The following is an 897,054-nucleotide window of genomic DNA, read 5'->3' on the forward strand; positions in this document are numbered from 1 at the left end:
AACATGGCGAAACCGTAGGTGATCGAGCTGAACAACAGCAAGGCGGTTTCGCCGAGCACGTAAGGCAGTTCGAAGATGTCGTGGCCCGATGGGCCACCCGCTACGTTATTTACCAGTACCGCGTACACCGCAAAGATCGACGCAAACAAGATGCAGTCGGTCATCAGGTAGAGCCAGAAACCGAAGACGGTTGTTGGCCCCGAGTCGTGGTGATGGTCATCGTGCCCATGGTCATCGACATGGGCGTGTCCAGCATTGGTCACTAAGTTCGACATGGTTTAAGCCTGTTCCAACGAGGTTTCTACACGGTTGGCCGGGATCTTCTTCTCGGCTACCAGGCGAGCGTGTTGCTCGGCTTCGATGCGCTCGATCGTCTCGACCGGCACCATGTAGCCTTGATCATCACGGGCAGCGTGAATGATGAAGTAACCGATGGTGCCTACCAGGCCCACGATTGCCAGCCACCAGATGTGCCAGATCATCGCGAAACCGAATACGGTCAACAGCGCGCCCATCACCACGCCAGTGGCGGTGTTGTTCGGCATGTGGATCGGCTCGTAGTGCTTAGGTTGCTGGTACGCAGTACCGTCTTCCTTCGCTTCGGTGAACGCATCGATCGTGTTCGCAGTAGGGATCACAGCGAAGTTGTAGAACGGCGGTGGCGACGAGGTCGACCATTCCAGGGTGTGGCCATTCCATGGGTCGCCGGAGTCGCAAGCGTTCTGCTTACGGTCACGGACACTCACGTACAGCTGGATCAGCTGGCAGGCGATGCCCACAGCGATCATTACCGCACCGAACATGGCAACGTACAGGTACGGTACCCACTCAGGGTTGGTAGTGGCGTTCAGACGACGGGTCATGCCCATGAAGCCCAGTGCATAGAGCGGCATGAACGCGACGAAGAAGCCCGAGATCCAGAACCAGAATGCAGCCTTGCCCCAGCCTTCGTGCAGCTTGAAGCCGAACGCTTTCGGGAAGTAGAAGCTGAAACCAGCGATGTAACCGAATACAGCACCACCGATGATCACGTTGTGGAAGTGAGCGATCACGAACAGGCTGTTGTGCAGTACGAAGTCAGCACCCGGGATGGCCAGCAGTACGCCGGTCATGCCGCCGATAGCGAAGGTCACCATGAAGCCCAGGGTCCACAGAACCTGGCTGGTGATACGCAGACGGCCGTGGTAGATGGTGAATAGCCAGTTGAATAGCTTCACCCCCGTCGGGATGGAAATCAGCATCGTCGCCAGGCCGAAGAAAGCGTTGACGCTGGCCCCCGAGCCCATGGTGAAGAAGTGGTGCAACCACACCATGAAGCCCAGCACCGAGATCGCGCCGGAGGCGTAGACCATCGAGTGGTGACCGAACAGGCGCTTGCCGGTAAAGGTCGAGATCACTTCAGAGAAGATACCGAACGCTGGCAGGATCAGGATGTACACCTCAGGGTGACCCCATGCCCAGAACAGGTTCACGTACATCATTGGATTGCCACCAAGTTCATTGGTGAAAATGTGGAAATCCAGGTAACGGTCAAGCGACAGCAGCGCCATGGTAGCGGCCAGGATCGGGAACGAAGCCACGATCAGGACGTTGGCCCAGGTGCAGGTCCAGGTGAAGATCGGCATGTCCATCAGTTTCATGCCAGGGGCGCGCATTTTCAGGACGGTGGCCAGGAAGTTGACCCCCGTCAGTGTCGTCCCGAGTCCTGATAACTGTAGCGCCCAGATGTAGTAGTCCACACCCACGCCAGGGCTGTACTGAATGCCCGACAGCGGCGGATAAGCAACCCAACCGGTCTTGGCGAACTCGCCGACGCCCAGGGACAGGTTGATCAGCACCACGCCGGAAACCAGCAGCCAGAAGCTCAAGGAGTTCAGGAACGGGTAGGCAACGTCACGTGCACCGATCTGCAGCGGCAAGGCAAGGTTCATCAAGCCGGTGAAGAATGGCATCGCCATGAAGATGATCATGATCACACCGTGAGCGGTGAAGATCTGGTCATAGTGTTCAGGCGGCAGGTAGCCAGGCGAACCCTCGGTGGCCATGGCCAACTGGGTACGCATCATGATGGCGTCGGCAAAACCACGCAGCAGCATGATCATGGCAACGATGACGTACATGACACCGATTTTCTTGTGGTCGACAGACGTCAACCACTCGGTCCACAGGTAGGTCCACTTCTTGTAGTACGTGATTGCAGCAAACAGTGCCAGACCACCCAGCGCGATCATGGCGATGGTCACCATCACGATCGGCTCGTGGAACGGGACCGCATCCCAACTTAATTTACCAAACATCGTTTACTCCTCTGCCCCAGCAGTTGAATGCGAGCCCGTGTCAGAACCTTCAACCACGGCCACTTCTTTCTTCTCGTGCTTGACCGGCTTGCCTGGCTTCATACCTTCGTACTTGTCGACGATTTTCTGAAACAGGTTCGGCTCATACGTGGAGTACAGAGCGACTGGGTTGTTCTGGCTTGGTTTGGTCAGGGCGTCGTATTCAGCTTGATCAAGCTGTTTAGGTGCGGCCTTGACTGCGGCTACCCAGGCGTTGAAATCTTCCTGGCTAGTCGAGATCGCTTTGAATTTCATGCCGGTGAAGCCAGCACCGCTGTAGTTAGCGGAGATGCCTTCCATTTCAGCTTTCTCGTTCGCGATCAGGTGCAGGCGAGTCTGCATGCCTGCCATCGCGTAGATCTGGCCGCCCAGTGCAGGGATGAAGAACGAGTTCATCACAGCATCGGAGGTGATCCGGAAGTTAAGCGGGGTGTTCTCAGGGAACTGGATTTCGTTAACCGTGGCGATACCCAGGTCCGGGTAGATGAACAGCCACTTCCAGTCCAGCGCGACCACTTCGATGTTGATCGGCTTGACGTCGGATTCCAGCGGACGGTAAGGGTCCAGCTCGTGGGTCGACTTATAGGTGATGTAACCCAGGGCGATGATGATGAGGATCGGCACCAGCCAAACGGCGATTTCGATCTTGGTGGAGTGCGACCACTTCGGCGCGTAGGTAGCGCTGGTGTTCGACGCGCGGTATTTCCAGGCGAAGGCAAACGTCATGATGATCACGGGAACCACGACCAACAGCATCAGCAGGGTGGCGGTGATGATCAGGTTGCGTTGATCCAGACCGATCTGTCCTTTCGGGTCCATCAAGGTCCACTTGCAGCCTCCCAGCATTAACAGCATGCCAAGCAGCGGCAAAAAGCCTAGTAATCGGGGGTACCTGTTTTTACTCATCTCACGACCTCTAAAGCAGCTTGCGCAATGCAGTTGGGTTTTGATCGCCAACACTTCACCCTGCCAAGGGTTGGCATTTCTCTTCGATTGAATAAGAGCCTGCCCGGCACGCCATACATTGGCGTTTCACGGACCTGCGGTGAGTTCTTATTCGATTTCGTGGTTAAAGGCCTTGTTACAGACCAATTCCATTTGGTGCGGATAGTTGAAAGGCTTGCCGGAACCTGGGGTCGCATAGAGCCATCCATCTGCCCCTCGACCGCTCCAATGCTCAAAGATTGAACAGCACCAGACATTCAGTGCGGGCGATTGTAGTTAGCTGGCGATGTATAAACCATGTCTTATAAAGAAATAATTTTTATCGATTCCAGCAACAATCCTTCACCAATCTTGCAAAGGTTCGGGATCTTATCGTGTTCGATTCTCAACAAAAACCACAAAAATTGCCGTGTTATTGCGTAAAGCACCCCATCCCTTACACCTTGTAAGGGCATGCAAAACGTATCCAAGTCCCCATAAAACAAGGCATTGGGACATCACTGAATGGCTCAGACGCGGCGAGGTTCGTGGCATCGCTCAAACGATGAACTGACAGCACAATTTAGCCGCCTGGCGCAAATTTAAGGCGTTGCTCAGCACGTCAAAAACGTCCTGCGCCAGCCTCCGTGTGACAACATGTCGCACGCTGCGCGCACCGGATGTTGCCCCTCGTCACGGCCTCTTCACAAATACCTACAACCAAAAACGCCCCGACCTTCCTTCAAGGAAGATCGGGGCGTTTCGGTTAATCGCTTCAGGCCTGGCGTTGGCGGTTCCGGTAGATGCACAGCGGCACCAGGATCGCCGTCAGCACGAACGCCACCAACGCCCATTGCGCCAGGGACAAGCCCAAGATCGGCGGGTACGGCGTGCTGCAGAAGCCATCCACCTGGAAGCCCAGTGGGAACACCTTGGCCAGTGGCAGTTCATCCACGATCGGCTGCAACACATCGACGCCGCAGCTGACCTCAGGGAAGAACTGGGTGTACACGTGATGGCCGGCCGCAGCCACGCCACCGAGGGCGCTGAGGACCACCAGCCCTTCAAAGAAGGTGACCGCGCCTTTGCGGCGCATGGCCGCACCGATAAAGGCAAAGACCGCGATCAACAGCAAGGCGTAACGCTGCAGGATGCACAGCGGGCACGGCGCCTCGCCCAACACCACTTGCATGTACAGCGCACCGCCGATCAGCGCCAGGCAGATGATGCCCAGCAACACCAGAAAGCGCCGCTCCCTGCCTAAACGCAATTCGTCACTCATCCCCGTTTCCCTTTGCCAGATTATGGTTGTGCCTGATGGCCGCAAGTTTACACACAGGGGAGGGTTAAAACAGAGAGGGGTTAACGGCGGATTAATCGTCGGGAATGTTGTAGCTGTGCGGACGCCATCGCGGGCAAGCCCGGCTCCCACAGTGGATTGCATTTCCATGTGGGAGCCGGGCTTGCTCGCGATAGTGCCGACTCGGTGCGCCGGTTAAAACTTTATTCCAGGGCCCCAGCCGGGCCGAAGAATTCGTAGCGGGCTTGGTTATCGGGTACGCCCAGGGCTTTGAGGTGGCGCTTGACCGCCGCCATGAAGCCTTTAGGGCCGAGGAAGTAGGCATCCAGGTCACGTTGCTCAGGCAACCAGGCCGCCAGTTGCTCCTGGCTCAGCATCCCGACCTTGTCCGCCGCCGGGCTCACGCCGTCGTCTTCGGCGTAGCAGTAGAAGCGCTTGAGTTGCGGATGCTTGGCGGCCAGGGCGTCCACCCAATCGCGGAACGCGTGCACGCCGCCATTACGCGCGCAGTGGATAAAGTGCACCGGGCGCTCGGTGGCCAGGGCCGCTTCGAGCATCGGCAGCGTTGGCGTGATGCCCACCCCGCCGCTGATCAGCACCAGCGGTTTGTCGCTGGCCACCAAGGTGAACTCGCCCGATGGTGGGAACAGGTCGAGGGTCGCGCCGACGTGCATCCGATCATGCAGGTAGTTGGACACTCGCCCACCCGCTTCGCGCTTGACGCTGATGCGGTACAGGCCCGAGTCACTCAAGGCGGACAACGAGTAGTTGCGGCGCACTTCTTCGCCATCCAGCATCAGCTTCATGCCGATGTATTGGCCCGGCGCGGCCGCCAGGATTGGGCCGTTGTCCACCGGGGCAAAATAGAACGAGATGATCTCGTCGCTCTCCTCCACGCGTTTCACCAACAGGAACGGCCGCGCGCCGCGCCAGCCGCCTGGGGCCTGGGCTTTTTCGTCATAGATGGCGGCTTCGGCGCCGATCAGGATATCGGCCAACTGGCCGTAAGCGGCGCCCCAGGCGCTCAGCACCTCAGGCGTGGCAATCTCGCTGCCGAGTACTTCGCAAATGGCCCGCAGCAAGCAGGTACCCACGATCGGGTAGTGCTCCGGGAGGATCTGCAAAGACACGTGCTTGTTGATGATCTTAGCGACCAGATCGCCCAACTGGTCTAACTGGTCGATATGCCGCGCATACATCAGCACGCCATTGGCCAGGGCGCGGGGCTGGTCGCCATTGGCCTGATTGGCTGGGTTGAACAGCGGGCGAACGTCTGGGTACTCGCTGAGCATCATGCGGTAGAAATGGGTGATCAGCGCTTCGCCGCCGCTTTCCAGCAGGGGCACAGTGGATTTGATGATGGCACGGTCTTGGGCACTAAGCATGGCAGACTCCTGGGTCTTTTTACTGATTGCCCTTACCTAATCAGCATTCGTGCCAACTTATAAATCGTTATATTTCAATAACTTGAAGAATATGTAGTCAGTATGACTGCCTACACTTTATAGTCATAAGGACTACAAGGAGTCATTATGACTGCGCAATCACTGCTCACCACCCTGCTGCCCTTGGTCGCCGACCTGTCCCGCGAGCTGCCCGAAGGCGAGCGCTACCGGCGCCTGCTGCAAGCCATGCGCGCCCTGCTGCCATGCGACGCCGCCGCATTGTTGCGCCTGGACGCTGAATGGCTGGTGCCCTTGGCAGTCGATGGTTTGAGCCCGGATACGCTCGGCCGGCGTTTCAAAGTCAGCGAACACCCGCGTTTCGCCGTGTTGCTGAGCAGCCCCGGCCCGACGCGCTTTGACAGCGACAGCGAACTGCCCGACCCCTACGACGGTTTGGTCGATGGCCTGCATGGGCATCTGCAAGTTCACGACTGCATGGGCTGCCCGCTGTTTATCGACGACAAACCCTGGGGCCTGCTGACCCTTGATGCGCTGGACACCGAACGCTTCGAGCGCGTCGAACTGGACGCCCTTCAAGCCTTCGCCAGCCTGGCTGCGGCCACGGTCAATGTCGCCGAGCGTATTGAGCGCCTGGCGTTGCGCGCCGAAGATGAGCATCAGCGCGCCGAAATTTATCGCCAGGCCAGCGGCCAGCAGCACAAGGAAATGATCGGCCAGAGCAAGGCACACAAGCGCCTGGTCGAAGAAATCAACCTGGTGGGCGGCAGTGACCTGACCGTGCTGATCACCGGTGAAACCGGTGTCGGCAAAGAGCTGGTGGCCCAGGCCATCCACGCCGCGTCGCCGCGGGCAGACAAACCCTTGATCAGCCTCAACTGCGCCGCCCTCCCGGAAACCTTGGTGGAAAGCGAGCTGTTCGGCCACGTGCGCGGCGCCTTTACCGGCGCGCTGAATGAGCGTCGGGGCAAGTTCGAATTGGCCAATGGCGGCACTTTGTTTCTGGATGAAGTCGGTGAGTTGTCACTGACGGTGCAGGCCAAGCTGCTGCGCGTGCTGCAAAGCGGCCAGTTGCAGCGCCTGGGCTCGGACAAGGAGCATCAAGTGGACGTGCGCCTGATCGCCGCCACCAACCGCGACCTCGCCGAAGAGGTGCGCAACGGCCGCTACCGTGCCGACTTCTACCACCGCCTGAGCGTGTACCCGCTGCAAGTGCCGGCGCTGCGTGAACGCGGCCGTGATGTGCTGCTGCTGGCGGGCTTCTTCCTCGAGCAGAACCGTTCACGCATGGGCCTGGGCAGCCTGCGCCTGACCAGCGATGCTCAAACGGCGCTGCTGGCCTACAACTGGCCGGGCAATGTGCGCGAGCTGGAACATTTGATCGGACGCAGCGCACTCAAAGCCCTGGGAAACTGTCGCGAACGTCCGAAGATATTGAGCCTGAGTGCCCAGGACCTGGACCTGCCTGACGTCAGCGCACCGGCGGTGATCGAAGCACCGGCCGACGTGGCCCCCATCGTCACCGGCGACCTGCGCCAGGCCACCGAGCACTACCAACGCCAAGTCATCAGCGCCTGCCTGGAGCGCCACCAACACAACTGGGCCAGCGCCGCCCGCGAACTCGGCCTCGACCGCGCCAACCTCGGCCGCATGGCCAAACGCCTGGGCCTCAAATAACCAAAAGATCAGGAAGATACCTCGGTCAACTGTGGGAGCTGGCTTGCCTGCGATAGCGGTGGGTCAATACAGAATGAGCTGGCAGGTATACCGCCATAGCAGGCAAGCCAGCTCCCACATTTTTAAACCTGTTTCGCTCTGAAAACCGGGTTCACAGGCCTAACCTTGCGAAACACCAACACATTCCCCAACATCACCAGCACCAACCCCGCCAACGCCGGCGCCGTCCACTGATACCCCTCGGCAAACGCCGACACATTCAGCGCCACCACAGGAAACAACACCGTGCAATAGGCCGCCCGCTCCGGCCCCATACGCCCCACCAGCGTCAGGTACGCGGTAAACCCAATCACCGACCCCGGGATCACCAAGTACCACAACGCGCCGATGTACCGCGCGCTCCAGTCCATCTCAAACGCAATCCCACGCACCGCGCAGTAAATCGCCAGCATCGCCGAACCATACGCCATGCCCCAGGCGTTGGTGGTCAACGGCCTGAGCCCGGCCTTCTGCTGCAAGCTGGAGAGCATATTGCCCGCCGAAAAACACATCGTCCCCAACAACGCCAAGCCCAAGCCAAGCAACGTCTGCGGGCTGGCGGTGTGCCCGACCAGTTCCGGCCAGAACAACAAGCCCAACCCCAGCAACCCCAGCGCGCCACCCATCAACACGTTGCGCGCGACCCGCTGGCCGAAAAACACCCGCGCATTGAGCGCGTTCCACAGCGTCGCCGTGGAAAACACCACCGCCACCAAGCCACTGGGGATCCACTGGCTGGCCGTCAGAAAGCACATGAAGTTGACGCAAAACAGGCACACGCCCTGAGCCAGGCAGATCAAATGCCCGCGCCGGTTCATCACCTGCAACTTGCGGCTGAGCAGCAACAGCGCAAACAGCACCAGTGCCGCCAAGCCGAAGCGATAGACGATCGACACGGGAATCGCCACGACGCCCAATTGCCATTTAAGCGCGATCCAGGTGGTGCCCCAGATCAGCACAGTGAGTAAATACAGGGAAAGGTTCATGGTGGGCTCCGGTGATTGAGCCACAGTGTCACCCGCACAGCCGGGCGCGCTCTTGCATATTCTTGCGCTTTTGTCGGGTGCCGGGATCACAGCAACGGCGACGCGGAGTAGGATGCAAGGCGTCGGAGAGAACAACCATGCCAGAGCTGGAATCCCTGCAAGTCTTTCAAGCCCTTAACCGCTCGCCCAACGCGCGCCTGGAAGCCTGCGCCGAGCTCGGTGACGGCTTGTCTGCGGCCTTGTGGAGCAACCATCACGATTCCCAGGACTATCAGGCGCCCACCCACCACACCTTGTCCTGCTACATCGGCGGCGGCACCGGCACCTTTCGCCGCGACCAGCCGGGCACCAAGGGTGGCCCCGACAAGCTGTGCATCTTGCCGGCCGAGCACCAGTCAGCGTGGGTGATCAACGGTGAAATCCGACTGGCCCACGTGTATTTCAGCCCGGAGCAATTCGCCCTCGGCTGCGTCACCCTGCTCGACCACGAACCGCGCGAACTGCAATTGCGCGAAAGCACCTTTCTAGAGGATGCGAGCCAGGCCCGGCGCTTTCACCAGTTGATCGCCCTCAACTGGCACGAGCCCGCCGAGCGCCTGCTGACCAGCAGCCTGGCCCACGAAATGCTCAGCCACACCTTGCTCAGCCAAGTCGGCGCGCGCGATGGGCTGCGCTTGAAAGGCGGGTTGGCCGCGCATCAGCGGCGGCTGTTGGTGGACTACATCGACCATCACCTGGAAGACCCGATCAGCCTCGGGCAACTGGCCGGCCTGTGCGCGCTGTCCGAATACCATTTTGCGCGGATGTTCCGCCAAAGCTTCGGCCTGCCGCCCCATCAATTCCTGCTGGCGCGACGCCTGACGCGCGCGCAAAGCCTGCTACGCAGCGGCGCCCTGCCCCTGGCCGACATCGCCTGGATGTGCGGTTTCTCCAGCGCCAGCCACTTCAGCCAACGCTTTCGCCAAGCCCTGGGCGCAACCCCCGGCGAATACCGCCAAGCGTTCTGCGCCAGAACACACACTCTGTAACCGCCGAGCTCTTCCTGTGGCGTGTACCTGCGCTACCCCATCAATCCCAATGTCTTGGCTTTCGCCACCGCCTGCGTACGCCGCTCCACCCCGAGCTTGCTATGGATACGCCGCGCGTGGGTCTTGACGGTATGCAGCGAGATAAACAGCCGATCGGCGATTTCCAAGTTGGAGTTGCCAAGGGCGATCAACTGCAACACCTCCAACTCGCGCAGGCTCAGGGGATTTTCCGCCACGCCGCTGGGCGACGCCTGCGTCTCCAGGCCCAGCTCACTCAATAGCCCCGGCGAGCGCAACCGAAGCTCACGAATCGCCTGCTGCACCTGGCAACGCGCGGCCAACGCCAAGCCGGCTTGCAGCGCACGACGGGCCAATGCCGAGTCGCCGAGTTGCCAAGCCACCTCGCCGAGCACCAGCTGCAACTCGGTTTCCAGGCAAAGCATGCCGCGTTGCCGGGTGGTTTCAAGCAAGGCCGTCAGCCGCGCGATGGGTTGATCGGCACAACCCAGCTTCACCTCGGCCAACACCAGCAAATATTCCAGGCGCGGGATCAGCTCCAGCGTGGCCGGCGGCGCCTGCTTGGCACACGGCCCACGAAAATGGCGCAGCACCCGGCGCATCGCTTCCAGCGTCAAGTCGGCGCGACCTTGTTGCAACCAGAAGTGCCCACTGACCAGCAGCAACACCGCGCGGTACACCGTGTCCGGCACGTGGCGTTGCTGCATCAGGCGCTCAGCTTCGCGCAATTGAATAAAGGCCTGGGCGTAATCGCCACGGTTCGCCGCCAACAGCGCCAGGCCGAGAAAGCCGTACAGCACGCGCTTGTCCTGACTGTGCAGGCACATCGTCAATCCGCCCTCGAAACACTCGGCCGCCAGCGCATCCTGACCTTGGCGCAGCGCCAAATGCCCGCGCCGCAACGCGATGCGCCCCACCAATGGCCCAGCCTTGAGCCGCTGCCCCACCAGCATCGCCTGCACCGTTTCCAGCAGGCTTTGCGCCCGATACGGCGCGCCGCGTTGCTCCAGCAGTTGGGCGTGATCCAGCTCCAGCAAAGCCTCCAACACCAACGAACCATGGGCGCGGGCCAGGCACAGGGCTTCGCGGTTCAGCGCTTGGCCAACGTCCAGTTCACCGCGCAACAAGGCTTGTTGGGTCAGGCCCGAGAGGCACATCAGGCGCGACGTCCAGGCGCTGTCGGGCAAGGCTTGCAACGCCTCCAGGAAATGCGCGCGGGACCGCTCGGCATCACCGCTCAAATGCAACAGCCAGCCCCATTGCGCCTGCCAGCGCGCCAACAGATAACGCTGTTGCGCCGCCGTCGGCTGCGGCGCAAACCGGGCAAGCTGATCGATACACACCGCGGCTTGATCGAAGCGCCCGGCAAACAGCAATGCCGCTGTGACCAAACCGACCAGTTGCGCCGAGCCGAGCATCAATTCATCGCCATGCTGCTCGTGCAGACGCAACAACAGTACGGCGTTCTGCTGACGGAACAGGTCCTCAAAACTGAAGTGCTGCAACAGGCTCACCGCCACTTCGTAGGCTTCGGCCAGCAGCGCCTGCTCGAAGGCAGCCTGCCAGTCCTGCTCGGTGGTGAACCATTGGCAGGCGCGCCGATGCCAAGAACGCTTGGCCGGCCAGGGCTCATCACGGATTAACTGAGCCAGGGGCGGGAACACCTGCAGCCAATCGGTGGCGTCCTCCCACGGTTGGATAAACGCACCGAGCGCCTGCAAATCGCGCAGGTACTGATCGCCGTCGCCAGAGCCAAACAGGTGCTCACACACGCTCGAATTGAAACGCGGCAAATGCGCCAACACGCGCCAGGCCTCGGCCAGTTCGGCGGGCAAGCTGCTGAATAGTTCGTGCTGCAGGTAGTCAAGCAGGGTCTTGTCCGGGTGACCGTCACCGAGCAAGGCGATACGCACACCCGCGCACCAGCCGCCGCTGAACTGCATCACGTTGTCGACGCTTTGCCCTGGGCCGAGCAGCTGCTGGATTTCCGCAGGGCTGAACATCAACTCACTGCACTCCAACAACTCATCATCGAGCAGCAGGCGTGGCCAGTTGCACAGTGGGCGCCGTCGCGCGCCCAGCCACCAGGTCAGTGCCGGGCTGGCGGCGGTGAGCAAGCGGTCGAGCAAAGCGTCCAGCTCGGGGGCGGGCTGGCGACAGAAATCATCAAGGAATATCCACGCGGTGTTTTGCCAGCGGCTGAGGTCGAGCAGCAAACTGGCTTCATCGATAAACGACAAACCAAGGTTTTGTGCCAGCCGTGCACAGAAAGCCTCGGCGCTGAGCACGGCGCCATTGAGCGCCAGCCAATACACCTGACACCCCACCGGCGCCTGCAACGCGCACTCGGCGAGCAACGTACTCTTGCCACTGCCGCCCGGCGCGCAGAGCAGTTTCACCCTGACCTGCGCTGCGAGCAAAGGCTCGGCCAGACGCGGGCGCAACAGATGGTGGGCGGGCAGCCGTGGCATGAATCCAGGACGGTCCAGGCAGCGTGTCATGGCGGTCATTGCTGCATCCTGCTTTTTATTGTTATGCAACCTGGCGCCTACCCTAGTCCTGTGGTCGGCGGTTGTTGAAGAAGTATTCAGCGGGGTGATTAGTCGGCATAAAAAAGCCGGGATTCCACCCCACCATAAAGTGGAACCCGGTCAATGTGGGAGCTGGCTTGCCTGCTCCCACAGGTGGATTGCATTTCAATTGAAGATCAGCGCACGCCCGCAGACCTCAACGCCGCCGGTGTGTAGTCCGCCGCCTTAGCCGCAAAGCCGAACACAAAGCTGCTCTTCTCCTCGTTCTTCATCCCCAGCGCGATGTAGCGCCCGGCAATGATGTCGTACAGCGTTTCCACGGTATAAGCCGGCACCTGATGGTCGTAGTAAAACTGCGCGTGGCCTTCGGCGACACGCCACAGCTGACCACGGCCGTCATAGTGATCAACCAGCGCGACCTGCCAGCTGTCTTCGTCGATGTACATGTGGCGCTTGGCGTAGATGTGCCGCTCACTCGGCTTGACGGTGCCGACCACTTCCCACACCCGGTGCAACTCATAGCGGGTCAGGTCCTGGTTGATATGCCCGGCCTTGATGATGTCGTCGTACTTGAGGGTCGGCGAATCGAGCTTGTAGCTGTTGTAGGGGATGTACATCTCTTTTTTGCCGACCAGCTTCCAGTCGTAGCGGTCGGGGGCGCCAGAGAACATGTCGAAGTTGTCGGTGGTGCGCAGGCCGTCGGAGGCAGTGCCCGGGCCGTCATAGGACACTTGCGGCGCGCGGCGCACGCGGCGTTGGCCGGCGTTGTAGATCCAGGCCAGGCGGGGCTCCTTCACCTGGTCGAGGGTCTCGTGCACCAGCAGCACATTGCCCGCCAGACGTGCCGGCGCAGTGACCGATTGTTTGAAGAAACTCAGCACGTTGGCGGCCTTGGTCGGGTCGATATCCGGGATGGCCTGCGGCACCGCCACTTCTTCTTCGAAGCGGATCGGCGTGTAGCTGCCGTTCGTTTGCGGGGTGGCCTGGGTGATGATGCGCTTGAGGTTGCCGCCGTGGTAGCGGGTGATGTGGTTCCACAGCACCTCCACGCCATTCTTCGGAATCGGGAACGCGTAGTAGCGGTTGCCGGTGAAGTTTTCCAGGCCGTTGCCGTCGTTGATCGCGTGCACGTTGAGCGCGCTGCGCTTGATCGACTCGTAGATATCCGGCGGCAGGTTGACGGTGCGGTGGGTCGGGTACACCGGGATCTTGTAGGTCTCGGGGTAGCGTTTGAACATCGCCACCTGGCCGTCGGAGAGCTTGTCTTTGTACTTGTCGACGGTCGCAGCGGTGATCACGAACACGGGTTTTTCATTGGCAAACGGGTCGGCGAGGAAGCCCTTGCTGTCCACCGCACCGGCGTTTTTGGGGATGCCGCCGGTCCAGGCCGGAATCGAGCCGTCGGCGTTGCCGGCTTTTTCAGCGCCGACCGGCGTGAGGCTGGTACCGAGCTTGGCGGCTTCCTCGGGCGACACCGCCGCCATCACGTGGGCAGCCAGCAGACTCAAGGCCATCACTGCAAATATCTTACGCATAGGTTCTTGTCCTTCCTTAAACCAGATCAGAAGTTCACGCCGAAGCTGAGGGCGATAAAGTCGCGGTCGGTGAGGGTGTTGTAGTCGCCGCCGAAAAAGTCGGTGTAGCTCAGGCTGGCGGTGTAGGTGTTGCGGTAGTCCGCATCCACGCCGACGCTGATCGCCTTGGCGCCTTCGTTGAAGATCCCGTTGGGGCCATAGCCGCTGACGTCATGAGACCAGGACAGGTTGGGCTTGAGGTTCACCCCGGCAAACGCGTTGTTGTAGTCCAAGATGGCGCGGGCGCGATAACCCCAGGAGTTGGCGGTGACGAAACCGTCGGTATCGCCTTGGAAACCGTAGGCGCCGAACACCGAGTCGCGGCCGTAGCGCAGCTTGGTTTTGGCTTCCAGCCCGCCGACGTGCACATAGGCCGCCTCGCCCACCAGGGTCAGGCGTTCGGCGCCCAGCACCTGGTCGAAGAACTGGGTCATGGTGCTTTGGATCTGGGTGATTTCCTTGCGTCGATAACCGACGTTGTCCGAGCCGAACGAACTGCGGATCGGCGAGGCGGTATTGCCGGCAATCGGGTTGACCAAGGCCAGGGTCAGGTCAGTGGTGTTGAGTTGCACCGGTGCGTTCGGGCGGTAGCTGATCTCGCCGGTCCAGGCCGTGCCGGTGGGCAAGGTGGTGGAGAAGCTGGCGCCGTACAGGCGAATGTCTTCGGGGTAATCGAGGTAGTACTGGCCACGGCCGAGCATGGTGCTTTGCGCCAGGCCCGCGCCGCTGCCGGGCGCGATCGCATTGGCGGCGGCCGCAATACGCCCGATGGTCGCCAGGTTGGTGTTGGCGGTCAGCGTGCCCACGGTGGGTGTGCGGCTGTGGTAGTTCATGAAGTACAGGCCGTACTCGGTGTCATCGCCAAGCCAGCGCAAGGCCGCGCCGAACTGGCCGCCATCACGGGCTTCGCGGTCCTTGGCGCGCTGTACCACCACGCCTTCGCGCGTAACCTGAAAGCCCTGGCCGAACGCTGCGGCCACGGGCTGCAACGGCGCAATCGCCGGGCTGCCGACGGTGTAGTTGCTGTTGCAGCCGTGGGCCACTACGTCGTTGCCGAAAAAGGTGCCGCAGTTATCCACTACGGTGTTTTCCCAGTTCAGTTGGTAGAAACCTTCCACCGACAATTGGTTGGTCAGGCTCTGGGAGGCGAACAGCATGTTCACCGGAATCAGGCCTTCCTTGATCTCCGCGCCGGGCCGGCGGAAGGCCGACACGTCGATAGGGTTGATGCTGTTGATCGAGTTACCGATAAACGTACTCTCACCCCAGCTCACTACCTGCTTGCCGACGCGCACGTTACCGGGCAGGTCGCCGATGGAATAGTTGTGATAGACGAAGGCATCCAGCAACTCATAGCCGGAAGAGCGCGCGCCTTCGTCGCGGTGGTTGTTGCTGATCTGTTTGAACTCGCGGTCTTCGTCCTGCAGTTCGAAGTCGTACCAGTATTTGCCGCGCACAAACACGCCGCTGTCGCCGTACTTGAGCTCCAGGTCGTGAATGCCCTTGAAGATCTTGGAAAAGGTCTCGCCCTTCTTGAAGTTCAGTCGCCCGTCATCCCCGGTAGAAGCCTGCCCCGTGCCGCCATTGGGAACGCCCACCAGTTTTTTGTCGGCATCGCGCATGCCCCAGCTGGCGCCGACCGACAGCGAAGAATCGAATTGCCCTTCGATCTCGCCAATGTTGAACGAAACCGCCTGTGCCTGGGCGCAGCAGCCCATTGCAACCGCCGCAGCGAGCGCCTGTGGCGTGAAGATGGCGCGCATTGTTGTTTTTGTCATGCGTCTTCCCCGGTGAGTGACAGAAGGCCCCACCCTACTGCTGCCCGTCAGGAGCGATAAGCGCACCAAAGGGGTATTCGTGTTGTCGCTCAAAAGGATTAACAAGCGCTCAGGCCGGGGTTTGGGCAGGGCCATGGATGCGGTAGATGACGCGCTATCAGAAAGATAAATAGGCCAAAGAGCGTTCCCACGCTCTGTGCGGGACAATCGTTACTGATTTGGTAACAGTCATTGTCCTGAATGGGGATTACTCATTTTGTTACATACGACTATTCTTAACGCACTTTCAGGGCAAATGGCCCGCTTGCTCAACAGTAAGAAAAGTCTGATTCCCATAGATTGGCCCGCTGTATCAATCTATTACCGCTGTTCACCGACGTTGATTTATCGCTCCTTGATCCAACGTCTTACTTCGGCCGCTGCCTTTGCAGCGGCCTTTTTTATGCCCGCAATAAAACGGGGCGCCCTCAGCGCCCCGGAGTATTCAATAGTGTTCAAGCAACGATCAGAGGCTGAACTTCTGCAAGTTGGCCATCATCTCCTTCAATGCTTCGATGTTGTCCTTGGGGTGAGCGGCGCCTTCAAAGTCGCAAATCTGCGCCCAATGCGCCGCCACATCGTGCGGTGAAAAACCCGCTTCAGGGTCAAAACCCACACCCAGGCTGCGCTCCCAGCGGGTCTTGCCGATCCAGCCGCCGCCCACTTCAAACAGCCCCGAGGTTTCCTGGCACGCCTCGCTGCCCAGGTACACCACCAACGGGCTGACCAGCTCCGGCTTGAGCCGCTCGAATACTTGCGGCGGGATCAGGCCTTCGGTCATGCGCGTACCACCGGTGGGGGCGATAGCGTTGACCAGAATGTTGTTCTTGCGCCCTTCCAGCGCCAGGGTGCGGGTCAGGCCATACAGGCCAAGCTTGGCCATGCCGTAGTTGGATTGGCCGAAGTTACCGTAGATGCCCGAGGTGGACGCGGTGAAGATAACGCGGCCATAACCTTGCTCACGCAAATGCGGCCACGCGGCGCGGGTGACTTTGTAGGCGCCTTCGACATGCACCCGATAAACCAAGTCCCAGTCGCTGTCGTCCATTTTGTGGAAGGTCTTGTCGCGCAGGATGCCGGCGTTGTTGACCACCACGTCGATGCGGCCGAAGACATCCAGCGCGTTCTGCACGATTTTGTCACCGTCAGTGACGGAGTCATGGTTGGCCTCGGCAATGCCACCGGCCTCGCGGATCTCGGCGACCACCCGGTCGGCGGCCGAGGCATTGGCGCCTTCACCCTGGGTCGAACCGCCGAGGTCGTTGACCAGCACTTTGGCCCCATGCTTGGCGAACAGCAGCGCATGCGCCCGGCCCAACCCGCCGCCGGCACCGGTGACGATCACGACCTTATCCTGGAACTGCACTGACTCACTCATACCGAACTCCGCTGGCGACAATGGGAATGGGTTGAGTGTCAGGCACACGGGCGCGGGTCACAATAAAGTCAGCCGAGGCTGAATGGTGCTCGATAAGGCAGCGGGATGATTGCTTGGGTCAAACTCTGGAAGACCACCCCGTTTTCTGTGGTCAGTGGGCTTGTTGTGGCGAGCGGGCTTGCCCCGCGCTGGGCTGCACAGCAGCCCCAATAAGGCCACCGCAGTGTGTCAGACATATCGCGGTCGCAGGTTTTAGGGCGGCTTCGCCACCCAACGCGGGGCAAGCCCGCTCGCCACAAACGACTTACGATGATGCTCAGGAGTACGCCACTCGCGGCACCGACTGACCAATGCGCTCGCGAAACGTCAGGTAATGCTTGAGCACCTGCAGCGGCGCTTCGATCTGCGGGTAGTGGCCGATATTCGCCAGCAGCACCGTGTCGGCGTGGGGCACCAGTTGGTGATAGCGCTCCACCATATGCGCCCCGGAGATCGGGTCGACTTCGCCGTCGATCACCCGTAACGGCACATCGCCGCGTTGCATCGCGTCCACCCAGCGTTCACGCAGGCGGCGGCGCTGGGGAATGTAGGCAATCAGTTTGTGCAGGATGCGCGGGCCGTCATTGCCATTGATCAGGCTCCAGAAGTCATCCAGCGCGCTTTCACTGGGCCGAGTACTTGGGCCGAAAATCTGGCTGAAGCTGTTCGACAGGGCATTACGCCCAAAGGCGCGGCCGATCATCCAGCCAAGCGGGCTGAGCAAGAGTTTTTGCACCAGCGTCGGGCGATGGGTTTCCGGGAACAGCCCACCGTTGAGGAACACACAGCTGGCCATTTGAAAGCGACCTTCGTAATGGCGCGCGAGTAATTCCTGGGCGACGCTGTCGCCGTAGTCATGGGCCAACACGTGCACCGGCTGCTCCACGCGCAGGTAGTCGAGCAGCGCCTGTTGCAGGTCAGCCTGCTCCAACAGGCAGTAGTCGTGGTCCAACGGCTTGGCCGAGTCGCCGAACCCGAGCATGTCGCAAGCAATCACCAGGTTGCGCTGGGCCAGGGGCTGCCACAGGTAGTGCCAGTCCCAGCTGGCAGTGGGGAAGCCGTGAATCAACAGCAGCGGCTCGCCCTGCCCGGCCACCCAGAAACGCACGGTGCGGCCACGAAAGACGAACGCCTGGCCACGCTTGCGCCAAGCACTGAGCGGGATTTCTGCGAGTGGCATCAGCTTTTATACCCAGGATCTTGCAGGTCCAATTTACGCAGCAGCGCCGGCCAGGCCAGCGCGCCTCCCATACCTTGGGCGCTCTTTGTGACAACTGCCACCATCGCCTTAGCCCCCGCCAGAATCTGCGGCTCGATGGCAATCAGTTCGGCGCCGCCGTTTTGCGCCAGCACCTGGATTTCGCAGGCACGCTCAAAGGTGAACATCATCAGGAAGGTGTCGGCGATGCTGCCGGCGCAGGTCAGCAGGCCATGGTTGTGCAGCATCAGGAAGTTGTTGTCGCCCAGGTCTGCCTGCAAGCGCGCCTTCTCTTCAGGGTTCAGCGCCACGCCTTCGTAGGCGTGATACGCCAGGCTGGACAAAACAAAGGTGGATTGCTGGCTGATGGGCAGCACGCCCTGCTTTTGCGCAGACACCGCAACACCGGCCGCGGTGTGGGTGTGCAGCACACAGACCACGTCATGGCGCACGTCGTGGATGGCGCTGTGGATGGTGAAGCCGGCGGGGTTGATCTCGTAGGGGCTGTCCATCAATTTGTTGCCGGCCTGGTCGACCTTGACCAAGCTCGACGCCGTGATCTCGTGGAACATCAGCCCGTAAGGGTTGATCAGGAAATCATCGGTGCCCGGCACCTTGGCGGAAATATGCGTGAAGATCAGGTCATCCCAGCCATGCAGCGCCACCAGGCGATAGCAGGCCGCCAGGTCGACGCGCGCTTGCCATTCGGCTGCGCTGACCTGCTCTTTGACATTCTGCAGCGATAGAACGGGGGCTGGGCTCACGGCAATGACCTCCTTGGTGCACTTTCTTATTGTTTTTTTGGGTGAGGGGCCAGTCTAGTCAGACCGCGTGGCGCAAGGAGTTGCCTTCGCAGCCAGCTTGATGACCGAGCGAGTCATCCAAGAGAATAGTCCACGTGGCGTCAGAGAAGCGCCGCCAATAAAGGCACGGCGAACAGGTTGAGCAGCCCCGTCAACACCATCACCAAGCCTGCGACCGAGCCTTCTTCGCCGCCCACTTCATGCGCCCGGCTGACACCCGCACCGTGGGCGCCCACGCCAAACAGTGCACCGCGCGCCAACGGTGTACGCAGCGGCAACCATTTGAGCAGCACGCCACCGAGCATGGCGCCGAACACGCCGGTGAACATCACGAACACGGCGGTGAGTTCCGGTACGCCGCCGAGGTCGGAGGACACCGGCATGGCAAACGGCGTGGTGATTGAGCGCGGTAGCAGAGACATGGTCACCGAGGTGTTCAAGGCCAGCGCCTTGGCCAGCCCGAACGAGGTGCCGATGGAGGCCGCGCTGCCCGCGACCATGCCCAGCAGCAACGCCGACCAGTGCCGCGCCAGCAAGCGGCGTTGTTGCCAGATCGGCACGGCAAACGCCACAGTGACCGGGCCCAGCACCAGCATCAGCCAGTGCGTGTCAGTGGCGTATTCGGCATAGGCGGTCTTCATCGGCACGGCCACCGCCAACAGCAGCGCCGGCACCAGGATCAATGGCGACAGCAGGTAGCGCCCGGTGCGGGCGTAGATCCAGCGGCTGAAGAGGTAAGCGGCCAGGGTCAGGGCGAGCCAGAACACCGGCATCAGTTCAAGCTTCACGGCGCATGCTCCAGCGGCAAACTATTTCCACGGTGAAGGCCGTGACCAGCATCACCGACAGCGTGCTGAAGCCGATCACCAGCAGGATGCGCCAGCCGTCATTGCGCACCAAACCACCGTAGTCGAGCAGGCTCATCAGTGCCGGGATAAAGAACAGCAGCATCTCCGCCATCAGCACCCCGGCGCCCAATTGCAGGGCGGCCGGTTTGACCAGGCCAGTGGCGAAGGTCGCCAGCAACAGGCCCAACCCCACCACGCCACCCGGTATCGGCCACGCCAACCACACGGCGAGCTGGGTGCCCAGAAAATAGATCGCCAGCAACACCACCAACTCAATCAACAGGCGCCCGAGATGTTTGAAGCTGAAACGTTTCATAAGCTTTAGGGCCTCACAGGCGCTCAGTTTAAAGACGCCCCACCCATCCCCACAGCGAATTGTTAGACTGACAGCTATTCCAAACTGGAATCAGACCGATGGAATTCAAACAGCTGCGCAGTTTTGTCGAAGTGATCCGCCGGGGCGGCTTTACCCAAGCGGGTAAAACCTTGCACATCAGCCAATCGGCGGTGAGCAAACAGGTGGCCCAGCTGGAGCAAAGCCTGGGCACACCGCTGCTGGAACGCACGGGCTCGCACATTCGCCTGACGGCCGCCGGTGAGGTGGTATTACAGCGCGCCGAGGCGATGTTGCGGTTGCAGACGGAATTGCTCAGCGAGCTCGATGATATGCAGCAACTGGCGCGCGGCGAATTGCGCCTGGGCTTGCCGCTATTGGCCGGCGACACACTGTTTGCCGGGCTGTTTGCCGAGTACCGCAGGCGTTATCCCAAGGTCACTATCCAACTGCTCGAAGGCGGCAGCCGCACCATCGAGCAGGCAATTCTCAGCGGTGAGCTGGACGTGGGTGGCACGCTGATGCCCAGCGACCCGGCCTTCGCCTGGCAGCCCTTCTGCGATGAACCGCTGGACGCGCTGCTGCCGATGGACCACCCATTGGCCGAAAACGCCCACGTGCGCCTGGAAGAATTGGCGGGCACGCCGTTCCTGATGTACCAGCGCAGTTTTGTCCTCAACGATCGGCTGATGCAGGCCTGCCAGCAGTTGGGCTTCACGCCGAAGGAAGTGGGCCGCAGCGGCCAGGCGGACTTCCTGGTCGCACTGGTCGCGGCCGGCCAAGGCGTGGTGCTGTTGCCCAGCGTGGTCGCCCGTGGGCTGGTGCGACCGGGCGTGGTGCGCCTGACACTTAAGGCGCCCGACTACCTGCGCTGGAACATTGCCTTTATCTGGCGCGAGGGCGCCTACCTGTCCAGAGCCGCCCAGGCCTGGCTGGCATTGCTGCGCGAATTCCCGGTCAACCGCGCAGTGCAGTGACCAACTCGGCCAGCCACGGCTCGGCATCAGCTTCCGGGGTGACGCTTTCGCTGGCGTCCAGGCGCAGCATCGGCAGCACTTCGCGCACGCCCAACTCGCCGAACAGCTCGCACATTTGCTCGCCGCCGCCGCAGAACGTATCGCCGTAGCTGGCGTCGCCCAGGCCGATCACTGCGCCAGGCAGGCCGCGCCAGGCGGCGGGCAACTGGTCGCGAATGCTCGAATACAGCGGTTGCAGGTTGTCGGGCAGCTCGCCCATGCCGGTGGTCGAGGTCACCGCCAGAAAGGCCTCGGGGGCGAAGGCCTGCACGTCGGCCAAGGTGGCACGCGGGTTGTGCCAGGCTTCAAAACCGGCCGCGTTGAGGAGGCCGGCGGCGTGGCGGGCGACTTCTTCAGCGGTGCCGTAGACCGAGCCGGAAAGGATGGCGACTTTCATCAATCTGATCCTGTGGTTGAGCGAAAGCCTGGGATATTAACAGCTGACACAAATATTTCGGCGTAAGCGGCGCAACATTCAAGGTATGCCATAAACTCCAGCCTTCAAAAACAAGGCATGGACCGCTCAATGATTAACGCCAAGCTGATGCAGATGGTCATCAACGCTTCCAACGACGGCATCGTCGTCGCCGAACGCGAAGGCGAAGAGAAGCCACTGATCTACGTCAACCCTGCTTTTGAGCGAATGACTGGCTACACGCTGGACGAAATCCTGTATCAGGATTGCCGTTTCCTACAGGCCGGTGACCGCGACCAGCCAGCCCTGATGGCCATTCGCGACGCCCTCGACCACGACGACGCCTGCCGGGAAATCCTGCGCAACTACCGCAAGGACGGCACACCGTTCTGGAATGAGTTGTCGCTGTCGACGGTGTACAACGAGGCCGACAAGCAGACCTATTTCATTGGCGTGCAAAAAGACGTCACCACCCAGGTGAAAGCCCAGCAACGAGTGGCACAGTTGGAAGCGCAAGTCGCCGAACTCAAAGAGCGCTTGGCGGCACTTGAGGCGACGAGCGGAATTAACAAATTGTAGTAAATGCGGCCTTTAGAGTGATAATGGCTTTTTAATACCTCACCCTTTGAGCTACATCAATGCACCGCGACGCGCTATTGACGCAGGACGAACTGGATTTTATCCAGGGCATGCAGCACAACCCGCAGCTCAACCTGCGGGATGCGTGGTCGAGCCTGACCGTCAACGGCGGTGCGCAGATTCGCGACTTGCTCACGCGGTTGGCCGCTCACGACCACGTCACCATCCAGGCGCAGTTCGATAACCAGCAACTCACCTTTCCCCTGCACTTGGTGGAGGATGAGTTTCACGCGGTGCATTTGCGTTTGGGCGTGCCGAGTATTTTTGAAGATGGCCCGATGATTCGCCCGTGGCGCCTGGCGCTTGAAACGCCGGTGGCACTGGAGAACGTCAGGGGCAACCCCGCCGCCCTGTGGGTGCACGAGGTGTCATTCAAGGGGGTGCTGGTGGAGATTCGTGGCCGAGTCAAACCGCCGAAAACCTTTTCCCTGTGGTTCAGCCCGTCCGGCTACGAGCGGATCTCACTGCGCGGCACGCTGGAGCGGGAAACCGCTCGAGGCCTGTTTGCCTACCGCCTGAGCCAAAGCGATGCCGATGAAATCGAGCGCCTGCGCCAGTTCATCCTGCACCAGCACCGCCTGGTTCACCCGCACGTGCACGCCTGATATCAGGTATCCAACTGCCCACTGAGAAACTGCTGCAAGCGGCGCTGCATCAAGCGCCCTTCGTTGCCCAGGCAACCGATGGCGGACCCGGCCAACTCTTTTTCGGCCAGGTCCGATGCGGCACCGGCCAGCAGCAGCGGGCAATCCAGGGTCAGCGCCAAACGGGTCAGACGCCCGGCCAGGTCATGGTTGTGTGAGTGGTTGGAGAACAGGATGAGCGCCTGAGGACGCATCTTTTCACAGACCAGTGTCAACTCGTCCAAGGGTTGACCCATGCCCAGCACCTTCACAGGCCTGTCCTCGCAACTGAGCAACAACGCCGCCACCATCAATTCCACTTTACGGCATTCCCCGGGCATAGCCGTCAGCAATACCCGTGGCGCAGTTGAGGTGCCCGCACGTCGCAGGTGTTCGAAGGTTTGCATGCGCAGGAAGGTATCGTAAAAAATCCATTCACTGGCTTGGCCGAAGCGGCCCTGATGGCGCAGCAGGTCGCTCCAAAGGGGCATCAGGATGTCCTGGAACGCCACGCTGAGCGGGTAGCTCGCCAGAACCTGAGCGTACAGGCTATGCAGTTGACGATCGTCAAACCCACTGATGGCGTTTACCAACCGCGCCCGCCACTGTGGCCATTCACTGTCGCTGCCGGTGTCGCGTTCAGCACGAATCGCTTCAGCCTGCTGATCGTCGCGCGCAAGGATCTTGCCGACTTTGCTCACGGCCACGCCGCGCTCGATCCAATCGAGAATACGATGAATGGTCACAATATCGTCGCTGGAATAGAGGCGATGCCCACTTTCGGTGCGTGTGGGCTGGATCAGGCCATAACGCCGCTCCCAGGCACGCAGGGTGACCGGGTTGACACCTGTCAATCTCGACACTTCGCGGATCGGGAACAGCTCATCGGGGTCAGCGGGACGACCCTGGGCAATTTCGCGAGTATGAGTAGTAATTTCGGGCATCTGCGGTAGAAAACGTCCTTGTGAATTTGGATACCATTTAACGCTTTTAGACTTGTCCTTTTCAAGGCCCGCTCTGTCAGACCAATGTCACTGGTGTATTTTTGCAAAACAGGAATAATCCTTGCCTGTTTTTTCTACGTCGCTGCACCACCCCGCAGCCTCGTTCGTGCGCCACCTACCCGGTTCGGCGCACCCGTACATTTGGAGATACACAATGTCTACCTCTCCCGTCACCTTGATGGTTGCGCGCCGCGTGGCCAAAGGGCGCTACGAAGACTTGATGGCTTGGCTGCGCGAAGGCGAGCAATTGGCCACGGACTTCCCCGGTTACCTGGGTTCCGGCGTGCTCGCCCCGCCGCCCAATGACGATGAATTCCAGATCATCTTCCGTTTCGCCGACGAGAAGACCCTGCATGCCTGGGAGTTTTCCGCTTCGCGCAGTGCTTGGCTGAGCCGAGGCAGCGAGCTGTTTGCCGACCCGTCCGAGCATCGCGTCAGTGGCATCGACGGCTGGTTCGGCGCGGTAGGTGCACGGCCACCGCGCTGGAAACAGGCCGTGGCAATCTGGCTGGCGTTTTTCCCGGTGTCCCTGTTGTTCAACTTTGTCCTTGGCCCGCTGCTCAACGAACTGGACCTGGCCCCGCGCGTGCTGGTCAGCACCCTGGCGCTCACCCCATTGATGGTTTATTGGTTCATCCCGCTGTCGACCCACCTGCTGGCGAACTGGCTGCACCCTACACCGCCACCGCGCAAGGCTGCAGAAGCCGCCGCTTGAGTACAGGGGGCCGCTCGCTGGTATAGTTTCATCCTGCCAGCGACGTGAGCCTCCCATGACTGCAACGAACGCCCCGATCCTGATCACCGGTGCCGGCCAGCGTGTCGGCCTGCATTGTGCCGAGCGCCTGCTGGACGAGGGCCACCCGGTGATTTTCAGCTACCGCAGCGAACGCCCCGGTGTGCAGGCTTTGCGCGAGCGGGGCGCGGTCGGTGTGTTTGCCGACTTCTCCAGTGAGGCCGGGATTCTGGCCTTCATCTCAGCGCTGAAGACCCATACCGACAGCCTGCGCGCTATCATCCACAACGCTTCGGCGTGGGTCGCGGAAACGCCGGGCGACGAAAGCCGCGCATTTACCGACATGTTCAGCGTGCACATGCTTGCGCCGTACCTGATCAACCTGCATTGTTCACCTTTGCTGCAACGCTCAACACCTGCCGATATCGTGCATATCAGCGACGACGTGGTGCGCAAGGGCAGCCGCCAGCACATTGCCTATTGCGCCACCAAAGCCGGGCTCGACAGCCTCACGCTGTCGTTTGCCGCGCAGTTCGCGCCGCGGATCAAGGTCAACGGCATCGCGCCGGCGATGGTGATGTTCAACGACGGCGACGATGCGGCTTACCGCGCCAAGGTCCTGGCCAAGTCCGCATTGGGCATCGAGCCCGGGCCCGAGGTGATCTACCAGAGCGTGCGTTACCTGCTGGACAACCCTTATGTCACCGGTACCACCCTGACCGTCAACGGCGGGCGGCATATCAAGTAAGCCGTTTGTGAGGATGTTGTATGACCTTGTCCCTGCCCCAACACTACCGCGAGATTCTCAAAGGACTGGGTGAAGACCCGGAACGCGAAGGCTTGCTCGACACCCCCAAGCGCGCCGCCAAGGCCATGCAGTACCTGTGTCATGGCTACGAGCAGAACCTGGACGAAATCGTCAACGGCGCGCTGTTCGCCTCAGACAATGACGAGATGGTGATCCTCAAGGACATCGAGCTGTATTCGCTGTGCGAGCACCACCTTCTGCCCTTTATCGGCAAGGCCCATGTGGCCTATATTCCGACCGGCAAGGTGCTGGGCCTGTCAAAGCTGGCGCGCATTGTCGACATGTACGCCCGGCGCCTGCAGATCCAGGAAAACCTCACGCGGCAAATCGCCGACGCCATCCAGCAGGTCACCCAGGCCGCCGGCGTGGCGGTGGTGATCGAAGCCAAGCACATGTGCATGATGATGCGCGGCGTGGAAAAACAGAATTCAACCATGAACACCTCGGTGATGCTCGGCGCCTTCCGCGAGTCGAACACCACGCGTATGGAGTTCCTGCAACTGATTGGACGGAGCAAGTAGCAATGCCACAACTTCAACCAGGCATGGCGCGTATCCGGGTCAAGGACCTGTGCCTGCGCACCTTTATCGGCATCAACGAGGACGAGATCCTCAACAAGCAGGACGTGCTGATCAACCTGACGATCCTGTATGCCGCTCAGGAAGCCGTGCGCGACAACGATATCGACCACGCGCTGAACTACCGCACCATTACCAAGGCGATCATCGCCCACGTCGAAGGCAACCGCTTCGCCCTGCTCGAGCGCCTGACCCAGGAGCTGCTGGACCTGGTGATGAGCAACGAATCGGTGCTGTACGCCGAAGTCGAAGTGGACAAGCCCCACGCGTTGCGCTTTGCCGAGTCGGTTTCGATTACCCTGGCGGCCAGCCGCTAACCCCAGAATCTGCAGTGAGCCCTATGAACGATCAACAACGCCTCGAACTCGAAGCTGCCGCCTTCCGCCGGCTGGTGGCGCACCTGGACAGCCGCAAGGATGTGCAGAACATCGACCTGATGAACCTCTCGGGCTTTTGCCGCAACTGTTTGTCCAAGTGGTACAAAGCCGAGGCCGACGAGCGCCACATCGAGCTGAGCCTCGATGACGCGCGTGAAGTGGTGTACGGCATGCCGTACGCCGAGTGGAAAGCCCAGTACCAGAAAGAAGCCAGCGCCGACCAACAGGCGGCGTTTGCCAAAGGAAAAACCCATGACTGACTTGAACACCCTGCGCGCCAGCCTCAACAGCGGCGAACACGTCTTTGCCGACACCTTGGCGTTTGTTGCCGCCGGTTACGACTACCAGCCGCAAGCCTTCACCAATGGCAACGTGGAAAACGCCGCCGGGCAGAACGAGGGCTCGTGCAAGACACTGGGCCTGGCGCTGCTGGAAGGCTTGAGCGATCAGGAAGCGCTGCTGGCGTTTGGTGAGCATTATCGGTCGGTGGTGGCTACACCGCAGGGCAGTGATCACGGCAATATTCGCGCGTTGATTGCGCAAGGTTTGGCTGGGGTTCAGTTTACTCAGCAGCCTTTGACTCGCCGCTGATTCAAATTGAAAACCGGTCAAGGTGGGAGCTGGCTTGCCTGCGATAGCGGCGTGTCAGCTGCCACCGTCATCGCGGGCAAGCCCGACTCCCACAGTGATGGGGTTGACACTTCTGGGCTGCCGCGCTGATTAAATCGCAGACATAAAAAAACCGGCCTCTCAGCCGGTTTTTTTATTGCGACGGGTTTAGAACGAAGCGTCCTTCAAACCGTCGAGGTAACGCTCGGCATCCAGGGCCGCCATGCAGCCGGCGCCGGCCGAGGTGATCGCCTGGCGGTACACGTGGTCAGCCACGTCACCGGCGGCAAAGATGCCTTCGATGTTGGTCGCAGTGGCATTGCCTTCACGGCCGCCCTGCACCACCAGGTAGCCGTCTTTGGCTTCCAGCACGCCCGCGAACAGCGAGGTGTTCGGGGTGTGGCCGATGGCGATGAATACGCCGTCGACTTTCAGCTCGTCGAAGCTGCCGTCGTTGTTTTTCAGGCGGGCACCGGTCACGCCCATGTTGTCGCCCAGGACTTCGTCGAGGGTGGCGTTGAGCTTGAGGATGATTTTGCCTTCAGCAACACGGGCGTGCAGCTTGTCGATCAGGATCTTCTCGGCGCGGAAGGTCTCGCGGCGGTGAACCAAAGTCACGGTGCTGGCGATGTTGGCCAGGTACAGCGCCTCTTCCACCGCTGTGTTGCCGCCACCGACCACAGCCACCGGCTTGTTGCGGTAGAAGAAACCGTCGCAGGTCGCGCAGGCGGAAACGCCTTTGCCCATGAACGCTTCTTCCGACGGCAGGCCCAGGTAACGGGCGCTGGCGCCGGTGGCGATGATCAGCGCGTCACAGGTGTACACGCCGTTGTCGCCAGTCAGGCTGTAAGGCTTTTTCGAGAAGTCGACTTGGTTGATGTGGTCGAAAACGATCTCGGTTTCAAAGCGCTCGGCGTGTTCTTTCATACGCTCCATCAGCACTGGGCCGGTCAGGCCGTGCACGTCGCCCGGCCAGTTGTCGACTTCAGTGGTGGTGGTCAGTTGACCGCCCGCCTGCATGCCGGTGATCAGCAGCGGCTTGAGGTTGGCCCGGGCAGCGTAGACAGCAGCGCTGTAACCGGCAGGGCCGGAACCGAGAATAATCACTCGCGAATGACGGGTATCAGACATGACTCACTCCTATCGACCACCCGGAAAACACAGGGCGGCTGGAATAAAAAAGGACCGCGAAGCACTTGGGGAAGGCTTGAACTCGCAGATCCTAAAAATAATGGGTGCAGCGTATCGAGGGGGGCAAGATTAAGGAAATACGGAATAACAATCCAGCTCATAGGTGGTCTCTATGCAGTACACCCGATTAATCGACGCCATTGTTGCTTAGATGTTACCGCTGATGTCGCCGCTTTCGCCCAGGATGCAAAGGCGGTAAGGTCGGCGCGTTCGTCATCCTGCTCGGAGTTCTCCATGCCCGCCCCTGCTCTTTCCGGCCCGCAATACCTGCGTGAAGGTCTCAAACTGGTGTTGAGCCCAGGCCTGCGCCTGTTTGTGTTGCTGCCGTTGGCGATCAACTTGGTGCTGTTCGTCGGCTTAATCTATTTCGCCGGCCATCAGTTCAGCCTGTGGGTCGACACTTTGATGCCGACGCTGCCTGGCTGGTTGAGTTTCCTCAGTTACATCCTGTGGCCGCTGTTTGTGGTGCTGGTGGTGCTGATGGTGTTTTTCACCTTCACCATGCTGGCCAATATCATCGCTGCACCGTTTAACGGTTTTCTCGCAGAAAAGGTTGAAGTGGTGGTGCGTGGCACCGACGACTTCCCGCCGTTCAGCTGGGGAGAACTGATGGCGATGGTGCCGCGCACCCTGGCGCGGGAAATGCGCAAACTGGGCTACTTCCTGCCACGCGCCATCGGCCTGTTTATCCTGTCGTTCATTCCGGTGGTCAACCTGATCGCCGCGCCGCTGTGGCTGCTGTTCGGCGTGTGGATGATGGCGATCCAGTACATCGACTACCCGGCCGACAACCACAAACTGGGCTGGAACGAAATGCTCGCCTGGCTGCGCCAGAAGCGCTGGCAGAGCATGAGCTTTGGCGGCATCGTTTACCTGGTGCTGCTGGTGCCGGTGGTCAACCTGCTGATGATGCCGGCGGCGGTGGCCGGGGCCACGCTGTTCTGGGTGCGCGAGCAAGGTGCTGAGGCAATGGCCGCGCCCAAGGTGACCCAGTCATAAATCCATCACGCCAATGACACAATGACGACATGGCCCACGGTGACACTGTGGGTCATGACGACAGCTTCGCTTCACATCACTCTGATTACCGAAACCTTCCCACCAGAGATCAACGGGGTGGCCAATACCCTTGGCCGCCTGTGTGAAGGGTTGCGCGCGCGCGGCCATCAGGTCGAGCTGGTGCGCCCACGCCAGGGCAGCGATCAGAGCCGCCCCAGCGACGACGCACTGCTGCTGTGCCGTGGCTGGCCGCTGCCGGGCTACCCGGGCCTGCAATGGGGCCAGTCGTCGATGCACAAGTTGCTGCGACGCTGGACTCGCCAGCGCCCGGACGTGCTGTACATCGCCACCGAAGGGCCGTTGGGGCTGTCGGCGTTGCGCGCGGCACGGCGCCTGGGAATCAGCGTGGTGAGTGGTTTTCACACCAATTTTCAGCAGTATTCGAATCAATACGGCTTGAGCCTGCTCAGCCGCATGGTCACGCATTACCTGCGCTGGTTTCATAACCGTTCGACCTTGACTCTGGTGCCTAGCACCAGCCAGCGCCTGGAGCTTGAGCGTCGGAATTTCGAGCGCCTGGGGATGCTCTCACGCGGGGTCGACAGCCAGTTGTTCCACCCGGCCAAGCGCGATCACGCACTGCGTGAAAGCTGGGCGTTGAACAGTGAGCAAATCGCCGTGCTGCATGTAGGCCGATTGGCGCAAGAAAAGAACCTAGGGCTGCTCAAACGCTGCTTCGACGCCTTGCAAGACACCTATCCACTGCGCCAGATGAAACTGATCATCGTCGGCGATGGCCCGCAACGAGCGATGCTGGAAAAGGAACTGCCCGAGGCGATTTTCTGCGGCACTCTGCGCGGTGAAGAACTGGCCCGGCATTACGCTTCCGGTGACGTATTCCTGTTTCCCAGCCTGACCGAAACCTTCGGCAATGTGGTACTGGAAGCCATGGCTTCGGGCTTGGGGGTGGTGGCCTACGATCAGGCGGCCGCGACCCAGCATATTCGCCATGGCTACAACGGCGTGCTGGCGATGCCGGGGGATGAGGATGCGTTTTGCGATGCGGCCAATTGGCTGCTGGAGGATGCGGAGAGTCTGCGCCGCATGCGCTTGAATGCTCGCCAACACGCCAGCCGCCAGGGCTGGCCAGCAATTATCGAGCAGTTTGAAAACCAGTTACGCGGTGTGTGCGCAGAGCATTGTGTGATGCCAGCACAGCCTTACACGCCTTGAACGACAGCCGCTTAGTGGCGCCATAGCCATTATTCACTCAAGCATTACTTGATATTTAAATGAGGGAACGGCCAGCGGCGAATGCCCACTCACTGATACCTGCCGGCTCAGGCAGGCCCTTCAAATAAATGGAGATACAAAGATGGCTACTAATGGAGTGGGTGCACCCAATGGAACGGCGGAGTGGGCGCGTCAGCAACAATGGCTGGATCAATCTCGGGCAGAACCGCCAACCTACGACCAAGCCAAGCGAAAAGAAGGGCACAAGACCGACCACAGCCACGAGCTGAGGAAGACGCTGGAGTATTGAGTCACTGAAGCTATGCAACTCCCTGTGGCAATCACAGGGAGCTGAGCCCTTTACACCAGCGTCGTCAACGCCTCACGACTGAACGGCAAGATGTCGCCTTCACGACCTTCGCGCACCTTCAGCGCCCAATCCGGGTCCACCAGCAAGGCACGGCCCACGGCGACCAAGTCGAACTCGTCGTTGTTCAGGCGTTCCAGCAGTTTTTCCAGGCTGGCGGGTTGCGCGACCTTGTCGGTGTTGACCATAAACTGCAGGAGCTCCCCGTCCAAGCCGACGCTGCCGACAGTGATGGTCGGTTTGCCGGTGAGCTGACGGGTCCAGCCGGCCAGGTTGAGGTCGGAACCTTCGAATTCAGGCTCCCAGAAACGACGGGTGGAGCAGTGGAAAATATCCACACCGGCGTCAGACAGTGGCTGGAGAAACTCACCCAACGCCTCAGGGGTTTGCACCAGACGTGCGGTGTAGTCCTGCTGCTTCCACTGCGAGAAACGCAAGATGATCGGGAAGTCCGGGCCTACGGCGGCGCGGGTAGCCTGGATCAGCTCGATGGCAAAACGCGAGCGATTGGCCAGGCTGCCGCCGTATTCGTCGGTGCGCTGGTTGGTGCCTTCCCAGAAGAACTGGTCGACCAGGTAACCGTGGGCGCCGTGGATCTCTACGCCGTCCATGCCGATGCTTTGAGCGTCCTTGGCGGCTTGGGCGAAGGCGTTGATCACGTCCTTAATGTCTTGGGTGGTCATGCCGTGAACGACCACATTGCCATCCTTGAGTTTTTCCATCGGGCCGTAGGCTGGCACGCTGGCGTCAGGCTCAGTGCCGATACGGCGTACGCTGCCCACGTGCCACAGTTGCGGGACGATCTTGCCGCCTTCGGCGTGCACCGCGTCGACCACTTTCTTCCAGCCGGCCAGCGCGGCCTCACCGTAAAAATGCGGGACGTTCGGGTAACCGTTGGAGGCCTGATGGCCGACCACGGTGCCTTCGGTGATGATCAGGCCCACGCCGGCGGCAGCGCGGCGACGGTAGTACTCGATGACTTTGGAATTGGGAACGCCACCCGGGGAGAACGAACGGGTCATCGGCGCCATGACCACGCGAGTGGACAGTTGCAGTGCACCGAGCTGGAAGGGTTTGAACAAAGCTTGGACAGGCATGGGAGCACTCCACGGGAAGATGTATTTATGATGTGGATAATATGGGCCGTGCGATGTGCTGGATAGCACTATTGATTCGGGTGATTAAGGGGTAAAAGCGAGACGCAGAAGGTCCGCAGAGGCTTTCCCACGCAGAGCGTGGGAACGATCAGGCACGATTAGCTCAGGGCTTTTTCAATGGCCTGGACAATCGTCGGGTCATCCGGTGCTGTGCGCGGCGAGAAGCGCGCCAGTACTCGCCCGTCTTTGCCGAGCAGGAATTTCTCGAAGTTCCAGGTGATATCCCCAGGAAACTCAGCGCCCTCGCCCGCCAGCAGGCGATACAGCTGATGACGTTCCGGACCATTGACGTCGAGCTTGCTGCCCAACGGGAACGTCACGCCATAATTGAGGCTGCAAAATTCCCGGATCTCTTCCTCGGTGCCCGGCTCCTGGCCTGCAAACTGGTTGCACGGCAAGCCGAGTACGGTAAACCCCTGGCTCTTATACTGCTGATAGAGGTTTTCCAACGCCGCGTATTGCGGGGTCAAGCCACATTTGGAGGCCACATTGACCACCAGCACAACTTGCCCCTTGAAGGGCGCCAGCGGTAGCTCTTGACCGTCCAAAGCTTTGAGTTTCAGGTCGTGGAAAGCACTCATGACGAACTCCAGATATCCCATGTTCTTCGCGTTACAGCCGCTCGAGATTACAGACCGCGAGTCTGCAATCATAGTCGCCGATTACAAAACTCGCCTGCGAACTACTGAGCGGTCGGCCAAGGCAAAATCGGAATCGCTGTAACCGCGTTTTGCGGGCTGCCTTCGATCAAACGATCGCTGTAGACCAGGTAAACCAGGGTATTGCGCTTCTTGTCGAGGAAGCGAACCACCTGCATGGTCTTGAACACCAGCGAGGTACGCTCCTTGAACACTTCGTCGCCATCCTTGAGTTCGCCTTTAAAACGAATCGGCCCGACCTGACGGCAGGCAATCGAGGCCTCGGCACGGTCTTCGGCCAGCCCCAGCCCGCCCTTTACGCCGCCGGTCTTGGCGCGCGACAGGTAGCACGTCACGCCATCGACCTTGGGGTCATCAAACGCCTCGACCACAATTCGGTCGTTGGGGCCGACAAACTTGAACACTGTCGACACCTGGCCAATTTCTTCGGCCGAGGCCAGCAACGGCATGGCCAACAGCAGGCCGAGCAATCCCTTCATGACACGCATCGTTTATTACCTTTGTTTAAACCAGGATCAAGTTATCGCGGTGCACCAGTTCAGGCTCCGCCATATACCCCAACAGACTCACAATCGCATCAGACGACTGACCGATGATTTTCTGTGCTTCAAGGGCGCTGTAGTTGGCCAGGCCACGGGCGATCTCGCGACCGTCGGGCGCAACGCACACCACCATCTCGCCACGGCGGAAACTGCCCTGCACCAATTTGACGCCCACCGGCAGCAGGCTCTTGTTGCCTTGGGACAACGCCGACACGGCGCCATCATCGAGCACCAGCGTGCCACGGGTTTGGAGGTGCCCGGCCAGCCACTGCTTGCGCGCCGCCAGCATGCCGCGTTCCGGCGACAACAGCGTACCGATGCGCTCGCCGGCCTTGAGGCGATCCAGCACGCGCTCCAGGCGCCCACCGACGATGATGGTGTGCGCGCCGGAACGCGCGGCCAGGCGTGCCGCACGCAGCTTGGTCTGCATACCGCCACGGCCCAGTGCGCCGCCGACACTGCCGGCCACGGCGTCCAGCGCCGGGTCATCGGCGCGCGCTTCGTAGATCAACTGGGCATCGGGGTTGTTGCGCGGGTCGGCGTCGAACATGCCGTCGCGGTCGGTGAGAATCACCAGCAGGTCGGCTTCCACCAGGTTGGCCACCAGCGCGGCCAGGGTGTCGTTGTCGCCGAAGCGGATTTCGTCGGTGACCACGGTGTCGTTCTCGTTGATCACCGGGATGACCTTGAGCTCGACCAAAGCGCGCAAGGTGCTGCGGGCGTTGAGGTAGCGCTTGCGGTCGGACAGGTCGTCGTGGGTCAGCAGGATCTGCGCCGTGTGGCGTCCGTGCTCGGCAAAACTGGATTCCCAGGCTTGCACCAGGCCCATCTGGCCGATGGCGGCGGCGGCTTGCAGCTCGTGCATCGCGCTGGGTCGCGAGGTCCAGCCGAGGCGGCTCATACCGGCGGCAACTGCCCCGGACGACACCAGCACCAATTCGACACCGGCCTCATGCAAGGCCACCATCTGCTCGACCCACACGCTCATGGCTGCGCGATCCAGACCTTTACCATCCGCCGTCAGCAGCGCACTTCCGATCTTTACGACCCAGCGCTGCGCACCTGTCACTTTGCTCCGCATCATCTTCAACCTTAGTGAGAGGGCTGCGCGACCCAGCGCGACCCATAACGTTATTAGTGACTACGTAAATCCCAGATACCAAAACGCCGCTCCAGAGAGCGGCGTTTAAGTTTATCGCAACCGGTCAGTCGCGCACGTAAATGATTTCCGGACCGTCTTCATCATCCACATCTTCTTCGTCCCAGTCATCGTCGCCGATGTCATGGACCGACTTCACGCCGCTGCGGCGCAGGGCACGCTGGTCGTCCAGGGCCTGCAGCTGGGCACGGGCTTCGTCTTCGATCTGCTGATCGAGCTCGGCCAGTTCTGCCTTGAATACCGGGTCGGCCGCCAGGCGGTCGGCGCGGTCTTCCAGGTAGCGCATGATGTCGCGGGTCAGGCGCTCGGTGCCTTCTTTGGCGATGGCCGAGATCACGTAGACCGGACCTTCCCACTCCAGGCGGTCGACGATTTCCTTGACGCGCTCTTCGTGCTCTTCTTCCAGGATCTGGTCGCACTTGTTCAGCACCAACCAACGATCACGCTCGGCCAGGGCCGGGCTGAACTTGGTCAGTTCGCTGACGATCACTTCGGCGGCGTCCGGTGCACTGGTGTCATCCAGCGGCGCCATGTCGACGAGGTGCAGCAGCAAACGGGTCCGCGACAAGTGCTTGAGGAAGCGAATCCCCAGGCCTGCGCCATCGGAAGCACCTTCGATCAGGCCGGGAATGTCGGCGATCACAAAGCTTTTCCAGCGGTCGACGCTGACCACGCCCAGGTTCGGCACCAGGGTGGTGAACGGGTAATCAGCGACTTTCGGCTTGGCGGCCGAGACCGAGCGGATGAAGGTACTTTTGCCGGCGTTCGGCAGGCCCAACAGGCCTACGTCTGCCAGTACTTTCATTTCCAGCTTGAGGTCACGCTGCTCGCCCGGCTTGCCCGGCGTGGTCTGGCGTGGAGCACGGTTGGTACTGGACTTGAATCGGGTGTTACCCAGACCGTGCCAGCCGCCCTGCACAACCATCAGCTTTTGGCCGGCCTTGGTCAGGTCTCCAATAACTTCCTGGGTGGCGGAGTCGATAATCGTGGTGCCGACCGGTACGCGCAGTACCATGTCTTCGCCTTTTTTACCGGTGCAGTCGGTGCTGCCGCCGTTGGAGCCACGCTCGGCATCGAAGTGCCGGGTGTAACGGTAGTCGACCAGGGTGTTGAGGTTTTCGTCGGCCATCATGTAGATGGAACCGCCGTCACCGCCGTCACCGCCGTTAGGGCCACCGTTTTCGATGAATTTTTCGCGACGGAAACTCATGCAACCGTTACCGCCGTCGCCTGCTTTTACTCGGATGGAAACTTCATCAACGAACTTCATAACAAAACGCCTCTCGTCGCATGGACGAGCTTAAGAAACCAAGACATAAGACTCTTGCAAAAATGAGCGCAGCGACCTCAAACAACAACCGCTTATCCAGCGCCTGAGCCCATCACAAACAGCTTTGCAAGAGACTCACTCCACAAACGAAAAAGCCCCGTCGCGAGACAGGGCTTTTCCAGCGATCGCGCAATTAAGCGGCGACAACGCTCACGTAACGGCGGTTGAACGCGCCTTTTACTTCAAACTTGATCACGCCTTCGATTTTAGCGAAGAGGGTGTGATCTTTACCCATGCCAACACCGTAACCGGCGTGGAATTGGGTGCCGCGCTGACGCACGATGATGTTGCCCGGAATGATTTTCTGGCCGCCATACATCTTAACGCCAAGGCGTTTGGCTTCTGAGTCGCGACCGTTACGGGTACTACCACCAGCTTTTTTGTGTGCCATGAGTCAATTCTCCTAGTGAGGAATTAGGCTGAAATTAAGCCTGAATACCGGTGATTTTGATCTCGGTGTACCACTGGCGGTGGCCCATACGCTTCATGTGGTGCTTACGACGACGGAACTTGATGATGCGGACTTTATCGTGACGACCTTGGGAGATCACTTCAGCCACAACGGTAGCGCCAGCAACAACTGGAGCGCCGATGTTCACGTCATCGCCATTGGCGACCAACAGAACGCGATCAAAGGTAACGGATTCGCCGGTAGCGATTTCCAGTTTTTCGATCTTCAGGTATTCACCTGGGGCGACCTTGTATTGCTTGCCACCAGTAACAATTACTGCGTACGACATGGTATTTCTCCGATAATCCTGCTCACCCAGCGCTTTATAAGAAGAGGTATTGGCTGGCATGGCTGCATGGGATGGACGTCCCGAATGCAATTGCGTAAGGCAGGTGCTGCCCAGGAAGTTCAGGGTGCGCGATTGTACGCAAGGTAAATGGGTGTTGCAAGAGGCCGTCTATCGCGCCTTGACACTCGAAGGCCTGGGTCCTAGCATGCCGCGCAACCCTTCTGGAGCGACTGTCGCTGATGCAACCCCAAGCTTTCTACCGCGCGGTCGCGGACGATTTTAGCGCCGTCGACGGCATCATCAAGCAGCAGCTGACGTCTAAAGTGCCGCTGGTCTCCAAAATTGGCGACTACATTACGTCGGCGGGCGGCAAACGCCTGCGTCCTTTATTAGTGTTGCTGTGTGGCAAAGCCCTGGGCCGCGAAGGCGATGACCTGCGCCTGCTGGCCGCCACAATCGAATTTTTGCACACTGCCACCCTGCTGCATGACGACGTGGTCGACATGTCCGGCATGCGCCGTGGTCGCGAAACCGCCAACGCCATGTGGGGCAATGCCCCAAGCGTGCTGGTAGGTGATTTCCTGTACTCGCGCTCGTTTGAAATGATGGTCGAACTGGGCTCGATGCCGGTGATGAAGATTCTTTCACAGGCCACCCGCATCATCGCCGAAGGCGAAGTGTTGCAACTGTCGAAGGTTCGCGACGCCAGCACCACCGAAGAAACCTACATGGAAGTGATTCGCGGCAAAACCGCGATGCTCTTCGAAGCCTCGACCCACAGCGCCGCCGCCTTGTGCGGTGCCACTGCCGAACAAGCAGAAGCCCTGCGCACCTTCGGTGATCACCTGGGCGTGGCATTCCAACTGGTCGACGACCTGCTCGACTACAAGGGCGACGCCGAAACCCTGGGCAAAAACGTCGGTGACGATTTGGCCGAAGGCAAACCGACCTTGCCACTGATCTACACCATGCGCGAAGGCACGCCGGAACAGGCCGCCTTGGTGCGCAAGGCGATCCAGAAAGGCGGGATCGAAGACTTGGAAGCCATCCGCGCAGCCGTCGAAGCCTCGGGCTCCCTGGAGTACACCGCGCAACTGGCGCGTGATTATGTAGCCCGAGCCATTAAGTGCCTGGAAGCCCTGCCTGCCAGCGAATACCGGGACGCCCTGGTTGAGCTGAGCGAATTCGCGGTCGCGCGTACGCACTGATTCGGCGCTGATTAATGTGGGAGCGGGCTTGCTCGCGAAGGTGGAGGATCAGTCAGCGATTTAGTCGCTGACACACCGCCTTCGCGAGCAAGCCCGCTCCCACATTTAGACCTTATTACCACTTCACGACCCCGCCCGCGCCACAAAACCCTATATAATGTGCGACTTTAGCCAATCCTGACTTTCAAGGAGCCTTAGTGAGCACGTTGCCACCCTGCCCAAAATGCAATTCCGAATACACCTACGAAGACGGCGCCCAGCTGATCTGCCCGGAATGCGCCCATGAGTGGTCCGCCAATGGCGAGGCCGAAGCAGCCGGCGATGAAACCGTGAAGAAAGACTCTGTAGGCAACGTCCTGCAGGACGGCGACACCATCACCGTGATCAAAGACCTCAAGGTCAAAGGTACGTCCCTGGTGGTCAAGGTCGGCACCAAGGTCAAGAATATCCGCCTGTGCGATGGCGATCACGATATCGATTGCAAGATCGACGGTATCGGCCCGATGAAACTCAAGTCCGAGTTCGTGCGCAAGGTCTGAACCTGCTGCATCCATCCCGCGCCCGCCGCGGGATGGCGTTTTGCCCTCTCCGTTGACCGAACACAATATCCACACAGAAAAACCCAGAAATTGCCAATAGGCACTTGCTATTCTACGAATAAGAATTATTCTCATTGAAACCCATCAAGGAGAACCACTCATGACTTATTTGATAGATGCCTGGCTGGACCGCCCACACCCTTACCTGCGAATCCTGCATCGGGAAACCGGGGAAGTCTGTGCTGTGCTGGAAGAAGAAGCGCTGAATGAACTGCAGGATCAGGGCGACCTGGACGTCAACGGCCTGAGTTCCAGTGAGCCTGGGGTGCTCAAGGAAGTGGTACGTAATTTGTTTCTGTTCTGCTATGCCCGAGCGTTGCGCCCGGCCACGGAGCTCAATGGCAAGTTCCATCCATGAACGACCACGCAAAACCTGAATGCACCGGCTCTATGTGGGAGCCAGGCTTGCCCGCGATATAGACGACTCGGTCAAACCTGCTACCGAGGTGATGCTATCGCAGGCAAGCCAGCTCCCACATGAAGCCGACGCCAGTGCTACCAGGCCTTACAGTACGTCGAGCAACTCGACGTCGAACACTAGAACGCTGTGCGGCGGGATGCTGCCAACGCCTTGAGCGCCGTAAGCCAGTTCGCTCGGCACGTACAGACGCCATTTGCTGCCGGCATTCATCAGTTGCAGGGCTTCGGTCCAGCCAGCGATCACGCCGCCAACCGGGAATTCTGCAGGCTGGCCGCGCTCGTAGGAGCTGTCGAACACAGTGCCGTCGATCAGGGTGCCGTGGTAGTGGGTACGCACTTGGTCTTCACGGCTCGGCTTGGCGCCTGTACCTGCAGTCAGCACTTCAAATTGCAGGCCGGAAGCCAGGGTGGTGATGCCATCACGCTTGGCGTTTTCAGCCAGGAAGGCAAGGCCAGCGCCGGCAGCGGCTTCAGCCTTGGCAGCCGCTTCGGCTTGCATGATTTCGCGGATAACTTTGAAGCTGGCCGCCATCTGCTCTTGGTCAACGCGGCTTGGCTTGCCGTCGAACGCGTCGGTCAGGCCGGCCAGGATGGCGTCAATGCTTACGCCCGGTGGCGGGTTGTCGCGCAGTTGGTCGCCCAACTGACGGCCGATACCGTAGCTGACGCGGGTTTCGTCGGTGGACAGATTAACTTCGGACATGAAGAGGCTCCGCTGTAGGGCAGCACGGTGTCCCGTGCCATCCAAAACTAAAAGGGCCAGCAGACTAGCACACAAGACCGGCCTCTTATCAGCCCCCTGCCCCGGCTACCAGAGTGCCAGGTCGTAAGTCAGGTAGAGCCGATAGTTGTCTCGGTCGCTGGCATAAGTCGAGCGGTAGGTCGCTTTGCGCAACTCCACACCCAGGCCTTTAAACGTGCTGCTCTGAACCACGTAGCGCAGATTGGTATCGGACTCCCATTCGCGCGCCTCACGCCCTTTGTAGTCGCCGTTTTGCCCCTTGTAATAACGGGTCATGAAACTCAAGCCCGGCAATACTGCGGCGAAATCGTAGTCGTAGCGCAGCATCCAGGTTTGCTCACCGGCCTGGATGAACTTGCCCACGCCGGCGTTACTGAAGGAGTACACGGTCGACACACTGGCATAAGGCAATGCCGTTTCGCCGCTGACCTTCTGATAACCGACGCCCAACGCCTGCGCGCCCAGGCGATAGGTGAACAGCCCGGTGAACATGTCACTGTCGACCTTGCCGTTACGCGCCGCCCCCGCCTCGTCACTCATGAAGTAGCGCAAGTCGCTGGTCAGCGTGCCACTGCCCACCGGCTGTTTATGCACAAGGCCGAAGAATTGCTGGCGATAGAACTCACGCAGTTCACCGTAATACCAGGTGCCACTCAGGCGCGGGGTGAAAGCATAAGTGGCGCCGGCGAAATCGAAGTCGCTGCCTTTTTTGCCGCTGTAGCCCTGTGGGTAAATAGCCACACTGTCGGTGGAGTTTCGCTGCTTGAATTTATCCAGGTGACCGGTGTGCAGGTACAGGTTGCGTATACCGGTGTATTCCAGTTGGGTGCCTTGGAAGGTCTGTGGCAACAGGCGCCCATCGTTGTGCACCAACACCGGAATCTTCGGCAGCAACGTGCCGGTTTTCACCACGGCATCGCCCCAGCGTATCTTCGCGGTGACGCCCAGGCTTGAGAACTCGCTGGCCGCGTGACCGTCGTCGTGCACCGGCAACAGACCGGTACCGGCGTGGGTGGGGCTGGAGTCCAGCCGCAGGCCTGACAACCCCAACGCATCGAGGCCAAAGCCCACCGTGCCCTCGGTGTAACCCGACTGCAGGTTGAGCAGAAAGCCTTGCGCCCACTCCCTGCGATCGTCGCCGCCGTCGCGGTAATCGTCGTTGAAGTAGAAGTTGCGCAAGGTCAATCGCCCCTGGGAATCCTCCCAGAAACCTTGGGCCAGCAACGCCGGTGACAGGCTCGCCACCAAGCCCGCCGAAGCGATTTTGCCCCTCGTGAAAAACGCTCGCATAGCTGTTTCCTCAATGCCTGTTGTGGTTTTTTTATGGGCAGTTGCACCGCGCGACACACTGGACGACACGTCGCGTTGGAGCGGACACTAACGGCTCGTCCAAAGCCCCACAATGTTATGCGAGATGCGCATCAGGCTATGCGCAACGCACCGCTCGCCCCTCGCAACCGACAGGAAAACCACGGTGAATCTCAAGCAGCTCGAAGCCTTTAAGGCGATCATGTCCACCGGCTCGACCATCGGCGCAGCAACGCGCATGGGCTTGTCGCAATCGGCGGTCAGCCGCCTCTTGAGCCAACTGGAAGAGGCATTAGGTTTCGCATTGTTTCTGCGCAAAAAAGGTCGCCTGATGGCCACCGCAGAAGCGGAAGAGTTGCTGACCGAAGTCGCCGGCCTGGTAGACGGCATGCAGCGCATCCAACGCTTGGCCGACGAGATGCGCGTGGGCCGCTCGCGCAAGAGCCTGCTCAAGGTCGGCGTGCCTACCAGCATGACCCAGGAGCTGTTGCCACGGATCGTCGCGGATTTTCTCAAGAGCCATGACGACATCGTTGTCGAGTTGCTGACCGGCTCTTACGACATGATCGAGCGCGCCGTACTCGACCGCTCCGCCGACCTGGGCTTTGTGCGCTTGCCGACGGAAATCGCCGATTTCGACATCGAACCCGTGCTGGAAACCGAGGGCGTCTGCGTGATGCCCCTCGACCATCCATTGACCCGTCACACGTGTATCGAGGTGCAACACCTGCGCAATGTGCCGCTGGTGATGCTGGGCCGACAACGCGCGTTGCGGGCAGAGCTGAACCAAGTGTTTCGCGCCGCCAACCTCACACCACAAGTGCGCGTCGAAGTGCACTCCGTGGGGGCGGCCTGCAGTTTTGTCGCTGAAGGCCTGGGCGTGTCGATCGTCAACGGCTTGCTCGCCAGCCACTTCCTGCATTTGCCAATCGTGACCCGGCCTTTTCGCCCGGCGCTGCCCTACTCGTTCGGCCTGGCCTATCGCGCCAATGAGCCACGCCCACCGCTGGTAGTCGCGTTTGCCGAGCACCTCAAACAGCGCTTGAACGCACAAAACGCATAGCCCGACCCGCCCTGCGCATAACGTTGTCGGCGCAAAAACTTTGCCCTAGTGTCCGCTCCACACGCGTCACTCCCCCATAACAAAAACGGCGAACGCCGGGGCAGCCAGCATGAGCGAATCACAGATCACCCCCACCCAGGCGGTGGCGGAAAAACCCACGCAACGCAAACAGATCAACCCGGCCATCATCCTGCTGAGCATTGTCTTGCTCGCCGTGGCGTTTACCTACGCGGTGAACTCGGGCAAGTTCGAGCGCCAGAACGGCCTGGTGGTACCGGGCTCCTATCACGTGCTGGAAAAGCACGACGCCCTGGGCCAACTGTTCTCACTGGAGCCGCGCAAGGCCAGCGATACGGTGGCCCGCCCGGTGTCACTGGTGGAAGGCTTCATGGCCATTCCCCAAGGCATCGAGAAACGTGCGGCATTGATTTTCATGGTGCTGTTCATCGGCGGCATGTTCGGCGTGCTTAACAAGGCCGGCGTGATTGACGCCGGGCTGGAGCGCCTGCTGGGGCTGACCCGAGGCAACATCTACGTACTGGTGCCGAGCCTGATGCTGGTGTTCTCCGCCGGCAGTACCTTTATGGGGCTGGCCAAGGAATTCATCCTGATCGTGCCGCTGATGGTCGCCATGGCCAATCGGCTGGGGCTGTCGAACCTGATCGGGCTGGCCATCGTCACCATCTCGGTGAAGATCGGCTACCTCGCGTCGATCTCCAATCCAGTGGCGCTCTCCGTCGCCCAGCCGATGGTCGGGCTGCCGATATTCAGTGGGCTGAGCATGCGCGTGCTTGCCTACTGCACTTTCCTGCTGGTGGGCATTGCCTTCGTGCTGTGGAGTATTCGCAAGCACGGTTTCGATGCGACGGCGCAGATCACGTTCGAGCGCAAACCACTGCCTACGCGCCACCTGATCAACCTGATCGTGCTGCTGACAGGTATCGGCTTTTTGGTCTATGCCTCCAACCGCTGGGCTTGGAAATACCATGAGCTGTCGGCGTTTTATCTGCTGCTGACGGTGGCCTTCAGTGTGATCGCCGGGTTGGGTGCGAGTGTCGCCGCCAGTGCCTTTGTCGATGGCATGAAAAAAGTGCTGATTGCCGGCGTGCTGATCGGCCTGGCCACCGCCGTGGAGATCATTCTCAGTACCGGCCAAGTGCTGGACACCATCGTCAACAGCCTGGCCAATCTGGTGGGCGACCATGGCCCGATTGTGTCGGCCTACGGCATGTTCTTCGCGCAATTGGGCTTGGATGTGCTGATCCCGTCCACCTCGGGCCAGGCCGCCGTGACCATGCCGATCTTCGGCCCGTTGGGCCAACTGTCCGGCGTCAGCCCGCAGACCACGGTGTTCGCGTTTTTGATGGGTAATGGCCTGACCAACATGATCACCCCCACCTCCAGCGGCCTGCTGGTGCTGCTGGCAACGGCCAATGTCGGCTGGGGCCAATGGGCACGCTACATCCTGCCACTGTTCTTGATCTACACCGTGCTGGCGATGGCGTTACTGGCCATTGCGGTCACGAGCGGGTACTGAGTCGATGAGTGTTTTCCCCATGCAAACCCTGCACAACCAAATGATCGCGATGCGCGATGGCATCCACCTGGCCACCGATATCTACTTGCCGGCAGACGGCGAAGGCCCGTTCCCGGTGGTCATCGAGCGCACGCCCTACGACAAGAGCAAGCCCTCGCGCTCGGAGAAACAGCTCGATGGCCAACACATCTCCCGCGAACAGATGGCGACGCGTTTTACTGAACAAGGCTTTGTCGCCATCTTCCAGGACTGCCGTGGGCGCTACGCGTCCGAAGGGCTGTTCACCAAATACACCGCCGAAGGTGAAGACGGTTTTGACACCTTGGCCTGGATCGTCCAGCAACCCTGGTGCAACGGCAACGTCGGCAGCATGGGCCTGTCTTACGCCGCCCATACCCAACTGGCAATGGCCTGCCTGCGCCCACCGGGCTTGAGCAGCATGGTGCTGGACAGTGGCGGATTCGCCAACGCCTACCAGTGCGGGATCCGCCAAGGTGGTGCATTTGAACTCAAGCAGGCCACCTGGGCCTTTCGCCAGGCCAAGGAGAGCCCGGCAGCACTGGCCGATCCGCAGGTTCGCCTGGCGCTGGAGCAGGAAGATATTCATCAGTGGTTTACGCGTATGCCGTGGCAGCCCGGCCAGTCTCCGTTGCGCCATGTGCCGGAGTACGAAGCCTACGTGCTTGACCAATGGGCCCAGGGCACCTTCAGCGAATACTGGCAGAAGTCCGGTATCTACGCCGAAGGCCACTACTCACAGTTGCCGGATATTCCAGTGCTGTTCATGTCCAGCTGGTACGACGCTTACGTCAGCTCCACCCTGGCCAACTACACCGCCTTCAGGCAAAACGGCACGGCACACCAGCGGCTGATCATGGGCCCCTGGCTGCATGGCGATCGCAACATCAGCCACAGCGGCGACGTGGAGTTCGGCCCTGCGGCCGTGTTCGATGGCCAGGTCGATCACGACTGGCTGAGTTGCCGCCTGGCGTGGTTCGAGCAAACCCTCAAGCCTTCGCCGCCGGCCACCGCGGCCAGTGTTCACGTGTTTCTGATGGGCGGTGGCAGTGGCAATCGTGACCAAAACGGTCGCCTGGACCACGGTGGCCGCTGGCTGCAATCAACGCAATGGCCACTGCCAGGCAGCCAGCCATTGACCTTGTACTTGAATGCGCAAAAGCAGCTGACGCGTAGCGCGCCCGAAGGCGTCGACGCGCACTTGAGTTACTTCGCCGACCCCGCAAAGCCGGTCCCGACCCTCGGCGGGGCGCTAACTTCCGGCGCCCCAATTTTTGTGGGCGGTGCTTTCGATCAACGTGAGCGCGCCGATTTCTTCGGCACCCGAGGCGACAACTGCCCACTCAGCGAACGCGATGACGTGCTGAGCTTTCAGACCGAGCCACTCGAGGCAGACCTGATTGTCGCCGGTAGCGTACAGATCGAATTGTGGATCGACAGCGATGCGCCCGACACCGATTTCACCGCCAAGCTGATCGACGTGTATCCACCGAGCGCCGACTACCCCGATGGCTTTGCGATGAATATTACCGATGGCATCCACCGCTGCCGCTATCGCGAATCCTGGGAGCAGCCGACGTTCCTCACACGCGGTAAGCGAGTAAAAGTACTGATCGAGCCCTTCGCCACCTGCAACCTGTTCAAACGCGGCCATCGCCTGCGCCTGGACATCTCCAGTAGCAATTTCCCGCGCTTTGACGTCAACCCCAACAGTGGCGAACCTTCAGGCCAGGCCAACCACCCGCGGGTCGCACATAACACCGTGCACATGAGCCCCGGTGCCACGTCTTGTCTGAGGCTGACCGTCGTGCCCAACGCCTCGGCACTGTGAGCCCGAAGGGTCGCCATTGCCACACGGCGATGGCGACCCCTCGTCACACCCGTAAGAAAAGTACTTCAGAATCATCGCTTGCCGCCGATACAGCGCTACACACAATTGGCTGGCTCAAACAACAACACCGTCCAGCAGACAGACATCACTCTTGCGGAGCATTCGATGAATAGCTGGTTCGGCAACATCAGCGTCAACCTCAAACTCGGCCTGGGCTTCGGCCTGGTGCTGGTCCTCACCTCGATCCTGGCCCTGACGGGCTGGACCAGCCTGGGCAGCCTGATCGACCGTAGCAACTGGATGAGCGACATCACCCAGCTCAACGCCTCGCTGACCAAGCTGCGCATCGTGCGTTTGCAATACATGCTGGCCAACGGCGACGAAGCCGTGGCGCAGAACGTACAAACCAGCCTCGACGCCTTCGCCGCCCAGCAACAGACGCTGCTGGACAGCTTCAATAGCCCGGAAAACCGCAAGCTGCTCACCGACCAGAAAGCCGTCATCACCGCTTACCAACAGTCGCTGAACAAAATGCGCGAGGCCTACCGTAACGGCAACGCCGCGCGCCAGGTCATGGGCGACAAGGCCGACATCGCCAACGCCCAGATCGACGCCCTGGAAACCAATGTGCAGCAGATGCCCGACAGCCCGGAGCGCTTCACCCAGTACCAGGCCGTCACTCACGCCAAAGAAGAATTCCAGTTGGGCCGCTACGAAGTGCGCGGTTACACCAATAGTCCCAGTGCAGAAACCGAAGCCCGCGCCGCGGCACAGATTGAAAAAGCCATCAGTGGTTTGAAAAATCTCAGCGCCGCATTCGGCACCAGCCAACAAAGCGCTTTGACCTCACTGGAAACGGCACTCGGCGCCTATCGCAGCGCCGTACAAAGCTACAAGGCGGCCAACGCCAACATCGTCAGCGCACGCGCCGAAATGACCACCCAAGGTGCGGATATCGTCACCATCAGCGACAAGCTGTACGACATCCAGCTCGAACGCCGTGACGTTGAAAGCGCCCAGGCCCGTAGCCTGCAACTGATCAGCACGTTGCTGGCTTTGCTGGTCGGCATCATTGCTGCCTGGGTGATTACCCGCCAGATCACTCGCCCGATCCAGGAAACCCTGGCCGTGGTGGAGCGCATTGCCTCCGGCGACCTGAGCCACAACATCCAAGTGACCCGTCGTGATGAACTGGGCGTGTTGCAACAAGGCATCCAGCGCATGGGCACCACCCTGCGTGAATTGATCAGCGGTATTCGCGACGGCGTGACCCAGATCGCCAGCGCTGCCGAAGAGCTGTCGGCCGTCACCGAGCAGACCAGTGCCGGCGTCAACAGCCAGAAGATCGAGACCGATCAAGTCGCCACGGCGATGCACGAAATGACTGCCACCGTGCAGGAAGTCGCACGCAATGCTGAACAAGCATCGCTGGCCGCTGCCGATGCCGATGGCCAAGCCCGCGCGGGCGACAAAGTGGTGGCCGAGGCCATCGCCCAGATCGAACGCCTGGCCGCTGAGGTGGCGCGCTCCACCGACGCCATGACGCACCTGCAACAAGAGAGCAACAAGATCGGCAGCGTGATGGATGTGATCAAGGCCGTGGCCGAGCAGACCAACCTGCTGGCGCTCAACGCCGCGATTGAAGCGGCGCGTGCCGGTGAAGCCGGTCGTGGGTTTGCCGTGGTCGCCGACGAAGTCCGTGGCCTGGCCCAACGCACCCAAAAATCCACCGAAGAAATCGAAGGCCTGGTGGCGGGTTTGCAGAACGGCACCCAACAAGTGGCCACCGTGATGAACAACAGCCGCAGCCTCACCGACAGCAGCGTCGAACTGACGCGCAAGGCGGGTGTGTCACTGGAAAACATCACCCGTACGGTGTCGAACATCCAGTCGATGAACCAGCAGATTGCTGCGGCGGCCGAGCAGCAAAGCGCCGTGGCTGAAGAGATCAGCCGCAGCATTGTGAACGTGCGTGATGTGTCGGAGCAGACCGCAACGGCAAGTGACGAGACGGCGAAGTCGAGTGTGGAACTGGCGCGTTTGGGCAGCCAGTTGCAGCAGATGGTCAGTCATTTCCGGGTTTAAAAAACCAAAAAGCCGCCTCGATTTAAGCCGAGGCGGCGCCACTTCTCAGACCTTACAGGTCATCAAAGCTGTCCCGCAGGAATGTCCACACGTGATAAACACGCAGGGCATTCACTACGAGGTTCCACGTACGTCGTGCAAACTTAGACATACTCGGCCCTCCTTGAGTTGGGCCTTACCTCCAGCGCACTTACCGGAACACGTGAGCCTTCAGACGCAGGTCGATGCGTCCTTTGAGGTGGCCGGGCTAATGGCCCTTCCGCATCAATCCGGCACGGATTACTAGCCCGTAGCGGTCGGTCCAGAATTCGCGCGCATACCCGGCTCACCTAAAAAGCGACAAACGCAGAACGGGGAAGATCCTAACCAACATTCCCGTCTAAGGTGTGTCGAACAGTGGTCAAATATCCAGTATCGCCTGATAGATTCATCGCAAGCTTTTGCAGTCAAATCAAGCAAGAGAAAGGATGCCTAAAGTAACCATGCCGGCCATCATTCCGTCTTGCGTGATGACATGACCAACGGTAGTATCCGACTGCGGGTCGATGCGTCTTTTGAGATAGCAACCCCAGCCGCAAACTGGGTTTGCAATAAAAAACCGCCCTACTAAGGCGGTTTTTTATTGCCTGCAATTTACCCATCAGCCCTCGCCTTCCTCAACAAACACCAGCCGATTCCCAAACGGATCACTGATGCTCATCTCCCGCGAGCCCCACGGCGTTTCCTCAACCCCGGGCTTGGCATAACGGTAATCTTTGGCCAGCAACTGCTGCTGATACGCGTCCACCTCTTGCGCCTGAATCCGCACCGCCGACCCCGGCGAAGCATCGCCATGATGCTCGGACAAATGCAGCACACATTCGCCCAACGACACCTGCAAATACAACGGAAAATTCGCCTCGAAGCGATGCTGCCAGTCGACCTTGAACCCGAGGAAGTCGACGTAGAATTCCAACGCTTTGACCTCGTCGAAAATCCGCAAAATGGGGGTGACTTTTCCTAAGTGCATGGCGACAGCTCCGGGTATGAAAGCGCCCACTATAGAGACGAAAACCCACCACGCAAATCCCCATTGCGCGCCAGGAATCGCCCCGGCCGCTGACCATTGGCCTGCCCATCGCTGTAGCTCAACACCCCGTTGATCCACACGCCATCAATGCCCTGTGCCGCACGCTGGGGCTCTTTGAAATCCGCCACATCGCGCACACTCAACGGGTCGAACAACACCAGATCAGCCCAATACCCTTCACGAATTTCGCCACGCTCGGCCAAGCCAAAACGCGCGGCCGACAGCCCGGTCATTTTGTGCACCGCCGTGTGCAGCGGGAACAACCCCACATCTCGGCTGAAATGCCCCAGCACTCTCGGAAACGCGCCCCACAACCGTGGATGGGGGAACGGGTCTTCCGGCAAACCATCAGACCCGACCATCGACAGCGGATGCGCGAGGATGCGGCGTACATCCGCTTCATCCATCCCGTAGTACACCGCCCCCGCTGGTTGCAGGCGACGTGCCGCGTCCAGCAGCGAAACCTCCCACTCGGCGGCGATGTCCTGCAAATCGCGCCCGCCGACTTCCGGGTGTGGCGTCGACCACGTGATGGTGATGCGAAATGCATCGGTGACCTGCTTGAGGTCCAGCGTCGAGGAGCTGGCCGCGTAGGGGTAGCAATCACAGCCCACTGGATGGTTTTTTGCAGCCAACTCCAGCGACGCCAACAGCTGCGGACTACGCCCCCAGTTACCCGCGCCGGCACATTTGAGATGAGAAATAATCACCGGCACCTGGGCATGTCGGCCAATCAGGAAGGCCTCGTCCATCGCCTCCAGCACCGGTTCAAATTCGCTGCGCAAGTGGGTGGTGTACACCGCACCGAAGGCCGTCAGTTCCTCACTGAGTTGCAGCACCTCATCGGTCTCGGCATTGAACGCGCTGGCGTAGGCCAGGCCTGTGGATAAACCCAGAGCGCCGGCTTCCAGGCTTTCTTGCAACTGCACACGCATGGCGGCGATTTCATTCGGCGTGGCGGTACGGTGCAGATCGTCCATATGGTTGCTGCGCAGCGCTGTATGGCCGATCAACGCCGCAACGTTGACCGCCGGATGGGCACTTTCCACGCCAGCGCGGTAATCGGCAAAACGCGGGTAAGCAAAGGCCTCACGCTTGCCCAGCAGGTTCATCGGGTCCGGCGGATCTGTGCGCAACGTCACCGGCGAGGCGCTGATGCCGCAGTTGCCGACGATCACCGTGGTCACGCCCTGGCTGAGCTTGGGCAGCATCTGTGGGTGGCGGATCACCACGGTATCATCGTGGGTGTGCACGTCGATAAAACCGGGTGCCAAGACGCGGCCATTCGCATCGATTTCATGCTCGGCGTGCGCGGTCGCAAGATCGCCGATCGTCTCGATACGCCCGCCGCGCAGCCCTACATCGGCGACGTAGCCCGGCGTGTTGCTGCCATCAATGATCAGCGCCTGGCGAATCAGCGTGTCGTACTTCATATCAATCTCCAAGCGGCAGGCTATCGGGGCCGCCGCGATAATCGTCCAGGGCCAGCTTGATCCGGCGCAGGCGTTCCTGGTTGTCGTCCGGCATCGCCAGCGCAAGCTCAGTGGCGAGCAGGTCGATGGCCAACAGCATTCCGTAGCGCGCGGCGGTGGGCTTGTAGATAAAACTGGTTTCGGCCGGTTGCAGCGGCAATAACACGTCCGCCAGCTGAGCCAGCGGTGAATCGGCCAAGGTGATGGCGACGATGGGCGCATCGTAGTTGCGCGCCAGCCTCACCACGTCCAACAACTCGGGCGTGAGGCCGGAGAGCGAGCAAACAATCAGCGCATGCTCAGGGCCCAAGGTCGCGGCCGTTACACGCATCATCACCGGGTCGCGGCAGGCGGCAATCGGGTAACCCAGGCGTACCAACCGCACCTGCAACTCTTCACTGCACAAGCTCGACGGGCCGCCCATGCCGAATGCATGGATCATCCGCGCCTTGCCCAGCAGGCTGACCGCATCGACGAAACTCGCCTGGTTAAAACCTGACAGGTGCTGGCGCAACGTTAATTCGATATCGCTGAGAATCTGCCGATGAAAGGCCGACTGCTCCGGCAACCCCGCAGGGTCCAGAAAGCGGCTGCCCACCCCGCTGGCCTGCGCCAATTGCAGGCGCAAATCACGCAAGTCGCGGCAACCCACGCTGCGCGCAAAGCGCGACAAGGTCGCCGTGCTGACCTCGGCGCGTTGTGACAACTCTTCCAGGCTGGCCGACGCAGCAAAGCCCACGTCATCAAGCATCAGCTTGGCGATACGCCCTTCGCCGGCGCTGAAGGAATCCTGGCGGGCGCGGATCTGGTAGAGGATGTCCATGGGGGCTCCGGGTTACAAAATGCAGCTCATAAAATAAGAGACAGTCCATACGTAAGACCGAAGGCGACCACCGAAATCAGCGTCTCCAATACGGTCCAGGTCTTGAAGGTCTGGATCACCGTCATATTGAAGTATTCCTTGATCAGCCAGAAGCCGCCGTCTTTGACGTGGGAAAAGATCACCGAGCCCGCGCCGGTAGCCAGCACCAATAATTCAGGGTGTGGATAACCCAAGCCCATGGCGACGGGCGCGACCACACCGGACGCCGTCGTCATGGCCACAGTGGCCGAGCCCGTGGCGATGCGCATCAACGCGGCAAACAACCAGCCCATCACCAGCGGCGACAAGTGAAAGGCATGGGCCAGGCCGAGAATTTCATTGGTCACGCCCGCGTCCACCAGGATGCGATTCAAACCGCCGCCCGCGCCCACCAACAAGGTGATGCTGGCGGTCGGGGCGAGGCATTCGTTGGTGAACTTGAGGATCGCTTCGCGGTTGAAACCCTGGGCCAGGCCCAAGGTCCAGAAGCTCACCAAAGTCGCCACCAAGAGGGCGATTACCGAGTTGCCGATAAACAACAGGAACTGGTTAAAAGCGGTGCCTGGGGTGGAAATCACATTGGCCCAGCCGCCAATCATCATCAGCACCACCGGCAACAGGATGGTGCCCATGGTCAGCGCAAAGCTCGGCAGACGGGTGCGCGGTTCGCGGTCGATAAACTGGCGTTCCAGCGGGTTTTCCGCCAGCAGGTGAATGCGCGGCACGATGAACTTGGCGTACAGAGGGCCGGCGATGATCGCCGTGGGAATACCGATCAGAATCGCATACAGCACGGTCTGCCCCACCGACGCGTTATACGCCAGCACCGCCATCATCGCCGCCGGGTGCGGCGGCACCAGCGCATGCACCACCGACAAACCGGCGACCATCGGCAGGCCGACCATCAGGATCGACACCCCAACGCGCCGCGCCACGGTAAAGGCAATCGGTACCAGCAACACAAAACCGACCTCGAAAAACAACGGCAGCCCCACCAGGAAGGCGATACACACCATCGCCCAATGCGCATTGCGTTCGCCAAAGCGGTTGATCAGCGTGCGCGCCACCTGCTCGGCGCCGCCGGACTCGGCCATCATCTTGCCGAGCATGGTGCCCAGCGCCACCACCAGGGCGATATGCCCCAGGGTTTTACCGACACCCGCTTCGTACGAGCCCATGATGGTGTCCGCCGGCATGCCGGCCATCAGCGCCAGCCCGATGGACACCAAGGTGATGACAATAAACGGGTTGAGTCGATAACGTGCAATCAGCACGATCAATGCAATGATGGCGATGGCAGCGTATGCCAACAGCCCCAAGCCCAGTGGTGCGGCCATGCGGTACTCCTTGGAAAGGGTCACGTCGAATTGGTTGTGAAACTCATAAATCATTACCAGGTTGAATTTTCAATTTTTATGAAAGTAATTTTCGCCCACAGATAAGCGCTGTCGCTTTGGGGCATGCCCAGCGCCAGCTCATGAAAATCCGGGGGGTGTTCTTACATGAAGTTTTGTTGCGCGCAGAAACTCAACTGCCGGGGCCGAGTCTCAGAGGGCAGCCCAACTTTCGATCAGGAATCCTCACAATGAATCGCAAAACCCTGCTTGTGCCTTTCGCCGCCAGCGCGCTGTTGCTGGCCTTGTGCAGCAACGCTTCGGCCGCCGAGAATGCGGCGCTGAAAAAATGCATGGACGGCGCCAACACCACCGCCGACATGGTCAATTGCAACGCCAAAGAAGCCAAGCTGCAAGATGAGCGCCTGAACAAAGCCTACAAAACTGCCCTCGCCGCCCAGGAAGGCGACCGCAAGCAGCAATTGCAGGATGTTCAGCGCCTGTGGATCAAATACCGCGACGCCAATTGCGCCTTCGCAGGCTCAGCCACTGGCGGCACCATCGACCAAGTCAACGGCGCCGGCTGCCTGCTGGACATGACCCAGACCCGCGCCCAGGAGCTGGAAGACCTGGTCGGGCCGTAATCAGTTACTCATGATGCACCCGGGCGCGCTTGAGCAACTTCTTGCAGCGCTCCGACAAATGCAGCACCCGCAGATGTTTCCCCGCCTTGCTGTAACGCTCACGCAGGGTCATCAGCGCGGCAATCGCGGAGTAGTCGACAAAGCTCAGGTGACGGCAATCCAACGTCACCTCGGCCGGGTCATTGGCCGGGTCGAACTGGTTCAGGAACGGCGTGGTCGAGGCAAAAAACAGCGTACCGTGCAGGCGATAGAGCTTGCTGCCATCGGCTTCCAGATGCTCATCGGCGTACAACTCACGCGCCTGTTGCCAGGCGAAATTCAGCGCCGCAATCACAATGCCGCACAGCACCGCCGTGGCCAGGTCGGTGAACACCGTGATCACCGTCACTGCCAGAATCACCAGCACGTCATTGACCGGCACTTTGTTGATCACCCGCAACGACGCCCAAGCGAAGGTCTGCTGCGACACCACAAACATCACCCCCACCAGCGCCGCCAGCGGAATCCGCTCAATCAGCGGCGACAGAAACAGAATGAACAGCAGGATCATCACCCCGGCAAACACCCCGGAGAAGCGCCCGCGCCCGCCGGAGCTCAAGTTGATCACGGTTTGCCCGATCATCGCGCAACCGCCCATGCCACCGAACAGGCCCGAGACCATATTCGCCGCGCCCAGCGCGACGCTTTCGCGGTCGGGGTAGCCACGGGTCTCGGTGATTTCGTCGGTAAGGTTCAGGGTCAGCAGGGTTTCCAGCAGGCCAACCATCGCCATCAGGAACGCATAGGGCGCGATGATGCCCAGGGTTTCCAAAGTCCAGGGGATTTGCGGCAGTGCGAAGGTTGGCAGGCCGCCGGCGATGTGGGCCATGTCGCCCAACGTCCGGGTCGGCAGGCCGAACAGGTACACCGCCAGGCCAACGCCGAGGATCGCCACCAAGGCGGGCGGCACGGCGCGGGTCAGGCGCGGCAGCAGGTAGACAATCGCCATGGTCGCCGCGACCAGGCCGGTCATCACGTATAACGGTGTGCCGCTGAGCCAGCTTTCACCGCTTTTGAAATGCTCCAGTTGCGCCAAGGCGATGATAATCGCCAGGCCGTTGACGAAGCCGAGCATCACCGAGTGCGGCACCATGCGCACCAGCTTGCCCAGGCGCAGCAGGCCGAACGCAATCATGATCAGCCCGCCGAGCAATACCGTCGCGAGCAAGTACTCCACGCCGTGTTGCACCACCAGTGCGACGATCACCACCGCCATCGAGCCTGCCGCGCCGGAGACCATGCCGGGCCGGCCGCCGAACAATGCAGTGAGCGTGCAAATGATAAAGGCGCCGTAGAGCCCCATCAGCGGGTTGAGGTGGGCGACCAAGGCGAAGGCGATGCATTCGGGCAGCAGAGCAAAAGACGTGGTGAGGCCGGCCAGGGCATCGGCGCGCAGACGGGTGAGGTTCATGAGGTACCAGGGCGTTGCGGGGAATAAGGCGGGGAATGGTACGGAATTGCGGTGGGCGGGGCCAGTAATGTGTAACAACAAGTGAACCGAGTTGCCGCTATCGCAGCATAGGTATCTACGCAACTTTTTATGGGTTGAATTCTTTGGTTGTCGCGGGGGTGCTGGGTACATATCCGTTATTTGGGTGATGGCTGCTATTGGTTCCGCTCTTACAGCGGGTCACTTTTGGAAAAGAGCCCCAAAAGTAACCAAAGGGCTCTTGCCCCACCACTCGGTGCCTCGCCTAGGCTCGGCATGCCCTCACTCCGGCTTGAATCCGTGGGCCGCCGCCATGGGCCATCCTTGGCCCATCGCGGCTAAACCGGCGTCCTGCCGGTTTACCCACGCTCAAAAGCCTGCGTTCGGCCATCGTGGTTAACGGGGCGCCTCAGATCAAGATCAAGATCAAAAGCACGGCGGCCTAGTAGCCGACCTGAGTGGTTAAATCAAAAGCGAAGCCGAGGCGGCCTGACAGCCGACCTGATAGTGGAAGCTGAACTCAATCCAATGTGGGAGCTGGCTTGCCTGCGATGGCATCAACTCTGTGTACCTGATACACCGAGGTGCCTGCATCGCAGGCAAGCCAGCTCCCACAGAAAAGCAGATCTGCTTCTGCTGTGCTTCTGCTGTGCTTCTGCTGTGCTTCTGCTGTGCTTTTGCCCTGCTTTTGCTTCAACCACTCAGGTCGGCTACTAGGCCGCCGTGCTCTTTGCTTTTGATCTTGATCTTGATCTGAGGCGCCCCGTTAACCACGATGGCCGAACGCAGGCTTGAATCCGTGGGTAACCCGGCAGGACGCCGGTTTAGCCGCGATGGGCCAAGGATGGCCCATGGCGGCGGCCCACGGATTCAAGCCGGAGTGAGGGCATGCCGAGCCTAGGCGAGGCACCGAGTGGTGGGGCAAGAGCCCTTTGGTTACTTTTGGGGCTCTTTTCCAAAAGTGACCCGCTGTAAGAGCGGAACCAATAGCAGCCATCACCCAAATAACGGATATGTACCCAGCGGCCCCGTAAAAATCACACCATTTCGTTGCGAATCCACTCCACCACCGACGTCCGCTTCGGCGCCCAGCCCAGCAGTTCACGGGCATGCTTGCCACGTACACGGCTGTTGGAACCCAGGCCATAGTTGGCCATTTCATAGCCCCACTCGGCTTCGGCCTCGGCCAACGGCCAGTCCTGTGGTTGGCCCAGTTTCAGCGCTTGGGCGATGGCGGTGGTCATGTCGACAAATGCCGCTTCGCTGCTTTCCACAAAGTAGAAAGTGCCCGGCACATTCTTCTCAAGTGCCAGCAGGTACAGCGCCACCACGTCTTCAATGTGCACGTTGGACCAGATGTTCTGCCCAGTGCCCACATGCCGTACCACGCCACTTTTGCGCGCCGGCTTGAGCAGTCGCGGCAATTGCACGCTGTCACGCTTCACGCCCAGGCTGTGGCCGTAGATCAGCGTGTTGCAGATCACCGCCGAATTCACGCCGTCTTGGGCGGCCGCCAGGATCAGGTTGTCGATGGCCACACGCGCGGCCTTATCGACGGTCGGCGCCGGCAAGTTGTCTTCGAAGTAGATGACATCACTGGCCTTACCGCCCGACGCGTCACCGACGATGCTCGAACCACTGGTGTGCAGGAACGGCTTGTTCGAACCTTTCAACGCAGCCAGCAAGGTCTCCACTGCAGCCCGATGGTCGCTGCTGGCGGCGTTGATCACCGCATCAGCCTTCGAAGCCTGCTCGGTCAACACGGCTGCGTCGTCCAGGGTGCCGATCACCGGAGTGATGCCCAGGGCGGTCATTTCAGCGGCCTGCTCGGCGCTGCGCACCAGGCCGGTAACGCTATGGCCAGCCTTGACCAGGCCGGTGGCAATGGAACCGCCGATAAACCCTGCTGCGCCGGTAACGAATACGTTCATGGAGTGTGCTCCTGACTGGGTAAGTGATGCGTCCAGTATCGAGGCCCCATCCCTGTCGAATAAGACCCTGTTGCCCAATTCAATCTTGCGCACAGATCACGAATCAGCAGGCATACCGCGCCAGCTTGGCCTGAATGAAGTCCAGGAAGCACTGGATGCGCAGCGCCAACTGCGAGTTGCGGTAGAACACCGCGTGGATCGGCTGGCGATAGCCACTGTTGAACGCCTCCAGCACCGGCACCAGGCGCCCGGCGTTGATGTCTTCGACCGTCATAAAGTTCGACAGGCAGCCAATGCCCTGCCCTTCCAACGCCAACTGGCGCAGGGTTTCGCCGCTGGAGGCGGCGATGCTCGGCTGGATCAGCCACCGGTCGCCTTCCACATGGCGCAGCGGCCAATGGTTGAGGGTTTCAGTTTGGGTGAAGCCGAGCAACGTGTGGTCCGCCAATTCGGCAACCGTGGTGGGCGTGCCGTATTGCTTGAGGTAGTCGGGGCTGGCGAGGATATGCAGCGGCGTACAGCCCAGGGAACGGGCGTGCAATGTGGAGTCGGCGAGCGCGCCGATGCGAATGGCAATGTCGGTGCTCTGTTCCAGCAGGTCGATGATCAAGTCATCGCTGTTCAGCTCCAGCTGTATTTCGGGGTAGAGGCTGCGGAACTCGGCAATGTACGGCACGATCCCGTGCAGCATGAACGGCACGGCGGCATTGATGCGCAGGCGCCCGGCCGGGTTTTTCTGGCGCGACGACAGGCGTTCTTCCAAGTCATCCATCTGCGCCAGGATCACCTTGGCCTGCTCGAAGAAGTACTTGCCCTCTTCGGTCAGGTCCATGCGCCGCGTGGTGCGGTTGATCAGTGTGGTGTCGAGCTTGGCTTCCAGGCGCGACAAGGTGCGGCTGACCGCCGAGGGCGTCTGCCCGACCTGCTCCGCCGCGGCGGAAATCGAGCCGCACTCAATCACGCTGACGAAGATCTGTAACTCATCGGATCGGGCTTTCACAGGCTGTCCTTCTTGATCGGTGGGTAGCAGCTTACACCGGCAGGTTAAACACCTGCGCCAGATGCTGCTGGTAGCGCGCCACGTCAGCCTCGATGGCCGGGCGTTTCATCACGTCCACGCACAGGAAGGTCGGCAGGCTGGTCATGCCGAGAAACTCGTTGGCCTTGTGGAACGGGAAGTACACCGCGTCCACGCCCTTGGCTTCGAAGAAGTCGGTGGGGGCGTCGAAGGCTTGCTGCGGCGCGTTCCAGGTCAGCGACAGCATGTATTGCTTGCCCTGAATGAGGCCGCCGCTGCCGTACTTTTGCGACGAATCGGAACGCGTGCGGCCATCGCTGGCATACAGGCTGCCGTGGCCTTCGGTGAAGACTTCGTCGATGTACTTTTTGACGATCCATGGCGCGCCCATCCACCAGCCGGGCATTTGATAGATGATCACATCAGCCCAGAGGAATTTGGCCACTTCTTCGGCCACGTCGTAGCCTTCGTCGATGTGGGTAACGTTGACGTCGATGCCGCCACGGTCGAGCACGGCCACGGCGGTGTCATGCAAGGTGGTGTTGTAACGGCCGTCGGAGTGGGCGAATTGCTTGCCGCCGTTCAGCAGAAGTACTTTTTTCATGGGAGGTATCCAGAGGGTTGAAAATATCTGCCGGCAGGCTATCGACATTCAACCCTGTGAATAAGCAGCGGTGCGGCAAAATACATTTGACCAAAACGCACGAATAACGCCGTACTCTTGCCTTAGCCGCTGATCAGCAGATGACCACCTAACACTGCCATGCCGATAAAAAATACCCGTTTGAACAGCACCGCACTGATGCGCTGACGCAGCGCCTGGCCCAGCCACATGCCCAACAACGCGGGCAGCAGCGCCAACAGCGAGGCATTGATTTCGCCACCGCCCAAGGTCCCACGCCAAGCCAAGCCGGCAGCCAACGCCAGCGTAGACACAGTAAACGACAGCCCCAAGGCCTGCACCAGCTGATCCCGACTCAAGCCCAAGGCTTGCAGGTACGGCACGGCGGGAATCACGAACACACCAGTGGCCGAGGTGATGATGCCGGTGATCAGCCCACACAACGGGCCCAGCCAGCGCTCGGTGTGAGATTTCACCTTGAATGCAGGCAGGAACAGCCCGCTCAAGGCATACGCCAACAACGCCGCGCCCAGCGCGCGCACCACCCAATGCCCACCGTCTATGCCCAACCACAGCGTGCCGAGCCCGGTGCCAAGGAAAATCAGCAACAGCATCGGCCACAGGCGCTTGAGCAACGCGCTCAAGTGGCCGCCGAATGCCAGTTGCCAGAGGTTGGTGACTGTCGAAGGAATGATCAGCAATGCCGCAGCCTGCGCCGGAAGCATAGCCAGGCCGAGCATGCCCATGGCCACGGTAGGCAGGCCCAGGCCGATGACGCCTTTGACGGTACCCGCCAGCAGGAAAGTGCCAAGTACCAGCAGCGTCAAGCCGGGGCCGAGGTTTTGGTAGAACGCTAGGAAGGTAGTCATCGGTCGATTGTGGGGTGTTAAGGCGGTTATGAAAATTCGCCATATACTGAGGCAGCCTCTTGTTTTTCATGAGGCTGAGGGCGCCATCGCAGGCAAGCCAGCTCCCACACTTGAAATGTGTTCACAAATCCAAGTGTGGGGCTGCTTGCCTCCCACTTTTCAAATGTGTTCACAAATCCAAGTGTGGGAGCTGGCTTGCCTGCGATGAGGCCAGTTCAGTCACCCGAGAGACCCAGCCATGCACTTTGACCTGATCGACCTGCGCCTCTACCTGCACATTCTCGACACCGGCAACATCACCGCAGGCGCGGCCCGCAGCCATTTATCCCTGGCCGCCGCCAGCGCTCGCATCCGTGCGATGGAAGCTTCATTGGGCATCGAATTTCTCGAGCGCGGCCGTCGTGGCGTCACACCGACGCCAGCGGGCAAGGCCCTGGCCCGCCACGCGCGCCTGCTGCTGCAACAGGCCGAGCACCTGCAACAGGACCTGGCCGAATACGCCAATGGGGTCAAAGGCCAGGTGCGCCTGCTGTGCAACACCACGGCCCTGAGCGAATACCTGCCGGAGCTACTCGCAGATTTTCTACGCGAACACCCCAACCTCGATATCGACCTGCAAGAGCTGCCCAGCCTGCGCATTACCCAGGCGTTGCGCCAAGGCACGGCGGACCTTGGGATTATTTCCGATGCGGTGGACACCCACGGCCTGCAGACCCTGGCGTTTCGCGACGACCCGTTAGTGCTGATCATGCCTCTGGACCATCCGCTGACGGCGGGCACCGTGAGTTTCATCGACAGCCTGCCATACGACTACGTAGGCCTCACCGCCAACAGTGCACTGGCGGTGTACCTGGAAGAACAGGCGCTGCACGCGGGCTTTCGTCTGCAAACCCGGATCCGTGCCGATGGTTTTGACGGGCTGATTCGCATGGTCGCCGGCGGCGCGGGCCTGGGCATCGTGCCCCAGGCCGCACTGGAGCGCTGGCCGCTGGAGCGCCGCGTCAAGGCCCACCCTCTGCAAGAAGACTGGGCCTGTCGCACGCTGCTGTTATGCGCGCGGTCCTTCGAGCAATTGCCCGGCTATGCCAAGGCCTTGTTCGACGCCTTGGCCCTGCCCTTGCGGAAAAACCCGTAGTACACCGCCGACAGAATCAGCAGGAACGGCACGCCGAACACCAGGGTCATCTTGAACGCCTCGGTGAAGTACGTGGTGATCATCACCGCGCCCATCAGCACCAGGCCCAACAGCGTGCTGTAGGGAAACAGGCGCAGTTGGAACGACAGCTTCGCCCCGCCATGGCGCTTGCGATAACGGCGGAAGAACAGGTGCGTGAGGAAGATCATGAACCAGGTGAAGATCGCGCCAAACATCGAGATCGCCATCATCAAGGTGAACGAGCTTTCCGGGTACACCACGTTGAGCAAGGTCGCCAGGGCAATGCCCGAGCTGGACAGCAGCAGCGCATTCAGCGGAATCCCGTTCTTGCTCAAGGCGCCCATGGACTTGGGCGCAAAGCCTGCGCGAGACAGGCTGAACATCATGCGTGTGGTGATGTAGAGCTGGCTGTCCATCGCCGACAGCGCTGCGATCAGAATCACGAAGTTCATCACCCCGGTGGCGCCGGGAATGCCGATGGTCTGCATTACTGTGACAAACGGGCTCTGCGTCTGGCCGGCCTGATTCCACGGCACGATGGCCAGCATCAGCGCCAGGGTCAGCAGGTAGAACACCACCAGCCGCACGATGGTAGCGCGGAAGGCTTTCTTCACCGCCTGCTCCGGGTCGGCGGCTTCACCGGCGGCCACTGCAATCATCTCCACACTCAGGTAGCTGAAGATCGACACGATCACCGCGATCCACATACCGCTCAAACCATGCGGGAAAAAGCCGTCGTGGGCCGTGTAGTTCTGCACGCCAAATTGCGGGTTACCCGAGCCGAACACCACGTACACCGCGAGGATGATGAAGCCGACAATGGCGCTGATCTTGATCGTCGAGAACCAGTACTCGAAGTTGCCGAAGGTCTTCACGCTGATCGCATTGAGCAGGACCAGCACGCTGGAAAACGACACGATCCACACCCACTCCGGCACGTTGGCGAACCAGTACTTCATGTACATCGCCACCGCCGTGACCTCGGCGCCCACGGCCAGCACAATCGCCGCCCAGTAGGCATAACGCACCAGGAACCCGGCCAGCGGGCTGATGTAGAACTCGGCGTAGGCGCCAAACGAGCCCGAGGTGGAATGCGCCACCGTCATTTCCGCCAGGCAGCCCATCAACAGCAAGGTGATCAGCGCGCCGATGGCATAGCTCACCAACACACTCGGCCCCGCATAGCCGATGGCATAGGCGCTGCCCATGAACAGCCCGGTGCCAATAGCACCACCGATGGCGATCATGCTCATCTGGCCGGAAGTGAGCTGGCGCCGCAGGCCCAGCTCGCGGTGGGTGATCTCTGCAAAACCGTTGTCTGGCGTGGTCACGTGGTGTGCCCCTTTATTATTGTGGTTGTTACTGCCGGTGCCGAACCCTGTGGGCGCTGGCGTGCCTGCGATAGCGGCGGTGAATTCACTGACGCTATCGCAGGCAAGCCAGCTCCCAGATTAGTTTTGCGGTGCTCTTAAGTGACGCTGTTGCGCACTTTGAACTGCGGTTGATCCCAGGTGTGGTTATCGAGAATGTCACCGAGGATTTCCACGGCGTCCCATACCTCGGTAAAGCTGGTGTACAGCGGGGTAAAACCAAACCGCATGATGCGCGGCTCACGGTAATCGCCGATCACGCCCCGGGCGATCAGCGCCTGGATAACCGCATACCCTTCGGGGTGTTCGAAGCTCACATGGCTGCCGCGTTTGGCGTGTTCACGTGGCGTAATCAGCACCAGGCCGTGGGCGGCGCAGCGGGCCTCCACCAGCGCGATAAACAGGTCAGTCAACGCCAGGGATTTAGTCCGCAGGCTGGCCATGTCGGTCTGGGCAAAAACCTCCAGGCCGCATTCGACCATGGCCAGCGAGGTGATCGGCTGGGTGCCGCACAGGTAGCGTGCGATGCCGCTGCTCGGGGCGTATTGAGCCTCCATCGCAAACTGCCGGGTATGCCCGAACCAGCCCGACAACGGCTGGCGCACCAGGTCCACCAACGCTGGGTTGACCCACACAAACGCCTGGGAACCCGGCCCGCCATTGAGGTATTTATAGGTGCAGCCAATCGCGTAATCGGCCCCCGCCTTGTGCAGGTCGATAGGCACCGCGCCCGCCGAATGCGCCAGGTCCCAGATGCTCAGCGCGCCACATTCGTGGCTCAAGGCGGTGAGCGCCTGCATGTCGTACATGTAGCCGGTCTTGTAGTTGACGTGGGTAAGCATCACCACCGCCACATCCTGGTCGATGGCCTGCGGCAGTTCATCGGGGCTGTTCACCAGTCGCAACGAATAACCCTGTTGCAGCAACTCGGCCAGGCCTTGGGCGATGTACAGGTCGGTGGGAAAATTGCTCGCCTCGCTGACGATCACCTTACGCCCGGGCACACGTTGGCGCTGCACGCTCAACGCGGCGCTGAGCACCTTGAACAAGTTGATCGAGGTGGTATCGGTGATTACCACCTCACCGTCGCGCGCGCCGATCAGAGGCGCCAGACGGTTACCCAAACGCTGGGACAAATCCGCCCAGCCGGCGCTGTTCCAGCTGCGAATCAAACCATTGCCCCACTCGTCGGCGATCACCTGCTGTGCCCGCGCCAACGCCGCCAAAGGGCGTGCGCCGAGGGAGTTGCCGTCGAGGTAAATCACGCCCTCAGGCAAGGCGAACTGATGGCGCAGCGGCGCCAACGGGTCCTGGGCGTCGAGGGCTTGGCAGTGGCTTCGGGTGGTCATGGGTTGTCCTGGTTTTTATAAGTGAATATGGACCAAATAATGAACGAAGTTTTAGAGAATTTTCGTGCAAAGTGGTGGGTAACAGGCTAATTAAGCTGTAGGAAATTCGAATTTAACCCTAAAATACGCGGATTTATTCTAAGCATGATTCTCGACGCCACCGACCTGCGCCTCCTGCATTTTTTGCAACAGGATGGGCGCATCAGCAACCAGGAACTGGCGGAGAAAGTCGCCCTGTCGCCCTCCGCCTGCCTGCGCCGTTTGCGCCTGCTGGAGAGCGAGGGAATCATCAGCGGCTACCGCGCAGTGTTGAACGCCGAACAGCTGGGAATCGAGTTGGAAGCCATCGTGCACCTGTCCTTGCGCCAGGACGTGGAGGATTGGCATGAGACGTTTATCAAGAAGGTGCAAGGCTGGCCGGAGGTGGCCAGTGCATATGTGATTACCGGCGCCAGCAACTATGTGCTGCGCGTGCAGGCGAGGAACTTGAAGCACTTTTCGGACTTTATCGTGAACCACCTGAACCGCACGGCCGGGGTGATGGATATTCGCTCGGAGATTGTGTTGCAGAAGATCAAGGATCGGGATGAGGTGTTGGACTTAGTCGTGCGCAAATAGCACCATGATCGTTCCCACGCTCCGCGTGGGAATGCATCCTGTGACGCTCTGTGTCAAGCCTCTAAGAGCGGACGCAGAGCGTCCAGGGCAGCATTCCCACGCGGAGCGTGGGAACGATCAGCCCGTATTTAGTCTTCTAGGGCGCGCACGCGCTGCATGCGTTTTTGCTCTACCGGTGCGTCAGCCACCTGCAACTCAAAGTCAAAATCAATCTGCGCAAACCGCCCTTCCACCCCAAACTCCCGCGCCAGTTGCTGATCCTCACTGAAGCGAATTTGCGCAATCAACTCATCACGCGTCGCATAAGCAAAATCATCATGCAGGTACGGGTCATCCGAGAGGTTGATCTGCGTGGTCAAATGCCGGTACCCCGGCGCCGAGATGAAGAAGTGAATATGCGCCGGCCGCTGTCCATGACGCCCCAGTTGGTCGAGCAGCTGTTGAGTCGGCCCAGTCGGCGGGCAGCCGTAGCCGGACGGCACGATGCTGCGAAAACGGTAGTTGCCCTGGGCATCGGTCTCAATGCGCCGACGCAGGTTGAATTCCGACTGCGTCGGGTCAAACCACGAATAGGTGCCACCGGTATTCGCCTGCCACACATCGACAATCGCCCCCGCCAGCGGCTTGCCGTCGGTGTCGCGCACTTGCCCGTGCATGAACAGCGGCACTGCGTCATCCTTGCCATCGTCCAGCCGCGCTTCGTACTTGCTCAGCGGCGCGCCGGCCACATACAGCGGGCCTTCGATGGTGCGCGGGGTGCCGCCGGATTTACCGGCCTCCTCGTCCGCAGCATCCATCAGCAAATCCAGGTAATGCTCCAGGCCCAGCCCGGCGGCGAGCAAACCCGCCTCTTGGTTCTTGCCCAACTCGTTGAGGTAGTTGACCGCCTTCCAGAACTCTTCCGGGATCACTTCCAGGTCTTCGATGATGTTCACCGCGTCACGCAGGATCCGGTAGATCAGCGCCTTGGTGCGCGGGTTGCCGGCGTCGTTAAGGTTGCCGCTGGCTTCTTCGAGAAACTGTTGAGCGTGGGCAGTCTGGGAAAGTCGGATGGACATGGTGCAATCCTCATCTTGTCATTATTGGGGGCAAAACAGGCTCAGCGGTCGTCCTCATGGATCGACGAAGGGTGTCGGCACAAGGCGTTCACTTCGATGGCCATGTAGGGAAAAAGCGGCAGTTGCATCAGCAGGTCGTGCAGGTCTTGCACGCTGTCGACGTCGAACACGCTGTAGTTGGCGTAGTGCCCGGCGATGCGCCACAGGTGGCGCCATTTGCCCTCTTGTTGCAGCCGCTGCGCCAGGGCTTTCTCTTGCGCCTTCAGACCAGCGGCGTGCTCGGGGTTCATGTCCAGTGGCAGGTTCACAGTCATTTTTACGTGGAACAACATGGCAGGCGCCTCTTAGTGTTTGTCACGACGGAAGAACGCCAAACGCTCTTCATCAATGGTCAGGCCCAGGCCCGGCGCGGTGGAGACATGCAGCGCAAAATCGCGGTACACCGGCGGCTCGGTGAGGATGTCTTCGGTGAGCAGCAGCGGGCCGAACAGTTCGGTGTCCCAGGCCAACTTGTTCAAGGTCAGGAAGGCATGCGCCGAGGCCAGGGTGCCGATGCCGCCTTCGAGCATGGTGCCGCCGTACAGACCGATACCGGCCGCTTCGGCAATCGCAGCCGTGCGCAACACCGCGCGCGGGCCGCCGTTCTTGGCGATCTTGAGGGCGAACACCGAGGCCGCGCCTTCGCGGGCCAGGTTGAAGGCGTCTTCCACGCATTCGATGGACTCGTCGGCCATGATCGGCGCCGGGCTCGACAGGTTCAGCCGGGCCATGCCGCTGCGGTTGTTGCGCGAGATCGGTTGTTCGATCAGGTCGATACCGTTATCACCGAGCACCTTGCACACGCGCAGGGCCACAGCTTCGTCCCAGGCCTGATTGACGTCGACACGCACACTCGCGCGTTCGCCCAGGGCTTTTTTGATCGCGATTACATGGGCCAGATCGCGGCCGACTTCACCGGCACCAATCTTCAATTTGAAGATGCGGTGGCGGCGCAGGTCGAGCATCTTTTCAGCTTCGGCAATGTCTTGTTCGGTGTTGCCACTGGCCAGGGTCCAGGCCACCGGCAAGGCATCGCGCACGCGCCCGCCGAGCAGTTCGCTGACCGGCAGGTTGAGGCGTTTGCCGAGGGCATCGAGCAAAGCACTTTCGATCCCGGACTTGGCAAAGGTGTTGCCACGAATGCTGCGCTCCAGGCGCAACATGGCCGCGTTGATATTGCTCGCGTCCTGGCCAATCAACAGCGGCGCAAAGTGGCGGTCGATGTTGATCTTGATGCTGTCGGGGCTTTCGTTGCCGTAGCTCAGGCCGCCAATGGTGGTGGCTTCGCCGATGCCTTCGATGCCATCGGCGCAGCGCAGGCGGATGATCACCAGCGTCTGGTTTTGCATCGTGTGCATCGCCAGCTTGTGCGGGCGAAGGGTGGGGAGGTCGACGATGATGGTGTCGATCGACTCGATGGCGCAAATCGGCATGGCTATACCCGTTGGGTTCTTTATATGTTTGAGCCGATTCTGTGCCGTATTTTCCCTGGCTTCCAATATAGAATGGGTCTCGCACAATACCCTCAAGGTATGAAAGGAGCCGTCATGGAACTGCGTCATCTGCGCTATTTCCAGGTGCTGGGTGAGACCCTCAACTTCACCCGTGCCGCCGAACGCCTGCACATCGCCCAACCGCCGTTGAGCCGGCAGATCCAGCAATTGGAAGATGAATTGGGCGTGATTCTGCTCGAGCGCGGCCGACCGCTGCGGCTGACTGAGGCCGGGCGATTTTTCTATGAGCACGCCAATGTGCTGCTCGAACAGCTGGGCAAGGTCTGCGACACCACCCGGCGTATCGGCCAGGGCGAGAAGACCTGGCTGGGTATCGGCTTTGCGCCGTCGACCTTGTACGGCGTGCTGCCGGAGTTGATTCGGCGCCTGCGCAACCATGAGGCGCTGGAGCTGGAATTGGGCTTGTCGGAGATGACCACCTTGCAGCAGGTCGAAGCGCTCAAGGCTGGGCGTATTGACGTAGGCTTCGGGCGGATTCGCATCGACGACCCGGCCATCGTCCAGCGCGTGCTGGTAGAGGATCGACTGGTCGCCGTACTGCCCGCCGGCCACCCGTTGCTCGGCGCACCCGCCACCCTCGCCCAATTGGCCGCCGAGCCGTTTGTGCTCTACCCCGGCAACCCTTGCCCCAGCTATGCCGACCATGTGATCGCACTGTTCGACGCCCACGGCTTGAGCCTCAAGGTGGCGCAGTGGACCAACGAATTGCAGACCGCCATCGGCCTGGTCGGCGCGGGCATGGGCGTGACGCTGGTGCCGGCCTCGGTGCAGGTGCTGCACCGCGCGGATATCGGCTACACGCCGATTGTGGAAACCACCGCGACTTCGCCGATCATTCTTAGCCGCCGGGTGAATGATCAGTCGCCGGGGCTGAGTCATTGTTTGCAACTGGTGGAAGAGTTGATCTGAGCTCCCAAAGCCACCCCCTATCCAATGTGGGAGCTGGCTTGCCTGCGATGGCGGTGGATCAGTTGGCATCTTTACTAACTGGCCCACCGCTATCGCAGGCAAGCCAGCTCCCACAGTTTGATCCTCATTGTTTTCAAAGGCTGCGCAGGCGCGTGCGTTGCAGGGTTTGACTGGGGGATTCATCAAACAGCTTGCGGTATTCCGCTGAAAACCGTCCCAAGTGCGTAAAGCCCCAGCCCAGGGCGATTTCGGAAATAGTGCACGTCGAGCCGTGCTCGAGTATTTCCTGGCGCACGGCCCCCAGCCGGTATTTCTTCAGATAAGCCATGGGCGACAGCGCAAAGTATTTGCGAAAGGCATCAAACAGCTTGAACCGCGACACACCCGCAGCGGTTTCAAGGTCTTCCAGATGCACCGCTTCGCGGGCGTTTTCATGGATGAACTGCCGCGCCCGAATCAAGTAGTGCGGCAGCTTCACACCGAGTACGTCGCGTAATTCCTCTGAATAGTTGTTCGGCTGGGCGAGGATCAACCCCTTGATCAGCGAACTTTCCAGGTCACGGGTAAACGCCGCCTGCTCATACAACTCGCTGCTGCGCTCAAGCTCCGCAATGAAGTAGCGCGCCATGCGCCACCAGGATGCCGAAGCGCCGTCCACCGCGTCCATCACCGACTCAAAGCGCAGCGGCGCTTCAATCGGCCGTTGCAGCAAGCCTTCCAGGGATTCACTCATCGCCGCCCGTGTGATCACCACCTGCAGCTTGCGGCAGTCGCCGGAAATCGCCAGCACCTGATGCTCGTTGGGCGAGATGATTACGCCTTGATCGCGGTTGGAACTCAGGCGCACGCCGTCCTTGCTCAATTCCTGATCACCCACCAGCGGCAGGCTGAGGCTGTAGCTGCTGAAGTGCTCGGCGTCTTCGATGTCGATGGTCACGTCGGTGCCGTATTCGATCACGCCCAAGGTGGTGGCGCGGGACTTGAACACGTTGGCGCTGTGGTGAAAACGCAGGCGTTCGGGCGTGGCCGTCGCCAGGCGGTGTGGCCCGCAAATGCCGGACATCCAGCTGCAGGCGCCTTCCAGGTCGAAGCGTTGAATATGGATATCGCGTGTATGGCTACTCATCAGGGTGCACCCACGGCGGTTAGGCTGTTGCGCGCTCTGGCGGCGCGTCGTTAGCAATCGACAGCAAGTTCCAAGCCACGCCAGCCTCAATGCAACTGCGTGGATAGCAACGGTCGACTATGTGGATAAGTCGCAGGTTTTTTGCGACTTTCCCTTGATATGACAGTAGCGCATCGCGTCACCGAGCTGCACCGAACTGGGTATTTGCTGCCCACATTTACGGCGCAACTTTGCGGCTTACCTTCCCCCATTAAGCGGATAGCCCGCGCCCTGCCCCGCTGCCTTTAATGAACCACCGATTAGCCCCTATCAAAAAGGTGCCTCCCATGAGTGGTGCAAGAAGCGTCGAGCAGTGGAAAGCGTTTATCGAAAGCTGCCTGGATTTTCGCCCGGCCGATGAAGTGTTCCGCATCGCCCGGGACATGTTCACCGAGCCGGAACTGTTCGACCTGGAGATGGAACTGATCTTCGAAAAGAACTGGATCTACGCCTGTCACGAAAGCGAGCTGGCCCATAACCACGACTTCGTGACGATGCGCGCCGGGCGCCAGCCGATGATCATCACCCGCGATGGCGAAGGCCAGTTGAACGCGCTGATCAACGCCTGCCAGCATCGCGGCACCACGCTCACGCGGGTCGGCAAGGGCAACCAATCGACCTTCACCTGCCCGTTCCACGCCTGGTGCTACAAGAGCGACGGCCGGCTGGTGAAGGTCAAGGCGCCGGGCGAATACCCGGAAAGTTTCGACAAAGCCACCCGCGGTCTGAAAAAGGCACGCATCGAAAGCTACAAGGGCTTTGTGTTTATCAGCCTGGACGTGAACGGCACAAACAGCCTGGAAGACTTCCTCGGCGACGCCACAGTGTTCTTCGACATGATGGTCGCGCAGTCCGCCACCGGCGAGCTGGAAGTGCTGCCGGGTAAATCCGCCTACACCTACGACGGCAACTGGAAGCTGCAAAACGAAAACGGCCTGGACGGTTATCACGTCAGCACCGTGCACTACAACTACGTGGCCACGGTGCAGCATCGCCAGCAGGTGAACACCGAAAACGGCACGGGTTCAGGCACCACCCTGGACTACAGCAAGCTCGGCGCGGGCGATGCGAACACCGATGACGGCTGGTTCGCCTTCAACAACGGCCACAGCCTGTTGTTCAGCGACATGCCCAACCCCACCGTGCGTTCCGGCTACGCCACCATCATGCCGCACCTGGTGGAAGAGCACGGCCAGCAGAAGGCCGAGTGGATGATGCACCGCCTGCGCAACCTGAATATCTACCCAAGCCTGTTCTTCCTCGACCAGATCAGCTCGCAGCTGCGGATTATTCGCCCGGTGGCGTGGAACAAGACCGAGATCATCAGCCAGTGCCTGGGCGTGAAAAACGAATCTGACGCCGACCGCGAAAACCGTATCCGCCAGTTCGAGGACTTCTTCAACGTGTCCGGCATGGGCACACCCGATGACCTGGTGGAATTTCGCGAAGCCCAACGCGGCTTCCAGGGCCGCCTGGAGCGCTGGAGTGATATCTCACGCGGCAGCCACCGCTGGGAAACCGGCCCGACGCCGAACAGCGAAGCCATCGGCATCCAACCGGCGATGACCGGCACCGAGTTCACCCACGAAGGCCTGTACGTGAACCAGCACCGCAATTGGCAGCAGTTCCTGCTCAAGGGCCTGGACCAACAAGCGCTGACACTGCGGGAGGTGAAGTGATGAATGCGCAATTGCAGTACCAGATCGAGCAGTTCTTCTACCGTAAATCCGAGCTGTGCGACGCTCAGGACTGGGACGCCTACGTGCAGTTGTTCGACCCGCAAAGTGAGTTCCACCTGCCGCAGTGGGACTCGGAACACGTCTACACCCGCGACCCCAAGCGCGAGATGTCGCTGATCTATTACGCCAACCGTTCGGGGCTGGAAGACCGCGTGTTCCGCCTGCGCACCGGCAAGGCGGCGTCGGCCACACCAATGCCGCGCACGTTGCACCTGATCAATAATGTGCGGATTGCCGAGCAACCGGGTGGGTTACTGGACGTGAAGCTGAACTGGCACACGCTGTTCTATCGGCTGGCCATGTCGGAGCAGTTCTATGGCAGCGCCACCTACAGCCTCAAACCCCATGGCGACAGCTGGTTGATCACCCGCAAACACGCCTTGCTGCTCAACGACACCATCAACTCGGTGCTGGATTTTTATCACCTGTAGCAGCGAACTTTTGTGGCGAGCATCGCCCTGTGGCAAGCGGGCTTGTTGTGGAAAGCGGGCAAGCCTCCTCGCCACAGGGTGTGCGCAGCCACAAATACGCGGAGAACAACAAATGAATCACAAAGTGGCCTTCAGCTTTGCCGATGGCAAAACCCTATTTTTCCCGGTGGGCGCCCACGAAATCCTGTTGGACGCTGCGCTGCGCAACGGCATCAAGATCCCCCTGGATTGCCGCGAAGGCGTGTGCGGCACCTGCCAGGGGCGTTGCGAGTCCGGCGATTACAGCCAGGATTATGTCGACGAAGAAGCCCTCTCCAGCCTCGACCTGCAGCAACGCAAGATGCTCAGTTGCCAGACTAGGGTGAAGTCCGACGCAACGTTTTACTTCGATTTTGATTCGAGCTTGTGCAATGCGCCGGGGCCAGTGCAGGTGCGCGGCACGGTGAGCGAAGTACAGCAGGTCTCGGCCAGCACGGCCATTTTGCAGGTGCAAATGGAGGCGCCGCTGGACTTCCTGCCAGGCCAATACGCCCGCCTGTCGGTTCCCGGCACCGACAGTTGGCGCTCCTACTCCTTCGCCAACCGCCCGGGCAATCAATTGCAGTTTCTGGTGCGCCTGCTGCCCGATGGCGTCATGAGCAACTACCTGCGCGAGCGTTGCCAGGTCGGTGACGAAGTGCTGATGGAGGCGCCATTGGGTGCTTTCTACCTGCGCCATGTCACCCAACCGCTGGTGCTGGTGGCAGGCGGCACCGGGTTGTCGGCGTTACTGGGCATGCTCGATGAACTGGCAGCCAACGGTTGCGAGCAGCCGGTGCACCTGTACTACGGCGTTCGCGGGGCCGAAGACTTATGCGAAGCGGCGCGCATCCACGCCTACGCTGCAAAAATCCCGAATTTTCGCTACACCGAAGTACTGAGCGACCCATCACCTGCGTGGACCGGCAAGCGCGGCTACCTCACCGAACATTTCGACCTGGCCGAATTGCGGGACAGATCGGCAGATATGTACGTGTGCGGCCCCCCGCCGATGGTCGAATCCATCCAACAATGGCTGGCGGATCAGGCACTTGATGGCGTTCAGCTGTATTACGAAAAGTTTACGCAGAGTAATATCTGACCCCTCAGCAGTTCTGAGGGGCGGTGCGGCGTGCAATCAACCCTGAGAAAAACAAGTAGAAGGGAATGTTAATGGCGGATGACATGGTTAACCCGGTAGGCCTCAAGCGTGGCCTGAAGAACCGGCATATTCAGCTGATTGCCTTGGGAGGGGCGATTGGCACGGGGTTGTTCCTCGGCTCGGCCGGGGTGCTTAAGTCGGCGGGGCCGTCGATGATCCTGGGTTACGCGATTGCGGGGTTCATCGCGTTCCTGATCATGCGCCAGCTCGGCGAGATGATCGTCGAAGAACCGGTAGCCGGCTCCTTCAGCCACTTCGCGCACAAATACTGGGGCGGTTACGCGGGCTTCCTGGCCGGCTGGAACTACTGGGTCCTCTACGTGCTGGTGGGCATGGCCGAACTGACGGCCGTGGGCAAATACATTCAGTTTTGGTGGCCGGAGATCCCGACCTGGGTCAGCGCACTGGTGTTCTTTGTCGCGGTGAACCTGATCAACACCCTCAACGTGAAGTTCTTCGGTGAAGCCGAGTTCTGGTTTGCGATCATCAAGGTGGTGGCGATTGTCGGCATGATCGTGCTCGGCTGCTACCTGCTGTTCAGCGGCACCGGCGGCCCGCAAGCCTCGGTGAGCAACCTGTGGAGCCACGGCGGGTTCTTCCCGAATGGCGGCATGGGGCTGTTGATGTCGATGGCCTTCATCATGTTCTCGTTTGGTGGCCTGGAGCTGGTGGGCATCACTGCCGCCGAGGCCAGCGAGCCGCGCAAAGTGATCCCCAAAGCGATCAACCAGGTGGTCTACCGGATTCTGATTTTCTACGTCGGCGCCCTGACCGTGCTGCTGTCGCTGTACCCGTGGGACCAACTGCTGCAAACCCTCGGCGCCTCGGGCGATGCCTACAGCGGCAGCCCGTTTGTGCAGATCTTCTCGCTGATCGGTAACGACACCGCCGCACACATCCTCAACTTCGTGGTGCTGACCGCGGCGTTGTCGGTGTACAACAGCGGCGTGTACTGCAACAGCCGCATGCTGTTCGGCCTGGCCGAGCAAGGCGATGCGCCCAAAGCGCTGATGAAGCTGAACAAGCAAGGCGTACCGCTGCGCGCCCTGGCGATTTCGGCGCTGGTGACGATGCTGTGCGTGGTGGTCAACTACGTCGCACCGCACAGCGCGCTGGAGCTGCTGTTTGCACTGGTGGTTGCCTCGCTGATGATCAACTGGGCGCTGATCAGCCTCACCCACATCAAGTTCCGCAAAGCCATGGGCGAGCAAGGCGTGGTGCCGTCGTTCAAGACCTTCTGGTTCCCGTTCAGCAACTACCTGTGCCTGGCGTTCATGGTGATGATCATCAGCGTGATGCTGGCGATTCCGGGCATTCGTGAGTCGGTGTATGCGATGCCGATTTGGGTGGGGGTTATCTATGTGGCGTATCGGTTGCGGATCAGAAAGGGTAACGCTGTAGTGAATGCACAGTGATCCCTGTGGGAGCCGGGCTTGCCCGCGATGGCGGTGTGTCAGCCACTGGAGGTGGTGACTGATACACCGCCATCGCAGGCAAGCCAGCTCCCACATTTTGAAGCGGCATTCCCACGCAGAGCGTGGGAACGATCAGCCCCGGGATTCCGGGGCTTTTTTGTTTAGAGCGTGGAACGCACTCGCCACAGCTCGGGGAACAGCACGGTGTCGAGCATCTTGCGCAGGTAACCCACGCCCTCGGTGCCGCCCGTACCCGGCTGGAAGCCGATAATCCGCTCCACCGTGGTCACATGCCGGAAGCGCCATTGGCGGAACGAATCCTCCAAATCAATAAATTTCTCAGCCAACTGATACAAATCCCAATACCGGCTCGGGTCGCGATACACCTCACGCCAGGCCGCTTCCACGGACTCATCGTGAACCGTGGCCGCCGTCGGGTCGCGCTCGGCGCGTTTGGGGTCAATCGCCAAACCCGCCTTGGCCATCAAATTAACCGCCGCGTCATACAGCGACGGTGTGGCAATCGCCACCTGCAACTCCTGCAACAACTCAGGCCGGTGCGCATGCGGGCGCAACAGCGCTGCGCTCTTGTTGCCGAGAATAAATTCGATCTCGCGGTACTGGAACGACTGAAACCCCGACGACTGCCCCAGGAACGGGCGGATCGCCTTGTATTCCGACGGCGTCATGGTCGCCAGCACCGCCCAGGCGTGCACCAGTTGATCGAAGATACGCGACACCCGCGCCAGCATCTTAAACGCCGGCGACAGCTCACCCAGGCGCACGTGTTCGCGGGCGGCCTTGAGTTCGTGGAGCATCAGTTTCATCCACAGCTCGGAGGTCTGGTGCTGGATGATGAAGAGCATTTCGTTGTGGTCCGGCGACAACGGATGCTGGGCGCTGAGGACTTTGCCCAGGTCCAGGTAATCGCCGTAGCTCATCGACTCGGAAAAATTCAGCTCGGCGTTATGCCATTCTTCCGGCGGTTGGTAGTCAGCAGAGAAGGGACATTGGCTCATCGCGTAAGCTCCTTGAGCGGGCGAAGAATGGCGCGGACCGGGCTCGCGTCCAAGTTGGCAAAGCGCAGCGGCAGCGCGATCAGTTCATAGTCGCCCTCCGGTACGTCATCGAGCACGATGCCTTCGAGAATCGCCATGCCGTGGCGGGCCACGGCGTTGTGGGAATCCATGGTCTTGGACTGTTGCGGGTCCAGCGAGGGCGTATCGATACCGATCAGGCGCACACCCAGGCTGGCGAGCAGCTCAATGGTTTGCGGCGCGATGGCGGTGAAGTTCGAATCCCATTCCGTCAGCGGCGCTTGTGGATAAGTCCGCAGCAGCACGCGCTCCGGCAGGTTATCCACACGCCCTTGCAGTTGATGCGGCTGCACCAGCGCGCCACTGCCCAGGCAATGCAACACCCGGCACGGGCCCATGTACACGTCCAGCGACACCTCACCAATCGGCGCGCCGTCCGCGCTGTAATGCAGCGGTGCATCCACATGGGCGCCGGTGTGCGGCGAGAAGGTCACGCGGCCCACATTCACCGGGCACTCGGGGCCGAACTGCCACACGCGCTCTTCCTGGAACGGCGTATCGCCCGGCCAAGTCGGGGTGGCCGTACTCAAGGGCGGGCTGATATCCCACCACGTTTTTATTGGGTTCATTTCAAGGCTCTCGGCTGTTACCTGGGTGAATGATACGAGGGCCAGCCGTGCATTTTCTTGCTTATTCCAGCGCCAGGCGGGAATTCTTTCGCACATACTGCGAGGAAGTGGGGGATTGACGCACAAATCTAGCGCCCGGCCGCAATCGTTCAAACAACTCAAATCCTTGTGGGAGCCGGGCTTGCCCGCGATGGCGCCGTGTCAGGCGATGAGAGGCAAGCTGTGGCGCCGTCATCGCGGGCAAGCCCGGCTCCCACAGGGTTCTAGGGGGCATGATGAATCACTGTGCGGTTGCGCTTCTGAGCATCCCGATGTCGAGTTCAGACCACTGACACAACGCCCAAGGCCTTAGGGTGCATCTTTGCATTCACTGCCTCGGAGCCATCATGTCCAAGCCCATCACCGTATTGCGCGACACCCACCCACTGCCGGTCCTGGATGCCTGCAAATGGGAAAAACTCGAAGGCGACCCGCACACCGTCAACCTCAACGCCTACACCAGCGAAGACGGCAGCAAGATCATGGGCACCTGGATTTGCACCCCGGGCAAGTGGTACGTGGAATACGTGAAGTGGGAATACTGCCACTTCCAGGAAGGCTACTGCGTGATCACCCCCGAAGGGATGGCGCCGATTCACTTGCGCGCTGGGGATATCTTTGTGGTGGAGCCCGGCATGAAAGGGACCTGGGAAGTGGTCGAGACGGTGCGTAAGTACTTTGTATTTGCCTGACACCTGGAGCGGAACACCCTACATAGAATCAGATAAATCCTGCCCTCCTTCAAACAAGTCTTAGACCGAGTTAGAAGGGTTTACAGCAACCTGCGATGAGCACCATCCCTCTCACGCAGGCTGCATCAATGAACCTAATAACCAAAGTATGCGCTTTAAACCTCAGCCTCTTTCTGACGCCCTACGCACTCGCTGACTTCATCAGCGACAGCACCGGCAAGCTTGAACTGAAAAACTTTTACTACAACCGCGACTACCGCGACCCCGAGGCCACACAGTCCAAGCGGGAAGAGTGGGCGCAAGGTTTCGCCTTGCAACTTGAATCGGGGTTTACCGAAGGCACCGTGGGCGTAGGCGTCGACGTGCTCGGCATGGCCGGGTTCAAACTCGACTCAAGTGCGAGCCGAACCCGGTCCGGCCTGCTGCCCGTGCGTGACTCCGGAAAAGCCGAAGACAGCTACGGCGAGGTCGGCGTTACGGCCAAACTCCGGGCGTCGCACAGCACGCTGAAAATCGGCACGCTGGTGATGCCACCACTCCCCTTCCTGGAAAAAAACATCGGGAGCTTGCACCCGCAACTCTTCAGAGGCGCCTACCTGCACTCGCAGGAAGTGCAAGACTTGAAGCTGGACTTGGGCAGAATCACCCAGGTCAATCAACCCAATTCCACCAACTACGAAGCATTGGGTGTCGGCACGGGCACACGCAAAAACATTGTTGTGCGTGGGAAGAATCAATCGGATGCATTCGACTTTGCCGGCGGCAGTTACGCGTTCAACAAACAAATCACTGGCAGTTATTACTACAGCGCGCTGGATAATCTCTACACCCAACACGCCGCCGCCCTTCAACACACTTATCCGGTGGCAGAGAACCAAAGCCTGAAAAGCGAACTGCGTTATGCGCGCTCCACCGATAACGGTAATACCAACATCGACAACACCGCGCTGGGCGCGCAGTTGAGTTATTCATTGGGTTCACATAAATGGACCGGCGCCTATCAAACCATGCAAGACAACACGGGGTTTGCAGCCTTGAGGGGAAGCTTCTCCTCACTGGTAAACTTTTTCCAATACAGCGACTTCGCCAATAAAGACGAAAAGTCCTGGCAACTTCGCTACGACTACGACTTCGCGTCACTCGGCGTTCCCGGCCTCTCGCTGTTTACCCGCTATGCCTCGGGCAGCAACGTGGACCTAGGCCCTGGGCGTTCAGACGGTCGCGAGTGGGAACGGGATATCGACGTGACCTATGTGTTCCAGAACCCGACCCTAAAAAACGTAAAAGTGCGCGTGCGCAACGCCATGGTGCGTTCCAACTTTGAACGGGATATCGACGAAACCCGCCTGATCGTCAGCTACGAACGACCACTGTGGTAACGCTCGCCCTGCGCAAAAACCCGAGAGCCCGCGCAAGGCGGGCTCTCGGAAACGCCCCTACTTGGGTTTGCGATAGCTGTTGATGATCGCCGAGAAGTCCTTGCCGCCTTCCCCGCGCTGGCTCATCGATTGATACAACTGCTGGGCCACGGCACCGAGAATCACCGGTTGCTTGGCCTGGCGCGCCGCTTCGGTGGCCAGGCCCAGGTCCTTGAGCATCAGGTCGGCGCCAAAACCACCGGTGTAACCGCGCGAAGACGGCGCGGTTTCAATCACGCCCGGCCACGGGTTGTAGGTGTCGGAACTCCAGCAGCGCCCAGTGGAGCTGTTGATGATGCCGGCCAGCACTTGGGTGTCGATGCCCAGTGCATCGCCCAAGGCCATGGCTTCGCTGACGCCGACCATGCTGATGCCGAGCAGCAGGTTGTTGCAGATCTTGGCGATCTGGCCGGTGCCGATGTCGCCGCAATGCACGATGTTGCGGCCCATCTGCGCCAGCACCGGTTGCAGGGTGGCGAACAGTTCCAGGGGGGCGCCGACCATGAAGGTCAAAGTCCCTGCGCTCGCGCCACCGGTGCCGCCAGAGACGGGAGCATCAGCTATCACCACACCTTGCTTGGCCGCGGCTGCGGACACATCGCGGATAGTTTGCGGGTCGATGGTGCTGCAATCCACGGCAGGTACGCCTTTGCCGATGCCGGCCAAAACGCCGTCCTCATTCAGCCACACGCTACGCACATGGGCTGCGGCCGGCAGCATGGTAATCACCAGCTCGGCGTCTTTCGAGGCATCGCGTGGTGAGTCGCTGATGGTGCCGCCCAACTCGGCCAATTCTTTGAGCACGGTTTGGTTCAGGTCGAACAGGTTCAGCGCGTGCCCGGCCTTGATCAGGTTGCGGGCCATGGGCGCGCCCATGTTGCCCAAGCCGATAAATGCAATCTTCATGGTCGTCTCCCCAAATCAGCGCAGGTTGATGGTGGTGTTGACGCCATCATTGACCGTGTCGTCGTCGAACCAGCGGCTCGTCACGGTTTTGGTCTGGGTGTAGAACTGCACCACTTGCTTGCCGTACGGGCCCAGGTCGCCGAGCTTGGAACCACGCGAACCGGTGAAGCTGAAGAACGGCACCGGCACAGGGATCGGGATGTTGATGCCGACTTGGCCTACATCGATTTCGCTCTGGAACTTACGCGCCGCCGCACCGCTTTGGGTGAACAGGCCGGTGCCGTTGCCGAACGGGTTGGCGTTGACCAGCGCGATGGCCTCATCGAGGGTCGCAACCTCCAGCACCACCAGCACCGGGCCGAAGATTTCCTGGGTGTAAATCTGCATGTCAGTGGTCACGCCCGAGAACAGGGTCGGGCCAACAAAGTTGCCTTGCTCGAAGCCCGGCACCTTGATGTCGCGCCCGTCCAGCTCCAGCTTCGCGCCTTCTTTCACGCCGCTTTCGATCAGTTCCAGGATGCGCGTCTTGGCACGTTTGGAAATCACCGGGCCGACATCCGTACCGGCTTCACTGCCGGCATTCACTTTGAGCTTTTGCGCCAACGCCTTGAGGTCCGGCAGCCATTGCTTGGCCGCGCCCACCAGCACCACCACCGAGGTGGCCATGCAACGCTGGCCCGCCGCGCCGAAACCGGCACCGACCAGTGCATTCAACGTGTGTTCGCGATTGGCGTCCGGCAGCACCACGGCGTGGTTCTTGGCGCCCATCATCGACTGCACGCGCTTGCCGTGCTTACCGGCCAGGTCGTACACGTGAGTACCCACAGCAGTCGAACCGACGAAGGACACCGCCTTGATGTCTTTATGGGTGCACAGCGCATCCACCACATCTTTGCCGCCGTGTACGACGTTGAGCACGCCAGCCGGCACGCCAGCTTCCAGCGCCAGCTCTACCAGCAGCAGGGTCGACAGCGGGTCTTGCTCGGACGGCTTGAGGACGAAAGTGTTACCGCAGGCAATCGCCATCGGGAACATCCACAGTGGAATCATCGCCGGGAAGTTGAACGGCGTGATACCCGCGCACACGCCGATAGGCTGGCGCAGGGTGTAGGTGTCGACGCCACCGGCGACGTTTTCAGCGAATTCGCCCATCTGCAAGGTGCCGATAGAGCACGCGTGCTCGACCACTTCCAGGCCACGGAAAATATCGCCCTCGGCATCGGCAATGGTCTTACCCTGCTCGGCGCTGAGGACCACAGCGATGCGTTTGGAATGTTCACGGATCAAGGCTTGCAGCTTGAGCATGATGCGCATGCGCGCGCCGATCGGCGTCAGCTTCCAAGTCTGGAAGGCCTGATGGGCAGCGTCGATGGCCGCATTGACTTCATCGGCGGTAGCGAAAGGGACTTTGGCCAGCACTTGCTGGGTGGCCGGGTTGACGATGTCTTGCCAGTGGGTGGTCTTTGACTCGACCCATTCACCGTTGATCAGCAACTTGACCTGTTGCACGGAAATGTCGGCAGAAGCGTTCATGTGGTCTCCAATCTTGTAGTTATGCAGAGACAAGGCGCGTGAATCGCCTTGGGAATGAGGCGTTCGGACTGTTTTTGGAGTATAGATGTGCAAATCTCTAATAAGAACGCACATAAAAGCCGGTCCAATATGCAAAAAAACATCACATCACTGGGCTCCCTGAATTGGGATGACCTGAAGTTTTTCCTCGAAGTGGCCCGCACCCGCAAGGCCAGCGTCGCCGCTAAACGCCTGGCGGTGGACTACACCACCGTGTCGCGGCGTATCAGCTCGTTGGAAGTGTCGCTCGGCACGCTGCTGTTCGAAAAATCCCGGACCAGCGGTTTTGTGCTCACCCCCGAGGGCCAGCGTTTACTGGGTTACGCGGAGTCCATCGAAAGCACCTTGCACATGGCCTGCGAGCAAGTCTCCGGCTCCGGCGTGGCGCTGTCCGGCCATGTGCGCATGGGCTGCACCGAAGGCTTCGGCAGCTTTTTCGTCACCCCGCAGCTCAGCCACTTCGTCGACACCTACCCGGCCATCTCAGTCGACATCCTGCCCCTGCCCCACTTCATCAGCCTGTCCAAGCGCGAAGCCGACATCGTCATCGCCCTGGAACGCCCGGAACACGGGCCGTACGTGTGCTGCAAACTGTGCGACTACAAACTGCAGCTGTACGCGACCCAGGACTACCTCGACCAACACCCGCCCATCCAGCGCCCGGCGGACTTGGCTGAGCATCCGTTTATCAGCTATGTGGATGACTTGGCGTTCAGCTCGGAGCTGTTGTACCTGGCGAATGTGGTGCCCGGCGCCAGCGCGAGTTTGCGCAGTACCAGCGTGATAGCGCAGTACGTCGCGGCGCAGCAGGGCCGGTCGATGGCGATATTGCCGTGCTTTTTGGCGGCGCAGGATCCGCGGTTGTTGCCGGTGTTGGGGGAGGAGATTGCGATTACACGGCAGTTTTGGATGTACTGCCGGGAGGATTTGAGGAAGCTGAAGCGGATTACGTTGTTGTGGGACTACATCAGGGAAGTGACGGAGCAGAATCAGGGGCTGTTGATGGGGGAGACGCGGGAGATAAAATTCGCGGATTAAAGGGCCATCAACGACGATTCGCTTTAATTTGCAGGACGTTTCCTAGAGACTCTCTACCCCATTGCGCCTTACCGTTTGGGTCACTAGCCTCCCTGGGTCGCTGCACATCAGCGATCGGGTTTAGCGATCCGGGTTTCAGGCGTGACACTGCCCCCAACAGTAATAGCTGACGTCGTCAGCTCTTAGCGTTTTATGGCGGCTGTGTGCGGGAGACTTTCGAGTCTACCCGGGATGCGCTCTGGCCCGGATCGCTAACCTGCACACAGCTGCCACCCTCTTCATGTTTAGCGATGTGATGTGGCGGCTCTACTTCCGCAGAGAGCAATCGTCATGAGCAAAATAGTCCCCGATCCACCGCTTTCCTCCATCACCACCCTCGGCATCGTCACCTTCGGCGATTACGGCGAAAACCAAAAACCCCTTTTCCGCGTCAACTCCGGCATGCCGATTGAGCAAGCCCTGGAACACGCCTCCACCCTGCTTTTTTACTCCAAGAAACTCGCCATGGAAGCCGCCATGGATGTGCGCGGCGAGCAATACGCATGGGCCGCGCATTACCTGTGTGAGATGGGCAAGGCCGTGGTGGATGACTTGACGCAGGCGATGACGCCCGCGAGCTAAACGCCAGATCGTTCCCACGCTCTGCGTGGGAATGCCGCCCCGGACGCTCTGCGTCTGCTGTTGAAGTCGTGACGCAGAGCGTCACAGGATGCATTCCCACGCGGGGCGTGGGAACGATCGGATATAAGTGTGGGAGCTGGCTTGCCTGCGATGGTGGTGGGTCAGTCAGCACATCGGCTACTGATACACCGCTATCGCAGGCAAGCCAGCTCCCACCTTGGATTGCATTGCAACATTTGAGATCGTTTAGATCGTTCCCACGCTCTGCGTGGGAATACCGCCTTGGACGCTCTGCGTCCGCTTCTAGCGGTGAGGCGCTTAGTCGGCGATCACCACAATCGACACGCGCCGATTCTCGGTGCGCCCCGCTACCGTGGTGTTCGGCGCCACCGGTTCGCTGCTGCCCAGACCGCGCAGTTGGATGTTTTCTTCTTTCATGCCCACACCGGTCAGCACTTTGCCCACGCTTTTGGCGCGGCGCAGGGACAGTTGCTGGTTGTAGCTCTCTTTGCCCGAGGCGTCAGTGTGGCCGTCTACGCGTACGCGGTCGATGCCGGCGCCGACCAGGGCTTTGCCGATGCGTTCGACGATGTCGGTGCTGGCTTTGTTGAGGCTTTCAACGTCGCTGCCGAACAGCACTTTGCCCGACAGGCCGAAGGCCCAGCCTTCGTCGGTGAGTTCGAAGCCTTGTTGTTTGAGGACTGCGACTTGGGCCGGGGTCAGGCCTTTGGGTGGGGGCGTCTGGCAGCCGCCGAGGGCAAGGAATGCCACCAGTAAGGTAATAAACATAAAACGTGCGGTCGAGAACAAGGGATCAACTCCTGTGGTTAACATTTGCGGCGGTGGGCTCCGATTCCGCCGTTTGCTGGCCGCCCTGGGATAATCGTTTGGCCTGGTACATCGCCGCATCGGCGGCATTAAGCAGGGTGCCGGGGGTGGCACCATGATCGGGATAAACGGCAATGCCGATACTGAGAGAGGTCAACACCTGGGTGTTGCCGGGCAGTGGGATCGGTTTGTCCATGCTGGCAATGATCTTGTCGGCGATGCGCTGCGCGTCCTCAACTTTGTGCAGCGGCGCCAGCAGCACCGCAAATTCATCGCCGCCCAAGCGCGCTACCAGATCATCTTCACGCAATTGCGCACGCACGCGCTCGGCGACGGCGACCAGCACGGCATCACCGGCGGCGTGGCCGAAGTTGTCGTTGATGTCTTTGAAGCGGTCGCTGTCGAGGAACAACACGGCGACCCGTTCGTTGACCTTGGCGGCGCTGCGCAGGGCGCGAATCAGCCGGCCTTCGAAAAACGCGCGATTGGGCAGGCCGGTCAGGCTGTCGTGGCTGGCCTGGTGGGCCAGGGTTTCATTCTCACTTTGCAGGTGGCTTTGCCAAGCTTCCATCTCGCCGAGCAAGGCATTGAAGTCGCTGCCCAGGCTGTCGAGTTCGGCGATCTGCGCCGGTGGCACGCGCCGGTCAAAGTCGCGCTCGCTACGGGCGGCGTGGGCCACGGCGGCGAGGCTTTGCAGCGGTTCGGTAATGCCCTGCAGCAAGCGGCGCGCCAGGTAGAGCGCCACCCAGGCGCTTAGGGCGGTGCAGATGAGGATCCCGGCCAGGCCGCTGAGCAGGAAGCGCAGCAGGCTGCCGCCATGGCCGACCAGGTGAATGCTGCCGACGGCTTGCCCTTGATGCAAAACCGGCTGGCTGATGGGCTGCTCGAGCAAGGTGTGCGCGACTGCCAGTTCAACCCGCGACAGCAGCCCGGTATCCGGCCGCACCCATTGCGCGAGCAACTTGCCGCTGTCATCAAAGACTTCAGCCTGGGCCACCTCTTCAGTCGACGCAATCAGGCTCAGGGCTTCGGTAGCCGCGGCGCTGTCGTCGAACACCACCGCCGCTTCCACGGTGTAGTTGATGGAACGCGCGATCAGGTGCAGGTTGTGCTCGGCATAAACCCGCAGCGCCAGCACGCCGAGCAGGGTCAGGGACACGCTGGCCAAGGTCACGGCGACCAACGCCAGGATCAAATGCCCACGGCCAATGACCGAACGCAACGTCGGCCGCGCTTTCGGGTTACTCATGGCGTCGGCGCTCGACGACGGGACAGTTGCAACACGCTGGGGTGAATGCGCACGCCACTGCGGGCGACGGAGTCCAAGTTGACCTCAAACGACACCTGCGCATCGCCCACGCGCAGGCAGAACAGGCTGCCCACGGTGCATCGGTCGCCGCCTTCGCTGATGCTGAGCACCGGGTGGCCGATCAGCGACGCGAACAGCCGAGTGCGCTCATCGTCGGAGAGTTTGCCGATGTACACGGCGTCGCAAGCACTGAGGATGTCAGGATTGTCGGCCAGCAGGCGCTTCACCACTACCGGGCGCCCCGTGGCCTGAGTGGTGCCTTTGATCAGATCATCGGTGTATTGGGTGGGGCCGACGATGCACAGCCGCAGTTGTGCAGGCTCCACCGGCCAGCGCGCGTAACTGAGGATGCCGAGTACCACTTGGGTGACTGCCTGGGCACGGTGGTCTGCCGGGCTTGGCGTTTGCGCATTGGCAAACGGCGCGAGCAGGCACAGAACCGCCACCAGTAACATGCGTCTCCAGCTCAAACTACGCTCTGTGGGCGAGACAGCCACGGTCATTGCAGCAATTCTCTCAGGTGTTTTTTCAGGTTTTTTTTCAGGCTAATGCCGCAACGATAGCACAGCAACGGAAAACCCCGCGAAGAGCCGACTTCGCGAGATCCGCTATTTTTTCAGAAAAATCAGTCGACTGAATCAGAAATATTTCATGACCGATCAGTCAGTTTTTTTTCAGCCGGCACGTCCAATTCCAGCATCAGCCCGCTCAAGCGCTTGACCTTGCGCCGTACGGCTTCCTCAAACACGCCACCACGCGGTTCGATCAAGCTGAACCAGCGCTTGGCGCGGGTGATGCCGGTGTAGATCAGTTCTTTGGTCAGCACCGGGTTCAGTGCATCCGGCAGGATCAGCGCGGTGTGGGTAAATTCCGAGCCCTGGGATTTGTGCACGGTCATGGCGTACACGGTTTCTACGTCATTCAGACGGCTGGGCAGTACAAAGCGCACGCCGCCCTGGCCATCGTTGCGTGGGAAGGCCACGCGCAGCACGTGGGGGCCGCCGTCGCTTTCGGGCAGCTTCAGGGCGATGCCGATGTCACCGTTCATCAAGCCCAGGCCGTAATCGTTGCGGGTCATCAGCACGGGGCGGCCTTCGTACCATTGGTCGTCGCCTTCGATCAGCCGCACTTTGCGCAAGGCGGCGGTGATGCGCAGGTTCAGCCCCTCCACGCCCCAGGGGCCTTTGCGCACGGCGCAGAGCAGTTGGAACGCGTCGAAGGCTTGCAGCAGTTGCTGGGCCCAGTGGGTCCAGGCCAAGTCTTCACGGGGTGTATCGAGGGCTGGGCGCGCGCTTTGCAGCAGGTTCAGGTAATAGCGATAACCCTGGGCTTCGTCGCCCTGCCCGTCCAGCACCAGGCGCTCAAGGGCATGGTCGTGCTCGCCCTTGAGGCTGAGGCAGAACAGGTCGTGGTGGCTGCGGGCGGCGAGCAGTTTGCGCGCCTCTTCGGCGTTTTGCTGGTTGACCCAGCGCGCCAGTTGGCCGATGCCGCTGCCTTCGCCGAAACGCCGCGAGTAGCGCAGCATCACCACTTGTTGGGCCAGTGGGTGGGTGGCGTCGAGGTCTTCGTGCAGGCCGCTGGCGCTGAGGTCTTCGCCGCTCACTGCTTGCAGCCATTGGCGCGTGTCGGGGCTGTACCAGCCGGCTTCGGCGTCGCGGCATAAGTCGCCGAGTACGGCGCCGGCTTCCACCGAGGCGAGTTGGTCCTTGTCGCCCAGCAACACTAAGCGTGCGTGAGGCGGCAAGGCGTCCAGCAGGTTGGCCATCATTTCCAGGTCGATCATCGAGGCTTCGTCCACCACCAGCACGTCCAGGGGCAATGGGTTGCCAATGTGGTGGCGGAAGTGCCGCGTGCCCGGGCGGCTGCCCAAAAGGCGGTGAACAGTGGTGACCTGGGTCGGGATTTTTTCCCGCACGCTGCCCGGCACGTTCAGCGACAGCACTTGCTGGCTGATGGATTCGGTGAGGCGTGCGGCGGCTTTGCCGGTGGGTGCGGCCAGGCGGATGCGCAACGGGCTGCCGGCTTCCACGGCAGGCGCCTGCAACAGCGCGAGCAGGCGCACCACGGTGGTGGTCTTGCCGGTGCCCGGGCCGCCGGTAACGATGCTGAAGGCACCGCGAGTGGCCAGGGCGCAGGCGAGTTTCTGCCAGTCGATCACGCCATCGGGCGGCGGCTGGTCGAACAGGCTGTTGAGGCGCTGCGGCAAATCAGCCGCGACGTTTTCCTGGGTGGCCAGGCGCAGGCGCAAAGCCGTGTCGATGCGCCGTTCGTAGGTCCAGTAGCGGCGCAAATACAGGCGTTTGCCGGACAGCACCAAGGGGCGGCTTTGCGCGGCGTCGCTGCCATCGACGGCCAGCGCGACCAATTGGCTGGAGGCCAACGCATGGCACCAATGGGTGCCGTCGAGGCCGTCGAGCAATTGCGACGGCAACACCATGGCGCCGGTTTGCAGGTCGCCTTCGGGTGGCAGCGACAAGGCGAAATCCGGCGCTTTGAGGGTTTCGAACAGGTCGAGGCACACGTGGCCATGGCCCAGTTGGTGGCTGGTTAATGCGGCAGCGAGCAACACCAGCGGGTCGGCCTGCGGATCGAGTTCGTGCAGGAAGCCGACGAAGGCTTTGTCCAGCGCGCGCAACCAGCCACGGTCAACCCAACGCGCCAGCAGTTGCACCAGGTCGGCGGCGCGGCTGAGGGGCACTAACGCCTCAAGCGGTAACGGCGACAGGCTCATAACAGCACTCCTTGTTCCCAGGCGGGCTCGACCTTGGGCGGTATGGGTTTGCCCTGGAACAACAGGTCCAAGCCTTCAATCAGTTCCCGGGGTGGCCGGGTGAAATAGGCGCCCTGGCTCACGGCTTGGGTGCCGCGCAGGAACAGGTACAGCGCACCGCCGACGTGGCGGTCATAGTCGTAATCCGGCAGGCGTGCCTTGAGTTGGCGGTGCAGGGCCAGTAGGTAAAGCACGTATTGCAGGTCGTACCGATGCTCGAGGATCGACTGTTCCATGGCGTCTAAGGTGTAGGCCGAATCGTCAGGGCCGAGCCAGTTGGATTTGTAGTCGGCCACGTAATAGCGGCCGTCGTGTTCGAAGGTCAGGTCGATAAAGCCTTTGAACATGCCGTTGAGCAGCACCGGTTCGGCGGCGACGCGGGACACTCCGTTGTGGGTGTATTGGCACACCAGCTTGTCGAGGGCGAGCACATCGACTTTGTGGCTGGCGAACCAGAACTCCATTTCAATCTGGTACTGCTGCAGGCTGCTCAGGGTGACGCGATCGTTATCCACAGGCAGCGGCGTTTGCAGCAGGTGGCCCAGCCAACCGCTGAGGGTGACGATCCAACCTTCCCAGTCGCGCCGATTACAGCGCGCGCCCACGGCTTTTGCGATGGCCTCGGGGGTGACGTTGAAACCCTCCTCTCCCGCCCATTCCAGCAGGCCGTGGAGGAAGGTGCCGGGGTTAGGTCCGCGTGGGAAACGGTGAATGTCGCCGCCGGACGCCGCCACTTCGCGCGGTGCATCAGGGTCGAGGCGCTCGTCGTCGAACAGCTTCTGGGCTTGTGGGCTTTCCGGCGCTTCGAGGGGCGCGGCGCTCATGCTGTCGCCAATGCGCAATGCACTGTAGGAGGCGATCCACCAGTTTTCAGCGGCCTTGCGCTTGGGCAGCAACGGCGCGAGCAAGATGGCTTCGTTGCGCGGCGGGTGGAACAGGCTGTCTTGCGCGTCGGGCACGGGGGCGTAGTGGATGGCGGCGCAGCCTTCTTGCAGGTCCAGCAACCAGCGCGCCAGTGCGGCGGACTCGCCCAACGATGCACCGGCGCCGAGCAAGTAACCCAGGGCTGACAGGTGCAGTACCGAGCTGCTGTTATTGCCGCGCTTGAGGTCGGCAATGCCGAGCCAGCACGCATGTTTGGCGCGTGTGAGGGCGACGTAGAACAAGCGCAGGTCTTCGGCCAGGCGCTCATCGTCGGCTTGGGCAATCAGCTCGGCGGTGGGCCGCAGGCTGACCTGGGATTTGCCGTGTTCGTCGTGGTAATGCAGCGGCAGACGGCTGCCATCCACCGGTTTGGCCGAGCAGATGAACGGCAGGAAGACCAAGTCGTATTCCAGGCCTTTGGACTTGTGGATGGTCACCACCTTGACCAGTTGCTCATCACTTTCCAGGCGCAGGATCTGCTCCTCACCGGCCTGACCCGACAGCGCCAAGTGCTCAGCCAGATGGCGGATCAGCGCCTGTTCGCCGTCCAACTCCGACGCGGCCTGTTGCAGCAGCTCGCTGAGGTGCAACAGGTTGGTCAGCACACGTTCGCCGTCACTGCGGGCGATCAGGGTTTGCGGCAGTTTGAAATCGTGCAGCAGCCGACGCAGCATCGGCAGCACGCCTTGGCTGCGCCAGATCGCGCGGTAGCCACGGAACTGCATCACGCGGGTTTCCCACGCCAATTCGTCCTGGTTCAGACGCTCCAGTTCCGGCAATGACAGGTTCAAGGTGACGCAGGCCAGCGCGGCGCGCAGTGGGCGCTCGACGTCCGGCTCGGCGCAGGCCTTGAGCCAGGCCAGCAGGTCGTGGGCTTCCTGGGCGGCGAAGACTGAGTCTTTGTCCGACAGGTACACACTGCGCACGCCACGGGCGGCCAACTCGGCGCGCACGGCTTGGGCCTCCTTGCCGTCGCGCACGAGGATGGCGATGTCTGACGGCAGTACGCCTTTAAAGCTGTGTTCTTTTACGAAGCCGGCCGTGCCTTGCTGTCCGCCATTGAGCAACTCGACAATGTGCGTGGCGCAGGCAGCGGCCAGTTGTTGGCGATACACCGCGTTGGAAATCGGTTGATCGGTGGGCAGGTGCCAGAGGTGCATCGCCGGCAGCGTGTGGCCATCGACTTGCAGTTGCTCTTTGCGGCCTTGGGACAGCACCGAGTGGAATGGCACCGGGTTATCGCCATTCGGCTCGCGAAACAGGAATGCGCCACGGCCGGTTTCCGCGCGCTGGAACACGTGGTTCACCGCCTCGACCATCGCATGGCTGGAGCGGAAGTTGGTGCCCAAGGTGTGGTGGCGGCCGGTGGTGGACTGGCGAGCGCGCAGGTAGGTGTAGATGTCGGCGCCACGGAAGGCGTAGATCGCCTGCTTGGGGTCGCCGATCAGGAACAGGCCGCTGTCGAGGTGGTTTTCTTCGATGCGGTAGATGCTGTCGAAGATGCTGTATTGCACCGGGTCGGTGTCTTGGAATTCGTCGATCAGGGCGACCGGGAACTGCTCGCGGATCACACTGGCCAGGCGCTCGCCGCCGTCTGTTTGCAGGGCGGCGTTGAGGCGGATCAGCATGTCGTCGAAGCCCATTTCGGCACGGCGGCGTTTTTCTTCTTCGAAGCGTTTACCTACCCAGCCGGCGGCGTGTTGCAACACGGCGGCGTCGGGGGTGGGCAACGCGTCGAGGCTGGCTTTGAGGTGGGCCATGGCGTCGATGCCGGGATGGCGCGGCGGCTCGCCCTTCCAGGCTTCGGCCATGCCGTCGGGCGTCAGGCGGGTGAAGCCGGTGCCGATGTCCAGTTGCTCAACGGTTTCGTCAGCGGCCCAGGCGCTGATCTTTTCGAACCAGGGCTCGAAGTAACGCGCTTGCATCTTGCGGCCATCGACGGCTTTGGCGGCCACGGCTTGCAGGCAGATGTCGCGCAGCTCGACGGCCCATTGTTGCCACGGCGCCTTGAGGGTGACCAGCGCTTGGCGGCGCTCTTGCAGGCAGGCGTTGATCAGCTCGGCGGGCTCGCGGCTTTCGTCGGTAGGCCGTTCGCTGCCGAACAGCGCACGCACGCGCGGCATCAGCGCGGCGGGGCCACTCCAATTTTTGCGTACCCAATTGAGCGCGTCGTCGTGCATCGGGTAGCAGAACAGCCGCCAGTAGTCGCGCAGCACTTCGCCGAGCAGGTCGCTGTGGTCGGTTTCCAGGGTTTGGGTGAACAGGCTGCCACTGTCGAACGCATGTTCGCGCAGCATGCGCTGGCACCAACTGTGGATGGTCGAGACGGCGGCCTCGTCCATCCATTGGGCGGCGATGTCCAGGCGATTGGCGCAGGCTGGCCATTGCTCGGGTGGGTATTCGTCGCGCAGGTCGGCGATCAGGGTGTCCGGTTGCTCGATTTCTTCGCGGAAGAAGCGCGCGGCCTCGGCCAGACGAATGCGGATGCGTTCGCGCAGCTCTTTGGTGGCGGCGTCGGTGAAGGTCACCACCAGGATTTGCGGCGGCAACAGTTCGCGGCCGAAGCCAGACTCATCACCACCGTGGCCCAGCACCAGGCGCAGATACAGGGCGGAAATGGTGAAGGTCTTGCCGGTGCCGGCGCTGGCTTCAATCAGCTGGCTGCCTTTGAGCGGGAAGGCCAGAGCCAAAGGTTTAGTGATCATGCGCTGGCCTCCTCACTGCTGAGCGATCGCCAGGGGGCGTTGATCAACGGGCGATACAGGGTTTCGGCCCAGCCTTCGAATTCTTCACTGGCGATGAGCGTGGCGTAGTCGGGGAACTGGCGGGTGAGCGCCGGGGTTTCGCGGCGTTCGCCGTCGGTGGTCAGGCCGTCGCCTTCGTAAGCTTTACTGGCGGCGGCCTGGGCCTTGGCGGGGTCGGTTTGGCCAAGCCAAGCGAAGGCGGTTTTGACGGCAACCGGGAGTGGTTTGCGCATGCCGGTGTGCCAGGCCAGCAGCAGGTTGCCGAGGATTTCCTGGGCAGCGAACTTTTCCAGCGGGGCCAGGAGCAAGGTGTCGTCACTGGCGACCAACCCGGTGCTGAGCGGCAGGCCGCAGGCACAGGCGACCACGTGATTGACCCACGGGCGGATAAGGCGATGCCACTTGCGCGTCTTGATTGAGCCGATGCTGTTGGGGATGGTGGTCACACTTAGCAATCCGCCATCACCGCGCCGATGCAGGCCGCTGATCCAGCCTTCCAGCTGGAGGCCTTGATGCTCAAAACTGATCGGTTCGGCGGTTGTTTGTGGCGTGGGCCAGAGCGCCAATAAGTGTTGGTAGCGCTGCAGCAGATCGGGCAGAGGCTCGATCAGTTCGTTACGCAGGCATTCGCCAAAACCGACCATCGGCAACAAGCCGCTGCCTTGCAGGCGCAGTGCTTGGGCGTTGAGCGCTCGATCCACGTGGTCGGGCTGGGTCAGTGCGGCGTTCAGCAGGCTGTCGCTGAGGCTGTAGCGTTGCAGCGCGTCGAGCACGAAGGGTTCTTCATCGGCCAGCGGCACTTCGGCGGCTTCGAAGAACACTTTCAGACGCTGGCTGAAGAAGTGTTTGACCGGGTTGCGCAGGAAGTCCTGCAACTGGCCGAGGCTCAAGGGTTCTTCTTGTTGGTGTTGCGCCAGTTCGTCTTCTTTTAAGAGAGCGTCGGGTGCTTCGTGGAGCAACTGCCACTCGCGTGCGTAGCTGAACAGCGGATCGCCTGCATGGAAGTAGCGGGCACTGAACGGTTGGAGCGGGTGTTCCTGGGTCATCGCATCCAGCAGCGGTTGTTCTGTGTGTGCGTTATGCCAGCCACTGGCGATATGGTCGCGTAGTTGGCCGATCAGTACCGAGGCCGGACGCTCGCTGTTGTCGCGGATGCTGCGGCCTACCCAACTGATGTAGAGCTGGTCGCGGGCGGACAGCAGGGCTTCGAGCAGCAAGTAGCGGTCGTCTTCGCGGCGTGAACGATCGCCGGGACGGTAGTCGCTGCCCATCAGGTCGAAGTCCAGCGGCGGTTGCGCGCGCGGGTAGTCACCGTCGTTCATGCCGAGCAGGCAGACGAGTTTGAACGGGATGGCGCGCATGGGCATCAGGGTGCAGAAATTGACAGCTCCAGCGAGAAAACGCTGGGACAGCCGGCCTTGGTCCAAGCCGGCCAGCCAGGCTTCACGAACTACGGTGAGCGGTAACTCATCTTGTAGGCCGACGGACTCACAGGTTTCCAGCCAGTCTTCTCTGAGCTGTTCGAGTTGGCCCAGCAGGTAGTCGTCGTGTTCGCTGCTGGGCAGGAAGAACAGTTGCATCAGGCGTTGCAGGCGCTCGCCCCATGCTTGAGGGGCTGCCGGTTGGGACAGGGCTTGATGGGCGTCGTTTAGCGCATCGAGCAACGAGACCAGGGGGCCGATGAGGGCCGCGTCAAGGCCGCCGATTTCGTCGTAGGGTTCAATGCCGTCGCAGGCGACACCGGTGCCGACGGCGTAACCCAGCAGCATGCGGCGCAGGCCGAACCGCCAGCTGTTTTGTTCCAGCTCATGGGGAAGGCCGAGGCCGGCGCGTTGTTCGGCATTAAGGCCCCAACGGATGCCTGCGCCTTCGATCCAGCGGTGCAGCGTAGGCAGATCGCGTTCCTTGATGGCGAAACGTTCGCGCAGGGCGGGGACGTCGAGCAGGTCGAGGATTTCGCTGACGGGGAAGCGGCTGTCGGGGAGTTTGAGCAGGTGTTCGACGGCGATCAGCAGAGGGTCGCGGCCGCGCTGGCCTTGGTCGGTGAGAGTGAACGGGATAAAGCGTGGGTCGCTTCGCTCAAGCTGGCCAAACACGGCGCGAATGTGCGGCGCGTAGCTGTCGACGTCGGGGACCATGACGATGATGTCGCGCGGGCGCAGCGTGGGATCGGCGCTGAAGCGCTGGAGTAATTGGTCGTGGAGAATTTCCACTTCGCGTTGGGCGCTGTGGGCGATATGGAAGCGGATGGAGCTGTCGTTATTGAGGTCGACGCCCGGCCACAGCTCGCGTGTTTCGTTGAGTGGGCGCAGTTCGAGAATGTCGTCCTGCAACTGATTGAGCAGCGTAGTGGGCTCGCTTTCGCTGAACAGGTCGATGCGGCCGTCGCGGAAGGCGGCGCGGTAGCTGTTGGGGTCGTCGTAACTGTCCAGCAGGCTGATGTAATCACGGCCCTGTTTGCCCCAGGCGGCGAGCAACGGGTGTGCGTGCTGGTGCAGGGTTTGTGGGTCGATGACGACCGGCATGCCAGCCTTGCGCGCTTGGCGTTTGTATTCGTTACGCAGCAGGTCTTTGTCGGCGACGATGTCGGACCAATGGTGGCGGCAAGGGTTGTGCACACAGAGCAAGACTTGGCTGAACCTTGCTAAGCCGGCGAGGGCTTCCAGGGCTTGCGCGGGCAGTGACGAAATGCCGAAAACGATCACTCGGGACGGCAAGCCTGGCGGGGCTTTCTCCAGGGTATTGATGCGTTCGATGAAGCGCTGGTGAACACCGGCGCGGCTTTCGGCCATGCCCTCTTCACCTACGTCCAACAGCAGTGCACGCCATAGTTCTGCCTGCCAGCAGTTCGCGGGGTTAAGGGGTTTTGATTCACCTCGACCATTGCGCAGTTGGTGGCGGCCGGCGGCCCAGTCTTCTAGCCAGTCAGCGCGATAGACCTGGTATTGGTCGAACAAGTCGGCCAGACGTTCGGCGAGTTGATAGCGTTTGCGTAGGTCAGTGTCGTGGGTGAGGAAGCGCTGCAGGGGCTCGAAATGCGGTTGGTCGATGAGCTCCGGGAGCAGGCGCATCAGGCGCCAGGTCAGTGGGGCTTTATCGAGCAGGGACTTGGGTGGGATCTCGTCTTTGCCCAGGACCATGCGATAGAGCTGCCACATGAAACTGCCGGGGAGCTGCACATCGATGGCCGCAGCAATGCCGCAGCCGCCCGTGTCACCCTCTTCCGGGTCTTCGGCCAGGGCTAGTTTCAGCCATTGGGCGATGCCGTTGCTTTGCACCAGGGCGATTTCGTTTTCCAGGGGAGCGAGCGGATAACGGCGCATCCAGCTGACTACCAGGCTGCGCAGTTCGTCCAGGCGGTTGCCGTGAACCACCATGAATCCAGCGCTGAGGGACGTCGCATCCGGCATAACGGCTTCCTTGGGAAAAGCAAAATCGAGGCATGGACTTTAGCATTGAAGGCGACCGCAAGCTGCAAACGAGGCGGGCCGCATTAAGCGATGGTCCATAGGTTGCTACAGTTTTCGACCGCCCAAAACAAAACCCCTGTTTGCGTTAGCAAACAGGGGTTCTGGAATTTAATCTTGACGATGACCTACTCTCACATGGGGAAACCCCACACTACCATCGGCGATGCATCGTTTCACTGCTGAGTTCGGGATGGGATCAGGTGGTTCCAATGCTCTATGGTCGTCAAGAAATTCGGGTACTGAGTCGTGACCTTATGGCCTCGCTTCAGCAAATTGGGTATGTGATAGCTTTCGGTGTTTTGTGAGATCGAACTTTCGGTTCTATCGTCTTCACACACCGCAATCTGATGCCTCTACTTGTTTCCAAGTCCGAAGTAGTCAAATTGCTTGGGTGTTATATGGTCAAGCCTCACGGGCAATTAGTATTGGTTAGCTCAACGCCTCACAGCGCTTACACACCCAACCTATCAACGTCGTAGTCTTCGACGGCCCTTCAGGGGACTCAAGGTCCCAGTGAGATCTCATCTTGAGGCTAGTTTCCCGCTTAGATGCTTTCAGCGGTTATCTATTCCGAACATAGCTACCCGGCAATGCCACTGGCGTGACAACCGGAACACCAGAGGTTCGTCCACTCCGGTCCTCTCGTACTAGGAGCAGCCCCTCTCAAATCTCAAACGTCCACGGCAGATAGGGACCGAACTGTCTCACGACGTTCTAAACCCAGCTCGCGTACCACTTTAAATGGCGAACAGCCATACCCTTGGGACCGGCTTCAGCCCCAGGATGTGATGAGCCGACATCGAGGTGCCAAACACCGCCGTCGATATGAACTCTTGGGCGGTATCAGCCTGTTATCCCCGGAGTACCTTTTATCCGTTGAGCGATGGCCCTTCCATACAGAACCACCGGATCACTAAGACCTACTTTCGTACCTGCTCGACGTGTCTGTCTCGCAGTCAAGCGCGCTTTTGCCTTTATACTCTACGACCGATTTCCGACCGGTCTGAGCGCACCTTCGTACTCCTCCGTTACTCTTTAGGAGGAGACCGCCCCAGTCAAACTACCCACCATACACTGTCCTCGATCCGGATAACGGACCTGAGTTAGAACCTCAAAGTTGCCAGGGTGGTATTTCAAGGTTGGCTCCACGCGAACTGGCGTCCACGCTTCAAAGCCTCCCACCTATCCTACACAAGCAAATTCAAAGTCCAGTGCAAAGCTATAGTAAAGGTTCACGGGGTCTTTCCGTCTAGCCGCGGATACACTGCATCTTCACAGCGATTTCAATTTCACTGAGTCTCGGGTGGAGACAGCGCCGCCATCGTTACGCCATTCGTGCAGGTCGGAACTTACCCGACAAGGAATTTCGCTACCTTAGGACCGTTATAGTTACGGCCGCCGTTTACCGGGGCTTCGATCAAGAGCTTCGCGTTAGCTAACCCCATCAATTAACCTTCCGGCACCGGGCAGGCGTCACACCCTATACGTCCACTTTCGTGTTTGCAGAGTGCTGTGTTTTTAATAAACAGTCGCAGCGGCCTGGTATCTTCGACCGGCATGAGCTTACGGAGCAAGTCCTTCACCCTCACCGGCGCACCTTCTCCCGAAGTTACGGTGCCATTTTGCCTAGTTCCTTCACCCGAGTTCTCTCAAGCGCCTTGGTATTCTCTACCCAACCACCTGTGTCGGTTTGGGGTACGGTTCCTGGTTACCTGAAGCTTAGAAGCTTTTCTTGGAAGCATGGCATCAACCACTTCGTTAACTAAAAGTTAACTCGTCATCAGCTCTCGGCCTTAGAATCCCGGATTTACCTAAGATTCCAGCCTACCACCTTAAACTTGGACAACCAACGCCAAGCTGGCCTAGCCTTCTCCGTCCCTCCATCGCAATAACCAGAAGTACAGGAATATTAACCTGTTTTCCATCGACTACGCTTTTCAGCCTCGCCTTAGGGACCGACTAACCCTGCGTCGATTAACGTTGCGCAGGAAACCTTGGTCTTTCGGCGTGGGTGTTTTTCACACCCATTGTCGTTACTCATGTCAGCATTCGCACTTCTGATACCTCCAGCAAGCTTCTCAACTCACCTTCACAGGCTTACAGAACGCTCCTCTACCGCATCACCTAAGTGATACCCGTAGCTTCGGTGTATGGTTTGAGCCCCGTTACATCTTCCGCGCAGGCCGACTCGACTAGTGAGCTATTACGCTTTCTTTAAAGGGTGGCTGCTTCTAAGCCAACCTCCTAGCTGTCTAAGCCTTCCCACATCGTTTCCCACTTAACCATAACTTTGGGACCTTAGCTGACGGTCTGGGTTGTTTCCCTTTTCACGACGGACGTTAGCACCCGCCGTGTGTCTCCCATGCTCGGCACTTGTAGGTATTCGGAGTTTGCATCGGTTTGGTAAGTCGGGATGACCCCCTAGCCGAAACAGTGCTCTACCCCCTACAGTGATACATGAGGCGCTACCTAAATAGCTTTCGAGGAGAACCAGCTATCTCCGAGCTTGATTAGCCTTTCACTCCGATCCACAGGTCATCCGCTAACTTTTCAACGGTAGTCGGTTCGGTCCTCCAGTTAGTGTTACCCAACCTTCAACCTGCCCATGGATAGATCGCCCGGTTTCGGGTCTATTCCCAGCGACTAGACGCCCTATTAAGACTCGCTTTCGCTACGCCTCCCCTATTCGGTTAAGCTCGCCACTGAAAATAAGTCGCTGACCCATTATACAAAAGGTACGCAGTCACCCAACAAAGTGGGCTCCCACTGCTTGTACGCATACGGTTTCAGGATCTATTTCACTCCCCTCTCCGGGGTTCTTTTCGCCTTTCCCTCACGGTACTAGTTCACTATCGGTCAGTCAGTAGTATTTAGCCTTGGAGGATGGTCCCCCCATATTCAGACAAAGTTTCTCGTGCTCCGTCCTACTCGATTTCATGACTAAGAGATTTTCGCGTACAGGGCTATCACCCACTATGGCCGCACTTTCCAGAGCGTTCCGCTAATCTCAAAGCCACTTAAGGGCTAGTCCCCGTTCGCTCGCCACTACTAAGGGAATCTCGGTTGATTTCTTTTCCTCAGGGTACTTAGATGTTTCAGTTCCCCTGGTTCGCCCCTTACACCTATGTATTCAGTGTAAGGTAACCATCTTATGATGGCTGGGTTCCCCCATTCAGACATCTCCGGATCAAAGTCTGTTTGCCGACTCCCCGAAGCTTTTCGCAGGCTACCACGTCTTTCATCGCCTCTGACTGCCAAGGCATCCACCGTATGCGCTTCTTCACTTGACCATATAACCCCAAGCAATCTGGTTATACTGTGAAGACAACATTCGCCGAAAATTCGATAATACTCAATTACGAGTAACTCACAAATTTTACCTTAGCCTGATCCGTTACCAGTGAAAGTAACGTTCAGTCTATCTTTCTATCACATACCCAAATTTTTAAAGAACGATCTAATCAAAGACTAGAAATCAACATTCACCATCACCTCGATGGAATGCTCATTTCTAAGCTTTCAAAACTTTCAGAAGCAGTAGTGGTGGAGCCAAACGGGATCGAACCGTTGACCTCCTGCGTGCAAGGCAGGCGCTCTCCCAGCTGAGCTATGGCCCCGTATTTCTACAGGCGTTTCCCACACAAAATTGGTGGGTCTGGGCAGATTCGAACTGCCGACCTCACCCTTATCAGGGGTGCGCTCTAACCAACTGAGCTACAGACCCAATTTCGGGCTGCTTCTTATCGTCTTCTTCAATGAATCAAGCAATTCGTGTGGGAACTTATGGAGCAGCTGATGTCGTCGATTAAGGAGGTGATCCAGCCGCAGGTTCCCCTACGGCTACCTTGTTACGACTTCACCCCAGTCATGAATCACACCGTGGTAACCGTCCTCCCGAAGGTTAGACTAGCTACTTCTGGTGCAACCCACTCCCATGGTGTGACGGGCGGTGTGTACAAGGCCCGGGAACGTATTCACCGCGACATTCTGATTCGCGATTACTAGCGATTCCGACTTCACGCAGTCGAGTTGCAGACTGCGATCCGGACTACGATCGGTTTTGTGGGATTAGCTCCACCTCGCGGCTTGGCAACCCTCTGTACCGACCATTGTAGCACGTGTGTAGCCCAGGCCGTAAGGGCCATGATGACTTGACGTCATCCCCACCTTCCTCCGGTTTGTCACCGGCAGTCTCCTTAGAGTGCCCACCATTACGTGCTGGTAACTAAGGACAAGGGTTGCGCTCGTTACGGGACTTAACCCAACATCTCACGACACGAGCTGACGACAGCCATGCAGCACCTGTCTCAATGTTCCCGAAGGCACCAATCTATCTCTAGAAAGTTCATTGGATGTCAAGGCCTGGTAAGGTTCTTCGCGTTGCTTCGAATTAAACCACATGCTCCACCGCTTGTGCGGGCCCCCGTCAATTCATTTGAGTTTTAACCTTGCGGCCGTACTCCCCAGGCGGTCAACTTAATGCGTTAGCTGCGCCACTAAGAGCTCAAGGCTCCCAACGGCTAGTTGACATCGTTTACGGCGTGGACTACCAGGGTATCTAATCCTGTTTGCTCCCCACGCTTTCGCACCTCAGTGTCAGTATTAGTCCAGGTGGTCGCCTTCGCCACTGGTGTTCCTTCCTATATCTACGCATTTCACCGCTACACAGGAAATTCCACCACCCTCTACCATACTCTAGTCAGTCAGTTTTGAATGCAGTTCCCAGGTTGAGCCCGGGGATTTCACATCCAACTTAACAAACCACCTACGCGCGCTTTACGCCCAGTAATTCCGATTAACGCTTGCACCCTCTGTATTACCGCGGCTGCTGGCACAGAGTTAGCCGGTGCTTATTCTGTCGGTAACGTCAAAACAATCACGTATTAGGTAACTGCTCTTCCTCCCAACTTAAAGTGCTTTACAATCCGAAGACCTTCTTCACACACGCGGCATGGCTGGATCAGGCTTTCGCCCATTGTCCAATATTCCCCACTGCTGCCTCCCGTAGGAGTCTGGACCGTGTCTCAGTTCCAGTGTGACTGATCATCCTCTCAGACCAGTTACGGATCGTAGCCTTGGTGAGCCATTACCTCACCAACTAGCTAATCCGACCTAGGCTCATCTGATAGCGCAAGGCCCGAAGGTCCCCTGCTTTCTCCCGTAGGACGTATGCGGTATTAGCGTCCGTTTCCGAACGTTATCCCCCACTACCAGGCAGATTCCTAGGCATTACTCACCCGTCCGCCGCTCTCAAGAGAAGCAAGCTTCTCTCTACCGCTCGACTTGCATGTGTTAGGCCTGCCGCCAGCGTTCAATCTGAGCCATGATCAAACTCTTCAGTTCAAACATCTTTGGGTTTTTAAGAAACCCTAAACTTGGCTCAGCAATCGTTGGTTACATCTTTGATTTCTCGCGGAGTAACTTGTGATGCTGATAATCTTGTTGACTATCAGTCTGACTCCACAAGCACCCACACGAATTGCTTGATTCAGTTGTTAAAGAGCGGTTGGTTAAGATCTTTCGTCTCAACCGAGGCGCGCATTCTACAGCAGCCTCATTTGCTGTCAAGTGATTATTTTCAGAAGTTTTCGAAGATTTCTTCAACAACTTCAACCACTTGCGCTCCCGATCTCTCGTTAGCGGGAGGCGAATTCTACAGCGTTACACGCTGCTGTCAACACCTCTTTTTCTCCGCTTTCGACCGAGAAGATCGAAACGTTAATAGAGCCAAACAACACTGCTCTACCAACTCCTTCTGGGCTTCGATTAACTGAAGCAAGCCGCTGTCGCACTCTTCGTAACTCTTTGTTTACCAAGGAGTTTTCCGTTTCGACTGCGCCGGAAGTGGGGCGAATTATAGACTTCCAGAATCTGCCGTCAAGCCTTAATTACGCTTTTGTTGCAGAAAGTGGTTTTTTCGCGATAAGACGGGGAATCCGGCGCATTACAGGCGGAATCCGCAGGATCAAAAGCAGTGCCCCTATAGTTGCATAGATAGCCCACTCCTTCAGATCGGCCCGCACGATCCACAACATATGCAGCAAACCGAGCCCAACAATCACATACACCAAGCGGTGCAGCTTTTTCCAACGGCTACCCAGCCGGCGCTGGCTATAGCGATTGGAGGTTACCGCCAGCACCAATAAGCAAAGGAAGCCCAGCGCGCCAACAATAATGTAAGGCCGCTTACGCAGCTCCACCCCTAATTGCGACCAATCCAGCCCGAGGATAAATACGCAGTAAGCTGCCAAGTGCAAAACCACATACGCAAAGCACCAGAGCCCCAGCTGTCTGCGAACGGCAATCCAACCTGCCCACCCGCTCAGCTTCTGCAGCGGCGTCATGCCCAGCGTAATAAGCAACAGAATTAACGTACCAAGCCCCAACCGATCCATCAGCACTTTGCCTGGATCAGGTCCGAGAACAGAACTCCATGCCTCATACAGCCAGAAAAATGGCCACACCGCAGCAGCTATAAAGACGCCAATGCGCCAGATCGGATACCGCATCAGTAGTGCTTCCGCAAATCGAGGTCGGTATAAAGAGAGGCAACCTCATCCGAGTAGCCGTTGAACATTTGCGTCTCGCGCACATTCGGACTGAACAAACCACTCGGCAAGCGACGCTCCCGCGCCTGAGTCCAGCGAGGATGATCGACCATAGGGTTCACGTTTGCGTAGAATCCATACTCATCCGCAGCAATACTTTGCCAAGTGGTTTTGGGCTGTTCACTCACCAGGCTGATCCGCACAATGGATTTCACACTTTTAAAGCCATACTTCCACGGCACCACCAAACGCAACGGTGCGCCATTCTGGTTAGGCAGTTCCCGCCCATACATGCCCACCGCAAGGATCGCTAAAGGATTCATCGCCTCGTCCAGACGCAACCCTTCTACATAGGGCCAGTCAATCAAGCCAAAACTCGAGCGTTGGCCCGGCATGCTTTTGGGGTCCTGCAGGGTTTCAAAGCGGATGTACTTGGCCTTGGAGGTCGGCTCAACCTGCTTGAGCAAGGCCGAGATCGGAAAGCCCATCCATGGAATGACCATCGACCACGCCTCAACACAGCGCAAACGGTAGATCCGCTCTTCCAACTGGTAAGGCTTCATGAAGTCTTCCAAGGCATAGCGCCCAGGCTTCGCAACCTCCCCATCGATTACAACACTCCACGGCTCGGTCTTGAGTGAACCGGCATTCGTCGCCGGGTCGCCCTTGCCTGTACCGAACTCATAGAAGTTGTTGTAGTGGGTCGCGTCCTTGAAAGGCGTGATGGCCTCGTCCTTCACGGTAACCGCCTGCCATTTAGTACTTGGCAATTTCTCGGCAAACCAGTTCGGCGCCTTGCCCGGCTCAACATCGGCATAACGCGCAGCATTGTCGGCATTGGCCCAGCGCGGCAAGGTGCTGGCAGCCACTGCGGCAAGCGCACCACCGAGCAGGCTGCGGCGAGAGAGATAGAAAGATTCAGGCGTGACATCCGATTCGTGACAATCGGACGCTTTGGGGATCTTGATTAACATGGCAACTCCGCAGCTTTGGAGGACTGATGCACCAATAGACTGCGGAGTATGGGGAACATTACATTAAGACAATGTTTTGTCGCGGCGCAGATGCAGCAGGTACTGAATCGGCCCCGAAGCGGCGTAGACCAGGAACGCCAGCAGCAGGATACGCGGCGGATCGCTGAAGACGACCGCGAACACCAGCACCACCACCAGGATAGCCACGAAAGGCACGCGCCCCTTGAGGTCGAACTCCTTGAAGCTGTTGTACTTGATGTTGCTGACCATCAGCATGCCAGCGGCCGCAACCATCAAAGCCACCAGGAACGACATCTTCGAACCCTGGATGCCGTAGTCACTGAATGCCCAGACAATACCGGCCACTACGCCCGCAGCCGCCGGGCTGGCAAGGCCAATGAAGTAACGCTTGTCGGCAGTGCCTACCTGGGTGTTGAAGCGTGCCAGACGCAAAGCGGCACCGGCGACATAGATGAAGGCGACCATCCAGCCGACCTTACCCATATCACCCAGTGCCCACGCAAACGCCAGCAGTGCAGGCGCAACACCGAAGGCAACCATGTCCGACAGCGAGTCGTACTCGGCGCCGAAGGCACTCTGCGTATTGGTCATGCGCGCCACGCGACCATCAAGGCCGTCGAGCACCATGGCCACGAAAATCGCGATGGCAGCAAAGCCGAAATACTTGCTGGCACTCGCCGTATCACCCGCCGCCAACGCGCTTTGAGCGCTCATGGAGTTGATGATGGAATAGAACCCGGCAAACAGATTTGCCGTGGTGAACAGGTTGGGCAGAAGATAGATGCCACGATGCCGGACCTTGCGACCTTCCGCATCGTGCCCTTCCTCGACATGCTCATCGATCGGCAGCAGGCTTTCGGCGTCAGAGGCCTGGTGTGGCTCTTCGGGACGTTCGCTCATGGACTTTACCTTGCAACGGTGTGAAAAAAATTCGACAAATACTTGCGGCGAGTGTTCGCCCGCAAACGATGCAGCTTTATACCAGAACCCGCCCCTTAAACGAAAAAACGCGGCCTAAGCCGCGTTTTCTCTTGATGCGTACGACTTAGTTTTTGGCTTTGTCGACGATCTTGTTGGCACCGATCCACGGCATCATGGAGCGCAGTTGCTCGCCGATGATCTCGATACCGTGGGCGGCGTTGTTACGACGCTTGGCGGTCATCGAAGGGTAGCCGGTTGCGCCTTCGCTGATGAACATTTTGGCGTACTCGCCGTCCTGAATACGTTTCAGGGCGTTGCGCATAGCCTGACGGGACTCGGCGTTGATCACTTCCGGGCCGGTCACGTACTCGCCGTATTCGGCGTTGTTGGAGATCGAGTAGTTCATGTTGGCGATACCGCCTTCGTACATGAGGTCAACGATCAGCTTCAGTTCGTGCAGGCATTCGAAGTAGGCCATTTCCGGCGCGTAGCCAGCTTCAACCAGGGTTTCGAAACCGGCTTTAACCAGTTCAACGGTACCGCCGCACAGAACGGCTTGTTCGCCGAACAGGTCGGTTTCGGTCTCGTCCTTGAAGGTGGTTTCGATGATGCCGGTACGACCGCCACCCACGCCAGCGGCGTAGGACAGTGCAACGTTTTTGGCATTGCCCGAAGCGTCCTGGTAGATCGCGATCAGGTCAGGAATACCGCCGCCTTTGACGAACTCGGAACGCACGGTGTGGCCCGGCGCTTTCGGCGCGATCATGATCACGTCGAGGTCAGCACGCGGCACAACCTGGTTGTAGTGAATCGCGAAGCCGTGGGAGAAGGCCAGGGTGGCGCCCTTCTTGATGTTCGGCTCGATTTCGTTCTTGTACAGCGCGGATTGGAATTCGTCCGGGGTCAAGATCATGACCAGGTCGGCAGCAGCCACGGCGGAAGCAACGTCAGTCACTTTCAGGCCATGGGCTTCAGCCTTGGCAACAGTGGCCGAGCCTTTGCGCAGGCCAACAGTCACGTCAACGCCGGAGTCTTTCAGGTTGCACGCTTGAGCGTGGCCCTGGGAACCGTAGCCGATGATGGCGACTTTTTTGCCCTGGATGATCGACAGGTCACAATCTTTTTCGTAATAAACTTTCATGAGGTTCCTCTATATATCCAGGCCCTTAGGCCATTCACTAATTGGGTTAGATGCTGAGTACTTTGTCGCCACGAGCAATCCCGGTGACACCACTGCGTACAGTTTCCAGAATCGAGGCCGTCCCGATCGACTGGATGAAGCTGTCCAGCTTGTCGCTCGTACCGGTCAGTTGAACGGTATAAACGCTGGCGCTCACATCGACGATCTGCCCGCGATAAATGTCAGTCGTGCGTTTGATCTCGGCACGTTGGGCACCCGTGGCCTTGACCTTGACCAGCATCAGCTCGCGCTCGATGTGGGCACTTTCCGACAGGTCGACCAGCTTGACCACTTCGATCAGCTTGTTGAGGTTCTTGGTGATCTGCTCGATCACCTCATCATGGCCCACGGTGGTCAACGTCAGGCGCGACAGGGTCGGGTCTTCGGTTGGGGCCACGGTCAGGCTTTCGATGTTGTAGTTGCGTTGCGAAAACAGGCCGACAACACGAGACAGAGCGCCGGGTTCGTTCTCCAGAAGCAGGGAGATAATGTGCCGCATGATTAAGTACGCTCCGTCTTGTTCAGCCACATGTCGCGCATCGAGCCGTCTTTGATCTGCATCGGGTAGACGTGCTCGCTGGTGTCCACTTGAATATCGAGGAACACCAGGCGGTCCTTCATGGCGAACGCCTCTTCCATCTTCGGCTTCAGATCTTTCAAATCAGTGATGCGAATGCCGACGTGGCCATAGGCTTCAACCAACTTGACGAAATCCGGCAGCGATTCCATGTAGGAATGGGAGTGGCGGCTACCGTAGCTCATGTCCTGCCACTGACGAACCATGCCCAACACGCCGTTGTTCAGGCAGACGATCTTCACCGGAAGGCCGTACTGCAAGCACGTCGACAGCTCCTGGATGTTCATCTGGATGCTGCCTTCACCGGTGACACACGCAACGTCGGTGTCCGGGAAGCTCAGCTTCACACCCATGGCCGCAGGGAAACCAAAGCCCATCGTGCCCAGGCCACCGGAGTTGATCCAGCGGTTAGGCTTGTCGAACGTGTAGTACTGCGCGGCGAACATCTGGTGCTGGCCCACGTCGGAGGTCACAAAGGCGTCGCCCTTGGTCACTTCGCACAGGGTCTCGATCACGGTTTGTGGCTTGATGATGCTGCCGTCGCCCTTGTCGTAAGGGAACAGGCCGCGGTCACCGCGCCATTCGTCGATCTGCTTCCACCAGCTGGCAACGGATTCCTTGTTCGGCGTCTCGCCGATGTCCTTCAGCGCTGCAACCATTTCGGTCAACACGCTTTCAACAGGACCCACGATCGGCACGTCGGCCTTGATGGTCTTGGAGATGGACGCCGGGTCGATGTCGATGTGGATGATCTTGGCATTCGGGCAGAACTTGCTCGCGCCGTTGATCACGCGGTCATCAAACCGCGCGCCCACCGCCAGGATCACGTCGGCGTGGTGCATGGCCAGGTTGGCGGTGTAGCTGCCGTGCATGCCGAGCATGCCGACGAACTGACGGTCGGTGCCCGGGAATGCGCCGAGGCCCATTAAGGTGTTGGTGACCGGCAGGTTGAGCAGTTTGGCCAATTCGGTCAACGGTGCGGAACCGCCACCCAGAATCACGCCACCGCCCGAGTACAGCACTGGGCGTTTGGCCGCCAGGAGCATTTCTGCCGCCTTGCGGATTTGCCCCGAATGCCCACGAACGGCCGGGCTGTAGGAACGCAGCTTGGCTTTCTTCGGGAAGATGTATTCGAATTTCTCGGCCGGGTTGGTCATGTCTTTCGGGATATCTACGACTACAGGGCCCGGGCGACCGGACTGTGCGAGGTAGAACGCCTTTTTCATGACTTCTGGGATTTCCGACGCATGCTTGATCATGAAGCTGTGTTTCACGATCGGCCGGGAGATACCGATCATGTCGGTTTCCTGGAATGCATCGGTCCCCACCATGGTGCTTGCGACCTGGCCGGAAATGATCACCATCGGGATGGAGTCCATATAAGCAGTCGCGATGCCGGTAATGGCATTGGTTGCGCCTGGGCCGGAGGTTACCAGTACCACGCCGGCTTTACCGGTGGCACGGGCGTAGCCGTCAGCCATATGGGTAGCAGCTTGTTCGTGGCGAACCAGGATGTGGGTAACAGCCGGTTCCTTGAACAGTGCGTCGTAGACATGCAGCAGAGCACCACCTGGGTACCCGTAGATATAGTCGACGCCTTCGTCACGCAAAAAGCGGACGAGCATCTCACCGCCAGATAAAAGCTCCACGTTGTTCACCTCTAAAACGCCAGAATACCGTCCGTTAAAAACCGACGGGTCTTAATAGGTTTACTTCTCAACAGAGCATGAGCGACGGTGGTCGCCGACTACGTCAGCACTGACTGAGCAAGTATTGGGATCGTCCCAAGTGTTGCGGGCTTTTCCCACCCAGCGCGAGGTAACGCGTTGCGGGTGTTACAGGTCGGCGCGGATGTGCGCCTCATGATCTGCTGAGCGGGCCTGCTTCTGGCAGTCCCGATACAGCGGACTTTGGATTCTTCTGTTTCAGCCCCTTCAAGTCAAGCAATAATTGCGCTTTTTTCCAACTAAGCGCATGAGAACGTATAAGAAAGAGGCTTGAGGAGGGATAAAACTCGCCTGAATGTCGTCAAGCGGTAGAAATGTGCGCAAGACTGCCGGAAAAACCGGCAGTCAGGCAATTAACGAGCGTCGACGATCAGTTGGTCGAACTTTTTCAGCGCATTGCGCAAGCCAAGGCTCTCCAGCGGCCGATCGGCGTAAACCATCTCCGCCATTTCCATGATCCCCGATGCATTGGGCAATGGCAGATCCTGCTCGAGGATCTGCTTCATGCGCACCAGGAAGATCCATTGCAGCCATTGATGGAAATCCAGGGTGTCGACCGAAAACGGTTCGACACTGCTGAGCGCTTCGACGCTGGGGGACGCCTCGTCCCACCAGCCCTGTACACGCAATTCGCGCTCAATCAGCAACAACTGTTCGGCAATCGCTGGGAAACGCACATCCATCAGAGGCTGACCTTGGCTTTTTGCCGTGCTTGAGCGGCGCCGGCAGCATCGCCTTGTGCGGCGCGCGCGTCACCAATCAAGGCCCACAAGTTGGCTTGCAGGTCTGGTCGGCCGTTGGCCAGGCTCAGGCCACGTCGTGCGAACTGTTCGGCTTGCGGCGCATCGCCCTGGGCCATGCGCACCTGGGCGAGGCGATACAACACTTGCGGCTCGCGCGGTGCCACGCGCTGGGCACGCTCCAGACTCGACGACGCACCATTCAAGTCGCCACCGGACTGCTGCTGTTGAGCAGTGGTCAGCAAGGCCAATACCGGCCCGTCCAACTGCTCGTCGGCCGACAGGCCACCAGCACTGGACGACGACGGAATACCGCTTGGCGTCGACGGCATGTTGTAGGTGCCTTGATTGACCGGCGCCGTCTGGATCGGCGCGGCATCAACCGGCCCCGACGTGCTTGGCCCTGGAGTCCACGGCTCGGCACTGATCGGCGCCGAGGTCGCAGCGCCAGCGCCCGGCACCATCACCACCACACCCGAATCCTGCGCAATGGTTTGAGCGGTCGCTTGGGCTGGACGCTTGACCACGGTCTGGCGGAAACCGCCGTTGGCCGAGATGCGATCGTTATTCGAGACGGCCGTGCTCGAGTCCACTACGGGAATTGAGCCGCGTTGCACGCTTGAGCAACCGCTGAGCACCGCTAGAGCTGTAATAGCTGGAATCAACCACTTGTTCACTTGAAACCCTCTTTGCTTAATTCATCCAGCCCTTGACCCAATCCATCACCGAGTCCGCGTCAGCGGGGGCACTGCCACCGCATGCGGCTCCGGGTGGTGGCTCGCTGCCGCGAATATACGGCATCTGCACCGCGCCCGGACAGTTGGCATCGGAGCCCTGCCCCGTATGCGGATCAATCCAGGCCTGCACGATGTTGTCCGGCTGCGGCATGTTCAACGGTAGCGGGTCGGCCTTGCGCATGAAACTGGTCCAGACCTGCAGCGCACCGGTCGCACCGGTGAACGGCGTCTTGCCATTATCGTCACGGCCCAACCACACCACCGCCAGCACGTCCTGGCCGAAGCCGGCGAACCAGCTGTCACGCGAATCGTTACTGGTACCGGTTTTGCCCGCCAGCGTCAGGTTCGATGGCAGCACGCTGTAGACCGAGCGCCCGGTGCCTTCGCGCATCACGCGCTGCATGGCGTTTTGGATCAGGTAGATGGAGCCCGCATCGAAGCGTTGCTGAATCTGGAACGGGTAACGCTTGAGCGGCTCGCCTTCGGCGGTCAGCACACTGCGAATGCCCCGCATCGGTGTATTGAAGCCACCGTTGGCGAGGGTCTGGTACATCGTTGCCACTTCCATCGGCGTCATGGCGCCAGCGCCGAGCAGAATCGACGGGAAGGCCGGAAACTCACGAGTGACACCCAGGCGCGCGATGGTTTTCAACACATTCGGCACCCCCACTTCCAGCCCCAGGCGTGAGGTGGAAATGTTGTAGGAGTGCGCAATCCCCTGGTACAGGAACACCGTACCGTGGGAGCGTCGATCAAAGTTCTGCGGCGTCCACACCTGGCCATTGGCACCTTTGACTGACAGTGGGTCATCCGAGAGCCAACTGGTCAGGGTGTATTTACTCGGTTTTTCCAAGGCCGTGAGGTAAACCGCCGGCTTGACCAGCGAGCCAATCGGCCGCACGGCATCCAGCGCACGGTTGAAACCGGCAAAGCTGGCTTGGCGACTGCCGATCATGGCCTGCACTTCACCGGTTTCCGGGTTGGTCACGACCATGGCAGCTTCGACTTCATCGGAGCCTTTACGGCCGGTCAGGCGCTTGAAGGTGTCGCTCACCGACGCTTCGGCTTTCATCTGAAGAATCGGGTCGAAGCTGGTGAAGATCCGCAGGCCCTCTTCGGTCAAGTCTTCGTCGCGGTAGTCTTCACGCAGTTGACGTTTGACCAAGTCGATAAAGCCTGGGAACGAGCTGTCGGCCAGCTTGCCGCGGGTGGTTACACCCAGTGGCATTTTCTTCGCCGCCGCGACTTGTTCAGCGGTGGCTACGCCCTGCTGCTCCAGCACATCCAGCACCAGATTACGGCGCTCAAGCGCACGCTCCGGGTTGCGACGCGGGTTGTAGTAGGACGGCCCTTTGACCATGCCCACCAGCAATGCGACCTGATGCAGCTTCAATTCGGACAATGGCTGGCCAAAGAAGAACTGACTGGCCAAGCCAAAACCGTGCACGGCGCGCTGGCCATCCTGACCGACGAACACCTCGTTGAGGTACGCCTCGAGGATTTCCTGCTTGCTGTAATGCAGCTCCAGCAACATCGCCATCATGGCTTCAGTGAGCTTACGCGTCAGGCTGCGCTCGTTGGTCAGGTAGAAGTTCTTAACCAATTGCTGCGTCAGCGTACTGCCGCCCTGAGTCATCTTACCGCCGGAGGTGTTGACCCAAATCGCGCGGGCAATCGACTTCGGCGACACGCCCCAGTGACTGTAGAAATCGCGGTCTTCCACGGCAACCAGGGTTTCGAGCAGATATGGCGGCACCTGATCGAGTTTGATCAGGATGCGATCTTCAAGGTTCTTCGGGTAAATACCGCCGATCAGCAGCGGCTCGAGGCGCACCACAGGCAACTTCGAGCCATTGAGCGACGACAGCTCGGCGACGTAATCACCAGAGAAACGCACACGCACTGGCTGGGCTTTTTCCAGGCCTTCATAGAACTGGAAGCCACGGGTGTTCAGGTCGACGGTATTGCCGCTGACCGCTGCGGCGCCCGGGCCGTTGCTCACAGCTTCGCGGCGGTAGCCCAGCGCATCGAGCTCGGTCAGGAAGTCTTCCTTGCTCAGCTTCTGGCCGCTGAACAGTTCCAGCGGGCGCGCATACACCTTGGCCGGAATGGTCCAGCGCTTGCCGGAAAACTTCTCCTGGACCACGGCATCGAGGTACACCGCGAAGCCAGCGAGCACCACAAGGCCCACCAGGCTGAGCTTGAGCGCCCAGCCGAGCCACGGGCGCAGGCCGCGCGAAGGAGGTTTTTTACGGGAACGGGGAGATCGGGTTCGAGTCATGGCGGCGGATTATACGCACTTTATTGATGATCAACATGAGCCGGACAGCGGTTTGCACGACCAGCTGTAACAGCCATAATGCCCGCCATGATTTCCCCCAGACTTTGAAGGATCGCCCGTGAGCCAGTCCCTGATCGCTGCCCTGCAAAACCCGGCTTTATATCCCCATCCGGTTGAAGCGTTTCAAGTTATCGAGACCCATATTTCCTGGGTCATCCTGACTGGCCCCTTCGCTTATAAATTGAAGAAACCGATGAACTTCGGCTTCCTGGATTTCACCCAGCTCAAGGATCGAGGCCACTTCTGCAACGAAGAGCTGCGCCTCAACCAGCGCCTGACTGAAGATTTGTATCTTGAAGTGTTGCCGATTACCGGCACTGCCGAAGCTCCGCAATTGGGCGGCGACGGCCCTGCGATCGAGTACGCGCTGAAAATGCGCCAGTTCCCGCAAAGCCAACTGCTCAGCACCCTGCAAGCCAATGGTGAACTGACCAGCGCGCACATTGATGAAATGGCCACGCAGATCGCACATTTCCATCTCACCGCGCCTAAGGTTCCCCAGGAGCACCCGGCCGGCACGCCGGACGAGGTGATGGCGCCAGTACGTCAGAACTTCGAGCAGATCCGCCCCTTCCTCAGCGACAAGGCTGACCTGGCACAACTGGAAGCCCTGCAAGCCTGGGCTGAAAGCAGCTTCGAGCGCCTCAAGCCACTGCTGGCACAGCGCAAACTGGAAGGCTTCACTCGCGAATGCCACGGCGATATCCACTTGGGCAACGCCACGCTGATCGACGGCCAAGTAGTGATCTTCGACTGCATCGAGTTCAACGAACCGTTCCGCTTCACCGATGTATGGGCCGACACCGGCTTCTTGGCGATGGACTTGGAAGACCGGGGCCTCAAATCCCTGGCACGCCGTTTTATCAGCCAGTACTTGGAATTGACCGGCGACTACCAAGGCCTCGAAGTGCTGAACTTCTATAAAGCCTACCGCGCGTTGGTACGCGCCAAGGTTGCGCTGTTCAGCATGCCGAGCGAAGCCAGCCCGGTGCAACGCGCCACCACGCTGCGCCAGTACCGCAACTATGCCAACCTGGCGGAAAGCTACAGCACCATTCCTTCGCGCTTTCTCGCAATTACCCACGGTGTATCGGCAGTCGGCAAAAGCCACGTTGCCATGCGCCTGGTAGAAGCGCTGGGCGCCGTGCGCCTGCGTTCGGATGTGGAGCGCAAGCGCCTGTTTGGCGAGCAGCAGGTGGAGAACACGCCACAGGCCGGCATCTACGCTGCCGACGCCAGCGCTGCTACCTATGCACGCTTGAACGAAATCGCCGAAACGGTCTTGCGCGCCGGCTACCCTGTCGCGCTGGATGCCACCTTCCTGAAACGCGAACAGCGCGACGCCGCCGCCAAGGTTGCTGAAGCCACCGGCGCGCCTTTCCTGATCCTGGATTGCAACGCACCACAAGCCGTTATCGCCAGCTGGCTGGCACAGCGTCAGGCGGATAAAAACGACCCGTCCGACGCGACGCTGACCGTCATCGAAGAGCAACAGGCCAATCGCGACCCGCTGACAGCCGAAGAGCTGCTGCTCAGCAAGCGTGTAGAGACCAATGAAAGCGGAACCTTGGATGCTCTGGTGGCGCATATTCGCCAGCGCCTGCCAGGCCTGTAAGAAATATTTCTTGGTCGTGTCACCGATCTACGGTGCACGACCGAGAAATAGTGGCACTATAATGGCGTCATAATTCCAACAGGAGTCGCCGTCATGAGTCACCCCAAGCTTCTTGATACCCCGCTCTACGCGCTCCTGCACAAGGACGACATTCGAGGTTTCAACCAGGAACGCCCTAAAGACGGGATCATCGACATGCGCGGTGGTGACTTCCGAGGGCTGGACCTGCGCGACCTGAACGCCGGTGGTGTCGATTTCACCGACGCCTACTTCCGTTCTGCCGACCTGCGCGGCCTGGACTTGCGCGACTGCTCGCTGGAAGGCGCCAGCCTGGCCCATGCACAGATTTCCGGCACTTACTTCCCCGCTGAACTGACTGCCGACGAGATCCTCATGTCGGTCAATTTCGGCACTCGCCTGCGCTACCGCACCAAGTGACGCCACCTACCGACCCCGGCTACGCATCCCGCGTGCCGGGTGATTCGCGCCTGCCTACCGCAAATCCCCCTAGCTATTCTTATAAGCTTTTCAGCCCTTCCTGACCAAAGAACCACGCTTTTCCTACTGAGCGCTACACTCCTTTTCAGGCTTGCCTGGTCACGATACCCACCGCACCATTCGGCCGTCGCAAGGAGGCTTGATGAACGATGAGCTGCAACACCTGAAAAACCTGGGCAAGACGTCGGCGCAGTGGCTGCATGCGGTGGGCATCCACAGCGCGTCCGACTTGCGCCGCCTGGGAGCGGTCGATGCCTACCGGGCCGTGAGAACTCGCGGGTTCCGAGCATCGAAAGTACTGCTGTATGCAATTGAAGGCGCGTTGATGGATGTGCACTGGAACGACATTTCTGCGGAGAGAAAGGAAGCACTGAACCGTCAGTTGGATGCCCTCTCAACGCGTCAGAAGAATTAGTTCGGCGACCAAACCCAATGTTTACGAGCCTTGCGAACACGTGATTGAGAAAACCAGCAGGATGCGCAAAAACAAATGTTGACTCTCAAATGAGAATCGTTATGATTATCACAACTGGTCGCGAGATCAGCCGATAACTGAAAGACCATTGGTTCGGACTCTCAGATTATCTCCTCATCAGGCTAATCACGGTTATTTGACCCGGCTCTTGCCGGGTCTTTTTTTACCTATAGAAAGCTGCCTGTAAAAAGCTGCCGACAGAAAGCGCGCCTCAGCGCGCAATAATCAACGGATGCCCACGCTCCGGATGCGGCTGCACCAACACATCCAAACCAAATACAGCCTTAAGTGGCTCAGGTCGCAACACCTCTGCGGGTGTATCCAAGGCATGTGGACGCCCACCCTCCAGCAACAGAATGCGGTCACAGTAGCGAGCCGCCAGGTTCAGGTCATGAAGGATCACCAACACTGCCGCGCCTCGATCGGCGAAGCTGCGGATGGCCTGCAAGGTCGTGTGCTGGTGCAAGGGGTCAAGCATCGACGTCGGCTCATCCAACAGTAACGTCTGGCCCGCCTCCCCCGGCCATAACTGCGCGAGCACCCGCGCCAGGTGCACACGTTGGCGCTCGCCGCCAGACAACGCTAAGTAGCTGCGACCACTCAAGTGCCCGACATCCGCCGCGTGCAACGCTGCATTGATGATCTCGTCATCACGCACTCGCCCGGTCTGATGCGGCAAACGTCCCATGCCAACGACCTCTTCAACCCGAAAGGCAAAATCCAGGGTCGACGTTTGCGGCAATACCGCCAGCCGCTGGGCACGCTGCGACCCCCTCCAGTTCTTCAACTCGTGCTGGTCCAGCCACACCTTGCCTTGGTCCGGATGCAGCTCACCGCACAACGCGCCGAGCAATGTACTTTTGCCAGCACCATTGGGCCCCAGCACGCCGAGCACTTCGCCCGGCAACAGGTCCAGGCTGACATCAGCCAACACAGTCTTGCGACCGCGCCGGATCTGCAGCGCTTCCACTCGCAGCATCAGGCACGCCCCCGCAATAACAGATAGAGAAAAAATGGTGCGCCGATAAACGCCGTTACGATACCAATCGGCAACTCCGCCGGCGCCAAGGCCAGGCGCGCCACCAAATCCGCAAACAACAGCAAACTCGCCCCCGCCAGTACTGAGGCCGGCAACAGTACCCGGTGATCCGGCCCCGCCAGCAACCGCACCAGATGCGGCACCACCAGCCCGACAAACCCGATCATCCCCGCCGCCGCCACTGCTGCGCCCACCCCCAAGGCAGTGCAGAACACCAGCTCACGCTTGAGCCCTTCCACATCAATCCCAAGATGACTGGCCTCGGACTCACCCAGCAACAATGCATTCAGCGCCTTGGCCCGGCGCGGCAACCACAGCGCCACACCGGCGCTCACCAGCAGCAACGGCCACAACCGCGAATAGCTTGCGCCATTGAGGCTGCCCAGGTTCCAGAAGGTCAGGGTGCGCAAGGTGGCGTCGTCCGCCAGGTAGGTAAACAACCCCACCGCCGAGCTGGCGAGGGCCGTGAGGGCGATGCCGGCAAGCAGCATCGTTGCGACATTGGTCTGGCCGTTACGGCGCCCCAAGCGGTAGACCAGCGCCGTGACCCCCAAACCACCCAGAAAGGCACATAACGACAGCAAGTACGGCCCAACCGCATCCGGCAGCCCGCCAAACAACGAACCACCCACAATCGCAACCGCCGCCCCCAGCGCCGCGCCACTGGACACCCCGACCAACCCCGGATCAGCCAGCGGGTTACGGAACAACCCCTGCATCGCCACACCCGACAACGCCAGCACGCCGCCGACCGCCAGGCCGAGCAATGTGCGCGGCAGGCGGATCTGCCCCAGGATCAGCTCGGCCTGTTCCAGGCCTTGGGCTTCAATCGGCACGCCCATCAAGCGCAAGGCGGCCCTGAGTGTATCTAACAACGGCAAGCTGACAGGCCCTAGGGCCAATGAGAGCCAGATCGCCAAGACACACAACAGCGCCAGCCCGATAAACAGCGTTTTCGGTTTAACCAGAGTGGTCATGGGGCAGGGTTAGCCTGGGACGGATAAAACCCGGCAGACAGTTGCACCAGGCTTTGCGGCAAACGTGGCCCCAGGCCGCCGACCAGCAGGGTCGGGTCCAGCTCGAACACCCGGCCATTTTTGGCCGCCGGCGTTGAGGCCAAAATCGGGTTTTCCTTGAACAAGGCCGCACGCGCGGCATCGCCGGTCAGGGCACGGTCAGCAAACACCAGTACATCAGGGCTCAACCCAGCCAGCGACTCCACCGAAAAGGGTTTGTAGCCGGTGTGGGTCGCAAGGTTGCGCCCACCCGCCTGTTGCAACAGCCAATCAGCGGCGGTGTCTTTACCCGCGATCAGCGGCTTGCCGCCCGCATGGCCGAGCAACAACAGCACACCCGGCGCCTTCTGCGTGGCTTGGGCCTGGGTGACCCAGTGCTTCTGCTGCTCAAGTGCCTGTTCATATCCGGTAAACAATTCGTTGGCTTTTGCCTCGCTGCCCAGCAACTTGCCCAAGTGCTGCAGGTTGCCCTTCAGGGTTGGAAGGTCCGGCTCGGCCGAGAACATCTCCACCTGCACGCCCGCACCACGAATCTGCGCGAGCACCGGCGGCGGCCCCATTTCTTCGGTACCCACCAGTACTTGCGGGCGCAGGCTGAGGATGCCTTCAGCCGACAACTGCCGCTGATAACCGATACTCGGCAACGCTTTCAGCGACGCCGGGTGCTGGCTGGTGGTATCGACTCCCACCAACTTCGACTCACCGCCCAAGGCCGTCACCCATTCCGATAGCGCCCCACCCGCACTGACCCAGCGTTGTGGCAGTTCAGAGGCTTGCGCCCCGTGGTTGACCAGCAGTGAGGCAACAAGCGCAATAGCGCTGGTACTCAAGCGCATAACAGGGTTTCCTTCCAAGGGCAGGGCCACTCAAGCACTCATCAATGTGACAGATTAAGCCTGCCTGGCATCGTACTGAGCGCCCAATCAGCTGACGGGCGAAGCCGGTATTTGATAATTGTTTGCATTTGCACGTCAAGGCACTTAAGGATTGAAATGAAGTTTCTCTGCCCCTCCGATACCCTCGCGCCCAACAGCAGCCTCGGTTTTGAGATCGACGGTTGCAAGCTATTGGCCGTACGCCGGGACGGGATTGCCTACTTCTATATCAACCGCTGCCCCCATCGCGGTATCCCGTTGGAATGGCAGCCCGACCAGTTCCTCGACACCAGCGCCAGCCTGATCCAGTGCGCCACGCACGGCGCACTGTTTCTGATCGAAAGCGGCGAATGCATCGCCGGCCCCTGCGCGGGCCAAAGCCTCACCGCCCTGCCCGGCCGCGAAGACGCACAGGGCTTGTGGGTGGAACTCTAGTCGCCGATCAGCACCTCCAAACGGCGGTCGACGTAAATTTCCTCAGGCGTGACGTGCACACCGTAGGCCAGCACCTCCACACCGGCGGCCTTGGCCTCGCGCAACGCCGCAGCGTAACCGGCGTCGATTTCCACCGCCGGGCGCACCGCCTCGATGCCCGACAGGTTGACGCAATACAACTGCACCGCCCGCACACCCTCACGCGCCAGGTGCGCCAACTCGCGTAAGTGCTTGGCGCCGCGCTGGGTCACGGCATCGGGAAAGGCTGCCACTGCCGTGCCGTCAAAGCCCAAGGTGACACTTTTGACTTCGACAAACGCCGCGCCCTGTGGGTAATCCAGGCGAAAATCGATGCGGCTTTTTTCCTGGCCGTAAGGCACTTCGCGCTTCAACGCGGTAAAGCCGTTGAGCTCAGTGATGACCCCGGCACGCAACGCCTCCTCAACCAGCTGATTGGCGCGCGCGGTGTTGACGCACGCCAGCCGGCCCTGAGGCGTTTCGGCGATCTCCCAGGTGCCTGGCAATTTACGCTTGGGGTCGGTGGAGCGACTGAACCAGACCTGGCCGCCCTCCACCATGCAATTGAACATCGAACCGGTGTTCGGGCAGTGAATCGTCAGCAACTCGCCGGTAACGGTTTCGATATCGGTGAGAAAACGCTTGTAGCGGCGAATCAGCCGCGCTTCTTCGAGGGGAGGATGAAAACGCATCAGCCTTGCCAGCTCCGCAAACCACGGGCGATGCGCTCCACCGCCTCCTGTAACCGATCGAGGTTTTGCGTGTAGGCAAAACGCACATGATGACCGGCTTGATAGCGGCCGAAATCCAGCCCCGGCGTGAAGGCTACGTGTTCGGTTTCGAGGAAATGACGGCAGAACGCGAAGGCATCGCCGCCGAACGCGCTGATATCGGCGTACAAGTAGAACGCGCCTTCCGGTTCTACCGCAATGCCGAAGCCCAACTCGCGCAGGGCGGGCAGTAGGAAGTCCCGCCGGCGACCGAATTCGGCGCGGCGCTCTTCCAGAATGCTCAGGGTTTGCGGGGTAAAGCAGGCCAACGCCGCGTACTGGGCCATGCTCGGCGCACTGATATAGAGGTTTTGCGCCAGCTTCTCCAATTCGCTTACCGCAGCGGGCGGCGCCACCAGCCAACCGAGGCGCCAGCCGGTCATGCCGAAATACTTCGAAAAACTATTTAGGACAAACGCGTCGTCGTCGACTTCCAGCACGCTGGCGGCGTCGGTGCCGTAAGTAAGGCCGTGATAGATCTCGTCTACCACCAAGTGACCGTTACGCGCCTTGATTGCGCTCGACAACCCCGCCAATTCGTCCCGCGTGAGGATCGTGCCGGTGGGGTTGGCCGGCGACGCGACCAGCGCGCCCACGCTGTCCTGGTCCCAATGTTTGGCCACCAGGTCGGCGGTCAATTGGTAGCGCACGTCCGGGCCGACCGGCACCAGTTGCGCCGCGCCTTCCACCAAGCGCAGGAAATGTCGGTTGCACGGGTAGCCTGGATCGGCGAGCAACCAATGTTTGCCCGGGTCGACCAGCAGGCTGCTCGCTAGCAGCAAGGCGCCGGAGCCGCCCGGAGTGATCAGGATGCGCTCAGGATCAATGCTTAGCCCGTAGCGCTGCTGGTAAAACCCGCTGATGGCCTCGCGCAACTCGGGCAGCCCACGGGCCGCGGTGTAGCGGGTTTTGCCGTTGGCCAACGCTGCCTGGCCGGCCTGGATGATCGGCTCGGCCGTGGTGAAGTCCGGCTCGCCGATTTCCAAATGGATCACATCATGGCCGGCCGCCTGCAGCTCATTGGCTCGCGCCAGCAGCGCCATGACATGAAAGGGTTCGATGGCGCGACTGCGCGCACTGTAGGGCTGAGCCATTAGCCTTCCTTAACGGTGAGGACAAAATCAGGATTCTACCGAACCCTCGCGGTAAAACATGCTCTATTGCCTGCTCGGCCGTCGACGATGAACCCAGCACGCGCTTGCAAAACGACTAAAATCAACATTCGAGGCAAGCTATACCCAGCCATGGCGGGCTGCTGCTGTTTGCAACCCCGCCGTATTGGGCCTCGACAACCGGGAGTGGCGCACCCCGAATCTATCTGGTAAGTTCGCCCGCTTGCAGCCGCAGGGCCGGCAGGTGTCGGTGACGTTGCAATCCTGCGCAATGGATTAGAAGAGTGAGAGGCGGTCTATTCATGTCCACCCAAGCAAAGCAACAGCAGCAGAGCCTCAGTGGCTTCACACCTTACGTCGAAGCGAAAGGTGAGGAGTACATGGGCAAGCCCATGCGCCAGCACTTCACCAAGATCCTGCAGAAGTGGAAGCAGGACTTGATGCAAGAGGTCGACCGCACCGTTGACCACATGAAGGACGAAGCCGCCAACTTCCCGGACCCGGCAGACCGTGCCAGCCAGGAAGAGGAATTCGCCCTCGAACTGCGAGCCCGTGATCGTGAACGCAAGCTGATCAAGAAAATCGACAAAACGCTGCAACTGATCGAAGACGAGGAATATGGCTGGTGCGAATCCTGCGGCGTCGAGATTGGTATTCGCCGCCTGGAAGCCCGCCCAACCGCGGACCTGTGCGTAGACTGCAAGACCTTGGCTGAAATCAAGGAAAAACAGGTCGGCAAGTAATCCTGCCGGGCTGAACGAATGGGGCGTGCAAACGCCCCATTTTTGTTTCTGGCGTTTGCCGATTTTCCAGTAGTATCCGGCCCATGACAGCCTCTACCTATATCGGGCGTTTCGCCCCCACGCCCAGCGGCCATTTGCACTTCGGCTCGCTGGTTGCCGCCCTCGCCTCCTACCTTGATGCCCGCGCCAATCAAGGCCGCTGGCTAATGCGCATGGAAGACCTCGACCCACCCCGCGAAGAGCCCGGCGCCCAGGCAGCGATCCTGCACGCCTTGGAAAGCTATGGCTTTGAATGGGACGGTGAACTGGTCCGACAAAGCGAACGGCATGACGCCTACGCCGAAGTCCTCAACGGCCTGTTCAACCACGGCCTGGCCTACGCCTGCACCTGTTCGCGCAAACAACTGGAGCCCTACCACGGGATTTACCCGGGTTTGTGCCGCAATGCCGGGCATGACCAGCAAGATGCGGCGATCCGCCTGCGCGTGCCTGAGCTGGAATACCACTTTACCGACCGCGTACAAGGCGAATTCCGACAGCACTTGGGCCGCGATGTAGGCGATTTCGTCATCCGTCGCCGCGACGGCCTGTATGCCTATCAACTGGCCGTGGTGCTCGACGATGCCTGGCAAGGTGTGACCGATATCGTGCGCGGCGCCGACCTGCTCGATTCCACGCCGCGCCAGCTGTACCTGCAAGAACTGCTGGGCCTGCGCCAGCCGCGCTACCTGCACGTGCCGTTGATCGTCCAACCGGACGGTAATAAGTTGGGCAAATCCTACCGTTCCCCGCCGTTGACACCCGACCAAGCCACGCCTTTGCTGTTAAGGGCATTGCGCGCCCTCGGCCAGCCGGCCGGCGCAGAACTGCTGCACGCCAGCCCACGGGAACTGCTGGATTGGGGCATTGCGCACTGGGATGCAACCCGGATCCCGCGCACACTCACGCTGGCCGAAGCGCAATTGAGCTGAAGGCGCTTGCAGGTTGCCAGCCATCCGTTACCATCGCCGCAGTTTTTTAATCAGAGGCCAACATGTACATCTATCGATTGGTCCTGCTGCTGGTCGTCGGGATCTACCTGTTTTCCCCCGCCATCATGGATTGGTGGATCGACGCCACAGGCGCCTGGTATCGCCCTTATCTGCTGTGGCTGATCCTGATCGTCGTGACCTTTATCCTGCAGAGCCAAAAAGATGCCGATGAGCTTTAGCCTCACCCAGATGCTGCTGATCAGCGCCGCCTACCTGGCTGCGCTGTTCGCCGTGGCCTGGATCAGTGAGCGCGGAATGATTCCGCGGGCGATCATTCGCCATCCGTTGACCTACACCTTGTCCTTGGGCGTCTACGCCAGCGCCTGGGCGTTTTATGGCACCGTGGGCCTGGCCTATCAGTACGGCTACGGCTTTCTTTCCAGTTACCTTGGGGTGTCCGGCGCGTTCCTGCTGGCGCCGGTGTTGCTGTACCCGATCCTGAAAATCACCCGCACCTACCAGCTGTCGTCCCTGGCGGACCTGTTTGCCTTCCGCTTTCGTAGCACCTGGGCCGGCGCGCTGACCACGATTTTCATGCTGCTCGGCGTGTTGCCGCTGCTGGCCCTGCAAATCCAGGCCGTGGCGGATTCCATCAGCATCCTCACCCGCGAGCCGGTGCAGCATCGCGTCGCCCTGGCCTTCTGCGCGCTGATCACGCTGTTCACGATTTTCTTCGGTTCACGCCATATCGCCACCCGTGAAAAACACGAAGGCCTGGTGTTCGCGATTGCCTTTGAGTCGGTGATCAAGCTGATCGCCATCGGCGGTGTCGGCCTGTATGCACTCTATGGTGTGTTCGACGGCCCGCAACAGCTGGAACTGTGGCTGCTGCAAAACCAGACCGCCCTCGCCGCCCTGCACACACCGTTGCAGGAAGGCCCATGGCGCACGCTGTTGCTGGTGTTCTTCGCCTCGGCGATTGTGATGCCGCACATGTACCACATGACGTTCACCGAAAACCTCAACCCGCGCTCCCTGGTCAGCGCCAGCTGGGGCCTGCCGCTGTTCCTGTTGCTGATGAGCCTGGCGGTGCCGTTGATTCTATGGGCCGGCCTCAAGCTGGGGGCGACCACCAACCCGGAATACTTCACCCTCGGCGTCGGCATTGCCGCCAATAGCAAATCCCTGGCGTTGCTGGCTTACGTCGGCGGTTTGTCAGCGGCCAGTGGCTTAATCATCGTCACCACGCTGGCACTGTCGGGCATGGCGCTCAATCACTTGGTGCTGCCGCTGTATCAGCCGCCGGCCGAAGGCAACATTTACCGCTGGCTGAAATGGACGCGCCGCGCGCTGATCGTCGCAATCATCATGGCCGGCTATGGTTTCTACCTGCTGCTGGGCGCCGGGCAAGACTTGGCCAACCTCGGCATCGTCGCGTTCGTCGCCACCTTGCAGTTCCTGCCGGGCGTGTTGTCGGTGCTGTACTGGCCGACGGCCAATCGCCGTGGGTTTATCGCCGGGCTGCTGGCGGGGATTCTGGTGTGGATCGTCACCATGCTGCTACCGCTGGTCGGTAACTTGCAGGGCTTCTACATTCCGTTGCTGAACATGATTTACGTGCTCGATGACACCAGCTGGCACATGGCGGCCATCGCCTCGCTGGCGGCCAACGTGCTGATGTTCACCCTGATCTCGTTGTTCACCAACGCCAGCCCCGAAGAAACCAGCGCCGCCGAAGCCTGCGCAGTGGACAACGTGCGCCGCCCGCAACGCCGCGAACTGCATGCTGCCTCGCCCCAGGAGTTCGCCACGCAACTGGCCAAGCCGTTGGGCGCCAAGGCTGCGCAGAAGGAAGTCGAGCAGGCGCTGCGCGATCTGTACCTGCCGTTCGACGAGCGCCGCCCGTACGCGCTGCGCCGCTTGCGCGACCGCATCGAGGCCAACCTGTCCGGGTTGATGGGGCCGAGCGTGTCCCAGGACATGGTCGAAACCTTCCTGCCCTATAAGGCCGGCGGCGAAAACTACGTGACCGAAGATATCCATTTCATCGAGAGCCGGCTGGAGGACTACCACTCACGCCTCACCGGCCTTGCCGCCGAACTCGATGCGCTGCGCCGTTACCACCGCCAAACCCTGCAAGAATTACCGATGGGCGTGTGTTCCCTGGCCAAGGATCAAGAGATCCTGATGTGGAACAAGGCCATGGAAGAACTGACCGGCATCGCGGCGCAGCGGGTGGTGGGCTCACGCCTGAACACCCTGGGCGACCCATGGAAAGAACTGCTGCAAGGCTTTATCAACCTGCCCGACGAGCATTTGCACAAGCAGCACCTGGCGCTCGACGGCCAGACCCGCTGGCTCAACCTGCACAAAGCCGCCATCGACGAGCCGCTGGCGCCCGGTAACAGCGGCCTGGTGCTGCTGGTTGAAGACTTGACCGACACCCAAATGCTCGAAGACAAGCTGGTGCACTCCGAGCGACTGGCCAGCATTGGCCGTCTGGCGGCGGGCGTGGCCCACGAAATTGGCAACCCGATCACCGGTATCGCGTGCCTGGCGCAGAACCTGCGCGAGGAGCGCGAAGAAGACGGCGAAATCACCGAAATCAGCGGGCAGATCCTCGAACAGACCAAGCGCGTTTCGCGCATCGTGCAATCGCTGATGAGCTTCGCCCATTCCGGCGCCCATCAGAATCAGGACGAAGCGGTGTGTCTGGCCGAAGTGGCGCAGGATGCCATTGGGCTGCTGGCCTTGAACCGGCGCAATTTCGAAGTACAGTTCTTCAATCTGTGCGACCCGGACCACTGGGTCGACGGCGATTCCCAACGCTTGGCGCAGGTGCTGATCAACCTGCTGTCCAACGCCCGCGACGCCTCCCCGCCGCACAGCGCGGTACGCGTCAAGAGCGAGGCTTTCGAGCACACGGTCGATCTGATCGTGGAAGACGAAGGCAGCGGTATTCCACAGAACATCATGGACCGATTGTTCGAACCTTTCTTCACCACCAAGGACCCCGGTGAAGGTACCGGTCTGGGCCTTGCACTGGTCTATTCCATCGTTGAAGAGCATTATGGACAAATCACCATCGACAGCCCGGCTGACACCGAAAGCCAACGCGGCACCCGTATTCGGGTGACCTTGCCGCGTCATGTCGAAGCGACGTCCGCTGTGAACTGAGACCGTCGAGAGAATTGAATCAATGCCGCACATTTTGATCGTCGAAGACGAAACAATTATCCGCTCTGCCTTGCGTCGCCTGCTTGAACGTAATCAGTACCAGGTCAGCGAAGCCGGCTCGGTGCAGGAAGCCCAAGAGCGATTCAGCATTCCCACGTTCGACCTGATTGTCAGCGACCTGCGCCTGCCGGGCGCGCCCGGTACCGAGCTGATCAAGCTTGGCCAGGGCACCCCGGTGCTGATCATGACCAGCTACGCCAGCCTGCGCTCGGCAGTGGACTCGATGAAGATGGGCGCGGTGGACTACATCGCCAAGCCTTTCGACCACGACGAAATGCTCCAGGCCGTGGCCCGCATTCTGCGCGACCGTCAGTCGGCCAGCAGCGCGCCCGCCGAACAGCGCCCCGCCGGCAAGGCTGCCAATGGTGCGGACAAGCCAGGCGTCGACAACAGCAATGGCGAGATCGGCATCATCGGCTCCTGCCCGCCCATGCAGGATCTTTACAGCAAGATCCGCAAAGTGGCGCCCACCGACTCCAATGTATTGATCCAGGGCGAATCTGGCACCGGTAAAGAACTGGTGGCCCGCGCCCTGCACAACCTGTCCAAGCGCGCCAAGGCACCGATGATTTCGGTGAACTGCGCAGCGATCCCCGAATCCCTGATCGAGTCCGAACTGTTCGGCCACGAAAAAGGCGCGTTTACCGGCGCCAGCGCCGGGCGTGCGGGCCTGGTGGAAGCGGCGGACGGCGGCACGTTATTTCTCGACGAAATCGGCGAGCTACCCCTGGAAGCCCAGGCGCGCTTGCTGCGCGTGTTGCAGGAAGGCGAGATTCGCCGCGTAGGCTCGGTGCAATCACAGAAGGTCGATGTTCGCCTGATCGCAGCGACCCACCGTGACCTCAAGAGCCTGGCCAAGATCGGCCAGTTCCGTGAAGACTTGTATTACCGCCTGCACGTGATCGCCCTCAAGTTGCCGGCCCTGCGTGAGCGCGGCGCCGACGTCAACGAGATCGCCAGTGCCTTTCTGCTGCGCCAGAGCGCGCGCATCAACCGCACCGATCTCAAGTTCGCACCGGACGCTGAGCAGGCGATTCGGCATTACTCGTGGCCGGGTAACGTGCGGGAACTGGAGAATGCGGTCGAGCGAGCGGTGATCCTGTCGGAGAGCCCGGAAATTTCCGCCGAGCTGCTGGGCATCGATATCGAGCTCAGTGACCTGGAAGACGACGACTTCATCGGCCTGGCCCCACAACAGGGCGGTAGCAATACCAGCCATGAGCCGACGGAAGATTTGTCATTGGAAGATTACTTCCAGCACTTCGTCCTTGAGCATCAGGACCACATGACCGAGACCGAACTGGCTCGCAAGCTGGGCGTGAGCCGCAAGTGCCTGTGGGAACGGCGCCAGCGCCTGGGTATTCCACGGCGCAAGACCGGGGTGGCCAGCGAAAGTTGAGGGTGCGCCCCCACAGGTAACACTCTCAGATGTGAAAAAACTGTTACCGCTGCTTTTTCGCGTAACAAAAGCCGGGGCTTACGGTAACGAAGCCCCGGCTTTTTTTGGCCCTCAAAAAACCCGAAACCACCTCAACCCCCCGATTTTGCTGGGCGGCACAAAAGTTGGCACGCACCCTGCTATATGCTTAGTACAAAAACAATAACAAGCTCAGTACCAGACAATAAAAATAAGACGAATCGACTCACGCATAATAAAAACAACACGGCGGAGGCGCAGCTAACTGATTCTTTTGGAGAGGCGTTGCATTTGGGGCTTGCCCCGCAACCAGGCCGAGAACAACAAAAACTGCCCTAAGGCAGAGCCTGAACTGGTTGGATCGTAGATCAGCAACACAGCGACCAAAGCAATCCGTTTGCTCTTGACTCCCGATTGGGAGTGTCATGAAGGTAGAACTTCACGGCGAGGGCGATCAACAAAAACAAGAAGCCCGCAATCAATAATAAAAATAGAGCACGCAACTACTTCTGGGGGAGCTTCGGCTCCCCTTGTAGTTTCCGCAATTTGGTACCTGCCAATCCTTCTTTTAAGCTTCTGGCTCAAGCCTTGCAGCTTGTTCCTACACCATCCCCCGACTAAATGCTAGAATCCCGGCCCATCATGCGGTCATTCTTCGTTATGGCCGAACATTCCTTCAAACAGTGCATCCCATGCTGAAGAAGTTGTTCCAGTCATTCCGTTCCCCCTTGCGTCGTACGCAACACATTCGCAGCACGCCTGAAGTGCTTAACAGCAATCAGCATTCATTGCAGCGCGCTCAATTCAGCCGTTATGCAGTGAACATCGTCGAACGTTTGCAGAACGCCGGCTACCAGGCTTACCTGGTGGGTGGTTGCGTGCGCGACATGTTGCTTAATATCACGCCCAAGGATTTCGACGTCGCCACCAGCGCCACGCCCGAACAAGTGCGTGCCGAATTTCGCAATGCGCGAATCATCGGTCGCCGCTTCAAATTGGTGCACATCCACTTTGGACGCGAAATCATCGAGGTCGCGACCTTCCGCGCCGGCCACCCGCAAAACGATGAAGAGGAAGACACCAACCAGTCTTCCCGCAACGAGAGCGGGCGCATCCTGCGCGACAACGTTTACGGCACCTTGGAAGAAGACGCGCAACGCCGCGACTTCACCATCAATGCCTTGTATTACGACCCGGTCAGCGAGCGCATCCTCGATTACGCCAATGGCGTACACGACATTCGCAACAACCTGATCCGCTTGATCGGCGACCCGACGCAGCGCTACCAGGAAGACCCGGTGCGCATGCTGCGAGCGGTGCGTTTCGCCGCCAAGCTGAACTTCGGTATCGAGAAACACACTGCCGCGCCGATTCGTGAGCTGGCGCCGATGCTGCGGGAAATTCCTTCAGCGCGCCTGTTTGAAGAAGTGCTCAAGCTGTTCCTCTCGGGGTATGCCGCCGACACCTTCGAAATGCTGGTGGACCTGCAGTTGTTCGACCCATTGTTCCCGGCCAGCGCCGAGGCATTGGAATACAACCCGACCTACACCCACACGCTGATCAGCGAAGCCTTGATCAACACGGACTTGCGCATCAAACAGAACAAACCGGTGACCCCGGCGTTCCTGTTTGCCGCCTTGTTGTGGCCAGCGCTTCCAAAACGCGTAATGCGCCTGCAGGACCGTGGCATGCCTGCGATTCCGGCCATGCAGGAAGCCGCGCACGAGCTGATCGCCGAGCAGTGCCAGCGCATCGCTATCCCGAAACGCTTCACCATGCCGATCCGCGAGATCTGGGACATGCAGGAGCGCCTGCCACGCCGCAGCGGCAAACGCGCCGACCTGCTACTGGACAACCCGCGCTTCCGTGCCGGCTACGACTTCCTGCTGCTGCGCGAAAGCGCCGGCGAGCAGACCGACGGCCTGGGCGAATGGTGGACCGATTACCAGGACGCCAATGACAGCCAACGCCGCGACATGATTCGTGACCTCGGCAGCAAAGGCGATGGCGCTGGCGATGGGCCGAAGAAGCGTCGTCGCAGTTCCAGCAAGCGCAAACGCACGTCTGCCGATGCCTCGGGCGCCGCAGGCGAATAAACGTGGAACGTATCTACATCGGCATGGGCAGCAACCTGGCTGCCCCGGACCAGCAATTGCGCAGCGCCGCCCAGGCGCTGGCATTGCTGCCCGGCACCACCCTCGCAGGCGTGTCCGCCTTCTATCAAAGTGATTCGCTGCTCCCGGGCCAACCGCGCTACACCAATGCGGTCGCGGCCCTGGACAGCAACCTCGCGCCACTGGCACTGCTCGATGCGCTGCAAGCCATCGAGAACGACCAGGGCCGCGAGCGCCTCGAGCGTTGGGGCCCGCGTACTTTGGACCTGGATATCCTGCTGTTTGGCGATCGCTTGATCGACGAGCCACGCCTGACGGTGCCTCACTATCAGATGCACTTGCGCGCGTTTGTGTTGTACCCGCTGGCTGAGCTGGCGCCGGCCGACCTGCAGTTGCCCGACGGCCGTACGCTCAAAGCGCTGCTGACGGCCTGCCCGTTTGTCGGGCTGGAACGCCTCCCTAAAGTCTGATCCGGTCCCGGTGGGAGCTGGCGTGCCTGCGATAGCATGACTGCCGAACCGAGTCGCCTGCATCGCAGGCAAGCCAGCGCCCACCCGTAACAGCGGTAACACCGCACTCGTAACAATGCGGTAACACATCCAATTGACTTACCGAGCCCTCATCACGACTATAGGCGTCCCGCTGCCGCCAACCCGGCGCTGAAGGGCGCAATCCAGGCCTTATAAGCACTGCTCTCAAGACAGTGCGCCTGTATAAACGAAGACTCACGCGCGTTACTCGCTGTTTCCAAGCGCCTGAACGAGGACCCTTTTCATGCCAGACATTACCCTGACCACCTTGCAGAGCCTCAAGCTCAAAGGTGAAAAAATCGCCATGCTGACCTGCTATGACGCCACCTTCGCCCAGGCCTGTTGCCAGGCCGGCGTCGAGGTGCTGCTGGTGGGTGACTCCCTCGGCATGGTTTTGCAAGGGAATGACAGCACCCTGCCCGTCACCACTGATGAACTCGCCTACCACACGGCCAGCGTCAAGCGCGGTAACGACGGCGCCTTCATCATCGCTGACCTGCCGTTCATGGGTTACGCCACCCTCGAACAGACCTTTCAAAACGCCGGCAAACTGATGCAAGCCGGTGCGCACATGATCAAAGTCGAAGGTGCCGTGTGGCTCGCCGAGCCGATCCGTTTGCTGGCTGAGCGCGGTGTGCCGGTGTGCGCGCACATGGGCCTGACACCGCAGTCGGTGAACATCCTCGGCGGCTACAAAGTACAAGGCCGTAATGAAGCCCAGGCGCGCCAGATGCGTGCGGATGCCATCGCCCTGGAACAAGCCGGGGCTGCGATGATCGTGCTGGAGTGCGTGCCGAGCGAACTGGCTGCTGAGATCACGCAGGCCGTCAAAGTGCCGGTGATCGGCATTGGCGCAGGTGCCGATACCGATGGCCAGGTTCTGGTGTTGCACGACATGCTCGGCCTGTCGCTGACCGGCCGTGCGCCGAAATTCGTGAAGAACTTCATGGCCGGCCAAGAGAGTATCCAGGCCGCGTTGAGCGCTTACGTCAACGAAGTTAAAGCCGTTACTTTCCCAAGCGCTGAACACGGATTCTCTGCATGAACACCGTTAAAACCGTACGAGAACTGCGCGCCGCCGTCGCCCACGCGCGCAGCGCCGGCAAACGCATCGGCTTTGTGCCCACGATGGGCAACCTGCACAGCGGTCACGCCACGTTGGTGACCAAGGCCGCGCAGCAGTCGGATTTTGTGGTGGCGAGCATCTTCGTCAACCCGCTGCAATTCGGCGCAGGCGAAGATTTGGACAAGTACCCTCGCACGCTGGCGGCGGATCAGGAAAAGCTGCTGCAAGCCGGTTGCAACCTGCTGTTCGCGCCGACCGTCGAAGAAATGTACCCCGGCGGCATGAGCGGCCAGACCCGCGTCAGTGTTCCGCAACTGTCCGAAGGCCTATGCGGCGCCAGCCGCCCCGGGCACTTCGAAGGCGTGGCCACAGTGGTGAGCAAGCTGTTCAATATGGTCCAGCCGGACATGGCCGTGTTTGGCCAGAAGGATTACCAGCAACTGGCGGTGATCCGCGCCATGGTGCATGACCTGAACATGCCGATCCAGATCATCGGCGAGCCGACCGTACGTGCCGCTGACGGCCTCGCGCTGTCATCGCGCAACGGCTACCTCACCGACGAGCAGCGTGCCATCGCCCCGGTGCTGTACCGCAGCCTCAGCCAGATTGCCACGGCGATCAAAGCCGGTGACCACGATTTCGCCAAGCTGCGTGCCGAGCAAATCCAGCACATTGAAGCCGCCGGCTTGCGCATGGATTACCTCGAAGTGCGCCAAGGCGTGCATTTGCGCCCGGCCACGGGTGAGGATCGCGATGTGGTGATCCTGGTTGCAGCGTATCTGGGGGCGACTCGCCTGATCGATAACTTGCACCTGAACCTGGCCTGACCACCCCCGCCTTTTCTCATTGAAAAAACACCGCACCTGTTGCCCTCCCCGCTGTGCCGGTATAAAAAAGTACCGGCCACAGCGCAGACAAAGCCAAGACATATCGACACGCTAGGTTTAATGTAATCGCCCTGCGCCATTGTTGGCGCTGACCGGCACCCAACGCCTGATGAAAGACTGGACGTTCCGGATTTAGAAGTGTCCTAAAGGCAAGTCCCCGTAATAAAAAGGAAACCCGCAGCGATGGCGTATTACCGCACTCCTCATGACGTTACCGCTCTGCCCGCTTGGCAAGCGCTCAATAAACATCGCCAAGCCATGCAGGATTTCAGCATGCGCGACGCGTTCAATGCCGATCCCCAGCGCTTTTCCGAGTTCACCTTGAGCAGTTGCGGGCTTTTCCTCGATTACTCGAAAAACCTGATCACGACCGAAACCCGCGACCTGCTGGTAGGGCTGGCCAAGGAAGTCGACCTTAAAGCTGCGATCGACGCGCTCTACGCCGGCGAACCGGTCAACTCCTCCGAAGGCCGCCCGGCTCTGCACACCGCCTTGCGCCGCCCCGTGGGTGACAAGCTATCGGTCAACGGCGTGAACATCATGCCGGACGTGCACAAAGTGCTGAACCAGATCACCGACCTCGTGGGCCGTATCCACGATGGCCTGTGGCGTGGCTACACCGAGAAGCCGATCACTGACGTGGTGAACATCGGCATCGGTGGCTCGTTCCTCGGCCCGGAGCTGGTCTCTGAGGCACTGTTGTCCTACGCCCATAAAGGCGTGCGCTGCCACTACTTGGCGAACATCGACGGCAGCGAATTCCACGAGCTGACCATGAAGTTGCGCGCCGAGACCACGCTGTTTATCGTCTCGTCGAAATCCTTCAACACCCTGGAAACCCTGAAAAACGCCCAGGCCGCCCGCGCCTGGTACTTGGCCCAAGGTGGCTCGGAAGCCGAGCTGTACCGCCACTTCATCGCCGTATCGAGTAACAACGCGGCAGCTGTGGCCTTCGGTATCCGCGAAGAAAACATCTTCCCGATGTGGGACTGGGTCGGCGGCCGTTACTCGCTGTGGTCAGCCATCGGCTTGCCAATCGCCCTGGCCATCGGCATGTCCAATTTCAAGGAACTGCTGTCCGGTGCCTACACCATGGACCAGCATTTCCAGAACGCCCCGTTTGAACAGAACATGCCCGTGCTGCTGGGCTTGCTGGGCGTGTGGTACGGCAACTTTTGGGGTGCGCAGAGCCATGCGATCCTGCCGTACGACCATTACCTGCGTAACATCACCAAGCACTTGCAACAGCTGGACATGGAATCCAACGGCAAAAGCGTGCGCCAGGACGGCACGCCAGTGTCCACCGACACAGGCCCGGTCATCTGGGGCGGCGTCGGCTGCAACGGTCAGCACGCCTACCACCAGTTGCTGCACCAAGGGACCCAACTGATCCCAGCCGACTTCATCGTGCCGATCGTCAGCTTTAACCCGGTGTCCGACCACCACCAGTGGCTGTACGCCAACTGCCTGTCCCAAAGCCAGGCACTGATGCTCGGCAAGACCCGCAGCGAAGCCGAAGCCGAACTGCGCGAGAAAGGCCTGGCGGAAGCCGAAGTGCAGAAACTGGCACCACACAAGGTGATCCCGGGCAACCGCCCGAGCAACACCCTTGTGGTGGAGCGCATCAGCCCACGTCGCCTCGGCGCACTGGTGGCCATGTATGAGCACAAAGTGTTCGTGCAAAGCGTGATCTGGGGCATCAACGCCTTTGACCAATGGGGCGTTGAGCTGGGCAAGGAGCTGGGCAAGGGCGTTTACAACCGCCTGACCGGCGCCGAAGAAACCCTGGCTGACGATGCGTCGACCCAAGGCCTGATCAACTACTTCCGCGGTCGTCACCGCGGCTGAAGCCGGTACACCAAGGCCAACGTCCGTTTGGACGTTGGCCTTGAACCCTCTCCCCACAGCGTGCATCTTTATGCCTTGTCCCGAAAACAAGAATAAGGACCGCACATGTTCGATATCAGCACATTCCCCAGCGCCGATGCCGTCCGCCTTGCCGCGCAGCTCAGTCAAGCCGAGTACCAGCGCCTCTATCGCCAATCCATTGAGCAACCTGACACCTTCTGGGCCGAACAGGCCAAGGGCTTTCTCGACTGGATAACACCCTGGCACACCGTCCAACAGTCAGACATCAAGACTGGCGCCGCCCAATGGTTTGCCGGCGGCCAACTCAACGTCAGTTACAACTGCATTGACCGTCACCTGGCGCAACGCGCCGATCAGCCGGCCTTCATCTGGGAAGGCGATGATCCTGCAAAATCTTCCAAAATCTCCTACCGCCAACTGCACCAAAACGTCAGCCGCCTGGCCAATGTGCTGAAAAGCCGTGGCGTAAAGAAAGGCGACCGAGTGTGCATCTACATGCCGATGATCCCGGAAGCGGCCTACGCGATGCTGGCCTGTACGCGAATTGGCGCGGTGCACTCGGTGGTGTTTGGTGGGTTCTCACCGGACGCCCTACGCGACCGCATTCTCGACGCCGACTGTCGCACCGTGATCACTGCCGATGAAGGCGTGCGCGGCGGCAAGCCGGTGGCGTTGAAAAAGAATGTCGACAAGGCCCTGGCCAGTTGCCCGAACGTCAGCACGGTGCTGGTGGTGCAACGCACGGGGGCCGACCTTATCTGGGTCAAAGACCGCGACCTCAAATACCAGCAAGCCCTGGACGCCGCCAGCGACGACTGCCCGCCCGAGCCGATGGACGCCGAAGACCCGCTGTTTATCCTCTACACGTCCGGCAGCACCGGCAAACCCAAAGGTGTGCTGCACACCACCGGCGGCTACCTGCTGCAGGCGGCGATGACCTTCAAGTACGTGCTCGATTACCGTGACGGCGAAGTGTTCTGGTGCACCGCCGATGTGGGCTGGGTCACCGGCCACAGCTACATCGTGTATGGCCCGCTGGCCAATGGCGCTACCTCGCTGATGTTCGAAGGCGTACCGAGCTACCCGGACAGCTCGCGCTTCTGGCAAGTGATCGACAAACATCAGGTGAATATCTTCTACACCGCGCCCACCGCGCTGCGCGCCTTGATGCGTGAGGGCCACGGGCCGCTGCAGAACACGTCCCGCGCCAGCCTGCGTTTGCTGGGCAGCGTCGGCGAGCCGATCAACCCGGAAGCCTGGGACTGGTACTTCAACGCCGTGGGCGAACAACGCTGCCCGATTGTCGATACCTGGTGGCAGACCGAAACCGGCGGCATCATGCTCAGCCCACTGGTCAGCGCCCAGCGTATCAAACCAGGCTGCGCGACCCAGCCGATGTTTGGCGTACAGCCCGTGCTGCTGGATGAGCAAGGCAAGGAAATCAGCGGTGCCGGCAGTGGCGTGCTGGTGATCAAAGCCAGCTGGCCGGGCCAGATTCGCAGCATCTACGGCGACCCGCAGCGCATGATCGACACGTATTTCAAACCCTACCCCGGCTACTACTTCACCGGCGACGGCGCACGGCGCGATGAAGACGGCGACTACTGGATCACCGGGCGCATCGATGATGTGATCAACGTCTCGGGCCACCGTATCGGCACCGCCGAGGTCGAAAGCGCTCTGGTGCTGCATGATCAGGTGGCCGAGGCTGCCGTGGTCGGCTATCCCCACGACGTCAAAGGCCAGGGGATTTATGCCTTCGTCACGCCAATGAATGGCGTCGAGCCCAGCGATGAGCTGAAAAAACACCTGCTGGCGCTGGTCAGCAAGGAAATCGGCAGCTTTGCCAAGCCGGAACTGATCCAATGGGCACCCGCCCTGCCGAAAACCCGCTCAGGCAAGATCATGCGGCGGATTTTGCGCAAGATCGCCTGCAACGAACTGGACAGCCTGGGTGATACCTCGACCCTGGCCGACCCCAGCGTGGTAGACGGGCTGATCGACAAACGCCTGAACCGCTAGGAACCTCTGAAGTCGCCATGGAATTTATCCGCAGCCGTATCGAAACCCAGTTGATGAGCCTTACCGGCTTGTCACTGGGCCAGCTGGACCTGGAAAACCCCAAGGGCGATCCCGGCCTGTTCGGGCCGGACTCGGTCAGTTGGCAAGTGCATGGCGACTTCAGCAGCATGCTCATTGGCGGCATCAGCGCCTTGATGCTGCAAGCCTTGCACCCGCTGGCCCTGGCCGGCGTGTGGGACCACTCCAACTTTCGCCAGGACATGCTCGGGCGCTTGCGGCGCACCTCGCAGTTTATTTCCGGCACCACCTTCGGTTCGCGCAAAGACGCCGAATGGCTGATCGAAAAAGTGCGCACCATCCACCTGCAAGTGACCGGGCATGCCCCGGACGGGCGGCCTTACGCGGCCAGCGATCCGGAACTGCTGACGTGGGTGCACGTGGCGGAAGTCAGCAACTTTCTGGCGTCGCACCTGCGCTATTGCAACCCGGGTCTTTCGGGCCGGGACCAGGACCGTTACTACAGTGAAATCGCCTTGGTCGCCGAGCGCTTGGGCGCTCGGCATGTTCCGCGTTCACGGCAGGAAATTTCGGATTACCTGGCACGCATTCGTCCGCAACTGCTGTGCGACGAGCGCAGCCGCGAAGTGCTGCGCCTGTTGCTCAATGCACCCGCACCCAGCACCTTGGCCAAACCCTTTGGCAGCTTGATGATGCAGGCCGGGATCGACCTGCTGCCAGACTGGGCAAGCAACCTGCTCGAACAGCACCAGAGCCCGTTGCAGCGCCAGCTGATCCGCGCCGGGGTCAAGCGCAGTGCACCGTTGCTGCGCTGGGCGATGCGCAATGGTTCGGTGCAGCGCGCCCATCGGCGAATGGGGCTGATGTAGGCGGCGGCTCATAGCTGTTAAACTCCGCGCCCATATTGACTCGCAAGCAAGGCGCGCTCCATGACTCCCTTGAATCAGGCGCTGCGCGCCGCCCTCGATCAACGCCAAGACCTGATCAACACGCTGCATGCCCAGGGCACCGACTGCTACCGGCTGTTCCACGGCAGCCAGGAAGGCGCCGGCGGCTTGACCATTGACCGTTATGGCCCGCAACTGCTGGTGCAGAGTTTTCACCAGTCCCTGGAAACAGCCGAGCTGTTGAACCTGCATGAACTGATCAACCAGTTCATGGGCCTGGAATTGCTGCTGGTGTACAACGACCGCTCGCGTGGCAATTCGCGGATCGACCGTGAAGACACGGTGTACCGCGCCCAACCGGCGGCACTGGAAGACTTGGTCGGCCACGAATGGGGCCTCAATTACCGCGTGCGCGGGCGCCATGCTGGGCAGGACCCGCTGCTGTTTCTCGACCTGCGCAACACCCGTGGCTGGGTCAAGGAACACAGCGCCGGCAAACGTGTGCTCAACCTGTTTGCCTACACCTGTGGCGTGGGCCTGAGCGCGGCAGCCGGTGGCGCCCGCGAGGTGTGCAACCTGGACTTCGCCGAGGGCAACCTGGCGGTGGGCCGCGAAAACGGTGTGCTCAACCCGCAATTGCCGACCATGGGTTTCGTGCAATCCGACTACTTTCCGGCGATTCGCCAACTGGCGGGCTTGCCGATCACTCAGCGCCGCGGCCACAAGCTGCCGAGCTATCCGCGCCTTGAGCAACGCCAATATGACCTAGTGCTGCTCGACCCACCGGCCTGGGCCAAGAGCGCGTTCGGCACCGTCGACCTGCTGCGCGACTACCAGAGCCTGCTCAAGCCTGCACTGCTCGCTACCGCCGACAATGGCGTGCTGATTTGCTGCAACAACTTGGCGAAAGTCAGCATGGATGATTGGCGCGAACAGGTGCTGCGTTGCGCCGAAAAAGCCGGGCGCCCGGTACGCGACTGGCAAATCATGGCGCCGGGAGCCGACTTCCCGTCTCAGGATCAGCAGCCGCCTCTGAAAACCCTGATCCTTCAGTTGTAGTACTTTTCCCAAGCAGCCCGGTACTTCGGAACCGAAATCCCGTGCCATACTCCAAGGCACTCTTGTTCTACATAGATGGCGTCACTCATGCCCAAAGGATTGATCCGCGCCGCTGGCGCCTTGTTGACCGCCCTGGCTCTGTACAGCTTGCTGGGCTTTCTGATTCTGCCGGGCATCGCCCTTCGCATTGCCAACCAACAGTTGGCCAATTACGCCACGGTGCCGGCACGCATCGAGCGAATCGAGCTCAACCCGTTCAGCCTGGAAGTTACGGCATGGGGCTTGAAGATCGGCGAACCGGGCAAGGAGCAGGTGGGTTTCGAGCGTCTCTACGCCAACCTGCAGATCGATAGTCTCTGGACCCGTGCGCTGCACCTGGCCGATGTGCAGCTGGACCAGCCCAAGACCGAGCTGCTGTTCGACAAGTCCGGCCAACTGAACCTGGCGCAGTTGTTCAAGCTGCCGCCGAGCGAGCCCACGCCGACTGACCCTAACGCCAAGCCGTTCCCGCTGCGCATCGACAGCATCAAGCTGGCTGGCGGCTATGTGCACTTTCAAGATTTGCGCCCCAGCGAACCGATCGAATTCCTCTACGACAAACTCGACTTTGAGCTGAAAAACCTCAGCACGCTGCCGGAAGACAATGCCAACATGACCTTGGTGGCCGCCGGCCCTCAAGGTGGGCAGATCGACTGGAAAGGCAATTTCAGCCTGATACCGATCACCTCCGAGGGCACGCTGAAAGTCACCGATGGCAAGATGAAAGCCTGGTGGCCATACGTGCGAGACGCGTTGCCATTGGTGCTGGAAGATGGCGTGCTGAATTTCAGCACCGACTACAAATTCAGCCTGGCCAAAGAAACCGAACTGAACCTGACCAACACCGCCGCCAGCATCGCGCCGTTTGCAATCAAGGCACCGGATGGCCGCCCATTGGTGCGCCTGGAACGCCTGGACGTCAGCGAAACCACGGTGGACCTGGCCAAGCAGCAGGTAGTGGTCGGCAAGATTCGCAGCAACAAGCTGGAAACCTGGGCCGCCCGCGAAGCCGATGGGCAGTTGGACTGGCAGAAACTGTTCGCCAGCCAACCGAGCAAACCGGCCAAGGCGCCGGAACCTGCCACCGCACCGGCGACAGCCGACTCGCCAAAGGCGCAGCCAACAGCACCCAGCAAACCTTGGCAAGTGCTGCTCAAGGATGTGCAACTGCGTAACTATCAGGTGCACCTGGCGGACCGCCAGGTCAAACCTGCGGTAGCGCTGGAGCTGGGCCCGTTGAATGTCGACGTGCAGAACTTCGACAGCCTGAACCAAAGCCCCTTTACCTTGAAAGTCGATACCGGCCTGGGCAAGCAAGGCAAGATCCAGGCAACCGGCCAGGTCAACCTCAACCCGGTCAGCGCCAAACTCAAAGTGAATACCCAGGACATCGACCTGCGGGTCGCCCAGTCCTATATCAGCCCGTTCATTCGCTTGGAACTGCGCAGCGGCATGCTCGGCAGTAACTTGGATGTGAACCTTAAAAGCACTGAGCCATTGGCGCTCCAGATCACCGGCCGCGCTCAGGTCGATCAGTTGCACACCCTGGACACGCTCAAAACCCGCGACTTCCTCAAATGGCAGCGCCTGGTGCTGGAAGGCGTGAACTATCAGCACGGCGACAGCCTGTCGATCGACAAGGTCAACCTGCTGCAGCCATACGCGCGTTTCATGATCAACGATGACCGCACCACCAACATCGACGACTTGCTGATCCCGCAGCCCGCCGACAGTGGCGCCAAATCAGCGGCCAAGCCCGCGGCGAGTAAAGACAAGCCGTTGGGCATTCATATCGGCCAGATCGCGATCAATGACGGCTCGGCCAACTTCGCCGACTTCAGCCTCACACCCAACTTCGCCACGGCCATCCAGCAGCTCAACGGGCAGATCGGCACCATTGACAGTCGCCAGGCCAAACCGGCCACCGTCGATATCAAGGGCAAGGTGGATCGCTATGCGCCAGTGACCATCAAGGGCAGCGTGAACCCGTTTGATCCGATGGCGGCGCTGGATATCGCCACCAGCTTCAAGCGCGTCGAGCTGACCACATTGACGCCGTACTCCGGCAAGTTCGCCGGGTTCCGCATCCGCAAGGGCCGCCTTAATCTCGACCTGCACTATGTGATCACCAAGGGCCAGTTGAAGGCTGAAAACAAAGTGGTGGTTGAACAGCTGCAACTGGGTGAGAAAGTCGACAGCGCCGATGCCGTGGACTTGCCAATTCGCCTGGCAATCGCCCTGCTCAAGGACTCTGACGGCAAGATCTCCATCGAGCTGCCGGTGACGGGCGACCTGAACAACCCGCAATTCAGCGTGATGCCGATTGTGTGGCAGACCCTGCGTAACCTAGTGGTGCGCGCGGCGACGGCGCCGTTCAAGTTTATCGGCGGGCTGGTGACTGGCGGGGGCTCTGAAGACCTGGGCAATGTGTCGTTCGCCGCAGGCTCCAGCGAATTGAACAAAGACGCCGAAGGCGCGCTGAACACCCTGGCCAAGGCGCTGAAAGAGCGCCCTACCCTGCGCCTGGAAATCGAAGGCACGGCCGCTGCCAGCAGTGACGGGCCGTTCCTCGCCGCAGAGCGTCTGGAACGTGAATACCAATATAACTACTACAAGATACTCCAGCGCCGTGGCGATAAAGTCCCGGCCCAGGCTTCGTTGCTTGTCGTACCGGTGAAGGAAAAGGCGCCGCTGCTTGAAGGCATCTACCGTACACGCCTGAAACAACAACCACCGGCCGAATGGAAAGACCTGGGCAGCGATGATCGCACTGCGAAGCTGCGTGATGGGTTGATCAAGTTCTGGGGCGCCAGTGACGTCTTGCTGCGCCAACTGGGGCAAGACCGTGCCAGTGCCATCAAGGACTACCTGGTGGACAAAGGCCAGTTGGAAGATGACCGGGTGTACTTCATTGATGCCAACCTGGGGCAGGCGCAGAAGGATGGTCGGGTGGTGACGCCGATGCATCTGGATGCTGAGTAACACCTGAGCGACACCATGCAAATGTGGGAGCTGGCTTGCCTGCGATGCAGGCACCTCGGTCATTCAGTTGAATCGAGGTGTTGCTATCGCAGGCAAGCCAGCTCCCACGTTTGTTTTGGGTCGGCCTGGAGATTTTGTTTCTGCTCAGAATAGAACAGGCCCCGACACAAGTGCCGGGGCCTGTAATGACCACATCCGTGTGGTCGGTCGCATGAACTCCAGAGGTGCACCGGGTGGATATCTAACTCACCCTAAGCCGCCGCTTTACAGTTCAGACGAGACGTTAAGCGTTACTCTGCTTTCAGGCCATCGGCCGATACAGCTTTAACGCCTTTGATTTTCTTGGTGATATTTACCGCGGTAGTTTTCTGCGCTTCAGTCACTGCGACGGAAGAGGACAGGGACACTACACCTTTGTTGGTTTCGACTTTAATGTCGGTGCCAGGAATGCCTTTCTCGGTTACCAGGTCAGCTTTCACTTTGGTGGTAATCCAGGTATCAGAGGTAGCGCCTTTTGCGTCGGCTGCTGCGCCTTTGGTTTTGTCGATGTTGTCGGCCTTAGTTGCGCCACCAGCCAGCAGGCCGTCAGCGGAAACAGCGGTAACACCTTTGATTTTCTTGGTGATCGCTACGGCAGTGGCTTTCTGCGAGTCAGAGATAGCAACTGTCGAGGACAGCGAAACCACGCCTTTGTTGGTTTCAACCTTGATGTCCGAGCCAGGAATGCCTTTTTCAGTCAGCAGGTCAGCTTTGACTTTGGTGGTGATCCAAGTATCCGAAGTGGACTCTTTGGCTTTGGTCACTTCGCCAGCGGCCAGGGTCATTGGAGCTTGGGAAGTCTGAGCAAAGGCCACGTTAGCACCCATGGCCAGGGTCAGAGCGGTAGCAGTAGCGAGAGCGAACTTCTTCATACGAGTAACTCCTGTTTTATTGAAAGTCTGCAGTGGGTAAACCTTGATGCTGCAGCGTTAACAGGGATGTTGCAGACACTGTGCCAACTCACAGAGTTGAAATAAAACCTTTTAAAACAACGAGTTATGAAATATTAAAAAATCCGGAATCGTGCAACTTGCATGAAGAGGACCCTGCCTGCATGCAAGTTGCGGCTTTTGGGCTGGATTAAACGCCTGATTTTTCTGCATTTTCCCATCCCCATAAAAAAAGGACCCCGAACAGACTGTGTGAAAACGCACTGAAGGCCAGCTCAACAAACGCCCCGACTTGTTCGGGGCGTTTGTTTTTGTGCGAGCAATAGATGAAAAAAGGCCTTTCAGCCCATCAGCTCCATCAACTGGCGGGCTCCGAGCACGCTAATCGCTCGCTTAAGGTTATAAGCGTTCACCGCCAAGGCCATTTCTGCTTTTGCGCCCTCCAACTGGCGCAACAGGAAACGACCATTCCCAAATAGCCATTGCTTGAGGTTTCCGAAAGGGTGCTCAACGATGGATCTTCGGTTGGCCATCATCTGCGGATGCGCCAGCATTCGCTGCTCCATTCGCTCAAAGGCTTCCTCATGGGCATGGCGTGAGACATAGCGACGTTGGGCGCCAGTGCACTGGGATTTGAGCGGGCAGGCAGCGCAGTCACTGACATCGCCCTGATAGATTCGATCTCCCTTGTTGCGCTGCTTGAGCGTCAGCCACTTGCCCGCCGGGCACTGATAACGATCGTGTTCGGCTTCGTAGATAAAATCTTTGCGCTCAAAAAGCTCCTCACCGCCTGGGTTGACCGAGCGATTGGGCGGCACGTACACGGTAATCCCAGCCTCCTCGCAGGCCTGAAACTGCTGGCCGTTGGAGTAGCCAGCATCGGCTGTCACGCTCAGGGCATCTTGTTCCAGATGTTCTTTTGAGGACTTGGCCATTGGCTCGAGTTGCTTGCGGTCATCGCCATCCTGGGTCACTTCATGGTGCAGGATCAGGCAATGTGCGGCGTCCACGGCGGTTTGTACGTTGTAAGCCACCCGCGGCCCTTTGGGCGTGCGCATCATTCAGGCATCGCTTTCTTGGGTGTTGAATTGCTCCAGGCCCATCGAGTTCATTAGCGCTTGGCAGCTCTGATTATCCTGCTGCCGGACTTCAAGCTGCGCCAGTGCTGTTTTGATTGCGCTGCGATCAATCGCCTCTGTGGTTTCGGCCTTGTCGGCCTCATCCAGCTCGGCCAGATACTGAGCGATGCGCTTATCCAGTTTCTCTTCCTGACGTTTGAGCTGCTTCAAATTCATATGACGCCGCGAGGACGCCACCGCCTGAAATTTGCTGCCGTCGATGGCCACCAACTCACCGGCGATCAGACCGGCTGTGCGGCAAAACCGAACAAAGGCACGGCACGTCGCCACAAAGGCGAGTTTGTTGTTTTTGCGAAAGTCGGCGATGGTCTTGAAGTCAGGTTTGAGCCGATTGATCAGCCACATCACTTCGATGTTGCGCTGGCATTCGGCTTCAAGCCGCCGCGATGAGCGAATCCGCTGGAAATAGCCATAAAGGTAGAGTTTGAGCTGGTCGGCGGGGTCATAAGACGGGCGGCCGGTGCTTTTGGGCAACGCTTTATCAAAGCCCAGTTGCACCAGATCCAGCCTGGCGACATAGAGATCAATGACGCGAACGAGGTGATCCTCGGGGATCAATTCCTCCAACGAGACCGGGAACAGACTGGTCTGGCTGCGGGACTCTCCTTGGATATAGGCCATAACGAAAAATGCTCCGTATCTTTCGATACGGAGCATTTTCTTTGAGCGCTGCGCAGATTGCTAGGTTTTCACACAGTCTGCGAAGGGTCCTTTTTTTCAGCTTAAGCCTACGGGTGTTTAAACGCCCGAAGCCTTGGCTGCTGCTACGTCCTTGATGGACAGCTTGATACGGCCGCGGTTGTCCACGTCCAGTACCAGCACTTCCACTTCCTGGCCTTCTTTCAGAATGTCGGTCACTTTCTCAACGCGAGCGTCGCTCAACATGGAGATGTGAACCAGACCGTCTTTGCCCGGCAGGATGTTGACGAATGCGCCGAAGTCGACGATGCGCTCAACCTTACCCACGTAGATCTTGCCGATCTCGGCTTCAGCGGTGATGCCCAGAACGCGCTGACGCGCAGCTTCTGCGGCTTCTTTGGTTTCGCCGAAGATCTTGATCGAGCCGTCGTCTTCGATGTCGATCGAAGCCTTGGTCTCTTCGCAGATCGCACGAATAGTCGCGCCGCCTTTACCGATAACATCACGGATTTTGTCGGTGTCGATTTTCATCGCGATCATGGTCGGAGCATTTTCCGACAGTTCGGTACGGGACTGACCAATGATCTGGTTCATCTGACCGAGGATGTTCAGGCGCGCGTCCAGGGCTTGGCCCAGAGCGATTTCCATGATCTCTTCGGTGATGCCCTTGATCTTGATGTCCATCTGCAGCGCGGTAACACCTTTAGCGGTACCGGCTACCTTGAAGTCCATGTCGCCCAGGTGGTCTTCGTCACCCAGGATGTCGGTCAGGATGGCGAACTTCTCGCCTTCTTTAACCAAGCCCATGGCGATACCGGCAACCGGCGCCTTCATCGGCACACCAGCGTCCATCAGTGCCAGGGAAGCACCGCAAACGGAAGCCATGGAGCTGGAACCGTTGGACTCGGTGATTTCCGACACCACACGAATGGTGTACGGGAACACGTCGGCGGCAGGCAGCATGGCTGCAATCGAACGACGGGCCAGACGGCCGTGACCGATTTCACGACGACCAGCACCACCCATGCGACCACACTCACCTACCGAGAACGGAGGGAAGTTGTAGTGCAGCATGAACGGGTCTTTTTTCTCGCCTTCCAGGGTGTCCAGCAGCTGTGCGTCACGGGCGGTGCCCAGTGTTGCAACAACCAGGGCCTGGGTTTCGCCACGGGTGAACAGAGCCGAACCGTGGGTCTTAGGCAGAACACCGACTTCGATGTTCAGAGGGCGTACAGTTTTGGTGTCGCGGCCGTCGATACGTGGCTTGCCGTTTACGATGTTTTCGCGAACGGTGCGGTATTCGATTTCGCCGAAAGCTGCTTTGACTTCGCTGGAAGAAGGCTGGCCTTCTTCACCGGACAGCTTGGCAACAACCTGGTCTTTCAGCTCACCCAGGCGAGCGTAACGATCGGCCTTGATGGTGATGGTGTAAGCCTGGGAGATCGCGTCGCCGAACTCGGCACGAATAGCGCCCAGCAGAGCAGTGGCTTCAGGCTGTGGGGCCCAGGTCCAGGTTGGCTTGGCAGCTTCAGCAGCCAGTTCTTTAACAGCGTTGATCACAACCTGGAACTCGTCGTGAGCAAACAGTACCGCACCCAGCATCTGGTCTTCGGTGAGCTCTTTGGCTTCCGATTCAACCATCAACACGGCTTCCGAAGTACCGGCAACGACCATGTCCAGGCTCGAAGCTTTCTGTTGTTCGTAAGTCGGGTTCAGCAGGTAGCCGGTGCTTTCGTGGAAAGCAACGCGAGCTGCGCCGATCGGGCCATCGAAAGGAATACCGGAGATGGCCAGGGCAGCCGAGGTACCGATCATCGCAGCGATGTCCGGATCGGTCTTCTTGCTGGTGGAAACGACGGTGCAGACAACCTGCACTTCGTTCATGAAGCCTTCTGGGAACAGCGGACGGATCGGACGGTCGATCAGTCGGGAAGTCAGGGTTTCTTTTTCGGAAGGACGGCCTTCGCGCTTGAAGAAACCGCCAGGGATCTTACCGGCAGCGTAAGTCTTTTCCTGGTAGTGAACGGAAAGAGGGAAGAAGCCTTTGCTTGGGTCAGCGGTCTTGGCGCCAACAACGGTCACCAATACGGTGACGTCGTCGTCAACGGTGACCAGCACTGCGCCGGAGGCTTGACGGGCGATACGGCCTGTCTCGAGGGTAACGGTCGACTGACCGAACTGGAATTTTTTGATAACCGGGTTCACGGTGTCCTACCTTCTTTGTGGCTCTTGGGGAACTTGTCTTCTTGCGAAATTCTTGGGCAATGTCGGGAATCGGCCCGAGCCTGGTCCAGGGCAAAACGTGTATCCAGATAAAACTTGAGGCTGGGAGCCTGCCATGGGCCAGCGGGAATCCCACTGACACACGGCAGACAACCAACCTCTAGCGCAATCGCTGATTAGCGACGCAGACCCAGGCGACCGATCAGAGCCTGATAACGACCCAGATCCTTGCCTTTCAGGTAGTCCAGCAGCTTACGGCGCTGGTTTACCATGCGGATCAGACCACGACGGGAGTGGTGATCTTTACCGTTGGCCTTGAAGTGACCTTGCAGCTTGTTGATGTTGTGGGTCAGCAGTGCAACTTGCACTTCTGGCGAACCAGTGTCACCAACAGCTTGCTGATAGTCAGCTACGATTTGTGCTTTTTCTTGAACGTCGAGAGCCATGAGGCAATCCTTTTTTCAGGAAACCACCCAAAGGGCAGTCTCAACAGGCCAGGGACAAATCCCTGTATCTAAAAATGAGTGTTGACCGTGCCTGTTAACAGCCACACTCGTCCGGTCATTCTGACCGAATCAGTCGACGCGGCGCTATACGCCCGTCTTCGCTCACTTCACCGATACCGATGAAGCGACCGTTATGATCCTGTACCCGCACCATGCCGAACTTCGGAGCATCCGGGGCACGTACCGGCTGGCCGTTGAGCCAGTAGAACGCGCTGTGCTCCGAGAAGTGCAGCAATGGCCAATCCAGCAAACCGCTGTCCGATGGCATCAGGAAGCGATCAACTGCTTCATTGCCGCCTTCGGCGTGTACGGCCTCCAACTCTTCCAGCGTGACCGTCTGGGCCAGGCTGAAGGGCCCTGCCTGGGTACGTCGCAGTTCTGCAACGTACGCGCCGCAACCGAGCTTTTCACCAATATCTTCCACCAGGGTACGGATATAGGTGCCTTTGCTGCAGTCCACGGCCAAGCGGGCAGTGTCGCCTTCACAGGCGAGCAAATCCAAGCGCGCAATAGTAACAGAACGCGGTTCGCGCTCCACTACTTCGCCCGCACGTGCCAGCTTGTAAAGTGGCTGGCCATCACGCTTGAGCGCCGAGTACATCGGCGGTATCTGACTGATTTGCCCACGAAAACCCGGCAAAGCAGCTTCAATATCAGCACGACCAACGGTCACGTCACGAACCTGCAAAACATCACCCTCGGCATCGGCCGTGGTAGTGGTCTTGCCCAGCTGCATCAGGGTTTCGTAACCCTTGTCGGAATCAAGCAGGTATTGCGAGAACTTGGTCGCCTCACCAAAGCACAGCGGCAGTACACCGGTGGCCAAGGGGTCGAGGCTGCCGGTATGCCCGGCCTTCTCGGCATTGAGCAGCCAGCGGACCTTCTGCAAGGCGGCATTGGAGGTAAAGCCAATGGGCTTGTCGAGCAGAATAATGCCGCTGACGTTGCGACGGATACGTTTGACCTGAGCCACCGCTTACTCCTTGGCGTCTTCAGGTGTGGACGGGTGCTGGCTGTCTTCAGCCACGGCGCGTTCGATCAGGGCCGACAGGTGCGCACCACGCACGACGCTTTCGTCGTAGTGGAAGTGCAACTGAGGCACGCTGCGCAGCTTCATTTCACGGGCCAACTGCATGCGCAGGAAACCTGCAGCCGAGTTGAGCACCTTGATGCTTTGCGCGATTTCTTCGCTGTTGTCCTGCCCCATCACGGTGATGAAGATCTTCGCGTGACCTACGTCGCGGCTCACTTCAACCGCGGTGATGGTCACCAGGCCAACACGGGGGTCTTTGACTTCGCGACGGATCAGTTGGGCCAGCTCGCGCTGCATCTGATCGCCGATACGTTGGGTACGGCTGTATTCTTTTGCCATGTCTTGTTACCTGTTACTGCCACACGGTGAAACCCGTGGGGTCTGAAAGCGGCAAACGCCCGGCCTGACAAAAGCCAGACCGGGCGTTGCGTTTAGAGTCCGTACGCTGCGCGGGGCATTTGCATGCCCACACGCGGCGTGGCTCCTGAAGTGCGCGAGTTAGAGGCTGCGAGCAACCTGAACCTTCTCGTAGACTTCGATCTTGTCGCCAGCCTTGACGTCGTTGTAGCTCTTGACGCCGATACCGCATTCCATGCCGGCACGTACTTCGGAAGCGTCATCCTTGAAGCGGCGCAGGGATTCCAGCTCGCCTTCGAAGATAACGATGTCTTCACGCAGTACACGGATTGGACGGTTACGGTGCACAACACCTTCGATAACCATGCAACCGGCGATCGCGCCGAATTTCGGCGAGCGGAACACGTCACGCACCTCGGCAACACCCAGGATATTCTCCCGAACGTCGCTGCCAAGCATGCCGGTAAGGGCTTTCTTGACGTCTTCGATGATGTCGTAGATGACGTTGTAGTAACGCATGTCCAGGCCTTCCTGCTCGACGATCTTGCGAGCGCCAGCATCGGCACGCACGTTGAAGCCGAACAGTACAGCGTTGGAAGCCAGTGCCAGGTTGGCGTCGGACTCGGTGATACCACCGACACCGCCACCGACAACGCGCACTTGCACTTCGTCGTTACCCAGGCCATTCAAGGCGCCGTTCAACGCTTCGAGCGAACCACGGACGTCAGATTTGAGGACGATGTTGAGCGTCTTCTTCTCTGCCTGGCCCATGTTTTCGAAGATGTTTTCCAGCTTGCCGGCGTGAGCACGGGCCAGCTTGACTTCGCGGAACTTGCCTTGACGGAACAGAGCCACTTCACGGGCTTTCTTCTCGTCGGCAACCACGCTCATCTCGTCGCCAGCGTCCGGGGTACCGTCCAGGCCGAGAATCTCGACAGGGATGGAAGGACCGGCTTCTTTGATTGGCTTGCCGTTCTCGTCGAGCATGGCACGTACACGGCCGTAGTTCGAACCGACCAGCACCATGTCGCCTTGGCGCAGGGTACCGTCTTGAACCAGAACGGTTGCAACCGGGCCACGACCTTTGTCGAGACGCGATTCAACCACAACACCGCGACCCGGGGCCGATGGAGTTGCTTTCAGTTCGAGTACTTCAGCTTGCAGCAGAACCGCTTCGAGCAGCTCGTCTACACCGGTACCGACTTTCGCCGAAACCGAAACGAACGGCGTATCACCGCCCCACTCTTCGGAAGTCACGCCGTGAACCGACAGCTCGCTACGGATGCGATCGAGATCAGCGCCCGGCTTGTCGATTTTGTTCACTGCAACAACCAGTGGAACACCTGCGGCCTTGGCGTGCTGGACAGCTTCAATGGTCTGCGGCATCACGCCGTCGTCCGCTGCAACTACCAGGATCACGATGTCAGTCGCCTTGGCACCACGGGCACGCATTGCGGTAAACGCGGCGTGACCTGGGGTGTCGAGGAAGGTGACCATGCCGCGTTCGGTTTCAACGTGGTAGGCACCGATGTGCTGGGTGATACCGCCGGCTTCGCCAGCAGCTACCTTGGCACGACGGATATAGTCGAGCAGGGAAGTCTTACCATGGTCAACGTGGCCCATTACGGTCACGACTGGCGCACGGGAGAAGGTTTCACCTTCAAACTTCAAGGACTCGGCCAGGGAATCTTCCAAGGCGGTGTCGCTGACCAGGGTCACTTTATGGCCCAACTCTTCAGCCACGAGCTGAGCAGTTTCCTGATCAAGCACCTGGTTGATAGTCGCTGGAGTACCCAGTTTGAACATGAACTTGATGATTTCAGCAGCCTTGACCGACATCTGATTGGCGAGATCGCCAACAGAAATGGTCTCGCCGATCTGCACATCACGCACGACAGGGCCGGTTGGGCTCTGGAAACCGTGGGCGTTGCGTTTTTTCAGCTTGGCCTTGCCGCGACCACCACGACGGAAGCCATCGCTTTCTTCGTCGGTAGTACGTGGAGCAACGCGTGGAGCAGGCGCTTTCTCTTTGACCGAGGCACGATGCGGAGCGTTTTTGCGCTCGCCATCAGCACCACCACCGCGACGATTGTTATCGTCGGCACGTGGCTTGTCCGGACGACGAGGTTCGTCGCGCTTGCGAGCGTCTGCTGCAGGAGCAGGTGCAGCGGCAACCGGAGCGGCCTCACGCACAGCTTCAACAGGCGCTACAGGAGCGGCGACCGCTTCAGTACCAGCAGGTTGCGCAGCAGTAGGCTGGCGACGCGCTTCTTCTTCGGTGCGACGCTTGGCTTCTTCTTCAGCCTTCTGACGAGCAGCATTTTCTACTGCGCGACGTTCTTCCAGTTCGCGTTTGCGCTCGGCTTCGATTTCTTCCGGGCTGCGCTGTACGAAGACTTTCTTCTTGCGTACTTCAACGCTGATGCTCTTGCTACCAGCAACACGCAGGGTGCTGGTGGTTTTGCGCTGCAATGTAATCTTGCGCGGTTCTTCCACTTTCGCCTTGTGGCTGCTCTTCAAGTGAGTCAGCAAAGACTGCTTCTCACTATCGCTCACACCTTCATCGGCGGCGGTGTGCGGCAGACCTGCCTCACGCATCTGCTGCAACAGGCGCTCTACCGGTGTTTTGACCTCATCGGCCAGTTGTTTCACCGTGACTTGCGTCATGCACTTCTCTCCTCAGGCCGCGCCTAGTTACTCGAACCAATGGGCTCGGGCGGCCATGATCAACTTGCCGGCACGATCATCGTCAATGCCGTCGATGTCGAGCAGATCGTCAATAGACTGCTCGGCCAGGTCTTCGCGGGTAATTACGCCGCGCACCGCCAGTTCCATCGCCAAATCCTTGTCCATACCCTCAAGCGAGAGCAGGTCTTCGGCCGGATGGGCGTCTGCCAGCTTTTCCTCAGTAGCGATGGCTTTAGTCAACAAACGATCCTTGGCCCGAGCGCGAAGCTCGTTGACGGTGTCTTCGTCAAAGCCGTCGATGTTGAGCATTTCTTCCAACGGTACGTAGGCAATCTCTTCCAGGCTGGTGAAGCCTTCATCTACCAGTACCTGCGCCAGGTCTTCGTCGACTTCCAGCTCGTCGATGAAGTTGCGCAGGATGTCACCGGTTTCAGCTTGCTGCTTAGCCTGGATGTCCGATTCGGTCATCACGTTCAGGGTCCAGCCGGTCAGTTGGCTGGCCAGACGCACGTTCTGACCACCACGACCAATGGCCTGAGCCAGATTGTCTGCGCCAACGGCGATGTCCATTGCATGGGCATCTTCGTCAACGATAATTGCCGCCACTTCAGCTGGCGACATGGCGTTGATCACGAACTGCGCCGGGTTATCGTCCCATAGGACGATGTCCACACGCTCACCGCCCAATTCGCCCGACACTGCCTGGACGCGTGAACCACGCATACCAATGCAAGCGCCCTGCGGGTCGATGCGTTTGTCCTTGGAACGGACCGCGATCTTGGCGCGCGAACCCGGGTCGCGGGACGCAGCCATGACTTCGATCAGGCCTTCGGCAATTTCCGGCACTTCGATACGGAACAGCTCGATCAGCATTTCCGGCGCGGTACGCGACAGGATCAACTGCGGGCCGCGGTTCTCGGTGCGGATTTCCTTGAGCAGCGCACGCAGACGCACGCCGACACGGAAGGTTTCGCGAGAAATGATGTCTTCGCGGGCCAACAACGCTTCAGCGTTATTGCCCAAGTCGACGATCACGTTGTCGCGGGTAACTTTTTTCACGGTGCCGGAGATGATCTCACCCAGGCGCTCGCGATAAGCGTCAACGACTTGAGCGCGCTCGGCTTCGCGAACCTTCTGCACGATGACCTGCTTGGCGGTCTGTGCAGCAATACGGCCGAATTCGATCGACTCGATCTTTTCTTCGACGACATCACCGACATTGGCGCCAGGATGCGTTTCGGCAACCTTGCTTGGCCAAGTTTCGATGGCCGGATCATCAAGATCGGCTTCTTCGACGACCGTCCAGCGACGGAAAGTCTCATAGGCACCGGTGTGGCGGTTGATTTCCACACGCAGATCAACTTCGTCTTCAAAACGCTTTTTGGTAGCAGTGGCCAAGGCCAGCTCCAGCGCTTCAAAAATCACGTTTGCCGGTACGCCCTTTTCATTGGATACCGACTCAACAACCAGCAGTACTTCTTTGCTCATCGTACGCCTCGCCTTTCGCAAGCCATTGGATCCGCGGGATCCGCGTCTCAGTCAAAACTGGGAATAATGTTGGCCTTGTCGATCATATCGATCGGCAACAGGAATTCATGGTCTTCTACCTGCACCACGACATCCTGTTCTTCTACACCGCGCAGAAGGCCCTGAAAGTTGCGTCGCCCTTCAAAGGGAGAGCGCAGCTTGATCTTCACTTGTTCACCGGCAAATTTTGCAAACTGATCAATAGTGAACAGTGGGCGTTCCATGCCAGGCGAGGAAACTTCAAGGGTGTACTCAACGGCGATTGGATCTTCAACATCCAGCACACCGCTGATCTGACGGCTGACAATGGCACAATCGTCCACCAGCACGCCGCCCTCTTTATCGATATAAACGCGCAACATTGAGTGGCGACCTTGAGCCGAAAACTCAATACCCCAGCATTCATAGCCTAGGGCCACGACCACCGGGGCCAACAAGGCCTGCAACTCTTCTAGCTTGCTCGACACCTGAACCCCCTCGTGCATGTATGTGCATGCTGTGCAAAATAAAAAAATGGGCGAAACGCCCATCCTTGAAACGCCGTCGAACAGCGGCGTTGAAAGTGTCCAGCTAACAAAAAGCCCCTTAAAAGGGGCTCCGCTAAAACTGGTTGCGGGGGCCGGATTTGAACCGACGACCTTCGGGTTATGAGCCCGACGAGCTACCAGACTGCTCCACCCCGCGACAAAGCTGGGGCGGAAGTATACGACCGATCCTTTACAGGGTCAATGTAACCTTCCACCTACAAGAAAGCCCGCAACAGCGGGCTCTCCTGATAATTGGTACCGAGAAGGGGACTCGAACCCCTACACCCTATGGGCACAACCACCTCAAGGTTGCGTGTCTACCAATTCCACCACCTCGGCAATACAGCGCTTACAACCCTTCTTACTTCTGCTCTTGAGCTGGAGGTACGTCAGTCGCTGGAGTAGCCGACTTTTGCTCTTGAAGCACCGGGACATCATCAGAAGCCGGTTTTGCTTTTGGTACTTCCAACACTGCTGGATTTGGGAGACCTACTTGAGTCAGCACATGAGCTTTCTCTTTAGCATAGTAACCTAACCCCAAGCTGGTTATGAAGAAACCGGCGGCAAGTATAGCAGTAAACTTACTAAGAAAGGTAGAGGAACCTTGGCTTCCGAATACAGTATTTGAAGCACCTGCACCGAAAGACGCACCAGCATCCGCACCTTTACCCTGTTGCAACAAAACCAGAGCAATTACGCCCAGGGCAGCCAACAGATGAAAAACGACTACGACTGTTTCCAGCATTTTTTCAGTTTCCCGCGGCGCGACAGATCGCACCGAACTCATCTGCATTCAGGGAAGCTCCACCAATGAGCCCCCCATCGATATCCGGCATGCCGAACAGTTCGACCGCATTGGCCGCCTTCACGCTGCCGCCGTATAGAAGCCGCACACCTTGTGCGATTTCAGAATTCTCTGCCGCCAACTGCGCGCGGATGGCTGCGTGCACATCCTGCGCCTGTTGCGGTGTAGCAGTCAGCCCGGTGCCAATGGCCCAGACCGGCTCGTAAGCAATTACTGCCTTTGCAAATGCACCAACACCCAACTCCTCGATGATGCTGCCCAGCTGACGCGAGACAACTTCAAGAGTCTTGCCCGATTCACGCTGCTCAAGAGTCTCCCCTATGCACAACACTGGAATCAGGCCACAAGCCTGTGCTGCTGCGAACTTGCGATTGAGTGCCCCATCACGTTCGCCCATCATTTGACGGCGCTCGGAGTGCCCGACAAGCACATAGGAACAACCCGCATCTACCAACTGACTCGGCGAAATCTCACCGGTCAACGCACCTTGCGTGGGCTCCACCGCAGAATTCTGCGCGCCGACCTGAATCGACTTACCTTTCAAGCCATCAACAACCTGGTTGATATGCAAGCAAGGCGGAAAAACCGCGACATCAACACCGCTAGGCAAGGCCAAGTGACGAAGGCCGTTTATCAGCTCAGCGACACTGGCGCGGGTACCGTGCATCTTCCAGTTACCAGCTACCATAGTGCGACGCATGCTGTACCTCGTCGGTCAAAGTGGGCGCAGATGTTACCCAACCACATCATCACTGGCAAGCCGAATTCAGGCGCAAATTTCAGTTACCAGTTTTGCCAGGTCCTCGGCATGGCCGCGAACCTGTGCTTCGTCTTCACCTTCGACCATGACACGCACCAAAGGCTCTGTGCCGGACTTGCGCAGCAACACCCGCCCACGCCCCGCCATTGCCTGGGTCACGCGCTCGCAGGCGTCTTTGACAGCAGGGTGCTCGATCGGGTTTTCACCACCGGCGAAACGCACATTGAGCAGAACTTGCGGGCACTTGCGCAGCGCCTGACGCGCCTGAGCGAGACTCTCTTCGCGACGACGCAAGGACAGCAACACTTGCAGCGCAGCAATAATGGCATCGCCCGTGGTGGTGTGCTGGAAGCAGACAACATGCCCTGAGTTCTCACCACCCACCTGCCAGTTACGCTCCAGCAGCTCGGCGATTACATAGCGGTCACCGACATTGGCGCGAACAAATGGGATCCCCAGCTCTGCCAAGGCCAGCTCAAGCCCAAGATTGCTCATCAGCGTACCGACGACACCACCTTGCAGCTTGTTACGCTCATGCAGGTCGCGAGCAATGATAAACAGCAAGTCATCGCCATCAACAACAGTACCGGTGTGATCCACCATCAACACGCGGTCACCATCGCCATCAAAGGCGATACCCAAGTCAGCATGCTCAGCCAGAACGGTCGCCTGCAGCTGCTCCATATGGGTGGAGCCGCAGTTATCGTTGATATTCAAACCATTCGGCTGGGCCGACAGCACTGTCACGTCGGCACCCAGCTCTTTGAATACACTCGGAGCGACCTTGTAGGTTGCACCGTGCGCACAATCGACGACGATCTTCAGGCCGGCAAAATTGGTGCTGGTCGGCACGCTGCTCTTGCAGAATTCGATATAACGACCAGAGGCGTCGTTGATGCGCGAGACCTTACCCAGCTTGCTGGACTCGACCACGGTCATCGGTGCATCCAGCAGCTCTTCAATCATCAGCTCGATCTCGTCCGGCAGCTTGGTGCCCTGGCCCGAGAAAAACTTGATGCCGTTGTCATCATGGGGATTGTGCGAGGCACTGATCACGATACCGGCTTCAGCGTGAAAGGTACGCGTCAGGTAGGCGATCGCCGGTGTCGGCATAGGGCCCAGCAGCATTACATCAGCACCGGCGGCGGATAAACCTGCCTCCAGCGCCGATTCAAACATATACCCCGAAATCCGGGTGTCTTTGCCTACCAGGATGCGGCACGCGCCCATGCTGCGGAACGCCATGCCTGCCGCCCAACCCAGCTTGAGCATGAAATCAGGAGTAATCGGGAATTCGCCGACACGGCCACGGATACCGTCGGTGCCAAAATATTTTTTAGTCATAAGTGCTCCATCATTCTTATTCGGCTGATTCTACAGCAGCAAGCATACGCACCACATCGACCGTCTCGGCGACGTCATGCACACGCAAAATACGCGCACCTTTGGTCACGGCCAGCGCCGCCAGCGCCAGCCCACCGTACAGCCGCTCACCTACAGGACGGCTCAAGGCCAGCCCTATCATGCTCTTGCGCGAAACGCCGACCAAAAGGGGCCGACCAAGGGCATGCAAGGCTTGCATATGCTTGAACAGGCTTAAATTGTGTTGAAGGGTCTTGGCGAAGCCAAACCCGGGATCAAGGATGATCTTTTCGGCAGCAATCCCCACCTTGGCGCACTGAGCAATACGTTCGGCAAGGAACCCGCTCACTTCGCCAACGAGGTCATCGTAGTGCGGGCCGTCCTGCATATTGCCGGGCTCTCCCAGCATATGCATCAGGCACACCGGCAGACCGGTTGCCGCCGCAGCATCCAGGGCGCCGTCGCGCTGCAGCGAGCGGACGTCATTGATGAGCCCCGCCCCCAGACGTGCCGTCTCACGCATCACGGCTGGGGTGGATGTATCGACCGATATGATTACGTCCAACTCGCGAGCAATAAGCTCGACTATCGGCGCCACGCGCTCCAGCTCCTCGGCGGGAGAAACAACACGAGCGCCAGGGCGAGTCGACTCGCCGCCGACATCAATCAACGTTGCGCCAGCCGCCACCATCGCTTCGGCATGACGCAATGCGGCATCCAGTTGGCTGAAACGGCCGCCGTCAGAAAAGGAATCAGGGGTTACATTAAGAATGCCCATGACATGTGTATGGGCCAAATCAAGAACCCGGTTGCCGCAAGGCAACCGGGTGGAGGACAACGCAGAAGTCATTTCAAACCTTAGAGGTCAGCTGCCGGGCCGCCGATCGGGGTTTCAGGACGTTCGTTCTGAACCACTGGCGGAGTGCCAGAAGTACCTGAACCGCCTTCCCAATCGCGAGGCTCACGAGGTGTACGACCTGCCATGATGTCGTCGATCTGGTCGGCATCAATGGTTTCGTACTTCATCAGCGCATCAGCCATGGCATCCAGCTTGTCGCGGTTGTCGGTCAGGATCTGCTTGGCCGTGCCGTAGCACTGGTCAATGATACTGCGCACCTCGGAGTCGATCAGCTTAGCTGTCTCACCGGAGAAGCTGGCGGCTTGACCGCCACCGCCACGACCCAGGAACACTTCGCCTTCTTCCTCGGCATACATCAATGGGCCAAGTTTTTCCGACAAGCCCCACTTGGTCACCATGTTCCGTGCAATCTGGCTGGCACGCATGATGTCGTTGGAGGCACCGGTGGTTACACCGTCAAAGCCCAGGGTCATTTCTTCAGCAATTCGACCACCGTACAGCGAGCAGATCTGGCTGATCAGTGCACGCTTGGAGAGGCTGTAACGGTCCTCTTCCGGCAGGAACATAGTGACACCCAGCGCCCGACCACGAGGGATGATCGACACTTTGTAGACCGGGTCATGCTCAGGCACAACGCGACCCACAATGGCGTGACCAGCTTCGTGATAAGCGGTGTTCTGCTTCTCTTTTTCGGACATGACCATCGATTTGCGCTCGGCGCCCATCATGATCTTGTCTTTCGCCAACTCGAACTCTTTCATTTCCACGATGCGCTTGCCGGTACGGGCTGCGAACAACGAAGCCTCGTTCACCAAGTTGGCCAGGTCGGCACCGGAGAAACCTGGAGTACCACGGGCAATCACGGCCGGCGCAACGTCGTCACCCATTGGCACTTTGCGCATGTGCACTTTCAGAATCTGTTCGCGACCACGGATATCCGGCAGGCCAACCACAACCTGACGGTCGAAACGACCTGGACGCAGCAGCGCTGGGTCGAGTACGTCAGGACGGTTAGTCGCAGCGATGACGATGATGCCGTCATTCATTTCGAAGCCGTCCATCTCTACCAGCAACTGGTTGAGGGTCTGTTCACGCTCATCATGACCACCGCCCATGCCGGCACCACGATGGCGACCAACGGCGTCGATTTCATCGATGAAGATGATGCATGGCGCGTGCTTCTTGGCCTGTTCGAACATATCGCGAACGCGGCTGGCACCCACACCGACGAACATCTCGACGAAGTCAGAACCGGAAATGGTGAAGAAAGGCACCTTGGCTTCGCCGGCAATTGCCTTGGCCAGCAAGGTTTTACCGGTACCCGGAGGACCGACCATCAGCACACCGCGAGGAATACGGCCACCCAGGCGCTGGAACTTGCCCGGATCGCGCAGGAATTCAACCAACTCGCCCACTTCTTCCTTGGCTTCATCGCAACCTGCAACATCAGCCAGGGTGGTCTTCACCTGATCTTCGGAGAGCAGGCGCGCCTTGCTCTTGCCGAAGCTCATCGGCCCGCCCTTGCCTCCCGCACCACCTTGCATCTGGCGCATGAAGAACATGAACACGGCGATAATCACCAGGATCGGGAAGCTGGCCACCAGGAGTTGAGTCCAGATGCTCTGCTGCTCAGGCTGCTTGCCTTCAACGACTACGTGGTTATCCACCAGGTCGCCGATCAGACCGTTGTCCTGGATTGCCGGACGAATGGTCTTGAAGCTATCGCCATCGCTGCGCTTGCCGGTAATTACGTAGCCATCAACCGCTACGCGCTCGACCTTGCCATCCTTAACTTGCTGGATGAAGTCGGAATAGTTGAGGGTCTGCGGCTCATTAGGGCTGGAGAAGTTGTTCATCACCGTCACCAGGACAGCCGCGATGATCAACCACAGGATCAGATTCTTTGCCATATCGTTCAATTAACTACCCTCTGAAGCAAGCTCCGCTACTGGCGCGCGCTTCGCATGATATTCACCGGCCTAACTTACTACATTACCTACAACTCTGGCAGGCGCCGTCTGTAACCCTTTGTGAAACTTTGACTACACAATATTCGTAAAGCTTCGTGACGAAAGCGACATAAAAAAACCTATCGCCCTCCTCGAATTTCTCAAAAACGCTCTTCGCTCGCCGCGCCTTCGACACCGCGGAACCCACGGCACAGCAGGTACTGCTCTCGAGACCTGTCCCGTGAAGAGTCAGGTTTACGCGTCTGCACCTTATCGAACAGCTTGCGGATGTTCTTGTGGTACTCGTCAAAACCTTCGCCTTGGAAGACTTTCACCAGAAAATCACCACCAGGACGCAAAACCCGACCTGCCAGATCCAGAGCCAATTCACAAAGGAACATCGCTCGCGGCATATCGACGGCCGGTAATCCACTCATATTGGGGGCCATGTCGGAAATCACAAGGTCTACCTGCGAATTTCCCACGGCTTCGAGGATCTCTGCGAGCACGGTGTCCTGGGTGAAGTCACCATGAACAAAGGTCACATCCGGGATGCTGTCCATTTCCAGGATGTCGGAAGCAATCAAGCGGCCCTGCCCACCAATCAGACGACTGGTCACTTGGGACCAGCCACCGGGGGCCGCGCCAAGATCAATAACGCTCATGCCCGGACGAATCAATTTGTCCTTGTCCTGGATCTCCAGCAGCTTGTAGCTGGCCCGCGAACGGTAGCCGTCCTTTTGCGCCTTTTTGACGTAAGGATCGTTGAAATGCTCTTGCAGCCACTTAAGACTAGTTTTGGAACGGGCCACGGGCCACCTCGAAAAATAAAACGGGTCGTGATTAACTGGGCGGTCCCGGACTCGCTCGGGTAAACTGGCCGCCGCTTTTTACAAGATCAGACGCAGGGGTCAGATTATGCCGCTCACTCAAGAGCAGAAGAAACAGTACAAATCCATTGGCCACCATCTGAAACCAGTTCTGATTGTGGCAGACAACGGTTTGACTGAAGGTGTGTTAGCCGAACTTGAACGCGCATTGGGCGATCACGAACTGATCAAGATCAAGGTCAACATCCTTGACCGCGAAGCGCGTTTGGCCGCCATTGCAGAACTGTGCAAGGTCGGCAAAGCGGACCTGGTTCAGGTCATCGGCAAGATGGCGCTGCTGTATCGCAAGAACTTCAGCGTCAACAAGCAACTGTCGAACGTACACCGCTTCAAGTAGCTTTCAAATGACAACAAGGGTCACGGGCGCGCTTCGCGCGCCCCGCCACTCCACCCAGGCGCCGGCTGTATAACCAGCACCAGGCCGGAGAACCCTAGCACAAGATAGCTGAATAGCTGCCAGCGCAACGCTTGCGGCAGCCACACATGCACCACGCAGAACATTGCGCATGCATACAGCGCCATCAACAGCAGCTGGCCGCGAATATCCCGCCACAAACTCTCCAAGCCTTCGGCCTTGATCAGCACCAGCACTTGGAGCGTCACGCACGCCGCCGCAAAAACCACCAGCAGCGCACTTAGCAATCCGTCGATCTCATCGATCAGCAACGGCGCCAGGCCAATCAGGCCCAGCGTCGGCAATATACCAATGTGTAACAACCACACGCCGCCCACCCAAAGCATCTGGGCAAGCTGCCAAAGCATGGCGCCCGCATGAAGCGGGCGCCGTCTTTCAGATGTGACGAACTTCAACAATCTCATACTCGATAACGCCACCGGGCGTTTTCACAGCCACCACGTCACCCTCTTCCTTGGCAATCAAGGCACGGGCGAGTGGGGAACCAACAGAGATCTTGCCAAGTTTGAAGTCGGCTTCGTCTTCACCCACGATGTGGTAAACAACGCGCTCATCAGTCTCGACGTTGGCGATTTCCACGGTGGTGCCGAAAATCACTTTGCCGGTCTTCGGGATGGTCGTGACGTCGATGACCACCGCATTCTGCATACGGCCTTCGATGTCACGGATCCGCGCCTCGACCATACCCTGCTGCTCGCGAGCAGCGTGGTATTCAGCGTTTTCCTTCAAGTCACCCAGTTCGCGGGCCGTACCGATGTCCTGGCTCAGCTTCGGACGGACGACCTTGGTCAGATGGGCGTGTTCCTCTTCCAGGGCCTTAGCGCCCTGGACAGTCATTGGGTATTTGATCATGCCTTCAATCCTGCGTGTAGATCCTGCAAGCGACGCACGGTCTTTTCTGGACCGAACTTGAGCGCTTCGCAGATGGCTTCGCCAGCAGCAATAGTGGTGGTGCAGTAGATCTTGTGCTGCAAGGCATTACGACGAATGGAGTAGGAGTCCGCGATCGACTGGCGACCCTCTGTGGTGTTGATGATCAGCGTGACTTCGTCATTCTTGATCATGTCGACCACGTGCGGACGGCCTTCCGTCACCTTGTTCACGCGACGCACTTTCAGGCCGGCAGCTTCGATCAGCTTAGCGGTCCCGGCAGTGGCCACGACTTCAAAGCCCAAGTTGATCAGATCACGGGCTACGCCTGCAACCAGTGGCTTGTCATCATCACGCACACTGATAAACGCGGTACCACCGGTTGGCAGCACTTCGCTGGCACCCATCTGCGCCTTGGCGAACGCTTCACCGAAGGTATCGCCCACACCCATCACTTCACCGGTGGACTTCATCTCTGGGCCCAGGATCGGGTCCACACCAGGGAATTTGGCGAACGGGAACACCGCCTCTTTCACGCTGTAGAAGTTCGGAATAATTTCCTTGGTGAAGCCGATTTCCTTCAGGGTCTTACCCGCCATCACGCGCGCGGCGATCATGGCCAGGGACACACCGATGCACTTGGAAACAAATGGCACGGTACGCGAAGCGCGCGGGTTGACTTCGATGACGTAGATGTCTTCGCCTTGCAGCGCCAACTGAACATTCATCAGGCCGACAACGCCCAGTTCCAGGGCCATTTTCTTGACCTGTTCACGCATCTCGTCCTGGATGTGCGCCGGCAGCGAGTACGGTGGCAGCGAGCAGGCGGAGTCACCGGAGTGAACGCCCGCTTGCTCGATGTGCTGCATGATCGCGCCGATCACTACGTCGGTACCGTCGCACACCGCATCCACGTCCATTTCGATGGCGCAGTTGAGGAAGTGGTCCAGCAGCACCGGGCTGTCGTTGGACACTTTCACCGCATCACGCAGGTAACGCTTGAGCTCTTCTTCTTCGTAGACGATTTCCATCGCCCGGCCGCCCAGTACGTAGGACGGACGCACGACCAGCGGGTAGCCGATCTTGCTGGCTGCACGGATGGCTTCGTCTTCGCTGCGCACAGTGGCGTTTGGCGGCTGACGCAGGTTCAAGCGTTCAACCATTTGCTGGAAGCGCTCACGGTCTTCGGCACGGTCGATGGCGTCAGGGCTGGTGCCGATGATCGGCACACCAGCGGCTTCCAAGGCGCGAGCCAGTTTCAGCGGGGTTTGGCCGCCGTACTGGACGATCACGCCTTTAGGCTTCTCGACGCGACAGATTTCCAGCACGTCTTCCAGCGTTACTGGCTCGAAGTACAGACGGTCGGAAGTATCGTAGTCAGTGGAAACAGTTTCCGGGTTGCAGTTGACCATGATGGTCTCGTACCCGTCTTCGCGCAGGGCGAGGGCGGCGTGTACGCAGCAATAGTCGAACTCGATGCCTTGGCCGATACGGTTTGGACCGCCACCCAGGATAATGATCTTGTCACGGCCCGACGGCGCGGCTTCGCACTCTTCCTCGTAAGTGGAGTACAGGTACGCGGTGTCGGTTGCGAACTCGGCGGCGCAGGTGTCAACGCGCTTGTAGACCGGAAAGATGTCCAGCTTGTGGCGATGCGTGCGCAGGTTCTTCTCGGTCACACCCAGCAGCTTGGCCAAGCGCATGTCGGAGAAACCTTTGCGCTTGAGGCGGAACATCAGGTCGCGGTCGATAGAGGACAGACCGAGGGTCTTGACCTTCTCTTCTTCCTTAATCAGATCTTCGATCTGCACCAAGAACCACGGGTCGATCATGTTCATGCCGAAGATATCTTCGACGGTCATGCCGGCGCGGAAAGCATCGGCTACGTACCAAATGCGCTCGGCGCCCGGCACGGTCAGCTCGCGCTTGAGCACGCTCATGCTTTCCGGGTTGCTCAGGTCGAGCTTCTCGTCCAGGCCGCAAACGCCTACTTCCAGACCACGCAGGGCTTTCTGCAGGGATTCCTGGAAGGTCCGGCCGATGGCCATGACTTCACCAACCGACTTCATCTGAGTGGTCAGGCGTGCGTCGGCTTTCGGGAATTTCTCGAATGCAAAGCGCGGCAGCTTGGTCACAACGTAGTCGATAGACGGCTCAAAGGAGGCCGGTGTAGCGCCGCCAGTGATTTCGTTTTGCAGCTCGTCCAGGGTGTAACCGATCGCCAGCTTGGCAGCGATGCGCGCAATCGGGAAACCGGTCGCTTTCGATGCCAGCGCCGAAGAACGCGATACACGCGGGTTCATCTCGATCACAACCATACGACCGGTGTCCGGGCAGATACCGAACTGAACGTTGGAACCGCCGGTTTCAACGCCGATCTCACGCAATACCGCCAACGAGGCGTTACGCATGATCTGGTATTCCTTGTCCGTCAGGGTCTGTGCCGGAGCAACGGTGATCGAGTCACCCGTGTGCACGCCCATCGGGTCGAAGTTTTCGATGGAGCAAACGATGATGCAGTTGTCCTTCTTATCGCGGACAACCTCCATTTCGTACTCTTTCCAGCCGATCAGGGATTCGTCGATCAGCAGTTCTTTAGTCGGCGACAGGTCCAGACCACGCGCGCAGATTTCTTCGAACTCTTCACGGTTGTAAGCAATACCGCCACCGGTGCCGCCCATGGTGAAGGATGGACGAATGATGCACGGGAAGCCGAGCTTTTCGAGAACCGCGTTGGCCTCTTCCATGCTGTGGGCGATACCGGAACGCGGGCAGTCAAGGCCGATGGACTTCATGGCTTTGTCGAAACGCGAACGGTCTTCAGCCTTGTCGATGGTGTCGGCATTCGCACCGATCATCTCTACGCCGAATTTTTCCAGGACGCCTTCGCGCTCCAGGTCCAGGGCGCAGTTCAATGCAGTCTGGCCGCCCATGGTCGGCAGCAGTGCGTCCGGACGCTCTTTCTCGATGATCTTGGCAACGGTCTGCCACTTGATCGGTTCGATGTAGGTGGCGTCGGCCATGTCCGGGTCGGTCATGATGGTGGCCGGGTTGGAGTTCACCAGGATGACGCGGTAACCCTCTTCGCGCAGGGCTTTACAAGCCTGGGCGCCGGAGTAGTCGAACTCGCAGGCCTGGCCGATCACGATCGGGCCAGCGCCGAGAATCAGGATGCTTTTTATATCTGTACGTTTTGGCATGGGTTTGTCACTCAAATCCGCAGGTCAGTCGGCAAGCCGTCTTGAACACTCTTTGAAGAGCCTGCGGGGGCCACCGAGGTTCGGGGCCGCCCGCAAGCCACTCAGTCAGCGTCGCTTGGCCATCTCATTGATGAAACGGTCGAACAGCGGCGCTACGTCGTTCGGGCCCGGGCTTGCTTCAGGGTGGCCCTGGAAGCTGAACGCACTCTTGTCAGTGCGCTCGATGCCTTGCAAGGAACCATCGAACAGCGACTTGTGAATTGCGCGAACGTTAGCCGGCAAGGTCGCTTCATCCACCGCAAAGCCGTGGTTCTGGCTGGTGATCATCACCACACCAGTGTCCAGGTCTTGCACCGGGTGGTTGGCACCGTGGTGGCCATGCCCCATTTTCAGGGTCTTGGCACCGGAAGCCAGGGCCAGCAGCTGGTGACCGAGGCAGATACCGAATACCGGGATCTCGGTTTCCAGCACTTCCTTGATCGCCTTGATGGCGTAGTCGCAAGGCTCCGGGTCACCCGGGCCGTTGGACAAGAACACACCGTCCGGCTGCAGGGCCAGCACGTCGCTGGCTGGGGTTTGCGCTGGCACCACGGTCACGCGGCAACCGCGCTCGACCAGCATGCGCAGGATGTTGTACTTGATGCCGTAGTCGTAGGCGACTACGTGGTAAGGCAGGTCAGCAGCAGCGATGGTCTCGTGGCTGTCGGTCTTCAAGTCCCAGACAGTGGAGCGCCACTCGTACTGCTCTTTGGTGCTGACTTCTTTCGCCAGGTCCATGCCTTTCAGGCCAGGGAAGCCTTGCGCTGCGGCAATTGCCGCTGCTTCGGAAATATTGTCACCCGCCATGATGCAGCCGTTCTGCGAGCCTTTTTCACGCAGGATGCGTGTCAGGCGGCGCGTATCGATACCGGCGATCGCCACAACGTTGTTGGCTTTCAGGTAATCGGACAGTGACATCGTGTTACGCCAGTTGCTCGCAACCAGTGGCAGGTCACGAATGACCAGGCCGGCCGACCAGACACGATCAGACTCGACGTCTTCCGGTGTAGTACCGGTGTTGCCGATGTGCGGATAGGTCAGGGTAACGATCTGTTGGGCGTAGGAAGGATCGGTAAGGATTTCCTGATAGCCGGTCATGGCAGTGTTGAACACTACCTCTCCAACGGTTTGACCGTCGGCTCCAATGGCTTCGCCGCGAAAAATGCTGCCATCAGCAAGGGCGAGTATGGCTGGCTTAGTCAAGAAGACCTCCCGTAAATAAAGCCTGAAAGGGCGATCGCAGGTTGTAAAAAAGCGGAGTGACGTATGGACACGTCACCCCGCTTCTTCACTGAATTATTCTGCGCGCTTTTAGTGGACACACTAAAGCTGTAGCTTACAGAAAAAGGCTTTTTTGGTCCACCGCTAATGAGCCTTAAAGGCAGGGGAATGCGACAGGACGTCGCTTAGCGGGTAAAAACGGGGCCTCAGGATAATCCTGAGGCCCCGTTTTAGCTACTGATTAGTGCAGATCCAGCACATCACGCATGTCATACAGCCCCGCCTCACGACCTTCCAACCAGAGCGCGGCACGCACCGCACCCTTGGCGAACGTCATGCGGCTGGATGCCTTGTGCGTGATCTCCAGGCGCTCGCCTTCGGTGGCGAACAGCACAGTGTGATCACCGACCACATCACCACCACGCACGGTGGCAAAGCCGATGGTGTCACGTGCACGCGCACCGGTGTGGCCTTCACGACCATACACGGCGACTTTCGACAGGTCCCGCCCCAGCGCATCGGCAATTGCCTCACCCATGCGCAACGCAGTACCCGACGGCGCGTCGATCTTGTGCCGGTGATGAGTTTCGATGATCTCGATATCCGCTTCATCACCCAGCACACGCGCCGCCAGGTCCAGTAACTTGAGCGACAGGTTCACGCCGACACTGAAATTGGCAGCGAAGACGACCGGAATATCCTTGCCCGCCTCCACCAGCAACTGCTTCTGCTCAGCACCCAAGCCCGTAGTACCGATCACCATGGCCTTGCCCGCCTTGCGGCAGAACGCCAGGTTTTTCAGCATCACCTCCGGCAATGTGAAATCGATCAGCACGTCGAACTCGTCAGCCACCTGCTCAAGGTTGCCCGACAGCGAAACACCGATGCGCCCCAACGAGGCCAGCTCACCGGCGTCCGCACCGATCAACGTGCTACCGGGGCGAACAATCGCCGCCGTTAGCCCGGAGGCCGGCGAGCCCTGCTGCACCGCCTCGACCAAGGTCTTGCCCATGCGCCCGGCAGCGCCCATTACGGCTATACGTCGCATACTCACTTCCTTAGAGGTCGCCGAAGAAGCGCTTCACACCATCGAAAAAGCCGGTGGTTTTCGGCGAATGCGAGTCATCGCCTTCCAACGAGCTGCGGAACTCTTCCAGCAGTTCGCGCTGACGGCGACCCAAGTTAACTGGCGTTTCCACCGCTACGCGGCACATCAGGTCCCCAGCACCGCCACCACGCACAGGCGCAACGCCCTTGCCACGGATACGGAACTGTTTGCCGGTCTGCGTGCCTTCCGGGATCTTGAGCTTGACTCGACCGTCCAGCGTCGGAATCTCCAACTCGCCACCCAGGGCCGCGTCGACAAAGCTGATAGGCACTTCGCAGAACAGGTGTTTGCCGTCGCGCTGGAAGATCGAATGCTCGCGCACATTGATCACCACGTACAGGTCGCCCGTAGGGCCACCTTGAGCCCCCGCCTCGCCTTCGCCCGACAGGCGAATGCGATCACCGGTATCCACACCCGCCGGCACTTTCACCGAAAGGGTCTTGTACTCTTCGACGCGGCCTTCGCCATGGCAGGAGTCGCACGGATCGGAAATGATCTTGCCCTGGCCATGGCAACGCGGGCAAGTCTGCTGCACCGAGAAGAAGCCCTGCTGCATGCGCACCTGGCCGATACCACCACAGGTGGGGCATGTGATCGGCGAGGAACCCTTCTTGGCCCCCGAACCGTCGCATGGCTTGCAATTGACCAGCGTCGGCACACGTATATTCACGGTAGTGCCGCGCACGGCTTCTTCCAGGTTCAGCTCCAGCGTGTAGCGCAAGTCGCTGCCACGCTGGGCACCGCCACGCTGACCGCCACGACCGCCGCCGAAGAAGTCGCTGAATACGTCGCCGAAAATGTCGGAGAAGTTCTGACCACCAAAACCGGCACCGCCGCCACCCATGCTTGGGTCGACACCGGCATGGCCATACTGGTCGTAGGCCGCACGCTTGTTCGGATCACTCAGGCATTCATAGGCTTCGTTGGCCTCTTTGAACATCTCTTCGGATTCTTTGCTATCCGGATTACGGTCCGGGTGGTGCTTCATCGCCAGGCGACGGTAAGCCTTTTTCAGGTCCGCCTCGCTGGAACCGCGCTCCACACCCAATACTTCGTAATAGTCACGCTTTGCCATAAGTTTTTGCACTCTTAAGGACGTTCGGCCAGACCCTCCTGAGCCTTGCCAAACTCGTTGAGCCCCAATACAGGCCCGGACCCAACTCACGTCAATTCAACGATCCTGGTCATTACTGCTTTTAGCCAGGGACCCGGCCAAAAACGCGGTGACTGCCGCCAGGAAGCAGGAGCATTCCCAGTCACACCGCCAACACCCGAACCTTGTCGCATGTTGTAAAAATTCGCATACCCCAGACACGCCAACGCGGGAGCAAGCTCCCGCGCGGCGACATCCTACCAGTCACCGCTTGATAGCGGTCAACCGGGCGACCAACTTACTTGTGGTCTTTAACTTCTTCGAACTCGGCATCGACAACGTCGTCGTGCTTGGCTTCAGGTTCTGCGTGTTGTGCAGCGCCTTCTGCCGGCTGGCCTTGTTCGGCGTACATTTTCTGAGCAACCGGTGCGGAGACTTTCGACAGCTCCTCAACCTTAGCTTCGATGGCAGCCTTGTCGTCGCCTTTAATGGCGGTTTCCAGGGCAACCACTGCCGCTTCGATTGCGGTTTTCTCTTCAGCGGTCACTTTGTCGCCCGCTTCGGAGACCATTTTGCGCGTCGAGTGAACCAGGGCATCGCCTTGGTTACGGGCGCCGGCCAGCTCAGCAAACTTAGCATCCGCATCAGCATTGGCTTCAGCATCACGAATCATCTGTTGAATTTCTTCATCAGACAGACCGGAGTTGGCCTTGATGGTGATCTTCTGCTCTTTGCCAGTGGCCTTGTCTTTAGCACCTACGTGCAGAATGCCGTTGGCGTCGATGTCGAAGGTCACTTCAATTTGTGGCACGCCACGCGGTGCTGGCGGAATCTCAGCCAGGTCGAACTTGCCCAGGGACTTGTTCTGAGCAGCTTGCTTACGCTCACCTTGCAGCACGTGAATAGTCACTGCGCCTTGGTTGTCGTCGGCAGTCGAGAACACTTGCGATTTCTTGGTAGGAATCGTGGTGTTTTTCTCGATCAGCGCGGTCATCACGCCGCCCATGGTTTCGATACCCAGGGTCAGCGGGCTGACGTCCAGCAGCAGCACGTCTTTCACGTCGCCGGCCAGTACCGCACCTTGGATAGCAGCACCCATGGCAACAGCTTCGTCCGGGTTCACGTCTTTACGCGCTTCTTTGCCGAAGAACTCGGTAACCAGCTTCTGAACCAGTGGCATACGGGTCTGACCGCCAACCAGGATCACGTCGTTGATCGCGCCAACGTCGATACCAGAGTCTTTCAGCGCGATGCGGCAAGGCTCGATGGTGCGTTGAACCAGATCTTCAACCAGCGCTTCCAGCTTGGAACGCGAGATCTTCACGTTCAAGTGCTTAGGACCGGTGGCGTCTGCAGTGATGTACGGCAGGTTCACGTCGGTCGACTGAGCGGAAGACAGCTCGATCTTGGCTTTCTCAGCGGCTTCTTTCAGGCGCTGCATCGCCAGCGGGTCACCTTTGAGGTTCATGCCGCTTTCTTTCTTGAATTCTTCAACGAGGTAGTCGATCAGACGAATGTCAAAGTCTTCACCACCCAGGAAGGTGTCACCGTTAGTGGCCAACACTTCAAACTGGTGCTCGCCGTCAACTTCAGCGATCTCGATCACGGAGACGTCGAACGTACCGCCACCCAGGTCATAAACGATCACAGTGTGGTCGCCTTTGGCCTTGTCCATACCGTAAGCCAGTGCAGCTGCAGTGGGTTCGTTGATGATACGTTTTACGTCCAGGCCCGCGATGCGGCCGGCGTCTTTAGTCGCCTGGCGCTGGCTGTCGTTGAAGTAGGCCGGAACGGTGATCACCGCTTCAGTCACTGCCTCACCGAGGTAGTCTTCGGCGGTTTTCTTCATCTTTTTCAAGATTTCAGCCGAGATTTGCGGCGGCGACATTTTCTGGCCGTTTACTTCAACCCAGGCGTCACCGTTGTCAGCCTTGGCGATTTTGTAAGGGACCATCTTGATGTCTTTCTGTACGACTTCTTCATCGAACTTACGACCGATCAGACGCTTCACCGCGTACAGGGTGTTATGCGGATTGGTCACAGCCTGACGCTTGGCCGACTGACCGACGAGGATTTCACCGTCGTTGGCGTAAGCAATGATCGACGGCGTGGTACGCGCGCCTTCGGCGTTTTCGATAACTTTAGCAACACCGTTTTCCAGCACGGAGACGCAGGAGTTGGTAGTCCCCAGGTCGATACCGATAATTTTGCCCATGATTTACTCTCCCGAAACTTTAATTTGGATGCCGCAGCAGTGGTGGCTAACTGCGGTAGCACTTAAACGCTTGACTTATAAATGGGGGCCTTGCGGCGGATTTCAAGCCTGCTCATCAATAGAAGGTGCAACGGGTGCAGGAGCTTTGCTCACCACCACCATTGCCGGGCGCAACAAACGACCGTTGAGCTGATAACCCTTCTGGAACACTTTCAATACGCTATTGGGCTCCAGGTCATGGCTTTCCTGCATGGCCATGGCTTGGTGATGCTCTGCATTGAACGGCTCGCCGCCTTGCGGATCGATGGCTTCCAGCTGATAACGCTTCAGGGTGTCCTGGAACATTTTCAGGGTCAGTTCAATCCCTTCGCGCATTGGGCGGATGTTTTCATCGTCCGGGTTGGACAATTCAAGGCCACGCTCCAGGCTGTCGATAATCGGCAGCAGGTCATTGGCGAATTTTTCCAACGCGAACTTGTGAGCCTTCTCAACATCCTGCTCGGCGCGGCGGCGGACGTTCTGCAGATCGGCGGCAACACGCAAAGACTGATCCTGCGCAGCAGCCAATTGCTCTTCGAGCACTTGCACACGAGTCGCCAGTTCATCACCGACAGCCGAATTGGCGTCTGGAGTTTGCGTATCCTGCGTCTGTTCGTCAGCCATAGATTTCTCCTTTCAAAATCATGCGCGAACTCAACTCGCGCTTCTGTTCCGGTATATGGGGCCACAATTTCCAGGTTCAAGAGCGCAAGCGTTACCAAAAGTCTTTCGCCTGCCGTAGATCAATTCCTGCGCCCTCATTCCCTGCTGAGCTAAAAAAACGATTCGATCAAGCAAATCGAGCTAAGCACCAGGATTGTCAGCCCCAAACAAAACACTGTATAAATAACCAGACCTAACGCCTCGGAGCGGCCGCTATGCTCGTGCACCTGTCTGTACATAACTACGCCATCGTTGAACATCTGGACCTCGAACTGGATCGCGGGATGAGCGTAATCACAGGCGAAACCGGTGCCGGCAAGTCGATCATGCTCGACGCGCTGGGCCTGACGCTCGGCGACCGTGCCGACAGCGGCGTGGTGCGCCCCGGGGCGGACAAGGCCGATATCCTGGCCACCTTCGACCTGGCAGACATTCCCGAAGCCGAAACCTGGCTGGCCGAGCGCGACCTTAATAATGAAGGCCCGTGCATCCTGCGCCGCGTCATCACCGCAGAAGGGCGCTCGCGCGGCTACATCAACGGCACGCCCTGCCCCCTTGGCGACTTGAAAGCCCTGGGCGAGCTGCTGATCGATATCCACAGCCAGCACGAACACCAATCCCTGCTGAAAACCGACACCCATCGCCGACTGCTCGATGAATACGCCGGCGCCACCGATCTGGCCCGGCAGGTACAGCTTGCCGCCCAGCGCTGGAGGCAGACACGCCAGGAGCTGGAACGCCTCTCCAATTCCGGCGATGAGCAGCGCGCCCGTCATCAACTGCTCAGCTACCAACTGGAAGAGCTGGAAAGCCTCGGCCTGGGCGAGACCGAGCTGGAGCAACTGGAGCAGGAACACAAGAACCTCACCAACGCCGAGACCCTGCTGGGTATCTGCCGCCAGGTGGTGGAGCAATGCAGCGAAAGTGATTCGGGCAACGTGCTCAATGCACTGACCGCCAGCCTCAATCGCCTGTCCAGCGTGAACAGTGGATCAGGCTCATTGAGCGAGGCCACGACCCTGCTGACCAGTGCACAGATCCAGGTCGAAGAAGCCGTGGGAGAGTTGAATCGCTTTCTCGACCACTTCGACGCCGACCCTGCCCGCTTGCAGGAAATAGAGGAGCGCCTAGATACCATCTACACCCTGGCGCGCAAGCACCGCATCCAGCCCACCGAAGTGGCCACGATGCAGCAAAAACTCCTGGATGAAATCGAAACCCTCAACGCCAACGACGAATCCATTGAGCGGCTGGGCGACGAACTCGCCTCGTTTGCCCGGCACTACCAAGAAAAGGCCCGCGAACTGAGCGACCTGCGCCAACAAGCGGCTACAAGCCTGGCCAGCGCCGTAGAGCAGGAGATTCAGCGCCTGGGCATGCCCGGCGGGCGCTTCACTATCGAGCTGCACGCCAACACCAGCAACGAACTGCAACCCCACGGCCTGGAACAGGTGGAACTGCTGGTCAGCGCCAACCCTGGCCAGCCACTTAAGGCGCTGGCGAAAGTGGCGTCCGGTGGCGAGCTGTCGCGGATCAGCCTGGCGATCCAAGTAATCACCGCCCAGACCTCACGGGTACCCACACTGGTATTCGATGAAGTGGACGTGGGTATCGGCGGGCCGACTGCCGAGATTGTTGGCCAGTTGTTGCGCCGACTCGGGGATCGCGGCCAGGTGCTTACGGTGACTCACTTGCCGCAAGTGGCCGCCCAAGGGCATCAGCATTTGTTTGTACATAAAGTACGCGGCAGCGATGCGACGCACACGGCCGTATCCAAGCTGAACAAATCGGAACGCGTGGAGGAAGTGGCACGGATGTTGGGCGGTATCGACCTGACGAAAGAGTCCCTGGCTCACGCGAAAAAAATGGTCGTGGCCGCCAAGGCCTGAATCGAGCATTTTTCTGCCTTATAGAAAGCACGAAGGCGACCCTAGGGTCGCCTTCTATCGTTTCACAGAGCGAATCTGTGTCGATTTTTACTTTTTCTTACGGATGTAAAGAACCAGATTATGGTCCACCAAATCGAATCCATGCTCCTCAGCAATCTGGTGCTGGAGCTTCTCGATTTCCGGACTGGTGAACTCGATAACCTCATTGGTATCCAGGTCAACCATGTGGTCGTGATGACCACCGTCAGCCAATTCGAACACCGCATGACCGCCGTCGAAATTATGACGAACCACCAGCCCTGCGGCTTCAAACTGGGTCAGCACACGGTAAACCGTGGCCAGGCCAACGTCCTCGTTAGACTCCATCAGTGCCTTGTAAACATCCTCGGCACTCATGTGGCGCTGCTCAGCAGAATCGAGCATTTGTAGAATCTTGACTCGTGGCAGAGTCACTTTAAGACCGGCTTTGCGTAGTTCGCTATTTTCAACCATGGTTAGCTTTCTCGCGGATGCTGCTTCGCAGCTTCTCTTAATACGGGTATGATCGGCGTTTACGTTGTCCCAGCCAAGATAGTGGAAGTCGCCCACCGATGCAAAACACCAAGCTCTTGCTAACCAGTTTCACCCTTGTGGGACTGCTCGCACTCGCCGGTTGTTCATTCCCCGGGGTTTACAAAATCGACATCCAGCAGGGCAATGTCGTCACGCAGGACATGATAGACCAGTTACGTCCGGGAATGACCCGACGGCAAGTACGGTTTATTATGGGTAACCCCCTGCTGACCGACACTTTTCATGCCGATCGCTGGGATTATCTCTACAGCATCCAGCCAGGCGGCGGTGAACGCCAGCAGGAACGCGTTAGTGTCATCTTCAATGGCAGTGACCAGCTTGTCAGCCTGTCCGGCGACTTCATGCCCGGCGTAAGCCGCGATGAAGCCTTGCTGGGCAAGGACAACGGCACCAACGTGACTGCGCCTGTTCAGGAAGCGCAGAAGCCGAAGTCCGAAGTACCTGCCAAGCCAGGTTCGTTGCTGGATCAGATCCAGAAAGACGTCGACGGCGTGCAAACCGTTCCAGTCCCGACGCCTCAGCCTCTGGACACCAGCCCGCAGTAATTTTGCGGAGCTCGATAAAAAGCCCGGCGTGCCGGGCTTTTTGTTGCCTGCCGATTGGCAGGCTTATGAACTTTGCTGCCTGGCCATCGCCGCCTTGGCCGCGCGCAGCCGGCGCACCTCTTTAGGGTCTGCCAGCAAGGGCCGGTAAATCTCAATGCGGTCACCCGGCTGCACAGCGCGCACATCTGCGTCGGCGACTACCTTGCCGAATATCCCCAATAGGCATTCAGCCAACACCAACTGCGGAAATTGCGCGGCTATTCCCGACGCCTGCACCGCCGCCCTCAGGCTTGAACCCGACGGCACCGTCACCGCCAGCAAGACCTGGCGATCCTCGGCGGCGTACACCACTTCAATCTCAACCATGCAGTTGTTTGGCCCGCTGACAGAATGCGTCCACCAAGGTGTTGGCAGCCTGATTGAACAAAGGTCCCAACGTTGCCCGCACAATCGGCCCCGCGTAATCAAAGGACAGGTCCAGGCTGATTTTGCAGGCCTTGTCAGTCAACACCTTGAAGACCCACACCCCATGCAACTGGGTAAACGGGCCTTCCTGCAGATTCATTTCGATAGATTGCCCAGGCACCAGCACATTGCGCGTAACAAAATGCTGACTAAGACCGCCCTTGGCCACCCCGACACTGGCAACCATGTGCTCATCACTGCTCTCCAGCACCTCGGCGGTGTTGCACCACGGCAGGAATTCCGGGTAACGCGCCACGTCGTTGACCAGGTCATAGAGCGCCTGCGCCGGATAAGGCAATAAAGCCGAACGTTGAATATGCGTCGTCATGTGAGCGTTACTTCCACTGCTGAGGCAAACATCGCGAAAGAACAGCCCAATCCGCGAGAGAAAAAAACCAAAGAACTGCCGGTATTGTCCGGGATTCGTCCAACACGCTCAAGCACGCAGGTTGACCGTAGCCGACACGCTCGCAACTCCCTATAATGCCGCCCCTATGGCTAAACAAAAGAAACACCCCACAGGGACCATCGCGCAAAATAAAAAGGCGCGACACGATTACTTCATCGAACATCGGTTCGAGGCTGGTCTGGTCCTGGCCGGCTGGGAAGTAAAAAGTCTGCGCGCCAGCAAACTGCAACTGGTCGACAGTTACGTATTGCTCAAAGATGGCGAGGCATGGCTGCTCGGCAGTCATATCACCCCGCTGACCACCGCGAGCACCCACGTGATTGCCGACCCGGTGCGCACGCGCAAGCTGTTGCTCAACGCGCGCGAACTGGAAAAGCTCGCTGCCGCCGTACAGCAGAAAGGCTATGCCTGCATCTGCCTGTCCTGGTACTGGAGCAAGCACCTGGTCAAGTGCGAGATCGCACTGGGCAAGGGCAAGAAGGAATACGACAAGCGCGATACCGAGCGTGAACGCGACTCCAACCGTGAGCTGCATCGCGCCGTGCGTAACAAGGGCAAGGAAGAGTAATCCTTGTGACAATGTAGCCTTGGGTGGCTCACCCCAGGCTACATGCCTTTACGTCGCTCCGCCCGCGCCACGCGCTGAACTTCCTGACGCACCTCCTCCAACACTTCCTGCACATACAGCAGGTGACGTGTTGAAACTTCGCGTGCCTGCTCGGCCCGCCCCTCGATAATCGCCAAGTATAAATCCCGGTGCTGACTGATCAGCATGTCGCGGGTTTCCGTACGCTGCTGGTACATGCCGCCGATGTTGGTCACCACGTTACGCTTGAGCAGATCAAACAGGCCGCGGATGGTGTGCAGCAACACTGCATTATGGCTGGCCTCGGCAATGGCCAAGTGAAACCGCGCATCCGCCGCGCCCTCCTCCATCCGGCTGACCTCATCAACCCGCGTGTAGCAATCCTGCAACGCCTCAAAGGCGGCGGTCAGCCGCTCACGGTCAACCTCGGTGGCGCGCTGCGCCGCGTAGTAAGCACACGAAGCTTCTAAGGTCTGGCGAAACTCCAACAAATCACGCTGGGCCTCGGGGTTATTTTCCAGCAGGTGCAGCAGCGGATCGCTGAACGTCGACCCCAAGGAATCCGCCACATAGTTACCGCCGCCCTGGCGACTGACCAGCAACCCCTTGGCCGCCAGCTTCTGGATCGCCTCGCGCAACGACGGGCGCGACACGCCAAACCGCTCAGCCAAAGCGCGCTCGGCCGGCAAGCGCTCGCCTGACTTGAGCGTACCCTCAAGGATCATGCCCTCAAGCTGCTCGACAATATCGTCAGACAAACGGCGCTGACGCACCTGATCAAACCCCATAACTCACTCTCCACAATCCCGACCACTCGCCGGGCCCTCTATTCTGGCCTATCGCCGCGCTTGCGGCACCTATCAGAACGCCTTCGATTGATCAGACCAGAACACTCCACCCGCGACCTAAGACCAAAGTTTCGCGAGCGGCAAATTGACACACCCCATCCAAGGCTTTTACTCTAGCCGACAGCGACTGTAAATTGGTATTACCAATTACCCAGGCTGACCAAACAACAACAATCAGGGGCCACCCCATATGCAAACCTGGCAACAGCTCTACAGCCCTCTCGGCAGCCTCGGCCTGTCCGCATTGGCCGCGGTTATTCCGATCGTTTTCTTCTTCCTGGCCTTGGCTGTGTTTCGCCTCAAAGGCCACGTCGCCGGTAGCATCACCCTGGCGCTGTCGATCCTGGTAGCGATCTTCGCCTTCCAAATGCCCGTGGACATGGCGCTGGCCGCCGCCGGTTATGGGTTTGCCTATGGCCTGTGGCCTATCGCGTGGATCATCGTCGCGGCCGTGTTCCTCTACAAACTGACGGTCAAGAGCGGCCAGTTCGAGATCATCCGCAGCTCGGTCCTGTCGATCACCGACGACCAACGCTTACAGGTCTTGCTGATCGGCTTTTGCTTCGGCGCCTTCCTGGAAGGTGCAGCCGGTTTCGGTGCACCCGTTGCAATCACTGCCGCACTGCTGGTCGGCCTGGGTTTCAACCCGCTGTACGCCGCAGGCCTGTGCCTGATCGCCAACACCGCGCCCGTCGCCTTCGGCGCGCTGGGCATCCCGATCATCGTCGCCGGGCAAGTCACCGGCATTGACGCATTCAAGATCGGCGCCATGACCGGCCGCCAGCTACCGCTGCTGTCGCTGTTCGTGCCGTTCTGGCTGGTGTTCATGATGGACGGCCTGCGCGGCGTTCGCGAAACCTGGCCGGCAGCCCTGGTGGCAGGCCTGAGCTTCGCCATCACTCAGTACTTCACCTCCAACTTCATCGGCCCGGAACTGCCGGACATCACCTCGGCCCTGGCCAGCCTGATTTCCCTGACCCTGTTCCTGAAAGTCTGGCAGCCCAAGCGCACCGCAGGCGCACAGATTGCCGGCGCCACCTCAAGTACAACGGTTACCGCCAGTGTCGGCGGCTTCGGTCAACCACGCCAAACCGTCGCGTCGCCCTACAGCCTGGGGCGGATTTTCAAAGCTTGGTCGCCGTTCCTGATCCTGACCGTGCTGGTTACCATCTGGACCCTCAAGCCGTTCAAGGCGATGTTCGCGGCGGGCGGTTCGATGTACAGCTGGGTGTTCAACTTCGCGATCCCGCACCTGGACCAACTGGTGATCAAGGTCGCCCCCATCGTCACCAACCCGACGGCGATTCCAGCCGTGTTCAAGCTGGATCCGATTTCAGCCACCGGCACCGCGATTTTCTTCTCCGCGCTGGTTTCAATGCTGGTGTTAAAGATCGACATAAAAACTGGTCTGACCACTTTTAAAGAGACCGTCTACGAGCTGCGCTGGCCGATCCTGTCCATCGGCATGGTGCTGGCGTTCGCCTTCGTCACCAACTACTCCGGCATGTCCTCGACCATGGCGCTGGTGTTGGCTGGCACCGGCGCTGCCTTCCCATTCTTCTCGCCCTTCCTCGGCTGGCTGGGGGTTTTCCTGACAGGTTCCGACACCTCGTCCAACGCCCTGTTCAGCTCGCTGCAAGCCACCACTGCGCATCAGATCGGCGTCAGCGACGTGCTGTTGGTCGCCGCCAATACCAGCGGCGGCGTGACCGGCAAGATGATCTCGCCGCAGTCGATCGCCGTCGCCTGCGCCGCCACCGGGCTGGTGGGCAAGGAATCCGATCTGTTCCGCTTTACCCTCAAGCACAGCCTGTTTTTTGCCACCATCGTCGGGCTGATCACGCTGGCGCAGGCCTACTGGTTCACCGGTATGCTGGTGCACTAAAGACCTGCACGTAATAGGGTAAGAATCGACGCCGGACAACCATGCCGGCGTCAGCTATTTCTGGAGGACCGATGAGCCTGCCTGCTGCTTTCCTGAGCGACGCCGCACAACTGATCCCGAAAGATCGTCGCTTCGACGATCCACTTTCCACCCTCGCCTTCGGCACCGACGCCAGCTTTTACCGACTGATCCCACAGCTGGTGATTCGCGTGGAGTCGGAAGACGAAGTGGTGGCGCTGCTGCAACTGGCCCAGCGTGATCGCGTGCCCGTGACCTTCCGCGCGGCGGGCACCAGCTTGTCCGGCCAAGCCATCAGCGACTCGGTGCTGATCGTGCTGGGTGACAATTGGAACGGCCGTGAGATTCGCGGGCAAGGCACACAGATCCGCCTGCAACCTGGCGTGATTGGCGCCCAGGCCAATGCGTGGCTCGCACCGTTCGGGCGCAAGATCGGGCCGGACCCGGCGTCGATCAATGCCTGCAAAATTGGCGGCATCGTCGCCAACAACGCCAGCGGCATGTGCTGCGGCACCGCGCAAAATACCTATCACACCCTCGCGGGTATCCGTTTGGTACTGGCCGATGGCAGCCGCCTGGACACCGAAGATGCAGCCAGCGTCGCTGCCTTTCGTGAACAGCACTGTGCGCTGCTTGAGCGCTTGGCAACACTGGGCCGCGAGACGCGGGCTAACGCTGAATTAGCCGCCAAAATCCGCCACAAATACCGTCTGAAAAACACCACCGGCCTGTCGCTCAATGCCTTGGTCGATTTTGATGAGCCGCTGGATATCCTCAGCCACCTACTTGTGGGTTCCGAAGGCACTCTGGGCTTTATCAGCGCAGTGACTTACGACACCGTGATCGATCACCCGAACAAAGCCTCGGCGCTGATCGTGTTCCCGGATGTCGAGACCTGCTGCAACGCCGTGACCGTGTTGAAATCCCAACCGGTCTCGGCCGTCGAGTTGCTGGACCGGCGCAGCATGCGTTCGGTACAGGACAAGCCGGGCATGCCTGCTTTCGTACAGCAGCTATCGGAAAATGCCTGCGCGCTATTGATCGAATCCCGCGCCGCATCGCCGTCATTGCTGCACGAGCAACTGGCGCTGATCATGGCGGCCCTGGCGCCCTTCCCAGTGGAAAAACAGGTCGACTTCACCGAAGACCCGGTCGAAAACGCACGCCTGTGGGCCATCCGCAAAGACACCTTCCCCGCCGTCGGCGCCGTGCGTAAAACCGGCACCACGGTGATCATCGAAGACGTGACCTTCCCGGTCGAGCAACTGGCCATCGGCGTGAACCGCTTGATCGAGTTATTCGACAAACACCACTACGACGAAGCCATCCTTTTCGGACATGCCTTGGAAGGCAATCTTCACTTTGTGTTCACCCAAGGCTTCAACAGCAGCGAAGAAGTCGCACGCTATCAAGCGTTCATGGACGACGTCGCGCAACTGGTGGCGGTGGAGTTCGGTGGCTCGCTGAAAGCCGAGCACGGCACTGGCCGCAATATGGCGCCGTTCGTTGAGCTGGAATGGGGCAGCGATGCCTATCAGTTGATGTGGCAGCTAAAACGCCTGCTCGACCCCAACGGCATTCTCAACCCCGACGTGGTGCTCAGCGAAGACCCGCAAATCCACCTCAAGCACCTCAAACCATTGCCCGCCGCCGACGAGCTTGTGGATAAGTGCATCGAGTGCGGGTTCTGCGAGCCGGTGTGCCCTTCCAAGGGCCTGACCTTGAGCCCACGCCAACGCATTGTGATCTGGCGCGACATCCAGGCGAAGAAGCGCGCGGGCGTCGACACCACCGAACTGGAAGCGGCTTACCACTACCAAGGCATCGACACCTGCGCCGCCACCGGGTTATGCGCCCAACGCTGCCCTGTAGGCATCAATACCGGCGACCTGGTGAAAAAGCTGCGCGCCCGCGACGCCGACCGTACGAAAACCGCCGACTGGCTGGCCAGCCATTTCGCCACAGCACTGCAAGGCGCACGTTTTACTCTGCATGTCGCCAATGGTGCGCGCATGCTTCTGGGCGCGCCGCGCCTGGCCAAGCTGTCAGCCACGGTGACCAAACTGTCCAAAGGGCAAATCCCTCAATGGACCAGCGCCATGCCGCAGCCGGAGAAAGCTATCCGCTTCAGCCCGGCCGTGACGGATGAGCGACCTCGCGTGGTCTACCTGGCGGCCTGCGTCTCACGCGCCATGGGCCCTGCGGCGAGTGATAAAGAACAGATGTCGTTGTACGACAAAACCCGTGGCCTGCTGGAAAAAGCCGGTTACCAAGTCGTCATCCCCGACAACCAGGACAGCCTGTGCTGCGGCCAGCCTTTCGCCTCCAAAGGCTATGCCGAACAGGCCGAACACAAACGCCAAGAACTGATCGGCGCCCTGCTTCACGCCAGCCGTGGCGGCCTCGACCCGATCTACTGCGACACCAGCCCCTGCACTCTGCGGCTGGTGCAAGACCTCGGCGAAACGCGCCTGGACCTCTACGACCCGGTACGGTTTATCCGCACCCACCTGATGGACCGCCTCGATTTCACGCCCCAGGAAGCGCCCATCGCCGTGCACGTCACCTGCAGCACTCAGCACCTGGGTGAAAGCCAGGCATTGATCGATCTCGCGCGACGCTGCTCAAAAACCGTGGTGATCCCGGAAGGCATCCACTGCTGCGGCTTTGCCGGCGACAAAGGCTTTACCACGCCGGAACTCAACGCCCACGCCCTGCGCTCGCTCAAGGACGCCGTGCAATATTGCAGCGAAGGCATCTCCACCAGCCGCACCTGCGAGATCGGCCTGAGCCAACATGGAGGCATTGATTACCACGGGCTGGTGTACCTGGTGGACCGGGTAACCCAGGCGCGGGCGCTTTAATCAGCCAACAAAACCGAACCCCTGCGTGCCGGCGTAGTCATCTGCATAGGCCTCGGTGAACGAGGCTCATCAGTGATGTCGCTGGCAGGCCTTGAACGCCAGCAGCGTCGAGCCCTTTTTCGCAAGGAGATACCCTATGAAGCGTTCCGCTCTTGCTGGCTTGTTTATTACCGCTGCGATGATGGCCTCCCCGGTGTTTGCAGCCGGTAAAACAGACGAGCTTTGCCAAATCAACCTGGACAAAATCAACAACGGCAAAGCGCTACTGGCCACCGACACCAGTGGTAAAAGCGGCGAAATCGACACCGCCGTCTCCCAGGCTAAGGCTGCCCACGCGGCCGGCGATGACAAGAAGTGCATCGAGATCACCTCCAAAGCCATCCAGGACTTGCAGAACAGCGAGAAAGGCGGCCAGTAAGCCCCTGACGCGCTCGCGGCCAACCTTCGGGTTGGCCTTCTGCGAACGTTTGGCGTACACTGCACAGGCTTGTCACTCACTAAGAAACAACGAGTTACAAGCACGGGGCCGTTTAGGATTCGACGCCGGTCGCGAAACTTTAGGTGCATGCCGAGTTGGTAACAGAACTCGTAAATCCACTGTTGCAACTTCTTATAGTTGCCAATGACGAAAACTACGGCCAGGAATTCGCTATCGCTGCGTAAGCAGCCTTAGACCTGAGCTTCTGGTACCTTCGGGTCCAGCAATCACCAGGGGATGTCTGTAAACCCAAAGTGATTGTCATATAGAACAGAATCGCCGTGCAGTACGTTGTGGACGAAGCGGCTAAAACTTACACAACTCGCCCAAAGCACCCTGCCCTTCGGGTCGCTGAGGGTTAACTTAATAGAAACGGCTACGCATGTAGTACCGACAGCGGAGTACTGGCGGACGGGGGTTCAAATCCCCCCGGCTCCACCAATTCGAAGCATCGACAGAACCCGCCTAGTGCGGGTTTTGTTGTTTCTGGGGTTTGGAAAGCCCGGCCGGTGGGCCTTCGGAATTTTCCTTCAACATGTCGCGTTGTTGGTGAACTGGCGAAACCCCATCAACAACGCTGACTTCCCCCCGTCGCTGCTCATCAGCGAGCGGCTTTGACAGGCCGAAAAGTGTAACCTTTCACACCCCTTGATTTAACGGCATGCTTCACGCATCCCGTCTCGTTCATGGCGGCTGTGCGTGGGGCATCTCCGGGTGCGCCGGGTTCCTACACTTCCGGTCTGTCAACCCGCGTACAGCTGCCACCCAATCCTGTTTGACAGCAGGGGGCGCTAGCTCCTTAAACAGTGTGGGAGCTTCATCATGAAAAAAATCACCCCTAATCCACCAACAACCCTCTTCACCCTCGCCTCAGACATTCCCGCTGAAACCCTGCTGATCCAAGCCAGCGAAACCCTCGCCTCACTGAACGCCATGACCACCGACCTGGCCTTCGAGCTTGAAGGCTCGCACCGCCACAAGCTGCTCGCGGCGCAGCAGTTAATCGTACTCGGCGAGCTGTTAATCAACCGCGTATTGAATACGCAGCCCTTCCACAGCGAACCGCCTCAGTCTTAAGAAACGAAATAGGGCGAGCCGCCTCACAACGCCTCGCCCCCTGGAATCCCCCCACACTTCCCATTACCCTGACGGCCTTTATCAGACAACCGGAAGTCAGATACCCGTGTTCAAGCCCCTCGCTTTCATTACCCTCGCCGTCACGCCCTTGCTCGCCTCCGCCGCCGATCTCGCGGGCGTCTGGCAGGGCACGCTGGGCAAGTCCGCTGTCACCGCCTGTTTCAACGGCGCCGATGGGGAACACGGCAGCTATTACTACCAACGCATCCTCACGCCGATTCAACTGACCCAAGCCAGCGATAACGCGCCGTGGGTGGAGGAAGACAACACCGGTTTCTGGGCATTGCAAAAACCCCAGGGCGATACCCTCTCAGGTGGCTGGAGCAAAACCAAGGGCGGCAAACCGCTGCCACTCACCTTGCAACGCATCAGCACGGACGGCTGCGGCAGCGACGCCTACAACGCGCCCATGGAAGCCGCGCCTCTGGCGGTCAAGACCGAGAAGAAAAGTTTCGAAAACCACGCGTATCTACTCAAGACCCAAGGCGCTCAGGTCACGGTCAAGCTAGAAGGCGACGGCCCGGCGATTCAGAAGATCAACCGGCAACTCGCCGCCTTGGCCGTCAACGATGAGGATCAGGCTGACTATTTTCACGAGCGCCGCGAATACCTCGGTCGAAACGGCTCAGCGCATACCAGCGAAATCGACGTTGAGCCCACGTATTGGTCGTCGCAATTTATTACCGTCAGGTTCTACCGCTGGGCGGCGGGCACCGACGCCAGGGGTATCAGTTGGGGCCTGCATTCCTGGAACCTGCAAACCGGCGAAAGTGTTGACCCGTGGACGTGGCTCGGCGGGCGCCAGGAGTGGTACTCCGCTTACTCCGGCCACGTGGAGTTACCGGCCACATTCAGCGCCTGGCTGGCCAAGCAAACCACCACCGATGAGGGCTGCCCGGCGATCACCAGCTATTCCTCCTTTGACTTGAGCTTCAACACCCAAGGCCTGCAACTCTCCACCCGCCCACGGGAGACGGCTGCGACAACGACTTGAACTTCACTTGGGAGCAATTGGAGCCGGTACTGACCGAGCAAGGCAAAGCGGCGTTACCCAGCTTGAAACTGCCCTGAGCAGCGGGTTTGGCCGCCTTACAAAAACCCCACACTCGTTCACGAAATGTTAAGAAACGGATACATATACTGACCGATCAACATGGCCGCTCCCCCGAGCGGTCCCCTGCTCGGTAGCCAGAACCCATGACGCGCCCCGTTCCTCTGCTGCTCCTTCTCGTTGCTGTGTTGTTCTTCTTTGCCTTGGGCAGCCATGAGCTGCAAGGCTCCACCGAAGCCCGCGTCGCCGGGATCGCCATGGCCATGCACCTGGACAATGACTGGGTGATCCCACGTCTGTTTCGTGAACCTTTCCTGGAAAAGCCGCCACTGAGCCTATGGCTGGACGCCGGTGCGATTCGGCTGTTTGGCGGCACCACCTGGGCCGTGCGCCTGGCGTCGGCGTTTGCCGGGTTGTTCAGCGTGATGCTGTTTTACGGGATGCTGCGCAAGTTCGGGCGACCGCAGACGATGGCGTTCTGCGCGGCGTTGATCCTGGCGACCATGGCCAGTTACTGGGGCAACGTGCGCGGCGTGGGTGAGGATTCGTTGCTCAGCCTCGGCGTGACCGCCGCGCTGCTCGGGTTTTACCAGGCCGTGCGACCCGATCGCGAAGGTTCCAGCGTTTGGGCCTGGGCGTTGTTTACCGTCGGCATGGTCATCGCCGCCCTGAGCAAAGGCGTACTGGGCTTGGCGATGCCGGGCATTGTGATCTTTGTGTACCTGCTCAGCACCAGCCTGATGGATAAACGCCTGCGCATCGGCGACTGGCTCAAGCCAGCGCTGTTCACCCTGCTGGCACTGGTGCCGCTGCTGATCTGGCTGGGCTTTCTGTTCCAGCGCGGTGGCATGCAAGCGGTGGCCGAAGTGTTGTGGACCAACAGTGTCGGGCGCTTCAGCGGCTCGTTTGTCGAGGCTGGGCATTACGAACCGTTCTATTACTACATCGCGAAGCTGCCCGAGGCGTTCCTGCCTTGGAACATTCTGGTGTACCTGGGCCTTTGGCACTTCCGCAAAAGCCTGGTGCGTAACCGCTACCGACTGTTTTTCAGCGTGTGGCTGGTGGCGCAGTTCACGTTACTGACCCTGGCTTCGAGCAAGCGTACCGTCTACCTGATGGCACTCACCCCCGCTGCCGCCGTACTCGCAGCAGAATACGCAGGGGTGTTGTTGACGTGGCTCAAAGCGAACAAACCGGCGCTGTTCCGGTATCACCGCGGCGTGATCAGCGGCGTGTTCGCGCTGCTGATCGTCAGCTACATGACAGCCGCCTTCTGGTTTGCCCCCAAGGCCGACAAACGTGAGTCCTTCGTACCGGTAATCAGCCAGGCCAAGGCCTTTCAGACCGAAGGCAAAGCGGTGGTGTTGTTTCAGCCCAACGAGCGCATCGCCGGGGCCAGTGTGTTCTACCTGCAGGCCTACTTGCCGATCCTGCAAAGCGAAGAGGAGCTGCGCAGTTTTCTTGCCGCCAAGCCCGGCAACATCGCGCTGCTGGACCGCCCCGACGACTTGGCGGAGAAGGTCAACGTGATCAAGCAGATGGCAATCGGTCGCCAGCCTTACTACTTCGTCGAGCAGTAAGGCCGGTGCAAAGCATCAGTGCTTGGTGAGCTTGTCCAGGTAACCCATGGCGAACGCCGAGATCACGAAGGTCATGTGGATGATCACGTACCACATCAAATGCTGCGGATCGACGTTCTTGGCGTCCATGAAGATGCGCAGCAGGTGAATGGACGAAATCGCCACGATGGAGGCGGCCACTTTCATCTTCAGCGATGAAGAGTCCATGGTGCCCAGCCAGTTGAGCTTTTCTTTGTTATCGTCAATATCCAGCTGCGAGACGAAGTTCTCGTAGCCGGAAATCATCACCATCACCAGCAAGCCGCCGACCAGCGCCATGTCGATTAACGACAACAGCAGCAGGATGACGTCAGCTTCCAGCATGGTAAAAATATTCGGAATAACGTGGATGATTTCCTGGAAGAACTTCAGCGCCAGAATCAGCAGGCCCAGGGAAAGCCCCAAATAGATCGGCGCCAGCAGCCAGCGTGAGGCGTACATAGTATTTTCGATAAAGCGTTCCATTGGATCTCACACAGCTAGGCTAAAAATGGCCGCGAGTATATCAGCCGCTACCAAACACCTGTATCCGTGAGAAAACTGACCCGGACGGCATCTGTGAGAGAATTTTTCTGCTAGTGTCGAGCCCATCAAATCAGCTCGATGCTGTGGAACAGGAAAACTCAGATGATGGATGTGCGATCCCCTTTGGCCACTGTCGGCCTGTGTGCGGTGTTGCTGATGGCCAGCGGCTGCTCCCCCAAAGAAGAGCAGAAGCAGGCCACCCTCGAAGAGAAAACCGCGAAGTTCGAACAATCGCTGGACGCCATTGAAGACCCCAAACTGCGCGACGCCATCGCCGACCTCGGTGGCTCGCTACTGTTGCTGGAACGCGCGCAGACCAAGCTCGCCGTTAAGCCAATCGACGCCGAATACGGTGAAGACACCCTGGCGCTGCTCAAGCACTACCCCACGCCCCAAGCCTTAGTGGATACCTACATCAATGGCCTGTTCGTGCTGCGCAAAGCCTCGCATTCCGACTACCTGACGGATTTGCAACCGGTCTCCCCGTTCAACTTCAACACCCCGGACCAGTTCCCCTTTCCCCACGGCCTGGAATGGCAGTCGGTGACCCTGAGCAACAACAAAGTCATCCCCTTCCAGCCAGAATGGTCGGAAACCGACCCGGGCATCCAACTGAGCCCGAGCAGCTCCAACCTGACCAACCCCGATGACCTGACGGTAACCTACCCGTTCATCGAGGGCTTGGAGACCGAGAACAAGAGCCAGCCACAGCCCGTCAGCCTCAAGGGCGCGGTTGAGGTGGTTGCGCCCGGCAAGGTGCTGACGTTCGACTTGTCGAAAAAAGACGTGGGCCACAAACGCACCGAGGGCAATATCACGCTCAACCTGCTGCTGCTTGAGAAAAACTACGCCGAAATCGAACTGACCAACAGCGAGCCGCTGGCGCCGGAAGTCGGCGACGACTCGCCGAACCCATTGCTGGTGCAGGCACGCGACAGCACGGGGCAATTTCTGACCCGCTCGGGCTCGATCAACGAAAACGCCGAGCAGGTGGCGTTCTACAAGAAGCAACTGGCCGAGATGCAAAAGCAGACGGCTTGGTCAGACGCCTTTGAAAAACAACTGACCGACGAGCAGAAAGCCTTCGAACACAAACAGAGCAGCCATTACGCCAAGGTGTATTTCAATGGTTTGATCGAAAACCTGCAGGTCAACGTGCTGGACTTCTCCAAAGCCACGCTCACCCGCAAGGACCTCGACCTGCCGGTGATGCGCTTCGACAAGAACAGCCTGCAAAAGACCGTGCAAGCCTTGCCGATGCCGGTCACCGTGTATGACGACGGCGCCGCCAGCTGGCTTAAAGATGCGTCAATGACTGAGGAGCAGCTGAAAAAAAGCGTCACCATCAGCCAATCGACCGAAGACTCCAGCGCCGCGAAGATCGTGTTTGACCACCCGTTCACCTTCAATGACGACCTGGTTGGCGCCGAGCGCAACAACAGCGATGCCCCAATCACCTTCTTCACGGCGGACGACAAGGGCGAGCGCGGCGAGCCCATCGAGCTGCCAGCCGAGGCCTTTGAGTTGAATGCGGGCAGCGGCAAGCTCACGTACGACCTCAACCTGTTCCCGGAAACCCCAGCGTTTGTGGTGGGCTCGGTGCCGCTGTTCCTGGCCACCATCGAGAAAGCCACGATTGACGTGGCCAAGCTGCCCAAAGGCCTGTCACTCAAGGACAACGCGCTGATCGTCGATCAAACAGACTTTCCCGCCGACAGCTGGCGCTTCTACGCCAAGGACGCGAGCGGCAACTACCTCAAGGAGATCCTCGGCGTGAGCCACCGTGCCGAGGAGTACGGCACGGCGCTGCTTGACGTGCATTACTTCTACGGCCAGCCGACCAGCCTGGAAAGCTACCAGCGCACCGACCTCGACACCGTGCAATACGGTTTCGAGGTAAAGCTGGACAAACCCGAGACAAAATAGCCGCCTACGGCCGATCGTTCCTACGCGCAGCACAGGAATGCATCCCCAGACGCGCAGCGTCACCCAGCGCAGGGCTTGAGCCGTGTGGCGACAGCGGGACGCAGAGCGTCCGGGGCGGCGTTACCACGCAGAGCGTGGGAACGATCAGTCACAAGGCCAGAAGCTCATGCCCGCCATTGAGTTGTCGCAGATGGGCCTGCATATGCAGGCACCATATCTGCGGATCGGCCGCCACCTCATAGCCGTGCAGCGTCAGGCTTTCGACGATTGATCCCAGAACGGTTTCTGCCACAAAGGGCCCATGAAACGGGCCTTCGGACTTGATGGTGGCGGGCTGTTCGCCGGTCATTCCGGCGGCAAACAACAACGTCCACATCCCGTTATCCCCCGCGAGAGGGCGAATGGAGCATTCGATACGGGTGACCAGGCCCAGGCATTGGCGGGTAAGGCAAAGGTTGCGCGACATGGCGGCGACCCTCGGTAGATCGGTGTTCAACCTCGCGCAGGGCAAGGCTGTCTCTATCCTGCGACTCCTGTGGATATCCCTAGCACTCAGAATAGAAGAAAACCGGTACAAACCAAGGTTATAGGGACCAACGGGCGTTGGTCTCCTACACCCGAGTCAAAATTGTGGCGAGTAGGCTCGCCACAACAAGCTCGCTAGCCCAACAAGCCAGCTCCCGTACTTACTGCGCCACCACAAAAAATCAGCTCGGTTTGGCTTCCGCCAACGCCTGCTGCGCCAGCTCCTTCTCCGCCTCTTTCAAATCATCCTCGCTGATCATCTCGGCAATCGCGCGCAAACGCTCGACCACGCGCGCGTTCACGCTGCCTTCGGGGAATTGCCCTTCCTCGTCCGGCTCACCGGCAGGCTCTCCCACCAACAAGCTCAACGCCTCATCCGCCTGACGCACGGCGTAAATGTGGAACTGCCCGTCGCGCACGGCTTTCAGCACCTTCTCATCGAGCATCAACGTGGCGACGTTGGCTTGCGGAATGATCGCCCCCTGCTCGCCGGTCAAGCCGCGTGCTTCGCAGAGGCGGAAGAAGCCTTCGATCTTCTCGTTAACCCCGCCCACCGCCTGCACTTCACCAAACTGGTTGATGGAGCCGGTGATGGCAAAGCACTGCTTGAGCGGCGTTTTCGACAGCGCCGAGATCAAGGTGCACGCCTCGCCCAGGGACGCACTGTCGCCGTCCACATAACCGTAGGACTGCTCCAGCGCGATGCTCGCCGAAATCGCCAGCGGGAATTCCTGGGCATAACGGCTGCCCAGGTAACCGGTGAGGATCATCACGCCCTTGGAGTGAATCGGCTGGCCGAGGTTAACCTCGCGCTCGATGTCGACAATACCGCTGCCGCCCGGGTACACCGTGGCGGAAATCCGCGCCGGCACACCGAAGGCCGAATCGCCGACCTCCAGCACTGTCAGCCCGTTGCACTTGCCGACCGCCGCACCGGCGGTGTCGATCAGGATCACCCCGGCGAGCATGTCGTCGAGAATCCGCGCCGACACCCGCCCGGTGCGCGTGGCCTTGGCCTTGAGCGCGCGTTCGATATGGCCGGCATCGGTCATCTCATCGCCCGCCAGGTGGCGGATGAAGTCCGCTTCGCTGACCAGTTGGAACAGGTCGCCAATGCGTGCCGACAAACGCCCCTGATGTTCGGCCAGGCGTGCGCTGTACGTCGCCAGGCGCGCCACCGCGTCCGACGTCAGCGGCGCCATGCCTTCTTCCGACGTACGGGTTTTGAGCAACTGGGCGAACTGCTCCAGGCTCTCGTCGACCATCGGGATGTCTTCGTCGAAGTCCACCAGGACGCGAAACATCTCCTGGAAGTCTGGATCGGCATCCTGCAACGCGTAGTATAGCTGGCGCGAACCGATGATGATGACCTTGACCTGCAACGGGATCATTTGCGGGTTGAGGGTCACGGTGGCCAGGCGGCCGAGCTCGCCCAGCGGCGATTCCATCTTCAGCTTGCGCGACTGCAAGGAACGCTTGAGCGCGTCCCACACAAACGGCTCGCTGAGCATTTTTTCGGCTTCCAGAATCAGGAAACCGCCATTGGCACGGTGCAACGCGCCCGGGCGCAGCTGGCGATACGTGGTGTACAGCGCGCCTTGGTCGGTGCTGTACTCGATACGGCCGAACAAGTTGTCGTACGTCGGGTGCGGCTCAAACACCACCGGCGCGCCGCCGTTGACCGAGTGGCCCACCACCAGGCTCGGGCAGTATTGCTCTTCGAGCAGCTTGCGCGCCTGGGCGTCGGTCTTGGCGTCGTCGACAAACTGCTCGACCACGGATTTGAGCAAGTACACCTGCATGGCCTGCAGGTAACCGCAGACCGCCGCGTTTTCCGCGTACTTTTCCGACAGCGGCGCCAGCAAAGGCTGCAGAGCCAGGGTAATGGTTTCTTCGTTGAACTGACGCAGTTGGTTATTCGACTCGCGCTTCCACTGCGGCAGGCTGGCCAATTCTTCGTTGAGGCGCTCTTCCAGTTCGGAAATATCCGTGTGGAAACGCTCGCGGTCAGCCTCCGGCAGTTGCGAGAACTCCGCCTCGTCCAGCGCCTTGCCATCGAGCATCGGCGTGAACGCGATGTTGGAGCTGTCGCGGTACAGCGCCACGTCCTTTTCCAGGGCCAGGCGTTCGATCACGTCCAAGGCCTTGTCGTAACGCTGGTTGAAGGCGCGGTCGATGGCGCTTTTGCGCTGTTGATAAGTCGGGTGTTCGAACACCGCCGGGAAGGTGGCGACGAGGTTGTCGACCAAACCGTTGATATCGGCGATGAAGGCCGCCGCGCCGCCGCCCGGCAATTCCAGGGCACGCGGTTCGCGTGGCTCATCAAAATTATTCACATAGACCCAGTCCGCCGGGGTCTGCAGGCGCTTGCCTTCGGCTTTCAGGTAGCGTTTGACGAACGAAAAGCGGCCGGTACCCGGCTCGCCCATGACAAACACGTTGTAACCAGGGCGTGGCATGGCCACACCGAACTGCAAGGCTTCAACCGCACGTTCCTGGCCAAGCACACCGCGAAAGGGCTCCAAATCATTGGTGGTCGAGAAGCTGAACTGTTCAGCGGAGAAAGGGCGAGTCAGCGCTTCGGGCGCTAGACGCAAGCTGGCAGCAACAGGATCAGGCATCGGGCTTCCTTACATCAGGCGGGGCAGATGACGGCATTCTGGCTCCCGGTTACGCGCTCTGGCAAGGCGCGACTTTGGGAAAGCATAGCCAGGGGACGGGTCTTACAAAATAATCGCGGCAGCTCTGCACAAAAACACTGATTGTTTTATAAAAATCACGGAACCCCTGGAACGTGCCTAAACTCCAAACTGCGCGGGTTAGACTAATAACTGGCCCCTAGGGCGCTATGAAGTGCCTGAACCCTTGTCCATTGGTTTGCACACAAAGAGAACAAAGCTATGAAACGGATCCTTCTTGGTACTCTCTTCACCGTCGTCTCCCTCAATGCAATGGCTGAAGCACCAGGTGGCCCGAACTGCGGTTGGGGCAACATGTTGTTCGAAGGCCAGCGCGGTACTCCAGCGCACTTCCTGGCTTCCACCACCAACGGTACCTCGGGTAACGCCACCTTCGGCATGACCTCCGGCACCAACGGCTGTAACACCAACAGCGCCCTGACCTACGGCGGCAAGTCCTGGATTGCCATGAATGGCATGATGAACGAGCTGTCCGAAGACATGGCCAAAGGCAACGGCGAAGCACTGACCACCTATGCCGTGGTTCTGGGCGTTGCCCCTGAAGATCGCGAGCACTTCGCTGCCGTGACTCACGAGCACTTCCAGCAGATCTTCAGCAAAGCTGACGTGACCGCTGACGACGTGCACAACAACACCCTGGCTGTACTGAAAAGCGACACCCGCCTGGCCAAATACGCTACCCAGGCTTAAGCTCGACCGTCCGCGCCTTTCGAGGCGCGGGCTCTATTTTGGACCCGCCTCCCCTTTGGGTCTCACTAATTCCGACTTAAGTTGCCCCTATGCTCAAACGCTTTGCCTGGTTGGCACTCTTCGCCTGCGCCCCGCTGTACGCGGCCCCGCATATTGATGATCAACGTTTGCAGCAATTGGCCAACGATCCGTTCTGGCTGTCTTTGGGCCATTACGAAGCCGGCAAGATCAGTGGCTGGCGCAGCTATGTCAGCGACAAAAAATTCTTCCTCGCCCCCGATGGCGCGCACCATCCGGACCAGGAACTGCAGGCGACCGTAGCGGCGTTGTATGCCCCGGCCAGCCTCGGCGAAAAGCACGTCCAATGCGTTTACCCCGCACGCACCCGTTGGCTCAAGGATCAGTTGCACCTGACCGACCTGCCCGCCTTGGACTGCAAAGAATTCACCCAATGGTTCAAGGACGTCGCGCCGCACAGCGCGGTGATGATCTTCCCGGCGGCCTACCTCAACAGCCCGTCGTCGATGTTCGGCCACACCCTGCTGCGTATCGACCAGGCCGACGTGCAGAGCAACAACACCGCCCTGCTCAGCTACGCGATCAACTTCGGCGCCTACATCGAAGGCTCCGACAACAGCATTCTCTACGCCTGGAAAGGCCTGATGGGCGGCTATCCCGGCCTGTTCGCCCTGGTGCCGTACCAAGAAAAACTCTCGGAATACCGTAGCCTCGAAAACCGAGACCTGTGGGAATACCGCCTGAACCTCACCCAAGTCGAGACCGAGCGCATGGTCGAGCACGTGTGGGAACTCAAGCAGATCCAGTTTGACTACTTCTTCTTCGACGAAAACTGCTCCTACCGCCTGCTGGAACTGCTGCAAGTGGCCCGCCCGAGCCTGCGCCTGACCGAGCAGTTCCCGCTGACCGCGATCCCCACCGACACGGTCAAAGCGGTGAAAGAGGCAGGCTTGGTCGAGAAGATCGACTATCGCCCGTCTCGTGAGCGCGAACTGCTGGAACGCGCCAAGCCGCTGGATAGCGACGAGCAACAATGGGTGCTGAAAATCAGCGATGACCAGAAGCAATTGCAGGAACCGACGTTTAAAGCCCTGCCTCGCGACCGCCAAGCCCTGATCATCGACGCCGCTTATCGCCTGGGCCGCTACCGCGCCAATGGCCTGGAGCGCGACACCGAACGCTCACAACGCAGCTTCGAACTGCTGCGCGCGATCAACCAGAACCCTGCGCCCGACCTCAACGTCGAACGTCCCGGCCTGCCTGAGAACGGTCATGAGTCACGCACCTGGCAAGCCGGCATCGGCACCCGTGGCGACAAGGCCTTTGGCGAATACGGCCTGCGCATGGCCTATCACGACCTCAACGACAATACCGAAGGCTTCCCGCTGGGTGCGCAGATCGAAATCCTGCAGATGAAACTGCGCCAGTACGAAGGCAACCACTGGCAGCTGCAGCAACTGGACCTGGCGACCATCCGTTCCCTGACCCCACGCAACGCCCTGTTGCAACCTTGGTCATGGCAAGTGACCGGCGGCCTGGAACGCGTACCGGGCAAACACGACGACGAAACCCTCGTCGCCCACGTCAACGGCGGCGCCGGCGGCACCTGGCAACTCACCGACGACATGCTCGGCTTCGCCCTCGGCACCGTGCGCGTGGAGCACAACAACGACTTCAGCGAAGCCATCTCCCCGGCTGCCGGGTTCAATACCGGTGTGCTGTGGAAAAACCCGCTGGGCAATTTAAGCGTGGAAGCCAAGGGTGATTTCTTCACCAATGGTGAAGTGCGCCGCAGTATCAGCCTGAACCAGCAGTGGGAATTGTCGCGCAACCTGGGCCTACGCTTGAGCGCCCAGCGCGAGTACAGCCACCTGTCCACGCCAGTCAATGAAGTGATGCTCGAAGTGAAGTGGTATCACTACTAACCAAAGCCAGACAAAGATCAAAATGTGGGAGCGGGCTTGCTCGCGAAGGCGGTGTGTCAGTATCGGCCAAGCTGACTGACCCACCGCCTTCGCAGGCAAGCCAGCTCCCACACGTGTTTGTGCCCGGCCTAAACTCTGCGCCCGCCGCAGTTCAAAGCTGGGAGCCGGGCTCGCCCGCGATGGCGGTCCTTCAGGCAATGATGTATTGATCGACCCACCGCATTCGCGAGCAAGCCCGCTCCCACATTTGCCTCGCGTATATTCAGACACATCGCATTGCCCACCCCATCAGGAGTTTCATCAACATGGCCGTTAACTGCACCACCCTTGAAGAAGTCCGCGCAAACATCGACCGCCTCGACCAACAAATCGTCACCCTGCTGGCCGAACGCGGCCACTACGTCTCCCAAGCGGCGCGCTTTAAAAAAGACGCCGATGGTGTGAAGGCACCGCAGCGGGTTGAACAGGTGATCGCCAAGGTGCGAGGTTTATCAGAGGCGGTGGGCGCCAACCCTGAGGTCACTGAGCAGGTGTATCGCGCAATGATTGCGGCGTTTATTGAGCAGGAATTGGCTGAACATGCCGTTCTAACAAGCCCAGGGAAACCATCATCAACACACACAAATTCGTAGTCTGCTTCTAACCTATTGATAAATAGACAGGAAATTTCAGAAAGTTTTTTAGCTTTTTTCAGTCAAGCCAAACTGGCTCTTACTTCATTCTCTTTATGGGGTTTTGTGACGAGTATCGGATGGCAATCAAATTGCCATCCCATCTATACACGGATCTGAATAGGTAAGAGGCTCACCATGGATTTCTTTGAAAAGCTAACCAGTTTGGCAGCGAAAGTTCGGTTACAAGGCCCCGCCATTCAAACAGAAGAAGCGACAAAAAATGCTTTCGTAATGCCTTTCATCAACACCGTATTGGGCTACGACGTATTTGACCCACAGGAAGTAACGCCAGAGTTTGTCTGTGATGTCGGGACGAAGAAAGGTGAAAAAATCGACTACGCCATCATGAAAGAGGGTGAAGTCCAAATACTCATCGAATGCAAAAAAATCGGTGAGTCACTGAGCATCAACCATGCCTCACAGCTTTTTCGATATTTTCACGTTACGAGCGCAAGAATCTCAATTCTCACCAACGGCCAGGTCTACAGGTTTTTTACCGATTTGGACGCCCCCAACAAAATGGACGAAAAGCCATTTCTAGAGCTAGACCTGCTGGACATTGATGAGTACGCAGTACCGGAGTTGATCAAACTCACCAAGTCGGCTTTCGATGTTGACTCCATCATCAATGCCGCTGGAGAGCTGAAGTACGTCAGCCAGCTTAAAAAGCTCATTGGCAGTCAGGTGAGCAAACCAGAAGACGATTTCGTGAAGTTCTTTGCATCCCGTGTTTACGAGGGCGTCATCACGCAAAAAGTGCGTGAGCAGTTTTTCGAACTGACCCGAAAAGCATTAGCGCAATTTCTGAACGACCAGATCAACGATCGGCTGAAGTCCGCAATGAGCGGTACGATCCAACCGACAATGGCATCAATCCCCGTCGCAAACAGCGTGAACGTAGACGTGCAGGACAGGGACGAATCAGAAGACAAGATTCTGACGACGCTAGAAGAACTAGAGGGTTATCACATCGTTCGCGCCCTCGTCCGATCCGTGGTCGATGCTAAGCGCATCGTCCAACGAGATACCCAGAGCTATTTTGGGATACTGCTAGACGATAACAACCGTAAGCCCATTTGCCGCCTTCACTTCAATCGCAGCCAGAAGTACCTCGGGATATTTGACGAGGAAAAAAATGAGACCCGGCACGCGATTTCGTCAGTCGATGAGATTTACGAGTACGCGGATCAACTGAAAAAGACTGTGGGCTATTACGACTAACGGCGGCGCTCGAATAGCCGGAAACGTCGATATTCCTTGTGGCGAGCAGGCTTGCACTGCGTTGGGCTGCGCAGCAGCCCCAAAACAGTCAACCGGGGAGTATCAGATACACCGCGTTCCTCTTTATTGGGGCTGCTGCGCAGCCCAACGCAGGGCAAGCCTGCTCGCCACAAGGGGGGCATTGCCAGGCTTTAGGTGGCGGGTGTCATCGCTTGGGTCAGGTCGTCCACGACGGCCTTGCCCATCTCACACAGATAATGTGCCGCCCAGGCGTATTGTTCGCCGCGCACATCCATGGCGGCTTCCATGGCGAGTTTCTTGGAGTAAAAAAGCAAAGTGGAGGCGTGTTCCAAGGCTTCGTCGATCGGCATGCCAGAATTGACGCGGAACAGCGGTTTTTCGTTTTCACCGTAGTCGCCGAAGGTGACGACGCCGAGGGTGGTGATTGAGGAAAGGGGTGGGTCGGGGACGACTTTAGACATGGTGTACCTACTAAGTGAGATAAAGGACCACCACAGCACGTCGCTAAACATAAAGGGGTGGCAGCTGTACGCAGGTTAGCGAACCGGTCACCTAGACACCCGGCAGATCCGAAGATCTCCCGCGCACAGCCGCCATAACACGGTATGACAGGTGTAAAAAACGCCTGCCTAGTGTGTAAAGAGGATGAGTCTCGATGGTTCGGGTCGCTAAACCCGGTCGCTGTTTTTACAGCGAAGCCAGGAGACTAGTGGCCCAAACCCTAAGGCACAATAGGCCAAGGATTCTCTAGGAAACGTCCTGCAATTTAAAGAGAATCGTCGTTGATGGCCCTTTAACCCAACACCTTTCTCACCTCCCTTTCACGCCGCCCCGACAAATCCCTGACTAGACTTCCCCTATCAGCCGTGAAACGGCCAGGGAGTACGTAATGTGGCGGTACGCGTTAATGCTGTGCGCGGTAGTGGGGCTGTCGGGTTGCCAGTCAACCCATCAAGATTTACTCGCCAAAGGTTATCCACCGGCCTTCGCCGATGGCTTTGATGACGGTTGCAGCAGCGGTCGCCAGGCCGCCGGCGTGATCAGCGGGGAGTTTCGCAAGAACGTGCCGCGTTATCTGAAAGACAGCGAGTACGCCGAAGGCTGGGAAGATGGCTTTCGCCAGTGCAAGGCCATGCGTGAAAGCGAGGAGTTGCGCGACTACAAGGACAATCACTGGGACGACCGTGAGCGTGCCTGGCAGCAGGAGAAAGACCGCGACGCCGCCAGGGCTTATCGCTCGCAATAGGTCGACTTCCTGAAAAGCGCACGCAGAGCGTCCAGGGCTGCATGCCCACGCAGAGCGTGGGAACGATCGCGCGGCGACCATGGCCCAAACGCCATAGAGGGAGAATGTCATGAGCCGAGCTTTTGTTAACGAAGACAACGCCGCCGCCCAGGCTGACCCGCCGGTGGAGCGCCTGATCAGTGAGCAACCCAACCGCCTGACCGCGCAAGGGTTGGCGCAGTTGCAGGCCAAGGTCGCGCAGTTGCAGCAGGCCTACAGCCTCGAGTCAGCCAAGGACGATAAACAGCGCCAGGCGGATCTGGAGCGCGATTTGCGCTACTTCAACCAGCGGGTGCAAAGCGCCCAAGTCGTGGCGCCGGCCACTTCCACTGCAAAGGTGCAGATCGGCAGCTGGGTCACCTTCGCCAACGAACACGACGAGCAGCAGCGCATTCAGTTGGTCGGTGAAGACCAGGCCGACGCCCAGGCCAACCTGATCAACTGGGGCTCGCCGCTGGGCCGTGCGTTGCTGGGCGCCGAGGTGGGCGAGGAGGTGCTGTGGAAGCGCCCCGTCGGTGATCAGGTGATCGAAGTGCTGCGCATCGAGCCCGAGGCTTAGACGATGCCTTGGGCCAGCATCGCGTCGGCGACTTTCACGAAGCCGGCGATGTTCGCGCCTTTCACGTAGTTGACCCGGCCGTTTTCTTCGCCGTAATGCACGCAAGCGTGGTGGATCGACTGCATGATGTTGTGCAATTTGCTGTCGACTTCGCCTGCGGTCCACAGCAGGCGCATGGCGTTTTGCGACATTTCCAGGCCACTCACGGCCACACCGCCGGCGTTGGAGGCCTTGCCCGGCGCGAACAAGATCCCCGCCTCGATAAAGATATCCACAGCCTCCAAGGTGGTCGGCATGTTGGCGCCTTCGGCCACGCACAGGCAGCCATTACGCAGCAGCGTGCGGGCGGCCTCGGCGTCGAGTTCGTTTTGGGTGGCGCATGGCAGGGCGATGTCGCAAGCCAGCTCCCAAGGGGTTTTGCCTTTGCGGAACTCCAGGCCAAAGCGCTCGGCGAGTCCGCTGATGCGCCCGCGCTGCACGTTTTTCAACTCCAGCAGGGCCGACCATTGCTCCTCGGTCAACCCGCTTTCGGCGTACAGGGTGCCTTCGGAGTCGGACAGGGAAATCACCTTGCCGCCCAGGTCCATGACCTTGCGCGCCGCGTATTGCGCGACGTTGCCGGAGCCGGAGACGGCCACGCGCTTGCCTTCAACCCGCTGGCCGTCGCGCTTGAGCATGGCTTCGGCGAAGTACACGCAGCCGAAACCGGTGGCCTCGGGGCGGATCAAGCTACCGCCGTAGGCCATGCCTTTGCCGGTCAGCACCGAGGTGAACTGGTTGCTGAGGCGTTTGTACTGGCCAAACAGAAAGCCGATTTCGCGCGCGCCCACGCCGATATCGCCGGCGGGCACGTCCACGTCTGCGCCGATGTGGCGGTACAGCTCGCTCATGAATGACTGGCAGAAGCGCATCACTTCGGCGTCGCTCTTGCCCTTGGGGTCGAAGTCCGAGCCGCCTTTGCCGCCGCCCATGGGCAGCGAGGTCAAGGAGTTCTTGAAGGTCTGCTCGAAGGCGAGGAATTTCAACACGCCCAAGTTCACCGACGGGTGGAAGCGCAGGCCGCCTTTGTAGGGGCCTATGGCGCTGTTCATCTGGATACGGAAGCCGCGATTGACCTGGACCTTGCCGTGATCATCCACCCACGACACCCGGAAAGTAATCGCGCGTTCCGGCTCGCAGATGCGCTCCAGGATGCCCGAGGTCAGGTAGTGGGGGTTGGCTTCTAGAAACGGCCACAAGCTGCGTAGGACCTCCTCTACAGCTTGGTGGAATTCCGGCTGGTCGGGGTCGCGTTTCTTGAGGCGGGCGAGGAAGGATTCGACAGATTCGATCATGGAAACGTCTCGGCAAATTGATTGTTTTTAAAGGAGATTGAGCCGGACCTTAGCAATTCATGCTGCACCTGAAAAGCGCAAAATGTCGCCTTTGTGAATTTAAATGGTGCATTAGATATAAATAAATCGGTTTATTTGCACCAAGAAAGGGATTCAACTCTAGAGAATGCACCAGCAGTTAAACTGCTATCGCAGGCAAGCCAGCTCCCACTTTTGACATGTGTTCACAAATCAAAATGTGGGCGCTGGCTTGCCTGCGATGCAGACGCCGCGGGCCACCTGAATAACACGCAAAAAAAACGGAGCCCGAAGGCTCCGCTCTCTTAAACAACCCGCCAAATCAGGCCAGTTTTTTGTGGCGTACTCGGTGCGGCTGGGCAGCCGCTTCGCCCAAACGCTTTTTACGGTCCGCTTCGTACTCGGTGTAGTTACCTTCGAAGAACACCGCTTGGGAGTCGTCTTCGTACGCCAGGATGTGGGTCGCGACGCGGTCAAGGAACCACCGATCGTGAGAGATCACAATGGCGGCGCCCGGGAAGTCCAGCAGGGCCTCTTCCAGGGAACGCAGGGTTTCAACGTCGAGGTCGTTGGACGGTTCGTCGAGCAGCAACACGTTGCCGCCCTCTTTCAAGGTCAGGGCCAGGTGCAAGCGACCACGCTCACCACCGGACAGGTCCTTGACGAACTTCTGCTGGTCGCCGCCCTTGAAGTTGAAACGGCCGACGTAGGTGCGCGACGGGATTTCATAGTTGCCGATGCGGATCTGGTCGGAACCGTCGGAAATCTGCTGGAACACAGTCTTGCTGCCATCCAGGTCTTCGCGGCTCTGGTCGACGCAAGCCAACTGCACGGTTTCGCCGACTTCGATGGTGCCCGAATCCGGGGTTTCCTTGCCCATCAGCATGCGGAACAGCGTGGATTTACCCGCACCGTTACCACCGATAACGCCGACGATCGCGCCTTTTGGCATCGAGAACGACAGGTTATCGATCAGCACGCGGTCGCCATAGCCTTTGCTGACGTTCTTGAACTCGATGACCTTGTCACCCAGGCGTGGGCCGGCCGGGATGTAGATCTCGTTGGTTTCGCTGCGCTTCTGGAATTCCTGCGACTGCATTTCTTCAAAGCGTTGCAGACGTGCCTTGGATTTGGACTGGCGGGCCTTGGCGCCTTTGCGCACCCACTCCAGTTCTTCCTTCATGGCTTTTTCGTGGGCCGATTGCTGCTTGGATTCGGCGGCCAGACGGTCGGACTTGGCTTCCAGCCAACCGGAGTAGTTGCCCTCGTAAGGGATACCGGCGCCACGGTCGAGCTCGAGGATCCAGCCGGCCACGTTGTCCAGGAAGTACCGGTCGTGCGTGATCGCAACCACGGTGCCCGGGAAATCGTGAAGGAAGTGTTCCAGCCAGGCGACGGAATCGGCGTCCAAGTGGTTGGTCGGTTCGTCGAGCAGCAGCATGTCGGGGGCCGACAGCAGCAGGCGGCACAGGGCCACACGACGTTTTTCACCACCCGACAGGAATTCGACCTTGGCGTCCCACGCCGGCAGGCGCAGCGCATCGGCGGCGACTTCCAGCTGGCGCTCCAGGTTGTGACCGTCGCTGGCCTGCAAGATGGCTTCGAGCTTGGCCTGTTCGGCGGCGAGCTTGTCGAAGTCGGCATCTTCTTCGGCGTAGGCGGCGTAGACCTCGTCCAGGCGCGCCTGGGCGTTCTTGATCACGGCCACGGCCTCTTCGACCACTTCACGCACGGTCTTGGTCGGGTCCAGGATCGGCTCTTGCGGCAGGTAGCCGATGTTCAGTTCGGGCATCGGGCGCGCTTCGCCTTCGAACTCGGTGTCGACGCCGGCCATGATTTTCAGCAACGTGGATTTACCCGAACCGTTGAGGCCGAGCACGCCGATCTTGGCGCCAGGGAAGAAGGACAGCGAAATGTTTTTCAGGATTTCCCGCTTCGGCGGAACAACTTTTCCCAGCCGATGCATGGTGAAGACGTATTGAGCCATGGTGAACCTAGCGTCAGTGACTGATGAATTGAGCGGGCGAAGCCCGTGCAGGCCATGCGCCGCACGGGCCGTTGACGGTAATCAATGCCTTCGTGCGCAAAAAGCCTGAATGTCTGGGGCTGGAACGCCCCCGCGTAACCGGCAAAGCTACCTCAATGCGCTTGGTCAGTCCAGCCAGCCGGGACTGGCACTTTGCCACAAGTCAAGGCATGCTAGCCGCCCTCCGGGCGTCCGGCTTATAGTGCACGTCGCGCGCCAACCCAGCCAAACCGCAGGATCATAGCTTGTCCAAAGTCACGCCGCCCACTCCCCTGCGCGCCGCTCATATAGCGCCGGGAGCGCCCCTGCACGGCACCCTCAAAGGCGCATTGGCGACGCTTGTCCTGATGCTGCTCGCGTTGTTGTTCTGGCAACTGCTGGACCAATTGCAGCAGAACCAAAAAAACCAGCAGCAATACACCATCGACTACAGCGCCGACTTGGCAGAACAGATCAGCCTGAACATGGCCCTGAGCGCAAAAATCGCCCTGAATTTGCTACCGATGGTCGAGCCGCCGCGCAACGACGAACAGCAACAGGCCTTGATGCGCACCTTGCAACGCTCGTTGCCAGAGCTGCGCAGTGTCGCCCTGCTCGCCCCCAGCGGCGCGATGATCCGCGACACCGCCAAAGACAGCCAGGACAGCGCCTATCTGGAAGAACTGGTGCAGCGCAGCCAATCGCAGCCTTATTACCTGAGCAACAACCCTGACGGCACGCTTATCTACCTGTTGCTGCAACAGCCCAGTGGCAGCTCAAAAATGTACTGGGCCTTGCGCCTGGCGCCCAGCTACCTGAGCAACCTTTCCCGCCAGGACGGCCAGGGCCAGCGGCCGATGTGGACCATCGAAAACCGTCTGAACCACCGCGTGGTCGGCCGTGACACCGGCATGCCGGCGCAATGGGCCTCTGCACTCACGCCGGACGAACTGAATAAAAGCGTGCTGGTCACGCCGCTAAGCAAAAGCGACTGGCAGTTGCGCGGGCTGTTCGACCGCGGCGCCGTGCTGGAGCAACTGCTGCCGGCGTTTATCGGCAAATGCCTGCTGGGCTTGGCCCTCTCGCTGATCCCGGTGATCGTGCTGCTGAACATGCGCCGCCGCCAGCGCCAGGTGCATGAGGGCCGCCGCCGTTATCAGGATATTTTCGAAGGCACCGGCGTGGCGCTGTGCGTGCTCGACCTGTCGGGTTTGAAGGCGTTCTTCGACAAAGCCCATGGGCAAACCCGCGAGCAATTGCAGGCATGGCTGCACAACAACGCCGAAGAACGCCAGCAACTGCTCAAGGAATTGCGCGTTACCGAAGTCAACCAGGTGGCTGTGCGCCTGTTGAACGTCAGTTCTTGCGAGCAAGCCTGGGAGCGCCTGATCGATGACTGCCCGCGCAACGCCACGGCCATCGGTCATCAGGTGCTTGAAGCTGTACTGACCCAGCAAAAACAGCTGGAGCTGGAAATCCAGTTCAATGACGTCGCCGGCAATGATCAATACCTGTGGCTGGTGATGCGCCTGCCAGAGCAGCAAGACGACTTCAAGGCGGTGATCCTCAGCATCAGCGACATCACCAGCCGCAAGCTGATCGAGCTGTCGCTGGTGGAGCGCGAAAGCTTCTGGTCGGACGTGGTGCGCACCGTGCCGGATCACCTGTATGTGCAGGACGTGATCAGCCAGCGAATGATTTTCAGCAACCACCATTTGGGCCACACCCTGGGCTACAACAAGGCCGAATTGCAGCAAATGGGCGAGTACTTCTGGGAAATCCTGCTGCACCCGGACGACGCCGAGCATTACCACGACTTGCGCCAGCAGCAACGCGAAGTCGGCTACACCACCCAACTGCAATGCCAACTGCGCTTTCGTCACCGCGATAACCAATGGCGGCGCTTCGATATCCGCGAGCAAGCCCTGGCCCGCGACAAGAGCGCGGCGGTCACGCGGATCATCGGCGTGGCCAAAGACATTACCGACCAGATCGAAGCCAGCGAATCCCTGCGTGACAGCGAGCAGCGCTACCGCATGCTGGCCGAAAGCATCAGCGACGTGATCTGCTCCACCGACAGCCAGCTGGCCCTCAACTACATCAGCCCGTCGGTCAACGCCGTGCTGGGTTATGACGTGGATTGGGTGTTCAAGAATGGCTGGCAGTCGATCATTGCCAACCCGCAACAACTGACCGGCATTTACAGCCTGGTGGAACAGGTCAGCCGTTCGCTGGGCGACGTTGCGGCGTTGAATAAACTGCGCGATGACGTGCAAACCCAGCTGTTCTTGTTCGACTGCCTGCGCGCCGATGGGCGCAAGGTGCCGATCGAGCTGCGCCTGGTGCTGGTGTGGGACGAACACGGCGCGTTTGAAGGCATCCTCGGTGTAGGCCGCGATATCAGCCAGCAACGCCGCGCCGAGAAAGACCTGCGCATGGCGGCCACGGTGTTCGAACACTCAACCTCAGCGATCCTGATCACCGACCCGGCCGGTTACATCGTGCAGGCCAACGAGGCGTTCAGCCGCGTCAGCGGCTATGCCGTGGCGGATGTGCTCGACCAGTTGCCGAACATGCTCACCGTCGACGAACAGCAGGAAGCCCACCTGCGTTATGTGCTCAAGCAACTGCACCAGCACAGCACCTGGGAAGGTGAAGTGTGGCTCAAGCGGCGCAATGGCGAACATTACCCGGCGTGGGTCGGCATTACAGCCGTGTTCGATGACGAAGGCGACCTGGCCAGCTACGTGTGTTTCTTCAGCGACATCAGCGAGCGCAAGGCCAGCGAACAGCGCATCCACCGCCTGGCGTATTACGACGCCCTGACCCACCTGCCCAACCGCACGCTATTCCAGGACCGCTTGCACACCGCACTGCAGTCGGCCGAGCGGCAGAAGTCGTGGGTGGTGCTGATGTTCCTCGACCTCGACCGCTTCAAGCCGATCAACGATTCCCTGGGCCACGCCGCCGGCGACCGCATGCTCAAGGAAATGGCCACGCGCCTGCTCGGTTGCGTGGCCGAAGACGACACCGTGGCGCGCATGGGCGGCGACGAGTTCACCTTGCTCCTGCAACCGCGGGCCAGCCGCGAGATGGCGCTGAACCGCGCAATCACCGTGGCCGAGCAGATTCTGGCGAGCCTGGTGAAGCCGTTTGTGCTGGAGGGCCGCGAGTTCTTCGTGACCGCCAGTATCGGCATCGCTTTAAGCCCGCAGGACGGCAACGAGCTGAGCCAGCTGATGAAAAACGCCGACACCGCGATGTACCACGCCAAGGAGCGCGGCAAGAACAACTTCCAGTTCTACCAGGCCGACATGAACGCCAGTGCGCTTGAGCGTCTGGAACTGGAAAGCGACCTGCGCCACGCGCTGGATCAGAACGAATTCGTGCTGTATTACCAACCGCAGTTCAGCGGCGATGGCAAACGTTTGACCGGCGCCGAAGCCCTGCTGCGCTGGCGCCACCCACGCCGTGGGCTGGTGCCGCCGGGTGACTTTATTCCGGTGCTGGAAGAGTTGGGGCTGGTGGTGGACGTGGGCGATTGGGTGCTGGCCGAAGCCTGCCGCCAGCTCAAGACCTGGCACCAGAACAAGGTGCGCGTGCCGAAAGTCTCGGTGAACATCTCGGCGCGGCAATTCTCGGATGGCCAGCTAGGCGAGCGCATCGCCACCATTCTCAGGGACACGGGCCTGCCGCCGGCGTGCCTGGAGTTGGAGCTGACCGAAAGTATCCTCATGCGCGAAGTCAACGAAGCCATGCAGATCCTCGCCAGCCTGAAAAACCTCGGCCTGAGCATCGCGGTGGACGACTTCGGCACGGGTTATTCGTCGCTGAACTACCTCAAGCAATTCCCCATCGACGTGTTGAAGATCGACCGCACCTTTGTCGATGGCCTGCCGTCCGGTGAGCAGGACGCGCAGATCGCCCGGGCGATTATCGCCATGGCCCACAGCCTCAACCTGGCGGTGATCGCCGAGGGTGTGGAAACCCATGAGCAACTGGATTTCCTGCGTGAGCATGGTTGCGATGAGGTGCAGGGTTATCTGTTTGGGCGGCCGATGCCGGCGAACCGGTTTGAGGCGCAGTTCAGTAACGAGGCGCTTTTTCTGTTCGACTGAAACCTTGCAGGGTGCTGATGGCCCCATCGCGGGCAAGCCCGGCGCCCACAGGGGAATGCATTTCAAATGTGGGAGCTGGCTTGCCTGCGATGAGGCCAGTACAGGCACCGCCTATCCCCAGATGAGCCCCACTTGTCCGCGACATGATGTCCTTTCATATGCCATCTAAAACCCATTGGGTTAGAATGCCCTCCTTTTCTGCCCCCGATCCTTGAGGACCGCCATGTTCAGCCGTGATTTGACTATTGCCAAGTACGACGCCGATCTCTTCGCCGCCATGGAGCAAGAAGCCGTGCGCCAGGAAGAGCACATTGAGCTGATCGCTTCGGAAAACTACACCAGCCCTGCGGTGATGGAGGCTCAAGGTTCGGTTCTGACCAACAAGTACGCCGAAGGCTACCCAGGCAAGCGCTACTACGGCGGTTGCGAGTACGTCGACGTGGTTGAGCAGTTGGCCATCGACCGTGCCAAGGAACTGTTCGGCGCCGATTACGCCAACGTCCAGCCACACGCCGGCTCCCAAGCCAACAGCGCCGTGTACCTGGCCCTGCTGCAAGGCGGCGACACCATCCTGGGCATGAGCCTGGCCCACGGCGGTCACCTGACCCACGGCGCCAGCGTTTCCTCCTCCGGCAAGCTGTACAACGCCGTTCAATACGGTATCGACGCCAACGGCCTGATCGACTACGACGAAGTCGAGCGCCTGGCAGTTGAGCACAAGCCAAAAATGATCGTGGCCGGTTTCTCTGCCTACTCGCAGATCCTGGATTTCCCACGCTTTCGCGAGATCGCTGACAAAGTCGGCGCGTACCTGTTCGTGGACATGGCTCACGTGGCCGGTCTGGTCGCCGCTGGCGTCTACCCGAACCCGGTGCCTTACGCTGACGTGGTCACCACCACGACTCACAAAACCCTGCGCGGCCCACGTGGCGGCCTGATCCTGGCGCGCGCCAACGCCGAGATCGAGAAGAAGCTGAACTCCGCTGTATTCCCAGGCGCCCAAGGCGGCCCGCTGGAGCACGTGATCGCGGCTAAAGCAATCTGCTTCAAAGAAGCCCTGCAGCCTGAGTTCAAGACTTACCAGCAACAAGTGGTGAAGAACGCCAAGGCCATGGCCGGTGTGTTCATCGAACGCGGCTACGACGTGGTGTCCGGCGGTACTGAAAACCACCTGTTCCTGCTGTCGCTGATCAAGCAGGACATTTCCGGTAAAGATGCTGACGCTGCCCTGGGCAAAGCCTTCATCACCGTGAACAAAAACTCCGTGCCGAACGACCCACGTTCGCCGTTCGTCACCTCCGGCCTGCGCTTCGGTACTCCGGCTGTGACCACGCGTGGCTTCAAGGAAGCAGAGTGCAAGGAACTGGCCGGCTGGATCTGCGACATCCTGGCGGACCTGAACAACGAAGCCGTGATCGACGCGGTACGTGAGAAGGTCAAGGCCATCTGCAAAAAGCTGCCGGTATACGGCGCTTGATTGCAGTTGCTTGAACAAAAAGCCCGGCTTTAGAGCCGGGCTTTTTTATGCCTGAAATCACTGCGTTCCCAACTTGAAATGCACTTCCATGTGGAAGCTGGCTTGCCTGCGATGGCGGTGTATCAGTCACAGCTGTATCAGCTGAAAAACCGCTATCGCAGGCAAGCCAGCTCCCACAGTTTGATCGCATTTCAAATCAGGATTGGTAGACCTTCGCAAAGCCCTCGCGAATTTTGTCTTCTGGCAGTTCGTCAGCAATAAACACAATCACACTTTCGCGCGCCTCGCCCTCGGCCCATTCGGTGTCCCAATCGAACCCGTAAAGCTTGAGCACGCCCTGGAACACCATGCGCCGGTCTTCACCGGCAATGTTCAGCACGCCTTTGTAGCGCAGCAGTTGCTTGCCGTGGTCTTCCAACAGCTCGTTCATGAACGCGCTGAGGCGGTCGATATCCAGCGGCTGGTCAGTGCGTAATACCAAGCTGGAAATGCGGTCGATAGACGGCGCAGCGCTGACCGGGCGCAGGCTCATGCCGGCGTTGAGGTTAAAGCCGCGCACATCAAGCAATTCGGCCAGGTCGATGGCGCCGTGGTCGACCACCCGAATCGGCGCGCGGCGGTTGATGCGGGTCAGGCGCTGGCTGAGGGCATCGAAGGTCGCTTCGTCCACCAGGTCGCGCTTGCTCACCAGCAGGCGGTCGGCGAAACCAATCTGGGCCTGGGCGATGGTTTGGGTCAGGTGATGTTCGGCATGGGCCGCGTCCACCAAGGTAATGATGCCGTCGAGGATATAGCGCTCGCGCAGTTCTTCGTCGATGAAAAAGGTCTGGGCCACGGGCGCAGGATCGGCCAAGCCGGTGCACTCGATCACCAGGCGGTCGAAGGCGATCTCGCCGCTGTCCAGGCGCTCAAGCAGCAGGTACAGAGCTTTGGTCAGGTCGGTGTGGATGGTGCAACACACGCAGCCGTTGGACAGGGTCATGACCTGCACCGGCTCGGCGCCTAACAGCTGGGTGTCGATACCGGCGTCACTGAATTCGTTTTCGATCACGGCGATTTTCAGGCCGTGTTCGGCTTTGAGCAGGTGGCGCAGCAAGGTGGTTTTGCCGGCGCCGAGGAAGCCGCTGAGGATGGTGACGGGGATGGGAGAGGACAAAATATTCTCCTTGAAGAAACACAGAAACAAATGTGGGAGCAGACCTATATGGGGGCTGGCTTGCCTGCGATGCAGACACCTCGGTCTTCCAGTTAGACCGAGCTGATGCTATCGCAGGCAAGCCAGCTCCCACACAAGCCCGCTCCCACAGGGGATCGCCACACGCCCAACTTATCGGGCTAGCAGCACTTAGGCCCACCCTTGCCACCGTAACGGGCTTCCTGGCGTTCCCGGAAGAACGCCTTGTAGTCCATCATCGGTTTGTCCGGGTGTTTGGTCTGCATATGCTCGACGTACGTATCGTAGTCGGGCATGCCGACCATCAGGCGTGCGGCCTGACCGAGGTATTTACCGAGGCGACTGATGTCATTGAACATGGTTGCAACCCTCGATTAAGCGTCCGGTACGGCCTGGAACGGGGATTCTTTATCCGTACGTTCTTTGTTACCCCAGGCGGCCACGCCGACTTTGATCGCATAGAACAGGATGCTGAAGACCACGAACAGGAACAGTACCGTCAATGTCGCGTTCGTGTAGGCGTTCCAGATCACATGCTGCATCTGGTCGATGCTCTTCGCCGGGGCAAGTATCTGCCCGTTGGCCAACGCATCGCTGTACTTCTTGGCCAGCGACAGGAAGCCAATCGCCGGGTTCGCATCGAACAGCTTGATGAAGCCTGCGGTCACGGTGCAGATCAGCAACCAGACCGCCGGCAGCATGGTCACCCAGATGTAGCGCTGGCGTTTCATTTTTATCAGCACAACCGTGGCGAGCATCAGCGCGATACCGGCCAGCATCTGGTTGGAGATACCGAACAGCGGCCACAAGGTGTTGATGCCGCCCAATGGGTCGATCACGCCTTGGTACAGCAAGTAGCCCCACATCGCCACGCAGCCTGCGGTGGCGATCAGGTTGGCGGTCCAGGACTCGGTTCGCTTGAGCGCCGGGACGAAGGAGCCGAGCAGATCCTGGAGCATGAAGCGACCGGCGCGGGTGCCGGCGTCCACTGCAGTCAGGATGAACAGCGCTTCGAACAGGATCGCAAAGTGGTACCAGAACGCCATGGTGTTTTCACCCGGCAGCACACTGTGCAGGATCTGCGCGATACCAACCGCCAGGGTCGGCGCACCGCCGGCACGGGCCAGGATCGTGGTTTCACCAATATCGTTAGCCACCGCTTGCAGCGCTTCAGGGGTGATTGCGAAACCCCAACTGCTGACGGTTTGCGCAACGGTCACCACGTCCGAACCTACCACGGCAGCCGGGCTGTTCATGGCGAAGTACACGCCTGGCTCGATCACCGAAGCGGCAACCATGGCCATGATGGCCACGAACGACTCCATCAACATGCCGCCATACCCGATGTAGCGCGAGTGGGCTTCATTGGCCAACAGCTTGGGCGTGGTGCCCGAGGAAATCAGTGCGTGGAAACCCGATACCGCGCCACAGGCGATGGTGATGAACAGGAACGGGAACAGACCGCCCTTCCACACTGGGCCAGTGCCATCGATAAACTGAGTCAATGCTGGCATTTTCAGGTCGGGCATGGTGACCAGGATGCCGATTGCCAGGGCAATGATGGTGCCGATCTTCAGGAACGTAGACAGGTAGTCACGCGGGGCGAGGATGAGCCACACCGGCAATACCGCAGCCACGAAGCCGTAACCGACCAGCATCCAGGTGATCTGGATCCCGGTGAAGGTGAACGCTTTTGCCCACACTGGATCAGCGGCAACCTGCCCGCCCAGCCAGATCGAACCCAGCAGCAACAACACACCAATAATCGAGATTTCACCGATGCGGCCCGGGCGGATGTAGCGCATGTAGACGCCCATGAACATCGCGATCGGGATGGTCGCCATCACCGTGAAGATGCCCCACGGGCTTTCGGCCAGGGCCTTGACCACGATCAGCGACAGCACCGCGAGGATGATGATCATGATCAGGAAGCAGCCAAACAGCGCGATGGTCCCGGGAATGCGGCCCATTTCTTCGCGGACCATGTCCCCGAGGGAGCGGCCGTTGCGACGGGTGGACAGGAACAGGATCATGAAATCCTGCACCGCGCCCGCCAACACCACCCCGGCAATCAGCCACAGGGTGCCGGGCAGGTAGCCCATTTGCGCCGCCAGTACCGGGCCGACCAGCGGACCTGCACCGGCAATCGCCGCAAAGTGGTGACCAAAAAGGATGTGTTTGTTGGTCGGCACATAGTCCAGACCGTCATTGTTGAGCACTGCGGGGGTGGCCCGTCGTGGATCGAGCTGCATCACGTTGTTAGCGATGAACAGACTGTAGTAACGGTACGCAACCAGGTAGATGGCCACAGCAGCGACCACAATCCACAAGGCGTTGATCGCCTCGCCGCGGCGCAAGGCCACTACGCCCAGGGCGCACGCGCCTACGATTGCCAGCACCAGCCAGGGTAAGTGGCGTAGCAGGCTATTATTATTTTTCATTTTTATATTCCAGCCAGGGTGGACAGAAAGGACAGCCAGCCCGAGTTTAGCGCTACTGGCCTTAAAGGCCACCCCCCTACGTTGGTCTAGAGCCTTGCAAGCGTAAAAAAAGCAGAAATAAAGGCCCGTTGATGGCACGCGGCTACAATCCTTCTACCCACAGAGGATTTGAGCATGAGCGAACAGCCGTCTGATCGACGCCGTTTTCGGCGTATCGCCTTCGATGCACGAACGACCATTGCGCAAAACGGCTGGAATTGGCCGGTGCAATTGGTGGATTTATCGCTCAAAGGCTTGTTGGTGCAACGGCCGGATGACTGGCAGGGCAATCGCGCAGAGTCGTTCGACGTGGATATCCGCCTGGACCCACAGGCGCATATAAAGATGAAGGGGACGCTGGCCCATGACGACCATGGGCAGTTGGGTTTTGTGTGCGAGTACATCGACCTGGAGTCGATCAGCCATTTGCGGCGGTTGATCGAGTTGAACCTCGGCGATCAGGAAGAACTTGAACGGGAACTCGGCGCGCTGCTGCAGGTGTGACGATTCAGGGAAACGCCGTACGCGCAGGGAATTCGTTTTCCGCGTCCCAGTAGCCCGCCTTCTGGCTCGACGTGGCCTGCCATTGCCCGTCGACAAAACGGTAGGTTTCAAAGCGCGTGGCGAAATCATCATCGCCGTCACCGTCCATAAATGAAGAGACTTGCAACAATTCATCTGCGCCACCCTCGGCGGGTGTTGCAATCTGCCACGCGGCTTTGCCGGTTTGGGCCAGGGTCAATGGCTCGACCTTACCGCCGGCGCCCTTGTAATTCACCGGGTTGAGTTGCTGCTGGGTCGGCAGCAGCAGTTGCGTCGCGGGGCCGCTATAGCTGCCCATTGGCGCCGTCTGATCGATGGTCAAAAAATACACAGGTTCCGGCAGCCCTTTGATTGGGGCCTTTTCGACCTTGGCCAAGGGGTAGCCGAGATCTTTGCTCGCCAGTACCTCGCCGGACGCCGACAGCAAGCGCAGTTGGGCTTTGAGCAGCGGGTTTTCAACCAGATCACCGGGCTCGTCAAACGAGTCCTCATCCAGGCCACTGCCCCAGCTGTCTTTGTGCAACTGGGCGCTGATGCGTTGGTCTTCCAGCACCTGCAACACGCTGCCGTACTGCGTCGCCAATTTCTGCGCCGATCGGTAACCGATCGGCAGCTTGGCCGACTCGGCCAAGGCGATCCCCGGCAATCCCACCAAGGCCATGAACAGGGCAATGGCTGCCGAGCGATTGGCGTTATGCATTGCACTCATCCCTGACTGATCCATAAATTATTCGAAAAGTGCATCCAACGCCTGTTCCAGGCGCGTCACGCCAATCACCTTCAACCCCGCCGGCATTTCCTTCGGCGCATTGCCCTTGGGCACAATCGCGCGTTTGAAGCCGTGCTTGGCGGCTTCCTTCAAGCGCTCCTGGCCACTGGGCACCGGGCGCACTTCGCCTGACAGGCCAACTTCGCCGAACACCAACAGGTCGTGGGGCAGCGGTTTATTGCGCAAGCTGGACATCACCGCCGCCATCAGCGCCAGGTCAGACGCGGTTTCCAGCACCTTGACCCCGCCGACCACGTTGAGGAACACGTCCTGGTCGTGGGTAGGAATGCCACCGTGACGGTGCAGCACGGCAAGCAGCATCGCCAGGCGGTTCTGGTCCAGGCCGAGGGTGACCCGGCGCGGGTTGGCCAAGTGACTGTCATCCACCAACGCCTGCACTTCCACCAGCATTGGCCGGGTGCCTTCCCACGTTGCCATCACCACACTGCCTGGGACTTCTTCCTGGGCGCGCGTCAGAAAGATCGCGGACGGGTTGGAGACTTCTTTCAGCCCGCGGTCGGTCATGGCGAACACACCCAGTTCGTTGACCGCGCCGAAGCGGTTCTTCACCGCCCGCAGCAAGCGCAGTCGGCCATCGGATTCGCCTTCGAAATACAGCACGGTGTCGACCATGTGCTCGAGCACCCGTGGCCCGGCCAGCGCGCCCTCTTTGGTCACGTGGCCGACCAGAAAGATCGCCGTGCCGCTCTGTTTGGCATACCGCACCAGCAACGCCGCACTTTCGCGCACCTGGGACACGCCGCCCGGTGCCGATTGCAATTGCTCGGTGAAAATCGTCTGGATCGAGTCGATCACCATGACCTTGGGCTTTTCGATGCGCGCCGTGGCGATGATGCTTTCGATGCAGGTTTCGGTCATCACCCGCAGTTGGTCCTGGGGCAAGCCCAGGCGGCGGGCGCGCATTGCCACTTGCTGCTGGGATTCTTCGCCAGTGACGTACAGCGCCGGCATGCGGCTGGCAATGCTGCACAGGGTTTGCAGCAGGATGGTCGATTTGCCGATGCCCGGGTCACCGCCGATCAGCACCACCGAGCCGTCCACCAGGCCGCCGCCGAGCACGCGGTCCAGTTCACCGGACGCGGTGGAGAAACGCGGGATTTCTTCGACGCTGACTTCGGCCAGGGTCTTGATCTGCGCCTGTTGCCCGGTCCAGCCGGCGCGGCCGGTGGGGGCCGAAGCGCCGCCGCTTTCGATCATGGTTTCAGTCAGGGTGTTCCATGCGCCGCACTCGGTGCATTGGCCGGCCCACTTGGGAAAGGTCGCGCCGCACTCGGTGCAGCCGTACATGCGCTTGGCCTTTGCCATTTGAGAACCTCCAACCGAAAAACCGCGATGATAGCTCAGCGCGGTGCCGGGGTACGAATTTCACCACTGGCTAATCGTGAAGCGCTGTTGCCGATCGGGTCTTCGGCATTGAGGTCGGCGCCTTTGGCTTTGAGTTCATCGAGCAGTTCGACACGTTTGAACAGCCCGGCGTACATGGCCGCCGTCTGCCCGGCGCCGTTGCGCTGGTCGGGGTTGCAGTCGGTGGCGAGCAGGCGCTGGGCAATTTTCAGTTCGCCCTTGAAGATCGCGCCCATCAGCGCGGTGTTGCCGCGTTTGTCCTGCACACAGGCGTCGGCGCCCGCGTTGAGCAAGCGTTCTACAAAGGAGCCCTGACCGTGGTAGGCGGCGAGGATCAGCGCGGTGTAGCCCTTCTCGTCCTGGGTGTTGAGGCTGTAGCCGGACTCGATGAAGGTGTTGAGCATGTCGATATCGCCACGGCGGGCGGCGTCGAAATAGTAGTCCTGTAACTGCGCCTTGAGCGCGACGGGGTCGGGCGACTCGGCACGGGCGACAAAGGCCAGCATCGCCATCAGTAAACCAATCGAAATACGCATGGGGAGTCTCCTGCCAGGGGTCGACGCCCGTGCAAGGGCGCCGACCGGAACCAACGTCAGTCAGTCAGTTTGTCTGCCAGCGCTTTCACGCGCGCCAAATCACCCTTGGCGACCTTGGTCACGCCGGTGCCGTACTCCGGGTCCGCCTTGTAGAGGAACGACAGGATGATGTGCTTGCTCTCGTCATCGGTGGTGGCCAGCGAGCCGCCGAAGTTGTCGATCAGGTCCTGGCGCTCTTTCTTGCTGTAAGAGCGGTACAAGTCACCGGCCTGCTTGAAGTTCTGCTCACGCTGGATCTTCGCCTGCTGGGTGCTGCCCGACAGTACCGACTGGCTGTAACGCGCGGTTTGTGGCTCTTCGCGTGGCAACAGGCGGCTTGGTTGGTAGTTCACGCCGGTGCTGGTTTTGCCGAAGTTCATCGCGCCATCCTGGTTACCGTTGTTGACGGTCACACGGGGTGCGTTGATCGGCAATTGCAGGGCATTCGCCCCCAGGCGATACATCTGCGTGTCGGCGTAGGAGAACACCCGGCCTTGCAGCAGGCGGTCTTCCGACGGCTCGATGCCCGGCACTAGGTTGGCCGGGGCCATGGCCACTTGTTCGGTTTCCTGGAAGACATTCGCCGGGTTGCGGTTCAGCACCATCTGCCCGACTTTACGCTCCGGCACGTTCGGCCAGATTTTGGTGGCGTCCAACGGGTCGAAATCGAACTTGGCCAAGTCTTCAGGCTTGAGCACTTGCACGTACAGGTCCCACTTGGGGAAGTCGCCCTTGTTGATGTGGGTAACCAAGTCATTGGTCATGTGGCTGTAGTCACGCCCTTGCACTTCGGTGACTTGCTTGGGGTCGAGGTTCTTGATGCCTTGCAGGCTCTTCCAGTGGAACTTGACGTAGTGCACTTCGCCCTTGGCGTTGATCAACTTGTAAGCGTGCACGCCGTTGCCGTCCATTTTCCGGTAACTGGCCGGCGTGCCGGAGTCGGAGTACAACTCGGTCAGCGTACGAGTGGACTCAGGGACATGGGAGAAGAAGTCGAAACGACGGGAGTCGTCGTCCAGGTTGGTGCGCGGGTCAGGCTTGAACGCGTGAACCATGTCCGGAAACTTGATGGCATCGCGGATAAAGAACGTCGGGAAGTTATTGCCCACTAAGTCCCAATTGCCTTCGGCGGTATAGAACTTGGTGGCAAAGCCGCGTGGGTCACGCAGGGTTTCCGGGGAATGGTTACCGTGGACAACGGCCGAGAAGCGCACGAACACTGGGGTGGCCTCGCCAGCGGCGAAGACCTTGGCCTTGGTCAGGTCACTGAGGTTGTCAGTGACGGTGAAGGTACCGTGGGCGCCGGTGCCGCGGGCGTGTACCACACGCTCGGGGATGCGTTCACGGTCGAAGCGCTGCAACTTCTGAATCAACTGCACGTCTTGCAGCAGCACCGGGCCATTGGCGCCGGCGGTTTGCGAATTCTGGTTGTCGCCAACGGCGGCGCCGTTATCGCGGGTCAGGTTGGCAGCGTGTACGGACAGCGAAAGCAGGCTGGCGCTCGCCAGTATCAGCGCATGTCGCGCGATAATCGGGCCGCGCTTCATTGGATTCTTCATCGAGGGTTCCTCTGGTTTTTTTAGTGCACATTCAGTCGTGCTTGCCAGAGGCTAGTGACCCGCGAGTCAGAAGATAAATAGAAAAACACCACCAGGTCGATTAAGAAAATAGTGTGGTAACCCACTGAAATGGCGAGTAATCCGCGCGCGACTGGTGGCAATGTGCAAACTATTTGCGATTTAATGTGTCGATAAAAATCGACAGTGTTAACGGTTGTGTCGCGCAAGCCTTCTACGACTGACTTACACTGACCTCCACCCTTCTAATCTGTAACAAGGAATAACCTATGGGCGTGATCAGTGAGTTCAAGGCCTTCGCGGTCAAAGGCAATGTGGTCGATATGGCCGTCGGTATCATCATCGGCGCCGCCTTCGGCAAGATTGTTTCCTCGTTTGTAGGCGACGTGGTGATGCCACCCATCGGTCTGCTGATCGGCGGCGTGGACTTTGCGGACCTGGCGATAACACTCAAGGCAGCGCAGGGTGATGTGCCGGCCGTTGTCTTGGCGTATGGCAAGTTCATCCAGAGCGTGATTGATTTCGTGATTGTCGCCTTCGCCATCTTCATGGGCGTAAAAGCTATCAACCGCCTGAAGCGCGAAGAGGCTGTGGCCCCAAGCTTGCCGCCGACACCGACCAAGGAAGAACTGCTGCTGGGCGAGATCCGCGATCTGCTCAAGGCGCAGAACGACAAGCCGCTTTAACCAGCAAGGGCTTGGCAAAAAAGGCGCCTATGACAGGCGCCTTTTTTATTAGCCGCTACCAGTAATTTTCCACGGCCACTTGGCCAGGGCGACGGCTCAGGCTCAGTTGCATGTCGCGTTGCTTGAGCAGTTGGCGTGTGTCATCGACCATCTGTGGGTTGCCGCAAATCAGCACACGGGAGTGTTCTGCAGTCAGTGGTACGCCGGCAGCGCGCTCCAGTTCGCCATTCTCGATCAGCGCAGTGATTCGCCCATTCAGCGCGCCGGGGTGCTGCTCACGGGTAACGGTGGGGATGTACGTGAGCTTATGGGCGTACTCCGCCAGGTACTCACGCTCGCCCAACTCGCGGATGAGCGCCTGATACGCAAGCTCTTTGGCCTCACGGGCGCTGTACACCAGCACGATGCGCTCAAATTTCTCCCACACTTCGAAGTCCTGCAGGATCGACAGGAACGGTGCCACCCCGGTTCCGGTGCCCAACAACCACAAATCACGCCCGTCCACAAAGCGGTTCAGGGTCAGGAAGCCAGTGGCTTGGCGCTCAACCAGCAACGTATCGCCCACCTGCAGGCGGCTCAACTCACTGGTGAATTCGCCCCCCGGAACGACGATAGAGAAGAAGTCCAAGTGTTCGTCAAACGGTGAGGACACAATGGAGTAGGCCCGCCATACGGTACTGCCGTCCGCCTTTGCCACGCCCAGGCGCACGAACTGGCCTGCAGTAAACCGAAAGCCTGGGTCTCGCGTGGTACGCAGGGTAAACAGGCTGGGGGTCAGCGATTGCACGTCGAGCAAGGTCTGGCGGGTAAATTTCTCAGCACTGGCCGTCATGGGGGGCTCCGTTGAACAGGTGCCCTAGTGTCCCTCAAAGTCGTTCAGGGAAACACCGCTGGTTTGTACTGGTATGCCGCTGCCCGGGTGCTGACAGACCGTATCGAACGCGAAAGGGTCAGTGTTTCGAGGCCTTTACATCGAAGCTTGGCATAACACTTTCCAACTAATCATTTAGCTATTTCGCACCTTTCAGGCAGCTATTAGAGGGTGCAGTGCAGACAGGCGCCATCAAATTAACATCACCATCAAAACATTCAAATCAATAAGATTTTCCAACCGCTGACATCACTTATACAACATACGATTACCTGCACAACTTTAGGCAAATGAAATACGAACGACTGGCAAATTTATTTCACACTTTGCACGTAGGATTTATCCTACAATTCTTTCCGAATCACATTGGGAGTCAGGACGTCCCCAATCCGCATCACACTCATGGAGAGTTCCCGATGGTTAACTGGCGCAATACAAGACTCCCCAAACTGGAGGGTGAGAACAAAATCACCACTGTTTATGAGATGCTCATCAATCACACCTACCAACTCGGATTTGAATACTGCTCTTTCACGATGAGCTCACAACAAGCCAACAATCCAACTAAACCTATTCATTTGAATAACTATCCAAATGAATGGAACACTCTTTATAGCCAAGCGCAGTTCTTCGATGTAGACCCAGTAGTCGCCCACTGCAAACGCAGCGTAATGCCGATTGTGTGGGATGAAAAAGCCTTCAGCACCACGCCCAGCTTATGGGAGCTGGCCCAGTCATTTGGGGTGCATCTGGGCTGGACCCAATCCGTACACGACTTCCAGGGCGTGTTCAGCATGCTGACGTTGGGCCGAAGTAGCGGCGAAGTCACCCCTGATGAGCTTTACGAAAAAGCCGGCCAGGTGCTGTGGCTGTGTCACGCCATGCACGCCGTGGTGGCACAGAAATATGCCGACACGCCGAGCCTCACGCCGCCTTGCAAGCTGACCCCACGGGAAACAGAAATTCTCAGATGGTCGGCCATGGGTAAGACGGCTTCGGACATCGCCACGATCCTCTGCCTGTCAGAGCGTACCGTGGGCTTTCATATCAGCAGTTGCCTCAAGAAACTGGGGGCCAATAATAAGATCGCCGCTGTGCTCTGTGCCTCTAAAGCAGGCTTGTTTTAGCCCGCGTTGAATCACCGCATGTAATCCCGCCTAAAAAAAAGTAACATTTACGCCCAATTCTGAGTGTTGATGCAGCCCCATCGGGAGTGCCTCGCTGTTCACTCAGATGGTTGCGCCGGATGCCCGCACCCGCCCAACGCCCATCGATGACCCAGAGCCTGCCCCGCCATGCCCCTGCTTGACAGCCCCTTCGCCCAACTCGATTTGATCCGCCAGCCTGAGCAACACAATGACCCGCTGCAGGCCTTCGACGCCGCCGACGAGTACTTGCTCAGCTACTTGGCCGAGCAGCAGCCAAACGCGGCAACCCGTGTGCTGGTGCTCAATGACAGCTTTGGCGCCCTGGCGGCCAGCCTCGCAGGCCAAGTGCAGGTAACGTCCAGTGGCGACTCGTTTCTCGCAGCCCAGGGCCTTGAGAAAAACCTGGTGCGCAACGGCAAGGCGTTTGATGCGGTGGCGTTTATCCCTGCCAGCCAGGTGCCGACAGGTCCATTCGATCGCGTGCTGATCCGCGTGCCGAAAACCCTCGCCTTACTGGAAGAACAGCTGATCCGCCTGCAGGGGCACTTGGCGCCGGGAGCCGAAGTGATCGCTGGGGCGATGGTCAAGCACCTGCCACGGGCGGCAGGCGAATTGCTGGAGCGCTATATCGGCCCGATGCACGCCTCGTTGGCGGTGAAAAAAGCCCGGCTGCTGATTGCGACGGTTGCAGACCGCCCAACCGCCGTGTCGCCCTACCCGACCCGTTACACCCTGGACACTGCGGCCATCGAATTGCTCAATCACGCCAACGTGTTCTGCCGCGAAGGCCTGGACATCGGCACCCGCGCTTTCCTCCCACACCTGCCCAAAAACCTCGGCAACGCACGCGTGGCGGACCTGGGCTGCGGCAATGGCGTATTGGCGATCGCCAGTGCGCTGCAAAACCCCGATGCGCAGTACACGCTGGTGGATGAGTCTTACATGGCCGTGCAGTCAGCGGCCGAGAACTGGCAGGCGGCCCTCGGTGCACGCGATGTGCTCGTGCGCGCCGACGATGGCTTGGCCGGCCAGGCCCCCGACTCCTTGGACGTGGTGCTGTGCAACCCGCCGTTTCACCAGCAGCAAGTGGTCGGCGACTTCCTCGCCTGGCGCATGTTCCAACAAGCTCGCGAAGCTTTGGTGGTGGGCGGTGCGCTGTATATCGTCGGCAACCGCCATTTGGGCTATCACAGCAAATTGGCGCGTTTATTCCGTGGCGTCGAACAGGTCGCGGCCACGCCGAAGTTCGTGATTCTCAAAGCGCGCAAATAAAAAAACCCTGCCATTCTTGCAAAAGGCAGGGCTGAAAAGCCGGGCCGCAAGGCCCGGATTGGGATGTCAGTGAGTGGTCAAGCCGGCCGCATTCATGAACATGCGCATCAGGCTGGCCACGACAAACAGGGCCAGCACGCTGCCGGTCCAGATCATCGCCAGCCACCCAAGGCGCCGCCACAACGGCTGTTTCTCGGCCTGTTCGATCTCGTGCAACGACGGTTTGCCGGACATGAAACAACCCTCCTAGTGATAACCGTCTTCGTGGGTGACCTTGCCGCGGAACACGTAGTAGCTCCAGAAGGTGTAGCCCAGGATGAACGGGATGATGGACAAGGTACCCACCAGCATGAAGCCCTGGCTTTGCGGCGGCGCAGCGGCGTCCCAGATGGAAACCGACGGCGGGATGATGTTCGGCCACAGGCTGATGCCCAGGCCGCTGTAGCCGAGGAAGATCAGTACCAACGTCAGCAGGAACGGCGTGTAGTGCGCATTACGCGCCACCGCACGGATCAAACCGTACATGGTCACCAGCACCAGGATCGGCACCGGCAGGAACCAGAACAGGTTTGGCAGGGTGAACCAGCGCGAAGCGATTTCCGGGTGCGCCAGCGGCGTCCACAGGCTGACGATACCGATCACCGCCAACACCACGAAGGCCAACGGCCGCGCCAGGTTATGCATCTGCTCCTGCAACTTGCCTTCGGTCTTCATGATCAGCCAGGTGCAACCGAGCAAGGCATACGCGACGACCAGCGCAACGCCGCAGAACATCGTGAACGGCGTGGCCCAGTCGAGCGAACCACCGGCAAACTGACGGTTCACCACCGGAATGCCGTCGATAAACGCCCCCAGCGCCACGCCCTGAAAGAACGTCGCCGCGATAGAGCCGCCGATAAACGCCTTGTCCCACAGGTGACGTTTATCGTCCTTGGCCTTGAAGCGAAACTCGAAGGCCACGCCCCGGAAGATCAGCCCGATCAGCATCAGGATCAACGGCAGGTACAGCGCCGACAACACCACCGAATAGGCCAGTGGGAACGCGCCGAACAACGCCGCGCCACCCAGTACCAGCCAGGTTTCGTTACCGTCCCAGACCGGGGCGACGGTGTTCATCATCACGTCACGGTCGACTTTGCCCGGAATAAACGGAAAGAGAATGCCGATACCCAGGTCGAAGCCGTCCATGACCACGTACATCATGATGCCGAAGATGATGATCACAGCCCAGATCAGCGGAAGATCAATACCCATCTCAATTCCCCTTGTGCTGGATGTGGGTGTGCTCGTCATCGCTGCCATCATCGGCGGCGGACAACGGACGCGCCGGTGTGCGTTTCTGGCCAGGCCCACCGTGGGTCGGCTCGCTGCCTTCGTGGGTCTGCGGCCCTTTGCGCACCAGGCGCATCATGTAGCCCAACCCTGCACCAAACAGCGCGAAGTACACCACCACGAACAGCACCAGGGTGATCGTCATCTGCGCCAGGCTATGCCCGGACGAAGCGTCCGCCGTGCGCATCAGCCCGTAGACCACCCACGGTTGGCGGCCGATTTCGGTGGTAAACCAACCGGCGAGAATCGCGATCAGGCCGGACGGGCCCATCCACAACGCCAGGTACAGGAACGGCCTGGACGTGTACATCTTGCCGCCACGGCGCAGCCACAGGCTGAACAAACCGGTGAAGATCATCAGGAAGCCCAGGCCCACCATGACCCGGAACGACCAGAACACAATGGTCGAGTTGGGGCGGTCTTCAGGCGGGAAATCCTTGAGCGCCGGCACCTGTTTGTCCAGGGAGTGCGTCAGGATCAGGCTGCCCAGGTACGGGATCTCAACCGCGTATTTGGTTTTCTCGGCTTTCATGTCGGGCCAGCCGAACAGGATCAGCGGCGTCGGCTCGTTGCCGATATTTTCCCAGTGGCCTTCAATCGCGGCGATTTTCGCCGGTTGGTGCTTGAGGGTGTTGAGGCCATGGAAGTCGCCGATCACCGCCTGGATAGGCGCCACGATCAGGGCCATCCACATCGCCATCGACAGCATGGTGCGGATCGCCGGGGTGTCCTTGCCACGCAGTAAATGCCAGGCCGCCGAAGAACCGACGAAGAACGCGGTGGCGACAAAGGCCGCCGTGGCCATGTGCATCAGGCGGTAGGGGAACGACGGGTTGAAGATCACCGCCAGCCAGTCGGTAGGAATCACGCGACCGTCGATGATTTCAAAGCCTTGCGGCGTCTGCATCCAGCTGTTGGAGGCAAGAATCCAAAAGGTTGAGATCAACGTGCCGACGGCCACCATCACCGTGGAAAAGAAGTGCAGCTTGCGCCCCACCTTGTTCCAGCCGAACAGCATCACCCCGAGGAAACCCGCCTCGAGGAAGAAGGCCGTGAGCACTTCGTACGTCAGCAACGGCCCGGTAACGGCGCCAGCGAAGTCCGAGAAGCGGCTCCAGTTAGTGCCGAACTGGTAGGCCATGACCAAGCCTGAGACCACACCCATGCCGAAGTTGACGGCAAAGATCTTCGACCAGAAATGGTAGAGGTCACGGTAGGTGTCGTTATGGGTCTTGAGCCACAAGCCTTCCAGCACCGCAAGGTAACTGGCCAGGCCGATGGTGATCGCCGGGAACAGGATGTGGAACGAAATGGTGAACGCGAATTGAATTCGGGCGAGATCTAGCGCCTCCAAACCGAACATAAGTCTTCCTCTGTCAGGTAATACCGGCTGCTGGCTGGGAGCCTGCACCCACTGCCCCCACGGATATGGAGTGTGGCGAATTTCAATTCGTTTCTTTTTTTAACCAACCACGCAGGGAATCTGGCCTTTCGGCCGCCAGAACAATCCCGGGGCTGGTTTTGATCTGGATCAAGCATTGCTGAAAGAGTAGTCCTATTTTCAGGATCGAACTGTGTGGTGTTTTGCCGCGTGACAGCTTGTCTCAGCTGCGCGCCCTTATTCAAAAGCTGGCAACTGTTTGTTACAACTTAATGCTAATCTCGCCATTCCCTCCGCTCCTGATCTCCATTGCCGATGCCTAGTGAACCTGCGTTGCTGTTGCGTCACCACCGCCCTTTCATCGCGTTCTGGCTGGCGCGGATCTTTACGGCCAGCGGCTTCCAGATGCTCACCGTGGCGATCGGCTGGAACCTCTACCAACTGACCGGCAATGTGCTGGACCTGGGCTTGGTCGGCCTGGTGGAATTCATACCGCGCGTGCTGTTCATGCTGCACACCGGGCATGTGGCCGACCGCTATGAGCGGCGCAAAGTCGCCGCCCTCTGCCAGACCGTACAGGCGTTGATTGCCCTGTCCCTGGCCATCGGCGGCCTGACCGGCAACGTGACCCGCGAGATGATCTTTATCCTCGCCTTCTTGCTTGGCGCCGCGCGCTCGTTTGAAATGCCCACCACCCAGGCGATGCTGCCGAGCATCGTGCCCAGCGCGCTGTTCCCACGGGCCGTGGCCTCGTCACAATCGGCGCAGCAACTGGCGACCATCGTCGCGCCGGCACTCGGCGGCTTGCTGTATGCATTTGGCAGCGTGTGGGTGTATGGCCCAACAGTGGCGCTGTACCTGATCGCCTGCGTGCTGACCCTTAATCTGCCCGCCCGCCAGACCCCGCTGAACAAAGCCAAGGCAACTATGGATTCGCTGTTGGCCGGGATTCGCTTTATCCGCAGCCGCCCGGACATTCTCGGCGCGATCTCCCTGGACCTGTTCGCCGTGCTGCTGGGCGGCGCCACCGCGTTGCTGCCGGTGTTCGCCAAGGACATCCTGCTGACCGGCGCCTGGGGCCTGGGCCTGCTGCGCTCGGCGCCGGCGGTGGGCGCTTTGCTGATGTCGTTGTGGCTGGCGCGGTTCTCGGTGGACCGCAAGGTCGGCCGCGTGATGTTCACCGCCGTGGGGGTGTTCGGCGTAGCGACCATCGCCTTCGGCCTGTCGACATCGTTCTGGTTCTCGCTGGCGGTGCTGGTAGTGCTGGGTGCAGCGGACATGATCAGCATGGTCATCCGCGCGTCGTTCGTGCAGCTGGAAACCCCGGATGAAATGCGTGGCCGCGTCAGCGCGGTAAACGGCCTATTTATCGGCGCATCCAATCAACTGGGCGAGTTCGAATCGGGCATCACTGCCCACTGGTTCGGCACCGTGCCCGCCGTGGTCATGGGTGGGATCGGCACGCTGCTGGTGACTGGGGTGTGGATAAAACTGTTCCCGACCCTGGCCAATCGCGACCGTATGCATGTGCCGGTGGAAGAGGCAAAGCAATAAGCCCCGCCACCTGGTCTGATGTTGGAATACAGTAAATGTGGGCGCTGGCTTGCCTGCGATAGCGGTGGGTCAGCACCGGATTGATGGCTGCCCCACCGCTATCGCAGGCAAGCCCGGCTCCCACATGGGTTCTTCAGTGGTTTGAAGGTGTGCGCTACAGCACCTTATCCAGGGTGATGGGAAAGTCCCGTACCCGCTTGCCGGTGGCGTGATAAATCGCGTTCGCCACCGCCGCCGCCACGCCGACTATGCCGATCTCGCCTACGCCCTTGGAACCCAAGGCGTTGACGATCGCGTCATGTTCTTCGACAAAAATCACCTCAATGTCGCCGATGTCGGCATTTACCGGGATGTGGTACTCAGCCAGGCTGTGGTTCATGTAGCGCCCCAGTTGATGGTCGATCTGGGTTTCTTCATGCAGCGCCATGCCAATCCCCCAGACCACGCCGCCGAGAATCTGGCTGCGGGCCATCTTCGGGTTGACCACGCGCCCGGCCGCAATCGCGCTGACGACTCGGCTGACCTTGATGATGCCCAGGTCTTCGTCGACCCGAACTTCCACAAACACCGCCGAGTGCGTCGCCGAGGCGTAACCCTCGCGTTGCTTGCCCGGCTCGCTGTCGACCTGCACTTGCAAGGCGTCGTCGCCGCTGTCTTTAACCAGTTGCGCCAGCGATACACGCACGTCACCGGTATGCAGTTGGCCGTCTTCAAAGCGCACCGCTTCAGCATCCTTGAATACCGGGTAAGTCTGGCGGGCGACTTTCAGCAGTTTGGCATTCAGCGCTTCACAGGCCTGCTGCACGGCGGTGCCGACCGACGACACGGTAAACGAGCCACCCTGCAACGGCGCCGTGGGCAATGACGAGTCCCCCAGCAAAAAGCTGATATCAGCCATTGGCACGCCACTGGCTTGGGCGGCAATCTGGGTCATCACCGTGTAAGTGCCGGTGCCGATATCGGTGGTGGCGCTGCTCACCGTCAATTTGCCCTCGGCGTCGATCCGCGCCTTGGCGCTGGCCTTCATCTGCAAGGCTTCCCACACGCCACCGGCCATGCCCCAGCCGATCAACTGGTTGCCGTCACGCATGCTGCGCGGCTCCGGGTTGCGCTGGCTCCAGCCGAAGCGTTCGGCGCCTTCGCTGTAACACTCGCGCAGGGCTTTGCTCGACCAGGGCTTGTCTTCGTTCTGGTTACGCTCGGCGTAGTTGATCAGGCGCAGTTGCACCGGGTCCATGCCCAGCGCACAGGCCAGTTCGTCCATGGCGCATTCCAGGCCGATCACGCCCAACGCGGCGCCTGGCGCGCGCATATCCAGCGGGGTGAACACGTCCAGCGGCACCAGGTTGTAGGTCAACTGCACGTTGTCGCAGTGGTAAAGCATGCCGCTCCATTCCACCACGTGTTCGCTGAATTCTTCGAAGCGTGAGGTCTGGCCAATCGCGGTGTGCCCCAATGCCAGCAGGCGGCCATTGGCAGCGGCGCCCATCTGCAAGCGCTGCAAAGTGCGCGGGCGGTAGCCGAAGGTGAACATCTGTTGGCGCGTCAGGGTTACGCGCACCGAACGCTTGAGCGCCAGCGCGGCCATCACTGCCAGGGGCAATTGGTACTGCGGGCGCAGGCCCGAGCCGAAGGCGCCACCAACGAACGCGGCAAAAATCCGCACCTGGCTTTTATCCAGCCCGAAGACTTTTTGCACATAGGCCTGGCAGTTCTGCGGGCCTTGGGTCTTGTCGTGGATATGCAGGGTGCCGTCCGGCTGATACAGCACGGTACTGGCGTGGGGTTCCATCGGGTTGTGGTGCTCAATGGGCGTGCTGTAGTGCACGTCGAGGCTGACGGCCGCAGTGGCCCACTCGGCCTGGAAGTTACCGCGTGGCTTGGGGGGCGTTTGCGGCGATGGGTACGCCTGTTCCTGCATGGCCACCAGGTCGGTTTCAAAGGCTTCGCTTGCGTACTCGATCTCGACCAGAGAACCGGCATACCGCGCCAGTTCCAGGTTGTCGGCGATCACCAAGGCCAAGGGTTGGCCGCTATAAAGGACGCGGTCGTTATAAAGCGGGCGGAACGGGGAACCGTCGGCCGCATCGGCGTCGGCAAAGGCATCGTCGTAGCTGGCAAGTTGGGGCCGGTTGAGGTGGTCGAGCACCCTCACCACGCCCGGCAGGGCCAGGGCTTTGGAGGCATCGATTTTTACGACACGGCCTTTGGCGATGGTGCTGGAGACCACGCTGCCATGCAGCAAGTCTTTATCTGGGAATTCACCGGCATAGCGCGCTTGGCCGGTCACCTTGAGCAGACCGTCGACGCGGTCCAGGGGTTTGCCGATAGCGGTCATGGGCGTTCTCCTGCAGTCGCGGCATCGCTCAGGGCGCGGATAATCGCGCGCCGCGCGAGTTTGATCTTGAAGCCGTTGTGTTCCAGCGGTTCGGCGTCATGCAGCAAGGCGTCGGCAGCGTTGCTGAAGGTTTCGCGGCTCACCGTCTGGCCAATCAGCGAGGCTTCCACTGCACGGTCACGCCAGGGTTTGTGCGCCACGCCGCCAAGGGCCAGGCGGGCGTCGATGATCTGGTCGCCGTCCAGTTCGAGGGCGGCCGCGACGGAGACCAAGGCGAAGGCGTAGGACGCACGGTCGCGGATTTTCAGGTAATGGCTGTGACTGGCCAACTGGTCGGCGGGCAGTTCGATGGCGGTGATCAATTCATCATCAGCCAGCAGGTTGTCGCGCTGCGGTGTGTCGCCGGGCAGTCGGTGGAAGTCGGCAAACTCGATGACCCGCGCGCCGCCACGGCCCTCTACATGCACCCGCGCCTCCAGCGCCGCCAAGGCTATGCACATGTCCGAAGGGTGCGTGGCCACGCAGTGTTCGCTGGCGCCGAGGATCGCGTGAATGCGGTTCAAGCCGGTGCGCGCCGGGCAGCCGCTGCCGGGTTCGCGCTTGTTGCAGGGCACGCTGGCGTCGTAGAAGTAGTAGCAACGGGTGCGCTGTAACAAGTTGCCGCCGGTACTGGCCATATTGCGCAGTTGCGGTGAGGCGCCGGCCAGGATTGCTTGGGACAGCAATGGGTAACGCGCCTCGATCAGCGGGTGCCAGGCCAGGTCGGCATTGCTCACTAAGGCGCCGATCATCACGCCGCCACTGGCGGTTTGTTCAACGCCTTGCAGCGGCAGGCCAGTGATATCGATCAAGTGTTCGGGGCGGCTGATGTTTTCTTTCATCAGGTCCAGCAGGTTGGTGCCACCGGCGATAAAGCGTGACGCCGCGCTGCTCAGGTGCACGGCCTCGTGCACATCGGCCGGCTTGCTGTACTGGAAGGGGTTCATTGCTCACCTCCGCGCACGCGGCAGGCGGGCAAGGCGTCTTCGATGGCATCGCGGATGTTGGTGTAGGCGCCGCAGCGGCACAGGTTGCCGCTCATCAATTCCTGGATCTGTGCGGTGTCGTGGGCACGGCCCTCATTAGCCAGGCCGACGGCGGAGCAGATCTGGCCGGGGGTGCAGTAGCCGCACTGGAAGGCGTCATGCTTGATGAAGGCCTGCTGCATCGGGTGCAACACGTCGCCGTCGGCCAGGCCTTCGATGGTGGTCAGCTCGGCGCCGTCGCACATCACCGCCAGCGTCAGGCAGGCATTCACGCGCTTACCATCGCGCAACACGGTGCAGGCGCCGCATTGGCCGTGGTCGCAGCCTTTTTTGCTGCCGACCAGATCAAGCTGCTCGCGCAAAAGGTCGAGCAGGGTGGTCCAGGGCAACACATCGAGGTGGCGGTCTTGCCCGTTCAGGGTCAAGCGTATCGGGTGACTGACGAACGGCTTGGCCGCCGCGCCATTGGGGGTTGCGCTCATAAACACCTCACGGGTTGGTATCCATCCGCGGCGTTCAGGAAAGTCGCCGTCTCAAGGGGTACGACTTCCCGGGGTATTGAGCGTTCAAGGCAATTGATCAGCGGATATTGAGCAGCGTCTTCAGGGTGTTTTGCGGGCCGTTGATCGAGGCATTGCTGTATTCGAACCAGCCAGGCGCTTGGACATTCACGTCAAACACATAGATGTAGCCCATCACGGTGCCGGCGCCATTGCACACTTCGCTGATGGTGCCGACTTGGCACACCGGCGTGCGCTGCCCGTTCAACTGCGCGCCATCGAAACGGCCCATCGGGCTTTTGCCCAGGCCGACCTCCATCACTGAAACCTGGGTTGGCCCACGGTGCGTGCACATCTGGGTACTGCTCGCCCGCTCAGGGATGGTCTCAGTGCAACCGGCCGATTCAACCTTGAATACGCGCACCTCGCTCAAGGGCGGTGCAGTCGCGCCCCAAGCCGGTGCCACCAGCCCCAGGCCGATAACGGCGAACAGAGCTAGACTGCTGGCGTTGGCTTTTTTCATGCTGTTAACGACCCTGAATTAAACGTCGGCGCAGTATGCCTCAAGGCCATGCACCATCAAAACCAAGCCTATGCGCCACTGGCCGTCGGCTGCTGGTATGATGCGCCGCTTTTTCCGATCCTCTCTGAAACCACAGGCGCTTGGCGCAGTTTGTGCTTTGACTTAGAGGTCAACAAATAACGACGCAAAATAGCGTCACAGGGAGCCGGCATGCTGGAAAAGCTGTTTCAACTCAAGGCACACAACACCAATGTGCGCACCGAGATTCTCGCGGGGATCACGACCTTTCTGGCCATGGCCTACATTCTGTTCGTGAACCCGAGCATCCTCGGCGAGACCGGGATGGACAAGGGCGCGGTGTTTGTCGCGACGTGCCTGGCGGCCGCCATCGGTTCGACCGTGATGGGCCTGATCGCCAACTACCCGATCGCGCTGGCACCGGGCATGGGCCTCAACGCCTTCTTTACCTACACCGTGGTGCTGCACATGGGCCACACCTGGCAAGTGGCGCTGGGCGCGGTGTTCATTTCGGCGGTGTTGTTCTTCCTGCTGTCGATCTTCCGCATCCGTGAGTGGATCATCAACAGCATCCCCTTGCCCCTGCGCTCGGCGATTGCCGCCGGTATCGGCCTGTTCCTGGCGCTGATCGCCCTGCACAACGCCGGGATCGTGGTCGGCAACCCGAACACGCTGGTTGGCCTGGGCGACCTGAAGAAGCCGGCGCCTATCCTGGCCACGCTGGGCTTTATGCTCATTGTTGCGCTGGAAGCCCTGGCCGTTCGCGGCGCAGTGCTGATCGGCATTCTGGCCGTGACCATTGTCTCGATCCTGTTGAATGTCACCCCGTTCGGCGGCGTGATCTCGATGCCACCGTCCCTGGCCCCGACCTTCCTGCAGCTGGACATCAAAGGCGCCCTGGATATCGGCCTGATCAGCGTGATCTTCGCCTTTCTGTTCGTTGACCTGTTCGACAACTCCGGCACCCTGATCGGCGTCGCCAAGCGCGCCGGCCTGATGGGCAAAGACGGTCACATGCCAAAAATGGGCCGTGCCCTGATCGCCGACAGCACCGCGGCCATGGCCGGTTCCCTGCTGGGCACCTCGACCACCACCAGCTACATCGAGTCCGCTGCGGGTGTGAGCGCCGGTGGCCGTACCGGTTTAACCGCCATCGTGGTCGCTATCCTGTTCCTGCTGGCGCTGTTCTTCTCGCCACTGGCGGCCAGCGTTCCGGCCTTCGCCACCGCGCCAGCCTTGCTGTTCGTCGCCGTGCTGATGACCTCCGGCTTGGCCGAAATCGACTGGGACGACATTACTGTTGCAGCGCCGGTGGTGATCACCGCCCTGGCAATGCCCTTCACTTATTCCATCGCCAACGGCATCGCCTTCGGTTTCATCGCCTGGACCGCCATCAAGCTGCTTTCGGGCCGCTACCGTGAGCTGAACCCGGCACTGGTGATCCTGTCGATTCTGTTTGTGATCAAGCTGGGCTGGTTCAACGCATGACTTTTGACGCCGCAAGCTACACCGCTCAACTGCAAGACAAGGTCACGCGCTTGCGTGACCTGCTGGCACCGTTCGACGCACCCGAGCCACAGGTCTTCGATTCGCCGCTGCAGAACTTCCGCCTGCGGGCGGAGTTCCGCCTGTGGCGCGAAGGCGGCGAGCGCCACTACGCGATGTTTTCCCAGGACGACAAGCGCACGCCGATCCTGATCGAGGAATTCCCCATCGCCAGTGCACGCATCAACCAGTTGATGCCGCCACTCAAGGCCGCCTGGCAAGCCAGCGCCGCCCTGAGCCACAAGCTGTTCCAGGTGGAGTTCCTCACCACCTTGGCTGGCGACGCGATGATCACCCTGTGCTACCACCGCCCGCTGGACGAGCATTGGCACACGGCCGCCAACAAGCTCGCTGCCGACTTGAATGTCAGCATCATCGGCCGCTCCAAGGGCAAGCGCGATGTGATCGGCCGCGACTACGTGGTGGAAAAACTCGAGGTGGGCGGTCGTACGTTCAGCTATCGCCAACCCGAAGGCGCATTTACCCAGCCCAACGGCACGGTAAACCAGAAGATGCTCAACTGGGCATATGAAGCCTTGGGCGATCGCCCGGATGATTTGCTGGAGCTGTACTGCGGCAACGGCAACTTCACCCTGCCGCTGGCGACCCGTGTGCGCAACGTGCTGGCCACCGAGATCAGCAAGACCTCAGTGAATGCGGCCCTGAGCAACCTTGATGAGAACGCTGTGGATAACGTCACCCTGGTGCGCCTGTCTGCCGAAGAACTCACCGAGGCACTCAACGAAGTGCGCCCGTTCCGCCGCCTGCACGGCGTCGACCTGAAAAGCTACGCGTTCGGTAGCGTCTTCGTCGACCCACCGCGTGCCGGCATGGACCCGGACACCTGCGAGCTGACCCGGCGTTTCGATAACATCCTGTACATCTCCTGCAACCCGGAGACGTTGGCGGCGAACATTGCGCAACTGCATGACACGCACCAGATTACCCAGTGTGCGATGTTTGACCAGTTCCCGTGGACGCACCATATGGAATCCGGGGTGTTATTGACCCGGCGGTAATTCAACGCCCTCTTCTTCCTTCTTGCGTGGTCGACCGCCCTTCTTGCCGTTGGCTCGGGCGGCCGCCGACTTGGCAGCGCTGCTTTTGCGGCCGTTGCGCGATGCTACCAGGCTCGCCGCCAAATCCATCAACGGTTGGCTCGTGGCGATCAGGCCCGTGATCGAAACATCCAGATCCCGGGCCTCACAGCAAAGTGCCTTGCCGCCAAAACCGACTTCCAACTGCTGGAAATCCTCCAAGGAAAACCCGTCGAACTCCGGCAGGCCAGCCACCGGCAACACGATGCGGCTGCCGTCGCTGAAGCCGATGGAAATGCAGTTGTCTTCGTAACGCACATTGCTGGCGTTGGCGTACAGACGCTTCAATTTGCGCCCACGGGCTATTGCCTTGTCGACATCCGCCTCAGTGAGCGGTTTATAGGGCACAGTTTTGGCTTTTACGATTTTCATAAATTAATCCCCACGCAATCTGGCGCTCTTACCAGATTCAAAATTGTCCGTTGCTCTACGACGTCGTGCCGGGCGCTTGCGATGACATAGACACCACGTCGAATGACCAACCCTTGAACCAACTCACCAGCGTCCCAATCCCAGGAATGATTCTCCAGGCAAACCGTTTGCAGTTTCTCCCACCAAATCCTGCGTGCCCGCGCCAAGTAGTGCCGCTGCATTATTGCCTCACGTATTTCCCTCAGGACCACCGTGGGTGGCTGCCTCCGTTCAGGCTCTATATCCCACAACTCCACGTCCCCATTCAGAAAACTGAAACGAAACCGTGCATCCCATTCCTTGCCCCTGACATGCACGTGAGGCGGGCAATGCTCATCCCTGAGAAACACCGAGATTACATATCCTTTGTAAGCACCTACTTTCATCGTAACCCATCCGTTAGGTTATTTTCCGTCAAGTTACACTTTTCCCCGTGCAGCCCGACAACCGGCTTCGAAATCCCGAAGCTGTTTCACAGATTAGTAACGACGAACAACCCGGCGAATGCCGGGTTGTAACCACTCATGCCGACGGCTGGAAATAACCGGCCAACGCCTGCAAGTCCTGCTCGCTCAGCAACCCCGCGTAATACTTCAACTGAATCCTGGCCAGCAAATACGCATGCCGCGCATTCGCCAAATCACGGCGGGCGGTGAAGAGTTGTTGTTCAGCGTCGAGCACGTCGAGGTTGACCCGCTCGCCGCCGCCGACGCTTTTTTTCGTCGCGGTGACCAAGGCGGCGGCGGAACTGACGGCCATCTCATAGGCGCGCACTTTCGCCGCGCCGCTGGTGTTGAGGTTGAATTGTTTTCGCAGCTCCACCAGCGTGGTGCTGGTTTGCGCATCCAGCGCGTACTGAGCCTGGGACAGCTGATTAGCCGCCTGGCGCGTGGAAGCCGACACCGAGCCACCCGCAAACAACGGCAGGCTGACCTGGATACCGACGCTATTGGTGTCGTATTTCTGGTTGTAACTGCTTTCCGAGTCGGAGCGGGTCTGGCGGCTGCTGGCGTACAGGCTGACTTTGGGCAAATGCCCGGCGCGCTTGCGCTCCACTTCATAAGCGGCCACGTCCAGCCCGTGATGCTGGGATTTGAGCTCCGGATTGTTGGCCATGGCCAATTCGCGCCACGTGTCGAAACGGTTCGGCTCCAGCGGCGGGATCTCGAATTGGCGGGTGAGCGGCGCCAGCTCTTCGATCTGCAACGGTAGGCCGACGATGGCTTCCAGCTCACGCAAAGCGCTGTCCTGGGCATCCAGGGATTCGATTTCTTCAGCCTGGGCCAGGCTCAACCGCGCCTGGGTTTCCAGCACATCGGTGCGCGTACCTTCACCGCCTTTGAGCAGGCGGTCATTGAGTTGCAGGCGTTCGGCAAACGCGCGTTTCTGCGCACGGCTCAACTCGATTCGCTCTTGGGCCAGCAACGCCTGGCTGTACGCACTGAGCACACGCACGGCCAATTCCTGGCTCTTGCCGCGAAAGCGCTCATCGGCCATCAGCGCCTGGGCGGTGCCCTGGCGAAAGCGCGCGTAGGCTTCGTAATCCAGCAGCGGTTGTTGCAGCGTCAGGGTGGAGGCGTAGCTGCGGTAGTCGCGGTCGCGGGTGACATCACCCGCCGTCACTTCGGATTCGTTGCGCGCGTTGTTGTAGCTCCACGACAAATTCGGCAACAACGCCGCCCGCCCAATCACGCGGTTCTCTTCACCGGCTTCACGCTCCTGAATAGCCGCCTGAAACGTCGGATCGTTGCGCAGGGCCAAGTCATAAGCGTCCAGTAAACCCAGCGCGTTCGCCGCCGGCGCACAGCTCACACACAAGGTAAACAACAGCGCCTTCATTCTTCCACCAAGGCCATGTGAGTGCGGTCCATCAGCGGTTTGAACAGGTAGTTGAGCATCGAACGCTCACCGGTTTTGACGAAGGTTTCCACCGGCATGCCCGGGCGAATCTGCACGCCATCCAGCTGCTGCATGCCGGCAGCGCTGACTTGGGCGCGCAGCGTGTAATAGGGCTCATCGGTGCGCTCATCGACTTGGCGGTCTGCCGACACCAACGTCACCTCACCGGCTACCCATGGCGTGGTGGCTTGGTTGAACGCCGAGAACAACAACTCCACCGGCAAGCCCGGGTGCACTTTGTCGATCATCTGCACTGGCACGCGCGCTTCCACCAGCAGCGGTTCGCCCTGGGGCACGATGTCCATCAGCGCCTGGCCGGGTTTGATCACGCCGCCTTCGGTGTACACATCCAGCCCGACAACTACCCCGGAAGCGGGCGCGCGTACTAGGCTGTTGGCCAGCTCGAACTGCGCCGAAGCCAGGCGATTGCGCAGGTCGTCGCTGCGGGTGCGGGTATCAGCCAACTGGCTGCGCAGGTCTTTCTGGAAGTCTTCGCCGAGCTGGCGGATGCGCAGACGCAGTTCGAGAACCTGGCGCTGCAACTGCCCGATGCGGCCGAAGTCCTCGGCGATGGTGCCGTCGATCTGCGCGTACAGCCGCTCGCTGTCGAGCAGGCGATTGCGTGGGATATAACCGTCGCGCGCCAACTCGCGCAGGCCTTGCAGCTGTTCATTCAGCGCTGCGCGTTGCTGGACTTTGCTCGCTTGCGAATCCCGCGTGCCGCGCAACTGCGCCTCGGCCCCGGCGATGGTTTCGCGCAGGCCTTGCTGCTCGGTGGCCAGCGCCTGGGCGCGGCTGGTGAACAACTGCCGCTGCAAACTCAGGACGCTGGCGGCATCCGGCTCATTGAGCAGTTCGGGATCAAAAGCGATGGCCGGCAGCCCTTCGCTTTCGGCACTCAAGCGCGCTTCGCTGGCCAGTGACGCCAGGTACTGGCTGCGCAGCGATTGCATCTGCCCGCGCAGCGGCGTTTCCTTCAAGCGCAATAACACTTGGCCTGCCTTGACCACCTCACCGTCGCGCACCTCGATGCGTTCGACGATGCCACCCGTGGGGTGCTGCACGGTTTTGCGATGGCCCGAGACCATCACTTTGCCGGACACCGCCACGCCCTTGTCCAACGGCGCCAGCGCCGCCCAGCCAAGAAACCCGGCAAAGCCGCCGAGTACCAGCAGCCAGCCCAGGCGCGAGTATTTTTTATCATCCAGCGCCAACACATTATTCGGCGGGTCACTGACCCACACCGGCTTGCTCTGACTCATGCCTGTTTTCCTTCACCGAGGCGGTAGCTCATGCTCATGGTCGACACCGGTTTGGTCGTCGTGGGTTTCTGCCGCGCCTCCAACACCCGCGCGGTCGGGCCGAAGGCCTGCAATTGGCCGTCCTTGAGGATCAGCAGTTGATCAGTCAGGGTCAGCACGTTGGCTTTGTGGGTAATCAAAATCACGCTGCGACGCTGCTGCTTGAGTTGAGCGATAGCCTGGAGCAGGGCTTGCTCGCCCGCCTCATCGAGGTTGGCGTTGGGTTCATCCAGCACGATCAGCGCGGGCAGGCCGTACAGCGCACGCGCCAGGGCCACACGTTGTTTCTGGCCACCGGACAAACCGGCACCGCCCTCCCCCAGTTGCGTGTCGTAGCCCTGGGGCAGTTGCAGGATCAGCTCATGCACGCCCGCCAGTTGTGCGGCGGCGAGGACCTTGTCGGCCTCCACCTCGGCAAACCGCGCGATGTTTTGCGCGATGCTGCCGGCGAACAATTGGATGTCCTGGGGCAAGTAGCCGATGTGCGGGCCGAGTTGCTGCTTGTCCCATTGAGTCAGGTCGGCGCCGTCCAGGCGAACCTTGCCGGCCAGCGGCGCCCAAGCGCCGACCAGCACGCGGGCCAGGGTGGATTTGCCGCAACCCGATGGGCCGATCACGCCGAGTACATCACCGGCCGGCAGGTTGAAACCGAGGTTGGCCAACGCCGGCCGACGGCTGCCCGGCGCGCAGGCGCTGACGTGCTCGACGGTCAATTGGCCCTTGGGCACCGGCAAGCTCATACGCGCCGGTCGCGCCGGATTATCCGCCAGCATCTGCGACAACCGCCCATAGGCCATGCGCGCCGAACTCCAGTGTTTCCACACGCCGATCAACTGGTCGATGGGGCTGAGCACCCGGCCCATCAGGATCGAGCCGGCAATCATCATCCCTGGCGTGATATCGCCCTGCACGGCCAGCAAGGCGCCCAAACCAAGCACCAGCGACTGCAACGCCAGGCGTACGCCCTTGGACCAAGCGGTGACAGCGGCGGTCTTTTCGCTGGCCAGGTTCTGCTGGGCGAGAAACTCTTGATGCTGGCTGAACCAACGCCCGCGCAAGGTGGCGAGCATCCCCATGGCTTCGATGGTTTCAGCATTGCGCAGGTTGGCCGTGGCCTGCTGGCTGGCGCTGATAGACAGCAGGCTGGCCTGAGCCATAGGGGCCTGGCTGACATAATGGTTGACCCACGCCAGCGCGATTAAAATCACCGCGCCGCCCAGGGCCAAAAAGCCGAGCCAGGGGTGGAACAGGAAGATCACCAGCAAGTACACCGGAAACCACGGCGCATCAAAAAACGCGAACAGCGCCTGGCCGGTGGCGAATTGGCGCAGCGTGGTCAGGTCGTTCAAGGCCTGGCCTGCCGCCTGGGTGCCGCCCTTGAGTTGCGCTTCGAACGCGGCGTCGTACACCCGCTGGTTCAGGCGCATGTCCATTTGCGTGCCGAGGCGGATCACCACTTGGCTGCGCACCCACTCCAATGCGCCCATCAGGCCGAACAGGCCGAGGATCATCAGCGTCAACATCAGCAAGGTCATCTGATTGCCCGAGGCCAGCACCCGGTCGTACACCTGCAACATGTACAGCGCCGGGGCGAGCATCAGCAGGTTGATCACCGCCGAGAACAGGCCGATGTTGAAGAAGCCACTTTTATAGGCCGTAAGGGCGGCCAGGGTTTCGTTGCCGGCGTGGCGCATCTGGGATTCTCGTGGGGTAAGCGGGCAGCGCCGGCGCGTTGACAGGCGATACGGCGCTGCGCAGAATTTGGCACCGCCGTCGATAAAGAATTAGAAGGCTTGGCGACGGCGGTGTGTCATGCGGCGAACGGGAGAGCGATCTCCCCTTCGCTTTTTTCATGCAGCCGCCGACTCAGGCAGCGAATGCCCAGTCCTGCGCCACGTCCTGCACGCCGACCAGCGCAACGTCGGCCGATGGCGTGGCGTGACCCAGGCCGGCAGCGGCCAGTTGGTCGAAGGTCGATGCGGTGGACAGGCCGAAGTCGTCCAGCAGGTTGTTGAGCACGCTTTCCAGCGCGGTGGTGTTGCCTTGCATCAGGCCGTAGATCACGCTCTGCACTTCGTTACCCACACGACCCGCGCCTTCAGCGGCAGACAGGTCGAGGCCGTTGAAGGCGGCTTTGTAGCCGCTCAGGTCGAAATCGCTGCCGCTGCCACCGCTCAGGCCGGTGCCCAACTGGACGTTATCCAGGTTGCCCCACAGGTAGTGGTTCTGGTTGGCAGAGGCAGGCAGCGTCGGGTTGAACACATAGTGCAGGCCATTGCTGGTATTGCTGTCGGCAATAAAAGCGTACTCGGAGCCCTGGGCACCGTGAGTCGAGTATTGGTCGCCGCTAAACGTGCCGTTGCTGAAGCCGCCGGTATTACCGGTGCCGTGGCCTGCGGTCGCAAAGCCTATCGCCCAATCCGTCAGGTAGTCCGAAAGCGAGATAGAACCGAGAGCCGACTCGTAATTAACAGAAATAGTCATCACTGAACCTCGTTATAAACAACGCTATTGATCAGCACGCACTCCGGCGCACTTTTTGCCCACCCTTGGGCAAAACCTTTTATTGACTGCGCCCTTGCGCACCCAATCAGAACTTGTATTCGAGCATTCCACTCAAGGTGCGGCCACGGGCCAGGCTCAGGTTGTTGGCGTCGCCCATGGCAACGAAATAGGCTTCGTCAGTGGCGTTTTCCAACGCCAGTGCGATGTTCAGATGGTCGGTCATCCAGTAACTGGCGTAGAGGTCATACACGGTGTATTTGGGCCACATCGCCTGGTCGATAAAGTCGTAGCCCTGATTGTTCAGGTTCTCACCATTGCCAGAGCTGTAACGCACCCGCATGCCCGTATCCAGGCGTTTGTCCAGGAATCGCGCGCCTACGGTCAAGGCGCCACGGTCAGCGGGCATGTAGGTGGCATTGCCCATGATGCGGCCGCAACTTTCCTTGTCGTTCGCAGCGGCGTCATCCAGCCACTCATAAGTGCTGACCAGTCGTGTGCCGGTCGTACCATTGGGGCGGGTATAACGCTCATATTTGGAACTGAGCGTGCGCCCGCGTTTCTTGGCGCCGCCCATGTAATAGTTCTTCGAGCAGAACTCATTACTGCCGATCATGTGCGTGTAACTCAAGTTGGTATAGGCGCGGCCCATGTCGTAGTTGAGTTGGTATTCCATACCGCGAAAACGCGTCGGGTTAAGGTTGTTGGTATACGCCATGATCCCGGTGAAGCCGCCGACGTTAGTCTCGGGCAACGTGACGCTATGGTTGAGAAACGAGAAGTTCTCTATCCGGGTATCAAAATAGGCAACTTTTATTCCCAGCCGGTCATCGTTGAAGAACAGCGACTCCTTGAACACATTGACGCCCATTTCCCAGTCGCGAGACTCCTCGGGTTTGAGGAACGGATTGGGAAATACGCGCTCCCCCGACGCACCGCCGTGAGGCCGGCCGGTCATGAAGGTTTCCGTGACCGCTGGCGGGCGCCAGCCTTTCCCCCAGCGCGCATAGAGTTGCAACCAATCGAGCCCGGGTTTTATGCCGATGCCAAACGTGGGGGAGAACCGGCCCTCCTCCCGATCAATATCAAGCACCTCATCGACTCGCCGGGCGCCCTCAACACTGCTGGCAATCGCAGGGCGCTTGTAGAGCGTCATCCCGGTTTCGCCCTCCAGTCGATAACGGTCGTAACGCAGGCCAGCGTCGAGCGTCAGCCAACCGTCGTATTCATACTGCAGGTTGTTAAAAAGGCTACCGATGGTTCGTTTGCCGAGCGGGTTCGCACCTTCAACATATGGCAGCGCACCACTGGTGCCGTTAGTCGACTCGACCTTGTTGCTATGTGGCTTGAACCGGTCCTGATAGACCTCCACACCGTAGTTCCAACTGAATTGGCCAAATGCATCAAGGTCAACGCGCGAGGTGTTATCAGCCTGCAGGCCCCAGGTATCGGTTTGAAAATAGTCGGTGTAGCCGGGGGTGTAGTTTCCTGAACTCGCTGACGCCCTATTCGGCGCATTGGCGCGGTCTTCCTGGGTAGTGACGAAATACGCCTTGGCCTTGAAATCAATCAGCAGGTTATCCGGTGTATAGCGATAATCCAGCGCAACGTTTTTCGCGTTGAGGTTGTTTTTGCTGTTGCGCAGATAATAGTTACTCTGCAGATCTTGGGTGATGTAGCTCCAGGTATCGTTGCTGTCAGTATCGCTTTCCAGATAACTCAATTGCACCCGTTGATCATTGGGCAAATTGAGGCCGAACTTGAGAATCTGGGAACGCGTGACGCTGCCCGAATCGCCCACTTCACTGTTCAGCCAATGATCAAAGGCGGCCGGTGCATATTTTCGGGCGCGCAGGTTGGTGCCAAGGTTTTTATCGTTGTGAGTGCCACCTCGGTAATTACCGAAATGCCGCTCGCTGTACCCCAACAGCACATCACCGCGCTCATCCCCAAAGGCAAACACGCCGCTGCCGTTGAAGTAAGTGCCATTACCCAGTTCACCGATGCCGCTGCCGGCGCGAAAACGCCCGCCGATCTCCTTACCGTCGTTGAGAAACTCGCTGGCCTCCAAGGTCTTGAACGAGGCGATCCCACCCAACACCGCCGCCCCGCCTTGGCCGGACTGGCTGCCCTTGTCGATCTGGATGCTGGAGATGAACTCCGGGTCGATCAACATCGTGCCGTTGCGCTGCTGGTGGCCGTTGACGTTGAAATTCTGGCGCATGCCGTCGATGTTCATGTTCACGCGGCCGTAGTCCTGCACGCCACGGATGTTCACTGACAGGCCTGGGTCGCGCTGGTCGACGGCGGTATAAACGCCAGCGGTTTCCTCAAGCATGTCGGCGGCGTGACGGGGTGGGCGCTTGTCGATCATGTCACGGCTGATGACGGCCACGGACTTTGGGCTCTGGTACACCCAGTCGCTGGCCTGACCGTTGGTGTTGCCAGAGATGGTGGTGGTGCCGACGGTCACGGCGCTGTCGTGCTCGGCGACGACGCGGTTGAGGGTGACCTGGCGTTCGCCGGTGAAGCGATATTCCACCGGCGCGCCGCCGAGCAAACGGCCCAGGCCTTCCTGCACGCTGAAGCTGCCCTTGAGCGCCGTGCTGTTCAAGCCTTGCAGGCGCTGGCTGTCGAACAGCACTTGCAGGCCGGCTTGGTCGGCAAAGGCCAGCACCGCGCTGCCCAAGGATTGTGCAGGGATATCAAACGTCAGCACGGCAGGTTGGGTCGCGCCCGCTGCAGGCTGCGCGGCGTACACAGGCGCGGTTACGGCAAACAAGCCCAAGTGAATCGCCAGGGCTAACCGGCTACCGGTGACACGCCCCTTGGTGAGTGCTGACATTTCTAAGTTCCCTGCGCTGAGCTTTTTGTTTATGCGAATGCTTCTCACCTAGCAAGACGTGCGAGGCGCAGGAAGTCAGTAAGACTTTTTGAAAGTTTTTTGCAGAGGGTGTATCGCAGGCGGTGGGAAAGAGGTTTCCCACCGGTTGATCAATAGATCAGGCTCAGGCCCGCCAGGTCCAAGCGTTGCACTTGAAGTTCCTGGGTCAAGGTGCCGAGCGCGGTGTCGAGCATGTCGAGACGGAATACGCCGCTGACTTCACGATCGGCCAACGCCGAGTTGGCTAACACCACACGCCCAGGGCGATAGCGGTTAAGTTGCTCGATGACGTTGGCCAACGGCAGCCGATCAAAGATCAACACACCACGACGCCAACTGGTGGCGCGCTCCACATCAAATTGATCCAGCGTCTTCACGCCGTCCTGAGGGCTGTAACGCGCGGCTTGGCCCTGCTTGAGCACGCGCTCGCTCGGGCCTTTTTTTGGCGTGGCTTGCAGCGCAACTTCAACGCTGTGCTGCAAAACGCCGACCCAGGCCTGGCGATCACCTTCGCGTTCGACCACAAACCGCGTGCCCAACGCGCGGGTTTGCCCAGCCGCACTTTGCACCACGAACGGTCGCGTTTCCTGCCCCGTCATCGGCGCCACATCGAAAATCGCCGAGCCCTGGATCAGGCTGATGCGCCGTTGTACGCCGTCGTAGTCCAGGCGGATGGCACTGGCGGAATCCAGCTCGACCTTGCTGCCATCAGCCAACAGCACTGTGCGTATTTCGCCCTTCTGGGTAACGTAGTCGGCCTGCATGTGCAGCAAAACATCCGGCCCACGCAACCAGCCAACACCTGCCACCACTACGACCAGCGCGACCGCCGCCGCGCGTTGCCATGGCCGGCGCCGCTTAGGCCGACGCGCTGGCGCTGGCGGCGACGCCGGACGCTGGCGATGCACCGGCTCATCCTTATGTACCTCGCCCAAGGCGGCCCACGTCTGCTCGGCAAAACGCAGTGCGGCTTCATGGCGGCTGTCGCAAGCGATCCAATGGCGCAGCTCGGCCTGCTCCTGTTCGGTCAGGGCACCGGCGTGCAGGCGCACCGCCCATTCGGCGGCCGCCTCGGTAATGCTGTGCTGTTGCGGACCCTGGCTATTCACGTGTGAATCTCGAATTTTCGTTATGTAAACGCTGTGACGTCTGACGCAAAGTTTTTCGGTAATTCATTCGTCGGATGGCTGCACCTCGCCGTCCTGCAAACGTTGCATCACATAGGCCAAGGCCTTGGCCAGATGCTTTTGCACAGAGCTGTCAGAGATGTCCAAGTGCCGGGCAACCTGGGCGTGGGTCATACCTTCGATACGGTTTAGACGGAAAATCTGCTGCGTGCGTTCCGGCAATTGCGCCAGTGCCTGCTTCAATGCCTGTCGCTGCTGCTGCGCCATTGCCTGAGCCTCCAACCCGGCCACGTCATCTTCAATCTCGGCCAGCGCCTCATGGGGCACGGTGTCTGTCTTGCGCCGCGCTTCCTGGCGAATATGGTCGATCAGCAGATTGCTCGCCGTTCGATAGAGATAGCCCTGGGAGTTGTCGATGCGCTCGCCGGCCGGTTTTTCCGCCAGGCGCAGGAAACTCTCCTGCACCAGGTCGGCGGCCAACTGCGGGTCCCGCACCTTGCGCGCCAGATACCCACGCAGAGTATCGGCATGCTTGAGAAACAGGCCTTTGAGATCCACGTCCGACAAACCGACTCCCTGGAATGTTAAGGAAACAGGCGGGCATCTTAAGCGTTGTCGAGAATGACTTTCAATTGATATCTAATCTGATTCTGCTGTTCAGCGGTTGCGAATATCGGTTCGATAATCGAACACATCCGCCGCCATCAATTGACCAAATTAACCAACCAGTACATTTTATCCGCACAACCAATAATAAGTGTGGAGATACCCCAAAATGCCGCCCATCGTGCTGGTGCTCAATGGCCCCAACCTCAACCTTCTCGGCACCCGCGAGCCCGCCACCTACGGCCATGAAACCCTGGCCGACATTGCCGCCCTGTGTGGCCGCAGCGCCGAAAAGCTCGGGCTGAAAATCGAATTCCGCCAGACCAACCACGAAGGCGAATTGCTCGACTGGATCCACGGCGCCCGCGCCCGTTGCGCCGGTATCGTGATCAACCCAGCGGCCTGGACCCACACCTCGGTAGCGATTCGCGACGCGCTGGTAGCCAGTGAAGTGCCGGTGATCGAAGTGCATTTATCCAACGTGCACGCACGTGAGGCATTCAGGCATCACTCCTTTGTGTCGCCCATCGCCAAGGCGGTGCTCGCCGGGTTCGGTAGCCACGGCTACCACCTGGCCCTGGAACACTTCAGCCACACTTTCAAGGGATGAGCCCGATGAAACCGCGCATCCTCGCCGGCCTGATCGGCTCGGGCATCCAAGCCTCCCGTACTCCCGCCCTGCATGAACAGGAAGGTGACGCTCAGGGCCTGCGTTATTTGTATCGCCTGATCGATCTGGAACCGCTGCAACTGAACATCAACGCCCTGCCCGACCTGCTGGACGCCGCCGAGATGATGCAGTTCACCGGGTTGAACATTACCTACCCGTGCAAGCAGGCCATCCTACCGTTGCTCGATGAGTTGTCCGACGAAGCCCAAGGCATTGGCGCGGTCAACACCGTGGTGTTCAAGGGCGGCAAACGCATCGGCCACAACACCGATTGCCTGGGCTTCGCCGAAGGGTTCCGGCGCAATTTGAATGACGTCCCCCGCCAGCGTGTCGTGCAAATGGGCGCAGGCGGTGCGGGGGCGGCGGTGGCCCACGCGCTGCTGGCGGAGGGCGTGGAACACTTGAGCATTTTTGACGTGGACGTGGCCCGCGCCCGTGACCTTGTGGACAACCTCGCCCAACGTTTCGGCGCCGGTCGCGCACAAGTCGGCAACCACCTGGAAAACGCCATGGCCGAGGCGGATGGGCTGGTCAACACCACGCCGATGGGCATGGCCAAGCTGCCTGGCACACCGGTGCCGCCGGCCTTGTTGCGGGCTGAGTTATGGGTGGCGGAAATCGTGTATTTCCCGCTGGAAACAGAGCTGCTGCGTAACGCCCGCGCCTTGGGTTGCCGCACGCTGGATGGCGGCAATATGGCGGTGTTTCAAGCGGTGAAGGCGTTTGAGTTGTTCAGTGGGCAAGCGCCGGATGCGCAAAGAATGCTGGCGCACTTCCAGAGCATGAATACTTAACTCTAGAAAACCGATCCAAGAAATGTGGGAGCTGGCTTGGCTGCGATAGCGGTTGAGCAGTCAATATTGATCTGACTGACACAGCGTTATCACAGGCAAGCCAGCTCCCACAGGATTAGGCCTGCAGGTAACGCATCACCGACTCACAAATCATCTCCCGATGCCGCTGTTTAACCACCTCATCAGACAGCTCGATCTGAAAGATCTCACTGAACGTATGGCGATTGGACACCCGGTAAAAGCTGAAGGAGTTGATCAACAGATGCACGTCCAAAGGGTTCAACCCTTGGCGAAACAACCCCATCTCAGCCCCCCGACGCAACGTGGCGCCGAGCCCTTCGAGAATATTGCTGTTCATCGCTTTGATCGAATCCGAGCGCTTTACGTACTCGGCGTTGTTGATGTTTTCGATGCTGACGATGCGCACGAAATCCACATTCTGGTCATGGTGATCAAAGGTGAATTCCACCAGCCGACGAATCGCTTCGCGCGGCTCCAGGGCGGTAAGGTTCATGCGGGTTTCGGTGTTACGAATGTCGCCGTAGAGCTTCTCCAGCACCTCGACGTACAACTGCTCCTTGCTGCCGAAGTAGTAATAGATCATGCGTTTGGAGGTGTGGATGCGCTCGGCGATCGCATCCACGCGAGCGCCGGCCAAGCCCTGCTGGACAAACTCGACGATGGCTTCCTGGAGGATGTTTTCGCGGGTCTTTTCCGGGTTGTTCTTACGACTCTTGCGCGGTGCGTCTGACACAGCGGAGAGGTCGGGGGTCAGGGTCATGGTGCGCTCACGGCCATTTTTGTTGTGCAGGCCGCGATTATGGGCCGAGGCGCTCCCCGAAGGAAGCACCTCGCCGCGTCGTCATAACCGCGCCTGGCGCACCGCGCCACTGCGTGATTTGGCCATCGCCGCCAGGCGCACCGCCACGTTGGCCGCGCCGTACCCGGCATAGCCGTTTTTACGCTGGATGATCTCGAAGAAAAACCGCCCCTCAAATGGCTCGGTGTACACGTGAAACAACTCACCGCCCTGGGCATCACGGTCGTACAGCACGTTGTAGTACGCCAGCTCGCTGAGGAATGCGTCGTCGAAATCGAACCGAGCCGCCAGGTCGTCGTAGTAATTGAGCGGGATATCCAGCAACGGCACGCCCGCCGCTTTGGCCCGGCTGACTTCGGCAAAAATATCCGCGCAGTCGAAGGCAATGTGGTGCACGCCCGAGCCGCGATAGCTCGACAGCGCGTGGGAAATGGCGGTGTTGCGGTTCTCGGAAATATTCAGCGGCAGGCGGATCGAGCTGCAACGGCTGCGCAGCGCACGGCTTTTGACCAGGCCGTAAGGGTCGGGCAGCACCACTTCGTCATCCGCTTCGAAATCCAACAGGCTCTTGTAGAACAGCACCCAGCTGTCGAGGCTGTCGGCCGGCAGCGCCATGGCCATGTGGTCGATGCGTAGCAGCCCGCCGCTTGAGGCGTTGGCCGGTTGCAAGTTGAAGTCGGTGTCGTACAGCCCGCCTTCGCTTTGGTCTACCAGGTAAATCAGGCTGCCGTCCGGCGCACGCACGGCGGCCAGTTCCAGCTCATTGGGCCCGACCAGGCCGCGATAAGGCTGACCTTTGTAGGCCACCGCCCGCTGCAACGCCTTGGCGCTGTCCTTGACCCGAATCGCGGTGGCGCACAACGACGGCCCGTGGGCTTCGAAGAAGTTGTGGGCAAAGGAATAGGGTTCACAGTTAAGGATCAGGTTGATATCGCCCTGGCGCAACAGGCTCACGCTCTTGGAGCGGTGCTGCCCAGCCTTGACGAAACCCAGGCGCTCCAGCCATTGCGTGAGCTTGGCGCCAAGGTTTTCATCCACGGCAAACTCAAGGAATTCGATGCCGTCGTATTCGCTGGCGGCGGGCGTATCAAACAGGATGTCGACGGGGTGAGCGGGCGCTTCCTGCTTCAAGCGCTGGCGGGTTTTCTCTTCCAGGTACAACAGCGAACGCAAGCCATCGGCTGCATTCGCCCGCGTCGGTGCCGCGCGGAAGCCATCATTGAAAATTTCCAGGGACAACGGCCCGGTGTAACCACTCTGGATGATCGGCGCCAGGAACCCCGCCAGGTCGAATTCGCCCTGCCCCGGGAAGCAGCGGAAATGCCGGCTCCACTCCAGCACATCCATGGCCAGGATCGGCGCATCGGCCATTTGCACAAAGAAGATTTTGTCGCCGGGAATCTGTGCGATCCCACTTGGGTCGCCCTTGAGCGACAGCGTGTGGAAGCTGTCGAGCAACACACCCAGGCTCGGGTGGTCGATCTGACGAACCAGGTTCCACACCTGTTGCCAGGTGTTCACATGCTTGCCCCAGGCCAGCGCTTCATAGCCAATTCGCAGGCCACGGCGGCCGGCGTGTTCGGCCAACAGGCTAAGATCATCGAGCAAAATGCGCTCATCGCCGACGCAATCAGCCGAGGCGTTGCTGCACACCAGCACCAGGTCGGTGCCCAGTTCCTGCATCAGGTCAAACTTGCGCTCGGCGCGCTCCAGGTTGCGCGCCAGGCGGTCGCGGCGGCAGCCTTCAAAGTCGCGAAACGGTTGGAACAAGGTGATGGCGATGCCGAGGTCGGCGCACATTTGCCTAACTTCCCGGGGGCTGCCGTCGTAATACAGCAGATCGTTTTCGAAGATTTCCACGCCATCAAACCCGGCGGCGGCGATGGCTTCGAGTTTTTCCGGCAGGGTTCCACTCAAAGAAACGGTGGCAATGGAGCGTTGCATGGGGCGACTCCCGGCATATGAAGCTCGTCTTATTTACGGCAAATTATTCGCCGCTAAATTGTTCACAGCAATTGAAATGTACGAACCGGTTAGTTTTATGGGCGATTATCGAACAAAATGACCCCCAGTGAATTGACGAGTTTTTAACCACTGCGCACCATCGACTACGCAGCCTCATAGAAAAAAAGACCCAGAACACACCATAAAAATTTCAAAAAACGGGTACAACCTCATGCCTTCGCAAACTCCCAACGTGGCCGGGCGCCACAGCAATCCGCACGCCGGCATCGGCGACAAAATCCGCGGCGCCATGGCCGTGGGCAAGACGCGCTGGGGCATGCTGGCCTTGGTGTTCTTCGCCACCACCCTGAACTACATCGACCGCGCCGCCCTGGGCGTGATGCAACCGATCCTGGCCAAGGAAATGAGCTGGACGGCGATGGACTACGCCAACATCAACTTCTGGTTCCAGGTCGGCTACGCCATCGGCTTTGTGCTGCAAGGCCGGCTGATTGATCGAGTCGGCGTAAAGCGCGTGTTCTTCTGCGCGGTGCTGCTGTGGAGCCTGGCCACCGGCGCCCACGGCCTGGCCACGTCGGCCGTAGGCTTTATGGTGTGTCGCTTTATCCTCGGGCTGACGGAAGCCGCCAACTACCCGGCCTGCGTCAAGACCACGCGGCTGTGGTTCCCGGCCGGTGAGCGTGCAGTGGCCACCGGTATCTTCAACGCCGGCACCAATGTGGGCGCGATGATGACGCCGATGCTGCTGCCGCTGATCCTCCACGTGTGGGGCTGGCAGGCGGCGTTCCTGGGCATGGCATCGCTGGGCGGGATCTGGCTAATCTTCTGGGGCTTGAAATACTACAACCCGGAAGACCATCCCACGGTCAAACAAAGCGAACTGGAGTATCTGCAACAGGAAGTCGAACCGGAACAACCGAGCGTCCCCTTCAGCCGAATCCTACGCATGCGCGGCACCTGGGCCTTCGCCATCGCCTACTCTCTGACCGCGCCGGTGTTCTGGTTCTACCTGTACTGGCTGCCACCGTTTCTGAACCAGCAATACAACCTGGGCATTAACGTGACCCAGATGGGCATCCCACTGATCATCATTTACCTGACAGCCGACTTCGGCAGCGTGGGTGGGGGGATTCTGTCGTCGTTCCTGATCGGCCGTGGGATGAATCCGATCAAGGCGCGGCTGTTGTCGATGCTGCTGTTCGCCTGCTGCATCGTCGGCGTGATCATGGCGGCCGGTTCCAGCCAACTGTGGGTCGCGGTGTTTGCCATCTCCCTGGCCATCGGCGCACACCAGGCCTGGACCGCCAATATCTGGAGCCTGGTGATGGACTACACGCCCAAACACATGATGAGCACGGTGTTCGGTTTCGGCGGCATGTGTGCGGCCATCGGCGGCATGTTCATGACCCAGATCGTCGGCCATATCCTCACGGTCACGAACAACAATTACACCGTGCTGTTCACCCTGATCCCGGCGATGTACTTCACTGCGCTGATCTGGATGTACTTCATGGCGCCGCGCAAGATTCCTACCGTCGACCTGTGATTCAACGCCGCCGCTGCTGCCAGGCAGCGGCCAACCCGCTCATGCAGATCACCCCGATGCCGACCACCGTGGTCAAGTCGGGGGTATGGTTGAACACCAGCCAGCCCAACAACCCCGCAAACACGATCTGGCAGTAGCCGAACGGCGCCAGCAAAGCCGGCGCCGCGAAGCGGAAGGCCTGGGTCAACATCAAGTGGGCGGTCATCCCGCACGTGCCCAGCGCCAGCATCAGCACGCCATGCCACACCGTGGGCAACTGCCAGAAGAACGGCACCATCGCACTCATCACCAAGGTATTGCACAGGCCGGCGAAAAAGTTGCTGGTGGTGGGCGTGTCGTATTGGCTGAGGATGCGCGTGAGTAACTGGTAGAAGCAGAAGAACAGCGCCGAACACAGCGGCAGCAGCACCGCAGGCGTGAACAGCTCACCGCCGGGGTGGATGATGATCAGCACCCCGACAAACCCGCAGATCACCGCCAGCCATTGGCCACGCGTCACGTGTTCACCGAGCAAGGGCACCGACAGCGCCGTCACCAGGATCGGCGCCAGGAAGTTCACCGCCGTGGCTTCCGCCAACGGGATGAAATGCAGCGCCGCGGTAAAAAACAGGCTGGTGCCCAGCAGGCACAACGCCCGCACCACCTGCATGCCCGGCCGCTTGCTGCGCAGCACGCGCAAGCCTGATTGCGGCAGGAAAATGCCGGCCATCAACAGGGTGTGCACCAGGTAACGCGCCCACACCACCATCACAATCGGGTAGAACCCGGCCAAGTATTTGGACAAGGCGTCGTGGCTGGAAAAAAGGAATGTCGCCACCACAATCAGCAGAATGCCTTTGAAGGGATGGTTGACGCCGGAAAGAGGTGTGCTGACAGTCATTGAATTCTCTTGCATGGCGGGTTGAACCCAGAGCACTGAACGCGGCGGCGCTCAACCCGGTAATCTAGCAGCCGGGCCTACGTGCGCCCCAAGAGCATAACCAAACACCGTACGAACAGCGCACTAAATCAAGGGATTTGAGTCCAACGCTGCACGTTCACCCGTGCGTTGCACACTTTTTAACCAAGGCCTTGCTGCTATGAAAAAAACACTCTTTGTGCTTTCTGCCCTCGCCCTGCTCACCGCTTGTAACCAAGAGCCCAAGGAAGCGCCCAAACCCGCTCCGGCCTCGGTGCAAGCCACCCTGGTACAGGCCACCCCGCCCACCGACAAATGGGTCGGCAAGTGGATCGGTGTCGAAGGCCTGAACCTGACCATCGCCAAAGACGACAGCATCGGCCGTGGCCATTACCTTTTAACCATGCAATACGGCCTCGACGCCGACGACTCCGGCACCTTCAAGGGTGAAGCCAACGAAGACGGCATCGCCTTTACCCGCCCGGACGGCCCGCAGCAGTTGAGCGCCGGCGACGGTGAAGCCACCGGCCTGAAATGGCTGGCGGATAAAAAGGATTGCCTGATCGTCGACACCGGCGAAGGTTACTGCCGCGACTGACTAGGCGTTGCTGACACAACGTTCATCTGGCGCCCCTGCCTGCACGGCCTGACAGCAGCGATACTAGGTAACTCTCGTCTCTTGTCGGACAGCCGGGCTGGCGCCATTCAAACGCACCAACAACACTGCTCTTAGAAAAGTGAGCACAGGATCAACGAGAGGATTGCCCCATGCTATGGAAAAAAGGCCGACGCAGCGACAACGTGGTAGATGCCCGCGATGACAGTGGCGGCGGTGGTGGTGGCGGCATGCGGTTTGGCGGCGGCAAGGGCCTGAGCCTCACGGCCATCGTGCTGATCGTCGGGATTGGCTGGCTGACCGGGCAGGACCCGTTGCAGATCCTCGGCCAGTTGACCGGCCAGGTGGAGCAAGCGCCCTCGGTAAGCACGCAATCGCGCCAGGCCCCACCGGCCAACGATGAGCAGGCCGATTTTGTACGCGCGGTACTGGGCGATACCGAGGACACCTGGGGCCAGGTGTTCAAGGAAAACGGGTTGGCCTACAAGAACCCGAAACTGATTTTGTTCCGTGGCCGGGTGAATTCCGCCTGCGGTGGCGCCACCTCGGCCAGCGGCCCGTTTTACTGCCCGGCTGACCAACAAGTGTATTTGGACCTGGATTTCTTCCGGGAAATGTCGCAACGCTTCCAGGCCGCCGGCGATTTCGCCCAGGCCTACGTGATCGCCCACGAAGTCGGGCACCACGTGCAAACGCTGCTGGGCATCTCGGCCAAGATTCAAGCCGCGCGCCAACAGGGCCGGCAGATGCAAGGCGACGGCGGCCTGCTGGTGCGCCAGGAACTGCAAGCCGACTGCTTCGCCGGGGTGTGGGCCAACCGTGCGCAAAAACGCCTGAACTGGCTGGAGCCCGGCGATATTGAAGAAGCACTGAATGCTGCCAACGCCATCGGTGATGACCGTTTGCAGCAACAGGGTCAGGGCCGCGTAGTGCCGGATTCGTTTACCCACGGTACCTCGGCACAGCGGGTTCGCTGGTTCAAGACCGGCTTCGCCCAGGGCCAGATCACTCAATGCGACACGTTTACAGCGAAGAGTCTTTAGATGAATAAACGATTGGGATTGCTGTTCGGCTTGATGATTGCCTGTTCCTCCTCCACCTGGGCCGCCGAGAAAGAGCATGGCGTCAAGGTGGTCAGCCCCGATCGTTTTCACCTGGATGCCGGCGACCTCAGCCTGGGTTTGAGCCAAGACTGGAACCAGCCACTGCCCAACGTCACCCGCGCGCTGATCATCGTGCACGGCCGCCTGCGTAACGCACAGACCTACCTGCAAAGCGGCGAAGATGCAGCCGAACACGCCGGGGTTGCTGCCAATACCCTGGTGATCGCGCCGCAGTTTCTCAATGAGTCAGACATAAAGCGCAACCACCTGGGCAATCAGGTGCTGCGCTGGAATGGCAATGGCTGGATGGCCGGCGAGCCGTCCACCGGCCCAGGCCAGGTCAGTTCCTACGACGCGCTCGACCAGATCATCAAGCACCTGGGCAACCGCAAACTGTTCCCGGCGCTGAAACAAATCGTAGTCGCCGGCCACTCCGGCGGCGGCCAAGTGGTGCAGCGTTTCGCCCTCACCGGCCACGACCACCCGATGCTGCAAACCGAAGGCATCAGCCTGCGTTACGTGGTGGCCAATCCATCGTCCTACGCCTATTTCAGCCCACAGCGCCCGGTGAAATTCGACGCGGCCAGTTGCCCAGGCTTCAACGACTGGAAGTACGGCATGCAAAACCTGCCGGACTACGCCAAGGGCCAGAGTGCCCAGCAGCTTGAGCGGGCTTACGTGTCACGCGACATCACCTACCTGCTCGGCCAGCAAGACACCGACCCCAACCACCCGGCCCTGGATAAAAGCTGCGAAGCCGAAACCCAGGGCGCGTATCGGTTGATTCGTGGGCACAACTATTTTGACTACCTCAAAGCGCGCCATCCGCAACTGACCCAGAAGCTGGTGGAAGTGCCGAGGGTTGGGCATGACGGGGATGGGATGTTTACTTCGTCTGAGGGCGAGAAAGCGTTGTTCCCGAAGTAAAAATAGCTGACGAAACCGGAGCAAAATGTGGGAGAGGGCTTGCTCGCGAATGCGGAGTTCCAGTCGACTCATCAGTGACTGATCCACCGCATTCGCGAGCAAGCCCGCTCCCACATTGGTTTTGTGGTGTTTGGTTTAAATCATCTGGCGCAGCACCGCGCAATCCGCCGCGTGCCAATCCGCCAACTCGGGCCTCGGGTTCTCCGGCAAGTTAACCAGCACCGTCTTGGTCCCCGCCGCCCGCCCGCAATCCAAGTCAAAGCGGTAATCCCCGACCATCACCATCGCATCGGGAGAAACATCCCAAGCTGCCGCCAATTTCAACAATCCACCCGGATCCGGCTTGGGCGGCGCATCATCGCGGCCCAATACGTCTTCGATGGCAAAGCAATCCGCCAGGCCAATCGCTTCCAGGGTGATATGCGCCAACTCCCGCGCATTGCGGGTCAGGATGCCCAGGCGATAACCGCGCCCAGCCAGCTCGCGCACCAACTCCACCGCACCCACAGCGGCAACCGAACCGAGCGCCAGTTCGCGCTCATGCTCAAGCAGCCAGGCATGCTTGGCCGCCGCCACCTCAGCCGGCAACGCTGCCAAATGGGTGAGAATGTCGTCCTCGGGTGGGATCTCCAAGGCCACGCGGATCGCTGCAAAGTCATGCACGGCCACCGTGAGGGTGCCGTCCATATCAAATACCCAATGCGTTACGTCCGACAGGCTCATGCCCAATCCTTGCGATGGCGAATCAACCCTTCCTGGGTCACCGACGCCACCAGTTGCCCGGCGCGGTTGTACACGCTGCCGCGCGAGAAACCGCGCGAGTTACCGGCCCACGGGCTGTCCATGGCGTACAGCAACCAGTCGTCGGCGCGCAGGTCGGCGTGGAACCACAGCGCGTGGTCGAGGCTGGCGACCTGCATGTCTTTCTGCCACACGGTCTTGCCATGGGGCAGCAGCGAGGTGGTCAACAAGCCGAAGTCCGAGGCGTAGGCCAGCAGGTATTTATGCAGCGCCGGTGAGTCGGCCAGGGCGCCGTCGGCACGAAACCACACGAACTTCACCGGGTCGGACGGCTGCGGGTTGTACGGGTCTTTCTCGGTGACCGGGCGCACTTCGATCGGCTTGGGGCACAGCAGTTTTTCACGCATGTGCTCCGGGATCAGGTGCGCACGCTGCTTGGTCAGCTCCAGCTCCGACGGCAGGTTTTCCGGGCCGACCACCACGGGCATGGTGGTCTGGTGCTCAAAGCCTTGTTCGTCGTACTGGAACGAGGTGGTGCAGGTAAAAATCGGGTTGCCCTTCTGGATCGCCGTGACGCGGCGCGTGCTGAAACTGCCGCCATCGCGCACGCGGTCCACCGAATACACCACCGGCAACGAAGCGTCGCCCGGACGTAGGAAATAGCCATGCAGGGAGTGAACATGCCGCGCTGCTTCTACGGTCTGGCTGGCGGCCGACAGCGACTGGCCGAGCACCTGGCCGCCGAACAGTTGGCGAAAGCCCAGGTCCTGGCTGCGGCCGCGAAAGAGGTTTTCCTCGATCGGCTCCAGGGTCAGCAAGTCCACCAGATCTTCCAATACTTGGCTCATAGAGCAACTCCTACAACAATCGATAGGGCATTCCGGGCTGCTTATCCGTGCAGCGTGTCCAACCATTGGGCGCGGGTGATGCGGTACAAAACATGATGGCGCAGCGGGTCATCGGCTGCGACCTTGGGGTGTTCAAAATCTGCCTGCGGATCGTAATGCATACCGATGGCCTGCATGACTTTTTGTGATGGCAGATTGGTTTCGGTGGTAAAGGCGAGGATCTCATCCAATTGCAACCGGTCGAAACCACAGCGCAGCGCAGTCCAGGCCGCTTCACTGGCGTAACCCAGGCCCCAATGCTCGCGGGCCAGGCGCCAGCCAATTTCTACCGCCGGGGTAAAGTCTGCTTCAAAGCTCACATTCAGCAGCCCGGTCAGGCCAATAAATTCGCCGGTGTCCTTGCGCTGCAAGGCCCACAGGCCAAAGCCGTATTCGGCGAAATGCCCGCGAATCCGGCCGATCAGCGCGGCGCTTTCCAGGTGGTTGAGCTTGGCCGGGAAATAACGCATCACCTGCGGGTCGGCGCACATGCGTGCAAATTCCGGCAAGTCGCTGTCGCGCCATTGGCGCATCAGCAAGCGTGCGCTTTCCAATTCCAGTATCGGCTCCATGGGTCCCCTCCCTTGCCATGTGCGTGAGTGTACAGCGCTGGTAAGATCCTTCGCAGGTTCCCGTCAGAAAATCCCATGCCCTTGCCCTTGATCTACCACGATGACTACAGCCCCGAGTTCCCGGCGGACCACCGGTTCCCGATGGACAAGTTTCGCCTGTTGCGCGACCACTTGGTGGACAGCGGCCTGACCGAGGACGGCCAATTGCTGCGCCCCGAGCTGTGCCCGGCAGAGATTCTGGCCCTGGCGCATGAACCTGGGTATATCGAACGCTACATGAGCGGCGCGTTGTCCCGTGAAGACCAGCGGCGCCTCGGTCTACCCTGGAACGAGGCCCTGGCCCGGCGCACCGTGCGCGCGGTCGGCGGCTCGATACTGGCCGCCGAACAAGCGCTGGAACACGGCTTAGCCTGCCACTTGGCCGGCGGCACCCACCACGCCCACTACGACTACCCCGCCGGCTTTTGCATCTTCAATGACTTGGCGGTGATCAGCCATTACCTGCTGGCCAGCGGGCGGGTCAACCGCGTGTTGATCTTCGACTGCGACGTGCACCAGGGCGATGGCACCGCACGCATCCTCCACGACACGCCGGATGCCATCACCGTGTCGCTGCATTGCGAAAAGAACTTCCCCGCGCGCAAAGCCCAGAGCGACTGGGACATCCCGCTGCCCATGGGCATGGGCGATGCCGATTACCTTAAAGTCGTGGGCGATGCCGATTACCTTAAAGTCGTGGACGATGCGCTCAACTACCTACTGCCGCTCTACCAACCCGACCTGGTGCTGTACGACGCCGGCGTTGATGTGCATAAAGATGACGCCCTCGGTTACCTCAAGCTGACAGACGCAGGCGTCGCCGCCCGTGATGAAAGCGTGATGCGCCACTGCCTGGGTCGCGACATTCCGGTGATGGGCGTGATCGGCGGCGGCTACAGCAAAGACCGCCCTGCCCTGGCCCGCCGCCACGGCATCCTGCACCACAGCGCACAACGGGTATGGACGTCATCAGGTTGTCATTGAACTGTGCGCGTTACCCACAATGCCTGTGGAACGGCCTGTGGATAACTTGAGCGTAAGGGCCTGAAAGCGAGTAGCCATATGGCCTGTAGGAAAGTGTACGTTTTTTGATCAGGCAGCTCCGCCGTCGTCGGGTAGAATGCTCGGCCTATTCAGCGACCGTAGCCTTGCCCATGCCTCAGCACCCTGCTCATCACGTCACTATCATCGGCGGCGGCCCCGCCGGGCTGATGGCCGCTGAAGTCTTGAGCCAGGCGGGCGTGCGGGTGGAGCTGTATGACGGCATGCCGTCAGTGGGGCGCAAATTCCTGCTGGCGGGCGTGGGCGGCATGAACATTACCCACTCCGAAGCGTACCCGGCCTTTCTGTCGCGCTACGCCGAACGCGCACCGCAGATGGCGCCGTTGCTGCGCGCGTTCGGCGCCGAAGCGTTGTGCGAGTGGATTCATGGTTTGGGCATTCAAACCTTTGTCGGCACCTCTGGGCGCGTCTTTCCTACCGACATGAAAGCCGCCCCGCTGCTGCGCGCCTGGCTCAAGCGCCTGCGCGATCAAGGCGTGGTTATCCACACCCGGCATCGCTGGCTGGGCTGGACAGCGGACGGCGGTTTACTTATCCACAGCCCGGACGGCGAAAAAACTGTGCACAGCGATGCCGTGCTGCTGGCGTTGGGCGGCGGCAGCTGGTCGCGTCTGGGCTCCGACGGCGCCTGGCTCAAAGTGCTGGAAGACAAAGGCGTGCCCTATACCCCACTGCAACCGAGCAATTGCGGCTTCGAGGTGTCGGCCTGGAGCGAATTGATGGTGAGCAAATTCGCCGGGGCGCCGTTGAAAAACGTCGCCATTGGCCTGGCGGATGACAAACCTCGGCTGGGGGAATGTGTGGTCACGGCCACCGGGATCGAGGGCAGTTTGATCTACGCACTGTCGGCGCCGATTCGTGAAACGATCAACCGCAACGGCTCGGCCACGGTGCATATCGACCTGCTGCCGAGCAAGCCGCTGGATAAAGTCCAGGCCGCATTGGCCAAGGCGCGTGGCTCACGCTCAATGAGCAAGCACTTGCACAGTCAGTTGGGGTTGGATGGGGTGAAGGCGGCGCTGTTGCGTGAACTGGCGCCCGCCGAGCACTTCAATGATCCGGCGCAGTTGGCGGTGGACATCAAGGCGCTGCCGCTGACACTGGTGAAGACACGGCCGATGGATGAGGCAATCAGCACGGCGGGTGGTGTGCCATTTGAGGCACTGGATGAGCGGTTGATGCTCAAGCAATTGCCCGGCGTGTTTTGTGCCGGGGAGATGCTGGATTGGGAAGCGCCGACAGGCGGGTATTTGCTGACGGGGTGTTTTGCCAGCGGGCGGGCGGCCGGGCGAAGCGTTCTAGAGTGGCTGGCCTCGACCCACTCAGCAATAGAACGCCTTTAAGGCGTTATCAACCCCGGTAAATGTTCCGCCGTTTGTTGATAACGCTCAATCTCCGGAGCGCCCCCACACTTGATTTCATCGCAAGGGTTGCTTCAGGCCACCACGGAAAAACCGCACACCTGAGTTCCCGTCCCTACGCGCATCTATAACGACCGTGTGCACCCTCTGCTCAACCTCCTGCAAAGCGTTGAGCAAATGCTCATCCACAGGAAATCGTTGTACTTCCCCCGCCGCAGGCCGTTGAGGGGGTGGCCGGTAGACTTCCTCTAACGCTTCACGCTCTAAATCATCACATTCGCTACCTAATCTCACCCTGTACACCTTCCACTATTACGGGGTTCTACCCACCTGACTGAGGAGAAAGAACACTTTCACCCACATGATCAATTGGGTGTGAGACCGTATTTATAAACCGTGTAACTCGCACCAAACGAGGTTTCCAGCGCTTTAAGCTTGGGCGCACCCGGACCCAGTAGCTTTTCCAACTTAGCGATATAGTCAGCCTGTGCCTTGAAGGGTTCTTCACCGTCGTCGTAGGCTACGGCGGCTTCTTTCTGATAGTCACTGTGCAGTTTTCGGTACTCGCTTAACGCAGCGCCTCTCAAGTCATTATACGTTTCTTGATTAGTCCGCTTCTGTTCGGGCGAGATATCAAAATAACTTTCCACATGGTCTATGTACTTCCTGTATTCGCGAAAAGCGGGATAAAGAGCCCCCGACGCCAAATGCGCTTTCACTCCGACGAACAGCTCACTGGCTTTTTTTCTGCGCTTTCAAGTTCGGCGGCATTCGCCGCTTTACTTCTTCTCGCTTCAATAACACCTACGCCGGCGCCTGCAACCAGTGCGCCACCGATTACAACGGCCAAAAAAGGAACTAGAAATACAGCCATACTCACCTCTCCATTTAATTCAATACTTACAATCCATTTCATGGCGCCACTCAAAGTGATCAGTAACGCCAAGCGCTCTAACTCTCTGAAATCTATAACCCAACAAAATATTACCGAGCGACAATAAGACGCTCACGTTACTGGCCAGGCGCCCATCACTGGCCACACAGCACTTCGACAAAAAAATGAATGGCGTATACCAGGCACCCTAATGACTGACGGCCTATTTATCGACAATAAACAGTGACTTCTTTTTACGCGGCAGACAGGGAAGCGCTTGGGCAAAGCTCATTGAGCCATCACTCACGAGGCACCTGACATCAATCGTACAGCGAGACCTTGGGATTCAACCGTTCATAATGTTCCACTTCCTTGCGTAAGAAAGTATCTTCTTTAGGTAGAACAGCCTTCAATTTCTCTATGTATTCGTAGTGGGCATTGGAGCGTTCAAAAGGTTCGTCCTTCAAGTCCTCTTCTTTGGCTTTGAACTCACGACTCAGGGCCAGCCCTTTGGCCTGGGCTTTAAAAGTTAGATTATCAAGCATCCTGCCTAACATCTTCTCGTCCTCAGGCGCTACCGACCCACGCAGCCTATTCAAATCAATATACTCTTTGAGCGCATTGATCGCTTGCGCAAACTCCCCTTTCGCAAAATGCCGCTTATACTTGTTGAAGGCATGGTCCAAACGAGGTTCAAACGACTTCCACTCCTTTGCCTTATTTTCCGCTGTATTTTTCTTACCGGCCTCAACTTCCCCCCATATAAACAACCCCGTAAGCGCAGCCGCAACAGGAATAAGAGCCATATAAAAATCCTCGCCGTAAGCACATCGTTAGTTTTAAGCCTACGACATCAGTGGCCTGCGAAAGCTCAAAGTTCCGAATACTTACAGGGTGAACCATGACTAAAAATTTCTACACGCAAAGAAACAAATCAATAAACTTAAACAGTTACAAACCTATCGCCGCGACACTTTCTATCGGGTCGAGTGAGCGGCATTGCACCGCTCACTTAGCTCACCAAGCCTTCGTTAATTAACGAAAACTTACTTCTTCTTACGTGGCCCCGTATTAAAAACAGGCACTTTACGCACCGGTTTAATCGACGGTTCCGACGGCGCCACTTCGCCACTGTCCACCCACTTACCCAAATTGCGCTTACCGCCGCCACCGGACGCCTTAGGTTTCTTCGGTTTTTTCGGCTTCTTCACCACTTGCCCACTGGCATCGGTGTCCGGCACGCGGTGCTCAGGCTCAAAGTCCGGCTCCATCTTGCGGGTCAGTGTCTGACGCGTGAGCATCTCGATGGCCGACAGCATGTTCACCTCATCGGCGCACACCAGCGAAATTGCCTCGCCGGTGTTGCCCGCGCGGCCAGTACGGCCGATACGGTGGATGTAGTCCTCAGCCACGATCGGCAAGTCAAAGTTGACCACCATCGGCAAGTCTTCAATGTCCAAACCACGGGCCGCCACGTCGGTGGCCACCAGAATCTGCACGTCGCTGGATTTGAAACGGTCCAGTGCGCGCTGGCGGGTCGCTTGGGGTTTGTCGCCGTGGATGCCGTCAGCATTGATGCCCAGGCCCTGCAACTTATCCACCAGCGCATCCACGCCGTTACGGGTCTTGGCGAACACCAGCACCTGCTTCCAGCGGCCTTTGCGCATCAGGTGCACAAACAGCTCCGCCTTGCGCTTCTTGTCCACCGGCACCACCCACTGCTTCACGGTGTTGGCGGCGACGTTGCGCGGGCTGACTTCGACGGTCAGCGGGTCGTTGAGCATCTGCCCGGCCAGCAGGCGGATTTCATCGGAGAAGGTCGCGGAGAACAGCAAGGTCTGGCGCTTTTTCGGCAGCATGCGGTAGATGTTCGCCAGTTCTTCCGAGAAGCCCAGGTCGAGCATGCGGTCGGCTTCGTCCAGCACCAGGGTTTGCAGCTGGTTGAGTTTCAGCGCGTTCTGGCGGAACAGGTCGATCAGGCGGCCAGGCGTGGCGACCAGAATGTCGACGCCCTTGCGCAGCTTCATCATCTGCGGGTTGATGCTCACGCCGCCGTACACGGCGTAAGTGGTCAGCGGCAGGTGTTGGGCGTATTCGGCGACGCTGGCGTGAACCTGCTCGGCCAGCTCGCGGGTCGGGCACAGGATCAGCGCACGCGCCGAGTTGGCGGCGACTTTCGGCCCTTCCATCGTCAGCAATTGCAGGAGCGGCAGGGCGAAACCTGCGGTCTTGCCGGTGCCGGTCTGGGCCGCGGCCATCAGGTCGCGACCGGCCAGCACCGCCGGAATGGCTTGCGCCTGCACCGGCGTCGGGGTCTGGTAGCCAAGCGTCTCAAGGGCGCGCAGCAAGGGTTCGATCAGGCCAAGGGTGGCGAAAGTCATGTGTTTACCGTAGGAAAAATTCAGCGCAAGTCGCAATTGCGCCGCAGTTTACCTTATTTCCGGCTTGGGCTTGGGCTTGCGCCACTGAGGCAGGCTGATCAATAGCACCGCGCTGATGATCACCAGCATGGCCAAGGCTTCTTCCATGCCGATGGTCTCGCCGACGAACACAATCCCCAACAACACCGCCACCGCAGGGTTCACATAGGCATAACTGGTCGCTGCCGCCGGGCGCACATGCTTGAGCAAATACATATAAGCATTGAAGGCGATGATCGAGCCGAACACGGCCAGATACGCCAAAGCGAGCCAGCCCTCAATCGGCGGGATGGAATGCAGTCGCTCACCGGTCAGCGCACTGCCCACCAGCAACAAGACACCGGCAATGATCATCTCGGCCGCGCTGGCCATGGCGCCCGGCGGCAGCGGCAAATGCCGGCTCCACACCGAGCCGAAGGCCCAGGAGGCCGCGGCAAACAGCAACAACATCGCACCGGTTGGGCTCGATTGCAGGTTTGAGCCCATGTTGAGCATGGCAATGCCGATAATCCCCAGCAGCACCCCGGCCCACTCCAGGCGGGTATTGCGCGCGCCCCAGAAATAGCCGCACAACAAGGTGAACAACGGCACCGTCGCCACCGCCAGTGCGGCCACACCCGAGGCAACGCCCGTGTGCTCGGCCACCGTCACCGCGCCATTACCAAAGGTCAGCAGCAAAACGCCGATCTTGGCGGCGGCCTTCCACTGCACCCACGTCGGCGCAGGTGCGCCGCGCCAGCGCAAAAAGCCATACATGGCCAACCCCGCCACCAGGAATCGAATCCCGCCCAGCATCAGCGGCGGCCAGTACTCAACACCGATTCGAATCACCAGGTAGGTAGAACCCCAGATCACATACAGCGCAAAAAAAGCGGCGATCAACGGCAAGGGAAAGCGACGTGGGCCAGGCATTGGGTAGCTCTGCGGCAGGAAATTGGAGGCTTATTCTAGAAAGGCAGCCCGATAAACTTAAGTTACAAAACCTGTTTAAAGCGCCCATACACTTTTCAAAACATGGTTATGAACGCTATAACCCGTGTATTCGAAAGCCACGCGCAAATGGAGCCTTATCATGGACAAATACGACCGCATGCTCCTCAGCGCCCTGCTCAAGGATGGCCGCGCGTCCTACGCCGAACTGGCTCGCACCGTAAACCTCTCCGCCCCCGCCGTGGCTGAACGCGTGGCCAAGCTTGAGGCCAGCGGCGTGATCACCGGGTATCAGGCCAAGGTGGACCTGTCCAAAATCGGCTTGCCGATCCAGTGCGTCATCGAACTGAGGCTGACCAACCATGGCAGCCAGAAGGTGTACGACGCCCTGGCTGAAATCCCCGAGCTGACCGAGTGCCACCGGGTGACGGGCGACCCATGCGTGATCATGCAGGCGGCGGTGGGCTCGATGCCGGAATTGGAGAATTTGATTAATCGGATCGCGAAGTTTGGGTTCAGCAAGACCTCGATCATCCTCTCAAGCGCGATAGAGCGACGGGTGCCGTTGGGGCAGTTGGAGGGGAACGGGAAAAATGGTGGCTGAACGATCGTTCCCACGCTCTGCGTGGGAATGCCGCCCTGGACGCTCTTGAAGTCGTGACGCGGAGCGTCACAGGAGGCGTTCCCACGCAGAGCGTGGGAACGATCATCGCAAGGTTTAGAACCCGCGATGCTTCTTCAGGTGTTCATTGATCTTCGCCGCCGGCACTTTCTGCAAGGTGCACAGCAGGTCGTGGGACAGTTCGCGCAACCCATGCGTACCGCGCAATTGCTCGGCCAGGTGCGCCGTGAGGTTGGCCGCCATTTCCGCATCCGCCATCGCCCGGTGAGCCTTGCCGGTGTGGGGCAGTTGGGCGTAGCTGTTGAGGGTGCCGAGCTTGTGGTTCGGCGCCGCCGGCATCAGGCGACGGGCCAATAACAGAGAGCAGGCGAATTTTTGCAGACGGGTGCGGCGGATCAGGCCCAGTTCGAAGTCCCAGAACTTCTGGTCGAACGCGGCGTTGTGCGCCAGCAGTGGCGTGGTGCCGACGAATTCGTTGACTTCGTTCATCACCCGCTCGGCCGGTGGCGCGCTGCGCAACATGGCGTTGCTGATGCCGGTGAGTTGCTCGATAAAGCCCGGCACGCGCACGCCTGCATTCATCAGGCTCTGGTAGCGGTCCACGATTTGGCCACGCTCGAGGATAACCACCGCGATTTCCGTGGCCCGGCAGTGGTTGCTCGGGGTGATGCCGGTGGTTTCAAAGTCGATGACCGCTATACGTTCCAAACCTGTTCCAACTCCGTCTAACAATTTATTGAGCCACCGCGCTTATTTGAGCAGCAGCGCGCCTTCGATCGGCACGTAGCGGCTGGCCGCGCGTATCAGTGAGTTGGCCGTTAGCCCCGGCACGCCGTAGGCGACGGCTTCGACGCCATGCTTTTGGATGATGCGGTCGAGCAGCATGTCGAAATCACCGTCGCCGGAGGCCAGCACCACTTCGTCGACGTGGTCGGCGGCGTCCATGATGTCGAGGGTGATGCCCACGTCCCAGTCGCCCTTGGCCGAGCCGTCGGCGCGCTGAATGTACGGTTTGAGTTTTACCGTAAAGCCCAGGTTGCGCAGGATCTGCTGGAATTGCTGCTGCTTGCTGTCGCCACGGTCGATGGCATAGGCATAGGCCTCGACGATCTGGCCGCGCGAACTGATGTCAGCCCACAGGGCCGCATAGTTGAAGTGGCAGCCGTAGGCCTGGCGCACGGTGTAGTAGAGGTTTTGTACATCGGCGAACACCGCAATTTTCTTCACCGCACTTCCTCATGACAGCCAGGCGCCAGCGCCCGGAAAGGCGCCAGTATGCCAGCCATGGGAAAGTTTCAGCGAAAAATCAGCCCGGGGCGACGAAGCGCCCCGGTTGAGTGCGGGTCAGACGAAGGAATCGTCGTCGCCAAAAGAGGAGGAATCGTCGGCATAGTCGTTGTCGGCGAAGCTGTCGGAGTTGTCGCTGCCCCAATTGTCATTGCCGGCAAACTGCTGGTCATCGTTGCCGCCGCTGCTGTTGTCACTGGCGGGCGCCGGCTCTTCGCGGATGATTTCTTCCACCACTTGCGGCTGTTGCGAGTTGTGGTTGAACAAGCTGCTGATGCCTTCGGCTAGCATCACACCACCGGCCACGCCAGCGGCGGTTTTCAGCGCGCCACCGAGGAAGCCGCTGCCAATGGGCGCTGCGGGTGGTTGCTGGTAATTCTGCTGCGGGGCGCCGTAGTTCTGCTGCTGCGGCGCAGGCTGGCCAAACTGAGGCCGCGCCGGTTCACGCCAGCCACCCGATGAAGGCGGAGCGCTTTGTGCGGGCTGCGAATCGCGAGAACCGCCGCCGCCAAAGATGCTCGACAGAAACCCGCCGCTGCTCGGTGCAGGCTGCGCAGTTTGTGATTTGGCCTGCTGCAACTCGTCCTGCAACTGCTGGATCTGCTGCGCCTGTTGCTTATTCTGCGCGTCGAGGCTTTTGATCGCGTGCTCTTGCACCAGGATCGACTGGGTCATGTAATACCCGGCGGCCGGTTGGCGAGTCATGTGCTCCTTGATCCGCGCTTCGGCCAGGGCGTCGCGGGGGGCTGAGTCCGTTTCGGCTTGCTGCAACCGTGAAAACAGTCCGTCGATCAGGGTTTGCTCTTCGCTGTTCATGGCGACCTCGTTAGATTGCCGGTAAAAATCATGGGCCCGCCTGTACTCAAGCGAGCTACGCGCTAGTTATGGGGCTGTTACCAGACGTTTCAATGGTCTTTACGCAAGGTTTACGTTTGCTTACGGCTAGTCATGATCGGTTAAAGTGTGGGCCTTGCTTTTAGGCCTGTGATGAACCTGATGAATCCGTTAGACGTATTGCGCGACTCCTTCCGTTTCACCCAACGCAACCTGGGCGCCATCGTCCAGCTGTGCCTGCCGTTGGTGATCCTCGAAGCCCTGCTGCAGCAAGTGCTCGACCACACGCTGGGCCCGGATGCCTTCCCCGGTTACAGCGTCATCGTGGGGTTGTTGGTGTACCCACTGTACACCGGCGCGCTGATCCTGTTTCTCGATGCACGTACCCGTGGCGAGTCGCCAAGCACTAAAGCTGTGTGGGCCATGGCCTTGGCCCTGTGGCCACGTTACGCCCTGCTGACGGCACTCAGCACGTTGCTGATCCTGTTGGGCCTGTCGCTGTATTTCCTGCCGGGCCTGTGGCTGATGGTGGTGCTGGCGTTTGCCGAATACCTATTGGTGCTGCGCGGCATGCCGGCGCTGGAGGCAATGAAGGAAAGCTTTCGCCTGACCCGTGGGCATTTCTGGCGAATCCTGGTGTGCCTGCTGTGCGTGATGACGCCACTGTGGCTGCTCAAAGGCGCCAGCGTAGCGGCCTACCCTGATCCTGCGCCGCTGCTGGGCGTACTGATCGACAGCGCCCACAGCTTCCTGCAACTGTTTACCAGCGTGGTGCTATTCCGTTTATTCATGCTGATCGGTGGCGATGCCGACGCGCGGTGATATGCTCCTGCCACTCCTGAAACGCCATAAGCCGAGCCGATGACCCGTTTATTGCGCATCACCCTGTTTAGCCTGTTGATCATCGCGGCCCTGCTCACGGCCCTGATCTACAGCCTGACCTGGCGCCCCGCCGACAAAGAAACCCTGCCCGTGAGCTGCGTCGCGCCCCGTGCGCCGACCTTGCTGCCCGGGCAGGCGCTCAAGGTCATGACCTGGAACGTGCAATACCTAGCCGGCAAGAACTACGTGTTCTGGTACGACACCGCCAACGGCAGCGGCCCGGACGACCGCCCCACCGTGGAAGACATGGCCTCAAGCCTGGACGAAGTGGCGCGGGTGATCCGCGACGAACAACCCGACATCCTGCTGTTGCAGGAGCTCGACGAAAACGCCAAACCGTCGCATTACCAGGACCAAATCGCACTGCTGCAGGAACGCCTGGTCGACCTCTACCCGTGCAGCGCCCAGGCCTTCGACTGGAAAGCCGACTTTGTGCCAGACCTGCATATCTTCGGCAGCGTCGGCCGCAAATTGGTGACCCTCAGCCGCTACCAGATCGAACACGCCGAACGCCTGCAACTGCCCTCGTCCCCGGCCAACTTCATCAGCCGCCAGTTCCAACCCAAGCCTGCCTTGTTGCTGACCTACCTGCCACTGAGCGATGGCGGCCAACTGGCCGTGCTCAATACCCGCCTGGATGGCGACGTGCCGGGGCGCTCAGCAGTGCAGGAGCAAGCGAAGGCCACGGTGAAGTTGCTGGACAAGTTCGAAGGCCGTGGCACGCCCTGGCTGATCGGCGGGAGTTTCAACTTGCTGCCACTGGGGCAGTTCCTGCGCCTGGATGCCAGTAAGCGCGGGCAGTATTCGCCGGACAGTGAGCTGCATTTGTTGTGGGATAAATACCCGATGATCCCGAGTAACAGTGAGTCCAGCGGGATTGACCGTGAGAAATGGCTGACGAACTTCCCGAATGACCCGAGCCTGGAAGGCCCGGATCGTACGTTGGATTACCTGTTTTACAGCCCACGGATCAAGCGGGTGGAGGCGAAGGTGCGGCAGGCGGATACGTTGCGTATCTCCAATCATTTGCCGGTGATTGCGCGGTTTCTGCTGCCGGCTGCGCAATAACCAACACCACAAAATCTATGTAGGAGCTGGCTTGTGTGGGAGCTGGCTTGCCTGCGATAGCATCGCCGCGGTGTAACTGAAAAACCGCATCGTCTGCATCGCAGGCAAGCCAGCTCCCACAGTTGTTCTTTGTCGTGGCTATTTGCGGGGTTTGATCCTCGCCGTCGCCTCCGCCACCAACGGGTCATCCGGCCAATAATGCTTCGGATACCGCCCCTTCAAATCCTTCTTCACCTCGGCATACGTGCTGCGCCAGAAGTTTGCCAGATCCTGCGTCACCTGCACCGGCCGTCGCGCCGGGGACAGCAGGTGCAACTTCACCACCTGACGCCCACCGGCAATACGCGGCGTGTCCGCCAGCCCGAACAATTCCTGCAAGCGCACCGCCAGAATCGGCGGCTGCTCGCTGTAGTCCAGGCGCACCGAGGAGCCAGACGGCACTTTCACATGCTGCGGCGCCAGCTCATCAAGGCGCTGGGGCAGCGGCCACGGCAGCAGGTTGTGCAGGAAACTGGAGATATCCAGGTTGGCGAAATGGCTCAGGCGCGAGACTTTGCCCAAGTAGGGCATCAGCCAGTGCTCCAGGCTGGCGAGCAAGGCTTTGTCGCTGATATCTGGCCATTCGCTGGTTTTGCCGGCGTCCAGCTGGCGCAGCAGCATGACGCGGGCCTGCCATTGGCGCAGTTCAGGCGTCCACGGCAGCAGCTCCAGGCCTTTGCGGCGCACCAGGTTCACCAGCGCCTGGCTGCGTGCGGACTCGTCCAGCCCAGTCAATGGTTCACGGCTCAGCACCAGTTCGCCGACTTTGCGCTGGCGTTCAGCGCGCAGTACGCCTTCACGCTCATCCCAGTCCAATTGGTCGACATTGCGCACCTGCTCGGCGAGTACGTTATCGAACAACGCTGGATCAAAATCAGCCGCGAGGTAGATGCGTTCTTCGCGCTGGCCCTGGCGGCTGCCGAGGTCGGCGATGACCAACCAGGGTTGTTTCATCAGGCTGTCGGCCTCGGCGAACAGCGCGGCGCGGCCGTTGGCCAGGCGGTATTCGGCGCCACCGGGGCGACGTTGCTGGGCGACGCGGTCCGGGTAGGCCAGCGCCAGCAAGGCGCCGAGCCAGCGTGGGTGGTCCGGGTCGGCGACGGACTGAGTCGCGTGACCTCTTAAATAGCCACGGTATTGCCGAGCCAGTTGCTTGGCTCGTTGCACGCCACCTTGGGTGCCACGCGCGCGTTCTTCGCCGGACATCAGCGCCAAGCGGCTGTGCAAATCCGCGCCGCCGCCACGCATGATGTCGCGCTCACCCAACAACGCGGCGACATCACAGGCAGTCGCCGCCAGCCCCAAGTCCTGCCCGCGCAGCAACAGGTGGGCAATACGCGGATGCGCTGGCAACTCGGCCATCTTCTGGCCATGGGCTGTGAGTTTGTCGTCATTCAAAGCGCCGAGGCGCACCAGCAAATCCTGGGCCTGGGCATACGCGGCAGTCGGCGGCACGTCCAGCCACACCAGCTGCGTGGGCGTGACGCCCCAGCGCGCCAGTTGCAAGGCCAACCCAGCGAGGTCGGCGGCGAGGATTTCCGCGCTGCCGTAGGCCGCCAAGCCTTCATGTTGGTCCTCGGACCACAACCGATAACACACGCCGGGCTCCAGGCGCCCTGCCCGACCGGCGCGCTGGGTGGCGCTGGCGCGAGAGATACGCTGAGTGTCGAGGCGGGTCATGCCGCTGCCGGGGTCGAAACGCGGCACCCGCGCTAACCCGGCGTCGATGACCACGCGCACGCCATTGATGGTCAGGCTGGTCTCGGCGATGTTGGTGGCCAGCACCACTTTGCGTTTGCCGGCCGGTGCCGGGTCGATGGCGGCGCGTTGCGCGTTGAGGTCCAACTCGCCATGCAACGGGCACAGCAGCACATCGGGGCGATCACCCAAGGCGTCGACCAACTGCTGGTTAACGCGGCGAATCTCCGCCTGCCCAGGCAGAAACACCAGAATGCTGCCGGTCTCGTCATGCACGGCGTCGAGGATAGTTTGCACTACGCGCGGCTCGATAAATTCACCGGCCTGATACGGCCGGCCCCAGCGCATCTGCACCGGGAACATGCGCCCTTCGCTGCGCAAAATCGGCGCGTCATCCAGCAGGCCGGACAGGCGCTCGCCTTCGAGGGTGGCGGACATCAGCAGGATTTTCAGCGGTTGTTCATCGCGAAACAGGTCGCGGCCGTTGAGGCTCAGGGCCAGCGCCAGGTCGGCGTCGAGGCTGCGCTCGTGGAACTCGTCGAAGATCAACAGGCCCACGCCGTCCAACGCCGGGTCGTCCTGCAAGCGGCGGGTGAGGATGCCTTCGGTGACCACTTCGATGCGCGTGTTGGGGCCGACCTTGCTGTCGAGGCGGATGCGATAACCGACGGTTTCACCGACCTTTTCACCCAGCTCACTGGCCAGGCGTTCGGCGGCGGCGCGTGCGGCCAGGCGGCGAGGTTCGAGCATCAGGATGGTCTGCCCGGCCAGCCACGGCTCGTTTAATAAGGCCAAGGGCACGCGGGTGGTTTTACCGGCGCCGGGCGGCGCTTCCAGCACGGCTTCATGGCGAATCGCCAAGGCGTCACGCAAGGCGGGTAAAACATCATCGATTGGCAACGAATTCATACTGGCTCCAAAGCAGAGCGGCGAGTATAACGGCGAACTGCCGGATGCCGGTGTTGGTCTCAACACCTGCACCGGCTTGGGCTGTGAATGCAGTCAACGGTGGGAGCTGGCATGCCTGCGATAGCGGTGGGTCAGCCAGCCAATGTGGCACTGATACACCGCTATCGCAGGCAAGCCAGCTCCCACATTAGAGCGGCGACGCTCCACAGAATTGTCATATAGTCCCGTATCAACCGTGTTCAGGAGATTTTCATGCGTATCGCTTCCCGTGTCATCGGCGGTGTCCTCGCCGTCAGCCTGCTGAGCCAACTGACCGCCTGCGGTTCGATTTTCTACCCGGACCGCCGGGGCCAGATCGACGGCAAGATCGACCCGACCATTGCCGTGCTCGACGCCGTGGGCCTGCTGTTCTATGTGATCCCGGGCCTGATCGCGTTTGGCGTGGACTTCGCCACCGGCGCCATCTATTTCGAGCCGGGCAAGACCGCCCAAGTCGCCCCCGAGAAACTGCGCGAAGCCATCGGCGCCGACGGCAAAGTCGACAACGCCAAGCTGCAAACCATCATCCAGAAGGAAACCGGCCGCACCCTGCCGCTGGACGACCCGCGCATGATCCAGTTCAAGGGCAGCGTGCAACAACTCGCGTCCCTGGGCCTGCAACCTGCCGCTTAAGGACCGTTTATGACCAGTCCCGAACACGCCAGGCTCTTGCGCCTGGCCACCCGCGCCTCCGTGGGCGTGGCCTCTGCGCTGATTGTCACCAAGGCCATCGCCTGGTGGCTCAGTGGCTCGGTGAGCATGCTCGCCGGGTTGACCGACTCGCTGCTCGACGGCGTGACCTCGCTGCTGAATTTGCTCGCGGTGCATTACGCGCTGCGCCCGGCTGATGATGACCACCGCTATGGGCATGGCAAGGCTGAATCACTGGCAGGCATGGCCCAGGCGCTGTTTATCGCCGGCAGTGCGGCGTTGATCGCGTACCAGGCGTACCAACGTTTGCAGCATCCGGAACCGGTCGGCGCGCCGTGGCTGAGCATCGGTGTGATTGTGTTTTCGCTGGTGATGACCGTGGCGCTGCTGATGCTGCAACACCGGGTGATCCGCGAAACCGGCTCCAACGCGGTGCGCGCGGACTCGCTGCATTACCGCTCGGATTTGCTGCTCAACGGCAGCATCCTGATAGCGCTGGTGTTGGCAGCGTTTGGTTTCCATCAGGTGGACCCATGGTTCGGCCTGGGGATTGCCGCCTACATCCTATGGAGCGCCATCCAGATCGCCCGGGAAAGCTTTGCGGTGTTGATGGATGAGGAGCTGCCGCCGGACGTGAGCCAGCACATGCTCGAACTGGCGCAGAGTGTGCCGGGCGTGTTGGGTGCGCATGATTTGCGCACGCGCATTTCCGGCAGCCACTGGTTTGTGCAGTTGCACCTGGAATTGCCGGGGGAATTGTCGCTGTCAGTGGCCCACGGCATCAGCGATCAGGCCGCCGATGCCATTCATAAGGCCTACCCGCGCGCCGAAGTGCTGGTGCATGCGGATCCTGCGGATCAGCCACAAGGGGCAAGCGATAAGCCTCAAGCATGAAGCTGAGAGCTTGAGGCCAGCCGCTGCCCTATTGCACCTGATACCCACGACTGGTGAGGCAGTTGCCCTGGGCCTGACGGTAGGTTTGCACCACCGCAGGGTCCGGGGCGTAGGTGACGGTGCGTGGGTCGAAACCACTTTGTTGCACCGCCCAGCGATAACAATCGTAGCCGTCCTGCTGCACTTGAGCCGGTGATTGGCCGTTGGCCGGGTAGGCCACTACGTCATAACCGTTGCCTTGCGGCGCGGGCTGGGGCGTCGGCACTTCTGTTGGTGGTTGCACCACTACGTACTGCTGAGTGGCGTTTTCATAGGTGTAATACGAACCGGCCGCGAGGAAGAACAGCGCGCTGCCCACCCACACTTCCCGCGCGTAGTCGGGCAGGTATTGCACGCGGATGCCGTATGGCGGCGTCACCACCTCATAGCGCGGGCCTTGCGGGCGATACCAGTAGCCGCCGGAAAAGAAATAATCCTGGCCACGGTAAGGCACGCGGTAATTGCGGTCGGGGAAACGGTCGACCATGTAGCCCGGACGGTATTGCGGGCCAGGGCCCCAGCCATTGCCATGCCCATTCGGGCGACCTGGCCAGTGGTTGTCATTGGGGTGGCCATTGTTGAAGCCGCCACCGTTATTACCCGGGCGCGAACCTGGGCCGCCGGCCTCCCAATGCGGGTTGCCGTCGTTGCGTCGCGGGATGTCGCGGTAGTAACCCTGGCGCGGTTCTTGGGTCTGGCGCACGGTGTCCGGGCGCCCTTGGATCGGCAGGTTATTCGCAGGCGCAGGCGCTGGCCGAGTCTGCTCGGCACCTTGCGGGCGGCCTTGCCACTGCCCGCCGCCGTGCGGCTGTTGCTCGGCGCGATCAACGTGCTGGTTCTGCGGGCGCGGCGGGTTGTTTTCCGGGCGCGGTTGATTGTTCTGCGGCCGTGATTGGTTATTTTGCGGGCGCGGCTGTTCGCTACCTTGCCGTCCGCCTTCGGGACCTCTTTCATGCTGACCGCCCCCTTCAGAGCGCGGGTCGTCGGCCAATACTTGCGTGCCGACGCTCATCATCAGCAAACCTACACCTGCCATACGCCAGATGCGCTTCATGCTATTCCTCACTGCGGATAAGGGCCTAGAACGTCCGGCCTCATAGATGAGACTGGAAAAGCCCCGCCCGGTTCTGAGAGAGGTTATCAGTCACGAGCGTTATTTTCGTAGGTAAAAAACGCACACAAAAGAAAAGGGGTGACCCGTCGGCCACCCCTTGAGAATTTCGTCCGTGCTCAACGCTTTTGACGTTGGCTCACCTCACGCCGTCTTGTGGACAGTGTGCAGCCTGGAGGCCGGCTCAACCCTGTTGGGGCGGCGGCCGCAGCGGGCCTGATTGGGCTCGCTGTAAGTGGACTGTTGTCCAGGCGGTGATTCTGTTGGTAATCATAGGCTCGGCGTGCCGACAGATGATTGCGAAGATTGCGTCAATAAACAGTGCTTGCGCAATTTTTAACCCTTCATAGATAATTCACCGCAATAGTTACGACAAAGGCCAACCCAATGAGCAAGCTTGACCGATACGATCTGAGTATTTTGGCGGAATTGCAGCGCGACGCGAGGATCTCCAACCAGGAGTTGGCCGAGCGCATCGGCCTGTCGCCGTCGCCCTGCTCACGCCGGGTCAAGCAGTTGGAAGACGACGGCTACATCGCGCGCCAGGTCGCCTTGCTCGACCGCAAGATGCTCGGCCTGAGCCTCACGGCTTATGTGCTGATCGGCATGGACCGCCACACACCCGAGCGTTTCGAGAACTTCGAGGCCGCCATCCGCACCCTGCCGCAAGTGCTGGAGTGCAGTTTGGTGACCGGGATGGATGCTGACTATCAGTTGAAAGTGGTGGTGCCGGACATGGACCACTACCAGAAACTGCTGCTGGGGCATTTGACCCGTATTGAAGGCGTGACCAGCGTGCGCTCGAGCTTTGTGCTCAACCAGGTGCTCAACAGCACCGAGCTGCCGCTGACGCACCTGCGTACCTGATCTCAAGAGCACTGAAGATCAACTGTGGGAGCTGGCTTGCCTGCGATGTAGACAACTCGGGGTGTCAGCCAGCCCCAGTTGATGCCATCGCAGCGGTGCGGCGATCCGACAAGCCAGCTCCCACATTGACCGCGTCAAGACCCAGGTCAATGTTGCGTCTGTGACGCTGCCGTATACTTGCCCGCCTGCCTTTGTCGGAAAAAACCCATGAACAACATCGACCCCGCCCTGTTTGAAGAATGGATGATGACCGGCCTGGTCACCCTCCTGATCATTTTCATGGGCTTTATCGTCTGGGACCTGGCGAAGAAATCCAAAGCCGGGCGCTTTGGCTCGTTCATCCTGTTCTTCGTGCTGGGCCTGGGCGTGGCCGCGTTCATCATCAAGAGCGTGGTGATCGGCCTGATCGAGTCCGGCGCCCTATAACCGCGCCGGCACTTCCTTCCATTGGCCTTGGTCCAGGCCATCAATCGACCAGTCACCAATTCGCACGCGCACCAGACGCAAGGTCGGTAAACCCACCGCCGCCGTCATGCGCCGTACTTGGCGGTTACGCCCCTCACGAATCACCAACTCCAGCCAATGCGTCGGCACACTTTTGCGAAAGCGCACCGGCGGGTTGCGCGGCCATAACTCAGGCTCGTCCAACTGCCGGGCCTCGGCGGGCAAGGTCATGCCGTCGTTAAGCTCCACGCCGTCACGCAGGCGTTGCAGTTGCTCTTCGCTCGGCTCACCTTCGACTTGCACCCAGTAGGTTTTCGCCAGTTTGTGCTTGGGGTCGGCAATCCGCGCCTGTAGCTGGCCGTCGTTGGTCAGCAGCAACAAGCCTTCGCTGTCACGGTCCAGGCGGCCGGCCGGGTAAATGCCGGGGATGTCGATAAAGTCCTTGAGGGTCGCGCGCCCGCCTTCGTCGCTGAACTGGGTCAGCACGTCGAAGGGTTTATTGAACAGGACCAATTTCGGCTCGGCCGGAGGCGCCTTGGCAACGCGACGCGCGGCAGAATGCGGAGGCTTCACGCCAGGGCGGCGCGAATCGGGACGGGTGGGACGGGACATGGCAAAGGAACATCTAACGGTCAGGACCGACAATGCTAGTGGCCTGACCGCTAAATAACCATCCCAACCGCTTAGCGGAACGGCGGCTCGTCGAAGCTGCGCAGTTTGCGCGAGTGCAGCGAGTTGAGTTCGGTGCGCAACAAATCCACCGCCTCGATGCCGATCTTCAAGTGCTGGCTGACCGCACGCTCATAGAACGCGTTGGCCGAACCCGGCAGCTTGATCTCGCTGTGCAGCGGTTTGTCCGATACGCACAACAAGGTGCCGTACGGCACGCGCAGGCGGTAACCCTGGGCGGCGATGGTGCCGCTTTCCATGTCCACGGCCACGGCGCGGGACAGGTTGATCAGCGGGCGTTCCTGGGCCCAACGCAGTTCCCAGTTACGGTCGTCGTAGGTCAACACAGTGCCGGTGCGCAGGCGCTTTTTCAGCTCTTCGCCTTTTTCGCCGGTGACGTTGGCCGCCGCTTGCTGCAAGGCCATCTGCACTTCGGCCAGGGCCGGGATCGGGATGTTCGGCGGCACTACGCGGTCGAGAATCCCGTCGCGGCGCATGTAGGCGTGGGCCAATACATAGTCGCCGATGGTCTGGGATTGGCGCAGGCCGCCACAGTGGCCGATCATCAGCCAGCAATGCGGGCGCAGCACGGCCAGGTGGTCGGTGATGTTCTTGGCGTTGGACGGGCCGACGCCAATATTCACCAGTGTCACGCCGTGGCCGTCGGTGGCCTGCAGGTGGTAGGCCGGCATCTGGTAACGGTGCCAGACCACACCGGCAGCAATCGCCGAGGCTTCGCCGTGGTCCATGCTTTTGTCGATGATCACGTTGCCCGGCAGCACCATGCGGATAAACCGTGGGTCACTGCGCAACTGCTCCAGGCCATGCAAGATGAACTGGTCGACATAGCGGTGGTAGTTGGTCAGCAAAATCCAAGGCTGCACATGGCGCCAGTCGCTGCCGGTGTAGTGCACCAGGCGGCGCAGGGAAAAGTCCACGCGGGCCGCATCGAACAGCGCGAGCGGCAGCGGGTCGGTGTTTTCCCAGTCGTAGAGGCCATCGGCAATGCCGTCGGTGGCGGCGGACAGGTCGGTGCTGGGGAACACGCGGGCCAGGGTCGCGGCGGTCACGCCGGAACCGGCCAGTTCGTCGCCCTGCTCCACCACGTACGGGTACGGGATATTCTGTTGGCTCACGCCGACTTCCACCGTCACGGTGAAGTCGTGCATCAGCGGCACCAGTTGCTCCAGCAGATACTTACGGAACGCGGCCGGATGAGTGACGGTGACGCTGTAGGTGCCCGGCAATTGGACCTTGGCATACGCCCGAGTGGTCTGTGGGACTTCGCCGTGGCAGTGGTAGGTCAGGCGCAGCTCCGGGTAGCGAAACAGTGCGCGTTGTGCGGCATCAGGTTCGACGCGGTCCTTGAGGTATTGCTTGAGGGCTTGATTGAGCGCGCCGGTAGCACGCTCATGAAGAGCCGCCAGCCGGTCCACGGCTTCTTCGGCGGTTTGAACAACAACAAAAGCTTCGGTCACGGTAAGCATCCTGTGTTCTGACTTGCAGGCCTTTATCTTGCCTGTATCCCGGCCAGACGCAAACTTTGAATTGGAGTACTTATCTCAAGAGGCGTGCAATCCCTGTGGGAGCCGGGCTTGCCCGCGATGGCGGTGGGTCATTGATACATCTGGGGGCTGGCACACCGCTATCGCAGGCAAACCAGCTCCCACATTTTGAACCGTGTTTATTCAGAAATATGGGGCGTGGAACGGGCGACGATCGCCTCCACATCCACACCACGCGGCAAGGTGCCATACACCCGGCCGGACGACTCACCCAAGCGGCTGGCAATAAACCCATCACTGACCGCCGCGTTCCCGGCCTCCAGCAACAACTTGGCCTGCAACGCCACGGCAATATCCTCGGTCAGTTGCCGCGCGCGGTATTGAATATCCTGGGTATCCATAAACGCCGACTTAAGCTGCTCGATATGCCGCGCCAGTTGCTTGTCGCCCTGCCCATCGCCCAGTTCGACAAACAACGCCTCCAGCACACCCGGCTCTTTGGACAGCGCCCGCAGCACGTCCAGGCACTGCACATTGCCGGAGCCTTCCCACGTCGAATTCACCGGCGCCTCACGGTACAGGCGCGGCAGGATGCTGTCCTCTACATACCCGGCACCGCCCATGCACTCGGCGGCTTCGTTGATCATTGCCGGCGCGCGTTTGCAGATCCAATACTTGCCCACCGCCGTCACCAGCCGGGCGAATTTGGCTTCCTGCTCGTTATCGAGGTGATCCAGCGCGCGGCCCATGCGCATGCTCAAGGCCAGGGACGCCTCGCTTTCCAGAGCCAGGTCGGCCAGTACGTTTTGCATCAGCGGCTGTTCGTTGAGAATGCGCCCGCCGACCAGGCGATGCGCACAATGATGGCTGGCCTGGGTCAGCGCCTGGCGCATCAAAGCGCTGGAGCCGACCATGCAGTCAAAGCGGGTCATGGCGACCATTTCGATAATGGTCGGCACGCCACGGCCTTCTTCGCCGATCATCCAGGCCAGCGCGCCGCGAAACTCCACTTCGCTGGAGGCGTTGGAGCAATTGCCGAGTTTGTTTTTCAGGCGCTGGATGTAGAACTCGTTGCGCGTGTCATCCGGGCGGTGCCGAGGCAGTAAGAAACAGGTCAGGCCTTTGTCGGTCTGCGCCAGCGTGAGGAACGCATCGCACATCGGCGCCGAGCAGAACCACTTGTGCCCAACCAGTTCATAGGCTTGCCCGGGGCCGCCCGTGCCCACGGGATAAGCACGGGTGGTGTTGGCGCGCACGTCGGTGCCGCCCTGTTTCTCGGTCATGGCCATGCCGATGGTGGCGCCAGCCTTGTGGGCGATGCCGACATTGCGCGGGTCGTATTCGGTAGTGAGGATTTTCGGCAGCCAGGTCTGCGCCAGATCCGGCTGCAGGCGCAGGGCCGGTACGCAGGCGAAAGTCATGGTCAGCGGGCAGCCGGTGCCGGCTTCGGCCTGGCTGTGCAGGTAAGTCATGGCGGCGCGGGCTACGTGGGCACCGGACTGCGGATGCGCCCACGGCAACGACGGCAGACCATGCTCAACGGCGGTGCGCATCAGGTCGTGGTAAGCCGGGTGAAACTCCACCCGATCGATGCGATGACCATAACGGTCATGGCTGTTGAACACCGGTTTATTCTGGTTCGCCAGGAACCCGGCCTCCATCAGCGGCCCACCCGCCAGCGCCCCATAAGCCTCGATACGCGCTTCGGCCCAGCCGGCGCCGAAGCGGCGCGACCAGTCTTGCAAGGGCAAGTCGATGCGGTACAGGTTAGTGCCGTCCAAGGACGGTGGCTGATTGGTGACGTCGTGGGTTTCGGCGAACGGGTGCAGGTTCATGACGGGGCTCCTGAAAAAAGGCCGCGTGCAGTTGAGGCCTGAATTTCAGTTAAGCACCGTCATCGGCGTTAAAAAAGTGGCATAGCCGCCTAAAGCTCGGCGCTTTCGCCCTCGAGCGGGCACAGCAAGCGCCGCTCCAGCACGGCTTGCAACGCGTCGAAACGCACGGGTTTGGCCAGCCGATCAGTGATGCCGATGCCATGGCAGCGCTCACGCTCCGACACATTCAGTGACGTACTCAGGGCGATCACCGGCAGTTCGCCACAGCCCGGCAACGCTCGTATCTGACAGCACAACGAGAAACCGCCTTCAGGCACATCCAACAACACCGCATCGAAGGGTTCACTCTGCAACATCGCCAGCGCGGACGGGCCGTTATCCACCGCTTTCACCCGGTAGCCCAACTTGAGCAACATGCCGCGCACTGCCAATTGGCCCACGCTGTTGTCGTCCACCAACAGCACCGTGCACTCGTGGGGCGCACGTTGCGTGAAGGGCCCGTGGGTCGCCGCCTTGGGCTCGGGCGGCACCGGGTTCACGCTCACCTCCAACTGGAAGCGGCTGCCCTTGCGCGGTTCGGAATGATGGGTCAGGCGCCCACCGAGCAGTTCGATCAACTGCCGGCAAATCGCCAGGCCGATGCCCATGCCGCCATATTCGCGGGTGGTCGAGCCGTCGAGCTGGAAGAAGCGTTGGTACAGCGTGGCCTCGTCAAGGAAAGCAAAGCCGATCCCGCTGTCGGTCACGATAAAGCTCAGGCGCAAGCTGCCATCACTGTGTGGAACACCCACCACACGCACGCGCACGGCGCCTTTGTGGGTAAATTTGAAGGCGTTGTCGAGCAGGCAGTCCAGGCACTGGATCAGCTTGTCGGCGTCGCCGATCACCCGGTCCGGCAGTTCATCCGCCACGTCGATGGAAAACTCCAAGCCTTTGCTCTGCGCACTGGCACTGAACTGCTGTCGCAAGGTGTCGAGGGCGCCACGCAGGCTGAACACTTGGGGCTGGGCGCTCAGGCGCCCGGCTTGCAGTTCGGTCAGGGTGAGAATCCCGTTGACCATGCGCATCATGTCCCGCGCCGAGCCGGCGGCGGTTTGCTGGTACTGCGCCAGGTCATCGTCCAGCGGCACGGTTTGCATCAGCTCCAAGGAGCCGATCACGCCGTTCATCGGGGTGCGCAATTCGTGGGTCAGGGTGGCGAGGAATTCGTCCTTGAGACGGTTACTGCGGGCCAATTGCTGGTTGAGCACTTCGAGCTTCTGGCTGGCGTCGAACAGGATCTGCGCCTGCTGCTCGCGCATGCCGTTGATGCGGTCGGCCAGGGCCAGGGACAGCAGCGCCACTTCAATCGCCGAGCCAAGCTGGCTGGCGTACATGGTGAGGAACATATTGGGCAAGTAGCCCAACACCATCAGGGTGTTGACCACCCCACCGAGCAGGAACGCCGACCAGGCGATGATGAAGTAGCGCGCCATACGCTGGCCGCAATACCAGGCCTTGATGGCGGCGACGAAGATGGTCACGGTAAACACCAGCGCCAAACCGGTGGCCAGGCGCAGGGCCACGGCGTAGCTGGTCAGCAGCGCCAACACCATCACCGCCGCGCCGCCGGCCGCCAGCGCCAGCAATATCCGGTCGAGCCAGCGGCTGTGCTGCGCGGTGTGCAGGAAGCTGCGCGCAAACAGGCTGCCAAACAGCGCCGCCGACCCGATCAGGAACGGCACCGCCGCATTCGCCCACCAGGGGTTGTTGGGCCAGAAGTACTCCACGGCCACGCCATTGACCGACAGTTGGTACAGGCCGAACGAGGCGATATAGAGGATGTAATACAGGTAGCTGGTGTCACGCACGCTCAGGTAGATGAACAGGTTGTAGACCAGCATTCCCAGCAACACACCGTAGATTGCGCCCAGCACATACAGGCGCAGCGGCTGCTCTTCCATGTAGGCCGTGGCAGACCAGAGCGTCAACGGAGCCTGAATCGAGCCTTGGCTTTGCAGGCGCAGGTACACCGTTTGATGCTGGTCGGGCACAAAGTTGAGCTTGAACAGGTAGTTGCTCTGGCGCACTTCACGGCTGGCAAACGGCAACGCGCTTCCGGTGCGGGTGGTCAGCCGGAAGTTGCCGGTGCCATCGTTCTGGTACAGGTCCAGCCGGTTCAGCGGTGGGTACGCCAGTTCCAGGAACCAGGTGCGCGGGGCGCGGGCCTCAGTGGCGGTGTAATGCAGGTCGACCTTGAGCCAGAACACCGAGCGCGAATAGCCGGCATTAAGGGTGGCTTTGTCATGGGTCCTGAATTGGGCGGCGTAAGCGGGGGAACTGACTTGGGCGATGGTGAGGGCGTCGGAGGGGTCTTCGAGCACTTGCATGACCCGGCCCAGCGGCAGGCTTCGAGTGCTCTGGTTGAACTCGACGGCGCCGGCGAGCATCGGCAGCCCGCACAATAATAAAATCAGCAAATAGCGCATAGAGCCCCAGCGTGGCCTGTCCGGTTATGTCAAATGCCCCCATTCCTTTTGAGAAGACGTATACCGGCGATACAGTAAGTTATTTGGATCCACTCTAGCATAGCCGTTGGAGGCCATTGGACACCATTGAAATAATTTTTTGAAAGGCTCTAGAACAAGGCTTTCAGCACGTTTATGAAGCAATACTCGATACTAGCCAACAGCCATAATCGCGCCTGAATAGCGGCGAAATTCAGCCTTCGCCAGACGGCCACGCCAAAAGCGTTTGGTGGTAAGCTCGCGCACCATGAATATCTACAGCTCTCGCCCTGTTGTTCTCTGTCTCTCCGGCCATGATCCCAGTGGTGGCGCCGGCTTGCAGGCAGATATCGAAGCCCTGCTCGCCCAAGGTTGTCATGCGGCCGCGGCCGTCACTGCCTTGACTGTGCAGAACACCGTCAATGTCAGCGATTTCCGCGTGCTCGACCGCGAGTGGGTACTGGCCCAGGCCAATGCCGTGCTCAGCGACTCCGAAGTCGCGGCGGTCAAGCTCGGCATGCTCGGCTCCACCGTGATGGTCGACACCGTGGTCGAACTGCTGCAGGCGCACCCGCACCTGCCGGTGGTATGCGACCCGGTGCTGCGGGCCGGCGGCGGTGGCAGCCTGGGCAAGGACGAAGTCGGCTATGCCATGCGCGAGCGGCTGTTGCCGTTGTCGTTGATCGCCACACCAAACCTGCCTGAAGCGCGCATCCTCGCCGAGTTGCCTGAAGGCACTGCGGACGAATGCGCCGAGAAACTGCTGCCGTTCATCAAACACCTGCTGATCACTGGCGGCCACGGCGACGAGCATCAAGTGCACAACCGCCTGTACAGCCGCGACGGCACGCGCCAGACCTTTACCTGCCAGCGCCTGCCCGGCAGCTATCACGGCTCGGGCTGCACACTTGCCAGTGCACTGGCCGGGCGCATCGCCCAGGGCGAAGGCCTGGTCAGCGCCGTGCAATCCGCGCTCAACTACACGTGGCGCACCCTGCGTGACGCCGAACAACTCGGCCAGGGCCAATTCGTGCCGCGCCGTTTGCCGCTGGATTTCTGCTCTTAAACAGCAAAAGAGGCCTGCCCGATGAAACTACGTGGCCTGTACGCCATTACCGACAGCCAACTGTTGGCCGGCAAATTCCTCGCCTATGTCGAAGCGGCATTGGACGGCGGCGTGACCTTGCTGCAGTACCGCGATAAAAGCAGCGACGAAGCCCGCCGCCTGCGTGAAGCGGAAAAACTGCGCGAGCTGTGCTCGCGCTACAAAACTCAGCTTATTATCAATGACGACGCCGAACTGGCCGCGCGCCTGGGCGTCGGCGTGCACCTGGGCCAAACCGACGGCCCGCTGACCCCGGCCCGCGCTTTGCTCGGTTCCAAAGCGATCATCGGCGCCACCTGCCACAGCCAGATCGAACTGGCCGAGCAGGCCGCCAAAGAAGGCGCCAGCTACGTTGCCTTTGGTCGCTTCTTTAATTCCAACACTAAGCCCGGCGCACCTGCCGCCACCGTTGAGATGCTGGCCCAGGCCCGCGCGCGCTTGCACTTGCCGATCTGCGTGATCGGCGGCGTCACCCTGGAGAACGCCGAACCACTGGTGGCCCACGGTGCTGACCTGCTCGCCGTGGTGCACGGCCTGTTTGGTGCCGACAGCACCCAGGAAGTCACGCGCCGCGCCCGCGCATTCAACGATCTTCTTAAAATTTCAGTTTAGAGAGCCCGACCATGTCCCGTTCCGAAACCCTGTTTGCCAATGCCCAGAAACACATCCCCGGCGGTGTGAATTCCCCCGTGCGTGCGTTCAAGAGCGTGGGCGGCACGCCGCTGTTCTTCAAGCATGCCGAAGGCGCCTACGTCACCGACGAGGATGACAAGCGCTACGTTGACTATGTCGGTTCCTGGGGCCCGATGATCCTCGGCCACAGCCACCCGGACGTGCTCGACGCGGTGCGTCAGCAGTTGCAACACGGCCTGTCCTACGGCGCACCGACCGCCATGGAAACCGAGATGGCCGATTTGGTGTGCTCGATCGTGCCGTCGATGGAAATGGTGCGCATGGTCAGCTCCGGCACCGAAGCGACCATGAGTGCAATTCGCTTGGCCCGTGGTTTTACCGGCCGCGACAGCATCATCAAGTTCGAAGGCTGCTACCACGGCCACTCCGACAGCCTGCTGGTGAAAGCCGGTTCCGGCGCACTGACCCAGGGCGTGCCAAGCTCGGCCGGCGTACCGGCGGCCTTCGCCAAGCACACCCTGACCCTGCCGTTCAACGACAGCGCCGCCGTCGAGCAGATGCTCAGCGAAGTCGGCCAAGAGGTGGCGTGCATCATCGTCGAGCCGGTGGCCGGCAACATGAACTGCGTACCGCCTGCACCGGGCTTCCTCGAAGCCCTGCGCGAACAGTGCGACAAGCATGGTGTGGTGTTGATTTTCGACGAAGTGATGACCGGTTTCCGTGTCGCCCTCGGTGGCGCCCAAGCTTACTACGGCGTCACGCCAGACCTGAGCACCTTCGGCAAGATCATCGGTGGCGGCATGCCAGTGGGCTGCTTCGGCGGCAAGCGCGAAATCATGCAGCACATCGCGCCACTGGGCCCGGTGTACCAGGCAGGCACCTTGTCGGGTAACCCACTGGCCATGGCCGCCGGCCTGACCACCCTGCGCCTGATCAGCCGCCCGGGCTTCCACGCCGAGCTGACCGACTACACCACTCGCCTGCTCGATGGCCTGCAACAGCGCGCCGATGCTGCCGGCATCCCGTTTGTCACCACCCAGGCCGGCGGTATGTTCGGCCTGTACTTCAGTGACGCCGACGATATCGTCACCTTTGATGACGTGATGGGCAGCGACGCGGACATGTTCAAACGCTTCTTCCACTTGATGCTGGAAGGCGGCGTTTACCTGGCGCCGAGCGCCTTCGAAGCCGGCTTCACCTCGATCGCCCATGGCGATGCAGAGTTGAAACTGACCCTGGATGCTGCCGAGCGCGCCTTCGCCGCCCTGAAATAAGCGACATAAAAATCTGACGTTGCCCTTGGTGGCGTCAGAATTTGCTACTTTGCTTACAGAGATTTCCTGCATTTTTCGAGAAATCGCCTGCAATCCGGCAGATAACTTGCCTAAGCAGCAGAAAAACGAGTAAAGACTTTGTAAGCAGGGGCCTGCTTATTTCATAATGCGCGCTTATTGGACCCCCGAGGGTCCGCGCGCCCCGTCAGAGGTAAGTCGATTCCCATGAAACGCACCGGCCGCACCCTGGTTCTGGGCTGCCTGTTGCTCCTTCAGCCGCTGTTGGCACATGCCCAAGCAGGCGGCAACTCGTTGTTAATCCCAGCGATGGGTCGTTGCACCCTCAATACCCAGCCAGACAGCCAGGCCGAAGCCCTGAGCGCGTGCCAGAAACAGGCCGACGGCGGGGATGCGCAGGCGCAATACGAGTTGGGCGAGTACTACCACGACGACAAAAACCCTGCCCAAGACCTCAACAAAGCCTTGAGCTACTTCGAGAAAGCTTCGTTGCAGGGCCATGCCCAGGCGCAATTCCAGCTGGGCACCATGTTCTTCAAAGGCGAAGGCGTGCCGGCCAATAACGTCCAGGCGTATATCGTGCTGAAGATGGCCGCGGTCAACGGTGCCGAAGATGCACTGGACACCGCCGACGAAGTCGCCGAGCACATGCAGCGCGATGAGTTGGAAGTGGCAACCCAGGTGCTGGGTCAGATCTTCCGCAATTACTTGCAGGAATTGCAGAGTGCGGATGGGCGTTCGCCGTTCTCGCCGCTGCCTTAAATTCTGCTAAACCCTTCTACCGCTGTCGCGGGCAAGCCCGGCTCCCACACTGAACGGCATTCCAACGGGTCGAATGTGTGAGCTGGCTTGCCTGCGATGGGCACACTTGGGTCTAACGCCCTACTTCTCAGGCATCGGCATCGGAAACGGCATCACATTGCTGGTGCCACGCGCTTCACTGATCTTCGGTGTGCCCAGGCGCTCAACTTCATCGATGCGCACAATCGAATGCATCGGCACAAAGCTGCGCACCACGCCTTCGAACTGCGCCTTGAGCTTTTCTTCGCCCGGGTCGACGACCAACTGGGTGCGCTCGCCAAAGACGAACTCTTCCACTTCCAGGAAGCCCCACAGATCACTTTGATAGATCTGCTTGGCGTACATTTCGAACACCTGGCCCTGGTTGAGGAAAATCACCTTATAGATTGGAGCTTCACGTTTGGTCATGGTGGGCGGATAACATCGGGGATATAAAAGAGGGCGCGAACTATAGCATGGCACCCGATGCACAACGCTAGGAACCAATGGGCATGCCCCCTATAATGCGCGGTTCTTTACCACCAGTTGATGATTCCCATGGCCAAGAAGCTTTACATCGAAACCCACGGTTGCCAGATGAACGAGTACGACAGCTCGCGCATGGTCGACCTGCTGGGCGAACACCAGGCCCTGGAAGTCACCGCCCGCGCCGAAGATGCCGACGTAATCCTGCTCAATACCTGCTCGATTCGTGAGCGGGCCCAGGACCGTGTGTACTCGCAGCTGGGCCGCTGGCGTGAACTGAAGCTGGCCAACCCGGACATGGTGATCGCCGTCGGCGGTTGCGTGGCCAGCCAGGAAGGTGCCGCGATCCGCGACCGCGCGCCCTATGTCGATGTGGTCTTCGGCCCGCAAACCCTGCACCGCCTGCCGGAAATGATCGACGCTGCGCGCGCCACCAAGCTGCCGCAGGTCGACGTGTCGTTCCCCGAAATCGAAAAATTCGACCATTTGCCCGAGCCACGCATCGACGGGCCGAGCGCTTATGTGTCGGTGATGGAAGGCTGCAGCAAGTACTGCACCTTCTGCGTGGTGCCCTACACCCGTGGTGAAGAAGTCAGCCGACCGTTTGACGACGTGCTGGCGGAAATCATTCACCTGGCCGAAAACGGCGTGCGCGAAGTCACGCTGCTGGGCCAGAACGTCAACGGCTATCGCGGCCAGACCCACGACGGGCGCCTGGCCGACCTGGCGGAGCTGATCCGCGTGGTTGCCGCCGTTGATGGCATCGAGCGCATTCGCTACACCACCTCGCACCCGCTGGAGTTCTCCGACAGCCTGATCCAGGCCCACGCCGAAGTGCCGGAGCTGGTCAAACACCTGCACCTGCCGGTGCAGTCGGGCTCGGACCGCATTCTGTCGGCGATGAAACGCAACCACACGGCCCTGGAGTACAAATCCAAACTGCGCAAATTGCGCGCCGCGGTGCCGGGTATTTGCATCAGCTCGGACTTTATCGTCGGCTTCCCTGGGGAGACCGAGAAAGATTTCGAGCAGACCATGAAGCTGATCGAAGACGTCGGTTTCGACTTCTCCTACTCGTTCGTCTACAGCCAACGCCCGGGCACCCCGGCCGCCGACTTGGCGGATGACACCCCGGAAGCGCTGAAAAAAGAACGTTTGAATGCGCTGCAGCACCGCCTGAACCAGCAAGGCTTCGAAATCAGCCGACAAATGGTCGGTTCGATCCAACGCATCCTGGTCACCGACTACTCGAAAAAGGACCCGGGCGAGTTGCAAGGGCGTACCGAGAACAACCGGATCGTCAACTTCCGCTGCGACAACCCAACCCTGATCGGCCAGTTCGCCGATGTGCACATTGATGCGGCGCAACCGCACTCGTTGCGTGGGTCGTTGATCAACTGATCGCGGTGACCCGATGAAGATCAAAATGTGGTCGCTGGCTTGCCTGCGATAACGGTGGGCCAACTGATACAACGGGCACTGATACACCGCTATCGCAGGCGAGCCAGCTCCCACAGTGGTTCTTCAGGGTTCTTGAGATCGAGGCCAGTCCATTTAAGTGCTTTCGCCCACCGGCGGCTGGCGTTATCCTCTCTTTCATCTCAACAGCCAAAGGGCGGCTAAAAGCGACCTTGAACGCACCCATAGAACCCCATCGTTTTCTCCTCGAGCCCTTTGAGGCTCGCCGTTTCGCCAACCTGTGCGGACAGTTCGACGAGCACCTGCGCCTGATCGAACAACGCCTGAGCATCGAGATCCGCAACCGCGGCAATCAGTTCGAGCTTATTGGTGAACCTCAACACACCACGTCTGCAGAAAACCTGCTCCGCCGCCTCTACCGCGAAACCAAGGGTAGTGAGCTGTCGCCGGAGACCGTGCACCTGTACCTGCAGGAATCTGCCGTAGAAGATTTGGCCAACAACCCAGTGGCCGAAGCCAGCGTGGCCCTGCGCACCAAAAAAGGCATGATTCGCCCCCGCGGCTTGAATCAGCAGCGCTACGTCAAAGAAATCCTCGGCAACGATATCAACTTCGGCATCGGCCCCGCCGGTACCGGCAAGACCTACCTGGCCGTGGCCTGTGCGGTGGACGCCCTGGAGCGCGAGCAAGTACGCCGCATCCTGCTGGTGCGCCCGGCGGTCGAGGCCGGCGAGAAGCTTGGCTTCCTGCCCGGCGACCTGGCCCAGAAGATCGACCCGTACCTGCGCCCGCTCTACGACGCGCTGTACGAGATGCTTGGCTTTGAATACGTGGCTAAGCTGATCGAGCGTCAGGTGATCGAGATCGCCCCGCTGGCCTACATGCGTGGCCGCACCTTGAACAACAGCTTCATCATCCTCGACGAAAGCCAGAACACCACCGTCGAGCAGATGAAGATGTTCCTCACCCGTATCGGTTTCGGCTCCACTGCCGTGATCACCGGTGACGTCACCCAGGTCGACCTGCCCAAGGGCACCAAATCGGGGCTGGCGCAGGTGATCGAGGTGCTCAAGGACGTGCCGGGCATCAGCTTCACGCACTTCATGCCCAAGGACGTGGTCCGCCACCCGCTGGTACAGCGCATTGTCGAGGCCTACGAGCGCTTCGAACACAAGGATGACGCACCGGCCAAGGACGTTCGCCGCGATGCTTGAGCTTGACCTGCAGCTGGCTACCGAAGCGCCCGCCCCCAGCGAAGCGCAGTTCCGCCAATGGTGCACACTGGCCCTGCGCCAGCGCACCGCCGACTCGGAGCTGACCATCCGTCTGGTGGACGAGCCCGAAGGCCGTGAACTGAATCACACCTGGCGCCAAAAGGATTACGCGACCAACGTGCTGTCCTTCCCCGCCGACGTACCGGATGAATTACTGGATATCCCCTTGCTGGGCGATCTGGTCATCTGTGTCGAAGTGGTAGAACGCGAAGCAAAGGAACAAGGCAAGGAACTTGAGGCCCACTGGGCCCATCTAGTCATCCACGGCTGCTTGCATCTCTTGGGTTACGACCATATAGACGATGACGAAGCCTTGGAAATGGAAACACTGGAACAAACGTTGCTTGCAGAATTGGGTCACCGCGACCCGTATGCAGACGACGAAAACTGAAACGACACCTTACTGACACAACAAAGGATTTAGAGTAATCGCTATGAGCGAAGACCGATCGAGCAACGGGCAGAAGTCATGGCTGGGTAAACTGACCCAGGCTTTTGCCCACGAGCCGAAAAACCGCCAGGAGCTGCTTGAGCTGCTGCGCGAGGCCCATCAGAACAAGTTGCTGGACAGCGAAGCGCTGGCCATCGTCGAAGGCGCCATCCAGGTGGCTGACCTGCAAGTTCGGGACATTATGGTCCCGCGTTCGCAGATGATCAGCATCAAGGCGACCCAGACCCCACGGGAATTCCTCCCGGCCGTGATCGACTCGGCGCACTCGCGCTACCCGGTGATCGGTGAAAGCCATGACGACGTCATGGGTGTCCTGCTGGCCAAGGACTTGCTGCCGTTGATCCTCAAGGAGAACGGCGACAACTTCAACATCAAGGACCTGCTGCGTCCGGCCACCTTCGTACCTGAATCCAAGCGCCTGAATGTGCTGCTGCGCGAGTTCCGCGCCAACCACAATCACATGGCCATTGTGATCGACGAATACGGCGGTGTGGCGGGTCTTGTGACCATCGAAGACGTGCTGGAACAGATCGTCGGCGACATCGAAGACGAGCACGACGTCGAAGAAGACAGCTACATCAAGCCGCTGCCCAGCGGTGACTTCCTGGTCAAGGCACTCACGCCGATCGAGAACTTCAACGAGTTTTTCGACAGCGAATTCTCCGACGATGAATTCGACACCGTTGGCGGCTTGGTAATGAGTGCGTTCGGGCATCTGCCTAAACGTAACGAGACCACCGAGATCGGCGCCTATCGCTTCCGCATTCTGAATGCCGACAGCCGCCGTATTCACCTGATTCGCCTGACACCTATTGCCCGCTAAGGAATGACATGCAGCGCCTAACCCGCCCCGGCTGGCCCGGTAACTTGCTGGCCGTGGTGGCCGGCGCCATCACCACCCTGGCGCTGGCGCCGTTCGATTTGTGGCCGTTTGCACTGGTTGCGGTCGGATTTTTCTATATCGGCCTGCGCGAGCTGACGCCACGTCAGGCCTTGGGCCGTGGCTGGTGTTTTGGTTTCGGCCTGTTTGGCGCCGGCACCAGCTGGATCTACTACAGCATCCACCACTTCGGCGGCGCTTCGGTGCTGCTGGCTGGCTTCTTGATGCTGCTGTTTACCGCTGCCATTGCCTGGTTCTTCGCCCTGCCCGCCTGGCTATGGGCGCGTTGGTTGCGCCGTAATGAAGCACCGCTGGCCGACGCGCTGACGTTTGCTGCGCTATGGGTCGGCCAGGAAGCGTTTCGCGGCTGGTTCCTCACCGGTTTCCCCTGGCTGTACTCCGGTTACAGCCAACTCGACGGCCCACTCACCGGCCTCGCGCCGTTGGGTGGGATGTGGCTGATTTCCTTCGCCCTGGCGCTGACCGCAGCGGTGCTGTGCAACCTGCCGCGCCTGCTGGCGAGCAAGCGCAACGGTTTTATCGGCGCGGGCTTGGTGCTGCTGGTAGCGCCGTGGGCCATAGGCTTGGCACTCAAACATCACGCTTGGACCTCGCCTTCGGGCGACCCACTGACGGTGGCAGCGATCCAGGGCAACGTCGAACAAAGCATGAAGTGGGACCCCGAGCAGCTTAATGCGCAGTTGGCGTTGTACCGTGACATGAGCTTCAGCTCCAAGCCCGTCGACCTGCTGGTGTGGCCGGAAACGGCTGTGCCAGTGCTCAAGGAGTCTGTCGAAGGCTACCTCGGGATGATGGGCAAGTTTGCCGCCGACCGGCACACGGCGCTGATTACCGGCGTGCCGATCCGCCAGGAAGTGCACCACCAGAAGCGCTACTTCAACGGCATCACCGTGGTCGGCGAGGGCGAAGGCACTTATCTGAAGCAGAAGCTGGTGCCCTTTGGCGAATACGTGCCGCTGCAAGACATGCTGCGCGGGCTAATTGCCTTCTTTGATTTGCCAATGTCGGACTTCGCCCGTGGCCCGTCTGACCAGGCGATGCTGCAGGCCAAGGGCTATCAGATTGCGCCGTTCATTTGCTATGAAGTGGTGTACCCAGAATTCGCCGCTGGCCTGTCGGCCCAAAGCGATTTGTTGCTGACCATCAGCAATGACACTTGGTTTGGCCGCTCCATTGGCCCGCTGCAGCACCTGCAAATGGCGCAAATGCGTGCGCTGGAGGCCGGCCGCTGGATGATCCGTGCCACTAACAATGGTGTGACTGGCCTGATCAACCCGTTTGGGCAGATTACTGCGCAGATCCCGCAGTTCGAGCGCGGCATTCTGTACGGCGAGGTGGTGCCGATGCACAACCTCACGCCGTACCTGCAATGGCGCTCGTGGCCGTTGATCATTGTGTGCCTGGGGTTGTTCGGCTGGGCGCTGCTGGCGGGGCGGATGTCCAAAACGGTCTAAAGGCTAAACACAAAATAATGTGGGAGCTGGCTTGCCTGCGATAGCGGTGGGCCAGCTAAAACCGGCCAACTGACACGACACCATCGCAGGCAAGCCAGCGCCCACACTTAATCTGCTGTGTTTCGACTTATCGGTAAAACACCCGATACCCCACCTGCCCCACCGCCTCATTGATCAACTGCCCGCTGCGCCACACCGACACAAACTCGGGCATCCAGCCACCCAATGGCCGGGCATTGTCCACGCCCAAAAAGCCCACCGGCCCCGGCACCACGCTGAAGCCGGCCTTCTCAAAGCTCCAGACCGCACGCGGCATGTGCCAGGCCTGGGTCACCACCACCACACGCTTGATGCCTTGAGGCAGCAGTATCTCGGCGCTCATCTGTGCGTTTTCCCAGGTGGTACGGCTGCGCTCTTCCTTCCAGCGCACCGCCACGCCGAAGTCATCCTGCATCGACACCGCCATCAGTTCGGCCTCACTCGGCGGCGTGCCGTAATGCAGGCCGCCGCTGGTCAACACCGGCAACCCGGACGCCTTGGCCAGCCGCGCGGCATACCGCTGGCGCTCAAGGCCAGTGCCGGTGGGCTGATCGGAGCCCCACGCCGGGTCACCCCGTTCACGCCCGGAGCCCAGCACCACGATCGCGTCTGCCCGCTGGGCCAGTGTTGCCCACTCTTCACGGGCCAACGGTGGCTCGGTCTCCAGCGCATGCGCGCCCCATTGCACCATCACCGGCAGGCTGATCAACCACATCCCGCCCAACCCCAGGGCAAAACACAGCCCGGCCAACCGAGGGCGGCTTTTGCGAAACCACCAGGCAACCGCAAGCAACAGCAAAAAAATGCCGGGCGGCAACAGCAATTGTTTAATGAAATAACGAAAAGGCATCGGGCATCTCCAAAGATGCCCGAAGCCTAGATGCAACGGGGTTTAGCGACAATCCTTACCAGCACATTTCGAGAAGGCTACTGAATAACGCGGTGTTTCACTTGCACCGCACGGCCCGACGCTTTTCGGGACCGCGACCGGCAGCCACATCCTTCAGCCAGATCACCTTGGCCGAACGCGAGGGCTCCTGGGCAGGCGGGGAAGCCTGCTCTTTGGAGGCACGGTGGTGATTCAATTCCAAGTAGCCCTTGATCAGTTCAAGTTCTGCCTGGCTCAAGCCTCGCAACTCCAGCTCCAAAGGCTGCTCATCACGCAATCGGCCTGCGGTTCTCGCGGCATCCAATGCCCGACCTAAACGGTCGATCAGCCCTTCATACAATTGCGGTTTCGTTAAAGTTCGCTGCGATTCAACCATCCCCTCACCTCATTGAAGATAAGACTCACTCCCCAATAAACAGCGTAGTCCCCATGGCTGCGCCTGCCTGGCGCCGCGACAGACGGCCTCGCCCGCGCAATCAGGGTTTCCCTCGATAGAGTGGGGTCATGTATGCTACGGCGCTTCCTGTAACTCCACTTCCCGCAGGGTTTGGGCACGGACGCGCCGCTTTTTGGTGTCGATCAACCTGAACGTTGCACCGAAGAGGATTAGGCCACCCCTATTCAGTTCAAAAGTAGCCATGCACGAACAATATCAGCCCCGTGAAATAGAAAATGCCGCCCAAACCTTCTGGGACGAGCAAAAGTCCTTTGAAGTCAGTGAACAGCCAGGCAAGGAGACTTTCTACTGCCTATCGATGTTCCCTTACCCCAGCGGCAAGCTACACATGGGGCACGTGCGCAACTACACCATCGGTGACGTGATTTCGCGCTACCAGCGCATGCTCGGCAAGAACGTCCTGCAGCCTATGGGCTGGGACGCCTTCGGCATGCCGGCGGAAAACGCCGCGATGAAAAACAACGTGGCGCCCGCCAAGTGGACCTACGAAAACATCGCCTACATGAAGACCCAGCTGCGCAGCCTGGGCTTAGCGGTGGACTGGTCCCGCGAGGTGACCACCTGCAAGCCGGATTACTACCGCTGGGAACAATGGCTGTTCACGCGCCTGTTCGAAAAAGGGGTGATCTACAAAAAAAGCGGCACCGTGAACTGGGACCCGATCGACCAGACCGTACTGGCCAACGAACAGGTCATCGACGGTCGCGGCTGGCGCTCCGGCGCGCTGATCGAAAAGCGCGAAATCCCAATGTACTACTTCAAGATCACGGCCTACGCCGATGAACTCTTGTCGAGCCTCGACGACCTGCCGGGCTGGCCTGAACAGGTCAAGACCATGCAGCGCAACTGGATCGGCAAATCCAAGGGCATGGAAGTGCAATTCCCGTACAACGTCGATTCCATCGGCGCGGCGGGCGCACTCAAAGTCTTCACCACCCGCCCGGACACATTGATGGGCGCGACCTACGTCGCCGTGGCCGCTGAACACCCGCTGGCCACCCAAGCCGCACAGAACAACCCTGAGCTGCAGGCCTTCATCGCCGAATGCAAAGGCGGCAGCGTGGCCGAAGCCGACGTCGCCACCCAAGCGAAAAAAGGCCTGCCAACCGGGCTGTTCGTCGAGCACCCGCTGACCGGTGAGAAGCTGCCGGTATGGGTCGCCAACTACGTGCTGATGCACTACGGCGATGGCGCAGTAATGGCTGTGCCGGCCCACGACGAGCGCGACTTCGAATTCGCCACCCAGTACAGCCTGCCGATTAAGTCCGTCGTGCGTACAAGCGTGGGTGATACCAACCCGGCCCCGTGGCAAGACGCCTACGGTGAGCACGGCGAACTGATCAACTCCGGCGAGTTCGACGGCCTGGATTTCCAGGGTGCTTTCGACGCCATCGAAGTGGCACTGATCAAGAAAAACCTCGGTGCCTCGCGCACCCAGTTCCGCCTGCGCGACTGGGGTATTAGCCGCCAGCGCTACTGGGGCTGCCCGATTCCGATCATCCACTGCCAAACCTGCGGTGACGTGCCAGTGCCGGAAGACCAACTGCCGGTGGTGCTGCCCGAAGACGTGGTGCCGGATGGCGCCGGTTCACCATTGGCGCGCATGCCCGAGTTCTACGAGTGCGCCTGCCCGAAATGCGGTGCACCGGCCAAGCGTGAAACCGACACCATGGACACCTTCGTCGAGTCCTCGTGGTACTACGCCCGCTACGCCTCGCCGCACTATGAAGGTGGCCTGGTAGAAAAATCCGCGGCCGACCATTGGTTGCCGGTGGATCAGTACATCGGCGGTATCGAACACGCCATTCTGCACCTGCTCTACGCGCGCTTCTTCCACAAGCTGATGCGTGACGAAGGGTTGGTCAGCTCTGATGAGCCGTTCAAGAACCTGCTGACTCAGGGCATGGTGATCGCCGACACTTACTATCGCCGCGAAGCCAATGGCGCCTACACCTGGTTCAACCCGGCAGACGTCGAGCTTGAGCGTGACAGCAAAGCCAAGGTGATCAGCGCCACGTTGAAATCCGACGGCCTGCCGGTGGAAATCGGCGGCACTGAGAAGATGGCCAAGTCGAAGAACAACGGCGTCGACCCGCAGTCGATGATCGATCAGTTCGGCGCCGACACCTGCCGCCTGTTCATGATGTTCGCTTCGCCGCCCGACATGAGCGCCGAATGGTCCGACTCCGGCGTCGAAGGCTCGCACCGTTTCCTCAAGCGCGTCTGGCGCCTGGCGCACGCCCATGTCAGCCAGGGCTTGCCGGGCAAACTGGACGTGGCGTCCTTGAGCGATGAACAAAAAGCCATTCGCCGCAGCACTCACTTGGCTATCCGCCAAGCCAGCCAGGACGTGGGTCAAAACCACAAGTTCAACACCGCCATCGCCCAAGTGATGACGCTGATGAACGTGCTGGAAAAAGCACCGCACACTACGGAACAAGACCGCGCGCTGTTACAGGAAGGCCTGGAAGCGGTAGTTCTGCTGCTGGCCCCGATCACGCCGCACATCAGCCACGAACTGTGGAGCCGTTTGGGCCACAGCGGCGCGGTGATCGATGCGCGCTGGCCGGTTCAGGATGACAGCGCCCTGGTACAGGACACGCTGCAACTGGTCATCCAGGTCAACGGTAAACTGCGTGGCCAGATTGATATGCCAGCCAGCGCCAGCCGCGAAGACGTTGAAGCGGCCGCCCGCGTCAACGAGAACGTGCTGCGCTTTACCGAAGGCCTGACGATCCGCAAAGTGATCGTAGTGCCCGGCAAACTGGTCAACATCGTCGCTAGCTAATCGGATCGGGCGCAGGGCTTGAGCCCTGCGCCGAACTAAACCTTTAAGGCCTCGATAAGGCCCACATGGTTTCAAGGGGAGCAACAAAATGATCAAACGCAATTTGCTGGTGATGGGCCTCGCTGTGCTGCTGAGCGCTTGCGGCTTCCAGCTGCGCGGCACCGGCACCAATGAACTGTCGCTCAAGGAACTGGACCTCAGCGCCCGCAACGCCTATGGCGACACCGTGACTCAGCTGCGCCAGACCCTGGAAAACAGCGGCGTGCGTGTCTACACCGGCGCGACCTATAAACTGAACCTGGTAGACGAGCGAGAAACACAGCGTAACCTCAGCTACGCGAGCGCCGGTCGTGCGTCGGACATCGAGCTGAGCACCGCGCTCAACTTCGAAGTACAGGGCCGCGACCATCTGCCGCTGATGGGCGACAAGATCGAAGTGCAAAAGGTCGTCAGCCACGATGGCAACAACCTGGTAGGTTCGGACTCGGAAATTATCCAGGTTCGCAAGGAAATGCGTCGTGAGCTGATCCAGCGCATGATGGTGCGCCTGCAACAGCTGACCCCGGAAAAACTGGCCGCCTTGCAACTCACCGCCGACAACAAGGCCAGGGCTGACGCCGACGCCCTGAAAGCTGCGAAAGAGTACGAAGACAACACGCCGAAACAATCGCCTGTTGAAGTCCCTGTCGAGTAAGTCTGACGGGGCGCCCCTGGCGCCCCGTTCCGCCCGCCTATGAAACTCGCCCCTGCCCAACTCGCCAAACACCTGCAAGGTGGCCTCGCGCCTGTCTATATCGTCAGCGGTGATGACCCGCTGCTGTGCCAGGAAGCCGCAGACGCCATTCGCACCGCCGCACGCCAGCAAGGCTTCGACGAACGCCAGGTATTCAGCGCCGACGCCAGTTTCGACTGGGGCACGCTGCTGCAAGCCGGCGCGAGCATGTCGCTGTTCGCCGAAAAACGCCTCTTGGAACTGCGCCTGCCTTCGGGCAAGCCTGGGGACAAGGGCGCGGCGGCCTTGATGGAATACTGCTCGCGGCCCGCCGAAGACACGGTGTTGCTGATCAGCCTGCCCAAGCTTGACGGCAGCGCGCAGAAAACCAAGTGGGGCAAGGCGCTGGTAGAAGGCCCACAGACCCACTTCATCCAGATCTGGCCAGTGGACAGCAACCAGTTGCCGCAGTGGATTCGTCAGCGCCTGTCCCAATCGGGGCTGTCGGCGACGCAAGACGCTGTGGAGTTGATCGCCGCCCGGGTCGAAGGCAACTTGCTTGCCGCCGCCCAGGAGATCGAAAAGCTCAAGCTGATGGCCGAAGACGGGCAAATCACCGTCGAAACCGTGCAAGGCGCGGTGGCCGACAGCGCGCGCTTTGACGTGTTCGGGCTGGTGGATGCGATTCTTAACGGCGAACCCGCCCACGCCCTGCGCATGCTCGAAGGGCTGCGCGGCGAAGGCGTGGAGCCACCAGTGATTCTGTGGGCCCTGGCCCGGGAACTGCGGGTGCTGGCCAATATTTCCCTGCAATACAGCCAGGGCACTGCGCTGGACAAATGCTTCAGCCAGGCCCGGCCACCGGTGTGGGACAAACGCAAACCGCTGATGAGCAAAGCCCTGCAGCGCCACTCAGCGCAACGCTGGGCGCAACTGTTGCTGGAAGCGCAGCGCATCGACGCGCAAATCAAAGGCCAGGCGGCGGGCTCGCCGTGGATGAGCCTGAGTCGTTTGTCACTTTTGATGTCTGGCCAACGCCTGTCATTGCCGGCTGAATAACCCCCTCCAAACACCCGATGTTTTCCTGTGGGAGCTGGCTTGCCTGCGATGGCGGTGAGTCAGCTTGCATTTCTGGCACTGATACACCGATATCGCAGGCTTGCCTGCTCCCACATTAACCGTGCCCACTTGATAGTGTAAAACCGCCTACACAGCGCAGGGCTTTACAGCCGCGCCACTTCGGCAGATTATTTGCACCGCTTCATCCCATCTCCAGAGCGCACTGACCATGAGCAAAAAGCCATCCAAGCATGGCCCCAACAAGGCCAAATCCATCATCGCCCAGCCACTGTTCCGCAGCCGTCAGGAACGCGCCGGTAAGGGCAAAGGCAGCTACCGCCGCGAAGCCTTCCAGTCTAATAGCTGGGAGGCTTCTTACTTTCTGGCAGCCTGAAGGCAAGCGCCCCTCCGGCATGATAAGGTCTGCACCTGATTTGTAATCCCTGGACCTGTGCATGCCCTCTAATCTTTCCCGTCGTTGGCACCTTCGCCAATTGATCGCTGCCTCCAGCCTTATTCTGCTTGTCGCCTGCGCGGAAAAACCCACCGCCGCAGACGCCCAACCCCTGCCGAAACTCCAGGCCGCACCGGCCGTCGCGCCCGCCGTGGTTGCCCCATTGGCAGCAGACAATCTTGATACCCAGCCGCCCCAGACGTTTGCCGAATGGATGGCTGGCTTTCGCGTCGAAGCCTTGAAAGCCGGGATCACACCCGCCGTCTTCGACAACGCCTTTGCTGGTGTCACCCCCAATGAATCGGTGATTCGCGCCGACCGCAGCCAGCCGGAATTTTCCCGCCCGGTTTGGGAATACCTCGACAGTGCCCTGTCGCCGGTGCGCGTGCGTAATGGCCGGGCTGCGCTGGTCAAGTACGCCGATATCCTGCAGCGCATCGAGGACCGCTATGGTGTTGATCGCCGGGCGCTGGTCGCGGTGTGGGGCATGGAAAGCAACTTTGGCCAGTTCCAGGGCAGTAATTCGGTGATCGGCTCTCTGGCGACCCTGGCTTATGAAGGTCGCCGTCGGGCATTTGCACAGGCGCAATTGCTGGCGGCGTTACAGATCATCCAGCATGGCGATATTCAAGCCGACCAGATGAAAGGTTCCTGGGCCGGCGCGATGGGCCAGACTCAGTTCATCCCGACCGTCTACAACACCCACGCCGTTGACTTCGACGGCGACGGTCGCCGCGATATCTGGAACAGCCCAGCCGACGCCCTCGCTTCCACCGCTCACTACCTGCAGAGCTCGGGATGGCAGAAGGGTCAGCCGTGGGGCTTCGAGGTGAAGCAGCTGCCGGCGAACTTCGATTACGCCCTGGCAGACGGTGGCGTGCGCAAGACCGTCGCCGACTGGCTGAAACTCGGTATCCAACTACCACCTGGCGCAAGCTTGCCGGCCAATGTCGACCAACTGTCCGCCGCCCTGCTGCTGCCGGCCGGCTACCGTGGCCCGGCGTTTCTGGTGCTGGACAACTTTCGTGCGGTCCTCAGGTACAACAACTCCTCGTCCTACGCCCTGGCCGTTAACCTGCTGTCGGAGCAGTTTGGTGGCGGTGGTGTGATTCGTGGCAGTTGGCCTAAAGATGAACTGCCGCTGAGTCGTTCCCAGCGCATTGATTTGCAGACAGTGCTCAGCGCCAAGGGTTATGACGCTGGCAACCCGGACGGGATTATCGGCGCCAATACGCGCAAAGCGATTCGCGCGGCGCAGCAGTCGTTGGGCTGGCCGGCGGATGGGTATCCGACGGTGAAGCTGTTGGAATCGTTGCAGGGCCGCTGAGAGTACGATCGTTCCCACGCTCAGCGTGGGAATGTCGCCCTGGACGCTCTGCGTCTGCTCTTGAGGTCGCGACGCGGAGCGTCACAGGATGCATTCCCACGCAGAGCGTGGGAACGATCAACCACGCTCAGCGTGGGAAGGATCAACCAACTATTTCAACACTACATCCTGCTCCAACACCAACCGCTGCTCCCCCGCATCCAACCGCACCAACGCGCCCATCGGCAGTGTCAGGTTCGGGTCACAGTGCCCACTGCGCCAGCCGGACAACACCGGAATGCACAGCGGTTCGAAGGTCTGCTTGAGCAGCCGTTCCAACGCAGCCTTATCCACACCCGACACATCCCCCACCAGCACGCCGGCGACCTGCGCAAGCTTGCCCGCCAGGCGCAGATGCGTCAGCAGGCGGTCGATGCGGTAGATGGGCTCGTTGACGTCTTCGATCAGCAGAATGATGCCGTCAGCGTCGATCTCATAAGCCGTGCCCATCACTGCCGCGATCATCGACAAGTTGCCGCCCAGCAAGCGACCACAGGCGATGCCAGGTTCAATGGTGGTCAACGGGTAGGCCACCGGGTGCGCGAGCACGCTGCCGGCGCCCAGTTGACCGCGCAGCAGGCTGAATAACGATGACTCAGTCGGCTGCTGCTTATCGCCAAGCAAATCGGCATTGAGCATCGGCCCGTGAAAGGTCACAAAGCCTGCGTAACGGTTGATGGCTAGGTGCAATGCGGTGATGTCGCTATAACCCACGAATGGTTTGGGGTTTGCCCGAATCAAGTCGAAATCGAGCCGATCCAGTAGACGCGGCGTGCCGTAGCCGCCGCGCAGGCAGAAGATCGCATCGATTTCGGGGTCGGCGAAGGCGGCGTGCAAGTCGCGCAGGCGCACGTCATCGCTGCCGGCGAGGTAACCGTCACGTTCGTATACACCTGGAAAAATCCGCAGCTCATGGCCACGGGCGCGCATCCATTGCCCGGCTTTTTCAACGTCGAGAGCAGCGGGGCCGGCGGGGGCGATCAGGCCGATTATGCCTTCGGGGCGTAGAGCAGGTACGGCGACGGTCATCCACGATTCTCCCTAATTAACGCGCAACGAAATGTGGGAGCTGGGCCAGTGGGCGCTGGCTTACCTGCGATGCACACGCCTCGGTTTATCAGCCAAACCGAGGTGATGCAATCGCAGGCAAGCCAGCTCCCACACAAGCCCGCTCCCACATTGGATAGCGGTGTTGCGCAACCCGTTATTACGAAACCAGGCTTGCCTTGACCAGCTTGGCTTGCTCGTCAGCATGGTACGAGGAGCGCACCAACGGGCCGGAAGCCACGTTTTTGAAGCCCATCTTGTAACCTTCCTCGGCGAACCAGGCGAAGATGTCCGGGTGCACGAAACGCTGCACCGGCAAGTGGCTGCGCGACGGTTGCAGGTATTGGCCCAGGGTCAGCATGTCGATGTCGTGTTCGCGCATGCGCTTCATGACTTCGATGACTTCTTCGTCGGTTTCGCCCAAGCCCAGCATCAGGCCGGATTTGGTCGGGATGTGCGGCATCATCTGCTTGAATCGTTGCAGCAGGGTCAGCGACCACTGGTAGTCCGAACCTGGGCGCGCGGCCTTGTACAGGCGTGGCACGGTTTCCAAGTTGTGGTTGAACACATCCGGTGGCTCGGCGGCGGTGATTTCCAGCGCGACGTCCATGCGGCCACGGTAATCGGGCACCAGGGTTTCGAGCATCACGTTTGGCGACAGCTTACGGATCTCGCGGATGCAGTCGGCAAAGTGCTGGGCACCGCCGTCACGCAGGTCGTCGCGGTCTACCGAGGTGATCACTACGTATTTGAGTTTCAGGTCAGCGATGGCGATGGCCAGGCTTTGCGGCTCGTTGACGTCCAATGGCTTCGGCCGACCGTGGCCGACGTCGCAGAACGGGCAACGACGGGTGCAGATGTCACCCATGATCATGAAGGTGGCTGTGCCGCCGGAGAAGCATTCACCCAGGTTCGGGCAGGACGCTTCCTCGCACACGCTGTGCAGCTTGTGTTTGCGCAGCAGGGCCTTGATACGGTCGACTTCCGGCGAAACCGGGATACGCACGCGGATCCAGTCAGGTTTTTTCGGCAGTTCGGTGGTCGGGATGATCTTGACCGGGATGCGTGCAACCTTCTCGGCGCCGCGCAGCTTGACGCCGGCTTCCACCTTGGCACGCGGGGCCGGGGCCGGACGCTCGGTGATGTCCAGCGTCGGGATCATGGTTTGCACTGCATCAGTAGTCATAATCAGTCGATTCCGCCCGTAAGGGTCGTCTGCTCAGCATAGTCGAGGTGTTTGACGAGCTGCGCACGCAGCCGGGCACTTACCTCGGCAAATTTAATCGGTGTGGCGTGGTCGCTCAGTTGGGTCATCGCCAACCCTGCGTAACCGCAAGGGTTGATGCGCCCGAACGGCGCCAGGTCCATGTCCACGTTCAAGGCAAGGCCATGAAAGGAACAACCGTGGCGAATCCGCAAACCAAGGGACGCGATTTTCGCGCCGTCCACGTACACACCGGGTGCATCGGGCTTGGCCGCGGCGCTTACGCCGTAACTGGCCAACAGCTCGATCAGGCAAGCTTCCATGCGGCTTACCAGGTCACGTACGCCAAACCCAAGCTTGCGTACGTCCAGCAATAGATACGCTACAAGCTGACCCGGCCCATGGTAAGTCACTTGACCCCCTCGGTCGACCTGCACCACCGGAATATCCCCCGGCAGCAGCAGATGCTCGGCCTTGCCGGCCTGGCCCTGGGTAAACACCGGCGGGTGTTCCACCAGCCAGATTTCATCCGGGGCCGAGCTGCCGCGTTCATTGGTGAAGCGCTGCATGGCGTGCCAGACCGGCTCGTAGGCCACCTGGCCGAGCTCGCGAAAGCCCAGAACCTGTGACATCACAACACCATGTGCACGAAGCCGGTGGCCCGCAGTTCGCTGTTGATGTCGTAGAGCTGGTCTTGACCGGTCGCAACGATGTGCAACTGGATCGTGGTGTATTTACCGTTGGAGCTCAAACGCTCGTCCACTCGGTTGTCGTTGATCGTCGCGTGTACACGCACGATCTCGATAATCCTGTCTTTGCGGCCCACACCCGTGTCGCTGATCACCTTGATAGGATAATCGGTCACCGGGAATTCGATCTTTGGCGCCTTTACTTCTACTTCTTTATCGGTCATGGCAGAACGGCCTCGTAAGCGGTAAGCCGTGGCGACGGGCAAAGCCCCGCGTCGGATCAACGCAGGGCTTTGCAGGTGCACACAATCAGTTGAACAAGCCGTAGAAGAATAGACGGATGCTATCCCACACGCGGCGGAAGATACCACCTTCGTCGACGGATTCCAGAGCGATCAGGTCGGCGCTGTGCACCACTTTGTCGTCCAGTTTCACTTCGACTTTACCGATAACGTCACCCTTGGCAATTGGCGCAACCAATTGTGGGTTCATGGTCATGCTGGCAGCGAGCTTTTTCAGCTGGCCTTTAGGCATGGTCAGGGTCAGGTCGTCAGCCAGGCCGGCCTTGACTTGGTGGGTAGCGCCTTTCCATACCGGCGCGGTCGCAAGCTCTGCACCCTTCTGGTAGAAGGTCTGGGTTTCGAAGAAGCGGAAACCGTAGGTCAGCAGTTTTTGCGTCTCGGCCGCACGGGCCTGCTCGCTGTTAGTGCCGAAGACCACGGCAATCAAACGCTGGCCGTCACGTACAGCGGACGACACCATGCAGTAGCCTGCTTCGTCGGTGTGGCCGGTTTTCAGACCATCAACGGTCTTGTCGCGCCACAGCAGCAGGTTGCGGTTAGGCTGCTTGATGTTGTTCCAGAAGAATTCCTTCTGGGAGTAGATCGCGTAGTGCACCGGGTCGACGCGGATGATCGCGCGAGCCAGCACGGCCATGTCGTGAGCCGACGAGTAGTGCTCCGGGTTCGGCAGGCCGGTCGGGTTCATGAAGTGGCTGTTGGTCAAACCCAGGTCGGTGGCGGTCTTGTTCATCAAATCGGCGAACGCATCTTCGCTGCCGGCGATGTGCTCGGACAGGGCCACGCTGGCGTCGTTACCGGACTGGATGATGATGCCGTGCAGCAGGTCGCTGACAGTGACCTGCGAACCCACCTTGATGAACATCCGCGAACCGCCGGTGCGCCAGGCGTTTTCGCTGACGGTGACCGGGTCGTTTTCGCCGATCTGGCCGCGACGGATTTCCAGGGTCGCGATATAGGCCGTCATCAGCTTGGTCAAGCTGGCTGGGGGCAGGCGCTGGTCACCATTGTTCTCGACCAGCACGTTGCCGCTGGCGGCATCCATGAGGACCCAGGCCTTGGCGGCCAGTTGCGGGGAAGCCGGCACCATTTCAACCGCCCAGGCGGCCGGGGTGATGATCAGCGAAAGAAGCAGGCACGTGCGTTTGGCTAAAGTGGTGATGTTCATCCGTCTCTCGAAATTGCTTATGGAAACTTGCCCTCGCGGGCAAAACTATTCAGACAGCCCGCTGCCAGACTGTCACGTGTTCGGTTGCCCGCTCACCCCTTGCCCCTGGGTTTTTATTCTTCAACGAGCCAACAACCAGGGCCCAGGACCGCGTACGAACCTGAGCCATCAATCTTTCTTATTCGGCGGTAACCACGCTGGGCTGCCCTAGGTTGGCCAGGCGCACGCTGTTCTGTACTTGCGCCACTTCACCAGGCGTTCCGATCGGCCCCATGCGCACACGGTGCAGGGTCTGCTGGTTACGCACGATGGAGCTGATGAACACCGGCGCATTGACCATGCTGCTCAGCTTGGACCTTAACAGTTCTGCCGCATCCGGGTTGGCGAATGCACCCACTTGCAGGTACTGACCGCCCACGGTAGAGGCGCCCGGTGCTGCGTGAGGCACGACCACCGTGTCCGGGGCGTGCTGCGCCGGCGGTGGTGTCCACTGCTCGATCTTGCCGGTTGAGGCGGTCACTTGTGGCTGCGGAGTTTGCGGTTCGTTGAGCATCAACGGCGCCGGTTTGCCACGCTGGGCCCAGTACTGCGCCGGGTCGATGCCTTCAACTTTCACGCGCGCGGTGCCCGTTTCGGCATAACCGAGTTTCTTTGCGGCGGCGTAGGACAGGTCGATGATCCGGTCCGAATAGAACGGCCCACGGTCGTTGACCCGCAGGATCACCGTGCGGTTGTTGTCCAGGTTGGTCACCCGTACATAGCTGGGCAGTGGCAGGGTCTTGTGGGCCGCGCTCATGCCGTACAGGTCATACACTTCGCCGTTGGCGGTGTTCTGGCCATGGAATTTGGTGCCGTACCAGGACGCGGTGCCCGACTGCACGTAGGTCTTGGATTCCTGCAGCGGGAAGTAATTCTTGCCCAGCACGGTGTACGGGTTGGCCTTGTACGGCCCGGTGTGCAGGGTCGGCGTGGCATCCGGGATTTTCGACACGTCGACATCCCACCACGGCGCGCCGTCTTTGTGCGCGCGGTTGATGTCCAGGCCCGGCTGGGCACGGACGGTACCGCCACCCGACTTTTGCGCAGGCGCACGGCTGGTGGTGGAGGAACAACTGACAACCAACAAGGACAATGCGGCAAACGCCACCAGCTTGAGCGGTTTATTGAACGGCGATGCCCGCATTACTTGTTGCCCCGTGCTTGTACCAGCATGTCTGACAGCTGATGCACGGCCATGGCGTACATCACACTGCGGTTATAACGCGTGATTGCGTAAAAATTCTTCAGGCCCATCCAGTATTCCGGGCCATTTTCGCCTTCCAGGCGGAACGCCGTCACCGGCATATCATCGCGTGGCGCATTCTGACTCGACCAGCCCAGCGCTCGCAACTCCCCGACGGTCTTGACCGGCTCGATTCCCTGGGTCAGGCCTTCATCGGCGCGATCCCCCGTCACGTCGGCACGGATTACCACCGGTTCACCGGCTACCCAGCCATGGCGTTTGAAGTAGCTGGCCGCGCTGCCGATGGCGTCGTCGGGGTTGCTCCAGATATTGATGTGGCCGTCGCCGTCGAAATCCACCGCGTAAGCGCGAAAGCTGCTCGGCATGAACTGCGGCAGGCCCATCGCACCGGCGTAGGAGCCTTTGAGGGTCAGCGGGTCGACCTGCTCTTCGCGGGCCAGCAACAGGAATTCGCGCAGCTCCTTGCGGAAGAACTCGGCGCGCGGCGGGTAATCGAAGCCCAGGGTCGACAAGGCGTCGATCACCCGGTAACTGCCGGTATTGCGCCCGTAAAAGGTTTCAATGCCGATGATCGCCACGATAACTTGGGCCGGCACGCCGTATTCCTGCTCGGCGCGAGCCAGCACGGCTTCGTGCTGGCGCCAGAAGTCCACACCCCGGGCCACACGGGCGTCGGTGAGGAACATCGGGCCGTAGTCTTTCCACTGTTTAACGCGCTCGGCGGGACGCGAGATCGCGTCGAGGATCGCCTGCTTGCGCTTGGCTTCGCGGAACACGCCCATTAGCTGTTCACCGGCGAAACCATAGTCGCGGGTCATTTCACCGACAAATTCGGCGACCTGGGGTGAGCCATCATAGTCACCGGCCTGCGCCTCTTGCGTCGCGCCCAGCAGCCCAATCAGGCTCATCCAGGACGCATGCCGAGTCGCCCAGCCGCGCATTACTTGCATTGACATCTTCACCTTATTCAAACCTGCGCGATCCACTTGCGATGCGTGTGAATCGACATCAAAACCCCAAACGCTGACATCAATGTCACCAGCGAAGTTCCGCCGTAGCTAATGAACGGCAACGGCACCCCAACTACCGGCAACAGGCCACTGACCATACCGATGTTGACGAAAACGTAAACAAAAAAAGTCATGGTCAGGCTGCCGGCGAGCAATTTGCCGAACAGCGTCTGCGCCTGCGCGGTGATCACCAGCCCGCGACCAATCAATAGCAAATAAATCAGCAACAGCGCGCAAATGCCCACCAGGCCGAACTCTTCGCCCATTACCGCAATAATGAAGTCGGTGTGGCTCTCGGGTAAAAAGTCGAGGTGCGACTGGGTGCCCAGTAACCACCCCTTACCAAATACTCCGCCGGAACCGATGGCCGCTTTGGACTGAATGATGTTCCAGCCGGTGCCCAATGGGTCACTCTCCGGGTCGAGGAACGTCAGGATCCGCTGCTTCTGGTAGTCGTGCATAAAGAAGAACCACATGGCCACGGCCACGGGAATGGCAGCGGCCAGCACGCTAAGGATCCAGCGCCAGCGCAAGCCGCCCATAAACAGCACGAACGCACCGCCTGCGAGGATCAGCAGCGAAGTGCCGAGGTCCGGCTGGCGTACGATCAGGATAAACGGCACGCCGATCAGGATCAGGCTAATGCCCACGTGCTTGAGCTGCGGCGGCAAGGTGCGCTTGGACAAATACCAGGCGATGGTCGCCGGCATCAGGATCTTCATGAATTCCGACGGTTGGAAGCGAATCACCCCCGGGATGTTGATCCAGCGGGTCGCGCCCATGGCGTTGTGGCCCATCACGTCCACCACCACCAGCAGCAATACGCCGGCGACATACCCCAGCGGCACCCAGCGCGCCATGAAGCGCGGCTCGAGTTGGGCGATCACCACCATCGACAAGAGGCCCAGGCCGAACGACGAGGCTTGCTTGATCAGCAGGTCCCAGTTCTTGCCGCTGGCCGAATACAGCACGAACAGGCTGCCGGCGGCCAAGGTCAGCAGCAGGATCAGCAATGGGCCATCAATGTGTATGCGCTGCAACAACGTCGCACGTCGACGCATCACATCCTCACTGGAGAGGATGCGGTCAAAATTACTCTTCACGGGCCGTAACCTCGGTGCTTGAAGGGGGGCCACCATATTCGGATTTAAGCCTGCCGTCGTCGGCCAACAGCCAGGCGTCCATGATCTGACGCACCACAGGCGCAGCCACGCCGGAGCCGGACTCACCGTTCTCGACCATCACTGCCACGACGATTTTCGGATCGTCTGCCGGGGCAAAACCGACAAACAAGGCGTGGTCGCGGTGGCGCTCCTGAACCTTGGAACGGTCGTATTTTTCGCCCTGTTTGATCGCAACCACTTGGGCGGTGCCGCTTTTGCCGGCAATGCGGTATTGCGCACCCGCCGCCGCTTTACGCGCGGTGCCGCGGGCGCCGTGCATCACTTGCTGCATGCCGTGGTTAACCTTGGTCCAGTCGGACGGGTCGCGCAGTACGATGTCGGGGATCGGGTTTTCATCCACTGGCCGCTCGCCTTCGACGGTCTTGGCCAGGTGCGGACGGTTCCAGATGCCTTTGTTGGCCACCAGCGCCGTGGCCTGGGCCAGTTGCAGCGGCGTGGCCTGCATATAGCCCTGGCCAATGCCGAGGATCAGGGTTTCGCCTGGGAACCACGCCTGGCGGCGGGTCGCGCGCTTCCACTCCCGCGATGGCATCAAGCCAGGGGATTCTTCGAACATGTCCAGGGAGACTTTCTGACCGAGGCCGAACTTGCCCATGTAGGCAGACAGCCGGTCGATCCCCAGCTTGTGGGCCAGGTCATAAAAATAGGTGTCGTTGGAGCGCATGATCGCGGTGTCCAGGTCGACATAGCCGTCACCGGTGCGGTTCCAGTTACGGTATTTGTGATCGTAGTTGGGCAGCATGTAGTAGCCCGGGTCGAACACACGGCTCGATGCGGTGACCACACCCGAATCCAAACCGGCAATCGCCACCGCCGGCTTGATGGTCGAACCCGGCGGGTACAACCCGCGCAGCACGCGGTTAAACAGCGGCCGGTCGATGGAATCACGCAGCTCAGCGTAGGCCTTGAAGCTGATCCCGGTCACGAACAGGTTGGGGTCGAAACTCGGCTGGCTGACCATCGCCAGCACTTCGCCGGTTTTCGGGTCCAGCGCTACCACGGCGCCACGCCGACCGCCGAGGGCCATTTCAGCCGCCTCCTGCAGTTTGATGTCCAGGCTCAGCACGATGTCCTTGCCCGGCACCGGGTCGGTGCGTTTGAGCACCCGCAGCACGCGGCCTCGGGCGTTGGTCTCGACTTCCTCGTAACCCACCTGGCCGTGCAGTTCGGGCTCGTAGAAACGCTCGATGCCGGTTTTGCCAATGTGGTGGGTGCCGCTGTAATTCACCGGATCGAGGCTTTTCAGCTCTTTCTCGTTGATCCGCCCCATGTAGCCGACGGAGTGGGCAAAGTGCGGCCCTTGCGGGTAATGCCGCACCAACTGCGCCACCACTTCCACACCCGACAAACGGAACTGGTTCACCGCGATTCGGGCGATCTGCTCTTCGGTCAGCTCAAACAGGATCGGCACCGGCTCAAATGGCCGGCGCCCCTGCTTCATGCGCTTTTCGAAGATCACCCGGTCTTCCGGCGTCAACTGCAGCACTTCGACGATCACATCGAGGATCTGCTGCCAGTCGCCGGAACGCTCGCGCGTCATGCTCAAGCTGAAGCTGGGCCGGTTATCCGCGACGACCACGCCATTGCGGTCGAAAATCAGCCCACGGGTCGGCGGAATCGGCTGCACATGCACCCGGTTATTTTCCGACAACGTGGAGTGATAGTCGTACTGGATCACCTGCAGGAAATACAGGCGCGCAATCAGCACCGCAATCAAACCCACCACCAGAAAAGCGCCAAAAATGACCCGCGAGCGCACCAGACGTGCGTCTTTCTCGTGGTCCTTGATGCGGATCGGCTGGGTCATCGGGAGGGGCGCAGATTATTTGTGGTAAGGGTGCCCGGACAGAACTGTCCAGGCGCGATACAGCTGTTCACCGATCAGAATCCTTACCAACGGGTGCGGCAGCGTCAGCGCCGACAATGACCAGCGCTGGTCCGCCCGCGCACAAACTTCCGGCGCCAGCCCTTCGGGGCCGCCGACCATGAAGTTGACCGTACGCGAATCCAGGCGCCAGCGATCCAGTTCCACCGCCAACTGCTCGGTGCTCCAGGGTTTGCCGTGCACCTCAAGGGTGACGATGCGCTCGTTGGGGCCGACCTTGGCCAGCATGGCTTCGCCTTCCTGCCGGATAAAGCGCGCCACGTCGGCGTTCTTGCCCCGGGTGTTGAGCGGTATTTCCACCAATTCCAGCGACAGCTCAGCGGGCAGACGCTTGGCATACTCGTGCCAGCCTTCTTCCACCCACTTGGGCATGCGTGAACCGACAGCGATCAGACGCAGGCGCACAGCCGTTCCTTATTCCTGGTCTTTGTTGAGCTTGTCGAAGTGCGCGTGGCCCACTTCAGGGCTGTGGTGCTTGCCATCAGCAGCACGGCTCTGCTCGGCGCCTTTCCACAGACGCTCCAGGTCGTAGAACTGACGAGCGTTGGAGGTCATCATGTGAACGATCACGTCGTCCATGTCCAGCAGCACCCAGTCGCTGTCGCCCTTGCCTTCTTCACCCAGCGGCTTCACGCCTTGGGCTTTGACGGCTTCGCGAACCTTGTCCAGCATCGCGCCGATCTGGCGGTTAGAGGTACCGGTGGCGATGATCATGAAGTCGGTGATGCTTTGCTTGTCGCGCACGTCCAGCACTTGGATGTCCTGGGCCTTAACGTCTTCCAGGGCAGCCACGGCGACTTTTACCAGCTCTTCGCCAGCCAGCTCAGGGCCGGTGTGCGCTACAACTGGCAGCGGGGCGCTTTTGAAAGTGCCTTTGCGCTTAACTTTACTTACGTCTTTGTTGGTCATATAAAACTCGTTTTGCTCGTATGTTCGGGGCGCTCGCTGCACGACTGTGCGTAGCGACAAGCGCGCCTTTTAGTTCGACGCACGGTAAAGCCCGTGCGCATCGATGTAGGCCAGGACCGCGTCAGGCACCAGGAAACGTACCGACTTCCCGCTGGCCAGCAGTTGACGGATCTGGGTGGCAGACACCGCAAGCGGGGTCTGCCAGACGAATGCAATATTCCCGTTCGGCCCGGTCAGGGCCAAGGGGTCACTTACCGACCGCGCGGCCAGCAGGTTGCGCAAGGCATCCGGCGGTTCGCTGTCGGCATCCGGGCGTTGCAAAACCAGGATGTGGCAGTGCTGGAGGAGTTCCTCCCAGCGATGCCAAGAGGGCAGGCCGCAAAATGCGTCCCAGCCCAAAAGCAGAAACAATTGGTCGTCCGCGGCCATTTCAGCGCGCATCACTTCCAGGGTATCGACAGTGTAGGACGGTTTATCACGCTTGAGTTCGTGGTCGTCCACCACCAGCGGCGCGATGCCGTCCACCGCCAGGCGCACCATTTCCAGGCGTTGCTGCGCTGACACCTGCGGCGTGTCGCGATGCGGCGGCCGCGCGTTGGGCATCACACGCAGCTCATCCAGCGCGAGAGCATCCGCCACTTCCAGGGCACTGCGCAAATGGCCGATGTGCACGGGGTCGAAGGTGCCGCCGAGCAGCCCGATGCGTTTAGCCATCAAGTGCGCACATGACCGTCGCCGAACACCACGTACTTCTCGCTGGTCAGGCCTTCAAGGCCAACCGGGCCGCGTGCGTGGAGCTTGTCGGTGGAGATGCCGATCTCCGCCCCCAGGCCATACTCAAAGCCGTCGGCAAAGCGCGTCGAGGCGTTGACCATCACCGAAGCGGAATCCACTTCGTTGAGGAAACGCCGGGCATCGCTGAAATGCTCGGAAACAATGGCGTCGGTGTGCTTGGAGCCGTACTTGTTGATGTGTTCGATGGCCTGGTCCAGGTCGTCGACGATGCGGATCGACAGGATCGGCGCCGTGTACTCGGTGTACCAGTCTTCTTCAGTCGCCTCGATCACGTCCGCGCCCAGCAGCGCACGGGTGCGTTCGCAACCGCGCAGCTCCACGCCCTTGTCACGGTAGATGGCAGCCAGCGGCGGCAGCACGCGATCGGCAATGCCGACGTGCACCAGCAGGGTTTCCATGGTGTTGCACGGGGCGTAGCGGTGAGTCTTGGCGTTATCGGCGATGCGGATTGCTTTGTCGATGTCGGCGGCGACGTCGATGAACACGTGGCACACGCCGTCCAGGTGCTTGATCACCGGCACCTTGGCATCGCGGCTGACGCGCTCGATCAGGCTCTTACCACCGCGCGGCACGATCACGTCGACAAATTCCGGCATGGTGATCAGCGCGCCAACGGCGGCGCGGTCGGTGGTTTCCACCACTTGCACCACTTCAGCCGGCAACTCGGCCACGGCCAGGCCTTGCTGAATGCAGGCGGCAATCGCGCGGTTGGAATTAATCGCCTCGGAACCGCCACGCAGGATGGTGGCGTTGCCAGACTTGAGGCACAGGCTCGCAGCGTCGATGGTCACGTTCGGGCGCGACTCATAAATGATACCGATCACGCCCAGGGGCACGCGCATCTTGCCAACCTGGATGCCGGACGGCAGGTAACGCATATCGCGGATTTCACCGATGGGGTCAGGCAGCTTGGCCACCTGACGCAGGCCTTCGATCATGTCGTCGATACGTGCCGGGGTCAGCGCCAAGCGGTCCAGCAGAGCCGGTTCCAGGCCATTGGCGCGACCGCTGGCCAAGTCCAGTTCATTGGCAGCGGCCAGCTCGGAGCGCGAAGCATCCAGAGCATCAGCGGCCGCCAGCAGGGCACGGTTCTTCTGCGCAGTGCTCGCGCGGGCGATCAACCGCGAGGCCTGACGGGCAGCGCGACCCAGGCGGGTCATGTAGTCAAGAACGGACTCAGTCATGGTCGGGGAGTCTTGGCAAAGAGGAAAGCGGCAGATTATAGCTGTGACGCCGCCCGACTGACAGCGGTGTGGGGCGGATGGTCGAAATGAACTGTAAAAACTTGGGGTTCAGCGGTAATTAAGGCGGGAGTTGTTATTATTCGGTCACATTTAGCCGTATTAACCCAGATCGCCATGTCCAGTTTTGCCCCCCAGCTTCCCGCCAGCGCCCTGCCCGACCGCTTCTTCGACCGCGACGCGCAAGTTCTTGCGCGGGAATTACTCGGGAAAGTCATACGCCATCGTGTCGGCAATACCTGGCTTTCAGCGCGAATTATTGAAACCGAAGCCTATTACGTGGCCGAAAAAGGCAGCCACGCCTCACTCGGCTACACAGAAAAGCGTAAGGCTTTGTTTCTGGATGGTGGGCATATCTATATGTACTACGCCCGTGGCGGCGATTCGCTGAACTTCAGCGCGCAAGGCCCGGGTAATGCCGTGTTGATCAAATCAGCCTATCCCTGGGTCGATGAAACCTCCGGCCCGGACAGTCTGGCGCAGATGCTGTTGAACAATCCGGACGCCAACGGCCACCCGCGCCCCTCGCAAAAACTCTGCGCCGGCCAGACACTGCTGTGTAAAGCCCTCGGGCTGAAAGTGCCGATGTGGGACGCCAAGCGTTTTGATCAGGAATTGCTCTACGTTGAAGACGTGGGTCAGACGCCGACGCAGATCATCCAGACTACCCGCCTAGGCATTCCGAGCGGTCGCGATGAACATTTGATGTACCGCTTCGTCGATGCGGGCTATGCGCCTTATTGCACCAGGAACCCGCTGCGCCGGGGCCAGGTCGAAGGCCGCGATTATTTTTTGATTTGAACAGACTGATAATTGAAACCTGCAGCCCAGCAATTCCAATGTGGGAGCTGGCTTGCCTGCTCCCACAGTTGATCTTCACTGTCTCAGGTTTCGTATTACATACATGGAGTGGATTGTATGGGCCAATGGCTCGATAGCATTACCGGCTGGCTGACCCTGAACCCCGAATGGCTGGCCGTCGCGGTCTTCATTGTCGCGTGCGTGGAGTGCCTGGCCATCGCCGGGTTGATCGTGCCAGGCACGGTGTTGCTGTTTGCCATTGCCGCACTGGCCGGCAGCGGGGCGCTGCCCTTGAGTGAAACCCTGCTGCTGGGTTTCCTCGGTGGCCTGTTGGGTGACGGAGTTTCCTACTACCTGGGCCGGCATTTCCATCAGAACATCCGGCGCCTGCCCGGCTTGCGCCACCACCCTGAATGGATGAATGGCGCAGAAACCTACTTCCATAAGTACGGCATCGCCAGCCTGCTGGTAGGACGCTTCATCGGCCCGTTGCGCCCCATGCTGCCGATGGTCGCCGGCATGTGCGACATGCCCTTCCCACGCTTTGCCGCCGTGAGCATCCTGGCGGCAGCCGGTTGGTCGGTGGCTTATCTGCTGCCAGGCTGGGCGGCCGGCGCCGCGTTCCGCTTGCCATTGCCGGAAGGCTTCTGGCCGGAAGCCGGCATTGTCGCAGCCTGTTTGGCGATATTGCTGGGGCTGAGTTTGAACAGCAGCCTGCGCGGCCATCGTCGCGCCACCTTGTGGATCGGCTGCGCCAGCCTGACGCTGTTGATCGCGCTGTTTATCGGCTACCCGCACCTCAATGACTTCGATCAGGGCCTGAGCGCACTGGTGCAGGAACACCGCAGCCCGTGGCTGGACGAGGTGATGGTGCGGATCACCCAGTTGGGCGAGTTCAAGAAGATGTTTGTGGCCAGCGCTATCTTCACCGGCCTGTTGCTGCTGGCGCGGCAGTGGCGCCACGCGGTATTCGTCGGCGCCACGCTGGCCGGGGCGGCGGTGATCAACACCGGCACCAAGCTGTTTTTCGCGCGTGGCCGCCCCGAAATCCTCACAGACCCGCTGACCAGTTTCAGCATGCCCAGCGGCCACGCCTCCGGCGCATTTGCATTCTTCCTGGCGCTGGCCGTGCTGGCCGGTCGCCGGCAACCCACACGGTTGCGCCTGACCTGGATGCTGATGGGCTGTATTCCTGCGGCCTTTATTGCACTGTCGCGGGTTTACCTCGGCGCGCATTGGCCGACGGACATCCTGGCCGGCACGCTGCTGGCGATGACGGTGTGCGCGTTCAGCCTGACCGTCATCCAGTACCGTAGCCCGCTGCCGGCCATGGCGCAGAAAACCTGGTGGCTGCTGCTGCCGGCGTTGGTGGCGGTGTTGAGCTTTATCGCCCTCACCGGCACACCCCACGCGCTGCTGCGCTACGCCTACTGAGTGAAGAGTTCGCCCTGCAATTCGTCGAGCAACATCTGGATCGCATCCAGGCGTTGCTGCGGGTCATCGAGTTGCAGCAGGTCGATCTTGTCGGCCTCGGTGAACGGCAGCAGATACGCCAGCTGATTGCCCAAGGCTTGCTGGCCCTCGGCGTGGGCGTCCATATCAAGCGAGGCAACCATCGGGTGTTCGGCCAAGGCCTGGAGCAACGCCAGCAGGTCGGCGTCCTCTTCTTCCAGCGGTTGGTCCGGCAGCTCTTCGAGCCACTGCACTTCAGCCACCAGCAGTTGGTCCTTTTGCACCCCGGCGTCACGCACGCGAAAGCGCCGCCCGCCTTCAACGCGAATCCCCAGCAGGCCGTTGTCCTGCTGTTTGAAGTCGCGAATCAGCGCTTCACAGCCGACCAGTGCGTAGCCGTCGGGGGCCATGCCCACTTCCCTGCCATCGAGAATGCACACCACGCCGAAGCTTTCGCCCTTTTTCATGCAGCGGCTGATCATGTCCAGGTAGCGCGCCTCGAACAGTTGCAAATCGAGGGTGCAGCCGGGGAACAGCACGGTATTGAGCGGGAACAGCGCCAGACTCATAAAGGTTTCCTTAAACCCGGTTTAAACAATCACCGACACGGCCAGCGGCAGGAACACCGCCGTGGCCACGCCCATCAAACTCATGGCCAGCGCCGCAAAGGCGCCGCACTCTTCACTTTCCTGCAGCGCCACCGAGGTGCCGACGGCGTGGGCGGTCATGCCCAGGGCCATGCCGCGCGCCGCGGGGCTGTGCACGCCAAGGCGTGACAAATACGCCGGGCCGATCATCGCGCCGACCACGCCGGTGATCAACACAAACACCGCCGCCAGGGCCGCCACACCACCGATCTGCTCGGCCACCAGCATGGCAATCGGCGAGGTTACCGACTTGGGCGCCATGGTCATCAGCATCATGTGTTCGGCACCAAACCACCAGCCCAGCAGCACACACAGGCCGGTTGCCAACACGCCACCTATCACCAGCGTAGTAAAAATCGGCCAGAACAATTGGCGAATCCGCCGCAAATTCAGGAACAGCGGCACAGCCAGGGCCACGGTCGCGGGGCCGAGCAAGATGCCCATGATCTCGGTGCTCTTGCGGTACTCGGCGTAGGTCAGGCCGCAGCTGAGCAACACACCGATCATCAGCAGCATGGACACCAGCACCGGTTGTAGGAAGATCCAGCGGGTTTTCTCGAATGCCGCCAGCACCAGCTGATAGGCGCCGAGGGTAATGCCGATGCCAAACAGGGGGTGGTGAATGACGGCTGTCCATGCGCCCTGCCAGTCGAAGGTCATTGGTCCTTCTCCTTGCGCTTGACCATCTGCTGCATCAGCACGCCAACAAAGCCCATGGCGATCACCAGCGACAACACGAGTGCGCCGACGATGGCCCAGAAGTCTGCGGCAATGTCCTTGGCATACACCATCACGCCCACGGCCGGCGGCACTAGCAGCAACGGCAAATAGCGCAACAGGCTGCTGGCGGCCAGGCTCAGGGGCTCGCCGACTTCGCCGCGCCAGATCAGGAAGCCCAGCATCAGCAGCAAGCCGATGATCGGCCCCGGCAGCACCGGCAACAGCAAATGGTTGATCGCGGTACCGATCAATTGAAACAGCACCAGCCATGTCAGGCCACGTAACAGCATCCCTTATCCCCCCTCAAAACTCGCCCGCATTATAAGCACGCCGGCTCTATGCTTCGGCATTCGCCAAAAGCATGGTGGGTTGACCGGGTGAGTTGCCCATGATGATCTACCATGGACTTCGCACACCTATAAAAACGATGAACCAAGGAGAGTCGCAATGCCCTATGTACCTGTAGCGCAGCTCAAAGATTATGTCGGCAAGGAACTGGGACGTTCCGAATGGCTCACCATCGACCAGGCGCGTATTAACCTGTTCGCAGAGGCAACCGGCGATCATCAGTTCATCCACGTCGACCCGGTCAAGGCCGCCAAGACGCCGTTCGGCAGCACCATCGCCCATGGTTTCTTGTCGCTGTCGCTGATGCCCAAGCTGATGGAAGACATCCTGATCATGCCCGAGGGCCTGAAGATGGCGGTCAACTACGGCCTGGACAGCGTGCGCTTCATCCAGCCGGTCAAAGTCGACTCCAAGGTCCGCCTGAACGTGACCCTGACCGACGTCACCGAGAAGAAACCTGGCCAATGGCTATTTAAGGCCACCGCCACCCTGGAAATCGAAGGCCAGGAAAAACCCGCTTACATCGCCGAGTCGCTGTCACTCTGCTTCGTGTAAGGCCTTGCCTGTGGCGAGGTGATAAACCTTGCCACAGTGTATGTAAATTTATGTATGAATCCTGCGGCTGCGGCATACTCGGCGCTCAATTATCCGGATCCCGCTATGCGCCCACTCGCTCCCCTTGCCCTTGCCCTGTTGCTCACCGCTTGCGGAGACGGCGAATCGCTGTTGCCGCCCGATGCGCGCCTGCCCGATGGCGGCCGTTACCGGGGCGATGTGGTCAATGGTTTGCTGCAAGGCCAGGGCCGAGTGGACTACCCCAACGGCAGTTGGTACGCCGGCCAGTTCGACAAAGGCCAGTGGCACGGCCAGGGCGAATGGCACGGCAGCAACGGCGAGGTCTATAAAGGCCAGTTCCAGCAAGGCCTGTTCGACGGCCAAGGCAGCCTGACTACCCCGGGCAGCAGCTACGTCGGCGGCTTCAAAAACGGTCGGCGCAACGGCGAAGGCACCCTCAAAGAGGGGCAGATGACCTATCGCGGCGAATTCAAGGACGACCAGTATTCCGGCCTCGGCCGCCTCGAGCTGGCCGACGGCAGCCAATACCAGGGCCAGTTCGCCCACGGCAAGCCGAATGGCGAAGGCCAGCGCAACGACGACAGCGGCAACCAGTTCAGTGGCCACTTTGTCGATGGCCAACTCGAAGGCAACGGCACCTTCAACAGCGCCGACGGCGATATCTATGTCGGCCAGTTCAAACAAAACCAGCTCAACGGCAAAGGCCGCTATGAAAACGCCGACGGCGACGTGTGGATCGGCCAATTCAAGGAGGGCGCGCTCAGCGGCAAAGGCGAGCTGATCGGCGTCGACGGCAGCCACTATGTCGGCCAGTTCAGCGAATGGCGCTTCACGGGCGAAGGCCGCCTGAACCTCACCGATGGCAGCTTCTACATCGGCGGCTTCGACAGCGACAGCTATCAAGGCAAAGGCACCCTCGTACTGACCGATGGCACCGTAGAGGCCGGCACCTGGGTCAATGGCATGCGTGTGCGCGACGCCGACGGCAAGCTACTGCCCGACCCGCTGGAGATCGGCGTACTGGCCCAAGGCCGCTTGCTGGATGCCGCCCTCGCCGCGGTGCCCGCCTCCACGCCCGCCGTCGAGCTGTACACCCTGGCGGTGGCCGGTGATGGCAAGCAAAGCGTGTTCCTGCGCGAAGCCGATTACGTCAGCAACATGCTCGCCACCCGCTTTGGTGCGCGCGGGCAAATCCGCCTGGTCAACCACCGCGACCATATCGCCGACCGCCCTCTGGCCACCCGCGAAAGCCTGCGCCGTGCCGTGCTAACCCTGGCCGAGCGCACGGGGCCGCAAGACCTGGTGTTTATCTACATGACCAGCCACGGCACCCACGAACACGAACTGGTGCTCGACCAACCGCGCATGGAGCTGGCCGACCTGCCCGCCGATGAGCTGGCGGCGGTACTCGCCCCGTTGAAAAACCGCGACAAGATCATCGTGATTTCGGCCTGCTACTCCGGCGGGTTTATCCCGGCGCTGAAAGATGAGCGCACGCTGATCATGACCGCCTCGCGCGCTGATCGCGTGTCCTTCGGCTGCTCCGAGGAAGCGGACTTCACCTACTTCGGCGACGCTCTTTTCGCACAAGCCTTCAACCAGACTGACGATTTGCAACAAGCCTTCAAATTGGCCCAACTGCATGTCGCTGAACGCGAACAGGCGGATAACTTCGAAGCGTCCGAACCGCAGATCTGGGCCCCCAAAGGCGTGATCGCCCATTGGCAGTTATTACGTAAACAGCAGGCACGAAAGGCGCTCGAAAGCGTCTCAATGAATAGCAAGGAAGCCAAAGGCAACTAAGCTGTAACGTGTAACAAGGGGGAAACACCATGTACCTGACACCTCAACATATCCTGCTCGCTGGCGCCTCCGGCCTGACCGGCGAACACCTGCTCGACCGCCTGCTCAACGAACCGACCGTGACCCGCGTACTGGCGCCCAGCCGCAAGCCGCTGGCCGAACACCCGCACCTGGAAAACCCAGTAGGCGACCCGGCGGTGTTCCTGCCGCAACTGAGCGGCCAGGTCGATATCGCCTTTTGCTGCCTGGGCACCACCATCAAGCAAGCGGGTTCCGAAGCAGCCTTCCGCGCCGTCGACTTAGACATGGTCGTGGCCTTCGCCAAGCGCGCACGGGAAATGGGCGCACGGCACCTGATCGTGATCAGCGCGATTGGCGCCGACCCGAAATCCTCGATCTTCTACAACCGGGTCAAAGGCGAAATGGAACAGGCGCTGAAGGCCCAGGACTGGCCGCAACTGACCATCGTGCGGCCTTCGCTGCTGCTGGGGGAACGCTTGGAGCCGCGCTTGGCCGAGCAACTGGCCGGGCCGTTGTCGCGACTGATTCCAGGCAAGTACCGCGGCATTGAAGTCTGCGAACTGGCCCGCGCCATGTGGCGCCTGGCGCTGGAAGAGCAGGATGGGGTGCGGGTGGTGGAGTCGGATGAGCTACGCAAGCTGGGCAAGTGATTTTGCATTGATTGGAAGGGCCTAATCGCAGGCAAGCCTGCTCCCACAGGGGAATGCATTCTAAATGTGGGAGCTGGCTTATCGGGTCGCCGCATCGCTGCGATGAGGCCGGCAGCGGCACCGCTGACCTACAGGCCGCCCGTGGCGTTAAACCCAACACCCAGCACCGTCAACAACGACAGCGGCAACAGCAGCGTATCCAGCAGCGCACTGGCCGGCAGGTCTACATGTGGATAACTCGGCGCCTCAGCGCCAAACCGGTCCTTGGCGCAGCAGCCGCCGTTAATCGCATACAAATCCAGCCGCGTGCCGGCATACACCACCGGCGCGCCGGGCCGTGCGGCATCCAGCGTGCGCGCCGTGGCGCAGCCGGTCAGTTGCAGCACCAAGACCACCAGCAGCGCCTTATTCATCGCTGCTCAAATGGTGCTCGCCCCAACGCGGCAGCATGTCCTGAGGAATATTGAGCAGGTTGAGAATCCGCGCCACTACAAAATCCACCAGGTCATCGATGGTCTGCGGCTGGTGATAGAAGCCGGGCGATGCCGGCAAGATGGTCACGCCCATGTTCGACAGCTTGAGCATGTGCTCCAGGTGAATGCTCGAATACGGCGCCTCGCGCGGCACCAGGATCAACTGGCGACGCTCCTTCAACGTCACGTCCGCCGCACGCTCGATCAAGTTGTTGCAGGCGCCCGTGGCAATCGCCGACAAGGTGCCGGTGGAACACGGCACCACCACCATCGCCGCCGGCGCACCGGAGCCGGAGGCCACGGGCGACATCCAATCTTCTTTGCCGTACACCTTGATCTGCCCCGCCGCCGCACCGGTGTATTCGGTGAGGAAAGCTTGCATCATCTGCACCTTGGGCGGCAACGTGACATCCGTCTCGGTGGCCAGCACCAGTTGCGCGGCCTTAGAGATCAAAAAATGCACCTCGCGGTCTTCGCGCACCAGGCAATCGAGCAGGCGCAAGCCATACGGCGCGCCGGAGGCACCGGTCATCGCCAGGGTAATGCGTTCCGGGCCGCTCACTTCAACGCCTCGGCCAGTTTGCCGTGCAGGCCGCCGAAGCCGCCGTTGCTCATCACCACCACATGGGTGCCGGGCTTGGCCTGGTGCTTGACGTGTTCAATGATGCCCTCGATAGAGTCGCAGACGGTTGATGGCACGGTGCACAGCGCGGCGATGGCCGGCAAGTCCCAACCAAGATTGGTCGGTGCGTACCAGACCACCTGGTCGGCATCGTTGACGCTTTCCGGCAGGCCATCGCGGTGTGCACCCAGCTTCATGGAGTTGGAACGCGGTTCGACTATCGCAATGATATTCGCGTCACCGACCTGCTTGCGCAGGCCATCCAGCGTGGTGGCAATCGCCGTCGGGTGGTGGGCAAAGTCGTCGTAGATGGTAATCCCATTCACGTCAGCGACCTTTTCCATACGGCGTTTCACGCTTTTAAACGCGCTCAACGCGGCGATACCCATCGACGGCACCACGCCCACATGCCGCGCGGCCGCCAGGGTGACCAGGGCGTTGGCGACATTGTGCTGGCCGGTCATGCCCCAATCGACGATGCCTTGGGCTTGCCCTTCAAACAGCACTTCAAATTTAGAGCCGTCCTCGCTGAGCAATTTGACCTGCCACTGCCCGCCCGCGCCGGTGGTTTGTACCGGGGTCCAGCAGCCCATCTCGATCACCCGCTGCAATGCAGGCTCGGTGGTCGGATGGATGACCAGGCCTTCGCTTGGGATGGTGCGCACCAAGTGATGGAACTGGCGCTCGATGGCCGGCAGATCGGGAAAAATGTCCGCGTGATCGAACTCAAGGTTATTCAGGATCGCCGTGCGCGGGCGGTAATGGACGAACTTGGAGCGCTTGTCGAAGAACGCACTGTCGTATTCGTCCGCCTCGATCACAAAGAACGGTGTGTCGCCCAAACGCGCCGACACCGAGAAGTTTTGCGGCACGCCGCCGATCAGGAAGCCCGGGCTCATGCCCGCGTGCTCCAGCACCCAAGCCAGCATGCTGCTGGTGGTGGTTTTGCCGTGAGTGCCGGCCACCGCGAGCACCCAGCGACCTTGCAGCACATGGTCTGCCAGCCACTGGGGGCCGGAGACATACGGCAACCCTTTATTGAGTACGTATTCGACCGCTGGGTTGCCACGCACCATGGCGTTGCCGATCACCACCAGGTCCGGGACCGGGTCGAATTGCGCAGGATCGTAGCCTTGGGTCAACTCGATACCCTGGGCCTGCAGTTGCGTGCTCATGGGCGGGTAAACGTTGGCGTCGGAGCCGGTGACGTGGTGGCCCAGCTCTTTGGCCAGAACCGCCATCGAGCCCATGAAAGTGCCACAGATACCGAGAATATGAATGTGCATAGTTGACCTCTTAAACATCGAGGCAGGTTAGCGCAGGGAGTAGGAAATCGCACTCTTTAGGTGGGGGCGTTCATACGTAGGGCGTAATTGCGAGCCTTGTCAGCCTTATCGAAAGCGCTGCCGCGTACGATATGAGCGTGCGCACATCGACACAACAGCGCTTTTGGACGGATACCTATTGCCTGAGTCACCCATCAGGCATTAAAAACCGACATTGACCTATACCGATACGGTTTCACTCTTCACGTTCGCCTTATTAATGGCGGCTATGGTCGCGTTGAGGGCTGCCATTCTGGGCTCCAAGCTCGCTGCTCGGCTTTTGATGTCGTCCAGTTGCCCACCCGTTGAAGCTGCCTGAAACGCAATATCCCGCTTCTGAGCTTCTTTAGCGAACTCCGGCTCAAGGTAGTCAAGCATTTCCTCAAGGTAGTCCATACGTTCATCATTTGTTTTTGATATCCATTCCACGCTTGGTCCATGAAACTCTTCTGAACGAAGTACAGCCAAGGAGTGTAGTAATAGGAAAACGCTCTTCTGACTATGATCAACCACCCGTCCTTCCATAACACGTTGCTCTGTAGCAGGCGTCGCTGGCGGATTAATGAGCGGCTTGAGGACTTCGAGAACAATGTTGGCGCCAAATGTCCCGACGATCGTGAGGGGCACTGTGATCGATGCCGTAATTCCAGCGACCTTTGCAATATCCTTACGCTGGAGTGAAAGCGCCCGGTCGGCTTTCGCACCGCTGGCCTTCGATAAGGTCTTTGCGTTCTCTTCCAGGGCATGCGAAGAAAAAGGTTCAACCTCCCTGCCATTCACTTGACCTGGCGCCGGCTGAGCAAATAATTTATCTCGAGCTTCAGCATCTTTTTGAATTTTCCACTTTTGTTGTTGCGCCTCTTTATATTGATCCAAACCTGGGGATTCGTGGGCATTGCCATCGACAACGTCTCCAGGCTGTCGGGTGCCACTTGCGTGCCCAGGCCCTGCGAAGCTGCCAACTTTTGAGTCAACGAAGTTCTGATCAAAATGCTCATTGCTAGTGCCCGGCTTAGGTCCTGATGCGTCTCCTATCTTCGCAGTATCAACGGACTTAACAGCGGGAGGTGACTCGACGCGCCGGGTCCACCCCCCACTCATAAAGTCCCCAATTTTCGAGAATGCGACGGCCCTTACGGATGCATTTGAAAATATCATAATGATTTACCTAATGGTTGTTTGACATTAGAAAGTCATCCATTTCCTTCATAGACTACGTGATATAAAAGACTCAACCCGTTCCAAAACACTCAACAACAATATATTTCACTCTCACCGACAGCCCCCTGACCAGACACATAATTAAGCAACAATAAAGACGCGTCACACCTACCAAAAACACACCCAAAGCGGGTGTATACTCAGCCAGTTAACAAGCGCTTTCTTATTGCGATACGAACCGTTACAGGGGGATCGCACGCTAGGCTGCTTTATACGAAACCTAAGACTTTCCCTTCAGAGATTCCAGCGCGCTCACTACACCAAATTGTGCTAACTGAGGCCCAAAGGGTGCATTCGTGATTATACTGTACGAATACCATGCGCTCTTTTTGAAAACAGCCACCACGGGGATAAATGAATTATTAGTCTCCGACCGATAAAACCCTTTAACAATATCACCTTCCTTGTAAACCCTTGTCACATCATAGCGCTGATAATGGCCTTTCAATCGAGACAGTACCTCGTCGCCATGATTAAGCAGATATTTAATGTCTTTATAACCAGCACTTGCCCCACGGTTCAAGTTTTTCGCGATATCAACCGCATCCGTATACCCCACAGAGGCACCGACACCGGCAAAAACAAAACTTTTGATGACATGAGGCGCCGACTTACCCGCCCTGTACGCTTTACGCGCAGTATTGAGCCCAGGAAGGATGAACCCCAAAATATCGAAACCGATATTAAAGACAGCCCCTGAGACATTCCCCTTGATCGCATCTTGAATGCCATCATAAAAGGGAATAAGCCCAAGAAAAAAACCCTTTAATTTTTCATCATAGGCGCGCCCTTTTTCAAGCGCGGTGACCTCGGCCGCCACTGACTTGAGCGCCTCATAATCTTTCGTAAAAAACTTACCCACCCCTAGCCCCAGCGAGCCATTTCGCCCGGAAAAATAAGCGCCTGGCACTTTACCGTCTACACGTGGTTGATCCTGTACGTTATCAACTTCACCATATTGCTTATATACATTATACGTGCCGGCAACCCGACCTTTGGAGCTCCCACCAAAATAGGCACTGTCGTTAGCGTTGTTTTGATCGCCGGGAAAACCTTGTTCCTTGATGAGTTTCCCTAGGGCTGGAAAGTAACTATAGTAGTCAACCGATCCGTCCTGGCTCTGCACCTTCATGAGCAAACCATGCTTCCCTTTTAACGCCTCCAACTCCGGCGCAGTCGGGAGGCGAGGGATACGTCGGGGAAACAGAGAATGTGACGGTTCAAGCTGTGTACCGAGAAAGGGTCGAGACACTTCCATAACACTGATATTCGACTGCCTTATGCGCTCTCTGTCAGCCAACGGTAACAGCGAAATCTGGTACTTGAACTGAATAGCCCACGCACTTTCATGGGTTTTTTTGTATTCCTGAAATTTTTCATCAAAGGGTTTATTGATATCGGGAATAAGTTCAGACAAGCGCGACTTTAACGCATTCCAAGGAAGGTCCTTATTATTCAGCGACATCCATTTATCCGGCTCAATCGGCCCACTCATATAAATATCAAGCAGAGAGACCGGGTCGTGTTTTACCCCGGGAGACTGCAACACGTTCTTTGTCGGGTCCACGTCTGGAAAAACCCGTTTCAACTCAGCCAGCGCCAACTCTTTTCGAGTCGTTGCCGGCAACAATAACGCTGCACGCGCCCACTCCAGCTCTTCTTGCTGCTTATTTAACGCGTCTTGTGAACGTTTGATGTCCGCGTACGCGTATACGTGGTTGGGCTTACTGTCGATCACGTCATTAGCCAGGCCCCAGGCAATAATAGGGTTGCCCGATGCGGCACTTAGCTGATCTTCGCTCTCCAAGGAGATGAGTGGAGCCCCACCATAAGCCATGATTTGGCTGAACGTCATGTTGGCTGACGCCCCAGGCAGTTGTTGCTCGATACGTAAAGCCTCGATGCAGAAATTTGCCCACGTATGAGAGCCATAAATAATATTAGCGGGGATGTCTCTTACTAGGAACTCAGGGGCAGCAGCCGATAATAATAGCTGTGCGGCAACAGGTGCTGCTTCGACGCCCACCCTGCTTTCAAGATGAATTGTAAAGCGTTTAACAATTTCGGCAGGTGAGGCACCCGCATTGTTTTTGTCATACAGATTATAGCCGGCCACGTTGAAGCGCGACTTGCCTACATCCGGGTCCAGTTCTTGTATAAGCGCGGCATTCACACTCTCAATCGCACTGGTTGGCGTCTCCAGTATCTTGAGCCTTTTTTGTATATTTTGACCCAGCGCCTGCGCCTCAGGTGACCGAATGAGCTGCTCCCGTGCTAACGCGGGGTTTTGGGCCATCGCCTGCCGGGTAGGCGCAGGGATCGCGCTAATCAACATACGCAATAAACTGCCCGTTGCTGCCTCTGATTGAGGATTTGAAACCCGGGGCACTTGTCGCGTCTTCCATTCATCGACCACTGCTCGCATCTTGCGCAGTGAAGTAGCGCCTAACAATCCGACCACCGGCCTTACCCCACCAGAATCCAACTGTGGCGCCCGATGGGCAAGATCAAAGGATAGGGCCAGCGCCATGCCCTGTGCCTGCTTGCTGTTGATGGGGACATTATTCCCCTCCAACTTGAGGATTTGCGCGACGCTCATTTCCCGGCGCTGCTCGCGGGCAAACCGGCCAGAGCGTGAGTCAATGAGGACGTTGACTTTATCCAGGTCGATTTTCCCATTTGCATCGTCTACCTGAGACTTCAGCGCAGTAATCAGTGCATGACGATTAGCATCCTCTCCCAACGACTTCTGCTGCTGCGCTATCGCCTCTGCAGATCGCAGCGACGCATGGGCCACAGGCGCGAATTCAAACAGCGCTTTTTCCGCTAAACGCTTGCGGTGCTCAACGGCCTGCGCAGGCGAGAGGTCTATAGGCTTATTGTAAAATCGCCCCACTGTGTACAGGGGCACCTCGCCGTCCGGCCAGGGGTAACTAAACGCTTGCCCGTATTCGGGTGCGATCGCTTTGGCAATTGACAACAGTGTTCGAGAAATATCTGACCAGCCCGAATCGTCCTTTAACGAAAAGGTTTGTTCCTTGCCATCTACAATACCGGTGAGCTCCCCACGGGCGGGATGCAGTTTCAAGAGCCTTGTATCAAGCCCCTGTTCTTTCGCCCACGCCAAGAACCCTGGGCCTTTGAACGCGCTGTCGAGTTGTGTGCGCCAACGCCCGAGTGTGGACTGTAGAGGAACCTCAACATTGGGCGGCGCCATTGAGGTCTGATAGGAACGTGTAGCCAATGCTCGTGCGAAGAACTTCGCCACTTGAGCATCACCATGTGCGCGACGGTCAGGGCTATCAGCCAGCCCTGCATTGCGCTTACTTCGAACTGCATTGCTATCGGTGTCCGCCGGGGCGGTCTTCACGGCAGGTAGGGCGACCGTTTCAACCGACGCTGCAACATGAAGTGGAAAGATCGGTCTTGAATTAAAACCCGAAACACTCGTCATTTAACACCTCGCAGATAAGATAGTGCCCTCTTTTTAAGTGGGCACCTGCGATGAAGCAGTTCCTCGCGAACACGCAAACACACCGTGTGTGACACTTCTATGTTAACCCCCGAAAATCATTCATCTGATCACTGAGCGGTGCTAATGCCCACAGCAATATTCAAACGCCCTCTTAATTAAGTACCGCCACTCGTAGCCCCAAAAAAAATGCCATTGCATCCAAAGGCGTCGCGTGCACACGACCTCTTCGAATACAACAGCATTTTGGGAACAGCTTTACGCCGCTGACTGCAAAGAGGCAGGTCAGGCGTTAAAAAAGCTCAGGCGCATGCCTTACTACGCTAGAGCGTTGAGCTTTCTGGTGACTTCAGCAGTAAGATCGGCCATAACCGCCAGCCTGCCTTCAATGTTTTTTGCGCGCCCCTCGACGGAGGGTTCTTCGATACGCGAATCGCCCCACGAGAAGTCAACGCCAACCTTTTTGGCCATCTCTACAAAACCACGCTCAAGGTGGATAGTTATAGACTCAAGCGACGTCATACGCTCTGCGTCGGATTTAAGCGCCCACTGAAAGTCTGGCTTCATCTCCTTACCACCCTTCTGAAGACCAGCCAGTATATTCACGGCGTCAAAAACATCGATCTGAAGTTGATCGATAATTTTTGTGTCGGCAAGCGTAGTTTTAAACTTAGCGGAAATATCGTCACCCAAATGCTTTTCGATCGTCTTAGTGATGGCGGCAACCGCCGTTGTTACTGCCGACTGGACGCCTAGCACGATAATGAGCTTTTTAGTATCCGAGAGCTTCTTTTCGGGTGTCACACTTTCATCGGCGTCAGCTTTGACGTCTTCCGACGCGGTCTTTTCTGCCTTGTTTGCGTCAGGGGTAGCGGTGGCTTCTTCAAACTCTTTTTTTGCTTTCTTCAACGTGTCCGAGGAAAACGGCGAGATGGCTTTGCCATTCACGTTTGCGTTGGGCACAGACAAATGTACAGAGGCGGGTTCGACGATGGTGATCTTCTCATACTCAAACTTTCCGAGTTGGTCGCTCTCGACTTTAAACCCAGCTTGCTCCGCGGCAATGTCTTTATCAAATGCACCCGCCCCGGAACTTCCAGGCTTATTTGCGTCAGCGTCTGGTAGTTTTCCAACATCCGGATTCTTATTACCGTCTGGGGCCAGCGGTTTTTTCTTTTTAATAAAATTTACCTTGCTTAGCCTCCCACGTCCCTCTCGACTGAAACGATCACCTTCATCAGCAAACATCTCATACTCTATAGCAGCGATATCCCGGCCAACACTTTTTGCAGCGCTGTCATGGGCAACATCTAACGCTGAAGGTAATACGTTCTGTGGTGCTGGCTTACTCGCAGGCTCAGGGGCCGACTGCTGCTGAGCGAAAGACAACGGCCACACGGTAGAGTTTACAACGTTCATATGATTCACCTAATGATTGATTTACATTAGGAAGCCATCCATTTCCTCCACAACATGAGTGGTAAGTCCACTCAAAGCGTTCCAGCAAAAACCAGAAAAACCAACTGCCAACTTACTTAATTATTGATGCTTTAGAGCACTCCCCCCCACCGCATCAACAAGACTGTCCTGCACCAACTGCAAGCCATACGGAGTTTTGGTTATGAGGTTATAACCATACCAACCACCGTTGAGAAAAATCGCTGTAATAGGTTTAACATCACCGGAATGGCCCGTTACTTTGTGATAAAAGTTCCTGACGACATCATTATGTTTGTACACGGTTCGCGCATCAAAATCTCTGACGGTTCGAGAGAACACCCCGGGTAACGTGGAGGCCAGATTATTTAATTCTCGCCCTGCGGCTTTTATTCCAGTTCGTGCATTTTTTGGCGCGGATAACACATCATCAAATGAGAACGATGAGGCCACGCCTTTTACTGCCCCAGAGGCGAGTGCCTTAAGTAATCCCCGGCCGGCTTTGAGGGCTTTTCGCGCCTGACCAGCACCGGGAATAAGAAAGCCGAAGATATCGAAGCCCAGATCCAAGACAGCGCCGGAGACATTTCCTTTAATGACCGCCTTAATCCCATCATGGAAGGGAGCCAAACTAAGAAAAAATTCGTCCAGCTTTCGATTAGTTTTTCTTTCCTGCTCTCTATCGGTTACGCCCTTTGCCGCTCTCTTCTCGTGCTCAAAACCGGGTAAAAAATGATGACTGACGGTTGAGCCTAAGTCACGGTACCTTCTGGAAAAATAACCACCCTTTAGCCCCTCTGCTCGGTGAGATGGCACTTGCGATCCAGAACGGTCTGTATTGGGTGACGCCAACCGCTCAACCAGAACCCTTGACCTGGCATGCTCCTTTGGCGGGGCGCCATGATAAGGATTATCGTCAATGCGAAGCACCTCGCCTCGGTCATTGCGCAAAGGCCCCGCCCAGGGTTTCTGCGGCGTGCTTACAAGCGCTTTCGACAGCCGCGGCTCTTTGACTATCTTTGCCAAGAGTGGGAAATAGCTGTAATAGTCAAACACCCCATTACCGCGATCCGCTTGTATCAGTACACCATGACGCCCCGTCAACGCCGCAGCCTCTTGGGGGCTCGGCTCGCTATTAGGCACGAAGCGCTCATGATTATCCGTCTTGACATAATTTTCGCCATCGTACGTTTTACGCACGGCATAGAAGCTGATATCCGAATTATTCAGAATCTCCCGATCGGCGACAGGCAGCAAGGAAGTGTGATACCTGAACAGCGTATTCCAAGCAACTTGTTTTCGCGCTTTATATTTGGCAAACGCTGTGTCAAATGCCCTGTTGATATCCGGGTTCAGCTCATGAAACTGCTTACGTATCTCACTGTACGGCACCGCCTGTTCGTCATTCGATACCCACACTTTTGTAAATAGCTCGCCCGACATATAAATATCCGCCAGCGAGTAAGCGACGTTAAACGGCCAAAGTTCTTGACTGTCCTGAATGACCTTCTTCTCAAAATCTATACGCTTACCATACTGCTTCTCAAAAACCTTCTTAAACGCCGACAGCGCAAGTTCTTTTCGGATAGGCGCCGATCCCGCCAAGACTTCAGACGCCCACCCCAACTCTTGTTGCTGCTTCTGCAGTGCCTTCAGCGCCAGTTGATAGTCTGTCGCTGAATAAACGTTATCCGCCCTCGCGCTGATAAAATCATTCGCAACAGCCCAATCAGTCATCGGGGCACTCCGCACCTCTATGAGCTGATCAAACCCCTGCGCTGAAACCGGTTTTGTTTGCCCAAAAAGCATGACCTGGCTGTACGTCATATTGGCCAGGGCACCCGGCACTTGTTTTTCAATGCGCAAGGCCTCAACAGAATAGTTGAGCCATAGATGCGAGCCATAAACGATATTAGGCGGCAGCTGATTTGCCAAGAACTCAGGTGCTGAGACGGATAACAATATACGCGCCGCAAGAGGCGCCCTCTCAACGCCGACCGTCCCCTCAAGATGACGAGCGAAGCGCTTCGTAATCTCAGAAGGGGTAGCACCGATACTGTCTCGACCATACACATTGTAACCCGCCAGATTATGGCGTGATCTACCGGCAGCCGGATCCAGATCCAGTGCAAGCGCTGCACTTAGATACTCAATGGCGCTGGTGGGCGTTTCAATCCCGCCAAGTTCCTCTTGTATTTTTTTGCCCAACGCCATCGCGTCTGATAACCGGATGAGTGCATCCAACGCCGCAGCCGGACTATCTTTTATCGCCTGCCTTGTGCTGTCGGGAAGTTTGCGCACCAACCGCCCCATCAAACTGTCCGCACCTTGCCCAGCTTGAGAGGTTGGTGGCACGGGTGTTGATTGAGCTTTCCACTGCGCCACTATTTGCCGAATCTGCGTCTGCGAATCAGCGCCCAACACTGCAGCGCCCGATGACCTGACCAATACCGGCGCATAACCTTTGTCCACAGTGGGCGCTCTGTGCTCAAGATCAAAAGACAGCGTTTTTGCCAAGTTACGTGCGGCCTGATAGCCATACGCATCCAGCAGGTCGGCCACACTCACCTCGCCGAGCGGCTCTTCACTCTCATTGAAATACGTTGAGTCGGGGTGGATTGGGACGTTGACCCGGCTTAAATTGATCTTGCCAGCGACATCGTTAATCTGTCGCTCCAGCGCCGTAATGAGTGCGTGAGTGTTAGCCTCATCACCTAACGCTATTTTTTGCTCTTGCAATGCGTCTGGAGATCGTTGCGAGGCATAAGTCATATGCTCGAAAGCGAAGCTCGCGTGCTCTTCCAACTTTTTAAGTTGCGCAGTGGCCTCCAGTACTGTGTGCAGGACCGGCTGATTGTAAAACCGGCTCACTTCGAACATCGGCACCTTGCCCTCAGGCCAGGGGTAATTAAGCGTTTGGTCGCGCCCAGGGGCAATAACCTTGGCGATAGACAACAGTGTATTGGAGACATCGGACCATCCCGAGGTGTCCATTAAAGAAAAGGTCTGTTTCTTATCGCCGACAGTGCCTGTTAGCTCCCCGGTTGAAGGGTTTAACGCCAGGCCAGTTGTATCAAGCCCCTGTTCCTTTGCCCACTCTAAGAAACCGGGGCTTTTGAATGCATGATCCAGTTGCGTGCGCCAACGCCCCAGTGTGGACTCTGGAGCGACTGGAACGTCAGGTGGGTACACTTGGAAGACGTAGTGCGCCGCTGCATGTGCATAGGCTTTCGCCACACCAGCGTCTGCAACTGCACGGGAGCTTAGCGTGTCAGGCTGATCGGCACTGCGCTTCTTGCGACCGCCATCGCCATCCTTGTAACGAAAACCTGAACGTACTGACGCTTTACTGATGCCCACTTCTTGCCCGACCAGCGTAGGTTTTCCACTCATTTGGCCGGAAGGATTTTCGCTCAACGATGGTTTTTTCTTCTCTGGACTTACCGCTGCGGCTTTAGCGTATTCAGCTCTATAAAAATTATCCCCAAACCCAACAGCACTTTTTATAAAAGTCATTTGGCCATCTCACTGTAAAACGGTCACTTACCGTTCGTACACTGAGTGGTTGCATTGCCTACAAATTACACGGCGCACGCGCACAAACATGTACCAAAGAATCTCAGCCAGCAGCATCCTTTCATCTGTAGGCCGCTGACCTCAAGCCTCTCCTACAACCGTAACAAAGTGCTGCCGAGTTGCTGAAAGTGTCGCCACTTTCTTTAATACTTAAACAACCAATGGAAAAAGACCGACAGACTGTAAGTTAAGTTACAGTCCTTCGAGCGATTCCATACTTCCGCAACTTTCTGTAAAGTGTGTTTCGGCTCACGCCCAAATAGACCGCCGTGTTAGTCATGTGCCAACATTGGCGCTCCAGTGCATTAAGCAGCGTTAGACGCTCTGCATCACCCAAGGCAAACGTCGTACTCGCTTCAATCACCCGCTCAGGTTGTGCCTGCCGGATGATCATCGGCAGATCCGCGACGCAGACCTTCCCGCCCTCACAGAGGGCAGCCAGTGTGCGCAGTACGGTGCGTAACTGCCGCACGTTGCCCGGCCAGGCGAACGTCAACAATGCCTGCCGAGCAGCACCATCGAGTACCACCGGTTGCTCACCTGCTTCCTGTATCAGCAGCAAATCCAGTAATTGCTCCTTGTCACTGCGCTCACGCAAGGGCGGCAGAGCGACTTCCAGGCCGTTGAGCCGGTAATACAAGTCTTCGCGAAAATCACCGTGCTGCACGCGCTCCTGCAGGTTGCGATGGGTGGCGCTGATAATTCTGACGTTCACAGCCTGCGGCTCACCACCGATGGGCACCACCATTCGATCTTCCAGCACTCTTAATAGACGGGTCTGCAGGGCAAGGGGCATATCGCCGATTTCATCGAGGAACAGCGTGCCGCCATCCGCCTGTTGCAGCTTGCCTTGCATGCCTTCCTTACGGGCCCCCGTGAAGCTGCCGCCGCGATAGCCGAACAATTCACTTTCGATCAGGCTTTCCGGAATGGCGCCGCAGTTGAGGGCGATAAACGCCTTGTCGGCACGCTGACTGGCCTGGTGCACGGCCTTGGCAAACGCTTCTTTACCGCTGCCGGTTTCGCCGTTGATCAGCAGCGGCACGTCGCGTTCGAAAACCTTAACAGCCTTGCGAAAATCATTCTGCAACGCCGGGTCGCCCAGGCAGATCCCCGGCAGGCGTGGAGCCTCAGGCTTCGCCATCGGCGCCGCAGTGCTTCGCGCTTGGCCACGTAACGCGGCGAATAAATGCCGGCCATCGCGCGTACGCAGCGGCCAACTGGCCGTGGCGTTAACCCTGGCGCGACCGAGCAACTGGTCCAGCGAACACTCGAAAAACGCCTCCACCGGCTGCCCCAGCAGGCCGCCGCGAAGCTGCCCCAGCAGGTTCAGCGCGCTCTGGTTAACCGCACAGATCCGCCCTTCGCCATCGAACGCCAGCAGCCCCTCGCTGAATAACCCAACGGATTCGGCCTGCAGGTGAAAACGCAGCAGCCACTGGTTTTCAAAATGACGCAGGAAGTAACAACTCTCGATCATCTTTGCCGACAGGTTCACCAGCGCCATGGTGTGGAACTGGCTTTGACGCGACACGGCTTCGCGCGCCGACGACACGTCCAGCACCGCCAGCAATTCGCCTTGGGGGTCGAACACCGGGCTCGCCGAACAGGTCAGGCCGGTGTGGCGCCCGCGAAAATGCTCATCGCGGTGAATGGTCAGGGACTGGCGCTCCACCAAGCAGGTGCCGATGCCGTTGGTGCCTTCGCACGCTTCACTCCAGTCGGCGCCCAGCCACAGCCCGGCGCGCTCGAAAATCTTGCGCTCGGAAGGCGCGGTGACGCAGTTGAGGATCACCCCGCGCGCATCGGTGAGCAGTACCGCATGGCCGGCGCCGGAGAGCTGTTGGTGCAGGCTGTTCATCTCGCTGCCGGCGATGTGCAGCACCTGTTGCAGGCGTTCGCGACTTTCCAGCAGGCGCCCGTGTTCGAGCACGGTGGGGGCGATGCTCAATGCGGGGTCGAGGTGGTAGTCCTCCAGGCAACGCAGCCAGGAACGGGCGATGGACGGGTCGCTGCCGGGGCCTTGGGCAATCTCTTGCCCGCGTGTGACGGTGAGGACTTGCTGGGCGTGGCGGCTGAACTGATCGTTGTGCATGTTCTTATTATTCTCCCTGCGTACTGCTTGAGAACAGCCAGCATCCCCCAGCCATCCGGCCATTGCAATCCCGGGCAGACCCACCGGTCACAGGCTGTACCGTTTGTGGCACAAACTGTCACCCCAGCTGTACCACACCTGCCACAGCAACGCCTTGCAACAAAGCCCAACCCCTTGATTTACCTGGCCTGCAAAGCAGTGGCCCGACCTTTGCTCTAGGCTTTATCAAGCGCAACACCGCTGTACTCCAATAAACATAAAAGCAGGAGATGCCCCCCATGCGTTACGCACACCCCGGTACTGACGGCGCGATCGTTTCGTTCAAGGCCAAATACGGCAACTTCATCGGCGGCGAATTCGTCGCGCCGGTAGATGGCAACTATTTCACCAACACCTCGCCAGTCAACGGCAAGCCCATCGCCGAATTCCCGCGTTCCACGGCCAAAGACATCGACAAAGCCCTCGACGCCGCCCATGCCGCCGCAGATGCCTGGGGCAAGACCTCGGCCCAGGACCGCTCACTGGTGCTGCTGAAAATCGCTGACCGCATCGAACAGAACCTCGAACTGCTGGCCGTCACCGAAACGTGGGACAACGGCAAGGCCGTGCGTGAAACCCTCAACGCCGACATCCCACTGGCGGCCGACCACTTCCGCTACTTCGCCGGTTGCATCCGCGCCCAGGAAGGCACCAGCGCCGAAATCAACGAACACACCGCGTCGTATCACTTCCATGAGCCGCTGGGCGTGGTCGGCCAGATCATCCCGTGGAACTTCCCGCTGCTGATGGCCGCCTGGAAACTCGCGCCGGCCCTGGCCGCCGGTAACTGCGTGGTGCTCAAACCCGCCGAGCAAACCCCGCTGGGCATCAGCGTGCTGATGGAACTGATCGGCGACCTGCTGCCACCGGGCGTGCTGAACGTGGTGCACGGTTTCGGCAAAGAAGCCGGCGAAGCCCTGGCCACCAGCAAGCGCATCGCCAAGATCGCCTTTACCGGTTCCACCCCGGTGGGCTCGCACATCATGCACGCGGCGGCCGAGAACATTATTCCGTCCACGGTTGAGCTGGGCGGCAAGTCGCCAAACATCTTCTTCGCCGACATCATGAAAGCCGAACCGTCGTTTATCGAGAAAGCCGCCGAAGGCCTGGTGCTGGCGTTCTTCAACCAAGGCGAGGTGTGCACCTGCCCATCGCGTGCGCTGGTGGAAGAGTCGATCTACGACGACTTCATGAAAGTGGTAATGAAAAAGGTCGAGCAGATCAAACGCGGCGACCCGCTGGACACCGACACCATGGTCGGCGCCCAAGCCTCCGAGCAACAGTTCGACAAGATCCTGTCCTACCTGGAAATCGCCAAGGGCGAAGGCGCGCAACTGCTGACCGGCGGCAAAGTCGAGAAGCTCACCGGCGACATGGCCGGCGGTTATTACATCCAGCCGACCCTGCTCAAGGGCACCAACGAAATGCGCGTGTTCCAGGAAGAAATCTTCGGCCCGGTCGTGAGCATCACCACCTTCAAGGACGAAGCCGAAGCCCTGGCAATTGCCAACGACACCGAGTTCGGCCTGGGCGCCGGTGTGTGGACCCGCGACATCAACCGCGCCTACCGCATGGGCCGCGCGATCAAGGCGGGCCGTGTGTGGACCAACTGCTACCACCTGTACCCGGCGCATGCCGCGTTTGGCGGTTACAAGAAGTCGGGTGTGGGCCGTGAGACGCACAAGATGATGTTGGATCACTACCAGCAGACCAAGAACTTGCTGGTGAGCTACGACATTAATCCGTTGGGCTTTTTCTAACTTAACCCTGTAACGGGCGACCCGCTCTCAACTTGAAATGCAATCAAGTATGGGAGCAGGCTTGCCTGCGATAAGCATCACCTCGGTCAGCCATATACACCGAGTTGCCCGCATCGCAGGCAAGCCAGCTCCCACATTAGATCGTCGCACGTTCTTGCAACGCGCATTCGGCACACAGAGGCCGAGCTAAAACAATAAGAATGGAAGGTACTTCCCCATGCCTAGCGAACCCACCGGCTCTTCCGTCGACTTCGAAAAAGTCGGCACCGACTACTTTCAACAACGCGAACTGAAAAAAGGCGCCGCCGGCTGGGTGCTTTTGGTTGGCCTTGGCGTTGCCTATGTGATCTCCGGCGACTACGCCGGCTGGAACTTCGGCCTGGCCCAGGGTGGCTGGGGCGGCATGTTCCTCGCCACCTTACTCATGGCCACCATGTACCTGTGCATGTGTTTCTCCCTGGCCGAACTGTCCTCGATGATCCCCACCGCTGGCGGCGGCTACGGCTTTGCCCGCAGCGCCTTTGGCCCTTGGGGCGGGTTCCTCACGGGCACCGCCATCCTGATCGAATACGCCATCGCCCCTGCCGCCATCGCGGTGTTTATCGGCGCCTACTGCGAGTCGCTGTTCGGTATTGGCGGCTGGATGATTTACCTGGCGTTCTACATCATCTTTATCGGCATCCACATCTTTGGTGTGGGCGAAGCCTTGAAACTGATGTTTGTGATCACCGCTGTCGCGGCGATTGCATTGGGTGTGTTCCTGGTATCGATGGTGCCGCACTTCAACGTCGCCAACCTGCTGGATGTCCCGGTGACCGAGGCCAAAGGCGCCAGCACCTTCCTGCCGTTCGGCTACGTCGGCGTGTGGGCGGCGATTCCTTATGCCATCTGGTTTTTCCTCGCCGTCGAAGGCGTGCCGTTGGCCGCCGAAGAAACCAAGAACCCCAAACGTGACCTGCCTCGAGGCCTGATCGGCGCCATTGTGGTGCTGACCAGTTTTGCCCTGCTGATTCTGGTGATCGCACCGGGCGGCGCCGGCACTTATGCGCTGATCAAGTCGGGCAACCCGCTGGTTGAAGCATTGGCATTGTCCTACGGCGGTTCGACCTGGATGGGCAGCTTCGTCAACCTCGTTGGCCTGGCGGGGCTGATCGCGAGCTTTTTCTCGATTATCTATGCCTATTCGCGGCAGATCTTCGCCTTATCCCGCGCCGGCTACCTGCCACGCAAACTGTCGCAGACCAACAAAAGCAAGGCGCCGGTGCTGGCACTGGTGATCCCCGGCATTATCGGGTTTGGCCTGTCGCTGACCGGCCAGGGCGACTTGCTGATCTTGGTGGCGGTGTTTGGCGCGACCATTTCCTACGTGCTAATGATGGCCGCGCACATCACCCTGCGCATCCGCCGCCCCAAAATGGACCGCCCATACCGCACGCCGGGCGGCATTTTCACCTCCGGCGTCGCCCTGGTACTGGCCTGCGTGGCCGTGGTGGCGGGGTTTCTGGTGGATCCACGGGTAGTGATTGGCGCCGCGATCATCTATGGAGTATTAATTGCTTACTTTGCTTTCTACAGCCGGCATCACTTGGTAGCAGGCACGCCCGAAGAAGAATTCGCGGCGATCCAGGCCGCAGAGGCCGCCTTGCACTAACTGCCGTAAACCTCGACGCGGGCGCTTTACTCACAGCCTGCCCGCGTCGCCAAGGAGACACTGTATGGCAAGCTTTTCCCACGCGGTGGGTGCACAAACCTACCGCTTCGACAGCCTCAAGGACGTGATGGCCAAGGCCAGCCCGGCGCGTTCCGGCGACTTCCTGGCCGGCGTGGCCGCGCAGAACGACGGCGAACGGGTTGCAGCGCAGATGGCGTTGGCGAACATCCCGTTGAAACACTTCCTCGAAGAAGTGCTGATCCCCTACGAAAGCGACGAAGTCACCCGGCTGATCATCGACACCCACGATAAACAGGCGTTTAGCGTGGTCAGCCACCTCACCGTTGGCGGCCTGCGCGACTGGCTGCTCAGCGACGCGGCCGACGAACATTCCCTGCGCGCCCTGGCGCCCGGGCTGACACCGGAAATGGCCGCCGCCGTCTCCAAAATCATGCGCGTGCAGGACTTGGTCTTGGTCGCGCAAAAGATCCGCGTGGTCACCCAGTTTCGCGGCACCCTGGGCCTGCGCGGTCGCCTGTCGACCCGCCTGCAACCCAACCACCCTACAGACGAACCGGCGGGCATCGCCGCGAGCATCCTCGACGGGCTGCTCTACGGCAACGGCGACGCCATGATCGGCATCAACCCGGCCACCGACAGTATCGCTTCGATCTGCGCCATGCTGGAGATGCTCGACGCGATCATCCAGCGCTACGAAATCCCCACCCAAGCCTGCGTGCTGACCCACGTCACCACCTCCATCGAAGCCATCAACCGTGGCGTGCCGCTGGACTTGGTGTTTCAGTCGATTGCCGGCACTGAGGCGGCCAACGCCAGTTTCGGCATCAGCCTGAGCGTGCTGCAGGAAGGTTATGACGCGGGCTTGAGCCTGAACCGCGGCACCTTGGGCCAGAACCTGATGTACTTCGAAACCGGCCAGGGCAGCGCCTTGTCGGCCAACGCGCACTTTGGCGTCGACCAGCAAACCTGCGAAACCCGCGCCTACGCCGTAGCGCGGCATTTCAAGCCGTTTTTGGTCAATACCGTCGTAGGCTTTATCGGCCCCGAGTACCTGTACAACGGCAAGCAGATTATCCGCGCCGGCCTCGAAGACCACTTCTGCGGCAAGCTGCTCGGCGTGCCGATGGGGTGCGACATCTGCTACACCAACCACGCCGAAGCCGACCAGGACGACATGGACACCCTGCTGACCCTGCTGGGCGTGGCCGGGATCAACTTCATCATGGGCATCCCCGGCTCCGACGACATCATGCTCAACTACCAGACCACCTCGTTCCACGACGCGTTATACGCCCGGCAAACATTGGGTTTAAAACCGGCGCCGGAGTTTGAACAGTGGCTGGCGAAAATGGGCATCTTCACGCAAGCCGACGGTAAGGTGCACTTCGGCAACAGCCTGCCACCGGCGTTTCGCCACGCCTTGAAGCAATTGGGATGAAGGAGCCGCCTGTGCAAGTAGAACTGCCTGATAACCCGTGGTTGGAACTGCGCCGCTTGACTCCGGCGCGTATTGCCCTGGGCCGCACCGGCACCAGCATCCCCACCAGCGCGCAGCTGGACTTTCAATTCGCCCACGCCCAGGCGCGCGACGCCGTGCACCTGCCCTTCGACCACGCAGCCCTCAGCAGCCAGATGGCCGAGCGCGGCCGTGACAGCTTGTTGCTGCACAGCGCCGCCGTGGACCGGCACATGTATTTGCAACGCCCAGACCTGGGGCGGCGCTTGAGTGATGAGTCGGCGCAAAGCCTGCGCGACTATGCTGCCGCCAACCCTGGCGGTGTGGACCTGGCCGTGGTGGTGGCCGATGGGCTGTCGGCACTGGCCGTGCATAAACACACGTTGCCGTTTCTTACACGCATGGAGGAACAGACTCACGCCGAAGGGTGGTCGTTGTCGCCCGTAATTCTGGTGGAACAGGGCCGCGTGGCGGTGGCGGATGAAGTCGGCCAGTTGCTGGGCGCCAAGATGGTGGTGATTTTGATCGGCGAACGGCCGGGGCTCAGCTCGCCGGACAGCCTGGGGCTGTATTTCACCTACAACCCCAAGGTCGGCCTTACCGATGCCTACCGCAACTGCATTTCTAATGTGCGCCTGGAAGGCCTGAGCTACGGCATGGCCGCGCATCGCCTGCTTTACTTGATGAAAGAGGCGTGTCGTCGCCAGCTGTCGGGGGTCAATCTCAAGGACGAGGCGCAGGTGCAGACCATCGAATCGGATGATCCTGACCTGATGAAAGGCAATTTCCTGCTCAGCCCGCCGGAATAACCTATTAGCCGCACGATTGCGCTTTTTCGCGCCATTAGGCAGCATCCGGACACGGCCGCTTGTGTGGTCATCACCCATTTGGAAGTTGAGGCCTGGCATGCGGATTACTCAAGCGACCCTGGAACACCTGGACCTGTTAACCCCGCTGTTCGTCAAATACCGCGAGTTTTACGGAGCGCTGCCGTTTCCGGACTCGTCGCGGGCCTTCCTGGAAAAGCGCCTGCGCCGCAAGGAGTCGGTGATCTACCTGGCCCTGGCCGATGATGACGACAAGCGACTGCTGGGGTTTTGCCAGCTGTACCCGAGCTATTCGTCGCTGTCGCTTAAACGCGTGTGGATCCTCAATGACATCTACGTGGCCGAAGACGCCCGCCGACAACTGGTGGCCGACAACCTGATGCGCACGGCGAAGAAAATGGCCAAAGAGACCCACGCGGTGCGCCTGCGAGTGTCGACCAGCAGTGACAACGACGTGGCGCAGAAGACCTATGAGTCGATTGGGTTTCGTGAAGACACGGAGTTCAAGAACTACGTGTTGCCGATCAGTGAGGACTGATAAGGCCAAATCGCTTTTGCTTCCTAGTGTGGCAAGTGAGCTTCCCGTGGCCAGCAGGCCTCCTGTGGCGAGCGGGCTTGCCCTAATGCCGTTCAGTTAAGCGCAGATCCCCTGTGGGAGCGGCGGTGCGACGATTCGACTTGCCCGCGAAAGCGGTGAGTCAGTCAACATCAATGTTTGCTGGGCCGACGTCATCGCGGGCAAGTCGAATCGTCGCACCGCCGCTCCCACATTTAATCTTCGCTGCTTTGGACATTGCGTTCGCTTAACTGAACGGCATTAGGGCAAGCCCGCTCGCCACAATAAGCCAGCTCCCACATTTAGATCAGCAGTGACCAGAAGATCGAAATATCACGACACGCCCCGCTACAAAACCCACACGCTTTTCACCTTTCAGTACGTATAATGCGCACCTTTCAGGGTTGTAAGAAATACGGCATACCTATGTAGCCTTACTTACCCGAGCTTCCGCACAGGCCTGCTGAGTCGGGCCATTCACACAGGTGCCACCCATGGATTTCAACCCGCTCGACCTTATCCTGCATCTCGACGTCTACCTCGACCTGCTGGTAACCAATTACGGTCCGTGGATCTACGCCATTCTGTTTCTAGTGATTTTTTGCGAAACCGGCCTGGTGGTCATGCCTTTCCTGCCGGGTGATTCGTTGCTGTTTATCGCCGGCGCCGTGGCTGCAGGCGGCGGCATGGACCCGGTGTTACTGGGCGGCCTGCTGATGCTGGCGGCGATCCTCGGCGACAGCACCAACTACGTGATCGGGCGAACAGCCGGAGAACGCTTGTTCAGCAACCCGAACTCGAAAATCTTCCGCCGCGACTACCTGCAAAAAACCCACGACTTCTACGACAAACACGGCGGCAAAACCGTGACACTGGCGCGCTTCCTGCCAATCCTGCGTACCTTCGCACCGTTCGTCGCCGGCATCGCCAAAATGCCGTATCCGCGTTTCTTCGGTTTCAGTGTGTTCGGCACCATTATCTGGGTCGGCGGCCTGGTGACCTTGGGCTACTTCTTCGGCAACGTGCCGTTTATCAAGAAAAACCTGTCGCTGCTGGTGGTGTTTATCATCCTGCTGTCGCTGGTGCCGATGATCATCGGCGTGGTCCGCAGCCGTTTTGGCAACAACTCCTCCGAAGCCAAACCGCAGTAACCTGCGATGTGGTCCCTCAGCGCCTGGCGTCGCCGGCGCCTGCTGGCCAAGCACCCGATTGCCGATGACACCTGGCAACGGGTGCGCCACCACCTGACCTTCCTCGACGGCATCAGCGCCGAGCAAGACCAGTGGCTGCGCGAAGCCTGCGTGGTATTCCTCGCCGAAAAACACCTCACCGCCCTGCCCGGCGTCGACCTGCACCAGGAACAACGCCTGCTGCTCGCCGCCCAGGCGCAACTGCCGTTGATGAACCTTGGCGACCTCGACTGGTACCAGGGCTTCCACGAAATCGTGCTGTACCCCGACGACTTCATCAGCCCCCAGCGCCATCGCGATGCCAGCGGCGTGGAGCACGAGTGGGACGGCGAACACAGCGGCGAAGCCTGGCAACAAGGCCCGGTGATCCTCGCCTGGCCCGGCGTACTGGCCAGTGGCAATTGGGAAGGCTACAACCTGGTCATCCATGAACTGGCACACAAGCTGGACATGCTCAACGGTGACGCCAACGGCCTGCCGCCGCTGCACCACGACATGCGCGTGCAGGAATGGGCCAGCGTGATGCAAAGCGCGTTTGACGACCTCAACCGCCAGCTGGACGCCCACCCCGACGTGGACACCGAAATCGACCCCTACGCCGCCGAAAATCCGGCCGAGTTCTTTGCCGTCACCAGCGAATATTTTTTCAGCGCCCCGGATTTACTGGCCAACAGTTATCCACAGGTGTACGCGCAGCTGAGCCGCTTTTATCGCCAGGATCCCCTGGCCCGCTTGCACCAACTGCAAGCCAGCGATGCGCGCTATCAGACGGAACGCCAAGCGCCGTACGACGTCTGACGCATGGCATCGGCGTCAGAATATGCCTATAATCGCCGCCACTTTTAGGCCAATCCGGCCATGTTCCATGGCCAACTACGGGGGCATCGCCCAATGAGCTACAGCAAGATTCCGGCTGGCAAAGACCTGCCGAACGACATCTACGTCGCCATCGAAATTCCGGCCAACCACGCGCCGATCAAATACGAAATCGACAAAGACAGCGACTGCCTGTTCGTTGACCGTTTCATGGCCACCCCGATGTTCTACCCGGCCAACTACGGTTTCATCCCCAACACCCTGGCTGACGACGGTGACCCCCTCGACGTGCTGGTCGTAACCCCTTACCCGGTTACCCCAGGCTCGGTCATCCGCGCGCGCCCAGTCGGCATCCTGAACATGACCGACGACGGCGGCGGCGATGCCAAAGTTATCGCCGTGCCACACGACAAGCTGTCCCAGCTGTACGTGGACGTGAAGGAATACACCGACCTGCCGCCACTGCTGCTGGAACAGATCAAGCACTTCTTCGAGAACTACAAAGACCTCGAAAAAGGCAAATGGGTGAAGATCGACGGTTGGGGCAACGCAGACGCCGCCCGCGCCGAGATCATGAAGTCGGTCGCTGCCTACAAAGGCTGATACCCGCTCCTCATTGCCCCGGCAATCAAAAAAGCCCCGACTACTCGGGGCTTTTTTTGTGGAAAAAATTAAACCCGAAGTTCAATGTTTAACGCGCAATGTTTAATAAAGTAAAAACATTGAAATATCGCCCTACAACTAAGTAAATCCCTACGTACGCAATTCAACGCATGGTTTATTTGATGTGTTTTCCCCGCCAGTAAACTCGTTGTTTATGAATACATCAGGTGATCGACTAAAAGCACTACTGCGGGAAGTTCATCTTTCCGCCTCCGACTTCGCCAAGAACCGCGGCGTCACGCCTCAACACGTGAACAACTGGTTCAAACGCGGCGTGCCCATGGGCCGACTCAACGAGATCGCAGAACTGCTCTGCGTCTCCAGCCGTTGGCTACGCACCGGCGAAGGCCCCAAACACCCACCGGCCAACTTTCTACTCGAAGGGCCCGCCACAAGCAAAGGACTGCGCACCCGCGAAGAAAGCGGCAAATACCTCACAGGCCCCGCCTGCCTCCCGGAAAAACTCGACGTGGAGATCGCCCTCCACCCCACCTTCACCTCCACCGAGCGCATCCGCGTCTCCCTGCACACCCTCAAAGCCCTCAACGTAAACCCCGACCGCGCCGTAGGCGCCTACATGGTCGACAACAGCATGATCGACATCATCCAACAAGGCGCCACCCTCGCCATCGACCGCGGCCGCAGCCAAATCACCGACGGCGAAATCTACGCCGTCGAACACGACGGCATGCTGCGCATCAAATACCTCTACAACCGCCCCGGCGGCGGCCTGCGCATGCGCAGCCACAACGCCAGCGAACACCCAGACGAATACCTCACCCACGAGCAACGCTTTGAGCAGAACTTCGAGATCGTGGGCTGGGTGTTCTGGTGGTCGACCCTGAACAACCGCCGACCGGTGCCGCTGGACGAACACCTGTTGGGCTGGGAAGGCTCTAAATCGGACCCGGAGGTAGGCATGTGAGGTGAATGTGGGTAGAATGCGCGGCACATTTGGCAGGGGGTGGCTTTGCGCTATCTACCTGCTGGGCGATGCGGAGGAGTTCCCGCGGATGCCCCTACTATTCAGCCAGACGTGATGTTGGCTGAGCGATTTGAAGGCTGGTGAGGTTTGTCAAAAACAAGCTGAGGCAGTCCCCGAGAAGCCGGCCACAAGCCGGCTTTTTAATGCCTGGAATTCCACTCTCGACAGAGATTTATAACCGCACAATCCACGCCCCCCCCCCCAAAAAAACAACCATAACTTACCAACTGAAAATAAGACCTGCCCTTCAAGGTAAAAGGTAAAAGGTAAAAGGTAAAAGGTAAAAGGTAAAAGGTAAAAGGTAAAAGGTAAAAGGCTAGCGAAAATTATTTAAAAATCCAACAAGGCCTTAACGTGAGCATCCAGAGCTTGAAGTTCCTCTTGGGACGCCCCCTTAGATCTAGCAGTAATATCAAGTGACAAGTCGCGTATAGCCCGTATATGAACGTTATTATCATCAAAACGAGGAATATTAAGGTATTCGGCAACACTCACACCCAGACTTAATTTTGATGCATAGGCGGATACCGTTCCGGAGATCACTGGCGCATTCAAAAAGCCAGTTAGATACGCTGCTTCACTTTCAGTCTCAACAGGAATAAAGTAAAGTTTATGATCCGGTATCACTAGCTTCTCAGCACCGAAAGTCGTTACCGAACTTCCAACGTAAGCCGCCGCAAAAACTTTTCCAATCTCACGCCATAGTACCTTGAACGGTGAAAATGTATACGCTCCAGTGCTCCACAGCGAATAAAATTCTTGTCCTTTCTGGAATCTTTTTAGACTTGAGCGGCTCTTTAATTGGGTTTCAAAACGCTTTAGAAACTTAAAGGTTAACGGAGAGTTTGTTTTAAGGCAAGGATCTCCATGCATACCACGCTGGGGAACAATGATACGTAAATGTTCATCCGGGATAGCACAAAATGGCCTAACCCCTTGACCTCTAAGTAAAGGAAATAGGTGCTCAGATTCAATACGTGCAATGATTTCTGGAATACCTTTAGTCTTTCCAATGGCCGCAGCGTTTTTTATTGTGACTGAGTTCTCATCACTAACGCCGGTCTCATATACCCAAAATACCCCATTACGATCCGCGGTAACTCCCTTGCGAGCTTGATATACTCGCTCCGCACCAGCGAAAACTTTTGCAAATACTATCTGTTCCTCATAGGGGCCGGTCAGCCAAGGCCTTCCCTCTCCCCCTGGCACCGGGACAGCTGTGTAATTGAGTGGGACTGCTGCTCGACAAAACTCCTCTGCGGTCTTAGATCGCCGCAATGTAGAGACTAATACATCACCAGCAGTCCAAACACGATATGGCACAGGAAAAGTCGTCACAGCGTCCCGTTCCAACGCTAGAAAGCGAGGCATATTAGTAACACCGTCAAATGGATTGATTGCGTCAAAGTCTTCGACCAGCAGCACCTTGCAGATTATATTGTTCGGGCCTACTGAAAACTTTCTAAACCCAGCACTTGACGGCGTAGTAAATACGGAGCCTGGAAGAAAAAAACCAAGCCGCCCAAAGGGAGCTAAGTAATGATAAATTGCTTGATAAGTAACTACGGTAGAAATATCAGCTTCTATACCACCTACCCATTTATCTTTACTGAAAACACCGAGCTGTTTGCAATGTACTTGAATAGCCTTGGTGTATTCATCAGGAAGGTTGCTCCACTTCACCCAGGGGGGATGCCGCAAATATGGCTAGATGGGGGTATGGCACCCGCAGCAAAACGATCAGCCAGTATTGCGCACCAAATCCCATTCCATCCTTGATCATGAAGGGACACTAGGTTTTGGACAGTCGCCTCAACAGTTTGAATATCGTAATCATCTAATTGCATCGACTTAAGATCAGATCGTATAGCGTCGCTTATTTCACTTGCTATAACATCCGCATCAATTAAGCAGCGGATTTTGGTAAAAATCTTAAAAAAATCGCCGTGCCTAATCATGGCTTCCGGTACTGAAAACTCTCTGGGACCAACCTCAGTTTGTATGACGTAGCTGTAGCTCGGAAATAGCCCACTACTCACACGTGCAGGGTTAATGGCGTCAGCTAAGTAGACAGGTAAGCGTATCGGATCGGCCGGATCCAAAAAGGGAGAAAGAAATACAGCCAGCGACCCTTTAGCGGCTAGTACCGCTAACGGATTTAAATCAATCCCATGCAAACCCGATAGCAGAGACTTCGCAGTAGCCTTCTCACCCTGCTTCAAGCGGCGTCGGCGTAAAGCCTCTAAAAGAAACGTGCCTGAACCACATGTGGGATCCGTAAGCGAGTTATCCGCTCTCCACTCAATAAGATCCATTCCGTGCTCGGCAAGCCAGTCCGGAGTGTAGAACTCTCCAAGAGCATGACGAACTTCACGTGGAATAAAGCGCTCGTATATCCCCTTAAATAGATCGCGAGTGGTGCTAGGGTCTTTTTTTGCGATTGTGAAATCGATCCCAGAAAGCTTTCCAAACAAAGAGTCAAAATGAGGGCTAAATACTTTCCAATTACTGTCGTCTATATACCAATCAAAAAAATCGCCACTGAGCATATTTAGAATACCTGAGTGCTCAAATAGCTCGCCTGTCTCGACTACGCGCAAACGCTCTACTATTGGCACAGATGAATCTAAAATATTCTGGCTAGGCCGAGGCAGGGCACAAGCTGTAACAATCTTAGCAATTACCGCAATGTACGTATTAAGAGCAAAAAGATAAGCTGCCGGATTTTCATCGTAAGGCTGATTGTGGGATATCTCTTGCCTAGAGAGTAGGGTCTTCATATTTGCAGGCTGAAAACCGACGACCTGACTAAAGAGCCGTCGCCACTCAGTAAAAAGCATTTTAGTTTTTGAGGTATGGAAACTTTCTTCCGCCTGACATACGCTATTATAAAGAGCGGGAATCAGCGAAATCCCATGCTCAGAGTCCGGCCCTACTAACGCTTGTAGTAGTTGAGGATGAACTAGCGGGCGACCATCTTTTTGAAGGAAAGCCAACAACATCTTCGACGCTTTTATATCAAAAGGAATGACAGCTTCCCAGTGCGCCCGCCCATCAACAAAATTACCGAAGCTAATATGGGACCCATCCCATATTACTAAAATATACTCCTCAAGATGACGTCCCTCTTCAGCTGAAATGAGCTCAGCATACTCTTCAGCCTGATTACGAGCATGCTTAGCCTTACTATTGATGCGTCCAGTAAACGACCTAGGCGGCTCGTATTCGATTACAACAGCCCCGTGAGCCACATCAGCAAATTTGGTTGGCTTGCCTGTCTCTTTCAGAGCACGCTCTAACTGAAATGGAGTCCACGGAATACTCATGGCTTCGCATGCGACTTTAAGCCCCCCCTCCAGCTCGTGCCGCAACTGTGCCTCATTCCTTGCGGCCTCAGAAGCAAAAATAGCCTTACTGACGAGCTGTAGCGCGACTTTTTGCAATGCGAAATTCCTGTTATTTATCTTTGCCACAACTGACTAATAAAGCTTCTAATTCTGTCAGCACACTTAAAATTTTAATACTTTTTCATGCCGTACTTTTCAATCCGGCTCCTGAAAATAGATGCTTGAAAATAGCTTCAGCAAGCATTGGTGGAACAGCATTACCAATCTGAGTGAACTTCGAATCAGTATCGCCTACCGGCTCAAAATCGTGCCCAAATGTTTGAATTCGGGAACACTCTCTCCAGGAAAGTCGTCTCGGCAACTCAAGAATAGGTCTAGAAGGGTCGGCATCGAGATGCTCATACTCGTCAGAAAAGTCCCAGCGCTGCTTCCACCCATCAGCCAAGTTAGACCACGTTAGTTTCATAACCGGACTAGCAGGGTGCAAAGTTATATGCCGCGAGTTTGCAACTACAGTGTATGCAGGCTCGCTCCATTTAGCTTTGCGATTGCGGGACATGAAGTACCAAGAAAAATGACCTTCCGGATCATGTGGGCGCTCATAGAATTCTCCCTCAGGCCACAAAGGCAGATCCAGAATTGCATCGCCGTGAGAAGTATAGGGTCTCAGGTCTGGACTTTTTTTCGTTGCTTTTCCATGCGTTTCTGGCGGAAATTCAAATACTTGGTTTAGGTCTTTCCTAACATCAACGATAATTAAACGCTTACGTGACTGAGGAACTCCATATGCTTTTGCATTAATGAGGTGATGGCTCACAACATAACCTTCTTGTCGATAGGCCGTTTCTTGTTCCTCCAAAAAACTACCGGCCCCCAACTGCTTTAACCCAGAAACATTCTCCGCCACGAAGTATTTTGGACGGACCAGGCTGATCACTCGCAAAAATTGCTTGTAAAGGTTAGTACGCTCGTCCTTCTTGGGGTCTCTGTTACCAGCCATAGAAAAAGACTGACACGGATATCCTCCAACAACGACATCGGCACTTGGAAACGCAAGAACTTGCGATATATCGCCATTTACCACGTCAGTGTTAGGAAAGTACTTTTCCAAAGTTTTGCATGCATCTTTCAGAATATCATTTGCAAAAACTATGTGGCCGCCGGCAGCTTCAATACCGAAGTCCATTCCACCACATCCGGAAAATAAAGATAGGACCCGAATTTCGTCCCCATCTTTCTCAAAAATATTATTCACTTTGTCACGCATCAGATTTCTTTTCTTCCGAGCTACCGCCCTGCACCAAAAACGGCCAGCGCGCCCTAAAGTATCCCTCGACTGCATCCTGTACCCCAAGCGAAAGCGAGCCGGTGTGTACCGTAATCGCCTTTCGTGTTGGAAGGCCTCAGGAAAGCGAGGATTTTCTAACTCTGCGCTCAGGAGCGCCCGCGTCTACATTTTCTGCTCAAACGGCATCACGTATTCGCAAGATTCATCGAGCACGGTACACCAAAGCGGCGAACTGTGGATACATCCAGCAGTCCGAAAATTTCGTGCTGATGATCCGCGGCCAAAAGTGTCCGTAAGGGGCGTACGCTGATCATTCTCGAGCCCAATTTCGCTAAGTAAGCGCATGCTGTGTCGATGCTTTATTTTTCTCGGACATCACCGCCCCGCCTAGTCATCATCGTTAAAACAATACCGACAGCTCAAAGGTCCGTTTTTATTGGCAATTACTGCATCCTTGATTAGATAGCTTTTCACGACTCTATCACCGACGCACGCCATTATGGCGACAAGCACAATTGGGCAGCAGGCTGCTGCCCAAATTTGTAAAGGATGGATAGATATGTCGCCAGCAACGACATGATGGTAAGACGTGTCGCAAAAAACGATAAATGGCGACATGAGCACGGCGGGTGGGGATGCTGGTCGGGTACTTCATACCCCGATCACGAAACGGCAAACACACATAACCTATGGGAAGAGCTGCGTCGCCGGCACCTGGACGTAAGAACAGGCGACGTCGTATTACTTCCGCTGCAAACACTCCACAGCCCGATCCGCCACCATCTTCGCCATCTCCACCAAATGCATCACTGCCCTATGCGGCGGCGCCAGCGGTTCACCAAGCACTTGCGACGTAGCCGCCGCACACTGCAGCAACTCAGCCACCCGCACCCAGGCATCCTCGAAGCTCAGCTCTTCATTGACAGTAAATGGCTTAGTCACAGCCGATGAGGGCAAATCCGAAACAACGTTTTCCATGGCACAACTCCAATCAAAAAGTGTGTACCAATCGAATACGGGCGACTAAACCCGATCACTGAATAGGCAGTGACAAGCCGCAGCCTAGTCGCGAGATTTTGCTGGCGCAAGCCGCTGGGATTCTCTAGGAAACGTCCTGCAAATGAAAGGGACGGGTACTGCTGGCCCTCCAACCATTGTCCCCTCTGAGTTGACGGTATTACCCATCCCACCCAATTTATCCCCCGCCACCCACCCATTAATCTGTGCCCATGTTGAACGCAACACCCAACCCACCTAAACAAAAAAAGGATTCCACCATGAGCACTCCAACCTACAACCGCTTGAACAAAGACGACGCCGTAGTCCTGCTGGTCGACCACCAAACCGGCCTGATCTCCCTGGTGCAGGACTTCTCCCCCAACGAGTTCAAGAACAACGTGCTGGCCCTGGCTGACTTGGCCAAGTTCTTCAACCTGCCGACCATCCTCACCACCAGTTTCGAGCAAGGCCCTAACGGCCCGTTGGTGCCGGAGCTGAAGGAGATGTTCCCGCAGGCGCCGTATATCGCTCGCCCTGGTCAGATTAATGCCTGGGATAACGCGGATTTCGTTAAGGCGGTCAAGGCGACTGGGCGTAAGCAGATCATCATTGCGGGTGTGGTGACGGATGTGTGTGTGGCGTTCCCGACGTTGTCGGCGCTGGCGGAGGGGTTTGAGGTGTTTGTGGTGACGGATGCATCGGGCACGTTTAATACCACGGTGCAGCAGGCGGCGTGGAGCCGGATGACGCAGGCGGGGGCGCAGTTGATGAATTGGTTTTCGGTGGCGTGTGAGTTGCAGGGTGACTGGCGCAATGACATGGAAGGGTTGGGGAATTTGTTGTCTCAGCGGATTCCTAATTATCGGAATTTGATGAATGGGTATGCGGCGGTGACGGCGCGTCAGGGCTGAGGTTGATAGCCTTTGTGGGGAGTGGGCTTGCCCGCTCCCACAGGGGTCATGTTTGCCTTTGAAGCAGCGGAGTTTCTCAGTCGAGGATCAGGTGCGGTAGAAACCGGCTGGAGTCCTTGGTGATCAAGCTATTGTCTTCCCGCACGCCGATGCCGGCGGCTTGATCGCCAATCACCCACGACCCAATCAGCGTATAGCTGTCACCAAAGCGCGGCAGCGGCGCGAATTCCTGGAGGATGAACGGCGCGTCGGTGTAGGGGCCGTCTTCTTTTACGATCAGGCCGTCGGCGGTTTGCAGTTCGATGTTGGCGCCTTCGCGGGAGAAGAACGGTTTGCGCACCCAGCCCTTTGGCACGGCTTTGCCGGGGTCGGTATCCAGGTGGGAGGCGAGCAGGTTGGGGTGGCCTTTGTTGAATTCCCACAACAGCGGCAGGACGCCTTTGTTGGAGAGGATGGATTTCCAGGCGGGCTCGAAAAACTGGGTATCGCACTGGGCAATCGCGGCGCCGAAGGGCTCGTGAAAGATGAATTCCCAGGCGTGCAGTTTGAACAGGTGGGGAATCCAGCGATCTTCGAGGTCGACGAAACGGCCATCACTGGTGAGGCCGATGTCTTCGATGTCGATGTGGCGTGATTCGATGCCGACTTTTTCCGCGACGAGGCGCAGGTAGTCGGTGGTGCCTTTGTCTTCGATCGAGTCTTTCATCGAGGCGAAGTAGAACGGCTGGTTGACCTGCAGTTGAGCGAAGGCCTGATGCAGTTTGGTGTCGATGCTGTTGAACTGGTCGGCATGCTTGGGCAGCAGGCCGCGTTCGATGCATTGTTCCAGCCAGCCCCATTGAAACGCCGCAGCCTCATAGAGGCTGGTCGGCGTGTCGTAGTTGAGTTCGAGCAGCTTGGCGGGCCCGGTGCCGTTGTAGGAGAAGTCCATGCGCCCGTACAGGTGCGGGTGGCCTTCGAGCCATGAGGTTCGAATCATGTCGAAGAACGGCGCGGGAATGCTCAGGCGTTCCAACAATTCCTCGCTTTGAACCACGCGGGCCACGAGGTCCATGCACATGTCATGAATCTCGGTGGTCGGGTCTTCGAGGTCGCGCTCGATTTGCTCGAGCGTGAATTGGTAGTACGCGCTCTCGTCCCAGTAGGGTTCGTCGTCGATGGTGTGGAACAGAAAGCCGAGGCTGTCGGCAGTCTGTTTCCAGTCATGACGCTCTGCGCATTGGATCTTTTTCATCGCCCGGTTTCCTTAACTGCTCGACCCACCGCCGCCCCAGCCGCTGCGTGCGCTGGCCTTGCTGCCGAAGCCGCCACGGGAGGTGGACGAGGCAACGGAGCTCGACTTGTTGGAAGAGCGCAGTGTGTTCGTGTAATTGCTGCTGCCATACCGGGCTTGGTTGGAGCGGCCGAAGGTTGCCCCATTGGAGGCGCGCTGATTGAGCGTCGAGTTGCCGTAGTTGCCGCGATCATCGCGATAGCGGTACACCGGCTCGGAGCGGTAGCTGTTGCGGTTGTTGCTCAGCATGTTGCCAATCAACAGGCCTGTCAGCAGGCTGCTGGTAGAGAAGCCTGAGCCGCCGCCGCTTGCCTGGGAGCCGCCCGCTTGAGCATTGGCAGCATCGACCTGGGATTGGGTCACCTGGCCGGCGGCGGTCAGTTCGAAACCGCCGAGCTTGGGGATGAACTTGCCGGTGGAGTCCTGCTGGCACCAGTCGGCGACAAAGTCGGCATCGCAATCGGCCTGGCTGTCGTACACCGGGGCAATGCGCCGATGCTCGGCCATGGCCGTCATGTAGGCGTCCGAGCACACGTCCACCGGAAGCTTTTCATCGGCACATTGCTGCACGGACTGGAAGTTGTACTTCTTCTGCAAATCGTAGGTTTTTTCCGTCGGCCCGCAGCCGGATATCGCCATGGCGACCGACGCTGCCAGCGAAAGCTGGACGTACTTGCTTCGTTTCATCGGGAGCTCCGTGCGCAATCAGTTCTGGGTAGGCGTCATGCACGCGGCATTCAACATGCCGACGCTGATGGCCACGGCGGCCACGTAGATACCGGCCGCGAGTTCGCCGTTCTTGATGCGCTCGGACGTGCCTTTGAGCACCAGGCTGGTCACCAAAAAGGCCAACAGTTGAACGAGGGCGGCGATCACGGCCCAGACGACGAAGTCGAGGATGCTGATCGAGTAGGCAATCACGTTGCTGGCCGGAATGGCGAAACCGATGATGGCACCGCCCAGGGCGACCGCAGCCGACACGTTGCCGGCACGGATCAGTTCGAACTCTTTGTGCGGGGTGACGCGGGTGTAGATGAACTGGAACAGCGCGAAGATTATCGCAGCCCCCAAGATGTACGTGACAAACCCGAACACAGCCGCTTTGTTCAGGGAGATGGAGAGAGCTTCTAGCATGGGGTTCTTCCTTTTTTAGAGCGCATTCAGGTCGGTTGTGTACAGCGAAATGCCCAGCGAGGTGCTCAGGCTGATGGAGCCCTCAGCGTCTTCTTCGACGGAAAACAGCAAAAACTCTCGACGGTCGGTCAGGCCGGTGTCGCGGGCGTACAGCATCGAACGGTGCTCGACGGTGTAGGTGCTCTCGGGGTTGATCACCTGTTCGCTCATCGCCACCAGTTCTGTCTGGCCAGGCTCGCTGCCCCACACACGGGCGTATTCGACGCCGTTGTGGGTGTAGGTCGGCAGCCCGATCAAGCTCTGTGGCCCTGCCAGCCGACGCAGCTCCGCTTCACTACTGAGGGTGACAACGCTCAAGTAGTTGAACAGGATTACCGACTCGACCTGCCCGGCGATCTCGCCGGTGGTGTGCACCTGCAGCCAGTAATCTTCGTCGTTCATGTAATAGCGTGACAGCCAGGTCGACTGCCCGAGATCAACGGTGCCGTTGGCCCAGATTTCCTGGGAGCCGGGGATCACTACCGTGGTTTTCTCATCGAGCAGCAATTTCAGGGTCGTGTCGAATATCACGCCTTTGCCCGGCGCCAAGCCCAGTGGGCCGGTGACTGGCAGGGTTTCGCCGGCAGTCCATTGCGACTCCGGTTTCGCTTGCGGGGCCTCAAGCCCCATCAACTGTTTAAACCATCCCATTGGAGATTTCCTTGAGGCGGGTGGAGGCGATGTAGAAGAGTTCGCCGCCTTCAACGCGGGTGGCGCCAGGCGGGTTGATTGACGGTTGTTGAGCGCCTTTGGCGCGATAGCCGATGAGCGTGGCGTTGTGCTGTTCTTTCATCTGCGTGTACAGGTCGCCGAACGTTGCCTCAAAGGCCTCAGGCAATTTCATCAGGTATTGAGTGGCGCCTTGCCCGACGCACAGCAGCTCATTAATGACCACGGACGAGCCCGGGTCCTGAGAGGCGCGCACCAACATTTCGATGGCCATGCTTGAGGTGCACTCCAGGCTGGGCGCATAGGAACTGGCGAGGGCGGCAATTTCACTTTCATTGAAGTGGGCGACCACGTGCCCCACAGGGCTCAACTGATTCACCGCCAGCACGGTAGCCAGCGTCAGGTCATCAGACGGGGTTCGCACCAGCACCCGCTCGGCACCGGGAACACCTGCACGCAGTAATAATGCGGTGGAGGACAGGCTTTCGCCTCTGATGAACGCCGCTTTGCCTGGCATCGGGTTTTCTTCCAGCGTGCAGTCGCAGATGACGATCAGGTTGTCGTTCGAGGTTTCATCTTGAAGCAACAACTCAATGACCCGCTCGCTGGACGCGCCTTCCCAGCCGATGAGCACGGTGTGGCCGACCTTGCCGGTGAAATCGCCTTTGCCCTTCATGCCTTTTCTCCATGCATCAATAACACTGCTGGTGGTTTTGCCGATGGCCGCCGTCAGCAGCGCAATGCCCCCGAGCATGACCCAGGTGGCGACAAATACTCGCCCCGCCGAGGTCTGCGGCGCGAGGTCGCCATAGCCGACAGTAAGCGTGGTGGTGAGATAGAAGTAAATAAACGTGGCGGGGGCGGTGAGGTGTTGTTCGCCCAGAAACACCAGGCCCAGATACGCCGTGCCCAGGTGTACACCCAAAGCAATGACCAGCCCTGCCCAGCCGAAGCGGTGAAAGAGGGAGGAGGCGTAGAGGCGCAACAAAAGAAAAATCGACATGTCGTCCCTGATTCCCTGGGTATTTGATTCCTGATGACGTCATCGCCTCGGCGTTCACCCGGCATTAAACCTGCTGCGCGGCGTAGAGAGAAGTACCTTGGCCGCAATAAACCCGGCGAGTGCACCAAACAAATGGCCTTCGAAGGAAATACCCTGGCGCGGCAGGAAGCCAAGGATCAGGCCGCCATACATAACCGCCACCACACCGGCGGTGATCAGGTTGCTCCAGCTCCGGTGGAACCAGGCGCGAGACAATAAGTAGGCCCATAAGCCGAATACCCAGCCGCTGGCACCGACGTGTACGCCGGCAAACCCGAACAGCCAGACCAACGAGCCGCCCAGCAGGATAATAATCGCGCTGACGGTAATGAACCGGTTGAGCCCTTCGATAATGACCAGAGTCCCCAGTACCAAAAAGGCAATCAGGTTAGCGCTCAGGTGGGCAAAGGAGGCGTGCAAAAACGGAGAGGTGAGGATGCCGAGCAGCCCCTGCACGGTTCTCGGGATCAGGCCGAATGCCATGAGGCTGTAACCGGTGGCTACATTGAGCAGTTGCAGCGCGACCATAAAGAGCGCCAAGCCTGCGATTGTCTTGAAACCCTTCAGGGCGTCCATCCTGACCTCGACGTAAAAAAAAAGAAGGGCAGACCTGCCCTTCTTGCTGCGGCGCTGTTTACTCAGCCGACTTTTGCTTCAGGCGTTCCAGAATCGCATTGGCGCTGCCTGTGTCCGGCGTGATACCGGCTTCGCGCAGCTTGCGCTCAAGGTCAGTACCCGTCGATGCCTCCGCCAACTCATCCTGGGCTTGCAGTTCAGCGGCGCGATGCTGCTGCTTGGCTTGCAAGCGGTTCAGCGTACCGACGGCGGTTTCCAGCTTGCCGTTGGCACCGCCACTGGCGATGGACGCGCTGACCTGGGCCTTCTGTACGCTTTCGCGCGCCTTGGCCATGTCCACTTGCTGGCGCAGGCTTTTGATTCGGCTTTCGGCTTTGGTGATGTCTTTGCGCATGCTCTCAGCGTACCCGCCGAACTCGGTGGTCTGCTTTTGCTCGACGTCACGTTCGTTGGTCAGGGTCGAAATGGCTTCGGCCACTTCCAGAGCCAGGTCTTCACGATTGGCCTGGATAGCAGCCATCGCCTTGGACTCCAGGTCTTTGATCTTGGCGTCGTATTCGCTGACGCGGTCAGCCGCCAGTTTGTGCTTGGCCATGATGCTGACCAGTTCACGCTTGGCGTTGGCCAACGCGCTGTCAGCGTCGCGAATTTCCTGGTCAAGGATGCGCAGGGCTTGTTGGTCAACGATCGATTCGCCGACTTCGCTGGCACCGCCACGTACCGCGGTGAACAATTTGCTCCAGATGGACTGAGTCATTGGATACTCCCGAATAATTAGTTGAAGAAACGTTCAAAGGCTTCGCTGGCGCGCTGCACGTTGTCGACGAGGGTTTTCACCTCGGTCACGATGTTGGTCAGGCTGGAGTCGGAACTCAGCGCGCCGAACATGTTGTAAACAACCTGGCCGTTAGGCATCGACTCGATACCGATCGAGGACAACGGGAACATTTCCCGGCTGCGCAGCACCGCGTCATTGAATGCCGCTACGTCGCTGATGGACTCGACGTCGACCAGAACGGTGTCCACGATGATCTGCTCGCCCACCACTGCGATGTAAATCGGCAGGCCCCCGAAGTCGTTCATTTCCAGCTTGATGCTGGACTCGGAGCCTTGAACGAGAGAAAGCGTAATGTCGTTGGAAACCACTTCGTCCAAGGCTTGCAGCGCCGTGAAGAGGCGATCGATATTCCAGTTAGTACCTGCGCTCATGAAATTCTCCGACATGAATGAGCCAGCCAGAATCGGTTGGCGAAGCTGTTTCTCCATTTGCTTGAGCAGGCTTCGATTTTCGGGAAGCACCCAAGTCTCGTGTTTCACATACCCGGCGGCCGCCAGGCCCGCGCGCATCTGCTTCATGTAAAAGCTCGACGGCTTTTTCGCAGGCGGTTTCAAGCGCTCTCCCTTGCGGCTTGCGGAATCGGTATCGGGCCCGGCTTGCGGGCTCGATGGAGAGCTGCTTTTCATGGTGCTGACCTCGTTGTGAAAAACTCACGCGTGAGAAAATCTACAGGTAATTCTCGGAAGGCTCAATAGCTCACGCGTGAGTTTTTTACCGGCGTTCCCAGCCCACTGAAAAGCACTCCTTGTTCGAGAATCGCCGGACCGGCACAAAGACAGCGGCCCCGACAGCAAGAACCTGTGGGAGAAGTTCCTGGCCGGTGGCACCATCTCCAGTGGGCCGCATGGCAGTGAGCGGCACACCGACGACTGGCGGCCTTGGGGCAGAACGGACATGGACACGGGGAGCAAGAAAACGGCTTGATGTTGCGTAGAGCATTTATCAGGCAAGCCCTGACGCTGTTCAGTTAAGCGAACGCAATGCCCAAAGCAGCGAAGATTAAATGTGGGAGCGGCGGTGCGACGATTCGACTTGCCCGCGATGACGTCGGCCCAGCAAACATTGATGTTGACTGACCCACCGCTTTCGCGAGCAAGCCCGCTCCCTCCTTTGCTCTTCGTCGCTTAGCAGGTTGCTGCACAAATGCTCCGCGGTACTAGAGCGCCCCTTGACTCTCCCCCATACGGCACACCCTACCCTGAAAGCCCACATTTTCAGGACCTTACCCCATGCCCCAGCGCATCCTGGTCATCCTCGGCCACCCTTCTCCCTCCAGTTTCTGCTCAGCCTTGGCCGACGCCTACCGCCACAGCGCAAAACTCGCCGGCCACGAGGTCCGCGTCCTGCGCTTGGGCGATCTCACTTTCGACCCCGTCCTTCACCACGGCTACACGCAGATCCAGCCGTTGGAACCTGACTTGCTCAGCGCCCAATCCGACATCCTCTGGGCCACCCATCTGGCGTGGGTGTCCCCGATCTGGTGGGGCGGTATTCCGGCATTGTTGAAAGGGTTTATCGACCGCGTTTTCCTACCCGGCTTTGCCTTTAAATACCGCGAAGGCAAGCCGTTTCCTGACAAGCTGCTGCTCGGCCGAACCGCACACTTGTTGGTGGCCCTGGACACGCCGCCGTGGTATTACCGCTGGTTCTACCGCATGCCGGGCATTCATCAGATGCGCAGCACGACCCTGGCGTTTTGCGGCATCAAGCCGACCAAAACGTTGATGTTCGGGCCGGTGCTGGGCTCTACACCGGCGCAGCGTGAAAAATGGCTGACACTGGCCGGCGGCCTATTCGGAAAAGGGAGTTTTCATGTACATCGGCAAAGCCGCGCAGCTGTCGGGCACGACCATCAAAGCGATACGCCACTATGAGGCAATTGGTCTGTTGCCAGCACCGCAACGGGAGGGGCGTTATCGGGTCTATTCGGCGCAGAGCGTGGAGCTGCTGGCGTTGATCAAGTGCGCCCAGCAGTTGGGGTTCAAGCTCAAGGAGTTGCAGGGGATTTTGCACGGGCACGAAGGCGATGCACTGCCTTGGGAACGGGCAGATCAGGCCATCGCCAGCAAGAAGCGCGAACTGGCCGGGCAGATTGCTGGGTTGCAGCAGATGCAGGCGGGGTTGATGGCGTTTGAAGCGCAGCTCAAGGATGCGCAGGGGCAGTGCTCGGGTGTCCGCTGAGCCGAATAAAATGCGTAATCGGCTCCCAACATGAGCCCAATAGGCGTTTTATTCAGCTCAACAGAGGACGACTGCCCCCCGCTCATTTGCCCAGAATCCCCATGTCTGCTAGTGTCGCGCCGGTTTACCGTCTACCGGAATAGCCGCCATGGCCCGCAAAAAAGTTGCACTCGATTTCGAACAATCCCTCGCCGACCTGCAAACCCTGGTCGAGCGTCTGGAGAACGGCGAGTTGTCGCTGGAGGACTCGCTGACAGCGTTTGAGCAAGGCATCGGCCTGACTCGCGACTGCCAGAGCGCGTTGGCGCAGGCGGAGCAGAAGGTCCAGGTATTGCTGGAACGCGACGGGGAGTTGGCCGAAGAACCTTTCGATGCGGAACAGCCCGAATGATCGACGCGTATCAGGCCAGTAGCCAAGCCCGGGTGAATGCGGCGCTCGAGCCCTTGTTTGTTGCGCCAAGCCCGGAAATGAACCGCCTTTATGCCGCCATGCGCTACAGCGTGATGAATGGCGGCAAACGCGTGCGCCCGTTGCTGGCGTATGCGGCCTGTGAAGCCTTGGGCGTGCGTGCCGAGCAAGCCAATGGCGCGGCGTGTGCGGTTGAGCTGATTCACGCCTACTCCCTGGTGCATGACGATTTGCCGGCAATGGACGACGACGATTTACGTCGCGGCCAGCCAACCACCCACAAAGCCTTTGATGAGGCCTATGCGATCCTGGCCGGTGATGGCCTGCAGAGCCTGGCGTTCAGCGCCTTGCTGGACCCGCGCCTTAACAGCGTGAACGCTGAGATCAGCCTGCGTATGGTGACCGCCCTCGCTCTGGCCGCTGGCCCGGCCGGCATGGTCGGCGGGCAAGCGATCGACATGGGTTCGGTCAGCCTCAAGCTGGACCAGCAAGCCCTCGAACACATGCATCGCCACAAGACCGGCGCGCTGATCGAAGCCGCGGTGCACTTGGGCGCCCTGGCCAGTGGCCGTGCCGACGCGGCGCAATTGGCGGCCCTGCAGACCTATTCCCGGGCCGTCGGCCTGGCGTTTCAGGTGCAGGACGACATTCTCGACGTGGAAAGTGACACCGCGACCCTGGGCAAACGCCAAGGCGCGGATGCCGCACGCGATAAACCGACCTATCCGGCCTTGCTTGGCCTCGAAGCGGCCAAGGCGTATGCCCTGCAACTGCGCGACCAAGCCCTGGATGCCCTGCGACCTTTCGACGCGGCGGCCGAGCCATTGCGCGACTTGGCGCGGTATATCGTCGAACGCCGCCACTGATAACGGCGGCCATTGCAGCCGCATATCGGCCAAGTTCGGCGCTCTGCGTGGGCAGTTTGCACTGCTTGAGGTAAACTGCCGCCTCTTCTATACCTATAACGATTCGCCTGATGCCCACGACGTTTCAAGAGATTCCCCGCAAACGCCCGTCCACGCCCCTGCTCGACCGTGCTGCCACGCCGGACGGCCTGCGTCGACTGGGTGAAGCCGAGCTGGAAACCCTGGCCGATGAGTTGCGCCTGGAATTGCTCTACACGGTCGGTCAGACCGGTGGGCATTTCGGTGCCGGCTTGGGCGTCATCGAGCTGACTATCGCCCTGCATTACGTGTTCGACACCCCGGACGACCGGCTGGTGTGGGACGTGGGCCATCAGGCGTACCCGCATAAAATCCTCACCGGCCGTCGCGAGCGCATGGCCACTCTGCGCCAGAAGGACGGCCTGGCCGCCTTCCCACGTCGCGCCGAGAGCGAGTACGACACCTTTGGCGTCGGCCACTCCAGTACCTCTATCAGTGCCGCGCTGGGCATGGCGATTGCCGCCCGCCTGCAAGGCAGTGAGCGCAAGGCGATTGCGGTGATTGGTGATGGCGCGCTGACCGCCGGCATGGCCTTCGAAGCGCTGAACCATGCGCCGGAAGTGAACGCCAACATGTTGGTGATCCTTAACGACAACGACATGTCGATTTCGCGCAATGTCGGTGGCCTGTCGAACTACCTGGCAAAAATCCTCTCCAGCCGTACTTACGCGAGCATGCGCGAAGGCAGCAAAAAGGTGCTCTCGCGCCTGCCCGGCGCGTGGGAAATTGCCCGGCGTACCGAAGAATATGCCAAGGGCATGCTCGTGCCCGGCACCCTGTTCGAAGAGCTTGGTTGGAATTATATCGGCCCGATCGACGGCCATGACCTACCCACCCTGATCGCCACGCTGCGCAACATGCGTGACCTCAAAGGCCCGCAGTTCCTGCATATCGTCACCAAAAAAGGCAAAGGCTTCGCCCCGGCGGAAGTCGACCCGATTGGTTACCACGCGATCACCAAGCTCGAACCGCTGGACGCCCCTGCCGCCGCGCCGAAAAAGGCCAGCGGGCCGAAGTATTCCGGCGTGTTTGGCGAATGGCTGTGTGACATGGCCGCCGCCGACCCGCGACTGGTGGGCATTACCCCGGCGATGAAGGAAGGCTCCGACTTGGTGGCGTTCAGCGAGCGTTTCCCGCTGCGCTATTTCGACGTGGCGATTGCCGAGCAGCATGCGGTGACCTTCGCCGCCGGCATGGCCTGTGAAGGCGCCAAGCCGGTGGTGGCGATCTACTCCACCTTCCTGCAGCGCGGTTATGACCAGTTGGTGCATGACGTGGCGGTGCAGAACCTCGATGTGCTGTTCGCCATCGACCGCGCCGGTTTGGTCGGCGAAGACGGCCCGACCCACGCCGGCAGTTTCGATTTGTCCTACTTGCGCTGCATCCCCGGCATGCTGGTGATGACGCCGAGTGATGAGAACGAACTGCGCAAGATGCTCAGCACCGGCCACCTGTACAACGGCCCGGCGACCGTGCGCTACCCGCGCGGTAATGGCCCGAATGCCGTGATCGAGAAAGACCTTGAACCGATTGAAATCGGCAAAGGCATCGTGCGTCGCCAAGGCAGCAAAACCGCTTTCCTGGTGTTTGGCGTGCAATTGGCCGAAGCGCTGAAAGTCGCCGAGAAGATCGACGCCACCGTGGTCGATATGCGCTTCGTCAAACCACTGGACGAAGCCCTCGTACGCGAAATCGCCGCCAGCCATGAGCTGCTGGTGACGGTCGAAGAAAACGCCATCATGGGCGGCGCCGGTGCGGCGGTCAGCGAGTTCCTGGCGCGGGAGAACATTCTCAAGTCGGTGCTGCACCTGGGCTTGCCGGATGTGTATGTCGAACATGCCAAGCCGGCGCAGATGCTGGCTGAGTGTGGGCTGGATGAAGCCGGGATTGAGGCTTCGGTGCGCGAGCGCATGGCGCTGCTGGGCCTGTAACCCGACCTCCCGGTAGAAACCGGGCCAACATGTGGGAGCTGGCTTGCCTGCGATAGCGGTCTATCGGACACATTGAAGTTGAATGTGCCGCCGTCATCGCAGGCAAGCCAGCTCCCACATTGGTTTTGTATTGCTGATAAACGCTAGGGACAGCCCATGACCCGCCTTCGCTTTGCCCTGCCCTTGCTGCTGCTTCCCGCCACTGACCTGTTGGCCGACAGTTTCGAGCGTGACGACGCCCTGAAACTCCCCAACGTAGTGATCAGCGCCAACCGCCAGATCCAAGCGCGCAACGACAGCAGCGCCGCCAACACCGTATTCACCCGCGATGACATCGACCGCTTGCAACCCACCAGCGTAACCGACCTGCTCAGCCGCGTACCCGGTGTGCAAGTCGCGCCCACCGGTGGCCGCGGCAGCCTGCCGGGGATTTTCATTCGCGGCACCAAGGCCGCACAAAGCCTGGTACTGGTCGATGGCCAGCGCATCGCCAATACCACCTCCGGCGACAGCGGGCTGCAATACCTGAACGTCGACCAGATTGAACGCGTGGAAGTGCTGCGCGGCTCGCGCTCGGTGATCTACGGCAGCGACGCGATTGGCGGGGTGATCCAGATTTTTACCCGGCGCAATGCCGAGCAGGGCCTGCAGCCACGCTTGAAACTGGGGTTTGGCAGCCACCAGACCTGGGAGCGCAGCCTTGGCCTGTCTGGCGGTGATGAGCACACGCGCTTCAACTTGGGGGCGAGCCTGGATGACACGGCGGGTATCAACGCTACACACGAATCGTTCCCCAGCGATGGCGACCATGATGCCTATCGCAATCAGTCGATCAGCCTGAACCTCAGCCATGCCTTCAACGATGAGCTGGAAGTGGGTTTCAACCTATTGGATAACCGCGGCAAGTCGGAATACGACAACAGCTTCGTTGAGCAAAAACCCTACACCGATTACACCGTGAGCAGCGCCAGCGGCTATGTCGACGCCAAGTTGAATGAACGCTGGCAGTCGCGCCTGGAGCTGGGTCACAGCGAGAACCGTGATACCAAGCGCGATAAGCTCAGTGATTATTTCAGCGTGTTCAACACCTATCGTGACTCGGTCAACTGGCAAAACGACCTGACGCTGGATGAGCAAAACAGCCTGATCCTCGGCGGCGACTGGTACGAAGACCGCTTTCACGGCTCCAGCGCCTTTACCGAGAACAGCCGCTGGAACCGGGCCGCCTTTGTGCAGCATCGTTTCCACGGCGAGTGGTTCTCCACCGAACTGGGCCTGCGCCGCGACCAGAACCAGCAATTCGGCGGCCAGAACAGCTGGAGCGGCACCCTTACCGTGCCGATCAACCCCGATAATGACGTGCTGCTGAGCTACAGCGAAGGCTTCCGCGCGCCGACCTTCAACGACCTTTACTACCCTGACACGCGGTACAGCAACCCCAACCTGCAGCCGGAGACCTCAAAAAGTTACGAGCTGCAATGGCGCAGCCAACTGAGTGACAGCACGCGCCTGGAAGCTTCGCTGTACCGCACGGATTTAAGCGACGCAATCGTTGCCGACAGTAACGACAAGCCACAAAATGTGGCGTCGGCACGTATCAATGGCTTTGAAGCGGCGCTCAAGCAGGAACTGTTTGGTTGGCAGGGCAACCTGGGCGTGGCATTTATCGACCCGCGCGACCGCGATACCGGCCACACCCTGGCGCGTCGCGCACGGCGCACCTTGAGCCTGGATCTGGACCGGCAATTCGATAAGTTGGGTGTGGGTGCCAGTTGGCAAGCCATCAGCAGCAGCTATGACGATGAAGACAACCGCAATCGCCTCGGCGGTTATGCCTTGCTGGGGCTGCGTAGCAGCTGGGCGATCAATCATGAAGTCCGTGTTTCGCTGAAAGTCGACAACCTGTTGGACCGCCAATATGCCCGCGCTCGGTATAACTACAACGCCCCCGATTCTCCCAACAACCAGGACTACCGCGAAGAGGGCCGGACCTGGATGCTGGGCCTGACGTGGGCACCGCAGCTATAGCGCTGCGGCTCAATAAATCTGCCGGGCAGGTTCGTTGGAATTCAGATAGCCGGCCTTGATGGCTTCGCCGCAGGTTATGAAACCGTATGCGTTAACTCCGCCCATGTCGGTAAAGCCAACATATAGGTCCTTTTTCTTGCCTTTGCTTTCAAGCGCATAGTCAAAGCACTGTGAACTGCCATTGCGAACCGGGGTGATGCGCTTGGGTTGCTCGATTGCAAGAATGTCCTGCTTAGTGGCCCCACGCTCGGCGGCCTTGGCCGCGACGGGGTGATCGCTGAAGTTCATCAATGTTGAGATACCTTCCAGCGTGTTACAACCGGCCAGCAAAATGGCGGTAGAAATACCAATGATCAAACGGCGCATGACCACCTCCTGTCGTTGAACGAACGCCATGCAACACGCATCGCGGGTAGCAGCGTATCGCCCTGGCGCCGAAACTACCCGATGGACAACTCTTAATAACCGGTAGGAGAACACGCAACGTTCACGCGAGCGTTGCAGCGCAATCAACGCTCACGCGTCACCCTCGCAACACAGCATCAATGATCAGTATTTCCTGCTGACCCGCTCATTGGACGCCAGACTACCCTCGGCCAACGCGGTGCTGCAGGTTGCGTAGCCCCAGGCGTTAACCCACCCACTGGAGGTGAAAGAGACGAAATAATCGGCTCTTTTTCCATCACGCGCCAATGCGTAGTCGAAGCACTGTGCGGTGCCGCCACGGATAGAGGTGATTTTCGTGGGTTTCTGAATGTTCAGGATGTCTTGCTGGGTGCTGTCCATCGACGAAGTCCTGTCGACTATAGGATGGTTACCAAATGTCCTGAGTTCAGAGAGTCTTTGTGACAGATCGCACCCGCTGATTAGCGTCAATACGAGGGCCGTACCCGCCAACGCGAAGAGATAACGCATGATGTGTCCTTATGCTGCCTAATTAACCCGAATGGGGGACCGGCGACACTAGCCACCCTGGGTGCGTAAATCTGGAGGCAAAGTCCGACATCTTGGCAGATCAATCGCACCGACCAGGATGGAAACACAACGGATTGTCAGCGCTGGGGGGCCACTGACTGACAGAGCTTCGCGATAGCCTCGATCATCTGCCCGCTCGGCCGCTCCAGCCCCTTGTCCGGGACTATCTGCAACCGGCCTTCGGCCACCGCCGCTATTTGCGGCCAGGCCTTCCAGGCATCGAGTTGCACCTGATCGGCAGCCAGAATCAGCTGCGGATTACGCTGCAACACCGACTCGATGCTGACCTGTGGCGCGGGCAGCTTCAGGTCGTCGAATACATTACGCGCGCCGCACACACTCAGCGCATCGCTGATGATTTGCCCACCGCCCACGGTGTACAGCGGCTGGTTCCACACTTGGTAAAACACCCGTAAGGGCTCGGCACGCTGATAGCGTTGGCGCAGTTCGGCCAGGCGCTGGCGTAACTGCGCGGCTAATTGTCGACCCGCCTCTTCACGGCCCACTTGTTGAGCGATGGCTTGGATCTGAGACGTCAGTTGTTCAAGGCTATGCGGTTCGGCGACGTAAACGGGGATATTCAGGCGCTGCAACTGCTCGCGTTGCGCAGGACCCACGCTGCTGGGCCAGAGCAGGATCAGGTCGGGCTTGAGGCTGAGCAGGCGCTCCATGTTCAATTGCCCGTATTGCCCCACCGAGGGCACTTGCGCCAATGCCGCCGGGCGTTCGCCGCCATCGAGCACGCCCACCAGCAGGTCGGCGGCGCCCAGTTCAAGCACGATTTCAGAGAGTGACGGCGCCAGGCTGACGACGCGTTCGACCGCCAACGCCTGGGCGCTGACTGCCAGCAGCAGCACCGCCAGCCAGTAGCGCATCATCCCAATTGACGCGGGATGCGGTAGAGGTAAAACAGTACCAGCGTCGACAGCGCCAGCAGGAACAGCGGGACGGCTTCCAGGCCGACAAACACCGCCAGCGCGCCGATCCAGGCCGGTATCGCCGCCACCAGCAAAGCCGTGCGGCGACGGGCCGCGAGGGTAATCCAGGCAGCCGGTTCTTCAGCGGTGTCGAGGGCTTTGGCGGTGGCGATCAGCGCGTGTTTATAGCCATGAAAATAACGCAGGCTCAAAAACATCGAGGCCACGCCGGCAATAAAGAACGGCATGGCCAGTACGGGAAGCAGGGATTCGGCGTGGCCAAATACCAGGTTGATCACAAACAACGGCAGCAGTGCCAGGGCCAAGTACTGCCACCAGTTGAAGGACAGTCGCCGTTTCACCTGGCCGCGGGTCACGCGCGGTCGACCTCGCCCTGATGCTCGTTGCCCATCATGTGGTCGAGCTTGCTGGCCTTGGTCGCCAAGTAGAGCTTGTTGTGCGGGTTTTGCCCGGTGTGCAGCGGCACGCGCTCGGCGACGGTGATGCCCATTTCGGTCAAGGCTTTGACCTTGCGCGGGTTGTTGGTCATCAGGCGCAGGGACTTCACGCCCAGATACTCAAGCATCGGCAGGCAGATCGCGTAGTCACGCTGGTCGGCGGCGAAGCCTAGGCGTTCGTTGGCTTCAACGGTATCGGCGCCGCCGTCTTGCAGCTCGTAGGCACGGATTTTGTTCATCAGGCCGATGCCACGGCCTTCCTGACGCAAGTACAGCAACACGCCACGGCCTTCACGGGCGATGGCGCGCATGGCGGCTTCCAGTTGCGAACCGCAGTCGCAGCGCTGGCTGAACAGCGCGTCACCGGTCAGGCACTCGGAGTGCACGCGGCCCAGTACCGGCGCGCCGTCGGTGAGGTCACCCAGACTGAGCACGAGGTGCTCGCGGCCGGTGGCCTCTTCGAGAAAGCCGTTCATGGTGAACGTGGCAAAAGGGGTAGGCAGCTTGGAAGCGGCGACGAAAACGACGGGCACCGTGTGCTCCTGATTTCAGATTTCACAGAGGGCGTCATTGTAACAGCAGGTTCCTACAGACGCTTAAGCTGAATTATCGCTGATAAAGATCAATAGGTTCGATTGGCCTTCGTCCCGGTTCTATGCAGGTCAGAACGGATAGGGCTGTTTCCAGCGCGCGAAAATCGGCTTCAGCTCGCCGCTCTCGACCAAGGCCGCCATGCGTCGGTCATACACCGCCATCAGGGCCCGCCCACGCTCAGTATCGGCAAAGCCTATGTAGAGCGGCAGCTCGGCGATGTGGGTGAGCTTGAATTGCGCCGGATCGTCCGCCTGACTCAGGACGTACTTGGCTTCGGTGAGGGCATCGATGTAGAGGTCGACGCGGGCGTGCTGCAGCATCGGCAGGATGCCGTCACGGCGTTCGATCTGGTTGAAGCGGTGCAGGTTCGGCAGGTACTCCTCATACCTGTAACCGCGCACCCAGGCCAGGCGGTAGTTGCCCAGGGTGGCGAGGCTGGGCGTCGGCGTGGTGGCCAGCCCAAGGGCGTAGATGTGATCAGCGTCGAAGTTCCAATGAGGGTACAACACGCCGCTGGTTTCATCGCGGTAGGAGCCGACCCAGCCATCCACCTCGCCGCGCTGGGCCAGGCCGACTGAGCGGGTGTAGGGCACGCTGCGGGTTTGCAGCGTGATACCGGCAGGTTCGAACACTTGGCGCAATACGTCCCAGGCCAAGCCGCTGCCATCTTTGTTGGTGTAGTTGTTCCATTCCTCACTGGCCAGCATGACCTTGCCTGGCACCGGGGCTTCGTCCGCCTGCACCAGCGATGCAACGGCACACAGCGCAACCAGCAGCCAACGCCGTACATTCATGGTGACAGCCTCCTACACCGTGAGATCCGTATAGAGGGTAGCGCAGGTCGCCGGCTTACGGCGCCTCGCGAAAATGCTGATAGCCGCGCACGGCCGGGGTGATGTCTTTCCCAATGGCGTCGAGCAGCGTCACGCCCTGCCCCGCCTCGACCCGGCCGATCACGTGGATCGGCCAACCACCGGCCAACAACGGCGCCAGCTCGGCGGGTGGCAGGGTGAACGCCAACACGTAGTCATCGCCCCCGCTTAACGCCGCCACACGCGCCTCATCGTCGCCGACAAAGGCCAGCAAGGCCTTGGACAAGGGCAGCTTCTGAAGCTCAACCAACAGGCTGACAGCCGAAGCCTTGGCGATATGCCCGCAATCGGCCAGCAACCCGTCGGAGATATCCATGGCCGATGTCGCCTTGCCCCGCAATGCAAGGCCCAAAGCCAACTGCGGTTGTGGCGACCAGTAATGGGCCAGCAAGGGGCCCGCAATCGCCGCATCCGCCGTGCGTTGCCCCAACACTAACGGCAAAGCACCGGCGGCATTGCCGAGCTCACCGCCCACACACAGCAAGTCACCCGGTTGTGCACCGCTGCGCGTCAACGCCTGCCCGGCGGGCACACGGCCGAACACGGTCAGGGTCAGGCTCAGCGGCCCGCGCGTGGTGTCGCCGCCCACCAGGCCCACGCCGCAGCTTTGCGCCATGGCGTTCAAACCCTGGGCATAGCGCTGCAGCCAATCGGCATCGACCGTCGGCGCGGTAAGAGCAAGGGTAAAGGCAAGCGGGTGGGCGCCCATGGCGGCCAGGTCGCTCACCGCTACGGCCAGCGAGCGCTGGCCGAGCAGGAACGGGTCACACGGGTCGGCAAAGTGCACGCCGGCCACTAACGTATCGGTGGAGATTGCCAACTGCTCCCCAGCGGGGAGCGCCAGCAAGGCGCAGTCATCGCCGATCCCCAAGGCAATGCCTTCGCCGCCTTGCGCACAAGGCGCGGCGGCGAAGTAGTTGCGGATCAGCTCAAACTCGCCCATTCAGGACTCAAGCGCAGATTAGCGCTTGTGTTCCTTCACTTCGGCTTCACGCAGGCGCGGGGCCAGCTTGTCGAGCACGCCGTTGACGAACTTGTGGCCGTCGGTCGAACCGTAGACTTTCGCCAGCTCGATACCTTCGTTGATCACCACGCGGTACGGCACGTCGACGCGCTTGAGCAGTTCCCAGGTGGACAGGCGCAGTACGGCCAATTCAACTGGGTCCAGCTCTTCGATGGTCAGGTCCAGGCACGGCGTCAAGGCAGCGTCGATCTCGGCCTGGTTGGCCGGAACACCGTGCAGGATGTCATGGAAGTAGCTGGCGTCCGCGAAGCTGAAATCGTTGTCGACGCGAAACTGCGCTTCGATTTCGTTCAGCGAGGTTTTAGACATGTGGCGCTGGTAAAGCGCCTGAGTCGCGAGCTGGCGGGCGCCACGGCGCTTTTCGCTCTTGGATGGCTTACCAGCGTCGGATGGGCGCGGGTCCTTAGGGTTGAACTGATCGCTTTCGTCGGAAATCACTTGGCCTCCAACTGCGACAGCAGGCTAACCATTTCCAGCGCGGACAGAGCAGCTTCAGCGCCTTTGTTACCCGCCTTGGTGCCGGAACGCTCGATGGCTTGTTCGATGGAATCTACGGTCAGTACGCCGAAAGCGACTGGCACGCCGAACTCCATGGACACCTGGGCCAGGCCCTTGGTGCATTCGCCGGCCACGTATTCGAAGTGCGGAGTGCCGCCACGAATGACCGCGCCCAGGGCGATGATCGCCGCGTATTCACCCTGCTGTGCAACTTTTTGCGCAACCAGTGGAATTTCGAAGGCGCCAGGGGCACGGATGATAGTGATATCGCTCTCGCTCACACCGTGGCGAACCAGGGCGTCAACGGCACCGCTTACCAGGCTTTCAACCACAAAGCTGTTGAAGCGGCCAACCACTAGGGCATAGCGGCCTTTGGGGGCGATGAAGGTACCTTCGATGGTCTTCAGGGTCATTCGACAAATCTCTTAAAGAGCCGGGACGCGAAAAGTGCGTCCCTCAGTGATGTTTTAACCGCGAACAAGGGGCAAGAATCGCCAGCCTTTATTCGGAGGGCACGTATTCTACAACTTCCAGGTCGAAACCGGATATCGCATTAAATTTCATGGGTGCGCTCATCAGACGCATTTTGCGTACGCCCAGGTCGCGAAGGATCTGCGAACCGGCGCCGACGATGCTGTAGGTGGTCGGTTTTTTCACCGGCACCTGGTCAGCGGTTTCGCGGATATGCGCCAGCAATACATCACCATCCAACGGGTGGCCGAGCAACAGCACCACACCGCTGCCTGCCTCGGAGACCGCAGCCATGGCCGCGCGCAGGCTCCAGCGGCCCGGTTGCTTGACCATCAACAGGTCGCGCAGCGGGTCCATGTTGTGCACGCGCACCAGGGTCGGCTCTTCAGCGCAAATCTTGCCCAGGGTCAGGGCCATGTGCACGTCGCCTTCCACTGAATCACGGTAGGTCACCAAATTGAATTGGCCCAGTTCGCTGTCCAGCGGCTGCTCGGCAATCCGCTGAACGGTACGTTCGTGGATCATGCGGTAGTGAATCAGGTCGGCAATGGTGCCGATCTTGAGGTTGTGTTCGGCCGCAAAGGCTTCGAGTTCAGTGCGACGAGCCATGGTGCCGTCGTCGTTCATCACTTCGCAGATCACCCCGCTCGGCTCGAAACCGGCCATGCGCGCCAGGTCGCAGGCCGCTTCGGTGTGCCCGGCACGCGCCAGGGTGCCACCTGACTGGGCCATCAGCGGGAAGATGTGGCCCGGGCTGACGATGTCTTCGGCCTTAGCGTCTTTGGCGGCGGCGGCTTGCACTGTGCGTGCGCGGTCGGCCGCGGAAATACCGGTGGTAACGCCGGTGGTCGCTTCAATCGATACGGTGAACTTGGTACCAAAACCCGACCCATTGCGCGGCGCCATCAACGGCAGCTTGAGCAATTCGCAGCGCTCACGGCTCATGGGCATGCAGATCAGCCCACGGGCGTGCTTGGCCATGAAGTTGATGTGCTCAGCCTTGCAGGCCTCGGCGGCCATGATGATGTCGCCTTCGTTTTCACGGTCTTCGTCATCCATCAGGATGACCATCTTGCCTTGGCGGATGTCTTCAACCAGTTCTTCGATGCTATTGAGCGCCACGCGGCACCCCCTTGGTCAGGATTTCAGGTAGCCGTTAGCGGCCAGAAAACTTTCAGTGATGTTCCCAGATGCTGGCTCTGCGGCCTTATCGCCCAACAACAGGCGCTCCAGGTAACGGGCAAGCAAGTCGACTTCCAGATTCACCCGGCGACCTGGCTGATAAGACGCCATGATGGTTTCGCTCAGGGTGTGGGGAATGATGGTCAGTTCAAATTCGGCGCCATTCACGGCGTTCACGGTCAGGCTGGTGCCATCGACGGTGATCGAGCCTTTGTGGGCGATGTACTTGGCCAGCTCTTTAGGCGCGCGAATGCGGAATTCCACGGCGCGTGCGTTTTCGCTGCGCGAAACCACTTCGCCGACGCCGTCGACGTGGCCGCTGACCAAGTGGCCGCCCAGGCGGGTGGTCGGGGTCAGGGCTTTTTCCAGGTTGACCGGGCTGCCGGCCTTGAGGTCGTTCATCGCGGTGCAGTCCAGGGTTTCCCGGCTGACATCAGCGGCAAAGCCGTTGCCCGGCAACTCGATGACGGTCAGGCACACACCGCTGACGGCGATGCTGTCGCCCAACTTGACGTCGCCGAGATCCAGCTTGCCGGTCTCAACCAGCAGGCGGATGTCGCCGCCTTTGGGGGTCATGGCACGGATACTGCCGATGGATTCGATAATGCCGGTGAACATGGCCTTCTCCTGGAAAACGGGACGGGCGCTTGAGCGCCCGGTCAGAATTATACGCTCGCTGCTGGCATAGGTATGGCAGTGACTCGCCAGTCGTCGCCTACAGCGCGCATTTCAGTGATCTTGAGTTGGGGGGCATCGGCCAGTTTCTCAAGCGGCCAGTCCAGCAAAGGCCGGGCGGCGGAGCCGAGGAACTTGCCGGCGACGAATATCACGTACTCGTCCACCAGCCCTTGCTGGGCAAACGCGCCCGCCAGGCTTGGGCCAGCCTCTACCAACACTTCGTTGACGCCACGGGCGGCCAGGGCCACCAGCGCCGAACGCAGGTCAACCTGACCGTCGACGCCCGGCACTACCAGGCACTCGGGGCCACGGGGGAACTGGTTTTCCGGGGTGACGCAGGTGATGACCAACGCAGGGCCAGCCTTGAAGAATGGCGCGTTGAGCGGCACCCGCAGGCGCCCGTCGATCAACACGCGCAATGGCGGACGTGACATGGCTAAGGCAGTGGTGGCTTCATCCAGGCCCAATTCGGCGGCGCGCACGGTCAACCGGGCGCCGTCGGCCAAGACCGTATCGGCACCGGTCAGCACCACGCTGGCCTCCGCACGCAGGCGCTGTACAGCAGCGCGGGCAGCCGGGCCGGTGATCCATTGGCTTTCGCCGCTGGCCATCGCGGTGCGACCGTCCAGGCTCATTGCCAGCTTGACCCGCACAAACGGCAGGCCGTGTTCCATACGCTTGAGAAAACCCGGGTTCAGCGCGCGCGCTTCGCTTTCCAGCACGCCACTGCGGGTTTCGATACCGGCTTGAGCCAAACGCCGTAAACCGCGCCCGGCCACTTCGGGGTTCGGGTCCTCCATCCCGGCCACCACCCGCGCAACACCGGCAGTCACCAGTGCGTCGGCACACGGCGGTGTGTGCCCATGATGGCTGCAAGGCTCCAACGTCACGTACACCGTGGCGCCGCGCGCCTTGTCGCCAGCGGCGCGCAGGGCATTCGGTTCGGCGTGGGGTTCGCCGGTGCGCTCGTGCCAGCCTTCGCCGACAATCTGCCCATCGCGCACAATCACGCAGCCCACACGCGGATTAGGATGAGTGGTGTACAGGCCCTTGCGCGCCAATTCGAGGGCGCGGGCCATGTAATGGGCGTCGAGGACGGTTTGTTCTGCAGAAGGCGAGTTCATTTCTTGACCGGCTCACGGGCCAGGCGGTCGATTTCTTCGCGGAACTCATTGAGGTCCTGGAAGCGTCGATACACCGAGGCGAAACGGATATAGGCGACTTCGTCGAGCTTTTGCAGCTCGCCCATCACCAGTTCTCCAACCACCAGGCTCTTGACCTCGCGCTCGCCGGTCGCGCGCAGCTTGTGCTTGATATGCGCCAGCGCCGCCTCCAGCCGCTCGACACTCACCGGGCGTTTTTCCAGGGCACGCTGCATACCGGCGCGCAGTTTTTCTTCGTCGAAAGGCTGGCGGCTACCGTCGGACTTGATCAGACGTGGCAGTACCAGTTCGGCGGTTTCGAAGGTGGTGAAACGTTCACCGCAGCCAGAGGCCAGGCATTCGCGCCGGCGACGCACTTGATCGCCCTCGGCGACCAAACGCGAGTCAATGACCTTGGTGTCGTTGGCACCGCAGAAGGGACAGTGCATGGTGGCAGGCAACAAAAAAAGGGAGGGCCATGGTAGCGCATCCCTGTGGCAAGACAAGCCATAGCCTTTACGGTATATAGGCTGACTATTATGTTTCATATTTTTTAAGCCACGGATTTTGTCCTTTCTGGAGCCGTACATGCAGTTACGACCACTCGTTTTACTCGCCCTGTTCAGTTTTCTGGTCGCCTGCAGCAGCGAAGCCCCCAAGCCTTCGTCGCCTCAACCAACGCCCGCCCAAGAGAAAAAAGTACCAGGTATTGAAGACCTCGGCCCCCTGCCGGCCTATCAACGGGAAATCAATGGCAACCTCACCAACATCCCCGCCGGCGCCGAAGTCGAACTGGCGATGCTGGTGATCGACGAACGCAACCGCCCGCAACAACTGCTCGCCAGCAGCGTACTGACCGGCAACGGCAAGCCACTGGCCTTCCGCCTGCGCTTCAACCCCGAAGCCTTCCCGGCCGGTGCACGCGTTGAACTGCGCGGGCGCGCCAGCCAGTCCGGCCAGTTGATCCTGCACCTGCCTGCCGTGCGCATCACCCAGGCGATCACCCAAACCACCGGCCCCCTGCAACTCGTCAAGGCACCATGACGCCACCGTTGGACCTGCAACGCGCCCTGAGCGAACTGATCGGCGACGCGCAACTGGTGCCCTGCCCACTGCCGGGCACCGCGTTGTCGTTGTGGCTGTTGGATGCGGACAACATGGACCGCGCCTTCAGCCCCGAAGAAACCCGACGCATCCTGCATGAACCGCCGTACTGGAGTTTTTGCTGGGCCAGCGGGTTGGCGCTGGCGCGCTACCTGGCGGCGAACCCTGAGTGGGTCGCCGGCAAACGCGTGCTGGATTTTGGCGCTGGTTCCGGCGTGGCTGGCATTGCCGCCGTTAAGGCTGGCGCGTTGGAAGTGGTGGCCTGCGACCTCGACCCGCTGGCCTTAGCGTCCTGCAGGGCGAATGCCGAGCTCAACGGCGTGCAGCTGAGTTACTCAGCCGACTTTTTCGCCGAAGCCGACCGCTTCGACCTGATCCTGGTCGCCGATGTGCTCTACGACCGCGCCAACCTGCCGCTGCTGGATCAATTCCTGACGCGCGGCCGTGAGGCCCTGGTGGCGGACTCGCGGGTGCGGGACTTCCAGCACCCGGCTTATCAGCGTCTGGGAATCCTTGATGCGCTGACGCTGCCCGACTTGGCCGAGCCTTGGGAGTTTCGCAAGGTGAGCCTGTACCATTCGCGGCGCCCTTGAGGCCATCGCGGGCAAGCCCGCTCCCACAGTTGACCGCGCCCCTCTATGGGCGCTGGCGTGCCTGCGAGAGCGATCTTGAATCAACCACGCTTTCAGCCAACCGTGCCAGCCCTTATAGTTGCCCCATTCCCGCTTTATTCGAGATGCCCCATGAGTGAGCCCACGCCGTACATTTTCGACGTCACCACCGCCAACTTCGACCAGGCGGTTATCCAGAACTCCTTCGAAAAACCCGTACTCGTGGATTTCTGGGCCGAGTGGTGCGCGCCGTGCAAGGCGTTGATGCCAATGTTGGCGAAAATTGCCGAGAGTTATCAGGGCGAGTTGCTGCTGGCCAAGGTCGATTGCGAGGCCGAGCAGGATATCGTCGCGCGCTTTGGCATTCAAAGCCTGCCCACCGTGGTGCTGTTCAAGGACGGCCAGCCGGTGGATGGGTTTGCCGGGGCGCAGCCGGAGTCGGCGGTGCGGGCGATGCTGGAGCCGCATGTGCAGATGCCGCCGCCCGCTGCAGCTGACCCGCTGGAACAGGCCCAGGCGCTGTTTGCCGAAGGCCGTATCAGCGACGCCGAAGCGGTGCTGGTCGCGATGCTGGGTGAGGACAACACCAATGCCGCCGCCCTGATCCTGTACGCGCGCTGCCTGGCCGAACGCGGTGAATTGGGCGAAGCCCAGAGCGTGCTCGACGCGGTGAAAAGCGATGATCACAAAGCCGCCCTCGCCGGGGCCAAGGCGCAAATCACCTTCCTGCGCCAGGCCGCAGACCTGCCCGACGCCGCCGACTTGAAAAGCCGCCTGGCGCAAAACCCGCAGGACGATGAAGCGGCATACCAACTGGCGATTCAGCAACTGGCGCGCCAGCAATACGATGCGGCGCTGGAGGGCTTGCTCAAGCTGTTTATCCGCAACCGCAACTACAGCGAAGGCCTGCCGCACAAGACCTTGCTGCAGGTGTTCGAACTGCTCGGCAATGACCACCCGCTGGTCACGGTGTACCGCCGCAAGTTGTTCGCTGCGCTGTACTAATCGCCGACCCAGCTATACAGCGGCGTATCTCCGCCGCTGGCCACTTTGACCTTGGCGCTATGGCGCAAGCGCACCAGCAGGCGTTTGCCTGATGCGGCGTCGCCGGCCAAGCCTTCCAACTGATCGAGCAATTCCAGCCCGTTGAGTTGCCCGGCCTTGAGCAACAGGTCTTGGGCGTTCTGCCACAGATCGTCGTTCTGTTTAACCGGCGCAGCGGTTGGCTCGCTCGGCATGGGCGCCGCCTGCAAGTGGGCGCCCAGTCGCGCCCAATCACCGTCGTCCAGCTCCAGGGTCAAGTCCACCGGCATGTCGCCGACGGTTCCGCGAATTCGCAACATCGTCATTCTCCTGCACTTTTCTGACAGGCATGCTCCCACGCGGCTTGCGCAACGCCAAGCGGGCGGTCAAACTCCGGGGCCATTGTTATAAGATCACATAACAAAACTTTCATGTTCTGGAGCCTTCTCATGCGCCGTCTGCTGCTTGCTTTGCCGTTTGCCCTGTTGCCACTGGCTATCGCCCATGCCGCCGAAGAACATGATCATGACCACGCGCATGGCAGCCTCGGCGCGCATGAACACGGCGTCGGCCGCCTCAACGCAGTGCTCGACGGTCAGGCCCTGGAGCTTGAGTTGGAAAGCCCGGCGATGAACGTGGTGGGCTTCGAACACCTGGCTACCACCGCCGCCGACAAAGCCAAGGTCGCCGCCGCACGCAAACAGCTGGAAAACCCGCTGGCCCTGTTCAAACTGCCTAAGTCCGCCGGTTGCGTGATCAGCACCCAGGAACTCAACAGCCCATTGTTCGGCGACAAGCCAGAAGCCGAGCATGACGACGACGATGACGACCACGCCACCGACGGCAAAGGCGCGGCCGCTCACGAACATCATCACGACCACAGCGAAATCCACGCGCACTACCAATTCACGTGCGCCACACCGACTGCGCTGAGCAATCTGGACCTGAGCCAGGTGTTCAAGACCTTCCCCGCCACCCAGAAAATTCAGGTACAACTGATCGGCCCAAGCGGTCAGCAGGGTGTTGAAGCGACGGCCACCGCGGCCAGCCTGAAATTCTGATGTGAAAACCCAATCACTGTGGGAGCTGGCTTGCCTGCGATGCAGGCTCTTCGGTCTATCCGGCACACTGCGGCGATGCTATCGCAGGCAAGCCAGCTCCCACACTTGATCGGTGTCATCATCCAAATCAAACCAGACCACTGATTTCCTATGACCCAAGCGTTAATTGAACTGTCTGATCTGGGCTTCAACTGGCCCGGCCACCCACAGTTGCTGGACATCCCCGCATTCCGCCTGGAAGCTGGCGAAACCCTGTTTCTCAAAGGCCCCAGCGGCAGTGGCAAAACCACTCTGCTCGGGCTTTTGGGCGGCGTGCAGAAACCCACCCGGGGCAGCATTCGCCTGCTCGGCCAGGAGCTGACCGAGCTGTCGACCGGCGCCCGCGACCGCTTCCGCGTGGACCACACCGGCTACATTTTCCAGCAGTTCAACTTGCTGCCGTTTCTATCAGTGCGCGAGAACGTTGAGCTGCCTTGCCACTTTTCCAAGCTGCGCGCGCAACGCGCGGTTCAGCGCCACGGCAGTGTCGACCAGGCCGCCGCGACCTTGCTCGCGCATTTGGGTTTGAAAGATAAAGACCTGCTCGAGCGCCGCGCCGACTCACTGTCCATCGGCCAACAGCAACGCGTAGCCGCCGCCCGTGCGCTGATCGGCCAACCGGAGCTGGTGATCGCCGACGAACCCACTTCGGCCCTGGACTACGACGCCCGCGAAGCTTTCATCCAGTTGTTGTTCGCCGAATGCCGCGAAGCTGGCGCCAGCCTGCTGTTTGTCAGCCATGACCAGAGCCTGGCGCCGCTGTTCGACCGCAACCTGTCGCTGACAGAACTCAATCGCGCCGCCACGCCCGCAGAGGTTTGAGATGTATCTGTTCCGTCTAGCCATGGCCAGCCTGGCTAACCGCCGCTTTACCGCGATCCTCACCGCCTTCGCCATCGCGCTCTCAGTCTGCTTGTTGCTCGCGGTAGAACGCGTGCGCGTTGAGGCGCGCAACAGTTTTGCCAGCACCATCAGCGGCACCGACCTGATCGTCGGCGCCCGCTCGGGCTCAGTTAACTTGCTGCTGTACTCGGTATTCCGCATCGGCAACGCCACCAACAACATCCGTTGGGACAGCTACGAGCACTTCGCTGCCAGCCCGCAGGTGAAATGGGCGATCCCGATTTCCCTCGGCGATTCGCACCGCGGCTACCGGGTGATGGGCACCAACGAATCCTACTTCGAGCATTACCAGTACGGCCGCAAACAGAACCTCGAACTGGCCATCGGCCGCGCCTTCGCCACCGACCCGTTTGAAGTGGTGCTTGGTGCTGAAGTTGCCGATGCACTGCATTACAAGCTCGGCGACAAGCTGGTGCTGGCCCATGGTGTCGCGGTGGTCAGCCTGGTGAAGCACGATGACAAACCATTCACCGTGGTCGGCATTCTGAAACGCACCGGCACCCCGGTGGACCGCACGCTGCACATCAGCCTTGGCGGGATGGAAGCCATCCATATCGACTGGCACAACGGCGTGCCCGCCCAGGGCAAAGGCCGTATCAGCGCCGATCAGGCGCGCAATATGGACCTGACCCCGCAAGCCATCACCGCGTTTATGCTCGGTTTGAACAACAAGATTTCCACCTTTGCCCTGCAACGCGAGATCAACGAATTCCGTGGTGAACCGATGCTGGCGATCCTGCCGGGCGTGGCGCTGCAAGAGCTGTGGAGCATGATGGGCACCGCCGAAAAGGCACTGTTTGTGATCTCGCTGTTCGTGGTGCTGACCGGTTTGATCGGCATGCTCACGGCGATCCTCACCAGCCTCAACGAACGCCGCCGCGAGATGGCGATCCTGCGCTCGGTGGGCGCACGGCCCTGGCATATCGCAACGTTGCTGATCTTCGAAGCGTTCGCCCTGGCCTTGTCCGGTGTGGTGGCGGGCGTCGGCTTGTTGTACGTGTGCATCGCCGCGTCGCGCGGGTATTTGCAGGCCAACTATGGCCTGGACTTGCCGATGTCGTGGCCCAGCGAATATGAATGGACCTTGCTCGCCGGTATCTTGGCGGCCGCGCTGTTGATGGGCAGCGTGCCCGCGTGGCGTGCCTATCGACAATCTCTGGCCGATGGCCTGTCCATACGTTTATGAGGAAGGCTTCGATGCGTCGTGCCCTGTTTGCCTTGTTGCTGCTGGTGGTGGTGCCTGCCTGGGCCGAGGATCAGCCCAAGGATCTGTCCTGGCAGGAAATGATCCCGCCGGACGCGCCGCCGGAAATCCCCAATATGAAGCCGTTGCACGACCTGTCGAGCATGGCCGATGCGCTGTCGGTCGAGTCGGCGCCTGCCGTCAAGCAAGACTTGCCCAACGCGCCAGTGGTGCAGAGCCTCGACGGCCAGCACATCCGTTTGCCGGGTTACATCGTGCCGCTGGAGGTCAGCGAAGAAGGCCGCACCACCGAGTTCTTGCTGGTGCCGTATTTCGGCGCGTGCATCCATGTGCCGCCACCGCCGTCGAACCAGATCGTGCATGTGAAAAGCGAAGTCGGGGTGAAACTCGACGAGCTGTACCAGCCGTATTGGATCGAGGGCGCGATGCAGGTCAAGCCGTCTTCGAGTGAATTGGCCGATGCCGGTTATCAGATGGACGCCGACAAGATTTATGTCTATGAACTGCAGGAATAAGGCCTGTTCACCCTTTCATTGAGCTGAGTCAAAGGATCGAACGGAACGATCTTTACCATTGGACGTACAACTTTTAACGTCCTCTTGGAGCTCCCATGAACAAGTCTCTGCTCGGCGCGTCCCTCTTCGCGCTCGCCCTCGCCGCCCCTGTCGCACACGCTCACGAAGCGGGCGACATTCTGATTCGCGCCGGTGCAATCACCGTGAATCCGAAAGCAGACAGCAGCAGCGTGAAGGTCGACCAGGGCCCATTGGCGGGCACCAACCTGGGCGGCAAGGCGACCATGAGCAGCGACACTCAACTGGGCCTCAACTTCGCCTACATGATCACCAATCACGTCGGCATCGAACTGCTGGCGGCCACGCCGTTCGAGCATGACGTGAAGATCAAGAACACCGCCCTGGGCGCTGCCAACGGCAAGCTCGGTACGCTGAAACACCTGCCGCCGACCTTGAGCGTCGTGTACTACCCGCTCGACAACAAATCCGCCTTCCAACCGTACGTGGGCGCCGGTATCAACTACACCTGGATCTACGACGAGCACGTCGGCAGCCGCGCCGAACAAGCTGGCTTCAGCAACTTCAAGGCCGAAAACTCCTGGGGCTGGGCCGCGCAGATCGGCGCCGACTACATGATCAACGACAAGTGGATGATCAACGCCCAGGCGCGTTACATCGACATCAGCACCAAGGCCACCGTGGACAACAACGCGCTGGGCCAAGGCACACGCGCCAAGGTCAACGTGGACGTCGACCCGATGGTTTACATGGTCGGTATTGGCTACAAGTTCTAAGCAACACGGCATAACCCATGTGGGAGCTGGCGTGTGTGGGAGCTGGATTGCCTGCGATAGCATCACCTCGGTATCACTGATACACCGAGGCGATGCTATCGCGGGCAAGCCCGGCTCCCACACACGCCCGCTCCCATATTTGGTTTTGTAGGGTCTCAGCTGTGGCGGTAGAGCCTGTCGGGCGTCGCCGGCAACCCCACACAAAACCTGGTCCCACATTGGTTTTGTGTGGTGTCAGCTATGCCGATAGAACCGATCCAGCAGCGCCGGTAAACCGGCCCGCCACGCCCGTGGCTTGATGCCGAAGGTGTGCAGAATCTTCTTGCAGGCCAGCACCGCATGTTGCGGTTCATCCGCCGCATCCGGCCGTGCCGCATGGGCCTGGGCGGTGGGGGACTCGATCGCCAACGGGTGAAAATTACGTGCTTCAGTGAGGATCGCCTGGCCCAGCGCCAACGGTGTGGTCGCCTCGTGCCCGGCGTAGTGATACGTGCCCCACAGCGGCGCCGCGCAATCAAGTTGCTTGAGCACCGAGATGATCACCCGCGCCGCGTCGTCCACCGGCGTCGGGTTACCGCGCCGATCATCGGCCATCAGCAGCTCGTCCGGCTTCTCGGCCCGGGCCAAAAAGCGCCCGAGGGTGCCGTCCACGCTGTCATCCAGCAGCCAACCAAACCGTAGCAGCACATGTTGCGGGCAAGTCGCACGCACGCTCTGTTCGATACGCCACAACGCCTGGCCGCGCAGGCCCAGGGGCACCGGCTCGTCTTTTTCGCTGTAGGCGGTGGCGCGGGAGCCATCGAACACGCGGTAGCTGGAGGGTTGCAGCAAGGTGATGTTGTGGTGCTGGCAAAGCTCGGCCAGGCGTTCGATGGCGAACTCCTGGGCAGCCAGGCGGGTTTCGCTGACCGCTTCGGCCTGGAACCAGTCGAAATAGTAGGCGAGGTTGATCAACGCATCGGGACGAGTGTCGTCGAGCAATTGGGTGAGGCTCGCGGCATCCCAGCCGTCTTGGGGCGGTTTGGGTGCGAGGAAACCAATGTCTTCCTCTGCACCGAGGCGAATCAGCGCCTGCCCGAGGGCATTCCCGCCGCCCAGTAACATAAGGCGCATTCGCATAGAGTGTGCAGGCCCGGTCTGTTTGGAACGATGGTTATTGTCGACGGGCGGGTAACGCCTGCCGTAGGTTTATTCCAGAATCGTTGCATTTTGCGGGTTTGTAGCGCAACCGTCACGGATAAAGTGCGGGGTTGCAACTTGGCACCGCTGGGTGCATATCCGTTATTTGGGTAACGGCGGCTATTGGTTCCGCTCTTACAGCGGGTCACTTTTGGAAAAGAGCCCCAAAAGTAACCAAAAGGGCTCTTGCCCCACCACTCGGCACCTCGCTCACGCTTCGGTGTGCCCTCACTCCGGCTTTGGAGCGGGGGCCGCCGCCATGGGCCATCCTTGGCCCATCGCGGCTAAACCGGCGTCCTGCCGGTTTACCCCCGCTCCAAAGCCTGCGTTCGGCCAGCGTGGTTAACGGGGCGCCTAAGATCAAGATCAAAAGCAAGAGCACGGCGGCCTAGTAGCCGACCTGAGTGGTTAAATCAAAAGCAAAACCGAGGCGGCCTGACAGCCGACCTGATCTTGATGGCTGAACTCAATCTAATGTGGGAGCTGGCTTGCCTGCGATGGCATCAACTGGTTATGCCTGATACACCGAGGTGTCTGCATCGCAGGCAAGCCAGCTCCCACAGAAAAGCAGAGCATTGCAGTGCTGGCAGCCAAACTCGCTCCCACATTGGGATCTCATTACATCAGCTAGATAGGCTTCTGCTCTGCTTCTGCTCTGCTTTTGCCTTGCTTTTGCTTCTACCACTCAGGTCGGCTACTAGGCCGCCGTGCTCTTGCTTTTGATCTTGATCTTGATCTTGATCTTGATCTTGATCTTGATCTGAGGCGCCCCGTTAACCACGATGGCCGAACGCAGGCTTGAATCCGTGGGTAACCCGGCAGGACGCCGGGTTAGCCGCGATGGGCCAAGGATGGCCCATGGCGGCGGCCCACGGATTCAAGCCGGAGTGAGGGCATGCCGAGCCTAGGCGAGGCACCGAGTGGTGGGGCGAAGACTTTTTGCTTACTTTTGGGTCTTTCCAAAAGTGAGCCGCTGTAAGAGCGGAACCCTAAGCAGCCGTTACCGCAGCAACGGATATGTACTCATATCTACCTAAAAACCCCGTAAAAAGCTTAGCGCAACACAAAAAGTTGCATAGATACCTCTGCCCATCGCGGGCAAGCCCGGCCATCACCAACTATTGAGACCTGGGCTGCTCGGTCAACACCACCGAAACCGGCACCTCGGCATCCGGCTCATCCACCTGGCCTGTACGCTTAGGCAACAGAACCTGCTGTGGATAAGTTTGCGCGAAGTGCACCTCATCACACTTATCCACAAGCTTTTTCAAACGCTGGTTAAACGCACGGCTCACCGCATATTGCCCGCCCGACACCGTGCGGAATTGCGCGGTGAGCACCACGCCGTTGAGGTCCATTTTGTCGACGCCAAACACCTCCAGCGGCCCTTGCAGGTTGTACTTGAGGAACACATCGTCGCGAATCGATTGCCCGGCCTCGCGGATCAGTTCCACGGCCTTGTCCACGTCGGTGTCGTAGGTGAACTGCACCGAGAAGAACGCGTAGGCAAATTGCCGCGACTGGTTGGTGACCGCCTTGATCTGCCCGAACGGCACCGAGTGCACAAAACCCTTGCCGTCGCGCAGGCGCAGGGTGCGGATGGTCAGGCCTTCGACGGTGCCGGCGTGGCCGGAGTCGAGCACCACCCAGTCGCCGATGGACAGCGTGTCTTCAATGATGATGAACAGGCCGGTGATCACGTCCTGCACCAGTTGCTGCGAGCCGAAACCGATGGCCAGGCCGACCACACCGGCACCGGCCAGCAGCGGCGCGACGTTGATGCCCAGGTTGGCCATGGTGGTGATCGCGCAGATCACCACCAGGACGATTTTCACCGCGTTACGCAGCAGCGGCAGGATGGTTTTGACCCGTGTGCTTGGCTGGCGGCTCGAGCGTTTATTCACCGGCGGCTTCAGCGCCTCCTGGATCGCGGTGTCGAGCACCACCCAGAACAGCCAGGTCATCAGCAGGATCAGGCCGATGCTGCTGAGGGAGTCGCTGATCGCGCGGCCCACCGAGTTGCGCTGGGCAAATTCGAACAGCGAGATGCCCCAGATACGCCCGAGAATTTCGATAAACGCGATGGCCATGACGATGCGCAGGATCGCGTGCAACAGGCTAAGGAAGCGTTCCTTATAGGCGCTGCTGCGCTGGATCGTCACCTGGCTGCGAGACTTGAACAGGTGTTGCAGCACCGTGCTGAGAAAGACCGTGCCGATCAGCAAAATCGTGGTGAACAGCGCGCAACGCAGGGCCTTCTGGTTATCGTCGCCGGCGCCGATCAGGTTGATCGCCGAGACCAGCACCATCAACAGAATCGGCCAGTACCACAGCCCGGAAAACACCCGCAGCGACTGCTGCAATGCCGGGTGTTTGAGGCGCTGGGCCAGTGGCCGATTACGGATCAGATGCGCCACCGGGCGACGCAGGCGCACCACCAGCACACCGAAAATCACCGCCGCGAACAGGCCGGTGAATACCGCGATGCTGCTGGTGATATTGCCACCCAACTGCCGGGCGATTTGCGGGCTGGTCAGCGCGTCACTGAGGGCCGCGAGGAAGCCAATCAGGAACAGCGGCTTGGGGCAGTAGTCGCGAATGATCTGCACAGCCGGACGTTTGTGGCCGACGTTGAACATGACGATCACGCACAACAACATCGACGTGGAAAAGATACCGCTGCTGGTGGCGTAGGCAAAACACAGCGCCAGCGCGCGGCCCACTGACGAGGGCAAGAAGTGGCTGACGTAGAGGGTCAGCGGCAGGCAGATAATTGCTGGAACCGTGAAGGGCACCACATACCCAAGGATGCCTTGCAGGCGCTCGCGCTGTTCGACGAAATGCCGCCGACTCAGGCGCTGGACGAAAAAGCGCCCCAGTAGCATCAACACCGCAAAGGCGCCCACCCACACCCCGGACAGCAACAGGAAGTCCCCGGCCACGCTCCACGGCGAGCGTTGGGCGGTCTGGTCGACCAGGCGCCCGACTTCATCCGCCGCGCGGTCGGCGCGCAGGCGCCAAGCGTCGATGAGGTTTTGATTGAGCTCGAGTTTGTCCTGCACGTCGTCAATGCTGGAGCTGATGGCGCCGAGCAGGCCGCCTTCTACCAGCAACTCGGGTTTGGCCGGCGTTTCGGCTGCAGGCGCGGTGGCCGCAGCTTGCAGTGCGCCGCTGCCACAAAACAGCAGCGCGCCAAGCAGTAATGCAGCCTTTAGATTCAGCAAAACATCGAGCTCCTTCAGCAGGGTCTGTAAGGAACTGACGGGTTTTCATCCTCATCGTTCCCTGGCGTTTTCCGCACAAGCCAACACCCGACACTGCGCGCCTGATTGAAACCTAGGGTTGACCCTTGCGGCGTTTAACGTGGGGATCGCGGGGGTGCCTGGGCCGGTGGCCTGATAGTGGCGCACATTAATGTGGGAGCGGGCTTGCCCGCGATAGCGGTGGGTCAGCACCGAGTTCATCGCCTGACACACCGCTATCGCAGGCAAGCCTGCGCCCACATTTTGACCGTGTACCGTCTGTAGGTCCGTGGAAACTTTCCGGCAAAAACGGCAGTCATCCCAAAACGGAGGTCACTTGACCCTACACCCACGGGAGCAACCATGGCGGCGATTTACATCGGCATTTCAGGCTGGCGCGGGGCCTGCTACCCCGTGGGCCTGTCCCAGAAACGCGAATTGCAATGTGCGTTACGCGCCGCCACGTTGGACAAGCACCTGCTCACCGAGCCCGGCAAATTGCCGACATCTGGGGTGCTGCCATGACCCATCCTGAATTGATCCCCGCCACGCCCACCGCCGCCATCACCCGGTTCACCGTGCTGACGGTGAATATCCACAAGGGCTTCACCGCGCTGAATCGACGCTTCATCCTGCCCGAGCTGCGTGAAGCGGTGCGCAGCGTGGGCGCCGACATGGTGTTTCTGCAGGAAATCCACGGCACGCACGAGCGCCATCCCCAGCGCTACAGCGATTGGCCGAAGATGCCCCAGTACGAGTTCCTGGCCGACAGCATCTGGCCGCAGTTCGCCTATGGGCGCAACGCGGTGTACCCGCATGGCGACCACGGCAATGCGCTGTTGTCGAAATTCCAGATCGTGCGCTACGACAACCTCGACATCTCGCAAAGCGGCCATGAAAGCCGTGGCCTGCTGCACTGTGTATTGCGCCTGCCAGGCACCGGCCAGCACGTGCATGCGATCTGCATGCACCTGGGCCTGCGCGAGGTGCATCGTCAGCAGCAATTGCGTTTGCTGGAGCAACGGATCAGCGAGATTCCCGCTGACGCGCCGCTGGTGGTTGCCGGTGATTTCAACGACTGGCGCCAGAAGGCCGACCTGAGCCAAAGCGGCCTCAAGGAAGTGTTCGTCCACGCCCACGGCAAGCCTGCGCGCACCTTCCCGGCGCGCCTGCCGTTGCTGGCGCTGGATCGCATCTACGTGCGCAACCTCAAGATTCATAACCCCAAGGTGCTGACGACCCGGCCTTGGTCGCATTTGTCCGACCATGTGCCGCTGTCGGTGGAGATCGAGTTATGAGCGTCGCGGTAGAACACATCGCCACCGACCAGCCGCCGGATGAAGCCAAGGCGCGTGATCTCGATTACGGCTGGCAAGGCGGCAACCAGCTCGAACTGCTGGAGAACGGCGAGGCGTACTTTCCGAAGGTCTTTGACGCGATGCGCCAGGCGCAGCGGGAGATCCTGCTGGAGACGTTTATCCTGTTCGAAGACAAGGTCGGGCATAAACTCAAAGGCATCCTGATCGAGGCGGCGCAGCGCGGCGTGAAGGTGGTGGTCAGCCTGGATGGGTTCGGCTGCGGCGAGTTGAGCCCGGCCTTTCTCGGCGAGCTGGCGCGGGCGGGCGTGCTGGTGCAGATGTTCGACCCGGCTTCGAAAAGACTGGGGATTCGCACCAACTGGTTTCGCCGCTTGCACCGCAAGATTGTGGTGGTGGACGCTACGGTGGCGTTTATTGGCGGGATCAATTTTTCGGCGGATCACTTGGGTGATTTCGGCCCCGAAGCCAAGCAGGATTACGCCGTGCAAGTGACCGGCCCGGCGGTGGCGGACCTGCACCATTTCGCCCTCGCCCAAAGCGGTCGCCAGGTGCGTACGCGGCGCGGCTGGCGGCGGCGTCAGCAACGGCCCTCGCTGTGGCCCCGCGAGAACGAGGACGGTCTGGTACGCCTGATTTACCGCGACAACGTGCAACACCGCGATGACATTGAAGAGGCGTATATCCACGCCTTGAGCAAAGCCCGAAATCGTGTGGTGATCGCCAACGCTTACTTCTTCCCCGGCTACCGCCTGCTACGCGAGATTCGCAACGCCGCGCGCCGTGGCGTGCACGTGCAACTGATCATGCAGGGCCAGCCGGATGTGCTGCTGGCCAAGCTGGCGGCGCGTATGCTTTACGACTATTTGCTCAAGGATGGCGTGGTCATTCACGAGTATTACCAGCGACCGCTGCACGGCAAAGTCGCGCTGGTGGATGACGAGTGGAGCACCGTGGGCTCGAGCAACTTGGACCCGTTGAGCCTGTCGCTGAACCTGGAAGCCAACGTGCTGATTCGCGACCGCGCGTTCAATCAGCAGCTGTACGAGCGCCTGGAGCTACTCGCGAAAAACCATTGCCAGACCATGCCGGAAAACCGCAAGCCACGCCTGTGGTTATGGCGCTTGACCGTGGGTTTCCTGGTGTTTCATGTGATGCGCCATTTCCCCGCGCTGACCGGTTGGCTGCCGGCGCACAAACCGCGCTTGAAGCCTTTTGAGAGCCAGGCCCATGACCGCTGAAGCCGGCCGCTCGCGCTTCAAGCGTTGGAAAAAACCGCTGACCATCGCCTTCTTCCTGCTGCTGATCGTGCTGTTTACCCTGCTCGCGCGGCGCATCGACTGGAGCGAGGTGTCGCAGACGCTGGGTGACTTCAAGGTGCGCACGTTGTTGATCGCAGGCGCGCTGACCTTGTGCAGTTTTCTCGTCTACGCCAGCTTCGATCTGATCGGCCGTACTTACATCCGCCAACCCTTGATCTGGAAGCAGATCCTGCCGGTGGGGATCATCAGCTATGCGTTCAACCTCAACCTGAGCGCATGGGTCGGCGGGATTGCCATGCGTTATCGGCTGTATTCGCGGCTGGGTGTGAGCACCAGCAATATCGCCAAGATTCTTGGGCTGAGCCTGGCCACCAATTGGTTTGGCTATATGGCCTTGGCCGGTGTGGTGTTCAGCAGCGGGTGGGTGACCATGCCTCCGGGTTGGAAAGTCAGCACTTTTGCCTTGCAAGGCATTGGGATGTTGCTGGTGTTGGTCAGCCTGGGTTATCTGGCGGCCTGCCGGTTTTCGAAAAAGCGCGCGTGGTCGATCAAGGGCATCGAGATCAATCTGCCGTCTTTGCGCATGGCCTGTTTACAGTTGGTGTTAGGCGCGTTGAATTGGTCATTGATGGCGGCAGTGATCTTTACCTTGTTGCCGGCCAAGTTGGACTATCCGCTGGTGTTAGGCGTGCTGCTGATCAGCGCAATTGCCGGTGTGGTCACGCATATACCGGCCGGGCTTGGGGTGCTGGAGGCGGTGTTTATCGGGCTGTTGCAGCATGAGGCGTCGCGGGGCAGCTTGCTCGCGGGGTTGATTGCTTACCGGGCGATCTACTTTATTTTGCCGCTGTTGATTGCGTTGGTGATGTACCTCGGGGTTGAGGCTAAGGCCAAGGCGTTGCGGGTGAAGAAGCCCCCCGCCTGAGGAGTGTGTCGAGTGGTCTGGCGCCTTCGCGAGCAAGCCCGCTGCCACATTTTGACCCTGTTTCAAGGATGTACTCGGTCGAATGTGGGAGCGGCGGTTCGACGCTTCGACTTGCTCGCGAAGGCGCCCTGAAGAGCACTGCATCAGCGCGATTGAATAATGCTCAACCGCTCGCCCACGACCATCTCGGTAATCCAGTCCACCAGGATCGAGGTGTAGGCCTGCTGCGACACCGGGTCGCTCAAGGAGTGGTCGGCTCCGTCGATGATGCGGTGGGTCAGGGAGTGTGTCTGCTGGCACGCCGCGCGGTAGCTCATGATGGTGGCGTGGGGCACGTGGTCGTCGGTTTCCGATTCGACAATCAGCACATCGCCGGTGAATTTCGCGCAAGCATGCAGGGCGCGGTTGGTTTCGGCGTGCACCAAGGTGCTGCGGTAATCCATCAGGTCGGCCTTATCCAGGTCGCGCTTGGGCGTAAGCCATTTCTGGTCGCGGTACAGCGCCGGCACGCGCAGCGCCAGCCAGCGCACCGGGCGCAATGAGGTGAGAATCGCCGCCAGGTAGCCGCCGTAACTGGTGCCCACCACCGCCACGGCCGAGGTATCGATGGCCGGGTGTGACAGCAGGCGATCGTACGCGGCCAGCAGGTCGCGCAGGTTGTCTTCGCGAGTGACGCGAGACAACGGAATACCGGTGCCGGCGTGGCCGCGCAGGTCAAAGGTCAGGCACACGCAACCCAGGCCCGCGATGCCTTTGGCGCGCTCCAGGTCACGCTCTTGGCTACCGCCCCAGCCGTGCACAAACAACACGCCCGGCACTTTGGATTTGGGGCTCAGGAACGTCCCGCTCATCTGTTCGTCGTCGATGTCGATCGCAATGCTTTCGCTTCTAGCCGTCATAAGATTTAACCGTTACGTACTTGAGAAGAAAGTCGCTGTTTTCGGCCGGGCCGCGGTACACCTCGATGGCATCCGCCGGCAGCGCTTGCTCCACGTAGGTCTCCACCGAGCAAACGTGGATCGCGCGCAGGCCGGGGTGGTTGATGAAGCTTTGCAGCGCCGCGACTTCCGCGCTGCTGGCCCCGCCCATACGCCAGGATTGTTCGAGCACGCCACTGCGGCGTTGGCCTTCGCTGTCCAGGCCTTGGGCAATGTCGTAGTTGCGCCGTGACGCGTAGAAACCAGGGTAGGCCTCATCGGCGGCTGTGTCGAAGACCTGGGCTTGTTCGATGGCTTGGCGTACGTCGTCCGGCAGCTGGAGCGCCAAGAGGTCTTCGTAGTCGCCGGGCACGACCAGCAAGTTGGAGCCACCGTAGACCGCTTCGCCCTGCCCGTCCTGGGTGAGGTATTGCTCGCCGCAATAGCTGAACACGTGATCGCCGATAAAGCTCTGGCCCACGCTGTGAGTGATGACGTCGTGCAGGTCTTGCTCCAGCACCACGCCTTCAGTGAATAACTTCGTGATATCGGGCCGCGCCAGCAAGGCTTTGAATTCATCGAGGCTGTGGATAACTTCCTGCCCGCGCCCGGCGCAGGCATGCACGGGCTTCAAACGAATCGGCCCGCTGTAGAGCAGGCGCGTGGCTGCGGGCAGTGCGTCCTCCAGGGCGAAAACGCTGAGGCCATCGAGAACGACGTTGCGCACACGCTCGGCAAACACCGGCGACCAGCCTTCAGGCGCCGTTGCTTCAGGGCTTAGCAGGCCATGGGTGATGGCCTTGGTGCAGATGAAATCGTGATCGACATAACCGCCCCACAGGTCTTGCGGCCCTTTGACGTTAAGCGTGAGCGCTTGGGCCGGGCCGACCAGGGTTTGCGTGGGCAACAGGTACAACTCGCGCTCGGCATGTAACTGCGGGTTATAGCTGCCGCCGAATTTAAGCCCCAGGATCTGCGCCAACCAGCGCGCCAAGGCACGGTTGGTCTCGACTTCGTGCTGCGGGGCGCCCTCTCGCGTGGAGTGCGCGACCACCCGTTTCTTGCGTTGAGTTGTGGTCATGCGTCCCCCTTGGCCATCCTGCTATGTGTGTGAAAAGAAGGTTGCAGGGATCAAGCCAAGGCGCGACAGAAGAGGACGGTTGTTAAATCAATCAGTTACTGGAAAAGTAATGGCAGTAGGCCTGTTTGATTCTGCACGACACGGCGTTATACACGCGGCGTTCTGCACGATTCACACGGCCTTTGCCCGGCGCCAGCTAAGATGCTGGAGGCCCATCCACCTATCACGAGGTATCTCGCATGGCCAAGCAAGCGCTTATCCTGATCGACATCCAGAACGACTACTTCCCCCAAGGCAAGTGGCCACTCGACGGCGTGGAGGCGGCGGCAGACAAGGCCGCGCAGGTGCTGGCAGCCTTTCGCCAGGCAGGCAATGCAGTGATTCATGTGCGCCATGAGTTCACCTCAGAAGACGCACCGTTCTTCACGCCGGGCTCCGAGGGCGCTCATCTGCATGCCAAGGTGCTGAACGAGGCGAATGAGCCGGTGGTGCTTAAACACTTTGTGAATGCGTTTCGCGGGACCGATCTGCGGGCGTTGCTGGAACGACGGGCCATCACCGACGTGGTAGTGGCAGGCAGCATGAGCCATATGTGCATCGACGCGGTGGTGCGGGCAGCGGCGGACCTGGGCTACAAGGTCACGGTGCTGCATGACGCGTGCGCCACGCGGGATCTGGAATTCAATGGGCAGGTGATTCCGGCGGCGCAGGTGCATGGCGCCTATATGGCTTCACTGGCCTTTGCCTATGCGGGCGTGGTGTCGACGGATGAGTACTTGCAGACGCAAGCGGCGGTATGACCGCCACTTGTCGCCGGGCTTCAGCGGGTAGCGATGATGAACAGACGCGGGAATGGCAGCAACACGGTGCCATCGCCCAGCGCGGGGTAAGCCTGGGTAATCCGCGCCCGGTATTCCTGTAGGAAGGCGGCTTTTTCGCTATCGGTCAACGGTGCGAGAAAGGACCGCAAAGCCGAAGCCTTGAACCATTCCACCACGGCAGCGTGGTCTGCCAGCGGGTGCTGGTAGGTTGTGCGCCAAACATCGACGGTGCTGCAGTGTTGGCTCAACAGCTCGTAGTAGTAAGGCGCCGTGTGCCGCTCATTGTGTTTGACCGCACCGATCTTCGCCGCCCATGGGCCATCGGCCGCGACGTCACGGGCCAGGCGGTGGGCCGGTTCGTCGAGGTTGTCCGGGGTTTGCACGGCCAGCGTGCCGCCAGGCGTCAGTTGGCTGACCAGATGCGGATAGAGCGTGGCGTGGTTCGGCAGCCATTGCAGGGAAGCGTTGGCCAGAATCACGTCGGTTTTTTGTGCTGGATTCCAGGCGCCGATATCCGCCAACTCGAAATTCAGTGCCGGTAGGCGCTTACGGGCATCCACCAACATATCGTCGGAGCTGTCCATGCCGGTCACGTGTGCCTGTGGAAAACGCTCGGCCAGCACTTCGGTGGAATTGCCAGGGCCGCAGCCCAAGTCGACGGCGGTGCGCACATCCGTATTGGGGATGGCCGCGACCAGGTCACGGACGGGACGGGTGCGCTGCTGTTCAAACATCGTGTACTGCTTGGCTGACCAGGTCATCGCGGCGTTCCTACGTCTTGAGGTTGGCCACAGCCTAAATCTTGTGAGCCATGAGAACAAATGCCAGGATTGATGCGCGCTCAACCTATGGCACCAAATAGAGATGAACAAAGAGAATTGGGACATTCAATTTATCAAACCCTGTCGTCATGCCCACGAGACTCATCGGATACTGACACCGGCGTACACGCTGCAAATGGCCCAAGCAGGCTATCTGGTTCAAATAAACCTGGATAATTGCTCGATACAAAGGATGGAAGACCTGACGGAAGCGGCGACCGTTGAGGATGTAGAACGAGTAGGGTTACTGCCTCTTTACCGGCTACTCAATGAAGGCAAGGTTGCCCTCTCAGGCATCGGCGTTCATGAAATGCCTGAATGGAGAGTCAGTACTGCCCAGCACGCTTATGAACGCTTTTGCAGAAAATTCTGGCCTGCCCATAAGGACGATACCGAGGCTACACAGCGCCCGTACGATACCAATGCGGCAGAGCAAAGGGTCACTTTTACCAAACTTGACGACGGCTCCAGGCTCGTCTTTGGCTGTGCCTATACCGCCTTTCTACACATTCAAAACATAAAACTGAATCACTCCAACCTCTCACCAGAAGATCAATTCTCGATCTATCTGCATGGCATGATCAGCATGATCGACATGGTGAGCGCATTTGAGTTGGAAATAGCGAAGTACGCCTTTTGGACGCTTAACAAAAAGGAAATAAACCAGCTACCTCCAACAGTAAAGCAGCGTAGGAAAGACATCATAGAGAATTTTGCCAAACCCAAATCGACGCTTGAAAAATGCAAAAGCTCAGCTTTCGACTCTGCGCTGGACCTTTTCTGGTTAAGCGGTGCAAACGTGTCAGATCTGAAAGGCGACATTGAAATAGCGGGAAAGAAGCTGAAGATCGACAGTTGGGTGGGCACCAACGATCACAAGCTGTACAGAATATCGCGTGACATTCACTCTTGTCCTTTCGAAGGCTCCACCATGAGACGCCTGGCCACAACCAGAGAAAACGAATTAGTGACCTCGCCGTATTGGATGAATGTCGACGCGGAATCGAGGGAACTGCTGCGCTACCGGCATGACCGGGGCCATTCAAAAATTAATGATTTTCTTCAACGCATCGACAGCTCGGTCAATCACCTGGAAAAAAACATCGAAACGTTTTTCACAGAGAAACCCAACGCCACTGCAATTTAGCGCTAAAACTCAACATACAGAGATCCGGGTTCCTTTTAGCGTGCCCATAAAAAAGCGAAGCCAAATTAATGGCTTCGCTTCTAATGTTTACGGTTCTGAAAAAGCTGCGGTTCAAAACGGGATATCGTCATCAAAGCTGTCGAAATCCGGAGCCGGCTGTGGAGCGGCCTGTTGTGGCGGCGGCGCCTGACGCGACTGTTGCGGTGCCGACTGCTGCGGGCGCGGAGCCTGCTGGCGTGGGGCCGGAGCGGACTGCTGGTAGTTATTGCCCCCGCCTTGTTGGTCGCCCTGCTGTGGACGGCCGCCCAGCAGTTGCATGGTGCCTTGCATGTCGACCACGATTTCAGTGGTGTAACGCTTGATGCCGTCTTTTTCCCACTCGCGGGTTTGCAGTTTGCCTTCGATGTAGACCTGCGAACCTTTGCGCAGGTACTCACCGGCGATCTCTGCAACCTTGCCGAACATCGACACGCGGTGCCATTCGGTCTTCTCGACCTTCTGGCCGGTCTGCTTGTCGGTCCACTGTTCGCTGGTCGCCAGACTCAGGTTGGTCACGGCGTTACCGTTAGGCAAGTAGCGAACTTCGGGATCCTGGCCGCATGTACCGACCAATATGACTTTGTTAACCCCACGGGCCATAACGTTCTCCTAAGCTGGGCGCGCTGTCGGCACTGGGTTGACCAGTTGCTCGAGCGTCGCGCGATCCAATAATTCGGTGTCCAATTTGATGTAAATGGCCGCCTCTTCAGCGACCACCACTGCATCTGTTACCCCAACGACGGCCTTCAGGCGCTCTACCAGGCCAGCTTCACGAATTGCTTCGGGCGACAGCGGCAGGCGCAGGCTTGTGACGTACGGAGGTTCGCGCATGGTAACAGCAAAGGCCAGCCAAAGTGCAGCCAGCCCGGCGCATCCGAGGAACACAACCGACAAACCGCCATGCTGGAACATCCAGCCACCCATGATGCCGCCCAGCGCAGAACCAAGGAACTGGCTGGTGGAATACACGCCCATCGCCGTGCCTTTGCCACCGGCCGGTGAAACTTTACTGATCAGCGAAGGCAACGAAGCCTCCAGCAGGTTGAACGCGGTGAAGAACACCACCGTGCCGATTACCAACGCCCGCAGGCTGTCGCCGAATTCCCAGAAGAATAGCTCAGTGAGCATCAATGTCGCGACGGCGCCCAGCAGAACTCGTTTCATTTTGCGTTTCTTCTCGCCGTAGATGATGAACGGGATCATGGCGAAGAACGAGATCAACAAAGCAGTCAGGTAGACCCACCAGTGCTGCTCCTTGGGCAGGCCGGCTTTTTCGACCAGTGCCAGGGGCAGCGCGACGAAGCTGCACATCAGCATCGCGTGCAATACGAAGATACCTAAATCCAAGCGCAGCAGGTCCGGGTGCTTGAGCGTCGGCAATAACGCCTTGCGTGCAACGCCGGACTCACGGTGCGCCAGGGTGCCGGTGGAGCGCGGCACCATAAACGCTACGATCACAATGCCGAACAACGCCATGCCGCCCGTGGCGAGGAACAGCCCGTGCAGACCAAAGGCGCGCGTCAGCAAGGGGCCGACCACCATGGCCACCGCGAACGACAGGCCGATGGTCATGCCGATCATGGCCATGGCCTTGGTGCGGTGTTGTTCGCGGGTCAGGTCCGAAAGCAGCGCCATGACGGCGGCGGAAATCGCCCCAGCGCCTTGCAGGACGCGCCCGGCGATTACACCCCAGATCGAATCCGACTGCGCCGCAAGCAAACTGCCGAGGGCGAACACGATAAGCCCCAGGTAAATAACCGGGCGGCGACCAATGCGGTCGGAAATGATCCCGAACGGAATCTGAAAAAGCGCCTGGGTCAGGCCATAGGCGCCAATCGCCAGACCGATCAGGGCGGGGGTTGCGCCTGCGAGATCCATTCCATAGGTCGCCAGCACCGGCAACACCATAAACATGCCAAGCATACGGAAGGCGAACACCAGGGCCAGACCGCTTGCCGCTCGGGTCTCGCCGCTACTCATGCGTTCGCTGTGGGGATCGTGCATGGAAAAACCTCGTGTGAACCGGCGGCGATTCTACCAGTCCCATCGATTGAGAGGGTATATGCGGCGCTTTGCCGCGCAGCTTTCATGTAAGGCTGCACCCGGCACTTTGGCAGTGTATATTCATCCAGTCTTTAGCCGTATACTCCTGCATTATTTACGCCCGCCGTGCGAGGCCATCTTGGACAAGATCCTGATTCGTGGGGCTAGAACCCACAACCTGAAGAACATCGACCTGACCCTGCCCCGGGACAAACTGATCGTCATCACCGGCTTGTCCGGGTCCGGCAAATCGTCCCTGGCGTTCGACACGCTGTATGCCGAAGGTCAGCGTCGCTATGTGGAATCGCTGTCGGCCTATGCACGCCAGTTCCTGTCGATGATGGAAAAGCCCGACGTCGACACCATTGAAGGCCTGTCGCCGGCGATCTCCATCGAGCAGAAGTCGACCTCCCATAACCCACGCTCCACCGTGGGCACCATCACCGAAATCTACGACTACCTGCGTCTGCTGTATGCGCGCGTGGGTATTCCGCGTTGCCCGGACCACGATATTCCGCTGGAAGCCCAGACCGTCAGCCAGATGGTCGACCTGGTGCTGGCTCAGCCGGAAGGCGCCAAGCTGATGCTGCTGGCGCCGGTGATTCGTGAGCGTAAAGGTGAACACCTTTCGGTCTTCGAAGAGTTGCGTGCGCAAGGTTTTGTGCGCGCGCGCATCAACGGCAAGCTCTATGAGCTGGATGAAACGCCGAAGCTCGACAAGCAGAAGAAGCACTCCATTGATGTGGTGGTCGACCGCTTCAAGGTGCGCGCCGACTTGCAGCAGCGTTTGGCCGAGTCGTTCGAAACCGCGCTGAAACTGGCGGACGGTATTGCACTGGTTGCGCCAATGGATGACGAGCCGGGCGAAGAGATCATCTTCTCTGCGCGCTTTGCGTGCCCGATCTGTGGCCATGCCATCAGCGAGTTGGAACCCAAGCTGTTTTCCTTCAACAACCCGGCCGGCGCTTGCCCGACGTGTGATGGGCTTGGGGTTAAACAGTTCTTCGACATCAAGCGCCTCGTCAACGGCGAGCTGACCTTGGCGGAGGGCGCGATACGCGGTTGGGACAGGCGTAACGTCTACTACTTCCAGATGCTGGGGTCATTGGCCTCGCACTATAAATTCAGCCTGGAAGTGCCGTTCAACCAACTGCCGGCGGAGCAGCAGAAGGTCATCCTGCACGGCAGCGGTTCGCAGAATGTCGACTTCAAATACCTGAATGATCGTGGCGATATCGTCAAGCGCTCGCACCCGTTCGAAGGCATCGTGCCGAACTTGGAACGGCGCTACCGCGAGACTGAGTCGGCGAGCGTGCGCGAAGAACTGGCCAAATTCCTCAGCACTCAGCCTTGCCCGGATTGCCGCGGCACTCGTCTGCGTCGCGAAGCGCGGCATGTGTGGGTGGGTGAGAAAACGTTGCCGGCAGTGACCAACCTGCCGATCGGCGATGCCTGTGAGTATTTTGCCGGGCTCAAGCTGACCGGACGCCGTGGGGAGATTGCCGACAAGATCCTCAAGGAAATCCGTGAGCGCCTGCAGTTCCTGGTTAACGTCGGCCTGGATTACCTGTCGCTGGATCGCAGCGCGGATACCTTGTCTGGCGGTGAAGCCCAGCGGATTCGCCTGGCCAGCCAGATTGGCGCCGGCCTCGTGGGCGTGCTGTACATCCTCGATGAACCGTCGATTGGCCTACACCAGCGGGACAACGACCGTCTCCTGGGAACGCTGAAACATCTGCGGGACATCGGCAACACCGTGATCGTGGTCGAGCATGATGAAGACGCGATCCGCCTGGCGGATTACGTGGTCGACATCGGCCCGGGCGCGGGTGTGCACGGTGGGCATATTGTTGCCGAGGGCACGCCGGCCGAGGTCATGGCTCACCCGGATTCGTTGACCGGTAAGTACCTGTCCGGCCGCGTGAAGATTGCAGTGCCGGCCAAGCGTACGCCACGCAACAAGAAGATGGCGTTGCATCTCAAGGGCGCGCGCGGCAACAACTTGCGCAATGTGGACCTGGAAATTCCTCTGGGCCTGCTGACCTGTGTGACCGGCGTTTCCGGTTCGGGTAAGTCGACGCTGATCAACAACACGCTGTTCCCACTGAGTGCCACCGCCTTGAACGGCGCGACCACTCTGGAAGCGGCTGCACACGACAGCATCAAGGGCCTGGAGCATCTGGACAAAGTCGTCGACATCGACCAAAGCCCGATCGGCCGTACACCGCGCTCCAATCCCGCGACCTATACCGGCTTGTTCACGCCAATACGCGAACTCTTCGCCGGTGTGCCGGAATCCCGCTCGCGGGGTTATGGGCCTGGTCGGTTCTCGTTCAACGTCAAGGGCGGGCGCTGCGAAGCGTGCCAAGGCGATGGCTTGATCAAGGTGGAGATGCACTTCCTGCCGGACATCTACGTGCCGTGCGATGTGTGCAAGAGCAAGCGTTATAACCGCGAAACCCTGGAGATCAAGTACAAGGGCAAGAACATCCACGAAACCCTAGAGATGACCATCGAGGAAGCGCGGGTGTTCTTCGACGCGGTGCCAGCGTTGGCGCGCAAGCTGCAGACGCTGATGGATGTGGGCCTGTCGTACATCAAGCTAGGGCAATCGGCGACAACGTTGTCCGGTGGTGAGGCGCAGCGCGTGAAGCTGTCGCGCGAGCTGTCCAAGCGCGATACCGGCAAGACCCTGTATATCCTCGATGAGCCGACCACAGGCCTGCACTTTGCGGATATTCAGCAATTGCTGGACGTGCTGCACCGCTTGCGCGACCACGGCAACACAGTGGTGGTGATCGAGCACAACCTGGATGTGATCAAGACTGCCGACTGGTTGGTGGACCTGGGGCCGGAAGGCGGCTCCAAGGGCGGCCAGATTATTGCGGTCGGTACGCCGGAGCAGGTCTGCGAGATGCCGCAGTCGCATACCGGCTACTACCTGAAGCCGTTGTTGGCACGCGACAAAGCCTGATTTATCCGGCGCATGAAAAAGCCCCTGTCACTTTGCGGTGACAGGGGCTTTTTTGTAGCCGGGAATCAGAACTGCGATTGCAGGTAATTCTCCAGGCCAACCAATTTGATAAGGCCCAACTGCTTTTCCAGCCAGTAGGTATGATCTTCTTCGGTGTCATTCAACTGCACGCGCAGAATTTCGCGAGTGACATAGTCGTTGTGCTGCTCGCACAGCTCGATGCCCTTGCAGAGTGCGGCACGCACCTTGTATTCGAGGCGAAGGTCAGCTGCGAGCATGTCAGGCACCGTGGTGCCCACATCCAGGTCGTCGGGACGCATACGTGGCGTGCCTTCGAGCATCAGGATGCGGCGCATCAGCGCATCGGCGTGCTGCGCCTCTTCCTCCATTTCGTGGTTGATACGTTCGTAGAGCTCGGTAAAGCCCCAGTCCTCGTACATACGCGAATGGATGAAATATTGGTCACGAGCTGCCAGTTCGCCCGTCAGCAACGTGTTGAGGTAATCGATTACGTCGGGGTGACCTTGCATCGCCCTACATCTCCCTGCTTGAAAGTCTGTAGTTTGAACCATGATGACCCGGAGGTCACGGGACCAACGGCAGAAAAGTGAAGATTTCCGGAGAAAAGTAGCTGAAATAACGCAAAAACCGCCCAAATGAGGGCGGTTCTGCTTATCGTTTAGACTTAACTAAGCGTTACGCCCAGTGCCCTTGCGATTGCTTCTCCATAAGCCGGGTCTGCGTTGAAGAAGTGCTGCAGTTGGCGTTGGACTACATCGCTGGAAACACCCGCCATCGCACCGCTAATGTTGCTGATCAGCAGAGTTCTCTGACTATCATTCATCAAGCGGAACAACGCGCCTGCATGACTGTAGTAGTCGGTGTCTTCACGCTGGTCGTAACGATCTGCCGAGCCGCTCAACGCCAAAGGCGGCTCAGCGTACTGTGGCGCTTGTTTCGGTGAATTAGCATAGCTATTCGGCTCATAGTTAGGTGACGCGCCGCCGTTAGTGCCAAAAGCCATTGAGCCATCACGTTGATAGGTATGGGCATTCGCAACAGGCAGAGGCGCATTGATCGTCAGTTGCTGATGGTTCGTCCCTACGCGGTAGCGGTGGGCATCGGCGTAGGCGAATACACGACCTTGCAGCATGCGGTCTGGCGACAAGCCAACACCCGGAACCATATTACTTGGGCCAAACGCAGCTTGTTCTACTTCAGCGAAGTAATTCAATGGGTTACGGTTGAGTTCCAGTTCACCCACTTCAATCAACGGGAACTCCTGCTGCGACCAGGTCTTGGTCACATCAAAGGGGTTCTCATAGTGCGCGGTGGCCTGAGCCTCTGTCATGACCTGGATATTGACACTCCATTTTGGATAGTCACCGCGCGCAATCGCTTCAAACAAGTCGCGCTGAGCGTAATCAGGATCGGTACCGGCCAGCCGTTCAGCCACGTCAGGCGCCAGGTTCTTGATCCCTTGCTTGGTCTTGTAGTGCCACTTAACCCAGTGGCGCTCGCCTCTGGCGTTGATCAGGCTATAGGTATGGCTACCGAAGCCGTGCATGTGGCGGTAGCCGTCTGGAATACCACGATCCGAGAACAGAATAGTGATCTGGTGCAGCGCCTCAGGCGAGTGCGACCAGAAATCCCACATCATCTGCGCGCTTTTCAGGTTCGTTTGCGGCAGACGTTTTTGAGTATGGATGAAGTCAGGGAACTTCAGCGGGTCGCGGATAAAGAACACGGGCGTGTTGTTACCAACAATGTCCCAGTTACCTTCCTCGGTATAGAACTTCAACGCAAAACCACGCGGGTCACGGGCAGTATCCGCCGAACCACGTTCGCCGCCCACGGTGGAGAAGCGCAGGAAGGTTGGAGTTTTCTTCCCAACGGACTCGAACAGCTTGGCGCAGGTGAGCCGGGTGATATCGCTAGTGACGGTAAAGGTGCCGTGAGCGCCCGAACCTTTGGCGTGCACACGACGCTCTGGGATGTTTTCACGGTTGAAGTGGGCGAGCTTCTCGATCAGGTGGAAGTCGTCGAGCAACAATGGCCCACGAGGGCCGGCAGTGCGGGAGTTCTGGTTGTCGGCGACGGGCGCACCGCTCGCGGTGGTAAGGACTTTGTTCTGGCTCATGCTCAATCTTCCTCAGGTCAGGCTAGAAACTGCCGGCTACTCGGCTTGGAGGGAGTATTGACCATCAAGATGACACCATCAAATGCATTAAATCATGGACTTTGATAGAAAATAACTAATGAACCGCCATAGCAGATAGCTATTTATTTTATGAAGAGCGTCGGCAGCGACGTGAAGAATATAGACAGCTTTTGCATCGCCCACAAAAAACCGGGCACTAGGCCCGGTTCTTCGTTGCAGACTGTCGTCTTACTCGGCGCTTACAGCTTCGCCGGCAGTAGCACGATCAACCAACTCGACGTACGCCATAGGCGCGTTGTCGCCAGTGCGGAAGCCGCACTTGAGGATGCGCAGGTAGCCACCCTCACGGGTAGCATAACGCTTGCCCAGGTCGTTGAAGAGCTTACCAACGATAGCTTTCGAACGAGTACGGTCGAAAGCCAGACGGCGGTTAGCCAGGCTGTCTGTCTTGGCCAAAGTGATCAGCGGCTCAGCAACGCGACGCAGTTCTTTAGCTTTCGGCAGTGTAGTTTTGATCAGCTCGTGCTCGAACAGCGACACCGCCATGTTTTGAAACATGGCCTTGCGGTGCGAGCTGGTACGGCTCAGGTGACGACCACTTTTACGATGACGCATGGTTCATTCCTTACCAAACTCACGTTCGGTGATTACGACGATCAGGCAGTCGCCTTGTCGTCCTTCTTAAGACTTGCAGGCGGCCAGTTGTCGAGGCGCATGCCGAGGGACAGACCGCGGGAGGCCAGAACGTCCTTGATTTCAGTCAAGGATTTCTTGCCCAGGTTCGGAGTCTTCAACAGTTCTACTTCGGTGCGCTGAATCAGATCGCCGATGTAGTAAATGTTTTCCGCCTTAAGGCAGTTAGCCGAACGTACAGTCAGTTCCAGATCGTCAACCGGGCGAAGCAGGATCGGATCGATCTCGTCTTCCTGCTCGATTACCACTGGTTCGCTGTCACCTTTGAGGTCGACGAACGCAGCCAACTGCTGTTGCAGAATGGTTGCAGCGCGGCGGATAGCCTCTTCAGGATCCAGAGTACCGTTGGTTTCCAGATCAATAACCAGCTTGTCCAGGTTAGTACGCTGCTCGACACGGGCGTTTTCCACCACGTATGCGATGCGGCGAACCGGGCTGAACGAAGAGTCAAGCTGCAAGCGACCAATGCTGCGGCTTTCGTCTTCATCGCTCTGACGCGAGTCGGCCGGTTCATAACCACGACCACGAGCTACGGTGAGCTTCATGTTCAGGGCGCCGTTAGACGCCAGGTTAGCGATTACGTGATCGGGGTTAACGATCTCGACATCATGATCCAGCTGAATATCGGCAGCGGTAACCACCCCCGAACCCTTCTTCGACAAGGTCAGCGTAACTTCGTCACGGCCGTGCAGCTTGATAGCCAGACCTTTAAGGTTCAACAGGATTTCAATTACGTCTTCCTGTACACCTTCGATGGCGCTGTACTCGTGGAGCACACCGTCAATCTCGGCCTCGACTACTGCACAGCCGGGCATTGAGGACAACAGGATGCGGCGCAGCGCGTTGCCCAGGGTGTGGCCAAAACCACGCTCGAGAGGCTCGAGAGTGATCTTGGCGCGGGTTGGACTGACAACCTGCACATCAATGTGGCGGGGTGTCAGGAACTCATTTACCGAAATCTGCATGGATGCACCTATTTTCTAGCCCTTACTTGGAGTAGAGCTCGACAATCAGGCTTTCGTTGATGTCGGCGGACAGATCACTGCGAGCAGGAACGTTCTTGAAAACGCCCGACTTCTTCTCAGTGTCTACTTCTACCCATTCTACGCGGCCACGTTGGGCACACAGATCGAGAGCTTGGACAATGCGAAGTTGGTTTTTTGCTTTCTCGCGAATCGCGACCACGTCACCAGCACGAACCTGGTAGGACGGGACGTTAACGGTTTGGCCGTTTACGCTGACGGATTTGTGCGATACCAGCTGACGGGATTCGGCGCGAGTCGAACCAAAGCCCATACGGTATACAACGTTGTCCAGACGGCATTCGAGCAGTTGCAGCAGGTTTTCACCGGTTGCACCTTTCTTGCCAGCTGCTTCTTTGTAGTAGCCGCTGAACTGACGCTCGAGAACGCCGTAAATACGACGGACCTTCTGCTTTTCACGCAGTTGGGTGCCGTAATCGGACTGGCGACCGCGGCGTTGGCCGTGGATACCAGGTGCTGCTTCAATGTTGCACTTCGATTCGATCGCGCGCACGCCGCTCTTCAGAAAGAGATCGGTGCCTTCGCGACGAGCGAGTTTGCATTTTGGACCAATGTAACGAGCCATTCTTTACAATCTCCTGGATTACACGCGGCGCTTCTTCGGCGGACGGCACCCGTTGTGCGGGATTGGCGTCACGTCGGTGATGCTGGCGATCTTATAGCCACAGCCGTTCAAAGCACGGACAGCAGACTCACGACCTGGACCTGGACCTTTGACGTTGACGTCGAGGTTTTTCAGGCCGTATTCCAGCGCAGCTTGACCAGCACGTTCAGCAGCTACTTGAGCAGCAAACGGGGTGGACTTGCGGGAACCGCGGAAACCCGAACCACCAGAGGTAGCCCAAGACAGCGCGTTACCTTGACGGTCGGTGATGGTCACGATGGTGTTGTTAAAAGATGCATGGATGTGGGCGATGCCATCAACCACTGTCTTTTTAACTTTTTTACGAGGACGAGCAGCAGGTTTTGCCATGATTAATTTCCTGTCGATTCGCGTGGGCGATTACTTGCGGATCGGCTTACGCGGACCTTTACGGGTACGCGCGTTAGTCTTGGTACGCTGACCGCGCACTGGAAGACCACGACGATGACGCAGACCACGGTAGCAACCGAGGTCCATCAAACGCTTGATTTTCATGTTGATTTCGCGACGCAGGTCACCTTCAGTGGTGAACTTCGCCACTTCGCCACGCAACAGCTCAATCTGCTCGTCGCTCAGATCTTTGATCTTTGCGGCTGGGTTTACCCCAGTATCTGCGCAAATCTTCTGCGCAGTAGTGCGACCAACACCATAGATGTAGGTCAGCGAGATAACAGTGTGCTTGTTATCTGGAATGTTAACGCCTGCAATACGGGCCATTCAGTGGGACTCCAATTGACAGCTACCTACGCCCCGGAAGCCAAGAAATAGGGCGCGAGATAATATCGCTGTAATAACAAATAATCAACCCGGCAGCGCACTAGCTGCCGGGCTTCAAGCGGATCACACTCAGCCTTGGCGCTGTTTGTGACGCGGTTCCGCGCTGCAAATTACTCGAACAACACCTTCGCGGCGAATAATCTTGCAGTTACGGCACAGCTTTTTCACCGATGCACGAACTTTCATCACCAACTCCTCGAACCTTATGGGTACTCAGCGCAACATGCCGCTGCCGTAACCCTTCAGGTTGGCTTTCTTCATCAGGGATTCGTACTGGTGCGAAACGAGGTGCGATTGTACTTGGGACATGAAGTCCATCACAACCACGACCACGATCAGCAACGAGGTCCCGCCAAGGTAGAACGGAACGTTTGCTGCAACCACCAGGAACTGGGGCAACAAGCACACGGCCGTCATATATAGAGCACCGAACAGGGTCAAACGAGTCAGAACGCCATCAATGTAGCGTGCCGACTGCTCACCTGGACGGATACCCGGAATAAAGGCACCGGACTTCTTCAGGTTTTCCGCTACGTCTTTCGGATTGAACATCAACGCCGTATAGAAGAAGCAGAAGAAAATAATCCCTGCACTAAACAGCAGAATATTCAACGGCTGACCAGGAGCGATCGACTGAGAGAGGTCCTGCAGCCAGCCCATATTTTCAGACTGACCAAACCAGGTACCCAACGAAGCCGGAAACAGCAAAATGCTGCTCGCGAAAATTGCCGGAATAACACCGGCCATATTCACTTTTAGCGGCAAGTGGCTGGTCTGCGCAGCGAAGACCTTACGGCCCTGCTGACGCTTGGCGTAGTGAACAGCAATACGACGCTGGCCACGCTCAATGAACACCACAAAACCGATAATCGCTACTGCCAGCAAACCGATAGCAACCAAGGCGAAAATATTGATATCACCCTGACGTGCAGACTCGAAAGACTGCCCAATTGCTCTCGGAAGACCGGCGACGATACCTGCGAAAATCAACATCGAGATACCGTTACCAACACCACGCTCAGTAATCTGCTCACCCAGCCACATCATGAACATCGCACCAGCCACAAAAGTGGATACCGCGACGAAATAGAAGCCAAAGTCAACAGTGAACGCAATCCCCTGCCCCGCCAAGCCAACGGACATGCCGATAGCTTGAACCAGGGCGAGGACGACAGTGCCGTAGCGGGTGTACTGGCTAATCTTGCGACGACCAGCTTCACCTTCCTTCTTCAACTGCTCCAACTGCGGGCTGACGGCGGTCATCAGCTGCATGATGATCGATGCCGAAATGTACGGCATGATCCCCAGTGCAAAGATGCTCATCCGTTCCAGCGCGCCGCCAGAAAACATGTTGAACAAGCTAAGAATGGTCCCCTCATTCTGTCGAAACAGGTCTGCGAGTCGGTCCGGGTTGATACCTGGAACCGGGATGTGTGCGCCTATTCGGTAGACGATAATCGCCAGGAACAGAAAACGCAGACGAGCCCAAAGTTCAGACATACCGCCTTTGCCGAGCGCTGAGAGAGCACCTTGCTTAGCCATTTATTCCTCGAACTTGCCGCCAGCTGCTTCGATAGCCGAACGCGCACCTTTGGTGGCGCCGATTCCCTTGCCGATAGTGACAGCGCGAGTCACTTCACCGGACAGCATGATTTTCACACGCTGTACGTTGACGTTGATCACGTTGGCATCTTTCAGGGTCTGCACAGTAACGATATCGCCTTCCACTTTAGCCAGCTCGGACAGACGCACTTCTGCGCGGTCCATGGCTTTCAGGGATACGAAACCGAACTTAGGCAGGCGACGATGCAGCGGCTGTTGACCGCCTTCAAAGCCTGGAGCAATGGTGCCACCGGAGCGGGAGGTTTGACCTTTGTGGCCACGGCCACCAGTCTTACCCAAACCGCTACCGATACCACGGCCCGGACGATGCTTTTCGCGACGGGAACCCGGCGCTGGACTCAGATCATTGAGTTTCATCGATTAACCCTCTACACGCAGCATGTAGTAAGCCTTGTTGATCATCCCGCGATTCTCGGGAGTATCCTGGACTTCTACAGTGTGACCGATGCGACGCAGACCCAAACCTTTAACACACAGTTTGTGGTTAGGGATGCGGCCGGTCATGCTTTTGATCAACGTTACTTTAACGGTAGCCATGATCAGAAGATCTCCTTGACAGTCAGACCACGCTTGGCAGCGATGGACTCAGGAGATTGCATAGCTTTCAAACCTTTGAAAGTGGCGTGAACCACGTTTACCGGGTTAGTCGAGCCGTAGCACTTGGCCAGAACGTTCTGAACGCCAGCAACTTCGAGGACAGCACGCATAGCGCCGCCAGCGATGATACCGGTACCTTCAGAAGCAGGCTGCATGTACACCTTCGAAGCGCCATGGGCGGACTTCATTGCGTACTGCAGAGTGGTGCCGTTCAGATCAACTTGGATCATGTTGCGACGAGCAGCTTCCATTGCCTTCTGGATCGCAGCAGGCACTTCACGTGACTTGCCACGGCCGAAGCCAACACGCCCTTTACCATCACCAACCACGGTCAACGCGGTGAAAGTGAAGATACGGCCGCCTTTAACGGTTTTGGCTACGCGGTTAACTTGAACCAGCTTCTCAATGTAGCCTTCGTCGCGCTTTTGGTCGTTATTTGACATAACTTAGAACTCCAGCCCAGCTTCACGAGCAGCATCAGCCAGCGCTTTAACGCGGCCGTGGTACTTGAAGCCAGAGCGGTCGAAAGCCACTTGCGAGACGCCAGCGGCCTTAGCACGCGTAGCGACCAGCTGGCCAACCTTTGTGGCCGCGTCGATGTTGCCAGTGGCACCATCACGCAGTTCTTTATCCAAAGTCGAGGCGCTTGCCAGGACTTTGTTGCCGTCGGCCGAGATGACCTGGGCGTAGATGTGCTGCGACGAGCGGAACACGCAGAGACGCACGACTTCTAGTTCGTGCATTTTCAGGCGTGCTTTGCGAGCGCGACGCAGTCGAGTAACTTTTTTGTCGGTCATTTGCTATGCCCTACTTCTTCTTGGCTTCTTTACGACGGACGACTTCGTCCGCGTAGCGCACACCTTTGCCTTTGTACGGCTCTGGTGGACGGAAGTCGCGGATCTCAGCGGCCACCTGACCTACCAGCTGCTTATCAATACCCTTGATCAGGATATCGGTTTGGCTAGGGGTCTCAGCGGTGATGCCTTCCGGCAGTTCGTAATCCACTGGGTGCGAGAAGCCAAGGGCAAGGTTCAAAACCGTGCCTTTTGCTTGCGCTTTGTAACCAACACCGACCAGCTGGAGCTTACGCTCGAAGCCTTGGCTTACGCCTTGGACCATGTTGTTTACCAACGCACGCGTGGTACCGGCCATTGCGCGAGTTTGTTGATCGCCATTGCGAGCAGCGAAACGCAGCTCACCAGCTTCTTCAACGATCTCAACGGACGAATGGATGTTCAGTTCAAGAGTGCCCTTGGCACCCTTCACCGAAAGCTGTTGGCCTGCGAATTTGACTTCGACACCGGCTGGCAGCTTAACGGGGTTCTTAGCGACGCGAGACATGCTTATCCCCCCTTAGAACACAGTGCAAAGAACTTCGCCGCCGACACCGGCAGCGCGCGCAGCACGATCCGTCATCACACCTTTGTTGGTGGAGACGATAGACACGCCCAGACCGCCACGAACTTTCGGCAGATCTTCAGCGGACTTGTACTGACGCAGGCCTGGACGGCTAACGCGCTTCACTTCCTCGATGACCGAACGGCCTTCGAAGTATTTCAGCTCGATGGACAGCAGTGGTTTGATTTCGCTGCTGATCTGATAACCCGCAATGTAGCCTTCGTCTTTCAGGACTTTGGCAACAGCTACCTTCAACTTGGAAGATGGCATGCTTACGACGGACTTTTCAGCCATCTGGGCATTACGGATACGAGTTAGCATGTCCGCTAACGGGTCCTGCATACTCATGGGCTAGACGCTCCTAATACAAAAAAATTAGCCTTGCGGCTACATATGTCGCCGAGAATCTCCGAGCATAGAAAACACGGGCTCAGGCGAGCCGGGTATTCTAGACACACTGCGGAAATGAAACAAGCCCCAAAAGGGGCTTGTTCCAGATTCAAGGTCACCGGCGGTCAGTATCTTGCGATGCAGACCACCTGGACTTCGAAAGTACTTACCAGCTGGCTTTAACCAGACCTGGTACGTCACCACGCATTGCCGCTTCACGCAGTTTGTTACGGCCGAGGCCGAACTTGCGGTAAACGCCGTGTGGACGACCGGTCAGGCGGCAGCGGTTACGCATGCGCGAAGCGCTTGCGTCACGTGGCTGCTTCTGCAGAGCAACTGTAGCTTCCCAGCGCGCTTCTGGACTTGCGTTCAGATCAACGATGATTGCTTTCAGTGCTGCACGCTTCTTGGCGTACTTGGCAACCGTGAGCTGACGCTTCAGCTCGCGGTTTTTCATGCTCATCTTGGCCATGGTCCTACTCCAATCAGTTGCGGAACGGGAATTTGAAAGCACGCAACAGGGCGCGACCTTCATCATCGTTCTTGGCAGTGGTGGTCAGGGTGATGTCCAGACCGCGGAGAGCATCGATCTTGTCGTAGTCGATTTCCGGGAAGATGATCTGCTCTTTCACGCCCATGCTGTAGTTACCACGACCATCGAAGGACTTGGCATTCAGGCCGCGGAAGTCGCGTACCCGAGGCAGGGAGATCGACAGCAGACGATCCAGGAATTCGTACATACGCTCACGGCGCAGAGTCACTTTGACGCCGATCGGCCAACCTTCACGGACTTTAAAGCCAGCGATGGATTTCCGAGCGTAAGTCACAACGACTTTTTGACCGGTGATCTTTTCCAGGTCAGCAACAGCGTGCTCGATGACTTTTTTGTCACCGACCGCTTCGCCCAGACCCATGTTCAGGGTGATTTTGGTAACGCGTGGAACTTCCATCACGTTCGAAAGCTTAAGTTCCTCCTTAAGCTTAGGTGCGATTTCTTTCCAGTAAATCTCTTTTAGTCGTGCCATGGTCTTCTACCTAGCAGTGTTCAAGCATCAACCGCTTTTTGGGTCGACTTGAAGACACGAATTTTCTTGCCATCTTCTACTTTGAAACCAACGCGGTCAGCCTTGTTGGTTTCGCCATTGAAAATAGCGACGTTAGAAGCGTCCAGCGGAGCTTCTTTTTCGACGATACCGCCTTGTACGCCCGACATCGGGTTAGGCTTGGTATGACGCTTAACCAGGTTCAGACCACCGATAACCAAACGGTTATTAGCGAGAACCTTAAGCACCTTACCGCGCTTACCTTTGTCTTTGCCGGCGATCACGATGATCTCGTCGTCACGACGAATCTTTTGCATGTCGGATCTCCTTACAGCACTTCTGGGGCGAGCGAGACGATCTTCATGAACTTCTCAGTACGAAGTTCACGGGTCACTGGCCCAAAGATACGGGTGCCGATCGGCTCTTGCTTGTTGTTCAGAAGAACAGCAGCGTTGCCATCAAAGCGGATAATGGAGCCATCTGCACGGCGTACGCCGTGACGAGTGCGGACTACAACAGCAGTCATCACTTGGCCTTTTTTCACTTTACCGCGAGGAATTGCTTCCTTAACGGTAACCTTGATGATGTCACCGATACCAGCGTAACGACGATGGGAGCCACCCAGCACCTTGATGCACATAACACGGCGAGCGCCGCTGTTATCGGCCACATCGAGCATGGATTGAGTCTGAATCATATAATTTCTCCGACCCCTAGTCCTTAGACTTCCACAGCGCGTTCGAGAACATCAACCAGCGCCCAAGACTTAGTCTTGGCCAGCGGACGAGTTTCACGAATAGTGACTTTGTCGCCGATGTGGCACTGGTTGGTTTCGTCGTGCGCGTGCAGCTTAGTCGAACGCTTAACATATTTACCGTAGATCGGGTGCTTAACGCGACGCTCGATCAAAACGGTGATGGTTTTGTCCATCTTGTCGCTGACAACACGGCCAGTCAGCGTACGGACAGTCTTTTCGGCTTCAGCCATGATCACTTACCTGCCTGCTGGTTGAGCACAGTCTTCACGCGAGCGATGTCACGCTTAACTTGCGAGAGCAGATGAGACTGCCCCAACTGGCCAGTTGCTTTCTGCATACGCAGATTGAACTGGTCGCGCAGCAAGCCGAGCAGTTGCTCGTTCAGCTGCTGTGCGGATTTTTCACGAAGTTCATTCGCTTTCATCACATCACCGTCCGTTTAACAAAGGCGGTGGCGAGCGGCAGCTTTGCAGCAGCCAGGGCAAAAGCCTCACGCGCCAGCTCTTCAGTTACACCCTCGATTTCATACAGGACTTTGCCTGGCTGAATCTGGGCTACCCAGTATTCCACGTTACCCTTACCTTTACCCATCCGAACCTCGAGAGGTTTTTTGGAGATCGGCTTGTCCGGGAATACACGGATCCAGATCTTGCCGCCACGTTTAACGTGACGGGTCAGAGCACGACGCGCTGACTCGATCTGACGAGCGGTGAGACGACCACGAGCTACAGACTTCAGCGCGAACTCGCCGAAGCTGACTTTGCTACCGCGCTGTGCCAGGCCACGGTTGTGACCTGTCATCTGCTTGCGGAACTTCGTACGCTTAGGTTGCAACATTTGGCGTACCCCTTACTTAGCAGCTTTTTTACGAGGCGCTGGTGCTTGTGGTTTCAGTTCTTCTTGGCGACCACCAATTACTTCGCCTTTGAAGATCCAAACCTTTACACCGATCACACCGTAAGTGGTGTGAGCTTCGTAGTTGGCATAGTCGATGTCGGCACGCAGGGTGTGCAGTGGCACACGACCTTCGCGATACCATTCAGTACGTGCGATTTCAGCACCGCCGAGACGACCGCTCACTTGGATTTTGATGCCTTTGGCACCAATGCGCATGGCGTTCTGTACAGCGCGCTTCATAGCGCGACGGAACATTACGCGACGCTCCAGCTGCTGAGCTACGCTCTGCGCAACCAGCATACCGTCGAGCTCCGGCTTACGGATCTCTTCGATATTGATGTGCACAGGCACACCCATTTGCTTGGTCAGGTCCTGACGCAGTTTCTCAACATCTTCACCTTTCTTCCCGATAACGATACCTGGACGAGCGGTGTGGATGGTGATACGTGCAGTTTGTGCCGGACGATGGATATCGATACGGCTTACGGACGCGCTTTTTAGTTTGTCTTGGAGATACTCACGCACCTTCAGATCAGCGAACAAATAGTCCGCATAAGTCCGACCGTCTGCGTACCAGACGGAGGTGTGCTCCTTGACGATTCCCAGGCGAATGCCAATGGGATGTACTTTCTGACCCATCTCTTCGACTCCGTTACTTGTCAGCAACCTTGACAGTGATATGGCAAGACCGCTTGACGATGCGATCAGCACGGCCTTTGGCACGCGGCATGATACGCTTCAGCGAACGCCCTTCGTTGACGAAAACGGTGCTGACCTTCAGGTCATCAACGTCTGCGCCTTCGTTATGCTCGGCGTTGGCTACGGCCGACTCCAGCACTTTCTTCATGATCTCGGCGGCTTTCTTACTGCTGAAAGCCAACAGGTTGAGCGCTTCGCCCACCTTCTTCCCGCGGATCTGGTCGGCGACCAAGCGGGCTTTCTGGGCGGAGATTCGAGCGCCCGACAACTTAGCGGCTACTTCCATTTCCTTACCCCTTAACGCTTGGCTTTCTTGTCTGCCACGTGCCCACGATAAGTGCGGGTACCGGCAAACTCGCCTAGTTTGTGGCCGACCATGTCTTCGTTAACGAGAACTGGGACGTGTTGACGACCGTTGTGTACTGCGATGGTCAAACCGACCATTTGTGGCAGGATCATCGAACGACGCGACCAGGTCTTAACTGGTTTGCGATCGTTCTTTTCCGCCGCCACTTCGATCTTCTTCAGTAGGTGAAGATCAATAAAAGGACCTTTTTTCAGAGAACGTGGCACTGTCGTATCCCTCTATTTACTTGCGACGACGGACGATCATTTTGTCGGTACGCTTATTACCACGAGTCTTCGCGCCCTTAGTCGGGAAGCCCCATGGCGATACCGGATGACGACCACCAGAGGTACGACCTTCACCACCACCGTGTGGGTGGTCAACCGGGTTCATGGCAACACCACGAACGGTTGGGCGAACGCCACGCCAGCGTTTGGCACCAGCTTTACCCAGCGAACGCAGGCTGTGCTCGGAGTTCGAGACTTCACCCAGGGTCGCGCGGCATTCAGCCAGCACTTTACGCATCTCACCAGAACGCAGACGCAGGGTCACGTAGACACCTTCACGAGCGATCAGCTGAGCCGAAGCACCAGCGGAACGAGCGATTTGCGCGCCTTTACCTGGCTTCAATTCGATGCCGTGTACGGTGCTACCAACTGGAATGTTACGCAGTTGCAGAGCGTTGCCCGGCTTGATCGGTGCCAAAGCACCTGCGATCAGCTGGTCACCAGCACTCACGCCTTTAGGGGCGATGATGTAGCGACGCTCGCCATCTGCGTACAGCAGCAGAGCGATGTGAGCAGTACGGTTTGGATCGTATTCAATACGCTCGACAGTGGCAGTGATGCCATCTTTGTCGTTGCGACGGAAATCGACCAGACGATAATGCTGCTTATGGCCACCACCGATGTGACGAGTGGTAATACGACCATTGTTGTTACGACCACCAGTCTTCGATTTTTTCTCGAGCAGCGGTGCGTGAGGAGCGCCTTTATGCAGCTCCTGGTTGACCACCTTGACCACAAAACGGCGGCCAGGGGAAGTCGGTTTGCATTTAACGATTGCCATGATGCACCCCTTCCTTACTCAGCACTGCTGCTGAAATCGAGATCTTGGCCTGGCTGAAGGGAGATAACTGCCTTCTTCCAGTCATTACGCTTGCCCAGACCGCGAGCAGTGCGCTTGCTCTTACCCAGAACATTCAGGGTAGTAACACGCTCTACTTTCACGCTGAACAGGCTTTCGACGGCCTTCTTGATTTCCAGCTTGGTTGCGTCAGTTGCAACCTTGAAAACGAACTGGCCTTTCTTGTCAGCCAGAACCGTAGCCTTTTCGGAAACGTGCGGGCCAAGCAGAACTTTAAATACGCGTTCCTGGTTCATCCCAGCAGCTCCTCGAATTTCTTCACGGCCGACACGGTGATCAACACCTTGTCGTATGCGATCAGACTAACTGGATCGGAACCTTGCACGTCACGTACATCAACGTGTGGCAGGTTACGAGCAGCCAGGTACAGGTTCTGATCAACAGCTTCAGACACGATCAGAACGTCGGTCAGATTCATGTTGTTCAGTTTGCCCAGCAGGTCTTTGGTTTTTGGACCATCAACAGCGAAGTCCTGAACCACGACCAGACGATCAGTACGCACGAGTTCAGCAAGGATGGAGCGCAGAGCTGCGCGATACATCTTCTTGTTGAGCTTCTGAGTGTGATCCTGTGGACGAGCTGCGAAAGTGGTACCGCCGCCACGCCAGATTGGGCTACGGATAGTACCGGCACGAGCACGGCCAGTACCTTTCTGACGCCAAGGGCGCTTACCGCCACCACGTACGTCGGAACGGGTCTTTTGCTGCTTGCTACCTTGACGGCCGCCGGCCATGTAGGCCACGACTGCTTGGTGAACCAGCGTCTCGTTGAATTCGCCGCCAAATGTCAGTTCGGAAACTTCGATCGCTTGAGCGTCATTTACATTTAATTGCATGTCAGCTTCCCCTTAACCGCGAGCCTTGGCCGCTGGACGTACAACCAGGTTGCCGCCAGTAGCGCCAGGAACAGCACCCTTGACCAACAACAGATTGCGTTCAGCGTCGACGCGCACTACTTCGAGGGACTGCACGGTCACGCGCTCAGCGCCCATATGACCGGACATTTTTTTGCCCTTGAATACACGACCAGGAGTCTGGCACTGGCCAATAGAGCCCGGGACGCGGTGGGAAACGGAGTTACCGTGAGTGTTGTCTTGACCACGGAAATTCCAACGCTTGATCGTACCCTGGAAGCCTTTACCTTTGGACTGACCGGTTACATCAACCAGTTGACCAGCGGCGAAGATTTCAGCGTTGATCAGATCGCCAGCCTGGTAGTCGCCATCTTCAAGACGGAACTCCATAACAGTGCGACCAGCTGCAACGTTTGCTTTAGCGAAGTGACCTGCTTGAGCAGCAGTCACGCGCGAAGCACGACGCTCGCCGACAGTGACTTGCACTGCACGATAGCCATCGGTTTCTTCAGTTTTGAACTGGGTGACGCGATTCGGCTCGATCTCAATGACCGTGACCGGAATGGAGACACCTTCTTCGGTGAAAATACGGGTCATACCGCATTTACGACCGACTACACCAATAGTCATGTTGTAAACCTCATGAGTGTACGGGGCTTTCACCCGCTATGGCCGCCCATTTCAGAGCGTTACACGACTAAGACCCAAGTCTTAGCCGAGGCTGATCTGTACTTCCACACCGGCCGCCAGATCAAGCTTCATAAGCGCATCAACGGTTTTATCCGTTGGCTGGACGATGTCCAGTACGCGCTTATGAGTACGGATCTCGTACTGGTCACGCGCGTCTTTGTTGACGTGCGGGGAGACCAGAACGGTGAACCGCTCTTTACGGGTAGGCAGTGGAATTGGACCACGCACTTGAGCACCAGTACGTTTCGCGGTTTCCACGATTTCCTGGGTGGATTGGTCGATCAGGCGATGGTCAAAAGCCTTCAACCTGATACGGATTTGCTGATTTTGCATTGGATTTCAGACTCCGGCTGCTATTCCCAGCGAGCGCAATACGCCCGTTAAAAGGAGGCGCAATTCTATAGACGGCCCAGATAGGTGTCAACCCAATAAAAAAGGCCCCCGCTAAGCGGGGGCCTTCTCAAAACATCAAGGCTATCTCAGAAGAGATAATTACTCGATGATTTTAGCTACAACGCCAGCACCAACGGTACGGCCGCCTTCACGGATTGCGAAGCGCAGACCGTCTTCCATAGCGATGGTTTTGATCAGGGTGACAACCATTTTGATGTTGTCGCCTGGCATTACCATTTCTACGCCTTCCGGCAGCTCGCAGTTACCAGTAACGTCGGTAGTACGGAAGTAGAACTGTGGACGGTAGCCTTTGAAGAACGGAGTGTGACGACCGCCTTCTTCTTTGCTCAGCACGTACACTTCAGCTTCGAACTTGGTGTGCGGCTTAACCGAACCTGGCTTAACCAGAACCTGGCCACGCTCAACGTCGTCACGCTTGGTACCACGCAGCAGAACGCCGCAGTTCTCGCCAGCACGACCTTCGTCGAGCAGTTTACGGAACATTTCAACACCGGTGCAGGTGGTGACGGTAGTGTCACGCAGACCAACGATTTCCAGTGGATCTTGAACCTTAACGATACCGCGCTCGATACGACCAGTCACAACAGTACCACGACCGGAGATCGAGAATACGTCTTCGATTGGCATCAGGAACGGCTTGTCGATAACACGAACTGGATCTGGGATGTAGCTGTCCAGAGTTTCAACCAGTTTACGAACGGACGTGGTGCCCATTTCGTTGTCGTCTTTGCCTTCCAGAGCCATACGAGCAGAACCGATGATGATCGGAGTGTCGTCGCCTGGGAAGTCGTAAGTGCTCAGCAGATCGCGCACTTCCATCTCAACCAGTTCCAGCAGCTCAGCGTCGTCTACCAGGTCAGCCTTGTTCAGGTAAACCACGATGTACGGAACGCCTACCTGACGGGACAGCAGGATGTGCTCACGGGTTTGTGGCATCGGACCATCAGCGGCCGAACAAACCAGGATCGCGCCGTCCATCTGGGCAGCACCGGTGATCATGTTCTTCACATAGTCAGCGTGACCTGGGCAGTCAACGTGAGCGTAGTGACGGATCAGCGAGTTGTATTCAACGTGCGCGGTGTTGATGGTGATACCACGAGCTTTTTCTTCTGGTGCGCTGTCGATTTTATCGAAATCAACGATTGCGGAACCGAATACTTCGGAGCAAACGCGAGTCAGAGCAGCAGTCAGAGTGGTTTTACCGTGGTCAACGTGACCGATAGTGCCAACGTTGACGTGCGGTAGGGAACGATCAAATTTTTCTTTAGCCACGACAATTAACTCCTTGCCTAAAGGACTGAATCAGCCTTGTTTTTTGGATACAGTTTCAGCGATGTGCGCCGGAGCTGTGTTGTATTTTTTGAATTCCATAGAGTAGCTTGCGCGACCCTGAGACATGGAGCGAACGTCGGTCGCATAACCGAACATCTCACCCAACGGAACCTCGGCGCGAATCACTTTGCCGGAAACCGTGTCTTCCATACCCAAGATCATGCCGCGACGACGGTTAAGGTCGCCCATGACATCACCCATATAGTCTTCAGGTGTAACAACTTCTACCGCCATGATTGGCTCAAGCAACTCACCACCGCCCTTCTGGGCCAGTTGCTTGGTTGCCATGGAAGCAGCCACCTTAAACGCCATCTCGTTGGAGTCGACGTCGTGGTAAGAACCGTCAAAAACGGTTGCTTTCAGGCCGATCAGCGGATAGCCGGCAACAACACCGTTCTTCATCTGCTCTTCGATACCCTTCTGGATAGCAGGGATGTATTCCTTAGGAACAACACCACCCACTACTTCGTTCACGAATTGCAGACCTTCCTGACCTTCGTCAGCAGGAGCAAAACGGATCCAGCAGTGACCGAACTGACCACGACCGCCGGACTGACGAACGAACTTGCCTTCGATTTCACAGTTCTTCGTGATGCGCTCACGATAGGAAACCTGAGGCTTACCGATGTTGGCTTCGACGTTGAACTCACGGCGCATCCGGTCAACCAGGATGTCCAGGTGCAGCTCGCCCATGCCGGAGATGATCGTTTGACCAGTCTCTTCATCAGTCTTGACGCGGAAAGATGGATCTTCCTGAGCAAGTTTGCCCAGAGCGATACCCATTTTTTCCTGGTCATCCTTGGTCTTAGGCTCCACGGCAACCGAAATAACCGGCTCCGGGAAGTCCATACGAACCAGGATGATTGGCTTGTCAGCGTTGCACAAAGTCTCACCAGTGGTGACGTCCTTCATGCCGATCAAGGCCGCGATGTCACCAGCGCGTACTTCCTTGATCTCTTCGCGGGCGTTCGCGTGCATTTGCACCATACGACCCACGCGCTCTTTCTTGCCTTTAACCGAGTTGATAACGCCGTCGCCGGAGTTCAACACGCCCGAGTAAACACGGACGAAGGTCAAGGTACCCACGAATGGGTCAGTGGCAATTTTAAATGCCAGAGCAGAGAACGGTTCTGCATCGTCTGCATGACGCTCCAGCTCGATAGTCTCGTCATCCGGGTCAGTACCCTTGATGGCAGGAATATCAACTGGCGCAGGCAGGTAGTCGATCACAGCATCGAGAACCAGGGGAACACCCTTGTTCTTGAACGACGAACCGCAAACAGCCAAGACGATCTCACCAGCAATAGTACGCTGACGCAGAGCAGCCTTGATTTCCACGTTGGTGAGTTCTTCACCTTCGAGGTACTTGTTCATCAGCTCTTCGTTGGCTTCGGCCGCAGCTTCAACCATGTTGTTGCGCCATTCGTCAGCCAGTTCCTGCAGTTCAGCAGGGATAGGCTTACGAACAGGAACCATACCCTTGTCAGCATCGTTCCAGTAAACAGCTTCCATGGTCAGCAGATCGATCTGGCCCTGGAAGTTGTCTTCGGAACCGATAGCCAACTGGATTGGCACCGGGGTGTGACCCAGACGCTGCTTGATCTGACCGATCACGCGCAGGAAGTTCGCACCAGCACGGTCCATCTTGTTTACGTAAACAAGACGTGGAACGCCGTATTTGTTGGCTTGACGCCATACGGTTTCCGACTGAGGCTCAACACCCGAGGTGCCGCAGAACACAACGACAGCGCCGTCGAGTACGCGCAGGGAACGCTCAACTTCAATAGTGAAGTCTACGTGGCCCGGGGTATCGATTACGTTGAAGCGGTGCTCATCCTTGTACTGCTTCTCGGAACCTTTCCAGAAGGCGGTAATAGCAGCAGAAGTAATGGTAATACCACGCTCCTGCTCCTGAACCATCCAGTCTGTGGTCGCGGCGCCGTCATGCACCTCGCCCATCTTGTGACTTTTGCCGGTGTAAAACAGCACGCGCTCGGTGGTGGTGGTTTTACCAGCATCCACGTGAGCAACGATACCGATGTTACGGTAGCGGCTAATCGGAGTAGTACGAGCCATAAAGCCCTCGCAAAATTAGTGAAGCTAAGATTAGAAGCGGTAGTGCGAGAAAGCTTTGTTAGCTTCAGCCATACGGTGCACGTCTTCACGCTTCTTAACAGCAGCACCTTTACCTTCAGCAGCGTCCAACAGTTCGCCAGCCAAACGCAGAGCCATAGACTTCTCGCCGCGCTTACGGGCGAAGTCTACCAACCAGCGCATTGCCAGAGCATTACGACGGGACGGGCGAACTTCAACCGGAACCTGGTAAGTAGCACCGCCTACACGGCGCGACTTCACTTCGACCAGCGGAGCGATGGCGTCGAGAGCTTTCTCGAAGATTTCCAGGGGGTCGCTGTTCTTGCGTTCTTTAACCTTTTCCAGCGCGCCATAAACGATACGCTCGGCAACGGCTTTCTTGCCGCTTTCCATCACGTGGTTCATGAACTTGGCCAGAATTTGGCTTCCGTATTTTGGATCGTCAAGCACTTCGCGCTTGGCTGCTACGCGTCTTCTTGGCATGGATAAGCCCTCAAACGGTCTTCAGGTTCGCTCGGAATCAGTGCCCTTTCGGGGCGCCTCCGACCTTACTCTTATCGACTCAGAAAATAAGATGATTCAGGTTTACAAAAAGCCGCTACTACTTAGGCTTCTTGGTACCGTACTTCGAACGACCCTGGTTACGACCTTTAACGCCGGAAGTATCCAAGGAGCCGCGTACGGTGTGGTAACGAACACCAGGCAAGTCTTTTACACGACCGCCGCGGATCAGTACCACGCTGTGCTCTTGCAGGTTGTGGCCTTCACCGCCGATGTACGAGGAAACCTCGAAACCGTTGGTCAGACGCACACGGCATACTTTACGCAGTGCCGAGTTAGGTTTTTTCGGCGTAGTGGTATACACGCGAGTGCATACGCCACGACGTTGCGGGCAGTTCTGCAGCGCAGGCACGTCGGATTTCTCGACGATACGCTTACGCGGCTGACGTACCAGCTGGTTGATAGTTGCCATCTACTAGCTCCACTGTTGTCTTGCGACGCTATTGTCTTGCAAGAAAAGCAAAATGGCAGGAACGAATTCCCGCCAAATTTAGGGGTACAAGAGTCTAAAGAGGATCTTGCCCCCAGTCAAGGCAAGGCCCCGACCTCCCCTCTCATCGAAGCGGGGCAAAATTGCCTCGATCCGACGAATGGGGGCTGCCAGGGCCCAGACTTATCTATCGCAGAACTCAGTTACCGCTTGAGTTCAGCGCTTCGGTCAGTGCAGCTTCCACTTCACTGGCGCTTACGCGCAGCGGCTTGTCGAGTTCACGGCGGCGCTTACGCTCGCTGTGGTAGGCCAAGCCGGTACCTGCCGGGATCAAACGACCCACGACCACGTTTTCTTTCAGGCCGCGCAGATAATCGCGCTTGCCGGTTACCGCTGCTTCGGTCAGTACGCGAGTGGTCTCCTGGAAGGAGGCCGCCGAGATGAACGACTCAGTGGACAACGACGCCTTGGTGATACCCAGCAACACACGAGTGAACTTGGAGACAAATTTGTCTTCCGCGCCCAGACGTTCGTTCTCTACCAGTACGTGAGTCAGTTCCATCTGGTCGCCCTTGATGAAACTGGAATCGCCGGATTCAGCGATTTCAACTTTACGCAGCATCTGACGCAGGATGGTCTCGATGTGCTTATCGTTGATCTTCACGCCTTGCAGACGATAAACGTCCTGGATCTCGTTAACGATGTACTTGGCCAGCGCACTCACACCCAGCAGACGCAGGATGTCGTGTGGATCGCTTGGGCCGTCGGAGATAACTTCGCCGCGGTTTACCTGTTCGCCTTCGAAGACGTTCAGGTGACGCCACTTCGGAATCAGCTCTTCGTACGGATCGCTACCGTCGTTCGGGGTAATGACCAGACGGCGCTTGCCTTTGGTCTCTTTACCGAACGCGATGGTGCCGCTGACTTCAGCCAGAATCGACGCTTCTTTCGGACGACGAGCTTCGAACAAGTCGGCAACACGCGGCAGACCACCGGTGATGTCACGGGTCTTCGAAGTTTCTTGCGGGATACGCGCGATAACATCACCGATCGCGATCTTCGCACCATCCGCTACACCGACAAGGGCGTTGGCTGGCAGGAAGTACTGAGCGATTACGTCAGTGCCTGGCAGGAACAAGTCCTTGCCGTTGTCATCGACCATCTTAACGGCAGGACGGATGTCTTTACCGGCAGCTGGACGATCTTTCGCGTCGAGTACTTCAATGTTGGTCATACCGGTCAATTCGTCAGTCTGACGCTTGATCGTGATGCCTTCTTCCATGCCCACGTAGGTCACGGTACCTTTCATTTCGGTAACGATTGGGTGAGTGTGCGGATCCCACTTGGCCACGATTGCGCCAGCGTCGACCTTGTCACCTTCTTTAACCGAAATCACAGCACCGTACGGCAGCTTGTAACGCTCACGCTCACGACCGTAGTCATCAGCGATCGCCAGCTCACCGGAACGGGACACAGCAACCAGGCAACCATCCACTCGCTCAACATGCTTCAGGTTGTGCAGACGGACGGTACCGCCATTCTTCACCTGAACGCTGTCGGCTGCGGAGGTCCGGCTTGCCGCACCACCAATGTGGAACGTACGCATGGTCAGCTGGGTACCCGGCTCACCGATGGACTGGGCAGCAATAACGCCGACCGCTTCACCGATGTTCACCTGGTGACCACGGGCCAAGTCACGGCCGTAGCACTTGGCACAAATGCCGTAGCGGGTTTCGCAGCTGATCGGCGAGCGAACAATCACTTCGTCGATGCTGTTGAGCTCGATGAACTCGACCCACTTCTCGTCTACCAAGGTGCCGGCAGGAACGATAATTTCCTCGGTACCTGGCTTGAATACGTCACGGGCGATTACTCGACCCAGTACGCGCTCACCCAACGGCTCTACAACGTCGCCGCCTTCGATGTGCGGAGTCATCAGCAGACCGTGTTCGGTACCGCAGTCAACTTCAGTCACAACCAAGTCTTGCGCAACGTCTACCAGACGACGAGTCAGGTAACCGGAGTTAGCGGTTTTCAACGCGGTATCCGCCAGACCTTTACGAGCACCGTGAGTCGAGATGAAGTACTGAAGTACGCTCAAACCTTCACGGAAGTTCGCAGTAATCGGCGTTTCGATGATGGAACCGTCCGGCTTGGCCATCAGGCCACGCATACCGGCGAGCTGACGGATCTGCGCAGCAGAACCCCGTGCGCCCGAGTCGGCCATCATGTACATCGAGTTGAAAGACTCTTGATCGACTTCTACGCCGTGACGGTCGATAACCTTCTCTTTCGAGAGGTTAGCCATCATCGCCTTCGACACTTCGTCGTTGGCCTTGGACCAAAGGTCGATCACTTTGTTGTACTTCTCGCCCTGGGTTACCAGGCCGGAGGCGTACTGGCTCTCGATTTCTTTCACTTCATCGGTAGCAGCACTGATGATCTGGGCTTTTTCATCCGGGATAACGAAGTCGTTAACACCGATGGAAACGCCGGAAATGGTCGAGTAAGCAAAACCGGTGTACATCAACTGGTCAGCGAAGATTACGGTCTCTTTCAAACCAACCACGCGGTAGCACTGGTTGATCAGCTTGGAGATCGCCTTTTTCTTCATCGGCAAGTTAACGACGTCGTACGACAGGCCTTTTGGCACAACTTGATACAACAGCGCACGGCCGACAGTGGTGTCGACGATACGGGTGCCGCTCACGCTGCCGCCGTCACGGTCGTTGACGGTTTCGTTGATCCGCACTTTGACCTTGGCGTGCAGTGCGGCTTCGCCGGCACGGAACACACGGTCAACTTCTTGCAGGTCAGCGAACACACGACCTTCGCCTTTAGCGTTGATCGCTTCACGCGTCATGTAGTACAGACCCAATACAACGTCCTGCGACGGAACGATGATTGGCTCACCGTTGGCTGGCGACAGAATGTTGTTGGTCGACATCATCAACGCACGCGCTTCCAACTGGGCTTCCAGTGTCAGCGGTACGTGCACGGCCATTTGGTCGCCGTCGAAGTCGGCGTTGTACGCAGCACAGACCAGAGGGTGCAGCTGGATAGCCTTACCTTCGATCAGTACCGGTTCAAACGCCTGGATACCCAGACGGTGAAGGGTCGGTGCACGGTTGAGGAGAACCGGGTGTTCGCGAATTACTTCGGCGAGAACGTCCCAAACCTCTGGCAGTTCGCGCTCGACCATTTTCTTGGCCGCTTTGATCGTGGTCGCGAGACCGCGCATTTCCAGCTTGCCGAAGATGAACGGCTTGAACAGCTCAAGTGCCATCTTCTTAGGCAGACCGCACTGGTGCAGACGCAGGGTCGGGCCTACGGTAATTACCGAACGACCGGAGTAGTCAACACGCTTACCGAGCAAGTTCTGACGGAAACGACCTTGCTTACCCTTGATCATGTCAGCCAAGGATTTCAGAGGACGCTTGTTGGAACCGGTGATAGCGCGGCCACGACGACCGTTGTCGAGCAGGGCATCGACAGCTTCTTGCAACATACGCTTTTCGTTGCGCACGATGATGTCCGGAGCGGACAGATCAAGCAGGCGCTTCAAGCGGTTGTTACGGTTGATCACGCGGCGGTACAGGTCGTTGAGGTCGGACGTCGCGAAACGACCACCGTCCAACGGTACCAGCGGACGCAGGTCTGGCGGCAGAACCGGCAGAACGGTCAGCACCATCCATTCTGGCAAGTTGCCGGAACCCTGGAAGGCTTCCATCAACTTCAGACGCTTGGACAGTTTCTTGATCTTGGTTTCGGAGTTAGTTTGCGGAATTTCTTCACGCAGACGGCCAATCTCGTGCTCCAAGTCGATAGCGTGCAGCAGTTCGCGGACGGCTTCAGCACCCATGCGGGCATCAAAGTCATCGCCGAACTCTTCCAGCGCTTCGAAGTACTGCTCGTCGTTCAGCAGCTGACCTTTTTCAAGGGTGGTCATGCCTGGATCGATAACGACATAGCTCTCGAAGTAGAGAACGCGTTCGATATCACGCAGGGTCATGTCCATCAGCAAGCCGATACGGGACGGCAGCGATTTCAGGAACCAGATGTGGGCAACCGGCGAAGCCAGTTCGATGTGCGCCATGCGCTCACGACGAACTTTAGCCAGCGCAACTTCAACGCCGCACTTCTCGCAGATCACACCACGGTGCTTCAAGCGCTTGTACTTACCGCACAGGCACTCGTAATCCTTTACCGGGCCAAAGATCTTGGCGCAGAACAGGCCGTCACGCTCAGGTTTGAACGTACGGTAGTTGATGGTTTCCGGCTTTTTAACTTCACCGAACGACCACGAACGGATCATCTCAGGCGATGCCAATCCAATACGGATGGCGTCGAACTCTTCGACTTGACCCTGGTTTTTCAGCAAATTCAGTAGGTCTTTCAAGGCCTTTCCTCCTGGCGGAGCAGAGAGCGGGCTAAACAGCCCCGCTCTCGATTCGCGTCACGTGTTATTCGGTTTCCAGATCGATATCGATGCCGAGGGAACGAATTTCTTTGATCAACACGTTGAAGGACTCGGGCATGCCCGGCTCCATACGGTGATCGCCGTCCACGATGTTTTTGTACATCTTGGTCCGACCGTTCACATCGTCCGACTTCACTGTGAGCATTTCTTGCAGAGTGTAAGCAGCACCGTATGCTTCCAGTGCCCAGACCTCCATCTCCCCGAAACGCTGACCACCGAACTGAGCCTTACCACCCAGCGGCTGCTGGGTAACCAGGCTGTACGAACCGGTAGAACGAGCGTGCATCTTGTCGTCTACCAAGTGGTTCAGCTTCAGCATGTACATGTAGCCAACAGTAACCGGGCGCTCAAACTTGTTGCCGGTACGGCCGTCGAACAGCTGCATCTGGCCGCTTTCTGGCAGGTCTGCCAGTTTCAGCATGGCCTTGATTTCGCTTTCCTTGGCACCGTCGAACACCGGGGTAGCCATTGGAACGCCGCCGCGCAGGTTCTTCGCCAGATCCAGGATTTCCTGGTCGGTGAAGGTGTCCAGCTCTTCGTTGCGACCGCCGATCTCGTTGTAGATCTCGTGCAGGAACTTGCGCAGGTCTGCGACCTTGCGCTGCTCTTCGATCATACGGTTGATCTTCTCACCCAGACCTTTGGCCGCGAGGCCCAGGTGGGTTTCAAGGATCTGACCAACGTTCATACGCGAAGGTACGCCCAACGGGTTGAGGACGACGTCGACCGGGGTGCCATTGGCATCGTGCGGCATGTCTTCAACCGGCATGATCACGGAGACCACACCTTTGTTACCGTGACGACCGGCCATCTTGTCACCCGGTTGGATGCGGCGACGGATTGCCAGGTAAACCTTGACGATTTTCAGCACGCCTGGAGCCAGGTCATCGCCCTGCTGCAGTTTGCGCTTCTTGTCTTCGAACTTGTCGTCCAGCAGACGGCGACGATCAACGATGTAGGCCTGGGCCTTCTCGAGCTGCTCGTTCAGAGCATCTTCAGCCATGCGCAGTTTGAACCACTGGCCGTGCTCAAGACCGTCGAGGATTTCGTCGGTGATGTCCTGACCTTTCTTCAGACCTGCGCCGCCTTCGGCCTTGTGGCCTACCAGAGCGGAACGCAGACGTTCGAAGGTCGCGCCTTCAACGATACGGAACTCTTCGTTCAGGTCCTTGCGGATCTCGTCGAGTTGAGTCTTCTCGATGGACAGTGCACGAGCATCACGCTCAACGCCGTCACGGGTGAAGACCTGTACGTCGATGACAGTACCCTTGGTACCGGTAGGTACACGCAGGGAGGTGTCTTTAACGTCGCTGGCTTTTTCACCGAAGATGGCACGCAACAGCTTCTCTTCCGGAGTCAGTTGGGTCTCGCCTTTCGGAGTGACCTTACCTACCAGAATGTCGCCCGCGCCAACTTCAGCACCTACGTAAACGATACCCGCTTCGTCCAGCTTGTTCAGTGCAGCTTCACCCACGTTCGGGATGTCTGCAGTGATTTCCTCTGGCCCAAGCTTGGTGTCACGTGCCACACAGGTCAGTTCCTGAATGTGGATCGTGGTGAAGCGATCTTCCTGAACCACACGCTCGGACAGGCAGATGGAGTCTTCGAAGTTGTAACCGTTCCAGGCCATGAACGCGATGCGCATGTTCTGACCCAGTGCCAGCTCACCCATATCGGTGGAAGGACCGTCAGCCATGATATCGCTGCGCTGAACCCGATCACCCTTGCTCACCAGCGGACGCTGGTTGATGCAGGTGTTCTGGTTGGAGCGGGTGTATTTGGTCAGGTTGTAGATGTCGACACCGGCTTCGCCAGTTTCAACTTCGTCATCGGCAACACGAACCACGATACGGCTGGCATCAACGGAGTCGATCACGCCGCCACGACGAGCCACGACGCAAACGCCGGAGTCACGGGCTACGTTACGCTCCATGCCGGTACCTACCAGCGGCTTGTCAGCGCGCAGGGTGGGTACAGCTTGACGCTGCATGTTGGAACCCATCAACGCACGGTTGGCGTCATCGTGTTCCAGGAACGGGATCAGCGACGCTGCAACCGAAACTACCTGCTTCGGCGATACGTCCATCAAGGTGACGTCTTCCGGCGCCTTGACGGTGAACTCGTTCAAGTGACGAACAGCGACCAGCTCGTCGATCAGCATTTTCTTATCGTTCATCGTGGCCGAAGCCTGAGCGATCACGTGATCAGCTTCTTCGATGGCAGACAGGAACACGATCTCGTCGGTGACCAGAGCGTCTTTCACTACACGGTACGGGCTCTCGAGGAAGCCGTACTGGTTAGTGCGCGCATAAGCGGCCAGGGAGTTGATCAGGCCGATGTTCGGACCTTCCGGCGTTTCGATCGGGCAAACACGACCGTAGTGCGTCGGGTGTACGTCACGAACTTCAAAGCCTGCACGCTCACGGGTCAGACCGCCCGGGCCCAGTGCGGAAACACGGCGCTTGTGGGTGATCTCGGAGAGCGGGTTGTTCTGGTCCATGAACTGCGAGAGCTGGCTGGAACCGAAGAACTCTTTCACCGCTGCAGCCACTGGCTTGGCGTTGATCAGGTCTTGCGGCATCAGGCCTTCGCTTTCAGCCATCGACAGACGCTCTTTGACCGCACGCTCAACACGTACCAGGCCAACGCGGAACTGGTTCTCGGCCATTTCGCCTACGCAGCGAACACGACGGTTACCCAGGTGGTCGATGTCATCGACGATGCCTTTACCGTTACGGATGTCGACCAGGGTCTTCAGTACCGCGACGATGTCTTCCTTGCACAACACGCCCGAACCTTCGATCTCGGTACGACCGATACGACGGTTGAACTTCATCCGGCCGACCGCAGACAGGTCATAGCGCTCAGGGCTGAAGAACAGGTTATTGAACAGGGTCTCGGCAGCGTCTTTGGTTGGTGGCTCACCAGGACGCATCATGCGATAGATCTCGACCAGCGCTTCCAATTGGTTGCTGGTGGAGTCGATCTTCAGTGTGTCGGAGACGAACGGACCGCAGTCGATGTCGTTGGTGTACAGGGTCTCGATGCGAACAACCTGAGCCTTGGCGATTTTCGCCAGGATCTCGGTGTTCAGCTCGGTGTTGCACTCAGCCAGGATTTCGCCTGTAGCTGGGTGAACGATGACCTTGGCGGTGGTGCGGCCCAGAACGTAGTCCAGAGGCACATCCAGCGACTTGATACCGGCTTTTTCGATCTGGTTGATGTGGCGCGCAGTAATACGGCGACCAGCCTCAACGATGACCTTGCCATTCTCATCCTGGATGTCCAAGACAGCAATTTCACCACGCAGACGCGAAGCAATCAGTTCCAGGCTGAGGGTTTCATCCTTCAGGCTGAATACGTTGGTGGTGTAGAAAGCATCCAGCACTTGCTCAGTGGTATAGCCGAGCGCGCGCAGCAGTACCGAGGCCGGCAGCTTACGACGACGGTCGATACGCACGAACACGCAGTCTTTCGGGTCGAACTCGAAGTCCAACCACGAGCCGCGGTACGGAATGATCCGCGCGGAGTACAGGAGCTTACCGGAGCTGTGCGTCTTGCCGCGGTCGTGGTCGAAGAACACGCCCGGGGAACGGTGCAGCTGGGAAACGATAACGCGCTCAGTACCGTTGATAACGAAGGTACCGTTTTCAGTCATCAGTGGGATTTCGCCCATGTAGACTTCTTGCTCTTTGATGTCCTTGATCGCTTTATTCGACGATTCTTTGTCGAAAATGATCAGACGGACTTTTACCCGCAAAGGTACGGCGTACGTAACACCGCGTAACACGCATTCTTTGACATCAAATGCCGGTTCGCCCAGGCGATAACCCACGTACTCCAGCGCAGCATTGCCGGAGTAGCTGATGATCGGGAAAACGGATTTGAAGGCCGCATGCAGGCCCACGTCGCGGAACTGATCTTTAGTCGCTCCCGCTTGCAAGAATTCACGATACGAATCCAGCTGGATAGCCAGAAGGTACGGGACATCCATGACGTCCGGCAACTTGCTAAAGTCCTTGCGGATACGTTTTTTCTCAGTATATGAGTAAGCCATCAGCGTTCCCCAGCTTGGTCACCTGCTTGTTTGGCCCCTCCCGACGGGAGCAGCCAGAAAATCTCGCAAACCCCATGGTTTGCACCACCGCATCGGGTGGCTACAGCACGTTAATGGCGGCGACCGAGTCGACAGCCAAGAACGGAAAAAGGCCGGTGGCAAGAGCCACCAGCCATCAGCCTTCAGCTTAACGCTTGGGCTGGAGACGCAAGGTCGATGCTTACTTCAGCTCGACTTTAGCGCCTGCTTCTTCCAAAGCAGCTTTGGCTTTGTCAGCTGCGTCTTTCGATACGGCTTCCAGAACCATGCCTGGAGCAGCGTCAACTACAGCCTTGGCTTCTTTCAGGCCCAGACCGGTCAGTTCACGTACTGCCTTGATCACGTTTACTTTCTTCTCGCCGGATTCCAACAGCATAACGTTGAATTCGGTTTGTTCTTCAGCAGCAACAGCAGCAACAGCTGGGCCAGCAGAAGCAGCGGCAGCGGAAACGCCGAATTTTTCTTCGAAAGCTTTGATCAGCTCAACAACCTGCAGAACCGACATTTCAGCTACGGCGTTGAGGATATCGTCTTGGGAGATAGACATTGCTGTATTTCCTGAATTGGGGGACGGCCTACGCGGCCATCGAAATAAACAAAAAAACGCGAGAGAGGTTGCTCAGCCTTAGGCTGCGGCAGCTTCTTTTTGCTCGCGAACTGCGGCCAGAGTACGAGCCAACTTGCTGGTAGCGCCTTGAATCACGCTCATCAGCTGAGAAATAGCTTCGTTACGGGTCGGCAGTGTTGCCAGTACGTCGATTTGGTTAGCTGCGAGGAACTTGCCCTCGAACGCAGCTGCCTTGATCTCGAACTTATCCTGACTCTTAGCGAATTCTTTGAACAAACGGGCAGCAGCGCCTGGATGATCTTTGGAGAACGCAATCAGAGTCGGGCCAGTGAACACGTCGTTGAGAACACTGTATTCAGTGTCTGCAACAGCGCGCTTGAGCAGGGTATTACGCACAACACGTACGTATACGCCAGCTTCACGAGCCTCTTTACGGAGTCCGGTCATAGCGCTTACTGTCACACCACGGGCATCAGCCACGACAGCGGACAGAGCAGCTTTGGCAGCCTCGTTGACTTCAGCGACGATGGCCTTCTTGTCTTCGAGATTAATTGCCACGGGTTTAACTCCTGCTTGTTACCGTTTCATCTGGCCGAAGCCGGATGTCGTTTTGGTGTCTGATTCGGTAAGGAACCGGGAGCACCATCTGCGTAGGCTTTTGGTTTAAGGCTTACGCCGCCTACGGTCTTGGATAGCCCCCGCCAGGCAGGGACCCCAATTTTTTCAATTAGCGCGATCTCGCGCGCCAATCTGTGTCTTATACGTCCAGCGAGCCTTGGTCGATGACCAGACCTGGGCCCATAGTGGTGCTCAGGGTAACGCGCTTGACGTAGATACCTTTCGAGGAAGCTGGCTTGATACGCTTCAGATCAGCGATCAGGGCTTCAACGTTTTCCTTCAGCTTGACGGCGTCGAAGCCGATTTTGCCAACGGAGGTGTGAATGATGCCGTTTTTGTCGGTGCGATAACGAACCTGACCAGCCTTGGCGTTTTTAACCGCGGTAGCTACGTCTGGCGTTACGGTGCCAACTTTAGGGTTAGGCATCAGACCGCGTGGACCGAGGATCTGACCCAACTGACCTACAACGCGCATTGCATCCGGGGAAGCAATGACTACGTCGTAGTTCAGGTCGCCGCCTTTCATTTCGGCAGCCAGGTCGTCCATACCAACGCGGTCTGCGCCGGCGGCCAGAGCAGCTTCAGCTGCCGGGCCTTGAGTGAAGACAGCAACACGTACAGTCTTGCCAGTACCGTGTGGCAGCACAGTAGCGCTACGAACGACCTGGTCGGATTTACGTGGGTCAACACCCAGGTTTACAGCAACGTCAACGGACTCGCTGAACTTGACAGTCGACAGCTCGGTCAGCAGGGCAGCAGCGTCTACAAAGTTGTAGGCCTTGCCTGCTTCGATTTTGCCGGCGATAGCCTTTTGGCGCTTGGTCAGCTTAGCCATTACACACCCTCCACGTTAAGGCCCATGCTACGAGCAGAACCGGCGATGGTACGCACGGCTGCATCCATATCAGCTGCAGTCAGATCCGCGTTTTTGGTTTTCGCGATTTCTTCCAGCTGAGCACGAGTTACGGTGCCAACCTTAACGGTGTTAGGACGAGCGGAACCGCTAGTCAGACCAGCAGCCTTCTTCAACAAAACCGAAGCCGGGGTCGACTTGGTTTCGAAAGTGAAGCTACGGTCGCTATATACAGTGATGATCACTGGAGTCGGCAGACCTGGCTCAATACCCTGAGTACGGGCGTTGAAGGCCTTGCAGAATTCCATGATGTTCACGCCGTGCTGACCCAGAGCTGGGCCGACAGGTGGACTTGGGTTGGCCTGAGCGGCCTTCACTTGCAGCTTGATGTAAGCGGTAATCTTCTTGGCCATGAGGCACTCCAATTACGGGTTCAAACGCCTCGAAAGGCTCCCCGGTTACTTGCGCGTTTATCCCAGTGACGACAAAACCCCACAGCCTAGGGCTGCGGGGTTGGGATGCTTGCTCAGCTAGACCTTCTCGACCTGGCTGAACTCCAACTCTACCGGAGTAGAGCGACCGAAAATGAGCACTGCCACTTGGATCCGGCTCTTTTCGTAGTTAACTTCTTCGACAGTCCCGTTGAAATCAGCAAACGGACCATCTGTGACACGAACAACCTCACCCGGCTCGAACAACGTCTTCGGCTTAGGCTTGTCGCTACCATCAGCAACACGACGCAGAATTGCTTCCGCCTCTTTGTCAGTGATCGCAGCAGGTTTATCAGCAGTACCGCCGATGAAACCCATGACACGAGGAGTATCCTTGACCAAATGCCAAGTACCTTCATTCATGTCCATCTGAACCAGCACGTAGCCAGGGAAGAACTTGCGTTCGCTTTTGCGCTTCTGACCATTCCGCATTTCAACCACTTCTTCAGTGGGAACCAGAATTTCGCCGAAGCCATCTTCCATGCCTGCCAGCTTTACGCGCTCTAGCAAAGAGCGCATGACATGCTTCTCGTAACCCGAGTAAGCATGCACAACGTACCAACGCTTAGCCACGGGACACCCTTAGCCAACAATCAAGGAAACAAGCCAGCCGAGCAGGGAATCAAGCCCCCACAACAGCAACGCCATAACCAGAACAACAGCCACAACAATCAACGTGGTCTGCGTGGTTTCTTGGCGAGTCGGCCAAACGACTTTACGGATTTCTGTGCGAGCTTCCTTTACCAGAACTGCGAAAGACTTGCCTTTGGCAGTCTGCAGGCCTACAAAGGCAGCTACAGCAGCAAGAGCAAGCAAAGCGAGTACGCGGTACAGGATCGGCGAAGCAGAGTAGTACTGATTGCCAACAACGCCTACGACCACCAATGCGACTACAGCAAGCCACTTGACCAGATCGAAACGAGAGCTTTGAGCTTCAGCCTTAGGAGTCATCTATGAAGATCCTGTGAAAAGAAAGCCAGACACACCACGTGAATCTGGCAGGTCAGGAGGGAATCGAACCCCCAACCTACGGTTTTGGAGACCGTCGCTCTGCCAATTGAGCTACTGACCTAAAACAAAATCAGGCCGACCATTATGCAGGCCTGAAAAAGACTTTACAACAACCAACCCCAAGAGACTTGAAATCACCCAACATCAAAGCCGAGCACAACACCATCAAGCCGAGGCAGCTGTTAAAACAAAGGCAGATATTTTCATATCTGCCTTGTTATATGGAGCTCTTGAGCGGATTTGAACCGCTGACCTCACCCTTACCAAGGGTGTGCTCTACCAACTGAGCTACAAGAGCAAAACACCATGCACAACCTGCAAACTTGGAGCGGGTAGCGGGAATCGAACCCGCATCATCAGCTTGGAAGGCTGAGGTTCTACCACTAAACTATACCCGCGGAGCTTGCAGCTCACGCTAAAAATGGTGGAGGGGGAAGGATTCGAACCTTCGAAGTCGTAGACGTCAGATTTACAGTCTGATCCCTTTGGCCGCTCGGGAACCCCTCCTAAGCGAGCCGGCATTCTACATCACGCCGACCTTCTGTCAAGCATTTTCTCATTAAAAATATGAGGTTAGCTGCGTTGACCTTCGCTTCACGCTGTAGACCGTAAAGGTCTTCACTGCGAAGCGGGCGCCATTCTATGCAAACTATTCGACAGTTGCAACGCCTTCGCACAACATTATTTTATGTTTTAACTCATTGAATTCCTTAGCAAGGTTTTCAAAGGGTAGATCATCAGCCAGGCGCCTGCTTTCAGGGGCCACACGGAGCCAGTAGCCGGAAGCGTCAGGTGCATTCAGCTGTTGCACCTTGACCTTTATATCCAGGCTTGTAAGGCGCTGCTCAAGCGACAGTGCTTGCCGCTGGTCAGCGAAGCCACCGATGTACAAGCAGGTATTTTGCAGATCCGGGGCTTTTGCTCGATCACGGCGGACCACCGAATCAGCAGATTCGCTCAACAGCCGAATGTCCTGCTGGGAGCCGCGATAGAGGCTCAGCGGAGTAACATCCTTGGCCCGCAACGGCGCCTCTTGTTGATGCCAAATGTAATAGAAGGCATTGAGAACGAGCAAAAGCAAAAACAGCCAACGCATAAATACCTCAAGACAAAGGGCACGCCATCGCCAGACCGACGAAAACCAGATCAGGAACGAAGCGAGCCTGCGGTACGGCGTCCGAGACCAGGTCAGCATCCCCGCCAGTCAGGAATACCGTGAAATCATCCCCCCAGTAACGCCGAGCCAGCTCCAGCTGAGTCAATACGAACCCCCTGAGCATCAGCGTACAGCCGCGCTCAACAGCCTCAACGGTCGTCCGACCCGGAGAAAGACGCTCCATAGCCTGCTCGGCTGCTGCATCGTCGTAGCGAATCTTGCGGGTGTGCGTCCGCAGCTGGCTGCGCATGAGAGGCATCCCTGGGCATATAAAACCACCGAGGTGCTCACCATCAGTAGCAATAAAATCCGCAGTCGCCGCGGTACCGAAGTCGAGCACCAGACAATTACCTGACGCCAACTTGAACCCACCCAGCATTGCTAACCAGCGATCAAGCCCGAGGCGCTCGAACTCTTCATAGCCATTGCGCACCCCAGCCATTTCGCGCGCCGGGGCCGCGCAGGACACCGTAACACCAAAGGCCTCTTGCAATGCCTCAACAAGCTTTCCGGTTTCTTCTGAGGCACGGACGCTCACCAGGCGGCATCGCGTCAGCAACAGACCCGGAATTGCGATCAAACTTTCAATTAACGCGAGATCCGACCCAACAATACCTTCCGCAGAGGCACTAGCTATCGCCGAGCCGAGCACACGCCACTTGATAAAGCTATTCCCACAGTCGAGCTCAAGAATCATCACGCAGCCTCAGGCTTAACTCACCACCGCTATATATTTTCTCGACACCATCGACATTCAGGCGCAGCGCGCCCTGGTGATCGATCCCCAGCACAACCCCGTCAATTTGGTTGACGCCCGCAATGAGGGACACAGCCCTACCTTGCCACAAATGATTTCGCTCCCACTCAGCCTGAAGCGCACCAAAGCCAAAGGCCTTGTGCCGCTCCAGGTGGCTTTGCAGCTGCAGACACAGCCGTGCAACCAAGTGATTGCGGTCGACAGGAGAACCTGTCTCCAACTGTACCGAGGTCCACTGCTGATCAACCTCAGCAGCCTGCTGCATATTTACGTTAATGCCGATTCCGAGAACAACGTGGCAAATGTCAGCAGGATCTCCCACCAACTCAAGCAAGATACCGGCAATTTTCTTCTGCCCAACCAGAACGTCGTTTGGCCACTTCAAGGCCGCACCCTGCACACCCAACTCACGCAGGGCCTGCATGACCGCCAAGCCAACAACGAGACTAAGGCCCTCCAGCTGCCGCAGCCCGCCTTCAATGCGCAACACAAGGCTGTAATAGACATTCTGAGCAAACGGACTTACCCACTTACGGCCTCGCCTACCCCTACCCGCCGTCTGCTGCTCCGCCAGCACAAGAAATGGTGCAGCGTAGCCGGCGTCGACTAGGCGCAAAGCTTCGGCATTAGTGGAGTCAATAGAGTCTGAGATATGAACGGGCCACGCCAAAAGAGCAGTATTCGCTTCAATTTCTTCCGCATTCAAGAACACCAACGGAGAAGCAAGCTGGTACCCCTTACCACGGACTTTGTGAATAGGCAGATTCAGCTCCGCCTCAAGATGCTGGAGCTGCTTCCAAACAGCGCTGCGGCTGACGCCCAAGGCGGCACCCAGCGCTTCTCCGGAATGGAATCGGCCATCTTTCAGAAGTTCTAACAACGTCAGCATGCAAGTATCGCCTCACAATGAGGCACGCATGATAGCCATGCATAAGGCCATTGCATAGAAAGGCTGGAGCCTAGAAATCAAAGGAGCGCCGTGCCCTTCAGGTCATTTTCCGACCGCCAAAACAAAACCCCTGTTTGCGTTAGCAAACAGGGGTTCTGGAATTTAATCTTGACGATGACCTACTCTCACATGGGGAAACCCCACACTACCATCGGCGATGCATCGTTTCACTGCTGAGTTCGGGATGGGATCAGGTGGTTCCAATGCTCTATGGTCGTCAAGAAATTCGGGTACTGAGTCGTGACCTTATGGCCTCGCTTCAGCAAATTGGGTATGTGATAGCTTTCGGTGTTTTGTGAGATCGAACTTTCGGTTCTATCGTCTTCACACACCGCAATCTGATGCCTCTACTTGTTTCCAAGTCCGAAGTAGTCAAATTGCTTGGGTGTTATATGGTCAAGCCTCACGGGCAATTAGTATTGGTTAGCTCAACGCCTCACAGCGCTTACACACCCAACCTATCAACGTCGTAGTCTTCGACGGCCCTTCAGGGGACTCAAGGTCCCAGTGAGATCTCATCTTGAGGCTAGTTTCCCGCTTAGATGCTTTCAGCGGTTATCTATTCCGAACATAGCTACCCGGCAATGCCACTGGCGTGACAACCGGAACACCAGAGGTTCGTCCACTCCGGTCCTCTCGTACTAGGAGCAGCCCCTCTCAAATCTCAAACGTCCACGGCAGATAGGGACCGAACTGTCTCACGACGTTCTAAACCCAGCTCGCGTACCACTTTAAATGGCGAACAGCCATACCCTTGGGACCGGCTTCAGCCCCAGGATGTGATGAGCCGACATCGAGGTGCCAAACACCGCCGTCGATATGAACTCTTGGGCGGTATCAGCCTGTTATCCCCGGAGTACCTTTTATCCGTTGAGCGATGGCCCTTCCATACAGAACCACCGGATCACTAAGACCTACTTTCGTACCTGCTCGACGTGTCTGTCTCGCAGTCAAGCGCGCTTTTGCCTTTATACTCTACGACCGATTTCCGACCGGTCTGAGCGCACCTTCGTACTCCTCCGTTACTCTTTAGGAGGAGACCGCCCCAGTCAAACTACCCACCATACACTGTCCTCGATCCGGATAACGGACCTGAGTTAGAACCTCAAAGTTGCCAGGGTGGTATTTCAAGGTTGGCTCCACGCGAACTGGCGTCCACGCTTCAAAGCCTCCCACCTATCCTACACAAGCAAATTCAAAGTCCAGTGCAAAGCTATAGTAAAGGTTCACGGGGTCTTTCCGTCTAGCCGCGGATACACTGCATCTTCACAGCGATTTCAATTTCACTGAGTCTCGGGTGGAGACAGCGCCGCCATCGTTACGCCATTCGTGCAGGTCGGAACTTACCCGACAAGGAATTTCGCTACCTTAGGACCGTTATAGTTACGGCCGCCGTTTACCGGGGCTTCGATCAAGAGCTTCGCGTTAGCTAACCCCATCAATTAACCTTCCGGCACCGGGCAGGCGTCACACCCTATACGTCCACTTTCGTGTTTGCAGAGTGCTGTGTTTTTAATAAACAGTCGCAGCGGCCTGGTATCTTCGACCGGCATGAGCTTACGGAGCAAGTCCTTCACCCTCACCGGCGCACCTTCTCCCGAAGTTACGGTGCCATTTTGCCTAGTTCCTTCACCCGAGTTCTCTCAAGCGCCTTGGTATTCTCTACCCAACCACCTGTGTCGGTTTGGGGTACGGTTCCTGGTTACCTGAAGCTTAGAAGCTTTTCTTGGAAGCATGGCATCAACCACTTCGTTAACTAAAAGTTAACTCGTCATCAGCTCTCGGCCTTAGAATCCCGGATTTACCTAAGATTCCAGCCTACCACCTTAAACTTGGACAACCAACGCCAAGCTGGCCTAGCCTTCTCCGTCCCTCCATCGCAATAACCAGAAGTACAGGAATATTAACCTGTTTTCCATCGACTACGCTTTTCAGCCTCGCCTTAGGGACCGACTAACCCTGCGTCGATTAACGTTGCGCAGGAAACCTTGGTCTTTCGGCGTGGGTGTTTTTCACACCCATTGTCGTTACTCATGTCAGCATTCGCACTTCTGATACCTCCAGCAAGCTTCTCAACTCACCTTCACAGGCTTACAGAACGCTCCTCTACCGCATCACCTAAGTGATACCCGTAGCTTCGGTGTATGGTTTGAGCCCCGTTACATCTTCCGCGCAGGCCGACTCGACTAGTGAGCTATTACGCTTTCTTTAAAGGGTGGCTGCTTCTAAGCCAACCTCCTAGCTGTCTAAGCCTTCCCACATCGTTTCCCACTTAACCATAACTTTGGGACCTTAGCTGACGGTCTGGGTTGTTTCCCTTTTCACGACGGACGTTAGCACCCGCCGTGTGTCTCCCATGCTCGGCACTTGTAGGTATTCGGAGTTTGCATCGGTTTGGTAAGTCGGGATGACCCCCTAGCCGAAACAGTGCTCTACCCCCTACAGTGATACATGAGGCGCTACCTAAATAGCTTTCGAGGAGAACCAGCTATCTCCGAGCTTGATTAGCCTTTCACTCCGATCCACAGGTCATCCGCTAACTTTTCAACGGTAGTCGGTTCGGTCCTCCAGTTAGTGTTACCCAACCTTCAACCTGCCCATGGATAGATCGCCCGGTTTCGGGTCTATTCCCAGCGACTAGACGCCCTATTAAGACTCGCTTTCGCTACGCCTCCCCTATTCGGTTAAGCTCGCCACTGAAAATAAGTCGCTGACCCATTATACAAAAGGTACGCAGTCACCCAACAAAGTGGGCTCCCACTGCTTGTACGCATACGGTTTCAGGATCTATTTCACTCCCCTCTCCGGGGTTCTTTTCGCCTTTCCCTCACGGTACTAGTTCACTATCGGTCAGTCAGTAGTATTTAGCCTTGGAGGATGGTCCCCCCATATTCAGACAAAGTTTCTCGTGCTCCGTCCTACTCGATTTCATGACTAAGAGATTTTCGCGTACAGGGCTATCACCCACTATGGCCGCACTTTCCAGAGCGTTCCGCTAATCTCAAAGCCACTTAAGGGCTAGTCCCCGTTCGCTCGCCACTACTAAGGGAATCTCGGTTGATTTCTTTTCCTCAGGGTACTTAGATGTTTCAGTTCCCCTGGTTCGCCCCTTACACCTATGTATTCAGTGTAAGGTAACCATCTTATGATGGCTGGGTTCCCCCATTCAGACATCTCCGGATCAAAGTCTGTTTGCCGACTCCCCGAAGCTTTTCGCAGGCTACCACGTCTTTCATCGCCTCTGACTGCCAAGGCATCCACCGTATGCGCTTCTTCACTTGACCATATAACCCCAAGCAATCTGGTTATACTGTGAAGACAACATTCGCCGAAAATTCGATAATACTCAATTACGAGTAACTCACAAATTTTACCTTAGCCTGATCCGTTACCAGTGAAAGTAACGTTCAGTCTATCTTTCTATCACATACCCAAATTTTTAAAGAACGATCTAATCAAAGACTAGAAATCAACATTCACCATCACCTCGATGGAATGCTCATTTCTAAGCTTTCAAAACTTTCAGAAGCAGTAGTGGTGGAGCCAAACGGGATCGAACCGTTGACCTCCTGCGTGCAAGGCAGGCGCTCTCCCAGCTGAGCTATGGCCCCGTATTTCTACAGGCGTTTCCCACACAAAATTGGTGGGTCTGGGCAGATTCGAACTGCCGACCTCACCCTTATCAGGGGTGCGCTCTAACCAACTGAGCTACAGACCCAATTTCGGGCTGCTTCTTATCGTCTTCTTCAATGAATCAAGCAATTCGTGTGGGAACTTATGGAGCAGCTGATGTCGTCGATTAAGGAGGTGATCCAGCCGCAGGTTCCCCTACGGCTACCTTGTTACGACTTCACCCCAGTCATGAATCACACCGTGGTAACCGTCCTCCCGAAGGTTAGACTAGCTACTTCTGGTGCAACCCACTCCCATGGTGTGACGGGCGGTGTGTACAAGGCCCGGGAACGTATTCACCGCGACATTCTGATTCGCGATTACTAGCGATTCCGACTTCACGCAGTCGAGTTGCAGACTGCGATCCGGACTACGATCGGTTTTGTGGGATTAGCTCCACCTCGCGGCTTGGCAACCCTCTGTACCGACCATTGTAGCACGTGTGTAGCCCAGGCCGTAAGGGCCATGATGACTTGACGTCATCCCCACCTTCCTCCGGTTTGTCACCGGCAGTCTCCTTAGAGTGCCCACCATTACGTGCTGGTAACTAAGGACAAGGGTTGCGCTCGTTACGGGACTTAACCCAACATCTCACGACACGAGCTGACGACAGCCATGCAGCACCTGTCTCAATGTTCCCGAAGGCACCAATCTATCTCTAGAAAGTTCATTGGATGTCAAGGCCTGGTAAGGTTCTTCGCGTTGCTTCGAATTAAACCACATGCTCCACCGCTTGTGCGGGCCCCCGTCAATTCATTTGAGTTTTAACCTTGCGGCCGTACTCCCCAGGCGGTCAACTTAATGCGTTAGCTGCGCCACTAAGAGCTCAAGGCTCCCAACGGCTAGTTGACATCGTTTACGGCGTGGACTACCAGGGTATCTAATCCTGTTTGCTCCCCACGCTTTCGCACCTCAGTGTCAGTATTAGTCCAGGTGGTCGCCTTCGCCACTGGTGTTCCTTCCTATATCTACGCATTTCACCGCTACACAGGAAATTCCACCACCCTCTACCATACTCTAGTCAGTCAGTTTTGAATGCAGTTCCCAGGTTGAGCCCGGGGATTTCACATCCAACTTAACAAACCACCTACGCGCGCTTTACGCCCAGTAATTCCGATTAACGCTTGCACCCTCTGTATTACCGCGGCTGCTGGCACAGAGTTAGCCGGTGCTTATTCTGTCGGTAACGTCAAAACAATCACGTATTAGGTAACTGCTCTTCCTCCCAACTTAAAGTGCTTTACAATCCGAAGACCTTCTTCACACACGCGGCATGGCTGGATCAGGCTTTCGCCCATTGTCCAATATTCCCCACTGCTGCCTCCCGTAGGAGTCTGGACCGTGTCTCAGTTCCAGTGTGACTGATCATCCTCTCAGACCAGTTACGGATCGTAGCCTTGGTGAGCCATTACCTCACCAACTAGCTAATCCGACCTAGGCTCATCTGATAGCGCAAGGCCCGAAGGTCCCCTGCTTTCTCCCGTAGGACGTATGCGGTATTAGCGTCCGTTTCCGAACGTTATCCCCCACTACCAGGCAGATTCCTAGGCATTACTCACCCGTCCGCCGCTCTCAAGAGAAGCAAGCTTCTCTCTACCGCTCGACTTGCATGTGTTAGGCCTGCCGCCAGCGTTCAATCTGAGCCATGATCAAACTCTTCAGTTCAAACATCTTTGGGTTTTTAAGAAACCCTAAACTTGGCTCAGCAATCGTTGGTTACATCTTTGATTTCTCGCGGAGTAACTTGTGATGCTGATAATCTTGTTGACTATCAGTCTGACTCCACAAGCACCCACACGAATTGCTTGATTCAGTTGTTAAAGAGCGGTTGGTTAAGATCTTTCGTCTCAACCGAGGCGCGCATTCTACAGCAGCCTCATTTGCTGTCAAGTGATTATTTTCAGAAGTTTTCGAAGATTTCTTCAACAACTTCAACCACTTGCGCTTCCGATCTCTCGTTAGCGGGAGGCGAATTCTACAGCGTTACACGCTGCTGTCAACACCTCTTTTTCTCCGCTTTCGACCGAGAAGATCGAAACGTTAATAGAGCCAAACAACACTGCTCCACTAACTCCTTCTGGACTTCGATTAACTGAAGCGAACCGCTGTCGAATTCTGCATAACTCTTTGTTTACCAAGGAGTTTTCCGTTTCGACTGCGCCGGAAGTGGGGCGAATTATAGACAGATACAAAACGCCGTCAACACTTAATTTCAGGTTTATTCGGATTTGAGCGTAATACGCGCAAATGCCTTCTTCCCGGCCTGGCAAACGTGGGTCGCGCCTAGCTCGTATATAAAGGTGCGATCTACAACCTCACCATCTATACGCACACCGCCGGAGCCCAACAGATCGCGAGCAACTGCCGAGTTCTTCACCAGGCCAGCCTTATTAAGGACAGCGGCAATCGGCATCGCCTCAGCAGCGGTCAACTCGATCTCCGGCAGATCATCCGGCAGCTCGCCATCTTTCATGCGATTACCTGCCGCACGATGAGCACTCGCCGCAGCCTCTTCACCATGGAAGCGCGCAACGATTTCTTCCGCCAGCTTGATCTTCACGTCGCGCGGATTGGCGCCCGCCTCGACTTCAGCACGCAGCGCATTGATCTCGTCCATCGAGCGGAAGCTCAACAGCTCGAAGTAACGCCACATCAGCGCATCAGGAATAGAAACCAGCTTGCCGTACATCACACCCGGCGCTTCCTGGATACCGACATAGTTACCCAAAGACTTGGACATCTTCTTGACGCCATCCAACCCTTCCAGCAACGGCATGGTCAGAATGCACTGAGCCTCTTGCCCGTATGCACGCTGCAGTTCACGCCCCATCAGCAGGTTGAACTTCTGATCAGTGCCACCCAGCTCAACGTCCGCGCGCAACGCCACCGAGTCATACCCTTGAACCAGCGGGTACAAGAACTCGTGAATCGCAATTGGCTGGTTGGTGGAGTAACGCTTGTCGAAGTCGTCACGCTCAAGCATGCGCGCCACGGTGTACTGGGATGTCAGGCGAATGAAGTCCGCCGGGCCCATCTGGTCCATCCAGGTGGAGTTGAACGCCACCTCGGTCTTGGCTGGATCGAGAATCTTGAACACTTGGGTCTTATAGGTCTCGGCATTATCGAGAACCTGTTCACGGGTCAACGGCGGACGCGTCGCGCTCTTGCCGCTCGGATCGCCGATCATCCCAGTGAAGTCACCTATAAGGAAGATGACCTGATGCCCCAGCTCCTGGAACTGACGCAGCTTATTAATAAGCACGGTATGACCCAGGTGCAGGTCCGGCGCCGTAGGATCGAAGCCAGCCTTAATACGCAGGGATTGGCCACGCTTGAGCTTTTCGATCAGCTCGGCCTCGACCAACAGTTCTTCCGCACCACGTTTTATCAGCGCTAGCTGCTCTTCAACCGACTTCATAACAGACCCGCAAGGCTCAGATTCAAAAGAGAACCAACCATACAAGATCAGGGACTAATTACAAGTTTTGCCCTGCGCACGGACACCGTTCAGCAAGCCCAGCGTTCGCGAGCTTGCGCCACAGATGATTTGGTTATATTTTATACAGTTATTTCATCTTCATCATGTCATTCATCTTTTCCATTTCATCTTTAAAGTCAAAAACTACTTATGACCACAGAACCGTCTAAAGCGCCGCCGCTTTACCCGAAGACCCACCTGCTCGCCGCAAGTGGTATCGCCGCCCTTCTCAGCCTGGCACTCCTGGTATTCCCTTCCAGTGACGTAGAAGCCAAACGAACGTCCCTGAGCCTTGACTTGGAAAGTCCAGTTGACCAACTGACACAAGATCAAGACGCTGCCGACGTGCAACAAGCCACAAATGCACCTGTTGAGTCGCCGTTCGCACAGATAGAAAGCACGCCTGGGGACACTCAACAAGCCACCCAAGAGCCGCCCGCGGCCAAGAACCCGCTGCACCGCGAAGTGATCGTGGCCAAAGGCGACACGCTGTCGACCCTGTTCGAGAAGGTCGGCCTGCCAGCTGCCACTGTTAATGAGGTGCTGGCCAGCGATAAACAAGCCAAACAATTCACTCAGCTCAAACACGGCCAGAAACTTGAATTCGAATTGTCGCCCAACGGCCAGTTGAACAACCTGCACAGCAGTGTCAGCGACCTCGAAAGCATCACCCTGACCAAGGGCGCCAAAGGCTTCGCTTTCAACCGCACCACCACCAAACCGGTTATGCGCTCCGCCTACGTACACGGCGTGATCAACAGCTCCCTGTCGCAATCGGCCGCCCGCGCGGGCCTGTCTCACAGCATGACCATGGACATGGCCAGTGTGTTTGGCTACGACATCGACTTCGCCCAGGACATCCGCCAGGGTGACGAATTCGACGTGATCTACGAGCAGAAAGTCGCCAACGGCAAAGTCGTCGGCACTGGCAATATCCTGTCCGCACGCTTCACCAACCGCGGCAAGACCTACACCGCAGTGCGCTACACCAACAAACAAGGCAATAGCAGCTACTACACGGCTGATGGCAACAGCATGCGCAAGGCCTTCATCCGCACGCCAGTGGACTTCGCCCGCATCAGCTCGCGCTTCTCGATGGGGCGCAAGCATCCGATCCTGAACAAGATCCGCGCCCACAAAGGCGTCGACTATGCCGCCCCACGTGGCACGCCAATCAAGGCGGCCGGTGACGGCAAGGTTCTGCTGGCCGGGCGTCGCGGCGGCTACGGCAATACTGTGATCATCCAGCACGGCAACACCTACCGTACGCTGTATGGCCACATGCAAGGGTTCGCCAAGGGCGTGTCGACGGGCGGCAACGTTAAGCAAGGCCAAGTAATCGGTTATATCGGTACCACCGGCCTGTCCACCGGTCCGCACTTGCACTATGAGTTCCAGGTGAATGGCGTCCACGTTGACCCACTGGGCCAGAAGCTGCCGATGGCCGACCCGATCGCCAAAGCCGAGCGGGCCCGCTTCCTGCAGCAAAGCCAGCCGCTGATGGCACGCATGGACCAGGAGCGCTCTACCCTGCTGGCCTCGGCGAAGCGCTAAGGTATGCCGCGCTATATAGGTGTGATGTCCGGGACCAGCCTTGATGGCCTGGATATCGCCCTGATCGAACAAGACCCGGCGATCAAACTGATCGCCACGCACTACATCCCGATGCCCGACAGCCTGCGTGCTGAGTTGCTGAACCTATGCGCCAGCGGCCCGGACGAGATCGCCCGCTCGGCAATCGTCCAGCAGCACTGGGTGACACTTGCCGCCCAGGGCATCCATGCTTTGCTGGAACAACAGAACCTCAAGCCTCAGGACATCCGCGCGATTGGCAGCCACGGCCAAACCATCCGCCATGAACCTGCTCGAGGTTTTACCGTGCAGATTGGCAACCCCGCCCTGCTGACCGAACTGACAGGCATTACCGTCGTCAGCGATTTCCGCAGCCGTGATGTGGCCGCTGGCGGCCAAGGCGCGCCGCTGGTACCCGCCTTTCATGAAGCATTATTTGGCGAACACAGCGGCAACCGTGCCGTATTGAACGTCGGCGGGTTCAGTAACCTCAGCCTGATCGAGACGGGCAAGCCCGTAGCCGGCTTTGACTGCGGGCCGGGCAACGTGCTGCTGGATGCCTGGATTCACCATCAACGTGGTGAGCACTTTGATCGCGACGGCCAATGGGCGGCCAGTGGCAAGGTCGAGGCTCAACTACTCAACGCCCTGCTCAGCGATCCCTTCTTCCTGACTAAAGGCCCAAAAAGCACCGGCCGAGAAGTCTTCAACCTGGGATGGCTGCAACTCCACCTCGGTCGATTGCCAGCACTGCAACCCCAGGATGTGCAAGCAACCCTGCTTGAACTGACGGCACTCACCATCGTCGAGTCCCTGCAAGCCGCACAGACCGACACCGAAACCCTGCTGATCTGTGGCGGCGGCGCACATAACGCCGCACTGATGAGTCGTCTGGCGGCACTGTTGCCTTCCACCCAGGTCAGCAGCACCGCCACTTATGGCGTCGATCCTGACTGGGTCGAAGCCATGGCCTTCGCCTGGCTGGCGCATTGCTGCCTCGAAGGCATCGCCGCCAACCGCCCCAGCGTCACCGGCGCACTCGGGCTGCGGGTACTGGGCGCGATCTACCCGGCCTGACGTCTTCATAATTCGCAGACAGCAAAACGCCGCTTGGCCGATCAAAGCCAAGCGGCGTTCTTGTATCGCGCAGTCGATCAGATCGAGAACGAAGACCCGCAGCCACACGTCGTGGTGGCATTAGGGTTCTTGATCACGAAACGCGAGCCTTCCAGACCTTCCTGGTAATCCACCTCGGCACCTGCCAGGTATTGGAAGCTCATCGGGTCCACGACCAGGCTGACGCCCTCGCGCTCGACGATGGTGTCGTCATCGGCCACATCTTCATCGAAGGTAAAACCGTACTGAAACCCTGAACAACCGCCGCCCGTAACAAATACGCGCAGCTTCAAGCGATCATTACCCTCTTCATCGACCAGGCTCTTCACCTTGTGCGCAGCACCGTGGGTGAATTGCAAAGCCGTGGGGGTGAAGGACTCAACGCTCATGCTGATAATCTCCCGGCGTACCGCCGCCATATGCGTAATGACCGGCATTATCCGCTTCTCCTAGAAAAGCGGTCAACTATTGTTACGGTATATCAATCTGCGCTGCGGCCCTTAAAAACACAAAAGGCCCGATCAACGGGCCTTTTGTAATCAGTCGCCAAGCCTTACGGCAGCATTCCAGCGTGGGACAGGCCCAACTTCTCATCCAGGCCGAAGAGGATGTTCATGTTCTGCACAGCCTGGCCCGAAGCGCCTTTAACCAGATTGTCGATCACCGACAGCACCACCACCAGGTCGCCATCCTGCGGACGATGCACGGCAATCCGGCATACGTTGGCACCGCGCACGCTACGGGTTTCCGGGTGGCTGCCGGCAGGCATTACATCGACGAACGGTTCGTTGGCGTAGCGTTTTTCAAACAAGGCTTGCAGGTCTACCGAGCGATCCACCACGGTGGCGTACAACGTGGAGTGAATGCCACGGATCATCGGCGTCAGGTGCGGCACGAAGGTAAGGCCCACGTCTTTACCGGCGGCGCGACGCAGCCCCTGGCGAATCTCCGGCAAGTGACGATGCCCTTTTACCGCATAGGCCTTCATGCTTTCCGACGTCTCAGAGTACAGCGAACCTACCGCTGCCCCACGACCGGCACCGCTCACACCCGACTTACAGTCGGCGATCAGGCGCGAAGTATCTGCCAAGCCGGCCTCCAGCAATGGCAGGAAACCCAGCTGCGTTGCGGTCGGATAGCAACCCGGCACGGCAATCAGGCGCGCTTGCTTGATCTGCTCGCGATTGACTTCCGGCAGGCCGTACACCGCCTCTTCCAACAACTCAGGCGCGCCATGTGGCTGGCCGTACCACTTGGCCCACTCATCAGCATCCTGCAAGCGGAAGTCGGCAGACAGGTCGATGACCTTGGTGCCCGCCGCCAACAGTTCGCCAGCCAACGCATGCGCAACACCGTGAGGCGTGGCAAAGAACACCACGTCACAGGCACCCAGGGTCTTGATGTCCGGCACGCTGAACGCCAGGCCATCATAGTGGCCTCGCAGGTTCGGGTACATATCGGCCACGGCCAGCCCGGCCTCGGATCGGGAAGTGATGACCACCACCTCTGCTTGCGGATGCTGAGCCAACAGACGCAGCAATTCGACACCGGTGTAACCCGTGCCGCCGACGATACCGACCTTGACCATAAACCTGCCCTCAACGAACCCACTGGAAAGCCGTCGATAATAGGGGCCGTATCGTCCTGCGACAACCGTCAACGTGACGTACGGGCGCATGAGCCACTACTATCTCCAGTTACCGTGAACCTGGGAATAATTAGAAATGCTCTATCTATGGATCAAAGCCTTCCACATCGTCAGCGTCGTCTGCTGGTTTGCCGCGCTGTTCTACCTGCCACGCCTGTTCGTCTACCACGCGCAAAGTGAGGACACCGTCAGCAAAGAACGCTTCTGCATCATGGAGCGCAAGCTCTATCGCGGCATCATGGGCCCGGCGATGATCGCCACCCTGATATTCGGCGGCTGGCTGATCTACCTCAACCCTGCCATCTTTCAATCCGGCGCCTGGCTCCATGCCAAGCTGACCTTGGTCGTACTGCTGATCGGCTACCACCATATGTGCGGCGCGCAGGTAAAACGCTTCGCCCGTGGCGAAAACACCCGCAGCCATGTCTTTTATCGCTGGTTCAATGAAGTGCCGGTTCTGATATTGCTGGCTATCGTAATTTTGGTCGTGGTCAAACCGTTTTAACTTCAATCACTCGGGGTACCTCCAATGTCATTGCCCGCTTTGCTTGAACAACGTCTGCGCCTGCCCGTAGTGGCTGCGCCGATGTTCCTGATTTCCAACCCGCAGCTGGTCCTAGCCTGCTGTCGCAATGGCGTGGTCGGGAGTTTCCCAGCGCTCAACCAGCGCGAAAGCAGTGGTTTCAAAGCCTGGCTGGAAGAAATCGAAGCGGGCCTGGCACAACTGGACAACCCCGCGCCCTATGCCGTTAACCTGATCGTGCACAACAGTAACCCACGCCTGGAAGCCGACCTGGCGATCTGCGTCGAGCACAAGGTGCCGATCGTGATTACCAGCCTGGGCGCGGTGAAGGAACTGGTGGATGCCGTGCACAGTTACGGCGGCCTGGTGTTTCACGATGTCACCACCCGGCGCCATGCCGAAAAAGCCGCGCAAGCAGGTGTTGATGGCCTGATCGCCGTGGCCGCAGGCGCAGGCGGCCATGCCGGCACCTGGAGCCCATTCGCATTAATTGCAGAGATTCGCCAATTCTTCGACAAAACCCTGCTGTTGGCCGGCTGCCTCAACCATGGGCACGAGATCCTCGCCGCCCAATTGCTGGGCGCAGACCTGGCTTATTTCGGCACACGCTTTATCGGCACCACCGAAAGCCATGCCCCGGATGCGTATAAAGAGATGCTGCTCACATCGCGCGCTGCCGACATCGTGCACACTCCGGCAGTCTCTGGCGTGCCCGCCAGCTTTATGCGCCAGAGCCTGGAAAACGCCGGTTTCGACCTCGCCGCCCTGCAGGGCAAAGGTGAAGTCAATTTTGGTTCCAAGCTCAAGCCGTTGAGCGAGGAGGCCAAGGCCTGGAAAACGGTATGGTCCGCCGGCCAAGGCGTCGGTGAAATTGATGACTTGCCCAGCGTCGATGAACTGATTGCGCGCCTGGATGCCGAATATCGCAAAGCGCGCGAGCAGGCCACCCAGTTACAATGGCCGCGTTGATCACCGCCAGGTCTGCTGATTAAGCCGACCTGCACTCCCCTTCCTGATTAAGTGACAAGGATGCCCGCATGAGCGACAACCGTTTCAAGATTGTGTTTGACGGAGCCTTGCTCCCGGGTGTCGAAAGCACAACCGCCAAATTGAACCTCGCCGAGCTATTCAAAAGCGATGTGGAAGCCATCGAGAAACTCTTCACCGGCCGCTCGGTAGCGCTCAAGCGTGACCTGTCGCGTTCCGACGCCGAAACCTACCTCACCGCGCTGCAAAACGCCGGTGTCGATGCCCGTATCGAGCCTGAACAACCTGTGGCCTTCAGCTTGGCCGAAGCGCACGAGACCGATTCCGGCGCCTCGGACTTCTCACGTCCTGCCGCTTCGCCCTATGCACCGCCGCGTGCCGCTGTGGGTGACAACACTGCGGAGTACTCGACGCTCAAAGTCTTCACCATCCACGGGCGTATCGGCCGCCTGCGCTACCTGGCCTGGACGCTGGTACTGACCATCGCGATGCTGGTCATCGGGGGGATCATCTCCACCGCTAGCTTCGCCGTGGCGACCGCCTCGCCAACAGCGGGCGTCATTCTTGGCTCGCTGCTGGGTTTCGCATTGTTTGTAGCGATTGTCTGGGTCAGTGTGCAAATCGGTGTGCAGCGCCTGCACGACCTCGGGTGGTCAGGCTGGCTGTACTTCCTGAACCTGGTGCCGTTCGTAAACAGCATTTTCCCACTGCTGTTGCTGGTACTGCCGGGCAATACCGGCGCCAACCAGTACGGCCCGCCACCGCCGCGCAACTCCACAGCGGTAAAAGTGCTGGCCGCGCTGTGGCTGGCGTTCATTCCGGTGATGCTCGCCATTCTGGTGACGCTGGGCATGAACGGCTACCTGAATCAGCTCGAAGCCAACATAGACAGCAGCTACGAAAGCAGCTCCATCACCTCCGATGACGCCACCGATCAAAGCGTCACCGTTGATGAAGAAGAAGGCGCGCAAAGTGCTGACGACGCGGCCGAACCTGTAGACTCTCCAGAACAGTGAAGAAACGCCCGCCGCCTGTGATGCCTCTGTCACAGGCCCGGCGGCGTTGCGATGGAGAAAGGCATGACCCGTTACGCTCTGATCACCGGTGCCTCCAGCGGCATCGGCCTGGCCTTGGCCGAAGCACTGGCCCGTCGCGGCCGCAGCTTGATTCTGGTAGCCCGCCAGCGTGATCAGTTGGAAAGCATTGCAATCGAACTGACTCAACGCTTCGGCGTCGAGGTGCTGTTTCGAGCCTGCGACTTGGGTGAGCCATTGCGTTTGTCCGGGTTTCTGCTGGAACTTGAAGAGGGTGAGCGCCAGATCGACCTGCTGGTCAACTGCGCCGGCATGGGCACCAGCGGGCCCTTCCTGGCCCAGGACTGGATGACCGAACAAGACCTGATCGAAGTCAACATCCTCGCCCTGACCCGCATGTGCCATGCCCTGGGCAATGCCATGGCGTTGCAGGGCGGCGGGCATATTCTCAATGTTGCCTCGGTTGCAGCCTTCCAGCCCGGCCCCTGGATGAGCAGCTATTACGCCAGCAAGGCGTATGTGCTGCACTTTTCCGAAGGCCTGCGCGAAGAGCTGAAGACCTGCGGCATCCAGGTATCGGTGCTGTGCCCTGGCCCTACGCGCACCGCGTTCTTCGGCACCGCGCAAATGGACACCGCCAAGCTCGACCGCAGCCAACAGTTGATGAGCCCGGAAGAAGTCGCGCTCTACACCGTTCGCGCACTGGAAAAAAACAAAGCCATCATCATTCCCGGCCGACGCAACCGCTGGCTGGCATTCAGCCCGCGTTTTAGCCCACGCTGGCTGACGCGCAAGATTGCCGGCGCGATCAACAAGGCCTATTGCCCACGCTGACTGGCTGGGTACACTCCCCTGCACTTTCACAATGGAGAAACAGCTGTGGATACTCTGTTCACCAAGATCATCAACAGGGAAATACCGGCGAAGATCATCTACGAAGATGACCAGGTCCTCGCCTTCCACGACATTGCCCCAATGGCGCCCGTGCATTTTTTGGTCATTCCAAAAAAGCCGATTCGCACCCTCAATGACCTCACCGAAGAAGACAAAGCCCTGGCCGGCCACATTCTGTTCACCGCTCAGCGGCTGGCGGTGGAGCAAGGCTGCGAGAAAGGCTTTCGCGTGGTCATGAACTGCAATGAGGATGGCGGCCAGACCGTTTACCACATCCACATGCACGTACTGGGTCAGCGCCAGATGAACTGGCCACCGGGCTGATCAGCCTTGCTGCATAGGTCGTGGCCCCAGGCTGCGACCTCATGCCCTTGACTCAGCGCAAACGCTTCGCCCTCTCTTGCGGTAAACTGGCCGCCGAGATTCTTCCCGGAGGTCAGCATGACTACCCAACGTCACTACTCGCCGATTGACCGCCTGTTGCTGCAAGCCGACATGGCCATGCGCACGCTGTTGCCGTTCAGCGGCCAACCGTACCGCCCATCGCCCGCCATCGTGCAGCCTGACGCGCAGATGAGCGAAACCGACACCCGCCACGTCGCCGGCCTGATGCGTATCAACCATACCGGCGAAGTCTGTGCCCAGGCGCTGTACCAGGGCCAGGCGCTGACTGCCAAGCTGCCGCAAGTACGTGCAGCGATGGAACATGCCGCCGAGGAAGAAATTGACCACTTGGCCTGGTGCGAGCAGCGCATTCGCCAGCTGGGTAGCCATCCCAGTGTGCTGAACCCACTGTTTTACGGTTTGTCGTTCGGTATCGGTGCGGCTGCCGGCTTGATAAGCGACAAGGTCAGCCTCGGGTTTGTCGCCGCGACCGAACATCAGGTGTGCAAACACCTGGATGAGCACCTTGAGCAACTGCCGGCCGAAGACGAAAAGTCCCGCGCCATCCTTGAGCAGATGCGCATTGATGAAGAACACCACGCCGAAAGCGCACTGGATGCGGGCGGTTTCCGCTTCCCGGCGCCGGTCAGGTTTGGCATGAGCCTTTTGGCCAAGGTCATGACCAAAAGCACCTATCGAATTTAGGTGCATCGAATCTGATCCACAAAAAAGGGCGCCATCGAGGCGCCCTTCTTTTTTTGCCGACTGGCGATCAACCCAACTCGATGATCTCGTAATCATGAGTAATGACCACACCAGCTGCGCCGAGCATGATCGACGCCGAGCAATACTTCTCAGCTGACAGCTCAATGGCACGCTTGACCTGAGCTTCTTTCAGCGCCCTGCCCTTCACCACAAAATGCATATGGATCTTGGTAAACACCTTGGGATCTTCAGTGGCGCGCTCGGCTTCCAGAAAAGCTTCGCAGCTTTCCACAGCCTGTCGGGATTTCTTCAGGATGCTGACCACGTCGAAATTGCTGCAACCGCCAACACCCAGCAGGAGCATTTCCATCGGGCGTACGCCTAGGTTACGGCCACCGGCTTCCGGCGGGCCGTCCATGACCACTACATGGCCACTGCCCGATTCACCGAGGAACATGGCTTCGCCCGCCCATTGGATGCGTGCCTTCATCGCCCAGACTCCACTGCTAAAAAAGGGTCGCCAGCTTAGCACAGGGCCTCGAAGCAGCAGCTTTCTTCCTGAAAACGATCAATGACAACGTTTGCCGGGTAAATTCCTTAATCGAGGCAGAATGTGTCTGGTAAGCTGGCGCCAATTCAATGGCGCATTGCCATCCTTTGTACAGCGTGTATCAATGCCCACCCCGCTGGATAAAAATAAATCCAACCACACCGTGCAGTCTTTTCGGGATACAACCATGGTTGCTCTTACTCCCACACCCAAGATCAAGAACCTCGACAAGCTGCTGATGCACTGCCAACGCCGACGTTATCCGGCTAAGCACAACATCATCTGCGCGGGTGAACGCTCCGAAACACTGTTCTTCATCATCAAGGGCTCGGTCACCATCCTGATCGAGGACGAAGACGGCCGCGAGATGATCATCGCCTACCTCAATACCGGGGATTTCTTCGGCGAACTAGGGCTATTCGAACAAGCCGGTAAAGAGCAGGAACGCAGCGCCTGGGTGCGCGCCAAGATTGAGTGCGAAGTTGCCGAAATCAGTTACGCGAAATTTCGCGAATTGGCCCAACATGATCCCGACATTCTCTACGCGCTGAGCGGTCAGATTGCCCAACGTCTGCGCGACACCACGCGCAAAGTCGGCGACCTGGCGTTCTTTGACGTCACCGGCCGCGTGGCGCGTTGCCTGCTGGAACTGTGCAAACAACCCGACGCCATGACCCACCCAGATGGCATGCAGATCAAAGTCACACGCCAGGAAATCGGGCGTATTGTCGGCTGCTCACGGGAAATGGTCGGGCGCGTGCTCAAAGACTTGGAAGAACGCAACCTGGTGCACGTCAAAGGCAAGACAATGGTGGTGTTCGGGACGCGTTAACCCGGCACAAAACCGGCCAGCATCTGCCGGTACAAGGTATCCAGCCGGCTGATCGCATCCGGCGCGGGGAATGCTTCGTGCAGTGCGATATGGCTGTCGGCACGCACTCGCTGGTCGAGGCCACACGCTTCATTGAAGCGATTGACTGCCGTAATCAACGCCTCGCGGTCGTTATCCAGCAACAACGCACCGTGCACCAACCCCACCGGGCGGCCACCGCTCTGCCGCCAGCGCTGGGCAGTGCCCACCATTTTTCGGCCATTGAGGTTGACGTTGTAGCGACCGTCGCAGAACGCACCGTCGATTTCACCGACGGACGCATCGCCGCCCAACTCGATCAGCAAGTCACAAATCGGCTGGCACAAACGCTGGTAGCCGGTTTCGATGCGGCCCTGATCGCCTTCGCTGCGCGGCGGCGCGTACACCAAGGCGATATTGACGGTCGCGGCAGATTGCGGCACCGGCTCACCGCCGGTTTCCCGTAGCAATACCGGCCAGCCGGCTTCGTCTGATACTTGGCTGGCGGCGTCGAACGCCGGCAGGCGGCTCAAGCGGCGCGGCATCACCAATGCTTGATCACTGGGCTGCCAGAACAACAGTCCAAATGCCTGCTCACCGGCGCAAACAGCTGCCAGCAGTTCTTGCTCGGCGGCGAGGCCTGCTTCAACGGTCATCGCGACTGGCTTAATCATTGCGCCATCCTCACTGCGCAAACCCATTCCAAATGTGGGAGCCGGCAAGTGTGGGAGCCGGGCTTGCCCGCGATGCAGACACCTGGGTGTATCAGTTACACCCAGGTGATGCTATCGCAGGCAAGCCAGCTCCCACACAAGCCAGCTGCCACATTGACTGTGTTTCAAATTAATCCAGGGTGGAGCCGCTAACCGCCACACCGCGCTCCGGGAAGAACAAACGCTGCAGTTCCGCCCCCGGGTTCTCGGCGCGCATAAAGGTCTCGCCCACCAGGAACGAATACACACCGCTGATTTCCATCAGCTCCACATCAGCGCGGTTGACGATGCCACTCTCGGTAATCACCAGGCGGTCACGTGGAATACGCGGCAGCAGGTCCAGCGTGTTTTCCAGGCTGACTTCAAACGTGTGCAGGTTACGGTTATTGACCCCCACCAACGGTGTGTCGAGGGTTTTCAGTGCACGCTCCAGCTCATCGCCGTCGTGCACTTCCACCAGCACATCCAGGCCGACGCTTTTGGCCACGGCCGCAAGCTCAGCCATCTTCACGTCATCCAGTGCGGAGACGATCAGCAGCACGCAATCGGCGCCCAAGGCACGGGCTTCGACGATTTGATAGGGGTCGACCATGAAGTCCTTGCGGATTACCGGCAACTTGCACGCAGCGCGGGCCTGTTGCAGGAACAGGTCGGAACCCTGGAAGAAGTCGATGTCGGTCAGTACCGACAGACAGGTTGCGCCGCCCCTCTCATAGCTGACGGCAATGTCAGCCGGCACAAAGTGCTCACGGATCACACCTTTGCTCGGCGAGGCCTTCTTGACCTCGGCGATCACGGCCGGCTGCTTGAGCTTGGCCTGGGCAATCAGGGCATTGGCAAAACCACGCGGTGCATCGGCACTTTTCGCCAGGCCTTCCAACTCAGCCAGGCTGACGCGCGCGCGGCGCTCAGCGACTTCTTCAGCCTTGCGGGCCAGGATCTTTTCCAGAACGGTCGGCACACTCATCCTTCATTCTCCATCTTGAATACTGCGGTGAATGCCCCGAGTTCTTCGAGCTTCTCGCGAGCCAGGCCGGTGTGCAGCGCATCATGAGCCAACGCGACACCTTCTTTAAGACTATAGGCATGGTCTGCCGCATAGAGTGCCGCACCGGCATTCAGTACGATCATTTCGGCAGCTTTCTGGCCGTTTTCTGTTTTGCGACGCCCCAAGGCATCACGAATCAGCTCCAGCGAGGCCGCCGGGCTTTCCACCGACAGGCCATGCAAACTCTGGCTTCTCATGCCGAGGTCTTCGGGCTCAACCCAATATTCGGTGACTTGGTCGTTCTTCAGCTCCGCCACAAAGGTCGGGGCCGCCAGGCTGAATTCGTCCAGGCCGTCTTTGGAGTGCACCACCAGCACATGCTTGCTGCCCAGGCGTTGCAACACTTCGGCCAGCGGGCGGCACAGCGCCTGGCTGAACACGCCGACCACCTGATGTTTCACACCGGCCGGATTCGTAAGCGGGCCGAGCATGTTGAACAGGGTGCGCAAGCCAAGGTCCTTGCGCGGGCCGGCGGCGTGTTTCATCGCGCCGTGGTGGGACTGGGCAAACATGAAGCCAATGCCGACGCTGTCGATGCAGCGCGCCACTTGTACCGGCGTCAGGTTCAGGTAGATGCCGGCCGCCTCCAGCAAGTCGGCGCTGCCGCTCTTGCCGGAGACCGCACGGTTACCGTGCTTGGCCACGGTGCAGCCGGCGGCCGCGACCACAAAGGAGGACGCCGTCGACACGTTGAAAATATTCGCACCGTCACCGCCGGTGCCGACCACATCGACCACACCGTCGAGGGTCTTGAGTTCGACCTTGTCAGCCAGCTCACGCATCACCGACACGGCGCCGACGATTTCGTCGATGCTTTCGCTCTTCATGCGCATCGCCATCATGAACGCGCCGATCTGCGCGTCAGTGCATTGGCCGGTCATGATCTCGCGCATCACATCGCTCATTTCAGCGGTGCTCAGGTCCAGGTGGCCGACGATACGGCTCAGGGCAGTCTTGATATCCATGGAAAGTCCTTAGCGCGTGCCGCCGCTCTGCTTGAGAAAGTTAGCGAACAGCTCGTAGCCCTGCTCGGTCAGGATTGACTCGGGGTGAAATTGCACCCCTTCGATATTCAGTGTTTTGTGGCGCAGGCCCATGATCTCATCGACCGAGCCGTCTTCCAGTTGGGTCCAGGCGGTGAGTTCCAGGCACTCCGGCAGGGTCTCACGCTTGACCACCAGCGAGTGGTAGCGGGTTACCGTCACCGGCAGGTTAAGGCCGTGGAATACACCGAGGTCCTTATGGAACACCGGGCTGGTCTTGCCATGCATCACCTGGCGCGCGCGCACCACATCACCGCCAAAGGCTTGGCCGATGGATTGGTGGCCCAGGCACACGCCCAGGATCGGCAACTTGCCGGCGAAATATTTGATCGCTTCCAGGGACACACCGGCTTCAGTCGGCGTGCAAGGGCCAGGCGAAACCACGATGCGCTCCGGGTTCAGGGCGGCGATTTCGGCGACCGTCAGTTCATCGTTGCGCACCACCTTGACCTCGGCACCGAGTTCACCCAGGTACTGCACAACGTTGTAGGTAAAGGAGTCGTAGTTATCAATCATCAGCAACATGTGGGTTCAAACCTCTTGAATTCACTGATTTCAAATGACCGCCTTCCAAGAGAGTGACCCGCTGCCAGACGCACGTTCCGGTTGCCAGGGTTAGCCGACAAGGGGCGTCAAACAACGGGTGAAGAAGGCAAATCGGTACAGGTCCGGCCGGGCCGGCAGAGAAAAATGTCAGGCGCGCCAACGCCAACGGGCGTGTGCCTTGACTACTCGCATCAAGAGTTTGCTGATGATCAACACGGGGAGGGTCTCATTCATACGTTCAGGCACAGTAACGTAGCCTCGCCAGCGGTGCAATATGGAGCAGCGAATACGGGGAAATCACGACGGAATCTTTATAGGAAAAAACGGTTTTCTTCGTCGAATTCTCGCAATACATTGCTAGTGTTTCGCTTCCGATACAAAAACAACTAAATGGAATTTCGCATGCTCAGACCACCGTTTTTCGCGCCCCTGGCCGGCTGTCTCCTGTCACTGGCCTGCGCGCAGGCATTGGCAGCCCCTTCGCCGTACTCAACCATGATCGTCTTTGGCGACAGCCTGGCTGACGCCGGCCAGTTCCCGGATGGTTCGAACGGCGCCACCCTGCGCTTTACCAACCGCACCGGCCCCACGTTTCAGGGCGACTACGGCCTGGTTTCATCGACCTTACTGGGTTCGAAACTGGGCGTAGCGCCAAACGACCTGAACGCCTCCACCTCGCCGGTTCGCGCAGCCCAAGGCTTGCCTGACGGCAACAACTGGGCAGTGGGCGGCTACCGCACCGACAACATTCTGGACTCCATCACCTCAGTCTCCAACGCGGCGATTCCGCCGGGCAACCCAGGTGGCGGCACTGTTTTGCGCAGCCGCCAGGGTTATCTGCCCGCAAACGGCGGGCGGGCCGACCCGAACGCGCTGTACTTCCTCTCCGGTGGCGGTAACGACTTCCTGCAAGGGCGCGTTCTCAGCCCGGGCCAGGCTGTTGCCGCCGGCGGCCGGCTGGCAGACAGCGCCCAAGCCCTGCAACAAGCCGGCGCGCGCTACATCATGGTGTGGATGCTGCCTGACCTGGGCCTGACCCCAGCCATCAATGGCACGCCGTCGCAGGCAGCAAGCTCGGCCCTGAGTAACATCTTCAACCAGTCACTGGTGCAGCGCCTGTCACAGATCGACGCGCAGATCATCCCGCTGAATATTCCGCTGCTGCTGAAGGAAACCTTCGCCGACCCTGCCCGCTTCGGCCTGGCCACCGGGCAAAACCTCACCGGCACCTGCTTCAGCGGTAACAGCTGCACCGCCAACCCGACCTACGGCATTGGCGGCACCCACCCGGACCCAACCAAGCTGATCTACAACGACTCGGTCCACCCCACCATCGCCGGGCAACGCTTGATCGCCGACTACGCCTATTCACTGCTGGCAGCGCCATGGGAACTGACCTTGCTGCCGGAGATGGCCCAAGGCACCTTGCGCGCCCACCAAGATGAACTGCGCAACCAGTGGCAGGCCGACACCGGTAGCTGGCAAGCGGTCGGCCAATGGCGCGCGATTGTGGCCGGCGGCGGCCAGCACCTGGACTTCGATGATCAAAGCAGCTCGGCCAGCGGTGACGGCAGTGGCTATAACCTGAACGTCGGCGGCAGCTACCGGCTCGACGAAAACTGGCGCGTCGGCGTGGCCGCCGGCCTGTATCGGCAGACACTCGAAGCCGGCGCCAGCGATTCAAACTACAAGCTCAACAGCTACATGGGCACCGCGTTCGCGCAATATCAGCAAAATCACTGGTGGGCCGATGCCGCACTGACCGGCGGCAAGCTGGACTTCGACAGCCTTAAGCGCAAGTTCGCCCTGGGCGTCGGCGAAGGCTCGGAAAAAGGCGACACCGACGGCTGGCTCTGGGCCTTGAGCGGCCGCGTGGGTTATGACATCGCCGGGGCCGGCAGCGACTGGCACTTGTCACCGTTCGTCAGCGCCGACTATGCGCGCGTCGAAGTGAACGGCTATTCGGAAAAAGACAACCGCTCTACCGCGCTGACCTTCGATGATCAACAACGCGACTCCAAGCGCCTGGGCGTAGGCCTGCAGGGCAGCTACCGCGTCACCCCGCAAACCCAGGTGTTTGGCGAAGTGGCTCACGAGCATGAGTTCGAAAACGACACCCAAAAGGTGAAGATGTCGCTCAACAGCGTGCAAGGGATCGATTTCAAACTGGATGGCTACACGCCACGCAGCAATTCGGATCGCTTGAGTGTGGGTGTCAGCCATAAGCTGACTCAGGAGCTGGCGTTACGGGCGGCGTATAACGTGAGGAAAGATGACAGCCTGACCCAGCAAGGGGTGAGTGTGGGGGTGAGTCTGGATTTCTGATGCGGTCTTGAAGCCAGCGCAAACCCAATGTGGGAGCTGGCTTGCCTGCGATAGCATCACCTCGGTGTATCAGGTAGACCGAGGTGATGCTATCGCAGGCAAGCCAGCTCCCACATTTTGATCTACATCTGATCTCAGTTTTGCGGAGTTTGCTCGGCCAACGCCACCGCACGGAACATCGCGCGGCGCTTGTTCAGGGTTTCTTCCCATTCCAGCGCTGGCACCGAGTCAGCCACAATCCCGCCGCCGGCCTGCACATGCAGTTCGCCGTCCTTGATCACGGCGGTGCGTATCGCAATCGCGGTATCCATGTTGCCGTTCCAGGCGAAATAGCCCACGGCGCCGCCATACACACCGCGCTTGACCGGCTCCAGTTCGTCGATGATCTCCATCGCGCGAATCTTCGGCGCGCCCGACAAGGTGCCCGCCGGCAGAATCGCCCGCAGCGCGTCCATGGCGGTCAACCCTTCTTTCAGCTCGCCGGTGACGTTGGACACAATGTGCATCACGTTGGAATACCGCTCGATGACCATCTTCTCGGTCAGCTTCACCGAGCCGATTTCCGAAACGCGGCCGGTGTCATTGCGGCCCAGGTCGATCAGCATCAAGTGCTCGGCGATTTCCTTGTCGTCGCTCAGCAGGTCTTCTTCCAGCGCAAGGTCAGCTTCTTCGGTGGCGCCACGCGGGCGCGTCCCGGCGATCGGGCGCACGGTAATCAGGTTGTCTTCGACCCGCACCAGCACTTCCGGCGAACTGCCCACCACGTGGAAGTCGCCGAAGTTGAAGAAGTACATGTATGGCGTCGGGTTGAAGCAACGCAGCGCGCGGTACAGGTCAATCGGCGCGGCCTTGAAGTCGATGGACATGCGTTGCGACGGCACCACCTGCATGCAGTCACCGGCGAGGATGTATTCCTTGATGGTGTCGACGGCGCGTTCGTAGTCGTTTTGGGTAAAGCTGGAGCGGAATATCGGGTCGGCGGCCGGAGGACGGCTGAGGTCCAGGCCACGACGTGGGGTGATTGGCTGGCGCAGTTTTTCCAGCAGCGCTTCGAGGCTGGCCTGGCCTTGCTCGAAGGCGCCCGCCTGGGAAGGGTCAGCGAGGACAATCGCGTGCATCTTGCCGGCAAGGTTGTCGAACACCACCACCGCGTCAGAGACCATCAACAGAATGTCCGGCACGCCCAGCGGGTCCGGGTTCGGGCATTTGCCCAAGCGTTTTTCCACGTAGCGCACGCAGTCGTAGCCGAAATACCCCACCAAGCCACCGTTGAAGCGCGGCAGGCCAGCGATGGTCGGCACGTTGTAACGCGCTTTGAATGCCTCGACGAAGGCCAGAGGGTCTTCAACGTCGTGGCTTTCGATCTCGACGCCATCCAGCGTGATGCTCACGTGGTGATCATGCACCCGCAGCACGGTGCGGCACGGCAAGCCGATGATCGAGTAACGGCCCCACTTCTCGCCGCCTTGTACCGATTCCAGCAGGTAGGAGTTGGGCTCGTCGGCCAGCTTCAAATAGATCGACAGCGGCGTATCGAAGTCGGCCAGGGTTTCGCAGGCCAAGGGGATACGGTTATAGCCGGCAGCGGCCAAACGCAGGAATTCTTCGCGGATCATGAGGTGCCTCGTGGCATGAGGGTCAAACGGTCAGGTGTGCAAACGTGCCGCAGCGCGGCCAGGATCAGTCAGGCGCGCCAACGCCAGCGGGCCAGGGCCTTGATGACTTTCATCCAGAGTTTGCGAGTGACCACCACGATGGCGTTTCCAGAAGGGGTTGGTTCGATGTCGGCCAACGTTATCTCAGCGCCCGCTCCCAAGCAACCGGGGATTAGCCGTCGCAGGTCATCAATCACCAGTGCCGGTGATTCTTCGGCGATCGGCCGGCCATGGTTATAGCCGTAACTGAGCGCCACACACTGCACGCCTGCGGCTTTGGCGGCCAGCACATCACTGCGCGAATCACCGACAAACAACGACTGGGAAGCCGGGATATTGGCCATTTTCATCACAAAGAATAGCGCCGCCGGGTCGGGTTTCTTCTGCGGCAAGGTATCGCCGCCGATGATCCAGCGGAAATACCGGCCGATTTTCATATGATCCAACAGCGGCGCGACAAAACGCTCCGGCTTGTTGGTGATCAGGGCCATTTCCACGCCTTGCTTGTGCAGCCATTTGAGGGTGTCGCGCACACCGGGGTAAACCACGGTCAGCTCGTGGCCGTCCTCATAGGCGGCGTTGAACAATTCCAGGGCGTGTTCGGCCTCCACCTCATCGACACCTTCGGCATCGATGTGATTGGCCAGGGCCCGGCGCACCAGCATCTGCACGCCGTTGCCGACCCACTCACGCACCGACTCAACACCCGCAGGCTTGCGCCCCAGCTTGAGCAGCATCTGGTCCACCGCTGCCGCCAGGTCCGGCACCGAGTCGATCAAGGTACCGTCCAGATCGAACATCACCAGCCGTGGCAGTTTGCCGGGGAACAGCTGCTCAAAGCCGCTCATGGACGCGCCAGCGCCAGTTCGGCACGCATCTTGTCGATGACTTCCTGGTAGTCCGGGGCGTTGAAGATCGCCGAGCCGGCCACGAAGGTGTCAGCGCCAGCGGCGGCGATTTCGCGGATATTGTTGACGTTGACCCCACCGTCGATTTCCAGGCGGATATCCCGGCCGGACGCGTCGATCAGCGCGCGGGCTTCGCGCAGCTTGTTGAGGGTGCCAGGGATGAATTTCTGCCCGCCGAAGCCTGGGTTGACGCTCATCAGCAAGACCATGTCGACCTTGTCCATCACATATTCAAGCACGCTCAGCGGGGTGGCCGGGTTGAACACCAGGCCCGCCTTGCAGCCGCCTTCGCGGATCAGTTGCAAGGTGCGGTCGACGTGCAGCGTGGCTTCCGGGTGGAAGGTGATGTAGGTCGCGCCGGCCTCGATGAAGTCACCGACGATACGGTCCACCGGGCTGACCATCAGGTGCGCATCGATCGGCGCAGTGATGCCGTACTTGCGCAGCGCCGCGCAGACCATCGGGCCGATGGTCAGGTTGGGCACGTAGTGGTTGTCCATGACATCGAAGTGCACGAAGTCGGCGCCGGCGGCCAACACCTTGTCCACTTCTTCACCCAGACGGGCGAAATCGGCGGAGAGAATCGATGGAGCGATAACGAAGGGCTGCATGACGCACCTTTTTTGAGCTAAATCACGATGGCGCGCATTGTATACCTCATGCTTTGCTGCGCGCACCGTGACCTAACTCAACGGTTAGTAAGCCGCCCGGTAGATTTTCTCGATATCCGCCGCGCTGAGCTTGCGCGGGTTGTTGCGCATTAAGCGTTCAATGCCCGCCGCTTCAGTGGCCATGGCCGGGATCGCGTCCTCGGGAATACCGAAGCTGCGCAGGCCTGACGGGATCTCCACTGCGGCACACAGTCGCGTCATCGCTTCGACGGCCTGGTCGGCGGCATCATTAACGCTTAAACCACTGACATTCACGCCCATGGCCTCGCCAATGTCGCGCATGCGCTCCACACACGCCAGCTTGTTCCAGTGCATCACGTAGGGCAGCAGCAGCGCATTGCTCACGCCGTGGGCGATATTGAAACGCCCGCCCAGCGGGTACGCCAACGCATGCACCGCGCCCACCCCGGCATTGCCGAACGCCATGCCGGCCATCAGGCTGGCGGTGGCCATGTCATCGCGGGCCTGCAGGTTGGCCGGGTTGGCGTAAGCCTTGGGCAGCGCCTTGGCGATCAGCTTGATCGCGCCGATGGCCAGGGCATCGGTGATCGGCGAGGCATTCAGCGACAGGTAGGATTCGATGGCATGCACCATGGCATCCACGCCACTGGCGGCGGTCACACTGCGCGGGCACGTGAGGGTCATTTGCGGGCTGATCAACGCGACGTCCGGCAGCAGGTAATCGCTGACGATGCCTTTTTTCAGTTGTGCGGCCTTGTCAGAGAGGATCGCCACATTGGTCACTTCCGAGCCGGTACCGGCGGTAGTGGGGATGGCGATCAACGGTGGCCCTTTGCGCGGCACTTGGTCGACGCCGAACAAGTCCGCCAGCGCGCCGTGGTAACCGGCATAGGCCGCAACGCTCTTGGCGATGTCGATGGCACTGCCACCGCCCACGCCGATCAGGCCGTCATGCCCACCTTCGCGGTACGCGCGCATGCAGTCCTCGACGATGGCGATTTCCGGGTCGGGCAGCACGCGGTCGAATATTTCATAGGACCGTTCGCCCAAGTGTTCCAGCGCAAGCGCCACGGTGCCGGACTTGACCAGCGCGGCGTCGGTGACGATCAGCGGGTTATCCACATCCAGGCGGGTGAGCTCAAAGGCGAGCTGCTCGATGGCGCCAGCGCCGGTCAGCAGCTTGTGGGCGATCTTGAATGAGGAGGTACTCATGTGCGCGGCCTCTTATTAATGATGGGCTGGCACAAGGATAGCTGGGTATTTTGGGTTGCCTAGCATTCAGGGGCTGAATGGCTCGGTCAATGTGGGAGCTGGCTTGCCTGCGATGAGGGCGACTCGGTGTTACAGGCAAACCGAGGTGATGCTATCGCAGCGGTGCAGCGATCCGACAAGCCAGCTCCCACATTTGATCGGGTTTCCACAGTTAGACCTGAGCAGTACGCAGTTTCTCGCTGCGGCCTCGTAGCCATTCAAGGGTCAGCAACAACAGCACCGAGAAGGCAATCAGCAACGTGGCCGCCGCCGCAATCGTCGGGCTTAAGTTTTCACGGATGCCGCTGAACATCTGCCGAGGCAGGGTCGCTTGCTCCGGGCCGGCGAGGAACAGCGTCACCACCACTTCATCGAAGGACGTTGAGAAGGCAAACAGTGCCCCGCTGATCACCCCCGGCGCGATCAGCGGCAAGGTCACCCGGCGAAACGCGGTCAACGGCGAAGCGCCCAGGCTGGCCGCCGCCCGCACCAGGTTATGGTTAAAGCCCTGCAACGTCGCCGACACGGTGATGATCACAAACGGCACGCCCAGCACCGCGTGCACCACGATCAGCGAAAAGAAGCTGTTGCCCAAGCCCAACGGCGCAAAGAACAAGTAGCTGGCCACGCCAATGATCACCACCGGCACCACCATCGGCGAAATCACCAAGGCCATCACCAGCGCTTTGCCGGGGAAGTTGCCGCGCGTCAGGCCAATTGCCGCCAAGGTGCCGAAGACCATGGCCAGCACGGTGGCCGCCGGGGCGACGATGACGCTGTTCTTCAGCGCACGCATCCACTCGGCCGAGGCGAAAAAGTCCTGATACCAATGCAGCGAGAAGCCTTGCAGCGGGTACACCAGGAAACTGCCGCTGTTGAACGACAGCGGGATAATCACCAGCACCGGCAGGATCAGGAACAGCAGGATCAAGCCGCACAGGATCCGCAAGCTGTAGAACCACACCCGTTCCACCGGTGACATATAAGGGCTCAGCATCGCTAGGTCTCCTCAGCTCAGGCGCAGGCGACTGGCACCCACCAGCCGGTTGTAGATCAGGTACAACACCACCGTCGCCAGCAGCAACAAGCCACCCAACGCCGTGGCCATGCCCCAGTTAATGCTGGTGTTGGTGTAGAACGCCACGAAGTAGCTGACCATCTGGTCGTTCGGGCTGCCGAGCAGCGCCGGGGTGATGTAGTAACCAATCGCCAGGATGAACACCAGCAGGCAACCGGCGCCGACACCGGCATAGGTCTGCGGGAAGTACACGCGCCAGAAGCTGGCGAACGGGTGGCAACCCAGGGAAATCGCCGCGCGCATATACGTGGGCGAGATACCTTTCATCACGCTGTAGATCGGCAAAATCATGAACGGCAACAGAATGTGCACCATCGAGATGTAAACCCCGGTGCGGTTGAACACCAGCTCCATGGGTTTATCGATCAGGCCCATGCCCATCAACGCGCTGTTGATCAGCCCGCCGGACTGCAGCAGCACGATCCATGCCGCCACTCGCACCAGAATCGAGGTCCAGAACGGCAACAACACCAGAATCATCAGCAGGTTGCTTTTGCGTGCCGGCAGGTTAGCCAGCAGGTAGGCCAAGGGATACGCCAGCAGCAGGCAGACGAAGGTGATCACCAAGCCCATCCAGAACGTGCGGGCGAAGATGTCCAGGTAGATCGCCTGATCGGGCGTGGCCGGGGCCACTTCGCCCAGGTCATCGATGCGGTGATCGACCGCTGCCAGCAGGTAGTACGGCGTGAGGCTGCTGGTATTGCGCCGGATCGCCTGCCAGTACGCCGGGTCGCCCCAGCGTTCGTCGAGGCTTTCCAACGCTTCTTTATAAGAGGCCGGCGCTTGAGTAAACGGCAGCGCCCGCGCAGTTTTGGTCAGCAGGCTACGGTAGCCGGCCAGTTCCATGTTCAAGCGTTTGGACAGGTCGCCCAAGGTCTGGTTTTTACGCGCCTCGCCCAGGTCTTCGCTCAGCGCCTGATACACCGGCTCAGCCGGCAGGCCACGGCCGTCCCAGGTTTTGACCGCCACCACGGTGCGCGGCAAGCCGCCCACCACTTCCGGGTTGCCGACGCTTTTGTAGAGCAGCGCAACAATCGGCACCAAGAACACCAGCAGCAAAAACAGCACCAGCGGCGCAATCAAGGCCTGGGCCTTCCAGCGGTTGAGCCGCTCGGCACGCGCCAGGCGCTGCTTGAGGGTGGGGCTGTTGACCTCGTTGGAGGGAACGGCGATGGCCATGGCTAACTCCGGAAATCTTCTAAGGATCCCCTGTGGGCCGGGCTTTTTTGTGGGGGCTGGCTTGCCTGCTCCCACACAAGCCTGCTTTCACAGGGGGTTATGCGGGGTTACTTGGCCGCCCAGGAATTGAAGCGCTGCTCGAGCTGCTCGCCGTTATCCGCCCAGAAGCTCACGTCGATCTGCACCTGATTGGCGATGTTCTCCGGCGTGGTCGGCATATCCTTCAGCACATCTTTGGCCAGCAACGGCACGGCCTGGGTATTCGCCGGACCGTAGGCGATGTTTTCCGAGTAGATCTTCTGTTGCTGTGGCTGCACCGAGAAGGCGATGAACTTCTTCGCCGCTTCGGCGCGGTCCTTGGCCAGGCCTTTTGGAATGGCCCAGGCATCAAAGTCATAAATGCCGCCGTTCCACACCACTTTCAGGTTGCTTTCTTTTTGCACGGCCGCGATACGGCCGTTATAGGCCGAACTCATGACCACGTCGCCAGAGGCCAGGTACTGCGGCGGTTGGGCGCCGGCTTCCCACCACTGGATCGACGGCTTGAGTTCGTCGAGTTTCTTAAACGCGCGGTCCTGGCCGTCTTTACCGGCCAGCACTTTGTACACGTCTTTGGGTGCCACACCGTCCGCCATCAAGGCGAATTCCAGGGTGTACTTGGCGCCCTTGCGCAGGCCGCGCTTGCCTGGGAATTTCTTGGTATCCCAGAAGTCCGCCCAACTGGTCGGTGCAGAGGTCAGCTTGTCGGCGTTGTACGCCAGCACGGTGGACCACACAAAGAAGCCCACGCCGCAGGGCTGGATTGCGCCCTTCACGTAGTCAGCGCTATTGCCGAACAGTTTCGGGTCGAGCGGCTCGAACATGTCTTCGTCACAGCCACGAGACAGTTCCGGCGACTCCACTTCCACCAAGTCCCAGGACACGCTCTTGGTGTCGACCATGGCTTTGACCTTGGCCATTTCACCGTTGTACTCACCGGCGACGATCTTGCCGTTGCCCGCGCTTTCCCACGGTGCATAGAAGGCCTTAACCTGGGCCGCCTTGTTCGCGCCACCAAAGGACACGACCGTCAGGTCCGGGCCTGCCATGGCCTGTGTCGCGCCCATCAAACCGATGGCCAGCGCTGAATATTTCAGGGATCTCAACATTGTTGTTCTCTCCACGTGCAGGGTTGGTGAAGCCAGGGGGCGATCAATTCGCCTCTAGAAGTGGGTCGAGTGCGCGAACGTGCTCGACTTGCCAGCCAATCGGTACCACGTCGCCGACCGCCAGGGCTGGGTCCAGCTCGGCAATCGGTTGTTTCACAAAAAAATCGGCCTTGCCGCAGACTTCCAGGCGCACACGCACGTGGTCGCCCAGGTAGATAAATTCGGCCACGCGCCCGGAGAAACGGTTCACACACGATTCGCTGGAGCCATTGAGGCTGACGCGCTCCGGGCGTACCGACAACGTCACCGGGCCACCGATCTGGCCGACATTCACCGCCAGTGCCTCGACCTTCTCACCGCGCGCCAGCTCCACCACGCAGCGCTCGCCAGTGTGGCTGTGCAGGCGGCCGTTGAGGCGGTTGTTCTCGCCGATGAAGTTGGCAACGAAGGTGTTCTTGGGTTCTTCGTACAAGGTGCGCGGCGCGGCGATCTGCTGGATCTCGCCCTGGTGGAACACCGCCACGCGGTCGGACATGGTCAAGGCTTCGCCCTGGTCGTGGGTCACGTACACCACGGTCACGCCGAGGCGCTGGTGCAGGTGCTTGATCTCCATCTGCATGTGTTCGCGCAGTTGCTTGTCGAGCGCGCCGAGGGGCTCGTCCATCAGCACCAGTTGCGGTTCGAACACCAACGCCCGGGCCAGGGCCACGCGCTGTTGCTGGCCGCCGGAGAGTTGCGCCGGGTAGCGCTGGGCGAAGGCATCCAGCTGGACCATGCTCAGCACGCGTTTGACCCGCTCGCTGACATCGGTCTTGCTCAAGCCGCGCACCGACAGCGGGAATGCCAGGTTCTCGGCCACGGTCATGTGCGGGAACAGCGCATAGTTCTGGAACACCATGCCGATGTCGCGCTTGTGCGGCGGCACGTTATTGATGGCACGCCCGGCCAGCAAGATTTCACCGGCGGTCGGCGTCTCGAAGCCGGCGAGCATCATCAGGCTGGTGGTCTTGCCCGAACCAGAGGGCCCGAGCAGGGTGAGGAACTCGCCCTTGCGAATCTCCAGGTTGAGGTCTTTGACGATCAGGTTCTCGCCGTCGTAGCTTTTCTGCACGCCACGAAAGCTGACCAGCACATCATTTGAATCCGCCTCGCTCATACCCGCACCTTTTTGTTTTGGACTGCTGTGGCACAAGCGTAGTCCAGGCGCGAGGCCCCGGAAATCGGGGGCCAGGAGAGAATCGCATCAGCAGGATGGAAGGTTCGGGGTAGGGATTGCCCTACACGTATGGCGGGGATGGGACAGGGCAGCGACAAGGGGCGAGCTACAAGCAGCAGGAATGGGCTCGACGGTATTTTCGAGGTGTCGTTATTGGGCATGCCGCCTGCCACTGATCGTTCCCACGCTCCGCGTGGGAACACCTCTTGTGACGCGCCGCGTCACGCTTTGGGACGCAGAGCGTCCTTGGCTGCATTCCCATGCAGAGCGCGGGAACGATCACGGGGTCACAACAGCTTGTGTTCCATGGCGTACTTCACCAACTCAGCCAATGAAGTGATATTGAGCTTTTGCATCAACCGCGCCTTATGGGTGCTGATGGTCTTGCTGCTCAGCGCCAGTTGCTGAGCGATGTCATTGACGTTGGCACCCTGGGCCAGGCGCTCGAACACCGAGAACTCGCGCTCCGACAGCAATGAATGCAGCGGCCGCGTATCGGTGAGGCCGACTTCAAAGACCATGCGGTCGGCCAGGTCCGGGTCGATATAGCGCCCGCCTGCCGCGACCTTGCGAATCGCCGTCAGCAGCAGCGCCGGGTCGCTGTCCTTGGTGGCATACCCTGCCGCCCCGACCTTCAGGGCGCGGGCGGCCATTTGCGCTTCATCGTGCATCGACAACACCAGAATCGCCGGCGGATGGCTCAGTGCACGGATACGCGCGATGGCTTCCAGGCCATTCACACCGGGCATCGAGATATCCAGCAACACCACCTCGCACTGCACATGGCGCAAGGTCTCGAGCAGCTGCTCGCCATTACAGGCCTCGCCGACCACCAGCAGGTCTTTGGCCAGGCCGATCAATTGCTTGATGCCTTCACGGACGATGGTGTGGTCTTCGGCTACCAGTACACGAATCACAGGGGCTTCCTCTTAGGGTTATGCATCCAACGGCACCGTGACACTCAAGGTCGTGCCCTCCCCCAGTTCGCTGTGCAGGCTCAGTTGCCCACCCATCATCAATATGCGCTCGCGCATACCGACTACGCCAAAGGACACCGGGCGGCCCTGGGTTTCGACGAAACCGATGCCGTCATCGCTGATGGTCAGCCGCAGGTCGGCGCCTTCCACGCTCAAGGTCAGCTCGACAGTATGCGCCTGGGCATGGCGCATCACATTGGTCAGCGCCTCCTGCAGGATGCGGAACAGGCCAATGGCCTTGGCATCGCTCAGGGCCGGCAGGTTATCCGGGACTTGGACCAGGCAAGGGATGTGTGTGCGCGCTTCGAAGCGGCGTGCCTGCCATTCGATGGCCGAGGCAATGCCGGCGTCGAGAATCGGTGGGCGCAGTGCGGTCGCCACGTCCCGGACAAGCTGGAACAGCTGGGCGATCAGGCGCTTCATGCTGTTCAAGCGCTCGTTCAGGCCTGGGTCCAGTTGTGCATAGGCCAGCTCGCACATCGAGGTTTCCAGCTTGAGCACCGTGAGCATCTGCCCGAGTTCGTCGTGCACTTCACGGGCGATGCGCGCCTTTTCTTCTTCGCGCACGGTTTCCAGGTGGGCCGAGAGTTCGCGTAATTGTGTTTCGCTTTGCTGCAACGCGGCCACGTAACGGCGGCGCTCGGTGACGTCATTGAGGTAGACCACTAGGTACTCGCCTTCGGCAAAGCGCAAAAAGCTCAGCGACACATCGGCCGGCAGGATGCTGCCGTCGGCGCGCACGCAATCGGCGGCGAAGGTTTGCGCGCCTTCTTCGCTGGCACGCGCACGCTTCCACATGTTGAGCCAGCGGTCCATGTTCAAGGTCGGGTCGAAATCGATCAGCGGTCGCTCGATCAACGCGCCGGGGCCGTAGCCCAGCATGGTCTCGGCGGCGCGGTTGGCGTATCGCACATGGCTGTCCCAATTGACCCACAAGATGCCCACGGTGCTTTGATCAATGGAGAACTGCGTCAAGCGCAAGGCTTCGGCGCCGGCGGCGCGGGCGGCGCTTTCTTCCCGGGCGGCCAGCAGGCTGTGTTCCAGCACGCGCTGGTGACGGCGCTGCCAGAACACCACCGCCAGGCTGGCGAGCAAGAACATCGCCAAGAGCAGGCTAAGGTTTTGCCACAGTCCCGGCGATTCGGTCAGCCGTGGGTATTTGGGTTGCAGCCAGCGGCTGTGCAATTGATCGAGGTCGCGAGCGGGTATCGCGCGCAAAGCGCTTTGCATGATGCCGGCAAGCGCAGGCCATTCGCGGCGGGTGGCCACGCGCAGCAGTTGCGGCAGGCCGATATCGCCGACCACTGCTAGCCCGGCAAACTCCGCCTCGCCGGACAACCGACTCAACTGTGCCTCATCCACCACGGCATAACGCGCTTGCTGGCTGACCAGCAATTGCAGCGCCTGGCGCTCCATGGGCACGCCTTGCAGATTGAGGTTGGGATAATTGCTGCGCAGGTAATCGGCCACAGCGCTGGGCATGCGCACGGCAACGCGGGACAGTTCGTCGAGTTTCTCCAGCTCCACCGCGCCGCTGCCCTCGCGGATACCGACGATATGCTGGGGCACGCGCATATAAGGGTCGCTGAATAACCACAGGCGCAAGCCGGCCGGGGTTTGCTGCAGGCCGGGGGCAATATCCACCTCGCCGTCGCGCACAGCGGTTTCCAGTTGTTCCTGGCTGGGGAAGTTACGCCACGTCAGCTCGATGTTCAGCGCCTTGGCCAGCCACTGCATCAACTCGACATTGGCCCCGGACAAACGCTGCAGGCGCCGATCGTATTGCGCGTACGGCGCCTGCAATACCACGCCCACGCGCAGCTCCGGGTGCTCGGCCAGCCATTCACGCTGCGGTGCATTGAGCTGCGCCTGTGGTGCAACAGGCGCAGGCGCGGCATTCGCCATCAAGGCAAAGCACAAACCGCCGATAACCAGCAGACAGCGAAAACCCATGATCCACGTCTCACATCACTGACAAATACTGACCAACCCATTAGGCTGCTGGAATCACTTCTGGCCGGGAATTAACGATGCCCTTTATCCACCGTTCGGCACTGCCAGCATTGTGCCTGTCGCTGCTATTTACCAGCGCCTTTTCTGTTCAGGCCGCCGACGCGCCGGCACCCGCTGCCGACAAACCGGCTGAACGCCAACCCCTGCCCGAGCGCAGCCAGGAAGAAGCCAACGCCCTGGAGCGCCAGGTTCCGCAACAGGAACAGCAACAATTGCAGGCCGGCAGCGATTCATTTCTGGCCTTGTGGAAACCGGCCAACAGCGCCGAGCCCGAAGGCGTGGTGATTATCGTGCCGGGCGCCGGCGAAAGTGCTGACTGGCCGCAAGCAATCGCACCGTTGCGACGCAAATTGCCCGATGCCAACTGGGGCACAGTCAGCCTGTCGCTGCCGGACGTGAATGTCGACACCTTGCCGCCACGCGTGATGGAATCGCCCAAGGCCGCCGTCGACACCAGCAGCAAAGACGGCAGCACCGCCGCCAAACCTATCGAACAGGCCGCCAGTGCCGAAGCCGAAGGCACCGATCCGGCGGTAGTGCCGGGCGCGGATGAACAGGACAAGACCGACGCCAAGCGCATCTTCGACCGCATCGACGCTGCCGTCGCCTTTGCCCAGACCCAGAGCGCGCGCAGCGTGGTGCTGCTCGGCCATGGCACGGGCGCCTGGTGGGCCGCGCGTTACCTGAGCGAGAAACAACCGGCCCAAGTGCAGAAGTTGGTGATGGTGGCCGGCAAAGCGCCTGCCGGTCGCCAGCCAGACCTGCAACAACTGGCCCCCGCGTTGAAAGTGCCGACGGCGGATGTCTTCTACCAAGACGGCGCCCTGGAGCGCAAAAACGCACTCGCGCGCGCCCACGCCGCCAAGCGTGGGAAGAATGAAGGGTATAAGCAGGTGTCACTCAAGACCCTGCCCGGCAACAGTGCTGCCGAGCAGGAGCAGTTGTATCGACGGATTCGCGGGTGGTTGAGCCCGCAAGCTGCCGCCGAGTGATCTTGGCTTGATACTCCAATTAGTGTGGGAGCTGGCAAGCCAGCTCTCACACTAATTGGGTTAGCAACTCAGGATTTGTGGCGGCTAGCGAAAATCTCGGCGCTCGCGAATCAATGCATAGGCGTTATGCAACTCTCGGGTTCGCTCGGTCGCTTCGCGCACCTGCGCTGGGCTGGCGCCAGTGCCTGCAATCTTGTCCGGGTGGTGGCGGCTGAGCAGGCGGCGATAGGCGCGTTTGATCACGGTCGGCTCGGTGGTGGACGTTACTCCCAGTACCCGCATCGCGTCCTGATAAGCTCCGGCACGATTGGCCAACGGCTTGCGCTCGCGCACGTAATCGGCCGCCAGTGCCTGAAGCTGTTGCGGCGTCCAGCCGAGCCACTTGCCCCACAGGTCGATCAAGTCGCGCTCGGCGTTATCCGCCTTGCCGTCCGCCCAGGCCATGCGCCAACACGCGCGCAACACACCTTCGGCGGCATGGGGCTGAGCCTTGAGCACCCGCAGATAATTACGCACCCGGTCGGAACCGGACTTGCCGCGATTGAACGCGCTGATCGCCCGGCGCTGGGCGTGCTCAGTCATGTCCAGCGCGCGCATTTCCTGGCGCGCCTGCTGGATATGCCCATCCACCACGCGGCCATTACTCTTGGCCAGACGCCCTAACAGCACGAACAACAGTTCGTCATTGCGCAACGCCGGGCGCCCGCCCAGGCGCTCGCGCAGTTGCGCCCAACTTTGCAACTGGAGGCGGCGATCCAGCGCCTGCCCCAGCAATGCCCCCAATAAGGCCCCCGGAATACTGGCAATGGCAAAGCCAGCCCCGGCACCGATCAGTGTCCCTGGCCACAACATCTTATTGCCCCGCAGTCAGCAAGGTTTCAACCTGCGCCAGACGCTCCAGCGTGCCGACATCAATCCAGCGTCCTGTCATGTGTTCCCCCGTTACCAGACCTTTGGCCATGGCCACCCGTAACAGCGGCGCCAGCTTGAAGGCACCGGCACTGCAACCCGCGAACAATTGAGGGTCGAGCACTGAGATGCCACTGAAGGTCAGGTTATCGGCACCGGGCGCCGCATCATGAAGCAAGCCGCCGCTCAAATAGAAGTCGCCACCAGTAGGCGCATGGTCAGGCATGTCGACCATGACCAGGTGGGCAAGCCCTTCCAACGGTTTGTTGAGCAGGCTGGCAAAGTCGAAGTCCGTCCAGACATCACCATTAACCAGCAGGAAGGGTTCATCTCCCAACAGCGGCAACGCCTTGAAAATCCCGCCTCCGGTTTCCAGCGGCTCGCCTTCGGCGGAATACTGGATGCGCAGGCCAAACTGCGCACCGTCGCCCAGGTAGCTTTCGATCTGCTGGCCGAGCCAGGCATGGTTGATCACAATTTCGCTGAAACCGGCCTTGGCCAGCGCTTCCAGGTGATATTCGATCAACCGCTTGCCGCCCGCCTGCACCAGCGGCTTGGGCGTGTGCAAGGTGAGCGGGCGCATGCGCTCGCCCTTGCCGGCCGCCAGGATCATGGCCTTCATACGCCCGCCTCGACAGGTTGGCGCAGGCTGGCGAGCAGTTCGCCCAGCTCGTCCAGCTCCGGCCGGTCTGCCAGCACCGCCTCTATATAAGCAAAGAAGCGCGGTACGTCGGCCAGGTAGCGTGGCTTACCGTCGCGATGGCAGATACGCGCAAAGATGCCGATCACCTTGAGGTGGCGCTGCACGCCCATCAGGTCGCTGGCCCGCAGGAACGCTGCAAAGTCGGCCTGCACCGGAATGCCCAGTTGCCCGGCACGCTCCCAGTAGCCACGCTGCCATTCACGTACACGTGCCTTGGGCCAGCTGAGGAATGCATCCTTGAACAGGCAGGTGATGTCGTAGGTGACCGGGCCGTAGACCGCGTCCTGGAAATCCAGCACGCCCGGGTTCGGCTCGCTGATCATCAGGTTGCGCGGCATATAGTCGCGATGCACCAGCACTTTGGGCTGAGCCAGGGCGCTGTCGATCAAGTGGTCGCTGACGCGCTGCCAGAGAGCCTGCTGCTGGGCGTCGAAATCGATGCCCAGGTGCCGGCGCACGTACCATTCCGGAAACAATTCCAGCTCACGGCGCAACAAGGCGACGTCATAGCTGGGCAGCGGCGTGTCCATCGGCAATTGCTGAAAAGCCAGCAACGCGTCGATGGCATCGGCAAACAATTGATCGGCGTTTTGCTCGTCAATCACGTCCAGATAGGTTTTTTTACCCAGGTCATTGAGCAAAAGAAAGCCGCGGGGCAAATCTTCTGCATAAATTTTTGGAACATTTATTCCTGATTTCGCCAGTAAATCAGCGATATCGACGAAAGGTTTGCAGTTTTCCTGGGGCGGCGGCGCGTCCATGACGACGAAACTTCGCCCACCGCCTTCCCACCGGAAGTAACGCCTGAAACTCGCGTCACTGCTGGCCGCGGTCAACGTGGCCGGAGGTACGACACCCCAGTCCTGAGCGTTGAAAAGGATTGGCAACTGCTCATCCAGCCAGACTTTCAGCTGTTGTAAACGTAGATCTTGCTCGGGCATTACAAGGGTCTCCGACGGCGCTAGCCGTCAAGCGGGTCATGCTTTATTATCACGCATCTTTTTCAGACCATCGAGAGGCGTGCGGCCCAAACCGCGGGCAGATGGCACGCAGGAAGCCCGGACTAATAAGATGGCATTGAAATCCCCCGCGTTTCGTAGAAAATTTCCGTTGCTGGTAACCGGCAGTCTGCTGGCCATGCAACCTTTCGCCACCTCATTCGTGGTCGCCGCGGAACAGTATGACTGCTCAGTCTCTGCTTCGGGTGCCTGGGATTGCGCGCCAAAAACCGCCGCAGCCCCGTTGCCACCACGCCCGGTGCATGACGGCGCTGCCGTCAGCTCCGCCGGCAGCACGGCGCAAGCCGATGCTGGTGGCAGCGCCGAGGCCGAACCGAAGACCGCACTGGTCACCGAAGCCAAGGGCCGAGGCCTGCGTGCGCGCAGCGCCGACTACAGCCACTTGGACTGGGTACCGCGCGAGAAGCTGACTGCAGCCCAGCTGGCCGAAACCGGTCCTTATTGCGCCGGCGCGTACATCGAGCCGATGCGTCCTGGCATGAACGACAAGACGGACAAGAGCGATGCGCCGACCTTCATCGGTGCCAAGGCCTCTCGTTACGAGCAAGAACAACAGATCGCAACCCTGGCCGGCGACGTCGTCATGCGCCAGGGCAGCATGCAGCTGGAGGCTCAGGAAGCCAGCCTGTATCAGGCCGAGAACCGTGGCGAGCTGAACGGCAACGTTCGTTTGCGCGACAACGGCGCTCTGATCGTTGGTGACCACGCTGAGGTCCAGCTCGATACTGGAGCCGCCCAGATCGACAACGCCGAATACGTGCTGCACAAATCGCGTATCCGCGGTAACGCGCTGTACGCCAAGCGTGCCGAGAACGCGATCATCCGTCTCAAGGACGGTACGTACACCACCTGTGAGCCGGACAGCAACGCCTGGCAGCTCAGAGGCAACAACATCACGTTGAACCCGGCCACCGGTTTCGGTACGGCGACCAACGCGACGTTGCGGGTCAAGAACATTCCGATCCTGTACACCCCGTATATCTATTTCCCGATCGACGATCGTCGTCAATCCGGCTTCCTGCCGCCGAGCTTCAGCACCGGCAGCGAAACCGGCTTCACGCTCGTCACGCCGTACTACTTCAACCTGGCGCCAAACTACGACGCCACGTTGTACCCGCAATACATGACCAAGCGCGGTTTGTTGATGGAAGGCGAATTCCGCTACCTCACCAAATCCAGCGAAGGTCAGTTCGGCGGCGCGTACCTGAACGACGACAGCGACGAGCGGAAGAAACAGACTGATTACGAAAAAACTCGCTATATGCTCAATTGGCAGCATAAGGGCGGGCTGGATTCGCGTCTGGCGACCCAGGTCGACTACACCAAGATCAGCGATCCGTTCTACTACCAGGACTTGAAGTCCTACCAGGAAGGCATCCAAACCCAGGACTTCGTCAACCAGCAGGGTTCCCTGACCTATCGCGGTGACAGCTACCAGGCGCGCCTGAACGTTCAGGCCTACCAACTGGCGACTATTTCCCAGATCACCCCGTATGACCGGCTGCCGCAGATCACCTTCAATGGGATGCTGCCGTACCACCCGGGTGGCGTGAACTTTACCTATGAGACTGAGGCTGTTCGGTTTGACCGGGACCTCAGGAGCGGCACCATTTTCGACAAGGACGGTGGCCCGTTCGCTGCGAACGGTGTTGCTGTAGGTGATAAGCGTCTGGATGACTACGTAACAGGTCTGACCCGTGCAAACGGTACTCGCCTGAACGTAGCACCAGCCGTCGAATACCCGATGAACTGGACCTACGGTTTTATTACGCCGAAGCTCAAGTACGTCTACACCAAGTACGATCTGGACCTTGATACCAAGGGCAAGAACGAAATTATTGCTGCGCAAGCAGCCGCCACTGCGGCAAACCCTTATGCCGGTGGCACCTTCAAGAGCAACCAAGACCGCGCAATCCCAATCGCCAGCGTAGACAGCGGCCTGTACTTCGACCGCAATACCAACTGGTTCGGCAAAGACTATCGCCAGACATTGGAACCGCGCGCGTTCTACCTCTATGTCCCGAACAAGGACCAGAGCGATATCCCGGTGTTCGACACCAGCGAGTACTCGTTCAGCTACGCCTCTCTGTTCCGCGACAACCGCTTCAGCGGCAACGACCGGATCGGCGACGAGAACAAGCTGTCCCTGGGCTTAACCAGCCGTTGGATCGAAGAGAATGGCTTCGAACGTCAACGCGCGGCCATAGGCCAGGCGGTGTACTTCAAGGATCGCCAGGTTCAACTGCCGGGCATCCTCGCCTCTGACCGTGCCGACGCACAGTCTGACGTATCGCCAGTTGCCCTGGAATACGAGTTCCGCTTCAACCGCGACTGGCGCGCCACTGCCGACTACAACTGGGACACTGAGGAACACACCCCTCGTTCGGGTAGCGCAATGCTCCACTACCAGCCGGAAGACAACCCGAACAAGATCATCAACGTCGGCTACCGCTATCGTAACGACCAAGTGGTCTACAACCAGCTGACCGGCAAATGGCAGTTCGGTGGTGATTACGGTACTGCGGGCCAACCGAACTTCATCAAGGATTACTACAAAATCCAGCAACACGACTTCTCGATGATGTGGCCGATCATTCCTCAGTGGAACCTGATCACCCGCTGGCAGTATGACTATGCCCGCAACCGTACCCTGGAAGCCTTTGGTGGTTTCGAGTACGACAACTGCTGCTGGAAACTGCGCGTCATCAACCGTTACTGGGTTTCCAACGACGAATACAGCCAGATCGCCCCGCTGAACGAAAAGGGTGACCACGGGCTCTTCTTCCAGATCGTCCTTAAAGGACTCGGCGGCCTGACTGGCGCCAAGGTAGAGAGCTTCCTCGACAAAGGCATTCAAGGTTATCGTGAACGTGAAGATCAAGCTTTCTGATTGTCTGCGCCCGCTAGTGCTGGGCGCACTGTTCCTGGGGACCGCATCGGCACACGCTGCGGTTCAACAGCTGGACAAGGTAGTGGCCATTGTCGATAACGACGTGATCATGCAGAGCCAACTGGACCAACGGGTCAAGGAAGTTCAGCAAACCATCGCCAAGCGTGGCGGCGGTGTACCGCCTACCAGCGTGCTGGACCCACAGGTTCTGGAGCGCCTGATCGTCGAAAACCTGCAACTGCAGATCGGCGATCGTTCCGGCATCCGTATTTCGGACGAAGAACTGAACCAGGCCGTCGGCACCATCGCTCAACGCAACAACATGAGCATTGACCAGTTCCGCGCTGCCCTGGCCCGCGACGGTTTGTCCTATGAGGACGCCCGTGACCAGATCCGCCGCGAAATGATCATCAGCCGTGTGCGTCAGCGCCGTGTGGCCGAGCGGGTTCAGGTTTCCGAGCAGGAAGTGAAGAACTTCCTGGCCTCGGACCTTGGCAAGATGCAGCTCTCCGAAGAACTGCACCTGGCCAATATCCTGATTCCAACCCCGGACAGCGCCAACGCCGAGCAGCTCAATGCATCCGCCGCCAAAACCCAGGCAGTTTATGACCGCCTGAAGGCTGGCGCTGACTTCGCCCAAACAGCTATCGCGGTATCGGGCAGCGACAACGCCCTGGACGGCGGTGACATGGGCTGGCGTAAAGCCGCTCAATTGCCACCTCCGTTCGACCGCGAGCTGAGCGCCATGCAGCCGGGTGAAATCACCCAGCCAGCACGCACACCGGGTGGCTTCATCATCCTCAAGCTGCTGGCAAAACGCGGTGGCGAGACTTCGCTGAAAGACGAAGTACATGTTCGTCACATCCTGGTCAAACCAAGCGAAATTCGCACCGAAGCACAAACCAAGGAACTGGCCCAGAAGATCTATGACCGCATCGAAGGCGGTGAAGATTTCGCCACCTTGGCCAAGAGCTTCTCGGAAGACCCAGGTTCGGCCCTCAACGGTGGCGACCTGAACTGGATCGACCCGAAAGCCTTGGTGCCTGAGTTCCAGCAAGTAATGGCCGATACGCCGCAAGGCGTGCTGTCCAAGCCGTTCAAGACCCAATATGGCTGGCACGTCCTGGAAGTCCTTGGCCGTCGCGCCACCGACAACACCACCCAGGCCCGCGAGCAACAAGCACTGTCCGTATTGCGTAACCGCAAGTACGACGAAGAGCTGCAAACCTGGTTGCGTCAGATCCGTGACGAAGCCTACGTAGAAAACAAGCTGCCAGGCGCCGAGCAAACAGGCACCGACCAGGCAGCGCAGTGAAACCCCAGCGTTTCGCGGTAACACCCGGCGAGCCGGCCGGCATTGGTCCAGACCTGTGCCTGCTGCTCGCCTCGCAACCTCAGCCACACCCCCTGATTGCCATTACCAGCCGCGACCTGCTCCTTGAGCGGGCCGCGCAGTTGGGCGTGGTTGTCAACCTGCTGGACGTGGCGCCAGGCAACTGGCCCGACCTGCCGGCACCTGCGGGCAGCCTGTACGTATGGGACACCCCACTTGCGACCAAGGTGATTGCCGGGCAACTGAACAAAGCCAATGCGGCATTTGTGCTGGAAACCCTGACGCGTGCAGGCCAGGGCTGCATCGACGGCGACTTCGCCGGCATGATCACTGCCCCGGTGCACAAGGGTGTGATCAACGAATCCGGCATCGCCTTTTCCGGCCATACCGAATTCCTCGCCGAGCTGACCAATACCGCCCAAGTTGTGATGATGCTGGCCACTCACGGCCTGCGCGTGGCCCTGGTGACCACGCATTTGCCGTTGCGTGATATCGCCGACGCCATCACTGCCGAGCGTTTGGAGCGCGTCACGCGCATCCTGCACGCCGACCTGCAACACAAATTCGGCATTGCCCAACCGCGCATCCTGGTCTGCGGGCTCAACCCCCACGCCGGTGAAGGCGGCCACTTGGGCCATGAAGAAATCGACATCATTGAACCGACATTAGAGCGTCTGCGCCAAGAAGGCATGGACCTGCGTGGCCCACTGCCTGCTGACACTCTGTTTACCCCCAAATATCTGGAGCACTGCGACGCAGTGCTGGCGATGTACCATGACCAAGGGCTGCCCGTGCTGAAATACAAAGGCTTCGGCGCCGCAGTCAACGTGACACTGGGCCTGCCGATCATCCGCACCTCCGTCGACCATGGCACTGCCCTGGACCTGGCGGGCAGCGGCAAGATCGATACCGGCAGCCTGCACGTGGCCCTGGAAACCGCCTATCAGATGGCCGAGACCCGTATATGACTGAGCATTACCAACACCGGGCGCGCAAGCGCTTCGGGCAAAACTTCCTGCACGACGCCGGCGTGATCGACCGTATCCTGCGCTCCATCCATGCCAAGCCCGAAGACCGCTTGCTGGAAATTGGCCCGGGCCAGGGCGCATTGACCCAAGGCCTGCTGGCCAGTGGCGGCCAACTGGACGTCGTGGAGCTGGACAAGGACTTGATCCCGATCCTCAACCAGCAGTTCGCCGGCAAATCCAACTTCAACCTGCACCAGGGCGATGCACTGAAGTTCGACTTCAACAGCCTCAACGCTGCGCCCAACAGCCTGCGGGTAGTGGGCAACCTGCCGTACAACATCTCCACGCCGCTGATTTTCCACCTGCTGAACAACGCAGGGATCATCCGCGACATGCACTTCATGCTGCAAAAAGAAGTGGTTGAGCGCTTGGCCGCAGGTCCCGGCGGTGGTGATTGGGGCCGCTTGTCGATCATGGTTCAGTACCATTGCCGCGTGGAACACCTGTTCAACGTCGGCCCGGGCGCGTTCAACCCGCCGCCGAAGGTCGATTCGGCCATCGTGCGCCTGGTGCCTCACGCCGTGCTGCCCCACCCAGCCAAGGATCACAAGCTGCTGGAGCGCGTGGTACGCGAGGCGTTCAACCAACGCCGCAAGACCCTGCGCAACACGCTCAAGGCGCTGCTCAGCAACGCCGAAATCGAAGCCGCCGGCGTCGATGGCAGCTTGCGCCCCGAGCAACTGGACCTGGCCGCGTTCGTGCGCCTGGCCGACCAGCTTGCCATCCAGCCTGCGCCAGCCGCGGACTAAAGCCTGCCAAGCATGGGCCAGACAGCATGTCTGGCCTAGTGCCCTCCTCATGGCCTAGACTGATCCGCATCTGCTGTCCTCCGCTTTTGCTTTTAAGGCCTCTTGCATGTCCGATCCTCGCTACCAGATCGACGTCAGCGTCGTCACCCGCTTCCTCGCGGACCAATCGCAACCCGAACACAACCGCTTCGCCTTTGCCTACACCATCACGGTGAAGAACAACGGGCAGGTGCCGGCCAAGCTGCTGTCGCGCCACTGGGTGATCACCGACGGTGACGGCCAGGTCGAAGAGGTGCGCGGCGCCGGTGTGGTTGGTCAGCAACCGTTGATCGACATTGGCGCCAGCCATACCTACAGCAGCGGCACGGTCATGACCTCCAAGGTCGGCACCATGCAGGGCTCGTATCAGATGAAGGCCACCGACGGTAAGTTGTTCGACGCCATCATCGCGCCGTTCCGCCTCGCAGTGCCTGGAGCCCTGCACTGATGGCGACATACGCGGTCGGCGACCTGCAAGGCTGCCTGGAGCCCCTCAAGTGCTTGCTGGAGCGGGTGGCCTTCAACCCGGCAAGCGACCGCCTGTGGTTGGTGGGGGATCTGGTCAATCGCGGCCCCGAGTCTCTGGAGACTTTGCGCTACTTATATAGCCTGCGCGAATCGCTGGTGTGCGTACTGGGCAACCATGACCTGCACCTGCTGGCCGCCGGCAATAACATCGAGCGCCTGAAAAAGGGCGACACCCTGCGTGAGATCCTTGAAGCGCCGGATCGCACCGAGCTGCTGGAGTGGCTGCGTGGGCAGAAACTCATGCATTACGACGAAGGCCGCAACATGGCGCTGGTCCATGCCGGTATCCCGCCGCAGTGGACGCTGAAAAAAGCCCTCAAGTGCGCCGCCGAAGTCGAGAGCGCCCTGACCGATGACAGCCTGTACACCGCCTACCTCGACGGCATGTACGGCAACGAGCCGGTCAAGTGGGACAACGACCTCACTGGCGTGGCCCGCCTGCGCGTGATCACCAACTATTTCACACGCATGCGCTTCTGCACTGCAGAGGGCAAGCTCGACCTCAAAAGCAAGGAAGGCGCCGACACCGCACTGCCCGGCTATAAGCCGTGGTTCGCGCACAAGGAACGCAAGACCCGTGACACGAAGATCATCTTCGGCCACTGGGCAGCCCTTGAGGGCAAGTGCAATGAACCCGGCGTATTCGCACTCGACACCGGCTGCGTGTGGGGCGGTAGCATGACCCTGATGAACATCGACACCGGCGAGCGCCTGAGCTGCCAGTGCGAATCTCCCCTTCCCGTTACACTGCCGGCTGCCACCAAGCGCTAAACGCCGCAGCCATGTCCAAGGAGCCCGCCATGAGCGAATTCAAACGTATCCCTCCCGAACAAGCCCAGGCCCTGCGCGAGCAAGGTGCCGTGGTGGTCGACATCCGCGACCCTCAGGCTCACGCCGCTGGCCATATCACCGGCGCGCAGCATCTGGACAACCACAGCATTGCCGACTTCATCCGTGCCGCCGACCTCGACGCGCCCGTGATCGTGGCCTGCTACCACGGCAACTCCAGCCAGAGCGCAGCGGCCTATCTGATCAGCCAGGGCTTCTCCGACGTCTATAGCCTGGACGGCGGCTTTGAGCTGTGGCGTGCGACCTATCCTGCGGAAATTGCCTCCAGCGATTCGCAATAATTTTTTTCACACCCCGCTACCCCGCGTGACGCTTGGGCTCGCGCCGTTTCTGACGAACGGCGCAGCCAAACTAATTACGTATCCCGCCTTGACCTCCCGGATTCCGAACTATCCTTAAGCGCAGGCCATCCGAATCAGGGGAGAGCCGGTACACCGGCGTACGGGTCATCGGTAGCGTTTCAGGGTGCTTGGGGGGAAAACGGCCATTGGTTGATCACCAATGACTGCCAGCATCGACTGATTGACCCGGCGTCGGCTCCACGTATCGAGCGAGGTGACGACGTCATGAGTATCTTTAGCCACTTCCAACAACGCTTCGCGTCCACCCAGCAGGAAGAACTCACGCTGCAAGAGTATCTCGAGCTGTGCAAACAGGACCGCAGCACCTACGCGTCTGCCGCCGAACGCCTGCTATTGGCAATTGGTGAGCCGGAGCTGGTGGAAACCGCCAACAATTCGCGCCTGTCGCGAATATTCTCCAACAAGGTGATCCGCCGCTACCCGGCCTTTGAAGACTTCCATGGCATGGAAGAATGCATCGACCAGATCGTCTCCTACTTCCGCCATGCCGCCCAAGGCCTGGAAGAGAAGAAGCAAATCCTCTACCTGCTCGGCCCCGTCGGCGGCGGCAAGTCGTCCCTGGCGGAAAAACTCAAACAACTGATCGAGAAAGTGCCCTTCTACGCGATCAAGGGCTCGCCGGTCTTCGAGTCGCCTCTCGGGCTGTTCAACGCCACGGAAGATGGCGCGATCCTCGAAGAAGACTTCGGCATCCCACGGCGCTACCTCAATACCATCATGTCGCCTTGGGCCACCAAGCGCCTGGCTGAGTTTGGCGGCGATATCAGCCAGTTCCGCGTGGTGAAACTCTACCCGTCGGTCCTCAACCAGATCGGCGTAGCCAAGACCGAACCGGGCGATGAGAACAACCAAGACATCTCGGCACTGGTGGGTAAAGTCGATATCCGCAAACTCGAAGAGTTCCCACAGAACGACGCCGACGCCTACAGCTACTCGGGCGCGCTGTGCCGGGCCAACCAGGGCCTGATGGAATTCGTGGAGATGTTCAAGGCGCCAATCAAGGTGCTGCACCCACTGCTGACCGCCACCCAGGAAGGTAACTACAACAGTACCGAAGGCCTGGGCGCAATTCCTTTCACCGGGATCCTGCTGGCCCACTCCAACGAATCGGAATGGCACACCTTCCGTAACAACAAGAACAACGAAGCCTTCATCGACCGGATCTACATCGTCAAGGTGCCGTACTGCCTGCGCGTCAGCGATGAGATCAAGATCTACGACAAGTTGTTGTTCAACAGCTCCCTGGCCAAGGCCCATTGCGCGCCTGACACCTTGAAGATGCTCGCCCAGTTCACCGTGCTGTCGCGCCTCAAGGAGCCGGAGAACTCGAACATCTATTCGAAGATGCGCGTCTACGACGGCGAAAACCTCAAGGACACCGATCCCAAGGCCAAGTCGATCCAGGAATACCGCGACACTGCGGGCGTGGATGAGGGCATGAATGGCCTTTCCACACGTTTCGCGTTCAAGATCCTCTCCAAGGTATTCAACTTCGACCCACACGAAATCGCCGCCAACCCCGTGCACCTGCTGTATGTGCTGGAGCAGCAGATCGAACAGGAACAGTTCCAGGCCGAAACCCGCGAACGCTACCTGCGCTTCCTCAAGGAATACCTGGCGCCGCGCTACATCGAGTTTATCGGCAAGGAAATTCAGACCGCGTACCTGGAGTCCTACAGCGAGTACGGCCAGAACATCTTCGACCGCTACGTGCTGTACGCCGACTTCTGGATCCAGGACCAGGAGTACCGCGACCCGGAAACCGGCGAGATCCTCAACCGCGTGGCCCTCAACGAGGAGCTGGAGAAGATCGAGAAACCGGCCGGCATCAGCAATCCGAAGGATTTCCGCAACGAAATCGTCAACTTCGTGCTGCGCGCCCGCGCCAACAACAACGGCAAGAATCCTACCTGGCTCAGCTACGAGAAGCTGCGGGTGGTCATCGAGAAGAAAATGTTCTCCAACACCGAGGATCTGCTGCCGGTCATCAGCTTCAACGCCAAGGCCAGCAAGGAGGATCAGCAAAAACACAACGACTTCGTTACACGAATGGTCGAGCGTGGCTACACCGACAAACAGGTACGGCTGCTCTCCGAGTGGTACCTGCGGGTTCGTAAATCACAGTAAGGCAGCGACAGGCGCGCGCTGCCGGGCCTTTGGCCTGGCAGCTGACCGCTTGTCTCTAAGCTTCCAGCTCGCGGCTTGAAGCTTGTAACGTGAAGCTGCCCGGAGGGCTCCCCATGAGCTATGTGATCGACCGACGCCTCAATGGCAAGAACAAGAGCACGGTAAACCGTCAGCGTTTCCTGCGGCGTTACCGTGACCACATCAAAAAGGCCGTTGAAGAGGCCGTCAGCCGCCGCTCCATCACGGACATGGAGCATGGCGAGCAAATCAGCATTCCCGGACGCGACATCGACGAACCGGTGCTGCACCACGGGCGCGGCGGCAAACAAACCGTCGTGCACCCCGGCAACAAGGAATTCACCACCGGCGAACATATCCAACGCCCGCAAGGCGGTGGCGGCGGTAAAGGCCCAGGCAAGGCCGGTAACTCTGGCGAAGGCATGGATGAGTTCGTGTTCCAGATCACCCAGGAAGAATTCCTGGAGTTCATGTTCGAAGACTTGGAACTGCCCAACCTGGTCAAACGCAACCTGACCGGCACCGACACCTTCAAGACCGTGCGCGCGGGGATCAGCAATGAGGGCAACCCGTCGCGGATCAACATCATCCGCACCCTGCGCTCGGCCCACGCCCGGCGTATCGCCCTGTCCGGCAGCAGCCGCGCCAAACTAAAGCAGGCCAAGGAAGAGTTGGCGCGTTTAAAACGCGAAGAGCCCGACAACTTCGGCGATATCCAGGAAATCGAAGTGGAAATCGAGAAACTCAGCGCGCGGATTCACCGCGTGCCGTTCCTCGACACCTTCGACCTGAAATACAACCTGCTGGTCAAACAACCCAACCCGAGCTCCAAGGCCGTGATGTTCTGCCTGATGGACGTGTCCGGCTCGATGACCCAAGCAACCAAGGATATTGCCAAGCGCTTCTTCATCCTGCTGTACCTGTTCCTGAAGCGGAACTACGACAAGATCGATGTGGTGTTTATCCGCCATCACACCAGCGCCCGGGAAGTCGACGAAGAAGAGTTCTTCTATTCGCGGGAAACCGGCGGCACCATCGTCTCCAGCGCGTTGAAGCTGATGCAGGAAATCATGGCCGAACGCTACCCGGCTAATGAGTGGAATATCTACGCAGCCCAAGCTTCCGACGGCGACAACTGGAATGATGATTCGCCGATCTGCCGCGACATTCTGATCAACCAGATCATGCCGTTTGTGCAGTACTACACCTACGTCGAAATTACCCCTCGTGAGCACCAGGCCCTGTGGTTCGAATATGAACGCATCGGCGAAGCCTTTGCCGACACGTTCGCCCAGCAGCAACTGGTCTCGGCCGGCGATATCTACCCGGTCTTCCGTGAACTCTTCCAGCGCAGGTTAGTGACATGACCGCCAAAAAAGAGCATAAGCGCCAACCCATTTCCACCGGGTCCGAGTGGACCTTTGAACTGATCCAGGCCTATGACCGGGAAATCAGCCGTATCGCGGCCGGTTATGCTCTGGACACTTACCCCAACCAGATCGAAGTGATCACCGCCGAACAGATGATGGATGCCTATGCCTCGGTGGGTATGCCTTTGGGCTATCACCATTGGTCCTATGGCAAACACTTCCTCAGCACTGAGAAGTCCTACACGCGTGGCCAGATGGGTTTGGCCTACGAGATCGTGATCAACTCCGACCCATGCATCGCCTACCTGATGGAAGAAAACACCATCTGCATGCAGGCACTGGTGGTGGCGCACGCGTGCTACGGGCACAACAGCTTCTTCAAGGGTAACTACCTGTTCCGCACCTGGACCGATGCCAGCTCGATCATCGATTACCTGGTGTTCGCCAAGCAGTACATCATGCAGTGCGAGGAACGCCACGGCATCGATGCAGTGGAGGATTTGCTCGATTCCTGCCACGCCCTGATGAATTACGGGGTCGACCGCTACAAACGCCCATACCCGATTTCCGCCGAGGAAGAACGCCTGCGCCAGAAGGAGCGCGAGGAGCACCTGCAGAAGCAGATCAACGATTTGTGGCGCACCATTCCAAAGCGCGCCGGCAAGAACAGCGACAAAGATAATGCACGCTTCCCCGCCGAACCTCAGGAAAACATCCTGTACTTCCTGGAAAAACACGCGCCCCTGCTGGAGCCCTGGCAGCGCGAAATCGTGCGTATCGTGCGCAAGATCGCCCAGTACTTTTATCCACAGCGCCAGACCCAGGTAATGAACGAAGGCTGGGCGACGTTCTGGCACTACACCTTGATGAATGACCTGTACGACGAGGGCCTGGTCACGGACGGTTTCATGATGGAGTTCCTCACCTCCCATACCAGCGTGGTGTTCCAACCCGGCTTCGACAGCCCCTATTACAGCGGCATCAACCCCTATGCGCTGGGCTTTGCCATGTACCGCGACATCCGGCGCATGTGCGAACACCCCACCGAAGAAGACCGCCGCTGGTTCCCGGAAATCGCCGGCAGCGATTGGCTGTCGACCATCAAGTTCGCCATGAGCAGCTTCAAGGACGAGAGTTTCATCCTGCAGTACCTGTCACCCCAGGTGATTCGCGACCTCAAGCTGTTCAGCATCATGGATGACGACCTCAAGGATGATCTGGTGGTGCCGGCCATCCACGACGAACCCGGCTACCGCACCATCCGTGAAACCCTGGCGGCGCAGTACAACCTGGGCAACCGCGAACCCAACGTGCAGATTTACAGCATCGATGTACGCGGCGACCGCTCGCTGACCTTGCGTCACCAGCAGCACGACCGCAAACCCTTGGGCGAATCCACCGAGGAAGTGCTCAAGCACCTGCACCGGTTGTGGGGCTTCGACATTCACCTGGAAACCCTGCAGGGCGACCAAGTGATGAAGACTCACCACGTGCCACCGCGCAGCGATCACAACGACAACGACTACGGCCGCCTGGACTTGGCCGTCGTTCATCTCTGAAACACCAAAGCCTCCATTGGTCAGGCACAGGCGTTATCCTGTGCCGCTAATGGAGGCTTTTTCATGAAAATCTACACAGTTGGCGGCGCGGTGCGTGATCGCCTGCTCGGCATCAAGGTCACTGACATCGACCGCGTTGTGGTCGGCGCGACCACTGAAGAAATGCTCGCCAAGGGCTACAAGCCGGTGGGCGCTGACTTCCCGGTATTCCTCGACCCGAAAAACGGCGATGAGTACGCCCTCGCCCGCACCGAACGCAAGAGTGGCCGGGGTTACGGCGGCTTTGTGTTTCATGCCAGCCCCGAGGTCACGCTGGAAGAAGACTTGATTCGTCGCGACCTGACCATCAACGCCATAGCTGAGGACGATGACGGCAACTTGACCGACCCGTACCACGGCCAGAGCGATTTGGAGGCGCGCATTTTGCGTCACGTTTCCCCGGCGTTCGCCGAAGATCCTCTGCGCGTATTGCGTGTTGCCCGCTTTGCGGCGCGTTATGCGCACCTGGGTTTCACGGTCGCTCTTGAGACGCTGGAATTGATGCGCCAGCTCAGCGAATCCGGCGAACTGGAAGCCCTGACACCGGAACGCAGCTGGAAGGAAATTTCCCGGGCACTGATGGAAGATCAGCCACAGGTGTTTATTCAGGTGCTACGTGACTGCGATGCGCTGAAAACCCTGATGCCGGAAGTGAACGCGCTATTCGGCGTGCCACAGCCCGAGGCCCATCACCCCGAAATCGACACCGGCCTGCACACCTTGAGCGTGTTGGAACAGGCCGCCTTGCACAAACAACCGCTCACGGTGCGTTGGGCCTGCTTGCTGCATGACGTGGGCAAGGGCCTGACACCTGTGGATAAGTTGCCGCAGCATATTGCTCATGAGCATACGGGCTTGAAGCTGATCAAGGCGGTCAATGAGCGCTTCAAAGTGCCGAAGGACTGCCAGGAACTGGCACTGCTGGTGGGCCAATATCACACTCATGGCCATCGAGCGCTGGAGCTAAAAGCTTCGACATTGCTGGAGTTGCTGCAGAGTTTCGACGTGTATCGCCGGCCGCAGCGCTTTGAGGAATTCGTGGTGAGCTGTGAAATGGATGCGCGTGGCCGCAAGGGGCTTGAGCAACGAAGTTATCCACAGGCGGATTATTTACGTGGTGCGGCCAAGATTGCGCGCGAAGTGGCGGTCGCGCCCCTGCTGGAGAAAGGCTTCAAAGGCCCGGAACTGGGCGAGGCGCTCAAGCGCGAACGGCTCAAAGCGCTGAAAACCTACAAGGAACAACACAACGCGTAGCAGGCGAGCTTTTGTGGCGAGCGGGCTTGCCCTAATGCCGTTCAGTTAAGCGCAGATCCCCTGTGGGAGCGGCGGCTATAGGAGATCCGCCGGGGTGAGTTGCTGGCCCTGCCACTCGAAGCCGACAGGCGCCAGCACTTGATCGATCTGCGCATCGCGCCACAGCTGGGCCAATGTCTTGCCCGCTTCGGGGTGCTCGCGATCCGGTGCCATCAACGACAGCGGCCACAGCACGAAGGCGTTTTTCAGGATTTCTGCGCGCGGCAGGATCAATCCGTCGAAATTCCCCACCAGCTCGCCATACAGCAATACGTCGATATCCAGCGGCAGCCCTTTGCGGTCGGGCGCATAGCGGCCATTGTCGGCCTCGATAAATTTCAACCGGCGATCAAGTTCCATCAACGGCAAGTCGGTATAGGCCGACACCACCAGATTGAAAAACGGCCCACTCTTGATCCCCACCGGCTGGCTTTCGAACACCGGCGAGCAGCGCACGTCAGTCAAGAAGCTCGCCAGCGCGTCCAGGCCCGCGCGCAGGTGCGGCTCGCGCTCGATATTGCTGCCAAGGCCAAGGTAAACCTGAGTTAGCGACATCCGCGCTCGATCTCCACGCCCACGCCTTTGGCTGCCGGCACGGCGCCTGGCTTGGTCAATTTGAGGTGCAGCCAAGGAATCTGGAATTCGCTCATCAGCACTTCGGCCAGACGCTCGGCAAAGGTTTCCACCAGTTGGTACTGGGACTGCTCGGCAAAGGCCTGGATACGCGCGGACACGCTGGCGTAATCGAGCGCCAGGGTCAGGTCGTCACCGGCCGCGGCCGGGCGATTGTCCCAGGCAAAACTCAGGTCCAGGCGCAGGCATTGCTTGATGCCGCGCTCCCAGTCGTAGGCCCCGATCACGGTGTCGACTTCCAGGCCTTCGATAAACACTCTGTCCAAGCTCTTCTCCGCAGCACGACAAGGGCGCGATGCCCCGTTAGAATCAGGGCGTCCTCGCCCGGAATAGTTAGCATGTTTTGGTCACTGGCGATTCTCGCCTACCTGCTCGGCTCGCTGTCCTTCGCCATTTTGCTCAGCCGCCTGACGGGAAATCCCGACCCGCGAATGAGTGGCTCAGGCAATGCCGGTGCCACCAACATGTTGCGCCTGGCCGGCAAAAAACTCGCCGTACTGACGCTGCTGGGCGACATCTGCAAGGGCCTGTTGCCCGTACTCATCGCCAGCCTCGCCGGCCTCACTCTGCAACAGCAGGCCTGGGTAGGCGTGTGCGCCGTCCTCGGCCATCTGTTTCCGCTGTACTTCCGCTTTCGCGGTGGCAAGGGTGTCGCCACGGCGGCCGGCATGTTGCTGGGGATTTACCCTCCAGCGGCGTTACTGGCCGTGCTTGCCTGGCTGCTGACGTTCTACCTGACCCGCACCAGCTCGCTGGCCGCATTGATCGCCACGCCGCTCACCCTGCCCTTGCTGGCCTGGCAAGCGCCGGCAGCGCTGTTGCCGATGAGCGTGTTGACCCTGCTGATCGTCTGGCGCCACCGCGGCAATTTACGCGACCTGTTTGCCGGGCGCGAACGGCATTTTTAAATACGTTCGATGAGCCCGGCTCACGTCGCGGCCATACAACGGCCTACAGCGGCGACAGTTGCTCCATCGGCCAGCGCGCCTGCACGCTGATCGCCAGGCTTTCATGCTGCCCGGCCTGCAGGCGCTGGCAACCGGCATAGGCGATCATCGCGCCGTTGTCGGTGCAAAACTCAGGGCGCGCATAGAACACATCGCCCTGCATGTCGCCGAGCATTTTTTCCAGCGAGGTGCGCAAGGCTTTGTTAGCGCTGACGCCGCCTGCGATCACCAGGCGCTTCATGCCCGCCTGTTTCAGGGCGCGCTTGCACTTGATGGTCAAAGTCTCCACCACGGCCTGCTGGAACGCCAGTGCGATGTCGCAACGGGCTTGCTCACTGTCGTCCCCGGCGCTGACGCTCTGCTGCCAGGTGTTCAGCGCAGACGTTTTCAAACCACTGAAGCTGAACATCAGGCCCGGGCGATCACACATTGGGCGCGGGAAGGTGTAGCGGCCTGGGACGCCTTTTTCGGCAAGGCGCGCGATTTCCGGGCCGCCGGGATAATTGAGGCCCATCATCTTCGCGGTTTTGTCGAACGCTTCACCGGCGGCATCGTCCAAAGACTCGCCCAACAGTGTGTATTGGCCGATCCCATCGACCTGAACCAGCTGCGTATGCCCACCCGACACCAACAAAGCGACGAACGGGAACTGCGGCGGTGTTTTTTCCAACATAGGCGCCAGTAAATGGCCTTCCATATGGTGCACGCCGAGGGCCGGAATGCCCCAGGCAAACGCCAGCGCCTGGGCGCAAGAGGCCCCAACCAGCAGGGCTCCGACCAATCCGGGGCCGGCGGTGTAGGCAATCGCGTCAATCTCGGTCGGCACGCAGCCAGCCTCGTCCAGCACCTGGCGAATCAACGGCAGCATGCGTTTGACGTGATCACGGCTGGCGAGCTCCGGCACCACGCCGCCATAGGCGCGGTGCAGGTCGATCTGGCTGAACAGTGCATCGGCCAAAAGCCCGCGTTCACTGTCGTAAAGTGCGACACCGGTTTCGTCGCAGGAGGTTTCAAGTCCCAGTACTAGCATGGGTTTGCGCCTTGTAGAGGCTGAATTCGAAGGCGCGCATAATAGTCGCCACTCCCCCTCCCGACTAGCGGTTTTCGATCAGAGGCTTTGCATTCCGGGCAATGAGGGGTTAACATCCGCAACCCTTAAAAACCGACGACCTCAGCCGCGAATTTTTTGCGATGAGAACGTTGATTCCCGGTAATGAAAGAAGGTAGCTCTGGATGCCAGCCGTCAAAGTAAAAGAGAACGAACCCTTCGACGTAGCTCTGCGTCGTTTCAAGCGCTCCTGCGAAAAAGCCGGTGTTCTGGCTGAAGTTCGTAGCCGCGAATTTTATGAGAAGCCAACTTCTGAGCGTAAGCGTAAAGCAGCAGCCGCTGTTAAGCGTCACGCTAAGAAAGTTCAGCGCGAGCAGCGCCGCGCCGTTCGTCTGTACTAATACACAGACTTACGTAGCAAGCTTCTGCCAAGCCCGGCCCTCAGCCGGGCTATTGGCATTTGCGGATATCGCTTGATGCTTCATCGTCGACGCCGCACATGCGACCGAGACACCGCTTCAAACGTCAGGACTGGCTCTTTTGCCAGCGGTGCGCGTCTCTTCTGACGAGCCTAACAAGGCTACTGACGAGCACACTCATTCTTTTAAGCAGACGATCAACTGTGTCGGCTGTGCCCAACGATGCGTTTCCGAGGCCCTTTATTGGCCAACACCGGACGCCAGGGCAACATTTCAAAGCCGAACACTGATAGAAATTAACGTCAGTGAATGTTCGGCAGATACACTCCCTGACAGCCCAACCAGACGAAAGCTGATCGAGCCGCATAATGCGCGCCTGAGCACTTCGCGGGCCTCATTGACACGCAGTGATGACGAGAACGCCATGGCCGGGCTAATTCCCCAGAGCTTTATTGACGACCTTCTGAACCGCACCGACATCGTCGATGTTGTCAGCTCTCGCGTGCAAATGAAGAAGGCTGGCAAGAACTACACCGCCTGCTGCCCGTTCCACAAAGAAAAAACCCCCTCGTTCAGCGTCAGCCCCGACAAGCAGTTCTACTACTGCTTCGGCTGCGGCGCGGGCGGCAATGCCCTCGGCTTCATCATGGACCACGACAACCTGGACTTCCCCCAGGCCGTCGAGGAACTGGCGAAAGCCGCGGGCATGGAAATACCTCGCGAAGAAAGTGGCCGCCCGCACAAGCCGCGCCAACCCACCGACTCGCCGCTGTACCCGCTGCTGACGGCCGCTGCCGACTTCTACCGTCAGGCACTTAAAAGCCATCCGCAGCGCAAGGCCGCCGTTGAGTACCTCAAGGGTCGCGGCCTCACCGGTGAAATCGCCCGGGACTTCGGCCTGGGTTTCGCGCCGCCCGGCTGGGACAACCTGTACAAGCACCTGAGCAGCGACACCCTGCAGCAAAAAGCCATGATCGACGCTGGCCTGCTGGTGGAAAACGCCGAGACCGGCAAGCGCTATGACCGTTTCCGCGACCGCGTGATGTTCCCGATCCGCGACAGTCGTGGCCGGATCATCGCGTTCGGTGGCCGCGTACTCGGCGACGACAAGCCCAAGTACCTGAACTCCCCGGAAACCCCGGTGTTTCATAAGGGCCAGGAGCTCTACGGGCTGTTCGAAGCGCGCAAAAACAACCGCAACCTCGATGAAATCATCGTGGTTGAAGGCTATATGGACGTGATCGCGCTCGCCCAGCAAGGCCTGCGTAACGCCGTGGCCACCCTGGGCACCGCCACCAGCGAAGAACACATGAAACGCCTGTTTCGCGTGGTGCCCAACGTACTGTTCTGTTTCGACGGTGACCAGGCCGGCCGCAACGCCGCCTGGCGCGCACTCGAAGCCACGCTGTCGAGCCTGCAGGATGGCCGCCGTGCGCGCTTCCTGTTCCTACCCGAAGGCGAAGACCCGGACACCCTGGTGCGCTCCGAAGGTACCGACGCGTTCCGTGCGCGCATCAATCAACACGCGCAACCACTGGCGGACTATTTCTTCCAGCAATTGACCGAAGAAGCCGACCCGCGCTCGCTCGAAGGCAAGGCCCATATGGCTACCCTCGCAGCACCGCTGATCGACAAAGTGCCGGGCGCCAACCTGAAATCACTGATGCGCATGCGCCTGCTGGAAATCACCGGTTTGAGCGGTGAAGCCGTCAGCCAGCTGGTGCACAACGCACCACAAAATGCGCCACCGGCGTACGACCCGGGCATGGATTACGACGCCATGCCGGACTATTCAGACTTCCACCAACCGCAGGATGCGTTCACGCCCCAGCAGGAGTGGACACCGAAGAAACCCGGCGCCGGCGGCAAGAAATGGGATAAGAAACCCTGGAGCAAGAACGGCAAACGCGGCGACCGCGATGAAGCCTACGCGCCACGTACGCCAGTGGCGGTGGAAGCACCGACGCTTATTGCGTTGCGCACGCTTATCCACCACCCGCAATTGGCCAAGAAGGTCGAGAGCGCTGATCATTTTGCCAACGAAAGCAACACCTATGCGCAGGTACTGATCGCCTTGATCGGGGCGGTACAGAAAAATCCTAAGCTAAACTCAATTCAGCTGATGGCTCGTTGGCATGGCACCGAACAAGGCCGCCTCTTGAGAGCACTCGCAGAAAAGGAGTGGCTAATTGACGGCGATAACCTTGAACAACAGTTTTTAGACACCATTACTAGGTTATCCGCGGGTCAGCATACGCAGACCCTCGACGAACTCATCAAAAGAGCAAGACAGCCGGGATTGTCGGCTGAAGAGCAAATTCAGATAGCAAAACAGATGCGCGACCTCTTAAAACAGAATGTTTCCGCATCAAACCCGACCTCAGCTGGCGCGTGAGGTCATAGCTCGGGTATAATCCTCGGCTTGTTTTTTGCCCGCCAAGACCTTCAGTGGATAGGGTGTTATGTCCGGAAAAGCGCAACAGCAGTCTCGTATCAAAGAGTTGATCACACTCGGTCGTGAGCAGGGTTACCTGACTTACGCGGAGGTCAACGACCACCTGCCTGAGGATATTTCAGATCCAGAGCAGGTGGAAGACATCATCCGCATGATTAATGACATGGGGATCAACGTATTCGAGGTTGCGCCAGATAAGGATTCCCTTATGCTGGCCGACGCCGATACCGACGAAGCGGCGGCCGAAGAGGCAGCAGCAGCGTTGGCAGCAGTGGAGACCGATATCGGTCGCACGACGGACCCTGTGCGCATGTATATGCGCGAAATGGGTACGGTCGAGTTGCTGACACGCGAAGGCGAAATTGAAATCGCCAAGCGTATCGAAGAGGGCATCCGTGAAGTGATGGGCGCAATCGCGCACTTCCCTGGCACGGTTGACCACATTCTCTCCGAGTACACCCGCGTCACCACCGAAGGTGGTCGCCTGTCTGACGTCTTGAGCGGTTACATCGACCCGGACGACGGCATTGCGCCGCCTGCCGCCGAAGTACCGCCGCCAGTCGACCCGAAGGCGGTTAAAGCTGACGACGACACTGATGACGACGAGGCTGAAGCCAGCACCGACGACGAAGATGAAGTCGAAAGCGGCCCGGACCCAATCGTCGCTGCCCAGCGTTTCGGTGCGGTTTCCGATCAAATGGAAATCACCCGCAAGGCCCTGAAAAAGCACGGTCGTGGCAACAAGCTGGCAATCGCCGAGCTGGTAGCCCTGGCTGAGCTATTCATGCCGATCAAGCTGGTGCCGAAGCAATTCGAAGGCCTGGTTGAGCGTGTTCGCAGTGCCCTTGAACGTCTGCGTGCCCAAGAGCGCGCAATCATGCAGCTCTGTGTACGTGATGCACGCATGCCGCGTACTGACTTCCTGCGCCAGTTCCCGGGCAACGAAGTTGACGAAAGCTGGACCGACGCACTGGCCAAGGGCAAGGCAAAATACGCCGAAGCCATTGGTCGCCTGCAGCCCGACATCATCCGTTGCCAGCAGAAGCTGACTGCGCTGCAGACCGAAACCGGTCTGACGATTGCCGAGATCAAGGACATCAACCGTCGCATGTCGATCGGTGAGGCCAAGGCCCGCCGCGCGAAGAAAGAGATGGTTGAAGCGAACTTGCGTCTGGTGATCTCCATCGCCAAGAAGTACACCAACCGTGGCCTGCAATTCCTCGATCTGATCCAGGAAGGCAACATCGGCTTGATGAAGGCTGTGGACAAGTTCGAATACCGTCGCGGCTACAAGTTCTCGACTTATGCCACCTGGTGGATCCGTCAGGCGATCACTCGCTCGATCGCCGACCAGGCCCGCACCATCCGTATTCCGGTGCACATGATCGAGACCATCAACAAGCTCAACCGTATTTCCCGGCAGATGTTGCAGGAAATGGGTCGCGAACCGACCCCGGAAGAGCTGGGCGAACGCATGGAAATGCCTGAGGATAAAATCCGCAAGGTATTGAAGATCGCTAAAGAGCCGATCTCCATGGAAACGCCGATTGGTGATGACGAAGACTCCCACTTGGGTGACTTCATCGAAGACTCGACTATGCAGTCGCCTATCGATGTCGCCACTGTTGAGAGCTTGAAAGAAGCGACTCGCGACGTACTGTCCGGCCTCACTGCCCGTGAAGCCAAGGTACTGCGCATGCGTTTCGGCATCGACATGAATACCGACCACACCCTTGAGGAAGTCGGTAAGCAGTTTGACGTGACCCGCGAGCGGATCCGTCAGATCGAAGCCAAGGCGCTGCGCAAGTTGCGCCACCCGACGCGAAGCGAGCATCTACGCTCCTTCCTCGACGAGTGATACCAAAACCCCCGGCCCAGGCCGGGGGTTTTGCTTTGTGCCGATTACTTTCTATAGATTAACTGCCGCGCCCCCCTCCCCCGCAATGCCCGTCTACACTCGAAACATTCCCCGTGCCATAACGAGACCGTTATGCCCAGACTGCCGACCGTGATACTGCTGTCGCTGCTGACCTGGACCGCAACGGCTGGCGCGTTGACTCTTACTGATGAAGAGCGTGGCTGGCTGTCGGACCATCAGGAGCTGCGCCTTGGGGTGGACGCCTCATGGCCACCCTTCGAATACCGTGATGAAAATGGCCGCTATCAGGGCTTGGCCGCTGATTACATCCGCCTGATCCAGGACCGCCTGGGCGTCAGAATCAAGCTGATCGAGCCGGTCAACTGGACCGCCGTGCTTGAGCAGGCCAAAAACAACCAGCTCGACCTGCTGCCCGGCATCATGTCCACGCCGGAGCGCCAGAGCTTCCTGGCCTTTACGCGCCCGTACCTGGATTTCCCTATTGTCATCCTCGCCCATGAAGGCGGCGCGAAACCGCGCAACCTCAAGGACCTTTACGGGCTGAAGATCGCCGTAGTGGAAAACTACGCCCCCCATGAATTGCTGCGCACCCACCATCCCGACCTCAACCTGGTGGCTTTGCCCAACGTCAGCTCGACGCTGCAAGCCCTGGCCACCGACGAAGTGGATGCCGTGGTCGGCGACCTCGCGTCCAGCGTCTGGAGCCTGCGCCAGCTCAAGCTCGATGGTTTATACGTCAGCGGCGAAACGCCCTACCGCTATCAGCTGGCAATGGGCGTGCCGCGGGATGAGAAAATGCTGGTGGGCATCCTCGACAAGGTCCTCGCCGACCTCAGCCCCAGCGAAACCGACGCCATCCAGCAACACTGGGTCGGCAGCATCACCGATCACCGCACGTTTTGGTCCGACCTGCTGATGTACGGCCTACCGGCAGTGCTGCTGCTGAGCACCGTGCTGGCCATTGTGATTCGGATCAACCGCCGGCTCAGCTCGGAAATCTCCCGCCGGGTGGCCCTCGAGCAAGAACTGCGTAGCAGCGAATACCACTACCGCGGCCTGGTAGAGAGACTGTCCGCCATCGCCTGGGAAGCCAGCATCACCGATTTCACCTACAGCTACGTGTCGCCCCATGCCGAAGACTTGCTCGGCTACCCGCGTGCGCATTGGCTGATTCCAGGCTTCTGGCGCAACATCATCCACCCCGCCGACCTGACACGTGCCGAGGCCTACTGCTACCAGGAAACCCGCGCCAACCGTGATCACAGCGTCGATTATCGGGTAATCACCGCCGACGGCCGCTGCTTGTGGGTGCGCGACATTGTCAGCCTCATCGAGCACGGGCATGAGCCAGTACTGCGCGGCCTGATGATCGATATCAGCGAAGCCAAGCGCACCGAAGAAGCCTTGCAATTGTCCGAGGAGAAATTTGCCTCGGTGTTCCAGCAATGCCCTGACATCTTGGTGATTGCGCGCTTGTCCGATGGCTGCCTGCTGGAGGTCAACAAGGCGTTTGAGGACCAGATCGGCCTGAGCGCCGCAGACGTGGTGGGCAAAACCGCCACCGAACTAGATATCTGGGGCATTCAAGGCGTCGGTCCCGACCTGCTGCAACGGGTGCAGACCACCAGCATCCGCAACCTGGAAATGCCTTTTCGGCGCAGCAACGGCCAAACCTTTACCGGGTTGATCTCGGCAGAGCCATTCCAACTCGACACCACCGAAGCCTTGGTGGTGGTGGTGCGTGACATCACCCCGCTCAAGGAAACCCAGCAACAACTGCAAACCTCCGAAGAGAAATTCGCCAAGGCCTTCCACGCCTCACCCGATGGCTTGCTGCTCAGCCGCCAGCGCGATGGGCTGCTGATTGAAGTGAATGACGGTTTCAGCCGGCTGACCGGGTTCACCAGCGCAACGTCGCTCGACCAATCCACCTTGGAACTGGGCATTTGGGTCGACCTCAACGAACGCAAACACATGCTGGAACTGATGCAGCGCGACGGGCTTGTCCGCGATTTCGTCTGCCACATACGCCGCAACGACGGCCAGATTCGCCTCTGTGAAGTGTCCAGCCGCCCACTGCCCATCGGCGATGAAGATTGCATGCTGACCATCGCCCGGGACATCACCGAACGCCAATTCATGCAGGAAAAGCTGCAACAGGCCGCGACGGTGTTCGAAAGTACGGCCGAAGGCGTATTGATCACCGACACCCGGCAGAACATCAGCGCCGTCAACCGCGCCTTCAGCGAAATCACCGGCTACAGCGAAGCCGAAGCCCTCGGCAGTACGCCGCGCCTGCTCGCTTCCGGCCTGCATGACAGCGCGTTCTATGCGGCCATGTGGCACCAACTGACCGCCCAGGGGCATTGGCAGGGCGAGATCTCCAACCGCCGCAAGAACGGCGAGTTGTACCCCAGTTGGCTGACCATCAGTGCCGTGCGCAACCGCGAGCAACTGATCACCCACTTTGTTGCCGTGTTTGCCGACATCTCCAGCCTCAAGCATGCCCAGGCGCGCCTCGACTACCAGGCGCATCATGATCCACTGACGGGCCTGCCTAACCGCACCCTGTTCGAAAACCGGCTGCAGGCGGCACTTAATGGCCAGCAAGAAAGCGGCAACCAAGGCGCGGTGCTATTCCTCGACCTGGACCGTTTCAAACACATCAATGACAGCCTTGGCCACCCCGTCGGCGACCTGCTGCTCAAAGACATCGCCGTGCGCCTCAAAGACCAACTGCGCGACGTCGACACCGTGGCTCGCCTGGGCGGCGACGAATTCATTATCCTGCTGCCCGGCCTGCAGCACGCCAGCGATGCCGAGCACCTGGCCAATAAACTGCTCGCCTGCTTCACCCCGCCGTTCCAGGCCGGCGAGCACGAGTTCTTTATCAGCGCCAGTATCGGCACCAGCCTGTACCCACAGGACGGCACCGACGTCGCCACCCTGGTCAAAAACGCCGACGCGGCGATGTACCGCTCCAAGGCCAAGGGCCGCAACCGCGTCGAAAGCTACACCCAAGACCTCACCGCCCAGGCCAACGAACGCGTGGCCCTGGAACACGAACTGCGCCGCGCCATCGAGCGTGAAGAGTTATTTTTGTACTACCAGCCGAAGCTGAGCCTGATCACCCAGGAACTGATCGGCGCCGAAGCCCTGATTCGCTGGCACCATCCGACCTTTGGTGATGTGCCGCCTGAACACTTCATCGCCCTGGCCGAAGAGAACGGCATGATCCTGCAGATCGGTGACTGGGTACTGGAACAGGCATGCCGTCAGATGCACCAGTGGAAAGAAGCCTTCGATGACTTCGGCCCACTGTCGGTCAACCTTGCCGGCGCCCAACTGCGCCACCCCGGCCTGCTCGCACGCATCGAACAGCTCCTGCGCGACTACCGCCTGGAGCCCGGCTGCCTGCAACTGGAAATCACCGAAAACTTCATCATGAGCCAGGCCGAAGAAGCACTGGAAGTACTGCACCAACTCAAACGCCTGGGCGTGCAACTGGCGATTGATGACTTCGGCACCGGCTATTCATCCCTCAGCTACCTCAAGCGCCTGCCGCTGGACTTCCTGAAGATCGACCAATCCTTCGTACGCGGCCTGCCCGACGACCCCCACGACGCCGCCATCGTGCGCGCCATCATCGCCCTAGGCCACAGCATGCAATTCACCATCATCGCCGAAGGCGTGGAAAACCCCGCGCAACAAGCATTCCTCGCCGCCGAAGGCTGTGAACAGATGCAAGGCTACATCGTCAGCCTACCCCTACCGCCCGAGCTTTTTGCCGAGGCTTTTCTTCATATGAGAGTTTCAGACTTTTCGGATGGCACAGTGGGGAAACCATCGTTATAATCCGCGACCTACTGAGGGCCTATAGCTCAGTTGGTTAGAGCAGGGGACTCATAATCCCTTGGTCGTAGGTTCGAGTCCTACTGGGCCCACCAATAAAATCAACGGCTTACGTCATTTTTGAGTAGGCCGTTTGTATTTATAGACTCAAATTTCTAACGAACTGCTAAACGAATGCTGGCGGCTACCCGTCATCGGCACTTGAGTGCCACTTCTCGCCGGATGCTTTCAATACACGCACAAAAAAGCCCAGCAACTGCCAGGTTTGGTTGGAAATAGGCGACCACTACGCGCGCGCGCGCGATGCGTGCCCTGACCCTTATGATTACTCAGGGTCTCATGGGGTCGGCCTTAGCACTCCCCAAGGGGCGCCTGTCGGTTTACGCTTCGGCCCGGTAGATAGGCCACCATGCAAACGACAACGGCCACTGGCGTATAGGTCACGGCGCTTACATGGCGTACCCGCCCGAATCTTAGCCCCGCAAATCATTCCGCGTAGCTCATCGGGGTACGGCAGGGCAAAGAGTTGTCCGTGTGGCATTCCTGCGGCAAGCCAGGCAAGCGTTATGGCCTTGCTCACCTTGTTGTGCTTTACCCACAGCTTGCGCAGTTCAGCTTGATCGTTGGTCACTGGTCGCGCTCCGTTGGTTGGTGTCTTTGTGATCGTCCCGCGCGTGCGATGCGTACCTGAGCCTGAGCCTGAGGATTGCTCAGGAATTGTTCGGGCCTCAAGGGCTTGCCCTACCTGAATACTGAGGATTTCGCGGATTTTGCGGAAAGCCCCGCCATTGCTAGGTTTGCGACTGCGGAAAGTTTGCGGAAGGTTGAGGATTTTTAGCGATGCAGCCTTTTTCCGCACTTTTCCGCAAAACTTCCTCAACCACTAAGGCCCGGTATTACTGGCTTTCCGCAGATTCCTCAAAATCCTCAGCCTCCGCAGACAGGTTAATGCTGAAGTGCTTGCCGTCAGTGGTTAGCAGGTGGTGATGCGCCGCCAGCACGGCGAGCAATCGGTCGCGCTCCCTGGCACTCTTGCGGGTGGTGGGCGGCCCTGACTTGCCCAGCTTGTCGCGGTGGAACTCTTTCCAGTCATCAGCCCGCCTCGGATCGCGTAGCCACCCCATTAGCGCTGCTGCCTGCTGTAGTAACGGGTCAGGTACAGCACTGTCCGTATACCGCCGCCATTCTGAAAGTGAGTGGCGGACTATCGCAGCAGCACGGCACATACACTCTTCGTCAATTTCGGTCTTACCTTCAAAGCAGGCAAATACGGCAGCTACGCGGCGGGCAATTTCACCAGCGCGGCCAGCAAAGGGGCGCAGATTGGCGAACTTACCGAGGGAGGATTGCTCGCCCTCAACCTCATTGTAGAACTCAAGCCAATCCTGTTCGGCTTCAGGGGTCAATTGCAGCACGGGCGGCTTAACTTCGCCTGTCTCGTAGTCAATTGCTTGGGGGGTTGCTGCAATAGCCTCACAACGCGCCCAGTAGCGCTGTAGTCGTGTGTCGGTATACGCCTTTCGGCCTAACTGCTCAGCAGTGAGAACGCGTGTCCCGGCAATACTGGCTGGGCTGGCGAACAGAAAGCGCGGCAAGAAGCCCTGACCACGCAACAGCGGATCGGCCAAGGCGTCACGCACCGTCACTGCCTGCGCCAGCAGGTTAAGGCTCAGGCGGCGGTGATAGGCAACGCCGGAGCCTTCCTCGTTGCCCTGTGACCGAGTGCGCTCAAAGCCTCCAGTGTCATACGCTTTGACCAAGGCGCCCAGGGTTGCGGCGCGGGTGTCTGCTTTGAGCGATGCACCGCCCAGCACCTGCCCCCCCTCATCAGTGTCCCAACTTGCAGCAGGCATACCGCGAATAAATGCCCCGGCAATCGGCTCAAACGTGGCATCGGTGTATTGCGTGCGCGGGTCGGCTGGCCGTGGGTTATCCGCTAAGTGCTGCTTTAGCTCTTTGCCTTTAAGTCCCCGTGCAAACGAGTCCATCTCCTCGCAGGCTTTCTTGTGATCGGTACGGACCTTCTTTTCGGCCTCGTCTATCGTCTTGGAAGCCAAGCGCCGACATTCGCTCTTACGGTCGCCAGAGTCGGCCAAGGTCAGCGTGAACAGTGAGCAAGGCATACCATCAGGGTTGTTAATATGCGGGGCGTTAACACGGGTCTGCGCCAAGTAGACAGTCGCGCCGGTAACGCACTGCGCAGCCAGCGCCAACGGTGCCTGTACATGCTCAGCAATGGCTTGGACGGCATCACGCATAAGGGGCGGCAACGCCAAGATAGGGTAGGGCTCTGCGGCCTCCAATTCAGGCAATAACGGGCGCGGCTCGGGGCACGGCTCCAGAGTCTCAGGAAAATATGGTCGGCTAGGTACAGTCCTTGGCTCTAAAGGCCCCCTCATACGTGCTATTTGCTGATCGTACATTCCTAGTCGTTGAGTTTTGGGTGGCAGCCCAAAGTCATACAACCGCTCAACAGGAGGCGCGGTACTCGTCTCGTTGGCAAGCGGATCGCCATCAGCTACAAGCTCGGCAGACGGCTCAGTCGCCTTTGTCGGCGTATTGGAGTCCCTACCTATTGGCAGGTCATCATAATGCCCGTGACGGTCTTGAAATTCGGCATTAGACGCCCCCGCATACGCTTCTATTGGTAGCTCGTCTCTAGCGGGTACATTGCCAATGTCGGGGGGGCTAAACGGATCGTCGTCAAGCTCAACGGCCATATTCATTTGGCCACCTCTCGCAATACGTACAGCGCCACGCCGTGGTGGACGGTTCCGTTTTCGTCGATAGTTGATATGCGGTGCGTCTCGATATCAAAGCCGCGTTGTTTAAGCTCAAGAACGCGCGGCGCAGGCATTAAGACAGACAAATCACAACGAAGAGACAGGGTGTCGGCTGGGCCTTCGCGTAGGCGCTCAAGAATGCGGGCACGTTGAGCGAAAGCGCTAGTAGAATGGCAAGGTGAGTGATTATGGTTGGCCGTTTGGTCAGCCTTTTTTTTGTTCATGATTTAGGCCACCTCGCCCTGACGGGTAGCCAGCCAGGCATCAAGCTCGGACTTGCGATAGCCCACGGCACGGGTGCTCAGCTTGATTTTGCGAGGGAAGCCCTCGGTCTGGGAAAGACGCCAAAGGGTCACAAGCGAGATACCGCCCAGGTAATCTGCGGCGGCTTTGTTGCGGTAAATAGTGTCGGTTGATTGGTTCATTTCATGAAGCCTCACATAGTTAGCAGAGGCCCCATCTAAAAGTTTTTAAAAAGGTTCGTCGTTTGATGGATTGGTGAGCGATTGATTACCTTTCCATCAATCCTCTAGTCAACACACCAGCCCTCCCCTCAAAGCTGAGGTCGGACGTACCGCACTTGCAATCATCACTATGCTAATGATTTATGCAGACGGGGTTAAATCGGTATCCCGGGTCGGTAGAGTCGACTTTACAGATCTGCTTTCCAGCAGAATTAATCAGATACAAAACCTCATCCCTACCGCGATCTGGAAAAATTTCATCTCGCCAGACCAGCACGTTTCCAATATTTCTTGAAGCGTTACTAGTCCCTAAGTCAAACATCACGAGATCGATTCTACCCGGCCCAAAATACTTGAGAACCGGTTTCTCACCTTGAAGTACAGGGAAGACCGGAAAAGAGTATATTGCGCTAGCAGTAGCAAAAGCCGGAGTTTCGAAATATACAACCTTGTTGAACTCGTCATAGCCGGCTAAGTGAAAATCCTCAATTGTCTTTGTCGGATCATTGTCCTGCTTCTGAGTCGCAAGCATAGTGCGTTTCAGCTCGCCCGTTTCTTCATCTACTCGAAGTAGGATAAGCGCGGCTTTGTAGTCACCTGCCCAGTAACCTCGACCGTCCTCCAGCCGTTCGTGTGCTGTAACAATGGCAACAGTCCCATTCTTAAAAAAGCCATTGCTGCCGGATGTAATCTCCATTCCAAGGCCAGCCGCCCACTGGGTAACGTCCTTGCCCCTGTAACAAACCTGGTGAGTATCATATTGAGAGTTCATTTCTAGCCCCGTGTGCGGCAGCGCTATACCATCACCCTTTCTTTGGGACTTCAAAAATTCATAGCCGTTGAGGCAATCCTGATTTTCGGCGAGAGCATAGTCAGAGATCAAAACAGCTATCGGGAGCAAAAGGGCCCCTATAGTTTTGTGGATGTGAGTCATGGCGCAAGCTCTCCTTAGCAGTGATGAGGGCCCGTTTATGTAGGCTCTCCGGTGTTTGTAGGTGTCTGACATTATGCCGGTTGAAAAGTCAGGCCGATTGTTCGCGGTAGTAATGGCAGCTACCTGCCCTCCCTCACAGATTCGTACGCCAGCAGCATTGGCACCATCGTTCTTAGATGGGGATTAAGAAGCTGAACCTTCTCGCCAAATTTCCTCGGCCTCTCTAATCAGCGCCTCCAAGCCATTTGTCTTAATACCTACCGCTTTCAAGACTCCATCGCAAAATTCAGCAAATGGACCCGTTGCTCCACCTAACGAGCCTTTTCGCTGAAATTTCGGCTCGCCATCACCCGCCCGCGCCCAAATGGCAAGCAATGCGCGAATGGCCTCCTGCCGAATCATGTTCCCGCCTTTAACCTTTTGAGCGAGTTCAGTGGGTTTAACATCTGGTATTAAAGAAATTAAATCACCAAGCCGACACAGAAGCGATCTCTCCAGCGTTCGACTTCCGACTGTTCCTGCGGGGGTCAGAAACATGGCCTCCGTCGCACCAATTGCAGAACTCAACTCTAAAGGTGTTCTCCTTTCATTCAAGAGCTTATATAGCGTATCCGCAGAGTCTCTAATCTTTTTCAAGTGCATCTGGTGGTCAAAGTCGAACTCTTCAGGCACCACCCCCCCTTTCGGCAATCCCTGATCCTCAAATTCCCACCAAACAGCAAAAGGCCTTGCATTACATCTAGCCAAGTCATGAGCGAGTCCTGAAAGAGCAATATCAGGAGTCGCACCTTTCTCCTTCACCAAATAACCAAATAAATAACCTTCCAACCCATAAACCACATCGGAGTAGCTCCCAGGCTTGCGCATGACCGCCATTCTCTTTTCAAGACTCTTATTCCTGCTAACCATGCCTACCCCTCAGTTGCACCACGTTTCCAGCAGGCACGACTCCCACAAGCTCATCCAAGTAGCGCGCCCACCCGTCCAAATCAGCACGCTTTTCCGGTAGGTAGTTCCAACGGTCATAGTGCTTTGCCTGTACCCCGCTCCGACCATGCGATAACAGCCAGGCACGGCGCTCCTGATTCACGCCCAGGGCTGCCAAATGGGTTTCGATAGTTGCGCGCATGTTGCGCCAGGTGAAACGGCGGGCCTTGCCCTCTCCCGCCAGGCGTTCACCCAGATCCTGAAAAATATCCAGTGCAGTACCCGGCGCAATCGTCACTTTGCCGCGCAGTGAGAACGGGCCAGGGGCTTTACCTTCGCTCTCCAGGGCTAGCAACGGGGCCATAATCTCGCCCAGGCGTTCGACCATTGGCAGAAGATGCTCACGCGGCGGGGTGCCCTTGCCACCTTTCAGATCCAGCAAACGCATTACCGGGCCATGCTCGCCATCGTCGTATAGGTCCTGCCAGGTAACACGGCAGAGCATTTCCACGCGCTGCCCGGCTAGGTAAAGCATGGCCTTGGCGATAGCACGGCGACGCTCAGGTAGGTCCTCGACAGCGAGAACGGCAGCCCTCAATTCATCCTTGGTCAGTGCCCAAGTGTTAGCCTGGTTAGCGCCCTCGATGGTCGGTACGTCACGCGCTGGATTGAATTTCAATCCATATTGAACGGCGTCACCGGCACGCAGTGGGTTAAGGTCGTTCGCCAGCCCAAAGGAGAATGCCGCTTGCAGATAGCTGCGCAGCTTGTCCGCTTGGCGCTTCTTGCCGTTGGTGGCGTTGGCCTTGGTCAGCCGTACCCCGCGCCCTTTGCTGGCGACAGGCCGGTTTAGGCAATGGCGCAGAAGCTCGGCAATATCACCGGGCTCGACCTCCTTAGCCTTGCGGGTGGATAGCTCAGGAAATGGGGTTAGCACATTCAGTTTTAGAGCGCCGCGCACTTCCTTGGCGCTGGTCTTGCCGCGTCTTTCCATATCCTCGACATAGGCGTCGAGCAACTGCGCAAAAGTGCCTTGCCTGGCCTCCAGATTGGCGGCTCGCTGCACGGTGCGCTGGCGCTCACTTTGGGCGACCTGGTAATCCTCAATGGTAGAGAACTCCCGCACCTCCAGCGACCTAGCAGCGGCATAGGTACGCCAATCGACTAGGGCTCGATCATCGTAGCCGCCTAGCTTGAGCCGCTCTTGCTTACCGTCACGGCGCAGAGACAGGTAGACCAATATTCCACTAATCCTACGTTCAAAGATCAGTGAACCGGAGCCCTTCACGTCCAAAGCCTCGGACAAAGTGCCCTTTTTCAAGGCAGTGATTTTGCTGTGAGCCAGTTTCTGCGCCACTTTCAGCCCCTCAAACCGCTTAACGAATTGCTCAACGAATGCCAGCAATATAAGGGTTTTTTGGGAAATGTCACGAAACGATAAATCAGGCTTAGACGCCTGTATTTACTGGCCTTAGCGTTCCATAGTGTTACACAGAATTAAGTAATCTCATGCCTCATAATCCCTTGGTCGTAGGTTCGAGTCCTACTGGGCCCACCAAACAAGAAAGCCGCGCACTGCGCGGCTTTTGTGTGTCTGGCGTTTGATTCACACCGCCAATTCGCGCAACGCCGCCGTCGCCAGAAAACCTGACCGCGATGCGTAGCGATGATCCTTCTGCACGCGCTCATCAATGCGGTGCAACAACTGCTCCGGTAAAGACGCATTGAACCGGACCGACTTACCCAGGTAAGGCGTGAGGTCAAATTCGACTATCGCCCAGACGCCACCGACATAGTCCGGGTTGTCCAAGTGAGCATCGACCTCTTGTGCCTGGGGAAGCTTTTCTTCGTCGGCAACCAGCCCTTCAAGATGCAACGCCAGCGCCTCCCGGACATTATCCAATGCTTCGGAGAACGAAGAGCCCGCCGAGAAGCAACCGGGTACATCGGGCACGGTTACGCTGTAGTCCGAATCGGCGTCTTTATGTACTACCACTGGGAATTTCATCGGCCCTCCTCCGAATGAGCCCCACCTCTGGGCGGGCTTGTCTCGCGCCTTCAACGCTTAAGTATCTAAACCGGACTGACCTGCCCACACCCCAAAGCAGTCTCATCACACATCAGCCACAAGGTGTACTTCTTGAATTGTGGGTGCATGGTGATTTTCAGCAGCTCCAACGAACTCACCTCCTTACGGCGCTGCAATTCATAACTCTTCCACGTTGAAAGATTGATCCCGGTGGCTTCGCACAACTGAACCTGCGTCAGCCCTTCCGCGCGGCGGATTTCTCTCAATTTCTCAAAAAGCTCCATAGACCCCTCTTGACAGGTGTACGAATGCGACCTAAATTAAAGGTCGCGTACGTACACCTTTAAACAACATATTTTATGGAGCTTATCAAAATGCAGGTAGCCACCGGCACGTCTGATGTATTCCACGAGGAATTTGCTCATAGAGCGAAATCCGGTCAGCGATTCTTACGCTACAAAATGCCCGTTTATGACGTCATCCAACGTGCAACACAATCCGGAGATGCCCAATGAGCAATGTGGAGGAAGTGAGCACCATTGGAGCAGTGACCTTCGCAGACTGCGGAGAGAACAAACACGATATGAAAGTGCTGCGCGTCAACGCCGGCGTGCCGATGCGGGAAGCACTGGAGCACGCGTCCCACCTGCTCTACTACGCGAAGGTTCTTTCCCTTGAAGCCGCCATGGATACTGGGGGAGAACACTATGCGTTCGCCTCGCACTATCTAGGAAAAATGGGCAAGGCGATCGTTGACGACATATCTCAAGCGCTACTACCAGACGGCCCAAAACCTCAGTAAACCAAGAGAAACTCACGCCCTTCTCGCTTACGGGAAGGGCGCGGGAGATGGGGTAGGAAAAAACGTCAACGCTATGAACCTAACCGACAATTAGAAAAACAAGGCGACTTCAGCATTTTGTCTGATGACTAATGCGTCTAATACCATCCTGAGCCGGATGGTCACTTGGTCCGGTAGATCCGTCGAAACCAAGTCTTGCCTGTGTAAAGACGCTTACAAAGTTTGATGGACAGAATGCCTACCAGTGCGAGCACTACCCCGAACACAACCCAGAGGAGCGTCGAATTGGTAGAGAGGTGATCGTGAACGAGCTTCGCCGCATACCAACCTGCCGCCACCGAAACGACAATAAAAAAGATGGTAATCGTCCCAGGCGTGCCATAGGAAATCTCCGCATGACAGCCTCTACAAACTGATGCGCCCCAAGGGACGTTATTCATGCAATGTGGGCAACTGACGGTTTGGTTGGTTTGCACCGATTCACTCCTTTGAAAAGCTTCCTTGAAGAACCACTAGTCTAACCGAGGTTCTCCCCAGTAAGGCACCGAAGGAGACACTTGCTCCGTCAGAAACCCAAACGATGGGAATGTTTGAACGCCTGTCCTGGAGCTCCGCGCTCCGCTTGGGTAACCCCTTCGGCTGCATCCCGTGTCCGAACTTGCCGGACTGGCTGCGGGGCAGGCACGGCGGGCGGAGCCCTTGACCTACCCCTAGCGATAGGCTGAGTGTAGTGGTCTAATGAAACTGGACACCCATTTAGGCGAGAATACCCGCCAGATCGAGGTGTCAGATGACCAAACAACGCCGTCCGCATGCACAGTCAGTCTCAGGTGGCGGTTTGCTAACACCTCATCCTCGACGTTCGGCTTCTTCCAGCTACGACTGCTGGTCGGCCAGGGCTGCTTGTCTATGACTGCGAGACTGGTTTCCAGGATCTCCTCGGCTGTTCACTGACGCGACAAGGGCCTGGAACTGCCAATGGCAATCCCCTCCCCACGGATCTGACTCGGCATCACATCCAGCCACCTGCGCAGCAACCGTCGTAGGGTCGCCGCATCTCCTAGTCCCACCTCGGCAGCCACTTCCTCTACCGAAAGTCCGCTACCTTCCAATAGCACGCGCGCCTTGTTCAATCGCACCGACTGGATCAGTTGCTGCGGCCCGTAGCCTAGCACTTTGGTGACCTGCCGGTTGAGCGTGCGCGTGGATACGTTCGCCTTGAGAGCCAGCGCGCCCACTGTCACCGGCGCTGGAATTGTCTGCGCAATATGCGCGGTCAGTTGGGCAATCAGACCGTTCTCGGGCGCCATCATCGTCGGGGACATATAGGGCGACTGCAGGCGTCGACGCTCCACCAGGAGTGCCTGACCGATCATCGCGGCCAGCCGCTCACCGAAGCTCTGGCGCAGTACATACAGCAGCAGGTCCACATGGGCCAGCGCTGCGCCTGCGGTGATCAGCGGACCATCGGCGTGCACCATGCGGTCCGGTTCCACGCGTGCCTGAGGAGCCGCGTGACGCAACGCGGATGCCAGCCACCAGGTGGTGGTGACGCAGCGCCCATTCAGCAGTCCGGCGGCGTTGAGCAAGAACACGGACGAGCACGAAGCGGCAATCTTGCCGCCAGCCTCGGCGTGACGACGCAGGGCTGCAGCCAGTGGTGCGACGTCCGGCTGGGCCATGCGTACTCTGAGTTGCGCGGCGTCGTCTACATCCAGCCCAGGCAGGATCCAGCAGTCGTGCTTGTTCGTTTGGACGGGCAGGTTTGCGACCTGTAGTTGCAGGCCGCCGGCCAACTCTAGGGTACCGGCGCTAATGCCACACACGCGCCAGCGTGGCGCGACCACACCTACCCGGGACGCAAGCTTGGCGGCCGTGGCCAGTAGATCCAGGGTAAGGGTGACGCTAGAAGCGAAGGCGCCTTGGGGCACCACCAGAGTGAAATCGTACATTGACTGATAGTGCATGATTTACGGCAAATCGGCCACTGTTGCTCGCGGTGGTCGTGCTCTTTAATGGAGGTTCTTTCCCACAGGAGCTGTGATCAATGCCGACTATTTTCATCAAGACCCCTGCCGGCGCACTGAGTGCGCAGCAGCGTGAACGGATGCTCACCGCCGTCGACGCGGCAGCCACACAGTGCAGTGGGCTGGGACCGGACCCGCGTCAGCGCCGTCTATGCTGGGTGATCGCCGAGGAGATTCCTGCGGGCCTGTGGCGCTGCGGCGGCAGCGACGACTTCAGCCAGTTTGTACCATGCCTAGTGCAGATCCTGGCCCCAGCCGGTGTGCTGGATGACGCGCATCGTGCGCGTTATGCCGCAGCAGTGCATCAGGCGATCGTGGAGATCGTGCCGGTACCTGAAGCACAGCGGCTGGTGACCTCCATCATCGTCAGCGACGTAGAGGATGGGACGTGGGGCGCGAACGGTCAGTTGTGGCGACTTCCGCAGTTCGTGGCAGCGGCGGGGTATGCACATATGCCACAGGTGATGCCCTCCAGCGCTCCGTGAATCGCCCGCTTCATTGAACATGTGCTTACGTCTGCCAAGGGATACGGCTGGCCTCAAGGAGAATGCTCCGGCTTAAGAGCCGGAGCATCGGGATCGATCAGTCCAGCTGTTTCCCCTTGGTTTCGGGTAACTGCATAGTGGAGCGAGCCTCAAAGGCTGCGAAATCAGTACAACCACGGTACAGTTCTCAGCTTGAGCTACCTTCTCTGAATTACGCTCAACACCAGTAACTACGGGCCCTCCAGCTATGCCAACCTACGTTCACCTTCGGACGCTTTCTCTAAGCATATCTGCTCACCCAGCAACTCATAATCCCTTGGTCGTAGGTTCGAGTCCTACTGGGCCCACCAAACAAGAAAGCCGCGCACTGCGCGGCTTTTGTGTGTCTGGCGTTTGGAAATGGGGAACGCTGGCCCTCTCGCACTTTTCTGCAATGAAAGATTTGTTAATTGTCCCCAACTGCTTTGCTACCCGAGGCGGCGAGACATTCACCCTGCACCCCGGTGAAGTGCTGGTCGCTGAAGACAACACCGGCACCGGCCATCGCTGGAACCTGGTTGACGACCAACCATGGCGTCGTGGCTACGTAGTGCTCAAGCCTGGCACGCCGGACTCGTTTATCCCGAACGATGCCGCCGCTGCGAAAGTATGCAAGCCGCTTTAATCTCGCAGATCGCACCGCTCCAGACGGGCGCAAGCCTGTAACATGGCGACCCATTGCCGCCCGCACTGGAGCTCCCCTTGCCCGTCCTCGATGAAATCGATCGTCAACTGATCGCTGCCTTGCAGATCAACGCCCGCGAAAGCGTGGCCATGCTCGCCCGGCAGTTGGGTATTGCGCGCACTACGGTGACGTCGCGCCTGGCGCGCCTGGAAAAAACCCAGGTGATTACCGGTTATGGCGTGCGCCTCGGGCAGCGGGTGGTCGATGGCGGTTTGCAGGCTTATGTGGGGATCACCGTGCAAGCGCGCTCGGGTAAGGAAGTGCTGCGCAGGCTGAGTGCCATGGCGCAGGTGCAGCAGTTGTGTGCGGTGAGTGGCGAGTTCGATTACGTGGCCTGGCTGCGCACGGATTCGCCGGAGCAACTGGATCAATTGCTGGACCAGATCGGCAGTGTCGACGGTGTGGAGAAAACCACTACTTCGATCATCCTCAGTAACAAATTGGATCGCGGGCAGCCAATCTGACCACCACGTTCGTCACTCTGACTAAAAACAGCTCAATCCGACGACACATTGAGTCTTAATAACGAACGCTACGCTGCCTAAACTGGCTGCCATCTTTTCCTATACTCAACGGGCCACCTCCCGCCGAGTCGTCAGTAAGGTCAGCCATGAGCATTCCGTCCAGCACCATCAGCAAGACCCATCGCCACCCCGCCGACGGTAAAAAGCCTATCACCATCTTTGGCCCGGACTTTCCGTTTGCCTTTGATGACTGGATCGAACACCCGGCTGGCCTGGGCAGCATCCCCGCGGCCAACCATGGCGCGGAAGTGGCGATTGTCGGGGCCGGGATCGCGGGCCTTGTAGCCGCTTACGAGCTGATGAAGCTGGGCCTGAAGCCCGTGGTGTACGAAGCCTCGAAGATGGGCGGCCGTTTGCGCTCCCAGGCGTTTGAAGGGGCCGAGGGCATCATCGCCGAGTTGGGCGGCATGCGTTTTCCGGTGTCGTCCACCGCGTTCTACCACTATGTGGACAAGTTGGGCCTGGAGACCAAACCCTTCCCCAACCCGCTGACGCCGGCCTCCGGCAGCACCGTGGTCGACCTCGAAGGCCAGACCCACTACGCGCAAAAACTCTCTGACTTGCCGGTGCTGTTCCAGGAAGTCGCTGACGCCTGGGCCGATGCGCTGGAAGCCGGCTCGCAGTTCGGTGATATCCAGCAAGCCATCCGCGACCGCGACGTGCCACGCCTAAAAGAGCTGTGGAACAAGCTGGTGCCGCTGTGGGACGACCGCACGTTCTATGACTTCGTCGCCACCTCCAAGGCGTTTGCCAAACTGTCTTTCGCGCACCGCGAAGTGTTTGGCCAAGTGGGTTTCGGCACCGGCGGCTGGGACTCGGACTTCCCTAACTCGATGCTGGAAATTTTCCGCGTGGTGATGACCAACTGCGACGACCACCAGCACCTGGTGGTCGGCGGCGTGGCGCAAGTGCCCATGGGCATTTGGCGCCATGTGCCGGAACGTTGTGCGCACTGGCCCGCCGGCACCAGCCTCAGCTCGCTGCATCGCGGTGCGCCACGGGCCGGTGTGAGCCGTATTGCCCACGCCGCCGATGGCCGCTTTGCCGTGACCGACAACTATGGCGACACGCGTGAATACGCCGCCGTGCTGACCACCTGCCAAAGCTGGCTGCTGACCACCCAGATCGAATGCGACGAAACCCTGTTCTCGCAGAAAATGTGGATGGCACTGGATCGCACCCGCTATATGCAGTCGTCGAAAACCTTCGTGATGGTTGACCGCCCGTTCTGGAAAGACAAAGACCCGGAAACCGGCCGCGACTTGATGAGCATGACCCTCACCGATCGCCTGACCCGTGGCACTTATCTGTTCGACAATGGTGACGACAAGCCGGGCGTGATTTGCCTGTCGTACTCGTGGATGAGCGACGCGCTGAAAATGCTGCCGCAGCCCATCGACAAGCGCGTGAAATTGGCCCTTGATGCGCTGAAGAAGATCTACCCTAAAGTCGATATCAAGGCGCGCATCATCGGCGACCCGATCACGGTGTCCTGGGAAGCCGACCCGCATTTCCTTGGGGCTTTCAAAGGCGCGTTGCCCGGCCACTATCGCTACAACCAGCGGATGTATGCGCACTTCATGCAGAAGGACATGCCCGCCGAACAACGTGGGATTTTTATCGCCGGTGACGACGTCTCCTGGACACCCGCCTGGGTGGAAGGCGCGGTACAAACCTCGCTGAACGCGGTGTGGGGCATCATGACCCACTTCGGCGGCAGCACGCATCCGCAGAACCCAGGGCCGGGAGATGTATTTGACGAAATCGGCCCAATCGCCCTGGCCGATTAAGGAGTTGAGTATGCGCGTCGCCCTGTACCAATGCCCACCGCTGCCGCTGGATGTAGCCGGTAACCTCAAGCGCCTGCACCAGCTCGCGCATGAGGCGTCGGATGCCGATGTGCTGGTGCTGCCGGAGATGTTTCTCAGCGGCTACAACATCGGCGCCGAAGCCGTTGGCGCGCTGGCTGAAGCACAGGATGGCGCCTCGGCACAGGCGATAGCTGCACTTGCCAAAAGCGCCGGGCTGGCGATTCTGTACGGCTACCCGGAGCGGGCCGAGGATGGCCAGATCTACAACGCCGTGCAGTTGATCGACGCCCATGGCCAGCGCCTCTGCAACTACCGCAAGACCCACCTATTTGGCGATCTGGACCACTCGATGTTCAGTGCCGGGGAAGATGCTTTCCCGCTGGTGGAATTGAACGGCTGGAAGCTCGGTTTCCTGATCTGTTACGACCTGGAGTTTCCGGAAAATACCCGTCGACTGGCCCTGGCCGGCGCCGAGTTGATCCTGGTGCCCACCGCCAATATGGTGCCGTTCGACTTTGTCGCCGACGTGACCGTGCGTGCGCGGGCCTTTGAAAACCAGTGTTATGTGGCTTACGCCAATTACTGCGGGCAGGAAGGCGAGATTCACTATTGCGGGCAAAGCAGCATTGCTGCGCCCAATGGCCAGCGCATCGCCCAGGCCGGGTTGGATGAGGCCTTGATCGTCGGGGAGCTGGATCGCCAGTCGATCCTTGATGCACGCGCCGCCAATCACTACCTGCAAGACCGTCGCCCGGAGTTGTACGGCGCACTGCATAAGCCCTGACCCAGCCGGTTTGTCAGCGGTTTGTTAACATGGCCACATCCTACGTTTCGGAAGTGCCCATGCCTGCGCCGGCCCACCCTCACCACCTTCACCTGACCCTGGCCAACGGCCTGCGGGTTTCCCTGCGCCATGCGCCGCGCCTGAAGCGTTGCGCTGCCGTTTTACGCGTGGCCGCTGGCAGCCATGACGTGCCCTTGGCCTGGCCGGGGCTGGCGCATTTTCTTGAGCATTTGTTGTTTCTCGGCACCGAGCGCTTTCCCACAAGCGAAGGCTTGATGGCCTACGTGCAACGCCACGGTGGGCAGGTCAACGCCAGCACCCGCGAACGCACCACCGACTTCTTCTTTGAACTGCCGGTGGCGGCCTTTACCGATGGGCTGGAGCGCTTGGCGGACATGCTGGCCCACCCGTGCTTGGCGATTGAAGATCAGTTGCGTGAGCGCGAAGTGGTGCACGCGGAGTTTATCGCCTGGTCCCAGGATGCCAAGGCGCAGCAGGAGGTTGCGCTGCTGGAGGGTTTGGCGGCTGATCATCCTCTGCGCGGTTTTCACGCGGGCAATCGCGACAGTTTGCCGGTGGAGCGTGAGGCATTTCAGCAAGCACTGCGGGAATTCCACGCGCACTTTTACCAAAGCGCACAGATGACCTTGAGCCTTGCAGGCCCGCAGCCGCTGGATGAACTGCAAGCCTTGGCGAAGCAATTCAGCGAAGCATTAGCCTCGGGGCCTTTGCACCCCCAGGCCGAACCGCCCGCACTGATGCAAGGCGCAGCACGCGCCTATCAACACGCCGCCAATCATCACTTGCACCACGTCATTGCCTGTGACGTACCCCGCCAAGCACTGGATTTTCTCTGCACCTGGCTCAACGCCTCGGCGCCCGGCGGTTTGCTGGCGGAGCTGAAAGCGCGAAAGCTGGCGAGCGCACTGCAAGCATCCGTGCTGTATCACTTCGCCGGGCAAGCGCTGCTGGATATCGACTTTACCCTCGTCACTCAAGGCGAGTCGGTTACTCAGACCAAAGTGTTGTTGCACGACTGGTTGAGCTTTTTCGCACAGAGCGATTGGACGCTGTTGCGAGAAGAGTTCGCCTTGCTGAACGCTCGCCAGCAGCAGGTCCAAGGCGCCCTGGCACTGGCTCGCAACGACAGCGAAGACCTGTCGGGGCCGGGCATCGCAGCCCTGAAGAGCCTGCTCGACTCACTGCACCTGCCACCTCCCCAGCACGCTTGGCAATTGCCGCCCAACAATCCATTCCTGCGCCCACCGGTCAAAGAAGAGCGCGCCGGCCTGATTCGCGGCCAGACCAGCGCCCACCGTGGCTTGCGAACCTTTGCCCAGGATCGCTCGCGGGGACGTCGAGACGTGTCGGCGCTGACCTTCAGCCAAGCCTTGGCGGATGACACGGATGAGGGCGCGCTGTATCTGCATTGGCGATTTGATGGCGGCGTGCCCGCCGGGCTGGAAAACCCATTACAGCCGTTGCGTGAGCATGCTCGCCAGGCTGGAATCGAATTGTCTTTCGAGACCCTCGCCAATGAGTGGCGGGTGAAAATGGTCGGCCTTCACGAACCGATGCCGGCCGTGGTCGAAGCGCTAGCGCTTAACCTGAGCCGGTCCGATGAACTGCCGTCGCCTTCCACATCAACGCCGATGATTGCGATTCGGGAATTGCTCAAGGCGTTGCCTGCTTGTTGTGTCGGCAGTTCGGGAGCCAGCGAGACGTCAGCGCCATGGAGCACCGCGCGCTGGCAAGGTCTGGGAATCGGTTTGCCCGCCGCGTGTGAAGCGGCGATCAAAACCGCAGCAGTGCGATTGCCCGGCCAGCCGGCAAGCCTTGAATACACGCGCCAAAGCCTCGACGGCCAGCGGTTCTGGCACACAGTGAAAACCGACTCCAGCGAAGCCGCGTTGCTGCTGTTTTGCCCAACGCCAACCCAAACCCTGGCCGATGAAGCGGCATGGCGACTGCTCGGGCATCTGCTCCACGCGCCGTTTTACCAACGCCTGCGGGTCGAACTGCAAGTCGGCTACGCCGTATTCAGCGGCATCCGACAGATCAACGGGCAAACCGGCCTGCTGTTCGGCGTGCAATCCCCAAGCGTCTCCCTGGCTGGGATCTTCGAACACCTGCAGACCTTCCTGGCGCAACTGCCGGCGTTGATCGCCAACAGTGCCGACCTGGGCAACCAGACCCTGGCGCAGCAATTCACTGCCCAGGCATTACCCATCGCCCAAGCGGCCGAACTGCTCTGGCAAGCGCAGTTGGCCGACCATTCGTCGGGTTATCTGGAGCCGCTTCAGCAACTGATCCAAACCCGTACACGCGAGGATTTGCAGCACGCCGCACGGCAACTCAACGACGCTGCTGGCGGCTGGCGCTGTGTGGCCAACGGCCCGTCCATCAAGGGTTCCTGGCACGCGGCAGGCTGATCATTGCTGGCCCTGCAAAAGGCTTTTGCCACCAAGACAGCGCTAACTTGAAAAGAATTGCGTAACATCCATACGCACACCTCTGAACATCTCCGGTTGGAGGTGGACTATATGTATGAGTATTGAACGTCCCATCCCTTCGTAGGAGTATAAATATGTCTTGGTCCAAACCTGCTTACACTGATCTGCGTATTGGTTTCGAAGTCACCATGTACTTCGCCAGCCGTTGATTGGCTGAGTAATACAACGCCTCGGCTCGTCCGGGGCGTTTTTGTTTTGAGCTTTGCTGATGGAGCGATCATGTTTGTCCAGATTCTAGGTTCCGCCGCCGGCGGTGGCTTCCCGCAGTGGAACTGCAACTGCGTGAACTGCGCAGGCTTTCGCGACGGCAGCCTGCGGGCCCTGGCGCGTACTCAATCATCCATCGCGATCTCCGACGATGGCGTCAATTGGGTGCTGTGCAACGCGTCGCCGGATATCCGCGCGCAGTTGCAAGGCTTTGCACCGATGCAACCCGGCCGTGCCCTGCGCGATACCGGCATCAGCGCGATCATCCTGATGGACAGCCAGATCGACCACACCACTGGCCTGTTGAGCCTGCGCGAAGGCTGCCCGCACCAGGTGTGGTGCACCGACATGGTCCACGAAGATTTGAGCACCGGCTTCCCGCTGTTCACCATGCTCACGCACTGGAATGGCGGCCTGGCCTGGAACCGCATTGAGCTGGACGCCAGCTTCACCATCCCCGCCTGCCCCAACCTGCGTTTCACCCCGCTGCCACTGCGCAGCGCCGCGCCGCCCTACTCGCCGCACCGCTTCGACCCGCACCCTGGCGACAACATCGGCCTGATCGTCGAAGACCTGCGCACCGGCGGCAAACTGTTCTACGCACCGGGCCTGGGCAAGGTCGACGCGCCGCTGCTGGAGATCATGGCCGGCAGCGATTGCCTGCTGGTGGACGGCACGATGTGGGACGACGATGAAATGCAGCGCCGTGGCGTCGGCACCCGCACCGGTCGCGAGATGGGCCACTTGGCACAGAACGGCCCCGGCGGCATGCTCGAAGTACTGGAGCAGTTGCCCGAGCAGCGCAAGGTGCTTATCCACATCAACAACACCAACCCGATCCTCGATGAAGACTCCCCTGAGCGAGCCGAGCTGGTGCGACGTAATGTCGAAGTGGCTTACGACGGCATGAGCATAGAATTGTAGGAGCAGACCACATGACTGACACACCGCTGACGCCCGCCGAGTTCGAGCATGCCTTGCGGGCCAAAGGCGCCTTCTATCATATTCATCACCCGTACCACGTGGCGATGTATGAAGGCAGCGCCACCCGCGAGCAGATCCAGGGTTGGGTCGCCAACCGCTTCTACTATCAAGTGAACATCCCGCTGAAGGACGCCGCGATTCTGGCCAATTGCCCGGACCGCGAGATCCGCCGCGAGTGGATCCAGCGCCTGCTTGACCATGATGGCGCCCCCGGAGAAGACGGCGGCATCGAAGCCTGGCTGCGGCTGGGCCAAGCGGTCGGCCTCGACCCGGACCAACTGCGCTCCCAGGAACTGGTGCTGCCCGGCGTGCGCTTTGCGGTGGATGCTTACGTCAACTTTGCCCGCCGCGCCAGCTGGCAAGAAGCCGCCAGCAGCTCGCTGACCGAACTGTTCGCGCCGCAGATCCATCAGTCGCGCCTCGACAGCTGGCCGCAGCACTACCCGTGGATCGACCCCACCGGCTATGAATACTTCCGCACCCGCCTGGGCCAAGCCCGGCGCGACGTGGAACACGGGCTGGCGATCACGCTGCAGCACTACACCACCCGCGAGGGCCAGGAGCGCATGCTGGAAATTCTCCAGTTCAAACTGGACATTTTGTGGAGCATGCTGGATGCCATGAGCATGGCCTACGAACTGAACCGCCCGCCTTATCACAGCGTGACCGCGCAGCGGGTGTGGCATAAAGGGATCGCCCTATGAGCTTTGATCGCAGCAGAACACCGACCTGGCGCCAGGGCTATCGCTACCAGTACGAGCCGGCGCAAAAAGGCCACGTGTTGCTCTACCCCGAAGGCATGATCAAGCTCAACGACAGCGCCGCGCTGATCGGTGGTTTGATCGACGGCGAGCGCGACGTCGCCGCCATCATCACCGAGCTGGATAAACAATTCCCCGGCGTGCCTGAGCTCGGCAAAGACATCGAGGATTTCATGGAGGTCGCCCGTGCTGAGCACTGGATCACCCTTGCCTGAAAAGCCACCTGTTGGCCTGCCGCTGTGGCTGCTCGCCGAGCTGACTTATCGCTGCCCGTTGCAATGCCCGTATTGCTCTAATCCGCTGGATTTTGCCGAGCAAGGCAAGGAGCTGAGCACCGAGCAATGGATCAAGGTATTTCGTGAAGCGCGGGAGATGGGTGCCGCACAGTTGGGCTTTTCCGGCGGTGAACCGCTGGTGCGCCAGGACCTTGCCGAGCTGATCGCCGAGGCGCGCAAGCTGGGGTTCTATACCAACCTGATCACTTCCGGCATTGGCCTGACCGAGCAGAAGATCAGCGACTTCAAGAAGGCTGGGCTGGATCACATTCAGATCAGCTTCCAGGCCAGTGATGAACAGGTAAACAACCTGTTGGCCGGGTCGAAAAAAGCCTTCGCGCAAAAGCTCGAAATGGCCCGCGCGGTGAAAGCGCATGGCTATCCGATGGTGCTGAACTTTGTCACCCATCGGCACAATATCGACAAGATCGACCGCATCATCGAACTGTGCATCGCGCTGGAAGCAGACTTCGTCGAGCTCGCCACTTGCCAGTTCTATGGCTGGGCGCAGCTCAATCGTGTGGGGTTATTGCCGACAAAAGAACAACTGGTGCGTGCCGAGCGCATCACCAACGAGTACCGCGCCAAGCTGGAAGCCGAAGGCCACCCGTGCAAGCTGATCTTCGTCACGCCGGATTACTACGAAGAGCGCCCCAAAGCCTGTATGAACGGCTGGGGCAGTATTTTTCTGACCGTCACGCCGGACGGCACCGCCCTGCCCTGCCACGGCGCCCGACAGATGCCGGTGCAATTTCCGAATGTGCGCGACCACAGCATGCAGCACATCTGGTACGACTCGTTTGGCTTCAACCGCTTTCGCGGCTACGACTGGATGCCCGAGCCGTGCCGTTCATGCGACGAGAAGGAAAAGGACTTTGGCGGCTGCCGTTGCCAGGCGTTCATGCTCACGGGCGACGCGAGCAATGCCGACCCGGTGTGCAGCAAGTCCGAGCAGCACGGCATCATCCTGCAAGCGCGGGAAGAGGCCGAACACGCCACTCAGACCATCGAGCAACTGGCCTTTCGCAACGAGCGCAACTCACGACTCATCGCAAAAGGCTGAGGGTTTTAGCGTTTGGCGATGATGTACACGGCGTGAATGATGCCTGGGAAGTAACCGCACAAGGTCAGCAAAATGTTCAGCCAGAACGCGCCGGCGAAACCCACTTGCAAGAACACACCCAGTGGCGGCAGCAGAATGGCGATGATGATACGAATGATATCCATGGGTCAGCTCCAGAAAATCGGCTCGTGTGAGCCGTGTAGGTAATCGACCTTGGGCGTTCGTAAGGGTTCAGTGAGATCTGGCCCTGGGCCATCCTGAAATGAGCAGACAAAAAAACGCCCCCAGCCAAAAGAATCAGGCTGGAGGCGCCGCGTATGCCGCGAGACGGTTCTGGAATGGGGGGTTAAACGGCGATGCCCTTGCGGCATTGCAGCTGTGCGGTGCGCACGCGGGAGAAGGCGCGGGCCAGGCGCTGGAGCATTTCGTCGATGTTGCTTTTGCTCACCGTCAAGGCAGGCGTGAAGCGCAGGCAATTGGGCTGCGGGGCGTTGAGAATCAGGCCTTCGTGCAGTGCTGCCTTTACCACGGCATCTGCAGAATCATCCGACAACGTCAGGCCCCACATCAGGCCATGGCCGCGCAACTGGCCGTGGTCGTAGCGATAGGCCAGTCGAGCGAGGCCTTCGCCAAGGTAAACGCCGGACTCACGGACTTGTTCCAGGAAGCCGTGCTCCAGCACCGTATCGAGTACCGCCACCCCGGACGATGCCATCAACGCATTGCCATGATGGGTACCATCCAGCTCGCCCACGTCGAAGCAACAGGCCTTGCCTCGCGCCAGCAGCGCCGCCAATGGCACGCCGCCGCCCAAGCCTTTGCCAAGGGTGATGATGTCGGCACGTACGCCGTACTGCTGTTCAGTAAGCAAAGTGCCGCAACGGCCAATCCCGGTTTGCACTTCATCGAGGATCAGCAAAATGCCCAGCTCGCGACACAGCCGCTCGACGCCTTTGAGGTAGTGCTCGGTTGCAGGGATGACGCCGGCGTCGCCCTGGATAGGCTCCAGCATGATCGCGACGGTCTGCGCATCGACCGCAGCGTGCAGGGCCGGCAGGTCGTTGAAAGGTACGTGGCTGAAGCCAGGCAACTGCGGATCGAAGCGGTTTTCGCAGCCGCCTGCCGAGGCCGCCATCGCCGCAAAACTGCGGCCATGGCGGCCGTTACTGGCGGTAATAATGCGATGAGCCCCCCCACGATGCAGCTGGCCCCATTTGCGCGCCAACTTAATCGCGGCTTCGCACGCTTCCGAGCCGCTGTTGAGCAGGTAAGCCTGACCGCTACCGGTGCGCTGGCAGAGCTGGTCGATGAGGTTGAGTTGCGTTCGGTTGTACAGGCCGCTACCGGGGTTGATCAACGCGTGAGCTTGATCGGCCAAGGCCTTGATCAATACCTGCGGGCTGTGGCCGAGGCTGTTGGCGGCGCTGCCCTGGCTGAAGTCCAGGTAGGCGCGGTCGTCACTGTCCCAGAGCCAGGAACCCTGGCCACGCACGAAGACTTGAGGCGCTCGCGCCACCGTCGGCATTAGACATTCACCACAGAGATGATCACGCGGGGTATCCAGGATCAGGTCATCCAGGCTTGGCGCGGGGCGACGGATATTGAACAGGTTCATAGGTTGGCCCCGATGGCAACCTGACCTTGGTCGATGTCGCCTCGAAAAACCGCCTTGAGGTGTTTTGCCTTGCCTATGTAAACGCTATCAACAAATACGCTGTTCATTGCCAGATCCGGCCCTGTAAGCCTTGCGAATAGGCGCTAGACTAGGCGTCTCAGGGGCCATCGGCCATTTCGATTTTCCAGCTTTTTCGATAAGTAAGTCTTATGGATTTCAAGCAACTGCGTTATTTCGTCGCGGTGTATGAGGAAGGCCACGTGGGCCGGGCTGCGGAGCGTCTTTCGATCTCTCAACCAGCTCTGTCGCAACAGATTCGCCAGCTGGAGCAGAACCTGGATGTGAGCCTGTTCGAGCGCAGCAGCAAGCGCCTACTGCCGACGCTGGCCGCGCATACCTTGTACAACCACGCGTTGCCGCTGATTGATGGCATGCAACAAGCCGTCGAAGCCTTGCGCAACTTCAAGGGCCAGGCGATGCGCACCCTGGCCATCGGCGTGCTGCAAACCGTGCACACCAGCCTGGTCCCGCAAATGCTCGAGCGCGTGTGCAAGGCTCAGCCGCATTTGGTGGTGCAGATCTACGAATTGACCGGGCTTGAGATCGAACGGCGGCTGCTTAACGGCTCGTTGGACATCGGCATCAGCTACCTGCCGCCACGCCAGCCGGGGCTGCACGGTGTGCTGTTGTATGAAGATGAGTTGAAGGTGGTGATACCCGAAGACCATCCCCTGCGCGAGTTCAAGAAAGTCTCACTGAAACAGGCAGCCGAATTGCCGATGTTGCTGTTGGGTGAAGAGTTTCAGGTGCGGCAGATCTGGCAGGGCCAACTCTCTAACCTGGGCCGGCGGCCGCAAGTGCAGGCGGAGCTCAATACGATGATTGGGATACTCGACAGCCTGCCCCACACCAAACTGGCAACAGTGCTGCCGGGGCGCTCCCAGGATGAGCACAACAGCAAGGCACTGCTGTGGAAGCCTTTGAGTGAGCCGAGGGTGCCGCTGAAAGTGGGTTTGGTGTGCCGCGATGTGCAGCGCCAGCAAGCGACGGTGGCGTTGCTGCGCACCTTGCTGGAAGACGTGATGAACGCGCCGCAGGCGCCTGCCTGACTTTTTCGCAGGCAAAAGAAAACCCCGCCGAAGCGGGGCTTTGCAGACTGTTTCCCTGACATCCATTTCACTCCGCCATCCTGGCAGAATCCTACGTGTCCCTGTTGTTGCTTTGCGCTTCCTGCGCGACGTCCATGTGAAGTAGATTATCCGTGGATCCAATTTGGCGATAGAGGACGAATAGCAGCACGTCATGTAAGAGAATGCTTACACGCCCTCCAAGCCCTTAAAACAGTGCTTCATCCAGCAAAAATAACGATTCGCTACCGGCTTTTACCGACGCACTCAGCGACTGGATACGCGGCAGCAAACGGGCAAAGTAGAAGCGCGCGGTGCCCAGTTTGCTGGCGTAGAAGTCTTCCTCAGCCTCTTTGCCCCACGCGGCCTTGGCCATGCGTGCCCACATATAGCCATAAGCCATGTAGCCAAAGGCGTGCAGGTACTCCACCGAGGCCGCGCCGATTTCATTCGGGTTGGCCTTGGCGCGGTCCAGCACCCAGGCGGTCAATTCATCCAGGTTGTCCACCGCCGCGCTGAGCGGCCGGGTGAATTCACCCAGTTCGGCGCCCGCCGTGGCGATGAACTGGCGGATCTCATCAGCGAACAGGGTGTAGAACGCACCGCCGCTGCCGACAATCTTGCGCCCCATCAAGTCCAGAGCCTGGATGCCGTTGGTGCCTTCGTAGATCTGGGTGATGCGCACATCCCGAACAAGCTGCTCCTGGCCCCACTCGCGAATGTAACCGTGGCCGCCAAAGATTTGCTGGCCGAGCACGGTGGTTTCCAGGCCGAGGTCACTGAGGAAGGCCTTGGCAACAGGCGTCAACAGCGCCACCAGGTTGTCGGCACGCTCGCGGGCGACGGCATCTTCACTGAACTTGGCGATGTCCAACTGCGTGGCCACATAGGTGGAGAACGCCCGGCCGCCTTCGTTCGAGGCTTTCATGGTCAGCAACATGCGACGCACGTCGGGGTGGACGATGATCGGGTCAGCCACTTTGTCCTTGGCCTGCGCGCCGGTCGGCGAACGGCTTTGCAGACGGTCACGGGCGTACTCAATCGCGTTCTGATAAGAGCGCTCGCCCGATGCCAAGCCTTGGATACCCACCCCCAAACGCTCGTAGTTCATCATGGTGAACATCGCCGCCAACCCACGGTTCGGCTCGCCCACCAGATAACCCACGGCTTCGTCGAAGTTCATCACACACGTCGCAGACGCCTGAATGCCCATCTTGTGTTCGATGGAGCCACAGCTCACCGGGTTACGCGCGCCCAGGCTGCCGTCGGCATTGACCATGAACTTCGGCACCAGGAACAGCGAAATGCCCTTGGGCCCGGCTGGCGCATCCGGCAACTTGGCCAGCACCAGGTGGATGATGTTTTCGGTAAGGTCGTGTTCGCCACCGGTGATAAAGATCTTGGTGCCGCTGACCTTATAGGAGCCGTCCGCCTGAGGCTCAGCCTTGGTGCGGATAATTCCCAGGTCGGTCCCGGCGTGCGCTTCGGTCAAGCACATGGAGCCGGCCCACTCACCGGAATACATCTTCGGCAGGTAGGTGGCCTTGAGTTCCTCACTGGCGTGGGTATTGATCGACACGCAGGCGCCGGAGGTCAGCATCGGGTACAGGCCGAACGCCAGGCTCGACGAATTGATCATCTCTTCGACCTGGGCCGACACCGCCTTGGGCATGCCCATGCCGCCAAAGATCGGATCACCACCAACACCTACCCAGCCACCTTCGGCGTAGGTTTTGTAGGCCTGGGGGAAACCATCCGGCGTGCTGACCACGGTATCCGCCCAACGGCAGCCTTGCTCATCGCCGCCACGGCTGAGCGGGGCGATGGATTTGGCGGTGACCTTGCCGGCCTCCTCGAGGATCGCCTCGACGGTTTCGGCATCCACGGTGTCTGCCAATGCCGGCAATTGGGCCCAAGTCGTGGCGACCTCAAAAACTTCGTTGAGGACGAAACGCATATCCCGCAGCGGCGCTTTGTAATCAGCCATGGCAAACCTCGTGAGAACGTGAAAAGTGATTCGATAGGGTCGGTTTTACAAGCTCCGAGTGTACCCGAACAACTTTTCAAACACATAGGGTCCTTTCGTGACTATTAGGTTTTTATAAGTCACGCATGGTTCTAATGTGGGAGCGGGCTTGCCCGCGAAAGCGGCGTGTCAGTCACCTAATTTGTTTCTGACACATCGCACTCGCGAGCAAGCCCGTTCCCACAGTTAAACCCTGGAGAATCTAGCGCCTACAGTGCAAACAATTGAGCAGGTAAGCTCATCAGGCATTCGCTGCCCGCCTCCACCGCCGCCCGGTGCGTGGCCGTACGCGGCAGCAAACGCTTGAAGTAGAAGTCGCAGGTAGCCAGTTTGGCCTTGGCAAACTCAACGTCGTCTTGTGCCTGAGCCGCTATCGCCATGCGCAACCACAGGTAGGCGAGGATGATGTAACCGCTGTACATCAAGTAATCCACCGCCGCCGCGCCCACTTCATCCGGGTTCTTCATGGCGGCCATGCCGACCTTGACCGTCAACTCGCCCCACTGCTGGTTCAGTTGATTGAGCTGCTCCACCTGCGCCTTGAGCTGCGGATGCTCGGCATTGGCCGCGCAGAACTTATGCACAATCTTGGTGAAGCCGCGCAACAGCTTGCCTTGGCTGCCGAGTACTTTGCGCCCCAGCAAGTCGAGGGCCTGAATGCCGTTGGTGCCTTCATAGATCGGCGCAATCCGGGCATCGCGGGCCAACTGTTCCATGCCCCATTCGCGAATGTAGCCGTGGCCGCCGAATACCTGCATGCCGTGGTTGGTCACCTCAAGCCCAGTGTCAGTCATAAAGGCTTTGCAGATGGGCGTGAGAAACGCCAACAGGTCTTCAGCGTCCTGGCGCTGGGCGGCGTCGCTGCTCAGGTGCGCGGTGTCGAGCAGTTGCGCGGTGAAATAGGTCAGCGCGCGGTTGCCCTCGTTGAAGGCTTTCATGGTCAGCAACATGCGCCGCACATCGGCGTGCACGATGATGGGGTCGGCGGCTTTTTCCGGCGCCTTGGCGCCGGTCAGCGAGCGCATTTGCAGGCGGTCGTTGGCATATTTGATCGCGCCTTGGAAGCTCGCTTCGCCAGAGCACAGGCCCTGCATACCGGTGCCCAGGCGCGCGTGGTTCATCATGGTGAACATGCAATTGAGGCCTTTATTCGCCTCGCCAATCAGAAACCCCTTGGCACCGTCGAAATTCAGCACGCAGGTGGCCGAGGCCTTGATACCCATCTTGTGCTCGATGGAGCCACAGTGCACCGCGTTACGCTCCCCCGAATCGGCATGGAACTTGGGCACGATAAACAACGAGATGCCTTTGGTGCCGGCCGGCGCCTCCGGCAGCTTGGCCAGCACCAGATGGATGATGTTGGCGCTCAGGTCGTGCTCGCCGGCCGAGATGAAGATCTTGCTGCCGGTGACCGCGTAACTGCCATCCGACTGGGGCACGGCGCGGGTCTTGATCAGGCCCAGGTCAGTGCCGCAGTGGGCTTCGGTCAGGCACATGGTGCCGGTCCATTCGCCGGCGGTGAGTTTACTCAGGTAGGTGGCTTTTTGTTCTTCAGTGCCGTGGGCGTGGATTGCCGTCATGGCGCCGTGGGTCAGCCCCGGGTACATGCCCCAGGAGGTGTTGCTGGAGCCGATCATTTCGCTCAGCACCAGGCCCAGCGACTGTGGCAAGCCCTGGCCGCCGTAAGCCGGATCCGCTGCCAGGCCGTGCCAGCCGCCTTCCACGTACTGCGCGAAGGCTTCCTTGAAACCCTTGGGCGTGGTGACCACGCCGTTGTCGAAATGGCAGCCTTCTTCATCGCCGCTACGGTTGAGCGGTGCGAGTACGTTTTCGCAGAACTTGGCGCCTTCTTCGAGGATCGCACTGACCATATCCGGGCTGGCGTCCGTCGCGCCCAGGGCAGCGTAGTGGCCGTGAAAATCAAACACGTTGTCGATCAAAAAGCGCATGTCGCGCAGGGGAGCTTTGTACTCAGGCATGGCGATGTCTCCGGCAGCAGATGGTTTCAACCTACTGCTGGCCACCGCCGCAAACAATCACTGTAGAACCGCTGAATACATCGCCATCACTCAACCGACAGCGCTTTCCATACGCACCGCGCCACGCCGGGTTTGCCCGGCCGCGACCACGCAGTTACGCCCGGCCCCCTTGGCGGTGTAGAGCGCCTGGTCGGCGGACTTGAGGACTTCTTCCGGGGTGCGTTGCTCGACCTGGCGCTCGGCCACGCCGATGCTGACCGTCACCGACACACTCGACGCGCCACTGCCTGCTCGGCGTTGGCGGCCTTGCTGGTCGTCATGGGGACGGTCCGGGTTGCGCAGCTTGATATCGTAGTTGGCGATGATCTCGCGGATCTCTTCCAAGTGCGGCATGCATTCATCCAAGGTCTTGCCGGCAAACACCACGGCGAACTCTTCACCACCATACCGGTAGGCGCGCCCGCCGCCATTGACCTTCGACAGCTTGCTGGCGACCAGGCGCAGTACTTGGTCGCCGACGTCATGGCCGTGGGTGTCGTTAAAGCGTTTGAAGTGGTCGACGTCACTCATCGCCAGCACATAGTTGCGCCCCAACCGCTGCATGCGCTCGTTGAGGGCACGGCGGCCTGGCAAGCCGGTCAGCTCATCGCGAAAGGCCATTTGATAGGCCTCATGCGCCACGCCGGCCGCGATCATCAGCATCACTTGGCTGCACATGATGTTCAGGGTGAACGGCAGGATGAAGGTTTGCGGCAACATCCAGAACAACCCTAGCAAACCGACCAGTTGCGCGGCGTGCAAGGGCCGTGGCTGATACCAGTACTGCGCCGCCAGGGTGACAAAACCAATCAGGAACATCGGGTACGACAGCTGGATCAGGCTCATCCAACTGCCGTGCAAGAGCGGCCAGCGAATCTCCGCCAGCCAGTTCAACAAGGCCTGTGGAAAACTTTGCTCAAGCGCCAGGGCCACGCAGCCGACCGCGAAGAGCACCGCGCAGCGGGCCACGAAATCGCGGAACAGGTGGGTTTTTTCCTGCCACAACGCATAGATGCTGAACAGTAGCGGCAACAGCAGGCAACACAGGTGGAAAACCACCGCCGCATCTTCTCGCACGCGACCGTTGTCGCGGTAGTAATCGGTCTGGGTATCCAGCAGGAAGTAGACGACGTACACCGTGATCATCAAAAACAGCTCACGCTGGCGCCGATACACCGCGCAATACGCACCACCGAGCAGCAACACCAAGGTTGGCAGTACGTTGAATAACGAAGTGAAGAATACGTTGAGGTCCTTCACGTACGCAGCCGAGAGCCCCGCCAATAGCAACAGCAGTGAGGGTAAAAAATGACTGAAACGTACAGCAGACGCGCGCGACAAGGGTAAAGCTCCGACCCACTTAAAAAGATGGCACAGTGCCTTCACTGCTCACAGTTAAGCACATTCAATGTGACCTGTATCACATTGCCATCACTGTAACGGCCGATCAGCCTAATCCCTGAGTGTCACGCTGCGGTTTTTTATCACCGCTATGAATACAGCAAGAAGCCCGCGCAATGCGTGAGCCATCTCAACCTGTCATTTATGACAGTATCCATCGTTGGCTGTGGCGTGCTTACTTGCGCGGTCCACTCAATTTTCCCCAGTGGGTATTCGGGACAAGGGAGTGTCCTTACACGCAATGGGAGTAACCGCCATGGATAACTTAGTCACCGAACAAGTGCGCACCGGCTCACTGTTCTTGATTCGTAACGCAATACTCAGGCTGCCGCCGCTGATCGTAGTGGACGCGATCCCCAATACCGACGGCTTGATCCCCTTGCGGGCGGCGGCAAGTGACTTGAAAGTTCAAATCCCGGCGCTGCCGCAACCCGGGCCTGCCGGGGCTCAGTGCCGAATCATGGTGTTCATTGAATCTCCCCCGCCGGGTGAATACCAAGCGGTGGCCTACCAGCGATTTCCGACTTTCCCCACAGGGGATATCAATATAGAAGTGCCGCGCCGCATGGTGGGCAATGAAGGCGAGTATCGACTCACCTATATCGTGGACGATGGTGACAACGTTCTGCGCGCGACCGCCAGCACTCCCCTGCGGGTGCACAAAACCCCACCGTTTGGTTACGAGGTCATCACCGCGCCGCGCCCACTGCTGCCCGCGAACCTGACCGGGCCGATTACAGACGAGTATTTGGCCAACAATGATCCCGTCATGTTCCGGATTCCTGAACACCCGGTGACAAACGCCGAAACAGGGCTGAGGTACGTCCCTTACTATGGCAGCACCGACAGCCATATGGAGGTGTCTTACAACCTGGCACCTAACATTGTGGTCAACTTGCCCGACTATCCGGCGGTTCGCTACCTACCTGTTCCAGCGTCAGTTATTCGCGCTCGTGGCAACGGCATGCGGCAACTGACTTACCGCCTTCTGGACCGGGCCGGCAACCGCGCTCGGGATTCGTTGATTCTTGAAATCATGGTGGCGCTGCGAATCACGCCGTCGAACATTGCCATGCCACGCGTGCTCCAAGCGATTGCGCCCGACAACACGGTGACTTTGGGGGATATCAACCAAAGCGGGCAAGGCGGGGTCGAGGTGTGGCTGGACAGCGCCGACGGTTTGCAACCTGGCGATACTGTCACGGTAATCAATGGTTCGAATACCCCGCTGACAACGCCTTTGACTTACACAGGGCAGCCGTTACCGCTACGGTTTATTGTTACCGTGGCGCAAATACAAGCCTATCTTCCAGGCACCGCAAACGGTAATACGCAAGCCGCGCTAAGGTTCATGGTCAGCAGCGGCCTGAATACCGTTTTTGGGCCTGCCAGAAACATCTTCTTCAACTTTTGGACCTTGATGCAGTTGGCACCACCGGTGGTGCGCAACCTGAATAACGGCAACCTCACTTGCAACTCACCGCTGCCTGCGAGCGCAGCCTATGCAAACCGGTTTATTGAGGTATTTCTTCCACCTTCTGTTCTGTTGCGGGCTAACACGGCGGCGATATTGACCTGCGTACTGAGCCGGCAGGACGATGGCTCAACCCTGATTGCGCCCCCGCTGACTATCCCAATAACACTTTCACCCAATGCATCAACAGTGGGGCAGACCGTAAACGTACCGTACTCGACCACAATGCGGATCATCGGCAGAGGCGTGATGTATTTCAGCTATACGACGCCGAATACTGCCGGGCAAGTGCTTCAATCACCGCCCGTGGCAATTGCAGTCAGGAGTGTTTTGCCCGGCAACACCTATTGCGACGGCGCGCCTTTTATCCCGACACCTTAAGTGCCGTGTTGCCCACGCCCACAAAAAAGCCGCCGCTCCAGAAGGAGCGGCGGCTTTTTAGTGAACCAGCTGAGGCTTAGTAAGCCAGGCCGAAGTCTTCTTCTTTCATGTCCATCAGGTTGCTGGCGCCCGACAGCATGGTGGCCACGTGGGTGCGGGTACGCGGCAGGATGCGCTGGAAGTAGAAGCGCGCGGTCTGCAGTTTGGCGGTGTAGAACGCCTCTTCGCCGGTGCCGGCAGCCAATTTCTCGGCAGCCAGGCGCGCCATGTCGGCCCAGAAGTAAGCCAGGCACGCGTAGCCGGAATACATCAGGTAATCCACCGAGGCGGCACCGACTTCTTCACGGTCTTTCATCGCGGCCATGCCGACCTTCATGGTCAACTCGCCCCACTCTTTGTTCAGTGCAGCCAGCGGTGCGACGAATTCCTTCACGGCTTCGTTGCCTTCGTTGGCCTGGCAGAACTTGTGCACGATCTTGGTGAAGCTCTTGAGCGCTTCGCCTTGAGTCATCAGCACTTTACGGCCGAGCAGGTCCAGCGCCTGGATGCCGGTGGTGCCTTCGTACAGCATCGAAATGCGGCTGTCGCGAACGTTCTGCTCCATGCCCCACTCGGCGATAAAGCCGTGGCCGCCGTAGATTTGCACGCCGTGGTTAGCGGACTCAAAACCGACTTCGGTCATGAACGCTTTGGCGATTGGGGTCATGAAGGCCAGCAGTGCGTCAGCCTGCTTCTTGGCTTCGTCGTCGGTGCCGTACTTGACGATGTCCACTTGCTTGGCGGTGAAGTACACCATCGCACGGTTGCCTTCGGCGAAGGCTTTCATGGTCAGCAGCATGCGGCGCACGTCGGGGTGCACGATGATCGGGTCAGCGGCTTTTTCCGGCGCTTTCGGGCCAGTCAAGGAGCGCATTTGCAGACGATCGCGAGCATATTTCAGGCCGCCCTGGAAACCGATTTCAGCGTGGGCCAAGCCTTGCAGTGCGGTGCCCAGGCGAGCGGTGTTCATAAAGGTGAACATGCAGTTCAGGCCTTTGTTCGCCGGGCCGATCAGGAAACCGGTGGCCGCGTCGAAGTTCATCACGCAGGTGGCGTTACCGTGGATGCCCATCTTGTGCTCCAGGGAGCCACAGGTCACCGCGTTGCGCTCACCGATCGAGCCGTCTGCGTTCGGCAGGAATTTTGGCACGATAAACAGCGAAATACCTTTGGTGCCGGCCGGCGCGTCCGGCAGGCGGGCCAGCACGATGTGGACGATGTTATCGGCCATGTCGTGTTCGCCGGCCGAGATGAAGATCTTGGTGCCGGTGACTGTGTAGGAACCGTCCGCCTGAGGCTCGGCCTTGGTGCGCAGCATGCCCAGGTCAGTGCCACAGTGGGGCTCGGTCAAGCACATGGTGCCGGTCCATTCACCCGAGACCAGTTTGGTCAGGTAAGCGTGTTGCTGTTCCGGGGTGCCGTGCTCGGAGATAGTGTTCATCGCACCGTGGGACAGGCCCGGGTACATGCCCCATGACCAGTTGGCTTCACCGACCATTTCGCTGACGGCCAGGCCCAGGGATTCCGGCAGGCCTTGGCCACCGTGCTCCACGTCGTGGGCCAGGCTTGGCCAGCCGCCTTCAACGAATTGTTTGTAGGCTTCTTTGAAACCAGCAGGGGTCTTAACGCCTGACTCGCTCCAGGTGCAACCTTCGATGTCACCCACGCGGTTCAACGGTGCCAGCACTTGCTCACAGAACTTGGCGCCTTCTTCGAGAATGGCGTCAACCATGTCCGGAGTAGCGTCCTGGCAAGCCGGCAGGCTCTGATAGTGCGCTTCATAGCCGAGCAGTTCGTCACGAACGAAGCGAATATCACGCAAGGGGGCCTTGTAGTCAGGCATAGCGATAAACCTCTGCTGATGTATCTGGGATGAACAACCGCGTGGATGTGTTGTGGCGGTCAAACAGGTGTTTGAAACATACGTTTACGTCCTGGGGTTGTCAAGCACCGTCCAGATGCCATTTGTCATGACGCGGATCAACATCAGGCACGGCAACGCCTGCGGCGAGATGCCACGTCAAAAGGAGTTTAGAAATTCGAGAGCGCTAAGCAGGACAAATGTGGGAGCGGGCTTGCCTGCGATGCAGACGCCGCGGTGTATCAGGGGGACCGAGTGGATGCCATTGCAGCGATGCGCGACCCGACAAGCCAGCTCCCACAGAAGAGCCGGCATACCTGGAGAGAGGGATTAAGCGTAAGTGTCGATCAAGGTGCCAAGCATTTCATCCGAAGCCTTGGCGACTTTGGCGCCCAGCTCCACTTGAAACTTGCCTTGGGCCATTTCGACCATGTTGCTCGCCGAGTTAGACGGCTGGGCACGGTCGTTGGCTTGCAGACGGTCGCTTTGTGCATCCGATGGCTGGGTGGTCGCGGCGCTGGCGATTTTGCCGGCGGCCTGGTCGACGCGGCTCTGCCCGGCCTGAATAGTGCTCAGCCCCGAATAAAACGCGCTGCTTCCAGAGATTTCCATGGCGTAAGCCTGCCTTTAGAGAATCGTGAAATTGAATTGAAGCAGACATCCCGGCAAAACGCCCGTCAAAAACACTAATGGCATAATGCCTTAGCGATAGCCAAAATCAGTCAAGCAGGTCCAATTCCAAGTACTCGGCGACGGCTTCAGCGCTGGCCTGCTTAAGTTTCGGCACACGACCCAGGCACGGCGCAGGCAACCGTTCGGCCAGGGTGGCGAGGTTTTCTTCCAGACGAGAGGTCTTGGGGTCGATGATATTCGCCACCCAGCCCGCCAACGGCAAACCGTCCCGAGCAATGGCTTCGGCGGTGAGCAACGCATGGCTGATACAGCCCAGGCGCACGCCGACCACCAGGATCACCGGCAGCTGGAGCGCCATGGCCAAGTCCGACAGGTTGTCTTGATCGGCTAACGGCACGCGCCAGCCGCCCGCGCCTTCAATCAAGGTGAAGTCAGCCTGCCGCGCCAGAATCTGCTGCATGGGTTTGAGCAGCGATTGCACCGTCAAGGCCACGCCCGCTTCCCGCGCCGCCAAGTGCGGCGCAATGGCCGGCTCGAACGCCACCGGGTTGACCTCGGCATAGCTCAGCGGCAACGAACATTCAGCCAGCAGTGCCAAGGCGTCGCTGTTACGCAAACCTTTAGCCGTGACCTGGCAACCCGAGGCCACCGGTTTGCCGGCGGCAGTGCTTTTGCCCGCCAGCCTTGCGGCATGCAACAGGCCTGCCGCGATGGTGGTTTTGCCGACATCGGTGTCGGTGCCGGTGATGAAGTAAGCGGCGCTCATAAAGGTTTCTCCAGTACGGCGTACACCACTTGATACGTGGCGGGCAGGCCCTGGGCCTGACGGAACTGCTCGTAAGCGTCCACCAGTGCAACAATCCTCGCGCGGCCCGTCAACCCTCCTGGGCGACCGGGGTTGAGGTTATGCGCGCCCAATGCTTTGAGTTCGTGGGTCAGGCTGCGCACATCCGGGTAATGCAACACGTGGGGCTGGCGCTCCAGGCTCACCACCCGCAAGCCGCTGGCGGCGCACAGCTGTTGATACGACTCAAAGGTGCGGAAGCGATTAACGTGCACCAGGCCGTCCGCCGCGCGCCAGCTTTCACGCAATTCATTCAGGGTGCCCACGCACAGGCTCGCAAACGCCAACACCCCACCGGGCTGCAGCACGCGATAAGCCTCGCTGAGCACCGCGTCGAAATCCGCGCACCATTGCACCGCCAGGCTGGAGAAGATCAGCCCGCAACTCTCACCCTGCAACGGCAGGCGTTCGGCATCACCGGCGATGAAATGCTCGGCGCCACCCAAGGGTCGCGCATGGTTGAGCATGCCCTCGGCAATATCCAGCGCCACGCCGTGGCTGGCCGGTAACCGTTGGCCCAGTAAGCGGCTGAAAAACCCCGTGCCACACCCCAGGTCCAGCCAACGTTGCGGCGCGGTGGCCGCCGGCAAGCGCGCCAACAGCTCAGTGCCCACCGCGCGCTGCAACTCGGCCACGCTGTCGTAGCTGGCGGCGGCACGGGAAAAGGACGCCGCCACTTGGCGCTTGTCCGGCAAGCCGCCAGGCAGTGATGGGTGGGATAAATCAGTCATCAACGCACTCATGCAAAAAAGCCTGGATGGCCGCCGCTACACCGTGGGGGTCTTCCAGAAGAAAAGCGTGACCGGCCTGTTCAATCAGGCCGATTTCTACATCGGGGAGCAGCGCCAGCAAGTCGCTGGCGGCTTCGGCAGGCACCAGCCCGTCCATACCGGCAAATAGATGCAACTGCGGGCCGCGATAGGCTTGCAAGGCTTCGCGAGTATCCAGCTGGGCAAGCAGCTCAAGGCCACTCATCAACACGCTGGAAGGCGCACTCGGCGCACCACTGACCAACAAACGCGAGAGCCCGCGCGGGTCCTGCGAGCCCTTGGCACACAGCAGGCCAAAGCGTTTAAGGGTGACCTGGGAATCGGCCTGGCAACCGGCGAGAAACGCATCGAACGTCTCGGCTGGCATGGCGCTGGGCCAACCGGCATGGGCAACAAAACATGGGTTGCTCGCCAGCGTCAGCAGGCCGCAGCAACGCTCGCCGCGCCGTGCCGCCAGTTCTGACGCGAGCATGCCGCCCAAGGACCATCCACCCAGCCAGGCGTTGTCCGGCAGTGTGGCGTCGAGCTCATCGAGCCATTCATTCAAGTCACTGGAATCCAGCGCCGGCAACGGTTCGATCTGCACCTGCAAGTGCTCGTCGAGGCCGCGCAAGGCGGCGGCCAACGGCTCCAGCGGCGACACGCCGAGGCCCCAGCCGGGCAGTAATATCAGTCGATCACGCATGATCGGGCTCCGTGGCGCCTAACAAGCGAAAACACGCTTCCAATGCGTTTAACAGTAGCTGCACCTGCGCCTCGCCGTGGGCCGCCGTCAATGTCACGCGCAAACGCGCGCTACCGACAGGCACAGTGGGCGGGCGAATCGCGGTAACCATCAGGCCGCGCTCGCGCAGCATCTGCGACAGGCGTACGGCCTTGGCACTGTCGCCGATCAAGATCGGCTGGATCGGCGTAAAGCTGTCCATCAAGCCCAGGCCGAGCTGCTCGGCGCCCTCGCGGAACTGGCGGATCAGGCCATTGAGGTGCTCGCGTCGCCAATGCTCGGTGCGCAGCAGTTCCAGGCTTTTCAAGGTGGCGCAGGCCAGCGCCGGCGGTTGGCTGGTGGTGTAGATGTAGGGCCGGGCGAATTGGATCAGGCTTTCGATCAGCTCTTCACTGCCCGCTACAAAGGCACCGGCAGTGCCGAACGCTTTGCCCAGGGTGCCGACCAGCACCGGCACATCTTCCTGGCTCAAGCCGAAATGCTCGACAATCCCAGCGCCAGTGGCACCCAACGGGCCGAAGCCATGGGCGTCATCCACCATCAACCATGCACCTTTGGCGCGGGCTTCACGGGCCAGCGCGGGCAGGTCGGCCAGGTCGCCGTCCATGCTGAATACGCCGTCGGTGACCACCAGCGTATTGCCGGTGGCCTTCTCCAAGCGCTTGGCCAGGCTAGCGGCGTCGTTATGCAGGTAGCGGTTGAACCGCGCACCGGAGAGCAAACCGGCATCCAGCAACGAGGCATGGTTGAGACGGTCTTCCAGCACCGTATCACCCTGCCCCACCAGCGCCGTGACGGCGCCGAGGTTAGCCATATAGCCGGTGGTAAACAGCAGCGCGCGCGGGCGGCCGGTCAGGTCGGCGAGGGCCTCTTCCAGTTCATGGTGCGGCGTGGAATGCCCGACCACCAAGTGCGACGCGCCACCGCCCACGCCCCAACGCGACGCACCGGCACGCCAGGCTTCGATCACCTGCGGGTGATTGGCCAGGCCCAGGTAATCGTTGTTGCAGAACGCCAACAGCGGCTGGCCGTCCACCACCACTTGCGGGCCCTGAGGGCTTTGGAGCAAGGGCCGTTGACGATAAAGGTGTTCGGCACGGCGGGCAGCGAGACGCGCGGCGAGATCAAAAGACATGCAGGCCTCGGTAGATCAGGTTGAACTCAATCCAATGTGGGTCGGTGTCAAACCACGGCGTTATAAAACTGCTCGCTGCTTTTCTGCTCCACCAACGCCTGCTCGATCGCCGCCTGATGCACTTCATCGGCGTGCTCTTCACGGGCTTCCGGCAAGATCCCCAGGCGCGCGAACAGTTGCATGTCCTTGTCAGCCTGCGGGTTGGCGGTGGTCAGCAGTTTGTCGCCGTAGAAGATCGAGTTGGCACCGGCAAAGAACGCCAGGGCCTGCATCTGCTCGTTCATGGCTTCACGGCCGGCCGACAGGCGCACGTGCGATTGCGGCATCAAGATGCGCGCCACGGCGAGCATGCGGATAAAGTCGAACGGGTCGATGTCTTCGGCGTTTTCCAGCGGCGTACCGACCACCTTCACCAGCATGTTGATCGGCACCGACTCCGGATGCTCCGGCAGGTTGGCCAGTTGGATCAGCAGGTTGGCGCGGTCGTCGAGGGACTCGCCCATGCCGAGGATGCCGCCCGAGCAGATTTTCATGCCCGAATCACGCACGTAGGCCAGGGTTTGCAGGCGCTCGCCGTAGGTGCGGGTGGTGATGATCGAACCGTAGAACTCAGGCGAGGTGTCGAGGTTGTGGTTGTAATAGTCGAGGCCGGCCTGGGCCAGGGCTTCGGTCTGGTCCTGGTCGAGGCGCCCGAGGGTCATGCAGGTTTCCAGGCCCATGGCCTTCACGCCTTTGACCATCTCAAGCACGTACGGCATGTCTTTGGCCGACGGGTGCTTCCACGCGGCACCCATGCAGAAGCGGGTCGAACCGATGGCCTTGGCGCGGGCGGCCTCTTCGAGGACCTTCTGCACTTCCATCAGCTTTTCTTTTTCCAGGCCAGTGTTGTAGTGGCCCGACTGCGGACAATATTTGCAATCTTCTGGGCAGGCGCCGGTTTTGATCGACAACAACGTCGACACCTGCACGCGGTTGGCGTCGAAATGCGCGCGGTGCACGGTCTGCGCCTGGAACAACAGGTCATTGAAGGGCTGCACAAACAGCGCTTTGACTTCGGCTAAGGACCAATCGTGACGCAGGGTGGCAGTGGTGCTGGCGCTCATGGGCGATTCCTTGATTATGCTTGGGCTTTCGCTGCGGGAAGGGCAATACCCACAGTCACGACACGGATGCTCGGCATATTTAAGGAAGATTCATGCACTGTCAACCTAGATACAAACGCGAGGTTTACATCTGGCTAAAAAACAACCAGATGTGTTTAATTTGCGATGAGCCCACAGAATCGGCCGATTGTGTCTGCAACGTCTGCGAAACCGAGCTGCCGTGGTTACTGGAACACTGCGAGGTGTGCGCCCTGCCGTTGCCGATGGACGGTCTGATCTGCGGCCAATGCCAGAAACAACCACCGGCCTTTAAACAGGTGGTCGCGCCCTGGACCTACAGTTTTCCGGTCGACACCCTTATCAGCCGCTTCAAGCATCAGTCGCGCTGGCCACTCGGCCACCTGCTCGCGCGCCTGCTGGGGCAGCACCTGCAACACCGGTTCGACAACGCTGAACTCAGCCTCCCCGACTGCCTGCTGCCGGTGCCCATGGCGCGTAAACGTCTGCGCCAGCGCGGCTTCAACCAGGCGCTGATGCTGACCCGCTGGCTCAGTGAACACCTGGCTATTGCACACGATGAACATCTGTTGTTACGCCCCCATGAAACCGTTGCGCAACAAGCCCTCGACGCCAAGACGCGCAAACGCAACTTGCTCGCCGCGTTTGCATTGGCACCCGACGCCCAGGTGCAGGGCCGTCACCTCGCGCTGGTCGACGACGTACTCACCACCGGCGCCACCGCCCACAGCCTGGCACGGCTGTTGATGGAGGCCGGTGCGCGTCAGGTCGACGTGTACTGCCTGGCACGCACACCCAAACCGGGTACATGACTTGACTCGCGTGCGCCACACCTGCAACGTCGGCTGACCTTATCTAAGCGTATCCACATGTCTCTGCCGACGTCCCTCAGCCAACACATCATCCGCCGCCCCCAGCGCATTGCCTTGCTGGCGCACATCGCCGAGCAAGGCTCAATCACCCGCGCAGCCAAAAGCGCCGGCTTGAGTTACAAGGCCGCCTGGGACGCTATCGATGAACTGAACAATATGGCGCAAAAACCACTGGTGGAACGCAGCGTTGGCGGCAAAGGCGGCGGCGGTGCCAAGCTCACGGCCGAAGGTGAGCGCGTGCTGCGCCTTTATCAGCGCCTGCAAGTGCTGCAGGCCGAGGTGCTCGGCTCCGACGAAGCGGCCAGCGACTTCAACCTGCTGGGCCGCTTGATGCTGCGCACCAGCGCGCGCAACCAATTGCACGGCCAGGTCATCGGCATCGACAGCCATGGCCGCAATGACCTTATCCGCCTGCAGTTATCGGGCGGCTTGAGCTTGAGTGCGCAAATCACCCACGACAGCACGCAACGCCTGGAACTTGAGACCGGCGTGGAAGTGGTCGCCTTGATCAAGGCCGGTTGGCTGGAACTGCTCGCAATGGATCAGGCTGCAACACCTGGACACAATTGCATGGGCGGTGTGATCGAGACGATTTTCGACGCCGATGATGGCCCCAGCGAGGTGCGCATCACGCTACCCAACGGCCAGGTTTTATGCGCCCTGGCGCAGCCTGCGGCGCTCAAGGCATTAAAGGCCGCCAAGGGCCAGCCGATCCAGGTGCAATTCGCCCCGAGCAATGTGCTGCTCGGCACGCCGGTGTAGCGGGCGAGCCTCTTCAAACTGCAACAATTTCGTCACGAGTGCTCCTTAAGGTATCTGCAAAAACCGCAGGGAGCCTGAGATGAGCCTATTAGAAGAAAACCAAGCCACCGACCTGGAACAAATCGTCGGCCTCACCCGCCGTCGTTTTATCGGGGCCGGCGCCCTGTGCGGTGCCGCGATGTTCCTCGGCGGCAACCTGCTGACCCGTAGCGCCCTCGCCGTGAATGCCGCCAGCGCCAGCCCCCTGCTGGGGTTCACCAGCATCGCCGCCGCCACCAGCGACGCCATCACCTTGCCGCCGGGCTACAGCGCCTCGGTGCTGATCAGCTGGGGCCAGCCGCTGCACAAAAGTGCCCCGGCGTTCGACCCGTCCGGCAACGGCACAGCCAAGGCCCAGGAGCAGCAGTTCGGCGACAACAATGACGGCATGAGCCTGTTCGCCTTCCCCGGCGACGACAACCGCGCGCTGATGGCGATCAACAACGAATACACCAATTACCGTTACCTCTTCGCCCACGGCGGCGCGCCGCAATCGGCCGAGGACGTGCGCAAGGCTCAGGCCAGCGAAGGCGTGTCGGTGATCGAGGTACGGCGCAAAGGTGACACCTGGCAGTTCGTTCAGGACTCACGCTACAACCGGCGCATTCACGGCAACTCGCCGATTCGCCTGAGCGGCCCGGCGGCCGGCCACGAGTGGTTGAAAACCAGCGCCGACAAGTCCGGCAAGAAAGCCCTCGGCACCTTCCAAAACTGCGCCAACGGCAAGACCCCGTGGGGCACTTACCTGACGTGCGAAGAGAACTTCACCGACTGCTTTGGCAGCAGCAACCCACAGCAAACCTTCGACGCCGGGCAAAAGCGCTACGGCGCGGTGGCGGCCAGCAAAGACATCAACTGGCATCAACACGACCCACGTTTTGACTTGGCCAAAAACCCCAACGAGCTCAACCGTCATGGCTGGGTGGTGGAGATCGACCCGTTCGACCCACAATCCACCCCGGCCAAACGCACCGCCCTGGGCCGCTTCAAGCACGAGAACGCCGCCTTGGCTGAAACCCGCGACGGTCGCGCCGTGGTGTACATGGGCGACGACGAGCGCGGTGAGTTCATCTACAAGTTCGTCAGCCGTGACAAGATCAACCACAAAAACCCCAAGGCCAACAAAGACCTGCTCGACCACGGCACCTTGTACGTGGCGATTTTCGACGCAGGCGACGGCAACGCCGACCACCCCAAGGGCAGCGGCCAATGGGTTGAGCTCACCCATGGCAAAAATGGCATCGACGCCAGCAGTGGTTTCGCCAGCCAGGCCGAAGTGCTGATCCACGCGCGGCTGGCCGCCAGTGTGGTCAAAGCCACGCGCATGGACCGCCCGGAATGGATCGTGGTCAGCCCCACCGACGGCCAGGTCTACTGCACCCTGACCAACAACGCCAAGCGCGGCGAAGACGGCCAGCCGGTGGGCGGGCCTAACCCACGCGAGAAAAACGTCTACGGCCAGATCCTACGCTGGAAGGCCAACGCCTCCGACCACGGCGCGCCAGACTTTACCTGGGACCTGTTTGTGGTGGCCGGCAACCCCGGCGTGCATGCAGGTACGCCGAAGGGCGGCTCGTCCAACATCAACCCGCAGAACATGTTCAACAGCCCCGACGGCCTGGGTTTCGACAAGGCCGGGCGCCTGTGGATTCTCACCGACGGCGACTACAGCAACGCGGGCGACTTCGCCGGCATGGGCAATAACCAGATGCTGTGTGCTGACCCGAGCACCGGGGAAATCCGCCGGTTCATGGTCGGGCCAGTGGCGTGTGAGGTGACAGGCATCAGCTTTTCGCCGGATCAGAAGACGCTGTTTGTGGGGATTCAACACCCGGGCGAAACCGGCGGTTCGACCTGGCCGGAGCATTTGCCCAATGGCAAGCCGCGCTCGTCGGTGATGGCGATTCGGCGGGATGACGGCGGGATTGTAGGCGCCTGATAGACAGCCATCGCGGGCAAGCCCGCTCCCACAGGGGATTGCATTCCAAGTGTGGGAGCGGGCTTGCCCGCGATGGCGGACTAACAGTCACCACCTATCCCTGCCTTGGTGCGTTACCATACCGAGCCGGACGCGGCGACCTGCTGCGCGCAGGAGTTCGCATGGCCCATCCGTTTGAAACACTCACCCCCGACCTGGTGCTCGACGCCGTCGAAAGCATCGGTTTCCTCAGCGATGCTCGCATTCTGGCGCTTAACAGCTACGAAAACCGCGTCTACCAGGTGGGCATCGAAGACTCCGAACCGCTGATCGCCAAGTTTTACCGGCCGCAGCGCTGGACCAACGAAGCGATCCTTGAAGAACACCGCTTCACCTTCGAACTGGCCGAGTGCGAAGTGCCGGTGGTCGCGCCGATGATCCACAACGGCGAAAGCCTGTTCGAACACGCCGGTTTCCGCTTCACCCTGTTCCCCCGCCGTGGCGGCCGTGCGCCGGAGCCGGGTAATCTCGATCAGCTCTATCGCCTGGGGCAATTGCTCGGCCGTTTGCACGCGGTGGGTTCCACCCGCCCGTTCGAACACCGCGAAGCCTTGGGGGTGAAGAACTTCGGTCACGACTCCCTCACCACCTTGCTCGAAGGCAACTTCATTCCCAAGAGCCTGCTGCCGGCCTACGAGTCCGTGGCCCGCGACCTGCTCAAGCGGGTGGAAGAGGTGTACAAGGCCACGCCGCACAAGAACATCCGCATGCACGGCGATTGCCACCCCGGCAACATGATGTGCCGCGACGAGATGTTCCATATCGTCGACCTGGATGACTGCCGCATGGGCCCGGCCGTGCAGGATCTGTGGATGATGCTTGCTGGCGACCGTCAGGAATGCCTCGGCCAGCTGTCGGAATTGATGGACGGTTATCAGGAGTTCCACGACTTCGACCCACGCGAACTGGCACTGATCGAGCCCCTGCGCGCCTTGCGCCTGATGCACTACAGCGCCTGGCTGGCACGGCGCTGGGATGACCCGGCGTTCCCGCACAGCTTCCCGTGGTTTGGCAGCGAGCGCTATTGGGGTGATCAGGTGTTGGCGTTGCGCGAGCAGTTGTCGGCGCTGAATGAAGAACCGCTGAAACTGTTCTGACACTGCCGCTACTCCTTGTGGGAGCTGGCTTGTCGGATCGCCGCACCGCTGCGATGCAGCCACATCGGTGTATCAGTCACACTGAGGTGATGCCATCGCAGGCAAGCCAGCGCCCACAGAAAAGCATCACCCATCGCCTGACAAAAATCCTTACAATTGCGCCTTTGTTAGCTGCCTAAGCAAGGATTCTGCAATGCAAGCCGCCAACCCTCGCAAAGGGTACATCCTGGGCCTGAGCGCCTATATCATCTGGGGCCTGTTCCCGATCTACTTCAAAGCCATCGCCAGCGTTCCTGCCGCCGAAATCATCGTGCACCGCGTGTTGTGGTCGGCGCTGTTCGGCGGTTTGTTGCTGATGGTGTGGAAACACCCGGGCTGGTTCCGCGAACTGCGCGACAACCCCAAGCGCCTGGCGATCCTGGCACTCAGCGGTTCGTTGATTGCGGCTAACTGGCTGACCTATGTGTGGTCGGTGAACAGTGGGCGCATGCTCGAAGCCAGCCTGGGTTACTACATCAACCCGCTGGTAAATGTGCTGCTGGGCATGCTGATCCTTGGCGAACGCCTGCGCCGCTTGCAGTGGATGGCCGTCGGGTTGGCTGCAGTGGGCGTGATGCAGCAGGTGTGGCAGGTCGGCAGTTTGCCGTGGGTGTCGCTGGTGCTGGCGCTGACGTTCGGCTTCTACGGCTTGATCCGCAAGCAGGCGCCGGTCAAGGCGCTGCCGGGGCTGGTGGTAGAAACCTGGATGCTGGTGCCAATCGCCGTAGCATGGTTGCTGTTCAACCCGTCGGCGCACAGTGCACAGCTTGAATTCTGGAGCACGTCCGAAGCCTGGTGGCTGGTGGCCGCAGGCCCGGTGACGCTGATCCCGCTGGTGTGCTTCAACGCGGCTGCGCGGCATTTGCCCTACACCGCGCTGGGCTTCTTGCAGTATGTGGCGCCGACCCTGGTGCTGCTTGAAGCGGTGCTGTTGTTCGGCGAGCACTTGGCAACGAGCACCCTGATTGCCTTCGCGTTTATCTGGGCCGGCTTGGTGGTCTACAGCCTGGATGCGTGGCTGACCCTGCGTAAACGCTGATCAAATAACATACAAACCTCTGCAAGCCACAACGGGCGTGGCTTGCAGGCATCCACCCCAAGGTTATCCACAACCTGATCCCCGCCATTTGTGCACAAGCCGTTGAAACTGATCGTTTTTTGCTCAACGGTGGAAGAGGCCCGGCCGGTGTGGCATAGCGCCGGGTCTCTACAGGTTATCCACAGGCCCATGCAAGATTTCCATGCATAACCCTGTAGGCAATTACTCTTCGCTGCGCAGTTCCACCATCAAGTCATCCGCCAAGGTTTCCAGCGACGCCTGCAATGTCTCAAGCGACAGCGACGACGGCACCTGCAACAGCGCCTCGGCATTGAACAACGGATCACCGCTCATGGGTGCCGGGCGCACGTCGGTGCTCAGCCGCTCCAGGTTGACGCCCTGCTTGCTCAACAGCGCCGTGATCTCACGCACGATGCCCGACCGATCATTGCCCACCAGCGTCATCAGGATCGCCTTTGCAGCCGACGCCTGGCCGGTGCTGCCCTCGCCCACCAGTACGCGAATGCCATGTGTGGATAAGTCCTCCAGCGCATTCACCAGATCCTGACGGCTTTCTGTCGGCACGCTGACCCGCAGGATCCCGGCAAATTGCCCGGCCATGTGCGCCATACGGCTTTCCAGCCAGTTGCCGCCGTGGGCAGCAATGTTCTGCGCGATGCGTTCAACCAGCCCGGGTTTGTCGGCGGCGATAATAGTGAGTACAAGATGGTCCATGGCGAAGCCCTCTGAATTCAATCTACAAGGTGGACTCGTGAGCCCTCGAAAACAAATCGTGTACCATTTTTATATTTATCTGGAACAATCGAATAGTTTTTTGAGAACATCCGGTACTCCGCTGTGACCGTACGACCAAAGTGGGTCGCTAAACGACGTATTTAGTCTAATTTTCACAACCGCAAGTCATCATGTAGTATGCCCAACCGTGCACTACATAATGAAAATCTGAAAAAGCGCATAAGCTCCGCAGAGTGAGGCAAGCAATGACTGAACACGTTCAAGTCGGTGGCCTGCAGGTCGCCAAAGTCCTGTTCGACTTCGTGAACAACGAAGCCATTCCCGGCACCGGCATTACTGCCGACCAGTTCTGGGCCGGCGCCGACAAGGTCATCCACGACCTGGCACCGAAGAACAAAGCCCTACTCGCCAAACGCGACGATTTCCAAGCGCGGATCGACACCTGGCACCAGACGCATGCCGGCCAGGCCCACGACCCGGTGGCCTACAAAGCCTTCTTGCAAGACATCGGATACCTGCTGCCAGAAGCCGCAGACTTCCAGGCCTCGACCCAAAACGTCGATGACGAAATTGCCCGCATGGCCGGCCCTCAGCTGGTGGTGCCGGTGATGAATGCCCGTTTCGCCCTCAACGCCTCCAACGCGCGTTGGGGCTCGCTGTATGACGCGCTGTATGGCACCGACGCCATCAGCGAAGCCGGCGGCGCCGAGAAGGGCAAGGGTTACAACAAGGTCCGTGGCGACAAGGTCATCGCCTTCGCCCGTGCGTTCCTCGACGAAGCGGCGCCGCTCACGGCGGGCAGCCACGTCGATTCCACCGGCTACAAGATCGTTGATGGCAAGCTGATCGTCAGCCTTAAAGGCGGCAGCAACAGCGGCCTGCGCGACGATGCCCAGTTGATCGGTTTCCAAGGCCCAGCGGCCGAGCCGATTGCAATCCTGCTGAAACACAACGGCCTGCACTTCGAGATCCAGATTGACGCCAGCACCCCGGTCGGCCAGACCGACGCCGCCGGCGTCAAAGACGTGCTGATGGAAGCTGCGCTGACCACCATCATGGACTGCGAAGACTCCGTCGCCGCCGTCGATGCCGACGACAAAGTGGTGATCTACCGCAACTGGCTCGGCCTGATGAAGGGCGACCTGGCCGAAGAAGTGGCCAAGGGCGGCAAGACCTTCACCCGCACCATGAACCCCGACCGCGTCTACACCGGCGTGGACGGCCAGGACGTGACCCTGCACGGCCGTTCGCTGCTGTTCGTGCGCAACGTTGGCCACCTGATGACCATCGATGCGATCCTCGACAAAGACGGCAACGAAGTGCCTGAGGGCATTCTCGATGGCCTGCTCACCAGCCTGGCGGCGATCCATAGCCTCAATGGCAACAGCAGCCGCAAGAACAGCCGCACCGGTTCGGTGTACATCGTCAAACCGAAAATGCACGGCCCCGAAGAAGCGGCGTTCACCAACGAGCTGTTCGGCCGCATCGAAGAAGTGCTGAACCTGCCGCGCAACACCCTCAAAGTCGGGATCATGGACGAGGAGCGCCGTACCACGGTCAACCTCAAGGCCTGCATCAAGGCGGCCAGCGAGCGCGTGGTGTTTATCAACACCGGTTTCCTCGACCGTACCGGCGACGAGATCCACACCTCCATGGAAGCCGGCGCGATGGTGCGCAAAGCGGCCATGAAAGCCGAGAAATGGATCAGCGCCTACGAAAACTGGAACGTTGATATCGGCCTGAGCACCGGCCTGCAAGGGCGTGCGCAGATCGGTAAAGGCATGTGGGCGATGCCCGACCTGATGGCGGCGATGCTCGAACAGAAAATCGCTCACCCACTGGCTGGCGCCAACACCGCGTGGGTCCCATCGCCGACGGCGGCAGCGCTGCACGCATTGCACTACCACAAGGTCGATGTGTTCGCGCGTCAGGCCGAACTGGCCACGCGCGAGCGTGCGTCGGTGGACGACATCCTGACGATTCCTCTGGCCAGCAACACCGATTGGTCCGACGAAGAAATCCGCAACGAACTGGACAACAACGCCCAAGGTATCCTCGGTTATGTGGTGCGCTGGATCGACCAAGGCGTAGGCTGTTCGAAAGTGCCGGACATCAACGACGTCGGCCTGATGGAAGACCGCGCTACCCTGCGCATCTCCAGCCAGCACATCGCCAACTGGTTGCGCCACGGCATCGTCAACGAAGCCCAGGTGATGGAAAGCCTCAAGCGCATGGCGCCGGTGGTAGACCGTCAGAACGCCGGGGATGCGCTGTATCGCCCGCTGGCACCGGATTTCGACAGCAACATCGCGTTCCAGGCGGCGGTGGAGTTGGTGATTGAAGGGACTAAGCAGCCTAACGGTTACACCGAGCCGGTGTTGCACCGCAGGCGTCGTGAGTTCAAGGCTAAAAACGGCCTGTAAAAGAAAAGGCCCTGATCGCGAGATCAGGGCCTTTTTTACTAAGTTGTGTAGCGATTGGACTGGCGCTTTCGCGAGCACAGCCAAAAAATCAGGAAGCCATGCCCAACTCGCGCTTGACCATCTTCGCCAGCTTCACGCTATCAATCGGCTTGAGCAAAAAGTCCACCACGCTCAAATGCATTGCATCAATCACATCCGGCGCTTCGGCGTCCCCCGACATGATGATGATCGGCAACGCCGCGCGCTCGGAACTGCGCACTTTCTCGATCAATTTAAGCCCGTTGCTGGGCTCCATGCGCAGATCGGTAATCAACAGGCCAATGGAACTGCTGGATTCCAACAAATCCCACGCCGACTCACCACTGTCGGCGGTCATGCAGCGAATGCCGTCCAGGCCCAGGATCTCCGCCAGTAGTTCGCGCGCGTCCTTGTCATCATCAACAATCAACACGCGTTGTGGCGGTAGATCGGGCTCCAGCATCACGGCGCTCAGCGCCTCGCGCTCGGCATCACTCAAAATATCGTGGTCGGACATACGTTTCTCAGCAGTTCTCATCAATCTCGCAGCACACTCGTCAGACATCTGCGGAAGTGCGAACAATGTGCACTTCGTCGGAAAGTTTGCCTAGTGGGCGTTCTACGGGGTTTGGACGATAGTCGTGTAAGGTTTTTCCCTATTCGTGAATGGATTTACCGCTACCTAGACTTACGTCCAATGGGCACCCAGGGCACGGGGGCCGACCATAAAGAACGATAACGACAAGAAACTGCGGTCACTGTTATGAGTAAAGCTGATGCTTTCACGCAGGCGGGAAAAACTGCCGTGTTGCAGAACATCCACGGCACCCTGCAATTCCTGCAACGCTTTCCCCCGTTCAACCAGATGGAAAACGCGCACCTGGCGTTTCTGGTCGAACAGTGCCAATTGCGCTTCTACGGCCAAGGCGACAGCATCCTCACGCCGTCGGGCGGGCCGGTGGAGCACTTTTACATCGTCAAGCAGGGCCGAGTCGTCGGCGAACGCCCGCTGCTGAATCAAGATGCGACCGAAACCACCTTCGAAATCGCCACCGGCGAGTGTTTCCCCCTCGCCGCACTGCTGGGCGAACGCGCCACCCGCACTGAGCACAAAGCCGCCGAAGACACCTTCTGCCTGCAACTGAACAAGCCGGCGTTTATAAAGCTGTTCGCGCTTTCGAGCCCGTTTCGCGACGTTGCCCTGCGCGGCGTCAGCAGCCTGTTGGACCAAGTGAACCAACAGGTGCAGCAAAAAGCCGTGGAAACCCTCGGCACCCAATACTCATTGAACACGCGCCTGGGCGAATTGGCCATGCGCCATCCGGTCACGTGCAGCCCGAACACACCGCTGCGCGAGGCGGTGACGCTGATGCATGAGCAGCAGGTGGGCAGCATCGTGATCGTCGACGAACACAAGGCGCCTCTGGGGATTTTCACCCTGCGCGACCTGCGCCAAGTGGTGGCCGACGGCACCAGTGACTTCAATCAGGCCATCGCAGGCCATATGACCCAGGCGCCGTTCTATTTGAGCCCGGACCACAGCGCCTTTGACGCCGCCATTGCCATGACCGAGCGGCACATCGCCCATGTGTGCCTGGTGAAAGACCAGCGCCTGTGCGGCGTGGTGTCTGAGCGCGACCTGTTTTCCCTGCAGCGGGTGGACCTGGTGCACCTGGCCCGTACCATCCGCAACGCGCCACGGGTGGAACACCTGGTGGCGATTCGCGGTGAAATCGGCCAACTGGTGGAACGCATGCTGGCCCATGGCGCGTCCTCCACCCAGATCACCCATATTATTACCCTGCTCAACGATCACACCGTGTGCCGGGTGATCGAGCTGACGTTGGCCGACAAAGGCGACCCCGGCGTGCCATTCAGTTGGTTGTGTTTCGGCAGCGAAGGCCGCCGCGAGCAAACGCTGTTTACCGACCAAGACAACGGCATCCTGTTCGACGCCAAGGACGCCGCCGAAGCCGACGAGATTCGCGGCCGCTTGTTGCCCCTGGCGCAGCAAATCAACCAGAGCCTGGCGTTGTGCGGCTTCAGTTTGTGCAAGGGCAATATCATGGCCGGCAACCCCGAGCTGTGCTTGTCGCGGGCCGAATGGGCGCGGCGCTTCGGGGCATTTATCCGTGAGGCGACGCCGGAGAACCTGCTGGGGTCGAGCATCTATTTCGATTTGCGCGTGGTGTGGGGCGATGAACAGGGTTGCGAGCAATTGCGCCAGGGCATTCTCGATCAGGTCGTGGATAACCGGCTGTTCCAACGCATGCTGGCCGAGAACGCCTTGCGCCAGCGCCCGCCGGTGGGTCGCTTCCGGGACTTTGTGCTGACACGCAAAGGCGGCGAAAAAGCCACCCTCGACCTCAAGGTGCAGGGCCTCACACCCTTTGTCGATGGCGCACGCCTGCTGGCCCTGGCCAACGGCATCCACGCCAACAACACCCTGGAGCGCCTGCGCCAATTGGTGGATAAAGAGGTCATTGAGCGATTGGACGGCGCCGCATACGAAGAGGCCTACCACTTCATCCAGCAAACCCGCATGCAGCAGCACCAGTTACAAACCCGCGAGAACCAGCCGTACTCCAACCGCGTTGACCCCGACAGCCTCAACCACCTGGACCGGCGCATCCTGCGTGAATCCCTGCGCCAGGCCCAGCGCCTGCAAAGCAGCCTGACCTTTCGGTATCAGCTGTGAGCTTGTTCGACTGGCTGCGTACGAAAAAGCCTGGCCTCGACGCGGTCCAACAGCGGCGCCTGGAGCAATTGCCCAAACCCGCAGTGCTGGGCGACAACGCCTTACGCAGCCAGCGTTGGGTAGTGGTCGACCTGGAAACCAGCGGCCTGAACCTCAACCGTGACCAGGTGTTGTCCATCGGCGCCGTAGTGATTGAGGACGGCGCCGTGGATTTCTCGCAAATGTTCGAGCGCACCCTGCACCGAGCCGAAACAAAACTCAGCCCCAGCGTGCTGATCCACGGCCTCGGCCCCAGCGCCATCGCCGCCGGCAGCGACCCGGTCGAGGCGCTGTTGGACTTCATGGCGTTTGTTGGCGACAGCCCACTGCTGGCTTTCCACGCGCCGTTCGATCAACACATGCTGTGCCGGGCACTCAAGGACAGCCTGGGTTATCGCCTCGCCCATGTTTTTTTGGACGTTGCCGACATCGCCCCGCTCCTCTGCCCCGAAGCGAATATCCGTGAAGCCGGGCTGGACGACTGGATCAGCCACTTCAAGCTGCAGGTGGGTGAGCGCCATCACGCCAGCGCCGATGCCCTGGCCACGGCGGAGTTGATGCTCATCCTGTTTAGTCGTGCGCGCCAGCAGCACATCGACTCCCCGCAAGCGCTTCAGGAGCGCTTGAGCCAATGGAAACGGCGTAAACAAGCGCCCGGTTTCTAGCGAGACGCGCAGCGTCCAGTGAGGCATTCCCATGCAGAGCGTGGGAATGATCGCCCGACAGACGCCAATTGCGCCCACTGCCTGCCTCTGACACAATCGCGAATAATTCTCGTTAGTTTAAACCTCTCTTTTATTCGGTGATGCCTTGTCGTCGGTCCAAAACCCACACAGTGAGCTTGTTGGCGCGTTGTACCGCGACCATCGTGGCTGGCTGTTGGCGTGGTTGCGCCGCAACGTGGCCTGCCCGAGCCGCGCCGAAGACCTCAGCCAAGACACCTTCATGCGTCTGCTGGGCCGTGAAGAGCTGCGCGAACCCCGCGAGCCACGCGCGTTTCTGGTGGCGATCGCCAAAGGGTTGTTGTTCGACTACTTCCGGCGCGCAGCCCTCGAACAGGCCTACCTCACCGAATTAATGCTGATCCCGGAAAGCGAACACCCTTCACCGGAAGAACAGCACCTGATCCTCGAAGACCTCAAGGCCATCGACCGCCTGCTCGGCAAGCTGTCGAGTAAGGCCCGCGCCGCCTTCCTCTACAACCGCCTCGATGGCCTGGGCCACGCCGAAATCGCCCAGCGCCTCGGCGTTTCAGTGCCGCGCGTGCGCCAATACCTGGCCCAGGGCATTCGCCAGTGCTACATCGCGCTGTATGGCGAGCCGTTGTGACCGCGATCAGTTCCAAACCGGTCTCGGCCCGTGTGCTGGATGCTGCGATTGCCTGGCAACTGTCCCTCGACTCGGGCGATGGCAGCGTTGTGGAACAGGAAGAATTCGCCAAATGGCTGGCCAGCAATGACGAACATGCACGCGCCTGGCGCCAGTTGGGCATGCTCGACCAGCGTTTCAGCGCGGCCGCAGGCCCGGCGCGGGCGGCGTTGTTGCAGTCACGCGAGGGCATTCGCCAGCGCGTGCGCAAGCTTGGGAGCGGCTTGGCGAGTATCGCGTTGGTGTGCGGCCTGGCGTTGTTTGCCGGCGAGCGTTACGTGCCGATCCACTACTGGCTGGCCGACCAACGCACCGCCACGGGCGAGCAGCGCACGCTGAAACTGACGGACGGCACTCTGATCAACCTCAACACCCACAGCGCCATCGACGTGCGCTTTGATGAAAAACGCCGGCTGATCGTGCTGCAGGAAGGCGAAATCCTTGTCGAAACCGGCCACAACGATGCCCGCCCGTTCTATGTCCAAACCCGCGACGGCAGCCTGCGGGCCCTGGGCACGCGGTTCATCGTAAAACGCGAAGACGACGCCACGCGCTTGAGCGTGCTGCAGTCCGCCGTGGCCGCCCAGCCAGGGGCATTGCACACGGAACAGATTTTCGAACAAGGCCAGCAAGTGCTGATGCGCAGCCACGGCCTCGGCCCTGCGCTTGCCGTCACCCACGCCGCCGACGCCTGGACACGCGGCATGCTGGTGGTCGACAACGCCCGCCTGGGCGATGTGGTCAAGGAACTCAGCCGCTACCGCAGCGGCTATTTGGGTGTGGATAAAAGCGTGGCCGACCTGCGCATCACCGGCAGCTTCCCGCTGCACGACACCACGCTGGCGCTGAATGCGCTGCTGCCGACCTTGCCGGTGCAGATCGAGCAGCACACGCCGTGGTGGACCAAGGTTATCGCAGGGCCAGCGCAAGGTGGGTCCATCAGCCATAACTGAATTAGGGTTATTTCGAAATAGTCCAAAGAACTGTCATATCTCACAGATCCGCACCACCCTCTTTTGCCATCCAATGAGCCTTCGTTTTTTCCAGCATGACGCTGGTAAAAGCGTTCCCTGTTAGGCTAACGAGGATGGTTCCATGTCAACCCAACTAAACATCTCACGTCAGAGCTACGTCTTCGCGTTTCCCGGCCAAGGCAGCGATCCTTGTGGTGCGCTGACCGAGTTGTATCAATGCGTTCCTGAAACCAGGCACCGAATTGACACCCTTCTGGCAATTATCGAAAACGAGGCTGCGCAGTACGAACCCGAGCCAAAACCTGGGCTTGTAACGCAAGTACTGCTGACCCGGGATCACATCCCTCTGCCTTCCGGCATCGCGCAGTTGGCGCTGTATGGCGCGGCCGTGGTGCTCAATCAGTTGCTTGAGGATGCAGGTGTTCGTCCGACGTTGATCCTGGCGCAAAGCTTCGGCGAAATTGCGGCCAGGGTCTGTGCCGGAGTGCTCGACATTGCCCAGGGCGCCCGCGCGGTCTGTGCTCTCAACGACGCCTACCGCGCCGAAGAGGGACGAGGCACCATGCTGCTGATCAACCTTTCAGCGCAGGCCACTCAAGCACTGCTGGACCGTTTCCCCGCGTCGAACCTGGTGCTGGGCTCCGTCAACGCGCCGGCACAATGCATCATCAGCGGCGAGACGGCAGACCTTGAACACCTGCTTGCCCACCATGACGACAGCGCGCATCCTTTGCGGCCGGTCGCGATCGCCTACGCCTCACACTACCCCCATCACCAGGAAGTTGCCCGGCGCCTCCTCGAGAACCTACAACCGCTGACAGCCAAACCCTTCAACACACCGATCTACTCAACCGTGCTGGGACGTCGCTATGAGGCCACGGACGACCTGCATGAAATGTTTACCCGGGGCGTCACGCAACCGACCAACCTGCCCCACACACTGGCGCAACTGCCGACCGACGAACACACCGTGTTTATCGACCTCGGGGTGAACAGCGGCATGTCGATGTGCATACGCAAGAGCTTGCCACCTGCACAGACGTACGCACCGCTTGCAGAACCCATCGAAACCCTGCACCACTTGTTGCTCAAAGCGCCGACTGAACAGGCCGCGGTCGCGGCTTTGCGTGAGTTGGCCAATGGCCCCGTCGACGCTCAGGCACACGCGCAAATGGCCAGGATTTTCAGCGACCGGCAGCTCCATCCCCGCGCCAACCAGAGCTTCCACGACGGGCATCGACAGACCTACCAGCGCTTGCAACATTTGATGCGCCAGCTGCCCGAAGGCATTCACGCGTTCAAACAACCGCAACTGTTGATGGCCGTGGCCAGCCATGCGGCGATTAGTGACCCCTCGTTGTTCATGGGATGCGTGATTCAGCAGGGGCTATGCATCGGCACACTCCTGGCGTTCGAGCAGGATCACCCTCATGCGGCAACGTGGCGCCGCGAACTGGAGGCTGGCGAAACCCTGGGGGTTTACGCACTGACCGAGATAGGGCACAGCAACTCCCATATGGGCGCGTGTGTCGAGGCAACCTTCGACGCCGACACGCGTACCTTTGTGCTGAATACGCCAAACAAGGCGGCCTTGAAATTCGCCAACGTGGGTATCAATAACCTGAACAAGGTCGGCGTGGTGTTTGCCCAAGTCATCGTGCAAGGCCAGCACTGTGGCGTATTCGCTTTTGTGCTGCCAATGAGTGATGCCCAGGGCCCGCGCCCGGGTATTTCAATGTCGTCACCGACAGAAATTCGTGCAGTGCCACTGGATTACGGCCTGGCAAGCTTTGATCACGTGCGTCTGCCCTTCGATGCGTGGCTTCGCGATGGCGCCTCGATCAGCGCATCCAACCAGTTCCACGACCCGCTGGGCAGCACCGACCGACGCCTGATTCGCTCACTGTTCGCGCCCAAAAATGTATGGGCAATGGTCGGTGTCGGCTTGAGCTCGGTGATGCTGGCTTGTTCCACCCTGGCCCTGACCCATGCCAACCGCCGCACCACGCAGGCGCGCATCGGCAACGGCACCAGCCTGCTGGCGTTTCGCACTCAACGCCGCGCGCTGTTCGGTTGCCTGGCCACCGCGTATGTCATGAAATGCTTTGCCAATGACTCCGCGCGCCTGTGGATTGAAGGCACGGCCAGTCAGGCGTCGCTGCAAGCTACCGGCACAGGCGATGTGACGTGGACACCGTGGGCCGCCATCAGCCAGACCCTGGCGCTGACCAAAGCGCTCTGCGCCCCCGCCGCCGAAGCACTGGCGACAGAATGCCGCTTGCGCTGCGGGGTGGCCGGTGCGCTTAACCTCAATCGCTTCGCCGACTACGAAGGCATGGCCAAGATCTATCAGGATGCCGGTGGCAATAACCGCATGATCCTGCTGGACGCGGCCAAGGTCTTGATCGGCCAGCCCTTGAGCGAACCCACCCCGCCAGACCCACAAGGCAAGCTGGATGATGCCGAGTATTGGCTGGCCATGACTCACACCTTGGAGTACCGCTTGCTCAAGCAGGTTGCCGACCATGTTGCCCAGCACCGTGGCGAGGGAGAAGACGACATGCAGATCTGGAACTCGCAATTGATGATCGTTGCCCGCGCGGGTGAGGCCTATGCCCACCGCCTGGCCATCGAGAGCGCAGTCCGGGCCGGCGACTCACTGGCCCAAGGGCTGGCCAAGGAACTGGCAAGCGCGTTGTGCGGCCTTTACGTGTTGGAGTACCTGAACAAACACGCGGCCTGGTTCATCAGCGAAGGCCTCATGGACATTGCCCGCTACCGCGCGCTTGAGCAACGGCTTGATACGTTGAGCGATTTCCTGACCACACACGTCGAGCTGCTGATCGAAACCTTCGGCCATGGCGAAGCCACGCGCGCTGCGATCTCCAATGTCGACGATTACCCTGAGGCATTGGCCGACAAACTGCAGTGGGCCGTCGGCTGAGAACCCCCGCTATCCTGAGCCCTGAGGGCCATGCAGTTCGAACAGTTGTGAGCATTCACAGATTTATTTTCGCTTGGCCCTATCACTTTTTGATTCTCGCTCGGCACCTAGGCAATTGAGAAATGTTTCCATTCAGGAGCCGTCCTATGTCCCGCACGCTAGACACCTTGTTGCGCCCCAGCCTGTTGGCCGTGGCCATTGCCCTCAGCGCCCCACTGGCCAGCACCGCGCTGATCGCCGCCGAACAGGCTTCCAGCGTGCGCGCGTACAACCTGCCGGCGGCACCATTGGCCAGCACCCTGAACCAGATCGCCAGCCAAGCCGGTCTTGCGTTGACGCTTAATCCTTCGCTGGCATCGGGCAAGACCTCGGCACCGGTCAAGGGCCCGTTCGATGCGCAAGGCGCGTTGCGTGAGGCGCGTTGCGTGAGGCGTTGCGGGGGACTGGGTTGCAGTTGGAGCAAAGCAGCGCGGGGACTTATTCCCTGGTTGCGATTCCTGACGGGGTGGTTGCATTGGCCGAGACCAGCATCATTGCTCAAGGCAACACTGAAAGTGCATGGGGGCCGGTGACTGGCTATCTGGCGACACGCACCGCAGCGGGCACCAAGACCGATACAGCACTGGTTGAAGCGCCGCGCTCGATCTCCGTCGCCACCCGCCAGCAGATGCAGGACCGCAACGTCCAGAACCTCGATGACGCGGTTAAATATATGCCCGGCATCGTATCTTCCAGCTACGGCAGCGACACCCGTTACGACTGGATGCGCGTGCGCGGTTTCGAACCCACGCAGTTCCTTGACGGCCTGCCACTGCCACGCGGTGTGTATGCCAACCCAAAAGCCGAAACCTGGAACCTCGATCGTCTCGCCCTGCTGCGCGGCCCGGCTTCGTCGGTCTACGGTCAGACGCCACCGGGCGGCCTGCTGGACATGGTCAGCCGCCGCCCCAACGAGGAATCGAGCCATGCTATCCAGCTGCAATACGGCAGTGACAACTACCGCCAGATCAACTTTGCCAGCACCGGCAAAATCGATGATGAAGGCCAGTTCCTGTATGGCATCAGCGGCGTAGTGCGCGATGCCGACACCCAGGTCGATCACATCGACAACAAGCGCTATAACATCGCGCCGAGCCTGACCTGGAATATTGATACCGACACCAAGCTGACTTTCCTGTCGCAGTTCACCCGTGACGATACGGGTGCCACCAGTCAGTTCTTGCCGATTGTGGGTACCAAAATCGACTCTGCGCTGGGCAAAGTCTCGCACCACAAAAACCTGGGCGACCCGGATTACGAGTTCTACGACCGCACCTACTACGCGCTGGGCTATGCCTTCGAGCATCGTTTCAACGATACCTGGCAGTTCAAGCAGAACCTGCGCTATACCAAGTCCGAGCTGTCATTCCAGCAACTGACCGTGGGCGCCTTCGGCTATTATCCGGTTGATGCAGCGGGCAATATCGACCGCACCTCGACCAACGTGGACGAGAACATCGGCCAATTCGCGGTCGACAACAATTTCCAAGCCGACTTCTCGACCGGTGATGTCACCCATACTCTGCTACTGGGCCTGGACCACCAGCGCACCGACACTTCTTACCTGTCGATCTATGGTGGCGCTGGGCGCGTCAACATCTTCAACCCCGTCAACACAACACCGGTAGTGCGTCCGGCACGCGCCGATGCTTACTACGACTATAACCAGAAGACGATACAGACCGGCCTCTATGTGCAAGACCAGATGGCTTTGGACAAATGGCGCCTGACCCTCGGCGGGCGTGAAGACTGGGTGCATCAAGGCACGACCTACTTCAACAAGAACGACGCGACCAATACCGACCGCAGCAAAAACTTCAGTGGCAACGCGGCACTGAGCTACGTGTTCGACTCGGGCTTTGTGCCATACCTGTCCTACGCCGAATCTTTCCAGCCCGCCAGCAATGCCAGTGTTGACCCGCTCAAGTCGTACAAGCCCACCGAAGGCAAGCAATGGGAACTGGGGATCAAATACCAGCCGCCCGGCTCAAACACTTTGCTGAGTGCGGCGGTGTATGACCTGACTCAGAAAAACGTGCTTGTCTCTAGCACCGGCGCAGGCGGCCAGTCTGTCACCGACCAAACCGGCGAAGTGAAAGTCAAAGGACTGGAGCTGGAAGCCGTATCCGACGTCACCGAAAACCTCAAAGTGATCGCCGCGTACACGCTGGCAAAATCCGAAGTGCAAAAAGGCAGCTTCAAGGGCAACCGCCTGCAGTTGATGCCAAACCAGCAAGCCTCCCTGTGGACCGACTACACCTGGCACAACGGTGTACTCGATGGTTTCGGCATCGGCTTTGGTGCCCGCTACACCGGCAACACCTATGGCGACCAGGCCAACACATGGCTGGGTAAAGCAAATGCCTACACCGTGTTCGACGGTGCCGTGCATTACGATCTGGGCAGCCTCGACAGCAGCCTCAAAGGTGCCTCGTTGAAACTCAACGCCACTAACCTGTTCAACAAGGACTACATTTCCACCTGTGATGCTTCCTACTGCTACTTCGGCGACCAACGCAGCGTAGTCGCCAGCGCCACCTACCAGTGGTAATCGGCTGAGTTAATAACCAGGCCGTCCTTCGGGGCGGCTTTGGTGTGTCTGAAGGTTCGAAAATGAAAAGCAAAACCATCCGCCACTGGTCCTTCATCCACACCTGGACCAGCCTGATCTGCACGGTGTTCCTGCTGCTGCTCGCCCTCACCGGCCTGCCGTTGGTGTTTCATCACGAGATCGATCACCTGCTGGGCAACGAGCCCGAACTCCAGCAGATGCCTGCCAACACCCCACAGCTGAACCTTGAGCAACTGGTGGCCAAAGCCCAGGCGCATCGCCCGGGTGAGGCGATGCAATACCTGGCGTGGGACGAGGACGACAAGAACGGCGTGATCGCGATCATGGCCGCGACGGCCGGCACCGAACCCAACGCGTCCCACACCTTCATGCTCGATGCGCGCACTGGCGAAGCCGTGGAAACGCCGGCGGCCAATGGCGGGCTGACGCTGTTCCTGCTGCGCCTGCATGTGGACATGTTTGCCGGCCTGCCGGGCAAGTTGCTGTTGGCGTTCATGGGCCTTCTGTTTGTGGTGGCGATTGTTTCCGGCACGGTGCTGTACCTGCCGTTCATGCGCCGCGTGAAGTTCGCCACTGTGCGCCAGGACAAATCCACTCGCCTGCGCTGGCTTGACCTGCACAACCTGATCGGCGTGGTCACACTGACCTGGGCGCTGGTGGTGGGCGTGACCGGCGTAATCAGTGCCTGCGCCGACCTGATCATCGCCGCGTGGCGCCAGGACAGCCTCAGCGCCATGATCGAACCGTACAAAAACGCGCCGCCGCTGACCTTGCGTGCACCGGCTACCGAGCTGCTGAGCATCGCCGCCAAGGCCGCGCCCGGCATGCAGCCAGACTTTATCGCCTTCCCCGGCACGCGCTTTTCCAGTGAGCACCATTACGCCGTGTTCATGAAGGGCAGCACGCACCTGACCTCGCACTTGCTCACGCCGGTGCTGATCGACGCCAGCACCCTGGCCGTCACCGCTATCGCCGAGCGGCCGTGGTACATGGACGCCATGGGCATGTCCCAGCCGTTGCACTTCGGTGACTACGGCGGCATGCCGATGAAGATCCTCTGGGCGCTGTTGGATGTGCTGACCATCATCATGCTGGGCAGCGGCGTGTACCTGTGGATCGTGCGGCGCAAGGCGGCCCAGGTATGAAGCCGCGCCAGTCGAATTTTTGGAAGGTGTTTGGCATACCGCTGGGGATTGGCGTGCTCAGCGCGGCCGGGTTGTTTGCCGCGTTGCTGGGGGATGGGCTGTGGGATTCGCTCAGTTGGGTGGGGTTGGGGGTTCCTGCTGTCATTGGTGTTTGGGCGTTATTTAAGCGGCGCGGCTGAGGGCGCTATCGCAGGCAAGCCAGCTCCCACCTTGAAATGCATTCCCCTTGTGGGAGCTGGCTTGCCTGCGATGAGGCCGCCAAAAACACCCACCCACCACTCGCCAGCCACCGAGCAACCCACTAGGCTAGCCACTGCCCATTTCGAGGAATGCCCATGTCCGCGCCCAGCATGACCTTGTTTCACAACCCGGCCTCACCCTTTGTTCGCAAAGTCCGCGTGCTGCTGATCGAGACCGGCCAGCAGGACCGTGTGGCGCTGCACGGCTGCATGCCGACGCCGGTCAACCCGGATGCGCAGCTGGCTCGCGAAAACCCCGTGGGCAAGATCCCGGCCCTGCGCCTGGCCGACGGTTCGGTGCTGCACGACAGCCGGGTGATCCTCGACTACCTGGACCACCAGCATGTCGGCAACCCGCTGATACCGCGCGACGGTTCCGCCCGGTGGCGCCGCCTGACCCTAGCCTCGATGGCCGACGGCATCATGGATGCCGCCGTGCTGGTGCGTTACGAAACCGCCATGCGCCCGGCAGAAAAGCACTGGGCCCAATGGCTCGATGAGCAGCGCAACAAAATCCGCCGCGCCGTCGCCGAGTTGGAGAAAGAGGCGATTGCCGAGTTGGCCAGCCGCTTCGACATCGCCTCCATCAGCGTGGCCTGCGCGCTGGGTTACCTGGACTTCCGCCACCCTGACCTGCAATGGCGCACGGCTAACCCCAAGCTTGCCGATTGGTACGCCGAGGTCAGCCAGCGGCCGTCGATGTTTGAGACCCAGCCGCCGGTCTAGCCTGCCTTGAGGCAAGCCCGCTACCTGTGGCAAGCGGGCTCGCCACAGGGAGCCCATTTACCACAAAAAACAGCGCGTTAATTTTGCCTATCAGCTGCGCCCTCACCTGCTGATCTTCGCGCAACCCGATCATTGCACCTCCTCCAGATCAAACTGCACCTTGCGCTTGCCCACGCCATACCAATCCAGCTTGCGCGTCAGCACCATCACCGTGCCCAGCAGGCCGAACAGCAACAGCGAGCCCATCAGCAGCGCGTAATCCTCGGCGCTCAACAGCCCGTACAACAAGCCATACAACGCCGCCAACCCTGCCGAAAAGCCCAGTCCATGGGCGATGCTGCGCAGCACATGGCACACGTAAAACCCAATCAACAACACACAGGCACTCGCCGACAACAGGTACGCCAGGCCAAAGCCAATGTGCTCGGACAACGACAACAACAGCAGGTAAAAGAACGCCAGGGCAAAGCCCACCAACGCGTATTGAATCGGGTGCACCGCCAGGTTTTTGAGCACCTCGAACAGAAAGAAGCCGGCGAACGTCAGGGCGATAAACAGCAGCGCATATTTGATCGCGCGGTCGCTCTTGAGGTACTGGTCCACCGGGTCGATAAAGCGCACGCCGAAGCTGCGGCTGTTGAAGTCGTCACACACCTTGTCCCACTCGCAGCCGCGCAGGGTTTCTTCCAGGTTGGTGGCGAAGAACGTGGTCTGCCAATGGGCGCTAAAGCCTTGAGCCGTGACCTCACGCTGAGCTGGCAAAAAGTTGCCGACAAAGCTTGGGTGCGGCCAGTTCGACGCCAGTTTCACCTGGCTGGTCTTGCCCACCGGCACCACTTGCATCTGCTCGGTGCCTTGCAGGCGCAGGTCAAAGGCGAAGTCAAACGGGGCTGGTTTTTTGCTGTCTTGCTCGGGCAGCATCACGTGCACGCCCTCGCCCAGCCAGGCCACTTGAGAACCGGGCGCGAACTCCAGGCGTTGGCTGCCGAGTTCCAGCTTCAGCGCATTTTCGATGCCGCGAATGTCACTGATACCCACCGCCAAATACGCCGGTTCAAAACGATAATCGGCAAAGTTTTCCGTGATGCCCAACTGCGCAGGCAGCTCAAAACGCCCACTGATGCGGTTGTCTGCATGGAACAGCCGCGCCTGGTAAATGCCCCGCGAGCGCAGCTCGGTTTGCACCTTGCCGTCGAGTTCAAACTGCTCCGGCAAGAAATACAGACGACCGCGCACTTCACTGACTTGCTCGTAGCGTTCGTTGAGCTTTTCATTGAGCTTCCACTCACGGACGGTCTTGCGATAGGGCACTACCATCACCGGGCCGGTGAGGCGCTGGCTGTAGCTTGAGCTGCGGGCGATGTCCATCAATACGCCATCGCGCATCTGCTGGCGGTCGCTGATGATGCCGCTGATCATCAGCAACGGAATCAGCAACAGCAGGATCAGCAGCGCAATCGCGCCAAGTTTGAAAAGCAAGCTGCGGTTCATGGGTCTCTCCCTGTTTTGATGGGCAGAGCGTGAACCGCGCGTATGGGAGATTTATGTGGGCAATGTGGAGACTGTGTGGAGATGCAGCACCACTTGCACGCCGCCTTGCACATTGCCGATCTGCAGGGCGCCGCCGTGCAGCTTCACCACTTCTTCGACAAAGTTGAGGCCAAGGCCGGTGCTTTTGCGCCCGCTGGTCGGGCGTGGCAGGGAGTAAAAACGCTCACTCAGGCGCGGCAAGGCGTAGTCGGGAATCGGCGCGGCCTGGTTGAACAGGCTCACCTGCACGTCGTTGTGCTGGGTGTGCGCACTGAACCTCAACGTGCCACCGGGTGGCGTGAAGTCCAGGGCGTTATCCAGCAGATTGCCCAAGGCCTGGCGCAGCAGGAAAGGCTCGCCGAACACTTTCACATCCGCGCCAATCGCCTGTTCGACGTGTAACCCGGCGCCTTCGATTCGCGCGCATTGGGCCTTTAGCACCTCGTCGACCAAGGCGGCCAACGGCATGCTGATTTGTTCTTCCAACCCCTGGCGCTGTTCCACTTGGGCCAGGTTTAGCAGGCGCTCGATCAACTGCTGCAAGCGCGCGCTTTCACTGTCGATATTGCCGACGAAACGCTGCTGCTGCTCGCGGGTCATGTCACCCTGCAACAACTCCGCCGCGCCACGAATCGCCGCCAGCGGGCTTTTCAATTCGTGGGTCAGGGTGTGCACGTAATGCTCGACGTAGGCCTTGCCTTCCAGCTGCGTGCGCATGTGCTCCACAGCGGTGGACAGTTGCTTGAGCTCGCCGCCACGATAATGCGGCAACTCGGCACGCCGGCCTTCGCTAACGGCCTGCGCATACGCCGTGAGCCGGTGCAGCGCACCGCTCAGCCACCAGGACAACAGCGCGCCGAGCAGCAGGCCGAGAATCACCAACCCTGCGCCGTACCACAGCAGGCGATGCTCGGTGCGGTCGACATAGGGCTGCAACGAGCTGTTGGGCTTGGCCACAGTGACTACGCCGATGATCTGGCCGTTGTCGCGGATCGGCGCGCCCACGTGCATCACCGACGAGTTGGGGTCATCCAGTTCGCTTTTGGTCGAACGGGCGCCGTACTCACCGCGCAGGGTCAGGTACACGTCGTTCCACTTGGAGTAGTCCTGGCCCACCGCTTCGCCCGTCGAGTCGAGCAACACGATGCCCTTGGCGTCGGTCACGTAGATACGGTGGTTGACCTGGTTTTTCGGCAGGCCCCAGATGGTCGCGCCCGGTTGGCGGTTGCCATAGGCCTTGAGCAACTCTGGCCAGTGGCTCTGCCCAAGGGTGCCGTTCTTGACGTCCAGCCGCAGGATTTCAGCCAGCAGGTTGGCGGTATCCACCAGGGTTTCTTCGGTGGACTGGCGCACGCCGGGGCGGATTTCCTTCATCACCGTGTTGAGCACGAAGTAGCCGGTCAGGCCGATAAACAGCGCGTACACCAGGAAAATCCGCAGCCCCAGGCGCATCAGCTGTGGCTCGGGCTATAGCTGTAGCCCAGGCCACGATGGGTCTGGATCGGCTCGGCATCGGCGGCCACGCTACGCAGTTTGCTGCGCAGGCTTTTGATATGGCTGTCGATATTGCGCTCGTAGCCAGCGTCGGCGGGCACGCCCACCGCATCGAGCAATTGCTCGCGGCTGAATACGCGCTCGGGTTGCTCGAGCAGGCTTTGCAACAGACGGAACTCATGACGGGTCAGGATCAAAGGCTGGCCGCGATAATGGATCTGCATGCGCTCCAGGTCCACCTGAAACACGCTGGGCGCAACACCTGGGCCGACGCGCTTAAGGATCGCCCTGACCCGCGCCGCCACTTCCCGTGGGCTGAACGGTTTGACCACGTAATCGTCGGCGCCGATCTCCAGGCCCACCACCCGGTCAATCTCAGCATCCCGCGCACTGAGGAACATCACCGGCACTTCGCTGAAACGGCGCAATTGCTTGCAGGTTTCAAAGCCGCTGATGTCGGGCAGGCCGATGTCGAGAATGATCAGGTCCGCCGGCGTCTGGCGTTGGTGGGCCAGCGCCTCCTGGCCGAGGCTCAGCCAGGTGGTGGTAAAGCCTTCGCCTTGCAGGGCGAAAATCAGCGTGTCGGCTATCGCCGCTTCGTCTTCGACAATCAGGATATGCGGCATGTGGGTCCGTCAGCAGTCCGGTTTGTCGGCAGTGTAACGACGCGCCGGGTTCACCGCTGCGCCAAATTCACGCAGGGCTTTGGCGCCGATCAGCAGCGGGTAGTTGAAGCTGCTGCGGTCGGTGAGGTTGACCTCCACGGTGCGTTTGACGTTGCCCAGGCACATCTCCAGGTCGATGACCGGGCGCTTGGCCACGGTGGCTTCGTCCTTGTCCTCATCTTCGTCGGCGCGGCTCTTGATCTTGCTGATGCGCGAGACTTTGTGTTCGTAGACCTTGTTGGTGGTGTCCTTGCCGCCGAGGCGGAAGCGCACCCAGTCGTCGCCATCGCGGGTGAAGGTGCCGATGTCACGGGCCGACAGCGAAGCCGTCAGTGCGCCGGTGTCCATCTTGGCCTTGAAGGTTTCGCCGATCTCCGGCAGCTGGATGTATTCGTAGCGACCGTAGAGGGTCGGTTCGGCAGCCATGACCGGCAGAGCCACCAGGGCGAACGCAGCAAGGAGCAATTTCACGAAGTGATTTCCTCGAAATAAGTAGGCGGATTCTAGACCGCAAAAGCAGCACTTAGTTAGCCCCGCCATCAGCAGCTCGTTCCCACGCTCTGCGTGGGGATGCAGCTTTGGACGCTCTGCGTCTGCTTTTAAAGGCTTGACGCAGAGCGTCACTGGCGGCATTCCCACGCAGAGCGTGGGAACGATCAGCATAGCCTTCACATTGTGAAACATTCGTGCGGCGATTTGCGATTTGGCCTCTAGACTCAGCTTGCTTATCATGGCCCGCCCACAGGATTCCAAGAGTTACTTATGCGCCGCCTGCTCACCGGCTGTTTCGTCACACTGCTGTTATTGCTCAACACCCTGGTGCTGTTCGGCCCGTTGATGGTGTTTGCCCTGCTCAAGCTGGTGGCCCCCGGTCGCTATCGCGACTATGCCTCCTGGGCGGTGATGTGGATCGCCGAAACCTGGGCAGAAATCGACAAGCTGATCTTTTCGCTGTGCATCCCAACCCAATGGGAGATCCGCGGCGGCGGCGACCTGCGCGGTGACACGTCCTATCTGGTGATCAGCAACCACCAATCCTGGGTCGACATTCCGGCCCTGATCCAGGCGCTCAACCGGCGCACGCCGTTTTTCAAATTCTTCCTGAAAAAGGAGCTGATCTGGGTGCCCTTCCTCGGCCTGGCCTGGTGGGCGCTGGATTACCCGTTCATGAAGCGCTACACCAAGGCATTCCTGGCCAAGCACCCGGAACTGGCAGGCCAGGACCTGAAAATCACCAAAGAGGCCTGCGAGCTGTTCAAGCGCCAGCCGGTGACGGTGGTCAATTACCTGGAAGGCACGCGGTTCAGCGCGGCCAAACACAAGCAGCAGGCGTCGCCGTTTGCCCGGTTGCTCAAGCCCAAGGCGGGCGGCGTGGCGTTTGTGTTGGCGGCAATGGGGGAACAGCTGGACGCGGTGCTTGATGTGACCGTGGTCTATCCATCTCAAAAGCAGCAGCAAAAGATTCCGGGGTTCTGGGATTTGATCAGCGGCGCGGTGCCAAAAGTGATCATTGATATCCGCACCCGCGAGCTGGACCCGGCGTTGTGGCAGGGCGATTACGAGAATGATCCGGCCTTTCGCCAGACCGTCCAGAACTGGGTGAACCAGCTCTGGAGGGAGAAGGACGCGCGCATCGCTCAACTGCGCGCGGAACGTATTTAGCTGCCAGTGCCCCAGGCCGAGGCCAGTTTGCCCAGCACCGACTCGTTGGCGCCCTGACCACCCAGGTATTGCAGGATCACCGGCGCAAACTTGCCGATCATGCTGTTATCCATGCCCAGCGCGCTGAACGCGGTGTTCAGGTCGCTGGTGTTCTTGACGTTACCCAGCAAGCCGTCCAGGCCGCTGGTCTTGCTGCCGCCGCTCTGGCCGAGCATCCCGCTCAAGGCGCCAAGGCTGCCCAGGGAGTTGCTCCCCGACAGTTGATCCAAGCCGGGCACGCTCTTGCCCAGTTGCGAATAATCGGTGCCGCTCAGTTTATTTTTGGCCAGCCCCAGCATGGCGCCGGTGCCGCCGACGGCTTGTTCGGGGGTGACGTTCAGTTGCGACGTCAGGGCGCTCAGCAGGCCGGCGGTCTGGGAACTCGGCGCTGCGGCAGCCGCCTTGTTATTGCTGCCCTGAGCGCCGGAGACGGCATTGGCCACGTCACCGAGGCTGAAACCTGCGGCAAATACCGGGCTGGCAGCCACGGTCATCAGGCAGGACAGGGCAAAACCGCGTGAAATCTTCATCAAGACAACCTCTGAATGTAGGAGCTAAAAGCAGGCGTTGGACTGACGGTCCAGAAGGAATGTTCCCACCTAGAGATTAGTTCAGAAAAAGCTGCATCCAAATCACCCGCCCGCGCGTATATCGAACATGCGCCGCCCGGAGTTGGATGGAATGAATGCTCAAGCTGGTCTACCCTCTGCCTACCGTGCGCAGTCCCGTCGCCCTCGTTCGAGAGCCTGGAGAAGCCCTATTTCCATCAACGATGCTGATCTATTGCGGCCCTTGCTGGCCCAGTGCGCCCTGGGCAACCGCCAGGCGTTCGAAACCCTTTACCGCAGCGTTTCGCCACGTCTTCACGGTGTTGCATTGCGCTTCATGGGCCGCGCCGACCTGGCCGAAGAGGTGCTGCAGGAAGCCTTCGTGCGTATCTGGTACAACGCCTCACGCTACGAAGCACACCTGGCGGCGCCCATGACGTGGATGGTCAACATCACCCGCAACCTGGCCATCGACCAATTGCGCAAACACCGCGAACAGCCCTTGGCCGACGGCCAGCAGGACGCCCTGCTCGACGACAGCCCCAGCGCCCACGAGCAACTCAACAACGAACGCGAAGCGCGCGCCCTCAACCGCTGCCTCGACACGCTCGACGGCATGCAGCGCCAATCAGTCACCGTGGCTTACTTCCAAGGCCTGTCGTGCTCGGAGTTAGCCGAACATTTGGCGGCGCCTTTGGGCTCGGTCAAATCCTGGATTCGCCGCGGCATGGAGCGCCTGCGCAGGTGCCTTGAATCATGAACTACCAAACCACCGCCCTGCGCCGCGCCCTGGCCGCCGATTACGCCATTGGGCTAATGCCTGCGACCGCTCGTCGGCGCTTCGACGCCCTGTTATTGGAAGACGCCGCACTGCGCGTCGAACTCGGTCATTGGCAGGATGCGCTCGCCAGCCTGACCGGCGCCCTGCCCGAGCGGCCGGTGCCCGATCACGTGTGGGCAGGCATCAAAGCGCGGATTGAGCCGCAGGTGCTGCATGTGCCGGCGAAGAAACCGTTCTGGATGAGCTTTCGTGTGCTAGCGGCTGCCTGCGCGGTGGTCGTCGCAGTGCTGGTGGGTGTGCTTTATCAGCGTGATATCGGCGCCGAGTACAACGCCACGCTGATCGCGGCTAACCAACAACCGGCGTTGCAGATCCAGGCATTTGGGGATCACCTGCAAGTTGAGCCGTTGACGTTGGCGGCGGTTGAGCCGACGCGTGCACTGGAACTGTGGGCCATTGCGGCCGGCGGCAAACCGATTTCTCTGGGGTTGGTGCCCAGCTCGGGTAAAGGCCGAATCCAGTTGAGCAAGGAACAGCAAGCATTGTTGGCCGCACCGCTGACCCTCGCCGTCAGCCTGGAGCCTGCAGGCGGCTCGCCGACAGGCCAACCCACCGGACCGGTGCTCTATCAAGGCGCACTGGCCTCTCGCTGACACCACATAATCCCTGTGGGAGCTGGCTTGCCTGCGATAGCGGTGGGTCAGCCAGAGACAGGTTGACTGGCCGACCGCAATCGCAGGCAAGCCAGCTCCCACATTTGATCTTCATCGGCTGGGCAACTTTGAAATAACCAGTGCCTCTACAAGAAGTAAATACGCTAAAGAACTGTCATTTATAACAGTAGCCAACACTCTGTATCACCCGCAGCATGAAACATCTGCTCCCCACCGGAAGACATTTATGAAGCGCGCACTGCTTGCGGGCTTGTCTGCAATGACAGGGCTGGTAGCAAATGCCATCGCGGCGACCGCAACTTGCCCACCGATCCAGAGCATCCATCAAACCGCGATGGCCGGTGGCGGTTATAGCTATGAAGCCTCACAGCCGGGCGGGCTTACCTGGACCGGCAAAAACCCGTCAGCTACCGCCTCCTACCTCAATGACTCGACGTTTCACGATGCCCGTTACGATGCACAAAACGAAGCCGTCACCTGCACCTACAAGGGTCCAATGGGTAATGACGCACAGCTTTCGGTCACGCTCAAATCCGTCGAGGGGTGGAACCTCACGCCTATTGGTTATTGGAAAGGCACCTATTGCGAAGACTCTGACGCCACCAAGTGCTCATTCACCCATCGGTGACCCGCAGTTGATCATCATCGCCCAGGCGACTTGCTCCTGGCGACGGATGGCGCTTATAGTTCGGCGGTCGTCCACATGGCGACACGGGTTTGGCGACTCGGGTGAATGGTGCAAAAGCTTCTGCTTTTTTGCAGGTTCTTTTGCGTCCGCAATAGCTGCTTTCATGGTGGCTGTGCGCGGGAGACCTTCGGGTCTGCCGGTTCCATTCCCGGTTCGCCAACCTGCGTACAGCTGCCACCCAATTCGTTTGGCGACGAATAAGTGTGTAGCCCACCTCTACTTGAATGGGTTTTAAAACATGAACCGATACATGCCGCTCACCGGCCACGACAGCACCACCCCTTCCCTGCTCATCGACACCCAAGTCCCGCTCGACGTCCTCCACGACGCCGCGGTCTACCGCATCCGCGCGGTGACACAAGTCATGGAAAACCTCGCGTTTCGTGAGGGCCTGCACATCGACAATCTCGTCCTCCAGGACTTCGCCCTGCTCTGCGCCATTCCCTTGCGGGACGGGTGCGACCTGCTGGATGTGATCAGCCGGCGGTTGCAGGCCTAAACACCCAGATGCAAAAAAGGGCGACCTATGGGTAGCCCTTTCTGTACAGCACGTGGCCCCTCTCACCGCACGTCTTTATAGTTTATCGCAACAAACAATAAGGCGACTAAGCACGAACAATTCTAAAAAACTGTTGTTTCTAACAGTATCCGTCCGCCCTGATCATCACTGAATATTCAGTCTTGAACCAACACACAGGGTACCTACTCATGAAATGCCTAAGCACAACAAAACGATCAACTCTTAGCTCTCAATGTTTGAAAGTTGTCATTACCTTGGCGACCCTAATTGGTAGCACTTGCGCATTCGCTGAAAGTTGTGCGCCAGAGAGCCAGATTACGGCAAGTGAAAGTGGCGGCGAGGTCGTATACACAGCGGGCGAGTTTAAAGGCAATAACGAGGACAGCGGAAACGACGAAAATCGATCGTACTTGAGCCCCACCTTAAAGTTTGAACGAGCGACCCTGTCGCAACGCAAAATTGGCACGCATGGAGAAGACCCAAAAGATACAGCGGGCTCTATCGTCTCGTTTGTCAAATGCGATTATGTTGGCGCTGGTGGCAGCAAAGCCGGCTCACCGCCTGATCGCGTCCGGCTTTCCAAGCGATACACTACGCTGCCTAAGCCAGACAAAGGCAATTGGTTGACCGAGACCATTAACAGGACTGTCGTTACCAACTCCGCCGGCACTGAAAACACGTACTGCACGTCTACAGACCCGACAGCCTGTACGTTCAAATAAATAGCAAGGGCGGCCCATCGGGCGCCGTGCTTTTTCTTTGAACTTACACTATTTCAAGTACCTTAAATGAGACAAGCAAAATACTTCTTCAATAACTTTTTTTCTAAAAAACACAACAACCTGTTAGCACCAACAGCTACACATAATACGTTTTCCTAATAACATCACCCTGTAAGCCCACCACCAAGAAAACATGAGAAATGCCGCAACGAAAGATTATAATTTTAGTTTCCGCATAGGTACAACAACTGGCTATCGCAACGTAATATATGAGAGTCTAAATGCAAATAGCGAGGCTGCAGCGCTTGAGAAGATGAAGCAAAAGTACAACGACTCCCGCGATGTTATTAGCTGCACTTTCTCGGGGAAAGCAGAGGAAAATAAACGCAAAGCAGAGATTGAAGAACAATTAAAGACTGAGACGGATCCACAAAAGAAGATATATCTCCAAGTAAAGTTAGAGCAATTACAACGAAATTAAATCCAACACTCCGATTCAACACGACCTGCAGCAACGCTCTTCAGAACCTTCGGCAGTATAAACAATTTAAACCTGACCTGGGGACACTGAACGTACACAATGGGCGACTCACGGGCAAACTCCAGGGTCGCCATTTTTTCAGCTTTGGCTTTACGCGTCACTCAGCTTCTTAAGCGGATCAATCACACACTTCTTCGGCACACCCGCATCAAACTCGCCATCACCATGGGACGCATCGTCCAAGCACCCAGTTCATCTGCTGATTTTTTTGATAACGGTGCCCAGATCGCCCAGGCAAAAACGACCTAATCACTTCTACCTTTAACAAAGCACCCGCATAGATCCTTTAAGAAAAAAACCTCGCATTAATATTTCGAACGCCTATAAAAAACTGTGAAATCTAACAGGTACACACAAATAAAATATCAAACACACTCTCTCTGAAAGCCATAAAAAGCCGAACACGCACAAGGATGATTGAGATGAGCGAGCGCGAATACAATTGCACTATTGGGACAACAACCGGCTACCGCAACGTACAAAAAGAGGATGTCGTTGCAAACAGCGAGGCCGAGGCGATTGAAATACTGAAGAAAAAATACACTGATCCGAGAGACACATTTAGCTGCGTTACATCAGACGAATTCGAACGAGAGAAAGCGGAGTTTGAGAAGCAAGAGAGGGAGGCGAATGGAGGATAAAAGATAAAAATCAAGACTTAGCTAATCACACCAGATACGCCCCCATCGCTGTTTACAGCAAAAGGAGAAATGAAGCGATCATCTCTCCTCTTGCTTCTCCGATAGTTACGCCGCACTGAACAACTTGTGCGGATCAATCACAAACTTCTTCGGCACACCCGCATCAAACTCGCCATACCCACGCGGCGCATCATCCAGGCTGATCACCTGCACACCCACAATCTCAGCGATGTTGATGCGGTCCCACATGATCGCCTGCATCAGCTGGCGGTTGTACTTCATCACCGGCGTCTGCCCGGTGTGGAAGCTGTGGGATTTAGCCCAGCCCAAACCAAAGCGAATGCTCAGGCTGCCCATTTTCGCGGCGGCATCGACCGCGCCTGGGTCTTCGGTGACGTACAGGCCAGGAATACCGATTTTGCCTGCCACACGCACCACGCCCATCAGCGAGTTAAGCACGGTGGCCGGGGCTTCGGCCTTGGCGCCGTCATGCCCGTGGCCACGCGCTTCGAAGCCCACGCAGTCAACGGCGCAGTCCACTTCTGGCTCGCCCAGCAACGCGGCGATCTGTTCGTGCAGCGGGGTGTCGGTGGACAGGTCAACCACTTCAAACCCTTGCGCCTTGGCGTGGGCCAGGCGGATAGAGTTGACGTCGCCGATGATCACCACGGCCGCGCCGAGCAGGCGTGCGGACGCGGCAGCGGCCAGGCCGACCGGGCCAGCACCGGCAATGTAAACCGTGCTGCCTGGGCCAACGCCAGCGGTGACGGCGCCGTGGTAGCCGGTGGGCAGGATGTCGGAGAGGCAGGTCAGGTCGCGGATTTTCTCCATGGCCTTGTCGCGGTCCGGCAGTTTCAGCAGGTTGAAGTCGGCGTACGGCACCAGTACGTATTCGGCCTGGCCACCGGTCCAGTCGCCCATGTCGACATAGCCATAAGCACCACCGGCACGCGCCGGGTTAACGGTCAGGCACACGCCGGTGTGTTGTTCTTTGCAGGAGCGGCAGCGGCCGCATGCGACGTTGAACGGCACCGAGACCAAGTCGCCGATTTTCAGGTTCTCTACGTCGCTGCCCTTCTCGATGACTTCGCCGGTGATTTCGTGACCGAGCACCAGGCCGGTCTGGGCAGTGGTGCGGCCGCGCACCATGTGTTGGTCGGAGCCGCAGATGTTGGTGGAGACCACGCGCAGGATGACGCCGTGTTCAATCTTCCTGCCACGGGGGTCCTGCATTTTGGGATAGTCGATTTTCTGTACTTCGACCTTGCCGTTGCCGAGATACACGACACCACGATTACCAGACATGCTTTCACCTCGCTGTTGTTTTTATGGAACCGCGTTGCCCAGGCAGGCAGCGCGTAAAATGCTCGGGTACAGATGCTGTTTGTGCGTTGTTGCTGATGGCCTCATCGCGGGCAAGCCCGCTCCCACCTTTTGATTTGTGAACACATTCAAATGTGGGAGCTGGCTCGCCTGCGATAGCGATCTAAAGAACGACCGTGCGATTGGCATTGAGAAACACCCTGCGCTCTATGTGATACCCAACGGCCCGGGCCAATGTCAGCCCTTCGATATCGCGCCCCTTGGCAATCAAATCCTCGGGATAGTGGCTGTGATCCACCACCTCCACGCCTTGGGCGATGATCGGGCCTTCGTCCAGGTCGTTGTTGATGTAATGCGCGGTGGCGCCGACCAACTTCACACCCTTGTTGTACGCCTGGTGATACGGCTTGGCGCCCTTGAACCCCGGCAGTAACGAGTGGTGGATGTTGATGGCCTTGCCATCCAGCTTGCGGCACAGCTCCGGCGACAGCACTTGCATGTAGCGCGCAAGGATCACCAGTTCAGCGCCGGTAGCTTCCACCACCTGCCACACCTTGCGCTCCTGGGACGGTTTGTCGTTAGGGTCGAGGGGGAAATGATAGTAGGGAATCTGGTGCCAGTCGGCCAAGGGTTTGAGATCAGGGTGATTGGACACCACCGCGACCACGTCCATCGACAGTTGGCCGATGCGCTGGCGGTACAGCAGGTCGTTGAGACAGTGGTCGGCCTTGGAGACCATGATCACCACTTTTGGCCGGTAGTTCGGCGCTGTCAGCTCGAAGACCATGCCGAAGGCTTCGCCGCGAGTGGCCAAGCCTTCGCGCAAAGCCTGCTCGTCGAAACCGTCGGGCTGACGGAATTCCACGCGGATAAAAAAGCGGCCCGAGAGGCGATCATCGAACGAGTGGTGTTCGGTGACGTAGCAGCCCTGTTCGAACAGGTAGCGGGTGACCGCATCCACCGTGCCGAGCACGCTGGGGCAGTCGGCGGTCAAAATCCATGTATCAGGTGCGCGGCTCATAGTGAATCCTCAGGCCTTCGTTGATCGTTCCTACGCTCTGCGTGGGAATGCCGCCATGGACGCTCTGCGTCCGCTCTTGGGACGCGGAGCGTCCTGGGATGCATTCCCACGCAGAGCGTGGGAATGATCGTTATGCGACGACATTCAGGCCGAACTCGGCCGAGGCATCCTGCAACCACAACCACCAGTAGTCCGAGAAGCTGCGACGGATCACCAGCTCCCAAGTGTCTTCAGCGGTGTGGCGGATCACCAACTGCGACTTGGCGAACACCGTGCCCACCGCCTTGCCCACCGGGAAGTTGTTGGGGTGCACGTCGTAGCTGGTGGACTTCATCAGCACGTCGCGCACGTTCGGGCCGCTAAGCTCGAGGATCTGCTGGCCGCCGCTGACGTTGACGATCTGGATATGCAGGTCGCCCAGGGCGGCACGCAGGTTTTGTTCGGCGGCGAATTCTTCACCGCTTGGCACGATCAACAGCCACTCGTCCGGGCCGAGCCATTGCAGGCTGGTTTCGCCTTTGACGATGACTTGCAGGGCGCCAGGCAGTTCGATGCCCAGGGCTTTGTGCACGCCGGCAGCGAAGGCCGCATCGTGACCATCGCCACGGATTGTCAGGTGGCCGAGAAGTTTCTTTTCGCGCACGGTCACGCCGGCGTTCTTGCGGCCCTTGCCGACCAGGTTGGCGAGATCGGCATGGTGCAGCGACGACTCGGCCTTGGCGCCGGACGTGGGGCGTTGCTGGTAAACATTGGCTGCTGTCATAAAGCACCTTTCCTAATTTGATCGTTCCCACGCTCTGCGTGGGAATGCCGCCATGGACGCTCTGCGTCCGCTTTTGGGGCGCGGAGCGCCCCGGGATGCATTCCCACGCGAAGCATGGGAACGATCAGGTGTCAGATGTTCTGCCGCTCACCTTTCGGATCAAAGAACACCGAAGACACAATCTGCGCCTCGATCACGCTGCCATCCGCTTGCGGCGAAAACACCCGCTCACCGATGCGCTTCAAGCCGCCCTTCACCACCGCCATCGCAAACGAATAACCCAGCGAGTTATGCGCATAGCTTGAGGTCACGTGGCCGACCATCTTCATCGGGATCGTCTGCTTCGGATCGAACACCAACTGCGCGCCTTCCGGCAGCCACACCGTCGGATCAATCGGCTTCAAGCCCACCAACTGCTTACGCTCTTCACGCACGCAGTCTTCGCGATTCATCCCGCGCCAGCCGATCCACGAGAACGGTTTGGTGCGGCCTACGCACCAGCCCATGTTCAGGTCGTCCGGGGTCATCGACCCGTCGGTGTCTTGGCCGACGATGATGAAGCCCTTCTCGGCGCGCAGTACGTGCATGGTTTCGGTGCCGTACGGCGTCAGGTTGTATTTCTTGCCGGCCTCAACGATCTGTTCAAGCACGCCCATGGCGTAGTCGGCCTGCACGTTGACTTCGTACGACAGCTCACCGGTGAACGAGATACGGAACACCCGCGCCGGTACGCCGCCGACCAAGCCTTCTTTCCAGGTCATGAACGGGAAGCCGTCCTTGTCCAGGTCGATGTCAGTGACTTCGGCCAACAGCTTGCGGCTGTTGGGGCCGGACAAGGTCATGGTCGCCCAGTGGTCGGTGACCGAGGTGAAGTACACCTTGAGGAACGGCCATTCGGTCTGTTGGTAGATTTCCAGCCACTGGAGTACACGCGCCGCGCCGCCGGTGGTGGTGGTCATCAGGAAGTGGTTGTCGGCGAGGCAGGCGGTTACGCCGTCGTCGAAGACCATGCCGTCTTCCTTGCACATCAGGCCGTAGCGCGCCTTGCCCACGTCGAGCTTGGTCCAGGCGTTGCTGTAGATGCGGTTGAGGAACTCACGGGCATCCGGGCCTTGAATGTCGATCTTGCCGAGGGTCGACGCATCCAGCAGGCCGACGCTGTCGCGCACAGCCAGGCATTCGCGTTTCACCGCCGCGTGCAGGTCTTCACCGTTACGCGGGAAATACCATGGGCGTTTCCACTGGCCGACGTCTTCAAACTCGGCGCCGTTTTTCACGTGCCAGGCTTGCAGCGCGGTGTAGCGCACCGGCTCGAAGATATGCCCACAGTGGCGGCCCGCGACTGCGCCGAAGGTCACCGGCGTGTAGTTGGGACGGAACATGGTGGTGCCCATCTGCGGGATGGTCACGTTCAGCGAGCGGGCCGCGATGGCCAGGCCGTTGACGTTACCGAGCTTGCCCTGGTCGGTGCCGAAGCCCAGCGCGGTGTAGCGTTTGACGTGTTCGACCGACTCGAAACCTTCGCGGGTCGCCAGTTCGATGGCGGCGGCGGTCACGTCGTTTTGCAGGTCGACAAATTGCTTGGGCGCCCGTGCGGTAGCTTTCTCGTGAGGCACTTGGAACAGCGCCAACGTCGGCTCTTCTAGACGGCTCAAGGCTTTGGGCAGCGTGCCTTCCACCGGCGTGAAACCGGCTTCGCTGGCCGCGCGCACGCCGCCTTCAAAACCATCCGCCAGGGAATCGCCAAGGCCGTAGACGCCGTTGATGCCACCGACGCACACGCGTTTCTGCGGTGCTTCGCCCGGTACGAAACCGAGAATGTCTTCACGCCAAGTCGGCTTGCCGCCCAAGTGCGAAGCCAAGTGAACCACCGGGCTGTAGCCGCCGGAGCTGGCGACCAGGTCGCACTCCAGCCACTCGCCGGGGCTGGTGACTTTATGCGCGTTGACGTCGATGGCCGCCACGCGGGCGCCGGTCACGTGTTTGCTGCCACGGGCTTCGATCACGGCGCTGCCGGTGAGGATACGAATGCCTTTGGCGCGCGCTTCTTCCACCAGCGCGCCGCGTGGGTTGTGGCGCGCATCGGCCACGGCCACCACGGTAAGGCCTGCGTCGAACCAGTCCAGCGCTACGCGGTAGGCGTGGTCGTTGTTGGTCGACAGCACCAGTTTTTTGCCCGGCGCCACGCCGTAGCGGCGCACGTAAGTGGAGACGGCGCCAGCGAGCATGTTGCCCGGCACGTCGTTGTTGCCGTACACCAGCGGGCGCTCACACGCGCCGGTCGCCAGCACTACGCGCTTGGCGCGCACACGGTGGATACGCTGACGCACCACGCCAATCGGCGCACGGTCACCGAGGTGATCGGTGAGGCGCTCGTGGATGGTCAGGAAGTTATGGTCGTGGTAACCGTTGACGGTGGCGCGAGGCAGCAGCACCACGTCCGGCAGGGCGTTGAGTTCTGCGATCACACTGGCGACCCACTCGGCGGCCGGCTTGCCGTCGAGGCTTTCGCGGGAGTCCAGCAAAGAGCCGCCGAATTCTTCCTGCTCATCGGCAATGATCACCCGCGCGCCACTGCGCGCAGCCGCCAAGGCTGCCGACAGCCCGGCAGGGCCGGCGCCGACGATCAGCACGTCGCAGTGACGGTTGAAGTTGTCGTAGGTGTCCGGGTCGTTCTCGGTCGGCGAGCGGCCAAGGCCTGCGGCCTTACGGATGTACTTCTCGTAGGTCATCCAGAACGATTGCGGGTACATGAAGGTTTTGTAGTAGAAACCCGGCGGCATCAGCTTGCCGCCGACCTTGCCGAGAATGCCCATCATGTCGTTGTTCACGCTCGGCCAGCCGTTGGTGCTGGTGGCGACCAAGCCTTGGTACAGCGCCTGTTGCGTAGCGCGCACGTTGGGAATCTGGGTGGCTTCGGTGGCGCCGATCTGCAGCACCGCATTCGGCTCTTCGGCACCGGCGGCAAAGATGCCGCGTGGGCGCGAATACTTGAAGCTACGGCCGATGATGTCGACGCCGTTGGCCAGCAAGGCAGCGGCAAGCGTGTCGCCCTCAAAGCCTTTGTAGCTCTGGCCGTTGAAGGTAAACGTCAGGGCTTTATTACGGTCGATGCGGCCACCGTTGGACAGGCGATTGATCTGGCTCATACCTTCTCTCCAGAAGCCTTGGCGGTGAATTGCGGCTTGGTGCCTATCTTGTAGGTTTCAAGAATTTCGTAGGTCAGCGTGTCACGGGTGGCGTTGAAATACTGGCGGCAACCGGCGGCGTGAATCCACAGTTCGTGGTGCAGGCCTCGTGGGTTATCGCGAAAGAACATGTAGTCGCCCCACTGCTCGTCGGTGCAGGCGTTCGGGTCCAGCGGGCGCGGGATGTGCGCTTGGCCGGACGCGTGGAATTCCTCTTCAGAGCGCAGTTCGCCACAGTGAGGACAGAAGATATGCAACATAGGGTATTTCTCCTCTTGATACGCCGAGAGCTAGTGGGCGACGGCCGCAGCGCCGTGTTCGTCGATCAACGCACCGTTGTGGAAACGGTCGATGGAGAAAGGTGCGGCCAACGGGTGCATTTCACCCTTGGCGAGGCTGGCGGCAAATACGTTGCCTGAGCCCGGCGTGGCCTTGAAGCCACCGGTGCCCCAACCGCAGTTAAAGAACATGTTCGGCACTGGGGTTTTGGAGATGATCGGGCAGGCGTCCGGCGTGGTATCGACGATGCCGCCCCACTGGCGGTTCATGCGCACGCGCGACAGCACCGGGAACATCTCGACGATGGCCTGGATGGTGTGTTCGATCACCGGGTACGAGCCGCGTTGGCCATAACCGTTATAACCGTCGATACCGGCACCGATCACCAAGTCGCCTTTGTCCGACTGGCTGATGTAGCCGTGCACGGCGTTGGACATGATCACGCTGTCGATAATCGGCTTGATCGGCTCCGACACCAACGCTTGCAGCGGGTGGGATTCGATCGGCAGGCGGAAACCGGCGAGCGAAGCCATGTGCCCGGAGTTACCGGCGGTGACCACACCGACGCGCTTGGCGCCGATAAAGCCCTTGTTGGTTTCCACGCCGACGCACACGCCGTTTTCCTTGCGAAAGCCGATCACTTCGGTCTGCTGGATCAGGTCCACGCCGAGTGCGTCAGCCGCGCGGGCAAAGCCCCAGGCCACGGCATCGTGACGGGCCACGCCGCCGCGACGTTGCACGGTGGCGCCAAGGACGGGGTAACGGGTGTTTTTCGAACAGTCGAGGTACGGGATCTCGTCGGCCACTTGTTTGGCGTTAAGCAGTTCGCCATCCACGCCATTGAGGCGGTTGGCGCTCACACGGCGCTCGGAATCACGGATGTCTTGCAGGGTGTGGCACAGGTTGTAGACGCCACGCTGGGAGAACATCACGTTGTAGTTCAGGTCTTGGGACAGGCCTTCCCACAGTTTCATCGCGTGTTCGTACAGGTGCGCTGACTCGTCCCACAGGTAGTTGGAGCGCACGATGGTGGTGTTGCGCGCGGTGTTACCGCCGCCCAGCCAGCCTTTCTCGACCACGGCCACGTTGGTGATGCCGTGCTCTTTGGCCAGGTAATAGGCGGTCGCCAGACCATGCCCGCCGCCGCCGACGATGACCACGTCGTAGACTTTTTTCGGCGTGGGGGTGCGCCACATCTTCTGCCAGTTTTCGTGGTGGCTGAGTGAGTGCTTGAAGAGGCCGAAGCCCGAGTAGCGTTGCATAGTCATTACTCCAAAACCGCGCTCAGCGATAAACCGGGAAATCAGCGCACAGGGCAGACACGTGCTTGGCCACGTTGGCCTCGACATCGGCGTCGCCGAGGTTATCGAGGATGTCGCAGATCCAGCCAGCCAGCTCAATGCACTGCGGTACTTTGAAGCCACGTGTGGTCACCGCCGGGGTGCCGATACGCAGGCCCGAGGTCACGAACGGCGACTGCGGGTCATTCGGCACGGCGTTCTTGTTGACGGTGATGTGGGCGCGACCGAGGGCGGCGTCCGCCTCTTTGCCGGTGAGGCCCTGGCGAATCAGGCTGACCAGGAACAGGTGGTTATCGGTGCCGCCGGACACCACATCGTAGCCACGCTTGATAAATACGCTGGCCATGGCCTGGGCGTTGTCGATCACCTGTTGTTGATAAACCTTGAAGCCCGGCTCTGCCGCTTCCTTGAAGCACACGGCCTTGCCGGCGATCACGTGCATCAGCGGGCCGCCCTGGGCACCGGGGAACACCGCAGAGTTGAGTTTTTTCTCAATCTCTTCGTTGGCCTTGGCCAGGATCAAACCGCCACGGGGACCGCGCAGGGTCTTGTGGGTGGTGGTGGTGACCACATCAGCGTAAGGCAGCGGGTTCGGGTACAAACCAGCAGCCACCAGGCCGGCGACGTGGGCCATGTCGACGAACAGCAGCGCGCCGACCTTGTCGGCAATCGCGCGAAAACGTGGGAAATCCAGGGTTTTGGAGTAAGCGGAGAAACCGGCCACCACCATCTTCGGCTTGTGCTCCACCGCCAGGCGCTCAACTTCATCGTAGTCGATCAGGCCGGTGTCGGTGTTGATGCCGTACTGCACTGCGTTGTACAGCTTGCCCGAGGACGACACTTTGGCGCCGTGGGTCAAGTGACCGCCGTGGGCCAGGCTCATGCCAAGGATGGTGTCGCCGGCGTTCAGCAGCGCCAGGTACACCGCGCTGTTGGCGGACGAACCGGAGTGCGGCTGCACGTTGGCGTAATCGGCGCCGAACAGTTGTTTGGCGCGCTCGATGGCCAGGGCTTCAACCTTGTCCACGTGCTCGCAGCCACCGTAGTAGCGCTTGCCCGGGTAGCCTTCGGCGTATTTGTTGGTCAGGCCACTGCCCTGGGCTTCCATCACGCGTTTGCTGGTGTAGTTCTCTGACGCGATCAGCTCGATATGATCTTCTTGACGCTGCTCCTCGGCATTCATCGCCGCCAGCAAGGCGTCGTCATATCCCTGGATCTGGTCTTTTTTGCTGAACATCGCGTCTCTCCCAGCCTTTCGTATTGTTAAGGCCCGTGCAGGGCCCTTTGATGCGATGGTAGGGCTGGCGCAGACAGGTCAAATGCCTACGGACGCCACGCAAAGGTGCGTTTACGACATGGCCTGACGTGCAGGCGAACAAAGCGCTGAGATTGCTCACGTCACACAGGGCGCGGGGAACGCAAAAAAACCGGCCTAGTCGCACAAAACACAAAAAGATAGCTACGCTTGCCAATCAAAAGCGCCAGTTCATGCATTCGACGCGTTCACGGTTCAATCGAAAAGATTGAACGCCCTGCTACGTCGAGGAATGCCAACATGGCTCTACTTAACCAAGTTATTGATATCTGCAAACGCCTGGCTCCCCATGGCTGGCAAAATTTGTTGCTTGGCCATGGTCTCGACATCCTGGCGCCCAGCCTTGAAGCCGAACTGGGTAAAACGCTGACCCCAAACCGAACACTTCCAGGTTTTGAAGACTTTGCCTTGGCCGGAACCCGCGGTATTGAGCCTGGCAAACCCGCACATAGCCTGCTGTACCACGCACTGGCAAATGCCAACGTGACAACCGATGCCAGGGGCAACCCGCTCCAGGCGTACCCCACGCCGGCAGAACTTGAAACCGTCCTCAACTATGTTTATGCCAGACAGGCGCCCAGCCTTGCGCAGTTGCAGGCGCGCGCCAATGGCAGGCCCATGGCGGTGGTGGTTTTCGCACTCGAATACCGCACAGCACCGGACACTGTGCATAAGGCGCATGCCGATCTGTGTTTTTCCCGCACCGGCATAACACGAGTCGGTACTGCGGCCCCGCTGTACGATGAAAAAAGCAGGGGTTTCCTGCCTTTTGTAGAAGGGGAAAACCACGCTATTCGCGTCTTGCCGGCGCGCTACAGTGCTTATGTTGCGGTGCAGCTTAAAGGCGACCGCGCCAGTTTCGGCCCCATGCGTTTTGGGGCAAATGACGCAGCCAATGATTTCTGGGTGCCACTGCATAAACTGTTCAGCGGCAACGAGTGCATCGCCGGCATGACGCTGGCGGTTAACCTCCAGGCGCAGCATAAAAACGAGAAGTTACGCCGCATACACTTGGAATTAGGGGCGGGTTCGGGCTGGGGCGAACCCGATATCAGCCAACCGCCCTTCGTCATGACTGAAGGTCTCGCAGACTGGCTCCCTGAACAAGCGTATGGCCCCGGACTCATGTCTGCCATACCCCATAAACGCCTGACGGAGGCTGCCCAATACCTGGGCAAACCGTTGACGTTCAATGTGCCTGCCAATCCTGGAATTCTGATTTCCAGCTTGGCAATTGACGGGAATGCGCCGGAATTTGTGCACATTCGTCATAAAGTCGATGACACGGGGAACGTGATCAATCTGAATCGGCGGCCAGACATGCTTGGCGAATTGAGGAAGGGCAATTTCAAGGCCCTGCACTATCTGGACTTCACTGGCGATGGCGGGATTAAAGCCCATTGCGCGGCGCTGGACCTCGCGATTCCACAACGTGTGGCCGCGTATTCGCTGATCTGCGCACCTGACTTTTACCCTTTGTGCGACCAGCGGCACCTGCTGGAATGGCTTGAAAGCATGGATGCAGCCTCTCAGTTCACGGTCTTTTCCGTACGACCGAGGTGCCTGTCCGACTCTCGTTTCGCGGCCAATATCCAGTCTTTCCCAGAGTCTTTTTCCAGCACCGACGTCAGCATGACTGCAATTGTCGCCCAGTTTAATACCTCGCCCGCCCCTGCTACACCCCTGACACCGAATGTCGCATCAGCAAAGTGTGCCTCGCATCTGACTGATGCAGGAGCCGGGGTATTCGCACCTGGATGGGACGTTGGCATCTCTGAATTGGACGACGTTACGCACCTGGCCTCTTACAGACTGGGTAGCCCATTTCCCGAAGATGCCAAACTTTGCGCAGCCCTGAGTTCCTTCTGGCCCGCCGTTGCACCGGACTCAGCGCAATCCTATGAACCGGGAGGCAGAGCCGGGCCGACCGTCAAGCCGATGTTGGATCAGGAAATCGGCAAGAAAACCGGATTACCCTGGGATGGCGTACCCGCTGCGAAAAGCTATATCGCCAATGGCGCGACACATAGGGCCTACGAGACTTACCACTACACCGATTACGTGGAAAACGCGCTAAACGCGACGTTCTCACTGGCGCTGACGGGTAAAGTCGATTCACAGGAATATCAACGTCGCGTTGATGCCTGGCGGCGAGTCAGACGTTCATTGGGAAGCACCGCAAGGGATTGGTTTATCGACTCGTTCAACCCTGCAATGCCTGTCGACTACGCAGTAGTCACGGCAAACACAGACTTGCCAGCGACGTCATATGGCCCAGGTTATCGGCTTGAACTGTTCCGCTTTCTCCCTGCACAATCACCGGCGTTCGACCAAGTACGTCTCAAACTGACCGAGAGTTTTACTTACTTCGTATGGCCGAACGTTATCTTGCGCCAGCAAGGTATTAAACCTTGGCAACGCGTTTAGAGAGATCCAGGCCAGACTCAATGAACACATATGACGTCATCATCCTAGGCGCCGGCCCGGCGGGTTGTTCGGCCGCTATTTCTTGCGCTCAACAGGGCCTGAAAGTAGCCCTTGTTGAGCGCCTGTTGTTTCCCCGCCATCGCCCAGGTGAAACTTTGCACCCGGGTATAGAACCGCTGCTCCAGCAACTGGGTGTGGCTGAAAAAGTGGGCGGTGATACCTTCATCCGCCCTGAGGGTGCCTGGGTGAAGTGGGATAAAGACCGGCGCTTTGTGCCCTTCGGGGAAGACGCAAATGGGCCGTGGCGAGGGTTTCAGATTCCAAGGGCTACGCTGGATGGGTTGCTGTTGGACAGAGCGATCGCATTGGGCGTGCATGCCCTGCAACCCTGCCAGGCAAAGCAGTTGTTGGTGGAAAACGATCGCGTTGTTGGTATTCGTACCCAGACTGAGCAATTGTTTTGCAGGCACCTTATCGATGCCAGCGGTGCTCATGGCTGGCTGGCACGCCAACTGGGGCTGGCAACACGTCGCTACTCACCCGCACTGACGGCCCTGTATGGCTATAAGCGCGGAACGGTCGACGAGCGCGCTCTTGGTATCTTCGCTGACCGATCAGGCTGGTACTGGACGGCTCACATAGGCCAAGGGTTTTATCACTGGACACGACTGCACTTTGCGCAAGATAAAGCCCCCAAGGCGTCAGCGGTACCGGGTTGTTTTGAACAACTGGTGTGCGAGGGCGCGATCCAGGGTGCCGATGTCACCTGGAGAGTCTGCGAACACGCGGCCGGTAATGGCTACTTCATCATAGGCGACGCGGCGGCCGTGCTGGACCCGGGGGCTTCTCACGGGGTACTCAAGGCCTTGATGTCGGGAATGATGGCCGCGCGCTGCATTGTCGATGAACATGCCACCCCAGCGCATAGGCAGGCTATCTCACTGCAATATTGCCAATGGCTACGGGACTGGTTCGAACGCGACGTACAAAAAATGCGCGAGTTTTACGCGGCTCACCCGTTTCCTCCTCGCTGGCTTCACGCGTGCTCAGCCAATGGCTTTGCGCACCAACAACAGCAGTAAAAAATGCAGCGGGTACAGCGCATAGGCCCAGCGGTGCATGGCGGGTGCAGAGGCGTGTTTGGCGTGTCGCAAAAGCAGCAATCCCGCCAACGGCGCGATCAGGCAAGCCGCCAGCCCAAGTATCGCGACCAGCGTGCCGCTATTGAGCAGAATCTGCCATTGGTTGGCAGCCACACAGACCAAACCCGGCAACACGCTGAAATACCATCGGCGGCTGAACACCAGCAGCATCGCCAGCGGCAGCAAGACACCGAAGAAACCGAACATCAGGTGCGTGGAAAACACACCGGCGATCATGAGGGCGATCAGCGCCAATCCTCGATCAAAAAGCGCTTTATGCTGCCATCCTCGGGCAACCAGCAAGCCCAGCGCCAAGGTCGGTAATACGTTCAACGTATCGGCATCATCGATAAACATTCGATAGGGCACTTCGCTGATCACACTGAACAGCAGCAGCCAGCCCAGGTATCGCCATTGGCCGGTTACGGGCGCATGCCTGACTCGGTGCAAATTGGCCGCAATCGCCAGGCAAAACCAGGGAAACGCCAGGCGGCCGGGTACATACAGGCCATCCAGGTTCAAACCGACATAACGCAAATGGTCGAGCACCATGCTCAGCAGTGCCAGCCACTTGAGCAAATCCAGGGCGCCATCGCGGACGCGTCCGACAGGCAACGTTTGTGTACCGTGCATAATTCCCCAGTGACTTTGCATTTACAGTGCGTGCGCACCTCAGACAATCTTGGGTACAGTGCGCACCAACATCGACCACAGGAATGGGCCATGACCGACAAGAGCCAACAATTCGCCAGCGACAATTATTCCGGCATCTGCCCGGAAGCCTGGGCCGCCATGGAACTCGCCAACCAAGGCCATCAACGCGCCTACGGCGATGATGAATGGACCCACCGCGCCGCCGACGGTTTCCGTAACCTGTTCGAAACCGACTGCGAAGTGTTCTTCGCCTTCAACGGCACCGCCGCCAACTCCTTGGCATTGTCCTCGCTGTGCCAGAGCTACCATAGCGTGATTTGCTCGGAAACCGCCCACGTCGAAACCGACGAATGTGGCGCACCGGAGTTCTTCTCCAACGGTTCCAAGCTGCTCACCGCGCGCACCGAAAACGGCAAGCTGACCCCGGAGTCGATCCGCGAGATCGCCCTCAAGCGCCAGGATATCCACTACCCCAAACCACGCGTGGTCACCCTGACCCAAGCCACCGAAGTCGGCAGCGTGTACACCCCAGAAGAAATCCGCGCGATCAGCGTCACCTGCAAAGAACTGGGGCTGAACCTGCACATGGACGGCGCGCGCTTCTCCAACGCCTGCGCGTTCCTCGGCTGCTCCCCAGCCGACCTGACCTGGAAAGCCGGCGTGGACGTGCTGTGCTTCGGCGGTACGAAAAACGGCATGGCGGTGGGTGAAGCCATCCTGTTCTTCAACCACAAACTGGCCGAAGACTTCGACTACCGCTGTAAACAGGCCGGCCAGCTGGCGTCGAAAATGCGCTTTCTCTCGGCGCCGTGGGTGGGCTTGCTGGAAAACGACGCCTGGCTCAAACACGCACGCCACGCCAACCATTGCGCACAACTGCTCAGCAGCTTGGTGGCGGATATTCCCGGCGTGGAATTAATGTTCCCGGTACAGGCCAATGGCGTGTTCCTACAGCTCTCTGAAGCGGCCATCGAGGCGCTGACGGCCAAGGGCTGGCGTTTCTATACCTTCATCGGCAAAGGCGGCGCGCGCTTCATGTGTGCGTGGGATACCGAGGAAGAACGCGTAAGAGAATTAGCTGCGGATATTAGGAAAGTGATGGGCGCCTAGGCGTGACGAATACTGGCGGATTGCCGAGACTGTTATTTGGTGTTTCCGACAGCATCTAACCCTATTTTCATCGACTAGCCTACTGGAACTCGGAAGGAAAAGGCCGCTGCAGCGGCCACCTTTCGGGAACAACTGCATGCCGAATAATCGGCCGGAAACGGAAATCCAGCAGAGGGTTAGACCATGGAAGTTCAATGCTACGCCATGAACGCACGACAAGACGGCAGCCTGAACGACACGTTCGTAAGTTGGGACGAGTTCAGGAAACTGGCAAACGTCGGTGACACCATCAGGGAGCCTTCGAGAACCCTGACCATCTATGAAAAAGCCTTCGAACTGACAGCTTCCGGCGATCAGTTCTCCATCCAGATCTACACCCGCTAACGACTAAGGAGCGCGTCGCATCGTAGTGATCGTTCCCACGCTCCGCGTGGGAATGCCTCCTGGGACGCTCCGCGTCCACGCCACACCTCCATTCAAGGACGAATAGATGGGTAGAAGCCGCTACGTCATCACCGAACCCGAAAAACCGCACTTCCTAACGTGCACTGTCATGGAGTGGCTACCGCTGTTTACCCGCGACTACCTCGTGGGCCATCTCTTGGATTGTTGGCGATATCAGCAAAAGCACCATGCGCTAAGCCTATTTGGCTACGTCATTCTCGAAAACCACCTGCACTTCGTCGCCCAAGCGCCGGACCTGCGCAAGTGCGTCAGTCAATTCAAATCCTTCACCGCTCGTACCATCATTGATGACCTGCAAAGCAAAGGTGCCGAGCGGGTGTTACAACGCCTGCGCTTCAGCAAACGAGCACACAAGGCAGATCGGGTTTATCAGCTTTGGCAGGAAGGCTCACATGCCGAATTGGTGTACAGCGAGACAGTGATGCGCCAAAAACTTGATTACATCCATTGCAACCCAGTAAAGCGAGGATATGTGGACTTGGCCGAGCACTGGCGATATTCCAGCGCCCGTAATTACGCAGGAAGTGAGGGTTTAATAGACATACAACAGTGGTACTGATGATCGTAACGATCGTTCCCACGCTCCGCGTGGGAATGCAGCCCGTGACGCTCCGCGTCACAAGATACACGGAGGCGGGACGCGGAGCGTCCCAGGAGGCATTCCCACGCGGAGCGTGGGAACGATCTTTCAACGATCTTTCAGAACTCGATACGCACATCACCCTTCGGCACGCTGCAGCACGACAGGATGTAACCCTCGGCCTCGTCTTCTTCGGTGATACCGCCGTTGTGCTCCATCTCGACCTCCCCGCCCAGCTTCATCACCTTGCACGTACCGCAAATGCCCATGCCGCAGGCCTTGGGGATCAGCAGGCCAAGCTTGGCGGCAGCAGCGTGGACGGTTTCGCCCGGGGCCACACGGATGCTTTTGCCCGAGGCAATGAACTCCACCTGATGCAAATCCGCCAAGTCGATTTCCGGGGCGTCGGCGGCTTGCTCGGCCTGTTCCACCGCGTCGGCACGCGCCTCGGGAGGCGTGGCGCCGAAGGATTCCTCGTGGTAACGCGCCATGTCGAAGCCCGCCACTTCCAGCAGGCGCTTCACCGCGTTCATGTACGGCGTAGGGCCGCAGCAAAACACTTCGCGCTCGAGGAAGTCCGGCACCATCAGTTCGAGCATCTTGTGGTTCAGGTAGCCGCGATAGCCGGCCCAGGGCTCGCCCAGGCCGTGCTTCTCGCAGATCAGGTGCAGGCTGAAGTTGTCGATCCGCGACGCCATGTGTTCCAGCTCACGGTGGTAAATGATGTCTTTGGGCGAGCGCGCGCTGTGGATAAAGGTCATGTCGACGTTGGCGTTGGTGTCGTAATACCAACGCGCCATGGACATCACCGGCGTGATGCCAACGCCGCCGCTGAGGTAGAGGACTTTGGGGTTACTGAAGTCGATGGCATTAAACAACCCGACCGGCCCGTGCACCGCCAGCTCCTGCCCTTCGTGCAGGGTGTCGTGCAGCCAGTTGGAGACCTTGCCGCCCGGCACACGCTTGATCGTCACCGAAAAGCTGTACGGCACCGACGGCGAACTGGAAATGGTGTAGGAACGCATGATCGGCTGGCCATCGATTTCCAGCTCCAGGGTGACGAACTGCCCCGGCTTGAAAAAGAACAGGATCGGCTGGTCGGCCATAAAGCAGAAGGTGCGCACGTCCCAGGTTTCCTGGATGACTTTGACGCAACGGACGATGTGCCGACCATTGGCCCAGGTCTGGGTAGTTACCGGATTCAGGAAGCTGTTGGACATGCTGTTCTCCACCGCCGATATTCGGCCTTATGGTGGCGATTCTGCGTAACGCGAGAGCCACCCATTTACCTATCTGCGACATTCACATACTTATCGCGACCAGCCCCCATATCACGGGGGTTGCGCGTCGGGATCAGAGTGGGCCATGTCGTTAATGGACAAGGTTCTGGCCTTTGCCGGGCCCACACTCACTCCCAACAAAGACACTTTCTTTACGCCTTGCACAGCAACAACCGTAGCCACTATTCGCCGGCCACACAGAATGGCCCTGAGGACACACACGATGGACGTCACCGCAACCTTAAGCTTGGGCGATCCGCTGGAACCCGCACGCAAGGCCACCGCGCACATGCTGCAAGAGCGCGAGCGCACCTTTTCGCTGCCGCAGCCGTTTTACTCTGACGAGCGGCTGTTTGACATCGACATGCAGGAGATTTTCCAGAAAGAGTGGTTGATCGCCGGCATGACCTGCGAGATCCCCACCAAGGGCAACTACCTGACCCTGCAAGTGGGCAAGAACCCGATCATCGTGATCCGTGGCGCCGAAGGCGTGGTGCATGCGTTCCACAACGTGTGCCGCCACCGTGGTTCGCGCTTGTGCACCAGCGACAAGGGCAAGGTTGCCAAACTGGTCTGCCACTACCACCAGTGGACCTACGAACTGGACGGCCGCCTGCTGTTCGCCGGCACCGAGATGGGCGCCGACTTCGACATGAAGCAGTACGGCTTGAAACCCGTGAACGTGAAGACCGCCGGCGGCTACATTTTCATCAGCCTGGCCGAGAACCCGCCGGCCATCGATGACTTCCTGTCGACGCTGAACCACTACATGGAACCCTACGACATGGAAAACACCAAGGTGGCGATCCAGACCACCTTGTTTGAAAAAGCCAACTGGAAACTGGTGCTGGAAAATAACCGCGAGTGCTACCACTGCAACGCGTCGCACCCGGAACTGTTGAAAACCCTGCTGGAATGGGACGACGTCACCGACCCGCGCGCCGACCAGGCCTTCAAGGACCACGTCGCGGCGTCGGCCGCCGCCTGGGACGCGGAAAAAATCCCTTACGCCCACGCCAGCTTCGGCCTGCGTAACCGTATCGTGCGCATGCCGCTGCTCAAGGGCACCGTGTCGATGACCCTCGACGGCAAACAAGGCTGCAACAAGCTGATGGGCCGCATCAAGAACCCGGACCTGGGCTCGATGCGCATCCTGCACTTGCCGCACTCCTGGAACCACTGCATGGGCGATCACATCATCGTGTTCACCGTGTGGCCGATCAGCGCACAGGAAACCATGGTCACCACCAAGTGGATCGTGCACAAGGACGCCGTCGAAGGCGTGGACTATGACGTGGAGCGCATGCGCAAAGTGTGGGACGCCACCAACGACCAGGACCGTCGCCTGGCCGAAGAAAACCAGCGCGGGATCAACTCCACCGCTTACCAGCCAGGGCCGTACTCCAAGACCTATGAGTTTGGCGTGGTGAATTTTGTGGATTGGTACAGCGAGCGGATGCTGAGCAACCTGGGCGCGGCGCCGGCGCCGTATCTCAAAGGTGTGGCCGTACACGAATAACTGACACCCCACAGATCATCAATATGGGGCTTGTGTGGGAGCTGGCTTACCTACGATGCGGACACCTCGGAGCCTCAGTTGCACTGGGGTGATGCCATCGCAGGCAAGCCAGCTCCCACATTGGCTATCACCATTGTTCAAATTTCGATCAAACCTTTTACAGGCCCCTAATAACCTGCCCTCCAGCCTTCGCCCAACAACTTATCCACAAAGCCACCCACAGTAATTGTGGGCAAGTACACCTTCCTCCCGAAATTAAATGAAGAAAATCCGTGACTTATTCAAAGCTTGCGGTTTTTTGCACGCCTGATCATTTATTAACCAAGTCTCTGAAAGCCTCTATTCACGTGGCCTGTAGCAGTACGCAAACACCTTATCCACAGAAGCACCAACAGACTTTGGGGGCAACTTTGCCAACGCTGTGGAAAACCGCGTCAAAGCGTCACAAATCGGGCCATTCAGGGTTTTTCTTCGGCAAATAAGACCAATTGATCATATTTTGATCAACCCAGCGAAAGCCTCTATTTTTATGGGCTGCAGATGATAGCGAACATCTTATCCACAGAAGCGCCAACAGACTTTGGGGGCAAGTCTGAACTGGGCGATGGCTTGGGATGTGGAAAAACCCAAGCAAAAACCGTCAGTTAGCCTGGTTGTTTTTCGTACAGAGGGCTGCAGGGCTTGATTTACCGGGGCTGTGGACAACCGCGAACAGGTTATCCACAGACGGGTCAACAGGGATTGTGGGTAAGCCTACACGCGCGCCGCAAAAACAGTCTGGCTGCTGGCCTTTCTGTGGGAGCCGGGCTTGCCCGCGATGCAGGCAAGCCAGCTTCCACACTGGCCTCCTCCCACCTTGGGTTAGCGCACGACGCCTTCTTCGATGAGCAGCTTGAGGATTGCTTCGGCGCCCGCCTCGGGGCTGAGGCCCTTGAGCACTTGCCCACCGCCGCCGCTGGCCTTGGCCGTGGCGGCCTTCATGCGGTCGGCGCCGCTCTTGGCCTTGATCACCTTGAGGCGCTTAGGCCGTGGCTTGGCGGGTTGCAGCAGCGCACCTGTGAATAACTCGTCTTGCTCAATCTCGACCTCATGGGCGGCCAGCTCGCCTCGTTGCGCAGGGCCGTAGGCGCTTTGCCGTGGCTTGGGCGCAGCGTTATCCACCGTGGCCAGAAACGGCAAGCGCACCTTCAAGCGCCGCCGCTGCCCGCGCGGCAAGGCTTGCAGCACATGGGCCACACCGCCATCGATGGACTCCACCTGCGCCAGCCCGACAATCAGCGGCCAGCCCAGTTGTTCGGCCAGCAGGAACGGCAACATGCCCGAGCCCTCGCCGGTTTCCGCCTGGCTGCCGGTGAGCACCACCTGGGCGCCGGCGTCACGCAGGTATTCACTGAGCACCGGCAAGGCATCAGAACCTGCCGGCTGCTCCAGCACGTGCAACTGCGGCAAGCCCATGCCCAGGTAGCTGCGTAACGTAGGCTCGTGAATGTTGCCCGCATGCAGCACCTGCAACTTATCCCCAGCCATCTGCAAACCCAGCTCGACAGCGCGAGCATCTTGCTCGGCGCGGCGTGGGCGGCCTGAAGTAGGGTGGGCGCCGATGGACACCAAGCTGATTACATGTGTCGTCATGGTCATGTCCTTAAGCCGCATCGCGCTTGGCGCCGTTGCGGTGGGCCTCGACCGCAGCGATCAAGGCTTGCAGTATCGCGGCGCTGTCGCCGATCACCGACAGGTCGGCACGTTTGATCATGTCGCAGCCCGGGTCGAGGTTGATTGCCACCACTTTGTCGCAGGCACCGATGCCTTGCAGGTGCTGGATCGCCCCGGAAATCCCCACGGCCACGTAAACCCGCGCCGTGACCCAGGTGCCGCTGGCGCCAACCTGGCGATCACGCGCCATAAAGCCATCATCCACCGCCACCCGCGAGGCGCCTTCGGTGGCGCCCAGGGCCGCGGCGGTCTGATGGAACAGGGCCCAGTCCTTCACGCCGTTGCCGCAGGAGAAAATAAACTCCGCCTCGGCCATGGGAATCGCGCCGGGGTCCACCGCCACGGCACCGAGGTCTTCGATACGCGGCAAGCTGCGCGCCAAGGCTGTGGATAACTCCACGGGCAATACTTCATGGCGTGTTTCGCTGACCGGTTCGGCGCATTCCACTGCCGCCAGGATCAGGCGCGGCAATGGCCGGGCCAAATCTTCCTGGCCCGCACCGGCGCGGCCGATACACGCCTCGCCCTTGATCTGCCAGACTCGCGTGGCCGGGCGCTCCTTGAGGCTCGCGGCAAAACGCCGACCCAACTCGCCACCACCGCTGCGGCTATCCGGCAGCAGCCAATGGCGCGGGTTGAACTGGTTATCCACAGCCCGCAGGCCTTGCACGCGTTGCTCCGGTGAATAACCGTCGAATTCATGGCCTTCCAACACCAGCAGGCGATCAACGCCCGCCGTGGCGAACGCACTTTCTTTGTAGTCGCCGAACACCACGGCCAACACCGCGCCGTCGCTGCCGGCGAGTTGCCGCGCCAAACCGAGCAAGTCGCGGTCGTGGCTGCTCAGGCGGCCGCCGACCATGTCCGGCACCACGTTGATGTAGAACGCCGGCGCAGGCACCTGATGCAGCGGCAACTGCACTTGCACCGCCGCTGTGCGTTTGGCCGCGCCGCCCTGCTGGGCGCCGCTGCGGTCAATGCGTTTGATGCCGTTGGGGCCGATAAAACCGACGCCATGCACGTTTTTGCGAATGACGCCGTTTGGCCCCATCCAGCTGTGTTGCACCGGCTGCATCGCCGCATGCAGCGGGTGCAGGCGGTTACGGGCGATCCATTCGGCCCGTGGGTCGCGGCGGATAATGTCGCTCATCAATGCACCTGCGCAGGTTCACGTTTCAGGGTCTTGGCCGGGGCGGCGTCTTCCAGCAACGCGTCGGCCACCAACTCGGCGATGTCCTTGATCAATGGGCGCGGTTCAACCACACCCTCAAGCATCGCTGTGCACTGTGGACAACCCACAGCCACCAGCTCGGCGCCGGTTTCGCGGATGTCTTCCATGCGCATATCGGGAATACGTTGCTTGCCGGGAATGTCAGTGATCGGCGCACCGCCACCGCCACCGCAGCAGCGAGAACGGAAGCCCGAGCGTTGCATCTCCTTGACCTCGATGCCCAGCGCGCGCAGCACTTGGCGCGGGGCCTCGTATTCGCCGTTGTAACGGCCCAGGTAGCAAGGGTCGTGATACGTCACGCTGTTGCCCTTGTGCTGGCCCAGGTTCAACGCGCCGTCGCCGATCAGCTCGGCCATAAAGGTGCTGTGATGCTGCACCAGGTAATTGCCGTTGAAGGCGCCGTACTCGTTTTTCAGTACGTGGAAGCTGTGCGGGTCGCAGGTGACAATGCGCTTGAAGCTGTACTTGGCCAACGTCTGGATATTGCGCGCGGCCAGCAGTTGGAACGTGGCTTCATCGCCCAGGCGGCGCGCGACATCGCCGCTGTCGCGCTCTTCAAGGCCGAGTACGGCAAAGTCGACCTTGGCCGCCTTCAGCACTTTGACGAAGGCGCGCAGGGTGCGCTGGTTGCGCATGTCGAAGGCGCCGTCGCCGACCCAGAACAACACATCGGCGCTGCCTTTTTCACTGAACAACGGCAGGTTCAAATCCGCCGCCCAGTTCAGGCGACCGCCCGGTGCGAAGCCGCCAGGGTTGTCGGTGGCGATCAGGTTTTCCAGGACTTCGGCGCCCTTGTTCGGGGTCGCGCCTTTTTCCAGGGTGAGGTAGCGGCGCATGTCGACGATGGCGTCCACATGCTCGATCATCATCGGGCACTCTTCCACGCAGGCGCGGCAGGTGGTGCACGACCACAGGGTTTCAGCATCCACCAGGCCGTTGACGATCGGCTGGTGCGGGTTGCCGCTGTGTTCGCCAATAACCTTGCCTGGATACGGGCTGCCGGCGAACTTGGCGTCGGTGCCACCGGCCAGGCCGACCACCATGTCCTGGATCAGCTTTTTCGGGTTCAGCGGCTGGCCGGCGGCGAACGCCGGGCACGCGGCTTCGCACTTGCCGCACTGCACGCAGGCGTCGAAGCCGAGCAGTTGGTTCCAGGTGAAATCCTTGGGTTTTTCCACGCCCAGCGGCGCGGTTTTATCGCTCAAGTCCAGCGGCTTCAACCCGGTGGAACGGCCGCCACCAAAACGTTCGGCACGGCGGTGCCAGGCCAGGTGCAGGGCACCGGCGAAGGCGTGTTTCATCGGGCCGCCCCAGGTCATGCCGAAGAACATTTCCGACACGCCCCACAGCACGCCCAGGCTCAACAAGGCGGCCAGCAACCAGCCGCCGAAGTCGGCTGGCAGAACCCCGGCCACCGGCAAGGTCACCAGGAAGAAACTCACCGAGAACGCCATCAGGCTTTTCGGCAGGCGCATCCACGGGCCTTTCGACAGACGTGACGGCGGGTTACGCCGCCGCAGGTAAACGAACGTGGCGCCGACAAACATCAGCACCGAGGCCAGCAGCAAGGCATAGCCGAGGACGCGGTTATGCAGGCCGAAACCGTGCACCAGAATCGCCAACAGCGCCGACAGCACAAAGCCCAGCGCGGTAGCGACGTGGGTGTTAGCAATGTATTTGTCGCGGGCGACCACGTGGTGCAGGTCGACCATGTAGCGCTTGGGCATGGCCAGCAGGCCGCCAAGCAGGTCGACTTTGGAGGCACGGCCACGGCGCCACATGGCTGCCCGGCGCAGGGCGCCCAAGACGGCAAGGCCCAGGGCGGCAAACAAGAGAACAGGCAGCAAGGTGTTCAACATGGTGAAGCTCCCGAAGACCACACAGGTCTTGCATGGGAATCGGTTCAATGTGAGAGCTGGCTTGTGTGGGAGCTGGCTTGCCTGCGATGGCATCAACGCGGTCTTCCTATAGACCGAGTTGCCTGCATCGCGGGCAAGCCCGGCTCCCACAGAAAAGCTGGCTCCCACATTGATCGCGTTCCTGTTGGGTCAGAAATCCTTGCACAGGCGCAGGGCGTCATAGATGGCGGCGTGGGTATTACGTTGCGCCACACAGTCACCAATGCGGAACAGCAAGTACCCCTCACCCGGCTCGCTCAGGCACGGCTGTGGCTTGATCGCGAACAGGGCTTCGATGTCCATCTGGCCCTTGTTACGCGAACCGGGTTTGAGGGCGTAGTAGATCTCCTCGTCCGGGCGCACGCCGTTTTCCACCACCACCTGGTCCACCACTCGCTCCTCTTTGGCGCCGGTGTATTCGTTCTCCAGCACCGCCACCAGCTTGTCGCCTTCGCGGTAGACCTTTTCCAGCATCATGTCGCCGGTCATGATCACTTCCTTGGGGTACATGCTGCGGTAGTAGGTCGGGAACGACGTACCGCCGACGGCCACGCCCGGCTTGATGTCGTCGGTGACGATTTCGACCTGGCTGCCCTTGTCCGCCAAAAAGTCCGCCACCGACATGCCGGTGAATTCGCAGATGGTGTCGTACACCAGCACGTTCTTGCCCGGCGCGACTTTGCCGTCGAGCACGTCCCAACTGCTGACCACCAGGCCTTGCGCCGCGCCCCAGTGTTCGTTCTGCTCCAGGAATGGATGCCCGCCGACAGCCAGCACCACGACATCTGGGCGCAGGTCGAGGATCGCTTCGGCATTCGCCGCCACGCCCAGGCGCAGGTCGACGTTCAGGCGTGCCAGTTCCAGCTGGAACCAGCGCGTGATGCCGGCGATCTGGTCACGTTGTGGGGCTTTCGAGGCGGTGGTGATTTGCCCACCGATAAAGTCTTTCTTCTCGAACAACGTCACGTCATGGCCACGCTCGGCGGCGACGCGCGCAGCTTCCATCCCGGCCGGGCCGGCACCGACCACCACGACCTTGCGTTTGGGCCCGGTGGATTTCTCAATGATGTGCGGCACGCCCATGTACTCACGCGAGGTCGCGGCGTTCTGGATGCACAGCACGTCCAGCCCTTGGTACTGGCGGTCGATGCAGTAGTTGGCGCCGACGCACTGCTTGATCTGGTCGATCTGGCCCATCTTGATCTTGGCGATCAGGTGCGGGTCGGCGATGTGCGCACGGGTCATGCCGACCATGTCTACGTAGCCGCCTTCCAGAATGCGCGTGGCCTGGTTCGGGTCCTTGATGTTCTGCGCGTGCAGCACCGGCGACTTGACCACTTCCTTGATACCGGCTGCCAAGTGCAGGAACGGCTCCGGCGGGTAACTCATGTTCGGGATCACGTTGGCCAGGGTGTTGTGAGTGTCGCAACCCGAGCCCACCACGCCGATAAAGTCCAACATGCCGGTGTCGTCGTAATACTTGGCGATCTGTTTCATGTCCTCGTGGGACAAGCCGTCCGGGTGGAATTCATCGCCGCACAGGCGGATGCCCACGCAGAAATCCGGGCCGACTTCCTTGCGCACAGCCTTCAGGACTTCCAAGCCGAAGCGCATGCGGTTTTCAAAGCTGCCGCCCCATTCGTCGGTGCGCTTGTTGACCCGTGGGCTCCAGAACTGGTCGATCATGTGCTGGTGCACCGCCGACAGCTCCACGCCATCCAGGCCACCGGCTTTGGCCCGCGCGGCGGCGCTGGCGTAGTTGCCGATCACGCGCCAGATTTCTTCCGGCTCGATGGTTTTGCAGGTCGCACGGTGCACCGGCTCACGGATGCCCGACGGCGACAGCAGGGTCGGCCAATGCTCGCCGTCCCAGCGCGAGCGACGGCCCATGTGGGTAATCTGGATCATGATCTTGGCGCCATGCTTGTGCATGGCATCGGCCAGGTTCTGGAAGTGCGGGATGATCCGGTCGTCGGCCAGGTTCACCGATTTCCACCAGCCTTGCGGGCTGTCGATGGCCACACTGGAAGACCCGCCGCAGATCGCCAGGCCAATCCCGCCCTTGGCTTTCTCTTCGTAGTACTTCACATAGCGGTCGGTGGTCATGCCGCCGTCGGTGGCATACACCTCGGCGTGGGCGGTACTGAGCACGCGGTTGCGGATGGTCAGCTTGCCGATCTGGATCGGCGCGAACATTGCTTCGAAAGCCATGGCAGGGTCCTCGACTTACAACGGCTTGACGGTGAATAGGCCGTCGTCGTGGCCTTCTTCGGAGCCGCCGTAGACTTGCTCGGCCACCGTGCGGATCTTGCTGCCACGCGCCTGCAGAATCTGGTCCATGGCGCCGGCAAACCAGCCGGTGAACATGTAGTCGACCTTGCGCCCGACCTTGCCATACACGTAGACAAACGCCGAGTGCTCGAGCTTGACGCTGGCGGTGCCTTTGTCGAGGTCGATGTCCTGGATCTTGAACAGGCCCCAGCCGCGCTGCGACAGGCGCTTCATGTAGTGCTCAAACACCGCAACGCCTTCCAGGCCGTGGCATTCAGCTTCTTTTTCACACCAGTGCCAAGCGGATTTATAGCCGGCCTTGTAGAGGATTTCGGCGTAGGCCTCGGCGCCCAATACTTCTTCAATCCCCATGTGATTGTTGACGAAGAAATGGCGTGGCACATACAGCATCGGCAGGGCGTCGGAGGTCCAGACACCGGTTTCACTGTCGACTTCGATTGGCAATTGCGGGGCGATCTTGGCCATGGAAACTTAACTCCGAAAAATTCGTTTTGATGCCCCCGGCACAGATGGCCGGAGGAAAAGAGAGGTTGGCTTATTCGCCCCAGACGTCCTTGAGGACATTGACCCAGTTTTCACCCATGATCTTGCGCACCACGCGCTCGCTGTGGCCGCGCTTGAGCAGGGTCTCGGTGAGGTTGGGGAACTCGCCCACGGTGCGGATGCCCAGCGGGTTGATGATCTTGCCGAAGCTGGTCAGGCGGCGGGCGTAGCCCTTGTCATGGGTCAGCATTTCGAAGAAATCCTGGCCATGGCCCTGGGTGAAGTCGGTGCCGATGCCAATGGCGTCCTCGCCGACGATGTTCATGGTGTATTCGATGGCTTCGGCGTAGTCGTCGATGGTCGAATCGATGCCCTTGGCCAAAAACGGCGCGAACATGGTCACGCCGACAAAACCGCCGTGATCGGCGATGAACTTCAGCTCTTCATCAGACTTGTTGCGCGGGTGTTCTTTAAGGCCGGACGGCAGGCAGTGGGAATAGCACACCGGTTTTTTCGATTCGAGGATGACTTCTTCGCTGGTCTTGGAACCGACGTGGGACAGGTCGCACATGATGCCGACGCGGTTCATCTCACCGACAACCTCACGACCAAAGCCCGACAGGCCGCCGTCACGCTCGTAGCAACCGGTGCCGACCAGGTTCTGGGTGTTGTAGCACATCTGCACCACACCGACGCCGAGCTGCTTGAAGATCTCCACATAGCCGAGCTGGTCTTCAAACGCATGGGCGTTCTGAAAGCCGAAGATGATGCCGGTCTTGCCCTGTTCCTTGGCTTTGCGGATGTCGGCGGTGGTTTTCACCGGGATCACCAAATCGCTGTTTTCACGGATCAGGGTCTGGCTGGCCACGATGTTATTGATCGTGGCCTGGAAGCCTTCCCACACCGACACGGTGCAGTTGGCGGCGGTCAGCCCACCTTTGCGCATGTCCTCGAACAGGTCGCGGTTCCACTTGGCAATGATCAGCCCGTCGATAACGATGCTGTCGGCGTGCAGTTCGGCTGGGCTCATCAGGCTGTCCCCTTTTTGGCGATTCGTGCGCCGAATCGTCTGCCGGCGCTTTGGGGCCAGCATATGCCCAGGGGCTGAACGAACCGGGTGCAAAAACGACAGGGGAATTGCCGAAAGCGTCAATCCGCGACAAAGGCCTACATGACACGTCCGACTGACGACTGTTCTTTGTCTGACGCTTGAGCCAGAATTCCGTATCACCTGATATGAGACGGCGCAATGAAATCGATTTTCCTGGCTTTGGCACTCATCGCAACCGGCGTCCACGCGGCCGAAGACACCGACAGCACGCCGTGCGATGGCATCGAGAACGACAAGCAAACCCTGGAATGCGCCACCTATAACAAAACCACCGCCGAGCAATTGCTCAAGGATAACTATCAAGGCCTGCTGGAACGCATGGGTTCGACCTATGGCAGCAACAAGTCGCAACTGGCCGACATTACCGCTCGTCTGAAGGATGCCCAGCAGAAATGGGAAAAATTGCGCGATGCCGATTGTGCAGTGGACACCTTCCCGGCGGTGAACGGTAGCAAGGGCTATGCGATTCAACAGAATGACTGCCTGGCGCGGATGAGTGATGAGCGGTCGGAGTTTTTGGAGTCGATTGGGCAGGAATAAGCCAGATTCAAAGCTTCCAGGATTATTGAAAAGGAATTCACATGTATTACCCACGCGAAGCGCAGAGGGATTTCCTCTACACGCGCGCCGCCCTGCTGTTTTTGGCCATGCTGATACTGTCGCTGATGCTGAGCTTGTCAGTGAGCCGGGGTGCTCCTTTTGCACTGATAAAGGCGGCGCCCATCGAAACCACCGGGCACATCACCCAACTGGAAAGCCTCAGCGCCTGGGCCTCAAGCACCAACGTGTATTACGCCTTCGACCATGAAGGCCAACGCATCGAAGGCATGGTGAACAACAGCAGCTACATCGACGACCCTGGCTACGAAGTGGGCAGCCCGGTCCCCGTGGTGTACTCAAAATGGTTTCCAACGGTGCATAACATCAAGGCGAACCTTAAATCGAGTTCGCCTAACTTCTACATCATGAGCGTAAGCGTCGGCTTGATGATGGTGCTCGCGATGCTGATGTTCTGGACGGCACATCAGATCTATCAACATCAAGAAGAAGACCGGCATTACTGATACTCGCCACTCAGCCTCCACTTTATTTAATAGGCCATTGCATGACTATTTGCGGCATCGAAATCAAAGGCAGCGAAGCCATCATCGCCGTCGCCTCCCTGGACAACCAGGCGCTGACCCACGTCGCCCTGGCTACCAAAAAAATCGCCCTTGAAGACGATGATGAAGCCGCCAACGTCAAAGCCTTCGCCGCCCAGGTGAAGGCGTTTGTGCAGGCAAACGCCATCACCCGCATCGCGATCAAGAAGCGCAGCAAGAAAGGCGAGTTCGCCGGCGGCCCGACTACCTTCAAGATTGAAGGGGTGTTTCAGTTGTTGGATGGGGTTGAGGTGACGTTGCTGTCACCACAGACCATTAATGCGCAGAGCAAGAAACACAACTTTGATTTGCCGGCCTCGCTGAACAAGTATCAGCATGAGGCCTACAAGGCGGCGTGTTCGGCCTTGGTAAAGAAATAAGCCACACCGAAGATCAATGTGGGAGCTGGCTTGCCTGCGATGGCATCAACTGTGTGTCACTGATACACCGAAGTGCCTGCATCGCAGGCAAGCCAGCTCCCACCTTTGAACCTTGTTGCGTTTAAATCCTTGTGCGGTTCTTGTGCTGCAGCCAATCGCCGAACGTTTTGTCTTCCAGGGCATAGCCGCCCCGGCTCGACTTCCACACCAGCTCCTTGTCGCGCAACGCATCGATGCAGGCCTGAATGGTCTGGGTGCCTGGCACCACGTCGCTGCCCATGTCTTCCAGCGCTTTGCTGACTGCCGTCAGGGTGCTGTCGGTAAACGGCGCGAACGGTTGGTTGTGTTGCGAACGCTCCACCATCACTTCCAACACGGCGCGCTGGGGGATGGTGAGATTGTTCCAGGCGCTTTCGAATTCGGTCCACACGCCCGCACGCAGCAGTTCGGCACGGCTGTGCAGCAGTTGGCCCAAATTGCTTGCCTCGCCCAGCTCCAGCGCCACTTCACCGATGATGGTGCGCAGCATCTCGGGACGACGGCCTACCAGCTCGAAGGCTTCGTCGATATCCGCCGCGTTAAACTGATTGGTTTTAGCCAAATGCGCGTTGAGGTGCACGGTGTAGGCCTGGGTGAACTCTTTGCCGAGCAAGGGGAACGGCGTGATGCTAGAGCCGAAGAATGGCTGGCTTTTGCCCAACACCAAGTGAGCCAGCTTGTCGCGGTTGGAGCCGGTAAACACCAGGCGCAAGCCACTGCCTTCCTCGTCACGACCTTGATTGAGCTGATCCCGGGCGGCCTTCAACGCGAACATCGCGTTGATACCGGACTCGGTGGTTAAGGCGTGCTGCGCTTCGTCAATCACCAGCACCACGGTTTTTTCCGCCGCGCTGTGGAGCAATTCCAAGGCTTGGGTCAGCGTGGCGCCGACGGGCAATTGTGGCTTGGTAAAGTCCCAGGAGAGGGTACGCAGAAAGCTGAGTTTCTCGATTCCAATATTCTTGGCCAGTTTGCGAATGCCTTTTTCATAGGGCACCAGAGCAGCGGCAATAGCGCTGGCGATCAACTCAGCGGGATCTTTCTCTTTGTCCGCCCAGAGATCGACATACACCGCCAACCAACCCCGCAGTTGGCACTCGGGGATCAGGTCTTCGCGCAAAAAGGTGCTTTTGCCGGTGCGACGCGGCGCCGCAAGGAACAGGCCGGACGTAAAATCCTGAATACCGGCCCCCACCAATCCGTCAGCAATGCTGCTTGCCAGGGCGGGGCGGCGGAACACGAAGCCGCTGTTCTTCGACATGCTTTTATACTCAATTATTGAAAGGACTATAAATTATAGTGACGAGTATAATTGACTATAATTGCCCGTCAAACCACCTCCCGTCGCCGATCCTCCCTCGGGCATTTGGCAAACCGCGCTCGATAGCTACGGGTGAAGTAAGACGGCGACTCAAACCCGCACGCGATACTCACCTCCAGCACACTCATATCGCTCTGTCGCAATAGCTGCCGGGCTTTTTCCAGGCGCAGGCCGAGGTAGAAGTTGCTCGGCGTGTCGTTCAAGTGCAGACGAAACAGCCGCTCCAACTGGCGCCGCGTCACCTTGATCGCATCGGCCAATGCCAAGGTGCTCAGCGGCGGCTCGGTGTGTTGCTCCATTTCGCCGATCACCTGCACCAACTTCTTATTGTTGATGCCGTAGCGCGTGGCGATCTGCATGCGCTGGTGGTCTTTGCGTGGGCGGATTCGCCCGAGCACGAATTGTTCGGAGACTTGGATCGCCAAGTCGGGGCCATGAGCCTGTGCGATCAGGTCGAGCATCAGGTCGATGGAGGCGGTGCCGCCGGCGCAGGTGATGCGGCGACGGTCGATTTCGAACAGCTCCTGGGTCACGGTGAGCTGTGGATAAGATTCCTTGAAGGCATCGATGGCTTCCCAGTGCAGGGTCAGGCGGTGGCCGTCGAGCAAACCGGCTTCGGCGAGCACACAGGCGCCGGTGTCGATGGCGCCGAGGGTGACGCCGTCGTGGTCGAGGCGGCGCAGCCAGTGTTCCAGCGCGGGCGTGGTGAACTTCAAGGGTTCGAAACCGGCAACCACCATCAGCGTCGCGCCTTTTTTCAGCGGCTCCAATGCGGCGTCGGCGTTGACCGACATGCCATTGCTCGCCAGCACCGCGCCGCCGTCGGCGCTGAGTACATGCCAGCGGTACAGCTCGCCGCGAAAGCGGTTTGCCACGCGCAGCGGTTCCAGCGCGGAGATAAAGCCGATGGCCGAGAAACCCGGCATCAGCAGAAAGTAGAAATCCTGGGACATGGTGGCGCTCTCGTAGGACGGGCAGCGTGGTCACTGTGATACGCCAGTTCAACAAGCCATTCAAGAGCACAGGTCGCTGCAGTGCAAGAGCTGGTCGCCGCCGTGCGCTTTGCCGCCCTTTAAGCTGCGTACCTTGATCCCACGGTGCACAAAGACGCCGGCCCCCACAATAACGACCTGCCGAGGGATCCACCATGAACCGACTGATCAGCCGCTGTGTGCTTGCACTCAGCGCCAGCGCCATTTTGAGCACCCACGTGATGGCAGCCGATGCGGCGTCTTGCCAAAACGTGCGCATGGGCGTGGTGAACTGGACCGACGTGATCGCGACCAGCGCCATGACCCAAGTGTTGCTCGACGGCCTCGGCTACAAGACCAAACAAACCAGCGCGTCCCAGCAAATCATCTTCGCTGGCATCCGTGACCAGCGCCTGGACCTGTTCCTGGGCTACTGGAACCCGCTGATGACCCAGACCATCACGCCGTTCGTCGACGCCAAGCAAGTCAAAGTCCTCGAAAAACCCAGCCTGGAAGACGCACGCGCCACCCTTGCCGTGCCGACTTACCTGGCGGACAAGGGCCTGAAAACCTTCGCTGACATCGCCAAGTTTGAGAAAGAACTGGGCGCCAAGATCTACGGCATCGAGCCAGGCTCGGGCGCCAACACCCAGATCAAGGCGATGATCACCAAGAACCAATTCGGCCTGGGCAAATTCCAGCTGGTGGAATCCAGCGAAGCCGGCATGCTCGCCGCTGTGGACCGCGCGGTACGCCGCAAGGAAGCCGTGGTGTTCTTCGGCTGGGCGCCGCACCCAATGAACGTCAACGTGGCGATGACTTACCTCACCGGCAGCGACGACGCCCTGGGCCCGAACGAAGGCATGGCCACGGTGTGGAGCGTCACCTCGCCGACCTACGCCGAGCAATGCCCGAACGTGCACAAGCTGCTGACCAACCTGACCTTCACCGCCGCCGACGAGAGCCGAATGATGCAGCCGTTGCTGGATCACAAAGACGCGCTCGAGTCCGCCAAGCAGTGGCTCAAGGACCACCCGCAAGACCAGCAGCGCTGGCTTGAAGGCGTGACCACCTTCGACGGCAAACCGGCCGCGGCCAACCTGCAATTGACCCGCAAATAACCGATCCGAATCACCGTGTCGCAGCCGCTTTTGGCTGCGCGCGGCATCACTACGCCCGCCTGCAAGGAACCGACTCATGAACCACGACGTCATCATCACCTGCGCACTCACCGGTGCTGGCGACACGACCGGCAGAAGCCCACACGTGCCGGTCACTCCCAAACAAATCGCCGCTGCCGCCGTGGAAGCCGCCAAGGCTGGCGCGACCGTGGTGCACTGCCACGTGCGTGACCCCGAAACCGGCAAGTTCAGCCGCGACGTCGCGCTGTACCGCGAGGTGATGGAGCGCATCCGCGAGGCCGATATCGACATCATCGTCAACCTCACCGCTGGCATGGGTGGCGACCTGGAAATCGGCGGTGGCGAGAACCCGATGGAGTTCGGCCCCAACACCGACCTAGTCGGCCCGCTGACCCGCCTGGCCCACGTGGAAGCGCTGCTGCCGGAAATCTGCACCCTGGACTGCGGCACCCTGAACTTCGGCGATGGCGACACCATTTACGTGTCCACCCCAGCCCAACTGCGCGCCGGCGCCAAGCGCATTCAGGAACTGGGCGTTAAGGCCGAGCTGGAAATTTTCGACACCGGCCACCTGTGGTTCGCCAAGCAGATGATCAAGGAAGGCCTGCTCGACAACCCGTTGTTCCAACTGTGCCTTGGCATCCCATGGGGCGCACCGGCTGACACCACCACGATGAAAGCCATGGTCGACAACTTGCCCGCCGACGCAGTGTGGGCCGGCTTCGGTATCGGCCGCATGCAAATGCCGATGGCGGCGCAAGCGGTGCTGCTGGGCGGCAACGTACGGGTCGGTCTGGAGGACAACCTGTGGCTGGACAAAGGCGTGCTCGCCACCAACGGCCAGCTGGTGGAGCGAGCGAGTGAAATCCTCAGCCGCCTGGGCGCGCGGGTCATGACCCCGGCGGAAGGTCGAATCAAGATGGGCCTGACCAAGCGCGGCTAATTTTTCCAACCACCGCTGAACCCTGTGGGAGCCGGGCTTGCCCGCGATGGCGGTACACCTGCACCGGATACTCCAACTGACACACCGCTATCGCAGGCAAGCCAGCTCCCACATTGAATCACCGGACTTTTCAGGATCGTCACTATGAGCTTTATCACCGAAATCAAAACCTTCGCCGCCCTCGGCAGCGGCGTCATCGGCAGCGGCTGGGTATCCCGCGCCCTGGCCCACGGCCTGGATGTAGTCGCCTGGGACCCGGCGCCCGGCGCCGAAGCGGCCCTGCGCAAACGCGTCGCCAACGCCTGGGGCGCTTTGGAAAAACAAGGCTTGGCACCGGGAGCATCCCAGGACCGCCTGCGCTTTGTCGCCACCATTGAAGCGTGCGTGAAAGACGCCGACTTCATCCAGGAAAGCGCCCCGGAACGCCTGGAGCTGAAACTGGAGTTGCACAGCAAGATCAGCGCGGCGGCCAAGCCGAATGCGCTGATTGGTTCGAGTACCTCGGGCCTGTTGCCAAGCGAGTTCTACGAGGGTTCCACCCACCCGGAACGCTGCGTGGTCGGCCACCCGTTTAACCCGGTTTACCTGTTGCCGCTGGTGGAAGTGGTGGGCGGCAAAAATACCGCGCCGGAGGCTGTTCAGGCGGCGATCAAGGTGTATGAATCACTCGGCATGCGCCCGTTGCATGTGCGTAAGGAAGTGCCGGGGTTTATCGCAGACCGCCTGCTTGAAGCGCTGTGGCGTGAGGCGCTGCACTTGGTCAACGACGGCGTGGCGACCACCGGAGAGATCGATGACGCCATCCGTTTTGGCGCCGGGTTGCGCTGGTCGTTCATGGGCACCTTCCTAACCTACACCCTGGCCGGCGGTGATGCCGGGATGCGGCATTTCATGGCGCAGTTCGGCCCGGCGCTGCAGTTGCCGTGGACGTACCTGCCGGCGCCGGAATTGACTGACAAGTTGATTGATGATGTGGTCGATGGCACCAGCGAGCAGTTGGGCAAGCACAGCATTTCGGCGCTGGAACGCTATCGTGATGATTGCCTGTTGGCGGTGCTTGAAGCGGTGAAAACCACCAAAGCCAAACACGGCATGAGCTTCGCTGAGTAACCGCTGTTGATTTCCTGTGGGAGCTGGCTTGCCTGCGATAGCGGCGGTGAGTCGTACATGGCTATCGCAGGCAAGCCAGCTCCCACATTTGACCGAGTACATAGCCGGAATTTATGTGATGCCTGCACTGACGACTTACACCACAAAAATCCTCCCCGACTGGGTGGATTACAACGGCCATCTGCGCGATGCGTTCTACCTGCTGATCTTCAGCTACGCCACCGACGCGCTGATGGACACCTTGGGTTTGGACATTGAAAACCGCGAGGCCAGCGGCAATTCATTGTTCACCCTGGAACTGCACCTCAACTACCTGCACGAGGTAAAACTCGGTGCCGAGGTAGAGGTGCACACCCAACTGATCGCCCACGATGCCAAGCGCCTGCACCTGTATCACAGCCTGCATTTAGCGGGCGATGAAAAAGAACTGGCCGGCAACGAACAGATGCTGCTGCACGTCGACCTCGCTGGCCCGCATTCGGCGCCGTTCACCGCGGCCACCCTGGAAAAACTCATCGCTATCCGCGCTGCGCAGGCCGACCTGCCAAGGCCCGCCCTCCTCGGCCGTGTGATCGGTTTGCCGCCCAAAAAACCCTAAGGAGCCGTCATGCGCACTGCAGCCGCTGTTGCCGACTTTCGTACTTACCCAACGATCTGCGACCTCGCCGAGGTGCAGGTGCTGGAGGATCAGCTTCGCGTGCATTGGGCCGATGGCCGAGTGAGCCCGTTTCATCATCAGTGGCTGCGGGACAACTGCCCGTGCGCGGAGTGCGTGTACAGCGTGACCCGTGAGCAGGTGCTGGAGATTGTCGATGTGGCTGAGAATCTCAGCGCCAGCAGCGCGCGCATTGATCAGGGCTTGCTGAGTGTGGAATGGAACGGCGGCCACCTGAGCCAGTACGATCCCGGCTGGTTACGGGCGCACGCCTACGACGATGAATCCCGCGCTGAGCGCCGTGCGGCGAAACCCCAACCCCAGCTGTGGGACCAGCACTTCACGTTGCCGGTTTTCGACTACGCGGCGGTGATGGAAGACCCCAAGGTCCTGCTGCAATGGTTGCTGGCCTTGCGTGACGGCGGCCTCACGCAAATCCGTGGCGTACCCACCGAACCCGGCTCCCTGGCGCTGATCGCCAAGCGTATTTCGTTTATCCGCGAGAGCAACTTCGGCGTGCTGTTCAACGTGCAATCCAAGGCCGATGCCGACAGCAATGCCTACACCGCTTTCAACCTGCCATTGCACAGCGATTTGCCGACGCGGGAGCTGCAACCGGGGCTGCAGTTTTTGCACTGCCTGGTGAACGAGGCCACGGGCGGCGAGAGCATTTTTGTCGATGGGTTCGCCATCGCCAATGCGCTGCGCAGCGAAGACCCCGAGGCGTTTCGCGCGCTGTGTGAAATACCGGTGGAGTTTCGCAACAAGGACCGTCACAGCGACTATCGCCGCCTCGCGCCGATCATTGCGCTGGATGCCTTGGGTGAAGTGGCGGAGATCCGCATGGCCAACTTTCTGCGTGGGCCATTCGAGGCGCCGGTGGAACAGATGCCGTTGTTGTATCGCGCGTATCGGCGCTTTATTTCGATGACGCGGGAGGAGCGGTTTCGGTTGGTCAAGCGTTTGAATCCGGGCGAGTTGTGGTGCTTTGATAACCGCCGCACGTTGCATGCGCGCAATGCGTTTGACCCGGCTTCCGGAGCGCGGCACTTTCAGGGTTGTTACATCGACCGGGATGAGTTGCTCTCACGGATTCTGGTGTTGCAGCGGTAGACCGCGGCGCACCCCTCGCAGGCAAGCCAGCTCCCACATTTGACTGCGTTCACAAGTCAAAATGTGGGAGCTGGCTTGCCTGCGAGGGGGCCCGTGAACTCACCACAAACTCCAGGCAAAAAAAGCCCCGATCCAGCCGTGACTGGATCGGGGCAGAGTGCTTGGTGTGAGCGTGACATCCCGAGGGTGACCAAACCTTCAAGGTGCGTGCCTGGCGTTCAGTGTGCCTATTACTTGTGTCGGTAAATGACCCGAAAACGACCTGTTCATAGCCATCTGAGCCATTCGTTGAATCTGCCCTTGCCGACCGGCCGAGGGCCTACCAGAATCCCAGTCAGTCCCCGCTCCCTACACCAGGATGAACGTCATGATGCACGCGGATTTGATTGACCAGGATGACCTGCTGGGCCAACTGCGCTCACTGGGTTTTGAAGTGTCCAGCGGCGCCACCGCCGAGCAGGCTTGCGAGTGTGCGGTGCGCGGTTTGAGTGCCGCGCGGGCCAAGGCGCTCAAGGGCATGGTGGAACAGATGTACACCGGCAGCGCGACGATCTTGCCGGCTGTGCGCCAGGCGATCGATAGGCAGTTGTTGCCGGCGTTGGGGCAGTTCAAGCAGAACTCTGGCGTCTGATAGATCGCTATCGCAGGCAAGCCAGCCCCCACATTTGAATGTATTCACAGATCAAAATGTGGGAACTGGCTTGCCTGCGATGAAGTACCTTCGGTCTAGAGCCTTACACTCGCGAAAGTCGACTCATTCCTGGCCTGACTCAACGCCGACATCGGCCCCGACAACGGTGACAACACCAGCGCCTGCGGAATCGGCATCATCGCCACTTGCTGGGTGGTGTTGGAACCTACGCGTTCATCCCGTGGCGGTATGCCGAAGTATTCGCGGTAGCACTTGGAGAAGTGCGGCGTGGACACAAACCCGCACACCGAGGCCACTTCGATGATCGACATCGGCGTTTGCTTGAGCAGTTGCCGTGCACGGATCAAGCGCAGCTTTAAGTAGTAACGCGACGGCGAGCAGTGCAGGTATTTCTGGAACAGCCGCTCCAACTGGCGACGCGACACGGCGACGTACACCGCCAGCTCGTCCAGGTCGATCGGCTCTTCCAGGTTGGCTTCCATCAGCGCGACGATTTCCTGCAGTTTCGGCTGGTTGGTGCCGAGCATGTGTTTGAGCGGCACACGCTGGTGATCCTGTTCGTTGCGGATGCGTTCGTACACAAACATCTCGGAGATCGCTGCCGACAATTCACGGCCGTGGTCGCGGCTGATCAGGTGCAGCATCATGTCCAGCGGCGCGGTGCCGCCCGAGCTGGTGAAGCGGTTGCGGTCAAGGGTGAACAGGCGTGTGCTCATGGCGACACGCGGGAACGCTTCCTGCATCGACGCCAGGCATTCCCAGTGCACGCTGCAATCGAAACCGTCGAGCAAACCGGCGCAGGCCAGGGCCCAACTGCCAGTGCACACGGCGCCGAGGCGACGCGACTGGCGCGCCTGGCTTTGCAGCCACGACACGTGTTCACGGGTAACGGTGCGCTGGATACCCACGCCGCCGCACACAATCACAGTGTCCAGGGCCGGGGCTTTGTGCATGGAGGCATCGGGGGTGATTTGCAGACCGTCGCTGGCCCACACTTGGTTGCCGTCGACACTCAGGGTTGACCAGCGATACAGCTCACGGCCGGACAACTGGTTGGCCATGCGCAGCGGTTCCACTGCGGACGCCAGGGAAATCAGCGTGAAATTGTCCAGCAGCAAAAAGCCGATGGATTGAGGCGCACGGTTCTGGGGTTGGGCCCCTGAGTTGAACGACGTCATCGCGGTATCTCCTCACACAAAGCGGGTGATGGCCTCAGGCGAGGCTCTTGTTATTGCGCTCGCCCTGGAAAGGAGAGGCTTTGAATAGATAGAGCAAATGCCATGCCTAAAATTGAATGGGCATTCAATAACTCCTGAAAACGACCTGATGACGCGTCTATTTAAGCCCGCGCAGGAAGTGCGGGATATGCCTCGAAAAGGACGCTGGCGTGCGCCTGCTCACGGGGTGTGAGCAGATCGGTAGCACTTGTGGGAAGGCGCTTTGCGGGCGTAGGAAGAGTCTGTCACCGCACGCACGGGTGACGGGTGGTCGGGCGGGAATTCGTTCTGGAGCTACTTATCTGTTTGCGACGCGCTAAAAGGTGGCGCTTTTGAATCCGGGTGTTCACTTTATGAGCAGTTTGCTAATCAATTGTGGCGAGCGGGCTTGCCACAACAAGCCGCTCACCAGAAGAAAGCGCTCAACACTCCACCGCACTTACCGCCAACCCACCCCGCGATGTTTCCTTGTACTTGTCATGCATGTCCGCGCCGGTATCGCGCATGGTACGGATCACTCGGTCCAGGGAGATAAAGTGCTGGCCATCGCCGCGCAGCGCCATCTGCGCCGCGTTGATCGCTTTCACCGCTGCAATCGCATTGCGCTCGATGCACGGCACTTGCACCAGCCCGCCCACCGGGTCGCAGGTCAGGCCGAGGTTATGTTCCAGGCCGATTTCGGCGGCGTTGCACAGCTGCTCCGGCGTGGCACCGAGGATTTCGGCCAACCCGGCTGCGGCCATGGCGCAGGCCGAACCGACTTCGCCTTGGCAGCCGACTTCGGCGCCGGAAATCGAGGCATTCTTTTTACACAAAATTCCCACGGCCGCCGCGCTGAGCAAATAGTCGACCACGTTGGCTTCAGTCACTTCGTCGCTGAACTTCATAAAGTAGTGCAGCACCGCCGGGATGATCCCCGCCGCGCCATTCGTCGGTGCGGTGACCATGCGCCCGCCGGCGGCGTTTTCTTCATTCACCGCCAGGGCGAACAGGTTGACCCACTCCATCGCACTCAAGGTCGAGCCAATCACATTTGGCTTGCCCAACTCCTGCAAGCTGCGGTGCAATTTGGCGGCGCGACGCCGCACGTTCAAGCCGCCGGGCAAGATGCCCTCGTGCTTGAGGCCCTGCTCCACGCAATCTTGCATGGCGCGCCAGAGCTTCATCAGGCCGCTGCGGATTTCTTCCTCGCTGCGCCAAGTCTTTTCATTCGCCAGCATCAACTCGGACACGCGCAGGTTGTGGGTCTTGCACAGCTGCAAAAGCTCCACCGCGCTGGAAAAATCATACGGCAACTCGGTGCGGTCCATATCGGCCACGCCGCTTTGCGCCTGGGCTTCGTCCACCACAAAACCGCCACCGACCGAGTAGTAGGTATCGCGGTGCAGCTCGCCGTCATCGCCGAACACCACCAGGGTCATGGCGTTGGGGTGGAACGGCAGGTTTTCGTCGAGCAGGCGCATGTCGCGCGCCCAGATGAAGGGCACCGGCAGGCGGCCGTCGAGCAACAGTGTGTCGGTCTCGCGCAGGGTGTGAATACGCAGGCCGATTTGCGCCGGGTCGATAGCGTCCGGCCACTCGCCCATCAGGCCCATGATGGTGGCGGTGTCGCTGCCGTGGCCGATGCCGGTGGCCGACAATGAGCCATACAGCTGAACTTCGACGCGCCTGACTTGTTCCAACAGTTCACGTTCACGTAATGCTTGGACGAACAACGCTGCGGCGCGCATGGGGCCGACGGTGTGAGAACTAGAAGGCCCGATGCCGATCTTGAACAGGTCGAAAACGCTGATAGCCATTGCCGTGAAACTCCTCGGTGAGCAGGCTAGGCATGAACAAGCTGCTACGCTCAGATCGCCCAGATGGCGGCATCATCAAGCTTTTATCCGCCCTCACGGCGTCTCACACCGACGCACCCATGCTCAACAGCGTCGCTCCCGTGCGATCAAGCGTTTTGGCCGTTTTTAGCGGTGCAGATCGGTAAAAACTGCAGTTTTGCCTTCGGAAAAATCTGTAAGCGACGTCACCGACACTGGATACGACCATCCCTGTACTGGATACGACGCCCCCTGTAGGCGTCAGATTTTCACTGGTACATGATCAGTCTCGACTCGATGGCAAGGCACCGTGCCGGCGCTTCATCGCACGCCCCAACCGCAACACTTATAAAGCGCGGCGAAAGCCGCCAGAAAAAAGACACAGGAGTCTACCCCGATGAAAGGTTCACCCTCGTTGTTGTTGGCCGCCATGCTGAGTCTGCCAGTCCTGGCACACGCTGCAGAACCGGAACAGTGCAAGACCGTTAACTTCTCCGATGTCGGCTGGACCGACATTACCGTCACCACCGCGACCACCAGCGAAATCCTCAAAGGCCTAGGCTACAAGCCGCGCACCACGATGATTTCGGTACCTGTGACCTACAAGTCGCTGGCCGACGGCAAAAACATGGACATCTTCCTCGGCAACTGGATGCCGACCATGGAAAACGACATCAAGCAGTACCGTGATGCCGGCACCGTGGAAACCGTGCGCGCCAACCTGGAAAACGCCAAGTACACCCTGGCGGTCCCCGAGGCGCTGTATGACAAGGGCCTGAAAGACTTCGCCGATATCGCCAAATTCAAGGATGAGCTAGGCGGCAAGATCTACGGCATCGAGCCGGGTAACGACGGCAACCGCACCATCCAGACCGTGATCGACAAGAACCAGTTCGGTTTGAAAGACGCGGGCTTCAAGATCGTGGAATCCAGCGAAGCCGGGATGCTCTCCCAGGTCGAACGGGCCACCAAGCGCGGCCAGGCCATCGTGTTCCTTGGCTGGGAACCGCACCCGATGAACACCCGCTTCAAGATGAAGTACCTGACCGGCGGTGACGATTCGTTCGGCCCCAACTACGGCCAGGCCACCATCTACACCAACACCCGCAAGGGCTACACCCAGGAATGCAGCAACGTTGGCCAACTGCTGAAAAACCTGGCGTTCACGTTGAACATGGAAAGCACCCTGATGGGTAACGTCCTGGACGACAAGATGAAGCCCGACGCCGCGGCCAAGGCCTGGCTGCAGAAGAACCCGCAAGTGCTCGACACCTGGCTCGCCGGTGTGACCACGGTTGACGGCAAACCTGGGCTGGAGGCCGTAAAAGCGTATCTCGCCAACTAGCACCCGCTGACCCCAGGCCGGTGCGCTGGCCTGGGATGTTTTCCCCTTCGCATGTGGACATTCACTACCATGCTGACTGAACATAAACTCCCACTAGGCCAGTACATCGCTGCCTTCGTCGAATGGTTGACCCAACACGGTGCCAACTACTTCGACGCAATCGCATCGACTCTGGAAACGATGATCCACGGCGTGACGTTTGCGCTGACCTGGTTCAATCCGCTGGCATTGATCGGTCTGATTGCGCTACTCGCTCACTTTATTCAACGTAAATGGGGCCTGACGGTATTTGTCATTGCCTCCTTCCTGCTGATCCTGAACCTTGGGTACTGGCAGGAAACCATGGAGACCCTCGCCCAGGTGCTGTTCGCCACCCTGGTCTGCGTGGTCATCGGTGTGCCACTGGGCATTATTGCCGCGCACAAACCCATGTTCTACACCCTGATGCGGCCGGTGCTCGATCTGATGCAGACCGTACCGACCTTCGTCTACCTCATCCCAACCCTGACCCTCTTCGGGCTGGGTGTGGTGCCCGGGCTGATTTCCACGGTGGTGTTCGCGATTGCCGCACCTATCCGTCTGACTTACCTGGGTATCCGCGATGTGCCGCAAGAGTTAATGGACGCCGGCAAGGCCTTTGGCTGCTCGCGCCGCCAGTTGCTCTCACGGATTGAACTGCCCCACGCTATGCCGAGCATTGCCGCCGGCATTACCCAATGCATCATGCTGTCGTTGTCGATGGTGGTGATCGCGGCCCTGGTAGGCGCCGACGGCCTCGGCAAGCCAGTGGTCAACGCACTGAACACCGCCGACATCGCCCTGGGCTTTGAAGCCGGCCTGGCAATCGTATTGCTGGCGATCATGCTCGACCGCATCTGCAAACAACCCGACGCCAAAGTAGGAGGTGATGCATGAGCATTATCCGATTCGACAATGTCGATGTGATCTTCTCCAAAGACCCGCGCGAAGCGCTCAAGCTGCTCGACCAGGGCATGCACCGCAACGAGATCCTGAAAAAGACCGGGCAGATTGTCGGCGTTGAAAAAGCCAGCCTGGACGTGGAGAAAGGCGAGATCTGCGTGCTGATGGGCCTGTCGGGCTCCGGCAAGTCGAGCTTGCTGCGCTGTATCAACGGCCTCAACACCGTGAGCCGTGGCCAGCTGTTTGTGGAGCATGAAGGGCGCCAGATCGACATCGCGTCCTGCACGCCTGCGGAGCTGAAAATGATGCGCACCAAGCGCATCGCCATGGTGTTCCAGAAGTTCGCCCTGATGCCCTGGCTGACGGTGCGCGAAAACATCAGCTTTGGCCTTGAGATGCAGGGCCGCCCCGAGAAAGAACGGCGCGCGCTGGTGGATGAAAAACTCGAGCTGGTGGGCCTGGCCCAATGGCGCAACAAGAAGCCCGACGAGCTGTCCGGCGGCATGCAGCAGCGCGTCGGCCTGGCCCGCGCGCTGGCGATGGACGCCGATATCCTGCTGATGGACGAACCCTTCTCCGCCCTCGACCCGCTGATCCGCCAAGGCCTGCAAGATGAACTGCTGGAGCTGCAACGCAAGCTGAGCAAGACCATCGTGTTCGTGAGCCACGACCTGGATGAGGCACTGAAACTCGGCAGCCGCATCGCGATCATGAAAGACGGCAAGATCATCCAGTACAGCGTGCCGGAAGAGATCGTGCTGAACCCGGCGGACGACTATGTGCGCACCTTCGTCGCGCATACCAACCCGCTGAACGTATTGTGCGGTCGCAGCCTGATGCGCACCCTGGACAACTGCAAACGCATCAACGGTTCAGTGTGCCTGGACCCGGGCGGCGATTCGTGGCTGGACCTGGCAGAAGGCAACACCATCAAGGGTGCCCGCCAGAATGGCGCGGTGATGAACCTGCAGAACTGGGCACCAGGGCAACCGGTAGAAGGTTTGGGCCGTGTGCCGACGCTGGTGGATTCCAATATCGGCATGCGTGATGCGTTGCAGATTCGTTATCACACCGGGAATAAGTTGGTGTTGCATGACAGCAACCACCAGGTGGTGGGGATCTTGGGGGACAGTGAGCTTTACCATGCCCTGCTGGGCAAGAACCTGGGCTAGTCGCTTGATCGTTCCCACGCTCTGCGTGGGAATGCCGCCCTGGACGCTCTGCGTCCGCTCTTAAGTCGTGACGCAGAGCGTCACAAGATGCATTCCCACGCTCCGCGTGGGAATGATCATTCAAACTCAACTATCAGCTATAGACACGGCCAAGGAGCTGCCGATGGCTTTCAAACTGGTCGAGCACGTCCCGGGTGATCTGTTCCTGGGCAAAGCCCATCAGGTCGTATTCCTGAGGTCCGTTGTGCAGGTAGACCTCGGCCCGGTAATAACGCGTGCGCTCTTCTTCGGGCAAGTCGCTCGGTGCCGCCGAATAAGCATCCAGGCTCACTTCATAGACAAACGGGTTGCCCTCTTCCATCTCGATGCGCACACCGATGCAACGCTTGGATTTGCCCAACAAGGTCTGCACTTCCAGCCCTTGATCACGCAACGCAACCGCCGCTTCTTCCAGCGCCGGCGTTACGTGCTTGTCCATAAAGCGCTGCACGGTGGCCTGGCTCGGTTGCAGGTCCAGGGCGGTCAAGCGCTCGCTGAAACCACGGCGGCCACGTTCGGCCAATTGCGCCTGCTCCTGTTCGATGGCCACATCCTGGCGCATCGCCTTGTGCAAACCGAACATGAACAAAATCAGCACCACCGAGAACGGCAGCCCCGCCAGCACCACCATGGTTTGCATGGCTTCGAAGTTGCCAGCAAACAACAGGCCGATGGTCACCAGGGTGATCACGGCCGACCAGAAGATACGCAACCAGTGCGGCGCATCTTCATCCACATTGCCGCCTTTGCAGGAAAGGTTGGCCATCATCACCGCGCCGGAATCCGCCGGGGTCAGGAACAACACAAAGCCCACGAAGATCGACACACCGATAACAATTTTCGACGCCGGGTAGTGCTCCAGCAATTGGTAGATGGCCATCGACGGTTGTTCCAGCGCCGTCTTGCCCAACTCCACGGCACCGTGGTTGAGCACCAGGTCCAGGGCCGAGTTACCGAAGATCGACAACCACGCCAAGGTGAAGCCCAGCGGGATCAGCAGCACGCCGGCCACCAGTTCACGCACGGTGCGACCACGGGAAATACGCGCGATGAACATGCCTACGAATGGCGCCCAGGAAATCCACCAGGCCCAGTAGAACAGGGTCCACAGGCCCATCCAACGCTCGGTCTTGTCGGCGTCGCCTTCGTACACATACAGGTCGAAAGTCTTCAGCACGATGCCGTTGAGATAATCACCCGTGTTCTGCACCAAGCCATTGAGCAGGTGCAGCGTCGGGCCGAACAGCAGCACGAAAATCAGCAAGCCGCTGAACAGCACGATGTTGAGGTTGGACAGGCGGCGAATACCGTTTTCCACACCCGACACGGCGGCGATGGTCGCCACGGTGCTCATCACGATGATCACGATCAGCAGGTTGGTGTTGTTGTGCTCCATGCCGAACAGGTTTTCCAACCCGGACGACACTTGCATCGCACCAATCCCCAGGTTCGTCACCAGGCCCAGCAAGGTCACGAACATGCCGAAACCGTCCACCGCGTGGCCGGCCGCGCCTTTCACCCAACGCTCGCCTACCAGCGGGTACAGCGCCGAACGCAAGGCCAGCGGCTGGTTGTGACGGTAGGCGAAGTACGCCACGGCCAGGCCCACCAAAGCATAGATCGCCCAGCCATGCAGGCCCCAGTGCAGGAAGGTCAACTGCAGCGCCTGGCGTGCCGCACCATTACTGGCAGCCGCGCCTTCGGGCGGGTTGAAGTAGTGGTCCAACGGTTCCGAGGCGCCGAAGTACAGCAGCGAGATGCCGATACCCGACGAGAACAACATGCCGGCCCAGGCGCCGTAGCTGAAGTCCGGGGTGTCGTCCTTGCTGCCCAGTTTCAATTTACCGTAGGACGAAAACGCCAGGCCGACCACAAACACCAGGTAAGCGGCGATGACCACCATGTAGTACCAGCCAAAGCTTTTGGAAAGCCAAGCCTGTGCTACGCCGAGCATGCGCCCGGCCTCCTGCGGGGCGATGATCAGAATGGCGGTCAACAACAGAATGAGCGCGGTGGAGGTGTAGAACACCCAACCGTTGACCCGGACCTTTTCCGGCGGGGTCTTTATAAGAGAGGCAGAACTCATGGCGCAGATGCTCCGGGCAGTGCGAGAGAGAAACACAAGGCAACGGTTATCCCGGGACATCGATTTTTCGGCAGTCGACGGACGGGTGTTATAAAGACACCCCGAAAATTCTTGAGCCCCGCCGAAGCGGTGGCAGGCCCTGATATGGCCGGTTTCAAGGATTTTTGCAGGTGTCAGAGGCTGCTGCTCACAGGTAGGAAATATCTGTAGGGAGCGACCATTTGTCGCAGATCTTATTCTTTGTTGATTGAACGTTCAATCAAAACAAAATAGACTGGCCTTCAAGCCGACGGACGTTTATCGCCCACCGGCAGGCCTAAGGAGAGGTGCTACATGCCCAAGGTCGGTATGCAACCCATACGCCGCCAGCAGTTGATCGAAGCCACCTTGACGGCCATCGATCAGGTTGGGATGGGAGATGCCAGCATTGCGCTGATCGCCCGTTTGGCCGGTGTCTCGAACGGCATCATCAGTCACTACTTTCAGGACAAGAACGGCCTGATCGCCGCAACGATGCGGTACTTGATGAATGTGCTGATCGAGAACGTCCACGAACGCAGGCTTGCGCTGAAGGACGACAGCCCACGGGCGCACCTTCGGGTGATCATCGAGGGCAACTTCGACGCCAGCCAGGTCAACGGACCGGCAATGAAAACCTGGCTGGCCTTCTGGGCCACCAGCATGCATCACCCGTCATTGCACAGGTTGCAGCGGATCAACGATCAACGTCTGTATTCCAACCTGTGCTGCCAGTTCCGCCGAGTGCTACCGCTGCCGCACGCACGCAAAGCAGCCAGAGGCCTGGCGGCCCTGATCGACGGTTTGTGGTTGCGCGGCGCCCTGTCGGGAGACGCTTTCGACACGGAGCAGGCGCAACGGATCGCTTACGAATACATGGATTTCCAATTGGCCAAGCAGGTGAGTTAGAGCACACATAAACGCTCAACCCCTGAACGTCTGCCGCTCAGTGTTGCCAGAACACCATGGCCCACTGGCGGCGGGTAACGCCAACCACTTATGCACTTGCGAGGACTTTATGGCCCGTTTCGAACTGCAAAAACTCTACATTGACGGCGGCTACAGCGACGCTGGCAGCGATGCCACCTTCGAAGCCATCAACCCGGCTAACGGTGAAGTTCTCGCCCAAGTGCAACGCGCCACGAAGGAAGACGTTGAACGTGCCGTGGTCAGCGCTGAAAAAGGCCAGAAAATCTGGGCTGCGATGACCGCCATGGAGCGTTCGCGCATCCTGCGCCGTGCCGTCGACATCCTGCGTGAGCGCAACGACGAGCTGGCCGCGCTGGAAACCTTGGACACCGGTAAAGCCTTCTCCGAAACCCAATACGTCGACATCGTCACCGGCGCTGATGTGCTGGAATACTACGCAGGCCTGGTGCCAGCCATCGAAGGCGAGCAGATCCCACTGCGCGACACTTCGTTCGTCTACACCCGCCGCGAGCCGCTGGGCGTGGTTGCCGGTATCGGCGCGTGGAACTACCCGATCCAGATCGCCCTGTGGAAATCCGCACCGGCCCTGGCCGCCGGTAACGCGATGATCTTCAAGCCGAGCGAAGTCACCTCGCTGACCACCCTGAAACTGGCTGAAATCTACACCGCAGCCGGCGTTCCGGATGGCGTGTTCAACGTCCTGACCGGCAGCGGCCGTGAAGTCGGCACTTGGCTGACCGAGCATCCGCGCATCGAGAAAGTCTCGTTCACCGGCGGCACCGACACCGGCAAGAAAGTCATGGCCAGCGCTTCGAGCTCCTCGCTCAAAGAAGTGACCATGGAACTGGGCGGCAAGTCGCCACTGATCGTGTTCGAAGACGCCGACCTGGATCGTGCGGCCGACATCGCGATGATGGCCAACTTCTACAGCTCCGGTCAGGTCTGCACCAACGGCACTCGCGTGTTCGTGCCTAAGCACCTGCAAGCGGCCTTCGAAGCCAAGATCGTTGAGCGTGTTGCGCGCATTCGCGTTGGCGACCCGCAAGACGAGAACACCAACTTCGGCCCGCTGGTCAGCTTCGCCCACATGGAAAGCGTGCTCGGCTACATCGCCAAAGGTAAGGAAGAAGGCGCCCGCGTCCTGTGCGGCGGCGACCGTCTGACCGACGGTGCATTCGCCAAAGGCGCCTACGTGGCCCCGACCGTGTTCACCGATTGCACCGACGAAATGACCATCGTCCGTGAAGAAATCTTCGGCCCAGTGATGAGCATCCTCACTTACGAGACCGAAGAAGAAGTGATCCGCCGCGCCAACGACACTGACTTCGGCCTCGCTGCCGGCTTGGTCACCAAAGACCTGAACCGCGCTCACCGCGTGATTCATCAGCTGGAAGCGGGTATCTGCTGGATCAACGCCTGGGGCGAATCCGACGCCAAGATGCCGGTCGGTGGCTACAAGCAATCCGGTGTGGGCCGTGAGAACGGCATCAGCTCGCTGAACAACTTCACCCGCATCAAATCGGTACAGGTAGAGCTGGGCGACTACGCCTCGGTGTTCTAAAGCCAAGCGGATTGGCCTCTGTGGCGAGCGGGCTTGCCCCGCGTTGGGCTGCGAAGCAGCCCCATTCCAGCCACCGCAGTCTTTCAGATAGAACTCGATCGCTGAATTTGCGACTGCTGCGCAGTCGAACGGGGGAAAAGCCCCCTCGCCACAAAAAACAGCCTGAACCAACTTTTACGAGGGCGCATTATGTCCCAAGAATACGATTACATCATTGTGGGTGCCGGCTCCGCCGGTAACACCCTGGCGACCCGTCTGACCGAAGACGAAGGCGTCACTGTTTTGCTGCTGGAAGCCGGTGGCCCAGACTACCGTTTCGACTTCCGTACCCAAATGCCGGCCGCCCTGGCGTTCCCGCTGCAAGGCCGCCGCTACAACTGGGCCTACGAAACCGACCCAGAGCCACATATGGACGGCCGCCGGATGGAATGCGGTCGCGGCAAGGGCCTCGGCGGTTCCTCGCTGATCAACGGCATGTGCTACATCCGCGGCAACGCGATGGACTACGACAACTGGTCGAAACTGCCAGGCCTGGAAAACTGGTCCTACCTCGACTGCCTGCCGTATTTCCGTAAGGCCGAAACCCGCGACATCGGCCCCAACGATTACCACGGTGGCGACGGCCCGGTCAGCGTGACCACGCCTAAAGCCGGCAACAACCCGCTGTTCCACGCGATGGTTGAAGCTGGCGTACAAGCCGGTTACCCGCGCACCGACGACTTGAACGGCTACCAGCAAGAAGGCTTCGGCCCGATGGACCGTACCGTCACGCCTAAAGGCCGTCGCGCCAGCACCGCTCGCGGTTACCTGGACACGGCTAAAAAGCGTTCGACACTGACCATCGTCACCCACGCCCTGACCGACAAAGTGCTGTTCGAAGGCAAGCGTGCCGTTGGCGTGCGCTACCTGATCGGCGCCGCCGAAGAGCGCGTTGAAGCCCGTGCGCGTAAAGAAGTGCTGGTGTGCAGCGGCGCAATCGCTTCGCCGCAACTGCTGCAACGCTCCGGTGTGGGCCCGGCCAAACTGCTGGAAAGCCTCGACATCCCGGTGGTCCACGACCTGCCAGGCGTCGGCGAAAACCTGCAGGACCACCTTGAGCTGTACCTGCAATACGCCTGCACCCAACCGGTGTCGCTGTACCCGTCGCTGCTCTGGTACAACCAGCCGGCCATTGGTGCCGAATGGCTGTTCAACGGCACCGGCATCGGCGCCAGCAACCAGTTCGAAGCGGGCGGTTTTATCCGTACCCGTGAAGAATTCGATTGGCCGAACATCCAGTACCACTTCCTGCCGGTCGCGATTAACTACAACGGCAGCAACGGTGTGAAAGAGCACGGTTTCCAGGCGCACATGGGTTCCATGCGTTCGCCAAGCCGTGGCCGCGTGCAATTGAAGTCGAAGAACCCACGGGACTACCCGAGCATCCTCTTCAACTACATGGCCACCGAGCAAGACTGGCAGGAATTTCGCGACGGCATCCGCCTGACCCGCGAAATCATGCAGCAGCCGGCACTGGACCAATACCGTGGCCGCGAAATCAGCCCGGGTATTGACGTGCAAACCGATGAGCAGCTGGACAAGTTCATCCGCGAACACGCCGAAACCGCGTTCCACCCGTCCTGCTCGTGCAAGATGGGCGACGACGAGATGGCTGTAGTGGATGGCGAAGGCCGCGTGCATGGCATGCAAGGCTTGCGTGTGGTCGATGCGTCGATCATGCCGATCATCACCACCGGTAACCTCAACGCGCCGACGATCATGATCGCCGAGAAAATCGCCGACAAGATCCGTGGCCGCAAGCCGCTGCCGCGCAGCACCGCCGACTACTACGTGGCCGGCGATGCGCCGCTGCGTGGCAAGCCGATGCGTGAAGTAGGCCCTACCGCGCAGTAACTGACGCACCGCGGTGCCTGTATCGCAGGCAAGCCAGCTCCCACAGTTGACCGAGTTCATCTGAACAACTCGGTCAACTGTGGGAACCGGGCTTGCCCGCGATGAGGCCCGACCCCACACCGCAAGTTCCCCGCCCTACACTTTCCTTGATCACCTCCCCGCCCCAGGCCTAATCTGTTGCCTGCCCGCGATGAGCCGCCCACAAGGAAGGCCCCATGTTCGACCAACACGCCACACTCAAAAAGCACTTCAGTGCCCTGCGCACCCGCGCCGAATTCTTCTCGCTGCGTTACGTGCGCGAATCCGGCCAATACCTGTCGGTACGCAAGAACGTCGCCGAGCCGCCACACCTGAACCACGATGAGGGCGCCATGCTCACCGTGCGCCTCAATGGCGTGGAAGCCTACGCCGCCACCCACGACATCTCCCTGGCCGGCCTGCAAGCCGCCCTTGAGCGCGCTGAACAGCAAGCCCAGCGGATATTGCCCCACGCCCTGCTCGACCTGCACACGCAGCCGGTGGCCAGCGACGTTGCCGACTACCTGTCGCCTGACCTTGACCAGCCCTTCCCCTCCTTAAGCGACTGCTACCAACTGTTGGGCGATGAGTCCGCCAGCGTGCCCAAGGACGAACGCCTGGTCAGCTGGGAAGTCAGCCTGGGCACCACCCACGTGGAACAGATCTACCTCAACAGTGCCGGTGCCGAGCTGCGTCAGGCCCAGCGCTTCGTCTACCCGGGCCTGAGCGTCACCGCGTTCGACGGCAACGACAGCCAGACTCGCACCCTGGGCGGCACCAACTTCGGCCAGCAAGGCAGCGCGAACGTGATTCGCCGCTTCGGCCTGGCCGGCGCCGCCCGCACAGTGGTCGATGAAGCCCTGCAACTGTTGCTCGCGCCAAACACACCCCACGGCCCGCGCGACCTGCTGCTGATGCCCGACCAGATGATCCTGCAGATCCACGAGTCCATCGGCCACCCACTGGAACTGGACCGCATCCTGGGCGATGAGCGCAATTACGCCGGCACCAGCTTTGTGAAAGCCAGCGACTTCGGCCACCTGCAATACGGCTCGCCGTTGCTCAACGTGACCTTCGACCCGGACATCCCCGAGCAACTCGCCAGCTACAGCCATGACGACGACGGCACCCGCGCCACCAAGCAGTTCCTGATCCGTGACGGCCTGCTGCTCAAGCCATTGGGCGGCGCGCTGTCGCAATTTCGCTCAGGCCTGGGCGGCGTCGCCAACAGCCGCGCGTGCAGCTGGAACCGCGCGCCGATCGACCGTATGGCCAACCTGAACATCGAGGCCGGCGACAAGACTCAGGCCGAGCTGATCAGCGGTATCGAGCACGGCATTCTGATGAGTACTAACCGCTCCTGGTCCATTGATGACGCGCGCAATAAATTCCAGTTCGGCTGCGAGTGGGGCCAACTGATCGAAAACGGCGAGCTCAAGGGCGTGGTGAAAAACCCCAACTACCGTGCCATTTCCGCGCAGTTCTGGCGCAAGCTCAGCGCCGTCGGCGATGCCAGCACCTTTAAGGTATTGGGCACGCCGAACTGCGGCAAAGGCGAACCTAACCAAGTGATCCGCGTGGGCCACGCGTCACCTGCGTGTGTGTTCAGTGATGTCGACGTATTTGGGGGAGATGCCTGATGAATAACTTTAAGGCACTGGTGCAATGGCTCAAGCAGGCCGTCACCGACAAGGAACAGTTTCACTTGGGTTATGCGGACGAATCCTCCGAGTTCGTGCGCTTCAACCACGCTCAGGTACGCCAAGCCGGCCAGGTGCAACAGGCCAGCCTGAACCTCAAGCTGATCAACGACGGCCGCCATGCGGACCTCGGCATTACCTTGGCAGGCTCCCCGGAACTGGACCGCCAGCGCCTCGCCGATGGCCTGCAACAATTGCGCGAAACCTTGCCCTTGCTGCCGCAAGATCCGTATTTGCTGCTTAATCACAACGCCTGGCAAAGCCACAACGAGCAGCTTCGGCCCTTACCGGAACTGGCCCAGGTGCTGGAAGACATCAGCCAGGCCGCCGCCGGCGTGGACTTGGTCGGCTTCTATGCCGCAGGCCCGATCAGCCGTGGCTTCGCCAGTTCGGACGGCGCGTTTGGCTGGCATCAGGCCAACAGCTTCAATTTCGATTTCAGCCTGTTCCACGCCAATGGCGAAGCGGTTAAAGCCAGCTACGCCGGGCACACCTGGAACAGCGCCGAGTTTGCCGCACGCTTGCAGCAAGCGCGCGAACAGTTGGAATTTCTGGGTCGCCCTTTGCACAACCTGGCCCCCGGCCAATACCGCGCCTACCTCGCCCCGGCAGCGTTGGAAGAAATCATCGGCATCATCACCTGGGGCGGGTTTTCCGCCCAGGCTATCGCCAGCAAAGGCAGCTCGCTACAAAAGCTGTATGCCGGTGAGCAGTCGTTGAGCCCATTGGTAAAAGTCGATGAGCAGATCAGCGGCTCGCTGAGCCAGGCGTTTTCCACCGAAGGCTACCCGCGCGGGGATGTCACGCTGATTAACGCAGGCACCGCCTGCGGCCAGTTGATCAACTCGCGCAGCGCCGCCGAATACGGCCTGAGCACCAACGGCGCCAGCAGCGACGAGTCGCCCAGCGCCTTGCAGATGGCCGCAGGCAGCCTGGCCCAGGCCGATATCCTCAAGCAGTTGGGCACTGGGCTGTACATCAGCAACCTGTGGTATTTGAACTACTCGGACTTGCCCGCAGCACGCCTGACCGGGATGACGCGCTTCGCCACGTTCTGGGTGGAAGACGGCGAGATCAAGGCGCCGGTGAGCACCATGCGTTTTGATGACAGCGTCTATAGCCTGCTCGGTTCGCAGCTTGAAGCGCTGACCGCTGAGCGGGAGCTGTTGTTGTCGGCCAGTACGTACAGCCAGCGCAATACGGCGTCCAATCTGTTGCCGGGCGCGTTGGTAAAACGCCTGACCCTCACCCTGTAAACACAAAACCCAATGTGGCAACTGGCTTATGTGGGAGCTGGTTTGCCTGCGATGTAGATACCTCGGTGTGTCAGTAGGACCGCCGTGATGCCATCGCAGGCAAGCCAACTCCCACACTGCTCTATGTTCGTTTCTGCCCCCCCGCTTCACCCCTTCCTACCGCAAAATCCCATCTCACACTTCTCCCCGTGCGGCCGGTTGTCGCCCGCAAAAAACCTCGTTATAACGGTTAGTGGCATCCCGCCACCAACCCCACGTGCCCGCACGTGATGCATGACCTTGCCTGGATTGGGCAAGCTGGAGCGTTGACATGGACCATGGAAGTTTTGTCATTGAAAAGCTTTACAAGCACTACAACGTGCACGTAGAGCAGCTAGGTAAGCATTCACAAGAGCATCCGGAAAAAAAAACAGTGCTGATGGTCAACGGAGCGCTGTCCACCACCCGCTCCTTCGCCCGCACCAGCAAATGCCTGGCGGAACACTTCAACGTGCTGCTGTTCGACCTGCCGTTCTCCGGCCTTTCGCGCGAGCACAACACCGACCTTGACCTGGTGACCAAGGACGACGAGGTGCAGATCCTGCGCGCGCTGGTGGAGCGCTTCCAGGTCAACCACTTGGTATCAGCCTCGTGGGGCGGCATCTCCACATTGCTGACCCTGGCGCACAACCCGCCCTCCATCGAAAGCTCGGTGGTGATGGCCCTGGCACCCAACCTCAACCAGGCCATGCTCGATTATGTGGAGCGCGTGCGCGTGCTAATTGAGGCCGATGACAAGTCCGCCGTCGGCCATTTGCTCAACGAAACAGTCGGCAAATACCTCTCGCCCCGCCTCAAGCGCAATAACCACCGGCACCTGTCGAGCATGGCCACCAACGAGTACCGCCAAGCGCGCTTTCATATCCACCAGGTGCTGGGCCTGGGCGATGGCAACTACCTGCCGGCGCTCGCGCAGATCGAAACCCCGGTGCATTTCCTCAACGGTACGTTGGATGAGTACACCCCGGCTGCCGAAGCCCAACTGTTCAAAAAGTACGTCGGTCGCAGCAGCTTCGCCGTCGCCGAACACACCGGCCACTTACTCGACCTTGAGTCCCGCGAGGCGGCGCTGGCGGTGCACCGAGCGCTGTTGGATTTCCTCGTCGGAGAGCACGCGACATTGTCAGACTTAGACGAACCGCCAGTGGGAAAAGGAGTAACGGAAGGCGCATAATCGCCGACACATAGCCTGCTAACAAAAAGGTAGCTCATGCCCAATCGTGCCCCTCTCGATGCCAAGACCGCCCGCTGGCTCCCCTGGGTGGTGGCGATTGCCTTCTTCATGCAGTCGCTGGATGGGACGATTCTCAACACGGCACTGCCGGCCATGGCCCGGGACCTCGCGGAAAACCCGCTGCGCATGCAAGGGGTGGTGATCGCCTACATGCTCACCGTCGCCTTGCTGATCCCTGCGTCGGGCTGGGTCGCCGACCGCTTCGGCACCAAGAAAATCTTCTTTGGCGCGATCATGCTGTTCAGCATTGGCTCACTGTTGTGCGCCCTGTCCAGCAGCTTGACCATGCTGGTGGGCGCGCGGGTCATCCAGGGCTTGGGCGGTGCGCTGATGCTGCCGGTGGGGCGCCTGGTCGTCTTACGCGCTTATCCGCGCTCCGAACTCGTGCGGATCATGGGCTTTATTACCATCCCCGGCCTGCTTGGCCCGTTGCTCGGCCCGACCCTGGGCGGCTGGATGGTGCAATACCTGACTTGGCACTGGATCTTCCTGATCAACCTGCCGGTGGGCATGATCGGTTGCTACGCCGTGTGGAAACTCATCCCCGACCTGCGCGGCAGCGAGCGCACACGTTTCGACAGCGTGGGGTTTGTGCTGTTTGGTGCGGCGATGGTGCTGATCACCATCGCCATGGAAGGCCTGGGCGAACTGCACCTGCCGCATTTGCGCGTGATGTTGCTGCTGTTCGGCGGGCTGGCGTGCCTGGCGGCGTACTGGCTGCGCGCCGGGCATATCGATAACCCGCTGTTTTCGCCGGTGCTGTTCAAGACCCGCACCTTTGCCGTGGGCATTCTCGGCAACCTGTTTGCGCGCCTCGGCAGCGGCGCCCTGCCGTTCCTGGTGCCGCTGCTGTTGCAGGTAGCGCTGGGGTACTCGCCATCGCAAGCCGGGATGAGCATGCTGCCGCTGGCGGCGGCGGCGATGTTTGCCAAGTCAGTCGCCCGGCCACTGATCGAGCGCCTGGGATACCGCATCGTGCTGACCGGCAATACGCTGGCACTGGGTATCATGCTGGCGAGCATGGGCCTGGTCAGCGAGCACACGCCTTATCCGCTTCTACTGGGGATGCTGGCGGTACTGGGGGCGATCAACTCCTTGCAGTTCACCGCGATGAACACCGTCACCCTGATCGACCTCGACGACGCCCAGGCCAGCAGCGGCAACAGTTTGCTCTCGGTGGTGGCGCAATTGTCCCTGAGCCTGGGCGTGGCCTGTGCCGGTGCGTTGCTCGGCGGCTTTACCGCTGAAGCGGGTAACGATGGCGTGGAAAGCGTGCTCGGCGCATTCCAGTTGACCTTCCTCACCGTGGGCATCATGGCCATGCTGGCGGCGGCGATCTTCCTGCAACTGTCGCCAACGGACGGCAAACGCGTGGTCAGCCGCGAGCACGACATCGAGCATTAACAGGCTTCTCGTCTAGAACTTGCAGGGAAATCCCCACGAGACTGGTACACTGCGCGACATTTTGTTTTGCAGAGCCAGTCCCGTGACTACCATCGCCACCGCTTTTAATACTTTGCCGCTCTCCGCCGCCATGCTGGCTAACCTCGACTCGCTGGGTTATGTCGAGATGACGCAGATCCAGGCGCAAAGCTTGCCGGTGATCCTCAAAGGGCTGGACCTGATTGCCCAGGCCAAAACCGGCAGCGGCAAGACCGCCGCCTTCGGCATCGGCCTGTTGAACCCGATCAACCCGCGCTACTTCGGCTGCCAGGCCCTGGTGATGTGCCCGACGCGTGAGCTGGCCGACCAAGTCGCCAAGGAAATCCGTCGCCTGGCGCGTGCCGAAGACAACATCAAGGTGCTGACCCTGTGTGGCGGCGTGTCCCTCGGCCCGCAGATCGCCTCGCTGGAACACGGCGCCCACGTCATCGTCGGCACCCCGGGCCGCATCCAGCAGCACCTGCGCAAAGGTTCGCTGGTGCTGGACGGCTTGAACACGCTGATCCTCGACGAAGCCGACCGCATGCTCGACATGGGCTTCTACGACGCCATCGAAGACATCATCAGCAAGACCCCGGCGCGCCGCCAGACCCTGCTGTTCTCGGCCACCTACCCGGTGAGCATCAAGCAGCTGGCCTCGAAATTCATGCGCGCCCCACAGCAAGTGAAGGCCGAAGCGTTCCACTCCGACGACCAGATCGAGCAGCGCTTCTACGAGATTTCTCCGGAAGAGCGCATGGACGCCGTGACCAAGGTACTGGCGCATTTCCGTCCAGCCTCTTGCGTGGCGTTCTGCTTCACCAAGCAGCAAGTGCAGGAAACTGTGGACCACCTGACGTCCAAGGGCATTTCCGCCGTCGGCCTGCATGGCGACCTGGAACAGCGCGACCGCGACCAGGTACTGGCGATGTTCGCCAACCGCAGTACCTCGGTACTGGTAGCCACCGACGTGGCCGCGCGTGGTTTGGACATTGACTCGCTGGACATGGTGATCAACGTCGAACTGGCCCGTGACTCGGAAATCCACATTCACCGTGTAGGCCGTACTGGCCGCGCCGGTGAGACCGGCCTCGCCATCAGCTTGGTGGCGCCGTCCGAAGCGCACCGCGCCCAGGCCATCGAGCAGCTGCAGAAATCGCCGTTGAACTGGGACCAGTTGGACAACCTCAAGCCTCAGAGCGGCGGCCCGTTGCTGCCGGTGATGAGCACCCTGTGCATCGCCGCCGGCCGTAAAGACAAGGTTCGCCCGGGCGACATCCTCGGCGCCTTGACCGGTGATGCCGGCATCCCCGGTGCCCAGGTCGGCAAGATCGCGATCTTTGACTTCCAGGCCTTCGTGGCCGTGGAGCGCGGGATCGCCAAGCAGGCGCTGCAGCGCTTGAATGACGGCAAGATCAAAGGCCGTTCGTTGCGCGTGCGGATCCTGTAAAGATCTCAAGCTATACAGAGATCTAAATGTGGGAGCGGGCTTGTGTGGGAGCTGGCTTGCCTGCGATAGCATCACCTCGGTGTACCTGGCATACCGAGGTGCCTGCATCGCGGGCGAGCCCGGCTCCCACACAAGCCCGCTCCCACATTTGACTGTATTCCAATTCAGAATTTGTATGAGGACACCGTTTTGCGCTCGACCGAAGTTGTGATCATTGGCGCCGGCGCCGCAGGTTTGATGTGCGCGCTGACCGCCGCCGGGCGTGGGCGCAAGGTGATGTTGATCGACCACGCGAACAAGGCCGGCAAAAAGATCCTGATGTCCGGCGGTGGCCGCTGCAATTTCACCAATATGTACACCGAGCCTGCCAACTTCCTCTCGCACAACGCCCACTTCTGCAAGTCCGCCCTGGCCCGCTACACCCAGTGGGATTTCATCGGGCTGGTGGCCAAGCACGGCGTGCCGTATCACGAGAAGAAGCTCGGCCAACTGTTCTGCGATAACAAATCCAGCGACATCCTCGGCATGCTGCTGGATGAATGCATTCAAGTTGGCGTGAGCATGCACTTGGACACGTCGGTCCAGGAGATTGCCAAGCTGGACGCCGGTTATCAGTTGCAAACAACGTTGGGTGAACTGCGCTGCGAGTCTTTGGTAATTGCCACGGGCGGCCTGTCGATCCCGACCTTGGGCGCTACCGGGTTTGGTTATCAAGTGGCCAAGCAGTTCGGCCATGAACTGCTGCCGACCCGCGCAGGATTGGTGCCGTTCACCATCACCGACCAGCTCAAGGACTTGTGTGGCGAGCTGTCCGGCACCTCGGTGGACTGCCTGGTCAGCTGCAACGACCAAAGCTTTCGCGAGAACATCCTGTTTACCCACCGCGGCCTGAGCGGGCCGGCGATTCTGCAGATCTCCTCGTACTGGGAAACCGGCGACACCGTGGAAATCAACCTGCTGCCCGACCACGACGCCCACGCCTGGCTGCAACAGCAACAGGTCGAGCGCCCCAATAGCGAGTTGAAAACCCTGCTGGGTGAGATCTTCACCAAGAAGATGGCCAACCTGCTGGCGGAAACCTGGTTTGTGTCCAAGCCGATGAAGCAGTACACCCACGCCGAAATCGCCGATATCGCGCAAAAACTCGGCAGCTGGCAACTGGTGCCGGCCGGCACTGAAGGCTATCGCACGGCCGAGGTGACGTTGGGTGGGGTGGATACGCGCGAAGTGTCGTCCAAGACCATGGAGTCGCTGAAAAGCCCGGGGTTGTACTTCATCGGTGAAGTGCTGGATGTGACCGGCCACTTGGGTGGGTTCAACTTCCAGTGGGCGTGGGCTTCGGGCTACGCGGCTGCGCAATACGCCTAAAGGTGTACGCGGTCAAAATGTGGGAGCTGGCTTGCCTGCGATAGCGGTGGTGAATCCAACATCGCTAGCGCAGGCAAGCCAGCGCCCACATTGCTTTTGTGGTGTGCTTGGAAGTTATTTTGCGCAATTGATGTGATCGCTACGCTTGCCGTGGCGTCCTTGATAGCTCAATTTAACGGCATCGTCCCGGAAGACACCAGACTTCATGTCATCGACCTCGTTCAAGCAGTCCATGCGGCGCCTGTGGGCGCTGGATAAATTCAGTTACAGCGTGCGGGTATTCATCGCCCTCACCGGCAGCATGGCGCTGTGCTGGTATCAGGATGAAATGACGCTGCTCATCCCGCTGTTCCTGGGGATTATCGCCAGCGCCCTGGCCGAGACCGATGACAGTTGGCAAGGCCGCCTCAATGCCCTGGCGGTGACGCTGGTGTGTTTCAGCATCGCCGCGCTGTCGGTGGAACTGCTGTTCCCTTACCCCTGGATCTTCGCGATCGCTCTGGCCCTGGCCAGTTTCTGCCTGACCATGCTCGGGGCGCTGGGCGAGCGCTATGGTGCGATTGCCTCGGCGACGCTGATTCTGTCGGTGTACACCATGATCGGTGTGGACCAGCGCGGTGGTGCCGTGTCTGATTTCTGGCATGAACCGCTGCTGCTGGTGGCCGGTGCCGCGTGGTATGGCGTGCTGTCGGTGCTGTGGCAGGTGCTGTTTTCCAACCAGCCAGTGCAGCAAAGCCTGGCGCGGCTGTTTCGCGAGCTGGGGCGTTACCTCAAGCTCAAATCATCGCTGTTCGAACCGATCCGTCAGCTGGACGTAGAAGCGCGCCGCCTGGAACTGGCCCAGCAAAATGGCCGGGTGGTGGCGGCGCTGAATGCGGCGAAGGAAATCATCCTGCACCGCGTCGGTAATGGCCGCCCAGGCTCCAAGGTCAGCCGCTACCTGAAGCTGTATTTCCTGGCCCAGGACATCCACGAACGCGCCAGCTCGTCTCACTACCCGTATAACGCCTTGGCCGATGCCTTCTTCCACAGCGACGTGCTGTTCCGCTGCCAGCGCCTGTTGCGCCAGCAAGGCAAGGCCTGCCAGACCTTGGGCGAGTCGATTCAACTGCGCCAGCCGTTCATTTACGACGACAGCTTCGCCGAAGCCCTCGGCGACCTGAATGCCTCGCTGGAACACCTGCGCGTCCAGAGCAACCCGGCCTGGCGCGGCCTGCTGCGCTCATTGCGCGCCCTGGCGGCCAACCTGTCGACACTCGACCGCCTGCTCGGCGACGCCAGCAACCCCGACGCACTCGCCGACGCCACCGACAGCAACCTGCTGGACCGCGCCCCGCGCAACCTCAAGGAAATGTGGACGCGCCTGCGCACGCAACTGACGCCGACCTCGCTGCTGTTCCGCCATGCCTTGCGCCTGGCCCTGGCGTTAACCATCGGCTACGGCACCTTGCATGCGATTCACGCCTCCCAGGGTTATTGGATCATCCTCACCACCCTGTTCGTCTGCCAGCCCAACTACGGCGCCACCCGGCGCAAGCTCGGCCAGCGGATCATCGGCACCGCCATCGGTTTGACCGTGGCCTGGGCGCTGTTCGACCTGTTCCCAAGCCCCGTGGTGCAATCGCTGTTCGCCATCGCCGCAGGGCTGGTGTTCTTTATCAACCGCACCACCCGCTACACCTTGGCCACGGCGGCGATCACCTTGATGGTGTTGTTCTGCTTCAACCAAGTGGGTGATGGCTACGGGCTGTTCCTGCCACGGCTGTTCGATACCCTGCTCGGCAGCCTGATCGCGGGCCTCGCGGTGTTCCTGTTCTTGCCAGACTGGCAAGGCCGCCGTCTGAACAAGGTGCTGGCCAACACCCTGACCTGCAACAGCATCTACCTGCGCCAGATCATGCAGCAATACGCCGCGGGCAAGAGCGACGACCTGGCCTACCGCCTGGCCCGGCGCAACGCCCACAACGCCGATGCGGCGCTGTCCACCACGCTGGCAAATATGCTGATGGAGCCGGGGCACTTTCGCAAAGAGGCTGACGTAGGCTTCCGTTTCCTGGTGCTGTCGCACACCTTGCTCAGTTACCTGTCGGGGCTGGGCGCGCACCGCGAGACGCAACTGCCGGCCGAGGTGCGTGAACATTTGATCGACGGCGCCGGTAACAGCCTGGCGGCGAGCATCGACGAGATCGCCACGGGGCTGGCCAACAAGCAGCCGGTTGCGATTCAGAGCGATGCTGAGGAAGCGTTGGCGGCGGAGCTGGAACAGATGCCGGATGAGATTGATGAAGGGCAACGGTTGGTGCAGACCCAGTTGGCGTTGATCTGCCGGCAGTTGGGGCCATTGCGCACGTTGGCGGCGCACCTGATCAAAGATACCAGCGCGGCCTAAATCGCTATCGCAGGCAAGCCAGCTCCCACATTGGAATGCGGTTACCTGTGGGAGCCGGGCTTGCCCGCGATGTGGCCCTCAAGCACCCTACATCCCGTGCGCCTTCATCAACCGCGCATAACTGCCATCGACCTTCATCTTGGCAATCTCCCGGTCGAAACTGGCGACAATTTGCTCATGCTCAGGGTTCTTCAGGCTGACCAGAATATGCAGGCTGTTCTCACTCAGCGGCTTGGGTAAAAACTCCACCGTATTGCGCACCCGGGGCGATTCGCGCGCCAGGTAATAGCGCGCAACATATTCATCTTCCAGCGTCAGCCTTACGCGCTGCGCCGCGAGCATGCGCACGGCCATGGCGAAGTTATGCACCGGCACTTTCTGCAACTGCGCATCCTGGTCGAAGGCCGCCGAGTAGGCATAACCGCGCACCACCGCGATGGGCTGGTCGTGCAGTTGTTCCAGGCTCTGATAATCGATGGGATCGTCGCGGCGCTTGATAAAGCGCACACGGTTCAACAGGTATTCCGCGGAAAACTGCCCCAATTGCGTGCGTGAATCGTCGTACCAGGCATTGACCAGCACGTCATAACGCCCGTCGCCCACGCCCATCAGCGCTCGCGCCCAGGGCACCTGTTCGAAATCACTGGCGTAGCCGGCGCGAGCCAAGGCGGTGCTGACGATATCGGTGGCCAACCCACCGTTGACCAAGGTGGCATCGGTGAACGGGGGCCAGGCATCCGCTACCAGGCGCAGACGTTGTGCGACCGCAGGCGTGGTCAGCAGCAACACTCCTATCAAAGCAACGGCACGAGAAAATCGCGGCATGCTTAAAGTCCTTGGCGGGCAGGCAGTGGCCTGATAACAGTAGCTCATCAATGAGCCTGTATTGCAGATTACACAAAGAACTCAGCGGGGATTGCACTGAATGATGGCAAATTGACGCCATTCACAAAAATGACGAATTTAGACAGGGGGGCCCGTCGCGCTTACTATCGGCAACAGCCATTAATTGAGAGAGCACACCATGACGGTTGATTGGGTCTGCAAGCATCACGATGACTTAGGCAAGGAACAGCTGTACGCCATTCTGCGTCTGCGCAGCGAGGTCTTTGTCGTTGAACAGCAGTGCGTTTACCTGGACCTCGACGGGCAGGACCTTTCGGGCGATACCCACCACTTGATGGCCTGGAAAGATGACGAACTGGTGGCCTACCTGCGCCTGCTGGACCCGCAGACCCAGGACGATGATGTGGTGATCGGCCGCGTGATCGTCGCGCCAGTGGCACGCGGCACCGGGCTGGGCCATCAGATGATGGAAGAGGCCCTCAAGCGCATTGAAGATATCTGGCCTGAGACGCCGATCTTTCTGTCAGCCCAGGCGCACTTGCAGGGGTATTACGCGCGGTATGGGTTTGTGGTGGAGGGTGAGCAATATTTGGAAGATGATATTCCACATATTGGTATGCGGCGCGCTTGAGCCCCTTTTCGCGAGCAAGCCCGCTCCCGCATTTAACCGTGTACACCCTTTGAAACGCGGTCGAATGTGGGAGCGGGCTTGCTCGCGAAAGCGTCAGCCCAATCACCGCCACATTCAGGGATAACCCAACACCTGCTTGATCCCCGCCAGGTTCGCCTCGATCCACTTCCGATCAATCGCCCCCCAACTGCGAATCCGATAGTGCCCGGCATGGTTGCGCGCACCGTCTTCCTGCTCGAACTCGCACACGATATCCAGGTCGGCCAGCGCGGCAATCGTGTCCTGCGCCGTGCGCCGAGGCATGCCGGTGGCGTCGGTCAACGCCGGGACGCTGCTGGCTTGCCCGCTGTCGATCAGGTACGCCACATACAGGCGGCGGTAGAAACTGCTTTTGGTCTTGCTCACGTCCATGCTTGATCGCCTACTGAGGTTAGGGCTTGCCCTGCAAGTCGCGATACGTGAGGTACACCCGCAGGTCGAATTCCACCTGATGGTAGCCGGGCATCATGTATTCGCAGAGTTTGTAGAACGCCTTGTTGTGGTCCGATTCCTTGAAGTGCGCCAGCTCGTGCACCACGATCATGCGCAGAAACTCCGGCGCCGCCTCCTTGAACAGTGCGGCAATACGAATCTCTTTCTTGGATTTGAGGTTGCCACCCTGCACCCGTGAAATCGTGGTGTGCAGGCCCAACGCGCGGTGAGTCAGGTCCAGGCGGTTGTCGAACAGCACTTTGTCGATGGCCGGCGCGTTACGCAGGTGTTCCTGCTTCAAGGCCAGGGCGTAGCTGTACAACGCCTTGTCACTCTGCACCGCATGGCGTTCGGGGTAACGTTGTTCCAGATAGGCGCCCAACTGGTCCTTGGCGATCATCTGGCGCACTTGTTCCTGAAGAGCTGCGGGGTAGGCCTGGAGGTATTTCAGCGCGGTCATGAGTTCAGCAACAAGGTTCGAATGGCCGCCAGTGTAGCGAATTCAAAGCGGCCCAGGGTGGGACCAATCGGCCATTTCCTCAGGCCGCAGCGGCTGCGCCGCCCACGGCCCCTGGATAAATGAGCAACCATTGGCCTTGAGCCACTGCGACTGTTCGAGGGTATCCACGCCCTCGGCGATCACCAGCACATCAAAATGCCCGCACAGCTGGATGATGCTACGGGCCATGGCCGCGTCCCGCATCGAGCCCGGCAGGCGCGCCACCAGTTGTGGGTCCAGCTTGAGCGTGTCGAACTCCAGGTCACGCAGGTGGGCCAGGGAACACTGCCCCAAACCAAAGTCATCCAGCGCGATACGCACGCCGACCTGACGCAATAATTTGAACTGCTTGTTGGTTTCTTCAAGGTTACTCATCAGGCTGTCTTCACTGATTTCCACCTCCAACTGCCGCCCCTGCAACCCATGTCGGTCGAGTACCTGCTGCAGCTGGCTGGCCAGGTTGGGCATGTTGAACTGGCTGCTGCTCAAGCTCACGCTCAGCACCAGCTCTTCATGGAAACTCGCTTGCCAGGCTTGCCGTTGGGCGGCGACTTGCTGGTAGATCCAGGCGCTCAACTGGCTGATCAGCCGCGCCTCTTCCAACAGCGGCAAAAACAGGCCCGGCGGCACATCGCCGACACTCGGGTGCTGCCAGCGCAGCAGCGCCTCGACGCCGCGCAAACGCCCGTCCTCCAGCGACACCTGGGGCTGGTACACCAAGGTGAAGTCCTTGTTCTGAATCGCGGTTCGCACGCTGTCTTCAAGCATCAGGCGCGAGCGGGCGCGGCCGTTCATTTCCTGATCGTAATAGCGATATTGCTGACGCCCCGCGCGCTTGGCTTCGTACATGGCGATGTCCGCCGCGCGCAGCAGGCCGTTCAAATCCGAGCCGCAGTCCGGGAAGGTCGCAATGCCGATACTGACACCGAGCATCACATCCAAACCGTCGACCTGCTGGCACACAGACACGCGCTCGATCAGTTTTTCCGAAATTTTCGCCGCCTGCTCCGGGAACTCCAGCTCTAGCAATGCAGTGAATTCATCCCCGCCCATGCGCCCGAGAATGTCGTAGGAACGCAGACACGCCTGCATCTGCTCCGAGACCCAGCGCAGCACCCGATCCCCAGCATCGTGGCCCAACGAGTCGTTGACCCGCTTGAAACCGTCGAGGTCCAGGTAGAGCAACACCAGCGACAACTCGTTACGCTCGCTGCGCAGCAGCATGTTCTCCACCGCCTGGTGGAAGCCACGCCGGTTCAGCAGCCCGGTCAACGGGTCGGTCACCGCCTGGAACTCCAGTTGCTGATGCAGGTGGCGCACCTCGGACATGTCCAGCACCGTCACCACCATGGCCTTCTGCTCGGCGGGCAAGGGCGCGCAGGACAACGCCACCGGCACCTGCTGGCCGCGACCGGTGCGCAAAATGGCGTCGTGCTGGCGCCACGTCTCACCCTTGCGATACGCCTCGTACATCGGGAAGCCCAGCCAGGCGGGCACATGGGGCTTTTGCAAGAAACTCAGGAAGCTCTCGCCCTGCAACTCCGCCATCGTGGCGTTAAGCAGCCGCGAAACTGCCGGGTTGGCGTACTCAATCACACTGCCCTCGCCCACCACCAGGATGCCTTCGGCGGCGTTGTCCAGTACCGAGGCATTGAAGGCTCGCGCGGATTCCAGGTCATGGCTCAAGCGCTGCAAGGCCCGGCGGTTACGCTGGTGCTCCAGCAGGGCTTGCACCTTGGGCTTGAGAATATGCGGGTCAAACGGTTTAAACAGGTAATCGATGGCGCCGCTGGCATAGCCTTCCAGCACCGCGGCGGGCGATTGGGCGTGGGCGGTCAGGAAGATAATCGGCGTCATGCGCGTACGTTGGCTGCCGCGCATCAGGCGGGCGACTTCGAAGCCGTCCATGCCGGGCATGCGCACATCCAGCAACACCAGGTCGATTTCGTGCGCCAGCAGCAGCTCCAAGGCTTCAAGCCCCGACGCTGCAGTCATCATGTGCCAATCTTCACGCTGCAAAAGCGCACGCATGCTGACGAGGTTCTCCGGGTAGTCATCGACCACCAAGAGTACCGAACTGCCATCGCCTGGGTGTGGAGCGCAATCCATGCTACGTCTCTTCCTTGAGGGGCTGCACCGGTCACTTCTGATATAAAAACCGGACAAACAATGAGGCCTCACTCTAGCCCCGGTTCCAAAAAAGCAGAAGTGACGTGGGTGCCATCATTGCGCCAAAGCCCTGGAAGCCGACTAACGGTCAAGCCCTACAGGCCACGGTTCATGGGAAACATGGCTTTTTGGCACTCCTCTGACGCCAATAAATTGCCAGTAATCGTTTAACAACCGGACGATCACCGCCTATAAAGAACCTGCAAGGCCCTCGGGCCAAAGCCTTCACCCTCTGTAAAAGGCCAACACCATGATCGACCTTTCCACCTGGAACCTGAGCATTCCGGTCGGCTCGCCGCCCGCGACCATCGACACGCCGAAACTGCTTAGCGGCTTCAAGGACCAATATTTCCAGGCCGAAGGCAGCAACGTGCAATTCTGGACACCGGTGACCGGTACCCGCACCGAAAACGCCGTTTACCCGCGCAGCGAACTGCGCGAAACCTACGCCGACGGGCGTTTGCGTAACTGGACCTACCCCGACGCCGACAACTTCCTGCGCGCCACCCTGGCCGTCAATCAGGTGCCCTCTTCCGGCAAAGTCGTGATCGGCCAGATCCACGCCTATGACAGCCAAAAACCGCTGATCAAACTGGAATACCAATTCAAGGAAAAAACCCAGACTGGCAACATCATCGCCAAGGTGCGCATGCGCCCGGATGAAGACGAAGGCCGCGTGATTATCGTGGCCTCCAATGTGCCGCTGGAGAAGAGCTTTACCTATGTGATCAACCTCAATAAGGCCGGCTTGCTGAGTGTGGAGGCCGCTGACGGGCAGTGGAATGAACGCATCGGTGCCGCGTGGGGCGCCAAACCGTTGTATTTCAAGGCGGGGGCGTATGTGCAAGACAACAGTGGGGACAATAAAGAAGGCGCGCGGGTGACATTTGCGAAGTTGGATATTGATCACGAGTAAGCCAGGCTTCAATCGACATAAGCCTCAACCTTTGAACCCAATGATCATTGCATAGCCGACCAACTGTGGGGCGGGCTTTCATCGCCCCCATAGGGGTTCGCATTACGTAAGCAGCCAAGTTCCAACAGGTCGATGTATCTCTACGTAATGGTTTGTTAGCCTGAACGTTATCATTACGGCGCTACCAACGTTATCTGTTTAGGCTGGAAAATATAGACCGTATTGGCGGCGTTTGATGTGAATGAAGCGTTGATTTCAATTAGGCCCGGCCCGAGCACTTGCATAGCGGGCATACCCACCAATGCACGCAGTGACCGGCCCTCACTGCCCGACAAAAAGGTGTATGAATAATTAAAAACCGCTGAAGGACTACCCGTTGTTAAATTTTGAATATCAATGTCCCATTTATCGCCAGGCTGTGGCGTAACGGGCAATGCAGTGGCGGGTACCGCCAGACCAAAGCCGCCCAAATATTGAAATCGAGCATAGGGCTTATTATATTTGGCGTAGGCAACGTTTGCTGGATTAACTGGATCAAAGCCCAGCTCATCTTCAAGCCTGTCCGTAAAAAAGTCCGAATAATATCCGTCAAGCGCTACTGAAAGTACGCGATATCTGGGCGGCATCCTGCACCTCACCTTGCGACCATGCTTAAACCCGGGTGGGTTATACGATGATCGTAGAGACCCGGCACTGAAAAACAACTGCCAAGTTTGACAGTTGATAAAACCAAATAATAAGCGCATGGCAGCCACGTTTTTAGTGACCTACCCTCCTCCTAAAGGAAGCCCTACCAACGCCTGCCAGTGACAGAAAGTTATTCAATGCATATCAACATGAAGCCCATCGATGAATCACCGGTAGGGTTATTATCGCCCACCTTGAGGGTCAAGACATTCACGTAGTTGATCGCTGGCACACTGCCCAACTTCGCATGACCATAGAAAACATGCTCAGTGGTACTGACATCGGTTACCGAGACCGAACAGAAGCGTGGCGGCTGTTTAAAGACGCCGGGCACGAAGCGGACTTTGTACTCCGAAAAGTAATCAGGCTGCGCAGTCAACTTTACCTCTTTCAGCCACTGGGGCGATTGCGCAGTGACCTGGCCTTTATCATCAATAGAGGCGGTAAATATCCGACTTTCCGCGTATGCAAAAGACCCTGCAGCTGCCAACGCCAGAATAACGCCAGCGGCTTTAATAAAACCCATCATCAACGCTCCATCATTGAACATCATCAAGGCCTCACCTTAAATGATCCAAGGCCGATAAAAGCGCACTTTCAATGACCTACCAATAAAACAGAAAGGCTGTAGCGCCGCCGGAACATCAACTTATTAGTATTCAGGACAGTTCCGACTGCAAACAACTCAGGAGCGTTTCGATTCGTAGGTAATGTCCGGCAAACCCAAGGACAATTCATGGGGTAATCCAACCTCTTAAACGCACCGCCAGTCCCTGTGGTAGCCCGGCTTGCCCGCGATGGCGGTGGATCAGCCAGTCTTTGCGGCGGCTGACACACCGCCATCGCGGGCAAGCCCGGCTCCCACAGTTGCCCTGCGTCGGTTGAGGGTTAAGTGCTCGTCCTACACGACCGTTGCGGCAAGCCAGATCGGCGCTTATAGTTCCCCCCGTCGCTGGCATTGAACAGCGATAGGGTTTCGCAGCCCTACAGAGTTAATTCCGCACCCGTCAAAACAGCCCTGGCGTTCCTGCCAATGGCCGTCTTGTTATGGCGGCTGTGCGTGGGAGACCTTCGGGTCTGCCGGGTCTTAACTCCTCGGTCTGCGAACCCGCGTACAGCTGCCACCCAATTTGTTTCGCAGCAAACGGTGGTCATTCTTCTACCGAGTTAAGGATTCACCATGACCCAACAACTGCCACCCCGCCGCTTCACCCCATGCACCGAAACCGCAACCGATTACCCCGTACTGTTAATCGACAGCGACGCCCCACTGCTTGAACTCCACGCCTGCCTGCGCGAACGCCTCAACGCCGCCCTCGAACACCTCAACCTGATCGCCTGCTCCAGCCTGCCGGACTTCGCCGAGCGTGACCTGAACAACGTGGCCAACACCGCGCGCATTCTGGTGCAGGACGTGAGTGATGTGTTCCGGGTGATTGAGCACCGCGGCTTCGATACACCTGACGCGGCCTGATCAAATCCCAGCCACAAAAAAGCCCGCATCGCTGCGGGCTTCTTTTTAAACGCCTTAGGCTCAGTTCACCTTAGCGTTCAACTCACCTTTGAGGTAACGCTGGTACATCGCTTCCAGGGAGATCGGCTTGATCTTCGAAGCATTACCGGCCGTACCAAACGCTTCATAACGCGCGATACATACATCACGCATCGCGGTCACGGTGGCGCCGAAGAATTTACGTGGGTCAAATTCGCTCGGGTTGGTAGCCATCAGGCGACGCATCGCACCGGTGGACGCCAGGCGCAGGTCGGTGTCGATGTTGACCTTGCGCACGCCGTACTTGATGCCTTCGACAATTTCTTCAACCGGTACGCCGTAGGTTTCTTTGATGTCGCCGCCGTACTGGTTGATGATCGCCAGCCACTCTTGCGGTACCGAGGAAGAACCGTGCATCACCAAGTGTGTGTTCGGGATGCGTTTGTGGATTTCCTTGATACGGTCGATAGCCAGCACGTCGCCGGTAGGCGGCTTGGTGAACTTGTAGGCGCCGTGGCTGGTGCCGATGGCGATGGCCAGGGCGTCCACCTGGGTCTTCTTGACGAAGTCAGCGGCTTCTTCCGGGTCGGTCAGCATCTGGCTGTGATCCAGCACGCCTTCGGCGCCGATACCGTCTTCTTCGCCGGCCATACCGGTTTCCAACGAACCCAGGCAGCCCAGCTCGCCTTCAACCGAAACGCCGCAGGCGTGAGCCATGGCCACGGTTTGTTGGGTAACGCGTACGTTGTACTCGTAGTCGGTTGGGGTCTTGCCGTCTTCGCCGAGGGAGCCGTCCATCATCACAGAGCTGAAGCCCAGTTGGATGGAGCGCTGGCACACGTCAGGGCTGGTGCCGTGGTCCTGGTGCATGCACACCGGGATGTGCGGGAATTCTTCGATCGCGGCGAGGATCAGGTGACGCAGGAAAGGCGCGCCAGCGTATTTGCGGGCACCGGCCGAAGCCTGGACGATCACTGGGGAGTCGGTCTTGTCAGCGGCTTCCATGATGGCGCGCATCTGCTCAAGGTTGTTGACGTTAAAAGCTGGGACGCCGTAGCCGAACTCGGCTGCGTGGTCCAGCATTTGACGCATGCTGATAAGTGCCATTGTGTTGTCTCTCCCGATCGAGGGTCGTTAATCGTGCAAGCCTGCCGTAGCGGCGGCTGCTATTCAAGTTATTGCAGATCAAGGGGTTAAGGCTTGGCCTGCTGAATCGTTATTGCTGGCATGGCCGTGTGCTAACGCCACTGAAAAAGCCGATCAATGTGGGAGCTGGCTTGCCTGCGATAGGGGCAGATCAGACAACATTTGTTTTGCTGACCCACCGCAATCGCAGGCAAGCCAGCTCCCACATTTAGATCTCATTTATCTTGAGATAGTGTTCTCACTGAGCTTTGCAGCCTCGCCCGATCAAATCATCGGTGGCGACCCAGTAAATCAGGCCTTCTTCACCTTTTGTGTGAAACGCCAACTGGTCGTTGCTGTACAGCACGCCAGAGGCGGCAACGTCTTCTTTAAGACGGTAAACCTGGTCCGAACCGCCGAGGCGTACATCCACTTCGGAACGAGCCTGATTGGCAAAGCGCCAGTTGACCTCGGCCTTGCTGTCGCAGGTCCAAGTGGTCCACTTGTCGGCAGGCTCTGCCTTGTTGAACATGTTCATGTTGCTGCAACCGGCCAATAAAGCCAGGGCTGCCAGGGCGAAAACGCCTTTCATTGCCAATCCTCGAACGACGGCCCAAGGGCCGCCACTGCTGTCGGTTAGTTGATCAGACCCGTCAGGGGCAACCCTGTTCCTGACCGTTGGGCGCGGCGCCGTATTGCTCCAGCCGTTCGTTGCCGATGCGCTTGTTGATCACCGGCATGGTTTCGGCTTGCCAGTCAGCCTGGTAGCAGCTCTTTTTCTGCCCCGGCGCAGACTCTGCGCCCGCAGGCTTAGCGCTTGGCGTGCTGCCGCAGCCGGCCAACAGGCCCGCTGCGATCACCAGTGCCAACGACTTGATCATGGGAATGCTCCTTTTCCGGATCACGAGCCTTAGCCTTTTGCTCGGGTTTCCAGCACTTCAACGGCTGGCAGAACTTTGCCTTCGACGAATTCGAGGAACGCGCCGCCACCGGTAGAAATGTAGGAGATTTGGTCAGCAACGCCATATTTATCGATGGCCGCCAGGGTGTCGCCACCACCGGCGATGGAGAAGGCCGAGCTTTCAGCAATGGCGTGCGCCAGTACTTTGGTGCCGTTGCCGAACTGATCGAACTCGAACACGCCAACCGGGCCGTTCCACAAAATGGTCTTGGAGGACTTCAGCAACTCAGCGAAATTGGCTGCGGTTTGCGGGCCGATGTCCAGGATCATGTCGTCGGCCGCCACGTCAGCGATGAGCTTGACGGTGGCTGCGGCGCTTTCAGCAAATTCCTTGGCAACCACCACGTCCACCGGCAGCGGTACGCTGACTTTGGCAGCGATGGCGCGGGCGGTGTCGAGCAGGTCCGGTTCGTACAGTGACTTGCCCACCGGGTGGCCGGCAGCCGCCAGGAAGGTGTTGGCAATGCCGCCGCCGACGATCAGCTGGTTGCAGATCTGGCTCAGGCTGTTGAGCACGTCCAGCTTGGTGGAGACTTTGGAACCGGCAACGATGGCGGCCATTGGCTGGGCCGGAGCGCCCAGGGCTTTGCCCAGTGCATCCAGTTCAGCAGCCAGCAGTGGGCCAGCAGCGGCGACTTTGGCGAACTTGGCCACGCCGTGGGTCGAGCCTTCAGCGCGGTGCGCGGTGCCGAAGGCGTCCATCACGAACACGTCGCACAGGGCCGCGTATTGCTGGGCCAGTTCGTCGCTGTTCTTTTTCTCGCCCTTGTTGAAGCGCACGTTTTCGAACAACACGATGTCGCCAGGCTTAACGTCGACGCCACCCAGGTAGTCAACCACCAGCGGCACATCGCGGCCCAAGGCCTTGCTCAGGTAGTCAGCGACCGGCTTGAGGCTGTTTTCGGCGGAAAACTCACCTTCGGTCGGGCGACCCAGGTGGGAGCAGACCATCACGGCCGCGCCTTTTTCCAGGGCCAGCTTGATGGTCGGCAGCGAGGCCAGGATTCGCGCATCGCTGGTGACAACACCGTCCTTGACTGGGACGTTGAGGTCTTCGCGAATCAGTACGCGCTTACCTTGCAGATCGAGGTCGGTCATCTTCAACACGGTCATGGGTCGCAGTTCCTGAATTGGCTGATTTAAAGGGCTGATTTAGCAGAGGCGATGTGCAGATAATGTTCGGCAACATCCAGCATTCGGTTGGCAAACCCCCATTCGTTGTCGAACCAAGCCAGGATGTTCACCAGCCGTGGGCCGGAAACGCGGGTCTGGCTGGCATCGACAATGGCCGAATGCGGGTCATGGTTGAAATCACAACTGGCGTGCGGCAACTCGGTGTAGGCCAAAAGCCCCTTGAGCGGGCCGCTGGTGGCGGCGTCGCGCAGTATCCGGTTGACCTCAGTGGCATCGGTGTCACTGACCGTTTGCATGGTGATATCCAGGCACGACACGTTCACTGTCGGCACGCGTACGGCTTTGGCCTGAATTCGCCCGGCAAGTTCCGGTAACAATCTTTCGATGCCACGAGCCAGGCCGGTAGACACCGGAATCACCGACTGGAACGCCGAGCGTGTGCGGCGCAGGTCTTCGTGGTGATAGGCGTCGATGACCGGCTGGTCGTTCATCGCCGAGTGAATCGTGGTGATCGACACGTAATCCAGGCCGATCGCCTGATCCAGCAGGCGCAACAGCGGCACGCTGCAATTGGTGGTGCAGGAGGCGTTGGACACCAGCAGCTCGTCGCCGGTCAGGCAATCCTGGTTGATGCCGTAGACGATGGTGGCGTCGACATCCGCCTCGCTGGCCATCGGCTGGGAAAACAACACACGCGGTGCGCCGGCGTCGAGAAAACGCTGGCCATCGGCACGGGTGTGGTAAGCACCGGAGCATTCCAACACTAGGTCGACGCCCAGCGCCGCCCAGTCGATGCCCTCGGGGGTGGCACTGCGCAAGACTTTCACGCAGTCGCCATTGATATGCAGACAATCGCCTTCAACCCGCACTTCGCCGGGGAACCGGCCGTGGGTGGAGTCAAAGCGTGTCAGGTATTCGATGCTGGCCATGTCGGCCAAATCGTTGATCGCCACAATTTCAAACCCGGCCGCCGCCCCTCGCTCGAACAGAGCACGCAAGACGCAACGACCAATGCGGCCGTAGCCGTTGAGTGCAACTTTGTAGGGACGCGGTTGGGGCATGGGGTTCTCGATCAATGTTAGTTCGGAGTTGAATGTTCTGACGCCATCGCGGGCAAGCCCGCTCCCACCTTAGACCGAGATCAAATGTGGGAGCGGGCTTGCCCGCGATAGCGCCAGTGCAAACAACGCAGACTGACTTAGTCTTCCAGCAGCTCTTCAGCCTGACCCAGGATGTTTTCCAGGGTGAAGCCGAACTCTTCGAACAACGCTGGCGCCGGCGCCGACTCACCGTAGGTGGTCATGCCGATCACACGGCCTTCCAGGCCCACGTACTTGTACCAGTAGTCGGCGTGAGCCGCTTCGATGGCGATACGCGCACTGACCTGCAACGGCAGAACCGATTGCTTGTAGTCAGCATCCTGGGCTTCGAACAGGCTGGTGCACGGCATGGACACAACGCGCACGTTACGGCCCTGGGCAGTCAGCTTGTCGTACGCCTGAACGGTCAGGCCCACTTCGGAACCGGTGGAGATCAGGATCAGCTCCGGCTCGCCAACGCAGTCCTTGAGCACGTAGCCACCACGGCTGATCGCAGCGATCTGCGCGTCGGTACGCACTTGGTGCTGCAGGTTCTGGCGCGAGAAGATCAGCGCCGAAGGGCCGTCCTTACGCTCGATGGCGTGCTTCCAGGCCACGGCAGATTCGACCGCGTCGGCTGGGCGCCAGCAATCCAGGTTCGGCGTGGTGCGCAGGCTGGTCAGTTGCTCGACCGGCTGGTGCGTCGGGCCGTCTTCGCCCAGGCCGATGGAGTCGTGGGTGTACACATGGATAACACGCTTCTTCATCAGCGCGGCCATACGTACGGCGTTACGTGCGTATTCCATGAACATCAGGAAGGTTGCGCCGTAAGGCACCAGGCCGCCGTGCAGGGACACGCCGTTCATGATGGCGCTCATGCCGAACTCGCGCACGCCGTAGTACATGTAGTTGCCGCTGGCGTCTTCAGCCGAGACACCTTTGCAACCTTTCCACAGGGTCAGGTTGGAACCGGCCAGGTCAGCCGAACCGCCAAGAATTTCCGGCAGCAATGGGCCAAAGGCGTTCAGGGTGTTCTGGCTGGCTTTACGGCTGGCGATGGTCTCGCCCTTGGCCGCGACTTCGGCGATGTAGGCCGAGGCTTTTTCCGAGAAGTCGGCAGGCAGGTCACCGGCCAGGCGGCGCACCAGTTCGTTGGCCAGTTCCGGGAATTCGGCGGAGTAGGCAGCAAAACGCTGGTCCCACTCGGCTTCGGTCGCCAGGCCTTTTTCCTTAGCGCTCCACTCGGCGTAGATGTCAGCCGGGATTTCGAACGGGCCGTGGTTCCACTTCAGTGCTTCGCGGGTCAGGGCGATTTCCGCGTCACCCAGTGGGGCGCCGTGGCAGTCTTCTTTACCTTGCTTGTTCGGCGAGCCGAAGCCGATGGTGGTCTTGCAGCAGATCAGGGTCGGCTGCTCGCTTTTGCGCGCGGTGTCGATGGCGGTCTTGATCTCTTCCGGATCGTGGCCGTCGACGTTGCGGATCACCTGCCAGTTGTAGGCTTCGAAACGCTTCGGGGTGTCGTCGGTGAACCAGCCTTCGACTTCGCCGTCGATGGAGATGCCGTTGTCATCGTAGAAAGCGATCAGCTTGCCCAGGCCAAGGGTGCCGGCCAGGGAAGCGACTTCGTGGGAAATGCCTTCCATCATGCAGCCATCACCCAGGAACACGTAGGAGTGGTGGTCGACGATGTTGTGGCCAGGGCGGTTGAACTGCGCGCCCAATACTTTTTCAGCCAGGGCGAAGCCCACGGCGTTGGCCAGGCCTTGGCCCAGGGGACCGGTCGTGGTCTCGACGCCTGGGGTGTAGCCGAATTCCGGGTGGCCCGGGGTGCGGCTGTGCAGCTGGCGGAAGCTCTTGAGGTCATCAATGGTGACGTCGTAGCCGGTCAGGTGCAGTAGCGAATAGATCAGCATCGAGCCATGGCCGTTGGACAGCACGAAGCGGTCACGGTCGGCGAACGACGGGTTGCTCGGGTTGTGTTTCAGGTAGTCACGCCAAAGTACCTCGGCGATATCCGCCATGCCCATCGGGGCACCGGGATGGCCGCTGTTGGCTTTTTGCACGGCATCCATGCTGAGGGCACGAATGGCGTTGGCACGCTCACGACGGCTGGGCATCGCTGATCTCCTAGGGGGTTGAATAAAAGAAACGGAAAAAAGGACCGGCATTTTCCCTCAGCCACCGCCTGCGGGCAATGATAGATAGTCACTTGTAGGTGTTTTTCCTGCGGTTTGCCCGGCATTCCCTTGCAGAAAAGCGCCCCGGCTTCGTCTAAAGGTTATAGCGGCTGCTCATAACTACCGATTATCGACCAATATCAAAACTTTTTGATATTGGTCTTGCGGGGAGTTCCACCCGTCACTAGACTGCTGGCCTTATGAACCTACCCGTGCCTTCCCTACGTTCCGACGACGGCGATGAGCTGGCTGCCTTGTGCAAGGCCGCTGGTGATCCGTTGCGCCTGAACGTATTGCGCGCACTGGCCAACGACTCTTTCGGTGTATTGGAACTGGCTCAGATCTTCGCCATCGGCCAGTCCGGCATGAGCCACCACCTCAAGGTCTTGGCCCAGGCCGATCTGGTGGCTACTCGCCGTGAAGGCAATGCGATTTTTTACCGCCGCGCCCTGCCCCACACTGAACTGCTCGGCGGCAAGCTGCACACCGCCCTGCTCGAAGAAGTGGACAACTTGAGCCTGCCGACTGAAGTGCAGTCGCGCATCAGCCAAGTCCACGGGCAACGCGCCGCTGCCAGCCAGGACTTTTTCTCACGGGTCGCCGAGAAGTTTCGCGCCCAGCAGGACTTGATCGCAGGGTTGCCGCAGTACCGCGAAAGCGTACTGGCACTGCTGGACAAGCTAGGCTTCAGTGATGAGGCCACGGCGCTGGAAGTCGGCCCTGGTGATGGCGGTTTCCTGCCAGAACTGGCACGCCGCTTTGCGCACGTCACCGCGCTGGATAACAGCCCGGCGATGCTCGAACTGGCGCGCCAGCTCTGTGAGCGCGAAGCACTGGGCAACGTCAGCCTGCAGCTGGCGGACGCGTTGAATGACACCAGCCTGCGGGCCGATTGCGTGGTGCTGAACATGGTCTTGCACCATTTCGCCGCCCCTGCCGACGCCCTCAAGCAGATGGCAAATTTGCTGCAACCCGGCGGTAGCCTGCTGGTCACAGATTTATGCAGCCACAACCAGAGTTGGGCCAAGGAGGCCTGCGGTGATCTCTGGTTGGGTTTTGAACAGGACGATCTGGCCCGTTGGGCCACCGCTGCGGGACTCGTTCCCGGGGAAAGCCTCTATGTAGGTTTACGTAATGGTTTCCAGATTCAGGTCTGCCATTTTCAGCGGCCGGCTGGCGACACTCACCATCGGTAAATATCAGGAAAACATCGAGATGAGCGAATACTCCCTTTTCACCTCCGAGTCCGTGTCTGAAGGGCATCCGGACAAAATCGCCGACCAGATTTCTGACGCGGTGCTGGACGCCATCATTGCTGAAGACAAGTTCGCCCGTGTGGCGTGCGAGACTCTGGTGAAAACGGGCGTGGCGATCATCGCCGGCGAAGTCACCACCACCGCCTGGGTCGACCTGGAACAGATCGTCCGTGACGTGATCACTGACATTGGCTACAACAGCTCCGACGTCGGCTTCGACGGCGCGACCTGCGGCGTGATGAACATCATCGGCAAGCAGTCGCCCGACATCAACCAAGGTGTGGACCGTGCCAAGCCTGAAGATCAGGGTGCCGGCGACCAGGGCCTGATGTTCGGCTACGCCAGCAACGAAACTGATGTACTGATGCCGGCGCCGATCACTTTCTCGCACCAGTTGGTGCAGCGCCAAGCCGAAGCGCGTAAATCCGGCCTGCTGCCATGGCTGCGCCCGGACGCCAAGTCCCAAGTAACCTGCCGTTACGAAGGCGGCAAAGTCGTGGGTATCGACGCGGTTGTGCTGTCGACCCAGCACAACCCGGATGTTTCCTACGCCGACCTGCGCGAAGGCGTCATGGAGCTGATCGTCAAGCACGTACTGCCTGCCGAACTGCTGAGCAAAGACACCCAGTTCCACATCAACCCGACCGGTCAGTTCATCATCGGCGGCCCAGTGGGCGACTGCGGTTTGACCGGCCGCAAGATCATCGTCGACAGCTACGGCGGCATGGCCCGTCACGGCGGTGGCGCGTTCTCGGGTAAAGACCCGTCCAAGGTTGACCGCTCGGCGGCGTACGCCGGTCGTTACGTGGCCAAGAACATCGTCGCGGCCGGCCTGGCCGAGCGTTGCGAAATCCAGGTTTCCTACGCTATCGGCGTGGCCCAGCCTACGTCGATCTCGCTGAATACCTTCGGCACCGGCAAGATCAGCGATGACAAGATCGTCAAGCTGGTGCGTGAGATCTTCGACCTGCGTCCTTACGCGATCACCACCATGCTCGACCTGCTGCACCCGATGTACCAGGAAACTGCAGCCTACGGCCACTTCGGTCGCACGCCTGCACAGAAGACTGTCGGCGACGACACCTTCACCACGTTTACCTGGGAAAAAACCGACCGCGCCAACGACCTGCGCACGGCTGCCGGTCTTTAATCGCTCGCGGTACACAAAGCCCTGTCGGTTTACCGGCGGGGCTTTTTTATTGCCGGATGATTAACCAGCGACGCTCATGTTTTTGGATCCAATGCTTGCAGGCCAAATAACGGCCCTCTAGAATCCGCGCCCTCTCGGGCCCTTCACCTTACTTGGATATTGCCCTGCGCCAGCCCGGGACAGATAAACGCGCAGGCAATCGAACATTGAGGTTTTCATGCGCATTTCCACGCTCGCCCCTGCCGCCCTTCTGCTCAGCCTGTTCACCCTGCCGGCGCATGCCGCCGACCTGAGCGCATTGAGTGGCGCCCTGAGCTCCCAATTGGGCGGCAACTCCGGCAACTGCCAGCAGCAAGCCAAAGACCTGCAAACCAAGATCGATGCCGCCGAAGCCGCGAACGACACCCTGAAAGTGAAGGCGTTTAAAGCAGCGCAGGACCAGGTCAACAAAGGTTGCAACAAACTTGCTGAAACCCAAGCCAAAGTCGACGCCAAGCAGCAAACACAGGAAGCTAAGGCCGATAAGAACGACACCGTGAAAGCACTGGGCGGTCTGTTCAAGTAATCTGAAACACCCGGTAAAAAGCCCCGCACTGGCGGGGCTTTTTTATGGCGGTGTGGATCACTTAGGCTGGGCACCCTTCTCGAGCAAGGATGCTCATCGTGCGTTTACTGATTACGCTTTTACTCAGCGCCCTACCTTTTTTGGCGTGGGCCGAAGAATGCCCCGAAGAAGCCCGCTCACAGGTCGACACTCTGGCTGAACAGATCAAGCTGTGGGATGACAGCTATCACCGACTTGGCCAATCCCCGGTCAGCGACGAGCTCTACGATCAGGCCCGCCTGCGCCTGGCTCACTGGCGCCAATGTTTCACCCAAACGCCAAAGGCGGCTGACAACCCTCTGGCGAGTTCACGGGGTACGCAACCGCACCCGGTCGCTCATACCGGGCTGGAAAAGCTGTTGAATGAGCAGGCAGTCGATGACTGGCTCAGGACACGCCGAGACGTGTGGGTTCAACCCAAGGTCGACGGCGTTGCAGTGACATTGGTCTATCGCCAGGGCCGGTTGAGCCGACTTATCAGCCGAGGTAATGGCTTGCTCGGCCAGGACTGGTCAACTGCCGCACGGCAGATCCCGGGCATCCTCCAGCAACTGCCTGAGCCCATCAACCTGGTGCTGCAAGGCGAACTCTACTGGCGCCTCGACGATCATGTGCAGTCAACCGATGGCGGGCTGAATGCACGCAGCAAAGTGGCCGGTTTGATGAACCGCCGGCAGCTGAGCGATACCGAGGCCGCGAGGATCGGCTTATTCGTCTGGGCCTGGCCTGACGGCCCAACCGACTTCACCGAGCGCCTGGACACCTTGGCGCGCTGGGGCTTTACCGACAGCCGTCGCTACAGCCAGCCTATCCAAAACATCACCGATGCCGCGCACTGGCGCACGTACTGGTACAACCACCCACTGCCTTTCGCCAGCGATGGCGTGGTGTTGCACCAAGCGTTGCGCGCACCCGCCAAACGCTGGCAAGCCAGCACGCCTTACTGGGCGGTCGCCTGGAAGTACCCGGCCGCCAAGGCGCTGGCGCTGGTGCGCAAGGTACAGTTCAAGATCGGCCGCACCGGGCGCATTACACCTATCCTGGAACTGGAGCCGGTGCAACTGGACGATCGGCAAATCAGCCGTGTCAGCGTCGGCTCGCTGAAACGCTGGCAAACGCTGGATATCCGGCCCGGCGATCAGGTGTCCATCAGCCTTGCCGGCCAAGTGATCCCACAGTTGGAGCAGGTGATCCTGCGCAATGAAACCAGGGTGCAGGTGCAAGCGCCCGATGCACGGGACTTTCACGCGTTGAGCTGCTGGCAACTGGACCCCGGCTGTGAGGAACAATTGCTGGCGCGCCTGGCCTGGTTAAGCGGCAGCCAGGGCTTGTCCTTGCCGCATATCGGCCGCGAGACCTGGAACGCCTTGATCCAGGCGGGTCTAATCGTAGGCATTCTCGATTGGTTGACCCTGGATGCGGCAGAGCTTGCTAACATTGAGGGCTTCGGTGATCGCAGCCGTGCGCGATTGCTCAACAGCCTTCAAAGCGCGCGGCAACGGCCCTTTGCACAATGGCTCAAAGCCCTGGGCGTACCGCCTTCGGCACGTAACGACCTGGCTGGCGGCTGGCAGACCCTGGCCGCCAAAGACACCCAGGCCTGGCTGGCTACCGACGGCATCGGCCCGGGCCGCGCAGCGCAACTGAGCGCTTTTTTTCGCGACCCGCAGGTACAGGCTTTGGCTGAAACATTACGCGTGGCGGGGGTTGAAGGGTTTTAAACCCGGCCTTGCCACCTCTAACCCTCGGCAGAATTCACCCTGCCATTTAATTGCGTTTCTGGAGCATCACATGAAATTCCTTGCCCCGCTTGCCTTGCTCACCGTCGCAAGCTTCATGACTACGCCACTGCTGGCCGCTGAAGATGCACAACCCCTGGCCGGCTGCGCCGCCAAGCGCCAAGCCATCAGCACCCAGATCGAGCAAGCCAAGGCCCATGGCAACAGCGAACAACAGGCAGGCCTGGAAAAAGCCCTGAGTGAAGTCACCGCCCATTGCACCGACGCGTCCTTGCGTAAAGAGCGTGAAAACAAAGTGCTCGACGCCAAGCACGAAGTCAGCCGCCGTCAGGCCGACCTCGACAAAGCCATGAAAAAGGGCGATGCGGACAAGATCAACAAGCGCAAAGACAAGCTCGCCCAGTCGCGCAAAGAACTGCAGGACGCCGTCGAAGAACTCGACCAGTAAGCCCGGTCAGTGGTCCCGAAACTGTTTATGGCAAGCCGTGCAGGCATCTTCGACTTTCTGCACCGCAGGCCCCAGATTGCTGGCCTTGTAAGGCTGCACCTGGCTTGCGATCACCAATTCACCGGTGGCCGTTTCAAGGTTTCGGGCCAGTTCCTGGAAACGTGCCTGTTGCTGCCACACGTTGTCCTTGGCGCTGGTGTGATCTTCTTCGCGCACGCTCGGGAAATGTTTCCACGGTTCGTGGGACAACGCATCGAGCTTGACCGCGCCTTCGGCGAACTTCGCGCCGTCGAACGGCAGACGCCCACGCAACATGCCGCCCAGGTCTTCGCCGGTCTTGAGCATCTGTTTGAAAATCGCCTTGCGCTGACCCAAGGGCGAGTTCGGATCAACACCGCCACAGGCGGACAAGGTCAGGCAGGCCAGCAATACCAGGGTCAGTTTTTTAAAGGTCATCATGGCTTCAAGGTCACGGAAAACGGCGGCCAGTATCCTCGCCCCGCCCGTAAAGGCCAATAGCCCTATTATTAATAAGGGTTGCCCAAAAGCGCTACGGCGCGGGCAATCGCTTCAGGAATTGCGTGTATGAATGTCACCTTGAAACCTTGGAGCCGCCGCCTGGCCTGGGCTCTGCCGATGATTGCACTGCTGGCCGGTTGCGATGGCGGCAAAGACGCCGGCAAAGATGAAACCGTTAAACCTCATGCCGTCGCCACCTATGTAAATGCACCGTGGGACGCGCTGCCGGCTGTTTCCGACAGCGACCTGTTGGCCGGGTTTGAATCCTGGCGCAGCGCTTGCCAACGCCTCAAGGCTGATCCGACCTGGGGCGCGACATGTGCGGCGGCGGCGACCGTGCCGGGTAATGCCCCGGCGGTGCGCAGCTTCCTCAAAGAGCGCCTGGATGTGTTCGGCCTGCGTTCGGCCGATAACACGCCCAACGGCTTGATCACCGGCTACTACGAACCGGTGTACCCCGGCAGCCTGACCGAAACCGCCACTGCCCATGTGCCGGTGTATGGCGTGCCGGATGACTTGATCATCGTCAACCTGGAAAGCATCTACCCGGAACTCAAGGGCAAGCGCCTGCGCGGTCGCCTCGAAGGCCGTGTGCTCAAACCTTATGACGACGCCAACACCATCAACGGCCAAGGCTCCAGCGCCAAGCCGATTGCCTGGCTGACCAACCCGATGGACCTGCAATTCCTGCAGATCCAAGGCTCGGGCCGCATTCAACTGGCGAGCGGGCGCCAACTGCGCGTGGGTTATGGCGACCAGAACGGCCACCCTTACCGCCCGATCGGCCGCTGGCTGGTGGAGCAAGGCGAACTGAAGAAAGAAGACGTGACCATGGGTGCGATCAGTGCGTGGGCCAAGGCACATCCGCAGCGCATCCCCGAACTGCTGGCGAGCAACCCCAGCTACGTATTCTTCAGTGCCCGCCCGGACAGCAATGAAGGCCCACGCGGCTCGCTGAATGTGCCGTTGACGGCCGGCTACAGCGTGGCGGTGGACCGCAAAGTGATCCCGCTCGGCAGCCTGCTATGGTTGTCGACCACCAAACCTGACGGTTCGCCGATTGCCCGACCTGTGGCCGCCCAAGACACCGGCGGGGCAATCATCGGCGAAGTGCGCGCGGACTTGTTCTGGGGCACCGGCGATGCGGCGGGGGAATTGGCCGGGAATATGAAGCAGCAGGGGCAGATCTGGATGTTGTGGCCGAAGGGCGCGGCGTTGCCGCAGGTGCCGGATGCGCCTGCCGGAACCTGAAGATCAAGTGTGGGAGCGGGCTTGCTGTGGCGAGCCCGCTCGCCACAAACAAGCCCGCTCGCTGCGTTAAGCCTTAGATCGAGACAAAAAAGAAACTCGCAATCAACGCCATGCCCACCGCCCACACCAGCGAGCGCAGCATCGCCCAGTCCGCCAGGTAGCAAATGACGTACAGCAAGCGGCTGGTGATAAACAACACCGCCAGCACATTGATGGTCACCAGCGAGGCCGTGCCGGCCAGGTGCGCAATGATCACCGCCGCCGAAAACGCAGGTGTCACTTCAAAGCTGTTGAGTTGCGCATTGTGGGCGCGTTTGGCGAACCCCTCGAGCGTGGCCAGGAAGCCGCGGGGGTCGTGGTTCTGGCGTGGGCCGAACTTGCCGCCGCTGAACTTGGCCACACCCGTGCACAGGTAAGGCAGGAAAATTGCGATCAACACACACCAGAAAGCCACCGTCATTACTGATTCCTTTTGTAGTTTTAGCCAGCGGTTAGAGTTTTAGCACTAAAAATGCCACGCCGCACTTAACCGCTATGAACCACGCCACCGCAAAAGGTTCTACCGGCCTTCTGCCCCATGGCTTGCAACCTCCCGCCACTGCTGCGGTCCATCCACCCATTAACTAACGCTCACTCCACCTTCCAAGGACCCCGGATGCTTGAACTTGTCGCCGCCTTCATTTGCCTCACCACCCTGCTCACGTATGTGAACTTCCGTTTTATCGGCCTGCCGCCCACCATCGGTGTGATGGTCACGGCCCTGCTGTTCTCGCTGCTCCTGCAAGGCCTGAGTTTTATCGGCTACCCAGGCCTGGAAGAACGTATCCAGCAGTTAATCGGCCAGATCGACTTCGGCGACCTGCTGATGAATTGGATGCTGTCGTTCCTGCTGTTCGCCGGCGCCTTGCACGTCAACTTGAACGACCTGCGCAGTTACCGCTGGCCCATCGGCCTGCTGGCGACCTTCGGCGTGTTGATTGCCACCGTGGTAATCGGCAGCTTGGCGTACTACATCTTTGCCCTGTTTGGCTGGCACGTGAGCTTCCTCTACTGCCTGCTGTTCGGCGCGCTGATTTCGCCCACCGACCCGATTGCGGTGTTGGGTGTGCTGCGAACCGCCAACGCGTCGAAACCGCTGAAAACCACCATTGTCGGCGAGTCACTGTTCAACGACGGTACGGCCGTGGTGGTGTTTACCGTGCTGCTGGGCATCGCGCAGTTAGGCGAAACACCGACCGTGGGCGCCACCGCCATGCTGTTCGCCCATGAGGCGATTGGCGGTGTGGTGTTCGGCGGGCTGATCGGCTACTTGGTGTACTTGATGATCAAGAGCATCGAGCAACACCAGATCGAAGTCATGCTGACCCTGGCGCTGGTGATCGGCGGCTCGGCAATGGCCACCGAACTGCACGTCTCGGCGCCGATTGCGATGGTGGTCGCTGGGCTGATCATCGGCAACCTGGGCCGCACGCTGGCGATGAACGACATGACCCGACGCTATCTGGACGGCTTCTGGGAATTGCTTGATGACATGCTCAACGCCCTGCTGTTCGCGCTGATCGGCATGGAGCTGTTGCTGTTGCCGTTCAACTGGCTGCACGTCTTGGCCGCCAGTTTGCTAGCCGTGGCGATTTTGCTCTCACGCCTACTGACCGTGGCCCCGGCGATCCTGCTGCTGCGCCGCTGGCGCACAGTGCCGCGCGGCACCATCCGCATCCTCACCTGGGGCGGCTTGCGCGGCGGGGTTTCGGTGGCACTGGCGCTGGCCTTGCCACTGGGCCCGGAGCGCGACCTGTTGCTGAGCATCACCTACATCGTAGTGCTGTCGTCGATCCTGTTGCAGGGGTTGAGCATCGGCAAGCTGGTCAAGCGCGTGACCCGGGACGAGCCCCAGGCCACGCCTGAGCCTCACTGACCCTTGTTAATCTGCTGCGGATGCCTCGGGTCCGCAGCCGCTTTGCCCGGCAAGCTGCTTTCGCTGCGAATCTGCGCATGGCTGATCAGGGCAAAGATAAAACTGCCGCCGATGATATTGCCCGCCAGGGTCGGCCCGGCAAATATCAGCCAGAAGTCCTTCCACGGTAGTTCGCCGGCAAATACCAGGTACGAGACTTCCGCCGAACCCACCACGATATGGGTGAAATCCCCAAGCGCCATCAGGTAGGTGATCAGGACGATGATGAACATCTTCGCGCTTTCCATGGACGGGATCATCCACACCATGGTGGCGATCATCCAGCCGGAAATTATGCCCTTGGCGAACATCTGGCCGGGGTCGTTTTCCATGACCTTACGGCCGATTTCGAGAAAGGCCATGTCGGTCTTGGTGTCGAAAATCGGCAAGTGCAGCATCACGTAGGCCACCAGCAAGGTGCCGCACAGGTTGCCGACTAGCACCACCGTCCACAACCGCAGCAATCGCCCGGCATTGCTCAGGGTGGGTTTGCTCATTACCGGCAGCACGGCCGTCAGGGTGTTTTCGGTAAACAACTGCTGACGGGCGAGGATCACCGCCAGAAAACCTGCGCAGTAACCGAAGCTGGCAATCACCTTGAACCCTTCACCGTCCGGCAGCCGTGAATTTAGCAGGCCCATCCCCATCAACGACAAGCCCATGGTCAGGCCGGCGGCCAACGCCGACCACCATAAAGCGGCGACGCTGCGCTCCAGTTCCTGATCGCCCTGGGTACGGATGATTTCGTGCAGCACTGCCGCGCGAGGCGGCTGGTTCTTGTCGACGTCGTGTTGCTCTTCCTGCGACAAGTTGGGGGTCTTGCCGTCTTCTTGCGTGGCCATGGGTCGTACCTGAACGTGGGTGTTGTTCAGGTACGACCTGTCGCCCATCAAGAGCGTTCACTGGTCAGCCACACGATTAGTCTTTGATGCCGTCTTCTTGAAACTGGTCTTTCACGTACTTGATCTCGGTACGGCCGTGGGGCGCCGGCAAGCCGTCTTCACCCAGGTTGACGAAGACCATTTTTTCCACGGTCAAAATGCTCTTGCGGGTGATCTTGTTGCGCACTTCGCAGGTCAGGGTGATCGAGGTGCGGCCGAACTCGGTGGCGGTGATGCCCAGCTCGATGATATCGCCCTGGCGCGAGGCGCTGACGAAGTTGATTTCGGAGATGTACTTGGTCACCACCCGCTGGTTGCCCAATTGGACAATCGCATAAATGGCCGCTTCTTCATCGATCCAGCGCAGCAAGCTGCCGCCGAACAGGGTGCCGTTGGGGTTGAGGTCTTCAGGTTTTACCCATTTGCGGGTGTGGAAGTTCATGGGGGCTCCGGGGTTGAGGTGCTTGGGAGATAGAGTAATGGCCCCAGCTTCAAGTTTTAAGCGACAAGCTGCAAGTAAAAGCCGAATCGTTTTAACTTGCCGCTTGTAGCTTGTCGCTTGCCACTAGCCGGACAAAGAAAGCTATAATCGTCTCCGATTTCGAACGGCTATTCCGTTCTCCCGCCACCTGTCCGAGGGGCGCTGCAGCAGGTTCAACCTGTCAGGCTCGGATGGGGCGTTGTCCAGCCTGGTTACTGGCTGGATACTAAACGCACAACGGCGCCCATTCGCACACTACGAATGGAGGCTCTTCATGAGCGCTGTAATCACGCCTGCAGATTTCAACGACTACAAAGTCGCCGACATGTCCCTCGCTGCCTGGGGCCGTCGCGAAACCTTTATCGCCGAATCCGAAATGCCTGCCTTGATGGGCCTGCGCCGCAAGTACGCCGCAGAGCTTCCGCTCAAAGGCGCGAAGATCCTCGGCTGCATCCACATGACCATCCAGACTGCCGTACTGATCGAAACCCTGGTTGCCCTGGGCGCCGAAGTGCGTTGGTCGTCCTGCAACATTTTCTCGACTCAAGACCAGGCCGCTGCCGCTATCGCTGCTGCCGGTATCGCGGTTTATGCCTGGAAAGGCGAGACCGAAGAAGAGTACGAGTGGTGCCTGGAGCAAACCATCTTGAAAGATGGCAAGCCATGGGACGCCAACATGATCCTCGACGACGGCGGCGACCTGACCGAGCTGCTGCACAAGAAGTACCCGCAGATTCTCGACCGCGTCCACGGCGTGACCGAAGAAACCACCACCGGCGTGCACCGCCTGCTGGACATGCTTGCCAAGGGCGAGCTGAAAATCCCGGCCATCAACGTCAACGACTCGGTGACCAAGAGCAAGAACGACAACAAGTACGGCTGCCGTCACAGCCTGAACGATGCGATCAAGCGCGGTACCGACCACCTGCTGTCGGGCAAACAAGCCCTGGTGATCGGCTACGGTGACGTGGGCAAGGGTTCGTCCCAGTCCCTGCGTCAGGAAGGCATGATCGTTAAGGTCTCCGAAGTTGACCCGATCTGCGCCATGCAAGCCTGCATGGACGGTTTCGAAGTGGTTTCGCCGTTCATCGACGGCATCAACGACGGCACTGCAGCCAGCATCGACAAGGCCCTGCTGGGCAAGATCGACCTGATCGTGACCACCACCGGTAACGTCAATGTTTGCGACGCGAACATGCTCAAGGCCCTGAAAAAGCGCGCCGTGGTGTGCAACATCGGTCACTTCGACAACGAAATCGACACCGCTTTCATGCGCAAAAACTGGGCATGGGAAGAAGTGAAGCCACAGGTACACAAGGTTCACCGTACCGGTGCGGGTGATTTCGACCCACAGAACGACGACTACCTGATCCTGCTGGCTGAAGGCCGCCTGGTTAACCTGGGCAACGCCACCGGCCACCCAAGCCGCATCATGGACGGCTCGTTCGCCAACCAGGTACTGGCGCAAATCTTCCTGTTCGACCAGAAGTACGCCGACCTGTCGCCAGCCCAGAAAGCCGAGCGCCTGACCGTGGAAGTGCTGCCGAAGAAACTCGACGAAGAAGTGGCCCTGGAAATGGTCCGCGGCTTCGGCGGCGTGGTGACTCAACTGACCAAGACCCAGGCCGACTACATCGGCGTGACCGTCGAAGGTCCGTTCAAGCCGCACGCTTACCGCTACTGATCGGCCTAGTGCCAGCTTCCATAGGGGAGCTGGCTTTTGTGGGCGCTGGCTTGCCTGCGATAGCATCGCCTCGGTATGACTGAAACACCGAGGTGACTGCATCGCGGGCAAGCCCGCTCCCACACCGGTATTCTGAGTTTCCATAGGTACGACCATGTCCCAAGACCGTCGCTACAGCTTCGAGTTCTTCCCGACCAAGACCGATGCTGGGCATGAAAAACTGATGGCGACTGCCAAGCAGTTGGCCAGCTACAACCCCGACTTCTTCTCCTGCACCTACGGCGCGGGCGGCTCTACCCGTGATCGCACGATCAACACCGTGTTGCAGCTGGAAAGCGAAGTCAAAATTCCCGCCGCTCCGCACTTGTCGTGCGTAGGCGACAGCAAGGCCGACCTGCGCAGCCTGCTGACCCAGTACAAACAAGCCGGCATCAAGCGCATCGTCGCCCTGCGTGGTGACTTGCCGTCCGGCATGGGCATGGCCAGCGGCGAGCTGCGCTACGCCAATGACCTGGTGAGTTTCATCCGTGAAGAGAGCGGCGATCACTTCCATATCGAAGTGGCGGCTTACCCGGAGATGCACCCCCAGGCACGCAATTTCGAAGACGATCTGCAGAACTTCGTGCGCAAGGCCAACGCCGGCGCCAACAGCGCGATCACCCAGTACTTCTTCAACGCCGACAGCTACTTCTACTTCGTCGAGCGTGTACGGGCCATGGGTGTGAACATCCCGATCGTGCCGGGCATCATGCCGATCACCAACTACAGCAAGCTGGCGCGCTTCTCCGACGCTTGCGGTGCTGAAATCCCACGCTGGGTGCGCAAGCAACTGGAAGCCTATGGCGATGACGTCAAGAGCATCCAGGCATTCGGCGAGCAGGTTATCAGCCAGATGTGCGAACAACTGCTGCAAGGTGGCGCACCAGGGTTGCACTTCTACACCCTGAACCAGGCTGAGCCTAGCCTGGCCATCTGGAACAACCTCAAGCTGCCACGCTAAGGCTTGCTCCGTTACTCAAGGGCCCTCGTCAATACGAGGGCCTTTTGGTTTTAAATACGCCACATCGACTCGCTCGCAAATGCTCGTGCCAGAGCTTCTCTTTAGCGCTCTAGCATCGTAACCTCAGGGTATGCCCGTCATTCTTAAGCTGTTGACCGCTGTGCTTTTTACTTGCCTGAGCTTCACCGCTTACGGCGAGAAACTGCGCATTGTCACCGAGCCCTGGGCACCTTATGTGTACGACGATAACGGCAGCATGCGCGGCCTGGATTATGAAACCACGGTGATCGTGTTCCAGCGCCTGGGCGTGGACGTGGAGTGGCAATTCCTGCCCTGGAAACGCTGCCTGGCCATGCTCGAGCAAGGCCACGCCGATGGCGCGCTGGACATTTTCCACAGCCATGAGCGCGACGCCCTGCTGCTTTACCCCAGCGAGCCGCTGTCGGACGTCGAGTTCGTACTGTTCTACGCCAACGACCGCCCTCACCCGGCCGAAACCCTCGACGACCTGCGCGGGCTGACTGTCGGCAATTCGCCGGGCTACCTGTATGGCGACGCCTTCAGCGACTCCACCCTGTTCAACCGCGAGCCGGCGCCCAGCCATGAAGCCAACTTCGGCAAACTGTCGCTGGGGCGTGTCGATCTGGTGATCACGGACCGCCGGGTCGGCCAGCATGTGATCAAGGCCATGGGCCTGGAAGGCAAGGTCAGCCAGGCGCCCCTCGTGGTCAGCCGCCAGCCGCAATTTCTCGCCGTGCGCCGTGGCGCGGGCATGGACCTGCTGGTGCAACGCTTCGCCGCCGAGCTCAAGCGCTTTAAACAAGAGCCCACCTACGCCGCCTTGAGCGCCAAATATGGCGGAATTCAAGCGATTACGGCCTCAGAACACACCGTTGAGCAGCAGGAAAGCGGCGCGCCGTGATTGCTCTGTTATACTCCGACCTTTCCGCCAGGCTCACGCCCGGCCGCTGAGGTCTTGAAAAAGGCACCTAACCTAGCTACTGCGCAGCTTTCAGCCCGCGCGAGCCAGTGGAGTGCCCGCCAGACGCAGCAGGACCGGACGGGGTTGCGCTCCCCTAAGCGCCATTCACGCCCGGCAAGATTATCCCTTTGGGCCAAGCCCTAACTAAAACAGGATTACTCATGTCCTTTGCTTCCCTCGGTCTCTCCGAGGCTTTAGTCCGCGCCATCGAGGCGGCGGGCTATACCGAGCCTACTCCGGTGCAACAGCGGGCCATTCCCGCCGTGTTGCAAGGTCGCGACCTGATGGTTGCGGCTCAGACAGGTACTGGTAAAACCGGTGGTTTCGCCCTCCCGATTCTGGAGCGCTTGTTCCCCAACGGTCACCCGGACAAATCCCAGCGTCACGGCCCGCGCCAACCGCGCGTACTGGTCCTGACCCCTACCCGCGAACTCGCCGCCCAAGTGCACGACAGCTTCAAGCTGTATGCCCGCGACTTGAAGTTCGTCAGCGCCTGCATCTTCGGCGGCGTCGGCATGAACCCACAGGTTCAGGCCATGTCCCGCGGTGTTGACGTGCTGGTCGCCTGCCCGGGTCGCTTGCTCGACCTGTGCGGCCAAGGCAGCGTTGACTTGTCCCACGTGGAAATCCTCGTGCTGGACGAAGCCGACCGTATGCTCGACATGGGCTTTGTCCATGACGTGAAAAAGGTCCTCGCGCGCCTGCCGGCCAAACGTCAGAACCTGCTGTTCTCGGCCACGTTCTCCAACGACATCACCGCTTTGGCGGGCAAGTTGTTGCACAACCCAGAGCGCATTGAAGTCACGCCGCCGAACACCACGGTTGAGCGTATCGAGCAGCGTGTCTTCCGCCTGGCCGCCAGCCACAAGCGTTCGCTGCTGGCCCACCTGATCACCGCAGGCGCCTGGGAACAGGTGCTGGTGTTCACCCGCACCAAGCACGGCGCCAACCGCCTGGCCGAGTACCTGGACAAGCACGGCCTCACCGCCGTCGCCATCCACGGCAACAAGAGCCAGAACGCGCGCACCAAAGCCCTGGCCGACTTCAAGGCCGGTGAAGTGCGCATCCTGGTTGCCACCGATATCGCCGCCCGCGGCCTGGATATCGACCAGTTGCCACACGTGGTCAACTTCGAACTGCCAAACGTCGACGAAGACTATGTGCACCGTATCGGCCGTACCGGCCGGGCTGGTCGTTCGGGCGAGGCCATTTCCCTGGTCGCACCGGACGAAGAAAAGCTGCTGAAAAGCATCGAGCGCATGACCAAGCAGAAAATCGCCGACGGCGACCTGATGGGCTTCGACTCAAGCGCCGTTGAGGCTGAGAAGCCTGAAGTGCGCGAGCGTCCGGATGTGCGCAACCCACGCAACCCACGCGGTCCGAAGGGCGATGGCCCGAACGGCGGCGGTGGTGGCGGTGGTCGTCGCGATAAGGGCAAAGACAAAGGCGGCAAGGAAAAAGCGCCTACCAACGGCCGTGGCGAACGCCCAGCCCGTGAGCAAAAGCCCCGTGAAGGCACCCCGGCCCGCGAACAGCGCCAGCCGAGCCAGCCGCCACGCGCCACAGCCGACCGCGCGCCGGACGAGTTCCTCGACGACGACGTGGATAACTTCGGTAACCGCGTCGACTACGTGCCCCAGGCCAAGCCGGCCCAGGGCCGTGGCCGTCGTCCAGGTGCACCAGCGCCGGGCGCGGGCACAGGTTCCGGCGCTCCACGTGGCGGCCAGCCACAGGGCGGTCGTCAGAATGCTCCGCGCAACAGCAGCGGCGGCACCACCGGCACTCCGCCTGCCAAGCGCAGCGGTCCACGTAGCGGTGCGCCACGTGACGGCCAAGCTCGTCGCGACGATTCGCGCAGCAACAACCGCCGCCCAGCCCGTGATGAGCAGCCGAGTCTGTCCGAACCCGCCGTGCAGAACCCGCGCGGTGGCCCGGCGCCGAAGATCATCCACAAGGAGTCGAAAGCTGACCGCTTCCCGACACCTGAGCAGCTGGATCAGTTGCCAGGCCGCCCTCGTGGTGAAAAACCAGCGCTGCTCACCCGCAACCGCTGAGTTTTAGACGGCAAAAAAAACGCCCCGATTAATCGGGGCGTTTTTGCATCCGGCGGTTAAGTTATTGTTCAGTCGCGTCACCCGCCTTATGAAAAAGTTTGGCGAAGATCATCCAGCGCCCCTCAACTTTCATAAGATTCAAATAGTCGACCATTACATTATTGAACAAGCGCAGGCGCACCTTCACGATGGCCATTTCCGAGGACATCACGTCAATCATCAGCACTTCATCAAGTTGCGGAAAACCGCCCTCATAGGGTGACTTACGGCCTTGAACCATGGCGCGATACTCAGCAAAAGGCCGCACAACCACGTCCGCATTCTGCGCGCTATAGAGCACGCAGCCACGGTGAAACACCTGATCGAACTTGTTCAAGTCCTGGGTTTGCAACACATCAAAGTAGTCTTTCAGAAACGCCTGAATTTCATCTATCACGATTCAAAACTCCCGATTTCAACACAGGGCTATTTAAATAAATAACCGGTCGCGCATTATCGTTAGTCCCTTTATTTCACGTATAGCGGCTATTATTGGGTTTTTATGTGAAAGGAATTCACACAATGAAACTCCCTCCTCTCGCCGCGTTACGTGCCTTCGAGGCATTGGCTCGACTGGGCAAGGTGAACCTGGCAGCGATTGAACTGCATGTGACCCACAGTGCGGTCAGCCACCAGATTCGCTCTCTCGAGGAGTATTTGGGTATCGCCTTGGTGATGCGCAACAAACGCTCCCTGATACTGACTGATGAGGGACGTGTGTATGCCTACCAGATCAGGCAAGCACTGGGCGAGATCGCAGGCGTCACGGAAAAGCTCCTGGCGAAGACCAAGCACCCGCAACTGACCGTGTCGGTGCTGCCCTCCTATGCCATGCATTGGTTGCTGCCGCGTTTGCATGATTTCAGAAGCGCCCACCCCGAACTGCACCTGAGATTGGAGTCGGGCATGGAGTTCGCCAGCTTCGGGCAGGGCCCGCTCGACTGCGCCATCCGCTTCGGCCATGGGCAATGGCCCGATGTGCATTGCGAAACGCTGATGGATGACTCATTGCTGGTGGTCGCCGCGCGCGACTTCAATCACGGCGTGTTGCCCGACACTGCGCAAGCCATCTTGGAGCAGCCACTGCTGCACGCCAGTGAAAGCTGGCCAATTTGGCTCGGCGCAGCCGGCGCGGAAGAACAACGCCCTCAAGCCTCGCTGGAGTTCACCGACTCTACGTTGATGCTTGAAGCGGTCAGGCTGGGGTACGGCGTCGCGCTGACCCGCCGCTCGATTGCTCACTCACTGATTCAACGTGGGGACTTGGTCAGGCTCACCGATATCGAACCGGTGCACACTTCACGCTACTTTCTGGTCTGGCCGGTCGGCAGTAAACATTCAGCGCAGTTAACCTCGCTGCACACCTGGCTCAAAGAGCAAGTGGTGATCTATAAGGCCAGTTTATAAGCAGGCAGACAGTAAAACGCCGACCCTGAGGTCGGCGTTTTGAGTGTGAAGCAGCGAAAGTAATTACTTCGCTTTGACACCTTCCAGCGAGATGTCCAGGTCCACGGTCTGGGAAGTCGGGCCTGGGCCTTTGACGCCGAAGTCGTTCAGGTTCAGCGTGGTGGTGGCGTTGAAGCCAGCACGTTCGCCGCCCCATGGGTCTTTGCCTTCACCGTTGAAAGTGGCCTTGAAGGTCACAGGTTTGGTCACGCCATGAAAGGTCAGGTCGCCGGTCACGTCAGCAGTTTTTTCGCCGGTTGATTTAACCGCGGTAGACACGAACTTGGCATCAGCGAACTTGGCGACGTCCAGGAAATCTTTGCTGGCGATGTGCTTGTCACGCTCTGCGTGGTTGGACCACAGGCTGGCGGTTTTCACGTCGACGGCGATTTTGCTGGCTTCAGGCTTGGCGGCATCCCAGCTGAACGAACCATCCCAGTCCTTGAAGGTACCGTGGATGAAGCTGTAGCCAAGGTGGCTGATTTTCCAGTCGATGAAGGCGTGCTGGCCTTCCTTATCGATCTTGTAGTCAGCGGCCATGACCTGACCTGCAGACAGCAGAGCAGTACCAAGTGCCAGAGCAGCGAGAGTCTTTTTCAACATGCTTTCTATTCCTTATGAGTCGAGGTTGAACATCAGGCTTTGCGCCCCAGCATTCGGTTGAGGGTCGCATCACGATCGATAAAGTGGTGTTTCAACGCAGCCACGCCGTGCAAACCGGCGAAGACCACCAACACCCAGGCGAGGTACAGGTGCACCACGCCGGCGGTGTCTGCCTGGTCCGGTAGCCCGGAAACCACGGCAGGAATTTCAAACAGGCCAAATACCGGAATACCGACACCGTCTGCGGTGGAAATCAGGTAACCGGCAATCATCACGGCAAACAGCCCGAGATAAAGAAAAACATGGCCAAACGCGGCCCCCATGCGGGTCAAGCGGCTGTAACTGGCCAGCGGTGGTGGCGGTGGGCTGACCAGACGCCAGACGATGCGCACCAGCATGATGGCGAACAGCGTGATGCCAATGCTCTTGTGCAGGTCGGGCGCGTCTTTGCGCCAGGCGCTGTAGTAGTCGAGACCGACCATCCACAGGCCCAAGGCGAACAAACTGAACACCACCAGGGCCACACCCCAGTGCAAAACCATACTGACCCAGCCATAGCGGGCCGGTGAATTACGTAGCTGCATGTTCCAAATCCCGTAAGAACTGTGCCCAAGACTAGCGATTTACCTATCGAATTAAAGCTCAAAATTTCGCTTTGAAATATCGAGAAATACGATCAAGAGGTTATGCACAGTACGTTAACAATGGATTAAGGACTATTGCTAAGAAACGTGACAGACCGTCCTGCGTTTACTACGAATTTATCCGTAATGGGTTGTGACACAGCCGACCATTGCATAGGCTTGCGCGATTGTTTCACCTGCGCAGGCCGCAGGACCGCTTCGAGGAGATAGACGATGGGCTTGAACAACCAGTGGATGCAACGCGACCTCGCGGTGCTGTGGCATCCCTGCACCCAGATGAAAGACCACCAGCAATTGCCGCTGATCCCGATCAAACGCGGTGAAGGCGTATGGCTGGAAGACTTCGAAGGCAAGCGCTACCTCGACGCCGTCAGTTCCTGGTGGGTCAATGTGTTCGGCCACGCCAACCCGCGCATCAACCAGCGCATCAAAGATCAAGTTGATCAGCTGGAACACGTGATCCTCGCCGGTTTCAGCCACCAGCCGGTGATCGAGCTGTCCGAGCGCTTGGTCAAGATGACGCCCGAAGGCCTGACCCGCTGCTTCTATGCCGATAACGGTTCGTCGTGCATCGAAGTCGCGCTGAAGATGAGCTTTCACTACTGGCTCAACCGCGGCCAGCCGAACAAAAAGCGCTTCGTGACCCTGACCAACAGCTACCACGGCGAAACTATCGCCGCGATGTCGGTGGGCGACGTGCCGCTGTTTACTGAAACCTACAAAGCACTGCTGCTGGACACTATTAAAGTGCCCAGCCCGGATTGCTACCTGCGCCCCGAGGGCATGAGCTGGGAAGAGCACTCGCGCAACATGTTCCTGGCCATGGAACAGACCCTGGCCGAGAACCACGACAGCGTCGCCGCCGTTATCGTCGAACCGCTTATCCAAGGCGCCGGCGGCATGCGCATGTACCACCCGGTGTACCTCAAGCTGCTGCGCGAAGCCTGCGACAAATACGGCGTGCACCTGATACACGACGAAATCGCCGTGGGCTTTGGCCGCACCGGCACGATGTTCGCCTGTGAACAGGCCGGCATCCGCCCGGATTTCCTGTGCTTGTCCAAAGCCCTCACCGGCGGCTATTTGCCGCTGGCGGCGGTGGTCACCACCGAAGATGTCTACGACGCTTTCTACGACGACTACCCAACCCTGCGCGCCTTCCTGCACTCCCACAGCTACACCGGCAACCCGCTGGCGTGTGCCGCGGCGCTGGCGACCCTGGATATTTTCGAAGAAGACAACGTCATCGAAAACAACAAGGCCCTGGCCCAGCGCATGGCCACGGCCACCGCACACCTGGTGGACCACCCGCACGTGTCGGAAGTGCGCCAGACCGGCATGGTGCTGGCCATCGAGATGGTGCAGGACAAAGCCACCAAGACCGCCTACCCGTGGCAGGAGCGCCGTGGCCTGAAGGTGTTCGAACACGCGTTGGAGCGCGGCGCACTGTTGCGGCCGTTGGGCAGCGTGGTGTATTTCCTGCCGCCGTATGTGATCACACCGGAGCAGATCGACTTTCTGGCCGAAGTGGCCAGCGAAGGCATCGATATCGCCACCAACAGTAAAGTCAGCGTTGCGGTGCCCAAAGACTTCCACCCAGGCTTCCGCGATCCAGGCTGACGGTCCCTACCTGATCGTTCCCACGCTCTGCGTGGGAATGCAGCCCAAGACGCTGCGCGTCCGCTGTGCACAACCTTCTCCAGAGAACAGAAATGAGACTGTCCCGCTTTTTCACCGACACCCCGCTGAGCCTCGGCGAGCACGAACTGCCCGAAGCCCAGGCGCACTACATCAGCCGCGTATTGCGCATGGCCGAAGGCGATGCCGTGCAACTGTTTGACGGCTCCGGCCAGGAGTTTTCGGGCACGTTGCTGGAGGTTGGTAAAAAACGCGTCAGCGTGCAACTCACCGAAAGCTTCGCAGGCCAGACCGAATCGCCGCTGCACATCCACCTCGGCCAGGGCTTGTCCCGGGGCGAGCGGATGGATTGGGCGATCCAGAAAGCCACCGAACTGGGCGTGAATGAAATCACGCCGATCTTCAGCGACCGCTGCGAAGTACGCCTCAAGGACGAACGCGCCGACAAACGCCTGCTGCACTGGCGGCAGGTGGCAATCAGTGCGTGCGAGCAATGCGGGCGTTCAACGGTGCCGGTGATTCACCCGCCGCTGCTGCTGGCGGACTGGTTAAAGCAGGCCGAGGCCGATTTGAAACTGGTGCTGCACCCAGTGGCCGAGCCGATGATCAGCCATGCCAAGCCTGCGAGCCTGGCGTTCCTGATCGGGCCTGAAGGTGGGTTGACCGATAACGAAGTCCAAGCTGCCCAAGGCGCCGGTTTCCACGCCGCCCGCCTCGGCCCGCGGGTGCTGCGCACTGAAACAGCGCCAGTGGTGGCGCTGGCCGTCGCACAGCAACTCTGGGGCGACTTCTAGCCCTGCCGTGTGAACCCCATTCAACTGTGGGAGCTGGCTTGCCTGCTCCCACATTTTGAACCGGGCTGTCAGTCCACCGGATCACTGACCGGCTTGGCAATAATCGCCTTCAACTCAGCCGTCATCGGGAATTCCAGGTTCAAGCCCTTGGGCGGAATCGGCTGTTCAAACCAACGCTGGTAAATTCCGTTGATCTCCCCGGAGCGATACAGGTCGCCAAGTGTTTCGTTGACCACCGCGAGAAACTGCGGGTCGTCCTTGCGCACCATGCAACTGTAGATCTCCCGCGACTGCTCCTTGCCCACCACCACCCAGCGATGCGGGTCACGCGCCTTGGCGCGCTCGCCGTAGAGCAACGCGTCATCCATGTAAAACGCCACCGCACGTCCGGTCTCGAGCATCTTGAAGGCTTCGCCGTGGTCCTTGGCGCTGATCACAAACATATTGGCCTTGTGTTCGGCGTTATAGCTCTTCAGAAAGCGTTCGTTAGTGGTGCCGGCGGTGGTCACCACATTCTTGCCTTTGAGGTCTTCAAAGCCTTGAATCCCGCTGTCCTTGGCGGTCAGCAACTGGCCCTTCACGTAGATAAACCCGTACGAAAACGCCACCTGCTTCTGCCGCTCGGCGGTCACGCCGGTGGAGCCGCATTCCAGGTCCACCGTGCCGTTTTGCACCAGCGGGATACGGGTTTGGGAAGTCACCAGGTTGTACTTCACGCCGAGGTTGGCCAGCCCGGTTTTCTGCTGGATACGCTCGACGATCTTGCTCGCCAGGTCGACCGAATAGCCCATGGGCTTGCCGCTGTGATCCCCAACGTAGGAGAACGGCACCGACGCATCGCGATAACCCAAGGTGATGGACTTGGCACTGGCGATCTTGCTCAACGTGCCGTCCAGCGGGGTTTCAGTCGCCTGAACCTGGGCGCCAAACAAAAGCCCCAGGGTGCAGCCGGTCAACAGGATTTTTTTCATTGTTATTCTCCGTTGGTCTTGCGGTTATTTACGGATAGCAATCACGCTGATTTCCACCAGCACAGTCGGGCGCGCCAGTTCTGCCTGCAAGGTCGTGCGCGTTGGCGCCATGCCCGGCGACAGCCACGCGGCCCACACTGCATTCATCGGCGCAAAACCGTCACCGATGTTTTTCAGGTAAATCGTTGCGTTGAGCAGGTGGTCCTTGTCACTGCCGGCTTGCGCCAGCAATGCATCGATCTTGGCCAATACTTCGCGGGTTTGCGTGGCCACATCCTGGCCCTCACCCGGCACCTGGCCCGAAAGAAACACCAGGTCCTTGAAGGTGACGGCGCCAGATAGGCGCTCATTGCTGCTGATTCGGTTGATGGTCATGGCTGCATCCTCAAGCGGCGCGGGGCGTCAGGCCCTGCATATCAATGGAAGGAACGTGCTGGCCGATCAACTCGGCCAGCAGTTGGCCGCTGCCGCAGGCCAGGGTAAAGCCGAGCGCGCCGTGGCCCAGGTTCAGCCACAGGTTGCGATAAGCACTGGCGCCAATCAGCGGCACCCCGGTTGGCGTGGCGGGGCGCATGCCGGCCCATTCGACAGCGTGGGCGTAGTCGCCGGCATGGGGAAACGTCTCCAGCGCCTGGCGTTTGATCAGCGCCAGGCGCTTGGGCTCAAGGCTCGCGTCAAAGCCGACGATATCGACCATGGCGGCCACACGCAGCTGCTCGCCAATCCGCGCATAAACAATCTTGCGGTCATAGTCGGTGATGCTCACGCTCGGCGCCTGGTGCTGCGCCCCAATCGGCACGCTCAGGCTGTAGCCCTTGAGCGGATACAGCGGCAGCGACAGGCCAGGCAACCCCAACTGCGCACTGCGATGCCCGGCCGCCAGTACCACATGTTCCACCGGCAGCACTTCATCGCCGAGCACGATGGCCTGCACCGCACCGTCGGCGTGGCGGATTTGCGTGACCTTGCGCCCCAGCAAAAAGGTGCAAAGCCCCGAGGCCTCAAGCCGCGCGGCCAGCCGCTGGCAGAAGGCATGACAGTCCGCGACTTCTTCATTGGACGTGTAGATGCCACCGACAAAATCACCGCCCGCCAACGCCGGTTCCAGGCGCGCGCAGTCGGCGGCCAACAGCACCTGCTGCTGCAGAATATCGGTGACCTTGCTGCGTGCCTTGTCGAAAGTACCAGCGCTGCGAAAGGTCACCAGCTTGCCGTTGCGCCGCCAGTCGAAGTCGCCCAGGCGGTCATCCTCGCGCCACTGTTGCAAGGTGGCCTGGCTCAAGGACGCCAGGCGCAGCAGGTGAGCGGCATTACGCTGGTTCACCGAGCCACGGCAGGCGCCGAGAAACGCCGCCATCCAGCGCCATTGCTGCGGGTCGAGGCGCGGGCGCAGCTTCAGCGGCGAATCACCACGCAGCAGCCAGCCAAGGGCTTGCAGCGGCACGCCTTTATCGGCCAACGGCGCGACGTAGCGGTAGGACAATTGCCCACCGTTGGCGAAACTGGTCTCGCTGCCCAGGCTGTCGCGCGCCTCGATCACCGTTACCGCGTGCCCGGCACGCACCAGCGCGTAGGCAGTCGCCAAGCCGATGACGCCACCGCCGATGATGCAAATGCGCTTGGCCATCCCCGCCCCCTACCGTTGAATGAATAGGCCTCAAGCGTAGGGCCAGGTGACAGGCCCGCGACAATGAATAAAGATGGGTCACCTATAAACAAAGGTTATGGACGTGCCATGCGCTTACGTCATATCGAAATCTTCCAGGCTATTCGCCAAACCGGCTCGGTCAGCGCCGCCGCGCAGTTGCTGCACGTCTCGCAACCGGCGGTGACTAAAGTGTTGCAGCACGCCGAGCTGCAATTGGGTTTCCCGCTGTTTCTGCGCGTGCGCGGCAAGTTGCAGCCCACCCCGGAAGCCCTGGCGCTGGAAAGCGAAGTCGAGAAAGTCACACAGAGCCTGCAAGGTGTGCGGCGCCTGGCCAAGAGCTTGCGCCGCGAGCCAGGCCAGAGCGTGCGCATAGGCGCCATTCCGGCGCTGGCCCTGTCGCTGCTGCCGCCGGCGATTCTGGAGTGGACGCGCGACTACCCGGACATCGCCTGCGAGCTGTCCAGCGACCACAGCCGCGAGTTGGTACAGAAGCTGTTGATGCGTGAGATCGAGCTGGCGCTGACCCTCAACTTCTCCGGCCACCCCGGCTTGACCACGCAAGTGTTGGCTAATGGGGTGTTGGTGGCGTTGGCTTCAAAGGGCTATTGGCCGCAGGCGCAATTGCACCAACCACTGCCACTGGCTGATCTGGCGGGGGCGCCGTTGATTGGCCTGTCCAGCGCCGACCCGTTGGCGGCCAAACTCGACAGTTACCTGGAAAATGTCGACCCGCCGCCGCGGGTGACCATTTCCGTACAGACCTATTCCCTGGCCCGGGCCATGGTGGAGTCCGGCGCCGGTTTGACCGTGATCGACCCGTTCACCGCCCTCGGCGCGTCGACGGCCACTACCTGCATCCGTACGCTTACCCCACCGCTGCCGATCACCCTGTACGCGCTGACCCGCGCCGATGAACCGCCGCCGCATATGCTGGCGAACCTGCTGCAGATTTTCGGCAAGCGCGCGCGTGAACTGCTGGAACGCTTATGAGAACACCACAAAACTAATGTGGGAGCGGGCTTGCTCGCGAATGCGGCGTGTCAGCCACTTCATCCGTCACTGATACACCGCATTCGCGAGCAAGCCCGCTCCCACATTTTTTAACCGCGTTGCCTGTTACAGCACGTAATGCATGATCGCCACAAAATGCAGCACGCTGCCGCCGATCACGAACAAGTGCCAGATCCCATGGGAATGGCGCATACGATCTTCCAGAGCAAAAAAGATGATGCCCACGGTGTACAACACCCCGCCCGAGGCCAGCCACACAAAGCCCGCCGTACCCAACGCGGCAAGCAGCGGCTTGACCGCCACCAGCACGATCCAGCCCATCACCGCGTAGATCACAATCGACAGAATGCGCGCCTCGGAGCGCGGTTTGATCTCTTGCAGGATGCCAATCACCGCCAGCCCCCACACGATCCCGAACAGCGTCCACCCCCACGGCCCGCGCAGCGTCACCAGGCAAAACGGCGTGTAGCTGCCGGCGATCAGCAGGTAGATCGAAAAGTGGTCGACCTTCTGCATGATCGCTTTTCGCCGCCCGCGCACGCTGTGGTACACGGTGGACGCGCTGTACAGCACCAGCAGCGTAAAGCCATAAATCGCCACGCTGACGATCTTCCAGGGGCTGCCGTCCAGGCTCGCCACCACCAACATCCACACTGCCCCCACAAAAGCTGCAACCGCCCCGAACAAATGGCTCCAGGCGTTGAATCGTTCCCCGTGATACATGTGTCACTCACCTCGAATAACGGTTACCACTTGGTTGTGCTACCTGCATTCTGACGCGCTAGGCGGCTCGGCAGGTAACAACCTTTTTTTCATTTTCCCAAACGCATACGCCGATAGATGATTCGCTTCATGCCTGGGCCCCAACTTCGCCAACGCCGGCATTCTCTTCGGCCGACGCCTGCTTAGCTTGGCGGGTGCGGTTGTGACCGTGTGCAGGCGGTACCTGTTCCCCTCATTGATGTCCGCGTGCGCAGGTTTGGCCTATGCCAAGTGGCGGTGCAGCGCATGGCTGGGAGCAAACTGGTTTTAGAGGCACAATCGACGGCATTCAAATAAGAGCCACGGCCATGCTGATCGACGAAGAATTCACCCTCAAGAAGCTCGAGATCTTCCTGGCGTTCATGCGCACCGGCAACCTGGCCCGCGCCGCCGCCGAGCTGCAAACCAGCAACGTCAGCGTGCACCGCGCCATCCACTCGCTGGAAAACGCGCTGCGCTGCCCCTTGTTCAAACACGAAGGGCGCAACCTCACCCCGCTGGAAAGCGCTTACGTGTTGGAGGAACGCGCGCAAAAGCTGGTGGCCGACGTGGTCGACAGCGTGCGCCTGACCCGCGAAGCTGCGGGCTTTTCAGCTGAGCGCTTCAAGCTCGGCTCGCTGTATTCGCTGACGGTCAAAACCGTACCGCAGCTGATCATGGGCCTGAAAATCCGTCGCAGCGAACTTAATATCGACCTGATCCTGGGCTCCAACTTCGACCTGCTCTACAAGCTCAAGAACATGGAAGTGGACGCGATCCTGATCTCCCTCGACGAACGCACCAACGACCCTGATTGCGAACAGATCGCGCTATTCACCGACGACATATTCCTCGCCACGCCGGCCGATTCACCCTTCGACCGCGAACAGGAAATCGACCTGGCCGACGTGCGCGACGCGACCTTCATCACCCTCACCCAAGGCTTCGCCACCCATCAGGATGGCAACCGGGTGTTCAAGCAGGCGGGGTTTGAGCCGAAGGTGGCGATGCAGGTCAATGACATCTTCACGCTGCTGAGCATGGTCAGTTCTGGCGTGGGTTATGCGCTGCTGCCGGGGCGGATTGCGGCGGTGTATGAGAACCGCGTGAAGCTGATACCGCTGCAACCCAGGTATCGGTTGCAGCAGCATATTGGCGTGGCGTTTTTGAAGGCCAAGGAGCGCGACCCGAATTTGCTGGCGCTGTTGGCCGAGTGTCGGATGTATGCCAATCGGGGCGGCTAACCCACCAAGCCACGCATGATCAGAAACAACAACGACGGCCCCAGCAAACACCCCAGCGCCGTATAAAACGCGGCTGTGAGGCAGCCATACGGCACCAGTTTCGGATCGGTTGCCGCTAACCCGCCGGCCACGCCGCTGGACGTACCCATCAAGCCTCCGAAAATCACTGCGCTGCGAGGGTTGTTAAGGCCGATAAACGGCGCCACGAACGGCGTCATGACCATCACCAGAATCGCCTTGATCAACCCCGCGGCAATGGACAGCGCCATCACCTCGGAGCTGGCGCCAATCGCCGCACCGGTGACCGGCCCGACAATATAAGTCACGGCGCCAGCGCCGATCGTGGTCAGACTCACCGCATCGGTATAACCGAACGCCATGGCCACGCCGACCCCGGCGATAAACGATGAACCCACGCCGACAAACAGTGCTAGCACACCGGCATAGCCGGCGCGTTTGAGCTCATCGACACTCACCCCAAACGCCGTGGCGACAATCGCAAAGTCCCGCAGCATCGCACCGCCCAACAGGCCGATGCCCGACAGCAACGGAATATCCACCACCCCTTTGGAGCCACCGGTAAATGCGCCACCGACATAGGACAGCGCCAGCCCAAGCAAAATAGCGATGGCCGAGCCGTGCAGACGGCCTTTGGTAAAGTTATTGGAGATCCAGTAGGACACCCACATGGTCAGGCCGATCACGGCAAAACCACTGATCAGGCCGTAGCCGGTGATCACTTTCATCATCGATTCGTACATGACGATCACCCGGCTTCTTTGGTGGGAACAACCGCGCGCGGCTCACGGTTGCCGATGCGTGACAGCAGCGGCACTAAGGCAAAGCCCAGCACCACTGCAAGCGTGCCAGCCAGAATCGCCATAGGGCCGCCCTTGATCGCGCCGTAGACGTTTTGCTGGGCAGCCATGGCGACCACAATAGGAATGTAAATCGCCGCCCAGAACGTCAGGCCCTGCTCGGACTTGCCGACAAACAGGCCGCGTTTTTGCAAATAACTGCCCAGGCCGATCAGCAACAACATGGCGATACCCACGCCACCAACGTTGGCTGGGATGCCCAGTAACTTACCCAGCACCTCGCCCACAAACAGCCCCACCAGCGTACAAAACGCTAGAAACGCTACACCGTAAATAATCATCGTGTTTTTCCTCAAAGTGCTTCATCGAAATTGTTGTTTTTGTGCTTCGAAAGCCTTGGGTAATGCTTTATCGGTGGCGGCGCTCCTCCTCTTGCAGCAGGGCCTGCAAGGTGTCCAGGCGTGCGCCTTCGCAGGCGATCACCGTGCCTTGTTCGAAGACACGGCGTGACAGGCCGGTCAGCACCGCGCCCGGCGGCAGTTCGATTTGCAAGCGCACGCCACGCTCGTAGGCGCTCTGCACGGTGCCGCGCCAATCGACAATGCGGCACATGTTGAAGGCCAGGTCGTCGCGCAGTTGCTCAGGGTTGTGGATCGGCCGCGCGCGGGTGCTGCTCAGGTAGGTAATACGCGGCGCTTTGAGCGTCACGAACGCTTGGGCCAGCGTCTGGGCAGGCGCCTCCAGCAGCGCGCAATGGGACGGCACGCTGACGGCCAGGCGCTTAACAACGCCGTTGCCTTTGATGCGTGCTGCGACGAGCTTCATTGCCTCGTCGCTGCCGGCGATGACGGTTTGGTTGTCGGCGTTGATATTGGCCAAATACACCGGGGTTTGCGGACTGTGGATTTCGGCGAGCACATTTTCGACTGTGGATAACTCCGGGCCGATGATCGCGGTCATCCCAAAGCTTTGTGGATAAGCGCTTTGCATCAGTTCGCCGCGCAGGCTGACCAGTTTTACTGCGTCGGCAAAATCCAGGGCGCCCGCGATCACCGCCGCCGGGTAGGCGCCGATGGACAGGCCCGCGACGTAATCGGGCGTGTGTTGCAACTGGCGGGCATGGGCGACACCGACGATCAGCAGGCATAGCTGAACGGCACGCGTGCTTGCCAAGGCGTGTGCCGAATCGAGCGTGCGAACGTCTTCGCCCAAGGCATCACTGGCTTCTTGCAGAATGTCAGCCGCCAGCGCCTGGAGCATGCCCGTGCGTTGGGCGCCCTGCCCCGGAAACACCAGAAGGCTGCTCATGCCACGGCCTGCCACGGGTCCACCACCAAATGCGCGCCGCTGAGGGTTTTCAGCAGTACCCGGCGTGAGCCGCCGGCCCATTCGCGCAAGGCAACGGCGCCAAATGGGGTTTGCAGTTGCAGGTCCACGGCACACGGTGCGGTGTCCAGTATCGCCAGCAGATCCTCGGCATCGCCGCGCGCCAGCCGCTCGGGCGTGCGCAGGATCAAATCCAGGTCGCTCTGCTCATGCAGCGCTTCAATTCCGCTGGCCAGCTCGAAACCCGCGCTGCCTGTGACGCCCCACGCCTCCTGCGCCAACACCGGGCGCAGTAGATCGAGCGCGCGCAACGCCGGTAGATCCCGACGCGAGATCACCCCACGCAAAGCCTCCGGCGTTACTCGCCGCTGCACGGCCGCGACGGGCATCACTGCCGCAAACCGCTGCTCACGCAAACGCCCGCGCACGCCGATCGCCACCTGGCCCGACTCGGCGATGGCACGACGCACCACCACCGGGTGGCCGGCGCTGATCACATCCAGCGCCCAGGCCGGCGCATCGGTGGGCAGATGCGCCGGGGCCATGCCCCAGAGCAAATCGTGCGCGTTCACCACTGCTCCCGCAGCAGTTGGCGTACGTGGCTGGAAGCGGCGCGATGGGTGGCGCCCAGGCGTCCTTTTAAATCCGGGCCAGCGACATCGTTGATAGCGTGCAGCAAGCAATCACTGACCCGCACCACATCGTCCGCCGTGGGTTGTTCAATCTGCCTGACCGACAGCGTTTCCCAGAGCAAACCGAGGCTGGCATAACTGTCGATGTCGTAGGCCATGGGCGGCACGCTGGCGGCCAGGGCTTCGAGCTCTTCGACGCTGCGCAGGGTCACCCGCGCCGCCGAGGCCTTGCCCATGGCGTGCACCATCACGCCGGGGTCACGCAGGGCGATCATCCGGTTGGCCTGATAGCCGTGGGCGAGAAACGCCCCGGACATGGCCTTGCCCACCAGCAACGCGATTACTGGGTGGCCGGCCAACCGAGCGCGGGCGTAGCTGTCGGCGGCGGCGGCCAGGGCTTGATGGATGCCGAGGGCTTCTTCGCGACGGCCGTAAGCTTGGCTGGGCACATCGACGATGGCGATGATCGGGCGCTTGTCGCCACGGGCGATGGCTTCGTCCACGGCCTTGGCCAAGCCCCAGCCTTCGAGCAAGCCGACTTCGCCATTGCGCGCACGCGGGAAACGGTTTTGCGCGTCGGTGACCACGGCGATGAAGCGCACGGCTTGTTCACCTAACACGCCGTCGGCGACTTTCAGCGAGGCCGGCAGCCCTTCCACAGGCGTGGCGCCGGCGCTCAATGCGTTGAACCACTGCAACCCTCTCATGAGCGGTCTCCTTGATACAGGTCGCGCACCGTGGCCGCGTCGATTTGCGGCGTGGCGTCGAGTTCGGCCAGGCGCGCCAGGTAGACATCGGCCTGACGGCTGCGCTGACGTTCGGGCAAGCCTTGTTGCAACAGCGCGGTGACAGTCTGTTGCACCTGCGCCACATCGTCCGCCACATAACGGTCAGCCAAGCCGCTGTTAAAACGTTGCTCGCCTCCGGTGAGGCTCCAGATAAACGGGCGGTCGCGAGAGTCGTATTCGTCCAGGCCCGCTTCCTGCTCGATCACTTGCGGGCCGTTAAGGCCCAGGCGCGCTTCGCGGGTAACGACGAGGTAACTGCACAACCCCGCGGCGATGGACATGCCGCCAAAGCAACCAACACTGCCCGCCACCACGCCGATCACCGGCTGGTACTGACGCAGGTCGACAATCGCCGCGTGGATATCGGCAATCGCCGCCAGGCCGAGGTTGGCTTCCTGCAAGCGCACGCCGCCGGTTTCCAGCAACAGCACCGCGCGGGTCGGGATGCCCTTGCGGTTGTCTTCAGCCGCCAGTTCAAGGGCACCGGCGATTTTCGCGCCGCCGACTTCACCCAGGCTGCCGCCCTGGAAGTTGCCTTCGATAGCAGCGACCACGACTGGCAATCCGGCGATGTTGCCCTTGGCAATCACCACGCCGTCATCGGCCTGGGGCACCACGCCTTGGCGGCTGAGCCAGGGCGACATCACGCGTTGAAAGGGGTCGATCAGTTCGCGATAAGAGCCGGCGTCCAGCAAGGCCTTGGCCCGCTGCCGTGCGCCCAGTTCAACGAAGCTGTGTTTGTTGAGCAAGTCAGTCATGGCCGATCTCCTCGAAGCCTTGCTCCAGGCGCAAGCGCACCACGCCGGGCGTGGCGCCAAAGTCGTGGATATCAATCTTCAAGGCCGGCGGCGTGTACGCCTGGAAGATCCGCTCGAACAGATGCTGCCAGCGTTGTTCGGCGCCATTCACCGAGGTCTGCACCTGGATAGTCAGCGTGCCGGGCGTGCCCGGTTCCAGCAGCACTTCCAGGTCGCCGGAGCCGACACACCCCACCAGCGCACGGCCCTTGGGCGGCTGCCCGGCGGGGAATTCAAAGGATAAGGTTTCCATCACAACGCTCCGTCGAGGCGGTCGATAAACAGGCAGGCGGCCAACAGGTCGGCGGCGCCGCCGGGGGAGGCATTCAGGGCCAGCAATTGGAGATCGAGTGCGTGCAGTTGGCGCCGGCCGGCGAGGGTTGCGCTGCCGCCCGCATCCAGCACGGCTTGGGCACCGCGTTGCATGGCGTGCAAGCCTTCGGTGCCTGCGCGGTAGAGCACGCAGGTGTCGGCCAGGTCGGTCATGATCGCGAGCAAGGCGTCCAGGCGGGCGTTTTGTTCGCCAGCGTTTTGCCGGCGGCTTTTGTGCAGTTGCGGCAGGCCGCGTTGCATCACCGACGGGAAGCCCAGTTGCGCTTCTTCACGGGCGCCGCGCGCGCCGTAGCGTTGCGCAACCTGGGCGCCGTGGCTCAGGGGCTGCGGGGCGTAGCGGTCGTTGAGCAGGGCCAGTTGGGCCGCCGTCAGCGTGACGGCGCGTGGCTCCAGGGCGGCGGCAGCGGTAAGTAAACCGAGCGCCCAGATCGCGCCGCGATGGGTGTTCACGCCGTGGGTGGTGGTGAGCATGGCCTGTTCACCTTCACGACCGATACGCCCGAGGGCTTCGCGCAGAGGTAAACCGACTTCACCGAATTCAAGCGCGGCTTCCGCCATTTCTTTGAACATCGGCCACAGTGACAGTGCCGAAGCGTGCATCAGGCCCAGGTGCAAATCGCTGTGGGCGCCGTTGCCGCGACGGTCCACCAAGGCGGGTTTGGGCGACAGGTCAGCCTCATCGATCAGCGCATCGACGGCCCTATCCGCCAGGCGATCAGCGAGGCTTATTTCATGCAATTTGAGCGCGCGCATTTACCAGCTCCTGAACTTGGCGGGCGGGTTGTACAAGCCACCGGACCACTCCACCAAGTCGGCCACACTCTTGGCGGCCAACAGCTCACGGGTGGCGTCGGTGCGGCGGATGCCGAGGTCTTCGGGCAAGGCGATCAAGCCTTCGCGGCGCATGCGCGCGGTGTCCTTGGGGTTGTGGCGCATGCCGATGGCGGTGACGCCTGCCACGGCGGCGATCATCGCCTGGCGCTCTTCCAAGGAGCGCGCCTTGTACAGGTAGGCGATGCCTTCTTCGGTGAGCAAGTGGGTGACGTCGTCGCCGTAGATCATGATCGGCGCCAGCGGCATGCCGCTTTTGCGCGCCACTTCCACTGCGTCGAGGGTTTCGACGAACGTAGGTTTGCCGCCTTCCTGGAAGGTTTCAACCATTTGTACAACCAACTTTTTGCCACGTTCAAGCAAGGCTTGCGGCGCGTCATCGTGGCGCATATCCAGCCACGCCGGGGTGCCATGGCGACGGCCACGCGGGTCATGGCCCATGTTCGGCGCACCACCAAAACCGGCAAGGCGGCCACGGGTTACGGTGGAGGAATGCCCGTCGCCATCCACTTGCAGGGTGGCGCCGATAAACAGGTCCACCGCGTACTGGCCGGCGAGTTGGCAGAACATCCGGTTGGAACGCATCGAGCCGTCACGGCCGGTGAAGAACACATCCGGCCTTGCGGCGATGTAGTTCTCCATGCCCAGTTCGGTGCCGAAGCAATGCACGCTTTGCACCCAGCCGCTTTCGATAGCGGGGATCAGTGTCGGGTGCGGGTTGAGGGTCCAGTTGCGGCAGATTTTACCTTTAAGACCGAGGGATTCGCCGTAGGTCGGCAGGATCAATTCGATAGCGGCCGTGTTGAAGCCGATGCCGTGGTTAAGCGACTGCACATTGTGTTTTTCGTAGATGCCACGGATCGCCATCATCGCCATCAGCACATGCACCGGCTTGATATGGCGCGGGTCGCGGGTGAACAACGGCTCGATGTAGAACGGCTTGTCGGCCACCACCACAAAATCCACCCAGCTGGCTGGGATGTCGACGCGGGGCAAATCCGTGACGTCATCCACCAACTGGTTGACCTGCACGATCACGATGCCATCGCTGAACGCGGCAGGCTCGATCAGCGCCGGCGTGTCTTCGGTGCTGGCGCCAGTGTAGATATTGCCGGCGCGGTCGGCCATGAAACCGGCCGACAGTACGACGTTGGGGATCAAATCCACCACCAGCCGTGCGTAGAGTTCGATATAGGTGTGGATCGCGCCGATTTCCAGCAAGCCGTCTTCCAGCAACTGGCTGATGCGCAAGGATTGGGTGCCGGCAAAGGAGAAGTCCAGCTTGCGCGCGATACCCTTTTCAAACAGGTCCAAGTGCTCGGAGCGGCCGACACTGGGCATGATCATGTGCAAATCGTGGAGCTTGGCCGGGTCGGCCTTGGCCAGGGAGCGCGAGAGGAAATCGGCTTGCTTTTGGTTATTGCCCTCCAGCACCACGCGGTCGCCAGGGAGGATCAGGGCTTCCAGGGCCTCGACGATTTTGTCGCTGGGCAACACCGCCCCGTCTGCGTATTTTTTGACCAGCCCGAGACGCCGCTGCTTCTCGTCGCGCCGCCGCGTCCAGCGCGAGTCGGGGGTGATAGTTGTTGTCATGGTCGCTCCACGGGGTTTGCTGTCGTGGGCTGTACCTTAGGAGTGAAATTGGGGGGTATCAATCAAGCCCGAAGCTGGATCGTTACGGTTGGAGTAATGGATCGTCAGCAATCGCTGATCTATGACCAAATGAAGATCAAAATGTGGGAGCGGGCTTGCTCGCGAATGCGGTGGGTCAGTGACACATGTACCGGCTGACACCCTGCATTCGCGAGCAAGCCCGCTCCCACATTTGTTCGGTGGTGGTTGTTAGGTAGCGGTCCCAAACAGGGACCGATCGGTCCCTGTTTGGGACCGCTTCAACCTACCGGCGCAGGGCTGACGTGTTCCAGCGCTCTATCGACCAGCAACTGACTCAACTCGGCCATTTGCTGAATGCCGAGCATGATTGCGCGCTGGGAGGTGTCCAGGTTGAAGGCAAGATTGCAGGTCATCGCGTTTAGCGACGATAAAGTTTCGCTGGCGTTGACCAGTAGAGCTTCGGTGTTTTGGTGTGGGTTGACGGTGAAGAGAGGCGGATTAGGGGTAGGTTTGACCATGATGAAACTCCTAAACAGTTTGTAAGGAGCGCCACCGTTCGCTTGCACGCGAATGAGGGTGGCGACCGTGCGCAGGTGTGCAAGACCGGGCCTGTTTAGGACACCCAGCAGGTCCGAAGACCTCCTGCGCGCAGCCGCCATAAAGCAGCGACCACAAAAAACGCCCGTGGTTGGCTGGGCGTTTGTACGCCTAAACAGTTTCGTCGGACTTGCACGTCCGTGTCACCGTTTTTTCGATGACGGGACGAAGACTAGCCGCCATGACTGCCCACAACAAGTTCATGCACAGCCCGAAATCTTGCAGGAAAAATCCGAAGACCGGACCATCAAAAAGCCATCATCACCTTGACCGCCCCCAAGCCCTCCAGCGCATAGCTGTGGTACTCATACACCTCTCCCTGAATGATCAGGTGCAGCGCGCCGCCTTCATCACTTACTTGAACATCGGGCTCTTTGGTCTTCAGAAAAGGATGTGCAGACACTAATGCGGTGAGTATTTCCTGATCACTCCCCAAGTCCTCATGGACGTAGTACCTGTAGGAAAATCCTACCGTCGCACCGCCCTGGCCGTCTCGCGCACCATAGATCGAGGTGCCGTTACCCAATGAATGCTTCAACACCACTTCATCCAGATCCGGTGTTCCGGACGACAGGAACCAAGTGCCGCCGATATAGATCAGGCAGACCACAAGCAGGCAATTACGCAGAAATGGTATGAGGCGCTTAATGGCCTTGCGAAATTGCATATTCAATACCTTTTCTTATCCAATATTGGTCCCGTGGGTCATCACCAAAAGGTTCACCGCCCCACCATGTTCCAAAATCCGGAAGGGTGGTTTTTGCGACGGTTTGAGCCACACCGGCGGCTCGCAGCAATACATGCTCGGGAATACCCAGCACCGTCCCTGTGGCACCGTAATTAAAGTTACCAAAAGCTTCATACTCGCGCCCTCGCTTCTTGTAGTTCCACGGGCCAGCAGCCCTGACCTGAGAATAAAACCAAGAATAGGCGAATGCCGAGCCCGGCTTGAGATGAGTGCGTTTGCATCGAGATATCGCCATGTTTTCAAAAATTGAAGCACCGGGCGGCATTAACGGTACGGCCATTTGCGGGTCCTTGCTGGCAGTGAGGAGCGCAGAAGCTAGCCACTCCACTCAGGCCTGAAAACCCGCTTAATCCAAATGCAGAATGCACCTACAACAAATCCATCCACTTCCGACATTAGTGCTATCAATTCGCATCAAATGAGTAGAGCCGAAGTGGCAAAAAGGAAGTTTCATACAGTGCTTTAGGGTTGCCGCTCGGAACGCGCCTGCCTAGCCTTCATGGCAGATGCTCACCGCAGCAGGACGCACCAAGATGCCCATGCACAACCCACCTCGCCCAGGCGAAATCCTGCTTGAAGATGTGATCCCAGCCTTGGGCATTACCATCACTGAAATGGCACGACGCCTAGGCTTTGCCCGCGAGACATTTTCAAGAATCTTGGATGGCCATACGCCTGTCAGCCTCGACCTTGCCGTGAGGCTGGAGCGGGCGGACGTGAGTACTGCGCAGCTATGGTTGTCGATGCAAAGTGCCTACGATTTGTGGCAGGCCGAGCATCGGGAGCAACCGGTGATTGATCGGTTTGCGCGGATTGATTGATATCTTGGGCCGAGCACAACTCAGTGTGGGAGCTGGCTTGCCTGCGATAGCGGTGGGTCAGTTGTTGATGCAGTGACTGACAAGCCGCCATCGCAGGCAAGCCAGCTCCCACATTGGATCTTCACAAGGCTTATGGTCAGGCCAAGCCGGATTCGACCAACAGCGCCTCCAACCCCATCAAATCAGGCACCTTCGCCACATGTTCCCCCACTTGCACCGCCGCCAGCTCCAGCGGGCACAGCGGCACGTCGACGTAACTCAGTTGGCTATCCAACTTGTACGAACGCGGAATTCCCTGAATCACCATCGCAATAAACTTCAACGTCGGCCGCCCGCCCAGCGCGTTCAACACCACAATCCGCGAGCGCTCGCCGGTCACGCTGGCCTCACCGCACGCCGCTTCAAAGCTGATCAGCGGTAATTGCCGATCGCGCCATGTCACTTGCCGCAGATACCACGGCGGTGCATCGCTGGCCGGCTCGCCGCGTTGGAAGTCGATCAGTTCGGCGATGGCGACGTTGGGCAGCACCAGGTGGCGGTCGGTCAGGGGCAGTAGCAGGCCGGTGAGTTGGCTGGTGCGGTGGTCAAGCATGGGACTTGCTCCAGTAGGCGATGCTTTCCAGCAGCACCGACTCTTGGTACGGCTTGCCGAGGTAGTCGTTGACGCCGATGGTCATGGCGCGGTCGCGGTGTTTCTGGCCAGTGCGCGAGGTGATCATGATGATCGGCAAGCGCATCAGCCGGGGGTCGTTGCGCACCTGGATAGCCACTTCGAAGCCGTCCATACGCGGCATTTCGATGTCGAGCAGCATCAGGTCCGGGGTATGTTCTTCGAGCAGTGCGATGGCGTCGATGCCGTCTTTGGCGGTGAGCACGTTTATGCCGTTACGCTCCAGCAGGCGGCTGGTGACTTTGCGCACGGTGACCGAGTCGTCCACCACCAGCACCAGCAGCGGGCGCTTTTTCAGCGGGTCATTGAGGATCAGCGGCGCGTCGACCGACTGGGCCGGCAACGCCGGTTGCCGTGCGCGGATGTGCGCCAGCAAGTCGATAATCAGCACCACGCGGCCATCGCCCAGAATGGTCGCCCCGGACAACCCTTGCACGCCGGCAAACTGCGGCCCCAAGCCCTTGACCACGATCTCGCGCGTACCGGCCATGTCATCCACATGCACCGCCACGCGCCGCTCGTTGCATTGCACCAGCAACACCGGCACCGGTTGGAACTGGCTCAGCAGTTTCGGCCGGGCGACGGTGTGCAGCAAGTCGCCCAGGTAAAACAATTCATAGCGCTGGCCGGCGTACTCGTAGCGCGGTGGGTCTTGCTGATAGTGCCCGGCCAGCTCGTGGGGCAGTACACGCACCAAGCCTTCGATGGTGTTGAGCGGGATCGCGTATTGGTCGTCCGCGCACTGCACCATCAGCGCGCGGTTGACCGACACGGTAAACGGCAGGCGAATGCGAAAGTGCACGCCCGAGCCCGGCGTCGAGTCGATGAACATCGAGCCGCCAAGCTGGCGCACTTCTTCGTGCACTACGTCCATGCCCACGCCGCGCCCAGAAATCTGGGTGATTTTTTCCGCCGTGGAGAAGCCCGGCTGCAGGATGAACTGCAACACGTCGCGGTCGCTGATGTCTTGATCAGGCGTGAGCAAGCCGCGCTTGATCGCCTTGCGCCGCACCGCGTCCAGCGGCACACCGGCACCGTCGTCGCGCATGTCGAAGACGATGTCGCCGCCTTCGTGGGTCAGGTCCAGGCTGATACGGCCCTTCTCTGGCTTACCGGCCAGCATGCGTGCCTCGCGGGACTCCAGGCCATGGTCGACGGCGTTGCGCAGCATATGTTCCAGCGGCGCCACCATGCGTTCCAGCACGTTGCGGTCCATCTCGCCTTCGGCGTTGCCGACCACAAACTCAACGTCCTTGCCCAACTCCTCCGCCACCTGGCGCACGATGCGTTTGAGGCGCGGCAGCATGCGTTCAAACGGCACCATGCGCGTGCGCATCAGGCCTTCCTGCAACTCGGTGTTGATACGCGCCTGTTGCTGCAACAGGGTGTGCGCATCCTGGTTGCGGCGGTCGAGGGTTTCCTTGAGGTCCAACAGGTCGGAGGCCGATTCGGACAGCGCACGCGACAACTGCTGCAACTGCGAATGGCGGTCCATTTCCAGCGGGTCGAACTCTTCGTAACCCAGGCGCTCGGCCTCGGCCTGCTGACGGCTGAGGATACGGCCCTGGGTTTCGGTGTCGAGGCGGCGCAGCTGGTCGCGCATGCGCTCGATGGTGGTTTCGACCTCGTTAAGAGCAACGCGAGCGTCGTTGACCTGTTGCTCGATACGGCCACGGAAGATCGAGGTTTCACCGGCCAGGTTGACCAAGTCATCGAGCAAATCGGCGGAGATTTTCACCATGTCGGCGGCGGGATCAACCGCCGTCTCGGCCTTGCCGGCCGGCAAGGCTACCGGCGCTAGCGATTCATCGCTGGGGTGCACCAGGCTTTTGATGCGCTCGATGAGTTTGTCCACCGACCCTACTGGCGCCCCGCCCGCCACGGCGTCGATCATCTGCGCCAGGCGGTCATGGCAACCTTGCAGCAACGCGAACAGCTCCGGCGACGGCGCGAGCAAACCAGCAGACAGCCCTTCGTAGAGAAACTCCAACTCATGGGCCAGATCGCCAATCGGCCCGATCTCGACCATGCGCGCGCCGCCCTTGAGGGTGTGCAGGTCGCGCAGCAGGGTTTCCACTTCCTGGCGGTTGCTCGGCTCGGCCTGCCAGCGCAGCAAAGCGCTGCTTGAGCTGTCGAGAATATCGGCGGCTTCTTCGAGGAAGATATCCAGCAATTCAGGATCAGCCGTCGCCGCTTCCGGTGCAGCGGTAGGCGTAGCGGGCGTGCTGCTCTGGCGTAACTCGCGCAGTTGGGCGATCAAGTCGCCGGAGTCGCTAAGGGGCTGATGGTCTTGCAGTTCATCCAACTGCAAGGCCAGCCGTTCATGGCTGGCCATCAGCACTTGGGACAGTTCGGTCGAGTAGCTGTAGCGACGGTCCACCAACCCTTCGTAAAGGCATTCCAACTCATGGGCCAGGTCGCCAATCGGGCCGATTTCGGCCATGCGCGCGCCGCCCTTGAGGGTGTGCAAATCCCGATGTAACGACGACAACGGTGCGGTGCTATCCGGCTCCAACAACCAACGTTTGAGCGACTGCCCGGCGCTGTCGAGGATGTCCACCGCCTCTTCCAGGAAGATCTCGACGATCTCGTCGTCCATCACCGTGTCCTGGTCCAACTGGGCCGTGGCGGCGCCCAGTTCGCAGATACTCAGGGCGCGGCTGCCGTCGCTTTTGATCAGGCCGGTGGCGGACGGGTCGAGGGCTTCATCGAGCAGTTCGCGCAGGGCTTGCACCCGCGCCGGGGCCGGGTTGATTTCCTGGCCGGCTGCGAGTTGGTCGAGCATGTTGATCAGCGCTTCATGGGCCTGTTCGGCCTCATGGAAAAACCGTTCGCTGACCGCCAGGCTGCTCTCCTCCACGGCGCCATACAGATCCAGCAAGGCTTCGCACAGCGCGTCGATGGCGTGCAGGTCGGCGATGTGCGCGCCCTCGCCCAAGGTGGTCAATTCGTCCAGCAGCGCAGTCAGTTCCTGTCGCTCGCCGGGGTGTTGCTGCCAGCGGCGCAGCAGGCTTTCGGCGTCCAGCAGAATGTCCATGCCTTGGGCCAGGAAGTTGGCAATCAGCTGCGGGTCGCGCTTGATGCGAAGCCCGGTGTTGGGCGCGTCGAGCAAGGCTTGCAGCTGTTGATCGAGCAGGCTTTGGGTGCGGCTGATCAGGTCTGGCGCGCCCTTGATCGGCACCAGTGGGTCACTGTCGAGTTGGCGCAAGCCACGCTGGAATAGGCCCTCGGCTTCCAGCAGCAGCTCCACTTCATCCAGGTCCAGCGGCAGTCGGTGGGCTTTGTATTCGCGGGTCAGGTGATCCAGCGGCCGCGCCAGTTCAGCAATTGGCAACACGCCGGCCATGTAGGCGCTGCCCTTGAGGGTGTGCAGGGCGCGCTGCAGTTCATCGCTGACTTGCAGCGGCACGTGTTCGGCGGCCTGTTGCAGGAAGTGGTTGAGGCTTTCCAGGTGGCTCTGGGCTTCGTTGCGGAAGATCTCCAGCAACATCGGGTCGTGGGGCTCTGCGGCCGGCTCGGTGCCGCTGGCCAAAGCGTGTGCGCGGGCGGCCAGGGCGTCGACTTCATTGCGCTGGCGCTGGTCGTCGGCCGCGAAGTCGGCGATCAGTTCCGGCAGCAGGGCCACGGCCTCATCCAGCACCTGTTGCACGTCAGGGCCGAGGGTCACGCTGCGTTCGAGCACGCGGTTAAGCAGGTTTTCCACCGCCCAGGCCAACTCCGCCAGCACTAGGGCGCGGACCATACGGCCACTGCCTTTCAAGGTGTGGAAGGCACGGCGCATTTCGCCTTGAGCGGTTTTGTCGGCGCTGTTGGGCAAATAGCGATGCAGCACTTCGAGGACTTCGTCGGTTTCTTCAAGGAAGACGTCGCGCAGTTCATCGTCGATGGGCTCTTCGCCAGCGGGTGGCGGCAGCAGGCTGCCCGGACGCTGCAGGGCCGGTGGGTTCAGGCGCGAAGTGGGGCTGGCCAAGGCATCGAACTGTGATTGGCTCGGCGTGATCTCGCTGGACAGCGCGCCATCCGGCGCCACCAGCGCTTGGCGCCAAGGTTTTGCAGCGGGCAAATAGCCGAGTGCCGCCAGGCCTTGGGTGGCCAATTCCAGCACCCGTTCGCCAGCGGCGTCGGGGTCCTGGAGCATGCGTTCCAGGTAGTACTCCAGGCTGCTGATCACGTCGGCAAAGTGCGCCAGCTGCGCCTCGGGCGGTGCGGTATCACTGGCCATCAACTGTTCATCGACGTAATCGGTGCAGCCGCGCATCAGGCTCGCCGCACGTGGCAGCGGGATCATCGCTAACGCGCCGCGCACTTGGCTCAGCAGTTCCGGCAGCGACTCCAGGCGCTGGCGGTCCCAATCGGCCTCGATGCAGTCGATCACCAGCTCTTTGGCCTGGCGCAAGCACTGGCAGGATTCGCGGATCACCAACTGGTGAATCTGGGTCAGGTCGGTGGTGGGCAGGCGGCTTTCTTCACGGCTTTCCGGTTCGACGGTGCCGACCATGCCCGCCAGCGTGGCTTCGACGTAGAGCAAGGCGCCGGCGACGTCCATCAACACGGCGTCATTGGGTTCGCGCTGGCCCTGGACCAGGCTCAGCACCACGGCGAGCTGGTCGATGATGACCTTGCGCGGCTGGCCGAAACCCAGCACGGCCAAGGTATCGGCGATCTGCCGCAGCGGCGCCAGCAAGGCATCGAGGTCGTGGGTGTGTTGGCGGTCGCTGCGCACGAACAGGTCGAGGCGTTCCTTGACCCGCACCAGTTCCTCGCACAAGGCACCGAGCACCGAGCCCATGGCATTGCGGCCCGGCCCGGCCAAGCGCGCGCGCTCGGCATCGACCACGGCGCTGTCGGGCAAGGCCTCATCCAGGCCGTAGCGTTCCTTGAGGCTTTGCATGCGCGGCGTCGGCCGGGTGACTTTGGCGACGTAGAACAGCAGGCTCTTGAGCAGTTCATCCGGCGCCGGTTGGTTGATGCCGCCAATGCCCTGGGCCAGCAGGCGCTTGAGTTGTTTGCCGCTGGCCTTGAGCAGGCTGCGCAGCGCCGGGCTGTTGGCAATCACACCGGTGAGCATGCCTTCGACCAGTGCCGAGGTGACTTGCCACAACGGCAGCAGCGGCGCGCCCTGGCACAGCGCTTCGAGACGCGCGAATACCCGCGCCATGTCTTCCAGGTTGCTGGGGCCGTGGTCTTCGCGCAGCAAACCGGCCAGCGCTTGCAGCAGCAGTTGGTGCCACTGGCGCAGCTGCTCGTGAAGGTCCGGCAGCGTGCGCTGGGCCAAGGCCTCATCGGGCAACGGCGCAATCGACAACAGTTGCGGGCTGAACAGGCTGGTCTCCGACAGCAGGCTTTCACCGCGCGCACTGCGCAGGTCGTTGAGCAGCGGCAACACCACCAGCGGCAGGTCGCGGCGGGCGCTGTGCACGCGGTCGAGGTACAGCGGCAGTTGGCCGAGGGCCTGTTGCAGCAAGCGGATGCTTTCATCGCGCTGACCGACGCGCTCGGCTTGCAGGGCCAGGGCCAGTGCTTCGATCTCTTCGGCGAGCAGCGCCGCGCCGTAGAACTCGATCATTTGCAGCGCGCCATGCACTTGGTGGATGCCGGCCAGGCTCTCAGCGATGGCGTCGCTGTCGCGGGTTTCGACAAACGCGTCCAGCGCCGAACGGGCCTGTTTCAGGGTTTCGGCAATGTCGCCCTTGACCCATTCGAGGGCCACGTAGTCGTGCCGATCAACCATAACTGCTCCGCTTAGAATTCGTGAATTGCTGGTATTACCAAGAACAATGGAGAACCACTGTGGGAGCTGGCTTGCCTGCGATGGCGGTGGGTCAGTTGCAGATGTATCAACTGACAGTCCGCTATCGCAGGCAAGCCAGCTCCCACAGTTGGACTGTGGTGTTCTCCAGATAGCCTTTCAATCGTCTACCTGTTTTGGCGGTGGCAGGGTGAAACCTGACACCGACCTGCGCAACTGACTGGCCATTTTCGCCAGGTTGCCGATGCTTTCCGCCGTGGCAGTCGAGCCCGACGACGTCTGCGTGGTGATCTGCTGAATCACGTTCATGGTCAACGAAATCTGCCCCGCCGACGAGGTCTGTTGCTGCGCCGCATTGGAAATACTCTGGATCAACGCCGCCAGGGTTTTCGACACGCCTTCGATCTCTTCCAGCGCCACCCCGGCGTCCTGCGCCAGCCGCGCACCGCGCACCACTTCAGTGGTGGTCTGCTCCATGGAAATAACTGCCTCATTGGTGTCGGTCTGGATCGCCCGCACCAAGGTTTCAATCTGCCGCGTGGCCGCCGATGAACGCTCGGCCAGCCGCTGCACTTCGTCGGCCACCACCGCAAACCCGCGCCCGGCGTCCCCGGCCATGCTCGCCTGGATTGCGGCGTTGAGGGCGAGGATGTTGGTCTGGTCGGCAATGTCGTCAATCAAGCTAACAATGTCGCCAATCTCCTGCGAAGACTCGCCAAGACGTTTGATGCGCTTGGCGGTGTCCTGGATCTGTTCGCGAATGTTGTCCATGCCGTGGATGGTGTTGTGCACCACCTCGTTGCCCTTGTTGGCGATTTCCACCGAACGCTCCGCCACCGCCGAGGACTCGGCGGCGTTGGCCGAGACCTGGTCAATGGATTGAGCCATCTGGTTGATCGCGGTAGACGCTTCGGCAATTTGCTGGGCCTGATGCTCCGAGGCCTGGGCCAGGTGCATGGCGGTGGCCTGGGTTTCCTGCACCGCGCCGGCCACTTGCCCGGCGGTGAGGTTGATGGTGGCGACCAGATCGCGCAGTTGGTCCACGGAGTAATTGATGGAGTCGGCGATGGTGCCAGTGAAGTCTTCAGTCACCGAGGCCGTCACCGTCAGGTCTCCATCAGCCAAGTCTTCGATTTCATCGAGCAGGCGCATGATCGCGTTCTGGTTGCGCTCGTTTTTCTCGGCGGTTTCACGCAACTGGCGGTTGGTTTCGCGCACCATCACCAGGCCGATCAGGATGATCGAGGCCAGTGCCAACAGGCCCAGCACATAGCCGCCGATGGTGTCGAAGCTGCGCCCGCTGGCGAGGTTTTCAAAACCTGTGGCCAGGTGCGAGGCTTCATCGAGCAGGGTTTGCGACAGGTTGAAGATATTGCTCGCCGAAGCGCGCACCTGGAACAGCTGCGGCGAGGTTTCGAGAATTTCATCCACGGAGCCGGAGACAAACTCGAACAGCTCGGCGATTTCCGCCAGTCGCGCACGCGCGTCGTGGTCTTCGACCTGGGTGATACGCAAGCCTGGGTTGCCGTTGAGCATGCCGTTGAGTACCACGCCGAAGCGGTTGGCATCGCGACCAAAGGCGTCGGCAGCCTGTACGGCGGTTTCGTCACCGGCCAGCACGGTGTTAACCGCGCCAAGAATGCGTTCAGCCAGCAGCGACTGGCGCTGGGCCAACGCCACCTGGCTGGCCGGGGCGCCGCGTTGCAGCAGGATGTCGACGACCTTCTCCGATTCCATCTGCAATTGCGGCACGGTTTCGGCGAGGGTGGCGGCCACTTGGTGCAACGACAGCACGGTCTGCTCGCTGGCGAGAATCGCGTCGGTGTTTTTCAGCAGCGCTTCCCAGTCAGTCTGCACCGCGCGCATCTCGGCGCGTACGGCACTGGGCGCGGCCGGCAGGCCGGTCTCGGTATCACCTTTTTTCAGGTAGCCCCAGCGTTGGGCGAAATCGTTGCGCGCATCGCCCAGCAGCTTGAACGCGGCAGCCTTGCCGGCGGCGGCTTCGGTGGCGTTCTTGGCGATGCGCTGGGACAGCACGCGCAGCTCACCGGCGTGGCCGATGTACTGCTTGTCATAGGTGGACTGGGTGTTGAGGTACGCGAAGTTGGCGAACAGCAGCATGATAAACACGATCAGTGCAATAAACAGCACGATGATCTGCGAACGGCTGCGCGAGGCGGCTTGCGGTTTGGGCGTGGTAACGGTGGTCATGCGGCAACATCCATGAAGCCTGGGGCCTGGGCCAAAGCGAAGGGGCTGAAGACCTGCCACAGCTGGTCGCTGTCGAACTGGCCCTGGATAAACGGCGCAGTGGGCGCGGCGCTCGCTAATAATGCGTCTTGTGCGAAATGCTGCATGCCCACCACCTCGTCCACCAGCAGCCCGACAAACAAGTCGTTGAATTCCACCACCAGCACCCGCCGCTGCTTGCCCGCCTTGGACTGCCCCAACTCGAGAAACCCACCCAGGTCCATCACCGGCAGCAAGCGCCCGCGCAGGTTGGCCACGCCTTTGACCCAGGGTTTGACCCCGGGCATCAAGGTGCAGCGCGGCTCATGCAACACCTCGGCGACTTCGCCCATCGGCGCCACATACCAATACGGCCCCAGGCGAAAACCGATCCCGCTCCAACGTTGCAGGCGGGTTTCCTGGGACGGCAGGTCGGCGGCCAGCAGGCGGCAGCGGCGGTCGATGTCCAGCAGCAGCTCGAAGGCGGTTTGCGACTCGGTCATGATGGCGTGCCGTTAGCCGGCCAGCACCTTGTTCAGGGTGGCGATCAGGGTTTCTTCGTCCACAGGCTTGGTCAGGTAATCCTTGGCGCCCTGGCGCGCGCCCCAGATTTTGTCGGTTTCCTGATCCTTGGTGGTGATGATGATGATCGGGATACCGTTGGTTTCCGGCTCCTTGGACAACTGGCGGGTGGCCTGGAAGCCATTGAGGCCCGGCATCACGATGTCCATCAGCACGGCGTCGGGTTTTTCCTGACGGGCCAGGGCCACGCCGTCCGCGCCGTTTTCGGCTTTGAGGACTTGGTGGCCGTGCTTTTCCAGCATGCCGGTCAGTTTGTACATTTCGGTCGGCGAATCGTCGACGATCAGAACACGTGCCATGGTTTTCCCCACTACATTGGTGGACGCCGGCCCTTGTGAGGCGGTGTCAGTGTGCTTGTTCTACTGCGGCGAAGCCCGGCACGTAGGCCTTGATCGCACTCAGCAGTTCTTCCTTGCTGAAAGGCTTGGTCAAAAACTGATCGACACCAACGATGCGCCCCTTGGCCTTGTCGAACAGGCCGTCCTTGGAGGACAACATGATCACCGGAATCGACTTGAACGCCGGGTTGTTCTTCACCAGCGCGCAGGTTTGATAGCCATCCAGGCGCGGCATCATGATGTCGACAAAGATAATGTGCGGGTGATGATCAACAATCCGGGCCAGTGCATCGAAACCGTCGATGGCCGTGATCACATCGCACCCCACGTTCTTCAACAGGGTCTCGGCGGTGCGGCGGATCGTTTTCGAATCGTCGATCACCATCACTCTCAAGGCGTTGGAATGCTGTTCCATATCTGCTCTACCATCGCCACAGCGAATCGGTTTTCGGTGTGTACTGCCTGATGTTGCACAGGATGAGCGCTGCAAGCCTTGGAATTCAAGGGCTGCTGCACCGTGGGAGTCTTTTTAGCACAGTCTCCGGGCGCAATCTATCGAGCAACCGGCCAGGTGGTTTTTCCTTGACCCACAACAGCCGCAGCGCCACTCTGACGCCACTTTTATGCGCCCTAATTTGCTAGAGGAAATCCCCATGAGCGTTCGCGTCGGCATTGTCATGGACCCTATCGCCAGCATCTCCTATAAAAAGGACAGCTCGCTGGCCATGCTCCTGGCCGCCCAGGCCCGCGGCTGGACCCTGTTCTACATGGAGCAGCGCGACCTTTATCAAGGTGACGGCGAAGCCCGCGCACGCATGCGCCCGCTGCAGGTGTTCGCCAACCCTGAAAAGTGGTTCGAGCTTGCGGATGAAATCGACAGCCCGCTGAGCGATCTGGACGTGATCCTGATGCGCAAGGACCCGCCGTTCGACATGGAGTTCGTCTACTCCACTTACCTGCTGGAGCAGGCCGAGCGCGCCGGCGTGCTGATCGTCAACAAGCCGCAGAGCCTGCGCGACTGCAATGAAAAGCTGTTCGCCACCCTTTTCCCACAGTGCACGCCGCCGACCGTGGTCAGCCGTCGCGCCGATGTGCTGCGTGAATTCGCCGCCAAACATGGCGATGTGATCCTCAAGCCGCTGGACGGCATGGGCGGCACTTCGATCTTCCGTCACCATGCCGGCGACCCGAACCTGTCGGTGATCCTGGAAACCCTGACTGCGCTGGGCACCCAGCAGATTATGGGCCAGGCGTACCTGCCGGCGATCAAGGACGGCGACAAGCGCATCCTGATGATCGACGGCGAGCCGGTGGATTACTGCCTGGCGCGTATCCCGGCGGCGGGCGAAACACGCGGCAACCTGGCAGCCGGCGGTCGCGGTGAGGCACGGCCTTTGTCGGACAAAGACCGTTGGATCGCCGCTCAGGTTGGCCCGACCCTGCGGGAAAAAGGCCTGCTGTTCGTAGGACTTGACGTAATTGGTGAGAGCCTCACCGAAATCAACGTCACCAGCCCGACCTGTATTCGCGAGATCGACAACGCATTTGGCACGAACATCGGCGAAATGCTCATGGCGGCCATCGAGCGCAAGCTACAAGCCAAGTGACATAGAACAGCCGGACACACACCAACATTGCGCTATCATGCGGCACCTGTGAAACGCGCGATGTTGGTTTTTTTGTCATGACGCTCCCGCCCGATCTGCCCCCCGAACTCTCCCACAGCGGCGTGCGCCCGGCTGATCGGCTCGGATTTACCCTGTTCCTGGCAGCCCTGATCCACCTCGCGTTGTTGCTCGGCCTGGGCTTCACCTTCGTCGAACCCAAGCAGATCACCAAAACCCTGGAAATCACCCTCGCCACGTTCAAGAGCGAAAAGAAGCCCGAAAAGGCTGACTTTCTCGCCCAGGACAATCAGCAAGGCAGCGGCACCCTCGACAAGAAAGCCGTGCCCAAGACCACCGAAGTGGCGCCGTTCCAGGACAATAAGGTCAATAAAGTCACCCCGCCGCCCACGCCTAAGCCAGAGGTCAAGCAGGCCGAGCCCAAGGCCGCTGTGACCACCGTCGCGCCGAGACCGCAAAAAGCCCCGACCCAGCGCGAGAAAGCCAAGACCGAGCCGCAACCCGAGCCAGTAAAACCGGCGCCGACGTTCGACAGTTCGCAGCTCTCCGACCAGATTTCCAGCCTCGAAGCCGAACTGGCCAACGAACAACAGCTGTACGCCAAGCGCCCGCGTATCTACCGCTTGAATGCCGCCTCGACCATGCGCGACAAAGGCGCCTGGTATAAGGACGAGTGGCGCAAGAAGGTCGAGCGCATCGGCAACCTCAACTACCCAGACGAAGCCCGGCGCCAGCAGATCTATGGCAATTTGCGCTTACTGGTGTCGATCAACCGTGACGGTTCGTTATATGAAGTGCAGGTGCTGGAGTCGTCCGGCCAACCGTTGCTGGACCAGGCCGCCCAACGCATCGTGCGCCTGGCCGCACCTTTTGCACCGTTTACCGGCGACCTGAACGACATCGACCGCCTGGAAATCATCCGCACCTGGAAGTTTGCCCGGGGTGATCGGCTGTCCAGTAACTGATCGTTCCTGCGCTCTGCCAAAGGCTGCGGGCCCTTGTGGCGAGCCCGCCCCCCACAATTAGCGTCCACCGCAGCTTGTCAGTTCGCCCCTCCAACGCCACACTAGCGGACATGAAAAATGTCAGCCCGACCTACCTCAAGCACCAATTCCTGATCGCTATGCCCCATATGGCCGACCCGAACTTTGCGCAAACCTTGACCTACATCGTCGAGCACACGGCCAATGGTGCCATGGGGTTGGTGGTGAACCGCCCGCAAGAGCTGAGCCTGGCGGACATTCTTGAGCAATTGCGCCCTGAGATCGACCCGCCGGCGCGTTGCCAAAACGTACCGATATATATCGGCGGGCCGGTGCAGACCGATCGCGGTTTTGTGCTGCACCCCACCGGGCCCAAGTTTCAGGCCACGGTGGACCTCGAAGGTGTGTCGCTGTCCACCTCCCAGGACGTGTTGTTCGCCATCGCCGACGGCGTGGGGCCTGAACAAAGCGTGATCACCCTCGGCTACGCCGGTTGGGAAGCCGGGCAGCTTGAGGCGGAACTGGCCAGCAATGCCTGGCTGACCTGCCCGTTCGACGCCGACATTCTGTTCAACACGGCCAGCGAACTGCGCCTGGAAGCGGCGGCGGCCAAGCTGCGGGTTAACCTCAGCCTGCTGACCACCCAGGCGGGGCACGCCTGATGGCCTTGCGTTTGATCCTCGGTTTTGACTACGGCACCAAACAGATCGGCGTAGCGGTCGGCCAGGTGATTACCGGCCAGGCCCGCGAGCTGTGCACCTTGAAAGCCCAGAACGGCGTGCCGGACTGGAATCAGGTCGAAGCCCTGATCAAGGAGTGGAAGCCCGATGCCGTCGTGGTCGGCCTGCCCTTGAACATGGACGGCACCCCCAGCGACATGTGCCTGCGCGCCGAAAAGTTCGCGCGCCGCCTCAATGGCCGCTACAACCTGCCCTTCTATACCCACGACGAGCGCCTGACCACCTTTGAAGCCAAGGGTGAACGTCGCGACCGAGGTGGGCAGAAAGGCAGCTACCGCGACAACCCCGTGGACGCCATCGCCGCCGCCTTGCTGTTGCAGGGTTGGCTGGATGAAAACACCGCTTTATTTGAATCCTGACTGACGCGGCTTGCCGCGTCTTTTTACGTTTGAGCCCGGACCTTGCCTGCGCAAGGCCCTGAAGGAGCCACCATGAGCCTGCCCAATCCCGCCGAACTGATCAGCCAAATGGCGATTCGCCTCAAGGCGCACCTGCAACACCGTGCCATCAGCGAGCCGCGCTTTATCGGCATTCGCACTGGCGGTGTGTGGGTGGCCCAAGCGTTGCTGGACGAACTGGGCAGTGATTCGCCGCTGGGCACGCTGGACGTGTCCTTCTACCGCGACGACTTCAGCCAGAACGGCCTGCACCCGCAAGTACGCCCTTCGGCCCTGCCGTTCGAGATCGAAGGCCAACACCTGGTGCTGATCGACGACGTGTTGATGAGCGGCCGCACCATCCGCGCCGCCATGAACGAGTTGTTCGACTACGGCCGCCCGGCCAGCGTGACCTTGGTGTGCCTGCTGGACCTGGAGGCCGGCGAATTGCCAATCAGCCCGGATGTGGTCGGCGCCACCCTGTCCTTGGAAGCCCACCAGCGGGTAAAATTGTCCGGTCCCACGCCGCTCGAACTCGAACTGCAAGACCTTGCCCTTTAAACCGCCTTGTACAGAGTCCCCGCGATGACGCCTCTAGATGCCAAGCGCCCGCTGCAGCTCAATGCTCAGGGCCAGTTGCAACACTTCCTGTCCCTCGACGGTTTGCCCCGCGAACTGCTGACCGAAATCCTCGACACCGCCGACTCGTTCCTCGAAGTCGGTGGCCGCGCGGTGAAGAAGGTCCCGCTTTTGCGCGGCAAGACCATCTGCAATGTGTTCTTCGAGAACTCCACCCGCACCCGCACCACCTTTGAACTGGCGGCCCAGCGGTTGTCGGCCGACGTGATCACACTGAACGTGTCGACCTCGTCGGCGAGCAAGGGCGAAACCCTGCTCGACACCCTGCGCAACTTGGAAGCCATGGCCGCCGACATGTTCGTGGTGCGCCACGGCGACTCCGGCGCCGCGCATTTCATCGCCGAGCACGTGTGCCCGAACGTGGCGATTATCAATGGCGGCGACGGCCGTCACGCGCACCCGACCCAGGGCATGCTCGACATGCTGACAATTCGTCGGCACAAGGGAGGCTTTGAAAACCTCTCGGTGGCCATCGTCGGCGACATCCTGCACTCGCGGGTGGCGCGCTCGAACATGCTGGCCCTCAAAGCCCTGGGCTGCCCGGACATCCGCGTGATCGCGCCGAAAACCCTGCTGCCCATCGGCATCGAACAGTACGGCGTGAAGGTTTACACCGACATGACCGAAGGCCTTAAGGATGTGGACGTGGTGATCATGCTGCGCCTGCAACGCGAGCGCATGTCCGGTGGCCTGCTGCCGAGCGAAGGTGAGTTCTACCGCCTGTTTGGCCTGACCACCGCGCGTTTGGCCGGCGCCAAGCCGGATGCCATCGTGATGCACCCAGGCCCGATCAACCGTGGCGTGGAGATTGAGTCGGCGGTGGCCGACGGCAACCAGTCGGTGATCTTGAATCAGGTGACTTACGGCATCGCCGTGCGCATGGCGGTGTTGTCCATGGCCATGAGCGGGCAAACCGCGCAACGTCAATTCGAGCAGGAGAACGCCCAGTGAAGCTCAGCATACTTGGCGCTCGCGTCATCGATCCGGCCAGTGGCCTGGATCACGTCACCGACCTTCATCTGGAAGCCGGCAAGATCATCGCCATCGGCGCCGCGCCTGCGGGCTTCAACGCCAGCCAGACGATCGACGCCAAAGGCCTGGTGGCCGCGCCTGGGCTGGTGGACCTGAACGTCGCCCTGCGCGAGCCGGGCTACAGCCGCAAAGGCACTATCGCCAGTGAAACCCGCGCCGCCGCTGCCGGTGGCGTCACCAGCCTGTGCTGCCCGCCGCACACCAAGCCAATCCTGGACACCTCGGCGGTGACCGAACTGATCCTCGACCGCGCCCGTGAAGCCGGCAATTGCAAAGTGTTCCCCATCGGCGCCCTGAGCAAAGGCCTGGAAGGCGAACAGCTCGCCGAGCTGATCGCCCTGCGCGACGCCGGCTGCGTGGCGTTCGGCAATGGCCTGGAAAGCTTTCGCAGCACACGCACGCTGTGCCGTGCCCTGGAATACGCGGCCACTTTCGACCTGACCGTGATCTTCCACTCCCAGGACCGCGACTTGGCCGAAGGCGGCCTGGCCCATGAAGGCGCCGTTGCCAGCTTCCTCGGCCTACCGGGCATTCCGGAAACCGCTGAAACCGTGGCCCTGGCCCGTGACCTGCTGTTGGTGGAACAAAGCGGCGTGCGTGCGCACTTCAGCCAGTTGACCAGTGCTCGCGGCGTGGCATTAATCGCCCAGGCACAGGCTCGCGGCATGCGGGTGACGGCGGACGTGGCGTTGTACCAGCTGATTTTGACCGATGAGGCGCTGATCGACTTCTCCAGCCTCTACCACGTGCAACCACCGCTGCGCACCCTGGCCGACCGTGAAGGGTTGCGTGCGGCCGTGAAGTCGGGTGTGGTGTCGGCAATCTCCAGCCACCACCAGCCCCACGAGCGTGACGCCAAGCTGGCGCCGTTTGGCGCAACAGAGCCGGGCATCAGCAGCGTTGAGTTGTTGCTGCCGTTGGCGATGACGTTGGTGGAAGACGGTTTGCTCGACCTGCCGACGTTGCTCGCGCGCCTGAGCGCTGGCCCGGCTGAGGCCCTGCGCCTGCCGGCGGGTAAGTTGGCGGTGGGTTCGGCGGCGGATCTGGTGCTGTTTGACCCGGCCAGCTCTACGGTTGCCGGAGAGCACTGGTTGTCCAAGGGTGAAAACTGCCCGTTCATCGGCCATAGCCTGCCAGCGACGGTGCGGTACACCTTGGTGGATGGGCGGATCAGCTACCAGGCCTGATAGATCGCAAAATCTAAAGTGGGCACAGTTAATGTGGGAGCTGGCTTGCCTGCGATGCAGGCACCACGGTGCGTCAGATACACCGAGGTGATGCTATCGCGGGCAAGCCCGGCTCCCACATTGGCCGTGACTACGTTAAATGGATGCATCTTTATCGCCCGTTATTGCGCTCGGCATTGCGGATCGAAATCTGCGTATTCAACGTCCAGAAGTCATACAGCACCCCGATCAGGAACAACCCACCGGTCAGCAGGTAGATCAGGCCGGTAATCCATTTGCCCTGGTACATGCGGTGCAAGCCGAACACACCCAGGAACGCCAACAGTATCCAGGCCACGTTGTATTCGATAGGCCCGGCGGTAAAACGCAGGTCCGCCTCGCGGTCCATGGCGGGGATCAGAAACAAGTCGATCAGCCAGCCAATACCGAAAAGACCAAAGGTAAAAAACCAGATTGTCCCGGTCACAGGCTTGCCGTAATAGAAGCGGTGCGCCCCAGTAAAACCGAAAATCCATAGCAGGTAACCGATCAGCTTGCTGTGGGTGTCCTGCTGCATCACATCCTGTCGATAGGTGTTCATGGAGTACCTCTTTTGCCTCGATAGATAAATTTTTTCATTTTCTTTGTGACTTTTTTACGGGCGCCCGACGCACGGCAAATGGTATCTTCCTTCCCGCAAAGCCTTATGCCACCTGACCTCTGTAGGACAATAGCGGCAATTCGTCGCGTTTTTCCTGAATTTGACCCCAGGGTTCAGTCGACAAACGGCCTTAGAACGACACAAAAAGCTGTTATAAAGTTGCGCGCAAACCAAAAAGAGCCACGCCGAATGCGACCATTTTTCAAGACATGGCTGACCATCTGCCTATTAATGCCACTGGCCGCCCACGCCACCAATCGTGAGCAACGTCTTCCTAACGTCAACGGTTTCACCCCTAAAGTTCACAGCACGCCAAGCACTGCCAAATCGGTAAAGCTGACCGTCAACCGCCCGACTCACGTGAGCAAGGCCCACAACGGTAAAGCAGTTCCTGGCCTGATGGCAGTCAACACCAAACAAAGCAGCAACGTTTTGAGCCGCGCCGTGAATGTGCTCGGTACTCCTTATCGTTGGGGCGGCAGCAGCCCAAGTAAAGGGTTCGACTGCAGTGGTTTAGTGAAATATGCGTTTAACGACGTCAAAGCGGTGGATTTGCCACGCACCTCCAACGCCATGGCCGCCGGCCACGGCGTGAAGGTTGATCGCAAAGACCTGAAACCGGGCGACCTGTTGTTCTTCAAATTGAAGAGCCGCCAGGTCAACCATGTTGCCATCTACCTGGGCAACGACCGCTTTATCCACGCACCGCGTCGTGGCAAGTCGGTGAGCATCGACACGCTGAAAAAGCCGTTCTGGGACAAGAACTACGTGATTGCCAAGCGAGTTCTGCCGAAAGAGCAGAACAGCAACCTGCGGGTTGTGCAGCGCTAAGCCAATAGGCACTGAGCTCCCCATTTGAAATGCAATCAAATGTGGGAGCTGGCTTGCCTGCGATAGCGGGCTGACAGGTTACACCTCTGCAAGCTGACACACCGTCATCGCGTGCAAGCCATCTCCCACAGCGATCTCAGTGTCCTTTAGATATCCCCAGGCACCCTCGCCTGCCCCCGCGCTTCCTCCCGGCTGACCAGCCCCTCGCTGACCAGCGCCTTCAAGCTCATGTCCAACGTCTTCATCCCCAACGCCCCACCGGTCTGAATCGCCGAGACCATCTGCGCCACTTTGTCCTCGCGGATCAGGTTACGAATGGCTGGCGTGCCCAGCATGATCTCGTGAGCCGCCACCCGCCCGCCGCCGACCTTCTTTACCAGCACCTGCGACACCACCGCCTGTAGCGACTCCGAGAGCATCGAGCGCACCATGGCCTTTTCCCCCGCCGGGAACACGTCCACCAGCCGGCCCACGGTCTTTGCCGCCGAAGTGGTGTGCAGGGTGCCAAACACCAAGTGCCCGGTCTCAGCGGCCGTCAGCGCCAGGCGGATGGTTTCCAGGTCGCGCAACTCGCCTACCAGGATCACATCTGGGTCTTCGCGCAGCGCGGAACGCAGGGCCGACGAAAAGCTGTGGGTATCTCGGTGTACCTGCCGCTGGTTGATCAGGGCCATTTTCGGGCTGTGGATAAATTCGATGGGGTCTTCCAGGGTGAGGATGTGCTGGCGCCGGTGCTGGTTGAGGTAGTCGATCATCGCCGCCAATGTCGTGGACTTGCCCGACCCGGTCGGCCCGGTCACCAGCACCAGGCCGCGCGGCAGTTGCGCGATACGCCGGAACACCTCGCCCAGCCCGAGGCCTTCCAGGCTCTGCACCTCGGCGGGGATGGTGCGAAACACCGCGCCCATGCCGCGGTTCTGCTGAAACACATTGGCCCGGAACCGCGCCACGCCCGGCAGTTCGAAGGCAAAATCCGTTTCAAGAGATGTTTCGAAATCCTTTTGTTGGTGCTGGTTGAGCAAAGGGCTGAGTATGTCCGCAACTTGCGTAGGCGAAAGCGTCGGTCCTTCCAGTGGCCAGACTTCGCCATCGACGCGCAGCATCGGCGCCAGGCCGGCTGACAAATGCAGGTCGGAGGCGCCACGGCGCACGCTGGCCGTCAGCAGTTCAGTGATATCCATAGGGCTTTCCATTTCCAGTAGAATGCCGCGGACTCCATATCCACGGGTGCATCTTGAATGTCGACGATAGCAGACAACATTGGCCTGGTTAGCGAGCGGATCCGCGCCGCGGCCCACGCCGTGCAACGTGACGAAAGCAGTATTCACCTGCTGGCCGTGAGCAAGACCAAACCTGCACAAGCCGTGCGCGAAGCCTATGCCGCCGGAATGCGTGATTTTGGCGAGAACTACCTGCAGGAAGCCTTGGGCAAACAGGCCGAATTAACCGACCTGCCCTTGAGTTGGCACTTCATCGGCCCCATTCAATCGAACAAGACTCGTGCGATCGCCGAGAACTTCGCTTGGGTGCATTCCGTGGACCGCTTGAAAATCGCTCAACGTTTGTCCGAACAACGCCCGGCCGAGCTGCCGCCGCTGAACATCTGCATTCAGGTCAACGTCAGTGGCGAAGCCAGCAAGTCCGGCTGTACGCCCGCCGACCTGCCGGCACTGGCTAACGCAATCAGCGCCCTGCCGCGCCTGACGTTGCGTGGTTTGATGGCGATCCCCGAACCGACTGACGACCGTGCCGAGCAGGATGCAGCCTTCGCGACAGTACGCGACCTGCAAGCGAGCCTGAACTTGGGCCTGGACACACTTTCTATGGGCATGAGCCACGACCTTGAATCAGCCATCGCCCAAGGCGCCACCTGGGTGCGGATCGGTACCGCCCTGTTTGGTGCCCGCGACTACGGCCAGCCGTGAAATGGCTGACTTTCCTCTGAATAAGGACCTGTCATGAGCAACACGCGTATTGCCTTTATCGGCGCCGGTAACATGGCGGCCAGCCTGATCGGTGGCTTACGGGCCAAAGGCCTCGAAGCCACACAGATCCGCGCCAGCGACCCAGGCGCCGACACCCGCGCCCGCGTCAGCACCGAGCACGGTATTGAAACCTTTGCCGACAACGCTGAGGCCATCCAAGGCGTTGACGTGATCGTACTGGCGGTCAAGCCGCAGGCCATGAAGGCGGTGTGTGAGAGCCTGCGCCCGAGCCTGCAGCCGCATCAGTTGGTGGTCTCCATCGCCGCCGGTATCACCTGTGCCAGCATGAACACCTGGCTGGGCGCCCAGCCGATCGTGCGTTGCATGCCCAACACCCCGGCGCTGCTGCGCCAGGGCGTGAGTGGTTTGTACGCTACGTCCGAAGTGAGCGCCGAACAACGTGACCAGGCTCAAGAACTGCTGTCCGCCGTGGGCATCGCCGTGTGGCTGGAACAGGAACAGCAACTGGATGCGGTCACCGCCGTCTCCGGTAGCGGCCCGGCCTACTTCTTCCTGCTGATCGAAGCCATGACTGCCGCTGGCGTGAAACTGGGCCTGCCACACGAAGTGGCTGAGCAACTGGCTGAGCAAACCGCGCTGGGCGCTGCGAAGATGGCCGTTGGCAGCGACGTGGACGCCGCCGAGTTGCGCCGCCGCGTAACCTCGCCGGGCGGCACCACGCAGGCCGCCATCGAATCGTTCCAGGCCGGGGGCTTTGAAGCCCTGGTGGAAAAAGCCCTCGGCGCCGCCGCGCATCGCTCGGCAGAAATGGCCGAACAACTGGGCAAGTAGTCGCCCCTTACGAAGGAAACAATGATGCTCGGACTCAATGACGCTGTCATTTTCATCATCAAGACCCTGGGCAGCCTGTATCTGCTGATCGTACTGATGCGTTTTATCCTGCAGGTGGTGCGGGCGAACTTTTATAACCCGCTGTGCCAATTCGTGGTGAAAGCTACGCAACCGCTGCTCAAGCCACTGCGCCGCATCGTGCCGAGCATGTTTGGCCTGGACATGTCATCACTGGTCTTGGCGTTCCTGTTGCAGCTGGCACTTTTCGCGGTGGTCGTAGTGCTCAAGGGCTCGCGACCTGACACGGTGCTGATGGTGCCATGGGCGCTGATTGGTATCTTGTCGCTATTTTTGAAGATCCTGTTCTGGTCAATGATCATCAGCGTGATTTTGTCCTGGGTCGCTCCGGACAGCCGCAGCCCGGGTGCCGAGCTGGTTAAGCAGATCACCGAACCGGTACTTGCGCCGTTTCGTCGATGGGTGCCTAACCTGGGTGGCCTCGACATCTCGCCGATTTTTGCATTTATCGCGCTGCAGTTGCTGCAAATCTGGGTAATCCCCTACCTCGCCGAGTTCACCGGCATGCCGCCGCTGCTGTACAGCTTGATCTGATTGGCGATTCGTTCCTGCGCACCCGCGCAGGAACGTTCTCTAAACCTCCGGCCTTTGCTTGCCGCTGGGTGCAGTGGTCTTTAGACTTAAGCCTCATTTAAACGAGAGCAGGGTCGATGCCAACTGCCTTCCCCCCCGATTCTGTTGGACTGGTCGTGCCCCAAATGGCGCACTTCAGCGAACCGCTGGCCCTGGCCTGCGGTCGTTCGCTGCCGGCCTATGACCTGATCTACGAAACCTACGGCCAACTGAACGCCACGGCGAGCAACGCCGTGCTGATCTGCCACGCCTTATCCGGGCACCATCACGCCGCGGGTTTCCACAGTGCCGACGAGCGCAAGCCCGGCTGGTGGGACAGCTGCATCGGCCCCGGCAAACCCATCGACACCAATAAATTCTTTGTGGTCAGCCTGAACAACCTCGGCGGCTGCAATGGTTCCACCGGCCCCAGCAGCCTCAACCCGGAAACCGGCAAACCGTTCGGCGCGGATTTCCCGGTACTGACCGTGGAAGACTGGGTGCACAGCCAGGCGCGCCTGGCTGACCTGCTGGGCATCGGCCAATGGGCCGCGGTGATCGGCGGCAGCCTGGGCGGCATGCAGGCGCTGCAATGGACCATCACCTACCCAGACCGCGTACGCCATTGCCTGGCCATCGCCTCGGCACCAAAACTCTCGGCGCAGAACATCGCCTTCAACGAAGTGGCACGCCAGGCGATCCTCACTGACCCTGAGTTCCACGGTGGTTCGTTCCAGGAAGCGGGCGTGATCCCCAAACGTGGCTTGATGCTGGCGCGAATGGTCGGGCACATCACTTACCTGTCCGATGACTCCATGGGCGAGAAATTCGGCCGCGGCCTCAAGAGCGAGAAGCTCAACTACGACTTCCACAGCGTCGAGTTCCAGGTGGAAAGCTACCTGCGTTATCAGGGCGAGGAGTTTTCCGGGCGTTTCGACGCCAATACCTACTTGCTGATGACTAAGGCGTTGGACTATTTCGACCCGGCCGCCAACTTCAACGATGACCTGGCGAAAACCTTCGAGGGCGCCACGGCCAAGTTCTGCGTGATGTCGTTCACCACCGACTGGCGCTTCTCGCCAGCCCGTTCGCGTGAACTGGTGGACGCCTTGATGGCCGCCAAGAAAGACGTCTGCTACCTGGAGATCGATGCGCCGCAAGGCCACGACGCCTTCCTGATCCCGATCCCGCGTTACTTGCAGGCCTTTCGCAACTACATGAACCGCATTTCTTTGTGAGAACGCCATGAGAGCCGACCTGGAAATCATCCAAGACTGGATCCCCGCCGGCAGCCGCGTGCTCGACCTTGGCTGCGGTGATGGCGAACTGCTGAGCTGGCTGCGCGACAACAAGCAAGTCACCGGCTATGGCCTGGAAAACGACCCGGACAACATCGCCCAGTGCGTGGCCAAGGGCATCAACGTGATCGAGCAGGACCTGGACAAGGGTCTGGGCAACTTTGCCAGCAACAGCTTCGATATCGTGGTGATGACCCAGGCCCTGCAAGCGGTGCACTACCCGGACCGCATCCTCGACGAAATGCTGCGCGTGGGTCGCCAGTGCATCATCACCTTCCCCAACTTCGGCCACTGGCGCTGCCGCTGGTACCTGGCCACCAAGGGCCGGATGCCGGTGTCGGATTTCCTGCCGTACACGTGGTACAACACGCCGAACATCCACTTCTGCACCTTCGAAGACTTCGAAGCCTTGTGCGGCGAGCGTGAAGCCAAGGTGATCAACCGCCTTGCTGTCGATCAACAGCACCGCCACGGCTGGGCGAGTAAGCTATGGCCCAACCTATTGGGCGAAATTGGTATCTACCGGGTCAGCAGTCCTGGCCTCACAGACCACAAAATCGCCGTCTAACCATTTTCAAGGAGGACGAACATGAGTCGTTTGGCTGTATTCCTGCTCACCGCGTGCCTGGGCGCCAGCGCCATGGCGGCGGACACTATCGACGGTAATCGCCAGAAAGAATTCGGCGATATCACCGTGCATTACAACACCTTCACCTCCAGCTTCCTGCAACCGGAAACCGCCCAGGCAGTTGGCGTTGTGCGCAGCAAGAACAAAGGTTTGATCAATGTAACCGTGGTCAAGGGCGTGACCTCTGTGGCGGCGCAAGTGACCGGCACCATCAAGGATTTGGGCGGCAAGACCGAGATATTGACGTTCAAGCAAATCACCGAGAAAGGCGGAATCAACTACCTCGCGCCCTACTCCGTGCCGCAGCGTGAATACAAGACGTTTACCATCAACGTTGAAACCGGCGGAAAAGCCCATAGCTTCCAATTCAACCAAGAACTGTTTCCGGCCGAATAATGAACCTGACCCAACTCGTACTGGCCAGCCATAACGCCGGCAAACTCAAAGAATTGCAGGCCATGCTCGGTGAATCCGTGCAATTGCGCTCGATTGGCGAATTCAGCCAGGTGGAGCCGGAAGAAACCGGCCTGTCGTTTGTCGAAAACGCCATCCTCAAGGCGCGCAATGCCGCGCGTATCTCCGGCTTGCCTGCATTGGCGGATGATTCGGGCCTGGCGGTGGATTTCCTCGGCGGCGCGCCGGGCATCTACTCGGCGCGTTACGCTGACGGCAAGGGTGACGCGGCCAACAACGCCAAGCTGCTGGACGCCCTCAAGGGCGTGCCGGATGCGGAACGTGGCGCGCAGTTCGTCTGCGTGCTGGCACTGGTGCGGCATGCCGATGACCCGTTGCCGATCCTCTGCGAAGGCCTGTGGCACGGGCGCATTCTGCATGCAGCCAGTGGCGAGCATGGTTTCGGCTATGACCCGCTGTTCTGGGTGCCGGAGCGCAATGTCTCCAGCGCCGAACTGAGCCCGGCCGACAAGAACCAGATCAGCCACCGCGCCCGCGCAATGGATTTGCTGCGCCAACGCCTGAGCCTGAAATGACCCAAAACACCTCTGCGCAGCCGCTGATCCACGGCGGCGCGCAAACACCCCGGGCGGCCCTGCCCCAGCTGCCGCCCTTGGCGCTGTACATCCACATCCCGTGGTGCGTGCGCAAATGCCCTTATTGCGACTTCAACTCCCACACCGCGAGCAAAGTGCTGCCGGAAGAAGAGTATGTGGACGCGTTACTGGCTGACCTTGATCAAGACCTGCACGCGGTTTACGGCCGTGAACTCAGCTCGATCTTTTTCGGTGGCGGCACGCCGAGCCTGTTCAGCGCCGCCGCGCTGGGGCGCTTGCTCAAGGGTGTGCAAGCGCGTATCCCGTTTGCCGGCGACATCGAGATCACCCTGGAAGCCAACCCCGGGACCTTCGAGCAAGAGAAGTTCGTGGCATACCGCAAGCTGGGGATCAATCGTCTGTCCATCGGCATCCAGAGCTTCCAGCAGCAAAAGCTCGAGGCCCTGGGCCGCATTCACAATGGCGACGAAGCGGTGCGCGCAGCGGGCATGGCGCGCCAGGCCGGGTTCGATAACTTCAACTTGGACTTGATGCACGGCTTGCCCGATCAGTCCTTGGACGATGCCCTGAGCGACTTGCGCCAAGCTATCGCACTGAAGCCGACGCACTTGTCCTGGTACCAACTGACCCTGGAACCCAACACCGTGTTCTGGAACCAGCCGCCCGCGCTGCCGGAAGACGACACATTGTGGGACATCCAGGAAGCCGGCCAGGCGCTGCTGGCCGAACACGGTTACGCGCAATATGAAGTGTCGGCCTATGCCCAACCGGGTCGCCCGGCGCGGCATAACCTGAATTACTGGAGCTTCGGCGATTTTATCGGCATCGGCGCCGGTGCCCATGGCAAGCTCAGCCACCCGGACGGGCGCATCGTGCGCACCTGGAAGACCCGCGCACCGAAGGACTACCTCAACCCGGCCAAAAGCTTCCAGGCCGGGGCGAAAGAACTGACGAACGAAGAACTGCCGTTCGAGTTTCTGATGAACGCATTGCGGCTCACCGAAGGCGTTGACGCCAAGCTCTACGCCGAGCGCACCGGCCTTGATCTGGCGAGCCTGGACGAAGGCCGCCGTGAGGCAGAACAAAGTGGCTTAATGCAGGTCGAACCGTCACGCCTGGCGGCGACCGACCGCGGGCAACTCTTTCTCAATGACCTGTTGCAGACGTTTTTGAGCTGATCGCTCTTAAGGAAATCGAATGGATTTGGTACTCGACCTGCTCGCCACCGTCTCCCGCTGGAGCCGTAGCAACCTGTCGGAAATCTCCCTGGCCCTCGTCGGCTGCTTGCTGGTGCTGTTCGGCGCGGACATCAAAGGCTGGGTTGAGGCGCGACTGGGCAGCATCGCCGGTGCATTGCGCGTACCGTTGATGGCGCTGGTGTGCATGATCGGTAGCGGTGCGGCGTTGATCTATGCCACACCGTGGATTGTGCGGGGCCTGAGCCAGTTCAATAACTACAGCCTGGCACCCGTGTTGGTGGTGGTGCTGGTGTTGATTGGCGTCGTCGCAGACCGCCGCTGACCCCAAACCCAACACAAAACCAAATGTGGGAGCTGGCTTGCCTGCGATAGCATCACCTGGGTATCACTGATGCACCGAGGTGTCTGCATCGCAGGCAAGCCAGCTCCCACATTGGATTGCATTTCAAATCAGTGGCGAGTTACGCCAATTTCTCGAACTTCAAATCCCAAACCCCATGCCCCAACCGCTCGCCGCGGCGTTCGAACTTGGTGATCGGGCGCTCAGCCGGGCGTGGCACGCATTTGCCGTCTTCGGCCAGGTTGCGGTAGCCAGGGGCGACGTTCATCACTTCCAGCATGTATTCCGCGTACGGTTCCCAGTCGGTGGCCATGTGCAGGATGCCGCCGACTTTCAACTTGCTGCGCACCAGTTCCGCGAAGGACGCCTGGACGATACGGCGCTTGTGGTGACGGGATTTGTGCCAAGGGTCCGGGAAGAACAGCATCAGGCGGTCGAGGCTGTTGTCGGCGATGCAGCGGTTGAGCACTTCAATCGCGTCGCAGTCATAGACCCGCAGGTTAGTCAGGCCCTGGGTGAGCACGCCGTTGAGCAGCGCGCCGACACCCGGGCGGTGTACTTCCACACCGATGAAGTCCTGCTCCGGCGAGGCTGCGGCCATTTCCAACAGGGAGTGGCCCATGCCGAAACCGATTTCGAGGGAACGCGGGGCCGAACGGCCGAACACCTGGTCGTAATCCACCGGCGCGTCGGCCAATGGCAATACGAACAGCGGCGTGCCCTGCTCCAAACCCTTTTGCTGGCCTTCGGTCATGCGACCGGCGCGCATCACAAAACTCTTGATGCGGCGGTGCTTGGACTCGTCGCCTTCTTCCACGGTGTTCGGCGTTTCGTTTGATTCAGTCATCAATGGCTCTTACTTGATCAGACCATCCAGCGGCGAGGAGGCGCTGGCGTACAGTTTTTTCGGCATGCGGCCGGCGAGGTAGGCCAAGCGGCCTGCGACGATCGCGTGATTCATGGCTTCGGCCATCATGATCGGCTGCTGGGCATGGGCGATGGCCGAGTTCATCAGCACCGCATCGCAGCCCAGTTCCATGGCGATGGTGGCGTCGGAGGCAGTGCCCACGCCCGCATCCACCAGCACCGGGATCTTGGCTTCTTCGAGGATGATCTGCAGGTTATACGGATTGCAGATACCCAGGCCGGAACCAATCAGGCCAGCCAGCGGCATCACCGCGATGCAGCCGATTTCCGCCAGTTGGCGGGCAATGATCGGGTCATCGCTGGTGTAGACCATCACGTCGAAACCTTCCTTGACCAGCGTTTCGGCGGCCTTGAGGGTTTCGATCACGTTGGGGAACAGGGTTTTCTGGTCGGCCAGCACTTCCAGCTTCACCAGGTTGTGGCCGTCGAGCAGCTCACGGGCCAGGCGGCAAGTGCGCACGGCTTCGATGGCGTCGTAGCAACCGGCGGTGTTCGGCAAGAAAGTGTAGCGATCCGGCGACAGCACTTCGAGCAGGTTCGGCTCGCCTTCGATCTGGCCGAGGTTGGTACGGCGCACGGCGAAGGTGACGATCTCGGCACCCGAGGCCTCGATGGCCAGGCGGGTTTCTTCCATGTCACGGTACTTGCCGGTGCCGACCAGCAGACGGGACTGGTAGGTGCGACCGGCCAGGACGAAGGGCTTGTCGCTACGAACGATGCTCATGGGAAATCCTCGAATTGGAGTGAGGTTCTGCAGAATGCGGGATGGCGCCCTTGAGCGCCGGGCGGCTAGCCGCCACCGATGGCGTGGACCACTTCGACCTGATCACCTTCGGTGAGCGCGGTTTCGACGTGCAGGCTACGCGGGACGATATCCAGGTTGAGCTCCACTGCGACGCGACGCCCGGTCAGGTCCAGACGGGTCAGCAGGGCCGCAACGGTTTCACCGTCGGGCAGTTCAAAGGATTCGCCGTTCAACTGAATGCGCATGCCACGGGCCGCCATCGTTTTTAGGGGCCAGCATTCTAGCCCGATCATGGTTGTCGGCCCAAGCCCCTTGGTCAGAAGCCCCTCGGTCAGATGGCCTGCAGGCGCCATGCAGCAAGACCGAGGAAGAACCAGCCGAGCAGAAACGCCAGCCCGCCAAATGGCGTGATGATCCCCAGTTTGCTGATGCCGGTCAGGGTCAGCGCATACAAACTGCCGGAGAACAGCAGGATGCCGACAGTAAAGGAGATACCCGCCCAGCCGATCAGTCGGCCAGGAATATGCGCAGCCAACAACGCCACGCAGAAGAGCGCCAGGGCATGCACCAGTTGGTAAGTCACGCCGGTGTGGAAGATCGCCAGGTACTCGGCGCTCAGGCGGTTTTTCAGGCCGTGAGCAGCAAAGGCGCCGAGGGCGACGCCGGTAAAGCCGAAAAAGGCAGCCAGCATCAGAAAGCTACGCAGCATGAGGAACTCCAATCAGACTCAAAGGGCCGGGTCTGTATAATGGCCCGCTCAACGGGTTCGGCCAAGCCATCTCTATGCTGCGTCTCCTCTTCAAGCGTTTTCTCAAAGTCGTGAAATGGTTTGCCATCGGCAGTGTGCTGCTGGTGCTGCTGTTTCGTGTCGTGCCGCCACCGTTCACCGCGCTAATGGTGGAGCGCAAGGTCGAATCCTGGATCGACGGCGAGCCGATCGACCTGCAACGCACGTGGGTGGCGTGGGACGAGATCTCCGATGACCTCAAAGTGGCGGTGATGGCCGGTGAAGACCAGCGCTTCCCGCAGCACTGGGGTTTTGATTTTGGCGCGATTCAGGCGGCGCTGCTGCACAACGAGCGCGGCGGTTCGATTCGCGGCGCCAGCACGTTGAGCCAACAGGTGTCGAAGAACCTGTTCCTGTGGGCCGGGCGCAGTTACTTGCGCAAAGGCCTGGAGGCTTGGTTTACCGGGTTGATCGAGGTGTTCTGGCCCAAGCAGCGGATTCTTGAGGTGTACCTCAACAGCGTGGAGTGGGATGAAGGTGTTTTCGGCGCAGAAGCGGCGGCGCGACATCACTTTGGGGTGAGTGCCAAGGCGCTTTCTCGCCAGCAGGCCAGCTATTTGGCGGCGGTGTTGCCGAACCCACGGGTGTGGAGTGCCAGCCATCCGACCGCGTATGTGGCGCGGCGAGCGGCGTGGATTCGCCAGCAGATGAGCCAATTGGGCGGGGATGGTTATCTGGTGGAGTTGAACAACTCTCGCAAGGCACCTTGGTCCGACTGACACCACATCCCCCTGTGGGAGCTGGCCGAGTTGGACTTGAGATTTTCGAATGCAAACAAAAATGCCCCGATCTCTCGATCGGGGCATTTTTTTGTCTTTTCGCAGCCTTTAAGCAGCGATCGACAACTTCAGCTTATTCATCGCGCTTTTCTCAAGCTGACGAATCCGCTCGGCCGACACGTTGTACTTCTGCGCCAGGTCGTGCAGCGTGGCTTTTTCTTCTGCCAGCCAGCGCTGGTAGAGGATGTCACGGCTGCGGTCGTCCAACACTTCCAACGCTTCGTGCAGGTTGTGATTGGAGTTGTCGCTCCAGTCGGCGTCTTCCAGTTGACGCGCCGGGTCGTACCGGTGGTCTTCCAGGTAGTTGGCCGGCGATTGGAAGGCGCTGTCGTCGTCCGCTTCTGCGGCCGGGTCGAAGGCCATATCATGGCCGGTCAGGCGGCTTTCCATCTCGCGCACTTCACGCGGCTCCACACCGAGGCTTTCGGCCACACGGTGGACTTCCTCGTTATTCAGCCACGCCAGGCGTTTTTTCTGGCTGCGCAGGTTGAAGAACAGTTTGCGCTGGGCCTTGGTGGTCGCCACCTTCACGATGCGCCAGTTGCGCAGGATGAACTCGTGGATTTCCGCCTTGATCCAGTGCACAGCAAACGACACCAGACGCACACCCATTTCCGGGTTGAAGCGTTTTACAGCCTTCATCAGGCCGACGTTGCCTTCCTGGATCAGGTCAGCCTGGGCCAGGCCGTAGCCGCTATAGCTACGGGCGATATGTACGACAAAACGCAGGTGGGCGAGCACCATCTGCCGAGCCGCCCCCAAATCCTGCTCATAGTAGAGACTCTCGGCCAGTTCACGCTCCTGCTCGGGCGTCAGCAATGGAATGCTGTTGACCGTGTGCACATAGGCTTCCAGGTTCGCACCTGGGACCAAGGCATAAGCAGGTTGCAAAGAAGTGGTCATACGAAAAAACCTCCGACTCACATAACTCGTGCAGTTCAGCACTGCGAAAATTGACCGGGAACCGTAGGACAAGTTCCCTAAACCACTGATACGGTCAATACAAACGAAACCACATTAATCTGACATTAACTACTTCGGCGCCAACTCACGTAAATGACGAGCGACCGCAATCCACGCACCGATATACCCCAACAATACCGCGCCAAGCAAGAGTGACAAACCATCGGCAACCGGCACGCCGGCCAAGGCGAAATCGCTGCCGTACAAGCCGGCAAGCCCGACTACCGCGTCGTTCAGCCAGTCAAGGCCAAACGCTAGCACGCCCCAGGACAAAATCCCGGCACCAAAGCCATAAAGCGCGCCCATGTACAGAAAAGGACGACGCACATAGCTGTCCGTGCCGCCGACCAGTTTAATCACTTCTATCTCGATGCGACGGTTTTCAATATGAAGACGAATGGTATTACCTATCACCAAAAGTAATGCAGACACCAACAGCACCGTCAAACCGAACACAAAGCGGTCGCCCAGCTTGAGAATCGCGGCAAGACGCTCTACCCAGACTAGATCAAGTTGCGCCTGTTGCACCTTGGGCATCTCTGCGAGTTTTTGTCGCAGGGCCTCAAGCGCCGGCTTGTCGACTTCATTCGGCGTCACCAGCACCACGCCCGGCAGCGGGTTCTGCGGCAGCTCCTTGAGCGCCTCGCCCAGGCCAGACTGCTGCTGAAACTCCTCAAGGGCCTGGTCGCGGCTGATGTATTCGGCGTCCGCCACACCCGGCAGGTTCTTGATGTCGTCGCGCAAGCTTTCGCCATCTTTGGCGCTGGCGTCGAGGTTCAGGTACAGCGAAATCTGCGCCGCACGCTGCCAGGAACCGCCCAGACGCTCGACATTATTAAGCAGCAGCGACAAACCCATCGGCAGGCTCAGCGCCACGGCCATCACCAGGCAGGTGAAAAAGCTGCCAATCGGCTGCTTGGCCAGGCGGCGCAGGCTGTCGAGCAGGCTGGCGCGATGGCTTTCGATCCAGGCGCGCAGCAGCGTGCTGAAATCCGGGCCATCGTCTTCATCGCGTTTTTTCTTCTGCGGTTGCGGGTCGGCGGCTTTTGGCGCCACGCGTTCGGAGACTTTAGGGCTGCGTGTTGCACTCATACGCCGGCCTCCCCGTCGCCGATCAGGCGGCCGCGTTGCAGGGTCAGCATGCGATGGCGCATACGCGCGATCAACGCCAGGTCGTGACTGGCGATCAGCACGCTGGTGCCCAGGCGGTTGATGTCTTCGAACACGCCCATGATCTCGGCCGCCAGGCGCGGGTCGAGGTTACCGGTGGGTTCGTCCGCCAGCAGCAAGGCCGGGCGGTGGACGATGGCGCGGGCAATGCCGACGCGTTGTTGCTGGCCGGTGGACAGGTCGCCTGGGTACAGATCGGTTTTATCCGACAGCGCCACGCGCTCCAGCGCCGAATCCACACGCTTGACGATCTCGGCTTTGGACAGCCCCAGGATCTGCAACGGCAAGGCAATGTTGTTGAACACCGTGCGATCGAACAGCAACTGGTGGTTCTGGAACACCACGCCGATCTGACGGCGCAGGAAAGGAATCTGTGCGTTGCTGATAGTGGCCAGATCCTGGCCCGCCAGCAGCAACTTGCCAGTGGTCGGACGCTCCATGGCCAGCAGCAGGCGCAACAGCGTACTTTTGCCCGCGCCCGAGTGACCGGTCACGAACAAGAATTCGCCGCGACGCACTCGAAAGCTCAGCTCATGCAAGCCCACATGCCCGTTGGCATAGCGTTTACCGACCTGTTCGAATCGAATCATGAACGCTCCCGCTCGGCAAAGAGTGCCTGTACAAAGGGTTCGGCTTCAAAGGTGCGCAGGTCGTCGATACCTTCACCGACGCCGATGTAACGAATCGGCAACCCGAACTGTTTAGCCAGGGCGAAGATCACGCCGCCTTTGGCTGTGCCGTCGAGCTTAGTCAATGCCAGGCCAGTCAGTTGCACCGTCTGGTTGAATTGTTTGGCCTGGCTGATGGCGTTCTGGCCGGTGCCGGCGTCAAGCACCAGCAAGACTTCGTGCGGCGCCTCGGCGTCGAGCTTGCTGATCACGCGGCGTACTTTCTTCAACTCTTCCATCAAGTTGTCTTTGGTGTGCAGGCGACCGGCGGTATCGGCGATCAGCACGTCGATGTTGCGCGCCTTGGCGGCTTGCACGGCGTCGAAGATCACCGAGGCAGAGTCGGCGCCGGTGTGCTGGGCGATCACCGGGATCTTGTTGCGCTCACCCCAGACCTGCAGTTGCTCCACGGCAGCGGCGCGGAAGGTGTCGCCGGCGGCGAGCATGACTTTCTTGCCTTCCAACTGCAGCTTTTTGGCCAGCTTGCCGATGGTGGTGGTTTTGCCGGCGCCGTTGACGCCGACCACCAGGATCACAAACGGCTTGTTCGGCGTGATCACCAGCGGGGCTTCTACCGGTTTGAGCATCGCAGCCAGCTCGGCCTGCAGGGATTTGTAGAGCGCGTCGGCGTCGGTCAGCTGCTTGCGTGCGACCTTCTGGGTCAGGCTCTGGATGATCACGGCGGTGGCTTCAACGCCCACGTCGGCCGTCAGCAGGCGGGTTTCAATGTCTTCCAGCAGCTCGTCATCGATGACCTTCTTGCCCAGGAACAGGCTGGCCATGCCTTCGCCAATGCTGGCGCTGGTCTTGCTCAGGCCCTGCTTGAGGCGCGCGAAGAAGCCGGTTTTGCTGGTTTCGACAGCAGCGGTGACCGGCTCTTGTTCGACAGGCGGCTCGATAACGGCAGGCGCGGCCACGACGACAGGCACAGGCGTCGGCTCAACAACGACCGGCGCAGGCACTTCGACTACCGGCAGCGCTTCAACCACCACTTCCACCGGCTCAACCACCGACGGAATCGGCGGCGCCACATGTTCGGCCTGCACATCGTCAACCAGCGCTACGGGCTCTTCGGCCACCGGCAGCTCAAGCCACGGCTTGTGCTCGGGCTCAGGTTCCGGCGCGGCTTCAGCCACCGGCTGCAACACCGGCTCGGCCATCGGCAACACCACCGGTGCCGGGATTTCAGCAACCGGTTCGGCTTCTACTATCGGTTCAGGGATAGGCTCAGGTTGAACCTGCGGCTGTTCGACGACGGTTTCCTGCGGCTTTTTGCGCAGCCATCCGAACAGGCCTTTTTTCTCGCCAGCCGCAGCTGGGCTCTTCTTGTCGTCGTTGGAACCAAACATGGAGGACGGCTATCTCAAAGTAGCGATGCGCCAGGGCGCCTCGGTAAATAAATTCGATGCAGAACAGACTGCTTTAACGCTCGCTTGTTCATGCGCAACATTTTGTAAGGCGTAAATAAAGGCCTCAACAAATCGTTTCAATAAAGGACTGAAGCGATAAAATCGGCGAAAAGTGGAAGATTGTCGGGAAAAAACACCTTTAACCTCCACGTTCCTACGACTGGATCCGGAACAAGATGACCGCCATGGTGGCCGTGTCCAAATCGGATCAGTATCCTAGGGCGTGTCATTCCTCATTACCAGTACCGCGTTGCCGCCTAAAAGCAAGCCAGGCAAGGCGCAGGCCGCCGGGAATGTGCTTCCCTTGCCCAGGCCTGCAAACGCAGCCTGGCTTGCTTTTAGGCACAACCCGAAGGGCCGGGCCTGTTAGTGTGCTGGGCTGCGTTACTCGGAGCTTATTTGGAAAAACCAAATCGCGCTCCTCGCGCCTTGCCCTGCACACTAGCAGGCTGCGGCGCGGTACTGGTAATGAGGAATGACACGCCCTAACCTCCTCGCCCGCCGACGCTAAGACCAAGCGGGCAGCCCAACAGGTTTAAAAACGAATGAATGCTCTAGCCCGCCGCGCTGCAGGCCTGCTGTTCAGCACAGTTTGTCTGCCCCTTTCAGCTTTGGCTGCCGACCCACAACCCACCCATGAATTCACCCTGGATAACGGCCTTAAAGTGGTCGTGCGCGAAGATCATCGCGCGCCGGTGGTGGTTTCCCAGGTCTGGTACAAGGTTGGTTCGAGCTACGAAACCCCGGGCCAGACCGGTTTGTCCCACGCCCTGGAACACATGATGTTCAAGGGCAGCGCGAAAGTCGGCCCCGGCGAAGCCTCACTGATCCTGCGCGACCTAGGCGCCGAAGAAAACGCCTTCACCAGCGATGACTACACCGCCTACTACCAAGTACTGGCCCGTGATCGCCTGGGCGTCGCTTTCGAGCTGGAAGCCGACCGCATGGCCAGCCTGCGCCTGCCGGCGGATGAGTTCAGCCGCGAGATCGAGGTCATCAAGGAAGAGCGCCGCCTGCGCACCGACGATAACCCGATGTCCAAGGCCTACGAGCGCTTCAAGGCCATGGCCTACCCGGCCAGCGGTTACCACACGCCGACCATCGGCTGGATGGCGGACCTGGAGCGCATGAAAGTCGAAGAGCTGCGCCACTGGTATCAATCCTGGTATGTACCGAACAACGCCACGCTGGTGGTAGTCGGTGACGTGACCCCGGATGAGGTCAAGAACCTGGCTCAGCGTTATTTCGGCCCAATCCCCAAGCGTGATGTGCCACCCGCGAAAATCCCACTGGAGCTCGCCGAGCCTGGCGAACGCCTGCTGACCCTGCATGTGCAGACCCAACTGCCGAGCGTGATCCTGGGCTTCAACGTGCCAGGCCTGGCCACCGCCGAAGACAAACGCTCGGTACAGGCCCTGCGCCTGCTCTCGGCCCTGCTCGATGGCGGCTACAGTGCGCGTATTTCCGAGCAACTGGAACGCGGTGAAGAGCTGGTATCCGCCGCCTCCACCAGCTACGACGCCTACACCCGGGGTGACAGCCTGTTCACCCTGACGGCCACGCCGAACCAGCAGAAGAAAAAGACCATTGCCCAAGCCGAAGCCGGCCTGTGGCGCCTGCTGGACGAATTGAAAGCCAAACCGCCGACCACCGAAGAACTGGAGCGTATCCGCGCCCAGGTCATCGCCGGCGTGGTCTACCAGCGCGATTCCATCACCAGCCAGGCCACGGCCATTGGCTCCCTGGAAACTGTCGGGCTGTCCTGGAAACTGATGGACACCGAGTTGGCCGACCTGCAAAGCGTGACCCCGGAAGATATCCAGAAGGCCGCACGTACTTATTTCACCCGCGAGCGTTTGAGCGTCGCCCATGTTTTGCCTGAGGAGACCGCTCATGAGTGATCGCAAAAGCAGCCGCCTGATCCTGCCAGCCCTGATCGCCGTCACCGCGATCGCCGCCAGCGCCGTGTATTTCCTGCGCCCGAGCGAATCCGTGGCCAGCCAGGCGCTGGACAAGGCCCAATCGGCCAGCAAACTGCAATCTTTGGCGGAGCTGGACGGCAAGGCGCCGACCAACCGCAAGCTCGACGTGCAAACCTGGACCACCGCCGAAGGCGCCAAGGTGCTGTTCGTCGAAGCCCACGAATTGCCGATGTTCGACGTGCGCATCCTGTTCGCCGCCGGCAGCAGCCAGGACGGCAACACGCCCGGTGTGGCCCTGCTGACCAACGCCATGCTCAATGAAGGTGTGCCGGGCAAGGGCGTCAGCCAGATCGCCAGTGGCTTTGAAAGCCTGGGCGCCGACTTTGGCAATGGCGCCTACCGCGACATGGCGCTGGTGTCCCTGCGCAGCCTGAGTGACAGCGACAAGCGCGACGCAGCCCTGACGCTGTTCGACGACGTGATCGGCAAGCCGACCTTCCCGGCAGACTCCCTGGCGCGGATCAAGAACCAGATCCTTGCCGGTTTTGAATACCAGAAACAGAACCCGGCTAAACTGGCCAGCCTTGAGCTGTTCAAGCGCCTGTACGGCGACCACCCTTACGCTCACCCGAGCGAAGGCACGCCTGAAAGCATTCCGAAGATTACCCTCGCGCAGCTGCAGGCCTTCCACGCCAAGGCTTACGCCGCCGGTAACGCGGTGATTGCCGTTGTAGGCGACCTGACCCGCGCCGAGGCCGAAGCCATGACCGCCAAGGTCTCCGCATCGCTGCCTAAAGGCCCGGCCCTGGCGAAGATCGCCCAACCGACCGAACCCAAAGCCGGCCTGAGCCATATTGAGTTCCCATCCAAGCAGACGCACCTGCTGTTCGCGCAACTGGGCATCGACCGCGCCGACCCGGACTACGCAGCCTTGTCCCTGGGCAACCAGATCCTCGGCGGCGGTGGTTTCGGCACCCGCTTGATGAGCGAAGTGCGCGAGAAACGCGGCCTGACCTATGGCGTGTACTCCGGTTTCTCGCCGATGCAAGTACGCGGCCCGTTCATGATCAACCTGCAGACCCGCGCCGAAATGAGCGGCGGCACCCTGCGCCTGGTTGAGGACGTACTGGCCGACTACCTCAAGACCGGCCCGACGCAAAAGGAACTGGATGACGCCAAGCGTGAGCTGGCCGGCAGCTTCCCGCTGTCCACCGCCAGCAACGCCGATATTGCCGGGCAACTGGGCGCGATGGGTTTCTACAACCTGCCGCTGAGCTATCTGGAAGATTTCATGAAACAATCCCAGGCCCTGACCGTAGAGCAGGTCAAGGCTGCATTGAACAAACACTTGAGCGCCGACAAGATGGTCATCGTGACCGCCGGCCCGACGATTGCGCAAAAGCCACTACCGCCCCCCACTGATAAACCTGCCGAGCAGCCGCTCGGGGTTCCGGAGCATTAATGGCCAGTTCATCTCGCCCAAAAAAACCTGTCCACAACGTGCATAACGGTGTGGGCCAACTGCGCATCATTGGCGGTGAATGGGGCAGTCGCAAGCTGAGCTTCCCCGACGTCGTAGGCCTGCGCCCGACGCCGGATCGCGTGCGTGAAACCCTGTTCAACTGGCTCGCGCCGTACATCGGCGGGGCCAAAGTGCTGGACCCGTTCGCCGGCAGCGGCGCGCTGTTCCTGGAGGCGCTGTCCCGTGGCGCGGCCCAGGGCCAGGCGCTGGATGCCAGCAATGTGGCGGTGTCCAGCCTCAAGGAACACCTGGGCACACTGCGTTGCACCACCGGCCAGGTTCAGACCGCCGACGCGCTGCGCTACCTGGAAACCCAGGCGGCGACTGAGTACGACGTGGTGTTCCTCGACCCGCCGTTCAATCAAAACCTGTTGCCGACGGTGTGTGCGTTGCTGGAAGAGCGACAGTGGCTGGCTGCGGATGCGTGGATCTACACTGAGAGTGAGACCGCCCCGTCTACCCTCGGCCTGCCGGGCAGCTGGCGCCTGCACCGGGAGCAGAAGTCCGGGCGGGTGTATTACGCGTTGTGGCATCGGTTGGTCGAAATCGCTGCCTAGTCTTTCAGCCTGGCTTCAATTGTGGCGAGGGCGCTTGCTCCCGCTGGGCTGCAAAGCAGCCCCAAAACCTGCAATAGTGTTCTGGCTGAATAAGTGCGGTGTTCTTGATAGGGCTGCTCCGCAGCCCAGCGTGAGCAAGCTCGCTCGCCACAGTGAGTTCACTTGCTACCGAGAGTTACATGACCCCTTCTTCCGACCTGTTCAAACCCGCCTTCGGCCTCGGCAACCCCCATCTGCAAACGCTGTGGGGGCCGCTGTGGCGCACCACCACCCATATCGAACGCCAACGCGAACGCTTGTGGCTGGACGACGGCGACTTCCTCGACCTCGACTGGCACGGCCCCCACGACGCACAAGCGCCATTAGTGCTGGTACTGCATGGGCTGACGGGTTCATCCAACTCGCCCTACGTGGCCGGCCTGCAAAAAACCCTCGCGGCTCAAGGCTGGGCCAGCGCAGCGTTGAACTGGCGCGGGTGCTCGGGCGAGCCGAACCTGCTAGCGCGCAGTTACCACTCGGGCGCCAGCGAAGACCTGGCGGCAGCGATTGCCCATCTGCGGGCCAAGCGGCCGTTGGCGCCGCTGTACGCAGTGGGTTATTCCCTGGGCGGCAATGTGCTGCTCAAGCATTTGGGGGAAACCGGCGAGGCCTCGGGGTTGCACGGCGCCGCGGCGGTGTCGGTGCCGTTTCGGCTGGATCAATGCGCCGATCGCATCGGGCTGGGCTTTTCGCGGGTTTATCAGAAGCACTTTATGCGCGAGATGCTGGCGTATATCCGCGCCAAGCAGCGGCGCTTTTTACAGGATGGCCAGGCTGACGGGCTGAAAACCCTGGAGGCACTGGGCTCGCTGGAGAAGATGCGCACGTTCTGGGACTTCGATGGGAGGGTGACCGCGCCGCTGCACGGCTTCCTCAGCGCCGAGGACTATTACCGCCGCGCATCCAGTCGGTATTACCTGGGTGCTATCCGCACCCCCACCCTGATTATCCAGGCCGCCGATGACCCGTTCGTGTTCGCCCACAGCTTGCCCGAGGCCAGTGAATTGTCGGAATGCACCGAGTTCGAGTTATTGACCAAGGGTGGGCATGTGGGGTTTGTCGATGGTTCGCTCAAGCGCCCCAGCTACTACCTGGAGCGCCGAATCCCCCAGTGGCTACTGGAGAAACACGATAAATAATGTGGGAGCGGGCTTGCCTGCAATGCGCATAGGTATCTACACAACTTTCGGTGAGCGCAAAATCTGTAGCAGATGGGCTTTCGTGGCGAGCGGGCTTTTCAGTTAGCCGATTTTTAGCTGACACACCGGCATCGCAGGCTAGCCAGCTCCCACATTTTGATTGGGTTTACAGACCTGACAGCTCAGTCGCCGGTCGCAATTTCCCGCGCCGGATCAGTAATCCACTCGCTCCACGACCCCGCATACAGCTTGCCCAACGGATAACCCGCCAAGCTCAACGCAAACAGGTTATGACACGCCGTCACGCCCGAACCGCAATACGCCACCAGCGCATCCGGCGAACGGCCCTGCAACTGCGCGGCGAAGCGCTGCTTGAGCTGCTCAGCCGGAAGAAAGCGGCCATCACTGCCCAGGTTTTCATTGAACGCCGCACATTGCGCACCGGGAATGTGCCCGGCGATGGGGTCGATAGGTTCCACGTCGCCACGAAAGCGCGCTTGAGCCCGAGCATCAATCAAGGTCATGCCCGGTTCGCCCAGGCGTTTTTGCAGGTGTTCGGCGTCCAGCACCAAGTGATTGTCCGGCGTACCGGCAAACGTCCCCGGCTCAACCACCGGCGCGTCCAGGCTCAGCGGGAAACCGGCGGCGTGCCAGGCCTTGAGGCCACCGTCCAGGATAAACACAGCATCACGCTTGCCCAGCCAGGCCAGCAGCCACCAGGCGCGGGCGGCATAGGCACCGGGGCCGTCGTCATACAGCACGATGTCGGTGTCGGCGTTGATACCCCAAGCCCGCAGTTGCTCGGTGAACGTGTCCGCGGCTGGCAATGGGTGTCGGCCGGTCACGCCTTTGGTCACCGGACCGCTGAGGTGGCGCTCCAGATCAGCGTATTGCGCCCCCTCAATATGCCCCTCGGCATAGCTGCAAAGCCCGTAGTCCGGGTCTTCCAAGGCAAAGCGGCAATCCAGGATCACCAGCCCGGCAGCCTGCTGGCGCTCGGCTAATTGCTGGGGGCTGATCAGTTGGGCAAGCGGCATGACGGACTCCTGTGAACACATTCGGGAAAGGTCCTACTTCACTTCTTCCAGTGCCTGGTTCAACGGCACGTAAAACTCTTTGAACAAGGCGTCCACCGCCTCTTTCGCCTGGGGCGTGACAAACCCTGCTTCCAGCACCAGCACCTGATACACCCCGCGCTTGATCGCCTCGGCGCTCAAATGGGTGGAGTTTTCATTGGTGGTGCACAGGAAACGCACCCAGGAAGTGAGGATGATCCAGGCATTGAGGGTCAGGGCCTCGGTTTGTATCGGGTCCATATTGAGGATGCCGGCATCCACGAACCCCTGATAGATAGCGCCGCCCTGGATCAGGCAACGCTGAGAGAAACGCCGGTAGCCGGTGGCCAGTTCCGGGTCGCTTTCCAGCAGGTGTTCGAGGTCACGGTGCAGGAAACGGTAGCGCCACATGCCGGCCAGCACGGCCTGCAGGTAGAAGCGTTTGTCTTCAACGGTTACCGCACGGCCTTGAGGCGGGCGCAGGAAACTGTCCACCAACACTTCGTATTCGCGAAACAGCACGGCGATGATCGCCTGCTTGTTGGGGAAGTGGTAGTACAGGTTGCCCGGGGAAATCTCCATGTGGGCGGCAATGTGGTTGGTGCTGATGCTGCGCTCGCCCTGCTGGTTAAAAAGCTCCAGGCTGGTTTGCACAATGCGCTCGCTGGTCTTTACTCGTGGTGCCATAGGGGATCAGCTTCTAAACACGTGATGGGGCATCTTACGGCCTATCCTTGTCTGGATAAATCCGCTTGTTGCTGCAATGACATTTGACAATTTAGAGCAATGACTCTAAAAATCCAGGCAGACCTATAACAATTGGGAACTGCACCATGTCTGCCACCGTTGCCTACCTGCAAGATTCCCAGGCGCTGGATCAACTCCAGGACCTGTTCGACGCCCAACGCCGCGCCTATGCCGCCAACCCGATGCCGCCGGCGGCGCAGCGTCAGCAATGGCTCAAAGCCTTGCGCGACTTGCTCAGCGACGAACGCCAAGCCCTGATCAACGCGATCAGCCAGGACTTCAGCCATCGCAGCGCAGACGAAACCCTGTTCGCCGAACTGATGCCGAGCTTGCATGGCATTCACTACGCCAGTAAACACCTAAAGGGCTGGATGAAACCTTCCCGCCGCGCCGTAGGCATTGCCTTCCAACCCGCGTCGGCCAAAGTCATCTACCAACCGCTGGGCGTGGTTGGGGTGATCGTGCCGTGGAACTACCCACTGTATTTGGCCATTGGCCCGTTGGTCGGCGCTCTGGCGGCCGGTAACCGGGTGATGCTCAAGCTCAGCGAATCCACGCCCGCCACGGGTGAACTGCTCAAGGCGCTGTTGGCGAAAATCTTCCCCGAAGACTTGGTATGCGTGGTGCTGGGCGAAGCCGAAGTGGGCATGGCGTTCTCCAAATTGCGCTTCGATCACCTGCTGTTTACCGGCGCCACCAGCATCGGCAAGCACGTGATGCGCGCCGCTGCCGAGCATCTCACGCCGGTCACGCTGGAGCTGGGCGGCAAGTCGCCGGCGATTGTCTCCGCCGACGTACCGCTCAAGGACGCCGCCGAGCGCATCGCCTTCGGCAAATGCCTGAATGCCGGGCAAACCTGTGTAGCGCCGGACTACGTGCTGGTGCCGGAAGATCGCGTCGAAGGGTTCGTCGAGGCCTACAGCAAAGCCGTTCGCGGGTTTTATCCGACCCTGGCCGACAACCCGGACTACACCGCCATCATCAACGAAAGGCAGCAGGCACGGCTGAATGCCTACGTCAAAGACGCCACCGACAAAGGCGCCACCCTGATTCCGCTGTACGACCAAGGCCAGGCACGGCGTATGGCCCACAGCCTGCTGCTAAATGTCAGCGATGAAATGACCGTGATGCAGGACGAAATCTTCGGCCCGGTGCTGCCGATCGTGCCGTATCGCGGCATTGACCAGGCGTTTGCCTACATCAACCAGCGCCCTCGCCCATTGGCCCTGTACTACTTCGGCTACAACAAGGGCGAGCAGAACCGCGTACTCCATGAAACCCACTCCGGTGGCGTGTGCCTGAACGACACCCTGCTGCATGTGGCCCAGGACGACATGCCCTTTGGCGGCATCGGCCCCTCGGGCATGGGCCACTACCACGGCCATGAAGGCTTCCTCACGTTCAGCAAAGCCAAGGGCGTACTGGTGAAACAGCGCCTGAACGCGGCAAAGCTGATCTACCCGCCTTACGGCAAGTCGATCCAGACGTTGATTCAAAAACTGTTTATTCGCTGATTCCGCCAACCTCGGGGTAACAATAACAATGAACCCTAGCCTGACTGATTCACCTGCGCTGTCGCGGCGCGGCGTCCTGAAAATCGGCCTGTGCGCCAGCGCATTCCTGGCCACCGCCGGGCTAGGCGCCAGCCTCAGCGGCTGCTCCAGCAGCACCCCGGCCAGCGGCTTTGCCCTGCTGCGCAGCAGTGACTTGCCGTTCTTGCGCGCGGTAATCCCCGTGCTGCTCGAAGGCGCGGCCAGCGCCCAGGACGTGGTCGCCGGGATCGAAGACACCCTGAAAAAGCTCGACTACAGCCTCCAGCACCTGTCGCCGGAAATGTTCAAGCTCACCCAGCAACTGTTCGACGTATTGAGCATGGGCATCACCCGCGGCCCACTGACCGGTATCTGGGGCAGTTGGGAAAACGCCAGTAGCGAGCAGATCCGCAACTTCCTGCACCGCTGGGAAAACAGCTACCTGAACCTGCTGCGCATGGGCCAGGGCTCGCTGCTCAAGCTGGTGATCATGGCTTGGTACTTCCGCCCGCAGTCCTGGGCGCATTGCGGCTACCCCGGGCCACCCAAAATTTGACGCTGATAACCCATTCAGACAGGTGGGAGCTGGCTTGCCTGCGATAGCGGCGGGCCAGCGATGAATTGATCGGCAGGCAGACCGCTATCGCAGGTAAGCCAGCTCCCACATTGGTTGCCACTTCGTACAAAAAAATAAGAGTGCACACCTATGCCCGTACCCGATCTGTTCCGCGACGGCCTGGCCCGCGGCTGGAAAACCTACAATGGCGCTGCCCTTGACGGCGATCTGACCCTGGAAGCCGATGTGGCAATTATCGGCAGCGGCGCCGGTGGCGGCACCACCGCCGAGGTCCTCAGCGCCGCCGGCTACAAGGTGCTGCTGATCGAAGAAGGCCCGCTCAAGACCAGCAGCGACTTCAAGCTGCTCGAAGACGAGGCCTACGCCAGCCTCTATCAGGAAGGCATCGGCCGCATGAGCAAGGACGGCGCGATCACCATCCTGCAGGGCCGGGCCGTAGGCGGCACCACCTTGATCAACTGGACGTCGAGCTTTCGTACACCCGACGCCACTCTTTCCCACTGGGCCAGTGAATACGCAGTAAAAGGCCACAGCAGCGCCGACATGGCACCGTGGTTCGAGAAGATGGAACAGCGCCTGGGCATCGCCCCGTGGGCCATTCCACCGAATGCCAACAATGATGTGATCCGCAAAGGCTGCGAAAAACTCGGTTACAGCTGGCACGTGATCCCACGCAACGTGCGTGGCTGCTTCAACCTGGGCTATTGCGGCATGGGCTGCCCAGTCAACGCCAAGCAATCAATGCTGGTAACTACCATCCCGTCCACCCTGGAAAAGGGCGGCGAGCTGCTGTACCTGGCCCGCGCCGAGCGCCTCAAATTCAGCGGCGACACCATCAGCAGCCTGGAATGCGTGGCGATGGACGAACGCTGCGTGGCACCCACCGGGCGCAAGATTACGGTCAAGGCCAAGCATTACGTGCTCGCGGGCGGCGGCATCAACAGCCCGGCGCTGCTGATGCGCTCGGACGCGCCTGACCCGCATTCTCGGCTGGGCAAGCGAACGTTCCTGCACTTGGTGAACTTCTCCGCCGGCTTGTTCGACGACGTGATCAACCCGTTCTACGGCGCGCCGCAGTCGATCTACTCCGACCACTTCCAATGGCAGGACGGTACCACCGGCAAAATGTCCTACAAGCTGGAGGCACCGCCGTTACACCCGGGATTGGCCAGCACCCTGTTCGGCGGCTACGGCACAGGGAACGCGCTCGATATGAGCCAATTGCCCCACACCCACGCCATGCTCGCGCTGCTGCGCGACGGTTTCCACCCCGACAGCCCCGGCGGCACAGTGGAATTACGCGCAGACGGCACGCCGGTGCTCGACTACCAGGTTTCGCCCTACGCGTGGGACGGCCTGCGCCGTGCCTTCCACAGCATGGCCGAGATTCAGTTCGCGGCGGGCGCCAAGTCAGTCAAGCCGCTGCATCACGATGCGCGCTACGTGAACACCCTGGCTGAGGCACGCAACCTGATTGACGACCTGAGCCTGGAACTGCACCGAACCACGCTGGGCAGTGCCCATGTGATGGGCGGTTGCGCCATGGGTGAAGACCCGAAAACCGCAGTGGCCGACAGCCTCGGTCGCCATCACCAACTGCGCAACCTGTCGATCCACGACGGCTCGTTATTCCCCACCAGCATTGGGGCTAATCCGCAATTGTCGGTGTATGGATTAACCGCGCAACTGGCGACAGCGTTGGCCGAACGTCTGAAAACAGCGTGAAAAAACACGGTATTCGCCATGTCTATACTGCTTTCTTCTGCATAAGTTGACTTGGCCGACCGGGATGGCTGCGATACCATCCGGTTCCCCAACGGACTCCGCCAGGACGACGCGATGAACCGAGTGTTGTACCCAGGAACCTTCGACCCGATTACCAAAGGCCATGGCGATCTGGTCGAACGCGCCTCTCGCCTGTTCGACCATGTGATCATCGCAGTCGCTGCCAGCCCCAAGAAAAACCCGCTGTTTCCCCTGGAACAGCGCGTGGAACTGGCGCGTGAGGTCACCAAGCACCTGCCCAACGTAGAAGTGGTGGGTTTCTCGACCTTGCTCGCGCACTTCGCCAAAGAGCAGAACGCCAATGTATTCCTGCGCGGCCTGCGTGCGGTGTCGGACTTCGAATACGAATTCCAGCTGGCCAACATGAACCGCCAACTGGCGCCGGACGTGGAAAGCCTGTTTCTTACGCCGTCGGAGCGTTATTCGTTCATTTCCTCGACGTTGGTGCGTGAAATTGCCGCTTTGGGCGGGGATATCACCAAGTTCGTACACCCGGCTGTCGCGGATGCGCTGACGCTGCGCTTCAAGAAGTAATTTCTGATGAGTGGGCTTGTTGTGGCGAGCGGGCTTGCCCTAATAAGCGCTCGCCACAGGTGAGCGCCCACACAGACATACCAGTTGACCTCAGGTCATGTGCACTCGCACTGCGGGCGCCAATGCGGCACAATTGCGCGCATTAGTTTTCAGATGCCCTGGCTGACAGCCCTGGCAGGAGTTTCCATGTCCTTGATCATCACCGACGATTGCATCAACTGCGACGTCTGCGAACCCGAGTGCCCGAACGCTGCGATTTCCCAGGGCGAAGAGATCTACGTGATCGACCCCAACCTGTGCACCCAGTGCGTCGGCCACTATGACGAGCCTCAGTGCCAGCAAGTGTGCCCGGTGGATTGCATTCCGCTGGATGAAGCCCATCCGGAAACGGAAGAGCAGTTGATGGAGAAGTACCGGTTGATTACCGGTAAAGCCTGAGGCCCTGTGGTGTCTGGCCGGGCCTCATCGCGGGCAAGCCCGCTCCCACACTGAATGGATTCACAAATCTAACTGTGGGAGCTGGCTTGCCTGCGATGGCGGCATCAGCCATCACACAGCAATCAGCTCTGACATTTAGGGCAAAACACACTCGCCCGCTGCCCCAGCACCACATTGCGCAACTCGGTCCCGCAAACCTTGCACCCCTCGCCGCCCCGGCCGTAGACGAACAGTTCCTGCTGGAAATACCCCGGCTGCCCATCACCCCCGATAAAGTCCCGCAATGTGGTGCCGCCACGTTCAATGGCGGCCGCCAGCACGCGCTTGATTTCGATCGCCAGCTTCAGGTAACGCCCGCGTGAAATACCACCGGCGGCCCGACGCGGGTCAATCCCGGCGGCAAACAACGCTTCCGTCGCATAGATATTGCCCACGCCCACCACCACCGCGTTGTCCATGATGAACGGCTTCACCGCCATCGACTTGCCACGGGACCGCTGGAACAGGCGCTCGCCATCAAACAGGTCGGTCAACGGCTCCGGGCCCAGGCGAATCAACAGTTCGTGGTTGTGCGGGTCCTGGCTCCACAGCATCGCGCCGAAGCGCCGTGGGTCGGTGTAACGCAGGGCCATGCCGGATTCCAACTCGATATCCACATGCTCATGCTTGGCCGCCGGCATGCCGACTTCCACCAGACGCAAGTTGCCCGACATGCCCAAGTGGCTGATCAAGGTGCCCACTTCGGCATTGATCAACAGGTACTTGGCCCGCCGTTCCACCAGCACAATGCGCTGCCCCGACAGGCGTACATCGAGGTCTTCCGGGATCGGCCAGCGCAGGCGCCGCTCACGTACCACCACGCGGCTGACGCGCTGGCCCTCCAGGTGCGGCGCAATACCGCGCCGGGTGGTTTCGACTTCTGGTAACTCGGGCATGTGTACCTCGTGAAGAAAGGGTCAGTGCGCGCCCAGTTCGCGGATCGACAACTTCATGCTTTCGAAGTCGTAGTCCGACAGGCCCAGGTAATCCAGCACCAGATGGCCGATGGCATTCCACTCATGGTCCACGGTCTGGTTACCCAGCACGCGATAGGACGAGCAGATGTGCTCAGCCATTTTGAGGATCGCCAGCAGGTTTTTCAGTTGCGGGTTGCGCGTCGACTCATCGCTGAAAATCGCCAGGGCGTTGTGGTGGTTGGCGATGGCGTCGGTCACATGCTCCGGCAGGCGCCAGGATTTGGCCGTGTAATAGCCCACCACGGCATGGTTGGTGTTGAAGGCGTTGTTTTCAGTATCGACCACGCGGCAGTCGGGGCCGGCATTGGCGTAGGCCTGTTCCAGCACCGTCATGTAATTGGGGAAGCGCTTGAGCATCAACGGCACGCCACAATCGTGGAACAAGCCTAAGGCATACGCCTCGTCGACCGCTTGCGAGCCGGTGCGTTTGGCCAAGGTCAGGCAGGTCATGGCCACATCCTGGGCGGTGTCCCAGAAGCGGTTGAGCGTGACGATGGTGTCATCGCTCATCTCGCCCTTGATCGACAGGGCGTTGATCAGGTTGATGATCGAACGGCTGCCCAGCAGGTTCACCGCGCGCTGGATTGAGGCGATCTTGTTGCTCAGCCCGTAATACGACGAGTTGACGATTTTCAGCAAGGCGCCGGACAGGCCTGGGTCCTGGGAGATCAACCGCGCGATCACGTCCAGGTCCGGGTCGGGCATGTACTGCTCCATCTGCAAATCCACCATGATTTGCGGTTGGGGCGGCACGCTGATGCCTTGCAGGGCCTGTTGGATCTGTTCGGCGGAAAGCTCTTGGGACATAAGTACACACTCTGGGCTAGGCGGGGATTCTAACCTCTATGGGAAGCTGACCGACACCTCAAAAAACCGAACTGAAACCGGATCAAATGTGGGAGCTGGCTTGTCGGGTCGCCGCACCGCTGCGATGGCATCACCACCGTACGTCAGATACATCGAGCCGCCTGCATTGCAGGCAAGCCAGCTCCCACATGAATATCTGCGCAACAGGTATACTCCCGCTCTTTTTTCCGGAGCGACGTCATGTCCCTGCCAAGCCTGCGTCTCAAAGCCAACGCCGATCGTCGTTTGCGCAACGGCCACCTGTGGGTCTACAGCAACGAAATCGACGTGGCCGCCACCCCACTTCACGGCTTCCAGGCGGGCGACCAGGCTATCCTGGAAGCGGCCGGCGGCAAGACCCTGGGCATCGTGGCCATGAGCCCGAACAACCTGATCTGCGCGCGCCTGCTGTCGCGCGACATCAAGTTGCCTTTGGACAAGTCGCTGCTGGTGCACCGCATCAACGTCGCCCTGTCCCTGCGTGATCGCCTGTTCGACAAGCCGTTCTACCGCCTGGTCTACGGCGATTCCGACCTGTTGCCGGGCCTGGTAGTCGACCGTTTCGGCGACATCCTGGTGGTCCAGATCGCTTCGGCGACCATGGAAGCGCACAAAGAAGACGTGATCGCCGCCCTGACCCAAGTGCTCAAGCCGAGCGGCATCCTGTTCAAGAACGACTCCGCCGCGCGCGATGCCGAAGGCCTCAACCGCTACGTTGAAACCGTGTTCGGCCTGGTGCCGGAGTGGGTCGCGCTGGAAGAAAACGGCGTGAAATTCGAAGCCCCGGTGATCCAGGGCCAGAAGACTGGCTGGTTCTACGACCACCGCATGAACCGCGCGCGCCTGGCCCCGTATGCCAAAGGCAAACGCGTGCTCGACCTCTACAGCTACATCGGCGGCTGGGGCGTGCAAGCCGCGGCCTTCGGCGCCAGTGAAGTGTTCTGCGTCGACGCCTCCGCCTTCGCCCTCGACGGCGTAGAGCGCAACGCCGCGCTGAACGGCGTTGCCGAGAAAATGACCTGCATCGAAGGCGACGTCTTCGAAGCCTTGAAAGAACTGAAAGCCAGCGAAGAACGCTTCGACGTGATCGTCGCCGACCCACCGGCCTTCATCAAACGCAAAAAAGACATGAAAAACGGCGAAGGCGCCTACCGCCGCCTGAACGAGCAAGCCATGCGCCTGCTCAGCAAGGACGGCATTCTGGTCAGCGCATCGTGCTCGATGCACCTGCCGGAAGACGACCTGCAAAACATCCTGCTGACCAGCGCCCGCCACCTGGACCGCAATATCCAGATGCTCGAACGCGGCGGCCAGGGCCCGGATCACCCGGTGCACCCGGCGATTGCCGAGACGCGTTACATCAAGAGCATTACGTGCCGGTTGCTGCCTAATAGCTAAGCCATAAGCGCAGATCAAACTGTGGGAGCGGGCTTGCCCGCGATAGCGGTGTATCAGGTACAGACTTTTAACCTGTTGCACCGCTATCGCAGGCAAGCCAGCTCCCACATTTTTTGTGCTGTGTCAGAAATATTGCCGCAAGCCATGCAAGTGGAGGCAGCTTCTCGCAACGGTTTTGATTGAATTCCACATTTCGCAGACTAGTATCGGTTTCTGGAATTACTCCGGAAAACAAAAACAATGTCTGAGTCCTACGCCCAGCCCAGTGCCGACGTAAAACGCCAACAGCGCTCGCGCTTCATCCTCATCACCTGCATTTCACTGATCAGCTTCTTCCCGATCAATATTCTGCTGCCCTCGTTCCCTGCTCTGGCTGCCCGGTTCGACACGCCCACCGCAGACATCGCGCTCTCGATCAGCTTATTTACGCTGGTGTTTTCTATCTCCCAACTGGTCGCGGGCCCGCTGTCGGATAAATGGGGGCGCAAGGAAGTCCTGCTCGGCTGCATCACGCTGTCGATCCTCGGTGCGATTGGCTGCGCGCTGGCGTCTGACTACCTGACCTTCCTGCTGTTTCGTACGGTGCAGGCCATGGGCTGCGGCTTTTTCGTGTTGGGCCACGCACTGGTGGAAGACCTGTTCGAAGAACAAGACCGCGCCCGCGTGCGCCTCTACTACATGACCCTGAGTGGCTCGTTTGTCGCACTCTCGCCGTTGATCGGCTCATGGCTGCAAACCACCTTCGACTGGCAGGGCAGCTTCTATGGCTTTGCGCTCATGGCACTGGGCATGTTGATTCATGCGTTCTGCATCCTGCCATCCAAGTCCGCCAGCCCGCACCGCGCGTCGGTGTCGATCATCGGCACGCTCAAAGCCGTCGCCAGCAACCGCGACTTCCTGCGTTACTGGTGGATCGCCGCGCTGGTGTTCGCCTGCTATTTCGCCTTGATCAGCGTAACGCCGCTGATTTTCATGGATGCGTTGAAGCTGTCCGAATACCAATATGCACTGGTGCTGATGGTGTACGGCATTGCCTACCTGCTCGGTGGCGTGGCGGCTTCGTACCTGCAAAAACGCATCTCACTGTCCCGGCAAATCAACATCGGCCTCGGCTTGCTCAGTGTTTCAGGCGTGCTGCTGGCGCTGATCATTCACTACGAGGCCATAACGACCATCACCCTGCTGATTCCCATGCTGATCAGCGCCCTGGCGGTCACGCTGGTAAGGCCTGCCGCCATTTCGGCCGCGATGCTGTTGTTTTCGAGCAGCGCGGGAACGGCGGCATCGGCGGGCAATAGCATCATGTTCCTCACCGCCGCCGTCAGCAGCGCCGCCCTTGCGCAGACCGGCAGCCATTTGCTGATGACCATCGCCCTCAGCTTCATCGGGTTCAGCCTTTGGGGGCTGCTCACTAACCGGCGGATCGGGCGCCGCTAAGGCTCGCGAATCACCGGCGTGAATAGCCTGTCGCTGGACTGCAATTGCATGTAGCGCGGTTGGACCAGCGAGACCTTGCCGTCACGGATATCCTGAACCAGCGCCTCGGTGTCTATATAGCCGTCCTGCTGTTGCGTCCAAAACATCGGGCCGCGATCGTTCCATCTGCCCATATCATCCTGCACAAAAATGCGCGGCGGCTTGGAGTTGTGACCCGGATCGGTCCGGGACACCACCAGCACCTCATCACGCCCATCCTGGTCGAGGTCGACCGCCCATAACACACAGCCGTTTCTGCACGGCGAGTCAGCGAACCCGCTGGCTACAGCAAAATACGCGCTTTCTGTGGGTTGAGGACCGATCCACTCCAGCTCTGGTTTGAGTCGCTGGGCCTCTGCCTTGGCATACCGCTCACTGTAACTCAACGCCGTACGCTCCATTCGCTCACGCAATAAGCGACGCGCTTCCGGGTCCAGAATACGCTCCTGATCCAAGTCAATTCGCAGCTTGGCATAAGCTTCCTCACCGGCCTTTTCCAGATTAAAGCGCAGGTAGTGCGCATCAAACGCCTCAGGCTTGGTTCGCCCGTCGAGCAAGCGACGGACCTGATCGTCGACACTGAGCCGCACCGGGTCGAGCAACGGCGTATGGATCAACACCAGCAGCCCACAAAAAAGCAGCGCCAATGGCGGGTTCGTCAGGCGCAAGTTGTTTAGCCAGACCGGCGAACGCAGCGCCACCGCCCACACCGCGGCCAAACCATACACACCACACAGCAAGGCCAGCACCAGGGCGATAAAGCGTTGCGGCGACAACGCGTATTGCTCTACACGCAGCCAGCTTGAGTAAAACGCCAGCCCGGCGAGAATCGGCAGGCACAGCAGGCTCAACTCGATAAAGTGCGTCAGCCATTTCGGATAGGGCCGAGGCTGGTCGCCCGCTTGGAACACGCCGTTGAGCAAGAATAATTGAGCTCCGGCCAGCACCAGCAGAATCGGCGTGGAGTAGCCAGTTGCCCAGATCTGCCCGAGCCCGGTGAACGGCAAGGTCAGCGTAAACAGCAGGCTGATCAGTGCAATCATCGGCAATAACAATCTACAGACGCCAAAGAACATGCTGCGCATCTGGCCGATAACTTTCTCGTTGCGCATGCCCATGTGCATGCCCAGCGCGAACACCAGCGGCAGGCTGATGGACATGAACCCATTGCTCCAGAAGTGGTGCTTGAAGAATTCGATGCCCAGCATCAGGAACAGTTGGCTCCATAACGTGACCAACAACACGTACAAACCCACCAGGATCATTGCGCCCAGCACAATGAACACGCTGTTCCAGGCGTGATGAAACAAGTCTTCATACCGCCAGCGTTGCCCCTTGGTGACAGGCCATGCAGACAAAAAGCTGGCGCCGATGTAACTGAGCGGCAGCAGACTGAACAGCCACACAAAAACATTCACACCGCCGGCTCCTGCAGACTCGCGGTAACTGATCCACAGTGTTATTGCGCCCATCAACAGGGTGAACACCAGCGCAGGCAGCATAGAGCGCCAATGCCGGGCCTTTTCTCCGAGCAATTGCAGGGTCGTACCCCCTACCAAGGCCAGGGTAAGGAAGACAAACAATAGCGGCACACCAAGCGTATGAAGCTTGTCGAAGAGATAGAACACGATCCCCTGGAGCAAGCCGATCAGCAGGTAAAATCCTAAAAAACGATGGGGACCGGGCATTCCTATTCCTTGAGGGCGATGTGTAGGCCGAAGCGGGCGAGTCTAAACAAGCTACATTGCGCTAGATATCGCCCCTTGTAGGCCCTGACTTATCAGCGAGAGAGATTTGTCCGGCGTCGACAGACGGTCTAAAACCGCGATCCCACGCATCCGACGCTCACACCTGCCCATTCCCTCCCGCCGCCAGCGGTGTAGAATCGACCCTATTCATCGCCAGTCATCCCCCGGCGGGTTTATGAGCTCGAGGCCCAAGCACGCGGCGATCCCGCGACGCGAGTGGCAACGTTTGGACACACGGCCATTTTCTGAGTGTTCCAGACGTCAATAGAAGCTCACTTCCCCTTTAGCACCTGATTAGTACCTGATTAGCCGCCCGGAGAGCTCCAATGCCCGATTACCGCTCGAAAACATCCACCCACGGCCGCAACATGGCCGGCGCGCGCGCACTGTGGCGTGCCACGGGGATGAAAGATGACGACTTCAAAAAGCCGATCATCGCGATTGCCAACTCGTTCACCCAATTCGTACCGGGCCACGTCCACCTCAAGGACCTGGGCCAACTGGTCGCCCGCGAGATCGAACGCGCCGGCGGTGTAGCGAAAGAATTCAACACCATCGCCGTGGATGACGGCATTGCCATGGGCCATGACGGCATGCTGTATTCGCTGCCGAGCCGCGAGATCATCGCCGACTCCGTGGAATACATGGTCAACGCCCACTGCGCCGACGCCATCGTGTGCATCTCCAACTGCGACAAGATCACCCCTGGCATGCTGATGGCCGCCCTGCGCCTGAACATCCCGGTGATCTTCGTCTCCGGCGGCCCGATGGAAGCCGGCAAGACCAAGCTCGCCTCCCACGGCCTCGACCTGGTTGACGCCATGGTCATCGCCGCCGATTCCAGCGCGTCCGACGAGAAGGTCGCGGAATACGAGCGCAGCGCCTGCCCGACCTGCGGTTCGTGCTCCGGCATGTTCACCGCCAACTCGATGAACTGCCTGGTGGAAGCCTTAGGTCTGGCGTTGCCGGGCAACGGTTCCACGTTGGCCACCCACAGCGACCGCGAGCAGTTGTTCCTGCAGGCTGGCCGCACCATCGTCGAGCTGTGCAAGCGCTACTACACCGAGAACGATGAGTCGGTGTTGCCGCGCAACATCGCTAACTTCAAGGCGTTCGAAAACGCCATGACCCTGGACATCGCCATGGGCGGTTCCACCAACACCATCCTGCACTTGCTGGCCGCCGCGCAAGAAGCCGAGATCGACTTCGACCTGCGCGACATCGACCGTCTGTCCCGCCACGTGCCGCAGCTGTGCAAGGTCGCGCCGAACATCCAGAAGTACCACATGGAAGACGTGCACCGCGCCGGCGGGATCTTCTCGATCCTAGGCTCCCTGGCCCGTGGCGGCCTGTTGCACACCGACTTGCCGACCGTGCACAGCAAATCCCTGGCCGAAGGCATCGCCAAGTGGGACATCACACAGACTGACGACGAAGCCGTGCATACCTTCTTCAAGGCAGGCCCGGGGGGCATTCCAACCCAGACGGCGTTCAGCCAGTCGACCCGTTGGGACACCCTCGATGACGACCGTGAAAACGGCTGCATCCGCAGTGTCGAGCATGCCTACTCGCAAGAAGGCGGCCTGGCCGTGCTGTACGGCAACATCGCCCTGGATGGTTGCGTGGTGAAAACCGCCGGAGTGGATGAATCCATCCACGTGTTCGAAGGCCGCGCCAAGATCTACGAAAGCCAGGACAGCTCGGTACGCGGCATCCTCGCTGACGAAGTGAAAGAAGGCGACATCGTCATCATCCGTTACGAAGGCCCGAAAGGCGGCCCGGGCATGCAAGAGATGCTCTACCCGACGTCGTACCTGAAATCCAAAGGCCTGGGCAAAGCCTGCGCCTTGCTGACCGACGGCCGTTTTTCCGGCGGCACTTCGGGCCTGTCCATCGGCCACGCTTCACCGGAAGCCGCTGCCGGCGGCGCGATTGGTCTGGTGCAGGACGGCGACAAAGTGCTGATCGACATTCCGAACCGCTCGATCAACCTGTTGATCAGCGACGAAGAGCTGGCCGCGCGCCGCGTCGAGCAGGACAAGAAAGGCTGGAAGCCGGTGGAAAAGCGTCCGCGCAAAGTCACCACCGCGTTGAAGGCTTACGCGTTGCTGGCCACCAGCGCCGACAAGGGTGCCGTGCGTAACAAAGCGATGCTCGACGGCCTGTAAGCCTCGCGTATAAAAATGCCCCGCCAGGTGCGGGGCATTTTTTTGCCTGGCTAACTCGCCAAATCACTGAAGATTACATGTGGAAACTGGCTTGCCTGCGATAGCGGTTAGCCAGTCAACATCTGTACTGCCTGACACACCGCCTTCGCGAGCAAGCCCGCTCCCACACTTGACCGTGTTCCAACATAAGCATGCGGTCGAATGTGGGAGCGGGCTTGCTCGCGAAGCAGGCACCTCGCTCTTACTGAATCTCGTCCGGCTTGACGATCACCCAGTTCTTGTCCGCCGTCACCGGCAACCCTTCCTTGGCCTGTGCGGCCGCATGCTTGGCCATCATGCCGTTGAGCTGGGTCATGTACTTGTCCTTGCGGTTGATCCACAGGTGGATGCCGCCCTTGGCCACGTCCACATCGTGGAACAGCATGTAGCCGTCGCTGGTCGGTGTATCACCGCCGACGATCACCGGTTTTTTCCACTCGTCGATGTAGGTCAGGATCGCCGCGTGCTTGCCGGCCATCCAGGTCGCCGGGGTCCACAGGTACGGGGTCAGCTCCAGGCCGAGGTTGGCTTTTTCGTCATATTTGCCGGCGGCGATCTGTTTGCGCGCGGTGGTGAGCTCGCCGGTCTTGCGGTCTTTGAGCAGGGTACTCACGCCAATAACGTTTTCGGGTTTGACGTTGTAGCCGTACTTCGGATCGGCGGCAACCATGCGCACCAGCTCCTCAGAGGCGGCGGTCATCACATACACCTCAATGCCGTTTTCCATCAGCTTGTTGTACAGCTCGGCCTGGCCGGTGAAGACTTTCGGCGGCTGGACCTCGGATTTTTTCACCACGTCGCCTTCAAAATACGTGACTGGCACCGGCTTGCCCGACGCCATCAGCTCGTCGACGTAGCCCTTGAGTTCCTTGAGGGTAAAACCGGAAAAAATCTGCGCGACCCACGGGTAGCAGACCATATCGTCGACTTCACAGAGGCGGTAGTAATAGCTGAACAGGCTTTCTTTGTGCTCGGCGGTGTCTTTGAAGGGCATAAGTTTGAGCGAAGGGTCCATGGTCTCGCGGGTGATCAGGCCCTTGTTCTCAAGGAACGGCAGCAGGGACTCTTCGAGGTCATAGCGGTAACTGGTGTTGTCCATGTCGAACACCGCGAAGTTGCCTTTGTTGGCGTTGGCGGCGATCATCTTGTTCAATTGCTCGGCCGCAGGCGCCGGCCAGTGCTTCAACTCGGTGGCGGCAAATGCCTGGCTGGCGAGGCCGAAGCAGAAGGCAGCGGCAAGTAATGTTGGCGCGAACTTCATAAGCGTTTCTCCCTGAGTGAAAGACATCGACGCTAACAAATTTGTGTGACAGTTATCGCCCGAGCGCGACTGCTTGCGTCGTGATTGCGCCAAGGGCATGTGCCTGAGCGTCAAATGCTTATTCCAAAAACGACAGTCACCATTCCATATCGGTATTAAATCAATATATTTCAAGCTGTTAGGCTTTCCGGTTCGCAATCGCAGGCTCACGCGATTGGCTGCCTTCTCAACGGAGCTTCAATGAATCTGCCCCTGATCCTCAACTTACTGGTGTTCGTGGCCCTGTTGCTGGGCCTGGCACAAACGCGTCGCACCAACTGGAGCCTCGCTAAAAAGGTCCTGTTTGCACTGGTGCTTGGTGTGCTGTTTGGCGCGGCGTTGCACACTATTTATGGCGACGGTAACCCGGTGCTCAAGGCCTCGATCAGTTGGTTCGATCTGGTCGGCAACGGCTATGTGCAACTGCTGCAAATGATCGTGATCCCGCTGGTATTCGCCTCTATCCTCAGTGCCGTGGCGCGCCTGCATAACGCCTCGTCCCTGGGCAAGATCAGCTTCCTGACCATCGGCACGCTGCTGTTCACCACGGCAATTGCGGCGCTGATCGGTATCGGCCTGACCAACCTGTTTGGCCTCACCGCCGAAGGCCTGGTGGCCGGCACCCAGGAAATGGCGCGCCTGCAAGTGATCCAGAGTGATTACGCAGGCAAGGTCGCCGACCTGAATATCCCGCAGTTGCTGCTGTCGTTCGTACCGGCCAACCCCTTCGCCGACCTGGCCCGGGCCAAGCCGACGTCGATCATCAGTGTGGTGATTTTCGCCGCCTTCCTGGGGGTTGCTGCGCTGCAACTGCTCAAGGATGACGTGGAAAAAGGCCAAAAAGTGCTCAACGCCATCGACACCCTGCAAGCCTGGGTGATGCGCCTGGTGCGCCTGGTAATGAAGCTGACGCCGTACGGTGTTTTGGCGCTGATGACCAAAGTAGTCGCCGGCTCCAACCTGCAAGACATCATTAAGCTCGGCAGTTTTGTGGTGGTGTCGTACCTGGCGTTGGGCCTGATGTTTGTGGTGCATGGCCTGCTGCTGTCGTTGGCTGGGGTCAACCCGCTGCGCTTCTTCCGTAAAGTGTGGCCAGTGCTGACGTTTGCCTTCACCAGCCGCTCCAGCGCAGCCGCCATCCCGCTGAGCATTGAAGCGCAGACGCGTCGCCTGGGTATCCCGCAGTCCATCGCCGGTTTCGCTGCCTCGTTCGGCGCCACCATCGGCCAGAACGGTTGCGCCGGTCTCTACCCGGCCATGCTGGCGGTGATGGTTGCCCCGACCGTGGGCATCAACCCGCTCGACCCGCTGTGGATCGCGACCTTGGTGGCGATTGTGACCTTGAGCTCGGCCGGTGTGGCCGGTGTTGGCGGCGGTGCAACCTTTGCCGCGCTGATCGTGCTGCCGGCGATGGGCTTGCCGGTGTCACTGGTGGCGCTGCTGATTTCGGTTGAGCCGCTGATCGACATGGGCCGTACGGCGCTGAACGTGAACGGTTCGATGACGGCGGGCGCGATTACCAGCCAGATCATGGGGCAGACGGATAAAACGCTGTTGAATGCCGATGAGCATGTGCAGCTAGCTAGCTGAGTTGCACGCTATAAGCTTCAAGCTGCAAGAAAGAGCACTTCGCTTTAACTTGCAGCTTGTGGCTTAAAGCTAGCAGCTGCTCCTCTCCCAGACTTCGAAGTTATACGCCGGCTTATCACCCTCAGCCGCATTCTCGATATTCGACACCAGCTTCCACTGGCTCACATCAAACTCGGGAAACCACGCATCGCCTTCCGGGCTCAACGCGACCCGCGTCAAATACAGGCGATCCGCCTGCTCCAGCCCCTGCGCATACAACTGCGCCCCGCCGATCAGCATCAGCTCATCCACGCCCTGTTCCAGTGCCCAGGCTTGCGCCCGCTCGACCGCCGTATCGAGTGACGGAAAAACTTCCGCACCTTCAAGCGCCAAGTCGGTCTGACGGCTAACCACGATATTCAGGCGCCCCGGCAACGGTCGGCCCAGGGAATCCCAGGTCTTGCGCCCCATGATGATCGGCTTGCCGAGTGTGGTGGCCTTGAAATATTTGAAGTCCCCCGGCAAATGCCAGGGCATGCTGTTGTCGACGCCGATCACACGGTTTTCACCGAGGGCTGCGATCAGGCTTAAAGGGAGAGTTTTTTTCATGACGACGAGAATACCAGAGCTGCGAGTCTGCGGTTATGCTCCAACCTCACTGGCTCAACAGGATAGCGCGTGACTGCACTGACCCCGCTGCACACACTCTGGCTGACAGAAACCGTGCGCCTGCGTGAAGAACACGCAGGCCCCCTCGAAGACCTGGAAGCCAACCGCCTCGCCCGTACGGCCGGTGGCGACTTGCCGACGCGCATTCAACAGCGCGCCCTGCACTTGGCCGAACGCGACGGTTTGACCGCCGCCCTCACCCGCTGGTTGCAAGGCGCCCGCTTGGCGCTGGTGCTACTGGCGGTGGTCGCGGTGATCAGTGGCGCCGGCCTGGCGTTTGCCGCGCTGGGCAACGGTTTGACGCCGGTTAACGTGTTCTGGGCCTTGGGCAGCCTGCTCGGCTTGAATCTGATCCTGTTAATCAGCTGGGCCCTGGGCCTGCTGTTTGCCGGCGAACACAGCGCCAGCCTCGGCCGCCTGTGGTTGTGGCTCAGCGAAAAATTCGCCCGCGATGCCAAGGCCGCGCAATTGGCGCCAGCGTTGCTGCTGTTATTGCAGCGCCAGAAGCTCAATCGCTGGGCCGTGGGTGTGCTGGTCAATAGCCTGTGGTTACTGGCGCTGCTCAGCGCCATGCTGATCCTGCTCACGCTATTGGCCACGCGGCGCTACGGCTTTGTGTGGGAAACCACCCTCCTCGGCGCCGACACCTTTGTCGCCGTGACCCAAGCCCTGGGCAGCCTGCCTGCGTTGCTGGGCTTTAACGTGCCGACGGTCGAGATGATCCGCGCCAGCGGCGACTCGGCCCTGAATATCGAAAGCGCCCGCCAAGCCTGGGCCGCCTGGCTGGTAGGCGTGCTGCTGGTCTACGGCCTGCTGCCCCGGTTGATCCTCGCCCTGCTGTGCTTGTGGCGCTGGAAACGCGGGTGCGCGGCCCTGCGCCTGGACCTCAACCTGCCCGGCTACAGCCAGTTGCGCGAACGCCTGATGCCGAGCAGCGAACGGCTTGGCGTCAGCGATGCCGCCCCCGAGCAACTGCACGCCATCAGCGGCGGCGTCAGCGAATTGGAGAGCGACGGTGCCCTGCTGGTGGCCATCGAACTGGACGACCAGCACGCCTGGCCACCCAAACTGCCGGCCAGCGTAAAAAACGCCGGCATCCTCGACAGCCGCGAATCGCGCAACAAACTGCTGGAACAACTCACGCGCTTCCCGCCTGCGCGCCTGGCCATCGCCTGTGACCCGCGCCGTTCGCCCGACCGTGGCAGCCTGGCATTGGTCGCCGAGCTCGCGCGCAGCGCCACGGCCACCCGCGTATGGCTGCTGCAAGCCCCAGCCGGCCAAGCGCTGGACGCCGAACGCCTGGGCGATTGGCACGCTGCGCTGCAACAGCTGGAATTGCCCTTCGCCGATTGCGCGCCGCTCACGTGGCTGGAGACCGGTCATGACTAAACCGCTGAAACTCGCCGTGGTCGGCCACACCAATGTCGGCAAGACTTCGCTGCTGCGCACGCTGACCCGGGACGTGGGTTTCGGTGAAGTCTCCCATCGCCCCAGCACCACGCGGCATGTGGAAGGCGCGCGGTTGTCGGTCGACGGCGAAGCCTTGCTGGAGCTGTACGACACGCCCGGCCTGGAAGACGCCATCGCCCTGCTCGATTACCTGGAACGCCTGGACCGCCCCGGCGAACGCCTCGACGGCCCGGCCCGCCTGGCGCGGTTTCTGGAGGGCAGCGAAGCGCGCCAGCGTTTCGAGCAGGAAGCCAAAGTATTGCGCCAACTGCTGGCCTCCGACGCTGGCCTGTATGTGATCGACGCCCGCGAGCCGGTGCTGGCCAAATACCGCGACGAGCTGCAGGTGCTGGCCAGTTGCGGCAAACCGTTGCTGCCGGTGCTCAATTTTGTCTCGAGCAGCGACCACCGCGAGCCGGACTGGCGCGAAGCCCTGGCCCGCCTCGGCCTGCACGCACTGGTGCGTTTCGACAGCGTGGCGCCGCCGGAGGATGGCGAGCGCCGCCTGTACGAAAGCCTGGCGCTGCTGTTGGAAAACGCACGGCCGCAGCTGGAACGCTTGATTATTGACCAGCAAGCCCAGCGCGTCGCCCGCCAACAAAGCGCTGCACGGTTGATCGCCGAGCTGTTGATCGACTGCGCCGCGTGCCGGCGCAGCGTGGTCACCGAAGACGAGCAACAAGCCATCAGCGATTTACGCAAAGCTGTGCGCCAGCGCGAGCAAAAATGCGTGGATGCCCTGCTCAAACTGTTCGGTTTCCGCCCACAGGATGCCGCCGCCAGCGACTTGCCGTTGCTGGACGGCCGCTGGGGCGATGACCTGTTCAACCCGCAAACCCTCAAGCAACTGGGCGTGCGTGTCGGCGGTGGAATTGCTGCAGGCGCGGCCGCCGGTGCGGGTGTGGACCTGCTGGTCGGCGGCCTGACCCTCGGCGCTGCCGCGATTGCCGGCGCGATTGCCGGTGGCGCGCTGCAAACCGCGCGCAGCTACGGCAGCCGTCTGCTGGGCAAGATCAAGGGCCACCGCGAGCTGACCGTCGACGACAGCGTGCTACGCCTGCTCGCCCTGCGCCAACGCCAGTTGCTCAAAGCGCTCAACCTGCGCGGCCATGCGGCGATGCACAGCATCAAGGTCGACACGCCCCAGGACAAAACCTGGCGTGAAGGCAAGTTGCCGGATGCGTTGAACAAGGCCCGCGCCTATCCGCAGTGGTCGTCCCTCAACCCGCAGCCAAAGCTGAGCCAAGCTGAGCGCCAGGAGCAGATTCAAGCGTTGGCGCAGGAGCTCAATGAAGATTGACAGCTAGGGCCAGGCGAGCAGCGTGGGTGGGTTGATAATCCCCGCCCGCTCCAGCACGTGCAGGCGCACGGTGTCGGGCGTACCGTCTTTGTAGAAGTCTTCGGAATATATTTTCATGTAGCGCGTTGATGCAGTCCCTGGGCTAAACCCGTTGAGCTTCAAATAGGCCGCGGCAAACCTGTCCAGCAAGACTTTATCGTGGCGGCTTTCCCGGCCGTCATGCGTCATACCAACTCTGCTGTAGTCGACTTTTCCGTCAGCCGAAAAGTCGTAAGCCACGGCTTCATTGACCAAGCTGTCTTGAATACCCGGCGTGCTTTGGTAGAACTGAAGCAACACAGTCTCCGCCTAACCAGCCCCTGTTCGGTCCTGTGCGAAAACGTTTAAGTAACGCATTGATTGATTCCTCTCCATTGAGACGGACGTTTTCACTTCCAGTTGAATTTCAAGAACACATTGGCCAAGGACTGAATGACAGCCCGGTCGGCCGCGTCCACATGCTGGTTCTGGTCGGCGTCACCGTAGACGATACTTTCCAGCAAGCCGTTGTTATCCGTGTCGAATGCCGCATGCCAACTGACCAAGGTTTTACCGCTGCTCGCGCCCTCGCCTTCATGTAATTCCAGGTGCACTGAGTCGGGCGAACCGTCAGCATGAAGATCCCTGGCAAAGACCTTCATGTAGCGTTCCACACCATGGCCTTGATTGAGCCACTTCAACTTGAGGTAGTTATTGGCAAAGATGTCTAACAGGCGCCGATCAACGGAGGTTTCACGGCTGTTGTTGTTTACATCACCCACTGTGCAATCCAGCTTGCCGCCCGCGATGCGAGCCGTCGCAATAGCTTGGTTGAGCAAAACGTCGTCTTGCGCACCGTCACGTTGCTCATAGAAGTTCAGTAACACCGCATCGGCCTGCCCACTGTCTGTGCGGTCCTGGGCAATGACTTTCAAATAGCGCATTGATCCACTCCTTGTTTGCGTTCACTCAAACGCGGGGGAGCGTCGTCATACCATTTGAACGCAAGGTAGTGGTTGCACATGGACCGGATCAGCGCTTTGTCGTCTTTGTCAGCGACGCCGTTTCGGTCTACATCGCTAGCGCTGAATGACTCCAATACGCCGTTACCGTCGGCATCGTAGCCGGCGGCCTGGTAGACCAGTATGGGTTTGCGCAGCAGGCTGCGGCGATCCTGGGCGGTAGCTTTTAAATAGCGCATGGGGTGTCTCATTTAAAGAACAGGCCCCTACGCTAATTGAAGCCCTATTTGCCCACTAGCATGCGGCGTCTACCAAGGCGGTAGGAATTGGCGACTCATCACCGTGGTGAGCTGAATGACGCCAAGCCGCACCCTCTCGCACGAGCGCCAGGAACACATTGCACAGGGCTTTGATGGCCGCCTTGTCGCTGTGATCGGTAATGCCGTTGCGGTCCACGTCGCTGTTCGTGAATGACTCCAGTACCCCATCGCTATCGCCGTCATAGCCGGACGCGGTGTAGACCAAGGTACGTTTTCCCCGTGACGCGCTGCATTCATAAAAGCTGAGTTGAATCGCATTGGGCGCACCGTTCTTGGCGGTGTGCATGACGCGTATCGTCATATACCGTGCCCAGGTGTCGCCACAATTGAACCAATTCAACGTCAAGTAAGTGTCGGTAAAACGCTTGAGCAGCGTTTTATCTTCGGCCGATTTGCAGCCGTCGCGGTTGATATCTCCGGGCAGCAGAATATCGGCGGCACCGTCAGCGGTGATGTCAATCGCCACCGCCTCGTGAATCATCTCGTCAGGTTCGTTGGGAGCCTGCTCAAAAATCTGCAGGACAACCATATCGGCCTTTCCATTACCGCTGCGATCCTGTGCGGTCGCTTTCAAGTAACGCATCACATGCTCTCTTGCGTGGTTGAAGTCGCATGAGAGTAATGAGCCAGACGAAAACCTCGCTAGCCGCCGCTTCCGGGCTGCGTGTATGAATTCACGCTGCCGGCTATCAGCAGACGTTGTGCCATTGCTTTCAACGGCTCCAGGTCCAGCACCGGCACATGCATGTGCTTGGCCTGCTCATCCCAGTGACGCATGCGCAGGCTGACTTGGCAGAGCGGGTCTTGCTCGAAGGCGCGGGCCTCTTCGGCCGTCATCACGCCGCCCTGATAACCCAGGGTGCGGCGGCTGGCTTCGCTCAAGCGGGCGTAATAGTCCGGCTGGCTGAAGGTCAGGTAGCGCTTGGCTTGCACGTGATACTCCACCAGTTTGGCCATGCGCTCGCTGAAGCCTGCGCGGCGTAAATAGTCCGCGCCGAGGCGCTCATGGCTGACCACGCCATAACCACCCATGTTCTCGCCGCCCTGGCCGCAGAGGTGGCCGATGTCGTGGAAAAACGCCGCCAGCACCACTTCATCATCAAAGCCTTCAGCGATAGCAAGCTGCGCGGCCTGGGACATATGTTCGATCTGCGACACCGGCTCGCCGATGTAATCCGCCGTGCCGTGCTGCTCGTACAAGCCGAAGACTTCGGCAATCGCCTGCTCAGGGTTCATAGCGCTTATCCCCACAATGCTGTGATATTTCGCTCGGCCATCGCCGGTCCCACGCTCATGCCTACGCCACTGTGCATCAATGCCGCACTCACGCCCGGTGCCGCCCGCAGGAATGAAAACGGCGCCGGCCCGCGTGAACCGTAGACGCCCTGCCAGCGCTCCACCACTTGGATCTTGCACCCCAACGTCTGCTCGGCCAGTTCGATCAGCCAGTCATCGATCTGCTCGGCGTTGAACGGCGAGGCATCGCTGCCATAGTCGTGTGAATCGCCGATGATCAGCTCACCGTGGGGCGTGGGGCTGATCAGCAGGTGGATCCCATGTTCCTGCAAATGCGGCGCATCGCGCAGGATTTGCGCCTGCACTGGCGCGGCTTGCGGCAAATCAGCGAACGCGCCGTAATGCACGCAACTAAGGCCTGTGAGCAAAGCATGTTGCAGGTTCAGGTTAACCGCTGGCCGGGCGCGCAGCATTTGCAGGCGGCAGATGCTCGGGTTGAGTGCGCCGATCGCCTCGGCCAGCAGGGTTTGGTAATCATGCCCGGAGCAGACAATGATCTGCTCGCCGCGAAAGCTGCCCGACGTGCTGTGCAGCTGGCCCGGCTCGACGTCGCGTACCAGCGTGGAGAAATAAAACTCCACCTCCAGTTCACTGCGAAGGTAGTTGATCAGCGCCGGGATCGCTTCGCGCGAATACAGCTGCTGATCATCCTTGCCATGCAGCGCCGCGCGGTGATGGCGAAACTGGCCGCCATACAAATCTTTCATCGCCGCGCCTTGCAGCAGCTCGACGTTGTAGCCGTGCTCTCGGCCACGACCGGCGCAGAAGGCTTCCAGCAAGTGTTCTTCGGCTTCGGTGCGGGCAAACAGGTACGAGCCATTGCGCTTGAGCGGCAGACCGGCCACCTGCGCCCAGTGCCCCCAGATATCACGGCTTTGCTGGGCCAGTTCAAGCATCGGCCCCGGCGGCTGGCCAGTGACCAGTGCCTGGCCGAAGTTGCGCACCGAGGCGCCCAGCGGCGTGGCGCTGCGCTCGAACACCTTGACCTTGAGGCCGCGTTTGGCGGCTGCATAGGCGTGGGACAGGCCGAGGATACCGGCGCCGATAACTAAGAGATCACTACTCATGCATTCCTCTCATTCCCACGCTCTGCGTGGGAATGCATCCGGTGACGCTCTGCGTCAAGACTTCAAGAGCGGACGCAGAGCGTCCAGGGCGGCATTCCCACGCAGAGCGTGGGAACGATCAGTCATTGTTTCTCCGACTTCCCGTCATAGCGCTTGCGCCACTCGGCCAGGATGCTGTCGCGGTTTTTCGAGGCCCAGACAAAGTCATTCTTGATCAGCCGCTGCTCGTAATCGGCCGGCAGCTCAGTCTGCGGTTTGGCAATACCCGGCTGGGCGAGCACAGCGAAGTTTTCTTTGTACAGGTCCATCGCCGCCGCGCTTGCAGAGAAGTCAGCGAGTTTTTTCGCCGCATCAGCACGGGGCGTGCCCTTGATCACGGCGGTGGCTTCGATGTCCCAGCCCAAGCCTTCTTTGGGCAGGATGATGTCCAGTGGCGCGCCCTGGCGTTTCAGTTGTACCGCTGGGTACTCGAAGGAAATGCCAATCGGGAATTCACCAGAAGCCGCCAGCTTGCACGGCTTGGAACCGGAGTGAACGTACTGGCCGATGTTCTGGTGCAGATCGTCCATGTACTGCCAGCCCTGCTTCTCGCCAAAGGTCTGCAACCAGGCGCTCACGTCCAGGAAACCGGTGCCGGAGGATGCCGGGTTGGGCATCACGATCTTGCCCTTGTACTCAGGCTTGGTCAGGTCTTGCCAGCTCACCGGCTTGCTCAAGCCTTGTTTCTCGGCTTCGACAGTGTTGAAGCAGATGGTCGCGGCCCACACGTCCATGCCGACCCAGGCTGGCGGGTTAGCGGGGTCGCGGTAGTTCTTACCGATTTTGTCCAGATCCTTGGGCGCGTAGTTATCGAGCATCCCTTGCTGGTCGAGGATCGCCAGGCTCGAGGCGGCCAAACCCCACACCACGTCGGCGTGCGGGCGGTCTTTCTCGGCTAAAAGCTTAGCGGTGATGATGCCGGTGGAGTCGCGCACCCACTTGATCTCGATGTCGGGGTTGGCCTTTTCGAAGGCCTGTTTATAGGTCCTCAACTGCTCGGCTTCGAGGGCCGTGTACACGGTCAGCTCGGTCTTGGCGAAGGCATTCAGGCTGAATGCGGTGAGTACGGCAGCGACCAGCGCCAGGGGCTTGAACATGGAGCACCTCCTTCAAGGATGTTATTGGCCCGGCGCAGTCTGGCGCCAGGCTTGGGAGCGGCGCAGCGCGCCACGTGAAGCCCACGCCAGCAGCAGCGAGACGCCGGCTGAGGTGAACAGGATCAGGGTCGACATGGCTGCGGCGCCGCCCACGTTGCCGGCGTCGTCCATGTTCAACACGGCGACGGCGGCGAGGATGGTGTCGGGGCTGTAGAGGAAGATCGCGGCGGAAACGGTGGTCATCCCCGACACAAACAGGTAGCGCACGATGTCCAGCAGCGCCGGCAGACAGATCGGCACCGTGACGCGCAGATAGTGGCGGTACAGCGGCGCTTTTAGGGACAGCGCAGCGGCTTCAAACTCACTATCAAGCTGGCGCAGCGCCGTGGTGGCGGTCATCTGCGCGGTGGTCAAATAGTGCGCAATGGTGCACACCACCAGTAAGGTCATGGTCCCGTAGAACACGTGCAGCGGGTTGCCGTTGAGGTTGAAAAAGAACACGTAGCCCAGGCCCAGCACCAGGCCCGGCACGGCCATCGGCACAAAGCTGAGCATGCGCAATGCCAGGTTGAGGCCTTTCTGGCTCTTGGTCTTTTCCATCAGGTAGGCGCCGGTAAAAATCAGCACGCTACCGATCAGCGCTGTGCACAGGGCCATGGTCAGGCTGTTGCGATAGGCCAGCCAACCGCCGCCAGCCGTGTCTTCGAACTGATAGTGGTTGAGCGACAACGACAGGTTGTACGGCCAGAACTTCACCAGCGAGGAATACACCGCCATGCCGAATACCAGCAGCAACACCGCGCAAATCAGCAGCACGATGGCCAAGTAGCAGCCATCACGCAGCCGCGATGGCGCCGGCTGGAACACCTGGGCGCGGCCGCTCATGGCGTCGCCATGCCGACGGCGCAACCAGGCATCGACGCCAAAGCTGAACAGCGCCGGCAACAGCAACACCATGCCGATCAATGCGCCGCGACCAAACTGTTGCTGGCCGACCACCGCCTTGTAGGCCTCCAGCGCCAGCACCTGATAATCGCCGCCGACCACCACGGGCACGCCGAAGTCGGTGATGGTCAGGGTAAACACCAGGCAAAACGCGGCGAACACTGCCTGGCGCGTGGCCGGCCAGGTGATGCTGCGAAACGCACGCGCGGGGCTGGCGCCCATGCTCGATGCCGCATCAAAAAGCCGCGCATCCGCCAGCGACAGTGCCGACAGCAAAATCATCAATGCGTGTGGGAAGGTGTAGATCACTTCACCGAGCACGATGCCCCAGAAGCCGTAGATGTTGTCCGAGAGCAACCCGCGCAACAGGCCTTGGTTGCCAAACAGGTACACCAGCGCAATGCCCGGCAGCATCGACGGCGCCATCAGTGGCAGCAGTGACAGGCCGCGCCAGATCGTCTTGCCGGGAATCAGCGTGCGTTGCAGGGCGTAGGCAAACAGGTAAGCCAGCGGTACGACAATAGCCGCCACGCTGAGGGAGACTTTCAGGCTGTTGCCCAGCAACCAGTGGAAGTTGGCGCTGGTCACCAGCTCCCGTGCCGCCACCCAGCCACCGCCCTGCCCGGCATCGCTGCTGAAGCCACGCCAGAAGATCGCCAGCAACGGCAACAATACGGCGACACCCAGCAGCAACAGCCACAGCAGTTTGCCGCCGAGCACAAAAATGCGATCACCTGTTTCGGCACGGGAAGCCTGGCGCGGCACCGGCACAGTCATTTCAGCCGCCATCTCAGGCAAACACCTGGAGGCTGCGTGGCGGCAAGGCGACCCAGATGTCCTGGGCGCCCAGGCGTGGCATGGCTTCGGGGGCCAGTTCGGCCAGCAGCGGGTGGCCGGGCAATTGCTCCAGTTCAAAGCTCATGCGGCAGCGGTTGCCGAGAAAGGTGATCTCGCGGATTTTGGCTGGGAACAGGTTTTCTTCATGCACCGGCGGGTTGACGCTGATGGCTTCAGGGCGGCAGAACAGGCGCCCGGATTTGGCCACGCCGGCATCGTCGGCCAAGCGCATATTCATCCCGCCGACCTGGGCATGGCTCGCGCTGTTGCGGCTGAACGGCAGCCAGTTGCCCTGGCCGACAAACTCCGCCACAAACGGCGTGGCCGGGCGGTCGTAGATTTCCTGGGGCGTGGCGTATTGCTCGACCTTGCCGTTGTTCATCACGGCAATGCGGTCGGCCATCAACATGGCCTCGTCCTGGTTGTGCGTGACCATCAGCGTGGTGATGCCCAGGCGCCGTTGAAGCTGGCGCAGCTCGGTGCACAGGTGCTCACGCACGCGGGCGTCGAGGGCAGACATGGGTTCGTCGAGCAGTAACAGCGAAGGCGCCGGTGCCAGGGCGCGGGCCAGAGCGACGCGCTGTTGTTGGCCGCCAGAGAGTTGGCCGGGAAATTTCTTTTCGCTGCCCAGCAGGCCGACCAGTTCAAGCATCTGGCCGACGCGCTTGCGCACTTCATCGCGGCCACTGCCGGTGAGGCCGTAGCCGATGTTCGCTTCGACAGTCAGGTTGGGAAACAGCGCGTAGGACTGGAACAATATGCCGTAATCCCGCGCTTGAGGCGGCAGTAGGGAAACATCGCGGTTGCCGAGGCGAAGTTCACCGCTGTCCTGGCGTTCCAGGCCGGCGATGCAGCGCAGCAAGGTGGTTTTGCCGCAGCCGGACGGGCCCAGCAGGCACACCAGCTCGCCGGCGGCGACGTCCAGGGACACATTATCCAGCGCGGTAAAGGCACCGAAGCGTTTCTGGATACCGCGCACCGTCATGGGCGCGCCGGGGTTGGTCAGGGCTGTGTTCATGGAGGCACCTCATCAAACTGATGAAGGCCATGCTAGGTGGGCAATGAGTCCCTGGTGTGGCAGGAAGGCAAAAGGGAGTGATAGTGGTATTGGTGGATTTGGGTATAGCCGATCGTTCCCATGCTCTGCGTGGGTATGCATCTTGTGACGCTCCGCGTCACGACGTCCAAGAGCGGACGCGGAGCGTCCAGGGCGGCATTCCCACGCGGAGCGTGGGAACGATCAACAAGACCTCAGAGTGGCGACATTTCCTGCGCCAACCCCAGAAAGGCAGCCGGCAGGCGCGCGCCTTTGCGCTCTTTGAGGCAGTACAAATACTCCGGAATCTGCGGCGCATTTTCGATAGTCAGCACCCGCAGCTGCGGGTCATGGGGCACTTCCTGGCGGGCGATGATGCTGATGCCGATGTTGCGCAGCACCGCCTCGCGGATCGACTCGCGGCTGCCGATTTCCAGCAGCGGCCCATAGCTCACACCCGCGCCTTGCAACATTTCTTCGGTCAGGCGCCGTGTGGTGGAACCCGCCTCACGCATCAGCAAGGTATGCCCGGCCAACGCACTGAGTGGCACATGATCAAGCGTGGCCAAAGGGTGATTGCGATGCACCGCCAACACCAAGGGATCGGTGCCGAGTACGCGGCGGATCAGGCGTGGGTCTTCCAGCAGTTGTGAGGACGCGGCGACATCGACGCGGTAATCATCCAGCGCTTCGAGCACCTGCTGGGAGTTGCCGATTTCCACCGACACGTCCACTTGGGGCAGGCGCTCGCGGAAGGCTTTGACCAGGTCGAGAATGTAGTACGGCGCCGTTGCGGCAATCCGTAAGGCGCCCTGGACCTGACCGTTGTTGCGCAGGAAAAACTCGATATCCGCTTCCTGCTGCAACAGCGTCTTGACCATCGGCAGCAGGCGCGCACCGTCGTCGCTGACGGTGAGGCGGCGGCCGCCACGGTAGAACAGCTCAACGCCGTACTGGCTTTCCAGGTTGCGAATCTGGGTGGTGACCGTGGGCTGGCTCAGGCCGAGTTTTTTCGCCGCCTGAGTAATGCTGCCCAGGCGGGCGACCATAAAAAACGCCTTTAACTCGGCACTCAGCACACCACCCTCACATCAATTATTTGCGCAACAGGCGCAGGCCATTGAACACCACCAGCAGGCTCACGCCCATGTCGGCAAACACCGCCATCCACATGGTCGCCATGCCGAGGAAGGTGACCGCGAGGAAAATCGCCTTGATCACCAGCGCCAGGGCGATGTTCTGCTTGAGGATACTCGACGTTTGCCTGGAGAGCCGAATGAAAGCCGGGATCTTGCGCAAATCATCGTCCATCAAGGCCACGTCGGCGGTCTCGATAGCCGTATCGGTACCGGCGGCGGCCATGGCAAAACCGATCTCGGCGCGGGCCAGCGCCGGAGCGTCGTTGATACCGTCGCCGACCATGCCCACGCGGTGGCCTTGGCCGTAGAGGGTTTCGATGGCTTGCAGTTTGTCGGTGGGCAACAGGTCGCCCTGGGCCTGGTCGATGCCGACCTGGGCGGCAATCGCTTTGGCGGTGTGGGCGTTGTCGCCGGTAAGCATCAGGGTTTTGATGCCCAGCTCGTGCAGTTGCTGGATGGCTTCGCGGCTGCTGTCCTTGACCGTGTCGGCAACGGCGAACAGCGCCAGCGGGCCGGATTTATCGAGCAGCAACACCACGGACTTGCCTTGTTTTTCCAGGGCGAAGAGCTTTTCTTCCAGCTCAGGTGAGCACAGGCCAAGGTCTTCCACCAAGCGGTGGTTGCCCAAGTGGTAGGTTTCGCCGTTGATATCACCGCGCACACCGCGACCGGCCAAGGCCTCGAAGTTATCCACAACGTGGGTCGGCAGGTTTTTATCCACAGCCGCGTTGGCGATGGCCAGCGACACCGGGTGGTCGGAACGCCCGGCCAAACTGGCGGCCAAGGACGGTGCGCTGTCTTCGACAGTCGGGAACAGTGCCAGGTAGTCGGTCTGCACCGGTTTGCCGTGGGTGATGGTGCCGGTCTTGTCGAGGGCCAGGTAATCGAGTTTGTAGCCGCCTTCGAGGTACACGCCACCTTTGATCAGGATGCCTTTGCGCGCCGCTGCGGCCAGGCCGCTGACGATGGTGACCGGCGTGGAGATCACCAGCGCACATGGGCAAGCAACCACCAGCAGTACGAGGGCGCGATAGATCCAGTCAAACCAGGCACCCGCCATGAACAGCGGCGGAATGAGCGCCACGCCCAAAGCAAACAGGAAGACGGCTGGGGTGTAGATCTTCGAGAAGCTGTCGACAAACCGCTGGGTCGGCGCCCGCGCGCCTTGAGCCTGTTCCACGGCGTGAATGATGCGCGCCAGGGTGGAATTGTTCGCCGCTGCGGTGACTTTGTACTCCAGGGAACCGGCCTGGTTGATAGTGCCGGCGAAGACTTTGTCGCCCACGCCCTTTTCAATCGGCAGGCTTTCACCGGTGATCGGCGCTTGGTCGATGGTGGATTGGCCAGCGGTGACTTCACCGTCCAGGCCAATGCGCTCGCCGGGCTTAACCCGCACGATGGCGCCAAGCTCGATGCTTTTAACTTCTTTTTCGACCCAAGTGCCGTCAGCCTGCTGCACCGTGGCCTGTTCCGGGGTCATCTGCATCAAGCCACTGATGGCATTGCGCGCACGGTCCAGGGACTTGGCTTCGATCAATTCAGCCACGGTGAACAGGAACATCACCATCGCCGCTTCCGGCCATTGACCGATCAGCACGGCGCCGGTCACCGCGATGCTCATCAGCGCGTTGATGTTCAGGTTGAAGTTTTTGAGCGCGATCCAGCCCTTTTTATAGGTGGTGACGCCGCCGCTGAGGATCGATACCAACGCCACCAGCGCAATCACCCACGTCGGGGCTACGCCGGTGAAATGCAGCACTTCAGCGCCCAACGCGCCGACACCGGACAGCGCCAGCGGCCACCAGTGTTTCTTGGCGGGCGGCGCGGCGGCTGGGGTGCCTTCTTCGATGGGGTCGGCCTGCATGCCGATGGATTTGATCGCTTCGATGATCGGCGCGGTGCTCGGCAGGTCATGGGTGACGCCAAGGATGCGGTTGATCAGGTTGAATTCCAGCTGCTGCACACCGGCCAGTTTGCCCAGTTTGTTCTGGATCAGCGTCTGCTCGGTGGGGCAGTCCATGGCTTCGATGCGAAAGGTGCTCAGCCGCGAGCCGGCGGTCGGGGCTTCGCTCAGCGTGACCACGGCAGGCGCAACCTTGCTGGAACAGCAAGCGTCGCCATGGCTGGCATGGTCATGCTGTTTGACGGGCGTCAGTTTGGCGCCGTGGTCGTGACTATGGTCATGATCATGGTCGTGCGGGTGATCATGCGGTTTGGGGGTGTGGATGGAATCGCTCATTCTGTCGCGTCCGTAAAGGTGCCTGTTGCCAAGTAAAGACCCTGTAGCCACTATAGGGTCAAGCACCCATTTGGAGATTGCTGCGATGAAGATCGGCGAATTGGCCAAACTGACCGACTGTCAGGTGGAAACCATCCGTTATTACGAGAAAGAAGGCCTGCTGCCGCCCCCGGCGCGCACCGATGCCAACTACCGCGTGTACACCCAGGCGCACACCGAGCGGCTGATCTTTATCCGCAACTGCCGCAGCCTCGACATGACGCTTGAGGAAATCCGCAGCCTGCTCGGGCTACGCGACAGCCCTCAGGACCAGTGCGAAAGCGTGAATGCGTTGATCGACGAACATATCCACCACGTGAAAGCGCGGATCGATGGGTTGTTGGCGTTACAGGAGCAATTGCTGGACCTTCGCCAACGCTGCGGCGGTGGGCCGGGCCTGGATCAGTGCGGGATTTTGCAGCGGTTGGAAGTCAGCGGGAGTGTCGCGGCCAGCGAGGCTGAGCCTTCGCATGTGGGCAGGAGCCACGGGCACTGATTCAGCTTGGTAACCGAATACTATTGTGGGAGCTGGCTTGCCTGCGATAGCGGTGGATCTGCGACATTGATGTCGCCTGACACTCCGCTATCGCAGGCAAGCCAGCGCCCACATAAGCCAGCTCTCACATTTAGACAGGGGCCATCTTTAAATAGCCACGTCAGCCTTGATGCTTGGGTCAGCGTCATAACCGACGATTTCGAAGTCTTCAAACTTGTAGTCGTAGATCGACGCAGGTTTGCGTTTGATCACCAATTCCGGCAGCTTCTTCGGCGTGCGCGCCAGCTGGGTCTGGATCTGTTCCATGTGGTTGCTGTAGGCGTGGGTGTCGCCGGTGGTGACGATGATCTCGTGCGGGATCAGGTCGCATTGCTGGGCCAGCATGTGGGTCAGCAACGCCAACGCGGCGGTGTTGTACGGCAGGCCGAGGAATACGTCGGAGCTGCGGATATACAACTGCATCGACAGATGGCCGTCATGCACGAACGCCTGGTAAAGCAGGTGGCACGGCGGCAGCGCTTGCTTGCCGTTGCGTGCGTTTTCCTGCGGGCTCTTGGTTTCGTCCGGCAGGTATTCGACGTTCCAACCGTGGAACAGGATGCGACGGCTGTTGGGGTTGTTCTTCAACGTGTCGACCATGTAGTCGATCTGGTTGATCTTGCCGCCATCTTTGGTCGGCCAGGCGGTCCACTGCTCGCCGTACACCGGCCCCAGGTCACCGTCTTCGGTGGCCCATTCGTCCCAGATTTTTACGCCATTTTCGTTGAGCCACTTGATGTTGGTGTTGCCGCTCAACATCCAGATCAGTTCGTTGGCGATGCTTTTGAAGTGAAGCTTCTTGGTGGTCAGCAGCGGGAAGCCGTCGGCCAAGTTATGCCGATACTGACGGGCAAACACGGCCTTGGTGCCGGTGCCGGTGCGATCGCCCTTGGTCAATCCATTGGTCACGACGTCGTTCAGTAGTTCGAGATATTGCTTCATGTGAGTACCCGTATCGTTGAAGCCGAGGCTATGCAAAAGCCTCGGCATTCGAATTTAAAGCGCGGTGTTCTTGATGCCTTGCGGGCGGTTGTAAGCCCACCACAACAGGCCCAGGCCCGCCAGAATCATCGGCATGCTGAGGATCTGACCCATGGTCAACCAGCCCCACGCCAGGTAGCCCAGCTGTGCATCCGGCACACGGACAAACTCGACGATGAAACGGAAGATCCCGTAGAACAGCGCGAACATCCCCGACACCGCCATGGTTGGGCGCGGCTTGCGCGAGAAGATGTACAGAATCAGGAACAGTGCCACACCTTCCAGGGCGAACTGGTAGAGCTGCGACGGATGGCGCGGCAATTGCGCCGGGTCGCTGAACGGCGGGAACACCATCGCCCACGGCACGTCGGTCGGCTTGCCCCACAACTCGGCGTTGATAAAGTTACCAATGCGCCCGGCACCCAGGCCAATCGGCACGAACGGCGCGACGAAGTCCATCAGTTGGAAGAACGACTTGCCGTTGCGGCGGCCGAACCACCAGGCGGCGATCATCACGCCGACAAACCCGCCGTGGAATGCCATGCCGCCCTTCCACACCTCGAAGATCAGTGTCGGGTTGGCGATATAGGCCGACAGGTCGTAGAACAATACATACCCCAGACGCCCGCCGACGATCACGCCCATCGACATCCAGAACACCATGTCGGAGAGCTTCTCCTTGGTCCAGGTCGGGTCGAAACGGTTCAGGCGCCGGGAAGCCAGCAGCCAGGCACCGCCGATGCCGATCAGGTACATCAACCCGTACCAATGGATTTGCAGCGGACCGATGGCCAAGGCCACCGGGTTGATCTGCGGGTAAGGCAGCATTGCGACTCCTCGTTAAATCAATAGTCATGGCGCACCGGACCATGCCGGTGTGCGATTAAGCCTGCGTTACAGCCGCAATTTCAAATTAAGCTGCTCTTTTAAACTAAGAAGTCCACACGCGCCTAATAGCCCGGCATGTTAACGGATGGAAGGCGTGCCGCCCAACTTCGATACGATGGAACGCCTGCCGTTGTATGGGTAGAGTGAAGAAAAACACAAAAGGGATCGCCTGATGTGCCTGATTGTTTTCGCCTGGCGGCCGGGCCATGCCCAACCGCTGATCGTCGCGGCCAACCGTGATGAGTTCTACGCCCGCCCCAGCCTGCCGCTGGCCCAGTGGCCGGATGCGCCGCACATCTACGCCGGCCGCGACCAGGAAGCAGGCGGCACCTGGCTTGGGGTGAACGCCGACGGGCGTTTTGCCGCCCTGACCAATATCCGCGACCCGCACCAGCCGCCCGCACGCAAGTCCCGTGGCGAGTTGGTGGCGCGCTTTCTCAGTGGATCGCTACCGATTGACGACTATTTAACCGACGTTAACGGAAGATCGATCGAATATGCCGGCTTTAACCTGCTGATTGGCACACGAGATGAGCTGTGGCACTACAACGCCAACCAAACCGACCCTACGCGGCTCGAGGCTGGGGTGTATGGGTTATCCAACGCCGGGCTGGATACGCCGTGGCCGAAGCTGCTCAAGGCCAAGGCGGCGTTGAGCGATTTGCTGGAAAACCCGCAGCCGGAGGCTTTGCTGGACATTTTGAGCGACCCACAGACCGCGCCGTTTGCCGACTTGCCGGACACCGGCGTTGGGCTGGCGACAGAGAGTTTGTTGTCGAGTGTGTTTATTGCCAGCCCCAGTTACGGGACGCGGGCGAGTACGGCGTTGATTGTGAATGCCGACGGCACACGGCGGATGGTGGAGCGCAGCTTCGGGCCGTTGGGTGGCCGGCTGGGTGAAGTCGAACTCAACATTTAGCGGTGACTGGACTGGCGCCATTGCAGGCAAGCCAGCTCCCACAGTTTGGAATGCATTCCCCTGTGGGAGCTGGCTTGCCTGCAATGGCCGCGCCTCGGTCTAGAGGGTTTTCGCCGAAGCCGGGTTAATCATCCGCGTCAGCCCCAGGTTTTTCAGCGCCAATTGCAGCGAGCTGTGGATAACTTGCGGGTTGTCGATGGTCATCAGCTCGGCCAGCAATTCCTTGGCCATGCTCAAATTCACCTGACGCAGCATCCACTTCACCTTCGGCAAGTTGGTGGCGTTCATCGACAGGCTGTCAAAGCCCATCGCCATCAACAGCACCGCCGCCGCCGGGTCGCCGGCCATTTCACCGCAGATGCTCACCGGCTTGCCTTCGGCATGGGCGTCGCGCACCACGTGTTGCAGGGCTTGCAGCACCGCCGGGTGCAGGTAGTCGTAGAGGTCGGCCACCCGTGGGTTGTTGCGGTCCACGGCCAGCAGGTACTGGGTCAGGTCGTTGGAGCCGACCGAGAGGAAGTCCACCTGCCGCGCCAGCTCTTTAGCCTGGTACACCGCTGCCGGGATTTCGATCATCACGCCAATCGGCGGCATCGGCACGTCAGCGCCTTCGTCGCGCACTTCGCCCCAGGCGCGGTGGATCAAGTGCAGGGCTTCTTCCAGCTCATGGGTGCCGGAGATCATCGGCAGCAGGATGCGCAGGTTATTCAAGCCTTCGCTGGCCTTGAGCATGGCGCGGGTTTGTACGAGGAAAATTTCAGGATGGTCGAGGGTCACGCGAATGCCGCGCCAGCCAAGGAAGGGGTTGTCTTCCTTGATCGGGAAGTAAGACAGTGACTTATCGCCGCCGATGTCCAGGCTGCGCATCGTCACCGGCAAGGGGTGGAAGGCGGACAGTTGCTCGCGATAAATCGCCAGCTGCTCCTTCTCACTCGGGAACCGTTGGTTGATCATGAACGGCACTTCGGTGCGGTACAGCCCTACCCCTTCGGCGCCGCGCTGTTGCGCGCGGGCCACATCGGCCAGCAGGCCGGTGTTGACCAGCAGCGGTACGCGGTGGCCGTCGAGGGTCACGCACGGCAGTTCGCGCAGCGAGTCGAGGCCCAGCGCGAGTTGCTTCTCTTCTTCCACCACCTCGGCGTATTGCTTGCGCAGCAGCTCGCTGGGGTTGGTGAAGACTTCACCGCGATGGCCGTCGACGATCATGTCGATGCCGTCGACCTTGGAGTACGGCAGGTCGACCAGGCCCATCACCGTCGGAATGCCCATGGCGCGGGCCAGGATCGCGACGTGGGAGTTACCCGAACCCAATACCGAGACCAGGCCCACCAGTTTGCCTTCCGGCACTTCGCCAAGCATGGTGGCGGTCAGCTCTTCACTGATCAGGATGGTGTTGTCGGGGTAGACCAGGTTGGTGGTGCGGTCTTCCTGCAGGTAGGCCAACAGACGGCGACCGAGGTCACGGACGTCCGAGGCACGCTCGCGCAGGTAGGCGTCGTCCATCAATTCGAAACGGTTGACGTGATCGGTGACCACCTGGCGCAGCGCGCCCTGGGCCCACTGGCCGGTCTTAATCACGGTTTTGACTTCATTACCCAGGGACGCGTCGTCGAGCATCATCTGGTACACGTCGAACAGCGCGCGCTCTTCGGGGCGCAGTTGCGTGGCCAGTTTGGTCGAGAGGTTGCGCATGTCGGCGCGCACGCCTTCCAGGGCAGTCTTGAACAGTTTGATTTCAGCGTCGATGTCGTTGACGGTCTTGTCCGGCACCACATCGAGGTCGGCCGGTGGCAGCATGACCACCGCCGTACCAACGGCAGCACCCGGCGAACCGGGCACGCCGACGAACTTAGCTTCCTGGATGCCCTTGCCCTGGCGCCCCAGGCCGCGAATCGAACCCGTCGCCTCGGCGTGAGCAATAACCCCGGCAAGCTGCGCGCTCATGGTCACGAGGAAGGCTTCTTCACCTTCATCGAACTGGCGGCGTTCTTTTTGCTGGATGACCAACACGCCGACAACGCGGCGGTGGTGGATGATCGGTGCGCCGAGGAACGAGGCGTAGCGCTCTTCACCGGTTTCGGCAAAGTAGCGATAACGCGGGTGATCGGCCGCGTTTTCAAGGTTCAGGGGTTCTTCACGCGTCCCCACCAGGCCCACCAGACCTTCATTGGGCGCCATGCTGACCTTGCCGATGGAGCGCTTGTTCAGGCCCTCGGTGGCCATCAGCACAAAACGGTTGGTCTCAGGGTCCAGCAGGTAAACCGAGCAGACCTGGCTGCCCATGGCTTCCTTGACGCGCAACACAATAATCCCCAACGCCGCCTTGAGATCCTTGGCGGAGTTAACTTCCTGGACGATCTTGCGCAGCGTATTGAGCATGGCTCGGGGTCGAACTCCGTCGTCAGTCGCGCGCTAAAAGGCGCGGGGCAAGTTCTTTGAGAGCGCGACGATAAACCTCGCGCTTGAATGTCACCACCTGGCCCAGCGGGTACCAATAGCTGACCCAACGCCAGCCATCGAACTCCGGTTTACCGGTCAAATCCATCCGCACCCGCTGCTCGTTGGAGATCAGGCGCAGGAGAAACCATTTCTGCTTCTGGCCGATGCACAGCGGTTGGCTGTGGGTACGCACCAGGCGTTGCGGCAAACGATAGCGCAACCAGCCCCGCGTACAGGCCAGAATTTGCACATCTTCACGCTCAAGGCCGACTTCTTCGTTCAACTCACGGTACAAGGCGTCTTCAGGGGTTTCGTCGGGGTTGATTCCGCCTTGAGGAAACTGCCAGGCATCTTGGTTGATTCGGCGAGCCCATAGCACCTGTCCGGCATCATTCGTAAGAATAATCCCGACATTAGGACGGAAACCATCGGGGTCGATCACGGCAACAACCTCGCAAACGCATGTCGCCGCATTGTTCCACAAAGGTTGTTCCAGCGGCAACGAGGCTTCTTACCTTATGTGCACTCTTGTGAAAAGACCGTATTCTGGACGCCTTTTTACAGACTTTTCAGCGAGTAACTGCAATGCGCCTGGCTTTATTCGACTTGGACAACACGCTTCTGGGCGGTGACAGCGATCACGCCTGGGGCGATTACCTCTGCGAACGCGGGATTCTCGACGCGGTGGCCTACAAGGCCCGCAACGACGAGTTTTACCAGGACTACCTGGCCGGCACGCTGGATAACGCCGCTTACCTGAACTTCTGCCTGGAAATCCTCGGCCGCACCGAGATGGCCCAGTTGGACGAATGGCACAACGACTACATGCGCGACTGCATCGAGCCGATCATGCTGCCCCAGGCAGTGGAACTGCTGGCCAAGCACCGCGCTGCCGGCGACAAGCTGGTGATCATCACCGCCACCAACCGCTTCGTCACCGCGCCAATTGCTGCACGCCTGGGCGTCGATACCCTGATCGCCACCGAGTGCGAGATGGAGAATGGCCGCTACACCGGGCGCAGCACCGATGTGCCGTGCTTCCGTGAAGGCAAGGTGACGCGCTTGAATCGTTGGCTGGAAGAAACCGGGCACAGCCTGGAAGACAGCTATTTCTATAGCGACTCGATGAATGATTTGCCACTGCTGGAGCAAGTGACCCACCCGGTGGCGGTGGATCCGGATCCGAATTTGCGGGCTGAGGCCCAGAAGCGCGGCTGGCCGGTGATAACACTGCGAAGCTGATGGCCCCATCGCAGGCAAGCCAGCTCCCACACCTAGATTCGTGAATACATTCAAGTGTGGGAGCTGGCTTGCCTGCGATGAAGTCGACTCAGTCCCAAGCCCTACATCGGCTTAGCCACCATCAAATAGAAAATCACCATAAACGCCAAAAACGCCGGCCAGCCCAGGCCAAACCACCAGCGCATATAGGTCGTCGCCTTGATCGGCATCGCCGTGCCGTCGCGCAACGCCTGCTCCGCCATCTTGTGCACACGAATCTGCAACCACACCACCGGCAACCAGCAAACCCCAGCCAGGCAATACAGGCCGACGGTCCATTGCAGCCAGCTCTGCTGCATCGACCAACCCGCCAAGTGCATCAAGCCAACCCCGCTTAAGGGCTGGAACACCGCCGTGGTTGCGGTAAACGCCCAGTCAGCGAACACCAGGTGCTTGAACGTCACGGCGATGACTTCAACGTTGCCGCTGCGCCAGGCGCGCAAGGCATAGTAAGCCGAGCCCGCGCCCAACCCGAATAGAATGGTCGAGGAAAGGATATGCAGGGTTTTCAGCAGCAGGTACGCGCTCATCGACGAGGCTCATTCAAAAAAGGTTCAGTCCAAAGAAGCCATACAGTCGCCACCATCAGCACCAGGTTCTTGGCGACGGCGGCATAAGGGTCAAACCAGTAATGGGGCAGAACAAAGCTGATAAACACGGTGTAACCGGCCATCAGCAGCAGTTGCAGGGTCAGGGCCTGCCTGCGCCAGCGCTTCACCAGCAAGCCCAGGCCCAGCAGGGCATCGCAGGCCGAACCGCCGATAACAGCGAGTGTCGCCCAAGTGCCTTGCACGCCCGCCTCGGCCATGATGCGCAGGCCCCAGTCGTAACCCGGGCCAAGGCAGACCGCTGCGGTGCCCAGCCAGATCAGCACCATCACCGCCAGCATCAGAGGGCGGACAGTGCGCTGGCTGCTGATGGCCGCGTTCGGCCAATCCTGCAGGCGCGAGGCCAGCGGCGCGGCGGTATAGCCGCAGACCGAGGCCAGCACCTCGGGGTCGGCCACATTGTCCTGTTGCGCCAGGGCGATACTTTGTCGGTTCAAAACCTGCCAGCCCAGGCGATCACCCAACCAACCGCCCAACCTCAGCAGCGGCACTTGCACGTAGCGGCCCGCCTCCCAGCCTTGAGCCGCGCGCAGGTGGTCAACGACCTGCGACAGCCGCATCGGCTCGGGCCCCACCAACGGCAGCACCATTGATTCAGCAGGCCACTGGCGCAGCAGGGCCATTACCGCACCGACCAGATCGTCGATATGCACGGGCTGCACCTGGGCCTTGAGGTCGAGCAGCGGAATCAGCGGCCAAGGCGAAAGCCCGGCCAGCCACGCACTGCTGGTGCCGCCCGCGCCCACCACCAATGAAGGCCGAAGCACCACAGCGGTTATGCCCAGACTGAGCAGATAATCATCCGCCAAGCCTTTGCTGGCCAGGAACGGCAGGTCGGATTGCGCCGCAGCGCCCAAGGCGGAAATCTGCAACACCCGCACGCCACGCTGAGCGGCCAGATCAAACAGCACGCGAGTGCCCTGATCCTGCACCCGGCTCAACTCAGCCACATCCACGCTGAGCAGGCCCGCCGCATTGATCAATAAATCAACAGATTCAGGAAAGACAAAGTGCTCGGGGTCGACAGCCAGGCGGCCCAGGTCCAGCGAACGCCACTCAACCCCCGGCCAACTCTGGTGTTGAGGCGTTCGAGAGGTCGCGATCACGCAGTGCCCGGCGTGCTGCAAGGCGCGCAACAGATGGCGGCCCACAAACCCTGTGGCGCCGACCAGAAGGACGTTCATGAAGCCCCTTTAGACCGGCTTGGCGCCCATCAACCCGGCAATCGCCACAAACCCCACCAGGCTGACCACGGCCAGCGCCAGGGTGAAATTCAGGCTGCCACCGACGCCCAGGCGCAGGCGGTTAAGCCGTGCCACCAGCCAGAACCAGGCCAGCGCCGCCACGGTGTAGAGGATGCTGGAACCCAGAATCCAGGTTTGCCCCAGCGGCCAGCCGATCAAATGCGCCAGCCACCAGCCGGTGAATGGCATGCTGACCATGCAAACCCCCATCAGCAGCCACACAAATGCCCACGGGCGTTGCACGGTAACCGCCGGGCCGGCACTGCGCTTGCGCCAGGCCAGTACCGCCAGGCCCAGGCCACAGAGCAACAGCAACACAGTGGCGGTGATGTGGATAACTTTTAGGGTGGTCAGCGTTTCCATGGTCTTGATTCCTTATAGGCCGCTCAGTCAGCGTAGTCGCTCAACCGAGGAACAGCTGGTAGGCCGGGTTTTCGCTTTCATCCCAGTACGGGTAGCCGATTTGCGCCAATGCGGCCGGCACCAAATGGCGCTCGTCCGCCGGCACTTGCAAGCCGGCGACCACACGGCCGTCGGCCGCGCCGTGGTTGCGATAGTGGAACATCGAGATGTTCCAGCGCCCGCCCAATTTGTTAAGAAAGTTGAACAGCGCGCCCGGGCGTTCCGGGAATTCGAAACGCAATACCAGCTCGTCGCTCACTTTCGCCGCGTGCCCACCGACCATATGACGAATGTGCAACTTGGCCAGTTCGTTCTCGGTCAGGTCCAGCACCGGGAAACCCTGGCTGGTGAGGCTGGCGATCAACGCGCTGCGCGGGTCGTTTTCCGGGTGAGTCTGCACGCCAACGAAGATGTGCGCCTCGCGGCCGGAGTGGTAGCGGTAGTTGAATTCGGTGATCTGGCGCTTGCCCACGGCCTCGCAGAAGGCCTTGAAGCTGCCCGGCTGCTCGGGGATGGTCACGGCGATGATAGCTTCGCGGCCTTCACCCAGCTCGGCGCGCTCGGCCACATGGCGCAGGCGGTCGAAGTTGACGTTGGCACCGGAGTCGATGGCCACCAGGGTTTGCCCGGTGATGCCTCGGGTCTCGACATACTTCTTGATCCCCGCCACACCCAATGCGCCCGCCGGCTCGGTGATGGAGCGGGTGTCGTCGTAGATGTCCTTGATCGCCGCGCAGATTTCATCGGTGCTGACGGTGATCACTTCGTCCACATAGTCTTTGCAGATGTCGAACGTGTGCTGGCCGATCTGCGCCACCGCCACGCCGTCGGCAAAGATACCGACGGTCGGCAATACCACGCGCTCACCGGCAGCCATGGCGGCTTGCAGGCAGTTGGAGTCGTCCGGCTCGACGCCGATGATCTTGATCTCCGGGCGCAGGTATTTCACGTACGCCGCAATACCGGCAATCAGCCCGCCGCCGCCCACTGGTACGAAAATCGCGTCCAGCGGCCCCGGGTGCTGGCGCAGAATTTCCATCGCCACGGTGCCCTGCCCGGCAATGGTGTGCGGATCATCATAGGGGTGAATGTAAACGTAGCCTTTTTCGTCGACCAGTTTCAGCGAGTAGGCCAGGGCTTCCGGGAAGGAATCACCGTGCAGCACCACTTTGCCGCCACGCGAACGCACGCCTTCGACCTTGATCTCCGGGGTGGTCTTGGGCATCACGATAGTGGCCTTGACCCCCAACACCTTGGCCGCCAGGGCCAGGCCTTGGGCGTGGTTGCCGGCAGACGCGGTGACCACGCCGCGCGCGCGTTCTTCAGCGCTCAGTTGGGTCAGCTTGTTGTAGGCGCCCCGAATCTTGAACGAGAACACCGGCTGCAAGTCTTCACGCTTGAGCCAGACCTTGTTGCCCAGCCGCTCGGAGAGCTGGCGCGCGGTCTGCAAGGGGGTTTCTACGGCAACGTCGTAAACGCGCGAGGTGAGGATCTTTTTGACGTACTGTTCAAGCATCGGAAAGCATCACTGGGCGGGTTGGGCAGGGCCAAGGAGTCTAACCCAGCGTTTAGCCGGGCGACCACACGAATCCCGAGGTTTTGTTGGGTTATACTCGCCGCCCTCGATAATTCCCCGCCCGTTCCGGAGCCCGCATGACCCAGGATCAACTCAAACAGGCAGTGGCCCAGGCCGCCGTCGATTTAATCCTTCCTAAACTCGACGACAAAAGCATCGTCGGCGTCGGCACCGGCTCCACCGCCAACTGCTTTATCGATGCGCTGGCCCTGCACAAGGGCGCGTTTGACGGCGCCGTGGCCAGCTCCGAAGCCACCGCCGCGCGCCTCAAGGGCCATGGCATTCCGGTGTACGAGCTCAATACCGTGAGCGACCTGGAGTTCTACGTCGACGGCGCCGATGAAAGCGACGAGCACCTGAACCTGATCAAAGGCGGCGGCGCAGCCCTGACCCGCGAGAAGATCGTCGCGGCCGTGGCCAAGACCTTTATCTGCATCGCCGACGCCAGCAAGCTGGTGCCGGTACTCGGCGCGTTCCCGCTGCCGGTGGAAGTGATCCCGATGGCCCGCAGCCACGTGGCCCGCGAGCTGGTGAAACTGGGCGGCGACCCGGTGTACCGCGAAGGCGTGTTGACCGATAACGGCAACATCATCATCGACGTGTTCAACCTGCAGATCACCAACCCGGTGGAGCTGGAAACCCAGATCAATGCGATCGTCGGTGTGGTGACTAACGGTTTGTTCGCCGCGCGCCCGGCTGATGTGTTGCTGCTGGGCACCTCTGAAGGCGTGAAAACCCTCAAGGCCTAAAGCTCACCGCCTGGCTTTGTGTGGGAGCTGCGGTGCGACGATTCGACTTGCCTGCGATAGCATCGCCTCGGTTTAACTGACACACCGAGCCGTTCGCATCGCAGGCAAGTCGAATCGTCGCACCGCAGTTCCCACATTTGATTCCATTGTCCGAAAGATCCATGTAACAAAAACGCTACTTTTCGCAGCATCACCCTCCAAAATCGTGCGCCAAGTCACGACATCTCACACCTCAATCAGTATCAAATCCGTTACAAATTACAGCCAAGCGACCCACGCGTTTAACAATGCGCCACTTCGCAGTCGCCCACGGAATGAGGCGCGCATTGTGCAATGGGTCTGGGCTTGAACATCCCCATCACCTCAAGGACGACCTTGTGATAAAGCCCTTAGCCCTCGCGATCAGCGTTGTCGGCACGCTGCTGTCGACACACACCCAGGCCTACGATTACGGCCAACATGCCAACACCACCCTGGAAAAGCTGATCAACGACTACCCCGGCCGGTATCGCGGCACCGCCAATTTCGCCGGCGCCGCGGATTGGATGCAAAGCCAGATGGGTTCGGCCTACAGCCTTAGTCGCCAGAATTTCACCTGGAACAACGGCAGTCGCGCCTCGCAAAACGTGGTGGCCTACGCCGCCGGCACCAAACCGCAGTACGTGGTGATTGGCGCGCATTTCGATACCTACTTCGGCCGCCCGGCCCTGCAAGGCCTGGACGACAATGGCTCCGGCGCCAGCGTGCTGACCGAGGTGGAGAAGAACCTCGGCGGCTTGCAGTTGGAAAACGGCCTGCAAATCGTCGGCTTCGGCGCCGAAGAAGAAGGCCTACGCGGCTCCAAGGCCTTCGTCGACTCACTCAGCGCCAGCCAGCGCGCGAACATGCTGGCGATGATCAACCTCGACAGCCTGATCACCGGCGACATGATGTACGCCCACGCCGGCCAGAACAGCACCGCCAACCCCGCGCTGGCCTCATTGCGCGAACACGCCTTGCAGATCGCCAAGGAGCTGAACATCCCGCTGTTCACCAACCCGGGCCTGGACCCGCAATACCCCAAGGGCACCGGTTGCTGCAGCGATGGCGAACCGTTCGAACCGCTGAAAATTCCGATTCTGTACATAGAAGCCACCAACTGGGAGCTGGGCGACCTGGACGGATACACCCAGACCAACAACCCGAAAATCCCCGGCGGCTCCACCTGGCACGACCCGGCCGAGGACAACAAAGCCGTACTCACCGACGCCTTCGGCCAGGCGCGTATCGACCAGCGCCTGCGCGACTATTCGCGCCTGCTCAGCCGCCTGGTGCTGGAGCTGACCAACGCCGACCTGATGGCCTCGACCGCCTCCGGCGGCGCCGTTGCGCGCAATATGCAGGACAACCTGCAGCGCCAGCACCAAGCCATGGTGCGCCTGCATGATCGCCGTTGGCTAACCTTGCAAGCGGCCAGCCGCGAGGTGGGAAGCTTCGATGGCGAAATCGGTGTGGACGGCGAATACAACCCGGACAGCGGCTTCGACAGCCCACTCAACCCCGAGGCGCGGCGCCTGGGCGTGCATGCGCTGGGCGATTACCAACTCACCTCCAACCTGAACATCGGCGCCAGCCTGAGCTACCTCAATGGTCGCGACAAACTTGAGCACCGCGGCAAACTGGACAGCGACACCTGGCAGGCTGCGGCCTACGCCTTGCTCAATGGCGGCGGCCCAAGCTGGCTGGCCGGCGACCTGAGCGTCGGCCATACGCGCTTCGACGCCAAGCGCAACCTGCTGATCCAGGCCAATGGCGGCCCGATCCTGCTCAACCAGCGACTGAGCGGCAACACTGACGCCCTGTCCTTGGGCGCGCGGGTGCTTGGCGGCTATGATTTCGATTTCGGCGCGATCAAGAGCGGGCCGTTTGCCGGCCTGGATTACAGCCATTACCGCATCGATAAATTCCACGAGAAACAGAACCTGCGCACCGCGCTTGAGTACGAAGAACAAGCCTTCGATTCCCTGGAAGCCAGCCTCGGTTGGCGCGTGCGCGGCGCAGTCGCCCTGCCCTATGGCTTGAGCCTGCTGCCTTACGGCGATATCGCCTGGGTCAAGGAGCTGGCAGATGGGCGCCTGGATGACCTCGACCTGACCGCCCACGCCGACGGCCAGGCGCGCACCGCCAAACTGGGTTCAGTGGATAAAAGCTTTGGCCGCGCGCAAATCGGCAGCCAACTGGCGATCACCCCGCAGTTGGGCGTTTACGCCGAGGTGAACAGCCGCCTTGGGCATGCCGAAGGCAGCCAGACCGGCTATTCGCTGGGTGTGCAGTGGATGTTTTGATCAGGGCTTTTTGAACACGTAAAACAGGTTAGGCTCGCTGACCAGGTACAAGCTGCCGTCATCGTCCATGGCGATACCTTCGGCCTGGGGCACACGTTTTTGCAGACCATGGCGCCCGTTGAGCAGAGAAAGGCTGCTTAACGGGCGACCGTCGATGTCCAACTCCAGCACCAAAAACGACTCATCCGACAGCGCCAGCAAATGCCCGCTGCGCTCGTTGTATTGCAAGCTCGACAGGTCGCGCACAAACAGCCCGGCATCACGCTTAGGGTTGTTGATCACGTGCACCGAGTAGGTTTTTTCCGGCTTGAAATGCGGGAAACCGTGGACCTCGTAGATCAGCATCGGGTCGCGCTCCTTGGCCACGAACAGGCGTTTACCTACCGAGTCATACGCCAGGCCCTCGAAACCCTTGTTACCGCCGATGTGCACACCCAAGGTCATCTGCTCTGCGTCGGCAGCATCAAGGAACTGGGTGTCGTCATTCACATGCACCTTGATCAGCCGCTGCTGGGCTTCATCGCTGATGACGTAGATGTTGTCGCTGATGAACTCCACCGCCTCGGCATCGCCAAAGCCCACCAGCGCAATGCGCCGCAAGATCTTGCCGTCCAGGGACAGCTCGACCAGCTCGGCGTTTTTGTTGGTGACGGTAAACAGGCTTTTTCGCACCGGGTCGTAAGTGAGTGCCGAGACGTCATCGTCGAGGCCTTCGATCACTTTGGCTTCCAGGCTGACACGGTAATCGGCCAGGCCGATGGAGCGCTCATTGGCGGGCTGGCCCCACGCCTGCCAGTTGAACCACGCGCGTTCGAACAAGCGAAATTGCTGTGCGACCACCGCGCCGGTGACCAAGGCGATCAGCAACACCAAAAAAAACGCGGGTTTGGGGCGGGTAAGTCGGCGCATCAGGCAAGCTCAACGTCAAAAAGTGGCGAATGAATATCACGCCTGTCTGAATTTAAACTTAAACGCAGCCGACTGCCTGGCGAATGACGCTCCTAGCGCTGTATCCGACGTAATCGTCAGTTATTTCTGTTTCTCGAAGCGATAAAACAGGTTCGGCTCACTGACCATGTACAACGTGCCGCTCTCATCCATGGTCACGCCTTCCGCACGCGGGATGGTGTGCTTGAGGCCGTTGAAGCCACCGAGCAGGGTCATGAAGCTCACTTGCTCGCCCTTTGCATCCAGCTCCAGCAACAGGTGGGAGTCGGCCGACAGCACCAGCAAGTGCCCGGTGCGCGGGTCGACATCCAGGGCCGAAAGGTTGCGCATGTCCAACTCGGTGCTGGCGACTTTTTGCTTGTCGCCTGTCAGCGTGGCGCCATCGCTTTTCCAGGTAAACAGCGCAGGTGGGCGCTCTTCGCCGAGTACGATTTGCTGGTTGCGCTTGTCCCAGGCGATGCCTTCAAACGCTTTGTTCTGGTCCTTGGACGGGCCGAGGTCGTAGGTCTTGAAGTCAGCGATGTTCAGTTGTTGAGTGCCGGCATCGACTGTCACCACGGTGAGCGTGTGCATGCGCTCATCGACAATGGCCATCAAGCCATTCTCCATCACCGTCAGGCCTTCCGGGTTATTCCAGCCATTGAGCGGCATTTTGCGCAGCACGTCGCCTTGCAGGCTCAACTCAACCAGGAACGGGTTTTTGCCCATCACAGAAAACAGGGTTTTGGTCTGCGGGTTGTAGGCCAGGTCCGAAGCCTCGTCCTTCTCCATGCCGGGCAGCAACTTGCCGTCGATGACCGCGTGATAGTCCGGCAGCCACACACTGGCTTGTTGTTCGGCCGGCGTCTCAAAGCGCTCCGCCACCCACAGCGCACCACGATCGTCCCAGTGCATGAGCCAGGCAACGCCATACACAATCGCCCCGGCGAGGAACAGCCAGGAATACCAGCGCAGGGCAAAACGTGAACGGGGCTTGGGTGCAGCGGTGGGCAAGGTCACGGCCATTGAGCGCTTTTCCGGAAAGTCAGCGTTAGGTGATAGCACAGGATCAACAGGCCTGCGCGCAGGAGGCTGGAATTATCCGGATGGTGTGTGAAAAAAATGCAAAAGCCTGGGATTCTGAGGATGTACTCAATCGAATGTGGGAGCTGGCTTGCCTGCGATAGCATCACCTCAGTATCACTGATACACCGAGGTGTCCGCATCGCAGGCAAGCCAGCTCCCACATTTGAACTGCATCCAGCCTTTAGCGAACGCTGCTTTCGAAGCGGCTCACGCCCGCCAACTCCAGCACCAACTCATCCCCCACATTCAACGGCCCCACACCCGCCGGGGTGCCGGTGAGGATCACGTCGCCGGCCTGCAGCGAGAAGCAGCCGGCCATGTGCTGGATCATCGGGATGATCGGGTTGAGCATCTGCGCGCTGTTGCCGTCCTGGCGCACTTGGCCGTTGATGGTCAGGCGGATGCCGATGTCGGTCACGTCCGCAAAGGTGCTACTCACCACAAACGGGGCAATCACAGCGGCGCCGTCGAACGACTTGGCGATTTCCCACGGCAGGCCTTTGGCTTTCAGCTCGGCCTGCTTGTCGCGCAGGGTCAGGTCCAGGGCCGGGGCGAAGCCGGAGATGGCGTCCAGCACTTCTTCACGGCTGGGTTTGGTCGACAAGGGCTTGCCGATCAACACCGCGATTTCCGCTTCGTAATGCACCGAACCGCGCTCGGTAGGGATGGTGAAGCCGCCTTCCAGTGCGACCACGCAGCTGCCCGGTTTGATGAACAGCAGCGGCTCGGTCGGCACCGGGTTGTCCAGTTCCTTGGCATGTTCGGCGTAGTTACGCCCGATGCACACCACTTTACCCAGGGGAAAGTGGATGTTGGTGCCGTCGACATACTTGTGCTGGTAGCTCATGGAACGACTCCTTCAGGGGCGATTAAACAGCGAAGATCTTGCCAGGGTTCATGATGCCGTTAGGGTCGAACACCGCCTTCACTGCCTTCATGTATTCGATTTCAACCGGTGAGCGGCTGTAGGTCAGGTAATCGCGTTTGGTCATGCCTACGCCGTGCTCGGCGGAGATCGAGCCGTTGTACTTCTGAACGGTTTCGAACACCCACTTGTTGACGGTGGCGCATTTGGCGAAGAACTCGTCCTTGCTCAGGTTTTCCGGCTTGAGGATGTTCAGGTGCAGGTTGCCGTCGCCGATGTGGCCGAACCAGACAATTTCGAAGTCCGGGTAGTGTTCGCCGACGATCGCGTCGATTTCCTTCAAGAACGCCGGCACTTTGGAGACAGTGACCGAAATATCGTTCTTGTATGGGGTCCAGTGGGAAATGGTCTCGGAGATGTACTCGCGCAGTTTCCACAGGTTGTGCAGCTGGGTTTCGCTTTGGCTCATCACGCCGTCCAGCACCCAGCCCTGCTCGACGCAGTGCTCGAAGGTTTCCAGGGCGTGGTTGGCAACTTCTTCGGTGGTGGCCTCGAACTCCAGCAGCGCGTAGAACGGGCAGTCGGTTTCGAACGGCGCGGGTACGTCGCCACGGCCCATGACTTTGGCCAGGGCTTTGTCGGAGAAGAATTCGAAGGCGGTCAGGTCCAGCTTGCTCTGGAACGCATGCAGCACCGGCATGATCGAGTCGAAATCAGTGGTGCCGAGCACCATGGCGGTGAGGTTTTTCGGCGCACGGTCCAGGCGCATGGTGGCTTCCACCACGAAACCCAGGGTGCCTTCGGCGCCGATAAACAGCTGGCGCATGTCGTAGCCGGTGGCGTTCTTGATCAGGTCGCGGTTCAGTTCCAGCACATCACCTTTGCCGGTGACCACTTTCATGCCGGCCACCCAATTGCGGGTCATGCCGTAGCGAATCACCTTGATCCCGCCGGCATTGGTACCGATATTGCCGCCAATCTGGCTCGAACCCGACGAAGCGAAGTCCACCGGGTAGTACAGGCCTTTCTCTTCGGCGACGTTCTGCAATTGCTTGGTGACCACGCCCGGCTGGCACACGGCGGTGCGGTCGGTGAGGTTCACGCCGAGAATCTGGTTCATGTAGTCGAACGACACGACCACTTCGCCATTCGCCGCCACAGCAGCAGCCGACAGACCGGTGCGGCCACCCGACGGCACCAGTGCCACCTTGTGTTCATTGGCCCAACGCACGATGGCTTGCACCTGTTCGGTGGTCTTGGGGAACACGATGGCGCTAGGCGCGGGCGCGAAGTGCTTGGTCCAATCCTTGCCGTAAGCCTCCAGGGAGTCTGCATCGGTCAGCACTTTGCCAGGCTCAACCAGGGTCTTCAGCTCATCAATCAGGGCAGGATGGGTCATCGACAGAACTCTCGAACAATTCATGGTCATCCTGAGAACGCTTCACGTCGCAGGAATAGGTGTTTAGCGGGGCGCGTATGCTAGCATACCGCCCCCGCAGGACAGAGCCCAAGGGCGTTCTGCGGTGACGGCTTTCCTGCCGTCCGGGTCAGCTCTTGTGCACTGATTCAAGGCACTAACTGCTCGATTCCCTGCCATTTTTCTCCGGGATACAGGTTTACGCAGATGAGCAAGACTTCTCTCGATAAGAGCAAGATCAAGTTCCTTCTTCTGGAAGGCGTCCACCCATCGGCTGTCGACGTACTGAAAGCCGCTGGGTACTCCAGCATTGAGTACATCACCAGTTCTCTGCCGGAAGCCCAGTTAAAGGAAAAGATCGCCGACGCGCACTTTATCGGCATTCGCTCCCGCACTCAGCTGACCGAAGAGATCTTCGACCACGCCAAGAAACTCGTGGCTGTCGGCTGTTTCTGCATCGGCACCAACCAGGTCGACCTTAACGCTGCACGTGAGCGCGGTATCGCGGTGTTCAACGCACCGTACTCCAACACCCGTTCCGTTGCTGAACTGGTGCTGGCCGAGGCCATCCTGCTGTTGCGCGGTATCCCAGAGAAAAACGCTTCCTGCCACCGTGGCGGCTGGATCAAAAGCGCGGCCAACTCTTTCGAAATCCGCGGCAAGAAGCTGGGTATCGTCGGTTACGGCTCGATCGGCACTCAACTGTCGGTGCTGGCCGAAGGCTTAGGCATGCAGGTGTTCTTCTACGACACCCTGACCAAGCTGCCATTGGGTAACGCCACTCAGGTGTCGAGCCTGACCGAGCTGCTGGGCATGTCCGACATCGTCACCCTGCACGTTCCGGAAACCGCTGAGACCCAGTGGATGATCGGCGAGAAGGAAATCCGCGCCATCAAGAAAGGCGGCATCCTGATCAACGCTGCACGTGGCACCGTGGTTGAGCTGGACGCCCTGGCCGACGCGATCAAGGACAAGCACCTGATCGGCGCCGCGATCGACGTGTTCCCGGTGGAGCCACGCTCCAACGACGACATCTTCGAAAGCCCGCTGCGTGGCCTGGACAACGTGATCCTGACTCCACACATCGGCGGTTCCACCGCTGAAGCCCAAGCCAACATCGGCCTGGAAGTGTCGGAAAAACTGGTCAAGTACAGCGACAACGGTACGTCGGTGTCTTCCGTCAACTTCCCGGAAGTGGCGCTGCCGGCTCACCCTGGCAAGCACCGCCTGCTGCACATCCACCAGAACATCCCTGGCGTGATGATGGAGATCAACAAGGTCTTCGCGGAAAACGGCATCAACATCTCCGGTCAGTTCCTGCAGACCAACGAGAAGGTCGGCTACGTGGTGATCGACGTCGACGCCGAGTACTCGGACCTGGCGCAAGAGAAGCTGCAGCACATCAACGGCACGATTCGTAGCCGCGTATTGTTCTAAGGCTTTAAACGCTGCATAAAAAATGGGAGGCCCGCAGGGGTCTCCCATTTTTTTGTCTGAACAAATCTTACTTAACGTTAACCGTGATCACCTTCGAGGCTACAGTAGGGTTGAACTGCATGTGCAGTTTGTCGCCAGCTACCAGTTGCAGTGTGTGCTTGCCTGGGGTGAGGGTCAGCTGGGTTTCGGTCTGGGCCTTGCCGTAGTGGATCACGGTGTCGGTGGCCGGGATCGGCACGCTGGCGTCCGGCAGCTCTTTCTGGTCAATCAGCAGGTGGTGGTGGCCGGTGCCTGGGTCCTGGCTGGTCGCCGGGGCCAGCTGCAGGCCTTCCATGCCGAATTTGACGGTGAAGGTTTTATCGACGGTGGCGCCGTCTTTTGGCGACACGATAAACACTTTGGCACCTTCAGGTGGCGCACTGCGCGGAATACCGTCAGCCGCAGTAGCCAGCATCGAAGCACCCAGCAACAGGCTGGCCAGGGTGGCACGGGACAAAAAGGCTTTCATTCGCTTCTCCAGTTTTTCTATGAAATCTGTAGGGTTATGACAACTTCGCGACAAATTGCTGTCCAAGGCACTGAACACCATAGCAAAGCGATGCTGATCGGCGCCTCGCACAGACGAATTCTTTAGGAGCGACCATGCGCTTTTCGCCTGGCCTTGTACTTTTACTGCCCCTTCTGAGCCCATTGGCTCACGCCGAATTGATCGATGATGTGTTTGATCGCGGCGAACTGCGCATCGCCCTGGAGGCCAACACGCCGCCATTCAACTTCAAGGACGGCGACAAGCTCACCGGTTTTGAAGTGGAACTGGGCGAGCAACTGGCGAAGGAAATGGACGTGCGCCCCTCGTTTATCACCACCGATGACACTGACCTGCTGCCGGGCGTGGAAACCGGCAAGTACGACGTGGCCATCAACCATATCGCTATGACTGCCGAGCTGAAGGATCGTTTCGATTTCAGTGAGCCTTATCGGGAAAAGCCTGAGCTGGTTATTCCGTTCCAGAAGGGCAACCCGGCGTTCAAAAGCAGCTTGGACAAGGCATTACAGCACGTGAAGGCCGATGGTCGACTGAAGGCGCTGGCGCAGAAGTGGTTTGAGAACGATACGAAGGCCGAATAAATACTCGGTCAATGTGGGAGCTGGCTTGCCTGCGATAGCGACGGGTCAGCACCTAATGTGTGACTGACACACCGCTATCGCAGGCAAGCCAGCTCCCACATTTTTGATCTATATAAGGCTTGAGAGATGCCGTGCCGCTTCGGACAGCTCCAGCTCACTGAACACCAACACCCCGTGACGCTTGAGCAACGCCGCCGTCACCCCTTCACCGCTCACCTTTACACCAGTGAACGTGCCGTCATAAGTCAACAGGTTGCCGCAGGAAGGGCTATTGGCCTTGAGAATGGCGATGCGGATGTCATGGCGCTGCACCAGCGCCAACGCCTGGCGGGCGCCATCGAGAAAGGCGGCGCTGAAGTCTTCGCCCTCTGCGGTCAGCACCTGAGCGCGGCCTTCCCACACATCAATGCCCTGCCCGCCCGGTATCTCGGCGGAGGGACGCGGCGTGGGCAAACCGCCCGACACTTCCGGGCAGATGGCAACCACGCGGCCTTCAGCCTGCCACGCCGCCAATTGATCAAATGGGCCACTGGCTCCGCCGTCGTAGCGCACCTTGTGCCCGAGCAGGCAGCGGCTGATCAGAATCTTTTGCATGGTTAAAAAGGCTCGTTACCCCGGCGGCGAAACCAGCCGGTCAGGGACAGGCGTTCGCGCGTGGCGGGCAGGACTTCGTGGGGCACCTCCCCGGACAGGAACACCACCAGGCTGCCGCCGGTGGGCACCACGTCATGTTCGACGCCGCCCTTGAGGTACATGCGCAACTGGCCGCCATGCTCGGGCAGCCAGGCATCGTTCAAATACACCACGGCCGAGACCATGCGCCGGTCATCGTCGCGAAAACGGTCCACGTGCTTGAGGTAAAACGCCCCCGGCGGGTACATCGCGAAATGGCTTTCGAAGTCTTCCAGGCCCAGAAACAGGCCGCGATTCATCGCCTGGCGCAGGCTGTCCATCACGCCCATGTAGGTCTCGCAGACTGCGGCATCCCCCTCTTCCAGCCACTGGATATGGTCACCGCGAATCCCCTCGCGAATCTCCTGGGCCGGGCCGCGTCCTACGGCTGCAGGCGCCAATTCACCCTCTGCCGCACGTTTACGGCACTCAGCCGCCAGTTCCAGGGTCAGAGCCTGGGGCAGGAAGCCGTTCTGCTGCGACCAACCTTTTTCGGCCAGGTCGTCGACGATGCGTTGCAGCAGGGGATGATCAAGGGGTATTTGCATGGCGCGCATAGTATCCATACGCCTGTGAATCCGACAGAGCCGCCGAGCGTCTGAATACACTTTAGTCAGGTGACCGATAGGATTTCTCGACAAATCCTACGCCCGACACGGACAATAGTGGCCGACTGACAGGAGTCCATATGCGTCGTTTGTTTTTTTCCATGCTGATGTTCTGCGTTTTGCCCGCGTGGGCAGACGGCCATGACCAGTTGTACAAGGTCGCCGGCTGGGCCGAACAACGTGCGCATTTCAATGACGCCCTCAGTGCCGCCCAGCAACGCTACCGCAATAGCCTGCCGCCGGCGGTGTACCAGGCGCTGGTGGACAACAGCAATAAACGCTTTGCCGCCCAAGCCGTGGACCAACGCGCCGAAGCGCAATTGCGTAAGAACCTCACGGACCCGAAACCGGCCCTGGCGTTTTTCCAATCGCCGTTGGGCCGCAAGATTGTCGCCGCCGAGTTGCTGGCTACGCGCCGCGACCAACTTGCAAAAAACTCAAAGGGCCTGCCGCACATCGAAGCCGACGCCACCCGCAGCCTGATCATCGGCCACCTGGCCCAGGCGCTGCCCGCCCGTGAAGCCGGCGCGGAAGTCAGCTTGGCGATTGCCGGTGTGGCGGCCGATAGCCTAAGCCAGATGATCCCGGGCCTGTTGGGCGGTGGTCAGGCTCAAGGCATGTTGAATGGCCAGCGTGAGCGGCTGATGCAGCAGATTGGCAATGACCTGAACAACACGTTGCTGTACGTCTATCGGGATTTGTCTGACCCGGAGCTGGAAGAATTCGCCACGTTTGCGGAGTCGCCGGAGGGTCGGACGTATTACAAAGCGGCGCTTGCAGCCATTCGCGCAGGCTTGGCGGTCGGCCAAAGCACCTCAAGCCTGGCGCCGTAATCATTGTGGGAGCTGGCTTGCCTGCGATAGCGGTGGATCAGTCACAAATAAGCTGCTGACCCACCGTTATCGCAGGCAAGCCAGCTCCCACATTTAGTCCGTATTACTTCAGATGGTCGGTGAGGTACTTGAAGTATTCCTCACGAATCTGCGCAATCTCATTCGCCAAGTGATGCCTGCCACGCGGGATCATTAACACCTCAGGCTGATCAAACTTGCCCCGCAGCACCTGCAAGTTGTGCTGCCAATCCACCGTCATGTCTTCCTCACCCTGCACAATCACCGGCCGCCGCGGGCTGCGCGGGGCGGCTTCGATGCGTTTGATCCAGCGCGCCAGTGCGCCAACCCAGGCGGTGGGCAACTGGCGCGGCTGCAGCGGGTCAGCTTCCAGGAACGGCTTGAACTTAGGGTCGTTGGTGTTCTCGCTGAACCGACGGGCGATGCCTTTGACGAAGGGCCGCAGCAGGTAATAGCTGACCTGCGACCACCCCCACGCACGCGGGCGCACCAAGGGTGACAGCAGGAAGGTCTTGCCCTGCGCCGGGCTGTCGGCGCCGTGATGGAGCAAATGGTCCACCACCACCGCGCCGCCCGTGCTTTGCCCGAACAGGTGCCAAGGCTGTGGCAGTTGCAGCGCCTTGGCTTGGGCGAACAGCGCCTGCACCACGTCCTGATACACCGCAAAATCGTCGATGCTGGCACGTGCGCCGCTCGACAGGCCATGGCCCGGCAAATCGCAGCCGATGACCACGAAGCCTTGGTCCAGCGCCCAGTCCACCACGTTGCGGTACAGACCCATATGGTCGTAGAAGCCGTGAAACATGAACATTGTCGCCACAGGCACAGGCGGCCACCACACTTGGGCGACAACCTCAAAGCCGTCCACCTCAAAACACCCCAGGCGGCTCACCGCCGGTACTTTGCGCGCGGCGAGGTCCAGCCCGTAGAAGCGCTGGTAGACCCGCGCCTCGGCGCTGAGCGGTTGCGCGTCCACAAGTGGCCGCAAGCTTTCACGCAGATGATCGGGGTCAAAGCTGACAGGCATAAAAGGTTCCAGACTTGCGGTGAAGATGAATATCGAGCTGCGATATTCATCTGTCCGGGCAAGCATGGCAAGCTACGCGACCTGTGAGGATAGTTCTGAATGCGACAGCCCTACCGTTCCGCCTTGTTCGCCAGCCTGACCCTGATCATCTGCGCCGGCGTGCTGTGGGCGGCGTATGACTGGTTCCAGGGTCGCTACTTGCGCGCATTCAGCGAACACACGGCCGTCTTCTCCGGCGATGCCCTGCGCCTGCCCGCCGAACTCTCAGGCCCCGGCCCGATCCGCCTGGTGCACTTCTGGGACCCGGCCTGCCCGTGCAACGTCGGCAACCAACAGCACCTGGGCGAGTTGATCGAGCAGTACGCGCCCCAAGGCGTCGAGTTCTACGCCCTGCAAAAAGCCGGCAGCCACGGCCAGTTGCCCGACAACCTGCGCAAGATGAAAACCCTCAACGCCTTGCCCGGCGCCGATCAGGTACCGGCCACGCCTGCCGTGGGTATTTGGGATCGCACGGGCAAGCTCGCGTATTTCGGGCCCTATAGCGAAGGGCTCACGTGTAATTCCAGCAACAGTTTCATTGAGCCGATCCTGCAAGCCCTTGAGGCCGGACGCGAAGTAGACGCCACCCACACCCTGGCAGTGGGCTGCTATTGCGCGTGGAGCAAGGCGTCAAACTGAACACAGGCTGTTCAACTGGCAAACTCCAATTACCCGATTCACAGCCTGCTGTATCGTACGTTTTCAGTGAGATTGTAAGCGTAGGAATACATGAGCCAGTTAACCATCATCCTCTGGATGCTCAACGTTATCGTTGATACGTCCGGCCAGCTGGCCTTTAAAGCCGCCGCCTCAGCCAGCGCCGAACATGACGGTCTGGCCCACTGGAAGCACATGCTCAAGCGTCCATGGATCTGGCTGGGCGTGATCTGTTATGTCTTCGAATTCGTGTTGTGGCTGGCGTTCCTGACACTCGTACCACTGTCGGTTGGTGTGATGCTGGGCTCCATCAATATTGTCGTGATCATGATTGCCGGGCGTTTCCTGTTTAAAGAGAACCTGAGCAAATGGCGCTTGATCGGCATCATGCTGATCGCCTGTGGCGTGACTGTCGTAGGGTTTGAATGATGAAACGTTTCTATATCCTGGGTTTTCTGGCGCTGATCATTTTCGACACTTTGGCGCAGGTCAGCTTCAAATTCGCCTCGGTGCATGCCGAACCGCTGACCATGGACGTCGCCTGGCTGGTCCGGGTGTTTGGCGCACCGTGGATCTACGGCGCCTTTGTGGGCTATATCGGCGCCTTCTTCACCTGGATGACCTTGCTCAAATACGCCCCCGTGGGCCCGGCGTTTGCGGCTTCCCACCTGGAGTTGATCAGTGTGACGCTGATCTCCGTGTGGCTGTTCGATGACACCTTGACCCTGCCTAAAATCATCGGTGGCGCGCTGATTATCGCCGGCATCCTCTGCCTGGCGCGCAGCGAAGACAAAGAGAGCAAACAGGTCGAGGTCGAGCCGGCGCAGGCCCCGGTGTCATGACACACCCATGGGAAATCCCGCCGACCGCAGGGCTGCCTTTGCGCTGGCGGGATTTACTCGGTTTCTCGGGCGGCCTGGCCGACTCGCTGGCCCGCCAATTCTCGATTCCACGGCCGGCGCTGCCCTGCTCCGGCACCGCTGCGCTGATCATCGCCCTGCGCACCTTGCAGCAGCGTATGCCCGGCCGCACGCGCCTCATCGTGCCCGCCTACACCTGCCCCTTGGTGGCATTGGCCGCGCATTACTGCCCGCCGCTGCGAGTAGTGCCCTGTGATTTGCAGCCCAACAGCATTGACCTCGATGAACAGCAACTGGCGCACCTGTGCGACGACAGCACGCTGGCGGTGGTGGTCACTCACCTGGCTGGGCGCGTGGCCGATGTGGGTGCCGCCAAGCGTATTGCCGACGCCGTCGGTGCGGCAGTCATCGAGGACGCCGCGCAAGCCATGGGCGCCCTTGACGATGGCCGTAGCGTTGGGCTCAAAGGCGACGTAGGTTTTTTCAGCCTGGCATTGGGTAAAGGCCTGACGACAGCCGAAGGCGGTGTGCTGTTCAGTCGCGACCCGGTGTTGCACCAGGCGCTGCACCGCCAGTGCCGGCAAGACCTGCCCTTCAGCCTGCGCTGGGAGCTGCAACGCAGCGCCGAACTGTGGGGTTACGCCCTGGCCTATCAGCCGCGTGGCTTGTATTACGTGTATGGCAAGGCGCTGCGCAAAGCGTTGGCCCAAGGCGATGAAGTGGCCGCCGTGGGCGACGACTTTTCGGTTAACGACATCCCATTGCACCGTCTCGGCGGCTATCGCCAGAAGGTCGGGGCCGCCGCGCTGGCGCGCCTGCCGGATTATTTGCAACAGGGCCAAACCCGCGCCTTACGCCGTGCAGCACGCTTAAATGCCTTGCCCGGCGTCTCGGTGGTAATGGACCGGCCCGGGCAGCAAGGCACCTGGCCTTTTTTGATGGTGATGATGCCGTCTGCACAGACACGTGATGCGGCGATGGCGCAGCTGTGGACCTCAGGGCTGGGCGTGACCCGCCTGTTTATCCACACCTTGCCGGACTATCCGGCGGCGGCCCCGCTGTTGCAGCCAGGCGGCGACCTTACCCAGGCCCAAGCCTTCGCCGCCCGCACACTGTCAATCAGCAACAGCCATTGGCTGACGGACGAACACTTCGAACAGGTACTGGCTCAGTTCAAGGTTATTGTCGCCAGCCCTGATTGATACGGTCCACCAAACGGCCATTCAGCGCGTTCTGTTGCTGTTGCCAAATCTGCACTTGCGCCTCAGGCAGCGCCTCTTGGCCATCGGAAGCACTCAACCAACGCTTGAACTTGCTTTCATAGTGGTACGCCGACACGTCGCCGGTAATGTCCGCGCCGATGATCAGGCCATGGCAGGCGCTGATCAGGTCGTTCAAGTGCTGCTCCAGAAACTCGCCCTGGTCCCAGTTGGTGTTCACCACCTCGGGGCTCAACACGTCTTTGTCGATGGACAGGTAAACCGGCAACGAACGGTCAAACTGCGCCAAGAACGCGCGCATCAAATCGTCCGGGTTGCTGAAGGCGCGATTGCTGCGACCGGCGCCGACCCAGTTCATCCAGCGCGTGTCGACGTTGACGTTCCAGTAGGTCAGCTTGCGCTTGAGCAGCGGCGACCAGTGATTCTCCCAGGCGTGGCCCAGGCCGATATCCTGCGAGCCGATGCCCAGCACATGCACATGCTCGACCTGCGGCAAGCGGCTGGCCCAATAGACCCACGAGCCGCAATGGATGCCGAACGGGTAACGCATGTTGTCGGGGTGGTTGTCGCAAATGATCAGCTGGAACTTCTGCTGCGTTGGCAGTCGGTTCAGCAACAACTGGCTGAGGTGGTGATAGTCGCCACTGCCGGTAAACACACAGCCGTAGTCACCGGGCATTTGCGCGTGCAGGGCCGTCTCCAGCGCCTTGAACTGCGCCCACCGGCAGCCGAAGCGGATTTTTTCCTGCCAGGCCTGTAGCGCTAAGGTGGTCGCGCCGGGGATGTCACTGACGGCGCCATCAAAATCCAGAATCAGCGGCGGTCGGGCCAGGCTCATGAGGTGTGCTCCTGTTGCCACTGGGCATCGCTTTCAAAGTGATGGCGGAACCGACTGCCCAGCTTGCGCAGCAGCGGGTTGCGCACCCAGACCAGGTGGCGGGTGAAGGTAAAGTCGGCGCCAAGGCTGGCCTTGACCTGTGGGTCGGTCCAGCCAGCCACGTAAAACTTCAGCCCATTGGCCAGCGCGTACTCAAGGTTTACAAACCAACTGACGAAGTACAGGTTGAATTCCAGCGCCAGCGGGTAATTGAGGCCGATGTACTTGTCGAGCAGCTTGTCGCCTTCCACGTAGCACAGGTTGTAGCCGATCAGTTCATCGCAGTGCCAGTAGCAGAACACGCGCCCATTGCTGCTGGCGTCGCGGAACAAGCCACGGAAAAATTCAGGGGTGAGCAGGTCAAAGTGGATCTCGCTCTGGTCGTACACCGCCTTGTACAGCCCGTACAAGTGCGTGAGCCAGGCGTCATCGTTGAAGCGCGCATCGCCGGTCTCCAGGACTTCCACGCGCATCGCTTCACGACTGCGCAGTTTGCGCCGGATATTGCGCCGACGGCTGTGGGACAAGCGCGCCAAGTATTCGTCGATGCTGGTGAAGTTGATCGGCACATAGGCCAGCGCCTGGCCTTCCAGGCTGATGAAGCCACGCCGGGTGCAATCGTCGATCAAGGCTTGCGCGTAAAGGTTGTCCGCGTCGCTGAGCAACGGTGAGTTGTACGGCACGTCTTTGATCACGGTGAGTTTGCGCTGCGGTGCACATTCATATTGCAGCCACTGCGCGAGGTCCTGGGGCGACACGCCTTGGGGAAACGGCGAGTACTCACTGACGGTAGTGCCCACGAAGCAGCTGTCGATACGCAGCCACGAACGCCAAAACCGATACCCCGGCCAGTTGCGAACGCGCTGCTCGAACCCATCGTCGGCGGTGGTCAACAGGTCGAATGGCGTGAAAAAATACGGCAGGCCCTGCTCGGATAGCCGGGCGTCGAAGCCCTCCGGCGGGTGCTGCAAAAAGCGCTTGATCAGCGATTGCGCTTCCAAGCAGCACGCGTAAGTCGTCTCGGCGCGGCTGGGTTCTGGCAATGGTTGCGTGGCGCAAGTCATGGAAAAAAGCTCATAGATGACAGCGCAATACTAGCCTTTTGACTTGCCGGTCACTTGAACCTCGGCTGTCGGCGAGGCACATCGGGCGCGTTATCAGCATTTCCCTCAGCCCTCACCAAACCTATTAGACTCCGTTGACCTAAAAGGCGAATGACCAAGGATCGTCCATGAAACGCAGCCTGACCGTGCTCGCTCTGCTGATTGCCGCCCTCTTGGCTGGCGCCGGCTGGTATGTCTACAGCAAGCAACCGACCCGCCAGGGCACCGAAACACTGGCCAACCTGCAAGGTTCGGTCACGGTGCGTTACGACGACCGTGGCGTGCCGCACATCCGCGCCGAGAACGAGACCGACCTGTATCGCGCCCTGGGCTACGTGCATGCCCAGGACCGGCTGTTCCAAATGGAGATCATGCGGCGCCTGGCCCGTGGTGAACTGGCTGAAGTGCTCGGCCCCAAGCTGCTGAGCACCGACAAGCTGTTTCGCAGCCTGCGTATTCGCGAGCGTGCCTTGAGTTACGTGGAACACACCGACCACGACTCCAAGGCATGGAAGGCCTTGCAAGCCTATCTGGACGGAATCAACCAGTATCAGGACAGCCACGCCAGCCCGATGGAGTTCGACGTGCTGGGCATTGCCAAGCGACCGTTCACTGCCGAGGACACCATCAGCGTTGCCGGGTACATGGCCTACAGCTTTGCCGCCGCATTTCGTACCGAGCCGCTGCTGACTTACGTACGCGACCAGCTGGGCAGCGATTACCTGAAAGTCTTCGACCTGGACTGGCAGACCAAAGGCGCGCTCAACCTTGCCGCCAGCGACTGGAAAACCCTCGGCGCCCTCGCCTCGTTGAGCGATCAGGCCCTGGCCGACAACGGTTTGCCGCAGTTCGAAGGCAGCAACGCCTGGGCCATCAGCGGCAGCCGCACCAAAAGTGGCAAGCCATTGCTGGCGGGCGATCCGCATATTCGCTTCTCGGTGCCGTCGGTGTGGTACGAGGCGCAGTTGTCGGCGCCGGGCTTTGAGCTCTACGGCTATCACAACGCGCTGGTGCCGGTAGCGTTCCTGGGCCACAACCTGGATTTCGGCTGGAGCCTGACCATGTTCCAGAACGACGACCTCGACTTGATCGCCGAAAAGGTCAACCCGGACAACCCCAACCAAGTCTGGTACCACGACCAATGGGTCGACATGACCAGCAGCGAGCAGCAGATCGCGGTCAAGGGCCAGGCGCCGGTGACGCTGACGCTGCGCCAATCGCCCCACGGCCCAATCATCAATGACGTGCTCGGCGAAAATGCCGGCAAGACGCCGATCGCGATGTGGTGGGCGTTCCTGGGCACCGAAAACCCGATCCTTGAAGGTTTCTACCAGCTCAACCGCGCCGACACGTTGGCCAAGGCCCGCGCGGCAGCGGCCAAGGTCTCGGCGCCGGGCCTGAACATTGTGTGGGCGAATGCCAAGGGCGACATCGGCTGGTGGGCGGCGGCGCAGTTGCCAATCCGCCCGGCGGGGGTGAATGCCGGTTTTATTCTCGATGGCAGCACCGCCCAGGCCGACAAGCTGGGCTTCTACCCATTCAGCGCCAACCCCCAGGAAGAAAACCCGGCGCGCGGTTATGTGGTGTCGGCCAATGCCCAGCCGGTCTCGCCCACCGGCATGGAAATCCCCGGTTACTACAACCTCGCCGACCGTGGCCAGCAGTTGAACACGCAACTGAGCGACAAAAGCGTGAAGTGGGACGTGACCAACAGCCAGGCCTTGCAGTTGGGCACCACCACCGCCTACGGCCCACGCCTGCTGGCGCCGCTGTTGCCGGTGCTGCGCGAGGTGGTCAAGGACCCGGCACAGTTGAAACTGGTGGAGCAGCTTGCAAGCTGGAAGGGTGACTACCCGCTGGATTCCACCAGCGCCACGCTGTTCAACCAGTTCCTGTTCAACCTCGCCGACGCGGCCTTCCACCCGAAACTGGGCGATGCCATGTTCAAGACCCTGCTGACTACGCGGGTGATCGATGCCGCCCTGCCACGCCTGGCCGCCTCGCCGGACTCGCCCTGGTGGGACGGCAAGCGCGCCGACACGGTCAAGCTCGCCTGGGACAACAGCCTGACACACCTCAAAGCCACCTTCGGTGATGACCCGACTCAATGGCAGTGGGGCAAGGCGCACACCCTGACCCACGGCCACCCGCTGGGTATGCAGAAGCCGCTGGATATAGTCTTCAACGTCGGCCCCTTCCCCGCCCCTGGCAGCCACGAAGTACCGAACAACCAGACAGCCATGATTGGCCCCGCGCCGTGGCCGGTGACCTACGGCCCATCGACCCGCCGCCTGATCGACTTCGCCGACCCGGCCCACGCACTGACCATCAACCCGGTGGGGCAAAGCGGTGTGCCGTTTGACTCGCACTATGGCGACCAAGCGGAAACCTACATTGAAGGCGGGTACGAGCAGGCGCATTTCAGTGATGAGGAAGTGACGGCGAATACGCGGGGCACGCTGAAATTACTGCCTGCCAGATAACCGCCTGGAAACCCGGTCAATGGGGGAGCTGGCTTGCCTGCGATGAGGCCATGTCCGTCGACTCATCTGTCGACTGACGCACCACCATCGCAGGGCAAACCAGCTCACCCATTTGATCTTGGTTGTGACGGCTACCGCGCCCTCAGGCGCCCCGGCGCCTCGCCGTAGGTTTCCTTGAACTTCTTGCTGAACGCTGCCTGGGACTGATAACCCACCTGGGCGGCGATATCCATCAGGCTCAGGCGTGACTGGTGCAGCAGATTGAACGCCAACTCCATACGCAACTGGGTCAGCAGCACCCACGGGGATACACCCGCCACCTTCACAAAGGTACGCATGAAGGTCGCTCGCGACATCGTCGCAACCAAGGCCAGGCTGTCGATGGTCCATTCATGGCCGGGCTCGGCCAGCATCGCCTGCCAGGCCTTGCTCAGGCGCTTGTCGGCGAGCAAGGCGAAGGTGCCGGCCACCGGCGCCTGAAGGGTCAGCCAGGTGCGCAGGATCAGGGTGAACAAGGCCGACGACAGTGCATCGATAAACGAGCGGGCGCCCAGTTGTTGCCCATCCGCTTCGCTGCGCAACAAAGCAATCAACGCAGCCAATTGCCCATCGCCCTGCCACTGCCGACTGGACACCACCAGATACTCCGGCAACGCGGCAAACAACAACGACTGCCGGTTGTAGTGAAAGCTGCCGCAGAGCATGTCCAAGTCCACCCGTTCGCCACCCAGGCGATGAACCGGAAGTAAACCGCCCTCAATCACCGTCGGTGGCATCGGCTGGATGCGTGAACCTGGACTGCGCAACAAATGGGTGGCGCCACCGGGCATCAGCAGGATATCGCCCTCCCCCAGCGTTACGTGCTGCCCGCTCGTTAACTCGGCGCGGCAGGTGCCGCTGAGCACAATGTGATACGGCGCCACGCCCAAATTCTCCGGCGTGTGATCCAGCGCCCAGTCGCCCTGGAACTGGCAACGCAAATCCAGGCTGCCGCGCAGGTTGGCCATCTTGATAAGGGTGTCGATCGAATTCATTTGCGAACATCGGTCAAAAAGATGAGCGGATTGAACAATGCCCCTAACCCCGAACAGCACAGACTGGCTTCACACCCAACCTGTTCAGGAGTTACCGCAATGTTCAATAACTGGTCCGACTTGCTGCCTACCGTAAAGAAAGCCTTTGGCGCGCTGGGCAAGAGCAACCCGAAGATGGTCAAAGCGTACATGGCGTTGGACGAGGCTGCCGAGGAAAACAACGTGCTCGACGCCAAGACCCGTGAGCTGATTTCCATCGCCGTGGCTATCACCACGCGCTGTGACGGCTGCATCGGCGTGCATGCGGATGCGGCGATCAAAGCCGGCGCGACCCGCGAGGAAGTGGCCGCGACCCTGGCCACCGCAATTTCCATGAACGCGGGCGCGGCATATATCTACTCACTGCGCGCCCTGGAAGCCTACGACACGCTCAAACCAGCGCCGCAAAGTTAAGCCTGAACTGCTGCGGCGTCACGCCCAGCCGGCGGTTGAACACGCTGCGCATGTGCTGGGCATCGCGAAACCCGCATTGGTAGGCCACGGTCTTGAGCGGCGCGGGGCTGCTTTCGAGCATCACCCGCGCCGCGTCCACCCGCGCCCGCTCGACAAACTCCGCCGGGGTGATGCGCGCCTCACGGGCAAACACGCGAGAGAAATTGCGCGCACTCATATTGGCCGCCCTGGCCAGGTCGGCGATGGTCAAATCCCCGGTCAGGTTCGCCAGCACGTACAACTGCACCAGCGCCACCGCCGAGGTGCTTTCGGCGTGGGGTGTGAGGAAGGGGCTGAACTGCGACTGCCCGCCCGCACGCTGGGTGAACACCACCAGGCGCTTGGCCACGCTCAGCGCGACTTCCGCGCCGTGGTCCTGGGCCAGTAGAAACAGCGACAGATCGATGCCCGCCGTGACACCCGCCGAGGTGTAGAGGTTGCCGTCCTGCACGTAGAGGCGGTCGGCGTCGACTTGGGCCAAGGGGCACAAGCGCGCCAGGTCAGCGGCATCGTTCCAATGGGTGGTGACGGTTTTGCCATTCAGTAACCCGGCGCGGGCCAGCATGAAGGCGCCGTTGCAGATCGAGCCGAAGCGCTGCGCTCGGGCGGTGGCGTCGCATAGCCAAGCATCAAACGCCGCGCCGAAATTTTCGAAGGGCAATTGCGGGCCGCCGGCGACCAGCAGCAGGTCGTAGGCGCTCAGGGCTTCGCTGTAATGCCGGTGGGCCTGCAACGACAAGCCGTTGGAGGCCGCCATGGTGCCGTGGCCCAGGCCGATCACTTCGAGTTGGTAATGGTCTTCGGGCGGCAGGAAACGGTTGGCCTCGCAAAACACATCCATGGGGCCGGTCACGTCCAGTGACTGGACGCCGGGGAAGATCAGGATGGCGACGGTTTTGCCCATGAACAACTCACCTTCTACTGGAAGAACATAAACCCCCTGTGGGAGCTGGCTTGTCGGGTCGCCGCATCGCTGCGATCGCATCACTCCAGTCTAACTGACAGACCGAGTCGCCAGCATCGCAGGCAAGCCAGCGCCCACATTTGACCGCATCTGGCGCGATATCGAGGCACATTGGCCGGGATCGCACCCTCGCGGCAATAGCCCCGTCGCGAGCGCGCGACCAGACTTCACTCATCGGCGCCCCACCGGCGCTTGCTTGAGGAGAACGACCATGAGCCCCACCATCGCCGGCATCCAGATCCCGGACAGCGCCCTGGCCAAGGCCACCACCGAATACATCCGCGACGTCGAATCCGACCTGCTCTACCACCACTCCCGCCGGGTGTTCCTGTTCGGTGCGTTGAGCGGCGAACGCAAACAATTGGCCTACAACCCGGAGCTGCTTTACGTCGGCGCGATGTTCCATGACCTGGGCCTGGTTGAAGGCCATCGCAGTGACAACGAACGTTTCGAAGTGGACGGCGCCAACGCCGCCGCCGCGTTCCTAAAGCCGTACGGGCTGAGTGATGACGATATCGAGCAAGTGTGGTTGTCGATCGCCCTGCACACCACGCCGGGCGTGCCGCAGCATCTGCGCCCCACCGTGGCGCTGGTGACCGCCGGTGTCGAGATGGACGTGCTGGGCATGGACTACGCCGCCTTTACCAGCGTGCAGCGCGAAGCCGTGGTGCATGCGCATCCACGTGGCGAGGGGTTCAAGGAGTGCATCATCTGCGCGTTTGCCGACGGCTTGCGCCATCGCCCGCAGACCACGTTTGGCAACGTGAAGACGGATGTGCTGGTGGATCAGGAGCCGGGGTTCAAGCCGATGAATTTTGTGGAGGTGATTCGTAAGTCGCCGTGGGCTGCCTAGTTGACTTGGAATGCAATCAACTGTGGGAGCTGGCGTGCCTGCGATGAGGCCCTGCCAGTCGACTCATCTGTCGACTGACACACCGCTATCGCAGGCAAGCCAGCTCCCACATTTTTCATCCCACTCCGGCAGTTAAACCGGTGCAGCCGCCCGGCGCTTGTCCGGCTGCTGCCAGCCATCGGCCGCGGCTTCTTCAATCGCTTGCTGGATGGCTTTCTTGCGGTGCTCTTCAGCACGACGGCTGAAGAACCACACCAGGAAGGTCACCAGCGACACCGCCAACAGGATCAAGCTGGCCACGGCGTTGATCTCAGGTTTAACCCCAAGACGCACCGCCGAGAACACTTCCATCGGCAAGGTGGTCGAGCCCGGGCCCGACACGAAGCTGGCGAGTACCAGGTCATCCAGCGACAGCGCGAACGACATCATGCCGCCCGCCGCCAACGACGGTGCGATCATCGGGATGGTGATCAAGAAGAACACCTTCCACGGCCGCGCACCGAGGTCCATGGCCGCTTCTTCGATCGACAAGTCCAGCTCACGCAAGCGCGCCGACACCACCACCGCCACATACGCCGCACAGAACGTGGTGTGGGCGATCCAGATGGTGACAATGCCACGTTCCTGCGGCCAACCGATCATCTGCGCCATGGCCACGAACAGCAGCAACAGCGACAGACCGGTGATCACCTCAGGCATTACCAGCGGCGCCGTCACCAAGCCGCCGAACAGCGTGCGGCCCTTGAACTGGCTGATGCGCGTCAGCACGAACGCCGCCAACGTACCCAGCGCTACGGCGGCCACCGCCGTGTAGCAGGCGATTTCCAGGGAGCGGGCCACCGAGCCCATCAGTTGGGTGTTGTCCAACAGGCCCACGTACCACTTGATCGACCAACCGCCCCACACCGTCACCAGCTTGGATTCGTTGAACGAGTAGATCACCAGGATCAGCATCGGCAGGTAGATAAACAACAACCCCGCCACCAGCATAAAACTCGAGAAACTGAAGCGCTTCATATCTTGCCCTCCAGCTCTTTGGCTTGGCTGCGGTTGAACAGGATGATCGGCACAATCAGGATCGCCAGCATCACCACCGCCAGGGCAGACGCCACCGGCCAGTCACGGTTGTTGAAGAATTCTTGCCACAACACTTTACCGATCATCAGGGTTTCCGGCCCGCCGAGCAGTTCCGGGATCACGAACTCGCCCACCACTGGAATGAACACCAGCATGCAGCCGGCGATGATGCCGTTCTTGGACAGCGGCACGGTGATCTTCCAGAAGCTGTTGAAGGTGCTCGAGCCCAGGTCGGACGCGGCTTCCAGCAGGCTCTGGTCATGCTTCACCAGGTTGGCATACAGCGGCAGGATCATGAACGGCAGGTACGAATAGACCACGCCGATGTACACCGCGATGTTGGTGTTGAGGATCTGCAGCGGTTCGTTGATCAAGCCGATGGACATCAGAAAGCTGTTGAGCAAACCGTTGTTGCTGAGGATGCCCATCCACGCATACACGCGAATCAGGATCGCGGTCCAGGTCGGCATCATGATCAGCAGCACCAGCACCGTCTGTATCTCTTTACGCGCGCTGGCAATGGCGTAGGCCATCGGGTAACCGATCAGCAGACACAACAGCGTGCTGAAAAACGCCATCTTCAGCGAGCCCAGGTACGCGGCGATATACAGCTCATCGCCCGCCAGCAAACTGTAGTTCGCCAGGTTCAGCACCAGTTGCAGCTTCTGCTCAACGTAGGTGTAGATCTCGGTGTACGGCGGTATCGCCACATCGGCTTCGGCAAAGCTGATTTTCAATACGATGAAAAACGGCAGTGCGAAAAACAGGAACAGCCACAGGAAAGGAATCCCAATGACCACCTGCTTGCCACTGGGGATTATGCGATCCAAGCGCCGCTTGAACTTCTTCATATTCATGAGCGAAGTACCACGCCGCTGTCGTCTTCCCACCACACGTACACCTGATCACCCCAGGTTGGGCGCTGGCCACGGCGTTCGGCGTTGGCGACAAAGGACTGCACCAGCTTGCCGCTCGGCAATTCCACGTAGAACACCGAGTGGCCGCCCAGGTAGGCGATGTCATGCACCTTGCCGCTGGACCAGTTGTGTTCGCAGGTCGGCATTTCAGTGGTGACCAGCAGCTTTTCCGGGCGGATGGCGTAAGTCACCGACTTGTCTTCCACCGAGGTAGCGATGCCGTAGCCCACGTAGATGTCGCGGTCCAGGTCCGTGCACTTGAGCACCGCGTGGCCTTCGGCGTCGTCCACCACTTGGGTGTCGAAGATGTTCACGTTGCCGATGAACTCACACACCAGGCGGCTGGTAGGCGTTTCGTAGATGTCGATCGGGCTGCCGATCTGGGCGATCCAGCCCAGGTGCATGATCGCGATGCGCTCGGCCATGGTCATGGCCTCTTCCTGGTCGTGGGTCACCATCACGCAGGTCACGCCCACGCGCTCGATGATCTCCACCAGCTCCAGCTGCATCTGCGAACGCAGCTTCTTGTCGAGTGCGCCCATCGGCTCATCGAGCAGCAGCAGTTTCGGGCGTTTGGCCAGGGAACGCGCCAACGCCACACGCTGACGTTGACCGCCAGACAGCTGATGCGGCTTGCGTTTGGCGTACTGGCTCATCTGCACCAGCTTGAGCATCTCGGCCACGCGGGCGTCGACTTCAGCCTTGGAGATCTTGTCCTGTTGCAGGCCGAAGGCGATGTTCTGCGCCACGGTCATGTGCGGGAACAAGGCGTAGGACTGGAACATCATGTTGATCGGCCGCTCGTACGGCGGCATGTCGGTGATGTCCACACCGTCGAGGTAAATGCGACCTTCCGTTGGGCGCTCGAAGCCTGCGAGCATGCGCAGCAAGGTGGATTTGCCCGAACCCGAACCGCCGAGCAAGGCGAAGATCTCGCCTTTTTTGATTTCCAGGGACACATCGTCCACGGCAATCGTCTCGTCGAACTTCTTCGTGACCCGGTCGATTTTGACCAGCACCTTTTTCGGTGTCTGGTCGCCCTCGAGGGCTTTCTTATAGGCGCCGGAGGCAACTGCCATTTACGAAACTCCCAACAAAATTTGAGGTTCACCCAATACGGGCGAAACCTTGGATAGTTTGAGCTTTAAGCCTTACTTGCCCGTCTTGACCTTGGTCCAGCTACGGGTCATCAAACGTTGCACTTTCGGGGGTAGCTCGAAGTTGACAAACGTCCGGTCGAGAACCGCCTGCGGTGGGTAAACCGCTGCGTCAGTGCGTATCGATTGCTCCATCAGTTTGTCCGCCCCTGGGTTAGGGTTGGCGTAACCGACTTGATCACTGACCTGAGCGATCACCTCAGGTTGCAGTAAATAGTTGATGAAGGCGTGGGCCTCTTTGACGTTGGCGGCGTCCGCGGGAATCGCCAGTACGTCAAACCACAAATTGCCGCCTTCTTTCGGAATCGTGTAGGCGATGTTCACCCCCTTGCCGGCTTCGCTTGCGCGGGCCTTGGCCTGGAACACATCACCGGAGAAACCCGCCGCCACGCAGATGTTGCCGTTGGCCAGGTCCGAGATGTATTTGGACGAGTGGAAATAGGTCACGTAGGGCCGCACTTTCAGCAACTTCTCTTCGGCCTTTTTGTAGTCTTCGGGGTTAGTGCTGTTAGGGTTCAAGCCCATGTAGTTGAGCACCGCCGGCAGCATTTCATCCGCCGAGTCCATGAACGAGACGCCGCAGGTGGCCAGCTTCTTCATGTTTTCCGGTTCGAACAGCACAGCCCAGGAATCGATGTGATCGACGCCCAGCACCTCTTTGACTTTGTCGACGTTGTAACCGATGCCGTTGGTACCCCACAGGTACGGCACGGCGTACTGGTTACCCGGATCATTCTTTTCCAGACGCTTGAGCAGCACCGGGTCGAGGTTGGAATAGTTAGTCAGCAATGACTTGTCGAGCTTCTGGAACGCCCCGGCCTTGATCTGCTTGCCGAGGAAGTGGTTGGACGGCACGACCACGTCGTAACCGGTACGCCCGGCGAGCAACTTGCCTTCCAGGGTCTCGTTGGAATCAAACACGTCATACACAGGCTTGATGCCGGTGGCCTTTTCAAAGTTGACCAGGGTGTCCGGGCCAATGTAGTCCGACCAGTTATAAATATGCACCGTCGGTGCGGCCTGCACGCTCACAGCCAGCGTGATACCTGCACCCACCAGCATGGCTTTGCGAAATAAAGAAATTGGCAAGTGGAGGTCCTCTTAAATAGTTGGGCCCAAAGTTGTTGCCCGGCAACAAAACCGGCGCGCAACTTACCCTCGATAAACCGATCCGGCAAAGCTTTATGTCATTTAATTTGTGGGAGCGGCCATTCGCCGCCCCCACCGGTATCAAGGCTTATTTGCCCGATTTGATTTTGGTCCAGCTGCGAGTCATTTCACGCTGGGTTGCAGCCGGCAAGTCAGCAATGGCGTAGAGCTTGGCTTGCACATCCGCCGCCGGGTAGATGCCCGGGTCGCTGGTGATGTCTTTGTCGACCAGTGCGGTGGCTTTCTCGTTACCGTTCGGGAAACGTACGCTGTTGGTGATGGCCGCCATCACTTTTGGCTCCAGCAGGTAGTTCATGAACTTGTAGGCGGCTTCGACGTTTTCGGCATCTTTAGGGATGGCGACCATGTCATAGAAGCTGCCGGCGCCTTCTTTTGGAATGTCGTAGGCAACCTTGACCTTGCCACCGGCTTCAGCCGCGCGGGACTTGGCCTGCTGGATGTCACCCGAGTAACCCACGGCCACGCAGATGTTGCCGTTGGCCAGGTCCGAGATGTACTTGGACGAGTGGAAGTAGCCGATCGATGGGCGCAGTTTGAGGAACAGGTCCTCGGCTTGTTTCAGATCAGCCTTCTTCTGGGTGTCGGTCGGCAGGCCCAGGTAATGCAGCGCAACCGGCAGCATTTCGGTTGGCGAGTCGAGGAAGCTCACGCCGCAGCTTTTCAGCTTGGCGATGTTTTCCGGCTTCATCAGCACGTCCCACGAATCGATCTTGTCCACGCCCAGCGCAGCCTTGACCTTCTCCGGGTTGTAACCGATGCCGATGGAGCCCCACATGTACGGGAAGGCGTGCTTGTTGTCCGGGTCGCTCACCGACACGGCTTTAAGCAGGGATTTGTTCAGGTTGTCGTAGCTGGGCAGCTTGGACTTGTCCAGCTCCTGATAGACACCGGCCTTGATCTGCTTGGCGAGGAAGTTGTTCGACGGTACGACGATGTCGTAGCCGGACTTGCCTGCCAGCAACTTGGCTTCCAGGGTCTCGTTGCTGTCGAAAACGTCGTACACCACTTTAATGCCCGACTCTTTTTCAAAGTTGGCGATGGTGTCCGGTGCAATGTAGTCAGACCAGTTATAGATGTGCAGCACTTTATCGCCTGCCTGGGCCGCGCCCACCATTGCGCCCATCAGGGACAAGGCGAGGAGGGTCTTGCCAGCGTTCTTCAAACCTAATGCCTTCATTTGGTGATGCTCCAATTTTTCTTTTTTGGGCCACGTTCTTAATGTTTAGCGGCCCGTCTAAAGGGCAACAAAACAGGGCGACAGTCTGGCAAGTTCGAGTGCCGGCTTTCAACCAAAGCACCCTTTTTATCAATGCAGATTTCTAACTGCTCAGACACAGCAGCCGAAGCCGCTGCGCACTGAGCCTAGCATTTAGCCCTGTAATGCCGCCAAAGTCAGGTCCAGGCAATGGCGAGCCTTGGTCACCAGCTCGTCGATTTCCGCTTTGCTCATCACCAGCGACGGCGAAATGATCATGGTGTCGCCCACGGCGCGCATGATCAGGCCATTCTCGAAGCAGAACGTGCGGCAGATCATGCCCACACCACGGCCTTCGTAACGCTTGCGCGTGGCCTTGTCCTGCACCAGCTCAATCGCCCCGAGCATGCCCACACCGCGAACTTCACCCACCAACGGGTGATCAGCCAGCTCCCTCAGACGCTTCTGCAAATACGGTGCCGTTTCGTCGTGCACACGCTTAACGATTTTTTCATCGCGCATGATGCGGATGTTTTCCAAGGCCACTGCTGCCGCCACCGGGTGACCGGAGTACGTGAAACCGTGGTTGAAATCACCGCCTTCATTCAGCACGGCAACCACGTCATCGTGCACGATCAGGCCGCCCATAGGGATGTAACCCGAGGTCAGGCCCTTGGCGATGGTCATCATGTGGGGCTTGAGGTCGTAGAAGTCGCTACCGAACCACTCACCGGTACGGCCGAAACCGCAGATCACTTCGTCGGCGACGAACAGAATGTCGTACTTGGCGAGGATTTCCTTGATGCGCGGCCAGTAGGTGGCTGGCGGCACGATCACGCCACCGGCACCCTGGATCGGCTCAGCAATAAAGGCACCGACGTTGTCCACGCCCAGTTCCAGGATCTTCTCTTCCAGTTGGTTGGCAGCCCACACCCCGAACTCTTCCGGGCTCATGTCGCCGCCTTCGCCGTACCAGTACGGCTGCGCGATGTGGGTGATGCCTGGGATCGGCAAGTCGCCCTGTTCGTGCATAGCGATCATGCCGCCCAAGCTGGCGCCGGCCACGGTGGAGCCGTGGTAGCCATTCTTGCGGCTGATGATGGTTTTCTTGTTCGGCTGACCTTTGATCGCCCAGTAGTGGCGGACCATGCGCAACATGGTGTCGTTGCCTTCCGAGCCGGAACCGGTGAAAAACACGTGGTTCATGCCCGCTGGCGCGATGTCGGAGATGACCTTGGCCAACTCCAGCACCGGCGGGTGAGCGGTCTGGAAGAACAGGTTGTAATACGGCAGTTCTTTCATCTGCTTGGCGGCGGCGTCAGCCAGTTCAGCGCGACCGTAACCAATCGCCACGCACCACAGGCCGGCCATGCCGTCGAGGATCTTGTTGCCTTCGCTGTCCCACAGGTAAACGCCGTGGGCTTTGGTGATGATCCGTGGGCCTTTCACCTTCAATTGCTTGAAGTCACTGAACGGTGCCAGGTGGTGATCATTGCTCAAGGCTTGCCATTCACGGGTTTGCGGGTTGTTGCTGGACATACCAATCTCCTAGACTTTTTCAGGTGAGGGCGCGTCTTTTCCTGCGACGCGCCCAGCGGATCAGACGGCGAAGAGCAGGAATTCCCGCTCCCACGAACTGATCACGCGCTTGAAGTTTTCATGCTCGGCCCGCTTGACCGCGACGTAACCTGTGATGAATTTTTGACCCAGGTATTTCTCGATGGTCTTGCTGTTTTCCATGCGTTCCAGGGCGTCTTCGATGGTCAACGGCAGGCGCAGGTTGCGGCGCTCGTAACCACGGCCCACCACGGGCGCGCTCGGGTTATGGCCTTCGACCATGCCGATGTAGCCGCACAGCAGGCTGGCGGCAATCGCCAGGTATGGGTTGGCGTCGGCGCCCGGCAGGCGGTTTTCCACGCGGCGGTTCTGCGGGCCGGCATCCGGTACGCGCAGGCCGACGGTGCGGTTCTCTTCGCCCCACTCCACGTTCACCGGCGCCGAGGTGTCGGGCAGGAAGCGGCGGAACGAGTTCACGTTGGGGGCAAACAGTGGCAGCAATTCAGGGATGAATTTCTGCAGGCCACCAATGTGGTTAAGGAACAGCTGGCTCATGCTCCCGTCTTCATTAGAGAAGACGTTCTTGCCGGTGGCGATGTCGATGATGCTCTGGTGCAAGTGCATCGCGCTGCCAGGCTCGCCGGTCATCGGCTTGGCCATGAACGTGGCGGCCACGTTGTGCTTGAGCGCGGCTTCACGCATGGTGCGCTTGAACACTAGGATCTGGTCGGCCAGCGACAGTGCGTCGCCGTGACGGAAGTTGATTTCCATCTGCGCCGTGCCGTCCTCGTGGATCAGTGTGTCGAGGTCCAGCTCCTGCAGTTCGCACCAGTCGTAGACGTCTTCGAACAATGGATCGAATTCGTTGGCTGCTTCTATAGAGAAGGACTGACGGCCCGTCTCCGGGCGACCGGAACGGCCGATCGGCGGTTGCAGCGGGAAGTCCGGGTCTTCGCAACGCTTGGTCAGGTAGAACTCCATCTCCGGCGCCACGATGGGCTGCCAGCCTCTGTCGGAGTACAGCTTGAGGACTTTCTTGAGCACGTTGCGCGGCGACAGCTCGATCGGGTTGCCTTGCTTGTCGTAGGTGTCGTGGATCACCTGCGCGGTGGGCTCGATGGCCCAAGGCACCAGGAACACCGCGTTCTGGTCGGGGCGGCAGATCATGTCGATGTCGGCCGGGTCGAGCAATTCGTAATAGATGTCGTCTTCGACATAGTCGCCGGTCACGGTCTGCAACAGAACACTCTCGGGCAGGCGCATGCCTTTTTCGGCGATGAACTTGTTGGTCGGCGAGATCTTGCCCCGGGTGATGCCCGTCAGGTCGCCAATCATGCATTCGACTTCTGTGATCTTGTGGTCTTTCAACCAATCGGTGAGCTGGTCGAGGTTGTTACTCATAAATGCCTCTGGGCTGGGTTTCCTGACATCCATTAAAGGTCAGGCGTTGTTTGACGCAGCATCCGCGTCGTCTTTTTCGTTCAGGTTAGGAGCTTACCTGCCATTTGCTGCAGCGTTGCATTCCTCAGGCCAAACTCGTGCAGAATCATGAGCAGCACCCTGGGTGGGAGCCGCTCAGTGGCAGGCGCGAGGGAAATGAGGAGGCAAAAAAGAGGTCGCCCAAGGCGTCAAGAATATTGGCCGGGGCGCGATCATTGACAAGGAAAAATTGGACTGGTGACAAGACTTGTCTGAAGCAGGTTGAAACGCCGAGTAGCGGCAGGCGAGACATGAAGCACCCCGGTATTATTGCTGTTATGGGTTTGAATCGAGCTTAGCCTTGTTCATTTTTTTACACAACACCCCCGTAAAAAATACAACACGGCCCGCTCAAGCCTGCTAGTCCCAAGCCGGTCAAACCCAAAAAATCGCCCCAAAAAGCCTCAAAAAAGGCCTCAAGGCGCTTTTTTAGGGCAAAAAAGGCCTCGCTTGACTTCGGCATGCCGTTCGGGTTGACTGAAACCAGAAAGATCAATGATTGATATTTTTAACAACAAAGGTGTTGCATCATGTCGGTACCCCCGCGTGCCGTTCAGCTTAACGAAGCGAACGCGTTCCTTAAGGATCATCCTGAGGTTCTGTACGTAGACCTTCTAATTGCGGATATGAATGGTGTGGTGCGCGGCAAGCGCATCGAACGCACCAGCCTCCACAAGGTTTACGAGAAGGGCATTAACCTGCCTGCCTCTTTATTTGCCCTGGATATCAACGGCTCGACGGTGGAAAGCACCGGCCTGGGTCTGGACATCGGTGATGCTGACCGAATCTGTTATCCAATCCCCGACACCCTGTGCAATGAACCTTGGCAAAAGCGCCCAACCGCGCAATTGCTGATGACCATGCACGAACTTGAAGGTGAACCTTTCTTCGCCGATCCTCGCGAAGTGCTCCGCCAAGTTGTAAGCAAATTTGACGACCTTGGTCTGACCATCTGCGCCGCCTTCGAGCTTGAGTTCTACCTGATCGACCAGGAGAACGTGAACGGCCGCCCACAACCGCCCCGCTCGCCGATCTCCGGCAAACGTCCGCACTCGACACAGGTCTACCTGATCGACGACCTCGACGAATACGTCGACTGCCTCCAGGACATTCTGGAAGGTGCCAAAGAGCAAGGTATCCCGGCTGACGCCATCGTCAAGGAAAGTGCCCCGGCGCAGTTCGAAGTGAACCTGCACCACGTGGCCGACCCGATCAAGGCCTGCGACTACGCGGTACTGCTCAAGCGCCTGATCAAGAACATCGCCTACGACCATGAGATGGACACCACCTTCATGGCCAAGCCTTACCCAGGCCAGGCAGGCAACGGTTTGCACGTACACATTTCGATCCTGGACAAGGACGGCAAGAACATCTTTGCCAGCGAGGATCCCGAGCAGAACGCCGCATTGCGTCACGCGATCGGCGGTGTGCTCGAGACCCTACCCGCCCAAATGGCGTTCCTGTGCCCTAACGTCAACTCCTACCGTCGTTTCGGCGCACAGTTCTACGTGCCGAACTCGCCGTGCTGGGGCCTGGATAACCGCACCGTGGCGATTCGCGTACCGACCGGCTCGTCCGATGCCGTACGTATCGAACACCGCGTGGCCGGCGCCGACGCCAACCCTTACCTGCTGATGGCTTCGGTCCTGGCAGGCGTGCACCACGGTCTGACCAACAAGATCGAACCTGGCGCACCAGTGGAAGGCAACAGCTACGAGCAGAACGAACAAAGCCTGCCAAACAACCTGCGCGATGCATTGCGCGAGTTGGACGACAGCGAGGTGATGGCCAAGTACATCGATCCTAAGTACATCGATATCTTCGTTGCCTGTAAGGAAAGTGAGCTGGAAGAGTTCGAACACTCCATCTCCGACCTTGAGTACAACTGGTACCTGCATACCGTGTAAGCGGTTGCTGCAATAAAAGAATGCCGCAGGCTTTAGGGCCTGCGGCTTTTTTTATGGGTTTCGTCAGGTAGACCGCGGTGGCTTTGTCGCTGGCAAGCCAGCTCCCACACTTGAATGTATTCACAAATCAAAAAGGTGGGAGCGGGCTTGTCGAATCGTCGCACCGCTGCGATGGCGGCCCGGCAGACAACACACCTTCCTGCTCATACAATGCCCGCTGCCTTGTAGGAGACTTCCATGACAACTCGCCCCGCCGCCCCTCGCAAACCCCGCGCCCGCAGCCAGGCCCGGATCGGTGCGATCCTCGATGCCGCCCGCACCTTGCTGGCGACCGAAGGCGTGGCCAGTTTGTCGATCTACAGCGTGGCCGAGCGCGCGCAGATTCCGCCGTCGTCGGTGTATCACTTCTTCGCGAGTGTGCCGGCATTGCTGGAGGCGTTGACCGCCGATGTGCACGCCGCTTTCCGCGCCGCGATTCAGGCACCTATCGACCATGATTCACTCAAGCACTGGCGCGACCTGTCCTACATCGTCGAACAGCGCATGCTCAGCATCTACAGCAACGACGCTGCCGCGCGGCAGTTGATCCTGGCGCAGCATGGGCTTACCGAGGTGACACAGGCTGATCGTCAGCATGATCTGGAATTGGGCGACTTGATGTTCGAAGTCTTCAACCGCCACTTCGAGGTGCCGACCTTGCCTGAAGAGGTGGACGTGTTTGCCCTAGCGCTGGAGTTGAGCGACCGCGTGTATGCGCGCTCGGTGCATCAGCATGGGCAGATTACCTCGCGCATGGCCGAGGAAGGGATGCGGGTGTTCGATGCGTATGTGGGGCTTTATTTGCCGGCGTATTTGCCCAAGCGGGTGGTGGCTGCCTGAGTCATGTACTGCCTGGGCGGGCGCCATCGCGGGCAAGCCCGCTCCCACATTTTGAGCGCTGAATACATTCAAGTGTGGTAGCTGGCTTGCCTGCGATAGCGATTTCAAGGTGGGCAATCACAACTTGGCGATCGACACCTCGGTGGATTTAACGAAGGCAATCACTTCGCTGCCAATCACCAGTTCCAACTCTTTGACCGAGCGAGTCGTGATCACAGACGTCACGATGCCGGACGCCGTCTGCACGTCGATCTCCGACAACACGTCGCCTTCGACGATTTCCTTGATGGTGCCCTTGAACTGGTTACGCACGTTGATGGCTTTAATAGTCATACGATTTCTCCTCGGGTCGAAATAGCTGCAAGTTGTTAGCTACAAGCTGCAAGTAAAAGCGCGTTGCTTTCCCTTGCAGCTTCAAGCTTGAAGCTTGCCGCTGCTTTTATTGCGCCCAACGCAATTGCGTAGGCAGCGGTGAAACAGGTTCAGGTTCCGGCGGCACGCCTGGCAACGACAGCACACGATTGAGCACTTCGGCTTCCAGTGCGGCCAAGCGATGAGAGCCTCGCGCACGTGGGCGCGGCAGGTCGACGATCAGGTCGAGGCCGATTTCGCCGTCTTCGATCAGGATCACCCGGTCGGCAATGGCCACGGCTTCACTGACATCGTGGGTCACCAGCAACACGGTGAAACCGTGCTTTTGCCACAGGTTTTCGATCAGTTGCTGCATCTCGATGCGGGTCAGGGCATCCAACGCGCCCAGCGGCTCATCCAGCAACAACAAGCGCGGTTGGTGGATCAGCGCACGCGCCAGGGCCACACGCTGCTTCTGGCCACCGGACAACGCCGCAGGCCACTCATTCGCGCGTTCGGCCAGGCCGACCGCTTCCAGGGCTTCCAAAGCCTTGGGCCGCCAGTTGCCTTTGAGCCCCAGGCCCACGTTGTCGATGATCTTTTTCCACGGCAGCAAGCGCGCTTCCTGGAACATCAACCGCGTGTCTTCAATCGCCTCGGCGAGCGGCGCGGAACCGGCCAACAGCTCGCCGCCACTGGCTTTGTCCAAACCGGCCAGCAGGCGCAGCAACGTACTTTTGCCGCAGCCACTGCGACCGACCACCGCCACGAACTGGCCAGCCGGAATGTGCAGGTCGATTTCCTTGAGGACTTCCCGCGCACCAAAGGCTTTGCGCAATTTGCGCACTGCCAGCGGGATGCCCTTGAGCAGGCGCGGAGGTTGTTGAGCAGTCATGCCGCACCTCCTTTATTCACTTGGTAAGCTGGGTGCCAGCGCAGCCACACACGCTCCAGGCCACGAGCGGCGAGGTCGGCCAGCTTGCCGAGGATGGCGTACATGACGATGGCCAACACCACCACGTCGGTTTGCAGGAATTCGCGGGCATTCATCGCCAGGTAACCAATACCCGAGCTGGCCGAGATGGTTTCCGCCACGATCAGCGTCAGCCACATAAAGCCCAGGGCAAAGCGCACGCCCACCAGAATCGACGGCAGCGCGCCCGGCAGGATGACCTGGCGGAACAGGCTGAAGCCAGACAAGCCGTAGCTGCGCGACATTTCCACCAGCGCCGGGTCGACGTTGCGGATGCCGTGATAGGTGTTCAGGTAGATCGGGAACAACGTGCCGAGGGCGACCAGGAAAATCTTCGCGGTCTCGTCAATGCCAAACCACAGGATCACCAACGGAATCAGCGCCAGGTGCGGCACGTTGCGGATCATCTGCACCGAGCTGTCGAGCAGGCGTTCGCCCCACTTCGACAGGCCGGTGATAAAACCCAAGGCCAAACCGATGCTGCCACCGATCACAAAGCCCAAGCCCGCACGCCAGCCGCTGATGGCCAGGTGCGTCCAGATTTCCCCAGTGCGCACCAAGTTGACCCCGGCTTCGATCACCGCACTCGGCGCCGGCAGAATACGGGTCGACAACCAGCCCGCCGACACCGACAGCTGCCACACCGCCAGTAACAAGATCGGCAGCACCCAGGGCGCGACACGATGGCTCAATTTTTCAAAGTTCATAACGACGCCTCAGCTCTGCGACGCAGCTTTGGGAAGAATGTCGTTGGCGACCATTTCGCCGAACGGGCTGACGTAACCGGCGCTTTTCGGCAGCTCGGGACGTTCGATATCCAAGTGCGGGAACAACAGCTCAGCAACCCGATACGACTCTTCCAAGTGTGGATAACCGGAGAAAATGAAGGTGTCGATGCCCAATGCAGCGTATTCATTGACGCGTGCAGCAACAGTTGGGCCATCGCCCACCAGCGCGGTGCCGGCGCCGCCACGTACCAGACCGACGCCGGCCCACAGGTTGGGGCTGACTTCGAGGTTGTCGCGGTTGCCGCCATGCAAGGCGGCCATGCGTTGCTGGCCGACGGAATCGAAGCGCGCCAGGGATGCCTGGGCACGGGCGATGGTCTCGTCGTCCAGGTGGGAGATCAGTTTGTCGGCGGCTTTCCACGCTTCATCGTTGGTTTCGCGCACGATCACATGCAGGCGAATGCCGAAGCGCAAAGTGCGCCCAAGTTTTGCGGCTTTGGCGCGCACCTGTTCAATTTTTTCCGCGACCGCAGCCGGTGGCTCGCCCCAGGTCAGCACCATTTCCACCTGTTCGGCTGCCAGGTCCTGGGCCGCTTCAGAGGAACCACCAAAATACAGCGGCGGACGCGGTTGCTGGATCGGCGGGTAGAGCAACTTGGCGCCTTTGACGCTGATGTGCTCGCCGTCGTAATCCACGGTTTCGCCTTCCAGCACGCGGCGCCAGATGCGCGTGAATTCGACGCAGGCCTGGTAGCGTTCTTCGTGGCTGAGGAATAAACCGTCACCGGCCAGCTCTTCCGGGTCACCACCGGTCACCAGATTGAACAGTGCGCGCCCGCCAGACAAACGGTCCAAGGTCGCGGCCTGGCGCGCAGCCACCGTCGGGGAAATGATCCCGGGGCGCAGTGCGACAAGGAATTTCAAACGCTGGGTCACTGGGATCAGCGAGGCGGCCACCAGCCAGGAGTCTTCGCAGGAGCGGCCGGTAGGGATCAGCACACCACCAAAACCCAGCCGATCAGCGGCCTGGGCCACTTGCTGCAGATAGCCATGGTCAACGGCGCGGGCGCCTTCGGCGGTGCCAAGGTAATGGCCATCGCCGTGGGTAGGCAGGAACCAAAAAATATTGAGGCTCATGGAGTTGTCTCCTGAATAAATCGGCTTACGGCGCTGTGGCGACGGCAGCGGGTGGCGTCCAGATCACGTCCTTGATGCTCAAGGGTTTGGGGATCAATTTGAGCTGGTAGAAGCTGTCGGCGATTTTCTGCTGGGCGGCGACCACTTCCGGGGTCAGGAACAGCGCGCCATAGCCTTGGCGCTTCACCGACGTCAGGGTGATGTCGGCCGGCAAGCCAAGCAGCGGGGCGACTTGTTCGGTGACTTCTTGCGGGTTGGCCTTGGACCACTCGCCCACCGCGCGCACTTCTTCCACCAGCGCCTTGATCACTTCCGGGTGCTGCGTGGCATACGGCTTAGTGGCCAGGTAGAACTGGTGGTTGTCGGCGATGCCGGTGCCATCACGCAGGGTGCGCGCTTGCAGTTGTTTCTCGGCGGCGGCCTGGTACGGGTCCCAGATCACCCAGGCGTCCACGCTGCCACGCTCGAATGCAGCACGGGCATCGGCGGGCGGCAGGAACACGGTATGTACGTCGGTGTATTTCAGGCCGGCATCTTCCAGCGCACGTACCAGCAGGTAGTGCACGTTGGAGCCTTTGTTGAGCACGACTTTCTTGCCCTTGAGCTCAGCCACGGATTTGATCGGCGAATCTTTGGGCACCAGGATCGCCTCACTGGTCGGCGCTGGCGGTTCGTAGGCGACGTAGAGCAGGTCGGCACCGGCCGCCTGGGCGAACACCGGCGGGGTTTCGCCGGTGACGCCGAAGTCGATGGAGCCGACGTTCAGGCCTTCCAGCAATTGCGGGCCACCGGGGAATTCAGTCCATTGCACCTGTACGCCCTGGGCGGCCAGGCGTTTTTCCAGCGTGCCCTTGGCCTTGAGCAGCACCAACGTGCCGTACTTCTGATAACCGATGCGCAGGGTTTCGGCGGCCTGGGCTTGAATAATGGCGCCGAAGGACACAGCCGCAGCAAACAGTGCGACCAGACCACGACGCAAGATGACAGTGCGCATGGCGCTCTCTCCAAAAATTGCGATTAGGGGGTTGGCTGCACCTGCTTGGCCGTTGGCGGCTGAGTAAGGTGAGTACTACACAATCGGGTAAGGCTCAGATGCTCCAGCGAGCACTCAACAAACGTTCATTCAACACATTGGGGTCAAGCGGTTTCGGGCGACGGGCCATGGCGCCGTAGAGCGTTTCCAAGGCCTCGTGTAAACGCTGTTCAAGCACCGGCACCAATTGCGCCTGGGCACTGCCTTCGGCGTAAGCGATCTGGCTGTCTTCGGCAAAAATGCCGTGGAGCAACTCCTGGGCTTTCAGGGCCGACAACACGGGTTTCAAGGCGTAATCCACTGCCAGCATGTGCGCGATACTGCCGCCGGTCGCCATGGGCAACACGATCTTATGCGCCAGGGCGCGCTCGGGCAGCAGGTCCAGCACGGTTTTCAGCGCGCCGGAAAACGAGGCCTTGTACACCGGCGTGGCAATGACCAGGCCATCGGCGTTGGCGACTTGTTGCAGCAGGTCGATGACTTTTGGGCTGTCAAAGCGCGCGTGCAGCAAGTCTTCGGCCGGGAAGTCGCGTATCTGATAACTCACCACTTCCACGCCTTTGTCTTGCAGCCACTGACGGGTTTTTTCCAGCAAGACCCCAGAGCGGGAACGCTGGCTGGGACTGCCTCCAAGTGTTACGACCAGCATGTAGGAAATTCCTTGAGCAAGTGTCGGCGGTTCGCTGTGTGGCGATGGCGCCAAGATGTGACAGACCTTAGCAGCAGATTTATATATCTATAAATCTTATTTATTCATTTGTTTATTCTATAAATGCATATGAAGTTTATAAAGCTTAGGACGAAAAAAAAGGCCGTCGAAACGGCCTGAAAACCCCTGCTATGTGAGACGGTTTACACCTTGAATCCTGCATCAGCCTGGAGGCCGCCATCGCGGGCAAGCCCGGCTCCCACAGGGGAATGCGGTCAACTGTGGGAGCCGGGCTTGCCCGCGATGGCGGTCTCAGCCTTAGCGGTTAGGTTGTGGGGTAAGCCGCAGGTACGGCTTCACCGCGCGATAGCCCTTCGGAAAGCGCTTCTTGATCTCTTCCTCGTCCTTGAGCGACGGCACGATCACCACTTCATCACCGTCCTGCCAGTTAGCGGGCGTGGCGACCTTGTGGGTGTCGGTCAACTGCAGCGAGTCGATAACCCGCAGGATTTCGTGGAAGTTGCGGCCGGTGCTGGCCGGGTAGGTGATCGTCAGGCGAATCTTCTTGTTCGGGTCGATCACGAACAAGGAACGCACGGTGAGGGTGTCACTGGCATTCGGGTGGATAAGGTCGTAGAGGTCCGAGACCTTGCGATCGGCATCCGCCAGGATCGGAAAGTTGACGACGGTGTTCTGGGTTTCGTTGATGTCTTCGATCCACTTGTGGTGCGAGTCCACCGGGTCTACCGACAAAGCAATCGCCTTGACGCCGCGCTTGGCGAATTCGTCCTTGAGCTTGGCGGTAAAGCCAAGCTCTGTGGTGCACACCGGAGTGAAGTCCGCCGGATGGGAAAACAGTACGCCCCAGCTATCGCCCAGCCATTCGTGGAAGCGGATCTTGCCGGCGCTGGAATCCTGCTCGAAGTCGGGGGCGATGTCGCCCAATCTTAGGCTCATGGTGTGGCTCCTGGTGAGTGCTTATGGAGCCCACTGTGCATGGGTTGGAGATTATTTAAAAAGAATAAATATCGATTTATTTAGACGATAAACGAATATTAAAATTCTGTTCATTGGACTTTTCTACTGGTGAGGATCAACATCCATTCCAAGGTTCGAGAAGGCCTTGAGACGCTGTACAAAGAGGAATTCAAGAAGGGCTTGCGGGGGTTGAGCCCGACTTGAGAAAACGCAAAAAAAACCTCGCGCAAGCGCGAGGTTTTTCAACAACTTCCCTTGGTGTTACAGGAAGCTATAGGTGTAGTTGAAGATCAGGCGAGTCTGATCCTGGTCCTGGATACCAGTACCGCTGCCACGATAAGCACCGTGACGCAGTGTGGTGCCGAAGCCCTTCAGAGCACCTTGCTGAATGGTGTAGTCGATACGCATATCGCGCTCCCACTCGGACTGGTCACTGCCACCGTTTTTGGCTTTGATGTTGTCACCATGCAGGTAGGCAATCGAGGTTTTCAGACCCGGAACACCTAGCGCAGCGAAATCATACGAGTATTGGCCGAAGGTGGTATTTTCACCGGCGCGGACAAATGAGTTGATCATGCTGTCGGTGAACAGATAGAAGCTCGAGCCACCGGCACCTTCGTTACGTCCATTACCGTCTACAACGCTACCCTGGTTCAGCCAAACAAAACCACCGTCATCATTGACGCGTTGATGACCGAGCAGGAAGGCATTGCCGCCCAAGGTGTAGGTGAACATGGCACTCCAGGTCTTGTTATCAACCTCGCCATTGTTCTTCGCGTAGCCACCGTTGTTGTTGAACGCATAACCAGTCTTGCCGTTCTTGCCGTCAGAACTGCTGTCGAAGTAGCGCAGGTCGGTCTTGAACGACTGCCCCTCGGTGATCGGGTAAACGTGTACCAGGCCGAGGAATTGTTGCTTGTAGTAATCTTCCAGGTTCGCGTAGTAGTACTGCAGGGTCAGGTCTTTAGTGACCTTCCAGTCAGCGCCACCAAAACGGAACTGGTTACTGTCTCTCGTACCACCATTGACAGCTAAGCCAGTGCTGTTGCTCGAGGCACGGCCAGTAGCATGTTCAAGTTGACCGGCATTAAAGGTCACATTGTCGATTTCTTTGGAGGTGATAGTGCCGCCTTCAAAGGTTTGTGGCAGCAGACGACCGTCACTCGCAATGACGACCGGCAAGTTCGGCATCAGAGCACCACCTAAGTGAGCCTCTGTCTTGGAGAAGCGGGCCTTGACGTTGGCACTCGCGCTGCTCCAGCTGCTGACGGCAGACCCATCGGTATCACTTGGAACGAAGGAGTTGCTGTTTGGGTGATGGCCACGACCACCGTCCAGATGAAAACCAACCAGTGCCTGAGCGTCAATCCCAAAGCCAACAACGCCTTGAGTGAAACCAGACAGGTAGTTGAACTTCAAGCCTGTGGCTGTTTCGCGCTGATCTGCCCCGCCATCACGCTGGTCGTTATCGAAATACAACGTTCGGGAACTGACGCTTGCCTTGCTATCTTCAATGAAACCGGCAGCGCCTGCGTGCTGGGCGATTGCGCCCAAAGCAACAGCCAAAGCCAAGGTGGACTTCTTCATGTACCGCTCCTCTCATTTCTAATTTTTGTATTTCTTTGGTCTCGGGTCTAACGCCCTCGATCCACAGATGCGCGATTAGCGCCGGATAGTGACTACCAAGTCAATCGTAACTTTTGACGTCTACTACCTTCGTCTAACCGCAGTTGATTTGGTCCCTGCAGGGTAATGAGTTTTTCATACACCCAAAAAGAATTGTTTCATCCTTTTTCATACGATTCAGGAATAAGACTTTTCACGCAGCAAGCTGATCAGCATAGACCACCTGCTCCATAAGCTAATTCCTAAAGGGTATTTACCAGCCTTTTTTTAGATCGATTAGTGTTGCCGTACGGTTGCATACGTCACTCACGATCAAAAAGGCGACGCCATCATGGCCAAACGCACATCCTCCCGTCAATTTGTTACAGTTTTTGTGTCACTAATAATTTCTTTTGGTGTCCAAGCGGCCGATTTAACCATTGGCTACCAAACCGGCATCGACCCCAGCAAAGTTCCCCAGGCCGACGGCCTCTATGAAAAGGCCATTGGCGAGAAGATCGCCTGGCGCCGATTCAACAGCGGGCCCGAAGTCGTCACTGCCATTGCCTCCGGCGATGTGCAAATCGGTAATCTCGGTTCCAGCCCCCTTGCAGCGGCGGCTTCACGCAATCTACCGATCGTGGCCTTTGTCGTATCGGCCCAGATCAATGCTTCTGAAGCCTTGGTGGTGCGTAACGGCAGCGGTATCGACAAACCGCAAGATCTGGTCGGCAAGACCATCGCCACGCCGTTCGTCTCAACCTCTCATTACAGCCTGCTCGGTGCGCTCAAGCATTGGGGGCTGAACACTCAGCAAGTCAAAGTAGTGAACCTGCAACCGGCGGAAATTGCCGCCGCGTGGAAACGTGGCGATATCGACGGCGCGTTCGTGTGGTCACCGGCCCTGGGCGAGATTCGCAAGACCGGGAAAACCCTGACAGACGCAGCCCAGGTGGGCCAGTGGGGCGCACCGACGTTCGAAGTGTGGGTGGCGCGTAAGGATTTCGCGGAAAAACATCCTGACGTAGTGGCCAAGTTTGCCAAAGTCACCCTCGACTCGTTCGCCGACTATGCCGCCCACAAAGACAGCTGGACGGTAGATTCCGAACCCGTGCAGAAAATCGCTAAATTGACAGGCTCAAATGCGGCCGACATTCCTGAGCTGCTGGCCGGCACCACGTTCCCCGATGCCCAGGCGCAACAAACCGATGCCCTGCTTAAAGGCGGCACGGCGAAGGCGATTGGGGAGACGGCGAAGTTTTTGAAGGAGCAGGGGAAGGTTGAAGCGGTGTTGCCGGACTACTCGGCCTTTGTGACTGACAAATTTATCAGCAAGTAAGGCAATCAAATGTGGGAGCTGGCTTGTCGGAACGCCGCATCGCTGCGATAGCATCACCTCGGTTTTATCCGAAAGACCGAGTCGCCAGCATCGCAGGCAAGCCAGCTCCCACAAGAACCAGCTCTTTATTAAGCAGGAAAAACGGGCTTAGAGAGCCTTCTCGAAAATCTTCGAATTACGCTGATAGTTGTACAGCGAGGCCCGCGCCGATGGCAGGCGGTCCACACTACTCGGCACAAACCCCCGCTCACGGAACCAGTGCGCGGTGCGGGTGGTGAGTACAAACAGCGTCTTCAATCCTTTTGCCCGAGCACGCGTCTCGATGCGCTCCAGCAGCTCATCGCCGCGCCCGCCGTGGCGGTACTCGGGGTTGACCGCCAGGCACGCCAGTTCACCCGCATCCGAATCCGCGATCTGATACAGCGCCGCACAGGCGATGATCATGCCTTCGCGTTCGACCACGCTGAACTGTTCGATCTCACGCTCCAGCACTTCTCGCGAGCGCCGAACCAGAATGCCCTGCTCTTCCAGCGGGCTGATCAAGTCGAGCAAGCCGCCGACGTCTTCAATCGCCGCTTCGCGCACCAGTTCGAATTGCTCCTGGGCCACCAGCGTACCGCCACCGTCCCGGGTAAATAGCTCAGTGAGCAACGCGCCGTCTTCGGCGTAGCTGACGATATGGCTGCGCCCTACTCCACCACGGCACGCTTCGGCAGCCGCATCCAAGAGTTCAGCTTGGTAGTTGCTGCCCAAGCGCTGCAAGTGCGCCGGCACTTGTTGCGGGCGCAGCTCACGAACCAGCCGCCCCTGTTCGTCGATCAGGCCCAAGTCGGCGCCAAACAGCAGCAGCTTGTCGGCACCCAAGTCGATGGCGGCGCGGGTGGCGACGTCTTCGCAGGCCAGGTTGAAGATTTCGCCGGTGGGCGAATAACCCAGCGGTGACAGCAACACGATGGAGCGCTCGTCCAGCAGGCGATTGATGCCCTTGCGGTCGACACGGCGCACTTCGCCGGTGTGGTGGTAATCCACGCCCTCAAGCACGCCGATTGGCCGCGCGGTGACCAAGTTGCCGCTCGCCACGCGCAAGCGCGAGCCCTGCATTGGCGAAGAGGCCATGTCCATCGACAGGCGCGCTTCGATAGCGATCCGCAGATGGCCGACCGCGTCGATCACACACTCCAGCGTCGCGGCATCGGTGATGCGCAAACCTTCGTGGTAAGCCGGGGTGAGGCCGCGCGCTTCAAGGCGCGCTTCGATTTGTGGGCGCGAACCGTGAACCAATACCAACCGCACACCCAGGCTATGGAGCAGCACCAGGTCGTGGACGATATTGCCGAAGTTGGGGTGTTCCACACCATCGCCGGGCAGCATGACCACAAAGGTGCAGTCGCGGTGGGCGTTGATGTAGGGCGAAGCGTGACGAAGCCAATTGACGTATTCGGGCATAAAACCTGGGCCTGTAATAAAAAGCAGCCAAAAAAGGATGAATCGTAAAAGCGCACAGCGGGCTGATGGTTATCGTCGGAACAGGCTTGGCGACACGCTCGCTCTCCTTATGTACGAATGGGCAGGGGTTAATTTATGCGGGTTTCAGGCAGTAATAGTCGATCAGTTCCCGCAATAGACGCACTGTAGGCGTCAAGCGTGACATTTCGAGGTACTCACCCGGCTGGTGGGCGCAGGCGATATCGCCGGGGCCAAGCACCAGGGTTTCACAACCAAGGCGCTGAAGATAAGGCGCTTCTGTGCCGAACGCTACTGCTTCGGCACGATGGCCGGTCAATCGTTCCGCCACCCGCACCAGCTCAGCGTCTTCGGCCTGCTCAAACGGCGGCACTTCCGGGAACAACGGCGCGTAGTCGATCTTGACTTTATGGCGCTCGGCCAAAGGCTCGAGCTTCTGCCGGATCGCCGCGCGCAATACCTGCGGGTCCATGCCCGGCAAGGGCCGCAGGTCAAATTCCAGGGAGCATTGGCCACAGATGCGGTTAGGGTTGTCGCCGCCATGGATGCAGCCGAAGTTCATGGTCGGTTGCGGCACACTGAATTGCGGGTTGCGGTACTCACGCTGCCAGGCCAGGCGCAGGCCGCGCAGCTCACCGATGGCGTCGTGCATGGCTTCAAGGGCGCTGTGGCCCAGGCTTGGGTCCGACGAATGGCCGCTTTGGCCAAGGATGTCGATGCGTTCCATCATCACGCCTTTGTGCAGGCGGATAGGCTTGAGGCCCGTCGGCTCACCGATCACCGCTGCGCGGCCCAACGGGCGCCCGGCCTCGGCCAGCGCACGGGCACCAGACATGGAGCTTTCTTCGTCACAGGTGGCGAGGATCAGCAGCGGTTGCTTGAACGGCTGGTCCAGCAGCGGCAGCACCGCTTCAATCGCCAGTGCGAAAAAGCCCTTCATGTCGCAACTGCCCAGTCCTACCCAGCGGCCGTCAACTTCCGTCAGCTTGAGCGGGTCGGTCTTCCACAGCGCAGCATCGTAGGGAACGGTATCGCTATGGCCGGCCAGCACCAGGCCGCCAGGGCCGCTGCCGAAACTGGCCAGCAGGTTGAACTTGCCGGGGCTGACTTGCTGGATGTCGATGGCGAAACCCAGGTCGCCCAGCCAACCGGCAAGCAGATCGATCACCGGGCGGTTGGTCTGGTCGAGAGACGCTTGGGTGCAACTGACCGACGGCGCGGCAATCAGCGCGGCGAATTGCTCTTTCATAGACGGTAACGGCATGCGCGGCCTCTCAACTTCCCGGATGAGCCCCACTATAGAACCATCTGCACGCGACAATAAACCGTTGCGGCGCGTTGCCGGGCTCAGTCCTGTACACTGCACGACCTTGGCAGCCACTCTTTTTCCCGGCTGCGCTCCCGATCCTGGATTTTCCGGCCATGCAGAAAGAAACCGAAATCAAGCTCCGCGTCAGCCGCGAAACACTCGCCGCGCTGCGTGAGCACCCGTTACTGAAAAAACGCAACAAAAGTGGCTGGGAACGCCGTGAGTTGATGAACCAGTATTTCGACACCCCTGAGCGCGACCTGGCCCAGGCTAAAGTCGCCCTGCGTTTGCGCAAGGACGGTGACGAAATCATCCAGACCCTCAAGACCCGCGGCCAAAGCGTCGCAGGCTTGTCGGAACGTAATGAGTACAACTGGGACCTGCCCAAAGCCAAGCTCGACGTGAAGAAACTCGACGGCGAATGCTGGCCCGAGCAACTGGCCGAGCTGGACAAAAAGACCCTCAAGCCGATCTTCACCACCGACTTTGTGCGTGAACGCGCCGAAATCGCCTGGGGCCGTGGCAAGGCCAAGGTAGTGATCGAAGCCGCTTTGGACCTGGGCCATGTTGTGGTCGGCAAGCAGAAAGAAGAAATCTGCGAGCTGGAACTGGAACTACGCGAAGGTGAACCGGCCGCCCTGCTTGAGCTGGCCGCCGAACTCGCCGCGACCCTGGCCCTGATGCCGTGCGACATCAGCAAGGCCGAACGCGGCTACCGTCTGTATGACGCCAGCAGCTACTCGCTGAGCCTGCCGGCCCCACAGATTCAGGCCGAAATGCCGTTGGATGATGCGTTCGCCGCGATCATGTGGCACCTGCTCGGCAGCAGCCAGCGCCTGGCTGAGCAGTATCGCTTCAATGGCCACTGGCGCCTGCTGCAGGACTGGGTCGAAAACCTCGGCGAACTGCGCGCGCTGATCGGCAGCCTCGGCCAGGCCGCACCGCGTCAATCCACCAGCGAACTGCGCAGCGCACTGGATGCGTTGCTGGAAGACTGGCGCCCACTGGTGCAGGCCGGTGACGACGATGAAGACATCCGCAAAGCCGCACCTGAACAGTTTGTTGAAGAACTGCAAGACGTGCGCTGGGGCTTGTTCTCGTTGAACACCTCGCGCTGGCTGCTGGCCCGCACTTGGACCGCCGACCGCAACGTACGTGGCAACCGCCAGGGCGCCGCGCAGATCACCAACTGGCTGCCACGCCTGTTGGCTGACGACGCCGTTGCCCTGCAACTGCAGCGTTACCAGCAGCAACCGGAAGACCTGGCCGAGCAACTGCCGCGCATCGAACGTATCCAGGCTTGGCTGCACCATGCACGTCAGGTGGTGGACATTCCTGAACTGGACCGTTTGTACGGCGAGCTGAACAAGCTGGCGCAATTGGCTAACCAGCCGATTACCGATGAGTCTCTGGATGCGCGTATGCATCAGGCGATTGCGGTGTATCAGAATCGTGCTTGGAAAACCCTGCTGCGCCTGTAATACCAGGCAACTCGGTCAGATGTGGGAGCGGCGGTGCGACGATTCGACTTGCTCGCTCCCACAGGTTTAGCGCTAAACCGGCAGGCTGGTGGTGGACTTGATCTCCGACAAGGCCACAATCGAGTTCACCTCCTGAATCCCCGGCACCATCGACAGCTTCTCGAAGAAAAACCGCTCATACGCCTCAATGTCAGAGGTGACGATGCGCAGCAGAAAATCCACCGCCCCCATCAGCACATAACACTCCAACACCTCCGGAAACCCGCGAATTGCTTCAGTGAACTCCGTGAAGTTGGATCGGCCGTGGGCGTTGAGTTTGACCTCGGCAAAAATCTGCGTGTTAAGGCCAATCTTCTTGCGGTCCAGCAAGGTGACTTGGCCACGGATCACGCCTTCTTCCTTGAGCCGCTGAATACGCCGCCAGCACGGCGATTGCGACAGGCCGACCTGCTCGGCGATCTGTGCGCTAGAAAGCGAGGCATCCTCTTGCAACAAGGCCAGGATGCGGCGGTCGTAGGCGTCCAACTCGCTATGCATAAAAATACCCATGATGATGCTTAACTTGAATTATTTAAGTCGATTTACTGTTAATACGGCTCATCTTAGATAAGAAATCTCCGCAGGCGAATGTAAAAATTTCTCCAGTCGAACTTGGAGAGTCAGCATGCACGCCGTCGAAACCCGCCACCCCGCTACCCGCGTCGATGCGTGGGCCGTCAACAGCGCCCATTGCCAGGCGCATTATCAGATCATCGCCGAGGCTGAGCCGGATGTGCTGTGCCGGGTGCTCAACTACTTCGCGCTGCAATTTCTGACGCCGCAACAGGTTAATGTGAACCGCGAGGGCGACCTGCTGAACATTGAAATTGTGATGGACGGTTTGAGCTGGCACCGCGCCCAAGTGATCGGTGAAAAGATTCGAAACGTGATCAGCGTATGCACGCTGGAGCTGTGGCCAGCTGATTCCGTGCGGCCTCAGGCGGTGGCGGCAGCAGCTCAGTAAAAGTCTGCAATACACACTGGGAGGAGGATTTTCAGCGGCTGACTAGCCTGGGATTACAGCCCACGCCACCCAGGAAATCTTCATGCCCGCGGCCTTGCACGATCACCCACTGGAACTGCATCAACTGCTGCCTGTCTTGCTTGAGCAAGGGCTGGTGACAGCGGACGTGGCGCAAAGGTTGGCGACGGCGCCCTCCACGCAACACCCTTTGGAATGCATCGCGGCGCAAGGGCCTTGCCTGGAAGCGCTGACTCAATGGCTGGCAGGGCATGTCGGCCAACCCTATCTGCGTATCGACCCACTAAAGATCGACGTGGCAACGGTTGTGCCGCTGATGTCTCACGCCTTCGCGCAGCGCCACGCCATTCTGGCGGTGGCCGTGGATGCGCAGAGTGTCACCGTCGCCAGCGCACAGCCGCATATCAGCGGATGGGAAGCCGGGTTGGCGCAGGTGCTCAAGCGCTCGGTTAAGCGCGTGGTCGCCAACCCCCAGGACATTCAGCGCTGCATCGACGAGTTTTACCGGTTGGCCAAGTCGGTCAGCGGCGCTGATCAAAAGGTAGCGGCGGCCGGCAATTTCGAACTGCTCAACCTGGGTGCCAGCGACAAAGAACCAGACGCCAATGACGCGCATATCGTCAATATCGTCGACTGGCTGTTGCAGTACGCCTTCGGGCAGCGGGCCAGTGATATTCATATCGAACCGGGTCGCGACCAGGGCCGCGTGCGTTTTCGCATCGATGGGCTGCTGCATGACGTCTACCAATTTCCAGCCCAGGTCACCATGGCCGTGGTCAGCCGCCTGAAGAGCCTGGGCCGGATGAATGTGGCGGAAAAACGCAAACCCCAGGACGGCCGGGTCAAGACCAAAAGCCCAGCGGGCGTTGAAGTGGAACTACGCCTTTCAACCTTGCCGACGGCGTTTGGCGAAAAACTGGTGATGCGGATTTTTGACCCGCAGGTGCTGCTCAAGGATTTCGACCAGCTTGGCTTGTCGCCCGAGGACCAACAGCGCTGGCACACCATGACCGGCCAGGCCAACGGCATCATCCTGGTCACCGGGCCGACCGGCTCGGGCAAGACCAGCACGCTCTACACCACGCTCAAGCGGCTGGCGACCCGCGAGGTCAACCTGTGCACGGTGGAGGACCCGATAGAAATGGTCGAGCCCGCCTTCAACCAGATGCAAGTGCAGCACAACATCGACCTGACCTTTGCCAGTGGCATCCGCGCCCTGCTGCGACAGGACCCGGACATCATCATGATCGGAGAGATTCGTGACCAGGAAACCGCAGAAATGGCGATCCAGGCCGCGCTGACCGGGCACCTCGTTCTGTCCACACTGCACACCAACGATGCGCCCAGCGCCATCAGTCGCCTGCAAGAACTGGGTATTGCTCATTATTTGATCAAAGCTACGCTGATAGGCGTGATGGCGCAGCGCTTGGTGCGGCTTTTGTGCCCGCACTGCAAACGTCCGGCGAATGCGCTGGATAATGTTCATGAGGCGGTGGGCTGTGCGCAATGCCGTGACAGCGGTTATCGCGGCCGGGCCGGGCTCTACGAAATCATGGTTGTGGACGAAAAACTCAAGGCGCTGATCACTCCCGGCGCCGACGTGCAGGCTCTGCGCCGGGCATCGCTGGGGCAAGGCATGCACAGCTTGCGCATGGCCGGTATCGACAAGGTGAACGCCGGGCTGACAACCCCGGCAGAAGTAATGCGGGTAACGCCCGGGGATTCAGATACAAATGCTTTTATTGTTGGGCCGTGAAACCGTCCTTATCTGTGACCAGACCGTTACAATCGCCCGAACGTTGTTTCACTGACATCATCAGATAGGGAATCGCAATGCAGATCGGAACCGTACTGCTTCTTTTCGTGGGTTTGGCCGTGGCCATCCTGTTCATGGGCTTTAAAGTAGTGCCTCAGGGCTACCAATGGACAGTCGAGCGATTCGGCCGCTACACCAACACTCTCAAACCCGGCCTCAACATCATCATCCCGGTCATGGACCGCATCGGTCGCAAGATCAACGTGATGGAAAGCGTGCTGGATATCCCGCCCCAGGAAGTCATCACCGCCGACAACGCCACCGTGCAGATCGACGCTGTGTGCTTCTTCCAGGTGGTCAATACCGCCCAGGCCGCCTACGAGGTCAACAACCTCGAGCACGCCATCCGTAACCTGCTGCAAACCAACATCCGTACCGTGCTCGGCTCCATGGAGCTGGACGCAATGCTGAGCCAGCGTGACGGCATCAACGAAAAGCTGCTGCGTACCGTTGATGAAGCCACAGCGCCGTGGGGCATCAAGATCACTCGGATCGAGATCAAGGACATCAGCCCGCCTGCCGACCTGATGGCCGCCATGTCCGGCCAGATGAAAGCCGAGCGGATCAAGCGTGCGCAGATCCTCGAAGCCGAAGGCCTGCGGGCCTCGGCGATTTTGACCGCCGAAGGCAAGAAGCAGGCGCAGATCCTCGAAGCAGAAGGTGGCCGTCAAGCCGCGTTCCTGGAGTCTGAAGCCCGTGAACGTCAGGCCGAAGCTGAAGCCCGTGCGACCCAAGTGGTGTCCGAAGCTATCGCCACCGGTAACGTGCAGGCCATCAACTACTTCGTCGCGCAAAAATACATCGATGCGTTGGGCAAGCTGGCCTCGGCCAACAACAGCAAAGTCATCTTGATGCCGCTGGAAGCCAGCCAGGTGATTGGCGCCGTCGGCGGTATCGGCGAAATCGTCAAGGCAACCTTCGACAATAAGAAAGGCTGAGGCCATCGCCATGTGGGATTTCCTGCAGCATCTGTCGTTCTGGGATTGGCTGGCACTGGGTACGGTGCTATTGATTCTTGAGGTGTTCGGTACCGGTGGCTACCTGTTGTGGATGGGGATCGCCGCCGCCGCCGTGGGCGTGATCAAGTTCCTGGTCCCGCCGCTCGGGCTGGAATGGCAACTGCTGTTGTTCGCCGTGTTATCGATCCTGACTGCGGTGTACTGGTGGAAACGCCAGCGCAGCAGCGCGAAGGTCAGCGACCAGCCAGGGCTGAACATGCGTGGCTCGGAGTTGATCGGCCGCACCTTTGTGGTGCATCAGGCGATCATGGATGGCCGGGGCAAAATAAAAGTCGGCGACAGTGTGTGGATGGCAACCGGACCGGACAGTCCCGTGGGCGCTCATGTGCGTGTCACGGGTCAGGACGGTGTAATTTTACAGGTGGAAACTGTTTAGTCAGTGATGGAACTCGCTTGGGCTAACTACAATCAAACTGTTCAGATAACCCAGTCGGAGTCACCCATCATGCGTCTCAAATATGCTGTCGCAACCCTCGCTGTGCTTTCCCTTCCTGTCGGCTCAGCCATGGCCGACAGTTTCTGGCGCAACGTCATTTCGTCGGGCGCCACTACCGGCTCGACGTACCTGACCTTCAAGGACCATAAGCTGGTGGTCGCCGCCCAAGACGACGCGGGCAGCTTCGTTGCCAGCGACGGCGGCATCCGCGGCCCATACCTTGAAGCTGCCATGCAGAAAGTCCGCGCCGACAACCCTGGCCTCAAAGCCACGGACATGGAGCTGGCCAACGCCATCCTCGCAAAAAATGCCGTAACCGAGTAAACCCCGAACCAAAAAAAATACCGCTTTTTCAGCGGTATTTTTTTGCCTGTCTCCCCACGATTATTGCCGCCAGCCCAGGTCTTCCGGTTTTTCCCGCCAAAAGCAGAAAAGTCCTGCCGAGCCCTTAAGTACCAGGCAACAAACTAAAGATTCCTTTATACAAAGCGAATCTCTCTCCATGCAAAAACTCGCCTACGCGCTACTTCTCTCTGCGTTAGCCACCCCTTTTGCTCAGGCAGAAAACTGGTATGGGTCGGCAAAACTCAACAGTGCTCGTCAAAACCTCTCCAGTGCGCAACTGACCAGCCCTCGCGTCACTGATCGGGTGGAGGCACCTGACAGCAACAAAGCATTCACCGGCTCATTCGCCGTAGGTTACGCTTTTGCGGATGGCTGGCGCCTGGAAGGGGAATACACCACCCGCAGCAGCTCGACGTTCGACTCTTATTGGGCTCCGTTCAATGCCAACGTCAACCGCCTGGAAGTCGACAGCCAGCGCTTGATGCTCAATGGCTATAAAAACATCCCGATCAATGATTGGCTGTCGTTCTACGGCATGGCCGGTATCGGCATGGCACAAATTGATGCCGAGGGTTACCAGAGCAACGCCACCCGCCAGTTCGCCAGCAACCGCCAATACAATTTCGCCTACAGCGTAGGCCTGGGCCTGGACGCCAAGGTCAGCGAAACGGTCACCCTGGGCACCGGTTGGCGCTACGTAGACATGGGCAAGGTCGAGACCGGCTACAACACCTTCGCCAACCGGATAAACGCCCGCGATGAACAGCTCAAAGGCAAACTCAAGGAGCAGAATGTGTTTGTTGAGGCCCGCATTGCCTTCTAACCTGCTGCAAAAAAATGCCGCTGATGAAGCGGCATTTTTTGTGCGCTAGATGACGATTCATTCACGGGCGACAGGCTATATTCAGTCGAGCCGTGTAACCATGCCGGTACGGATACACCCTTTACTCATCGCCTACCTGAAACGGATGCCTTCGTCGTTATGAGCCAACAGCCCTTTCTGCCGTTTTCCAAACCTACCATTGATGAAGCCACCATCTCGGCGGTCGGCGATGTCTTACGCTCGGGCTGGATCACCAGCGGGCCGAAAGTGCAGGCATTCGAGGCACAGCTGTCGGAATACTTTGGCGGCCGCCCGGTACGCACCTTCAACTCCGGCACTTGCACCATGGAGATCGCGTTGCGCATCGCCGGTATCGGGCCTGGGGATGAAGTGATCACCACGCCGATTTCCTGGGTCGCGACGGCCAACGTGATTCTGGAAGTGGGCGCCACGCCGGTGTTTGCCGATATCGACCCGGTCACCCGCAATATCGACCTGGCCCAGGTGGAAGCCGCGATCACCCCGCGTACCAAAGCAATTATCCCCGTGTACCTGGCGGGACTGCCCCTGGACATGCCGATGCTGTATGCACTGGCCGACAAGTACAACCTGCGCATCGTCGAAGACGCCGCCCAGGCCTTGGGGTCGAGCTGGGATGGCGAGCGTATCGGCGCTACCGGTGATTTCGTATCGTTCAGCTTTCAGGCGAACAAGAACATCACGTCATCCGAAGGCGGTTGCCTGGTGTTGAACAACGCCGAAGAGGCCCGCCTGGCCGAAAAGTATCGCCTGCAGGGCGTTACCCGTACAGGTTTCGACGGCCTGGATGTGGACGTGTTGGGTGGCAAGTTCAACATGACCGACATTGCTGCAGCCATCGGCCTGGGGCAGTTTGCGCATATCGAGAAGATCACGGCGCATCGCCAGAACCTGGCGCGACATTACTTCAAGTGCTTCGGCAGTGACTTTGAAGAGCAATACGGCGCGCAATTGCCGCCGGCGGATTTCGAAAACAGCAACTGGCACCTGTTCCAGCTGGTATTGCCGGAACGTCAGGATGGGCTGCCGGCGCGCGCTACCTTCATGGAGCAAATGCAGGCCCACGGCGTCGGCATTGGCTATCACTACCCGCCGATCCACCTGCTGAGCCTGTATCGGGCACAAGGTTTCAAGGAAGGCATGTTCCCGGTGGCGGAGCGTGTTGGGCGTTTGATCGTGTCGTTGCCGATGTTCACGGCGATGACAGAGGCGGACGTGGAACGGTCTGTAGCAGCGGTTAAAGCGGTATTGAAAGCCGGTTAAACCATGTGGGAGCTGGCTTGTCGAGTCGGCGCACCGCTGCGATGGCATCACCACGGTGTGACTGAAACACCAAGGTGCCTGCATCGCGGGCAAGCCCGACTCCCACACAAGCCAGCTCCCACATTGATTTGTGCTGTTACAGCTGCTTGTGTTTACTCGCCGATGGCGGCTTTGTAGCCAGCAGCATCCAGCAGTTTTTCCAGATCAGCCGGGTTGCTTGGCTTGAGTTTGAAGATCCAGGCGCCGTACGGGTCGGAGTTCAGCAGCTCAGGCTCGCCACCCAAGGCGTCGTTCACCGCGATCACTTCGCCAGCAATCGGCGAGTAGATATCCGACGCCGCTTTCACCGACTCGACCACACCCGCCTGGCCTTCAGCTTCAAAGTTGGCGCCAACTTCAGCCAGCTCAACAAACACCACATCACCCAAAGCTTCCTGAGCATGGTCGGAGATACCGACGGTCACGGTGCCGTCAGCCTCTAGACGGGCCCATTCGTGACTCTCGGCAAAACGCAGGTCGGCAGGGATATTGCTCATAGTCTGTGTCCTCAAGAAGAAATGTCAGCGGCCTCTGGGCTGCCGGTAATCGTTAGATCAAGGTTTTGCCATGGCGCACGAAGGTCGGTTTGACCACTCGAACCGGGTACCACTTGCCGCGGATTTCCACTTCGGCCCGGTCGGCGGTTGCCGTCGGTACGCGCGCCAGGGCAATGGATTTGCTCAGCGTAGGAGAGAAACTACCACTGGTGATCTCCCCTTCGCCAACATTGGCGATACGAACCACTTGGTGAGCGCGCAAAACACCACGTTCTTCCAGTACCAAACCGACCAATTTGAACTGCACACCGGCGGCTTTTTCCGCCTCCAGGGCGGCGCGGCCGATGAATTGGCGCTCGACAGGTTCCCAGGCAATGCTCCAAGCCATGTTGGCCGCCAGGGGCGAAACATTCTGGTGGATATCCTGGCCATACAGGTTCATGCCGGCTTCCAGGCGCAGGGTATCGCGGGCGCCGAGGCCGATGGGTGAAATACCGGCACCGACCAAGTCGTTGAAAAAGCCTGGCGCCTGATCGGCCGGCAGGACAATTTCCAGGCCGTCTTCGCCGGTATAACCCGTGCGGGCGATAAACCAGTCGCCGTCTGCCTGGCCTTCAAAGGGCTTGAGTTGGTGGATCAGGGTGCCACGAGACTGGGTAACCAGCTCGGCGATTTTCTGCCGGGCGTGCGGGCCTTGTATGGCGAGCATGGCCAACTCGGGCCGCTCATGCAGTTGCACCGCGTAGTTGCCCAACTGCGCCTGCATCCAGGCCATATCCTGATCACGCGTGGCGGCGTTGACCACCAGCCGATAACCGGTCTCGGTGCGGTAGACGATCATGTCGTCCACTACGCCGCCCTGCTCATTAAGCATGGCGCTGTAAAGTGCACGGCCGCAGCCATGCAAACGATCGACATCATTGGCCAGCAGGTGCTGGAGCCATTCCTTGGCCTGTTGGCCTGTAACATCGATCACGGTCATATGAGATACATCGAACACCCCGCAGTCGCGTCGCACCTGATGGTGTTCTTCAACTTGCGAGCCGTAGTGCAAAGGCATATCCCAACCGCCAAAATCGACCATTTTCGCGCCGAGGGCGAGATGCAGGTCATACAGAGGCGTACGCTGTCCCATGGGTTTCTCCTTCCGGGCTTGGCGAAGATGCGCAGAGTTACCGTTTACGCTGAGAACCCCGTATTACAAGGCCTGCAGTGACATACAGCGACTCGCTCCGAAAGACGGAGCGCACCGAATGCCGCGCATTGTAGCCGTAAGCCGTAGGACTGGCACCTAAGCGATTTGCCGGGCAGAGCGCCGGATCAGCCCGATTACCGGCAACAGCCCCACCAATACCAGTGTCAGCGCCGGCAACGATGCACGCGCCCACTCGCCTTCGCTGGTCATTTCAAAAATCCGCACCGCCAGGGTGTCCCAGCCAAACGGGCGCATCAGCAGGGTCGCGGGCATTTCCTTGAGCACATCGACGAACACCAGCAGCGCCGCGCTCAACGTCCCGGGCAACAGCAGTGGCAGATACACTTTGCAAAACAGTCGTGGCCCACTCACGCCAAGGCTGCGCGCCGCTTCCGGTAAAGAGGGCCGGATTCGCGCCAGGCTGTTTTCCAACGGCCCATAGGCCACCGCCAGGAAACGCACCAAATACGCCAGCACCAACGCCGACAGGCTGCCGAGCAACAAGGGCTTGCCCGCACCGCCGAGCCAACCCGACAACGGCACCACCAGCTCACGGTCCAGGTAGCTGAACGCCAGCATGATCGACACCGCCAACACCGAGCCCGGCAAGGCATAACCGACATTAGCCAGGCTGATACCAGAGCGAATCGCCCGGGTCGGCGCCAGACGGTTGGCAAACGCCAATATCAGCGCAACGCTGACCGTGATCAGCGCGGCGATGCCGCCCAGGTAGAGGGTGTGGACGATCAGGCCGCTATAGCGCTCATCCAGGTCAAACCGGCCGCGCTGCCAAAACCAGACGACCAGTTGCAGCATGGGGATGACAAAGGCGCACGCGAACACCAAGCCACACCAGGTACTGGCCGCTGCGGCCTTGAACCCGCGCAAGTGGTACAACGCCTTGCCCCGTGGCCGCTCATTGCTCGGGCGGCTGGCTCCGCGAGCACGCCGTTCGCCGTAGAGCACCAACATCACCACCAGCAGCAACAGGCTGGCCAGTTGGGCGGCGCTGGACAGGCTGAAAAAGCCGTACCACGTCTTGTAGATGGCCGTGGTGAAGGTGTCGAAATTGAATACCGAGACGGCGCCGAAATCCGCCAGGGTTTCCATCAGCGCCAAGGCTACGCCAGCACCAATCGCCGGCCGTGCCATGGGCAGCGCCACACGCCAGAACGCCTGCCATGGCGATTGGCCAAGCACCCGTGCCGCCTCCATCAAGCCTTTGCCCTGAGCCAAGAACGCAGTGCGCGCCAGCAGGTAGACATAGGGATAGAACACCAGCACCAACACGATGATGACGCCGCTGGTGGAGCGCACACGTGGCAGACGCAAGCCGCTGCCGAACCATTCACGCAGCAGGGTTTGCACCGGGCCTGCGAAATCCAACAGGCCGACAAACACAAAGGCCAGCACGTAGGCGGGAATCGCGAAAGGCAGCATCAACGCCCAGTCGAGCCAGCGCCGCCCGGGGAACTCGCACAGGCTGGTCAACCAGGCCAGGCTCACGCCCAACAGTGTCACGCCGACACCGACGCCCAACACCAGGGTCAGGGTGTTGCTCAACAGGCGCGGCATCTGGGTTTCCCACAGGTGGGACCAGATCTGTTGATCGATGCTTTGCCAGGACAGCAACAGCACGCTCAGCGGCAGCAGCACCAATGCGGCGACGGTGAAGACCGGCAGGTACCAGCGACGTTGGGCGGGGTGGGCCAAGGAAAAACTCTCAGAGTGTCAGTTGTCTTGAAAACACCACCAACCAATGTGGGAGCGGGCTGGCGTGGGAGCGGGCTTGTCGAATCGTCGCACCGCTGCGATAGCATCACCTCGGTGTGACTGACACACCGAGGTGCCTGCATCGCGGGCAAGCCCGGCTCCCACATTCTAGATCGGCGGCGTCTTACAAATTGTACTTAGTTCCAGCCAGCGCGATCCATCAAGCGAATGGCCTCCGCCTGACGCTTACCGGCCACTTCCACCGGCAGTGTATCGGCCACGAACTTGCCCCAGGTCGCCACTTCCGCCGATGGCGGCACGGCCGGGTTGGCCGGGAATTCCTGGTTCACATCGGCAAATATTTTCTGCGCCTCAGGCGTGGTCATCCATTCCACCAACGCCTTGGCGGCTTCCGGGTGTGGCGCATGCTTGGTGAGACCAATGCCCGACAGGTTCACATGCACGCCACGGTCGCCCTGGTTCGGCCAGAACAGCTTCACCGCCAGGTCCGGCTTCTGCTTGTGCAGGCGGCCGTAGTAGTAAGTGTTAACGATACCCACGTCGCACTGCCCGGCGTTGATGGCTTCGAGCACGGCGATGTCATCGGAGAACACGTCGGTGGACAGGTTATTGACCCAGCCTTTGACGATTTCTTCGGTCTTGGCCGCGCCGTGGGTTTCGATCAGGGTGGCAGTCAGCGACTGGTTGTAGACCTTCTTCGCCGTGCGCAGGCACAGGCGGCCTTCCCATTGCTTGTCGGCCAGGGCTTCGTAAGTGGTCAGGTCACCCGGTTTTACCCGGTCGGTGGAATAGGCGATGGTCCGCGCGCGCAAGCTCAAGCCGGTCCAGGCATGCTTTGAAGAGCGATATTGCAGAGGAATGTTCTTGTCGATTACCGCCGAGGTGAACGGCTGCAGGATGCCCATTTGCTCGGCCTGCCAGAGGTTACCGGCGTCGACGGTGAGCAGCAGGTCGGCGGTGGCGTTTTCGCCTTCGGCCTTGATCCGCTGCATCAGCGGGGCTTCCTTGTCGGTGATGAACTTCACCTGTACGCCGGTTTTCTGGGTGTAGGCGTCGAACACCGGCTTGATCAGTTCGTCGATGCGCGAGGAGTAGACCACGACTTCGTCGGCTGCCTGCACGGTGGTGCTGCCGATGAGGGTGAGTGCCAGGGCAGTCAGGAGGCGTTTGGGTGCCAACATGGGTGCGGTCTCTCATATGCAAATGGAAAGCAAATGATAGGGACTCACATTTAGTGGCGCTCGGTGGAGGCGTTACCAGATGTTGCATGGCCGCGATTTACGTGAGGCTGATGGCCTCATCGCGGCATAGGTATCTACACAACTGCTGGTGAACGCAAAATCTCTAGCAGGCGAGCTTTTGTGAAGAGCGGGCTCGCCACGGAGGATTGTGGCGGCCTTTGAAAGCTGTGTAGAGACCTATGCTCATCGCGGGCAAGCCCGCTCCCACAGACGATCGCATTTCAAGTTCAGGGCTTGGCCAGCTCCGGGAGATCGCCAGTCAGGCCCAAGGCCTGGCGCACGAAGATGGCTTTGGCTTCCGGCATCTGGTCGACCATTTTCAACCCGGCATTGCGCAACCAGCGCAATGGCAGCTGGTCAGCCTGGAACAACCGTTCAAAGCCTTCCATCGCCGCCATCAGCGCGAGGTTATACGGCATGCGCCGACGCTCGTAACGGCTCAGCACCTTCACATCCGCCAGGCGCTCGCCGCGCTCGGTCGCCGCCAACAGCACTTCGGCCAGCACCGCCGCATCGAGGAAGCCCAGGTTAACGCCCTGGCCCGCTAACGGGTGGATCACATGGGCCGCATCACCGATCAACGCCAGGCCTTCGGCCACGTAGCGTTTGGCGTGGCGCTGGCGCAACGGCACACAGACACGCGGGTCGGCGCTGATCACCGTACCGAGTCGCCCTTCAAAGGCGCGCTCCAGTTCACGGCAGAAATTTTCGTCATCCAGCGCCATCAGGCGTTCGGATTCCGCCGGCGTGGTCGACCAGACGATTGAGCACCAGTCCTCTTGCCCATCGCGTACCAGCGGCAGGAATGCCAGCGGGCCGGTATCGGTAAAGCGCTGCCAGGCCGTGCGCTGGTGCGGTTGGCTGCTGCGCACGCTGGTGACGATGGCGTTATGCAGGTAATCCCATTCGCGGGTCGTGGTGCCGGTCAGGCGGCGCACGGCGGAATTGGCGCCGTCGGCGGCCACCACCAGCGGCGCGCGCAATTTGCGCCCATCGGCCAGGGTCAGCAGCCAGTCATCGCCGGAGCGGCGCATCTGTTCCAAGCGCGCGTTGGCCAGCAGGCCCAGGTCGCAGTCGTGCAGGCGGTCGAGCAAGGCATCCTGAACCACACGGTTCTCGACGATATGCCCAAGCACTTCGGCATGCACGCTGGCCGCCGAAAAGTGGATCTGCCCGGTGCCGCTGCCGTCCCACACCTGCATCTCGCCATAAGGGCTGGCGCGTCGCGACACGATGCCGTCCCACACGCCGAGGCGCTCGAGGATGCGCTGGCTGGCGGCCGACAAGGCGCTCACGCGGGGTTCGAAGGCCGCATCCTGGTCGAACGGTTTGACGCTCAGCGGGCTGCCGTCCAGCAGCAGCACCTGCAGGCCACTGCCCTGCAACGCCAGCGCCAGGGCGCTCCCGACCATTCCGGCCCCGACAATCAGCACATCTGCGCGCATGTCCATGCTTTAAGCCTGCTTTGCTGGCGGCTTGCGCCGCACGTAAAGGGTTTTTTCGACCCGCGCCACCAAGGTGCCGGAGCCGTCATGAATCTGTACTTTGAGGTGGGGCAAGTACTTCTCGCCACCTTCGGTCTGCCTGCGAATCTCGTCCAGCAAGGCCTCGTCGATGGAAAATTCGGCGTACACCGGGCCTTTGCCCGGCGACACGAAGTCGATGCTCGCGGCTTTGTCCCAGACGATGTAGTCGCGGCCCAGGTTTTCCATCAACAAGAGCATGTAGAACGGGTCGACCATCGAATACAGGCTGCCGCCGAATTGCGTGCCGACGTAATTGCGGTTGTACCAGCCCAGGCCCATGCGCACCTTGGCATAGCGCAAATCCGCACTGAGTGCCTGCACCCGGATTCCAGCGCCCAGGTACGGCGGGTACAAGGACAGAGCCCAGCGCAACAGCCGCGCCTTGCCCAGGCGTCGGGTCAGCCAGTTACGCATCGGGGCGCGTGCCCAGGCCCATGGCCTGACGGGCGAACCAGCGTTTGGCCGGCGGTAACAAATCCAGGCCCAGCAAGCCCATGTTACGGCCCAAGGCCACCAACGGTTGAGCACTGCCAAACAGCCGCGTGACTTGATCGGAGAAACCTACGGTCAATTTCTGATCCAGGCGTTGGCGCTCGCGATAGCGTTCCAAGGTTGCCAAATCGCCCGGCACCTCAGGCCCGGCCAGCAAGGCTTCGGCCAAGGCGTTGGCATCGCGCAGGGACAAATTGAAACCCTGCCCGGCAATCGGGTGCAGGCTGTGGGCGGCATTACCGAGGATGGCCAGGTGCGAGCGTACTTGTTCTTCGGCCTCCACCAGCGTCAGCGGGTACAGGTGCCGCGCGCCGACTTGCTTCAACGTGCCCAGGCGATAGCCGAACACGCCCTGTAATTCGCTGAGGAAGCTGCGCTCATCAAGGTTGGCCAGGCGCTGGGCGTCCATGCCGATGCGCGTCCACACCAGCGCGCAGCGGTTGTCCGGCAGCGGCAGCAGGGCCATGGGGCCCTCATCGGTGAAACGCTCGAAGGCCTCGCCATTGTGGGCTTCGCTTGGGGTGATGTTGGCGATCAACGCGCTCTGGTTGTAGGGCCGGGTTTTCACACCGACGCCCAATTGCTCGCGCAAACCGGAGCGACCGCCATCGGCCAATACCGCGAGGTCGCATTCCAGCACGGTTTCATCGTTGAGGGTCAGGCGATAGCCATCGGCCAGCGGCTCCATGCGGGTGACTTCCGCCGGGCAACGCCAACTGACCACGTCTTTGTCCAGGCCTTTCCACAGGCATTGGCCGAGCCAGGCGTTTTCCACCACATAGCCGAGGGCCGGCACACCCTCCTCCATAGCAGACAGGCGCGCAGTGGAGAAGCGGCCACGGTCCGACACGTGAATCTGTTTGATCGGCTCGGCGCGGCGGGAAATGTCCTGCCACAGGCCCAAGCGCTGATAAATCTGCCGAGCGCCGTAGGACAACGCCGAAGAGCGCGCGTCATAGCTCGGCTGGTAACTGTCACCCGGCGCGAACGGTTCGATCAGCACGATCTTCCAGCCGAGCGCCTTGGCACCCGCCTGCAACGCCAACGCCAGGCTGGCGCCCACCAGACCGCCGCCGATAATCGCCACGTTGACCCGGCTCATCGGGCAGCCGCCATCAGCGCTTCGATCTCGGCGACGGTCTTGGGCACGCCGCCGGTCAAAATTTCACAGCCTTGCTTGGTCACTACCACGTCGTCCTCGATGCGTACGCCAATGCCACGCCATTTCTTCGCCACGTTCTGGTTGTCGGGCGAAATATAGATGCCAGGTTCCACGGTCAACGCCATGCCGACTTCCAGCACCCGCCATTCACCGCCCACCTTGTACTCGCCCACATCATGCACATCCATGCCCAGCCAATGGCCGGCGCGGTGCATATAAAAGGCGCGATAGGCTTCGCCGGCGATCAGCTCGTCGACGTCGCCTTGCAGCAACCCCAGCTTCACCAGCCCGGCGGTGATGACGCGCACCGTCGCCTCGTGGGCTTGGTTCCAATGTTTGTTCGGCGCGATCTCGGCAAAAGCGGCTTCCTGGGAGGCCAGCACAATCTCGTAGATCGCCTTCTGCTCGGGCGAAAAAGTGCCGTTAACCGGCCAGGTGCGGGTGATGTCGCTGGCGTAGCAGTCGATCTCGCAACCGGCGTCGATCAGCACCAGGTCGCCGTCCTTGAGCACCGCGTCATTCTGCTGGTAATGCAGGATGCAGCTATTGCGCCCGGCGGCGACGATGGAGCCATAGGCGGGCATTTTCGCGCCGCCCTTGCGGAATTCGTAATCCAGCTCGGCTTCCAGGCTGAATTCATGCAACCCCGCGCGGCTGGCCTGCATCGCCTTCACGTGGGCGGCGCAGGAAATTCGTGCGGCCTCGCGCATCACCTTCACTTCTGCCGCCGATTTATACAGGCGCATGTCGTGGAGCAGGTGATCCAGGGCAACAAATTCATTCGGCGGCTGGGCGCCCAGGTGCGCTTTAGAGCGGATCACGTTGATCCACTCCATCACATGCCGGTCGAATTCGGCGTTGCTGCCCATAGCCGAGTACACCCGGTCGCGACCTTCGATCAGGCCGGGCAGGATGTCGTCGATATCGGTGATGGGGAACGCATCGTCGGCACCAAAGTCACGGATCGCGCCTTCGGTACCGGCACGCAGGCCGTCCCACAATTCGCGTTCGGCATTGCGCTCGCGGCAGAACAGCACGTACTCGCCATGTTGGCGACCGGGCATCAGCACGATCACCGCTTGCGGTTCGGGGAAGCCGCTCAGGTACTGGAAGTCGCTGTCTTGGCGGTAGACGTGCTCGACATCACGGTTGCGGATCGCCACGGCGGCAGCCGGCAGGATTGCGATGCTATTGGGTTCCATCTGCGCCATGAGCGCCTTGCGGCGACGGGTGTATTCCGCTTTCGGGATATGGATCATGGGCAGATGGGCTTCCTTTCTTAATGCAGCGACGGCTTGGCTGCGGCTGGCTCAGCGGATTTTTTGGTCTCGGTGAACAGCAGCAGCGGCGCGACGCGCAGGTATTCCATCACTTCCATGTAGTCGCCTTCACCGTCTTCGGATTCTTCCAAGGCGTCTTGCACCTGGGAGATCGCCGCCAGGTCCTGCAGCACTTCCTTGGCGTCGGTGCTCAGCTCCAGGCCGCCGGCGTTCACGCCGAAACCGTGGAGGAAACCCTGGCACCATTGGCCCAGCGCGGCAGCGCGTTCGGCGAGCGGCGCGTCGTCGGTCGGCAACAGCAGGACTACGGTGACGTCGTCACCGGTCAGCTCGCCTTTGACCATCTCTTGCAGGCCGATCAGCGCGTTACGCACGTTCTCGGTCGGCTCGGTTTCGAGCAGCTCGGCCACATCAGCCAGCCAGTTGTCAGCATCAAAGCCAACACCGGTGCAACTGCGGCCCAACAGCACGCCGTGCAGTTCGGCAGGCGAGCAAGGATGACCGCTGGTGCTCAGCAGTTTGGAAAAAGCATCGTACGGGGAGTTCTGAATAGGCATGGTGAGCTAGGCGCCAGACGGCGCAATGTCTAGAATGAAGCGCTGTATCCTAGCACCGGCAGACGTACCAAGACTATCGAGGGCGTCAGATCGTTTATCCTGCAGCTGCCATTCATCAGACAAATCCAGTGGAACCCAATGGAAGACACCGACCTGCAAGCGCTGATGGCCAGACTCGAGCTGCTAATTGATCGGGTCGAGCAACTTAAGAGTCAAAACGGACTCCTATTAGCTCAGGAAAAGACCTGGCGCGAGGAACGCGCGCACCTCATTGAAAAAAACGAAATCGCCCGGCGTAAGGTCGAATCGATGATTTCGCGCCTGAAGGCCCTGGAGCAAGACTCATGAGTTCAAGCAATAGCGTTACCGTGCAGATCCTCGACAAAGAATATTCGATCATCTGCCCCCAGGAAGAACGCAGCAACCTGGTGAGTGCTGCCCGCTACCTGGATGGCAAGATGCGTGAAATCCGCAGCAGCGGCAAAGTTATCGGCGCCGATCGTATCGCTGTGATGGCCGCACTGAACATTACCCACGATTTGCTGCATAAGCAGGAGCGGCCTGACGTGCAGGCCAGTGGCTCGACGCGCGAGCAAGTGCGTGACCTGCTGGAGCGGGTTGATCTGGTACTTTCTACCGATCCAGAGCCACCCAAGGGCTGATTGCCGAGTCTGTTTAAGGTATACTCGCCCCACTCCCTGGCGTGTTTGCCAGTCGGCGATGTCCCTGAGCCGATTCGCACTACCCTGGAAGTTGCACGTTGGGCTGGTGTGCATGTCCGCTAGACGGAAAGCCTTAAAGCCTACTGCATCTTCCACCTTGAACTTTCGGGTTCAAGGGCTAAGTCGACAGCGGCTCTGTCGGGGAGCCTGAATTCCCAAACTCAATGCCAGTCTTAGGACTGGCATTGTTTTATGAGCCGAAAAACCATGACCGAACCTGCGCCGCTTTCCCGTCCGCAACTTCGACGCATGTTGCGCAAAGCCCGCCGCGCCCTCACGCCGAGCGAGCAGCGCCAGGCCGCCCAAGGCCTGTATCGGCAACTGGCACAGCACCCGCTGTTTCGCCGGGCCAAGCATATTTCTTTATACCTACCGACGGACGGTGAAATCGATCCGCGCCTGCTGCTGCGCGCCGCTCAGCGCCGGGGCAAGGCTACCTATCTGCCGGTACTCAGCGCCTGGCCGCGAACCAAGATGGTGTTCCAGCGCGTGCGGCCTGGGGATAAGTTGCTGCCCAACCGTTTTCGCATCCTAGAACCGCGAGTGAACGCCAATCGCCAGCGCCAAGTCTGGGCACTCGATCTGGTGTTGCTGCCGCTGGTGGGGTTCGACGATGGGGGCGGAAGATTGGGCATGGGCGGCGGCTTTTACGACCGCAGCCTGGCCTACCTCGCCAGGCGCCAGAGCTGGCGCAAGCCGACGCTGCTGGGGCTGGCCCATGAATGTCAGAAGGTCAAGCGCTTGGCGCAGGCGAGCTGGGACGTGCCGTTGGCGGGCACCATCACCGATAAGCACTGGTATGTCGCAGAAACGTCGCTGGAACCAGCGACGTCTTGAATAGTTTTAACGCTTGAACGGTTGTGGCTGCTGCTGAGCCAGCTCAACAGGTGCATCCGTCTTGTTCGACCACAAGCTCTGGGCATACCCGGTGGTCACGACGCCCAGACCAAACAAAATAACCAAAATCCATAGTAAATCCGGTTTACGTTGCATCGATTGCCCCCCTTCAGGCACTCGTACACGATGACAACAACGTTCCAATGTAGTCCGTTGCAGCTGCGTCAAGCTTAAAAGCGGGCATTCTGCGGTAACGTGAACCAACACGCAAACCTTGACGCCAACCGACTGTCGGTTTGTCATGGAATTGCCGGACAACTTGCCCAATGCCTTTTTCAGGAGCCCAAAAATGGCCTACTGGCTGATGAAATCCGAGCCCGATGAACTGTCCATCACGGGTCTTGAAAAGCTCGGCGAAGCCCGTTGGGACGGGGTGCGTAACTATCAGGCGCGCAATTTCCTACGCGCAATGGCCGTGGGTGATGAGTTCTTCTTCTACCACTCCAGTTGCCCCGAACCAGGCATTGCCGGCATTGGCAAAATCATCGAAGCCGCCTATCCGGACCCCACCGCGCTGGAACCGGATAGCCACTATTTCGACGCCAAGGCCAGCCCGGAGAAAAATCCGTGGAGTGCGATCAACGTGGCGCACGCCGAGACGTTTTCAAAGGTGCTGGGCCTGGGCTACCTGAAACAACAAACGGCACTGGCCGAGTTGCCGCTGGTGCAAAAAGGCAGCCGGTTATCCGTAATGCCGGTGACGGCCGATCAATGGGCGGCGGTACTTGCCCTGCGCTGAACAGGCAGAACCCTGCGGTCACACTTCTGGTGCATGCATCTACGTGCCAAGCGGGTTAGGCTTGCGCTTCAGTTGACCCGTATCAACGGCCCTCGGGGCGATACCGGTCAAACTAGGATGCTAATGCCGCAGGATGCAGCCATGTCAACGAACCACCCTACTATGTCGCGCCTTTTCGCCATCGCCCTGATCGTGCTGCTGCTGGGCGCCGGTGGCTTCGGTTACTGGCGATCGACCCAGGACCGCCTGCCCGAAGGTTTGAGCATGGGCAACGGCCGCCTGGAATCCACCGAAGTGCAGATCGCCGCCAAGATACCCGGGCGCCTGGCCGAAGTGCGCGTGGATGAAGGCGACAAGGTGCTCAAGGGCCAATTGCTCGCGCGCATGGACACCCGCACCCTCGAAGCCCAGCGCGCCCAGGCCGAAGCCGAAGTGCTGCGTGCCAAAGAAAACTTCGCCGCCGCCGAGGCCAACGTGCAGTTGCGCCAGAGCGAACAACTGCTGGCCAATCAGGAACTCAAGCGCACCCAAGAGCTGTACCGGCGCGGCTTCGCCAGCAGCCAGTTGATCGACCAACAACAAGCGCGCCAGAACACCGGCAATGCTGCCGTGGTTGCCGCGCAAGCCCAGGTCAACTCGGTGAAGGCCGCCATCGGCGCCGCCGTGGCCCAAGTGGCCCAGCTCACCAGCGAAATCGACGACAGCAGCCTGCGCGCGCCCATCGACGGCATTATTCAATTACGCCTGGCCGAGCCGGGTGAAGTGCTCGGCGCGGGCGGCCGCGTGTTGCTGCTGATTGATCCGAATGACCAGTACATGAACCTCTACCTGCCCGCCTCCGTCACCGGTCGCCTGACCGTCGGCAGTGATGCGCGCATCCTGCTCGACGCCCTGCCCCAGCAACCGTTGCCGGCCAAAATCAGCTTTGTCGCCGCCAAATCGCAGTTCACGCCCAAGGAAGTGGAAACCCGCGACGAACGCCAGAAGCTGGTGTTCCGCGTCAAACTACGCCTGACTCAACCCAGTGCTGTACCGCAAGCCAAACCGGGCATGCCCGGCGCCGGCTACGTGCGCACGGCTGATATCGACTGGCCGGCCAACCTGCAATGACCGGCCTGGCGCTGCACGCCACGGGTATCAACCACCGCTACGGCAAGCAACAGGCACTGGTCGACATCGCCTTCAGCTTGCCCGCCGGCACTCGCTGCGGGCTGATCGGCCCGGATGGCGCGGGCAAGTCGAGCCTGCTGGGGTTGATCGCCGGGGTTAAAAAGCTTCAAGTCGGGCAGCTGGAAGTGCTCGGCGGTTCCATCGAAGACCGCCGTCACCGCAACAGCCTGTACCCGCGCATTGCCTTCATGCCTCAAGGCCTGGGCGGCAACTTGTATCCCGAATTGTCCATCAGCGAAAACATCCGCTTCTTCGCCACACTGTTCGGCCTGTCGAAAGCTGACTGCGAGCAGCGCATGCACAACCTGTTGCTGGCCACCGACCTTGCGCGCTTCGCCGAGCGGCCGGCCGGCAAGTTGTCCGGCGGCATGAAACAAAAGCTCGGCCTGTGCTGCGCGCTGATCCACGACCCGGACCTGCTGATCCTCGACGAACCCACCACCGGCGTCGACCCACTGTCGCGCCGACGCTTCTGGGAGTTGGTCGACAGCGTACGCCGAGAGCGCCCGCAACTGACGCTACTGGTGGCTACGGCCTACATGGAAGAAGCCGAACAGTTCGAACATTGCCTGATGCTCGATCGCGGCAAACTCATTGCCGATGGCTTGAGCAGCGAACTGGCGGCCGCCACACCCAGCGGCAAACTCGATGAAGCCTTTACCCATTTCCAGGGCGACAGCGCCCACAACAATCAGCCACTGGTGATCCCCCCGCGCGAAAGCGGCAACACCGATATCGCCATCGAAGCCCACGACCTGACGCTGCGTTTTGGTGATTTCACGGCAGTAAACACCGTCAGCTTCGCCATCGGCCGCGGCGAGATTTTTGGCTTTCTCGGCTCCAACGGCTGCGGCAAGACCACCACCATGAAAGTCCTTACCGGGCTGATGCCGGCCACCGAAGGCAGTGCCACGCTGCTCGGCAACCCGGTGAACGCCAAGGATCTGGCGACCCGCAAGCGTGTGGGGTTCATGTCGCAAAGTTTCTCGCTGTACGGCGAACTCAGCGTGCGCCAGAACCTGGTGCTGCACGCGCAACTGTTCGACTTACCCAAGGCTGACAGCGGCCTGCGTATCGACGAGTTGATTCAGCGCTTCGACCTCGGCGAGGTGGCCGAGCAGCCTTCCGGCGAATTGCCCCTCGGCCTGCGCCAGCGCCTGTCATTGGCCGTGGCGGTGCTGCACCGCCCGGAAGTGCTGATCCTCGATGAACCCACCTCGGGCGTTGACCCGGCAGCACGGGATGATTTCTGGCGGCTGCTGATTGAACTGTCCCGCGAGCAAGGCGTAACGATCTTCCTGTCCACCCACTTCATGAACGAAGCCCAGCGCTGCGACCGCATCTCGCTGATGCATGCAGGCAAGGTGCTGGCTTGCGACACACCCGAGGCACTGCAACAGCAATTCCACGGCGACACGTTGGAAGCCGCCTTCGTTACCTGCCTGGAGCAGGCCCAAGGCGAAGCCGAACCTGCCACGCCCAGCGCTACCGTCAGCGAAACCAGCGCGCCGCCCGTGAGCAAACGTGGCTTCAGCGTGTCTCGGCTATTGGCGGTCGCCAGCCGCGAAGGCAAAGAGCTGCTGCGCGACAAAGTGCGCATGGCCTTCGCCCTGCTCGGGGCGATGTTTATGATGGTGATCTTCGGCTACGGCATTTCCCTGGACGTGGAAAACCTCGCCTTCGCCGTCTACGACCAGGACCAGACCCCACAAAGTCGCGCTTACTTAGAAGCCTTCCGCAGTTCGCGCTACTTCGCCGAACAGGCGCCCATCCGCGACGCGACCGAACTGCACCGACGCCTGCAACGCTCGGAAATCAAATTGGCCCTGGAAATCCCGCCGGGCTTTGGCCGTGACCTGTACGCCGGTCGCCAACCCACGGTAGCGGCGTGGATCGACGGCGGCATGCCGTTTCGCGCGGAAACCAGCCGCAATTACGTGGAGGCCGTGCACCAAGGCAATCTTGCGCAACTGGCCGAATTGAGCAGCGTGCCCCGCAGCAGCCAAGCCGCCGCCAAGCTGGAAACGCGCTTTCGCTATAACCAGGACGTGGTCAGCGTAAATGCCATCGGCCCGGGCGTGATGGCGCTGATCCTGGCGTTTATCCCGGCGATGCTCACCGCCCTGGGCATCGTGCGCGAAAAGGAGCTGGGTTCGATCACCAACTTCTATGCCACGCCCCTGACCCGCCTGGAATTCCTGCTGGGCAAACAGGCGCCGTACTTGGCCGTGAGTTTGGTCAACCTGGCACTGCTGGTGGCGATGAACCGCTGGCTGTTCGGTGTACCGTTCAAGGGTAGCGCCTTGGCGCTGGCAGTCGGCGGCCTGTTGTATGTGCTGGCCACCACCAGCATGGGCTTGTTGATTTCGGCATTCACCCGCACCCAGATCGCGGCAATCCTCGGCACCATGATCATCACCAGCCTGCCGACCATCCAATTCTCCGGGCTGATCGTGCCGCGCTCATCCCTGGAAGGCGCGGCCGCATGGATGGGCATGCTGTTTCCGGCGGGGCACTTTCTGGACATCGCCGTGGGCACCTTCACCAAGGCCCTGGACCTGCGCCAGCTGTGGCCGCAATGCCTGGCGCTGTTCGGCTTTTTTGTCGGGTTCACCGGGTTAAGCCTGATCATGCTCAAGAAGCAGGAGGCCTGATGCACAAGCTCGCTCACATCCTGCGCCTGGGCCTCAAGGAACTCACCAGCCTGCGCCATGACAGCGTATTGCTGCTGTTTCTGGCCTATGCCTTCACGGTCGCGATCTACATGCCCGCCGCCGGTTCGGTGATTGGCGTGCACAACGCCAGCGTGGCGTTTGTCGATGAAGACCACAGCGCGCTCTCGCGGCAGATGGCCGAGGCGTTGCAGCCTCCCGAGTTTCAGCCGCCCGCGCCGCTGGCCTACGACCAACTGGACAAGGTCATGGACAGCGGTGAGTACACCTTTGTGATCAACGTGCCGGCGAATTTCCAAGCCGACTTGTTGGCGGGTCGCCAGCCGGGTGTGCAGGTCAATGTGGATGCGACGGCGATGAGCCAGGCGTTTATGGGCGCAGGCTACATCGGCAGAATTTTCCAGCGTGAATTGCTCAACTACAGCGGCCAGGCCGACGCTAGCCAAAAGGCGCCCGCATTGCTGACGACCCGTGCGCTGTTCAACACCAACCTGGAAGGCGGCTGGTTCCTGGCGGTGATCCAGATCGTCAACAACATCACCATCCTCGCCATCGTGCTCACCGGCACCGCACTACTGCGCGAACGCGAGCACGGCACCCTCGATCATTTGCTGGTGCTGCCGCTGACCGCGCTGGAAATCATGCTGGCGAAAATCTGGAGCAACATGCTGGTGGTGGTGCTGTGTACGTGGCTGTCGCTGGAGCTGGTGGTCAAAGGCTTGCTCGGCGTGCCGCTGGCCGGCTCCTTGAGTCTGTTCCTGTTTGTGACGGCGCTGTACCTGTTTGCGAGTACCGCGCTGGGGATCTTCCTCGCCACCCTCGCCCGCTCGACACCGCAGTTCGGCTTGCTGGCGATTCCGGTGATCATCCCAATGCTGTTGCTGTCAGGTGGCAGCACGCCGCTGGACAGCATGCCCGAGTGGTTGCAGTGGGTGATGCAGGGCTCGCCGTCCACGCACTTTGTGAGTTTGAGCGCGGCGATTTTATTCAGGGATGCGGGCGTGAGCGTGGTGTGGCCGGACTTGCTGGCGCTGGCGGGGATTGGCTTGGTGTTTTTTGCCGTGGCGCTGGCCAGGTTCAGGAAGAGCCTGGCGTCTTGAGGCGTATCTACTGCCGTCATCGCGGGCAAGCCCGCGCCCACAGGTGAATGCATTCCAAATGAGGGAGCGGGCTTGCCCGCGATGGCGCGAAGCGCCCGCTTTATTGGATGATCAGGTTATTGAAGAGCAGGTCTTCCACCACCGGTTTGCCGGTCTCGTCGCTCATCACTTGCTGAGTCTGCTTCAGGGCTTCCTGGCGCAGCTTTTCCTTGCCTTCAACCGTACTCATGGCCTCGTTGGTCTGCTGAGTGAACAACGCCACCAACTGGTTACGAATCAGCGGATCGTTGGCTTTGACCGCCGCCGCGGCTTCCGGCCCGGTCACGCGCAGAGCGATATCGGCTTTGAATACCTTGAGTTTTGCCGTGCCATCCAACCCGTAGTTGCCCACGAACGGCGGAGTCAGGCTGATATAGCTGACCTTCGGTGCCTCACCTTCTTTTGCTTCTTCGGCCTGGGCTGCCATCGGCAAGGTCAGGGCGAGCATCAACAGGATCCACGCTTTCACAGTTCATTCCTCAAATTCGGTTGCCGGGTAGCATAACGCTAGCAAGGCTGAGCACAAGCTTATGGCGACTTATCAGGCCCGGGCATGCTCGTTGACCCACGGGCGTACCCTCCTACACTTATCGGCCACGACACCAAAAGGAATAGCCCGATGAAAGCTGTGCTGTGCAAAGCCTTCGGCCCCGCCGAAACCCTGGTGCTGGAAGAGATCGCCAGCCCCGCGATCAAGAAGAACGAAATCCTGCTGGACGTGCACGCTGCCGGGGTTAATTTCCCGGACACCTTGATCATCGAGGGCAAATACCAGTTCAAGCCGCCCTTCCCGTTTTCACCGGGGGGCGAAGCAGCGGGCGTGGTCAGTGAAGTGGGCGAGAAGGTCAGCCACCTGAAAGTCGGCGACCGGGTCATGGCCTTGACCGGCTGGGGCAGCTTTGCCGAGCAGGTCGCGGTGCCGGGCTACAACGTGCTGCCGATCCCGCCGAGCATGGATTTCAACACCGCCGCCGCGTTCAGCATGACCTACGGCACTTCGATGCATGCGCTGAAACAACGCGCCCACCTGCAACCCGGCGAAACCCTGTTGGTGCTCGGAGCCTCGGGTGGCGTGGGCCTGGCCGCCGTGGAAATCGGCAAGGCCATGGGCGCGCGGGTGATCGCCGCCGCCAGCAGTGCCGACAAACTCGCCGTGGCCAAGGCGGCCGGCGCGGATGAGCTGATCAACTACAGCGAAGCCAGCCTCAAGGATGAAATCAAGCGCCTGACCGACGGCAACGGTGTCGACGTCATCTACGACCCGGTCGGCGGCGACCTGTTTGACCAAGCCGTTCGGGGCATCGCCTGGAACGGCCGCCTGTTGGTGGTGGGTTTTGCCAGCGGGCGCATTCCCGAGTTGCCGGTGAACTTGGCGCTGCTCAAAGGTGCCTCGGTGGTCGGGGTGTTCTGGGGCTCGTTCGCCCAGCGCCAGCCGCAGGACAATGCGGCGAACTTCCAGCAGTTGTTCAGTTGGTATGCCGAGGGGAAGTTGAAGCCATTGGTGTCGAAGGTGTATCCGCTGGAGCAGGCTGCCCAAGCGATCAATGACCTGGGGCAGCGCAAGGCGGTGGGCAAGGTTGTCGTCCAAACCCGCTGACCGACTTGAAATGCCATCAACTGTGGGAGCTGGCTTGCCTGCTCCCACAGTTGATCTCCATAGGTCTCAAGCACTGATACCGACCCACACTTATCCATTTGCGACATGTTCATAAGAGAACATGCAATTGCTCTGATTTCCTGTGTTTGCAGATAAGAGGCGATGCTATTTTCGGTAACGAAACTGTAACATTCGCATCCGCAGTCAAAACAAGAAATTTGGAGCTCTTGAATGTTTGCTTTCTTTCGTCCTGCCGCACACCAGGCGCCTCTGCCTGAAGAAAAAATAGACAGTACCTACCGACGACTGCGCTGGCAGATTTTCGCCGGTATTTTCTTCGGCTACGCCGGCTACTACCTGCTGCGCAAAAACTTCTCCCTGGCCATGCCCTACTTGATCGACGAGGGTTACACCCGTGGTGAGCTGGGCTTGGCGATGTCGGCAATCGCGATTGCCTACGGCTTGTCCAAGTTCCTCATGGGCCTGGTGTCCGACCGCTCCAACCCGCGCTACTTCCTGCCCTTCGGCCTGCTGATATCGGCCGGGGTGATGTTCATTTTCGGTTTCGCACCTTGGGCAACGTCCAGCGTGACCATGATGTTCATTTTGCTGTTCATCAACGGTTGGGCCCAAGGCATGGGCTGGCCACCCAGCGGACGCACCATGGTGCACTGGTGGTCGCAGAAAGAACGCGGCGGCGTGGTGTCGGTATGGAACGTGGCGCATAACGTCGGCGGCGGCCTGATCGGCCCGCTGTTCTTGCTGGGTATGGCGTGGTTCAACGACTGGCACGCGGCGTTCTATGTGCCCGCGACCGTGGCCTTGCTGGTGGCGGCGTTTGCCTTCATTACCATGCGCGACACCCCGCAATCGGTAGGCTTACCACCGATTGAGGAATACAAGAACGACTATCCGGAAGGTTACGACTCCACCCACGAAGACGAATTCAGCGCCAAGGAAATCTTCGTCAAGTACGTGCTGCGCAACAAAATGCTGTGGTACATCGCCTTCGCCAACGTCTTCGTCTACCTGCTGCGCTACGGCGTACTCGACTGGGCACCGACGTACCTCAAGGAAGCCAAGCACTTCGACGTGGATAAAACCTCGTGGGCGTACTTCTTCTACGAGTGGGCAGGTATTCCGGGCACGCTGCTGTGCGGCTGGATGTCGGACAAGATCTTCCGTGGCAACCGTGGCCTGACCGGCATCGTGTTCATGGCCCTAGTGACCGTGGCCACCCTGGTTTACTGGCTCAACCCGCCAGGCAACCCGATGGTCGATATGATCGCGCTGTTCTCCATCGGCTTCCTGATCTACGGCCCAGTGATGCTGATCGGCCTGCAGGCACTGGAACTGGCACCGAAGAAAGCCGCTGGCACCGCTGCGGGCTTCACCGGTTTGTTCGGTTACCTGGGTGGTTCGGTGGCAGCCAGTGCAGCCATGGGCTACACGGTTGACCATTTCGGCTGGGATGGTGGTTTTGTGTTGCTGGTGGGCGCATGCCTGTTGGCGATCGCCTTCCTGATCCCAACGCTGTGGCACACCAACAGCGTCAGCACAGCGCGTTAACCGCCTGAGCAATCCTTTGCACAACGCTTGAGCCGCGCCTCCAGATTCTTATCTGGCATGGCGTGGCTACGCAGGGCGTTCACGGTCTGCTCGACATAATCGCGAGTAGTGCCGTAACGCCCGCAAGCGCTTTGCAGTACGTGGTTAAGCACGATGTCGGGCAAGTTGCCGGCATAGCTGGGCAAATGCCGCTCCAACACAAACCCCAATGCCTGCACCTGACTGCCATCTTCCAGACGGCAGCTGAGCCAGTGCGGCCGGTAAGAGGGGTAAGGCATCTCGCGCTGCCACAAGGCGTAAAGCGAGGCCTCCAGCTGATCTTCCGGCAAGCGGTAGGCAAACCCGCTGCAGGAACCCCCGCGATCCAGCCCGAACACCAAACCCGGTGACTCCGGCGTGCCCCGATGCTCGTGGGACCACAGGTACAAGCCCCGGTGATAACCGTGAACTCGCGCCCGCATTCTCAAGGTCGACGAACATTCAGGTCGCCAGATCAGCGAACCATAAGCGAATAGCCAGACCGGCCCACCCTTATGCTTGGCCATGGTGGCCTGCATCGAGCTCATCAACTGTTCGTGAGTGAGTTGCGGCCCCAGATCGAGCCGCGGAGGGTAAGCCAATTGCAAAAGATCGGTTTCAATGACGGTCATGGCGGATCGATTAGGTCTCCTTTACCACTGCACAATGCTGCTACGAGAATCTATTACCAGTTGTAAGCAACTTTACCGTAATAGAACGCGCCGCTGTAACCGTACGGCGAAAAAGTGCTATAGGCGAGGTTGCCGCCGCTGCTGGCGTAGGCATTGACCTTTTCCGGGTATTTGTCGGTGACGTTGTCGCCGCCCAACGTGAAGGTCCAGCTCTTCAACTTGTAATCCGCCGACAGGTCCAACACCCACGCCGCCTTGAAGGTCTGGTCGTTGACCTTGTCCGCCTGGTAACTGGTGAATTCACCATAGCGCACCAGGTTGCTGTGCAGCGCCCAATTGCCGTAGGTGAAGTCGTTACCCAGGCTGAGTTTGTGCTGCGGCGTGGTGTCACCGAGCAAACCGATGCGCTCGCGACGGTCCACCCGCACCAGGTTGGCACCCAGGCTGTTCAGAATGGCCGGGTTGGGTTTCACGTCGGTCACTTTGGTGTGGTTGTAGTTGTAGCCCACGGTGCTGTTCCAGCGGATGCCGTTATCGAACTGATAGCGATAGTTGGCCACCAGATCGACGCCGTCGGTGCTGGTGTCGGTGGCATTGGTGAAGTAACGCGCGGTGGTGTAGTTGATGTTGCCCACACCATTGGCTTGCAGGTAAGCCACTGTCGCCGGGTTGAGCGTGAGGTTGGACGACAGGCTGATGCGGTCGCGGATGTCGATGCGGTAGACGTCGACTGTCACAGTCAGGTCATCCGCCGGCTCCAGCACCAGGCCAAGGCTGTAGTTGCGCGACTTCTCGGCCTTCAGGTCTTCAGCGCCCAGCAGGCGGGCCACCTTGCTGTTGGCCGGGAACGTGCCCGCTTCCTGAATGGTGCTGCCGATCAATTGTGACGAGGTGTAGGCAAAGTTCTGCTGGGCCAGCGAAGGCGCGCGGAAGCCGTTGGAAATGCTGCCACGCAACGCTACGTGTGGGGTGAAGTCATAACGCGCCGACAGCGAGCCGCTGACGTTGGAGCCGAAGTCGCTGTAGTCCTCATGCCGCACGGCGGCCGAAGCGCTGAGTTTTTCGGTGAAGTTGGTTTCCAGGTCCAGGTACTGGGCCCAGTTGTGCCGCGAGCTGCTGCCAGCGTCGGCATCACGGAAACCGCCCAGGCCCGAGCTGCCGGTCTGGTAGTAGGACGCAGGCTCACCGGCTTCGATTTCATAGCCTTGGCGTAGGTATTCGCCGCCAAACGCCACGGAAACCGGATACGGCAGGAAGCCCACGTCGAATTCGCGCGACAGGTCCAGGCTGATTTGTTTCTGGTCGTTGCTCAGGGTGCCGTTGTCGAACTTGCGCGGGGTGGCCAGGCCCAGCGAGGTGTTGATGGTTTCAGTGCTCAACGCGTATTGGTTTTTGCCGTAGTTGGCCGACAGGTCGTAATGCCAGTCGTAGGCCAGCAAGCCACGCAGGCCGACGACCAATGAGGTGTCTTCCAGGTTGCCCTTGATCAGCGGCAGGTAGCCATTGGGGTTGAGTGCGCGGATGTTATTGGACGCATTGCTCGCACGGTAGAACGCCGCCGTCTCGCCGCGCCGCTTGCTGTAGCCGCCGAAGGTGTAGAACTCGGCTGCATCGTTGAAGGAGTATTCAGAGTTGAACTGGAACTTGCCTTCATTGGTGGCCGGCTCGCCCTGACGGAATACGCGCTGGCCGTAGGTGGTGGAGCCTACGCTACCCGGGCGCAAATCGTCACCGGCGCGGTTGGTGTAGTCGTTGTCGGCACCTTCGCCGGAGACGTTGATAAAGCCGTTGTCGCCCAAGGCAAACCCGGTATTGCCGCTGACATTGCGCTGGATGCCGTCGCCCTTCTTGTACTCTCCGAACTTGGTCGAGACCGAACCGCCGTGGTCGTCGTGCTTGAGGATCACGTTGATCACCCCGGCAATTGCATCCGAGCCATAACGCGCGGACGCGCCATCGCGCAGCACTTCGACATGATCGACCGCCGACAGTGGGATGGCATTCAAGTCCGCCGGTGCCGAGCCTCGGCCCACGGCGCCGCCGAGGTTGACGAAGGCACTGGTGTGGCGACGTTTACCGTTGACCAGCACCAACACCTGGTCCGGCGACAAGCCGCGCAACTGCGCAGGGCGCACCAGTTCGGCGCCATCCACCAGGCTTGGGCGCGGGAAGTTGATCGACGGAATCAAGCGCGCCAACACCGCACCCAGCTCATCGGAGCCGGTGCTGCGCAGGGTTTCGCCGGAGATCACATCGATGGGCGACAGCGAAGCACTGGCGGTGCGCTCTTGGGCGCGGGTGCCGGTGACGATCACGGTGTCGAGTTTTGGTGCGTCGCCAGCCGCTGTTTCGGCCGCCTGGACTGGATTGAATCCCACAGCGGTCAGCAAATTAGCCGACAAAATCGCTGTGTACAGCGCGTGCTTGTTGTAGCGCCCCATACCGCTCCCCTCCTTTTAAAACCCAAGAATCGACAATCAGAACGTCAATGCTCTGAGTTCATACGATCGATCCGGCTGGCGGGCGGTGGCGGTCATCTATTGGTTATTGGCAGATAGTCGGTAGTCCGTTGCTTATAGCTTAAGGAGATTTTTCCTACATAAGTAATACCGTAAATGCATAAGCATAGGCGACCAAACCTTCAGCGCAGGTTCAGGCCGCGCAGGACGTTAGCCGCCAAACTGTAGAAGTTTAGCGACCCCACATTAGCCGCCTATTCAAACGACTATCGAGGTCGGACCATGAAGTACTTTTATTCCGGCTTGCTGCTTATGGCACAAGCCGCCACCGCCTTGGCCTCTGAGGCTACCGCCAAAGACGATAAGGGCTTCTGGTATGCCCAGACGAGCGTCTACACCCAGCACTTTTCACCGGACCCCAAGCACAACAACAACCAGGATTTGATCAACCTGGAACGCAACGAAGCGTCCGGGCTGGTGTATGGCGGGGCGACCTTTCGCAACTCGTTCAGCCAGCGTTCATATTACGTTTACGCAGGCAAACGCTACGACCTTGGCGATTCGCCGTTCTACGTGAAGGTGACTGCAGGCGCGCTTCAGGGGTATCGCGGCAAGTACCGAGACAAAATCCCCCTCAACCGCTTTGGCGTGGCACCGGCGATCATCCCCTCGGTGGGCGTGAACTTCGGCCCGGTGGCCAGCGAGTTGGTGTTGCTGGGCTTTAATGCGGCGATGCTGACGGCGGGGGTGCGTTTCTGACAGCACCGCTTATCAGTGTGGGGCTGGCTTGCCTGCGATAGCGAGGTGTCAGCCAGCCCATGTCGCACTGACTGCCGCTATCGCAGCATGGCTATCGCAGACAAGCCAGCTCCCACATTAAGGGCGCGGCGCGTAGGCGAAGACATCGGCGCGCATCTGGTGCGCGTCCATGCCAGCATCGACCAGCGCATCCAAGGTGCCGTAGATCATCGCCGGTGAACCACTGGCGTAGACGTGCACGGCCTTGAGGTCGCTGATGTCTTCGCACACTGCTTCATGCAGCAACCCGCAACGCCCTTCCCAACCGCACAGGTCGCTGACGACTTTGTGCAGGAACAAGTTAGGCAGTTGCTTCCATTGGTCCCAGTGCTCGATTTCGTAGAAGTCTTCCGGGCGACGCACGCCCCAGTACAGGTGCACCGGGTGTTTGAAGCCAGAGGCGCGACAATGCTCAATCAGGCTGTGCATTTGCGCCATGCCGGTGCCGGCGGCGATCAGCACCAACGGCCCGTCCGGCAGCTCGGCCAGGTGGGTATCACCAAACGGCAGCTCGATGCGGGCCATCTGATTACGCTGCAGTTGCTCAATCAGGCTGCGGGCGCTGTCCTCGCGGACCAGCACATGCAACTCCAGCTCACGCCCGGCGTGGGCCGCCGAGGCCAGGGAGAACGCCGACTTTTCGCCATTCTCCCGCTCGATCATCAGGTATTGCCCGGCGTGGTAACGCACCGCTTTGCCGGCCGGAGCCCGCAGGCGCACGCGCCATACATCGCCACCGACTTCCACGCACTCACTCAATTGGCACGACAACTTGCGCAACGGCAACTCTCCCGGCGCCAACACGCCATCCCATAACACGATGCAATCTTCCAGCGGCTCGGCGATGCAGGTGTAGAACTCACCATGGTCACGCACCTCACCGGCTTGCTGCACCCGGCCTTCCACCAGCAATGCCGCGCACACATGACACACACCATTGCGGCACGCTTGCGGGCACTCGTAGCCCAGGCGGCGCGCGCCTTCGAGGATTCGCTCGCCAGGGACAAGTTCCAGTACCGCGCCGGAAGGTTGCAGGGTTACACGCATCAATCTATTCCCAATTCTTTCCACATCGCATCGACACGAGCAGTCACGGCTTCATCCTTGACGATCACCCGGCCCCACTCGCGAGTGGTTTCACCCGGCCATTTGTGGGTAGCATCCAGGCCCATCTTCGAGCCCAGGCCCGACACCGGCGAAGCGAAGTCGAGGTAGTCGATCGGCGTGTTGTCGATCATCACCGTGTCGCGCTTGGGGTCCATGCGCGTGGTGATGGCCCAAATCACGTCGTTCCAGTCCCGTGCATTGATGTCGTCGTCGGTGACGATAACGAACTTGGTGTACATGAACTGTCGCAAAAACGACCACACACCGAGCATTACCCGCTTGGCATGGCCTGGGTACGACTTCTTCATGGTCACGATGGCCATGCGGTACGAGCAGCCTTCGGGCGGCAGGTAGAAGTCGGTGATCTCCGGGAACTGCTTTTGCAGGATCGGCACGAACACTTCGTTGAGTGCCACGCCGAGAATGGCCGGCTCATCCGGCGGGCGGCCGGTGTAGGTGCTGTGATAGATCGGTTTGATTCGGTGGGTGATGCGCTCGACGGTGAACACCGGGAAGCTGTCGACTTCGTTGTAGTAGCCGGTGTGGTCGCCGTAAGGGCCTTCATCGGCCATTTCGCCCGGATGAATCACACCTTCGAGGATGATTTCCGCAGTGGCCGGCACTTGCAGGTCGTTGCCGCGGCACTTCACCAGTTCGGTACGGTTGCCGCGCAACAGGCCGGCGAAGGCGTATTCGGACAGGCTGTCGGGCACAGGCGTAACGGCGCCGAGGATGGTCGCCGGGTCAGCGCCCAAGGCCACGGACACCGGGAATGGCTTGCCGGGGTGCTTTTCGCACCATTCACGGAAGTCCAGGGCGCCGCCACGGTGGCTCAACCAGCGCATGATGACCTTGTTGCGGCCAATCACTTGCTGACGGTAGATGCCGAGGTTCTGACGATCCTTGTTCGGGCCTTTGGTAACGGTCAGGCCCCAGGTGATCAGCGGGCCGACATCGCCGGGCCAGCAGGTTTGCACCGGGAGCATGGCCAGGTCGACGTCATCGCCTTCGATGACCACTTCCTGGCACACGGCGTCTTTGACCACTTTAGGCGCCATGGCAATGATCTTGCGGAAGATCGGCAGCTTCGACCAGGCGTCCTTCAGGCCCTTGGGTGGCTCGGGCTCCTTGAGAAAGGCCAGCAGCTTGCCGATCTCGCGCAGTTCGCTGACCGATTCAGCGCCCATGCCGAAGGCGACGCGATCCGGGGTGCCGAACAGGTTGCCGAGCACCGGGATATCAAAGCCGGTCGGTTTTTCGAACAGCAGCGCCGGGCCCTTGTTGCGCAGGGTACGGTCGCAAATCTCAGTCATTTCCAGTACCGGGGAAACCGGCACCTGGATGCGTTTCAACTCTCCGCGCTGCTCAAGTTGCTGCACGAAATCCCGAAGATCCTTGAATTTCATTAACCATGCCACCCGTAAAATAGGCGTACATCCTACCTGCTCTTAAGAGCGCTGACAGCTTATTGCACGTCAGTGCGACTCACATCTGATTCAGTGGATGTGTTGCGCAGCGCGTGGAAGAAGGGTTCAAGGAACCCCTCAACAAGCCGCGAGCCCGCGATTGATAGGTGGTTGTCATCGGTATAGAGCGAGTGGCCATCAAGCTCGACCCGACACCAGCCGTTCACATCACACAGCTTAGGCGCCGGATCCAGAACTCGAACCCCTGAATCCGCCGCCGCGATTCGCTCAAACACGCGGCTTATATAAGCCTGGCGCTCCAGATGTTCGGCCAGTGGCAAGCCTTCTTTATCGGTTGGGCGCCCCAACATCGCCAAGCGGGCGAGCCGATAAGGGACGTTGAAGTCCTGCAGCGGCACTTCCTTGACCAGCCATACCCGGTGGCCACTGGCCCGAATTTGCTGCACCAACGCACTCAAACCGTCGGCAAACAGTTGTTGAGCGATGGCGCGGTCATACTTCCCGGTCGCCGGGTCATGAATGGACGCGCCCGTATCACCGGAACGCTCTCCATAAACGTAAAGGCTCCAACGCGCGACCAGCACCACATCACTGAACTGCTCGCGGCTCAGCAGTTGGGTGACGTGCTCGTTGAAGGCTCTGCATCCGGGCGTGTTTTCTTTTCTGTAGAAAGGCAGGCAACCGGCGTAACCGGCCTGGGTGATGCTGAAGTCGTACCTGCTCGAAGCGTCGCTTAGCGCCGGAATGAGCGCCGAGGCATGGCTGTCACCCCATACCAGGGCCCGCGCCGCGCTCGTTTGCGGGCCAAAATGGCAAGGTTCACGGTGAGTGTTTTTCTTGTCATCGCCCAGGCAACTCATGAGCTTAGGGCTCCAAGTATGCGCCTGGGCAAACTGCAGTGCTTGGGGTGACAAGCGCTCTGCAAACCCATCCGACCAGACCAGGCCTTTGCCGGCCAGGCCCAGGCCTACGAGGGCCATGACACCCGCAACCAGGACCGACCGGCTCCCCGCTAAAAGGCGCCGCTCACGAAACGGCCCCTCGACAAACCGCCAGGACCCATAACCCAGTAACAGGCTCAAGAAGAACAGCGCCGTCAGCTCCCAGGGCGCCAGGCCAAAGATACTGGCGTACTTGCCAAACACCAGCACCGGCCAGTGCCACAGGTACCAGGAATAGGAAATCAGCCCTATGCCCACCAATACACGACTGCCCAGCAACCGCCCGACCAGCGTCGTGTGTTGGCCGTTGGCCCAAATCAGGCCCACCACACCCAACACCGGCAATAGGGCCGAGGCCCCAGGGAAGGCCGTGTCGGCGTCATAACCCAATACCGCCACTAGAATCAGGCCCAGGCCGATCAGGCTGACAGCCTGGGCCAGCCTCGGGCTTACGCGTTGAGTACGCACCGGCAAGACGGCCAGCATGGCGCCTGCCAACAACTCCCAGGCGCGCATAGGCAACAGGAAAAAGGCCTTTTCAGGCTCATGAGAGACCGCCCACACGCTCGCCGCAAATGAAACCAGCAACAGCACAAACAAAGCACCACGCCATTGCTTCAGCCGGCTCGACAGCAACACCAGCAGCAGCGGAAATGCGATGTAGAACTGCTCTTCAACCGACAGCGACCAGGTATGCAGCATCGGCTTCATGTCGGAGGCCGTATCGAAGTAGCCGTCCTGACGCATGAAGAACAGGTTAGAGATGAAAATCGCCTGATTGTGAATCGAGCGCCCCAACTCTTCGTAGTCCTTGGGCGCCATCAGAAACCAGCCGACCACCAATGACGCCAGCATCATGACAATCAGCGCCGGCAGGATACGCCGGGCGCGTCGAGCCCAAAAATCGAGGAAACTGAAACGCCCGGTTTCGCGTTCGCGCCAGATGATCGAGGTGATCAGGAAACCTGAAATCACAAAGAACACATCAACGCCGACAAAGCCGCCGGTAACGCCTGGAACCCCAAAGTGGAAAAGCACAACAGCCAGGACAGCGATGGCACGCAGGCCGTCAATGTCTCTTCGGTAAGCAAGCGCAGTCATAAATCGTAGTCAGTTCTGATACAGATGGAGGCAAGCGTAGGCGCACTTACCCTTTTTGTTTCTTTACTGACACTCCTGCCGTGCAAACCTCCCTTTTTTCAGCGCAAAAAAAATGGCGCCCCAAAGGGCGCCATTTTTCGGACCTGAAGCGTCGTATTACTTACGCTTCATCGACAAGAAGAACTCGTCGTTGGTCTTGGTGGCTTTCAGCTTGTCGAGCAAGAACTCGATGGCGGCGACTTCGTCCATCGGGTGCAGCAGCTTGCGCAGGATCCACATGCGCTGCAGTTCGTCGTCGGCGGTCAGCAACTCTTCGCGGCGGGTGCCGGAGCGGTTGATGTTGATCGCAGGGAACACACGCTTTTCCGCGATACGGCGGTCCAGAGGCAGTTCCATGTTGCCGGTACCCTTGAACTCTTCGTAGATCACTTCGTCCATCTTCGAGCCGGTTTCAACCAGCGCGGTGGCGATAATGGTCAGCGAGCCGCCTTCTTCGATGTTCCGCGCGGCGCCGAAGAAACGCTTTGGTTTCTCCAGGGCGTGGGCATCGACACCACCGGTGAGGACCTTGCCGGAGCTCGGGATCACGGTGTTGTAGGCACGGGCCAGACGGGTGATGGAGTCGAGCAGGATCACCACGTCTTTCTTGTGCTCAACCAGACGCTTGGCCTTCTCGATCACCATTTCGGCAACCTGCACGTGGCGGGTTGGCGGCTCATCGAACGTCGAGGCAACCACTTCGCCGCGCACGGTGCGCTGCATTTCGGTTACTTCTTCCGGACGCTCATCGATCAACAGCACGATCAGGTGAACTTCAGGATTGTTACGGGCGATGTTCGCTGCAATGTTCTGCAGCATGATGGTCTTACCGGCTTTCGGCGGTGCGACGATCAGGCCGCGCTGGCCTTTACCGATCGGGGCGCACAGGTCGATGACACGACCGGTCAAGTCTTCGGTGGAACCGTTACCGGCTTCCATCTTCATGCGCACGGTCGGGAACAGCGGCGTCAGGTTCTCAAAGAGAATCTTGTTTTTCGCGTTCTCGGGGCGATCGAAGTTGATCGTGTCGACCTTGAGCAGGGCGAAATAACGCTCACCTTCCTTCGGAGGACGGATCTTGCCAACGATGGTGTCACCGGTGCGCAAGTTGAAGCGACGGATCTGGCTCGGCGAGACGTAGATGTCGTCTGGGCCGGCGAGATAGGAAGCGTCAGCGGAGCGGAGGAAGCCGAAGCCGTCCTGGAGAATCTCCAGCACGCCATCACCGGAGATTTCCTCGCCGCTTTTCGCGTGCTTTTTGAGCAGGGAGAAAATCACGTCCTGCTTGCGCGAACGGGCCATATTTTCTATGCCCATTTCTTCGGCCAGTTGGAGCAGGTCGGTAATCGGCTTTTGCTTGAGTTCAGTCAGATTCATATAGGAATGACGTAATCATTTATGGAGGGGGGAAAATTAAGCTTTTGGCTTAATGAGGCCGCGCCGCAGAGAAGGCGACAGGATCGCGTACTAATCGAAAAGGAATGCGTCGGCGACGGCTTGCAGGGGGCAGTGGAGAAACCAGTGCGGGGCCGAATGTACCACCTGAGTTTCGGAGCGTCTAGCCCTGTTTCACGAAAAAGCCCCGCTATTTTGCGGGGCTTTTTTGACGACGCTTAGATGTTCGCGTCGAGGAAAGCTTGCAGCTGAGACTTCGACAACGCGCCCACTTTAGTGGCTTCGACGTTGCCGTTCTTGAACAGCATCAGCGTCGGGATACCACGCACGCCGTGCTTGAGCGGGGTATCCTGGTTGTCGTCGATGTTCAGCTTGGCAATGGTTACCTTGCCTTCGTAGGTGGTTGCAATGTCGTCCAGAACCGGAGCGATCATTTTGCAAGGGCCGCACCATTCAGCCCAGTAGTCAACCAGCACCGGGCCAGCAGCCTTGAGTACTTCGGCCTCAAAGGTCGCGTCGGTGACGTGCTTGATAAGATCGTTGCTCATGGATGTCTCCGGATTGTAAGCAAAAAAAACGTTGCCCATCATAGCTGCCCTTCCCTCGTTCAGGAAGCCGCCTCTAATTGAGTCTTGCTATGACCGTGCATGAGTTTGGGTATAGCCCACCTCAGGGCGACACGGGCGTGACGAACGCGATGCCCGTGCGCAATGCCGCATTGCGCACGTGTTCCTGCATGGTTTTCTGTGCCGCCGCGCTGGCGCGGCGGGCCAGCGCGCGCAGGATCTTGCGGTGCTCCTGCCAGGTTTCCATCGCCCGTTCCGGCCGGATGAACGGTAGCTTCTGGCTCTCCAGGAACACCTCGGCGCTGGCACTCAGGATGCTCACCATCGCCTGGTTACCGCTGGCCAGCAGGATCCGCTGGTGAAATTCGAAGTCCAGCCGGGCGGCGGCTTCAAAGTCGCCGGCCTTGAGCACCTTGCGCATGGCCTCGACATTATCTTGCAGGCCATCCAGCTCCTCGACCGTCAGCGTCACGGCAGCCAGCCCCGCAGCAAACCCTTCCAAGGCATAGCGCAACTGGAAGATATCCAGCGGCGTGGCCTGGGCTGCGAACGGCCAGGCAAACCCCGGAGACTCGTCGGCCGCCTGCACAAACACACCTTTGCCGGGCTGCACGCTGACCACGCCCAAGGCACTCAGAGACGATAACGCCTCGCGCAACGACGCCCGGCTGACGCCCAACTGCACCGCCAGGTCGCGCTGGGACGGCAACGCATCGCCCGCTGCGAAGCCCTGTTCCTTGATCAGTTTGCGGATGGCCTGCAGGGCCGCTTCCGGTACGGCTTGGGCGATGGAATTCATAAAAAACTCAAGGTTGCAGTCAACGTAGCGAGTAGTTGTAAAGCTATTCGCGGCTGGCGGCAAGCCACGCCCCAAAGGGGCTCGCACGGTTTTGTCGACGCTCGAAAAGGGTGCGAAAAGCCTAAGCACTGTTCAGACCAGTAAGACCACTGCAGCTCAACAAATACCGGCTTCGCGGACGATTCAGACAGTGATGGCATGGGCTGTGCACTGAGCAAAGTCAGAAAACCCCTTCGCCTTTTTCGGAGAGTTGCCATGACCAAGCGCTACAGCGCCCTGCTCACTGCCCTGTTTGCCAGCCTGATGCTGAGCCAGGCACCCGCCCAGGCCAATGGTCTGGACGATATCGTCGCCCGTGGCACCCTCAAGGTCGCCGTGCCTCAGGACTTCCCGCCGTTCGGCTCGGTCGGCCCCGACATGAAGCCCCGCGGCCTGGACATCGACACGGCCAAGCTGCTGGCCGACCAACTCAAGGTCAAGCTGGAGCTGACCCCGGTCAACAGCACCAACCGTATTCCGTTCCTCACCACCGGCAAGGTCGACCTGGTGATTTCCAGCCTGGGCAAGAACCCCGAGCGGGAAAAGGTCATCGATTTCTCCAAGGCCTACGCGCCGTTCTACCTGGCCGTGTTCGGCCCACCTGACGCGGCCATCAGCAGCACCGACGACCTCAAGGGCAAGACCATCAGCGTGACCCGTGGCGCCATTGAAGACATCGAGCTGACCGCTGTTGCGCCCAAGGAAGCCACCATCAAGCGCTTTGAAGACAACAACTCGACCATCGCCGCCTACCTGGCCGGCCAGGTCGACCTGATCGCCAGCGGTAACGTGGTGATGGTGGCGATCAGTGAGCGCAACCCAAAACGCGTACCGGCGCTGAAAGTGAAACTCAAGGACTCGCCGGTGTACGTGGGCGTGAACAAGAACGAGCCGGCGCTGCTGGAGAAGGTCAACCAGATCCTGGTGGCGGCCAAGGCCGACGGCAGCCTGGAAAAGAATGCAATGCAGTGGCTTAAAGAGCCGCTGCCTGCTGATCTTTGAAGCAATGGAGCTGATTGATGGCCTATCAATTCGACTTTATGCCCGTGCTGGCCAATACCGACCTGCTGTTGCGCGGCGCGCTGTTCACGCTTGAGCTGACGGTCATCGGCGCGATATTGGGGGTGGCCCTGGGCACCGTCGGCGCCGTGGTGCGGGCGTGGAAGATCCAGCCGTTCGCCTGGTTCTTCGGTGTGTATGTCGAGTTGATCCGCAACACGCCGTTCCTGGTGCAGTTGTTTTTCATCTTCTTCGGCCTGCCGTCCCTGGGGCTGAAAATCACCGAATGGCAAGCCGCCGTGCTGGCGATGGTGATCAACCTGGGGGCCTATTCCACCGAGATCATCCGCGCCGGCATCCAGGCCATCCCGCGCGGCCAGCTGGAAGCCGCTGCCGCCTTGGCGATGACGCGTTTCGAGGCGTTCCGCCACGTGGTGCTGCTGCCGGCGCTGGGCAAAGTGTGGCCGGCGCTGAGCAGCCAGATCATCATCGTGATGCTCGGCTCGGCGGTGTGTTCGCAGATCGCCACCGAAGAGCTGAGCTTTGCCGCCAACTTTATTCAGTCGCGTAACTTCCGCGCCTTTGAAACCTACGCACTGACCACGCTGGTGTACCTGTGCATGGCGTTGATGATTCGCCAGTTGCTCAACTGGATTGGCCGCCGGTTTGTGATGAGGAACAGCCGATGAGTGATTTTTCGTTCTGGGACATCGTGCGCAACCTGGCCACCGGCCTGCAATGGACGCTGTTGCTATCGTTGGTAGCGTTTATCGGCGGCGGTCTGATCGGCTTGCTGGTGATGACGATGCGCATCAGCCGCAAAGCCTTCCCGCGTAATGTTGCGCGCACCTATATCGAACTGTTCCAGGGCACGCCGCTGTTGATGCAGCTGTTCCTGGTGTTTTTCGGCATTGCCCTGCTGGGGGTGGATATCTCGCCCTGGCTGGCGGCGGCAGTTGCCTTGACCCTGTTTACCAGCGCTTACCTGGCCGAGATCTGGCGCGGCTGCGTCGAATCCATCGCCCACGGGCAATGGGAAGCGTCGGCCAGCCTGGCCCTCAACCCGCTTGAACAACTGCGCTACGTGATCCTGCCCCAAGCCCTGCGCATTGCCGTGGCGCCTACCGTGGGGTTCTCGGTGCAAGTGGTCAAAGGCACCGCCGTGACCTCGATTATCGGTTTTACCGAACTGACCAAGACCGGCGGCATGCTCGCCAATGCCACCTTCGAGCCCTTTATGGTCTACGGCCTGGTGGCCCTCGGTTACTTTTTGCTCTGCTACCCCTTGTCCCTCAGTGCCCGCTACCTGGAAAGGAGACTGCATGCCTCTGCTTAGAATTTCTGCCCTGCATAAGTATTACGGCGACCACCACGTACTCAAGGGCATCGACCTGACGGTGGATGAAGGCCAGGTGGTGGCGATCATCGGCCGCAGTGGCTCGGGCAAATCCACGTTGCTGCGAACCCTCAATGGCCTGGAATCGATTAACGACGGCGTGATCGAAGTCGACGGCGAGTACCTTGACGCCGCGCGCGCCGACCTGCGCAGCCTGCGGCAGAAGGTCGGCATGGTGTTCCAGCAGTTCAACCTGTTCCCACACCTGACAGTGGGCGAAAACGTCATGCTCGCGCCGCAAGTGGTACAGAAAGTGCCCAAGGCCAAAGCCGCACAGCTTGCCAGGCAGATGCTGGAACGCGTGGGGCTGGGCGAGAAGTTCGACGCCTTCCCGGATCGCCTGTCCGGCGGCCAGCAGCAACGCGTGGCCATTGCGCGTGCACTGGCCATGTCACCCAAGGTGCTGCTGTGCGACGAAATCACCTCGGCCCTGGACCCGGAATTGGTCAATGAAGTGCTCAGTGTGGTGCGCCAACTGGCAAAAGACGGCATGACCTTGATCATGGTGACCCACGAAATGCGTTTTGCCCGGGAAGTCGGCGACAAGCTGGTGTTTATGCACCAAGGCAAGGTGCATGAAGTGGGCGATCCCAAGACCTTGTTCGCCAACCCCAGAACGCCGGAACTTGCCAACTTCATTGGCTCGGTGGAACAGCCGGGCTGACCAGCTCGAAACTGCCCAGCCCTTCCAGGCGCGTCTCGTCGCGCACGTGCAAGGCGTCGGCGGGCAGTTCGGTGTCGATATCAACTTGGGCGGTCAATTGCCGGCCTACCAAGGGCATCCCTGCTATTCGCGCCATCAACGTCTGGCCGGGCAGCAGTTGCCCACTGGCAGGCTCGCCGGGCAGCTGCGCAGCAACCCAGCCGACTGCATGCCCATCCACCTGGGCGTGTTTGAGGGTCAAGCGAAAACGCCCCTGGCGACCAAACTGAAAACCCTGCCCATCGGCCGCTATGCCGATAAAACGCAGCGCTATGGCCGCAGGCTCAGTGCAAAGAACGCTCAGGCGCAACGAGCGAGTGCCGAGCACCAAGGAGGCGCTTTCAACGCGCGCTTCTCGGCGTATAGCGCCATAGTCGATGCGCGGCTGACTCAGCGATAACCGACAGTTTTCGGCCCAAGCGTCAGGCACTGCCAGCACTGTGCAGAGCAACGCCAAAGGTAGGTTCTTAAGCTTATTGGCCATGGCACACCGCCGAGTTGGTTTCATAGAACTTGTCATTGTCTGGCGGGGTCTCGAGGTCAATGCGCAACAGGCAGGTGGAAGAATCCGGCAACGAAACCCGCAGGCTTTGCGCCTCATCGACGTCGTTGAGGAAAATCATGCCTTCACCCACCACGCTGGTCAGGAAGCGATTGTTCTTACCGAACACCGAGGCGCCCTGGGGCAATGGTCGGCCCTGCTGATCATTCGCGGTGAGCAATACGCGGCGCACTTTCACTACGTCGAAATTCACGGCATTAAAGGAACCGCGCCCGGCAGTGAGCACCTGGGTGCCGTTTTTCAGGTCCACGCGCTTGGGCAAGGACTGGGTCTGTACCTCGACTCGGCTGTTGGTGTAGGCCGGCAAACCGGCGATCACCGCCTTCCCGCTGGAATCGGTCCACACCGGGCCTTGGGGCGTTTCGACTTTTGCAGCGCCAATGTCGCCTACCGAGACGATGCCGAATGTGTCCTGCACGGTATAAGGCGAGAAGGTCACCCCTCCTTCGTGAGCCACCACGCCACCTTGCAACTGCCCTGTGTAGTTGGTGCCCAGCGGATCACGGCTGACACCCAGGCCAACGCGGGAATAACGCGCCAGGACGTCCACGTTCCCGCGAACAGATTGCTCCCGAGCCCTGATGTCCCGTTCGACGCCTACTTCGTAATTCACGTACTCATTGACCCGCTCACTGAGCGCTGCACCCGCGGTGAACCGGTCGCCACGGCGACTGGTGTAGCTGCTCACGCGACGGTCCCCGCCCAGGGGCACGCTGACCTGTAGCCGCAAGGACAGGTCATTCTCCTGACTGTTATCACGTCGCCGGCCGGCAAGCGTGGTGTCGCGGCCAGACTGCGTGCCGCCTACTTGCGCATCGGCAATCAATGCAACATCAGCGCGACTGAATGATGTGTTCCACGAGGCCGACACATGTTCGGCGGTTTGCCCGTCAAATTGAGAACTGCGGGTATAGCCCGCAGAGAAAACGCCTAGCGTGGCATCCGCCCAACTCACGCTTGCCGTGTACTGGTTCTTGAAACGCGAATTGAGCTCATCGCCCCTGTATGACCGGCCGACTTCAAGTACCTCGCGATAACCCCGCGTTTGGTTCGTTGCGCTGAGGCTGACGTCGATATTGGCGGCCAGCGGGCTGCTAACCGACACACTGCTACGCACCCCGGACACTGCATTTTTGCTGTCTCTGGACAAGTTCTGCCGTGTGCCCACGGAAACCCGCTGGAAGAATATGCTGCTCAGTGTGCCGCCTGCCGCCCAGTAGTCATCGGTACTCAACAAGCCAAAGCCTGCAGACGAGTCGCGACCCAACCCCCAGGTGCCGCTGCCCATGGCAACCACCGGCGTCGGGCCTTCTTCGCCCGCATTTTTGCGCAGCTTACCGGCAGAAAAATAGTAACCCGGTGCCGCCGGCACAGCCCCCGCGAATGAAGCCGCCGGCACCACGAAGCTACGCCTGGCGCCACGCACATCGATTACGCTGACCTCCAGGTCACTGGTGCCATTGAGCAATGCCAGCCCCGTCAAACGGAAGGGGCCCTCGGGCACTAGCGTGCTGTGGACCAATACGCCGGACTGACGAACTTCAATGCGTGACTGGCTCTGCGCAAGCCCTTCCACCACGGCATTGTTGCTGCCTGCAGGCGTGCGTGATTGCCCATCAGGGGAAAACTGCAGGCCGGACAACTGCACGCCGCCAAACAGTGGGTTATTACTGGAGATCTGGCCCACCTGAAAAGTCGACTGCAGCGCGGCGATATCCCGCTGTGCATAAGCGTAGAGGTGTTCGGTACGGGCCTTACCGTTGTCAGACACATAGAACTGGCGGCTGCGAACAATCCAGTCATCAAGGTTAAAACCCGCCTCGGTATAGGCGGAGACGAACCGGCTGGGCCCACTGCGCGAACGGCTGTCGAAACCCAGCACTTCATAGTTGAACAACGCCGCTGCCCCACCTTTGGAGAAATGCCCCGCATCCCACTGGGGATCACGCAATGACTGGGTCGGTACTACCAGCGTCACCTCGTCAATGCCGGGACGCAGCCTCACCATCGTCGTCGGGAATTGCCCGAAGAAGTCATGGCAGGCCTGGTCCGGCGTGGCGTTCTCTTGAATGATTGCGCGAGGCGTTACCAGCCCGGCTTTTTCCAGAAACCCAGGGGTGAAACATAACCGGCCTTCTTGATCGAACCGTGCATCTACCAGCCCAAGCGGGTTGCCATTGACGCGCAACCCCACCACTTGGACGCCCTCACGAAAGCGCGCCGCGTTGCGAAAGTAATCGGAGACCTTCGGGTCGATACCGTGGGCTGTCAGTGCCGCAAGGTCGAACCCCTCACCAAGCTCCTGCGCAGATACAAGGCCGGGCAACCCCCACAGCGTCGCAAACCCCATGAGCAGCGTCGGCCTGCCAAGCCAAAAAGACGCCGTGATGGTCCTATTCGATGGGCTTGCCATGCGTCGATCAACCCTCATCGGCATTGATCGGGGCCCGATACCTGTCTACTGCGAACCCATAGACAGTAGCCGGCTGAATCTCGACCTCAGCCACACTGCCCAAAGGGCTGTCGACTGTCACCGCCAGCGCCTCGCCCGGCAAGATGTAAGTACGCGGCATCACAGCGTTGACGCCTTGTGGAAGCAGCTGCACATCCGCCGTCATGCGCACGATATAGGCACTGTCGTTATGAACGGTAAGACGCTCCCCCACGCGTTTCCACTTCAGCAACTCCCAGGGTGTGTTATGCCGAGGCAGGCCTTGTGGGTGCAGGATCAACGGCAAGTTCTGGCGAATGGTGATACCGATGGTCGCGCCTTTCGCTGCGCGCGCCTGGGGAATGCCCTCGAAGGAAACGCGCTTGAGCCGTTGAGTCTTGAGCGGCTCCTTCAAGGTGCTGATGAAACGCACCAATTGCGTGTCTCCCGCCTCCACACGGGCGATGGGCGGTGTGACGATCAGTAGCAGCTCCAGGTCTTCGGGCACGTTCTCCACGACCGAATGAAGCAACGCCGGCCCTGCATCGGTATTCTTAACATTTATTGTGGCTTCGCCTTCTTCTTCATAAAGCACCACCACAGTTGTTTCAGGCTGCATGCCGTCCGCCGCTGCAACGGCAGTAAATAACAGACAAGCACTTGCACTCAACAACACGGCACAACTTAGTACTGAACAATTACGCACTCAATGTTCCCCGCAACCGATAAAGCTGACCATTGGCAGACAAACACCCATAAAAAAACAGCCCATCAGGAAGTGTTAGTTTCTTGATCGGCTGTTTTCCGTTGCTTAGGTGTAATTCAATACAATCGTCGCGCGCCCATCAAGGCGGACTTCGTTGGTCAAGTTTAGATCCGCCGCCCTATTGATGACCGCTTTCACCGCAATCGTGCCCGTCAACTGGCTAATAGAGGCGGGTGCGACGGCAGCACCATAGCGCCACGAGTACTGGCTGAGTTGTGCAACTTTGCCATCACTGAGCTGCTACGGGGCGGAAGAGTTACCACTGCTGTTACGCATGATTGGCTGTAGGGTTGTACCGGACGCCACCAGGTCCCGGAGAGTGACCGAATAGCCACCGGTGCGCTGGGCGCCTACAGCCCCCAAACCAAAGTTTTGCGATTCGCTATACCCCGCACCCAGGATATTCGTCACCTTGCTGCCCATTTGCAAATCGGAGAAGGTGATTGCGAACGTGCTCTTCGCATCGCACCTGACGTTAAAGCCAGTGGTCTTCTCTGCGAGCGGGGTGAACGCTGCCTGGGACAAATCGCCGGAGTGAATCGTGCCGTAGTTGATCTCACCGTTGCCCGTCAGGCTGAGACTACAGGCTGCAGGTTTGATCGTACCCTTGACGCTTAATTGGGCGCTGCCCGCTGCCTGAGCACTCAAGGCTGCAGTCAGGCACGCGATACCGAGAGTCAATCCAACAATTCTTTTCATTTTTATCCTGTCACTAAAATAAGTTATCAGGTGTTTTTTATTTGCGCCTTGGCGACTCCATCGCCTAACAACTATCTTCCGGGACATGCACGACGATAAATAAATACCACCCAGGCAAAATTGCCGATGACAGTCTGTCGCTTTGGCACTGACTTAAAGAATCAGACAACACATCAGTCACTGTGGGAATAGTAAAAACAAATAATCGCCTTAACCCATCGACAATGTAGTACTGAGCAAAACAATAGAGATCCCTATCGACTCTTCCACTGTAGGAAAAACAATAAGGCGCCTTGCAACAGTAGACAGTTAAAACCCCCTACAGTATCGAACACCTCATTCAACGCACACTTACAAAACAATCCTACATTTCCCACAAGAATTCCTCACAGACAGCATCACGCAAATTACTGAAGCACACGCGTTGGCGGCGGCGGTCGATCGTGGCACGATGGTCGGGTTATCGACCGAGACCCCCAAACCATGCCGCAATCCCAAGCCAAGAATCTGTCCCTGATCGCCGCCATCGACCTGGGCTCCAACAGCTTTCACATGGTCGTGGCCAAGGCCCAGAACGGCGAAATCCGCATCCTTGAGCGGCTCGGCGAAAAAGTACAACTGGCTGCCGGGATCGACGACGAGCGCCAGCTCAATGAAGAATCCATGCAGCGCGGGCTCGATTGCCTCAAGCGTTTTGCCCAACTGATCAACGGCATGCCCCTGGGCGCCGTGCGAATCGTCGGCACCAACGCCTTGCGTGAAGCACGCAACCGCGGCGAATTCATCCGCCGCGCCGAGGAAATCCTCGGGCACCCCGTAGAAGTCATCTCGGGCCGCGAAGAAGCACGCCTGATCTACCTCGGCGTGTCCCACACCCTGGCTGACACCCCCGGCAAGCGCCTGGTGGCCGACATCGGTGGCGGCAGTACCGAATTCATCATCGGCCAGCGTTTTGAACCGCTGCTGCGCGAAAGCCTGCAGATGGGTTGCGTCAGTTACACCCAACGTTATTTCAAGGACGGCAAGATCACCCCGGCGCGCTATGCCCAGGCCTACACGGCCGCGCGCCTGGAAATCATGAGCATCGAGCACGCCCTGCACCGCCTGACCTGGGATGAGGCCATCGGCTCGTCCGGCACCATTCGCGCTATTAGCCTGGCGCTGAAAGCCGGCGGCCATGGCACCGGTGAGGTCAACGCCGAAGGCCTGGCGTGGCTCAAGCGCAAGCTGTTCAAGCTGGGCGATGCAGAGAAAATCGATTTCGACGGTATCAAGCCCGACCGTCGCACCATCTTTCCGGCCGGCCTGGCGATCCTCGAGGCGATCTTCGACGCCCTCGAGTTGCAACGCATGGACCACTGCGACGGCGCCCTGCGCGAAGGCGTGCTCTACGACCTGCTGGGCCGCCATCACCATGAAGACGTGCGTGAGCGCACCCTCAGCTCGTTGATGGAGCGTTATCACGTCGACCTGGAACAAGCCGCGCGCGTGGAACGCAAAGCCCTGCATGCTTTCGACCAAGTAGCCGAAGACTGGGACCTGGAAGACGGCGTCTGGCGCGAGCTGCTCGGCTGGGCCGCCAAGGTGCATGAGGTGGGCCTGGACATCGCCCACTACCATTACCACAAGCATGGCGCCTACCTGATCGAGCACTCGGACCTCGCCGGCTTCTCCCGCGAAGACCAACAGATGCTCGCCCTGCTGGTGCGCGGCCATCGCCGCAACATCCCCAAGGACAAGTTTGCCGACTTCGGCAGCGAGGGCAGCAAGCTGATCCGCCTGTGCGTGCTGCTGCGCTTTGCGATCCTGTTCCACCACATCCGTGGCACCCAGGAAATGCCCCAGGTGGCCCTGCGCGCCAACGGCGACAGCCTGGACGTGGTGTTCCCCAAAGGCTGGCTGGATGAAAACCAACTGACCCAGGCGGACTTCGCCCAGGAAGCGGAGTGGCTGACGCGGGTGGGGTTCACATTAAACCTGCGCTAACCCGGGCGCTGCTGGCTATTGTGGCAGACAGACTTGTTGTGGCGAGCGGGCTTGCACATCACTCAAAAGTGCAAATAAAAATGGCCCTCTAAAGGGCCATTTTTTGGGTGCCAAGTACAGCCTTAATTCACCACAAGAATCGGGCTACCCAGCTTCTCCAGCAACGTCGCCTGCGCACTGCGCGGGTTCTGGTTGCCGGTCGGGGTGTTACGCACGTAACGGCCGTCCGATTGCAGGCTCCAGCTGTGGGTGTTGTCGGTCAGGTAGCTTTCCAGCTCTTTCTTGACGCGCATGATCAGCTTCTTGCCTTCCACCGGGAAGCACGTCTCCACCCGCTTATCGAGGTTGCGCTCCATCCAGTCGGCACTGGAGAGGAACATCTGCTCTTCGCCGCCGTTGAGGAAGTAGAACACCCGCGTGTGCTCCAGGAAGCGGCCGATGATCGAGCGCACATGGATGTTATGCGACACGCCGACAATGCCTGGGCGCAGGCAGCACATGCCGCGCACCACCAGGTCGATGCGCACACCGGACTGGCTGGCCTTGTACAGCGCGCGGATGATCTTCGGATCGGTCAGCGAGTTGAACTTGGCAATGATGTGCGCCGGTTTGCCGTCGAGGGCGAACTGGGTTTCGCGGACAATCATGTCGAGCATGCCCTTCTTGAGCGTGAACGGCGCGTGCAGCAGCTTCTTCATGCGCAAGGTCTTGCCCATGCCGATCAACTGGCTGAACAACTTGCCGACGTCTTCACACAAGGCATCGTCGGAGGTCAACAGGCTGTAGTCGGTGTAGAGCTTGGCGTTACCGGCGTGGTAGTTACCGGTACCCAAGTGCGCGTAACGCACGATCTCACCGGCTTCGCGACGCAGGATCAGCATCATCTTGGCGTGGGTCTTGAAGCCGACCACGCCGTAGATCACCACCGCACCGGCTGCCTGCAGGCGGCTGGCCAATTGCAGGTTGGACTCTTCGTCAAACCGCGCACGCAACTCGATCACCGCGGTGACTTCCTTACCGTTACGCGCGGCGTCTACCAGCGCATCGACGATTTCTGAGTTGGCGCCGGAGCGGTACAGGGTCTGGCGCACGGCCAATACATGCGGGTCTTTGGCGGCCTGGCGCAGCAGGTCGACCACCGGGGTAAAGGACTCGAAGGGGTGCAACAGCAGAATGTCCTGCTTGCTCACCACGCTGAAGATGTTCTCGCTGTTTTGCAGCAGTTTCGGGATCTGCGGCGTGAACGGCGTGTATTGCAGTTCCGGGTGGCTGTCCAGGCTGGTAATGCTGAACAGGCGCGTCAGGTTCACCGGGCCATTGACCTGGTACAACTCGGACTCAGCCAGGTTGAACTGCTTGAGCAGGTAGTCGGACAGGTGTTTAGGGCAGGTATCGGCCACTTCCAGGCGCACTGCGTCACCGTAGCGGCGCGAGAACAGCTCACCGCGCAGGGCGCGGGCCAAGTCTTCGACGTCTTCGGAGTCCAGTGCCAAGTCGGCGTTACGGGTCAGGCGGAACTGGTAGCAGCCTTTTACCTTCATGCCCTGGAACAGGTCATCGGCATGCGCGTGGATCATCGATGACAGGAATACATAGTTGTCGCCAGCGCCACCCACCTCTTCCGGTACCTTGATGATCCGTGGCAACAACCGCGGCGCCGGGATGATCGCCAGGCCCGAGTCGCGACCGAAGGCGTCAATGCCTTCCAGCTCGACGATGAAGTTCAGGCTCTTGTTTACCAGCAGCGGGAACGGGTGCGTCGGGTCGAGGCCGATCGGGGTGATGATCGGTGAAATCTCGTCACGGAAGTAACGGCGCACCCAGGTCTTGATCTTGGTGGTCCAGTGGCGACGACGGATGAAGCGGACCTGATGTTTTTCCAGCTCCGGCAGCAGGATGTCGTTGAGGATCGCGTATTGGCGGTCTACATGGCCGTGCACCAGCTCGCTGATGCGCGCCAGGGCTTGATGCGGCTGCAGGCCGTCGGCGCCGGCTTGTTCGCGGGCGAAGGTAATTTGCTTCTTGAGGCCGGCGACACGGATCTCGAAGAACTCGTCCAGGTTGCTGGAGAAGATCAGCAAGAATTTCAGCCGCTCCAGCAGCGGATAGGACTCATCCAGCGCCTGCTCGAGCACGCGAATGTTGAATTGCAGTTGTGACAGCTCGCGGTGGATGTAAAGGCTGCTGTCATCCAGGTTGGTCACCGCGACCACCGGGGCTGGCGCCGGTGCTTCGGCCACTACCGCAGGCGCTGCGGGCTCCAGCTCCGGCGGGGTCTCGGTGACTTGTTCCACCACCGGGTGAGCGTCTTTTACGGCAACTTCTGAGAGTCCTTCGGTATTCATCGAGTGTTCCTGTGAGGGCTATTGTTGCTCTCTAAGCAATTGGGCAGCGCGGGCGGCGAAGTAGGTCAGGATGCCATCAGCGCCAGCACGTTTAAAGGCAGTCAGGGATTCGAGGATCACCCCTTCACTCAACCAACCATTCTGGATCGCGGCCATGTGCATGGCGTATTCACCGCTGACCTGATAGACAAAGGTCGGCACCTTGAATTCCTCTTTGACCCGATAAAGGATGTCCAGGTAAGGCATCCCAGGCTTGACCATCACCATGTCGGCACCTTCGGCCAGGTCGGCCGCCACTTCGTGCAGGGCTTCATGGCTGTTGGCCGGGTCCATCTGGTACGAGGCCTTGTTAGCCTTGCCCAGGTTCAGCGCCGAGCCCACCGCATCGCGGAACGGGCCGTAATAGGCGCTGGCGTACTTGGCCGAGTAGGCCATGATCCGTACGTTAACGTAACCGGCCAGCTCCAGGGCTTCGCGAATCGCCTGGATGCGGCCATCCATCATGTCCGACGGCGCGACGACCTGGGCGCCTGCGGCTGCGTGGGACAACGCCTGTTTAACCAGCGCATCGACGGTAATGTCGTTTTGAACATAGCCGTCTTCGTCAAGAATGCCATCTTGGCCGTGGGTGGTGAACGGGTCCAGCGCCACGTCGGTGATCACCCCCAGTTCCGGGAAACGCTCGCGCAAGGCGCGGGTGGCGCGCTGAGCGATACCTTGCGGGTTCCAGGCTTGCGCAGCATCAAGCGACTTGAGTTCAGACGGCGTCACCGGAAACAGCGCAACCGCCGGGATCCCCAGTTCGACCCAGTTCGCCGCCTCGATCAGCAACTGATCAATGGTCAAACGCTCCACACCCGGCATCGACGCCACTGCTTCCCGACGATTTTCACCGTCCAGCACAAACACCGGCAGGATCAGATCATTCGTCGTCAGCACGTTTTCACGGACCAGGCGGCGAGAAAAATCATCACGACGGTTACGGCGCAGGCGGGTGGCAGGGAACAGGCGATTGGCAGGGGTAAAGCTCACGACAGACTCCTGAGCCCGCGTTTACGGGCGAGCGTTGCAGTTATAAGCGGCCATTATGACGAAGGAATGACAGTTGTGCTTATCGATGCGACCTGTAGTCGCATTCGTCGTTTATGTAGGAATTGTTCACTTCGTGACACATCTCGATACTTTCATGAATGTTCACGAAGGCGTAGGCTGCGCGTTCATTTCGCCAGCACCCCAGACCATGCTTCAACAATTTCTGCATGACTTCGGCTACTTTGCGCTCTTCTTGGGCACGTTCTTTGAAGGCGAGTCCATCCTGGTTCTCGCAGGCTTCTTGGCGTTCCGTGGATACATGGATATCAATCTGGTCGTGGTCGTTGCCTTTTGTGGCAGCTACGCCGGCGACCAGCTGTGGTACTTCATGGGGCGCAAGCACGGCCGCAAACTGCTGGCGCGCAAGCCGCGCTGGCAATTGATGGGCGACAAAGCGCTGGAACATATCCGTAAGCATCCGGACATCTGGGTGCTGAGCTTCAGGTTCGTCTATGGTCTGCGCACCGTCATGCCTGTGGCGATTGGCTTGTCCGGTTACCCGCCTTTGCGCTATTTGGTGCTGAACGGCATTGGCGCAGCGGTGTGGGCGGCAGCGCTTGGCGCTGCGGCGTACCATTTTGGCGCGGTATTGGAAGGCATGCTGGGCAGCATCAAGAAATATGAGCTGTGGGTGTTGGGCGCGCTACTGCTGCTGGGCTTAGGCCTGTGGCTGCGTCGCCGCTTCAAAAACGCACGCATTGCCCGCCAGGCCTGCGAAGATGCAAAAGCCCGGCTCGCCGCCGAGCCCGCCGCGGTCGAGGCGGTCGAGGCGGTCGAGGCGCCTAAGACGCCAATCGAGTAAGCCGGTCTCTGCAACAGTAGAGGCCGATCACGCTGAGCAAGCTGTAACTCACCAGGCCCAGCCAGCCTAAGTTGCTGGCCGGCCACAGCCCGACCGCCGGCGCCAGCCACACCAGCGGCACATTCAGCCCCAGGCGCACCAGCTCAGCCTTTAGCGCCCAAGGGCGGTTCTCCAGGGCCACGCCCAGCGTAAACAACCCCAACGCCATCGCACTCCAGCCCAGGATCAGCGCCGCCGTAGACAGCCCTTCGCCAAAATTCATCAGATAACTGCCAAACCCCACATACGCTGCAAATTGCAGGGCGATGTAGACCTGCTGGCGCGCGTCCAACGGCACTTCGAATTTGCGGAACTGGCTCAAGTCAGGCTTAGCCAGCGGGTATTTGGCTTTAACGTCTGCCGGGCGCCAGCCGGTGCGCATGAACCAGATGCGCAGCTTGTCCCACCCGCTCTCGGTACGTCGTGCGTCACTCCATAACTGCGCATAAAACTGCAGGTTGGCCCACAGCGGGTTCCAACTGGCTAAAGGCGTGGTGACGCCAAAGATCACCGGTTCGTTATCGTCTTCTTCCTGGAAACTGCCGAACAGGCGGTCCCAAATAATGAACACCCCGCCGTAGTTGCGATCCATGTAGAGAGCGTTCTGTGCATGGTGGGCCCGATGATTGGACGGTGTGACGAAGAACCACTCGAACCAGCCGAGCTTGGGCACATGGCGGGTGTGCACCCAGAATTGATACAGCAGATTGAGCGACGCCACGCTGATAAACACCACCAGCGGCACGCCCACCACGGCCAGAGGCAAGTAGAAGATCCAGCTCAGCAGAAAGCCGGTGCTGGTCTGGCGCAAAGCGGTGGTCAGGTTGTAGTCCTCACTCTGGTGATGCACCGAGTGCGCGGCCCACAGAATATTGCGCTCATGGCCGCAGCGATGCAGCCAGTAGTAGCAGAAGTCGTAGAAGACGAAGGCGAACACCCAGGTCCACACGCTCTGGGCAGGCAGTTCGATCAGTGCCAGGTGCTTGAGGGCGAACGCGTAGGTCAGCAGGCCCACGCCTTTGGTCAGCAGCCCCGTGGTGGTCGAGAGCACGCCGGTGCTGAGGCTGTTGATGGCGTCCGCCACCCGGTAGTTGCGCTCGCCGCGCCAGTGGTCGGCGAGCAGCTCAACCACGATCAAGGCGATGAAAAACGGTACCGCGTAAGGCACGAAGTCCATGGGCTAGTCCGGTCTATTTTTGTTACATCAAGATTAGGTGTAGCGGAGCAAGATCCCATTGGCAACAGGTGACAAATTAGTAGACATTTAACGCCATGAAATAGGGAGAAATACTCATGAGCAAAAAAGTTGCAGTGATCCTTTCCGGCTGTGGCGTGTACGACGGTGCAGAGATACACGAAAGCGTCATCACCTTGCTGCGCCTGGACCAGCGTGGCGCCCAGGTTCAATGCTTTGCGCCGGATATCGCTCAACACCACGTGATCAACCACCTCACCGGCGAGGAAATGCCTGAGTCGCGCAATGTGCTGGTCGAATCGGCGCGCATCGCCCGGGGTGACGTGAAGGACATCCGTGAGGCCAGCGCCGAAGACTTCGATGCGCTGATCGTGCCCGGCGGGTTTGGCGCGGCGAAGAACCTGTCGAACTTTGCCGTGGAAGGCGCCGGTTGCAGCGTCAACCCGCAGGTGCTGGCGCTGGCTGAAGCGTTTGCTGAAGCGGGCAAGCCGGTGGGGCTGATCTGTATCTCGCCAGCACTCGCCGCGAAGATCTACGGCCCCGGCGTCACCTGCACCATCGGCAATTGCGCCGACACCGCCGCTGCCCTGGACAAGATGGGCGCCACCCACCAGGAATGCGGGGTTGAGGATATTGTCGAGGACAAGGCACGCAAACTGGTGAGCACCCCGGCCTACATGCTCGGCAAGAGCATCAGTGAAGTGGCGTCAGGCATCAACAAACTGGTGGATCGGGTGTTGGAATTGACCCACGAGAATGATTGATCGGGTCGCCGAACACTTATGTTGTGGCTAGCGGGCTTGCCACGAAAAGCCCGCTCCCCACAACAAGCCTTGCTCGCCACAACAAACCCGTCAGCCACAAAAAGCCCTGCTCACAAGAGGTCAGGCCTGGCGCATCAACTTGGTCAGTATCCTGTCCAGCGCATTGGCAAAAGCCTGCTTATCCTTTTCCCCATGGGGCGGTGGGCCGCCGCCCATCTGGCCCTGCTCACGCAGATCGGTAAACAGGTTACGCACCGCCAACCGTTCGCTCATGTTCGCCGGGCTGAATTCCTTACCGCGTGGGTCGAGGGCCGTCACGCCCTTCTTCACCAGGCGGTCGGCCAGGGGCACGTCGCTGCAGATCACCAACTCCCCAGGCACCGCGTGCTCCACCAGGTAGTCATCCGCCGCATCTGGGCCGCTGGGCACCACAATCAGCTTTACACAGGCTAAACTCGGCTTGATCTGGCTCTGCCCCGCCACCAGCACCACCTCGAACTCGCGCTTGAGGGCGAACTTCACCACTTGGTCCTTGGCCGCCCGTGGGCAGGCATCGGCATCGATCCATACGCGCATGGTTAGGCCGCCACGCGGCGTTTTTCAGTCAGGCGGCTGCGGCCGTACAGCACCACAATCGCCAGGATCGCCACCGCCTGCGCACTCAATGAGTAGGCATCGGCGTGGATGCCCAGCCAGTCGAAGTCAAAGAACGCCACCGGCCGCGTGCCGAAAATGCCCGCCTCCTGCAACGCTTTGACGCCATGCCCGGCGAACACCACCGACAAGGCACACAGCAGCGCCGCGTTGATGCCAAAGAACAACGCCAATGGCAGCTTCGCCGAACCGCGCAGGATTACCCACGCCAGGCCCACCAGCAACACCAGCGCCGTGGCGCCGCCCGCCAGTACCGCGTTGTGCCCGGCGGGGCCGGCTTGCAGCCACAGGGTTTCGTAGAACAGGATCACTTCGAACAACTCGCGGTACACCGAGAAGAACGCCAGCACCGCAAAGCCAAATCGCCCGCCGCCGCCCACCAGGCTGCTCTTGATGTAATCCTGCCAAGCCGCTGCGTGGCGTCGGTCGTGCATCCACACGCCCAGCCACAACACCATCACGCTGGCGAACAACGCCGTACAGCCTTCAAGCAATTCGCGCTGGGCGCCGCTGACGTCAATCACATACGCCGCCAATGCCCAGGTCGCCAGGCCGGCCAACAGCGCCAGGCCCCAGCCGACGTTCACGCTGCGCACCGCCGACTGTTGGCCGGTGTTACGCAGGAACGCCAGGATCGCCGCCAGCACCAGAATCGCTTCCAGGCCTTCACGCAACAGGATCAGCAAGCCGGAGATGTAGCTCAACGACCAGCTCAAGCCATCGCTGCCCAGCAAGCCGGCAGATTCGGTGAGTTTGCCCTTGGCCACGTCCAGGCGCTGTTGCACCTGCTCGATCGGCAGGCCGTCCTGCAACGACTGCCGGTACGCCATCAGGGCTTTCTCGGTGTCCTTGCGCACGTTGGCATTGACGTTATCCAGCGAGCTTTCCACCAGCTCGAAGCCTTCCAGGTACGCGGCCACCGACAAGTCGTAAGCTTGCTCGTGATCACCATTACGGAACGCGGCGAGGCTCTTGTCCAGCGTGCTGGCGGTGTAATCGAGCAACTGCGCCGGGCCACGCTTGACCTGCGGCGGTTGCGCGCGCTGGGCGCGGAACGTCGCGGCCGCGCCCGGACCACTGGCTGCCAGCACTTCATTGGGGGTCTGGCGGGCCAGGTCGGCCAAGTTGAACGGTTGTTCGCTTTTGGCCGCGGCCGGGTCAGCCGTGAAGCCGGCGATGTAGGTTGCCAAGTCCCAGCGCTGACGGTCGTCCAACTGATCGGCGAAGGACGGCATGTCGGTGCCTTCAACGCCCAGGCCGAGCGTGTTGTAGATCGCATAGAGGCTGAGGCGATCAAGGCGCACGGCATCGCGCAGGTTAGCGGGCGGCGGCGTCATGCCTGTGGACGCTGGGCCATCACCCGCGCCCGCAGTGCCGTGGCATACCGAGCAATGCTGGGCATAGAGCGGTGCGCCACGCGCGGGGTCTGGCGTGATCGCCGGCGCCTGGCTGACTTCATACGCCACCGCGAGCTTGGCGCCCAACTGACGGGCTTGGCGGGCGACTGTCGCGCCATCCTGATGAGCGGTTACAGCCGCTAACAATTCGTCGACGCCCTTGACCAGCTCCGCGCGCTCCGGCCTTTGCGGCAGTTCAGCCACCAAGCCCTGCAAAACGCCGAGAAACTCTAGCTGTTCGCGGTATTCAGACTCATCGATAACCTTGCCCGCCTCCACCGTCGGTGGGTAGTCAGCACCAATGTAATCCAGCAGATGCAGGGCTTGCGGGGCGCCTTCGGCAGTCGCAGCCAGCAGGTTGAAGCTGCACGACATCAACACCGGCAACAGCAGCCAGGCGAGAAAACGGTAGGGGGCAGTCATGAATGAATCTCAAGTGGAAATGCGAAGTAACACATTGTTTATCGTTAAAAGGTTTGACTCAAGGCGTTAATGATTTCTCGTCGGAAGGGATGCGTTATTTCGAGATACCAGCGATGGCATTTGTCGATTACATCACAGCAAAAAGCCATTGTTTTGCCACTCGCGGTGCCTATAATGCCGCGCCCTGTTATTGCGAAAGGGAATTTATTTCCTCGTTCTTATGAGGAACTAGCACATCGGCTGATGACTTTCAGGGAAGACGTTTACATGGCATTTCGCGCCTTGACCCCACTCGCACTCGCGGCGGTTACCTTGTTATCCGGTTGTACGATGTTTCGCAGCTACGACACCGAGCTGCAAGCCACCAACCAACAGCTGGCCACCGGCAATGTCGACGGCGCCCTGACCCTGTTGGAAAAGAACAACACCGGCGAAGACAAGGACCTGCTCTATTTCTTTGAAAAGGGCGAGCTGTTACGTGCCAAAGGCGACCTCACCGGTAGCCAGACCGCCTGGCGCAGCGCCGACCTGCAAGTCTACAAGTGGGAAGAGTCGGTCAAGTTCGACAGCGAGAAGTACCTCGCCCAGTTCGGCAGCTTCATGGTCAACGACAAAGTGCGTCGCTACGAGGGTTATGACTACGAAAAGGTCATGCTGACCACCCAGATGGCCTTGAACCTGCTGGCTTTGAACGACTTCGATGGTGCCCGCACCGAGATCAAGAAGACCCACGAGCGCGAAGCGGTCATCGCCGACTTGCGCGACAAGGAATACCTCAAGCGCGAAAACGAAGCCGAGCGCCAGGGCGTCACCACCCAGATCAAAGACCTGCGCGGCTACCCGATAGAAGCACTGGATGCACCGGAAGTGGTCGGCCTGAAAAACAGCTACCAGAGTGCGTTCAGCCATTACCTGGCAGGCTTTGTCTACGAAGCCCTGGGCGAAAGAGACCTGGCGGCGCCCGGCTATCGCAAGGCCGCCGAGCTGCGCCCCAATACGCCGCTGCTGGAGCAAGCGTTGCTGAACCTGGACAAATCCAAGGTCGGTGCCGACGAGACCGACGTGCTGATTGTGGTCCAGAGCGGCCTGGCACCGGCGCGTGACTCGATTCGCCTGCCACTGCCGATCCCGATCGACGGCCGCCTGGTGATCACGCCGCTGTCGTTCCCGGTGATCAAGGCTGACAACTCCACGGCGACCTTTGCCCAGATCGGCGTCGACGGCAAGCAACAGAACCTCACCGCACTCAACAGCACCACCGCCATGTCGCGCCGCGCCCTGCGTGACGACATGCCGGGGATCATCCTGCGCACCACCGTGCGTGCGGTCAGCCGTGGCATTGCGCAAAACAACCTGAACAAGGCCAACCCCATGGCAGGTCTGGTACTGGGCATCGCCTCGGCCGTGACCGAAGGGGCCGACACCCGCACCTGGCGCACGCTGCCGGACATGACCCAAGTGACGCGCCTGCGCCTCAAGCACGGTGACCATCAGGTCAGCCTGCCCAACGCCCTGGGCGGCACGCTGGTGACGGTCAAGGCCGATCAGCGCTACCAAGTGATCACCCTGCGCGTGGTCGGCAACCAAGTATTCGCCGGCGGCCTCGCGGCCCGTGTAGTGCCGAGCACTTCCACTCAAGCCATCGCCCTCAAACAACCTTAAGGAGCACGCTATGCGTCATTTCATCCTCGGCGCCCTGGCGCTGGTCCTGCTCGCCGGCTGCGCCACCCCGCCGCCGGAGCCTGGCAGCGCCGCCAGCAAAATCGTGGTGATGGGCAAATTCAAGGGCATCGCCGTCGGCGCCATTCGTGTGGCCCGTGAAAACGGCTTCCTCACCGCCAAAGTGCAGTTGAGCAACATCACCAGCAGCAACCAGATGATGTACTACCGCTTCTCCTGGCTGGGTGCCGATGGCTTCCCGGTAGGCGATGAAGAAACCTGGAAAGTGCTGAACCTGTACGCCAACCAGGCAACCTTCCTGCCGGCCATCGCTAACCTGCCCCAGGCCGCGGACTTCCGTCTTGAAGTGAAAACCCCTTGAGCCGCTGCTCTATCAGAATTCAGAGAGATTTCCCCATGTTTGCACGCTTCTCGATCATCGCCGTCGTCGCCCTTCTGGCCAGCGGTTGCTCCAACACCTCGCCGGTACTCGGCGGCAAGAACATCAGCTACGGCGACACCAAGGCTGTGGAACTGGTGACCAACGAGTTCGGTTCCACCGACCTGCAGATGATCGCCGAAAGCATGACCCGCTCCCTGGCTCAGTCCGGCATCCTGCAAGGCCGCCCGGTGGTGCAGGTGTATGACGTGAAGAACAAGACCAGCGAGTACATCGACACCCGCGAGATCACCACGTCGATCAAGACCCAACTGATGAAGACCGGCACCGCCCGCTTCGCCAGCGATAACACCGACATGCAAAGCCAGGTCGACCAGCTCAAGCTGCAGAACCAGAGCGGCCTGTACAAGAAATCCACGGTCAGCAAGACCGGCAACATGGTCGCCGCCAAGTACCGCCTGGAAGGCTCCATCAGCTCCATCGTCAAACGCAGCTCGGACTACAAGGACGTGTTCTACAAGTTCAGCCTGCAACTGATCGACGTCGAGAGCGGCCTGGCCGAATGGATGGACGAAAAAGAAATCCGCAAAACCACGGAGCGCTAAGCAATGCGTGCATGGATCGGCATGATCGGCCTGCTGTGCGCCTTTGGCGCCTCGGCCGCCCCGAAGATCGCGGTGACCGACCTTGCCTACGAGGCGCGGGTCGAGGAATACATCCACGCGGTTTCGGCCAGCAATAACTTCCAGGCCAGCGCGTATAACGCCAGCGGTGCGTCGAGCTACAGCGAGTACGAAAGCCGCACCAGCTACATCGAACAGACCGAGCTGCGTAAATTCAGCGGTGATATCAAGGGCGAGATTCTCAAGTCGCGCCAGTTCCAGCTGGTGCAGGGCACGCCTTACACCGCCGATGCCAAGGGTGACGTGTATGACGTGATCAAGCGCATCAAGGCCGGCAACTTCAAGGGCGCGGACTACGTGTTGTTCGGCACCCTGTCAGACATCGACTTCACCCAGGACATCAACGCCCTGGACCACACCAATAGCTATTCGGCCGTGCTCGGCCTGACGCTGGTGGCGGATTTCAGCCTGATCAACACGCGCACCTTTGAGATCACCTCGGCGTTTACCGCCATGGGTGAAGGCCAGGACACGAAGCTGGTGAACAGCCGCGATGTTCGCGTGAGCTTGAACCGGCCGCGCGTGGTGAAGGAAGTGTCGAAAGCCTTGGGTGAGGATGTGGCACGGCAGTTGGCGGAGCAATTGGGCGGCGGGTATCAAGACCCGGGCAAGCCTGCGCTGCGCAATAACCTGCCAAGGGATGAGGCGCCGAAGATTCTGCGCTGAGCCGCGACTTCACAAGCAACACAAATCAAATGTGGGAGCTGGCTTGACTGCGATGCAGACACCTTGGTGTATCAGTTACACCAAGGTGCTGCTATCGCAAGCAAGCCAGCTCCCACATTTTTAATCTGGTTTCGTCAGTTACGCCGTTGCGCGATGCAAGCTGGCGAGAAAGCCAGCAGCGCCAACAAACAACCCGGCAAACGTGCGGTTCATGCGCTTTTGCTGCTTAGGCGTGCGCAACATGCGCAAGACCTTCGACGCCAGCCCCGTATAGCCTGCCATCACGATCATATCGACGCTGATCATGGTCGCGCCCAGGATCAGGTACTGGATCAGCAGCGGCGCCTGCGGGTTCACGAACTGCGGCAACACCGCCAGCATGAACACCAGGGCCTTGGGGTTGCTGGCATTGACCAGGAACCCACGGAACATCATCGCCATTGGCTTGCCGATTGGGCGAATCGCCGCGTCCTCGCTCATGTCCATGGGCAAGGCTCGCCATTGCTTGATCGCCAGGTACACCAAGTAGCCCACGCCAAACCATTTGATCGCATAAAACGCGGTGGAAGACGCCGCCAGAATGGCACCCAGGCCGCCCGCGACCACGGCAATCTGCATCGCCAGGCCCAATTGCAGGCCAATGGCATTCCAGTAACCGCGCAGGAAACCGTATTGCAAGCCGCTGGACATCGAAGCGATGGCACCGGCGCCAGGGGAAAGGGAAATGATCCAACTGGCCACGAAAAAGGCCAGCCATGTGTCGAGTGCCATTACACACCTCAGGGAAAGAGTTAGCGGTTGTACCTAAAGCTAACTCCGCCGACCAAAGGCTGGCTATCTATTTTTGATGGGGCTGGCTGCTAGCGGTCGCCCGGAAACACATGAGTGCCAGGCCAGCGCCGCACCGAGCGCTGGAAGAACAGGCTGTTGGGCACTTGCACCATTGCGCTGTCGGTGCCCGCTTCTTCGACTTCGATCAGCGTGGTGTAGAGCAGATTGATCGCAACGACCCGGCCTTTGACGCCCGGCTTGTCGACGGTATCCACCAGCTCGACGATGTCACCGAGGCGGAACGGCCCGACAGTAAAGATCAAGATCGCGCACAACAGGTTGGACAGCACCGACCACATGGCGAAGAACGCCACGGCAGCCACCGCGACAAACCCCGACAGCGCCGTCCACAACACCGTGGCGGACACACCGAGGCGGCCCAGCACGAAGATCAGCGCGCTGCCCATGATCAGCCAGCGCAAGCCTCCGCGCAGCGGCATCAGCAGTTGCGGCGGGAACGGATAACGCTCACCCAGACGGGTGAGGCCTTTGGCGACGAAGCGTTGGGCAAGGTAGCCGGCCAGCAGGATCAGCAGGATTTGCACGCCGACCCAGGCAGGTTCGACCCACTGCGTCGGCAACGGCAATTGCAGCGCTTCCATCAGGACAGCGCCTCCAACTCCGCTTGCAGGCTTTCGAGCAGTTCGAGGGCTTCCATCCAGGTTTCCTCCAACTGACCTTCACGCACCTTGAGCTTGGCCTGTTCGGCGAGCAGGTCGCGCAGTTCGTCCTTGCGCGCCGCCTCGTACACGGCGCTGTCACCCAGGCTGGCTTCGATCTTGGCCAGGCGCTCGTGCACCTTGCCCAGTTCGGCTTCCAGCTTGTCGGCTTCGCGCTTGTGCGGTGCCAACTGCTGGCGCAGTGCGGCGGCAGCCTGGCGCTGGGCTTTCTTGTCAGTCTTGTCCGGGTTGACCGGCGTATTGCTGGCCGGCGCGTTGCGCAGGCGGTAGTCCGTCAGCCAACGTGCGTAGTCGTCCAGGTCACCGTCGAACTCTTCGACTTTGCCGTCAGCCACCAGCAGGAAGTTGTCGGTGGTGCTCTTGAGCAAGTGGCGATCGTGAGAGACCACCAGCACCGCACCACTGAACTCCTGCAAGGCCATGGTCAGCGCCAGGCGCATTTCCAGGTCCAAGTGGTTAGTGGGTTCGTCAAGCAGCAGCAGGTTCGGACGGTCCCAGGCGATCAATGCCAGGGCGAGTCGGGCCTTTTCGCCACCGGAGAAATTCAGCACCGGCTCATCAATGCGCGCGCCACGGAAGTCGAAGCCGCCGAGGAAGTCGCGCAGGGTTTGCTCGCGCTCGGTCGGCGCCAGGCGTTGCAGGTGCAGCAGCGGGCTGGCCTTGGCATCGAGGGAGTCCAGCTGATGCTGGGCAAAGTAGCCCACCACCAGGTTCTCACCACGGGTCAGGCGGCCAGCCAGGGGCTGCAATTCACCCGACAGGTTCTTGATCAGCGTCGACTTGCCCGCACCGTTAGGGCCGAGCAAACCGATGCGCGCGCCCGGCGTAAGCTGAAGTTTGACCTTCTCCAGGATGGTTTTGTCGCCATAACCCAGGCGTGCATCCGAAAGATCCAGCAACGGACTGGAGATTTTCACCGACTCGCGGAAGACAAAGTCGAACGGCGAATCGACGTGGGCCGCCGACAGCTCTTCCATGCGCTCCAACGCCTTGATCCGGCTCTGGGCCTGACGGGCCTTGGTGGCCTGGGCCTTGAACCGGGCGATGTAGCTTTCCATGTGCGCACGCTGCGCCTGCTGCTTCTCGAAAGCCTGTTGCTGCTGGGCCAGGCGCTCGGCGCGCGCACGTTCGAACGCAGTGTAGCCGCCACGGTACAGGGTGATTTTCTTCTGTTCGACGTGGGCGATGTTGTCGACCACGGCGTCGAGGAAATCCCGGTCGTGGGAAATCAGCAGCAAAGTGCCCGGGTAGCTCTTGAGGAAATCTTCCAGCCACAGGATCGCATCAAGGTCCAAGTGGTTGGTCGGTTCGTCGAGCAGCAACAAGTCCGAGGGGCACATCAGCGCCTGGGCCAGGTTCAGGCGCATGCGCCAGCCACCGGAGAAGTCGGCGACCGGGCGATCCATCTGCTCGTTGGTAAAACCAAGGCCAGCAAGCATCTTGCGGGCGCGGGCGTCGGCGGTGTAGCCGTCGGCACTGTCGAGTTCCGAGTGCAGGCGGGCCTGGGCGGCGCCGTCCTGGGCTTTCTCGGCCTCGGCCAGGTCGTGTTGCACCTGACGCAGGCGCTGGTCGCCATCGAGCACGTAGTCGACCGCGATACGGTCCAGGGTGTCGATCTCCTGGCGCATATGGGCGATGCGCCAGTCGGCCGGCAGCAGGCAGTCCCCGGAATCCGGGGTCAGCTCACCCAGCAACAGAGCGAACAACGTGGATTTGCCGGCGCCGTTGGCACCGATCAGGCCGGCTTTGTGACCGGCGTGCAGGGTCAGCTCGGCGTCTTCAAGAAGACGTTGCGGGCCACGCTGTAATGTTAGGCTTTGAAGTCGGATCATAATGGCGGCGGAGTCTACCAGCTTCGTTGGCCGCTGGCTTGGGTGTGAATATGTGCGCTGACCTGTGGAGCTTTGCCCTCTCGATTTACGCCCGCCCGGGCGTCGAGGCCGCTTGCCTGCGTTTACAGGCCAAAGGCGCGGATGTGTGCCTGCTGCTCTGTGGCGCGTGGCTGGAGCAACGCGGCGTGGCGTCGACGCCCGAACGCATGCAGGCGCTGCAGGACATTGCGCGGCCGTGGCAGAAAGAAGTGGTCGAACCGTTACGACAGGTGCGCGTGCAGTGGCGAGCCATGGCGCAGCAGGATGAGCCATTGGCGGCGTTACGCGAACGGGTCAAAGCCCTGGAGCAGGAGGCGGAACGGGAGTTGCTGACGCGGCTGGAGACGCTAACGCAAGCATGGCCGATCGGAGAAAGCGAGGATCACCAAGGATGGCTTGAAGGCTTGGCGACCGAAGCCGCCAACCTTGACCACGACGCGCTGCAATCGCTGCGCGCCATGGCCACCGGCACTTAGGAAGCGCTGGTTGGGGTGGTGCTTGGCGCTACCGGTGCAGGGGTGCTGCTGGCCGATGCGGTTGGCGCGGTGGACGCAGCCGGGGTAGCAGCCGAGGCTGCTGGCTTGGCCGGTGCAGGCTTTGCAGCAGCAGGTTTTGCGGCTGCTTTTGCAACTGCTGGCTTTGCAGCTGGTTTTGCAACTGCTGGCTTAGCGGCTGGTTTGGCAGCAGCAGGTTTGGCAGCTGGCTTGGCGGCTGGTTTCGCAGCAGCAGTTTTGGCTACTGGCTTGGCGGCTGGTTTCGCAGCAGCAGTTTTGGCAACTGACTTGGCGGCCGGTTTCGCAGCAGCAGTTTTGGCAACTGCCTTGGCGGCCGGTTTTGCAGCAGCAGTTTTAGCAGCTGGCTTGGCAGCTGGTTTTGCAGCAGCAGTTTTAGCAGCTGGCTTGGCAGCTGGTTTCGCAGCAGCTGGCTTGGCGGCCGGTTTTGCAGCAGCAGTTTTGGCAGCTGGCTTGGCGGCCGGTTTCGCAGCAGCAGCTTTGGCAGCTGGCTTGGCGGCCGGTTTCGCAGCAGCAGTTTTGGCGGCTGGCTTAGCGGCTGGTTTTGCAGCAGCGGTTTTGGCAGCTGGCTTAGCGGCCGGTTTCGCAGCAGCAGTTTTGGCGGCTGGCTTAGCGGCTGGTTTTGCAGCAGCGGTTTTGGCAGCTGGCTTAGCGGCTGGTTTTGCAGCAGCAGTTTTTTTAGCCGCTGGCTTGACCGCAGTCTTAGCCGAAGCCTTCGACGCAACAGCTTTTGCCGGAGTACGAGCGCCCAGCACTTTAGCCACAGCTTCTTTCACTCGACCAACGCCCTGGGCCAGCTTCAAGCTTTCCTGAGCATCGCGTTTGAGTTGGGAAATGTAGGTACGGGTTTCAGCTTGGCGATCCTTGAGAGCGTCCAGCAGGTCCTCAAGTTCTTTGACCGCGCCTTTGGCTTTGGCTTGAGCCTTGGCCTTGCCGGCAGTGGCGGCGTCTTGCAGTTTGGTGCGGGACTTGTGCAGCTTTTCTTGCGCTTTACCGCGTTGTTTTTCCAGTTTGGCGAGCAGTTTTTCTGCATCGGCCAAGGCCTGGGAACACGCGCTTTCCAGATGTTCGAGCAAGCTGCCCGAAAGTTGTTGGAGCAAATGCAACGGGGTATTTACAGGCTTCTGTTTGGCCGACATGGTTTACCTCCTGGCTGACGTGGGTGCGGCTCATACTAGCCCTCTGCTCTTACCGCCGCTAGGGCATGTTGACAGTATCGTTTGCCTTGCGTTGCACCGTGCGAAAAATCTTATCGATATAACGAAAATCCACGGCACTTTTTGCGCACTCACACTGGCATAATCCGTCGCACTTTCGGCGGGAGAATGCTCATGTCGCGTTACCTTTTTTTAGTGCTTGGCTTGGCGGTTTTTGCAGCCAATGCGGGTGAGCAATCGCCGCCCAAAACCACTGCCCAAGACCCACACGATCTTGCCTACAGCCTGGGGGCGAGCCTCGGCGAACGCTTGCGCCAGGAAGTCCCCGACCTGCAGATCCAGGCCCTCGTCGACGGCCTCAAGCAAGCCTACCAAGGCAAACCACTGGCGCTGGACAACGCACGCATCGAGCAGATCCTGGCCCAGCACGAAGCACAAAGCGCAGCCGACGCCGAGGTGCCAAGCAGCGAAAAAGCACTCGCCGCTGAGCAGCAATTTTTAGCCAAGGAAAAAACCGCAAGCGGCGTACGCGAATTGGCAGATGGCATCCTGCTTACGGAACTCACACCCGGCAACGGCAGCAAACCGTTGGCCAGTGATGAGGTACAAGTGAAATACGTGGGTCGGTTACCCGATGGGACCGTCTTCGATAAGAGCACGCAGCCGCAGTGGTTTCGCCTGGACAGCGTGATCAGCGGCTGGAGCAGCGCCCTGCAACAAATGCCGGTAGGTGCGAAATGGCGCCTGGTGATTCCATCGGCGCAAGCCTATGGCGCCGACGGTGCAGGTGAGTTGATACCCGCGTATACGCCGCTGGTGTTCGAGATCGAATTGCTCGGTACCCGCCACTGACCCAATAAAAAACGGTGCGCCATGCGCACCGTTTTTTTTCTCGCCGCGAAGGGTCAGGCCTGGGTGGCCGCCTCTTCCTTGTGGGCGTTGTGCAGCACTTCGATCAGGCAGTCTTCCAGTTCGAAACGCTCATGTAGCAACCCACCGAGCTCTTTGAATTTTTCCGCAACACATTTGCCGGCATCACACAGGTCGGTGAACGCCAGCAGCTTTTCCGTGATGACATCAATGCGTGGGTAAAGGGTCTCGGCCAATTCCAGACCGCGCTGATCATCAAAGGCTTCCGCCTCTTTGGTCAGTTGCTCGTAGACCCCGAAATGGCCGGCAGACACGTAGTCCACCAATACACCGCAAAAGTCTTGCAGCGGTTCGCGATTCTCAGCCAGTGCCTCGGGCTTGGCGCCGAGAGCATCAAAGGCTCGAACCAGTTCGTGACGTGCCTTCAACCAGCTGTCGATCAGCTTGTGCACCCCACCCCAGCGTTCCTGAGCATTCTGACAACTTTCCAGCATGATGATCTCTCTTCCCTATAGGAGGCGCTGCCGCTCTGTGCCCGCGCAACTCAAGGATAAAGCGGCAGCCGGACAAAGCCGCATCTGACAAACGGTTTCGATAATGCGTGCGGGCCAGATTATGCCCGCATGACTATCGCTTCAAGGTACGCAGGAGAGAAAGTTCATACAAGTGTTTAATCCCTTCCTACCCACTGCGACTTACTTTTACTGCGTTGCAAGGCCCAAGCGGCGGCCGAATAACAGCGGTGAAAACTGCATGATGCCCAGGATCAGCATCGCCACGAAGAACAACAGGCTCCACTCGGGAAGGCTCAAGTCAAACAGTGTCCAGTTGATCTCCACACAATCAACGGTGCCTTTGACCGTCAATTGCAGGGCCTGCCATAACGACAGGTTTTCGATCATGTACTGCAAGCTCGGCCAGCAATCGGTGGCCTGCTCCGGCGCGGCATTTTGTAGCAGCACTTGCCGCACGGCAGTGATGGCGCCGAGCAATGCACACCCCATGCTGCCCATCGCATAAAAGTAGGCCGCAGAGCGCCGTGGGCTATGGAACGCAGCCATCAAATTGATCAGCGTGAAGGTTGCCAGAAAGATGCGTTGCATCTGGCACAGGAAACACGGACGGAGCAGCGCGCCATATTCAAGATAAAAAGACGCACCCAACGTCAGCGCTCCAGCCATGAACGCCAGGAAAAACAAGGAGCGTGAAGGGGCCAAAGACATTGTTATCCGTACCGCAAGAGATAGGTCGTTACGGTAGAGGAAAGGCCCGACCCCTTTCAATACGCGCTAGAGCAGACAATTCCGCAAGAGCATGGGGATATGCCGCCAGAACATGGATGACTTCAAGCCGTCAGCAGTAGGAATTTACTACGCAGGGCTTTAGACCCAGCATTTGCACAGTGATGGAGGGCTGGCCCTCAGACGCTTCTGAGCCAACCTCCACCCTCTTTCCTACTTCAAACCCGTGCAGGAACGGGTAATGGTGCGGCCAACAGACGGCTGTCCAACAGGCCAAGCCCTTCTTGGAACAATTGGTTGCTACGCTCCGTGTCACCTAATTGGGCAAGCAGACGCGCCAGCTCAGCGCATGCCTCAGGATTGCGCTGCACCTGCAGGCTGTTTTCCAAGTAGTCCCGCGCCTTGCCCCACAAACTGGTTTGCAAACACAGGCGACCCAGGGTCAGCAGCAGGCTGGCATCACCCGGATGGTCCTTCAGCCAGCCTTCGGCAAATTTCAGTTGTCGAGCCGGGTCTGCGCCACGCAGCAAACCGTAAAGCCGGATCAGGTGGCTGTCGTAACCGCGCTTGATCGCGCCGCGCAGTACCTCCTCGGCCTTGGCATCGGCGCCCAATCGACGCAGTTGCTCAGCGTAAGCCAGCACCAGTTGTGGCTCCTGGCGCTGGGCGGAAGTCAGTTGCTCCCATGCCCGGTCCAAAGACTGTAAACCGGCCTCGCCCTGCTCTTCACGCTGGGCCGCCAGGCCAAGGTTTTCACCCCAGGCGCGACGCTCCAGCTCAGCTAATTCGCTGGCGGGAAGCACCTTGTCCTTGCGCAACTCCGGCAGCAGACGGATCACCGACGGCCAATCGCCCCGCTGCTGATGCAAGCGCTGCAACTGACGCAACACCTGCGGGTTATGCGGATGACGCTCGTGCATCGCTTGCAGGGTGACCAGCGCACCTTCAGTGTCGCCGCGGTCCATCTGCAATTGCGCATGACTCAAGGCGACCGCCAACTCCGCCTGGGGCTGACGCTCCAAGGCGCGCTCCAGCAAAGCGTCAGCCTCTTCATAGCGGCCCTGCTCATTGGCCGCACGCGCTGCGCCAAGGTAGTAGAGCAACGGTTGACGCTCGGCTTCGGCGGCACGGTGCAGGTGGCGTTCGGCGCTGGCCCAGCGGCCTTCGGCGAGGTCCATCTGGCCCTGTTCAATCGCGATCTGTACCCGACGGCTCCGGTTGCGCCGCGACCACGGGTTGACCACGCCACCGGAGGTGGTGAGCAAGCTCAGCAGCACGCGGATCAAGTAGATCACCAGAACCACTGCAAACACCGCCACCAGCGTGGCCCACAGGCTCGACTCGTAATGCAGCAGATGCGGGTAGGTAATCAGCACGTAACCGGTGTGTTTCGAAATACCCACAGCCAGTGCCAGGGCGATTGCAATCGCCAGCACCAAAATCACATAGAAGCGCTTCATCGGCTCTACTCCTTGGTCGCCGGCGTGCCCGCCGACGCCTTGGCTTCATCGGCAGACAGATGACGGCGTTCAAGATAGGCCTGCACGGCGGCCAGGCTTGCAGCCAGGTCCGGCGTGACCACAGAGACGGCCTTGGGCTCAAGCTCGGCAATCCGCGCCAGCATCGCCTTGCTCTGCGGGTTGTCCTGGTTGAAGTTGTCTTGCAGCACGCTGCGCGCCTCACCCAGGGAGCGGCTGTACACCGCCGTTTCACCGTTGAGCGCGGCCCATTGCGCTTGTTCAAGGGCCAGGCTCAGGGCCAGGCGCACTTGGTTCAGGCCCTGGCCGGCAAGCAACGGACGAATGTTGTCGTCAGGGTTGAAGTCGATGCGGAAGTAGCGAGAGATCTGCTCCCACCATTCACTCCAGCGGCTTTGCGTATCGGTGGTTGGGCGCCCTTGGGAGGCCGGTTCGGTGAGCTGGTATTGCGGGGCAATGGCCGCCAGTTGCACGACCTGATCACGCAGTGCCGCCAGTTGCAGGTACAGGCCGGTGCGGTCCGGCTGCTCGGTGCTGCGCAGCGCGGCGAGGCTCTTGGCCAACTGCTCACGCGCGGCATAGGAACCTGGGTCGCTCTGCTCGCGCAGAATTTCGTCGGCGCCCTGGACTAGCGACTGAGCACTGTTGATGTCTTGAAGTGCGGAAAGACGCAAGCTGGCCAGGCGGATCAGGTGCTCGGCCTCGGCCAGCCGCCAGTCCTGGCGGCTGGCACCCAGCACGGTTTCCAAGCGCTGGCTCAAGCGCTGCTGATCACCCTGCAACTGGGCGACCAGACGGCGACGCTCCTCCAGCTCATCCGCTGCGGGCAACTGTGCCAAACGAGCGGCCAGCTGTTGTTGGCTCTGCTTGAGCGCCTGGGATTGGTCATCGAGGGTCTGCACCTGGCCCAGCTGTTGCTGGCTGCTGGCTTGCAGGGCGCGGACCTGCCAGATGCCCCAACCGCCGGCGGCAACACCTGCGGCGCCAAGCAACAGGGCTACGATTGCCAGACCATTGCCACGGCGTGGCGCGCTGACCGGTGACTCAACCGGCACATCAAGTGCGGGTTGGGCTTCATCTTTAGGCAAGGCTGTTTCGCTCACGTATCCGTCCTTTGCGTATCAGAGAGTGGGGCGGCGGCCTTATATGGCACAGCTGCGCAACGCCACTAACAAAGCCGCGGCACTCGCGCCGCGACAATCCACAACTTTTTCTGCGCCAGCGGCCCGCGCCATTTCATAGACCCGCGGGCTGGGCACGAACAACGGCAGCTGCGCTACCTCAGGCCAATCTTCGCCAGCCAAGGCTTGCAGGTGCAAAAAACCCTGCCCACTGCTGACCACCACGCCGTTCAAGCGTTCCAACTGGATGCGTTGCATCAACGCCCCCGGGTCGTAAGCCGGAAGGAAACGACGATACAACTCCAGATAGTCGACACTAGCACCTTGCTCGCGTAAACGCTCAGCCAGCAGCCCCCGCCCACCCTCGCCACGCAAGATCAGCACTCGGGCATTTGGCTGTGCAATAGCCTCGCGCAAGGCCGGCAATGCAAGCAAGGCCTCGCTGTCGTCGCCGCTTGGCGGGTAGTGAACAGTCAGGCCGTGGTTGGCCAGTACCTGCGCGGTGGCCGCGCCGACGCTGAACCACGGCAACTGCGGCCAGGGCTGATCCAACAGTTGCAAGGCCAGTCGCGCAGCCGGTTTGCTGACCACAATGACCGCGTTATAACGGCCCAGGTCACGAAAAACCGCCTGCTGCTCAGCCGTTACCGGCAAGGCTTCGATGCCCAGCAATGGCAGGCTGCTGCTGAAAATACCGGCGTCGGACAACGTCGCGGCCAGGGCCAACGACTCCTCGGCAGGCCGCGTCAGCAGCACACGCCAGTCGGTCACTGCGGGCCGGCCTCGCCGTAGACTTTCTGCAGAATGGCGCCAGCGCCCTTCTCCAGCAGCTCTTCTGCCACCTGGATACCCAATGCGGTGGCATCGCGTTGCGGCCCGCGCACCTCGGCGGTGAGCAGCGTGCCACCTGCCGGGTCACCTACCAAGCCGCGCAACCAAAGGTTTTCGCCTTCCAGCACGGCGTAGCAGGCGATCGGCACCTGGCAGCCACCGTTGAGGTGTTTGTTCAGGGCGCGCTCGGCCGTCACACGGACTTCGGTGTCTTGATGATCCAGGGGTTTGAGCAGGGCGTGAATTTCGCTGTCGGCAGTGCGGCACTCGATGCCCACTGCGCCCTGGCCACCCGCAGGCAAGCTGTCTTCGACGCTGATGGCCGAGGTGATACGGTCTTCGAAACCCAGGCGAATCAAACCGGCCGCCGCGAGGATAATCGCGTCATATTCACCGGCATCCAGCTTGGCCAGGCGGGTGTTGACGTTGCCGCGCAGAAAACGGATTTGCAGGTCCGGGCGCCGGGTCAGCAACTGCGCCTGGCGACGCAGGCTCGAGGTGCCGACGATGCTGCCCAGGGGCAGTTCTTCCAGCGATGCGTAGGTGTTGGAAACAAAGGCGTCGCGCGGGTCTTCGCGCTCGCAGATGCAATACAGGCCCAGGCCTTCGGGGAAGTCCATCGGCACGTCTTTCATCGAATGCACGGCGATGTCGGCTTCGTTTTCCAGCAGCGCGGTTTCCAGTTCTTTGACGAACAAGCCCTTGCCGCCGATCTTCGACAATGGCGAGTCCAGCAGCTTGTCGCCGCGACTGACCATGGGCACCAGGGATACTTTCAGCCCCGGATGGGCCTGCTCAAGACGGGCTTTGACGTATTCGGCCTGCCACAAGGCCAAGGCGCTTTTACGGGTGGCGATGCGGATTTCGCGAGAGGACATGGATCAATCCGTACTGAATAGATACGGCAGATAATAACAGCTCAGGCAAATACGCTTTGATTTGAATCAGCAAGTGCGGGGCCTCCCTGGCCGCATCACACCGGGATAAAGTATGCAGACCGCGCCAAAGGCCTTGGGCTAAAGCTGCTGCATCATCTTGCGCACACCCGCGACGTGGCGTCGGCTGACGATCAAGGCGTCGCCGTTAAGCCCTTTCAGGAATAACTGAAAGTGCCCAAGGGGCGTGCGCTGCAGGCATTCTATTCGCTCGCGGGCCACCAGCGCGTTGCGGTGGATGCGCACAAAGCGGTCGCCGAATTCATCCTCAAGGGCTTTGAGCGGCTCATCGAGCAAGACTTCGCCGTCCTCGTGACGCAGGGTCACGTACTTGTGGTCGGCAATAAAGTAAACCACCTGGTTCAGTGGAATCAGCTCGATACCTTTGCGCGTCCGCGCGCTGATATGGCTGCGCGGCCCATTACCACTCTGGGCTGCCGGCTGGGTCAGCGCGGCGAGTTGCACGCGGTTAGGGCGCTCGGCTTTTTTCAGGGCCTTGAGCAGCGCTTCGGCGGTCACCGGCTTGGCGACAAAGCTGACACCACTGTCTTCGAGCGTCTGTGCAGAAAACTCTTCTTGAGCTGCACACAACACCACGGCAGGCGGCGATTCTCGCTCGCTGAGGCGGGCGGCCACTTGCAGGCCATCAAGGCCCGGCAGGCGAATATCGAGCAAGACCACATCCGGCTTGAGGCTGTCGATCAGCGTCAACGCCTCCTCGCCGTTGGTGGCACTCGGTTCAAGGACTGTATAACCCTCGAGTTCACTGACCAAACGGCTCAGTCGCTCGCGGGCTTGGGGTTCGTCATCAACGATCAGGACATTCATATTGCGCTGGATTCCTGCGTGAGTCTCGCACAAGGATAGCGTAGACAGGTGCGGTGACTTGCGTCACAGCGATCCACGCTAAGACTAGTGCGAGCGGCAAAAAGTGCCCCGGCAGCGGCACCCATATTTACCCGGACCTGTTCAATTGCGCCCAAGACCTGCTGCCTTCGGGCATCGTCGTAGGGTTTGCTGATACACAATCCGAATACCCCCGTTTTTAAATGGCTAGTCAGGGATATGACCGCATCACCCGACTTTGGTGCATTCACGCTCTATCAGTGCAACTGTAGACGCTCGCTGAGACGATATTGCTCAATCGTCAAATATCGTTTCAATTAACGCCTCCCTCCAGTCTCTTCCCGGATGCGTTCGGCGGCAAGGCACTTAGCCATCCTTCGCACAAATAAAAATGCCGACCACCCGCAGCATCGCCTGCGCAGGCAACCCTGTTATTATCGGCGGCACACCTCCACGCCTCTTTTAAGCAGATCACGAGCGAATCCATGAGCACCGACAAGACCAACCAGTCCTGGGGCGGCCGCTTCAGTGAACCCGTCGACGCCTTCGTCGCGCGCTTCACCGCCTCCGTCACCTTCGACCAGCGCCTGTACCGCCACGACATCATGGGCTCGATCGCCCACGCCACGATGCTGGCCAAGGTCGGCGTGCTGACCGACGCCGAGCGCGACAGCATCATCGATGGCCTGACCACCATTCGCGGTGAGATCGAGGCCGGCACGTTCGACTGGCGCGTCGACCTGGAAGACGTGCACATGAACATCGAGGCCCGCCTCACCGATCGCATCGGTGTGACCGGCAAGAAACTGCACACCGGTCGCAGCCGTAACGACCAGGTAGCGACCGATATCCGCCTGTGGCTGCGCGATGAAATCGACCTGATCCTGGCCGAAATCACCCGCCTGCAACAAGGTCTGCTGGAACAGGCCGAGCGTGAATCCGGCACGATCATGCCCGGTTTCACCCACCTGCAAACTGCGCAGCCTGTGACCTTCGGCCATCACCTGCTGGCCTGGTTCGAAATGCTCAGCCGCGACTACGAGCGCCTGGTGGATTGCCGCAAGCGCGCCAACCGCATGCCGTTGGGCAGTGCCGCATTGGCCGGCACCACGTACCCGATCGACCGCGAGTACACCGCGCAGCTGCTGGGTTTTGACGCTGTGGGCGGCAACTCCCTGGACGGCGTGTCCGACCGTGACTTCGCCATCGAGTTCTGCGCCGCCGCCAGCATTGCGATAATGCACTTGTCGCGGTTCTCCGAAGAATTGGTGCTGTGGACCAGCGCGCAATTCCAGTTCATCGAGCTGCCGGACCGCTTCTGCACCGGCAGCTCGATCATGCCGCAAAAGAAAAACCCCGACGTGCCCGAACTGGTACGTGGCAAGAGCGGCCGCGTATTCGGCGCGCTGATGGGCCTGCTGACCTTGATGAAAGGCCAACCGCTGGCCTACAACAAGGACAACCAGGAAGACAAAGAGCCGCTGTTCGACGCCGCCGACACCCTGCGTGATTCGCTGCGTGCGTTTGCCGACATGATCCCGGCGATCAAGCCCAAGCACGCGATCATGCGTGAAGCGGCCTTGCGCGGGTTCTCTACCGCGACCGACCTGGCGGACTACCTTGTGCGCTGCGGCCTGCCGTTCCGTGACTGCCACGAAATCGTCGGCCACGCCGTGAAATACGGCGTGGACACCGGCAAGGACCTGGCGGAAATGAGCCTGGAAGAACTGCGCCAGTTCAGCGACCAGATCGAACAGGACGTGTTTGCCGTGCTGACCCTGGAAGGTTCGGTGAATGCGCGCAATCACATCGGCGGCACTGCGCCGGCGCAGGTCAAGGCAGCCGTCGTGCGCGGCCGGGAACTGCTCGCCAGTCGCTAAAAGCTAAAAGCATCGCAGGCAAGCCAGCTCCCACATTGACCGAGTTCCACCTTTGGAATGCAGTCGAATGTGGGAGCGGGCTTACCCGCGATAGCGTCCTGAAAGGCGCCGAGAATTTACTTCTTGGCAGCAATCATCGCCATAAACGCCGGCATCGCCGCCTCCCTGTCCGCCGCCACTTTCTGGGCGTTGGGCATGCCATGCAAGCGCTCCAGCAACGCTTTAGCCTTCGGCAACTCAGCCAGCAAATCCACGCCAAACAGCTTCTCGCCCACACCACAGGCGAGGTTCACGCTGTACATAAAGTACAGATCGGCAATCGTAAAATTTTCCCCCGCCACATACGGCGCAAACTTGCCGTGCCTGCTTAAAGAGCTGACCCCTAACAGCAATTCGGCCTTGGATTTTTCCTTGACCGCCTCCGGCACCGGCATCCCGAAGAACGCCTCGGCGAAACACGCACGGGCAGGCAATTCGATGTACAGCTCGATTTCCCGGCACAGTGCCAGCACCTGAGCCCGCTGAAAAGGCTCGGCCGGCAGCAGCGACGGGCCTTCCTGGGTGTGTTCGATGTACTCGAGGATCACGCTGGTTTCGTTGATAAACCCCTGCTTGACGCCCAGCACCGGCACTTTGCCGCGCGGGCTGACGGCCAGGGCTTCTGGCGTCTGGCCCGGGTAAAACGGCACCTCTTCAAACGGCAGGCCTTTCTCCAGCAGTGCCAGTTTGACCATGTTGTAGTAGTTGCTGACCGAAAATCCGTAAAGCTTGAGCATTGCGATGCCTCCAGGCCGGGTATGGGGTTGGCTGCAGAAGTTATAGTGCGTGCAGCCCCACCTGACCAGCAGCATCACCTGCCTGAATGGGGGTAAACTGACACCCTTTCCTTGAGGAGCCTGCCATGAGCGAGCCGACCGATATCGACAGCGACGAAGAAGAGTTCACCGAAAGTACGCTGACCCAGGTCATCGAAAACCAGATCGAAAGCGACAATCCACCTGCCGCCAAAGCCACCTTGAATAAGCTGACGCTGGTGGGTTACGAGCGCGAAGAGATTCTGCATCTCATGGCTCACGTGCTGGCCGTGGAAATCGACAAGATGCTGGACGAAGACCGCGCATTCAATACCGAATGGTACGAAACCGCGCTGCGGGCGCTGCCGCAATTGCCTCCGGAAAACGACTGAATCGAGCACCTTTGTGGCCGGGACGCCTGCTTCCTCGCCACAAACCTGCGCCATATCAAGACCCACGACTTTCTCACTGGACAGCCCGGCAAAGTGCGTTCACCTTATGCCCTGCTAGCCTCTAATAAATTTTAGAACGTCTGGAGTCCTTATGTCGTATACCCCTGAATTGGTTGCCGAACTGGAAATCCTTGTACTCTTCCCCTTGGACAGCACCAAGGAAGGTCTGAAAGTCCACCAGACCGCCGCTCCCACTGCCATCGCCGCGGCCAAGCGCCTCCATGCGAAAGGACTTATCGACCAGCCAGACGGGGGCTACCTGACCAGCCTTGGCCGGGACGCTGCAGAGCAGGCACAAACCCTGTTGACCATCCTGACCACCGCCAACACCAAAGAAGCTGCCTGACCTCTGATACCGCCCATGGAGTCCGCCCTCTGCGGATTCCGAGGGCGTTGCTGTGGACGACACAAAATTCTGACGCCGAAAACCATTTCCCTCTAAACCTCCTACGCTTGTGTCTGTAAACTCCCACATGGCCGCCCACGTCGGGCCCTGCGAGCCACCGAGTTCGACATGACCCGCACCCATGAAATCCGCCCCGACCTGGACGAAGGCATCGACCGCAAGGTGCTGACCCAGCTGCGTGCGCGGTTCATGGGCCTCAATGAAGGCCGCATGGCCCGGGCAGTCGAGGGCCTGACGCCGCGCCAGCAAAGCGTGCTGACCCTGTTGCCGCTGTTTTTCCACGTCAATCACCCGCTATTGCCGGGGTATGTCTCAGGCAGCACGCCGGCTGGGCTGTCGAATTTCGAACCCGACGCCCAAGCCCTGGCCGAAGCCCAACGCCTGACCCGCTCGTTTTCCTACAAGCAACGCCATGGCAACCCGCCCCGGCCGATCCACGGCTTGTTCCTAATGGGCAGCCTCGGCACCCTGGCCCAGGCCGATCAGAGCGATATGGACGTGTGGGTGTGCCACGCGCCTGACCTTGGCGAAGCGGAACTCGCCGAACTGCGCAAAAAATGCCAGCTGCTCGAAGCCTGGGCACTGACCATGGGGGCCGAGGCGCACTTTTTCCTGATCGAGCCGACGCGTTTTGTACTGGGTGAACGCGACACGCAACTGAGCTCCGACGACTGCGGCACCACCCAGCATTACCTGCTGCTGGATGAGTTCTACCGCACCGCCATCTGGCTGGCTGGGCGCACGCCGATCTGGTGGCTGGTGCCGGTGTACGAAGAAACCCGTTACGCCGAGTTCACCCACACGCTGATCTCCAAGCGTTTTATCCGCGCCGATGAAACCCTCGACCTCGGCCACCTGGCCAACATCCCACCGGGTGAGTTCATTGGTGCCGGGCTATGGCAGCTGTTCAAGGGCATCGAGTCGCCCTACAAATCGGTGCTCAAGCTGCTGCTGACTGAGGTTTACGCCAGCGAACACCCGAACGTGCACTGTTTGAGCCTGCGCTTTAAACGTGCCGTGTTCGCCAACCAGGTGGACCTGGACGAGTTGGACCCGTACATCGTGGTTTACCGCCGCATTGAGGAATACCTCAAGGCGCGCAACGAGCCTGAACGCCTGGAACTGGTACGGCGTGCGCTGTACCTGAAGGTCAACCGCAAGCTCAGCGCCGGCCAGCGCGCCAGCGGCTGGCAACGCTTGTTGCTGGAGCGCCTGGCCCACGAATGGGGCTGGGACCAGCGCCAACTGGCCCTGCTGGACAGCCGCAGCCAGTGGAAAGTGCGCCAGGTCGCCTCCGAGCGCCGCGCGCTGGTCAATGAGCTCAATTACAGCTATCGCTTTCTCACCCAGTTCGCCCGCACCGAGCAGACCGTCAGCCTGATCAACAAGCGCGACCTCAATGTGCTGGGCCGGCGCTTGTACGCGGCGTTCGAACGCAAGGCCGGCAAGGTCGAGTTCATCAACCCCGGCATCGCGCCTGATTTGGCCGAAGACACCCTCACGCTGGTGCAATCACCCAATCGCAAGGAGCCGGGCCAGCACCATTGGGGCCTGTACAACGGCAACCTCACGGCGCTGGAATGGGAGCACTTCGCGCCGATCAAGCGCAGTCGCGACCTGTTGGAAATGCTCACCTGGTGCCACCGCAACGGCGTGATCGACAGCAGCACGCGCCTGGCGCTGCACCCGGGCGTCAGCGACATGACCGAATTCGAGCTATTCAACCTGCTGGGCAGCCTGCAACAGACCATCGCCCTGCCCTTGACCAGCGTCGATGAGGAGCGTCTGTTGCGCTCGGCAGTGCCGGAAGAAGTGCTGTTGCTGGTCAACGTCGGCATCGACCCGCTCAAGCATCACCGCGACCTGAATATCCTGATGACCACCGAGCGCACCGACTCCCTGAGCTATGCCGGTGTGCGCGACAACCTGGTGCTGACCCTGGATCAGGTCACGCGCAACAGTTGGAACGAGGTGATGGTGAGCCGCTACGACGGCCCTCACGCGCTGCTCGACTGCCTGCGTGACTACCTCAACCAATTGCCGTCGGACCATTTGCCCCGCCTGCGGGTGCGCTGTTTCTGTCACAACCGTGCGCAGTTCATTGCCCAGCGCGTGGAAGAAATCTTCGATACCGCACAGAACCTGCTGCTCGGCCAGTCCAACCACCGCTACCTGTTGCAGGTACAGCAGCACTATCACGTGATGGAGCTGACGCCGGGCCAGGCTACCCATGTGTCACTGCCAACCCAGGACGCGCTGATCGCTTACCTCAGCGAAGAATTGGCCAGCTACAGCCCGCTGCACCTGGACGCCATGGCCTTGGAGGACCATGACCTGGCGTTGTTGCTACCGATGGGTTTGGCCGATTGCGTGCAAGTGTTCTACCGGGTCAATGAAGGCTTCGCCGAGCTGTATGTACTCGATGAATTCAACGCGCTCTGGCGGCAACGCTTGCCGTTTCATGATGAGCAGAGCCTGTTGGCGCCGTTGCAGCGCTTCTTGCAGTCGATCATCTATCGCCGCGAAGCACTCTCGCCGCTGGACACACAGCAGCCGTTGGCCGAGGTGCAAACCTTGTATTACCAACTGTTGCCATCAGGCAGTAATCGCGCACGCGGCATCGAACCTCGCCCGTCACCGCAGAACCCGGCGAATAAGCCGTTTTATGACGTGCAGGCAATTATCGGCAAGGCGGCGCCCGGCCAAGTAGGCATCACCCTGTACTGCAATCAGCGGGAATTTTGCGAACTGGAGTTTGGCGACCAGCTGTTTGCAGTGGTCGCCCAGGAAATCGTCGGGCAGCGCCGGGAACCCGAGCGCTACCGCTGCTACATCACCGACCTGGACTTGTCCGGACTACTCGGTGATGTGCAAAGCCCGAGCAACTTGTACCTGCGCTACAAGGCCGAGTTGGAGCTGTCACTCAACAAAGCACTGAAACAAGTTTAAAGCGGCTCTTGTTACAGAGAGAATGCGCCGCCGTCTTTGGGCTGGCCTTCAACGCTGAGCAATTCAAGCTTGAGGGTCTTGCCACCCGGCGCCGGCCAATCGATGTGCTGGCCTACTTGCAGGCCGAGCAACGCACTGCCCACTGGGGCCAGGATCGAGATCTTGCCTTCGTCGGCATTCGCGTCCTTGGGGTAAACCAGGGTCAGGTGGTAGTCCTTGCCGCTGCCTTGCTCACGGCAATGCACGCTGGAGTTCATGGTCACGACGCTTGCAGGCACTTCATCGTGGCCAACCAGTTCTTCGGCACGATCGAGTTCGCGTTGCAGGGCTTCGACGCCCGGCGAGCCCTCGCCTACGCGGTCGATCAGTTGCTCCAGACGCTGCACGTCAAGACGGGTAAGAATGATGGAAGGTGCGGTCATGATTCAGGCAGACTCCTTTTTTCTGCACACAAAAGCAAAACCCCGCCAGAAAAAGGCGGGGTTCTCACGGACCTCGATGAGTTGAGGTGTACCCGGACACTACCACAGCGACACAAATAAACAAGACGGTCTCAGACGTGGCTCCGGCGCTGCTCGGCCTCGGCGCAGATCACCCGGCGCCGGGCATCGTCGGCGGAGCGCCATTCGCGGATGTCTTCCACATGACGGAAGCAGCCGAGGCAGACTTTTTGCTCGTCCAGGCGACACAAACTGATACAAGGTGACGGCACCGCCGGGCTGACATTGCTGAACAGCGGCTTCGGCGGGCGAACGGATGCAGACTGGGTCACGATCAGATCTCGTCGAAGTCCAGGTCAGCGCCGGACTGTTCCTTCGTGAGGCGAGCGAGCATTTCGCTCAGCAGCTCCTCGGTGGTGTCGTGCGCCCAACGATTTTCCTCCTCGTCATAGTCGAAGTGAAAACCACCGGTACGTGCCGCCAACCACAGCTGACGCAGCGGCTCCTGGCGGCTGAAAATCAGTTGGGTACCGTTTTCAAACTTGACGGTCAGCACGCCGGCCGAGTTTTCCAGGTCCACGTCCAGGCCGCTGTCGTCGAAAATATCTTCCAGCGCCTGTTGTGTCGCATCCACCAGGTCGTGAAAACGGGCTTCGGTCAAACTCATTGTGGCAACCTCAAAAGTGTCTGGTTTTGCTCAAGCGCCGCACGATACGGGCGAGCCCCGCCGATTGCAAAGGATACCGATTTCATCACGAATGGCGGAATGAAATATCCCCTTCAAGAGTAGGACGCTTCCTGACCGTCTCGGCAAACCCCCGTCGGACGGGTATTGCGGCGCATAGGCAAGCTGGCGGGTGGTCGGTATACTCGGGCGCAATTAATGCATATTCAAGGATTTCGCCATGAAGCGCCTGATCTCGTCCCTTGCTGCGCTCGTCGCGGTCGCTTGCCTCGTTAGTGCCTGTGGTCAAAAAGGCCCGCTGTACCTGCCCGATGACAGCAAAGACCCGAATGAACAGGCGCAATCGTCGCAAAAGCCGGCAAAAGCGCACAAGCACGACACCTATTAAGGGAAACTCATGGACGCTTTTAACTACCGGGACGGCGAGCTGTTCGCGGAAGGCGTGGCGCTGTCCGCGATTGCCCAGCGCTTTGGCACCCCGACTTATGTGTACTCGCGTGCGCACATCGAAGCCCAATACCGCTCCTTCACCGACCCGCTCAAGGGCGTTCCACACCTGGTGTGCTACGCGGTCAAGGCCAACTCCAACCTGGGTGTACTGAATGTCCTGGCGCGCCTTGGCGCCGGTTTCGACATCGTCTCCCGTGGCGAGCTGGAGCGTGTATTGGCTGCTGGCGGCACGCCTGACAAGATCGTCTTCTCCGGCGTCGGCAAGAGCCGCGAAGACATGCGCCGCGCCCTCGAAGTCGGCGTGCACTGCTTCAATGTCGAATCCACCGACGAGTTGGAGCGCCTGCAGGTGGTCGCTGCCGAAATGGGCGTTCGCGCGCCGATCTCCTTGCGCGTCAACCCCGACGTTGACGCCGGCACCCACCCGTACATTTCCACCGGTCTCAAAGAGAACAAGTTCGGCATCGCCATTGCCGACGCCGAGGATGTGTACATCCGCGCCGCCCAACTGCCGAACCTTGAAGTGCTGGGTGTCGACTGCCATATCGGCTCGCAACTGACCACCCTGCCACCGTTCCTGGATGCGCTCGACCGCCTGCTGGCGCTGACCGACCGCCTGGGCGAGTGCGGCATCTACCTGCAACACATCGACCTCGGTGGTGGTGTGGGCGTGCGTTATCGCGATGAAGAACCACCGCAGATCGCTGACTACATCCAGGCCGTGCGCGAGCGCACCGAAGGCCGCGGCCTGACCCTGATGTTCGAGCCGGGCCGTTATATCGTCGCCAACGCGAGCGTGCTGCTGACCCAGGTCGAGTACCTTAAGCACACCGAGTACAAGGATTTCGCCATCGTCGACGCGGCGATGAACGACCTGATCCGCCCGGCGCTGTACCAGGCCTGGATGGATGTGACTGCCGTCAAGCCACGTACTGGCGAAGGCCGTAACTACGACATCGTCGGCCCTATCTGCGAAACCGGCGACTTCCTGGCCAAGGAGCGTCAGCTGGCCCTGGAAGAAGGCGACTTGCTGGCCGTGCACTCGGCCGGAGCCTACGGGTTTGTCATGAGTTCCAACTACAACACCCGCGGCCGTGCCGCCGAGGTGCTGGTGGACGGTGATCAAGCGTTTGAAGTGCGTCGCCGCGAGACGGTAGCCGAGTTGTATGCTGGCGAAAGCCTGCTGCCGGAGTAAGCCATGCTGCTGCGTTTTACCAAGATGCACGGGCTGGGCAACGACTTCATGGTCCTCGACCTGGTCAGCCAACACGCGCACATCCTGCCCAAACACGCGAAACAGTGGGGCGACCGTCACACCGGCATTGGCTTCGACCAGTTGCTGATCGTCGAGGCGCCGAGCAACCCGGACGTGGATTTCCGTTACCGGATCTTCAACTCCGACGGCTCCGAAGTGGAACAGTGCGGCAACGGTGCGCGCTGCTTCGCACGCTTTGTGCTGGACAAGCGCCTGACCGCCAAGCGCCAGATTCGGGTCGAGACCAAGAGCGGCATCATCGAGCTGGATATTCGCAGCGACGGCCAGATCAGCGTCAACATGGGTGCGCCACGCCTGGTGCCGGCGGACATTCCGTTCCAGGCCACCGAGCAGGCCACCCACTACGCGCTGGACGTTGAGGGCAAGACGGTGGACATCGCCGCCGTGTCGATGGGCAACCCCCACGCCGTGCTGCGCGTCGACGACATCAATAACGCCCCGGTGCATGAGCTTGGGCCGAAAATCGAACATCACCCGCGTTTTCCGGCACGGGTGAATGTGGGGTTCCTGCAGGTGATCGACCGTTCCCGCGCGCAATTGCGTGTGTGGGAGCGCGGCGCCGGCGAAACTCAGGCTTGCGGCACCGGCGCTTGCGCTGCGGCCGTGGCCGCGATCAGCCAGGGGTGGATGGATTCGCCGCTGCTGATCGACCTGCCCGGCGGACGTTTGTCCATCGAATGGGCAGGCCCTGGCCACCCGGTGATGATGACCGGGCCGGCCTCGCGCGTATACGAAGGACAGGTCCGTCTATGAGTGAGCAAATCTAATGACCGATAAGCCTCAAGTACCCGCCGAAGCGTCCCCGAGCGAAAGTCTGGAGGCCGCTGCTGTCGCGGCGTACCTTGAGGCTAACCCGGACTTCTTCACCCAGCACGAAGAACTGTTGCCCGCGCTGCGCATCCCTCACCAGCGCGGCGATACCGTGTCGCTGGTGGAGCGGCAGATGAAAATCCTGCGTGAGCGCAATATCGAAATGCGCCACAAGCTCTCGCACCTTATGGATGTGGCCCGCGATAACGACCGTCTTTTCGACAAGACCCGTCGCCTGATTCTTACCTTGATGGACGCCACCAGCCTGGAAGAAACGGTGATCGCCGTGGAAGACAGTCTGCGCCAGGACTTCCAGGTGCCGTTTGTGAGCCTGATCCTGTTCAGCGACAACGCGATGCCGGTGGGTCGCTGGGTCAGCGGCGGCGAAGCACAAACCGCCATCGGCGGCCTGCTCTCGGAAGGCAAGACCATCAGCGGCACCTTGCGCGAGCATGAGCTGGACTTCCTATTTGGCGCCGAACAGCGCAAGCAGATCGGCTCCACCGCCGTGGTCGCCCTCAGCCATCAAGGCCTGCACGGCGTATTGGCCATCGCCAGCCGTGACCCGCAGCACTACAAAAGCTCAGTGGGCACACTGTTCCTGACCTACATCGCCGAAGTGCTGGGCCGCGTATTGCCGCGCTTCACCACTGCCCTGCGCGCGGTGCGCTAGCCATGGAACGGCAACTGGACGCTTATTGCGCTCACCTGCGCAACGAGCGCCAGGTGTCGCCCCATACGCTGGAAGCCTATCGACGGGACTTGAACAAGGTCCTGGCGTACTGCGAAAAACAACAGATCGCCAGCTGGAAGGCCTTGGATATCCAAAGCCTGCGCAGCCTGGTCGCGCGGCTGCACCAGCAAGGCCAGTCCTCGCGCAGCTTGTCGCGGCTGCTGTCGGCGGTGCGCGGCCTGTATCACTACCTCAACCGCGAAGGCCTGTGCGACCACGACCCGGCCAACGGCTTGGCCCCGCCCAAGGGCGAACGGCGCCTGCCCAAGACCCTGGACACCGATCGCGCCCTGCAATTGCTCGACGGCGCCGTCGAGGATGACTTCCTCGCCCACCGCGACCAGGCCATCCTTGAGCTGTTCTATTCCTCGGGCCTGCGCCTGTCGGAGCTGACCGGCCTGAACCTCGACCAACTGGACCTGGCGGACGGCTTGGTGCAGGTACTCGGCAAGGGCAGCAAGACCCGCGTGCTGCCGGTCGGCCGCAAGGCTCGGGAAGCCTTGCAACTATGGTTGCCGCTGCGGGCATTGGCCAACCCGGTGGACGATGCCGTATTTATCAGCCAGCAAGGCCGACGCCTGGGGCCACGGGCCATTCAAGTACGGGTCAAGGCTGCGGGCGAGCGTGAGCTGGGGCAGAACCTGCACCCACACATGCTGCGTCACTCTTTTGCCAGCCACATGCTCGAATCATCCCAGGACCTGCGCGCGGTGCAAGAACTGCTCGGCCACTCCGACATCAAGACCACACAGATCTACACCCACCTCGACTTCCAGCACCTGGCAACGGTGTACGACAGCGCCCATCCACGGGCCAAACGCATCAAGGACGGCGACTCATGAGTATCAAGCTGATCACCTTCGACCTGGACGACACACTCTGGGACAACGTACCGGTCATCATCGGCGCCGAAGCGTCGATGCGCGAGTGGCTGGCGGTGCACGCCACCAAGGTCGGCGACTTGCCCTTGGAGCACTTCGCCAGCCTTCGCCAGCAGGTACTGGAGCGCCATCCTGAGCTCAAACACCGCATCAGCATCCTGCGCCATCGGGTACTGATGCATGCGTTTGAAGAGGCAGGCTATCCACAGCCTGAGGCCACGCAAATGGCAGACGTGTGCTACGAAGCGTTCATACATGCCCGACACCAACTCACGCCATTTCCCGAGGCCGAGCCGATGTTGCAGGCGCTGCGCCAGCATTTCCTACTGGGCGTGATCACCAATGGCAACGCTGACGTGCAGCGCGTGGGCCTGGCGGACTATTTCCACTTTGCCCTGCGCGCCGAAGATATCGGCATTGCCAAGCCGGATGCGCGGTTGTTTCAAGAGGCGCTGCAACGCGGCGGTGTGGACGCCAGTCAGGCGGTGCATATCGGCGATCACCCAGGCGATGACATCGCCGGGGCGCAGCAGGCAGGGCTTCGCGCGGTGTGGTTTAACCCGACGGGTAAGGCTTGGGAGGCGGATAAGCGCCCGGATGCGCAGATTCGTAACTTGGCGGAGTTACCAGCGCTGCTGAACAGCTGGACGTAACGCAAAACCTAATGTGGGCGCTGGCTTGCTTGCTCACACATATAACGGCGGCGGGCTTGCACGTTTGTTACAGCCATGAAAAAGCCCGCAGCGACGGCGGGCTTTTTCTTACAAGCAAGAGCTGACCTCAGATAGGTCGGCTGCCGTACTTGTTATCCGGCTTCTTCGGTGGGTCTGCCACCACGTTGGCCTCGACTTCCTGCACTTTGCCGCCTTTAGCGAGGAATTCTTCCATCGCACGGGCCAGCGCATCGCGCTCTTTGTTCTTGGCTTCAACGCTCGGCAGCTCATCTACCGAAACAGCGGCCTTGGCTTTGCCTTTGGCTACTTTGACAGGCGCGTCATCGCCACCGTCATCGCCTTCGTCAGGACCGTCTTCAGCAGCTGCCGCGTCAAGACTATCGTCAGTCTCGTCGTCTACTTCAAGTTCGTCGTTTTCCAGATCATCGTCGCTCATGTTCTACCTCATGACTTGCGAAAAGCAGATTAGTTATAGCCCAGCTTCGCCCTCTGTCGAGGTTGCCGGAAAAAAATCACATCCACTGGATAACCAGTGGCTTATGCCCCATCACCGTGCAAGGTGGCGAGGACTTTACGAGCACCGCCATGATCACGGTGCTCGCCCAGATAAACACCTTGCCAGGTCCCTATCGCCAAGCGGCCGGCCTTGACCGGCAAACTCAGCTGGCAGCCCAGGAGACTGGCCTTGAAGTGCGCCGGCAGATCATCCGGACCTTCGTCGTTGTGTTCGAACCCTGCACGCCCTTGCGGCACCAGCGAGTTGAAAAAACGCTCGAAGTCACGGCGAACCGCCGGGTCGGCATTCTCGTTGACCGTCAACGAGGCCGAGGTGTGCTGCAGCCACAAATGCAACAGGCCCACACGGCACGCCTTCAATTCAGGCAAGCCGGCGAGCAACTCATCCGTTACCAAGTGAAAGCCCCGGGGCTTGGCCCGTAGGGTAATCAGGGTCTGTTGCCACATACAGTTCTCCGCCCATCGGCGCGCATTCTAGCGCGCTCAGGGAAAAAACAAAGTGCCGAATACGCCTACATGCATGTAAGACTTTTGCACGATGAAAAGTACCGTGTGCGCCCCATCACAAACGCGGAGCAAAAACCGGTACAGCTTCCTATCACTGACAAACGCCAGGCAAAAAAATGCCCGGCAAGCCGGGCACCTTTTTTTCGCGTACTTACAAGTTGTAACCGCGCTCGTTGTGTTGCGCCAGGTCGAGGCCCACGGCCTCTTCTTCCTCGGTAACCCTCAGGCCCATGACCGCATCCAGCACCTTGAGGATGATGAAGGTCACGATAGCCGTGTAGATCACGGTGAAGCCCACGCCTTTGCACTGGATCCAGACTTGCGCCGCGATGTCAGTGGTCGCCGCGTTGAACCCGCCCATGGAAGGCGCAGCGAACACGCCGGTCAGGATCGCGCCGAGGATACCGCCGATACCATGCACGCCGAAGGCGTCCAGCGAGTCGTCGTAGCCCAGTTTGCGTTTCAGGGTAGTGGCGCAGAAGAAGCACACCACGCCCGCCGCCAAACCGATCACCAGGGCGCCCATTGGGCCCACGGTGCCGGCGGCCGGGGTGATTGCAACCAGACCCGCCACCACACCCGAGGCGATGCCCAGTGCGCTTGGCTTACCGTGGGTGACCCACTCGGCGAACATCCAGCCCAGCGCCGCAGCAGCGGTAGCGATCTGGGTGACCAGCATCGCCATACCGGCAGTGCCGTTGGCCGCAGCAGCGGAACCGGCGTTGAAGCCGAACCAGCCGACCCACAGCATGGCCGCACCCACCAGGGTGTAACCCAGGTTGTGAGGCGCCATTGGGGTGGTCGGGAAGCCTTTGCGCTTGCCAAGCACCAGGCACGCCACCAGGCCAGCCACACCGGCGTTAATGTGCACCACGGTGCCGCCTGCGAAGTCCAGCACGCCCCAGTCGCCCAACAACGAACCCGGACCGCCCCACACCATGTGGGCAATCGGTGCGTAGACCAGGGTGAACCAGACGCCCATGAAGATCAGCATCGCGGAGAACTTCATACGCTCGGCGAAAGCACCGACGATCAGCGCAGGAGTAATGATGGCGAACGTCATCTGGAAGGTGACGAACACCGCCTCAGGGAACAGCGCCGCAGGGCCGGTGATGCTCGCCGGGGTCACACCCGACAGGAACAGTTTGGACAGGCCGCCCACGAACGAGTTGAGGTTGACGACGCCTGCTTCCATACCGGTGGTGTCGAACGCCATGCTGTAGCCGTAAACGAACCACAAGATGGTGATCAGGCCGGTGATGGCGAAGCACTGCATCATCACGGAAAGAATGTTTTTGGAGCGAACCATGCCGCCGTAGAACAGCGCCAGGCCCGGAATGGTCATGAACAGCACCAGCGCGGTGGATGTGAGCATCCACGCCGTGTCGCCGGAATTGAGGACTGGAGCAGGGGCTGGGTCCGCCGCCAATGCCAAGGCCGGCATTACGAGGGACAACAGGGCTCCTAGCCCTGCGAATTTACGCAGAGTCATATTGTTTTCTCCTGGGGCGTTGGGGGTTTGGCGGCTTAGATTGCGTCGGTATCGGTTTCGCCGGTACGGATGCGAATAGCCTGTTCCAGATTGACCACGAAGATCTTGCCGTCACCGATCTTGCCGGTGTTGGCCGCCTTGGTTATCGCCTCGATAACCCGGTCAAGATCCTTGTCGTCAATGGCGACATCAATCTTCACCTTTGGCAGGAAATCGACCACGTATTCCGCGCCGCGATACAGCTCGGTGTGACCCTTCTGCCGCCCGAAGCCTTTGACCTCAGTAACGGTAATGCCCTGCACGCCGATCTCGGACAGTGACTCGCGTACATCGTCCAACTTGAACGGCTTGATGATGGCAGTGACTAGCTTCATGAAAACTCTCTCCCGAATTGGTGGACTTGCCCCAGGAAAACAAACCCGTCTCAAGTCTAAGCGCAGTGCCTGGCTTTGTAACGCGTCGTCACAAGGCAGTTGCCATTGCGACGCCAGCGAACCACTGGTGACGAAACCTGTACCCCTGATCCGTCGGCGCACTGCATTCGTCACAGCGACTGCATCAGTGCATGGGTCATGATCGTCTAAGCAGAAACCTTGCCAGCTCCGTAAAAACCACTGAAATCAGTCCTTTGCCCACTTATGCCCACCTGCGGGGCGTATTGGCGGCTGCAATGCGCACAAAAACAGTGCGTCGCCGCCCGAGCCTCTGCGCGAAAAGCGTGCGCCCGCGGCCGTGAAAGGACTATAGACGCTGCGTGATACACTGCCCGCCAACAGTTTTCCGGAATATTTCCCATGCTCGCGCCCAAAGACCTCCTCGACGCCCTGAGCGGCCACGCCTCTCGCCTGTTCAGCGGCGACACCCCGCTGCCCCGCAACGAAATCGAAAGCCAGTTCAAGGCGCTGCTGCAAAGCGGCTTCAGCAAACTCGACCTGGTAAGCCGGGAAGAGTTTGACAGCCAAATGGTGGTGCTGGCCCGCACGCGTGCGCGGTTGGAGAGCCTGGAGGCTAAAGTGGCGGAGTTGGAAGCCAAGTTGACGCCGCCGTCTGCTGAATAAACGCGGTCAGTGTGGGAGCTGGCTTGCCTGCGAAAGTATCGCCTCAGTCTGCCTGATACACCGAGGCGTCTGCATCGCAGGCAAGCCAGCCCCCACGTAAAGCTCTGCGAACGACTCCGGATACGTTCTGTAAAACCTCCCCCACTTCGCTCTTCCCCGCCTCGTCTACCCTTGAAAAACCCGCAGGAAGCGGCCTCTCTTTCAAGGAACGAGCATGTCCCTCGCCATCGTCCACAGCCGCGCCCAAATTGGCGTCGAAGCCCCTGCCGTCACCGTCGAAGTGCATATGGCCAATGGTCTGCCGTCCCTGACATTGGTGGGCCTGCCGGAAACCGCCGTCAAGGAAAGCAAAGACCGCGTGCGCAGCGCCATTCTCAACTCGGCGCTGCAATATCCAGCCCGGCGCATCACCCTCAACCTCGCGCCCGCCGACCTGCCCAAGGACGGCGGGCGGTTTGATTTGGCGATTGCCCTCGGGATTCTGGCAGCCAGTGTGCAGGTGCCGGCATTGATGCTCAATGACGTGGAATGCCTGGGCGAGTTGGCACTGTCGGGCGAAGTGCGAGCAGTGAAAGGCGTGTTACCGGCAGCGCTGGCGGCGCGCAAGGCCGGACGCAACGTGATAGTGCCTCGGGCGAATGCCGAGGAGGCGTGCTTGGCGTCGGGGTTAAAGGTGATTGCGGTGGATCACTTGCTACAGGTGGTGGCGCACTTGAATGGGCATGTGCCGATTGAGCCTTACAAGTCCGATGGCCTGCTGTACTTGAATAAACCCTATCCAGACCTTAGCGAAGTACAAGGGCAGTTGGCGGCTAAGCGCGCGCTGCTGATTGCGGCAGCAGGCGCGCATAACCTGCTGTTTAGCGGGCCACCTGGCACCGGCAAAACCTTGCTCGCCAGCCGCTTGCCCGGTTTGCTGCCGCCGTTGAGTGAACAGGAAGCCTTGGAAGTGGCGGCGATTCAGTCGGTGGTCAGCCTCGCGCCGCTGAGCCATTGGCCGCACCGCCCGTTTCGCCAGCCGCACCATTCGGCGTCGGGGCCGGCACTGGTGGGCGGCGGGTCAAAACCGCAACCGGGGGAAATCACCCTCGCCCATCATGGTGTGTTGTTTCTGGATGAGTTGCCGGAGTTCGATCGCAAGGTCCTGGAAGTGCTGCGCGAACCGCTTGAGTCGGGGCATATCGTGATTTCCCGTGCGCGCGACCGGGTGAGTTTCCCGGCACGCTTTCAACTGGTGGCCGCCATGAACCCCTGCCCTTGCGGCTATTTGGGCGAACCCAGTGGACGCTGTCGGTGTACGCCGGAGCAGATCCAGCGCTATCGCAATAAACTCTCAGGGCCGTTGCTGGACCGGATCGACTTGCACCTGACCGTCGCCCGGGAAACCACGGCACTTAACCCGGCCCAACAGCCTGGCGATAACACGGCGAAGGCCTCGGCTGAGGTTGCCGAAGCCCGCGAGCGCCAACTAAAGCGCCAGGGCTGCGCCAATGCCTTCCTTGATCTGCCCGGGCTACGCAAACATTGCCAACTGGCGAAAGCCGATGAAAGCTGGCTGGAAAGCGCCTGCGAGCGGCTGACGTTGTCGTTGCGAGCGGCTCACCGTTTGCTCAAGGTGGCGCGCACGCTGGCCGACCTTGAGCGGGTTGAGCACATCACTCGGCATCATTTGGCCGAGGCATTGCAGTACCGGCCTGCAGCGGTGGGCTAGCTTGAAAACCCAAAATCTGCGGCACGTCGGCTGTCGTGGCGAGCAGGATTGTTTTGGCAAGCCCGCTCGCCACAACAATCCTGCTCGCCACAGAAGAATGCGGTGGCCGCCAAAAGTGGTGCGGAGGCCTAGGCGCGCAAATCCAGCAACAGCCTCGCCACTTCCATCACCTCATCCAACACCGACTCCGCCGACTCGGTGGAGGGATTCAGCATCAGGTCATCGGCATAACCCATCGCCATCGCGAAGATCTGCCGGGCAGCGCGCTGGGGCGAATCACACCGGAACACGCCAGCGGCGACACCCTGTTCGATCACCTCGGCGAGCATGCCCTGCCATTGGGCGTTGATCACCAAATACGCCTGGGCCATTTGCGGGTCGTGCATCGCCTCGTCCCAGGCGTCCAGCCACAGTGCCCAGCCGGCATCGGCGGTACACGGCAGGCAGTCGCGCAAGAAACCCACCAGCGCCTCAAGCGGCGGCAAGCCCACCAGCGGCGCGCGCACTTCATCCAGTTGCTCATTGGCAAAACGCACAAAGGCTTCGCGGCGCAGTTCATTCCAGTCGCTGAAGTAGTGGTAGACGTGGCTGCGCGACAGGCCGGCATGTTCGGCCAAGTCGCGGGTGGACACATCGGCAAACCCCTTGCTGCGAAACAGTTCCAGGGCAGCGGCGATGATCTGGTCTTTACGGTCGATACGCGACATGGGCAATTCCTTCAGGCGCCGGTAGATAAACGGCGCTTACTTTTTGAGCGATCGCTCAAGGATACTTGAGCAGTCGCTCAATAATAGCGTCTATCACTCCTTTGGTGCACCCCATGTCATCCGCCACCCCGAAAATTCTGATCGAAGAAAGCAAGAAAATCGGCCAACAGTCCGCCAGCCAGACGTTGAAAGCCATCGCTCGGGCTTATCCCGGCAAGCTGTTCTGCACCTTGTCGCTGGTTGCGCTGGAGAATGCGCTGCTGCTGGCGTACCCGCTGTTTGCCGGGTTCGCGGTGGATTCAATTATCCGTGGCGATGCCGGCAGCGCGTTGTTTTACGCCGCCGTGGTCTTGGCGTTCTGGGTCGTCGGGGCGGCGCGTCGGGCGTTGGACACGCGCACGTTCACGCGGATCTATGCCGACCTCGCGGTGCCGGTGATCCTCAATCAGCGCCTGCAAAACCACAGCACCTCACGGGCTGCGGCGCGGGTGGTGTTGGCGCGGGACTTTGTCGACTTCTTCGAAAAACACGTGCCGATCATCGCCACGGCGTTGGTGTCGATCGTCGGCGCGGCGGTGATGTTGTTGGTGATCGAACCGTGGATCGGCCTGGCATGCCTGACCGCGTTGCTGTTGTGCACCACCTTGCTGCCACGCTTTGCACGGCGCAATCAGGAGCTGCATGAACGCTTGAACGACCGCCTGGAGAAGGAAATCGGCCTGGTGGAAAAGGTCGGCGCACAGACCTTGCAGCGCCACTATCAAGTACTGTCGCGCCTGCGCATCTGGCTGTCTGACCGCGAAGCCGCCGCGTTCCTGTTTATCGGTACGCTGGCAGCCCTGCTGTTTGTGGTCGCGATCAGTCAGTTGGCGTTGTCGCCGGCGGTCAAGGCCGGCCACGTGTACGCCGTGATGACTTACCTGTGGACCTTCGTCAGCAGCCTGGACGAGGCGCCAGGCATGGTCGATCAACTGGCGCGCCTCAAGGATATCGGCAAGCGCGTGGACCCAGGCCTAGGCGAGCGCTAGGTATAGATCACAGCCCCATTATCCAGCGCCTTGGCCACTCGCAGGCCTTGGCGATTTCTACTGGAGGGGCACCCATCATTAGGCCCCTTCCTTGGCCGTCACCACCGCCTCGGAAACCGGCGTAACCTGCACGCTGCGACGTGGCAAGCGGCCATTGAGCAGCGCGTACGCGGCCAATCCGATCAGCAATCCCCAAAACGCTCCACCGATCCCCAGTAGGGTGATATTTGCGGCGCACGCCAGGAAGGTGATCAGCGAGGCTTCACGGGATGTGACGTCAGCCATAGCGTTGGCCAGGCTGGCGCCGATGGTGCCAAGCAGGGCCAACCCGGCCAGTGTGGTAATGAACGCCGCCGGGAGCGCCATGAATACGGCGGCCAGCGTCACCCCGAAAACCCCGACGAGTATGTAGAACACACCTGCGGCAACCCCCGCGACCCAACGCTTGTGCGGATCCTGCGAAGCTTCCTTGCCAGTGCAAATGGCGGCGGTGATCGCTGCGACGTTGAACGCGTGAGAGCCGAACGGTGCCATTAACAACGAGCCCAGCCCGGTAACCGTCAGGATCGGGTTGGCGCTGGTCTTGAAACCATCGTTGCGCAATACCAGCATGCCCGGCATGTACTGGCCCGTGAGGGTGATCAAAAACAGCGGGAGCGCCACACTGAGCAGCGCATTGAGCGAGAACTGCGGCGCGGTGAATACCGGCGCGGCCAACTGCAAGGACAGGCTCGACAGATCCACGCGCCCCTGCAGCAGCAGAAATGCCAGCCCCAGCACCAAAATGCCAACGACGGCGTAGCGGGCGGTAAACCGCTTGAGTACCCCATAAGCGGCAATCAACAACCCGACCAAGACAGGGTCCAGGCTCATGCCACCAAACGCGCCGATGCCAAACTGCAGCAGAATGCCCGCCAGCATGGCCGCAGCAATGCCCGGCGGAACCAGCCGAATGACTTTTTCAAAGAAGCCGGACAGCCCCAGTAGTACAAACGCAGCGGCTGAAATCATGTAAGCGCCGACCGCCTCGGCGTAAGGCGTGGTAGAGAGCGCGACCACCAGAAACGCTGCGGCGGGGGTCGACCACGCGGTGATAATCGGTTCACGGCTCAGCCAACTGAGAAACAGCCCGGTCACGCCAACGCCAATTGAAATCGACCAAACCCACGAGGCTGTCAGTTCGGGACTGAGCCCGGCCACCTTGGCAGCCTGAAACACCAGAATAAACGTGCCGCCATAATTGACGATGACTGAAATCAGCCCCGCAATCACGGGCGGGAAAAGGTCGCGCAGGCGTAGCGACGACGGCGATACCAGAGAAGACATGGGTGTGTTGCTCCTTGCAATAAGAGGGATTGAGCCTTGCCTGATGGGTCAGTTATCGGGGGAAAGCCTGAGACACAGGTGCAAGCCTACGGCTAGACTGGCCTGCTGTTGCAGACCAATTCATCCAAATGGGGCAGACCGCATGGCGAAAACCTTCGAGCTGGAAACGCTGCAGATGCGGCTCAACGAGGAAGAGTTTCAGCTTCTGGATCTGCACCAACGCATTCAGCGCGCACTGCGTGCGCTTATCCTCGACGGGGCGCTTGCGCCCGGCCTGAAGCTGCCCGCGACGCGGGTACTGGCCAAGTCATTAGGCATTGCCCGCGATACGGTGGAGAACGCCTACGTGCAGTTGCAACGCGATGGTTTCATCGTACGGCGCGAGGGCTCCGGCAGTTATGTGTGCGAGGCCGTAGGCGCCCAATTGCGCGGCGCCTCCCGCCGACGCATCAAGGCGCAGGAAGTCAAAAGCAGCCAGGCGATAAGCGGCGCCGGCTTGAGCCAGCGGGGGCGAATGATCCTCGACAGCGGTGGCGTGTGCGACCAACAGGTAATCAAAGCATTCGCCACTGGCCTGCCCGAAACCCGCTCCTTCCCGACCGACGTTTGGGAGCGCCTGCAACGCCAGGTGATGAAAGACTGTCGCAGTAGCGTGCTGTTGCACGGTGACCCGCAAGGGGCCGAGCCGTTACGCAACGCCATCGCCACCTACTTGAACCTCGAACGTGGGGCCAAGTGCTCCCCCAATCAGGTGGTGGTGCTGAGCAGCACTCGCCAGGCTCTGTTTCTGTGTGCGCAGTTGCTAGTGGACGTCGGCAAACCGATCCTGCTGGAGAATCCGGGTTACTTTGGCGCCAGGAAAGCCTTTGAAACCGCCGAGACCAAGGTAGTGCCCATCGATGTCGATGGTCAGGGCATACGCACCGACCTGCTGCACGCCGACCGCAGCGGCGCCAATTGCGTGTATGTCACGCCCTCTCATCAATACCCGACCGGCGCCACGTTAACGCTGGAGCGACGTTTTGAATTGATCAACTGGGCCGCGGAAAAAGGCAAATGGATCATCGAGGATGACTACGACAGCGAGTTTCACTACGACGGCAAACCCACTGCCTGCGTGCAGGGCCTGGACAAGTATCAGCGCACGCTTTACATCGGCACCTTCAGCAAGACCCTCTACCCCGGCTTGCGCATGGGCTACATGGTGCTGCCCCATGAACTGACCAAAGCCTTCACCTACGCCCGCAGCATGATGGACGGCCACACGCCGCAAATCCTGCAACTGACACTGGCGCGCTTTATGGAGGACGGTCACTACAACGCCCATGTACGCGCGATGCGCAAACTCTATGCCGGGCGCCAAGCCATCATGCTCGACGCCATCGGCAAGCACCTGGGCGATGTCGTCACGGCATCTCGGCCCCAGGGAGGCCTGCAAATCCCCTGCGTGTTGCATGAAGGTTGGTCGGAAGAAACAACCATCCGCCAGGCCGCCAGCGCAGGCGTGCAACTGCCCGGTCTCAGCCGACTGTATGCCGGTGACGAAAAGAAACAGGGCTGGCTATTGGGCTACTCGTCCTTGACCGCACATGAAATCGAAACCGCCATGCTGCGCCTGGCGAACGCGCTCAAAACCCGCTAGCCCACGGCCCACAGGGGCTGCTCAGTAGCGGGCACTTTTGTGTCGCCTTCAGCGAAACCGGTCTACTTCATGCCGCAAACCTGCCGCCAAGGTCTCCAACTCCTTGGCGGTAATCGCCAGGTTCGACACCACTTCACGCTGCTCGCTGTTGGCCAGCGCAATGCTCTGCAAGTTGCTGCTCAGCAAGGTCGCGGTGCTGCTCTGCTCTTGGGTAGCGGTGGTGATCGCCGCAAATTGCTGACCCGCCGAGCGGCTTTGCTCGTCGATCCGCGCCAGGGCCGAAGCCACGTCGGCGTTGAGCGACAGGCCTTCCTGCATCAACACGTTGCCGTGTTCCATGGTGCTGATGGCGTTGCCGGTTTCCTGCTGGATGCTTTGGATCATCCCGGAAATTTCATCGGTGGCCTGGCGGGTGCGCGAGGCCAGGTTGCGCACTTCGTCGGCGACCACGGCAAAACCGCGGCCTTGTTCACCGGCGCGGGCGGCTTCGATAGCCGCGTTGAGCGCCAACAGGTTGGTCTGTTCGGCAATCGAGGTGATCACACCCACGATCCCGCCGATTTCCTGGGAGCGCTGGCCCAAGGTATTGATCACCGTGGCCGTGCTGTTCAGCGCGGTGGCGATATGTTCCAGCGACGACGAGGCCTCTTGCATCGAGGTCCGGCCGATGCGGGTTTGCTGCGCGTTTTCCTGGGCCAACCGCTCGGTGTTGCCCATGTTGTCGGCGATGTTCAGCGAGGTGGCGCTAAATTCTTCCACCGCGCCGGCCATGCTGGTGATCTCGCCGGACTGCTGCTCCATGCCTTCATAGGCGCCACCCGACAAACCGGACAACGCCTGGGCACGGCCGTTGACCTCTTCGGCGGCCTTGCGGATATGCGAGACCATGGTCGACAGCGCTTCACCCATCTGGTTGAAGCTGCGCGCCAATTGGCCGATTTCATCATGGCTGGACACATTGAGACGCGCGCTCAAATCACCCGCGCCGAGGGCTTCGGCTTGGCGTACCAAGTCACTCAGCGGCTGCAATTTGCTGCGCAGCAACCACACCGCCGCGCCTACCGCCAGCAACATCGCCAGCACACTGCCGATCACCAGTCGAATACCCACCGCCCAGGTCACTGCGCGGATTTCGGACTTCGGCATGCTCGCCACCACCGCCCACGGGCCGCCGTCGAACGGTACCGAGACACTGTAGAAATCTTCGTTCTTGTCGCTCCAGAAGCTGCCTTTGCCTGGGTTCTTGGCCAGGTCGAGCATCACCGGGATCGCCTGGTCCAGCGCCTGCACGCCGGCCGGTGGCACCAGCCAGTGTTTCTGTTCGTCCAACAAGGCCAGGGAGCCGGTCTGGCCGATACGGAAGCGCTTGAGGTTATCGAGCTGGGCCTTCTGCGCGTCGGTGTAGTCGAAACCGACAAACAGCACCGCAATCACCTTGCCGGCAGCATCGCGCACAGGGGTGTACTGGGTCATGTAGGAGCGGTCGAACAGCACAGCACGGCCGACATAACTCTGCCCGGCGAGCAGCCGTTGATAAGCCGGATGCTGGTGGTCCAGGGCCGTACCGATGGCGCGACTGCCGTCTTGTTTGGTCAGGGATGTACTGACGCGAATGAAGTCTTCGCCGCTGCGCACGAACACGGTGGCCACACCGCCGGAGGTGTCCTTGAATTCATCGACCTCATCGAAATTGTTGTTCAACAGGTCGAGGCCCAAGAACAGGCTCGGTGTCTGTACGCCAGCCACCGTTACCTGCTGCTCCCCACGCACACTCAAACCGGCGCCGAAGCGCTTTTCAAACAGCCCGCTCAAACGCTGGGTACTTTCGCGCAAGGTGCTGTGGAAGGTATTGAGTTGGTCAGCAAGCAAGCGCGCCTCGCTGGCCAGGTGCTCCTCGCGCGTGTCGAGGTTGGCAGAGTCGAGGGAACGCAGGGCGAAAACCGTACTGCCGCTGATAACGACAGCCAGAATCACGGCGAGTGCGAGGCCTAACTGGGAGGCAATCCGAGCACGAGGTTGAGACATGACAGCTCCTGGCCGAGGCCAGGATCATCCTGATCTCTTAGCGCTGCTCGGCAAATTATCGGGTGGGAAACGTTGGCACGGTGCGTTCCAACACACCTTCTTCGGCGGGCGCGGGCAATACTTGAGCGATTCACAGGGGTATCGCGCAAACGATTGCACAAAGGTGTGTAGCGCCTCAGTCGAGGCGCTCGACCTGGGGTAATTCCATGGCCTTGACCTCACCCTGGAGAAACTCCGCCAACCGCCGTAAGCGCTCACCGCCCGGACGGGTTTTAGGCCACACCAAATAGTAATTTTCCCCACTCGCCACCGCCGTCGGCCACGGCAGGCTCAATCGCCCCTGGGCCACGTCTTCGGCCACCATCAGCAGGTCGCCCATAGAGACGCCGTACCCGCGCGCAGCAGCGATCATGCCCAATTCGAGGGTGTCGAACACTTGCCCGCCCTTGAGCGACACCTGGGACGACAGCCCCATGCGCTCGAGCCAATTGCGCCAGTCGCGGCGGTCGGGCGTTGGGTGCAGCAGCTCAGCGGACGCCAGGCGTGTGACATCCCAGGGCCCGTCTTCCAGCAGGTTCGGTGCGCCCACCGGGATCAGCAGCTCGGGGAACAGGTAGCTGGCCTCCCAGTCCGCCGGAAAATGCCCGTAGCTGAGCAATACCGCGCAATCGAACGGCTCCTGGTTGAAGTCCACTTCATCCACGCTCATCCACGCACTGGTCAGTTGCACCTCATTGCCCGGCTGCAACGCCCGGAAGCGGCTGAGGCGCGCCAGCAACCAGCGCATGGTCAGGGTCGATGGCGCTTTCATGCGCAGGATGTCGTCTTCGGCATTCAGGGTATGACAGGCCCGCTCCAAGGCGGCGAAGCCCTCACGCACACCGGGCAGCAGCAGGCGCGCCGCTTCGGTGAGCTGCAGGTTGCGGCCGCTACGCTGGAACAGGCGGCAGGCGAAATGCTCTTCGAGCGTGCGGATATACCGGCTGACGGCACTTTGCGTGATCGACAGTTCCTGCGCCGCCCGGGTGAAGGAGTTGTGCCGTGAGGCTGCCTCGAATGCGCGCAGGGCATAAAGCGGGGGGAGACGACGTGCCATAAATGAACCTGCGACAGGGCAATACCGAACCCTACCATGAGTTTTAATCATGTAAACGATCGCTTTTATCCTTTTGTGTAATGCGTCAGGAGCGCCGAGAATCAACCCTTTCCCAACCCTTCGACTTTTTGAGCGTGATGATCATGCAGCCTCCGGTGCGTACTGAACTCTGGGCCATTCTGCGGCTGTCAGGGCCGTTGATTGCCTCACAGTTGGCGCACATGCTGATGGTGCTGACCGACACCCTGATGATGGCCCGCCTGAGCCCCGAAGCCTTGGCCGGTGGCGGCCTGGGCGCGGCGAGCTATTCGTTCGTGGCGATTTTCTGCATCGGCGTGATTGCCGCCGTCGGCACCCTCGTGGCCATCCGCCACGGCGCGGGCGACATCGAAGGCGCCACTCGCCTGACCCAGGCCGGGCTTTGGCTCGCCTGGCTGATGGCCTTGGTGGCCGGCTTGCTGCTGTGGAACCTCAAGCCGGTGCTGCTGATGTTTGGCCAAACCGAAACCAACGTGCACGCGGCGGGGCAATTCCTGACCATCCTGCCGTTCGCCCTGCCCGGCTACCTGAGCTTCATGGCGTTGCGCGGCTTTACCAGTGCCATCGGCAAGGCCACGCCGGTGATGGTGATCAGCCTGTGCGGCACGGTGCTCAACTACTTCCTCAACCATGCGCTGATCGAGGGCATGTTCGGCCTGCCGAAACTCGGTTTGATGGGCATCGGCCTGGTCACGGCCATTGTCGCCAACGGCATGGCCCTGGCGCTGATGTGGTACATCCGCAGTAACCGGGCGTATGCGGCCTACCCACTGAGTTCGGGCCTGCTGCGCCTCAACACCCAGTATCTGCGCGAGCTGTGGCGCCTGGGCCTGCCGATTGGCGGCACCTACGCGGTGGAAGTCGGCTTATTTGCCTTCGCCGCGCTGTGCATGGGCACCATGGGCAGTACGCAATTGGCGGCGCATCAGATTGCCCTGCAGATTGTTTCGGTGGCGTTCATGGTGCCGGCGGGGATGTCGTACGCGATCACCATGCGCATCGGCCAGCATTACGGCGCCGGGCAGTTGCTGCAGGCGCGCATGGCGGGGCGGGTTGGTATCGGCTTTGGCGCGGTGGTGATGTTGGGATTTGCGGCGGTGTTGTGGCTGTTTTCCGATGCGCTTATCGGGTTATTTCTCGACCATAACGACCCGGCCTTCCATGACGTTATCGTCCTGGCCGTCAGCTTGCTGGCCGTAGCCGCGTGGTTTGAGTTGTTCGACGGTGTGCAGACCATCGCCATGGGCTGCATCCGTGGGCTGAAAGATGCCAAGACCACCTTTCTGGTGGGCTTGGGCTGCTATTGGCTGGTCGGCGCGCCGGCCGCGTGGTTGATGGCGTTCACCCTCGGCTGGGGGCCGACCGGCGTGTGGTGGGGCTTGGCGCTAGGCCTGGCGTGTGCGGCAGTCAGCCTGACGTGGGCGTTTGAGGCGAAGATGAAGCGGATGATTCGCCGGGAGCCGGAAATACAGCCTGTATTCCAAGCCATGCAACCTGACTAATAGGATGTACTCGGTCAATGTGGGAGCTGGCTTGCCTGCGATGGCAGGCACCTCGGTGTGTCAGGCATAACCAGGTGATGCCATCGCAGGCAAGCCAGCGCCCACAGTGTTGATTGGGTTCGCAACCTAACCCAGCAGCGCCTGCTGGCTCTTGCCGAACGTCAAATATTCCACCAACTCCGGCAACGGCAACGGCTTGCTGATCAAGTAACCCTGGGCCTGGTCGCAGCCGAACAACCGCAACAGCGCCAACTGCTCAGGGGTTTCCACGCCTTCGGCCACCACTTCCAGGTTGAGGTTGTGGGCCAGGTTGATCATGGCGTGCACCAGCTTGCGGTTTTCTTCGCGCTCTTCCATACCGCCGACAAAGCTCTTGTCGATCTTCAGCAAGGCAATGGGCAGGCTGTTGAGGTGCACAAACGAGGAAAACCCGGTGCCGAAGTCATCCAGGGAAAACCGCACACCCAAGCGGCCGAGGGCGTCCATGGTCTGTTTGACCAAGTCACTGCGGCGCATCACGGCGGTTTCGGTCAGTTCAAACTCCAGCCACTGCGCCTCCACACCGCGCTCGGCAATCAGCCGGCTGAGGGTTGAGAGCAATTGGCTGTCCTGGAACTGGCGAAACGACAGGTTGACCGCCATGTGCAGCGGCGGCAGGCCGCGTTCGCGCAGGTTTTGCATGTCGCGCAGGGCTCGGGAGATTACCCAGTAACCCAACGGTACGATCAGGCCACTCTGTTCGGCCAACGGCACAAATTCGCTGGGCGGCAACAACCCACGCTCACCGTGGCGCCAGCGCACCAAGGCTTCCAGGCCGACGATATGCCCATCGTCCAGGTCCAGGCGCGGTTGGTAATGCAGTTCCAACTCGTCACGGCGCAACGCACGGCGCAATTCACTTTCCAGGTCGGCCAGGCTGCGCGCGTTGCGGTTGATGCGTTCGTTGAAGATATGAAACGTGCAGCCTTGGGTGCTTTTGGCTTGCTGCATGGCGATGTGCGCGTGCCACATCAACGGGTCGGCGCCGGCGCGCGCGCGGGCATGCGCCACACCCAGGCTGCAGCCGATCAGCAGGCTTTCGCCGTCGACCCAATAGGGTTCGGCCATGGCTTCGGTGATGCGTTCAGCCATCCATTCAGCACGCTGGGGCGCGCGGCGGGTATCAATCAGCAGGGCGAATTCGTCACTGCCCAGGCGCGCCAGTTGGTCGCCAGCTTCGAGCTGGCTCTTGAGGCGCGAGACCACTTGCAGGATAAGCCGGTCACCGGCCTGGTGGCCTAATGCGTCGTTGGCATGCCGGAAATTGTCGAGGTCGAGATGGCCGAGGGCCAGGCCACGGCCTTCGTTTTCAGCCAGCCGCGCCGCCAGCAAGGTCTGGAACCCCTGGCGATTGGCGATACCGGTGAGCGGGTCCTGTTCGGCCAGGCGCTGCAAGGTGGCCTCCAGCACGCCACGCTCGCGGACATGGCGCAGGCAGCGGCGCAATATATCGGCATCCAATGCATTGAGGATCAACCAATCGCTCACGCCCACGGGCGAAACCAGCGGTTCCTGTTCCAACAGCAACACACACGGCAAGTTGCAACGGCCGGGGCCGGGTTGCAGATTGGGCGTGGTCAGTAGCACAGCAGTGTGGTCGTCATCGAACAGACGGCTCACCGAGTCCCAGTTGGGCGCGCTGATCAGCACAGCCCCATCGCCCATCGGCACCAGGCACTCGCGCAACAACGCTGCCCACGCTGGCTCATCGGCCAGTAGCAGCAAACGCAAGGGTTCGACAGGCGTAGACAAGCTAGCTCCCTAGACTCTGCAAAATTTCGTTGGCGGCCGGCATTATGACGCGCGGCCTGATAATCACCAATGATAAGGGTTATCAAATACGCTGGCTGTAAGGATTAGCCTCAAAAAGCCCCCTACATCCTGCGGCAAAGTATCAAAACCGGCAAATTTAGATCGAGTGGTACGTCACACTGTCGTTCTGTGAGAGCAGAATCCTGCGAGCCTGTTAAAATGCCCGCCCTTTTGAACAACGACTCCTAAAATTCTGT

The 897,054-nt window shown here is 59.8% G+C and carries 824 protein-coding genes, 11 tRNA genes, 6 rRNA genes, 2 other RNA genes, 8 pseudogenes and 1 riboswitch (1 of these 852 only partly in view); of the genes and pseudogenes, 354 read left to right on the top strand and 497 right to left on the bottom strand.

Annotated elements, in window-relative coordinates:
* From KZH41_RS26035 to hmpA, 5 genes are all read right to left on the bottom strand, one after another.
* Window positions 1-275: the 5' portion of a cytochrome o ubiquinol oxidase subunit III gene (locus KZH41_RS26035; RefSeq protein ID WP_094949383.1), read on the bottom strand. 352 nt of this gene lie to the left of the window's left edge; only the first 275 of its 627 coding nucleotides appear in the window; it begins with the start codon at window positions 273-275; its stop codon lies beyond the left edge, outside the window.
* Window positions 276-278: 3 nt separating this feature from the next.
* The gene (cyoB, locus tag KZH41_RS26040; RefSeq protein WP_094949382.1) at window positions 279-2,297 is read right to left on the bottom strand and encodes a cytochrome o ubiquinol oxidase subunit I; all 2,019 of its coding nucleotides are present in this window, start codon (window positions 2,295-2,297) and stop codon (window positions 279-281) included.
* A gap of 3 nt (window positions 2,298-2,300) precedes the next feature.
* Window positions 2,301-3,242, bottom strand: a complete 942-nt coding sequence (gene cyoA / locus KZH41_RS26045) for a ubiquinol oxidase subunit II (RefSeq protein WP_094949381.1) — start codon at window positions 3,240-3,242, stop codon at window positions 2,301-2,303.
* 793 nt (window positions 3,243-4,035) lie between these two features.
* The gene (locus tag KZH41_RS26050) at window positions 4,036-4,542 is read right to left on the bottom strand and encodes a disulfide bond formation protein B (RefSeq protein ID WP_094949380.1); all 507 of its coding nucleotides are present in this window, start codon (window positions 4,540-4,542) and stop codon (window positions 4,036-4,038) included.
* A 221-nt stretch (window positions 4,543-4,763) separates the two neighbouring features.
* Window positions 4,764-5,945 (bottom strand): NO-inducible flavohemoprotein, encoded by a 1,182-nt coding sequence (hmpA, locus tag KZH41_RS26055; RefSeq protein ID WP_263273975.1) that lies wholly within the window; start codon window positions 5,943-5,945, stop codon window positions 4,764-4,766.
* A gap of 147 nt (window positions 5,946-6,092) precedes the next feature.
* Between hmpA and norR the strand changes: the two genes are divergently transcribed.
* A complete protein-coding gene (norR, locus tag KZH41_RS26060) occupies window positions 6,093-7,640 on the top strand; it encodes a nitric oxide reductase transcriptional regulator NorR (protein WP_263273976.1) in 1,548 nt (515 codons plus the stop codon).
* 122 nt (window positions 7,641-7,762) lie between these two features.
* On the opposite strand, the gene KZH41_RS26065 is transcribed toward norR, so the two are convergent.
* The gene (locus KZH41_RS26065; RefSeq protein ID WP_263273977.1) at window positions 7,763-8,665 is read right to left on the bottom strand and encodes a DMT family transporter; all 903 of its coding nucleotides are present in this window, start codon (window positions 8,663-8,665) and stop codon (window positions 7,763-7,765) included.
* A 137-nt stretch (window positions 8,666-8,802) separates the two neighbouring features.
* Between KZH41_RS26065 and KZH41_RS26070 the strand changes: the two genes are divergently transcribed.
* Window positions 8,803-9,693 (top strand): helix-turn-helix domain-containing protein, encoded by an 891-nt coding sequence (locus KZH41_RS26070; RefSeq protein WP_263273978.1) that lies wholly within the window; start codon window positions 8,803-8,805, stop codon window positions 9,691-9,693.
* A 32-nt stretch (window positions 9,694-9,725) separates the two neighbouring features.
* Here KZH41_RS26070 and KZH41_RS26075 read toward each other — a convergent pair whose 3' ends face one another.
* From KZH41_RS26075 to KZH41_RS26110, 8 genes are all read right to left on the bottom strand, one after another.
* Window positions 9,726-12,221, bottom strand: a complete 2,496-nt coding sequence (locus KZH41_RS26075; protein ID WP_263273979.1) for a LuxR C-terminal-related transcriptional regulator — start codon at window positions 12,219-12,221, stop codon at window positions 9,726-9,728.
* Between the two features lie 197 nt (window positions 12,222-12,418).
* Complete coding sequence (locus KZH41_RS26080) at window positions 12,419-13,777, bottom strand: DUF1329 domain-containing protein (RefSeq protein ID WP_094949374.1); 1,359 nt, start codon at window positions 13,775-13,777, stop codon at window positions 12,419-12,421.
* A 26-nt stretch (window positions 13,778-13,803) separates the two neighbouring features.
* A complete protein-coding gene (locus KZH41_RS26085; RefSeq protein WP_242152470.1) occupies window positions 13,804-15,594 on the bottom strand; it encodes a DUF1302 domain-containing protein in 1,791 nt (596 codons plus the stop codon).
* A 505-nt stretch (window positions 15,595-16,099) separates the two neighbouring features.
* Window positions 16,100-17,011, bottom strand: a complete 912-nt coding sequence (locus KZH41_RS26090) for an SDR family oxidoreductase (protein WP_242152472.1) — start codon at window positions 17,009-17,011, stop codon at window positions 16,100-16,102.
* 316 nt (window positions 17,012-17,327) lie between these two features.
* Entirely contained in the window at window positions 17,328-18,230 is a 903-nt protein-coding gene (locus tag KZH41_RS26095) for an alpha/beta fold hydrolase (protein ID WP_094949371.1), read from the bottom strand.
* Window positions 18,230-19,012: a class II aldolase/adducin family protein gene (locus KZH41_RS26100; RefSeq protein ID WP_094949370.1), complete on the bottom strand. Its 783-nt coding sequence runs from the start codon at window positions 19,010-19,012 to the stop codon at window positions 18,230-18,232. The genes KZH41_RS26095 and KZH41_RS26100 overlap by 1 nt, the downstream gene beginning before the upstream one ends.
* Window positions 19,013-19,152: 140 nt before the next feature.
* Window positions 19,153-19,839 carry an LrgB family protein gene (locus tag KZH41_RS26105; protein ID WP_094949369.1) on the bottom strand — a complete coding sequence of 229 codons (687 nt, stop codon included), beginning with the start codon at window positions 19,837-19,839 and terminating at the stop codon, window positions 19,153-19,155.
* Entirely contained in the window at window positions 19,829-20,215 is a 387-nt protein-coding gene (locus tag KZH41_RS26110; RefSeq protein ID WP_263273980.1) for a CidA/LrgA family protein, read from the bottom strand. Before KZH41_RS26110 ends, KZH41_RS26105 begins: the two co-directional genes overlap by 11 nt.
* A gap of 98 nt (window positions 20,216-20,313) precedes the next feature.
* On the opposite strand from KZH41_RS26110, the gene KZH41_RS26115 reads away from it, so the two are divergent.
* On the top strand, window positions 20,314-21,210 hold the full coding sequence (locus KZH41_RS26115; RefSeq protein WP_094949367.1) for a LysR family transcriptional regulator: 897 nt from the start codon (window positions 20,314-20,316) through the stop codon (window positions 21,208-21,210).
* On the opposite strand, the gene KZH41_RS26120 is transcribed toward KZH41_RS26115, so the two are convergent.
* Window positions 21,191-21,646 (bottom strand): flavodoxin, encoded by a 456-nt coding sequence (locus tag KZH41_RS26120; RefSeq protein WP_094949366.1) that lies wholly within the window; start codon window positions 21,644-21,646, stop codon window positions 21,191-21,193. The genes KZH41_RS26115 and KZH41_RS26120 overlap by 20 nt on opposite strands.
* Before the next feature lie 129 nt (window positions 21,647-21,775).
* Between KZH41_RS26120 and KZH41_RS26125 the strand changes: the two genes are divergently transcribed.
* Both KZH41_RS26125 and KZH41_RS26130 read left to right on the top strand, forming a co-directional pair.
* On the top strand, window positions 21,776-22,243 hold the full coding sequence (locus tag KZH41_RS26125; protein WP_094949365.1) for a PAS domain-containing protein: 468 nt from the start codon (window positions 21,776-21,778) through the stop codon (window positions 22,241-22,243).
* Window positions 22,244-22,302: 59 nt separating this feature from the next.
* Window positions 22,303-22,908 carry a hypothetical protein gene (locus KZH41_RS26130; RefSeq protein ID WP_263273981.1) on the top strand — a complete coding sequence of 202 codons (606 nt, stop codon included), beginning with the start codon at window positions 22,303-22,305 and terminating at the stop codon, window positions 22,906-22,908.
* A gap of 2 nt (window positions 22,909-22,910) precedes the next feature.
* Here the strand turns inward: KZH41_RS26130 and KZH41_RS26135 are convergent, their stop codons facing one another.
* Entirely contained in the window at window positions 22,911-23,870 is a 960-nt protein-coding gene (locus KZH41_RS26135) for a MerR family transcriptional regulator (RefSeq protein WP_094949363.1), read from the bottom strand.
* Between the two features lie 214 nt (window positions 23,871-24,084).
* On the opposite strand from KZH41_RS26135, the gene KZH41_RS26140 reads away from it, so the two are divergent.
* Genes KZH41_RS26140 through KZH41_RS26165 form a run of 6 tightly spaced genes read left to right on the top strand, consistent with a single transcriptional unit; the run spans window position 24,085 to window position 27,017 of the window.
* On the top strand, window positions 24,085-24,645 hold the full coding sequence (locus tag KZH41_RS26140; RefSeq protein WP_094949362.1) for an antibiotic biosynthesis monooxygenase: 561 nt from the start codon (window positions 24,085-24,087) through the stop codon (window positions 24,643-24,645).
* 55 nt (window positions 24,646-24,700) lie between these two features.
* Window positions 24,701-25,411 (top strand): dihydromonapterin reductase, encoded by a 711-nt coding sequence (folM, locus tag KZH41_RS26145; protein WP_263273982.1) that lies wholly within the window; start codon window positions 24,701-24,703, stop codon window positions 25,409-25,411.
* Window positions 25,412-25,431: 20 nt separating this feature from the next.
* Window positions 25,432-25,992 carry a GTP cyclohydrolase I FolE gene (gene folE / locus KZH41_RS26150; protein ID WP_053257937.1) on the top strand — a complete coding sequence of 187 codons (561 nt, stop codon included), beginning with the start codon at window positions 25,432-25,434 and terminating at the stop codon, window positions 25,990-25,992.
* Window positions 25,993-25,994: 2 nt separating this feature from the next.
* Entirely contained in the window at window positions 25,995-26,366 is a 372-nt protein-coding gene (folX, locus tag KZH41_RS26155; RefSeq protein ID WP_003194073.1) for a dihydroneopterin triphosphate 2'-epimerase, read from the top strand.
* Window positions 26,367-26,389: 23 nt separating this feature from the next.
* The gene (locus KZH41_RS26160; protein WP_065908484.1) at window positions 26,390-26,686 is read left to right on the top strand and encodes a DUF1244 domain-containing protein; all 297 of its coding nucleotides are present in this window, start codon (window positions 26,390-26,392) and stop codon (window positions 26,684-26,686) included.
* A complete protein-coding gene (locus tag KZH41_RS26165) occupies window positions 26,679-27,017 on the top strand; it encodes a HopJ type III effector protein (protein WP_094949359.1) in 339 nt (112 codons plus the stop codon). Before KZH41_RS26160 ends, KZH41_RS26165 begins: the two co-directional genes overlap by 8 nt.
* A 186-nt stretch (window positions 27,018-27,203) precedes the next feature.
* Here KZH41_RS26165 and trxB read toward each other — a convergent pair whose 3' ends face one another.
* On the bottom strand, window positions 27,204-28,166 hold the full coding sequence (trxB, locus tag KZH41_RS26170) for a thioredoxin-disulfide reductase (RefSeq protein ID WP_094949358.1): 963 nt from the start codon (window positions 28,164-28,166) through the stop codon (window positions 27,204-27,206).
* Between the two features lie 294 nt (window positions 28,167-28,460).
* Between trxB and cysZ the strand changes: the two genes are divergently transcribed.
* From cysZ to KZH41_RS26185, 3 genes are all read left to right on the top strand, one after another.
* A complete protein-coding gene (gene cysZ / locus KZH41_RS26175) occupies window positions 28,461-29,225 on the top strand; it encodes a sulfate transporter CysZ (protein WP_094949357.1) in 765 nt (254 codons plus the stop codon).
* Window positions 29,226-29,279: 54 nt separating this feature from the next.
* A complete protein-coding gene (locus KZH41_RS26180; protein WP_094949356.1) occupies window positions 29,280-30,458 on the top strand; it encodes a glycosyltransferase family 4 protein in 1,179 nt (392 codons plus the stop codon).
* A gap of 142 nt (window positions 30,459-30,600) precedes the next feature.
* Window positions 30,601-30,768, top strand: a complete 168-nt coding sequence (locus tag KZH41_RS26185) for a hypothetical protein (RefSeq protein ID WP_176462899.1) — start codon at window positions 30,601-30,603, stop codon at window positions 30,766-30,768.
* A gap of 50 nt (window positions 30,769-30,818) precedes the next feature.
* On the opposite strand, the gene KZH41_RS26190 is transcribed toward KZH41_RS26185, so the two are convergent.
* The 7 genes from KZH41_RS26190 to rplU all read right to left on the bottom strand — a co-directional run bounded on the left by KZH41_RS26190 (window position 30,819) and on the right by rplU (window position 36,412).
* Window positions 30,819-31,922 carry an NADH:flavin oxidoreductase gene (locus KZH41_RS26190; RefSeq protein WP_263273983.1) on the bottom strand — a complete coding sequence of 368 codons (1,104 nt, stop codon included), beginning with the start codon at window positions 31,920-31,922 and terminating at the stop codon, window positions 30,819-30,821.
* A gap of 158 nt (window positions 31,923-32,080) precedes the next feature.
* Entirely contained in the window at window positions 32,081-32,563 is a 483-nt protein-coding gene (locus KZH41_RS26195; RefSeq protein WP_242152479.1) for a glutathione peroxidase, read from the bottom strand.
* A 101-nt stretch (window positions 32,564-32,664) separates the two neighbouring features.
* Window positions 32,665-33,129 (bottom strand): CreA family protein, encoded by a 465-nt coding sequence (locus KZH41_RS26200; protein ID WP_015885841.1) that lies wholly within the window; start codon window positions 33,127-33,129, stop codon window positions 32,665-32,667.
* 16 nt (window positions 33,130-33,145) lie between these two features.
* A complete protein-coding gene (gene proB / locus KZH41_RS26205; RefSeq protein WP_094949353.1) occupies window positions 33,146-34,264 on the bottom strand; it encodes a glutamate 5-kinase in 1,119 nt (372 codons plus the stop codon).
* Window positions 34,265-34,388: 124 nt separating this feature from the next.
* Complete coding sequence (gene cgtA / locus KZH41_RS26210; RefSeq protein ID WP_094949352.1) at window positions 34,389-35,612, bottom strand: Obg family GTPase CgtA; 1,224 nt, start codon at window positions 35,610-35,612, stop codon at window positions 34,389-34,391.
* Between the two features lie 193 nt (window positions 35,613-35,805).
* The gene (gene rpmA / locus KZH41_RS26215) at window positions 35,806-36,063 is read right to left on the bottom strand and encodes a 50S ribosomal protein L27 (protein ID WP_003176049.1); all 258 of its coding nucleotides are present in this window, start codon (window positions 36,061-36,063) and stop codon (window positions 35,806-35,808) included.
* Between the two features lie 34 nt (window positions 36,064-36,097).
* On the bottom strand, window positions 36,098-36,412 hold the full coding sequence (gene rplU, locus KZH41_RS26220) for a 50S ribosomal protein L21 (RefSeq protein WP_003176051.1): 315 nt from the start codon (window positions 36,410-36,412) through the stop codon (window positions 36,098-36,100).
* 239 nt (window positions 36,413-36,651) lie between these two features.
* Between rplU and KZH41_RS26225 the strand changes: the two genes are divergently transcribed.
* The 3 genes from KZH41_RS26225 (at window position 36,652) to KZH41_RS26235 (ending at window position 38,577) form a co-directional block, all read left to right on the top strand.
* Window positions 36,652-37,620, top strand: a complete 969-nt coding sequence (locus tag KZH41_RS26225; RefSeq protein WP_057724030.1) for a polyprenyl synthetase family protein — start codon at window positions 36,652-36,654, stop codon at window positions 37,618-37,620.
* A gap of 197 nt (window positions 37,621-37,817) precedes the next feature.
* The gene (locus KZH41_RS26230; RefSeq protein ID WP_017254008.1) at window positions 37,818-38,159 is read left to right on the top strand and encodes a zinc ribbon domain-containing protein YjdM; all 342 of its coding nucleotides are present in this window, start codon (window positions 37,818-37,820) and stop codon (window positions 38,157-38,159) included.
* A gap of 160 nt (window positions 38,160-38,319) precedes the next feature.
* Window positions 38,320-38,577 (top strand): hypothetical protein, encoded by a 258-nt coding sequence (locus tag KZH41_RS26235; RefSeq protein WP_003194088.1) that lies wholly within the window; start codon window positions 38,320-38,322, stop codon window positions 38,575-38,577.
* A gap of 147 nt (window positions 38,578-38,724) precedes the next feature.
* Here the strand turns inward: KZH41_RS26235 and KZH41_RS26240 are convergent, their stop codons facing one another.
* Both KZH41_RS26240 and KZH41_RS26245 read right to left on the bottom strand, forming a co-directional pair.
* Window positions 38,725-39,342 (bottom strand): FKBP-type peptidyl-prolyl cis-trans isomerase, encoded by a 618-nt coding sequence (locus KZH41_RS26240; RefSeq protein ID WP_094949351.1) that lies wholly within the window; start codon window positions 39,340-39,342, stop codon window positions 38,725-38,727.
* A 105-nt stretch (window positions 39,343-39,447) separates the two neighbouring features.
* Window positions 39,448-40,671, bottom strand: coding sequence for an OprD family porin (locus tag KZH41_RS26245; protein WP_094949350.1), 1,224 nt, complete (start codon window positions 40,669-40,671; stop codon window positions 39,448-39,450).
* A 184-nt stretch (window positions 40,672-40,855) separates the two neighbouring features.
* Here KZH41_RS26245 and KZH41_RS26250 point away from each other — a divergent pair, with 184 nt between their 5' ends.
* The 5 genes and pseudogenes from KZH41_RS26250 to KZH41_RS30585 form a co-directional block, all read left to right on the top strand.
* Window positions 40,856-41,752: a LysR family transcriptional regulator gene (locus tag KZH41_RS26250; protein WP_094949349.1), complete on the top strand. Its 897-nt coding sequence runs from the start codon at window positions 40,856-40,858 to the stop codon at window positions 41,750-41,752.
* 109 nt (window positions 41,753-41,861) lie between these two features.
* Complete coding sequence (locus KZH41_RS26255) at window positions 41,862-43,289, top strand: YfcC family protein (protein WP_263273984.1); 1,428 nt, start codon at window positions 41,862-41,864, stop codon at window positions 43,287-43,289.
* A 19-nt stretch (window positions 43,290-43,308) separates the two neighbouring features.
* Window positions 43,309-45,138, top strand: a complete 1,830-nt coding sequence (locus KZH41_RS26260) for a CocE/NonD family hydrolase (protein ID WP_242156125.1) — start codon at window positions 43,309-43,311, stop codon at window positions 45,136-45,138.
* 165 nt (window positions 45,139-45,303) lie between these two features.
* A pseudogene (locus KZH41_RS30580) lies at window positions 45,304-46,368 on the top strand (methyl-accepting chemotaxis protein); the annotation flags it as partial.
* Between the two features lie 261 nt (window positions 46,369-46,629).
* Window positions 46,630-47,223: pseudogene (locus KZH41_RS30585) on the top strand (methyl-accepting chemotaxis protein); the annotation flags it as partial.
* Window positions 47,224-47,863: 640 nt separating this feature from the next.
* Here the strand turns inward: KZH41_RS30585 and KZH41_RS26270 are convergent.
* Genes KZH41_RS26270 through KZH41_RS26285 form a run of 4 tightly spaced genes read right to left on the bottom strand, consistent with a single transcriptional unit; the run spans window position 47,864 to window position 51,963 of the window.
* Complete coding sequence (locus KZH41_RS26270; protein WP_094949345.1) at window positions 47,864-48,232, bottom strand: glyoxalase superfamily protein; 369 nt, start codon at window positions 48,230-48,232, stop codon at window positions 47,864-47,866.
* A 29-nt stretch (window positions 48,233-48,261) separates the two neighbouring features.
* Window positions 48,262-49,725, bottom strand: coding sequence for an N-acyl-D-amino-acid deacylase family protein (locus tag KZH41_RS26275; RefSeq protein ID WP_242152483.1), 1,464 nt, complete (start codon window positions 49,723-49,725; stop codon window positions 48,262-48,264).
* Window position 49,726: 1 nt separating this feature from the next.
* On the bottom strand, window positions 49,727-50,587 hold the full coding sequence (locus KZH41_RS26280; protein WP_242152485.1) for a MurR/RpiR family transcriptional regulator: 861 nt from the start codon (window positions 50,585-50,587) through the stop codon (window positions 49,727-49,729).
* Window positions 50,588-50,613: 26 nt separating this feature from the next.
* Window positions 50,614-51,963 (bottom strand): GntP family permease, encoded by a 1,350-nt coding sequence (locus KZH41_RS26285; RefSeq protein WP_263273985.1) that lies wholly within the window; start codon window positions 51,961-51,963, stop codon window positions 50,614-50,616.
* 248 nt (window positions 51,964-52,211) lie between these two features.
* On the opposite strand from KZH41_RS26285, the gene KZH41_RS26290 reads away from it, so the two are divergent.
* The gene (locus KZH41_RS26290; protein ID WP_263273986.1) at window positions 52,212-52,604 is read left to right on the top strand and encodes a lysozyme inhibitor LprI family protein; all 393 of its coding nucleotides are present in this window, start codon (window positions 52,212-52,214) and stop codon (window positions 52,602-52,604) included.
* A gap of 4 nt (window positions 52,605-52,608) precedes the next feature.
* On the opposite strand, the gene KZH41_RS26295 is transcribed toward KZH41_RS26290, so the two are convergent.
* The 5 genes from KZH41_RS26295 to KZH41_RS26315 all read right to left on the bottom strand — a co-directional run bounded on the left by KZH41_RS26295 (window position 52,609) and on the right by KZH41_RS26315 (window position 58,512).
* Window positions 52,609-54,054: a SulP family inorganic anion transporter gene (locus KZH41_RS26295; protein WP_263273987.1), complete on the bottom strand. Its 1,446-nt coding sequence runs from the start codon at window positions 54,052-54,054 to the stop codon at window positions 52,609-52,611.
* A 1,055-nt stretch (window positions 54,055-55,109) separates the two neighbouring features.
* Window positions 55,110-56,003, bottom strand: coding sequence for an NAD-dependent epimerase/dehydratase family protein (locus tag KZH41_RS26300; RefSeq protein WP_263273988.1), 894 nt, complete (start codon window positions 56,001-56,003; stop codon window positions 55,110-55,112).
* A gap of 103 nt (window positions 56,004-56,106) precedes the next feature.
* On the bottom strand, window positions 56,107-57,003 hold the full coding sequence (locus tag KZH41_RS26305) for a LysR family transcriptional regulator (protein WP_094951778.1): 897 nt from the start codon (window positions 57,001-57,003) through the stop codon (window positions 56,107-56,109).
* 31 nt (window positions 57,004-57,034) lie between these two features.
* A complete protein-coding gene (locus KZH41_RS26310; protein ID WP_263273989.1) occupies window positions 57,035-57,625 on the bottom strand; it encodes an NAD(P)H-dependent oxidoreductase in 591 nt (196 codons plus the stop codon).
* Between the two features lie 122 nt (window positions 57,626-57,747).
* Window positions 57,748-58,512: a sulfite exporter TauE/SafE family protein gene (locus tag KZH41_RS26315; RefSeq protein WP_263273990.1), complete on the bottom strand. Its 765-nt coding sequence runs from the start codon at window positions 58,510-58,512 to the stop codon at window positions 57,748-57,750.
* A 238-nt stretch (window positions 58,513-58,750) separates the two neighbouring features.
* Between KZH41_RS26315 and KZH41_RS26320 the strand changes: the two genes are divergently transcribed.
* A complete protein-coding gene (locus tag KZH41_RS26320; RefSeq protein ID WP_263273991.1) occupies window positions 58,751-59,647 on the top strand; it encodes a LysR substrate-binding domain-containing protein in 897 nt (298 codons plus the stop codon).
* Here KZH41_RS26320 and KZH41_RS26325 read toward each other — a convergent pair.
* Window positions 59,593-60,999 (bottom strand): amino acid permease, encoded by a 1,407-nt coding sequence (locus KZH41_RS26325; protein ID WP_263273992.1) that lies wholly within the window; start codon window positions 60,997-60,999, stop codon window positions 59,593-59,595. The genes KZH41_RS26320 and KZH41_RS26325 overlap by 55 nt on opposite strands.
* Window positions 61,000-61,136: 137 nt before the next feature.
* A complete protein-coding gene (gene kynU / locus KZH41_RS26330) occupies window positions 61,137-62,387 on the bottom strand; it encodes a kynureninase (protein WP_263273993.1) in 1,251 nt (416 codons plus the stop codon).
* Between the two features lie 144 nt (window positions 62,388-62,531).
* Here kynU and KZH41_RS26335 point away from each other — a divergent pair, with 144 nt between their 5' ends.
* A complete protein-coding gene (locus tag KZH41_RS26335) occupies window positions 62,532-63,005 on the top strand; it encodes an Lrp/AsnC family transcriptional regulator (RefSeq protein ID WP_003176072.1) in 474 nt (157 codons plus the stop codon).
* 128 nt (window positions 63,006-63,133) lie between these two features.
* On the opposite strand, the gene catA is transcribed toward KZH41_RS26335, so the two are convergent.
* From catA to KZH41_RS26350, 3 genes are read right to left on the bottom strand one after another with little or no spacing between them, the layout of a single operon-like run.
* Window positions 63,134-64,063, bottom strand: a complete 930-nt coding sequence (gene catA, locus KZH41_RS26340; protein WP_263273994.1) for a catechol 1,2-dioxygenase — start codon at window positions 64,061-64,063, stop codon at window positions 63,134-63,136.
* Window positions 64,064-64,104: 41 nt separating this feature from the next.
* Window positions 64,105-64,395, bottom strand: coding sequence for a muconolactone Delta-isomerase (catC, locus tag KZH41_RS26345; RefSeq protein WP_094951785.1), 291 nt, complete (start codon window positions 64,393-64,395; stop codon window positions 64,105-64,107).
* A 12-nt stretch (window positions 64,396-64,407) separates the two neighbouring features.
* A complete protein-coding gene (locus KZH41_RS26350) occupies window positions 64,408-65,535 on the bottom strand; it encodes a muconate cycloisomerase family protein (protein WP_263273995.1) in 1,128 nt (375 codons plus the stop codon).
* Window positions 65,536-65,649: 114 nt separating this feature from the next.
* Here KZH41_RS26350 and KZH41_RS26355 point away from each other — a divergent pair, with 114 nt between their 5' ends.
* Window positions 65,650-66,525: a LysR family transcriptional regulator gene (locus KZH41_RS26355; RefSeq protein WP_263273996.1), complete on the top strand. Its 876-nt coding sequence runs from the start codon at window positions 65,650-65,652 to the stop codon at window positions 66,523-66,525.
* A gap of 133 nt (window positions 66,526-66,658) precedes the next feature.
* On the opposite strand, the gene KZH41_RS26360 is transcribed toward KZH41_RS26355, so the two are convergent.
* Complete coding sequence (locus KZH41_RS26360) at window positions 66,659-67,651, bottom strand: AraC family transcriptional regulator (protein WP_263273997.1); 993 nt, start codon at window positions 67,649-67,651, stop codon at window positions 66,659-66,661.
* 326 nt (window positions 67,652-67,977) lie between these two features.
* Between KZH41_RS26360 and antA the strand changes: the two genes are divergently transcribed.
* The 4 genes from antA to KZH41_RS26380 all read left to right on the top strand — a co-directional run bounded on the left by antA (window position 67,978) and on the right by KZH41_RS26380 (window position 72,455).
* Complete coding sequence (gene antA / locus KZH41_RS26365; RefSeq protein WP_263273998.1) at window positions 67,978-69,369, top strand: anthranilate 1,2-dioxygenase large subunit; 1,392 nt, start codon at window positions 67,978-67,980, stop codon at window positions 69,367-69,369.
* Entirely contained in the window at window positions 69,369-69,860 is a 492-nt protein-coding gene (gene antB / locus KZH41_RS26370) for an anthranilate 1,2-dioxygenase small subunit (protein WP_094951790.1), read from the top strand. Before antA ends, antB begins: the two co-directional genes overlap by 1 nt.
* 112 nt (window positions 69,861-69,972) lie before the next feature.
* A complete protein-coding gene (antC, locus tag KZH41_RS26375; RefSeq protein WP_094951791.1) occupies window positions 69,973-70,980 on the top strand; it encodes an anthranilate 1,2-dioxygenase electron transfer component AntC in 1,008 nt (335 codons plus the stop codon).
* 71 nt (window positions 70,981-71,051) lie between these two features.
* Complete coding sequence (locus KZH41_RS26380; RefSeq protein ID WP_094951792.1) at window positions 71,052-72,455, top strand: amino acid permease; 1,404 nt, start codon at window positions 71,052-71,054, stop codon at window positions 72,453-72,455.
* Window positions 72,456-72,616: 161 nt separating this feature from the next.
* Here KZH41_RS26380 and kynA read toward each other — a convergent pair whose 3' ends face one another.
* On the bottom strand, window positions 72,617-73,474 hold the full coding sequence (gene kynA / locus KZH41_RS26385; protein WP_263273999.1) for a tryptophan 2,3-dioxygenase: 858 nt from the start codon (window positions 73,472-73,474) through the stop codon (window positions 72,617-72,619).
* Window positions 73,471-74,121: an arylformamidase gene (kynB, locus tag KZH41_RS26390; protein WP_094951794.1), complete on the bottom strand. Its 651-nt coding sequence runs from the start codon at window positions 74,119-74,121 to the stop codon at window positions 73,471-73,473. Before kynB ends, kynA begins: the two co-directional genes overlap by 4 nt.
* A 386-nt stretch (window positions 74,122-74,507) precedes the next feature.
* On the opposite strand from kynB, the gene KZH41_RS26395 reads away from it, so the two are divergent.
* Together KZH41_RS26395 and KZH41_RS26400 are read left to right on the top strand one after the other, a co-directional pair.
* Window positions 74,508-74,852: a cupin domain-containing protein gene (locus KZH41_RS26395; protein ID WP_003194115.1), complete on the top strand. Its 345-nt coding sequence runs from the start codon at window positions 74,508-74,510 to the stop codon at window positions 74,850-74,852.
* A gap of 95 nt (window positions 74,853-74,947) precedes the next feature.
* Window positions 74,948-76,231: an OprD family porin gene (locus tag KZH41_RS26400; protein WP_263274000.1), complete on the top strand. Its 1,284-nt coding sequence runs from the start codon at window positions 74,948-74,950 to the stop codon at window positions 76,229-76,231.
* Between the two features lie 57 nt (window positions 76,232-76,288).
* Here KZH41_RS26400 and mmsB read toward each other — a convergent pair whose 3' ends face one another.
* Window positions 76,289-77,176 (bottom strand): 3-hydroxyisobutyrate dehydrogenase, encoded by an 888-nt coding sequence (mmsB, locus tag KZH41_RS26405; RefSeq protein WP_263274001.1) that lies wholly within the window; start codon window positions 77,174-77,176, stop codon window positions 76,289-76,291.
* Between the two features lie 15 nt (window positions 77,177-77,191).
* Entirely contained in the window at window positions 77,192-78,709 is a 1,518-nt protein-coding gene (locus KZH41_RS26410) for a CoA-acylating methylmalonate-semialdehyde dehydrogenase (RefSeq protein WP_094951797.1), read from the bottom strand.
* Window positions 78,710-78,838: 129 nt separating this feature from the next.
* Between KZH41_RS26410 and KZH41_RS26415 the strand changes: the two genes are divergently transcribed.
* The gene (locus KZH41_RS26415) at window positions 78,839-79,786 is read left to right on the top strand and encodes a LysR family transcriptional regulator (RefSeq protein WP_094951798.1); all 948 of its coding nucleotides are present in this window, start codon (window positions 78,839-78,841) and stop codon (window positions 79,784-79,786) included.
* A 330-nt stretch (window positions 79,787-80,116) separates the two neighbouring features.
* A complete protein-coding gene (locus KZH41_RS26420) occupies window positions 80,117-80,407 on the top strand; it encodes a DUF3077 domain-containing protein (RefSeq protein ID WP_094951799.1) in 291 nt (96 codons plus the stop codon).
* A gap of 318 nt (window positions 80,408-80,725) precedes the next feature.
* Here the strand turns inward: KZH41_RS26420 and KZH41_RS26425 are convergent, their stop codons facing one another.
* The 20 genes from KZH41_RS26425 to mrcB form a co-directional block, all read right to left on the bottom strand.
* Entirely contained in the window at window positions 80,726-81,217 is a 492-nt protein-coding gene (locus KZH41_RS26425) for an OmpA family protein (protein ID WP_094951800.1), read from the bottom strand.
* Between the two features lie 4 nt (window positions 81,218-81,221).
* Window positions 81,222-82,484, bottom strand: a complete 1,263-nt coding sequence (locus KZH41_RS26430) for a diguanylate cyclase domain-containing protein (RefSeq protein WP_242152515.1) — start codon at window positions 82,482-82,484, stop codon at window positions 81,222-81,224.
* On the bottom strand, window positions 82,481-83,047 hold the full coding sequence (locus KZH41_RS26435; protein WP_242152518.1) for a YfiR family protein: 567 nt from the start codon (window positions 83,045-83,047) through the stop codon (window positions 82,481-82,483). Before KZH41_RS26435 ends, KZH41_RS26430 begins: the two co-directional genes overlap by 4 nt.
* Before the next feature lie 146 nt (window positions 83,048-83,193).
* Entirely contained in the window at window positions 83,194-85,275 is a 2,082-nt protein-coding gene (recD, locus tag KZH41_RS26440) for an exodeoxyribonuclease V subunit alpha (protein WP_263274002.1), read from the bottom strand.
* Window positions 85,272-88,943 carry an exodeoxyribonuclease V subunit beta gene (recB, locus tag KZH41_RS26445; RefSeq protein WP_263274003.1) on the bottom strand — a complete coding sequence of 1,224 codons (3,672 nt, stop codon included), beginning with the start codon at window positions 88,941-88,943 and terminating at the stop codon, window positions 85,272-85,274. Before recB ends, recD begins: the two co-directional genes overlap by 4 nt.
* Window positions 88,940-92,392, bottom strand: a complete 3,453-nt coding sequence (gene recC, locus KZH41_RS26450; RefSeq protein ID WP_242152529.1) for an exodeoxyribonuclease V subunit gamma — start codon at window positions 92,390-92,392, stop codon at window positions 88,940-88,942. Before recC ends, recB begins: the two co-directional genes overlap by 4 nt.
* Before the next feature lie 172 nt (window positions 92,393-92,564).
* Window positions 92,565-92,680: ribosomal RNA gene (gene rrf, locus KZH41_RS26455) — 5S ribosomal RNA — on the bottom strand.
* Between the two features lie 170 nt (window positions 92,681-92,850).
* Window positions 92,851-95,742 (bottom strand): 23S ribosomal RNA (locus KZH41_RS26460).
* A gap of 251 nt (window positions 95,743-95,993) precedes the next feature.
* A tRNA-Ala gene (locus KZH41_RS26465) sits at window positions 95,994-96,069 on the bottom strand.
* 30 nt (window positions 96,070-96,099) lie between these two features.
* A tRNA-Ile gene (locus KZH41_RS26470) sits at window positions 96,100-96,176 on the bottom strand.
* Between the two features lie 82 nt (window positions 96,177-96,258).
* Window positions 96,259-97,795, bottom strand: a 16S ribosomal RNA gene (locus KZH41_RS26475).
* Together the 16S, 23S and 5S rRNA genes with 2 tRNA genes alongside form the textbook arrangement of a ribosomal RNA operon.
* Before the next feature lie 545 nt (window positions 97,796-98,340).
* On the bottom strand, window positions 98,341-98,961 hold the full coding sequence (msrQ, locus tag KZH41_RS26480; protein ID WP_094950162.1) for a protein-methionine-sulfoxide reductase heme-binding subunit MsrQ: 621 nt from the start codon (window positions 98,959-98,961) through the stop codon (window positions 98,341-98,343).
* Entirely contained in the window at window positions 98,961-99,974 is a 1,014-nt protein-coding gene (gene msrP, locus KZH41_RS26485) for a protein-methionine-sulfoxide reductase catalytic subunit MsrP (RefSeq protein ID WP_263274004.1), read from the bottom strand. Before msrP ends, msrQ begins: the two co-directional genes overlap by 1 nt.
* A gap of 63 nt (window positions 99,975-100,037) precedes the next feature.
* A complete protein-coding gene (gene pssA / locus KZH41_RS26490) occupies window positions 100,038-100,895 on the bottom strand; it encodes a CDP-diacylglycerol--serine O-phosphatidyltransferase (RefSeq protein WP_263274005.1) in 858 nt (285 codons plus the stop codon).
* Window positions 100,896-101,040: 145 nt separating this feature from the next.
* Window positions 101,041-102,057, bottom strand: coding sequence for a ketol-acid reductoisomerase (gene ilvC, locus KZH41_RS26495; RefSeq protein ID WP_007948647.1), 1,017 nt, complete (start codon window positions 102,055-102,057; stop codon window positions 101,041-101,043).
* Window positions 102,058-102,103: 46 nt separating this feature from the next.
* A complete protein-coding gene (gene ilvN / locus KZH41_RS26500; protein ID WP_003176102.1) occupies window positions 102,104-102,595 on the bottom strand; it encodes an acetolactate synthase small subunit in 492 nt (163 codons plus the stop codon).
* A gap of 2 nt (window positions 102,596-102,597) precedes the next feature.
* Entirely contained in the window at window positions 102,598-104,322 is a 1,725-nt protein-coding gene (locus KZH41_RS26505) for an acetolactate synthase 3 large subunit (protein ID WP_094950231.1), read from the bottom strand.
* Window positions 104,323-104,753: 431 nt separating this feature from the next.
* Entirely contained in the window at window positions 104,754-105,083 is a 330-nt protein-coding gene (locus KZH41_RS26510) for a YqcC family protein (RefSeq protein ID WP_094950165.1), read from the bottom strand.
* Window positions 105,083-105,817, bottom strand: a complete 735-nt coding sequence (locus KZH41_RS26515) for a tetratricopeptide repeat protein (RefSeq protein ID WP_242152535.1) — start codon at window positions 105,815-105,817, stop codon at window positions 105,083-105,085. The genes KZH41_RS26510 and KZH41_RS26515 overlap by 1 nt, the downstream gene beginning before the upstream one ends.
* Window positions 105,818-105,833: 16 nt before the next feature.
* A complete protein-coding gene (mrcB, locus tag KZH41_RS26520; protein WP_094950167.1) occupies window positions 105,834-108,158 on the bottom strand; it encodes a penicillin-binding protein 1B in 2,325 nt (774 codons plus the stop codon).
* A gap of 118 nt (window positions 108,159-108,276) precedes the next feature.
* Here mrcB and KZH41_RS26525 point away from each other — a divergent pair, with 118 nt between their 5' ends.
* The 3 genes from KZH41_RS26525 (at window position 108,277) to KZH41_RS26535 (ending at window position 110,746) form a co-directional block, all read left to right on the top strand.
* A complete protein-coding gene (locus KZH41_RS26525) occupies window positions 108,277-109,833 on the top strand; it encodes an AAA family ATPase (protein ID WP_094950168.1) in 1,557 nt (518 codons plus the stop codon).
* Window positions 109,834-109,926: 93 nt separating this feature from the next.
* A complete protein-coding gene (locus tag KZH41_RS26530; protein WP_094950169.1) occupies window positions 109,927-110,271 on the top strand; it encodes a pentapeptide repeat-containing protein in 345 nt (114 codons plus the stop codon).
* A 202-nt stretch (window positions 110,272-110,473) separates the two neighbouring features.
* Window positions 110,474-110,746, top strand: coding sequence for a TfoX/Sxy family protein (locus tag KZH41_RS26535; RefSeq protein ID WP_094950170.1), 273 nt, complete (start codon window positions 110,474-110,476; stop codon window positions 110,744-110,746).
* 271 nt (window positions 110,747-111,017) lie between these two features.
* Here the strand turns inward: KZH41_RS26535 and KZH41_RS26540 are convergent, their stop codons facing one another.
* Genes KZH41_RS26540 through KZH41_RS26550 form a run of 3 tightly spaced genes read right to left on the bottom strand, consistent with a single transcriptional unit; the run spans window position 111,018 to window position 113,697 of the window.
* A complete protein-coding gene (locus tag KZH41_RS26540) occupies window positions 111,018-111,785 on the bottom strand; it encodes a heme ABC transporter ATP-binding protein (RefSeq protein WP_263274006.1) in 768 nt (255 codons plus the stop codon).
* Entirely contained in the window at window positions 111,785-112,822 is a 1,038-nt protein-coding gene (locus KZH41_RS26545; RefSeq protein WP_094950172.1) for a FecCD family ABC transporter permease, read from the bottom strand. The genes KZH41_RS26540 and KZH41_RS26545 overlap by 1 nt, the downstream gene beginning before the upstream one ends.
* Window positions 112,819-113,697 (bottom strand): heme/hemin ABC transporter substrate-binding protein, encoded by an 879-nt coding sequence (locus KZH41_RS26550; RefSeq protein WP_263274007.1) that lies wholly within the window; start codon window positions 113,695-113,697, stop codon window positions 112,819-112,821. Before KZH41_RS26550 ends, KZH41_RS26545 begins: the two co-directional genes overlap by 4 nt.
* Window positions 113,698-113,853: 156 nt before the next feature.
* On the opposite strand from KZH41_RS26550, the gene KZH41_RS26555 reads away from it, so the two are divergent.
* Window positions 113,854-114,171, top strand: a complete 318-nt coding sequence (locus tag KZH41_RS26555) for a Rieske (2Fe-2S) protein (RefSeq protein WP_094950174.1) — start codon at window positions 113,854-113,856, stop codon at window positions 114,169-114,171.
* Here KZH41_RS26555 and sfsA read toward each other — a convergent pair.
* Window positions 114,168-114,881 carry a DNA/RNA nuclease SfsA gene (sfsA, locus tag KZH41_RS26560; protein WP_242152544.1) on the bottom strand — a complete coding sequence of 238 codons (714 nt, stop codon included), beginning with the start codon at window positions 114,879-114,881 and terminating at the stop codon, window positions 114,168-114,170. The two genes, KZH41_RS26555 and sfsA, sit on opposite strands and share 4 nt — an antisense overlap.
* Complete coding sequence (locus KZH41_RS26565) at window positions 114,881-116,053, bottom strand: pyridoxal phosphate-dependent aminotransferase (protein ID WP_242152547.1); 1,173 nt, start codon at window positions 116,051-116,053, stop codon at window positions 114,881-114,883. The genes sfsA and KZH41_RS26565 overlap by 1 nt, the downstream gene beginning before the upstream one ends.
* 320 nt (window positions 116,054-116,373) lie before the next feature.
* Between KZH41_RS26565 and dksA the strand changes: the two genes are divergently transcribed.
* The 14 genes from dksA (at window position 116,374) to KZH41_RS26635 (ending at window position 135,912) form a co-directional block, all read left to right on the top strand.
* Entirely contained in the window at window positions 116,374-116,814 is a 441-nt protein-coding gene (gene dksA, locus KZH41_RS26570; protein ID WP_026083092.1) for an RNA polymerase-binding protein DksA, read from the top strand.
* Between the two features lie 83 nt (window positions 116,815-116,897).
* Window positions 116,898-117,785 carry a tRNA glutamyl-Q(34) synthetase GluQRS gene (gluQRS, locus tag KZH41_RS26575; RefSeq protein ID WP_094950177.1) on the top strand — a complete coding sequence of 296 codons (888 nt, stop codon included), beginning with the start codon at window positions 116,898-116,900 and terminating at the stop codon, window positions 117,783-117,785.
* Window positions 117,786-117,847: 62 nt separating this feature from the next.
* Window positions 117,848-118,024: a hypothetical protein gene (locus KZH41_RS26580; protein ID WP_003176118.1), complete on the top strand. Its 177-nt coding sequence runs from the start codon at window positions 117,848-117,850 to the stop codon at window positions 118,022-118,024.
* Window positions 118,008-120,962, top strand: coding sequence for a sensor histidine kinase (locus KZH41_RS26585; RefSeq protein ID WP_176462918.1), 2,955 nt, complete (start codon window positions 118,008-118,010; stop codon window positions 120,960-120,962). The genes KZH41_RS26580 and KZH41_RS26585 overlap by 17 nt, the downstream gene beginning before the upstream one ends.
* A 22-nt stretch (window positions 120,963-120,984) precedes the next feature.
* Complete coding sequence (locus KZH41_RS26590) at window positions 120,985-122,421, top strand: sigma-54-dependent transcriptional regulator (RefSeq protein WP_242152557.1); 1,437 nt, start codon at window positions 120,985-120,987, stop codon at window positions 122,419-122,421.
* A 710-nt stretch (window positions 122,422-123,131) separates the two neighbouring features.
* Window positions 123,132-124,535, top strand: a complete 1,404-nt coding sequence (locus tag KZH41_RS26595; protein WP_094950180.1) for a polynucleotide adenylyltransferase PcnB — start codon at window positions 123,132-123,134, stop codon at window positions 124,533-124,535.
* Window positions 124,536-124,537: 2 nt separating this feature from the next.
* A complete protein-coding gene (gene folK, locus KZH41_RS26600; RefSeq protein ID WP_094950181.1) occupies window positions 124,538-125,023 on the top strand; it encodes a 2-amino-4-hydroxy-6-hydroxymethyldihydropteridine diphosphokinase in 486 nt (161 codons plus the stop codon).
* Window positions 125,024-125,327: 304 nt separating this feature from the next.
* Window positions 125,328-126,128 (top strand): 3-methyl-2-oxobutanoate hydroxymethyltransferase, encoded by an 801-nt coding sequence (gene panB / locus KZH41_RS26605; RefSeq protein WP_094950182.1) that lies wholly within the window; start codon window positions 125,328-125,330, stop codon window positions 126,126-126,128.
* Window positions 126,125-126,976 carry a pantoate--beta-alanine ligase gene (gene panC, locus KZH41_RS26610; RefSeq protein ID WP_263274008.1) on the top strand — a complete coding sequence of 284 codons (852 nt, stop codon included), beginning with the start codon at window positions 126,125-126,127 and terminating at the stop codon, window positions 126,974-126,976. The genes panB and panC overlap by 4 nt, the downstream gene beginning before the upstream one ends.
* 243 nt (window positions 126,977-127,219) lie before the next feature.
* Window positions 127,220-128,884 (top strand): glucose-6-phosphate isomerase, encoded by a 1,665-nt coding sequence (pgi, locus tag KZH41_RS26615; protein WP_242152564.1) that lies wholly within the window; start codon window positions 127,220-127,222, stop codon window positions 128,882-128,884.
* A gap of 105 nt (window positions 128,885-128,989) precedes the next feature.
* Window positions 128,990-130,927: an acetate--CoA ligase gene (gene acs / locus KZH41_RS26620; protein WP_263274009.1), complete on the top strand. Its 1,938-nt coding sequence runs from the start codon at window positions 128,990-128,992 to the stop codon at window positions 130,925-130,927.
* A 17-nt stretch (window positions 130,928-130,944) separates the two neighbouring features.
* The gene (locus tag KZH41_RS26625; protein WP_263274010.1) at window positions 130,945-131,814 is read left to right on the top strand and encodes an oxygenase MpaB family protein; all 870 of its coding nucleotides are present in this window, start codon (window positions 130,945-130,947) and stop codon (window positions 131,812-131,814) included.
* A gap of 60 nt (window positions 131,815-131,874) precedes the next feature.
* Window positions 131,875-132,891 (top strand): class I SAM-dependent rRNA methyltransferase, encoded by a 1,017-nt coding sequence (locus tag KZH41_RS26630; protein WP_094950187.1) that lies wholly within the window; start codon window positions 131,875-131,877, stop codon window positions 132,889-132,891.
* Between the two features lie 87 nt (window positions 132,892-132,978).
* On the top strand, window positions 132,979-135,912 hold the full coding sequence (locus tag KZH41_RS26635) for a DUF748 domain-containing protein (RefSeq protein WP_263274011.1): 2,934 nt from the start codon (window positions 132,979-132,981) through the stop codon (window positions 135,910-135,912).
* A 290-nt stretch (window positions 135,913-136,202) separates the two neighbouring features.
* Here KZH41_RS26635 and KZH41_RS26640 read toward each other — a convergent pair whose 3' ends face one another.
* The 17 genes and pseudogenes from KZH41_RS26640 to rlmE form a co-directional block, all read right to left on the bottom strand.
* On the bottom strand, window positions 136,203-136,823 hold the full coding sequence (locus KZH41_RS26640) for a BON domain-containing protein (protein ID WP_094950190.1): 621 nt from the start codon (window positions 136,821-136,823) through the stop codon (window positions 136,203-136,205).
* A 359-nt stretch (window positions 136,824-137,182) separates the two neighbouring features.
* A pseudogene (locus tag KZH41_RS26645) lies at window positions 137,183-138,601 on the bottom strand (IS1182 family transposase).
* A gap of 117 nt (window positions 138,602-138,718) precedes the next feature.
* Window positions 138,719-140,824: a polyribonucleotide nucleotidyltransferase gene (pnp, locus tag KZH41_RS26650; protein ID WP_094951715.1), complete on the bottom strand. Its 2,106-nt coding sequence runs from the start codon at window positions 140,822-140,824 to the stop codon at window positions 138,719-138,721.
* A gap of 194 nt (window positions 140,825-141,018) precedes the next feature.
* Entirely contained in the window at window positions 141,019-141,288 is a 270-nt protein-coding gene (gene rpsO / locus KZH41_RS26655) for a 30S ribosomal protein S15 (protein ID WP_003176135.1), read from the bottom strand.
* A 115-nt stretch (window positions 141,289-141,403) separates the two neighbouring features.
* The gene (truB, locus tag KZH41_RS26660; protein ID WP_242152574.1) at window positions 141,404-142,321 is read right to left on the bottom strand and encodes a tRNA pseudouridine(55) synthase TruB; all 918 of its coding nucleotides are present in this window, start codon (window positions 142,319-142,321) and stop codon (window positions 141,404-141,406) included.
* Between the two features lie 3 nt (window positions 142,322-142,324).
* Complete coding sequence (gene rbfA / locus KZH41_RS26665; protein WP_003176137.1) at window positions 142,325-142,720, bottom strand: 30S ribosome-binding factor RbfA; 396 nt, start codon at window positions 142,718-142,720, stop codon at window positions 142,325-142,327.
* A 159-nt stretch (window positions 142,721-142,879) separates the two neighbouring features.
* Window positions 142,880-145,405: a translation initiation factor IF-2 gene (infB, locus tag KZH41_RS26670; RefSeq protein ID WP_242152577.1), complete on the bottom strand. Its 2,526-nt coding sequence runs from the start codon at window positions 145,403-145,405 to the stop codon at window positions 142,880-142,882.
* 27 nt (window positions 145,406-145,432) lie between these two features.
* Complete coding sequence (gene nusA / locus KZH41_RS26675; RefSeq protein WP_078739144.1) at window positions 145,433-146,914, bottom strand: transcription termination factor NusA; 1,482 nt, start codon at window positions 146,912-146,914, stop codon at window positions 145,433-145,435.
* 47 nt (window positions 146,915-146,961) lie between these two features.
* Window positions 146,962-147,420, bottom strand: a complete 459-nt coding sequence (gene rimP / locus KZH41_RS26680; RefSeq protein WP_032865935.1) for a ribosome maturation factor RimP — start codon at window positions 147,418-147,420, stop codon at window positions 146,962-146,964.
* A gap of 140 nt (window positions 147,421-147,560) precedes the next feature.
* Window positions 147,561-147,637 (bottom strand) — tRNA-Met (locus tag KZH41_RS26685).
* Window positions 147,638-147,733: 96 nt separating this feature from the next.
* Window positions 147,734-147,819, bottom strand: a tRNA-Leu gene (locus KZH41_RS26690).
* Window positions 147,820-147,841: 22 nt separating this feature from the next.
* The gene (gene secG, locus KZH41_RS26695; protein WP_083356723.1) at window positions 147,842-148,225 is read right to left on the bottom strand and encodes a preprotein translocase subunit SecG; all 384 of its coding nucleotides are present in this window, start codon (window positions 148,223-148,225) and stop codon (window positions 147,842-147,844) included.
* A gap of 4 nt (window positions 148,226-148,229) precedes the next feature.
* The gene (gene tpiA / locus KZH41_RS26700) at window positions 148,230-148,985 is read right to left on the bottom strand and encodes a triose-phosphate isomerase (protein ID WP_263274012.1); all 756 of its coding nucleotides are present in this window, start codon (window positions 148,983-148,985) and stop codon (window positions 148,230-148,232) included.
* Between the two features lie 66 nt (window positions 148,986-149,051).
* Entirely contained in the window at window positions 149,052-150,389 is a 1,338-nt protein-coding gene (glmM, locus tag KZH41_RS26705; RefSeq protein ID WP_263274013.1) for a phosphoglucosamine mutase, read from the bottom strand.
* A 16-nt stretch (window positions 150,390-150,405) separates the two neighbouring features.
* The gene (gene folP, locus KZH41_RS26710; protein ID WP_263274014.1) at window positions 150,406-151,257 is read right to left on the bottom strand and encodes a dihydropteroate synthase; all 852 of its coding nucleotides are present in this window, start codon (window positions 151,255-151,257) and stop codon (window positions 150,406-150,408) included.
* 8 nt (window positions 151,258-151,265) lie between these two features.
* A complete protein-coding gene (gene ftsH, locus KZH41_RS26715) occupies window positions 151,266-153,176 on the bottom strand; it encodes an ATP-dependent zinc metalloprotease FtsH (RefSeq protein WP_242152587.1) in 1,911 nt (636 codons plus the stop codon).
* A 200-nt stretch (window positions 153,177-153,376) separates the two neighbouring features.
* The gene (gene rlmE, locus KZH41_RS26720; protein WP_065892263.1) at window positions 153,377-154,027 is read right to left on the bottom strand and encodes a 23S rRNA (uridine(2552)-2'-O)-methyltransferase RlmE; all 651 of its coding nucleotides are present in this window, start codon (window positions 154,025-154,027) and stop codon (window positions 153,377-153,379) included.
* Window positions 154,028-154,133: 106 nt separating this feature from the next.
* Here rlmE and KZH41_RS26725 point away from each other — a divergent pair, with 106 nt between their 5' ends.
* A complete protein-coding gene (locus KZH41_RS26725) occupies window positions 154,134-154,442 on the top strand; it encodes a YhbY family RNA-binding protein (protein ID WP_017139256.1) in 309 nt (102 codons plus the stop codon).
* 20 nt (window positions 154,443-154,462) lie between these two features.
* Here KZH41_RS26725 and KZH41_RS26730 read toward each other — a convergent pair whose 3' ends face one another.
* The 8 genes from KZH41_RS26730 to grpE form a co-directional block, all read right to left on the bottom strand.
* Window positions 154,463-154,867 carry an MFS transporter gene (locus tag KZH41_RS26730; protein WP_094951709.1) on the bottom strand — a complete coding sequence of 135 codons (405 nt, stop codon included), beginning with the start codon at window positions 154,865-154,867 and terminating at the stop codon, window positions 154,463-154,465.
* A 28-nt stretch (window positions 154,868-154,895) separates the two neighbouring features.
* Complete coding sequence (greA, locus tag KZH41_RS26735) at window positions 154,896-155,372, bottom strand: transcription elongation factor GreA (RefSeq protein WP_094951708.1); 477 nt, start codon at window positions 155,370-155,372, stop codon at window positions 154,896-154,898.
* Window positions 155,369-158,590 (bottom strand): carbamoyl-phosphate synthase large subunit, encoded by a 3,222-nt coding sequence (carB, locus tag KZH41_RS26740; RefSeq protein WP_094951707.1) that lies wholly within the window; start codon window positions 158,588-158,590, stop codon window positions 155,369-155,371. Before carB ends, greA begins: the two co-directional genes overlap by 4 nt.
* Window positions 158,591-158,695: 105 nt before the next feature.
* Window positions 158,696-159,832, bottom strand: coding sequence for a glutamine-hydrolyzing carbamoyl-phosphate synthase small subunit (carA, locus tag KZH41_RS26745; RefSeq protein WP_094951706.1), 1,137 nt, complete (start codon window positions 159,830-159,832; stop codon window positions 158,696-158,698).
* A gap of 259 nt (window positions 159,833-160,091) precedes the next feature.
* Window positions 160,092-160,898, bottom strand: coding sequence for a 4-hydroxy-tetrahydrodipicolinate reductase (gene dapB / locus KZH41_RS26750; RefSeq protein ID WP_242152593.1), 807 nt, complete (start codon window positions 160,896-160,898; stop codon window positions 160,092-160,094).
* A gap of 10 nt (window positions 160,899-160,908) precedes the next feature.
* The gene (dnaJ, locus tag KZH41_RS26755; protein WP_094951704.1) at window positions 160,909-162,033 is read right to left on the bottom strand and encodes a molecular chaperone DnaJ; all 1,125 of its coding nucleotides are present in this window, start codon (window positions 162,031-162,033) and stop codon (window positions 160,909-160,911) included.
* 316 nt (window positions 162,034-162,349) lie between these two features.
* Entirely contained in the window at window positions 162,350-164,266 is a 1,917-nt protein-coding gene (dnaK, locus tag KZH41_RS26760) for a molecular chaperone DnaK (protein ID WP_094951703.1), read from the bottom strand.
* Between the two features lie 102 nt (window positions 164,267-164,368).
* Window positions 164,369-164,929 carry a nucleotide exchange factor GrpE gene (gene grpE / locus KZH41_RS26765; protein WP_094951702.1) on the bottom strand — a complete coding sequence of 187 codons (561 nt, stop codon included), beginning with the start codon at window positions 164,927-164,929 and terminating at the stop codon, window positions 164,369-164,371.
* 254 nt (window positions 164,930-165,183) lie between these two features.
* Here grpE and recN point away from each other — a divergent pair, with 254 nt between their 5' ends.
* Window positions 165,184-166,857 (top strand): DNA repair protein RecN, encoded by a 1,674-nt coding sequence (recN, locus tag KZH41_RS26770; protein WP_094951701.1) that lies wholly within the window; start codon window positions 165,184-165,186, stop codon window positions 166,855-166,857.
* Between the two features lie 87 nt (window positions 166,858-166,944).
* On the opposite strand, the gene fur is transcribed toward recN, so the two are convergent.
* The gene (gene fur / locus KZH41_RS26775) at window positions 166,945-167,349 is read right to left on the bottom strand and encodes a ferric iron uptake transcriptional regulator (protein ID WP_083360362.1); all 405 of its coding nucleotides are present in this window, start codon (window positions 167,347-167,349) and stop codon (window positions 166,945-166,947) included.
* Window positions 167,350-167,447: 98 nt separating this feature from the next.
* Here fur and KZH41_RS26780 point away from each other — a divergent pair, with 98 nt between their 5' ends.
* Entirely contained in the window at window positions 167,448-167,975 is a 528-nt protein-coding gene (locus KZH41_RS26780; protein WP_094951700.1) for an outer membrane protein assembly factor BamE, read from the top strand.
* Window positions 167,976-168,038: 63 nt separating this feature from the next.
* On the opposite strand, the gene KZH41_RS26785 is transcribed toward KZH41_RS26780, so the two are convergent.
* Both KZH41_RS26785 and KZH41_RS26790 read right to left on the bottom strand, forming a co-directional pair.
* Complete coding sequence (locus KZH41_RS26785) at window positions 168,039-168,341, bottom strand: RnfH family protein (RefSeq protein ID WP_263274015.1); 303 nt, start codon at window positions 168,339-168,341, stop codon at window positions 168,039-168,041.
* The gene (locus tag KZH41_RS26790) at window positions 168,334-168,768 is read right to left on the bottom strand and encodes a type II toxin-antitoxin system RatA family toxin (RefSeq protein WP_094951698.1); all 435 of its coding nucleotides are present in this window, start codon (window positions 168,766-168,768) and stop codon (window positions 168,334-168,336) included. Before KZH41_RS26790 ends, KZH41_RS26785 begins: the two co-directional genes overlap by 8 nt.
* 166 nt (window positions 168,769-168,934) lie before the next feature.
* Here KZH41_RS26790 and smpB point away from each other — a divergent pair, with 166 nt between their 5' ends.
* A complete protein-coding gene (smpB, locus tag KZH41_RS26795) occupies window positions 168,935-169,417 on the top strand; it encodes an SsrA-binding protein SmpB (RefSeq protein WP_003176160.1) in 483 nt (160 codons plus the stop codon).
* 38 nt (window positions 169,418-169,455) lie between these two features.
* Here smpB and KZH41_RS26800 read toward each other — a convergent pair whose 3' ends face one another.
* Window positions 169,456-170,223, bottom strand: a complete 768-nt coding sequence (locus KZH41_RS26800) for an FCD domain-containing protein (protein ID WP_263274016.1) — start codon at window positions 170,221-170,223, stop codon at window positions 169,456-169,458.
* 250 nt (window positions 170,224-170,473) lie between these two features.
* Between KZH41_RS26800 and KZH41_RS26805 the strand changes: the two genes are divergently transcribed.
* The 7 genes and pseudogenes from KZH41_RS26805 (at window position 170,474) to KZH41_RS26835 (ending at window position 179,296) form a co-directional block, all read left to right on the top strand.
* Window positions 170,474-172,168 (top strand): lactate permease LctP family transporter, encoded by a 1,695-nt coding sequence (locus tag KZH41_RS26805; RefSeq protein ID WP_263274017.1) that lies wholly within the window; start codon window positions 170,474-170,476, stop codon window positions 172,166-172,168.
* Window positions 172,169-172,239: 71 nt separating this feature from the next.
* A complete protein-coding gene (locus KZH41_RS26810) occupies window positions 172,240-175,050 on the top strand; it encodes an FAD-binding and (Fe-S)-binding domain-containing protein (RefSeq protein WP_242152599.1) in 2,811 nt (936 codons plus the stop codon).
* A gap of 136 nt (window positions 175,051-175,186) precedes the next feature.
* Window positions 175,187-175,468 carry a hypothetical protein gene (locus KZH41_RS26815; RefSeq protein WP_094951694.1) on the top strand — a complete coding sequence of 94 codons (282 nt, stop codon included), beginning with the start codon at window positions 175,187-175,189 and terminating at the stop codon, window positions 175,466-175,468.
* A gap of 104 nt (window positions 175,469-175,572) precedes the next feature.
* Window positions 175,573-175,969: a transfer-messenger RNA gene (ssrA, locus tag KZH41_RS26820) on the top strand.
* Window positions 175,970-176,350: 381 nt separating this feature from the next.
* A complete protein-coding gene (locus KZH41_RS26825; protein WP_094953667.1) occupies window positions 176,351-176,605 on the top strand; it encodes a DUF6124 family protein in 255 nt (84 codons plus the stop codon).
* A gap of 106 nt (window positions 176,606-176,711) precedes the next feature.
* Window positions 176,712-177,736 (top strand): annotated as a pseudogene (locus tag KZH41_RS26830) (hypothetical protein).
* Window positions 177,737-177,862: 126 nt separating this feature from the next.
* Window positions 177,863-179,296, top strand: a complete 1,434-nt coding sequence (locus tag KZH41_RS26835; protein ID WP_263274018.1) for an ArnT family glycosyltransferase — start codon at window positions 177,863-177,865, stop codon at window positions 179,294-179,296.
* Between the two features lie 15 nt (window positions 179,297-179,311).
* On the opposite strand, the gene KZH41_RS26840 is transcribed toward KZH41_RS26835, so the two are convergent.
* Window positions 179,312-179,800, bottom strand: coding sequence for a TIGR00645 family protein (locus tag KZH41_RS26840; protein ID WP_094953664.1), 489 nt, complete (start codon window positions 179,798-179,800; stop codon window positions 179,312-179,314).
* Window positions 179,801-179,962: 162 nt separating this feature from the next.
* Here KZH41_RS26840 and KZH41_RS26845 point away from each other — a divergent pair, with 162 nt between their 5' ends.
* Window positions 179,963-181,786, top strand: coding sequence for a hypothetical protein (locus tag KZH41_RS26845; protein WP_263274019.1), 1,824 nt, complete (start codon window positions 179,963-179,965; stop codon window positions 181,784-181,786).
* A 148-nt stretch (window positions 181,787-181,934) separates the two neighbouring features.
* Here KZH41_RS26845 and KZH41_RS26850 read toward each other — a convergent pair whose 3' ends face one another.
* Window positions 181,935-182,252, bottom strand: a complete 318-nt coding sequence (locus KZH41_RS26850) for a hypothetical protein (RefSeq protein WP_094953662.1) — start codon at window positions 182,250-182,252, stop codon at window positions 181,935-181,937.
* 241 nt (window positions 182,253-182,493) lie between these two features.
* The gene (locus tag KZH41_RS26855; protein ID WP_094953661.1) at window positions 182,494-184,932 is read right to left on the bottom strand and encodes a Lon protease family protein; all 2,439 of its coding nucleotides are present in this window, start codon (window positions 184,930-184,932) and stop codon (window positions 182,494-182,496) included.
* 279 nt (window positions 184,933-185,211) lie between these two features.
* On the opposite strand from KZH41_RS26855, the gene KZH41_RS26860 reads away from it, so the two are divergent.
* From KZH41_RS26860 to KZH41_RS26875, 4 genes are all read left to right on the top strand, one after another.
* Window positions 185,212-185,700, top strand: coding sequence for a DUF3015 domain-containing protein (locus KZH41_RS26860; RefSeq protein WP_094952935.1), 489 nt, complete (start codon window positions 185,212-185,214; stop codon window positions 185,698-185,700).
* An 89-nt stretch (window positions 185,701-185,789) separates the two neighbouring features.
* Window positions 185,790-187,643, top strand: coding sequence for a DUF4105 domain-containing protein (locus KZH41_RS26865; protein WP_263274020.1), 1,854 nt, complete (start codon window positions 185,790-185,792; stop codon window positions 187,641-187,643).
* A gap of 305 nt (window positions 187,644-187,948) precedes the next feature.
* Window positions 187,949-188,275, top strand: a complete 327-nt coding sequence (locus KZH41_RS26870; protein WP_263274021.1) for a chorismate mutase — start codon at window positions 187,949-187,951, stop codon at window positions 188,273-188,275.
* Window positions 188,276-188,452: 177 nt separating this feature from the next.
* Complete coding sequence (locus KZH41_RS26875) at window positions 188,453-189,538, top strand: type I restriction endonuclease (protein WP_263274022.1); 1,086 nt, start codon at window positions 188,453-188,455, stop codon at window positions 189,536-189,538.
* Window positions 189,539-189,729: 191 nt separating this feature from the next.
* Here the strand turns inward: KZH41_RS26875 and KZH41_RS26880 are convergent, their stop codons facing one another.
* A complete protein-coding gene (locus KZH41_RS26880; protein WP_094952938.1) occupies window positions 189,730-190,020 on the bottom strand; it encodes a DUF3077 domain-containing protein in 291 nt (96 codons plus the stop codon).
* 428 nt (window positions 190,021-190,448) lie between these two features.
* Here KZH41_RS26880 and KZH41_RS26885 point away from each other — a divergent pair, with 428 nt between their 5' ends.
* Together KZH41_RS26885 and KZH41_RS26890 are read left to right on the top strand one after the other, a co-directional pair.
* On the top strand, window positions 190,449-190,805 hold the full coding sequence (locus tag KZH41_RS26885; protein ID WP_094952939.1) for a hypothetical protein: 357 nt from the start codon (window positions 190,449-190,451) through the stop codon (window positions 190,803-190,805).
* A gap of 109 nt (window positions 190,806-190,914) precedes the next feature.
* The gene (locus KZH41_RS26890; RefSeq protein WP_094952940.1) at window positions 190,915-191,403 is read left to right on the top strand and encodes a GreA/GreB family elongation factor; all 489 of its coding nucleotides are present in this window, start codon (window positions 190,915-190,917) and stop codon (window positions 191,401-191,403) included.
* Here KZH41_RS26890 and gdhA read toward each other — a convergent pair.
* Together gdhA and ettA are read right to left on the bottom strand one after the other, a co-directional pair.
* Window positions 191,400-192,737: an NADP-specific glutamate dehydrogenase gene (gene gdhA / locus KZH41_RS26895; RefSeq protein WP_242152778.1), complete on the bottom strand. Its 1,338-nt coding sequence runs from the start codon at window positions 192,735-192,737 to the stop codon at window positions 191,400-191,402. The two genes, KZH41_RS26890 and gdhA, sit on opposite strands and share 4 nt — an antisense overlap.
* 340 nt (window positions 192,738-193,077) lie before the next feature.
* Window positions 193,078-194,742, bottom strand: a complete 1,665-nt coding sequence (gene ettA, locus KZH41_RS26900; protein ID WP_094952942.1) for an energy-dependent translational throttle protein EttA — start codon at window positions 194,740-194,742, stop codon at window positions 193,078-193,080.
* A 284-nt stretch (window positions 194,743-195,026) separates the two neighbouring features.
* On the opposite strand from ettA, the gene KZH41_RS26905 reads away from it, so the two are divergent.
* Both KZH41_RS26905 and glyA (KZH41_RS26910) read left to right on the top strand, forming a co-directional pair.
* The gene (locus tag KZH41_RS26905) at window positions 195,027-198,878 is read left to right on the top strand and encodes a bifunctional diguanylate cyclase/phosphodiesterase (RefSeq protein ID WP_277933785.1); all 3,852 of its coding nucleotides are present in this window, start codon (window positions 195,027-195,029) and stop codon (window positions 198,876-198,878) included.
* A 223-nt stretch (window positions 198,879-199,101) separates the two neighbouring features.
* Entirely contained in the window at window positions 199,102-200,355 is a 1,254-nt protein-coding gene (gene glyA, locus KZH41_RS26910) for a serine hydroxymethyltransferase (protein ID WP_119740983.1), read from the top strand.
* A gap of 196 nt (window positions 200,356-200,551) precedes the next feature.
* On the opposite strand, the gene yjiA is transcribed toward glyA (KZH41_RS26910), so the two are convergent.
* From yjiA to KZH41_RS26925, 3 genes are all read right to left on the bottom strand, one after another.
* The gene (yjiA, locus tag KZH41_RS26915) at window positions 200,552-201,511 is read right to left on the bottom strand and encodes a GTPase (RefSeq protein WP_094952945.1); all 960 of its coding nucleotides are present in this window, start codon (window positions 201,509-201,511) and stop codon (window positions 200,552-200,554) included.
* Between the two features lie 179 nt (window positions 201,512-201,690).
* Window positions 201,691-201,888: a YbdD/YjiX family protein gene (locus KZH41_RS26920; protein WP_003176208.1), complete on the bottom strand. Its 198-nt coding sequence runs from the start codon at window positions 201,886-201,888 to the stop codon at window positions 201,691-201,693.
* Between the two features lie 15 nt (window positions 201,889-201,903).
* Complete coding sequence (locus KZH41_RS26925; RefSeq protein WP_263274023.1) at window positions 201,904-203,970, bottom strand: carbon starvation CstA family protein; 2,067 nt, start codon at window positions 203,968-203,970, stop codon at window positions 201,904-201,906.
* A gap of 174 nt (window positions 203,971-204,144) precedes the next feature.
* Here KZH41_RS26925 and KZH41_RS26930 point away from each other — a divergent pair, with 174 nt between their 5' ends.
* Entirely contained in the window at window positions 204,145-204,513 is a 369-nt protein-coding gene (locus tag KZH41_RS26930; protein ID WP_094952947.1) for a PilZ domain-containing protein, read from the top strand.
* A gap of 4 nt (window positions 204,514-204,517) precedes the next feature.
* Here the strand turns inward: KZH41_RS26930 and KZH41_RS26935 are convergent, their stop codons facing one another.
* Genes KZH41_RS26935 through KZH41_RS26950 form a run of 4 tightly spaced genes read right to left on the bottom strand, consistent with a single transcriptional unit; the run spans window position 204,518 to window position 208,820 of the window.
* Window positions 204,518-205,252 (bottom strand): hypothetical protein, encoded by a 735-nt coding sequence (locus KZH41_RS26935; protein WP_263274024.1) that lies wholly within the window; start codon window positions 205,250-205,252, stop codon window positions 204,518-204,520.
* A gap of 27 nt (window positions 205,253-205,279) precedes the next feature.
* Window positions 205,280-206,647, bottom strand: coding sequence for a DNA repair protein RadA (radA, locus tag KZH41_RS26940; protein WP_094952948.1), 1,368 nt, complete (start codon window positions 206,645-206,647; stop codon window positions 205,280-205,282).
* Between the two features lie 35 nt (window positions 206,648-206,682).
* Window positions 206,683-207,222, bottom strand: coding sequence for an ankyrin repeat domain-containing protein (locus tag KZH41_RS26945; RefSeq protein WP_094952949.1), 540 nt, complete (start codon window positions 207,220-207,222; stop codon window positions 206,683-206,685).
* A 56-nt stretch (window positions 207,223-207,278) separates the two neighbouring features.
* Window positions 207,279-208,820, bottom strand: coding sequence for a catalase (locus KZH41_RS26950; RefSeq protein ID WP_406979331.1), 1,542 nt, complete (start codon window positions 208,818-208,820; stop codon window positions 207,279-207,281).
* Window positions 208,821-209,107: 287 nt separating this feature from the next.
* Between KZH41_RS26950 and mscL the strand changes: the two genes are divergently transcribed.
* Window positions 209,108-209,524 (top strand): large-conductance mechanosensitive channel protein MscL, encoded by a 417-nt coding sequence (gene mscL, locus KZH41_RS26955; protein WP_094951689.1) that lies wholly within the window; start codon window positions 209,108-209,110, stop codon window positions 209,522-209,524.
* Window positions 209,525-209,579: 55 nt separating this feature from the next.
* Here the strand turns inward: mscL and KZH41_RS26960 are convergent, their stop codons facing one another.
* Window positions 209,580-210,356 (bottom strand): ferredoxin--NADP reductase, encoded by a 777-nt coding sequence (locus KZH41_RS26960; protein ID WP_094951688.1) that lies wholly within the window; start codon window positions 210,354-210,356, stop codon window positions 209,580-209,582.
* Between the two features lie 455 nt (window positions 210,357-210,811).
* Between KZH41_RS26960 and KZH41_RS26965 the strand changes: the two genes are divergently transcribed.
* Both KZH41_RS26965 and KZH41_RS26970 read left to right on the top strand, forming a co-directional pair.
* On the top strand, window positions 210,812-211,522 hold the full coding sequence (locus KZH41_RS26965) for a helix-turn-helix transcriptional regulator (protein ID WP_263274025.1): 711 nt from the start codon (window positions 210,812-210,814) through the stop codon (window positions 211,520-211,522).
* A 168-nt stretch (window positions 211,523-211,690) separates the two neighbouring features.
* Window positions 211,691-212,815: a methyltransferase gene (locus tag KZH41_RS26970; protein WP_094951686.1), complete on the top strand. Its 1,125-nt coding sequence runs from the start codon at window positions 211,691-211,693 to the stop codon at window positions 212,813-212,815.
* Between the two features lie 66 nt (window positions 212,816-212,881).
* Here KZH41_RS26970 and KZH41_RS26975 read toward each other — a convergent pair whose 3' ends face one another.
* The 3 genes from KZH41_RS26975 to KZH41_RS26985 are packed head-to-tail and all read right to left on the bottom strand — an operon-like array spanning window position 212,882 to window position 215,510.
* Window positions 212,882-213,049, bottom strand: coding sequence for a DUF2474 domain-containing protein (locus KZH41_RS26975; RefSeq protein ID WP_010206690.1), 168 nt, complete (start codon window positions 213,047-213,049; stop codon window positions 212,882-212,884).
* Window positions 213,050-213,061: 12 nt separating this feature from the next.
* The gene (gene cydB, locus KZH41_RS26980) at window positions 213,062-214,069 is read right to left on the bottom strand and encodes a cytochrome d ubiquinol oxidase subunit II (RefSeq protein ID WP_263274026.1); all 1,008 of its coding nucleotides are present in this window, start codon (window positions 214,067-214,069) and stop codon (window positions 213,062-213,064) included.
* A gap of 1 nt (window position 214,070) precedes the next feature.
* Window positions 214,071-215,510: a cytochrome ubiquinol oxidase subunit I gene (locus KZH41_RS26985; protein ID WP_094951685.1), complete on the bottom strand. Its 1,440-nt coding sequence runs from the start codon at window positions 215,508-215,510 to the stop codon at window positions 214,071-214,073.
* A gap of 333 nt (window positions 215,511-215,843) precedes the next feature.
* Here KZH41_RS26985 and KZH41_RS26990 point away from each other — a divergent pair, with 333 nt between their 5' ends.
* Window positions 215,844-217,082 carry an MFS transporter gene (locus tag KZH41_RS26990; RefSeq protein WP_094951684.1) on the top strand — a complete coding sequence of 413 codons (1,239 nt, stop codon included), beginning with the start codon at window positions 215,844-215,846 and terminating at the stop codon, window positions 217,080-217,082.
* Window positions 217,083-217,236: 154 nt separating this feature from the next.
* On the opposite strand, the gene KZH41_RS26995 is transcribed toward KZH41_RS26990, so the two are convergent.
* From KZH41_RS26995 to KZH41_RS27010, 4 genes are all read right to left on the bottom strand, one after another.
* Window positions 217,237-219,420 carry a xanthine dehydrogenase family protein molybdopterin-binding subunit gene (locus KZH41_RS26995; RefSeq protein ID WP_094951683.1) on the bottom strand — a complete coding sequence of 728 codons (2,184 nt, stop codon included), beginning with the start codon at window positions 219,418-219,420 and terminating at the stop codon, window positions 217,237-217,239.
* Window positions 219,417-220,406, bottom strand: coding sequence for an FAD binding domain-containing protein (locus KZH41_RS27000; RefSeq protein WP_094951682.1), 990 nt, complete (start codon window positions 220,404-220,406; stop codon window positions 219,417-219,419). The genes KZH41_RS26995 and KZH41_RS27000 overlap by 4 nt, the downstream gene beginning before the upstream one ends.
* A complete protein-coding gene (locus tag KZH41_RS27005; protein ID WP_263274027.1) occupies window positions 220,403-220,927 on the bottom strand; it encodes a (2Fe-2S)-binding protein in 525 nt (174 codons plus the stop codon). Before KZH41_RS27005 ends, KZH41_RS27000 begins: the two co-directional genes overlap by 4 nt.
* Window positions 220,928-221,024: 97 nt before the next feature.
* Window positions 221,025-221,468, bottom strand: coding sequence for a DUF4879 domain-containing protein (locus KZH41_RS27010; protein ID WP_094951680.1), 444 nt, complete (start codon window positions 221,466-221,468; stop codon window positions 221,025-221,027).
* A 210-nt stretch (window positions 221,469-221,678) separates the two neighbouring features.
* Here KZH41_RS27010 and KZH41_RS27015 point away from each other — a divergent pair, with 210 nt between their 5' ends.
* Window positions 221,679-222,974, top strand: a complete 1,296-nt coding sequence (locus tag KZH41_RS27015) for an NCS2 family permease (protein WP_263274028.1) — start codon at window positions 221,679-221,681, stop codon at window positions 222,972-222,974.
* On the top strand, window positions 222,971-224,050 hold the full coding sequence (trmA, locus tag KZH41_RS27020; protein WP_094951678.1) for a tRNA (uridine(54)-C5)-methyltransferase TrmA: 1,080 nt from the start codon (window positions 222,971-222,973) through the stop codon (window positions 224,048-224,050). The genes KZH41_RS27015 and trmA overlap by 4 nt, the downstream gene beginning before the upstream one ends.
* Here trmA and KZH41_RS27025 read toward each other — a convergent pair.
* From KZH41_RS27025 to KZH41_RS27065, 9 genes are all read right to left on the bottom strand, one after another.
* Window positions 224,033-224,500, bottom strand: coding sequence for a DUF2442 domain-containing protein (locus tag KZH41_RS27025; protein WP_094951677.1), 468 nt, complete (start codon window positions 224,498-224,500; stop codon window positions 224,033-224,035). The genes trmA and KZH41_RS27025 overlap by 18 nt on opposite strands.
* A complete protein-coding gene (locus KZH41_RS27030) occupies window positions 224,497-224,925 on the bottom strand; it encodes a DUF4160 domain-containing protein (RefSeq protein ID WP_094951676.1) in 429 nt (142 codons plus the stop codon). The genes KZH41_RS27025 and KZH41_RS27030 overlap by 4 nt, the downstream gene beginning before the upstream one ends.
* Before the next feature lie 136 nt (window positions 224,926-225,061).
* The gene (locus tag KZH41_RS27035) at window positions 225,062-226,378 is read right to left on the bottom strand and encodes a TolC family outer membrane protein (protein WP_094951675.1); all 1,317 of its coding nucleotides are present in this window, start codon (window positions 226,376-226,378) and stop codon (window positions 225,062-225,064) included.
* On the bottom strand, window positions 226,375-227,700 hold the full coding sequence (locus tag KZH41_RS27040) for an HlyD family type I secretion periplasmic adaptor subunit (RefSeq protein WP_263274029.1): 1,326 nt from the start codon (window positions 227,698-227,700) through the stop codon (window positions 226,375-226,377). Before KZH41_RS27040 ends, KZH41_RS27035 begins: the two co-directional genes overlap by 4 nt.
* Complete coding sequence (locus KZH41_RS27045; RefSeq protein WP_263274030.1) at window positions 227,697-229,433, bottom strand: type I secretion system permease/ATPase; 1,737 nt, start codon at window positions 229,431-229,433, stop codon at window positions 227,697-227,699. Before KZH41_RS27045 ends, KZH41_RS27040 begins: the two co-directional genes overlap by 4 nt.
* A gap of 172 nt (window positions 229,434-229,605) precedes the next feature.
* A complete protein-coding gene (locus KZH41_RS27050; RefSeq protein WP_242152812.1) occupies window positions 229,606-230,223 on the bottom strand; it encodes a heme acquisition protein HasA in 618 nt (205 codons plus the stop codon).
* A 106-nt stretch (window positions 230,224-230,329) separates the two neighbouring features.
* Complete coding sequence (locus KZH41_RS27055; protein WP_263274031.1) at window positions 230,330-233,086, bottom strand: TonB-dependent receptor; 2,757 nt, start codon at window positions 233,084-233,086, stop codon at window positions 230,330-230,332.
* Window positions 233,087-233,235: 149 nt separating this feature from the next.
* A complete protein-coding gene (locus KZH41_RS27060; protein WP_094951670.1) occupies window positions 233,236-234,234 on the bottom strand; it encodes a FecR family protein in 999 nt (332 codons plus the stop codon).
* A gap of 63 nt (window positions 234,235-234,297) precedes the next feature.
* On the bottom strand, window positions 234,298-234,819 hold the full coding sequence (locus KZH41_RS27065) for an RNA polymerase sigma factor (protein ID WP_094951669.1): 522 nt from the start codon (window positions 234,817-234,819) through the stop codon (window positions 234,298-234,300).
* A gap of 208 nt (window positions 234,820-235,027) precedes the next feature.
* On the opposite strand from KZH41_RS27065, the gene aroQ reads away from it, so the two are divergent.
* Both aroQ and KZH41_RS27075 read left to right on the top strand, forming a co-directional pair.
* Window positions 235,028-235,468, top strand: coding sequence for a type II 3-dehydroquinate dehydratase (gene aroQ / locus KZH41_RS27070; RefSeq protein ID WP_242152818.1), 441 nt, complete (start codon window positions 235,028-235,030; stop codon window positions 235,466-235,468).
* A 5-nt stretch (window positions 235,469-235,473) separates the two neighbouring features.
* Window positions 235,474-236,322, top strand: coding sequence for a shikimate dehydrogenase (locus KZH41_RS27075; protein ID WP_094951691.1), 849 nt, complete (start codon window positions 235,474-235,476; stop codon window positions 236,320-236,322).
* 115 nt (window positions 236,323-236,437) lie between these two features.
* On the opposite strand, the gene KZH41_RS27080 is transcribed toward KZH41_RS27075, so the two are convergent.
* Window positions 236,438-237,103 carry a TetR/AcrR family transcriptional regulator gene (locus tag KZH41_RS27080; protein ID WP_094951690.1) on the bottom strand — a complete coding sequence of 222 codons (666 nt, stop codon included), beginning with the start codon at window positions 237,101-237,103 and terminating at the stop codon, window positions 236,438-236,440.
* Window positions 237,104-237,184: 81 nt separating this feature from the next.
* Window positions 237,185-239,086, bottom strand: a complete 1,902-nt coding sequence (gene quiC, locus KZH41_RS27085; RefSeq protein WP_094951667.1) for a 3-dehydroshikimate dehydratase QuiC — start codon at window positions 239,084-239,086, stop codon at window positions 237,185-237,187.
* A gap of 232 nt (window positions 239,087-239,318) precedes the next feature.
* Between quiC and KZH41_RS27090 the strand changes: the two genes are divergently transcribed.
* Window positions 239,319-240,653: an MFS transporter gene (locus KZH41_RS27090; protein ID WP_094951666.1), complete on the top strand. Its 1,335-nt coding sequence runs from the start codon at window positions 239,319-239,321 to the stop codon at window positions 240,651-240,653.
* Between the two features lies 1 nt (window position 240,654).
* Here the strand turns inward: KZH41_RS27090 and KZH41_RS27095 are convergent, their stop codons facing one another.
* On the bottom strand, window positions 240,655-241,533 hold the full coding sequence (locus KZH41_RS27095) for a DMT family transporter (protein ID WP_094951665.1): 879 nt from the start codon (window positions 241,531-241,533) through the stop codon (window positions 240,655-240,657).
* 199 nt (window positions 241,534-241,732) lie between these two features.
* On the opposite strand from KZH41_RS27095, the gene KZH41_RS27100 reads away from it, so the two are divergent.
* From KZH41_RS27100 to KZH41_RS27110, 3 genes are all read left to right on the top strand, one after another.
* Complete coding sequence (locus KZH41_RS27100; protein ID WP_263274032.1) at window positions 241,733-242,149, top strand: membrane lipoprotein lipid attachment site-containing protein; 417 nt, start codon at window positions 241,733-241,735, stop codon at window positions 242,147-242,149.
* Window positions 242,150-242,319: 170 nt separating this feature from the next.
* Window positions 242,320-243,210: a neutral zinc metallopeptidase gene (locus tag KZH41_RS27105; protein ID WP_094951664.1), complete on the top strand. Its 891-nt coding sequence runs from the start codon at window positions 242,320-242,322 to the stop codon at window positions 243,208-243,210.
* Window positions 243,211-244,197, top strand: a complete 987-nt coding sequence (locus KZH41_RS27110) for a hypothetical protein (RefSeq protein WP_094951663.1) — start codon at window positions 243,211-243,213, stop codon at window positions 244,195-244,197. It begins immediately after the preceding gene.
* A gap of 135 nt (window positions 244,198-244,332) precedes the next feature.
* Here KZH41_RS27110 and KZH41_RS27115 read toward each other — a convergent pair whose 3' ends face one another.
* Genes KZH41_RS27115 through KZH41_RS27125 form a run of 3 tightly spaced genes read right to left on the bottom strand, consistent with a single transcriptional unit; the run spans window position 244,333 to window position 246,397 of the window.
* Window positions 244,333-244,920: an HAD family hydrolase gene (locus tag KZH41_RS27115; RefSeq protein ID WP_263274033.1), complete on the bottom strand. Its 588-nt coding sequence runs from the start codon at window positions 244,918-244,920 to the stop codon at window positions 244,333-244,335.
* Window positions 244,917-245,786: an acyl-CoA thioesterase II gene (tesB, locus tag KZH41_RS27120; RefSeq protein WP_263274034.1), complete on the bottom strand. Its 870-nt coding sequence runs from the start codon at window positions 245,784-245,786 to the stop codon at window positions 244,917-244,919. Before tesB ends, KZH41_RS27115 begins: the two co-directional genes overlap by 4 nt.
* Before the next feature lie 41 nt (window positions 245,787-245,827).
* Entirely contained in the window at window positions 245,828-246,397 is a 570-nt protein-coding gene (locus tag KZH41_RS27125; protein ID WP_094951660.1) for a GNAT family N-acetyltransferase, read from the bottom strand.
* Between the two features lie 75 nt (window positions 246,398-246,472).
* On the opposite strand from KZH41_RS27125, the gene KZH41_RS27130 reads away from it, so the two are divergent.
* Complete coding sequence (locus KZH41_RS27130; protein ID WP_263274035.1) at window positions 246,473-247,420, top strand: histone deacetylase; 948 nt, start codon at window positions 246,473-246,475, stop codon at window positions 247,418-247,420.
* A gap of 170 nt (window positions 247,421-247,590) precedes the next feature.
* Window positions 247,591-248,841, top strand: coding sequence for a TIGR03862 family flavoprotein (locus KZH41_RS27135; protein WP_263274036.1), 1,251 nt, complete (start codon window positions 247,591-247,593; stop codon window positions 248,839-248,841).
* A 383-nt stretch (window positions 248,842-249,224) separates the two neighbouring features.
* Here KZH41_RS27135 and KZH41_RS27140 read toward each other — a convergent pair whose 3' ends face one another.
* The 5 genes from KZH41_RS27140 to yedA all read right to left on the bottom strand — a co-directional run bounded on the left by KZH41_RS27140 (window position 249,225) and on the right by yedA (window position 253,065).
* Window positions 249,225-249,578 carry a hypothetical protein gene (locus KZH41_RS27140; RefSeq protein WP_263274037.1) on the bottom strand — a complete coding sequence of 118 codons (354 nt, stop codon included), beginning with the start codon at window positions 249,576-249,578 and terminating at the stop codon, window positions 249,225-249,227.
* A complete protein-coding gene (locus KZH41_RS27145) occupies window positions 249,575-249,775 on the bottom strand; it encodes a hypothetical protein (protein WP_263274038.1) in 201 nt (66 codons plus the stop codon). The genes KZH41_RS27140 and KZH41_RS27145 overlap by 4 nt, the downstream gene beginning before the upstream one ends.
* Before the next feature lie 278 nt (window positions 249,776-250,053).
* Window positions 250,054-250,539 carry a hypothetical protein gene (locus tag KZH41_RS27150; RefSeq protein ID WP_242152836.1) on the bottom strand — a complete coding sequence of 162 codons (486 nt, stop codon included), beginning with the start codon at window positions 250,537-250,539 and terminating at the stop codon, window positions 250,054-250,056.
* Between the two features lie 240 nt (window positions 250,540-250,779).
* The gene (locus tag KZH41_RS27155; RefSeq protein WP_094953636.1) at window positions 250,780-252,114 is read right to left on the bottom strand and encodes a DEAD/DEAH box helicase; all 1,335 of its coding nucleotides are present in this window, start codon (window positions 252,112-252,114) and stop codon (window positions 250,780-250,782) included.
* A 48-nt stretch (window positions 252,115-252,162) separates the two neighbouring features.
* Window positions 252,163-253,065: a drug/metabolite exporter YedA gene (gene yedA / locus KZH41_RS27160; RefSeq protein ID WP_263274039.1), complete on the bottom strand. Its 903-nt coding sequence runs from the start codon at window positions 253,063-253,065 to the stop codon at window positions 252,163-252,165.
* 160 nt (window positions 253,066-253,225) lie between these two features.
* On the opposite strand from yedA, the gene KZH41_RS27165 reads away from it, so the two are divergent.
* Window positions 253,226-253,687 carry an Lrp/AsnC family transcriptional regulator gene (locus tag KZH41_RS27165; protein WP_094953634.1) on the top strand — a complete coding sequence of 154 codons (462 nt, stop codon included), beginning with the start codon at window positions 253,226-253,228 and terminating at the stop codon, window positions 253,685-253,687.
* Window positions 253,688-253,801: 114 nt separating this feature from the next.
* On the opposite strand, the gene KZH41_RS27170 is transcribed toward KZH41_RS27165, so the two are convergent.
* From KZH41_RS27170 to KZH41_RS27180, 3 genes are all read right to left on the bottom strand, one after another.
* Window positions 253,802-254,413 (bottom strand): PolC-type DNA polymerase III, encoded by a 612-nt coding sequence (locus KZH41_RS27170; RefSeq protein WP_094953633.1) that lies wholly within the window; start codon window positions 254,411-254,413, stop codon window positions 253,802-253,804.
* A 42-nt stretch (window positions 254,414-254,455) separates the two neighbouring features.
* Window positions 254,456-254,932: an NYN domain-containing protein gene (locus KZH41_RS27175; protein WP_083356641.1), complete on the bottom strand. Its 477-nt coding sequence runs from the start codon at window positions 254,930-254,932 to the stop codon at window positions 254,456-254,458.
* A gap of 117 nt (window positions 254,933-255,049) precedes the next feature.
* Window positions 255,050-255,808, bottom strand: coding sequence for a DUF2076 domain-containing protein (locus tag KZH41_RS27180; protein ID WP_094953632.1), 759 nt, complete (start codon window positions 255,806-255,808; stop codon window positions 255,050-255,052).
* A 180-nt stretch (window positions 255,809-255,988) separates the two neighbouring features.
* On the opposite strand from KZH41_RS27180, the gene KZH41_RS27185 reads away from it, so the two are divergent.
* Together KZH41_RS27185 and KZH41_RS27190 are read left to right on the top strand one after the other, a co-directional pair.
* Window positions 255,989-256,648, top strand: a complete 660-nt coding sequence (locus KZH41_RS27185) for a YciC family protein (RefSeq protein ID WP_094953638.1) — start codon at window positions 255,989-255,991, stop codon at window positions 256,646-256,648.
* Between the two features lie 39 nt (window positions 256,649-256,687).
* Window positions 256,688-257,776, top strand: a complete 1,089-nt coding sequence (locus KZH41_RS27190; protein WP_242152839.1) for an endonuclease/exonuclease/phosphatase family protein — start codon at window positions 256,688-256,690, stop codon at window positions 257,774-257,776.
* A gap of 138 nt (window positions 257,777-257,914) precedes the next feature.
* On the opposite strand, the gene hrpB is transcribed toward KZH41_RS27190, so the two are convergent.
* Window positions 257,915-260,422: an ATP-dependent helicase HrpB gene (gene hrpB, locus KZH41_RS27195; RefSeq protein ID WP_094953630.1), complete on the bottom strand. Its 2,508-nt coding sequence runs from the start codon at window positions 260,420-260,422 to the stop codon at window positions 257,915-257,917.
* Between the two features lie 252 nt (window positions 260,423-260,674).
* Here hrpB and KZH41_RS27200 point away from each other — a divergent pair, with 252 nt between their 5' ends.
* Window positions 260,675-261,094 (top strand): polyribonucleotide nucleotidyltransferase, encoded by a 420-nt coding sequence (locus KZH41_RS27200; RefSeq protein ID WP_094951276.1) that lies wholly within the window; start codon window positions 260,675-260,677, stop codon window positions 261,092-261,094.
* 9 nt (window positions 261,095-261,103) lie between these two features.
* Window positions 261,104-262,006 carry a cation diffusion facilitator family transporter gene (locus KZH41_RS27205; protein ID WP_242152842.1) on the top strand — a complete coding sequence of 301 codons (903 nt, stop codon included), beginning with the start codon at window positions 261,104-261,106 and terminating at the stop codon, window positions 262,004-262,006.
* Between the two features lie 28 nt (window positions 262,007-262,034).
* Here the strand turns inward: KZH41_RS27205 and KZH41_RS27210 are convergent, their stop codons facing one another.
* A complete protein-coding gene (locus KZH41_RS27210; RefSeq protein ID WP_242152844.1) occupies window positions 262,035-263,099 on the bottom strand; it encodes a DUF6515 family protein in 1,065 nt (354 codons plus the stop codon).
* A gap of 444 nt (window positions 263,100-263,543) precedes the next feature.
* Here KZH41_RS27210 and KZH41_RS27215 point away from each other — a divergent pair, with 444 nt between their 5' ends.
* Both KZH41_RS27215 and KZH41_RS27220 read left to right on the top strand, forming a co-directional pair.
* On the top strand, window positions 263,544-264,023 hold the full coding sequence (locus KZH41_RS27215; RefSeq protein ID WP_003194418.1) for an Lrp/AsnC family transcriptional regulator: 480 nt from the start codon (window positions 263,544-263,546) through the stop codon (window positions 264,021-264,023).
* 216 nt (window positions 264,024-264,239) lie between these two features.
* Window positions 264,240-264,449: a DUF2788 domain-containing protein gene (locus KZH41_RS27220; RefSeq protein ID WP_025858220.1), complete on the top strand. Its 210-nt coding sequence runs from the start codon at window positions 264,240-264,242 to the stop codon at window positions 264,447-264,449.
* On the opposite strand, the gene KZH41_RS27225 is transcribed toward KZH41_RS27220, so the two are convergent.
* From KZH41_RS27225 to KZH41_RS27240, 4 genes are all read right to left on the bottom strand, one after another.
* The gene (locus KZH41_RS27225; protein ID WP_094951273.1) at window positions 264,444-265,079 is read right to left on the bottom strand and encodes a pseudouridine synthase; all 636 of its coding nucleotides are present in this window, start codon (window positions 265,077-265,079) and stop codon (window positions 264,444-264,446) included. The two genes, KZH41_RS27220 and KZH41_RS27225, sit on opposite strands and share 6 nt — an antisense overlap.
* A 71-nt stretch (window positions 265,080-265,150) precedes the next feature.
* On the bottom strand, window positions 265,151-266,623 hold the full coding sequence (gene amn, locus KZH41_RS27230) for an AMP nucleosidase (protein ID WP_164487962.1): 1,473 nt from the start codon (window positions 266,621-266,623) through the stop codon (window positions 265,151-265,153).
* Window positions 266,624-266,820: 197 nt separating this feature from the next.
* A complete protein-coding gene (locus KZH41_RS27235) occupies window positions 266,821-268,476 on the bottom strand; it encodes an acyl-CoA dehydrogenase family protein (RefSeq protein WP_094951271.1) in 1,656 nt (551 codons plus the stop codon).
* Window positions 268,477-268,565: 89 nt separating this feature from the next.
* On the bottom strand, window positions 268,566-270,944 hold the full coding sequence (locus KZH41_RS27240) for a hybrid sensor histidine kinase/response regulator (protein WP_094951270.1): 2,379 nt from the start codon (window positions 270,942-270,944) through the stop codon (window positions 268,566-268,568).
* A 286-nt stretch (window positions 270,945-271,230) separates the two neighbouring features.
* Between KZH41_RS27240 and KZH41_RS27245 the strand changes: the two genes are divergently transcribed.
* The 4 genes from KZH41_RS27245 to KZH41_RS27260 all read left to right on the top strand — a co-directional run bounded on the left by KZH41_RS27245 (window position 271,231) and on the right by KZH41_RS27260 (window position 274,754).
* On the top strand, window positions 271,231-272,028 hold the full coding sequence (locus KZH41_RS27245) for a hydroxymethylpyrimidine/phosphomethylpyrimidine kinase (protein WP_263274040.1): 798 nt from the start codon (window positions 271,231-271,233) through the stop codon (window positions 272,026-272,028).
* Window positions 272,029-272,049: 21 nt separating this feature from the next.
* Complete coding sequence (gene thiE / locus KZH41_RS27250) at window positions 272,050-272,679, top strand: thiamine phosphate synthase (protein WP_242152853.1); 630 nt, start codon at window positions 272,050-272,052, stop codon at window positions 272,677-272,679.
* Window positions 272,680-272,690: 11 nt separating this feature from the next.
* Window positions 272,691-273,974, top strand: a complete 1,284-nt coding sequence (hemL, locus tag KZH41_RS27255; RefSeq protein ID WP_094951267.1) for a glutamate-1-semialdehyde 2,1-aminomutase — start codon at window positions 272,691-272,693, stop codon at window positions 273,972-273,974.
* Between the two features lie 225 nt (window positions 273,975-274,199).
* Window positions 274,200-274,754 (top strand): tetratricopeptide repeat protein, encoded by a 555-nt coding sequence (locus KZH41_RS27260; RefSeq protein WP_094951266.1) that lies wholly within the window; start codon window positions 274,200-274,202, stop codon window positions 274,752-274,754.
* 120 nt (window positions 274,755-274,874) lie between these two features.
* On the opposite strand, the gene KZH41_RS27265 is transcribed toward KZH41_RS27260, so the two are convergent.
* Window positions 274,875-275,201: a DUF1820 family protein gene (locus tag KZH41_RS27265; protein ID WP_003194436.1), complete on the bottom strand. Its 327-nt coding sequence runs from the start codon at window positions 275,199-275,201 to the stop codon at window positions 274,875-274,877.
* Between the two features lie 129 nt (window positions 275,202-275,330).
* On the opposite strand from KZH41_RS27265, the gene miaB reads away from it, so the two are divergent.
* From miaB to lnt, 5 genes are all read left to right on the top strand, one after another.
* Window positions 275,331-276,659, top strand: coding sequence for a tRNA (N6-isopentenyl adenosine(37)-C2)-methylthiotransferase MiaB (miaB, locus tag KZH41_RS27270; RefSeq protein ID WP_094951265.1), 1,329 nt, complete (start codon window positions 275,331-275,333; stop codon window positions 276,657-276,659).
* Between the two features lie 230 nt (window positions 276,660-276,889).
* Complete coding sequence (locus KZH41_RS27275) at window positions 276,890-277,891, top strand: PhoH family protein (protein WP_094951264.1); 1,002 nt, start codon at window positions 276,890-276,892, stop codon at window positions 277,889-277,891.
* Window positions 277,884-278,342 (top strand): rRNA maturation RNase YbeY, encoded by a 459-nt coding sequence (gene ybeY, locus KZH41_RS27280; protein WP_094951263.1) that lies wholly within the window; start codon window positions 277,884-277,886, stop codon window positions 278,340-278,342. Before KZH41_RS27275 ends, ybeY begins: the two co-directional genes overlap by 8 nt.
* Before the next feature lie 43 nt (window positions 278,343-278,385).
* Window positions 278,386-279,225 carry an HlyC/CorC family transporter gene (locus KZH41_RS27285; protein ID WP_015373027.1) on the top strand — a complete coding sequence of 280 codons (840 nt, stop codon included), beginning with the start codon at window positions 278,386-278,388 and terminating at the stop codon, window positions 279,223-279,225.
* Between the two features lie 8 nt (window positions 279,226-279,233).
* A complete protein-coding gene (gene lnt / locus KZH41_RS27290; RefSeq protein ID WP_242152860.1) occupies window positions 279,234-280,757 on the top strand; it encodes an apolipoprotein N-acyltransferase in 1,524 nt (507 codons plus the stop codon).
* 127 nt (window positions 280,758-280,884) lie between these two features.
* On the opposite strand, the gene KZH41_RS27295 is transcribed toward lnt, so the two are convergent.
* Both KZH41_RS27295 and KZH41_RS27300 read right to left on the bottom strand, forming a co-directional pair.
* Window positions 280,885-281,646 carry a YdcF family protein gene (locus KZH41_RS27295; RefSeq protein ID WP_263274041.1) on the bottom strand — a complete coding sequence of 254 codons (762 nt, stop codon included), beginning with the start codon at window positions 281,644-281,646 and terminating at the stop codon, window positions 280,885-280,887.
* Window positions 281,647-281,743: 97 nt separating this feature from the next.
* Entirely contained in the window at window positions 281,744-282,061 is a 318-nt protein-coding gene (locus KZH41_RS27300) for a hypothetical protein (RefSeq protein WP_094951260.1), read from the bottom strand.
* Window positions 282,062-282,323: 262 nt separating this feature from the next.
* Here KZH41_RS27300 and leuS point away from each other — a divergent pair, with 262 nt between their 5' ends.
* The 5 genes from leuS (at window position 282,324) to KZH41_RS27325 (ending at window position 288,482) form a co-directional block, all read left to right on the top strand.
* Window positions 282,324-284,930 (top strand): leucine--tRNA ligase, encoded by a 2,607-nt coding sequence (gene leuS, locus KZH41_RS27305; protein ID WP_242152863.1) that lies wholly within the window; start codon window positions 282,324-282,326, stop codon window positions 284,928-284,930.
* Window positions 284,931-285,018: 88 nt separating this feature from the next.
* Entirely contained in the window at window positions 285,019-285,624 is a 606-nt protein-coding gene (lptE, locus tag KZH41_RS27310; protein ID WP_094951258.1) for an LPS assembly lipoprotein LptE, read from the top strand.
* 39 nt (window positions 285,625-285,663) lie between these two features.
* A complete protein-coding gene (gene holA / locus KZH41_RS27315; protein WP_094951257.1) occupies window positions 285,664-286,701 on the top strand; it encodes a DNA polymerase III subunit delta in 1,038 nt (345 codons plus the stop codon).
* Window positions 286,702-286,930: 229 nt separating this feature from the next.
* Window positions 286,931-287,095, top strand: a complete 165-nt coding sequence (gene arfA / locus KZH41_RS27320; RefSeq protein ID WP_003176285.1) for an alternative ribosome rescue factor ArfA — start codon at window positions 286,931-286,933, stop codon at window positions 287,093-287,095.
* 61 nt (window positions 287,096-287,156) lie between these two features.
* Window positions 287,157-288,482 carry a lytic murein transglycosylase gene (locus KZH41_RS27325; RefSeq protein ID WP_094951256.1) on the top strand — a complete coding sequence of 442 codons (1,326 nt, stop codon included), beginning with the start codon at window positions 287,157-287,159 and terminating at the stop codon, window positions 288,480-288,482.
* 150 nt (window positions 288,483-288,632) lie between these two features.
* Here KZH41_RS27325 and KZH41_RS27330 read toward each other — a convergent pair whose 3' ends face one another.
* The 13 genes from KZH41_RS27330 to KZH41_RS27390 all read right to left on the bottom strand — a co-directional run bounded on the left by KZH41_RS27330 (window position 288,633) and on the right by KZH41_RS27390 (window position 301,138).
* Window positions 288,633-289,550 carry a S66 peptidase family protein gene (locus tag KZH41_RS27330; RefSeq protein ID WP_263274042.1) on the bottom strand — a complete coding sequence of 306 codons (918 nt, stop codon included), beginning with the start codon at window positions 289,548-289,550 and terminating at the stop codon, window positions 288,633-288,635.
* Between the two features lie 178 nt (window positions 289,551-289,728).
* On the bottom strand, window positions 289,729-290,730 hold the full coding sequence (gene lipA, locus KZH41_RS27335) for a lipoyl synthase (RefSeq protein ID WP_176462942.1): 1,002 nt from the start codon (window positions 290,728-290,730) through the stop codon (window positions 289,729-289,731).
* Window positions 290,731-290,756: 26 nt separating this feature from the next.
* Window positions 290,757-291,404, bottom strand: a complete 648-nt coding sequence (gene lipB, locus KZH41_RS27340) for a lipoyl(octanoyl) transferase LipB (RefSeq protein WP_094951253.1) — start codon at window positions 291,402-291,404, stop codon at window positions 290,757-290,759.
* Window positions 291,404-291,685 (bottom strand): DUF493 domain-containing protein, encoded by a 282-nt coding sequence (locus KZH41_RS27345; protein WP_094951252.1) that lies wholly within the window; start codon window positions 291,683-291,685, stop codon window positions 291,404-291,406. Before KZH41_RS27345 ends, lipB begins: the two co-directional genes overlap by 1 nt.
* Window positions 291,686-291,770: 85 nt before the next feature.
* Entirely contained in the window at window positions 291,771-292,928 is a 1,158-nt protein-coding gene (locus tag KZH41_RS27350; RefSeq protein WP_094951251.1) for a D-alanyl-D-alanine carboxypeptidase family protein, read from the bottom strand.
* A gap of 178 nt (window positions 292,929-293,106) precedes the next feature.
* Complete coding sequence (locus KZH41_RS27355; RefSeq protein WP_094951250.1) at window positions 293,107-294,111, bottom strand: septal ring lytic transglycosylase RlpA family protein; 1,005 nt, start codon at window positions 294,109-294,111, stop codon at window positions 293,107-293,109.
* On the bottom strand, window positions 294,111-295,121 hold the full coding sequence (mltB, locus tag KZH41_RS27360; RefSeq protein WP_242156133.1) for a lytic murein transglycosylase B: 1,011 nt from the start codon (window positions 295,119-295,121) through the stop codon (window positions 294,111-294,113). Before mltB ends, KZH41_RS27355 begins: the two co-directional genes overlap by 1 nt.
* Before the next feature lie 17 nt (window positions 295,122-295,138).
* Window positions 295,139-296,242, bottom strand: coding sequence for a rod shape-determining protein RodA (rodA, locus tag KZH41_RS27365; protein ID WP_176462941.1), 1,104 nt, complete (start codon window positions 296,240-296,242; stop codon window positions 295,139-295,141).
* Window positions 296,243-296,273: 31 nt separating this feature from the next.
* Window positions 296,274-298,172, bottom strand: coding sequence for a penicillin-binding protein 2 (gene mrdA / locus KZH41_RS27370; protein ID WP_263274043.1), 1,899 nt, complete (start codon window positions 298,170-298,172; stop codon window positions 296,274-296,276).
* Between the two features lie 15 nt (window positions 298,173-298,187).
* Complete coding sequence (gene rlmH / locus KZH41_RS27375) at window positions 298,188-298,655, bottom strand: 23S rRNA (pseudouridine(1915)-N(3))-methyltransferase RlmH (RefSeq protein WP_003176297.1); 468 nt, start codon at window positions 298,653-298,655, stop codon at window positions 298,188-298,190.
* Between the two features lie 9 nt (window positions 298,656-298,664).
* Entirely contained in the window at window positions 298,665-299,159 is a 495-nt protein-coding gene (gene rsfS / locus KZH41_RS27380; protein WP_094951246.1) for a ribosome silencing factor, read from the bottom strand.
* 69 nt (window positions 299,160-299,228) lie between these two features.
* Window positions 299,229-299,873 carry a nicotinate-nucleotide adenylyltransferase gene (gene nadD / locus KZH41_RS27385; protein ID WP_094951245.1) on the bottom strand — a complete coding sequence of 215 codons (645 nt, stop codon included), beginning with the start codon at window positions 299,871-299,873 and terminating at the stop codon, window positions 299,229-299,231.
* A complete protein-coding gene (locus KZH41_RS27390; RefSeq protein WP_094951244.1) occupies window positions 299,873-301,138 on the bottom strand; it encodes a glutamate-5-semialdehyde dehydrogenase in 1,266 nt (421 codons plus the stop codon). The genes nadD and KZH41_RS27390 overlap by 1 nt, the downstream gene beginning before the upstream one ends.
* 174 nt (window positions 301,139-301,312) lie before the next feature.
* Here KZH41_RS27390 and KZH41_RS27395 point away from each other — a divergent pair, with 174 nt between their 5' ends.
* Together KZH41_RS27395 and KZH41_RS27400 are read left to right on the top strand one after the other, a co-directional pair.
* Window positions 301,313-301,996, top strand: a complete 684-nt coding sequence (locus tag KZH41_RS27395; RefSeq protein WP_263274044.1) for a DNA-3-methyladenine glycosylase — start codon at window positions 301,313-301,315, stop codon at window positions 301,994-301,996.
* Between the two features lie 117 nt (window positions 301,997-302,113).
* Window positions 302,114-303,430 (top strand): bifunctional DedA family/phosphatase PAP2 family protein, encoded by a 1,317-nt coding sequence (locus KZH41_RS27400; protein ID WP_263274045.1) that lies wholly within the window; start codon window positions 302,114-302,116, stop codon window positions 303,428-303,430.
* On the opposite strand, the gene KZH41_RS27405 is transcribed toward KZH41_RS27400, so the two are convergent.
* The 3 genes from KZH41_RS27405 to KZH41_RS27415 are packed head-to-tail and all read right to left on the bottom strand — an operon-like array spanning window position 303,424 to window position 305,105.
* On the bottom strand, window positions 303,424-304,017 hold the full coding sequence (locus tag KZH41_RS27405; protein WP_094951241.1) for an LON peptidase substrate-binding domain-containing protein: 594 nt from the start codon (window positions 304,015-304,017) through the stop codon (window positions 303,424-303,426). The genes KZH41_RS27400 and KZH41_RS27405 overlap by 7 nt on opposite strands.
* Before the next feature lie 21 nt (window positions 304,018-304,038).
* Window positions 304,039-304,755, bottom strand: a complete 717-nt coding sequence (locus KZH41_RS27410) for an LrgB family protein (protein ID WP_263274046.1) — start codon at window positions 304,753-304,755, stop codon at window positions 304,039-304,041.
* The gene (locus tag KZH41_RS27415; RefSeq protein ID WP_094951239.1) at window positions 304,752-305,105 is read right to left on the bottom strand and encodes a CidA/LrgA family protein; all 354 of its coding nucleotides are present in this window, start codon (window positions 305,103-305,105) and stop codon (window positions 304,752-304,754) included. Before KZH41_RS27415 ends, KZH41_RS27410 begins: the two co-directional genes overlap by 4 nt.
* A gap of 157 nt (window positions 305,106-305,262) precedes the next feature.
* Here KZH41_RS27415 and KZH41_RS27420 point away from each other — a divergent pair, with 157 nt between their 5' ends.
* The 3 genes from KZH41_RS27420 (at window position 305,263) to KZH41_RS27430 (ending at window position 308,213) form a co-directional block, all read left to right on the top strand.
* Window positions 305,263-305,718: a MaoC family dehydratase gene (locus KZH41_RS27420; protein ID WP_034117724.1), complete on the top strand. Its 456-nt coding sequence runs from the start codon at window positions 305,263-305,265 to the stop codon at window positions 305,716-305,718.
* A 105-nt stretch (window positions 305,719-305,823) separates the two neighbouring features.
* Window positions 305,824-307,542 (top strand): C13 family peptidase, encoded by a 1,719-nt coding sequence (locus KZH41_RS27425; protein ID WP_263274047.1) that lies wholly within the window; start codon window positions 305,824-305,826, stop codon window positions 307,540-307,542.
* A 29-nt stretch (window positions 307,543-307,571) separates the two neighbouring features.
* A complete protein-coding gene (locus KZH41_RS27430; RefSeq protein WP_094951237.1) occupies window positions 307,572-308,213 on the top strand; it encodes an oxidoreductase in 642 nt (213 codons plus the stop codon).
* A 128-nt stretch (window positions 308,214-308,341) separates the two neighbouring features.
* Here the strand turns inward: KZH41_RS27430 and KZH41_RS27435 are convergent, their stop codons facing one another.
* The 8 genes from KZH41_RS27435 to KZH41_RS27470 all read right to left on the bottom strand — a co-directional run bounded on the left by KZH41_RS27435 (window position 308,342) and on the right by KZH41_RS27470 (window position 322,434).
* On the bottom strand, window positions 308,342-308,626 hold the full coding sequence (locus tag KZH41_RS27435; protein ID WP_263274048.1) for a YceK/YidQ family lipoprotein: 285 nt from the start codon (window positions 308,624-308,626) through the stop codon (window positions 308,342-308,344).
* Complete coding sequence (gene ubiX, locus KZH41_RS27440; protein WP_094951235.1) at window positions 308,619-309,248, bottom strand: flavin prenyltransferase UbiX; 630 nt, start codon at window positions 309,246-309,248, stop codon at window positions 308,619-308,621. The genes KZH41_RS27435 and ubiX overlap by 8 nt, the downstream gene beginning before the upstream one ends.
* A complete protein-coding gene (gene mpl, locus KZH41_RS27445; RefSeq protein WP_094951234.1) occupies window positions 309,245-310,594 on the bottom strand; it encodes a UDP-N-acetylmuramate:L-alanyl-gamma-D-glutamyl-meso-diaminopimelate ligase in 1,350 nt (449 codons plus the stop codon). The genes ubiX and mpl overlap by 4 nt, the downstream gene beginning before the upstream one ends.
* A 219-nt stretch (window positions 310,595-310,813) precedes the next feature.
* Entirely contained in the window at window positions 310,814-311,509 is a 696-nt protein-coding gene (locus KZH41_RS27450; protein ID WP_263274049.1) for a hypothetical protein, read from the bottom strand.
* A gap of 565 nt (window positions 311,510-312,074) precedes the next feature.
* A complete protein-coding gene (locus tag KZH41_RS27455; RefSeq protein WP_263274050.1) occupies window positions 312,075-315,308 on the bottom strand; it encodes a hypothetical protein in 3,234 nt (1,077 codons plus the stop codon).
* A 336-nt stretch (window positions 315,309-315,644) separates the two neighbouring features.
* The gene (locus KZH41_RS27460) at window positions 315,645-316,745 is read right to left on the bottom strand and encodes a hypothetical protein (protein WP_263274051.1); all 1,101 of its coding nucleotides are present in this window, start codon (window positions 316,743-316,745) and stop codon (window positions 315,645-315,647) included.
* A gap of 120 nt (window positions 316,746-316,865) precedes the next feature.
* On the bottom strand, window positions 316,866-320,279 hold the full coding sequence (locus KZH41_RS27465; RefSeq protein ID WP_263274052.1) for a hypothetical protein: 3,414 nt from the start codon (window positions 320,277-320,279) through the stop codon (window positions 316,866-316,868).
* Between the two features lie 247 nt (window positions 320,280-320,526).
* Entirely contained in the window at window positions 320,527-322,434 is a 1,908-nt protein-coding gene (locus KZH41_RS27470; RefSeq protein WP_263274053.1) for a sigma-54-dependent Fis family transcriptional regulator, read from the bottom strand.
* A 278-nt stretch (window positions 322,435-322,712) separates the two neighbouring features.
* On the opposite strand from KZH41_RS27470, the gene KZH41_RS27475 reads away from it, so the two are divergent.
* The 9 genes from KZH41_RS27475 to KZH41_RS27515 all read left to right on the top strand — a co-directional run bounded on the left by KZH41_RS27475 (window position 322,713) and on the right by KZH41_RS27515 (window position 332,338).
* Entirely contained in the window at window positions 322,713-324,233 is a 1,521-nt protein-coding gene (locus tag KZH41_RS27475; RefSeq protein WP_094953344.1) for an aldehyde dehydrogenase family protein, read from the top strand.
* 217 nt (window positions 324,234-324,450) lie between these two features.
* Window positions 324,451-325,884 (top strand): ethanolamine permease, encoded by a 1,434-nt coding sequence (gene eat, locus KZH41_RS27480; RefSeq protein WP_083356587.1) that lies wholly within the window; start codon window positions 324,451-324,453, stop codon window positions 325,882-325,884.
* Between the two features lie 64 nt (window positions 325,885-325,948).
* Window positions 325,949-327,343 (top strand): ethanolamine ammonia-lyase subunit EutB, encoded by a 1,395-nt coding sequence (locus tag KZH41_RS27485; protein WP_083356586.1) that lies wholly within the window; start codon window positions 325,949-325,951, stop codon window positions 327,341-327,343.
* Complete coding sequence (gene eutC, locus KZH41_RS27490) at window positions 327,340-328,170, top strand: ethanolamine ammonia-lyase subunit EutC (RefSeq protein ID WP_094953342.1); 831 nt, start codon at window positions 327,340-327,342, stop codon at window positions 328,168-328,170. Before KZH41_RS27485 ends, eutC begins: the two co-directional genes overlap by 4 nt.
* Before the next feature lie 97 nt (window positions 328,171-328,267).
* Window positions 328,268-328,726: a GNAT family N-acetyltransferase gene (locus KZH41_RS27495; RefSeq protein ID WP_094953341.1), complete on the top strand. Its 459-nt coding sequence runs from the start codon at window positions 328,268-328,270 to the stop codon at window positions 328,724-328,726.
* 512 nt (window positions 328,727-329,238) lie between these two features.
* Entirely contained in the window at window positions 329,239-329,895 is a 657-nt protein-coding gene (locus tag KZH41_RS27500; protein WP_242152898.1) for a DedA family protein, read from the top strand.
* Window positions 329,896-329,901: 6 nt separating this feature from the next.
* Window positions 329,902-330,732 carry a zinc-dependent peptidase gene (locus tag KZH41_RS27505; protein ID WP_263274054.1) on the top strand — a complete coding sequence of 277 codons (831 nt, stop codon included), beginning with the start codon at window positions 329,902-329,904 and terminating at the stop codon, window positions 330,730-330,732.
* 93 nt (window positions 330,733-330,825) lie between these two features.
* On the top strand, window positions 330,826-331,353 hold the full coding sequence (gene ppa / locus KZH41_RS27510) for an inorganic diphosphatase (protein WP_003176323.1): 528 nt from the start codon (window positions 330,826-330,828) through the stop codon (window positions 331,351-331,353).
* A 214-nt stretch (window positions 331,354-331,567) separates the two neighbouring features.
* Window positions 331,568-332,338: a helix-turn-helix transcriptional regulator gene (locus KZH41_RS27515; protein ID WP_094953337.1), complete on the top strand. Its 771-nt coding sequence runs from the start codon at window positions 331,568-331,570 to the stop codon at window positions 332,336-332,338.
* Window positions 332,339-332,728: 390 nt separating this feature from the next.
* On the opposite strand, the gene KZH41_RS27520 is transcribed toward KZH41_RS27515, so the two are convergent.
* The 4 genes from KZH41_RS27520 to KZH41_RS27535 all read right to left on the bottom strand — a co-directional run bounded on the left by KZH41_RS27520 (window position 332,729) and on the right by KZH41_RS27535 (window position 338,011).
* On the bottom strand, window positions 332,729-334,081 hold the full coding sequence (locus KZH41_RS27520; RefSeq protein WP_263274055.1) for a hypothetical protein: 1,353 nt from the start codon (window positions 334,079-334,081) through the stop codon (window positions 332,729-332,731).
* Window positions 334,078-335,841, bottom strand: coding sequence for an SAM-dependent methyltransferase (locus KZH41_RS27525; RefSeq protein ID WP_263274056.1), 1,764 nt, complete (start codon window positions 335,839-335,841; stop codon window positions 334,078-334,080). The genes KZH41_RS27520 and KZH41_RS27525 overlap by 4 nt, the downstream gene beginning before the upstream one ends.
* A gap of 85 nt (window positions 335,842-335,926) precedes the next feature.
* Window positions 335,927-337,012 (bottom strand): DNA cytosine methyltransferase, encoded by a 1,086-nt coding sequence (locus KZH41_RS27530; protein WP_263274057.1) that lies wholly within the window; start codon window positions 337,010-337,012, stop codon window positions 335,927-335,929.
* Between the two features lie 762 nt (window positions 337,013-337,774).
* Complete coding sequence (locus KZH41_RS27535) at window positions 337,775-338,011, bottom strand: DUF6124 family protein (RefSeq protein WP_263274058.1); 237 nt, start codon at window positions 338,009-338,011, stop codon at window positions 337,775-337,777.
* Between the two features lie 299 nt (window positions 338,012-338,310).
* On the opposite strand from KZH41_RS27535, the gene ycaC reads away from it, so the two are divergent.
* Window positions 338,311-338,943 (top strand): isochorismate family cysteine hydrolase YcaC, encoded by a 633-nt coding sequence (ycaC, locus tag KZH41_RS27540; RefSeq protein WP_242152906.1) that lies wholly within the window; start codon window positions 338,311-338,313, stop codon window positions 338,941-338,943.
* A gap of 76 nt (window positions 338,944-339,019) precedes the next feature.
* Here the strand turns inward: ycaC and KZH41_RS27545 are convergent, their stop codons facing one another.
* From KZH41_RS27545 to KZH41_RS27580, 8 genes are read right to left on the bottom strand one after another with little or no spacing between them, the layout of a single operon-like run.
* Window positions 339,020-340,177: a glutathionylspermidine synthase family protein gene (locus tag KZH41_RS27545; RefSeq protein WP_263274059.1), complete on the bottom strand. Its 1,158-nt coding sequence runs from the start codon at window positions 340,175-340,177 to the stop codon at window positions 339,020-339,022.
* A gap of 12 nt (window positions 340,178-340,189) precedes the next feature.
* Window positions 340,190-340,903, bottom strand: a complete 714-nt coding sequence (locus tag KZH41_RS27550) for a DUF1190 domain-containing protein (RefSeq protein ID WP_242152912.1) — start codon at window positions 340,901-340,903, stop codon at window positions 340,190-340,192.
* Window positions 340,904-340,921: 18 nt separating this feature from the next.
* Window positions 340,922-341,350 (bottom strand): DUF350 domain-containing protein, encoded by a 429-nt coding sequence (locus KZH41_RS27555; protein ID WP_094952329.1) that lies wholly within the window; start codon window positions 341,348-341,350, stop codon window positions 340,922-340,924.
* Window positions 341,351-341,365: 15 nt separating this feature from the next.
* Complete coding sequence (locus KZH41_RS27560) at window positions 341,366-342,040, bottom strand: DUF2491 family protein (protein WP_094952328.1); 675 nt, start codon at window positions 342,038-342,040, stop codon at window positions 341,366-341,368.
* The gene (locus tag KZH41_RS27565; RefSeq protein WP_094952327.1) at window positions 342,027-343,061 is read right to left on the bottom strand and encodes an ion channel; all 1,035 of its coding nucleotides are present in this window, start codon (window positions 343,059-343,061) and stop codon (window positions 342,027-342,029) included. The genes KZH41_RS27560 and KZH41_RS27565 overlap by 14 nt, the downstream gene beginning before the upstream one ends.
* Before the next feature lie 54 nt (window positions 343,062-343,115).
* Window positions 343,116-343,676: a rhomboid family intramembrane serine protease gene (locus KZH41_RS27570; RefSeq protein ID WP_242152917.1), complete on the bottom strand. Its 561-nt coding sequence runs from the start codon at window positions 343,674-343,676 to the stop codon at window positions 343,116-343,118.
* A gap of 58 nt (window positions 343,677-343,734) precedes the next feature.
* Window positions 343,735-344,433, bottom strand: coding sequence for a PspA/IM30 family protein (locus tag KZH41_RS27575; RefSeq protein ID WP_094952325.1), 699 nt, complete (start codon window positions 344,431-344,433; stop codon window positions 343,735-343,737).
* 17 nt (window positions 344,434-344,450) lie between these two features.
* Complete coding sequence (locus tag KZH41_RS27580) at window positions 344,451-345,140, bottom strand: YjfI family protein (protein ID WP_371917700.1); 690 nt, start codon at window positions 345,138-345,140, stop codon at window positions 344,451-344,453.
* 603 nt (window positions 345,141-345,743) lie between these two features.
* On the opposite strand from KZH41_RS27580, the gene KZH41_RS27585 reads away from it, so the two are divergent.
* The 6 genes from KZH41_RS27585 (at window position 345,744) to KZH41_RS27610 (ending at window position 352,007) form a co-directional block, all read left to right on the top strand.
* A complete protein-coding gene (locus tag KZH41_RS27585) occupies window positions 345,744-346,388 on the top strand; it encodes an NAD(P)H-dependent oxidoreductase (RefSeq protein WP_263274060.1) in 645 nt (214 codons plus the stop codon).
* Window positions 346,327-346,695, top strand: coding sequence for a MerR family transcriptional regulator (locus tag KZH41_RS27590; protein WP_083356564.1), 369 nt, complete (start codon window positions 346,327-346,329; stop codon window positions 346,693-346,695). Before KZH41_RS27585 ends, KZH41_RS27590 begins: the two co-directional genes overlap by 62 nt.
* A gap of 148 nt (window positions 346,696-346,843) precedes the next feature.
* Window positions 346,844-347,086: an exodeoxyribonuclease VII small subunit gene (locus KZH41_RS27595; RefSeq protein WP_003176346.1), complete on the top strand. Its 243-nt coding sequence runs from the start codon at window positions 346,844-346,846 to the stop codon at window positions 347,084-347,086.
* Window positions 347,083-347,970: a polyprenyl synthetase family protein gene (locus KZH41_RS27600; protein ID WP_094952323.1), complete on the top strand. Its 888-nt coding sequence runs from the start codon at window positions 347,083-347,085 to the stop codon at window positions 347,968-347,970. The genes KZH41_RS27595 and KZH41_RS27600 overlap by 4 nt, the downstream gene beginning before the upstream one ends.
* Before the next feature lie 110 nt (window positions 347,971-348,080).
* Entirely contained in the window at window positions 348,081-349,979 is a 1,899-nt protein-coding gene (gene dxs, locus KZH41_RS27605) for a 1-deoxy-D-xylulose-5-phosphate synthase (protein WP_094952322.1), read from the top strand.
* Window positions 349,980-350,135: 156 nt separating this feature from the next.
* Window positions 350,136-352,007 carry a TonB-dependent receptor domain-containing protein gene (locus KZH41_RS27610; RefSeq protein ID WP_263274061.1) on the top strand — a complete coding sequence of 624 codons (1,872 nt, stop codon included), beginning with the start codon at window positions 350,136-350,138 and terminating at the stop codon, window positions 352,005-352,007.
* Between the two features lie 9 nt (window positions 352,008-352,016).
* On the opposite strand, the gene KZH41_RS27615 is transcribed toward KZH41_RS27610, so the two are convergent.
* The 13 genes from KZH41_RS27615 to nrdR form a co-directional block, all read right to left on the bottom strand.
* Window positions 352,017-352,373 carry a hypothetical protein gene (locus KZH41_RS27615; protein ID WP_263274062.1) on the bottom strand — a complete coding sequence of 119 codons (357 nt, stop codon included), beginning with the start codon at window positions 352,371-352,373 and terminating at the stop codon, window positions 352,017-352,019.
* A gap of 183 nt (window positions 352,374-352,556) precedes the next feature.
* Complete coding sequence (locus KZH41_RS27620; RefSeq protein ID WP_094952319.1) at window positions 352,557-352,922, bottom strand: hypothetical protein; 366 nt, start codon at window positions 352,920-352,922, stop codon at window positions 352,557-352,559.
* A gap of 137 nt (window positions 352,923-353,059) precedes the next feature.
* Window positions 353,060-353,860 (bottom strand): cobalamin-binding protein, encoded by an 801-nt coding sequence (locus KZH41_RS27625; protein WP_263274063.1) that lies wholly within the window; start codon window positions 353,858-353,860, stop codon window positions 353,060-353,062.
* Window positions 353,857-354,276 (bottom strand): MFS transporter, encoded by a 420-nt coding sequence (locus tag KZH41_RS27630; protein WP_094952317.1) that lies wholly within the window; start codon window positions 354,274-354,276, stop codon window positions 353,857-353,859. The genes KZH41_RS27625 and KZH41_RS27630 overlap by 4 nt, the downstream gene beginning before the upstream one ends.
* The gene (ribA, locus tag KZH41_RS27635) at window positions 354,273-354,890 is read right to left on the bottom strand and encodes a GTP cyclohydrolase II (protein ID WP_094952316.1); all 618 of its coding nucleotides are present in this window, start codon (window positions 354,888-354,890) and stop codon (window positions 354,273-354,275) included. Before ribA ends, KZH41_RS27630 begins: the two co-directional genes overlap by 4 nt.
* 129 nt (window positions 354,891-355,019) lie before the next feature.
* On the bottom strand, window positions 355,020-355,745 hold the full coding sequence (locus KZH41_RS27640; RefSeq protein ID WP_263274064.1) for a substrate-binding periplasmic protein: 726 nt from the start codon (window positions 355,743-355,745) through the stop codon (window positions 355,020-355,022).
* A 55-nt stretch (window positions 355,746-355,800) separates the two neighbouring features.
* The gene (gene thiL, locus KZH41_RS27645) at window positions 355,801-356,766 is read right to left on the bottom strand and encodes a thiamine-phosphate kinase (RefSeq protein WP_094952314.1); all 966 of its coding nucleotides are present in this window, start codon (window positions 356,764-356,766) and stop codon (window positions 355,801-355,803) included.
* Between the two features lie 18 nt (window positions 356,767-356,784).
* Window positions 356,785-357,285, bottom strand: coding sequence for a transcription antitermination factor NusB (gene nusB / locus KZH41_RS27650; protein WP_094952313.1), 501 nt, complete (start codon window positions 357,283-357,285; stop codon window positions 356,785-356,787).
* Window positions 357,282-357,758 carry a 6,7-dimethyl-8-ribityllumazine synthase gene (gene ribE / locus KZH41_RS27655; protein ID WP_003176356.1) on the bottom strand — a complete coding sequence of 159 codons (477 nt, stop codon included), beginning with the start codon at window positions 357,756-357,758 and terminating at the stop codon, window positions 357,282-357,284. Before ribE ends, nusB begins: the two co-directional genes overlap by 4 nt.
* A gap of 88 nt (window positions 357,759-357,846) precedes the next feature.
* Window positions 357,847-358,938, bottom strand: coding sequence for a bifunctional 3,4-dihydroxy-2-butanone-4-phosphate synthase/GTP cyclohydrolase II (gene ribBA / locus KZH41_RS27660; RefSeq protein WP_094952312.1), 1,092 nt, complete (start codon window positions 358,936-358,938; stop codon window positions 357,847-357,849).
* 15 nt (window positions 358,939-358,953) lie between these two features.
* A complete protein-coding gene (locus KZH41_RS27665; RefSeq protein ID WP_242152935.1) occupies window positions 358,954-359,616 on the bottom strand; it encodes a riboflavin synthase in 663 nt (220 codons plus the stop codon).
* A gap of 47 nt (window positions 359,617-359,663) precedes the next feature.
* Complete coding sequence (gene ribD, locus KZH41_RS27670; RefSeq protein WP_242152938.1) at window positions 359,664-360,800, bottom strand: bifunctional diaminohydroxyphosphoribosylaminopyrimidine deaminase/5-amino-6-(5-phosphoribosylamino)uracil reductase RibD; 1,137 nt, start codon at window positions 360,798-360,800, stop codon at window positions 359,664-359,666.
* A complete protein-coding gene (gene nrdR, locus KZH41_RS27675) occupies window positions 360,797-361,267 on the bottom strand; it encodes a transcriptional regulator NrdR (RefSeq protein WP_053258286.1) in 471 nt (156 codons plus the stop codon). The genes ribD and nrdR overlap by 4 nt, the downstream gene beginning before the upstream one ends.
* Before the next feature lie 139 nt (window positions 361,268-361,406).
* Here nrdR and KZH41_RS27680 point away from each other — a divergent pair, with 139 nt between their 5' ends.
* The 3 genes from KZH41_RS27680 (at window position 361,407) to trxA (KZH41_RS27690) (ending at window position 363,538) form a co-directional block, all read left to right on the top strand.
* On the top strand, window positions 361,407-361,862 hold the full coding sequence (locus KZH41_RS27680; protein ID WP_094952309.1) for a YbaY family lipoprotein: 456 nt from the start codon (window positions 361,407-361,409) through the stop codon (window positions 361,860-361,862).
* The gene (locus KZH41_RS27685) at window positions 361,859-362,515 is read left to right on the top strand and encodes a class I SAM-dependent methyltransferase (RefSeq protein WP_094952308.1); all 657 of its coding nucleotides are present in this window, start codon (window positions 361,859-361,861) and stop codon (window positions 362,513-362,515) included. Before KZH41_RS27680 ends, KZH41_RS27685 begins: the two co-directional genes overlap by 4 nt.
* 150 nt (window positions 362,516-362,665) lie before the next feature.
* A complete protein-coding gene (gene trxA, locus KZH41_RS27690; RefSeq protein ID WP_263274065.1) occupies window positions 362,666-363,538 on the top strand; it encodes a thioredoxin in 873 nt (290 codons plus the stop codon).
* On the opposite strand, the gene KZH41_RS27695 is transcribed toward trxA (KZH41_RS27690), so the two are convergent.
* Window positions 363,535-363,876 (bottom strand): hypothetical protein, encoded by a 342-nt coding sequence (locus KZH41_RS27695; protein WP_242152941.1) that lies wholly within the window; start codon window positions 363,874-363,876, stop codon window positions 363,535-363,537. The two genes, trxA (KZH41_RS27690) and KZH41_RS27695, sit on opposite strands and share 4 nt — an antisense overlap.
* A gap of 129 nt (window positions 363,877-364,005) precedes the next feature.
* Here KZH41_RS27695 and KZH41_RS27700 point away from each other — a divergent pair, with 129 nt between their 5' ends.
* From KZH41_RS27700 to KZH41_RS27720, 5 genes are all read left to right on the top strand, one after another.
* Window positions 364,006-364,617, top strand: coding sequence for a DUF2796 domain-containing protein (locus KZH41_RS27700; protein ID WP_242152944.1), 612 nt, complete (start codon window positions 364,006-364,008; stop codon window positions 364,615-364,617).
* 150 nt (window positions 364,618-364,767) lie between these two features.
* Complete coding sequence (locus tag KZH41_RS27705) at window positions 364,768-365,478, top strand: ABC transporter ATP-binding protein (protein ID WP_263274066.1); 711 nt, start codon at window positions 364,768-364,770, stop codon at window positions 365,476-365,478.
* Between the two features lies 1 nt (window position 365,479).
* Complete coding sequence (locus tag KZH41_RS27710) at window positions 365,480-366,745, top strand: ABC transporter permease (RefSeq protein WP_094952303.1); 1,266 nt, start codon at window positions 365,480-365,482, stop codon at window positions 366,743-366,745.
* 11 nt (window positions 366,746-366,756) lie between these two features.
* Entirely contained in the window at window positions 366,757-367,278 is a 522-nt protein-coding gene (locus KZH41_RS27715) for a DUF3299 domain-containing protein (protein ID WP_242152946.1), read from the top strand.
* 95 nt (window positions 367,279-367,373) lie between these two features.
* Window positions 367,374-368,072, top strand: a complete 699-nt coding sequence (locus KZH41_RS27720; RefSeq protein ID WP_094952301.1) for an OmpW/AlkL family protein — start codon at window positions 367,374-367,376, stop codon at window positions 368,070-368,072.
* 234 nt (window positions 368,073-368,306) lie between these two features.
* Here KZH41_RS27720 and KZH41_RS27725 read toward each other — a convergent pair whose 3' ends face one another.
* The gene (locus KZH41_RS27725; RefSeq protein WP_017135982.1) at window positions 368,307-369,191 is read right to left on the bottom strand and encodes a sugar nucleotide-binding protein; all 885 of its coding nucleotides are present in this window, start codon (window positions 369,189-369,191) and stop codon (window positions 368,307-368,309) included.
* Window positions 369,192-370,369: 1,178 nt separating this feature from the next.
* The gene (locus KZH41_RS27730) at window positions 370,370-372,475 is read right to left on the bottom strand and encodes a mechanosensitive ion channel family protein (protein WP_094953406.1); all 2,106 of its coding nucleotides are present in this window, start codon (window positions 372,473-372,475) and stop codon (window positions 370,370-370,372) included.
* Between the two features lie 381 nt (window positions 372,476-372,856).
* Between KZH41_RS27730 and KZH41_RS30590 the strand changes: the two genes are divergently transcribed.
* Genes KZH41_RS30590 through KZH41_RS27750 form a run of 4 tightly spaced genes read left to right on the top strand, consistent with a single transcriptional unit; the run spans window position 372,857 to window position 375,996 of the window.
* On the top strand, window positions 372,857-373,018 hold the full coding sequence (locus KZH41_RS30590) for a hypothetical protein (protein ID WP_406979876.1): 162 nt from the start codon (window positions 372,857-372,859) through the stop codon (window positions 373,016-373,018).
* Window positions 373,015-373,791 (top strand): endonuclease/exonuclease/phosphatase family protein, encoded by a 777-nt coding sequence (locus KZH41_RS27740; protein WP_094953405.1) that lies wholly within the window; start codon window positions 373,015-373,017, stop codon window positions 373,789-373,791. The genes KZH41_RS30590 and KZH41_RS27740 overlap by 4 nt, the downstream gene beginning before the upstream one ends.
* Window positions 373,788-375,050, top strand: coding sequence for a cardiolipin synthase ClsB (clsB, locus tag KZH41_RS27745; protein WP_242152954.1), 1,263 nt, complete (start codon window positions 373,788-373,790; stop codon window positions 375,048-375,050). Before KZH41_RS27740 ends, clsB begins: the two co-directional genes overlap by 4 nt.
* Complete coding sequence (locus tag KZH41_RS27750) at window positions 375,040-375,996, top strand: lysylphosphatidylglycerol synthase domain-containing protein (protein ID WP_263274067.1); 957 nt, start codon at window positions 375,040-375,042, stop codon at window positions 375,994-375,996. The genes clsB and KZH41_RS27750 overlap by 11 nt, the downstream gene beginning before the upstream one ends.
* A 143-nt stretch (window positions 375,997-376,139) precedes the next feature.
* On the opposite strand, the gene KZH41_RS27755 is transcribed toward KZH41_RS27750, so the two are convergent.
* Complete coding sequence (locus tag KZH41_RS27755) at window positions 376,140-376,895, bottom strand: alpha/beta hydrolase family protein (protein ID WP_094953402.1); 756 nt, start codon at window positions 376,893-376,895, stop codon at window positions 376,140-376,142.
* Window positions 376,885-377,994 carry a DUF3182 family protein gene (locus KZH41_RS27760; protein WP_263274068.1) on the bottom strand — a complete coding sequence of 370 codons (1,110 nt, stop codon included), beginning with the start codon at window positions 377,992-377,994 and terminating at the stop codon, window positions 376,885-376,887. Before KZH41_RS27760 ends, KZH41_RS27755 begins: the two co-directional genes overlap by 11 nt.
* A 239-nt stretch (window positions 377,995-378,233) precedes the next feature.
* Here KZH41_RS27760 and KZH41_RS27765 point away from each other — a divergent pair, with 239 nt between their 5' ends.
* Entirely contained in the window at window positions 378,234-378,794 is a 561-nt protein-coding gene (locus tag KZH41_RS27765; protein ID WP_094953400.1) for a cysteine hydrolase family protein, read from the top strand.
* Between the two features lie 20 nt (window positions 378,795-378,814).
* Here the strand turns inward: KZH41_RS27765 and tam are convergent, their stop codons facing one another.
* Window positions 378,815-379,576 carry a trans-aconitate 2-methyltransferase gene (gene tam, locus KZH41_RS27770; RefSeq protein ID WP_263274069.1) on the bottom strand — a complete coding sequence of 254 codons (762 nt, stop codon included), beginning with the start codon at window positions 379,574-379,576 and terminating at the stop codon, window positions 378,815-378,817.
* Window positions 379,577-379,679: 103 nt separating this feature from the next.
* Between tam and KZH41_RS27775 the strand changes: the two genes are divergently transcribed.
* Window positions 379,680-380,783, top strand: coding sequence for a hypothetical protein (locus tag KZH41_RS27775; RefSeq protein WP_094953398.1), 1,104 nt, complete (start codon window positions 379,680-379,682; stop codon window positions 380,781-380,783).
* 111 nt (window positions 380,784-380,894) lie between these two features.
* On the opposite strand, the gene KZH41_RS27780 is transcribed toward KZH41_RS27775, so the two are convergent.
* Both KZH41_RS27780 and KZH41_RS27785 read right to left on the bottom strand, forming a co-directional pair.
* On the bottom strand, window positions 380,895-381,422 hold the full coding sequence (locus tag KZH41_RS27780) for a single-stranded DNA-binding protein (protein WP_010467282.1): 528 nt from the start codon (window positions 381,420-381,422) through the stop codon (window positions 380,895-380,897).
* A 9-nt stretch (window positions 381,423-381,431) separates the two neighbouring features.
* Complete coding sequence (locus KZH41_RS27785) at window positions 381,432-382,826, bottom strand: MFS transporter (protein ID WP_094950469.1); 1,395 nt, start codon at window positions 382,824-382,826, stop codon at window positions 381,432-381,434.
* A 178-nt stretch (window positions 382,827-383,004) separates the two neighbouring features.
* On the opposite strand from KZH41_RS27785, the gene uvrA reads away from it, so the two are divergent.
* A complete protein-coding gene (gene uvrA / locus KZH41_RS27790; protein ID WP_094950480.1) occupies window positions 383,005-385,839 on the top strand; it encodes an excinuclease ABC subunit UvrA in 2,835 nt (944 codons plus the stop codon).
* A gap of 65 nt (window positions 385,840-385,904) precedes the next feature.
* On the opposite strand, the gene bfr is transcribed toward uvrA, so the two are convergent.
* From bfr to tyrS, 55 genes are all read right to left on the bottom strand, one after another.
* On the bottom strand, window positions 385,905-386,369 hold the full coding sequence (bfr, locus tag KZH41_RS27795; protein WP_015886133.1) for a bacterioferritin: 465 nt from the start codon (window positions 386,367-386,369) through the stop codon (window positions 385,905-385,907).
* A gap of 155 nt (window positions 386,370-386,524) precedes the next feature.
* Window positions 386,525-387,979, bottom strand: a complete 1,455-nt coding sequence (locus KZH41_RS27800; protein ID WP_242152971.1) for a catalase — start codon at window positions 387,977-387,979, stop codon at window positions 386,525-386,527.
* A 249-nt stretch (window positions 387,980-388,228) separates the two neighbouring features.
* Window positions 388,229-388,615 carry a 50S ribosomal protein L17 gene (gene rplQ, locus KZH41_RS27805; RefSeq protein WP_007918448.1) on the bottom strand — a complete coding sequence of 129 codons (387 nt, stop codon included), beginning with the start codon at window positions 388,613-388,615 and terminating at the stop codon, window positions 388,229-388,231.
* Between the two features lie 41 nt (window positions 388,616-388,656).
* Window positions 388,657-389,658: a DNA-directed RNA polymerase subunit alpha gene (locus KZH41_RS27810; RefSeq protein ID WP_003176403.1), complete on the bottom strand. Its 1,002-nt coding sequence runs from the start codon at window positions 389,656-389,658 to the stop codon at window positions 388,657-388,659.
* Between the two features lie 22 nt (window positions 389,659-389,680).
* On the bottom strand, window positions 389,681-390,301 hold the full coding sequence (gene rpsD / locus KZH41_RS27815) for a 30S ribosomal protein S4 (RefSeq protein ID WP_003210056.1): 621 nt from the start codon (window positions 390,299-390,301) through the stop codon (window positions 389,681-389,683).
* Window positions 390,302-390,319: 18 nt separating this feature from the next.
* Complete coding sequence (rpsK, locus tag KZH41_RS27820; RefSeq protein ID WP_002555466.1) at window positions 390,320-390,709, bottom strand: 30S ribosomal protein S11; 390 nt, start codon at window positions 390,707-390,709, stop codon at window positions 390,320-390,322.
* A gap of 30 nt (window positions 390,710-390,739) precedes the next feature.
* Window positions 390,740-391,096: a 30S ribosomal protein S13 gene (gene rpsM / locus KZH41_RS27825; protein ID WP_003210063.1), complete on the bottom strand. Its 357-nt coding sequence runs from the start codon at window positions 391,094-391,096 to the stop codon at window positions 390,740-390,742.
* Between the two features lie 129 nt (window positions 391,097-391,225).
* Window positions 391,226-391,342, bottom strand: a complete 117-nt coding sequence (gene rpmJ, locus KZH41_RS27830) for a 50S ribosomal protein L36 (RefSeq protein ID WP_002555468.1) — start codon at window positions 391,340-391,342, stop codon at window positions 391,226-391,228.
* Between the two features lie 27 nt (window positions 391,343-391,369).
* A complete protein-coding gene (gene secY, locus KZH41_RS27835; protein ID WP_094950471.1) occupies window positions 391,370-392,698 on the bottom strand; it encodes a preprotein translocase subunit SecY in 1,329 nt (442 codons plus the stop codon).
* On the bottom strand, window positions 392,699-393,136 hold the full coding sequence (gene rplO / locus KZH41_RS27840) for a 50S ribosomal protein L15 (RefSeq protein ID WP_003176407.1): 438 nt from the start codon (window positions 393,134-393,136) through the stop codon (window positions 392,699-392,701). It lies immediately after the preceding gene.
* Window positions 393,137-393,139: 3 nt separating this feature from the next.
* Window positions 393,140-393,316: a 50S ribosomal protein L30 gene (rpmD, locus tag KZH41_RS27845; protein WP_003176408.1), complete on the bottom strand. Its 177-nt coding sequence runs from the start codon at window positions 393,314-393,316 to the stop codon at window positions 393,140-393,142.
* 2 nt (window positions 393,317-393,318) lie between these two features.
* Window positions 393,319-393,819 (bottom strand): 30S ribosomal protein S5, encoded by a 501-nt coding sequence (gene rpsE, locus KZH41_RS27850; protein WP_003176409.1) that lies wholly within the window; start codon window positions 393,817-393,819, stop codon window positions 393,319-393,321.
* 3 nt (window positions 393,820-393,822) lie between these two features.
* Entirely contained in the window at window positions 393,823-394,173 is a 351-nt protein-coding gene (rplR, locus tag KZH41_RS27855) for a 50S ribosomal protein L18 (protein WP_003186037.1), read from the bottom strand.
* Window positions 394,174-394,183: 10 nt separating this feature from the next.
* Window positions 394,184-394,717, bottom strand: a complete 534-nt coding sequence (rplF, locus tag KZH41_RS27860; RefSeq protein ID WP_003176412.1) for a 50S ribosomal protein L6 — start codon at window positions 394,715-394,717, stop codon at window positions 394,184-394,186.
* A gap of 12 nt (window positions 394,718-394,729) precedes the next feature.
* Entirely contained in the window at window positions 394,730-395,122 is a 393-nt protein-coding gene (gene rpsH / locus KZH41_RS27865) for a 30S ribosomal protein S8 (RefSeq protein ID WP_003176413.1), read from the bottom strand.
* Between the two features lie 208 nt (window positions 395,123-395,330).
* Window positions 395,331-395,636: a 30S ribosomal protein S14 gene (gene rpsN, locus KZH41_RS27870; RefSeq protein ID WP_003176414.1), complete on the bottom strand. Its 306-nt coding sequence runs from the start codon at window positions 395,634-395,636 to the stop codon at window positions 395,331-395,333.
* Between the two features lie 13 nt (window positions 395,637-395,649).
* The gene (gene rplE, locus KZH41_RS27875) at window positions 395,650-396,189 is read right to left on the bottom strand and encodes a 50S ribosomal protein L5 (RefSeq protein ID WP_003176415.1); all 540 of its coding nucleotides are present in this window, start codon (window positions 396,187-396,189) and stop codon (window positions 395,650-395,652) included.
* 20 nt (window positions 396,190-396,209) lie between these two features.
* A complete protein-coding gene (gene rplX / locus KZH41_RS27880; RefSeq protein ID WP_003176416.1) occupies window positions 396,210-396,524 on the bottom strand; it encodes a 50S ribosomal protein L24 in 315 nt (104 codons plus the stop codon).
* A gap of 11 nt (window positions 396,525-396,535) precedes the next feature.
* The gene (gene rplN, locus KZH41_RS27885) at window positions 396,536-396,904 is read right to left on the bottom strand and encodes a 50S ribosomal protein L14 (RefSeq protein WP_002555479.1); all 369 of its coding nucleotides are present in this window, start codon (window positions 396,902-396,904) and stop codon (window positions 396,536-396,538) included.
* Window positions 396,905-396,927: 23 nt separating this feature from the next.
* Window positions 396,928-397,194 (bottom strand): 30S ribosomal protein S17, encoded by a 267-nt coding sequence (rpsQ, locus tag KZH41_RS27890; RefSeq protein ID WP_003176419.1) that lies wholly within the window; start codon window positions 397,192-397,194, stop codon window positions 396,928-396,930.
* Window positions 397,195-397,196: 2 nt separating this feature from the next.
* Entirely contained in the window at window positions 397,197-397,388 is a 192-nt protein-coding gene (gene rpmC, locus KZH41_RS27895; protein WP_002555481.1) for a 50S ribosomal protein L29, read from the bottom strand.
* On the bottom strand, window positions 397,388-397,801 hold the full coding sequence (gene rplP / locus KZH41_RS27900; protein WP_003232424.1) for a 50S ribosomal protein L16: 414 nt from the start codon (window positions 397,799-397,801) through the stop codon (window positions 397,388-397,390). The genes rpmC and rplP overlap by 1 nt, the downstream gene beginning before the upstream one ends.
* A gap of 12 nt (window positions 397,802-397,813) precedes the next feature.
* Entirely contained in the window at window positions 397,814-398,500 is a 687-nt protein-coding gene (gene rpsC, locus KZH41_RS27905; RefSeq protein WP_003176422.1) for a 30S ribosomal protein S3, read from the bottom strand.
* 13 nt (window positions 398,501-398,513) lie between these two features.
* On the bottom strand, window positions 398,514-398,846 hold the full coding sequence (gene rplV, locus KZH41_RS27910; RefSeq protein WP_003103908.1) for a 50S ribosomal protein L22: 333 nt from the start codon (window positions 398,844-398,846) through the stop codon (window positions 398,514-398,516).
* An 11-nt stretch (window positions 398,847-398,857) separates the two neighbouring features.
* Window positions 398,858-399,133 (bottom strand): 30S ribosomal protein S19, encoded by a 276-nt coding sequence (gene rpsS, locus KZH41_RS27915; RefSeq protein ID WP_002555486.1) that lies wholly within the window; start codon window positions 399,131-399,133, stop codon window positions 398,858-398,860.
* Window positions 399,134-399,149: 16 nt separating this feature from the next.
* Window positions 399,150-399,974 carry a 50S ribosomal protein L2 gene (rplB, locus tag KZH41_RS27920; RefSeq protein ID WP_032884535.1) on the bottom strand — a complete coding sequence of 275 codons (825 nt, stop codon included), beginning with the start codon at window positions 399,972-399,974 and terminating at the stop codon, window positions 399,150-399,152.
* Between the two features lie 14 nt (window positions 399,975-399,988).
* The gene (gene rplW, locus KZH41_RS27925) at window positions 399,989-400,288 is read right to left on the bottom strand and encodes a 50S ribosomal protein L23 (RefSeq protein ID WP_002555488.1); all 300 of its coding nucleotides are present in this window, start codon (window positions 400,286-400,288) and stop codon (window positions 399,989-399,991) included.
* Window positions 400,285-400,887 (bottom strand): 50S ribosomal protein L4, encoded by a 603-nt coding sequence (gene rplD, locus KZH41_RS27930; protein ID WP_058414071.1) that lies wholly within the window; start codon window positions 400,885-400,887, stop codon window positions 400,285-400,287. Before rplD ends, rplW begins: the two co-directional genes overlap by 4 nt.
* Window positions 400,888-400,899: 12 nt before the next feature.
* Window positions 400,900-401,535 carry a 50S ribosomal protein L3 gene (gene rplC, locus KZH41_RS27935; RefSeq protein WP_003194649.1) on the bottom strand — a complete coding sequence of 212 codons (636 nt, stop codon included), beginning with the start codon at window positions 401,533-401,535 and terminating at the stop codon, window positions 400,900-400,902.
* Window positions 401,536-401,616: 81 nt separating this feature from the next.
* Window positions 401,617-401,928 (bottom strand): 30S ribosomal protein S10, encoded by a 312-nt coding sequence (rpsJ, locus tag KZH41_RS27940; protein ID WP_003186070.1) that lies wholly within the window; start codon window positions 401,926-401,928, stop codon window positions 401,617-401,619.
* A gap of 159 nt (window positions 401,929-402,087) precedes the next feature.
* The gene (tuf, locus tag KZH41_RS27945) at window positions 402,088-403,281 is read right to left on the bottom strand and encodes an elongation factor Tu (protein WP_003176426.1); all 1,194 of its coding nucleotides are present in this window, start codon (window positions 403,279-403,281) and stop codon (window positions 402,088-402,090) included.
* Window positions 403,282-403,311: 30 nt separating this feature from the next.
* Window positions 403,312-405,417: an elongation factor G gene (fusA, locus tag KZH41_RS27950; protein ID WP_015886136.1), complete on the bottom strand. Its 2,106-nt coding sequence runs from the start codon at window positions 405,415-405,417 to the stop codon at window positions 403,312-403,314.
* A gap of 30 nt (window positions 405,418-405,447) precedes the next feature.
* Window positions 405,448-405,918: a 30S ribosomal protein S7 gene (rpsG, locus tag KZH41_RS27955; RefSeq protein WP_002555493.1), complete on the bottom strand. Its 471-nt coding sequence runs from the start codon at window positions 405,916-405,918 to the stop codon at window positions 405,448-405,450.
* 118 nt (window positions 405,919-406,036) lie between these two features.
* A complete protein-coding gene (rpsL, locus tag KZH41_RS27960; protein ID WP_002555494.1) occupies window positions 406,037-406,408 on the bottom strand; it encodes a 30S ribosomal protein S12 in 372 nt (123 codons plus the stop codon).
* A 217-nt stretch (window positions 406,409-406,625) separates the two neighbouring features.
* On the bottom strand, window positions 406,626-410,825 hold the full coding sequence (rpoC, locus tag KZH41_RS27965) for a DNA-directed RNA polymerase subunit beta' (RefSeq protein ID WP_263274070.1): 4,200 nt from the start codon (window positions 410,823-410,825) through the stop codon (window positions 406,626-406,628).
* 64 nt (window positions 410,826-410,889) lie between these two features.
* Window positions 410,890-414,963 (bottom strand): DNA-directed RNA polymerase subunit beta, encoded by a 4,074-nt coding sequence (gene rpoB, locus KZH41_RS27970; RefSeq protein ID WP_094950473.1) that lies wholly within the window; start codon window positions 414,961-414,963, stop codon window positions 410,890-410,892.
* Between the two features lie 220 nt (window positions 414,964-415,183).
* Window positions 415,184-415,549: a 50S ribosomal protein L7/L12 gene (gene rplL, locus KZH41_RS27975; protein ID WP_094950474.1), complete on the bottom strand. Its 366-nt coding sequence runs from the start codon at window positions 415,547-415,549 to the stop codon at window positions 415,184-415,186.
* Window positions 415,550-415,627: 78 nt separating this feature from the next.
* Window positions 415,628-416,128, bottom strand: coding sequence for a 50S ribosomal protein L10 (gene rplJ / locus KZH41_RS27980; RefSeq protein ID WP_056861893.1), 501 nt, complete (start codon window positions 416,126-416,128; stop codon window positions 415,628-415,630).
* 199 nt (window positions 416,129-416,327) lie between these two features.
* Window positions 416,328-417,023 carry a 50S ribosomal protein L1 gene (gene rplA / locus KZH41_RS27985; protein ID WP_263274071.1) on the bottom strand — a complete coding sequence of 232 codons (696 nt, stop codon included), beginning with the start codon at window positions 417,021-417,023 and terminating at the stop codon, window positions 416,328-416,330.
* A complete protein-coding gene (rplK, locus tag KZH41_RS27990) occupies window positions 417,023-417,454 on the bottom strand; it encodes a 50S ribosomal protein L11 (protein WP_003210097.1) in 432 nt (143 codons plus the stop codon). The genes rplA and rplK overlap by 1 nt, the downstream gene beginning before the upstream one ends.
* A 117-nt stretch (window positions 417,455-417,571) precedes the next feature.
* Window positions 417,572-418,105: a transcription termination/antitermination protein NusG gene (gene nusG, locus KZH41_RS27995; protein ID WP_048724899.1), complete on the bottom strand. Its 534-nt coding sequence runs from the start codon at window positions 418,103-418,105 to the stop codon at window positions 417,572-417,574.
* 9 nt (window positions 418,106-418,114) lie between these two features.
* A complete protein-coding gene (gene secE, locus KZH41_RS28000; RefSeq protein WP_003194658.1) occupies window positions 418,115-418,483 on the bottom strand; it encodes a preprotein translocase subunit SecE in 369 nt (122 codons plus the stop codon).
* Window positions 418,484-418,528: 45 nt separating this feature from the next.
* Window positions 418,529-418,604: transfer RNA gene (locus tag KZH41_RS28005), tRNA-Trp, on the bottom strand.
* Window positions 418,605-418,765: 161 nt separating this feature from the next.
* A tRNA-Thr gene (locus KZH41_RS28010) sits at window positions 418,766-418,841 on the bottom strand.
* 26 nt (window positions 418,842-418,867) lie between these two features.
* Window positions 418,868-418,941: transfer RNA gene (locus tag KZH41_RS28015), tRNA-Gly, on the bottom strand.
* Window positions 418,942-418,965: 24 nt separating this feature from the next.
* Window positions 418,966-419,050 (bottom strand) — tRNA-Tyr (locus KZH41_RS28020).
* Between the two features lie 142 nt (window positions 419,051-419,192).
* Window positions 419,193-419,639, bottom strand: a complete 447-nt coding sequence (locus KZH41_RS28025; protein WP_094950477.1) for a hypothetical protein — start codon at window positions 419,637-419,639, stop codon at window positions 419,193-419,195.
* Window positions 419,640-419,646: 7 nt separating this feature from the next.
* Window positions 419,647-420,396, bottom strand: a complete 750-nt coding sequence (locus tag KZH41_RS28030; RefSeq protein ID WP_094950478.1) for a pantothenate kinase — start codon at window positions 420,394-420,396, stop codon at window positions 419,647-419,649.
* Window positions 420,386-421,345 carry a bifunctional biotin--[acetyl-CoA-carboxylase] ligase/biotin operon repressor BirA gene (gene birA / locus KZH41_RS28035; RefSeq protein ID WP_094950479.1) on the bottom strand — a complete coding sequence of 320 codons (960 nt, stop codon included), beginning with the start codon at window positions 421,343-421,345 and terminating at the stop codon, window positions 420,386-420,388. Before birA ends, KZH41_RS28030 begins: the two co-directional genes overlap by 11 nt.
* Window positions 421,346-421,511: 166 nt before the next feature.
* Window positions 421,512-421,627, bottom strand: a 5S ribosomal RNA gene (gene rrf / locus KZH41_RS28040).
* Between the two features lie 170 nt (window positions 421,628-421,797).
* Window positions 421,798-424,689, bottom strand: a 23S ribosomal RNA gene (locus KZH41_RS28045).
* A 251-nt stretch (window positions 424,690-424,940) separates the two neighbouring features.
* A tRNA-Ala gene (locus KZH41_RS28050) sits at window positions 424,941-425,016 on the bottom strand.
* 30 nt (window positions 425,017-425,046) lie between these two features.
* Window positions 425,047-425,123, bottom strand: a tRNA-Ile gene (locus KZH41_RS28055).
* Window positions 425,124-425,205: 82 nt separating this feature from the next.
* Window positions 425,206-426,742 (bottom strand): 16S ribosomal RNA (locus KZH41_RS28060).
* Window positions 426,743-427,295: 553 nt separating this feature from the next.
* Window positions 427,296-428,495 (bottom strand): tyrosine--tRNA ligase, encoded by a 1,200-nt coding sequence (gene tyrS / locus KZH41_RS28065; protein ID WP_094951431.1) that lies wholly within the window; start codon window positions 428,493-428,495, stop codon window positions 427,296-427,298.
* A 210-nt stretch (window positions 428,496-428,705) separates the two neighbouring features.
* On the opposite strand from tyrS, the gene KZH41_RS28070 reads away from it, so the two are divergent.
* Both KZH41_RS28070 and KZH41_RS28075 read left to right on the top strand, forming a co-directional pair.
* Window positions 428,706-430,109, top strand: a complete 1,404-nt coding sequence (locus tag KZH41_RS28070) for a peptidoglycan DD-metalloendopeptidase family protein (RefSeq protein WP_094951430.1) — start codon at window positions 428,706-428,708, stop codon at window positions 430,107-430,109.
* A gap of 3 nt (window positions 430,110-430,112) precedes the next feature.
* Window positions 430,113-431,204, top strand: coding sequence for an anhydro-N-acetylmuramic acid kinase (locus tag KZH41_RS28075; protein WP_094951429.1), 1,092 nt, complete (start codon window positions 430,113-430,115; stop codon window positions 431,202-431,204).
* Window positions 431,205-431,281: 77 nt separating this feature from the next.
* Here KZH41_RS28075 and erpA read toward each other — a convergent pair whose 3' ends face one another.
* On the bottom strand, window positions 431,282-431,632 hold the full coding sequence (erpA, locus tag KZH41_RS28080; RefSeq protein ID WP_003176443.1) for an iron-sulfur cluster insertion protein ErpA: 351 nt from the start codon (window positions 431,630-431,632) through the stop codon (window positions 431,282-431,284).
* 164 nt (window positions 431,633-431,796) lie between these two features.
* Window positions 431,797-432,831, bottom strand: coding sequence for an N-acetyl-gamma-glutamyl-phosphate reductase (argC, locus tag KZH41_RS28085; protein ID WP_064454365.1), 1,035 nt, complete (start codon window positions 432,829-432,831; stop codon window positions 431,797-431,799).
* 136 nt (window positions 432,832-432,967) lie between these two features.
* Here argC and hemJ point away from each other — a divergent pair, with 136 nt between their 5' ends.
* The 6 genes from hemJ to coq7 all read left to right on the top strand — a co-directional run bounded on the left by hemJ (window position 432,968) and on the right by coq7 (window position 437,418).
* Complete coding sequence (hemJ, locus tag KZH41_RS28090; RefSeq protein ID WP_094951428.1) at window positions 432,968-433,396, top strand: protoporphyrinogen oxidase HemJ; 429 nt, start codon at window positions 432,968-432,970, stop codon at window positions 433,394-433,396.
* A gap of 24 nt (window positions 433,397-433,420) precedes the next feature.
* The gene (locus KZH41_RS28095) at window positions 433,421-434,383 is read left to right on the top strand and encodes an NAD(P)H-dependent flavin oxidoreductase (RefSeq protein WP_094951427.1); all 963 of its coding nucleotides are present in this window, start codon (window positions 433,421-433,423) and stop codon (window positions 434,381-434,383) included.
* A 68-nt stretch (window positions 434,384-434,451) separates the two neighbouring features.
* Window positions 434,452-435,417 carry a DUF805 domain-containing protein gene (locus KZH41_RS28100; RefSeq protein ID WP_094951426.1) on the top strand — a complete coding sequence of 322 codons (966 nt, stop codon included), beginning with the start codon at window positions 434,452-434,454 and terminating at the stop codon, window positions 435,415-435,417.
* A gap of 63 nt (window positions 435,418-435,480) precedes the next feature.
* Window positions 435,481-436,269 (top strand): SDR family NAD(P)-dependent oxidoreductase, encoded by a 789-nt coding sequence (locus tag KZH41_RS28105; RefSeq protein WP_094951425.1) that lies wholly within the window; start codon window positions 435,481-435,483, stop codon window positions 436,267-436,269.
* Window positions 436,270-436,314: 45 nt separating this feature from the next.
* Window positions 436,315-436,653, top strand: coding sequence for a histidine triad nucleotide-binding protein (locus KZH41_RS28110; RefSeq protein ID WP_003210943.1), 339 nt, complete (start codon window positions 436,315-436,317; stop codon window positions 436,651-436,653).
* Between the two features lie 117 nt (window positions 436,654-436,770).
* Complete coding sequence (gene coq7, locus KZH41_RS28115) at window positions 436,771-437,418, top strand: 2-polyprenyl-3-methyl-6-methoxy-1,4-benzoquinone monooxygenase (RefSeq protein ID WP_017739622.1); 648 nt, start codon at window positions 436,771-436,773, stop codon at window positions 437,416-437,418.
* A gap of 67 nt (window positions 437,419-437,485) precedes the next feature.
* On the opposite strand, the gene KZH41_RS28120 is transcribed toward coq7, so the two are convergent.
* Entirely contained in the window at window positions 437,486-437,908 is a 423-nt protein-coding gene (locus tag KZH41_RS28120) for an OsmC family protein (RefSeq protein WP_003194686.1), read from the bottom strand.
* A 247-nt stretch (window positions 437,909-438,155) separates the two neighbouring features.
* Here KZH41_RS28120 and crp point away from each other — a divergent pair, with 247 nt between their 5' ends.
* Complete coding sequence (gene crp, locus KZH41_RS28125) at window positions 438,156-438,800, top strand: cAMP-activated global transcriptional regulator CRP (protein WP_094951424.1); 645 nt, start codon at window positions 438,156-438,158, stop codon at window positions 438,798-438,800.
* Here crp and KZH41_RS28130 read toward each other — a convergent pair.
* From KZH41_RS28130 to KZH41_RS28145, 4 genes are all read right to left on the bottom strand, one after another.
* A complete protein-coding gene (locus tag KZH41_RS28130; protein WP_263274072.1) occupies window positions 438,797-439,492 on the bottom strand; it encodes a biotin/lipoate A/B protein ligase family protein in 696 nt (231 codons plus the stop codon). The two genes, crp and KZH41_RS28130, sit on opposite strands and share 4 nt — an antisense overlap.
* Window positions 439,493-439,661: 169 nt before the next feature.
* Window positions 439,662-440,498, bottom strand: a complete 837-nt coding sequence (gene trpC / locus KZH41_RS28135) for an indole-3-glycerol phosphate synthase TrpC (protein ID WP_094951422.1) — start codon at window positions 440,496-440,498, stop codon at window positions 439,662-439,664.
* Window positions 440,495-441,544 carry an anthranilate phosphoribosyltransferase gene (trpD, locus tag KZH41_RS28140; RefSeq protein ID WP_242152991.1) on the bottom strand — a complete coding sequence of 350 codons (1,050 nt, stop codon included), beginning with the start codon at window positions 441,542-441,544 and terminating at the stop codon, window positions 440,495-440,497. The genes trpC and trpD overlap by 4 nt, the downstream gene beginning before the upstream one ends.
* A 9-nt stretch (window positions 441,545-441,553) precedes the next feature.
* Window positions 441,554-442,147 (bottom strand): aminodeoxychorismate/anthranilate synthase component II, encoded by a 594-nt coding sequence (locus KZH41_RS28145; RefSeq protein WP_094951420.1) that lies wholly within the window; start codon window positions 442,145-442,147, stop codon window positions 441,554-441,556.
* Window positions 442,148-442,570: 423 nt separating this feature from the next.
* Here KZH41_RS28145 and estP point away from each other — a divergent pair, with 423 nt between their 5' ends.
* A complete protein-coding gene (estP, locus tag KZH41_RS28150; protein WP_242152994.1) occupies window positions 442,571-444,493 on the top strand; it encodes an esterase EstP in 1,923 nt (640 codons plus the stop codon).
* A 134-nt stretch (window positions 444,494-444,627) separates the two neighbouring features.
* Here estP and trpE read toward each other — a convergent pair whose 3' ends face one another.
* From trpE to KZH41_RS28200, 10 genes are all read right to left on the bottom strand, one after another.
* Window positions 444,628-446,109: an anthranilate synthase component I gene (trpE, locus tag KZH41_RS28155; protein ID WP_094951418.1), complete on the bottom strand. Its 1,482-nt coding sequence runs from the start codon at window positions 446,107-446,109 to the stop codon at window positions 444,628-444,630.
* 68 nt (window positions 446,110-446,177) lie between these two features.
* Window positions 446,178-446,996 carry a phosphoglycolate phosphatase gene (locus KZH41_RS28160; RefSeq protein ID WP_094951417.1) on the bottom strand — a complete coding sequence of 273 codons (819 nt, stop codon included), beginning with the start codon at window positions 446,994-446,996 and terminating at the stop codon, window positions 446,178-446,180.
* Window positions 446,993-447,667 (bottom strand): ribulose-phosphate 3-epimerase, encoded by a 675-nt coding sequence (gene rpe / locus KZH41_RS28165; RefSeq protein ID WP_034116070.1) that lies wholly within the window; start codon window positions 447,665-447,667, stop codon window positions 446,993-446,995. The genes KZH41_RS28160 and rpe overlap by 4 nt, the downstream gene beginning before the upstream one ends.
* An 84-nt stretch (window positions 447,668-447,751) precedes the next feature.
* Window positions 447,752-448,900: an iron-containing alcohol dehydrogenase gene (locus KZH41_RS28170; protein WP_242152998.1), complete on the bottom strand. Its 1,149-nt coding sequence runs from the start codon at window positions 448,898-448,900 to the stop codon at window positions 447,752-447,754.
* A gap of 211 nt (window positions 448,901-449,111) precedes the next feature.
* A complete protein-coding gene (locus KZH41_RS28175; RefSeq protein WP_010206955.1) occupies window positions 449,112-449,936 on the bottom strand; it encodes an ABC transporter permease in 825 nt (274 codons plus the stop codon).
* A 12-nt stretch (window positions 449,937-449,948) separates the two neighbouring features.
* A complete protein-coding gene (locus tag KZH41_RS28180) occupies window positions 449,949-451,196 on the bottom strand; it encodes an ABC transporter permease (RefSeq protein ID WP_094951415.1) in 1,248 nt (415 codons plus the stop codon).
* A gap of 107 nt (window positions 451,197-451,303) precedes the next feature.
* Window positions 451,304-452,344, bottom strand: coding sequence for an ABC transporter substrate-binding protein (locus KZH41_RS28185; protein ID WP_094951414.1), 1,041 nt, complete (start codon window positions 452,342-452,344; stop codon window positions 451,304-451,306).
* 43 nt (window positions 452,345-452,387) lie between these two features.
* The gene (locus tag KZH41_RS28190; protein WP_094951413.1) at window positions 452,388-453,500 is read right to left on the bottom strand and encodes an ABC transporter ATP-binding protein; all 1,113 of its coding nucleotides are present in this window, start codon (window positions 453,498-453,500) and stop codon (window positions 452,388-452,390) included.
* A gap of 347 nt (window positions 453,501-453,847) precedes the next feature.
* Window positions 453,848-454,477: a response regulator transcription factor gene (locus tag KZH41_RS28195; protein ID WP_094951412.1), complete on the bottom strand. Its 630-nt coding sequence runs from the start codon at window positions 454,475-454,477 to the stop codon at window positions 453,848-453,850.
* Window positions 454,478-454,495: 18 nt separating this feature from the next.
* Window positions 454,496-456,490: a histidine kinase gene (locus KZH41_RS28200; protein ID WP_263274073.1), complete on the bottom strand. Its 1,995-nt coding sequence runs from the start codon at window positions 456,488-456,490 to the stop codon at window positions 454,496-454,498.
* A gap of 77 nt (window positions 456,491-456,567) precedes the next feature.
* On the opposite strand from KZH41_RS28200, the gene KZH41_RS28205 reads away from it, so the two are divergent.
* A complete protein-coding gene (locus KZH41_RS28205; RefSeq protein WP_263274074.1) occupies window positions 456,568-457,542 on the top strand; it encodes an alpha/beta hydrolase family protein in 975 nt (324 codons plus the stop codon).
* Window positions 457,543-457,626: 84 nt separating this feature from the next.
* Here KZH41_RS28205 and KZH41_RS28210 read toward each other — a convergent pair whose 3' ends face one another.
* From KZH41_RS28210 to KZH41_RS28220, 3 genes are read right to left on the bottom strand one after another with little or no spacing between them, the layout of a single operon-like run.
* A complete protein-coding gene (locus tag KZH41_RS28210) occupies window positions 457,627-458,394 on the bottom strand; it encodes a TerB family tellurite resistance protein (RefSeq protein ID WP_094951409.1) in 768 nt (255 codons plus the stop codon).
* 1 nt (window position 458,395) lies between these two features.
* Window positions 458,396-459,073 carry an N-acetylmuramate alpha-1-phosphate uridylyltransferase MurU gene (gene murU / locus KZH41_RS28215; RefSeq protein ID WP_094951408.1) on the bottom strand — a complete coding sequence of 226 codons (678 nt, stop codon included), beginning with the start codon at window positions 459,071-459,073 and terminating at the stop codon, window positions 458,396-458,398.
* Window positions 459,070-460,095 (bottom strand): aminoglycoside phosphotransferase family protein, encoded by a 1,026-nt coding sequence (locus KZH41_RS28220; RefSeq protein ID WP_242153004.1) that lies wholly within the window; start codon window positions 460,093-460,095, stop codon window positions 459,070-459,072. The genes murU and KZH41_RS28220 overlap by 4 nt, the downstream gene beginning before the upstream one ends.
* 130 nt (window positions 460,096-460,225) lie before the next feature.
* Here KZH41_RS28220 and KZH41_RS28225 point away from each other — a divergent pair, with 130 nt between their 5' ends.
* The 11 genes from KZH41_RS28225 to KZH41_RS28275 all read left to right on the top strand — a co-directional run bounded on the left by KZH41_RS28225 (window position 460,226) and on the right by KZH41_RS28275 (window position 474,318).
* Window positions 460,226-463,063: an LPS-assembly protein LptD gene (locus KZH41_RS28225; RefSeq protein ID WP_094951406.1), complete on the top strand. Its 2,838-nt coding sequence runs from the start codon at window positions 460,226-460,228 to the stop codon at window positions 463,061-463,063.
* Window positions 463,044-464,378 (top strand): peptidylprolyl isomerase, encoded by a 1,335-nt coding sequence (locus tag KZH41_RS28230; RefSeq protein ID WP_263274075.1) that lies wholly within the window; start codon window positions 463,044-463,046, stop codon window positions 464,376-464,378. The genes KZH41_RS28225 and KZH41_RS28230 overlap by 20 nt, the downstream gene beginning before the upstream one ends.
* Window positions 464,375-465,364 carry a 4-hydroxythreonine-4-phosphate dehydrogenase PdxA gene (gene pdxA, locus KZH41_RS28235; protein ID WP_094951405.1) on the top strand — a complete coding sequence of 330 codons (990 nt, stop codon included), beginning with the start codon at window positions 464,375-464,377 and terminating at the stop codon, window positions 465,362-465,364. The genes KZH41_RS28230 and pdxA overlap by 4 nt, the downstream gene beginning before the upstream one ends.
* Window positions 465,361-466,173: a 16S rRNA (adenine(1518)-N(6)/adenine(1519)-N(6))-dimethyltransferase RsmA gene (gene rsmA, locus KZH41_RS28240; protein ID WP_099585669.1), complete on the top strand. Its 813-nt coding sequence runs from the start codon at window positions 465,361-465,363 to the stop codon at window positions 466,171-466,173. The genes pdxA and rsmA overlap by 4 nt, the downstream gene beginning before the upstream one ends.
* A 106-nt stretch (window positions 466,174-466,279) precedes the next feature.
* A complete protein-coding gene (apaG, locus tag KZH41_RS28245; protein ID WP_069551974.1) occupies window positions 466,280-466,660 on the top strand; it encodes a Co2+/Mg2+ efflux protein ApaG in 381 nt (126 codons plus the stop codon).
* Window positions 466,660-467,511: a symmetrical bis(5'-nucleosyl)-tetraphosphatase gene (locus KZH41_RS28250; RefSeq protein ID WP_263274076.1), complete on the top strand. Its 852-nt coding sequence runs from the start codon at window positions 466,660-466,662 to the stop codon at window positions 467,509-467,511. Before apaG ends, KZH41_RS28250 begins: the two co-directional genes overlap by 1 nt.
* A gap of 29 nt (window positions 467,512-467,540) precedes the next feature.
* Entirely contained in the window at window positions 467,541-467,870 is a 330-nt protein-coding gene (gene glpE, locus KZH41_RS28255; protein WP_094951402.1) for a thiosulfate sulfurtransferase GlpE, read from the top strand.
* Window positions 467,871-468,155: 285 nt separating this feature from the next.
* Window positions 468,156-470,078 (top strand): PrkA family serine protein kinase, encoded by a 1,923-nt coding sequence (locus KZH41_RS28260; protein WP_094951401.1) that lies wholly within the window; start codon window positions 468,156-468,158, stop codon window positions 470,076-470,078.
* Window positions 470,079-470,191: 113 nt separating this feature from the next.
* Window positions 470,192-471,463, top strand: a complete 1,272-nt coding sequence (locus KZH41_RS28265; protein WP_098950197.1) for a YeaH/YhbH family protein — start codon at window positions 470,192-470,194, stop codon at window positions 471,461-471,463.
* Window positions 471,460-473,025, top strand: a complete 1,566-nt coding sequence (locus tag KZH41_RS28270) for a SpoVR family protein (protein ID WP_242153015.1) — start codon at window positions 471,460-471,462, stop codon at window positions 473,023-473,025. The genes KZH41_RS28265 and KZH41_RS28270 overlap by 4 nt, the downstream gene beginning before the upstream one ends.
* Window positions 473,026-473,088: 63 nt before the next feature.
* On the top strand, window positions 473,089-474,318 hold the full coding sequence (locus KZH41_RS28275; RefSeq protein ID WP_263274077.1) for a multifunctional CCA addition/repair protein: 1,230 nt from the start codon (window positions 473,089-473,091) through the stop codon (window positions 474,316-474,318).
* A gap of 75 nt (window positions 474,319-474,393) precedes the next feature.
* Here the strand turns inward: KZH41_RS28275 and folK (KZH41_RS28280) are convergent, their stop codons facing one another.
* On the bottom strand, window positions 474,394-474,912 hold the full coding sequence (gene folK, locus KZH41_RS28280) for a 2-amino-4-hydroxy-6-hydroxymethyldihydropteridine diphosphokinase (RefSeq protein WP_263274078.1): 519 nt from the start codon (window positions 474,910-474,912) through the stop codon (window positions 474,394-474,396).
* Window positions 474,903-475,256 carry a dihydroneopterin aldolase gene (gene folB, locus KZH41_RS28285; protein ID WP_026140135.1) on the bottom strand — a complete coding sequence of 118 codons (354 nt, stop codon included), beginning with the start codon at window positions 475,254-475,256 and terminating at the stop codon, window positions 474,903-474,905. The genes folK (KZH41_RS28280) and folB overlap by 10 nt, the downstream gene beginning before the upstream one ends.
* Window positions 475,257-475,328: 72 nt before the next feature.
* Between folB and plsY the strand changes: the two genes are divergently transcribed.
* Window positions 475,329-475,898: a glycerol-3-phosphate 1-O-acyltransferase PlsY gene (gene plsY / locus KZH41_RS28290; protein WP_094951989.1), complete on the top strand. Its 570-nt coding sequence runs from the start codon at window positions 475,329-475,331 to the stop codon at window positions 475,896-475,898.
* A 43-nt stretch (window positions 475,899-475,941) separates the two neighbouring features.
* Here plsY and tsaD read toward each other — a convergent pair whose 3' ends face one another.
* Window positions 475,942-476,967 carry a tRNA (adenosine(37)-N6)-threonylcarbamoyltransferase complex transferase subunit TsaD gene (tsaD, locus tag KZH41_RS28295; protein WP_094951990.1) on the bottom strand — a complete coding sequence of 342 codons (1,026 nt, stop codon included), beginning with the start codon at window positions 476,965-476,967 and terminating at the stop codon, window positions 475,942-475,944.
* A gap of 203 nt (window positions 476,968-477,170) precedes the next feature.
* Here tsaD and rpsU point away from each other — a divergent pair, with 203 nt between their 5' ends.
* The 5 genes from rpsU (at window position 477,171) to KZH41_RS28320 (ending at window position 485,685) form a co-directional block, all read left to right on the top strand.
* Window positions 477,171-477,386, top strand: a complete 216-nt coding sequence (rpsU, locus tag KZH41_RS28300) for a 30S ribosomal protein S21 (RefSeq protein WP_002551877.1) — start codon at window positions 477,171-477,173, stop codon at window positions 477,384-477,386.
* A 442-nt stretch (window positions 477,387-477,828) separates the two neighbouring features.
* Window positions 477,829-479,799 (top strand): DNA primase, encoded by a 1,971-nt coding sequence (dnaG, locus tag KZH41_RS28305; protein WP_094951991.1) that lies wholly within the window; start codon window positions 477,829-477,831, stop codon window positions 479,797-479,799.
* 67 nt (window positions 479,800-479,866) lie between these two features.
* On the top strand, window positions 479,867-481,717 hold the full coding sequence (gene rpoD, locus KZH41_RS28310; protein WP_242153024.1) for an RNA polymerase sigma factor RpoD: 1,851 nt from the start codon (window positions 479,867-479,869) through the stop codon (window positions 481,715-481,717).
* 132 nt (window positions 481,718-481,849) lie between these two features.
* On the top strand, window positions 481,850-485,593 hold the full coding sequence (locus tag KZH41_RS28315; protein ID WP_263274079.1) for a bifunctional diguanylate cyclase/phosphodiesterase: 3,744 nt from the start codon (window positions 481,850-481,852) through the stop codon (window positions 485,591-485,593).
* A gap of 15 nt (window positions 485,594-485,608) precedes the next feature.
* A tRNA-Ile gene (locus tag KZH41_RS28320) sits at window positions 485,609-485,685 on the top strand.
* A 242-nt stretch (window positions 485,686-485,927) separates the two neighbouring features.
* Here KZH41_RS28320 and KZH41_RS30595 read toward each other — a convergent pair.
* The 9 genes from KZH41_RS30595 to KZH41_RS28360 all read right to left on the bottom strand — a co-directional run bounded on the left by KZH41_RS30595 (window position 485,928) and on the right by KZH41_RS28360 (window position 493,011).
* The gene (locus tag KZH41_RS30595; protein ID WP_082896000.1) at window positions 485,928-486,131 is read right to left on the bottom strand and encodes an HGGxSTG domain-containing protein; all 204 of its coding nucleotides are present in this window, start codon (window positions 486,129-486,131) and stop codon (window positions 485,928-485,930) included.
* 355 nt (window positions 486,132-486,486) lie between these two features.
* Window positions 486,487-487,848: a DUF3987 domain-containing protein gene (locus KZH41_RS28325; protein WP_167353712.1), complete on the bottom strand. Its 1,362-nt coding sequence runs from the start codon at window positions 487,846-487,848 to the stop codon at window positions 486,487-486,489.
* A gap of 464 nt (window positions 487,849-488,312) precedes the next feature.
* Window positions 488,313-488,597, bottom strand: coding sequence for a helix-turn-helix domain-containing protein (locus tag KZH41_RS28330; protein ID WP_237140868.1), 285 nt, complete (start codon window positions 488,595-488,597; stop codon window positions 488,313-488,315).
* 3 nt (window positions 488,598-488,600) lie between these two features.
* The gene (locus tag KZH41_RS28335) at window positions 488,601-488,798 is read right to left on the bottom strand and encodes a helix-turn-helix transcriptional regulator (protein WP_064454401.1); all 198 of its coding nucleotides are present in this window, start codon (window positions 488,796-488,798) and stop codon (window positions 488,601-488,603) included.
* A gap of 172 nt (window positions 488,799-488,970) precedes the next feature.
* Window positions 488,971-489,771: a hypothetical protein gene (locus tag KZH41_RS28340; protein ID WP_263274080.1), complete on the bottom strand. Its 801-nt coding sequence runs from the start codon at window positions 489,769-489,771 to the stop codon at window positions 488,971-488,973.
* A gap of 183 nt (window positions 489,772-489,954) precedes the next feature.
* Complete coding sequence (locus KZH41_RS28345; protein WP_263274081.1) at window positions 489,955-490,680, bottom strand: hypothetical protein; 726 nt, start codon at window positions 490,678-490,680, stop codon at window positions 489,955-489,957.
* Entirely contained in the window at window positions 490,673-492,103 is a 1,431-nt protein-coding gene (locus KZH41_RS28350; protein WP_064454404.1) for a tyrosine-type recombinase/integrase, read from the bottom strand. Before KZH41_RS28350 ends, KZH41_RS28345 begins: the two co-directional genes overlap by 8 nt.
* Window positions 492,104-492,304: 201 nt before the next feature.
* A complete protein-coding gene (locus KZH41_RS28355) occupies window positions 492,305-492,706 on the bottom strand; it encodes a type II toxin-antitoxin system HicB family antitoxin (RefSeq protein ID WP_263274082.1) in 402 nt (133 codons plus the stop codon).
* 65 nt (window positions 492,707-492,771) lie between these two features.
* Window positions 492,772-493,011 carry a helix-turn-helix domain-containing protein gene (locus KZH41_RS28360; RefSeq protein ID WP_263274083.1) on the bottom strand — a complete coding sequence of 80 codons (240 nt, stop codon included), beginning with the start codon at window positions 493,009-493,011 and terminating at the stop codon, window positions 492,772-492,774.
* 227 nt (window positions 493,012-493,238) lie between these two features.
* On the opposite strand from KZH41_RS28360, the gene KZH41_RS28365 reads away from it, so the two are divergent.
* Window positions 493,239-493,529 carry a DUF3077 domain-containing protein gene (locus tag KZH41_RS28365; protein WP_263274084.1) on the top strand — a complete coding sequence of 97 codons (291 nt, stop codon included), beginning with the start codon at window positions 493,239-493,241 and terminating at the stop codon, window positions 493,527-493,529.
* A 161-nt stretch (window positions 493,530-493,690) separates the two neighbouring features.
* On the opposite strand, the gene KZH41_RS28370 is transcribed toward KZH41_RS28365, so the two are convergent.
* Together KZH41_RS28370 and KZH41_RS28375 are read right to left on the bottom strand one after the other, a co-directional pair.
* Window positions 493,691-494,005 (bottom strand): hypothetical protein, encoded by a 315-nt coding sequence (locus tag KZH41_RS28370; protein ID WP_263274085.1) that lies wholly within the window; start codon window positions 494,003-494,005, stop codon window positions 493,691-493,693.
* Between the two features lie 471 nt (window positions 494,006-494,476).
* The gene (locus tag KZH41_RS28375) at window positions 494,477-495,481 is read right to left on the bottom strand and encodes a GlxA family transcriptional regulator (RefSeq protein WP_214912479.1); all 1,005 of its coding nucleotides are present in this window, start codon (window positions 495,479-495,481) and stop codon (window positions 494,477-494,479) included.
* A gap of 95 nt (window positions 495,482-495,576) precedes the next feature.
* Here KZH41_RS28375 and KZH41_RS28380 point away from each other — a divergent pair, with 95 nt between their 5' ends.
* The 11 genes and pseudogenes from KZH41_RS28380 to pqqE all read left to right on the top strand — a co-directional run bounded on the left by KZH41_RS28380 (window position 495,577) and on the right by pqqE (window position 505,687).
* Window positions 495,577-496,041 carry a tautomerase family protein gene (locus KZH41_RS28380; protein WP_263274086.1) on the top strand — a complete coding sequence of 155 codons (465 nt, stop codon included), beginning with the start codon at window positions 495,577-495,579 and terminating at the stop codon, window positions 496,039-496,041.
* Between the two features lie 463 nt (window positions 496,042-496,504).
* Window positions 496,505-496,705: pseudogene (locus KZH41_RS28385) on the top strand (hypothetical protein); the annotation flags it as partial.
* Window positions 496,706-496,782: 77 nt separating this feature from the next.
* Window positions 496,783-497,229 (top strand): Lrp/AsnC family transcriptional regulator, encoded by a 447-nt coding sequence (locus KZH41_RS28390; RefSeq protein ID WP_078734923.1) that lies wholly within the window; start codon window positions 496,783-496,785, stop codon window positions 497,227-497,229.
* Between the two features lie 167 nt (window positions 497,230-497,396).
* Window positions 497,397-499,079, top strand: a complete 1,683-nt coding sequence (locus KZH41_RS28395; protein WP_242156135.1) for a flavin monoamine oxidase family protein — start codon at window positions 497,397-497,399, stop codon at window positions 499,077-499,079.
* Between the two features lie 10 nt (window positions 499,080-499,089).
* Entirely contained in the window at window positions 499,090-499,884 is a 795-nt protein-coding gene (locus tag KZH41_RS28400) for a carbon-nitrogen hydrolase family protein (RefSeq protein ID WP_242153034.1), read from the top strand.
* A 59-nt stretch (window positions 499,885-499,943) separates the two neighbouring features.
* Window positions 499,944-502,316 (top strand): pyrroloquinoline quinone biosynthesis protein PqqF, encoded by a 2,373-nt coding sequence (pqqF, locus tag KZH41_RS28405; protein WP_263275139.1) that lies wholly within the window; start codon window positions 499,944-499,946, stop codon window positions 502,314-502,316.
* A gap of 155 nt (window positions 502,317-502,471) precedes the next feature.
* Window positions 502,472-502,546, top strand: coding sequence for a pyrroloquinoline quinone precursor peptide PqqA (gene pqqA, locus KZH41_RS28410; protein ID WP_009045898.1), 75 nt, complete (start codon window positions 502,472-502,474; stop codon window positions 502,544-502,546).
* Between the two features lie 70 nt (window positions 502,547-502,616).
* A complete protein-coding gene (gene pqqB, locus KZH41_RS28415) occupies window positions 502,617-503,528 on the top strand; it encodes a pyrroloquinoline quinone biosynthesis protein PqqB (RefSeq protein ID WP_083356453.1) in 912 nt (303 codons plus the stop codon).
* Window positions 503,529-503,539: 11 nt separating this feature from the next.
* Window positions 503,540-504,292 (top strand): pyrroloquinoline-quinone synthase PqqC, encoded by a 753-nt coding sequence (pqqC, locus tag KZH41_RS28420; protein WP_242153037.1) that lies wholly within the window; start codon window positions 503,540-503,542, stop codon window positions 504,290-504,292.
* Complete coding sequence (gene pqqD / locus KZH41_RS28425; protein WP_094949468.1) at window positions 504,289-504,564, top strand: pyrroloquinoline quinone biosynthesis peptide chaperone PqqD; 276 nt, start codon at window positions 504,289-504,291, stop codon at window positions 504,562-504,564. The genes pqqC and pqqD overlap by 4 nt, the downstream gene beginning before the upstream one ends.
* Window positions 504,557-505,687 (top strand): pyrroloquinoline quinone biosynthesis protein PqqE, encoded by a 1,131-nt coding sequence (pqqE, locus tag KZH41_RS28430; RefSeq protein WP_053258335.1) that lies wholly within the window; start codon window positions 504,557-504,559, stop codon window positions 505,685-505,687. The genes pqqD and pqqE overlap by 8 nt, the downstream gene beginning before the upstream one ends.
* Before the next feature lie 5 nt (window positions 505,688-505,692).
* On the opposite strand, the gene KZH41_RS28435 is transcribed toward pqqE, so the two are convergent.
* The gene (locus tag KZH41_RS28435) at window positions 505,693-505,851 is read right to left on the bottom strand and encodes a YqaE/Pmp3 family membrane protein (protein WP_010207008.1); all 159 of its coding nucleotides are present in this window, start codon (window positions 505,849-505,851) and stop codon (window positions 505,693-505,695) included.
* A 182-nt stretch (window positions 505,852-506,033) separates the two neighbouring features.
* Window positions 506,034-507,302 carry an aspartate aminotransferase family protein gene (locus tag KZH41_RS28440; RefSeq protein ID WP_263274087.1) on the bottom strand — a complete coding sequence of 423 codons (1,269 nt, stop codon included), beginning with the start codon at window positions 507,300-507,302 and terminating at the stop codon, window positions 506,034-506,036.
* A gap of 209 nt (window positions 507,303-507,511) precedes the next feature.
* Between KZH41_RS28440 and KZH41_RS28445 the strand changes: the two genes are divergently transcribed.
* Window positions 507,512-508,411, top strand: a complete 900-nt coding sequence (locus tag KZH41_RS28445) for a LysR family transcriptional regulator (RefSeq protein WP_263274088.1) — start codon at window positions 507,512-507,514, stop codon at window positions 508,409-508,411.
* A gap of 226 nt (window positions 508,412-508,637) precedes the next feature.
* On the opposite strand, the gene KZH41_RS28450 is transcribed toward KZH41_RS28445, so the two are convergent.
* The 3 genes from KZH41_RS28450 to KZH41_RS28460 all read right to left on the bottom strand — a co-directional run bounded on the left by KZH41_RS28450 (window position 508,638) and on the right by KZH41_RS28460 (window position 513,814).
* Entirely contained in the window at window positions 508,638-510,416 is a 1,779-nt protein-coding gene (locus KZH41_RS28450; protein ID WP_263274089.1) for an acyl-CoA dehydrogenase C-terminal domain-containing protein, read from the bottom strand.
* 248 nt (window positions 510,417-510,664) lie between these two features.
* A complete protein-coding gene (locus KZH41_RS28455) occupies window positions 510,665-512,434 on the bottom strand; it encodes an acyl-CoA dehydrogenase C-terminal domain-containing protein (protein ID WP_094949472.1) in 1,770 nt (589 codons plus the stop codon).
* A 90-nt stretch (window positions 512,435-512,524) separates the two neighbouring features.
* Window positions 512,525-513,814, bottom strand: a complete 1,290-nt coding sequence (locus tag KZH41_RS28460) for a sensor domain-containing diguanylate cyclase (RefSeq protein ID WP_094949473.1) — start codon at window positions 513,812-513,814, stop codon at window positions 512,525-512,527.
* 316 nt (window positions 513,815-514,130) lie between these two features.
* Between KZH41_RS28460 and KZH41_RS28465 the strand changes: the two genes are divergently transcribed.
* Complete coding sequence (locus tag KZH41_RS28465) at window positions 514,131-515,729, top strand: hypothetical protein (protein WP_263274090.1); 1,599 nt, start codon at window positions 514,131-514,133, stop codon at window positions 515,727-515,729.
* A 76-nt stretch (window positions 515,730-515,805) separates the two neighbouring features.
* On the opposite strand, the gene KZH41_RS28470 is transcribed toward KZH41_RS28465, so the two are convergent.
* The 7 genes from KZH41_RS28470 to bioB all read right to left on the bottom strand — a co-directional run bounded on the left by KZH41_RS28470 (window position 515,806) and on the right by bioB (window position 522,838).
* Window positions 515,806-517,611: a phenylacyl-CoA dehydrogenase gene (locus tag KZH41_RS28470; protein ID WP_242153049.1), complete on the bottom strand. Its 1,806-nt coding sequence runs from the start codon at window positions 517,609-517,611 to the stop codon at window positions 515,806-515,808.
* Between the two features lie 348 nt (window positions 517,612-517,959).
* Window positions 517,960-518,241 carry a pyrroloquinoline quinone biosynthesis protein PqqE gene (locus KZH41_RS28475; RefSeq protein ID WP_094949476.1) on the bottom strand — a complete coding sequence of 94 codons (282 nt, stop codon included), beginning with the start codon at window positions 518,239-518,241 and terminating at the stop codon, window positions 517,960-517,962.
* 106 nt (window positions 518,242-518,347) lie between these two features.
* The gene (gene bioD / locus KZH41_RS28480; RefSeq protein WP_263274091.1) at window positions 518,348-519,028 is read right to left on the bottom strand and encodes a dethiobiotin synthase; all 681 of its coding nucleotides are present in this window, start codon (window positions 519,026-519,028) and stop codon (window positions 518,348-518,350) included.
* Window positions 519,025-519,837, bottom strand: a complete 813-nt coding sequence (bioC, locus tag KZH41_RS28485) for a malonyl-ACP O-methyltransferase BioC (protein ID WP_263274092.1) — start codon at window positions 519,835-519,837, stop codon at window positions 519,025-519,027. The genes bioD and bioC overlap by 4 nt, the downstream gene beginning before the upstream one ends.
* Window positions 519,830-520,561: an alpha/beta fold hydrolase gene (locus KZH41_RS28490; RefSeq protein WP_094949479.1), complete on the bottom strand. Its 732-nt coding sequence runs from the start codon at window positions 520,559-520,561 to the stop codon at window positions 519,830-519,832. Before KZH41_RS28490 ends, bioC begins: the two co-directional genes overlap by 8 nt.
* Window positions 520,554-521,735, bottom strand: a complete 1,182-nt coding sequence (gene bioF / locus KZH41_RS28495) for an 8-amino-7-oxononanoate synthase (protein WP_263274093.1) — start codon at window positions 521,733-521,735, stop codon at window positions 520,554-520,556. Before bioF ends, KZH41_RS28490 begins: the two co-directional genes overlap by 8 nt.
* Window positions 521,736-521,782: 47 nt before the next feature.
* Entirely contained in the window at window positions 521,783-522,838 is a 1,056-nt protein-coding gene (bioB, locus tag KZH41_RS28500) for a biotin synthase BioB (RefSeq protein ID WP_094949481.1), read from the bottom strand.
* 92 nt (window positions 522,839-522,930) lie between these two features.
* Between bioB and KZH41_RS28505 the strand changes: the two genes are divergently transcribed.
* The 5 genes from KZH41_RS28505 to rarD all read left to right on the top strand — a co-directional run bounded on the left by KZH41_RS28505 (window position 522,931) and on the right by rarD (window position 528,682).
* Window positions 522,931-523,668: a ComF family protein gene (locus KZH41_RS28505; protein WP_094949482.1), complete on the top strand. Its 738-nt coding sequence runs from the start codon at window positions 522,931-522,933 to the stop codon at window positions 523,666-523,668.
* A gap of 57 nt (window positions 523,669-523,725) precedes the next feature.
* The gene (locus tag KZH41_RS28510) at window positions 523,726-524,490 is read left to right on the top strand and encodes a TOBE domain-containing protein (protein ID WP_242153060.1); all 765 of its coding nucleotides are present in this window, start codon (window positions 523,726-523,728) and stop codon (window positions 524,488-524,490) included.
* Window positions 524,491-524,569: 79 nt separating this feature from the next.
* Complete coding sequence (locus KZH41_RS28515; RefSeq protein ID WP_094949484.1) at window positions 524,570-526,468, top strand: PhoX family protein; 1,899 nt, start codon at window positions 524,570-524,572, stop codon at window positions 526,466-526,468.
* 161 nt (window positions 526,469-526,629) lie between these two features.
* A complete protein-coding gene (locus KZH41_RS28520) occupies window positions 526,630-527,604 on the top strand; it encodes a serine/threonine protein kinase (protein WP_094949485.1) in 975 nt (324 codons plus the stop codon).
* A gap of 193 nt (window positions 527,605-527,797) precedes the next feature.
* Entirely contained in the window at window positions 527,798-528,682 is an 885-nt protein-coding gene (rarD, locus tag KZH41_RS28525) for an EamA family transporter RarD (RefSeq protein WP_094949486.1), read from the top strand.
* Between the two features lie 222 nt (window positions 528,683-528,904).
* Here rarD and KZH41_RS28530 read toward each other — a convergent pair whose 3' ends face one another.
* The gene (locus KZH41_RS28530; RefSeq protein ID WP_242153065.1) at window positions 528,905-529,417 is read right to left on the bottom strand and encodes a glycine cleavage system protein R; all 513 of its coding nucleotides are present in this window, start codon (window positions 529,415-529,417) and stop codon (window positions 528,905-528,907) included.
* 266 nt (window positions 529,418-529,683) lie between these two features.
* Between KZH41_RS28530 and KZH41_RS28535 the strand changes: the two genes are divergently transcribed.
* Entirely contained in the window at window positions 529,684-531,861 is a 2,178-nt protein-coding gene (locus KZH41_RS28535) for a malate synthase G (protein WP_263274094.1), read from the top strand.
* An 88-nt stretch (window positions 531,862-531,949) separates the two neighbouring features.
* Here KZH41_RS28535 and KZH41_RS28540 read toward each other — a convergent pair whose 3' ends face one another.
* On the bottom strand, window positions 531,950-532,396 hold the full coding sequence (locus KZH41_RS28540) for a response regulator (RefSeq protein ID WP_094949489.1): 447 nt from the start codon (window positions 532,394-532,396) through the stop codon (window positions 531,950-531,952).
* Window positions 532,397-532,642: 246 nt separating this feature from the next.
* Here KZH41_RS28540 and KZH41_RS28545 point away from each other — a divergent pair, with 246 nt between their 5' ends.
* From KZH41_RS28545 to KZH41_RS28585, 9 genes and pseudogenes are all read left to right on the top strand, one after another.
* On the top strand, window positions 532,643-534,577 hold the full coding sequence (locus KZH41_RS28545) for a putative nucleotidyltransferase substrate binding domain-containing protein (RefSeq protein WP_263274095.1): 1,935 nt from the start codon (window positions 532,643-532,645) through the stop codon (window positions 534,575-534,577).
* A complete protein-coding gene (locus tag KZH41_RS28550) occupies window positions 534,574-535,281 on the top strand; it encodes a PolC-type DNA polymerase III (RefSeq protein WP_263274096.1) in 708 nt (235 codons plus the stop codon). Before KZH41_RS28545 ends, KZH41_RS28550 begins: the two co-directional genes overlap by 4 nt.
* 145 nt (window positions 535,282-535,426) lie before the next feature.
* Window positions 535,427-535,945: an RNA polymerase sigma factor gene (locus tag KZH41_RS28555; protein ID WP_094949492.1), complete on the top strand. Its 519-nt coding sequence runs from the start codon at window positions 535,427-535,429 to the stop codon at window positions 535,943-535,945.
* A complete protein-coding gene (locus KZH41_RS28560) occupies window positions 535,942-536,937 on the top strand; it encodes a FecR domain-containing protein (protein WP_242153070.1) in 996 nt (331 codons plus the stop codon). Before KZH41_RS28555 ends, KZH41_RS28560 begins: the two co-directional genes overlap by 4 nt.
* Before the next feature lie 142 nt (window positions 536,938-537,079).
* Complete coding sequence (locus KZH41_RS28565) at window positions 537,080-539,902, top strand: acyltransferase domain-containing protein (protein ID WP_263274097.1); 2,823 nt, start codon at window positions 537,080-537,082, stop codon at window positions 539,900-539,902.
* 146 nt (window positions 539,903-540,048) lie between these two features.
* Window positions 540,049-542,492, top strand: a pseudogene (locus KZH41_RS28570) (TonB-dependent siderophore receptor).
* Between the two features lie 62 nt (window positions 542,493-542,554).
* Entirely contained in the window at window positions 542,555-543,658 is a 1,104-nt protein-coding gene (locus tag KZH41_RS28575) for a PepSY-associated TM helix domain-containing protein (protein ID WP_094949496.1), read from the top strand.
* Window positions 543,655-543,837, top strand: a complete 183-nt coding sequence (locus KZH41_RS28580; protein ID WP_094949497.1) for a hypothetical protein — start codon at window positions 543,655-543,657, stop codon at window positions 543,835-543,837. Before KZH41_RS28575 ends, KZH41_RS28580 begins: the two co-directional genes overlap by 4 nt.
* 156 nt (window positions 543,838-543,993) lie before the next feature.
* A complete protein-coding gene (locus tag KZH41_RS28585) occupies window positions 543,994-544,623 on the top strand; it encodes a glutathione S-transferase (RefSeq protein WP_094949498.1) in 630 nt (209 codons plus the stop codon).
* A gap of 129 nt (window positions 544,624-544,752) precedes the next feature.
* Here KZH41_RS28585 and creD read toward each other — a convergent pair whose 3' ends face one another.
* From creD to KZH41_RS28605, 4 genes are read right to left on the bottom strand one after another with little or no spacing between them, the layout of a single operon-like run.
* The gene (gene creD / locus KZH41_RS28590; RefSeq protein WP_263274098.1) at window positions 544,753-546,114 is read right to left on the bottom strand and encodes a cell envelope integrity protein CreD; all 1,362 of its coding nucleotides are present in this window, start codon (window positions 546,112-546,114) and stop codon (window positions 544,753-544,755) included.
* A 51-nt stretch (window positions 546,115-546,165) separates the two neighbouring features.
* Window positions 546,166-547,605, bottom strand: coding sequence for a two-component system sensor histidine kinase CreC (gene creC / locus KZH41_RS28595; protein ID WP_263274099.1), 1,440 nt, complete (start codon window positions 547,603-547,605; stop codon window positions 546,166-546,168).
* Complete coding sequence (gene creB / locus KZH41_RS28600) at window positions 547,605-548,273, bottom strand: two-component system response regulator CreB (protein WP_263274100.1); 669 nt, start codon at window positions 548,271-548,273, stop codon at window positions 547,605-547,607. The genes creC and creB overlap by 1 nt, the downstream gene beginning before the upstream one ends.
* A gap of 9 nt (window positions 548,274-548,282) precedes the next feature.
* Window positions 548,283-548,783: an ATP-dependent zinc protease gene (locus KZH41_RS28605; protein ID WP_263274101.1), complete on the bottom strand. Its 501-nt coding sequence runs from the start codon at window positions 548,781-548,783 to the stop codon at window positions 548,283-548,285.
* A gap of 291 nt (window positions 548,784-549,074) precedes the next feature.
* Here KZH41_RS28605 and KZH41_RS28610 point away from each other — a divergent pair, with 291 nt between their 5' ends.
* The gene (locus tag KZH41_RS28610) at window positions 549,075-549,974 is read left to right on the top strand and encodes an acyltransferase (protein WP_094949503.1); all 900 of its coding nucleotides are present in this window, start codon (window positions 549,075-549,077) and stop codon (window positions 549,972-549,974) included.
* Here KZH41_RS28610 and KZH41_RS28615 read toward each other — a convergent pair.
* On the bottom strand, window positions 549,971-550,543 hold the full coding sequence (locus KZH41_RS28615; protein ID WP_242153090.1) for a DUF2780 domain-containing protein: 573 nt from the start codon (window positions 550,541-550,543) through the stop codon (window positions 549,971-549,973). The genes KZH41_RS28610 and KZH41_RS28615 overlap by 4 nt on opposite strands.
* 151 nt (window positions 550,544-550,694) lie before the next feature.
* Between KZH41_RS28615 and KZH41_RS28620 the strand changes: the two genes are divergently transcribed.
* The 5 genes from KZH41_RS28620 to KZH41_RS28640 all read left to right on the top strand — a co-directional run bounded on the left by KZH41_RS28620 (window position 550,695) and on the right by KZH41_RS28640 (window position 554,427).
* Complete coding sequence (locus KZH41_RS28620) at window positions 550,695-551,321, top strand: sigma-70 family RNA polymerase sigma factor (RefSeq protein ID WP_094949505.1); 627 nt, start codon at window positions 550,695-550,697, stop codon at window positions 551,319-551,321.
* Window positions 551,318-551,995, top strand: coding sequence for an anti-sigma factor domain-containing protein (locus tag KZH41_RS28625; RefSeq protein WP_094949506.1), 678 nt, complete (start codon window positions 551,318-551,320; stop codon window positions 551,993-551,995). Before KZH41_RS28620 ends, KZH41_RS28625 begins: the two co-directional genes overlap by 4 nt.
* A gap of 247 nt (window positions 551,996-552,242) precedes the next feature.
* On the top strand, window positions 552,243-552,644 hold the full coding sequence (locus KZH41_RS28630; RefSeq protein ID WP_242153099.1) for a DUF3757 domain-containing protein: 402 nt from the start codon (window positions 552,243-552,245) through the stop codon (window positions 552,642-552,644).
* Window positions 552,645-552,954: 310 nt separating this feature from the next.
* Window positions 552,955-553,203 carry a hypothetical protein gene (locus tag KZH41_RS28635; RefSeq protein WP_094949508.1) on the top strand — a complete coding sequence of 83 codons (249 nt, stop codon included), beginning with the start codon at window positions 552,955-552,957 and terminating at the stop codon, window positions 553,201-553,203.
* A 936-nt stretch (window positions 553,204-554,139) separates the two neighbouring features.
* Window positions 554,140-554,427: a hypothetical protein gene (locus KZH41_RS28640; RefSeq protein ID WP_242153104.1), complete on the top strand. Its 288-nt coding sequence runs from the start codon at window positions 554,140-554,142 to the stop codon at window positions 554,425-554,427.
* A gap of 150 nt (window positions 554,428-554,577) precedes the next feature.
* Here KZH41_RS28640 and KZH41_RS30600 read toward each other — a convergent pair.
* Window positions 554,578-554,670 (bottom strand): annotated as a pseudogene (locus KZH41_RS30600) (formaldehyde dehydrogenase); the annotation flags it as partial.
* A gap of 239 nt (window positions 554,671-554,909) precedes the next feature.
* On the opposite strand from KZH41_RS30600, the gene KZH41_RS28650 reads away from it, so the two are divergent.
* Entirely contained in the window at window positions 554,910-555,128 is a 219-nt protein-coding gene (locus tag KZH41_RS28650; protein WP_242153109.1) for a hypothetical protein, read from the top strand.
* A gap of 105 nt (window positions 555,129-555,233) precedes the next feature.
* Here the strand turns inward: KZH41_RS28650 and fdhA are convergent, their stop codons facing one another.
* From fdhA to glyA (KZH41_RS28685), 7 genes are all read right to left on the bottom strand, one after another.
* Entirely contained in the window at window positions 555,234-556,433 is a 1,200-nt protein-coding gene (fdhA, locus tag KZH41_RS28655) for a formaldehyde dehydrogenase, glutathione-independent (protein WP_094949511.1), read from the bottom strand.
* Between the two features lie 181 nt (window positions 556,434-556,614).
* Window positions 556,615-557,472, bottom strand: coding sequence for a formyltetrahydrofolate deformylase (gene purU, locus KZH41_RS28660; protein ID WP_263274102.1), 858 nt, complete (start codon window positions 557,470-557,472; stop codon window positions 556,615-556,617).
* A 130-nt stretch (window positions 557,473-557,602) separates the two neighbouring features.
* The gene (locus KZH41_RS28665) at window positions 557,603-558,235 is read right to left on the bottom strand and encodes a sarcosine oxidase subunit gamma (RefSeq protein WP_094949513.1); all 633 of its coding nucleotides are present in this window, start codon (window positions 558,233-558,235) and stop codon (window positions 557,603-557,605) included.
* 131 nt (window positions 558,236-558,366) lie between these two features.
* Window positions 558,367-561,384 carry a sarcosine oxidase subunit alpha gene (locus KZH41_RS28670; RefSeq protein ID WP_263274103.1) on the bottom strand — a complete coding sequence of 1,006 codons (3,018 nt, stop codon included), beginning with the start codon at window positions 561,382-561,384 and terminating at the stop codon, window positions 558,367-558,369.
* Window positions 561,381-561,683, bottom strand: a complete 303-nt coding sequence (locus tag KZH41_RS28675; protein ID WP_083356404.1) for a sarcosine oxidase subunit delta — start codon at window positions 561,681-561,683, stop codon at window positions 561,381-561,383. Before KZH41_RS28675 ends, KZH41_RS28670 begins: the two co-directional genes overlap by 4 nt.
* 30 nt (window positions 561,684-561,713) lie before the next feature.
* The gene (locus KZH41_RS28680) at window positions 561,714-562,964 is read right to left on the bottom strand and encodes a sarcosine oxidase subunit beta (protein ID WP_094949515.1); all 1,251 of its coding nucleotides are present in this window, start codon (window positions 562,962-562,964) and stop codon (window positions 561,714-561,716) included.
* Window positions 562,965-562,986: 22 nt separating this feature from the next.
* Window positions 562,987-564,240 (bottom strand): serine hydroxymethyltransferase, encoded by a 1,254-nt coding sequence (gene glyA / locus KZH41_RS28685; protein WP_094949516.1) that lies wholly within the window; start codon window positions 564,238-564,240, stop codon window positions 562,987-562,989.
* A gap of 318 nt (window positions 564,241-564,558) precedes the next feature.
* On the opposite strand from glyA (KZH41_RS28685), the gene KZH41_RS28690 reads away from it, so the two are divergent.
* Together KZH41_RS28690 and KZH41_RS28695 are read left to right on the top strand one after the other, a co-directional pair.
* Window positions 564,559-566,745, top strand: a complete 2,187-nt coding sequence (locus KZH41_RS28690) for a hypothetical protein (RefSeq protein WP_263274104.1) — start codon at window positions 564,559-564,561, stop codon at window positions 566,743-566,745.
* 20 nt (window positions 566,746-566,765) lie between these two features.
* A complete protein-coding gene (locus tag KZH41_RS28695) occupies window positions 566,766-567,827 on the top strand; it encodes an NAD(P)/FAD-dependent oxidoreductase (RefSeq protein WP_263274105.1) in 1,062 nt (353 codons plus the stop codon).
* On the opposite strand, the gene KZH41_RS28700 is transcribed toward KZH41_RS28695, so the two are convergent.
* Window positions 567,792-568,520 carry a conjugal transfer protein TraX gene (locus KZH41_RS28700; RefSeq protein WP_263274106.1) on the bottom strand — a complete coding sequence of 243 codons (729 nt, stop codon included), beginning with the start codon at window positions 568,518-568,520 and terminating at the stop codon, window positions 567,792-567,794. The genes KZH41_RS28695 and KZH41_RS28700 overlap by 36 nt on opposite strands.
* A 90-nt stretch (window positions 568,521-568,610) precedes the next feature.
* Between KZH41_RS28700 and KZH41_RS28705 the strand changes: the two genes are divergently transcribed.
* The 3 genes from KZH41_RS28705 (at window position 568,611) to KZH41_RS28715 (ending at window position 570,675) form a co-directional block, all read left to right on the top strand.
* Complete coding sequence (locus KZH41_RS28705; protein ID WP_094949520.1) at window positions 568,611-569,651, top strand: low specificity L-threonine aldolase; 1,041 nt, start codon at window positions 568,611-568,613, stop codon at window positions 569,649-569,651.
* 204 nt (window positions 569,652-569,855) lie between these two features.
* Complete coding sequence (locus tag KZH41_RS28710) at window positions 569,856-570,035, top strand: hypothetical protein (RefSeq protein WP_242153129.1); 180 nt, start codon at window positions 569,856-569,858, stop codon at window positions 570,033-570,035.
* A gap of 106 nt (window positions 570,036-570,141) precedes the next feature.
* The gene (locus KZH41_RS28715) at window positions 570,142-570,675 is read left to right on the top strand and encodes an REP-associated tyrosine transposase (RefSeq protein ID WP_094949522.1); all 534 of its coding nucleotides are present in this window, start codon (window positions 570,142-570,144) and stop codon (window positions 570,673-570,675) included.
* A gap of 140 nt (window positions 570,676-570,815) precedes the next feature.
* Here KZH41_RS28715 and gbcB read toward each other — a convergent pair whose 3' ends face one another.
* Window positions 570,816-571,916, bottom strand: a complete 1,101-nt coding sequence (gene gbcB / locus KZH41_RS28720; protein WP_094949523.1) for a glycine-betaine demethylase subunit GbcB — start codon at window positions 571,914-571,916, stop codon at window positions 570,816-570,818.
* A gap of 283 nt (window positions 571,917-572,199) precedes the next feature.
* Between gbcB and gbcA the strand changes: the two genes are divergently transcribed.
* Window positions 572,200-573,495, top strand: a complete 1,296-nt coding sequence (gene gbcA, locus KZH41_RS28725) for a glycine-betaine demethylase subunit GbcA (protein WP_094949524.1) — start codon at window positions 572,200-572,202, stop codon at window positions 573,493-573,495.
* An 861-nt stretch (window positions 573,496-574,356) separates the two neighbouring features.
* On the opposite strand, the gene KZH41_RS28730 is transcribed toward gbcA, so the two are convergent.
* The 6 genes from KZH41_RS28730 to KZH41_RS28755 form a co-directional block, all read right to left on the bottom strand.
* Window positions 574,357-575,127, bottom strand: a complete 771-nt coding sequence (locus KZH41_RS28730; protein ID WP_094949525.1) for an electron transfer flavoprotein subunit beta — start codon at window positions 575,125-575,127, stop codon at window positions 574,357-574,359.
* Between the two features lie 10 nt (window positions 575,128-575,137).
* Window positions 575,138-576,358, bottom strand: coding sequence for an electron transfer flavoprotein subunit alpha/FixB family protein (locus KZH41_RS28735; RefSeq protein ID WP_263274107.1), 1,221 nt, complete (start codon window positions 576,356-576,358; stop codon window positions 575,138-575,140).
* Window positions 576,358-578,298 (bottom strand): dimethylglycine demethylation protein DgcB, encoded by a 1,941-nt coding sequence (gene dgcB / locus KZH41_RS28740; RefSeq protein WP_263274108.1) that lies wholly within the window; start codon window positions 578,296-578,298, stop codon window positions 576,358-576,360. Before dgcB ends, KZH41_RS28735 begins: the two co-directional genes overlap by 1 nt.
* A gap of 189 nt (window positions 578,299-578,487) precedes the next feature.
* Window positions 578,488-580,548, bottom strand: coding sequence for a dimethylglycine demethylation protein DgcA (dgcA, locus tag KZH41_RS28745; RefSeq protein WP_263274109.1), 2,061 nt, complete (start codon window positions 580,546-580,548; stop codon window positions 578,488-578,490).
* Window positions 580,549-580,563: 15 nt separating this feature from the next.
* Window positions 580,564-581,094, bottom strand: a complete 531-nt coding sequence (locus tag KZH41_RS28750; RefSeq protein ID WP_007947752.1) for a DUF5943 domain-containing protein — start codon at window positions 581,092-581,094, stop codon at window positions 580,564-580,566.
* A gap of 70 nt (window positions 581,095-581,164) precedes the next feature.
* Complete coding sequence (locus KZH41_RS28755; protein ID WP_016972866.1) at window positions 581,165-582,142, bottom strand: dipeptidase; 978 nt, start codon at window positions 582,140-582,142, stop codon at window positions 581,165-581,167.
* A 219-nt stretch (window positions 582,143-582,361) separates the two neighbouring features.
* Between KZH41_RS28755 and KZH41_RS28760 the strand changes: the two genes are divergently transcribed.
* Genes KZH41_RS28760 through KZH41_RS28770 form a run of 3 tightly spaced genes read left to right on the top strand, consistent with a single transcriptional unit; the run spans window position 582,362 to window position 583,745 of the window.
* Window positions 582,362-582,763: a lysozyme inhibitor LprI family protein gene (locus KZH41_RS28760; protein ID WP_263274110.1), complete on the top strand. Its 402-nt coding sequence runs from the start codon at window positions 582,362-582,364 to the stop codon at window positions 582,761-582,763.
* A gap of 41 nt (window positions 582,764-582,804) precedes the next feature.
* On the top strand, window positions 582,805-583,287 hold the full coding sequence (locus tag KZH41_RS28765; protein WP_263274111.1) for a DUF3592 domain-containing protein: 483 nt from the start codon (window positions 582,805-582,807) through the stop codon (window positions 583,285-583,287).
* A 41-nt stretch (window positions 583,288-583,328) separates the two neighbouring features.
* Window positions 583,329-583,745 (top strand): DUF3010 family protein, encoded by a 417-nt coding sequence (locus KZH41_RS28770; protein WP_263274112.1) that lies wholly within the window; start codon window positions 583,329-583,331, stop codon window positions 583,743-583,745.
* 121 nt (window positions 583,746-583,866) lie between these two features.
* Here the strand turns inward: KZH41_RS28770 and KZH41_RS28775 are convergent, their stop codons facing one another.
* Window positions 583,867-585,045: an AAA family ATPase gene (locus KZH41_RS28775; protein WP_242153142.1), complete on the bottom strand. Its 1,179-nt coding sequence runs from the start codon at window positions 585,043-585,045 to the stop codon at window positions 583,867-583,869.
* A 68-nt stretch (window positions 585,046-585,113) separates the two neighbouring features.
* Complete coding sequence (locus KZH41_RS28780; RefSeq protein WP_094949533.1) at window positions 585,114-586,058, bottom strand: GlxA family transcriptional regulator; 945 nt, start codon at window positions 586,056-586,058, stop codon at window positions 585,114-585,116.
* 194 nt (window positions 586,059-586,252) lie between these two features.
* On the opposite strand from KZH41_RS28780, the gene KZH41_RS28785 reads away from it, so the two are divergent.
* From KZH41_RS28785 to KZH41_RS28810, 6 genes are all read left to right on the top strand, one after another.
* Window positions 586,253-587,197, top strand: coding sequence for a choline ABC transporter substrate-binding protein (locus KZH41_RS28785; RefSeq protein WP_263274113.1), 945 nt, complete (start codon window positions 586,253-586,255; stop codon window positions 587,195-587,197).
* 76 nt (window positions 587,198-587,273) lie between these two features.
* Window positions 587,274-588,161 carry a 3-keto-5-aminohexanoate cleavage protein gene (locus KZH41_RS28790; protein ID WP_263274114.1) on the top strand — a complete coding sequence of 296 codons (888 nt, stop codon included), beginning with the start codon at window positions 587,274-587,276 and terminating at the stop codon, window positions 588,159-588,161.
* Between the two features lie 144 nt (window positions 588,162-588,305).
* Window positions 588,306-589,271 carry an L-carnitine dehydrogenase gene (locus tag KZH41_RS28795; protein WP_094949536.1) on the top strand — a complete coding sequence of 322 codons (966 nt, stop codon included), beginning with the start codon at window positions 588,306-588,308 and terminating at the stop codon, window positions 589,269-589,271.
* Between the two features lie 118 nt (window positions 589,272-589,389).
* Window positions 589,390-589,869, top strand: a complete 480-nt coding sequence (locus KZH41_RS28800; RefSeq protein ID WP_263274115.1) for a thioesterase family protein — start codon at window positions 589,390-589,392, stop codon at window positions 589,867-589,869.
* A 9-nt stretch (window positions 589,870-589,878) separates the two neighbouring features.
* Entirely contained in the window at window positions 589,879-591,039 is a 1,161-nt protein-coding gene (locus tag KZH41_RS28805) for a gamma-butyrobetaine dioxygenase (RefSeq protein ID WP_263274116.1), read from the top strand.
* Between the two features lie 367 nt (window positions 591,040-591,406).
* Complete coding sequence (locus tag KZH41_RS28810) at window positions 591,407-591,670, top strand: hypothetical protein (protein ID WP_263274117.1); 264 nt, start codon at window positions 591,407-591,409, stop codon at window positions 591,668-591,670.
* Between the two features lie 95 nt (window positions 591,671-591,765).
* Here KZH41_RS28810 and KZH41_RS28815 read toward each other — a convergent pair whose 3' ends face one another.
* Together KZH41_RS28815 and KZH41_RS28820 are read right to left on the bottom strand one after the other, a co-directional pair.
* Window positions 591,766-592,869 (bottom strand): GlxA family transcriptional regulator, encoded by a 1,104-nt coding sequence (locus tag KZH41_RS28815; protein ID WP_094949539.1) that lies wholly within the window; start codon window positions 592,867-592,869, stop codon window positions 591,766-591,768.
* A gap of 461 nt (window positions 592,870-593,330) precedes the next feature.
* On the bottom strand, window positions 593,331-594,707 hold the full coding sequence (locus KZH41_RS28820) for an L-serine ammonia-lyase (RefSeq protein ID WP_263274118.1): 1,377 nt from the start codon (window positions 594,705-594,707) through the stop codon (window positions 593,331-593,333).
* Between the two features lie 415 nt (window positions 594,708-595,122).
* Between KZH41_RS28820 and KZH41_RS28825 the strand changes: the two genes are divergently transcribed.
* From KZH41_RS28825 to choV, 3 genes are all read left to right on the top strand, one after another.
* Complete coding sequence (locus KZH41_RS28825) at window positions 595,123-596,070, top strand: choline ABC transporter substrate-binding protein (RefSeq protein ID WP_094949541.1); 948 nt, start codon at window positions 595,123-595,125, stop codon at window positions 596,068-596,070.
* A 69-nt stretch (window positions 596,071-596,139) separates the two neighbouring features.
* Window positions 596,140-596,985 (top strand): choline ABC transporter permease subunit, encoded by an 846-nt coding sequence (choW, locus tag KZH41_RS28830; RefSeq protein ID WP_263274119.1) that lies wholly within the window; start codon window positions 596,140-596,142, stop codon window positions 596,983-596,985.
* Window positions 596,982-598,163, top strand: coding sequence for a choline ABC transporter ATP-binding protein (gene choV / locus KZH41_RS28835; protein WP_094949543.1), 1,182 nt, complete (start codon window positions 596,982-596,984; stop codon window positions 598,161-598,163). Before choW ends, choV begins: the two co-directional genes overlap by 4 nt.
* A gap of 133 nt (window positions 598,164-598,296) precedes the next feature.
* Here the strand turns inward: choV and KZH41_RS28840 are convergent, their stop codons facing one another.
* Window positions 598,297-600,231, bottom strand: a complete 1,935-nt coding sequence (locus KZH41_RS28840; RefSeq protein WP_242156139.1) for a BCCT family transporter — start codon at window positions 600,229-600,231, stop codon at window positions 598,297-598,299.
* Window positions 600,232-600,621: 390 nt separating this feature from the next.
* Between KZH41_RS28840 and betI the strand changes: the two genes are divergently transcribed.
* The 10 genes from betI to yccS all read left to right on the top strand — a co-directional run bounded on the left by betI (window position 600,622) and on the right by yccS (window position 615,566).
* Window positions 600,622-601,215 carry a transcriptional regulator BetI gene (betI, locus tag KZH41_RS28845; protein ID WP_010207128.1) on the top strand — a complete coding sequence of 198 codons (594 nt, stop codon included), beginning with the start codon at window positions 600,622-600,624 and terminating at the stop codon, window positions 601,213-601,215.
* Between the two features lie 109 nt (window positions 601,216-601,324).
* Complete coding sequence (betB, locus tag KZH41_RS28850; RefSeq protein WP_094949545.1) at window positions 601,325-602,797, top strand: betaine-aldehyde dehydrogenase; 1,473 nt, start codon at window positions 601,325-601,327, stop codon at window positions 602,795-602,797.
* A 189-nt stretch (window positions 602,798-602,986) separates the two neighbouring features.
* A complete protein-coding gene (betA, locus tag KZH41_RS28855; protein WP_263274120.1) occupies window positions 602,987-604,690 on the top strand; it encodes a choline dehydrogenase in 1,704 nt (567 codons plus the stop codon).
* 215 nt (window positions 604,691-604,905) lie between these two features.
* Window positions 604,906-606,348, top strand: coding sequence for a TldD/PmbA family protein (locus KZH41_RS28860; protein ID WP_263274121.1), 1,443 nt, complete (start codon window positions 604,906-604,908; stop codon window positions 606,346-606,348).
* Window positions 606,348-607,664, top strand: a complete 1,317-nt coding sequence (locus KZH41_RS28865) for a TldD/PmbA family protein (protein ID WP_263274122.1) — start codon at window positions 606,348-606,350, stop codon at window positions 607,662-607,664. Before KZH41_RS28860 ends, KZH41_RS28865 begins: the two co-directional genes overlap by 1 nt.
* A 310-nt stretch (window positions 607,665-607,974) precedes the next feature.
* Entirely contained in the window at window positions 607,975-608,877 is a 903-nt protein-coding gene (locus tag KZH41_RS28870) for an alpha/beta fold hydrolase (RefSeq protein ID WP_094949549.1), read from the top strand.
* 36 nt (window positions 608,878-608,913) lie between these two features.
* The gene (mdtD, locus tag KZH41_RS28875; RefSeq protein WP_263274123.1) at window positions 608,914-610,341 is read left to right on the top strand and encodes a multidrug transporter subunit MdtD; all 1,428 of its coding nucleotides are present in this window, start codon (window positions 608,914-608,916) and stop codon (window positions 610,339-610,341) included.
* Between the two features lie 130 nt (window positions 610,342-610,471).
* Entirely contained in the window at window positions 610,472-611,809 is a 1,338-nt protein-coding gene (gene dbpA, locus KZH41_RS28880; RefSeq protein ID WP_240995367.1) for an ATP-dependent RNA helicase DbpA, read from the top strand.
* 189 nt (window positions 611,810-611,998) lie between these two features.
* Window positions 611,999-613,177, top strand: coding sequence for an NAD(P)/FAD-dependent oxidoreductase (locus KZH41_RS28885; RefSeq protein WP_094949551.1), 1,179 nt, complete (start codon window positions 611,999-612,001; stop codon window positions 613,175-613,177).
* A gap of 205 nt (window positions 613,178-613,382) precedes the next feature.
* Window positions 613,383-615,566, top strand: coding sequence for a YccS family putative transporter (yccS, locus tag KZH41_RS28890; protein WP_263274124.1), 2,184 nt, complete (start codon window positions 613,383-613,385; stop codon window positions 615,564-615,566).
* Window positions 615,567-615,653: 87 nt separating this feature from the next.
* On the opposite strand, the gene KZH41_RS28895 is transcribed toward yccS, so the two are convergent.
* The gene (locus KZH41_RS28895) at window positions 615,654-616,391 is read right to left on the bottom strand and encodes a substrate-binding periplasmic protein (RefSeq protein WP_263274125.1); all 738 of its coding nucleotides are present in this window, start codon (window positions 616,389-616,391) and stop codon (window positions 615,654-615,656) included.
* A gap of 199 nt (window positions 616,392-616,590) precedes the next feature.
* Between KZH41_RS28895 and KZH41_RS28900 the strand changes: the two genes are divergently transcribed.
* Entirely contained in the window at window positions 616,591-617,043 is a 453-nt protein-coding gene (locus KZH41_RS28900) for a GNAT family N-acetyltransferase (protein WP_094949101.1), read from the top strand.
* A gap of 114 nt (window positions 617,044-617,157) precedes the next feature.
* Here the strand turns inward: KZH41_RS28900 and KZH41_RS28905 are convergent, their stop codons facing one another.
* From KZH41_RS28905 to KZH41_RS28915, 3 genes are read right to left on the bottom strand one after another with little or no spacing between them, the layout of a single operon-like run.
* On the bottom strand, window positions 617,158-617,454 hold the full coding sequence (locus KZH41_RS28905; RefSeq protein ID WP_094949102.1) for a winged helix-turn-helix domain-containing protein: 297 nt from the start codon (window positions 617,452-617,454) through the stop codon (window positions 617,158-617,160).
* A gap of 19 nt (window positions 617,455-617,473) precedes the next feature.
* Window positions 617,474-617,974, bottom strand: a complete 501-nt coding sequence (locus KZH41_RS28910) for a M48 family metallopeptidase (protein ID WP_094949103.1) — start codon at window positions 617,972-617,974, stop codon at window positions 617,474-617,476.
* A gap of 42 nt (window positions 617,975-618,016) precedes the next feature.
* Window positions 618,017-620,122, bottom strand: a complete 2,106-nt coding sequence (locus KZH41_RS28915; RefSeq protein ID WP_263274127.1) for a putative bifunctional diguanylate cyclase/phosphodiesterase — start codon at window positions 620,120-620,122, stop codon at window positions 618,017-618,019.
* A 310-nt stretch (window positions 620,123-620,432) separates the two neighbouring features.
* Here KZH41_RS28915 and KZH41_RS28920 point away from each other — a divergent pair, with 310 nt between their 5' ends.
* On the top strand, window positions 620,433-621,098 hold the full coding sequence (locus tag KZH41_RS28920) for a polysaccharide lyase family 7 protein (RefSeq protein WP_094949105.1): 666 nt from the start codon (window positions 620,433-620,435) through the stop codon (window positions 621,096-621,098).
* Window positions 621,099-621,271: 173 nt separating this feature from the next.
* Here KZH41_RS28920 and KZH41_RS28925 read toward each other — a convergent pair whose 3' ends face one another.
* Together KZH41_RS28925 and KZH41_RS28930 are read right to left on the bottom strand one after the other, a co-directional pair.
* A complete protein-coding gene (locus tag KZH41_RS28925) occupies window positions 621,272-621,724 on the bottom strand; it encodes a hypothetical protein (RefSeq protein ID WP_263274128.1) in 453 nt (150 codons plus the stop codon).
* 191 nt (window positions 621,725-621,915) lie between these two features.
* Window positions 621,916-622,338 carry a hypothetical protein gene (locus tag KZH41_RS28930; RefSeq protein WP_406978791.1) on the bottom strand — a complete coding sequence of 141 codons (423 nt, stop codon included), beginning with the start codon at window positions 622,336-622,338 and terminating at the stop codon, window positions 621,916-621,918.
* A 627-nt stretch (window positions 622,339-622,965) separates the two neighbouring features.
* Between KZH41_RS28930 and KZH41_RS28935 the strand changes: the two genes are divergently transcribed.
* On the top strand, window positions 622,966-623,259 hold the full coding sequence (locus KZH41_RS28935) for a fructose-bisphosphate aldolase (protein ID WP_094949107.1): 294 nt from the start codon (window positions 622,966-622,968) through the stop codon (window positions 623,257-623,259).
* Between the two features lie 60 nt (window positions 623,260-623,319).
* Here the strand turns inward: KZH41_RS28935 and fba are convergent, their stop codons facing one another.
* The 6 genes from fba to tkt form a co-directional block, all read right to left on the bottom strand.
* Window positions 623,320-624,384, bottom strand: coding sequence for a class II fructose-bisphosphate aldolase (fba, locus tag KZH41_RS28940; protein ID WP_003177554.1), 1,065 nt, complete (start codon window positions 624,382-624,384; stop codon window positions 623,320-623,322).
* A gap of 277 nt (window positions 624,385-624,661) precedes the next feature.
* Window positions 624,662-624,994: an MliC family protein gene (locus tag KZH41_RS28945; protein WP_094949108.1), complete on the bottom strand. Its 333-nt coding sequence runs from the start codon at window positions 624,992-624,994 to the stop codon at window positions 624,662-624,664.
* Between the two features lie 61 nt (window positions 624,995-625,055).
* On the bottom strand, window positions 625,056-625,283 hold the full coding sequence (locus KZH41_RS28950) for a hypothetical protein (RefSeq protein WP_094949109.1): 228 nt from the start codon (window positions 625,281-625,283) through the stop codon (window positions 625,056-625,058).
* Between the two features lie 29 nt (window positions 625,284-625,312).
* Window positions 625,313-626,476 carry a phosphoglycerate kinase gene (locus KZH41_RS28955; protein WP_242153186.1) on the bottom strand — a complete coding sequence of 388 codons (1,164 nt, stop codon included), beginning with the start codon at window positions 626,474-626,476 and terminating at the stop codon, window positions 625,313-625,315.
* A 26-nt stretch (window positions 626,477-626,502) separates the two neighbouring features.
* A complete protein-coding gene (gene epd, locus KZH41_RS28960) occupies window positions 626,503-627,558 on the bottom strand; it encodes an erythrose-4-phosphate dehydrogenase (RefSeq protein ID WP_094949111.1) in 1,056 nt (351 codons plus the stop codon).
* A gap of 137 nt (window positions 627,559-627,695) precedes the next feature.
* Window positions 627,696-629,693, bottom strand: coding sequence for a transketolase (gene tkt, locus KZH41_RS28965; protein WP_263274129.1), 1,998 nt, complete (start codon window positions 629,691-629,693; stop codon window positions 627,696-627,698).
* Window positions 629,694-629,953: 260 nt separating this feature from the next.
* Between tkt and KZH41_RS28970 the strand changes: the two genes are divergently transcribed.
* From KZH41_RS28970 to KZH41_RS28990, 5 genes are all read left to right on the top strand, one after another.
* The gene (locus KZH41_RS28970) at window positions 629,954-630,949 is read left to right on the top strand and encodes an ArsR/SmtB family transcription factor (protein ID WP_263274130.1); all 996 of its coding nucleotides are present in this window, start codon (window positions 629,954-629,956) and stop codon (window positions 630,947-630,949) included.
* 19 nt (window positions 630,950-630,968) lie between these two features.
* Complete coding sequence (metK, locus tag KZH41_RS28975) at window positions 630,969-632,159, top strand: methionine adenosyltransferase (RefSeq protein ID WP_083356355.1); 1,191 nt, start codon at window positions 630,969-630,971, stop codon at window positions 632,157-632,159.
* 217 nt (window positions 632,160-632,376) lie between these two features.
* Entirely contained in the window at window positions 632,377-632,724 is a 348-nt protein-coding gene (locus KZH41_RS28980; protein WP_094949114.1) for a DUF1090 family protein, read from the top strand.
* Window positions 632,725-632,813: 89 nt separating this feature from the next.
* Window positions 632,814-634,484, top strand: coding sequence for an NAD-dependent DNA ligase LigB (gene ligB / locus KZH41_RS28985; RefSeq protein ID WP_263274131.1), 1,671 nt, complete (start codon window positions 632,814-632,816; stop codon window positions 634,482-634,484).
* A gap of 70 nt (window positions 634,485-634,554) precedes the next feature.
* Complete coding sequence (locus tag KZH41_RS28990; RefSeq protein WP_094949115.1) at window positions 634,555-634,950, top strand: DUF1090 domain-containing protein; 396 nt, start codon at window positions 634,555-634,557, stop codon at window positions 634,948-634,950.
* Window positions 634,951-634,956: 6 nt separating this feature from the next.
* Here KZH41_RS28990 and KZH41_RS28995 read toward each other — a convergent pair whose 3' ends face one another.
* Window positions 634,957-635,406: a c-type cytochrome gene (locus KZH41_RS28995; protein WP_263274132.1), complete on the bottom strand. Its 450-nt coding sequence runs from the start codon at window positions 635,404-635,406 to the stop codon at window positions 634,957-634,959.
* A 129-nt stretch (window positions 635,407-635,535) separates the two neighbouring features.
* Between KZH41_RS28995 and KZH41_RS29000 the strand changes: the two genes are divergently transcribed.
* Window positions 635,536-636,720 carry a murein transglycosylase A gene (locus KZH41_RS29000; RefSeq protein WP_242153203.1) on the top strand — a complete coding sequence of 395 codons (1,185 nt, stop codon included), beginning with the start codon at window positions 635,536-635,538 and terminating at the stop codon, window positions 636,718-636,720.
* A gap of 73 nt (window positions 636,721-636,793) precedes the next feature.
* On the opposite strand, the gene KZH41_RS29005 is transcribed toward KZH41_RS29000, so the two are convergent.
* Window positions 636,794-637,180: an MAPEG family protein gene (locus KZH41_RS29005; protein ID WP_094949118.1), complete on the bottom strand. Its 387-nt coding sequence runs from the start codon at window positions 637,178-637,180 to the stop codon at window positions 636,794-636,796.
* Between the two features lie 195 nt (window positions 637,181-637,375).
* Here KZH41_RS29005 and KZH41_RS29010 point away from each other — a divergent pair, with 195 nt between their 5' ends.
* Complete coding sequence (locus KZH41_RS29010; protein WP_094949119.1) at window positions 637,376-638,635, top strand: cation:proton antiporter; 1,260 nt, start codon at window positions 637,376-637,378, stop codon at window positions 638,633-638,635.
* Here the strand turns inward: KZH41_RS29010 and KZH41_RS29015 are convergent.
* Both KZH41_RS29015 and KZH41_RS29020 read right to left on the bottom strand, forming a co-directional pair.
* Window positions 638,629-639,516: a formate/nitrite transporter family protein gene (locus KZH41_RS29015; RefSeq protein ID WP_094949120.1), complete on the bottom strand. Its 888-nt coding sequence runs from the start codon at window positions 639,514-639,516 to the stop codon at window positions 638,629-638,631. The genes KZH41_RS29010 and KZH41_RS29015 overlap by 7 nt on opposite strands.
* A 76-nt stretch (window positions 639,517-639,592) precedes the next feature.
* The gene (locus KZH41_RS29020) at window positions 639,593-639,997 is read right to left on the bottom strand and encodes an acyl-CoA thioesterase (protein ID WP_064454506.1); all 405 of its coding nucleotides are present in this window, start codon (window positions 639,995-639,997) and stop codon (window positions 639,593-639,595) included.
* 187 nt (window positions 639,998-640,184) lie between these two features.
* Window positions 640,185-640,289: riboswitch (S-adenosyl-L-homocysteine riboswitch) on the top strand.
* 21 nt (window positions 640,290-640,310) lie between these two features.
* Between KZH41_RS29020 and ahcY the strand changes: the two genes are divergently transcribed.
* The 4 genes from ahcY (at window position 640,311) to KZH41_RS29040 (ending at window position 645,756) form a co-directional block, all read left to right on the top strand.
* Window positions 640,311-641,720 carry an adenosylhomocysteinase gene (ahcY, locus tag KZH41_RS29025; protein ID WP_094949121.1) on the top strand — a complete coding sequence of 470 codons (1,410 nt, stop codon included), beginning with the start codon at window positions 640,311-640,313 and terminating at the stop codon, window positions 641,718-641,720.
* A gap of 154 nt (window positions 641,721-641,874) precedes the next feature.
* On the top strand, window positions 641,875-642,720 hold the full coding sequence (gene metF / locus KZH41_RS29030; protein ID WP_242153206.1) for a methylenetetrahydrofolate reductase [NAD(P)H]: 846 nt from the start codon (window positions 641,875-641,877) through the stop codon (window positions 642,718-642,720).
* 130 nt (window positions 642,721-642,850) lie between these two features.
* On the top strand, window positions 642,851-643,642 hold the full coding sequence (locus tag KZH41_RS29035) for a substrate-binding periplasmic protein (protein ID WP_094949123.1): 792 nt from the start codon (window positions 642,851-642,853) through the stop codon (window positions 643,640-643,642).
* 221 nt (window positions 643,643-643,863) lie between these two features.
* Window positions 643,864-645,756, top strand: coding sequence for a DEAD/DEAH box helicase (locus KZH41_RS29040; RefSeq protein ID WP_094949124.1), 1,893 nt, complete (start codon window positions 643,864-643,866; stop codon window positions 645,754-645,756).
* A 61-nt stretch (window positions 645,757-645,817) separates the two neighbouring features.
* On the opposite strand, the gene KZH41_RS29045 is transcribed toward KZH41_RS29040, so the two are convergent.
* Complete coding sequence (locus KZH41_RS29045; protein ID WP_218193655.1) at window positions 645,818-646,192, bottom strand: nuclear transport factor 2 family protein; 375 nt, start codon at window positions 646,190-646,192, stop codon at window positions 645,818-645,820.
* Between the two features lie 125 nt (window positions 646,193-646,317).
* On the opposite strand from KZH41_RS29045, the gene KZH41_RS29050 reads away from it, so the two are divergent.
* Window positions 646,318-647,202 (top strand): LysR substrate-binding domain-containing protein, encoded by an 885-nt coding sequence (locus KZH41_RS29050; RefSeq protein WP_094949126.1) that lies wholly within the window; start codon window positions 646,318-646,320, stop codon window positions 647,200-647,202.
* 63 nt (window positions 647,203-647,265) lie between these two features.
* Here the strand turns inward: KZH41_RS29050 and KZH41_RS29055 are convergent, their stop codons facing one another.
* Both KZH41_RS29055 and KZH41_RS29060 read right to left on the bottom strand, forming a co-directional pair.
* Entirely contained in the window at window positions 647,266-647,844 is a 579-nt protein-coding gene (locus KZH41_RS29055) for a YceI family protein (protein ID WP_094949127.1), read from the bottom strand.
* A gap of 32 nt (window positions 647,845-647,876) precedes the next feature.
* A complete protein-coding gene (locus KZH41_RS29060) occupies window positions 647,877-648,428 on the bottom strand; it encodes a cytochrome b (protein ID WP_094949128.1) in 552 nt (183 codons plus the stop codon).
* A gap of 273 nt (window positions 648,429-648,701) precedes the next feature.
* On the opposite strand from KZH41_RS29060, the gene KZH41_RS29065 reads away from it, so the two are divergent.
* The gene (locus KZH41_RS29065) at window positions 648,702-650,108 is read left to right on the top strand and encodes an adenosylmethionine--8-amino-7-oxononanoate transaminase (protein ID WP_263274133.1); all 1,407 of its coding nucleotides are present in this window, start codon (window positions 648,702-648,704) and stop codon (window positions 650,106-650,108) included.
* A gap of 92 nt (window positions 650,109-650,200) precedes the next feature.
* Window positions 650,201-650,920, top strand: coding sequence for a 16S rRNA (uracil(1498)-N(3))-methyltransferase (locus KZH41_RS29070; protein WP_094949130.1), 720 nt, complete (start codon window positions 650,201-650,203; stop codon window positions 650,918-650,920).
* A 68-nt stretch (window positions 650,921-650,988) separates the two neighbouring features.
* Here KZH41_RS29070 and KZH41_RS29075 read toward each other — a convergent pair whose 3' ends face one another.
* Genes KZH41_RS29075 through KZH41_RS29085 form a run of 3 tightly spaced genes read right to left on the bottom strand, consistent with a single transcriptional unit; the run spans window position 650,989 to window position 653,518 of the window.
* Window positions 650,989-651,891: a transporter substrate-binding domain-containing protein gene (locus KZH41_RS29075; protein WP_094949131.1), complete on the bottom strand. Its 903-nt coding sequence runs from the start codon at window positions 651,889-651,891 to the stop codon at window positions 650,989-650,991.
* Between the two features lie 24 nt (window positions 651,892-651,915).
* Window positions 651,916-652,266: a RidA family protein gene (locus KZH41_RS29080; RefSeq protein WP_094949132.1), complete on the bottom strand. Its 351-nt coding sequence runs from the start codon at window positions 652,264-652,266 to the stop codon at window positions 651,916-651,918.
* A gap of 10 nt (window positions 652,267-652,276) precedes the next feature.
* A complete protein-coding gene (locus KZH41_RS29085; protein WP_263274134.1) occupies window positions 652,277-653,518 on the bottom strand; it encodes a D-amino acid dehydrogenase in 1,242 nt (413 codons plus the stop codon).
* A gap of 108 nt (window positions 653,519-653,626) precedes the next feature.
* On the opposite strand from KZH41_RS29085, the gene KZH41_RS29090 reads away from it, so the two are divergent.
* A complete protein-coding gene (locus KZH41_RS29090) occupies window positions 653,627-654,529 on the top strand; it encodes a LysR family transcriptional regulator (RefSeq protein ID WP_263274135.1) in 903 nt (300 codons plus the stop codon).
* A 126-nt stretch (window positions 654,530-654,655) separates the two neighbouring features.
* Here the strand turns inward: KZH41_RS29090 and trhA are convergent, their stop codons facing one another.
* The gene (trhA, locus tag KZH41_RS29095) at window positions 654,656-655,273 is read right to left on the bottom strand and encodes a PAQR family membrane homeostasis protein TrhA (protein ID WP_094949135.1); all 618 of its coding nucleotides are present in this window, start codon (window positions 655,271-655,273) and stop codon (window positions 654,656-654,658) included.
* A 347-nt stretch (window positions 655,274-655,620) separates the two neighbouring features.
* Here trhA and KZH41_RS29100 point away from each other — a divergent pair, with 347 nt between their 5' ends.
* Window positions 655,621-656,535 carry a LysR substrate-binding domain-containing protein gene (locus KZH41_RS29100; protein WP_263274136.1) on the top strand — a complete coding sequence of 305 codons (915 nt, stop codon included), beginning with the start codon at window positions 655,621-655,623 and terminating at the stop codon, window positions 656,533-656,535.
* Here the strand turns inward: KZH41_RS29100 and madM are convergent.
* The 12 genes from madM to KZH41_RS29160 all read right to left on the bottom strand — a co-directional run bounded on the left by madM (window position 656,532) and on the right by KZH41_RS29160 (window position 665,299).
* Window positions 656,532-657,296 carry a malonate transporter subunit MadM gene (madM, locus tag KZH41_RS29105; protein ID WP_094949235.1) on the bottom strand — a complete coding sequence of 255 codons (765 nt, stop codon included), beginning with the start codon at window positions 657,294-657,296 and terminating at the stop codon, window positions 656,532-656,534. The genes KZH41_RS29100 and madM overlap by 4 nt on opposite strands.
* Window positions 657,297-657,301: 5 nt before the next feature.
* A complete protein-coding gene (madL, locus tag KZH41_RS29110; RefSeq protein ID WP_094949137.1) occupies window positions 657,302-657,694 on the bottom strand; it encodes a malonate transporter subunit MadL in 393 nt (130 codons plus the stop codon).
* A 67-nt stretch (window positions 657,695-657,761) separates the two neighbouring features.
* Window positions 657,762-658,661 carry a malonate decarboxylase subunit epsilon gene (mdcH, locus tag KZH41_RS29115; RefSeq protein ID WP_263274137.1) on the bottom strand — a complete coding sequence of 300 codons (900 nt, stop codon included), beginning with the start codon at window positions 658,659-658,661 and terminating at the stop codon, window positions 657,762-657,764.
* Window positions 658,658-659,254: a malonate decarboxylase holo-ACP synthase gene (locus KZH41_RS29120; protein ID WP_094949139.1), complete on the bottom strand. Its 597-nt coding sequence runs from the start codon at window positions 659,252-659,254 to the stop codon at window positions 658,658-658,660. The genes mdcH and KZH41_RS29120 overlap by 4 nt, the downstream gene beginning before the upstream one ends.
* The gene (gene mdcE / locus KZH41_RS29125; protein WP_094949140.1) at window positions 659,248-660,018 is read right to left on the bottom strand and encodes a biotin-independent malonate decarboxylase subunit gamma; all 771 of its coding nucleotides are present in this window, start codon (window positions 660,016-660,018) and stop codon (window positions 659,248-659,250) included. The genes KZH41_RS29120 and mdcE overlap by 7 nt, the downstream gene beginning before the upstream one ends.
* Window positions 660,015-660,857 carry a biotin-independent malonate decarboxylase subunit beta gene (locus tag KZH41_RS29130; protein ID WP_242153229.1) on the bottom strand — a complete coding sequence of 281 codons (843 nt, stop codon included), beginning with the start codon at window positions 660,855-660,857 and terminating at the stop codon, window positions 660,015-660,017. Before KZH41_RS29130 ends, mdcE begins: the two co-directional genes overlap by 4 nt.
* Complete coding sequence (locus KZH41_RS29135; protein WP_094949142.1) at window positions 660,850-661,149, bottom strand: malonate decarboxylase subunit delta; 300 nt, start codon at window positions 661,147-661,149, stop codon at window positions 660,850-660,852. The genes KZH41_RS29130 and KZH41_RS29135 overlap by 8 nt, the downstream gene beginning before the upstream one ends.
* The gene (locus KZH41_RS29140; RefSeq protein ID WP_263274138.1) at window positions 661,149-661,982 is read right to left on the bottom strand and encodes a triphosphoribosyl-dephospho-CoA synthase; all 834 of its coding nucleotides are present in this window, start codon (window positions 661,980-661,982) and stop codon (window positions 661,149-661,151) included. The genes KZH41_RS29135 and KZH41_RS29140 overlap by 1 nt, the downstream gene beginning before the upstream one ends.
* On the bottom strand, window positions 661,983-663,653 hold the full coding sequence (mdcA, locus tag KZH41_RS29145; RefSeq protein WP_094949144.1) for a malonate decarboxylase subunit alpha: 1,671 nt from the start codon (window positions 663,651-663,653) through the stop codon (window positions 661,983-661,985).
* A 299-nt stretch (window positions 663,654-663,952) separates the two neighbouring features.
* Entirely contained in the window at window positions 663,953-664,192 is a 240-nt protein-coding gene (locus tag KZH41_RS29150; protein ID WP_263274139.1) for a DUF6124 family protein, read from the bottom strand.
* A 326-nt stretch (window positions 664,193-664,518) separates the two neighbouring features.
* Window positions 664,519-664,938, bottom strand: coding sequence for a hypothetical protein (locus tag KZH41_RS29155; RefSeq protein WP_263274140.1), 420 nt, complete (start codon window positions 664,936-664,938; stop codon window positions 664,519-664,521).
* On the bottom strand, window positions 664,916-665,299 hold the full coding sequence (locus tag KZH41_RS29160) for a polymorphic toxin type 44 domain-containing protein (RefSeq protein ID WP_263274141.1): 384 nt from the start codon (window positions 665,297-665,299) through the stop codon (window positions 664,916-664,918). Before KZH41_RS29160 ends, KZH41_RS29155 begins: the two co-directional genes overlap by 23 nt.
* A 253-nt stretch (window positions 665,300-665,552) precedes the next feature.
* Here KZH41_RS29160 and KZH41_RS29165 point away from each other — a divergent pair, with 253 nt between their 5' ends.
* Window positions 665,553-665,840, top strand: coding sequence for a HigA family addiction module antitoxin (locus tag KZH41_RS29165; protein WP_263274142.1), 288 nt, complete (start codon window positions 665,553-665,555; stop codon window positions 665,838-665,840).
* A 136-nt stretch (window positions 665,841-665,976) separates the two neighbouring features.
* Here KZH41_RS29165 and KZH41_RS29170 read toward each other — a convergent pair whose 3' ends face one another.
* From KZH41_RS29170 to pilG, 6 genes are all read right to left on the bottom strand, one after another.
* Window positions 665,977-666,432 carry a chemotaxis protein CheW gene (locus KZH41_RS29170; RefSeq protein ID WP_263274143.1) on the bottom strand — a complete coding sequence of 152 codons (456 nt, stop codon included), beginning with the start codon at window positions 666,430-666,432 and terminating at the stop codon, window positions 665,977-665,979.
* Entirely contained in the window at window positions 666,425-672,241 is a 5,817-nt protein-coding gene (locus tag KZH41_RS29175) for an Hpt domain-containing protein (RefSeq protein WP_263274144.1), read from the bottom strand. The genes KZH41_RS29170 and KZH41_RS29175 overlap by 8 nt, the downstream gene beginning before the upstream one ends.
* Before the next feature lie 177 nt (window positions 672,242-672,418).
* On the bottom strand, window positions 672,419-674,470 hold the full coding sequence (locus KZH41_RS29180; RefSeq protein WP_094949148.1) for a methyl-accepting chemotaxis protein: 2,052 nt from the start codon (window positions 674,468-674,470) through the stop codon (window positions 672,419-672,421).
* Complete coding sequence (locus KZH41_RS29185; protein ID WP_094949149.1) at window positions 674,467-674,991, bottom strand: chemotaxis protein CheW; 525 nt, start codon at window positions 674,989-674,991, stop codon at window positions 674,467-674,469. Before KZH41_RS29185 ends, KZH41_RS29180 begins: the two co-directional genes overlap by 4 nt.
* Window positions 674,992-675,003: 12 nt before the next feature.
* Window positions 675,004-675,369 (bottom strand): twitching motility response regulator PilH, encoded by a 366-nt coding sequence (pilH, locus tag KZH41_RS29190; RefSeq protein WP_014720320.1) that lies wholly within the window; start codon window positions 675,367-675,369, stop codon window positions 675,004-675,006.
* A 46-nt stretch (window positions 675,370-675,415) separates the two neighbouring features.
* A complete protein-coding gene (gene pilG, locus KZH41_RS29195) occupies window positions 675,416-675,823 on the bottom strand; it encodes a twitching motility response regulator PilG (RefSeq protein ID WP_003176671.1) in 408 nt (135 codons plus the stop codon).
* A gap of 238 nt (window positions 675,824-676,061) precedes the next feature.
* Between pilG and gshB the strand changes: the two genes are divergently transcribed.
* The 7 genes from gshB (at window position 676,062) to KZH41_RS29230 (ending at window position 681,991) form a co-directional block, all read left to right on the top strand.
* Window positions 676,062-677,015 carry a glutathione synthase gene (gshB, locus tag KZH41_RS29200; RefSeq protein WP_263274145.1) on the top strand — a complete coding sequence of 318 codons (954 nt, stop codon included), beginning with the start codon at window positions 676,062-676,064 and terminating at the stop codon, window positions 677,013-677,015.
* A gap of 77 nt (window positions 677,016-677,092) precedes the next feature.
* Window positions 677,093-677,998: an energy transducer TonB gene (locus KZH41_RS29205; protein ID WP_242153244.1), complete on the top strand. Its 906-nt coding sequence runs from the start codon at window positions 677,093-677,095 to the stop codon at window positions 677,996-677,998.
* Between the two features lie 110 nt (window positions 677,999-678,108).
* Window positions 678,109-678,678: a YqgE/AlgH family protein gene (locus KZH41_RS29210; RefSeq protein WP_094949152.1), complete on the top strand. Its 570-nt coding sequence runs from the start codon at window positions 678,109-678,111 to the stop codon at window positions 678,676-678,678.
* The gene (gene ruvX, locus KZH41_RS29215) at window positions 678,678-679,115 is read left to right on the top strand and encodes a Holliday junction resolvase RuvX (protein WP_003195067.1); all 438 of its coding nucleotides are present in this window, start codon (window positions 678,678-678,680) and stop codon (window positions 679,113-679,115) included. The genes KZH41_RS29210 and ruvX overlap by 1 nt, the downstream gene beginning before the upstream one ends.
* 72 nt (window positions 679,116-679,187) lie before the next feature.
* Entirely contained in the window at window positions 679,188-679,694 is a 507-nt protein-coding gene (gene pyrR, locus KZH41_RS29220) for a bifunctional pyr operon transcriptional regulator/uracil phosphoribosyltransferase PyrR (protein ID WP_094949153.1), read from the top strand.
* 24 nt (window positions 679,695-679,718) lie between these two features.
* Complete coding sequence (locus tag KZH41_RS29225) at window positions 679,719-680,723, top strand: aspartate carbamoyltransferase catalytic subunit (protein ID WP_094949154.1); 1,005 nt, start codon at window positions 679,719-679,721, stop codon at window positions 680,721-680,723.
* Window positions 680,720-681,991, top strand: coding sequence for a dihydroorotase (locus KZH41_RS29230; RefSeq protein WP_263274146.1), 1,272 nt, complete (start codon window positions 680,720-680,722; stop codon window positions 681,989-681,991). Before KZH41_RS29225 ends, KZH41_RS29230 begins: the two co-directional genes overlap by 4 nt.
* Before the next feature lie 151 nt (window positions 681,992-682,142).
* On the opposite strand, the gene KZH41_RS29235 is transcribed toward KZH41_RS29230, so the two are convergent.
* Window positions 682,143-682,571: an NINE protein gene (locus KZH41_RS29235; protein ID WP_242153247.1), complete on the bottom strand. Its 429-nt coding sequence runs from the start codon at window positions 682,569-682,571 to the stop codon at window positions 682,143-682,145.
* A 249-nt stretch (window positions 682,572-682,820) separates the two neighbouring features.
* On the opposite strand from KZH41_RS29235, the gene KZH41_RS29240 reads away from it, so the two are divergent.
* Window positions 682,821-683,462 (top strand): C40 family peptidase, encoded by a 642-nt coding sequence (locus tag KZH41_RS29240; protein ID WP_094949156.1) that lies wholly within the window; start codon window positions 682,821-682,823, stop codon window positions 683,460-683,462.
* A 146-nt stretch (window positions 683,463-683,608) separates the two neighbouring features.
* Here KZH41_RS29240 and KZH41_RS29245 read toward each other — a convergent pair whose 3' ends face one another.
* Entirely contained in the window at window positions 683,609-684,643 is a 1,035-nt protein-coding gene (locus tag KZH41_RS29245; RefSeq protein WP_242153250.1) for a type IV pilus twitching motility protein PilT, read from the bottom strand.
* Between the two features lie 57 nt (window positions 684,644-684,700).
* Here KZH41_RS29245 and KZH41_RS29250 point away from each other — a divergent pair, with 57 nt between their 5' ends.
* From KZH41_RS29250 to KZH41_RS29290, 9 genes are all read left to right on the top strand, one after another.
* A complete protein-coding gene (locus KZH41_RS29250) occupies window positions 684,701-685,387 on the top strand; it encodes a YggS family pyridoxal phosphate-dependent enzyme (protein ID WP_094949158.1) in 687 nt (228 codons plus the stop codon).
* 33 nt (window positions 685,388-685,420) lie between these two features.
* On the top strand, window positions 685,421-686,239 hold the full coding sequence (proC, locus tag KZH41_RS29255; protein WP_094949159.1) for a pyrroline-5-carboxylate reductase: 819 nt from the start codon (window positions 685,421-685,423) through the stop codon (window positions 686,237-686,239).
* A 24-nt stretch (window positions 686,240-686,263) separates the two neighbouring features.
* Complete coding sequence (locus tag KZH41_RS29260; protein ID WP_094949160.1) at window positions 686,264-686,851, top strand: YggT family protein; 588 nt, start codon at window positions 686,264-686,266, stop codon at window positions 686,849-686,851.
* A gap of 116 nt (window positions 686,852-686,967) precedes the next feature.
* Window positions 686,968-688,107 carry a homoserine O-succinyltransferase MetX gene (gene metX, locus KZH41_RS29265; RefSeq protein WP_094949161.1) on the top strand — a complete coding sequence of 380 codons (1,140 nt, stop codon included), beginning with the start codon at window positions 686,968-686,970 and terminating at the stop codon, window positions 688,105-688,107.
* 7 nt (window positions 688,108-688,114) lie between these two features.
* A complete protein-coding gene (gene metW, locus KZH41_RS29270) occupies window positions 688,115-688,735 on the top strand; it encodes a methionine biosynthesis protein MetW (RefSeq protein WP_016972957.1) in 621 nt (206 codons plus the stop codon).
* Window positions 688,736-688,756: 21 nt separating this feature from the next.
* On the top strand, window positions 688,757-689,191 hold the full coding sequence (locus tag KZH41_RS29275; RefSeq protein WP_263274147.1) for a DUF4426 domain-containing protein: 435 nt from the start codon (window positions 688,757-688,759) through the stop codon (window positions 689,189-689,191).
* Window positions 689,188-689,784: an RdgB/HAM1 family non-canonical purine NTP pyrophosphatase gene (gene rdgB / locus KZH41_RS29280; RefSeq protein ID WP_263275140.1), complete on the top strand. Its 597-nt coding sequence runs from the start codon at window positions 689,188-689,190 to the stop codon at window positions 689,782-689,784. Before KZH41_RS29275 ends, rdgB begins: the two co-directional genes overlap by 4 nt.
* Window positions 689,781-690,983: a radical SAM family heme chaperone HemW gene (hemW, locus tag KZH41_RS29285; RefSeq protein WP_242153253.1), complete on the top strand. Its 1,203-nt coding sequence runs from the start codon at window positions 689,781-689,783 to the stop codon at window positions 690,981-690,983. The genes rdgB and hemW overlap by 4 nt, the downstream gene beginning before the upstream one ends.
* A 19-nt stretch (window positions 690,984-691,002) precedes the next feature.
* Complete coding sequence (locus KZH41_RS29290; RefSeq protein ID WP_016972961.1) at window positions 691,003-691,326, top strand: DUF3392 domain-containing protein; 324 nt, start codon at window positions 691,003-691,005, stop codon at window positions 691,324-691,326.
* Between the two features lie 139 nt (window positions 691,327-691,465).
* On the opposite strand, the gene trmB is transcribed toward KZH41_RS29290, so the two are convergent.
* The 4 genes from trmB to KZH41_RS29310 form a co-directional block, all read right to left on the bottom strand.
* Entirely contained in the window at window positions 691,466-692,191 is a 726-nt protein-coding gene (trmB, locus tag KZH41_RS29295) for a tRNA (guanosine(46)-N7)-methyltransferase TrmB (RefSeq protein WP_094949166.1), read from the bottom strand.
* Between the two features lie 9 nt (window positions 692,192-692,200).
* Window positions 692,201-692,995 (bottom strand): thiazole synthase, encoded by a 795-nt coding sequence (locus KZH41_RS29300; protein WP_015886353.1) that lies wholly within the window; start codon window positions 692,993-692,995, stop codon window positions 692,201-692,203.
* Window positions 692,996-693,060: 65 nt separating this feature from the next.
* Entirely contained in the window at window positions 693,061-693,261 is a 201-nt protein-coding gene (gene thiS, locus KZH41_RS29305; protein ID WP_176462891.1) for a sulfur carrier protein ThiS, read from the bottom strand.
* An 86-nt stretch (window positions 693,262-693,347) separates the two neighbouring features.
* A complete protein-coding gene (locus KZH41_RS29310) occupies window positions 693,348-693,725 on the bottom strand; it encodes a DUF423 domain-containing protein (RefSeq protein ID WP_094949168.1) in 378 nt (125 codons plus the stop codon).
* A gap of 74 nt (window positions 693,726-693,799) precedes the next feature.
* Here KZH41_RS29310 and mtgA point away from each other — a divergent pair, with 74 nt between their 5' ends.
* Complete coding sequence (gene mtgA / locus KZH41_RS29315; RefSeq protein ID WP_094949169.1) at window positions 693,800-694,522, top strand: monofunctional biosynthetic peptidoglycan transglycosylase; 723 nt, start codon at window positions 693,800-693,802, stop codon at window positions 694,520-694,522.
* Between the two features lie 108 nt (window positions 694,523-694,630).
* Here the strand turns inward: mtgA and rpoH are convergent, their stop codons facing one another.
* The 4 genes from rpoH to ftsY all read right to left on the bottom strand — a co-directional run bounded on the left by rpoH (window position 694,631) and on the right by ftsY (window position 698,732).
* Window positions 694,631-695,485: an RNA polymerase sigma factor RpoH gene (gene rpoH, locus KZH41_RS29320; RefSeq protein WP_003176698.1), complete on the bottom strand. Its 855-nt coding sequence runs from the start codon at window positions 695,483-695,485 to the stop codon at window positions 694,631-694,633.
* Between the two features lie 129 nt (window positions 695,486-695,614).
* The gene (gene ftsX / locus KZH41_RS29325; protein WP_094949170.1) at window positions 695,615-696,637 is read right to left on the bottom strand and encodes a permease-like cell division protein FtsX; all 1,023 of its coding nucleotides are present in this window, start codon (window positions 696,635-696,637) and stop codon (window positions 695,615-695,617) included.
* Window positions 696,634-697,305, bottom strand: coding sequence for a cell division ATP-binding protein FtsE (gene ftsE, locus KZH41_RS29330; RefSeq protein WP_003213784.1), 672 nt, complete (start codon window positions 697,303-697,305; stop codon window positions 696,634-696,636). The genes ftsX and ftsE overlap by 4 nt, the downstream gene beginning before the upstream one ends.
* Window positions 697,302-698,732: a signal recognition particle-docking protein FtsY gene (ftsY, locus tag KZH41_RS29335; RefSeq protein WP_242153256.1), complete on the bottom strand. Its 1,431-nt coding sequence runs from the start codon at window positions 698,730-698,732 to the stop codon at window positions 697,302-697,304. Before ftsY ends, ftsE begins: the two co-directional genes overlap by 4 nt.
* A gap of 605 nt (window positions 698,733-699,337) precedes the next feature.
* On the opposite strand from ftsY, the gene KZH41_RS29340 reads away from it, so the two are divergent.
* From KZH41_RS29340 to KZH41_RS29355, 4 genes are all read left to right on the top strand, one after another.
* A complete protein-coding gene (locus tag KZH41_RS29340; protein WP_094949172.1) occupies window positions 699,338-700,693 on the top strand; it encodes a M16 family metallopeptidase in 1,356 nt (451 codons plus the stop codon).
* Entirely contained in the window at window positions 700,686-702,176 is a 1,491-nt protein-coding gene (locus KZH41_RS29345; RefSeq protein ID WP_242153263.1) for a M16 family metallopeptidase, read from the top strand. Before KZH41_RS29340 ends, KZH41_RS29345 begins: the two co-directional genes overlap by 8 nt.
* Window positions 702,176-702,793 carry a 16S rRNA (guanine(966)-N(2))-methyltransferase RsmD gene (gene rsmD / locus KZH41_RS29350; RefSeq protein ID WP_094949174.1) on the top strand — a complete coding sequence of 206 codons (618 nt, stop codon included), beginning with the start codon at window positions 702,176-702,178 and terminating at the stop codon, window positions 702,791-702,793. Before KZH41_RS29345 ends, rsmD begins: the two co-directional genes overlap by 1 nt.
* 179 nt (window positions 702,794-702,972) lie before the next feature.
* Window positions 702,973-703,971, top strand: coding sequence for a hydrolase (locus KZH41_RS29355; RefSeq protein WP_242153266.1), 999 nt, complete (start codon window positions 702,973-702,975; stop codon window positions 703,969-703,971).
* A gap of 182 nt (window positions 703,972-704,153) precedes the next feature.
* Here the strand turns inward: KZH41_RS29355 and KZH41_RS29360 are convergent, their stop codons facing one another.
* On the bottom strand, window positions 704,154-705,008 hold the full coding sequence (locus KZH41_RS29360; protein ID WP_094949176.1) for a sulfurtransferase: 855 nt from the start codon (window positions 705,006-705,008) through the stop codon (window positions 704,154-704,156).
* Window positions 705,009-705,041: 33 nt separating this feature from the next.
* A complete protein-coding gene (locus tag KZH41_RS29365; RefSeq protein ID WP_094949177.1) occupies window positions 705,042-705,713 on the bottom strand; it encodes a TetR/AcrR family transcriptional regulator in 672 nt (223 codons plus the stop codon).
* 146 nt (window positions 705,714-705,859) lie between these two features.
* Here KZH41_RS29365 and KZH41_RS29370 point away from each other — a divergent pair, with 146 nt between their 5' ends.
* The 5 genes from KZH41_RS29370 (at window position 705,860) to KZH41_RS29390 (ending at window position 710,639) form a co-directional block, all read left to right on the top strand.
* Complete coding sequence (locus KZH41_RS29370; protein ID WP_094949178.1) at window positions 705,860-707,287, top strand: coniferyl aldehyde dehydrogenase; 1,428 nt, start codon at window positions 705,860-705,862, stop codon at window positions 707,285-707,287.
* 28 nt (window positions 707,288-707,315) lie between these two features.
* Window positions 707,316-707,861, top strand: coding sequence for a twin-arginine translocation pathway signal protein (locus KZH41_RS29375; protein ID WP_094949179.1), 546 nt, complete (start codon window positions 707,316-707,318; stop codon window positions 707,859-707,861).
* A 150-nt stretch (window positions 707,862-708,011) separates the two neighbouring features.
* A complete protein-coding gene (locus tag KZH41_RS29380; protein ID WP_263274148.1) occupies window positions 708,012-709,607 on the top strand; it encodes a GMC family oxidoreductase in 1,596 nt (531 codons plus the stop codon).
* Between the two features lie 114 nt (window positions 709,608-709,721).
* Window positions 709,722-710,201 carry a pantetheine-phosphate adenylyltransferase gene (gene coaD, locus KZH41_RS29385; RefSeq protein WP_003176711.1) on the top strand — a complete coding sequence of 160 codons (480 nt, stop codon included), beginning with the start codon at window positions 709,722-709,724 and terminating at the stop codon, window positions 710,199-710,201.
* A gap of 186 nt (window positions 710,202-710,387) precedes the next feature.
* Window positions 710,388-710,639 carry a YfhL family 4Fe-4S dicluster ferredoxin gene (locus KZH41_RS29390; protein WP_003213796.1) on the top strand — a complete coding sequence of 84 codons (252 nt, stop codon included), beginning with the start codon at window positions 710,388-710,390 and terminating at the stop codon, window positions 710,637-710,639.
* A 122-nt stretch (window positions 710,640-710,761) separates the two neighbouring features.
* On the opposite strand, the gene mutM is transcribed toward KZH41_RS29390, so the two are convergent.
* Both mutM and KZH41_RS29400 read right to left on the bottom strand, forming a co-directional pair.
* Window positions 710,762-711,574 (bottom strand): bifunctional DNA-formamidopyrimidine glycosylase/DNA-(apurinic or apyrimidinic site) lyase, encoded by an 813-nt coding sequence (mutM, locus tag KZH41_RS29395; RefSeq protein WP_094949181.1) that lies wholly within the window; start codon window positions 711,572-711,574, stop codon window positions 710,762-710,764.
* A 21-nt stretch (window positions 711,575-711,595) separates the two neighbouring features.
* Entirely contained in the window at window positions 711,596-712,408 is an 813-nt protein-coding gene (locus KZH41_RS29400; protein ID WP_176462894.1) for an HDOD domain-containing protein, read from the bottom strand.
* A gap of 294 nt (window positions 712,409-712,702) precedes the next feature.
* Here KZH41_RS29400 and KZH41_RS29405 point away from each other — a divergent pair, with 294 nt between their 5' ends.
* Window positions 712,703-713,899: a class I SAM-dependent rRNA methyltransferase gene (locus KZH41_RS29405; RefSeq protein ID WP_003213799.1), complete on the top strand. Its 1,197-nt coding sequence runs from the start codon at window positions 712,703-712,705 to the stop codon at window positions 713,897-713,899.
* A gap of 240 nt (window positions 713,900-714,139) precedes the next feature.
* Entirely contained in the window at window positions 714,140-715,336 is a 1,197-nt protein-coding gene (locus KZH41_RS29410; RefSeq protein ID WP_263274149.1) for an MFS transporter, read from the top strand.
* On the opposite strand, the gene KZH41_RS29415 is transcribed toward KZH41_RS29410, so the two are convergent.
* The gene (locus KZH41_RS29415; protein WP_263274150.1) at window positions 715,333-717,063 is read right to left on the bottom strand and encodes a DUF4153 domain-containing protein; all 1,731 of its coding nucleotides are present in this window, start codon (window positions 717,061-717,063) and stop codon (window positions 715,333-715,335) included. The two genes, KZH41_RS29410 and KZH41_RS29415, sit on opposite strands and share 4 nt — an antisense overlap.
* A gap of 386 nt (window positions 717,064-717,449) precedes the next feature.
* Here KZH41_RS29415 and ilvD point away from each other — a divergent pair, with 386 nt between their 5' ends.
* Window positions 717,450-719,291, top strand: coding sequence for a dihydroxy-acid dehydratase (gene ilvD, locus KZH41_RS29420; protein ID WP_094949185.1), 1,842 nt, complete (start codon window positions 717,450-717,452; stop codon window positions 719,289-719,291).
* Window positions 719,292-719,532: 241 nt separating this feature from the next.
* Here the strand turns inward: ilvD and KZH41_RS29425 are convergent, their stop codons facing one another.
* On the bottom strand, window positions 719,533-720,591 hold the full coding sequence (locus KZH41_RS29425; protein ID WP_094949186.1) for a phosphorylcholine phosphatase: 1,059 nt from the start codon (window positions 720,589-720,591) through the stop codon (window positions 719,533-719,535).
* A gap of 240 nt (window positions 720,592-720,831) precedes the next feature.
* Here KZH41_RS29425 and KZH41_RS29430 point away from each other — a divergent pair, with 240 nt between their 5' ends.
* Complete coding sequence (locus tag KZH41_RS29430; RefSeq protein ID WP_263274151.1) at window positions 720,832-722,220, top strand: L-cystine transporter; 1,389 nt, start codon at window positions 720,832-720,834, stop codon at window positions 722,218-722,220.
* A gap of 69 nt (window positions 722,221-722,289) precedes the next feature.
* On the opposite strand, the gene KZH41_RS29435 is transcribed toward KZH41_RS29430, so the two are convergent.
* The gene (locus tag KZH41_RS29435) at window positions 722,290-722,808 is read right to left on the bottom strand and encodes a dihydrofolate reductase (RefSeq protein ID WP_094949188.1); all 519 of its coding nucleotides are present in this window, start codon (window positions 722,806-722,808) and stop codon (window positions 722,290-722,292) included.
* Window positions 722,809-722,877: 69 nt separating this feature from the next.
* Between KZH41_RS29435 and KZH41_RS29440 the strand changes: the two genes are divergently transcribed.
* Both KZH41_RS29440 and KZH41_RS29445 read left to right on the top strand, forming a co-directional pair.
* Window positions 722,878-724,257 carry a DUF2868 domain-containing protein gene (locus tag KZH41_RS29440; RefSeq protein ID WP_242153300.1) on the top strand — a complete coding sequence of 460 codons (1,380 nt, stop codon included), beginning with the start codon at window positions 722,878-722,880 and terminating at the stop codon, window positions 724,255-724,257.
* Entirely contained in the window at window positions 724,250-725,617 is a 1,368-nt protein-coding gene (locus KZH41_RS29445) for a DUF3482 domain-containing protein (RefSeq protein ID WP_094949190.1), read from the top strand. Before KZH41_RS29440 ends, KZH41_RS29445 begins: the two co-directional genes overlap by 8 nt.
* Before the next feature lie 3 nt (window positions 725,618-725,620).
* Here the strand turns inward: KZH41_RS29445 and KZH41_RS29450 are convergent, their stop codons facing one another.
* The 11 genes from KZH41_RS29450 to KZH41_RS29500 all read right to left on the bottom strand — a co-directional run bounded on the left by KZH41_RS29450 (window position 725,621) and on the right by KZH41_RS29500 (window position 736,612).
* Entirely contained in the window at window positions 725,621-725,953 is a 333-nt protein-coding gene (locus tag KZH41_RS29450) for a hypothetical protein (protein WP_263274152.1), read from the bottom strand.
* Window positions 725,954-726,045: 92 nt separating this feature from the next.
* Window positions 726,046-726,579: a hypothetical protein gene (locus tag KZH41_RS29455; protein WP_094949191.1), complete on the bottom strand. Its 534-nt coding sequence runs from the start codon at window positions 726,577-726,579 to the stop codon at window positions 726,046-726,048.
* Complete coding sequence (locus tag KZH41_RS29460; RefSeq protein WP_318654893.1) at window positions 726,567-726,836, bottom strand: hypothetical protein; 270 nt, start codon at window positions 726,834-726,836, stop codon at window positions 726,567-726,569. The genes KZH41_RS29455 and KZH41_RS29460 overlap by 13 nt, the downstream gene beginning before the upstream one ends.
* Window positions 726,837-726,891: 55 nt before the next feature.
* Entirely contained in the window at window positions 726,892-727,500 is a 609-nt protein-coding gene (locus KZH41_RS29465; protein ID WP_263274153.1) for a hypothetical protein, read from the bottom strand.
* Between the two features lie 59 nt (window positions 727,501-727,559).
* Window positions 727,560-728,153 carry a phosphonate degradation HD-domain oxygenase gene (locus tag KZH41_RS29470; protein ID WP_094949192.1) on the bottom strand — a complete coding sequence of 198 codons (594 nt, stop codon included), beginning with the start codon at window positions 728,151-728,153 and terminating at the stop codon, window positions 727,560-727,562.
* 5 nt (window positions 728,154-728,158) lie between these two features.
* On the bottom strand, window positions 728,159-729,280 hold the full coding sequence (locus KZH41_RS29475) for a TIGR03364 family FAD-dependent oxidoreductase (RefSeq protein ID WP_263274154.1): 1,122 nt from the start codon (window positions 729,278-729,280) through the stop codon (window positions 728,159-728,161).
* Window positions 729,281-729,402: 122 nt separating this feature from the next.
* Entirely contained in the window at window positions 729,403-730,416 is a 1,014-nt protein-coding gene (locus tag KZH41_RS29480; RefSeq protein WP_263274155.1) for a putative 2-aminoethylphosphonate ABC transporter substrate-binding protein, read from the bottom strand.
* A 21-nt stretch (window positions 730,417-730,437) separates the two neighbouring features.
* On the bottom strand, window positions 730,438-732,150 hold the full coding sequence (locus tag KZH41_RS29485; protein WP_263274156.1) for a putative 2-aminoethylphosphonate ABC transporter permease subunit: 1,713 nt from the start codon (window positions 732,148-732,150) through the stop codon (window positions 730,438-730,440).
* A gap of 1 nt (window position 732,151) precedes the next feature.
* Window positions 732,152-733,216: a putative 2-aminoethylphosphonate ABC transporter ATP-binding protein gene (locus KZH41_RS29490; protein ID WP_094949197.1), complete on the bottom strand. Its 1,065-nt coding sequence runs from the start codon at window positions 733,214-733,216 to the stop codon at window positions 732,152-732,154.
* A 233-nt stretch (window positions 733,217-733,449) separates the two neighbouring features.
* A complete protein-coding gene (locus KZH41_RS29495; RefSeq protein ID WP_094949198.1) occupies window positions 733,450-734,313 on the bottom strand; it encodes a LysR family transcriptional regulator in 864 nt (287 codons plus the stop codon).
* Between the two features lie 16 nt (window positions 734,314-734,329).
* Window positions 734,330-736,612: a heavy metal translocating P-type ATPase gene (locus tag KZH41_RS29500; RefSeq protein WP_263274157.1), complete on the bottom strand. Its 2,283-nt coding sequence runs from the start codon at window positions 736,610-736,612 to the stop codon at window positions 734,330-734,332.
* 85 nt (window positions 736,613-736,697) lie between these two features.
* On the opposite strand from KZH41_RS29500, the gene cadR reads away from it, so the two are divergent.
* Window positions 736,698-737,147, top strand: coding sequence for a Cd(II)/Pb(II)-responsive transcriptional regulator (gene cadR, locus KZH41_RS29505; protein WP_094949200.1), 450 nt, complete (start codon window positions 736,698-736,700; stop codon window positions 737,145-737,147).
* A 147-nt stretch (window positions 737,148-737,294) separates the two neighbouring features.
* On the opposite strand, the gene KZH41_RS29510 is transcribed toward cadR, so the two are convergent.
* Both KZH41_RS29510 and lgt read right to left on the bottom strand, forming a co-directional pair.
* On the bottom strand, window positions 737,295-738,128 hold the full coding sequence (locus tag KZH41_RS29510) for a thymidylate synthase (RefSeq protein ID WP_094949201.1): 834 nt from the start codon (window positions 738,126-738,128) through the stop codon (window positions 737,295-737,297).
* A gap of 54 nt (window positions 738,129-738,182) precedes the next feature.
* On the bottom strand, window positions 738,183-738,995 hold the full coding sequence (lgt, locus tag KZH41_RS29515) for a prolipoprotein diacylglyceryl transferase (RefSeq protein ID WP_094949202.1): 813 nt from the start codon (window positions 738,993-738,995) through the stop codon (window positions 738,183-738,185).
* Window positions 738,996-739,227: 232 nt separating this feature from the next.
* Here lgt and KZH41_RS29520 point away from each other — a divergent pair, with 232 nt between their 5' ends.
* Entirely contained in the window at window positions 739,228-739,974 is a 747-nt protein-coding gene (locus tag KZH41_RS29520; RefSeq protein WP_094949203.1) for an NRDE family protein, read from the top strand.
* A gap of 99 nt (window positions 739,975-740,073) precedes the next feature.
* Here the strand turns inward: KZH41_RS29520 and ptsP are convergent, their stop codons facing one another.
* Together ptsP and KZH41_RS29530 are read right to left on the bottom strand one after the other, a co-directional pair.
* Window positions 740,074-742,353, bottom strand: coding sequence for a phosphoenolpyruvate--protein phosphotransferase (ptsP, locus tag KZH41_RS29525; protein WP_094949204.1), 2,280 nt, complete (start codon window positions 742,351-742,353; stop codon window positions 740,074-740,076).
* 22 nt (window positions 742,354-742,375) lie between these two features.
* Window positions 742,376-742,855 carry an RNA pyrophosphohydrolase gene (locus tag KZH41_RS29530; RefSeq protein WP_003176750.1) on the bottom strand — a complete coding sequence of 160 codons (480 nt, stop codon included), beginning with the start codon at window positions 742,853-742,855 and terminating at the stop codon, window positions 742,376-742,378.
* 143 nt (window positions 742,856-742,998) lie between these two features.
* Here KZH41_RS29530 and KZH41_RS29535 point away from each other — a divergent pair, with 143 nt between their 5' ends.
* Window positions 742,999-743,655 carry an HAD family hydrolase gene (locus KZH41_RS29535; protein WP_094949205.1) on the top strand — a complete coding sequence of 219 codons (657 nt, stop codon included), beginning with the start codon at window positions 742,999-743,001 and terminating at the stop codon, window positions 743,653-743,655.
* 101 nt (window positions 743,656-743,756) lie between these two features.
* Here the strand turns inward: KZH41_RS29535 and KZH41_RS29540 are convergent, their stop codons facing one another.
* The 4 genes from KZH41_RS29540 to ilvA are packed head-to-tail and all read right to left on the bottom strand — an operon-like array spanning window position 743,757 to window position 747,464.
* Window positions 743,757-744,224 carry a DUF2269 family protein gene (locus KZH41_RS29540; protein ID WP_094949206.1) on the bottom strand — a complete coding sequence of 156 codons (468 nt, stop codon included), beginning with the start codon at window positions 744,222-744,224 and terminating at the stop codon, window positions 743,757-743,759.
* Window positions 744,221-745,486, bottom strand: coding sequence for an SDR family oxidoreductase (locus tag KZH41_RS29545; RefSeq protein WP_094949207.1), 1,266 nt, complete (start codon window positions 745,484-745,486; stop codon window positions 744,221-744,223). The genes KZH41_RS29540 and KZH41_RS29545 overlap by 4 nt, the downstream gene beginning before the upstream one ends.
* A gap of 9 nt (window positions 745,487-745,495) precedes the next feature.
* A complete protein-coding gene (locus KZH41_RS29550; protein ID WP_094949208.1) occupies window positions 745,496-745,909 on the bottom strand; it encodes a DUF2269 family protein in 414 nt (137 codons plus the stop codon).
* Window positions 745,910-745,949: 40 nt separating this feature from the next.
* A complete protein-coding gene (gene ilvA, locus KZH41_RS29555) occupies window positions 745,950-747,464 on the bottom strand; it encodes a threonine ammonia-lyase, biosynthetic (protein WP_094949209.1) in 1,515 nt (504 codons plus the stop codon).
* A 137-nt stretch (window positions 747,465-747,601) separates the two neighbouring features.
* Here ilvA and rpiA point away from each other — a divergent pair, with 137 nt between their 5' ends.
* Complete coding sequence (gene rpiA, locus KZH41_RS29560) at window positions 747,602-748,273, top strand: ribose-5-phosphate isomerase RpiA (protein ID WP_094949210.1); 672 nt, start codon at window positions 747,602-747,604, stop codon at window positions 748,271-748,273.
* A 377-nt stretch (window positions 748,274-748,650) separates the two neighbouring features.
* On the top strand, window positions 748,651-750,597 hold the full coding sequence (locus KZH41_RS29565) for an autotransporter domain-containing protein (protein WP_263274158.1): 1,947 nt from the start codon (window positions 748,651-748,653) through the stop codon (window positions 750,595-750,597).
* Here KZH41_RS29565 and KZH41_RS29570 read toward each other — a convergent pair whose 3' ends face one another.
* The 4 genes from KZH41_RS29570 to KZH41_RS29585 form a co-directional block, all read right to left on the bottom strand.
* Window positions 750,598-751,506 (bottom strand): SdiA-regulated domain-containing protein, encoded by a 909-nt coding sequence (locus tag KZH41_RS29570; RefSeq protein ID WP_094949212.1) that lies wholly within the window; start codon window positions 751,504-751,506, stop codon window positions 750,598-750,600.
* Between the two features lie 120 nt (window positions 751,507-751,626).
* A complete protein-coding gene (locus KZH41_RS29575) occupies window positions 751,627-752,550 on the bottom strand; it encodes an SdiA-regulated domain-containing protein (protein WP_094949213.1) in 924 nt (307 codons plus the stop codon).
* 241 nt (window positions 752,551-752,791) lie between these two features.
* Window positions 752,792-753,457 (bottom strand): fumarylacetoacetate hydrolase family protein, encoded by a 666-nt coding sequence (locus KZH41_RS29580; RefSeq protein WP_094949215.1) that lies wholly within the window; start codon window positions 753,455-753,457, stop codon window positions 752,792-752,794.
* A 22-nt stretch (window positions 753,458-753,479) separates the two neighbouring features.
* The gene (locus KZH41_RS29585; protein WP_094949216.1) at window positions 753,480-754,874 is read right to left on the bottom strand and encodes an FAD-binding oxidoreductase; all 1,395 of its coding nucleotides are present in this window, start codon (window positions 754,872-754,874) and stop codon (window positions 753,480-753,482) included.
* 225 nt (window positions 754,875-755,099) lie between these two features.
* On the opposite strand from KZH41_RS29585, the gene serA reads away from it, so the two are divergent.
* Complete coding sequence (serA, locus tag KZH41_RS29590) at window positions 755,100-756,329, top strand: phosphoglycerate dehydrogenase (protein WP_010167810.1); 1,230 nt, start codon at window positions 755,100-755,102, stop codon at window positions 756,327-756,329.
* A 67-nt stretch (window positions 756,330-756,396) separates the two neighbouring features.
* Here serA and KZH41_RS29595 read toward each other — a convergent pair whose 3' ends face one another.
* The gene (locus tag KZH41_RS29595) at window positions 756,397-756,837 is read right to left on the bottom strand and encodes a DUF4399 domain-containing protein (RefSeq protein ID WP_094949217.1); all 441 of its coding nucleotides are present in this window, start codon (window positions 756,835-756,837) and stop codon (window positions 756,397-756,399) included.
* 134 nt (window positions 756,838-756,971) lie between these two features.
* On the opposite strand from KZH41_RS29595, the gene KZH41_RS29600 reads away from it, so the two are divergent.
* Window positions 756,972-757,457: a transporter substrate-binding domain-containing protein gene (locus tag KZH41_RS29600; RefSeq protein WP_094949218.1), complete on the top strand. Its 486-nt coding sequence runs from the start codon at window positions 756,972-756,974 to the stop codon at window positions 757,455-757,457.
* 108 nt (window positions 757,458-757,565) lie between these two features.
* Here KZH41_RS29600 and KZH41_RS29605 read toward each other — a convergent pair whose 3' ends face one another.
* Both KZH41_RS29605 and KZH41_RS29610 read right to left on the bottom strand, forming a co-directional pair.
* Entirely contained in the window at window positions 757,566-758,051 is a 486-nt protein-coding gene (locus KZH41_RS29605; protein ID WP_094949219.1) for a DUF523 domain-containing protein, read from the bottom strand.
* A gap of 2 nt (window positions 758,052-758,053) precedes the next feature.
* Window positions 758,054-758,686 carry a 2OG-Fe(II) oxygenase gene (locus tag KZH41_RS29610; protein WP_094949220.1) on the bottom strand — a complete coding sequence of 211 codons (633 nt, stop codon included), beginning with the start codon at window positions 758,684-758,686 and terminating at the stop codon, window positions 758,054-758,056.
* Window positions 758,687-758,817: 131 nt separating this feature from the next.
* Here KZH41_RS29610 and KZH41_RS29615 point away from each other — a divergent pair, with 131 nt between their 5' ends.
* Window positions 758,818-759,570: a DUF2059 domain-containing protein gene (locus KZH41_RS29615; RefSeq protein WP_094949221.1), complete on the top strand. Its 753-nt coding sequence runs from the start codon at window positions 758,818-758,820 to the stop codon at window positions 759,568-759,570.
* Window positions 759,571-759,673: 103 nt separating this feature from the next.
* Here KZH41_RS29615 and KZH41_RS29620 read toward each other — a convergent pair whose 3' ends face one another.
* A complete protein-coding gene (locus KZH41_RS29620; RefSeq protein ID WP_094949222.1) occupies window positions 759,674-760,615 on the bottom strand; it encodes an alpha/beta hydrolase in 942 nt (313 codons plus the stop codon).
* A gap of 99 nt (window positions 760,616-760,714) precedes the next feature.
* On the opposite strand from KZH41_RS29620, the gene KZH41_RS29625 reads away from it, so the two are divergent.
* The 4 genes from KZH41_RS29625 (at window position 760,715) to KZH41_RS29640 (ending at window position 763,373) form a co-directional block, all read left to right on the top strand.
* Entirely contained in the window at window positions 760,715-761,293 is a 579-nt protein-coding gene (locus tag KZH41_RS29625) for a DUF6436 domain-containing protein (RefSeq protein ID WP_094949223.1), read from the top strand.
* A gap of 90 nt (window positions 761,294-761,383) precedes the next feature.
* Window positions 761,384-761,740, top strand: coding sequence for an EamA family transporter (locus KZH41_RS29630; protein ID WP_094949224.1), 357 nt, complete (start codon window positions 761,384-761,386; stop codon window positions 761,738-761,740).
* Window positions 761,740-762,153 carry a DMT family transporter gene (locus tag KZH41_RS29635; RefSeq protein WP_094949225.1) on the top strand — a complete coding sequence of 138 codons (414 nt, stop codon included), beginning with the start codon at window positions 761,740-761,742 and terminating at the stop codon, window positions 762,151-762,153. The genes KZH41_RS29630 and KZH41_RS29635 overlap by 1 nt, the downstream gene beginning before the upstream one ends.
* Entirely contained in the window at window positions 762,150-763,373 is a 1,224-nt protein-coding gene (locus KZH41_RS29640) for a DegT/DnrJ/EryC1/StrS family aminotransferase (RefSeq protein WP_263274159.1), read from the top strand. Before KZH41_RS29635 ends, KZH41_RS29640 begins: the two co-directional genes overlap by 4 nt.
* Here KZH41_RS29640 and KZH41_RS29645 read toward each other — a convergent pair.
* Window positions 763,351-764,229, bottom strand: a complete 879-nt coding sequence (locus KZH41_RS29645) for a hypothetical protein (protein ID WP_094949227.1) — start codon at window positions 764,227-764,229, stop codon at window positions 763,351-763,353. The genes KZH41_RS29640 and KZH41_RS29645 overlap by 23 nt on opposite strands.
* On the bottom strand, window positions 764,226-765,332 hold the full coding sequence (locus tag KZH41_RS29650; protein ID WP_263274160.1) for a GNAT family N-acetyltransferase: 1,107 nt from the start codon (window positions 765,330-765,332) through the stop codon (window positions 764,226-764,228). Before KZH41_RS29650 ends, KZH41_RS29645 begins: the two co-directional genes overlap by 4 nt.
* Window positions 765,333-765,499: 167 nt before the next feature.
* Here KZH41_RS29650 and KZH41_RS29655 point away from each other — a divergent pair, with 167 nt between their 5' ends.
* Window positions 765,500-767,854 carry a penicillin acylase family protein gene (locus tag KZH41_RS29655; RefSeq protein WP_094949229.1) on the top strand — a complete coding sequence of 785 codons (2,355 nt, stop codon included), beginning with the start codon at window positions 765,500-765,502 and terminating at the stop codon, window positions 767,852-767,854.
* A 131-nt stretch (window positions 767,855-767,985) separates the two neighbouring features.
* Here KZH41_RS29655 and KZH41_RS29660 read toward each other — a convergent pair whose 3' ends face one another.
* Window positions 767,986-768,888 carry an AraC family transcriptional regulator gene (locus tag KZH41_RS29660; protein WP_094949230.1) on the bottom strand — a complete coding sequence of 301 codons (903 nt, stop codon included), beginning with the start codon at window positions 768,886-768,888 and terminating at the stop codon, window positions 767,986-767,988.
* 99 nt (window positions 768,889-768,987) lie between these two features.
* Here KZH41_RS29660 and KZH41_RS29665 point away from each other — a divergent pair, with 99 nt between their 5' ends.
* Window positions 768,988-769,341, top strand: a complete 354-nt coding sequence (locus KZH41_RS29665; RefSeq protein ID WP_083356232.1) for a carboxymuconolactone decarboxylase family protein — start codon at window positions 768,988-768,990, stop codon at window positions 769,339-769,341.
* Here the strand turns inward: KZH41_RS29665 and KZH41_RS29670 are convergent.
* The gene (locus KZH41_RS29670; protein ID WP_094949231.1) at window positions 769,319-770,284 is read right to left on the bottom strand and encodes a GlxA family transcriptional regulator; all 966 of its coding nucleotides are present in this window, start codon (window positions 770,282-770,284) and stop codon (window positions 769,319-769,321) included. The genes KZH41_RS29665 and KZH41_RS29670 overlap by 23 nt on opposite strands.
* A gap of 271 nt (window positions 770,285-770,555) precedes the next feature.
* Here KZH41_RS29670 and KZH41_RS29675 point away from each other — a divergent pair, with 271 nt between their 5' ends.
* Window positions 770,556-771,197: an HD domain-containing protein gene (locus tag KZH41_RS29675; RefSeq protein WP_263274161.1), complete on the top strand. Its 642-nt coding sequence runs from the start codon at window positions 770,556-770,558 to the stop codon at window positions 771,195-771,197.
* 132 nt (window positions 771,198-771,329) lie between these two features.
* On the opposite strand, the gene KZH41_RS29680 is transcribed toward KZH41_RS29675, so the two are convergent.
* From KZH41_RS29680 to KZH41_RS29710, 7 genes are all read right to left on the bottom strand, one after another.
* Window positions 771,330-772,214: an ABC transporter permease subunit gene (locus KZH41_RS29680; protein ID WP_083356229.1), complete on the bottom strand. Its 885-nt coding sequence runs from the start codon at window positions 772,212-772,214 to the stop codon at window positions 771,330-771,332.
* Complete coding sequence (locus KZH41_RS29685) at window positions 772,211-773,131, bottom strand: ABC transporter permease subunit (RefSeq protein WP_094948831.1); 921 nt, start codon at window positions 773,129-773,131, stop codon at window positions 772,211-772,213. Before KZH41_RS29685 ends, KZH41_RS29680 begins: the two co-directional genes overlap by 4 nt.
* On the bottom strand, window positions 773,128-774,270 hold the full coding sequence (locus KZH41_RS29690; RefSeq protein WP_094948830.1) for an ABC transporter ATP-binding protein: 1,143 nt from the start codon (window positions 774,268-774,270) through the stop codon (window positions 773,128-773,130). The genes KZH41_RS29685 and KZH41_RS29690 overlap by 4 nt, the downstream gene beginning before the upstream one ends.
* 72 nt (window positions 774,271-774,342) lie before the next feature.
* The gene (locus KZH41_RS29695) at window positions 774,343-775,437 is read right to left on the bottom strand and encodes a polyamine ABC transporter substrate-binding protein (RefSeq protein ID WP_094948829.1); all 1,095 of its coding nucleotides are present in this window, start codon (window positions 775,435-775,437) and stop codon (window positions 774,343-774,345) included.
* A 148-nt stretch (window positions 775,438-775,585) separates the two neighbouring features.
* Entirely contained in the window at window positions 775,586-776,680 is a 1,095-nt protein-coding gene (locus KZH41_RS29700; RefSeq protein WP_094948838.1) for a polyamine ABC transporter substrate-binding protein, read from the bottom strand.
* 207 nt (window positions 776,681-776,887) lie between these two features.
* A complete protein-coding gene (locus tag KZH41_RS29705) occupies window positions 776,888-778,252 on the bottom strand; it encodes an aspartate aminotransferase family protein (protein ID WP_094948828.1) in 1,365 nt (454 codons plus the stop codon).
* Window positions 778,253-778,312: 60 nt separating this feature from the next.
* Window positions 778,313-779,671 (bottom strand): glutamine synthetase family protein, encoded by a 1,359-nt coding sequence (locus KZH41_RS29710; protein ID WP_094948827.1) that lies wholly within the window; start codon window positions 779,669-779,671, stop codon window positions 778,313-778,315.
* Window positions 779,672-780,279: 608 nt separating this feature from the next.
* On the opposite strand from KZH41_RS29710, the gene KZH41_RS29715 reads away from it, so the two are divergent.
* Window positions 780,280-781,656 (top strand): glutamine synthetase family protein, encoded by a 1,377-nt coding sequence (locus KZH41_RS29715; protein WP_003213894.1) that lies wholly within the window; start codon window positions 780,280-780,282, stop codon window positions 781,654-781,656.
* A 237-nt stretch (window positions 781,657-781,893) separates the two neighbouring features.
* Window positions 781,894-782,535 carry a TetR/AcrR family transcriptional regulator gene (locus tag KZH41_RS29720; protein ID WP_094948826.1) on the top strand — a complete coding sequence of 214 codons (642 nt, stop codon included), beginning with the start codon at window positions 781,894-781,896 and terminating at the stop codon, window positions 782,533-782,535.
* A gap of 117 nt (window positions 782,536-782,652) precedes the next feature.
* Here KZH41_RS29720 and KZH41_RS29725 read toward each other — a convergent pair whose 3' ends face one another.
* From KZH41_RS29725 to KZH41_RS29760, 8 genes are all read right to left on the bottom strand, one after another.
* Complete coding sequence (locus KZH41_RS29725; protein WP_003213899.1) at window positions 782,653-782,868, bottom strand: TOBE domain-containing protein; 216 nt, start codon at window positions 782,866-782,868, stop codon at window positions 782,653-782,655.
* Window positions 782,869-782,974: 106 nt separating this feature from the next.
* Window positions 782,975-783,781, bottom strand: coding sequence for an aliphatic sulfonates ABC transporter ATP-binding protein (gene ssuB, locus KZH41_RS29730; RefSeq protein WP_094948825.1), 807 nt, complete (start codon window positions 783,779-783,781; stop codon window positions 782,975-782,977).
* Window positions 783,778-784,566 carry an aliphatic sulfonate ABC transporter permease SsuC gene (gene ssuC / locus KZH41_RS29735; protein ID WP_094948824.1) on the bottom strand — a complete coding sequence of 263 codons (789 nt, stop codon included), beginning with the start codon at window positions 784,564-784,566 and terminating at the stop codon, window positions 783,778-783,780. Before ssuC ends, ssuB begins: the two co-directional genes overlap by 4 nt.
* 9 nt (window positions 784,567-784,575) lie before the next feature.
* Window positions 784,576-785,724: an FMNH2-dependent alkanesulfonate monooxygenase gene (gene ssuD / locus KZH41_RS29740; protein ID WP_263274162.1), complete on the bottom strand. Its 1,149-nt coding sequence runs from the start codon at window positions 785,722-785,724 to the stop codon at window positions 784,576-784,578.
* Between the two features lie 25 nt (window positions 785,725-785,749).
* Window positions 785,750-786,718 (bottom strand): sulfonate ABC transporter substrate-binding protein, encoded by a 969-nt coding sequence (locus tag KZH41_RS29745; RefSeq protein ID WP_263274163.1) that lies wholly within the window; start codon window positions 786,716-786,718, stop codon window positions 785,750-785,752.
* Window positions 786,719-786,812: 94 nt separating this feature from the next.
* A complete protein-coding gene (gene ssuE / locus KZH41_RS29750) occupies window positions 786,813-787,406 on the bottom strand; it encodes an NADPH-dependent FMN reductase (RefSeq protein WP_094948821.1) in 594 nt (197 codons plus the stop codon).
* Window positions 787,407-787,724: 318 nt separating this feature from the next.
* Window positions 787,725-788,363 carry a peroxiredoxin gene (locus KZH41_RS29755; RefSeq protein WP_083356217.1) on the bottom strand — a complete coding sequence of 213 codons (639 nt, stop codon included), beginning with the start codon at window positions 788,361-788,363 and terminating at the stop codon, window positions 787,725-787,727.
* A gap of 282 nt (window positions 788,364-788,645) precedes the next feature.
* The gene (locus tag KZH41_RS29760) at window positions 788,646-789,971 is read right to left on the bottom strand and encodes an OprD family outer membrane porin (RefSeq protein WP_083356216.1); all 1,326 of its coding nucleotides are present in this window, start codon (window positions 789,969-789,971) and stop codon (window positions 788,646-788,648) included.
* Between the two features lie 370 nt (window positions 789,972-790,341).
* On the opposite strand from KZH41_RS29760, the gene tauA reads away from it, so the two are divergent.
* Window positions 790,342-791,328, top strand: a complete 987-nt coding sequence (tauA, locus tag KZH41_RS29765) for a taurine ABC transporter substrate-binding protein (protein ID WP_094948818.1) — start codon at window positions 790,342-790,344, stop codon at window positions 791,326-791,328.
* A 147-nt stretch (window positions 791,329-791,475) separates the two neighbouring features.
* Here the strand turns inward: tauA and argA are convergent, their stop codons facing one another.
* Together argA and argE are read right to left on the bottom strand one after the other, a co-directional pair.
* The gene (argA, locus tag KZH41_RS29770; protein ID WP_094948817.1) at window positions 791,476-792,774 is read right to left on the bottom strand and encodes an amino-acid N-acetyltransferase; all 1,299 of its coding nucleotides are present in this window, start codon (window positions 792,772-792,774) and stop codon (window positions 791,476-791,478) included.
* A gap of 133 nt (window positions 792,775-792,907) precedes the next feature.
* A complete protein-coding gene (gene argE, locus KZH41_RS29775; RefSeq protein WP_242153384.1) occupies window positions 792,908-794,056 on the bottom strand; it encodes an acetylornithine deacetylase in 1,149 nt (382 codons plus the stop codon).
* Between the two features lie 158 nt (window positions 794,057-794,214).
* On the opposite strand from argE, the gene KZH41_RS29780 reads away from it, so the two are divergent.
* Window positions 794,215-795,582 carry an inorganic triphosphatase gene (locus tag KZH41_RS29780; protein WP_094948815.1) on the top strand — a complete coding sequence of 456 codons (1,368 nt, stop codon included), beginning with the start codon at window positions 794,215-794,217 and terminating at the stop codon, window positions 795,580-795,582.
* 72 nt (window positions 795,583-795,654) lie between these two features.
* On the opposite strand, the gene KZH41_RS29785 is transcribed toward KZH41_RS29780, so the two are convergent.
* Entirely contained in the window at window positions 795,655-796,119 is a 465-nt protein-coding gene (locus KZH41_RS29785; protein WP_094948837.1) for an Lrp/AsnC family transcriptional regulator, read from the bottom strand.
* Window positions 796,120-796,246: 127 nt separating this feature from the next.
* Between KZH41_RS29785 and KZH41_RS29790 the strand changes: the two genes are divergently transcribed.
* The 7 genes from KZH41_RS29790 (at window position 796,247) to KZH41_RS29820 (ending at window position 802,344) form a co-directional block, all read left to right on the top strand.
* A complete protein-coding gene (locus tag KZH41_RS29790) occupies window positions 796,247-796,585 on the top strand; it encodes a hypothetical protein (protein ID WP_094948814.1) in 339 nt (112 codons plus the stop codon).
* 82 nt (window positions 796,586-796,667) lie between these two features.
* A complete protein-coding gene (locus tag KZH41_RS29795; protein ID WP_263274164.1) occupies window positions 796,668-798,359 on the top strand; it encodes a GspE/PulE family protein in 1,692 nt (563 codons plus the stop codon).
* 77 nt (window positions 798,360-798,436) lie between these two features.
* On the top strand, window positions 798,437-799,357 hold the full coding sequence (locus KZH41_RS29800; RefSeq protein ID WP_024077991.1) for an SPFH domain-containing protein: 921 nt from the start codon (window positions 798,437-798,439) through the stop codon (window positions 799,355-799,357).
* 10 nt (window positions 799,358-799,367) lie between these two features.
* On the top strand, window positions 799,368-799,814 hold the full coding sequence (locus KZH41_RS29805; RefSeq protein ID WP_094948812.1) for an NfeD family protein: 447 nt from the start codon (window positions 799,368-799,370) through the stop codon (window positions 799,812-799,814).
* A gap of 69 nt (window positions 799,815-799,883) precedes the next feature.
* Window positions 799,884-800,198, top strand: coding sequence for a DUF2388 domain-containing protein (locus KZH41_RS29810; protein WP_043046966.1), 315 nt, complete (start codon window positions 799,884-799,886; stop codon window positions 800,196-800,198).
* A gap of 178 nt (window positions 800,199-800,376) precedes the next feature.
* On the top strand, window positions 800,377-801,042 hold the full coding sequence (locus KZH41_RS29815; RefSeq protein WP_094948811.1) for an outer membrane protein: 666 nt from the start codon (window positions 800,377-800,379) through the stop codon (window positions 801,040-801,042).
* A gap of 159 nt (window positions 801,043-801,201) precedes the next feature.
* Window positions 801,202-802,344, top strand: coding sequence for a DegT/DnrJ/EryC1/StrS family aminotransferase (locus tag KZH41_RS29820; RefSeq protein ID WP_242153393.1), 1,143 nt, complete (start codon window positions 801,202-801,204; stop codon window positions 802,342-802,344).
* Between the two features lie 152 nt (window positions 802,345-802,496).
* On the opposite strand, the gene gcvH is transcribed toward KZH41_RS29820, so the two are convergent.
* The 9 genes from gcvH to KZH41_RS29865 all read right to left on the bottom strand — a co-directional run bounded on the left by gcvH (window position 802,497) and on the right by KZH41_RS29865 (window position 812,067).
* Window positions 802,497-802,880 (bottom strand): glycine cleavage system protein GcvH, encoded by a 384-nt coding sequence (gene gcvH, locus KZH41_RS29825; protein ID WP_242153396.1) that lies wholly within the window; start codon window positions 802,878-802,880, stop codon window positions 802,497-802,499.
* Between the two features lie 52 nt (window positions 802,881-802,932).
* Window positions 802,933-804,015, bottom strand: a complete 1,083-nt coding sequence (gene gcvT / locus KZH41_RS29830) for a glycine cleavage system aminomethyltransferase GcvT (RefSeq protein ID WP_094948808.1) — start codon at window positions 804,013-804,015, stop codon at window positions 802,933-802,935.
* Between the two features lie 156 nt (window positions 804,016-804,171).
* Window positions 804,172-805,788, bottom strand: a complete 1,617-nt coding sequence (locus KZH41_RS29835) for an ABC transporter permease (RefSeq protein ID WP_263274165.1) — start codon at window positions 805,786-805,788, stop codon at window positions 804,172-804,174.
* Window positions 805,789-805,985: 197 nt separating this feature from the next.
* Complete coding sequence (locus KZH41_RS29840) at window positions 805,986-806,990, bottom strand: extracellular solute-binding protein (RefSeq protein ID WP_094948806.1); 1,005 nt, start codon at window positions 806,988-806,990, stop codon at window positions 805,986-805,988.
* A 287-nt stretch (window positions 806,991-807,277) separates the two neighbouring features.
* Entirely contained in the window at window positions 807,278-808,495 is a 1,218-nt protein-coding gene (locus tag KZH41_RS29845; protein ID WP_176462877.1) for a 2-octaprenyl-3-methyl-6-methoxy-1,4-benzoquinol hydroxylase, read from the bottom strand.
* Between the two features lie 9 nt (window positions 808,496-808,504).
* Window positions 808,505-808,990, bottom strand: a complete 486-nt coding sequence (locus KZH41_RS29850; protein ID WP_094948804.1) for a DUF4442 domain-containing protein — start codon at window positions 808,988-808,990, stop codon at window positions 808,505-808,507.
* Window positions 808,983-810,170 (bottom strand): 2-octaprenyl-6-methoxyphenyl hydroxylase, encoded by a 1,188-nt coding sequence (ubiH, locus tag KZH41_RS29855; RefSeq protein WP_263274166.1) that lies wholly within the window; start codon window positions 810,168-810,170, stop codon window positions 808,983-808,985. The genes KZH41_RS29850 and ubiH overlap by 8 nt, the downstream gene beginning before the upstream one ends.
* Window positions 810,167-811,489, bottom strand: coding sequence for a Xaa-Pro aminopeptidase (gene pepP, locus KZH41_RS29860; protein WP_263274167.1), 1,323 nt, complete (start codon window positions 811,487-811,489; stop codon window positions 810,167-810,169). Before pepP ends, ubiH begins: the two co-directional genes overlap by 4 nt.
* Before the next feature lie 20 nt (window positions 811,490-811,509).
* Window positions 811,510-812,067 (bottom strand): YecA family protein, encoded by a 558-nt coding sequence (locus KZH41_RS29865; protein WP_094948801.1) that lies wholly within the window; start codon window positions 812,065-812,067, stop codon window positions 811,510-811,512.
* 138 nt (window positions 812,068-812,205) lie between these two features.
* On the opposite strand from KZH41_RS29865, the gene KZH41_RS29870 reads away from it, so the two are divergent.
* The 4 genes from KZH41_RS29870 (at window position 812,206) to KZH41_RS29885 (ending at window position 813,626) form a co-directional block, all read left to right on the top strand.
* Window positions 812,206-812,415, top strand: a complete 210-nt coding sequence (locus KZH41_RS29870; protein WP_003177365.1) for a TIGR02449 family protein — start codon at window positions 812,206-812,208, stop codon at window positions 812,413-812,415.
* Window positions 812,412-812,729: a cell division protein ZapA gene (locus KZH41_RS29875; RefSeq protein ID WP_003213956.1), complete on the top strand. Its 318-nt coding sequence runs from the start codon at window positions 812,412-812,414 to the stop codon at window positions 812,727-812,729. Before KZH41_RS29870 ends, KZH41_RS29875 begins: the two co-directional genes overlap by 4 nt.
* Window positions 812,730-812,759: 30 nt before the next feature.
* Window positions 812,760-812,938, top strand: a non-coding RNA gene (ssrS, locus tag KZH41_RS29880) — 6S RNA.
* 58 nt (window positions 812,939-812,996) lie between these two features.
* A complete protein-coding gene (locus KZH41_RS29885; RefSeq protein WP_263275141.1) occupies window positions 812,997-813,626 on the top strand; it encodes a 5-formyltetrahydrofolate cyclo-ligase in 630 nt (209 codons plus the stop codon).
* 6 nt (window positions 813,627-813,632) lie between these two features.
* On the opposite strand, the gene KZH41_RS29890 is transcribed toward KZH41_RS29885, so the two are convergent.
* A complete protein-coding gene (locus KZH41_RS29890) occupies window positions 813,633-813,782 on the bottom strand; it encodes a hypothetical protein (protein WP_010207387.1) in 150 nt (49 codons plus the stop codon).
* A 193-nt stretch (window positions 813,783-813,975) separates the two neighbouring features.
* Here KZH41_RS29890 and KZH41_RS29895 point away from each other — a divergent pair, with 193 nt between their 5' ends.
* From KZH41_RS29895 to KZH41_RS29910, 4 genes are all read left to right on the top strand, one after another.
* Entirely contained in the window at window positions 813,976-814,425 is a 450-nt protein-coding gene (locus KZH41_RS29895; protein ID WP_263274168.1) for an EVE domain-containing protein, read from the top strand.
* A 141-nt stretch (window positions 814,426-814,566) separates the two neighbouring features.
* On the top strand, window positions 814,567-815,535 hold the full coding sequence (locus tag KZH41_RS29900; protein WP_094948798.1) for an HlyD family secretion protein: 969 nt from the start codon (window positions 814,567-814,569) through the stop codon (window positions 815,533-815,535).
* Complete coding sequence (gene rbbA, locus KZH41_RS29905) at window positions 815,532-818,249, top strand: ribosome-associated ATPase/putative transporter RbbA (protein WP_094948797.1); 2,718 nt, start codon at window positions 815,532-815,534, stop codon at window positions 818,247-818,249. The genes KZH41_RS29900 and rbbA overlap by 4 nt, the downstream gene beginning before the upstream one ends.
* Window positions 818,249-819,367, top strand: coding sequence for an ABC transporter permease (locus KZH41_RS29910; RefSeq protein WP_159960835.1), 1,119 nt, complete (start codon window positions 818,249-818,251; stop codon window positions 819,365-819,367). The genes rbbA and KZH41_RS29910 overlap by 1 nt, the downstream gene beginning before the upstream one ends.
* Before the next feature lie 100 nt (window positions 819,368-819,467).
* Here the strand turns inward: KZH41_RS29910 and KZH41_RS29915 are convergent, their stop codons facing one another.
* Window positions 819,468-819,875, bottom strand: coding sequence for a flagellar basal body-associated protein FliL (locus tag KZH41_RS29915; protein WP_094948795.1), 408 nt, complete (start codon window positions 819,873-819,875; stop codon window positions 819,468-819,470).
* A gap of 150 nt (window positions 819,876-820,025) precedes the next feature.
* Between KZH41_RS29915 and KZH41_RS29920 the strand changes: the two genes are divergently transcribed.
* Window positions 820,026-821,003, top strand: coding sequence for an NADPH:quinone oxidoreductase family protein (locus KZH41_RS29920; protein WP_094948794.1), 978 nt, complete (start codon window positions 820,026-820,028; stop codon window positions 821,001-821,003).
* A 231-nt stretch (window positions 821,004-821,234) separates the two neighbouring features.
* Window positions 821,235-822,572, top strand: a complete 1,338-nt coding sequence (gene glpT / locus KZH41_RS29925) for a glycerol-3-phosphate transporter (RefSeq protein WP_094948793.1) — start codon at window positions 821,235-821,237, stop codon at window positions 822,570-822,572.
* On the opposite strand, the gene KZH41_RS29930 is transcribed toward glpT, so the two are convergent.
* Both KZH41_RS29930 and KZH41_RS29935 read right to left on the bottom strand, forming a co-directional pair.
* Window positions 822,569-823,222, bottom strand: a complete 654-nt coding sequence (locus tag KZH41_RS29930) for a gamma-glutamylcyclotransferase (protein ID WP_094948792.1) — start codon at window positions 823,220-823,222, stop codon at window positions 822,569-822,571. The two genes, glpT and KZH41_RS29930, sit on opposite strands and share 4 nt — an antisense overlap.
* A 53-nt stretch (window positions 823,223-823,275) precedes the next feature.
* Window positions 823,276-825,663 carry a TonB-dependent receptor plug domain-containing protein gene (locus tag KZH41_RS29935; RefSeq protein WP_242153416.1) on the bottom strand — a complete coding sequence of 796 codons (2,388 nt, stop codon included), beginning with the start codon at window positions 825,661-825,663 and terminating at the stop codon, window positions 823,276-823,278.
* A 300-nt stretch (window positions 825,664-825,963) separates the two neighbouring features.
* Between KZH41_RS29935 and KZH41_RS29940 the strand changes: the two genes are divergently transcribed.
* Window positions 825,964-826,440 carry a sn-glycerol-3-phosphate transporter gene (locus KZH41_RS29940; protein ID WP_094948790.1) on the top strand — a complete coding sequence of 159 codons (477 nt, stop codon included), beginning with the start codon at window positions 825,964-825,966 and terminating at the stop codon, window positions 826,438-826,440.
* Between the two features lie 117 nt (window positions 826,441-826,557).
* Here KZH41_RS29940 and KZH41_RS29945 read toward each other — a convergent pair whose 3' ends face one another.
* The 6 genes from KZH41_RS29945 to KZH41_RS29970 all read right to left on the bottom strand — a co-directional run bounded on the left by KZH41_RS29945 (window position 826,558) and on the right by KZH41_RS29970 (window position 833,854).
* Complete coding sequence (locus KZH41_RS29945) at window positions 826,558-827,526, bottom strand: CDP-6-deoxy-delta-3,4-glucoseen reductase (protein ID WP_263274169.1); 969 nt, start codon at window positions 827,524-827,526, stop codon at window positions 826,558-826,560.
* A complete protein-coding gene (gene ubiD / locus KZH41_RS29950; protein WP_094948788.1) occupies window positions 827,526-828,992 on the bottom strand; it encodes a 4-hydroxy-3-polyprenylbenzoate decarboxylase in 1,467 nt (488 codons plus the stop codon). Before ubiD ends, KZH41_RS29945 begins: the two co-directional genes overlap by 1 nt.
* Window positions 828,993-829,051: 59 nt before the next feature.
* A complete protein-coding gene (locus KZH41_RS29955; RefSeq protein ID WP_263274170.1) occupies window positions 829,052-831,055 on the bottom strand; it encodes an acyltransferase family protein in 2,004 nt (667 codons plus the stop codon).
* 156 nt (window positions 831,056-831,211) lie between these two features.
* On the bottom strand, window positions 831,212-832,471 hold the full coding sequence (gene rho, locus KZH41_RS29960) for a transcription termination factor Rho (protein ID WP_094948786.1): 1,260 nt from the start codon (window positions 832,469-832,471) through the stop codon (window positions 831,212-831,214).
* A gap of 236 nt (window positions 832,472-832,707) precedes the next feature.
* Window positions 832,708-833,037, bottom strand: a complete 330-nt coding sequence (gene trxA / locus KZH41_RS29965) for a thioredoxin TrxA (protein ID WP_094948836.1) — start codon at window positions 833,035-833,037, stop codon at window positions 832,708-832,710.
* Between the two features lie 121 nt (window positions 833,038-833,158).
* Window positions 833,159-833,854 carry a FadR/GntR family transcriptional regulator gene (locus KZH41_RS29970; RefSeq protein ID WP_094948784.1) on the bottom strand — a complete coding sequence of 232 codons (696 nt, stop codon included), beginning with the start codon at window positions 833,852-833,854 and terminating at the stop codon, window positions 833,159-833,161.
* Between the two features lie 255 nt (window positions 833,855-834,109).
* On the opposite strand from KZH41_RS29970, the gene KZH41_RS29975 reads away from it, so the two are divergent.
* The 4 genes from KZH41_RS29975 to KZH41_RS29990 are packed head-to-tail and all read left to right on the top strand — an operon-like array spanning window position 834,110 to window position 836,952.
* On the top strand, window positions 834,110-834,895 hold the full coding sequence (locus KZH41_RS29975; RefSeq protein WP_017530859.1) for a transporter substrate-binding domain-containing protein: 786 nt from the start codon (window positions 834,110-834,112) through the stop codon (window positions 834,893-834,895).
* A gap of 17 nt (window positions 834,896-834,912) precedes the next feature.
* On the top strand, window positions 834,913-835,581 hold the full coding sequence (locus tag KZH41_RS29980; RefSeq protein WP_094948783.1) for an amino acid ABC transporter permease: 669 nt from the start codon (window positions 834,913-834,915) through the stop codon (window positions 835,579-835,581).
* Window positions 835,578-836,228 carry an amino acid ABC transporter permease gene (locus KZH41_RS29985; protein WP_094948782.1) on the top strand — a complete coding sequence of 217 codons (651 nt, stop codon included), beginning with the start codon at window positions 835,578-835,580 and terminating at the stop codon, window positions 836,226-836,228. Before KZH41_RS29980 ends, KZH41_RS29985 begins: the two co-directional genes overlap by 4 nt.
* Window positions 836,215-836,952, top strand: a complete 738-nt coding sequence (locus KZH41_RS29990; protein WP_094948781.1) for an amino acid ABC transporter ATP-binding protein — start codon at window positions 836,215-836,217, stop codon at window positions 836,950-836,952. The genes KZH41_RS29985 and KZH41_RS29990 overlap by 14 nt, the downstream gene beginning before the upstream one ends.
* Here KZH41_RS29990 and KZH41_RS29995 read toward each other — a convergent pair.
* The 4 genes and pseudogenes from KZH41_RS29995 to KZH41_RS30010 all read right to left on the bottom strand — a co-directional run bounded on the left by KZH41_RS29995 (window position 836,924) and on the right by KZH41_RS30010 (window position 841,449).
* Window positions 836,924-837,475: a hypothetical protein gene (locus tag KZH41_RS29995; RefSeq protein ID WP_094948780.1), complete on the bottom strand. Its 552-nt coding sequence runs from the start codon at window positions 837,473-837,475 to the stop codon at window positions 836,924-836,926. The genes KZH41_RS29990 and KZH41_RS29995 overlap by 29 nt on opposite strands.
* On the bottom strand, window positions 837,465-839,966 hold the full coding sequence (locus KZH41_RS30000; RefSeq protein WP_094948779.1) for a fimbria/pilus outer membrane usher protein: 2,502 nt from the start codon (window positions 839,964-839,966) through the stop codon (window positions 837,465-837,467). The genes KZH41_RS29995 and KZH41_RS30000 overlap by 11 nt, the downstream gene beginning before the upstream one ends.
* 7 nt (window positions 839,967-839,973) lie before the next feature.
* A complete protein-coding gene (locus tag KZH41_RS30005) occupies window positions 839,974-840,660 on the bottom strand; it encodes a fimbria/pilus chaperone family protein (protein WP_256589191.1) in 687 nt (228 codons plus the stop codon).
* Between the two features lie 135 nt (window positions 840,661-840,795).
* Window positions 840,796-841,449 (bottom strand): annotated as a pseudogene (locus tag KZH41_RS30010) (DUF1120 domain-containing protein).
* Window positions 841,450-841,932: 483 nt separating this feature from the next.
* Here KZH41_RS30010 and ppx point away from each other — a divergent pair.
* Window positions 841,933-843,435 (top strand): exopolyphosphatase, encoded by a 1,503-nt coding sequence (ppx, locus tag KZH41_RS30015; RefSeq protein WP_263274171.1) that lies wholly within the window; start codon window positions 841,933-841,935, stop codon window positions 843,433-843,435.
* 122 nt (window positions 843,436-843,557) lie between these two features.
* Here the strand turns inward: ppx and ppk1 are convergent, their stop codons facing one another.
* Both ppk1 and hemB read right to left on the bottom strand, forming a co-directional pair.
* Window positions 843,558-845,780, bottom strand: a complete 2,223-nt coding sequence (gene ppk1, locus KZH41_RS30020; protein WP_263274172.1) for a polyphosphate kinase 1 — start codon at window positions 845,778-845,780, stop codon at window positions 843,558-843,560.
* Window positions 845,781-845,798: 18 nt separating this feature from the next.
* A complete protein-coding gene (gene hemB / locus KZH41_RS30025; RefSeq protein ID WP_094948774.1) occupies window positions 845,799-846,812 on the bottom strand; it encodes a porphobilinogen synthase in 1,014 nt (337 codons plus the stop codon).
* A gap of 208 nt (window positions 846,813-847,020) precedes the next feature.
* Between hemB and KZH41_RS30030 the strand changes: the two genes are divergently transcribed.
* Window positions 847,021-847,674, top strand: a complete 654-nt coding sequence (locus KZH41_RS30030) for a DedA family protein (RefSeq protein ID WP_263275142.1) — start codon at window positions 847,021-847,023, stop codon at window positions 847,672-847,674.
* Here KZH41_RS30030 and KZH41_RS30035 read toward each other — a convergent pair.
* Entirely contained in the window at window positions 847,655-848,890 is a 1,236-nt protein-coding gene (locus KZH41_RS30035; protein WP_094948773.1) for a sterol desaturase family protein, read from the bottom strand. The two genes, KZH41_RS30030 and KZH41_RS30035, sit on opposite strands and share 20 nt — an antisense overlap.
* A 116-nt stretch (window positions 848,891-849,006) precedes the next feature.
* On the opposite strand from KZH41_RS30035, the gene elbB reads away from it, so the two are divergent.
* Complete coding sequence (gene elbB / locus KZH41_RS30040) at window positions 849,007-849,672, top strand: isoprenoid biosynthesis glyoxalase ElbB (RefSeq protein WP_094948772.1); 666 nt, start codon at window positions 849,007-849,009, stop codon at window positions 849,670-849,672.
* A 120-nt stretch (window positions 849,673-849,792) separates the two neighbouring features.
* Here elbB and KZH41_RS30045 read toward each other — a convergent pair whose 3' ends face one another.
* On the bottom strand, window positions 849,793-850,248 hold the full coding sequence (locus KZH41_RS30045) for a YaiI/YqxD family protein (RefSeq protein WP_263274173.1): 456 nt from the start codon (window positions 850,246-850,248) through the stop codon (window positions 849,793-849,795).
* A 2-nt stretch (window positions 850,249-850,250) separates the two neighbouring features.
* The gene (locus tag KZH41_RS30050; RefSeq protein WP_094948770.1) at window positions 850,251-852,146 is read right to left on the bottom strand and encodes an FTR1 family protein; all 1,896 of its coding nucleotides are present in this window, start codon (window positions 852,144-852,146) and stop codon (window positions 850,251-850,253) included.
* A 267-nt stretch (window positions 852,147-852,413) separates the two neighbouring features.
* On the opposite strand from KZH41_RS30050, the gene KZH41_RS30055 reads away from it, so the two are divergent.
* From KZH41_RS30055 to KZH41_RS30070, 4 genes are read left to right on the top strand one after another with little or no spacing between them, the layout of a single operon-like run.
* Complete coding sequence (locus KZH41_RS30055) at window positions 852,414-853,808, top strand: COG3014 family protein (RefSeq protein WP_094948769.1); 1,395 nt, start codon at window positions 852,414-852,416, stop codon at window positions 853,806-853,808.
* A 10-nt stretch (window positions 853,809-853,818) separates the two neighbouring features.
* A complete protein-coding gene (locus tag KZH41_RS30060) occupies window positions 853,819-854,187 on the top strand; it encodes a YcfL family protein (protein WP_263274174.1) in 369 nt (122 codons plus the stop codon).
* Between the two features lie 35 nt (window positions 854,188-854,222).
* Window positions 854,223-854,810, top strand: coding sequence for a penicillin-binding protein activator LpoB (gene lpoB / locus KZH41_RS30065; protein ID WP_094948768.1), 588 nt, complete (start codon window positions 854,223-854,225; stop codon window positions 854,808-854,810).
* Between the two features lie 3 nt (window positions 854,811-854,813).
* Complete coding sequence (locus KZH41_RS30070; protein ID WP_094948767.1) at window positions 854,814-855,554, top strand: penicillin-binding protein activator LpoB; 741 nt, start codon at window positions 854,814-854,816, stop codon at window positions 855,552-855,554.
* Between the two features lie 138 nt (window positions 855,555-855,692).
* Here the strand turns inward: KZH41_RS30070 and KZH41_RS30075 are convergent, their stop codons facing one another.
* From KZH41_RS30075 to KZH41_RS30085, 3 genes are all read right to left on the bottom strand, one after another.
* The gene (locus KZH41_RS30075; protein WP_094948766.1) at window positions 855,693-856,325 is read right to left on the bottom strand and encodes a LysE family transporter; all 633 of its coding nucleotides are present in this window, start codon (window positions 856,323-856,325) and stop codon (window positions 855,693-855,695) included.
* A gap of 89 nt (window positions 856,326-856,414) precedes the next feature.
* Complete coding sequence (locus tag KZH41_RS30080) at window positions 856,415-856,987, bottom strand: mechanosensitive ion channel family protein (protein WP_094948765.1); 573 nt, start codon at window positions 856,985-856,987, stop codon at window positions 856,415-856,417.
* Entirely contained in the window at window positions 856,987-858,897 is a 1,911-nt protein-coding gene (locus KZH41_RS30085) for an ATP-binding cassette domain-containing protein (RefSeq protein WP_094948764.1), read from the bottom strand. The genes KZH41_RS30080 and KZH41_RS30085 overlap by 1 nt, the downstream gene beginning before the upstream one ends.
* A 50-nt stretch (window positions 858,898-858,947) precedes the next feature.
* On the opposite strand from KZH41_RS30085, the gene KZH41_RS30090 reads away from it, so the two are divergent.
* Window positions 858,948-859,412, top strand: a complete 465-nt coding sequence (locus KZH41_RS30090; RefSeq protein WP_094948763.1) for a TIGR02444 family protein — start codon at window positions 858,948-858,950, stop codon at window positions 859,410-859,412.
* On the opposite strand, the gene KZH41_RS30095 is transcribed toward KZH41_RS30090, so the two are convergent.
* Window positions 859,409-860,587 (bottom strand): AlgP family protein, encoded by a 1,179-nt coding sequence (locus KZH41_RS30095; RefSeq protein ID WP_263274175.1) that lies wholly within the window; start codon window positions 860,585-860,587, stop codon window positions 859,409-859,411. The genes KZH41_RS30090 and KZH41_RS30095 overlap by 4 nt on opposite strands.
* A 192-nt stretch (window positions 860,588-860,779) precedes the next feature.
* Here KZH41_RS30095 and KZH41_RS30100 point away from each other — a divergent pair, with 192 nt between their 5' ends.
* Window positions 860,780-861,457: an FKBP-type peptidyl-prolyl cis-trans isomerase gene (locus tag KZH41_RS30100; RefSeq protein WP_094948761.1), complete on the top strand. Its 678-nt coding sequence runs from the start codon at window positions 860,780-860,782 to the stop codon at window positions 861,455-861,457.
* Window positions 861,458-861,510: 53 nt separating this feature from the next.
* Here the strand turns inward: KZH41_RS30100 and rsd are convergent, their stop codons facing one another.
* From rsd to KZH41_RS30135, 7 genes are all read right to left on the bottom strand, one after another.
* Complete coding sequence (gene rsd, locus KZH41_RS30105; protein ID WP_094948760.1) at window positions 861,511-861,969, bottom strand: sigma D regulator; 459 nt, start codon at window positions 861,967-861,969, stop codon at window positions 861,511-861,513.
* Window positions 861,970-862,176: 207 nt separating this feature from the next.
* The gene (locus tag KZH41_RS30110; protein ID WP_094948759.1) at window positions 862,177-862,698 is read right to left on the bottom strand and encodes a disulfide bond formation protein B; all 522 of its coding nucleotides are present in this window, start codon (window positions 862,696-862,698) and stop codon (window positions 862,177-862,179) included.
* A gap of 236 nt (window positions 862,699-862,934) precedes the next feature.
* Window positions 862,935-864,176 (bottom strand): heme biosynthesis protein HemY, encoded by a 1,242-nt coding sequence (locus KZH41_RS30115; RefSeq protein WP_094948758.1) that lies wholly within the window; start codon window positions 864,174-864,176, stop codon window positions 862,935-862,937.
* 5 nt (window positions 864,177-864,181) lie between these two features.
* On the bottom strand, window positions 864,182-865,297 hold the full coding sequence (locus KZH41_RS30120) for a uroporphyrinogen-III C-methyltransferase (RefSeq protein ID WP_094948757.1): 1,116 nt from the start codon (window positions 865,295-865,297) through the stop codon (window positions 864,182-864,184).
* Window positions 865,298-865,336: 39 nt separating this feature from the next.
* Window positions 865,337-866,086, bottom strand: a complete 750-nt coding sequence (locus KZH41_RS30125; protein WP_094948756.1) for a uroporphyrinogen-III synthase — start codon at window positions 866,084-866,086, stop codon at window positions 865,337-865,339.
* The gene (gene hemC / locus KZH41_RS30130) at window positions 866,083-867,024 is read right to left on the bottom strand and encodes a hydroxymethylbilane synthase (RefSeq protein ID WP_094948755.1); all 942 of its coding nucleotides are present in this window, start codon (window positions 867,022-867,024) and stop codon (window positions 866,083-866,085) included. The genes KZH41_RS30125 and hemC overlap by 4 nt, the downstream gene beginning before the upstream one ends.
* A 138-nt stretch (window positions 867,025-867,162) precedes the next feature.
* Window positions 867,163-867,909: a LytR/AlgR family response regulator transcription factor gene (locus KZH41_RS30135; RefSeq protein ID WP_263274176.1), complete on the bottom strand. Its 747-nt coding sequence runs from the start codon at window positions 867,907-867,909 to the stop codon at window positions 867,163-867,165.
* 503 nt (window positions 867,910-868,412) lie between these two features.
* Between KZH41_RS30135 and argH the strand changes: the two genes are divergently transcribed.
* Window positions 868,413-869,807 (top strand): argininosuccinate lyase, encoded by a 1,395-nt coding sequence (gene argH / locus KZH41_RS30140; RefSeq protein WP_263274177.1) that lies wholly within the window; start codon window positions 868,413-868,415, stop codon window positions 869,805-869,807.
* 116 nt (window positions 869,808-869,923) lie between these two features.
* Here the strand turns inward: argH and KZH41_RS30145 are convergent, their stop codons facing one another.
* Window positions 869,924-870,583 carry a glutathione S-transferase family protein gene (locus tag KZH41_RS30145; RefSeq protein ID WP_242153453.1) on the bottom strand — a complete coding sequence of 220 codons (660 nt, stop codon included), beginning with the start codon at window positions 870,581-870,583 and terminating at the stop codon, window positions 869,924-869,926.
* Window positions 870,584-870,708: 125 nt separating this feature from the next.
* On the opposite strand from KZH41_RS30145, the gene KZH41_RS30150 reads away from it, so the two are divergent.
* The 3 genes from KZH41_RS30150 to KZH41_RS30160 all read left to right on the top strand — a co-directional run bounded on the left by KZH41_RS30150 (window position 870,709) and on the right by KZH41_RS30160 (window position 874,408).
* The gene (locus tag KZH41_RS30150) at window positions 870,709-870,993 is read left to right on the top strand and encodes a hypothetical protein (RefSeq protein ID WP_094948751.1); all 285 of its coding nucleotides are present in this window, start codon (window positions 870,709-870,711) and stop codon (window positions 870,991-870,993) included.
* A 151-nt stretch (window positions 870,994-871,144) separates the two neighbouring features.
* Complete coding sequence (locus KZH41_RS30155; protein ID WP_014720451.1) at window positions 871,145-871,399, top strand: TIGR02647 family protein; 255 nt, start codon at window positions 871,145-871,147, stop codon at window positions 871,397-871,399.
* A gap of 168 nt (window positions 871,400-871,567) precedes the next feature.
* Window positions 871,568-874,408, top strand: a complete 2,841-nt coding sequence (locus KZH41_RS30160; RefSeq protein WP_094948750.1) for a class I adenylate cyclase — start codon at window positions 871,568-871,570, stop codon at window positions 874,406-874,408.
* 11 nt (window positions 874,409-874,419) lie between these two features.
* On the opposite strand, the gene rnk is transcribed toward KZH41_RS30160, so the two are convergent.
* The 3 genes from rnk to cyaY all read right to left on the bottom strand — a co-directional run bounded on the left by rnk (window position 874,420) and on the right by cyaY (window position 875,515).
* On the bottom strand, window positions 874,420-874,830 hold the full coding sequence (rnk, locus tag KZH41_RS30165; RefSeq protein WP_094948749.1) for a nucleoside diphosphate kinase regulator: 411 nt from the start codon (window positions 874,828-874,830) through the stop codon (window positions 874,420-874,422).
* A gap of 131 nt (window positions 874,831-874,961) precedes the next feature.
* Entirely contained in the window at window positions 874,962-875,180 is a 219-nt protein-coding gene (locus KZH41_RS30170; protein ID WP_263274178.1) for a DUF1289 domain-containing protein, read from the bottom strand.
* A 2-nt stretch (window positions 875,181-875,182) separates the two neighbouring features.
* Window positions 875,183-875,515, bottom strand: a complete 333-nt coding sequence (gene cyaY, locus KZH41_RS30175) for an iron donor protein CyaY (protein WP_094948747.1) — start codon at window positions 875,513-875,515, stop codon at window positions 875,183-875,185.
* Window positions 875,516-875,753: 238 nt separating this feature from the next.
* Here cyaY and lptM point away from each other — a divergent pair, with 238 nt between their 5' ends.
* Genes lptM through KZH41_RS30205 form a run of 6 tightly spaced genes read left to right on the top strand, consistent with a single transcriptional unit; the run spans window position 875,754 to window position 880,336 of the window.
* Window positions 875,754-875,921, top strand: a complete 168-nt coding sequence (gene lptM / locus KZH41_RS30180; protein ID WP_017845169.1) for an LPS translocon maturation chaperone LptM — start codon at window positions 875,754-875,756, stop codon at window positions 875,919-875,921.
* 9 nt (window positions 875,922-875,930) lie between these two features.
* Window positions 875,931-877,178, top strand: a complete 1,248-nt coding sequence (lysA, locus tag KZH41_RS30185) for a diaminopimelate decarboxylase (RefSeq protein ID WP_094948746.1) — start codon at window positions 875,931-875,933, stop codon at window positions 877,176-877,178.
* 3 nt (window positions 877,179-877,181) lie between these two features.
* On the top strand, window positions 877,182-878,012 hold the full coding sequence (dapF, locus tag KZH41_RS30190) for a diaminopimelate epimerase (protein ID WP_094948745.1): 831 nt from the start codon (window positions 877,182-877,184) through the stop codon (window positions 878,010-878,012).
* A 13-nt stretch (window positions 878,013-878,025) separates the two neighbouring features.
* Window positions 878,026-878,742 (top strand): DUF484 family protein, encoded by a 717-nt coding sequence (locus tag KZH41_RS30195; protein ID WP_094948744.1) that lies wholly within the window; start codon window positions 878,026-878,028, stop codon window positions 878,740-878,742.
* Between the two features lie 2 nt (window positions 878,743-878,744).
* A complete protein-coding gene (xerC, locus tag KZH41_RS30200; protein ID WP_263274179.1) occupies window positions 878,745-879,644 on the top strand; it encodes a tyrosine recombinase XerC in 900 nt (299 codons plus the stop codon).
* The gene (locus KZH41_RS30205; RefSeq protein WP_094948742.1) at window positions 879,641-880,336 is read left to right on the top strand and encodes an HAD family hydrolase; all 696 of its coding nucleotides are present in this window, start codon (window positions 879,641-879,643) and stop codon (window positions 880,334-880,336) included. The genes xerC and KZH41_RS30205 overlap by 4 nt, the downstream gene beginning before the upstream one ends.
* A gap of 127 nt (window positions 880,337-880,463) precedes the next feature.
* Here KZH41_RS30205 and sutA read toward each other — a convergent pair whose 3' ends face one another.
* The 4 genes from sutA to glnK all read right to left on the bottom strand — a co-directional run bounded on the left by sutA (window position 880,464) and on the right by glnK (window position 883,246).
* A complete protein-coding gene (sutA, locus tag KZH41_RS30210) occupies window positions 880,464-880,793 on the bottom strand; it encodes a transcriptional regulator SutA (RefSeq protein ID WP_094948735.1) in 330 nt (109 codons plus the stop codon).
* Window positions 880,794-880,894: 101 nt separating this feature from the next.
* Window positions 880,895-881,320, bottom strand: a complete 426-nt coding sequence (locus KZH41_RS30215; protein WP_065938004.1) for a secondary thiamine-phosphate synthase enzyme YjbQ — start codon at window positions 881,318-881,320, stop codon at window positions 880,895-880,897.
* A 211-nt stretch (window positions 881,321-881,531) separates the two neighbouring features.
* Window positions 881,532-882,872, bottom strand: a complete 1,341-nt coding sequence (locus KZH41_RS30220; RefSeq protein ID WP_094948734.1) for an ammonium transporter — start codon at window positions 882,870-882,872, stop codon at window positions 881,532-881,534.
* A 35-nt stretch (window positions 882,873-882,907) separates the two neighbouring features.
* Window positions 882,908-883,246, bottom strand: coding sequence for a P-II family nitrogen regulator (glnK, locus tag KZH41_RS30225; RefSeq protein WP_002555808.1), 339 nt, complete (start codon window positions 883,244-883,246; stop codon window positions 882,908-882,910).
* A gap of 420 nt (window positions 883,247-883,666) precedes the next feature.
* On the opposite strand from glnK, the gene KZH41_RS30230 reads away from it, so the two are divergent.
* Together KZH41_RS30230 and KZH41_RS30235 are read left to right on the top strand one after the other, a co-directional pair.
* Window positions 883,667-883,930: an accessory factor UbiK family protein gene (locus tag KZH41_RS30230; RefSeq protein ID WP_094948733.1), complete on the top strand. Its 264-nt coding sequence runs from the start codon at window positions 883,667-883,669 to the stop codon at window positions 883,928-883,930.
* Window positions 883,931-884,144: 214 nt separating this feature from the next.
* On the top strand, window positions 884,145-885,641 hold the full coding sequence (locus KZH41_RS30235; RefSeq protein WP_263274180.1) for a YifB family Mg chelatase-like AAA ATPase: 1,497 nt from the start codon (window positions 884,145-884,147) through the stop codon (window positions 885,639-885,641).
* A 128-nt stretch (window positions 885,642-885,769) separates the two neighbouring features.
* Here KZH41_RS30235 and KZH41_RS30240 read toward each other — a convergent pair whose 3' ends face one another.
* A complete protein-coding gene (locus tag KZH41_RS30240) occupies window positions 885,770-886,348 on the bottom strand; it encodes a TetR/AcrR family transcriptional regulator (RefSeq protein WP_094948731.1) in 579 nt (192 codons plus the stop codon).
* A gap of 113 nt (window positions 886,349-886,461) precedes the next feature.
* On the opposite strand from KZH41_RS30240, the gene KZH41_RS30245 reads away from it, so the two are divergent.
* Window positions 886,462-887,376, top strand: a complete 915-nt coding sequence (locus KZH41_RS30245) for an ABC transporter six-transmembrane domain-containing protein (RefSeq protein ID WP_094948730.1) — start codon at window positions 886,462-886,464, stop codon at window positions 887,374-887,376.
* A 78-nt stretch (window positions 887,377-887,454) separates the two neighbouring features.
* Here the strand turns inward: KZH41_RS30245 and KZH41_RS30250 are convergent, their stop codons facing one another.
* Window positions 887,455-888,702, bottom strand: a complete 1,248-nt coding sequence (locus KZH41_RS30250) for a benzoate/H(+) symporter BenE family transporter (RefSeq protein ID WP_094948729.1) — start codon at window positions 888,700-888,702, stop codon at window positions 887,455-887,457.
* A gap of 142 nt (window positions 888,703-888,844) precedes the next feature.
* Here KZH41_RS30250 and KZH41_RS30255 point away from each other — a divergent pair, with 142 nt between their 5' ends.
* Window positions 888,845-890,344 carry a PLP-dependent aminotransferase family protein gene (locus KZH41_RS30255; RefSeq protein WP_242153466.1) on the top strand — a complete coding sequence of 500 codons (1,500 nt, stop codon included), beginning with the start codon at window positions 888,845-888,847 and terminating at the stop codon, window positions 890,342-890,344.
* A gap of 48 nt (window positions 890,345-890,392) precedes the next feature.
* Here the strand turns inward: KZH41_RS30255 and KZH41_RS30260 are convergent, their stop codons facing one another.
* On the bottom strand, window positions 890,393-892,369 hold the full coding sequence (locus KZH41_RS30260) for a methyl-accepting chemotaxis protein (RefSeq protein WP_263274181.1): 1,977 nt from the start codon (window positions 892,367-892,369) through the stop codon (window positions 890,393-890,395).
* Window positions 892,370-892,544: 175 nt separating this feature from the next.
* Window positions 892,545-893,465 carry a LysR substrate-binding domain-containing protein gene (locus KZH41_RS30265; protein ID WP_263274182.1) on the bottom strand — a complete coding sequence of 307 codons (921 nt, stop codon included), beginning with the start codon at window positions 893,463-893,465 and terminating at the stop codon, window positions 892,545-892,547.
* A gap of 137 nt (window positions 893,466-893,602) precedes the next feature.
* On the opposite strand from KZH41_RS30265, the gene KZH41_RS30270 reads away from it, so the two are divergent.
* Window positions 893,603-895,006 carry a NorM family multidrug efflux MATE transporter gene (locus tag KZH41_RS30270; protein ID WP_263274183.1) on the top strand — a complete coding sequence of 468 codons (1,404 nt, stop codon included), beginning with the start codon at window positions 893,603-893,605 and terminating at the stop codon, window positions 895,004-895,006.
* Window positions 895,007-895,132: 126 nt separating this feature from the next.
* On the opposite strand, the gene KZH41_RS30275 is transcribed toward KZH41_RS30270, so the two are convergent.
* Window positions 895,133-896,797: a putative bifunctional diguanylate cyclase/phosphodiesterase gene (locus tag KZH41_RS30275; protein WP_094948724.1), complete on the bottom strand. Its 1,665-nt coding sequence runs from the start codon at window positions 896,795-896,797 to the stop codon at window positions 895,133-895,135.
* Window positions 896,798-897,054 lie beyond the last annotated feature (257 nt).

Source organism: Pseudomonas sp. YeP6b (genome assembly GCF_025642995.1).
In the GTDB taxonomy this organism is placed as follows: Bacteria; Pseudomonadota; Gammaproteobacteria; order Pseudomonadales; family Pseudomonadaceae; genus Aquipseudomonas.

Coding starts and splice junctions, on each gene's coding strand:
- cyoB (WP_094949382.1), bottom strand. CDS start 2,297: ATGTTTGGTAAATTAAGTTGGGATGCGGTCCCGTTCCACGAGCCGATC.
- cyoA (WP_094949381.1), bottom strand. CDS start 3,242: ATGAGTAAAAACAGGTACCCCCGATTACTAGGCTTTTTGCCGCTGCTT.
- KZH41_RS26050 (WP_094949380.1), bottom strand. CDS start 4,542: ATGAGTGACGAATTGCGTTTAGGCAGGGAGCGGCGCTTTCTGGTGTTG.
- hmpA (WP_263273975.1), bottom strand. CDS start 5,945: ATGCTTAGTGCCCAAGACCGTGCCATCATCAAATCCACTGTGCCCCTG.
- norR (WP_263273976.1), top strand. CDS start 6,093: ATGACTGCGCAATCACTGCTCACCACCCTGCTGCCCTTGGTCGCCGAC.
- KZH41_RS26065 (WP_263273977.1), bottom strand. CDS start 8,665: ATGAACCTTTCCCTGTATTTACTCACTGTGCTGATCTGGGGCACCACC.
- KZH41_RS26070 (WP_263273978.1), top strand. CDS start 8,803: ATGCCAGAGCTGGAATCCCTGCAAGTCTTTCAAGCCCTTAACCGCTCG.
- KZH41_RS26075 (WP_263273979.1), bottom strand. CDS start 12,221: ATGACCGCCATGACACGCTGCCTGGACCGTCCTGGATTCATGCCACGG.
- KZH41_RS26080 (WP_094949374.1), bottom strand. CDS start 13,777: ATGCGTAAGATATTTGCAGTGATGGCCTTGAGTCTGCTGGCTGCCCAC.
- KZH41_RS26085 (WP_242152470.1), bottom strand. CDS start 15,594: ATGACAAAAACAACAATGCGCGCCATCTTCACGCCACAGGCGCTCGCT.
- KZH41_RS26090 (WP_242152472.1), bottom strand. CDS start 17,011: ATGAGTGAGTCAGTGCAGTTCCAGGATAAGGTCGTGATCGTCACCGGT.
- KZH41_RS26095 (WP_094949371.1), bottom strand. CDS start 18,230: ATGCCACTCGCAGAAATCCCGCTCAGTGCTTGGCGCAAGCGTGGCCAG.
- KZH41_RS26110 (WP_263273980.1), bottom strand. CDS start 20,215: ATGAAACGTTTCAGCTTCAAACATCTCGGGCGCCTGTTGATTGAGTTG.
- KZH41_RS26115 (WP_094949367.1), top strand. CDS start 20,314: ATGGAATTCAAACAGCTGCGCAGTTTTGTCGAAGTGATCCGCCGGGGC.
- KZH41_RS26120 (WP_094949366.1), bottom strand. CDS start 21,646: ATGAAAGTCGCCATCCTTTCCGGCTCGGTCTACGGCACCGCTGAAGAA.
- KZH41_RS26125 (WP_094949365.1), top strand. CDS start 21,776: ATGATTAACGCCAAGCTGATGCAGATGGTCATCAACGCTTCCAACGAC.
- KZH41_RS26130 (WP_263273981.1), top strand. CDS start 22,303: ATGCACCGCGACGCGCTATTGACGCAGGACGAACTGGATTTTATCCAG.
- KZH41_RS26135 (WP_094949363.1), bottom strand. CDS start 23,870: ATGCCCGAAATTACTACTCATACTCGCGAAATTGCCCAGGGTCGTCCC.
- KZH41_RS26140 (WP_094949362.1), top strand. CDS start 24,085: ATGTCTACCTCTCCCGTCACCTTGATGGTTGCGCGCCGCGTGGCCAAA.
- folM (WP_263273982.1), top strand. CDS start 24,701: ATGACTGCAACGAACGCCCCGATCCTGATCACCGGTGCCGGCCAGCGT.
- folE (WP_053257937.1), top strand. CDS start 25,432: ATGACCTTGTCCCTGCCCCAACACTACCGCGAGATTCTCAAAGGACTG.
- folX (WP_003194073.1), top strand. CDS start 25,995: ATGCCACAACTTCAACCAGGCATGGCGCGTATCCGGGTCAAGGACCTG.
- KZH41_RS26160 (WP_065908484.1), top strand. CDS start 26,390: ATGAACGATCAACAACGCCTCGAACTCGAAGCTGCCGCCTTCCGCCGG.
- KZH41_RS26165 (WP_094949359.1), top strand. CDS start 26,679: ATGACTGACTTGAACACCCTGCGCGCCAGCCTCAACAGCGGCGAACAC.
- trxB (WP_094949358.1), bottom strand. CDS start 28,166: ATGTCTGATACCCGTCATTCGCGAGTGATTATTCTCGGTTCCGGCCCT.
- cysZ (WP_094949357.1), top strand. CDS start 28,461: ATGCCCGCCCCTGCTCTTTCCGGCCCGCAATACCTGCGTGAAGGTCTC.
- KZH41_RS26180 (WP_094949356.1), top strand. CDS start 29,280: ATGACGACAGCTTCGCTTCACATCACTCTGATTACCGAAACCTTCCCA.
- KZH41_RS26185 (WP_176462899.1), top strand. CDS start 30,601: ATGGCTACTAATGGAGTGGGTGCACCCAATGGAACGGCGGAGTGGGCG.
- KZH41_RS26190 (WP_263273983.1), bottom strand. CDS start 31,922: ATGCCTGTCCAAGCTTTGTTCAAACCCTTCCAGCTCGGTGCACTGCAA.
- KZH41_RS26195 (WP_242152479.1), bottom strand. CDS start 32,563: ATGAGTGCTTTCCACGACCTGAAACTCAAAGCTTTGGACGGTCAAGAG.
- KZH41_RS26200 (WP_015885841.1), bottom strand. CDS start 33,129: ATGCGTGTCATGAAGGGATTGCTCGGCCTGCTGTTGGCCATGCCGTTG.
- proB (WP_094949353.1), bottom strand. CDS start 34,264: ATGCGGAGCAAAGTGACAGGTGCGCAGCGCTGGGTCGTAAAGATCGGA.
- cgtA (WP_094949352.1), bottom strand. CDS start 35,612: ATGAAGTTCGTTGATGAAGTTTCCATCCGAGTAAAAGCAGGCGACGGC.
- rpmA (WP_003176049.1), bottom strand. CDS start 36,063: ATGGCACACAAAAAAGCTGGTGGTAGTACCCGTAACGGTCGCGACTCA.
- rplU (WP_003176051.1), bottom strand. CDS start 36,412: ATGTCGTACGCAGTAATTGTTACTGGTGGCAAGCAATACAAGGTCGCC.
- KZH41_RS26225 (WP_057724030.1), top strand. CDS start 36,652: ATGCAACCCCAAGCTTTCTACCGCGCGGTCGCGGACGATTTTAGCGCC.
- KZH41_RS26235 (WP_003194088.1), top strand. CDS start 38,320: ATGACTTATTTGATAGATGCCTGGCTGGACCGCCCACACCCTTACCTG.
- KZH41_RS26240 (WP_094949351.1), bottom strand. CDS start 39,342: ATGTCCGAAGTTAATCTGTCCACCGACGAAACCCGCGTCAGCTACGGT.
- KZH41_RS26245 (WP_094949350.1), bottom strand. CDS start 40,671: ATGCGAGCGTTTTTCACGAGGGGCAAAATCGCTTCGGCGGGCTTGGTG.
- KZH41_RS26255 (WP_263273984.1), top strand. CDS start 41,862: ATGAGCGAATCACAGATCACCCCCACCCAGGCGGTGGCGGAAAAACCC.
- KZH41_RS26260 (WP_242156125.1), top strand. CDS start 43,309: ATGCAAACCCTGCACAACCAAATGATCGCGATGCGCGATGGCATCCAC.
- KZH41_RS26270 (WP_094949345.1), bottom strand. CDS start 48,232: ATGCACTTAGGAAAAGTCACCCCCATTTTGCGGATTTTCGACGAGGTC.
- KZH41_RS26275 (WP_242152483.1), bottom strand. CDS start 49,725: ATGAAGTACGACACGCTGATTCGCCAGGCGCTGATCATTGATGGCAGC.
- KZH41_RS26280 (WP_242152485.1), bottom strand. CDS start 50,587: ATGGACATCCTCTACCAGATCCGCGCCCGCCAGGATTCCTTCAGCGCC.
- KZH41_RS26285 (WP_263273985.1), bottom strand. CDS start 51,963: ATGGCCGCACCACTGGGCTTGGGGCTGTTGGCATACGCTGCCATCGCC.
- KZH41_RS26290 (WP_263273986.1), top strand. CDS start 52,212: ATGAATCGCAAAACCCTGCTTGTGCCTTTCGCCGCCAGCGCGCTGTTG.
- KZH41_RS26295 (WP_263273987.1), bottom strand. CDS start 54,054: ATGAACCTCACCCGTCTGCGCGCCGATGCCCTGGCCGGCCTCACCACG.
- KZH41_RS26300 (WP_263273988.1), bottom strand. CDS start 56,003: ATGAACGTATTCGTTACCGGCGCAGCAGGGTTTATCGGCGGTTCCATT.
- KZH41_RS26310 (WP_263273989.1), bottom strand. CDS start 57,625: ATGAAAAAAGTACTTCTGCTGAACGGCGGCAAGCAATTCGCCCACTCC.
- KZH41_RS26315 (WP_263273990.1), bottom strand. CDS start 58,512: ATGACTACCTTCCTAGCGTTCTACCAAAACCTCGGCCCCGGCTTGACG.
- KZH41_RS26320 (WP_263273991.1), top strand. CDS start 58,751: ATGCACTTTGACCTGATCGACCTGCGCCTCTACCTGCACATTCTCGAC.
- kynU (WP_263273993.1), bottom strand. CDS start 62,387: ATGACCACCCGAAGCCACTGCCAAGCCCTCGACGCCCAGGACCCGTTG.
- KZH41_RS26335 (WP_003176072.1), top strand. CDS start 62,532: ATGATTCTCGACGCCACCGACCTGCGCCTCCTGCATTTTTTGCAACAG.
- catA (WP_263273994.1), bottom strand. CDS start 64,063: ATGTCCATCCGACTTTCCCAGACTGCCCACGCTCAACAGTTTCTCGAA.
- catC (WP_094951785.1), bottom strand. CDS start 64,395: ATGTTGTTCCACGTAAAAATGACTGTGAACCTGCCACTGGACATGAAC.
- KZH41_RS26350 (WP_263273995.1), bottom strand. CDS start 65,535: ATGCCGATTTGCGCCATCGAGTCGATCGACACCATCATCGTCGACCTC.
- KZH41_RS26355 (WP_263273996.1), top strand. CDS start 65,650: ATGGAACTGCGTCATCTGCGCTATTTCCAGGTGCTGGGTGAGACCCTC.
- KZH41_RS26360 (WP_263273997.1), bottom strand. CDS start 67,651: ATGAGTAGCCATACACGCGATATCCATATTCAACGCTTCGACCTGGAA.
- antA (WP_263273998.1), top strand. CDS start 67,978: ATGAGTGGTGCAAGAAGCGTCGAGCAGTGGAAAGCGTTTATCGAAAGC.
- antB (WP_094951790.1), top strand. CDS start 69,369: ATGAATGCGCAATTGCAGTACCAGATCGAGCAGTTCTTCTACCGTAAA.
- antC (WP_094951791.1), top strand. CDS start 69,973: ATGAATCACAAAGTGGCCTTCAGCTTTGCCGATGGCAAAACCCTATTT.
- KZH41_RS26380 (WP_094951792.1), top strand. CDS start 71,052: ATGGCGGATGACATGGTTAACCCGGTAGGCCTCAAGCGTGGCCTGAAG.
- kynA (WP_263273999.1), bottom strand. CDS start 73,474: ATGAGCCAATGTCCCTTCTCTGCTGACTACCAACCGCCGGAAGAATGG.
- kynB (WP_094951794.1), bottom strand. CDS start 74,121: ATGAACCCAATAAAAACGTGGTGGGATATCAGCCCGCCCTTGAGTACG.
- KZH41_RS26395 (WP_003194115.1), top strand. CDS start 74,508: ATGTCCAAGCCCATCACCGTATTGCGCGACACCCACCCACTGCCGGTC.
- KZH41_RS26400 (WP_263274000.1), top strand. CDS start 74,948: ATGAGCACCATCCCTCTCACGCAGGCTGCATCAATGAACCTAATAACC.
- mmsB (WP_263274001.1), bottom strand. CDS start 77,176: ATGAAGATTGCATTTATCGGCTTGGGCAACATGGGCGCGCCCATGGCC.
- KZH41_RS26410 (WP_094951797.1), bottom strand. CDS start 78,709: ATGAACGCTTCTGCCGACATTTCCGTGCAACAGGTCAAGTTGCTGATC.
- KZH41_RS26415 (WP_094951798.1), top strand. CDS start 78,839: ATGCAAAAAAACATCACATCACTGGGCTCCCTGAATTGGGATGACCTG.
- KZH41_RS26420 (WP_094951799.1), top strand. CDS start 80,117: ATGAGCAAAATAGTCCCCGATCCACCGCTTTCCTCCATCACCACCCTC.
- KZH41_RS26430 (WP_242152515.1), bottom strand. CDS start 82,484: ATGAGTAACCCGAAAGCGCGGCCGACGTTGCGTTCGGTCATTGGCCGT.
- KZH41_RS26435 (WP_242152518.1), bottom strand. CDS start 83,047: ATGACCGTGGCTGTCTCGCCCACAGAGCGTAGTTTGAGCTGGAGACGC.
- recD (WP_263274002.1), bottom strand. CDS start 85,275: ATGAGCCTGTCGCCGTTACCGCTTGAGGCGTTAGTGCCCCTCAGCCGC.
- recB (WP_263274003.1), bottom strand. CDS start 88,943: ATGATCACTAAACCTTTGGCTCTGGCCTTCCCGCTCAAAGGCAGCCAG.
- recC (WP_242152529.1), bottom strand. CDS start 92,392: ATGCCGGATGCGACGTCCCTCAGCGCTGGATTCATGGTGGTTCACGGC.
- msrQ (WP_094950162.1), bottom strand. CDS start 98,961: ATGCGGTATCCGATCTGGCGCATTGGCGTCTTTATAGCTGCTGCGGTG.
- msrP (WP_263274004.1), bottom strand. CDS start 99,974: ATGTTAATCAAGATCCCCAAAGCGTCCGATTGTCACGAATCGGATGTC.
- pssA (WP_263274005.1), bottom strand. CDS start 100,895: ATGAGCGAACGTCCCGAAGAGCCACACCAGGCCTCTGACGCCGAAAGC.
- ilvC (WP_007948647.1), bottom strand. CDS start 102,057: ATGAAAGTTTATTACGAAAAAGATTGTGACCTGTCGATCATCCAGGGC.
- ilvN (WP_003176102.1), bottom strand. CDS start 102,595: ATGCGGCACATTATCTCCCTGCTTCTGGAGAACGAACCCGGCGCTCTG.
- KZH41_RS26510 (WP_094950165.1), bottom strand. CDS start 105,083: ATGGATGTGCGTTTCCCAGCGATTGCCGAACAGTTGTTGCTGATTGAG.
- mrcB (WP_094950167.1), bottom strand. CDS start 108,158: ATGACTCGAACCCGATCTCCCCGTTCCCGTAAAAAACCTCCTTCGCGC.
- KZH41_RS26530 (WP_094950169.1), top strand. CDS start 109,927: ATGAGTCACCCCAAGCTTCTTGATACCCCGCTCTACGCGCTCCTGCAC.
- KZH41_RS26535 (WP_094950170.1), top strand. CDS start 110,474: ATGAACGATGAGCTGCAACACCTGAAAAACCTGGGCAAGACGTCGGCG.
- KZH41_RS26540 (WP_263274006.1), bottom strand. CDS start 111,785: ATGCTGCGAGTGGAAGCGCTGCAGATCCGGCGCGGTCGCAAGACTGTG.
- KZH41_RS26545 (WP_094950172.1), bottom strand. CDS start 112,822: ATGACCACTCTGGTTAAACCGAAAACGCTGTTTATCGGGCTGGCGCTG.
- KZH41_RS26550 (WP_263274007.1), bottom strand. CDS start 113,697: ATGCGCTTGAGTACCAGCGCTATTGCGCTTGTTGCCTCACTGCTGGTC.
- KZH41_RS26555 (WP_094950174.1), top strand. CDS start 113,854: ATGAAGTTTCTCTGCCCCTCCGATACCCTCGCGCCCAACAGCAGCCTC.
- sfsA (WP_242152544.1), bottom strand. CDS start 114,881: ATGCGTTTTCATCCTCCCCTCGAAGAAGCGCGGCTGATTCGCCGCTAC.
- KZH41_RS26565 (WP_242152547.1), bottom strand. CDS start 116,053: ATGGCTCAGCCCTACAGTGCGCGCAGTCGCGCCATCGAACCCTTTCAT.
- dksA (WP_026083092.1), top strand. CDS start 116,374: ATGTCCACCCAAGCAAAGCAACAGCAGCAGAGCCTCAGTGGCTTCACA.
- gluQRS (WP_094950177.1), top strand. CDS start 116,898: ATGACAGCCTCTACCTATATCGGGCGTTTCGCCCCCACGCCCAGCGGC.
- KZH41_RS26580 (WP_003176118.1), top strand. CDS start 117,848: ATGTACATCTATCGATTGGTCCTGCTGCTGGTCGTCGGGATCTACCTG.
- KZH41_RS26585 (WP_176462918.1), top strand. CDS start 118,008: ATGCCGATGAGCTTTAGCCTCACCCAGATGCTGCTGATCAGCGCCGCC.
- KZH41_RS26590 (WP_242152557.1), top strand. CDS start 120,985: ATGCCGCACATTTTGATCGTCGAAGACGAAACAATTATCCGCTCTGCC.
- KZH41_RS26595 (WP_094950180.1), top strand. CDS start 123,132: ATGCTGAAGAAGTTGTTCCAGTCATTCCGTTCCCCCTTGCGTCGTACG.
- panB (WP_094950182.1), top strand. CDS start 125,328: ATGCCAGACATTACCCTGACCACCTTGCAGAGCCTCAAGCTCAAAGGT.
- panC (WP_263274008.1), top strand. CDS start 126,125: ATGAACACCGTTAAAACCGTACGAGAACTGCGCGCCGCCGTCGCCCAC.
- pgi (WP_242152564.1), top strand. CDS start 127,220: ATGGCGTATTACCGCACTCCTCATGACGTTACCGCTCTGCCCGCTTGG.
- acs (WP_263274009.1), top strand. CDS start 128,990: ATGTTCGATATCAGCACATTCCCCAGCGCCGATGCCGTCCGCCTTGCC.
- KZH41_RS26625 (WP_263274010.1), top strand. CDS start 130,945: ATGGAATTTATCCGCAGCCGTATCGAAACCCAGTTGATGAGCCTTACC.
- KZH41_RS26630 (WP_094950187.1), top strand. CDS start 131,875: ATGACTCCCTTGAATCAGGCGCTGCGCGCCGCCCTCGATCAACGCCAA.
- KZH41_RS26635 (WP_263274011.1), top strand. CDS start 132,979: ATGCCCAAAGGATTGATCCGCGCCGCTGGCGCCTTGTTGACCGCCCTG.
- KZH41_RS26640 (WP_094950190.1), bottom strand. CDS start 136,823: ATGAAGAAGTTCGCTCTCGCTACTGCTACCGCTCTGACCCTGGCCATG.
- rpsO (WP_003176135.1), bottom strand. CDS start 141,288: ATGGCTCTCGACGTTCAAGAAAAAGCACAAATCGTAGCTGACTATCAG.
- rbfA (WP_003176137.1), bottom strand. CDS start 142,720: ATGGCAAAAGAATACAGCCGTACCCAACGTATCGGCGATCAGATGCAG.
- infB (WP_242152577.1), bottom strand. CDS start 145,405: ATGACGCAAGTCACGGTGAAACAACTGGCCGATGAGGTCAAAACACCG.
- nusA (WP_078739144.1), bottom strand. CDS start 146,914: ATGAGCAAAGAAGTACTGCTGGTTGTTGAGTCGGTATCCAATGAAAAG.
- secG (WP_083356723.1), bottom strand. CDS start 148,225: ATGCTGGAAACAGTCGTAGTCGTTTTTCATCTGTTGGCTGCCCTGGGC.
- tpiA (WP_263274012.1), bottom strand. CDS start 148,985: ATGCGTCGCACTATGGTAGCTGGTAACTGGAAGATGCACGGTACCCGC.
- glmM (WP_263274013.1), bottom strand. CDS start 150,389: ATGACTAAAAAATATTTTGGCACCGACGGTATCCGTGGCCGTGTCGGC.
- folP (WP_263274014.1), bottom strand. CDS start 151,257: ATGACTTCTGCGTTGTCCTCCACCCGGTTGCCTTGCGGCAACCGGGTT.
- ftsH (WP_242152587.1), bottom strand. CDS start 153,176: ATGGCAAAGAATCTGATCCTGTGGTTGATCATCGCGGCTGTCCTGGTG.
- KZH41_RS26725 (WP_017139256.1), top strand. CDS start 154,134: ATGCCGCTCACTCAAGAGCAGAAGAAACAGTACAAATCCATTGGCCAC.
- KZH41_RS26730 (WP_094951709.1), bottom strand. CDS start 154,867: ATGCTTTGGCAGCTTGCCCAGATGCTTTGGGTGGGCGGCGTGTGGTTG.
- greA (WP_094951708.1), bottom strand. CDS start 155,372: ATGATCAAATACCCAATGACTGTCCAGGGCGCTAAGGCCCTGGAAGAG.
- carB (WP_094951707.1), bottom strand. CDS start 158,590: ATGCCAAAACGTACAGATATAAAAAGCATCCTGATTCTCGGCGCTGGC.
- dapB (WP_242152593.1), bottom strand. CDS start 160,898: ATGCGACGTATAGCCGTAATGGGCGCTGCCGGGCGCATGGGCAAGACC.
- dnaJ (WP_094951704.1), bottom strand. CDS start 162,033: ATGGCAAAGCGTGACTATTACGAAGTATTGGGTGTGGAGCGCGGTTCC.
- dnaK (WP_094951703.1), bottom strand. CDS start 164,266: ATGGGCAAAATTATCGGTATCGACCTGGGGACTACCAACTCCTGCGTC.
- grpE (WP_094951702.1), bottom strand. CDS start 164,929: ATGGCTGACGAACAGACGCAGGATACGCAAACTCCAGACGCCAATTCG.
- recN (WP_094951701.1), top strand. CDS start 165,184: ATGCTCGTGCACCTGTCTGTACATAACTACGCCATCGTTGAACATCTG.
- fur (WP_083360362.1), bottom strand. CDS start 167,349: ATGGTTGAAAATAGCGAACTACGCAAAGCCGGTCTTAAAGTGACTCTG.
- KZH41_RS26780 (WP_094951700.1), top strand. CDS start 167,448: ATGCAAAACACCAAGCTCTTGCTAACCAGTTTCACCCTTGTGGGACTG.
- KZH41_RS26785 (WP_263274015.1), bottom strand. CDS start 168,341: ATGGTTGAGATTGAAGTGGTGTACGCCGCCGAGGATCGCCAGGTCTTG.
- KZH41_RS26790 (WP_094951698.1), bottom strand. CDS start 168,768: ATGACGACGCATATTCAACGTTCGGCTTTATTGCCTTATCCGGCGCAG.
- smpB (WP_003176160.1), top strand. CDS start 168,935: ATGGCTAAACAAAAGAAACACCCCACAGGGACCATCGCGCAAAATAAA.
- KZH41_RS26800 (WP_263274016.1), bottom strand. CDS start 170,223: ATGGGGTTTGATCAGGTGCGTCAGCGCCGTTTGTCTGACGATATTGTC.
- KZH41_RS26805 (WP_263274017.1), top strand. CDS start 170,474: ATGCAAACCTGGCAACAGCTCTACAGCCCTCTCGGCAGCCTCGGCCTG.
- KZH41_RS26810 (WP_242152599.1), top strand. CDS start 172,240: ATGAGCCTGCCTGCTGCTTTCCTGAGCGACGCCGCACAACTGATCCCG.
- KZH41_RS26815 (WP_094951694.1), top strand. CDS start 175,187: ATGAAGCGTTCCGCTCTTGCTGGCTTGTTTATTACCGCTGCGATGATG.
- KZH41_RS26825 (WP_094953667.1), top strand. CDS start 176,351: ATGAAAAAAATCACCCCTAATCCACCAACAACCCTCTTCACCCTCGCC.
- KZH41_RS26835 (WP_263274018.1), top strand. CDS start 177,863: ATGACGCGCCCCGTTCCTCTGCTGCTCCTTCTCGTTGCTGTGTTGTTC.
- KZH41_RS26840 (WP_094953664.1), bottom strand. CDS start 179,800: ATGGAACGCTTTATCGAAAATACTATGTACGCCTCACGCTGGCTGCTG.
- KZH41_RS26845 (WP_263274019.1), top strand. CDS start 179,963: ATGATGGATGTGCGATCCCCTTTGGCCACTGTCGGCCTGTGTGCGGTG.
- KZH41_RS26850 (WP_094953662.1), bottom strand. CDS start 182,252: ATGTCGCGCAACCTTTGCCTTACCCGCCAATGCCTGGGCCTGGTCACC.
- KZH41_RS26855 (WP_094953661.1), bottom strand. CDS start 184,932: ATGCCTGATCCTGTTGCTGCCAGCTTGCGTCTAGCGCCCGAAGCGCTG.
- KZH41_RS26860 (WP_094952935.1), top strand. CDS start 185,212: ATGAAACGGATCCTTCTTGGTACTCTCTTCACCGTCGTCTCCCTCAAT.
- KZH41_RS26865 (WP_263274020.1), top strand. CDS start 185,790: ATGCTCAAACGCTTTGCCTGGTTGGCACTCTTCGCCTGCGCCCCGCTG.
- KZH41_RS26870 (WP_263274021.1), top strand. CDS start 187,949: ATGGCCGTTAACTGCACCACCCTTGAAGAAGTCCGCGCAAACATCGAC.
- KZH41_RS26875 (WP_263274022.1), top strand. CDS start 188,453: ATGGATTTCTTTGAAAAGCTAACCAGTTTGGCAGCGAAAGTTCGGTTA.
- KZH41_RS26880 (WP_094952938.1), bottom strand. CDS start 190,020: ATGTCTAAAGTCGTCCCCGACCCACCCCTTTCCTCAATCACCACCCTC.
- KZH41_RS26885 (WP_094952939.1), top strand. CDS start 190,449: ATGTGGCGGTACGCGTTAATGCTGTGCGCGGTAGTGGGGCTGTCGGGT.
- KZH41_RS26890 (WP_094952940.1), top strand. CDS start 190,915: ATGAGCCGAGCTTTTGTTAACGAAGACAACGCCGCCGCCCAGGCTGAC.
- gdhA (WP_242152778.1), bottom strand. CDS start 192,737: ATGATCGAATCTGTCGAATCCTTCCTCGCCCGCCTCAAGAAACGCGAC.
- ettA (WP_094952942.1), bottom strand. CDS start 194,742: ATGGCTCAATACGTCTTCACCATGCATCGGCTGGGAAAAGTTGTTCCG.
- glyA (WP_119740983.1), top strand. CDS start 199,102: ATGTTCAGCCGTGATTTGACTATTGCCAAGTACGACGCCGATCTCTTC.
- KZH41_RS26920 (WP_003176208.1), bottom strand. CDS start 201,888: ATGTTCAATGACATCAGTCGCCTCGGTAAATACCTCGGTCAGGCCGCA.
- KZH41_RS26925 (WP_263274023.1), bottom strand. CDS start 203,970: ATGAAAAATAATAATAGCCTGCTACGCCACTTACCCTGGCTGGTGCTG.
- KZH41_RS26930 (WP_094952947.1), top strand. CDS start 204,145: ATGAGCGAACAGCCGTCTGATCGACGCCGTTTTCGGCGTATCGCCTTC.
- KZH41_RS26935 (WP_263274024.1), bottom strand. CDS start 205,252: ATGCATAACGCCAATCGCTCGGCAGCCATTGCCCTGTTCATGGCCTTG.
- radA (WP_094952948.1), bottom strand. CDS start 206,647: ATGGCAAAGGCCAAGCGCATGTACGGCTGCACCGAGTGCGGCGCGACC.
- KZH41_RS26945 (WP_094952949.1), bottom strand. CDS start 207,222: ATGCGTATTTCGATTGGTTTACTGATGGCGATGCTGGCCTTTGTCGCC.
- KZH41_RS26950 (WP_406979331.1), bottom strand. CDS start 208,820: ATGAAGAATCCAATGAAGCGCGGCCCGATTATCGCGCGACATGCGCTG.
- mscL (WP_094951689.1), top strand. CDS start 209,108: ATGGGCGTGATCAGTGAGTTCAAGGCCTTCGCGGTCAAAGGCAATGTG.
- KZH41_RS26960 (WP_094951688.1), bottom strand. CDS start 210,356: ATGACGGCCAGTGCTGAGAAATTTACCCGCCAGACCTTGCTCGACGTG.
- KZH41_RS26965 (WP_263274025.1), top strand. CDS start 210,812: ATGGTTAACTGGCGCAATACAAGACTCCCCAAACTGGAGGGTGAGAAC.
- KZH41_RS26970 (WP_094951686.1), top strand. CDS start 211,691: ATGCCCCTGCTTGACAGCCCCTTCGCCCAACTCGATTTGATCCGCCAG.
- KZH41_RS26975 (WP_010206690.1), bottom strand. CDS start 213,049: ATGTCCGGCAAACCGTCGTTGCACGAGATCGAACAGGCCGAGAAACAG.
- cydB (WP_263274026.1), bottom strand. CDS start 214,069: ATGGGTATTGATCTTCCGCTGATCTGGGCTGTGATCATCATCTTCGGC.
- KZH41_RS26985 (WP_094951685.1), bottom strand. CDS start 215,510: ATGTTCGGTTTGGAGGCGCTAGATCTCGCCCGAATTCAATTCGCGTTC.
- KZH41_RS26990 (WP_094951684.1), top strand. CDS start 215,844: ATGCCTAGTGAACCTGCGTTGCTGTTGCGTCACCACCGCCCTTTCATC.
- KZH41_RS26995 (WP_094951683.1), bottom strand. CDS start 219,420: ATGACCGCTATCGGCAAACCCCTGGACCGCGTCGACGGTCTGCTCAAG.
- KZH41_RS27000 (WP_094951682.1), bottom strand. CDS start 220,406: ATGAACCCCTTCCAGTACAGCAAGCCGGCCGATGTGCACGAGGCCGTG.
- KZH41_RS27005 (WP_263274027.1), bottom strand. CDS start 220,927: ATGAGCGCAACCCCCAATGGCGCGGCGGCCAAGCCGTTCGTCAGTCAC.
- KZH41_RS27010 (WP_094951680.1), bottom strand. CDS start 221,468: ATGAAAAAAGCCAACGCCAGCAGTCTAGCTCTGTTCGCCGTTATCGGC.
- KZH41_RS27015 (WP_263274028.1), top strand. CDS start 221,679: ATGCTGGAAAAGCTGTTTCAACTCAAGGCACACAACACCAATGTGCGC.
- trmA (WP_094951678.1), top strand. CDS start 222,971: ATGACTTTTGACGCCGCAAGCTACACCGCTCAACTGCAAGACAAGGTC.
- KZH41_RS27025 (WP_094951677.1), bottom strand. CDS start 224,500: ATGAAAATCGTAAAAGCCAAAACTGTGCCCTATAAACCGCTCACTGAG.
- KZH41_RS27030 (WP_094951676.1), bottom strand. CDS start 224,925: ATGAAAGTAGGTGCTTACAAAGGATATGTAATCTCGGTGTTTCTCAGG.
- KZH41_RS27035 (WP_094951675.1), bottom strand. CDS start 226,378: ATGAAGGCGCTGTTGTTTACCTTGTGTGTGAGCTGTGCGCCGGCGGCG.
- KZH41_RS27040 (WP_263274029.1), bottom strand. CDS start 227,700: ATGAGTCAGAGCAAGCCGGTGTGGGTCAGTGACCCGCCGAATAATGTG.
- KZH41_RS27045 (WP_263274030.1), bottom strand. CDS start 229,433: ATGCGCCACGCCGGCAACGAAACCCTGGCCGCCCTTACGGCCTATAAA.
- KZH41_RS27050 (WP_242152812.1), bottom strand. CDS start 230,223: ATGACTATTTCTGTTAATTACGAGTCGGCTCTCGGTTCTATCTCGCTT.
- KZH41_RS27055 (WP_263274031.1), bottom strand. CDS start 233,086: ATGTCAGCACTCACCAAGGGGCGTGTCACCGGTAGCCGGTTAGCCCTG.
- aroQ (WP_242152818.1), top strand. CDS start 235,028: ATGCCGCCCATCGTGCTGGTGCTCAATGGCCCCAACCTCAACCTTCTC.
- KZH41_RS27075 (WP_094951691.1), top strand. CDS start 235,474: ATGAAACCGCGCATCCTCGCCGGCCTGATCGGCTCGGGCATCCAAGCC.
- KZH41_RS27080 (WP_094951690.1), bottom strand. CDS start 237,103: ATGACCCTGACCCCCGACCTCTCCGCTGTGTCAGACGCACCGCGCAAG.
- quiC (WP_094951667.1), bottom strand. CDS start 239,086: ATGCAACGCTCCATTGCCACCGTTTCTTTGAGTGGAACCCTGCCGGAA.
- KZH41_RS27090 (WP_094951666.1), top strand. CDS start 239,319: ATGCCTTCGCAAACTCCCAACGTGGCCGGGCGCCACAGCAATCCGCAC.
- KZH41_RS27095 (WP_094951665.1), bottom strand. CDS start 241,533: ATGACTGTCAGCACACCTCTTTCCGGCGTCAACCATCCCTTCAAAGGC.
- KZH41_RS27100 (WP_263274032.1), top strand. CDS start 241,733: ATGAAAAAAACACTCTTTGTGCTTTCTGCCCTCGCCCTGCTCACCGCT.
- KZH41_RS27105 (WP_094951664.1), top strand. CDS start 242,320: ATGCTATGGAAAAAAGGCCGACGCAGCGACAACGTGGTAGATGCCCGC.
- KZH41_RS27110 (WP_094951663.1), top strand. CDS start 243,211: ATGAATAAACGATTGGGATTGCTGTTCGGCTTGATGATTGCCTGTTCC.
- KZH41_RS27115 (WP_263274033.1), bottom strand. CDS start 244,920: ATGAGCCTGTCGGACGTAACGCATTGGGTATTTGATATGGACGGCACC.
- tesB (WP_263274034.1), bottom strand. CDS start 245,786: ATGAGCCAAGTATTGGAAGATCTGGTGGACTTGCTGACCCTGGAGCCG.
- KZH41_RS27125 (WP_094951660.1), bottom strand. CDS start 246,397: ATGGAGCCGATACTGGAATTGGAAAGCGCACGCTTGCTGATGCGCCAA.
- KZH41_RS27130 (WP_263274035.1), top strand. CDS start 246,473: ATGCCCTTGCCCTTGATCTACCACGATGACTACAGCCCCGAGTTCCCG.
- KZH41_RS27135 (WP_263274036.1), top strand. CDS start 247,591: ATGCCTCAGCACCCTGCTCATCACGTCACTATCATCGGCGGCGGCCCC.
- KZH41_RS27145 (WP_263274038.1), bottom strand. CDS start 249,775: ATGAAATGGATTGTAAGTATTGAATTAAATGGAGAGGTGAGTATGGCT.
- KZH41_RS27150 (WP_242152836.1), bottom strand. CDS start 250,539: ATGGCTCTTATTCCTGTTGCGGCTGCGCTTACGGGGTTGTTTATATGG.
- KZH41_RS27155 (WP_094953636.1), bottom strand. CDS start 252,114: ATGACTTTCGCCACCCTTGGCCTGATCGAACCCTTGCTGCGCGCCCTT.
- yedA (WP_263274039.1), bottom strand. CDS start 253,065: ATGCCTGGCCCACGTCGCTTTCCCTTGCCGTTGATCGCCGCTTTTTTT.
- KZH41_RS27165 (WP_094953634.1), top strand. CDS start 253,226: ATGGACAAATACGACCGCATGCTCCTCAGCGCCCTGCTCAAGGATGGC.
- KZH41_RS27180 (WP_094953632.1), bottom strand. CDS start 255,808: ATGAACAGCGAAGAGCAAACCCTGATCGACGGACTGTTTTCACGGTTG.
- KZH41_RS27185 (WP_094953638.1), top strand. CDS start 255,989: ATGAATCCGTTAGACGTATTGCGCGACTCCTTCCGTTTCACCCAACGC.
- KZH41_RS27190 (WP_242152839.1), top strand. CDS start 256,688: ATGACCCGTTTATTGCGCATCACCCTGTTTAGCCTGTTGATCATCGCG.
- hrpB (WP_094953630.1), bottom strand. CDS start 260,422: ATGAATTCGTTGCCAATCGATGATGTTTTACCCGCCTTGCGTGACGCC.
- KZH41_RS27200 (WP_094951276.1), top strand. CDS start 260,675: ATGCGTATCGCTTCCCGTGTCATCGGCGGTGTCCTCGCCGTCAGCCTG.
- KZH41_RS27205 (WP_242152842.1), top strand. CDS start 261,104: ATGACCAGTCCCGAACACGCCAGGCTCTTGCGCCTGGCCACCCGCGCC.
- KZH41_RS27210 (WP_242152844.1), bottom strand. CDS start 263,099: ATGAAGCGCATCTGGCGTATGGCAGGTGTAGGTTTGCTGATGATGAGC.
- KZH41_RS27215 (WP_003194418.1), top strand. CDS start 263,544: ATGAGCAAGCTTGACCGATACGATCTGAGTATTTTGGCGGAATTGCAG.
- KZH41_RS27225 (WP_094951273.1), bottom strand. CDS start 265,079: ATGTCCCGTCCCACCCGTCCCGATTCGCGCCGCCCTGGCGTGAAGCCT.
- amn (WP_164487962.1), bottom strand. CDS start 266,623: ATGCTTACCGTGACCGAAGCTTTTGTTGTTGTTCAAACCGCCGAAGAA.
- KZH41_RS27235 (WP_094951271.1), bottom strand. CDS start 268,476: ATGAACCTGCACCCGTTCGCCGAAACCCACGACGTCACCAATCAGCCA.
- KZH41_RS27240 (WP_094951270.1), bottom strand. CDS start 270,944: ATGCGCTATTTGCTGATTTTATTATTGTGCGGGCTGCCGATGCTCGCC.
- KZH41_RS27245 (WP_263274040.1), top strand. CDS start 271,231: ATGAATATCTACAGCTCTCGCCCTGTTGTTCTCTGTCTCTCCGGCCAT.
- thiE (WP_242152853.1), top strand. CDS start 272,050: ATGAAACTACGTGGCCTGTACGCCATTACCGACAGCCAACTGTTGGCC.
- hemL (WP_094951267.1), top strand. CDS start 272,691: ATGTCCCGTTCCGAAACCCTGTTTGCCAATGCCCAGAAACACATCCCC.
- KZH41_RS27260 (WP_094951266.1), top strand. CDS start 274,200: ATGAAACGCACCGGCCGCACCCTGGTTCTGGGCTGCCTGTTGCTCCTT.
- KZH41_RS27265 (WP_003194436.1), bottom strand. CDS start 275,201: ATGACCAAACGTGAAGCTCCAATCTATAAGGTGATTTTCCTCAACCAG.
- miaB (WP_094951265.1), top strand. CDS start 275,331: ATGGCCAAGAAGCTTTACATCGAAACCCACGGTTGCCAGATGAACGAG.
- ybeY (WP_094951263.1), top strand. CDS start 277,884: ATGCTTGAGCTTGACCTGCAGCTGGCTACCGAAGCGCCCGCCCCCAGC.
- KZH41_RS27285 (WP_015373027.1), top strand. CDS start 278,386: ATGAGCGAAGACCGATCGAGCAACGGGCAGAAGTCATGGCTGGGTAAA.
- lnt (WP_242152860.1), top strand. CDS start 279,234: ATGCAGCGCCTAACCCGCCCCGGCTGGCCCGGTAACTTGCTGGCCGTG.
- KZH41_RS27295 (WP_263274041.1), bottom strand. CDS start 281,646: ATGCCTTTTCGTTATTTCATTAAACAATTGCTGTTGCCGCCCGGCATT.
- KZH41_RS27300 (WP_094951260.1), bottom strand. CDS start 282,061: ATGGTTGAATCGCAGCGAACTTTAACGAAACCGCAATTGTATGAAGGG.
- leuS (WP_242152863.1), top strand. CDS start 282,324: ATGCACGAACAATATCAGCCCCGTGAAATAGAAAATGCCGCCCAAACC.
- lptE (WP_094951258.1), top strand. CDS start 285,019: ATGATCAAACGCAATTTGCTGGTGATGGGCCTCGCTGTGCTGCTGAGC.
- holA (WP_094951257.1), top strand. CDS start 285,664: ATGAAACTCGCCCCTGCCCAACTCGCCAAACACCTGCAAGGTGGCCTC.
- arfA (WP_003176285.1), top strand. CDS start 286,931: ATGAGCAAAAAGCCATCCAAGCATGGCCCCAACAAGGCCAAATCCATC.
- KZH41_RS27325 (WP_094951256.1), top strand. CDS start 287,157: ATGCCCTCTAATCTTTCCCGTCGTTGGCACCTTCGCCAATTGATCGCT.
- KZH41_RS27330 (WP_263274042.1), bottom strand. CDS start 289,550: ATGACCGTCGCCGTACCTGCTCTACGCCCCGAAGGCATAATCGGCCTG.
- lipA (WP_176462942.1), bottom strand. CDS start 290,730: ATGATCCCGACGCTGGACATCACCGAGCGTCCGGCCCCGGCCCCGCGT.
- lipB (WP_094951253.1), bottom strand. CDS start 291,404: ATGTCACAGGTTCTGGGCTTTCGCGAGCTCGGCCAGGTGGCCTACGAG.
- KZH41_RS27345 (WP_094951252.1), bottom strand. CDS start 291,685: ATGACCGATAAAGAAGTAGAAGTAAAGGCGCCAAAGATCGAATTCCCG.
- KZH41_RS27350 (WP_094951251.1), bottom strand. CDS start 292,928: ATGAACATCACCACTTTAGCCAAACGCACGTGCCTGCTTCTTTCGCTG.
- KZH41_RS27355 (WP_094951250.1), bottom strand. CDS start 294,111: ATGCGGGCATCGCCGTTCAATAAACCGCTCAAGCTGGTGGCGTTTGCC.
- mltB (WP_242156133.1), bottom strand. CDS start 295,121: ATGCAAGTAATGCGCGGCTGGGCGACTCGGCATGCGTCCTGGATGAGC.
- rodA (WP_176462941.1), bottom strand. CDS start 296,242: ATGCGTCGACGTGCGACGTTGTTGCAGCGCATACACATTGATGGCCCA.
- mrdA (WP_263274043.1), bottom strand. CDS start 298,172: ATGACCCAGCCGATCCGCATCAAGGACCACGAGAAAGACGCACGTCTG.
- rsfS (WP_094951246.1), bottom strand. CDS start 299,159: ATGACCAACAAAGACGTAAGTAAAGTTAAGCGCAAAGGCACTTTCAAA.
- nadD (WP_094951245.1), bottom strand. CDS start 299,873: ATGGCTAAACGCATCGGGCTGCTCGGCGGCACCTTCGACCCCGTGCAC.
- KZH41_RS27390 (WP_094951244.1), bottom strand. CDS start 301,138: ATGACTGAGTCCGTTCTTGACTACATGACCCGCCTGGGTCGCGCTGCC.
- KZH41_RS27395 (WP_263274044.1), top strand. CDS start 301,313: ATGTCCAGTTTTGCCCCCCAGCTTCCCGCCAGCGCCCTGCCCGACCGC.
- KZH41_RS27400 (WP_263274045.1), top strand. CDS start 302,114: ATGGGCCAATGGCTCGATAGCATTACCGGCTGGCTGACCCTGAACCCC.
- KZH41_RS27405 (WP_094951241.1), bottom strand. CDS start 304,017: ATGAGTCTGGCGCTGTTCCCGCTCAATACCGTGCTGTTCCCCGGCTGC.
- KZH41_RS27410 (WP_263274046.1), bottom strand. CDS start 304,755: ATGACCTTCGACTGGCAGGGCGCATGGACAGCCGTCATTCACCACCCC.
- KZH41_RS27415 (WP_094951239.1), bottom strand. CDS start 305,105: ATGCTGTTACGTGGCCTGACATGGCTGGTGCTGTTTCAATTGATCGGT.
- KZH41_RS27420 (WP_034117724.1), top strand. CDS start 305,263: ATGCCCTATGTACCTGTAGCGCAGCTCAAAGATTATGTCGGCAAGGAA.
- KZH41_RS27425 (WP_263274047.1), top strand. CDS start 305,824: ATGCGCCCACTCGCTCCCCTTGCCCTTGCCCTGTTGCTCACCGCTTGC.
- KZH41_RS27430 (WP_094951237.1), top strand. CDS start 307,572: ATGTACCTGACACCTCAACATATCCTGCTCGCTGGCGCCTCCGGCCTG.
- KZH41_RS27435 (WP_263274048.1), bottom strand. CDS start 308,626: ATGAATAAGGCGCTGCTGGTGGTCTTGGTGCTGCAACTGACCGGCTGC.
- mpl (WP_094951234.1), bottom strand. CDS start 310,594: ATGCACATTCATATTCTCGGTATCTGTGGCACTTTCATGGGCTCGATG.
- KZH41_RS27455 (WP_263274050.1), bottom strand. CDS start 315,308: ATGACGAGTGTTTCGGGTTTTAATTCAAGACCGATCTTTCCACTTCAT.
- KZH41_RS27460 (WP_263274051.1), bottom strand. CDS start 316,745: ATGAACGTTGTAAACTCTACCGTGTGGCCGTTGTCTTTCGCTCAGCAG.
- KZH41_RS27465 (WP_263274052.1), bottom strand. CDS start 320,279: ATGACTTTTATAAAAAGTGCTGTTGGGTTTGGGGATAATTTTTATAGA.
- KZH41_RS27470 (WP_263274053.1), bottom strand. CDS start 322,434: ATGCACAACGATCAGTTCAGCCGCCACGCCCAGCAAGTCCTCACCGTC.
- KZH41_RS27475 (WP_094953344.1), top strand. CDS start 322,713: ATGCGTTACGCACACCCCGGTACTGACGGCGCGATCGTTTCGTTCAAG.
- eat (WP_083356587.1), top strand. CDS start 324,451: ATGCCTAGCGAACCCACCGGCTCTTCCGTCGACTTCGAAAAAGTCGGC.
- KZH41_RS27485 (WP_083356586.1), top strand. CDS start 325,949: ATGGCAAGCTTTTCCCACGCGGTGGGTGCACAAACCTACCGCTTCGAC.
- eutC (WP_094953342.1), top strand. CDS start 327,340: ATGAAGGAGCCGCCTGTGCAAGTAGAACTGCCTGATAACCCGTGGTTG.
- KZH41_RS27495 (WP_094953341.1), top strand. CDS start 328,268: ATGCGGATTACTCAAGCGACCCTGGAACACCTGGACCTGTTAACCCCG.
- KZH41_RS27500 (WP_242152898.1), top strand. CDS start 329,239: ATGGATTTCAACCCGCTCGACCTTATCCTGCATCTCGACGTCTACCTC.
- KZH41_RS27505 (WP_263274054.1), top strand. CDS start 329,902: ATGTGGTCCCTCAGCGCCTGGCGTCGCCGGCGCCTGCTGGCCAAGCAC.
- ppa (WP_003176323.1), top strand. CDS start 330,826: ATGAGCTACAGCAAGATTCCGGCTGGCAAAGACCTGCCGAACGACATC.
- KZH41_RS27515 (WP_094953337.1), top strand. CDS start 331,568: ATGAATACATCAGGTGATCGACTAAAAGCACTACTGCGGGAAGTTCAT.
- KZH41_RS27530 (WP_263274057.1), bottom strand. CDS start 337,012: ATGCGTGACAAAGTGAATAATATTTTTGAGAAAGATGGGGACGAAATT.
- KZH41_RS27535 (WP_263274058.1), bottom strand. CDS start 338,011: ATGGAAAACGTTGTTTCGGATTTGCCCTCATCGGCTGTGACTAAGCCA.
- ycaC (WP_242152906.1), top strand. CDS start 338,311: ATGAGCACTCCAACCTACAACCGCTTGAACAAAGACGACGCCGTAGTC.
- KZH41_RS27545 (WP_263274059.1), bottom strand. CDS start 340,177: ATGAAAAAGATCCAATGCGCAGAGCGTCATGACTGGAAACAGACTGCC.
- KZH41_RS27550 (WP_242152912.1), bottom strand. CDS start 340,903: ATGAAACGAAGCAAGTACGTCCAGCTTTCGCTGGCAGCGTCGGTCGCC.
- KZH41_RS27555 (WP_094952329.1), bottom strand. CDS start 341,350: ATGCTAGAAGCTCTCTCCATCTCCCTGAACAAAGCGGCTGTGTTCGGG.
- KZH41_RS27560 (WP_094952328.1), bottom strand. CDS start 342,040: ATGGGATGGTTTAAACAGTTGATGGGGCTTGAGGCCCCGCAAGCGAAA.
- KZH41_RS27565 (WP_094952327.1), bottom strand. CDS start 343,061: ATGTCGATTTTTCTTTTGTTGCGCCTCTACGCCTCCTCCCTCTTTCAC.
- KZH41_RS27570 (WP_242152917.1), bottom strand. CDS start 343,676: ATGGACGCCCTGAAGGGTTTCAAGACAATCGCAGGCTTGGCGCTCTTT.
- KZH41_RS27575 (WP_094952325.1), bottom strand. CDS start 344,433: ATGACTCAGTCCATCTGGAGCAAATTGTTCACCGCGGTACGTGGCGGT.
- KZH41_RS27580 (WP_371917700.1), bottom strand. CDS start 345,140: ATGAAAAGCAGCTCTCCATCGAGCCCGCAAGCCGGGCCCGATACCGAT.
- KZH41_RS27585 (WP_263274060.1), top strand. CDS start 345,744: ATGCCCCAGCGCATCCTGGTCATCCTCGGCCACCCTTCTCCCTCCAGT.
- KZH41_RS27590 (WP_083356564.1), top strand. CDS start 346,327: ATGTACATCGGCAAAGCCGCGCAGCTGTCGGGCACGACCATCAAAGCG.
- KZH41_RS27595 (WP_003176346.1), top strand. CDS start 346,844: ATGGCCCGCAAAAAAGTTGCACTCGATTTCGAACAATCCCTCGCCGAC.
- KZH41_RS27600 (WP_094952323.1), top strand. CDS start 347,083: ATGATCGACGCGTATCAGGCCAGTAGCCAAGCCCGGGTGAATGCGGCG.
- dxs (WP_094952322.1), top strand. CDS start 348,081: ATGCCCACGACGTTTCAAGAGATTCCCCGCAAACGCCCGTCCACGCCC.
- KZH41_RS27610 (WP_263274061.1), top strand. CDS start 350,136: ATGACCCGCCTTCGCTTTGCCCTGCCCTTGCTGCTGCTTCCCGCCACT.
- KZH41_RS27615 (WP_263274062.1), bottom strand. CDS start 352,373: ATGCGCCGTTTGATCATTGGTATTTCTACCGCCATTTTGCTGGCCGGT.
- KZH41_RS27620 (WP_094952319.1), bottom strand. CDS start 352,922: ATGCGTTATCTCTTCGCGTTGGCGGGTACGGCCCTCGTATTGACGCTA.
- KZH41_RS27625 (WP_263274063.1), bottom strand. CDS start 353,860: ATGATGCGCTACTGGCTGGCGGTGCTGCTGCTGGCAGTCAGCGCCCAG.
- KZH41_RS27640 (WP_263274064.1), bottom strand. CDS start 355,745: ATGAATGTACGGCGTTGGCTGCTGGTTGCGCTGTGTGCCGTTGCATCG.
- thiL (WP_094952314.1), bottom strand. CDS start 356,766: ATGGGCGAGTTTGAGCTGATCCGCAACTACTTCGCCGCCGCGCCTTGT.
- ribE (WP_003176356.1), bottom strand. CDS start 357,758: ATGACCCTGAAGACCATCGAAGGTACCTTCATCGCCCCCAAAGGCCGC.
- KZH41_RS27665 (WP_242152935.1), bottom strand. CDS start 359,616: ATGTTCACCGGCATTATCGAATCCATCGGCAGTATCCGTGCCATGACC.
- ribD (WP_242152938.1), bottom strand. CDS start 360,800: ATGAACTCGCCTTCTGCAGAACAAACCGTCCTCGACGCCCATTACATG.
- nrdR (WP_053258286.1), bottom strand. CDS start 361,267: ATGCACTGTCCCTTCTGCGGTGCCAACGACACCAAGGTCATTGACTCG.
- KZH41_RS27680 (WP_094952309.1), top strand. CDS start 361,407: ATGCAGTTACGACCACTCGTTTTACTCGCCCTGTTCAGTTTTCTGGTC.
- KZH41_RS27685 (WP_094952308.1), top strand. CDS start 361,859: ATGACGCCACCGTTGGACCTGCAACGCGCCCTGAGCGAACTGATCGGC.
- trxA (WP_263274065.1), top strand. CDS start 362,666: ATGAGTGAGCCCACGCCGTACATTTTCGACGTCACCACCGCCAACTTC.
- KZH41_RS27695 (WP_242152941.1), bottom strand. CDS start 363,876: ATGTTGCGAATTCGCGGAACCGTCGGCGACATGCCGGTGGACTTGACC.
- KZH41_RS27700 (WP_242152944.1), top strand. CDS start 364,006: ATGCGCCGTCTGCTGCTTGCTTTGCCGTTTGCCCTGTTGCCACTGGCT.
- KZH41_RS27705 (WP_263274066.1), top strand. CDS start 364,768: ATGACCCAAGCGTTAATTGAACTGTCTGATCTGGGCTTCAACTGGCCC.
- KZH41_RS27710 (WP_094952303.1), top strand. CDS start 365,480: ATGTATCTGTTCCGTCTAGCCATGGCCAGCCTGGCTAACCGCCGCTTT.
- KZH41_RS27715 (WP_242152946.1), top strand. CDS start 366,757: ATGCGTCGTGCCCTGTTTGCCTTGTTGCTGCTGGTGGTGGTGCCTGCC.
- KZH41_RS27720 (WP_094952301.1), top strand. CDS start 367,374: ATGAACAAGTCTCTGCTCGGCGCGTCCCTCTTCGCGCTCGCCCTCGCC.
- KZH41_RS27725 (WP_017135982.1), bottom strand. CDS start 369,191: ATGCGAATGCGCCTTATGTTACTGGGCGGCGGGAATGCCCTCGGGCAG.
- KZH41_RS30590 (WP_406979876.1), top strand. CDS start 372,857: ATGGCGGCGATTTACATCGGCATTTCAGGCTGGCGCGGGGCCTGCTAC.
- KZH41_RS27740 (WP_094953405.1), top strand. CDS start 373,015: ATGACCCATCCTGAATTGATCCCCGCCACGCCCACCGCCGCCATCACC.
- clsB (WP_242152954.1), top strand. CDS start 373,788: ATGAGCGTCGCGGTAGAACACATCGCCACCGACCAGCCGCCGGATGAA.
- KZH41_RS27750 (WP_263274067.1), top strand. CDS start 375,040: ATGACCGCTGAAGCCGGCCGCTCGCGCTTCAAGCGTTGGAAAAAACCG.
- KZH41_RS27755 (WP_094953402.1), bottom strand. CDS start 376,895: ATGACGGCTAGAAGCGAAAGCATTGCGATCGACATCGACGACGAACAG.
- KZH41_RS27760 (WP_263274068.1), bottom strand. CDS start 377,994: ATGACCACAACTCAACGCAAGAAACGGGTGGTCGCGCACTCCACGCGA.
- KZH41_RS27765 (WP_094953400.1), top strand. CDS start 378,234: ATGGCCAAGCAAGCGCTTATCCTGATCGACATCCAGAACGACTACTTC.
- tam (WP_263274069.1), bottom strand. CDS start 379,576: ATGACCTGGTCAGCCAAGCAGTACACGATGTTTGAACAGCAGCGCACC.
- KZH41_RS27775 (WP_094953398.1), top strand. CDS start 379,680: ATGAACAAAGAGAATTGGGACATTCAATTTATCAAACCCTGTCGTCAT.
- KZH41_RS27780 (WP_010467282.1), bottom strand. CDS start 381,422: ATGGCCCGTGGGGTTAACAAAGTCATATTGGTCGGTACATGCGGCCAG.
- KZH41_RS27785 (WP_094950469.1), bottom strand. CDS start 382,826: ATGCACGATCCCCACAGCGAACGCATGAGTAGCGGCGAGACCCGAGCG.
- bfr (WP_015886133.1), bottom strand. CDS start 386,369: ATGCAAGGTCACCCCGACGTAATCGATTACCTCAACACGTTGCTGACG.
- KZH41_RS27800 (WP_242152971.1), bottom strand. CDS start 387,979: ATGAGCCAGAACAAAGTCCTTACCACCGCGAGCGGTGCGCCCGTCGCC.
- rplQ (WP_007918448.1), bottom strand. CDS start 388,615: ATGCGTCATCGTAAAAGTGGTCGTCACCTGAGCCGTACCAGCTCGCAC.
- KZH41_RS27810 (WP_003176403.1), bottom strand. CDS start 389,658: ATGCAGATTTCGGTAAATGAGTTCCTGACACCCCGCCACATTGATGTG.
- rpsD (WP_003210056.1), bottom strand. CDS start 390,301: ATGGCTCGTTACATTGGTCCAAAATGCAAACTCGCTCGTCGCGAAGGC.
- rpsK (WP_002555466.1), bottom strand. CDS start 390,709: ATGGCAAAACCTGCTGCTCGTCCTCGTAAAAAAGTTAAAAAGACAGTG.
- rpsM (WP_003210063.1), bottom strand. CDS start 391,096: ATGGCCCGTATTGCAGGCGTTAACATTCCAGATAACAAGCACACTGTT.
- rpmJ (WP_002555468.1), bottom strand. CDS start 391,342: ATGAAAGTTCGTGCATCGGTGAAAAAGCTGTGCCGTAACTGCAAGATT.
- secY (WP_094950471.1), bottom strand. CDS start 392,698: ATGGCTAAGCAAGGTGCTCTCTCAGCGCTCGGCAAAGGCGGTATGTCT.
- rplO (WP_003176407.1), bottom strand. CDS start 393,136: ATGAAACTCAATGATCTGAGTCCAGCGCCGGGTTCCCGTCGCGAAAAG.
- rpmD (WP_003176408.1), bottom strand. CDS start 393,316: ATGGCTACCGTTAAAGTAACGTTGATCAAAAGCATGACCGGCCGCATC.
- rpsE (WP_003176409.1), bottom strand. CDS start 393,819: ATGTCAAATAACGACCAAAAGCGCGACGAAGGCTACATTGAGAAGCTG.
- rplR (WP_003186037.1), bottom strand. CDS start 394,173: ATGACCGACAAAAAAGTTACTCGACTGCGTCGCGCTCGCAAAGCACGC.
- rplF (WP_003176412.1), bottom strand. CDS start 394,717: ATGTCTCGCGTCGCTAAGAACCCCGTTAAGCTGCCAGCCGGTGTCGAA.
- rpsH (WP_003176413.1), bottom strand. CDS start 395,122: ATGAGTATGCAGGACCCGTTAGCGGACATGCTAACTCGTATCCGTAAT.
- rpsN (WP_003176414.1), bottom strand. CDS start 395,636: ATGGCCAAGATGAGCATGAAAAACCGCGAGCTGAAGCGTCAGCTCACG.
- rplE (WP_003176415.1), bottom strand. CDS start 396,189: ATGGCACGACTAAAAGAGATTTACTGGAAAGAAATCGCACCTAAGCTT.
- rplX (WP_003176416.1), bottom strand. CDS start 396,524: ATGCAAAAGATTCGTCGTGACGACGAGATCATCGTGATCGCCGGCAAA.
- rplN (WP_002555479.1), bottom strand. CDS start 396,904: ATGATTCAGACTCAATCCATGCTCGATGTGGCCGATAACAGCGGCGCT.
- rpsQ (WP_003176419.1), bottom strand. CDS start 397,194: ATGGCTGAAGCCGAAAAGACTGTCCGTACGCTGACTGGCCGTGTTGTC.
- rpmC (WP_002555481.1), bottom strand. CDS start 397,388: ATGAAAGCGAATGAACTTCGTGAAAAATCCGCACAGCAGCTGAACGAG.
- rplP (WP_003232424.1), bottom strand. CDS start 397,801: ATGTTGCAACCTAAGCGTACGAAGTTCCGCAAGCAGATGACAGGTCAC.
- rpsC (WP_003176422.1), bottom strand. CDS start 398,500: ATGGGTCAGAAAGTACATCCCATTGGCATTCGCCTGGGAATCGTCAAG.
- rplV (WP_003103908.1), bottom strand. CDS start 398,846: ATGGAAGTAGCCGCTAAGTTGTCGGGCGCTCGAATCTCCGCCCAGAAA.
- rplB (WP_032884535.1), bottom strand. CDS start 399,974: ATGGCAATCGTTAAATGCAAACCGACTTCCCCTGGCCGCCGTTTTGTG.
- rplW (WP_002555488.1), bottom strand. CDS start 400,288: ATGAACCAGGAACGCGTATTTAAAGTTCTGCTTGGCCCGCACGTTTCC.
- rplD (WP_058414071.1), bottom strand. CDS start 400,887: ATGCAATTAAATGTAAATGACGCTCAAGCGATCGAAGTTTCCGAACTG.
- rplC (WP_003194649.1), bottom strand. CDS start 401,535: ATGACTATTGGTGTAGTCGGTCGTAAATGCGGTATGACCCGTATTTTC.
- rpsJ (WP_003186070.1), bottom strand. CDS start 401,928: ATGCAAAATCAGCAAATCCGTATCAGGTTGAAGGCTTTTGACCATCGC.
- fusA (WP_015886136.1), bottom strand. CDS start 405,417: ATGGCTCGTACTACTCCGATTAGCCGCTACCGTAACATCGGTATCGTT.
- rpsG (WP_002555493.1), bottom strand. CDS start 405,918: ATGCCAAGAAGACGCGTAGCAGCCAAGCGCGAAGTGCTTGACGATCCA.
- rpsL (WP_002555494.1), bottom strand. CDS start 406,408: ATGGCAACTATCAACCAGCTGGTACGTCAGCCGCGTAAGCGTATCGTC.
- rpoB (WP_094950473.1), bottom strand. CDS start 414,963: ATGGCTTACTCATATACTGAGAAAAAACGTATCCGCAAGGACTTTAGC.
- rplL (WP_094950474.1), bottom strand. CDS start 415,549: ATGTCTATCTCCCAAGACGATATCCTCAACGCCGTAGCTGAAATGTCG.
- rplA (WP_263274071.1), bottom strand. CDS start 417,023: ATGGCTAAGCTGACCAAGCGCCAAAAGGCTATCGCCGGCAAAATCGAA.
- rplK (WP_003210097.1), bottom strand. CDS start 417,454: ATGGCCAAGAAGATTACCGCTTACATCAAGCTGCAAGTGAAGGCCGCT.
- secE (WP_003194658.1), bottom strand. CDS start 418,483: ATGACTCCTAAGGCTGAAGCTCAAAGCTCTCGTTTCGATCTGGTCAAG.
- KZH41_RS28025 (WP_094950477.1), bottom strand. CDS start 419,639: ATGCGTTGGCTGTTTTTGCTTTTGCTCGTTCTCAATGCCTTCTATTAC.
- KZH41_RS28030 (WP_094950478.1), bottom strand. CDS start 420,396: ATGATTCTTGAGCTCGACTGTGGGAATAGCTTTATCAAGTGGCGTGTG.
- birA (WP_094950479.1), bottom strand. CDS start 421,345: ATGCTGACGTTGTTAGAACTTCTGAAAGATGGCCGATTCCATTCCGGA.
- tyrS (WP_094951431.1), bottom strand. CDS start 428,495: ATGAAGTCGGTTGAAGAGCAGCTAGCGCTGATAAAACGTGGTGCGGAA.
- KZH41_RS28070 (WP_094951430.1), top strand. CDS start 428,706: ATGACCACAGAACCGTCTAAAGCGCCGCCGCTTTACCCGAAGACCCAC.
- KZH41_RS28075 (WP_094951429.1), top strand. CDS start 430,113: ATGCCGCGCTATATAGGTGTGATGTCCGGGACCAGCCTTGATGGCCTG.
- erpA (WP_003176443.1), bottom strand. CDS start 431,632: ATGAGCGTTGAGTCCTTCACCCCCACGGCTTTGCAATTCACCCACGGT.
- argC (WP_064454365.1), bottom strand. CDS start 432,831: ATGGTCAAGGTCGGTATCGTCGGCGGCACGGGTTACACCGGTGTCGAA.
- hemJ (WP_094951428.1), top strand. CDS start 432,968: ATGCTCTATCTATGGATCAAAGCCTTCCACATCGTCAGCGTCGTCTGC.
- KZH41_RS28095 (WP_094951427.1), top strand. CDS start 433,421: ATGTCATTGCCCGCTTTGCTTGAACAACGTCTGCGCCTGCCCGTAGTG.
- KZH41_RS28100 (WP_094951426.1), top strand. CDS start 434,452: ATGAGCGACAACCGTTTCAAGATTGTGTTTGACGGAGCCTTGCTCCCG.
- KZH41_RS28105 (WP_094951425.1), top strand. CDS start 435,481: ATGACCCGTTACGCTCTGATCACCGGTGCCTCCAGCGGCATCGGCCTG.
- coq7 (WP_017739622.1), top strand. CDS start 436,771: ATGACTACCCAACGTCACTACTCGCCGATTGACCGCCTGTTGCTGCAA.
- KZH41_RS28120 (WP_003194686.1), bottom strand. CDS start 437,908: ATGAAGGCACGCATCCAATGGGCGGGCGAAGCCATGTTCCTCGGTGAA.
- crp (WP_094951424.1), top strand. CDS start 438,156: ATGGTTGCTCTTACTCCCACACCCAAGATCAAGAACCTCGACAAGCTG.
- KZH41_RS28130 (WP_263274072.1), bottom strand. CDS start 439,492: ATGATTAAGCCAGTCGCGATGACCGTTGAAGCAGGCCTCGCCGCCGAG.
- trpC (WP_094951422.1), bottom strand. CDS start 440,498: ATGAGTGTGCCGACCGTTCTGGAAAAGATCCTGGCCCGCAAGGCTGAA.
- trpD (WP_242152991.1), bottom strand. CDS start 441,544: ATGGATATCAAGACTGCCCTGAGCCGTATCGTCGGCCACCTGGACCTG.
- KZH41_RS28145 (WP_094951420.1), bottom strand. CDS start 442,147: ATGTTGCTGATGATTGATAACTACGACTCCTTTACCTACAACGTTGTG.
- estP (WP_242152994.1), top strand. CDS start 442,571: ATGCTCAGACCACCGTTTTTCGCGCCCCTGGCCGGCTGTCTCCTGTCA.
- trpE (WP_094951418.1), bottom strand. CDS start 446,109: ATGATCCGCGAAGAATTCCTGCGTTTGGCCGCTGCCGGCTATAACCGT.
- KZH41_RS28160 (WP_094951417.1), bottom strand. CDS start 446,996: ATGAGCGGCTTTGAGCAGCTGTTCCCCGGCAAACTGCCACGGCTGGTG.
- rpe (WP_034116070.1), bottom strand. CDS start 447,667: ATGCAGCCCTTCGTTATCGCTCCATCGATTCTCTCCGCCGATTTCGCC.
- KZH41_RS28170 (WP_242152998.1), bottom strand. CDS start 448,900: ATGAGTACCTCCTCATTCAAGATCGCCCACAAGCTGCTGACCGGCGCT.
- KZH41_RS28175 (WP_010206955.1), bottom strand. CDS start 449,936: ATGCTGAGCCCTTATATGTCACCGGTGGAACGGGTGTGGTTCTACAGC.
- KZH41_RS28180 (WP_094951415.1), bottom strand. CDS start 451,196: ATGGCCATCGCCGTTCCCTCCAACGAGGTCAACAGCCCCACCCTCAAG.
- KZH41_RS28185 (WP_094951414.1), bottom strand. CDS start 452,344: ATGTTGAGATCCCTGAAATATTCAGCGCTGGCCATCGGTTTGATGGGC.
- KZH41_RS28190 (WP_094951413.1), bottom strand. CDS start 453,500: ATGAGCGAGGCGGATTCAAATGATGTGCTGGTCAGCTTTCGTGGCGTG.
- KZH41_RS28200 (WP_263274073.1), bottom strand. CDS start 456,490: ATGGGTTTTCGCTGTCTGCTGGTTATCGGCGGTTTGTGCTTTGCCTTG.
- KZH41_RS28205 (WP_263274074.1), top strand. CDS start 456,568: ATGCCCTTTATCCACCGTTCGGCACTGCCAGCATTGTGCCTGTCGCTG.
- KZH41_RS28210 (WP_094951409.1), bottom strand. CDS start 458,394: ATGTTGTGGCCAGGGACACTGATCGGTGCCGGGGCTGGCTTTGCCATT.
- murU (WP_094951408.1), bottom strand. CDS start 459,073: ATGAAGGCCATGATCCTGGCGGCCGGCAAGGGCGAGCGCATGCGCCCG.
- KZH41_RS28220 (WP_242153004.1), bottom strand. CDS start 460,095: ATGCCCGAGCAAGATCTACGTTTACAACAGCTGAAAGTCTGGCTGGAT.
- KZH41_RS28225 (WP_094951406.1), top strand. CDS start 460,226: ATGGCATTGAAATCCCCCGCGTTTCGTAGAAAATTTCCGTTGCTGGTA.
- rsmA (WP_099585669.1), top strand. CDS start 465,361: ATGACTGAGCATTACCAACACCGGGCGCGCAAGCGCTTCGGGCAAAAC.
- apaG (WP_069551974.1), top strand. CDS start 466,280: ATGTCCGATCCTCGCTACCAGATCGACGTCAGCGTCGTCACCCGCTTC.
- KZH41_RS28250 (WP_263274076.1), top strand. CDS start 466,660: ATGGCGACATACGCGGTCGGCGACCTGCAAGGCTGCCTGGAGCCCCTC.
- glpE (WP_094951402.1), top strand. CDS start 467,541: ATGAGCGAATTCAAACGTATCCCTCCCGAACAAGCCCAGGCCCTGCGC.
- KZH41_RS28260 (WP_094951401.1), top strand. CDS start 468,156: ATGAGTATCTTTAGCCACTTCCAACAACGCTTCGCGTCCACCCAGCAG.
- KZH41_RS28265 (WP_098950197.1), top strand. CDS start 470,192: ATGAGCTATGTGATCGACCGACGCCTCAATGGCAAGAACAAGAGCACG.
- KZH41_RS28270 (WP_242153015.1), top strand. CDS start 471,460: ATGACCGCCAAAAAAGAGCATAAGCGCCAACCCATTTCCACCGGGTCC.
- KZH41_RS28275 (WP_263274077.1), top strand. CDS start 473,089: ATGAAAATCTACACAGTTGGCGGCGCGGTGCGTGATCGCCTGCTCGGC.
- folK (WP_263274078.1), bottom strand. CDS start 474,912: ATGTCGCTAACTCAGGTTTACCTTGGCCTTGGCAGCAATATCGAGCGC.
- plsY (WP_094951989.1), top strand. CDS start 475,329: ATGTTTTGGTCACTGGCGATTCTCGCCTACCTGCTCGGCTCGCTGTCC.
- tsaD (WP_094951990.1), bottom strand. CDS start 476,967: ATGCTAGTACTGGGACTTGAAACCTCCTGCGACGAAACCGGTGTCGCA.
- rpsU (WP_002551877.1), top strand. CDS start 477,171: ATGCCAGCCGTCAAAGTAAAAGAGAACGAACCCTTCGACGTAGCTCTG.
- dnaG (WP_094951991.1), top strand. CDS start 477,829: ATGGCCGGGCTAATTCCCCAGAGCTTTATTGACGACCTTCTGAACCGC.
- rpoD (WP_242153024.1), top strand. CDS start 479,867: ATGTCCGGAAAAGCGCAACAGCAGTCTCGTATCAAAGAGTTGATCACA.
- KZH41_RS28315 (WP_263274079.1), top strand. CDS start 481,850: ATGCCCAGACTGCCGACCGTGATACTGCTGTCGCTGCTGACCTGGACC.
- KZH41_RS30595 (WP_082896000.1), bottom strand. CDS start 486,131: ATGCCACACGGACAACTCTTTGCCCTGCCGTACCCCGATGAGCTACGC.
- KZH41_RS28325 (WP_167353712.1), bottom strand. CDS start 487,848: ATGCGTGATGCCGTCCAAGCCATTGCTGAGCATGTACAGGCACCGTTG.
- KZH41_RS28330 (WP_237140868.1), bottom strand. CDS start 488,597: ATGAACAAAAAAAAGGCTGACCAAACGGCCAACCATAATCACTCACCT.
- KZH41_RS28335 (WP_064454401.1), bottom strand. CDS start 488,798: ATGAACCAATCAACCGACACTATTTACCGCAACAAAGCCGCCGCAGAT.
- KZH41_RS28340 (WP_263274080.1), bottom strand. CDS start 489,771: ATGACTCACATCCACAAAACTATAGGGGCCCTTTTGCTCCCGATAGCT.
- KZH41_RS28345 (WP_263274081.1), bottom strand. CDS start 490,680: ATGGTTAGCAGGAATAAGAGTCTTGAAAAGAGAATGGCGGTCATGCGC.
- KZH41_RS28355 (WP_263274082.1), bottom strand. CDS start 492,706: ATGAAATTCCCAGTGGTAGTACATAAAGACGCCGATTCGGACTACAGC.
- KZH41_RS28360 (WP_263274083.1), bottom strand. CDS start 493,011: ATGGAGCTTTTTGAGAAATTGAGAGAAATCCGCCGCGCGGAAGGGCTG.
- KZH41_RS28365 (WP_263274084.1), top strand. CDS start 493,239: ATGAGCAATGTGGAGGAAGTGAGCACCATTGGAGCAGTGACCTTCGCA.
- KZH41_RS28375 (WP_214912479.1), bottom strand. CDS start 495,481: ATGTACGATTTCACTCTGGTGGTGCCCCAAGGCGCCTTCGCTTCTAGC.
- KZH41_RS28380 (WP_263274086.1), top strand. CDS start 495,577: ATGCCGACTATTTTCATCAAGACCCCTGCCGGCGCACTGAGTGCGCAG.
- KZH41_RS28400 (WP_242153034.1), top strand. CDS start 499,090: ATGCGCGTCGCCCTGTACCAATGCCCACCGCTGCCGCTGGATGTAGCC.
- pqqF (WP_263275139.1), top strand. CDS start 499,944: ATGCCTGCGCCGGCCCACCCTCACCACCTTCACCTGACCCTGGCCAAC.
- pqqB (WP_083356453.1), top strand. CDS start 502,617: ATGTTTGTCCAGATTCTAGGTTCCGCCGCCGGCGGTGGCTTCCCGCAG.
- pqqC (WP_242153037.1), top strand. CDS start 503,540: ATGACTGACACACCGCTGACGCCCGCCGAGTTCGAGCATGCCTTGCGG.
- pqqD (WP_094949468.1), top strand. CDS start 504,289: ATGAGCTTTGATCGCAGCAGAACACCGACCTGGCGCCAGGGCTATCGC.
- KZH41_RS28435 (WP_010207008.1), bottom strand. CDS start 505,851: ATGGATATCATTCGTATCATCATCGCCATTCTGCTGCCGCCACTGGGT.
- KZH41_RS28440 (WP_263274087.1), bottom strand. CDS start 507,302: ATGAACCTGTTCAATATCCGTCGCCCCGCGCCAAGCCTGGATGACCTG.
- KZH41_RS28445 (WP_263274088.1), top strand. CDS start 507,512: ATGGATTTCAAGCAACTGCGTTATTTCGTCGCGGTGTATGAGGAAGGC.
- KZH41_RS28450 (WP_263274089.1), bottom strand. CDS start 510,416: ATGGCTGATTACAAAGCGCCGCTGCGGGATATGCGTTTCGTCCTCAAC.
- KZH41_RS28455 (WP_094949472.1), bottom strand. CDS start 512,434: ATGCCTGAGTACAAAGCTCCCCTGCGCGACATGCGCTTTTTGATCGAC.
- KZH41_RS28465 (WP_263274090.1), top strand. CDS start 514,131: ATGGATAACTTAGTCACCGAACAAGTGCGCACCGGCTCACTGTTCTTG.
- KZH41_RS28470 (WP_242153049.1), bottom strand. CDS start 517,611: ATGCCTGACTACAAGGCCCCCTTGCGTGATATTCGCTTCGTTCGTGAC.
- KZH41_RS28475 (WP_094949476.1), bottom strand. CDS start 518,241: ATGGAAATCTCTGGAAGCAGCGCGTTTTATTCGGGGCTGAGCACTATT.
- bioD (WP_263274091.1), bottom strand. CDS start 519,028: ATGAGCGCCGCTTACTTCATCACCGGCACCGACACCGATGTCGGCAAA.
- bioC (WP_263274092.1), bottom strand. CDS start 519,837: ATGACTGATTTATCCCACCCATCACTGCCTGGCGGCTTGCCGGACAAG.
- KZH41_RS28490 (WP_094949479.1), bottom strand. CDS start 520,561: ATGCGTGATCGACTGATATTACTGCCCGGCTGGGGCCTCGGCGTGTCG.
- bioF (WP_263274093.1), bottom strand. CDS start 521,735: ATGTCTTTTGATCTCGCCGCGCGTCTCGCTGCCCGCCGTGCCGAACAC.
- bioB (WP_094949481.1), bottom strand. CDS start 522,838: ATGAGCGCCAGCACCACTGCCACCCTGCGTCACGATTGGTCCTTAGCC.
- KZH41_RS28505 (WP_094949482.1), top strand. CDS start 522,931: ATGCACTGTCAACCTAGATACAAACGCGAGGTTTACATCTGGCTAAAA.
- KZH41_RS28510 (WP_242153060.1), top strand. CDS start 523,726: ATGTCTCTGCCGACGTCCCTCAGCCAACACATCATCCGCCGCCCCCAG.
- KZH41_RS28515 (WP_094949484.1), top strand. CDS start 524,570: ATGAGCCTATTAGAAGAAAACCAAGCCACCGACCTGGAACAAATCGTC.
- KZH41_RS28520 (WP_094949485.1), top strand. CDS start 526,630: ATGGCCCATCCGTTTGAAACACTCACCCCCGACCTGGTGCTCGACGCC.
- rarD (WP_094949486.1), top strand. CDS start 527,798: ATGCAAGCCGCCAACCCTCGCAAAGGGTACATCCTGGGCCTGAGCGCC.
- KZH41_RS28530 (WP_242153065.1), bottom strand. CDS start 529,417: ATGGACCATCTTGTACTCACTATTATCGCCGCCGACAAACCCGGGCTG.
- KZH41_RS28535 (WP_263274094.1), top strand. CDS start 529,684: ATGACTGAACACGTTCAAGTCGGTGGCCTGCAGGTCGCCAAAGTCCTG.
- KZH41_RS28540 (WP_094949489.1), bottom strand. CDS start 532,396: ATGTCCGACCACGATATTTTGAGTGATGCCGAGCGCGAGGCGCTGAGC.
- KZH41_RS28545 (WP_263274095.1), top strand. CDS start 532,643: ATGAGTAAAGCTGATGCTTTCACGCAGGCGGGAAAAACTGCCGTGTTG.
- KZH41_RS28565 (WP_263274097.1), top strand. CDS start 537,080: ATGTCAACCCAACTAAACATCTCACGTCAGAGCTACGTCTTCGCGTTT.
- KZH41_RS28575 (WP_094949496.1), top strand. CDS start 542,555: ATGAAAAGCAAAACCATCCGCCACTGGTCCTTCATCCACACCTGGACC.
- KZH41_RS28580 (WP_094949497.1), top strand. CDS start 543,655: ATGAAGCCGCGCCAGTCGAATTTTTGGAAGGTGTTTGGCATACCGCTG.
- KZH41_RS28585 (WP_094949498.1), top strand. CDS start 543,994: ATGTCCGCGCCCAGCATGACCTTGTTTCACAACCCGGCCTCACCCTTT.
- creD (WP_263274098.1), bottom strand. CDS start 546,114: ATGAACCGCAGCTTGCTTTTCAAACTTGGCGCGATTGCGCTGCTGATC.
- creC (WP_263274099.1), bottom strand. CDS start 547,605: ATGCGCCTGGGGCTGCGGATTTTCCTGGTGTACGCGCTGTTTATCGGC.
- creB (WP_263274100.1), bottom strand. CDS start 548,273: ATGCCGCATATCCTGATTGTCGAAGACGAAGCGGCGATAGCCGACACG.
- KZH41_RS28610 (WP_094949503.1), top strand. CDS start 549,075: ATGCGCCGCCTGCTCACCGGCTGTTTCGTCACACTGCTGTTATTGCTC.
- KZH41_RS28615 (WP_242153090.1), bottom strand. CDS start 550,543: ATGAAGATTTCACGCGGTTTTGCCCTGTCCTGCCTGATGACCGTGGCT.
- KZH41_RS28620 (WP_094949505.1), top strand. CDS start 550,695: ATGAATGCTCAAGCTGGTCTACCCTCTGCCTACCGTGCGCAGTCCCGT.
- KZH41_RS28625 (WP_094949506.1), top strand. CDS start 551,318: ATGAACTACCAAACCACCGCCCTGCGCCGCGCCCTGGCCGCCGATTAC.
- KZH41_RS28630 (WP_242153099.1), top strand. CDS start 552,243: ATGAAGCGCGCACTGCTTGCGGGCTTGTCTGCAATGACAGGGCTGGTA.
- KZH41_RS28635 (WP_094949508.1), top strand. CDS start 552,955: ATGCCGCTCACCGGCCACGACAGCACCACCCCTTCCCTGCTCATCGAC.
- KZH41_RS28640 (WP_242153104.1), top strand. CDS start 554,140: ATGAGAAATGCCGCAACGAAAGATTATAATTTTAGTTTCCGCATAGGT.
- KZH41_RS28650 (WP_242153109.1), top strand. CDS start 554,910: ATGAGCGAGCGCGAATACAATTGCACTATTGGGACAACAACCGGCTAC.
- fdhA (WP_094949511.1), bottom strand. CDS start 556,433: ATGTCTGGTAATCGTGGTGTCGTGTATCTCGGCAACGGCAAGGTCGAA.
- purU (WP_263274102.1), bottom strand. CDS start 557,472: ATGAGCCGCGCACCTGATACATGGATTTTGACCGCCGACTGCCCCAGC.
- KZH41_RS28665 (WP_094949513.1), bottom strand. CDS start 558,235: ATGACAGCAGCCAATGTTTACCAGCAACGCCCCACGTCCGGCGCCAAG.
- KZH41_RS28670 (WP_263274103.1), bottom strand. CDS start 561,384: ATGAGCCAGATCAATCGCCTGTCCAACGGTGGCCGCATCGACCGTAAT.
- KZH41_RS28675 (WP_083356404.1), bottom strand. CDS start 561,683: ATGTTGCATATCTTCTGTCCTCACTGTGGCGAACTGCGCTCTGAAGAG.
- KZH41_RS28680 (WP_094949515.1), bottom strand. CDS start 562,964: ATGCAACGCTACTCGGGCTTCGGCCTCTTCAAGCACTCACTCAGCCAC.
- glyA (WP_094949516.1), bottom strand. CDS start 564,240: ATGTTCAGCAAAAAAGACCAGATCCAGGGATATGACGACGCCTTGCTG.
- KZH41_RS28690 (WP_263274104.1), top strand. CDS start 564,559: ATGGCTCTACTTAACCAAGTTATTGATATCTGCAAACGCCTGGCTCCC.
- KZH41_RS28695 (WP_263274105.1), top strand. CDS start 566,766: ATGAACACATATGACGTCATCATCCTAGGCGCCGGCCCGGCGGGTTGT.
- KZH41_RS28700 (WP_263274106.1), bottom strand. CDS start 568,520: ATGCACGGTACACAAACGTTGCCTGTCGGACGCGTCCGCGATGGCGCC.
- KZH41_RS28705 (WP_094949520.1), top strand. CDS start 568,611: ATGACCGACAAGAGCCAACAATTCGCCAGCGACAATTATTCCGGCATC.
- KZH41_RS28710 (WP_242153129.1), top strand. CDS start 569,856: ATGAACGCACGACAAGACGGCAGCCTGAACGACACGTTCGTAAGTTGG.
- KZH41_RS28715 (WP_094949522.1), top strand. CDS start 570,142: ATGGGTAGAAGCCGCTACGTCATCACCGAACCCGAAAAACCGCACTTC.
- gbcB (WP_094949523.1), bottom strand. CDS start 571,916: ATGTCCAACAGCTTCCTGAATCCGGTAACTACCCAGACCTGGGCCAAT.
- gbcA (WP_094949524.1), top strand. CDS start 572,200: ATGGACGTCACCGCAACCTTAAGCTTGGGCGATCCGCTGGAACCCGCA.
- KZH41_RS28730 (WP_094949525.1), bottom strand. CDS start 575,127: ATGACGACACATGTAATCAGCTTGGTGTCCATCGGCGCCCACCCTACT.
- KZH41_RS28735 (WP_263274107.1), bottom strand. CDS start 576,358: ATGAGCGACATTATCCGCCGCGACCCACGGGCCGAATGGATCGCCCGT.
- dgcB (WP_263274108.1), bottom strand. CDS start 578,298: ATGTTGAACACCTTGCTGCCTGTTCTCTTGTTTGCCGCCCTGGGCCTT.
- dgcA (WP_263274109.1), bottom strand. CDS start 580,548: ATGGCTTTCGAAGCAATGTTCGCGCCGATCCAGATCGGCAAGCTGACC.
- KZH41_RS28750 (WP_007947752.1), bottom strand. CDS start 581,094: ATGGCCAAGATCGCCCCGCAATTGCCAATCGAAGTCGACAGTGAAACC.
- KZH41_RS28755 (WP_016972866.1), bottom strand. CDS start 582,142: ATGAGCCCAGCCGAACTGCACGCCGACAGCATCGTTATCGACGGGCTG.
- KZH41_RS28760 (WP_263274110.1), top strand. CDS start 582,362: ATGAAATCGATTTTCCTGGCTTTGGCACTCATCGCAACCGGCGTCCAC.
- KZH41_RS28765 (WP_263274111.1), top strand. CDS start 582,805: ATGTATTACCCACGCGAAGCGCAGAGGGATTTCCTCTACACGCGCGCC.
- KZH41_RS28770 (WP_263274112.1), top strand. CDS start 583,329: ATGACTATTTGCGGCATCGAAATCAAAGGCAGCGAAGCCATCATCGCC.
- KZH41_RS28775 (WP_242153142.1), bottom strand. CDS start 585,045: ATGTCGAAGAACAGCGGCTTCGTGTTCCGCCGCCCCGCCCTGGCAAGC.
- KZH41_RS28780 (WP_094949533.1), bottom strand. CDS start 586,058: ATGTCCCAGGATTTCTACTTTCTGCTGATGCCGGGTTTCTCGGCCATC.
- KZH41_RS28785 (WP_263274113.1), top strand. CDS start 586,253: ATGAACCGACTGATCAGCCGCTGTGTGCTTGCACTCAGCGCCAGCGCC.
- KZH41_RS28790 (WP_263274114.1), top strand. CDS start 587,274: ATGAACCACGACGTCATCATCACCTGCGCACTCACCGGTGCTGGCGAC.
- KZH41_RS28795 (WP_094949536.1), top strand. CDS start 588,306: ATGAGCTTTATCACCGAAATCAAAACCTTCGCCGCCCTCGGCAGCGGC.
- KZH41_RS28800 (WP_263274115.1), top strand. CDS start 589,390: ATGCCTGCACTGACGACTTACACCACAAAAATCCTCCCCGACTGGGTG.
- KZH41_RS28805 (WP_263274116.1), top strand. CDS start 589,879: ATGCGCACTGCAGCCGCTGTTGCCGACTTTCGTACTTACCCAACGATC.
- KZH41_RS28810 (WP_263274117.1), top strand. CDS start 591,407: ATGATGCACGCGGATTTGATTGACCAGGATGACCTGCTGGGCCAACTG.
- KZH41_RS28815 (WP_094949539.1), bottom strand. CDS start 592,869: ATGACGTCGTTCAACTCAGGGGCCCAACCCCAGAACCGTGCGCCTCAA.
- KZH41_RS28820 (WP_263274118.1), bottom strand. CDS start 594,707: ATGGCTATCAGCGTTTTCGACCTGTTCAAGATCGGCATCGGGCCTTCT.
- KZH41_RS28825 (WP_094949541.1), top strand. CDS start 595,123: ATGAAAGGTTCACCCTCGTTGTTGTTGGCCGCCATGCTGAGTCTGCCA.
- choW (WP_263274119.1), top strand. CDS start 596,140: ATGCTGACTGAACATAAACTCCCACTAGGCCAGTACATCGCTGCCTTC.
- choV (WP_094949543.1), top strand. CDS start 596,982: ATGAGCATTATCCGATTCGACAATGTCGATGTGATCTTCTCCAAAGAC.
- betI (WP_010207128.1), top strand. CDS start 600,622: ATGCCCAAGGTCGGTATGCAACCCATACGCCGCCAGCAGTTGATCGAA.
- betB (WP_094949545.1), top strand. CDS start 601,325: ATGGCCCGTTTCGAACTGCAAAAACTCTACATTGACGGCGGCTACAGC.
- betA (WP_263274120.1), top strand. CDS start 602,987: ATGTCCCAAGAATACGATTACATCATTGTGGGTGCCGGCTCCGCCGGT.
- KZH41_RS28860 (WP_263274121.1), top strand. CDS start 604,906: ATGTTCGACCAACACGCCACACTCAAAAAGCACTTCAGTGCCCTGCGC.
- KZH41_RS28865 (WP_263274122.1), top strand. CDS start 606,348: ATGAATAACTTTAAGGCACTGGTGCAATGGCTCAAGCAGGCCGTCACC.
- KZH41_RS28870 (WP_094949549.1), top strand. CDS start 607,975: ATGGACCATGGAAGTTTTGTCATTGAAAAGCTTTACAAGCACTACAAC.
- mdtD (WP_263274123.1), top strand. CDS start 608,914: ATGCCCAATCGTGCCCCTCTCGATGCCAAGACCGCCCGCTGGCTCCCC.
- dbpA (WP_240995367.1), top strand. CDS start 610,472: ATGCTGGCTAACCTCGACTCGCTGGGTTATGTCGAGATGACGCAGATC.
- yccS (WP_263274124.1), top strand. CDS start 613,383: ATGTCATCGACCTCGTTCAAGCAGTCCATGCGGCGCCTGTGGGCGCTG.
- KZH41_RS28895 (WP_263274125.1), bottom strand. CDS start 616,391: ATGCCGCGATTTTCTCGTGCCGTTGCTTTGATAGGAGTGTTGCTGCTG.
- KZH41_RS28900 (WP_094949101.1), top strand. CDS start 616,591: ATGACGGTTGATTGGGTCTGCAAGCATCACGATGACTTAGGCAAGGAA.
- KZH41_RS28905 (WP_094949102.1), bottom strand. CDS start 617,454: ATGGACGTGAGCAAGACCAAAAGCAGTTTCTACCGCCGCCTGTATGTG.
- KZH41_RS28910 (WP_094949103.1), bottom strand. CDS start 617,974: ATGACCGCGCTGAAATACCTCCAGGCCTACCCCGCAGCTCTTCAGGAA.
- KZH41_RS28915 (WP_263274127.1), bottom strand. CDS start 620,122: ATGGATTGCGCTCCACACCCAGGCGATGGCAGTTCGGTACTCTTGGTG.
- KZH41_RS28920 (WP_094949105.1), top strand. CDS start 620,433: ATGATCGACCTTTCCACCTGGAACCTGAGCATTCCGGTCGGCTCGCCG.
- KZH41_RS28925 (WP_263274128.1), bottom strand. CDS start 621,724: ATGCCGCCCAGATATCGCGTACTTTCAGTAGCGCTTGACGGATATTAT.
- KZH41_RS28930 (WP_406978791.1), bottom strand. CDS start 622,338: ATGATGTTCAATGATGGAGCGTTGATGATGGGTTTTATTAAAGCCGCT.
- KZH41_RS28935 (WP_094949107.1), top strand. CDS start 622,966: ATGACCCAACAACTGCCACCCCGCCGCTTCACCCCATGCACCGAAACC.
- fba (WP_003177554.1), bottom strand. CDS start 624,384: ATGGCACTTATCAGCATGCGTCAAATGCTGGACCACGCAGCCGAGTTC.
- KZH41_RS28945 (WP_094949108.1), bottom strand. CDS start 624,994: ATGAAAGGCGTTTTCGCCCTGGCAGCCCTGGCTTTATTGGCCGGTTGC.
- KZH41_RS28950 (WP_094949109.1), bottom strand. CDS start 625,283: ATGATCAAGTCGTTGGCACTGGTGATCGCAGCGGGCCTGTTGGCCGGC.
- KZH41_RS28955 (WP_242153186.1), bottom strand. CDS start 626,476: ATGACCGTGTTGAAGATGACCGACCTCGATCTGCAAGGTAAGCGCGTA.
- epd (WP_094949111.1), bottom strand. CDS start 627,558: ATGCCCCAACCGCGTCCCTACAAAGTTGCACTCAACGGCTACGGCCGC.
- tkt (WP_263274129.1), bottom strand. CDS start 629,693: ATGCCCAGCCGTCGTGAGCGTGCCAACGCCATTCGTGCCCTCAGCATG.
- KZH41_RS28970 (WP_263274130.1), top strand. CDS start 629,954: ATGAACCTACCCGTGCCTTCCCTACGTTCCGACGACGGCGATGAGCTG.
- metK (WP_083356355.1), top strand. CDS start 630,969: ATGAGCGAATACTCCCTTTTCACCTCCGAGTCCGTGTCTGAAGGGCAT.
- KZH41_RS28980 (WP_094949114.1), top strand. CDS start 632,377: ATGCGCATTTCCACGCTCGCCCCTGCCGCCCTTCTGCTCAGCCTGTTC.
- ligB (WP_263274131.1), top strand. CDS start 632,814: ATGCTCATCGTGCGTTTACTGATTACGCTTTTACTCAGCGCCCTACCT.
- KZH41_RS28990 (WP_094949115.1), top strand. CDS start 634,555: ATGAAATTCCTTGCCCCGCTTGCCTTGCTCACCGTCGCAAGCTTCATG.
- KZH41_RS28995 (WP_263274132.1), bottom strand. CDS start 635,406: ATGACCTTTAAAAAACTGACCCTGGTATTGCTGGCCTGCCTGACCTTG.
- KZH41_RS29000 (WP_242153203.1), top strand. CDS start 635,536: ATGAATGTCACCTTGAAACCTTGGAGCCGCCGCCTGGCCTGGGCTCTG.
- KZH41_RS29005 (WP_094949118.1), bottom strand. CDS start 637,180: ATGACGGTGGCTTTCTGGTGTGTGTTGATCGCAATTTTCCTGCCTTAC.
- KZH41_RS29010 (WP_094949119.1), top strand. CDS start 637,376: ATGCTTGAACTTGTCGCCGCCTTCATTTGCCTCACCACCCTGCTCACG.
- KZH41_RS29015 (WP_094949120.1), bottom strand. CDS start 639,516: ATGGCCACGCAAGAAGACGGCAAGACCCCCAACTTGTCGCAGGAAGAG.
- KZH41_RS29020 (WP_064454506.1), bottom strand. CDS start 639,997: ATGAACTTCCACACCCGCAAATGGGTAAAACCTGAAGACCTCAACCCC.
- ahcY (WP_094949121.1), top strand. CDS start 640,311: ATGAGCGCTGTAATCACGCCTGCAGATTTCAACGACTACAAAGTCGCC.
- metF (WP_242153206.1), top strand. CDS start 641,875: ATGTCCCAAGACCGTCGCTACAGCTTCGAGTTCTTCCCGACCAAGACC.
- KZH41_RS29035 (WP_094949123.1), top strand. CDS start 642,851: ATGCCCGTCATTCTTAAGCTGTTGACCGCTGTGCTTTTTACTTGCCTG.
- KZH41_RS29040 (WP_094949124.1), top strand. CDS start 643,864: ATGTCCTTTGCTTCCCTCGGTCTCTCCGAGGCTTTAGTCCGCGCCATC.
- KZH41_RS29050 (WP_094949126.1), top strand. CDS start 646,318: ATGAAACTCCCTCCTCTCGCCGCGTTACGTGCCTTCGAGGCATTGGCT.
- KZH41_RS29055 (WP_094949127.1), bottom strand. CDS start 647,844: ATGTTGAAAAAGACTCTCGCTGCTCTGGCACTTGGTACTGCTCTGCTG.
- KZH41_RS29060 (WP_094949128.1), bottom strand. CDS start 648,428: ATGCAGCTACGTAATTCACCGGCCCGCTATGGCTGGGTCAGTATGGTT.
- KZH41_RS29065 (WP_263274133.1), top strand. CDS start 648,702: ATGGGCTTGAACAACCAGTGGATGCAACGCGACCTCGCGGTGCTGTGG.
- KZH41_RS29070 (WP_094949130.1), top strand. CDS start 650,201: ATGAGACTGTCCCGCTTTTTCACCGACACCCCGCTGAGCCTCGGCGAG.
- KZH41_RS29075 (WP_094949131.1), bottom strand. CDS start 651,891: ATGAAAAAAATCCTGTTGACCGGCTGCACCCTGGGGCTTTTGTTTGGC.
- KZH41_RS29080 (WP_094949132.1), bottom strand. CDS start 652,266: ATGACCATCAACCGAATCAGCAGCAATGAGCGCCTATCTGGCGCCGTC.
- KZH41_RS29085 (WP_263274134.1), bottom strand. CDS start 653,518: ATGGCCAAGCGCATTTGCATCATCGGCGGTGGCGTCATCGGCTTGGCG.
- KZH41_RS29090 (WP_263274135.1), top strand. CDS start 653,627: ATGCGCTTACGTCATATCGAAATCTTCCAGGCTATTCGCCAAACCGGC.
- trhA (WP_094949135.1), bottom strand. CDS start 655,273: ATGTATCACGGGGAACGATTCAACGCCTGGAGCCATTTGTTCGGGGCG.
- KZH41_RS29100 (WP_263274136.1), top strand. CDS start 655,621: ATGCTGATCGACGAAGAATTCACCCTCAAGAAGCTCGAGATCTTCCTG.
- madM (WP_094949235.1), bottom strand. CDS start 657,296: ATGTACGAATCGATGATGAAAGTGATCACCGGCTACGGCCTGATCAGT.
- madL (WP_094949137.1), bottom strand. CDS start 657,694: ATGATTATTTACGGTGTAGCGTTTCTAGCGTTTTGTACGCTGGTGGGG.
- mdcH (WP_263274137.1), bottom strand. CDS start 658,661: ATGAGCAGCCTTCTGGTGTTTCCGGGGCAGGGCGCCCAACGCACGGGC.
- mdcE (WP_094949140.1), bottom strand. CDS start 660,018: ATGAGAGGGTTGCAGTGGTTCAACGCATTGAGCGCCGGCGCCACGCCT.
- KZH41_RS29130 (WP_242153229.1), bottom strand. CDS start 660,857: ATGACTGACTTGCTCAACAAACACAGCTTCGTTGAACTGGGCGCACGG.
- KZH41_RS29135 (WP_094949142.1), bottom strand. CDS start 661,149: ATGGAAACCTTATCCTTTGAATTCCCCGCCGGGCAGCCGCCCAAGGGC.
- KZH41_RS29140 (WP_263274138.1), bottom strand. CDS start 661,982: ATGCGCGCGCTCAAATTGCATGAAATAAGCCTCGCTGATCGCCTGGCG.
- mdcA (WP_094949144.1), bottom strand. CDS start 663,653: ATGACAACAACTATCACCCCCGACTCGCGCTGGACGCGGCGGCGCGAC.
- KZH41_RS29150 (WP_263274139.1), bottom strand. CDS start 664,192: ATGGTCAAACCTACCCCTAATCCGCCTCTCTTCACCGTCAACCCACAC.
- KZH41_RS29155 (WP_263274140.1), bottom strand. CDS start 664,938: ATGCAATTTCGCAAGGCCATTAAGCGCCTCATACCATTTCTGCGTAAT.
- KZH41_RS29160 (WP_263274141.1), bottom strand. CDS start 665,299: ATGGCCGTACCGTTAATGCCGCCCGGTGCTTCAATTTTTGAAAACATG.
- KZH41_RS29165 (WP_263274142.1), top strand. CDS start 665,553: ATGCCCATGCACAACCCACCTCGCCCAGGCGAAATCCTGCTTGAAGAT.
- KZH41_RS29170 (WP_263274143.1), bottom strand. CDS start 666,432: ATGCTTGACCACCGCACCAGCCAACTCACCGGCCTGCTACTGCCCCTG.
- KZH41_RS29175 (WP_263274144.1), bottom strand. CDS start 672,241: ATGGTTGATCGGCACGACTACGTGGCCCTCGAATGGGTCAAGGGCGAC.
- KZH41_RS29180 (WP_094949148.1), bottom strand. CDS start 674,470: ATGACCACCGTTACCACGCCCAAACCGCAAGCCGCCTCGCGCAGCCGT.
- KZH41_RS29185 (WP_094949149.1), bottom strand. CDS start 674,991: ATGACCGAGTCGCAAACCGCCTTCGAGCTGCTGCTGGACATCGACCGC.
- pilH (WP_014720320.1), bottom strand. CDS start 675,369: ATGGCACGTGTTCTGATCGTCGACGATTCGCCGACCGAAATGTACAAA.
- pilG (WP_003176671.1), bottom strand. CDS start 675,823: ATGGAACAGCATTCCAACGCCTTGAGAGTGATGGTGATCGACGATTCG.
- gshB (WP_263274145.1), top strand. CDS start 676,062: ATGAGCGTTCGCGTCGGCATTGTCATGGACCCTATCGCCAGCATCTCC.
- KZH41_RS29205 (WP_242153244.1), top strand. CDS start 677,093: ATGACGCTCCCGCCCGATCTGCCCCCCGAACTCTCCCACAGCGGCGTG.
- KZH41_RS29210 (WP_094949152.1), top strand. CDS start 678,109: ATGAAAAATGTCAGCCCGACCTACCTCAAGCACCAATTCCTGATCGCT.
- ruvX (WP_003195067.1), top strand. CDS start 678,678: ATGGCCTTGCGTTTGATCCTCGGTTTTGACTACGGCACCAAACAGATC.
- pyrR (WP_094949153.1), top strand. CDS start 679,188: ATGAGCCTGCCCAATCCCGCCGAACTGATCAGCCAAATGGCGATTCGC.
- KZH41_RS29225 (WP_094949154.1), top strand. CDS start 679,719: ATGACGCCTCTAGATGCCAAGCGCCCGCTGCAGCTCAATGCTCAGGGC.
- KZH41_RS29235 (WP_242153247.1), bottom strand. CDS start 682,571: ATGAACACCTATCGACAGGATGTGATGCAGCAGGACACCCACAGCAAG.
- KZH41_RS29240 (WP_094949156.1), top strand. CDS start 682,821: ATGCGACCATTTTTCAAGACATGGCTGACCATCTGCCTATTAATGCCA.
- KZH41_RS29245 (WP_242153250.1), bottom strand. CDS start 684,643: ATGGATATCACTGAACTGCTGACGGCCAGCGTGCGCCGTGGCGCCTCC.
- KZH41_RS29250 (WP_094949158.1), top strand. CDS start 684,701: ATGTCGACGATAGCAGACAACATTGGCCTGGTTAGCGAGCGGATCCGC.
- proC (WP_094949159.1), top strand. CDS start 685,421: ATGAGCAACACGCGTATTGCCTTTATCGGCGCCGGTAACATGGCGGCC.
- KZH41_RS29260 (WP_094949160.1), top strand. CDS start 686,264: ATGCTCGGACTCAATGACGCTGTCATTTTCATCATCAAGACCCTGGGC.
- metX (WP_094949161.1), top strand. CDS start 686,968: ATGCCAACTGCCTTCCCCCCCGATTCTGTTGGACTGGTCGTGCCCCAA.
- metW (WP_016972957.1), top strand. CDS start 688,115: ATGAGAGCCGACCTGGAAATCATCCAAGACTGGATCCCCGCCGGCAGC.
- KZH41_RS29275 (WP_263274147.1), top strand. CDS start 688,757: ATGAGTCGTTTGGCTGTATTCCTGCTCACCGCGTGCCTGGGCGCCAGC.
- hemW (WP_242153253.1), top strand. CDS start 689,781: ATGACCCAAAACACCTCTGCGCAGCCGCTGATCCACGGCGGCGCGCAA.
- KZH41_RS29290 (WP_016972961.1), top strand. CDS start 691,003: ATGGATTTGGTACTCGACCTGCTCGCCACCGTCTCCCGCTGGAGCCGT.
- trmB (WP_094949166.1), bottom strand. CDS start 692,191: ATGACTGAATCAAACGAAACGCCGAACACCGTGGAAGAAGGCGACGAG.
- KZH41_RS29300 (WP_015886353.1), bottom strand. CDS start 692,995: ATGAGCATCGTTCGTAGCGACAAGCCCTTCGTCCTGGCCGGTCGCACC.
- thiS (WP_176462891.1), bottom strand. CDS start 693,261: ATGCGCATTCAGTTGAACGGCGAATCCTTTGAACTGCCCGACGGTGAA.
- KZH41_RS29310 (WP_094949168.1), bottom strand. CDS start 693,725: ATGCTGCGTAGCTTTCTGATGCTGGCTGCCTTTTTCGGCTTTACCGGC.
- mtgA (WP_094949169.1), top strand. CDS start 693,800: ATGCTGCGTCTCCTCTTCAAGCGTTTTCTCAAAGTCGTGAAATGGTTT.
- rpoH (WP_003176698.1), bottom strand. CDS start 695,485: ATGACCACTTCTTTGCAACCTGCTTATGCCTTGGTCCCAGGTGCGAAC.
- ftsX (WP_094949170.1), bottom strand. CDS start 696,637: ATGAGTGCAACACGCAGCCCTAAAGTCTCCGAACGCGTGGCGCCAAAA.
- ftsE (WP_003213784.1), bottom strand. CDS start 697,305: ATGATTCGATTCGAACAGGTCGGTAAACGCTATGCCAACGGGCATGTG.
- ftsY (WP_242153256.1), bottom strand. CDS start 698,732: ATGTTTGGTTCCAACGACGACAAGAAGAGCCCAGCTGCGGCTGGCGAG.
- KZH41_RS29340 (WP_094949172.1), top strand. CDS start 699,338: ATGAATGCTCTAGCCCGCCGCGCTGCAGGCCTGCTGTTCAGCACAGTT.
- KZH41_RS29345 (WP_242153263.1), top strand. CDS start 700,686: ATGAGTGATCGCAAAAGCAGCCGCCTGATCCTGCCAGCCCTGATCGCC.
- rsmD (WP_094949174.1), top strand. CDS start 702,176: ATGGCCAGTTCATCTCGCCCAAAAAAACCTGTCCACAACGTGCATAAC.
- KZH41_RS29355 (WP_242153266.1), top strand. CDS start 702,973: ATGACCCCTTCTTCCGACCTGTTCAAACCCGCCTTCGGCCTCGGCAAC.
- KZH41_RS29360 (WP_094949176.1), bottom strand. CDS start 705,008: ATGCCGCTTGCCCAACTGATCAGCCCCCAGCAATTAGCCGAGCGCCAG.
- KZH41_RS29365 (WP_094949177.1), bottom strand. CDS start 705,713: ATGGCACCACGAGTAAAGACCAGCGAGCGCATTGTGCAAACCAGCCTG.
- KZH41_RS29370 (WP_094949178.1), top strand. CDS start 705,860: ATGTCTGCCACCGTTGCCTACCTGCAAGATTCCCAGGCGCTGGATCAA.
- KZH41_RS29375 (WP_094949179.1), top strand. CDS start 707,316: ATGAACCCTAGCCTGACTGATTCACCTGCGCTGTCGCGGCGCGGCGTC.
- KZH41_RS29380 (WP_263274148.1), top strand. CDS start 708,012: ATGCCCGTACCCGATCTGTTCCGCGACGGCCTGGCCCGCGGCTGGAAA.
- coaD (WP_003176711.1), top strand. CDS start 709,722: ATGAACCGAGTGTTGTACCCAGGAACCTTCGACCCGATTACCAAAGGC.
- KZH41_RS29390 (WP_003213796.1), top strand. CDS start 710,388: ATGTCCTTGATCATCACCGACGATTGCATCAACTGCGACGTCTGCGAA.
- mutM (WP_094949181.1), bottom strand. CDS start 711,574: ATGCCCGAGTTACCAGAAGTCGAAACCACCCGGCGCGGTATTGCGCCG.
- KZH41_RS29405 (WP_003213799.1), top strand. CDS start 712,703: ATGTCCCTGCCAAGCCTGCGTCTCAAAGCCAACGCCGATCGTCGTTTG.
- KZH41_RS29410 (WP_263274149.1), top strand. CDS start 714,140: ATGTCTGAGTCCTACGCCCAGCCCAGTGCCGACGTAAAACGCCAACAG.
- KZH41_RS29415 (WP_263274150.1), bottom strand. CDS start 717,063: ATGCCCGGTCCCCATCGTTTTTTAGGATTTTACCTGCTGATCGGCTTG.
- ilvD (WP_094949185.1), top strand. CDS start 717,450: ATGCCCGATTACCGCTCGAAAACATCCACCCACGGCCGCAACATGGCC.
- KZH41_RS29425 (WP_094949186.1), bottom strand. CDS start 720,591: ATGAAGTTCGCGCCAACATTACTTGCCGCTGCCTTCTGCTTCGGCCTC.
- KZH41_RS29430 (WP_263274151.1), top strand. CDS start 720,832: ATGAATCTGCCCCTGATCCTCAACTTACTGGTGTTCGTGGCCCTGTTG.
- KZH41_RS29435 (WP_094949188.1), bottom strand. CDS start 722,808: ATGAAAAAAACTCTCCCTTTAAGCCTGATCGCAGCCCTCGGTGAAAAC.
- KZH41_RS29445 (WP_094949190.1), top strand. CDS start 724,250: ATGACTAAACCGCTGAAACTCGCCGTGGTCGGCCACACCAATGTCGGC.
- KZH41_RS29455 (WP_094949191.1), bottom strand. CDS start 726,579: ATGCGCTATTTGAAAGTCATTGCCCAGGACCGCACAGACAGTGGGCAG.
- KZH41_RS29460 (WP_318654893.1), bottom strand. CDS start 726,836: ATGCGCTATTTAAAAGCTACCGCCCAGGATCGCCGCAGCCTGCTGCGC.
- KZH41_RS29465 (WP_263274153.1), bottom strand. CDS start 727,500: ATGCGTTACTTGAAAGCGACCGCACAGGATCGCAGCGGTAATGGAAAG.
- KZH41_RS29470 (WP_094949192.1), bottom strand. CDS start 728,153: ATGAACCCTGAGCAGGCGATTGCCGAAGTCTTCGGCTTGTACGAGCAG.
- KZH41_RS29475 (WP_263274154.1), bottom strand. CDS start 729,280: ATGAGTAGTGATCTCTTAGTTATCGGCGCCGGTATCCTCGGCCTGTCC.
- KZH41_RS29480 (WP_263274155.1), bottom strand. CDS start 730,416: ATGTTCAAGCCCCTGGCGCTGGTCGCTGCCGTACTCACCGCATTCAGC.
- KZH41_RS29485 (WP_263274156.1), bottom strand. CDS start 732,150: ATGGCGGCTGAAATGACTGTGCCGGTGCCGCGCCAGGCTTCCCGTGCC.
- KZH41_RS29490 (WP_094949197.1), bottom strand. CDS start 733,216: ATGAACACAGCCCTGACCAACCCCGGCGCGCCCATGACGGTGCGCGGT.
- KZH41_RS29500 (WP_263274157.1), bottom strand. CDS start 736,612: ATGAGCGATTCCATCCACACCCCCAAACCGCATGATCACCCGCACGAC.
- cadR (WP_094949200.1), top strand. CDS start 736,698: ATGAAGATCGGCGAATTGGCCAAACTGACCGACTGTCAGGTGGAAACC.
- KZH41_RS29510 (WP_094949201.1), bottom strand. CDS start 738,128: ATGAAGCAATATCTCGAACTACTGAACGACGTCGTGACCAATGGATTG.
- lgt (WP_094949202.1), bottom strand. CDS start 738,995: ATGCTGCCTTACCCGCAGATCAACCCGGTGGCCTTGGCCATCGGTCCG.
- KZH41_RS29520 (WP_094949203.1), top strand. CDS start 739,228: ATGTGCCTGATTGTTTTCGCCTGGCGGCCGGGCCATGCCCAACCGCTG.
- ptsP (WP_094949204.1), bottom strand. CDS start 742,353: ATGCTCAATACGCTGCGCAAGATCGTCCAGGAAGTTAACTCCGCCAAG.
- KZH41_RS29535 (WP_094949205.1), top strand. CDS start 742,999: ATGCGCCTGGCTTTATTCGACTTGGACAACACGCTTCTGGGCGGTGAC.
- KZH41_RS29540 (WP_094949206.1), bottom strand. CDS start 744,224: ATGAGCGCGTACCTGCTGCTGAAAACCCTGCATATCCTTTCCTCGACC.
- KZH41_RS29545 (WP_094949207.1), bottom strand. CDS start 745,486: ATGAACGTCCTTCTGGTCGGCGCCACAGGGTTTGTGGGCCGCCATCTG.
- KZH41_RS29550 (WP_094949208.1), bottom strand. CDS start 745,909: ATGGAAACGCTGACCACCCTAAAAGTTATCCACATCACCGCCACTGTG.
- ilvA (WP_094949209.1), bottom strand. CDS start 747,464: ATGCTTGAACAGTACGTCAAAAAGATCCTCACCTCGCGCGTTTACGAC.
- rpiA (WP_094949210.1), top strand. CDS start 747,602: ATGACCCAGGATCAACTCAAACAGGCAGTGGCCCAGGCCGCCGTCGAT.
- KZH41_RS29570 (WP_094949212.1), bottom strand. CDS start 751,506: ATGCGCCGACTTACCCGCCCCAAACCCGCGTTTTTTTTGGTGTTGCTG.
- KZH41_RS29575 (WP_094949213.1), bottom strand. CDS start 752,550: ATGGCCGTGACCTTGCCCACCGCTGCACCCAAGCCCCGTTCACGTTTT.
- KZH41_RS29580 (WP_094949215.1), bottom strand. CDS start 753,457: ATGAGCTACCAGCACAAGTATGTCGACGGCACCAACATCCACTTTCCC.
- KZH41_RS29585 (WP_094949216.1), bottom strand. CDS start 754,874: ATGACCCATCCTGCCCTGATTGATGAGCTGAAGACCCTGGTTGAGCCT.
- serA (WP_010167810.1), top strand. CDS start 755,100: ATGAGCAAGACTTCTCTCGATAAGAGCAAGATCAAGTTCCTTCTTCTG.
- KZH41_RS29595 (WP_094949217.1), bottom strand. CDS start 756,837: ATGAAAGCCTTTTTGTCCCGTGCCACCCTGGCCAGCCTGTTGCTGGGT.
- KZH41_RS29600 (WP_094949218.1), top strand. CDS start 756,972: ATGCGCTTTTCGCCTGGCCTTGTACTTTTACTGCCCCTTCTGAGCCCA.
- KZH41_RS29605 (WP_094949219.1), bottom strand. CDS start 758,051: ATGCAAAAGATTCTGATCAGCCGCTGCCTGCTCGGGCACAAGGTGCGC.
- KZH41_RS29610 (WP_094949220.1), bottom strand. CDS start 758,686: ATGCGCGCCATGCAAATACCCCTTGATCATCCCCTGCTGCAACGCATC.
- KZH41_RS29615 (WP_094949221.1), top strand. CDS start 758,818: ATGCGTCGTTTGTTTTTTTCCATGCTGATGTTCTGCGTTTTGCCCGCG.
- KZH41_RS29620 (WP_094949222.1), bottom strand. CDS start 760,615: ATGCCTGTCAGCTTTGACCCCGATCATCTGCGTGAAAGCTTGCGGCCA.
- KZH41_RS29625 (WP_094949223.1), top strand. CDS start 760,715: ATGCGACAGCCCTACCGTTCCGCCTTGTTCGCCAGCCTGACCCTGATC.
- KZH41_RS29630 (WP_094949224.1), top strand. CDS start 761,384: ATGAGCCAGTTAACCATCATCCTCTGGATGCTCAACGTTATCGTTGAT.
- KZH41_RS29635 (WP_094949225.1), top strand. CDS start 761,740: ATGAAACGTTTCTATATCCTGGGTTTTCTGGCGCTGATCATTTTCGAC.
- KZH41_RS29640 (WP_263274159.1), top strand. CDS start 762,150: ATGACACACCCATGGGAAATCCCGCCGACCGCAGGGCTGCCTTTGCGC.
- KZH41_RS29645 (WP_094949227.1), bottom strand. CDS start 764,229: ATGAGCCTGGCCCGACCGCCGCTGATTCTGGATTTTGATGGCGCCGTC.
- KZH41_RS29650 (WP_263274160.1), bottom strand. CDS start 765,332: ATGACTTGCGCCACGCAACCATTGCCAGAACCCAGCCGCGCCGAGACG.
- KZH41_RS29655 (WP_094949229.1), top strand. CDS start 765,500: ATGAAACGCAGCCTGACCGTGCTCGCTCTGCTGATTGCCGCCCTCTTG.
- KZH41_RS29660 (WP_094949230.1), bottom strand. CDS start 768,888: ATGAATTCGATCGACACCCTTATCAAGATGGCCAACCTGCGCGGCAGC.
- KZH41_RS29665 (WP_083356232.1), top strand. CDS start 768,988: ATGTTCAATAACTGGTCCGACTTGCTGCCTACCGTAAAGAAAGCCTTT.
- KZH41_RS29670 (WP_094949231.1), bottom strand. CDS start 770,284: ATGGGCAAAACCGTCGCCATCCTGATCTTCCCCGGCGTCCAGTCACTG.
- KZH41_RS29675 (WP_263274161.1), top strand. CDS start 770,556: ATGAGCCCCACCATCGCCGGCATCCAGATCCCGGACAGCGCCCTGGCC.
- KZH41_RS29680 (WP_083356229.1), bottom strand. CDS start 772,214: ATGAAGCGCTTCAGTTTCTCGAGTTTTATGCTGGTGGCGGGGTTGTTG.
- KZH41_RS29685 (WP_094948831.1), bottom strand. CDS start 773,131: ATGAATATGAAGAAGTTCAAGCGGCGCTTGGATCGCATAATCCCCAGT.
- KZH41_RS29690 (WP_094948830.1), bottom strand. CDS start 774,270: ATGGCAGTTGCCTCCGGCGCCTATAAGAAAGCCCTCGAGGGCGACCAG.
- KZH41_RS29705 (WP_094948828.1), bottom strand. CDS start 778,252: ATGTCCAGCAACAACCCGCAAACCCGTGAATGGCAAGCCTTGAGCAAT.
- KZH41_RS29710 (WP_094948827.1), bottom strand. CDS start 779,671: ATGAGTAACAACCTCGACCAGCTCACCGATTGGTTGAAAGACCACAAG.
- KZH41_RS29715 (WP_003213894.1), top strand. CDS start 780,280: ATGTCGGTACCCCCGCGTGCCGTTCAGCTTAACGAAGCGAACGCGTTC.
- KZH41_RS29720 (WP_094948826.1), top strand. CDS start 781,894: ATGACAACTCGCCCCGCCGCCCCTCGCAAACCCCGCGCCCGCAGCCAG.
- KZH41_RS29725 (WP_003213899.1), bottom strand. CDS start 782,868: ATGACTATTAAAGCCATCAACGTGCGTAACCAGTTCAAGGGCACCATC.
- ssuB (WP_094948825.1), bottom strand. CDS start 783,781: ATGACTGCTCAACAACCTCCGCGCCTGCTCAAGGGCATCCCGCTGGCA.
- ssuC (WP_094948824.1), bottom strand. CDS start 784,566: ATGAACTTTGAAAAATTGAGCCATCGTGTCGCGCCCTGGGTGCTGCCG.
- ssuD (WP_263274162.1), bottom strand. CDS start 785,724: ATGAGCCTCAATATTTTTTGGTTCCTGCCTACCCACGGCGATGGCCAT.
- KZH41_RS29745 (WP_263274163.1), bottom strand. CDS start 786,718: ATGCGCACTGTCATCTTGCGTCGTGGTCTGGTCGCACTGTTTGCTGCG.
- ssuE (WP_094948821.1), bottom strand. CDS start 787,406: ATGCTGGTCGTAACACTTGGAGGCAGTCCCAGCCAGCGTTCCCGCTCT.
- KZH41_RS29755 (WP_083356217.1), bottom strand. CDS start 788,363: ATGAGCCTAAGATTGGGCGACATCGCCCCCGACTTCGAGCAGGATTCC.
- KZH41_RS29760 (WP_083356216.1), bottom strand. CDS start 789,971: ATGAAGAAGTCCACCTTGGCTTTGGCTGTTGCTTTGGGCGCAATCGCC.
- tauA (WP_094948818.1), top strand. CDS start 790,342: ATGGCCAAACGCACATCCTCCCGTCAATTTGTTACAGTTTTTGTGTCA.
- argA (WP_094948817.1), bottom strand. CDS start 792,774: ATGCCCGAATACGTCAATTGGCTTCGTCACGCTTCGCCCTACATCAAC.
- argE (WP_242153384.1), bottom strand. CDS start 794,056: ATGCCGTTACCGTCTATGAAAGAGCAATTCGCCGCGCTGATTGCCGCG.
- KZH41_RS29780 (WP_094948815.1), top strand. CDS start 794,215: ATGCAGAAAGAAACCGAAATCAAGCTCCGCGTCAGCCGCGAAACACTC.
- KZH41_RS29785 (WP_094948837.1), bottom strand. CDS start 796,119: ATGCATAGCGAGTTGGACGCCTACGACCGCCGCATCCTGGCCTTGTTG.
- KZH41_RS29790 (WP_094948814.1), top strand. CDS start 796,247: ATGCACGCCGTCGAAACCCGCCACCCCGCTACCCGCGTCGATGCGTGG.
- KZH41_RS29795 (WP_263274164.1), top strand. CDS start 796,668: ATGCCCGCGGCCTTGCACGATCACCCACTGGAACTGCATCAACTGCTG.
- KZH41_RS29800 (WP_024077991.1), top strand. CDS start 798,437: ATGCAGATCGGAACCGTACTGCTTCTTTTCGTGGGTTTGGCCGTGGCC.
- KZH41_RS29805 (WP_094948812.1), top strand. CDS start 799,368: ATGTGGGATTTCCTGCAGCATCTGTCGTTCTGGGATTGGCTGGCACTG.
- KZH41_RS29810 (WP_043046966.1), top strand. CDS start 799,884: ATGCGTCTCAAATATGCTGTCGCAACCCTCGCTGTGCTTTCCCTTCCT.
- KZH41_RS29815 (WP_094948811.1), top strand. CDS start 800,377: ATGCAAAAACTCGCCTACGCGCTACTTCTCTCTGCGTTAGCCACCCCT.
- KZH41_RS29820 (WP_242153393.1), top strand. CDS start 801,202: ATGAGCCAACAGCCCTTTCTGCCGTTTTCCAAACCTACCATTGATGAA.
- gcvH (WP_242153396.1), bottom strand. CDS start 802,880: ATGAGCAATATCCCTGCCGACCTGCGTTTTGCCGAGAGTCACGAATGG.
- gcvT (WP_094948808.1), bottom strand. CDS start 804,015: ATGGGACAGCGTACGCCTCTGTATGACCTGCATCTCGCCCTCGGCGCG.
- KZH41_RS29840 (WP_094948806.1), bottom strand. CDS start 806,990: ATGTTGGCACCCAAACGCCTCCTGACTGCCCTGGCACTCACCCTCATC.
- KZH41_RS29845 (WP_176462877.1), bottom strand. CDS start 808,495: ATGCGCGCAGATGTGCTGATTGTCGGGGCCGGAATGGTCGGGAGCGCC.
- KZH41_RS29850 (WP_094948804.1), bottom strand. CDS start 808,990: ATGCGTAACTGGCTGACCCGACGCCTGGGCAAGGCGCGGCTGTTGCGC.
- ubiH (WP_263274166.1), bottom strand. CDS start 810,170: ATGAGCCGGGTCAACGTGGCGATTATCGGCGGCGGTCTGGTGGGCGCC.
- pepP (WP_263274167.1), bottom strand. CDS start 811,489: ATGATCCATATCCCGAAAGCGGAATACACCCGTCGCCGCAAGGCGCTC.
- KZH41_RS29865 (WP_094948801.1), bottom strand. CDS start 812,067: ATGCCTATTCAGAACTCCCCGTACGATGCTTTTTCCAAACTGCTGAGC.
- KZH41_RS29870 (WP_003177365.1), top strand. CDS start 812,206: ATGGAAGACACCGACCTGCAAGCGCTGATGGCCAGACTCGAGCTGCTA.
- KZH41_RS29875 (WP_003213956.1), top strand. CDS start 812,412: ATGAGTTCAAGCAATAGCGTTACCGTGCAGATCCTCGACAAAGAATAT.
- KZH41_RS29885 (WP_263275141.1), top strand. CDS start 812,997: ATGACCGAACCTGCGCCGCTTTCCCGTCCGCAACTTCGACGCATGTTG.
- KZH41_RS29890 (WP_010207387.1), bottom strand. CDS start 813,782: ATGCAACGTAAACCGGATTTACTATGGATTTTGGTTATTTTGTTTGGT.
- KZH41_RS29895 (WP_263274168.1), top strand. CDS start 813,976: ATGGCCTACTGGCTGATGAAATCCGAGCCCGATGAACTGTCCATCACG.
- KZH41_RS29900 (WP_094948798.1), top strand. CDS start 814,567: ATGTCAACGAACCACCCTACTATGTCGCGCCTTTTCGCCATCGCCCTG.
- rbbA (WP_094948797.1), top strand. CDS start 815,532: ATGACCGGCCTGGCGCTGCACGCCACGGGTATCAACCACCGCTACGGC.
- KZH41_RS29910 (WP_159960835.1), top strand. CDS start 818,249: ATGCACAAGCTCGCTCACATCCTGCGCCTGGGCCTCAAGGAACTCACC.
- KZH41_RS29920 (WP_094948794.1), top strand. CDS start 820,026: ATGAAAGCTGTGCTGTGCAAAGCCTTCGGCCCCGCCGAAACCCTGGTG.
- glpT (WP_094948793.1), top strand. CDS start 821,235: ATGTTTGCTTTCTTTCGTCCTGCCGCACACCAGGCGCCTCTGCCTGAA.
- KZH41_RS29930 (WP_094948792.1), bottom strand. CDS start 823,222: ATGACCGTCATTGAAACCGATCTTTTGCAATTGGCTTACCCTCCGCGG.
- KZH41_RS29935 (WP_242153416.1), bottom strand. CDS start 825,663: ATGGGGCGCTACAACAAGCACGCGCTGTACACAGCGATTTTGTCGGCT.
- KZH41_RS29940 (WP_094948790.1), top strand. CDS start 825,964: ATGAAGTACTTTTATTCCGGCTTGCTGCTTATGGCACAAGCCGCCACC.
- KZH41_RS29945 (WP_263274169.1), bottom strand. CDS start 827,526: ATGCGTGTAACCCTGCAACCTTCCGGCGCGGTACTGGAACTTGTCCCT.
- ubiD (WP_094948788.1), bottom strand. CDS start 828,992: ATGAAATTCAAGGATCTTCGGGATTTCGTGCAGCAACTTGAGCAGCGC.
- KZH41_RS29955 (WP_263274170.1), bottom strand. CDS start 831,055: ATGACTGCGCTTGCTTACCGAAGAGACATTGACGGCCTGCGTGCCATC.
- rho (WP_094948786.1), bottom strand. CDS start 832,471: ATGAATCTGACTGAACTCAAGCAAAAGCCGATTACCGACCTGCTCCAA.
- trxA (WP_094948836.1), bottom strand. CDS start 833,037: ATGAGCAACGATCTTATCAAGCACGTCACCGACGCGACCTTTGAGGCC.
- KZH41_RS29970 (WP_094948784.1), bottom strand. CDS start 833,854: ATGAATTCCATCGCCCAAGCCGTACCGGAAGCGGCCCTGCAGGCCATC.
- KZH41_RS29975 (WP_017530859.1), top strand. CDS start 834,110: ATGACCAAGCGCTACAGCGCCCTGCTCACTGCCCTGTTTGCCAGCCTG.
- KZH41_RS29980 (WP_094948783.1), top strand. CDS start 834,913: ATGGCCTATCAATTCGACTTTATGCCCGTGCTGGCCAATACCGACCTG.
- KZH41_RS29985 (WP_094948782.1), top strand. CDS start 835,578: ATGAGTGATTTTTCGTTCTGGGACATCGTGCGCAACCTGGCCACCGGC.
- KZH41_RS29990 (WP_094948781.1), top strand. CDS start 836,215: ATGCCTCTGCTTAGAATTTCTGCCCTGCATAAGTATTACGGCGACCAC.
- KZH41_RS29995 (WP_094948780.1), bottom strand. CDS start 837,475: ATGGCCAATAAGCTTAAGAACCTACCTTTGGCGTTGCTCTGCACAGTG.
- KZH41_RS30000 (WP_094948779.1), bottom strand. CDS start 839,966: ATGGCAAGCCCATCGAATAGGACCATCACGGCGTCTTTTTGGCTTGGC.
- ppx (WP_263274171.1), top strand. CDS start 841,933: ATGCCGCAATCCCAAGCCAAGAATCTGTCCCTGATCGCCGCCATCGAC.
- ppk1 (WP_263274172.1), bottom strand. CDS start 845,780: ATGAATACCGAAGGACTCTCAGAAGTTGCCGTAAAAGACGCTCACCCG.
- KZH41_RS30030 (WP_263275142.1), top strand. CDS start 847,021: ATGCTTCAACAATTTCTGCATGACTTCGGCTACTTTGCGCTCTTCTTG.
- KZH41_RS30035 (WP_094948773.1), bottom strand. CDS start 848,890: ATGGACTTCGTGCCTTACGCGGTACCGTTTTTCATCGCCTTGATCGTG.
- elbB (WP_094948772.1), top strand. CDS start 849,007: ATGAGCAAAAAAGTTGCAGTGATCCTTTCCGGCTGTGGCGTGTACGAC.
- KZH41_RS30045 (WP_263274173.1), bottom strand. CDS start 850,248: ATGCGCGTATGGATCGATGCCGATGCCTGCCCACGGGCGGCCAAGGAC.
- KZH41_RS30050 (WP_094948770.1), bottom strand. CDS start 852,146: ATGACTGCCCCCTACCGTTTTCTCGCCTGGCTGCTGTTGCCGGTGTTG.
- KZH41_RS30055 (WP_094948769.1), top strand. CDS start 852,414: ATGGCATTTCGCGCCTTGACCCCACTCGCACTCGCGGCGGTTACCTTG.
- KZH41_RS30060 (WP_263274174.1), top strand. CDS start 853,819: ATGCGTCATTTCATCCTCGGCGCCCTGGCGCTGGTCCTGCTCGCCGGC.
- lpoB (WP_094948768.1), top strand. CDS start 854,223: ATGTTTGCACGCTTCTCGATCATCGCCGTCGTCGCCCTTCTGGCCAGC.
- KZH41_RS30070 (WP_094948767.1), top strand. CDS start 854,814: ATGCGTGCATGGATCGGCATGATCGGCCTGCTGTGCGCCTTTGGCGCC.
- KZH41_RS30075 (WP_094948766.1), bottom strand. CDS start 856,325: ATGGCACTCGACACATGGCTGGCCTTTTTCGTGGCCAGTTGGATCATT.
- KZH41_RS30080 (WP_094948765.1), bottom strand. CDS start 856,987: ATGGAAGCGCTGCAATTGCCGTTGCCGACGCAGTGGGTCGAACCTGCC.
- KZH41_RS30085 (WP_094948764.1), bottom strand. CDS start 858,897: ATGATCCGACTTCAAAGCCTAACATTACAGCGTGGCCCGCAACGTCTT.
- KZH41_RS30090 (WP_094948763.1), top strand. CDS start 858,948: ATGTGCGCTGACCTGTGGAGCTTTGCCCTCTCGATTTACGCCCGCCCG.
- KZH41_RS30095 (WP_263274175.1), bottom strand. CDS start 860,587: ATGTCGGCCAAACAGAAGCCTGTAAATACCCCGTTGCATTTGCTCCAA.
- KZH41_RS30100 (WP_094948761.1), top strand. CDS start 860,780: ATGTCGCGTTACCTTTTTTTAGTGCTTGGCTTGGCGGTTTTTGCAGCC.
- rsd (WP_094948760.1), bottom strand. CDS start 861,969: ATGCTGGAAAGTTGTCAGAATGCTCAGGAACGCTGGGGTGGGGTGCAC.
- KZH41_RS30110 (WP_094948759.1), bottom strand. CDS start 862,698: ATGTCTTTGGCCCCTTCACGCTCCTTGTTTTTCCTGGCGTTCATGGCT.
- KZH41_RS30115 (WP_094948758.1), bottom strand. CDS start 864,176: ATGAAGCGCTTCTATGTGATTTTGGTGCTGGCGATTGCAATCGCCCTG.
- hemC (WP_094948755.1), bottom strand. CDS start 867,024: ATGTCCTCTCGCGAAATCCGCATCGCCACCCGTAAAAGCGCCTTGGCC.
- KZH41_RS30135 (WP_263274176.1), bottom strand. CDS start 867,909: ATGAATGTCCTGATCGTTGATGACGAACCCCAAGCCCGCGAGCGACTG.
- argH (WP_263274177.1), top strand. CDS start 868,413: ATGAGCACCGACAAGACCAACCAGTCCTGGGGCGGCCGCTTCAGTGAA.
- KZH41_RS30145 (WP_242153453.1), bottom strand. CDS start 870,583: ATGCTCAAGCTTTACGGATTTTCGGTCAGCAACTACTACAACATGGTC.
- KZH41_RS30150 (WP_094948751.1), top strand. CDS start 870,709: ATGAGCGAGCCGACCGATATCGACAGCGACGAAGAAGAGTTCACCGAA.
- KZH41_RS30155 (WP_014720451.1), top strand. CDS start 871,145: ATGTCGTATACCCCTGAATTGGTTGCCGAACTGGAAATCCTTGTACTC.
- KZH41_RS30160 (WP_094948750.1), top strand. CDS start 871,568: ATGACCCGCACCCATGAAATCCGCCCCGACCTGGACGAAGGCATCGAC.
- rnk (WP_094948749.1), bottom strand. CDS start 874,830: ATGACCGCACCTTCCATCATTCTTACCCGTCTTGACGTGCAGCGTCTG.
- cyaY (WP_094948747.1), bottom strand. CDS start 875,515: ATGAGTTTGACCGAAGCCCGTTTTCACGACCTGGTGGATGCGACACAA.
- lptM (WP_017845169.1), top strand. CDS start 875,754: ATGAAGCGCCTGATCTCGTCCCTTGCTGCGCTCGTCGCGGTCGCTTGC.
- lysA (WP_094948746.1), top strand. CDS start 875,931: ATGGACGCTTTTAACTACCGGGACGGCGAGCTGTTCGCGGAAGGCGTG.
- dapF (WP_094948745.1), top strand. CDS start 877,182: ATGCTGCTGCGTTTTACCAAGATGCACGGGCTGGGCAACGACTTCATG.
- KZH41_RS30195 (WP_094948744.1), top strand. CDS start 878,026: ATGACCGATAAGCCTCAAGTACCCGCCGAAGCGTCCCCGAGCGAAAGT.
- xerC (WP_263274179.1), top strand. CDS start 878,745: ATGGAACGGCAACTGGACGCTTATTGCGCTCACCTGCGCAACGAGCGC.
- KZH41_RS30205 (WP_094948742.1), top strand. CDS start 879,641: ATGAGTATCAAGCTGATCACCTTCGACCTGGACGACACACTCTGGGAC.
- sutA (WP_094948735.1), bottom strand. CDS start 880,793: ATGAGCGACGATGATCTGGAAAACGACGAACTTGAAGTAGACGACGAG.
- KZH41_RS30215 (WP_065938004.1), bottom strand. CDS start 881,320: ATGTGGCAACAGACCCTGATTACCCTACGGGCCAAGCCCCGGGGCTTT.
- KZH41_RS30220 (WP_094948734.1), bottom strand. CDS start 882,872: ATGACTCTGCGTAAATTCGCAGGGCTAGGAGCCCTGTTGTCCCTCGTA.
- glnK (WP_002555808.1), bottom strand. CDS start 883,246: ATGAAGCTAGTCACTGCCATCATCAAGCCGTTCAAGTTGGACGATGTA.
- KZH41_RS30230 (WP_094948733.1), top strand. CDS start 883,667: ATGCTCGCGCCCAAAGACCTCCTCGACGCCCTGAGCGGCCACGCCTCT.
- KZH41_RS30235 (WP_263274180.1), top strand. CDS start 884,145: ATGTCCCTCGCCATCGTCCACAGCCGCGCCCAAATTGGCGTCGAAGCC.
- KZH41_RS30240 (WP_094948731.1), bottom strand. CDS start 886,348: ATGTCGCGTATCGACCGTAAAGACCAGATCATCGCCGCTGCCCTGGAA.
- KZH41_RS30245 (WP_094948730.1), top strand. CDS start 886,462: ATGTCATCCGCCACCCCGAAAATTCTGATCGAAGAAAGCAAGAAAATC.
- KZH41_RS30250 (WP_094948729.1), bottom strand. CDS start 888,702: ATGTCTTCTCTGGTATCGCCGTCGTCGCTACGCCTGCGCGACCTTTTC.
- KZH41_RS30255 (WP_242153466.1), top strand. CDS start 888,845: ATGGCGAAAACCTTCGAGCTGGAAACGCTGCAGATGCGGCTCAACGAG.
- KZH41_RS30260 (WP_263274181.1), bottom strand. CDS start 892,369: ATGTCTCAACCTCGTGCTCGGATTGCCTCCCAGTTAGGCCTCGCACTC.
- KZH41_RS30265 (WP_263274182.1), bottom strand. CDS start 893,465: ATGGCACGTCGTCTCCCCCCGCTTTATGCCCTGCGCGCATTCGAGGCA.
- KZH41_RS30270 (WP_263274183.1), top strand. CDS start 893,603: ATGATCATGCAGCCTCCGGTGCGTACTGAACTCTGGGCCATTCTGCGG.